The organism is Streptomyces nitrosporeus (assembly GCF_008704555.1).
Taxonomy (GTDB): Bacteria; Actinomycetota; Actinomycetes; order Streptomycetales; family Streptomycetaceae; genus Streptomyces; species Streptomyces nitrosporeus.
The window spans coordinates 3143030-4065775 of sequence record NZ_CP023702.1; the positions used below are offsets into that span (position 1 = coordinate 3143030).

A 922746-nucleotide genomic window follows, 5' to 3' on the forward strand; every position below is an offset into this window, starting at 1 on the left:
GCGCTTCCCCGGGGCGAGGTGGCCCTCCTCCCGGGAGCCACCCACCACTCCCTGCCGCTCACCGCACCGGAGCAACTGGACGACCGGCTGACGGACTTCCTGGGCTGACGGTCCTGGCGGGCGGATCTCCCGTTCCGGCGGTCCCGGCGGAAGCGCCTCACGCCGACCCGCCGGGACGGCACGGAGCCGGGACGGCACGGAGCCGGGACGCGCGACCCGGGCCCGGCAGACCGGGGCGTACGGACGGTGCACATCAGACCGGCAGATCCCAGCCCGGCCCGTCCTCGGTTCCGAGCCACACACGCTGACGAGCGGGCGAGACCGTGATGCCGAAGCCCTCCTGGTGCGGCTCGCCCGCAGACTTCCAGTACCGCACCGCCTGTTCGACCCGGTCCCACAGACGTTCGGGCCCGCGCTGCACGACGGTCCACCCGCCTCCAGGAGCGGGCGCCGTCCGGGCCTGTGAACCGGTGGCCACATCCCAGAGAACCTGTTCCGCACCCGCCCCCATGCGCTCAGCCGACGCAGCCGCCAGCTGGGCGACCCAGCCGCCGGTCCACGTGTCCAGTTCCGCGGGGTCGATCCGGCTCGGACGCTCTTCTCCCGGCAGCAGGGCCAGCGTCGGGCGAGGCGGCCGGTCGTGGGGCCGGGCGATCATGAAGCTGGTGCAGCCCGGCAGGAACCGGCCTGTGGCTTCTCCCGGGCCGGTCACCTCCAGCAGCACGAGAGCATTGGCGTAGCACCAGCCGGACAGAGTGACCAGGATCTTCCCCCCGGGCTTCACCTGGTGGAGCCACGGAAGCGGGATGTACCGGACCGAGCACGTGGCGATGAGCCGGTCGTACCGCTCCCCGTCCGGGTCGCCGCGAAGGCCGTCACCGATGATCAGCCGAGGAGCGAATCCGGCGGCCTTGAGCGCCGCGGAGGCGGCCCCGCCCACCACAGGGTCGTATTCGATGCTGGTGAGGCCCGCGTCCCCGAGGCGGTACGCGCCAAGAGCGGTCGAGTAACCGGTGCCCGTACCGATCTCCAGCACCCGGTGCCCGGGCTCGGCGCCGAGCTGGTGCCACATACGCAGCACCAGGGACGGCAGGGTGGACGACGACGACGGAGAGCCGCTCACGGTGCCGTCGGTCACGTCGCCGGGGCGGGTCCGGCCGTCGAGCTGGGTGATCAGCGTCTCGTCGGAGTAGACCCCCTCCAGCCATCCGGGCCCGCCCTCGTGGACGGGGCGGTACCTGGTCGGGACACTGCCCGCCACAGGCATGAAGTAGGACCCCACGAACAGCTCCCTGGGGACGGACCCGACCGCGTCACGCCACACGGTTCCCACGAGGGTGCCGTCCTCGGCGAGTCTGTCCGCCAGAGCTGCGCGAAGACCGTTCGGTGTGCTCACGTTTCGGGACCCTTCTCCAGCTGGTCGGCGAGGGCACGTGCGATCGCCGCGGTGGTTCCCGCCGGCTGCCACGCCCACTGGCCGTTCGGATTGCACTCAAGGAAGTACCAGTCGCCGGCAGAGGTGACGGCGAAGTCGAACGCCCCGTATGCCAGCCCTAGTCCAACGGTGTAGGCGGCAATCGCACGCGCGATCGTGCCGGGCACCTCGACCGGTGTGCATGTCATCAGGTTCTGACGGCGACGCCAGTCGAGATCGGGGCTGTCGATCCTGACACCGAACACTCGGTCCCCCACCGCGGTCACCCGCGCGTCAAACGCCTTGCCCACCTTGGCCTGGAACATGTGCGGGCAGACGGAAACAGCGTCGGTGACCTCATGCCCGCGCACCTCCCGGACCCATACGCTGTGTGGCTGTCCGTCCACCCGGTAAGCCGTGTTCCACAGTGGTTTGTAGACCGCGCCACTGTCTGTGCTGTCAATGAACCCACGTGCTTCGCGCGGGTCGTCGGTGATCAGCGTGTCGGGCAGAAGGAATCCTGAGCGCTGGGCAACCGAAAGCTGAACGGGCTTGGACTCGGCCGCCCTGTTGTTCCACGGATGGTTGACGTAGTGAGCACCTGGCAGTGACGCGAGTACCCCACCCGTACCCCACGAAGACTGCTCGGCGGCGAAACGCCGGTCCTGACCGCTCAGCCCTGCCGGCCCTTCGTAGGGCGATGGTCTGCGCACCCAGACAGACCGCACCCGGGCGATGTCCAGCTCCCGGCTCGACGTGCGCAGCATGCCTCGCTGAACACCGCTTCGGTATGCGGCGGTCAGCGAGGCATCCGTATGCAGGTCGGCGCCAGGATCGAAACGCGCCACAGGGACACGCCGTTCGGCAAGCAGCCTCAGCACCACGTCCGCTGTCACGTCGTAGACGTTGGTGAGCACCAGAACCGGCCTGCTGTCGCCCATCAGTCGGAGTTCTGGTCCTGGTCGTACGACTCGGTACTGTCCGTGTCGGTCGCGCCGCCCGGGCCGGACCCGTCACCGGGCATGGTCGTGGTGGGTGTCAAGCCACTCGTGCTGGTGCCGTGGCTACCCCATTCGACCGTCCGGCCGTCCTCGTCCACGACGACCGCGATCTGCGTCTCAGGACCGATTACGGGCGTGTACTCCGGGACTGTGGCGGTGGCCACATACGGCCCCATCCGTCGCGTGCCCCATGGTGCGGGCGTATGCGTCATCTTTTCCGCTCCTCTGATTCGTGGCGACGCCGAAGCGGGCGGGCCGGCCCGGAAGCCGAGCTGTGCGCCCCACCCCGGCCTACCCGGCCTGTCCAGGTGCGGACCGGTCGGATTTTCGACACCCTCCCCGAGCAGAACGGGCGTCGGCCCGTACCAGGGAGAGCAAGCCTCACGCGAAGGCAGTTCTCAACCGCCTTCGCCCCCGGCCGGGTCCGCGATCTCCCACTCATGGCCGGGCGGATGGTTCGCGAACAGGCCGCACGCCTCCCCGGCGCCGTCCGGCACGGGACACCAGCGCAGCGGCAGGAGCCGGGAGCGGCGCTCGTCCCAACGGGCCCACACCGCAACCTCGTCCGCGTCGTCGTCCCACAGCATCTGGGCGTGGTCGCCGTGGTGCCCCGCTCCGAGTTCACACCGGACGGAGGCCGGCCGGGCGTCCTCCAGGAGAGGTACGAGCGGCCCCGGGGGCGCGATCAGGGTGGTGGCGGTGCATCGCGCCATGGCTTTCTCCTCACGAACGGCGTGCTCACTCATGGCCCCTGCCAGCTCCGTGTCCGGCTCCCACGCCCTCACCACACCGGGCCGTCAATCCGCATGGTCCACGGACGGGTGGTCCGCCCGGAGAACCGGACGTGCTCCCGGCCGGCCTCCCCGTGCCCCCACGCCCACCGCTTCACAGCACCCGCCCCTCACTACGGGCGTTGCACCGGGCGTTCTCCGCCCTCAGCCGCTCTATGCGATCCGCGGGACGCACCCGCTCCGGCTCCGCCTCCCACTCCGCCCCGCCACTGACCGGCCGCAACGACCAGTACGGGCCCGCGACCCCTCGGAACTCACCCACCCGGCCACCGTGCCCGGTGTCCACGACGAGCGTTCCGACGGCCGGGGGACAGGGGAAGTCCGCTTCCTGTCCGCCCGTGGGCCCGTTTCGCACAGACATGACCGCTCCTCTCCGTAGCGACTCGACTACCAAGAGGCTCCAGCATTGACCTACAGTCGAGCGTATTCAACGTTCGAGAAACGGAGGACACGTTGGTCAACCGCAATGAGCTGAACCCGGACGCGGGGCCGGAAGCGGCGTACGGCGCACGCTTACGCACCACACGCGAGGCGCGTGGCTGGACCCAGGACGACCTCGGGGAACGGATCGGGTACTCCGGGCGTCACGTCTCAGGGGTCGAAAACACCCACAAACCGCCAACCCGCCGATTTTCAATCGCTGCTGACGTCGCGTTCGGGACCGAGGGGACGACTGATTCGTTCGAGCGCGAGTGGCGCGAGATGCGACACGGGGTGTTGCTCCAGGGATTCCCGGAGTACGTCGATCTCGAAGGCCGGGCGGCGGAGATCAAACTGTTCGAATCGGGCTTGATCCCCGGCCCGCTCCAGACGCGGGAGTACGCACAGGCGTTGGCCGACAGTGCGGTGACACGGGATGTCATCTCGCGAGAGCAGGCGGATGAACGGGTCTCGCTTCTCATGGGGCGCCAGGCGGCGTTGGTGCGTCCTGCGCCACCCCTGGTGGTCGCGGTGCTGGACGAAAGCTGTGTGCGGCGGCCGGTCGGCGGGGCCAAAGTCATGGACGCGCAGTTTCAGCATCTGATCGACTTCGCCGCACAGTCGAACACCATGCTTCAGCTAGCGCCTTACAGTCTCGGTGAACACCGCCCCTTCGATCGGGCAGTAAATCTGCTGACGTTGCAAGACCGATCCGTGGTGTCCTATGTGGAGTCCGAGACACAGGGAAGCCTGGACCGGGAACTGGCCTCTGTATTGCCGCTGGTGAGGGCCTACCATCAGTTGCAGGCCATATCTCTGTCGCAGACAGCTTCCGTGGATCTGATCCACGAGCTACGAAAGGGCATCCTGTGATGACCGACGTTCACCCCTCTTCCTGGATCAAGTCCTCCTACAGCAACAACGGTGGCACCTGTGTCGAGTGGGCTCCGGCGTACGCGGTCGCCACCGGCGCTGTTCCGGTCCGCGACTCCAAGAACCCGGACGGCCCGGCTCTGACCGTTGCAGCCAACGCCTTCACCGCCTTCGTCACCGGCGTCAAGTCCGGACACCTCGGCACCGTCTGAGCACGCGGCTTCAACCACCGGCCCCCTGACCAGTTCAGACACGAAAGGGCACCCCGTGACGACCGAAACCCCCCGCTGGCACAAGTCCTCGTACAGCAACAACGGCGGTAGTTGCGTCGAGGTCGCCGCCAACCTCATCGGCCCGCACGGCACCGTCCCCGTCCGCGACTCCAAGGACCAGGGCGGCCCGGTGCTGACGTTCCCCGCCGTAGCGTTCTCCTCCTTCGTCGCCGGTCTGCGGGCCGGAGAGTTCGGCGCCGTCTGAGTTCCCCGCCCCGGTGTCGCCCCGCCATGCCGTCCGGCGCGGTGGGGCTCACCGCAGCCCAGGGGGGTAACGGGCCTCCCTGGAAAGGGAATTCAGGATCCTTACCGTCGTCGCAGGTCAGCGCGGTACGGCCGGAGGCCGTTCTCCATAGGCTGATCCCATGGTCACGCCACCCGACTTCACCCTCGTCGCCACGGACCTGGACGGCACCCTGCTGCGTTCCGACGACACCGTCGGACCCCGCTCCCGCGCGGCCCTCGTCCGCGCCGAGGCGGCGGGGGCACGCCATCTGGTCGTCACGGGACGGCCGGTGCCCAACATACGCGGACTGCTCGCGGAACTCGGCCACACCGGGGTCGCGGTCTGCGGCCAGGGCGCCCAGCTGTACGACGCCGGGGCGGGCCGGATGCTGAGTTCGGTGGCCCTGGACCGTGAGCTGGCGCGGACGGCGCTGGGGAAGATCGAGGCGGAGACGGGGCCGGTCGCGGCGGCCGTCGACCAGGACGGGCCCGACGGGCTGACCCTGATCGAGCCGGACTACCGGATGCCGCACGCCTCCCTGCCCGCGCGACGGGTCGGCTCCCGGGACGCCTTGTGGGCGCGGCCCGTCATCAAGGTCCTGGTACGCCACCCGGAGCTGTCGGACGACGAACTGACCGCCGTGGCCCGGGGGGCGGTGGGGGATCTGGCCACCGTCCAGATGGCGGGGCCCGGCACGGTGGAGCTCGCGCCCCACGGTGTCGACAAGGGCACCGGCTTCCTGCTGGCCGCCGAGGTCCTGGGCCGGGACCCCGCGACGGCCGTCGCCTTCGGCGACATGCCCAATGACCTGCCGATGTTCCGGCTGGCCGGCCACGGGGTGGCGATGGCGGGCGCCCACCCCGAACTGAGGGCCGCCGCCGACGAGATCACCCTGTCGAACGACGAGGAGGGCGTGGCGGTCGTCCTGGAGCGTCTCTTCGGCTGAAAATCGCTCCCACTTTGCCCGCGTCCACGCATATGCTGCGTACGCAACTAATCGCCGGACGCGGGTAACAGGAGTCATCATGACATCGCGCACCTTCCTCTTCCTGCTCGGCAGCGGCCGCGCCGACGGGAACACCGAGGCACTGGCCCGGCTCGCCGCCGAACAGCTCCCCGCCGGGACCCGGCAGCACTGGCTGAGCCTGCGGGACCTCCCCCTGCCCGAGTTCGAGGACCTGCGCCACCCGGTGGGCCGCCACACCGAGCCCACCGGCCATGCGGCCACGCTCCTGGAGGCGACCCTCGCCGCCACCGACGTGGTGATCGTCTCCCCGCTGTACTGGTACTCCGTGACCTCCTCCACCAAGCGCTACCTGGACCACTGGTCGAGCTGGCTGGAGGTGCCCGGCATCGACTTCGCCGCGCGCATGGCGGGGAAGACGCTGTGGGGGGTCAGCACCCTCGCGGACGACGACCCGTCGGTGGCCGAGCCGCTGACCGGGACACTGCGCCACTCCGCGGGGTACCTCGGGATGCGGTGGGGCGGCACGCTGCTGGGGAACGGCAGCCGGCCCGGCGACGTGCTGTCCGACACCGGGGCGGTGAACCGGGCCAAGACCTTCTTCAGCTGATGTCCGGCTCCCGGCCGCCGCCCGCCACCGCGCCCAGCGCGCGCAGCACATGGTCCACCAGGGCGGCGACCGTGGCCTCGTCGTGGGGCGGCTTGCACAGGATGTGCCGGTAGTAGACCGGCCCGTAGAGCATCTCCACCGCCAGCGGCAGGTTCGCGCCGGCCGGTATCCACCCCTGGCGCTGTGCCTTCCGCAGCCGCTCCTCGGCCGCCGCGAAACGCGGCCCGACCAGCTGCTCCTGGACCGCCTCGGCCAGGGCGCCGTCATGGTGCAGCTCGGAGAGTATGCCGGCGTAGGCCGGGCCGTACGGCGGTGTGGAGGCCACCCGCACCGCGCTGTTGATGTGGGTACGGAGGTCGGACGCGATGTCGCCGGTGTCGACGAAGGGCGTGGCACCGATGAAACCGTCGGTGAACGCCTCCAGCAGGACGGCGCCCTTCGACGGCCACCACCGGTAGATGGTCTTCTTGCTCACACCGGCGCGGGCCGCGATGGCCTCGACGGTGACCCGGCCGTACCCCTTCTCCGTGCACAGCTCCAGAGCGGCCTCCAGCGTCGCCCGTCGTGACCTCTCGCTACGGCGCTGGGAACTCGGCGAAGTGATCATTCGGTGAGCATAGGGGTATACCGGCCGTTCTTTGTTGACAGTTCCTCGCACGAAGTCGAACAATGGCGTGGCAGAAACGGAACGTACCGTGTCGCTACGTTCCGTGCCTACACCGTTCGTGCCGTTCGTGCCGCGACGAGCCGATCGGGGGACGGCTCGACCGGCCGACGGCGCGGCGGCTCCGGCCCCCTCCCCTCCCCCGCCCCGTCCCGCGTACAGCCGGACGCCCCGGGTGCCCCGCACACACGTCGCCCCGCCGTACGGGACACGTACGGCGGGGCGTGTGCTTCCAGAGGTCCTACTTCGCGGCGTCGGCCGCCTTCACCAGCGCGTCCTTGGTGACGGCACCGACATAGACCGTGCCGTCGTCGGTCAGCAGCGCGTTGACCAGGCGGGTCTTGAAGACCCTGCCCGAGCCGAAGTCACCGGTGACCTTGTCGCCGAACGCGTCCAGCAGGCCCTGCGCCTCGGCGGGCAGGGAGTCCAGGCCCTCGGTGGGCAGCTTCGCGCCCCCGGGCGCCTCGATCTCGGCGACGGCCGTCCAGCCCTCGCCGATGACGTTCGGGCCCTCGAAGCCGCCCAGTGCGGCGGCGAGGTCGTCCTGGGCCTCTTCCCCGTGCTCGCCGGCCCGCTCCTCCAGCTCGTCGGCCTCGGTCACCTTCGCCCCCTCGGGCGGGGTGAAGGAGAAGGAGGACGCGGCGGGCTTCGCGAAGTCGACCTGGGTGAACCTCACGTCCACCACGGCCTTCCCGCCGTCACTCGCCGCCAGGGTGAACTTCAGCGGTACGCCGTTCTCGGCGTCCACCGCGATCCTGACGGAACCGACCGTCGAACCGGACTGCTTCGGCTCGATGAGCAGCTGGTACGCGTCGCGGCCGGCCACCTGGGCCGTGCCGTCGACCGTGACGGACGTGGTGGCCCCGGCCGCTTCGAGCACCTGGCCGGCGAGCTCCTTCGGGGTGGCCGGCAGGCCCTCGGGCCGGTCCTGCCCGCCCTTGTGGCCGTCCCCGGCCCCCTCGGAGCGCGCGTGGTAGACCTCGTCGCTCCCGCTGTCGTGGGCCCAGACGTCGTCGCCGTTGTGGACGAGGCTGTACTCCGAGCCCTCGCCCACGATCGTCAGCCGCTGCCGGTCCGGGCCGTCGGCCGCGACCCGGAGCGTGTGCGTACCGGAGGCGAGTTCCGTCAACTTGGCCTCGGGGGCGGCGCTCGACGCGGAGCCGTCGCCCCGGCCCCCCGGTGCGAAGGACCCGGCGAGGCCGGCGAAGGACGGCAGGCCGAGGTCGGTGCTGATCTTCAGGGTGCCGGAGAGCTGCTGCTCGTCGGAGGCCGCGATCTTCTCGACGAGCTCCTGCGCGGTGATCTCCGGCAGCTCCGGGTCGCCGGAGTCGGCGAGCGCCGGGACGAGTCCGATCGTCGCCGCCGCGATCCCCGCCACCGCGACCGGAACGATGTAGCGGGCCGCCTTCCGGCGGCCCACGACGGGGGCCGTGGACTTCCCCGTGGTCTCCACGCTGTCGTTCGGTGCCATGTGTGCTCTACCTCCGTGGTCGGCGGCTGCCATCCCGTTGCGCTCGCCCACTTCCCGCCGCCCTTCTCACCCGATGTGGTCGGAAGTGGTTGTCCACCATCTGACCAAACCGGGCGGCGGAAGGCGTCACCCCCCGGAAGCAACTCCTCCTACCTCTACGGGATGAGACGGCGGAGGGGTCCCTCAGGGTCAGCCCGCGCGGTGCACCACGGCGTCGCACAGTTCTTCGAGCGCCGACTTCGCGTAGCACTCGGGCAGCGGCGCCAGCACGGCCCGCGCCGCCTGGGCGTAGCGGACGGTGTCCCGCCGGGCCTGCTCCAGCGCCGGGTGGGCGCGCAGCAGGCGCAGGGCCTCGGTGAGGCGCTCGTCGTCCTCCAGGTCCCCGGCGAGCAGTTCCACGAGCGCCAGGTCCGCCGGCAGGCCCTCGGCCGCCGCGCGGGCGCGCAGGTGGAGGACGGGGAGGGTGGCGATGCCCTCGCGGAGGTCGGTGCCGGGGGTCTTGCCGGACTCGTGGGAGTCGGAGGCGATGTCCAGGACGTCGTCGGCGAGCTGGAAGGCCATGCCGAGCCGCTCGCCGTACTGCGTGAGGATGTCGGTGACCGACTCGTCGGCGCCCGACATCATCGCCCCGAACCGCCCGGCCACGGCGACCAGCGAACCGGTCTTGCCGCTGAGCACCTCCATGTAGTGGTCGACCGGGTCGCGTCCGTCGCTGGGACCGGCGGTCTCCAGGATCTGACCGGTGACCAGCCGCTCGAACGCCTCGGCCTGGACCCGTACGGCCTCCGGCCCGAGGTCGGCCAGGATGTGCGAGGCGCGGGCGAAGAGGAAGTCCCCCGTGAGGACCGCCACGGAGTTGCCCCAGCGGGCGTTGGCGCTGTCCACCCCGCGGCGTACGGCGGCCTCGTCCATCACGTCGTCGTGGTACAGCGTCGCCAGGTGCGTCAGTTCGACGACCACGGCCGCGGGGACGACGCCCGGGGCGTCCGGGTCGCCGAACTGGGCCGCGAGCATCACCAGCAGCGGGCGGAACCGCTTGCCCCCGGCACTGACGAGGTGCTGGGCGGCCTCCGTGATGAACGGCACCTCACTCTTGGTGGCGTCCAGCAGCCCGGCCTCGACAGCGGCCAGACCGGCCTGGACGCCGGCCTCAAGAGCCTGGTCGCGCACGCGCAGTCCGAACGGCCCGACGACGGTCACGAGGGGATCTCCTGTCTGCTGACGATCACACGGAATGTCGATGTGTCGCTCGTCTTCACTCACGCCAGCGTATCCGGTCCCGTTTGGATCACCGTGGGCGCCTTCCCGCCACCGCCGGTATGTTCGGGATCAGCTCATACGATCAGGAGTTGTCGCTTTGTCCCACACCGCCGCAGGTACCGAACCGGACACCCCCCGGCCGGAGGACGACCACGCGTTCTTCGGACAGCCGCGGGGTCTGATGACGCTGTCCGGTCTGGAGGTCTGGGAACGGTTCTCGTTCCTCGGGATGCAGGCCATCCTGGTCCTCTTCTTCGCCGACTCGGTCGCGAACGACGGCATGGGGATGGACCCGGGCACCGCCGCCTCCGTCTCCGCCGCCTACGGAACGCTCGTCTATCTGGTGTCCGTCGCGGGCGGCTGGCTGGCGGACCGCATCCTCGGCTCCTACCGGGCCGTCCTGTACGGCGGGATCCTCATCGCCTGCGGCCACTACGCGATGGCCGTGCCGACCGCCGCGATGACCTGGGTGGGCCTGGGCCTGATCAGCGCGGGCACCGGTCTGCTCAAGCCCAACGTGGCGTCCATGGTCGGCAAGCTGTACCGCACCGAGGACGAGCGCCGGGACGCCGGGTTCGCCCTCTACTACATGGGGATCAACATCGGCGCCTTCGCCGGTCCGCTGGTCACCGGCTGGCTCGGCGACCACGCCGGCTGGCACTGGGGTTTCTCCGCCGCGGCCGTCGGCATGACGTTCGGGCTGATCCAGTACGTGGCGGGCCGGCGTCACCTGGCCGGGCGCAAGGACACGGCGGAGTACGCCCTGGCGCCGGGGCCCATGCGGCGGGCGGTGCTCATGATCGCGGGCGGGGCGGTGGTGGTGGCCGCGGCGGCGGCCGGCCTCGCCCTGGCCGGGTGGCTCACCATGGACCGCTTCGTCGACGTCCTCACCCTGATCTCGGTGATCGCCCCGGTCGTGTACTTCGTGGTGATGTTCAGGAGCCCCCGGGTGACCTCCGCGGAACGCGGCAGGCTGCGGCCGTACGTCGTGCTCTTCCTGGCCTCGGTCGTCTTCAACTTCATCCTCTTCCAGGCGTACTCGACGATGATGCTGCTCGCCTCGACGAACGCCCGCACGGAGATCTTCGGCTACCACTTCCCGGCGAGCTGGTACGCCTCGGCGCTCGGGGCGTTCGAGGTGGCGCTGGCACCGGTGGTGGCCGCCGTGTGGGCGCGGATGGGCAAGCGCCAGCCGCACGCCTCCAACAAGATCGCGATCGGGGTGGTCCTCGGCGGGCTGTCCTTCCTGCTGATGGTCCTGCCGACCTCCGGTCACGCCGACGGCACCTACAAGATGGCCGCCTGGTGGATCGTCGGCTCCTACCTGCTGCTGGGTCTCGGCGACATCCTGCTGGAGACCTCGGGCATGTCCGCCACCACGAAGCTCGCCCCGCAGGCGTTCGCGAGCCAGACGATGGCGCTGTGGTTCCTGTCCCTGGCCCTCGCCAACGGCATCCAGGCACAGATCGTGAAGCTCTACGGCGAGGTCTCCAACCCCGCTTACTTCGGTGTCAATGGCGCTGTCGCGGTGGTGGCCGGTGTGGCCGTCATCGCCGCCGCTCCCTGGCTCAGGCGCACCATGCACCCCGTCCACTGAGGTACCGCCATGCGCATCCGGACCGAATTCCCGTACGAGACGACCCACGAGGACCTCTACATCCCCCTCGCGGACGGCACCCAGCTGTACGCGCGGATCTGGCGGCCGGTCACCGACGAACCGGTGCCCGCCCTGCTGGAGTACCTGCCTTACCGGCTCAGCGACTGGACGGCGCCGCGCGACCAGCAGCGCCACCCCTGGTACGCGGGCCACGGCTACGCCTCGGTGCGGGTCGACGTGCGCGGGCACGGCAACAGCGAGGGGACGCCGGGCGACGAGTACTCCGCGACGGAGCTCGCGGACGGGGTCGCCGTGGTGCACTGGCTCGCCCAGCAGGAGTGGTGCTCGGGCCGGGTCGGTATGTTCGGCATCTCCTGGGGCGGCTTCAACTCGCTCCAGATCGCCGCGCTCGCCCCCGAGCCGCTGAAGGCCGTCGTCACGGTCTGCTCCGCCGACGACCGCTACGACAACGACGTCCACTACATGGGCGGCTCGGTCCTCGGCGTCGACATGCACGCCTGGGCGGCCACCATGCTGGCCTTCGTCTCCCGCCCGCCGGACCCGGCGGACGTGGGCGCCGACTGGCGGCAGATGTGGCTGGACCGGCTGGAGACCGTGGAGCCGTTCATCCACACCTGGCTGGCGCACCAGAGCCGCGACGACTACTGGAAGCACGGCAGCGTCTGCGAGGACTACGGGGCGATCAAGGCGAACGTCCTGGCGGTGGGCGGCTGGCACGACCCCTACCGCGACACCGTGCTGCGGCTCGTGGAGCACCTGGACCCCGGGCGGGTACGCGGGCTGATCGGCCCCTGGTCGCACCAGTACCCGGACCGGGGGCTGCCCCCGGGGCCCGCGATCGGTTTCCTCCAGGAGACGCTGCGCTGGTGGGACCAGCACCTCAAGGACAAGGACACCGGGGTGATGCACGAGCCCCTGCTGCGGTCCTGGATCAGCGGATCGCACCGGCCGGCCACGTCCTACGAGACGCTGCCGGGCCGCTGGGTCGGCGACGCCGTCTGGCCGTCGGACAAGGTCTCCACGGTGGCCTACGCCCTGGCGGGCGGGGCGCGGATCGTACGGTCCCCGCAGTACACCGGGGTGGACGCGGGACGTTTCTTCCCGTTCGGCAACGAGGCGGACCTGCCGCCCGACCAGCGGGACGAGGACGCCAGGTCGGTGTGTTTCGAGTTCCCCGTCGAGGACGCCCCGATCGAGATCCTCGGCCGGCCCCGGGTACGCCTGAGGATCCGGTGCGACGTACCGCGCGGGCAGGTCGTCGCCCGGCTCTGCGACGTGGCCCCGGACGGCGCCTCGACCCTGGTGACCCGGGGCGCCCTCAACCTGGCGGCCCGGCACGGACGCGACCGGGTGGAGGACTGGCCGGCCGGGGGGACGGAGGAGGTGTCCTTCGAGCTGAACGGCATCGGCCACACCTTCCCGCCCGGCAACCGCATCCGGATCGCGTTCTCGTCCGCGTACTGGCCGTGGATCTGGCCGCAGCCGGGCTCCGACGCGGGCTTCGTCCTGGAGGCCGACGGCAGCCTGGTCGAACTGCCGGTGCGCCGGCACACCGAGGACCCGGGGATCTCCTTCGGCGAGCCCGAGCAGGCGGAGCCGCTGGAGGTCGTCTTCCCGGCCACGCTCCAGGAGCAGCGCCCCGAGCGGCTGGTGGTCCGGGACGTCGCGAAGGGCGAGTGGCGCCTGGAGGTCGACCCGCGCTACGGCGGCACCCGGATCTACCCCGACGGGCTGGAGTTCACCGAGGACGCCCTGGAGACGTACACCGTCCAGGAGGACGACCCGCTGTCGGCGAGGGCCCGGTCCGACTGGACGATCCGGCTGCACCGGCCGGAGATGGGGTGGGACGTACGCATCGGGACCCGCTCCGAGACGGCCGCGGACGCGCACGACTTCATCACCTCGAACGAGGTGGTGTGCCGGGAGGGCGACGAGGTCGTCTTCCACCGGACCTGGGAGAAACGGATCCCCCGCACGGCGGGCTGACGCGCCCGCCCCGAACGGCCGTCACGGAGCCGCCCCGGACCGCCATCCCGGAGTCGCCCCGGACGGCCGTCACGGAGCGGCCGTCACGTACCGGTCGTCACGGAGCGGCCGTCACGTGCCGGTCGTCACGTAGCGGCTGTCGCGTGCCGGTCGTCACGTACCGGTCGTCACGTAACTTTCCGGGCGTCACGCCTTCTTGGCGGCTGCCACCGGGCGGGGACACCGACGTAACGTGTCCCCCAAGCGACCTGGAAAGCGAGGCAGCAACCGATGTCCGAGCAGAGCAGTCCGCTCGATCTGGCCGAGGGCGACCCCTTCGGCCCGCACAACCTTCCCTACGGTGTGTTCTCCACCCCCGGACACCCCGGGGACCGCAGGGTCGGCGTCCGTATCGGCGGCCATGTACTGGACGCCGGGGCCGCCGCGCACGCCCTGGGCTCGCCCTACGCCCGGCTGCTGGCGCAGCCGAGCCTGTCCCCCCTGCTGGCGGCGGGGCGTACCGCCTGGCGTGACGTGCGGCGGGCGCTGACCGCGTGGGTGACCGTGCCGGCGCACCGCGCGGACGTCGAACCGCTGCTGCACCCGGTGGACGCCGTGACGCTGCACCTGCCGTTCGAGGTCGCGGACTACGTCGACTTCTATGCCAGCGAGCACCACGCCACCAACGTCGGGAAGATCTTCCGGCCCGACGGCGCGGCCCTCACCCCCAACTGGAAGCACCTGCCGATCGGTTACCACGGCCGGGCGGGGACGGTGGTCGTCTCGGGCACGGACGTGGTGCGGCCCTCGGGGCAGCGCAAGGCCCCGGCCGACCCGGTACCGGTGTTCGGGCCATCGGTGAAGCTGGACATCGAGGCGGAGGTCGGCTTCGTCGTCGGCGTCCCCTCCGCCCAGGGCGCCCCCGTGGCGCTCGGGGACTTCCGCGAGCACGTCTTCGGGCTCTGCCTCCTCAACGACTGGTCGGCCCGGGACATCCAGGCCTGGGAGTACGTGCCGCTGGGCCCCTTCCTCGGGAAGTCCTTCGCCACCTCCGTATCGGCGTGGGTGACCCCGCTGGAAGCCCTGGACGCCGCGCGTACGGCGCCGCCCGCGCGGGACTTCGAGCTGCTGCCCTACCTGGAGGACGCGGACGAGGAGGAGCCGGGCGGCTTCGACATCAGGATCTCCGTGGAGATCAACGGGCAGACCGTCGCCGAGCCGCCGTTCGCCTCGATGTACTGGACGGCCGCCCAGCAGCTGGCCCAGATGACGGTGAACGGCGCCTCGCTGCGCACCGGCGACCTCTACGGATCGGGCACCGTCAGCGGCCCGGAGCCCGGCGAGCGCGGTTCACTGCTCGAACTCACCTGGAACGGCCGGGACCCGCTGGACCTGGCCGAGGGAAAGCGGACGTTCCTGGAGGACGGCGACACGGTGACCCTGACCGCCTGGGCACCGGGGCCGCACGGGACGCGGGTCGGCCTCGGCGACGTCACCGGACGGATCGTCCCGGCGCCGTGAACAGGCCCTCCCCCTCCCTGGCCCTCCCGGAGGAACTGCTGCTGCTCGCCCTCGATCCGGTGCGGGGCAAGCCCCGCTGCCGCAACCGGAACCTGGAGTACGGGATCGCCGGGGCGGTGCTGGCGGAGCTGGAGCTGCGCGGGCACATCCGGGCGGAGGGCGGGCGGGTGCACGTGGTCGGCCCGCTGTGCCCGCCGGACCCGCTGCTCGCGGTGCTGCTGCGGACCCTTCCGGCAGCGGACGAGCGCCGGTTCTTCTCCGGGACGTCCGCCAAGGGGTGGGTGCGGAAGAACGCGGGGCAGGCCGGGGGGCTGTACCTGGACGCGCTGGTCGGGCGCGGGGTGCTGCGCCGGGAGAGCCGCCGGTTCATCGGGCTGTTCCCCTACCACCGGCATCCGGCGGCCGACGGGGACTTCACGGCGCGGGTGCGGCAGCGCTTCCCGGCCGCCCTGGCGGCGGCCCCGACCGACCTCCGCGACCGGCTGCTGGTGGCGCTCGCGGCGGCCGTCGAACTGCCGGCGGCCCTGAACACCGGTGACCGCCCGGCCCGTGCCGCGATGAGGTCCCTGACCAAGGAGATATGGCAGGCGGACGCGGTGCGCCGCAACGTCGCCCAGGACAAGAGCTCGGCCGGGGGCGGCGGGGGCGGAGGCGGCGGGAGCGGCGGGGACGGCGGGGGCGAGTGACGCGGGGCGGCCGGGGCGGGCCCACCCCGGCGGTCAACGACGCGTGAGTCGTGCACACGTGCGGGTGGCCCCGATCCGGTTGCGGGCGGATACGCTGGAACGACCCGCGAGACTGCTTCGTATGGGAGCACTGATGAGCGTCGGACCCGAGGCACCCGAGCCGCGGTGGGCGGTTCCGCCCGTAGGCGGCTGGACCGCCGATGACCTGGACACACTCCCGAATCTGCCTCCGCACACGGAGCTGATCGACGGGAGCCTGGTTTTCGTGAGTCCGCAGACCGTTTTCCACGAGCGCGCGATCGACTACCTCAAGTGGCAGTTGCAGTCCTTCGCGCCGGCCGATCTGGAGGTCTTCCGCGAGTTCACCATCGATGTCGACTTCCAGAACCGCCCCGAACCCGATGTCGTCGTCGTGCGCGCCGACGCCGTCGAAAGTCTGCGGCAGACACGCTTCTCCGCCGAGTCCGTACTCCTGGCGGTCGAGGTGGTGTCCGACGAGTCCGTCACACGGGACCGGGAGACCAAGCCCGTGAAATACGCGCGGGCCAGGATCCCGCACTACTGGCGGGTGGAGAACCAGGGCGGGCGGGCGGTGGTCTATGTTTTCGAACTGGAGCCCGCGACCGGCGCCTACACCTCCACCGGGATCTTCCACGACCGGATGAAGGTGGCCACGCCCTTCCCCGTCGATCTCGACCTGAACGCGATCGTCGCCCGGCGCCGGGCGGCACAGGAGTAGACGGCGCGGGCCGCACCCGGCCCCAGGAGTCCCAGGAACCCTAGGGGTCAGTCGAACTCCGGGGGTTCCTCGTCCCAGCCGAAGTGCGTGTCCGGGGCGGCGGCCTCCGAGCGTACGGGTGCCGGGCGTGCTGCTTCCGGGACGCGCGGGCCCGCGACCGGTGCGGGCGCCGGCGGGGCGGCGGGGGTGTCCGTGCCGTCACCGTCCGTGCTGTCACCGCCCGCGCCGGTGGCGCCCGCTCCGTCCAGTTCGGCCAGGACCTCCAGCACCCCCTCGCCGTACGTCGCCAGCTTCTTCTCGCCGAGGCCGCTGACACCGCCCAGCTCCGCCAGTGACCCGGGGCGCAGAGCCGCGATCTCCCGCAGTGTCGCGTCGTGGAAGATGACGTACGCGGGGAGGCCCAGCTCCTTGGCCTGGGCCGCGCGCCAGGCGCGCAGGGCCTCGAAGACCGGCACGGCCTCGGCCGGGAGGTCGACGGGAGCGGCCTTGGCCTTGCGTTCGCCCCGGGCGGAGGTCCTGGTGGTCGGCTTCTTCGGCTCCTTGCGGAGCAGGACCTCGCGCTCCCGGCGCAGCACGGTGCCGCTGTCCTCGGTGAGGACCAGCGTGCCGTACTCCCCCTCGACCGCGAGCAGGCCCTGGGCCAGCAACTGGCGGACCACACCGCGCCATTCGGCCTCGGCCAGCTCCTCCCCGATACCGAAGACCGAGAGCTGGTCGTGGTCGAACTGGATGACCTTGGCGGTCTTGCGGCCCAGCAGGATGTCGATGATCTGGCCGGTACCGAACTTCTGGTTGCGCTCCTGCTTCAGCCGGACCACCGTCGACAGCAGCTTCTGGGCGACGACCGTGCCGTCCCAGGTCTCGGGCGGGGTGAGGCAGGTGTCGCAGTTGCCGCAGCTCTCCCCGCCGGGCTCCTGGCCGAAGTACGTCAGGAGCTGGGCGCGGCGGCACCGCACGGTCTCGCAGAGCGCCAGCATCGAGTCGAGGTGCGCGGCGGCACGGCGCCGGAACGCCTCGTCGCCCTCACCGCCCTGGATCAGCTTGCGCTGCTGGACGACGTCCTGGAGGCCGTAGGCCATCCAGGCCGTGGACGGCGCCCCGTCACGGCCGGCGCGGCCGGTCTCCTGGTAGTACCCCTCGACGGACTTGGGCAGGTCGAGGTGGGCGACGAAGCGGACGTCCGGCTTGTCGATGCCCATGCCGAAGGCGATCGTCGCGACGACGACCAGGCCCTCCTCACGCAGGAAGCGCGACTGGTGGGCGGCGCGCGTGGCGGCGTCCAGACCCGCGTGGTAGGGAACGGCCTCGATGCCGTTCCGGGAGAGGTACTCGGCGGTCTTCTCCGTGGCGTTGCGCGAGAGGCAGTAGACGATGCCGGCGTCCCCGGCGTGCTCCTCCTGGAGGAAGGTGAGGAGCTGCTTCTTGGGGTCCGACTTCCCGACGATGCGGTACTGGATGTTGGGGCGGTCGAAGCTGGCGACGAAGTGCTTCGCCTCCGGCATGCCGAGCCGCTGGGTGATCTCCCGGTGGGTGGCCTCGGTCGCCGTGGCCGTCAGCGCGATCCGCGGGACATCGGGCCAGCGCTCGCCCAGCACGGAGAGGGCCAGGTAGTCCGGGCGGAAGTCGTGGCCCCACTGGGCGACACAGTGCGCCTCGTCGATGGCGAAGACCGAGATCTCGCCCCGGGCCAGCAAGGAGAGCGTGGAGTCCAGGCGCAGCCGCTCGGGCGCCAGGTACAGCAGGTCGAGCTCGCCCGCCAGGAACTGGGCCTCCATCGAGCGGCGCTCGTCGAAGTCCTGGGTGGAGTTCATGAAACCGGCGCGGACGCCGAGGGCGCGCAGGGCGTCCACCTGGTCCTGCATGAGCGCGATCAGCGGGGAGACCACGATGCCGGTGCCCGGCCTGACCAGGGCGGGGATCTGGTAGCAGAGGGACTTGCCGCCGCCCGTGGGCATGAGGACGACCGCGTCGCCGCCCTCGACGACATGGTCGATGACCGCGCCCTGCTCACCGCGGAACGTCTCGTACCCGAACACCCGGTGCAGCGTCTGCCGCGCCGCGCTCTCGGTCGTCACACTCATCGTTCCGCCTGTCCGTGCCGTCGTGCCGGCCGTGCCGTCCCATGTCTTCCGCGTCCACCATAGGCGCCGGGTACGACAACGCCGGACGGGCTTGACTTCCCGGCCCGTCCGGCGTTCTCGCTGTGTGGTCCGGCCGTCACCGCACGAACACTCCCGCGGTGTTCGCCAGGTCGAGGAAGTACTGCGGGGCCAGGCCCAGCACCAGGGTGACCGCGACGCCCACGGCGATCGTGGTCATCGTCAGCGGGGACGGGACGGCGACCGTGGGGCCGTCCGCCTTCGGCTCGCTGAAGAACATCAGGACGATGACCCGGATGTAGAAGAACGCGGCGATCGCCGAGGAGATGACACCCACGACGACCAGGCCGGACGCCCCGCCGTCGGCCGCCGCCTTGAAGACGGCGAACTTGCCGGAGAAGCCCGAGGTGAGCGGGATGCCGGCGAAGGACAGCAGGAACACCGCGAAGACCGCCGCGGTCAGCGGCGAACGGCGTCCCAGTCCGGCCCACTTCGACAGGTGGGTCGCCTCTCCGCCCGCGTCCCGCACCAGGGTGACCACGGCGAACGCGCCGACCGTCACGAAGGAGTAGACGGCCAGGTAGAAGAGGACCGAGGAGACGCCCTCGGGACTCGCCGCGATGACGCCCGCGAGGATGAAGCCCGCGTGCGCGATCGAGGAGTAGGCCAGCAGCCGCTTGATGTCGGTCTGGGTGATCGCGACGACCGCCCCGCCCACCATCGTGACGATGGCGACACCCCACATGACCGGCCGCAGATCCCAGGTGAGGCCCGGCAGGACGACGTACAGCAGGCGCAGCAGCGCGCCGAAGGCGGCGACCTTGGTGGCCGCGGCCATGAAGCCGGTGACCGGGGTCGGGGCGCCCTGGTAGACGTCCGGGGTCCACATGTGGAACGGCACGGCGCCGACCTTGAAGAGCAGGCCCATCAGGATCAGCGCGCCGCCGATCAGCAGCAGCGCGTCGTTGCCCATGGTCTGGGCGAGCGCCGGATCGATCTCCTGGACGCTGCCGTCGACCACGCTCGCGATCCCGGCGTAGGAGACGGTGCCCGCGTAGCCGTAGAGCAGGGCGATCCCGAAGAGCAGAAAGGCCGAGGAGAAGGAGCCGAGGAGGAAGTACTTCACCGCGGCCTCCTGCGACATCAGCCGCTTGCGGCGGGCGACGGCGCAGAGGAGGTAGAGCGGGAGGGAGAACACCTCCAGCGCGATGAAGAGGGTCAGCAGGTCGTTGGCGGCCGGGAAGACCAGCAGGCCCGCGACCGAGAACAGCAGCAGCGGGAAGACCTCGGTGGTGGTGAAGCCGGCCTTGACCGCCGCCTTCTCGCTGTCGCTGCCGGGGACCGAACCGGCCTGGGCCGCGAAGGAGTCCACCCTTCCCCACGCTCCCGGCTTCGTCCGGGCAGCGGACGCCGCGTCCTTGTGGGCCGCCGGTTCCAGGCGCCGCTCGGCGAAGGTGAAGACGGAGAAGACCGCGACCAGCAGGATCGTGCCCTGGAGGAAGAGGGCCGGGCCGTCCACCGCGATGGCGCCCATGGCGGCGAGACCCGCGCTCTTCTTCGCGTACCCGTCGGCGGCCAGCCCGATGACCGCGGCGAACGACGCGGCCAGCGCGACGACCGTCAGGAAGACCTGCGCGGTGTACCGGGTGCGGCGGGGGAGGAACGCCTCCACCAGGATGCCGAGTACGGCGGCGCCCACCACGATGAGCACGGGCGCCAGTTGGGCGTACTCGATGTCCGGTGCGGTGAAGGTGTCGCCCGGCGCCGCGGAGGTCACCCCGCCCGCCGTCGTCCACAGTGCGTGGACAGCTGTTGCGCTCACTTGGCGGCCTCCACCTCGGGCTGGGGGTCCTTCTTCTGTACGTCCTGCATGGTGTGCTGCACCGCCGGGTTCACGATCTCGGTGACGGGCTTCGGGAAAACCCCCAGGAAGACCAGCAGGGCGATCAGCGGGAGGGCCACCGCCAGCTCGCGGACCCGGAGGTCGGGCATCGCCCGCACGCTCTCCTCGACCGGCCCCGTCATCGTCCGCTGGTAGAGGACCAGGACGTAGAGCGCGGCGAGCACGATGCCGACGGTGGCGACGACACCGGCCGCCGGATACGCGCTGAACGCGCCGACCAGGACCAGGAACTCACTGACGAACGGGGCGAGTCCGGGCAGCGAGAGCGTCGCCAGGCCGCCGATCAGGAAGGTCCCGGCCAGCACCGGGGCGACCTTCTGCACCCCGCCGTAGTCGGCGATCAGGCGCGAGCCGCGCCGGGTGATCAGGAAGCCCGCGACCAGCATCAGCGCCGCCGTCGAGATCCCGTGGTTGACCATGTAGAGGGTCGCGCCGGACTGGCCCTGGCTGGTCATCGCGAAGATGCCCAGCACGATGAAGCCGAAGTGGGAGATCGAGGCGTAGGCGATGAGCCGCTTGATGTCCCGCTGGCCCACCGCGAGCAGGGCCCCGTAGATGATGGAGACCAGCGCCAGGACGATGATCACCGGCGTCGCCCACTTGCTGGCCTCCGGGAAGAGCTGGAGGCAGAAGCGGAGCATCGCGAAGGTGCCGACCTTGTCGACGACCGCGGTGATCAGGACGGCGACCGGGGTGGTCGCCTCCCCCATGGCGTTGGGCAGCCAGGTGTGCAGGGGCCAGAGCGGCGCCTTCACCGCGAAGGCGAAGAAGAAGCCGAGGAACAGCCACTTCTCGGTACTGCTCGCCATCTCCAGGGTGCCGTCGGCGCGGGCCGCGGCGATCTCCGAGAGGGAGAAGCTGCCCGCGACCACGTAGAGGCCGATGACGGCGGCCAGCATGATGAGCCCGCCGGCCAGGTTGTAGAGGAGGAACTTGACGGCCGCGTAGCTGCGCTGGGCCGCCGCGTTCTCCTCGGTGCCGGAGTGCGCCCGGTCGCCGAAGCCGCCGATGAGGAAGTACATCGGGATGAGCATGGCTTCGAACAGGATGTAGAAGAGGAAGACGTCGGTGGCCTCGAAGGAGAGGATCACCATCGCCTCCACCATCAGGATCAGGGCGAAGAAGCCCTGGGTGGGGCGCCAGCGCGAGGAGGTCTTCCCGTCGGGGTCGGCGTCGTGCCAGCCGGCCAGGATGACGAAGGGGATCAGCAGCGCGGTGAGGCCGAGCAGCGCCACCCCGATGCCGTCGACGCCCAGCTCGTACCGGACGCCGAAGTCCTTGATCCAGGCGTGCGATTCGGTGAGCTGGTAGCGGTCGCCGCCCGGCTCGAAGCGGGCGAAGACGACGCCCGCGAGGACGAGCGTGCCCAGGGAGAAGAGCAGCGCCGTCCATTTGGCGGCCGTGCGGCGCGCGGCCGGGACGGCGGCGGTGGCGATCGCCCCGATGGCCGGGAGGGCCGCCGTCGCTGTCAGGAGGGGAAAGGACATGGGATCAGACCGCCCTCATCAGCAGGGTCGCGGCGATGAGTACCGCCGTACCGCCGAACATCGAGACCGCGTAGGAGCGGGCGTAGCCGTTCTGCAGCTTGCGCAGCCGGCCGGAGAGCCCGCCCATGGAGGCGGCCGTGCCGTTGACGACGCCGTCGACCAGGGTGTGGTCGACGTAGACCAGGGACCGGGTGAGGTGTTCGCCGCCGCGGACCAGGACCACGTGGTTGAAGTCGTCCTGGAGCAGGTCGCGCCGGGCCGCCCGGGTGAGCAGCGAGCCGCGCGGGGCGGTGGTGGGGACCGGCTTGCGGCCGTACATCATCCAGGCGACGGCGACACCGATGACCAGGACCACCATGGTGGCGGCGGTGACGGTGGCCGCGCTGACCGGGGCGTGCCCGTGGTCGTGCCCGGTGACCGGCTCCAGCCAGTGCATGAAGCGGTCGCCGACGGAGAAGAACCCGCCGGCGAAGACCGACCCGAAGGCCAGCACGATCATCGGGATCGTCATCGACTTCGGTGACTCGTGCGGGTGCGGCTCGTGGCCGTTCGCGTCCGGCTGCCAGCGCTTCTCGCCGAAGAAGGTCATCAGCATCACGCGTGTCATGTAGAACGCGGTGATCGCGGCGCCCAGCAGGGTCACCGAACCGAGGATCCAGCCCTCGGTGCCGCCCTTGGCGAAGGCCGACTCGATGATCATGTCCTTGGAGAAGAAGCCGGACAGGCCGGGGAAGCCGATGATCGCGAGGTACCCGAGGCCGAAGGTGACGAAGGTGACCGGCATGTGCTTCCGCAGGCCGCCGTACTTGCGCATGTCCACCTCGTCGTTCATGCCGTGCATGACCGACCCGGCGCCGAGGAAGAGCCCGGCCTTGAAGAAGCCGTGCGTCACCAGGTGCATGATCGCGAAGACGTAGCCCACGGGGCCGAGGCCCGCGGCCAGGATCATGTAGCCGATCTGGGACATCGTGGAGCCGGCGAGGGCCTTCTTGATGTCGTCCTTCGCGCAACCGACGACCGCACCGAAGAGCAGGGTGACCGCGCCGACGATCACGACGACCAGCTGCGCGTCGGGCGCCCCGTTGAAGATCGCGCCGGAGCGGACGATGAGGTAGACCCCCGCGGTGACCATGGTGGCCGCGTGGATGAGGGCGGAGACCGGGGTCGGGCCCTCCATCGCGTCGCCGAGCCAGGACTGCAACGGCACCTGGGCGGACTTGCCGCAGGCCGCGAGGAGCAGCATCAGCCCGATCGCGGTGAGCTTGCCCTCGCCCGTGTCGCCGGCCGCCTCCAGCACCGGGCCGAAGGCGAACGTACCGAAGGTGGTGAACATCAGCATGATCGCGATGGACAGGCCGATGTCACCGACGCGGTTGACCAGGAACGCCTTCTTAGCGGCGGTGGCCGCGCTGGGCTTGTGCTGCCAGAAGCCGATGAGCAGGTACGACGCCAGCCCGACGCCCTCCCACCCGAGGTAGAGCAGCAGGTAGTTGTCGGCGATGACCAGGACGAGCATCGCCGCGAGGAAGAGGTTGAGGTAGGCGAAGAACCGGCGGCGGCGTTCGTCGTGCTCCATGTAGCCGATGGAGTAGACGTGGATCAGTGTGCCCACGCCGGTGATCAGCAGGACGAACGTCATGGACAGCTGGTCCAGCTGGAAGGCCACATCGGCCTGGAAGCCCTCGACGGGCACCCAGCTGAACAGCTTCTGGTGCAGGGCGCGGTCCTCGGCGTCCCGGCCCAGCATGTCGGTGAAGAGCAGCAGTCCGATGACGAAGGACGCCGCGGCGAGCACGGTGCCGATCCAGTGGCCGGACCGGTCGAGCCGGCGGCCGCCGCAGAGCAGGACCGCCGCTCCGAGCAGGGGCGCCGCGACCAGCAGCGCGATCAGGTTTTCCACGACTGCGACCCCTTACAGCTTCATCAGGCTGGCGTCGTCGACCGAGGCCGAGTGGCGGGAGCGGAACAGCGACACGATGATCGCGAGTCCGACCACGACCTCCGCGGCGGCGACGACCATCGTGAAGAAGGCGATGATCTGGCCGTCGAGGTTGCCGTGCATCCGGGAGAACGCGACCAGCGCGAGGTTGCAGGCGTTCAGCATCAGTTCGATGCACATGAACACCACGATCGCGTTCCGCCGGATCAGCACCCCGGAGGCACCGATGGTGAACAGCAGGGCCGCGAGGTAGAGGTAGTTGACCGGATTCACTTGGCGACCTCCTCCCCTTCGTCCGCGTGGTCCTCCGGCGCCCGGACGGTCCCGGACGCCTGGTTCTTCGATACCTGGGCCCGGTCGGCCGGGATCCGGCCGAGGCGCTCACCGGACCGCTGCTCCAGCGCCTTGAGGTCGGCGAGCGCCTCACCGGACACGTCCCGGATCTGGCCGCGCCTGCGCAGGGTCTGCATGACCGTCAGCTCGGACGGGGTGCCGTCCGGAAGGAGGCCGGCGATGTCCACCGCGTTATGCCGGGCGTAGACGCCCGGGGCGGGCAGCGGCGGTACCTGGGCGGTGCGCACCCTCTCCTGGGAGAGCTCCCGCTGCGTCCTGGCGCGTTCGGTGCGCTCCTGGTGGGTCAGCAGCATCGCGCCGACCGTCGCCGTGATCAGCAGGGCGCCGGTGATCTCGAACGCGAAGACGTACTTGGTGAAGATGAGGTTGGCCAGGCCCTCGACGTTCCCGCCGTGCAGGGCGTTCGCGGCGCCGAGGCCGGCGAAGTGGCTCAGCGAGGCCTGGCCGATACCGGCGATCAGGAGGATGCCGAAGCCGAGTCCGCAGCCCACGGCCAGCCAGCGCTGCCCCTTGATGGTCTCCTTCAGGGAGTCCGCCGCGGTGACGCCGACGAGCATGACGACGAAGAGGAACAGCATCATGATCGCGCCGGTGTAGACGACGATCTGGACGATGCCGAGGAAGTACGCGCCGTTGGCGAGGTAGAAGACCGCCAGCACGATCATGGTGCCGGCCAGTGACAGCGCGCTGTGCACGGCCTTCTTCATGAGGACCGTGGCGAGCGCGCCGACGACGGCGACGGTGCCCAGCAGCCAGAACTGCACGGCCTCCGGGGTGGAGGCGGCTGCGGCCAGGGGGGTGGTCACGCGTCCACCTCCTTGTCGGCCTCACCCTTGGAGACGGCCTGCTGGCGCTCCGTGCCGGGGGCGGCCCCGGTCACCAGACCGCGGTAGTAGTCCTGTTCGTCCATACCGGGGTAGATGGCGTGCGGGCTGTCGACCATGCCCTCCTCCAGCCCCGCGAGGAGCTCGTCCTTGGTGTAGATGAGGCTCGCGCGGGTGGTGTTGGCCAGCTCGAACTCGTTGGTCATGGTCAGTGCCCGGGTGGGGCACGCCTCGATGCAGAGCCCGCACAGGATGCAGCGCGCGTAGTTGATCTGGTAGACGCGGCCGTAGCGCTCCCCGGGGGAGTAGCGCTCCTCGTCGGTGTTGTCCGCGCCCTCCACGTAGATCGCGTCGGCGGGACACGCCCAGGCGCACAGCTCGCAGCCGACGCATTTCTCCAGGCCGTCGGGGTGGCGGTTGAGCTGGTGCCGGCCGTGGAAGCGCGGTGCCGTGACCTTCGGCGTCTCCGGATACTGCTCGGTCAGCCGCTTCTTGAACATGGCCTTGAAGGTCACGCCGAAGCCCGCGACCGGGTTCATGAACTTGTCCCCTGAGGGCTCCGATGGCTCAGACACCGTCGGCCTCCTTTCCGTTACCCGCGAGGTCGTCACTCTGAGTGTCAGGCCCGCCACTGACAACGAGCTCCCGCTCGCGTCGCGGTGTGCGGCGCGGTACCGGCGGCAGGCTCTGGCCGGGCAGCGGCGGCACCGGGAATCCGCCCGCCATCGGGTCGAACTCCCGCTCCGGCGGCGCCGCTTCCTCCTCGGCCCGGGCCTTGCGGTCGCGGAAGGTGTCGGCGACGAAGGAGATCAGCAGGACCGCGATGACCGCGCCGACGACGTAGTACACGATCTGCGAGAAGTCGTAGCCCTCGTTGCGCAGCGCCCTGACCGTGGCGACCAGCATCAGCCAGACCACGGAGACCGGGATGAGGACCTTCCAGCCGAGCTTCATCAGCTGGTCGTAGCGGACCCGCGGGAGCGTGCCGCGCAGCCAGATGAAGAAGAAGAGGAGCAGCTGGACCTTGAGGACGAACCAGAGCATCGGCCACCAGCCCTGGTTGGCGCCCTCCCAGAAGGTGCTGATCGGGTACGGGGCCCGCCAGCCGCCCAGGAACAGCGTCACCGAGACCGCGGAGACGGTGACCATGTTGACGTACTCCGCGAGCATGAACATCGCGAACTTGATCGAGGAGTACTCGGTGTTGAAGCCGCCGACCAGGTCGCCCTCGGACTCGGGCATGTCGAACGGCGCGCGGTTGGTCTCCCCGACCATCGTGACGACGTAGATGATGAAGGAGACCGGCAGCAGGATCACGAACCAGCGGTCCGCCTGCGCCTCGACGATCTGCGAGGTCGACATCGACCCGGAGTAGAGGAACACCGAGGCGAACGCGGCGCCCATCGCGATCTCGTAGCTGATCATCTGGGCGCAGGAGCGCAGTCCGCCGAGCAGCGGGTACGTCGATCCGGAGGACCAGCCGGCGAGCACGATGCCGTAGATGCCGACGGAGGCGACCGCGAGGATGTAGAGCATCGCGATCGGCAGGTCGGTGAGCTGCATCGTCGTACGGTGACCGAAGATCGACACCTGGCCGTCGGCCGGGCCGAACGGGATCACCGCGATCGCCATGAACGCCGGTGCGGCGGCGATGACCGGCGCCAGGACGTAGACGACCTTGTCGGCCCGCTTGACGACGACGTCTTCCTTGAGCATCAGCTTCACGCCGTCGGCGAGCGACTGGAGCATGCCCCAGGGGCCGTGCCGGTTCGGGCCGATGCGCAGCTGCATCCAGGCGACGACCTTGCGCTCCCAGACGATGGAGAAGAGCACCGTCACCATCAGGAACGCGAAGCAGAACACCGCCTTGACGACGACGAGCCACCACGGGTCCGTGCCGAACATCGAGAGATCCTCGGCGGCCAGTACGGTCCCCCGGGGGGCCGTGGCGAGTTGAGCGAGGCCGGTCACTCTCCTACCTCCGATGTCACGACTGCGTCCGCCGGTACGGCGTGGGCCCCCGGGGCGGCGGGGTGGATCCGGACCAGTCCGCCCGGCCGCACACCCGTGTCGGCCAGGACCCCCCGGCCGGTGGAGTCGAGCGGCAGCCAGACCACCCGGTCCGGCATGTCGGTGACCGCCAGCGGGAGTTCGGTGGTGCCGGCCGGGCCGCTGACGGCGAGCAGGTCGCCGTCCTTCACCCCGGTCTCGGCGGCGGTCGCCGCGGAGAGCCGGGCGAGCGCCGGGTGCCGGGTGCCGGCCAGCGCCTCGTCGCCCACCTGGAGGAGGCCCCGGTCGAGCAGCATCCGGTGGCCCGCCAGGACCGCCTCGCCGTCGCCGGGCCGGGGAACCGGCCGGGACTGCGTCCGCGGGTCGTCGGCCCACGGGCCCTGCCATCCGCCGAGCCGGTCCAGCTCCCGCCGGGCGGCCGCCAGGTCCGGCAGCCCCAGGTGTACGTCGAGGGCGTCGGCCAGCATGTGCAGCACCCGGGCGTCGGTCGGGCAGAGGGTGCGGGTGAGCTGTTCGGGCTTCAGCGCGGCTTCGAACATCCGGGCCCTGCCCTCCCAGTTCAGGAAGGTGCCGGGCTTCTCGGCGACGGCGGCGACGGGCAGCACCACGTCGGCCCGCTCGGTCACCGCGCCCGGCCGGAGCTCCAGCGAGACGAGGAAGGGGACCTCGTCCAGGGCCGCCAGGGCCAGCGCCGGGTCGGGCAGGTCCTCCGGGTCGACGCCCGCGACCAGCAGGGCGGCCAGTTCACCGGAGGCGGCCGCCTCCACGATCTGGCCGGTGTCCCGCCCCAAGCGGCCGGGGAGTCCGGCCACGCCCCAGAGGGACGCCACCTCTTCCCGGGCCCGCGGGTCGGCCGCCGGACGGCCGCCGGGCAGCACCGACGGGAGCGCGCCCGCCTCCAGGGCGCCGCGTTCGCCGGCCCGGCGCGGGATCCACACCGGTGTGGCGCCGGTGGCGGCGGCGGTGCGCAGGGCGGCGGTCAGCGCACCGGGCACCCCGGCGAGCCGTTCACCGATCACGATCAGTGCCCCGTCACCGCGCAGCGCCTCGGCCGCGGCGGTGCCGTCGGCCTCCAGGCCGACCCCGCCCGCCAGTGCGTCCAGCCATTCGGTCTCGGTGCCCGGGGCGGCGGGGAGCAGGGTGCCGCCCGACTTCGTCAGGCCCCGGGTGGCGTACGGGGCGAGGGAGAAGGTCCGCTGCCCGTGCTTGCGGTGGGCCTTGCGCAGCCGCAGGAAGACGCCGGGGGCCTCCTCCTCCGACTCGAAGCCCACCAGCAGGACGGCCGGCGCCTTCTCCAGCGCGGTGTAGGTGACACCCGTGCCGTCCAGGTCGCGGCCGCGGCCGGCGACCCGCGCGGCGAGGAAGCCGGCCTCCTCCGCGCTGTGCACCCGGGCCCGGAAGTCGATGTCGTTGGTGTCCAGCGCGACCCGGGCGAACTTGCTGTACGCGTAGGCGTCCTCGACGGTGAGCCGGCCGCCGGTGAGGACACCGGTCCGGCCGCGTGCCGCCGAGAGTCCGGCCGCCGCGGCGGCCAGCGCCTCCGGCCAGCCCGCCGGCTCCAGGACCCCGTCGGCGTTGCGTACCAGCGGGGTGGTGAGGCGGTCGCGCTGCTGGGCGTAGCGGAAGCCGAAGCGGCCCTTGTCGCAGAGCCACTCCTCGTTGACCTCGGGGTCGTCGGCGGCGAGCCGCCGCATGACCTTGCCGCGCCGGTGGTCGGTCCGGGTGGCGCAGCCGCCGGCGCAGTGCTCGCACACCGACGGGGAGGACACCAGGTCGAAGGGGCGGGAGCGGAAGCGGTACGCCGCCGAGGTGAGCGCCCCGACCGGGCAGATCTGGATGGTGTTGCCGGAGAAGTACGACTGGAAGGGGTCGCCCTCGCCCGTACCGACCTGCTGGAGCGCGCCGCGCTCGATCAGCTCGATCATCGGGTCGCCCGCCACCTGGTTGGAGAACCGGGTGCAGCGGGCGCAGAGCACGCACCGCTCGCGGTCCAGCAGCACCTGGGTGGAGATCGGGACCGGCTTCTCGTACGTCCGCTTCTTCCCGTCGAAGCGGGAGTCGGCCTGTCCGTGCGAGACGGCCTGGTTCTGCAGGGGGCACTCGCCGCCCTTGTCGCAGACCGGGCAGTCCAGCGGGTGGTTGATGAGCAGGAGCTCCATCACCCCCTTCTGGGCCTTCTCCGCGACCGGTGAGGTGAGCTGCGACCTGACCACCATGCCGTCGGTGCAGGTGATGGTGCAGGAGGCCATCGGCTTGCGCTGGCCCTCCACCTCGACGATGCACTGCCGGCAGGCACCGGCCGGGTCGAGCAGCGGATGGTCGCAGAAGCGCGGGATCTCGATGCCGAGGAGTTCGGCGGCCCGGATGACCAGGGTGCCCTTGGGCACGGAGATCTCGATGCCGTCGATGGTCAGCGTGACCAGGTCCTCGGGCGGAACGGCCGCCTCGCCGCCCCCGGAGGGCGCACTCGTCGTGACTGTCATGCGTTCACCCCCCGGTGAGCGTTCGTGTCGTCCTTGTCGTCGGCCCAGAGAGTCGACCTGGCGGGGTCGAAGGGGCAGCCCTTGCCGGTGATGTGCTGCTCGTACTCCTCGCGGAAGTACTTCAGCGAGGAGAAGATCGGCGAGGCGGCGCCGTCGCCGAGGGCGCAGAAGGACTTGCCGTTGATGTTGTCGGCGATGTCGTTCAGCTTGTCGAGGTCGCTCATGGCGCCCTTGCCGGCCTCGATGTCGCGGAGGAGCTGGACGAGCCAGTACGTCCCCTCGCGGCAGGGTGTGCACTTGCCGCAGGACTCGTGGGCGTAGAACTCGGTCCAGCGGGTGACGGCGCGGACCACGCAGGTGGTCTCGTCGAAGCACTGGAGCGCCTTGGTGCCGAGCATGGACCCGGCGGCGCCGACGCCCTCGTAGTCGAGGGGGACGTCGAGGTGCTCCTCGGTGAACATCGGGGTGGAGGAGCCGCCCGGCGTCCAGAACTTCAGCCGGTGGCCGGGCCGCATCCCGCCGCTCATGTCGAGCAGCTGGCGCAGGGTGATGCCGAGCGGGGCCTCGTACTGGCCGGGGCCGGCGACGTGGCCGCTGAGCGAGTAGAGCGTGAAGCCCGGGGACTTCTCGCTGCCCATGGACTTGAACCAGTCCTTGCCCTTGTTCAGGATCGAGGGAACCGAGGCGATGGACTCGACGTTGTTCACCACGGTGGGGCAGGCGTACAGACCGGCGACGGCGGGGAAGGGGGGACGCAGCCGGGGCTGGCCGCGCCGTCCTTCGAGGGAGTCGAGCAGCGCCGTCTCCTCACCGCAGATGTAGGCGCCCGCGCCCGCGTGCACGGTGAGTTCCAGGTCGAGGCCCGAGCCCAGGATGTCCTTGCCGAGGTAGCCCGCCTCGTATGCCTCGCGTACGGCCTCGTGCAGCCGCCGCAGTACGGGCACGACCTCGCCGCGCAGGTAGATGAAGGCGTGCGAGGAGCGGATCGCGTAGCAGGCGATCACGATGCCCTCGATCAGGCTGTGCGGGTTGGCGAAGAGGAGCGGGATGTCCTTGCAGGTGCCCGGTTCCGACTCGTCGGCGTTGACCACCAGGTAGTGCGGCTTGCCGTCGCCCTGCGGGATGAACTGCCACTTCATGCCGGTGGGGAAGCCGGCGCCGCCGCGTCCGCGCAGACCGGAGTCCTTCACATAGGCGATGAGGTCGTCCGGTGACATGGCCAGCGCCTTGCGCAGGCCCTCGTACCCCTCGTGGCGGCGGTAGGTGTCCAGCGTCCAGGACCTCTCCTCGTCCCAGAAGGCGGACAGCACCGGGGCCAGGAGCTTCTCCGGGCTGGTTCCGTCCCTGTCGATCTCGGCTGCCAACGTCATCACTCCCCCTCCTCGGCTGCGGGCCCGGCCGGGTTGTCCGGGTCCGAGGCCGCGGTCTGCTGCGGTGCGTCGTGGGAACTGAGGTGCCCGGCGCCCTTCTGGGGGCGCTCGTGCGGGGCCTCCCCGCGCGGGCCGACCACCCGGGCCGGGCCGGTGGCCTCGCCCTTGGCCAGCTTCAGCCCGATCAGCGAGGCGGCTCCGGCCCCGCCGCTCGCCTCGACGGCTCCGGGCCGGGTGTCGGGGAAGCCGGCCAGGATCCGGGCCGTCTCCTTGTAGGTGCACAGGGGGGCGCCGCGGGTGGGTGCGACGGGGCGGCCGGCGATCAGGTCGTCCACGAGGGCGGTGGCGCTCTCGGGGGTCTGGTTGTCGAAGAACTCCCAGTTGACCATCACCACGGGCGCGTAGTCGCAGGCCGCGTTGCACTCGATGTGTTCGAGGGTGACCTTGCCGTCCTCGGTGGTCTCGTCGTTGCCGACGCCGAGGTGGTCCTTGAGCCGGTCGAAGATGGCGTCGCCGCCCATGACCGCGCAGAGGGTGTTGGTGCAGACCCCCACCTGGTAGTCACCGCTCGGCCGGCGCCGGTACATGGTGTAGAAGGTGGCGACGGCGGTGACCTCGGCGGTGGTGAGGCCGAGCACCTCGGCGCAGAAGGCCATGCCCGTACGGGAGACGTGCCCTTCCTCGGACTGCACCAGGTGCAGCAGCGGCAGGAGCGCGGAACGGCTGCCGGGGTAGCGGGCGATCACCTCCTTCGCGTCCGCTTCGAGCCGGGCGCGTACGTCGGCCGGGTAGGCGGGGGCGGGGAGCTGCGGCATCCCCAGGCTGACTTCTCGGTCGGACGCGGTCACCGGTCGACGCCTCCCATCACGGGGTCGATGGACGCGACGGCGACGATGACGTCGGCCACCTGGCCGCCCTCGCACATCGCCGCCACGGCCTGCAGATTGGTGAAGGACGGGTCGCGGAAGTGGACCCGGAAGGGGCGGGTGCCGCCGTCCGAGACCACGTGCACGCCGAGTTCGCCCTTGGGGGACTCTATGGCGGTGTACGTCTGCCCGGCCGGGACCCGGAAGCCCTCGGTCACCAGCTTGAAGTGGTGGATCAGGGCCTCCATGGAGGTGCCCATGATCTTCCTGATGTGGTCGAGCGAGTTGCCGAGGCCGTCGGGGCCGAGCGCGAGCTGCGCGGGCCAGGCGATCTTCTTGTCGCCGACCATGACCGGGCCCGGCTCCAGGCGGTCCAGGCACTGTTCGACGATCCTGAGCGACTGGCGCATCTCCTCCAGGCGGATGAGGAAGCGCCCGTAGGCGTCGCAGGTGTCCGCGGTGGGGACGTCGAAGTCGTAGGTCTCGTAACCGCAGTACGGGTCGGTGCGGCGCAGGTCGTGCGGGAGGCCCGCCGACCTGAGCACCGGGCCGGTCGCGCCGAGCGCCATGCAGCCGGTGAGGTCGAGGTAGCCGACGTCCTGCATGCGGGCCTTGAAGATGGGGTTGCCGGTGGCCAGCTTGTCGTACTCCGCGAGGTTCTTCCTCATGGTCCCGAGGAAGTCGCGGATCTTGTCGACCGCGCCCGGGGGCAGGTCCTGGGCGAGGCCGCCGGGCCGGATGAACGCGTGGTTCATCCTCAGGCCGGTGATCAGCTCGAAGAGGTCCAGGATGAGTTCACGGTCACGGAAGCCGTAGATCATGATCGTCGTGGCGCCCAGCTCCATACCGCCGGTGGCGACGCACACCAGGTGCGAGGAGATCCGGTTGAGCTCCATCAGCAGGACGCGCAGGACGGTCGCCCGGTCGGGGATCTGGTCCTCGATGCCGAGGAGCTTCTCGACCCCGAGGCAGTAGGCGGCCTCGTTGAAGAACGGGGTCAGGTAGTCCATGCGCGTGACGAAGGTGGTGCCCTGCGTCCAGCTGCGGAACTCGAGGTTCTTCTCGATGCCGGTGTGCAGGTAGCCGATGCCGCAGCGGGCTTCCTTGACGGTCTCGCCGTCGATCTCCAGGATCAGCCGCAGCACCCCGTGGGTGGACGGGTGCTGGGGACCCATGTTGACGATGATGCGCTCGTCGTCCGCCTTGGCGGCGGACTCGACGACCTCGTCCCAGTCGCCGCCGGTGACTGTGTACACAGTCCCCTCGGTCGTGGTGCGGTGGGTGGCGTGAGGAGTGGTCATCAGCTGTACGACCTCCGCTGGTCCGGAGCCGGGATCTGGGCGCCCTTGTACTCGACGGCGATGCCGCCGAGGGGGTAGTCCTTGCGCTGCGGGAAGCCCTGCCAGTCGTCCGGCATCATGATCCGGGTCAGGGCGGGGTGCCCGTCGAAGACCAGCCCGAAGAAGTCGTAGGTCTCGCGCTCGTGCCAGTCGTTGGTCGGGTAGACCCCGACCAGGGACGGGATGTGCGGATCGCTGTCCGGGGCGGACACCTCCAGGCGGATCAGCCGCCCGTGGGTGAGGGAGCGCAGGTGGTAGACCGCGTGCAGCTCGCGGCCCTCGTCCCCCAGGTAGTGGACCCCGCTGACCCCGGTGCAGAGCTCGAAGCGCAGGGCGGGGTCGTCGCGGAGGGTCCGGGCGACCTGCGGCAGGTGCTCGCGGGCGATGTGGAAGGTGAGTTCGCCGCGGTCGACGACCGTCTTCTCGACGGCGGCGGCCGGCGGCAGCCCCTGCTCCTCCAGGGCCCCCTCCAGCTCGTCGGCCACCTCGTCGAACCAGCCGCCGTACGGCCGGGACGTGGCGCCCGGCAGGGTGACGGTGCGGACCAGGCCGCCGTAACCGGAGGTGTCGCCGCCGTTGTTCGCGCCGAACATGCCCCTGCGTACGCCGATGGTCTCGCCCTGGGCCGAAGCGGGCGCGGGCACCTGGCCGCTGTTGGTGTTCATCTCCTCGCTCACCGCAGCAGCCCCTTCATCTCGATCAGGGGGAGCGCCTTGAGGGCCGCCTCCTCCGCCTCGCGGGCGGCCTCCTCGGCGTTGACCCCCAGCTTGGTGTTCTGGATCTTCTGGTGGAGCTTGAGGATGGCGTCCATCAGCATCTCGGGACGCGGCGGACAGCCCGGCAGATAGATGTCGACCGGGACGATGTGGTCCACGCCCTGCACGATGGCGTAGTTGTTGAACATGCCGCCCGACGATGCGCAGACGCCCATGGAGATGACCCACTTGGGGCTCGGCATCTGGTCGTAGACCTGCCTCAGGACGGGCGCCATCTTCTGGCTCACCCGCCCCGCCACGATCATCAGGTCCGCCTGCCGCGGCGAGCCGCGGAAGACCTCCATGCCGAAACGGGCCAGGTCGTAGCGGCCGGCCCCGGTGGTCATCATCTCGATGGCGCAACAGGCGAGGCCGAAGGTCGCCGGGAAGACGGATGACTTCCGCACCCAGCCGGCCGCCTGCTCGACGGTGGTCAGAACGAAGCCGCTGGGCAGCTTCTCTTCGAGTCCCATGGTGTGCCCCTCAGCCCCTCAGTCCCATTCCAGGCCGCCCCGGCGCCACACATACGCGTAGGCGACGAAGACGGTGAGCACGAAGAGCAGCATCTCCACGAGCCCGAAGATCCCCAGGGCGTCGAAGGTGACCGCCCAGGGATAGAGGAAGACGATCTCGATGTCGAAGACGATGAACAGCATCGCCGTCAGGTAGTACTTGATGGGGAAGCGGCCGCCTCCGGCCGGCGTGGGTGTGGGTTCGATACCGCACTCGTACGCTTCGAGCTTTGCCCGGTTGTACCGCCTGGGGCCGATAAGCGTGGCCATGACCACGGAGAAGATCGCAAACCCTGCCCCCAGGGCGCCGAGCACGAGGATGGGCGCGTAGGCATTCACGCTCCTCGCTCCTTCCAGTCGTCCTTGACCGTTGGACCGCATCGGGCGACCGGCTCGCCACCTCATCAAGATCGTGCACATGTGAGGCAGTTCACAAGCCCGACTGCCCCGCATCCTATGCCCGCCGTCCTGTGATCTGCGACACGGGGTACACCAACGTCTTTGTGATCTCCACCACCTGACGAACGATCATGAAGTCGGATGAGCGGTGATCTTCACACGCGAAGCGGTCGAGTGATCACCAGACGTGACATTCGATGTCGTCTTGGCAGGTCAAAGGGGTCGCGCACTATCAATGGACGGACCCTACAAGCAAATTGGCGCTGGACACGGAGGAGGTGGTATAGCAAACCCGCTCCCGGAAGGCCGCCACCCGGACGAGGGTGCGCCGGGTACCGGAGTGGACAACGCGCACGCGTTCACGAACTCCGGGGCGGCGGGTCCGGGCGTGCGCGGCCGGGCGGCATCCGCCCTCCGCCCGGACGGACATGACTCACCGACAGGACATAACGCCCAATCCCCTTCCGGGTGACGGACGATCTTCCTCCGCCCCGGGGCCGGCCGGCCCGGGTTCCCGGGGGGCGGCACCCTCCACCCGGTGACGTGCGTCACATGATCAGCCGGCCGAAAGAAGTGGGCTTGGCCAACCGCGTGAACGGATGGTAAGCGGCGGGCAATTCGGGCGAATTCCCGAAAACCCGTGATCACAGCCGCGATCACGCATGCCCGTTTTGCCCGTTACGGCGTCAATAAAGGCCCCACATAAGCGGATTCACAGGTTCCGGACGTAACTGTGTCGCAACACACGTTTCTTGATGGGAGCCCTACAGCCCTGATAGCGCTAGTACCCATGTCCCACACCGCTCACATACCCAGCCACCGGAAGCCCCGCCAGCGCGCATCGACGACGGCGCTGCGGGCAGGAGTTGCCGGTGGCGTCCTCAGCACCATCGCGGTCGCGGGTGCCGCCGGTCCGGCCCAGGCCGAGCCGGTGACCCAGACCATCGAGATGCCCACCATCACGGAGGGCCTCTCCACCGCGGTCGCCGCGTCCGCGCAGGCGACGCAGCAGGTCGCGCACGACCTGGAGACGCAGGCCCAGCAGGACGCCGCGGCGGCCAAGGCCGCGAAGACCGCCAAGAAGGCCAAGGCCGAGGCGGTCCGCAAGGCCGAGGCCGAGAAGAAGGCCGAGGCCGCCGCGAAGGCCAAGGCGGAGGCCGAGGCCGAGGCCGAGGCCGCCGAGCGCGCCTCCCGCACCGCCGAGCGCACCACGCTCAGCGCCTCCTCGGGTTCCTCCGGCTCTTCCGGCTCGTCGGCCTCCGCGTCGACGACCTCGTACTCCTCCTCCGCCACGGGCTCCGCCGCCTCGGTCGTCGCGTTCGCGAAGGCGCAGGTCGGCGACGCCTACGTCTCCGGCGGCACCGGCCCCAACTCCTGGGACTGCTCCGGCCTGGTCCAGGCCGCGTTCCGCTCGGTGGGCGTCGACCTGCCGCGCGTCTCGCAGAGCCAGTCGACGGCCGGCACCCAGGTCTCGCTGAGCAACCTCCAGCCCGGCGACATCCTCTACTGGGGCGGCGCGGGCAGCGCGTACCACGTGGCGGTCTACGTGGGCGGCGGCCAGTTCGTCGGTGCGCAGAACTCCGGCACCGGCGTGGTCCAGGCGTCCCTGGACTACGACCCGCCGTCCGGCGCGGTCCGCGTTCTCTGATTCACAAGCGGTCGCGCGCCGTCCTCCCCGGGGCGGCGCGTCCGCGGCGACGGGCCGTCACCCCCCGCTCGGGGTGACGGCCCGTCGCCATGCCCTGCCGCGCGCCCGGTCTCCCTGGCAGGCGCGCGTACGGCAGCGGCGGGTGCGGCAGCGGCGGGTGCGCGCGGCGGGTCTCAGGCTCCGGCGCGGACGCCGGTCCCGGCCCCCGTGCCCTCGGTGTCCGCCGTGCCCCCCGCGCCCTCGATGTCCTTGGTGCCCTTGGTGCCTGTCGCGTCCCCGATGTCCTCCGTGTCCCCGGCCCGGCGCCGGCCCGGGAGCGGGGGCGTGCCGTTCACGGCCGCCTCCCGGCGCAGGAGCAGCGCCCCGGCCGCACAGGTGAGCCCGGCCAGTACGAAGCCGTACACCGGGGTCGAACCCGAGGGCTGCGTCTCGTAGACCAGGGCCGCCGAGAGCACGGCGACCACGTCACGGACCCTGCTCGCGCCCGCGGTGGCGGCGAGCACCGCCGTACCCCAGAGCAGGTACCACGGCTGCACCATCGGGGAGAGCGCCACCAGGCCCACCAGCCCGAGACCGAGCCCGTGCGCCGGTTCCAGGCGTCCGGTGGCGGAGCGCCACGCCAGCCAGAGGATCAGGGCGATCCCCGCCGCGAGCACCAGGTTCTGCACGGCGGCCTTGACGGGTTCCGGGTCGGTCCCGGCGAGCAGCCGCAGCAGGTGGCCGAGTCCCAGCCCGATGTCACTGCTGGCCGACAGCGCGGTGTGGATGCGCCCCGCCACCCCCTGGGTGCTCACCCAGCCGAAGCCGGTCCCGGCGGCCAGGGTCGCCAGCAGCACGACCGCCCCGGCCACCGCCCCCGGCCCCAGCAGTCCCTTCACGGTCCGGCGTACGGGCCCTCCGGAGGCGGCCCGGCCCACCACGACGGCGGCGAACAGCAGCGCGACCGCGGCCGGGGACTTGACCATCATGGCCAGGGCGATGAGCACGGACCCGGCGATCCACCGCCCCCGCAGCACCAGCACGGTCCCGGCCAGCATGAGGCCGGTCATCAGCCCGTCGTTGTGGAGCCCGCCGGCCACGTGCATCAGCAGCAGCGGGTTGAGCGCCCCCAGCCACAGCGCCGCCCCCGGGCTCCGCCCGTGCTCCCGGGCGAGGTGGAGCAGGGCCCAGGCGATCAGCGCGAGGGCGGCGAGGGCGATCAGCCGCATGGCGAGGACGGCGGGCACGATGGTGCCCCCGGTCGCCCAGGCGACCGCCCGCGCCAGCACGAGGAAGAACGGCCCGTACGGCGCCGGGGTCTCGGTCCAGTGGCCGCCGACACTCGCGGCGGCGTCCCCGCCGGGCCCGGCGGGGTCCAGGACGGACGGCCCGGCCTCGTAGACGTCGTGCCCTTCGAGGACCATCGCGCCCTGGGCGATGTAGCTGTAGACGTCGGCGCTGTAGAGCGGCGGCGCCACCACGAACGGCGCGGTCCACCACCCCAGGGTGACCAGGCCGTGCCGTACGCCCGCGCCCGTCCTGCCGTACAGCCACCAGGCGACGACGAGCGCGGTCAGCCCGCCGTACGCCAGGGCGTAGCCGGCGGCCGTGACGGCGGTGCCGTGCGGCACCCACAGCCCCCACGGGTCGTGCGCGGGCAGCGTCCCGACGGCCCAGCCCCCCGCCACGGCCGCCGCTGCCCCGGCCGTACCCAGCAGGCGGTACCGTCCGCCGTTTCCCGTCCCCGTCTCCCGCATGGTCCGCAAACCTACCGGAGGGCTCCGGGGGCCCTCGAACCGCTCGGCCACGCCCGGCCGCCGTCGCGGCGGGCCCGGAACACGGCCGCCGGCCGGGCGGCGGACAGCGGGAGGACCCGGCGTCAGGCCTTCGGGGCCACCTTGGACAGCCCGTTGATGATGCGGTCCATGGCGTCGCCGCCGGTCGGGTCGGTGAGGTTGGCGAGCATCTTCAGGGTGAACTTCATCAGCAGCGGGTGGGTCAGGCCGTGCTGGGTGGCGACCTTCATGACCTTGGGGTTGCCGATCAGCTTCACGAAGGCGCGGCCCAGCGTGTAGTAGCCGCCGTAGGTGTCCTTGAGGACCTTCGGGTAGCGGTGCAGGGCGAGTTCGCGCTGGGCGGGGGTCGCGCGGGCGTGGGCCTGCACGATGACGTCGGCGGCCAGCTGCCCCGACTCCATGGCGTACGCGATGCCCTCGCCGTTGAAGGGGTTGACGAGGCCGCCCGCGTCACCGACGAGGAGGAGGCCCTTGGTGTAGTGCGGCTGGCGGTTGAAGGCCATCGGGAGCGCGGCGCCCCGGATCGGCATCGTCATGTTGTCCGGGGTGAAGCCCCAGTCCTCGGGCATGGAGGCGCACCACGCCTTGAGCACCTCGCGCCAGTCCAGCTCCCGGAAGGCGGACGAGGAGTTGAGGATGCCGAGGCCGACGTTGGAGGTGCCGTCGCCCATGCCGAAGATCCAGCCGTAGCCGGGCAGCAGCCGGTCCTGGGGGCCGCGCCGGTCCCACAGCTCCAGCCAGGACTCCAGGTAGTCGTCGTCGTGGCGCGGCGAGGTGAAGTAGGTGCGGACGGCGACGCCCATGGGCCTGTCCTCGCGCCGGTGCAGCCCCATGGCGAGGGAGAGCCGGGTGGAGTTGCCGTCGGCGGCGACCACGAGCGGGGCGTGGAAGGTGACGGGGGTCTTCTCCTCGCCCAGCTTGGCGTGCACCCCGGTGATCCGGCCGGTCCGGGCGTCGACGACGGGGGCGCCGACGTTGCAGCGCTCGTACAGCCGGGCTCCCGCCTTCTGCGCCTGCCGGGCCAGCTGCTCGTCGAAGTCGTCGCGCTTGCGGACCAGTCCGTAGTCCGGGTAGGAGGCGAGCTCGGGCCAGTCGAGCTGGAGCCGGACACCGCCGCCGATGATGCGGAGCCCCTTGTTCCGGAGCCAGCCCGCCTCTTCGGAGATGTCGATGCCCATGGACACGAGCTGCTTGGTGGCGCGCGGGGTGAGGCCGTCGCCGCAGACCTTCTCGCGGGGGAAGGCGGTCTTCTCCAGCAGGAGGACGTCCAGCCCGGCCTTGGCGAGGTGGTACGCGGTCGTGGAGCCCGCCGGGCCCGCACCGACGACGATGACGTCCGCGCTGTGTTCGGACAAGGGCTGCTCGGTCACGTCCGGATCTCCCGAAGACTCGAAATCGCGTGCCGCGCGGCACCTGTCCCGTGCAGTCTATGGGGGCTTGCCGCTCCGACTCCGAAGGGCTCCCAGATGTCGCTCGCTCCGCCCGACGCCCCCCTGGTACACCTGCGTGTCCCCACCGACGAGGACGCCCTGGCCTGGCACCGGGTCTTCGACGACCCCGATGTCATGGAGTTCCACGGCGGCCGTTCCGCCGAACTCTCCGTCTACGAGGAGCTGACGGCACGCCAGCGCCGCCATGACGCGGAGCGCGGCTTCTGCCTGTGGACGCTGCACGACGACGCCGGTCAGGTGCTCGGTTTCACCGGCGCCCAGCCGTGGCCGCGAACGGAGTTCGGCCCGGTCGGCGAGATCGAGATCGGCTGGCGGCTGGCCCGGCCCGCCTGGGGCCGCGGATACGCCACCGCCGCGGCCCGCACCACCCTGGACCGGGTACGGGCCGCGGGGGTGCGGGAGGTCGTGGCGATGGTCAACTCCCGCAACGCGCGTTCGGTCGCGGTCGCGCGGCGGCTGGGCATGCGGCAGGCGGAGACGTACCTCACCCCCTCACGGCAGGAGGCCCTCTGCTTCCGGCTGGAGCTCTGACGCTTCCGGCCGGACACCCGAGGGCCCACGGCCCACGGCCCGCCGGCTCCGGGGCCGGCGGGCCGGAACGGGGCCGCCCGGGTCAGCCCCCGCCGCCCCGGTGCCGGGCTCAGTCCTTGACGCCCCGGTGGAGGGCGACGATCCCCCCGGTGAGGTCACGCCACGCGACCTTCGACCAGCCCGCCTTCTGCAACAGCCCGGCCAGGCCCTCCTGGTCGGGCCAGGCGCGGATCGACTCGGCGAGGTAGACGTAGGCGTCGGGGTTGCTGCACACCGTGCGGGCCACCGGCGGCAGCGCGCGCATCAGGTACTCGGTGTACACGCGGCGGAACGGGGCGAAGACCGGCTGGGAGAACTCGCAGATCACCACCCGCCCTCCGGGCTTGGTCACCCGGTACAGCTCGCGCAGCGCCTGGTCGGTGTCCTGGATGTTGCGCAGCCCGAAGGAGATGGTGACCGCGTCGAAGCTCTCGTCCTTGAAGGGGAGCTTCGTGCCGTCGCCCGCGGTGAACGGCATCCACGGATGGCGTTCCTTGCCGACCCGCAGCATGCCGAGGGAGAAGTCGCACGGTACGACGTAGGCACCGGCCCGGGCGAACGGCTGGGAGGAGGTGGCCGTCCCGGCCGCCAGGTCGAGGATCTTCTGCGCCGGGCGGGCGTCCACGGCCTTCGCGACCTCCTTGCGCCATCGCCTGGCCTGCCCGAGGGAGATCACATCGTTGGTGAGGTCGTAGTTCGCCGCCACGTCGTCGAACATCGAGGCGACTTCGTGCGGCTGTTTGTCCAGGGATGCTCGGGTCACCGTCCCATTCAAGCAGCCTCCCGCCCGGTCGTGAGCGGGGGCCGGGAGGACTTCAACCTTTCGGTGGTGACAGCACTCATAGAGGGGTGAGACCCAGCAGAAACCGGAAGGGGGGCCGGATGCCCGTCCCGCGCAGAACGGACCGCGGCGGAACAGGACCCGGCGGGACGGAACCCGGCGCCCTCGGCCGGGACGGGGCCGGGGACGGCTTCGAGGACTTCGCCCGGGCCAGCCAGCGCCGTCTGTACCGGACCGCCTACCTGCTCTGCGGCGACCCCGAGAGCGCCCGCGACCTGACCCAGACGACGCTGGCGAAGGTGTTCCAGCACTGGCGGCGGGTGAGCGCGGCGGACCGGCCGGAGGCCTACGCCCGCACGGTGCTCACCCGTACGTATCTGGCGGAGCGCCGGCGCAGGCTCCGCGACCTCCTGGCACACACCCCCATCGACGTGCCGCGGGCCGCCGTCGGGCCAGAACTGACCGTGACCCTGCTGGCCGCGCTCGCCCGGCTGCCGCCCCGGGCCCGGGCGATGGTCGTGCTGCGCTACTGGGAGGACCTGAGCGTCGAATCGGTCGCCGGGCTGCTCGGCTGCAGCGAGTCCACGGTCAAGAGCCAGTGCTCCAGGTCGCTGGCCCGGCTGCGGGAGCAGCTGGGCCCGGCCCACGTCTACACCACCCAGAGCTGAGGAGTTGCCAGATGGACGAGGACGCCCGGCTGGTCAGGGACGCCATGGAGTACGCCGCCGAAGGGCTCGGCCCGCTGCCCGACCTGGTGCCGGGCGCGGTGGCCCTGGGCCGGCGGCGGCGGGCACGGACCCGGGCGGCGGTGACGGCGGGCACCTTCGGCGCGGCCACACTGGCCGCGCTCGGGGTGGTGGCGCTCACCGGTCAGGGCCCCGGGGGCCGGGGGGCGGCGACCCTGCACACGGGGGTGGCGGCCCCGGCGGCGTACCGCACACCCGTCGAGGTGACGCCCAGCCCGGGTGAGGACCCGGCCGGCCGCATCGACACCCTGCCCCCCGGTGAGCGGCAGCGGCTGCGGGACTTCCAGCAGAGCGCGGCCGTGGCCCTGGACGAGGCGCTGCCCTCGGCGGTCGGGACGGTCCGCCCGCTGAGCGCCTATGCGGACCGCTACCGGGGCGAGCGGCACGGTGACGTCTTCCAGATCGTCTTCCAGGTGCGGCCGGCGGGCGACGAGGCGGCCCGGACCTGCCGCGACATCCCGCAGAAGCGGATGACCTGCGAGGAGCGGCAGCTCACCGAAGGGGTGACCGCACAGGTGAGAACCGCCGCGGCCGGCTCCCCGGACACCCTGTCCGTCTCGATCGCCTTCGGCTTCGGGAACAGCACCGTCCTGCTGGAGGTCCTCCCGGACGAGGAGGCGGGCGCTTCCGCTCCGGTGACGGGGCGTCAACTTCTTGACGGTGTAAGGGAGAGTGGGCTGCTGGAGGTGGTGCGGTACGCGGACGAGCACCCGGTACTGAAGAAGCAGGCAAGCGTCCAGGGCGGGTGATCCCCGGCGATCACCCCGGCCCCGGAACCCCGGGCCCCGGAACCCTGGAACGCCGAGACCGCCCGGAACCTCCGGAGCGCCGAGAACACGGACAGCCATCTGAATATGCACAGTGACAGAACACGCCGAATACCCGACGCCGCCGGCGCCCGCCGGCGGCCGTCCGCCCCCGGCGCGGGTGTCCCGCGCGCACAGGCCCGGAAGCGGTCCCTGGCCCGGCGCAGGCGGATCCGGCGCCGCCGCGCGACGCTGACCTCGGTGGTGGTCGCCGCGGTCGCCGCGGCCGGGTTCCTCCTTCTGCGCGCACCGTGGCAGGACGACGGCACGGCGGTCGCCCTGGACCGGGAGGGACAGGCCACCCCCTCCGCGAGCCGGAGCCCGTCGCCGAAGGCGCCGGCGAGCCCGGAGGCGTCGGCCTCCCCGAAGGCACCGGTGGCCCCGGAATCCGCCGACGGGGAGGAGGAGGTGGACCCGGACTCCGTACCGGCCTCCGGTTCCGGCACCTTCACCGTGGCGCGGGCCGGTACCGGCCCGGGGTCCGGCGGCAGCGCCTACCGCGTCGAGGTGGAGGACGGCATCGGGGTCGACCCGGACAGTGCCGCCGAGGACATCGCGAAGATCCTCGCCGACCCGCGCGGCTGGAACGAGGGCGGGACCCGCACCTTCCGCCAGGTCGCGGACGATTCCGCGGGGCTGGTCGTCAAGATCGGCACCCCGGCCACCACCGACCGGCTCTGCGGGCAGTACAGCCTGGACACCGGGGGCGAGGTGAACTGCCGGGGCGGCAAGAACGTGATGGTCAACCTCCGCCGCTGGCTGCTGGGTTCACCGACGTTCGACGGCACCCCGAAGGAGTACCGGGCCCTGATCATCAACCACGAGGTGGGTCACTGGCTGGGCCACGGCCATGAGACCTGCCCGGGCGCCGGGCAGCCCGCGCCCGCCATGATGCAGCAGATCAAGGGGCTGAAGGGCTGCGTCTCCAACGCCTGGCCGTACACCCGGGACGGCCGCTACCTTGGCGGGCCCCCGGTGCCGTAGAGGCCGCCCGGACGCAGACGGCCCCGGGCACGGGTGGCCCGGCCGCAGACGGCCTCGGACAGAGGTGCCCCGGCCGGCCGGATGACGCGCGCACCGCACGCGGCACGTACGCGCGCGGGCCGGGGCTCCGGAAGGGGCGGGCCGGGGGCGGGTGACCGGGCCCGGGCCCGGTCTCACCTCGCGCGGAAGAGCAGCCGCCCGCCGAGGACCGTCGCGACGCAGCTGCCCGCGCCCCGCGCGGCCAGCTCCGCCACGTCCCGTACGCCGAAGACCGCCAGGTCCGCCGCTTCCCCGGCGGCCGGCGGTCCGCCGGTCCGGGCCGGCACGGCGCCCGGCTCCCGTCCGGCGGCTTCCAGCGGGTCGAGGGAGAAGGGCGGTTCGGCGGTGTACGCCGCGGGCGGCAGGACCCGCAGGCCCGAGCGCAGTACCGCGGTCCGCACCGAGGGCCGGGTGAACGTCCCGGCGACGGCGGTCGTGCCGTGCCGGAGCATCCGCTGGAGGCCGCGCCGGGCGCTCGCGCCCCAGCGGGCCTCGTCCGGCGCGAGGGCGGCGAGCGCCTCGCCGGTCAGCGGGCGGGTGCCCAGCTCGTCGGCCTCACGCGGGTCCGGGTGGTAGGCCTCCTCCAGGAGCCGGACGGCCGCCGGGTTCACCAGCCCCCGGGTGAGCAGCCCGGACCAGCGCCGCGGCCGGGCCGCCGGGAAGGCCGCCGCGATCTCGTCGTACGGGCCCACCGCGACGACCACACCGCCGTCCACGGCCACCGCGTCCGCTCCGTCCGGGGCGCCGAGGACCGCGTCGGCGGCGTGGATCGTCAGCACGGCGGCCTTCAGTTGGCGTCGAGGAGCTTCAGCTCCGGGTGCGCGGTGCCGCCCGCGATCGCCGTGGAGGAGATGTGCGAGACGACGCGCTCGTCGACCGGGTCCAGCGCCGGGTCCTCGTGCACCACGAGGTGCTCGTACGTCGTGGCGCGCTGCGCCGGGACGCGGCCCGCCTTGCGGATCAGGTCGATGATCTCCAGCCGGTTGGAGCGGTGCCTGGCGCCGGCCGAGGAGACGACGTTCTCCTCCAGCATGATCGAGCCGAGGTCGTCCGCGCCGTAGTGCAGCGACAGCTGGCCGACCTCCTTGCCCGTGGTGAGCCAGGAGCCCTGGATGTGGGCGACGTTGTCCAGGAAGACCCGGGCGATGGCGATCATCCGCAGGTACTCGAAGAGCGTCGCCTGGGTCCGGCCCTTGAGGTGGTTGTTCTCCGGCTGGTAGGTGTACGGGATGAAGGCCCGGAAGCCGCCCGTCCGGTCCTGGACGTCACGGATCATCCGCAGGTGCTCGATGCGCTCGGCGTTGGTCTCGCCGGTGCCCATCAGCATGGTGGCGGTGGACTCGACCCCCAGCCCGTGCGCGGCCTCCATGATCTCCAGCCAGCGCTCCCCGGACTCCTTGAGCGGGGCGATCGCCTTCCGCGGCCGGGCCGGCAGCAGTTCGGCACCGGCACCGGCGAAGGAGTCCAGGCCCGCGGCGTGGATCCGCGAGATGGCCTCCTCGGCGGAGACCCCGGAGATACGGGCCATGTGCTCGATCTCGGAGGCGCCCAGCGAGTGGATGACCAGCTGGGGGAACGCCTTCTTGATCGCGGAGAAGTGCTCCTCGTAGTACTCGACGCCGTAGTCCGGGTGGTGCCCGCCCTGGAACATGATCTGGGTGCCGCCGAGTTCGACGGTCTCCGCGCACCGGCGCAGGATGTCGTCGAGGTCGCGGGTCCAGCCCTTGCCGGTGTCCTTCGGCGCGGCGTAGAAGGCGCAGAAGCGGCAGGCCGTCACACAGACGTTGGTGTAGTTGATGTTGCGCTCGATGATGTACGTCGCGATGTGCTCCGTACCGGCGTAGCGGCGGCGGCGTACGGCGTCCGCGGCGGCCCCCAGCGCGTGCAGCGGCGCCGACCGGTAGAGGTCGAGGGCCTCTTCCGGTGTGATCCGCCCGCCTGCGGCGGCGCGGTCGAGGATGGGCTGGAGGTCGGCCTTCTCGGTCACCGGGCTGTCACCTTTCGGCGGTTTTTCTACGGATCACCACGGACCGATCCACCCTACGCCAGCCGCTTCCCGCTTCATTCCCCGGCTCGGGTGAGCGTGCCCCCGGGGGTGCCCGCGGCCTCCTCGTGCGAGACGTAGCGGAGCTTCCCGCCGGGGGCGAGGGTGAACTCCAGGTCGGCCTCGCCCCCGGTGCACAGGGCGGTGTCGGAGCCGTCGGGGTCGGGCCGCTCGCGGATCCGCAGCGCGGTGGCCGTACCGGAGACGAGGGTGCCGACGCCCTTGCAGACGACGCTCGTGCCGAGCACGTCGAGCCGGTGGGTCAGCCGGACCACGTCCTGGCCGGTACGGCCCTCGGTGAACACCGCGGTGACCGTGCCGTGGGGCAGCCCGCTCCGCTCGGTGGCGGACCCCTCCCAGGTGCCCGCGAACGCCTCGGGCAGCGCGGCCACCGGAGCGGCCGGCCCGGTGGCGGACGGCTCGGGGGCGGGGGACCCGCCTCCGGCGGGCGCCGAGGAGGACGCGTCCGGGTCCCCGGAGGCCGTGGCCGCCGGCGGCGCGGCCCCTTCGTTGCCGTGTCCGCCGCCCGACCCGCCCCCGCCGAACAGGTCGGCCATCGTCGCCGTGCCGACCGTGACGACGGCGAGGGCGCCCGCGACGGCGAGCGCGACGGTGCAGCTCACCCGGCGCCCGCGCCGGCCCCCGGGGGCGGGGGCGCTGTCCACCGTGACCGCGACCCGGGCGCCCGGCCCCCGCTCCGCCGCGTCCGGAGCCGTGCCCGTGCGCGCGTCCGGCTCCGTCCCGGTGCCCTCCGCGGCCGGGGGCCCGGGCGGGGGTCCGGGCGGGGGCGGGGGCACCGGCGGGCCGAAGGTGCCGAGTGCGGGACCGCTCAGCGCGGCGCTGCTGAACGGCACCGGCCCGGAGCGCACCGGCTCCTCCTGCGGTTCCAGGTCCAGCAGAGCCACCGCCGTCCGGCCGAGCTCGCGCACCAGCGGGCCGGGCAGCCACCCCGCGCCCAGGAGCGCGGCGGCCCCGCCGGGCGCCAGCGTCCGGGCGAGTTCCGCCGGGCCGGGCCGGTCGCCGGGCCGCTTGGCCAGGCAGGCCGCGACCGTCTCCCGCAGCTCCCCGTCCAGGTCGCCCAGTTCGGGCTCCTCGTGCACCACCTTGTAGAGGAGGACGGCCGAGGAGTCCCCGGGGAAGGGGTCGCTGCCGGTCGCCGCGTACGCGAGGACCGCGCCCAGCGAGAAGACGTCGGCCGCCCCGGAGACGTCCAGGCCCCTTGTCTGCTCCGGTGCCATGTAACCGGGTGACCCGACGGAGACACCGGTGGAGGTGAGGGAGGCGGCGGCCCCGAGGGCGCGGGCGATCCCGAAGTCGATCAGCCGGGGCCCGTCGAGGGCCAGCAGGACGTTGGACGGCTTCACGTCCCGGTGGACGAGCCCGTGGGAGTGGACGGCGGCGAGCGCCTCGCCGAGGCCCGCGCCGAGCGCCCGTACCGCCTGTTCGGGGAGCGGCCCGTGCCGGACGACGGCGTCGGACAGCGGCGGCCCGGCCACGTAACCGGTGGCGACCCAGGGCACCGGGGCGTCGGGGTCGGCGTCCAGGACGGGGGCGGTCCACTGCGCGCCGACCCGGCGGGCGGCCTCCACCTCGCGCCGGAACCGGGCGCGGAACTGCTCGTCGAGGGCGAAATGGGGATGGACCACCTTGACCGCGACGGTGCGCCCTCCCGCACTGCGCCCCAGGTAGACCCGGCCCATCCCGCCGGCTCCGAGCCTGCCGAGCAGCCGGTAGGCCCCGATCGTGCGCGGTTCGCCGGCTTCGAGCGGCTGCATATGGTCTCCCCTTGTGAACCCTGGCGCTCCGACGGCAGCCTATGGCCGCTCACGGCGGCGGACGCACAGGTCCGGGGTTCCCGCGGGGAGGGCGGGGCCGAGGTGGCCGGATCCGGCGGGCGGGCGGTCGCGGGCCCGGACGAGGGGGCGGGGCGCCGGGCCGAGGGGGCAAGGTGCGCCGGGCCGAGGAGGCGGGCGGGCCGGGTCCTCCCCCCGCCGAAGGGCGCCGGACGCCGCTCGCCTCCCCCGGGGCGCCCCGGTACAGGACCGGTACGCACCGTCCGGCACGGCTTCCACCCCGGTTCACCACAGGATGTTCACCGGAGCGCCGGCCAAAGGCGTCCGTCACGCCATCCGCTATTCGATTCCGCGTGTATCCGACAGCTTTCCGGTAAGGCACTCGGGACATTCACCGGCATTCCAGGAAACACACCTCGGTACGGGCCCCGGCGACCGCTCCGGAGGACGGCCCCCCGGAATGGCGGCGGGGCTCTCCGGGCACCCGGCGGTAATGGCCGGACGGGAAGACACGGGATTCGCCCGCTCCCGTCCCATTCCCGTCCGCCGGTGTCAGCGGGCGTACAATTCGACCGTCACATCGGCCGGGTATCCCGTTCCGGGACCGGTCCGCCGGGCGAACTCGCGGACTCCGGCCAGCTGGTCCGGCCCGAAGCGGAAGTCCAGGGTCGTGAAGTACCGCTCCAGCACCTCCGCGTCGAAGGCCTCCCAGCGGGACGCCTGCTCGGCCACCTTGGTGACCTCCTCCAGCGAGAGGTCGCGCGAGGCCAGGAACGCCTCGTGCAGCTTCTCCACATGGACGGGGTGCGAGGCCAGGTAGTCCCTGCGGACCGCCCAGACCGCGAAGACGAACGGCAGCCCCGTCCACTCCTTCCACATCTGCCCCAGGTCGTGGACCTCCAGCCCGAGCCGGGGGGCGTCGTGCAGGTTGGCGCGCAGTGCCGCGTCGCCGATCAGCACGGCCGCGTCGGCCTCCTGCATCATCGTCCCGAGGTCGGGCGGGCAGGTGTAGTAGTCCGGGGTGACGCCGTACCGCTCGGCGAGCAGCAGCTGGGCGAGCCGTACGGAGGTCCGCGAGGTCGAGCCGAGCGCCACCCTGGCCCCGTCCAGCTCCTCCAGCGGCTTCTGCGTCACGATCACGCACGACATGACGGGGCCGTCGCAGCCGACGGCGATATCGGGGAGGGCGACCAGGTCGTCGGCGTTGCGCAGGAACTCGACCAGGGTGACGGGCCCGACGTCGAGGGCCCCGTCGACCAGCTGCTCGCTGAGTCTCTCCGGGGTGTCCTTCGAGAGCTCCAGATCGAGCAGGGTTCCGGTCCGCGCCAGGCCCCAGTACAGGGGGAGGCAGTTCAGGAACTGGATGTGGCCGACTCGCGGCCTGCTGCGACGGTCGTCGCCTTCTACGGGAGAGACGGTTGAATTGTCCACATCGCGAGGCTAGACCCGTGTCCGCGGGCAGGCGCCATCGGGGCGTCCGGACACCCTCCGGGGAAGCGGGGCGTCAGCCCTTCGGCGGCCGGATCAAACATCCGGGTGAAGTGATCTTTACCCCTACCGCTTCCCGCGGACTGCGTGCTAGGCTCGCCGCAAGTTGCAGTTTGGTTTCCCTTGCAGTACAGAGCCTGCGGAGCATGTAACCCCGCAGGCTTTTGTAGTTTTCAGACTTCTTTGCAGGTTCTGGAGCAGGGCAACCCTTTGGCCCAAGGAGGGCTTATGGCTACCGGAACCGTCAAGTGGTTCAACGCTGAAAAGGGCTTCGGCTTCATCGCCCAGGACGGCGGCGGCCCGGATGTCTTCGTCCACTATTCCGCGATCAACGCGTCCGGGTTCCGCTCCCTCGAGGAGAACCAGGTCGTGAACTTCGACGTCACTCAGGGCCCCAAGGGTCCGCAGGCTGAGAACGTCACCCCGGCCTAGTTGCCCGGGTCGGCCGATCGCGGCCGAGTGTGCAGTACCCAAGGAGCCCCGCTCCCCCGCCCCGGCGGAGGAGCGGGGCTCCTGCCCTTGTCCGCCGGGCCGTGGGCGGGAGCACCACCCGAGGCTGACGATTCGGTCCCTGACAAGGCAGACTGTTGACCGCGATACCAGCGGTACGGAGCAGAGCGGGATCAGCAGGGCCGGCGGGCGAGCAGGACAGGGGGCATCAATGGACCGCGACGACGGACCCGGTGTGCGCGTTCCGGAGCAGCGCGCTCCGCTGGAACCCGCATCCGCCGGCGCCCCACTGCGCTTCGCCGTGCTCGGTCCGGTACGCGCCTGGCGCGGCGGCGAACAGCTGCCCACCGGATCACCGCAGCAACGCGCGCTGCTCGCCGCCCTGTTGCTCCGGGACGGCCGTACCGCCACCGCGGCGGAGCTCATCGACGCCCTCTGGGGCGACGCCCCGCCCTCCCAGGCCCTGGCGACCGTACGCACGTACGCCTCCCGGCTCCGCAAGGCCCTCGGGCAGGAGACGCTGGTCAGCGAGTCGGGCGGCTACGCGCTCCGCTTCGACCGCGCGGCCCTCGACCTCACCACCGCCCAGGACCTGGCGGCCGAGGCCGAGAAGACCCGCGCCGGCGGGGACCGGCACGGGGCGCGCGCGCTGGTCGTCAAGCTCCTCGGCCTGTGGGACGGCGAGGTGCTGGCCTCCGTCCCCGGGCCCTACGCCGACAACCAGCGCGCCCGCCTGGAGGAATGGCGCCTCCAGCTCGTCGAGACCCGCCTGGACCTGGACCTGGAGGTGGGCCACCACGCGGAGACCGTCTCCGAACTGACCTCGCTCACCGCCGCCCACCCCCTGCGCGAACGCCTCCGCGAGCTCCTGATGGTCGCCCTGTACCGCAGTGGCCGGCAGGCCGAGGCGCTCGCCGTGTACGCGGACACCCGGCGGCTCCTCGCCGAGGAGCTGGGGGTCGATCCGCACCCCGGGCTGGCCCGCCTCCAGCAGCGCATCCTCCGGGCCGACGAGGAACTGGCCCGTCCGGCCGACGAGCCCCCCACGGCCTCGGCTCCGGTCCGCCCCGCACAACTCCCGGCGACGGTGGAGGACTTCACCGGTCGCAGTTCCTTCGTCGGTGAGCTGAGCGACCGGCTGGCCACCGCCGAGGGCTCCGTGATGGCCGTCTCGGCGCTGGCCGGTATCGGGGGTGTCGGCAAGACGACGCTCGCCGTGCACGTCGCCCACCGGGCCCGCCCGCACTTCCCGGACGGCCAGCTCTACGTCGATCTCCAGGGCACGAGCGCGCGCGCCGCCGAACCGGAGACCGTCCTCGGCGCGTTCCTGCGCGCCCTCGGCACCCCGGACTCCGCGATCCCGGACTCCCTGGCCGAGCGGGCCGCCCTCTACCGCTCCACCCTGGACGGCCGCCGGGTCCTGGTCCTGCTGGACAACGCGCACGACGCCGCCCAGGTCCGCCCGCTGCTCCCCGGCACGGCGGGCTGCGTGGCCCTCGTCACCAGCCGGGTGCGCATGGTCGACCTGGTGGGCGCGCACCTGGTCGACCTGGACGTGATGTCCCCGGAGGAGGCCCTCCAGCTCTTCACCCGCATCGTCGGCGAGGAGCGGGTGAACTCCGAACGCGACGCCGCCCTGGACGTGGTGGCCGCCTGCGGTTTCCTCCCCCTGGCCATCCGTATCGCCGCTTCCCGCCTGGCCTCCCGCCGCACCTGGACGGTCTCGGTACTGGCCGCCAAGCTGGCCGACGAACGCCGCCGGCTGGACGAACTCCAGGCCGGCGACCTCGCGGTCAAGGCCACCTTCGAACTCGGTTACGGCCAGCTGGAGCCGGCCCAGGCCCGCGCGTTCCGCCTCCTGGGCCTCGCGGACGGCCCGGACATCTCCCTCGCGGCGGCCGCCGCCCTCCTGGACCTGGACCCCCCCACACGGCGGAGGACCTCCTGGAGTCCCTGGTCGACACCAGCCTCCTGGAATCGGCCGCCCCGGGCCGCTACCGCTACCACGACCTGGTGCGCCTCTACGCGCGTGCGTGCGCGGAACGCGACGAACAGCCGCCCGCGGAAAGGGAGACGGCCCTCTCCCGGCTGCTGGACTTCTACCTGGCGACGGCGGCGGGGGTGTACGCGCTGGAGCGGCCGGGGGAACGGGTGCTGGAGCATTTCGAGTCCACCGGGTACCCGGGCCTTGCCTTCTCCACCTCGGGGGAAGCGCTGGACTGGCTTTTCAACGAGTCGAGCGGAGTCCTCGCCTGCGCCCGGCAGTCGGCCTCCCACGGCATGCTGCGCCGTGCGGCGGATCTGCTCATGGCCGCGGTCGACCTCGGCGAGTCCGGGGCCAACTCCCATCAGTTCGCCCAGGCCGCCACCGCCGTGTCCGAAGCCGCCCGGGCAGCGGGAGACGTCCAGGCGGAGGGCCGTGCGCGGACCATGCTGACCCATGTACACAGCATCTCGGGCCGTTTCGCGGAGGCACAGCGCGATGCGCGGCGTGCCCTGGAACTCGGTCTGGCCTCGGGGGACCCCGTCTCCTCCAGCCAGGCACCCAACCAGTTGGGGATCATCGCGCTGTACGAGAAGCGGCATGCCGACGCGGAGGCGCATTTCACCCAGGCCCTGACCGCCTTCCGGGCAGACGGCAACCAGTCCGGTGAGGCCGCCGCGCTGTGCAACATCTCCAGGGTCCACCTGGCGACGGACCGGAAGAGGAGCGCGGTGAGCCTGGCCCAGGAGGGCATCGCCCTCTACCAGTCGGACGGGAAGGCCCACGCGCTGCGCCTGGCCAACGGCAAGTACGCACTCGGTCTGGCTCTGACGGGCGCGGGGCAGAACGCCCAGGCGCGCACGGTTCTCTCGGAGGCCCTGACCGTCTTCTGCGACAGCAGGCAGCGGTTCTGGCACGGGATGACACTGTTCCGGCTGGCCGAGGTGGACCTGAACGACGGCATGCCCGCCCGGGCCGCCGCCCAGGCCGAGCAGGCGCTCGCCGTGCTGCACGAGATCGGAGGGGCCTGGCGGCGGGCGAACATCCTCACGGTGCTCGGGATGAGCCTCACCGCTCTGGGGCAGACCGGCCGCGCGGAGGCCTGCTGGCGCGAGGCCCTCACGGCCTTCGAGGACCTGGGCTCCCCGGAGGCCGTGTCCGTCCGCGCGCTGCTGGCGCAGTCTTCCGTCTCCCAGGTCTCCTGACCGGCGTTCATCAATCGTTTATCGCCTCACGGCACTCTCTATCTCATCGATCCGTCGCGTCGGGGGGCAGGCGGATCGACGAGTGGCCTCACCGCTAGGGTGATCGGCCCTGGGCTGCCTGTCCGGCGATCCACGGGGGAACCGCCGGACAGGCAAGCCCGCCCAACGATTTGATGTCTTCAGGAGTCTTCATGGCTGACAGCAACGGCATCCTCAAGCCGACCGACGCGCACGCGTCCGGCGAGGAGCTCACCACCCAGGACGCCCACGCGTCGAGCGAACCCCTCAAGCCGACCGACGCGCACGCGTCCGGCGAGGAGCTCACCACCCTGGACGCCCACGCGTCGAGCGAGCCGTCCAACTAGAGCCGTAACCGACGGGGGCGGGGGAGGCGGCCGCGACGGGCGGAGGGGAACCGTCGCGGCCGCCGTGCACGTCAGCGAGGAGGGCCCGGGCCGATCGGCCCGGGCCCTCCTCGGTGTCCGGCCGTCACGGCGTCCGGGCCGGCTCCCCCGGCCGCTGCCGCTCCCGCCGCCGTTCCACGGCACGGGCGGGCGTACGCTCCGGACGGGCCCGGCCCCGTCCCGCCGCGGATCTCCCCCGCGAGCCCCCCGGGCAGCGTGGCCGGGTACTCCCCGGCCGCCGTACCGGGCACCGGGCCCGGCGGCGTCAGTAGCTCAGCTCCGCCGTCACCTGGCAGCGCTTCACCCGGGAGACCGAGCGCGGGCTGTCCATGCGGACCGTCAGGGTCTTCGTCTCGCCGCCGTCCAGCTCCACCGAGCCCTCCCCGGTGTCCACGGTCAGGCCGGTGGCCCCGAGGAACGTCACGTCGATCTCGTAGAGGTGGGTCCCCGCCGCCGTGGAGCGGATCTCGATCGTCGAGGAGGTCACCGCTTTCCGCTTGCCCTTCTTGGGCTGGGCGCAGCGGATGACGCGGATCGCCGGGGCGTCCGAGGCGGTGGCCGAGGGTGTCGGCGTCGAGTAGGAGCCGCCCGAGGAGCCCGACGAACCGGAGTCGTAGTCGTTGTCGCTGTGGTAGTCGCCGTTGCTCTTCTCGGAGTTGGAGCAGCCGCCTCCGGAACTGCTGCCGCCGCTGCGGCTCTTCCCGCTCTTGCCGCTCTTCCCGCCGTGGCCGGCGGTCTGGAAGCCGGTGAGCGCGAGCACCACCACGACCAGCACCGCCGCGAACCTGATCCGTCGCCGCATCATGGACGCAGCCCCCCTCACTGTTGTCGGCCGGCCCGGTGCCGGCTCCCCCGTGGCCGACCGCGGGCCGAAGGCCGCCGTACGGGCCGGGCGACACGCTAACGCACGGCTCTCCGCCTCACCCCATGGCCAGGTCATGGGCCTGTCACGATCTCGTCATGGGCCTCCGATGGCACAGGCATTCGCCCCCGCGTAGCGTCGGAACAGGGGCGCAGCGCAACCCGTGCGCGCATCCGGGAGGCTGTCCATGATCCGCAATGTCATCGGCTCCGTCCTCGCCCTCCTCGGAGCGGCGGCCGCCGTCCAGAGCCCCTTCCGTACCTGGTACGACGACCGCCTCGGGCGTGACTACCGCGTCCAGGACCTGTTCGAGGGTGTCAGCGGCGCCTCGTCCGGCGTGATGACGTCGATCCTGCTGCCGTTCCTCTTCGCCGCGCTGGTGGCCCTGGCCGGCGTCGTGCTCCGCTCCCGGTGGACCGTGGCGGTGGCGGGCCTGGTCGTGCTGGGCTTCACCGTGCTGTGGATGGTCCAGCAGGGGCGGCAGGCGGGCAGCCTGAGCGTCGGCACCGACGGGTCGGGGCTGCGTGAGGGGGTCGCCCAGGCACTGGCGGGCGGGGTGCTCCTCCTGCTGGGGGCGCTGGTGATGGCGGGCCGCCGACGGGCCGCCCGGCGGCCGCGTACCGCCGAGCCGTATCCGGTACCGCCCGACGACCGTCCGGACACCTGGCCGCCGACCCAGGAGCCGGGTCCGTCCGCACACACCTCGACGGTGCCCGAGCCCGAGACGGACCCCTACACCGGGCCCGGCCGGCACCGGGCGGCCCCGGCGGACGAGGACACCGCCCCCTATCCCGTCCACGGCGACGCCGGACGCGACCGGGACGGCCAGCACCGCCGGGACGGCCGGGACGGCCGGGACGACGGCCGGTACCGCCCGCCGCATCCCTGAGCCGCGGGCCCCGGAGGTCCGGGGGAAGGGGTGCCCGGCCCGCTGCGGGCCCGGGGAACCCAGGGGCTCTGCGGGTTCAGGGGCGCCGCGGGCTCAGGCCCGCGGCCGGTTCCCCGTCCCGGTCCCCTTGACCGCGTCCAGCGCGTAGACGCAGCGGTCCTTGCTGCACGCGTACACGACACCCGCCCGTGCCACGGGCGAGCCGGTGATCTCACCCCCGGTGGCCAGCTTCCAGCGGAGCTGGCCGCCCGCCGCGTCCAGGGTGTAGAGCACATGGTCCGCCGAACCGAAGTGCACCCGGCCGTCCGCGACCACCGGGGCGCCCACCACCTCACCGCCCGCGGCGAACCGCCACTTCGGCGTACCGGTCACCGCGTCCAGCGTGTACAGGGCGCTGCCGCTGCCCACGTGGACGTTCCCGGCCGTGACCAGCACGGGCTCGACGGACTGCCGGGCCTCGGTCGCGATCCGCCACCGGTCCTTGCCCGTCGAGGCGTCCAGCGCGTACACCGTGCCGAGGTAGTCGGCGAGGTAGACGCCGCCGCCGGTGACCGCGGGCCCCGGTGCGAAGGCGGGCGGGGAGAGGAAGACCGCCGGAGCCTCGAAGTGCCAGCGCACCAGGCCCGAGACGGTGTCCACGGCCAGCACCCGGGTCCCGGCCGCGACGTACACGTAGCCGTCCTCGGCCGGGGTCACCCGCACCGGCACACCACCGCAGGAGGCGGCGTCCCCGACCGGGTACGACCAGCGCTCGGTGCCGGTGCGCGCGTCCACGGCCCGCAGCCGCGCGTCCTGCCACAGGTACACGGTGCCCTCGTGGATGACCGGCCCGGCCTCCGGCGTCTCGAAGTCGGTCTGGATCCCCCCGGCGTCCCAGAGCCTCTCCCCGCTGGACGCCTCCCACGCCTGCACCCGGCCGCCGCGCGTCGCGGTCAGCACGGTGCCGCGGTCGGCCTTCAGCGCGTACACCCAGGCATCGGTCCCCAGCCGCCACCGCTCGGCACCCGTCGCCGCGTCCAGCGTGTACAGGGACGGGCCGTCCGAGCCGTGGATACGGCCCCCGTCGACCGCCATCGACCAGGCGACGTCCCGGGTCTTGAACTGGCGCCGCCCGTTGCCCACGTCCAGCGCGTGCACCTCGAAGGAGGTCACATAGAGCAGGTCGCCCACCACGACCGGGGTCCCCCACACATCGTTGGACATGCGGAAACGCCAGGGCCGCCAGCGCTCGGGACCGGCGGGCACCGCGTCCGGGGACGCGGCGGGCTGCGGTACGGGCGCCGTCGGGTGCCCGGCCGGGACCGCCACGCCGGCGGGCGGGCGCACCCAGCCGGTGGCCGGGTCGGGGTGCGCCGCCGCCGCGCCGCGCACCTCCCGGGGCCGGGGCCCCGGGCCGATCGGCACCCGCGCCCCGGCCAGCCGCACCGGGCCGCCGTCCGGTGCGGGCGAGGTCACGGCCGCGGACGGTACGGGCGCCGGTGCCGTACGCCCGTCGTCCCCGTGCCGGTCCGGGCCCGGCGGCGGCTGCGAGGGCGGCGGCGGCACGACCACCGGTGCGGGCGGCGCCGTGACCGTACGGCCGCCACCGCGCCGCTGCTCGATCATCGCCGTGGCCCGGCCCGGAAGCCAGGCGGACGCCGTACCGCTGTCGTCGCCGCCGGAGGCGAAGAGGTGCGGGGCCAGCTGGGCCTGGAGGTCGGCGGGGCTGGGACGCCGGGTGGCGTCCATCTGCATACACGCCTCTGTCAGCGGCCGCAGCTCGTCGGGCAGCCCCTGGGTGTCGGGGCCCTCGCGCAGGAGCATGAACACGGTCTCCACCGGATTCGCCCCGTGGAACGGCGCGTGCCCGGTCGCCGCGAAGACCAGCGTCGAACCCAGCGAGAAGATGTCACTGGCCCCCGTCACGCTGCGCGAGTCGCGCGCCTGCTCGGGAGACATGTACGCGGGCGTGCCCACGGCGACGTTCGTCATGGTCAGCCGGGTGTTGGAGACGCCGGACGCGATACCGAAGTCGATCACCCGCGGCCCGTCCTCGACCACGAGGACGTTGGACGGCTTGAGGTCGCGGTGGACGAGTCCGGCGCCGTGGATCGACTGGAGGGCCTCGGCGATCCCCGCGGCCAGCCAGCGCACGGCCTGCACGGGCATCGGGCCGCACTCGTTCACTATCTCCTCGAGCGACGGCGCGGGGACGTAGGCGGTGGCCAGCCAGGGGACGGCCGCCCGGGGGTCGGCGTCCACCACGGCGGCGGTGTAGAACCCGCTGACGGCCCGCGCGGCCTCCACCTCGCGGGTGAACCGGACCCGGAACAGCTGGTCCTCGGCCAGTTCCGTGCGGACCGTCTTGATCGCCACCCGCCGCCCGGACGCCGAGCGTGCGAGGTAGACCAGCCCCATGCCGCCGGCCCCGAGCCGCCCCAGCACCTCGAACGGGCCGATCCGCCTCGGGTCATGCTGCGTCAGCTGTTCCACTTGCCTGCCACCTCCCCGTACGGACCTCAGGAACGAAGCCCGCGAAATACCGCCCCGTGCAGCGTCTCATCACCGAGCACCGCACGGCGGCGCGCACCCCGATTCTTCCTGGCGCGGGGCCCCGTGGCGAACCCGGGGCCGGAACGGGGTGTCCTGTGGCATTCCACCCGTTTCGGGGCTCCGGACGGAAGGGGGATACGGAGCTCTCAGGACACCGCACCCGGAGCACCGGTCCGGCTACGGCAGCCGCCCGTTCGGCTGGAGCACCGCGAAGACCGCACCCTGGTCGTCCTGGAGCACCGCCGTCCGCCCGTACGGGGTGTCCGCCGGGGGCGACGGGATCCGGCCACCGAGGTGGACGGCCGTCCCGGCGGTCCGGTCGCAGTCGGCCACCGCGAAGTAGCTGAGGAAGTGGCTGGGCAGCATCTCGGGGACGTCGTCCCCGAGCACCTCGCGCCCGCCGACCGCGGTGTCCTCGCCCGGCTCGGTACCGGCCGGGGACCACATCCGGAAGGGCACCGTGCCGTCCGCGGGGGGCCCGGTGTCCGTGCCGCGGAAGCCGAGGACCTCCTCGTAGAAGGGGTCCACCCGCTCCGGCCGCCGGGTGCGGACCTCGGTCCAGCAGAAGGAGCCCGGGGCGTTCCGCTTCTCGAAACCGGCCCGCTCACCCGCCTGCCACAGTCCGAAGACCGCGCCGCCCGGGTCGGCGGCCTGGGCCAGTACACCGGCCCGTCCCGCCGGGACCGGATCGGTGATCACCTGTCCCCCGGACCGCCGGACCAGGGCGACGGTGGCGGCGATGTCGTCGGTGGAGAAGTAGACGCCCCAGGCGGTCGGCATGCGCCCGTCCCGCTTGCCGGCGAGGGCCGCGACGAGTTTGCCGTCGCTGTATGCGTCGGCGAACGGCATCCCGTCCCCGGCGTGGAAGGTCCAGCCGAAGAGCCCGCCGTAGAAACGCTTGCCGGCTTCGAGGTCGGGGAGCTGCACATCCGCCCAGCACGGCGCGGACTGCGCGAATGCGGCCATGGAGCCGGGTCCTTCCTCCGAGGTGACGCCCGTCACAGTCAACGTAGCGTCGGGTGGTGAACAGCGCGCCCCGACGCCGGGATTACGGCCCCGGCGTGCTGGAAAATCGAATATTCAACCGAGACGTGAAGTGGCGTGAGCACTGTGGACGACACTTGTCCACCGAGGTTATCCACATGCTGTTGATAAGAACATCGGCCCGGACCGCGCGGGTTCCGTCCGGCCCGCCGCCCCCGCCCCCGGGGGCGGCGGGGGCGGCGGAACCAGCCCTTCCGGCCGCCCCGCGACAGGGCGTTCCCCATTTGCAGTCGGCCAGATCGCGCTCCATCCGCCCGTCGGTAAGCTGACGGCATGACAGGACAAGTGCGTACCGTCGACGGCCGCGTGGCCGGTCGGCGCGGTCAGGCGACGCGGCAGAAGCTGCTCGACTGCCTCAGCGAGATGCTCAGCTCCTCGCCGTACCGGGACGTCAAAGTCATCGACGTCGCCCGCAGGGCGGGGACTTCACCAGCGACCTTCTATCAGTATTTCCCCGACGTCGAGGGCGCCGTCCTCGAACTCGCCGAGGAAATGGCCCAGGAGGGTGCCGGGCTGACCGGACTGGTCGCGGGGCGCTCGTGGACCGGCAAGGCGGGACGGCAGACCGCCGAGGAACTGGTCGACGGATTCCTCGACTTCTGGCGCCGCAACGACGCGATCCTGCGCGTCGTCGACCTCGGGGCCGCCGAGGGCGACAAGCGGTTCCACAAGATCCGCATGAAGATCCTGAACTCCGTGACCAGTTCGCTCACCGCCTCGGTCAAGGAGCTCCAGGACAAGGGCAAGGTCGACAAGGACGTCCAGCCGGCGGCGGTGGCCGGCTCGCTCGTCATGATGCTCTCGGCGGTCGCCTCGCACCAGAAGGGCTTCACGGCCTGGGGCGTCAAGCAGGCCGAACTCCGCCCGAACCTCGCCCTGCTGGTGCACCTCGGCATCACCGGCAAGAAGCCCGCGAAGTAGGCGCCGGCCAGGACTCCTCCCGCACCCGCCCGGGCGCCGCGCGGACAACCCGCGGCCCCGTCCTGTCTCGCCGACGGCGGACCACCTCCGAGTGGTCCGCCGTCGGCGTTCCGGCGTCCGGGTGCGGGCCCGTCCCGCGGCGCCCCGCCGTGGTGCCCCGCGCCGGTCCACGGTCGAATGGGGTCATGACCGATCCGCAGAAGGCCTTCCGCGACCTGCTCCACGCCCAGCGCGTCTGGGACGTCGCAGAGCTCCCCCGCTTCGACGCCTCCGCCGCGCCCGCCGCGCCCCTCCCGCTCTTCCACCACTGGTTCGCCGGGGCCGTCGCCGCCGGCCAGCGCGAGCCCCACACCATGACGCTGGCCACCGTGGACGCCGAGGGCCGTCCCGACGCGCGGGTGCTGATGCTGCACGACGCGGACGAGCGGGGCTGGCACTTCGGCACGCACGCCACCAGCGAGAAGGGCCGCCAGCTCGCCGCCCGGCCGCATGCCGCCCTCACCTTCTACTGGCCCGTCCAGGCCCGCCAGGTCCGGGTGCGGGGGACGGTCACCCCGGTGGGGCGCGCCGAGAGCGCGGCGGACCTGCGCGCCCGGTCCACCGGCGCGCTCGCGGCGGCGCTGACCGGGACGCAGAGCGCGGTGCTGGACTCGTACGACGAGCTGGTCCGGGCCTCGCGGGACGCCTACGCGCGGGCGGAGGACCGGCCGGACACGGAGGTGGAGACCTGGACGCGGTACGTCGTCGAGCCGCACGAGGCCGAGTTCTTCCAGGGTGACGCGGAGCGGCGCCATGTGCGGCTGCGCTACCGGCGCGAGGCGGGGGGCTCCTGGGCCCGGGAGCTGCTCTGGCCCTGAGCGCCGGCCCGCGCCGGACCGGCGGGGGCGCACCTCGCACACCTCGCACACCTCTCGCACCTCTCGCACCCCGCACACCGGGGCTTTTCCGGCTTTTCCGCCGCTTTGTCCGGCCAAGGGGCACTATGGGAGTCAGGCGAGCTGTTGGAGGCTTCCATGGCACGAGCCCGTTCCCGGTACGCCCCGGACCGCGGTCTGACCGGACGCATGGTCGGCACCATGTTCTTCATCGGCCTGCTCTACGTGGTCCTGGTGGGGGTGCTCCTCGCCGTCCTCCAGGGCTCCTGGCTGGTCGTCCTGGTCGTCGTCGGCGGCATGTTCGTCGCCCAGTTCTGGTTCAGCGACCGGATCGCGGCCTACGGGATGGGCGCGCGCGAGGTGTCCCCCCAGGAGGCCCCCGAACTGCACGGGGCGATCGACCGGATCTGCGCCCTCGCCGACATGCCCAAACCCCGGGTGGCCATCGCGCGCAGCGACGTACCGAACGCCTTCGCGACCGGGCGCAGCGAGAAGACGGCCCTGGTCTGCGCGACGACCGGGCTGCTGCGCCGGCTGGAGCCCGACGAGCTCGAAGGGGTGCTCGCGCACGAGATGTCGCACGTCGCGCACCGCGATGTCGCCGTGATGACCATCGCGTCGTTCCTGGGCGTCCTCGCCGGGATCATCACCCGTATCGCGCTCTGGGGCGGCTTCGCCCGGAACAGCCGGGGCAACGACCCGGCGGGGGCCCTCCTGATGCTGATCCCGCTGATCAGCGCCGTGGTGTACGCCCTGAGCTTCCTGCTGACCCGGCTGCTCTCGCGGTACCGGGAGCTCTCCGCCGACCGCACCGCGGCCCTGCTCACCGGCCGCCCCTCGTCGCTGGCGTCCGCACTCACCAAGATCAGCGGGCAGATGGCCCGGATCCCGACCGAGGACCTGCGGAAGGCGGAGCCGTACAACGCCTTCTACTTCGTGCCGGCCTTCTCCGCCCGGGAGAGCCTGGGGCGGCTGCTGTCCACCCATCCGACGCTCGAACAGCGTCTCGACCAGCTGGCCCGCATCTCGTCCGGCCTGTCCCGGCCGTGAGCCGGGCCGGTCCCGTCCGTTCGCGTACCCGTCCGTGAGGAGTCGTTTGTGGGTCTGCTCGACAGCATCCTGGGCCGCAGCAAACCGGTGCGGCCCGATCTGGACCAGCTCTTCGCCGTGCCCTCCGCCGCGCTCACCCTGCGGGCCGGGACCGGTTTCGCCCCGACCGGGGCGGGGTCGGTGTGCTTCGCCGGGGTGGAGGGCGGCACCTTCGCCCGGATCCGGCAGGACGTGCGGGACCTGCTGGACGCGGACACCGGGCGGGGCGGTGTCCCGGTGGAGTTCAGCCAGGACTCCTACGGTTACACCTGGCTGCTCGCCCGGCAGCCGGCCGACGACCTCGCCGCGCTGGTCAACGACCTGCACGCCGTCAACACCCTGCTCCAGGACGGCGGTTTCGGGCCTCATCTGCTCTGCTCGCTGGTCGGGTTCCGCGATGCCGCGGGGCGGCGGCTGGCGCTGGTCTACCTCTACAAGCGCGGCACGTTCTATCCGTTCGCCCCGGTGGCGGACGGCCGCGAGCGGCGGGACAACCAGCTGGAACTCCAGGTCCGGGCGGTCCTAGGGGACGACCTGCGGGTGGAGGGCGACCTGTCCCGCTGGTTCCCGGTGTGGGGCGCTCCGGGCCTCTGAGCCGCCTGCCGTGATCACTTCGCAACCGTTTCCGGTCCACTGCGAGACCTATCATGTGCATGCCGGTCTGTCTGTCCGGATACGCTCCGCACCATGTCCGACGACTCCAACGCCCTTGCCTCCCTGCCCCGTTCCTTCGACCGCACCGACGACCGGCCGGTCTATGTGGTCGGTGGCGGTCCCGGCGGCCTCGCCACCGCGGCCGTGCTGCGGCAGCACGGGGTGCGGGCCGTGGTCCTGGAGAGGACGGGGGGTGTCGGGGCCTCCTGGCGCAACCACTACGAGCGGCTCCGCCTGCACACCACCCGCCGCTGGTCCTCGCTGCCGGGGCTGCCGCTGCCCCGGCGGTTCGGCCGCTGGGTCTCACGCGCGGACATGGTGCGCTACCTGGAGAAGTACGCCGAGCACCACGAGCTGGACGTGGTGACGGGCGTCGAGGTGTCCAGGATCGACCCGGCGCCGGACGGGACCGGCTGGCGGCTGAGCGCCTCCGGCGGCCGGGTGCTGACCGGACGCGCGGTCGTCGTCGCCACCGGCTACAACCACACCCCCCTCGTGCCCGGGTGGCCGGGCCGTGCGGAGTTCACCGGGGAACTGCTGCACGCGGCGGCGTACCGGACCGCCGGGCCGTACGCGGGCAAGGACGTGCTGGTGGTGGGCGTCGGCAACACCGGGGCGGAGATCGCCGTGGACCTGGCCGAGGGCGGGGCCCGGCAGGTGCGGATCGCGGTGCGCACGGCCCCGCACATCGTGCGCCGCTCCACGGCCGGCTGGCCGTCCCAGGCCTCGGCCGTGCTGGTCCGCCGGCTGCCGGTGCGGCTGGTGGACGCCGTGGCGCGTCTGGTGTGCCGGGTCTCCGTGCCCGACCTGTCCGCCCACGGGCTGCCGCGCCCCGCGAAGGGCCTGTACACCAGGGTCGGGGAGGGCGCGGTCCCCGTCCAGGACGTCGGGCTGGTCTCCGCGGTGAAGCGGGGCCTGGTGGTGCCGGTGGCGGCGGTGGAGTCGTTCGACGGGGACGCGGTGGTGCTGGCCGACGGGACCCGGCTCACCCCGGACACGGTGATAGCGGCGACCGGGTACGCGCGCGGGCTGGAGGGCCTGGTCGGGCACCTCGGCGTACTGGACGGCCGGGGCCGCCCGGCCGTCCGGGGCGCCCGGTCCCCGAAGGGGGCGCCCGGCCTGTACTTCACCGGGTTCACCAATCCGATCAGCGGGATGCTGCGGGAGATCGCCCTGGACGCCCGCAGGATCGCCGGCCGGCTGGCCGAGGGCTGAGCCCCGGGGGCGGCGGGAGCGCCGCGGGGTCAGGGGCCCTGCCGGGTCAGGACGCGGACGTCACCGGCGTCCGGGTCGCCGAAGAGCGCGTACAGCTCGGGACGGTCCTCGGTGCCGCCCAGGGTCCAGACGGCCGGTTCGCAGGAGGGGTCGGCGGGCGTGAACTCCACCGTCCCCCGCACCGCCCCCGCCCGGGGGACGTACAGCCAGGCGGCGGCGCCGTCGCAGTGCTCCCGCTCCCCGCCGGGCGTCTCGTACGGCAGGCCGGAGAGCTCCGCCCGGCGGCCCCCGTCCAGCCGTATCCACACCTGTCCGTCCTCGCCGGACCAGACCCCGCGCATCTGTTCCCCGTTGAGGGACGGCGCCTCGTAGCCCCCGGTGGCACCGGTCGCGAGAAGGGCCGCGCAGCCCGCGGCGGCGAGGGTCACGAGGCCCGCTCCCGCACCCAGCAGGCAGGTGACCAGGGCGGCCCTGCCGTACCGGCGGCCCCGGCGCTCCTCCAGCCGCCGGACACCGTCCACGCCCAGCAGCGGCAGGACGGCGCTGCCCGCCGTCCAGGCCCACGCGTACACGTACGGTGCTCCCGCCCAGGCCAGGGGGATCGCGTACACCGCGGCCAGGGCGGCGACGGCCACCGTCCGCCGCCTCCACCGCGCACCCGGCATCCGCCCGGCCAGGGCGTCCGCCGCCCAGGCCGCCGGTGCCGTCACGACGGCGGTGTGGGCCGCCCCGAGGAAGAGCGCCGCCGGCGGGCCGGCGACGAGCAGGAACAGCAGGCCGAGCGCGGAACCGGGCGGTCTGCCGTACGCGTCGGCGCGGCCCGCGGTCTCCACCACGAGGACCGCTGCCGACGCCGCCAGCTGCGCCGCGCAGAGCAGCGTGGCCACGGTGCCGTCCGACGTGTGCCCGTGGTCCCGCCGTACAGCCGTCATGTCTCTCCCCCCGGCCGCCCCACGGGCGGTGTGCGCCACCGTAACCGCCGCCCGGCGGGCGGGGTCAGCGGGCCGCGGGTTCCGGGGCGGGGTGCTCGCGGCGGATGACCAGGGCCATCAGGGCCGCCGTCGCGCACAGGGCGCCGGCGGCGTACCAGACCACGTCGTACGAGCCGAACGCCTCGCGGGCGACGCCGCCGAGGAAGGCGACCAGGGCCGCGCCGACCTGGTGGGAGGCGAGGACCCAGCCGAAGACGATCGCGCTGTCCCGGCCGTACCGTTCGCGGCACAGGGCGAGGGTCGGGGGCACGGTGGCGACCCAGTCCAGGCCGTAGAAGACGATGAACAGGATCATCGGCGGGTGGACCGTCGGCGCCAGCAGCACGGGCAGGAACAGCAGGGACACGCCCCGCAGCGCGTAGTAGACGGCCAGCAGGCGCCGGGCGTCGTAGCGGTCGGTGAGCCAGCCGCTGAAGACCGTGCCGATGATGTCGAAGACCCCGATGGCCGCGAGCAGCGAGGCGGCGGCGGTGACGGGCATGTGGTGGTCGTGGGCGGCGGGCACGAAGTAGGTGCGCATCAGGCCGTTGGTGGAGGCCCCGCAGATCGCGAACGAACCGGCCAGCAGCCAGAAGGGGCCGGTGCGGGCCGCGTCCAGCAGGACGCGCACCGCGCGGACCGCGGCGCCGGACGCGGGCGGCGGCTTCTCCTCGTAGGCCCCGCCGTAGGGGGCGAGGCCCACGTCGGCGGGGTGGTCGCGCATCAGGAGCCAGACGAAGGGGACGACCACCAGGGAGGCCAGCGCGACGGTGACCGACGCCGGACGCCAGCCGTGCTCCCCGACGATCCACGCGCACAGCGGCAGGAAGACCAGCTGGCCGGAGGCCCCGGCCGCGGTCAGGACGCCGGTGACCAGGCCGCGGCGGGCGACGAACCAGCGGTTGGTGACGGTCGCGGAGAACGCCAGGGCCATCGAGCCGGTGCCCAGGCCGACGAGCACGCCCCAGTAGAGCATCAGCTGCCAGGCCGCGGTCATCCAGACGCTCGCCAGCGCCCCGGCGGCCACCGCGGTCAGCGCGACGGCCACGACCCGGCGGATGCCGAAACGGTCCATCAGGGCCGCCGCGAACGGTGCGGTCAGCCCGTACAGCGCCATGTCGATGGAGACGGCCAGCCCGATCTCGCCGCGGGACCAGCCGAATTCCGAGTGGAGCGGGTCGATGAGCAGACCGGGCAGGGAGTTGAAGGCCGCTCCCCCGACGATCGTCACGAAGGCGACGGCGGCGACGATCCACGCCCGGTGGACGCGGAGGCGGGAAGGGCGGCGGGTTCCGGTGGGCGAAGCCACCACGTGGTCGGTTGTCCGGGTCACGCCGCCAGCATCCGCGCGGCCGTCCCCCCGGACGAGTGGCTCAGAGGCCACCCTTCGAAGGGATCGGGCCACCCGGCGCCCGGCTCCCGGCGGCGAGTGCGGTGTGCAGGGCCCCGGCCGATGCCGCGCCGACGGCGTACCAGAGGAGGTCGGGAGCGTTGAAGGTGGAGCCGAGCACCAGGCGTGCGAGTGTGCTGTGCGCGGCCAGCCGTTCCGGTACGCCGGTCAGCTGGGCCAGTTCCACCGCCCAGCTGAGGGCCAGGGCCGCCCCGGCGGCGGCCCTGGGGCGTGTCCGGGGAACGGCCAGGACCACCAGGGTGTGGATCAGCACGGTGTACAGGGCGTCCCCGGCGTACTTCGCGGCCTCGCCGCCGCCCGCGGTCCGGACGCCGAGCCCCGCGGCCACGGTGAGGACGGCGGCCCCGGCGGCCACCGCGCGTACGGCGGCCGCCGGGGGAATGGAAGAGCGGGCGGTCTGCTTTTCCCTCATGGCAGGGACGTCTATCAGACCGGGACCGGCGGCATCCCGGCAGGGGGAAGTGGAGTTCGGCATGAGGCACCGGGTCGTCATTCTCGCCCTGGACGGGGTGATCCCCTTCGAACTGGGCATTCCCCAGCGGATATTCGGCCGCTCGCTGGGGATCGAGCCGTTCAACCGGGGTGAGGAGCTGTACGACGTGGTGACCTGTTCGGCCCGTCCGCCGGGTCCGGTCCTCACCGACGCGGACTTCCGGATCGTCGTCGAGTACGGCCCGGAGGCCCTGGCCACCGCCGACACCGTGATCGTGCCCGCCTTCCACGAGTCCGGGCCCGTGTACGAGGAAGGCAGGCTCACCGGTGAACTCGCCTCCGCGCTCGCGTACATCAGGCCGGGGACGCGGCTGGTGTCCATCTGCACCGGCGGTTACCTCCTGGCCGCGGCCGGATACCTCGACGGCCGGCCCGCCACCACCCACTGGGCCTGCGCCGAGCACTTCCAGCGGCTCTTCCCCTCGGTCCGCGTCGATCCCGGTGTGCTGTTCATCGACGACGGGGACGTGCTGACCTCCGCGGGGGTGGCCGCCGGGATCGACCTCTGCCTGCACCTGGTGCGCCGGGACCACGGCACCGCCGTCGCCAACGACATCGCCCGGCGCACCGTCGTACCGCCCCACCGCGACGGCGGCCAGGCCCAGTTCATCCAGCGGCCGCTGCCCGGGCCCGGCACCGCCACGACGGCCACGGCACGGGCGTGGGCGCTGGAGCGGCTGGACGAACCGATCCTGCTCCGGGACATGGCACGGCAGGAGTCGATGAGCGTACGGACCTTCACCCGCCGCTTCCGCGAGGAGGCCGGGCTCAGCCCCGGGCAGTGGCTGGCGCGCCAACGGGTCGAACGCGCACGGCATCTGCTGGAGGCCACGGACCTGTCGGTCGACCAGGTGGCACGCGACGCCGGGTTCGGTACGGCCGTCTCCCTGCGCCTGCACATCCAGGCGGCGCTGGGGGTGTCGCCGACGGTCTACCGCCGGACCTTCCGCAGGACGGCCGCCGACCGGACCGGTTCCTGAGCCGCGCCGCCGGACAGTGGAACCGGGCCCCCGGACAGCGGAACCGCGCCGCCGGTCAGCGGAACCGGGCCTCCGCGGTGCCGGACTGCTCGCCGGGCGACGCCGGTGCGGGGACCGGGACGCCCCGGTCGATCTCGCACCAGATCCGCTTCCCGGCGCCCTCCGGCTGCCAGCCCCAGCGGTCGGCCAGGCCGTCCACCAGCTCCAGGCCGCGCCCCCCGGTGTCCTCGCCCTCGGCGTGCCTCGGCTGCGGCGGGCGGCAGCTGGTGTCGGCCACCTCGACCCGGACCGTCCCCGCCGACTCCGCCGAGCCGAAGAGCATCCTCAGCACGGCCGGACAGCCGGTGTGGACCACCGCGTTGGTGACCAGCTCGGAGATCAGCAGGACGAGCGTCTCGGTGAGCGAGTCGTCGTCCCCCATCCCCGAACCCGCCAGCCTGGAACGCGCCCATCTCCGGGCCCGGCCCACCTCGGCGGGATCCGACCCGATCTCCAGCTGAACCTGAAGCACCTGCACCGCTCACACCATCCGAACCGGCGGACACATCGCCTCGCGCCTCCTCGGGATCACGGAACGTGACTCCCCTGCGAGACAGCATGGTTGACGTACAGTCACGGCAACAAGCGCTTCGGGCATATTCCAACGTGAAGGAGTACCCGTGGTGCATACTGTGCGACGCACGCCGTGGAGAGTCGAACAACGGCCCGCCGGCATACCGGGAACCGGTCCGCGGGAGGCTCCGGTACAGCTGTCCGGCCCTCGCCGCGGGCACCGGCGCCGGGCCGGACCGGCCGCACGGGCCACATCCGGAGCCTCCGGTTCCAGAACCACTCGCATCCCACGGAGCGTACCCGAGGGCACCGCACGACTGCGCCCCGTCACCGCCCGGCGACCGCCCGGAAGAAAGTTCGGACCCGCGCCGACTGCGCTGCGTCACGTACCGGCCGAAGGTACGGCCGGACCGGGCGGTGTCCTCCCCGCGCACGGGAACGGGCGGACCGCTCCCCTCGCCGCCGCACGAAAACGGGCGGACCGTTTCCCTCCCGGTCCGCCCGTCCCTGTACGGCCTTCGCTCACGCGTCCGGTTCGACGACGGTGAAGTACGCGGAGAGCGCGGCGACCACGTCCGCCTCGGCGACCCGGCCGTCCGCGTCGGCGTCGAGGCTCCGGGCCGCCGCACCGGCGACGTCCTCCTCGGCGCCCAGCACCCGCAGGGCACGTTCCACGGCCGCGACCGGGGCGGTGCCCGCCGGGCCGCCGGTCCCCTCGGAGCCGCTGCCGGCCGCGGCCACGCCGATGGCGGCGCGCAGGAAGGGGCGCGCGATCTCCGCGAAGCGCTCCGGGTTGTCACGCAGCCGCTTGACGGCGCCGCCCACGAACTCCTCGCGGTTGACCCGCTGGTCGCCGTCCACGTCGGCGATCCCGGCCATGCCCTGCCAGAACGCCTCGGCACCCGAGTAGAGGGCCTGGCCCTTGTCGCAGCGGGCCGTCGTACCGAACTCGGCGAGCAGGCGGGCCGCGGCGGTGCTGAAATCGGCGCGATCGATGTAACCGCTGCCGTCCTGGTCGAAGGCGGCGAAACGATGAGCGATCTTGCGCTCGTACTCTGCGCTGTCCATGCGGGGAGCGTACGACGTCCGGGGACGTCACGTGTCACCGCCGGCCGTCGCCGGCGTCACGATCGCGTCACCCCGAGATGGCGTGCGGTTCACCGCGATGCCATCGGGCCCGGCCCGGCCCCGCCGCGGCGGGGCCGGGCCCGCGGCTTCTCAGGGCGTGCGTGCCGGGCGCCGCCGGGAAGGCGGGACGTCCACGGCGCTCCCTCAGGCGGAGAGCGGCCGGGCCGCGCCCCCGGTGGCCGACCGGGCGTCGGGATGGACGTCGAAGAGGCGGCGCACCCCGAGGGCGGCGAGCACCTTGTTGACGTGGGAGCCGTCCTCGGCGCCCTCGGCGGGAAGGACCAGGCGCAGCCGGCCGCCGCAGGACTTCATGAGGCGGCGGGAGGCGATGAGGATGTTGACCCCGCTGGAGTCGCAGAACCGCACGCCCTCCAGGTCCAGGACCACGTCGTGCCGTCCCTCGGCCACGGCCCCGTGGACGTGCTGGCGCACGACGGGTGAGGACACCAGGTCGAGCTCACCGCGGACGCGCAGCACGGTCCAGGTGCCCTGCTCCGTCTCGTCCACCTTCAGCGTCACGCCACTGGGCCTCTCGCTCCTGCCGGGTCCGGGGATCCGGAAGTTTCCGTTCCCCGGCGGTTGCCCGGACGCCGGGGCCGCGAAACACCGGCGCGCCCATCGGTCCGGCGCAGCTTTCATCCAGAAATGTTTAATTACTGATCGTTTGCCCGGTCAGCAAAAGGCCAGACGTGACCCATTCCCTATCATCCGGCGGCACTTGAGGGACGTACTTGGTGCAAAGGTGCGTGTACGGCCAGGGCCGCCGACTACATTTCGACGTGACGAGGGGCACATGGCTGGGGGCTGGATGGTGAAGGACGCACCACCGCGCTGGGACCGCCGCATGCAGCAGCGGCTGGCGCGGGGCGAGGCGGCTGCCCTCTGCGAGCTCTACGACCGTTTCGCACCGCTCGTGCACAGCCAGGCCCACCGCATGCTGGACGACGAGGACGCCGCGGATCTGGTGACCCGGGAGGTCTTCGGTTCCGTCTGGGAGAACCCGGACGCCTACGACCCCAGGGAGGGGCCGATGAGGTCCTGGGTGGCCGACCTCACCCACCGCAAGGCGGTGGAGCAGCTGCGTGCCGCCCACGGGGAGGCCGGGGACGGGGACGGCGGAGCACACCGGCGGGAGTTCGAGCACCGGGTGCGCAAGGCCACCTCGGCCGCCCGCGCCGACTACATCGTGGCGTCGATGCCCGCCTCGCTGCGGGCCGCCCTGGAACTCGCGTACGTCAGGCGCCGCGACTACCGCCAGGCCGCCGAGGACCTCGGGGTCACCGATGACGAGGCGCGGCGCCGGCTGCGGCTCGGCCTGCAGCTGCTGTCCACCGCGAACCCCGTACCGCCGGAGGAGCCCGTACCGCCCGGATACGGAGCGGCCCCGTGACCGGGGACACCGGCGACGCCCCGGGAAGGGCCGGTGGCGGGGCGCGCACCCCGCCGGCGGAACCGGACCACCAGGTGCTCACCTCACTGCTCGGCGCCTGGGCCCTGTCGGCGTGCTCCGCGGAGGAGACCGCCGCGGTCGAGGCGCACCTCACCGTGTGCCCGCGCTGCGACCGGGAGGCACGGCGGCTGCGGGACGCCGTGGGCCTGCTGCACACCGACGGAAGCCTGGATCTGGACCCGATGCTCAGGTCGCGGGTCCTGGAGGGCTGCCTGGGCCGGCGCCCCGCCCGCATCCCGGTGCCGCTCTGGGCGTCCCCGTACGACGCGGAGACCGCCCGGCTGGACGCGCTGCTCCGGGACTTCGGTGACGCGGAGTGGCACGCCCCGCTCCGGCTGAAGTGGTTCGACGGCGAGCGGCAGACGGACCGCAGGACGACCGTGGCCGGGGTCATCGCCCACCTGCTGGCCGTCGACGGCCTGGTCTCGGCGGCCCTCGGCCTCGACGATCCGCTGGGTGGCGACGGCGGGGCGCTGTCACCGGCCGAGCGCACCGAGACCTACTGGGCCGCCACCGGCCGGCCGGTCACCCGGGCGGTCCGGGAGCCCTGGCGCGAGCAGAGCCACACGCTGGTGCGGACGGTGTCCTTCGCCGGGCGGGGTGTCGGCGAACTCTCGGTGGCGTACGGGGACTTCGCCCTGCCGCTCCAGGACGCCCTGCTGGAGCGGGCCTTCGAGTGCTGGGTGCACGGCGGCGACGTGGCGGCCGCGGTCGACTACCCGTACGGAACGCCTGCCGCTCCCCATCTGCACCGGATGATCGACCTGGCGGCCCGGCTGCTGCCCGCCACCCTGGCCGGGCGCCGCCGGTCCGGGCTGGCCGCACCGGCCCGCGGGCTGGTCACGGCGGGTTCACCGGGCCGGTCCCTGCATCTGGAGATCGAGGGCAAGGGCGGCGGCGACTGGTACATCGCCCTGGACTCCCCCGCCGCCGTCGGCTCCGCCGACCACACCGTGGCCCAGGTGGCCCTCGACGGCACGGAGTTCTGCCGGCTGGTCGCCGGACACGTACCTCCGGTGGAGGCCGCCGCGGGTCAGGAGGGCGACCGCGAGGCCATCAGCGACGTCCTCTTCGCCGCCGCCTCGCTCAGCCGTCTCTGAACCGCCCGGCCCCCTCCGGACGGCGGCGGCGCCGGGAGGGCGCGGGTGCGCGTCAGGGGAAGACCACCGTACGGCGCCCGTTGAGCAGGATGCGGCGTTCCGCGTGCCACTTGACCGCGCGGGCCAGCGCCTGGCACTCCACGTCGCGCCCGGTCGCCACGAGCTGGTCGGGGGTGACGCCGTGGCCGACGCGCTCGACCTCCTGCTCGATGATGGGGCCCTCGTCGAGGTCCGCGGTCACGTAGTGCGCCGTCGCACCGATCAGCTTCACCCCGCGCGCGTGTGCCTGGTGGTACGGCTTGGCGCCCTTGAAGCTCGGCAGGAAGGAGTGGTGGATGTTGATGATCCGGCCGCTCAGCTGCTTGCAGAGGTCGTCGGAGAGGACCTGCATGTAGCGCGCCAGGACGACCAGTTCGACGTTCTCCCCGCGCACCAGTTCCAGCAGCTGCGCCTCGGCCTGCGCCTTGGTGTCCTTGGTGACCGGGATGTGCCGGAAGGGGATGCCGTACGAGGCGACCAGCTCGGCGAAGTCCGTGTGGTTGGAGACGACGGCCACGATCTCGACGGGCAGGGCGCCGGTGCCGGACCGGAAGAGCAGGTCGTTCAGGCAGTGCCCGAACTTGCTGACCATCAGCACCACCCGCATCCGCTCGGAGGCCAGGTGGATCTGCCAGTCCATGTGGAACGACTCGCCGATGGCGGCGAAGCTGGCCCGCAGCTTGGCCACGTCCACCCCGGCGTCGGCCGAGAAGTGGACCCGCATGAAGAACAGACCGGTGTCGTGGTCGCCGAACTGCTGGCTGTCCTCGATGTTGCAGCCGGTCATGAAGAGATAGCTCGACACGGCGTGCACGATGCCCTGCTTGTCGGGGCAGGAGAGCGTGAGGACGTACTGCTCGGCGGCGGTGTCCGAGGCGGTGGTGGCGGGTTCTGCGGGCTTCGGCGCGGTCATCCCCGTAGGGTGCCACACCCCGCGCCGCTCAGGCCGGACCGTTCATGATGCGGAGCACGTCCAGGGAGCGCGGAGGCGCGTCCGGGTCCTCCGCGTCGTTGACGGCGAGCATCACATGGGCCTCGCGGGCGGCCGCGACCGCCTCCGGCCAGCCGGGGTGCGCCAGGTAGGCGGAGACCGGGGCGTCGGCGCCCACCTGGTGCATGATGCGCAGCACCCGCAGGGCGGCGGCGTCCACCAGGGCGGCCTCGGCGGAGTCGCGGAAGATCGTCCCGACGTACTTCTCCGCGGACCAGTTGTCCAGCCAGGTGTCCTCGACCAGCCGGTAGACGGCGTCGGTCACGTCGCCGTACCCTTCCCGGCCTGCGAGCCAGTACTCCTGGTGGAAGACGGGGTCGGAGAGCATGTGCAGCGCCGAGCGCACGTTGCTGCGCCAGCGCCACCAGGGCATGTCGTTGAGCGGCATGCCGCCCATGGTGGAGGAGCGGCGGCCGCGACGGGAGGTGTTCTCCGAACCTTGCTGCACGGTTGTCGATCGTACGTTCCTTCCCAGGGTCTCCACGCGGCCCCCCGCAATTCACCTCCACGTCACCGAGCGTTGAACCGGCCACACCGTTCCGTTACCCGCCGGGCGGAAGGGTTCGTCACCATGACCGGACGGCGACGCTCCCCCTTCTCCCGCTCTCCCCTCCCCCGCTCCTTCCGCGCCTCCCGCGCCTCCCGTTCCCCCGGGGTCCTCCGCTCCCGCTCCTCCCGGGTCCTCACGCCCGCGGTGGCCGGGGCCCTGCTGGTCTCGGGCTGCGGTGTGCTCCCCGGGACCTCAAAGGACTCCCGGGAGCCCGTCACCGTGATGACCTGGGCGCCCGACACCACCGCGCCCGACTCGGTGAACATGGCGGGCATGGCGGCCATGGCCCGGACCTACGCCGCCTGGATCAACGGGCAGGGCGGTATCGGCGGCCACGAACTGCGGGTGCTGACCTGCAACGAGAAGGACACCTCGGCCGGCGCCTACGCGTGCGCCCGGCGGGCGGTCGACGAGGACGTGGCCGCCGTGGTCGGTTCCTACAGCCGTCACGGGCGGTCCTTCCTGGCTCCGCTGGAGGCGGCCGGAATCCCCTACATAGGCGGGTACGGGGCCTCGACCGACGAGTTCACCAGCTACCTCTCCTACCCGGTCAACGGCGGCCAGTCCGCGCTCGTCGCGGGCAACGGCCGTCAGCTGGCGGACGGCTGCGCACGCGTGTCCCTGGTGCGGCCGGACACCCTCGTCGGGGACAGCATGCCCGGCCTGGTCGATGTGAGCCTCACCCGGGCCGACCGGCCCGCCGCCCACGACATCACCGCCCCGGAGGGGGCCACCTCCTACGAGACCCAGGCCGCCGAGGCGCTCCGGGAGGCGGGCGACGGCTGTGTCACGGCGGTGCTGGGCGGCGGGACGGAGACCTTCTTCGACTCCTTCCGGCGGCTCGAACCCGAGGACAGCAAGGTGCGGATCTCCTCGGTGCTCGGCAGCGTCGGCCAGCCGCTGATCGACCGCACGGGCGGACGGAGCAGCCCGTTCGAGGGCGCGTACGTCACCGGCTGGTACCCGGACTCGGGCGACGCCCGCTGGGACGAGATGCGCGGGGTGATCCGGAAGCACGCGTTCGGCGACAACCGGATCGACCCGGAGGACACCGGGGTGCAGACCACCTGGATCGCGTACACCGTGCTCAAGGCGGTCATCGAGGCGATGGACCGCCCGGAGATCACCGCCGGCGGCATCAGTGTCAGCCTCAACCGGGGCACCCGGGTCGACACCGGCGGGCTCACCCCGGTGCTGCGGTGGCGGTTCGAGGACCTGGTCGGGTCCTCGGCGTACTCACGGATCGCCAACGGACACGTGACGTTCCAGATCGTGCGGGACGGGCGCCTGGTCACCGACCGGAAGGGCTTCGTGGACGTCACCGAGACCCTGGTCGACGCCCGTCTGCGCGGCTGACCGGGCGGGGGCCGTCGGACGGACGGGGCCGGGCCGGAGGGCGGGGGCCGTCGGGCGGGGGCCGTGGGACAGACCGGGCCGGGCCGACGGGCAGGGGGCCGCGGGGCAGACCGGGCCGGGCCGACGGGCGGAAGCCCGGCCGGCCCGGAGGGCGGGGGTCAGAGCTGGGCGGGACCGCGCTCGGTCAGGTCCCATTTACGGGCGATGCTGTTCCACAGCCCCGAGGCCTTCGTCTTCTCCCGGGTCGCGACACCGCTGGACCGGTCCGCCTGGTTCTTCCTGTCGGTGTTCCGGGCCGTGCCGCCCTTGCAGACCTTCTTGTTGTTCTTCGCCTGGCCCGCCCACTCCGCGTAGTGGTCGTCGGCCTCGGCGGACGCCTGCCACGCCGCGGTCAGTGAGGACTTCAGCTCCTCGTGGGCGGGGAGCTTGTCGATGCTGATCCCGCCGAGCCGCTCGACCAGGTCGCGGCGCTGGGCGGCGGCGCCCCGGAGGTCGGAGGCCGCCTTGTCCAGTTCCTTGCAGTTCTTGATCTTCTCCACCGCGCTGATCACCGCGCCACGGCTGTTGCTGCTGTCGGCGAGCAGCTTGTCCAGGGCCTGGGCCTGCGGCTCGGCCGGATCGGCGGCCTGAGCGGAAGGGGAGCTCGTGGGTGAACTCTGCGAGGAGACCACCTTCTTGTCGTCCCCGGCGGGTTCGTCGCCGCCGCTCAGCAGCGCCCCGGCGCCCAGCCCGACGACCGCGCAGCCGACGACGACCGCCGCGATCAGCGGGATGTGCGGTGACCGTCTGCGCGGCTCGGGGCGCCCCGGGGGCTCCGGCTCCTCATGGGTGCCCCGCAGCCCTTGCAGGCCGGACCGGAACTGCGGGACCGCGCCCTGCCCAGGCGTCCCCTGCTGCCCGTATCCGCCCTGGTGAGGGGGCTGGTTCGGGTGCTGCTGGGCCGGGTCGATCCGGGGCATCTGCTGGGTGGCCCCAGCGGGCTCCTGGTCGCGGAACAGGCTGTCGAACTCCGCGGGCGGCTGCCGGTCACCGGGTGCGCCGGGACGGATGCCGTAGGGCGCGCCCCCCGGCACGGGGGGTATGTACTGGGTCGCGTCCGCGTCGCCGCCGGGGGCGGGCGCGGCCGGCTGCCCCGGGTAGCGCGTCGCCCCGGCGGCGTGCTCGGGCGGCGGGCCGCCGGGGCCCGCGCCGCCGGGCACGGGCGCGATGTACTGGGTGGCGTCCGCGTCCCCGCCCGGTGCCGACTCCGGAGGGAGCGGCTGGGCGTACGGCTGCGGCTGGGCGTACGGCTGCGGCTGCTGGGGGGCCTGGTGCTGCGGAGGCTGACCGGGCTGCTGGTACCCCTGGTACTGCTGGGGCTGCTGCGCGTGGTGCCCGTGATGCTGCGGAGGCTGGGGGGCCTGGTGCTGCGGAGGCTGCTGCGCGTGATGCTGCGGCTGCTGGTACCCCTGGTACTGCGGAGGCTGACCGGGCTGCTGGTGGGACGCCTGCGGGCCCCCGTAGGCGCCGGGCTGCGGGTGACCGTACTGCTGCGGGGGGTACCCGCCCGGCTGGGACTGTTCCGGCGGCAGCTGCCCCGACGGGGGGCCGGACTGCTGCGCACCGGGCTGCGGGCCCCAGGACTGTCCCCAGGGCTGACCGCCGGCGGGCGTGGCGTGCTCGGCCGGCGGGGTCCCCGCCTGCCCTCCCGCCGGCCAGGGGGTGCCACCGTCTGCGGGCAGCACGACGCCCTCCTGCGCGGGCCGTCCAGCAGGGTGCTGCTGTCCGTCGCCCTGTCCGCTCTGCGTCACCGGGACTCCTACGTGTCAACCTACGGAATCGTCGGCTCACGCTATCGGGTGAGCACCGCCCGGCGCCAAGCGCCCAGGGGCACACACCGGCCCTTCACATGGCGGGTGACACACAGCGCCCTCGCGGCGCTGATCACGGGCGGGCCCCGGCCCCGGTCCGGGCCCCGGACCGCTCCCCGGCCACCGGTCCGGCCTCAGGCCGCCTGGAGCTCCAGACGGGCGTCGAACTCCCGTACCGCGGGCTCGTTCCCGAACGGTGCGAGGCGTTGTTGCAGGTCGTCGAGGTATTCGGCGCCCCGGCCCGAACGCACGGTCCCCAGCAGGTCCAGCGCCCTCAGCCCGGTGTGGCAGGCCTGTTCGACCTCACGCTGCTGGAGCTGCGCCGTGGCCAGCAGCACCAGCCCGATCCCCCGGCGCCGGGCCCGGGTCTCCGGGAGCGCCGCCAGGGCCTCCTTGGCCCGGCGCGCGGCGGGTTCGCCCTGGCCCAGGTCGCGGTGGCAGTGCGCCAGTTCGTCCGCGAGGTACCCGGCGTCGAAGTGGCCGATCCACGCCGGATCGTCGCCGCTCTCCGGCTCGGCCCGCTCCAGCGCCTCCACCGCCCGGGCCGCCACCGCCTGGCACGTACGGGCGTCGCCCATCAGCGCGTGGCCGCGGGCCTCCGCCGCGTGGAACATGGCCTGCGTGCGGGGGGTGGCCCGGCCCCGGGCGCCCTCCTGCGCCGCCCGCGCCAGCTGCGCGATCTCCCGGGGGTTGCCCAGCTGGGCGGCCAGGTGGCTCATCGAGGCGGCCAGGACGTATCCCCCGTACGCCCGGTCGCCGGCGGCCTGGGCCAGCCTGAGCGCCTGGATGTAGTACCGCTGGGCCAGTCCCGGCTGGCCGGTGTCCACCGCCATGTACCCGGCGAGTTCGGTGAGCCGGGCCGTCGCCCCGAACAGGTCGCGCCCCACCGATTCGCGGTAGGCGCCCGAAAGGAGCCCGGCCACCACGCTGTTGAGGTAGTGGACCAGGACGGGCCGCACATGGCCGCTGCCGTAGCGGTGGTCCAGGTCCACGAGCGCGTCGGTCATCGCGCGCACCGCTTCGACGTCCGCCGCCCCGACCCTGGCCCCGGCGCTCCTGGCCACCTGCGGGTCGGCACCGGTGATCAGCCAGTCGCGGCTGGGCTCGACCAGTGCCGAGGCGGCCACCGAGGAGCCGGCCAGCAGGTCACGGCGGCCCACGTCGCTGCGCCACAGCTCGCAGACCTGCTCGATCGCCCCGAGCACCGTGGGGGCGAACTGGAGGCCCACCCCGGAGGCCAGGCTCTTGCCGTTGGCCATGCCGATCTCGTCGATCGTGACCGTGCGCCCGAGTTTCCGGCCGAGCGCCTCGGCGATGATTCCCGGCGCCCTGCCGCGTGGTTGCTGCCCGCGCAGCCAGCGGGCCACGGACGTCTTGTCGTAGCGGAGGTCGAGGCCCCTCTCGGTCCCCACCATGTTCACCCGGCGGGCGAGGCCGGCGTTGGAGCACGCCGCCTCCTGGATGAGCGTCTGGAGCCGTTCGTTCGGCTGGCGTGCGACAAGAGGCCTGGCTGCCATCTTTTCCCCCTGGGAGTGCAGTGATCGCGAGGAAGGGATCACTGCCCGGCTTAGATACGAGAAATGCGCATATTCATCTTCATCAGGTACGGGTGGTGACGATCGGCACGGCCCAAGGGCTACCCGCCCTCCGGGGTTCCACCTCACGCGCGCCCCCGTCCATGCACCCGTGCGCCCCGTATGCGGGCCCGGTGCACCACGGCCGGCCCTTGTGCGCCCGTAACCCCTGCCTGCGACAGGAGTTGTGCCGGTCGTGGAAGAGCGCAGCACAGTGACGGAAGCCCCACGGGGCGCACACGTCCCCCGGCAGCGAGGGGAGCGGCTGGCCGAGGCCGCGGCCTGGTACGCCGAGGAACGGCGCTGGGACGTGGTCGCCGGCACCCGGCTCGACATGGTGGACGGTTCGGAGCGCTGCTCCTGCGGCCGGGCGGACTGCGCCTGGCCCGGAGCCCATCCCGCCGGCCCCCACTGGGCCGGGGAGGCGACCGGCGGTGCCGCGGCCGCCCGCAGGATGTGGGACAGGCAGCCGGGCGCCTCGGTGCTGCTCCCGGCCGGCCGGGCCTTCGACGCCCTCGACGTGCCGGAGTCGGCGGGCTTCCTGGCGCTCGCCAGGATGGAGCGGATGGGGCTCCCCGCCGGCCCGGTGACGCGCACCCCCGACCGCAGGACGGTCTTCCTGGTCGCGCCCGGCGGAGCGGCGAAGGCGCCCGTCCTGGTGCGTTCCCTGGGCTGGGACGCCGGGGCGATCGGTCTGGTGGGACGCGGCGAGGGGCATTACGTGGTCGCCCCGCCGACCCGGGTGGGCGGGCGCGGGGCGGTGCAGTGGGCGCGTCCGCCCGGCCGGACGGATCACCGGCTGCCGGACGTGCAGGAGCTGATCGGTCCGCTCGCCTACGCCTGCGCGCGGGAGGCCTCGGACGCCCGGTCACGTCTTTCGTAGGGTGGTCCCCATGACGGGGATACGAAAGGCGGCACCATGACCGCAGGAGAAGACGGCACGCCCGTGCCCGCGGTGCGGGTGGAGGGGCTGTGGAAGCGCTTCGGTGAGCAGATCGCCGTGTCCGGGATCGATCTGGAGCTGCCCGCGGGCAAGTTCATCGGTCTGGTCGGTCCCAACGGCGCGGGCAAGACCACCACGCTGTCGATGGTGACCGGGCTGCTCAGGCCGGACATGGGCCGCATCGAGATCGGGGGCCACGACGTGTGGCGGGACCCGGTCGCGGTGAAGTCCCGGATCGGTGTGCTCCCGGAGGGGCTGCGGCTGTTCGAGCGGCTCTCCGGCCGTGAACTGCTCGGCTACATGGGCAGGTTGCGGGGGCTGCCGGGGGCGGAGACGGACAAGCGGGCCGCCCAGTTGCTGGATGTGCTGGACCTGGCGGGGTCCCAGCACAAGCTGGTGGTGGACTACTCCACCGGTATGCGGAAGAAGATCGGGCTGGCCGCGGCCCTTCTCCACAATCCCGAAGTGCTCTTCCTGGACGAGCCGTTCGAGGGCGTGGACCCGGTGTCGGCGCAGACCATCCGGGAGGTGCTGGAGCGGTACACGGGCTCCGGGGCCACGGTGGTCTTCTCCAGCCACGTGATGGAACTGGTCGAGTCGCTCTGCGACTGGGTGGCCGTCATGGCGGCGGGCCGTATCCGGGCGCAGGGCACGCTCGCCGAGGTGCGGGGCGACGCCCCCTCGCTCCAGAGCGCCTTCCTGGAGCTGGTCGGCGCGGGCGGCCGGGACACCGGCGGGTCCCTGGACTGGCTGGGCGGCACCCGGTGACCGCGCCCGGTGCCCCGGCCGCGCCCGTCGCGGTGGCCGGTACGGCGGAACTGGTGCCCGTGTTCGTACGGCTGAAGCTGACGCTGCTGCGCAACGGGCTGCGCCAGTCGGCGGGGCGGCGGGCGGTGTACATCGTCTCGCTCGTCCTCACGGCGCTGCTCGCGGTGGGCCTGGTGCTCGGCCTGGTGGCGCTCCGGGGCCATGCGCAGGCGCACACCCTGGTGGTCCTGCTGCTGGGGGTGGTGGCGCTCGGCTGGGCGGTGATGCCGCTCTTCTTCCCGAGTGGTGACGAGACCCTCGATCCGAGCCGGCTGGTGATGCTGCCGTTGCGGCCGCGCCCGTTGACCGGGGCGCTGCTGGTGGCCTCGCTGCTGGGGATCGGGCCGCTGTTCACGCTGGCACTGGCGCTGGGCTCGGTGATCTCCGTGGCGCACGGCGCGGTGGCGGTGGTGACCGGGGTGTTCGCGGTGCCGCTGACGCTGCTGATCTGTGTGGCGCTGGCGCGGTCCGTCGCCACGGCCAACGTCAGGCTGCTGACCTCGCGCCGGGGCCGTGATCTCGCCGTGCTCAGCGGTCTGGTGATCGCGGTGGGCATCCAGTTCGTCAACTTCGGCATACAGCGGCTGAGTGCGGCGGGCGGGCTGTCCTCGCTCGAACCCGCCGCGGACGTGGTGCGCTGGATTCCGCCGGCGTCGGCGCTCGGTGCGGTGGGGTCGGCCTCGGACGGGGCGTACGGCTCCGCGGCGGGGCAGTTGCTGCTGGCGGTGGGTGCCCTGGTGTTCCTGCTGTGGCTGTGGCACCGGGGTCTGGACAAGCTGATGTCCTCCCCGGACGGTTCGACGGTCGCCGCGGCCGGGCCGGACCGGCGCGGGGCGGGTGCGGGCCGTTCCGGTCTGTCCGCGCTGCTTCCCGAGGGGCGTACGGGGGCGGTGATGGAGCGGAGTCTGCGCTATGTCGCCCGGGACCCGAAGACGAAGGCGGCCTGGGTGACGGCGCTCGCGGTCGGCATGATCGTGCCGGTGATCAACGCGGTGCAGGGGGTCGGCTCGGTCTACTTCGCGTGCTTCGCCGCCGGGATGCTCGGTATGCAGATGTACAACCAGTTCGGGCAGGACACCTCCGCCTTCTGGATGGTGGCGACGACCGTCTCGTCGGCGCGTGACGCCTATGCCGAGCTGAGGGCCCGCGCGCTGGCGCTGCTGCTGATCACCCTGCCGTACACGGTGCTGGTGGCCGTGGTGACGGCGGCGGTGGCCGGGGACTGGGCGGCGCTGCCCGGGGTGATGGGCGTGTCGTTCGCGCTGCTGGGCGGGATGCTGGCGACGGGTGCGCTGGCCTCGGCGCTGGCCCCGTACTCGATTCCGCAGGACGGTGCCTTCAAGAACGCGGTGCCGGGTCAGGCGGGTCTGGTCTGGATCTCCATCCTGGGCGGGCTGCTGGTGTCCTCGGTGCTGAGCGGGCCGGTGATCGGGCTGACGGTCTGGCTGCACGTGGCGGATCTGCACGGCTGGTTGTGGGTGCTGCTTCCGGTGGGCGCGGTGTACGGGGCGTTCCTCGCCTGGGCGGGGGTCCGGATGGCCGCCCCGCGCACCGCGGAGCGGCTGCCGGAGATCCTGGCGGCGGTCAGCAAGGGCTGAGCGGGGCGGCGGGCCGGGGGCGGCTGGATCAGGGACCGACCGGCTCCCGGTCGCTCTCGGTGAGCCGCTCCAGGAAGGGCTCCACCGCCTCGCGCCAGCCCTTGGGCCGGTCGTAGTGGGCGAAGTGGCCGGTGTCGGCCACCTCGGCGTACTGCCCGTACGGGAGGACGCGGACCATCTCCTGGGCCTCCGCCCGGCCGAGTTCGCCGTCGATGCCGCGCACCACCAGGGTGGGGCAGCGGACCTGGGCCAGTTCCTCCCAGTGCGCGTCGTGGACCCAGGTGGCCCGGGACTCCAGCATCTGCCGCCGGGAGAACACCGGCCGCCAGCCGTCGGGCCGCTCGGTCATCACCTCGGCGAAGAACTCGCCGCGCGCCGGGTCGGGACTCTCCACCCAGGGATCGTCCTCCCCGAACCATTTCCGTACGGCGGCGAGGCTGGCGAAGGGCACCGGCCAGGTGTCGAACCAGTCCGTCCACTCCCGCTGCGATGCCGCGCCCAGCGCGGAGGCCCGCATGTCGCACACGATGAGGCCCTTGACCAGGTCGGGGCGGAGCGCGGCGAGCTGCCAGGCGGTGAGGGCGCCCATCCCGTGCCCCACCAGGACGGCGGGGGCGAGGCCGAGCTGCTCGATCGCGGCCTCGGCGTCGGCGACGTACGCGTCCCGGGTGGAGGCGCCTTCGGCCGCTTTCCCGCTGCTGCCGTGGCCCCGCTGGTCGAGGCCGACCGGGCGGTGGCGCTCGGAGAGCCAGCGGGCGGTGGGCGCCCAGTGGGAGGCCCGGCCCATCAGTCCGTGGAGCAGTAAGACCCCGGGGCGCCGTCCGCCCTCCGGACGCTCCTCGGCCGGATCGGAGAACTCCCAGGCCGACAGACGCAGTCCGCCGGAACCGGTTACATCAACGCGCCGCACCATAGGTTCTGGCACCCCCTTCTGTTTCTCGGTCACCGCTGGGCCGACTCCGTCAGGTTATCGAACTCTCATTCGAAATCCGGTGTTCGGCACACAACACCCCACGTACGAGTGACACCGTTCCAGGATTGACCACCGCGGCCGTGGGGAGATCTTCTCCAGGCGGTGGATCACTCGGGGACAGGGATCTGCGGCCACTGACCTCGAGAGCTCGGGGCTCCAGGTCAGAGCAGGGGAGGACAGGCCCCGGCACCTCAGGGCGCCGGGGCCGTCCGCATGCCCCGGCCCGGGTTCCTCCCCGCGTCCGGGGCCCGGCGCGCCCGGTCGCCCCGCGCCCGCCCGTCCCGCGGACCCCGCCCGCCCCGGTGCGCCCGGGCGGCGCCGGCCGTGCGCCGAGTGGCGGCGGCCCGGGGGCACGGCAGCCGTGACCGCCCGGTGCACACGCCGGTACGACGGGCGCATTCCCTGCTCCCTCCCCGAACGCCGGCACGCGCGCCGGCACCTCAGGTCATATGCCTGGCCACAGCCTGGCACGCGTTTCGCCCGGCCGCTGAGATTCCGGGCGGAAAACAGAAAGCGGGCCGTACCGGGCCACTTCCCCGCACGTGTCCGCTCCCGCGGGCACCCGCCCGGACCCGGCCTCCCGCCCGGCCCGGCGCCCCGCCGGATCCGAGGAGCCAGCAGGTCCGAGGACCTGGCAGGCCCGGGGGGACCGGCAGGTCCGGGCTCAGCCAGCCCGGGACTCAGCAGGCCCGGGGCTCAGCGCTTGGCGACGAAGACGTGCGAGGCGACGTCGGACTCCAGCTCGGCGGCCTCGCCGCCGGAGCCGACCAGCACGCCCCCGGCCGACTCGGTCACGCTGACCACCGAGCCGGGCTGCACGCCGGCCCGGCGCAGCGTGTACATCAGCTGGGCGTCCGTCTGGATCGGCTCGCCGATGCGGCGCACCACCACGTTCATGCCTTCCGCGCCGGCGTCGAGGTCGGCCAGGCTGACCATGCTCGCGTCCAGGAACGGATCGGCCTCGGACTGCTCGCCCAGCTCCTCCAGGCCCGGGATCGGGTTGCCGTACGGGGACTCCGTGGGGTGCCGCAGCAGCTCCAGCACCCGGCGCTCCACCGCCTCGCTCATCACATGCTCCCAGCGGCACGCCTCGGCGTGGACCTGCTCCCACTCCAGGCCGATCACATCGACGAGCAGGCACTCGGCGAGCCGGTGCTTGCGCATCACCCGGGTCGCCAGGCGCCGGCCCTCCTCGGTCAGCTCCAGGTGGCGGTCCCCGGCGATCCGGACCAGGCCGTCCCGCTCCATGCGCGCCACGGTCTGGCTGACCGTCGGGCCGCTCTGGTCCAGCCGTTCCGCGATCCGGGCGCGCATCGGGACCACGCCTTCCTCTTCGAGCTCGAGGATGGTGCGGAGATACATCTCCGTTGTGTCGATCAGTCCGGACATACGTGCCCCTCGATGCTGTGACATGAAGTCGTCGTGCGATGGCCCAGCACCAATTCTGACGCATACCGACGACAACCGTGCCGCGCCGTCACAACCGGACCCGCGCGGGACAGGAGGTGGTATTGACAGGTCACTGGTCCAGACCTCACCGTGAGCGGCGGAACGGCTCCCCGCCCCCGTCGGAAAGGTCTCCTCGATGAGCGACAGCAAGCTGGCCGGTCAGTTCCTGGACGCAGCGATCGGCCTGCTGGAGCGTGTACGTGACGAGGAGGCCGAGGCCGTGGCCGCGGCGGGCGCGGCCATCGCCGACACGGTCGCCTCGGGCGGGAGGCTCTTCGCCTTCGGAGCGGGCCACTCCTCCCTCGCAGCCCAGGACGTCGTCTACCGCGCGGGCGGGCTCGCCCTGATGAACCTCCTGGCGGTACCCGGCACCGTCGGCGTCGACGTCATGCCGGCCACGCTGGGCTCGGCCCTGGAAAGGGTCGACGGGCTGGCCGCCGCGGTACTCGACTCCAGTCCCGCCAGGGCCGGTGACCTGCTGGTGGTCATCTCCCTGTCGGGGCGCAACGCGCTGCCCGTGGAGATGGCGCTGAACGCCCGGGCGCTCGGGCTGACGGTCATCGGGGTCACCTCGGTCGCCTACACGACGGGCACCACCCCCCGGAACCCCTCCGGGAGCTTCCTGCGGGACCACTGCGACATCGTGCTGGACAGCAAGATCGCGGTGGGTGACGCCGAGCTCACGGCCCCCGGCGTCCAGGCGCCCTTCGCCCCCGCCTCCACCGTCGTCACCAGCGCGCTGATGCAGGCGATGATGGCCACCGCGGCCGAGAAACTGGCCGCCCGCGGCATCGAGCCGCCGCTGCTGCGCTCGGGCAACGTGGACGGCGGTCACGAGTGGAACGGGCGTGTGATGCGGGAGTACGCGGACCGGATCTTCTACCGGCGCTGACAGCGCGGCCCCCGCACGGCGCCGGTCCTTCCACCGGCGCCGGCACCACGGCCCCGGCTCTCCCAGCGGCACCACGACTCCCACGGCCCCGGGGCCCTTCTTTCCTGTGCCGGGGCCTCCACCGGTGCCGGCGGAGGCCCGCCCACGCCCCGGGCCCCGGCGCCGTCACGCCTCCCGGGGCCCGGGGACGCCGTCCAGGCGGCCCGTCAGCCGGGCCAGGTCCACCGCCGAGCCGACCCGGACCGCCACGCTCTCCGCGTACATCGCATCCGGACGTTCGAACGCGCTGCGGCTGGCGGCGCGCAGGAACGTCACCACGCCCAGCGTCCTGCCGCGGCTTTGCAGCACCGCGCACAGGGCGTGCGCCGCGTCCCGGGGCCACTGGTGTCCCGCTGCCCACTCCTCGCCCGCCCCGGCCCGCGCGCTGGCACGCACCGTCCCGGTGCGCTCCACGGCCTGGAGCGCGGGGTGGCCGGCCCGGTAGCGCACCGGGATCGAACCGCCGGACACCAGCAGGCAGGGCCCCGGCCCCTCGGCCGGTGTCCCCGCCGCGCGTACCAGCCGCTCACCGCACAGCAGGTCCACCACCACGTGATCGGCGAAACCGGCCAGGGCGTAGTCCAGGGACGAGGTGGCCGCCTCCAGCGGGTCCTCGCACCCGGCGGCCTGCCGGGCGGCCCGGTGCAGCTGGTTGGACCGGAACCGCAGCCGGTCCGCCTCCTGCTCCGCGAGCCTGGCGTCCGTCACGTCCTGGAACATCCAGCCGACCCCCAGCGGTACGGGCTCCTCGGCCAGCGGTGAGGCGAGCCGCAGGAACCCGCTGCGCCAGCAGCGCCGCCGCTCGCCCTCCGCCGTACGCAGCGTCACCCACAGGTCGGCCGGAGCGGGCGGCGCCCCCTCGGCCAGGACGTGCTGGAGGGCGCCCTCCAGCTCCTCGGCCCCCCGCAGGATCAGCTCGCCCAGCGGGCGCCCGAGCGGTGCCGTACGCCCGGCGCCCAGGGCCCGCGCCGCGTAGCTGTTGACGACGGTCGGCCGCAGGTCCACGTCCACCAGGACCACGCCCCACGACATGTCCTCGAAGAGCGCCTCGCTCAGCGCGATGGACCGCTCCAGGTCGATCCGGGCGTGCACCTCGCTGAACGCGCAGTACACCCCGGCCGGTGTGCCGTCCGCGCCGCGCACCGCGGACGACTGGGTCCGCACCAGCACCCGTCCGCCGCTCTTGCACAGCAGGGCGAACTCGTGCACCTGCCGCCCCGGGGTGTCCATGACCGCCATCAGCCGCCGCTGCACGTCCCCGGCGTCGGCACGGCGCACGGCCCAGCCGGCGAAGCCGCTGCGTCCCACGGCCTCGGCGGCGCTCCAGCCCAGGACGCGTTCGGCCTCGCGGTTCCAGTGGGTGACGGTGCCGTGGGCGTCGAAGGCGCAGAAGGCGGCGTCCATCCCGTCGAGCAGCGCGGCGAGCAGCGGGGGGCCGGGGGCGGGCCCGGCCGGGGTCCCGGAGCCCGGAGCGCCGCCGGGCCCGCCGTTCTCCGGGCCTTCCTCCGGCCCGATCGCGTCGGCGATCCCACTGCTCCTGGAAGCACTCACTCCCGCACCTCCCGCAGGGCGCATTCCGTGTTACCGCACGTCAGACCATTGAACTCGAACGTGAGCCACCACACAGCCACTTCCCCGAAATCCGGTGGCCACCCGGCCCCGGTAAATCACTTGTGTCCCCTCCGGCACGGTGCCTACGCTGTGGGCACACGTTGAAAGGAGGTGATCCGAAAAGTGCAGTCTTATCGGATTCGTGAGGTGGCTGCGGGCTGACAGCCCGTCGTCGCACACCGTGCACCTCGGCAGGCTGTCTGCCGAAAACAACGCAGTCACCGACCCGCAGGCTCGCCGGTAGATCCGGCCGGCTCCTCCGTGAGGAGGGACCAGAGCCTGCGGGTTTCCGCGTGCCCGGGCCCGGGGTTCCCGCGTGTCCGGGCCCGGCGGCCCGGACCGCCTGCCCGCGGCCCCGGACCGCCCTCTACGGGCAGAGGCGCTCGACCCGCCAGCCGGCGCCCTCACGGACGTAACGCAGCCGGTCGTGCAGCCGGTTCTCGTGCCCCTGCCAGAACTCGATGCTGTCGGGTACGACCCGGAAGCCGCCCCAGTGCGGGGGCGCCGGGACCTTCTCGCCCTCCGGGTAGCGGGCGGCCAGTTCCTCGTACCGTGCGACGAGTTCCCTGCGGGTTCCGATCACGGTGGACTGTTCGCTGGCCCAGGCGCCCAGCTGGGAGCCGTGCGGGCGGGTGCGGAAGTAGGCGACCGTCTCGTCCCGGCCGACGCGGGCGGCGGTGCCGGTCACGATGACCTGGCGGGTCATCGGGTGCCAGGGGAAGAGCAGCGAGACGTACGGGTTCTCCGCCAGTTCACGGCCCTTGCGGGAGGCGTAGTTGGTGAAGAAGACGAAGCCGCGGGCGTCGTAGTGCTTCAGCAGCACCGTGCGGGAGGACGGCCGGCCCCCGGCGGTGGCGGTGGAGACCACCATCGCGTTCGGCTCGTGGAGCGAGCCGCCGGCCGCGACCTGGCTGAACCAGTGGGCGAACTGCTCCATCGGGTCCGCGGCGAGGTCCTGCTCGGTGAAGTCCTCGGACCGGTACTGCTCGCGCATCGTCGCCGGATCGGTGGTGCAATCGAATGCGGGGGTGCGTGAGGAGGCGGAAGCGGAAGACGGAGTGGCATCAGCTGTGGGCACACAGCCATCCTGCCCCAGCGGTGCGGCGCCCCCGCCGCAGGGGGGCCGTCCGCCGGCGCGGGCGGACCGGCCGCTCCGGAGGCGGCCCCGGGGTTTCCGGGGCGCTGTGCCCGACGTCACCCTTCCCCGCGTCGTGCGTACCCGCCAGTATCGTGAGCAGGCCCCGGGGACGGAGCGTCAGGAACCGCAGCAACCGGGACCCGTACACAGTCGTCGAGCCGAGGGAGCCGCCCGATGTCCGATTTCGTACCCGGACTTGAAGGAGTCGTCGCGTTCGAGACGGAGATCGCCGAACCTGACAAGGAAGGCGGCTCGCTCCGTTACCGCGGCGTCGACATCGAGGACCTCGTCGGCCACGTCTCGTTCGGCCATGTCTGGGGCCTGCTGGTGGACGGGGCGTTCAGCCCGGGACTGCCGCCCGCCGAGCCCTTCCCCATCCCCGTGCACTCCGGTGACATCCGGGTCGACGTGCAGGCCGCGCTGGCGATGCTGGCGCCCGTGTGGGGGCTGAAACCGCTGCTGGACATCGACGCGGAGCAGGCCCGGGACGACCTGGCGCGGGCCGCCGTCATGGCCCTCTCCTACGTCGCGCAGTCCGCGCGCGGCCAGGGGCTGCCGATGGTCCCCCAGAGCGAGATCGACAAGGCCGGTTCCGTCGTCGAGCGGTTCATGATCCGCTGGCGCGGCGAACCGGACCCCAAGCACGTCAAGGCCGTCGACGCCTACTGGACGTCGGCCGCCGAACACGGCATGAACGCCTCGACCTTCACCGCCCGGGTCATCGCGTCGACCGGCGCGGACGTGGCGGCCGCCCTCTCCGGCGCGGTCGGCGCGATGTCCGGTCCGCTGCACGGCGGCGCGCCGTCCCGGGTCCTCGGCATGATCGAGGAGATCGAGCGGACCGGTGACGCCACCGCGTACGTGAAGCGGGCCCTGGACAAGGGCGAGCGGCTGATGGGCTTCGGCCATCGCGTCTACCGGGCGGAGGACCCGCGGGCCCGGGTCCTGCGGCGTACGGCACGGGAACTGGCGGCTCCGCGCTTCGAGGTCGCCGAGGCACTGGAGAAGGCGGCGCTGGAGGAGCTGCACGCCCGGCGCCCGGACCGGGTGCTGGCGACGAACGTCGAGTTCTGGGCGGCGATCGTGCTGGACTTCGCCGAGGTCCCGGCCCACATGTTCACCTCGATGTTCAGCTGCGCCCGCACGGCGGGCTGGTCGGCGCACATCCTGGAGCAGAAGCGCACGGGCCGGCTGGTCCGCCCCACGGCGACGTACGTCGGCCCCGGGGCGCGCGACCCCCGGGAGATCGAGGGGTACGACCAGCTCGCGGACCTGGCGGGCTGAGCCGGCGACGGGGCGGGCGCCCCGGGAGCGGACCGCTCCCGGGGCGCCCGCCGTTTCCGGGGCGCCCGCCGTTTCCGGCGTGGCGGCACGGGCCTTCCCCCACGGCAGACGCCGATCGGCTCCGGGGGCCGCGGGCGAAGAGGAGCGGGGACCCGCAGACCTCCGGGGCTCGGGTTCCGGGGTCCGGAACTCGGGGTCCGGGACTCAGGGTCCGAGCCTCGGGATCCGAGCTCCGGGGAGGCCCGGTTCGCTCTTCCGTGTGTACGTGGAGGGGGCCGGGCCCGAAGCCCGAGCTTCGGGACACGGGCGTCGGGACACGGGGTCCGGGATCCGAGCGCCTTCTTACAACCGGTAGGAAAAAGAAGGGGTTTGGGAAAACCTCCCCACCTCCCCCACCCGCCACGAACAGCAAGTATGACTAATCGTGATCAGTTTGCGGCGAAGCGTCACCACCACTTACGGTGCGACCAAAAGGACGACCCCGACGCGGTGTTGGCTCACCGGCCGGGGTCTCACCCCACGATCGAAAAGGCGATCCCGTGGCTACCCAGCACCCTAGTGCCGCCTCCCGCATCCCCGCACTCTCCCACCCGTACCCGATGGCCAATCCCGGTTACGGAAAGCGGTCCGTGCCGGGGCAACCCGCTTCCAGCGCGGGTGACTTCGCGCTCCTGCCCGACCGTGAGCGGTACATCGCCGGGTTCATCGACCACCTCCCGGACGGCGCGTCCATGGACGTGAAGAGCCTTGCCAAGCAGGTGCCGCTCTACGCCCAGCAGGCGGTCGGCTCGGCGCTGAGGGCCCTGACCGTCGCCGGTCACCTGCGGCGCGCCCGGTGCCAGGTCGGTGACGGTGACCAGGTGCGCTGGGTCTTCCGCACGTTCTGGTCCCGTACCGCCCGCGACAACGAGTGGTGGATCTCCCATCTCGCCGCGGAGGGCCGCAAGGCGTCCCCGGCCGCCGTCACGTCCCCGCCGCCTCCGGCCCGGGTCCCCGTGGAGGAACCCGCGCCGGTGGAGGGGCCGTTGCCGGTGGCTGCCCCGCTGGTGGAGGGGCCGGTACCGGTGGCTGCCCTGCTGGCGGAGGGGCCGTTGCCCGTGGCCGTACCGCCGGTGGCCGTCCCTCCCGCGATCGTTCCGTCGGCCGTGCCGCAGCAGCGGGGGCCGGAGCCAATGGCGCCTCCCGTCCCGGAGTCCGCCCCGGAGGCTGTCCCGGGGCCCGCCTCGGGCCCCACCCCCGCGCCCACCCCGGGGCCCGATGCCCCCTCGCCCGCCTATCTGGCCCTGGCGCGGCTCGGCCGGACCGATGCCCGCCTGGTGCTCTCCGCCGCCGACTGCGCGGTCCTGGAGGGGCGGGCCGCCGAGTGGCTGGCCCGGGGCGTGGACACCGCCTATCTGACCCGTGCCCTCACCGCCGGGCTCCCCCCGCAGGTCGACTCACCCGTCGGGTTCCTCCGGCGGCGCCTCCGGGACAAGATCCCGCCGCTCGTGCCCCCGGCCGCCGCACCGCCCGCACCCGGCACCCCCGTCCGCCTCGTGATGGTGGAGTGTGCCGAGTGCGGCGCGCCCGGCCGCCCGGAGGCCCTGCCCGACGGCCTCTGCCTCCCCTGCCACCGGTCCGGTACTCCGGAACCGGTGGCCCCGCCCGCCGGCGGCCTCGCCGAAGCCGAGGTCCGCAGCCGCGCGGGGCAGGTCCGTGAGCTGCTCAGGGCACGCTGAGGCCGGGAGCCTGACGATCCGGCCGTCAGCCGAGCGAGGCGTCCAGCAGCGCCGCCCACTGGCCGACGACCCTGTCCCTGCGGGCGGTGTCGTCGGTCAGCAGGTTGGCGAGGCCGAGGCCCCGGGCCATGTCGAGGAGGCCCTGGACGGTCTCGCGGACGCCGGGACGCTCCTCGTCGGCGCCGAGGAGTTCGACGGCGATGCGGTGGGTCTCGCGGCCGACCCGGGCTTCGAGTTCGGTGACGCGGGGGCGGAGCTGCTCCTCGTTGGACGCGGCGACCCACAGCTGGAGCGCGGCACGGAACAGCGGCCCGGTGTAGAGGTCCACCAGAGCGGCGACGACCTCGGTACGGCCCTGGACGGGCAGGGCGCGCAGGGCGGCGGAGCGTTCCTCGGCGACGTACTCAACGGCTCCGGTGAACAGGTCCTCGCGGGTGGGGAAATGGTGCTGGGCCGCTCCGCGCGAGACTCCGGCGCGTTCGGCGACGACGGCGACGGTGGAGCCCGCCCAGCCGTGTTCGGCGAGGCAGGCGACCGCAGCTTCGAGGAGTCCGCGCCGGGTGGCGCGGCTGCGGTCCTGCTTGGGGGGTGTCACAGCCGCCATGCCGGGTCCCGTCGTTCGAGGAAGGCCGTCATCCCCTCCCGTGCGTCGTCGGAGGCGAACAGGGCCGCCGAGCGGGCGATGAGGTCTTCGGAGTACTGGTCGAAGCTCCGCAGCACCCTAGCCGCGACCAGCTCCTTCGACGCGGCCAGCCCCTGGGGCGAGGCCCTGCGCAGCCCGTCCAGCACGGGCACCAGCGCCTGGTCCACGTCCTCGGCGGCCTGGGTGACGAACCCGGTACGGGCGGCCTCGGCGGCGTCGAAGCGCTCCCCGGTGAGGTAGTAGCGGGCGGCGGCACGCGGATCGACGCGGGGCAGCAGCGGCATGGAGATGACGGCGGGCGCCAGCCCCAGCCGCGACTCGGTCAGCGCGAAGGAGGCGCCCGGACCGGCCACGGAGATGTCGCACGCCGCCAGCAGCCCCAGCCCGCCGGCCCGGACGTGCCCGGTGACCCGGGCGACGACGGGCTTGGGCAGGGCGACGATCCGGCGCATCAGCGCGACCAGGGTGTGCGGGTCGGGCGGTGCGGTGAGATCGGCGCCGGCGCAGAAGGTGGTACCGGTGTGGGTGAGGACCACGGCCCGGACACCGTCGTCGGCCGCGCAGTCCTCCAGGGCCTCGGCCAGCTCCCCGACGAGCGCCGCGCTCAGGGCGTTGCGGTTGGCCGGGGAGTCCAGGGTGAGGGTGGTGACACCGCGCTCGTGGGCGGGCGGGGCGAGCTGGCTCATCCGTCTGTTCTCCTTCTGCCGGGCCGTCGGGTCCCCTGCGGGCCGCCGAAGTCCCGCGGGGCGTCCGGCGCCCTGCGGGCCGTCGGGTCGAGGGTGGCAGCAGGCGGAAGAACAATCAAGCACGCTTGCATGATTCTGGTTCAGTCCAGCCCTCCCCGCATGCCCACAGGCAGGAAGAAGCGAGAATTCAAATGACATTTGAGCGGCTTCTCAAGTTAGACTAGAATCACCGATGTGAAGCGAAAAGACCTCATGAAACGGCTGAAGCAGATCGCAGCTGAGAAGGAGGTTGACTTCACGGGGCCGGAAGGGAGTGGACGGGGACGGCACGAGACATACAAGGTCGGCGCCGTCAGAGTCCATATCCCACGGCACTCCGAGATCGCGGAGGGCACTGCCGCATCGATCATCCGGACGGCCGAGAAGGCGTGAACCTTCTCGGCCTCCGGGCCAGCCTTCATCACGGCATCGAACTGAGCGAGAAGGGACGCGCTGAATGACTACGTACAAGGCGACAGCAGAGCGTCAGGGACGCTTCTGGGTCGTGGGCATCGATGGCCTTCCAGAAGGGGAGCAGAACGTCACCCAGGGCCTCACCTGGACCGAAGCCCACGACAACGCACGGGATCTGATCAGTCTCGTTCTGGACATCGAGGATGATCCGTCCGCCTACACCGTCGAACTCGTCCCGGCCGACCCGGCGATGTCCGAAGTCGTGCGGGAGGCCGAAGAGGCCGACGCGGCCGTGCAGGAGGCGGAGATGCGCCGACGCACAGCGATGACACGAGCGGCGAAGACTCTCGTCGGCCTCGGACTCACACAGGCTGAAGCAGGTCGCATGCTCGGCGTCACTCACCAGCGCATCGCCCAGCTCGCACCCAGGAAAACGAGGAAGAGCGCAGAGAAGAAGGCCGTTCCCGCCTGACGGTCATGAGGTGAGTGGCGGTGAGGACCGGGGCGGAGGGGCGGCGAACGACGTAGGTCCTGGGATCTCGTTGCCGCCGTCATCGTGGACGCCGACGAGAAGGACACCTGCGAAGAGACCGTGCGCCTGAAGGCCATCGGCGGCCGAGGCCGGCTCGCGGCCGGATGACGGGAACCGCTCCCGTCCGAGGCCCTCTGCCGCCGGTCACGGTCCCGCTCGGCCGACCGAGCCCGGAAGCAGGTCCTGTCGCTCCGGTCTCCGGCAGACGAGGATGCCGCCCAGGCAGGTGATACGGAAAGCACCCTCTGCCTGGATGAGCTCCTCGACCCGCTGCCGCGCGCTCGATCGTCTCCCTGAACGGGACGCCCATCCGGTCCGCCCAGGCTTCGTACGACGCCAGGTGCGCGACGACCGGTCCGGCATCGGTCACCTCGATCACCCCGGGAAGAGGGATCGCGCGGATCTCATCGAAGACCGTTCCGAGGACCGCCACGGAACGGTCGGTCCGGTCCTCCCGCACCCTGGCCACGAACTTCCCGTTGCCACAGCCCACATCCGCGACCGCGCAGCACACACCGGCCAGTTCGTCCACGACGATGCCCGGGAGATCGTGGCGCGGACTCTGCCACCGGCAGAGGAACTGACGGGCGGCCAGGTGCCGGCCTGTGCCGTATGCCTTGGCGGAGGGAAGGCTGCGGTCGGTGACCAGGCGTTCGTCCGTGGGCCGGGCGGTCATCGCGGCTCAGCGAGGTTGCCGGTGAGGGTGGGACGACCGGCCGCTTCGTAAATATGTGCGCGGAGACCGGCCGCCGACCGTACGCCACGGTAAGGCTCGCTTCCGAGGAATGCGGCCAGATCACGCAACCTGATGGTGATACTCGCCGTGTACGTCTCGGCGGCGAACACCTCCGAGAGTTTCGCGACGGCCTCTTCGGGTTCACCACTCGCCAGGGAGGCCCTAGCCAGGTCAAGATGCGCGGTCTGCGGGTCCCCGGAAGAGCGATCGTCCTCCGGCCCCGCCCGGTACAGCTCTACCGCACGATGATCGGTCACCACGCTCCGCAGACTCCAGAGCCGCATATGGACGATGTCATCCTGGTGACCAGTGAACTCGTCACCAACGCCCACCGGTACGGCACCGAACCGGGTGACATGATCTGTGCGAAGCACCGGCACCATCCGCCGCTCGGTATCCGGTACCCCTTCCGACACCCGCGATCAGAAACCAGGCACTGGTTCGGGGCCGAAGGGACCTTCGACTGCGTGTTCCTCCACCGGAGCGGAATGGTTCCGGACTAGCGTCCGATATGTGAACAACACGACGTCCGACGACCCCGGCCTGGTGACCCTGCGCAGCGCGTGGCCGTTCCCGGCCACTGTGGAACGGCTGTGCGCGGCGGTCACGACAGCCGGATACCACGTCTTCTCACGGGTCGACCACGCAGCCAACGCCGCTCATGCCGGAATCACACTGCGTCCCACCGAACTGATCCTGTTCGGCGATCCCCGTGTGGGTACCGAGCTGATGCTCGATCAGCAACGCGCGGGGCTTGATCTTCCCTCCAAGATCCTTGTCTGGCAGGACGAGCAGGACAAGGTCTGGCTGACCTACAGCACAGCGGCCTGGCTCATTCAGCGCCACGGCCTGGGCGATGGCGGTAGTGAAGCCGCCGCAGCCCTGGAAGCCACGCTGGCTCAGGTCTGCGGTCAGGCCTCCCAGTGAGGTTCTCCGGACCGTGCGCCGGTACGCACGGATGTGGGGCGCCGGCCACCGCTGCCGTCGACCGGCTCCTGCGGTTGCCCCGGGCCACCACCGGCCGGGCCGTCGTCAGGCCCCCCGCTTCTCCCGGTCGCGGAGTTCGCGGCGGAGGATCTTGCCGGAGACCGCGCGTGGGACGGATTCGGTGAACTCGACCCGGCGGACCTTCTTGTACGGGGCGACGCGTCCGGCGACGTACGCCATGACGTCGTCGGCGGTGAGGTCCGGGGCGGAGGGCTGGCGGACGACGTAGGCCTTGGGGATCTCGTTGCCGTCGTCGTCGTGGACGCCGATGACGGCGGCGTCGGCAATGGAGGGGTGGGTGAGGAGGAGGGCCTCCAGGTCGGCGGGGGCGACCTGGTAGCCCTTGTACTTGATGAGCTCCTTCACCCGGTCCACGACGTGCAGCCAGCCCTCCTCGTCGACGCGGCCGACGTCACCGGTGTGCAGCCAGCCGTCGCCGTCGATCATCGCCGTGGTGGCCTCGGGGCGGCCGAGGTAGCCCTTCATCACCTGCGGCCCCCGGATGAGGATCTCGCCGTCGGCACCGGCGGGGAGGTCGGTGTCCGGATCGTCCAGGGAGACGATGCGCATCTCGGTGCCGGGCAGGAGTTTGCCGACGGCGCCGGGCGGCGGGTCCTCCGCTTCGAGCGGGACGACGTGGGTGCCGGGGGAGAGTTCGGTCATGCCGTAGGCCTGGCGTACGGGCGGCAGGCCGAGGCGGGCGGAACAGGCGGCGGCGAGTCCGGCGTCCAGCGGGGCCGCGGCGCTGACGATGTACTCCAGCGAGGACAGGTCGTAGTCACCGACCGCCGGATGCTTGGCAAGGGCCAGGACGATGGGCGGGGCGACGTAGAGGCCGCTGATGCGGTGGTCCTGGATGGCGCCGAGGAACTGGTCGAGGTCGAAGCGGGGCAGGACGACGACGGTGGCGCCACAGCGCAGCGGGACGTTCATCAGGGCGGTCAGCCCGTAGATATGAAAAAAGGGAAGCACGGCCAGGATGCGGTCGCCGGGCTTAAGCGGGATGAAGGGGCGCAGCTGTTCCAGGTTGGTGCCGATGGAGCGGTGGGTGAGCATGACGCCCTTGGGGGCGCCGGTGGTGCCGGAGGAGTACGGCAGGGCGACGACGTCCTCGGCCGGGTCGAAGGCGACCTCCGGTTCGGGGGCGGTGGAGCCGAGCATGTCGAGGACCGAGGTGTGCCCCTCGGCCTGGTCGCAGACGAAGATCTCCTCGACGCCGCCCGCCAGTCCGGCGGCCCGGCGGGCCGTGTCGAGGAGGAGGGAGACGGTGACGATCCAGCGGGCGCCGGAGTCCGTCAGCTGCTTGGCGAACTCCTCGGCGGTGGCGAGCGGGTGGACGGTGGTGACGGCGGCTCCGGCCCGGGTGGCCCCGTAGAACACGGCCGGGTAGGCGATGGTGTTGGGGCTGTGCAGGGCGAGGACGTCGCCCTTGGCGAGGCCGGCCCCGGCGAGGTGGGCGGCGATGCGCCGGTGGAAGGTGTCGAGCTGGGCGTAGGTGACGCTCATGCCGTTGGTGCCGTCGATCAGGGCGGTGGTGTCGCCGAACTGCTCGGTGACGTGGCCGAGGACGGCTTCGTGGATGGGTACTTCCAGGGCCGGGACATCTGCGTACTCGCTGTGGAACACCATGGCGGTTCCCTTCGGAGCGGGTGCGGCCCGTCCGGCGTCCCGCGCGGGCGGGCGGGGAGCCGGACGGGCCGTGCGGGATGCGGGAGGGCGGGACGGTGCGGGGGCCACTTTCGTCTCCCGGGGCGGGGTCCGGGAAGCCCCTGGACGGTGCCGTTCTCAGTACGACTTGGGGAGCCCCAGGGTCTGGTGGGAGACGTAGTTCAGGATCATTTCGCGGCTGACCGGTGCGATCCGGGCGACACGCGCGGCCGTGATCAGGGAGGCCAGGCCGTACTCGCGGGTGAGGCCGTTGCCACCGAGGGTGTGCACGGCCTGGTCGACGGCCCGGACGCATGCCTCGGCGGCGGCGTACTTGGCCATGTTGGCGGCCTCGCCCGCGCCGATGTCGTCGCCCTCGTCCACCAGACGGGCCGCCTTCTGCATCATCAGCCGGGCCAGTTCCAGCTCGATGTGGGACTGGGCCAAGGGGTGGGCGATGGCCTGGTGGGAGCCGATGGGGGCGCCCTTCCAGACGGTGCGCTCCTTGGCGTAGGCGACGGCTCGCTCGATGGCGTACCGGCCCATGCCGATGGCGAAGGCGGCGCCCATGACGCGTTCGGGGTTGAGCCCGGCGAACAGTTGGAGGAGCCCCGCGTCCTCCTCGCCGACGAGCGCGCCGGCGGGCAGCCGTACGTCGTTCAGGACCAGCTCGAACTGCTTCTCGGCCGCCTGGAGTTCCATGTCGATGGGGGTGCGGGAGAAGCCGGGGGTGTCGCGGGGGACGATGAAGAGGCAGGGCTTGAGGCTGCCGGAGCGGGCGTCCTCGGTGCGGCCGACGATCAGGGTGGCGTCGGAGATGTCGACGCCGGAGATGAAGACCTTGCGCCCGTTGAGTATCCAGTCCCCGCCGTCGCGGCGGGCGGTGGTGGTGATGCGGTGCGAGTTGGACCCGGCGTCGGGTTCGGTGATCCCGAAGGACATGGTCAGGCTGCCGTCGGACAGGCCCGGGAGCCAGGTCCGCTTCTGCTCCTCGGTGCCGAACCGGGCGATGACGGTGCCGCAGATCGCCGGAGAGACGACCAGCATGAGCAGCGGGCTGCCGGCCGCGCCGAGCTCCTCCAGGACGATGGAGAGTTCGGCCATGCCGCCGCCTCCGCCGCCGTACTCCTCGGGGAGGTTGACGCCGAGGTAGCCCAGCTTGCCCGCCTCGGCCCACAGCTCGCGGGGGTGTTCGCCCCTGCGGGCGAGTGCGGTGCTGTACTCGCGGCCGTAGCGCTTCCCGAGGGCGGCGACGGCGGCGCGCAGGGCACGCTGTTCTTCGGTTTCGAGGACGGTGCTCATGGGGTCGTCTCCTCCTGGTGCGCGGATGCGTCACGTACGACGGCGAGCAGGGCGCCGACCTCCACCTGGAGGCCGGGGGCTGCGTGGAGCTCGGTGAGGGTGCCGGTGGCGGGGGCGAGGACGCGGTGTTCCATCTTCATCGCCTCCAGCCAGATCAGCGGCTGCCCGGCCTCGACGGCGGCTCCCGGGGCGAGTCCGTCCGCGAGGCGGACGACGGTGCCGGGCATGGGGGCGAGCAGGGAGCCGGGCGCGGTGTGTTCGGCGGGGTCGGTGAAGCGGGGCAGGGCGGTGAAGGTGTACGAGCCGGCGGCCGTGTCGACGTACACGCTCTCGCCGTGGACGGCGAGGGCGAAGTGGCGGGTCAGGCCGTCGCCGGTTTCGAGGGTGACGCGGTCGGGTGCGGCGGCCACGACGCGCTCCCCGGTCTCCGGGAGGAGTGCGCCGCGCACCGTGCGGTAGGCGATGTCGTAGGTGGTGCCGTCGGGTTCGGCGCGGTAGCTCCTGGTCTGCGGGCCGGACGCGAGGTTGCGCCAGGCGCCGAAGCGGGCGGGGCCGGTGGCGGGCCGGGTGGCGGCACGGCCGAGCGCGGCGGCGGTGGCGGCGAGACGGCGGGCGGGCCCGTCGTCGGGGGCGGGTGCCGTGAGGGCGGCCAGGTGGCGGTCGTAGAAGCCGGTGTCGGGGCGGGCGCCGGTGAAGTCGGGGTGGGCCAGGGACCGTACGAGCAGTTCCCGGTTGGTGGCCGGGCCGTGGATACGGGCGCGCCTCAGGGCACGGCTCAGCAGGCGTACGGCCTCGGCGCGGGTCGGGGCGTGGGCGACGACCTTGGCGAGCATCGGGTCGTAGTGCACCGGGACGGTGTCGCCCCCGGTGTAGCCGGTGTCCAGGCGCAGTCCGGGCTCGTCCGGTACGTCGAACGAGAACAGGGTCCCGGTCTGCGGCTGCCAGTCACGCGCGGGGTCCTCGGCGTACAGCCGGGCCTCGACGGCGTGTCCGTGCGGCGGTGGCGGTCCGGCGGCGGGCAGCGGTGCGCCTTCCGCGACGCGCAGCTGCAGGGCGACCAGGTCGAGCCCGAACACCGCCTCGGTGACGGGGTGTTCGACCTGGAGGCGGGTGTTCATCTCCAGGAAGTACGGGCGGCCGTCGGCGGAGACGAGGAACTCCACGGTGCCCGCGCCCCGGTAGCCGACGGCCTCGGCGGCGGCGACGGCCGCGTCGTGCAGCCGGGTCCGCAGGGCGTCGTCCAGACCGGGCGCGGGGGCCTCCTCGACGACCTTCTGGTGGCGGCGCTGGAGCGAGCAGTCCCGGGTGCCGAGCGCCCAGACCGTGCCCCGGCCGTCGGCCATCACCTGGACCTCGACGTGCCGGCCGCGTTCGACGTAGGGCTCGGCGAAGACCTCGCCGTCACCGAAGGCGGCGGTGGCCTCGGCCACCGCGGCCATCAGCTCGCCGGGCAGGCCGGCGAGGTCCCGTACGATCCGCATCCCGCGCCCGCCGCCGCCCGCCGCCGCCTTGAGCAGCAGGGGCAGGTCACCGGCGGTGGCGGCGGCCGGGTCGACGGGGGCGAGCAGCGGTACGCCGGCGGCGGCCATCAGCTCCTTGGCGCGGGTCTTGGACGCCATCAGCTCGATGGCCTTGACCGGCGGCCCGACCCACAGGAGCCCGGCGTCCTCGACGGCGCGGGCGAATCCCGCGTTCTCCGAGAGGAAGCCGTAGCCCGGGTGCACGGCGTCGGCCCCGGCGGCGAGCGCGGCGGCCACGACCAGGTCACCGCGCAGATAGGTGTCGGCGGGCGCGTTCCCCGGGAGGCGTACGGCGGTGTCGGCCTCCCGTACGTGCAGGGCGCCGGCGTCCGCGTCGGAGTACACCGCCACGGTGGCGATGCCCAGCGCGCGGCAGGTGCGGAAGACCCGGCAGGCGATCTCGCCCCGGTTGGCGACGAGCAGGGTGTGGATGGTCATGCGGGCCTCACATCCGGAAGACGCCGAAGCCGCCGCGGGCGCCCTCGACCGGTGCCGTGTGGATCGCGGACAGGCACATCCCGAGGACGGTCCTGGTGTCGCGCGGGTCGATGACCCCGTCGTCGTAGAGCCGGCCGGACAGGAACACCGGCAGGGACTCCGCCTCGATCTGCTGCTCGACCATGGCGCGCAGTGCGGCGTCGGCCTCGTCGTCGTAGGGTCGGCCCTTGGCGGCGGAGGAGGCGCGGGCGACGATCGACAGGACGCCGGCGAGCTGCTGGGGGCCCATGACGGCGGACTTGCTGCCGGGCCAGGCGAAGAGGAACCGGGGGTCGTAGGCCCGGCCGCACATGCCGTAGTGGCCGGCGCCGTAGGAGGCGCCCATCAGCACGGACAGGTGCGGGACCCGGGAGTTGGAGACCGCGTTGATCATCATCGCGCCGTGCTTGATGATGCCGCCCTGTTCGTACTCCTTGCCGACCATGTAGCCGGTGGTGTTGTGCAGGAACAGCAGGGGGATGTCGCGCTGGTTGGCGAGCTGGATGAACTGGGCGGCCTTCTGCGACTCCTCGCTGAACAGCACACCGCGCGCGTTGGCGAGGATGCCGACCGGGTAGCCGTGCAGCCGTGCCCAGCCGGTGACCAGGCTGGTCCCGTACAGCGGTTTGAAGGCGTCGAAGTCCGATCCGTCGACCAGCCGGGCGATCACCTCACGCGGGTCGAAGGGCACCTTCAGGTCGCCCGGGACGATCCCGAGCAGCTCGTCCTCGTCGTACTCCGGCGGCTCGGCCGGTCGCGGGTCGGGGTGTGCCTTGCGCCAGTTGAGGCGGGCGACGATCCGCCGGGCCTGGCGCAGCGCGTCGTGCTCGTCCACCGCGAAGTGGTCGGCGAGACCGGAGGTACGGGCGTGCATCTCGGCCCCGCCGAGGGACTCGTCGTCGCTCTCCTCGCCGGTGGCCATCTTCACCAGCGGCGGGCCGCCGAGGAAGACCTTGGACCGCTCCTTGATCATCACGGTGTGGTCGGACATGCCGGGGACGTACGCCCCGCCCGCCGTGGAGTTCCCGAAGACGACGGCCACGGTCGGGATGCCGGCCGCCGACAGCCGGGTGATGTCCCTGAAGAGCGCCCCGCCGGGGATGAAGATCTCCTTCTGCGAGGGCAGGTCGGCGCCCCCGGACTCGACGAGGCTGATGCAGGGCAGCCGGTTGGCGAAGGCGATCTCGTTGGCCCGCAGTGCCTTCTTCAGGGTCCAGGGGTTGGACGCCCCGCCGCGTACGGTCGGGTCGTTGGCGGTGATCAGGCACTCGACGCCCTCGACGATCCCGATGCCGGTGACCAGTGAGGCGCCCACCGCGTAGTCGCTGCCCCAGCCGGCGAGCGGGGACAGCTCCAGGAACGGGGTGTCCGGGTCGACCAGGAGCTCGACGCGTTCCCGGGCGAGCAGTTTGCCGCGCTCGTGGTGCCGGGTGACGTACTTCTCGCCGCCGCCCGCCAGCGCCTTGGCGTGTTCGGCGGCCAGTTGGTCCAGCGCGGCCAGCATGGCCGCGCGGTTGTCGGCGTACTCGGGCCCGGCGGTGTCCAGGGCCGTGGGCAGGACGGTCATACGCGCACCTCCGTGCGGGGGTCCAGCAGGGTGACGGGGACGGGCAGGTGCCGTGAGCGCAGCCACTCCCCCAGCGCCTTGGCCTGCGGGTCGAAACGGGCCTGGGCGGCGACGCCTTCGCCGAGGAGGCCGCGGACGACGAAGTTCAGCGCCCGCAGGTTCGGCAGGACATGGCGTACGACGGTCAGCCGGGCGGTCTCCGGGAGGAGTTCCCCGAACCGCTCGACGGTCAGCTCATGGGCCAGCCACCGCCAGGCGTCCTCGTCCCGCACCCATACGCCGACGTTGGCGTCACCGCCCTTGTCCCCGCTGCGCGCCCCGGCGACCAGGCCGAGCGGGACGCTGCGGACGGGGCCGGCGGGCAGCGGTTCGGGCAGCGCGGGCTCCTCGACGGGGGCCAGGTCCCGGTACGGCCCGGTGGCGGGCACCGCCTCACGCCGTCCGTCCGGCAGCACCGCCAGGTGCCCGACCTCTTCCGCCGCCACCGTCCCGGCCTCGAACACCCCGTACGGGGAGCCCTTTCCGGGCGGGGCGGTGACGTGGAACCCGGGGTAGCTGCCGAGGGCCAGTTCCACGGCCGCCCCGGACACGGCGCGCCCGACGGTCCCGGCGTCCCGGTCGCGTACGACGAGCCGGAGCAGGGCGCTCGCCGTCTCCTCGGTCGCGGCGTCCTCGTGGTCGGTCCGGGCCAGCTCCCAGCGCACCTCGTCCGGCGCCCGTCCGGCGCGGGCGAGGGCGTCGGCGAACTGGTCGCGCACCAGGCGGGCCTTGGCCTCGACGTCCAGTCCGGTCAGCACGAACACGACCTCGTTGCGCCAGCCGCCCAGCCGGGTGAGCCCGGTCTTCAGCGTGGGCGGCGGGGCCTCGCCGCGCACCCCGTGGATCCGCACCCGGTCCGGTCCGTCCGGTGTCAGGGTGACGGTGTCCAGGCGTGCGGTGACGTCGGGCCCGGCGTACCGGGCGCCGTCGGTCTCGTACAGCAGCTGGGCGGTGACGGTGCCGAGGTCCACGACCCCGCCCGTGCCGTCGTGCTTGGTGATGACGCTCGACCCGTCGGCGTGGATCTCGGCGAGCGGGAAGCCGGGCCGGCGGACGTCGTGGCCGGTGAAGAACGCGTAGTTGCCGCCGGTGGCCTGTGTCCCGCACTCCAGTACGTGTCCGGCGACCACGGCTCCGGCCAGTGCGTCCAGGTCGTCCGGGCCCCAGCCGAAGTGGGCGGCGGCGGGCCCGGTGACGAGGGCGGCGTCGGTGACCCGCCCGGTGACCACGATGTCGGCCCCGGCCCGCAGACAGGCGGCGATCCCCCGGCCGCCGAGGTAGGCGTTGGCGGTGAGGCACCCCTCGGGAACAGGCAGGCTGTCGCCCTCCACATGGGCGACGCTCACCGGTACGCCGAGTTCCGCCGCCAGTCGGCGGATCGCGCCGGCGAGCCCGGCCGGGTTCAGGCCCCCGGCGTTGGTGACGATCCGGACCCCCCGCTCATGGGCGAGGTGGAGGTTCTCCTCCAGCTGCCTCAGGAAGGTGGAGGCGTATCCGCGCTCCGGGTCCTTCAGGCGGCTCCGCCCCAGGATCAGCATGGTGAGTTCGGCGAGGTAGTCCCCGGTCAGCACGTCGAGGGGCCCGCCGGTCAGCATCTCGCGCACCGCGTCGAAGCGGTCGCCGTAGAACCCGGAGGCGTTGCCGATGCGCAGCGGCGCGGGGCTGCGGCCGGGGGGCGTCACCGGGCCGCCTCCGGGGGGCGCCCCGGGCCCGCCGGGCCGGCGAATGCCTGGGCGATGTCCAGCCACCGGTCGGCGTCCGGCCCCACGGCGGTGAGGGCGAGGTCGTCGCGGTGGGCGCGCTGGGTGACCAGCAGGCAGAAGTCGAGGAGCGGCCCGCCGACCCGCTGGGCGGCGTCCTCGGGCCCGTGGACCACCAGCTCGCCGTCCAGGCCCTTCAGTTCGACGCGGAAGGGCTCGGCGGGCGGCTGTTCGCCCCGTACGAGATAGGCGTAGTCCCGGGCCCGCACCCCGATCCGGGCCACATGCCGCAGCCGGGACGTCGGTGCGCGTACGGCGCCGAGGGCGTCGGCCACGTCCTGGCCGTGCGCCCAGGTCTCCATCAGCCGGGCGGTCGCCATGGAGGCGACGCTCATCGGCGGCCCGTACCAGGGGAACCTCGCCCCCGGCGGCGCCGCCCGCAGCGCCTCCTGCAGCCGGCCGCGCCCCTCCCGCCACCGTACGAGCAGCTCCCCGGCCGGTGTCAGCGCGACGGTCTCCGCCGCGGCCTCGTCCACGAAGGTGCCGGGCCGGGCGAGCGCCTTCTCGACCTCGGCGCCGAAGGCGTCCGGCTCGGTGACGGCGACCAGGGCGACCTCGTCGGTCCAGGCCAGGTGGGCGATCTGGTGCGCCACGGTCCACCCCTCGGCGGGGGTCGGCGCGGCCCAGCCCTCCACGTCCGCCCCGGCGACCAGCAGGTCGAGTTCCTCGCTCTCCTGACGCAGATCGTCGAGTACGGCGGCGTTCACGGCCGATGCATCGGACACGGTGCGCTCCCTCGGAACGTGGCGGTGTGCCCCGGAGCATGCCAGCGGACAGAAAAACAAGCAAGCATGCTTGCATGCTTTTTGGCCGGACCTTCCGTGGGGCGCGAGGCCCGTGAGGCACAGGCAGGCCGGACCGCTTCCCCGCCGGGTCCCTCCACCGGGGCGGGCGGGTGGCCTCGGAACCTTCCCTGAGGTTCGCGGCAAGGAGTGCCCTACGTAGGGCAGGCGTACCGTAACGGCATGGTGAAGACGACCGTGTACCTTCCCGAGGCGCTGGAAGCACGCCTGGACGCGGAGTCGTCGGCCACCGGCATCAGCAGGGCCGAACTCATCCGGCGGGGCGTGGCGATGCTGCTGGAGCAGGCGGAGCGGCCCAAGCACAGCGCCCCGCTCCCCGTGTTCGACAGCGGGCGCCCGCTCACCCCCGAGGCCATGGACGAAGCCGTCTACACCCACATCAAGGAACGGGCCGCCCGGCGTTGATCATCGTCGCCGACACCTCGGCCCTGTACGTACGCCGCCTTCGACGCCGCCCAGCCCGAGCACAGGGCCGCGGAAAACATGAGGGGCTGCGGCTCGATCTCGCCGATGCGGTCGGTGTCGTTCTGGCGGACCGCTACCGGACCGACCGGATCTTCACTCCCGGCCAACGCGGTTTCCGGGCCGTCACTCCTCTGACTCCGGGCTTCTCCGCCTTCCGTATCCTGCCCGTCGACGCCTGAGGCACCCGGCCCGTCGATGCCCGAAGGCCCCGGGCCCGTCGACGCCTGAAGGCCCCGGCCCGTCAGCCCTGTCGACGTCTGAAGGCCCGGGCCCGTCAGCCCTCCCGCTCGCCCTCCGCCTGTGACGGTTCGGTGCGGGGGGTGTCCGGGTGTACGTCGGCCGGGCGGGCGCGTTCCGCGCGCTCGTCGCGTTCGCCTTCGGCCTGGGAGGGTGTGTGCGCGTACAGCCCGTCGTACTCGTCACTCTTCTTGGCGGTTGCCATGGACCGGCCTCCTTCCGAGGCGCACCCGGCGCCTCCTGCCCTTCTCCATGGTCCCTCGCGGGGCCGTGGCGCGCACCGCGCCCATGCTGGCGCCGATGACCAGGGCGATGGCCAGGGCGTCGACGGTGGAGAGCGCCTGGTCCAGGACGAGGAAGCCGGCCAGGGCCGCGATGGCGGGTTCCAGGCTCATCAGCACCGCGAAGGTCGGGGCCGGCAGCCGCCGCAGGGCCATGAGTTCCAGGGTGTACGGGAGGACGGAGCTGAGCAGGGCCACGGCGGCGCCCAGGCCCAGGGTGCTGGGGACCAGGAGCTTCGAGCCGGACTCCAGGATGCCGAGCGGCAGTGACAGCAGCGCCGCCACCGCCATCGCGAGGGCCAGCCCGTCCGCCTGCGGGAAGCGGCGGCCGGTGCGGGCGCTGAAGACGATGTACGCCGCCCACATGGCGCCCGCCCCGAGGGCGTACGCGGCCCCGACGGGGTCCAGCCGGTCGAAGCCTCCGCCGCTGAGCAGGACCACCCCGCCGAGCGCCAGCCCCGCCCAGACCAGGTTGGCCAGGCGGCGGGAGGCCACCACGGACAGGACGAGGGGCCCCAGCACCTCCAGGGTGACGGCAGGGCCCAGCGGGATGCGGTCGACGGCCTGGTAGAAGAGCGTGTTCATGCCGCCCATCGCCACACCGAAGGCGACCACGGTCCCCCAGTCGGCACGCGAGTGGCCGCGCAGCTTCGGCCGGCAGACGACGAGCAGGACGAGCGCGGCGGCGGCCAGACGCAGGGTGACCACGCCGAGCGCGCCCGCCCTGGGCATCAGCAGGACCGCGATCGCCGCGCCGAACTGGACGGAGAGACCGCCCGCGACCACCAGGGCGACCGGTCCCAGCGCCGCCCGGCCGCCACCGGCGCGTGCCGTGCCGTCCTCGGCGAGCCCGGCGGCCACGGCCTCGGGAAGACCGGCGGACACGGCCTCGGGGACGCCCGGTACACCAGAGGCGCCGGGGGTCCCGGGTGCGCCAGGGGTGCCGGGGGCCGTCGCCTCGGTGGCGCTGCGCGAGTCGTTCACTGGGACCTGAGCCTTTCGGATCGCCGGTGCGGAAACCCCGCCCCCGGGACACGGTAGAGACCGGCGTGCTCGGCGTGAAATGCCTGGTGCGCTCCCGTTATGCTCCGCACGCATGAGCACTGACCAGGGTCCGGGGCGCGGTATCGAGCTCAGGCATCTGCGGGCCTTCCTGGCCGTCGCCGACGAGGGCGGCATCACGCGGGCCGCCGCACGGCTGGGGCTGAGCCAGCCCGTGGTCTCCCGTACGCTCGCCGCGCTGGAGCGGCATCTGGGGGCGCGGCTGGTGGACCGGTCCACCCATCATCTGGCGCTCACCCCGGCAGGGGTCGTCTTCCGGGACAAGGCCGTCGCGGCGGTGGGCGCCTTCGACGAAGCGGTGGCACCCGCCCGAACGCACCGCCGGCCGCTGCGGCTGGGGCATGCCTGGTCGGCGTTCGGCCCGTACACCACACCGCTGCTGCGGGCCTGGCAGGAACGGCATCCCGGCACCCCGCTGGAACTGCTGCGGATCGACGACCGTACGGCCGGGCTGGCCCGGGGGGACGTGGACGCGGCGGTGCTGCGCGGGACGGTGGACACACCGGGGATCGTCACGACGGTGCTGTTCACCGAGGACCGGGTGGCGGCCGTCGCCGCGGACGGCCCGCTCGCCGCGCGCGTCTCGCTGCGCCTCGCGGACCTGGGCGGGGGGCCGGTGGTCCTGAACCCCGTCTCGGGCACCACGACGCCCGCCCTGTGGCCCCCGGAGATCCGGCCCTCCGTCACCCTCACCGTCGCCAACACCGACGATTGGCTGACCGCGATCGCGGCCGGCCGGGGCACCGGGGTGACCGGGAGCTCGACCGCCGGCACGCACCCGCACACGGGGGTCGCCTACCGTCCGCTGGACGACGCCCCGCCGCTGCCGGTGCTGCTGGCCCGCCGGGACGGCCCCGGGCACCCGGCGCTCCCGTACCTGCTGGAGCTGGCCCGGGAGATCGTCGGCCGGGGCCCCGGGCAGGCGGACGGCGGGCAGGCGGGGCGCCCGGACCTGCGGGGCGAGGGGACCCGGTGAGCCGGACCGCGCCGGGCCTGCGGGGCGAGGAAACCCCGTGCGCGGGGCCGTCCTCACCCCCGGTCCGCCGCGCCGTCCGGCCTCCGGTCGATGCCTTCCGCCAGGACCTCGGCGAGGTGCCGGGCCCGGCGGCCCGCCAGCTGACCGAGCTGGGTACGGCAGGAGAAGCCGTCGGCCAGCAGTTCGGTGCCGGGGGCGGCGGCGCGTACGGCGGGCAGGAGCTGGTCCTCGGCGCAGGCGGTGGACACCTCCCAGTGGCCCTTCTCGAAGCCGAAGTTGCCGGCGAGTCCGCAGCAGCCGCCGCTGAGTCCGCCGGTGAGGCCGGCCCGTTCGCGCAGCCGCCGCTCGGCCGCGTCGCCGAGAACCGCGTGCTGGTGGCAGTGGGTCTGTCCGGCGACCGGCCGGTCCAGCCGGGGCGGGGTCCAGTCGGGGGCGTACTCCTGAAGGTACTGGGCCAGGGTGCGTACGTCCCCGGCCAGCCGCGCGGCGCGCGGGTCGTCGGGGAGGAGGTCCGGCAGGTCGGTGCGGAGGGCGGCGGCGCAGCTGGGCTCCAGGACGACGACCGGACGGCCGAGCAGGGGTTCCATCCGGTCCAGGGTGCGGCGCATGACCGTACGGGCCTGGTCGAGCTGGCCGGTCGAGACATAGGTGAGGCCGCAGCACACCCCGCGCTCCGGGAGGACGGGGGCGCGGCCGGCCGCCTCCAGGACACGGACGGCGGCGCGTCCGACCTCGGGTGAGAAGTGGTCGGTGAAGGTGTCGGGCCAGAGGGTGACCGCCTCTCCGCGCCCCGGGGCCGGGACCCTGCGGGCCGCCCAGTCGCGGAAGGTGACCCGGGCCAGGGCCGGGAGGGTGCGCTGGGGGGCGACCCCGGCGAGGCGTTTGGCGAGGGCGGCGAGCGGGCGGATCCGGGCCAGGGCGTTGAGCGGCCGGGCGAAGGGCGCGGCGGCCCGCAGCCACCGGGGCAGCCGGCCCATGGCGTAGTGCGCGGCGGGACGCGGGCGGCCCCGGTAGTGGTGGTGGAGGAACTCCGCCTTGTAGGTGGCCATGTCGACACCGACCGGGCAGTCGCTGCGGCAGCCCTTGCAGGAGAGGCAGAGGTCGAGTGCGTCGCGTACCTCGGCGGACCGCCAGCCGTCGGTGACGACCTCTCCGGCGAGCATCTCGTGCAGCAGCCTGGCGCGGCCCCGGGTGGAGTGGGCCTCCTCGCCGGTCGCCCGGAAGGAGGGGCACATCACGCCGGTACCGGACGCGGCGGTGGTACGGCACTTGGCGACGCCGACGCAGCGGCGTACGGCGGCGGTGAAGTCGCCGCCGTCCTCCGGGTAGCCGAAGGCCACGTCGACCGGCCGCTCCGGGAGCACACCGAAGCGGAGGTTGGTGTCGAGGGGGTCCGGCCGGACCAGCATGCCGGGGTTCATACCTCCGTCCGGGTCCCACAGGTCCTTGAACCGGCCGAACAGGGCGACGATCTCCGGCCCGTACATACGGGGCAGGAGTTCGGCGCGGGCCTGTCCGTCGCCGTGTTCCCCGCTCAGCGAGCCGCCGTACGCGACGACGAGGCCGGCCTGCTCCTCGGAGAAGCGGCGGAAGCGGGCGACGCCGTCGGCGGTGAGCAGGTCGAAGTCGATGCGTACGTGGATGCAGCCGTCGCCGAAGTGCCCGTAGGGGGCGCCGCGCAGGCCGTGTGCGGTGAGCAGGGCGCGGAAGTCGCGGAGGTAGGGACCGAGCCGGGCGGGCGGTACGGCGCAGTCCTCCCAGCCGGGCCACGCCTCCGTCCCGTCGGGCATGCGGGTGGCGGTGCCGGCCGCGTCCTCGCGGATGCGCCACAGGGTGCGCATGCCGGCCGGGTCGGTGACGACGGCGGCGTCCAGGGCGTCGGCGGCGCGCACGATCCGCTCCGCGTGGGCGCGGGCCTCGGCCGGGGTGCCCCCGCCCGTCTCGACGAAGAGCCAGGCCCCGCCGCGCGGCAGTCCGGCCCCCTCGCGTACGAGGTCGGCGGCCATGCCCTCGACGGTGAGCGGGTGGTGCGGGAGGAGGCCGGGGGCGGCCTCGGCGGCGGCGGACTCGTCGGGGTAGCCGAGGACGGCGAGCGCGCGGGCGGCGGGCGCCCCGACGAGGCGCACGGTCGCCTCGGTGAGGACCCCGAGGGTGCCTTCGCTGCCGCAGAACGCCCGCGCCAGGTCCGGCCCGGTGCGGTCCGGGGTGCTTTCCGGAAGCAGCGCGTCGAGGGCGTATCCGCTGATACGGCGCGGGAGTCCGGGGAACCCGGTGCGGATGAGGGCGCGGTTTCCCGGATCCCCGGCGAACTCCCGGAGGCCGGGCGGGGCTCCGGCCCATCCCCTGCCGAGGGTGAGGGGTCCGGCGCCGGTCCCGTCGTACCGCAGGACGCGCAGGCTCTCCACGTTGTCGGCGGTGGTGCCCCAGGCCACGGAGTGGGAGCCGCAGGAGTTGTTGCCGATCATGCCGCCGAGGGTGCAGCGGCTGTGGGTCGAGGGGTCGGGCCCGAAGGTCAGTCCGTGCGGGGCGGCTGCGGCACGCAGCACGTCCAGGACGACGCCGGGCTGGACGACGGCGGTACGGGTGGCGGGGTCCAGCTCCAGGACCGCGCCCATGTGGCGGGTGAAGTCGAGGACGACCCCGGTGCCGGTGGCCTGCCCGGCGATGGACGTACCGCCGCCCCGGGGCACGACGGGCACCCGGTGCTCCCGGCAGACGGCGAGCGCGGCGGCCACGTCTGCCGCGTCGCGCGGGGCGACGACCCCGTGCGGGACGCGGCGGTAGTTGGACGCGTCCATGGTGGTCAGCGCGCGTGCGGTACGGCTGAAGTCCACGTCACCGCGTACGGCGGCGGCGAGGTCCCGGGCGAGACCGGGAGGCGGCGGGGCGGGCGGCACGGGGGACGGCTCGGGCATGGGACCAGGATGCCGTGCCGGACGGGGCGGGGGCTGTATCGGCCGCGCCCCGCCGGAGGCCCCCGGTGCGGGCCCGGCGTCCCCCGGGGGCCTCCGGGGGTTCCCGCCCCGCCGGGCTCCGCTACTTCGCACAGACCTGCTTGTCCGCCTCGACGCGCTGGATGTCCTTCGGGGCCTGCTTCGGGGCACTGAGCGGGGTTCCGGCCTTCTGGAAGTCGGGACCCAGGGTCAGGACCATCGGTTCCATCTCGCCCGCGTCCGTCGTCGTCGGCTTCAGGGCGGAGGCCGTCAGGCCCATCATGTCGGCGAGCCGGCGGGCCTGGTCGGCCTGGTCGGGGGCGTAGACGAGCTGGGTCCGCTTCACGTCCTGCGGCGCGTTCGACTTGTTCGCGGACTTCAGGACGCCCTGCTCGTTCTGCAGCCAGTCCAGGGCGCTCTGCGCGGAGCCCCCCGGGGCGCCGCCGTTGTAGACGTCGACGCGCACATCGGCCGGGTCGGCCATCTCGCCCTTGAGCTTGGCGGCTTCCTTCTCCTTCGCCGCGGCCTTCTTCTGGGCCGCGACCTCCGTGAAGGAGACGTCCTCACGCATCATCGAGAAGACCTGCGGCGCCCTGGTGGTGTCCAGTATGACCGTGGCCTTGTCGTTGGGGTTGTCCAGCACCGGGACCGTGGTGAAGGTGATGTTCTTCGGGTCGACCGAGGCCAGTTCCATGCCCAGCTTGCGCAGTTCGTTGATGTCGGCGATCTTGTCGTCGACGGTGAGCGCCTGGGTGGCAGCCTCCGCGAGGGTCCACATCTTGGTGGGGCTGGTCAGGGTGTCGTTCGACTTCAGCTTCCGCATCAGGGAGCCCAGGAACTGCTGCTGGAGCTCGATGCGGCTCAGGTCGCTGCCGAAGCCGACCGAGTAGCGCGTCCGCAGGAAGGAGAGGGCCTCCTCGCCCTGGAGGGTGTGCTCCCCCTTGGGAAGGTCCAGGTGGGACTTCGCGTCCTTGATGTCCTTGTCCAGGCACACGTCCACCCCGTCGACGGCGGTGGTCAGGGTCTTGACCGCGTTGAAGTCGGCGACCATGAAGTGGTCGACCTCGATGCCGGTCAGTTCGGTGACCGTGCGCATCGTGCAGCTGGGGGACCGGCCGGACTGGCCGAGGCTGGTGTTGAAGCGGTCTCCCTCGGTGCCGGGGATGGTCTTCGTCGTACCGTCGTCCTGCGCCGTCGGACAGTCCGGGACGGTCGCTATCAGGTCGCGCGGGATGCTCAGGGCGGTGGCGTTCGTACGGTCCTTGGACACGTGGAAGAGGATGGTGGTGTCGGCGTGGCCGGCGCTCTCCTTGTCCCCGTAGCCCTCGTTGCCCTCACCGGTGCGCTTGTCGGTCCCGATCACCAGGACGTTGATCGCCCGGTCCTTGCTGAAGCCGCCGGTGCCCGCGCCGTCGCTGGAGACGGAGGTGATGTTGCCGTTGAAGTGCTGGTAGACGAGGTACCCGGCCGTGGCGGTGCCCACCAGCAGGAAGGCCAGCACCCCGCCGGACCAGACGAGGGCCTTCTTCTTGCGGGACCGTCCGTTGTGCCCCGTCTTCCGGGCTTTCCTGGACTTCCCCTTGCGGCGGCCGGCGGCGGCGTTGCGGTCCGCGGCCCGGCCCCCGGGCCTGCGCTCCGGCTGCCCGTCCCCGTCGGCGGCGTCCCGGTCCGGCCTCCGGCCGCCGCGCTGCCCCGGCACCGAGGTGCGCTCGTCGGACGGCGGGGCGGCGGGGCGCGCCCGGCGGGGGGCCGAGGGGGCGGACGTTCTGGAGGCGGACGGACGGGCCGGGCCCGCCGGCGCCTGCGGTCGCCCTGAGGAAGGGTTCAGTCGCAGTTCGTAATCGCCGGTGTCGGGGTTGAGCACCCACTGGTCTGCGGGGTCGATTCCCTCGTCCCGCCCACGGCTTTGCGCGTCCACGGTTGTCTGCGTCCTCCGTCGGGGCCACGCGGCGTCCTCCCCCTCGAGGCGGCCGCGGTGTTCATACGGCAGTGCCGCGACCTGGGGGTCGGCTGCACCGGAGCGCTCACATTAGTCGCCCACCCGCCGCCAGGCGACGATCGTGACAAATCCAGCACCACAGAAGCGACATATCGCCTCATTCACTACCTCTTCGGTACGCGGGACGCCCACCGGGACCCGTCAACGCACCGCAAAGACTCGGCCACAGTCACATTTAAGACAGTTATCAAACAGAAGTGGCCACAAGGAATCCCCAAACACGCCGTCAATTCTCCTATAGTTGCCGTGACTTGATCAGGAACAGTCAGCTCCAGTTACGGCCCTTTCCGCACACCCACCCGGAAACGCCCGGATTGTCCCTGCCTGGATCGTTCCCGTCCCCCTAACCGTCCGCCCCGAGGACTCCGATTGCGCCCTTCAATCCGGCCAACCGCACTCGCCCTGCTGATCTCGGCAGCCGTCACCGGTGCCCTGTCCCTGTGGGCGGTCGCCTCGGCGCCCGGCTCGGTACGGACCCCGCTGGCGTGGGGGGCGGGCGCCGCCGCCGTCCTGCTGTGCCTGGCGGTGACCGTCACGGCCCACACGCTCGTCACCGCGCGCGCCCTGCGCGCCCTGCGGGCCTCGGAGGCCGAGCGCTTCACCGCGGAGACCTCCCGGCTGGTCTCCACGTCCGCCGCCGAGGCCCAGCGCTACACCGCCGAGACCGCCCGCATCAGGGCGGCCGCCTCCGCCGAGACCGCGCGGGCCACCGCCGAGGCCGCCGAGCACCTCGCCCGGGTGACCACCGAGACCCAGGAGCGGCTCGACCGGCTGACCGCCGAGAACGCCCGGCTCGCCGAACGCGCCCGGCGCAGCGAGACCGAGCGCGCCGCCGCCGTCGCCGCCTGTGCCAACGCGGCCGGCCGTATGCAGGCCCTGGCCACCAGCATGCTGGCCGACCTGCGCGAGATGGAGCACCGGCACACCGCCGAGGACGTCCTGGGCGACCTGCTCCACCTGGACCACCGCACCGCCCAGGCGGGCCGGCTCGCCGACTCCATCGCGGTGCTGACCGGGGCGCGCTCCGGGCGCCGCTGGGCCAAGCCGATCGTCATGGAGTCGATCCTGCGCGGGGCGATGGGCCGCATCGGTGGCTACCAGCGCATCCGCCTGCACTCCACCAGCGACGTGGCGATCGCCGGCCACGCCGCCGAGGGTGTGATGCACGCGCTGGCCGAGCTCCTCGACAACGCCGCCAACTTCTCGCCGCCCACCGCCGAGGTGCACGTGTACGTCGAGGAGGTGCCGGCGGGCGTCGTCATCACCGTCGAGGACAGCGGGCTGGTGATGAGCGATGTGCAGCTGCGCCGCGCCGAGCGCGCCGTGTCGGCGCACCACCAGGACCTCACCGGTCTCTCCGGCACCCGGCTCGGCCTCGCCGTGGTCGGCCGGCTGGCCCGCAAGCACGGTCTGACGGTGTCCTTCCGCCCCTCCGCGCGCGGTGGCACGGGTGCGCTGATGATGCTGCCCCAGGACCTGATCTCCCGGACCGTCGTCCCGGCCACCGCCCCGGCCGTGGCCGCCGCCTCCGCGGCACGCCCCGAGCCGGAACCGGACCACGCGACGGCCTTTGCCGGGGACGCCCCCGCCGCCCCGGACGCGGCCTCCCCCGCCGCCCCGGCACCGGGCTCTCCCGAGCCCGCCTCCACCGGCCGGAACTCCTCCGAGTCCACCGGATCCGTCCCCCAGTTCGGTGAGAGCGGCCTCCCCAGGCGCCGCCGCGGCCGCACCCTGGCCGCCGCCGAAGCCCGCAACGGCAATGCCACCCCCGGCGGAGCCGACTCCCCCCGGCCCCGTACCACCGACCCGAAGGTGCAGGCAGCACGCTTCAGCACCTTCAGCCAGGCGGTCCGGGCCAGTTCCCCGCACCCGGAAGGCAACACCCCATGACCGCGACCACCGACGAGAAGCTCAACTGGCTGCTGGAGGGCCTGCTGGACCGCACGCCCGGTGCCCGGCACGCCCTGGTCCTGTCCCGGGACGGCCTGAAGCTCTGCCGTACCCCCGAACTCTCCGTCGACCAGGCCGACCAGCTCGCCGCGATCTCCGCGGGCATCCAGAGCCTCTCGCACGGCGCGTCCATGGAGTTCGGTGACGGCACCGGCGGCGTGCGGTCGGCGATGGCCGAGTTCTACGGCGGGGTGCTCTTCATCGTCGAGGCGGGCGCGGGCGCCCATCTCGCGGTCGTCGCCGCGGAGGACTCCGACGTCGGCCTGGTCGGCCACAACATGAGCGAGCTCGTCGAGCAGCTCGGGGAGTACCTCGTGGCTCCGCCGCGCACCCCGGCCGAGGGCGCGGCCCTGGCCGCGGAGACCGTATGACGCCGCCGCGGCCCCGCCCCGGACGCGACGACGACCCGGACCGGCTGTACACCCTCACGGGGGGCCGCAGCCGGTCGGACTCGGCGGCGTTCGACCTGGTGACGCTCATCGTCTCCGAGTGCGATCCGACGCCCGGGATGCAGTCGGAGCACGCCGCGATCCTGCGGATGTGCGAACACCCCACCGCGGTCGTCGAGATCTCGGCCACGCTGAACCTGCCCGTCAGCATCGTCCGCATCATGCTCTGCGACCTGCTGGACACCGGCCGGATCAGCGCCCGCCACCCCCGTACTGCCCGTGTCGCGGACCGCCTCCCCGACACCGACACCCTGGAACAGGTGCTCGTTGGACTCCGCAACCTCTGACCGTGCCGCCCTGCGGGCCACGGCCGACAACGGACTGAAGATCGTCGTGGTCGGCGGCTTCGGTGTCGGCAAGACCACCATGGTCCGATCCGTGAGCGAGATCCGTCCGCTCAACACGGAGGAGACCATGACCCGCGCGGGCGAGGCCGTCGACGACCTCGACGGGGTGGACTCCAAGACGTCCACCACGGTCGCCTTCGACTTCGGCCGCATCACCCTCGACGAGCGGTCGGTCCTCTACCTCTTCGGCGCCCCCGGCCAGGAACGCTTCTGGTTCCTGTGGGACCGCCTCTTCTCCGGGACCCTGGGAGCCGTCGTCCTCGTCGACACCCGGCGCCTGGCCGACTCCTGGTACGCCATCGACCGGCTGGAGCACCACGGGACGCCGTTCATCGTGGCGTGCAACGACTTCGGCGGCCCGCTCCACACCGAGCAGCAGATCCGTGAGGCGCTCGACCTCTCCCCCGACGTCCCGCTCGTCGAGTGCGACGCCCGGGACCGCTCCTCCAGCAAGTACGTGCTGATCACACTGGTCGAGTACCTGTACACGCTGTCCACCGCCCGCGCCGGGGGCGACAGCGCCGACGCGGACGGCGGCCGGTCCCTGGCCGCCCTGACCCCGGAGCACAGCCCGTGACCCAGTGCCCGCACGCGGCCGCGGCAGCCGGCTCCGGTGCCGTGGACCTCTCCAGCCCCCGCTTCCAGGCCGACCCCGTCGAGCTGTACCGGTCGATCCGGCGCGACCACGGGGCGGTGGCGCCGATCGTCCTGCCCGGGGACATCCCCGCCTGGCTCGTCATCGGCTACCGGGAACTGCACCAGCTCACCAGCGACCCGGTGCTCTTCAGCCGCGACTCGCACCTGTGGAACCAGTGGCCCCGCATCCCCGAGGACTGGCCGCTGAAGCCGATGATCAGCGACGACCAGCCGTCGATCCTCTACACCGTCGGCGAACGGCACAGCCGCCGCTCGGGCATGATCAGCTCCGCCCTGGAGGCCGAGGACCCCTTCGGCCTCAAGGAGCACACCGAGATCTTCGCCGACGAACTCATCGACGCCTTCTGCACGGCCGGGACCACCGACATCATCGCCTCGTACGCGATGATGCTGCCCGTCCGGGTGCTGGCGAAGCTCTTCGGGTTCGGCGACGACAAGGGCCCCGCCCTCGTCACCGCGATGAACGACATGATCAACGGAGGCCCGGACGCCCTCGCGGGCCAGCGCCACATCGGCGCCTCCGTGTACCAGCTGGTGGCCGCGCGGAGCGCCGACCCCGGCGACGACGTGGCGAGCCGCATGCTCGCGGACACCTCCGGCTTCACGGACGAGGAGGTCGCCCGCGACCTCATGGTCATGATGGCCGCCGGGCACCAGCCGACGGCCGACTGGATCGGCAACTCGCTGCGCCTCATGCTCACCGACGACCGGTTCGCCGCCTCGCTCTCGGGCGGCCGGCACAGCGTCGCCGAGGCCATGAACGAGGTCCTCTGGGAGGACACCCCCTCCCAGAACATCGCCGGGCGCTGGGCCACCCGCGACACCCACCTCGGCGGCTGCCACATCAAGGCCGGCGACCTGCTCGTCCTCAGCCTGGCCGGGGCCAACTCCGACCCGCAGGTACGCACGGACGGCTCGGTCCTCACCGGCGGCAACAACGCCTTCCTCTCCTTCGGGCACGGCGACCACCGCTGCCCCTTCCCGGCGCAGGAGATCGCCGAGACCGTCGCCCGTACGGCGATCGAGGTCCTCCTCGACCGGCTGCCGGACATCGATCTCGCCGTCCCCGCCGAACAGCTGACCCGGCGCCCCTCCCCGTGGCTGCGCGGCCTGACGGACCTGCCGGTGCGCTTCACTCCCACCCCCGCCCTTGGAGGCCAGAGATGACCGCGACCACCGCAGAACCGACCGGCGCCGCCGGACGGGAACGCATCGCCCTGGACCCGTTCGTCGGGGACCTCGCGGGGGAGAGCGCCCGGCTGTACGCGGCGGGCCCGCTCGCCGAGGTCGAACTGCCGGGCGGCATCCCGGTCTACGCGATCACCCACTACGCCGAGGCCAAGGCGGCGCTCACCGACACCCGCCTGGTGAAGGACATCAACGTCTGGAACGCCTGGCAGCGCGGTGAGATCCCCCTGGACTGGCCGCTGATCGGCCTGGTCAACCCGGGCCGCACCATGCTCACCGCGGACGGCGCCGAGCACCGCCGGCTGCGCGGACTGGTCGCCCAGGCCCTGACCGCGCGCCGGGTGGAACGCCTGCGCGCGGGCATCGAGGCCCGCACGAAGGTGCTGCTGGACCGCCTCGCCGAGCGTCCGGCGGGCGAAGTGGTCGACCTCAAGGCCGAGTTCGCCTACCCGCTGCCGATGAACGTGATCAGCGAGCTGATGGGCGTCGACTCCGCCGACCTGCCCGAGATGAAGCGCCTCTTCGACAAGTTCTTCTCCAACCAGACCCCGCCGGCCGAGGTCCCGAAGACGATGGCGGGGATCCACACCCTGTTCTCGCGGATCCTCGACGAGAAGAAGCAGTCGCCCGCCGACGACCTCACCTGGGCCCTGCTCAACGCGTCCGAGGGCGGTGACCACCTCACCGACGACGAGATCCTCAACACCCTGAAGGTGATCATCGCGGCCGGCCACGAGACCACGATCAGCCTGATCGTGAACACCGTGGTGGCCCTGGAGTCCCACCCCGAGCAGCGCCGGGCGGTCCTGTCCGGCGAGGTCGGCTGGGACAGCGCGGTCGAGGAGACGCTGCGCTGGTCCGCGCCGACGTCGCACATCCTCATCCGGTTCGCCACCGAGGACATCCAGGTCGGCGACCGGGTCCTGCCGAAGGGCGAGGGCACCATGATCTCCTTCGGCGCGATCAGCCGCGACGAGGAGCAGTGGGGCCCCACGGCCACCGCGTTCGACGTCACGCGCTCGCCCAACCGGCACATCTCCTTCGGTCACGGCCCGCACGTCTGCCCGGGTGCCGCCCTGTCCCGGCTGGAGGCCGCGGTCGCCCTGCCCGCGCTGTACGAGCGGTTCCCGGACCTGGCCCTGGCCGTCGCCCCCTCCGAGCTGCGGAACAAGCCGATCGTGACCCAGAACGACCTGTACGAGCTCCCCGTCACCCTGGGCTGACCGGCCGGGTCCGGGGGCGCCGGTGGTGCCCCCGTCACCCGGGCGTCCACGCACCGGAGCGCGCGTCTCATCCGACGGACACGGTTCCCGGACCGTGTGCCGGAGGGACTACGCTCCGGTGCGTGGCCGATATCCAGATTCCCGCTGACATCAAGCCCGCCGACGGACGTTTCGGCGCCGGACCCTCCAAGGTGCGGACGGAGGCGCTCGACGCGCTGGCCGCCACGGGCACCTCCCTCCTCGGTACGTCCCACCGCCAGGCCCCGGTCAAGAACCTGGTCGGCGAGGTACGCGACGGTGTGCGCAGCCTCTTCTCCCTCCCCGAGGGCTACGAGGTGATCCTGGGCAACGGCGGCTCCACCGCCTTCTGGGACGTCGCGACCCACGGTCTGATCGAGAACAGGTCCCAGCACCTGAACTTCGGTGAGTTCTCGTCCAAGTTCGCGAAGGCCGCCAAGCTGGCCCCGTGGCTGGCCGACCCGACCGTGATCGCCTCCGACCCGGGCACCCACCCGGACCCGGCGGCCGAGGCGGGCGTCGACGTCTACGCCCTCACCCACAACGAGACCTCCACCGGTGTCGCCGCCCCCGTCAAGCGGGTCGCGGGCGCCGACGAGGGCGCGCTCGTCCTGGTGGACGCCACCTCCGGCGCGGGCGGCCTGCCGGTCGACATCACCGAGACCGACGTCTACTACTTCGCCCCGCAGAAGTCCTTCGCCTCCGACGGCGGCCTGTGGATCGGCGTGTTCTCCCCGGCGGCCCTGGAACGCGCCGCGCGCGTCCACGCGTCGGGCCGGCACGTCCCGGAGTTCTTCTCGCTGCCGACGGCGATCGACAACTCCCTGAAGAACCAGACGTACAACACCCCGGCGCTGGCCACCCTCTTCCTGCTCAACGAGCAGCTGAAGTGGATGAACGCCCAGGGCGGCCTGGACTTCACCACCGGCCGCACCGCCGCCTCCTCCCAGGCGCTGTACGGCTGGGCCGAGGAGTCCAAGTACGCCACCCCGTTCGTCACCGACCCGGCGAAGCGCTCGCAGGTCATCGGCACGATCGACTTCGAGGACGGCATCGACGCGGCGGCGGTCGCCAAGGTGCTCCGCGCCAACGGCATCGTCGACACGGAGCCCTACCGCAAGCTGGGCCGCAACCAGCTGCGCGTGGCGATGTTCCCGGCGATCGACCCGGCGGACGTCCAGGCCCTGACGGCCTGCGTCGACTACGTGATCGACAAGCTGTAGCCCGTACGCCCTTCCGTACGCGCCGTACGGCATCCGAAGCGGCCCCGCACACCCCTGTGTGCGGGGCCGCTCCCGTGTCACCCGCCGGGGTGATCTTCACGGCTGCGGACGGTCCGGGGTGCCGCGTCCCACGATGATGTCCTCGACACCAGCCATCCCAGGAGGCCCGCAATGTCTGCAGCAGCAGTCGAGCACCCCTGTGACGATGGGCCGGAACCTCTGCTCGTGACGGCCGGCAGCCTCACCGAGCGGCTTCCGGGTTATCGCGTCGAGATCATCGGAGGCGTCATCACCGTGGCCCCACCCCAGGACGGCCCGCACGCCGACGCACTGACCACACTCATGATCCCCTTCCTGGCCGCAGGGCTCCATGGCAAGGAGACCAGGATCCTCCAGGGCGTCGGCCTGTGGCTGCCCGGCGGACCCGAGGACTTCGCGATCCCCGACTTCTCGGTGGTCGACGCCGACTACAGCACGCACCTGGTCGAGTACAGCTGCTACGACCCGGCCGTCTTCCGCCTCGTGCTGGAGGTGACCTCCAGCAACTACAGGAACGACCTGCGCAACAAGGCCGCCGCGTACGCCGAGGCCAAGGTGCCCGTCTACGTGATCGTCGACCGCAGGCACGGGCGGGTGCACGTCCTCACCGAGCCCACCGGCTGCGGCTACGACAGCCACGAGGTCCACTCCCCCGGGCAGACCGTCACCCTGCCCGGGTCCGTCGGCGCCGAGGTGACGCTGGACGTGGCGGAGCTGGTGGAGGCCGGACGCCCCCGGGGGTGACACGGTGCCCGTTCGGTGTCACCCGGCGGCCGGTTTGCGGGCCATCAGGTACGCCTGCGGGGTCTTCTCGGGGAAGGGTCCTTCGCCGTCCCGCTCCCGCAGGAGCGTGGCCCGCAGCTCCAGCCCGGCCCCGGTCAGCAGGGCCGCCAGCGCTTCGGGGCGGCGGCGATGGAAGTCCAGCGAGACCCGGTGGCCGCCGGCCTCGGTCAGGTGCAGCGCCTCCTCACCCACCTGGAAGCCCAGCAGGAGGTGGCCGCCCGGGGTGAGCACCCGGAGGAACTCCGCGAACACCTCCGGGAGCCGCTCGTCCGGGACGTGGATGACCGAGTACCAGGCCAGCAGCCCGCCGAGCGCGTCGTCCGGGAGGTCCAGGGCGAGCATCGAGCCCTCTTCGAACCGCAGGTGGGGGTAGCGGCTTCGGGCCTGTGCCAGCATCCCGGGCGAGAGGTCGATGCCGAACACGTCGGCACCCAGCCCGTGCAGGTACGCCGTCACCCGGCCCGTGCCGCAGCCGACGTCGGCGACCGGGCGTCCGCCGCCGTCCGACGCGGCGAGTTCGGCGAAGGCCGCGAGCACATGCCGTTCGAGCGGCTTGGCGTTCAACTCGTCCTGGAAGAGCTCGGCGTAGAAGCCGGCGAAGGCGTCGTACGAAGTCCGGGTGGTGTGCAGGAAGTCAGGTTCGGTCACGGTCGGGCAGCTTAAGGGACAGCCCTTGGCCGGGAACGGGCCTGCTCACAGCCCGTTCCCGTTTCCGCATCCACGCACCTCGTCCTCCCGCCGCGTGCCGGACGGGTGCAGGACGTACCGCACCTCGCCGTCCTGCCGCACCTCCGTGGGAGCCAGCCCCGCCGCGGCGGCGACCGCGGCGGACGCCGCGTGATCCGGGTGGATGTGGGCGACCACGGTCCGGATCCCGTACCGGTCCGCCAGGTGTCCGGCCAGTCCGGCCGCGGCCTCCTTGGCGTACCCCCGGCCCTGCCACTCCGTCCCCAGCACCCAGGCCACCTCGGCCCGGGGACCCCGCACGGTCGCCTGGACGTAACCCGCCAGACGGCCGTCCTCACGGATCCGCAGCACCCAGTTCCACCACCGTTCGGCGGGGTCGGACGGGCCGGCGCACTGCCGCTCGTACCGGGCGCGCAGGGACACCGCGTCCTCGGGGGCGCCTCCCGTGTACGCGTACAGAGCGGGGCCGGCGAGCACGCCCGCCATCTCGTCGGCGTGCGCGGGATCCAGCGGTACGGCGTCGAGGCGGCGGGTGGCGAAGGGCGCGGGCCGGTGGGGTGCGGACCGGTGGGCCTGAGGCCGGTGGGTCTGAGGTCGGTGGGGTGCCGTCATGATCTGCGGACCTTACACCGGGGCCAGGGCAGGAGAACACGAAATAAAACCATGACAAATATGCCCATACACACCTTTCATGCACCATGGGAGATATGGAGACGATCCGTGAGCTGGAGCCGTTCGTGAAGCAGTACACCGTCCTGCTCAGCAGCCGCAGGCCGGACGGATCGGCCGCCCGTACGCCCGTGAGCATCGCCGTCGAGGGCGACCACGCCTATATCCGTACGTTCTCCTCGGCCTGGAAGGTCGACCGGATGCGCAACCACCCGGTCGTGGAGATCGCTCCGTGTACCGTGCGAGGCGCCCCGACCGGCCCGCCGGTGAAGGCATGGGCGCGGCTGCTGCCGCCGGGGTCGAAGGAGAACACCCACGCCTCCCGGGCGCTGTCGCGGAAGTACCCCGCGCTCCAGGGCGTGGCCGTCCCCCTCACCCACCGCCTGAAGCGCGACCGCACCCTGCACTACGAGCTGCGGCCGATCGGCACGGAGGACTGACCGGCGCGGAGGACCGACGGCGCGGAGGACCGACGGCACGGAGGACCGACGGCACGGAGGGCCGGCCCGCGCATAGGGCCGTGACCGGCACGGAGGGCCGGGAGACGCCCGGCGCCGGGCCCGTCCGCCCGGTTCACCCCCCGTCGCCGCGCCTGCGCCGCTTGAGGCCGAAGACGGCCAGCAGGACGACGCCGAGCAGCACCGCGCCCCCGGTCACGGTGCCCTTCTCCGCCCCGCCGCCGTCGCCCGCCGTACCCCGCTCCCCGTCCTTCGAGGCGCCCCCGGCCCGGCCCTCGCCGTCCCCGCCTCCGTTGCCGTCCGCGGCGGTGGCTTCCACCCGTACGACATCGCTCCGCTTCCCCTCGGAGCCGAACATCATCGCCGTGCCGTCCGCCGTGTAGGTCACCGACTCGGACTGCCCCTGGAGCGGGGCGCTCACCGCGTGGTCCGCGCCCAGCCTGCCGTCCGCGAACTCGTACCCCCGGGCGCTGAAGTACGAGCGCAGCACCAGGTGTTCACCGTCGGGCGAGAAGGCCCCGTCCGTCACCCACGGCACCTCCCCCACCCGTGTGAAGACGTTGGCGCCGCCCGTGGACAGCTTCGCCGGGCCTTCGTAGAGTCCGCCGCCGTCCTCGTTCTTCGACGCGATGTAGACCCGGCCCGTCTTCGGGTGGACCATCAGCGCCTCGGCGTTGCGGGCGCCGTCGGCGTACTTCACGTCGAACTGGGTGGCCTGGACGGTGGCGTCCGCGAGCCGCTCCGGCTCGGGGAAGCGGTAGATCCAGACGTGGTCCCAGGAGCCGTCGAGGTTGTCGCCGATGTCCCCGACGTACAGGTTCCCGTCCGGGCCGAGCGAGATCGCCTCCACGTCACGCGGTGCGCCGACCCCGCGCATGGTGATCGTCGCGACGGTCTTCCCCGTCCGCGAGTCGACGGCGAACACGTACGGGCCGTCGTCGCTGTCGTTGTGCGTCCAGTAGACGCCCGGGTGGATGCGGCTGGCCGCGAGGCCGCTGGACTCGGTGATCCGGGGGTCCTCGATCGTGAAGCTCCGGTCCGCCGCGTCACCGTCGTCCGCCACGGCGGGGGTGGCCGCCCCCGCGCAGGACAACAGCAGGGCGGCGACGGCGGAAACGGTGCGCGGCGATCTCATGACACAAGTGTCCACTGTCACGTACCGGCGCGTAGCGGGGATCCGCCATGATGTGGCCATGCGTTTTCTCTTCGTCGGCGACTCCATGACCATAGGCAGGGCCGGCGACTTCACCTGGCGCTACCGCATGTGGCAGCACCTCGGAGCGACCCTCGGTGACGGCGCCTACACGATCACCGGTCCGCGCACCGGGCTGTACGACACCGAGGCCGCGGCCCCGCTCTCCGACGCGTACGCCGACCCGTCCTTCCCCGCGAACGCCCGCCGGCACCTGGCCGGCTGGGGCGAGGGCTGGATGCACATGGCGCCGGTCATCGCCGACACCGTCGCGGCGGCCCGCGCGGACGTCCTGCTGGTCTCGCTGGGCCTGATCGACCTCGGTTTCTACACCGACAGCGGGCAGACCGCCCAGAACGCACGGGCGTTCATCACCGCCGCCCGCACGGCGAACCCGCACGTCAGGATGGTCCTGCTCCCCGTCATCCCGAACATACGGGCAGAGTCCGACGCCCCCTTCGCGGCTGAGTGCGAGCGCTTCAACGCGCTGCTCGGCCAGGCGGTCACCGACCTCTCCACCCCGGCCTCCCCGCTCGTCCTCACCGGCCGCCCCGAGGGCTACGACATCCACACGGACACCTACGACGGGACCCACCCCGGCCCTTCCGGCGAGCACCGGCTGGCCGGCGCCTTCGCGGACGCGATGCACCGGGCCTGGTCCCTCGGCGGCCCGTACGCCCCCGCCACCGCCCCCGCTCCCGCCCTGGCCGCCGCCTCCTGAGCCCGGACGGGGCAGGGCCCCGGAACCGGAGCGGGCGGGCGGAACGTCACCGCAGGGAACGGGTCAGGCGAGAAGGACCGGGCGGACGATGAGGCAGACGGCGGGCACGGGCGACGGGGCGGCCCCGGACAGCGACAGCGGCAACAGCGGCAGCGGCGACCACAGCGGTGCGTCCGGTGGCCGTCGAGGGGGCCGGTGGTCCCGGGGGCGGGTGCCGGCGGGGCTGTCCGTGGTGGTGGCGCTGCTCCTCGCCCTCCACCGGTTCGTCCCCAACACCCCGGGCCGCGTGGGCAGTCTGCTCGAAACCTTCCTGCCGTGGCTGGGGCTGGCGGTCCCGCTGCTGCTCGTCCTGGCCGCCGTACGCCGTTCGTACACCGCGCTGGCCGCGTCCCTGGCTCCGGCCGTCGTCTGGCTCGTCCTCTTCGGCGGGCTGCTGCCCCCGGGCGGGCCCGGCGAGGGCGGCCACGACCTCACCGCTCTCCAGCACAACGTCAGCGACGTGAACCCCGACCCCCAGGGCACCGCGGCCCGGCTCCTGGACGCCGGGGCCGACATCATCGCCCTGGAGGAGCTTTCCCCCGCCGTCCTCCCGGCGTTCCGGAGCACCCTGGCGGCCGACTACCCGCACCACGCCGCACAGGGCACGGTGGGCCTCTGGTCGAAGTTCCCCCTGTCCGGCGTGCGCAAGGTCGACATCAAGCCGGAGGCGGTCGGGGAGGGCTGGGACCGCGGCCTGCGGGCGACCGCGCACACCCCCCGGGGCGAGATAGCCGTCTACGTCGCCCACCTGCCGTCCATCCGGCTGGGCGTGGGCGGGCTGAAGTCCGAGTGGCGGGACGAGAGTTCCGTCCTGCTCGGCGAGGCAATCGCCGCCGAACCCCTCGACCGGGTGATCCTGCTCGGCGACCTCAACAGCACCCTGGACGACCGGGGCCTGCGCCCGGTCACCACCCGGATGAGCACCCCCGACACGGACTTCGCCTTCAGCTGGCCCGCGAAGCTCCCCGTGGCCCGGATCGACCAGATCCTGACCCGCTCGGCCCGGGTCACCTCCCTCTGGACGCTCCCGGCGACGGACAGCGACCACCTTCCGGTCGCGGCCCGCATCAGGTTCTGAGACGGCCGGCCCTGTGGTCCCGGTCCGCTTCTCCCGGCCTCCCGGGCATGCGAGACATACGATGTCCGGCATGCGCAGATGAGTGAACGGCGCACCAAGGCGCATACAATAGAATGCTTTTGACCTGTTTCATCCCTTTAATTCGATTGACATCGAGGAAGGGATGTCGGATGTTCGGCCGAGACCCACCGATGCGCCACAGGACCGGGGAGACGGCACGCAGATGGTTTCCGGAGGCATGGACCCGAAGCCGGGACGCGGGAGGCACCCGGCTCCCGGGAAGAGCGTCTCGGAGCAGTTCCACACCGCGGGGCGGATCAAGGACCTGGGGAAGTCGGTGCAGTTCAGCTGGCCCGGGGTGTATTTCGAGGGTCGCTTCCGCGGAACCGGCCTCGGGGTGGTGCTCGACTGCGCGGCCGCCGACTACGACGTCCAGGTCGACGGGGCCACCGTCGCCACCCTGGTCACACCCGGCGACACCACGCACTGGATCAACGGCCTGCGGGACGGCGAGCACACGGTCCGGGTCGTCAAGCGCAATGAGACCCCGGGGGACACCAGCACGTTCAAAGGCTTCGTCGCCGCGCCCGGGGGCGCCGTACTGGGCAAACCGGCCCCCCGGGACCGCCAGATCGAGTTCATCGGGGACTCCATCACGGTGGGATACGGAAATGTCTCGGGCACCCGCGACTGTGATCCGGAGCAGGTCAGGCGGAACACCCACACCGACGTGAGCCACGGCGCCCTCACCGCCCGGATGCTGGACGCCGATTACCAGATCAACGGCTTCTCCGGCCTCGGCATGGTGCGCAACGTCGCCGGTATCACCCCGGACGTCACCTACCGGACCTACTACGACCGCGCCCTGCTGAACGTGGACGGCGACGTCTGGCGGAACCCGGGGACGTGGCGCCCCCAGATCGTGGTGGTCAACCTCGGCGCCAACGACTTCTCCGACCTCACCCCCGGTGAACCGTGGACGCCCGACAGCCTCGCGGCCGCCTACCGCACCGCCTACGGCGAGTTCCTCCAGGAGCTGCGGGCCCGCTACGGTGACGGCACCGCCCTCGTGGCCGTCGGTTTCGACAGGAACACCGAGTACGTGCGGCAGGTGGTCGAGGCACGCAACGCCGCCGGCGACAACGGGGTCCACTACTGGTTCCTCGATCAGTCGGGCCTGGACTTCCTCGGATGCGACCAGCACACCTCGGCTCACGACGACCGGGTGATAGCCGGCCGGCTCGCCCCGTTCCTCAGCGGTCTGCCGACAGGATGGTGAGGGGCACGACCGCCCGCGGGCCGGGCCGGGGACCGCTGCCCCCGGCGTCGGGTCCGGCCGCAGGCCGAGGGGCTGGTCCCGTAGCCGTACCGATCGCCGCCGCCGGCGTCCCGGGTCCTGTTGTAGGGCGTGTGCCGTTCGGAACATACAGTGAGCCGATGACGGTCAACGGGGTGGGAGCAGCGACGCGGGCCGGTGTCGAGGGGGTACGGAACTTCCGGGACGCCGGCGGACCGGGGGCATTGCCGCCCGGCGTCCTCTACCGGTCCGGCACGCTGCACGCGATGTCGGCGAAGGGGGCACATGAGCTGGAGAGCCTCGGGGTGCGTACGGTCATCGACCTGCGCAGCCGCCCCGAGGTCACCGAGCGGCCGGATTCCCTGCACGGGACGGCGATCAGGTGCCTGCACGTCCCGGTCTTCACCGAACAGCGGTGGCCACGGGAGCAGATGGAGCTCTACCCGTCGATGGCCGAGCGTTCCGGACGTGCGGTGCTGGCGGTACTACGACACCTGCGTACCGAGGACAAGGGGCCGGTGCTCGTCCACTGTGCGTCGGGGAAGGACAGGACCGGCGTCGTGATCGCCCTCGTGCAGACGCTGTTCGGGGCGTCCGAGGCGGAGGTGGCCGCGGACTTCGTGCGTTCCAACGCCGAGCTGGGTCTGCCCGTCGCGCGGCCGTCGGGCCCACGGGGGCACAACACCCTGCCGGTCGCGGCGGAACACCTGCGCCGCGCGCTCCTGTGGGTCCGCAGCCACCACGGCTCCGTGCCCGCCTACCTCCGGACCCAGGGCGCCACGGAGGAAGACCTCTCCGTACTGCCCGGGAGAGCGTCAGCGATCCGTCCGCCTGCCGCTCCCGCATGACCCCCACCGCTCGTCGGAGAGACACGCTCCAGGCCGTTTCGCGCGGGCCGCGCCCTGCCGCACGCCGGGTACGTGGCGGTGCGGAGATCCCGCGTCCCCGGGCCGGCCGCCGGGGCTGGCTAAGGTGGCCGCCATGAGCGATCCCCCTGGGCCTCAGGCCGTACCGCCGGTGCTCCTCGCCGCAGGGGTCGGTGACTGGTCGCCCGTCACCGCAGGCGAGTCGGGAGCGGCTGTCTTCCGCAGCGCGGACGCCACCCGGTATGCCAAGTGCGTGTCCGCTGCGGACGCGGCCGGTCTGGAGGCCGAGCGCGACCGGGTCGCCTGGCTGAACGATCAGGGTGTGCCCGGTCCCCGCGTGCTCGACTGGCGTTCCGGTGACGCCGGCGCATGCCTGATGACCAGCGCCGTCCTTGGCATACCCGCTGACCAGGTGCCCGCCGAGGACCTGTGGGCCGCCTGGGGGCCCATCGCGGACGCGGTGCGCCGGCTGCACGGCATCCCCATGCCGCGGTGCCCGTTCCGCCGGGACCTGGACGCCATGGTCGCCCTGGCGCGCGACGTCGTCGCCCGCGACGCCGTCAACCCGGAGTTCCTCCCCGTCGAGCAGGAGCACACGCCCGCTCCGGAGCTGCTGGACCGCCTCACCCGGCAGGTCCCACGGCGGCGGGAGCAGGAGGCCGCCGACACGGTCGTCTGCCACGGGGACCTGTGCCTGCCCAACATCATCCTCGATCCGCGGACCCTGGACGTGTCGGGCTTCATCGACCTGGGCCGCCTCGGCCTGGCCGACCGCTACGCGGACCTGGCGCTCCTGCTCGCCAACGCACGGGAGACATGGCCGGACGAGGAACGGGGACGGGCCGCGGACACGGCGTTCGCCGAGGGGTACGGAATCACCCTGGACCACGACCGCCTCCGGTTCTACCTCCATCTCGACCCGCTCACCTGGGGCTGACCGAACGCGCGGGGACCGCCGGGCGGACCGGGGGAAAACGCCGGCGGCGCGACCCGGCCACCCAGGCGGCCCCGAATGGTCCCGGGCGGTCCCGGATAGGTCCCGGGCGGTCTCAGCCGGTCCCGCGCGGTCCGCCGCCCGTGGCGACAAGCGCGGATACGTCTCCCCCGGACGAAGGGCCGTTCACGCGAGCCCTCCGGTGCCGGGGGCCACGGCCGGGTCGTGGAGCAGTCGCAGTACGCGCCGCAGGTCGGGGCGCTTGCCGGTTCCCGCACGGCTGACGGTGAAGACGGACCGGGAGACGGGGTGGAGCAACGGGTGGAGGCTGAGGGACTCGGTGGTGTCGGGTAGTGCCATGCGGGGGATGAGGGCGGTGCCCGCCCCTGCGGCGACCAGGGCCGTCAGCACGCTGAAGTCACTGCTACGGGTCCTGATGTCCGGGACGAAACCGGCTGCGCCGCAGGCCCGTTGGATCATCTCGTAGCAGGAGGTCTCCGGTCCCGGGGTGAGCCAGGGCAGATCTGCCGTCCGGGACAGGTCCACCGGCTGTCCGGGCTGAAGACCCAGTTCGCCGGCCTGGCGGGGGTGCAGGGCGAGCAGCACCGGTTCCTCCATGAGGAGGGTCTGTTCGTAGGCGGCGGAGAAGCTGCGTGGCAGCACGGTGTAGCTGTGGACCAGGGCGAGGTCGGTGGATCGCTTGTGCAGTTCGTCGAGGGCTCTGTCGGGTTCCTGCACGGACAGGCGCAGCGACAGCTCCGGGTCGGGGCCGGTCTCGGCCAGCCGCTGCCAGAGGGGTGCGACGAGGGTGCGGGCGGCGGAGGCGAAGGCGGTGATCCGCACGATGCCGCGCCGGCCGCTCTGCAGGGCTGCCAGGCCGGACTCGGCTGCCGCGAGTTCCGCGAGGATGATCTCGGCATGAGCCACCAGCAGCTCACCGGCCGCGGTCAGCCGCAGTGTGCGCCCCTGCTTCTCCACCACCGGCGTACCGGCCTCCTTCTGGAGGGCGGCGAGGTGCTGGGAGACCGCCGGCGGAGTCAGGTGGAGGGCCTCCGCGGTGGCCGCGACGGTCCCGTACGCGGCGAGGTGCTGGAGGATGCGCAGACGGCGTACATCGAGCACGGCTTACTCCTTGGTCGGTCCGGGGCTGCCGGGGACGGTTTCCGCGATGCGGTGCGGACCGCGGCGGGCGTTCCCTCCGTGTACGGTCGCGGGCCGGCCGCCCGTAGGCCGGCCGGGGGCGCCTCCTCGCTCTCCGCGGTGGCGCCGTGCCGGGCTCCGCCCGTTGATCATGATCACTCCCGCGACGCCAACCGCCCCGCCCGCCAGCTCGATGAGGTGAGGCACCTCGCCCAGCCAGGCGAAGGAGATGACCAGGGTCATCGGCGGGACCAGGTACAGGGAGGCGGTGGAGGTGGCGAGCGGCAGCCGGGCGACGGCATACGCCCAGATGACGAAGCCGAGCGCGGAGGGAAGCAGGCCCAGGTAGAACGCGCAGGCCAAGGCGTCGGCCGGTGCCCGCAGGGTCGCGTGCCAGGTGGCGGGGGCCAGCGGCAGAGCGAAGACCATGCCGGCGACCATCGCGTAGGTGGCGACCTCCAGGCCGGTGTAGTGACGCAGCAGGGGCTTGGTGGCGACGTGGTACACCCCTTGGACCACGGCGGCGGCCAGGACGATGAGGGCGGAGACGGTGAACCCGCCGGTGCCCTTGGCCATGCTGACGACGGCCGCGCCGGCGAGCGCGACGACGGTGCCGAGGACGATGTGGCGGCTCACCCGCTCCTTGAGGAACAGGCTTCCCAGCAGCACGCTGAAGGCGGGGACGATCGCGATCAACAGACTCGCCGTACCGGCCGCCACGTTCACCTCGCCCCAGTTGAGCAGGAGCTGGTAGGCGGTGATGCCGGTCACCCCGCACAAGGCGATCATGGGCAGGTCGCGGGGCCGTGGCACACGGACCTTCGCGAACGGCGCCACCAGCAGCAGGGCGACGGCAGCGACCGCGATCCGCAGGAACGACAGGGCCTGCACCCCCAGACCGTCGACCCCGACCCGGATGGCGGGAAAGGCCGAGGCCCACAGGACCACGGTGCCGGTCAGGGCGAGGAAGCGGGAGGAGACGAGGTGTGGCTGCATACGGTCCAGCATCCCCACCTGGGACGAAAAGTTCCATTTAGTCTTTTCGCCTTAAACGGTTAGCTGTACTTATCTGTAGGGAAGTGGCAGCCGAGCACTTCGCACAGGCCGGAGACCGGGGCGAGCAGCCCGATTCCCAGCCCGGCCCGGCCCCGGGTCCGCTCCCCCGCCGCAGCGGATGACCACACGTCCCGCCGAGGTGCCGCCGACAGCCCAGGACATACACCCCGCCACCCGCTCACCCGTCCTTCGGCGCGATGCCCATCATCTCCATTCCCAGCCGGGTCAGTTCGGCCGAGACCTCGTCGGCGCGGGCGCGGCGCGGGCGGCGACTGTGATGGGCCATCAGTTCGTGTACGGAGGCCACCATCACCATCACCACCACCCGGTTGTCCCGCTCCTCGGCCTCCCCGCGCACCGCCGCGCGCTCGGCTTCCCCGGTGAGGAAGTCCGCCCACAGCTCACGCCACCGCCGGCAGTGTTCATCGACCGCGTGACTGACACCCAGCACCTCGACGAACGTCACACGCGCCTCGCGGAGGTCGTTGGTCACCGCGTACACGTAGGCGTCGAAGAGCCGACGGAAGCGCTGTTCCACGGGGCAGTCGTCCATGCCCTCCGAGAGCAGCGCCTGCTCCGCGGCCCGCAGGCCCTTGGTCGTCACCTGGTTGTGCAGGGTCAGCAGGATGCCCTCGCGGGAGCCGAACTCCTCCCACAGGACCTCCTCCGGCACTCCGGCCGCCTCGCACAGCGCCTGTTCCGACGTCTGCGCGTAGCCGTAGACCCCGAAGAGCTCCAGCCCCGCTTCCAGCAGGGCTTCACGGGCTCGCGTACGCGCCCTGTCCACCGTGCCGGTCACCTGGTCCACCGAGACATCCACGACGATCCTCCTTCGTCTGCCACATCTCCGTCCGTTCGCGGCGTCTGCTGAGCGGTGTCGCGAGCGTGGGCGAGGGGTGGGACACCACCTCGCGCCTCCGTCATTGTGAGCACCCGGCGACTCCCGAATCCGCCACGCCGCGCCGCCGCTCCGGCCCGAACTCCTGTGTCACGGGGGAGTCCGGTTCGGGCCCGTTGACAGCCGCGAATTGTTCGCGCCAGGGCCTCGGCCCGGCCTGTTCCTCCGCCAAGGCCCGCTGCCGCAGCCAGTGTTCGTACGCGGCTTCCCGTCGCCACCCGCCGCACATGTCCTCGTCCCCGGCCGGACGGAACAGGTGCTCGTCACCCGGACCGGCACAGGGGACCAGCGCGGCCACCCCGGTCCTCCCCTCCGGCATTCGGGGCCGGGACGCCTCCGGCTCCTCCGGCATCTCGTGTACGAGGCGGTACCGCAGGAACCCCGGGGCGTACCGCACCCCGTCCTTCGGGAGCGCACTGCTCAGCGCCTTGCGCAGCTGGGCGGGCGTGATGCCCCGCAGCAGCCAGGCAGCCGCCGGACCGGCCAGGGCGCGGGCGTCCTTCGCACCGAGGCGCAGCTCCTGGCACACATGCCGCAGCGACAGCAACACCCGTTCCGCCTCGGCGACTTCCGGTGACTGCGCGGCCCCGTCCGGCGCCTGTGCCTCTACGGGCGCGGTCACGGACCCGGGCGCGGCTTCTTCGGCGGCCTCTTCGGCGGGTGGGCGGGGAGAGTTCTTCTCCCGTTCTTCTTCCACCGGTAGTTGACCACCAGCCACCCGGCCCCTCGGCCGACCGACCGTCGGAGCCTGCGCACTCGGAGCGGGTGACGGTTCGCACGCGCGTGCGCCCTGGAGCGCGACAGCTTCCTGCGGGGTGAGCGGGACGTTCGACAGCAGCTGTGTCGTCGTCCAGTGGCCGCGTGACCCCTGTACCTGCTTCTCGCGCAAGAAGCCGTTCATGACCAGCAGTTCCTTGGCCTTCTGGTACGCCCGGCCGGTGATCCCCACCTCCCGGGCGTATTCGCCGAGCGGGCCGTCGGCCCGATCCTCGGGGAGCCCCTGCACATGCAGCAGGAGGATCTTCGCGTCACTCGTCAGGCGCGGGTGGCGCGTGACATCGTGCGAAGCCTTCGTGTAGCGCCGGGAGGGCGCGATAACATGCCGAAGCATTCCTGGTGGAATCCGAATCCACTTGCGGGTGAAGGCCCTCGGATGGTGTTGGTTGCACCACCGGGGGCCGCCTCTTTGCGCACATGTGCGCACAGAGCGTAATAGTGCGCTCACGCTACCGCACCGGCGAACACCTCCGTCCCCAACCGGCGGGGGCACATCTTTTCGATCAGACACCCTTCAGAACGCCGACCGTCAGTCCGTGCAGAAGCCCCGGATCGACGTACGGGTCCTTCCGCGTCGGCCGCGACCGCCAGTCCAGCGGCCAGGTGTGCCCGTCCAGCGCGGGCACGCCCACGAAGGCGTCGCACCGCCCGTCCCGCCCCATCAGGTGCGCGCCCGCCGGCCAGGCGTACGCGGCGGCGCTCTTCGGCGGCAGCAGGAAGTACATGTTCCGCTCCCCGACCCGGGACCGCACGATGGGACCGGCCCGGAAGTCGGTGAACTGCATGATCTCGTAAGCCACTTGCTCCCCCAGAAGGCCCATCATCCGTACCGCGTCGAAGTGGACGCCCGTGTGGCGGAGTGTGTGCCCGTACGCGGGAATCCAGTCGGGCACCTGTGCCGGTGAAGTTTTCCGATCCATACGCACAGCGTGGCGGCCGACACCTACAGTGACCAGCCTCACAAGGTGTCTGTGCACTGTCGTGCACTCGGGATGTGGAGCTGTGCATTCCGGTGGACAGGGAACGGGTAACGCGGAGATGTTCGGCGCACTGCTCCGTTTCTTCCGCGAACAGGCCGGGATCTCGCAGGAGTCGCTGGGCGCGAGGATCCGTTTCTCCAAGTCCCAGGTGGCGATGGTGGAGCGCGGGGAGCGCCCGCCGAAGAACGGCTTCGTCCCGGCGGCGGACGCGGCCACGGGTGCACAGGGTGCACTGATCACGGCCGGGGAGAAGCTGAACGTCAACGCACTGCCGCACTGGTTCGCCGAATTCAAGGACGAGGAAGCGGGGGCGGTCGCACGCCATGCGTACGAAACCCATGTGGTGCCGGGGCTCCTCCAGACCGAGCCTTACGCTCGCGCGGTGCTGTCGGGGCAGTACCCGGCCTTCGACGATGACGAGATCGAGGCCAAGCTCCTCCTGCGCCTGGCTCGTCAGAACCTGCTGTCACGGAAGCCGCTCCCCAACATCAGCTTCGTGCTGGAGGCAGCTCCCCTGACACGCCCCATCGGTGGCCCCCACATCCTCCGGGAGCAGTTGCTGCACCTTCGCGAGGTGGCCGGTCTCCGGCACGTGCAGATCCAGGTGATGCCGCCCGGCAGACAGAGCCACCCGGCACTCGACGGCCCCTTCGTGCTGCTGGAAAATGCAGAACGAAGGCAACTCGCCTATGTCGAGGGGCAGGGAGGCGGCTTCTTCATCACCGAACAACCTGCGCTGGGGGACCTGTTCGGCAAGTACGGTCTCCTGCGGGCCCAGGCATACACTCCCGAGGAGTCCCTGACGATGATCGAGAAGATGGCAGAGGAACTATGAGCGGCGACCTCCGCTGGTTCAAGAGCAGCTACAGCGGCAACCAGGGTGGCGACTGCGTAGAGGTGGCCCTCTCCTGGACCAAATCCACCTACAGCGGCAACGAGGGCGGCAACTGCGTCGAGGTCGCAGCCTGCCCCCACACCGTCCACGTCCGCGACTCCAAGGACGTCACCGTCCCCGCCCTCTCCCTCTCCCCCGCCGCCTGGTCGGCCTTCCTCGGTGGCGTGGCCTGCGGTTGAGAATTGCCCCGTGAGTGGTGCGGGCGGGACTGACGGCACTCCCGGGCTCGGCGGTCTCGCCCATCGGGAGCCCTGGGGTGTCAGGGCTCCCGTGGGAGCGGCTGTGCCTGACGTCAGCGTGCGAACTTCTCCCTGGCCGCCGGGGTGACGGGGGTGAAGAAGTTGACGAGGTTGCCGTCGGGGTCGCGGAACAGCAGCGACCGGTTGCCCCAGGGCATCGTGGCGGGCTCATTGACGAAGTCGGTGACGAAGCCGGTCAGGTTCCTGTGGACACGGTCCACGTCGTCGACGAGGAACTCGGTGATCACGCTGTGGTTGTCCGCGGGGCGAGCGGAGCCCGGGGCGAACAGCGGGACGGTACGGGTGCCGGCGATCGCGAGGGTCGCGCCCCCGGTCCTGAGTTCGGCGAAGTCCTCGGTGGCCCACGTCGCCCGCCCCCCTGTGGCTCGCTCGTAGAACTCGACGAGGCGCGTTACGTCGTCGGTGATGATGCGGATCGATACGAAGTCCATGGTGGCTCCTTGGCTGTGCTGGAGGCGTGCACGCCGCAGGCTAGGAGAAATAGTGGACAGAACCGGTCCTGTATCGGCGTTAGGGTGCGGGCATGCCCCGCCCGACCGCCCGTGTGCTGACCCTCCTGGAGCTGCTGCAGTCGGGCGGCACCCGGACCGTGGCCGAGCTCGCCGACCGGCTCGGCGTCGAAGGGCGCACCGTGCGGCGGTATGTGGGACAGCTGATCGACCTGGACGTGCCCGTGGAATCGGTGCGCGGCCGCTACGGCGGGTACCGGCTCGCCCCCGGATACCGGTTGCCTCCGCTCATGCTCAGCGACGACGAGGCACTGGCCGTACTGCTCGGGCTCGTCGCGGGCCGCCGGGCGGGGCTGACGGCGACCGGGCCCACCGCGAGCGAGACGGCATCGGCCAAGATCCGGCGGGTGCTGCCCAAACGCATCGCCCACCGGCTCGACACGCTCCTGGAAGCCCTCGCCTTCACGGACCGGCCCGGCGCCACCGGTCCCCCGGACGCCGAGGTCCTGCTCACCGTCGCCGACGCGGTGCACCACTGCCGGCCGGTCTCGATCCGCTACACCGACCGTGGCGGGCAGCACAGCGAACGCACGCTGCACGCGTACGGGATCGTCGCCCATGCGGACCGGTGGTACGTCACGGGCAAGGACGTCCGGATCGGCGAGGAGCGGACCTTCCGGCTCGACCGCATCGCGGACGCGCGGACCCTGCCCGGCACGTTCGAAGCACCCATGGGGCACGGCCCCGCTCAGCGCGTGCTGTCGGCGTTCGCCACAGCCGGGTACCGGCATGAGGTGACCCTGCGGATCCACGGGACGGCCCGGCAGATCCGCGTCCGCCTCCCCGCCTCCGTGGCAAGCCTGGAGGAGTACGCTCCCGTGGCAGGCGAGGACCCGGAAGCCGAACGCTGGCTGCGCGTCGAGCTGCGGGCGGAGCAACTCGACTGGCTGCCCCCGGTGCTCGCCTCGCTCGGCCGGCCGTTCGTCATCGAGCGCCCCGATGAACTGCGCGACCTCGTCACCGCGTTCGCCGAACGCCTCACGTCCTACGCCCGCCAGGTCTGACCGTGAGGAACCGAAGCCATGAGTGACCACAAACGGGAGGACACGGAAGTGCATCAGGAACACGCCTTCACCGAACGGCTGACGGCAGGACTGACCGTCGCCGTGGCGTCGGGGCTGTCGCTCTTCCTGCTGGCCGGTCCGGCCATGGTCTTCAGTACGACCGGCTGGCAGCTGGCCACCGACAGCGGCGCCACCGCGTTCAGCCGTCTCCTGGTGCCGGTGGTCTGCCTCGCCCTCGTCGTACTGCCGTTCGTCCCGGCCGGCGCGGTGCTCCGAGCCGGCCTGCGCAAGGGCAGGAGGCGGCTGACGGCGGCGGTCCCGGCGGCACTGGCACTGCTCGGCGGGTCCGTGGTGACCTTCGGGATCCTGTGCCTGATCGTCATGTACGCGGACTGACCTCCGCGCACGGCGGGCCGGGAGCTGTCCCGCGTGCCCGGACGGTGAGCACCCGGCGCCCCCGCGCCCGGGGAGCGCGGCCGGCCCGGCACCCATCTGCTGACCGGGGAGGGCCGGGCCGCCCACGCCGAGGACGTCGGTCCGGAGGACGAACCGGCCGTGTACGGCTGCGGGGCGTTCCTCGCGGAACCGTCCCGCACCGCCGCGTACCAGCTGCTCCGAGGGCCGGAACGGCGTACGGCGGTTGTGGCGCGACAGGGCCCGCTTCCGCGACGGGCCTGTCCGCTGATGTCCAGCGCCGTTCCGTACAGACGGTTCACCTTCAGCCTGATGACCACCCGCCGTCCGGCGACCAGCTGTTCCAGGAACGCGTCCTCGTCCTCCGGCCGCGCGGCCCGCGGGACCATCCCGGACATCTCCCGAAGCCCTTGCCCCGGGCCGTTCCCACCGGTGTGCGATAGGTTGCCCGCCATGCCCGAACCCGGTTCCGTCACCTGGCCGCCCGCCCCGATCAGGACCGGACGGCTCGTACTCCGCGCGTCCGAGGCACAGGACCGCGCGGTGTTCATCGAGCTGTTCGCCTCGCCGGAGGTGCACACCCATCTCGGCGGCCCCCGCCCTCGTGACGAACTCGAACGCGCGATGCCCGAGGTACCCGGCCGGCGACCCGGTCTTTTCGTGGTCGCTCTCGACAAAGCGGCGATCGGGACGGTCACACTCGACCGGCGCGACGCGGAGCGTTCGGGCCATGCCCGTCCGGAAGACGAACAGGACGAGGAGGGCGGGAAGGGCGGGGAGACCGGGCTCGGCTACATGTTCCTGCCGCAGGCGTGGGGACGCGGGTACGCCGCCGAAGCCTGCGCGGCGGCACTCGGCTGGTTCGCCGGCGCGTTCCCCGGTGAGCCGGTGGTGCTCCGCACCCGGACCGCCAACAACCGCTCGATGCGCCTCGCGGCGAGGCTGGGGTTCACCGAGGTGGAACGGTACGAGGAGTACGGCGCCGAGCAGTGGCTCGGCGTGTGGACCCCGGACCGGGCCCCGGGGCCGCCCCGGTCTCCTGAGCGGTCCGCTCCGGAAGTACCCCGGGGGTGATCATGCCGTCAGTGCGGCGGGGGGCTGGGGGGCATGGCCTCCATGGGCGGACGTTCCGACAACGCCGCGAGGTGCCGTGGCTGTCGTCGCGCGCCCGCCAGGGATTACGGGACAGCCTTTGGGGCTGTGAGCACAATGGGCGCCGTGACATCGACGATGGACTATCAGCAGGTTCTGGACCATATCGCCGAGGAGATCGCGCGGACGCCCGGCCGGGGGCGGTCCGCCGACTACATCCCGGCGCTCGCCACCCGCGACCCGCGGGCCTTCGGCATGGCCGTCGCCGAGCTGGACGGCACCGTCCACGGGGTGGGCGAGTGGCGTGAGCCTTTCTCCACGCAGTCCATCACCAAGGTCTTCACCCTGGCCCTGGACCTGGCTCATGAGGGTGACGAACTGTGGGAGCACGTGGGCCGTGAGCCTTCCGGCAACCCGTTCAACTCCCTGATCCAGCTGGAGTACGAGAACGGCATCCCGCGCAACCCGTTCATCAACGCCGGTGCCCTGGTCGTCACCGACCGCCTCCACACCCGCACCGGTGACGCGGCAGGCGAGCTCCTGCGGCTGCTGCGTGCCGAGAGCGGGAATCCGGACCTCGATTTCGACCCCGCGGTCGCCGCCTCGGAGGCCACGCACGGCGACCGCAACGCCGCCCTCGGCCACTTCATGGCCTCCTACGGCAACATCGACAACCCTGTCCCGCTCCTGCTCGACCAGTACTTCCGCCAGTGCTCGGTCACGGCCTCCTGCGCCGACCTCGCGCTGGCGGCCACCCTCCTGGCCCGGCACGGCGTACGTGCCGACGGCACCCGGCTGCTGACCCGCAGTCAGGCCAAGCAGGTCAACGCCGTCATGCTGACCTGCGGAACCTACGACGCGGCCGGCGACTTCGCCTACCGCGTCGGCCTGCCCGGCAAGAGCGGGGTGGGCGGCGGCATCATCGCCGTCGTGCCCGGTCGCTGCGCACTGTGCGTGTGGAGCCCCGGCCTGGACGAACGGGGCAACTCCGTCGCCGGAGTGGCGGCGCTGGACCTCTTCACCACGCTCACGGGGCTGTCGGTGTTCTGACCCCGCCAAACCGGCCTCGCCCCCGGTCTCGCCACCGGTCCCGGTCGCGGCCGTTGGAGCGGGCAGGAGGTGTCAGGGCTGCCGGCCCTCGGCCCGGGACCGGGTGGAAGGCGCGGCAGCGGGGGTGGGGGCGGACCCGGCCTCGCGGGCGAGGCGCAGGCGCGGGTTCGTCGCGGTCTCGATGCCGGTCCGCCGGGCGGTCTCGCGCAGCCGGACGGGCTCGGCCACCGCGCCTCCGGCGGCCGGATCGGACGTCGCCCCCATCCGGCCGCCACGACCGCCGGCCCGGCGGACCTCCGCTGCCACAGCACCAAGGGCTGTCCTTCAGCCCGCCGCAGCGAAGGCGTCGACGCCCGTGAGGCCGGCCGACAGCGCCCACAGGCGCGCGGCCTGCTCGGGGTCGGTCGCGTGTGCGTGCACGCCGCCCTCCGTACCCTCACCGGCCGGTTCGGCCACGTCGCAGTCCTCGCAGTACACGCCTCCCATGTCCGCCAGCCGGGGCGAGGTCGCCGCCCACACCTGTGTCGCCGCGCCCTGCGCGGGTGTCTTGAAGGAGGGGTCGGCCAGGTCGCCCTTCTCGTCGATCCAGCCCGCTTCGACCATCTCCGCCTTCGGGAGATGACGCTGCAACGGGGTGAGGATGCTGCCCGGATGCAACGAGAACGCCCGGACACCGACGTCGCGGCCGAGTGCGTCGAGGTGCAGGGCGAACAGGACGTTCGCCGACTTCGACTGCCCGTACGCCTGCCACCTGTCGTAACCGTGCTCGAACCGCACGTCGTCCCAGCGGACTCCGGTGATGCCGTGGGCTCCGGAGGACACGGCGACCACACGCGCGCCACCACGGGCACCGCCGCGGGCGATCGCCGGCCAGAGGCGGTTGACCAGCGCGTAGTGCCCGAGGTGGTTGACGGCGAACTGCGCCTCCCACCCCGGGCCGACCCGCGTCTCGGGGCAGGCCATGATGCCCGCGTTGTTGATCATGATGTCGATCGCGCGGCCCGAGGCCAGGAACCGCTCGGCGAAACCGCGGACGCTTTCCAGGTCGGCCAGGTCGAGTTCCTCGGTCTCGACGCCGTCGATGCCCTCGACCGCCTCCTGAGCCGCCGCCCGCCGCCGGGCGGGGACGACGACGCGGGCCCCGGCCTTCGCCAGGGCGCGCGTGGTCTCCAGGCCGAGCCCCGAGTAACCGCCGGTGACGATCGCGGTGCTGCCGGACAGGTCGATCCCGCTCAGGACGTCGTCCGCGGTGCTCCGGGCGCCGAAGCCCGAGCCGATCTTGTGCTGAGGTGTCGTCATGGCTGAGAAGCTAGGCGCTGGAGAGCACTCCAAGTCAAGGGCGGCCGACGGCCCCCGGCCATCGCGGCTCCGGCCCCGCCCCGCGCCTCGCGGCCCTCGCCCCCCGTCAGGTCAGGTCACGTCACGTCAGGAACCGTCGATCAGTTTCCGTACCTCGGGCGGGAGCGTCGAGCCGGAGTAGGAGACGACGAACACGGCGTCGCCGGGTGAACCGCCCACGGCGATGGCCGTCTTTGGGGGAAGGCCCTTCACCGCGTAGGCGTTTTCCTCGGTTCCCTTCCCTTCGGTCTCCTCCTGGCCGCCGACGTCGTCGCAGGGCGGCTGGAGGACGGTGCCCAGTTCACCGGTGACCGTGAAGTCCACGTTCGCGACGTCCCGGTAGGTCCGCCCCTGGTAGGTGACCTCGAACGCGCAGGACGCCTCCCCCTCGCCGCCGCTGTCGCCGGCGGTGCACCCGGTGCCCGTCACCGCCATGGCCGTCACCAGTAACACGCCCGCGTACCGTCCGTACCGGCTCATGGCCGTCCCCCTCCGACGAATGTGCTGCGAAAGCCGCGCCCGCCACCCCTGGCCCATCCCGGGGCGGGCCGGTCACCCGTCCGGCCGGTCCACCGCGCGCGCCGCCGCATCGGCCTTGAGCGAGGCCGCGATGAGGAGCGCGAGAACCACCGCGTACCCGGCCGCCGGGACGATGAAGGCGACCGGATTTCCCGCGTCGCCCGACGACAGCGCCAGGCCGAGCACCAAGGACGTCGCGCCCGTGGCGTAGGCGGTCAGGAACGTCGCCTTCAGCACAGGAACCGCTGAAGCGTGCCCCGCCTGCCATGCGCCGTCCGAGGACATCGTCGCCCTGGTCCGGATCCCGACCACGGAGTTGCGCTGGATTTTTCCGCCCGCCACCTGGTTCTTCACGTAGTGGATGACGGCGCCCAGTGCCAACAGCCCTACCGCGAAGACCAGTCCTGCGGCCGGATCCATCAGTCGCCCTCCCGGAACGCGGATATCGAGCCCCTCCAGGGGTACCCTCCCCCGTCGACAGGAATCGAACCGCCTTCCGGACGACCGGTACCCGTGACGGCCGGCGTCACCGAAGGGCCGCCCCTCACTACCGCCCGAGGTCTCCTGGCGCGTCCGGGTGGGCCGTCCGCCAGGCCGCCATCGAGAGGTCCCACTCGTCCCCGGACAACGCGGTGAGCGAGGCCGGGAACAGGCCGTCCTCCTCCTTCGAGATATGCCGGTACAGCTCGTCGACCGCCTCGCGCAGCTGTACGACGTCCTCGGCGCGGGCCAGGTCCACGCGGCCGAGGAACGCGGAGAGTTCACGGTGTTCCCGTACCAGCGCGTCGATGTAACCGGCGTACTCCGTGTCGTCGCCCATCACCGCGAAGAGCCCCTCTTCCTCACCCTGCCAGTGGGCCCGCAGCTCCCGCTCCATCCGGGCCACCAGTTCCGCGGCGAGGCCCTGGTCGCCGCGGTCCAGGGCCCGCAGGGCACCGCCCGCCGCGTCGGTGACGGACTCGTGTTCCGCGATGAACTCCTTGATCAGCGGAATCTCGCGGCAGCCGCAGTAGTGGCACATGCGGCCACTCTAGACAGGCGTGCCTCTTGCGCGGGATGCCACGGGAAGCCCGGCCGATTCGCGGTGTCCGGGCTCCCCTCCCGCCGGTGCTCTCAGACGAGGGCGGTGACCAGCAGGGTGAAGGCGGCGACGATGACGGCGACGCGGACGTAGTGGAAGCGGAGCCAGCGGTTCATCTGCTGCCTCCAGTCGGCGGGCCGGTTGCCGGGGGTCCACGTCTTGTTCCGGTTGTTGATCGGGACGAGCAGCAGGACCGACATGACGACGCTGACGATCAGCAGCGCGCCGGCGGTGACGACGAGGCCGGTGCCCTCGTGGTGCCGTCCGGCGACGGCCCAGACGCCGACGAGGACGAGCGAGCCGATGTACCAGACCGGCATCACGGCGCCGAGCATGCGGCCCCCGTGGGCGCCACCGAGCTGGCCGCGGCGGTGCGGGCCGCGACCGCCGCCGCGGACGGTCCCCGCGCGCGGGTCGCCGCCCTCGCGCACGCCTACCTCGGCTTCGCCGCGCGCAACCCGGCGGTCTACGACGCCATCTTCCAGCTCGACGGCGGTCTGGCGTATGCGCGGGAGGACACCCCGGAACCTCTCAAGGACGCCTTCGCCGCACTGCTGGAATGCCTCGGCGAGGTCGCCGGGGACGGCGTCCACCCGGGGCTGTTCACCGAGACGTTCTGGGCGTCCCTGCACGGGCCGGCGACCCTGACCCGGTCGGGACGGCTGCCGCCGGAGCACACCGGGCCGAGGGTGGAACTGCTGGTGGACCGGCTCGCCACGGCCTGACACACCGGGGCTTGTCGCACCAGGCCCGTCACACCACCCCGGCGGTCACGCAGAGGGCGCGGTCCCTCGCGTGACGGGCGGACGGGAAGGCAGGCGGGAAGGCAGGCGGGGAAGCTGTAGTGGGCCGGACGGCCGAGGCCGGTGTGTCCCCGCGGGAAGAACCGGGCGTCGCCCTCGTCCAGGACCTCATGCCCCCGTCCCCGGGGCCGGCCAAGTCCTCTGACGTAGCCCGCACTTACCCGGGAGGTGATCGCCCCGGCCCGTCGCCACCGGCAGATCGCCGGTACCCGCGTCGCCCCGGCGCGGTTACCGGCGCGGGAAAGGAGCGGGCACGCCCGCAGCCACACCGACGACCGCCACCCGCACCGTGGTGGAGAAGCTGCTGGGCCGGATCGGTGAGGGCGGCCCCGCGCGGATCGCCGAGATGTACGCCGAGCGGGTCGACCGGAAGCTGGACCGGCCGAAGGCCGGGCACGGCCGGGCCGCCACCCTGTGGATCCGCGGGTGCCCCGGACCACGCCGTCACCCCAGGCGGTGACCCGGGCCACGCCGTCGCCCTCAGGCGGTGGCGCGGCGCGGGCGAGGCAGCAGTTCGCCCGCGCAGTTGGGGCAGGTTCCGCCCATCCCGTCGGCGCAGGGCCCGCAGAACGTGCACTCGTACGAGCAGATCCGGGCCTCACCGTCCGGCGGCAGAGCGGCCGTTCCGCAGCGCTCGCACCGGTCACGCATCTCCAGGGCCACGGCGGCCTCCCCTCCGTCCGGATGTTCCGGGTGTTCCGGCCCGCACCCTACCGGCCGCCCCGGGCCGGTAGGGCCCTCCCCGGTGCCCCGTTCAGGCGGCCACCGCGACCGCGTCCACCGCCGGGGCCCGCAGCGCCCTGCGGGCGGTCGTGAGGGTGGTGCCGAGGGTGGCCGCGACGGCGACGGCGGCGACGGCCAGCCAGGTGCCCGGCCCTTCACCCGGCAGCACCTGGCCGGTGCGGACCATGGTGAAGGGGATGACACCCGCGACCCCGGCGGCGCTTCCCAGGACCAGCCCGGTCAGGACCAGGATCACCGCCTCGCAGCCGACCGTCCCCAGGACCTGTGCCGGGGTGGCCCCGGCGAGGCGCTGGCGGCCGAACTCGCCCCGGCGGTAGGAGGTCGCGGCGTACAGGCTGTTGACGAGCATCACGCAGGAGAAGACCACGATGACGCCGACGACGACGAGGTTGACGGTCTCCAGGTTCTTGTCGCCGACGGTCTTCGCCTGGCCGGTCGCCGCGATCCAGTCGCTCTCGACGGCCTGTATGTACAGGGTGGCGGTGGCCATGCCGACGAAGACGATCATCGGGGTGAGCACTCCGGAGAGTTCGCCGCCGCGGCTTCGCAGGTTACGGGCGGCCAGGTAGCCCCCGGCCCCGGCGATCCGGTCCAACGGCCCCCGGGACGGCTTCAGCAGACGGCCGAGCGCGGCCGGGGCGAGGACCGCGAGGCCGACGGAGAGCAGGACGGCGCCGTAGGCGGGGAAGGCCATCAGCGTCTGCTCGGTGCCGTCCATCGCATAGGTGGCGAGGACGCCCCCGATCCCGGCGGCCACCGCGGCGGCGCCCGCCAGGGCGCGGGCCCGGTCCCTCCCCCTCGTACGCCCGTCGGCACCGGCCGCCCGGGTGGCACGGCGTACGGCGAGGAACGCGGCACCGGCGGACGCCAGGAGGACGATGCCGAAACCGGAAGCGAGGGCGAGCACGCCGAAGGCGGGCCGTACGTCACCGGCGACCTGGCCGCTGTCCTGGAACAGGCCGAGGAGCAGCCGTCCGCCCAGCACGGCGGGTCCGGTGGCGAGCACGGTGGCGGCCAGGGCCACGGCCGTCGCCTCACCGACGACCATCCGGCCGATCTGTGCGGGGGTGGCGCCGGTGCGGCGCAGCAGGCTCATCTCCTCGGCACGCTGCCGGACGTTGACGGTGAGGGTGGAGGCGATGGCGAAGAAGACCAGCAGCGCGCCGTAGCCGCCGACCACGCTCGCGGAGACGGACAGCGACTCCGAACTGACCGCGTCGACGCCGGGGGCGGCGGCCGTGTCGTGCAGGGAACCGAACGTCATGACGATCAAGGCGCCGAGGAAGGCGGAGAGCAGGGTGGCGAGGAGACGCCCGGGGCGCTGACGCACGGAGCGCACGGCCAGGAAGAACACGGCTCACACCCCCGTCAGCGGTTCGTCGTGCGTCTGCCGCCGCTCGGCCAGGTCCCCGAGGTGGGTCATCCGTTCGGCGACGGCCTCGGCTGTGGGCGCGGGCAGGTGGCCGGCGAGGCGGCCGTCCGCGAGGAACAGCACGGAATCGGCGTGGGCGGCGGCCACCGGGTCGTGGGTGACCATGACCACGGTGCGGCCGTACGTCCGGACGGTGTCCCCGAGCAGGCCCAGCACCTCGCGGGCGCTGCGGGTGTCCAGCGCGCCCGTCGGCTCGTCCGCGAAGATCACGCGCGGCTCGGTGACCAGGGCCCGTGCGATCGCGACACGCTGGCGCTGCCCGCCGGACAGCTCGTCCGGGCGGTGGGTGAGACGCCGGCCCAGGCCCACCTGTGCGAGGACCGCGCGGACGCGTTCCGGGTCGGCGCGGCGGCCGGCGAGCCGCAGCGGCAGCGCGGTGTTCTCCTCGACGGTGAGGGTGGGCAGCAGGTTGTACTGCTGGAAGACGAAACCGATCCGCTCCCGCCGGAACTTCGTGCGTTCCGCCTCACTGCCGCCGTTCATCTCCTCACCGTCCACCAGGACGTGCCCCCGGTCGGGACGGTCCAGTCCGGCCGCGCACTGGAGCAGTGTCGACTTCCCCGAACCGGAGGGCCCCATGACGGCGGTGAACGTCCCCGCCGCCAGACTCAGCGTCACCCCGTCCAGAGCGGTGACCGCTCCGTCCCCGGCGCCGTACGCCTTGCTCACCGACACCAGCCGCAGGGCCTCCGCCGCCCGCCGCCTGGGTGCTCTTCGCCGTTCCGGCATGACCGTCACCTTCCGCTCGCCCGCATCCGTCCACACACGTCGGGCGCCCTCGCGCCGTCGTACCCGACGCTACGGAGAGCCACAGGCGGGCACACGGGGCGTACGCACCGGACCGCGGGGTGGTGCTGGGTACACCGCCGGGGTGCCCGGCTCCCGGGGGCGGCTCACCTGTGGGGCGTTCACCGGCGGGACGCTCGTCGTCGGGGCGTTCACCGGTGGGGTGCTGACCGGAGGGGTGTTCACCGGAGGGACGCTCGTCGTCGAGGCGTTCACCGGTGGGGTGTTGACCGGAGGGGTGTTCACCGGCTGGCTCCCGCGCGGTAAAATACGCCTGGGGGTATACGGGCGAGCGGAGGAACGATGCAACTCGACATGGCGGCCGACGAGCTGAAGTCGGTGCTGAACCGACTGCGCCGCGCTCAGGGGCAGATCGCCGGGGTCATCAAGATGATCGAGGAGGGCCGGGACTGCGAAGACGTCGTCACCCAGCTGTCCGCCGCGTCCCGGGCGCTGGACCGGGCCGGTTTCTCGATCATCGCCACCGGACTCGAACAGTGCATGGCCCAGGAGGGCCAGACACCGGCCGACAAGGAACAGATGCGCGCCCGCCTGGAGAAACTGTTCCTCTCCCTCGCGTGAACCCTGACGCGATCCCTCGCGTGACCCCTGACGCGATCCCTGGTACGAGCCCCGGCCCGAAGGGCGACCGGCACCGGCCGGGACCCGGGGGCCGGGCGGGCGAGGGGCGGGCGGTCAGGAGGTTCTGACCGTGATGGCGCCGTTGCTGGTCTTCAGGCCCAGCCGGTACCTGCCCGCCGGGTCGCTGGTGACGCCGATGTCCTCCCCGCCGTTGTTCGAGTCGGCGGCCACCTGGTAGCTGCCGGGCGGCACGGTCAGGGTGATGTCCCCGTTGGACGTGGTGGCCCGTACGTTCTGCGGGGTGGCGGGGGTGAGGTCGATCGCGCCGTTGGAGGTCTGCGCCTGGATCTCGCCGCCCTTGATGTCCCGTCCGGTGATCCGGCCGTTCGACGTCCGTACGTCCACCGCGCCCGAGACGCCCTCCATCTCGATCCGTCCCGAGCTCGTGGCCACCTTCACCGCGCCTACCCCGGCCAGATGGACCGCTCCGCTCGACACCTGCCCGCTGACCGCGATCCCGGCGGGTACGTCCACGGTGTAGTTGACCGAGCAACGGCTGTCGCCGTCACAGCCCTTGAGGACGAGGACACCGCCCTCGATCCGGTGCGTGGGGTCCTCGGGACGGTCGCCCCAGTACTCCAGCTTGCGGTGCAGGGACAGCTTCCCGCCGCCCTCGGTGCCGTTCAGGGTGACGCCGCCCGACCCGTTCTCCAGCCGCACCGAGGTGATCTTCCCGGAGAGCGTGCTCTCGTCCTCGTACGTCTGGCCCTGCACCATCCCGCAGGCGCTCAGTCCGCCGGCCGCGAGACCGGCCACCGCGAAGATGCCCAGGCCGCGAAGTAACTCACGCATGAATGTGTCCCCAGTTCAGGAAGGTCGCCCGAGCGGCCCGGGTCCCGCGGCCGGCTCGGTCCAGCGTTCACCGAAGCTATCGGCCGCCCGAAGCGGGGACCATGGGGCAAACCCCCGCATCCTCCCGGGGGATCGCCGCCACCGGGCACGGCCGGAGGCCGTCGGTGCAGGTACGTGAAAAGCGGTTGTGCCGGGGGCCCGCCGTCGCGGAGCATCCCTCCGTGACGACGACAGACACGGACCCGACCGCCGCCGCCTCCCCCCGCCCGCTCGCACTGATCACCGGCGTGGGCCGCACGGTGGGTATCGGCGCCGGGATCGCCCGCCGGCTGGCCGCGTCCGGCTGGAACATCGCGTTCACCTACTGGACCCCGTACGACCGGCGCATGGACTGGGGGATCGAGCAGGGCGCGGCCGAGGCCATCACCGAGGAGCTCACCCGGCTCGGGGCCGCCACCGCCGCCATCGAAGCGGACCTCTGTGACCCGGACGCCGCCGGACGCGTCCACGACGAGACCGAACTCCGTCTGGGTCCGGTGACCGCGCTGGTGATGTGCCACTGCGAGTCGGTGGACTCCGGGCTGCTCGACACCTCGCTGGAGAGCTTCGACCGGCACTTCGCGGTGAACACCCGCGCCTCCTGGCTGCTGGTCCGCGAGTTCGGGCTGCGTTTCCGCGCCGCCCCCGGCACCGGCCGCATCGTCGCCCTGACCAGCGACCACACCGTCGGCAATCTGCCCTACGGCGCGAGCAAGGGCGCGCTGGACCGCATCGTCCTCGCGGCGGCCCATGAGCTGGCCCACCTCAAGGTGACGGCGAACGTCGTCAACCCCGGCCCCGTCGACACCGGCTGGATGACCCCTGACACCAGACGGGACCTGGCCGCCGCCACCCCGCTCGGCCGCCTCGGCACCCCCGAGGACACCGCCCACCTGGTGGACTTCCTGTGCTCCCCCGCGGGCGCCTGGGTCAACGGCCAGCTGCTGAACAGCAACGGCGGACTGGGCTGAAGCCGCCACCGGCCTCCCCCGGCCGGAAAAGCGTCCCGGGCCGGGAGGACGGGCGTGCCCGCCGCCCCCGGGCGCAGCCCACGGACACCGCCGGCCGCCGCCGGGGGTGTGCGACTTTCGTCGCGGCCCGTCGCGACGAAGGGCCACAGCGACCGTCCGACGGCACCGCCTAGCGTGCTCGTGTGACCCGTACCGAAACCATGCTCCCCACCGCACCGGTGCGGGCCCTCCTCGCCCCGGAGATGTGGCCGGCCCGGCGCGTCGTGGGCGAATCGCTGCTCGGCCCGGTGCTGGCGCTGCTCGCCCTGGGCGGAGGGCTGCTCGACGGCGACCACCCCGCCGAGGCCGTCGCCGTCGCTCTGGCCACCGCCCTGGTGGCACCGTTGCGCCGGGTGCTCCCGGCGACCGTGCTGGTGGTGGCCGCCGCGGGGTCCGTCGTGTACGGCGGGGCAGGGCCGCTGATCCTCGTCGCCGCCTGGTCGGCCGGCCGGCGGATCGACGGCCTCGGCAAGGCGGCCGGGGTCTTCACCGCCGCCTACGGCCTCGCCTTCACCCTCTCCGTCCTGTGGGAACTCCCCCACTTCTCCCCGTCGTTGCTGCTCCTCACCGGGCTGCTCCTGCTGGTCTCGGTGATCGTCCCCGGTCTCGCGGGACGCTACTGGTCACAGCGCCGGACGCTCGCCGACACCCTCGACGAGTACCACGCCCAGCTCCTGCGCGAACGGACGATGCTCGTCCAGCACGCCCGGATACGGGAACGCCAGCGCATCGCCCAGGACATGCACGACAGCCTCGGCCACCAGCTCGCCCTGATCGCGGTGCACACCGGCGCCCTGGAGGTGGACCGCACCCTCACCGGCCGGCAGCGCGAGGCCGTCGGCGTGCTGAGGGAGGCGTCGGTGGCCGCGATGCACGAACTGCGTGACGTCGTCGGCCTGTTGCGCGACGGAGTCGAACGTTCCGGCGCCGATGACCCGGGCACGGGCCCGGCCGGCGGTCTGTACGGCGAAGACCCCGGGGCACTGGGGCGCGGTGTGGCGGGCATCGGGAACCTGGTGGAGACGTCCCGGAAGGCGGGCACCACCGTCGAGTCGGTGTGCTCCGGTGACGTACGCCCGCTCGCCCCCACCGCCGACCACGCCGCCTACCGCGTGGTCCAGGAGGGCCTGACCAACGCCCACAAGCACGCGCCCGGGGCCGCGATCACCGTCGCCCTGCGCTACGAACCGGACTCGCTGGTCGTGGAGGTCGCCAACGGGCCCACGGCCGGGCCCCCGGCGCTCGGGACGGCCGGCGGACACCAGGGCCTGGCCGGGCTGGGCGAACGGGCCAGGCTCGTCGGCGGCATGGTGCACGCGGGCCCCACCGGGGACGGCGGCTTCCGGCTGGCCTGCGTACTGCCCTACACCCTGCCGGGCGGCGGCTTCCCGCCCCCGGCCGACAGGCAGGACCTGGACGCCCCGCACAGCGGCCCCTTCGCACCGACGACGTTCGTCGCACCCACGGACGACTTCCGGGCGCAGAGCCCGGCGGGCTCCCCGGGCGAGAGTGATCCGGTCATCAACCGGAACGTTCTCCCCAAGGAGTTGGCGAAGGCCATGAGCAGGAACAGGACGAGGAACGGCATAGCCGTCGGCTGCGGAGTGGCGGCCCTGGCCGGCCTGCTGCTGGTCACCGCGGTGGTGGTCGGCGGGATCTTCCTCATGCGGGAGGCGGACGAGGCGATGATCGAGCCCGCGCAGTACGAGGCCGTGACGGTCGGTCAGCCGGAGAAGGAGGTACGGGACCGGCTGCCCGGCGGGGACTCCTTCCTGAACAACGAGGTGGACGGCGAGGGCGCGCCGCCCGTGCCCGCGGGAGCCGAGTGCCTCACCCTCCTGTCCACGGAGTTCGGCAGCAGCTGGACCGCCGAGCCCGTGTACCGGTTCTGCTTCAAGGACGGCAGGCTGATCGAGAAGAAGTCCTTCGAGACAGCGAGTTGAGAAGCCGGCGGGGCGAGGAGGCGGCGGGGCGGGGACGTGTTCCCGAAGCGGCGCCGGCCCGGTGTGACGCGGCGTACGGAACGGACGGGACGCGGCACACGGGCGGGACGCGGCGCACGGGTGTGCGAAGGCATCGGGGATGATGGCCCGATGACCGCGGGCAGGGCCGCCCCGGAGCGGCCCGGGGCCACACGAAACCGCACGGGAGAGTCGTGATCAGGGTTCTTGTGACGGACGACGAGCCGCTCATCCGGGCGGGCATCAGGATGATCCTCTCCTCGGCGGACGACATCGACGTCGTCGCCGAGGCGGCGAACGGGCGTGAGGCCGTCGAACTCGCCCGTTCCCAGCACGTCGACGTGGCACTGCTCGACATCCAGATGCCGGTCATGGACGGGCTGACCGCCCTGGCCGAACTGCGCCGGACCGCGCCCGGGGTCCGGGTGCTGATCCTGACCACGTTCGGGGAGCAGCAGAACGTGCTGCGTGCCCTGACCGGCGGCAGCGCGGGCTTCCTGCTGAAGGACTCCGCCCCCGCGGAACTGATGGGCGCCGTACGGGCGGCGGCGGCCGGGCAGGCGTACCTGTCGCCCGGCGCCACCCGGCACGTGGTGGACTCGCTGGCCTCCGGAGGAGGCGCCGCGCACCGCGCCGAACAGGCCCGCCGCCGGGTGGAGAAGCTGACGGACCGCGAGCGTGACGTCCTGGCGCTGCTGGGCGAGGGGCTTTCCAACGCGGACGCCGGCCGGAGGATCCACATGAGCGAAGCGACGGTCAAGACGTATGTGAGCCGCATCCTCGCCAAGCTGGAATGCGAGAACCGGGTACAGGCCGCGCTCCTGGCACGCGACGCCGGCCTCGGAGCCTGACACCCGGCCGGTCCGGCCCGGTCACGGGGCCCGCCGCACCGGCCGCACCACCCTCAGCGCTCCGGGAACGGCTCCCCGCAGGCGCTGCAGAACCTCGGCGCACGGTCGGCGGACAGCCGGCCGCACTCCGGGCAGACCAGGTCCAGCATGCAGGGCGCTTCCCCGCCCTCGTACGCCGTGGGAGGAACCGCCACGGCGGGAGGAGCCGTCGCCGCCGGGGGCGTCACCGCCCGAGGGGCCGTCGCCGCGGCCGGGGCGGACGGCTTGATCATGAGTCCCGGCCGGCGGCGGTGCACCGTGAGGTACGCCAGCCCGTCCTCCCCCGCCTCCAGCGCCCGGCGCGAGGTCCTGGGCAGCCAGAGGACGGTCGTCGGGGAGAGGTCCAGCGTGCCGGTGCCCTGCGTACGCAGGATGCCGCCGCCCGAGAGGACGACCAGGAGCACGTCCAGGGCGTCCTCCTGGTGCTCCCCCACCCCGGCGCCCGGAGGAAGCCGCACGAGATTGGCGTCCAGCTCCCGCCCCTGTTCGGCGAGATGCCACAGAGCGCCCCGCTCGTCGGGGGCGGCGGAGGCGAGCAGTTCGTCCAGCACGGCAAGCACCAGGGGAGTCGCATTCACGGCGACCAGGCTACGCCGCCCCCACCGGCGGGACACGGACCGGGAAGCGGCGGGAACCGGCGGAACACAGGCTGGCGGCCGGCGGCCCGACTCCCTTTTCGGCCAGGGGCTTTCGAGCCGGAAACGGCTGCGTCGAACACGTGATCACCGTACGGTGCCCGCATGACCCCGATGACGCCGCCGGACTGCCGGGGGAGGCCGTCCGGGGCGCGGCCGGCCTGGCGAGCGCGGTGGTGCTGTGGGCGTCGGCGTACCACCTGGCCGTCAGGGGCTGAGACCCCGGCCCGGCGCCGGGCGCCGCCCCTGCCGGTCCGGGGGCCCCACTGCGTAGGGTGGGAGGGAACGACAGTCCGTCGCATCCCCACCGGAACAAGGAGCAGCTGTGAACGAGCCGGCGCCCATCACCGTGCAGCAGGAGATCGCCCGGCAGCTTCTGGTCGCCGATTCCTTCGACGCCGAGAAGGAGATCGAACGCCGGGTGGCCTTCCTCACCGAGCGGCTGACCACCACCGGCCTGCGCTCCCTGGTGCTCGGCATCAGCGGCGGCGTCGACTCCACCACCGCGGGCCGGCTGTGCCAGCTCGCCGTCGAGCGGGCCCGGGAGGCCGGGCACGAGGCGCGCTTCTACGCCATGCGGCTGCCCTACGGCGTCCAGGCCGACGAGCACGACGCCCAGCGGGCCCTGTCCTTCATCCGGCCCGACCAGGTGCTGACCGTCGACGTCAAGCCCGCGAGCGACGCCATGCTGCAAGCCGTGGTGGACGGTGACGTCACCTTCCGCGACCCCCACCACCAGGACTTCCTGCTCGGCAACATCAAGGCGCGCCAGCGCATGATCGCCCAGTACGCGGTGGCCGGGGCACACGACGGGCTGGTCGTCGGAACCGACCACGCCGCCGAGGCGGTCTCCGGCTTCTTCACCAAGTTCGGTGACGGTGCCGCCGACCTCGTCCCGCTGACCGGTCTGAACAAGCGCCGGGTGCGTGCCGTCGCGGACGCGCTGGGCGCCCCCGCCGAGCTGGTCGGCAAGGTCCCCACCGCCGACCTGGAGACCCTCGACCCGGGCAAGACCGACGAGCAGGCGCTCGGCGTCAGCTACGACACCATCGACGACTTCCTGGAGGGCAAGCCGGTGGACCGGCACGACTTCGACACGATCGTCGACCGCTACCGCCGCACCGAGCACAAGCGCCAGCTGCCCATCGCCCCCTGACCCCCCGCACCCGGGCCACGCGGGAAGGGCGGAGCCGGCCGGATTCGAACCGGCGTCCTCGTGGTTGTGGAGACCCGCGCGACGACCTCTGCGCTACGGCTCCGCCCGGCCCCGCACACTACCGTCCGGGAATCCGGAAGGAAGGCGCCGTCCGTGGACCGGGAGCCCGACGGGACCTACCCGCCGATCGAGCCGTACGACCACGGCATGCTGGATGCCGGTGACGGCAACCTCGTGTACTGGGAGGTCTGCGGCAACCCGGACGGCAAGCCCGCCCTCGTCGTCCACGGCGGGCCGGGCTCCGGATGCGGGACCCGGCCCCGGCAGTACTTCGACCCGGACCTCTACCGGGTCGTCCTCTTCGACCAGCGCAACTGCGGCCGCTCCACCCCGCACGCGAGCGACCCGGCCGCCGACATGCGGCACAACACCACCGCCCACCTGATCGCCGACATGGAACTGCTGCGCACCCGCCTCGGCATCGGACGGTGGCTGCTGTACGGCGGGTCCTGGGGTTCGACGCTGATCCTCGCGTACGCCCAGCGGTACCCGGAGCGTGTCTCCCAGATCGTGATCCCGGCCGTGACGACGACCCGGCGCAGCGAGACCGACTGGCTCTACCGGGGCGCCGGGCGCTTCTTCCCCGAGGCATGGGACCGCTTCCGGGCCGGCGTCCCGGAGGCCGAGGGCCCCCGGGACCTCGTCGCCGCCTACGCACGCCGGATGGAGAGCCCCGATCCGGAGGTCCGGGCACGGGCCACGGCCGACTGGTGCGCCTGGGAGGACGCGGTGCTCTCCCTGGAGACGTCCACCGGGCCCGCCCCCTACACCGGCCGTCCCGCCCCCGCCCGGCAGGCGTTCGTACGGATCTGCGCGCACTACTTCTCGCACGCCGCATGGCTGGAGGAGGGACAGCTGATCCGCGACGCGCACCGGCTCGCGGGCATCCCCGGGGTGCTGGTGCACGGGCGTTTCGACATGGGCGGGCCGCTGACGACCGCCTGGGAACTGGCGAGGGCCTGGCCGGACGCCGAACTGACGGTGATCGACGGCGACGGGCACCTCGGTGGCGCCGCGACCAGGCGGGCCGTGCTGGCCGCCCTCGACCGGTTCGCCCGGCACGCCTGAGGAGACGGCGACCGTACGAGCGGGGCCGATGCTCCGTCTGTCGCTCCCACCGGAAAGGTTCATCGGAGGTCCAGGCCATGACCCGGTCGTCCTTGCCGCGCTTGAGACCCGGGCTTTCATGTCCGGTGCTCGGTACCGCGGCCCTCTCACGGCATGCGGGCAGGGGCTGTGACTTCCGGTCAGTCCGAGACGATGTCCACCGTGACCGATCCGTATGAGTAGGCGTGCCGCGCGTCGCCGTAATAGTGCGCGGTGTACTGCACGGAGCCCTTCACGCGTGGCAGGTCGACGAAGCTGAAGGTGCCGTCGGCAGCCACCGGGGCAGTGCCGATGTGGGTGCCCTCGCCGAGCGAGGGGTCGTCGAGCCGTATGACGTCGACTGTGGTGCCTGCGGCGAGGGGGACCGGCGAGACCACACGGCCCGTCAGCGTCAGGTCGTGGTTGCGCGGTGAGGCGGCGGGTGCCGTGAGGGTGAGGCTGGTGGCAACCTGCGGCATGTCCAGGACCCTCAGCCCCACGGACGTGGGGTGGCCCGCGCCGAGTTCGGTGACCGCGAAGAGACGCCCGCCGTCGGGCGCCCAGGCCAGGCCCGCCGAGCGGAGCCTGTCCTCGGGCGCGTACAGCTCGTCCGAGGTCGCCTGGAGGTCCCAGTCCTTGAACGGCGCCGTCTCACCCGGCGTGAAGAGCGAGATGTCCGGCTGTCCGCCGCCGGCGTAGGTGCCTGCGGCCATGGTGCCGTCCGGGGCGATGGCCACCGCTACGGGGTTGCCGTCGACCGCGTACTGGCCCTGGTGGGTCAGGTCCGTGGTGCTGAACACCTGGTGCGCGTCGGGCTCGGCGCAGGAGACGACCACCTGCCGCGCGTCCGGCGTCAGCGCAAGGTCCTGCAGGCTGGAGCATCCCTCAGGGCCGGGACCGACGGTCTGCTCGCGCCGCTCGGCCCGCCCGGAGCCCACGTCGTACAGCGCGACGGCGACCGAGTTGCCATCGGCCTCGGCGGCCACCAGGAGGTCCGGATCCGCCGGAGAGGCGACCAGGTACGGAAAGCCGCCGAAATCGTCCATGACGTGATCCAGGGTGACCGTCGGCTCAGCGCCCGAGAGGTCCACGGCGCCGAGCGCGCCCGTCCACGTGTCCTTGGCATAACCGAACCAGAGCTGACCGCCGGCCGTCGCCAGCGAGGTAGGGCCGGCGTACACGCCCGCACCGGTGCCGGTGTCGAACCGCGCGGTTTCCTGCAGGGTGGCGGTGTCCACAGCAGCGATCGCCCCGGCATCCCGCAACGCCACGTAGAGCGTCCCGGAGTCCGCAGAAAGAGCGAGCCCCCAGGCGCCGGCCGCACCGTCGATACGCTGTACGACCTGGCCCTGGTAGTCGGTCACCAGAACGCTGCCGCCGACCGGATCGCTGAGGAAGACGTGCTGGTGGACGCCATCGACCACGATGTCCTTGTACGAGCTGACCGGCAGCGCGCCGCTGTTGGCGTCCGCGCTGGCGGCGGGCGCTCCGGCACCCAGGAGCGCCAGCCCCAGGGCCGCGGTGAGCGCACCCCGCCCCGCTCGTCGTCGAGTCTTCATCTGTATGGTCCCCCTCTTCTTCGCCCGGCACGGACCGTTTCCGCACAGAGCGTGACGGACGAGGCGGCTGGATCTTCCCGACCACCCGTCGTGACCATCAACTTAGGAGGTACCACTGACACATAGTCGGCCCTGGGCCTCGGGCCGCGACCGCCAACGGGCCGCCCATGGCCCGGGGGGCGATCCAGGACCACTGCCGGCCGGGTCCTGCCGGCTACAAGGTCCTGCGCCAACTGGTCCTGACCGACCGCCTCCAGCGCTCTCCCAGCGGCAAGGCCGGCTACCGCTGGGTCCGCACGACGGCGGTGGACGCCGCCGCGGGGGCGGAGGGACCCGTCCAGAGCAAGTTCCTTATAGTCCTGGGGCCGTCCTGGCCTCCAGGGCGGGGGGACGCGGACACCCATACGTTCGCTTGTGAGCTGACATGAGAAGATTCGCGGCCCGATGGCTGCACGCGTGGGCGCCCGCTCTGGCCGCCGTCCTGCTCGTCGGGGGCCAGGCGACGCCCGCCACGGCCCTCGTCCCCGGGGACCCGACGGCGACCGGCCACACCCGCGAGTCGGTGCGCGCGGCAACCTGGAACATGTGTGGGGAGGCAGGCGGTCGGACCGCCTCGGATGCCGGGTACTGCCCCTGGCGGAACGGCGCCGCCACCGGACGGTACGACGAGGACGGCTTCTCGATCCCCGACGGCTCCGGTCCGCGCAGGAAGATGGAGGGTGTCGTCAGGCTCATCAACGAGCGCAAGCTCAACGCCGTGCTCCTCCAGGAGGTCTGCGTCGGCAGGACACCGGGTGACGCCACCGGAACGAGCCACCTCGACGAACTCAAGAAGCTCCTCCCCGCAGGCGAGTGGAGCTTCGCCTCGGCAGGTGTGACCCGGCCCGACGACCCGCATGGGGTGGAGCCCGAGCGCAGGGACCCCGAGCTCCTCGACTCCGAGGGCTCGGACTGCCGTGGCGATCACCTGACCGGCACGCTGAGCAACGCCATCGCCGTCAAGGGAAAGATCACCTGGCGGTCGGAGGACGACTTCGGGACTCCGGTCGGCACCGGCCTCTCCATGAACAGCGGCACCATCCTCTGTGCCGAGGTGGAGGGCTGGGAAAGCCACCTGTGCAGCACGCACATCTCCAACTTCCACTCCGACACGACGAAGGAGAAGAAGGAGCCGCACTGGGAGGTCCCGATCTCGACGGATACGGCAGCGGCCTACTACCAGAAGCAGCTCGACATCGTCGAGCGGGTCGTGAAGCGGTTCCCGTCCGTGGTCCTGGGCGGTGACTTCAACACCAGCAATCAGACAACGCTCAAGCCGCTCTACGACCTGATGGCCGAGTGCGACCAGCGAGCGTACTTCCCCGGCGACGCCGTCAACGAGCACACGAAGCTCACACGGGGTAACGAGGTCACATCGGCCAACGGCGGATACACGTCGTACACCATGACCTCGTCCAAGATCGACTACCTCTTCTCGACCGGCGGTTTCACCGGCTGCGACTCACGGACTGAGTTCGGCGACAGCACGGACTACCTGGTCGCGACCCAGTCGGAGTGTCACCTGGGCAAGAGGAACTGCAGGCCCGACGACGACGCCTACTCCGACCACACCCCGGTCTACGGCTACACCCAGGGCGGCCCCGCCGTCTCCTGGAAGCTCGACGGCAGCGCCACCGCGACGACCGGCCCGACAGACGAGCTGAACGGCTCGAGCGGTGACGGTACGAGCGACTGGCGGACGGCCGAGCACGGCGGAGCGCTGTACATGGACGGCCGGGTGGACGAGGCCATCGTCGCCCGCGCTCCCGCGGTCGACACCACACACAGCTTCACCGTCTCCGCCTGGGCCAAGCTCGACGCCGACGCGGGCACGTCCGCCGTTGTGTCTCAGGACGGCACCCGGGTCAGCGGCATGATCCTCTTCTACAACGCGGGCGACAACTCCTGGCGCTTCGGCCTGCCGAGGGCCGACGCCGACGGCTGGAACATCGACCAGGCCGTCGCGCCCGGCGCGGTCAAGGGCCGGTGGACCAGGCTCACCGGCGTCTACGACGCCTCCACCGGCAAGGTGAGCCTCTTCGTCGACGGCACGAAGGAAGCCGAGACCACGCACACCGCCAGGTGGGCCGCGGCCGGCCCCTTCGTCGTCGGCCGCGACCTCGTCAGCGGCGTGCGGAATGCCGGCTTCAAGGGCCACATCCAGCGGGCCGAGGCATTCTCCTACGCCCTGCGCGACGACCAGGTCGCCTCGTACTCCGGGACCATGACGGCCCCGACCGACAAGAGCGTCGCGATGCCCGTCGTCGAAGGCATGAACTCCCAGGGCTGTCACCAGCACGGCGACCTGTACGGAAACGCCTTCGGCACCGCCGCCACGCTCACGCCGACGCTCACCGCGACGGTCCGGCACCCCGACCCGTCCAAGGACGTGTGGGCCGAGTTCTCCCTGTGGGACAACACCACCTCGACCCAGATCCTGAGCCTGGGCACGCCGGGCTCGAAGAGTTCCACGGTCAAGGGCCAGGGCACCGTCTCGCTCACCGTCCCGACGCTCACCCCCGGCCACAGCTACGGCTGGAGGGTCCGGACGGCCGACGCGACGACCAACAACAACCCCGTCTCCGCCAACTGCCACTTTCTGACGCCCGCCGCCTGATCCCTGCAGGCGAACCCCGCGTGCCCCGGCCGGAAGGTCCCCGGCCGGGGCACGCACCGGGTGCGCCATCGGACGCGCACAACGACCGGCCCCCCGGCCCCGGTGCGGTGCCGAATGCCGTCACTGAGACCCGACACAACGAGCAGCCCGGCAAAGGTTCCCGGTCACAGCACTGTGCGGGAACGCGACTGTGCGCGTTGTCGCGCAAACGGAGGCGGGTGAGTGCCCGACTCTTGCTTGGAGCGCACTCGAAGGCGTTGGCTTGGGACCCATGAAGTACACGCAGCTCGGACGCACCGGACTCAAAGTCAGCCGCCTCGTCCTGGGGACGATGAACTTCGGCCCCCAGACCAACGAGAGCGACAGCCACGCCCTCATGGACGCCGCCCTGGAGGCCGGCGTCAACTTCTTCGACACGGCCAACGTGTACGGCTGGGGCGAGAACAAGGGCCGCACCGAGGAGATCATCGGCACCTGGTTCGCCCAGGGCGGCGACCGCCGGGACAAGGTCGTCCTCGCGACCAAGGTCTACGGCAACATGGGCCCCGACGGCGAGGCGTGGCCCAACCACGACAAGCTGTCCGCCCTGAACATCCGGCGTGCCGTCGACGCCAGTCTCAAGCGGCTCCAGACCGACCACATCGACCTGTACCAGTTCCACCACGTCGACCGGTCCACCCCGGTCGAGGAGATCTGGCAGGCCATCGACGTACTGATCCAGCAGGGCAAGATCCTCTACGCCGGCTCGTCCAACTTCTCCGGCTACAAGATCGCCCAGGCCAACGAGCGGGCCCGGCAGCGGGGCAGTTACGGCCTGGTCAGCGAGCAGTGCATCTACAACCTGATGCAGCGCGGCGCCGAGATGGAGGTCATCCCGGCCGCCCAGGAGTACGGCCTCGGGGTCATCCCGTGGTCCCCGCTGCACGGCGGGCTGCTCGGCGGGGCGATCCGCAAGGAGCGGGAGGGCGGCGGCGCCCGGTCCACGTCCGGCCGCTCCGGCGACGCGCTCGCCGACCCGAAGCTGCGGGCCCAGGTCCAGGCCTACGAGGACCTGCTGGAGAAGCACGGTCTGGAGCCCGGCGAGGCGGGGCTGGCCTGGCTGCTGACCCGGCCCGGTGTCACCGGGCCGATCTCCGGCCCCCGCACCCGGGAACAGCTCGACTCCGCGCTGCGCGCGGTGGAGCTGGAGCTCTCCGAGGAGGTGCTGGCCGGTCTGGACGAGATCTTCCCGGGCCCCGGCCCGTCCCCGGAGAACTTCGCCTGGTAACCGGACCGGCGCACGCCGTGCGGCCGTCCTCGCCGTGGGCTCAGCCCCCGAGGGCGGCCGCCACCGCGACAACAGCGAACATCAGTACGAGTACGGCCGCCATGACGCGGTTCCTGGTCTTCGGGTCCACCCGACGAGCGTAACCGCCCGGCTCACCGCCCCAGCGGCCAGCCCCGTACCACCTCGTACCGCGGCTGCTCCCCGGGCACCCCGCTCACCGGCGGGTTGCTGCGGACCAGGGCCAGCTCCCCGGCCTCCCAGGGCGTCCCCTCGAAGCGCTCCAGGGCCGCGGTGTACGGGGTGAGGTCGGCCGGCACCCGGCTGCGGGCCAGGGTGAGGTGGGGGACGTAGGAGCGGTGCCCCTCCATCGGTACCCCGGCCCGGCGGGCCGCCGCCCCGGCGCGGTCCGCCAGCAGCCGCAGTGTGTCGAGCCCGCCCGCGGCCCCCGCCCACAGGGCCCGCCCGTCGAACCTGCCGCCGCCCCTCAGCCGGAGCTCGAAGCGCCCGGTGCGGTGGGCGGCCCGCTCCAGCCGTTCGTACAGACCGGGCAGCAGTTCCTCCTCCACGTGCCCGAAGAAGGCCGAGGTGAAGTGCCAGCCCGCCCGGCCCGTCCAGCGCAGCTCCCCGGCGCCGGGCAGCCGGCGCAGCGGTGCGACGGCCGCCGCCAGCTCGTCCGCCGCGGCCCCGGGCGGCAGGACCGCGGCGAAGAGCCGCTGGGCGCGAGGGGTGTCCACGGGGCTGCCGGCACTGTTCGCGGGACCGCTCATACGGCGAGTCTGGCAGCGTTCCCGCACCCGCGGGGACGGGTTCCGCGGAGGCGTGCCCCACGGTTCCCGATGTGGAGGCGGGCGGAGCCGCGGGCCGGGGCCCGGAGAACGGCGGCCGCCCCCTCCCGGCGGGGGAGGGGGCGGATGCGGCGGGCCGGGCGGCGGCTCTCAGGCCGCCGTCGCCAGCCGTTCACGCGGGACGAACCGCACATGCGGGTGGCCGGGCCGCAGGTCGACCTTGAGGCGCAGTCCGCCGACGCGGGTCAGCATGAAGCCGACGCCGAGCGCGGCCAGCACGGAGACCGCGCCGCCGGCCATCATGCCGGTCCTCGCGCCGTAGGTGTCGCTGATCCAGCCGACGATCGGGGCGCCCACCGGCGTGCCCCCGGCGAAGACCATCATGTAGAGGCTCATCACCCGGCCGCGCATCGCGGGGTCCGCGGCCATCTGGACGCTGGTGTTGGCGCTGATGTTGGTCGTCATGCCGATCATGCCGATCGGGACCAGCAGCAGCGAGAAGAGCCAGACCGTCGGGGAGAGCGCCGCGACGATCTCCAGCAGGCCGAACACGGTGCCCGCGCCCACCACCATCCGCAGCCGCGAGGAACGGCGCCGGGCGGCCAGCAGGGCCCCGCAGAGGGAGCCGGCCGCCATCAGGATGTTGAAGAAGGAGTACATCCCCGCGCCGCCGTCGAAGATCTCGTCGGCGAAGGCGGTGAGCCAGATCGGGAAGTTGAAACCGAAGGTCCCCACGAAGCCGACCAGCACGATGGGCCAGATCAGGTCGGGCCTGCCCGAGACGTAGCGCAGCCCCTCGCGCAGCTGGCCCTTGGCCCGCTTGACGGTGACGGAGGCGTGCAGCTCGTCGGTGCGCATCATCATCAGGCCGACCAGCGGGGCGATGAACGACAGCCCGTTCAGCATGAAGGCCCAGCCGCTGCCGACCGTGGTGATGAGGACACCCGCGACGGCGGGTCCGATGAGCCGGGCGGACTGGAAGTTCGCGGAGTTCAGGCTGACGGCGTTGCGCAGCTGTGCGGGGCCGACCATCTCGGAGACGAACGACTGGCGCGCCGGGTTGTCGACGACGGTCACCATGCCGAGCAGGAAGGCGATCAGGTAGACGTGCCAGACCTCGACGACGCCGGAGAGGGTCAGTACGGCGAGTGCGACGCCGCACAGGCCGAGCGCTGCCTGGCTGATGAGGAGCAGACGCCGCTTCGGGAGCCGGTCGGCGATCACACCGCCGTACAGGCCGAAGAGCAGCATCGGGAGGAACTGGAGGGCCGTGGTGATGCCGACGGCCGTGGCGGACCCGGTGAGGCTCAGGACGAGCCAGTCCTGCGTGATGCGGGACATCCAGGTGCCGGTGTTGGAGATCACGGCGCCCGTGGCGAACAGGCGGTAGTTGCGGATCTTCAGCGACGAGAAGGTCCCGCCGGTCTTGCTCTCGTGGGTGGAAGTCGGTGCGGGGGCGGAGTCTGCTCCGGATCCCGTACTCAAAAGAGTTCGCCTCCTCTGGCTTATCGGCGTACGTGCTGACGGGGACGCGCGAAAGGGTGCTCCGGACCTCGGTCCGGGGCACCCCGGGTCACAGGTGGGCCAGCTTCTCCAGCACGGGCGCGGCGGCCCGCAGCTTCTCCCACTCGTCCTCGTCCAGGCCCTCGGCGAGGCCGGCCAGCCAGGCGTTCCGCTTGGAACGGCTCTCGGCGAGCATGGCTTCCGCCTGCTCGGTGCGGCTGACCATCTTCTGCCGACGGTCATCGGGGTGCGGTTCCAGCCTGACCAGGCCCTTGGCCTCCAGCAACGCGACGATGCGGGTCATCGACGGCGGCTGTACGTGTTCCTTTCGGGCCAGCTCACCGGGTGTGGCGGAGCCGCAGCGGGCGAGGGTCCCGAGCACCGACATCTCGGTGGGGCTCAGCGACTCGTCGACGCGCTGGTGCTTCAGACGCCGGCCCAGGAGCATCACGGCGGAGCGAAGGGAGCTCACGGCGGCGGCACTCTCGCCGTCGTGGATCAGGTCAGGCATGGTCCTTAGCGTAACTCATTAGCTATGCTAAATACCAGCTACAGGTGCACCCGGAAGAAACTGATCACCCGAACGAGTGAGTATAGGCCGGAAAGACACGCGAAACCGCTGCGTGTGCCGGGACCCTTCTGGCATGGGATCGACAGTGCTCAGCCTGCGGATAGACGGTGAGCTGCTCGACCGGCTCAAGAAGCGCGCCGCACGACGTGGCATGAGCGTCCAGGACTACGTGGTCCGCACGCTCGTCCGCGACGACTTCGACGAACGCTTCAGCGCCGCCGTCGACGAGACGGAGAAGTTCTACGGGGCGGACCTCGGTCACGGCGACCCGGCCGACCGGGTCACCTGACCGAGGTCCGCCCCGCAGGGGTGACCGCGTGCCGCGGTGTTCACTGTCCCGCCACGGTCCCCGGCGGCGCACCGCCGGCCGTGGGCGGGTGCGTCACGTGAGGCCGAGCGCCGGCATCGCGTAGTAGAAGACGAAGACCGCCGACACGGCGTACATCGCCACCGGCACCTCACGCCCGCGGCCCGCCGCCAGGCGCAGCACGCAGAAGGCGACGAAGCCGATGCCGATGCCGTTGGTGATCGAGTACGTGAACGGCATCATCAGCATCGCGAGGAACGCCGGGATCGCGAGCGTGTAGTCGCTCCAGTCGACGGCCCGGACCGAGCCCACCAGGATCAGGAAGCCGACCGCGACCAGCGCCGGGGTGGCCGCCTGCGAGGGGACCATCGTCGCCAGCGGCGTCAGGAACAGCGCCACCGCGAAGAGCAGACCGCTGACCACGCTCGACAGGCCGGTGCGCGCGCCCTCGCCGACGCCCGCCGTGGACTCCACGAAGCAGGTACCGGCGGAGGAGGAGGTCGCACCGCCCGTGGCGACGGCGACGCCGTCGATGAACAGGACCTTGTTCATGCCCGGGAAGGTGCCGTTCTTGTCCATCAGCTTCGCCTCGTCGCCGACCCCGAGGATGGTGCCCATCGCGTCGAAGAAGCAGGACAGCAGCACCGTGAAGACGAAGAGGACGCCGGTGAGGATGCCGACCTTCTCGAAGCCGCCGAACAGGCTGACCTCACCGACCAGGCCGAAGTCGGGGGACGACACCGGGTTGCCCGGCCACGCGGGGGTGGTCAGGCCCCAGGCGCCCGCGGGCAGGTCGGCGATCGCGTCGATGACCACCGCGACGACGGTCATCGCGACGATGGAGATCAGGATCGCGCCCGGCACCTTGCGGACGATCAGCGCGAGGGTCAGCAGCGTGCCGAGCACGAAGACCAGCACCGGCCAGCCGTTGAGGTGGCCGTCGTTGCCGAGCTGGAGCGGCACGGTGGTGTGCGCGGCGTCCGGGATGCGGGAGACGAAGCCCGAGTCGACCAGGCCGACCAGCAGCACGAAGAGGCCGATACCCATCGAGATGCCCTTGCGGAGCGACATCGGCACGGCGTTCATGACGCGTTCGCGCAGACCCGTGGCGACGAGGAGCATCACCACGAAGCCCGCGAGGACCACCATGCCCATGGCGTCCGGCCAGCTCATCCGGGGGGCCAGCTGGAGGGCGACCACGGTGTTGACGCCGAGGCCGGCGGCCAGCGCGATCGGGACGTTGCCGATGACGCCCATCAGGAGCGTGGAGAACGCGGCCGTCAGCACGGTGGCCGTGACGAGCTGGCCGCCGTCGAGCTGATGGCCGTACATGTCCTTCGCGCTGCCGAGGATGATCGGGTTCAGCACGATGATGTACGCCATCGCGAAGAACGTGGCGAATCCGCCACGGATCTCGCGGGCGACCGACGATCCCCGCTCGGAGATCTTGAAGAAGCGGTCCAGGCCGCCGGAGGGCTGCTGCGGAGCCGGGGGCGGCGTGGGGTCGACCTTAGCGGTGGCCGAGGGGGACATGTGTGACCTTCAGTCGCGCATCGAGGGGAGTAAGACCGACCGGCAAGGAAGGGACGGTCTGATATCGGTCAGCTTTGGATGTTTGCACGAATAAAACAAGACAACCAGAAGCAGATTCAGTATGAATACATCAGGCGAAGATCGCTATCTCCGCGCGTAGACCCATGGGCCGACTGCCGCGTCCGGCCCTTCGGGGCCAGGTCCTAGACTGAGCGCATGGAGAAGTGGACACCGAAACACGAGGCGCCCGAGCCCCTGGAGGGCCCGGTCGTCGCCACCATCACCGGCGGCACGATCCTCTGGTTCGTCCTCTTCCTCGTGCAGCTCCCCTTCTACGGCTGGTACGACGACCACGGGCACACCTGGTGGCTGTGGTGCTGCCTGACCGGCGGGGGCCTCGGCCTGATCGGCGTCTGGTACGTACGGGCGCGGGACGCGGCGATCAAGCGGGACGCCGCCGAGCGCGCCGGGGCCGGGAGCGCCGGGGCCGGCGGCGCGGACGCCGGCCGCTGACCCCGGGCCGGCGGTCCGGCCGGGAGCCGGACCCGGTGCGGCGCCCGGGTGGTACCACGGGACCGTTCCGGTCCGACCGCGGTCGGATCTTCGGCCGTCCGCCGGGTGAAGCCCCGCTTCCGCCCGTACCGTCGGAGCCATGACTCAGCGGGCACCCGACTCCTCCGGCGAGCAGCCGGACTCCCTGCCGGACTCACCCGGACCCCCGTCGCCGGGCGGGCTGAGCAGCGCCGAGGTCGCCGAGCGGGTCGCCCGCGGCGAGGTCAACGACGTACCCGTACGCTCCTCGCGTTCCGTCACCGAGATCGTCCGCGCCAACGTCCTCACCCGGTTCAACCTGATCATCGGCGTGCTCTGGGTGATCATGCTGTGCGTGGCGCCGATCCAGGACAGCCTCTTCGGCTTCGTGATCATCGCCAACACCGGCATCGGCATCGTCCAGGAATGGCGCGCCAAGAAGACGCTGGACAGCCTCGCGGTCATCGGTGAGGCGAAGCCCACCGTCCGCCGCGACGGCCGGGCCGCCGAGGTGTCCGTCTCCGGGATCGTGCTGGGGGACCTCGTCGAGCTGGGACCGGGCGACAAGGTCGTGGTCGACGGCACCGTCGCCGAGGCGGACGGCCTGGAGATCGACGAGTCGCTGCTGACCGGCGAGGCCGACCCGGTGGTGAAGCGGCGGGGCGACCCGGTGATGTCCGGCAGCTTCGTCGTCGCCGGGGGCGGGGCCTTCACCGCCACCAGGGTCGGCCGCGAGGCCTACGCGGCCCAGCTCGCCGAGGAGGCGTCCCGCTTCACCCTGGTCCGGTCGGAGCTGCGCAGCGGCATCAGCACCATCCTCAAGTACGTGACCTGGATGATGGTGCCGACCGCGATCGGGCTGATCATCAGCCAGCTGGTCGTCAAGGACAACAACTTCAAGGACTCCGTCGCCCGTACCGTCGGCGGGATCGTGCCGATGATCCCCGAGGGCCTGGTGCTGCTGACCTCCGTGGCCTTCGCGATCGGTGTCATCCGGCTCGGCCGCAAGCAGTGCCTGGTGCAGGAGCTGCCCGCCATCGAGGGGCTGGCCCGGGTGGACGTCGTCTGCCTGGACAAGACCGGCACCCTGACCGAGGGCGGTATGGACGTCACCGGTCTGCGGACGCTGAACGGCACGGACGAGGAGTACGTCCGCCGGGTCCTGGGCGCCCTCGGCGCCTCCGATCCCCGGCCCAACGCGAGCCTCCAGGCGATCATCGATGCCCATCCGGACGGCGGCGGCTGGTCCGTCACGCAGACGCTGCCCTTCTCCTCCGCCCGCAAGTACAGCGGCGCCGCCTTCGACGAGGGCGACGGCGGCGCCTCCGCCTGGCTGCTGGGCGCCCCCGACGTGCTGCTGGCGGCCGGTGACCCGGCCCTCGCCGAGACCGGCCACCTCAACGAGCAGGGGCTGCGGGTCCTCCTGCTGGCCCGGGTCCGGGGCCGGATCGACGCCCCGGACGCGGCGGACGGGGCGGAGCCCACCGCGCTGGTCGTCCTGGAGCAGCGGCTGCGCCCGGACGCCGGGGACACCCTGGCGTACTTCGAGGAGGAGCGCGTCCAGGCGAAGATCATCTCCGGTGACAACGCGGTCTCGGTCGGGGCGGTCGCCCAGAAGCTGGGCATGCCGGGCGCGGAGCGCACCATGGACGCCCGGGAACTGCCCGCCGGGCACGACGCGATGGCGTCCGAGATCGAGCGGAACGCGGTCTTCGGCCGGGTCGCCCCGCAGCAGAAGCGGGACATGGTCGCGGCGCTCCAGTCCCGGGGGCACACCGTGGCGATGACCGGCGACGGGGTCAACGACGTGCTGGCGCTGAAGGACGCCGACATCGGCGTCTCGATGGGCTCGGGCTCCGAGGCGACCCGCGCGGTGGCCCAGATCGTGCTGCTCGACAACAGCTTCGCCACGCTGCCGTCGGTGGTGGCCGAGGGCCGGCGGGTGATCGGCAACATCACCCGGGTCGCCACCCTGTTCCTGACCAAGACCGTCTACTCGGTGCTGCTGGCCGTCCTGGTGGTGTGCTTCCAGGTGGAGTACCCGTTCCTGCCCCGCCATCTGACGCTGCTGTCCACGCTGACGATCGGGGTGCCGGCGTTCTTCCTGGCGCTCGCCCCGAACAAGGAGCGCGCCCATCCCCACTTCGTACGCCGGGTCATGCGGTACGCGATCCCCTCGGGGGTCATCGCGGCGGCGGCCACCTTCACGACGTACCTGGTGGCCCGCCACCACTACGCCGGGACCGGCGCCCTGGACGCCGAGACCAGCACGGCGACGCTCACCCTGTTCCTGGTGTCGATGTGGGTACTGGCGATCATCGCCCGCCCCTACACCTGGTGGCGGGTGCTCCTGGTGGCGGCGATGGGGCTGTGCTTCCTGGTCGTACTGGCGGTGCCGTGGCTCCAGGACTTCTTCGCGCTGAAGCTGGTCGGCACCACGATGCCGTGGGCCGCGGTGGGTATCGCGGTGGTGGCGGCCGCCGCCCTGGAGGCGGCCTGGAGAATGGTCGGCCGCCGCTTCCGGTCCTGAGTGCTCTCCCGTCGGCCCCCGGCGGGCGCGCGGCTCCGGCAGGGGCCGACGGGGCGCCCCCCGGTCTCCCGGGCGGGAGGCCGGGGGGCGCCGGACGCCTACTTCACGTCGACGTAGTCACCCGCGGCCGAGACGGCCGGCGTGGTGGACGTGCCCGCGAAGCTGAAGCGCCAGTAGCCGTCGGCCGAGGCCTTCACGGTGGTCTTCAGCGTGCCGGTGCTGCTCGACTTGATGGTCTTGACGGTGGTGTAGGTGCTGGAGCCCTTCTTGCGGAACTGCAGCTTGACGGGCTGCTGGGTGTAGCCCTTGTAGGTGCCGGTGTCCCAGTGGGCGCGCGTCAGCTTGCCGGTGACCGTGAGGGTCTTGCCCTTCTTCACGGGCTCCGGACCGGCGTTGGCGGTCAGCTTGGAGAAGCGCTGGACCTTGGTCTTGCCGAACTTGGTGTTGTCGACGATCTGGCCGTCGTTGCTGAGCACGGCGGCGGCCACGTGCCAGGACGTGGCGTCCGAGTTGATCATGAACGCCGGGTCGAAGGTGACGGAGAGCGTGCAGGTGGAGGTGGTCGCGTTGACCGCCTTGCACTTCGCGGCGTCCTCGTTCTGGAAGAAGCCGAAGCTGTCCTCCGACTCGATGTCGTCGCCGATCCACAGGGCGGTGCCCGCGTCGGCGATGCCCGAGTCGTCGGTCGCGGTGATCGCGACCGAGTACTTCTGCGGCGACTTGGTGCCGACCACGACCGGCTTGCCGCCGTTGACGACGACCTTGGTGATCTTGAGGTCGTCGGTCGCGGTGACCGACCGGGCGGCCATCCGCTCCGGGGCGGCCTGCCGCGGCGCGAAGAGCCCGGAAGGCGTCCACGACCGGCCGTCGTCCGCCTGGGCGGCCGGGACGGCGAGAGCGGAAAGGGCCAGGGCGCCGCTGACGGCGGCAACAGTGGCACGAATACGCATGTGTTCCCCTGATGGAGAAGGGGACCCGCGGCCTGAGGTGTGGCCTGCGGGGCCCATCTGGTCGATGAGTCTGCTGACTCGAACGTTCAGACGAGCCCCGGTCGTGAATGGTTGTGCTGATCATGAATTTTCGGTGAAGATCACACGCCTCGGGTGACCGGGGCCCCGCGGCCGCGCCCCGGTCGCCCGTACCGCCGGGGCCCCTCAGTCGAACCAGCGGTCCCGGGCCAGTTCCCCGGTACGGGAGGGGTCCTCCAGCAGGGCCGCCACCTCGAAGCGGCGCGGCCACTGGCCGGCCGCCCACGCCAGACCGGCCGCCACTCCCTCCAGGGTGGCCGCGTGGACCACCCCGTCCGGGGTGCGCCGCCAGTCCAGTTCGACCCCGCCGGCACGGAGCTCGGTGTGCTCGACATAGGTGCCGGGGGTGGCCGCGCCGAGCAGGACCCGCACCGGGTCCGGGACCCGGCGCTCCTCCCCCTCGGTCGTCACCCCCGCCTCGACGCTCTCGCCGAGCCGCCGCACCTGGAGCAGCTCCGCCAGCTCCGCCGCCCGCGCGGGCGCCACCGGCAGCAGCGGGAGGCCCGCGGCGAGCGGCAGCACGTCCGGGGCGTCCGCGATCACGGCGTCCGCCGCGTCCACCACCCGGACCTCACCGTCCACCACGGCCCGCAGCTCATCCGGGAGGGTGACCTGTTCGGGGTCCAGGGCGGCCATCTCGGTGTAGAGGGCGTGCAGTTGCGCGGGGCCCACGGTCCGGTCCCCGTCCGCCAGCCTGCCCAGCAGTTCCGCCGCACCGCCCGGCTCGTCCAGCAGGGACTCCAGCGAGGTCCGCACCCCGAGGGCCCGCAGCACCTGCGCGTCGTCGAAACCGCTCGCGTCGACCGCGTCGTACAGCCCGTCCAGACGGGGATCGCCGCCGGCCGCGCGCAGGCCGGCCGGCCTGCGGCCGCCGAGGACCGGGTGGTCACGCAGCCACCAGGCGGTGTAGGGGCGCACGGACCGCGTCGTACCGTCCGGGAGCAGCACCCGCACCGGCTGGGTCAGCGCGTCGCGCAGCGGGGGCCGGGCGAGCATCGCGAGCGCCTGCGGCCAGGCGTCGTCGTCGACGAGGTCCAGATCGCGTACGGCGACGAGTTCGGTGGCCACCGGGGGCACCGGGGTCTCGGGCAGCTGGTCCAGGACGTCCTCGCACCACACGTCGACGGCGTCCAGCAGCCCGGCGTCGTCGGGCTCGGCGAAGTCGCCGTCACGGGGCTCCAGTTCGTCCGGGTCCAGGACGACGTCGAAGGCGCGTACGAGGGTGAAGCCGGCCAGCACCCCGCAGGCGGTCAGCGCCTGCTCGCCCCAGCGGTCGGCCAGCTCCCGGTCGCACAGGGCGAGTTCGTCCTCCCGCATGATCGCGGCGAACGGGCTGCCGGGCAGCACGAGTTCACCGGCGGGCGTGAGCTCACCGTCCTCGTCGGGCAGCGCCAGGGCACCCAGCCAGGGCTCGTCGCCGGGCTCCAGCTCCGCGTCCCGCACGAGGGCGAGCACCGTGTCGGCGAGCTCCTCGGCGGCCGGCGCCTCCTCGTCCCAGATTTCGCCCGCGTCCAGCGACCCGGCGACCGCGGCCCGCACCTGAGGGGTGGTCAGCACGGCGCGGGGGGTGGCGGGCAGGGCGCCCAGCTTCTCCAGCAGCGGGTGGACGGCGTCCGGGTGGGCGACCTTCAGCCCCAGCCGGGCCAGCAGGCCGAGATCCGGTCCGGCCACCGCGTCCGGCACCGGGAGGAGGACCTGGCGGGGCCCGACGGTGGTGCGGGGCACGCCGTCGGCGCCGCCCTCGCCCGCGAGCGGGACGGGCAGGCCGGTGAGCCGGTCCGGATCGGTCCCGGCCAGGGCCGCGTACAGCCGGTACCACCACTCGGGGGCGCGTTCCAGGCCGGCCAGCCGGTCGACGGCCTCGGTCAGCGGAACCCGGGCGACCCCGAGCGTGCGCAGCTCGGCCCGGCGCTCCAGCCCGGCGGGCAGCAGGCAGGGCAGCACCTCGGCGAGCACCCGCACGGTCTCGGCGCCGGCCCCCTCGACGACCTCGGCCTCCATCGGGCGCAGCGCGGCACCCGTCCGCCGCACGGCGCCCACGGCGTCGTCCTCCCAGGCGGCCGGGTCCCCGGACTCCGCGTCCGGGTCCCGGGGAGCCGCGGGTTCCAGGAACGCCACCTTCCCCAGCCGCTCCATGATCGCCGCCCGCAGCGCGCCGTCCAGCTGCCCCTGGCCGAGCGGCCCCGGCACGAGCGCGATCGTGGCGACGGAGACCGGCTCCCACGCGGCCAGCAGGTCCGCGTAGGCGTCGGCGGCACGCTCGACCAGGAAGTCGGTCAGCGGGCCCGGGGCCGGGTGGCGGCGGGTGGTGTCCAGCGGCAGCGAGGCGATCAGCAGCGCCGGCACGCCGAGCGGTTCGTCGGTGGGCGTCGGGGCGTGCACCACCGGCGCGGTACGCGGGGCGCGCGGCGCCCCCTCCTCGTCGACGGGCACCGCCCAGGTCACCGACCAGTGCGGGCGCAGCCGCTCCTCCACCGGCCGGTCGGCGAGCAGCTCCCGCCCGAGCGCTCCGTGGCGTACGACGGTGCGCCAGCGGCGCGTTCCGTCCGCCGAGTCCTCGACATGGGTGTAGGGGCCGTGCTGCGAGCGGCTCAACGTCCGCACGCCGTCCGGGGTCTCGACGACGACCTCGGCCAGTCCGGGCAGGGTGAGCAGCAGCGCGTCGTCCACCGAGGCGAGCAGCCGGGACACCAGGTCCTCCGCCACGCCGTCCCGCAGGGGCAGCACCACCACGGTGTCGTAGCCCTCGGGGGCGGTGCCCTCGGCGGGCAACGGCAGCCGCAGCAGCGGTACATGGCCGTCGCGGCGGCGCAGCTCGTCCCCGAGGCCGGGGCTGCCGAGCGACGCCTGCCGGGCGAGGTCTCGGGCCTCCGCGAGGGACCAGCGCACCCCGCCGTGCCGGCCGACGAGCGCGGGCTCGTCGCTGACCGCGAGGACGGCCGCGAACCCGACGCCGAACCGTCCGACGGCCTGGTCGTGGCCTTCGCGTTTGGCCGAGGCCCGCAGGGTGCTCAGGGACTCCACACCCGCCGCGTCCAGGGGCGCGCCGGTGTTGGCGGCGGCCAGCACCGCACGGCCGTCGCCGGCCTCGTGCAGGGTCAGACGGAGCCGGCCGGGGACACCGGCGCGGGCGGCGGCGTCGGCGGCGTTCTGCGCCAGCTCGACGACGAGCCGGTCGCGGTAGCCGCCGAGGACCAGGTCCTCCTCGGCGTTGGCGTCCTCACGGAAACGCGCCGGTCCGGCGCCCCAGGCGTCGAGCACGCCGCGCCGCATCCGCGCCGTCCCGAACGGATCGGCCCCCTCGGTCGCATTGATGCCCACGCTCGTAACTCCGCTCTTCCGGTGACCCGTGACGCCCAGTGTGCGCCCGAAGGTACCGCGCCCGGCGAGCTCCCCGGTCAGGGGCGGACGACGGCCCGCGCGAACGGGGCCGCCCCCGCCCGGCCGCGGGCCGTGCGCCGGTCTCTCAGGAGTGGCCCAGGTCCTCCGTGGGACCGTCCGCCCGGGCCGGTACGGAACCGGAGTCCTCGGCCGGGCGCAGCGCGTACTCGTCCACCCGCCAGGTGTCCAGGGCGTGCGGCACCGGCTTCGGCGGTTTCGGCATCACGGCGGCCTCGGAGTGCCCGCCGCAGCCGTACGCCAGCGAGACCACACGCCCGTCGGCCGGGGCGAACTCGTTGGCGCACACCCCGAACGCCTGCCGCAGCGAACCGGCCATCGGCACCAGGAACGCACAGGTCACACAGGTCGCCGGGGCGGCCTGGGCCATCGGGGTCCGGGGGCCGAACTCCTCGTCCCACCGGTCCGCCGCCAGCTGCAGCCCGTACCGGGACAGCACCCGCGCACGCCGCATCCCCAGCTCTTCGGCGATCGCGGCGATCTCACCCCGGCCGGACCGCGCGGGCCGGGTCGTCAGCTCGGCGTCCTCCAGGTCGGCGAGGTCCTCGATCTCCCCGGTCAGCCCGGCGACCGCCGAGTTCGGCGGCGCCTCGTCCTCACCGGTCCAGCCGGGCTCCAGCCGGGGGTCCTCCGCCTCGGTGGGCAGCAGGTCGCCGGGGCCCATGTCGCCGGGCCGCAGCCGTTCGCTCCACGGCACCCACTCCGGGGCGAGGAGCGCGTCGGAGCCCGGCAGCAGCACCGTTTCGTCGAGGGTGACCTTCTTCGCCCGGGACGCGCGGGCGACGGTCACCGCCCAGCGCCAGCCCCGGTAGCCGGGGTCCTCGCACTCGAAGTAGTGCGTGACGACCCGGTCACCCTCGGAGACGACCGCCACGTGCTCGCCCACCACACCGGGTGCGGCGGCCTCCTCGGCGGCCTCCCGGGCCAGGTCTACCGCTTCGGCGCACAGGCGGTCGGGGGCGGGGGTACGGGCCGTACGGCTTCGCGTCGTCGCAGCACTCACAGGTCTCGCTTCTCTCCATACGCCGTCTCACGAGCGCGCCTGCAGCCCATCGATGTCCGATTTCGGCTGTCACCGGTGCGGGCGGAGCGGACCTGGGGGCCGCGTCGACGTCCACACCCGTGGTGCCTGCCTCAGGGCTGTCCCGTGGGACGGCCCCTCGGGCGCGCCTTCTGCCACCCATTCTGCGGGATCGCGAAGATGCGCGCGGCCAAGAACAATCGCCGGTGGCGCGTGACAGCACGCTACCCTCTCCGCCGCCCGGCGCCCACCTGCCCGTCCCGAAGAGGACCGAACCCGGCGTGACCCGGCCCCGGCGACGGGCGGGCCGGACCGGGGGACCGGGCGGGCCGGGCCCGGGAAACCGCACGGTCCGGGACCGGGGAGCCGGGCGGACCGGGCGGACCGGGGAGCCGCACGGACCGGGTCACGGAACCGCACGGGCATCGCGGCGCGCGGGGCGGGGAGGGCCGGGCCGGGCTGCCGTCCGGCGCGGCGGCGACTCGCCCGACGGGGCGGGCACCGCCGCGCCCGGCCCGGGCCATGGGTTCGGGACGGCGGACGGTGGGGCACTATGACTCACGTGGCTGCCGCCAGGTCGTCCGACGGCTCCGGTCCCCTCCGCAGGGCGGGCCGGACGGTCGGTCATGCCCTGTGCGCCCCCTTCTCGGGCACCGCGCGGGGCATCAGGAAGGCGACCCACGCCCACGGCGCCGGGGAGTCCGGTCTCGGCAAGCTGATCGAACTGCACGCGGTCAACGGCGCGGGCGACGTCATGATCACCGTCGCGCTCGCCTCCACCGTCTTCTTCTCCGTGCCGACGGACGAGGCCCGCGGGCGGGTCGCCCTCTACCTCGCCGTCACGATGGCCCCCTTCACCCTGCTCGCCCCGGTGATCGGCCCGCTGCTGGACCGGCTGCCGCACGGCCGGCGCGCCGCGATGGCGGGGGCGATGCTCGCCCGGGCCGTCCTCGCGCTCGCCATGTCGGGGGCGGTCGCCACGGGCGGCCTGGAGCTCTACCCGGCGGCCCTGGGGGTACTGGTCTGCTCCAAGGCGTACGGGGTGGTGCGCAGCGCCGTCGTGCCGCGCCTGCTGCCCCCGCGCTTCTCCCTGGTGAAGGCCAATTCCCGGGTCACCCTCGCGGGGCTGCTGGCCACGGGGGTGGCCGCCCCGGTCGGGGCGGGTCTCCAGGCCCTCGGATCCGCGTGGCCGCTCTACGGCGCCTGCGCGGTCTTCGCCGGCGGTACGGTCCTGGCCTTCACCCTGCCGCGGAAGGTCGACTCCGCCAAGGGCGAGCGGCGGGCCCGGCTGGCCCCGCTCGGCGAGGAGAGCCGGCCGCCCCCCTCGCGTACGAAGACCCCGGCCGGGCCGGGCAGCGTCCGCAGCGACCTGTGGAAGGGCCGCCGGGGCCGGAAGGACCGGCGGGAGCGGCCGCCCGGGCTGCGGTCCGTCGGCCCGGCCGTCCTGCACGGCCTCCAGGCAAACGCCGCGCACCGCGCGCTCTCCGGTTTCCTCATCTTCTTCCTGGCGTTCCTGCTGCGCGAGCACCCGCTGGCCGGGCAGAGCGCCGCCGTGTCCCTGGGCATCGTCGGGGTCGCGGCCGGGGCGGGCAACGCCTGCGGTACGGCGGTGGGCTCCTGGCTGCGGGCACGCGGACCCGAGATGATCGTCGCGATGGTCCTGGGCCTCGCACTGGGCGTCGCGGTACTCGCCGCCGTGTTCTTCAGCACCGTGCTGGTCGCCGCGCTGGCGGCGGTCGCCGGCTTCACCCAGGCCCTGTCGAAGCTGTCCCTGGACGCCATGATCCAGCGGGACGTGCCGGAGGAGGTGCGGACCTCGGCGTTCGCCCGGTCCGAGACCCTCCTCCAGATGTCCTGGGTGCTCGGCGGTGCCGTCGGGATCGTGCTGCCGCTCAACGGGGTGCTCGGCATGGCGGTCGCCGCCGGGATCCTGGCCCTGGGCGCGGGCACCTCCGTACGGGGCCTGTTGAACGCCGCGCGGCGCGGCTCACCGCACCCCCGCGTGGCGTGAACGGCGACGACCGATAACCTTCGGCGCATGACCGTTGCGTTCTTCTCCGGTAAGGGCCGTCGAATCGGCGTCGCTCTTGGTGCCGTGTCCGCGGGACTCCTTGTCCTGTCCGCCTGCGACAAGCCGACGCCGCTCGCCACCGTGACGGTCGGCGACAACTCGGTGAGCACCGAGGCCGCCTGCTACAACGACGGCAACGCCCTGAAGGAGTCCTCGATCGAGGGCTGCCTCAACAAGAAGGCGGACAAGACCGTCGAGGTCGCCATGGACGACAAGGTCCGCTTCGGCGTCGACCCGGAGATCGCCGACCACGGCTGGACCCTGTTCATCAACGGCCAGCAGGCCGAGCAGGAGCCGTACAAGAAGACCTACCGGTCGATCCCCGGCAGCGCCTTCTTCGCCAGCCAGACCGGCGAGACCACGGCGGACAAGACGCAGGTCAGCATCGTCGAGACGCAGGGCCAGAAGCTCACCGGCATCTGGCACTTCCAGCTCGAGAAGACCTCCTGACCCCCGACCCGAGCTGAGGACCACCGCCGTGCGGGTGCTCGTCGTGACCGCCGTCCCGGCCGAACGGGACGCGGTCACCCGTGCTTTCGGGGGCGGGTTTGGGGTGCGCCGGGTGCCGGGCGGCGAGCTGCACCGGGCCGGGCCCTTCGACGTGACCGCGGGCGGGGTGGGACCGGCCGCCGCGGCGGCGGCCACCGCCTTCGCCCTGGCCGGCGCGCCCGCCGGTGAACCGTACGGCCTGGTCGTGTCCGCGGGCATCGGGGGCGGCTTCGCGCCCGCCGCGCCCGTCGGGTCCCTGGTGGTGGCCGACACGATCGCCGCCGCCGACCTGGGCGCCGAGACCCCGGACGGTTTCGTGCCCGTCACCGGGCTCGGTTTCGGCCGGGACCGCTTCGTGCCGCCCGCCCCGCTCGTCCGGGAGGTCGCCAGGGCCACCGGCGCCGTACGAGGCACGGTCCTCACCGTCTCGACCGTGACCGGCAGCACCTCCTCCGCGGCGGCGCTGCTGACCGCACATCCCGGAGCCGTCGCCGAGGCCATGGAGGGCTTCGGCGTCGCGGAGGCCGCCGACCGGGCCGGGCTGCCGGTACTGGAGCTCCGGACCGTCTCGAACGCGGTCGGGCCGCGTGACCGGGACGCCTGGCGCATCGGCGAGGCGCTGGCCGCGCTCACCGACGCGTTCGGGAAGACCGCACCCGTAGTGGAAGGCTGGATCCAGCGATGACCGACACGACCGACACCGCCCCCCTCGCCCCGGCCGGGGGCCCCGTCCCGGACAGCCGGCTGCGGATCGCCTTCTCGCCGTGCCCGAACGACACGTTCGTCTTCGACGCCCTGGCGCACGGCAGGGTCCCCGGCGCGCCCGCCCTCGACGTGACCTTCGCCGACATCGACCTCACCAACGGCATGGCCGAGCGCGGCGAGTTCGACGTGCTGAAGGTCTCCTACGCCGTACTGCCGTGGGTGCTGGACGAGTACACCCTGCTGCCGTGCGGCGGGGCGCTGGGACGGGGCTGCGGGCCGCTGGTCCTCACCCGGGAAGCCGGCACGGACCTGACCGGGAGGACGGTGGCCGTACCGAGCGAGCGTTCCACCGCCTACCTGCTGTTCCGGCTGTGGGCGGCCGAGGTGGTGCCCGGGGGCGTGGGCGAGATCGTCGTCATGCCGTTCGACGAGATCATGCCCGCCGTACGTGACGGCCGGGTGGACGCCGGCCTCGTCATCCACGAGGCCCGTTTCACCTACCGGAACTACGGGCTGCACAGCCTCGCCGACATGGGCGAGCACTGGGAGTCGACCACCGGTCTGCCGATCCCGCTGGGCGCGATCATCGCCAAGCGGTCGCTGGGCGGGCAGCGGCTGAAGGAGCTCGCGGACGCCGTCCGCACCTCGGTACGGATGGCGTGGGACGACCCGGAGCGCTCACGGCCCTACGTCCTGGAGCACGCCCAGGAGATGGACCCCGCCGTCGCCGACCAGCACATCGGGCTCTACGTCAACGAGTTCACCGCCGACCTCGGCGAGGACGGCCACGCGGCGATCCGCGGCCTGCTGACCCGGGCCGCGGCCGAGGGCCTGGTGCCCGCGCTCGCCCCGGACGCCCTGACGTTCGCCGGCTCCTGACCCCGCCCGTCCGTTCCGGGACCCTCCGCCTCCCGGCCCGCCGGACACCGGGCCCCGGCCTCCTCGGACGGCCTGCCACGCGACCGGGGCCGCCCCCGCTCCGCGTCGCGGGGCTGGGGCGGCCCCGGAGGCGGGCCTGCGGGCGGGGCGCCGCGCCGAAGGGGTGCGGGTGCTCCCCGGCGGCGGGCCCGGTCAGACGTCCAGCTGGTCGGCGACCGCGCGCAGCAGGCCCGCGATCTTCGCCCCGGCGGCCTTGTCGGGGTACCGGCCGCGCTCCAGCAACGGGGTGATGTTCTCCAGGACCGTCGTCAGGTCCTGCACGATCGACGCCAGCTCGTCGGGCTTGCGCCGCTGGGCCGCGGCGACGGACGGCGTGGGGTCCAGGACGACGACGGACAGCGCCTGGTCGCCGCGCTGGCCGGCGACCACGCCGAACTCGACGCGCTGACCGGGCTTGAGAGCGTCGACACCGGCCGGGAGTACGGACGAGTGGACGAAGACGTCGTCACCGTCGTCGCGCGAAAGAAAGCCGAAGCCCTTTTCCGAATTGAACCATTTGACCTTACCCGTGGGCACGTCTGTCCTCGTCCTCGTACTCGTAGGTGGGGCGGGCGAGCCGCAGAACGGCTCCGGATAGCAATACAGCGGGTCCCGTGACCCGCCGGGACCAAGGCTAGTGGTCGAAGGGCACGGGACAAGACGTCGCCGAACGGTTCCGTTCCGCTGGGAACTACCCTGGCCGGGTGACTACTACTCCTTCCGGCGCAGGCGACCGGCTCGTACAGGTCGGCACGATCATCTTCTTCATCGGCGCGCTGGCCACGCTCGTCACCGTGGCCCCGCTGTTCCTGGGGACCGATCCGTTCCCGTCCGTGGCTTATGCGGTGTGCATGCTGATGGGCCTGGGTTTCCTGGTCGCCGCCGCCGGGGTGGTCCGGTCGGTCTGGAAGAGCTCCCCCAAGCGCGCCGCCACCCGCTGACCGGAGCGGTTCAGGCCATTCCGGGACGTGCCGCCCAGGTGTTCAGCCAGGCCGCGAACCCGGTGAGATTTGGCAGGATCACGTCGGCGCCCGCGGCCAGCAGCGCTTCCCCGTCGCACGGCCCGGTGGTGACGCCGACGGAGAGCGCGTTCGCGGCACGGGCTCCACGGACGTCCCCGGTGTGGTCGCCGACGTATATCCGCGCACCGTGCTCCAGGAGCGCCTCCGCCTTGCGCTCGGCCCAGAGCCCGCCGATCAGCACGTCCGGCGTGATCCCGAGGTGCGCCAGGTGCAGCTTGGCGTTCGGTTCGTACTTGGCGGTGACCACCATCGCCCGTCCGCCGAGCGCCTGGACCGCGGCGACGGCCTCACGGGCGCCGGGCAGGGCGGTCGTCGGGGTGATCGCGCGGCCGGGGTAGAGCGCGCGGTAGCGGTCGGCGGCCTCGGCGATCCGCGCGGCCGGGAACCAGTGGGCCAGCTCCTCCTCCAGTGGCGGACCGAGCCGGGTCACGGCCAGGTCCGCGTCGACGTGCACCCCGGTCTCCGCGGAGAGGGCCAGGTAGGCGGCCTTGATGCCGGGCCGGGAGTCGATGAGTGTCATGTCGAGGTCGAAACCGACCGTCAGGGGCTGTGAGGGCATGCGTCCATTGTGCCGAGCGCCCCGGAGCGGGCGGCGGACGGGCCGTACGGGCCCGTACGGCATGCTCGGCAGGCACCCCCGATCCCGCCTCCCCTTCCTCCGCCCCCCCCTTCTTCCCGCTTCCCGCTTCCCGCTTCCCGCTTCCCGCCGAGGAACGACCGTTGACCCCTCACTCCCTGGCCTTCTACGTCCACACCGTCACCACCGGGACCGTCCTCGGCCTCCGCCCGGAGGACACCCCCGAGCAGGTCGCCGCCGTCCTGGGAACGGACTTCGCCGAGAACCGCTCGGGCTCCCGGGCCATGGGGCGCGACTACGGCCTGGCCGAGTTCTCCTGGCACCGCGCCCGCGGGGACCAGCCCTGGTCGGGGCACCACTTCAGCCTGCAGGTGCACCGGCTCGCCCACCGCGCCCGCACCCGCGCCCTCCCCGGCGAGGCGTTGCGCACCCGGTACGGGCGGTTCGCCCCCCGGCTCCGCTTCGAGAAGCTCCGGCGGCTCCTGAACGCGCGCGGTGTTCCTCTGGTGGAGATCCCGGAGTACCCGGGGAACACGCCGTACTACCGGACGTTCTGGCAGCCCCGCTCCGGGGTGGCCGTCTCCTTCGTCGCCGTGCACGGGGAGTACAGCACGCCCGGCACCCTCCGGCCCGGCGACGTGTACAGGATCCAGGCCCCGGTGACCGCCCCGGAGGTGGAGCTGCGGCGCGCACGGGCGGGAGAGCACGGCGCACAGGGCGGCCCGGGCGGTCCGACGGCCCGCGCATAGACTCAGCCAAGCCTTACCTGACTGTCCTCGCTCACCCGATTGGTTCCGATGGTTCCCGCCGCGCCCCGCCTGACCAGACGTGCTCTCGCCACGGCGGTGGCCACGCTCGCCCTGCTGCTGGCCGTCCTGCTGAGTCTGGCCGTGGGGGCCCGGACCATCCCGCCGGGCGAGGTCCTCGACGCCCTGCTGCACGGCGGGCACTCGGACGCCGCCGAGGTCATCCGGGAGATGCGGGTACCGCGCACCCTGATCGGACTGATGGTCGGCGTGGCGCTGGCGCTGGCCGGCACGGTGCTCCAGGGCATCACCCGTAACCCCATCGCGGACCCGGGGGTCCTCGGCATCAGCCAGGGCGCCTCGGTGGCCGTCGTGCTGGCCATCGCCTACGCCGGGGTCCACACCCTCTCCGGCTATGTGTGGTTCGCGTTCGCCGGGGCCGCCGTCGCGTCCGTCGCCGTGTACGCCATCGCCTCCCGGGGACGCGGCGGCGCGACCCCGGTGAAACTGGCCCTGGGCGGCGCGGCGATCAACGCGCTGCTGGTGTCGGTGACCATGGGGGTGCTCACCGCCAAGGCGTCCGCACTCGACGAGTTCCGGTTCTGGCAGGTCGGCTCGGTCGCGGGCCGCGAGGCCGGCGTCGTCCAGCAGATCTGGCCGTTCCTGCTGGTCGGTGTGGTCCTGGTCCTGTCGGTCGCACGCGGGCTGGACGCGCTGGCGCTCGGCGAGGACGTGGCGAAGGGCCTGGGGCAGAACGTGGCGGCCGTACGCGTGATCGGCGGCATCGGTGCGACGCTGCTCACCGGGGCGGGGGTCGCGGCGGCCGGGCCGATCGCCTTCGTGGGGCTCGCGGTCCCGCACATCGCCCGCGCGGTCGTCGGCGGCGACCACCGCTGGGTGCTGCCGATGGCCGCCCTGATCGGCCCCGTGATGCTGCTGGTCTCCGACGTCGTGGGACGGATCGTCCTGCCACCCGGCGAGGTCCCGGCGGGTGTGATGACGGCGCTGATCGGGGTGCCGTTCCTGGTCGCCCTCGTACGCCGGAAGGCGGTGCCCGCGTGAGCACGGACACGGTGGCGGTGCCCCGGACCCCGGTCCGGCCCGCCGGTTACAGCGTCGTACGGGTCGGGAAGCGGGCCGGGTTCCTGCTGCACCGGCGGGCCACGGGTGTCGCGGCGGGCCTCGCGGTGCTGCTGGCCGCCCTCTGCGTGGCGTACCTCTGCGTCGGTGAGAGCTTCGTCGCTCCGGCGGAGGTGGTGAAGGTCGTTCTCGGGCAGCCCTCGCCCGACGAACTGGTGGTGGGCACCCTGCGGCTGCCCCGCATGGTCGTCGGCCTCCTGGTGGGGGCCGCGTTCGGGATCGCCGGCGCGCTGATCCAGACGGTCGCCCGCAACCCGCTGGCCAGCCCCGACATCATCGGCGTCAGCCAGGGCGCGAGCGCGCTGACGGTCGGAGCGATGACCTTCGGGGTCACCTCGTACACCGTGCTGCCGTACCTCTCGGTGCTCGGCGGCGTCGCGGCGGCGGCCCTCGTGTACGTCTTCGCCTGGCGGGGCGGACTGCACGCCACGCGCTTCGTGCTGATCGGCATCGGCTTCGCGGTCGCCCTGCGGTCGGTGACCACGCTGTTCATGACGAAGGGCGACTACCTGGTCGCCCAGCAGGCGCAGATCTGGATGACGGGATCGCTCAACGGCCGCGGCTGGGCGGAGGCCGCCCCGCTCGGCTGGACGCTCCTCGTGCTGCTGCCCGCCGTGCTGTGGGCGGCCCGGGCGCAGCGGACCGTGTCGATGGACGACGACACCGCGACGGCGCTCGGGGTGCGGCTCGGCCGGGTACGCCTGGGGCTCGTCGCCCTCGGTGTGGTGCTGGCCTCGGTGGCGACCGGGACGGCCGGACCGGTCGACTTCGTGGCACTGCTCGCCCCGCAGATCGCCCGCCGGACGACCCGTACGGCACAGATCCCGCTGGTGTGCTCGGCGCTGCTCGGCGCCGTGATCGTCGTACTCGGCGACCTCCTCGCCCGCAGGCTCTTCTCGCCCACCGAACTCCCGGTGGGCGTACTGACGGCGGCGGTCGGCGCCCCGTACCTGATCTGGCTGATCATCCGCGGCCACGGCGGCCGCAGGGGAGGCAACGCATGACCACGACCGGTTCCACCGACGCCGTCGCGTCCAGGCTCACCGCCCGCGCGCTGACCCTCGCCTACGAGGACCGCACCGTGGTCCACGAGCTGGACCTGGCCGTACCGGACGGGTGCGTCACCGTCATCGTCGGCCCGAACGCCTGCGGCAAGTCGACGACCCTGCGGGCGCTCGGGCGGCTGCTGAAACCGGCCGGCGGCGCCGTGCTCCTGGACGGCACCGAACTCTCCCGGATACCCACCCGGACGATCGCCCGGTCCGTCGGGCTGCTCCCCCAGACCCCGGTGGCGCCCGAGGCGATCACCGTGGCCGACCTGGTCGCCCGGGGCCGCCAGCCGCACCAGCGCTGGTGGCAGCAGTGGTCCGACGCGGACGAGCGCGCGGTGACGGATGCCATGGAGCGCACCGACATCACCGCGCTGGCCGGCCGGCCGGTGGACGAGCTGTCCGGCGGCCAGCGCCAGCGGGTGTGGATCGCGATGGCGCTCGCCCAGGACACGGACCTGCTGCTCCTGGACGAGCCGACGACGTATCTGGACATCGCGCACCAGGTGGAGGTCCTGGACCTGGTGCGCCGGCTCGCCGCCCCGGCGGCCGACGGCACACGGGGCCGGACCGTCGTCACGGTGCTCCACGACCTCAACCAGGCGGCCCGTTACGCCGACCACCTGATCGCCATGAAGGCCGGCCGGATCGTCGCCGAGGGCCGGCCGGAGGACATCGTCACCGCCGGGCTCGTACGCGAGGTCTTCGGCCTGGAGGCGGTGATCGTCCCGGACCCGGTCACGGGTTCCCCGCTCGTCGTACCGGGCGCCCCCTGGTCCCCGGCCACCCCCCTTCCGAGAAAGGCACCCTGACATGCCCGCTCCGCTCCGCGACCGCCGCGGCGTCGCCGCCGCCTCCCTGGCCGTGACGGCCGCCCTCGCCCTGTCGGCCTGCGGGTCGTCGGACTCCGGCTCCGGCTCCGCCCCTGTCAGCGGTGCCACCAGCAGTTCCACGCACACGGTCAACACGGCGATGGGCCATGTGAAGGTGCCCGCCGCACCCGAGCGGGTCGTCGTCCTGGACACGGCCGAGCTGGACTCCGCGCTCACCCTCGGGGTGAAGCCGGTCGGCGCCACGCACGCGGACGCCGACTCGGGCTTCCTGAGTTACCTGCCGGAGGACCAGGTCGCGGGCATCGAGGACGTCGGCGCGATGATGACGCCGAACCTGGAGTCCATCGCCGCCCTGAAGCCCGACCTGATCCTCACCAGCAAGATCCGGCACGGCGACAAGTACGACGAACTGTCGAAGATCGCGCCGACGGTGATGACGGAGAACACCGGCTACACCTGGAAGGAGAACTTCCAGGTCCACGCCAACGCGCTCGGCAAGGTGCCGGAGGCGGAGAAGGTCATCGCCGGGTACGACGCCCGCACCGCCGAGGTGACGGAGGCGCTGGGCGGCAAGGAGAAGGCGGCGGCCACCGAGGTCAACATGGTGCGCTTCGTCGAGGGTGCCGACATCCGCATCTACGGCCGGCAGAACTACATCGCGACGATCCTCGCGGACGTCGGCCTCGGCCGTCCCGCCGTCGTCGACAAGGCCGAGGACGGCTTCTCCTACGACGTCAGCCCGGAGAAGATCGACCTGGCCGACGCCGACGCCGTCTTCCACTCGACGTACGGCGACGCGGAGAAGTCCAAGGAGAAGCAGACCGTGGGCAGCGGCCTGTGGAAGAACATGTCGGCGGTGAAGAACGGCAAGGTCTTCCCGGTCGAGGACGAACTGTGGATCCAGGGCATCGGCTACACGGCGGCCGGCAAGATCCTCGACGAGCTCCAGGCGGACCTGGCGAAGTGATCCGGCGGGAGTGACCCGGCGGGAGCGGTCCAGTGGGAGTGATCCGGCGGGAGCGGTCCGGACGGTCCGGTCCGGCGGGCCCGGTCCGGACGGTCCGGGCCCGCCGCCGTGCTCCTCAGCGCGGCAGCCGCCGCGTCCGCCAGAACAGGTACAGCGCCAGGACGACCGCCGCGGCACGGAGAACGACCGGCCAGGCGTCCGACATCGCCCCGCCCATCGCGTCCTCGGCGAGCGGCTCACCCCAGCGGCCCTCCGTGCGGCCCCAGAACCAGACGAGCGCACCGGCCACCACCGCCCCCGGCAGGCCCAGCGCCGCCCACTTCATCTCCGTGCGGGAGACCCGGCGCGAGCAGAACGCCAGCAGCCAGCCGCACGCCATCGCCACCCAGGAACCGAGCGCCGCACCGGCCACCAGCAGCACGGCGGAGAGCAGCAGCAACGGGCTGCCGAACCCGGGGGCGCGGGCCTGCGGAGCGGCGTCGGGGGCGGCCTTTGGCGCACGACGGCGCGCGCGGCGCACCGTCCGGCGCAGCAGCGAGCGCGCCGGACGCGGGGCGGCTTCCTTCCGCTCCTCCTCGCCGTCCCCGTCGCCCGGGCCCCCGCTCCCGGACGGCTCCCCGTCCTCCGTGTCCGCCCGGCCCCCGGCCGGCCTCGGCGGCCTCAGCAGCCCGGGATGCTCCAGGCCGCCGACGAACCCCGCCACGCCCGGGCCCGCCACGCCCCCCGGACCCGCCTCCTCACCGAACGGGCCGGGGGCGATCCGCCACCATTCGAACTCCCCGTCCTCCGGGCCCGCCTGGTCGAGGCCCGCCATGTGCGGGGCGGAGGCCGAGGGCCAGCCGCCCGCCCCGGGATCCTCCGCGTGGTCCTCACCGTCCGTCAGGCCGTCGTACGGGCCGCTCCCGGCGCCCTCCTCGCCCTCCCCGGCCCGGGCACCGCCCCCGCCGCCCCTGCCCGACGCGTGTCCCCCCGGGGGCGGCGACACGCGCTCCGGCCCCTTTGCCGGCCGCCCCTCGAAGGAGGGTTCCTCCGCCCCGTCGGCGTCTTCTGACGTTCCCTCCGGTCCGCTCACGCGCTCCGCCGCGCCAAAACGCCCGGCGCTCTTCCGGAACACCCCGCGCCGCGGCCGGGGCACCTCGGACGCGCCGGTGTCCGCGCCGCGCCCGGCGGGTGGCCGCGGAGACGGCACGGGGGCCGCCCCGCCGCCCGGCTCAGCGGCCGCGGCGACCAGTTCGTCCGGGGAGCCCAGCCGGCCGATGATGCGTCTGACCACGGCCGGCGAGTCCCCGCCGTCCGTACCGCGCTGCCGGTCGATCTCGCCCCGGAGCTCCGACACGAGCCTCATCCGGGCGCCCGACGGCAACTGCTGCTGCTGTGCCAGGTCACCGACCCGGCTCAGATAGTCGTAGACCAGCTGATCGCTCTCGATGCCCACGCGAAGGTTCTCCCTCTACCCGCCCTGCCCCGACGGTAGCGTTCCAGGGGCTAACGTGGGGCGGATGGGGACGACGACACCACCGCGCACGCTCGCCGAGGCCCTGCGCCTGCGGAGCGACGACTCGCTGGCAGGGCTGCTGCGCGCGCGCCCCGACCTGCTGAGTCCCGTACCGAACGACATCACCCAGCTCGCCACCCGCGCCGGAACCCGGGCCTCCGTCGTACGCGCGCTGGACCACCTGGACCGGTTCGCCCTCCAGACGGCACAGGCACTGGCGGTGGCCCCGGACCCCGCTCCCTACGACACGCTGCTCGGCCTGCTCACCGGGGACGGCCGGGACGACGGCGACCGGCTCGGCGGGACCGGTGCCGCGGTGACGGCGGCCCTGCCCGCCGCGCTGACCACACTGCGCGGGCAGGCCCTGGTATGGGGCGACGACGACGCCCTGCACCTCGTGCGCACCGCGCGCGAACTGCTCTCCCCCAGTCCGCAGCGCCCCTCCCCCACCGGGCTCGGCCCGACGGTCGCCGAGGCGACGGCCGGCATGTCGCCCGGCCGGATCCAGGAGATCCTGGCCGCCGCGGGGCTGCCGGCCACCCATGACCCGGTCTCCGCGGTGGCCGCCCTGACGGGCCTGTTCACCGACCGTACGAGGATGGCCGGACTGCTGGACACCGCACCGGCCGAGGCCCTGTCGGTGCTGGACCGGCTGGTCTGGGGCCCGCCGTACGGCGAGGTCACCGCGAACCCCGCGCCGCCCGTCCGGTGGCTGCGCGACCACGGCCTGCTGCTGCCCGTCTCGACGCGTACCGTCGTCCTGCCGCGCGAGGCGGCCCTGCACCTGCGCGCCGGTCGCGCCCACCGCGTACCGGAACCGGTCGCCCCGCCCGTCACCGCGGCGGCCGAACGCGACCCCCGGGCCGTGGACGCGGTGGCGGCCGGGCAGGCGTTCGCCGCACTGTCCACGGTCGAGGAGCTGCTGAAGCTCTGGGGCACCGCGGGCCCGCCGATCCTCCGGGCGGGCGGCCTGAGCGTACGCGAGCTGAGGCGCACCGCGAGCGCACTCGACGTACCCGAGCCGGTCGCCGCGTTCTGGGTGGAACTCGCCTACGCGGCCGGGCTGGTGGCGTCCGACGGGGAGACCGACGAGCGGTACGCGCCGACACCCGCCTACGACGACTGGCTGGAACTGCCCGCACCGGACCGCTGGACCCGGATCGTCACCGCCTGGCTCGCCGCCACCCGTACCGCGGGACTGGTCGGCGGCCAGGACGCCAAGGGGCGGGCGCTGTCCGCGCTCGGCCCGGAACTGGACCGGTCGGCCGCCCCCGAGGTACGCCGCAGGGTCCTGGGCCTGCTCGCCGCGCTCCCCGCGGGCGCCGCCCCCGACCCGCAGTCCCTGCTCACCCGGCTCCGCTGGGAACGGCCGCCGCGCGCGTCCTCCTCCGGACCGTCGGCGGGCCATGGCTCCACGGCCGTCGGCGACCATCCCGACCTGCGGTCCCGGATCGCCCTGTGGACGCTCGACGAGGCGGAACTGCTCGGCGTCACCGGCCGCGGCGCGCTCTCCTCACAGGCCCGTGCCCTGCTCGACGAGGGGCCCGGCGAGGCCGCCGCCCGGCTCGCCCCGCTCGTGCCCGAACCCCTCGGCCACGTCCTGTTGCAGGCCGACCTGACGGCGGTCGCCCCCGGCCCGCTGGAACGCCCGCTCGCCGAGGCGCTGTCGGTGCTCGCGGACATCGAGTCCAAGGGCGGTGCGACGGTGTACCGCTTCACCCCCGGCTCCGTACGCCGCGCCCTGGACGCCGGTCAGGCCGCGGCCGACCTGCACGCCTTCCTCGCGGCGCACAGCCGGACGCCGGTGCCCCAGCCGCTGAGCTACCTCATCGACGACGTGGCACGCCGCCACGGCCATCTGCGGATCGGCGCCGCCTCGGCGTACGTGCGCTGCGACGACGAGGCCGTGCTCAACGAGATCCTGGCCGACCGGCGTTCCGCACCCCTGCGGCTGCGCCGCCTCGCGCCGACCGTCCTGGCCGCCCAGACCGACCCCGCCTCGCTGCTGGAAGGGCTGCGCGACATGGGGTACGCCCCGGCCGCCGAGTCCGCCGAGGGCGATGTCCTCGTCACCCGCGCCGGGGCCCGCCGCACCCCGCCCCGCACGGCCCCCGAGCCGGTACCCGAGGGCCCCCCGGCCCCCGACGCGACGCTGCTGTCGGCGGCGGTACGGGCCATCCGGGCCGGTGACACGGCCGCCCGCGCGGTACGCACCGTCCCCCAGGAGGGCGCGGAGGGCGCGGAGGGCGGCACCGACGGGGCGCCGGCCGGCACACTGCCCCGTACGAGCCCGGCGGAGACCCTGGTCACCGTGCAGGCCGCGGCGATGACCGGGTCGGCGGTATGGATCGGCTACGTCAACGCGGACGGCGCGGCCAGTCAGCGGGTCATCGCCCCGGTCAAGGTCGAGGGCGGCTTCGTCACGGCCTACGACCACACGGCCGACGAGATCCGCACCTATCCGCTGCACCGGATCACGGGCGTGGCCGAACTCGCCGACGAGCAGGCGAACTGACGCCTCGACATGCCGAGGCCCTGGCGAGCCGACGCCTCGACGTGCCGACGCCCTGGCGAGCCGGGCCGGCGTCCTGGCGGGCTGACGCACCGGCGGGCTGCCGTCCGGTCAGGCGGGGTCCATGTCCCGGAAGCGCTCGTAGCTCTCCGTGCCCGTGGCGCCCTTCTTCCACTCCACGGACAGGGTGTCGCCCTCCTGCCGGAGGTTGCCGACCCGGTCGTCGGCCGGGACCCGTACCCCGTCCTGCTCGCAGAGCAGCGCCATCTCCAGGAAGTCGCCGCTCTCGTCCTTCTGCCACCGGCCCTTGCACTCCAGCCCGGCACCGTCGCTGAGCACCGCGTTGATCCGGGTCGGCTCGTCGGTGTAGGCGTCGCCGAGGGCCAGCATGGTGGAGTCGGAGGCGCGCCAGACGGCCTGCAGCCCGGTCCCGGTGGGCGAGGGCAGCACCGGGTCCGAGGGGGTCTCCTCGGGCGGCGGCTGCACGCCGGAGGTCTCGCCCGACGCGTCGGGCTCGTCGGGCGCGGACGGCGACGCGGAAGCGGAAGCGCTGGGTCCGCCCTTCGCGGCGGGCGCCCCGGGGTCGTCATCCCCCTGGCCGACCACGAACCACGCCCCGCCGCCGATGACCGCCAGCGCCACCACGACGGCTCCCGCGATCAGCCCCTTCCGCCCCTTCCCGGGCCCCTGCGGGGGCGTGGGCGGAGGCGAGGGCGGATACGCGCCGTACGGGGACGGCGGCGGGGGCTGCGGCGGCTGGTGCCCAGGGGAAGGCTGGGGCGCCTGGAAAGACTGAGGCGCCGGGTGGGGCTGTGGGGGCGTCTGGGCCTGAGGCGGCTGAGAAGGCACCTGATGCGGAGGGGACACCTGGGGCTGGGGCGGTTGAGGGGGCGCCTGAGGCGGAGGGGACACCTGGGGCTGGGGCGGCTGAGAAGGCGCCTGAGGCTGGGGCGGCTGATCGGCGTACGGGTTGCCGGCGACGGGCCGGCCGCCGTGCGGATTCCCGTACCCGGCCCCGGGCGGGCCGTAGCCCGGCTGCGGCGGTCCGTACGGCGGCTCCTGCGACATGCGTTCCTCCCCCGGCCGGACGCCCTGCCGACTCGAACTCCCTTTCTATCAGCTGCGCCTGGCCGCACGCGCTCACTCCAGCAGCCCGGCCACCGCGGCCGCCTCACGCAGCACCTCGGTGAACATGGGCATGGTGAGCCGGCCGGTGAAGGTGTTGCGCTGGCTCGGGTGATAGCTGCCCAGCAGGTGCAGCTCCCGTCCGCCGTCCGTGGCGGGCAGGACGACGTGCGCGCCGTGGCCGAACGCCGGGCGGGGGCGGGGCAGCGGCCGGCCCGCCGCCGCGAGGACCGGGAGCAGGGCCTGCCAGCCGAAGGCGCCGAGGACCAAGACCGCCCGCAGGTGCGGGGCGAGCAGGGCCAGTTCGGCGGCCAGCCAGGGGCGGCAGGTGTCGCGTTCGGCCGGGGTGGGCCGGTTAGCCGGGGGCGCGCAGTGCACGGGGGAGGTGAGGCGCACACCACGCAGGGTGAGACCGTCACCGGCGCGGGTGGAGCCGGGCTGCGAGGCCAGACCCAGGGTGTGGAGCGCGGTGAAGAGGAAGTCGCCCGTCGCGTCGCCGGTGAACATCCGGCCGGTCCGGTTGCCCCCGTGCGCGGCGGGCGCGAGCCCGACCACCGCGAGGGCGGCGTCCGGCGGGCCGAAGCCGGGGACGGGCCGCCCCCAGTAGTCCTGGTCCCGGAAGGCGGCCCGCTTGTCCCGGGCGACCTCCTCCCGCCAGGCCACCAGCCGCGGGCAGGCCCGGCAGTGGGTGACGAGCCCGTCCAGCTCGCCGAGCCCGGCGCAGCGTGAGGCGTGGTGAGCCGGGAAGTCCTGGTCGTCGGGGCCCGGCACTCCCGGACCCGCTGCTTCCGCTTCGTCCATCCCCCCACGCTACGGCGCCGTACCGGGTCCGCCCCGGCTCTGCCGGTCCGGACGGCGGGGAACCGGAAGTCCGGGCGCCGCCCGGCGCGGGTGCGGGTGCGGAGAACCGCGCCTCCCACGTAGCCGCCCGCTCACGGCCCCGATGCGGCACACTGGACGTTTGGCCGTTCACGGCCGCCCCGTCGGCGGGTCCCCGCGGCAGGGCAGTAGCAGAGCAGAAAGGGCCGACGCGTGAGTGGACCCCTCATCGTCCAGAGCGACAAGACGCTGCTCCTGGAGGTCGACCACGACCAGGCCGAGGCCTGCCGTCGTGCCATCGCCCCGTTCGCGGAGCTGGAGCGTGCGCCGGAGCACATCCACACCTACCGGGTCACCCCGCTCGGCCTGTGGAACGCCCGTGCCGCGGGGCACGACGCCGAGCAGGTCGTCGACGCCCTCGTGGAGTACTCGCGCTACCCGGTGCCGCACGCGCTTCTCGTCGATGTCGCCGAGACGATGGCGCGGTACGGCCGGCTCACCCTCTCCAAGCACCCCGTCCACGGCCTGGTGCTGACCACCACCGACCGCCCGGTGCTGGAGGAGATCCTCCGTTCCAAGAAGGTCCAGCCGCTCGTCGGCGCCCGCATCGACGCCGACACGGTGGCCGTGCACCCCTCCGAGCGCGGCCAGATCAAGCAGACCCTGCTGAAGCTGGGCTGGCCCGCCGAGGACCTCGCCGGGTACGTCGACGGCGAGGCGCACCCGATCGAACTCGACCAGGACGGCTGGTCCCTGCGCCCGTACCAGCAGCAGGCCGTCGACGGGTTCTGGCACGGCGGCTCCGGTGTCGTCGTCCTTCCCTGCGGCGCCGGGAAGACGCTGGTCGGCGCCGGGGCGATGGCCCAGGCCAAGGCGACCACGCTGATCCTGGTCACCAACACCGTCTCGGCCCGGCAGTGGAAGCACGAGCTGGTGAAGCGCACCTCGCTGACCGAGGACGAGATCGGCGAGTACAGCGGTACGCGCAAGGAGATCCGGCCCGTCACCATCGCCACCTACCAAGTGCTGACGACCCGGCGTAAGGGCGTCTACCCGCACCTGGAGCTGTTCGACTCCCGGGACTGGGGTCTGGTGGTCTACGACGAGGTGCACCTGCTGCCCGCCCCCGTCTTCAAGTTCACCGCCGACCTCCAGGCGCGGCGGCGCCTCGGGCTCACGGCGACGCTGGTGCGCGAGGACGGGCGCGAGTCGGACGTGTTCTCGCTGATCGGGCCCAAGCGGTTCGACGCGCCGTGGAAGGAGATCGAGGCGCAGGGCTACATCGCGCCCGCCGACTGCGTCGAGGTCCGGGTCAACCTCACCGACTCCGAACGCCTCGCGTACGCGACGGCCGAGGCGGAGGAGAAGTACCGGTTCTGCGCGACGACCGCGACGAAGCGGAAGGTCACCGAGGCCCTCGTGCGCAAGCACCGGGGCGAGCAGACCCTGGTCATCGGGCAGTACATCGACCAGCTCGACGAGCTCGGCGCGCACCTGGACGCCCCCGTGATCAAGGGCGAGACCAGCAACGCGCAGCGCGAGAAGCTGTTCGACGCGTTCCGGCGGGGCGAGATCAGCGTGCTGGTGGTCTCGAAGGTCGCCAACTTCTCGATCGACCTGCCGGAGGCGACCGTCGCCATCCAGGTGTCGGGGACGTTCGGCTCGCGCCAGGAGGAGGCGCAGCGGCTCGGCCGGGTGCTGCGGCCCAAGGCGGACGGGCACGAGGCACGGTTCTACTCGGTGGTCGCCCGGGACACGATCGACCAGGACTTCGCGGCGCACCGCCAGCGGTTCCTGGCGGAGCAGGGGTACGCGTACCGGATCGTCGACGCGGACGAACTGCTCGCGGAGCCCGGCCCGGAGAGCTGACCGGGGTCGGCTGGGTCCGGGCCCGGCTGGGTCCGGGGCCGACGGGCGACCGGGGCTGCCGGGCAGTGGAAGTTGCCGGGCGTCCGGGCCCGACGGAGTCCGGAGCTGCCGGGCGTCCGGTCAGCGGTGGCGGCGGACGACGCCCGCCTCCTCGGCGTACTCGCCGAGGACGGCCACCCCGAAGGCGGTGCGCGCGAAGACCCCGACCGCGCGCGCCGCGTCCCCGAGGCGGTGACGGTGCGGCCGGCCGGTCGCGGGGGTGGCGCCGTGCGCGGGGCCCGTTCTGCGCGGGTTCAGGTAAACGGTGCTCATACGTTCCATGGTGCGCCGCGTTCCCGCGTCCGGGCATCGGCCCGGGGACGGACGCGGGTGGCGGTGCGCGTGGTCCTCAGGGCCCATGCCCTCCCCTACTCCGGGGCCCGTGCTTCCCCTACGGGGTGCGGCCGTTATCCGTTCGCCCCCGCCGGGCGCCGTGGATACAATCGCCGGTCTGCCCGCCTCCCCACCGTGTACCGGGCCGCCTCAGCGGCGGCCGGCAGCCGGGGAGTGCCGCCGACCGGACGGAAACCGGCCGACAACAGCCGTACGCGAACCGTGCGTACACATCTGTGAGAGTCCCCGCGGGACCGTGCGCCGTGCGCGGCCCCGCGCACCGCGTCGAAAGCCGGAGGCGACACCGTGCCCGCGCACGAAGCGACAACAGGAACCGAAGCGGCCGCCCCCGGAGCGGCCGGTGATCCACTCGCGAGGGAACGCGCCCACCTCGCCGCCTCCCGCGCCGCTCTGCGCGCCATGCGCGAGGACGTACAGGCCCTGGACATCCGCGACGTCACGGCGAACTGGGTCAACGCCGCCGTCCTGCAGGCCCAGATCGACGACCGGATCAAGGCGCTCGCCGATCTCGCGCACACCCCGCTGTTCTTCGGCCGTCTCGACTACCTCCACGCGGTGGGAGCCGAGGCCGCGGAGGGGGCGGAGGGGGAGCGGTTCTACATCGGCCGCCGCCACGTCCACGACGCGCACGGCGACCCCATGGTCATCGACTGGCGCGCACCGGTCTCGCAGCCCTTCTACCAGGCGTCCAGGAACAACCCCCTCGACGTCGACCAGCGGCGCCGCTTCGGCTACACCGGCGGCGAGCTGACCGCGTACGAGGACGAGCACCTCTCCGATCCGGACGAGGCCGAGCAGACCAGCAAGCTGCTCCAGGCGGAGATCGAGCGGCCCCGTGTCGGACCGATGCGTGACATCGTCGCGACGATCCAGCCGGAACAGGACGAGATCGTCCGCAGCGGGCTCGGCGGGACCGTCTGTGTCCAGGGAGGCCCCGGCACGGGGAAGACGGCGGTGGGCCTGCACCGTGTCGCCTACCTGCTCTACGCGCACCGGGAGCGGCTCGCCCGCACCGGCACCCTCGTCATCGGGCCGAACCGGTCCTTCCTCCACTACATCGAGCAGGTGCTGCCCGCCCTGGGCGAACTGGAGGTGAAGCAGGCCACCGTCGAGGACCTGGTGGCCGGACGCGCCGAGGTCCGGGGTACGGACGAGGCGCCGGCCGCGGTGGTGAAGGGCGACGCCCGGATGGCCGAGGTGCTGAGGCGGGCGATCCGTTCCCATGTCACCCCGCCCGCCGAACCGGTCGTGGTGGTGCGCGGCTCCCGCCGCTGGCGGGTACCGGCGTACGAGATCGAGGAGATGGTCACCGAGCTGCTGGCCCGTGACATGCGCTACGGCGCCGCCCATGAGGCGCTGCCGCAGCGGATCGCGCACGCCGTCCTCGTACGGATGGAGGAGGCGGGCGAAGCACCTGACGACCGGGTGCAGAACGCGGTGGCCCGCAATCCCGCGGTGAAGGCGGCCGTCAAGGCGATCTGGCCGGCGGTGGACCCGGCGAAGCTGGTGCTGCGGCTGCTGACGGACGCGGATTTCCTCGCCACGCACGCGGACGGCCTCCTCACCGAGGAGGAGCGGAAGCACATCCTGATGGTGAAGCCCGCCCGCAGCGTGAAGTCGGCGAGGTGGACGGCGGCGGACGCGGTGCTGATCGACGAGGCGTCCGACCTGGTGGCGCGGACGCACTCGCTGGGCCACGTCGTGGTCGACGAGGCGCAGGACCTGTCACCGATGCAGTACCGCGCGGTGGGGCGCCGCTGTTCCACCGGCTCGGCGACCGTGCTGGGCGACCTGGCGCAGGGGACGACCCCTTGGTCGACGCGGAGCTGGGAGCAGGCGTTGTTCCACCTCGGCAAGCAGGACGCGGTGGTGGAGGAGCTGACGGCCGGTTTCCGTGTGCCCCGCGAGGTGATCGCGTACGCCTCCCGGCTGCTGCCGGCGATCGCCCCCGGGCTCGCACCGGTGGAGTCGGTGCGTGAGGCCCCCGGCTCGCTGACCGTGCGCGCGGTGACCGGTGTGGTACCGGACGGGGACGAGGGCGGGGCCGGTGGCAGCGGCGGGCTGGACGCGGCCGTCGTCGCGGCGTGCGAGGAGTCGCTGGGCCACGAGGGGTCGATCGGACTGATCGCGGCGGACGCCCGTGTCCCCGCCCTGGCCGCCGCCCTCACGGCGGCCGGGCACCACTACCTCTCGCCCGGCGAGGAGACGTCCGCCCGTTCCCGGCTGACGCTGGTGCCGGCGTCGCTGGCCAAGGGGCTGGAGTACGACTACGTGGTGCTGGACGAACCGGCCGCCGTGGTGGGCGGCGAACCCGACGAGCGCACCGGCCTGCGCCGGCTGTATGTGGCCCTGACCCGTGCGGTGTCCGGCCTCACCGTGCTGCACGCCGCCCCGCTGCCGGCGCAGCTGGTGTGACGGACGGGGCGGACGGAGCGGGCCGGGCAAAGGTCCGGCGGGCCGGGCGGACCGGGCAAAGGTGCGGCGGGCCGGGCGGACCGGGCAAAGGTGCGGCGGGCCGGGCGGACCGGGCAAAGGTGCGGCGGGCCGGGCCGGGCGGGGCCGGCGGCGGCCGGTCCCGCCCCGTACCGGCCCGCCCGTCCCGGCCCGTACCCGCTCCGTCCTGCCCGTCGCCGGGCGCGGCGGGCGCGGCGGGCGCGTCAGGCGTCGAGCGTCGCGCGCCACTCCCGTACCGCCGCCACGTCCACCGGTCCCGACCAGCCGTCGGGCCGGGCGGCTCCGCCGATGTGGAAGGCGTCGATGCCGGCCGCCAGCAGGCGGGGCAGATGGTCCAGGCGCAGACCGCCGCCCACCATGATCCGCGGTTCGTAACCGGGCAGGCCCGCGCGGGCCGCCTCGGCCAGCAGGGTCGGGATGCCGTCGTCCACACCGGTGGCCGCCCCCGCCGTGAGGTAGGTGTCCAGGCCCGGTACGTCGGCGAGATGGGTGCGCAGGGCGTCCCGGTCCACGGCGCGGTCGATCGCCCGGTGGAAGGTCCAGCGGCAGCCGTCGAGTTCCGCGACGAGCCGTTCGACGGCCACCAGGTCGGCGTGGCCGTCCCGGTCCAGGAAACCGAGGACGAACTCGTGTGCCCCCTCGGCCCGGATCTCCCGTGCCTTCTCGACCAGTACATCGATGTCACCGGCCGCGAATCCGTCCGCCGCCCTGAGCATGACCCGCATGGGGATGTCCACGGCGGACCGGATCTCCGCGACGGTCTTCGGGGAGGGCGTCAGACCGTCGGCGGCCATGTCGGTGACCACTTCCAGGCGGTCCGCACCTCCCTCCTGGGCCGCGACCGCGTCCTCCGCGTCGAGTGCGATCACCTCCAGGAGTGCACGGTTGCTCATGGGTTTCCCATTCTTCGGAGCGGCAATAGGTCTAGTCCATTGACCAGCCTACGGGGCGGCCACCCCGGGGCGCAGCCTCCCGCCCGATCGCATACCGCCGTTTCCGCCGCGCCGGGCACCCGTACCCGCACGGAAGCGGGAGGCCGCCGGTGCGCCACTCGTACGGTGGACGCACCGGCGGCCTCCCGCCGGGTGCCGGGCCCTCGTCAGGGCTGGATCGGCATGGACCAGCAGTTGGAGCCGGCCGCCTTGCCCGAGAGCCGGTCGGTCATCCAGGAGATGGCACTGCCCTGGTCGGTGAGCATCGGGGTGAGGTGGTTGGTGAGGATCTTGTCGCCGAGGTTGGGCAGGATGACCGGTTCGTAGGTGACGGCCGCGCCCTTGCGGCACCAGTCCACCGCCAGACGGCGCGCCTGCTCGTGCCCCACGATGTCGTCCTGGATACCGGTGGCCAGGCGCACCGGGCCGGTCGGCTTGAGGTCGCCCAGGCGCTGGGCGGCGAGCACGGCCCGGAGCTTCGGTTCGGCCGCGATGATGTCGGCGAGCGGCTTGCCGTTCGCGGTCCACTTCTTGCTGTTGGTGAAGCCGTAGCCGAGGATCGCGTCACCCACGCACATGGTGGCGGTGTCCGCGAGGGCGGCCTTGCCGGCGGCGTTGGTGTTCGCCTCGACGATCGGCTTCAGCGACGGGTCGGCCTGCGCGAAGCCGTTGATCGACCAGCCGAGCGCGCCCGCCAGGGCACTGCCGTCGATGCCCTTCATGACCTCCGTCAGGTCGGCCGGCGGGGCGCCCGCGTAGGTGCCGGCCAGTTCGACGTCGGGGGCGTAGAGGGGCTGGAGTTCGGCGGCCGCGGCGCTGGCGCCCCCGCCCTGGCTGTAGCCGTACAGACCGACGCGCGAGGCGGCGGTGAGCGATGTCCCCGGAAGACCCCGTGCGGCGCGGACCGCGTCCAGCAGGGCATGGCCCTCGTCGACGCGGTTGACGTAGGTGTGGAGCCGGTCGGTGGTGCCGAGGCCGGCGTAGTCGGTGACGACGACGGCGGCACCCGCGGCCAGGAAGCGGTAGGCCGCCAGGTTGTCGTAGCCGATCGACAGCGTGCCCTCGCCGATGGTCAGGGGGTGCTGGAGGGCGAGCGACGGCGCGCACTGGTCGCCCTGGCCCATGGTTCCCGAGGCCAGCGCCACCAGAGGACGGGGGCCGGAGCCCTTCCACGCGGCGGAGGGCTCGATGTAGGCGCCGGTGACGGCGACCGGCTGCCCGGCGGAGTCCGTCGACTTGTACATCAGCCGCGTGGCCGTCCCCGGCAGCGGGCGGCCGTCGAGGCCGGGCAGGCTCAGGCCGAGCGGCAGCGGCTCGGTACGGACGAGGGCCCCGTCGGCGGCGGGCAGTCCGGCGGGCGGGGTGTAGAAGGCGGGGATGGTCACGCCCCTGGACACCACGGACTGCGTACCGCCCGTTTCGGTGGCGGCCGATGCGGCGGGTACGGCGTAGGCACCCAGGCAGGCCGCGGCCGCGACGGCGGCCACCGCCAGGCGGCCGGTGCCCCGGCGGCGGCGGAGGCCGGAACGGTCAGGGTGGGGGGTGCTCGTGTTCGAGCTGGAACGGGTGATCTCGATGGGACCCACGGCTCACTCCTCGCTCTGCTCGGATGGAGGTGAGCGCAAGCTAGCACCGGAGGGTTACCCATGGTAACTCACCGGTAAGTTACGCTTCGGTAACGCACCCGGCGGCCGCTCACGGCCCGGGGCTTGAGGCCGTGGGGCCGTCAGGTCGTGGGGCTGTCGGGCCGTGGGGCCTTGGGCTGGGGGCCTTGGCTTGTGGGCTGGGAGCCTTGGGCTGTGGGCCTGTCAGGCCGTGGAGTTGTCGGGCCGACAGGCCGTCAGGCCGCCACGAAGCGCACCGGGGTCCCCGGGACCGCCTGGGCGGCCGCCGGGAGGGCGGACGCGGCTACCACCCCGACGACCGGATAACCGCCGGTCGTCGGATGGTCGTTGAGGAACACCACGGGACGCCCGTCCGGCGGCACCTGCACGGCTCCCAGCACCATGCCCTCGCTGGGCAGTTCACCGCTCCGGGAACGCTCCAGGGGCGGTCCCTCGGTACGCAGCCCGATCCGGTTGCTCTGCGCGGAGACCCGGTACACGGCGGTGGTGAGCGTGTGCAGCGCGGCCGGTGTGAACCAGGCGTGGCGCGGCCCCGGCCACAGCGGCAGGACCAGTTCGGCCGGGGCGCCCGGCCAGGGCACCGCGTCGGCCGGGCACCCCCCGCGCCCGCCGCCGTCCCCGCCCAGAGGCAGTACGTCACCGTCGCGCAGGACGGGCGGCCCGAGCCCCGAGAGCAGGTCGGCCGACCGGCTGCCGAGCACCCGTTCCGACACCAGGCCGCCGCCGAACGCCAGATAGCCGCGCAGTCCGCGCAGCGCGGGACCCGCCTCCAGCACGGAGCCCTCCGGCACCCGGACGGGCGCACCCCAGGCGGCCGGCCGGCCGTCCACCGTCACCCGGCACACCGCCCCGCCGACGACCACGACGGTGTACGGGGCGCCGGCCGGGCGGACGGCGCAGCCGGTGAGGGTGGTCTCCAGGACGGCGGCGTCCGGCGGGTTCCCGGCGAGCCGGTTGGCCAGGATCCGGGCCGGTCCGTCCAGCGCACCCGCCCGGGGCACGCCGAGATGGGCCCAGCCCCTCCGGCCCGCGTCCTGCACCGTGGTCAGCGCACCGGCCCTGACCACCTCGATCCGCCGGCCCGTCCCGCCCACACCGCCGCCACCGGCCGCCCTGCCCGCCACCTCACCTTCCCCGGCCCGCCGGTTCATCCCGCCTCCACGAACCGCACCCGGACCCCGGGCCCCAGCAGTGCGGCCGGTTCGCGCTCCGGGTCCCACAGGGTGTCCGGCTCCGGCATGTGCCCGACGATCTGCCAGCCGCCGGGTGAAGCGCGCGGGTAGACACCGGTGTAGGGCCCGGCGAGGGCCAGCGCACCGGCGGGCACCCGGGTCCGCGGGGTGGCCCGGCGCGGTACGCCCAGGTGGCCGGGGAGACCGGTGAGGTAACCGAACCCCGGCGCGAACCCGCAGAAGGCCACCCGGAATTCCGTACCGGAGTGGATCCGGGCCACCTCGGCGGTGTCCACCCCCCACGCCCCGGCCACCTCGGCGAGGTCGGGGCCGTCGTAGACCACGGGTATCTCGACGGCCGTACCGGCGCCCCGGGGCAGGGGCGGTACCGCCCAGGTCAGGAGTCTGCGTGCCAGCGTGCGGTCACCGACTCCGTCGAGCAGGACGGTCCGGGCCCCCGGGACGATCTCCCCCACGGCGGGCAGCTCCCCCTCCGCACGGCGGCGCAGCAGTTCCGCGTGGAACGCCTCCGCCGCCTCCCCGGAGCCGCACTCCACCAGCAGCGCGTCCGGCCCGGCCGGCAGCACCCGCAGCCCGGCCGGGCGTGTGTCCCCGCCGGTGCGCCCGCCGGATCCCGCCGGCTCCCGGCGCATCCTCATGTGAACGCCCGTACCGTCACGCCCGCGTCCTCCAGCGCACTCCTGACGCGCCGGGCGAGGGCCGCCGCGCCGGGGGTGTCGCCGTGCACGCACAGCGACCTCGCGCCGACCGGTATCCGGCTGCCGTCGGCGCTGACGACGGTCCGTGCGACCGCCATGCCGACGCTCCGGCGGACGACCTCGTCCGCGTCGTGCACCACCGCGCCCTCCTCGCCGCGCGGTACGAGGGTGCCGCGGGGGGTGTAGGCGCGGTCGGCGAACGCCTCCTCGACCGCGGTGAGGCCCGCCGCGCGGGCGTGGTCGAGGAGCAGCGAGCCGGGCAGGCCCAGGACCGCGGGACGCCCGCCGGCGAGCAGCACCCCGGCGACCACCGCGGCGGCCTGTTCCTCGTCGTGGACGGTGCGGTTGTACAGGGCGCCGTGCGGTTTGACGTACGACACGGTGGAGCCCGCCGCCTCGGCGAACACCCGCAGCGCGCCTATCTGATATGCGGTCTCGGCGGTGAGTTCGGCGGCCGGTACGTCCATGGCGCGGCGCCCGAAACCTGCCAGATCGCGGTAGGAGACCTGGGCCCCGATCCGTACCCCCCGGGCCGCCGCCGCATCGCAGACCCGCCGCATCACGGAGGCGTCACCGGCATGGAAACCGCAGGCCACGTTGGCGCTGGTGACACAGGTCAGCAGCGCCTCGTCCTCGGTGAGGGTCCAGCGCCCGAACCCCTCGCCGAGATCCGCGTTGAGATCCATGGTGCCGGGTCCCACGGTGCCGAGACCCCTGGTGCCGGGCTCCACGGCGTCGAGGCCCCTGGTGCCGGGCTCCACGGTGCCGAGACCCCTGGCGCCGGGCTCCACGGGACCGGGGTCCGGGATGAGGCCACGGGCGGCCGGGTCCCCGCCGCCGTCGGTCCGGTCCGCCCGGTGCGCCGCTTCTGTCACGGCCGCACGCTAACCAGTGGCCGCCTCTCCCGACAAGGCCCCCGGGGCCGCCGCCCCGGCGGGCGGGCGGCTCTACAGTCGCCTTCATGACCGACGCCCAGACACTCCGTATCCGCTGGCAGGACGCCCTCCTGGCCGCCCGGGGCACAGCCTCCGGCCCCGATCCCCTGCCGTACGCGGACAACCTGCTGGAACGCTGGGCCGAGCCTCAGCGGCGCTACCACACCGTCGCGCACCTGGCCCAGGTCCTGGACCAGGTCGACACCCTCGCCGCGCACGCCACCGCCCCGGACCTGGTGCGTCTGGCCGTCTGGTTCCACGACGCCGTCTACCGGCCCGACCGTTCGGAGAACGAGGAACGCAGCGCCGCACTCGCCGAACGCGCCCTGCCCGAGGCCGGTCTGCCGGACGCGGCGACCGCCGAGGTGGCCCGGCTGGTGCGGCTCACCGTCACCCACGACCCGGCACCCGGCGACACCGACGGGGAGGTCCTGTGCGACGCGGACCTCGCGATCCTGGCGTCCGGCCCGAAGGAGTACGCGGCGTACGCGGCGCAGGTGCGCGAGGAGTACGGCTTCGTCCCGGACGAGCTCTTCCGTACGGGCCGGGCGGACGTCCTGCGGCAACTGCTGGGACTGCCCCGCCTGTTCCGCACCCCGCACGGCGCGGCCGAGTGGGAGTCCCGCGCACGGCAGAACCTGACGACGGAGCTGGAACTGCTCACCGGCTGAAAGGGGACGGGCCCGGCTGCCGGGACGGCGCGGCCCGGCATGCTCCGGTACGGGCCGGCCGGCCCGTACCGGGGAATGAGCGGCAGTACGGCGCTGTTGGAGAGTGTCATGCCCGAATACGCCTCCGGTCGCCGGACCCGTATGCCCCTGGCCGTGTACATCCTCGGCCTCTCGGTCTTCGCCCTCGGCACCAGCGAGTTCATGCTGTCCGGGCTGCTGCCGCCGATCGCCGACGACATGGACGTGTCGATACCCCGGGCCGGACTCCTGATATCCGCCTTCGCGATCGGCATGGTCGTCGGCGCGCCGCTGCTGGCCGTCGCCACGCTCCGCCTGCCGCGCCGGACGACCCTCATCGCGCTGATCTCCGTGTTCGGACTGGGCCAGGTCGCGGGTGCGCTCGCACCGACGTACGACGTGCTGTTCGTGTCCCGGGTGGTGAGCGCGCTGGCGTGTGCCGGGTTCTGGGCGGTCGGCGCGGCCGTCGCCATCGCGATGGTGCCGGCCGGCTCCCGTGCCAGGGCGATGGCCGTGATGATCGGCGGTCTGTCCATCGCCAATGTGCTGGGCGTGCCGCTGGGCGCCTTCCTCGGCGAACACTTCGGCTGGCGCTCGGCGTTCTGGGCGGTGGGCGCCGCCTCCGCCGTGGCGCTGGCCGGGGTCGTCACCCGGATCCCGCGTATCCCGCTGCCGGAGCAAAAGCCCCGGCTGAGGCGGGAACTGGCGATCTACCGGGACCGGCAGGTGTGGCTGGCCATCGTCATCACGGCGCTCGCCGCGGGCGGCGTGTTCTGCGCGTTCAGCTATCTGGCACCGCTGCTGACGGACGTCGCGGGGCTGGGTACGGCCTGGGTGCCGTGGGTCCTGGCGCTCTTCGGACTCGGCGCACTGGTCGGTACGACGATCGGCGGCCGGGTCGCCGACGCCCACCTGTTCGGTGTGCTGCTGAGCGGCATCACGGCGTCGACCGTCTTCCTGGTCGCGCTGGCCCTGTTCGCCTCCAGCCAGGTGGCGGTGACCGGTCTGGCGTTCCTGCTCGGCCTGTCCGCGTTCTTCACGGCCCCGGCCCTCAACGCCCGGATGTTCGACATCGCCGCCGCCGCCCCGACCCTGGCGGGTGCGACGACGACAGCCGCTTTCAACCTGGGCAACACGAGCGGCCCGTGGCTGGGCGGTGCGGTCATCGACGCCGGCTTCGGCTTCGAGGCGACCGCCTGGGCGGGCGCGGCGATGCTCGTCGTCGGTCTGGCGGCCGTGGCACTCGCACTGCGGCTGGGCGCCCGCAGTGGCGACAGCGCTGGCGGCAGACCGTCCCGGCTGGTCGCCGGGGCGGACAACGGCGTCCTGACGGACGCGGCGGTCCCGCAGCCACTGTCCGGCCCCCGCACCTCCGGCGGCAGGTGAGCGCCGGTGGCTACGCCGGCGCGGGGCGGCCCTTCGGGCGCCGCAGCCCGGCTTCCGTGAGCCGGCGCACGATCTCCTTGGAACCGACCTCCTTCGCGCCCGCGCGCACCGCGTCGGCGTAATGGGCCTCAGGTACGTCGTAGTGGTCCCGCTCGAAGGCGCGGGGCGGGCAGCCGATGGCGGCGGCGAAGGCGTGCAGTTCCTCGAACGACTCGTCACTGACCAGGTGCGACCACATGCGGCCGTGCCCTGGCCAGGTGGGCGGGTCGATGTAGACGGTCATCGGCGCAGCACTCCGGCGAGGCCCCCCACCGGGGCGATGGCGACCGCCGCCTTTGTGCACACCCAGTGCGGATCGGGGCCCAGTTCGGGTTCGACGTCGAGTGCGTGCGGCCCGCCCTCCGTGCACACCGGGCAGAGCGGCCAGCGGCCGTAGCGCTCCAGCAGGGCGTCCTGGACGTCCTGGGCGATCAGGCCGGTCACGAAGGACACGCCCTCGGGCCACTGCTCGGCCCACCACCGCCGGTGGGTCACCGCGTCCTCGACCAGCGAGACGATCTGGGCATCGGCGACGTCACCCGCGACGAGATCGGCCATCACCAGCGCGCGTGCCGCGTGCAGCGCCTGCTCCAAGGGGTTCAACTCCATGGACCCATTGTCCTCCCCCCGCCCCCTCGCCTTCGCCTCCCTCCCCTGCTCCACGCCTCCTCCGCCCGCCCCCGCCGCCAGGGCGGTCGCGGTGCGATCAGGGGCGCGGCCAGAAGTGCGGCCAGAAGTGCGACCAGGGGCGCGGCCACGAGGAGGAACGTTTTTCCACAGGTAGGGACCAAAGAGGGTTGACGAGGTACCGGGTTGAAAATATCTTTCAAACGTGACGAATGACGTGAAGGAAATTTTCAGCGCGGACTCCCCGCCGGCTCCGGCGGCCCTGGCCGCCAAGGTGCGGACCCTCGCCCCGTCCATGACCCGGTCCATGCAGCGGGTCGCCGAAGCGGTGGCGGGGGACCCCGCCGGGTGTGCCGCGCTCACCGTCACCGGTCTCGCCGAGCTCACCGGGACCAGCGAGGCCACCGTCGTCCGCACCGCCCGCCTCCTCGGTTACCCGGGTTACCGGGACCTGCGCCTGGCACTGGCCGGACTCGCCGCCCACCAGCAGTCCGGCCGCGCTCCAGCGGTCACCGCCGACATCGCGGTCGACGACCCGATCGCCGACGTCGTCGCCAAGCTGGCCTACGACGAGCAGCAGACCCTCGCCGACACGGCGGCCGGGCTCGACACCGTCCAGCTCGGCGCGGCGGTCGCCGCCGCCGCGACCGCCCGCCGCATCGACGTCTACGGTGTCGGTGCCTCCTCGCTGGTCGGCCAGGACCTGGCGCAGAAACTGCTCCGGATCGGCCTGATAGCGCACGCCCACACGGACCCGCACCTCGCCGTCACCAACGCCGTCCAGCTCCGCTCCGGAGACGTCGCCATCGCCATCACCCACTCCGGGTCCACCGGCGACGTCATAGAGCCGCTCCGGGTCGCCTTCGACCGCGGGGCGACGACGATCGCCATCACCGGCCGCCCGGACAGCCCGGTGTCGCAGTACGCCGACCACGTACTGACCACCTCCACGGCCCGGGAGAGCGAGCTGCGCCCCGCCGCCATGTCCAGCCGGACCAGCCAGCTGCTGGTCGTGGACTGCCTGTTCATAGGGGTGGCGCAGAGCACGTACGAGACGGCGGCACCCGCGCTGTCCGCGTCGTACGAGGCCCTCGCCCACCGTCACTCGCCCCGGAGCCGCTGACCCCGGAGCCGCCGGCCCTCCGAAACCGCCGGCTTCGAAGCCGCAGCCCCTCCGGACCCGGGCTCCCGGCCCCCCGGACCCACCACCACCGCCACCCGCACCCGCACCCGCACCCGCACCCGCCTGAGAACGAGAAAGCAGAGCCGCCGTCCATGACCCCCACCACCGACGCCACCTCCGGCGCAGCCCCCGACGCGACCGCCCCGGCCTCCGCCGCCTCCGGTGGTTACGGCGAGCTGCGGGCACAGCTCGCCACGCTCACCACCGAGGCGTTCCGCCCGGAGTTCGCCGAGATCGACCGGCTTCCCACGGAGGAGATAGCCCGCATCATGAACGGCGAGGACAGCACCGTCCCCGTCGCCGTCTCCCGGGTGCTCCCGGAGATCACCGCCGCGATCGACGCCACCGCCGCGCGCATGGCACGTGGCGGGCGGCTGATCTACGCGGGCGCCGGTACGGCGGGCCGCCTCGGTGTCCTGGACGCCAGCGAATGCCCGCCGACCTTCAACACCGACCCCTCCGAGGTCATCGGTCTGATCGCGGGCGGCCCGTCCGCCATGATCACATCGGTCGAGGGCGCCGAGGACAGCAAGGAGCTGGCCGCGGACGGCCTGGACCGGCTGGGCCTCACCGCCGAGGACACCGTGGTCGGCATCTCCGCCTCCGGGCGCACCCCGTTCGCCGTCGGAGCCGTCGAGCACGCCCGTGCGAAGGGCGCGCTCACCATAGGTCTCTCGTGCAACGCGGACTCGGCGCTCGCCGCGGCCGCCGAACACGGTCTGGAGGTGGTCGTCGGCCCCGAGCTGCTGACCGGGTCCACCCGTCTCAAGGCGGGCACCGCGCAGAAGCTGGTCCTCAACATGATCTCGACGATCACGATGATCCGGCTCGGCAAGACCTACGGGAACCTGATGGTCGACGTCCGGGCTTCCAACGAGAAGCTGCGCGCCCGCTCCCGCCGGATCGTGTCGCTCGCCACCGGTGCCTCCGACGAGGAGATCGAAGCGGCACTCGCCGCCACCGACGGCGAGGTGAAGAACGCCGTCCTCACCATCCTCGGGGGTGTCGACGGCCCCACCGCCGCCACACTCCTCGCCGAATCCGACGGTCACCTCCGAGCCGCCCTCGCGGCCGTACGCACCACCTGACGCACCACCGGCACCGCTCCCCGCACAGCAAGGCACCACGCACCATGGCTACTGAAGACAAGAACCGTGCCACCGCCGCCGCGCTCCTCCCCCTTGTCGGTGGCGCGGCGAACGTCGGCTCGATCGCCCACTGCATGACGCGGCTCCGGCTCGGGCTGCACGACCGCTCCCTCGTCGACGACGAGGCGCTGAAGGCCCTTCCCGCCGTCATGGGCGTGGTCGAGGACGACACGTACCAGATCGTCCTGGGACCGGGCGCCGTCGCCCGGGTCACGCCGGAGTTCGAACGCCTGGTCGAGGAGGAGCGGGCAGCCGCCCCCGCGGACGCCACCGCCCCCACGTCCGAGGAGCTCGCGGACCGCGGTGCGGCGATCAAGGCCCAGCAGAAAGCGCGGAACGCCACGCCGTTCAAGCTGTTCCTCCGCCGGATCGCGAACATCTTCGTCCCGCTGATCCCCGCCCTGATCGGGTGCGGCATCATCGCGGGCCTCAACGGCCTGCTGGTGAACCTCGACCTGCTGCCTTCCGTCACCCCGGCCCTCGCCGCCATGGCGTCCGGCTTCATGGCTCTGATCGCGGTCTTCGTCGGCTACAACACCGCGAAGGAGTTCGGCGGCACGCCGATCCTGGGTGGTGCGGTCGCCGCCATCATCGTCTTCCCCGGGGTCGCCGACATCGACGCCTTCGGCCAGACCCTGTCCCCGGGCCAGGGCGGTGTCCTCGGTGCCCTCGGCGCGGCGGTCCTCGCGGTGTACGTCGAGAAGTGGTGCCGCCGCTGGGTCCCCGAAGCCCTGGACGTCCTGGTCACCCCGACCCTGACGGTCCTGATCTCCGGCCTCGTCACGATCTTCGGCCTGATGTACGTGGCCGGTGAGGTCTCCTCCGCCATCGGTACGTTCGCCGACTGGCTGCTCTCCACGGGGGGCGCGGGAGCGGGCTTCGTGCTCGGCGGGCTCTTCCTGCCCCTGGTGATGCTCGGTCTGCACCAAGCTCTCATCCCCATCCACACCACCCTGATCGAGCAGCAGGGATACACCGTCCTGCTTCCGATCCTGGCCATGGCCGGCGCCGGCCAGGTCGGTGCGGCCGCCGCGGTCTACCTGCGCCTGCCGCGCAACGAATCGATCCGCAGGACCGTCAGGTCGGCGCTCCCCGCAGGCCTGCTCGGGGTCGGCGAGCCGCTGATCTACGGTGTGTCGCTGCCACTGGGCCGTCCGTTCGTCACGGCCTGTGTGGGCGGTGCGTTCGGCGGGGCGTTCGTCGGCCTGTTCAACCAGCTCGGCGACGCGGTGGGCTCCACGGCCATCGGCCCGTCCGGCTGGGCCCTCTTCCCGCTCCTGGACGGCAACCGCGGTCTGGGCACGACGGTCGCGGTCTACGCGGGCGGCCTGGTGGCCGGTTACATCGCGGGATTCGTCGCCACGTACTTCTTCGGCTTCAGCAAGTCCTTGCTGGAGGAGTTCAACGTCTCGCAGGAACCGGCACCCTCCACCGTCGCGGCATCCGGCAGCCGCACGACGGGCACCGGTGGCAGCGACCGCCCCGGCGACTCCGGCGACCCCGGCGACTCCGGAGCGAAGGAACCGGCCGGGGTCTGAGGACCGGGGCCGAGGACGGGCGGCTCAGCGAGGTGAGGGGCGGCGGACCCCGCCCCGGCTACCCGTACTCCGGCCCCGGTCGCCCGCCCTCCGCCCCCGCACCGCACCGTTCCGATAAACCAGAAAAACTCCGTGTGTAAGAAATGGCTTCAGGGGCACCAGAAGTGTCGGAGGTTGATAACTATGGTTCCCCTGCTTCTCGTTCTGCTGCTCGCTCTCATCCTTTTCGGTGCGGGCTTCGCACTCAAGGCACTGTGGTGGATCGCAGTCATCGTCCTGGTGGTCTGGCTGATCGGATTCATCGTCCGTCCCACGGCGGGCAACGGCCGTCGTGGCCGGTGGTATCGCTGGTAGAAATGCCCTCTTTCACCGGCACGGAAGCGGACGGCACCGGGTGTATACAGATATCCGGTGCCGCCCGCTTTTCCCGTTGCCGGGACCCTCAAAGAAATGAACTTCCCGCATTCCGCGGCTCCGTGCTTCCGGGGCCGCGCACTTCCCGGGCTCCGTGCTTCCGGAGCCGCGTGCTTCCGGAGCCCGCGCTTCCAGCACTCCGCGTTTCCGGGGCTCCGCAGCGCCGGGCCCCGCGCGTATACGCCGGTACGCCCCGCCGAAGCCCGTAGAGCCATGCCCACGGCCCCGGAGCCGTAACGCTTCGGGCCGGCCCTCGCTCCCGGCGGGTGTGCGGTACCGGCCGGCCGTCACACCGCCGAGTCGAGGCGGGCGCGCTGCTCTGCGGTCAGTTCCAGTGCCGTCCCCGCGAAGGCTTCGTCCAGCTGCCCGGTCGTGCCGACGCCGACGACCGGCGTCGCCGCCGGACTCCCTCCGGCCGGCCAGGACAGCACCACCTGGTTGCGGTTCGTACCGGTCAGCAAGACCCTGTCACCTGCCCTCGGCCCGGGCCGGCCGGCCGCATCCGTCGCCATGGCTCCGGCGCTGCGGGCCGCGAACCCCGTCGCCCCCGTGCCACCGGTCCTGGACCGGCTCGCCCTGGCCGCCTTCATCGACCGCGGCTGGTACGACGCGCACCTGCGTGCGGCCAGGCAAAGATTCCGTTCCCGTCGTGACCTGCTGGTCCACACCCTCGCGGACCGGGTGCCGCAGGGCCGGGCGTCCGGCACGGCCGCCGGGCCGCACATCCTGCCGTACCTCCCGGACGGCACCGGCACGCACGCGGCGGTACGCGCCACTTCGTCCGCCGGACTCCGCCTGACGGACCTGGACGCCTGCCGACTTGCGGGCTCGGGTGGACCGGCGCTCGTCCTGGGGTACGGCACCATCAGCGACACCGAGACACCCCCGGCCGTCGCGCTCCTCGGCGAAGCACTGAGTGGCGTCACAGCCCTCTGAACGCCCGGACGGCCTGCTCCGGCCTCGCCTTCCCCGGTCTCACCTTCCCCGGGCGACGGGCTCCCCGCCGCCCCCGCTGCCCACCGCCCCCGCCGCGTCTCCGCCCGTCCGCTCCTGGGCGCCCGGCGTCCCCCGCCTCCGCCGCTTCCGCCCCGCTGAAGTGCCGCGCCCCGTCGTCCCGCCACTCCGGTCCTCACCGCTCGCCGCTCATCGCGGCAGCTGCCCCTTCCGGTTGATCTCCGTGACCCTGGCCCGCAGCACCAGCCCCGGCGACGCGGGCCGGACGGACTCCGGCGGGCAGTCCCACTCCGCGCCGCCGCCCGGCGGGCGCAGTTGCACATACGGTCCGACGCGCCCTATCACCCGGCCCACCCGCCCGTCCCGGCTGTCCACCGCGAAGGTGCCCGGCTCGGGCGTACACGGCTCCAGCCCTTCCACCGTCATGAGCGGCCGCCTCCGCCTGCCGCCTTACGCGCCCCCGGCACCGTCGTCTCCCGCACCGCCGTGGGCTCGGGCGCGGGTGTCGCGTCGTGCCGCTCCTCGATCACCGCGCACAGCCGCAGCACCGTGTCCACCGTGCACCGGCCCAGATCCACCAGCGGCAGAGGTTCCCTGGCCGCGCACGACACCGGGTCGACCCGCAGGGAGGGCAGCTTCACACCGGCCTCCGCGAGCCCTGCGCGTAGCCGCGCCACCGCGTCCTCCGCCGCCCGCACTCTGCCCGCTGCCTCGTCGCGCCGTTCCGTAGCCGTCATCATGATCTTCCCCATTTCCACGCTACGTAGCGGCTATGCATACACAGCGTGGTTGATTCACGGACGATGCGGAGCGCGACCGGCAGAGGCGGGGCACCATCGCTCCCCGCGCCGGCCCGCCCGGCCGGGCACGGGCCGGACACATCCCCGGGCACGGGCCGGACACGTCACCGGGCACGTCACCGGGGCGCGTGCCCCCGGGTCACCGCCCCTGCCTCTCACCCCCGTGGCGGGCCGTGGCCAGCTGGGTCGTGGCCAGCTCACGGTAGAGCTCGTCCTCCTCGACCAGTTCCGTGTGGGTGCCCGAGGCGCGGACCCGCCCCTCCTCCATCACGACGATGCGGTCGGCGTGCACCACGGTGGACAGCCGGTGCGCGATGACCAGGACGGTCGTCCGTCCCGCCAGGGAGACGACGACATCGCGCAGATACTGCTCGTTGACGGCGTCCAGCTGCGAGGTCACCTCGTCGAGCAGCATGAGCCGCGGGCGGCGCAGCAGGGCACGGGCGATGGCGACGCGTTGCCGCTCGCCGCCGGAGAGGGTGACCCCCCGGTGCCCGACCGGCGTGTCCAGTCCTTCGGGCAGCCGGTCGACGAGGGCGTCCAGCCGGGTCCGGGCCAGGGCCTCGGCGATCTGTTCGCCGGTCGCCCTCGGAGCCGCGAGAAGCAGGTTCTCCCTCAGGGTGCCCGCGAGCACCGGGGCGTCCTGCTCGACGTACGCGAGCGAGGCGCGCAGTCCGGCCAGCGGCCAGTCCCGGATGTCGAGTCCGCCGACCGTGACGGTGCCCGCCTGGTGCTCGTGGAACCGTTCCAGCAGGGCGAAGACCGTGGACTTACCGGCGCCCGAGGGGCCGACCAGCGCGACGAGGCCACCGGCCGGCACATCGAAGGTGACGCCCCGGTGGGCAGGGGGACGCTCGTCGTCGTACCGGAGGACGACGTCCTGGAAGGACAGCCCCAGAGGACCCGCCTCCGGGCGGCCGACGACCGACGGAACCGGTACGGACTGAACCGGTACGGACGGTGCCGGTGCAGGCAGCGCAGGCACGGGCAGGGCCGGTTCGGACGGAGCCGGTTCGGACGGCAGGGACTCGATCTCGTGGATACGGCGTACGGCGGCCAGGCCGCTCTGGAGCCCCGTCCAGCCCTCGACGAGGCCGCCGATCGGGCCCATCAGATAGAAGAGGTAGAGGAGGAAGGCGATCAGTGAGGAGATCTCCAGGGAGCCTGAGGCCACCCGCGCCCCGCCGACCCCGAGAACGGCCAGGAAGGCGAGCTGTACGGACATCGTCATCATGACGTCCGAGACGGAGGACCAGCGGGCGACGGTCACCCCCCGGTCGTGGGCGTCACGGGCCGCCTCGGCCAGGCGTACGGTCTCCCGTTCCTCGGCGCCGTTCGCCTTCACCGTCCGGAATGCCTGGAGCACCCGGTCCAGGGCCGCCCCCATGGCGCCCACCGACTCCTGGGCCTGGAGCTGGGCGCGCTGGATCCTCGGCATCAGCAGACCGGTCACCACCCCGACGGCCAGGACCACGAGCAGGGTGACCCCGAGCAGGGTGAGGTCCATGTAGGCCATGAAGCCGACGATCCCGGCCAGCATGAGCACACTGTTGACCGACTCGACGACACCGCTGGACAGGACCGTGCGCAGGAGCGTGGTGTCACTGGTGACGCGGGACTGGAGGTCGCCGGGGCGATACGGTCGACGGCGGGCACCCTCAGCCGCAGGATGTGTCCGACGAGGCGGTCCCGTGCCCGCAGGACGACCCCCTCGCCGGTACGCGCCATCAGGAAACGCCCCGCCGCGGAGAGGCAGGCGCCGGCCAGGACGACCGCGGTCAGCGCGACGAGCGGCCCGGCGGGCGATCCCCCCTCGGCGAACGCCTCGACGGTGTACTTGGCCATCAGGGGCATCGCCAGACCCGCTCCGGACCCGGCCAGCGACAGCACGCCCGCTCCCGCCAGCACCCGCCGGTGCGGGCGGATCCGGTCCAGCAGCAGCCGTATCGGCGGGGTGTCAGGCGGCCCCCCGGGCCCCCATCCCGTCACCCCCGGACCGGCCGGCCCGGTCCCGGCGGTCCGGGGGCCGTGTGCCCCGGACGCCCTCGTGCCGGTGAACGCGCCCTCGGTGTCCGGTGGTTCCTGGCCCTCCGGCTCTTCCCGGTCCGCCCGCCGTGTCGTCGTGCCCATCCGGTCCCCCTCCGTGCGCCGAGACAGTCGTCAGCGGACGGAGGTCGGCGGCCTCCGCCTGCTCCCCGGCCGTTCTCCCCGCCTGCGCCCAGGCGTGCGGGGAGAACGGCGGCGTGGTCCGCGCACCCGCGCACCAGTCGGACCAGGTCCCCGGCATCCGGCCGACCGACCGGCACGACCGCGATGGAGCGGGGCAGGCAGCCGTAACCGCCCGCGCAACGGCGGCTGGTGCCCACCACGCTCCCGTACAGCTCCAGGGTGTCGCCGTGGGCTGCGGGACGCGCACCCCGCCCGATGCGGGCCGTCACCCGGCGCAGCCTCCCGGACGCGACCGGGCCAGGACGAAGGCGGCGGCGACCCGACCCGCACCGTGAGCCCGCCGGGCACACAACCGCGGCGGGGCATCGTCATCTCGGCAACCGCGTAACCGGAGTTACCGATGTGCAGCGTGTGAGTGCCAGGCCCATCATTTCCGCTTCCCGGCCGGTTATGTGCGACCGCGATGAACTTTCGGAACTTGGCCTGATCATTCGTCCGGTCACCCGCGACCAGCCGCCCCACCGGCACCCGGCCTGTCGCCAGGACCGTACCGAAGCCGCCTCAAGAGCCTTGCCATCCGCACGGACGGCCTTGTCACGGCCTCGCCCCGCTCGGGCGCCGGGCACCGGCCCTGGTCCGCGCCACCGCACCGGCGCACCGCGGCGGCGCGGGGCGACTTCACGTACTCATCCGGCCACAGCCGCCCGCATTTTTGTTGCACAAGCAACCAAAATGCGGGCGGCTGTGGCCCGGGAGCATCCCGGGGCACCCCCGGAACGCGGAACGACGCCGGCCCCCGGGACGAATCCCGGGGGCCGGCGTCGGACAGGTGGTGCGAGGGGCCATGGCCCCGCGGAGTGTGACTCCGCGGTGCCGGGCTCCCGTCGAGCCGCTGATCCCGGAGGGCCAGCCGGACCGCTGATCCCAAAGGATCAGAAGTCCATGTCACCGCCCGGCATGCCGCCCGGAGCGGCCGCGGCGGCCTTCTCCGGCTTGTCGGCGATGACGGCCTCGGTGGTGAGGAAGAGCGCGGCGATGGACGCGGCGTTCTGCAGGGCGGAGCGCGTGACCTTCGCCGGGTCGAGGATGCCCTCGGCGATCATGTCGACGTACTCGCCGGTCGCGGCGTTGAGGCCGTGACCGATCGGCAGGTTGCGCACCTTCTCGACGATGACGCCACCCTCGAGACCACCGTTGACGGCGATCTGCTTGAGCGGGGCCTCCAGGGCCAGCTTCACGGCGTTGGCGCCGGTCGCCTCGTCGCCCGTGAGGTCCAGCTTCTCGAAGACGGCCGTGGCCTGGAGCAGAGCCACGCCACCACCGGCGACGATGCCCTCCTCGACGGCGGCCTTGGCGTTGCGCACCGCGTCCTCGATGCGGTGCTTGCGCTCCTTGAGCTCCACCTCGGTCGCGGCACCGGCCTTGATGACGGCCACGCCGCCGGCCAGCTTCGCGAGGCGCTCCTGGAGCTTCTCGCGGTCGTAGTCCGAGTCGGAGTTCTCGATCTCGGCACGGATCTGGTTGACGCGGCCGGCAACCTGCTCGCTGTCACCCGCCCCGTCCACGATCGTGGTCTCGTCCTTGGTGATGACGACCTTGCGGGCGCTGCCGAGCAGGTCCAGGCCGGCGTTCTCCAGCTTGAGACCGACCTCCTCGGAGATGACGGTGCCACCGGTGAGGATGGCGATGTCGCCGAGCATGGCCTTGCGGCGGTCACCGAAGCCCGGGGCCTTGACGGCGACGGACTTGAAGGTGCCACGGATCTTGTTGACGACCAGGGTCGACAGGGCCTCGCCCTCGACGTCCTCCGCGATGATCAGCAGGGGCTTGCCCGACTGCATGACCTTCTCCAGCAGCGGAAGGAGGTCCTTCACGTTGCTGATCTTGGAGTTGACGATCAGGATGTACGGGTCGTCGAAGGACGTCTCCATACGCTCCATGTCGGTGGCGAAGTACGCCGAGATGTAGCCCTTGTCGAAGCGCATACCCTCGGTGAGCTCCAGCTCCAGACCGAAGGTCTGGGACTCCTCGACGGTGATGACGCCTTCCTTGCCGACCTTGTCCATGGCCTCGGCGATCTTGGCGCCGATCTCGGTGTCGGCAGCGGAGATGGAGGCCGTCGAAGCGATCTGCTCCTTGGTCTCCACGTCCTTCGCCTGCTCCAGGAGGGCGGCGGAGACGGCCTCGACGGCCTTCTCGATACCACGCTTCAGAGCCATCGGGTTGGCACCCGCGGCGACGTTGCGCAGGCCCTCGCGGACGAGCGCCTGAGCGAGAACGGTGGCGGTGGTCGTACCGTCGCCGGCGACGTCGTCCGTCTTCTTGGCGACCTCCTTGACCAGCTCCGCACCGATCTTCTCGTACGGGTCCTCGAGCTCGATCTCCTTGGCGATGGAAACACCATCGTTGGTGATCGTGGGCGCGCCCCACTTCTTCTCGAGGACGACGTTACGGCCCTTGGGGCCGAGGGTGACCTTGACGGCGTCGGCGAGCTGGTTCATCCCGCGCTCGAGACCGCGCCGTGCCTCCTCGTCGAACGCGATGATCTTGGCCATGTGAAGTGGTCCTCCCGGACAGGGGTGGATTGCTCCGGACCGAGTGGCGCCCGCGACGGACGGCCTGCCTGCCCAGTGGTTCCTTGCCCCACGGAGCGTGCGGGCCTCACCGGCCCGGTCCAAGTTCTGTCACTCTCACTAGGAGAGTGCTAACGCCAATAATTAGCACTCGACCCCTCCGAGTGCAAGCGCCTTCGAAGAAGGCTCCCCTCCGGGGTGGTGGCCGGGCGACGGGCGGGAGCGGGGCCTTCTTCCCGCCGCGGGCGGCCGGGTCGCTCCGGTGCGCCGTTCACGCACGCAGGGCCCGTACCTCCCTGCGGAGGTACGGGCCCTGCGTGCGTGAGTAGTGTTGTCGACCGACGCGCCGAGCTCAGCCGACGGCGAGCTTGACCATGTCCGCCTGGGGCCCCTTCTGGCCCTGCGAGATCTCGAACTCAACTCGCTGACCCTCTTCGAGGGTGCGGTACCCGTCCATCTGGATCGCACTGTAGTGGACGAAAACATCCGCACCACCGTCGACCGCGATGAAGCCGTACCCCTTCTCCGCGTTGAACCACTTGACGGTGCCCTGAGCCATGCCTAACTCCCCTATTACTGGCCCTTGCACGAGCCCGCACTTCGCGGGCCCGGGTCAGAAGTCACCCTCCGACAGGAGAGGGTGGCGTGCGTCGGAACGCGTCGACCGCGGCTGAATGTATCTGTCCAACTGCCCTCTGCAACAGGTCAATCGGACGAGAATTCTGAGCGCAGCTGAACGCCCGGATGCGGAAATCGGAGGAGATTCCAGGGCAAGTCGGGCCTGACAAAGGCCACTTATCACTCAAGACGTACACGTACTTTGGCTGCATCTTGTCGCGGCCGGGCGCATTCTCATATGCGGGCGGCATGGGCAGCGGAGGGGGCTTCCCCAACTGTACCGTGCTCAACCATGCAGAATTGCCCCCTCCGCTTCTCTCGCGGAGGGGGCAACTGTGTTCGTACGGAGCGGAGGGGACGTGCCGGGCCGCCGTCACCGGACCGGTGGGTCCGGCGAGGGCACGGCTCCCGGGCTCAGCCGCCGGCGACGGCCGGGATGATCGAGATTCCGGCGCCGTCCGGGGTGGGCGTCTGCAGGCCGCTCTCGAAACGCACGTCGTCGTCGTTGACGTAGACGTTCACGAAGCGGCGCAGCTTGCCCTGGTCGTCCAGGACGCGGGCGCCGATGCCCGGGTGGTTCTTCTCCAGGGACTCGATGACCTCGGAGAGGACCGCGCCCTCCGCCTCGACCTCGGCCTGGCCGCCCGTGTAGGTGCGCAGAATGGTGGGGATACGGACCTTGACGCTCATGTGGGTGCCTTCCTTCGGTCCCGGGGTGGTCAGTTGGCGGCGGCGAGGCCCGCGTCGCGGAACGCGTCCAGGCTGGGCCGGATCGTCGCCGTGAGGCCGGTCGTGGGGGCGACCGCGTCGAGGGTCTTCAGCCCGTCACCGGTGTTCAGCACGACGGTGGTCAGCGACGGGTCGAGCAGGCCCGCCTCGATCAGCTTCTTCGTCACGCCGACCGTCACCCCGCCCGCGGTCTCCGCAAAGATTCCCTCGGTGCGGGCCAGCAGCTTGATGGCGTCGACGACCTGCTCGTCGTTCACGTCCTCCACCGCGCCGCCGGTACGGCGGGCGATGTCCAGGACGTACGGGCCGTCGGCCGGGTTGCCGATCGCCAGCGACTTGGCGATGGTGTTCGGCTTCTGCGGGCGCACCACGTCGTGGCCGGCCTTGAAGGCGGTGGACACCGGGGAGCAGCCCTCGGCCTGGGCGCCGAAGATCTTGTACGGCCGGTCCTCGACGAGACCCAGCTTGATCAGCTCCTGGAGACCCTTGTCGATCTTCGTGAGCTGCGATCCGGACGCGATCGGGATGACGATCTGGTCGGGCAGCCGCCAGCCGAGCTGCTCGCAGATCTCGTACGCCAGGGTCTTGGAGCCCTCGCCGTAGTACGGGCGGAGGTTGACGTTGACGAAGCCCCAGCCCTCGCCGAGCGGGTCGCCGATGAGTTCGGAGCAGAAGCGGTTGACGTCGTCGTAGTTGCCGTCGATGCCGACGAGTTCGCCGCCGTAGACCGCGGCCATGACGACCTTGCCCTGCTCCAGGTCCTTCGGGATGAAGACACAGGAGCGCAGGCCGGCGCGGGCGGCCGCGGCGCCCACGGCGCCGGCGAGGTTGCCGGTGGAGGAGCAGGAGAGCGTGGTGAAGCCGAAGGCGCGGGCCGCCTCGACGGCGATCGCGACGACACGGTCCTTGAAGGAGTGCGTCGGGTTGCCGGAGTCGTCCTTGACGTACAGGCCACCGGTGACGCCCAGTTCACGGGCGAGGTTGTCGGCCTTGACCAGCTTGGTGAAACCGGGGTTGATGTTGGGCTTGTCCGCGACATCCGCCGGGACCGGCAGCAGCGGCGCGTAGCGCCAGATGTTCTCCGGGCCCTCGGCGATGCGCTTCTTCAGCTCCTCGGGAGAGCCGCTCGGCAGGTCGTACGCCACTTCGAGCGGCCCGAAACAGGACGCGCAGGCGAAAACGGGACCGAGCTCGAAACGCTCGCCGCATTCGCGGCAGGAAAGCGCCGCGGCGGGACCGAAGTCCACGGTGGAAGAATCAGTGTTCGCTGCAACAGTCTGCACAGCCATGATGGCGGAGGCCCTTTCTCCTCATCTTCCTTGCGACGTATTTCGCCACAAGACGGAATTGGCACCTTCCCTACCGTGACCTCGCGGTCGGCAGGAGGGTTGCCGGGACTTCAACGGGCCGTTCCCTCAGTCCCTCTGGATGAGCGCTATGGCACCGGACCACGGTCCGGGCATTTTTCACGGACCGGACCCGGGATGCGGGTGCCGTCCGTGTTGCTCAAGACTGTAACCGAAGCCCCGGGCGATGGAGAGAGTCGTCCGTACCGCGAGATGGATCACACAACAGGGAGTACCGACGGTGCTGGAAGAGGTCGAACGCTGGCTGAGCAGGCGTTCCTGGGCAGCAGCCGACCGTCCGTTGGACCGCCTCACGACGGCCCGGGCGAAGGATCCCCACCGTGCGAGCGTCAGCGTCGTGCTGCCGGCGCTGAACGAGGAGGCGACGGTGGGCGCGATCGTCGCGGAGATCCGGCGCGAACTGATGGAGAAGGTCCGGCTGGTCGACGAACTGGTGGTCATAGATTCCGGTTCGACCGACGGCACCGCCGCCGCCGCCCGTGAGGCGGGGGCCAGGGTGGTGCACCGGGACGTGATCCTGCCCCGCATACCCGCCGTCCCCGGCAAGGGGGAGGTCCTGTGGCGGTCGCTCCTCGTGACCAGCGGTGAGATCGTCTGCTTCATCGACGCCGATCTCCGGGACTTCTCCGCGGACTTCGTCTCCGGGACCGTCGGCCCCCTGCTCACCGACCCCGGCGTGCAGTTCGTCAAGGCCATGTACGACCGGCCGCTCGGTGAGAGCACAGGCCAGGGCGGCCGTGTCACCGAGCTGATGGCCCGCCCGCTGCTCAACCTGCACTGGCCGCAGCTGGCCGGTTTCGTCCAGCCGCTGGGCGGCGAGTACGCGGTGCGGCGCTCCCTGCTCGAACAGCTCCCCTTCCCCACCGGTTACGGAGTGGAACTGGGCCTCCTCGTCGACGCCCTCCACACGGTCGGCCTGGACGCGCTCGCGCAGGTCGACGTCGGGGTGCGCAGACACCGCCATCAGGACGGCCGGGCACTGGGGCGGATGGCCGCGACGATCTACCGCACGGCGCAGCTGAGGCTGTCCCGGGGCCATCTGGTGCGGCCCGAGATCACCCAGTTCGAACGGGGTGAGAACGGCTTCGAACCGCTCACCTATCCGGTGGACACCGTGGAACGGCCGCCGATGGCCGAGGTCGCGGAGTACCTCTCCCGCCACGCGGCATAGCGTTCCGGCCGTGCCGGGGGCCTGGGCGGGTCCGGCCGCCGGATGACGTTTGACGGCTTGCCCGACGGGCTAGGTTCGGGTACATGGTCGCCCAGAACTCCGCCCAGGTCCTCGTCGCGTCCAACCGCGGCCCGGTGTCGTACGCCCTCCACGAGGACGGCTCGATCGGCTCCAGGAGGGGCGGGGGCGGGCTGGTCTCCGGCCTGAGCGCCGTCGAGGACAAGGTGTGGGTCTGCGCGGCCCTCGGCGACGGGGACCGGGAGGCCGTCCGGCGCGGGGTGTCCGAGCCGGGCGTACGGATGCTCGACATCGACCCCGCCGTGCACGCGGACGCGTACAACGGCATCGCGAACTCGGTGCTCTGGTTCGTCCACCACATGCTCTACCAGACGCCGGTGGAGCCCGTCTTCGACGCGGGGTTCCGGCGGCAGTGGGCGGCCTACGAGGCGTACAACCGGGCCTTCGCCGAGGCGCTGGCCGAGGAGGCCGAGCCGGGGGCGGCGGTCCTGGTGCAGGACTACCACCTCACCCTCGCCCCCGGCATGCTCCGCGAACTCCGCGAGGACCTGCGGATCGGGCACTTCTCGCACACCCCCTGGGCCCCCGTGGACTACTTCCGGCTGCTGCCCGACGACATCGGCGAGCAGGTCCTGCGCGGCGTCCTGGGCGCCGACCGCGCCGCGTTCCTCACCCGGCGCTGGGCCGACTCGTTCACCGAGTGCTGCACGAGGATCCTCGGCGGTACCGGACGCACCAGGATCGGTGTGCACGGGCTCGGGGCCGACGCGGACTTCCTGCGCCGGCGCTCGCGCGAGGCGGACGTGGACACGTGGGTGGCGACGCTGCGGGAGCAGGTGGGGGCGGACCGGAAGACCATCGTCCGGGTCGACCGCACCGAGCTCTCCAAGAACATCGTGCGCGGCCTGCACGCCTTCCGGTCGCTCCTGGAGGAACGCCCGGAATGGCGTGAACGCGTGGTGCACGTGGCGTTCGCCTACCCCTCGCGCCAGGACCTCGCGGTGTACCGCGACTACACGGCCGAGGTCCAGCGGGTCGCCGACGACATCAACGCCACCTACGGCACGGCCGGCTGGACCCCGGTCCTGCTCCGCGTCGACGACGACTTCGCCCGTTCGCTGGCCGCCTACCGGCTGGCCGACGTGGCCCTGGTCAACCCCATCCGCGACGGCATGAACCTGGTCGCCAAGGAGGTCCCCGTCGTCTCGGACCACGGGTGCGCCCTGGTGCTCTCCCGGGAGGCGGGGGCCTACGAGGAGATGGGCGAGGACGCGATCGTGGTCAACCCGTACGACGTGACGGCCACGGCGGCGGCCCTCCACGAGGCGCTGACCATGGGCGGCGACGAGCGGGCCGGCCGCACGAAGCGGCTGGCGGACGCCGCCACCGCCCTTCCGCCGCAGCAGTGGTTCCTGGACCAGCTGGAGGCGCTGCGGAGCTGACCGGGCGCCCCGCCCTGCCCGGGGCTTCCGGCCGGCGGGGCGCTCCCGGCCGGCCGGAGCTCTCAGCCGGCAGGGGTTCTCAGCCGGCCGGGAGCTCCCGAGCCCTCCGCAGGTGGCCGGCCAGCGCGCCGAGCAGTCCCACCACGGCCTCGGGGCCCGGCAGCACCAGATCGGCCCGTTCGGCGAGCTCGGGGACCTCGGTCCCGCTGCACACCAGCAGACCGGCCACGCCTTCGGCGCGGAGCCGGTCCACCGCACCGTACGCGGCGAGGTCGCCGAGGTCGTCCCCGGCGTAGAGGACGGCACGGGCGCCGATCCCGCGTACGTGGGCGGTCAGGGCCACCCCCTTGTCCACGCCCGGCGGGCGCAGCTCCAGGACCATGCGGCCCGGTTCGACCATCAGGCCGTGCCGGTCGGCGAGGTCCGCCAGCGGGCCGCGCAGCGCGTCGAAGGCCGCCTGCGGGTCGGCGGCGCGGCGGGTGTGCACGGCGACCGCGTGGCCCTTGTCCTCGATCCAGGCCCCTTCCACACCGGCCCTCTCCAGCAGGCCGGGAAGCTCGGCGCGGACGGCCTCGACGCCGGGGGCCGGGGCGGGCGCGCGGACGGTGTCGGTGGCGGCGTCCCAGCGTTCGGCGCCGTAGTGCCCGAGGACGACGAGATGGTCCAGGCCGGGGGCGCCGGCGAAACCCCCGTAGCGGACGGCGACGTCCGCCGGGCGGCCGGTGACCACCGCGACGGAGGCGACCAGCGGGGCGAGCGCGGACAGGGCGGGGACGGCACCGGGGTGGGCCCGGGACTGTTCCGGGTCCGGGACGATGTCGGCGAGCGTGCCGTCGAAGTCCAGGGCGACGACCGCGTCGCCGGAGTGGGCGAGGAGCGCGGCGAGGCCTTCACGGCCTGCCTGGGTGGACGGGACCGGCAGGGGCTGGGGGTGGTCCGGGGTGGCCATGCAACGAGCGTATCGGGGGCGGCCGCCCGGGGCGGACGCGGCGCGGGGTGCGGCTGGATCGTGCGGGCCGACCGGCCTGACGGGGGCGTACGGCGACGGCCCCGCGGGGTGCGTGGGGAGCCCGGTAAGCGGCGCGGCCCCACAGGGCGCATGGCCCGGACGGCGGCCCCGCGGGGTGCGTGGCCCGGACGGCGGCGGCCCCGCAGGGCGCATGGCCCGGTGTCAGCGGTGGCCGCGGCGGGATTCGCGGACCCTGCGGAGGCGGTTGACCGTGACGGGGTCCTCCTCCAGGGCCCTGCGGTCGTCCAGCAGGGCGTTGAGGAGCTGGTAGTAGCGGACCGGGGAGATGCCCAGCTGTTCCCTGATCGCCCGTTCCTTGGCGCCGGGCCCGGCCCAGGACCGCCGTTCCATGGCCAGCACCGAGCGCTCCGGCCCGGTGAGCGATGCGGGGGCGGGCGCGGGGGTCTCCCGGGCTTCGGGGCCCGGCGTACCGGCGCCGGGCGCGCCGGGTCCCTGCGTGTCCGGTACCGGTGTACCGGGGGCGGATGTGCCGGGACCCGGTGTCTCGGGGTCCGGGGGGCCGGGGTCCGGAGCGGGTTCGGTCATATCAACCAACCTACTCCGCGTTCCCGGCCTCGTCGGCCGCCGTTTGTATGCGTACGCAACAAAACACGCTAGTGGACTAGACCTTTTAGGGGTCGTCGGGCGAAACTGTCTTCCGTGAGACATGTCATCGCCCTCGATGTGGGCGGCACAGGAATGAAGGCCGCGCTGGTCGGGGAAGACGGCACCCTGCTCCACGAGGCACGCCGGGCCACCGGCCGCAAGCGCGGCGCCGACGCCGTCGTGGACACCGTCCTCGGTTTCGCGGCGGATCTGCACACGTACGGCAAGGAGCACCTCGGCGAAGGTGCCGTCGCCGCCGGCGTCGCCGTACCGGGCATCGTCGACGCCGAGCACGGCATCGCCGTGTACTCCAGCAACCTGGGCTGGCGGGACGTGCCGATGCGGGCCCTGATCGCCGAGCGGCTCGGCGGCATACCCGTCGCGCTCGACCACGACGTCAGGACCGGCGGACTCGCCGAGGGCCGGATCGGCGCGGGCCAGGGCGCCGACCGCTTCCTCTTCGTGCCGCTGGGCACCGGTATCGCCGGCGCCATAGGCATCGGGGGCACCATCGAGGCGGGCGCCCACGGCTGCGCGGGCGAGATCGGCCACATCGTCGTACGTCCCGACGGCCCCCGGTGCGGCTGCGGTCAGCACGGCTGCCTGGAGTCGCTGGCCTCCGCCTCCGCCGTGTCCCGGGCCTGGGCCGAGGCGTCCGGTGACCCGGAGGCCGACGCGGCCGACTGCGCCGCGGCCGTGGTCTCGGGCGACCCGGCCGCGCTGCGGGTGTGGCGGGACGCCGTCGACGCGCTCGCCGCGGGCCTGGTCACCGCTCTCACCCTGCTGGACCCCCGCGTCCTCATCATCGGTGGCGGACTCGCCGAGGCGGGCGAAACCCTGTTCACACCACTGCGCGCGGCCGTCGAGGAACGGATCACGTTCCAGAAGCTGCCCCGCATCGTCCCGGCGGCCCTCGGGGACACCGCCGGATGCCTGGGCGCAGGGCTGCTCGCCTGGGATCTTCTCTCCACGGAGGTATCCGTCTGATGGCCCACCGCGCAGACAGCACAGTCCTCGAAGGGGCCCGGGTGGTGCTGCCCTCCGGGACCGTCGAGAACGGCCGGGTGATCGTCGAAGGCAGCAGGATCACCGGCAGCGCACCACAGGACGCCCGGACCGTCGCCCTGCCGGGCCACTGGGTGGTCCCCGGCTTCGTGGACATGCACAACCACGGTGGCGGCGGTGCCTCCTTCGCGACCGGGACCGCCGAGGACGTCCTGACCGGTGTGCGGACGCACCGGGCCCACGGCTCCACGACCGTCGTCGCCTCCACCGTCACCGGGGACCTGGACTTCCTGGCCCGGCAGGCCGGGATGCTCTCCGAACTCGTCGAACAGGGCGAACTGGCCGGGGTCCACTTCGAGGGTCCGTTCATCTCCCCCTGCCGCAAGGGCGCCCACAGCCAGGAACTGCTGCGCCACCCCGACCCCGCCGAGGTCCGCAAGCTGCTCGACGCCGCCCGCGGTACGGCGAAGATGGTCACCCTGGCCGCCGAACTGCCCGGCGGCATCGACTCCGTACGGCTGCTCGTCGAGCACGGGGTGATCGCCGCGGTCGGGCACACCGACGCCACCTACGAGCAGACCGTCGAGGCGATCGAGGCCGGCGCCACCGTCGCCACCCACCTCTTCAACGCGATGCCCCCGCTCGGCCACCGCGCCCCCGGGCCGATCGCCGCGCTCCTGGAGGACGAGCGGGTGACCGTCGAGCTGATCGACGACGGCACGCACCTGCACCCCGCCGCCCTCGAACTGGCCTATCACCGCGCGGGCGCCGGCCGGGTGGCCCTCATCACCGACGCCATGGACGCGGCGGGTGTCGGCGACGGCCGGTACGTCCTCGGCCCGCTCGACGTCGAGGTGAAGGACGGGGTCGCCCGGCTCGTGGACGGCGGTTCGATCGCGGGGTCCACCCTCACCCTGGACACCGCGTTCCACCGGGCCGTCACCGTCGACAGGATCCCCGTCGAGGACGTCGTCCGCTCCATCTCCGCCAACCCCGCCCGCCTGCTCGGCCTGGACGACAGGGTCGGCTCCCTGGAACCGGGCAAGGACGCCGACCTCGTCGTGCTGGACGAGGACTTCCGGCTCAAGGGCGTCATGCGGCGCGGCGAGTGGATCGTCGACCCGCTCGCCGGTTGACGGCCGACAGCCCCGCCGGACACCGGCCGGGCGCATAACGAAGAGACGGCGGTTGCCCGGCGGGACTGGGACGGCCGCCGCCTCTTTGGCATGATCACCGGGGCGGCACGCCACCCGCGGGACAGCCCCGGAACCGGTGTGCGGACACGGACCGCAGCAACGAACCGGGGGGCAGGTGCAGGTGATACTGACCGTCACGCTGAACACCGCGCTCGACCTGACGTACGCCGTCCCCGCCCTCGTCCCGCACACCGTCCACCGGGTCCGCGAGAGCGTCGAGCACCCCGGCGGCAAGGGCGTCAACGTGGCCCGGGTGCTGCGCGCGCTGGGACACGACAGCGTCATGACCGGTTTCGTCGGCGGCGCCACCGGGGCCGCCCTGCGCGAGCGGATCGCCGCGCTCCCGCACCGCCCCGCCGACGCGTTCGTCGAGGTCGCCGGCGCCACCCGGCGCACCGTCGCCGTCGTCGACCGGGCCACCGGCGACACCACCCAGTTCAACGAGCCCGGCCCGCACATCGGGCCCGGCGAGTGGGCCGCCTTCCTCGACCGGTACGCGGAGCTCCTCCGCGGCGCGGACGCGGTGGCCCTCTGCGGCAGCCTTCCGCCCGGCATCCACGTCGGCGCGTACGCGGAACTGGTCCGTCTCGCCCGTTCCGCCGGGGTACCCGCGCTCCTGGACACCAGCGGGGAGCCCCTGCGCCGGGGCATCGCCGCCCGCCCCGACCTCGTCAAACCGAACGCCGACGAGCTGGCCCGGCTGACCGGCTCGCGTGAACCGCTGCGCGCCACCCGCGACGCCCGCCGCCGGGGCGCCCACGCGGTCGTCGCGTCGCTCGGCCCGGACGGTCTGGTCGCCGTCACCCCGGACGGCACCTGGCGGGCCGCGCCCCCGGCCCCGGTGCGGGGCAACCCGACCGGGGCGGGCGACTCCGCCGTCGCCGGGCTGCTCTCGGGGTTCGTCGAGCGCCTGGACTGGCCCGGCCGGCTGGCCCGTGCGACGGCCCTGGCGACCGCGACCGTACTGGCGCCCACCGCCGGCGAGTTCGACCCGGCGGCGTACGGGGAGCTGCTGCCCCGCGTCACCGTCGAGCAGCTGCCCTCCGCCGCCTGAACCCCCCGGGCCGCCCGGCCCGTCCCACCCTGACCTCCGGACCGCCCGGACCCCCGACGCACCGGCGCCCCGGCCCGCGGGTGCGGGACGGGGCGCGGCGGACACTGCGGGACGGGGCTACTGCTGGTGGCCCGCCTTCAGCTCCAGCTGGTCCAGGTTGGCGTCGCAGGAGTCGCCCTCACGGCACGACAGCATGAGGGTGTTGGTCCCCTTCTTGAGCTGCACGTACGCGTAGGTGTTCGTCCAGCCCTTCTCCAGGTCGCCCTCCGCCGCCTGCGCGAAGTTCTTCATGTTGATGGAGCGGGGCTCCTCGCCGTTGACCGTCAGGGACGTCTTGGCGTCCTTGCCGGGCACGCCGTACGTCACGTAGAGCGTGTACGGGCCGTCCTCCGGCACCTCGACGGTCCAGGTCGCCGACCGGCCGACCTCGTTGAGGCTGATGTACTGGCCGTTCGCGCCCTTGGCGCCCTTGACCGAGTTGTCCAGGCCGGCCGTGCCGCCGAGCGTCAGCGTCGCCGCGTCCTGCTTGGGCAGCTCCACCGGTCCCTTCGACGGCTCGGCGGACTTCGTCGGCTCCTCGGACGGCTCGACCTCGCCGGCCGGGCCCTGCGAGGAACCCGCCTCGTTCTTCTCGGTGTCGTCACCGTCGTCGCCCGTCATCAGGGCGGCACCGATGCCGATGAGCACGACCGCGACCACGGCGACCGCCGCGATCAGCAGTGCCTTGGTGTTCGGGCCGCCACGGCCCCCGCCCGTGCCACGGCCGCCGGTGCCGGGCCCGACGGGCTGCGTCGGCGCGCCGCCGGGGTAGGTCTCGGGCGCCGCGTACTGCGGGCTGGGCCGGCCGTACTGCGGCGGGGGCTGCTGGCCGTGGGCCTGCTGCGGGACCTGCCCGTACTGGCGCTCACCGACGGCGCGTACCTGGTTGTACGAGGTCCTGGGCACACCGGGCTGCGCTCCGGCCGGGCCCGGGTAGCCGTAGCCGCCCTGGCCGGGCGGCTGGGCGCCCGCCGCCTGCCCGTCCGCGTACAGATAGCCGAACGGATCGTCGTCCTCGGGCTTGCTCGCGCCGTTGTTTCCGGCCGTCATCCCTGGGTCACTCCTCACCATGTCGCCAGCCGTCGCCGACCGGCCGAGCCTACCCCGAACGGAGCAGACGTCGAATTGCCTCCGGCCGCCCGGGGAACCGGGACGTGGTACGGGAAGGGCCGACGCGTGAACGTCAGCCGGCTCTGCGGTGAACCTTGGAACGGGACCGCTTCTCCACGTACATCCGCTGGTCGGCGGAGCTCAGGACCTCTTCCACCGTCATGCCGCACTCGGCCCAGCCGATACCGAAACTCGCCCCGACCCTGACTGCCCGGCCGTCCACCCGGATGGGCGGAATAATGGCGTTACGCAAGCGTACGGCCAGATCTGCGGCATCTGCGGCCCCGAGCCCGTCCGCGAGGACGACGAATTCGTCACCCCCGAGCCGTGCGACGGTGTCCCCGTCGCGCACACAGGTCGAGAGCCGCCGGGCCACCTCGACCAGGACCGCGTCACCGGTGTGGTGCCCGAAACGGTCGTTGATGGACTTGAAACCGTCGAGGTCGCAGAAGAGGACGGCCAGCCCCTTCGCCCCGTCGTCGCGCTCCGCGTCCGGCGCGGCGGTGTGCACATGGTGGTCGTACGGCCCCCCGCCGGGCGCCCCCTCCCCGTCGTAGCCGTCCGCGCGGTAGCCGTGGGCCATGGCCGCGTCCACGTCCGCGTACGCCGCGTCCAGCGCCTCGACCGCGGTGGTCGCCACCGAGTGAGGCCTCTCACAGAGCCGGGCGCTGAGCCGGGAACGCAGCTCGGCGCTGTTGGGCAGACCGGTGAGCGCGTCGTGCGAGGCCCGGTGCGCCAGATGCAGTTCGTTGCGCTTGCGCTCCTCGATGTCCTCGACATGGGTGAGCAGGAAGCGCGGACCGTCCGCGGTGTCGGCGACGACGGAGTTGCGCAGCGAGACCCAGAGGTAGGTGCCGTCGCGCCGCCCCAGCCGCAGCTCCGCCCGGCCGCCCTCGGCGGACGTACGCAGCAGGGTGCCGATGTCCTCGGGATGGACCAGGTCCGCGAAGGAGTGGCGGCGCAGCACGGACGCGGGGCGGCCCAGCAGCCGGCAGAGCGCGTCGTTGGTCCGCAGCAGCCTGCCGTGCTGGTCGCCGCCCATCTCGGCGACGGCCATGCCGCTGGGGGCGTACTCGAATGCCTGGCGGAAGGATTCCTCACTGGCCCGGAGCGCCTGCTGCTCGCGCTCCAGCCGGACCAGGGCCCGCTGCATGTTTGCTCGCAGACGGGCGTTACTGATCGCAATCCCCGCCTGGGACGCGTACATCTGGAGGGCCTCACGGCCCCAGGCCCCCGGGCGGCGGCCGTTGCGCGGGCGGTCCACCGAGAGGACACCCAAGAGGTCCAGACCTCCGCCGGAGGCGTACATGGGGGCGTAGAGGCGGTCCAGGGGGTGCCACTCGTCCTCGAAGCGGGGCTCGGGCCCCTCGGTGTGCCACTGCGGCACGTCGTCGTCGAGGAGGACCCAGCCCTCGGTGTGCGGGATGAAGCGGAGTTCGTCCCAGGCCTCCCCCATCGACAGCCGCCGCTCCCAGGAACCCCGGGAACCGATGCGTCCGGTGATCAGGGCCTCCGCCGCGGCGTTGCCCGCGAAAGCGGCGACGACGAGGTCACCGTCGGGGCGGACCAGGTTCACGCAGCCCAGTTCGTACCCCAGCCCCGTGACGATGCCGTCGGCCACGGCCTGCAACGTGTCGGCCAGACTGCGCGCCCTGTTGAGGTCGGCGACGGCCTGGTGCAACTGCCGCATGGTCGCAAGACGGACGTACGGCTCCGACTCGGCCTCCATCGCTCGCACTCCCCGAGACCTCGACAGCAACTCCAGGTTTCATATCGACGTACTTATCGCAGTGTCACGGCAACTGAATCACAGTGAGCTGTGCAGTCGGTACACAGGGTCAGCAAATAATGCCCTCTGTGGCTCAAGTCACACCAACTGTCACAGATGTGGCGGCCGTTCACCAGGTCCCGCCGGCGCCGCCCCGCACCGTCCTCCCACCCTCCCCGACTGCCCCACCGCTCCCACCAGCCCCTCCCTTGCTTTCCCGGACGCAAATACCCGGCGCCCGGCGTCCGACGGGACCCCGGTCCTAGGACCCGGCTGGTTCCCTGGCCCGATGTGGCGGCGCATCCGGCACCACTAGCGTGCCGGATGTGCCGCAGAAGACCTCCCCCACCCCGCGCCCCGTGTCCGTACCGCATGCTGAAGGGGTGAGCAACGACGAATTCCGTGCCGCCCTGGCCCGTCTCGCCGCCGGGGTGGTGCTGGTCACCGCCGAGGAACCGCCGCTCGACGAGCACGGGCGCGGTGAGGACGTCGGGATGACGGCGACCTCCTTCGTCTCCGTCTCCCTGGACCCGCCGCTGGTCATGGTGAGCCTGCGCAATGACTCGCGGATGGACGACCTGCTCGCGGAGCAGCCGCTGTGGGCGGTCTCGGTGCTGGCGGAGGGGCAGCGGCAGATCGCGGCCCGGTTCGCGATGAAGGGGCGGATCAGCGACCGGCTGCTGTTCGAGGAGATCGCCTACCTGCGGGGCGGGATGACGGGGGCACCGCTGATCGGCGGGGCCCTGGCCACACTGGAGTGCCGTACGGAACAGCGGGTGCGGGCGGGCGATCACACGCTGGTGATCGGCCGGGTGCTGACCGCGTCCCTGCCGAGGACGGACGGCGAGCCGTTGGCGTACTTCAAGGGGAACTACCGCCGGCTGGGCTGAGCGCCGCCGGCCCCGGACCGGGCGAGTCCGTCCGGCCCGGGCAGGACCCGGCCGCCCGAAGGCCCGGGCGCGCCCGAGGGCCCCGGCACACCCGAAGGCCCGGCCTCACCGGTCGCTGCCGGTACCACCGTTCACGGCCCGGTCTCACCAGTCGCGGCCTGAGCGGCCCCGCTTGGTCTCGCCCCGCTGCTTCTTCTCGCGCAGCCGGCGCTCGTTGATACCGCGGGGGATCTTCTTCTTCCGGCGCGGCTTCGGCGGCGGGGCGGTGGCCTCGGCGAGGAGGGCGGCGAGCCGCACGGCGGCCGTCTCGCGGTTGCGCCACTGCGAGCGGTGGTCCGAAGCGCGCACCGACACGACGCCGTTGACCAGCCTGCCCGCCAGCCGTTCGAGCGCCCGGTCCTTCCACACCTCGGGCAGCGCCTCGGTCGCGGCGAGGTCGAACCTGAGCTCCACCTGGGAGTCGCTGGTGTTGACGTGCTGGCCCCCGGGGCCCGAGGAGCGCGAGAAACGCCACATGAGCTCGGCCTCCGGCAGGGAGACCGAACCGCGGATGACATAGGGCCCGGACATGTCACCCATGGTCCCCGCCGCACCGCCCCTTCGTCACCTCGTTTTGCGGGGGCGGCGTTTCCGAAGGCATCCGGGGCATTCGGGCGGAAGTTCGGCAAAGAAAGTAAAGCGAACAGGAACCTCGTGGTCCTCTGCCTGCGTTAGGACCAGTGACGGTAGCTTTCGTGATGGCACGAAGCCCGCACATGACGAGGAAAGGGACATCCCATGGCAGTAAGCCTGTCCAAGGGCGGCAACGTCTCGCTCACCAAGGAGGCACCGGGCCTGACCGCCGTCACGGTCGGCCTCGGCTGGGACGTCCGCACCACCACCGGTACCGACTTCGACCTCGACGCCTCGGCGATCGCGGTCAACGCCGCCGGCAAGGTCTACAGCGACGGCCACTTCGTCTTCTTCAACAACAAGTCGACACCGGACCAGACCATCGTCCACACCGGTGACAACGTCACGGGCCAGGGCGAGGGCGACGACGAGCAGATCAACGTCAACCTGGCGGGCCTCCCGGCGGACATCGACAAGATCGTCTTCCCGGTCTCGATCTACGACGCCGAGTCCCGCAGCCAGAACTTCGGCCAGGTGCGCAACGCCTTCATCCGCATCGTCAACCAGGCCGGCGGCACCGAGATCGCCCGTTACGACCTGAGCGAGGACGCCGCCACGGAGACCGCCATGGTCTTCGGCGAGCTCTACCGCAACGGCGCCGAGTGGAAGTTCCGCGCGGTCGGCCAGGGTTACGCCTCGGGCCTGCGCGGCATCGCCCAGGACTTCGGCGTCAACCTCTGACCCGTCGCCCCACACCGTCACCGGAGCCCCGGAGGCATCACACCGCCTGCCGGGGCTCCCGTGCGTCACGACGAGGCGGCCGCTACCGGCCGAGTGCCGCCGTGCCCGCGGCGGCGAACTTCTCGTCCAGGTCTCCGCTGGGCGCGCCCGCGACCCCGATGCCCGCCACCGGGGCGCCCTTGGCCTGCACCGGGGTACCGCCGGCCAGGAACAGGGTGCCGGGGATGTCCTTCAGGTTCGGGGCCTGCTCCAGCCGCTTCGTCAGCTCGGAGGTGGGGGCGTTCCAGGAGACCGCGGTGTACGCCTTCTTCACGGCGGACTCCGGGGACTGCGGACCGGCCCCGTCGCCGCGCAGCGTCACCAGGGTGTTGCCGTTGCGGTCGACGACGGCGACCGAGACCCGCTGGTTCTCCTTCTTCGCCGCGTCCAGGGCCGCCTGAGCCGCCTTGGTCGCCGCGGCCAGCGTCAGATGGGTGGACTCCTGGAGGTTCCGGTTCGCGGTGTCCGCCTTCACGGCGGCGGCGGGCGCGGCGGCCGGGGCCGACGCGCTCGCCGACATCGCGCCGAACGTTCCGGCGCCCAGCGCCGCGACGGCGACGGCACCGGTCAGGACACGGGTGCGCGGCGACAGCTTCTTCATGGTGGCTCCTCGGGTGCTCTTGCCCCGGACAAAACCGGCTCGGCTCCGAACCGGCCCCGTCCGGACCGTTCTGCTTACGCCTCGATGCTCCGCCCCGGACCGGGCCGGCCGCGTCGGCGCAACGGGCGGACCCGGACGGCGTACCGGCCGACGGCTCCGTCCGCCGATCGGTTGATGCGCGGACCGGCGAACCGCGTCACCATGGAAGGTCCCCGCAGGTCAGCGGCGGGGTACGGAGTCGTCGGCGGGGCGTCAGGGAGCGCGAGGTACCAGGTGCAGCACGTAAGTGGGCCGGCCCCGGACACACCACCGGGGATGCCCCCGGGCACGCGTCCGGCTGTACCACCGGCCACGGACCCGGTTTCCGGCACGGACGCGGTTTCCGGCACGGACCCGGGTCGCGGCACGGACGCGGCGTCCGGCGACCGGCGGCTGGCGCTGCTGATGCACGCCGCGTTCTTCCTGCTGCTCGGGGCCTCACTGGCCCGCTTCCTGATGCGCCACCCGGGCGAGGCGCGGACCCCGTGGATCATCGCGCTGTCGGTCTTCCTCGCGGTACTCCACCTGCTCGGGCCGGTACTCGGCTCCCGGCCCACGCCCCGGCGGCTGGCCTGGCTGGGGGTGCTCGTCGCCGTCTGGACACTGCTCGTCGTGCTGGCCCCCAGCTTCGCCTGGTGCGCGGTGCCGTTGTTCTACACCGGACTGCGCATCCTGCCGCCGCGCGCCGCGATGGCCCTGGTCTGTCTGCTCACGGTGTTCGTCGTCGCCGCCCAACTGCGGCTGGCCACCGGCTTCGACCCGATCCTCGTCCTGGCCCCGCCCGCCGTCGCCGCCGCCGCGACCGCCGTGTTCGTGCAGATGCAGCGTCAGTCCGTACGCCAGCGGGAACTGGCCGCACAGCAACGCGGGCTGATCGACGACCTGTTGCGCACCCGGCGTGAACTGGCCGCCACCGAACGCCGGGCGGGCACCCTCGCCGAACGCCAGCGGCTGTCCATGGAGATCCACGACACCCTGGCCCAGAGCCTGTCCAGCCAGCGGATGCTGCTCCAGGCCGCCGACCGCTCCTGGGACGCCGACCCGGCCACCTCCCGGCAGCACGTACGGACGGCGGCCGGCATCGCGGAACGCGGCCTGGCCGAGGCACGCCGCTTCGTGCACGACCTGGCCCCCGCCGATCTGGCCGGTGAGGGCGGGCTGGAAGCGGCTCTGCGGGCGCTCGCCGAGCGTGAGACGGCTCAGGCCCAGGGCGCGCTCACCGTCCGCTGCCATGTGGAGGGGACCCCGTCCGCGCCGCTGCCGGACCGGGTGCAGTCGGCGCTGTTGCGGATCGCCCAGGGCGCGCTCGCGAACGTCTTCGAACACGCCGGGGCCACCGCCGCGGCCCTCACCCTGACCCACCTCGGCGACCGTGTCGTACTCGACATCGCGGACAACGGACGCGGTTTCACCCCCTCGGGAGACGCCCGCCGCCCCGCCGGCGGGGTACGCGGACACGGGCTGCCCGCCATGCGGGCCAGGGTCGGACAGCTGGGCGGCACCCTCACCGTCGAATCCGCCCCGGGCGAGGGCGCCGTCCTCTCGGCCGCCGTACCGCTGGCCTCGGCAGGCCCTCCGGACCCGGCCGCCCCCCGAACCGCCCCGCCCGCCCCGCCCGTCCCCCCTGTCCCGCCCGTCCCGGAGGAACGCCCGTGAACGCCGCCGCCGTACGGATCCTGCTCTGCGACGACCACGCCGTCGTACGCGCGGGGCTGCTCGCCCTCCTCGGCGGAGAACCCGGTATCGAGGTGGTCGGTGAGGCGGGCAGCGGCGAGGAAGCCGTCACCCTGGCCGCCCGGCTCACCCCGGACGTCGTCCTGATGGATCTCCAGCTGGGGCAGGGCATCGACGGCGTCGAGGCGACCCGCCGTATCGCCACCGCCCGCACCGCCCACGTCCTCGTCCTCACCACGTACGACACCGACGCCGACATCACCCGCGCGATCGAGGCGGGCGCCACCGGCTACCTGCTGAAGGCGGAACGCCCGGAGGAACTGTTCGCCGCGATCCGCGCGGCCGCCCAGGGCCGCACCACGCTCTCCCCGCCGGTCGCCGACCGGGTCATGGCCCGGATGCGGCACCCCCGGCCCACCCTGACGGAGCGCGAACTCGACATCCTGGGACAGCTGTCCGGGGGCCTCGGCAACCGGGACATCGCACGGGCCCTGTTCATCAGCGAGGCCACCGTCAAGACCCACCTGGGGCGGATCTACGAGAAGCTGGGCGTCGAGACCCGGGCCGGTGCGGTCGCCGTGGCGAAGGAGCAACGGCTGCTGCGGTGAGGGGGAGCCGGCCGGGCCCCTCCCGCCCGGCCCCCACCGTCCCCGCCCCCGCGCGGCCCGCCGCCCCGCGGCCCGGAACGGTCCGCTCGTCATCGCCCGCCCACCGGGCATGACACCATCGACGCGTGCTCGACATCGGCTACTCCCTCTCCCGGCGCTTCCCGGACCCCCCGCAGACCGACTACCGCCGCGCGGACGTCCGCGCCCTGCGGCACGACCTGTTCTGCGGTGACGTCTACCTCGCCGACACCAAGGCGGACCGCGAGGTGTCCACAGCCTGGGGATGGGTCCCGGTGCTCGACTTCGCCTGGGCCCTCTGCGACATCGTGGAACAGCTCGACCAGGACCCGCGGGGCAGCCGGTCCCACCGGCGGCAGTACGCGGAACTCGACTTCACCGAGTCCTCCGACCGCATGCTCTTCGAGCGCCGCTTCGGCTGGGTGGACATCGAGGCCGACTGGATGCCCGGCGAGGAACCCCCGATCACCTTCAGCCACTCCTTGCTGCGCCGCGAGGCCCGGGACTTCCTGCACGATCTGATCGCCGACCTCACCGACATGCACGAGGGGCTGGGCGACAACCCGGCCGTCTGGGACCTCCAGGCCCGCTTCCCCCGCCTCTGACCCCCGGGCCGACGGGCCCGGCCCCGGCGGACCCCGGTACGGCGGACCCGGTCCCCGGCGGGGCGTCCTACGCCTCCACCCGCACCCCGATCTGCGCGGCGAACGCCGGGGCCAGCTCCATCAGCTGCAGAGGGCTGATCACCGCCCCCGCCAGCCGGTCCACGCCCCGGGCGATGTCCAGTTCGGCCACCGCGCGCAGGTCGACCGACTCCATCCGCGCGGCGCTGAAGTCGGCACGCCTCAGCACGCAGTCCCGGAACTCCACCCGGGTCAGGTGTGCCTCGCCGAAATCCGGCTCCGCCAGCACACAGCCCTCGAACACGACGTCCGTCAGCCGCGCGGTCCGCAGATTCAGGTAGTCGATCTTCCCGCCCCTGACCACCACCCGCTCCAGTACCGCGCCGTGCAGCTGGGCGCCGCCCAGCCGGGCGTCCACGATCTCCACATCACGCAGCGACGCCCCCGCGAGCTCCGTGCCCACCCCCCGCACCCCGGTCAGTACGGAGTCGATGAACCTGGCCCGCCCCAGCTCCGCGCGGTCCAGGGCGCAGTCCCGCAGCTCGCAGTCCATGAAGCGGGACCCCGGGCCCACCGCGTCCGCGAGGTCGGTGCCCCCGAAGCACAGGCCGTCGTAGTCCCCGTCCGGCTCCAGCCCCTCGTCCTCGTACGCGACGAGGGGAGGCAGCCTGATCTCCGGGCGCCGCGCCCCGGCCACCGCGCGCTTCGCGCCCCCCGCCGCACGCTTCGCACCCGCGCGTCCGCCCCTGACTCCGCCGCCGTTCTCCACCATGCCCCCATCGTGACGTACGCCACTGACAGTCCGGCCATGTCACGGACCGCCCCCTGCCGTCCGTCCCCCGTACAGAAGCTCCGGCCGTCCATGAGGAGAAGGGGAACCGGTCATGCAGCACATCCATGTCGTCGGCGGAGGCCTCGCCGGGCTCGCCGCCGCCGTCACCGCCGCCGAATCAGGGGCCGCCGTCACCCTGTACGAAGCCCACCGCACCCTCGGCGGGCGGGCCAGGACCGCCGGAGGCGCCCACCTGGCCAACGAGGGGCCGCACGCCCTGTACAACGGCGGGCCCCACTGGGCCTGGCTCCGGCGGCGCGGGCTCCTCGGGCCGGTCGCGTCCGTACCGCCTCTCGAAGGCACCCGCTTCCGCTTCCGCCGCCGCGGGCGCCTGCGCAGGGTGCCGCCCCTCGCCATGCTCCGGCTCGCCCGCCACCGGGGTCCGGCCCCCGCCGGAACCGACTTCCTCGGCTGGGCGACCCGGCGGGCGGGGGAGGAGGCCGCCCGCACGGCAGCCCACTACATGGGGGTCGCGCTCTTCCACCACGACCCCGGGGCGCTCTCGGCCGCGTTCGTCCAGGAACGTCTCCGCCGCGCCACCGCGCTGCCGCCCGAGGCCCACTACCCCGTCGGCGGCTGGGCCGGGATCGTCGGCCGCACCGCTGACCACGCCCGAAACCTCGGCGTCCGGATCGAGACCGGCGCACGCGTCGACGCCGCCGCGCTGCCCGGCCTCACGCGCACCGGCCCGGTGATCGTCGCCACCCACCTGGCGGCCGCCCGCGCCCTGCTCGACGATCCGTCGCTGACCTGGGACAGCGGCCGCGCCGCGCTGATCGACCTGGCCCTGCGGTCCCGGCGGGGCGACGCGTTCATCGTCTCCGACCTCGACGCACCCGGCTGGATCGAACGCTTCACCGCTCCGGACCCCGGGCTGGCACCCGCCGGCGAAGAGCTCGTCCAGGGGCAGATCCCCCTCGCACCCGGCGCCCCGCGCGCCGAGGGCACCCGCCGGGCCGAGGAACTCCTCGACCTGGGCTTCCCCGGCTGGCGCGACCGCGTCACCTGGCGGAGTGACGCCCTCTCGTCCGGCCGCACGGGGGCGGTCGACCCTCCCGGCACCACCTGGCGCGACCGGCCGGCCATCGACCGCGGTGACGGCATCCTGCTGGCCGGTGACCAGGTCGCCGCCCCCGGACTCCTCAGCGAGGTCTCCTTCAACAGCGGCATCGAGGCGGCCGTACTGGCCCTGGGCCGGCTCAGGAGGCCCGCCCGGCCGACGGCGGCCGGGGCCGGTACCGAGGAGCCCTGAGACCTCCGCCCGCCCCGCGGCACACGACGCCCCGGCCGCCCGCACCCCCACGGCGAACCGCGGCCTCGTGGCAGGCAGCGAGCCCACGCCGGCACGTCGTGCCTGGACCGGAGCCCAGCTCCCACGGCAGGTACTCCCGCTGGATCCGCGCCCGCACAGCCGCTTCGAATGGGTGCTGACCTGTGAATACTCCTCGTGACGGAAGAACGGAGTGGCCGTGATCAGCGATCTGGAGCACTGGTCCGGACGCCGCAGGATCCGCACCGACGATTCGCGAATATTCGAGAATCACGGCGGACAGAGCGCCATGGGCGGTTCCACCCTGGAGACGGCCCCACTGGGTCATCCGGGTGAGAGGGGAACGACGTTGGCAAGGCGACTTCGCTTCATCGGCACCAACTCCGGCAACGACGGCTGTCCGACGCTCTACGAAGACCTGGACACGGGTGAGGTCCTGGTCCAGGGCGACGCTGTGACCGACCCGGACGACGTGGCCCAACTCCGCAACGTCAAGCCCGGGGAGGGGTTCGTGATGGTGCCGCGCGTGCTCCTGGCCGACTTCGCGCCGAGGGACGTGGACCGGGTGCCGGCAGTGATCAGCTTCGAAGGGTTCGGCGAGATGTTCCGCACCTTCGAGCACACCGCCTGGCGGCTTGAGACCCGCCGCCGATACCGGTCGGACGAGGAGACCGAGACCTACGGCCGGTTCACCCGGGGCGAGGACGCCGCATGGGACCTGGACGACCCCTGGTGCGTCTCCCGACGCGAGCAGTCCGCCCTCGGCAAGCGATTCGAGCGCGTACGCATCATGGACAACCCGCCGACCCCGGGGCAGCGGTACCTCCTCGACAACGCCCGTCGCAACAGCGCCGTGGGAGAGGACATCCGGAACCTGTGGCGGAGCGACGCAGAACGGCTGAAGCTCCCCGAGGAGGACTTCTGGCTGTTCGATTCACGCGTCATCGCACGGCTTCACTTCGATGACGACGACCGGATGACCGGCGTCGAACTCGTCACGGACCCCGTGGAAGTCCTGCACGCCTGCCAGGTCCGCGATGCCGCCTGGCACCACGCGGTCCCTTATGACCGGTTCGAGGGCCAGGTACCTTCCGCCGAGTGAGCAACGACTTTCAACAGGCCCGAGTGGCCCTTGGCGCGCGGCTCCGTGAGCTGCGCGCCGCACGGGGCTTCACAGGGCGCGAACTGGCGGCGGTGTTGCGCTGGCCCCAGTCCAAGGTCAGCAAGCTGGAGACAGGGCGGCAGACCGCCACAGCGGACGACCTCCATGCATGGGCGCAGGCAACAGGGCATCCGGAGACCGTCGATGAACTGATCACCCGCCTGCGTACGCTGGAGTCCCGCTCCCGGTCCTGGCGGCGCCAGCTTGCCGCTGGGCACAAGCCCGTCCAGGACGCTCTCACCGCTGAGTACGAGCGATCCCGGACGTTCCGGGCCTGGCAGGGCTCCATGGTCGTCGGGATGCTCCAGACACCGGACTACGCCCGCCACGTGTTCAGCCGGTACGTCGACCTCCACCGGTCCGTCCGGGATGTGGAGGAGGCGGTGCGGGCCCGCGTGAGGCGCCAGGAAATGCTCTACGAGCCGGGGAAGACCTTTCACATCATCATGTGGGAAGCCGCTCTCCATGTCCTGGTCTGCCCGCCGCCGGTACTGGCTGCCCAACTCGACCGGCTCATGGGTGTGCTGGGGCTCGACACCGTCACTCTGGGAATCGTCCCGCTGGGCGCCCCTCTCAAGCTCCCGCCGGCCAACGCGTTCTGGCTGTACGACGACCGCTTGGCCATCGCCGAGGACTGGCACGCGGAACTGTGGCTGGACGACCCCGTGACCGTCGGCGTGTACCAGCGGGTCTGGCAGACACTCGCTGACTCCGCCGTCTACGGGGCGGTAGCCCATCGCGTGATCACACGCGCCCGGCGGGCACTCGACCTCAGCTGAGAATCACCCCGAAGAAGCCCCGACGACGCTCGAATCAAGGCGAATCAGGGCCGCCAAACAGCACCCGGGGCTCATACCGTCCTGGTGTGGTCCGAGGCATTCGGAGCGCTGGAGGGGACGGTGAGGCATGAACGAGGCGGACGACCGGTGCATGGAGCACACGGGCCGCGACAAGGGCCACACGACCTTCGCCAGGAGATTTGAGGACGTGGTCCTGGTGGAGCGGCTGGAGGGCTCCGCGTGAGGTGGCTCCCGGCCCTGGCGGTCACCTTCGTCGGCGCGGTCGGTGTCGTGGCCGTGGCGATCACCATCCGGTGAATTGGCCGCGGTTCGCGTGGACCACCGCCGTGTTCACCGTCCGGGCGGCCATCGCGTTCTTCCTGACCGCTCACTGAGATTCCCGCACGCTCCCGCCGGACGGCGGACCAGGGAGCGGGCAGGGCTCCTCCGTGCGGAAACCGCCGGAGGGGAACATCCGCCCCGGGGTGGGACGGCCCTTCGCCGGTCGCCCGGGGCGAACACAAGCCGAGCCGATGCGGCTCGGTCTGACTCCACTGTCGAGAGGAGCACGGCATGGGATGGGGAACGGGTAAGGGCGGCAGCGGAGGCAACGGACAGCACTCGGGAAACAAGGACCCGGGCACGTCCAAGCCGTCGAGCGACACGGCCAAGCCGAAGGACCCGCCGAAGCACAAGAAGGACTAGTCCACGTGACGGCAAAGGATCTCGCAGCGTCCGAACAGATCGCCATGCGCGATCTGTTCGGCGCGGTGAACAACGACCTGGACGCCCCGCTGGGGCCTGGGTGGGAGCGCGCGGCCTGGGCGGTCCCCCGCCACCGGTTCCTCCCGGATCGCATCTACCTGGGGGAGGAACTGGAACCGTGCAACCGGGCGGAGGCGACGGAAACGTGGTTACGGGCCGCCTACACCAACGACTCCGTGGTGACCCAGATCAACGACGGGGAGGACCCTGGCGACGGGGAGCGGTGGGCGTCGTCCTCCGCATCGGCCCCCGGCATCGTGTTCCGCATGCTCGGCATGCTGGACCTGGCCGCCGGACACCGGGTTCTGGAGATCGGGACCGGGACAGGGTGGAACGCGGGTCTCCTCGCTCACCGCCTGGGCGCGGAGAACGTCACCACGGTGGAAGTGGACCCGGTCCTGGCGGCGGACGCAGATATGCGTCTCCGGAAGGCGGGCCTGGCTCCGGCGGTCGTCTTCGGGGACGGCGCCCGGGGTCACGCGTCCTGCGGACCGTACGACCGGGTGGAGGCCACGTGCTCCGTGCGGTCGGTCCCCAGGGCGTGGGTGGAACAGACCCGGCCCGGTGGGATCGTGCTCACGCCGTGGGAGACGCCCTGGCTGAGCTACGGCCTGTTGCGCCTGAAGGTGGGCGTCCAGGGCGACGCGTCGGGCCGTTTCTCCCCCCACTCCGCGTTCATGCTCATGCGGAACCAGCGCAGGGACTTGCGGATCTACCGGGACGTGGTCCGCGATGCCCACCAGCCGGACGAGTACCGGACCGGACTCTCCCCATGGGCGGTCGCCGGAGACGACTGGGCCGCCCAGTTCGCCATGGGCCTCCAGCTCCGTGACGTGTGGTGGACCTGGCACGACAACCCCGACGTGGACGGGGTGGCCTCCAGGCTGTGGGTCGCGACGACCGACGCCACGTCCTGGGCGGCCGTCGACCGGGACGGGAAGTCGGACGACCGGTTCACCGTGTGGCAGCACGGCCCCCGACGCCTATGGAACGAGGTGGAGGCAGCGCACACCTGGTGGATCCACGCCGGCCGGCCCGGACCCGAGCGGTTCGGGCTGACCACCGCCCCGGGCACCCGTGAGCGGGTCTGGCTGGACACGCCGGACCGGCCGGTCCCGGCCACCGGCTGACCGCACCATGACCGGCCCCGGTCGTCCGCCGCCCGTGGCGGCTGACCGGGGCCACCGCCACGTCCGCTCTGAGATGCCGGGGCGGCCGTTCGCCGGGGCACGGTGCGACCCCGTGACGCCCTACCCGCCCGTCCCCAGCCTGTGGAGAGCGTCGTCCGTCAGACGGTTCACGGTCCACTCGTCCATCGACACCGCTCCGAGCGACTTGTAGAACTCGCGGGCGGGCACATTCCAGTCGAGCACCGACCACTCCAGCCGTCCGTAACCGCGCTCCACGCATATCCGCGCCAGCTCCCGCAGCAGCGCCTTGCCGTACCCCCCGCCGCGCCGTTCCGGGCGTACGTACAGGTCCTCCAGGTACACCCCGTGCACACCGCGCCATGTCGAGAAGTTGAGGAACCAGACGGCGAAGCCCACGACTTCGCCGTCCTCGTCGTCCACCGCGACGAGGGCGTGAGCGGCCGGGCGCTCGCCGAACAGCGCCTCGCGCAGCTGCTCCTCGGTGGCCTTCGCCTCGTCGAGGGCCTTCTCGTACTCGGCGAGTTCACGGATCAGGGTGTGGATGACGGGGACGTCTGCGACGGTGGCGGCACGAATCATGGGGGCAGCCTAAGGGGTTCGCGGAGAATCGACTCGCGGGTTCCGGGCCCTGAAGCGGCAGGTCAGCGCGTCGGCCGGCCGCGTGCTGTCCTGCTGCGAGCTCTCAAAGACCGCACCCCCGCTCAGTTCCGTCCCCGCAGCAGCCGGGCGATCTCCGCGTGGTCGGGGGACAGCCGCCGGGTCCACTCGCCGGTGGTCCACATCGCGTTCTGCAGCACCCGGCCCATCGTCCACGCGGCGGCCCGCCCCCGGTCCAGCCCCAGCGCCTCCGTCAGCAGATCGAACCGCCAGAGCACCTCGGATGCCTCGAACCGGTTGTCCAGAGCGGGGAACAGCTCGAACCCCGGGTCACCGGCGAGGGGCTTCGGGTCCAGGGCGATCCACTCACCGGACCGGCCCTCCTCGGCCCGCCCGGCCAGGATGTTGTCGTAGTGCAGGTCCCAGTGCAGCAGGCGGTCCCCCGGTTCCCCCGCGACCTCCCGTACGGCGGCGGCGCAGTCCAGCAGCAGCCGCCGCTCGTCCTCGCCTGCCAGTTCCGCGGCCACCCCGGGAGCCGCCGCGAGCATCCGGGCCGCCACGCCGGACAGCCGGCGCATCCCCTCCGGAGCCGGTACGGCCACCAGCCGCGCCAGTACCCCCGCGAGGATCCGCGCGGCCTCCCGGCCGTCGGCGAGGCCGTTCAACGGGCGCCGCTCGTCCAGCCGTTGCAGCAGCATCGCCCCGGTCTCCGGGTCGTGCTCCAGCAGCCCCACCGCCCCCGCGCCGGCCGCGCCCCACTCTCGCAGCGCGACCGGCTCGTCCACCGTCTCCTCGTCCACCGACTGCAGTTTCAGCGCGGCCGGCCCGCCGTCCTCCCGCCGCACCGGCAGCACCAGCGCGCACATCCCGTACATCACGGGCCCGTCCGGCCGCAGCCCCCACCGGTCCAGGAACCCCTCCGCCAGGCCCGGCAGCCCGGCGACGAACGCCCGCCCCGCCGCGCCCCTCAACTCCGCCTGCACAGACGCGAAACCCTCGGGAACCTCGATCACGCCCCAAGCCTACGAGCCGCCCACGACGAAACCCCCCGCGCCGCAGTAACGTCCCCCCAGCAACCCGGCCGCCCGGCCGCACACGGCCGGACCGTGCGCGCACGGTCCGGCCGCACACGGCCGGACCGTGCGCGCACGGACCACACAGGGGACACAGGGGACACATGAGCACCGTCAGCACCGTCAACGGCGGCATATCGTTCTGGTACGCGCAGGAGGGCATCCCCGCCCCCCGCGAACCGCTGCCGGGCGACACCACGGCGGACGTCTGCATCGTCGGCGGCGGTTACACCGGGCTCTGGACGGCGTACTACCTCAAGAAGGCCGTGCCCTTCCTCAACATCACCGTCCTGGAGGCCAGGTTCTGCGGGTACGGCGCCTCCGGGCGCAACGGCGGCTGGCTCTACAACGGCATCGCCGGCCGCGACCGCTACGCCCGGCTGCACGGGCACGACGCGGCTGTCCGCCTCCAGCAGGCCATGAACGACACCGTGGGCGAGGTCGTCCGCGCGGCGGCCGAGGAGGGGATCGACGCCGACATCCATCACGGCGGTGTCCTCGAAGTCGCCCGGACCCCCGCCCAGCTCGCCCGCCTCCGCGACCACCACTCCGTGGAGATCGCCTTCGGCGAGACCGGGCGCGTCCTGCGGGGCGCCCGTGAGACCGCCGAACACGTCCGTGTCGCCGGGGCCGTCGGTTCCACCTGGACCCCGCACGGAGCCCGGCTGCACCCGGCCAAACTCGTCACGGGCCTCGCCCGTGCCGTGGAGGCGCTCGGGGTCACCGTCCACGAGTCCACCCCCGTCACCGGGATCAGGCCCAAGCACGCCGTCACCCCGTACGGCACCGTCCGCGCGCCGTACGTCCTGCGCTGCACCGAGGGCTACACCGCGGGGCTCAAGGGGCACAGGCGCACCTGGCTCCCCCTGAACAGCTCCATGATCGTCACCGAGCCCCTGCCCCGCTCCCTCTGGGACGGCCTCGGCTGGGAAGGGCGGGAGACCCTCGGGGACATGGCCCACGCCTACATGTACGCCCAGCGCACCGCCGACGACCGCATCGCCCTGGGCGGGCGGGGCGTCCCCTACCGCTACGGCTCCGCCGCCGCCCGCGTCACCGACACGGCGCGCACCGGGGCGGCCACCGTCGAGGCGCTCCACGACCTGCTCGTCCAGTTCTTCCCCGGTGCCGCGGGCGCCCGCATCGACCACGCCTGGTCCGGGGTGCTCGGGGTCCCGCGCGACTGGTGCGCCACCGTCACCCTGGACCGTTCCACCGGCCTGGGCTGGGCCGGCGGCTACGTCGGCTCCGGGGTCGCCACCGCCAACCTCGCCGCCCGCACCCTGCGCGATCTCATCCAGCAGGACTCCGGCCAGTCCGGCCCGACCGAACTGACCGCGCTCCCCTGGGTGGGCCACACCTCGCGCCGCTGGGAGCCGGAGCCCCTGCGCTGGCTCGGTGTCCACACCCTGTACCGCGCCTACCGGGCCGCCGACCGGCGCGAGGCCGCGGCGACCACCGCCGCCACGGACCGGATCGCCAGGTCGGCCGACCGGATCGCCGGACGCGGCTGAGGGTGCCGGGACGGCTGCGGGGCACCGGTTCCACCCCTTGGATCTTCTCTTCCGGAGACCCTGACCGGATGCTATTTTGCCCCCCGCGAGAACGCGGAGAGCGCCGTCCGGGGCGGGCTGCCGCGGCTCCTCGCGGCCGGAGGGGGAGACACCAGTGGGTCGTCAGGCGGCTGCTCAACAGCTCCGTGCTGCCATACCGGAGATCATCGAGAAGTACCGGGACGCGCTCGGCCGGCTCGGCAGCCCCCTGGTGTCCCGGGAGGACATCTGGCGGCAGTGCCGCCACCAGGCGCAGAACATCGTGGCCGAGTGCGCCGGGACCCTGGAGACCGGTACGCAGGCGGAGTCCCCGGAGGCCGGGGAGTACTCATGGCTGCTCGGGGCCCATCGCGTCGTCCAGCGGGTCCCGGTGTCCGAGTCGGTGCGGGCCGCGGAGGTGCTCTGGCAGGCCATGCAGGACTCGGTCGCCAAGGCCGTCGAGCTGGCGGAGGCCGACGACCGGCACACGGCGGCGAAGACGGTGAGCACGGCGTTCCGGGCCGCTGCCGGAAGCCGCCTCTACCAGGGGATCCGGGGGTACGAGGAGGCCCAGCGGCCGCCCTCTCCCGAACCGTGGTTCCAGCCGCGGGAGCAGGAGGCGCCCAGGCCGGCCGGGCCGGCGGAAGCGGCCGGGGCGGCGGCGGAGGGCTGGGACCCCGCGGCCCTCGGCCTGCTGACGCTGCGGGAACGGCAGATACTGGAGGCGGTGCGCTCGGGGCTCACCAACCGCCTGATAAGCCGTCAGCTGGAGATCAGCGAAGCGACCGTCAAGCGCCATCTGTACAACGCCTACCGCAAGCTGGGGGCCGGCTCCCGGGTGCAGGCGCTCAACAGGGCGTTCCCCGGGCAGGACTGACCCGGCCGCAGCGTGCCACCGGGCCGGAAGTCAGATCCCGGCGGCCAGCACGGCCAGCACGAGCACGTTCGCCGCGTACTGCGTGACCATGAACGCCCGGTAGGCGTCACGCCGCCGCTGCCGGCCCGCGTCCTCCAGCCGGGCGTGGCGCAGCACCCGGACGACGACCCACACCGCCCCGGCCGCCACCGGCACCGTCCCCACGAGGGCCACCGGGGCCCACAGGGCCGCCGCGACCACCCCGGACGCACCGACCAGTACGGCACCGGCGACGGCCAGGGCACGTGCCGCCGCCGCCCCGTGGACGACCGCGACGGTGCGCCGACCGCCGACCGCGTCCCCGCCGACGTCCCCCAGGTCCTTGACCAGGGCGCCGACCAGGGACATCCAGGCCGCCATCACACCGCCGAACACGGCACCGGTCAGGGTCCAGCCCGCGCCGGCCGCCGAGACCCCGGCCGCGTACGAGGTCGCGCCCAGGCCGAACACCACGAGCGCGCAGCGCACGCTGGAGTCCTTCGCCCTGACCGGGCCGGCCGAGTAGGCCCAGCCGAGCAGCAGGAAGGCCGCCACCCACCCGAGCACCCCGTCGCCCGCCAGTGCGCCCAGCGCCAGTGCGGCACCGGCCAGCAGGGCCGTGACCGCCGCGGCGGTGCGTACCGGTAAGTCGCCCCGGGCGATGGGGCGCTGCGAGCCGTTCGCCCGGTCCTCCCGTACGTCCGTCACACCGTTGAGGAGGTACGCGCAAGCCACCGCGCACCACCAGGCCGCGAGGCCGAGGACGGCCCGCCCCGGTGCCCCGGGCAGCTGTACGGCGGAGACCGCGCCCACCGCGAACCGCAGCAGGAACACCATCTGCACCAGCGGGCGCGCTTCCGACCAGCACAGACGCGCCGTCTCCGCGGCCGCACGCCAGCGGAGGTCCAGCGGGCGGGCCGGACCGGAGACACCTGGGAACGCACCGGAATTAATCATGCTCGAAGCCTAGGAATGACCGTGCGTCCGCCGCCATACAACCATCGGCGTACGGGGTGTACACCCCTGCTGAACCCTTGGTTGCAATGCGTTGCGGCGGGCGGGACCGAGGGCCCAGGATGAGCGGGGCCGCAGCCCGGGGAATTGATTTCCGAGGCTGCTGCCGGGGTACGGACGGAACCCGTTTCGAAATATCCGCACCCATGGATTCCGGAGTACGAGAGAAATACCGGAAACCTCCGTGGAAAACCCGCGCCCCTCATGTGACGCGAACAGGGACCCCGTAGAAAAGGATGCCCAGGTGGAAAGGTCGCAGCAGACCGTGCAGCGGACCACGAGGCTGATCTCCCAACGCCAGGCGCTCGAAGGCGCACAGGGGTGGCACCGGTCCGCCTTCGAGGATGTCGCGGCCCGGCTGGCCGGCCCGTCCTTCCCGTGCGTGTTCTCCCGCAACGCGTTCCGGAAGGAGCTGCTGAGGCTGGTCTTCGTGGAGAGCGCCGGGCCCGAGGACATGCGGCGGCTGGCCGAGGCCCTCACCGAGTACGTGGAGCTGTCGAACGACTGGGACGGCCGGCTGGACACCTCGTACCCGCTGGTCGTGATGTTCTCGGCACAGGCGGTGACCGCGCACGGCGTCGAGGACTACCACGCCTTCGGCTGGCGGGTGCTCCAGGAACTGCACCGCCTCGACCCCGCGCCCTGGCCCGGGGACGTGGGCCGGGACCCGGATTCCGCGTCCTGGTCGATGTGCTTCAACGGAATGCCGTTGTTCTGCAACATGAGCACCCCCGCTCATCGCAGCCGGCGCAGCAGGAACCTCGGTGAGCATTTCGTACTGGTCATCAATCCGCGAGAGCGTTTCGATGTGTTCGCCGGCGAGACGCCGAGCGGGCGGAAAGTCCGCGCCAACATCCGGGAGCGCGTGCACCTTTATGACGGGATGCCGCACGCACCACAACTCGGATCCTATTCGGTCGGCGCGCTCGAATGGCTCCAGTACGGCCTCCCCGACGAGAACACCGAACACACCGAGAACACCGACGACACCGGACACACCGGACCGAATGCCGGCTGCCCCTTCCGGGCCCGCACGGCTGCCGAAACGAACAGGAACTCCTGACAAATGATCGAACTCATCGTGTCGCAGGGGCGGGTGGCCGACCGCGCGCCCCGGATGATCGAGGGCGCGGCCCGCCTCGCCCGCGCCCTGGAGAAGCGCTACGGGCTCACCGGCCGCTACATCGGGAAGCCCGCGCCGTCCGCCGTCGACGACTGGACCGTCAGCCTCCCGCAGGCGGCCGAGACCCTGAACGGGCTGCGTGACGCCGTCGCCGAGAGCATCGGCAACGGCAGCCGTACGGTCATGGTCTCCAACACCTGCTCGGCGAGCCTCGGCACACTGCCGGTCGTGGCACGGGAGCACCCGGACGCCGTGGTGCTCTACATCGACGGCCACGGCGACTTCAACACCCCCCGGACCGGCACCGGTTACCTGGGCGGGATGGTCCTGTCCGGCGCGTGCGGGCTCTGGGACAGCGGCCACGGCGCCGGGCTGCGCCCCGCACAGGCCGTGCTGGTCGGGTCGCGCGACATCGACGAGGGCGAGGCCGAGCTGATCGCCGCGCACGGCGTCCGGGTCATCCCCCCGGCCGGGACGACGGCCGAGAGCATCCGGGACGCCGTCGGGGACGCCCCGGTGTGGGTGCACATCGACTGGGACGTGATGGAGCCGGGCCATGTGCCGGCCGACTACTCGGTGCCGGGCGGACTGCTCCCCGAGCAGATCCGCGCGGTCTTCGAGGCGATCCCGCCGGAGCAGCTGCGCGGTGTCGAACTCGCCGAGTTCAACGCCCCGGTGGACGACGAACTCAGCGACCGCGCGGTCGAGACGATCCTCGCGATGGTCGCACCGGCCTTCGAGAACGTGCCCGGACCCGCCGCCGGGCCCGGCGGGGCCGTCCCGGCCCTCTGACCACCTCCCCTCCCCGCCGTACCGCCAAGGAGTACCTACCGATGCCTCTGTACGACAGCATCCTCGACACCATCGGCCGCACCCCGATCGTCAGGCTGCACCGCATGGCCCCCGCCCACACCACGGTCTACGTGAAGGTGGAGTCGTTCAACCCGGGCGGCTCGGTGAAGGACCGCCTCGCGCTCTCCGTCGTCCTGGACGCCGAGGCGAAGGGACTGATCGAGCCGGGCGACACCATCGTCGAGTGCACCTCCGGGAACGTCGGGATCGCTCTGGCCATGGTGGCCGCGGCCCGCGGCTACCGGTTCGTCGCGGTCATGGGCGACACGTACTCGGCGGAACGGCGCAAGCTGATCCGGGCGTACGGCGGCAAGGTGATCCTCTTCCCGGGCCACCTGGGCAGCAGCGGCGGCAACGCGATCGCGGACGAACTCGCCGAGCGGCACGGCTGGTTCCGTGCCAGCCAGTTCGACAACCCGGCCAACCCCGCCTACCACCGCGAGACCACCGCCTCGGAGATCCTCGGCGACTTCGCGGGCAAGCGGCTCGACTACTTCGTCACCGGGTTCGGCACCAGCGGCACCCTCACCGGCGTCGGACAGATGCTGAAGACCGCACGCCCCGCGGTGCGGATCGTCGCCGCCGAGCCGGAGAACGCCGCCGTGCTCGCCGGGAAGGAGTGGAACGTCCACCGGATCCAGGGCTGGGCGCCGAACTTCGTGCCGGGTGTGATGGACCGGTCCGTCATCGACGAGCTGGTGACCGTCGACGAGGTGGAGGGCCGCGACACCGCGCGCAGGCTCGCCGCCGAGGAGGGCATCTTCACCGGCATCTCGGCCGGCGCCACCCTGGCGACCGCGCTGCGCGTGGCCGGGACCGCGCCCGCGGGTTCGGTCCTGCTCGCCATGCTGCCGGACACCGGGGAGCGCTATCTCTCCACCTTCCTCATGGAGGGCATGACCGAGGGATCGGACGACGAGTGGCTGGCCTCCCTGGCATGAGGGAGTTCATCCCCTCGGCGGCCCGCTTCGCCGATCTGCCCGCGCGGTTCCCCCTGTTCCGGGGGGCCACGCTGACCGGGGCGCGTATCGCGTACGAGACCGTCGGAAAGCTGTCGCCGCGACGCGACAACGCGGTCCTCATCCTCACCGGCCTCTCCCCCGACGCCCACGCGGCCTCCCACCCGGCGGACACCCGGCCCGGCTGGTGGGAGGCGATGGTGGGGCCCGGGAAGCCCGTCGACACCGACCGCTGGTACGTGATCTGCCTGAACTCCCTCGGCAGTTGCAAGGGATCGACCGGCCCGGCATCGGTGGACCCCGCCACCGGCCGGCCCTACGGCCCGGACTTCCCCGAACTCTCGATGGAGGACATCGCCGACGCCGCCGCCCACACGGTGCGCGCGCTGGGCATCGGCCGGCTGGCGTGCGTGATCGGCACCTCGATGGGCGGAATGAGCGCCCTGTCCCTGCTGGCCCGCCACCCCGGCCTGGCCCGCGGCCACATCAACGTCTGCGGAGCGGCGGGCGCGCTGCCCTTCGCCATAGCCATCCGCTCCCTGCAACGCGAGGCGATCCGGACCGACCCGGACTGGAACCAGGGGCGGTACGACGACGGGGCCTACCCGGAACGCGGCATGTTCACGGCCCGCAAGCTGGGCATGCTGACCTACCGGTCGGCCCAGGAGTGGGACGTCCGGTTCGGCCGGACGCGCATCACCGCACAGCCCCGCGAGGACGACGGCCCCTTCGGCCACGAGTTCCAGGTGGAGAGCTACCTGGAGCGGCACGCCCGGCGGTTCACACGCCGCTTCGACCCGAACAGCTACCTCTGCCTCAGCCGCTGCATGGACCGGTTCGACCTGGGCGAGTCCTGCGGCGGCGGCACGGACGAGGCGCTCTCCCGCATCTCCCTGGAACGGGCCCTGGTCATCGGGGTGGAGACCGACATCCTCTTCCCCCTGCACCAGCAGGAGCAGATCGCCTGCGGCCTCTCCGCCGGAGGCACGGACGTCGAGTTCGTGCCCATGGACTCGGCGGAGGGCCATGACGCCTTCCTGATCGACACCGCCCGTTTCGGTCCCCCCGTAGCGAAGTTCCTGACCGCGTTCTAGAAGAGTTCCAGGAGACCCCCGTGTCCGACCACCCGCCCAAACTCGCCCTCGTCACCGGTGCCAACCGGGGCATCGGCTTCGAGACCGCGCGCCAGCTCGCGCGGTCCGGTGTCCGGGTCCTGCTCGCCGGCCGTGACCGTGAAGCGGTCGCCGCGGCCTCGCGGGAACTGCGCGGCGAGGGACTCGCCGCCGACCCCCTGGTGCTCGACCTCACGGACCCTTCGGGCATCCGGGCCGCCGCCGAGGAGGTCGGGGCGGACCACCCCCATCTCGACATCCTGGTCAACAACGCCGGCATCCGGATCGAGGAGTACGGCAGGCAGCCGTCCGAGCAGCCCCTGGCACAGTGGCGCGAGACCTTCGACACCAACCTGTTCGGCGTCGTCGAGGTGACCCAAGCCTTCCTGCCGCTCCTCCGCAAGGCCCCGGCCGGTCGCATCGTCAACGTGTCCAGCCTGCTCGGCTCGGTGACCACGCACAACGACCGGACCTCGTACGCGTACAGCCCGATGTTCAAGTCGCTGCCTGCCTACAGCGCCTCCAAGAGCGCGCTCAACTCCTGGACCGTCCACCTCGCGTACGAGCTCCGCGAGACCCCCGTCAAGGTGAACGCCGTGCACCCCGGCTACACCAGGACCGCCATGAACGACGGCGAGGGCGACCTCGACGTCACGGACGGAGCGCGTACGAGCGTCGCGATGGCCCTGGCCGGCGACGAGGGCCCGACCGGCACCTACGTCCACCGGGGCGAGACCGTCCCCTGGTGACCACCCCGAAGACGGCGCTCCCCCGCGCCACCCCCTCCCTCCCGTATTGGAGTCACCCGATGGGCAGCCACCTGGCCCTGGTCACCGACGAGACCAGCCTTGCCGTGGACTACGACATGCCGCTGCTGCTGGACGCCTGCCGGGCGGCCGGCCTCAGGGCCGAGATATGTTCCTGGCGGGACCCGGACATCGCATGGGACCGCTTCGACGCCGTGCTGCTGCGTTCTCCCTGGAGTTACGTGGAGAGCTTCCAGGAGTTCCTGGAATGGTGCGAGTACGTCTCCGACGTGACGCACCTGTTCAACCCGCTCCCCGTGGTGCGGTGGAATCTCGACAAGTACTACCTGGCCGATCTGGCCGAGGCCGGCGTCCCGGTCGTACCGAGCGGCTTCGTGGCCCCCGGCGCGGACCCGGCGGCGGCCGTACGCACGTTCCTCGACCGGCACGAGGAGGCCCGGGAGATCGTGGTGAAACCGACCGTGGGCGCGTACTCCCGGGACGTGCAGCGCTTCCCCCGGACAGCGGTGACCGAGGCCGCCGCGTCCGTCGCCAAACTGCTCGACCAGGGCTGCCACGTCATCCTCCAGCCCTACCAGGACTCGATCGACCACCACGGCGAGACCGACCTCATCCACTTCGGCGGCGTCTACAGCCACGCCATCCGCAAGCGCGCCCTGCTCCTGCCGGACGGCACCGTCGACGAGCCGACCCAGGAGACCCGCGCGGCACGGGAGCCCGCCGAGGACGAACACGCGGTCGCCGAGGCCGCGCTGGACGCCGCGGCCGCGCACCTGGAACTGCGGGAACCGCTGCTCTACAGCCGCGTCGACCTCGTCCGCGGCGCCGACGGGAAGCCCCTGGTCCTCGAACTCGAACTCTGCGAACCGTCACTCAGCATGCCGTTCTCGGAGAACTCCGCCTCCCGGTTCGCGCGGGCCGTCTCCGTACGCCTGGCAGAAATCTCCCGCAACCGGAAGAACGGACAGTCATGACGACACAGCAGGACTCCCTCCCGCCCCTCACCACACCGGCGGTCACCGGCGGCACCCTCTACGCCGCGCTCGGCGTGGTCAGCTTCTCCTTCAGCTTCCCCGGGACGGTGTGGGCCCTCGACGGATTCGGCCCGTGGAGCGCCATCGGGATACGCGGCGTCCTGGCCGCCGTCATCGCGGTCGCCGCGCTCCTCCTGACCCGGGCACCGATGCCGAAGCGCGAGGACTGGCCCGCCCTCGCCGTCGTCGCGGGCGGCTGCGCGGTCGGCTTCCCGCTGCTCACCACGCTCGCCCTGCAGACCTCGTCCACGGCGAACTCGGCGATCGTGATCGGTGTGCTGCCGATGGCCACGGCGGTGATCTCCGCGATCCTCACCCGGCGCAGCCCTTCGAAGGTCTTCTGGGCCGCCGCCGGCGTGGGAGCGGCGGCCGTCATCGTGTTCACGCTGTCGCAGAACCACGGCCGGCCGACCGTCGCGGACCTCTACCTCTTCGGCGCCCTGCTCGTCTGCGCGGCGGGCTACGCCTACGGCGGGCGGCTCTCCGCACACATGCCGGGCTGGCGCGTCATCGCCTGGGGCGTGGTGCTCGCCGCCCCGGCCAACCTGATCGTCTCCCTGTGGGCGCTCCCGCACGAACCCGTCCACCTCACCGTGAAGGCCGTGGTGGGCATGGCCTACATCGCCGGCATCTCGCAGTTCGGCGGATTCGTCGTCTGGTACAAGGGCATGGGCCTCATCGGTGTGGCGCGGGCGAGCCAGCTCCAGCTGGCGCAGCCCCTGCTGACCCTGGTGTGGGCGGTGCTCCTGCTCGGCGAGCAGATCACCGCGGCCGTCCCGCTCACCGCCGCCGTCGTCCTCACCTGCATCGTGGTCACCCAGCGGGCCAGGACCTCCTGAGCCCGGCCGGAGCGCGGGCCGGAACCGCGGCCACGGGCACCCGCGCGTCCGGCCGGTGGGCCGGCCCCCGTGCGGTGCCGGGGTGTCTCAGCCGCCCGTGCCGGGGGCGTCCCGGCCGCCGCCGGTGTCCGGGAGTCCGGTTCCGGGGCGGCCGGGCGCGGAGGACCGCCGCGTGGACCTTGAGGTGAGACGCCGGAGGACGGCCGCGGCCAGGTCGTCGGCCGCGGTGGGACTGTGGGCGAGGAACAGCGAGGGTTCGATGACTTCGCACTCCAGCAGCAGCGGGCCGCCCCCGGGCCCGGGGACCAGGTCGATCCGTGCGTACAGCGGGGACTCGAAACGGCTGCGGACGGCCTTGACGGCCGCGTCGCCGCAGTCGAGTTCCGGCCCGGCCGCTGTGCAGGAGGTGACCGTCGCGGTGGCGAGCAGGCCGTCCTGGGTCCCGGCACCGGGCTTGAGCAGGGCGCTGCGCCGCACGGCGTGGCTGTAGGCCCCGTCGAGGTAGACGAGCGACAGCTCCCCCTGTGCGTCGACGGCGTGCTGGTAGGGCTGGGTCAGTACCGTCCGGCCGCGTTCGAGGAGTTCCCCGGCGTGGCGGTGCGCCCGCCTCCGCTCCGCCGCCCCGGGCCCGTACCGCGCGGTGTCCTTGGCCGAACAGGAAACGGACGGTTTGACGACGTACTCGCCCTCCGCGGGGGCACGCCACTCCTCACCGGGAGCGGTCCAGGTGCTGGGCACGACCGGTACGCCGTCGGCGGCGAGGTCGGCCAGGTACCGCTTGTCGCTGTTCCACTCGACCATGGGGAAGGGGTTGAACAGCACCGACTCGGTGGCCGCCCGGCGGGCCCAGGCAAGGAACTCCTCGCTGCGCCCGGGGTAGTCCCAAGGGGATTCGAGCAGGACGGCGGCGAACCGGCTCCAGTCCGCGGACTCGTCCCAGGGCAGCGCCACCGCCTCGATGCCGGTCCGCGCCAGGGCCGCGCTCAGGGGGGCCAGGTCCTCGTCGAACTCCTCCGGCGCACGGGACCTCACCAAGGCGATCCGCTCGCGTTGCATCGCTGGTTCTCCTCGCTCACGGCTTTGCCGGATCGGTCAGGACGGCGGCGAGACGTGCCGGTCAGTAGCGCCAGCGGGTGGCTTCGACGGTCTCGGCCCGGGTGCGGTCGGTGAACAGCCGGGCCTCCGCGGCCCGTACCGCGAGCACCGAGCCGAAGAGGTGGTCCCCCATGGCTTTGCGCAGCACCGCCGAGCCCTCCAGGTGGCGGACGGCTTCCTCCAGGCCGGCCGGCAGCCGCTCGATGCCACGCCGGGCGAGTTCCCCGGGGTCGGCGTGGGCCGGGTCGTCGGTGTACTCCTCGGGCAGGCGCAGGGCTTCCTCGCACCCCGCCAGGCCCGCGGCGATGACCGAACCCACCACCAGGTAGGGGTTGGCCGCCTGGTCGAAGCTCTTGATCTCGGCGTTCGCGCAGTGCGACGCCGTCTGCGCCGGCCCGGTGACGAAGCGCAGGGCGGCCTCGCGGTTCTCCCAGCCCCAGCAACCGTAGGCGCCCGCCCAGGCGGACGGCGCCAGCCGGAGATAACTGGCCGGGGTGGGGCAGCCGATGGCGGTCAGGGCGGGCAGCGACCGCAGCACACCGGCGAGGAACGCCTCCCCCTCGGACGTCATGCCGTGCGGCCCCGTACCGCCGTGCATGAGGTTCTCCTCCCCGCGCCACAGGCTCAGGTGGACGTGCCCGCCGTTGCCGATGCCCGAGGGCTCCGCCAGGGGGGCGAAGGACGCTCGCAGCCCGTGGGCATGGGAGACGCTGCGCACCGTGTGCCGGACCAGGACGGCGGTGTCGGCGGCGCCCAGCGGGCCGTCGGCGGCTGTCGAGACCTCGAACTGCCCTGGTTCGTACTCCGGGTGCACCTGGAGGACCTCCACGCCCTGCGCGGTGAGCGCGTCGACGACGTCCAGGAGGTACGCCCCGGAATCCGCCAGCCGGGACAGCCCGTAGGCCGGGCCGTCACCGAGGCCGCCGGGGCCGGTGCTCCACTCCGTCTCGAACCCCATCCGCAAGCTCAGCCCCTGGTCCTTTGCCCCCTGCACCATGCGGCTGACGAAGGAGCGGTGGCACCCCGGGTACGGCGCCCCGTCCTGGCTGTACCGGTCCGCCGGCGCCCAGGCCCAGCCGGGCTGCGCGGCCAGCGGGACGAGCCGGTCCATGTCCGGCAGCAGGAGCAGGTCGCCGACCGGGCTGCCGTGGCCGTCGGCGCGGGCCGTCGAGTCGTCCACCAGGAACGTGTCGAAGACCGGGGACATCCCCACGCCCCGGGCCGCGAGCTGGGGCAGGCGGCCGAGCGGTACGGCCTTGACCCGGCTGATGCCCGCGTTGTCGACCCAGCTCAGCGCGACGACGCGCACCCCTGCCTCCGACATGCCGGTCATCGCCCGGTCCACCGACGCCGTCCGGTCCACCACGCATGCAGTCATGCCGCCATGGTCGGCCGGACGGGGCATCGGCCCTCACGCCACTCCGCGCCGGACACGGCCGCCACCCGTTCGGCCTGCGGAGGCGCCCGGGAGCCGGCCCCTGACCGTCGCGGCCGTGCCCGGGGCACCCGCGCGGACACGGGCGGCAGGCGTCGGCCGCCGGGCTCGAAGGGCTGACTCGAAGGGCTGAGGCCGTCCGCCGCCGCGACAGCACGGTGGCGCGTGTGCTTCCGTCCTCTTCTTCCACCCCGGCCCTCCGGCCTCGCGGACCGGTGGGGGCCCACACCCTCCTCGGCCCGCGCCTGTCCGCTCGGACGCCGCCGAGGGACGGCGGCATGACGCGACTGACGTAACCCGGCGAGTGCGGTCGGCCGCGTGGTGCCAGGCTGTGGGACGGGCGTGGTGATCGTCGACCGCGAACTGCACGCCGGTATCGCCCATCAGTTGGACACGGCGGCTCCACGACCGGTGACCTGCCCGTGGTTGACGAAAGGTGGCATGGCTCTCGTGAGCATTTTCGAGACTCTGGAGTCGGAGGTGCGCAGCTACTGCCGTGGCTGGCCCACCGTGTTCGACCGCGCGCAGGGCAGCCACCTCCACGACGAGGCCGGCCGCACCTACCTCGACTTCTTCTCCGGCGCGGGCTCCCTCAACTACGGGCACAACAACCCCGTACTGAAACGCGCGTTGCTCGACTACATCGAGCATGACGGCATCACCCACGGCCTGGACATGGCCACGACCGCGAAGCGCGCGTTCCTGGAGTGCTTCCAGGACGTCGTCCTCCGGCCACGCGATCTGTCGTACAAGGTGATGTTCCCCGGCCCGACCGGCACCAACGCCGTGGAGGCGGCGCTGAAGCTGGCCCGCAAGGTCAAGGGACGTGAGTCCGTCGTCTCCTTCACCAACGCCTTCCACGGCATGTCGCTCGGCTCCCTCGCCGTCACGGGGAACGCCTTCAAGCGGGCGGGCGCCGGCATCCCGCTGGTGCACGGCACCCCGATGCCCTTCGACAACTACCTCGACGGACAGGTCCCGGACTTCCTCTGGTTCGAGCGGCTCCTGGAGGACCAGGGTTCCGGCCTGAACCGGCCGGCCGCGGTGATCGTGGAGACCGTGCAGGGCGAGGGCGGCATCAACGTCGCCCGCCCGGAATGGCTGCGCGCCCTGCGGGACCTGTGCGACCGCCAGGACATGCTGCTGATCGTCGACGACATCCAGATGGGCTGCGGCCGCACCGGTGCGTTCTTCTCCTTCGAGGAAGCGGGCATCACCCCGGACATCGTCACGCTGTCGAAGTCCATCAGCGGCTACGGCCTGCCCATGTCGCTCTGCCTGTTCCGGCCCGAGCTCGACATCTGGGAGCCCGGCGAGCACAACGGCACCTTCCGCGGCAACAGCCCGGCGTTCGTGACCGCCACCGCGGCACTGAACACCTACTGGGTGGACAGCCGGCTCATGGAGAAACAGACCCTGGCCCGCGGCGAGCAGGTCGAACAGGCGCTGCTGTCGATCGTCAAGGGACTCGGCCACCGGGGTGTGAGCTACCGCGGCCGGGGCCTGGTGTGGGGCATGGAGTTCGACGACAAGACCCGCGCCGGAAGGATCTGCGCCCGCGCCTTCGAGCTGGGTCTGCTGCTGGAGACCTCGGGTGCGCAGGGCGAGGTGGTCAAGCTGCTGCCCCCGCTCGTCATCCCTCCCGACGACCTCCAGGAGGGCCTGGGCATCCTGGACCGCGCGGTCGGCGACACCGGATGACGGTTGTCCCCCCGCCCTGAAGGCCGGGGGCAGCGGTTGGCCGGTGACCGCTCGGAGAAGCGCGGTGTTCCGCCGCGCCCAGCACCTCGGCAAAGACCCGCGCCGGCCCGCGGCTCTGGACGTCGGCCGTCTCGGCAGGGAACATAAGGGGCTAAGTACCCTATTCGGCCTGTGCCGTCACCCAGCGGGCGTGACGGCCCGGGCATCTGCGGACCTGAGGACCGGACGATGGATCAATGCGTCGAATCTTCGTATTGGCAGGCATGACCACAGCAATCGTGACATCTGCTTTCGTTTTCTCCGCCCCGGCGAGTGCTGCCTGGGACTTCTACAACATGGGCTACTACTCCTTCTACAGGTAGAGGGCGCACGGACCCTCTGGCGGGCGCACCGTGCGAACGGGGCAGGGGCGGCAGTGCCCACAGGTCCGTCTCTCCGCGGCGTGGGCACCATGGACGCTCATGTGGGCCTGTCCTGCGTAGGCCGTCGGTTCGAATCCGGCAGGGGGTTCAGCGAAAGTCCAGTTCAGACACTGTCCGAACTGGGCTTTCCTCTCTTCAGTGGATGCGGTGGCGACGGCTCGGAGGACTCACGCAGGCCCACGGGCGGGCCGTGAAAGCGCCCCACGCCGCCCTCGTCCACGTCGGAAGGCCCGCTTCGCCTGTCGCGGCCCGGCGGGAGAACACGACCGTCGCCGGCATCCTTGACCACCACCGCCTTCGGTTATGCCACGGTGACCAGCAGGTGATCTGCGCGGCATCGTCGGCCTCGGTTGACCGACGAGTTCTGAACCGGAGGCCGGACACGCGGTACAGGGCCGCGTCACATCGCCCTGCTCGGCGGACCAGCGTTGCCGTGGCCTCTGGGCTCCTGCGATAAACCCGCTTCACGAAGTCGAACCTTGGGAGCGCGCTGCATTCCAGGCCCGCGGGCAGGACCCTCAAAACGCGCTCAGCTGTCAAAAAATGGGCGGCCTGCCCGCCCTTGTGAGGCGAATGACTGTCCGCCATGACATAGACGTTCTCGGTCCGTGGGCGCCGGCCAGCCCCTCCCGGAATCCGGCGAGTGTGACGCGGAGGGCTTGGCGGTCTCGGATGCGCCACAGGGTGATCAAGCACCAGGTGGCCAGGTTGAGCGGGACCAGGGAGAAGGGGAGGTTACGGCGGGCGACCCAGACGCGGTTGCGGGCGTTGAGCCGGTAAAAGGTGTCATGCCGCGCCGGGTCGGTAGCAGGATGGTGGACGACGATGTCAGGCACGTACCGGCCGGTGCATCCCAGGTCCCACAGGCGCCACGCCAACTCGACCCCCTCGTGGAAGAGGAAGAAGTGGCCGGGCCAGCCTCCGGCCCGGTCGTAGGCGTCGCGACGGATCATGACGGCGCCTTCGGCCATGACTGTCACGACGCCGGGACGGGCGGGGTCGGAGGCACGAAGACGCGGCACCCAACGGCGCAGGGTCACCCCTGTTGCCGGGTCGCTGATCCGGGGCTGCACATATGCGAGCTGTGAATCGCGGCGGAACTCGGACACCAGGCGGGCGAGCGTGTCGGTGTCGGGCAGGTGGGCGTCGTTGTCGAAGAAGAACAGGTAGTCCCCTCCGACGCCTGCGGCCCCGGCGTTGCGTCCCTCGGGGATGCCGGCGTTCTCAGGTAGTGCGACGGTCCGGACTCCGTCGGGGACCTGTTCGGGTTGGCAGCCGTTGCCCACCACGATGACATCGAGATCGATGCCCTCTTGGGCGAGGAGCGAGGCCACGGCCCGGGGGAATTCGTCGGGCCGGTCGTTCATGGTCAGAACGACCGCGCCGACCATGGGACGCGCCGCGCAGCTGCTCACGAAGGTGCCTTTCACTGTCTGTTCGCAGGAAGGTCAGCCCCCTGGCGTTCTTCCGTACCGGCCCCCAGGGCGCCGGCATACCGGTCGGGATGAGTGCTCGGCCCAGGTGCCGCACCGGCCAGCCGACGGCTGCCGGGACGGTCCCGTGGGACCGCCCCGCCGGCCGTGCATCGTCATCCGGTCGGGAATGGAGCATGACCACGGGGAGCAAGCATCCGGCGGCTTACTCCCAGCCCTGCTCTGTCAGGGAGCCCCTACCGCCCAGGTACCCGAGAAGACCTTTTTCGGGGTACTCGATGATGTCCTCGGGCAACTCGTGGACGGTGAACCATTCCAGACCGAGGCACTTGTCCGGCTCCCGGTTCTCTGGTTCCCCGTCCCACCGGATGGCTTCGAAGAAGAAGCCGATCCGTTCGACGCCTGCACCCTGCTGGTGGTGCACGGTGTGCACCAGTCGCAGGTGCTCGGGATCGACCGTCACCCCGGTCTCCTCCAGCAGTTCACGGGCCGCCCCTGCCCGCAGGGGCTCGCCCCGGTCGAGCTTGCCCGACGGCATGTGCCAGCGGCCATGCCCGTATGGTCCGCCGCGCTGGGAGAACAGGATCTTGTCGCCCGCGCGGAGGATGACGTGGGTGTCGATGACGGGTGTCGCGAGTTCCGGTGTCATGGTCCCTGAGAGGTTCTCGGCTGTGCTGGGAGAGCCGACGCTACCGACGAATCGGGGATCGCGTCGGCGATCGCCGCGGCTACCTCCGATGGGGTGGACTCTCCGGTGTCCACGACCAGCACCTTCACACGGCCCGCCATGAGGATCTGGGCCACCTCCTCGTAGTAGAGGACTTCCCGGCCCGGAGCGGCCGGGTCGTGGTGGAACCGGTTGACCGGGCCGCGCGCGGCGATCCGTTCGGTGATGAGTCCGGGGTCGGCGGTGAGGATGACGGACAGGTCCGGCCGCAGGACGGGGGCGTTCAGGGCCAGCAGGTAATCGAGCGGCACCCCGTCGAGCCGCTGCATGACGAGCGTCGAGGCGAGATACCGATCGGTGATCACGGTGTCGCCGGCGCGCGTCCGGGGTTCGATCTCGTGCTGGACGTGCTCGTACCGGTCGGCGGCGACCAGGCAGGCCAGGGCGTGGCCGCGGATGTGGGCGAAGTGGCCGCGGATGAACCGGCCGAGTTCGCTGGTGGTGGGCTCCACGGTCCGGTGCACGGTGACGCGCCGGGTGAGGAGTTCGTCGTACAGGGCCTGGATGGTGGTGGATTTCCCGACGCCACTGGGGCCGTCGACGCTGATGAACCGGCCTCGTCGCGTCATGCCGCGCCCCCCAGGGCCGTTCGGTTGCGCTGGTGCTGATCACGGGTGAGCGTGGCCAGGGTGGAGCGGATCTTGGTGAGGGGGACGTCTCCGAACTGGATACCGACAGAGAAGTTGAACTCGTCGCGGGCCCGCATCGACTCGTCGGCGCCGTCCTCGGTCAGGTCGACGTCGCCGTACGCGAGGAGTGTGTCAGGGGCGTGGCCGGCGTCGGTGAGGGTCGTCCACACGGGGGTGCCGGGGTAGGGGCGGAACTCGAACACGCTGGCCCGTACGTCTCCGGGGTTCGTGTCGGCGATGGCCCAGAGGTTGTGGATATGGCGGACGGTGGCCTGGAGGTCGTCGTGGGACTCACCGGGGAAGCCGAGGATGAAGTACGCCTTCACGCCGATGCCGTGCTCGGTCAGGCGCCGGGTGACGCGCTCGGTCATCTCGGCGTCGATCCGCTTGTCCATGGCCTTCAGGACGCGGTCACTGCCGGACTCGACGCCGAGAGCGACTTCCCGCAGCCCGTTGCGCACGAGGCGGTCAAGTTCGGCGTCGGAGACCCGGTCGAGGACGTTGATGCGGCCGGTGGCATCCCACACGTACCGCTCGCCGACCCTGTGCCGGGTGAACGCGGCCATCTGTTCCTCGATGACACGGCCGACGCCGAGGAACAGGTCGTCCACGAACCGGAACGCGGTCACTCCGAACTCGGTGTGGAGAGAGTCGAGTTCCCCGATGATGTTCTCGGGGGTGCGAACGCGGATCGTCAGGTCCGGGTTGGCGCTGACGGCGGCGCCGCAGAAGGTGCAGTTGTAGGGGCAGCCGCGGCTTCCGACGATGTTCGCCTCCACGTGCCCGCTCACGGCCGCTTCCCCGAGCAGTGCCGTGCCGCGGCTCGCCGCGAGGCGGCGGTCCGCTTCCGTCGGCACGGCCCGGTAAGGGTCTTGCGGAAGAAAGCGGCGATCGACGTACGGCAGGGCGTTGATGTCCGGACCGAGCATGGCGGCGGCGCGTTCCGGGTCGCTGGTGATGCCGGTCACCCGGGTGCCGAGCAGCCGGTCCCGCCATACGACGCCGGGGAGTTCCCGACGGCGTTGCTCGTCCTCCAGGAGCGCGGCGACGCGTAGCTCCCCTTCGCCGAGGACGAGAGCACGCAGGTTGGCCATGCGGGGGTCCGCGAGGATCCTGTCGGGCATCGCCTTGGCGTGGTGGCCGCCGGCCATCAGGGCGATGTCCGGATCGAGCTGCGCGGCGATCCGCGCGGACATCTCGTAGGTAGGGGCCAGGAGGTTCATCGCCGTCCACCGAGGAGCGGCAACGTTGACGATCTTCGCTGTCTCGGTGATGCCCAGCCCGAGGGCTTCGGCGTCGAGGACGCCTACGTTGAATCCGGCGTACTGTGCGTAGGTGGCGATGTAGGCCATGCCGAGCACGGGGAGGGTGTAGTCGTTGGTGCGGGGCCGTTGGTCGTAGTCGCGCAGCGGTGCGTTGACGAACAGGGCGTCGAGTGAGTGGGCCGGGTCAGCCCCCGTGATCAGCGGTAACCGTGACATTGTTCCTCCTGGTCATCGGGCGTGTGAGCCCCAAGCGAGGGTGGAGAGAGTCAGGGTGTGCAGGGCGGTGCGGTCGGAGCCGGTCCAGCCGGTCCACATCGGGCCGAACGCCTTGTCCTTCTTGTCCGGCCAGTCATGTCCGGGCGCGATCTGCGCGGCCCAGGTGCGCACGGCCAGGTCGTCGTGCGGGTAGACGGAGAAGTCGCCGGTGAAGTCCGCGGCGGCGGCGGACGCGGTCCACGGGCCGATCCGCGGGATCGTGACCAGCGCGCCCACCAGGCCGGGGGCGTCCATCCGGTGCCACCGTTCGGCGTTCCGCTCGTAGGTCTCGGCCGCGGCCCGCAACGCCGAGCGGTGGAACTTGGCACCGATCTTTGCGAACTGGGCTTCTTCCAGGGTGAGTACCCGCTCGGCGGACGGCGCGAGGGCAAGTTCGCCGTGCGGAGTGGCGAGAGTGGTGCCGTACGTCGTGCACCACGCCCGGTAGAGCTTGCGGGCCTGCCCGGCCCGGACGACCTGGCGGAGGATCGCCGTGGTGACCGCGTCCCACAACGACGGGTTCGCCGGGCGCTGAACGGACCCGAGCCCGAGCAGGCCGGCCCGGAGAGCCGAGGGCACGGTGGCAGGCAGGCACGTCGGATCGGTGGTGACGACCACCGGCTTCACGTCCTCCGTGCCCTGCACACAGCTCATGTGCAGACCGTCGTCGTCCCAGCGCAGGACCCAGACGCCGGACACGGTCCGTACGGCTCGCACACGTTCCCCGGCTGCCGTCTCGGTCCAAGCGGGATGATCGGACATCAGGACGCCGCGCATGGGACTCTCCTCGTGATGTGCTGGTGGTGCGCCGTAGCCTCTCGCAGTCCGACAGGCTACGGAGCGGTATCGCCCTTACGGCGTCCGTGCTTGCACCTGGTGCCGCCCTCCCCGTCCAGACGTGAAGGCTTGCCGCGTACCTGGCCGCGGGTGACGCGGTCGCTCTCCCGACGGGACGGCTTCCTCCCGGGGCAGCGCACGCGGGGCCGGAACTCCGCCGGGCGCGTTCTTCGTGCCGTCGCCCCAGGCCCCGGTCGAAGCCCCGACTGGGACTGGAACTGAGACCACGGACACACACGCGGCCCGCTCCCGGCGTCGCCGCCGCGTCCGCTGAACGGAAGAAGCCCAGGTCAGAGCGTGTCTGACCTGGGCTTCCCGCTGAGCCCCCTGTCGGATTCGAACCGACGACCTACGCATTACAAGTGCGTTGCTCTGGCCAGCTGAGCTAAGGAGGCGTGCCGGAGCAGTGTAACCAACGTCCCGGGCAGGTCCGGAGCGATATTCGGGACCTTGGACTGCTGACAGAACCGGAAACGCCAGGTAGCGTCACCTCAGGTTCACTCCGATGGACTACAGAGCACCCGCTCCCTTACTCGGATCGTCCGGCACGTTCCTGCCGGTGAAGGAGAAGATTCCGCATGGCCAGCGTCACGTTCGACAAGGCGTCCCGCGTCTACCCCGGCTCCACCAAGCCGGCCGTGGACCAGCTCGAGATCGACATCGCGGACGGGGAGTTCCTCGTCCTCGTCGGTCCTTCCGGTTGCGGTAAGTCGACCTCCCTGCGCATGCTCGCGGGTCTCGAGGACGTCAACGGCGGTGCGATCCGCATCGGTGACCGCGACGTCACCCACCTTCCGCCGAAGGACCGGGACATCGCGATGGTGTTCCAGAACTACGCGCTCTACCCGCACATGACCGTCGCGGACAACATGGGCTTCGCGCTCAAGATCGCCGGTGTGAACAAGACCGAGATCCGGGCGAAGGTCGAAGAGGCCGCCAAGATGCTGGACCTCACCGACTACCTGGACCGCAAGCCCAAGGCGCTCTCCGGCGGTCAGCGCCAGCGTGTGGCGATGGGCCGCGCCATCGTGCGTGAGCCGCAGGTCTTCCTCATGGACGAGCCGCTGTCGAACCTCGACGCCAAGCTCCGTGTGTCGACGCGTACGCAGATCGCCTCCCTGCAGCGCCGCCTCGGCATCACCACCGTGTACGTCACCCACGACCAGGTCGAGGCCCTCACCATGGGCGACCGCGTCGCGGTCCTCAAGGACGGTCTGCTCCAGCAGGTCGACTCGCCGCGCAACATGTACGACCGCCCGGCGAACCTCTTCGTCGCCGGCTTCATCGGCTCCCCGGCCATGAACCTGGTCGAGGTCCCGATCACCGACGGCGGTGTGAAGTTCGGCAACAGCGTCGTCCCGGTCTCCCGTGAGGCGCTCACCGCCGCCGCGAACCGCGGCGACCGCACGGTCACCGTCGGCATCCGCCCGGAGCACTTCGACATCGTCGAGCACGGTGGCGCCGCCGCCCAGTCGCTCGCCAAGGGCTCGGCCGGCGCGCCCGCCGGTCTGGCCGTCTCGGTCAACGTCGTCGAGGAGCTCGGCGCCGACGGCTACGTCTACGGTGCCGCGCAGGTCGGTGGCGAGCACAAGGACCTGGTCGTCCGCGTCGGCGGCCGCGCCGTCCCGGAGAAGGGCACCGAACTGCACGTCGTGCCGCGCCCGGACGAGCTGCACGTCTTCGCGACCTCGACCGGCGAGCGCCTCACCGCCTGAGACCCGGGCCTGAACGGCTCAGGGCCCACCGGCTCGTGACACCGGCAGCTCCGGCTGCCGGACGGCCCCCGCCGCCCCGGTTCCCTCCGGGACGGCGGGGGCCGTCCCCGTGGTGCGGACGTTTTCCGGGCCGGAGGGGCCGGACGGGCCGGACAGTCGGACGGGCCGGACGGTGAACTCCCCCGGGGTGCCCGGCCGTTCCCCTCCGTCCGGGCCGCCGCGTCAACCCGTAAATCGAAAAGATACTTCGAACCCTCCCTCGCAAGGGTGACGAAGTGTCGCTGATTCATCACCGAACGCTACGCTCGCCTGCGTGAAGCACACCGCGCGCCGAATCGGCCGATCCCTTGCCTTCGTACTGCCCGTCGTCATGGTGCTGTCCGGGACCCTCGCGGTCACCCGTGTGTCGTGGTCCGGCCAGGGCAGCGAGTCCCAGTTGCTGAACGCGGCGTCCGAGACCGCCGTGTCCAAGCGTGCCAAGACGCTCGCCCCGCAGGACGTCCTGCGCGACAAGCTCATCCTGGAGATGCGGGAGAAGAACCCCGGCGTCGCCCTCACCGAGCTCCAGCGCGCGGTGGAGGCCCGCCCCTCGCTGGCCAAGCACTGCATGTCGATCGCGAAGGCGCTGGGCAAGGCAGCCGTGGACCAGTACGGTCCGACGCGCGCCCACCGCTTCTCCCGGCCGGTCTGCGACACCTCGTTCGCCTCGGGTGTGGCGCAGTTCAGCTGAGCCGCCCCGCACCGGAGCACGGACGAGCCGGGCAGGACCCGGTGGCGGCCCGGCCGGGCGGCCCGCCGTGCACCGCATATCGTGCCTGGCATGCATACGTATCCGACGCAGGCCGTGATCCTGGCGGGTGGCCAGGGCTCACGGTTGCGCCCGTACACCGACGACCGTCCCAAGCCGATGGTCGAGATCCCGGGGACCGGGACTCCGATCATCGGCCATCAGCTGTCCTGGCTGGCCGCCGAGGGTGTCACCGACGCCGTGGTCTCGTGCGGTCATCTCGCCGATGTGCTGCAGGATTGGCTGTCGTCGGCCGACCTGCCGTTGCGCGTCACGACCGTCGTCGAGACCGAGCCCCTGGGCCGGGGCGGCGGTCTCAAGCATGCCGCGGCACGGCTGCCCGATCCGTCGGAGCCCTGGTACGCGACCAACGGTGACATCTGGACCCGGTTCTCGCTCCGGGAGATGGCCGCGTTCCACACCGAGCGGGACGCCACCGCGACGCTCGCGCTCGCCCGGCCCCGGATCCCCTGGGGCGCAGTGGAGACGGACGCGTTCGGGCACATCACCGACTTCATCGAGTCGCCGCCCTCGCCGTATCTGATCAACGCGGGGGTGTACGTCTTCGCCCCCGCCTTCACGTCGCTGCTGCCGGAGCGTGGCGACCACGAACGTACGACCTTCCCCGGCCTGGCCCGTGAGCGCCGGCTGGCGGGTTACCCGCTGCCCCACGGGGCGTACTGGCGGGCCATCGACACCGCGAAGGACCTCACCGAAGCGGCCAGGGAACTGGGCGCACGGCCGGGCGCGTAGCCGCGGAAGACACCGGGCGCGAGGCCCGTACCCGGTACGCACACGCCCTACCCGGCAGACACACGGGGGCCGCCACCGGAATTCCGGTGGCGGCCCCCGTGCTCCGCGGACGGCCGGTCTCAGCCGAAGAGGCCGCCGATGGGGTTCTGGCCGGCGCCGCCGGTGGAACCGCCGCCCGTGGAACCTCCGTCGTCCGTCCCGCCGGCACCGCCACCGGAAGCGGTGCCGCCCGTGGAGGTCGGGCCGGGGACCTCGGCCGGCGGCTCCTGCGGGACCGTCTCCTGCGGCGGTTCCTGGCCGGTGCCCTGGGTCTGGCTGGGCCCGCCGGTGCTCGCACCGGTGGTCGCGCCGCTCTCGGGCAACGCGTCGGAGGCCGGGGTCGAGGGCACGGCGGACGGGGTCGTCGGCGTGGCGGACGGAGATGCCTCCGAACGGCGCTGCTCCGGCGTCCGGGACGGCTGCCGCGGCTCTCCGGTGGATTCCTCCGGCAGCGGCGAACCGGGCAGCTGGTTGGTCGGGTGGCCGTCCGGGCCGGGCACGGTGACCACCTGGGTGGAGCGGACCGCCCCGCCGAGCATCGAGCCCACCAGCAGGGTCAGCCCGACGACGACGGTGGCGACGACCGCGCCGCGGCGCAGGACCCGGCGGCGCAGGTCCCAGATGTCCGAGCGCGGGCCGAGGGTGCGCCAGGCCTCGCCGGCCAGCCGCCCGTCCAGCGAGTAGACCGGGGCGCCGGCGATGACCAGCGGGCTCCAGGCCGCCAGGAAGATGACGTCGGAGGCGTCGTAGGACGCGCTGTCACGCCAGCTGACGGCGATCACGAGCGCGGCGGCGAGCAGCAGGCCGAAGGCCGCGGCGATCCGCTGCCACAGACCGAGCACGGTCAGCACACCGACGACGATCTGGAGGAAGGCCACGGCCAGCCCCGAGCCGACCGGATGGGTCAGCGCGAAGTCGTGCACCGGCTCCGCGACCGCCCACGGGTGCATCGAGGCCAGCCACTTGGCCATGGTGCCGCGGTCGCCGCCGTCGAAGTAGACGGGGTCGGAGAGCTTGCCCATGCCGGCGTAGATGGAGATGAAGCCGACGAGCACGCGCAGCGGGAGCAGGACGACCCCGAGGTTCATCCGGCGGCCGGGGTAGTAGGCGTGCCGGACGGTGTCGCCCGTCTGCCGGCGCTCCTGCGCCGACGGGCCGCCCGGCTCGTCGGTGCCCTCGTCGTACGCTCCGTCGTCGTACGCCGTGTGCCCGTGTCGCCCGTCGTCGTAGGGGCGTTCGCCGTACGGGGCGCCGGGCTCCGGTTCGACCGGGTCGTAGGCGCCGACGGCCTGCCGCATCGGGGGCAGCAGGGCCCCCGTGCGGGGGCCGCCCGGTTGCTGGGGCGGTGCGAGGAGCACGGGGTTGGGCTGGGTGTCCTCCAGGGCCGGGAGGAGCTGGGTACCGTCCGTGCCGTCGCCGTACGTCCTGCCGAAGCCGTCGGACGGCGGGGCGTCGAGGTAGCCCGCCGTGGAGTTCCGTACGGCTTGGAGCAGTCCGGTCGCTCCGGCGTCACCCGGCTCCGACCTGCCGCTCCAGACGACGGGGGCCCTCCGGCGGCCGGGGACACCGCTCATGGCGGGGATCCGGACCGGTCCGGCGGGATTCACGGCGCGCAGACGGGTGCGCTGGCCCGGGGCGAGCTGCACCCTGAAGCTGGCGTGGTTGACGATGACCTGGGCGGGGTCGCTGTCCACCTTTGTCATGCTCAGGGCGGGTTGTTCGTCGAACCGAGGCGTTCTGGTGTCCACACTCATCTAACCGAGTGACGTGACGTTAGGACACTGCCTTGACACGCACGAAGTGTCCGAGACCCGTCAACGGCCTCCTGGACAGGCGGGACCCGGGCGTCCCGGGCGACGGCCCGCACCGCCCCGGGGCCGGTGGCCACGCCGTCCCGGGGGCCGGTAACGGCGCCCCGCCCGGGTCGTGGGCGGGGCGGCGGGGGCCGGAGCCCCGGGGCGGTCAGCCCCGGCGGCGCGCCACCTCGTAGAGGACGATGCCGGCGGCGACACCGGCGTTCAGCGACTCCGCGCCACCCGGCATCGAGATCCGGACACGGTAGTCGCAGGTCTCTCCGACGAGGCGGCCGAGCCCCTTGCCCTCGCTGCCGATCACGATGACGACCGGCCCGTCCAGCGCCTCCAGGTCCTCGACGGTGTGCTCGCCGTCGGCGGCCAGGCCGACGACCGTGAGGCCCGCCTTCTGGTACCCCTCCAGGGCGCGGGTCAGGTTGGTGACCCGGGAGACGGGGGTGCGGGCGGCCGTACCGGCGGAGGACTTCCACGCACCGGCGGTCATCCCGGCGGCGCGGCGCTCGGGCACCACGACTCCATGGCCGCCGAAGGCGGAGACGGAACGGACGATCGCACCCAGGTTGCGGGGGTCGGTGACCCCGTCGAGGGCCACGATCAGCGGGTCCTCGTCGTTGTCGTACGCGGCGGCGGTGAGGTCCTCCGGGTGCGCGTACTCGTACGGCGGGACCTGGAGGACCAGGCCCTGGTGGTTGAGGCCCTTCGTCATCCGGTCCAGCTCGGGGCGCGGGGCCTCCATGAGGTTGATGTTGCCGCGCTCGCCGGCGAGCTGGAGGCACTCGCGGACCCGCTCGTCGTTGTCGATGTACTGCTGGACGTAGAGCGTGGTCGCGGGGACGCCGTCGCGCAGGGCCTCGTAGACCGGGTTGCGGCCGACGACCATCTCCGAGGTGCCCTTGACGCCGCCGCGGCGCGGGGCGGGGCGGCGGGCCGCGGCCTGCTTGGCCTGGGCGTTCGCGATCCGGTTCTTCTTGTGTCCCTTGCGGGCGGAGGCGGGCGGCGTCGGTCCCTTGCCTTCGAGACCACGGCGTCGCTGGCCACCGCTGCCGACCTGCGCGCCCTTCTTGTTGGACGTGCGGCGGTTCCTGCGCTGGCTGTTCCCGGCCATGACCTACCTGTTTCGTTGCTTCAGAAAAACGTCGTCAAGTTCAGAGTGTGCCGCCCGGACGGCCGGGCGGCACATACGCGCCGCTCACACGCGGTGCGGGTGGGTGCGCTCAGCGCGGGCCGAGGGTCCACCGGGGGCCGCTGGGGCTGTCCTCGATGACCAGGCCCGACTGGCTCAGCCGGTCGCGGATGGCGTCGGCGGCGGGCCAGTCCTTGCGCTCGCGTGCCGACTCCCGCTGGTCCAGTACGAGCCGTACGAGGGTGTCCACGACGCCGTGCAGATCCTCACCGCCGCCGCTCCCGCCCGTCCAGTGGGGGTCGAGCGGGTCCAGGCCCAGCACACCCAGCATGGCACGCACCTCGGCCAGCCTGGCGACGGCCGCTTCCTTGTCGTCGGCGGCGAGGGCGGAGTTGCCCTGCCGGACGGCGGTGTGGATGATCGCCAGCGCCTGCGGGACCCCGAAGTCGTCGTCCATCGCCTCGGCGAACGCCGGCGGCACCTCGGCGGCCGGGGCGACCTCGCCGCCGGCCATCTCGGTGACCCGCTGGACGAAGCCCTCGATCCGCCCGAAGGCGGACTCGGCCTCGCGCAGGGCCTCCTCGCTGTAGTCGATCATCGACCGGTAGTGCGGGGTGCCGAGGTAGTAGCGCAGCACGATGGGACGCCACCGCTCGACCATGTCGGCGACCAGGACGGAGTTGTCCAGGGACTTCGACATCTTCTCGCCGGCCATGGTGACCCAGGCGTTGTGCACCCAGTACCGCGCGAAGGTGTCGCCGAAGGCCTTGGCCTGGGCGATCTCGTTCTCGTGGTGCGGGAAGATCAGGTCGATGCCGCCGCCGTGGATGTCGAAGGCGCTGCCCAGGTACTTGTGGGCCATCGCGGAGCACTCCAGGTGCCAGCCGGGCCGGCCGCGGCCCCACGGGGTCTCCCAGCTGGGCTCGCCCGGCTTGGCGGTCTTCCACATGGCGAAGTCGCGCTTGTCGCGCTTGCCGGTCTCGTTGTCGCCGGAGGGCTGGCGCAGGTCGTCGAGGTCCTGGTTGGACAGCTCCAGGTACCCCTCGAACGAGCGCACGTCGAAGTAGACGTTGCCGTCGGCCTCGTAGGCGTGGCCCCGCTCGATCAGGCCGCGCATCATCTCGACCATCTCGGTGACGTGGCCGGTGGCACGCGGTTCGTACGTCGGCGGGAGGCAGCCCAGGGCGTCGTAGGCGTCGTTGAAGGCGCGCTCGTTCTCGTAACCGATGGACCACCAGGGGCGGTTCCGCTCGGCCGACTTCTTGATGATCTTGTCGTCGATGTCGGTGACGTTCCGGATGAAGGTCACGTCGTAGCCGCGGTAGGCGAACCAGCGGCGCATGATGTCGAAGTTCAGCCCGGACCGGATGTGCCCGATGTGGGGGGCGGCCTGGACGGTAGCGCCACAGAGGTAGATCGAGACACAGCCCGCGGTGAGCGGCACGAAGTCACGGATCTGCCGGGCGCTGGTGTCGTACAGGCGAATAGTCACCCCTCAAGGGTAGTGGGCCCGCACCGGTGCCCCGGGCCCTCCCGGGAAATCCGCGCGGCACGTCCGGGCCCGGGTCCGGCGGCCGGACGGCCGGGCCGGGACGCCTCCGGCGGCGCCCCGGCACCACGGCCCTCCGAACGCCCCGGGAGCGGCGGGGTCCCTTCACCCTCGGACCGTGCCGGGCAGGGCTCAGTCCGTGCCGGGCCCGTCCGGCGGGGTTCCGGCCGCGCGTTCCGAGGCGGCGATCAGGAGCCGCCCGCGCTCGGCGCAGTAGTCGAGGGCGCCCAGGACCGGCGGCACGGCGATGCTCGGCAGCACGTTGGCCAGCAGCACCGACACCCGCTGCGGCAGGTCGGCGTAGTCGGCCAGCACCTGCGACATGTGCTGCAGACCGGAGAAGGAACCGACGAACAGTTCGGCGACGGCCACCGGGTCGACGTGGGGGAGCAGTTCGCCCCGCCGCTCCGCCTCCTGGAGGATCTCGAGGTTGAACCGGGACCAGTCCCGGAAGGCCGAGCCCCGGTCGAGCTCGCCGGCCTGCTGGTCGAGGCTGAGGCGGATGCTGGCCCGCACCAGCGAGTCCGTGCGCAGCCGCTCCGCGAGGACCAGGCCGGAGTCCGCTATCTCCTGGAGCTTGACCCGCTGCGGCACCAGCGCCGCCTCCGTGTCCTGCTGCTGTCTGCGGAGGATGGCCTGGGCCAGGTCCTCCTTGCCCTTGAAGTGGAAGTACACCGCGCCCTTGGTCGTACCGGCCTCCACGGCGATGTCACTGACCGTCGCCGCCTGGTAGCCCATGCGGTTGAAGACCTCCGCGGCCGCCTCCAGCACCTTCTGCCGCGTACGTACCGATCGATCCTGTTTCGCCACCTTGCTCCCCGCCGCTCACAGAACAAAAAAACCTGAAGGTATGAACTTATCAGGAAGAGGGACTCCCAGCATGCCCACCATTCAGCCACCCTTGCCTTATGTATAGCGGAATATATCCCGCCATTCCTTAGGAATCGAAGGTGAAGCCTTGATTCCACATCCTGCGTCTATACGGTGCGAAAGGTTCAGACTTCGACACCCATTGAAAAACATACGCGAGCGTACGTATGTTGGCCGCGCCGACAGCGCGGCGCTGCCGGCCACACACTTGGGGGGTGTGCTCATGCTGCAAGCAAGTGCCCAGGTCGCAAGCGCGAGACCCGTCGTCCCGATGGAGCTGGTGCACCGGAGAAGAGCGCGGGACGTGGTCCCCACGGACTGGGCCCACATATCCGGCGACCGGTTCCTGGTCCGGGGGGCGTGGCCGGCCGACCACGGCTTCTTCGCCCCGCGCGACGGCCTGCACGACGCGTTGTTACTGGTGGAGTCCATGCGCCAGAGCACGATACTGATCAGCCACGACGCGTACGGCGTGCCCGCCGGCCACCACTTCCTGATGTGGGAGCTGGACTACACCACGAACCCCGGCCGGCTCGCCGTGCGGGAGGGCCCGGAGGTCGAGCTGGAGGTGGAGTTCTCGGAGATCACCCGCGGCTCGGGCCGTCCGACCGGGATGTGCAGCAAGGTCACCGTCCGCCGGGGCGGACACACGGCGGGCACCGGCACCAGCCGGATCAAACTGCTCGGCGCGAAAACATACGCGCGTGTACGAGGCGAGCTGCCGCAGGCGCCCCCTCCCCCGGCACCGGCCGGCGCCCTCATGGCCCCACACGCGGTGGGCCGTACCCGGAGCAGGGACGTCCTTCTCGTACCCACCGTCCGGCAGGGGCTGTGGCGGCTGCGGGTGGACACGTCGCACACCACGCTCTACCAGGGGCCCAAGGACCACATTCCGGGGATGGTCCTCATCGAGGCGGCGCGGCAGGCCGCCCACGCGCTGGTGGGCCCGGCGGCTCTGGTCCCCCTCCGGGGCAACAACGCCTTCCACAGGTACGCCGAGTTCCGCAGCCCGCTGTGGATCGAGGCCGTACGCGGCCCCGGCGGGCACACCGTCACGGTCACCGGCCGGCAGGACGGCAGCCCCGTCTTCACCTCGACCGTCACCACGGGTGGCGCCGGAGCGGTCCGTTGATCCTCGTCACCGGGGCGAGCGGGACCGTGGGCGCGGAGGTGGCCCGGCAGCTCGCACCCCGGTGCGCCGTACGGCTGATGGCCAGGGACCCGGGGCGGATCACCGCCGGGGGCCCCCGGACCGAGGCCGTCGCGGCCGACTACGAAAACCCCGTGTCCCTGGGGCGGGCCCTGCGTGGTGTGCGGACCGCCTTCCTCGTCACCGGCCATCCGGCCCGGCGGCACGACGAGGCCTTCCTCGCAGCCGCGGCCGCCGCCGGGGTCCGGCACGTGGTCAAGCTCTCCGCGGCGGTGGTCGGGGACGACACGGACGACCTCGTCACCCGCCGCCAGCGGGAGACGGAGGAGGCGGTGCGCCGCTCGCCTCTCACCTGGGCCCTGCTCAGGCCCCGCGCCTTCATGTCGAACACCCTGGCGTGGGCCCCGGGCATACGGGCGGGGGACACGGTCGCCGCGCTGTACGGCGACGCGCCCAACACCCCCGTCGACCCCCGTGACGTGGCGTCGGTCGCGGTACGGCTGCTCATGGAGCCGGAGCGGCACGCGGGCAGGACCTGCACCCTGGTGGGCCCCGAGGCGCTGACGGCCGTACAGCAGACCCGGATCCTCTCCGAACTGCTGGGCAGGCCCCTGCGCTTCAGGCCGCTGACGCGCCGGGAGGCGGCGGCGGAGCTCATGCGGCGGTATCCCCCGGAGGTGGCCGAGGCCCTGCTCCGGCGCGCCGACCTCCAGGCCGCCGGCGGGAAGAAGCGGACCGGTACCGTGCCGCCGGAGCTGACGGGCGGACCGCTTCGCACGTACCGCGCCTGGGCCCTCGGCCATCTGCACCACTTCGGCGGACGGTCCCCCGCCCTCGCCCCCGCGCGCTGAGCGCGGCGCACGCCCCGGGGCCGGCCCTGTACGACGGGCGGGGCTGTACGGCGGGCCGGCCCTCACCGCGGGCCGGCCCGCCGTGGTGCTCCGGGAGGGGCGGGATCCCGCCCCTCCCGGAGTCCGCGGTCAGCCGCTGTCGCCCAGGAAGACCGGAAGCCTCCGGTGGCCGTTGGAGATGAAGGACGGCAGGAGTTCGAGCCGTTCCGCCGGATCGGCGAGCCTCATGCCGGGAAAGCGCCGGAACAGGGCTTCGAGAGCGATCACGGCGTCCATTCTGGCCAGCGGTGCGCCGAGACAGTAATGCACTCCGAATCCGAAGGCCAGATGCTCGCGGCGCTTTTCTCTGGTCACATCGAATTGTTCCGCGTTGTCGCCGTGCACCTCCGGATCCCGGCCCGCTCCGGCGAGCGAGATGATGATGGCGTCCCCCGCGGGGATGAGGACACCGGCGATCTCGATGTCCTCGACCGCATAACGTAACGGGACGTGGAATCCGGAGGGTTCACAGCGCAGAATTTCGTCCACGACGTCGTCCCAGGTCGCCACCCCCTCGCGTACGAGGGCGAGCTGGTCGGGGTTCCGGAGAAGGCTGTGCACCGCGTGGTCGAGGAGGTTGACCGTCGTCTCGTAACCGGCCGATATGACGAGGAGGAGCGTGTCCACGAGTTCCTGCTGGGTCAGCCCCGAGCCGTCCTCCGCGTCGCGCGCGGCGATCAGATGCGTGACCAGGTCGTCCTTCGGAGTGGCGCGCCTGCTCTCGATCAGCTCCCCCAGGGCGGCGTAGAGCTCGCGGACGTTGCTCTCCACCACCTCGGCCGGCACCGCGGTCAGGAAGGTGAGGCCGATCTTCTCCTGGAGGCCGTCGCGCGACTCCTCCGGGATACCGAGGAACTCGCAGATGACGCGCACGGGCAGGACGGCGGCGAACCGTTCCCGCAGATCCACCACCGCCCCCGGCGGCGCTTCGGCCAGGCGGTCGAGCAGGGAGTGCGCGATCGCGGTGACCATCGGTCCGAGCGTGCTGATGCTCCGGGCGGTGAACGCCTTCGTGACGAGCTTTCTGAGACGTCTGTGCTCATCGCCGTACGCGGTGATCATGCTGCGCACGGAGACCCACAGGGCGAGCGGCCAGCCCGCGGGGATGTCCCCGTTGATCCAGGCGGGCCAGTGCCGTTCGGCGTCCTTGGAGACCCGCGGGTCCGTCAGCAGCCGTTTGATGGCCCACTGGCTGGTGACGGACCACGCGAATACGCCGCCCGGAAGCATGACGGGGGCTATCGGTCCCCGCTCCCTCAGGCGTGCTATCTCGGCGTGCGGGTCGCGCCCGTTGATGTCGAGATGAACCGGGTCGACCGGACGGACAGCAGACGTTGCATTCATCATGCGAGCCTTCTCCTCGGGGATTACCACAACCGACTTCGAGCCTCACATATACTGCGCACTTTTCGCCCGCATCAAGCGTCCGCTTTCACGGCGGGAAATGCTTTTGCCATCTGTTTGCCGAGCCGGTGCGTGAATCCTTCATTCCACATGACGGGTTCCCGGGACGGACGAAGGTCATTGTTTTCATGCACCGAAGAAATTCGGGGGCCACCGGGCCGGGGACGCAATCCCTCCTGCGTGAATCCCCTGCGCGCCAAAGGGGTCAGCGGCATCCGATCTGGAACCCGACGCCGCGGACGGTGAGGATCCAGTCGTTCGAGCCGAGCTTGCTCCGGAGACTGCACACATGGGTGTCCAGCGTCCGCCTGGACCAGGAGCCGGCCCACACCTCCCGCATGAGCCGCTCCCGGGGCAGGACGTCCCCGGCGTGCGAGACCAGCAGGGCGAGGAGGCTGAACTCCTTGGGCGTCAGGTCGAGCCGCTCCCCGGCCAGGGTCGCCGTGCGCCGCTCCAGGTCGATCCGCAGGCCGTTGTGCGTCGTGGCACCGGTGGCGGTGGGGGCCGCCCGGGGGCGGGAGCGGCGCATGACCGCCTCCATCCGCGCCATCAGCTCCCGGAAGCCGTAGGGCTTCACCAGGTAGTCGTCGGCTCCGGCCTGCAGCCCGAGCACACGGTCCAGTTCACTGGCGCGGGCGGTCACCGCGATGAGCGGCTTGTCGTCGGCCAGCCGGATGCTGCGGCAGACCTCCAGGCCGTCGAGGTCGGGGAGGTCCAGGTCGAGGAGCACGAGGTCGGCTTCCCCGTAGACCTCCAGCGCGGCCCGCCCCGTCCCCACGTTCCTCGTCCGGTGGCCGTGGCGCCGCAGGGCCCGTGCCAGGTGGTCCGCCTCGTCCGGGACGCTCTCGACGACCAGGACCCGCCATCCCCCGCCGTCCTCCGGTGCCGGCGGGGCCGCGGGGGCCGTTCGCCCCGGCTGCCGGGACGGCGCTTCGTGTGACGCGGGACCGCGGTGCGCGAGCAGGGCTGTCTTGCCGGCCATGACTTTCCCTTCCCCCTGAAATGGAGCTCCCAGCAACCGACTGCCAAATTAAAACCGTGACGAATGTTTTTGTCAAAGGGGAGTACGGCAGTAAATATTCATATTAGAGACGATATGTACCCCTGCACGGCTAAGCGCTTTGCCTACCCTTTCCCGCCGGGAGGCGATCACAGGACATCAACTCAGCCAATGAAAGGAATATAAGAGACAAAAAGTCCATGGAGGTGGCACCAAATCATTCACGAAGGTATTGATACTGGTATGCCGCTGCCACCGTTCCTGGACGGACCTGAGCCAGACGCCCATCCCGCCGGAGCGGGCATGCAGGAGCGTGCCGTCCGCACCCGCCGGGCGCTGATCCGCTCGGCCGCCGAGCAGTTCGAGAGACACGGATACGAGAAGACGCGCCTGAGCGAGGTGAGCAACGGCGCGGGCGTGACGAGCGGAGCCCTGCACTTCCACTTCCAGAGCAAGCCCGAACTGGCCGACGCCGTCGAGAGGACCGCGGCCCGCAGGCTGTACCGCGCGGCCTGGCGGTCCCAGCAGTCCCCGGCCGGCGCCCTCCAGACCCTCATCGACGTGACCCACGCCCTCACCCGCCTGCTCCACGAGGACGTGGTCGTGCGGGCGGGTCTGCGCCTCAACAGCGACGCCTCCGGGCGGCTCTGCCTCAGCCTGAGGCACGCGTGGCAGAGCTGCGTCCAGCAACTGCTGGCGCGCGCCGCCGACCAGGGGGAGCTCGCCGGGACGCCGGCCCCCTCGCACCTGGCCCAGACCATGACGGCGGCGACCACCGGGTACGAGGTCCTCGCACGGGAGAACAGGGAGTGGCTCTCGCACCGGGCCGTCACCGATCTGTGGCGGCTCCTGCTGCCGGGAGCCGCCGCCCCGGCGGTCCTGGCCGGACTGCGCCCCGAGGGCACCGGGGAGCTGCCCCGCGGGGCCCGGGACGGGGGCGCCCCGCCGTGACCCGCGCCCGCCGCACGGGGAGGGCCCCGGGCACGGGGCGGCCCGCGGAAACGTGAAAGCCCCGCCCCGGCCGGGAAGGCGGGGGCGGGGCTTTCGTGGACACCACGGGCGAAGGGGCTCCGACGGGGGTGGCGGAGCCCCTCCGCTCCCCGCGGCGCGTCTCCCGGCACACGGCCGGAAGCGGATACGGGTGCGGCACGGGCACAGGTACGGGTGCGGCACGGGCACGGGATCGTACGGGCTCCCCCGGTGTGCCCGGCCGTGTGCGGGCGAACCGTCCTACGTCGACTCCGGACGCTTGGCGGGGAAGGCGTGCTTGCGCGCCACCAGTACGACCAGCAGCACCGGGACCATCAGCAGGAGGACGCTCCAGGCGAAGGAGTCCGGGCCGAAGGACCCCAGGAGGAGTCCGCCGACCGCGCCGCCGCCGGCCATGAAGGAGTTCCACGTGGTGACCAGCAGGGCCTGGCCCCGGTCGCCGCCGGCATCGGTGACCGCGGTCTGCAGGAGGGTGGTGACGCCGCCCCAGCCGAGTCCCCACAGCACCATCGCGCCGTAGACGACCAGGACGTTGGTGGCCAGCACCGCCAGCAGGGCCGCCGCGACGATGAACAGGGCGCTGCTGACGATCAGCAGCATCCGCAGCTTGCGGTCCACCATGGCACCGGTGATCCAGATGCTCACCACGGAGGCGATGCCGAAGACGAGCAGGACCACGTCCCGGGCGCCGCCCAGGCCGTTCTCGTCGAGGAAGGTGGCGATGTAGGTGTACAGGATGTTGTGCGCCAGCACGTAGGCCGCGACGACGAACAGCACGGCCGCGACGCCGGGGAGGGCCAGCGCCCTGAAGACCGGTTCGCGGGTGCCGGCGCTCTGGCCGGGCGAGTCCGGGACCGTGAAGTGGATCCACCCCAGCAGGAGGACGGAGACCGCGGTCACCAGACCGAAGGTCAGGCGCCAGCCGAACAGTTCACCGAGGAAGGTGCCGGCGGGGATGCCGAGGGAGAGGGCCAGTGGCACACCGGCCATGGTGATGGCGATGGCGCGGCCCTGGAGGTGCGGGGGCGCCAGGCGCCGCGCGTATCCGACCAGTTCGGCCCAGACGGCCGCCGCGGCGATACCGGCCAGGAGCCGGAACACCATCGTCAGCGGGTAGTTGGAGGAGAGCGCCGTCACGGTGTTGGCCACCGCGAACATCGCCACGGACAGCAGCAGCAGCCGCTTGCGCCTCCACCGTGCCGTGGTCACGGCCAGCGGGATGGCCGACACACCGGTGGCGATGGCGTAGATGGTGAGCGCCTGGCCCATGGCCGACTCGCTGACCGACAGGTCGCGGGCCATCTCGGGCAGCACGCCGGCCGGGAGGGCCTCGGTCAGGATGCCCATGAAGGCGGCGGTGGCGAGTGCCAGCAGCGGCGACAGGGGCAGCTTGCGGTTGTCCGCGGGCGGGGACGTGTCGAGTAGATCTGTCTGTGTCGTTGACATGACGGTATCCTGAAACCCTCACATTGATGTGAATGTCAAGTGGACGTGAGTGGAGGTGGGTCGTATGCGGATCGGTGAGCTCTCCGAGCGCACGGGAACGCCGCGCCGGCTGCTGCGCTACTACGAGGAGCAGGAGCTCCTGGTGCCCGGCCGGGCACCGAACGGCTACCGGGACTACGCCGAAGGCTGCGTGGACCGGGTCCTGCAGATCCGGGGGATGCTCGACGCGGGTCTGTCGACCCGGGTCATCAAGCAGGTGCTTCCCTGCGTCAACGATCCCCGGGCCATCCACGTGTCGGGGGCGAACGAGGAGACGATCGCCACCCTGGAGCACGAGCGGGAGCGCATGGCCGACCGCATCCGGTGCCTGACGCGCAGTCACGACGCCATCACCGGTTACCTGGAGGCGGTACGGCGTGACCGCCGCTCCCGCGGTGAGGCGCCGGTGACCGCCTACGCGGTGGCCGACTCCGCGGCCGGCCCCCTCTCCGTGACCGAGGCGGCCTGAGGTCCGTAGCGGACGACGTTGGACAGCACCGCGCCGTGGCTGGACACGTCGATGACCATGCGGTCACCGTCCTCGATCCGGAACCCGTCGTGGTAGCTGGCCTTGTCCGCGCCCACGAAGAGGTAGTTGACCAGCCCGGGACGGCGCAGTGCCGGGTACGAGAACAGGTACTCCGTCATGTCCCCGAAGCGGTGGAAGATCGAGTCGGCGCCGCACGAGAAGGGCCCCTCCCAGGCCGTGGCGCCGTCGCGCTCGATCGCGACACGCCCCGTCACGGTCCGCGGCGGCTCCCCGAGGAACAGCCACGGGGTCATGGACGTCTCGCACAGCTTGGCGTACGGCGTCCAGGCCCAGGGGTTCTTCAGGTGCAGTCCGATGTCGTTGAGGTCGTTGCCGAAGCTGTAGCCGGCGTAGTGCGGGTTCCCCTCGTCGTCGTTGACGTACACCAGGACGACCTCGGGCTCCTCCAGCAGCCAGACGGGGTCGGCGGGGGTGACCAGCGGGTCACCGGGCATGCGCAGCCACGACCCGAAGCCCTTGATGTAGTAGTTCGGCGGGGTGAACTCCTCGTCCGGTTCCGGGGCGCGGTCGAACTTGGAGCGGTGCGTGCCCATGAAGCCGTTGATGAGGGAGCTGTCCGTGGCGGTGGGAAGCAGCGGGGGGAGGAAACGCAGCCCGGGATCGCCGGCCGGGACCGTGACGGTCCCGGCGGTGTCCGCGACGACGGCGGCCGCCGCCTCCGGGCCGCCGGCCAGGACGGCCGCGCGTAACCGGCCCTCCTCCACCGCGTGGAGCGTGAGGGGGTCGCCCTCGGCGGGGATGCCGAGGCCCGCGTAACGCCTGCCTTCGTACGAGCATTCGAAGATGATGGACATGGTGTCGGTGACCTCCGGTGGGTCCTCGGGGTCCGGGCGGTGTGCCGGACCGGGGTCGTCGGGATGTGCGGGTCTCATGGCCGCGCGCCGTCCGGCGCGGGGCCGGGGGGCCGGCCGGTGAGGTCGTGCAGGACCTCGGTGACGCGGTCCAGGGCGGCGCGGATCCAGGGCAGTTCCAGCGGGTCGCGGGCCGTGAGCGCCGCGGTGCGTTCGGCGTCGGTCTCGCCGTACAGGCGGGAGGTGGCGATCCGGATCCTCAGCGGGTCGTCCGGCTCGCCGAAGACCGCCCCGGGCAGGACGCCCACCCCGTACCGCTCCATGAGCAGCTCCGTCAGAGCGGTGCCGCCCCGTATCCCGTGGAGGCGTACGAGGTCCTCCCGCAGGGGCTCGAAATCGGGGTAGAGGTAGCTCGTCGCCCGTACCGGTGTGAGGACGGTGCCGGCCGCGGCGAACCGCCGGGCCGCCTCCCGGACGACCGTCCCGTGGAGCCGGCGGCTCGCGGTGACACGGGCGGTGACCTCGGGCGGTTCCTCCAGGGCGTACGCCGCGGCCTCCTGCACGGGCGCCGCGGTGCTCGACCAGATCTGGCTGACGACACCGAGCAGCCGTGTGTGCAGCTCGCGCCCCGTGTCGCTGTCGGGCAGCCGCGCGACGCCGAGCCGCCAGCCGCCGAGCGCCAGGTTCTTGGTGACGCCGGTGGTGATCACCGTCCTCTCGGGGGCGTACAGCGCGGGGGAGGCGATCCGGTCCGCGGGGTCGAAGACCAGGTCGCGGTAGATCTCGTCGGAGATGACGACGAGGCCGAGCTCCCTGGCGGCCCGTGCCAGACGGCGCACGGTCCGGGGCGAGGCGATGGTGCCGGTCGGGTTGTCGGGCAGGGTGACCACCACGGACCGCGGGTCCCGCCCGCCGGACCGGGCCGCCGCCACCGCCTCCCGCAGGGCGTCCGGGTCGGGCACCCCGCCCTCGCCGGGCGGGGTGGGGACCGGCACGGCACGCGCGCCGGCCAGCCGGGCCTGGGCGCTGTAGCTGACCCAGCTCGGCACCGGCACCACCACGTCACCGCCGACGGCGAGCATCAGCGCGAACAGCAGCGGCTTGCTCCCCGGCCCGCAGACGACCAGGCCGGGATCGACGGGCAGACCGCGGCGCGCCCAGTACCCGGCCGCCGCCGCCCGCAGCCGCGGGCTCCCCGGCACCGGGCCGTAGGCGTTGCGGCCGGCCGCGTCGGCGAGCAGGCTCCTCAGCCGCGGAAGAACCGGCAGGCCGACTTCACCGCTGGCCAGGGACAGCACCTCCTGGCCCGCCAGACGCCTGCGGGCCAGCGCTTCGTCCGCGGCGAGCGTGGCCGACACGGCCACCGGCACGGGAGGGGACATCGGGTCTCCATGGGGTGTCGGATGCCCCTGCGGGGCGGCGGGAGCGGGGATACGGACGTGGGGGGTACGGGCCGGGGGGCCCGGGCGTGGGGGCCCGGGCCCGGGGAGCGAGGCGTGGGGGCGGGTGTGTGGGGGGCGTGGGGGGGGCGGGGCGCGGGCTCACGCCACGGCGTAGCGGTTCCGCAGTTCGACCTTGCGGATCTTGCCGGTGAGGGTCTTGGGCAGTTCCTCGACGGTCTCCAGCCGGTCGGGCAGGAAGCGTTCGGGCTGGCCGGCCGCCGTGAGGTGGGAGCGGACGTCCTCCAGCGTCGGCCGTTCGCCGCCCCGGGGCACGACCACGGCCAGGATGAGGTCGTCCAGCTTCCCGGTGGGACCGACGATGGCGGCCTCGGTGACCCGGGGATGGCGGGAGATGATCGCCTCCAGCTCCGCCATGGGGACCACGATCCCGTCGCGCAGGATGGCGTCCTTGGCGCGCCCCAGCAGGCGGATGCCGCCCCGCCCGTCCTCACGGGCCACGTCGCCGGTGTCGAACCACCCCTCCGCGTTCAGTTCGGAGGCGAAGCAGTCCATCCGCCGGTGGTAGCCGAGCGCCCTCGACGCCCCGCGCACCCGGAGCCGGCCCACCTCGGCGCGCTGGCCCGGGTTGTGGCAGGCGTCGATGCGTATCTCCATGGAGTCGATCGGCCGCCCGTGGCTGTGCGCCGCCCAGTCCTGGTTGTAGTCGAGCCGGGTGATGGTGACGGGGCCGAACTCCGACATCCCCCACACCGAGTACGTCTGGGCCCCGAGGGTCGCCCGTAACTCGTCGACCAGCTGTTGCAGGACGGGTGCCGCGCCGGTGACCACGTGGCGCAGGGTCGACACGTCCCGGGGGTCGGCGCGCTGGGACTCCGCCACGGCCGTGAGGGTGGGGGGCGGCCCGTACAGCAGGGTCGCCCCGTACCGCTGGATCAGGTCGGGGAGGCTGGCGTTGTCCTGCTCGTCCTGGAAGACGACCGTGCCGCCGAGCATGACACCGGCCAGGATGCCCTGCCCGAAACCGGAGTAGTGGATCAGGGGGGTGGTGACGGCGGCGACCAGGTCGTCGCGGAGCAGGAAGGTGTCCACGTATCCGCGTACGGCCGAGTGGACGGTGTTCTGGCTGTGCAGCACCCCCTTGGAGTCGCCCGTCGTGCCGGAGGTGAACAGCACGACGAACGGGTCGTCGGGCCCGAGCTCGCGGTCGGCGAGCTCCACCGCGCGCGACTCCTCGCGGCGGGGGGCGATGAAGAGGCCGTGGAAGTCGACGGCACCGTCCGGCGCGTGTCCGCCGACCACGACGACGTGCTCGACGGGCAGTTCGTCCGCCATGGCCACCAGTGTCTTGGCGAGCGGGTAGCCCTCCCAGGACTCGACGGTGATGCACACCTTCGCCTCGGTCAGGGTCAGCCGGTGGCGCAGGTCGGTCTCCCGGCAGACCGGGGCGATGGGGCAGATGACGGCGCCCGCGCGCATGCAGGCGAACATCAGCGGCACCATCTCCCACCGGTTGGGGAGCTGTACCGCCACGACGTCCCCCCGCCCGACGCCCAGTTCGAGCAGGGCCACGGCGAACCGGTCGGTGAGCCGCGCGAGTTCGGAGTAGTCCAGCGTGTCGGTGTGCGCCTCGTGCATCCGGCGGCCCGCGACGGCGAGCTTGTGGGGCCGCTCCCGGGCCTGGCGCCGCAGGTCGTCCAGGAAGGTCTCGTCGCGCCACCAGCCGCGCCGCCGGTACTCGTCGGCGCGCTCCTTCGGGATCAGGGCGCCCTGCCCGCTCCCCGGCGCCTCGGTCGTCGCGGTCATCGGCGCTCCCCCCGGCGGGCGCCCAGCAGTTCCGGCAGCGGGTCGCCGGCCCGGCCGTCCGCGATCTCCAGCAGGTCGCGGGTGTTCTGCCGCACCCGGTCGCCGACCCAGTCGAAGACCCATGCCTTGCGCGCCGCGGCCTCCAGGCCGAAGGGGACGACCCGGGTAACGGCCAGCGCGGCCGACGCCGCACCGCCGATGTTGGCGATCACGCCCGGGACCAGGACCCCGCCCGAGGCGGCCACCTTCTCCTTCGCGGCGGCGCTGGACGCGAGGTTGGCACCCTCGACGACCAGCCCGGCACGCAGCCGGTGCGTGTTCTCGGCGGTGAGCGCGTACTTCTGGGCGGCGAGGACCAGCACGTCGGCGTCCACGTCGAGCCAGGCGTCCGGCTCGCCGGACAGGGTGACGCCGGCCGGCAGCCGGGACCGGTCGATCCGGCCGAACTCGTCCGTGGCCGCCAGCAGCCCCTCCACGGGGAGCCGGTCCGCGCTGATGGTGCCCTCGACGTCGGCGACGCCCACGACGGTGTGCCCGCGTTCCTCCAGGAACCGCGCGACGGACCGGCCGACCGCGCCGAAGCCCTGCACCACGACCCTGGCCGGCCCGGAGTTCCGGCCCGCCTCCCACGCCGTGACGGCCGCCACCCCGACACCGTGGCCGGTGACGTCGATCAGCGGCTCGTAGTACGTCCGCCAGTCGATCGGCATGTCCGGGGCGCCCAGCCGGTAGCGGGGGTCGTACTTCGCCTCCTCGAAGAAGACGGCCCGGTCGGCGGGGGTGACACCCATGTCGATGCCGAGGTGGATGCCGCCGTGCAGCAGCGGCTTCACCGTACGGCCGAACGTCCGGAACGTCTCCAGGCGGTCGCCGCCGTCCGCGACGATCCCCGCCTTGGCTCCGCCGATGCGCAGCCCGGCGAGCGTGAACTTGTCGGTCATGTCCCGGGCGAGGCCCGCGACTTCCTCCTCGGTGACCCCGGTGGTCATCCGGGTGCCGCCCATCGCCAGGCCGTCGACGAGCGTGTCGACGACCACCCAGCCCTTGATGTCCCCGCCGCTGCCGTTCAGATGAACGGTGAGGGCGGGTGCCTGCGGTTCTTCCAGAGCGCTCATGCCAGGTCCTTGTGTCCGTGGATCGAGAGGGTTCGGTCGGTACGGGACGTGCTCACTGGTACAGACGTGCTCACTGGTACAGCTGTGCGAAGCCGCGCAGGATCTCCAGACCGTCCTTGCGGAACTCCAGGTGCGCCTGCGAGCCGTGGACGCGTCCGTCGTCGGAGCACAGGAACTCCACGGGGGCGTGCTCCGAGCGGCCGATCGACCGGAAGCCGGGCGGCGCCTGGCGCAGGTAGAGGGTGTGGCGGTGGAACACCGTCACCGTCGGTCCGACGTGGGCGAACAGCGGTTCCGCCGTGTCCACTTCCACCTTGTAGCCGCCGACCCGCTGGGGCCCCTCCTCCATGCGCCCGCCGGCCGCGAGGGCGATGATCTGCATGCCGCCGCAGATCCCCAGGACGGGGACGTCGGTGCCGGTGACCAGGTCGATGAGGGGCTTGTAGTACGCCTGGTCGTAGGCGCGGACCTTGGTCCCGCTCAGGACGACCGCCTGGTAGCGGCCGCCGGTGCCCGCCGGCACCTCCGCCGCTTCGACGGTCTCGGTGTCCGCCCCGAGGTCCTCCAGCCGCCGGCGCAGCTGCGGGAGCGAGAGGGTCCCGTTGTCGACGACGAGTACGCGGGGTTTCGTCACGGCGCTTCTCCGTTTCGCGTGATGGCGGTGCCGGTACGGCCTTCCAGCAGGTCCGTGACGGGGGCGCTGCCGAGGACGACCCGTCGTACGCCCGCCGCCAGCGCCTCGTCGGCGGCCCGCAGCTTCTTGCGCATCCCGCCGGTGGCGCCCCGGTCGCGGAAGGCCGCGGCCTGCTCGGCCGTGACCGCGCGGACCGGCTCGTCGTCGATCAGCAGGTGGGCGACGTCGGTGACCAGGACCAGGTCGGGTGCGCCGACGGCGCCCGCGAGGGCCGCCGCCGCCCGGTCGGCGTCGGTGTTCACCTCCTGGCCCGCCGCGTTGCGGGCGAGCGGGGTGACCAGGCAGGCGTGGCCGGGTGCGAGGTTCTTCAGCGCGCCCGGGTCCACCGAGGTGATCGGGCCCACGAGGTTCTCCATCTCGACGAGCTGCCGCTCCCGCCACCACCAGCGTTCGCCCTCGCCCGCGCCGGCCAGGCCGTCGCTCCCGAGGATCCGCTCGGCCGTGATGCCGCGGTCCGCCAGCCGCCGGATGACGTCCTGCCCCAGCGCCTCGCTGACCGTCTTGATGTCCTCGATGACCTCGGGTGTGGTCCACCGGCTCTGGTTGCCGTACCGGTCGCGCAGGACCGCCGAAGGCTCCCGGTAACGGGCGTCGAGGTTCCTGAGCGGTTTGGACCAGCCGTGCACCAGGACCAGCGGACGGTCCCGCCCGTGCCGGGCGAGGTCGTCCCACCAGGTGCCGTCGAGATCGTCCAGGCAGCTGCCGCCCAGCTTGACGACGACGGGGGCGGTCTTTCCGGCCGGTCCGCTCATACCGGCATCACCGGCTGCATCGTCAGCCCCGTCTCCTCGGGCAGCCCGAACCTCATGTTGAGGGCCTGGACGGCCTGGCCCGCGGCGCCCTTGATCAGGTTGTCCAGCGCCGCGAGGACGACGACGCGTCCCCCGTCCGGGTCGTGCAGGACCGTGACGTCGCAGTAGTTGGAGCCCAGCGTCGCCTGGGGGTCGGGCATGGGGATGAGCGTCTCGTCGCTGCGGCGGACCCGCACGAAGGGATGCGGCCGGTAGAACCGCAGGTAGGCGCGCTGGAGTTCGCGGAGGTCGAGCTCCTCGTCGGTGAACACGTAGCAGCTGGCGAGCAGTCCGCGCACGTGCGAGACACCGTAGGCGGACATCGTCAGCGACCCGACGGTGCCCGGTTTGCTCCGCTCCAGGAAGTCCCCCACCTCGGCGGCGTGCCGGTGCCCGGTGGGCGCGTACGGGGCGATGGCACCGTTGCGCAGCGGGTGCAGGTCCGCGGTGCGCAGCTGGAGGCCGCCCCCGCTGGACCCGCTCTTCCCGTCGACGAGCACGGTCCGCAGGTGCAGGCCGAGGCCGAGGACGAGAGGGGCGAGCCCCAGGGTGATGGCGGTCGCGTAGCACCCGGGTACGGAGATCAGCGGCGCGTCCTTCAGGGCGTCACCGACGAGTTCCGGTACGCCGTAGACGAAGCGGTCGGCGAGTCCGGCGGAACGCTCCGCCTTGGGGTACCACCGCTCGTGCAGCTCCTGCCCGCGGATACGGAACGCTCCGCTCAGGTCGATCACGCACGCGACCCGGTCGGCGAGTTCCCCGGCGAGCCGGGCGGACACCGGGGCGGGCGTGGCCAGCAGGACCACGTCGCAGCGCTCGGCGATCCGGTCGGCGTCGGCCCGTTCGACGGTCAGGCCGAGGTCGACCCGGAGGCCGGGGTGCAGTTCGGCCGGTCTTCGGCCGGCGCTGGACTCACCGCCGAGAAAGGTCAGCCGGAGGCCGGGGTGCTGGTGCACCAGGCGGATGAGGTCTCCGCCCGCGAGACCGGACGCTCCGACAATGCCCACACGTATCATCCGAGTGTCTCCTGCACATAGCCGAGGACCGCCGTCGTGATGTCCGCGTCGGTCGTCGAGGCCACGCCGCGCCAGGCGGGGGCGTGGTTGACCTCGTTGACGACGAAGCCGTCCGGGGTCCTGAAGAGGTCGATGCCGTAGATGCCGGGGCCGAGACTGTCCACGACCCCGCTCACCACTTTCCGGATGTCGGGATCGAGGGCCAGGGAACGGCTCCGGTTGCCCAGGGCCGCGTTGCTGCGCCAGTCGGCCCCCGCGCTCTCGAACTCGGCGGCCGCGACGATCTCGTGCCCGACGGCCAGGCAGCGGATCGAGCCGCCGCCCAGGTAGGGCTCGGCCAGGCACGCCTGCTCGAAGGCGTGCCCCAGGTCCTCGACGTAGTCGTACACGGAGTGGGCGAGATCGGCGTCGCGCACCAGGGTGACGCGCTTGCCCATCCCGCCGTAGACCGGCTTGAGCACCAGCGGCACCCCGAGCCCGGCGACGGCCTGTTCGAAGTCCCTGCGGGACAGCACGAGCCGGAAGTCCGGCACGGGGACACCCGCCTCACGCAGCACGGCCCGCAGCACCAGCTTGTTCTCACAGGTGTGGACGGCGGTCGCGGAGTTGAGGACGAAGGCACCGGCGGACTCGGCGTAGGCCGCGATCAGTCCGCCGCGGGTGTAACTGCGGCTGCGTACCAGCAGCGCCCCGTAGCCGTCGGCCGCGGACGGGCCGGGTCCGCCGAGGCACAGGGACTCGTCGTTGACCCAGTCGACCCGCAGGCCGAACCCGGGTGCCGCCTCGATGAGCCGGCGTTCCTCCCAGCCGACCCGGTCGGCGACGACGGCGACTGCTCCGCCCATGTCACTGGCCCCAGTCGCGCAGCTGCACCGCGACCATCCGCAGCGACAACCGGCCGTCCGTCACGTCCTCGACCCGCAGGGTCAGCATGCACTCGGGGCAGGAGAGCGTCTCGCCCGGTACGACGGGCGGCACGGTGAGGCCGGTCTCGCACTCGGGGCAGGAACCGTTCAATGTCGCGGTGGTCATGATCAACTCCAGTTCTGGGCAGCTCTGGGGGTCCGGTGGGGAAGGGTGTTCAGAGGGAGCGGTAGTCGACGGCGGCCTTGCGCACCGCGTCGCGGTCCAGCAGCGGGCCGCCGGCGCGTTCCTGGCGCTCGACGAGCCACTCGGTGAAGGCGTCCGTGTCGACGTCGACACCCGAGTCGGTCAGCGCCCACCGCACGAGCGCCGGGGTGATCCGGGTCCGTACCCGCATCTCCCGCGCGTTGCCGACGAGTTCGGCGGGCAGCGTCTCGTACGCCTGCGGGCTGGTGAGCTGGCCCGGCAGTTCGTAGGCGAAGGCGTGCGGGGTGGTCGGGCCGGACTGGAAGGCGTCACCGAACCCGGCTCCCCGCAGGGCGATCCGGGACAGCTCGGTGAGGTGGGTCAGGTCGAAGCGGGTGTCGCCGTGGATCACCCGCAGCGAGGTGAGCAGTTCGGCCAGGGGCGCGTTGCCGCCCCGCTCACCGATGCCGCCGACGGTCGCCGAGACCCACCGGGCCCCGGCGCGCACGGCGGCCAGGGAGTTGGCCACGGCCATGCCCAGCATGTTGTGCGAGTGGATCTCGATCTCGGAGCCCTCGATGGCCGTGAGGTCCGCGATCACGGACTCCATCTGCCAGGGCGAGAGGCACGCGACGGTCTCCGCGAGGCGGAAGCGGTCGGCCCCCGCCTCGAAACCCGTCGTCACGTACGGGACCAGGCGCTCCCTCGGGGTACGGGCCCCGTCCTCGCCGCTGAAGGTGACGTGGAAGCCGCGCTCCTTGGCCTGCGAGACCGCCGAGCGGACGAGGCTCTGGAGCAGCTTGAGGCTCGGGGACCCCAGCTTCAGGGCCGCGTGCTGTTCGGAGGTGGGGATGGAGTACATGACGTGGTGCACGCCGAGCCGCTCGGCCTCGTCGAGGGCCAGGGCGACCTGCTGCCGGTCCCGTACGACGACGAGGGTCATGCTGCGCTGCGGGCCGACGGCCTCGTGGGTGGCGTGCACCAGGCCGGCGTCCTTCGACCCGGGGCCGGACACCATGCCGACCTCGACCAGTTCGACGCCGGTGCGGACCAGCAGGGTGGCGATCGCCGCGGCGTCCTCGGGGCCGAATTCGACGCCCGCCATGTGCGCGGAGTCCCGCAGGGTGGCGTCGGATATACGGGGCAGGGGCGGGGCCGCGGCACCCGCTTCCTCTGATTCCATTGCATTCCCTTCGGTGTACGGTGCGCTGGTTTCCACCCACCGCCCGGGGCCTTTTCCGGCGCCGCGCCGATGAATTGCGCGACGGCGGTCCCGGGACGGCGGAGCGGTGTGGAGAACTGATGAACATGCTGCTCGCCCGAGACCCCCCGGCGCAATGAAGTCCGTGTCAAAGTACGGTCAGCCACTGTCAGGGCGTGTCATGGATCCTGACTCAGGAAAGCCCTGCACACGCATCGTGAAAAGAATTCACGACCTTCGCCCAGGCATTCGGTATTCGCGTCTACGGTTCATGCGGACGCACACACCGGGGAACTCGGTTCCGTTCCGTCCGCCGGTTCGACAACGAAACGTTTCTGCTCCATGGAGACCCTGCCGCCCGACAAGAACTCCGAAAGAGGAATGCCGATGCTGCTTTCACCGACCCCGCCCGTCCACGCCCCCAAGGACCCGGCGGCGGACCCGCCGACCGCCGGCCGGGCCCGCGAGCTGGCCGGCCGTGTCGCCTGGCCGTCGACCGCCGAGCGGGACGCCGGCCGCCGCTGGGACGAGGACCTGTTCACCGAGCTGACACGCGCACCGCGGGGGCCGGGCCTCACCGGGCCGCTGATCCCCGTGGAACTGGGCGGTGACGGGCTGTCCGCGAGTGAGGCCTTCGCCCTCCTGGAGGGGTGCGCCGAGGGCTCCAGGGACCCGGGCCTGACGCTCGCGGTGGTCACGCACGCCGTCCTGGCCGTCGTGCCGTTACGGGCCTTCGGCACCCCGGAGCAGCGGGAACGCTATCTGCCCCGCATGGCGTCCGGTGAGTGGCCGGGAGCCCTGTCCCTGACCCAGACGCAGGGCGCCGCGCGCACCCCGGCGGTGCGGGCACGGCCCGGCGGCCCCGGCCAGCCGGGCTGGGTGCTGTCGGGCGAGCTGGGCCTCGTGGCGGGCGGGCCGCGGGCCCACCACTTCCTGGTCGTCGCGGCCCACGAGGACGGGGGGCGGACGGCGTTCGTCGTGGACCGGTCCACCCCCGGCCTGCGGCTCCGTGAGGAACGCCCGGCGGCCATGCGCACCTGCGCCTGGAGCCGGCTGGTCATGGACGACTGCCCGGTGCCAAAGGACGCGGTCCTCGGGACGCCCGGCGGCGCGCCGGGCGAAGTCGAACCCCTGCTGGCGGCCCTGGACTGGGTGTTCTGCGGGGCCCCCTGGCTCGGTGTCATGCGCGCCCTGGTCCGGGACGCCATCCGGACGGCGGGCGAACGCGACGTGTTCGGCAGCCCGTTGACCCACTCCCAGACCTCCCGGTTCGCCCTGGCCGACCTCGCCACCCGCTGCGAACTGGCCGAAGGGCTGCTGCGCCGGGCGGCCGCGCGGTTCGACGCCGGTGGCCGGCCCTCCCTCCCGGAGGCCGCCGCCGCGCGCCTCTTCGTGACGTCGGCCGCCCGGGACGCCGCCGTGACCGCGGCACGTCTGGCGGGCCCGCTCACGGCCCGCGGCGACCGTCTGATCGAACGGACCCACCGCGACGCCCTGTTCTTCTCCGCGACCGGCGGCGGCCCCGAGGTGCTGCAGCCCGTCGTCGCCGCCCATCTGCTCGCGCTCGGCCAGGGATGAGGAGTGGTCACCGACATGCGTACCGAAGGACACCGCGGACGGACCGTGCCGGGTTTCCCGGGTGTGGCGTCCCGCGCGGGCGAGACGGACAGCACCGGCGTCATCCCGCCGCAGAACTGGGCCGAGATCGTCGACAGCGGCTATCTGCGGCTCTTCCACCCGGCCGAGGCCGGCGGCACCGGCGCGGACGGGCCGGCCCAGATCGACGCCATGGAGGCACTGGCCCGCGCCTGCTCGGGCACCTACTGGTCGGCGACCGTGTCCGCGCTGCTCTGCGGCAAGCTCGTCTCCACCTACGGCGACCTCCGCCACCACGGGGGCCTCCTGCGCTCGCTGCTCTCCGGTGAGCGGACGGCGTGCTTCGCCATCGTCGAACCCACCGCGGGCAGCGACGCCGCCACCTACCGCACCACGGTGCGTCCCGCCGGGGACCCGGACGGGGGGTTCGTGATCCGGGGGGAGAAGTCCCGGATCACCAACGCCCCGACGGCCGACCTGGCCGTGGCGCTGGCCCGCAGGCAGAGGCCGGCCGGCGACGACGGACCCGACTGGTGCCTGGCCTTCGTGGACCTGCACCGGCCCGGAGTCCACCGCTACGGCACACCCCACATGGGTCTGCGGGGAATGCCCTGGGGAGGGCTCGTCCTCGACGACGTCGAAGTCGACGCGCGGGACGTCGTCCCCGTCCCGTTCGACGAACTCGCCGAAGGGATGACCTGGGGCTGGCTCCTGGTGTCCGTGGCCGCCATAGCCACGGCGGAGGCGGCGCTGGCGGCCTCGGTCCGCCATGCCCGGGAACGGGTCTCGGCCGGCCGCCCGCTGGCCCACATGGAGGGCGTCCAGGCCCAGCTCGCCGAGTCCCGCGCGCAGATCGACGCCGCCCGTGTGCTCGCCCGCCGCGCGGCGTCCGAGCGGATGGCCGGACGTCCGGCCCGGCAGCTCATCGGCATGCTCAAGGTGTACGCCACCGAGATGGCGGTCGAGGTGGCGGCCCGCGCGGTGCAGATCCACGGGGCGTTCGGGGTGACCCAGGGGCACGAGGTGGAACGCCACTACCGGGACGCCCAGATGAACGTGATCGGCGCGTTCGCGTCGAACCGGCTGCGCGAGCAGATCGCCGAGGGCCTGGGCCTGGGCCCCGCGGTCTACCGGCCCTTCGACTGGATCGCGTCCTCGGGGCTGGAGCACCGGCCCGTGGGCCTCGACGGCCCGTACCGGCCCGCCGCGACGGCCTGACCGCGCACCGTGCCGTCCGCCGGTCCGGCCGGCGGGCGGTGCGGTCAGACCCCGGTCCGCTCCCGCACCGGGGCGCGCCCGGCACCCGGCAGGCACAGCGCCAGCCCCGCCCCGGCGAGCGGAACGGCGGCAAGCACCGCCCACAGGACGCCCCGGGGCGCGCCGAGGAGGGTGCCGGTGGCCGCGCTGCCCAGCAGGACCGCCAGCCCGGAGAGCGAGGACAGCACGCCGGTCGCGACACCGAGCCGGTGGCCCGGGACCAGGTCGGGCACCAGACCGCGGGCCGCCGGGACCAGGAGCATCTGGCCGAGCGTGAGCAGGACCACGAGGACCGCGCCGGGCAGCAGTCCGGCGGGCCCGCCCGGGGTGAGCGGCACCGCGGCGAACCCCGCGGCGACGACGGCCAGTCCGGCGGTGAGCGCGGCGCGGGGTGCGACGCGGTGGGCGGACCAGCGGGTGAGCGGCAGCTGGGCGGCGACGACCAGGAGCGAGGAGAGCGCGAACAGTCCGCCGAGCGCGTTCTGCGACCCGGTCGCCCGCTCCACCTCCGCGGGCAGCGCGAGATAGAGCTGGTTGTAGGACACGAGGTAGGTGCTGTACGCCAGGCACAGGACCAGGAACGGCCGGTTGGCGAGGACGTCCCGGAAGAGCCCGCCGCGCGGCCGTTCCCGTACGGTACGCGGCCGGCGGGGCATCAGACGGGCGTGCCCGGCCAGTACGAGGACGAAGACGGCGGCCCCGGCGAGGCAGGCGGCCCGGAAACCTCCGCCCAGGAACAGCAGCAGGGTGCCGAGCAGCGGCCCGAGGAAGGCCCCGGCCTGTCCGGCGGCGGAGAACACGGCGAGCACCCGCGCCCGCGGTTCACCGGTCGCCCGCTCGTGGGTGACGGCGGCCCGGGCGGTCTCGGACTCGACGGCGGGTGAGAACAGCGCGGCGGCGAACCCGATGAGGAGCACCGCCCCGACGACGGCGGCGGTGGCGGTGGCCTGGGCGAGCCAGCAGAACCCGGCGATGCGCAGCACACAGCCCGCCAGGACCACCGGACGCGGGCCGTAGCGGTCGGTGAGGGCCCCGCCGACGACGAAGAGGCCCTGCTGGCTGAACGTCCGCAGCCCGAGGACCAGCCCGACGAGCCAGCCCGCCATGCCGAGGCCGTCGCCGAGGTGGGCGGCCAGATAGGGCAGCACCGCGTAGAAACCGGTGTTGAAGGCGAACTGGGTGCCGGCCAGCAGGCGCAGGTACGCCTTCAGTTCCCGTGGGGCCGGGGGCGCGCCGGCAGAGCGCCGGAGAGCCGCCGTACGCCGCTGCGGACTCATCCGCCGCTCCCGCCCCGCCCGCCGCTCCTGCCCCGCCCGCCGCTCCCGCCCCGCCTGCCGCGTACGGACGCCGTGGTGAGCACCGCGAGGGCGCCGAGCACGGCGAGGGCGGCGGCCGGGGCGAGGACGGCCCAGGGGGCGCGTTCCGCGTAGGGCATGTTCTCGGAGAGCATGCGCCCCCATTCCGGGGCGGGCGCCTGCGCCCCCAGGCCCAGGAAGCCGAGCGAGGCGAGGGCCAGCGCCACGGCGGGGACGCGCAGTACGGCGTGGCGTACGACCGGGGGCACCACACCGGGCAGCAGGTGGCGGCGGAGCAGATGGCCGCGGCCGGCGCCCAGCGCCAGCGAGGCGGCCAGGTGCGGGGCGGCCTTCTCCTGGGTGTACAGCGCGGAGGTGTGCGCGGCGAGCGGGGCCCAGGCGACGGCGGCGACGGCGGCCGCGGCACCCCAGGGTCCGGGCCCGGCGACGCCCGCGACGACGAGGCCGGCCAGGACGGCGGGCAGCGCGTTGGCCGTCTCCGTCAGGGCACCGGCACGCAGCGCCCCGGCGACCAGGCCCAGCAGGAGGGTGACGGCGCTGACGGCGACGGCGGTCAGCACGGTCCGGGCCGTGCCATGGCCGAGCCGGGCCAGCACGTCACGGCCCAGCGAGTCCGTGCCCAGCGGATGCGCGGCCGACGGGGAGGCGAGGCGGGCGGCGGCGTCCACGGCCAGCGGGTCGCGGAGCAGCCCCACGACGGTGACGGCGGCCAGCAGCACGGCCAGGCCGCCCGCCGCGACGGTGACCGCCCGCCGCACGGGCAGCACCGGGGCGACGAGCGCGGGCAGGGCGCGCGCGGTGCGGACCGGCCCGAGCAGCAGCCGGGAGCCGGCGCGTGCGACGAGGGACGCGGCGAGCCCGAGCAGGAGCAGCAGCAGGACACACGCCTGCAGGACGGGCAGGTCCTGGGCCAGGGCGGCGGCCAGCGCGGTGGAGCCGAGCCCGGGTATCGCGTACAGCGTCTCCACCGCGACCGCGCCTCCGGTCAGCCCGACGACGACCAGGCCGAGCTGCGGCAGCAGTGCGGGCGCGCTGCGGCGCAGGGCATGGCCCGCGACCCGCCGCGGGGGCATACCGCTCGCGGCGGCGGCGCGGGCCCAGGGTTCGGCGAAGGCGGCGGGCAGGGCGTCGTCCAGCAGCCGCCCGAGCAGCGCGCCGGCCGGGACGCCCATGGCGAGGGCGGGCAGCACCAGCTGGTCGGCCCGCCCCCAGCCGAGCGCCGGGAACCAGCCCAGCTGCACGGCGAGGACGGTGGCCAGGACGGCGGCGAGGAGGAACTCGGGCAGGGCGGCGAGGACGGCGGCGACGGCACCGGCCCGGGTGGTGGTGAGCCTGCGGCGCGCCCCCCGCCACAGGGTGGGGGCCGCCAGGGCGAACGCCAGGACCAGGGCGACGGCGAGCGAGCCGCCCATCAGGGTCAGCGAGACCCCGAGCGCCGAGGTCACGTCGGGTGCGACGGGCTGCCCCGACACCCACGACCGGCCGAGGTCGCCGTGGAGCAGCCCGCCCGCCCAGTCGCCCAGCACCCGCAGCGGCCCGCCGTCCAGGCCGGTCTCGGCACGGATCGCGTCGAGCACGGCGGGGGTGGGAGGCCGGTCCGCGTAGCGGGCGTGCAGGATCGTCAGAGCCGGGTCGGTCCGGGTGAGCCAGGGCAGCAGCCCGACGGCGGCGAGGACGGTGGCGAGGACGGCCGGCCGCCCCAGGTGGCGCATCCGTCAGCCGATGCGGGTGTCGGCGGTGATGAGGGTGCGCTCCATCGGGTCGAGCGCGACGCCCTGGACGCGCTCGCCGTCGTACCCCTGGACGAAGCGCTCGTGGACCAGCGGTACGAGGGCGTCGGCGCCCAGGATGGCGGCCTCGGCGGCCATCTCGGCCGTGTGGCGCCGGTCCGTGTCGGCGATCGAGGCGGCCTTCGCGACGGCGGCGTCGACGCGCGGGTCGCAGAGCTGGGAGATGTTGAAACTGCCGTCGCAGGTGAAGTCCGAGGCGAGGTAGGAGACCGGGTCGGCGGTGTCCAGGAGGGTGTTGCGGGCCTGGATGAAGGCGTCGTACTTCCCGGCCAGCGCGTCGGCCTCCAGCTGGGCGTAGTCGCGGACGACCTGCTTGACCGTGAAGCCGCGTTCCGTCAGCTGCTGCTGGACGATCGAGGCGGCCTCGGGGAGTTCGGGCCGGTTGGTGTAGGTGGCGAGGACGATCTCCCCCGTCTTCGCCACCTGCTCCTCGTCCGCCGCCTCCGCACGGCCGGTGGGGGCGGTACGGGCCTTCGCGGCCCACGGGACGCCGGGGCCGAGCAGGCCCTGCGAGGTGTCGGCGCGGCCTTCGTAGACGCCGTCGGCCAGGGCCTCGGAGTCGATGGCCTCACGGGCGGCGGCGCGCATGGCCGGGTCGGCGAAGACACCGCGCCCGGTGTTCAGGGAGAGCCCGTTGGTCCGGGCGGACGGGAACTCGTGCACGAAGGAGTCGCCGAGCAGGGACGCCTGGGCGATCGGTACGTACTCGGCGACGTCGACCTCGCCCGTCCGCAGCGCGTTCGCGCGGGCGGTGCCGTCCGCGACGAAGGTGACGTCGACGCCGGGGGACTTCGCCGCGCCGCCCCAGTAGTCGGCGTTGCGCTCCAGGGTGGCCGCGACCGCGCCCTTGACGCCGGTCAGGGTGAAGGGGCCGGTGGCGTGCCCGGCGGGGTCCACCGTGCCGCCCTCGTAGGCGCCGGCGGACAGGATCGTCAACGAGGGGTTGGCGAGCCGTTGCGGGAGCAGCGGGTCGGCCTCCTCGGTGACGATCCGTACGGTGTCCGCGTCCTGGGCCGTGGCCGTCAGCTTCACGTCGGACAGGACGCGGGGCAGCGGGGACGCCTTGCCCGCGGCGGTGAGCGAACGGACGACGGCCTCGGCGTCGACCTTCGTGCCGTCCTGGAAGACGGCCTCGCGCAGTTCGAACGTCCAGGCGGTGGCGGACTCCCGCTTCCAGGAGGTGGCGAGCGCGGGCTGCGGCGCGCCGTTCCCGTCGAGGGTGGTGAGGCCCTCGACGACGGCCAGCCGGCTGAGGGTGACCGCGTCGTCGCCGTAGGGGGACATGGCCTGGGCGGGCGGGAAGGCCATCACGACCCGCAGCCGCCCGCCCTCGTCCGACGCCGCCGGGCCGTCCTGGGAGGAGCAGGCGGCGAGCGGGAGCAGCAGAGCGGCGGCTATCACCGGCAGGGACCGGCGGCTTCGGATCGTAGACATGTCGGAAACCCTATGTGAAAACGATTGTCATCTGAATAGCGGGGGCCCTGCGGAGCGGTCCGGCCTCACCGGGCGGGGCCGGGCCGGACCCCGCGGCACGGCCGGGAGCCGGCGCGCCCGGCCCCGGCCTCGGGGTCAGGCCCCGGGCGACGCGGCGGACGCGGCACCCGCGGGCGGCAGGGGCAGGGGCAGTTCGAAGTGGATGATGCCCTGCCCGCCGCCCGGCAGGGTCCGCTCGTCGCAGACCTCCCGCGCCATCGACCGCCAGAACGGCTCGGCGCCGGGCACGGCCGGATCGGTGTGGAGGTAGAGCGAGGTGTAGCCGCCCGCCCCGGCGGCGAAGGCCGCGAGCTCCCGCACCAGCCGGCGCGCCAGCCCGTGCCTGCGGTGCTCGGGGCGCACATAGATCCGGCACAGCTGGGCGGTGGAACCGGACGGGAAGCGGTCGGCGATCCAGCGGGGGTTGGGCGGCGACTGCGGGCCCCGGTCCCGGACGGCTCCGGTCGCCACGACCTCGTCGCCGTACCGGACGACCAGCAGCGTGCAGCGCCCGGGGCGCAGGTAGGCGCCCTCCAGGTCGATGATGTCGGCGTGCCAGCGGGGCACGTAGCCGGACCGCAGGTCGTGGTAGACGGTGTCCAGCATCACGGCCCGCGCACCGCCGACGTCCTCGGCGGCGGCGGTCTTGAGGACGTACCCGCCGCCCTTCTCCGGCGACGCCTCACGCGCCCGTGTCGCCGTCGCCCCGGCGGTCGCACTCACCACTGCCGCTCACCCTCGCTCCCGGCGGCCGTACGGCACGCCACCTGCGGATACCTGCCGTACCAGCGTACGTGCAAGTGATACGCAACAAGGAGCGGGGAGCCGCCGCGGCTGCCGCGGCGGCTCCCCGGAGGTCAGTCCGTGCGGTACACCAGGGCGGTCGCGATACCCGCGATCCCCTCTCCGCGCCCGGTGAACCCGAGGCCGTCGGAGGTGGCCGCGGAGAGCGAGACGGGCGCGCCGACCGCCTGGGACAGCACCTTCTGGGCCTCCTCGCGCCGCTTGCCGATCTTCGGCCGCAGGCCGATGACCTGGACGGCGACATTGCCGATCGCGAAGCCCTCCGCCCGCACGATCCGGGCCGCCTCGGTGAGCAGGGTGACACCGGAGGCACCGGACCACTCCGGGCGCCCGGTGCCGAAGTGCTGCCCCAGATCACCGAGTCCGGCGGCCGAGAACAGGGCGTTGCACGCGGCGTGCGCGACCACGTCGGCGTCCGAGTGCCCGGCCAGACCGGGGCCCTCGCCCTCCCAGAGCAGCCCGGCGCACCAGAGTTCACGGCCCTCCTCGAAGGCGTGGATGTCCGTCCCGATGCCGGTCAGCGGGATCACGGGAGCGGGCTGCGGCACCGTCTCAGAACCCATCGTTCGCCCTCCGGCGTGCGAGAACGGCCTCGGCCAGGACGAGGTCCAGCGGCCGGGTCACCTTGAAAGCCTCCTCGTGGCCGGGCACGACGACCACGGGCACGCCGAGCCGCTCGACCATCCCGGCGTCGTCCGTCGCCCCCTCGCCGTCGGGGGCCGCCTCGGCGTGGGCCCGCGCGAGCGTGTCCCGGTCGAAGCCCTGCGGGGTCTGCACCGCGCGCAGCCTGGCCCGCTCCGGGGTGGCCACGACCGGCTCCTGCTCGCCCTTCGCGCCGGGCTCGACCTCCTTGACGGTGTCGGCGAGCGGCAGCGCGGGCACCACGGCGAGCGCCCCGTCCCGCACGGCCTCGACGACGGCGTCCACGGTGTCGACGGGGACCAGCGGCCGGGCGGCGTCGTGGACCAGTACGACGGAGATGTCGTCGGGCAGCGCGCCCACGCCGAGCCCCACGGACTCCTGGCGGGTGGCACCGCCCGGGACGACGAGGTAGTCGGTGCGCTCGGGCAGCGCGTGGGTGTCGATGAGGTTCTTGACCTCCGTCACGCCCTCGGGGGGCGCGACCACGACGACCAGGCGGACGGCGCGGGAGGCGGCCATCGCCCGTACGGCGTGGATGAGCATGGGCGTACCGCCGAGCCCCCGCAGCGCCTTGGGCGCGCCGGGGCCGAGACGGACCCCGCGGCCGGCCGCGGGGATCACCGCCGCGGTACGGAACGAGCGTGGTCGGTCGGGCGTCGGTGACATCGATTGCACTCCGAGGCTTCGGCAGGTTTGTTTCCCCGGCCGCCATGGGTATGGCCCTGGGGGTGCCCCCGACCGTAGGTTGGGGGAGAGCCGGGCACGACGCCTCGACTCGGCCGGGACCCTTTCCGTGACCCCCGGCCGGGCGAGCGGGACCCGGGCGGGACGTCGAGGGGGCCGTACGGGGACGGGGACGGGTTCGAAGGATCCGGACATGCCGCAGCGCCCGGCGACTCACCGTACGGGACGGTCGGTCAGCGGGCACCGCGGCACATTCATACAGCCGGCGTGATCCGGTTCAGGACGCGAGAACCTCGTCGAGCAGGGCCTCGGCCTTGTCCTCGTTGGTGTTCTCCGCGAGAGCCAGCTCACTCACCAGGATCTGGCGGGCCTTGGCGAGCATGCGCTTCTCACCTGCGGAGAGTCCGCGCTCACGCTCGCGGCGCCACAGGTCGCGCACCACTTCCGCGACCTTGATGACATCGCCGGAGGCGAGCTTCTCGAGATTTGCCTTGTAACGCCGGGACCAGTTCGTCGGCTCCTCGGCATAGGGTGCGCGCAGCACCTCGAAGACCCGGTCCAGCCCGTCCTGCCCGACTACGTCGCGCACGCCCACGAACTCCGCGTTGTCCGCCGGTACGCGAACGGTCAGGTCGCCCTGGGCGACCTTGAGCACCAAGTAGGTCTTGTCCACGCCTTTGATCTGGCGAGTTTCGATAGCCTCGATCAGCGCGGCCCCGTGATGGGGATAGACCACGGTGTCGCCAACCTTGAACGTCATGTGACAGGTACCCCTTCCGTGGCTATCCAGAGTAACACGAGAATCGCTTCTCCTGAATGGCGTTTTCGCAGGTCAGGGCATATCTCGGGGCTTGACAACAACAACACGGACGTGCTGCGGAGGGCCCCCGGAAGGCGATATCCGCAGGTCGGAGCGGGCGCGCGAGCCCCCCGAAACGGGTACGTCACGCGGGCCGGAAGTCACTCAGAAGGACCCAAACATCCCGTTTTGCCGGGTTCCAGATGGTGAAGTTTCCGTACTCCGTTCGGAGATCGGTCACTCGTACGGCCCTTAACACGCGAGGACATTGGAATTGATCACCGTCCGGCCCTCGGGCCGATTATGCGTACGGAATGCGCCACCGCCCGGAAATCGATCACCCGGTGATCACGCTCCGATCACGGGCGTTATGTGAACACGGTGTGAATCGGCGTGTGACCACCGGCTGCCGGAACCTTCGCCGGCCACTCGCTCCGCGAGAGATCGCCCCGAGGGGCGGGTCGGGTGCGGGCCCGGCACAACGGCTCGGTAGCCTGGGCCCGCTGACACGTACTTGGGGCGGCTTTGTGCCGCCCGGCCTTCCTGTCCGCAGAGTCCGAAGCCCGCTGTCCGAAACGTTCAAGGAGTTGCCGCCGCCGTGAGCCGCAGCCTTCGACACGGCGCCCTCGCCGCCACTGCCATCGTGTTCTCGATCGTCTCGCTGTCCGCCTGCGGTGCCGGAAACGACGCGGCAACGCTCAAGGTCAGGCCCGACAACGCGTCGACCGCTCTCGACCAGATCAAAGTCCAGAACGTGAACGTCATCACGCAGCCCGAGCGGGAGGCCGAGGGCCCGGCTGTCATCGCCGCGACGCTGTTCAACGACGGCACCAAGCAGGAGACCCTGGAGTCCATCACCCTCCCGGGCACCGACACCACGGTGAAGCTGACGCCCGCCGAGGGCGGGGGCCCGGTCGTGGTGCCGGCCGGCGGCCGGGTCATCCTGGGCGGCGAGGGCAACGCCTCCGCCGTGATCGAGGACGGGCGCGAGGCCACACAGGACGGCAACGTCCAGAACGTCGCCTTCACCTTCAGCGAGACCGGCGAGGTCAGCCTGGGCGCTCTGGTCGTCCCGGCGACCCACTTCTTCAAGGACTTCGGCCCGAGCGCCCTCCCGTCGCCGGAGCCGACGCCCTCGCAGTCGGCGAGCGGCTCCCCGTCGCCGGACGCGTCGGCCGAGGGAACCGGGGCCGAGGGCGCGACGCAGACGGAGACCGGCGAGAACGCCTCGGCGGAGGACGTCCCGGCCGCCGGATGACCGTGCGCGAGAGGGGCGCCCCCGGTGGGGGCGCCCCTCTCGCACGGCGTCACAGGCCCGCACGGCGTCACGTGCTCCGCGGCACCCGGCCGTACCGCGCTCCGCGCCGCCGTCCCACGGGCTGCGCGGCCTGTGGCCTGTGGCCTGTGGCTCACGCCCTACGGCCTACGGCTCGAACTTGTACCCCAGGCCCCGCACCGTCACCAGGTACCGCGGCGCCCCCGGGTCCGGTTCGATCTTGGCGCGCAGGCGCTTGACGTGGACGTCGAGGGTCTTCGTGTCGCCGACGTAGTCAGCGCCCCACACCCGGTCGATCAGCTGCATGCGGGTCAGGACCCGGCCCGCGTTGCGCAGCAGCATCTCCAGCAGGTCGAACTCCTTCAGCGGCAGGTCGACCTTCCCGCCGGAGACCGTGACGACGTGGCGGTCCACGTCCATCCGGACCGGTCCCGCCTCCAGGGCCGCGGGCGTGACCTCCTCCGGTTCTCCACGGCGGCGCAGCACCGCGCGGATACGGGCCACCAGCTCCCGCGAGGAGAAGGGCTTGGTCACATAGTCGTCGGCTCCTATTTCCAGGCCGACCACCTTGTCGATCTCGCTGTCCTTCGCGGTGACCATGATCACCGGTACGTTCGACCGGACGCGGAGCTGCCGGCAGACCTCCGTACCGGGCAGGCCGGGCAGCATCAGGTCGAGCAGGACGAGGTCCGCGCCGTTGCGCTCGAACTCGTCGAGGCCGTCGGGGCCGGTGGCCGCGATGGCCACCTCGAAGCCTTCCTTGCGAAGCATGTAGGACAGGGCGTCGCTGAAGGATTCCTCATCCTCGACGACAAGCACTCGGGTCACGGAAGAGCCTCCGGGGCAGGAAACGGTTCGAAGGTGTCGTTCTCGTACGGGCCGTCGTCGTCGACGGATTCCCCGTCGGAGATGAGCGGTCCGCCGGTGGTGCGGCCCCGTACGACGCCCGATTCGGGCAGTCGCAGGGTGAAGGTGGAGCCCTGGCCCTCCGAGCTCCACACAGTGACCTCCCCGCCGTGCGAGGCGGCCACATGCTTGACGATGGCGAGGCCGAGGCCGGTGCCACCGGTGGCCCGTGAGCGGGCGGGGTCGACACGGTAGAACCGCTCGAAGACCCGCTCGCGGTCCTTCTCGGGGATGCCGAAGCCCTGGTCGGTCACGGCTATCTCGATCAGGTCCCCGCCGGGTGCGGCCATCCGGCGGGCGGCGATACCGACCCGGGTACGGACGGGACTGTAGTTGACGGCGTTCTCCACGAGGTTGCCGAGCGCGGCCGCGAGCTGGCCGCGGTTGCCCCAGACGAAGAGCCCGGAGGCACCGCCCGAGGCCATGGTGATCTGTTTGTGCGCCGCCTGCTGCCGGCACCGGTCGACCGCCTCGGCGACGAGCTCGTCCACGCGTACGGGCTCCGCGTCCTCCAGCGGGTCGTCGTTCTGCACCCGCGAGAGATCGATGAGTTCCTGGACGAGGTTGGTCAGCCGGGTCGCCTCTATCTGCATGCGTCCGGCGAACCGCTCCACCGCCTCCGGGTCGTCCGAGGCGTCCATGACGGCCTCGGACAGCAGCGACAGCGCGCCGACCGGGGTCTTGAGCTCATGGCTGACGTTGGCGACGAAGTCGCGGCGTACCGCTTCTATGCGGCGGGCCTCCGTGAGGTCCTCGACGAGCAGCAGCACCAGCCGGGAGCCGAGCGGGGCGACCCGGGCGGAGACGGCGAGTGCCTCGCCGCGTCCGGTGCCGCGCCTGGGCAGATCCAGCTCCACCTGTCGTATCTCGCCGTCCCGCCGGGTGTCCCTGGCCATGTTGAGCATCGGCTCGACCGCCAGGCGCCCGCCCCTGACCAGCCCCAGCGCGTAGGCGGCGGAACTGGCCTTGACGACGCTGTCGCTCTCGTCGAGCACCACCGCGGAGGAGCTGAGCACGGAGAGGACCGTGTCCACCCCCGCGGGCAGGGGGGCACCGCGCTCGGGCCGCAGGGACGTACGCGTCGGCCGCTTCTGCTCGCGCTCGCTCCAGCGGAACGCCAGCACGGCGATCACGCCGGTGCACAACCCGGCGATCGCAGCGGCTGCGGCGACCGCCGCGTTCACGTCCATGCTTCAAGGTTATGCGGGTGCGCGGACACTCTCCCAGCCATAGGAGTGCCATCTCGAACACTCGTCGCCCAGAGTTCACCAGGGGGAAAGTGACGGTTCACTTATGCGGCCGGAACCCGACGCGTTCGAACCGCACCGTGGCAGCGTGGAGGCCGGCCCGAGACCCCGGCCTCGATGTGCCCGCCCCCGATCGCCGGTCGGGCCAAGGATCTGGAGAGGGACTTCCATGCGCGACGCTTACCACGAGGAACTCGATTCGATCGGTGAAGGGCTGGTCGAGATGGCCCGGCTCGTCGGATCGGCGATCGGACGGGCCACGACGTCCATGCTGGACGCCGATCTCCATCTCGCCGAGAGCGTGATCGCCGCGGACCAGAAGGTCGACGACCTGCAGCACGACCTGGAGGCCAGGGCCATCGCCCTGCTGGCCCGCCAGCAGCCGGTCGCCACCGATCTGCGGATCGTGGTCACCTCGCTGCGGATGAGCGCCGACCTGGAGCGCTCGGGCGACCTCGCCCAGCACGTCGCCAAGCTGGCCCGGCTGCGTTTCCCGGCCTCGGCGGTGCCGCGCGACCTGCACGCCACCATCCTGGAGATGGGCCAGCTCGCCCAGCGGCTGATGGCGAAGGCCGCCGAGGTGATCATCACCAAGGACGTCGACCTGGCGCTCCAGCTGGAGCAGGACGACGACGAGATGGACCTGCTGCACCGCGCCCTGTTCCAGCACCTGATGGACGACCGCTGGAAGCACGGCATCGAGACGGCGGTCGACGTGACGCTGCTCGGCCGCTACTACGAGCGCTTCGCCGACCACGCCGTGTCGGTCGCCAAGCGGGTCGTCTACCTCGTGACGGGCGAGCACGCCGACGAGATCCAGACGCCGACGGCGGTGGAGGGGGCGTAAAGGCGCAGCCCTCCCCGATCGCACACGCGTCCCAGCGCGTGTGCGCCGTTGATGCGCCCGCCCGGATGGGCATGCAATGGGTCGGGGACGCCGGGGCACGCCCCGGTGCCCTCGCGTACGGCGGGTGCCGTACGCAGTCGTGTCGTACCCCCTGAGGAGGGACCATGGCCGATTCCCCCATGACCGGACCGCAGCAGGAGACCCTGACCGAAGTGGTACGCCCGACCGTGCTCGGGGCCTGCGGCTGCGGCTCGGGCTGCGGATGCGGCTGCCAGTCCGGCGGCCCGTGCCAGTGCGGCGGCTGCTCCGGCTGATCCGGGTCCACCGCGGGGGTGCCCCGGGGAGAACGCGACCCCCGGGGCACCCCCGCGGCCTCCCCGCGCGTCAGGCCGCCGGCCCGCTCTGCGCGGCGGCCCGCTGTATGGGCGACCCTCTCCGTACGCGCGAACCGCTCCGTACACGCGACCCGCTGTACGCCGCCCTACGCGCGCTCGGCCGCCGCCGCGGGCGGGGCCGGGGCCGCCGGTTCCGGTGCGGGGACCACGGGAAGCCGTCCGTCCGCCCGCGCCTTCTCCGGCTCCGGCAGCTTCCGCATCAGCAGCCAGTAACCGAGCGCCGCCGCCGTACCCAGCACCGCGCAGGTCCCCCAGAGCCAGTCGGCACCGTAGTGGTCGATCACCGTGCCGGACATCAGCGGGGCGACCAGCGCCGCCGCCGACCAGGACATCGAGTACATGCCCTGGTAGCGGCCCCGGCCGCGGGCCGGGGAGAGCTGGACGACGATGCCGGTCTGTGTCGGGGCGTTGACCACCTCGGCCAGGGTCCAGACGCACACGGTCATCGCGTACACGCCGACCGACCCGGCGAAGGCGGTCAGCCCGAAGCCGTACCCCGCGAGCACCGACGAGATGATCAGCAGCCGGCGCGGGTCGCGGTGCTGGATGAAGCGGGTGACGGGGATCTGGAGCACCACGATCAGCACCCCGTTGACGGCGATGGCCGTACCGAAGTCGGAGCTGGACAGCCCGTCCGCCCCCATGGCCACCGGCAGTCCGACGTACCCCTGCTGGAAGATCAGGGCGACGAGGAACGACAGGCCCACCACCCCCATGAACCGCCCGTCGCGCAGCACCGTGCCCAGCCGCACGTCGTCCTTCACCGCCTCCGCGCCCGCCGGCGCCCCCGCCTCCTCGGGCCGGGACTCCGGCACCTTCATGAAGACGAGGACGGCGCAGGCCAGCGTCATGGCGGCCTCCCCCAGGAACCCGGCCAGGTAGCTGTACTCGGCGATGAACCCGGCACCGGCCGAGGAGACGGCGAACCCCAGGTTGATCGCCCAGTAGTTGAGCGAGAAGGCCCGCACCCGGTCCTCGGGGCGCACGATGTCGGCCATCATCGCCTGCACGGCGGGACGGGACGCGTTGGAGGCCATACCGACCACGAAGGCCACACCCGCGATCGCGACCGGGTGGACCATGAAACCGAGCACCGCCACGGACACGGCGGTCGACAGCTGGGCGATCAGCATCGTGGGCCGGCGGCCGAGGCGGTCCGTCATCACACCGGCCCCGAGCGAGGAGACGACCCCGCCGAGCCCGTGCAGCGCGGCGACCAGACCCGCGTACGAGGCCGAGTAGCCGCGCTCCATGGTCAGGTACAGCGCCATGAAGGTGGCGACGAAGGCCCCGAGGCGGTTGACCAGCGTGCTGGTCCACAGCCACCAGAACTCCCTGGGGAGCCCGGCGACCGTCTCGTGTGCCGCCTTTCTGAGACCGGCGACGGACATAGGGCTTCCCCCCGGGGACGTACGGCATGGGCGAGGGCTCCGGTGGACGGCCCCACGCGTGAGCGGCGCGCTCCGAGGAGTGAACCGCCGCGGGTAAGCGGCCCCGAAGCCATCCGCACATTACGAAAGCGGAATCATCGACCGCCACTCAATTGACGCCGCACGTCAAACGTCGCCCGCCCACCGCACGCGCCTTCCCCGCCCACCGCACGTCACCCCGTCCGCGCCTCCCCCGCCCCTTTGCGCGTCACCCCGTCCGCCGCACCGCGCGCCAGGGCCGCCGCGCGGTGCTGTCCGCCCTGTGACCGTACGCGCGAAGGCCGCACCGGTTCGATTACGCTCGGGCACATGGCCGACGCACCGTACAAGCTGATCCTGCTCCGCCACGGCGAGAGCGAATGGAACGCGAAGAACCTGTTCACCGGATGGGTGGACGTCAACCTCACCGAGAAGGGCGAGAAGGAGGCGGTCCGCGGCGGTGAGCTGCTCAAGGACGCCGGCCTGCTCCCCGATGTCGTGCACACCTCCCTCCAGAAGCGCGCGATCCGCACCGCCCAGCTCTCGCTGGAGGCCGCCGACCGCCACTGGATCCCCGTGCACCGCTCCTGGCGCCTGAACGAGCGCCACTACGGCGCCCTCCAGGGCAAGGACAAGGCCCAGACCCTCGCCGAGTTCGGCGAGGAGCAGTTCATGCTGTGGCGCCGTTCGTACGACACCCCGCCGCCGGCCCTGGAGGACGGCACGGAGTTCTCGCAGAGCGCCGACGCGCGCTACGCGACGATCCCGCCGGAGCTGCGCCCGCGCACGGAGTGCCTCAAGGACGTCGTCGTCCGCATGATGCCGTACTGGTACGACGGCATCGTCCCGGACCTGCTGACCGGCCGCACCGTCCTGGTCGCCGCCCACGGCAACAGCCTGCGCGCCCTGGTCAAGCACCTCGACGGCATCTCCGACACGGACATCGCGGGCCTCAACATCCCGACCGGCATCCCGCTCTCCTACGAGCTGGACGCCGACTTCCGCCCGCTGAACCCGGGCGGCACCTACCTCGACCCGGACGCGGCGAAGGCCGCGATCGAGGCCGTGAAGAACCAGGGCAAGAAGAAGTAAGCAGACCGAAGAAGCCCCCACCTGCGGGTTCTCCGCGTGGTGGGGGCTTTTTGGTGCGCTGGGCCGTCTGTGGCCGTCAACCCTACTACCGCCAGCGTCGCATGGTGATCCGCAGCGCCACCAGGGCTCCGGCAGGGATACACAAGCCGGGCGGTGCGCTGCTCCACAGCGACAGGCATGCGGCGCCAAGATGCACGGCCGAGCCGGGTTCCCCCTGCTCCGCCACCGCATCCTCCTCCAGTGATCACTACACGGCGCTACCACCGATTACGGGCCAGAGCGGCTCGTTTGACAGACCCCCGAGCAGTTCTTCAAAAGCACGGGGCACACAGAAACGTGCCCTGGCACAAGCGATGACGGCTTGCACCAGGGCACGGACTAGCGGGTGATCTCGGCTGTCAGAGAACGTCCTTGATCTTGTTGAGGTATAGCTCAGCGAAGCCGCCCCATTGCTTCCTCAACTGTCCGTACTGCTCGTTCGGGGTGTCGTGCATCGACTCAGCCTTCGCGTAGGCGACGAGCAGCAGAGTTATGGCTTCGATCGCTCGACGTGCCGTCGTCTGCAGCGACGGAGCATTCGCCATGGTGACGTCCTTGGAGAGAGCATTAAGCGGCTCGTACATCTCCCGGTAGAAGGCGTGTCGCTGATTGAGCCGGATGATCGTCTGGTCCCCAAGGTGGGTCAGCTCGATGAGTTGGTCGCCAGGGAAGCTGACCGTCTCGATCACGAAGGGCATGTCCTTGATCTCTTGGACGTACGCTGCCTGCTCTTCCTCGGTCGAGCTGCGCCCCGCGTCCTGAGCAAGGTCGACGTACTCCCTGTCCCGTTCGTCCGGAGTGGGTACGTCCTTGACTCGCGACTTGGGCATCGTGCGATCGGCTTCCTTCACCGCCTTGGCCAGAGGGGCGTGCTCCCCTGACTTCACCGCTTCGGTCCGATCGTCATCGCCCCAGTGGCGCTGGAGTTCTTCGCGCGCCCGCGGGATGATCCGGCGAGCCAAATCGCGGAGAGTCTTGCGGAGTTCATCTGCCGGCACTGCTCCGCGCTTGACGTTGCGGACGCCCATGAGGCGGTCGAGCTCAGGGGTGAAGTAGACCTCGAAGCCGATAAACCTGTCCGGCGTAAGGATCCCGTCGGGGAAGAGACGGGCCACCGGCGTGTAACTGATCTCGCGGTCGAGCCGCATGAAGCTGATTGCGCCCTCGTTCTCGGGCAACCGCAGCTTGCGTGCCAGGGTGTCTCCACCCTTGCCCTTGGCCCGCAGCACTTCGCGGGGTGCGAGCGTAATGACCACTCGAATCTTGTGATCGGTTCCCTGGACGTCCACTTCTTCGTTGAAGAAGACCTGCCCCTCGAAGTGGGTGTCCTTGTCGTCCCGCGGTGCTTTCTCGCGGCGAGCGATTTCATCCGTCAGGACCTTGTCCACCCAAGTTCCCTTGCGCAGAAACGTCGGGTCGTGGGGCACAAGATCGGTGTGGTCGACCGTGATCTTGATGCCGCCGCAGAGGAAGTCCCGGAAGATCCTGGAGAGTTCCTTGGTGATTTCTGTGCGGACGTGATCCGGGGTGCTGCGGCCGTGTCCGTCGGACACCCGGTCGATCTTGGACCAGAGGACTAGCGTCCCGGTGCCTTCCGGGAAGTAGGGCACGAGATGGGCGGGCAGCGGCTCATCGTTGGGCGGATTAATGCCGATCTTCTCCCCCCGCTTCTCTGCTTCGACGGCATCGTCCAGGTCGAACTTCACATGCCTGATCGCCTCGCTACCCGCCACACGAGACCATGCTTCGATGCACGTGCCCACGCTGAGGCCGGCCAGCTTGGCGCCGACACCGAACTTTCCGATGGTCTTGTCGGACATGAACCGCGTGGAGAAGCCAAGTTGCAGGTAGTGGTGCAGGGTCTTGTCATCCATGCCCTCCCCGTCGTCGAAAAAGGCGATCTGGCTGATCACCTTCTTGCGCCCCTTCATGACCTCTTCAGTCATGATCTGGACGTGGTTGGCGCGTGCCTCGACGCTGTTGTCGATCACTTCCCCGACTGCGGACGGGAAGTTATGGCCCGACTCACGGAGGCTGAGGAGTGCCTGGCCGGACAGGACGACGGGAATGGCGCCCTCGGCGATGTCGTTCATGCTGGTCTCCTGATCTACAGAGTGTGCGGCGGAGGGAGAGCGCGGCGCAGCGCGCGCTCGATTTCGGTCTCATGGCAGTACGGGCAGCATCGGCCTGTTCCTGCGGGGCTGGCGGGGTGGATCAAGTTGGTGATCGTGGCGCTCGTCGAGAGGTAGCGGTGGTACCAGTACGACTCGATGGCGTAGGCGTGGTGGCTGTCGCGGGTTGGCGCAGCTACGAAGTGCGTGGCGCGGTTATAGAGGGGATGACGAATCAGACGTCGGCGAAGACAGGTGTCGGAGCGGCCGACGTACAAGGGCGTGGCCTGCTGCTGTTCGTATCGCAGAAGCAGATAAGCGCCGACGGTTCCCGCAGGAATTTGTAGGTTGACCATGGCCCGTGTGAAACGGAGAGCCAGACTTCCCTTGCTCTCGTACGGCTCACCAAGACGAACCCCTGATCCTTGGAGCCCCGTCACGCCGTGATGCTGATGAGTGTCTTCGCGTGCTGGCGAAGCGCACGCCGAGTCCGTTCCACGGTCGCCACGGACCGCTGCGTCTGCACTGCGCAGTCGGCGACGGTCATCATGTCGAGCATTCCTTGGAGGCACGCAGTCCCATGAGATCCGAGCGCCCTCGCGAACGCTCTCAGCTCCTGCAGAGTCTCCGCTGCGACGGCACAATCTTCGGGGGTGACATGGGTGATCACCTCAGCAACCATCGCTCCGTCCGCAGACGTGGAACACACACGGCGGCGAGCTGCGTCAGCGAGTGGACGGCAGGCGGCCTGCTCGCGAGCATTGGCATGCGCGCGACGTATGGTCCGGCGTACGTCCCTAATGACGTTCCGGCACAGATGGTCGGGGTCCTCCGCGGCGCGCTTGTCGCCGAGCGTGAGGTTCAGTGCGGTGTCGAGCCAGTCGAGGTACTCGCCATCCCACGGACGCTTGATGTACTTCGCGTAGAGACGGCACATCGTTTCGATACGAACTTCGTTGAGCTGGAGCATGGAGCCCCTCCCCGGTGCCCGGCTGCTGTAAGCCGGACCCACTCAGTCTTGACCCACTCTCCCTTTGGCCGTCGTCGCCAGGTGGTCGGCTTCGGCATGAGCAGGTTCTTGAACTGTAGAGCGTGCCACTGACAGTCATCTGCGGAACGCCCCCATCTCCTATGGAACAGCTTCGCGGCCCTTCCCCTCACTGTCATCCCTGCGGATTCCCATCTGCCCGCGCGGGCGCAGGTCACAAGGCACGGAGGCGCGAGGAGTGCTGAAAGAACGCCCTGTCGGCTTCTGTCACCAGGTAGCGTTGGGGGCGGCTTGGATCATGTCGCTCTGGAGGACCCTGCGTGAACGCGAAGACGATCACATACACGTACCCAGCACACATCACGCAGCAAACGGCATCTGGCAAGCCGTTGGTCTTCTTCGCGGCGCCGGCGACCGAGATCGACCGATGGGTCGGCGTCCCGCAGCGCAGCCGACTGGACGACGAGGAAACGATCGGCTTCCAGCGACAAGAGAACAAGACTCGCATCCGTGAGCTTTCGAGCTTCTACCATGACGAGCGCAACATCGTGCAGAACCCGCTCCTTGCGGCGCCGCAGACCAAGACACTGGTGGAGTTCGAAGAGCTCGATGGGCACCCCCAGTTCGGCACGATCAAGATCGTGAGCCCTGACTTCAGCGACACCTCTCTGCTGGACCTCATGACTCAGGTTGTCGAACAACTGGAGTCACGAGTTCCGGAACTCAAGGAAACGGATCTGGATCCGGATCGCTTGTCTTCGATCATGGACCGAGGACGCAAAGAGCACGGGCTCGAAGTTCTGACAGAAGAGGACGACGAGGAGGACGAAGAGGGAGCGGAGGAAAACGGGGGCAGCGGTGACGACACGGATGCTGCCAGCGTGCTCCTCACAGACGAGACGCATCTGATCGACTTTTACACCGAGCTCAAAGGACGCATCAGGGTCCTTGAAGCTTTGGACACAGATGTGAACCCCGACAGAATCCTCGGGTTCGACCGCGGTGCCATGATCAGTTACCTCAAGCCGGTTATGCTTGTAGACGGTCAGCATCGCCTAAAGGGCGCCGTGCTCGCAGCCGAGAGCCTCGCCGAAGGAAGTGAAGGGGAAGACTTCCTGCTAGACGCGGCTGAGGCTGGCAAAGACCCCGGGCAAGCGAAGGACGAGTTCATCGGCCAGCACTCCCGACAGCTCCCGGTCTCCCTACTCATGGACGACAGCCCGAGCGAGCACGTCTTTCAGTTCGTGGTGGTCAACCAGAAGGCGACCCCCATGGGAAAGGCGCTCCTGGGCACGATCGTTTCAACCAGCCTGAGCAAAGAAGAGCTCGACCCTGTTGCCCAGCGTCTCAAGGACGCCGGCATCAAGCTCGATGACTCGCAAGCCATTGCCTACCTCACCCGCACTGATGAAAGTCCTTTCAAGAACTTCGTGCAAACAGGCATCACGGGTGCTACCGGGGATCAGAACACCCATCTCCAGTGGTCCGTACTCAAGGGACTCGTCAGCATCTTCCGTGAGCTGTCAGGTGGCAAGCTCTTCGCACAGAAGAATGACTGGGCAAAAGCCTGGGCAAAATTCCACCTGGACGACAGTTCCTACGTGGCTACCTTTGACACCCACAAGGAGAAGCTTGCCGAATGGGGTCGCCCCGACGGCCCCTGGCGCGAAGTCTTCATCAGGTTCTACTCGAACATCAGGGAGAAATTTGGCTCCGATGATCCCGAGGCGCTCAATGCGTGGGGGACGACGCGAAGCAACCTGTTCAATAAGGTATCTCTGACGATCCTGGCCGCCGACTACTTTGAGTATCTTCGCACCCAGAAGAGGACGCTCAATAATCTGGCCGATGTCGACGCCACCATGAGTGAGTGGCTTGACGGGGTTAATCTCGCCTACTTCAACCGGAACTGGAAAGTCGAGAAAAAGGACACCCCTCTGATTCGTCGCACTTGGGCCCGCCTGTGGAATGACTACCGCAGGAACCCTGACTACCTGCCCAAGGAAGGCGAGTTCAACCCAACTGCAGGGGCATGATGCAGCCGCAGGAAGTCGGCGAATTCTTCGCCGAGATCAAGAAAGCGCTGGACAGTAACTGGTCAGATGAGGCTTTGAGGTCACTCTCGAAGCACACGGTTCCAGAAGTTATCCCAGGCAATCACGGCTGGCTTCTACGCGGAGATCTCTCCACGGTATGGGCGCGATGGTTCATCGAAAGCCTGGTGGACCTTGCCCCGTACGAGCTGGACACGACACTCAACATCGGACACCTTCACCTACCGATACTGGCATTTTTTGACGCCACCAGCCCGCTGGTCCCCCTCGACGAGCGCAAGAAATACGCCAAAGCGCTCACCACATTCGCCTGGCAACTGGTCATCGCCCGAAGAGAACGGAAGCGGGCCCCGATCGGAGTTTCGCTACGCAAAGAGCTCTGGGCTCGTGGACAACCACAACCACGCTGCTATCTGTGCGGATTCTTGTTCGAGTCCCCGGCTCGGAAAAAGTTTCTCTGCGAGTCTAAGGATATTCCACCGGTACCGAAACTCGTTGACTTCACACGCCCTCGCGGTCAGCGTCCCGCACAACTATGTATCGAGGTCGATCATGTCATCCCCGTTACAGACGGAGGGAAGACGAATGCCGATAACTTGCGCCTTGCCTGTGGCTGGTGCAATTCGATAAAGAATCGGTACACGAACATTTACGATGCCACCCCGTGGTCAGGTGGCATATTTCAGCATCCTACGCTTGGGCCCGTGACACGACCCCAGCCGCTGTGGGTATTGCGTACGGTTGCCACTCGCAGAAGGTGCGAGCACCCCGATGGGTGCTCATCGAAAATTGAAGACAGCGAGCTGTTCGCGGGGCCTAGAAACCCAAAGGGCGCCCTTACACCAGTGAATCTCGCCGTGTACTGCGAGGTTCACGACCCCTGGTATCTGGATAGGTGGATCGGGCCGAAGCGTCTTGCCGCATCGTCCACGATGTAGCTGGAATGCGCTGGCAGGTTTCCGGTATGTGCACGAAACTTGCCAGCGCATTCATTACGTAGGGTTGGCCGCTCCGACCAAGCCTTCCAGGGACTGGAATTCCTTTTGGCCACCAAGGTGGCCGATGCCTCGATGTAGATGAATCGTCAAAGTCTTGGCGACGTTTTCATCCGTCGGCTCGTCCCCGTCGGCAATACAGCGTTGCTTAAGGAGTGCCAGATAGATGTCGCCATACTGGCCGGCAAAGGTCTTCCACGACATCTCCACAGTCGAATCGGTGACGATGTCCTTCACCAACGGCGTCGACGGGTCCTTGAGTGACATGACGAGGGCCCACCGACACAGAACGTTCCAGTTGGGGATCCCGGTCGTGCGCTTCAGCCACGACAAACGATCTTTGGCTGGCTGTGAGAGACGGACGCTATCGAGCGACATGCAGGGCTCCTTCGTTCCACCAGTACCCCTCGACGACGTTGGTGGTGAAAGTCGTATCGTCGTGGACCAGCGTGTACGTATGGGCTACCGACTTCTTCAGGCGGCCCAGCAGGTATTCGTCGATCTCCTTGTCAGTGGAGAGGAGAAGTACCTGGTCGCTCGCCTGCGGGAAGTATCGGTCCACAAGGTGCTCGCGATGGCGGCTGTCGAGGCGTCCGAGGGGCGTGTCGATCACGCTGGGAAGGCGGTTTCCGGCGACCTTCATCAACCCCCACAGAAGTGAGACGGCTAGGATTTGGCGCTCGCCAGCACTGAGGCGCCCAGGGTCGATCGTGTCGCCTTGAGAGTCGGTCAGGGTGAGCCTGAAGTCGTCGGCGATGCGGAGGTCTTGGACGAGTCCCCGCTTTCGCATGAGGTCCTTAAAGCTCTGCAGTACAGCCACCTCAAGCCGACTGATATGCCGCTGCAGGAGTGCTTCCCCAAAGCGCTCAAGAGTACCGCGGGCCTTCTCCGAGTACTTGATGATCCGCTCGACCTCTTTGGCCTTCACCTTCGTCCGGACGAACTCCTTGTGAGCACGTTCAAGGGCGGCTTCCACGTTGGCCCGACGCCGCTTGAGTTCGGCGGCGCGTTCCCTGCCACGGGCAACTGTGGCCTCCATGCGGGCAAGCTCTTTGAGCTGTGCTGCGCGCTTCTTCTGGAGGTCTTCTACCTTGCTCTGCTCCGGAACACCGGCCAGCTGCCGATCCAGTTGATCGAGCTCCTCAGCAGCAGCGGCAACATGTGCCAGAAGCTCGCTGGCCCGAGCCTCGTCTCGTACAAGAACCTCGTCAAGCACCGTCAGCTGCGCCAGAGCATCGTGGGGAAGCACGAAGTCCACCTTCAAGACAGAAGACTTGGAGCGCTTGGCTCGGTCTTCCTCCAGCCTTTTCGTGATGGTGTCCCTTGCATCCTCGGGCAAGAGATCGAGCAGCCACTGATCTCGCTGCTCCAAGACGTCAAGGACCTGGCCGGCTTCAGCCGCCGACTGCTCACGCCGGGCCTGCTTGCGGACGTCCTTCAGGTGCGTACGCATCATGAGCAGTGGGAGCGGGCCTGCTGCGAGCTGGGCTAGGGACAAACGAAGCTCGGCAAGGCGCTCGTCAGCCCGCTTACGCTCTTGCTCGATCTCGAGACGGCGCTCAAAGAGGCCGCCTCCTTCGTTCTGGAACTCGCGCTCCAAGCTCTCAAGTTTGTGGCGAGCATTCTTCAGCAGAGCATCTTGGTGCTTCGAATCCTGCTCCGCCACGTCCAACTGTTCCTGAACAGATTCGCATTCATGCTCCTGTGCACGAATGTTGTCCATCAGGTGCTGTTCCTCATCGGACAGTTTCTGGCGACGTTGGAGTGCGAGCAGGTCAGTGCGGAGTTGTTGCACGGTGCTTACTCCGAGCAAGGAATGCACCGCTGACTCGATGACCGAGGCTGCACGCTCGGGGTCGGCGAGGGACTCGATCTTCTCGCCGTCGAAGAAGGACAGCGATGCCACTTCAAGCGGAAGCAGGTCTTCGACGTGGTCTGCCCAGCCTTCGCTGAGTAGCCTGCTGTACTTCAGTTCTGGCTGAGTACGGCGCCCAGGCTTGGTGACGTAGTTCTCATCAACGGAGACGTTGAGGAATTCCTTCAGAGTCTTGCCGTTGACGTGCCAGCTTCGGACGACTCTGTAGTAGTGCTCTTTACCGTCGACAGTGACGGTAAATTCCAAAGTAACTGAGGAACCACGTGCCGGGTCGTGCTGTCGGTTGATGCTCTCGCGAAGGTAGGTCTCGTATGCCTTGCTACCTCGTCCACTGCACCGGGCACGCGGACCGTACAGGGCGAGCTGGATGGCATCGAGCAGAGTCGTCTTGCCGCAACCGTTGAGTCCACCGATCAGGATGATCGGCTTGCTCTTCTTCACGGTGAGGTCGAGTGACTGCTTACCTCGATAAGCGCCGAACTCTTCAAGGGTGATGTTACGCAGGAGCATCAGTGTCGGTCACTTCGTCGAAGGTCGGGTTGGTCTCTACCTCTTCGCGCCACTTCTTCTTGCGCTGCGCGAACGCGACGGCATCGTCACGATCCTCATAGAAGCCCTTCTGTACCGCACCTTCGAGTGCCTGGAAGAGTCCTGAGCGTCGCGTCATGGTGCGGTACTTGCGCTCGACGGAGAGCAACTCGCGCACCATGTCGTAATGCAACTCGTCACCGTCACAGACCTCTTTGAGGAGCTCCATCTCATCGGCACCCATGACGAGCTGCTCATCGAGCGGACCACCGGGGAACTCCTCGCCAGTAGCCTTCTTGTAGATCGTCGGTACAGAGTCCTCGACCTCGTGCTTGTCGAAGACCCAGATGCGCCGGATCTCCGTGAGCTCTTCGATGCTGATGAGCTCAATGTTGCGGACGTGCTCGGGCGCGTGGGCCCTGATCCAGGTTTGGGCAGTCAGGAGCTCCCTGAGCCACTCCTCCCGGTACTTCTGAAGGTAGGGGCCATGGACGACGCTGAATTCCCCATCGCTGCGACGAGTGAACAGGTTGACCTGTCCGTTCATCCGACGGAAGTCACGAGCTTGCTTATCTGGCCGAGGGTGCGGGATCTTTTTGCCGGGCTGGTAGTCGGGGTCCAGCTTGTCCTCAACGAAACCAAAGGGCGAATCGAGTTTGTCCCTCAAGTTCAGCAGAGGGATCATCCACTCCTTCTCTTCGTCGTTTTGGATCATTGCCGTCATTGACTTGTCCTGCTCGACCAGCGTGCACGTCCAGCAGCCGAAGCGGCTTGAACCACAAGACGGAGTAGTGGAGTCGACCACCAGCGGGCATTCCCCATCTTCAGAGGCACCCTGATACATGCTGAGGAGGTCCTGATTGTTGTAGCCCCATGGGTTGGGCTTCTGCATCAGGTACTCCCACACGTCATCGTTGGTCCAGTCCTCAACGGGGCTGTAGACGAGTGAGTTAGGAAGGTTTGCGTTCGGCGAGAGTCGGTCGCGGACACGGCGCTTCTCGTGCTTCTCCATCGCGCGGGCACGGGCCTGGCTCTCAGTCTTGCGAATACCGAGGACCATGATGGCTTCGCCGTGGGCGGCTACGACACTTCGGATGAACAAGTTGGAAGGTTTGATCTTCAACCGCTCGGTGCACCAACGGAACTTGGGACGCGGTGCAGGGTATCCGCGGCCGATGAGGTTGACCCAGAAGGTGTCCTTGATCTCTGGAGTCAGGCGATGCGGCTCGACAGGCAACCCCTGTTCGGCAGCAGCCTTCTCCATGGTTTCGAGCGACGCAGTAACCCAAGCCGCCACTACCGGGTTCTCAACCAGGGTGTCTGTGCTGATGACATGAACCGGCTTGGTGAGTTTGTCGGCTGGCAGTTCTTTCAGCGCCGCCCAGACCAGCTGAAGGACTGCGGTGGAGTCCTTGCCACCGCTGTACCCGATCACCCAAGGAACTTCATCCGCGGTGTAGAGCTCACGCACCTCGTCAGTCAGTTCGGCGACGACGTCGTCGAGTAGCCGACCGTCAAACGGCAGCCGTCGGACGGAGGGCAGGCCAAGGGGAAGGGGGGTATTCATGCATCGCCTCGCAGGTATGCGTCTTCCACGCGCTGCTCCTCGGGGCTAAGCCCGAGACCGAGGTGGTTGCGCAGGTAGTTCACAGTCAGGGTCACGTTCTGGTGGCTCTTGGACACACGGCCGCCGACGATGGCACGTCCCTCCCAGTCGGTATTCGCCCGCGCCCAGTCCACCTGCTCAAGCGGGGTGAGCCGCTTCTGCCACTTGGCCGGCGAGGTGGATTCACGCAAGAGGGAGTTTCCGATTCGCCCGAGGGCATGAAGGGCGATGCCGTGACTATGGATGAAGTCGCGCCGCATCTCGGCGGAGGTGAGAGCACGGGTGCGGACCATCTCCCACTCAGGGAGGGCCTTGTCGATCGTCTCCCAGTACAGCTGAGCCAGCTCCGTAGCAGCGTCTTGCTTGAGGTCAAGTCCTTGGAGGAGCGCCTGCGTTCCGTAGTACAGGGCGCTCAAGGTGAACATCATCCGGGAACGGGCCGAGAGATTGCTTTTCTCCATCTCGACGTAGCCCTTGAAGATCTTCGCCCTTCCCGTCATCTCCCGCACCACCTGGGAGGAAGGGTCCCGGTGGTCGTAGAGAACACCGATGGAGCGCGCCGGACGGACAGCATGCCGGTTGAGGTCGGCGAACATCTGCTGGGATCGATCCAACCCGGCGTCGTGGAAGAAAACGACAGCAATCGTCTCCTCGTTCAGGTCTGGGCTCTCCTTGAGGGCGAGCTCGATGGCTGCCCGTCGGTGCTGCCCATCATTGATCAAGAACCTGGCGTCCATGGGGATGCGGAGCTGCCCTGTGCGGAAGCCTGGGCCATCCGCGCTGTGGCTGTCGAAGTCCATTTCGCCATCGACCGAAGCAGTCAGAGCACTGAAGACGTAATCAGACGGATTGTCCAGAATGTACTTAGTGAGGGCGGGGAGTCTCCCCTTGTTGAGGATGCGTTGCGCCCGCAGCTCCGGAGACAGCTCATCTTCGTCAAAGATAAAGATCTTGGGGATCAGCCGTAGCGGGCACATAGAGACGTAGAACTCTCGACCTGCCTGAATGCCGCGGATCGCAGGGAAGGTGTACTCGAACCCCGTGGAAGTGCGGGGGGCGACGACTCGGGTCGCAGGTGCCACAGCTTCGCTCTCCACTTCGCAACTTTAACGTACTGGCGTCAACTGGCAGCCATCATTTGACGTACCAGCGCTCCCCCTCAGCACCCAGGTCGCGATGGAGCTAGCGCAGGGGCGAAGCGTGAATCGGTGGGCGCCTCGCCGTGACGCCACCCGGCGGGATGACGTGCGGCACCTCTTGTGTTGACAGAGGCGGCGGCGGTGCCCTGCGGCGCGTTAACGCGTCGCACGTGTACGTTAACCGATTGACGTACACGATGGTACGAGAAACGTCCTAGAAGTGGGTGGCGGTTGTGGTGGCGTATCTGGATGTGGCAGCAACGACTCGGGTGGACCCCCGCGTGGCGGATGTCGTACTCCACTGGATGACTGAAGAGTTCGGCAACGCCGGCAGCCGCACCCATGAGTACGGAGCACGCGCCAAGAAGGCGGTGCAAGAAGCTCGGGCATACCTAGCGGGCTCGGTAGGCGCCAAGACGGAGGAGGTCATCTTCACCTCCGGGGCAACCGAGTCGAACAACATCGCCCTTCTGGGTATGGCTCCCTACGGCGAGAAGAGTGAGCGACGCCACATCATCACGTCCGCAATCGAGCACAAGGCAGTGCTTGAGCCCCTTCAGCACCTACAGAGCCGGGGCTTCGAGGTCGACTTCTTGGAGCCGGGAGCATCTGGCCGAATCGAGACAGAGGCGGTACTGGCGAGGCTGCGCCCAGACACGCTCTTGGTCTCCCTCATGCACGTGAACAACGAGACTGGCGTCATCCAGCCCGTCGCGGAGCTCGCCGAGAAGCTCTGCGAGACGCCGACATTCCTGCATGTCGACGCCGCACAGGGCTACGGCAAGCTCCCGCAGGACCTCAAGGCCCCCATCGACATGATCAGCATCAGCGGCCATAAGATCGGCGCCCCGAAGGGCGTGGGGGCGCTGGTGACGCGACGACGCGGGTGGGACAAGGTTCCACTGGAGCCGATCATGTTCGGAGGCGGCCAGGAGCGGAAGCTCCGCCCGGGGACGCTACCTGTGCCGCTGATCATGGGTCTCTATGAAGCAGCAAGGATTTTCAACGAGGGGCAGGCTCGTTGGAAGCGGGACGCCCTTGCGATCCGAGAGCGAATGCTCACCGCCCTTGGCAAGACGCGCTTCCGGATTAACGGGGACGCTGATCGCACCGTGCCCCACATTCTGAACGTGACGTTCGATGGCCTCAATGCGGAGGCGTTGATCGTGCGTCTTAAGAGTCAGGTAGCTGTGGCGACCGGCTCGGCATGCACTAGCGCGGCGTACACGCCCAGTCACGTTCTGACAGCGATGGGATTGCCAGAGGAAGTTGCAACCAATGGGCTGCGATTTTCGTGGTTCCCGAGTCAGATTGCAGACTTCGACCCGGAGGATGTGGCAGCGACGATCGCTCGGATGCAGCCTGACGCAGTCTGATCTTCGAGAGCTGGGTCAGCCTTCCGGACGCCGGACGAGCCGGTGGCCGCGCAGTTCGCGGCCGCAGCGGATGAGCTCGGCTTCCCAGCCCTTCTCGGTGCCGATGAGGTGTGGGTGCTCGTACAGCCCCGCCTTCACCTCGGAGCTGGTGAGCCGGTGGTAACGGTCCACATCGGGGTCGTCCGGTGCCAGGAACTCATGCTTGCGGTGGAGAAGCGGGCGGTTCTCCGAGTTCGCGTAGGACAGGTGTGACGTCTCGAGGGACTTCAGATCCACTAGGTAGGAGGACAAGATCCGCGGGTGTGGGTCCTTGTCGAACTCGGGATAGTCGAGCCAACTGACGGCCCGGCCTTGATGCTTCAGCTTCGCCAGGGTCCATTCCTGTGGGCGGCCGGCGGCGATGGACGCGCAGTGCTCATACAGGCGCAGGATCGTGGGCATACGGCCCAGGGCGCGCCGATGGACGTACAGCGCGGTCGGTGTCATCTTGCCGATGGCTGAGGCGTTCATGGCGCCGCGCACGTAGGCGTCGTCGCGGAGCTTGAGGAGGAGCCGGTCGGATCGCTGGCAGGCTTCCTTGTACGACGTGAAGAAGGATCGGACGTCGAGCTGCACGCCGAGGGGCAAGCTGGCGAAGGGGCCTCGGCCGTTGAACAGCTCCACCGCCAGGTAGAGCAGAGTGTTCAAGGTGGAGCGCTTTCCGCCCTCAGCAACCTTGCCGGGATCTGCGGTGTCGTTCACCAGTCGCTTTACCTCACCGGGCTTGAGATGCGCGAGGAGTTCGGCCGTCGCCCGGGGCATCTCGTCAATGCGGGGCAGACGTCCCCGCCGCTCCACGTAGTCGACGAGAGCCGTGATCGCGGACGCGGTGTCCTCGGAGGTCAGCCACTCGGCATCTGGGGTGATCCGATGGGCGAGATAGCCGAGTCGGGCTGTGTCGTCCTTGAAGACGTAGACGATGCCGGGGGCCGCCGAGACAACCCGGGCACCGGTGACTTCCTCGACGTAGGAGCGCAGCTCATTGGCACCGAAGAGATGTTGGAAGGTCTGGCGGCTGGTGAGCAGTCCGTCACCGAATGCCTCGCCGCGGACTTTGGACTTCTCCCAGGTGAGACGTGCGGAGACGATCAGAACGGTGCTGGCGAGTTCCCAGGCGCGCTTCAGGGTTTCACGGCGTTCAGCCGGGTCCTCGATCACGTTCAAGACGTAAGTGAGGAGGACAACCGAGGACGGCTCAGCACGCGTCTCCGAGCGGTAGTAGGGGTCCCAGCCGACGACCTTGCAGTCCAGTCTTTCCAAGGCCCGCACGTCGTCGCCGCGTCCACAGCCGTAGTCGAGGATCGTTCTGTCAGGCGTGAGCTGTCTGTCGGCGAGAGCTTGGCGGACGGGGACGGAGAGGGCGACACGGCCGATGGCAGTGCGGCGGCGATCACTGTTCCAGGTCTGTTGCTGCATTGAGCCTCGCTGCATCTCACGAACCTGGAGGCAGCGTAGTTGCGGGCAGCGCTGGGCGAGACCTCTTCGAGGAATTTCTTGATCCCAAGGTGCTCGGGGCCGAGGCTTGGGCTTCGTAGCACTCAGCCCTGAGCTGTACTGAGATTTATGGAGTCCCTGATGCCAGGGTTACCGTCCTGGCGAAGGAGATCCACCAGCACCATGGCAGCACCCCGTAAATACCCGGACGAGCTCCGCGAGCGCGCGAGGTCCGCACCACCGGCCGCCCCATCGCCCACGTCGCGAAGGACCTGAACATCCACAAGGAAGCCCTGCGCGGCTGGGTCCGCCAGGCCGAGACCGACCGCGGCGAGCGGGACGACCGGCTCACCACCGCCGAGCTCGACGAGTTGAAGCAACTTCGCAGGGAAAACGCCGAGCTGAAGCGGGCGAGTGAGATCCTGAAAGCCGCCTCGGTGTTTTTTGCCCAGGAGATCGACCGTCCCCGGACGAGGCCGAGCAGGTGATCGACCACCTGCGTGGATACGGCCTCGGGGTCGATCCCGTCTGCCGGGTACTGGAGCTGTCCGCGTCGACGTACTTCGCCCGCAAGAAGCGGCCGAAGTCGGCCCGCCGGCCCTGGGACGAACAGCTCATGCCGCTGATCGAAAAGATTCATGACGATTCGGGCAGCACCTATGGTGCCCGCCGGATCACGCGGGCCCTGGGGCGCAAGGGCGTCGAGGTGGCCCGCTGCACCGTCGAGCGGCTGATGGCCGAGCTGGGCCTGGAGGGCGTCACCCGTGGCCGACGACGCCGGACCACGGTTCCAGAGCCGTCGGCACCCCGTCCGCCGGACCTGGTCGACCGCGACTTCACAGCCTCGCGGTCTGATCAGCCGTGGGTGGCGGACATGATGTATGTCCGCACCTGGTCGGGGTGGGCGATGTAGCGTTCGTCCTGGACGTGTACTCGCGGATGATCGTCGGATGGCAGGTCGCGAAGCATATGCGGACAGAACTCCCGCTGGACGCACTGGAGATGGCGGTGTGGAAGCGCCGGATCAAGAAGGATTCCGGCCTCATTCATCACAGCGACCGCGGGTCGCAATATGTATCAATTCGGCACACCGACCGGCTCGCCGACATCGGCGCCTCCGCGTCGGTCGGGTCCGTCGCGGACAGCTATGACAACGCGATGGCCGAGGCCTTGAACGGCACCCTCAAAGCCGAGCTGATCGAGATGCAGGGCCCCTGGAAGGACGTCGACCAGGTCGAGCGGGCGATCTTCCAGTAGATCACCTGGTACAACGAAGAGCGTCTTCACCCCGCGCTCGACTACGTGCCGCCGGCCGAGTACGAGGAAGCCTTCTGGCGGAGCCATGACCAAACCCCGCAGTCCGCCTGAAACAAGATCACCGGACTCTACGGAACTCGGTACAGCTCAGTTCCACCAGAGATCTCGTCCTGCTCCGCTCGCCAGCGGTGCCTCGTGCTCCAGAGTTTGCGATGGCCTCTCGGCGCAGTACACGCAGCGACCGCCATGGGCGGTTAGAACCATGATCCACACCCAGAGCGGCTGGCTCCCCCGGCCCCTACTCAGCACTTCCTGCTTGGCTACTGCCACATCCACCCCTTTGTCGCACAGTTCGACGACATCGTAAGGAGGTGTGCTGGCAGTCGGCCTTGACTACGTTCGGTAGCGCATCCGTCGGCACTGCTCAGGAATGCGAGGCGCTCAGGCTGCGGCTTCGCCGGGGTCTTCGTCCTCATCTTCCGAGGAGCCGCCCCGCTCGTATCCCGACACATCGATCTCGCGGCCGTCAGAGAGCCGCCTCGTGTGCGGAGTGACGGCGTGCTTGACGGGCGAGTTCCGCTGCTCGCTCTCGTCCGCAGAGTCAGCGGCCGAGCCGGCGTCCTCGGCGTCGTCCGGGCTAATGGTGTACGCGACTACTGCGACTGCGAAGAACGCGGCCACGGCACCGAATGCGCCCCCCACGGCGCGGATCGTCGGCTTGTTTTTCTCGTACCATTTCTTCGTCTTCTGACCGAAGGAGGTGGGCTCGTCATTTTCGGGCGTGGAGTCAGTCACGCGCACACATCTACCGGACACATCCCCCACCTGTCAGGCAATCAGCCGACATCGCCCGTCCTCGCCAGGCGAAGTACGTCTGTACCTCTTCCCGGAAGCCTTCTGTGCCGGCCTCCGGGGCGGCTCTGCTCCTTCGCCGCTGGAGAAGGAAGCGGCCATCTGTGCTGTGGGGCAGCTCGCTGACCACGTGCATTGGGTGCGAGCGTGTCCCGAGAAGCCAACTTTGCGTGACCGGCTCCGCCGATGGGCCTACCCCGAGTTCTACCGATCCGATCGGACCGCCACCCCACCAAAACCATGGGTTGGTCATCCAGCCGGAGCTTACGAGCGGACGGGTTGACGCATCCGAGCGGGGTACGTGCGATCCAAGCTGGCGTTTGAAGTCGAGTACGTGGTCTGTGATCTGTGCGAGATCGGCGGGGTTGAGTCACCTCTTTCTATTGATCAGAAACTCATGGGGTTCTCGTCCAGGACGTAGCGGACGTGCGGGCCGCCGAAGTATCCGCGAATGATGTGTGGCTGACGCTGGCGTCCACGGAAGAAGCGGCGGGTCTCCGCGGCGAGTTCGGCTTGGTCCCGGGCCCGGTGCCGCTTGGGCAGACTGTGCTTGAGGTCAGCGTTGACCAGCTCGTCGGGGTTCAGCTCGGGCGAGTACGGGGGCAGGAAGTGCAACTCGACGTCGTCGGGATGGGCAGCGAGCCAGTCGCGGACCTTCCTGGAACGGTGGGCGGAGTGCCCGTCCACCACGAGATGGACCTTGCGGTCGAAGTGGCCGGCGAGCCGGTCCAGGAAGCGGCACATCACCTCGGCGGTGAAGCTCTCGGCGAAGACCATGAAGTGCATCCGACCCTTGGTACTGATCGCGGACATCGCGTTCACCGAGAACCGGTTGCCGGTCCGCCGCACGACGGGAGTCTTCCCCTTCTCTCCCCAGGTGCGGCCGGTGACCTGGTCAAAACGGATGCCGACCTGGTCGACGAACAGGACCTCACCGCCGTCCTTCTTCGCCTTCGCCCGGATCGCGGGCCAGGTCTCCTCGTGCCAGCGGCGCACGGCCTCCGGGTCCTGCTCCACGGCCCGCTTGTCCGGACGCTGGAAGGACAGCCCCCACCGCTTCAGGTACTTACCCACCCCCGGTTCGGTCAGCCGCAGCCGGTACAGCTTCGCGATCAGCTCGCCCACCAGTCGCCGCGTCCACAACTGCCCGCTCAGCCCCACGTCGCAGGGCCGGTGATCGAGGACCGCCTGCCGCACGGCGGCCTGCTCGGCCTCCCCGAGCACCTGGTGCACCCCGACCGGCTTGCCCCGCGGCTGCATGACCAGCGCCTCCCGGCCGCCGGCCTGCCACTTCGCCCACCACCCATCGACGGCCTTCAGCGACACCCCGAAGACTGCTGCCACGTCCTCACGGCCCCGCCCCGCCACCAACGCGGCCACCGCACGCAACCGCAGCGCCTCCTGCGCCGACGGCGACAGATGCCGCGCGTCCCCCACCAGATCGCTCACACCCCACCAACGACTCAGAACCCAAACCGTTTCGGATCAATATACCCGGCAGGAAAGATGCCTTCACGTAGAACCATGGCGAGCGCAGCGAGCCTGAGTGGGCCCCTGAAGCCGTACTCGGGCGCCTCAGGCTGGGCCGCCCCTGGGCCGTCCGAGGTTGCTCAACGGCACCCGATAACGACCAATGGCGACCGCTCACGCCAAGTCGACCAGCGTCCCCACCTGCGAAAACCCTGGTGGACGAGATATTCCGCAAGACCCGGGGCAAGAAGAAGTAAGCACTTGTCACGGGTACACGGCCCCTCCGCAGGCGGTTCTCCGCCCGGTGGAGGGCCCGTTGCCGTACCGGGAGGCCCCGGTGGAGCCTCATCGGGCCGGCGGAGGGCCGTCCGGGGTGCCGAAGTGGATGCCGGAGAAGTCACGGCCCTGGAGGACCGGGCCGTTCTGGGTGCCGCCGCTGATGTCGTTGCGCGTCTCGCCATCACCGGTCCGCAGCGCCTGCGCCTGCTGGTGCCACTGCGCGAGCCCCGCCCCGAAGGCGGGCTCGGACCGGGCCCGGTGCCCCAGGGCCTCGCTCAACCGCCTTGCGCGTTCCTCGTCGTGGGGTGCCGAGACCAGTGCGTCCAGTTCGTCCTCGGCGGCCGCCAGGGCGGGCGGGCCGCCCTCTTCCGCGTCGCGTCCCCGGCTCCTGCGCACCAGTCCGCTCAGCGTCAGCCAGAGGTGCCGCCCGGCCTCCCCCGCGGTCCCGGTCGCCAGTGCCACGAGCAGTGCTGCCGAGATCGGTTCCATGCTCCGCGCCCCCCGTCCACGAACGGATCGATGCGCCATGGTCCCAGGAACAGTGTCTTCCGGGGAGGGCGCGAACCGGTCGCGCCCACGAGCCGGCGGCCGTCTGCCGGCGGCCGGGGAGGAGGGCCGCCGGCCGGGCCCCGGTGCCGGGCCGCGCCCGTGGCCCGGTGCCGGCGGCCGTCTGCCGGCACCGGGAACCGCATTCGTCAGAGGAAAGCCCCGCCGGCCCCGGTCAGGAATCCGCCCGGCCTTGCGGTGTATGCAATACATGTAAATGACATCAATATAAGGGCGCGGAGAAAATTACGCATTGGTTCGCTTTCTCTGTGCAATGAGCGGGCAGCCCCCTTCCCCACGGAAGCGGCGGCTGCGTTTCGATTGGCCACAGCCTAGCGCCAAAGCGGGGACCTTGATCACCCGTCATCCGGCCCACGAGGCGCCCATTGCCTCATGCGCGCCGCTGTCATATGCCTATGGCATATAAAATTGAATGTATGCAGGAATTCCCGCCCATCGCGCCGCCCGAAGCCTCACAGGCTTCGGCGCGCGCGTAGTCATACCTACAGACCTTCAGACAATCCGCGCATTCGGGTGAGGGCGCACACGGCGCGCGCTTCCTCTGCGCGCGCGCCTATGCGCCTGCTGATCGCCAAGCTCTCCTCCAGGTGGGCGACCGCCCGTTCCACGCTGCCCGCCTCACACTCGGCCATCGCGAGATCGTGGAGCACATCGGCCTCCTCACCTGCGGCATCGATGCGGCGCGCCACCGTCAGGGCGCTCGTGTGCCACCCCAGCGCCTCCTCGCCGCGACCGACCGCCAGGTGTGCCCGCCCCATCCCGTTCAAGGCGATCGTCTCTCCACGCAGGTCTCCCAGCTCCCTCAGCACAGGGAGGACCGCGGCGTAGAGGCTGAGCGCCTCGTCGACCCGCCCCTGCGCCTCCAGTACGTCCGCCAGGTTCATGTGCACCGTGACCTGGTCGCGTTTGGTCCCCACACCCGGCATCTCGGCTATCGCCTGCCGCAGATACAACTCGGCGGATTTCTTGTCCCCGATTTTCTGATGGAACTTCGCGAGGTTGTTGATGGCCACGTACTGGCCTCTCGCATCCCCTATCTCGGCGAACTCGGCAAGAGACTGCGTAAAGCAGAAAAGGGCATCCTGGTACTCTGCGAGATGGAGGTTGATGATGCCCAGCATGTTATGACTGCGCGCCGCCTTCAGTTTGTCTTCCGTAGCGGTCGGCAAGCCCAGTAAGTCTTCCTGTAATGACCGCGCCTCCTCGTACCGGCCGGCCTGCCAGAAGAGGATCGACAACTGGTGGGCACTCTGGAACTCCAGCTCGGGGTCCCCCACCGAGCGGGCGACTTCCAGTGCCTTTCCCGCCTCCGTGATGCCTTCCGGGTAGTGGGCGCCCTGGGTGTGCACCGTGCTGAGGTCGAGCAGCGCCTGCGCCCACTCCACGTCCTCGCCCCGCACCTCCCAGTGCCGCACGGCCTTCCGGAACAGCGGTTCGGTGGTGGCGAGATGGCCTTCCGCGTCCAGGAAACACGCCAGCGCGCGTACCGCTACCGCCAGTTCGTGCTCGGTTCCGTTACTCGCAAACCAGTTCAGTGCATTCAGCAGATTTCCGCTCTCGGTGATCAGCCATTGCTCGGCCGGACCCGCTCCGGCCAGTTCCGGAAGCGACGGGACGAGGTGCCGGGGGACATCGAATTCCGTGCGGGACCGGAAGGGGTACGCCATTGCGGATGCGCGGTCGGCCGCGCCGATGTAGTGGGTGACCAGATTCCGTACGGCATCCGCAGGATCGGTCCCGTCGGGTTCGGCCAGCGAACGGGCGTACTCGCGCAGCAGGTCGTGCATGGTGAACCGGTGGGGTGAGGGCTCCGACACGAGGTGGTGGGCCATGAGTTCCTCCAGCACCGCCTCTGCGGTACGGAAGGAGAGACCGGTGAGCGCGGCCACGGCGGACGGCCCGAACTCCACCCCGTCGTGCAGTCCGATACGCCGGAAAACCAGCTGCTGTCCGACGCTCAGGGCACGGTAGGAGAGATCGAACACATGCGTCATCGTCCGTTCCCCGTCCTGCAACGCGGCGAGCGCCCCCTCCCCCTCCAGCTGGCCCAGCAGATCCGAGACGGTCCAGGAGGGACGGGCGAGCAGGCGGCTGGCCGCGATCTCGATCGCCAGCGGCACATGGCAGCAGATGCGCACGATGTCGGCCGTCGCCGCTTCCGCGGTTCCCGGTCGGGCTCCCAGCCGCCGGTTGAACAGTTCGATCGCGTCATCGTCCGGCAGTACGTCGAGGGAGAACGCGCGCACCCCCGGAAGCCCCGGGAGCCGCCGTCGGCTGGTGACGATGACCGCCGTCGGCGAGGCCCCGGGGAGCAGCGGCCGGATCTGCTCGGAGTCGACCGCGTCGTCCAGGACGACGAGCATGCGCCGGTTACGCGCGGACGAGCGCCACAAGGCGGTCAGTTCGTCCGCCTCACGTGGCAGTTCCTCGGCGCGCATGCCGAGCAGACGCAGCAGTTCGGCCAGTACGCGGGCGGGGGGACGCCCGACCGTGGGTCCGCCCAGGTGCACGAAGAGCCGGCCGTCCGGGAAGCGGTCCTTCAGCCGGTGCGCCAGGTGGACGGCGAGCGAGGTCTTGCCCACGCCCCCCATCCCATGGATCGCCTCGACCGTGACCACCGTTTCCCCGGCGCCTTCACCGAGCGTCGAGCCCAGCCGGTAGAGCTCGTCGCGCCGCCCGACCCAGGGGATGTCGCGGGGCAGGTTGTCCGGTGCCGTACTCGCCGGCCGCTCGGGGGCCGCTTCCCGTCTGTCGTCCGTCCGCCGCAGCAGGTCCCCCGCGGGGGTACCGGTGATGATCCCCTGGTGGGCCCGGTGCAGGCGGCGGCCCATGTCGAGCCCTACGTCCCGGACGATGCGCTGCCGGGTCCGCTGGAGGAGTCCGGTCGCCTCGGCCGTGCGGCCGCTTCCGTACAGGGCGATGACCAGGCGCTCCGCCAGTGCCTCGTCCAGGGCCCGTTCCTCCACGAGGGGCAGGAGCACGGGTACCGCTTCGGTGAACCTCCCCATGCCGAGGAGTGCGTCGGCCCGCGCCGTCGCCGCCTCCAGCACCGTGCCCGCGACGGTGGTCCGCAGGTGTTCGGGCCAGGAACCGGCGATACCGGCCAGGGGCTCACCCCGCCAGAGGCCGTCCGCGCGGTCCAGCAGGCGCAGCGCCTCCTCCGGATCGCTTTCCCGCAGCGAGCGCCCCCGGCCGGTGAGATCCGCGTGCAGCCTGAGGTCCACACGGTCCGGCGGGACCCGCAGGACGTAGGAGTTGGTGCCTCTGACGACCACGGGCGTGCCGGCGCCGGCGGACTGCAAACCGCTGCGGATCCTCGACACGTGGGAGTGCAGCGATTCCCGGGGCTTGAGCGGCGGGCGGTCGTCCCAGACCCGGTGGATCAGGGTGTCCACGTCCACGGTGCGTTCCGCGTCCCAGGCGAGGGCCGCCAGCGTGAGACGGGTCTTCGTCGGGCCGAGGTCACCGCTGTGACCTGCGGTCCGCACCTCCACCAATCCCGAGAGCCGGATCTCGAACTCCACCAGCGTCCTCCCGCCGGTAGGGCCTTCTGCTGGCCGGGCGTTCAAAGCTGCCATGAACCTGCCGCAATGAACATACTCGGAAGAACTACGACCGAAATTAAACGACTGAAGGACAGTTCTGTTCGTTTCTCTGATGGATTGGGGAGGAGGTTCCGAGATACCGGCCATACAGCACCCGAAGGAGCCTCATGGAATCTTCCCGGCTCGAAGCGCTGTATTCGGTCTTGGCGGCACTCGGGGCCGATCCGGACTCCGTCCGCCTGGCATGAACTGGCGCGTCTCGTGGCGACGGCCGCCCGCCCGGAAGAGGCTCTGACCAGGCTCGGGGCCGTGTCCGCGACGGATCCGGCGCAGGCGCCGGCCGACCGGTGGCTGCTGGCCCGTGCTCTGGACCGGCTCGCGGCGGAGGAGACCGGGGTGGAGCAGGCCCTGACCGGCTGGATACGGCGTCACGCCCCGTCGGACACCGGGGCGACCGGGACCGTCGGTGCGACCGGGGCGACCGGGGCGATCAGCTCCACCGGCAACGTCATGAGCGGCGGTTCCGTGGTGCACGGCCCCAGCGTCCAGGCCCGCGACATCCGCGGCGGAATCCACTTCCACACGCGTGCCGAGGCCCCCCGCTCCCGGCCGCCCGTGCCACGCCAGCTGCCGGCCGTGACGAACCGGCTCCTCGGCCGGGACGGCGACCGGCGGGCGCTGGACGAGATCTGGGCCGGCCCGTCCGCACCGGCCTCCCGGATCATGGTCGTCACAGGGCTCGCCGGGGTGGGCAAGACCACCCTCGTCTCCCACTGGCTCCGGGAGCACACGAGCAGCTTCCCCGACGGCCATCTGTACGCCGATCTGGCCGGCCACGCGGCGGGGACGGAGAACGGCCCTTCGTCGCCCGGTGCCGTCCTCGAAGCCTTCCTCGTCTCCCTGGGAGTTCCGTCCGTGCCCGCCGACACCGCCCAGCGCATTGCGTTATGGCGGTCGTTGACAGCCGAACTGCGGATAGCCGTCCTTCTGGACAATGCTTTCTCCGCCGCGCAGGTACGCCCTCTGCTCCTCGGCGCCCCTGCCGCACTCACCGTGGTGACCAGCAGGAACTCGCTGTCGGGGCTGCGCGCTGACGGCGCGTCCGTCCACCGGCTGGACGGACTCCCGGCCGAGTCCGCGGTGGAGCTGCTGGCCGTCGGCGGCGGGGCCCGGGTGGCCCGGGAGCCCACGGCCGCCCATGAGGTGGTCCGGCTGTGCGGAGGGCTGCCGCTGGCCGTGGGGCTGGCCTCCGCACAGCTCGCCGTCCGCCCGTACCGCTCCGTATCGGCCCTCGCCGACAGCCTGGCACACGGGCAGGGGGCGGCCGGCGCGCTGTACGCCGACGGAGAGGCGGTCCTGCGCACCGCACTGGACCTGTCGTACCGCTCGCTGCCCGGCCGGGGCGCGGAGCTCTACCGGCTGATGGGTGTGCTGCCCACCGACAGGTACGACCCGTTCATGCTGGCCGCCGCTCTGCGCGGCCGGTCCCCGGACGCGGCACAGCTCACCGACATGACCATGCAGACCCTCATGGAGGCGAACCTTCTGGACGAGACCGGGCCGGGAACCTACCGGCTCCATGACGTCGTCCGGCCGCACGCCCGCAGACTCGGCCAGGACGGGGAGGGGCACGAGTGGCACGACCGCGTCCTGCGCCGCTACGTCGACTGGTGCCTGGCCACCACGGCCGCGGCCGAGCGCATCCTCGTCCCCAGCCATCGCCTCCCCGGACAGGAGGACCCGGAAGCCGTCATCACCCCCACCCCGCTGAACGGGCCGGGCGAGGCACTGGCCTGGCTGGACACCCAGCGCAACGGGATCATGGGCGCCATCCGCCACTGCGCGAGGGCCGGGTGGCACACCTCCTGCTGGCGCCTGGCCGATTCGGCCTGGCCCCTCTTCCAGCGGCTGCGCCCCACGGACCTGTGGATCGAGGCGCACCGGCTCGGCCTGGAGGCGGCGCGCCTCAGCGGGTCGGGGCCGGGCGAGGGCCGCATGCTCACCTCGGGCGCGATCGGCCTGCGGAACGCGGGCCGGTACGAGGAGGCGGCCTCCTGGTACCGAAGAGCCCTGGAGATGGCGGAAGCGGACGGGGACACCCGGCAGGAGGCGCAGGCCATCAGCGGGCTCGGCCACCTCCACCTGCTCACCGGTCGCCTCGACGAGGCCCAGGAGTACTTCGAACACGCCCTGCGGCTGAGGGAGTCGGGCGGCCACCGGCGAGGAGCCGCACTGACCCGTCGGCGCCTCGGGGAGACGGCCCGGGCCAAGGGCGACCTCGCGTCCGCGGCACGGTATCTGCGGCAGGCGGAGGCCGAGCTGGGAGCGCTGGAGGAAACGTACGAGCAGACCCGGGTCCGGGCCCTGCTCGGCCATGTGCTGGAGCAGGCGGGTGCCGGCGCCGAGGGGGTGGCCCTGCTGGAGGAGGCGCTGGCGGTGTTCCGGTCGGACCGGGCCCGCTCGGAGGACTGGGAGGGCCGCTGCCTGGAGTGGCTGGGCGTGGCCGCCGGGTCGAGAGGCGACACCTCTGCCGCGGAACGCCATTACAGGGCGGCCCACGTCCTCCTCCGGAGACTGGACCCCGAAGCCGCGCAGCGGGTGGCCGGCCGGCTGCGGCAGTTGTGACGGTACGACGGGCCGTCCCCCAGCAGGTGACAGTACGGCAGGCCGCCCACCAGCAGGTGACAGTACGACAGGCCGCCCACCAGCAGGTGACAGTACGACAGGCCGCCCACCAGCAGGTGACAGTACGACAGGCCGCCCACCAGCAGCTGACAGTACGACAGGCCGCCCACCAGCAGGTGACAGTACGACAGGCCGTCCACCGGCACCCGTGGCGGTGCGGTGGACGGCCCGGCCGGCACGCCGCCCGGAGACCCGGTGTGCCGGCCGGGCCTGTCCGGCGGATCAGGGCCGGACAGGCGTGGCGTCCTGCACGGCGCCTCGCGGCGTCGCCGGACACCACGCGCCACGCCCCTGGCCAGGACTGGCCAGGGGCCACCGGACAGCCCTTACGGCGCTACGCGACCGCGGTCCCCGTGGCCGGCGGGGACACCGAGCGCAGGGCGCCGGGCGGCCTCCCCGCGGCCACCCACGCGTGCATCACCGACGCGGCCGTCCCGGCCGGGGAAAGGCCCCCCGCGCCGAAGGCCCCCGTTCCCAGCAGCCGGGGCCCGCTCGCCTCGCCCCGCACCCCCACGAGAGCGCGCCCCGGCTCCAGCACCGGCACCGCGACGACGAGAACCCCCGGATAGCCGGTGAGCAGCTCGTGCACCCGCCGGCAGGCCGACGACGCCGGCAGCGGGACACCGCCCACCAGCACGTCCGCGTAGTGCGCCAGGCCGGACCGGAACGGAGCGTCCGGATCCGCCCGGAGGTGTACGTCGCAGGGGAAGCCGCCGCCCCCGTGAGCACACCGGGCCGGCGGTCCCGCGACACCGGACCGCGCGGGGCCGGACGGTTCGCCGGAACTGACGCGTACGGTGCCGTGCGCGGTGTCCGAGGTCCAGACGGCGAGGACGGATCCGCCCGCTCCGGCCCCGGACCCGCCGGCCTGGAAGCAGACCCCGAACCACGCCGCGTCCGCCTCCTCCCCCTGCGGACGCCCGTGATCCGGCTCCGGCGGGGCCGGTTCCGGGCCCGCCCCTCGCCCCGGCCACCCCCGGGCACCATGCCTCACAGCGCCACCCCGCGGTGCTCGTGCGCCTCCCACGCCTCCAGCGGAAGCGGTGGCGACGGCGGTGTGACGACCGGCGGGCGTGCGGGCTCCCCCAGACCGAGCAGCCGGTAGACCACCGACCTCATCCGCTGATGGAACTCTCCCGGTGCGGAGGACAGCGAGGCGGCCGCCTCGGCGTACTGCCCCGGTCCGCGCCGCCCGGCGGCGTACTCCAGCTGCTCGGCGAGCGGATGCAGCGCGGAGAGCACCGGTGCCACCCGCGCCAGCAGTCCCACCGGCGAGGATGCCGATATCTCCGGTCGCGGGCCGGGGTTGAACAGCACCGTGGCCTCGGTCAGCGTGCCGTACGCGGTCAGTGAGCCGTGGTCGCCGATGATCCAGTCGGCTGCGATCAGCAACGCCTGCCAGTCCGCTTCCGGGGGCACCAGGGCCACCCCCCGGCAGCCCGTCAGCCACCCCCGTACCTGCCACATGCCGTGGCCGGCGAACACGTTGGGATGCACCAGGAGCGCGGTCCGGTAGAGGTCTCCCGGCAACTGGCCGAGCAGGTGCGGCAGCAGGGAACCGAGCTGCCCGAACGTCGAAGCGGGCCCCCAGGTGGAGGTGACGACCACGAGCCGCTGTCCGGGCTCCAGCCCCAGCGCCTTCCGGTACTCCTCCCGGCGCGGGAGCCCGGCCGTGATCCTGTCGACGCACGGGTCACCCACGACATGGGCGACGGGCAGTGCCTCCGGGCAGGAACGCGCCAGTTCCGCGAGGTCCCGCTCGTGCGAGTAGACGACCGCCGCCGGTACCACCCGTCCCTCGTGCACCAGGTGCCGGCGGCTCAGCATCCCCGGCACCCGGGGCTCCCCGGGCACCAGCAGCGAGACATCGGTGAGCAGCTTGATCTGGCCCGCACCGTGGGAGATGCGCAGGACCGGGGCGCGCAACTCGTGCACCCCCCGGGAGCCGGCGGCCAGCGCGAGATCGAAGTCGGCCCGGAGGGCCTCCTCCCAGGGCACGGTGGCGATGCCCAGACCTCGCAGGTAGTGGGTGACGCCGCTGCCGAAAGCGTGTGGCGCGGCGGTGAAGACGACTTGGACGCGCAGATCCGCGTCCAGCAGTTCGAAGACCTCGCGGAGCCGTTGCGCGAAGGTCACCGTGTGCACGACCACCAGGACCCTTTTGCAGTCCCTCACGGTCAGCCAGTGTCCCTGCTCGATCAGCGCCGCCTTGGTGGTTCTCACAGACATGCGATCCCCCATCGCTCATCCCGGACGTATGACGAAGAAGGGGATTCCCGGGGAGTACGGCACATTCCTTGCAGCGTCCTTGCGGCGGCCTTGCCCCCGGCCGGGACCGCCGTCCCGCCCGTCGCTAACCTGGCCCGCACGCCTGCCCGTTCACCGTGTGCGTACACGGCGCGGAACGGGTACAGAGGACAGAGGGCGAGAAGATCGGGGGAGACTGATCATGGGCGAGTCCCTGAAGACCTTCGTCGGCGGTACCGAGGTGGACGTCCCCAACAGCATCCCGGCGATCCGTGCCGCGCTGCCGGAGGAGAGACGCGAGGAGTTCGACCGGGCGATCAACGAGGCCGGTGTGCACGAGATCCAGGCCGTCATGCGGCACTGGATGCTGGAGTCGGTGCCCGATCCCGAGGCCGATCGGATCCTGGACAGACTGGCCCAGGACGAGGCCGAGAGGCGGAGCGTGGCTTGAGCTTCCGGATCTCCTACGCACCGCCCGCCGACGACACCCTGGCGAAGATGCGGGACGGCGACTCCTTCCGGCGTGAGATGGCACGGACCCTGGGCCAGGACCCGTACGGGCACGCCTCGACCGCCGTCAAGCGGGAACGCGACCGCCGTGAGGCCACCGTGTCCGGGGCGATCGTCCTCTACTACGTCTCCGGGACCGTGCTGACCGTCACCGTGGTCAGGCTGGTTCCGCTACCGTGAGGGGGCGGGCCGTTCCCTGCCCCGCCCCCTCACCACGCCGCCGCGATCAGCCGAGCTTCTTGAGCTGGGCGTCGATCAGCTCGGTGGGCAGGTCGGATTCGGTCTTCTTCGTGGCCATCGCCCCGAAGTCCATCGTGGCGAAGGTGGCGACCGTCGCACCCTGACGGATGATCACCAGCTTGAAGGGCACCTTCGAGCCGTCCGCGTCGAACAGCACGTTCCAGGCCGCGGCCTCCTCGCCGCCGCTCACCTTCTCCTCGGTCACCTCGGCGAGGTTCTGCTTCTCCCCCTTCGTGGTCATCACGAAGCCGCCGGAGCACGCGGCGACGGCGTCCCGGAGCTCCGCGATGCTCTTCGCGGCGCCGTCACCCTCGTAGGAGTTCAGCGTGACCAGGGTGCTCGTGATGTCGAAGGCGGCCGCGAGCTGCTCCTCCGGGGAGGCGTCCTTGTCCTTCACGGGCTCCTGGGTCGCCCTGCGGGCGGCGTCACCGATCGGGGCGCCCCGCTTCACGCCGTAGAGGGCGGAGCTGATGGGCTCGCACTCCTTCTTGTCGGCGGTGACGTCCCCCTCACCGGCACGGTCGGCGGAGGTGGTCTTCGCGATCTTCTGGCCGGCCGCATCGCCCTGCTCCAGCGAGAGCTTCTCCAGCTCGGCGGAGGTGAGCGCCTTGACGGCCGCCTTCGTCGCGCCGCCGTCCTCGGCACCCGGTGCGGCGGCGTCGGCCTTCCCGCCCTTCTCCTCCGCACCGCCGCAGGCGGTGGCCAGGAGGGCCAGGGACATCACGGAGGCGGCGAGGGCGGTACGGCGTACGGCGGTGGTGCGCATGGCTGGTTCATCTCTCGTCCGAAGGGAGCGGCAGTCCTCCTGGCGCGAACTTCGGCGACTTCAGGGGCTGTTACGCAGAGGCACACTCTACGATCGGACTCCTGTCCGATGACCGGCCCGAGCGGTCACGGGATGTGATCGTGACGCCCCCGTGATCACCCTGTGAATCGGCTGTGGGGACGGGGAGTACCCGTACGGTCTCCCCCTCCCGCGGTCCGTCCCGCCGGGGACCCACCACGAACCCGTCGGCGGGCCCGCCGACGGCCCGCCAGGCCCGCCACCGAACTCGCCGCCGGTCCCGCCACCGGACCGCCACCGGCCCCGCCCCGCCCACCGGACCGCCATGACCGAGGAGTTCCCGCCCGTGACCACCGATCCCACAGCAGCCGCGCTCGCGGTGGTACGCGCGCTCGGCGCGGACACGACCGGCACTTCCACGTCCCCCGGCGCCTCCGCTTCCTCCGACGCCCCCGCACCCGTCGGCGTCTTTGCACCCGTCGGCGACCCCGTCTCCTGCGAGACGCCGGCGGGCGGGACGTACAACACCGTCGTCCGGATGGCCTTCGGCGACGGACGCGACTGGGTGGTGAAGATCCCGCCCGCCCACAGCTCCGGGCTGCGGTACGAACACGCCCTGCTGACCGGGGAGGTGACCTTCTACGAGGCGGCGGCCGGGCTCGGCGGCGTGGTCCCGCGCGTCGTGCGCGCCGGACTCGGCGGTGTGGTGCCGCGCGCCGGTCTCGGCCCCGGTCCGGCGACCGGGCCGTACGTGGTGATGACCGCGTGTCCGGGCCGCCCCTGGAGCGAGCTCGCGGACGAGCTGACGGACGTCGAGACACGCCGGCTGCGGGCGGAACTCGGGGCGCTCGTCGGGAGGCTGCACAGGGTGACGGGCCCCGCCGGCTTCGGATACCCGGGCGAACCCTTCGGCCCCCTCGCCCCCACCTGGCGGGCGGCGTTCACCGCGATGGCCGCCGCCGTGCTCGACGACGCGGAGGAGTACGGGGTCCGTCCGCCGCGGCCGGTGGGCGAGATCCGCACCCTGCTCGGCGCGGCCTCGTACGTCCTGGACGAGGTGGTCCGGCCCGCCCTCGTCCACTTCGACCTCTGGCAGGGCAATGTGCTGGTGGCGGGCGGGCCCGGGGCGCGTTCCATCGGCGGGATCATCGACGGCGAGCGGATGTTCTGGGGCGACCCCGCCGCCGACCTCGTGTCGCTCGCGCTGCTCGGTGACATCGAGGAGGACGAGGACTTCCTCACCGGCTACGCCTCCTCGGCCGGCGCGCCCCTCGTGTTCACGCCGTCGCTGCGGCTCCGGCTCGCGCTGTACCGCAGTTACCTCTACCTGATCATGCTGGTCGAGACGGTCCCCCGGCAGGCGTCGGCCGAGGACCGGGCCTGGGTGTGGACGCATGTGGCGCCGGAGCTCGACGCGGCCCTGGACACGGTGGCCCGGGCCACCGGATAACCGGGCGTTCCGTCAGCCACCGGAGCCGCCCGGTGCGCCGGCGCTCCGTCAGCCGTCGGAGCGCCGGGTGAGGTGGCGGAACGCGTCCAGGTTGCGGGTGGACTCGCCGCGCTCGACCCGCCAGGTGTACTCCTTGCGGATGGCGCTCGCGAATCCCAGCTCCAGCAGGGAGTTGAAGGCGCCGTCCGCCGCTTCGAGCACGACGCCGAGGAGCCGGTCGAGTTCCCCGGGGGTGACCACGGAGAGCGGGAGCCGGCCGGTGAGGTAGACGTCGCCGAGCGGGTCCACGGCGTAACCCACCCCGAACAGCTTGAGGTTGTGCTCCAGCAGCCAGCGGTGGACGGCTGCCTCGTTCTCGTCGGGGTGGCGGATGACGAACGCGTTGAGCGAGAGCGAGTGGCGGCCGACGACCAGGGAGCAGGTCGTGGACAGCTTCCGGGTACCGGGCAGTTTCACGACGTAGTTACCGGGCCCGGGGCTCTCCCATTCGAGCTCCGCGTCCTCCAGCGTCGCCTCGATGACCTGCGCCACTGCTGCCTCGTCGGGTACGTCAGCCATGGTGCGAGCGTACGGCAGGGGCGCGCCGGCGGTCGGCGGCGCCTCGCTCAGCCGTGGCGCAGCCGGGTGCGGCGGCGGTGGTCGTGGATCGCGGCCGTGTAGACGTCGGCGGTCGCGGAGGCGGCCGTGTCCCAGCCGAACGACTGGGCGTGCGCGGCGGCGGCGGCCCCCATCCGGCCGGCCAGTTCGGGGCTGTCCGCGAACCGGCCCAGCGCCTCGGCGTACGCCGCCGGGTCGTGTCCCGGGATCAGGAAGCCGGTCTCCTCGTCCCGTACGGCCACCGGCAGGCCGCCCACCGCGGCGGCGACCACCGGTGTGCCCGAGGCCTGGGCCTCGATGGCGACCAGCCCGAAGGACTCGCTGTAGGACGGCATGACCAGCACGGAGGCCGCCCGGAACCAGTCGGCCAGCTGGTCCTGGCCGACCGGCGGGTGGAAATGCACGACATCGGCTATGCCCAGGCGGGCGGCCAGCTTCTGCAGGCCCTCCGGCTTGGCGAGCCCGCTCCCGCTGGGGCCGCCGACGACCGGTACGAAGATGCGGGAGCGCAGGCCCGGGTCGCGGTCCAGGAGTACGGCGACGGCGCGCAGCAGTACGTCGGGGGCCTTCAGCGGCTGGATGCGGCCGGCGAACAGCGGGATCAGGGCGTCCCGCGGCAGACCGAGGCGGTCCCGGGCCGCCGCGCGGGCGTCGCGCGCGTCCCGTTCGCCGCCCGGACGGGGGCCGCCGGGGACGGGGCGGAACCGTTCGAGGTTGACCCCGGGGTGGACCACGGCGACCGACGCCGGGTCGGCGTCGTAGAAGCGGACCAGTTCGTCCGCCTCCTCGGCGGTGTTGGCGATGAGCCGGTCCGAGGCCCGGACGATCTGCGTCTCGCCGATGACCCGGGCCGCGGGCTCGGGGGTGTCCCCCTCGGCCAGGGAGGCGTTCTTGACCTTCGCCATGGTGTGCATGGCGTGCACCAGCGGCACACCCCAGCGCTGCGCGGCGAGCCAGCCGACCTGGCCGGAGAGCCAGTAGTGCGAGTGGACCAGGTCGTAGTAGCCGGGGCGCTGCCCGGCCCATGCCTGCATCACACCGTGGGTGAACGCGCAGAGCTGGGCGGGCAGCTCCTCCTTGGCCAGGCCCTCGTACGGGCCGGCGTCCACATGGCGTACCAGTACGCCGGGCGCGAGTGCGACCGAAGGGGGCAGGGTCCCGGTGGTGGCCCGGGTGAATATCTCCACCTCGATGCCGATCGCGGCGAGCCGTCTGGCCAGTTCGACGATGTAGACGTTCATCCCGCCCGCGTCGCCGGTGCCCGGCTGGTGCAGGGGCGAGGTGTGCACGGAGAGCATCGCCACCCGGCGCGGTTTGCGGTGCCCGCCGGCGAAACCGGACGGAAAGCGGATACGGGGTGCGACACGACCGGCGCCGAGCCTGGAGATGTACTGGCTCACTGGGTCCGCTCCTCCTCGCTCGGGGCATGCCGCTCACAGGGCGCGCGCGGCCCTCTCGGAGAGGCAGAACAGCGGGGCACGGCCATTCATTCCGCTTTACCCGATCGTTGCCCCGGCCCACCCGGTCCCCATCCCTCCGCGGACCGCCCGGCCCGCCCGGTCCCCTCCCTCCGCGGACCGCCCGGCCACGGCCCGTCCTCTACTACGCTCGCTGTCATGCACCAGCGCCCCATCGGCACCGCGACCCGCGGGACCACCAACCCCAACCGCCTGCGCCGTATGGACCGCTGGATCGCCGCCGCCCACGGGGCCGCCCTGCGCCGCAGCGATCTCCCCGTCGCGGTCGACCTCGGCTACGGTGCGGCCCCCTGGACCGCCGTGGAACTGCTGCAACGGCTGCGCACCGCGGATCCGCGCACGGCGGTCGTCGGCATCGAGATCGACCCGGAGCGGGTGGCCGCGGCGAAGCCGTACGAGCGCGAGGGCCTCCGCTTCGTCCACGGCGGCTTCGAGATCCCGCTGGACACCCGCCCCGCCCTCATCCGGGCGGCGAACGTGCTGCGCCAGTACGACGAGGACGAGGTCGCCGCCGTCTGGGCGCGGCTCCGCGCGCGCCTCGCCCCCGGCGGTCTCCTGGTCGAGGGCACCTGCGACGAGATCGGCCGGCGGCACGTCTGGGTCGCGCTGGGCCCCGAGGGACCGCGCACCGTCACCTTCGCGACCCGGCTGGGTTCGCTGGACCGCCCGTCGGATCTGGCGGAACGCCTGCCGAAGGCGCTGATCCACCGCAATGTTCCCGGCGAACCCGTCCACGCCTTTCTGCGCGACCTCGACCGGGCCTGGGCCACGGCCGCCCCGTACGCGTCGCTGGGCGCGCGGCAGCGCTGGATCGCGACGGCGCGGGCGGTGGCGGGCGACTGGCCGCTGACCGACGACGTACGCAGGTGGCGGCAGGGGGAGATCACGGTGCGGTGGTCCGCCCTGCGGCCGGCGACGGGCTGAACCGCGCCCACCGCCCGGCCGCCGTCCGTCAGCCGCCCGGCCGCCGTCCGTCCCGGTCCCGCCGATGGACAAAGGGCGGCCCGTGCGCGGACGAGGGCACTCCGCCGGGAGACGGACGAGAACGATCACGGATCCGGGAACGCGCCGGGCCCTCCCGATCGTCCCCTGTGTGACGTGTCGCGCGGCACGGGCCCCTGTTGCTTTACGGGACAACATGGCACGATCGCGTCGACACCGAAAAGTTACTGACGGTAAGTCACATGGGCGCGATTCGGCTTTTCCTGCCGTTCGCCCGGAGGGGGAGCTCGTGAACCGACGCCACTGTGCCTCTGCTGCGATCACTCTGGTCTGCGCACTGGCCCTGCTGGCCGCGCCGGTCCAGGCGATGGCGGCCCCGGGCCCGGACCCGTCTCCTTCCGCTCCCGGGGCTTCCACCCCGGGGAAGAAGAGCCTCGAAGAGGTACGCGAGGAGATCGAGACCCTGTACCGCAAGGCGGGGGCGGCCACGGACGCCTACAACCTCGCCGAGGAGCAGGCGGAGAAGCAGTCCCAGGAGCTGGCCCGCCTCACCCTCGCCATCGCCGAGGGACAGGCGAAGATCGACGAGCTGAAGAGCAGGGCGGGCGCCCTGGCCACCGAGCAGTACCGCAACGGCGGCCTCCCGCCGGGCGCCCAGCTGGTGCTGAGCGGCGACCCGGACCTCTTCCTGGACGGCGTGAACCAGCTCCGTGTGAACCAGCAGGCCACCAAGGGAATGCTCGCCGAACTGGAGCAGTCCCAGCAGGACTTGGAGACGTACACCCAGGACGCCGGTCTCAACTGGGAGAAGCTGGAGGCGAACCGGGTCAAGCAGGCCAAGGCCAGGAAGACCGTCAAGGCCAGGATCGCCGAGGCGGAGAAGCTGGAGTCCCAGCTGGAGAAGGAGGAGCGGGTCCGGCTCCTGGAGCTGGAGCAGAGGGCCGCGATCACGGCGCAGAAGTCCTGGCTCTCCTCCGGCGCGCTCACCCAGATCGACCGGGAGGCAAGCGCGAGCGGCAAGCAGGCCATCGCCTACGCGACCGCCCAGATCGGCAAACCGTACGTCTGGGGCGCCGAGGGCCCCGGCTCGTTCGACTGCTCCGGCCTCACCTCGCAGGCCTGGGCGTCCGCGCGGCACCCGATCCCCCGGACCTCCCAGGAGCAGTGGCGGCAGCTGCCGCGCGTGGCCGTGCAGGACATGCGCCCCGGCGACCTGATCATCTACCACGACGACGCCAGCCATGTCGGCATGTACGTCGGCAGCGGATCGATCGTGCACGCCCCCCGCCCCGGGAGGGACGTCACCCTGGCCGGCGCGGGCTCGATGAAGATCCTCGGAGTGGTCCGCCCCGACAGGTGACCGGGGCGCCGGGCACCAGGTGGCCGGGCCCGGGGCGACGCGCGTACGGGGAGCCGCCCGGCGGGCCGGGCCGCCGGCCGGCCCCGCTCTCCGCCCGCGCCCGCGGGGCTTCGCGGCGCGTGATGTTTGTCATGGCCCGCCTGTCCGTTTCGTCCGCTCCGAGTGCGCCGGATCCGTGGTGGGACGCGGCTTATGGCCGCGCATACGCCGGCGAACGATCTTCAGGTGGCATTCCGTTCCCCCGCCACCGACCGCTATCGTCCCCGTCTGGCGGGCCGTCGATCGGCGGTCCGCCGCGCCCTCGGGGGGAGGGAAGGAAACCCGAACCGATGCCCGTACCCGTACCGCAGCAGCGTGCTGTTTCCGCTGCGGAGACCACTCATGGCGCCGACCTCACCCTGCTGGTGATCTCGGACGACCCTGCGGGCACCTTCACCGTCCCCGAGCTGCCGTCCACCACCGGGGCCCGGGTCCGTGTCCGTACCGCCCGGAACCTCACCGAGGCCGGACGCCTGCTGACCCACCAGGTCGACTGCGTCCTGGTCGACCTCGGCGTGGCCCCGCCCGCCGCTCCCCGCGCCGACAGCCGGCCGGGGGACGACGCCTCGGCACACCCCGAGCTCGCCACCCTCCAGCACGTCCTGCGCATCGCACCGCGCCACGCGGTCCTCGCCCTCACCGCCGAGGACGACGCCGAGCGGGCCGCCGAGGCCGTACGGGTGGGCGCCCAGGACTACCTCTTCCGCGGGGAACTCGACGGCCGGCTCCTCAGCCGCGCCATCCGGTACGCCGTGGAGCGGAAACGCGCCGACATCGCCCAGCACCAGCTGACCGAGTCCCGGCTGCGCGCCCAGGAGAACGCCCGGCTGGAACGCGGACTGCTCCCCACACCGCTCCTGGACGGCTCCGACCTGGAGTTCGCCGCCCACTACCGGCCGGGCCGCAGCCGCGCCCTGCTCGGCGGCGACTTCTACGACACCGTCCGCACCCCCGACGGCACCGTGCACGCCATGATCGGCGACGTCTGCGGCCACGGCCCGGACGAGGCCGCGCTCGGGGTGGAGCTCCGCATCGCCTGGCGCGCCCTCATCCTGGCCGGGCTCTGCGGCGACGAACTGCTCTCCACGCTCCAGCAGGTCCTTGAGCACGAACGGCAGAGCGAGGAGATCTTCGCGACCCTCTGCACCGTCGACATCGCCCCCGACGGGCGGCACGCCGGACTGTGCCTCGCCGGCCACCCGGCCCCGCTGATCGCCCGCCACGGCCGGGCGGCGCGTCTGCTCCCGTACGAGGACGGCGGCCCCGCGCTCGGGCTGCTGCCCGGCGCCCGCTGGCCCCGCCGCCAGGTGCAGCTGGGCGGCTCCTGGAGCCTGATGATGTACACCGACGGGCTGATCGAGGGCCGTGTGGCCGCCGGGGAGAGCCGCCGGCTCGGTCAGGACGGCATGGTGGCGATGATCAACGGGCAGCTGGACCGGGGGCTCGGCGGCGAGGAACTGCTGGAGGCCGCCGTCGCCCAGGCGCAGGAGCTGAACGGCGGCGAGCTCACCGACGACGTCGCGGTGCTGCTCCTGGAACGCGACGAGGACCGGATACGCCGACGGGGCAGGAGTGCCACGCACTCCCGCCCCGGTCCGGGCCTGTCCGCCGGCGTTCAGCGCCCGCCGTTGTAAGGGCCGTACGGCCCGTCGCTGGACGAGCCGCCACGGCGTCCGCCGCCGCCCGTCACCGCCTTGATCGCCGGCCGCACGTCCACCATGAAGACGATGGAGGCGATCACTCCCGCGATCTGGAGGAACAGGATCGGGATGACCAGGTTCACGAACACGGTGATCCCGAGAATGATCAGCCAGAAGGACTTCTTCTGCTTGTCCGCCGCCCGGTAGGCGTCCTCGCGAGCCATGACGGCGAAGACGAACGCGACCACAGCCAGGACGAGCATGGCCAGGTAGAGCAGTTGGAGAACCGATCCGAATGCTTCGAGCAACACGGTGAGTACCGCCTAGTCAGTGGAGAGAGCGCCTCGCGGCAAAGGTACCGGGAACAACGACCGGACCACCCGTAAAGGTGCCCGGCCCCCGCCCGCCCGGCCCGCTACTCCGCCGACGGCGGGGTGCTCTTCTTCGCCGCGGGCTTACGCGTGGCGGCCGTCTTCCCGGCAGGCGCGGCCCCGGCCCCGGCCCCGCCGGTCTTCGCCTCCCCGGTCTTCGCCCCACCGGACCCGGCGGCGGACTTCACCGCGCCGGGGCTCGTCGCCGCGGTCTTCGACGCTACGGTCTTCGACGCTACGGTCTTCGACGCGGCGGTCTTCGACGCGGCGGGCTTCGCCTCCGGTGCGGCTCCCGACTTCTGCCGCGGCACCGGCTCGCCCTCCACGACGGTGGCGATCTCGACGATCTCCTCCGCCGCCTCCCCACGCCACGTACGCACGGTCTGCTCGCCGCGCTCGGCGACCTTCTCGTACGTCTCACGGGCCCGGACCGCGTACTCAGCGGCCACCCCCACGCTCCGCAGGGCCAGGTCCTGGGCGTTCTCACCCAGCTTCTTCAGATCGGTGTCCAGCGACCCGAGGAATCCGGCCACCTTCGCCTGCACCGCGGCCTGGGCCTCCTTGGCCTGCGTGGCGACCTTCTCCTGCACGGCCTTCGGGTCGGTGTTGCGTACGGCCTCGATGCGCTCGGGCGCCTCGGCCCGCAGCTGCTCGATCAGCGCCGGGACCTTGCGCGCCTGCTCCACGGCGAGATCGGCCGTACCGGCGGCGAAGTAGAGGGGGGTGGGGTCGGTGAGGGTCTTACGCAGGTCATCGGTGATGGCCATGACTGTGGTCCTCCCGGATCATCAGAAGTCAGTTCAGGGGTGGTTCCCGGCGTCACCGCCGCCGGCCTCACGGGGGCCGCGGGCATCCCCGCCGGAGCCGCCCGGACCGCCGGTGTCCTGTTCCGCGCCGGTCCCGGTTCCGCTTCCCGCACCGGCGGCACCGCGGACCTCGGGTCCGGCGCCGGTGTCGGTACCGGTGTCGGGCACGCCGTCGAAACCGTTCTCCTTGCGGAAGGAGTCGTAGATCTGCAGCAGCACGTTCTTCTGCCGCTCGTTGATCGACGGATCGGCCAGGATGACCGCCCGCGTCTCCAGCTCCTCCCGCTCCCGCTCGTCGAGGATCCCGGCGCGCACGTACAGCGTCTCGGCGGAGATCCGCAGGGCCTTCGCGACCTGCTGCAGCACCTCGGCGCTCGGCTTGCGCAGACCGCGCTCGATCTGGCTGAGATACGGATTGGACACCCCGGCGGCGTCGGCGAGCTGCCGCAGGGAGAGCTGCGCGGTGCGCCGCTGCTCACGCAGGTACTCGCCGAGATTGCCGACATTGAGTGATGCCATGCGCCGATGGTGCACCATCCCCGCTAACTTTTGCAAGCAGGCGCTTGCAAAAGTGTCTGCTCGTTTCGGCCGACCGGGCACGCCCGCGCCACCCCGCCCCACCGAAGGCGTCCCGTCTCCGTACGGCCGAGGCGCCCCCGGCCCTCGCGAGGCATCCGGTCGCACACCTCACCCCGCCCCGGGCCTCCGGTGCGCCGTCCCGTTCGACGCGAGGCAGCGGTCCACTCCACTTTTCCCGGTCATCACGCCTGGTCAGCGAGGTGAGGGAGCACGCCCCCGGCTCCACGACGGCTTTGCCGGCCCGGCGGAAGCCGTCGCAGATCCGATTCACGGCGGTGAACCCGGGACGCCCCGCCTCGACCGGCCGTCACGAAGCATCCATGCCGCGATCGGCAAGGGCCATCCCGGACGCCAGGGCGCGGGCCGCATCGGCGAAGTACTGCTCATCGGCGCCGGGGGCAAGACCGAAAGGGATGCCCTGGCCGAGGCCGACGAACAACGCCCTGAGGGCGGTGGCCAGGTGTTGCGCCTGCCGCGCCGTCACAACGCCCCCGTCGTGCGGCCTTCCGGTGAACAGCGCGGCCAGTTGGCTCTCCTGCGACCGGACGGACGCGGCGAGCCGGGCCCCCAGGCCGGGATCGTGCAGCGCCATGTCCAGCAAGGTGATCTGAAGCGACAGACGGGACACCGCGTCAGGGGCGTCGCAACTACGCCGGTAGAACCGGGCGAAGGCGTCGACCGCTTCCAGCAGATCGAGCCCGGCGGGGACGGCCTGCTCGATCTCCTCGTAGTGCGGCCGCAGATGGTCGGCGACCAGGGCGACCACCAGGCCGTTCTTGCTTCCGAACAGCGAGTAGACGGCACCGGTGGTCAGGCCGGCACGCTCGGCGATCTCCTCAAGCCTGGCCCGGTGCCCGTCCCGGGAAACGACCTGGAACGCAGCGTCCAGCAAGGCCCGGCGGTTGCGCTCCTTGGCCTCCGCTCTCGACATTCTCATAATGAGAATATTACCGTAATCTCATTATCGAAGTGGTCAGGGCAGCTGCCCAGGAGGATGCTCATGGCTCAGGAAGTGGCGTCACGGATGTCCCGCCGGATGGTCGGCGCCGTCGCCGACGGTGCCTTCAAGGTGCTGCTCGCCGCCGTCTGGATCGCCGGCGCCGCTCCGCTCGGCCGGTTACTCGGCACGCCGGCCTGGCTGATGGCGGCTTCAGGCGTGGCCCTGCTGATCGGCGGTGGCGTCGAGGTCGGATACACGCGCAGCCGGTCGATGCTCACCTACACGCGGCTCATGATCGCCTACGACAGCGGCTGGGTGCTGACGGCCCTGGCCGGCCTCCTGATGGCGCGGCAGGGCAGCGGTGCCGGGGGAGAAGTCTGGATGGGGTACCAGACGGCCGCTCCTCTCGTGTTCGCCGCGGTGCTGGTCGCCGCCACCCCCGTACGGATGGCCCCGGAGGCTCGGCGCGACACCTCGGACTGAGCGGAGTCTTCCGGGAACCCTCAGGAGGGGCCGGCAGCCCGGTCACATGGGACCGGGCAAAGGAACCGCGCGACGCGCGAGGGTCTCGCCGCGTGCCCGTCAGGCGCCGAAGCGGCCGCGTGCACGCTCGATGTGACCGAGATGCTGGTGGGTCCAGCCGCATATGGCGTCGACCGCGGCGCGCAGGGCCCGGCCCGGCCCGGTGAGGGTGTACTCGACTCGCGGCGGCACGGTGGGGTGCACCTTCCGGTCGACCAGGCCGTTGCGCTCCAGCATCCGCAGGTTCTGGGTGAGCATCTTGTGGCTGATGCCCTCGACCTCGTCCCGCAGCTCGCCGAAGCGCAGGGTGCGCTCGCCGAGCGCCTCGATGATCAGGAGCGCCCACTTGTTGGCGACGTCCGAGAAGATCTCCCGCGCCAGGGAGTCCGCGCGCCGCAGGTCGGCGCCCTCGGGCAGGCCCTTGAGTAGCTGCTTGGTCACCATGAGGTTCCCCAGTCACCGAAAAGTGCGTTCTTCCAGGTCAGCCGCCACTCTCCTACAGTTCCCGAGTAACCACAAGAGAGTAAAACGGAAGGACCGGGCACCGTGACCACCATTGATTCCTTCAGCTACGACGTGCCGGCCGAGAGCGACTTCGGCTACTCACAGGCGATCAAGTCCGGCGGGCTGATCCACGTCTCCGGACAGCTCTCGTTCGACGAGGCGGGCGAGTTCCTCCACGCGGGCGACTTCGCCGCCCAGCTCAAGCGGACCTACGCCAACATGGACAAGGTCCTGGACCACTACGGCGCCACCCGGAACCAGATCGTCTCGCAGACCCTGTACGTGGTGGACCTGCGGCAGAACGCCGCGGCGACGGCACAGGGCAACCTGGGGTACTTCGGCGACCACCGCCCGGCCAGCACGGTCCTGGGCGTCACCGAACTGATCTTGCCCGGCCAGGCCATCGAGATCAGCTTCGTCATCGACACGGGACTGCCCGCTTGAGGTCTCCTCCTCGCACGTCCCGCAGCCTCGCTCAGGTGGGGCCGGAGAGGCCACCGGCCCGCGACCCGCACCGCTCGTGGTGCCGCGTCCGTGCCCCTTCGGTGGAGAACGGGACCCGGCCTCAGCGGACCGTCCCCGCCCCTGGCCGTTCCACGGGCCGACCGGCCAGGGCAGTCCCGCAGTGACGCCTCTCGCGGGTCGCGTACTCGTCGGCACCGACCGCCCGCGGGGTCAGCGGAGGGTCTGGACCGCGTAGAGCGCGCCGACCGCGGTGGCGAGGGTGCCGAGCAGGAGCCGGAGGGCCGTCTCGGGCACGTGCGGCTGGAGTCGTGCGCCGAGGTAGCCGCCGAGGAGGCCGCCGGCGCCGCAGGACAGGCCCAGCAGCCAGTCGGGGGTGACGTCGCCGGTGGTGGCGAGGGAGAGCAGCGCGTAGGTGGCCGCGCCGACGACGGAGGTCACGAAGGTGGAGGCCAGCGCGGCGGGTGCGACGGTGGCGACCGGTGCGCCGCGGCCGACGAGGATCGGGCCGAGCAGCGAGCCGCCCCCGATTCCGTAGATCCCGCCGACCACGCCGACGGCCAGGGCCAGCGACGTCGTCGCGCGAGGCGAAGGCCGGCCACGGGTGCGGGGCGGGGCGGGGCGTACGGTCCGCAGCCACAGCCACAGCCCGAGCGGCAGGAGCAACGCCGCTACGAGAAGGCGGAAGACGCGCGGGCCGGGAACGGCGAAAACGCGGATCACGGCGCCGACGACGACACCGGGGACGGTGCCCGCGATCAGGAGCCGGGTCAGCGGTCCGCCGAGCTGCCCGGCCCGCCGGTAGCGCAGGAGGGCACCGGGGCCGGCCACGACGTTGTAGAGCAGGTTCGTGGGTGTCACGGCCGGGCTGGGCACACCCAGCACACTGACCTGGACGGGCAGCAGGAAGACCGCTCCGGAGACGCCCACGGGGGCGGTGACGACGGATATCAGGAGCCCGGCGGCGAACCCGGACAAGGCCATCGACCACTCCACGACGTCCCCCTCGGCACTCTCCGACCGGCACCCGGAGGAGGCTCCGGATCAGGTGCCCCCGTTCTCGTGAACCTCGCCCCCGCCCCGATCCAACCGCCTCCCGGGACGGTGGACAACTGCCGCCGGACTCACGGACGAAGCCATGAGGCGGAGAAGTGTCCGCATAGCGGATGCACACGGATGCACATGGGTGTACACGGATGTACATGGGGGTGCATGGAGGCGCATGGATACTCCGACGACTCCGCAAGGTGCCACGGCTGTCGTCGCGCTCTTCAGGGATCACGGGAGACCCCTTAGCGTTCCGTCCATGATCTTTCTGGACAGTGACACCGACGACAGGGCCGGCGTGGCCGTCCGCTGCCAGGACAACGCCTCCGTCGGCGTGACGTTCTGCGACAGGTCCGGCTTCGACGCGGACTTTGTGCACTATGCCGTCGAACTGCGGGCCCCGGGGCTGACCGCTCGCGTCGACGAGATCGTCGCCTGGCTCCGGGACAGTGGTCTCAGCACGTTCCTGGAAGGACTGGCCGCCGATTACCGGGGATGGGACGGCGAGCGGATCTGGCGGACCGACGACGGAGACCTGGCGGTGACGGCGGTCTTCCGGTCCGGCGGCTACGTCGGGCTGACCTGGTCCCTGCGGCCGTGGCCGCAGGCGGCCGGCGGCTGGAGCGCCTCGGTGACCACCTGGCTGGAGGGCGGCGAGCAGATGTCCTCCCTGGCCGCCGACGTCCGGTGTTTCCTCGCCGGGCAGCGGCCTTCATGACGTCCGGCACACGTATCACCCTCCGGCATCCGGGCCCGTGAACGACCAGTCGGCGCTCATCCGGGCGGGCACCGAGAAGCCGGCCTCACAGTCCGGGCAGATCGCGTCCCCGAAGACACAGGTCAACGCGGCGGCGACTTCGTGCCGGCCATCGGCCAGAGCGGCATCGTGGAGACGCCGGCCGAGTGCACACTGCCCTGATGGCAGAGCGCCGACCACAGGCCGGTCCAGTGCCCGGGAGCCGGTTCCGTCGCGATCCGGTCCAGCAGAGCGGGTGTGTCTCCCGCGGGGCCGTACGCGTGCCTGCGCTTCGGCCGATCCGTCATGTGGGTATCCAACCGGGCCGGCCCGGCATCCCTCGGGACCGTGCCACCGGATCAACTGCCGTGGCGGGGCTCCCTGTCACGGCCGAGCGCGTCGGCCAGCAGGACGCCCGGGTCACCGGTGAGGCGATGGCGGGAGGTGCCGGCCGGCCATGTGGAGATCCCGTCGCCCGTCCACCGTGGGACGACGTGGAAGTGCAGATGGGGCACGGACTGCTCGGACCCCGGGCCGCTGGCGCTCAGGATGTTGACGCCCGTAGCGCCCAAGGCGGTCCGCATCGCCGCCGCGACGCGCTGCGCCAGCGCCACCGTCGCGGCCAGGGCGCCGGGCGGGATGTCGAACACATCCGGGTGATGACGGGCGGGGACCACCAGCGTGTGCCCCGGTGCGAGCTGGTCCGGCGGGAGGAAGGCGCATGCCTCGGCCTCCTGGGCCACCCATCGCGCGGTGTCCTCGTGGATGAGCCGGCAGAAGAGACAGTTCATGACCGCCAACTCTGCCATCCGTCGCCCCGGAGCCTGTGGCAAAGAGGGCGCCACCGGACTCGGAGCGGCCGGGGCCGCGGCGCTTCGCGGGGGCCGGGCCGGCTCAGAAACCGCGGTCGATCACCTTGTCCCGCATCAGCCTCTCCAACTCCGCGTCCGACAGCGGACGCAGCGTGTCCAGCAGGCGGCGCAGTCCGGCTTCGTCCAGGGTCTGGCTGGTGACCTCGGCCTCCACGTCCCGGTGGCGGCGGACGAGGGTGACGGACCTCTCGCCGGCGGGGAGTTCGCGGACCATGCGTATCTCGCCGTGAGCGACCACCGTGCAGGTCATCCCCTCCTCCCCCGGTTCGGGGCACCGGAGTTCCGGCGTGAGCCGGGGGCGCACGGTGAGGCCCACGTACGCGAATCCGCCCTCCCGGCCGGGGCGGTACTCGACACCGAAGTAACCGGGCCCGACCGTGGCCCGGGACACCCGCATCCCGGGCGGCGCGGTCCCCAGGTACAGCAGCTCCTCCCGCTCCCGGTAGCGGGCGGCCTCCGCCTCGTGCCGGTGCTGTTCCGCCCGTGCCGGGCCGGCGAAGCCCCCGTGGACCACCCCGGCCGCCAGCACGGCCGCCGCTCCCAGCCGCACCCACCGGCCCGGTACGAAGAACGCCGCGGCCACCGCGTACGGAACCCCGGTCAGCGCGATCCTGGTACCGGCGCTCCCCAGGCCGACGCCTCCGCTGTAGGCGGCCAGACCGCCCAGGACGCCGAGCGTCCCGAGGACGAAGACCATGGCCGCCCAGCCGAACCGCCGCCACGCGGTACCGCACAGCGGCACCACGGTCCGCACCGGTACGCCCGTCGTGGCCAGCAGACCCACCGCCAGCGGCACCACCAGGACCAGCAGCGGCACCGCCGCACCGGCCCCGCCGCCCCAGGCCGCCGCAAGCAGCCCGAAGCCGAGCGCCGGCACGGTGACCGTCATCGCCGCCCAGACCAGGAGGAGATGGAGAACCGTGAGCGCCCCTCTGCCATGCGTCATGGCCCGCATCCTGTCAGCGGCCCCACCGGCCGGCACGAGTACGGATACTCAGGGTTCCGCGTCCCCGTCGCGACCGGCAAAGGGCCGGATCGGGCCGAACCGGCCCGGGAAGAAAGGTGTTGCCGCGCCGTCACCCGAGACCGCATGCTTCAGGGCGTGTCCACCGAAGACGACCGCACCGACGCCACCGTCACCCTGCACGTCAGCATGCGCGACCTACGGCCCGAGGACCTGCCGGCGTGCACCTGGTCCGGCTCGGCCACCCATCTGCACCACGTGGAGCGGGAACTGGCACGCGCCGCGGCGGGCGAGGTGGACTACCTGGCCGTATGCACCCCCGCGGGTCTGCCGGTGGCGATCGGCGGCGTCGACTACCGGGCCTGTGAGGGGGCCGGGACCCTGTGGCAGCTCGCCGTACTCCCCGCCCTGCAGTCCTGCGGCCTGGGGACGCTGCTCGTCCGAGCCGCCGAACAGCGGATCCGGGACCGTGGACTGCACCGGGCCGAACTCGGCGTGGAGGAGGACAACCCCCGGGCCCGCGCCCTGTACGAGCGCCTGGGCTACGCCGCTTACGGCCGTGCGCCGGACGCCTGGGACGAGGAAGGGCCCGACGGGACGATCCGCCGCCACGAGACGATGTGCGTACTCATGCGGAAGAACCTGACAGCCTGACCCGGCCCGGTCCGGACCAGGTGCTGCTCCCGTCACTGCCCTGCCCCTGTTTCTGCTCCCGGCCCCGGTGAACGCGCGGTCAGGTGGAAGAGGTCCGCGAACCGTTTCCGCTCATCGGTTCTGCTCATCAGTTCTGCTCATCGGTAGCCTGCGTCCTCATGATGCGCCCCTGGATCCTGCCCGTGCTGTTCACGCTTTCCGGCTCACTCGTCGCTGCCGGCCTGATCGCCCGGGGTGAACCTGGTGAAGCCGTGGCGCTCCTGCTGCTGTTCGTGCTGCTCGCCGGTGTGAACTCGCCGCTGGTCTTCCCCAGGCCGACCGGTGCGCTGGAGGCACAGCGCCGCAGTGCGGTGGACGGCAGACCGGTCGTCTACTGGCGGCCGGGCTGCGTCTACTGTCTGCGGCTGCGTACCCGGCTGGGCCGCGACGCCCGCCGGCTCCACTGGGTCGACATCTGGCGCGACCCGGCCGGGGCCGCAGCGGTGAGGGCGGCCAACGACGGCAACGAGACCGTGCCGACCGTCGTCGTGGCGGGCCGACCGCACACCAACCCCGATCCCGAGTGGGTGCGCGGGCAGCTTCTCCCGTAACGGGGCGGCCGATACGGCACCGCCCGCAGCCCTCGCAGACAGTCACCGGCGCGGCACCGTCCGGACCTCCGCCTGTACCGGCGACGCGGACGGAAACCGGAAACACAGGCTCGGCAGAACCGCATGCGCTTGTTCCCCCGGCCGGTTCGCGACCGCTACGGCCGGACGGCCACCGCGTCGATTCCCGACGCTCACAACTTACGGGCCAAGAGCTCCATTTCGGGCAGCGTCCCTGAGTGTGCCCCGCTCACCACCTCACGCAGGACGGACCTGACCTCGGTCAGGCCGAGCCCGAGCCCGGCCCGCAGAACGCGCATGACCGCGACGCCACCCGCCGACGGGTCCACCCGGAGTCGTGCCGCTCCATGGGCGAGGAGCAGCTTCTCCCTCCACTCGGAAGGCAGGTCGCCGCCGCACGCGGCCACCGCGAACCCGCAGGCTGAGCACGTGGTCTCCGTGTCCCAGCGCAAGGAGCCGTCCACCAGGGCCTGGACGCCCCGGCACTCCGACTCCGCACCGCACTCCTGGCACCCGGCCGAGTACCCGACCGATTCGAAAACCACCTGCTCCGTCCCCACCGGCCCAAGGGTAGGAGACCGGACCGACGGCGAGCCGGGCGAAGAGCGAGGCGTATCCCACCGATAAGGCAGGAGGTGTCCGCTGGATGGCTGAGGGACCCTCTCGCCACCGGTACGAGGACCCCACGCACCCTGCGGAAGCCATGGCCCTGCCGGATGCCGGACATCCTCAGCCCTGCCGCCACACGAGCGTGTAACGCCAGAACAGCCGCCGCCGCATCCGTGCACCGGGGAGAACCGCCCGGGCCTCACGGACGATGTCGTCGTAGGACATGTCCTCCGGGCGGGTGGGGGCCGTCATGGAGACGGGCCGGGGCGAGCGGCGGCCCTTGTTCTTCAGCCAGCCCACAGCCGCGTTGGCCGGTACGGCGACGGCTCCGAGGAAGTGGTCCACAGGGGTCCTGGGACGTGCCAGGCCGACGATCACCAGGGTCCCGCCCGGCGCCAGATGGCGGCGGAAGCGGGTGAGCGACGAGGTGAACGGCAGGTGGTGGACCGTGGCGACGCAGGTGATGACGTCGTAGGTCTCGTCCGGGAAATCCGCTGTGGCGTCCGCCACGGTGAAGGTCACCGGAAGTCCGGCCGGGGTCAGCTCCCGGGCCCGCGCGGTGATCACCGGATCGGCGTCGATCCCCTTCACCGCCGCGGCGCGGCCGGCCAGCAGCCTGGCGAGGTCACCGCTGCCCGAGCCCACGTCCAGGGCCCGGCCGAAGCGCCTCGGCAGCTGCCGCAGTATCCACCGGTGGTAGTGGGCGTTGTGATCCCAGGGGTAGGCGGAGTTGAACCGCTCCAGCGCCCGCAGGGCACGGGAAGTCAGGATCCCCATCCGCACAGTCCACCACCTCCGCCCCCGGCGGGACTTGTCGCACCGAAGGCCGGGACTCCAGCATGCGGGCCCGCCTCCCACGCCCACCGCCGCGCGGCCTCACCGCCCACTGGACGGCAGGGCCGCTTCCGTCGGCCTGTACCCCGGTCAGACGGTGCTGAAGTCACCGGCCTTGACGCCCTCGACGAAGGAGACGAACGCCGGAACCGGGACCTCCATGACCGGGCCGTTCGGGTTCTTGGAATCGCGGACGGGAACAAGGCCATGCGAGGTGATGAGGTTCGCGGCGACCTCGATGCACTGGCCGCCGTTGCCGCTGTAGGAGGACGTGAACCAACGGGGGGATGCAGTCGTCACGAGTTGCCCTTTCGTAGCTCTTGGACCATGGCAACGGATGCCGCCTGGGATAGCGATTCAGCCTGAAGTTGATGGTAGGCCGCCAATATGGGCACCACGAAAGCACTTTCACGTTCCAGGTGGCCCTGCTGGGAGGACTCCGCGTACGACATGAGAGAGCGGTCGGACAGGGTGAGGATGGTGACAGGCAAGCTGAAGGGCCTACGCTCGCCCATCGAGAACGGCGCGATCTGTAGAACTGTGTGAGGGCGCTCGGCGAACTCGATGAGCCGCGCGAACTGCTCGTCCATGACTGCGGGGGACCCCATCGGTCTGCGAACGCAGCTCTCGTCGAGTACCGCGATGATCAGAGGAGACGGTGACTTCAGGAGAGCCGCCTGTCTCTTGGCCACCAACTCAACCCGCTCGTCAGCCTGTTCTTGAGTGATCGCCTCTCTCCGGACCGCATCGGCTTCCAGCGTTGCCGCATAGTCAGGTGTCTGCAGGAGGCCAGGGATGACACCTACTTCGTACAGGCGGATCTCCACCGCCCGGCTTTCATGTCCCACGTACTCCGGGAAGCCCTCCAGAAGCACCCCGTGCCGCATCTCGCGCCATTCGCGCTCGAAGGACTCAGGCGTCCCGGCGGTACCGATGGCCTGGTCGAGCTCACGCGAGAAACGAAGAGTCGGCGGTTTCCTACAGGTTTCCACGGCCGAAACGTGTTGGCTGGAATACGTCAACTTTCCCGCCAAGTCCTCCTGGCTCCACCCAAAGCCTTCCCGGACCTGCCGGATACGGGCCCCGTACGCCGCCCTCGGACTCGACGCCGGGTTCAACTCCTTGCGATTGACCACGAAACCAGCTGCCTTCCTTCGGTTTCAGCTAGTTGAAGAGGTCTCGACTCTAGGCCACGCTGAACCCCCTCAGTAGCGGAATGACTACGGAGAGGAGCTGTCCGTGCTCTCTGAGAACGGTGCCTCGAACTGGCGGGAGCCCCCGCCCCTTCCGGCCCTCGGCACGCTCGTCGTGGACACCGGGAACGATGACCGGGTGGGTGAGTTCCGAGGGACCGCAGGCCCCTACTGGTCGTTGCGGCCCGTCCGTGGCGGGCCCGAGTGGGGGGCCGAGCCTGCTCTCGTACGCCCGGTCGACGCGGCGGAGCGGATGCGCGCGGAGACCGCTCGGGCGAATGCCCGGAGCCGCGGGGAACTGCTCTGAGGTCCCGTCTCCGTCCCAGCCCCCGCGCAGATCACCCTCTTGCGGCACCGAGGGGTTGACGGCTCCTGGGCGTCACCCCCATCCCAGCGCCAATCCTCCGCCCCTGCCCCGCGTTTCTCCGCCGGCCGGCACCGGCCGGGCCCTCCCCGAGAAGAGCCGCCGCCATGGACCAGTGCACCGCCATGACCTTGATCAGCCCTCCCGCCCATCTGGCGGATCTGCTCGCGAACGCCGAACCGGCGCACGTCCTCTGCGAGCTCGGCGAAGGCCATGAGGGCGACCACGCCCAGATGCTGTGGGACGACGACACGAACGACCTGGCCGCCTGGGCCCGGTGGAACGAACGCCGTGTCCGGCTCGTGCCCCGGCCGTGGTGCCCGGAGAACGCGTCTTCCGGTGAGGAGGAGGTGTGCGGGCTGTTCGCGGGCCATCCCTCCGGGCATTCGTGGGAGGTCACCGACCCGACCAGGGAAGCGCTGTGCCACGCGTTGGCCATGAAGCACCCGGATCTGTTCCCGGAGTGCACCGGGCCCGAGGACCGGGCGGGCTGAGATCCGCCGTGGAAGCCTCAGGCTCCGCCCCGAAGAGGGCTTGCCCCGATAAGGGCTTGCCCGGGAGAGGACTTGCCCGGAGAGAGCTCGCCCCGGGAGCCACTTGCCCCGGGCCGGAGCCACTTGTCCCAGGCCGGGTGCCCGCGGGGGCGCGGTGTCAGGTCCGCGCCCCCGCGGGCGGTCAGGGGGCCGCTGTCACGGCGTGGCGGCCGTGATGCGGTGGACCGCCCGGCTGGTGAGATCACGGCCGTGGGGCGCTCCGTTATCGAGGGCGCGGTGCAGGGTGAGGCCCTCGATGAGCGCGTCGAGCTGGCGGGCGGTGTCCGGGTCGAAGTACCGCTCCAGCAGATGCCTGCTGCGGCGCATCCACGTCTGGGTGAGTTCCTGGTACTCGGGCCGGCGGGCGGCGAGGGTGTACAGCTCCTGGGTCAGGACCAGGTCGCGGCGGGGCCCTTCGGACAGGGTGTGGACGAGGTCGGTGACGGCCTCACGCGCCTCTTCGGGGCTCCCCACCGGCTCCAGGTACTCCTCGAACACGGCCACGATATGGTCGGCGAACCGTGTGAAGGCCTGCCGCAACAGGTCGTCGATGCCTTCGAAGTGGTACGTCATCGAACCGAGGGGTACGGAGGCGCGGGCGGCGATCTTGCGGTGGGAGACCCCCGCGACGCCCTCCTCGGCGATGTGGTCCAGCGTCGCCGCGAGGATGCGCTCGCGGCGCTGCGGATCCGCGTGCCCGGTGGCCATCGCCCCTCAGAGGCTGCGGATCGGGCGGGCCGGATTGCCCACGGCGACGACACCGGCGGGCACGTCCTTGGTGACCACCGAACCGGCGCCGATCACGCTGTTGTCCCCGATCGTCACGCCGGGGCAGACGATGACACCGCCGCCGAGCCAGACGTTGTTCCCGATCACGATGGGGCTCGCCGCCTCCAGCTTGTCGCGCCGGGGCTGCGGCTCCAGGGGGTGCGTCGGGGTGAGGAGCTGGACGTTCGGGCCGATCTGGCAGTCCTCGCCGATGGTGATCGCGGCGACGTCCAGCGCGGTGAGGTTGTAGTTGACGAAGGTGCGGGCCCCGATGGTGATGTTGCTGCCGTAGTCGACGTACAGCGGCGGCCGTACGTGCACCTCGTCGGCGACCGAGCCGAGGAGTTCGGCGAGCACCCCGGCGGCGGAGCGCGCGTCCTCGGTGTAAGCGGCCTGGTACCGCGCGGCCAGACGCACCGCCCGCTGCTGGCGGGCTTCGATCTCCGGGTCGTCGGCGATGTAGAGGTCCCCGGCCGCCATGCGTTCGAGGTTGGTACGCGGGTCTCCCGCGAAGTAGTCCGTCGGCATGCGTCCGACTCTACCCCCTGAAGTGTACGAACGTACGCTCCAATCCGGGAGCCGTTCCCCGGGCCGCCTCCGCCCGGTCGGCGGGGCGTCGCCGGACAGGTTCCGGCAAGACTCCGGCCGGGGTCTGTCCGGCCGGACCCTGCCCCCGTACAGTCCGGTGCATGGGTGACGCGCTGCCGCTGCTGGTGCTCGTGGGCGCGCTCGGCGCGGTCATGGGCCTCTTCACCTGGCTGGCCGTCCATGTCCGCCGCCGCGGCTCGGCGGGGGCGGGGGTCACCGCGGCCCTGGCGGCGTACGACGAGGCATTCCGGGTCACCGCGCACGAGGCGCACCACGAGATCCAGGCCCAGGCGGACCGCCGGGCCCCGCTGACCTCACCCGACGGCCTCCGGGAACGGAGGCGCGAGGTGCCCGGCCGCCGGCCGGGCGGACGGCAGCGGGTCCGGCGGCCGGCGCGTGGGCCATGGAGGAGCCTCCGGCGGCTGCGGCGCGCGCGTTGACGGGCAAAAGGGACGGGCGGGAGGGCCGGGCGGAGGTGGGGCGGGAGGGGGCGGCGGGGCAGACGGACGGGCCGGGAAGGCGGACAGGACGGACGGGCCGGGGCAGACGGACGGGCCGGGAAGAAATCACTCGATCGGGTGTGGGGCTCTCGCTAACCTGCCGTACATGCCTGCCGGTAAAACCTCGTACGTCTGCCTGCCGTGCCGCGCTTCGTACAAGAAGGCGTACGACAGCGATCCGCGCCGTCCGGACCACGTCTGCCCGCGATGCGCGGGGGCGCTGATCCACGTCGGCTCGGCCTTCGCGACGCCTCGACGGCGGGACACGGCCGCGTGGCGCACCCTTTCCGTCCTGCTGCACGCGGGGATCCGTTTCCACAAGAGCTGCTGCGGCGGCCCCGGTTACCGGCCCCGCTCGCTGCGCGAGGTGAAGGAGCGGATGGCGTACGCCGAGGCCACCGGGGAGCCGTTCGCGCGGGCGCTGCTGCGTGGCGAGGTGCCGTAACCGCCGGAAACCGGCCGCCCGGTGCGGGAAGGCGCGGCCGGCGGGCACGACGGCGGTGTCCTCCGCCGGCCCGTGTCCGCGCGGCACCGCCTTCGTCCGGTCCTCCCGGACCCGCACCCCGTACCGCCCGGACACCACCGAGGGACAAGACCGAGGGACGAGCCCGTGGACACCTCCGACACGCCCCGGCCGCAGGGCACACCCGCCCCCGGCGCCCCGCCCGGCCGTCCTCCCGGCGGCGTCCTCCCGGCGCAAGGGACCGGCGCCCCCTACGACGCGGTGCTCTGCGACCTGGACAACGTCGTCCGTTTCTACGACCTGACCCGCCTCTCCGAGCTGGAGCGCGCCTACGGCCTGCCCGAGGGCACCACCACGGGCATCGCCTACGCCCCCGGGACCGACCTTCCGCTCCTCCTCGGCCGGATCACCCCGGACGAGTGGGTCGCCGCCATCGCGTCCGGCCTCGCCGGGCGGGTCGGTGAGGAGCGGGCACGGGAGCTGGGGGAAGCCCTTCGCGGCGCGCCTTTCCGGGCGGACGAGGCGGTGGTGGCCCTGCTGCGGCGCGTACGGGAACGGATGCCCCTGGTGCTGGTCACCAACGCCACGCTCCAGCTGGAGGAGGACCTGGCCCTTCTGGGGCTCACCGGGCTGGCGCACCACGTGGTCAGCAGCGCGCTGGAGGGCGTCGCCAAACCCGACCCCGCCATCTACCGGATCGCCGCCGCCCGGGCGGGGGTGCCCGTGGACCGGTGCCTGTTCGTCGACGACCGTCAGGAGAACGTCGACGCGGCGGTGGCGCTCGGGATGACCGGTGTGCTCTTCCGCGAACCGGACGGCCTGCGGGGCCTGTTCGGATTCGGGTACGACGAGGAAGCGCCCGCCCCCGCGCCCGGCGCGGGGCTCACGCCCCCGCCGACTCCTTGCGGATGAGCTCCTCCACGCCGTCCAGCAACCGCTCCAGGCCGAACACGAACTCGTAGTCGGGGTCGTCCGGTTCGGTCATGATGTCGGCCTCCAGCAGCCGGACCAGCGCCGGGTGCCGTACCGGGTCGACGAGCCGCTTGAGCGTGCGTTCCCAGCGGGCCATGACCTCCTCGGCGGGCACGCCCTCCCGCTCCACGGCGGCGGCGATGTCGCTCATCAGCAGCGCGTCGTTCCGTACGAGGCCGGACACCAGCAGGATCACGGAGATCTTGGACCCCTCGGTGAGTCCGCTGTCCGACAGCGCCTGGAGGCCCTGTTCCCACCAGGCCACCGAGTGGGGGCTGGCGGGCGGGCCCGTGATCGGGATGCGCAGGGCCCACAGGTTGCGGTGGTACATGCGCCGCTGGGCCCACGCCCATTCGACGAGCGCCTCGCGCCAGCCCGCGCCCGACACCAGGGCCGGGAGCGGTTCGGGCTCGCCCATGGCCGCCTCCTGCATGAGGAGGTAGAGCTCCTCCTTCGCGGAGACGTAGCGGTAGAGCGCCATCGTCGACACGCCGAGTTCCTTGGCGACCCGCCCCATGGAGACGGCCGCCAGCCCCTCGGACGCGGCCACGCCCACGGCCGCCGTGACGATCCGGTCCAGCGTGAGCCCCGGCTTGGGCCCCTTGACCGGGCGCTCCCGGAGCCCCCAGGCGGCTTCGATGCTCGCCGGCAGCCCCGTTTCCCCGGATGTGCCGCTCTTGTCCGTCACCGCATGCCGCCCTCTCCCCGCGCAGTCTTGACCCTCATCCTAGATTTGCGTATTACTTACACAGTAACGCGTATGTCATACACAGAAGCATGCGGGAACCGAAGGGGGGTCTCCGTGATGACGGAGACGATGATCGAGGCCCACGGCCTCACCAAGTCCTACGGAAAGCCGTCCGCCCGCGTCCGGGTCCTGGACGGCCTCGGCCTGCGGGTGCCCCGGGCCGAGGTGTTCGCCCTGCTCGGGCCCAACGGCGCGGGCAAGACCACCACGGTCCGCATCCTGGCCACCCTGTCCACCGCCGACTCCGGCACCGCGCGCGTCGCCGGGTACGACGTCGTCGCCGACCGGCGCGAGGTGCGCCGTTCGATCAGCCTGACCGGTCAGTACGCCGCCGTGGACGAGACCCAGACCGGCGAGGAGAACCTGCGGATGACGGCCCGGCTGGCCGGTCTGTCACGCGCGGAGGCGGGGCGCCGCGCCGATGAACTGCTCGCCCGCTTCGGCCTCACCGAAGCGGCCCGCCGCCAGGTACGCACGTACTCCGGCGGGATGCGCCGGCGCCTGGACCTCGCGGCCGGGCTGACCGGTTCTCCCGAGCCGGCCGTCTTCTTCCTGGACGAGCCCACCACGGGGCTGGACCCGCGCAGCCGCAGGGAGCTGTGGCAGGTCGTCACCGATCTGGCCGGCCGGGGCGCCACCGTACTGCTCACCACCCAGTACCTGGAGGAGGCCGACCGGCTGGCCGACCGGATCGCCGTCCTGGACCACGGGCGGATCGTCGCCGAGGGCACCCCCGAGGCGCTGAAGTCCAAGGTCCCCGGCCACCGTCTCGACCTGGTCCTCACCGGCCGGGACGCCTACACCCGCCTCGCCGGCCGCGCCGTGACCCACTCCCCCGCCACCCTCACCCTGGGCCTGCCCACCGACGGCACGGCCGCCCATGTACGCGCCCTGCTCGACGAGGTGGACCCGGACCGCAGGGACGTGGCCCGCTTCTCCCTGCACGGCGCGAGCCTCGACGACGTGTTCCTGGCCCTCACCGGCCACCACGCCCCGCGGACCGGCCCGGCGGCCGGCACCACGAAGGAGTCCAGCCATGTCTGAGACCGCTCCGGCCGCCCCCGGCCTCCTCACCCACGCCGCCGTCATGACGGGCCGCAGCCTGCGCATCAGCCGCCGCAACCTCGACGCCGTGCTCACGGCGATGACGCTGCCGGTCATGATGATGCTGGTCTTCGTCTACTTCTTCGGCGGAGCCATCGAGACCGGGACCGCGTACGACTCGTACGTCATGTACGTCGTCCCCGGGGTGCTGCTCCTCTGCGTGGGCTTCGGTTCGGCGAACACCGCGATGGCGGTGAGCGAGGACATGAAGGGCGGCGTCATCGACCGCTTCCGCACCCTGGACGTCGGCGGGACACCGGTCCTGGCCGGCCACGTCCTGGCGAGCACCGTACGCAACCTGGTCTCCACCACCCTCGTCTTCGGCGTCGCCCTCGCCATCGGCTTCCGCCCCGCCGCCACCCCCGGCGGCTGGTTCGCCCTCGCCGGGGTGCTCCTCGCCTACGTCGTCGCCCTCTCCTGGTTCGCCGCCGCCCTCGGCCTGCTCGCCCGCTCCCCGGAAGCGGCCGGCGGCTTCACCTTCTTCATGTCGTTCCTGCCCTACCCCAGCAGCGCGTTCGTCCCCGTCGACTCGATGCCCGGCTGGCTGCACGGCTTCGCCGACCACCAGCCCGTCACCCCGGCCATCGAGTCCCTGCGCGGCCTGCTGCTGGACCGGCCGGTGGGCGGCGCCCCCTGGATCGCGCTCGCCTGGGCCGCCGGAATCCTCGCGGTGGCGATCGGACTGTCGGGGGTGCTGTTCCGGCTGCGGACCCGGTGACGGCCGCCGGGGTACGGGCCGCCCAGCCCCTCACCGGGGCCGGACCCCGCGGGCGCCGGCCGGCCCGTGAACCGGCCGCCGGTCAGAACATGTCCGGGCACCAGGCCCGCCGCTCGGCCCGGAAGACCGCGTCCGCCGACCGGACGGCACCGGGGCGGAGCTCCTCGACGCCGCCCAGTGCCGCGAGCCGCAGCGCCGACTCGTCGCCGAGGTAGAGCGTGGCCAGTTCGGTGGCGCCCAGGGCGAGATCCGCGCTCCGCGTCGTGGGAACACAGGAGGCACCGGACGGGGAGACGTCCAGCCGGAACCGGCCGCCGGCCAGGCCCGCCTCGTCCCGGACGTCCAGCACCAGGGACGCCTCGGCCGCGTAGGAGCGCGCCTCCAGCGCGCGCGGGACGTCCAGGAGGCGCAGCCACAGCCAGTCCGCGTAGGTCACGACCCGCGCTGCCCGGGGGTCGGGGAGGAAGAAGGGCAGCAGGTCGTCCGGCGCGCGGTATCCGGTACGGACGGTGGTGACCCAGTCGATCGAGCAGACGAACCGCCACAGGGCGCGCTCCGCCGCCGGGGTGGCCGCGATCAGTTCACGTACCGTCGCCTTGTTCAGCGGCTGCTTCGCGTCGCCCCACCGGTCGTCCGCCCGGTAGACGAGCAACCCGTCCACCTCGCCGTCCGCCGACCGGTACATCGCGTAGAACGGCTCCGTCCACGCCTCGTACGACGGCACGCCGATCCCCGTACCGCGCTGCCACCAGTGCTCGTCACGGCTGACGAACCCGTGCCTGCGGGCGGCCAGGCGCTCGTGCAGGACCGGTCCCAGCTTGCGTACGGTGCCGCCGTCCACCAGGTCGATGCTGCCGCCGTCCGCCCCGTCCGGGACCGGGCGGTGCGGGTCCAGGCCGGTCCGGGGGACGTCGATCTCCCACTCGGTCGCCCAGGCCGAGGGGCCGAACCCGTACCGCCCGTAGATCGGGTACTCCGCCGCGATCAGCGAGGCCACCACCTCGCCCCGCTCCCGGGCGGCCGCCAGGTCCGCCGCCATCATCCGGCCCAGCAGACCGCGGCGGCGGTGCGTGGGTGACACCGTCACGGCCGTGATCGCGTCGGCCGGCACCCGGGCACCGCCGACCACCGTCAGTTCCTGGGCGAAGGAACGGAAGGTCGCCACACACCGCCCGGCGTCGAACACCCCCTGCACGCGCGGCAGATCGGTCCGGGCGAGGTTCACCTCGACGTCCTCCTCCGTCGCCCTGTACGGACGTAGGAAACCGGTCTCCACGCCTCGCATCCAGTCGGGGAGGTCGGCGGCGGAGACGGCACGCGGATCAAGGCTCATGTGGCACACGCTAGGCACTCGGCACCCTGCCTGTCGTGCGTTTTCCCGCACCTCGTGCCCGCACCCGGCCGGCCCCGCGGAAGAAGGGGTGCCCCGGGGGCGCCCCGCCCCTCAGAACGCCGCGCGGATCTCCCCGACCTCCGCGGCGCCGCCCGTCAGCGGTGCCCGGCCGATCCGGGCGACCACCGGGGCGTCGACGCCCAGCAGTCCGAGCGCGCGGGCCAGCACCGGGCCGAGCGCACGCGTCGAACCGTCGTCGATCTTGAAAGCCAGCGCCCGCCCGTCCGGCAGCGCCACCGCCTGGACCGCCTCGGCGCCCATCTTGGACAGCACGCCCGGCACCTCACGCATCAGCCAGGTGTCCGGCCGCCGGGTGCCCGCCACGTACTCCGGGTGGGCCCGCATCGCGTCCGCGACCCGGCGCTCGGCCGAGCCCGGCGCGGCGGTGACGAAGGTGCGGAAGGCGCGGGCCAGGCCCACCAGGCCGATCGCCATCAGCGGCGCACCGCAGCCGTCCGTGCCGACCGCCGCGACCGGCTCGCCCGCCGCCTCCGCGACGACCTGGCAGGTCAGCCGCTGCAAGGGGTGGGCCGGGTCGAGGTAGCCGGCCGTGTCCCAGCCGTTGCGCACGCAGACGGCGAGCATCGCCGCGTGCTTGCCCGAGCAGTTCATGGTGAGCGGCTCGCGCACCCGCCCGGCGGCGAGGTACGCCTCCGCCTCCACCGGGTCCAGCGGCAGATCGGGCGGGGTCCGCAGGTCCTCCGGGGTCAGGCCGTGCTCGGAGAGCATCGTGCGGACCAGGTCGAGGTGGAAGGCCTCGCCGGAGTGGCTCGCCGCGGCCAGCGCCAGCCGCTCCCCCGACAGGTCGAGGCCGGCCCGCAGGATCGCGGCGGCCTGCATCGGCTTGTTGCACGAGCGCGGGAAGACGGGGGCCGCGGGGTCGCCGAGGGCCAGTTCGACACTCCCGTCCGCCGCCAGGACGACCAGCGACCCCCGGTGGTGGCCCTCCGTGAAACCGGACCGTACGACCTCGGCCAGAACCGGCGGCGCGGAAGAGACGAAGGAGGAGCGCGACGGGGATGTCGGGGATGTCATGGGGGCTGGTGGCCTTCCGGAGACGGGACGGAACCCGCCTCCGGAAGGATCACTTCAGGCCAGCAGGTCGTCTACTTGTGCTTCACCGTCACGGTACCTGCGGGCGATCTCCGCACTGCAATCGTCGACCGTCCGCTGGAGCCGGTGGCGGCGCCGCGAGACCTGCCGCTCGTAGCCGACCAGCCGCCCCATCGCCGACGCCAGCTCCTCGTCCGTCCGGGCCCGCAGATCGGAGAGTCCCACCTCGGCCAGGGTGTCCGCCGCCAGCTGCCGGTACTCGTCGCTGCGCGGCGTGGTGAGGGTGACGTGCCGCACCGAGGAGCGGTGCACGGACGGGGCGTCGGCGAGGATCTCCGACAACCGGTCCACCACCGGCGTCTGCGGACCGGTGCGGCGGGCGAGCTCCGCCCGCAGGATGTCGATCCGGCCCTGCACCAGCCGGCGTACGTAACTGAGGTCCGCCTCGTCCCGCCGGGCGTCGCGGCACACGGTACGCAGCTCCGGCAGCCCCAGACCGCCGAACCCCGCCTGCGGCAGCGCCGCTCCCGTCCCCTCCGCGGAGGGGACGGGAGCCCCGGGTGCCCCGAGGGCTCCGGGAGTTTCGGGCGCTCCGTGGGCTCCGGGGGTTTCGGGGGCTCCGGGGGTTTCGGGGGCTCCCGCCGCTCCTCCGCTGCCCGCCGTCTGCCCCGGCACGTGCAGCGGGCCGGGCTGCTGCACCGGCAGCGGCACGGCCGCCGGAAGAGGCGCGGGCCGCTGGTCCGGTCCGGGCGCGGCACCGGTTCGCTGTACGGGTGGCCGCAAGGTACCGGCAGTACGTGTCACCGGCACGGCGCCGGGCGATGGCCCGGTTCCCTGTGTACTCATGCTGTTCCGTCCCCTCGGCCGGTGCGTCGGCACACCGACACCGTGCATGGTGCCACTACGGAGGGTGCTCGTGCAGGTGCTCTGTACCCGTTCGGCCCAAGATAGGTTGGTCTGTATGCGTGCAGTGATACAGCGGGTGGACGGTGCGAGCGTCACCGTCGCGGGCGCCGGGGACGACCCGGCCACGGCCGGGACGGTCGGCGAGATCATCGGTGAGGGGCTGTGTGTGCTGGTGGGAGTCACCCACGGGGACACCGCCGAGAAGGCGGCACAGCTCGCCCGGAAGCTCTGGACCCTGCGGATCCTGGACGGTGAGAAGTCCTGCTCGGACGTGAACGCGCCGCTCCTGGTCATCTCGCAGTTCACGCTCTACGGGGACGCCAGGAAGGGCCGCAGGCCCACCTGGAACGCCGCCGCGCCCGGCGACGTCGCCGAGCCGCTCGTCGACGAGGTCGTGGCGCGGCTGCGCGCGCTGGGGGCACGGGTGGAGACGGGCCGGTTCGGGGCGGACATGCGGGTCTCGCTCACCAACCACGGCCCGTTCACCGTGCTCGTCGAGGTGTGACCGGCCGGGCCCCGGCGCCCGGTGCCCCGGCCCGACGCCACCGCGCCGGGCCGGGGCCTACGGTCCTGGAGGCCGGGGCTTTCGGTCCTGGAGGCCGGTGCCTACGGTTCGACGACCGTCTCCTGGGCGGCCGCCGTGTCACCCGCGATCAGCTCCGCGTCGACCGGGACGTTCCGCTTGACCAGGGCCAGGGCAATGGGGCCCAGCTCGTGGTGGCGGGCCGAGGTGGTGACGAAGCCGAGCCGGCGGCCCTCCTCCCCGTCGGCCGCCAGCCGCAGCGGGGTGCCGGGGCCCGGCAGGTGCACCTCGCTGCCGTCCAGGTGCAGGAAGACCAGGCGGCGGGGCGGCTTCCCCAGGTTGTGGACGCGCGCGACGGTCTCCTGCCCCCGGTAACAGCCCTTCTGGAGGTGAACGGCCGTACCGATCCAGCCCAGTTCGTGCGGGATGGTGCGATGGTCGGTCTCGAAACCGAGACGCGGCCGGTGCGCCTCCACGCGCAGCGCCTCGTACGCCAGGATCCCGGCGGCCGGGCCGTTCGCGGCGGCGTACGCCTCCAGGCCGGCACGGGGGAGGAACAGGTCACGGCCGTGTGCCGTCTCGCGTACGGTCACGCCGTCGGGCACCGGGGCGATGGAACCGGCCGGCAGGTGCACCACGGCGAAGTCGGCGGTGCGGTCGGCGACCTCCACCCGGTAGAAGAACTTCATCGACTCCAGATAGGCGATCAGTTCGTCCCGGGTCCCCGGCTCGACGTGCATCCACACCGTGGCGCCGTCGTCGACCAGGTAGAGGGCGTGCTCGATGTGGCCGTTGGCGGACAGGATCAGCGCCTCGGTCGCCCGGCCGGGTTCGAGGTCGCTGACGTGCTGGGTGAGCAGCAGGTGCAGCCAGGTCAGCCGGTCGTCGCCGGTGACCGTGACGACACCGCGGTGCGAGAGGTCGACCAGGCCGCTGCCGTCGGCGAGCGCGCGTTGCTCACGGAACAGGTCGCCGTAGTGCGCGGCGACGCCTTCGTCGCGCCCCTCGGCGGGAACGGCGCCGGGCAGGGACAGCAGGGGACTCTTCATGCGACCAGCGTACGACCCGGCGGACCGTCCGTTACGAGGTCACCGGACGGCCCGGCGGCGCACCCGCCACGGGGCGGCGGAACGCCCCGGCGGTCCGCTTGTCACACGCGGGCCGGACGGCCAGGGGATGCGCCCTTCACAGGGTGCCGGACGGTCCGGACCGAGCACCGGCCGCCGGTCCCGGCCCTTCAGCCGGGGCCTCTGTCTCAGCCTTCGCCTCCGCCCCCGCCTTCGCCGTGCAGCCGGCGCACCGGCCGAAGATCGCGAAGTGCTTCATGTCCGTGTCGAAGCCGAAGGTCTCGCGCAGCTTCTCGGTGAAGTCGCTGACCACGCCGACGTCGGCCTCCATGACGTCCCCGCAGTCCCGGCAGACCAGGTGGATGTGGTGGTGGCGGTCCGCCAGGTGGTACGTCGGGGCGCCGTGCCCGAGGTGGGCGTGACTGACCAGCCCGAGCTCCTCCAGGAGCTCCAGGGTCCGGTAGACGGTGGAGATGTTCACCCCGGACGCGGTCTTGCGCACCTCGCCGAGGATGTCGTCGGGTGTCGCGTGTTCCAGTGTGTCGACCGCCTCCAGGACGAGCTGGCGCTGCGGCGTCAGCCGATAGCCGCGCTGCCGGAGGTCGGTCTTCCAGTCGGTGCTCACCACACGCCCAGTGTAGGGCGGGGCGGGCGGCGCCCACCGGGGGTCCGGTGGGCGGGACGGCCCGCCGCCCGCCGGGGCCCCGGGACGGGCCGCCCGGGTGAGGAGTCCGGCTACTTGAAGAACGCGATGCCGTCGTCAGGCATGTCACCGAGGCTCTTCGCCATCGCGGCGACCTCCTCCGGGGTGACGACCTTCTTCAGGTGCGCCGACATGTACGGGCGCAGCTCCACGTCGGGGGTCGCCTTCTCGCCGACCCACATCAGGTCGCTGTTCACATAGCCGTAGAGCCGCTTGCCGCCGCTGTAGGGCCCGGACGCCGCGGTACGGGCGACCGCGTCGGTGACGACGTCGATCTGCGGCTTCTGCTTGGCCAGCTCGCCGTACCAGACCTCGACGATGCCCTGGTCGCGGACCATGACGATCTCGACCTTGCGGTCCTTGTCGATGCGCCAGTAACCGGACTCGCTCTCCAGGGGCTTGACCTGGTTGCCCTCGGCGTCCAGCACCCAGGAGTGCGAGACGTACTCGAGGAAGTCACGGCCGTCGTGGCTGAAGGTGACCTCCTGGCCGAAGTTGCACTTCTCGGCGCCGGGGAAGTCGGAGACACCCGCACCCGCCCAGTTGCCGAGGAGGAAGGCCAGCGGCACGAGGTCCGGGTGGAGGTCGGACGGAATCTCGATCATGAGCGGCTCAGACGATCTGTGAGGGTGTACGGGAGATGTTCGGCGAGGGTCAGCGCTGGCCCTGGTACAGCTTCTTCACGGTCACCGCGGCGAAGGCGAGCACGCCCACGCAGACCAGGACCAGTAGGGCGGAGAAGAAAACCTCAAGCACGGGAGCTCCTCGGTGACGGCATGACGGCAGAACGGGGCCGGGCCCCAGCCTAATGGGTGGGGCCCGGCCGCGGCGGTCCGGGGTTTCCCCCGGGCCCCGTCATCCCAGCAGCTGGTTCTGCAGGACGACGGTCTGGTGGAAGGGGACCTTCAGATCGCTCCCTTGGCCCTCCTGGCGGTGGACGATCAGCGCCAGGGTGTCACCGGCCTGCACATAGGCGGCGCGCATGTGCTCCCTGCCGTTCTTCGCGGGGTCCGTGTACACGTAGGCGACGGTGCCCGGGACCTTGCCGTCGCCTTCCCAGTCCTCGTCGAAGACGAGCTCCTTCTTCCCTTCGAGCGCCTCGCCCGGACCGCTGCCGATGTACAGGTCGTCCCGGAACGCCATGGCGTAACCCACCGAATTGAACCGGAGGAGGTAGACGCGGGACTCCGTGCCGTCCGGCATGGTCCATCCGCGGACCGCGATGTGGCGCAGGGCGGAGTCCCTGAGCTCACCGGTGACCCGTTCGCGGCTTCCCTCCCCGTACTCCGACGCGAACTGTTCCGGAGTCGTCCAGCCACCCGTGAGCTTCTTGTCCACGGTGGCGCCCTCCGGAGCCGGGATCAGCAGCTTCCGCAGGTCGGCGTGGTGGATCTGGGCCGTGTTGCCCGGGTTGAACGGCCGGGGGGACCCCTCGGGCAGAGCCGGAAGGCTCAGTTCCGGATAGTCCCAGCGCCCATCGCCCTCCGTGGCCAGCCCCGGCACGTCGGTGCGCTCCATGGAGGCGATCCCGAAGGCCGTGCCCGTGCCCACCGCGCCGAACACCAGCACGGCCGCGGTCCAGCGGGCGACGGCCCGCAGCACCCTGCGCGGGGGCTTCACCGGAACGGGGCCGCCGTCCTGCCCGGCGGATGCCCCGGCCGGGGCGGGCGGGAGCACGGGGGCGGGTTCGCCGACGGGTGCGGCCTCGGCGGGTGTCACCGTCTGCTCGCTCATACGTACTCCCCCGGGGACGCGATGTGGTCCATCTGGTCCTTGAGCAGATCGGCCACCCCGCCCTTGTCGAACGGCCTGGTGCCCGAGGCGCTGAGGCTGATGCTCAGCTCGCCGTCGTACGCCACGCACTCCATGCCGCCGAGATCGACGGTGCCTCCCTCGGCGTCCTTCTCCACGGGCATGAGGAAGCAGGCGGCGTGCTTGTGCCCCTTGACGGAGGGCCCCTTGCGGAAGGAGCCCATCGCCTCCATCAGTTCCTTCCGGAACGCATAGGTGCCACGGACGGCCTCACGGTCGAGCATCTTGGTGATCGTCGTCCGGACCACCAGATCGGCGCTGACCGCGCTGTACGTGCGCACGGCGACGCCCTTGATCTCCAGCTTCTCGATCGCGTTGTCGAACGCGCGCCGCTCCTTGCCCGCCAGGCCCCGTCCGGACTCCTTCATGGCGGCGGTGGCCTTCTTCCCACTGGCCTCGCTGTCGTTGCCCTCGGCGTCCGCGTCCGGGCCCAGCGCATAGCCGTCGGGCACCGGGAGCAGCAGCCGGCTCAGCTCCGTGTCGTGGCGGCCGGCCCCCACGTCGCCCGCGGGATCCCTGCCGGGCGCCTTGCCGCCCTCCTGCCAGACCCTGGTCTTCGCCGTACGGTCCGCGCCGTCCACCGCGGACACGGTGTAGGCACCGGCACCGCCGACCGCGCCGAGCACCAGGACGAAGGGCAGCACCGTGAGGACGATCCGCCCGGCCTTCCCCGGCCGCCCGGCGGGGGCGGGAACAGCGGCGGGGGTGTCCGTGCCGGCAGGGGCTGCGGCAGGGGCGTCCGTGCCGGTCCCGGCGGGCTCCCGGTCCTTGCCCGGCTCCGGTGTGGTCACGTCGTTCACAGTCGCTCCAGCTGTCGTTCGGCCAGGCTGCGGATGTCCTTCTTGCTGATGGGCTTCGTGTCGTAGATGCCGACCTCCATCATCACGTCGCCCCGGTGCGCGATCGCCCTGGCCCGGTACACCGGCAGGTAGCCCGGCTCCCTGTCGACCTCGTAGAGGTAGTAGCGGCCGTCAGCGCTGCCTTTCAGAGGGTCGCCCTCGTTCCCGGCGCCGACACCGCTCTCGCTCATGTACGACAGCTGCCCATCGGCGTGCTCGACCGCACCGGTCTCGGCACCGCTGCGGAACTGGACGAGCGTCACGCCCACGGTGCGGTTGCCCCGCTCCCAGGACGCGCCGGCGATCCTGCGGAGGTCCCCGCTCAGGAGCTTCTCGTACATGTGGCCCTCGTTCCGGAAGGAACGGGCGTAATCCGCCAGGTCGATCCAGCCGTCGACCGCCTCGAAGCCCTCTTCCTCCCGGTATCCCTTCGGCTTGGCCACCAGCAGCTTGCGCAGGTCGCCGTCCGCGCGGGCCAGGCGGTCCTCGTCGGCCGGAAGCGGTCCGGGTGCCTCGTCCGCCGGAAGTGCCTTCGCCGGGTAGCCGAGGCCCGGCTGCGACAGCGCGGCCAGGGGGGTGGGGGGCCGCTCGGCCTGGATGCCGTATCCCACGGCGGCCCCGCCGGCGATGCCGAGCAGCGCGGCGGCCGCGATCAGCAGGGCCGTCCGGCCGCGCGGGCGGGACCGGACGGCCGCCGGCGCACCGGCCGGGGCGGCGGGCGGCGCGTCGGCGGGTGTGACGGACCCCACCACGGGCTGCGGACCGGCCGGTGCGGCGGCGAGCGTGACGGGCGCCTCCGCCGGAGCATCAGGAATGGTGTCGTTCGGTTCCAAAAGGGTCCCCCCATAGAGACCTGAGGCACGGATTCCGTTACCCGCGCACACAACTGACCCACAGGTACAGGGGGAGGTTGTTCACCGGACGATTACAGTTCGGTACATGTCCAAGAAGCTCGTGATCAAGGTGACTGCCGGGGCCGATTCCGCCGAGCGGTGCTCACAGGCCTTCACCGTGGCGGCCGTGGCCGTGGCCAGCGGGGTCGAGGTCTCGCTCTGGCTGACCGGGGAGTCCGCCTGGTTCGCCCTGCCCGGCCGGGCCGCCGCGTTCGAACTGCCGCACTCCGCACCGCTGGTGGACCTGCTCGACGCGGTCCGGGCGGGCGGGCGCATCACTCTCTGCACCCAGTGCGCGGCCCGGCGCGACATCACGGAGAAGGACGTCCTGGAGGGCGTACGCATCGCCGGGGCCCAGGTGTTCGTCCAGGAGGCCATGGCCGACGGCACCCAGGCCCTGGTCTACTGACCGGCTCCGCCGGCCGGCCGCGTCAGGGGGTGTCCCGGCGTCTCCTCCCGTCGAGCTCGCCCCACCAGGCGTCCGACTCCGGGTCGCCGGTGCCCGCCGCTCCGTCGGCGCGGACGTCATCACCGCGGGCACCGTCCCGGCGGACACCGTCACCGCGGGTACGGTCACCGCGGGCGCCGCGGTCTTCGCCGCCGGGCGGCGGGCGGTCGGGGCGTGCGGGTCTCCTCGGCGCCGGGTCGTCCCACCACCGGTCGTCCGGGCCGCGCCGGTTGGCGACCACCGCCGCGGCCGGCGGGATGACCATCGCCACCACGCACATCGCCACGGCCGCCGGGACGGACCAGAGCCGCACGAACGCCCAGGCGGACACGAACAGTACGAGGCATCCGCCCATCATCAGGAAGTAGACGCGCCTGCGTCGGGCGTACATGTCTCCAGCGTAGGACCGGAACGGCTCCGCGTCAGGACGGCCCGCTCCGAAACGGCGCGGAGGGCCGCACCCCGGCTCAGGTGGCGTCCAACCCCCTGGGGTGCGGCCCTCCGGCCGGTCCGTGCGCGAACCGCGCGGCGAGAAGAGCCCGCCGTGTGTCAGACGGCGATCGCGACCTCGGCGAGGCCGCCCGTCTGCGCCACGACGGTGCGGTCGGCGGTGCCGCCCGGGACCAGGGCGCGGACCGTCCAGGTGCCCTCGGCCGCGTAGAAGCGGAACTGCCCGGTCGCCGAGGTCGGGACCTCGGCGGTGAACTCACCGGTCGAGTCCAGCAGGCGCACGTAGCCGGTGACGGGCTCGCCGTCGCGGGTCACGCTGCCCTGGATGGTCGTCTCGCCGGGCTTGATCGTCGAAGCGTCGGGGCCACCGGCCTGTGCTCCACACATGGTGTTCTGTCCTTCGGGTCGCGGTCCTGCGGTACCCGCCGCGGAATCAGCGGTACCTGCTGCGGAATTACTTGTTGGCGCCGAGCTCGATCGGCACACCGACGAGGGAGCCGTACTCGGTCCACGAACCGTCGTAGTTCTTGACGTTCTCCTGGCCGAGCAGCTCGTGCAGGACGAACCACGTGAGCGCCGAGCGCTCACCGATACGGCAGTAGGCGATGGTGTCCTTGGAGAGGTCGACCTGCTCGTTCTCGTACAGGGCCTTGAGCTCGTCGTCCGACTTGAACGTGCCGTCGTCGTTGGCGTTCTTCGACCACGGGATGTTGCGGGCGCTCGGCACGTGGCCCGGGCGCTGCGACTGCTCCTGCGGGAGGTGCGCCGGGGCGAGCAGCTTGCCGCTGAACTCGTCGGGCGACCGCACGTCGACCAGGTTCTGGCTGCCGATGGCGGCCACGACGTCGTCGCGGTAGGCGCGGATCGACTCGTCCTGCGGCTTGGCCTTGTACTGGGTGGCCGGGCGCGTCGGGACGGCGTCGGTCAGGTCGCGGGAGTCGAGCTCCCACTTCTTGCGGCCGCCGTCGAGGAGCTTGACGTTCTCGTGGCCGTACAGCTTGAAGTACCAGTAGGCGTACGAGGCGAACCAGTTGTTGTTGCCGCCGTAGAGCACGACCAGCGTGTCGTTGCCGATGCCCTTCTCGGACAGGAGCTTCTCGAAGCCGGCCTGGTCGACGAAGTCACGGCGGACCGGGTCCTGGAGGTCCTTCGTCCAGTCGATCCGGATCGCGTTCTTGATGTGGTTCTTCTCGTAGGCCGAGGTGTCCTCGTCGACCTCGACGATCGCGACCTGCGGGTCGTCGATGTGGGCCTCGACCCAGTCGGCGTCGACCAGGACGTCTGCGCGGCTCATGTGTTCTCCTCCGGGGCAGTGTGCGGCGGGGTGGTGCTGGGCGTACGCGCGGGCATTCGGCACCGCAGGCGTACGGAAGGCACGGGCTCGGCCCTGACGTCGTCGAAGGGCCCGGGGAAGCGGAAGCGGGTCCCGCTCAGAAGGTGCGACAGAGCATGGCGGCGACGCGGCACAGGTCTACTGCCCGCCGCTTCGTGAGATCCGCCTGTCGCTTCATGGGTCCGATCGTAGGGAGGTATGGCCGGGGATGTCACCGTGGTATCGAATGGTGATACGCGATCGTCCATGATGCGAGACATCAAGCCCTCCGGATCCGTGTGCGGCAGCCCGCCGGGAAGCTCTTTCCGGGCACCATCTGCACAACGGACGGGGGCGTCTCATTATCTGGATCAGGGGCATCGGGATCAGGGCCATCCGGCTCGGTGTCGTCCGGCTCGGTGTCGTCCGGCTCGGTGTCGTCCGGATCGGGGCCGCCGGGCCTCCGGGCCGGTGCCGTCCGAGCCGGTGTCCCCGTCGTGGCGCGCGCCCGCCGGGGGTCACGGAACGTCCCCTCAGGTCCGGGCGGGCGGTGTCATCCCGCCAGGGCGATGTCCGTGCCGGACACCGAGATCTCCAGGCCGCCCGGAGCCACCTCGATCCTCTCCAGTCGCAGCCCCTCCGGCAGCCCGCCGACCTTCCGTTCGAAGTCCGTCTTGCTGCGGACGAGGTCCTCCAGGCCGGGGATGCCCTCTCCCGGAACCTCGTCGGCACGTACCTCGACGGTGTCCCCGCCCGTCAGGGCGACCGTGGAGAGCACACTGCGCGAGACGGTCTTGCCGAGCACCGGTATCTCCACCGAGCCCGTCACCTTGACCTTGCCGTTCCCGCCGTAGGCGACGGTGACGCCCTCGTCGGCCACCGCGGTGAGGTCCGCGTAGGAGACGACGGCCGTCCCGGTGGCCCTGGACGCCGTCGCGCTGGTGTAGCCGGCGCCGAGCACGACCTCGTGGAGCCGGGCGCGTATCTCGCTGATCCGGATCGTCCGGCCCGCGGCACTCGCCTCGATGTCCGAGACCTCGACGTCGACCTGGCCGAGCTCGGAACCGGCGACCTGGGTCAGGAAGGGGAAGCCCTTGATGGAGACCTCGGTCCTCCCGGTCTCCGCCCCGGCGAACCGGACCCGGCCCTCGGCCTCCGACTCGGCGAAGTACACGGCGGCGCGGTCGAGAGCGACGAAGGCGGCCCCCAGGACCACCGCCACGATCAGCAGTATTCGCAGTGCGCGCACGCCTGTCGCTCCCCCGCTCGGATCCGGCGGACCCAGGTGCCCGCCGGTCTGCCGCCGTTGCCCGGCGTGCCTGAAATGATCGACGTACGGGCGGGCCCGCCGGTTCCCTCCGTCCCGGAGACGGACACGGCGGGCCCTTCGGTACGGCTCCGCGCGGGGGCCGGACGGTGCTTCCTCAGACGAGTACCCGCCCGATCAGGTAGACGGCGGGCGCGGCCGCCGTCAGGGGAAGAGCCACACCGGCCGTCATGTGGACGAAGCGCGACGGGTAGTCGTAGCTCGCCACCCGCAGGCCGATCAGCGCGCAGCCGCCGGCCGCGAATCCGAGGAGCGCGGCCTGGGCCCCCAGGCCGGTGAGGGCGCCCGCCGCGGCACCGGCCCCCGTCGCGGCGAGCAGCGCCACGGCCACCGAGGCGGGCCCGGTCAGCGGGAGGGCCCTCACCGGTACGGCCACCGCGACCGCGAACGCCCCCACGACCACCGCGTCCGGCACGGCCGCCAGATGCCCTGCGGCCAGCACCGCGAGCGCGGCGGAGACCAGGGTGGCGGTCAGTCCGTACAGCCTCTCGTCGGCCCCGGCGCGGGAGCGGAGCTGGAGTACGAGCGTCAGGAGCACCCAGACACCGAGCGTGCCCAGGAGGGCCGCCGGGCCGTTCTCCCGGCCCACCGCCAGCAGCACCACGTCCGCGGCGAAGCCGCCCGCGAACGCGAGCGCGATGCCCTGGCGGGCCGGCCACATCCCGTTCAGCCGGAACCAGCCGGCCGCGGTGACCGCCTGCAGCAGGACCAGCGGGACGGCCAGGGCGTACTGCCCGACCGCCGCGCCCGCGGCGAGGAGCAGACCCAGCGCCGCGGTGATCGCGGCGGGCTGCATACCGGGCGCGATGACCGGCGACCGCCCCTCGGCACGGGCCCGCTGGGCATCGGTGACACGGCTGTTGCCCAGGGTCGTGGCGGGCCCGTACCCGTCGGCCCCGGCCGCCGCCGGAGCGGAGGCCCCGGGGGCCGGCGCTGGGGCGGCGGCCGGCGCGGGGGCGGGCGGTGCGGGGGCCGTGGGGGGCGCCGGGGCCTCGGGGGGCAGCGGGGCCCCTCCGCCGCCCTGCGGCGCGAAGGTCCCGGCGGCGGGCGCCGGAGCACCGGCCGGATACGGCCGGTCCGGGTACTCCTGGGCCGGGTACTCCTGGGCCGGGTACGGCTGCTGCCGCGCGTCCGGACGGGGCGCCCCGTCGTACGCCGGGCCGTCGTACGGCGCGTACGGGGCCCCGTCGTACGGCGCCTGGGCGTAGGGGGCCCCGTCGTACACGGGCGCCGGGGGGCCGGACGGTTCCGGGTACGCGGCGGCGGGGTGCTGCGGCGCGGCGTGGCCGTAAGGGTCCGGGCCCGGGGGGGTATACGGGTCCGGGTAGGGGTACGGGCCGGCTTCCGGGGGCTGCGCGGCGGGGGACGCCTGCGGCCGGACCGTGGGCTGGTAGCGGGTGTCCCAGGTCTGCCCCTGCCAGGTCTGGGCGGCCCCCGGATCGCCGTACCCCTGCGGGTCGCCCTGCCACTGCCCCTGGTCCTGGCTCTCGGGCCACCTGGCCGCCTCCGGCCCGGGAGGGGCGTCGTACGGGTGGGCGTCGTGCTGGTGGGCGTCGTACGGGCGGGCCCCCTGATCGGGGTACCCCTGCCCGTACCGCTGTTCGTCGTTGCTCATGGTCCTCGGTCTCACCCTCCTGCGAACGGCGGGAGCACCTCGACCGTGCCGCCCTCGGCAAGCCGTACGGTCTCATGGCCGCGGGTGCCCACCGGATTCCCGTCCACCAGGAACGAACATCTGAGCAGCACACGCGTCAGCTCGCCGGGATGCCGCTCGCGCACCCCGTCGAGCGCCTCGGCGAGCGTCGAGGCCGCGTACGGCTCCTCGGCTGTCCCCGCGGCGGCCTTGGCCGCGGCCCAGTAGCGGATCGTTCCCGCTGCCATGGCGGCACCCCTTTCCTCGTCCGTCAGCTGTCCATCATCAGTCACACACCGGTCACACCGAAGCGGCCCAGTCCCCGATGCGGGAGAGCAGCCCCTCGTCCGCCGCGTTCTCCGCGTGCCCCATCCCCCGCTCCAGCCACAGTTCCGCCCGGCCGTCCGACGCCGCGGCCAGCATGCGCGGGTGGTCGAGCGGGAAGTACGGGTCCCTGTCACCGTGCACGATCAGCAGCGGCACCCGGACGAGCGGGACCGCCTCGACGGGGGAGAGGGGCACCGGGTCCCAGTCCCGGGTGTGGATCCGCGTGCCGAAGCCGTACCGGCCGACGAGCCGCCCGGCGGGGCGGGTGACCACCCAGTGCAGCCGGCGCATCGGGGCCGTGCCCCGGTAGTACCAGCGGGCCGGTGCGCTGACCGCGACCACCGCGTCCGTATGCGCCCCCGCGCGCCTCTTCCGCGCCCCGGTGTGCCGTACCGCCACCCGTCCTGCCTCTCCGCCCGATTCCGGTACGGGGGAATCCGCGGCGTCCGGCCGCGTATACAAAGCGGCGTGCCGGAGCACCACCGAACCGCCCATCGAGAAGCCGACCGTAACGATCCGCCGGTGCCCCATCGACCGCGCCCAGGCGACGGCGGCGGCCAGATCGAGTACCTCCCGGTCCCCCACGGTGGACCGTCCGCCGGACTTTCCGTGGCCCCGGAAGGAGAAAGTGATCACGGCCGCACGCTGGGCGAACACCTCCACGGCACGCCGCAGCGCCGGCCGGTCGACGCTGCCGGTGAACCCGTGCGCCAGGACCACCGCCGTACCGCCGTCCGGGCCGTCCGGCCCGGCCCCGGCAACCGCCGTACACGGGCTGTACACCGCCTCGATACGCACACCGTCATCAGTCAGCAATGTGGCCCGGCGGGGACCCGGCGTGATCGAGGGAACAGAAGTACTCAGGAAACAACCCTCGGACACAGAACTCATGTGGGCTATTCTGCTGCGAAGAGGATCCGGGCAATGCAGCCCCCGGGTCCTTTTGTGCTTTCCGGACGTTGTTACGGCAACGTTTCCACAAGCTCAGCGCTCCCCGCGGAGGGGGGCGCACCCGTGAAAACCGTATTGCCTCCGCCCCCGGGCGAAAGTGATACGGGCATACGAAAGCAGTGCCGCAGACTCCTCCGGGCCAGGCCCGGGAGTGCCCCTGTCGCGGGAACGAGGAGGACCTACGTAATGGGCGAGCGAACCGTGCACGATCGACCGACGACCTTGGCAGGTGGGCGGCGATGAGTTCACTGCTGCTTCTCACCAACGCCCTCCAGCCGTCGACGGAGGTGCTCCCCGCCCTCGGTCTGCTGCTCCACAGCGTGCGGGTCGCCCCCGCCGAGGGACCCGCGCTCGTCGACACCCCGGGTGCCGACGTCATCCTCGTCGACGGGCGGCGCGACCTTCCGCAGGTGCGTTCCCTGTGCCAGCTCCTGCGGTCCACCGGGCCGGGCTGTCCGCTGATCCTGGTCGTCACCGAGGGCGGCCTCGCGGCCGTCACCGCCGACTGGGGCATCGACGACGTCCTGCTGGACACGGCGGGCCCCGCCGAGGTCGAGGCCCGGCTGCGGCTGGCCACCGGCCGCCAGCAGATCACCGCCGACGACTCCCCCATGGAGATCCGCAACGGCGACCTGTCGGTGGACGAGGCGACGTACAGCGCCAAGCTGAAGGGCCGGGTCCTGGACCTGACCTTCAAGGAGTTCGAGCTGCTCAAGTACCTCGCCCAGCACCCGGGCCGGGTCTTCACCCGCGCCCAGCTCCTCCAGGAGGTCTGGGGCTACGACTACTTCGGCGGCACCCGGACGGTCGACGTCCACGTCCGGCGGCTGCGCGCGAAGCTGGGCCCCGAGCACGAGTCCCTGATCGGCACCGTCCGCAACGTCGGCTACCGCTTCGTCACCCCCGAGAAGGCCGAACGGTCCGCCGAGGAGGGCAAGGCCAAGAAGGCCCCGAAGGCGGCCGAGGAGACCGTCACCCGCTCGGAGCAGTCAGCGGAAGCGAAGATTACGGAAGAAGCCCCGGTCCGGCCTGCCAAGCGGTAGGTCGATCCGCGTAGACTGCCGCGCGTGGCCAAGGTGACGCGGGACGATGTGGCGAGACTGGCGGGGACCTCGACAGCGGTCGTCAGCTACGTCATCAACAACGGACCCAGGCCGGTCGCCCCGGCCACGCGCGAGCGGGTACTCGCCGCGATCAAGGAGCTGGGCTACCGGCCGGACCGGGTCGCCCAGGCCATGGCGTCACGGCGGACCGATCTCATAGGGATGATCGTGCCGGACGCGCGGCAGCCGTTCTTCGCGGAGATGGCGCACGCGGTCGAACAGGCCGCCGCCGAGCGCGGGAAGATGGTGCTCGTCGGCAACTCCGACTACCGCGACGAGCGCGAGGTCCACTATCTGCGGGCCTTCCTCGGCATGCGGGTCTCCGGGCTGATCCTGGTCAGCCAGGGCCCCAGCGAGCGGGCCGCCGCGGAGATAGAGGCGTGGGACGCCCGGGTGGTCCTGCTGCACGAGCGGCCCGAGGCGATCGACGACGTCGCGGTCGTCACCGACGACATCGGCGGCGCCCAGCTCGCCACCCGCCACCTGCTGGAACACGGCAACGCCTATGTGGCCTGCCTCGGCGGCATGGAGTCCACCCCGGTGGTCGGCGACCCGGTCGCCGACCACATCGAGGGCTGGCGCCGGGCGATGCACGAGGCGGGGCTGTCCACCGAGGGCCGGCTCCTGCACGCCCCGTTCAACCGCTACGACGCCTACCAGGTGGCGCTGAAGCTGCTGGCGGGGCCGGAGCGGCCGCCGGCGATCTTCTGCTCGACCGACGACCAGGCGATCGGTGTGCTGCGGGCCGCGCGCGAGCTGCGGATCGACGTGCCCGGCGAGCTCGCCGTCGCGGGCTTCGACGACGTGAAGGAGGCGGGTCTGACCGACCCGCCGCTGACGACGGTCTTCTCGGACCGCCCGGCGATGGCACGGGCGGCGGTGGACCTGGTGCTCGACGACTCGCTGCGGGTCTCCGGCTCCCGGCGGGAGCGGCTGAAGCAGTTCCCGTCCGCCCTGGTCGTCCGGCGGTCCTGCGGCTGCGGGGAGCCGTCGCAGCTCCTGCGGTGAGCACCGGCCGGCGCCGCCGCCCTTTACATCGGGCATACACGGTTCTGCCGGGCTTCTCAGGACGTACTCAGACCGTTCTCATCTTCGCCGACCACTCTCGTCGTCATGACCGACAGCCACCGCCCGAGCGGCGAGTACCCGATGTACCCCTCGTACGGCAACGGCGAGGCGGCCTACCCGCCGCCGCCGGCGTACGGGCCCCCGCCGCAGGCCGGGACCGTCGGGGCCCCCGGCGCGCCCACCCGGTCCGCCCCGGGCGCCCCCGGGACCTGGCCCGCTCCGGCTGCCGCCGGGACCGGCCCGGACGCCGGGCCCCCGGAGCGTGGGCGCCGGGCCGGGCGGCCCGTGGCCCTGCTGGCGGCCGTGGCCATCGTCGCCGCGGCGATCGGCGGCGGCTCCGCCGCCCTCGTCGGTGAACTCTCCGGCGGCGGCCCGGGCACCCCGGGCGCCGGCAGCGCCGTCAGCGGCACCACCGTCTCGCAGCGCAGCGCGGGCACCGTCGCGGGGGTGGCGCAGGCCGTCTCCCCGGCGATCGTCGAGATCAGCGCGGTGTCCGGCTCCGGCGAGGCCACCGGCTCCGGGGTCGTCATCACCCCGGACGGCGAGATCGTCACGAACAACCACGTGATCTCCGGCGCCTCGCGGATCGAGGTGGCCCTCAGCACCGGCAAGACGTACACCGCCGACGTGGTGGGCACCGACGCCGCCAAGGACCTGGCGCTCATCAGGCTCCAGGGCGCGAGCGGGCTCAAGACCGCCACGCTCGGCGACTCCTCCTCCGTGGAGGTCGGGGACGAGGTGGTGGCGATCGGGTCGCCCGAGGGCCTCACCGGCACCGTCACCAGCGGCATCGTCTCGGCCCTGGACCGGGACGTCACGGTCGCCAAGGACGACGACACCGGCGGCGGGGACCAGGGACAGGGACAACCGGGCGGCGGGGACTGGCCCTTCGAGTTCGGCGGCCGGGAGTTCAACGGCGACACCGGCTCCTCCACGACGACGTACAAGGCGATCCAGACCGACGCCTCGCTCAACCCGGGGAACTCCGGCGGTGCCCTCATCAACATGGACGGTGAGATCATCGGCATCAACTCCGCCATGTACTCCCCCAGTTCCTCCAGCGCCTCCGGCAGCTCCGCCGCCGGCAGCGTGGGCCTCGGTTTCGCCATCCCGGTCGACACCGTCAAGGCGGATCTGGACGGACTGCGCTCCGGCGACGGCTCCTGAGAAGCCGGTGCGGCGGGCCGCCGGGCAGAGCGGTACGGCGCCCCCGCCCGTGCGAGGCTGATCCCCCGTGCCGCCGGAAGGAAGAGGACGAGTAAGCGATGAGCCCCGCCGAAGACGATCCGCAGCGCATCCTGATCGTCGACGACGAACCCGCGGTGCGTGAGGCCCTCCGGCGTTCCCTCGCCTTCGAGGGCTACGGCACCGAGGTCGCCGTGGACGGGTACGACGCCCTGGCCAGGGCCGAGGCGTACGAACCCGACCTGATCGTGCTGGACATCCAGATGCCCCGCATGGACGGGCTCACCGCCGCCCGCCGTATCCGCTCCACCGGCTCCACCACCCCCATCCTGATGCTCACCGCCCGTGACACCGTCGGCGACCGGGTCACCGGTCTCGACGCCGGCGCCGACGACTACCTCGTCAAGCCCTTCGAGCTGGACGAGCTCTTCGCCCGCATCCGCGCCCTGCTGCGCCGCAGCTCGTACGCGGTGGCGGCGGGGAGCGCCCCGGCCGACGAGAACGTCCTGTCCTTCGCGGACCTCCGGATGGACCTGAACACCCGCGAGGTCACCCGCGGCACCCGCCGGGTCGAACTGACCCGCACCGAATTCACCCTCCTGGAGATGTTCCTGGCCCACCCCCGGCAGGTGCTGACCCGGGAGCAGATCCTCAAGGCCGTCTGGGGCTTCGACTTCGAGCCCAGCTCCAACTCCCTGGACGTGTACGTGATGTACCTGCGGCGCAAGACCGAGGCCGGCGGAGAGCCCCGCCTGGTCCACACCGTGCGCGGTGTCGGCTACGCCCTGCGGTCCGGCGGCGGTGACGGGTGACCGGCCTCCCCCGCCGGCTGCGCGCCCTCCCGCTCCGCTCACGCCTCGCCCTGCTGGTCGCGACGGCGGTCGCGCTCGCGGTCGCGGCGGTCGCCACGGCGTGCTGGTTCGTCACCCGGGACCAGCTGAACGACCAGCTGGACCGCTCCCTGCGCAACTCCCCGGCCGTCGACAAGTCCCTCGTGGAGGAACTGCTGTCCGGCTGCCGGGGCACCGGGCGCAAACCGCTGCGCGCCCCCGGCTCGTACAGCCTCCAGATCATCGACGCCTCGGGCACCGTCTGCGAGAGCCCCGGCAGCGCCCCCATCAACCCGACCGGCGCGGACCTGGCCGTCGCGGGCGACGAGCGGCAGGACGTGCTGTACTCGGGCACCGACACCGCCGGCAAGAAGATGCGCATCTACACCTACCGCGTGGTGCTGCGCGCCTCGGGCGAGATCTACGCCGTGTCCGTGGCCCGCCAGGAGAGCGAGGTCACCGGCCCGCTCTCCTCGCTCGCCTGGGTCCTGGTCCTGGTCGCCGGCATCGGTGTCCTCGGCGCGGGCGCCGCCGGGCTCTGGGTCGCGCGCTCCGGGCTGCGGCCCGTCGACGAACTCGCGCACGCCGTGGAGCACGTCGCCCGTACCGAGGACCTCACCGTCCGGATCCCGGTCGAGGGCGAGGACGAGATCGCCCGGCTCTCCCGCTCCTTCAACACCATGACCAGCTCGCTGGCCACCTCCCGCGACCGGCAGTCGCAGCTCATCGCGGACGCCGGCCACGAACTGCGCACCCCGCTGACCTCGCTCCGTACGAACATCGAGCTGCTGGCCCGCAGCGACGAGACCGGCCGGGCCATCCCGCCCGACGACCGCAGGGCCCTGATGGCCTCGGTCAAGGCCCAGATGACCGAACTGGCCGCTCTCATCGGCGACCTCCAGGAGCTCTCCCGCCCCGACGCCGCCCAGCCGGGCCCGCTCCAGGTCGTCGCCCTGCACGACATCACCCGCACCGCCCTGCGGCGCGCCCGGCTGCGCGGCCCGGAACTGACCGTCACGGACGAACTGGCCCCCTGGTACGTACGCGCCGAACCGGCGGCGCTGGAACGCGCGCTGGTCAACATCCTGGACAACGCGGTCAAGTTCAGCCCGAGGGGCGGCACCATCGAGGTCACCCTGCACCGGGGGCAGCTCACCGTCCGGGACCACGGCCCCGGCATCCCCGCCGAGGACCTCCCGCACGTCTTCGAACGCTTCTGGCGCTCCCCGTCCGCCCGCCAGCTCCCCGGCTCGGGCCTGGGCCTGTCCATCGTGGCCCGCACGGTCCAGCAGGCCGGCGGCGAGATCACCCTGCGCCCGGCCGAGGAGGGGCCGGGCACGGTCGCCACGGTCCGGCTGCCGGGGGCGCCCACGCCGCCGCCGGGGACGGAGACGGGGACGGGGACGGGGTGAGAGCGGGGGCCAGATCCCGCGGCGGAACTCCGCGGCGGACCGCGGCGCACCGCCGGCAGCCTGCCCGTCCAGCAGGCCGTGCGGGCGGCGGCGCCCGTTCCGCTTCGCCGTACGGACGCCTCAGCCCGCCGGGTTGTGCCGGATCAGGGACTCCACCAGGCCGGGGCGGGTCGCCGGGTAGTCCAGCGGGACGATGCCGAGGCCGGTCCAGTCCGCCGCCTCCGGCCCGTCGAGGAAGGCGTGCACCCGCGGGTTGAGCCGGTCGGCGTTCCAGCGCGGGGGCATCAGGGCGGAGGTGCTGACGTAGTTCATGAACAGCTTGCCCGGCTGCCGCACGGCCTTGCGGAACTGGGCTTCCGTCTTCGGGTACTTGGCGAACGGCTCGGCCATGTAGTCGTCCTGGATGTCGAAGACCTCCGGGTCGGCGTACCGGACGCCCGGCAGGCCGCCGTTGTCGGCGAGCAGGACGACCTTGCCGCGGGCTCCGCCCAGGTCCGGCAGCGCGGGGTCCAGGCGGAAGAGCGGGCGCCACCCCTTGGCGTCGAGGTAGCGGTCGAAGACCTGCCGGAACGCGGCGTCGCTCTCCTGCGAGTACTCCTGCTTGACCCGCATCAGGACGGTCTCCGAGGGATGCGCGGCCAGGAAGTCGCGGCAGGCGGCGAGGACGTCGCCGAACATCATGTTCTGGTAGGCGGCACCGTGATGGATCGCGAAGGCGTCGCCGGTGATCCGGCAGCGGACGTCGAGGAAGCGGATGCCGCTGTCGAGCTGCTGGGCGACCGTGGTGTCCTGGCACTCCGCCCACGGACCGCCGTGGCGCGCCCCGGAGTCGTGCGTGCCGGGGATCGTCAGGTCCCGCAGCGCGGTGGCGCCGGCGATCCCGCCCATCCAGTCCCGGGTTCCCAGCACCCTGGCGGAGGCGGCCCGGGCGGGGGCCCCGCCGAGGAGGACTCCGGTGGCGGCGGCCAGTGCTCCGGTGAGGAGGGTGCGGCGCGTGGCGGTGTACGGACTCATGCGGATGCGTCTCCGTGGGCCGTGGGGGCGGGCCTGAATTATGGCGGGTGCACGTCAAATGCAGAACAGGGCGTGCGCCGGAGCGCGGGCCGGGGGACCGCGGGAACCCCGGCCCCGGTCCCGCGTGAACACGACGGCGGCCCGCCACCTGGGGGTGGCGGGCCGCCGGTCCTCGGGCCGGCCGTGGGGCCGGGGTGGTGTCCCGGTGCGGGGGCACCGGACGGGTGGTGCTACCGCACGAGCGTGATCCGGTCCGTGGCCGGCGGGGCCAGCGGGGCGCCGGCCGTGGAGTGGGCCGCCAGATAGGCGTTGAACAGGTCCAGGTCGGACGGGCCGACCAGCTTGTCCGTGCCCTGGCCGAGGGCGGCGAAGCCGTCGCCGCCGCCCGCGAGGAACTCGTTCATCGCGACGCGGTAGGTCTTCGCCGGGTCGATCGCCTCACCGTTCAGGCGGATGGTGCCGGTGACCACCCGGTCCGCGCCGGTCCGGGTCATGTCCAGCGTGTAGGTGAGGCCCTCCGAGACCTGGAGGATCTTCGGCGACGCCTCGTTGGAGCCGCTGACCTGCTGCTGGAGCGCGGCGACCAGCTGCGCGCCGGTGAGGTCGACGACGTTCATCATGTTGGTGAACGGCTGGACGGTGAACGCCTCGCCGTAGGTCACCACACCGTCGCCCTCGGCACCGGACGCCGCGTACACCAGGTCGGAGCGGATACCGCCCGGGTTCATGAGGGCGACGACCGCGCCGCCCTTGTCCTCGGGGGCCAGGCCCTCCAGCTGGGCGTCCGCGATCAGGTTGCCGAGCGGCTTCTCCAGGGCGGTGGAGCCGCGCCCGTCGATGTCGGCGGAGATGTAGCCCTGCGGGCGGCCGGCGATCGGCGCGGCGAGCGTGTTCCAGCGGTCGATCAGCTCCGTCATGTCGGCGGCCTTGGCCTGGTCGCGGCTGACGACGTGGTTGGCCGACTTCACCGACGTACGGACGATGTCCTGGGTGCGGCGGTCGTAGGTGAGGGTCGTGTCGGTGTAGACCTTGCCGAACGACGAGGCCGAGGTGACCATGCGCGGGTTGCCCGCCGGGTCCGGGACCGTGCAGACGTACGCCTGGTGGGTGTGGCCGGTGACCAGGGCGTCGACCTTCGGCGTGATGCCCTTGGCGATGTCCACGACCGGCCCGGAGATCCCGTCGCCGGCGCCCGGGCTGTCGCAGTCGTAGTTGTACGCGGAGGAGGCCGGGGCCCCGCCTTCGTGGATCAGCGCGACGATGGACTTGACGCCCTGCCGGTCCAGCTCCCTGGCGTACTTGTTGACGGTCTCGATCTCGTCGTGGAACTTCAGGCCCTTGACGCCGTTGGCCGTGACGATGTCGGGCGTGCCCTCCAGGGTCACCCCGATGAAGCCGATCCTGACGCCGTCCTTCTCCCACACGGTGTAGGGCGCGAGGACCGGCTTCCCGGTCTTCTCGTCCGTCACGTTGGCGGCGAGGTAGGGGAAGTCGGCCCCCTCGAAGGTCCTGCCCTCCTCGTAGCAGCCCTCGCTCGGGTGGCAGCCGCCGTTCTGGAGGCGGGCCAGCTCCGTGGCGCCCTCGTCGAACTCGTGGTTGCCGACCGCCGTCACGTCGAGGTCCAGCTTGTTCAGCGCCTCGATGGTGGGCTCGTCGTGGAAGAGGCCCGACAGCAGCGGGCTCGCCCCCACCATGTCGCCGCCGGCCGCGGTGACGGAGTACGGGTTGCCCTCGCGCGCGGTGCGCAGCGAGGTCGCCAGGTACTCGACGCCGCCGGCCGGTACGGACTTCACCGTGCCGTCGGGCTGCTTCTCGCTGACCGAACCCGCGGACCCGGCCGGCGGCTCCAGGTTGCCGTGCAGGTCGTTGAAGGACAGCAACTGCACGTCGACCGTGCGGGACGGCCCGCCGTGCCCGTTCCCCCGGTCATGGGCGCCGGCCGGCATCGCGGCGACGAGCGCGCCGGCGGTGGCCAGCCCGGCCGCCACGGCGAGCACCCGTCGGGGCGCACGGTTCTTCTGCGGATGTGGAGTCGCTGACATCGGTCCCCTTGTGAGTCCAGCGGAGGGTGGTGGGTGATCAGGTATGTCTGGATCCTGCTGCCGCAGCCTAAGGTCAACGCGCGTAGCGCGACAGGGTTCCGGTGGTTACGAGCTGGTTGCTTCCGGGTCCGAAAGCCGCACAGTCGGCATATACCGCATCCCTGCCGGACCGGACCGCTGACGGCTTGTCACTGTCACGGTTGCACGACGGGAGCGCCACAACCCGATCCCCGAGGACCGCCGAACTCGTCCGCCCCACAGCGTTTTCCAGCCATTTCCGCCCCTCTATATGCCGTGATTCCGGCCGGAAGCGGGCTTCCGCGCGGCCTCGCCGGTCCGGACGGCGTGTCGGCGGGGCCCCCTACTCTCCGCCCCATGAGGAATTCGAAGATTCTGGTCGCGCTGCTCGCCGCCGGCCTGCTCACCGCCGGCTGCGGCGACAGCGGCGGCTCCGGGAGCTCCGGGAGCCACGGGAAGTCGCGTTCGGGACACGGCTCCGGCTCCGGATCCGGCTCCCATGACGACGACACCGGCACCGAGGCCGCCGCCCCGTCCCAGGACGACCTCGCGGTCGTCATCGACGGCCCGCAGAAGGAGGTGCTCAAGAGCGGCGACGAGGGACTCAAGATCACCCCGAAGCCCGCGCAGGGCGCCTCGTTCACCGAGCAGGTCGAGCACCGGCTGCGCGAATCGGTCCTCTCCACCACGAGGACGCCCGGCACGACCGCGGCCGACTGCCCGGACGGTGTGACGCAGAAGGCCTCGGCCGTCTCCCGGTGCACCGTGACCTACGAGGGGGCCGAGATCCCCTTCGAGGTCACGATCAGCGACTCGTACCGCGAGGGCAGCTTCATCACCTCCTACACCGCCGAGGCGGGCAAGGGCGTGCTCGTCGCGAAGCTGGTGTACGACGAGTTCCACGACCGCTACGGCGCCGGGTCCGGGCGCAGCGACGCGAGCAGGCTCTCCTGCCAGGAGCTTCCCGTGGCGAAGGCCGTCGACTGGGAGACCGACACCGGCTACACCTGCCAGTTCTGGAGCAAGTACGGCGGTGACGGCGACGGCGGTTTCAAGACCGTGAAGCTCACCACCGGGCGTTCCGGTTACTCCGTGCCCACCTTCGAGGAAGCCCGGTAACGGCCCGGGCGGTGTCCGGCGGGCCGGGGCCGGACACCGCCTCGCCCGGTGAGGCGTTCCCGGCGCAGCGGGGGGCCGAGGGCATGGAACGCCCCACCGGGCGGCCGTACGCTCGTACCCATGACGACTGACGCACCCCTGCCCGCCCCCGGGCGCGAGATCGAGACCCTGGACGCACTCACCCCCGGACAGGCGGAGGCCGTGTCCGCACTCCTCGGCGAGGCCGCTCGGGCCGACGGCCGGCAGGCCGTCTCGGAGCAGGGGCGGCTCCAGCTCCGGGGCGGACACCGTGCGGGCGTCCGGCACTTCCTGCTCACCGCGGACGGGGTCCTCGCCGGATACGCCCAGCTCGAGGACACCGACCCGGTCGAGGCACCGGCCGCCGAGTTCGTCGTCCACCCGGCCCACCGCGGCCACGGGCACGGGCGGGCCCTGGGCGCCGCCCTGCTCGCGGCGACCGGGAAGCGGCTGCGGGTCTGGGCACACGGCGGCAAGGCTGCCGCCCGGCACCTCGCCCAGGTGCTCGGGCTCTCCCTCTTCCGCGAACTGCGCCAGCTGCGCCGCCCGTTGGAACCGCTCGACATCGCCGAGCCGGTGCTGCCGCCGGGCGTCACCGTCCGCACCTTCGTGCCCGGCGAGGACGACACGGCCTGGCTCGCGGTCAACGGCGCCTCCTTCGCCCACCACCCCGAGCAGGGGTCACTCACCCAGCAGGACCTGGACGACCGCAAGGCCGAGCCCTGGTTCGACCCGAAGGGCTTCTTCCTGGCCGAGCGCGACGGCGAGCTGATCGGCTTCCACTGGACCAAGGTGCACGCGGAGGAGCGGCTCGGCGAGGTGTACGTCGTCGGCATCCGCCCCGACGCCCAGGGCGGCGGCCTCGGCAAGGCGCTCACCGCGATCGGGCTGCGCCACCTGGCGGCCGAGGGCCTGCCGACCGCGATGCTCTACGTCGACGCGGACAACCCGGCGGCCCTGTCGGTGTACGAGCGGCTGGGCTTCTCCACCTACGAGACGGACCTGATGTACCGCACCGAGTCCTGACGGCAGATCAACCGGGCGAGGGGCGGCGTCACTTGACGCCGCCCCTCTTTTGCACCACCCTTTCACTACTCAATTAGTGAAAGGGTGGTGCCCATGGCAGAGTCCGCAGCGGTCGAGTTCCGTATCGACCGGCGCAGCGGCGTCGCCACCTACCTGCAGATCGTCCAGCAGACCAAGCAGGCCCTGCGTCTGGGCGTACTGGAGCCGGGCGACCGGCTTCCCACGGCCCGCGAGGTCGTGGAGGCCACCGCCATCAACCCCAACACCGTGCTCAAGGCCTACCGCGAGCTGGAGCGCGAGGGCCTCGTCGAGGCCCGGCGGGGGCTCGGCACCTTCGTCCGCCGCACGCTGGGCAGCGCGGCGGTCGCCGCCGACGCGCCGCTGCGCGCCGAACTCGAGGGCTGGGCCGGCCGGGCCCGCGCGGCCGGGCTCGACAAGGACGACGTGAACGCGCTCTTCACCGACGTACTGGACAGCATCTTCAAGGGGGAACCGCACTCATGACAGGCGCGGCCATCGAGGCGGACGGCCTCGGCATGCTCTACGGGCGAAGGCGCGGGTGGGCGCTGCGCGACTGCTCCTTCCGGCTGCCCGCCGGACGTATCTGCGCCCTCGTCGGGCCCAACGGCGCCGGGAAGTCCACCCTGCTCGCCCTCGCCGCGGGCCTGCTGAGGCCCACCGAGGGGACCGTACGGGTCCTGGGCGCGGCCGATCCCGCCGGCACCCGGCACCGCGTCGCCTACGTCGCCCAGGACAAGCCGCTGTACCCGCAGCTCACCGTCGCCGGCACGCTCCGGGCGGGCGCCGATCTCAACCCGGGCACCTGGGACGGCGAGGCCGCCGGCCGGATCGCCGGACCGCTCCCGCACGGCGCGAAGGTCCGCTCCCTGTCCGGCGGCCAGCGCACCCGGCTCGCCCTCGCCCTGGCTCTCGGCAAGCGTGCCGAACTCCTGCTGCTGGACGAGCCGATGGCGGACCTCGACCCCTTGGCCCGGCACCAGCTGATGGGCGCGCTGATGGCCGAGGCCGCCGACCACGCGACGACCATCGTGATGTCCTCCCACATCCTCACCGAGCTGGAGGGCGCCTGCGACTACGTCCTGCTCGTCGACGGCGGCCGGGTCCGCCTCGGCGGGGAGAGCGAGGACCTCGTCGCCGCGCACGCCCGGATCACCGGCCAGGTCCGCGACCTCGCCCCGCACACCGTCATCGAGTCCCGTACGACGGGGCGTCAGCTCAGCGCACTGGTACGGAAGGAAGGCCGGGTGGACGACACCGCCTGGGACGTGACGGAACCGTCCCTGGAGGAGCTGCTGCTGGCCCACCTCCGCACCCCCGGGGCCCCGGCCCTGCTCACCCCGAGCGCCGGCGGGCCCGTGCCCGGGGAGGTGGCAGCCGCGTGAGCACCACCCTCATCCCCGCGCCCGCCCGGGACCGCTCCCGCGCGTCGCTGCGCGGATCCCTCCGGGTCCTGTCGCGCCAGCACCGGCGGGCGCTGTGGACCGCCCTCACCCTGCTGCTCGCGGGCGCCGGGAGCGTGGTCGCCATGCGCGTCTGGATCGCCGCGCGCAGCGTCGAGGAGCAGTGTCCGGACCACGACGTGACCCGGTGCGGCGACGGCACCTACATGACCACCTACGCCCGGACCTCCACGGAGGTCTTCCTGTCCGACGGCGGAACGGTCATGGTGCTGCTCGCCGCGCTCCTCGGCGTCTTCGTGGCCGGCCCGCTGATCGCGCGCGAGCTGGGCGACGGCACGTACAGACTCGCCTGGTCCCAGTCGGTCTCCCCCGCGAGCTGGCTCACGGCGCGCCTCGCCCTCCCCCTGACGCTCGCCACCGCCGGGGCCGTCGTCCTGGTTCCGGTCTACCGCTGGGGCCTGTCGTTCGGGTCCGACCACCCCTACGCGTACGGGCTCCGGTGGCACGCGGAGGGTGTCTACCCGGGCCACGGGCCCGTGCTGCTCGGGTACGCCGTGCTCGCGGTGGCGCTCGGCGCGCTCTCGGCCCTCCTCCTGCGCCGCACCTTCCTCGCCGCGTCAGCCGCCGCACTGGCGTTCGGGGCGGTGTTCCTCGTCCTGTCGAAGGTGCGGTACCGCCTCTGGGAGCCGGTGCGGCTCACCGGGAAGGGAAGCCCGGAGGGTGACGATGTCTGGCATGTGCGTTCCGGCATGCTCACCGCGTCCGGGAAGGAGGTGGGCACGGAGAACTGCTACACCGTGGACGGGTTCGCCGACCCGGTCGCCTGCATGCGCAGCCGCGGCGGCGTCACGCGGTACACCGACTACCACCCCGCCTCGCACCACTGGCCCCTCCAGCTCGTGGAGACCGGCATCCTGCTCGCCCTCGCCGCCCTGGCCCTCGCGCTCGCCTTCCGGCTGCTGCGCCGCCTCCACGGCTGACAGGACTCCGCTGCCGGGTTCCGGGTTCCGGGGGGATCCCGGAACCCGGCAGAGGAACGTATGTACGAATAACGGGGAGCGGCCTGGCAGCCACACCGCTTCCTCCACGTCATGTCGCCGTTACCGGCCATTCAGAAGGGCTTGCGACCCTCACGGGATGCAGCCAGCCCTGCCCGCCCCCCGCAACGGGTCCGACCGGGCTTCACCGCCCGCTTCCACATCTTCCGTGGTATTCAACGGCTCCGACGCGCCTGCCGAGCCGAACACGCGGAAGAATAGGACCATGAGCCAGCAGCCCCGCGCCGAGGTCCCGGTCCAGTCCGCCCAGCCGTCGGTCGGCTCCCTCGCCGCCCACCGGCCCAAGGCGACCGCCGGCTCCGCCTCCGCCCTGTCCACCTCCGCCGACCTCGACCCGGACCTGGACAACGACGCGGACGCCTACGAGCCGGAGACCGACGGGGACGAGCTGCCGCAGGGCCGGTTCCTGGACCGGGAGCGCAGCTGGCTCGCCTTCAACGAACGGGTCCTGGAACTGGCCGAGGACCCCACCACCCCGCTCCTCGAACGAGCCAACTTCCTGGCGATCTTCGCCTCCAACCTGGACGAGTTCTTCATGGTCCGGGTGGCCGGGCTCAAGCGCCGCATCGCCACCGGGGTCGCCACCCGCTCCGCCTCCGGCCTCCAGCCCCGCGAGGTCCTGGACCTGATCTGGAACCGGTCGCGCGAACTCATGGCCCGGCACGCCGCCTGCTACCAGCAGGACGTGGCACCCGCCCTCTCGGACGAGGGCATCCATCTGATCCGCTGGCCGGACCTGACCGAGAAGGAACAGGCCCGCCTCTTCACCTTCTTCCGGCAGCGCGTCTTCCCCGTGCTGACCCCGCTGGCCGTCGACCCCGCGCACCCCTTCCCGTACATCTCCGGCCTCTCGCTCAACCTCGCCGTCGTCGTACGCAACCCGGTCAGCGGCCACCGCCACTTCGCCCGCGTGAAGGTGCCTCCGCTGCTCACCCGCTTCCTGGAGGCGTCACCGCAGCGCTACGTCCCGATAGAGGACGTCATCGCCGCGCACCTCGAAGAGCTGTTCCCCGGCATGGAGGTCCTCGCCCACCACATGTTCCGGGTCACCAGGAACGAGGACCTGGAGGTCGAGGAGGACGACGCGGAGAACCTCCTCCAGGCCCTGGAGAAGGAGCTGATGCGGCGGCGCTTCGGCCCTCCGGTCCGCCTGGAGGTCGAGGAGTCCATCGACCCCTACGTCCTCGACCTGCTCGTCCGCGAGCTGAACATCTCCGAGAACGAACTCTTCCCGCTGCCCGGACCGCTCGACCTCACCGCGCTGTTCGGCATAGCGTCCCTGGACCGGCCCGAGCTGAAGTACCCGAAGTTCATCGCCGGCACCCACCGGGACCTGGCCGAGGTGGAGTCCGCCTCCGCGCCGGACATATTCGCCGCGCTGCGCGAGCGGGACGTGCTGCTGCACCACCCGTACGACTCCTTCTCCACCTCCGTCCAGTCCTTCCTGGAACAGGCGGCGGGCGACCCGGACGTCCTCGCGATCAAGCAGACGCTGTACCGCACCTCCGGCGACTCCCCGATAGTCGACGCCCTCATCGACGCCGCCGAGTCCGGCAAGCAGGTCCTCGTCCTCGTCGAGATCAAGGCCCGTTTCGACGAACAGGCCAACATCAAGTGGGCCCGCAAGCTGGAGGAGGCGGGCTGCCACGTCGTGTACGGCCTCGTCGGCCTCAAGACCCACTGCAAGCTGTCGCTCGTCGTCCGGCAGGAGGGCGACACCCTGCGCCGCTACTCCCACGTCGGCACCGGCAACTACCACCCCAAGACCGCCCGGCTGTACGAGGACCTCGGGCTGCTCACCGCCGACCCGCAGGTCGGGGCCGACCTCTCCGACCTCTTCAACCGGCTCTCCGGCTACTCACGCCGCGAGACCTACCGCCGGCTGCTGGTCGCCCCCAAGTCCCTGCGCGACGGACTGATCGCCCGTATCAACAAGGAGGTCGCCCACCACCGGGCCGGCCGCCCCGCCTACGTCCGCATCAAGGCCAACTCGATGGTCGACGAGGCCGTCATCGACGCCTGCTACCGGGCCGCCCGGGCGGGCGTGCCGGTGGACATCTGGGTGCGCGGGATCTGCGCGATCCGGCCCGGCGTCCCCGGGCTGTCCGAGAACATCCGGGTACGTTCCGTCCTCGGCCGCTTCCTGGAACACTCCCGGGTCTTCGCCTTCGGCAACGGCGGCGAGCCCGAAGTCTGGTTCGGCAGCGCCGACATGATGCACCGCAACCTCGACCGGCGGATCGAGGCCCTGGTCCGCGTCACCGACCCCGCCCACCGCGCCGCTCTCAGCAGGCTGCTGGAGACCGGCATGTCCGACACCACCTCCTCCTGGCACCTCGGCCCCGACGGCGACTGGACCCGGCACTCCACGGACGCCGACGGCCAACCGCTGCGGCACGTACAGGAGATGCTCATCGATGCCCGGAGGCGCAGGCGTGCGACGCCCTGACCACCAGACGACGACCTGCTCCGCGGCCGCGGTCCTCGCGCCCTATCTGCACGAACAGGCGGCGGACTTCCTGCGCGGCCTGCGCCTGCACCAGGAGCACAGCACCCCCACGGACGCCGGCGGCCCGGGCGCGGAGGAGGCCACCGCCGCCCTGCGGCAGGCGGCCCGCCGGATCAGCGGCGCCCTGCACACCTTCCGGGCGGCGCTCGACCCGGGCTGGGCCGACCACCTCCGTACCGAACTGGCCTGGCTGTCGGGCACCCTGGCGCGCGAACACGCCTACGCCACCCGGCTCGGGCGGCTGCTGGAAGCCCTCCACCAGCTCTCCGGCGCCGCCCTCCCCGCCGCCAGGACGGGGGCGCTGTCCGCCGGCGGCGAGGAGCGGGCCGCGCTCGGTGTCGGCGCCGCCCGGGCCGGCGCGCTCCTGGAACGCCGGCTGACCCTCGCCCGGACCCGCGCCCACTCCGCCGCCCTCCAGGCGCTCGGCTCCTCCCGCTTCCACGCCGTCGCCGACGCCGTCGCCCTGCTGGCCTCCGAGGTCCCGCTGGCCCCGGCGGCGGCGGGCCCGGCCTCCGAGGTGCTGCACGATCCGGCCCTGCGGGCCGAGCAGCGGCTGCTGGCCGCGGTGGCGGCCCTGCCGCCCGACGAGAGCGCCGAACCGTACAACGAGGCGCGGGACGCGCCCTGGCACCAGGCCCGTCTGCTGCTGCGGCTGCACCGCTACGCCCGCGAGGTCGTCCACGGGGCCCCCGATCCGGTCCTGACCGGCGCCGGGCACGCCCTGGACCTGCACCGGGACGCCGCGGAGGCGGCGACGGCCGCGGCGTCGGCGGCCCGCACCCCGCGGATCGCCCCCGCGACGGCGTACGCCCTGGGGGTGCTCCACGCCGACCAGCGCCACGAGGTGGAGGCGGCGCGGGCGGAGTTCCGTGGGGCGTGGCCGTACACCGCCGCGGTGACCGCGTCATGAGCGGCGGCCCCGTCCTGGCCGCGGGCTGCGTGCTGTGGCGGCGCACCCCGGCCGGCGGGCCGGAGGTCTGCCTGGTCCACCGGCCGCGCTACGACGACTGGTCGTTCCCGAAGGGCAAGCTGAAACGCGGCGAGACCTCGCTGGAGGCCGCCCGGCGCGAGGTCCTGGAGGAGACGGGTCACCACTGCGTCCCCGGCCCGGCCCTGCCCACCGCCCGCTACCTGGCGAACGGGCGGCCCAAGGAGGTCGGCTACTGGGCGGCCGAGGCGGTGTCCGGCGGGACCTTCGTGCCGAACGACGAGGTCGACCGGCTGGCCTGGCTCGATCCGGCCACGGCCCGGGAGCGCCTCAGCCGCCCCGGCGACCGGGTCCAGCTGGACGCCTTCCTGAACGGCCCGGCCGACGCCTGAACGCGTCCTGGGCACGCTCCGGCCGGGGCCCGCGCGTCCCCGGCCGCCCCCGGCCGGAGGGCTGCCCCGGCCCTCCGGGCCCGGAACCGGCCCGACCGGCACGGTTCACCTTCCGTTCACTGAGCCCCGTAGGCCGCTTCACCTGTTCTGCCTAATTTCGGACGTGCACGGTGCACGGCACCACGCCGGCGCACCCCTCCTCATCGCACGCCGCCTCGCACCACCAGCCGCGGCGGCTCCTGGAAGGAACACCCCGAAAGTGAAGCTTCAGCGCAAGAACCGGCTTCGTGCCACCGCGCTCGGTGCCCTCGCCGTCTCCGGCGCCCTGGTCCTCACGGCGTGCGGTTCGGACGACAACAGCAACGCCGACGCGAACGGCGGCGGCAAGTCGAGTACGGCCGCCTCGGACATCACGTGCGACGGCGCCGAGGGCCAGCTGCTCGCCTCCGGTTCCAGCGCGCAGAAGAACGCCATGGACCTCTGGGTCAAGAACTACATGGCCGCCTGCTCCGGCGTGGAGGTCAACTACAACTCCTCCTCCTCCGGCGAGGGCATCGTCGCCTTCAACCAGGGCACCGTCGGCTTCGCCGGCTCCGACTCGGCGCTGAAGCCCGAGGAGGTCGAGGAGTCCAAGAAGATCTGCAAGACCGGCCAGGGCATCAACCTCCCGATGGTCGGCGGCCCGGTCGCGATCGGCTTCCACCTCGAAGGCGTGGACAGCCTGGTCCTGGACGCCCCCACCCTCGCCAAGATCTTCGACACCAAGATCACGAAGTGGAACGACAAGGCGATCGCCGACCTCAACAAGGGCGTCGAGCTGCCGGACAAGCCGATCCAGCCCTTCCACCGCTCCGAGGACTCCGGCACCACGCAGAACCTCGGCAAGTACCTGAGCGCCGCGGCTCCGGACGCCTGGAAGTACGAGGCCGAGAAGAAGTGGCCCGCCCCCGGCGGCCAGGCCGCGTCCGGCTCGTCCGGTGTCGCCTCCCAGGTGAAGGCCGTCGACGGCTCGATCGGCTACTTCGAGCTCTCCTACGCCGCCTCGCAGGACATCACCACCGTCGACATCGAGACCGGCAGCGGCACCCCGGTGAAGGCCACCTCGGAGAACGCCTCCAAGGCCATCGCCGCCGCGAAGGTCGTCGGCACCGGCAAGGACCTGGCCCTCGAACTCGACTACGCCACCAAGGCCGAAGGCGCCTACCCGATCGTCCTGGTGACCTACGAGGTCGTCTGCGACACCGGCAACAAGGCCGACACCCTCGGCACCGTCAAGTCCTTCCTGACGTACGCCTCCTCCGAGGACGGCCAGAAGGTCCTCACCGACGCCGGCTACGCGCCGATCCCCGCGGAGATCAACGCCAAGGTCCGCGAGACCGTCGCCGGTCTCTCGTAAGCAACCCGCACGACCCGGCAGGCGGGCCGGTCCGGCGCACCCCTCCGGACCGGCCTCCACCCGCCCGAACCATCCGGTGCACCGCCGCCAGGGGAGCCAGCCGCTCCCCCACACAGACCGGAAAGACCATGGCTTCCACCACATCACTCGACACCCCGCCGGCTCCGCCGGCACCACGTGACCGCCCCAGGTCCACCGGGCGCGTCGGCGACAAGATCTTCATAGGCCTCTCCCGGGGCTCCGGCATCCTGCTGCTGGTGGTCATGGCGTCGATCGCCGTGTTCCTCGGCTACCGGGCCGCGACGGCCATCTCGGAGAACGAGGGCAACTTCCTCACCACCTTCGACTGGAACCCGGCCGGCGACCCGCCGGTCTTCGGCATCGCCGTCCTGCTCTTCGGCACGGTCGTCAGCTCGGTCATCGCGATGGTCATCGCGGTCCCGATCGCCGTCGGCATCGCCCTGTTCATCTCGCACTACGCGCCGCGCAAGCTGGCCGCCCCCCTCGGGTACGTGATCGACCTGCTGGCCGCCGTGCCCAGCATCGTCTACGGCATCTGGGGCGCCCTCGTCCTCGTCCCGTACCTGGAGGGCCTGAACCTCTGGCTCGACCAGTTCTTCGGCTGGACGTACGTCTTCGACAAGACCGCGATCGGCGTCCCCCGCTCGCTCTTCACCGTCGGCATCCTGCTCGCGATCATGATCCTGCCGATCGTGACCAGCGTCACCCGTGAGGTCTTCCTCCAGGTCCCGAAGATGAACGAGGAAGCGGCGCTCGCCCTCGGCGCCACCCGCTGGGAGGTCGTCCGGCTCTCGGTCCTGCCCTTCGGCCGCTCCGGGATCATCTCGGCCTCGATGCTGGGCCTGGGCCGCGCGCTCGGCGAGACGATGGCCGTCGCCACGGTCCTCTCCCCCAGCTTCCTGATCTCCCTGCACGTGCTCAACCACGGCGGCGGCACCTTCGCCCAGAACATCGCCGCCAAGTTCGGCGAGGCCGACGAATTCGGGCGCGACGCCCTGATCGCCTCGGGTCTCGTCCTCTTCGTCCTCACCCTGCTGGTCAACGGCGCGGCCCGGCTCATCATCGCCCGCCGCAAGGAGTACTCGGGGGCCAACGCATGAGCCACGCCACCACCACCGGCCTGCGGGACAGCGTCCCCGGGACCATCCCGGACAGCGGCGGGAAGACCGCCGGCCTCAGCAGCCGCCGCCTCCCCCGCTGGGCCCCGCTCGGCTTCGCCGCCGTCGCGGTCCTGCTCGGCGTCGGTATCAGCAGCATCGCCGGCTGGCACAGCCGCATCCAGTGGGGCCTGCTCTCCGCCCTGTTCTTCCTGGCGATCTCCTACGTGGCGACCACCGTGGTCGAGAACAAGCGCCAGGCCAAGGACCGGCTCGCCACCAGCGTCGTCTGGGTGTGCTTCCTGGTCGCCGTCGTCCCGCTCGCCTCACTGCTGTGGACGACGGTCAGCCGCGGTGCGGAGCGCCTGGACGGCTACTTCCTCACCCACTCCATGGCCGGGGTCCTCGGTCCCGAGGCCAGCGGCGGTGTCTACCACGCGCTGATCGGCACCCTGGAGCAGGTCGGGATCGCCACCGTGATCTCCGCCCCGCTGGGCCTGCTGACCGCGGTCTACCTGGTCGAGTACGGCAAGGGCGCGCTCGCCAAGGCCGTGACCTTCTTCGTCGACGTGATGACGGGTATCCCCTCCATCGTCGCCGGGCTCTTCATCCTGTCGATCATGCTGATCCTGGAGATCGAACCGTCCGGCCTGATGGGCGCGCTGGCGCTGACCATCCTGATGCTGCCCGTCGTGGTCCGCTCGACGGAAGAGATGCTCAAGCTGGTGCCGAACGAACTGCGTGAGGCCTCGCTCGCCCTCGGCATCCCGAAGTGGCGGACCATCCTGAAGGTGGTCCTGCCCACCGCGATCGGCGGCATCACCACCGGCGTCATGCTCGCCATCGCCCGTATCGCCGGTGAGACGGCCCCGATCATGCTGCTGGTCTTCGGCAGCCAGCTGATCAACACGAACCCCTTCGACGGCGCCCAGTCCTCGCTGCCCTTCTACATCTACGAGCAGTACAAGGTCGGCGAGGTCGCCTCCTACGACCGCGCCTGGGCCGCGGCCCTGGTCCTGATCGCCTTCGTCATGATCCTCAACCTGGTGGCCCGCGGGATCGCCCGCTGGAAGGCCCCGCGGTGACGACCGTGCGGCTCCGCCCCGTGGCCGGTCGCTGACGCGGCCCCTCAGCGACCTTTCGAAAGAAGTAGTGATTCACATGGCCAAGCGCATCGACGTCGGCGGACTCACCGCCTACTACGGCTCCCACAAGGCCATCGAGGACATCTCGATGACCGTGGAACCCCGCTCCGTGACCGCCTTCATCGGCCCGTCCGGCTGCGGCAAGTCCACCTTCCTGCGCACCCTGAACCGCATGCACGAGGTGACCCCCGGCGGCCGGGTCGAGGGCAAGGTGCTGCTCGACGACGAGAACCTGTACGGCCCCGGGGTCGACCCGGTCGCCGTCCGCCGCACCGTCGGCATGGTCTTCCAGCGCCCGAACCCCTTCCCCACCATGTCGATCTTCGACAACGTCGCGGCGGGCCTGCGGCTCAACGGTTCGTACCGCAAGAACCAGCTCGGCGACATCGTCGAGAAGTCCCTGCGCGGCGCCAACCTCTGGAACGAGGTCAAGGACCGCCTGAACAAGCCGGGCTCCGGCCTCTCCGGCGGTCAGCAGCAGCGCCTGTGCATCGCCCGCGCCATCGCGGTCGAGCCGGACGTGCTCCTGATGGACGAACCGTGCTCGGCCCTCGACCCGATCTCGACCCTCGCCATCGAGGACCTGATCGGCGAGCTGAAGGAACGCTTCACGATCGTGATCGTGACGCACAACATGCAGCAGGCCGCGCGCGTCTCGGACCGCACCGCCTTCTTCAACCTCGCGGCGGTCGGCAAGCCCGGCCGGCTGATCGAGATCGACGAGACGGAGCGGATCTTCTCCAACCCGTCCGTGCAGGCCACCGAGGACTACATCTCGGGCCGCTTCGGATAACCCAGACGGCCTTGGGGTGCTGCATGGCGGTGCCACCACAAGGCGAAGGGTCCGCCCCGGCTCTCCCGGAAACCTCCGGGGAGCGGGGGCGGACCCATGTGCGTTCCATGCGGACCTGTGTGCGGGACCGTGTGCGGGCCGTGCGGGCCGTGCGGGGATCCGTGGCCGGAACCCCGGACCGTGTCACCGGTCACCGGGCGGGGGCCGCCAGCCGGGGGCCGCCGGCGGGGAGCCCGTCAGCCGGTGTCGTAAGCCCGGAAGCCGTCGGCCCGGAAACCGTCGGCCCGGGGGCCGTCAGCCGAAGAGCAGGAACACGATCCCGTAACTCAGCGCGGCGACGAGTGCCGCGGCGGGCATCGTGATGAACCAGCCGAGGATGATGTTCTTGGCGACGCCCCAGCGGACCGCGTTGACCCGCTTCGTGGCACCCACACCCATGATCGCGGAGGTGATGACGTGAGTGGTGGAGATCGGCGCGTGGAACAGGAACGCCGAGCCGAACATGATCGACGCACCGGTCGTCTCCGCCGCGAACCCCTGCGGCGGGTCCAGCTCGATGATCTTGCGGCCCAGGGTGCGCATGATGCGCCAGCCACCGGCGTAGGTACCCAGCGACAGCATCAGCGCGCAGACGATCTTCACCCAGACCGGGATCTCGTCGTTCGGACCCTCGACATCGGCGATGACCAGGGCCATCACCACGATGCCCATCGTCTTCTGCGCGTCCTGGAGGCCGTGACCGAGCGCCATGCCCGCGGCCGAGACCGTCTGCGCGATACGGAAGCCGCGCTTGGCCTTGTGCGGGTTGGTCTTCCGGAATATCCACATGATCCCGACCATCACCAGATAGCCGACGACCAGGCCGATGACCGGGGAGAGGAACATCGGGATGACGATCTTGGACAGCACGCCGTCCCAGTGCACCACCGTCCCGCCGGCCAGCGCCGCGCCCACCATGCCGCCGAACAGGGCGTGCGAGGAGGAGGACGGCAGGCCGTAGTACCAGGTGACGAGGTTCCAGATCACCGCGCCGACCAGCGCCGCGAAGAGGATGCCCATCCCCTTCTGGCCCTCGGGCGTGGCGATGAGGCCTTCGCTGACGGTCTTGGCGACCCCCTGGCCCAGGAAGGCACCCGCGAGGTTCATCACCGCGGCCATCGCCAGAGCCGCACGCGGGGTCAGCGCCCGGGTGGAGACCGAGGTGGCGATGGCGTTCGCCGAGTCGTGGAAGCCGTTCGTATACGTGAAGCCGAGCGCGACACCGATGGTCACGATCAGCGCAAAGGTGTCCACGAGGTTCAGGACTCCTTGACCGCGATGGTCTCCACGGTGTTGGCGACGTGCTCGAACGCGTCAGCCGCCTCTTCCAGCACGTCCACGATCTGCTTCAGCTTCAGCACGTCCATGGCGTCGTACTTGCCGTTGAACAGATGGGCCAGCAGCTTGCGGTGGATCTGGTCGGCCTGGTTCTCCAGACGGTTGACCTCGATCCAGTACTCGGTGAGGTTGTCCATGGTGCGCAGCCCCGGCATGGCCTCCGCGGTCAGCTCCGCCGCCCGGGCCAGCACCTCGATCTGCTGCTCGACGCCCTTGGGGAGCGCCTCGATCTGGTACAGCACGACCAGGTCGACGGCCTCTTCCATGAAGTCCATGATGTCGTCGAGCGACGAGGCGAGGTTGTAGATGTCCTCGCGGTCGAACGGCGTGATGAACGAGGAGTTCAGCTGGTGGAAGATCGCGTGGGTGGCATCGTCCCCCGCGTGTTCCGCTGCCCGCATACGCTCCGCGATCTCGACCCGGGAGGCTGAATCCGCCCCGAGCAGTTCCATCAGGAGCTTGGAGCCCGTGACGATGTTGTCCGCGGACGCGGAAAACATGTCGTAGAAGCTCGTCTCCCTGGGGGTCAGACGAAAGCGCACGTGGGGTCCTCGGGGTGCTCTGGATTCGGTCAGGCTGATGCTAGGCGCATCATCCGGCCACAGCTAACCGGCGTTCTTCAGTGTCGCGCATCGGGCGCGACGTTCGGCACGGACCCCCGGTCACGTTTCGGCTGTATTCGTTACGATATACCCGGCCGGGGTATATCGAGGACAACGGGAGGAGCCCCATGACCACCACCGACGCGACCGACACGGCCGACACCGGAACAGACCCGGGCACGGGTACCGAGACGGGTCCGGCCGCGGTGCCGGGGCCGGACGCGGGGGCGGGGCCGGAGCCGGGGGCGGGACCGGCCGCGGCGCCGGAAACGGGCGCGGAGACAAGCTCGGCCGCGGTGCCGGAAACGGAGCCGGTTCCGGCCTCCGGGCCCGTGGTCACCGATCACGACCGCGGGATCCACGGCTACCACCACCAGAAGGACGAGCACCTCAAGCGCCTGCGCCGTATCGAGGGCCAGATCCGCGGCCTCCAGCGGATGGTGGACGAGGACGTCTACTGCATCGACATACTCACCCAGGTCTCCGCGTCCACCAAGGGACTCCAGTCCTTCGCGCTCCAGCTGCTGGAGGAGCACCTGCGGCACTGCGTGGCCGACGCCGCCCTCAAGGGGGGCGGGGAGATCGACGCGAAGGTCGAGGAAGCCACCAAGGCGATCGCCCGCCTGCTCCGCACCTGACGCGCCACCGGCCGCGGCCGTGCCGGGGCGCGCGGCGCGGCCCGGCCGCAGGACACCGGGGGCGGCCTCAGGTCACCGAGGGTGACGGTGGGCGCGGCCCGGTCCTCGGACAGGGACGAACCGGCGGCCGTGGCTCCCGGGCCTCCCGGCGCCGGCGGCCACGGCCGCCCCGGGTTCAGAGCTGAGGCCGTGGTTGCCGGGGGACGGCCGACGGCACCGGCCCGGGGCCGTCGGATCCGACGTTGAGGACCTCGTCGATACGGTCCGGGCTCAGCCGGTCCTCCGGCGCGGCCGACGCCGCGATCATGAGTTCACCGCACCACTCGATCTCGGCGAGGGCCACGTGGTCCTGAGCGGTCGGGGCGCTGAGCGTCACCGTCTGCGTCACCTCTCTCTGCCTCGCCGGCTCCGGTGGGTGGCACCGGCCCCGGCGTGCCGGATTCCTAGCGTAGGGATCGCGCCATACTCGGTGCATGACACGGACGGGCCATTTCGGCCCCCTCCCTACGGCGATTCCGGGCCGTCCCCGCCCTGCCGGACACGGCCCGTGTAGATGTCGCCCTCGGGCGGCAGCCGTACGGAGACCGGAGACCCGAATCCGTACAGCAGCATCGTCGACACCACTTCGACCGACGGCCCGCCGGCCGCGTAACTGAAGCGGTGGCGCACCTTCCGCAGCAGCCCGTCGTCGTCGAGGTACGCGTCGAAGGGCACGGTGTCCGAACCGAGCCCGGCGGCGGCCGCGGCCATCGCGCCGCGCGAGGACGGCGAAGCCCTCCGGGCCGCCTGCCCCAGGTCGGCGGTGCCCCGGTAGTGGCGGACCGGCACCCCGGCGAGCTCCGTCCGCCCCATGTAGCGCACCTCGGCCGCCCCGCGCAGCAGCTCCGCGGCGGCCGTCGGATCGGTCACACCGCCGGTGACGAGGTTGCCGTCCGCCAGCCCCGCCGTGTCGATCCGGACCCACTTGCCGTCGGGCACACCGGCGCCACGGTTCTTCATGTACAGCGCACCGGGCACCAGCAGTTCCGTGACCGGGCGGCGCCCCTCCGCCCCGGCGGCGTCCTTCGGCAGCACCACCTTGATCCGGCCCAGCTGCCGGCGGAAGTCGTAGGCCCCCACACCCCGGATCGTCACCCGGGTCCCGCCGGACGCGGTCTCCATCGACGTACGTGTCTCGGCACTGCCGGCGTGCGACAGGACGGCGGCGGCCCGGCGGACCTCCGCCAGCGGGGGCCCGCCGCTTCCACGGTGCCCGGTGCCCTCGTCCCCGGCCGGTCCCGCACACCCCGTACTCATGGCCATCGCGCCCGCGGCGACGAGGGCGCACACCGAAAGCGCCCTGCCGTGGCACCTGTGCTGTCGCACCACCATCGCCTGCCAACCCCCAACGACCGTACGCCGGAACGAGCTTCAGCCCGACCCGCCTAACGACCACCCGGGCCCCTCGTCACGCCGGTTCACCACGGCCGCAAGCCGATCGGCCCATACGTTCACGCCGACGGGCGCCCCCGGTACCGTGGACACGTGCATGAGGACACCCCGGCGCCCCCGGACTCCGCCGTCCCGCCCCCCGCCGCCGCGCACAGCACCACGACCGTCGAACGCGGATCGTTCTGCCTGGCCCGATGCGTGTGCGGCTGGTCGGGACCGGCCCGCCGGTCCCGTGACAAGGCCCGCACCGACGCCGCCGGACACGGAGCGCCCCTGCCCGTGTGACGGACCGTGTGACGGAGCCCCCTCCGGTGGGGCGGAGTTTCCCTTTTCCGGTGTGCCGGGGCGCGCTCCGGCGTGCGGGAGCCGTCCTTCCGGGGCGGCGGTGCGGCGGAGCGCCCCTCGCGTCCGGCCCTCGGCCCGCCCGCGCGTACGTCCCCGCCTCGGCCTCCGCCCCCGTCTCCGGTTCCGTGTCCACGACACGACTCAGGGGGCGCCCCGGGGAGGGGCACCCCCTGAAGGTGTGCCGTGGCCGCGCTCCGTGCGCGGCCGGGTGGCCGTGAGGCCCGTGCGTACGTTCTACGCGGCCAGGTCCTTCTCACCGGGGCCGCCGCGGTTCCCGCCCGGACGCGGCTCGGGGATGCCCTGGGACTCGTTCCGGCCCCCGGCCGCCGCCGTAAGAGGCTTCCGCGAGCGGACCATCCAGCCCACCGAATCCGTACGCGCCACCGCACCCAGCAGCGGCGTCAGCAACATCATCGCGAGCGGGGCGAGAAGGAGGGCCACCGCCGTGCCCAGGGCGAAACCACCGATGACGTCGGTCGGGTAGTGCACACCCATGTAGATGCGGCAGAACCCTTCGAGCAGCGCCAGCCCCAGCGCGAAGAGGCCGAACTTCCGGTTGGCCACGAACAGCCCCACCGCGATCGCCATCGCCATCGTCGCGTGGTCGCTGACGAAGGAGAAGTCCGTCTTCCCCTCCACCAGGACCTCGAGACCGTCGTGGTCGTTGAACGGCCGTGGCCGTTCGACGAACCCCCGGATCGGGATGTTGATGATCAACGCGATCCCGGCCGCGAGGGGCGCCCACACCAGTCCGGCGACCGCGGTCACCGATTCCTCGGTCGTCCCACGCCTACGAACGCTCCACCAGCACCACAGGCCGAGCGCGACCATGGCGAACATGATCCCGAACTCACCGACGAACTCCATGACCCGGTCGAACCAGGTGGGAGCCGCCTTCGCCAGCCCGTTGATGTCGTAGAGCAGGCTGACGTCCGGGTTCGACCCTTCGAGTGCGAGTCCAGCCATCTCCTGCGGCCCCTTGCCTTGTCTTCTGCTGCGACGCACAGCGGTGTGCGTCGTCTTGGTCTGACCCCCGTAATCGGTGCGGATTCCTGCACACGTGACGTCGTGATGCCGTGACGTGTCTCCGCACTGGCCAGTGCCGCATGGTCAGTGCGCATGCTGTCCCAGTCCAGGGAACGGCCGAGCGGCCCCGTCCGTTCCGCCCTCCACCGAATGATCACCATGACGTTATCGAAGAGTGACCCATCGTCGCAGCTCAGGGCCCAGGCTTCACGGAGAGTTCCAGCCATGGCCGACGCCCTGTCAGCTCCGACAGCCCCCGCCGGCCACCGCCCCGCCCCCATCTCATCCCTGCGGCAGGTCGGTGGGCAGCGCGGCGGCCCCGTCCTCGGTGACCCGGGTCGCTCCGAAGTAGTCCGGCGTGTCGATCTTGTCGAACCGGATCACCGCACCGGTGTACGGCGCGTTGATCATGTACCCGCCCCCGACGTACAGGCCCACGTGCCGGATGGCCCGCGAGTTGTTCAGATCGTCCGAGAAGAACACCAGGTCACCGGGGAGCAGTTCGTCCCGCGAGGGGTGCGGGCCCGCGTTGTACTGGTCGTTCGCCACCCGTGGCAGCTCGATGTCGACCGTCCGGTACGCGGCCTGCGTCAGCCCGGAGCAGTCGAACCTGCCCCCCTGCTCGGCGGTGCCGTTCCCGCCCCAGAGGTACGGCGTCCCCAGTTTCTTCTGCGCGAAGTAGATCGCCCCCGCCGCCTGGCGCGACGGCGCCACCCGCCCCACCGGCCGGGCGAAGCTCTTCTCCAGCGAACGGATGATCTTCACGTAGTTCTGTGTCTCGCTGATCGCGGGCACCCCGCCCGACCTGATCACCCGGTAGGCCCCGGCGTTGTACGCGGCGAGCATGTTGTCGGTCGGGTCGCCGGGCACCTTCTTCACGTACCCGGCGAGCTCGCAGTCGTACGAGGCCGCGGAGGGGATGGCGTCCGCCGGGTCCCACACGTCGCGGTCCCCGTCGTTGTCACCGTCGATCCCGTGCGAGGCCCAGGTACCGGGGATGAACTGCGCGATCCCCTGGGCGGCGGCATGACTCTGGGCACGCGGGTTCCAGCCGCTCTCCTGGTACAACTGCGCGGCCAGCAGGGCGGGGTTGATGGCGGGGCAGAGGTTCCCCCACTTCTCCACCAACGGCTTGTACCGCGCGGGAACAGCTCCCTTGGCCAGCCCGACGGTCCCGCTCGCCCCGGAGATCCCGGCAGCGGCGGAGTACGTCCCCACGACGAGCAGCGCGATGAAACACAGGCCGAGCCCGATCCCACCGCCTACGAAGACCCAGTATTTCCGCACGCATCAACCATCCCCCATTCGGGCCTGGTTCACGTGCCGATTCGCTGGTGTGTACGGACGGGCGGGGGCATGAGGGGGCGTCAGGGGCGGTCTTGGAGGGTCAGGGGGCGCCGGCGGACCAGAAGGGGGAGCGGACGCGGGGGCGGGGGATGCCCTCGGCACCGGCGTCGAGGGCCGCCGTCGCCCTGCTGGTGGGGTCGGCCACCTCCGACACCTCGACGCAGGGGCTGTCGACCTCGAAGAACACCTGCCCCTCGCCCCCGACGACGAGACCCACCCCGAAGCCGTCCTCCGTCCGTGCGAAAACCGCCGGCGCCTCGGGGTCGTTGTTGACCGACTCGAACCGGTAACCGCTGGCACGCCAGGACCGTTCGACCAGCCCGAGGAAGTTCCCGCGACGTTCCGCGGAGACGACGGTCATGACCGCGCGCCTCCGCGTCACATCACAACCGCCTGTCGTGGTGGGCCCGTGAACCCAGCGCACTTCGGGGCGGATCTCCGCCAGGAGGTGGTCCAGGATGCCGTCCGCACGGTCGGCGGCTTGCTGCATATTCATACCGGGTCCACCATTTCCAGCATTCGGAACACCGCTGTCCCCGCATCCCGGAACCGCCATCACAGCGAGAAGGAGAAAAGTTCTCCGGACACCACGCATCAGCGGTACACCTCAGGCTTCACCTGATCCGAGCGCCCTGCGGCGATCAGAGCGATACTGTTGGCCGAGGCGGCGTCCCGATGCGGATCGAAATACCGGGAATGCGCGTCGATGGAAACACCCCCGGCTCCGACGAGAGGCGGACCGTCGTCCACATGGAACCGCCGGGCCCCGAACGACTCGCTCGCCGGGTCCTTCCCGAACCAGAGGTCGTCGTCCCCCGGGTCGGCGAGATCCCCGGCGAGGTAGGCCAGGGGGCCCGCCGCCGCACCGGCGGCAACCTGTTCCTTGGACGGCAGTCTGGTCACCACGTCGTTTTCCGCGGCACCGACGAATACATGCTCCCGCCCTACGCCCAGGTCTCCGGCATCGTCCACACCCACTCCCGGGCTGCCGACCAGAACGATATCGTCGACGCCCGGAATTCCATCGCCCTGCTGTGTGGCCGCGCCGACAGTGCGAGAGCCGTATGAATGGCCGATGGCCGTCACATGAGGATCCTCGTTCCGGTTGGTGACCACGAGGCCCTCCGCGAACGTATGGAAGGCCCGGCCGCCTTCTTCAGCTCTTCCGTCACCGGCCACTGCCAGGCTCCCCCACCCGTCCGGTGTCTGAGGCGCGTCATATCCGAGCCATGCGATGACCGCGGAGGAGGGGTCGTGGTAGCGCGCCCCGATCGCTGTGTCACGCGCGCGTTTGAGGTCGTCCCGGGCAAAGCCCTGGTCCAGCGACGTGTTCAGCCCCGGCACGTACGCGGCCACGTTCCGTGCCGTGTCCGGATTGCCGAACGCCACGATCGCCCGGCCGTTCCCCTCGTCGCTGATGCCCAGAAGGAGCATCGGCGGCTCTCCCGGCCGGGGACCCGCCTCCAGCTGCCGCTCGATCTCCCGCAGCCCCTCCAGCTGGGCCGCCGAGCGGCCGTCGTCACGGCCCTCCAGCTCGCCGATCAGCACCTGCAGGTTGTCCCGGTTCGCCGTGTCGCGGACGAGTGCGGGGATGCCGTCCAGGTTGCCGATCACGTCCGGGTACACCGCCAGGTACTCCTCGCGCTGCTCCTGGGTGAGGCCCGCCCACCAGGCGTACCGCTCGGCCGGGGACGCGTCCTGGGGCACGGCGTCCCGTAGGTACGATCCCGCCGCGCCCCGGACCGCTGCCGCGTCGCGCGCGGCGTCCCGCCGGACCGTGTCCGGTACGCCCAGGCCCTCGTGGGCCTTGAGCCGCCGCAGGATGCCCGCGTACCGCCAGTCGGTCTCGGCGGCACCGCGTACCGCCTCGGCCACCCGGTCCGCGATGTCCTGGGCCTTCGCCGTGTTCGGGTTCGGGGCGGTGAGCGCCGGGGGCGGAGCCGGGAGCGAGGGGGGCGCCGGAGGCAGCGGGCTGCTGGGCGCGGCCGTGCCGCCTTGCGGGGGCCTGTCCGCGATCAGGCCCCTGCCCGCCGCCGGGTACGACACCGAACCGTCCGCGTGGACCGTGAACTTCAGCGCGGCGGCGTCGTCCAGCGCTTCCCTCAGCGCCCGTTGCCGTACCTTCAGCTCGTGGGCGAGGCTGTTCAGCGCGGTACGGACCAGCCCGCACTCCGTGTACACGTACTGGAAGTTCCGGCTCAGTGCCCGCAGCCGGCGGACCGCGCCCTCCGCCGCCTCTCCGTGCTGCGTACCGCGCAGGCCGGTCAGCAGCTGCTGTTCGATGCGGTCCCGCGCCGCGTCGGCCCGGTTGCCGGCGCGGCCCCATCCGTCGGCCGCGCCCTCCAGCTCGGCGCACTTCAGGTCCCGCAGGGCCGCCCAGGTCAGGCCCGTGCCGCCCCTCACCGCGCCCCGGTCCCGGCACCGTCCGGTACAGGGGCAGGTGCAGGTGCAGGCACCGATGTGAGGGAGGATCCGACGGCCTCGTCCGTGCCGGCCTGTTCGCGTACGACCGCCCGCAGCTTCCCCGCGAGGCCGGCGCACTCCCGCTGGGCGGCGGTGAACCGGCGTTCCCAGGAGGTGCGTACGGCACCGAGTTCCGCGAGGGCCGTCAGCACACCGGCACCCGCCGTCAGCCCCTGGTGGGCCGCCGCCAGTTCCTCCCGCACCGGGGCCAGATGGGTACGCAGCGCCTCCGCTCCCTCAGCGGCGCGCAGCCACGGACCGTCGCTGTGCCGCAGGTCCGCCGCCTCACGGCCCGGCCCCGTCGGCCTCCCGTCCCCCGCACCCGCTGTTCCGCCCGCGCCCCACGCATCGCTCACCGCGCTCGCCGTACTCACCCCGTCGCCCACCCCGTTCCCGGTCACGGGCGGACTGTGTCAGCTCCGGAGCCCTCGACACGCCGGGCCGTCGCGCCGCGAAGGCCCTCACCCGCCCCGTACCAGGGCACCGCGCCGCCACACGTTCACCCGATCCGGGGACGGGGGCCGGCGGCGGCAGCTGCCGGAAGCGGAACCACGAGCCCGCCGCTCCACGTCCACACCCGCATGACCGGAACAGGAACCGCGACCCGCTACCTCTACGTGGCCCGCCACGGCGAGGCGCCGCCCGACGGGTCCGGGCTGACGGAACGCGGCCGGCGCCAGGCCACCCTGCTCGGCCGGCGGCTCCGGCGCAGCCCGCTCACCGCCGTCCACCACGGCCCCCTCCCCCGCGCCGCCGAAACCGCCCGTCTGGTGGGAAAGCAGCTCGGGCCGGGTGTCCCGGTACGGGAGGCGGAGGAGGCCGGCGACTACGTGCCGTACGTCCCCCGGCGCGAGGAACTTCCACCGGAGTCGGCGGACCGGCTGCTCGGGTTCGTCGAACGGATACCCGCCGAGGAGCGCGCCCGTGGTCCGGAACTGCTGCGCGCGGCGACAGCCAGGTTCACCGGGCCGGCCGACGGCGGCGAACCCCGCCACGAACTGATCGTCACCCATGCTTTCCTGGCCGCCTGGCTGGTCCGCGACGCGCTCGACGCCCCGCCCTGGCGCTGGCTGGGCCTCAACCACGCCAACGCCGCTCTGACCGTGATCCGTTACCCACCGCACCGACCGGCCGCCGTCATCACGATGAACGACCTCGGACACCTGCCACCGGACCTGCACTGGACGGGCTTCCCGCCCGAACTCCGCGTCTGAAGGCCGGATTCTCCAGCGCGGACCCTCCGCCTCCCTTCCCCTCCCTTCCCCTCCCTTCCCCTCTCCTCCACCGAGCCCGCCCGGACCGGGCCGGACGCGCGTCCCCCGGACACACGGCCGTAGACCCGTAAGCCCGGAGCACGCGCCGTGGCCGTTTGTCCCCCGGACGGATGGTTTACGGACCGGTGCCCATGGCGTAAGGGGCCCCGCCCCGCAGACGCCCTGATCATGCGACGCGTGATCTTCGTACACCGCACCTCATCGCGGCCGCGACGGCTGTTGCGCACCTCGGCCCTCACCACGGCGCTCGCCGCCGCAGCCGTCGTGTCGTCCCTGCCCGCAGGACCGCCGGCCCGAGCCGCCGCCGGGGCCGCCCCGGTCGCCGCCGGGGCCGCCCCGGCCGCCACCGCCCGGCCCACCACCCCCGCCGAGGACCGGACCGCAGCCTGGCTGAACAGCGCCCAAGTCCGCCCGGGGGCCGCCGAACGCTTCTTCCGAGAGCTTCCCAAGGGCGGTGACCTGCACAATCACCTCTCCGGCGCGGTACGCACCGAGTACCTCATCCAGCTGGCCATCGAGGACGACCTCTGCATCGACGCCACGATGACGGCGGTCGCCCCGCCGTGCGGCCCGCACCGGAAACCGGCCTCGGACGCCCTCACGGAACCCGTCTTCCGGGAGGAGATCATCCGGGCCTGGTCCATGGAGGACTTCCCGCAGGGTGAATCGGGTCACGACCACTTCTTCGCCACCTTCGGGAAGTTCGGTGCCGCGACCGCGCACCGGGGCAAGATGCTGGCTGATGTGGCGTCCACCGCCGCTTCCCAGAACCAGAGCTACCTGGAGACGATGGTCAGCCCGGCCTCCGCCGGTGCCAGGAAACTCTCCGACGAGGTGGGCTGGAACGCCGACTTCGCCGCCCAGCACCGCAAACTGCTCGCCGGGGGGCGGCTCGACCGACTGGTCGCGGACGCCCGCCAGGAAGCGGACACGGCCGACGCCGAGTTCCGCGACACCGCCCGCTGCGAGACCTCCGCCCCCGACCCCGCCTGCGCCATCACGGTGCGCTGGATCTCCCAGGTCTCCCGCAACAGCGCCCCGGAGAGGGTCTTCACCCAGATCGCCCTCGGCCTGCGCCTGGCCGAACGGGACCAGCGGTTCGTCGCGGTGAACCTGGTCCAGCCGGAGGACGGGGAGACCTCCCTGCGGGACTACCGGCTCCAGATGCGCATGCTGGGCTACCTCCACGGGGTCTACCCGCGTGCCCACATCACCCTGCACGCCGGTGAACTCGTCCCCGGTCTGGTGAAGCCGGAAGACCTCACCTTCCACATCTCCGAAGCGGTACGCACCGGGCAGGCGGAACGGATCGGCCACGGGGTCGACCTGGTCCACGAGGACGACTGGCAGAGGCTGGCCCGGGAGATGGCCGACCGCCAGGTCGCGGTCGAGGTGCCGCTCACCAGCAACACCCAGATCCTCCAGGTGACGGGAGCCGAACACCCCTTCCCGGTCTACCGGAAGTACGGCGTCCCCGTGGTGCTGTCCACCGACGACCCGGGCGTCTCCCGTGGTGACATCGGCCAGGAGTACCAGCGCGCGGCTCGCACCTACGGGCTCGGCTACCCCGAGCTGAAGGACCTGGCGCGGGCCTCGCTGGAGTACTCCTTCCTGCCCGGCCGCAGCCTGTGGCGCGACGACCCGGTACGCAGCGGGTTCCGTGTGGTCGGGGAGTGCCAGGACCCGCGCTCCGCCCGCTGCGCCCGCCTGCTGGCGAACAGCCCGAAGGCACGGCTGGAATGGCGCCAGGAGCGGTCCTTCCACTCCTTCGAGGCCCGCTACTCGGGCTGATCCCCCTGCCCGGTACGGGCGCGGCCCGGCTTCGGCCGGCCGCGCCCGTGCCGGGGCGGTCTCCCACAGCCGGCCCGGTCCATGAGGTGTCCACGCACACATCCGGCCGCCTCGCGAACCGCCGTTCCCCTCCACCGCCCGGAGCGTGCGGAGGGGAACCCCGCCGGTGTCACGGCGGGCCCGCCCCCTCACCGTCGGCCCCGGCCTCGGAGGGACCGGCCTCGGAGGGACCGGCTCCGGCCGGGCCCGGCTCACAGGGATCCGGCTGACGGGGGCCGGGCTCACCGCGGTCCGGCTCACAGGGGTCCGGCTCACAGGGGTCGGACTCAGCCGCGCATTCGACCCAGAGCAGCTTCCCGCCCTGCCCCGGCAGCCCGTTGTCCATCGGATACGCGCCCCAGCTCTCCGCCCAGAGCGTGACGAGATAGAGGCCCCGGCCGCTCTCCGCCATGAGCGTGGGCGCCTCGGCGTTCCAGCTGAAGGGGGCGGGGATGTGCGGATCGCTGTCCTGGACGCCGACCCTGACACGCTGCCGTCCCGCTCCCCGCAGCCGGAGCGAGTACGCGCCCTTGGAATGCAGATAGGCGTTGGTGACCAGTTCACTGGCCAGCAGTTCAGCGGTTTCCACGAGCCCGGCCATGCCGTGGGTCCGCAGGACCGTACGCAGGGTGGAGCGGGCCACGCCCGGTGCGCGGGGATCTCGCGGAAGGTGCAGGGTGTAGGCCCAGGGTGGCGATACGGTGGCAGGGGGCATGGAAGTCTCCGTTCACGGAGGATGGTTGAGGGGGTGCCGTGCGTTGTCCGGTGACCAGGTCGCTCCGTCGAGCGGGGTACTTCCGGGCGGGTGGCCTGCACTCAACGTAGCGGCTCGTGACATGAAGTATTTGCCGCATCGGCAATCAGCCACAGTAAGCACTCGTGTGAGTGACAGCGCCGCGCGGTTCGTGACAGGGAGGGTTGACGCATGACTCCCAGGAGCACACAGAGCACACAGAGCGCACGCCGTCAGCGCCTCGGGACCGAACTGCGGCGGCTCCGCGAGAAGGCCGGTCTCACGGCGACCGAGAGCGCACGGCTGCTCGGGGTCAGCCAGGCCCAGCTCAGCAACATCGAGGCCAGCCGCTTCGGGGTCAGTTCGGAACGCCTCCGGGCCATGGCCCGGCACTACAGCTGCTCGGAGGCCGCCTACATCGCGGGGCTGCTGGACCTGGCCGGTGAGCGCAAGGGCGGCTGGTGGGAGACCTACCGCGACGTGCTGCCCGCACCGCTGCTGCACATCGCCGAGCTCGAACACCATGCCGTGGCCCTGCGTTCGGCCAACACGGCCCATATGCCCGGTCTGCTGCAGACGACGGACCACGCCCGCGAACTGTTCCGCCAGGTCGTACCCGCGTTCTCCCGTACGGAGATCGAGCACCGGGTCAGCCACCGGTTGCAGCGGCAGGCGGTCCTCGACCGGCCCGAGCCGCCGGCGTACCAGGCGATCATCCACGAGGCGGCCCTGCGCGTTCCCGTCGGCGGACGCCGGGTCGCACGGGCCCAGCTGGCCCACCTGCTGGAACAGGGCGAACGGGAGCACATCACCATCCAGGTGATCCCCTTCCGGATCGGCGCGTATCCCGGCTCCGGACAGACCGTCCTGTACCTGCGCGGGACCGCTCCCCAGCTCGACACCGTCTCCCTGGACCAGTCGCACGGGCCGGCGATCGTGGACTCGGAACGGGAACTGGAGACCTACCGCCTGCTGCTGGCGCGGATGGAGGCACGGGCGATGACACCCGCCGAGTCCCGGGACCTCATCGCGGAACTGGCAGGCGAACTGTGAAGGAGCCCGACATGGAGCCGGTCCGGTGGCAGAAGTCCTCGTACTGCGGGCAGGGCGAGTCCTGCATACACGTGGCCGCCGGTCACGGAGCGCCCGTCCGGCTGACCGAGAGCGCAGACCCCCGGGGCACCGTCCTGCGGGCGGCGCCCGCCGCCTGGGCCGCCCTCGTCGGCGCGCTCAAGGACGGCCGCGGCCGTGACTGACCTCCCCGCCGGCCTCGTCTGGACCCGTGCCGCCCCCGAGGGCGCGGAAGGGCCCGGCCCCTGGATCGAGATCGCGTTCGGACCGGGTGAGTCCGTCCACCTCCGGGAGACCGGCGACCCGGCCACCGTCGTCACCACCACCCGCGCCAAGTGGGACGCCTTCACCCAGGGGGTCCGGGCCGGGGAGTTCGACCACTTCGCCGAACCCGCCTGACCCGCCCGGTGTGCCCGGTACGCCCCTGCTCGGGACGCCCCCCTCGGGGACGTGCGGGCACACGAACCACCACCGGACGTGGACACCGCGCGGTGAGAGAATCCGGCGATGACCTCTTCCCCCGGGCCGGTCGACGCGTCCGCAGCCGGCACCTGGAAACTCGGAGACCTGACGGTCAACCGGATCGGCCTCGGCGCGATGCGCCTGACGCAGAGCGGTCCGGCCTTCACACACGGACCTTCCAGCGACAGAGCACGGTCGCTCACCGTGCTGCGCCGCGCGGTCGAACTCGGTGTGAACCACATCGACACCGCCGCGTTCTACTTCTCGCCCCTGCGCTCGGCCAACGAACTCATCAACAGCGCCCTGGCCCCGTACGGCGACGACCTGGTGATCACCACCAAGGTCGGACCGGGCCGCGACCCCTCCGGGGAGTGGGTCTGGGGCCGGCCGGACCAACTGCGCGGCCAGGTGGAGGAGAACCTGCGCCAGCTGGGCCGCGACCACCTGGACGTGGTGAACCTCCGCATCGCGCGCAGCGGCACGGCCGCGTCCGTCGCCGAGCACTTCGGCGCTCTCTCGGAACTCCGGGAAGCCGGGCTCATCCGGCACCTCGGCATCTCCAACACCACTGCGGAACAGCTGGCCGAGGCACGGGAGATCGCTCCCGTGGTCTGCGTACAGAACATGTACGGCATCGGCTCACCGCCCGAGGACGGCGCCCTGCTGCGGCTGTGCGGCGAACAGGGCATCGCCTTCGTCCCCTTCTTCGCCATCGCCGGCGCCGGGAAGGAGTCGGGCGCCACCGTCGCCGAGAGCGACACCGTGCGTGCCATCGCCCGCACCCATGCCGCGACACCCGCCCAGGTACGTCTCGCCTGGACGCTCCAGCAGGGACCGCACCTGCTCGCCATCCCCGGCACGGGCAGCCCCGAGCACCTGGTGGAGAACATCGCCGCGGGGGCCCTCCGGCTCACCGCGGACGAACTCGACCGGCTCGGCCCGTGACCGGCCGGCCCGGCCGGAGGCCCGCCTCCGGCCCCTCCGGCGAGATCCTGCACTGGAACCTCTTCATCGGCGGCCACCTCAGCTCCTCCGTCCCCGTACGCCTCGTCGAACGCACCGACGGCGGCCAGCTGGTGTGGCTGGAGACCGGGACACCGATGTGGCGTACGGAACTCCCCCAAGGCGCACACCTCAGGGACATACCGCCGCGGGAACGCCCGGCCGGCGGTTACCCGGCGGTGGCCGGCCGCTGGCCCCTGGGCAGTGCCCTCATCCACCAGCCGGCCGGGGCGGGGTACGCGGTCTTCTGGTTCTTCGGACGGAGGGGGAGGCTGCGGGGGCACCGGTTCCGGGGCTGGTACGTGAACCTGGAGCGCCGTGTCCACCACGGCGGGGAGATCGACGTGATCGACCACGAACTCGACATCGAGGTGGCACCGGACCGCGGCTGGAAGTGGAAGGACGAGCGGTCGTTCGAGGAGAAGACCGGTCACCCCTCCTACTGGTCGGCCGAAGAGGCCACGGCCATCCGGGCCGAGGGCGCCGCCGTGGCCCGCCTCGCGGAGGCGGGGGCCTTCCCGTTCGACGGAACCTGGTGCGATTTTCGGCCACCCTCGCACTGGACTCTCCCGGACCGCTCACCGGAACCGCCACGGACGGTTCTCTGAGCGGCGGCAGCCGCGCGGAAGCACCCTCCCGTTGCCGGTACCTGACGGCCCATCGAACGGAGCCACCGGCGCACTCACCGCTTTCGAACAGCGCGTCCGAATGCCCGTCCCCCTTCGAACGCTGCGATCGCACCCGGAACCCATGGCCACCGTCGTTGCTAGCCGTCACACCGCGTGATACACAGAGTGACCACGTGTATGCACGCGGATCTCGGCACACACCGCAGGTCAGAGCGGTGGGACCGGTCAAACGTGCGAGATCCGGGTAAAGAGACCCGGAAGACGTCGTGCGATACCGGTTTCATCAGCGAAGATAGAGAGCGACCCGTGTCGCACGGCGCGGGCGGCGAACTACCCAACAGGGGCGGTGACTTACATGATCCTGGCAGCTGAAAAGGGCGACATCACCACCATCATCGGCGGAATCGCCCCGAACTGGGGGCCGTTCGGGACCCTGGGCAACGAGGCGCGCATCATGATCGAGGTGGTGATGGCGGTGGCCATCCTGCTCTGCCTCGGCATCGCCATCTGGGGAGCGGCGAAGCAGCGCATCGGGGCGACGGCCCTGCGCGACACGTTCAGCGCGGAGCAAGGCAAGGGCCTGATCGTCGCGGGCCTGACCGGCGTCTTCATCATCGGCTCACTGGGCACTCTGTTCACCATCGTGTACGGCATGGCGGTCTGACCCCGCGCCGGCCGCCGTGACCCACCCGTCCCCCGCCCGCCACCACTCCATACGTCCGTCGTGCCCACCGGCAGAGGTTGCGTCCCCTGATGTCGAGTCACCACTCCGCGCCTGCGCGGCAACCAGCACCGCTACCGTCGTACCACGCGGCACTGCACACGGCTGAGGGAGCGTACGCGGCATGAGTCAGGGCGACGAGCGCGGCTACGGAAGCGAACCGGGCGGCCGTACGGAAGACGCGTACAGCACCATCGGCGGCACACGCCAGACACGTACACGCCTTCCCGGCGGTGACGACGGCGCCGGTTACGGCCACCGTCCGGCACGCGGCTCACGGTCACTGGTGATGGCGGTGGGCATCGTGGTCCTGCTCGTCGCGGCCATCGCGTTCGCGAACCTGGGCGGCGGGGACGACACGGCCTCGGGCGGGGGCGGCAACGCCGAGAAACCGGCCGCCGCCGCCCCGGGGGCCACCGCGGCCACGGGGACCGATCCGGTGCGGGGCAAGAACGGCGCGATCCCGTCGGGCTTCGCCCATGACGAGCAGGGAGCGCAGAGCGCAGCGGCGAACTACGCGGTGGCGCTGGGGTCTGCGGAGATGTTCGACAAGGAACGGCGCGACGCGATCCTGCAAGCCACTCATGACCCCGCCGTTGTCCAGGGCCTGCGAGTAGACATGGAGAAGGCCTACTCGCCGCAGTTCCTCGCCAACATCGGCCTTAACGAGGACGGCAGCGCGCCCGACGGTATGACGTTTGTTTCACGAACCATGCCTGTCGGCACGAAGGTGACAGCCGGAGCAGAAGACAGCACCACTGTCGAGGTGTGGTGCACAGGGCTGGTCGGGATGGCCGGCGAAGGCTCCACCAAGCCGGTCACGGCCACGTGGTTCACCATCACCCAGACCCTCAAGTGGGTCGGCGACGACTGGAAGATCGAGTCGTCGAGCCAGTCCGAAGGTCCTACGCCGGTCAACGGTGACAACCGAGCCTCCAGCGCGGACGCCATCGCTGGTGCGGTCAATGGATACGGAGGCTTTACCTATGCCCGTTGACCGCAGTCTTCGTCCTCTGCTGTCCGTCACAGCGCTGCTGGGCAGCATCCCCGCCGCAGCGCTCGTGCTTCCGTCCTCCGCACACGCCGCCCCGAGCCCCACCCCGACGCCGACCCCTTCCCCGAGCACCAGTGACAATCCATGTGACCTCATCGTCGGGCTCGCCAAGGACTACTGCGAGGACGGCGAAGGCGCTGCCGGCAACGCCCGCCGTACCGATCCCTCGGTGACCGACGACCCCCTCGACCCCCTCTCCTCCCTCGCCCGCGGCTGCGCCGACGCCGCCTCCTGGACCGTCAAGGAGCTCAGCAAGGCGGTCGACGGGACCGCGGACGTCGACTTCACCAACCTCTCGTTCCTCAAGCAGTACGCCATCGTCTTCGCGGCGGCCACCGTCCTCACCCTGGTCCTGTGGCTGTTCGCCGTGGCCAAGCGCGCCATCCGCGGCGTACCGCTGACCACCGCGATCTCCGAGGCGATCGGTTTCCTCTGGCTGACCGTCCTGGCTTCCGCCTTCACCCCGCTCGTCCTCTACGTGGTCGTGTCCGCCACCGACGGCGTCACCGACATCATCGCCACAGCCACCGGCACCCAGAACGACGTCTTCTTCGGTTCCTTCGCCGAGGCGCTGCAGAAGGGCACCGACATCGGCGGCGGGCCGATCATGCTGATCGTCGTCTCGCTGGTCTCGGTCCTCGCCGCCGGCATCCTGTGGCTGGAGCTGGTCATCCGGGCCGCCCTCCTCTACGTGGGCGCCCTGCTCGGTGTGGTCGTGTACGCCGGGCTGGTCGACAAGAACATGTGGGGCCACGTCCGCCGCTGGGCGGGCATCATGATCGCCGTGATCATGGTGAAGCCCGTCATCGTGATCGTGCTCGGCCTGGCCGGCGCACTCGCCGAGGACGACGGCCCGAACGCCATGTCCGCCGTCGTCTCCGGGCTCGCCATCATCCTGCTGGCCATCTTCGCCTCGGCCATGATCTACCGCTTCGTCCCCGGCTTCGGCGACGAGATCCAGGGCGCCCGTACCAACCGCAAGCAGGCCACCGACGGTTCGCAGGCCGCCGCGCTGATCAGCTCGCCCGCCGCTCTCGTCTCGCAGGGCATCAAGACCCACAGCGGGCGCGGCGGCGGTGACAGCGGTGGCGGTGGCGCGCGGCCGGCCAACCCGGTCAGCGGCGGGGTCGCGGCGCACAGCTCGCGCGGGACGGGAGGGTCCGCCGCACCCGGCCCCCGCAGCGGTTCGGCGCCCACCTCCGGTACCCCCCACAGCAGCCGCCCCTCCCGAGGCGGCGGTTCCGGCAGCACTGGTAGCACGAGCACAGGAGGTGGCGGGCGTTGACGACCCAGTCCCACACCATCGCGCCCCGCCGTACGTATCTGATCGGCCGCGCCCGGCCGAACGCGATCGTCGGCAAGAACCGCGAGACGGGTGAGATCGCGCTGATCATCGCCGGGGCGTTCCTCGGCATGATGAGCGGGCTCCTCGTCCCGGTCCTCTCGCTGCGGATCGTCACGCTCGTCGGTTTCCCGATGCTCGCCCTGGCCGTCGTGTACTTCCCGTACAAGGGCCGTACGTTCTACAAGTGGTTCGAGATCAACCGCAGTTTCAAGCGGACCCTGCGCCGGGGCACCACCTATCGTTCCGCGGCCATGGAGGCGGGTGTCCGGGCCGACGGGCGCGAGGTGGAGATCGGTCCGCCTCCGGGCATCGGCCGGATCAGCTGGCTGGCCGCACCGTTCGGGCCGGACGAGATCGCGGTGCTGCTGCACGCCGACCGGCGTACGGTGACCGCCGCGATCGAGATCGAGGGGCCCGGCGTCGGGCTGCGGGACAGCGAGGACCAGGAGGCGCTGGTCGACCGGTTCGGCACGCTGCTCAAGCACGTGGCCAACGGCGACGGCTTCGTGACACGCCTCCAGATGCTCGCCCGTACGCTCCCCGCGGACCCCGACGCGCACGCCAAGGACGTCGCCCAGCGCGGCGACCACAACGCGCCCGGCTGGCTGCTGGAGTCCTACGACCAGCTCCAGTCGATGGTGTCCACCTCCAGCGAGCAGCACCGGGCCTATCTCGTCGCGTGCATGCACTACACCCGCGAGCTGGCCGCCGAGGCCAACGCCATGGCCCGTGCCGTCCGTCCTCAGGGAGGGCGCAAGCTGGACCGTGACGCCGGGCTCGCCGTCGTCATGGCCCGCGAGCTGACCGACATCTGCGCACGCCTCGCCGAGGCGGACATCCGGGTACGCCAGCCGCTCGGGCAGAGCCGGCTGGCCTCTCTCGTCCACTCCATGTACGACCCCGACCATCCCATCGACCACATCCAGGCGATGACCAAGCGCAACGCCTGGCCCGCCGAACTGGACGCGGTCGAGCCGACGTTCCTCCAGGCCAAGACCCGTGAGTCGACGACCCGCGCTCCCTGGTGCCATGCCACGGCCTGGGTGAAGGAATGGCCGATGACCCCGGTCGGGGTGAACTTCCTGGCTCCGCTGCTCGTCCACACCCCGGACGTGATCCGTACCGTCGCGGTCTGCATGGACCTGGAACCCACCGAGATCGCCATCGAGCGGATGCTGACGGAGAAGACCAACGACGAGGCGGAGGCGAGCCGTCAGGCGAAGATGAACCGCACCGTCGACCCCCGGGACATCGCCGCCCACGGGCGCCTCGACCAGCGGGGTGAAGATCTGGCGAGCGGAGCGGCCGGAGTGAACCTGGTGGGGTACATCACGGTGTCGTCCCGGTCGCCCGAGGCCCTCGCCCGTGACAAGCGGACCATCCGGGCCTCGGCGGGAAAGTCCTACCTCAAGCTGGAATGGTGCGACCGCGAGCACCATCGCGCCTTCGTGAACACCCTGCCGTTCGCCACCGGCATCCGCCGCTGACCGGCCCCGCCACCCCGCCACCCCGTATCCGCACTCGTACCCGAACCCGTTCCCGTCCCCCGTCCTCGCTACCGTCCCTCGTCCCCAGCTCCCCGTGACCGGGTCCGACTCCGGTTCCGATCCCGATTCCGCCCCCGCCGCCGCCCGGTCCTCGAACCGCCGGCGGCACACACCGAAACCAACGAGACCGAACCGAGAGGGAGGGCAGTCACGCCATGCGAGACCCGCTGTCCGCGTTGTCGGATGCCTTCACGTCCTTCCTCTTCGGGAAGGTGGAGACGACCCGCTTGCCGGTCCGTACGTCGACCGGGCAGGCGCAGGCCGTCTATCTGCCGACCGCCGCCCCCGGCCTCGGCGACTCCGGTGTGATCATCGGCCGCGAGGTGTACTCCGGGAAGGGCTACATCTACGACCCGTTCCAGCTGTACGGCCAGCAGCTGCCCGCCCCGCACTGGCTGGTGCTCGGCGAGTCCGGCAACGGCAAGTCCGCGCTGGAGAAGACCTACGTGCTCCGCCAGCTCCGCTTCCGCGACCGGCAGGTCGTCGTGCTGGACGCCCAGGGTGAGGACGGCGTCGGCGAGTGGAACCTCATCGCGCAGGAGCTGGGGATAACCCCCATCCGGCTCGACCCGACCGCCGCGCTGAACGACGGGATCCGGCTCAACCCGCTCGATCCGTCGATCACCACGACCGGCCAGCTGGCCCTGCTCCGTACGATCATCGAAGTCGCCATGGGGCATGGCCTCGACGAGCGTTCCGGATTCGCCCTGAAAGTCGCACACGCGCACGTCAACGAGACGATCACCGATCGTCAGCCCGTCCTGATGGACATCGTCGAGCAGCTGCGCCACCCGGAGCCGGAGTCGGCGGAGGCGATGAACGTCGCCACGGAGGACGTACGCGCCTGGGGCCTGGACGTCGCCCTGGTCCTGGACCGCCTGGTCGACGGCGACCTGCGGGGCATGTTCGACGGCCCGACGACCATAGGGATCGATCTCGACGCTCCGCTGATCGTCTTCGACCTCTCGCACATCGACCGCAACTCCATCGCGATGCCGATCCTGATGGCGATCGTCGGTGTGTGGCTGGAACACACCTGGATCAGGCCCGACCGGAAGAAGCGCATCTTCCTGGTCGAGGAGGCGTGGCACATCATCAACTCGCCTTTCGTCGCCCAGCTGTTCCAGCGGCTGCTGAAGTTCGGCCGCCGTCTCGGCCTGTCCTTCGTCGCGGTCGTCCACCACCTCAGCGACGTCGTCGACGGAGCCGCGGCGAAGGAGGCGGCGGCCATCCTGAAAATGGCCTCGACCCGCACCATCTATGCCCAGAAGGCCGACGAGGCCCGGGCCACCGGCAAGGTCATCGGCCTGCCCAGATGGGCGGTCGAGATCATCCCGACGCTGACCCCGGGCATCGCCGTCTGGGACGTCAACGGCAACGTCCAGGTGGTGAAACACCTGATCACCGAGGCGGAACGGCCCCTCGTCTTCACCGACCGCGCGATGACCGAGGGCTCCGCGCCCGACCTGCTGCCCGACGACGTACGCGCGGCGGAACTGGAGGCGGAGGAGCGTACGGCCATGATCGAGCGCCGGCGCAGGCTGAGCGAGTCCTCCGAGTCGACGGTGGCCTGACGGATGCCGCGCCAGGCCCCCGCACGTACGGAACGCTCCGGCGACGGCCGGGCCGGCGGCGTACCGGACGGGATGCTGATCGGTCTTCTGTGCCTGCTGGCCGGGGCGACGGTGCTGGCCTGGACGGCCACCGGGCTGGCCGGGCTGCTCTCCCACGGTTCCTGGCCCGGCGGGGTCACGTTCACCCGGACACCGCTGGCCCTGCGCGCGCTGATCGCCGATCCACGGGACCTTCCCGCGGCCTGGCCGGACACGCCCGCCGCCGAGCTCTCCGGACACGGGCTGTTCTGGGGGCTGTTCATCGGTGAGCTGATGGTGCTGGCCGTGCTGAGCGTCTTCGTGTTCGGTGTGGTGGCCCGCCGGCGCCTGATCCGCGCGCGGAGAGCCGAGGGGGCGGAGGAACGGGAGCACCGTCCGGGGCCTCCCGGCGGCTCACGGCCGTATCCGGAGGCCGGTTCCACGCGGCGTCCCCACGCCGATCCGCTGCCGGAACCACGGACGGAGCACGCACCGGAACACGCGCCGGGACCCTCGCCGGAGTACTTGTCGAAGTCCTCGCCGGGCCTCTCGTCCCAGCCCTTTCCAGGCCCCTCGTCCGAATCCTTCCCGGGCCCCTCCCCCAGTCCCTCGTCCGAGCCCGGTCGGGAGCGGGGAATGCGGCGGCCGGTCGCACCGGACCCGGCGCCCGCGGCCCCCTTCTCCGGTCCTCCCGCCGTCCCCGCGCCCCGCGCGCCGTTCCTCGTCTACGGCACCGCGTCCCACCGGCGCCCCGCCGCCGTCCAGGCCGTCCTGGACGCCGAAGGGCCGGTGCTCGTGGTGACGTCCGATCCGACGGTCTGGGCCGACACCAAGGACTCCAGGAGCAAGCTGGGCCCCGTCCTCGTCTACGACCCCGGGCACCTCTGCGACACCCCGGGCCGCCTCCGCTGGTCCCCCACCGCCGGCTGCGAGGACCCCGCCACCGCCACTTCCCGGGCAGCGGCGCTCCTCGCCCCGGTGCGCCCCCGGGCCCGTGCGGACGCCGCCGTCGCCGACACCGCGCAGACCCTGCTGCGGTGCTGGCTGCACGCGGCGGCCGTGGACGGGCGCCCCTTCCGCCAGGTCCACCGCTGGGCCTCGGGCGGCAGCGCCCATGAACCGGTACGGCTGCTCCGCACCCACCCCGGGGCCGCGTCCGGTATCGCCGGGCTCCTGGAGTCGGCGCTCACCGCCTATCCCGAACGCCGCGAGGTGGCACAGGAACTGACGGTACGTGCCTTCTCGGCACTGTCCTCGGTACACATCCGCGACGCGTGCACGCCGAACCGCAACGACGCCCTTCTGCTGGAATCATTTGCCGCGGAGGGGGGAACGCTCTATGTGGTGGGTGAACCCATCGAGGATCCCCGCCACCGGCCCGGCGCGATGCCTCTGCTCACCGCGCTCGCCTCGCACGTGGTCGAGCACGGCCGCCGCATGGCCGCACGGTCACCCGACGGCCGGCTCGACCCACCAATGACGCTCGTCCTGGAAGACGTCGCGGCCGTCGCCCCGCTGCCCCAGCTCCCCGGGCTGCTGTCCGCCGGGGGACACCACGGGATGCCCACCCTGGCTCTGCTGCGTTCCCAGGAGCAGGCCAGGTCACGGTGGCAGGAGCAGCTGACGGCACCCGGGGCCCCCAGCGGCTCCGACAGGTCCGGCGGGGCGGGCGGGGCCGAGGGAGCCGACAGCCCCTGGGGCCCCGGCGGCTTCTGAGCCGCGGACCCGGCCGGTACCGCCCGACGCGCCGTACCGCCCGCCGCGCCGGTGCTCAGCCGTCCGCAGGCTGCCTGCGGATCTCCAGCTCCAGTTCCAGGGACGTGGGATCGCCCTCCATCGGGACCGTGTGCCCGGACGGCAGGAACCCGTTCCGCCGGTAACTCGCCGCGGCCCGTGCGTTCTTCTCGTGCACATGGAGCCGGACCCGCTCCACTCGGGGCCCCTCCAGGGACCACGACCAGGCGACCGCCTCCCGGAGCAGCGCGTCGATCACCCCGCGCCCCCGGTGGCCGGACCGCACGAACACCGCGACCACATGCGTCTGGTCCCCCACGGCCGGCTCGCCGAAGACCGCCTCGTCCGACGGCCGCTCCACCAGCACCGACACCGTGCCGGCCCACCGGCCGTCGGGGTCCTCCGCGACGAACTGCCGCACGCGGACACCCGCCGCGGCGTTCGCCGTCCGCTCCTGCCAGAACGCGTCGGAGCGGGCCGCCGCGGCCTCGTACGTCTCCAGGAAGGCGATCGGGGCCGCCGGGTCCTGCAGCGCCTCCAGCCGGATCTCCCTGGCCTTCTTCCAGTCCTCGGCCCGTACCGCTCGTATCACGTAGTCCATGCACCTGATCGTGTCCCGCCCGGCACCACCCGGGCAACCGAGTTCCTGTCCGCCGGCACGGGCCCGTCGTACCCCGGTACTACGGGCTTCGCCATCTGCCGCCCCGGGTCGGACGACCACCGCCCGTCCGCTCCGTAGCGTCGACCGCATGATCAGGGCCTACGAACTCACCAAACGGTACGGGGACAGAACCGTCGTCCAGGGACTCGACTTCACGGTCCGCCCCGGCCATGTCACCGGCTTCCTCGGCCCCAACGGGGCCGGCAAGTCGACCACGATGCGCATGCTGCTCGGGCTGGACGCCCCGACCCGCGGCCGGTCCACGATCGGCGGCCGGGACTACACCACCCATCCCGCCCCGCTGACCGAGGTCGGCGCCCTGCTGGAGGCCCGCTCCGTCCATCCGGGACTCACCGCGTTCCACCACCTGACGGCGCTCGCCCACACCCACCGGATCCCCCGCGGCAGGGTCGAGCACGTCCTGGACCTGGCAGGGCTGACGGAGGTGGCGGACCGGCGGATCAAGGGTTTCTCGCTCGGTATGGGCCAGCGCCTGGGCATCGCCGCGGCACTGCTCGGGGACCCCGCCACCCTCGTCCTGGACGAACCGGTGAACGGGCTGGACCCCGAGGGCGTCCGCTGGATCCGCGGTCTGCTCACCTCCCTCGCCGCGGAGGGGCGTACGGTCCTCGTCTCGTCCCACCTGATGAGCGAGATGGCTCTCACCGCCGACCACCTCGTCGTCATCGGCCGCGGCCGGCTCCTCGCCGACACCACCGTCGACGCCCTGATCCGCGAGGCGGGCGGCGCCTGGGTCAAGGTCGTCACCCCGCGGGCCGAAGCCCTCCGCACCCTGCTGGCGGGACCGGGGGTGAGGACCGGCCCGGTACCGGACGCCGGCCCGGACCACCTGGCCGTACACGGGGCGGACGCCGCCCGCATCGGCCGTGTCGCCGCCACCCACGCCATCCCGCTGCACGAACTCACACCGCAGACCGTCTCGTTGGAGCAGGCCTTCATGGACCTCACCCGGGAATCCGTCGAGTACCGCACCCCCGCGCCCCTGACCGGAGCGCCCGCATGAGCACCTCCCCCACGGCCACCCCGGCCCTCACCGCGCCCGCCCCGGCCGTCCACCGGCTCAGCACCGCGGGCATCCTGCACTCCGAGTGGCACAAGCTGCGGTCCCTGCGCTCCACCTGGATCACCCTGGGCACGGCGGCCTCCCTGGTGCTGGGCATCGGCCTGGTCATGGGCGGCACCTACACCTCCGGGGGCGGCGACTCCGATATCGACACCGTCGTCCTCGTCCTCTACGGCACCCTGCTCGGCCAGCTCTGCGTCACGGTCCTCGGCATCCTCGTCACCGCCGGCGAGTACTCGACCGGCATGATCCGGACCTCGCTCACCGTCGTGCCACGCCGCCTGCCCGTCCTGTGGGCCAAGGCGGCGGTGTTCACGGTGACCGCGTTCGTCTGGATGACCGTCACCGCCCTGGTCACCTTCCTCGCCGCGCAGGCCCTCCTCGCCGGAACCGACCAGGCGGCGGCACTCACCGACTCGGGCGTCCTGCGGGCGATCGCCGGGAACTCCGCGGGGATCACCCTGCTCGGCCTGACCGCCCTCGGCCTCGGCGCCTCGCTCCGGTCCGTACCCGGCGCCGTGGGCGCGTACATCGGCGGTGTCCTGCTCCTGCCCGAGGTCCTCGGGATGCTTCCGTACGATGCCGTGGAGAGCGCCCTCGTGTACTTCCCGACCCAGGCCGCCGGCGCGCTGGGCTCCGCCACGCCGATCCCCGGCGCCGCGTCCGCCGGGCCGGCTCTGCTGGCCCTGTGCCTGTGGGCGGGCGCCTCGCTGGCGGTGGCGGCGGTGCTGGTCAGGCGCCGGGACGTATGAGGCGCGGAGGGGGAGCGGTGACGGACGGACCACGGGTGGACGGACCACGGACAAACAGCCCGAGGACGGACAAGCCGAGGCCGGACAGGGCCGGTGCGCAGGGGGCCGGCCCCGGACGGCGGGGCGACCGGGGCGGCGGCACCGCCGCCCTGACCCGGTACATCCAGGAGCGGCTGGACCGGCTCCGTGCCCTGGACCGCCGGCGGCCGGTGTTCTGGGACCTCACGCTCACCGGGTTCTGGACGATGTTCGCCGTGCTCGACTACACCAGCGGCGGATGGCGCACGGTGGCCGACAACCGGGACGCCCCGGAAGCCCTGGTGCTCCTGATGAGTCTGTGTTTCTCCGTACCGCTGCTGTGGCGCCGCAGCCGGCCCCTGGCCGTGCTCGTCCTGATGGCACCGGTGTCCGCGCTGAACATCTGGACGGGCGCCGTGGTCCAGGCCGCGTTCCTCCAGCTGATCCCCGCGTACACGATCGCCCTGACGCTCCCCTTGCGGACCTTCGCCCGGTCGGCGCTGCTGATGTGCCTGCCCGCCGCCGCCGGTGCCGTGCTCGTCCCGGGGACCGCGGACCGGCAGCTGGTCTCCTACCTGTGGGGCATCGCCTTCGTCGCCCTCCTCGGCATCGCGGTCCGCACCCGCCGGGACTACACCGAGGCCCTGGTCGAACGCGCCCACCGCCTCGAACGTGAACGCGACCAGCAGGCCCGGCTCGCGGCGGCCGCCGAACGCGCCCAGATCGCCCGGGAGATGCACGACATCATCGGCCACAACCTGTCCGTCATCACCGGCCTGGCCGACGGGGGCTCCTACGCCGCGGCCGCCCGGCCCGAGCGCGCGGCACAGGCGCTGGAAGCCATCGGCACCACGAGCCGCCAGGCGATGGCCGAGCTACGACGGGTCCTCGGCGTCCTGCGTGAGACGGAACCGGCCGCCGAACTGGCGCCCCAGCCGTCCCTCACCGACCTCGACACCCTCCTGGCAGGCGTACGGGACGCCGGACTCGCCGTACGCCTGACCGTCCACGGCCGCCCTCCGAAGACCGCGGCACCGCCCGGCTGCCAGCTCGCCGTCTACCGGGTGGTGCAGGAGTCGCTGACCAACACCCTCAAGCACGCCGGCCCCGGGGCCACCGCCGACGTCACCCTCACCTACACGCCCGGGGCCCTGGAAGTGCTCACCACCGACACGGGCGGCGACCGCCACCGCACGGACCACGTCCCCGCGGCCCCGGCCCCCGCGCATCCCGTCCCGGCAGGCCGGACCCCGCAGGACCGCCCCCCTGTCCCGGCCGCAGGCCGGGGCCGGGGAATCAGCGGTATGCGCGAACGGGCCTCCCTCTACAACGGCACACTCGAAGCCGGCCCGCTGCCGACCGGCGGCTGGCGGACCCTGCTTCACCTTCCCCTGGAGGACTCACCCGCGTGACGAGCGTACTGATCGCCGACGACCAGGCCATGCAACGCTTCGGGTTCCGCATGCTGTTGGAGAGCCAGGACGACATGACCGTCGTCGGCGAGGCCGCCGACGGCACCGAAGCGGTCAACCTCGTGACCCGCCACCGGCCCGACGTCGCCCTGATGGACATCCGCATGCCCGGGCTCGACGGCATCGAGGCGACCAGGCGGATCCTCGACTCCGGCGTCCGCACCCGCGTCCTCATCGTGACCACGTTCGACATGGACGAGTACGCGTACGCCGGCCTTCGCGCGGGTGCCAGCGGTTTCCTGGTGAAGGACGCGATGCCGGAAGAGCTCCTGTCCGGCATCAGGGCTGTGGCCGGCGGTGACGCCGTCGTCGCACCCAGCCTGACCCGCCGGCTCCTGGACGCCTATGCCCACCATCTGCCCTCCTCCCCCGGCGCACGCCCGCACACCGAGGACCCCCGTATCGCGTCGCTGACGGAGCGGGAAAGGGAAATCCTCACGGTGATAGGGCAGGGCTGGAGCAACCAGGAAATCGCCGCACGGCTGCATCTCGCCGAATCGACAGTGAAGACACACGTCACCCGGATCCTTGCGAAAACCGGCTCCAGGGACCGTGTCCAGGCGGTGATCCTGGCGTACGACACCAGGCTGGTGAACCCCAGATGACCCACCGCGCAGACCGGGGCGGGACAGCTGACAGCCGTACGGCCGACCACCGTGCCGCCCCGGCCACGGACACATCTGTCGGACGCTTTCTGGGTGTGTTCCGGTGGTGAACGCAGGAAAGCCCCGCACCAAAAGGTGCGGGGCTTCCCCGGAATAATTGTTCGGCGGCGTCCTACTCTCCCACAGGGTCCCCCCTGCAGTACCATCGGCGCTGAAAGGCTTAGCTTCCGGGTTCGGAATGTAACCGGGCGTTTCCCTAACGCAATGACCACCGAAACACTATGAAATTAACCAACACCGGACAACAACACGGCCGTTCGTTATTTCAGAACTAACACAGTGGACGCGAGCAACTGAGGACAAGCCCTCGGCCTATTAGTACCAGTCAGCTCCACCCGTTACCGGGCTTCCACATCTGGCCTATCAACCCAGTCGTCTACTGGGAGCCTTAACCACTCAAGGTGGTGGGAACACTCATCTCGAAGCAGGCTTCCCGCTTAGATGCTTTCAGCGGTTATCCTTTCCGAACGTAGCCAACCAGCCATGCCCTTGGCAGGACAACTGGCACACCAGAGGTTCGTCCGTCCCGGTCCTCTCGTACTAGGGACAGCCCTTCTCAATATTCCTACGCGCACAGCGGATAGGGACCGAACTGTCTCACGACGTTCTAAACCCAGCTCGCGTACCGCTTTAATGGGCGAACAGCCCAACCCTTGGGACCGACTCCAGCCCCAGGATGCGACGAGCCGACATCGAGGTGCCAAACCATCCCGTCGATATGGACTCTTGGGGAAGATCAGCCTGTTATCCCCGGGGTACCTTTTATCCGTTGAGCGACAGCGCTTCCACAAGCCACTGCCGGATCACTAGTCCCGACTTTCGTCCCTGCTCGACCCGTCGGTCTCACAGTCAAGCTCCCTTGTGCACTTACACTCAACACCTGATTGCCAACCAGGCTGAGGGAACCTTTGGGCGCCTCCGTTACTCTTTAGGAGGCAACCGCCCCAGTTAAACTACCCATCAGACACTGTCCCTGATCCGGATCACGGACCCAGGTTAGACATCCAGCACGACCAGAGTGGTATTTCAACGACGACTCCACAACCACTGGCGTGGCCGCTTCAAAGTCTCCCACCTATCCTACACAAGCCGAACCGAACACCAATATCAAACTATAGTAAAGGTCCCGGGGTCTTTCCGTCCTGCTGCGCGAAACGAGCATCTTTACTCGTAGTGCAATTTCACCGGGCCTATGGTTGAGACAGTCGAGAAGTCGTTACGCCATTCGTGCAGGTCGGAACTTACCCGACAAGGAATTTCGCTACCTTAGGATGGTTATAGTTACCACCGCCGTTTACTGGCGCTTAAGTTCTCAGCTTCGCACACCCGAAAGTGCACTAACCGGTCCCCTTAACGTTCCAGCACCGGGCAGGCGTCAGTCCGTATACATCGCCTTACGGCTTCGCACGGACCTGTGTTTTTAGTAAACAGTCGCTTCTCGCTGGTCTCTGCGGCCACCCCCAGCTCACCGAGTAAATCGGATCACCGGTGATGGCCCCCCTTCTCCCGAAGTTACGGGGGCATTTTGCCGAGTTCCTTAACCATAGTTCACCCGAACGCCTCGGTATTCTCTACCTGACTACCTGAGTCGGTTTAGGGTACGGGCCGCCATGAAACTCGCTAGAGGCTTTTCTCGACAGCATAGGATCATCCACTTCACCACAATCGGCTCGGCATCAGGTCTCAGCCTTAACGTGTGACGGATTTGCCTACCACACGGCCTACACCCTTACCCCGGGACAACCACCGCCCGGGCTGGACTACCTTCCTGCGTCACCCCATCGCTTACCTACTACAAGTCTGGTTCATCGGCTCCACCACTACCCTCAACTCCGAAGAGATCGGGCCGGCTTCACGGACTTAGCATCGCCTGATTCAGTACTGGGCGTTTCAAAGCGGGTACCGGAATATCAACCGGTTGTCCATCGACTACGCCTGTCGGCCTCGCCTTAGGTCCCGACTTACCCTGGGCAGATCAGCTTGACCCAGGAACCCTTAGTCAATCGGCGCACACGTTTCTCACGTGTGTATCGCTACTCATGCCTGCATTCTCACTCGTGAACCGTCCACAACTCGCTTCCGCGGCTGCTTCACCCGGCACACGACGCTCCCCTACCCATCCCAGCCCCCGTTGGGGGTACATGCTGGAATGACACGACTTCGGCGGTACGCTTGAGCCCCGCTACATTGTCGGCGCGGAATCACTTGACCAGTGAGCTATTACGCACTCTTTCAAGGGTGGCTGCTTCTAAGCCAACCTCCTGGTTGTCTCTGCGACTCCACATCCTTTCCCACTTAGCGTACGCTTAGGGGCCTTAGTCGATGCTCTGGGCTGTTTCCCTCTCGACCATGGAGCTTATCCCCCACAGTCTCACTGCCGCGCTCTCACTTACCGGCATTCGGAGTTTGGCTAAGGTCAGTAACCCGGTAGGGCCCATCGCCTATCCAGTGCTCTACCTCCGGCAAGAAACACACGACGCTGCACCTAAATGCATTTCGGGGAGAACCAGCTATCACGGAGTTTGATTGGCCTTTCACCCCTAACCACAGGTCATCCCCCAGGTTTTCAACCCTGGTGGGTTCGGTCCTCCACGAAGTCTTACCTCCGCTTCAACCTGCCCATGGCTAGATCACTCCGCTTCGGGTCTAGAGCGTGCAACTCAAACGCCCTGTTCGGACTCGCTTTCGCTACGGCTTCCCCACACGGGTTAACCTCGCTACACACCGCTAACTCGCAGGCTCATTCTTCAAAAGGCACGCAGTCACGACTGTATGTGCAAGCACACACAGCGACGCTCCCACGGCTTGTAGGCACACGGTTTCAGGTACTATTTCACTCCGCTCCCGCGGTACTTTTCACCATTCCCTCACGGTACTATCCGCTATCGGTCACCAGGGAATATTTAGGCTTAGCGGGTGGTCCCGCCAGATTCACACGGGATTTCTCGGGCCCCGTGCTACTTGGGTGGTTCTCAAACGAGCCGTCAATGTTTCAGCTACGGGGGTCTTACCCTCTACGCCGGACCTTTCGCATGTCCTTCGCCTACATCAACGGTTTCTGACTCGTCTCACAGCCGGCAGACTGTGAAAGAGAACTCCCACAACCCCGCATGCGCAACCCCTGCCGGGTATCACACGCATACGGTTTGGCCTCATCCGGTTTCGCTCGCCACTACTCCCGGAATCACGGTTGTTTTCTCTTCCTGAGGGTACTGAGATGTTTCACTTCCCCTCGTTCCCTCCACACTGCCTATGTGTTCAGCAGCGGGTGACAGCCCATGACGACTGCCGGGTTTCCCCATTCGGAAACCCCCGGATCAAAGCTCGGTTGACAGCTCCCCGGGGACTATCGTGGCCTCCCACGTCCTTCATCGGTTCCTGGTGCCAAGGCATCCACCGTGCGCCCTTAAAAACTTGGCCACAGATGCTCGCGTCCACTGTGCAGTTCTCAAACAACGACCAGCCACCCATCACCCCACCCATAACAGGTGAGTGCACTGGGGCCGGCAACCGAAGGCGACCATCACGGCCGTACCTTCAGACACCCAACAGCGTGCCCGACCCGACCAGCCCATTCCCTGTGTTCCACGCCGAAGCAGTACTAACAGAAACCAGACCAGCCGTGCCGAATAGTCAACGTTCCACCCATGAGCAACCAGCACCGGACACTCGCCGGTGTACTGGCCCCTGACCGAGCGAACTCGGTAAGAAGTGCTCCTTAGAAAGGAGGTGATCCAGCCGCACCTTCCGGTACGGCTACCTTGTTACGACTTCGTCCCAATCGCCAGTCCCACCTTCGACAGCTCCCTCCCACAAGGGGTTGGGCCACCGGCTTCGGGTGTTACCGACTTTCGTGACGTGACGGGCGGTGTGTACAAGGCCCGGGAACGTATTCACCGCAGCAATGCTGATCTGCGATTACTAGCAACTCCGACTTCATGGGGTCGAGTTGCAGACCCCAATCCGAACTGAGACCGGCTTTTTGAGATTCGCTCCGCCTCACGACTTCGCAGCTCATTGTACCGGCCATTGTAGCACGTGTGCAGCCCAAGACATAAGGGGCATGATGACTTGACGTCGTCCCCACCTTCCTCCGAGTTGACCCCGGCAGTCTCCTGTGAGTCCCCATCACCCCGAAGGGCATGCTGGCAACACAGAACAAGGGTTGCGCTCGTTGCGGGACTTAACCCAACATCTCACGACACGAGCTGACGACAGCCATGCACCACCTGTATACCGACCACAAGGGGGGCACCATCTCTGGCGCTTTCCGGTATATGTCAAGCCTTGGTAAGGTTCTTCGCGTTGCGTCGAATTAAGCCACATGCTCCGCTGCTTGTGCGGGCCCCCGTCAATTCCTTTGAGTTTTAGCCTTGCGGCCGTACTCCCCAGGCGGGGAACTTAATGCGTTAGCTGCGGCACCGACGACGTGGAATGTCGCCAACACCTAGTTCCCAACGTTTACGGCGTGGACTACCAGGGTATCTAATCCTGTTCGCTCCCCACGCTTTCGCTCCTCAGCGTCAGTAATGGCCCAGAGATCCGCCTTCGCCACCGGTGTTCCTCCTGATATCTGCGCATTTCACCGCTACACCAGGAATTCCGATCTCCCCTACCACACTCTAGCTAGCCCGTATCGAATGCAGACCCGGGGTTAAGCCCCGGGCTTTCACATCCGACGTGACAAGCCGCCTACGAGCTCTTTACGCCCAATAATTCCGGACAACGCTTGCGCCCTACGTATTACCGCGGCTGCTGGCACGTAGTTAGCCGGCGCTTCTTCTGCAGGTACCGTCACTTTCGCTTCTTCCCTGCTGAAAGAGGTTTACAACCCGAAGGCCGTCATCCCTCACGCGGCGTCGCTGCATCAGGCTTTCGCCCATTGTGCAATATTCCCCACTGCTGCCTCCCGTAGGAGTCTGGGCCGTGTCTCAGTCCCAGTGTGGCCGGTCGCCCTCTCAGGCCGGCTACCCGTCGTCGCCTTGGTAGGCCATCACCCCACCAACAAGCTGATAGGCCGCGGGCTCATCCTTCACCGCCGGAGCTTTCAACCCCGTCCCATGCGGGACAGAGTATTATCCGGTATTAGACCCCGTTTCCAGGGCTTGTCCCAGAGTGAAGGGCAGATTGCCCACGTGTTACTCACCCGTTCGCCACTAATCCACCCCGAAGGGCTTCATCGTTCGACTTGCATGTGTTAAGCACGCCGCCAGCGTTCGTCCTGAGCCAGGATCAAACTCTCCGTGAATGTTTTCCCGTGATCGGGATGAACACCACGAGAGCGGAACGACCAGGTCGGAATATGACCGGTCGTTCACAGCGTCCTCGCTGTGTGTGCCTGACCGCATCCGGAAAAGTTCCGGACCGGGCAGGTCTTTTCAAAGGAACCACCAACCTGCCGAAGCAGGCCGGGGTATCAACATATCTGGCGTTGACTTTTGGCACGCTGTTGAGTTCTCAAGGAACGGACGCTTCCTTCGGTCCCGTCTCACCGGGCCCTCCGGGCGCTTCCCTTCGTTCTTGCGTTTCCGACTCTATCAGACTCTTCCGTGTCCGATTCCCGGCCGAAGCGGGATTCCTGCACTCGCCTTCCCGGTCCCACGCTTTCGCGCTTTCCCTTTCCGGCGAGTCCGACTCTATCAGATCCTTTCGGGCCTGATTCCCAGTCAGCGGGGTTTGTCTTCCCGGCCCTTCGGCCGTTCCGACATCCAGAACTCTAGCGGATTTCCCCGGCGACTCATAATCGAGTCTTCGAATTGAATTCCGGCATGCCGAAATTCTCCCCGACGGGGTGTCGTGCTGAGTTTGGTTGCCGCGTCCGCGGCGGGATCGGCTGCCTCGGAACCGTACCGGCTCCGTGACAACTCGAAGAACCTTACGGATCGCGGAGGGGCGTGTCAACCCCTCCCCAGCACCTCCATGGCGCCACCCGCACCACCCGCACCACCCGCACCACCCGCACCATCCGGGCCCGGGGCCCGGCATCGGAGCCGTGCCACCGGAGCCCAGGGGCCGTCAGTCCAGGTCGGTGAGCCGGCCGCCGGCGTCCGGCTGTGCGTGTTCCACCCGGCGCAGCAGCCGGATCAGAACCTCGCCGAGGGCTCCGCGTTCCTCACTCGAAAGATCCTGGAGGAGATCCTCCTCGAAGGCGGTGGCCATGCGCATGGCCTCGAGCCACTTCGTACGGCCCTCGTCGGTGACCTCGACGATGACCCGCACCCGGTTGTTCTCGTCCCTGTCCCGGGTGACCAGGCCCTCGCCCGCCATCCGGTCGATGCGGTGGGTCATCGCGGCCGGGGTCAGCCCCAGCCGCTTCGCCAGCTCGCCGGGGCCCAGGCGATACGGCGAGCCCGCCAGCACCAAGGTCTTGAGGACCTCCCATTCGGCGTTGCTGATGCCCAGGTCGGCGAGCTGTCTGCCGTAGGCGACGTTCATCCGCCGGTTCAGACGGCCGAGTGCGGAGATGACCTGCTCGACCTGGGGGTCGAGATCACGGAACTCGCGCTGGTAGGCCGCGATCTGCTCGTCGAGGCTCGGCTCCTGGAGCTCGGGCTGCTCGGTGGTGTCAGACATGGCGGGAGTATTGCACGCTCCCCCTCACCGTCGAAGTCCTTCCACATCAAGTATTGAAGTTCTAACTTTAGTGCTAAAGTCTACGGGTCTGTTCAGTGGCTCTTCGATGTCTTGAGGTAGGTGAGTGTGACCAGGGAAATGGGTTCGGCACTGCGGCGGATCCAGGTGGGAAGCGCGCTGAGCGCGTTCGGCCTCGGATTCACCGTCCCGTATCTGTACGTCTACGTGGCACAGGTCCGGGATCTTGGTGCCGGTACGGCAGGTGTCGTACTGGCGGTCTTCGCCATGGCAGCGCTGGCCGTCCTGCCGTTCACCGGGCGCGCCATCGACCGGCGCGGCCCGTTGTCCGTACTGGTGGTGGCCTCGGCCGCGGCGGCGGTGGGCGCCGTGGCGCTCGGGGTGTCGGCGGGTGTGACCACGACCGTGCTGTCGGCCGCGGTGCTCGGTGCGGGCACCGCCGTCATGCAGCCGGCCCTCGCGACGATGCTGGTGCGGTGCTCCGACGCCTCGACCCGTACCCGGGTGTTCGCCATGCAGTTCTTCCTGCAGAACCTGGGGCTCGGCATCGGTGGTCTCGTCGGCGGGCAGCTGGTCGATGTCGGGAAGCCGTCGAGCTTCACCGTCCTCTTCCTGATCGAGGCCGCGATGTTCGTGGTGCTCGGCGTGGTCGCGGCCACCGTGCGTATGCCGCAGAACCGGGCCGTCACGGGGAGCACGTCCGGTGAGGCCGCCGCTCCCGCCGCCGGACTCCGTGCTCTGCTCTCGCACCGGGCGATGGTCCAGCTGTGTGTGCTGGGCTTCGTGATCTTCTTCGCCTGCTACGGGCAGTTCGAGTCGGGGCTCGCGGCGTACGGCACCGAGGCCGCCGGCATCGACCCCTCGACGCTCGGTGTGGCACTGGCGGCCAACACCGCGGTCATCGTGCTGGCCCAGTTCGTCGTGCTGCGTCTGGTGGAGCGCCGGCGGCGCAGCCGGGTCATCGCGTGGGTCGGTCTGATCTGGGCGTTCGCCTGGATCGTCGCCGGGTACGCCGGGCTCGGCCACGGCAGCCAGACGATGGCGACGGCCGCGATGATCTCGACGTACGCGCTGTTCGGACTGGGTGAGGCGATGCTGTCGCCGACCGTGGCGCCGCTGGTCGCCGATCTCGCGCCCGAGTCCATGGTCGGTCAGTACAACTCGGCCTTCGCCCTGGTGAAGCAGCTGGCGCTGGCGGTCGGCCCGGCCGTGGGCGGCCCGATGGGCGCGTCGCTGCACGGGCCGTACATCGTGACCTTCGTGCTGTTCTCCCTCGGGGTGACCGTCCTGGCGCTGAAGCTGGGCCGGCGGCTCGCCCCCCACCAGGACAACCCGTCGCTCGCGCCGGTGCCGTCCCGGGTGGTGGCCGTGTCCCTGCCGGAGAGCGAGCCCGCCGTGGCTCCCGCCGCCACTCGCTGAGGCGGGTTGCCGGGGCCCGGCCGGAGCACCCTCACGGAGCGGTGCGCCGGCCGGGGCCCGGCAGCCGCGTCCAGCCGGCCGTGTCCAGTCGGCTTCGGTCAGCCGTGCTCCCGGCCGGCCGTGTGTCAGCCGGGCAGGGCGAACTCGCACCAGACGGCCTTCCCGCCTCCCGGTGTACGACGGGAGCCCCAGGAGGTGGCGATCGTCGCGATGATGGAGATGCCGCGTCCCGCCTCGTCCACCGGCGCGGCGCGGCGCCGGCGCGGAAGGTGCTCGTCCCCGTCGGTCACCTCGATGATCAGACGCCGGTCGGTCCGGCGCAGGCCCAGTCTCATCGGCGGGGTGCCGTGCTGGAGGGAGTTCGCCACGAGTTCGCCGGCGGCGAGCACCCCCAGGTCGCAGAGCTCCACGGGGAACCGCCACGAGGTCAGGACCCCGGTCGCGAAGGCCCGTGCGCGGGGCGCCGCCTCGACACCGCCCAGCAGTTCGAGCGAGGCGTTGTGGAAGAGCTCCGCGCTCGCCCCCGTGCGGGCCGGGTGCTGGACGACCAGCACCGCCACGTCGTCGTCGTGCTCCGCGGTCACTCCCAGGGAGCGGATGAGCCGGTCGCAGACCACCTGCGGCGGTCCCACGGCCCCGGACAGGGCGTGTTCCAGGGCGGCCACCCCCACGTCGATGTCCTCGTTGCGGCGTTCGACCAGCCCGTCGGTGTAGAGCACCGCCGTCGAGCCGGGCGGCAGGGCGATCGTGCCGGAGGTGTGGTCCCAGCCGCCGGTGCCCAGGGGCGGGCCGGTGGGTTCCGCGGTGCTGTGGACCGTGCCGTCCTCGTGGCGTACGAGGATCGGCAGGTGCCCTGCGGAGGCGTACACGAGGTGCCCCTCGTTGGGGTCGTGGACGGCGTACACGCAGGTGGCGATCTGGCTGGCGTCGATCTCGGCGGCGAGTACGTCCAGCAGCTGGAGGATCTCGTGGGGCGGCAGGTCGAGGCGCGCGTAGGCGCGGACGGCGGTGCGCAGCTGGCCCATCACGGCGGCGGCGCGCACTCCGCGGCCCATCACGTCGCCGATGACCAGGGCGGTCCTGCCGGCGCCCAGGGTGATCACGTCGTACCAGTCGCCGCCGACGGCGGCGTCCGTGCCGCCCGGCTGGTACGTCGCCGCGATCCGCAGGTCGTCGGGCTGTTCGAGGTCCTGGGGCAGCAGGGAGCGCTGGAGGGTGACGGCGGTGTCCCGGTGGCGGCGCTCGCTGGCGCGGAGCCGTTCGGCGGCTTCGGCGTGGTCGGTGACGTCCGTGGCGTAGACGAGCACGCCCGTCCCCCCGTCCGTGCCGTCCTCCGCCCGCGGGTCGCGGACGGCGGCCGGTGTGCAGGTCACGGTGTAGGACTGGCCGCTTCGGACCTTGCGGGACTTGACCGTACGGGGGGTGCCGCTGCGCAGGACCTGGCCGACGAGGGGCAGCAGGCCGAGTTCGGTGAGCTCGGGCATGGCCTCGGCCGCGGGCGCGCCGTGGAGCCGGTCGCCGAAGGCCGCCGTGTAGGCGTCGTTGACGTAGGCGATGCGCAGGTCGGGGCCGTGCAGCAGGGCCACCGGGGCGGGCAGACGGCCGAGGATCCCGCTCGCGGCGCCCGCCTCCGGTGAGGTCTCCGGCGTCCCCTCCCGCGGTGCGCGGGCGGAACCGGAGCGTGCCGTCCCGGTGCGGGCGGCGGGGACGGAGCCCTGGTCGTCCCGCGCGGCGGCTCTACGTCGGGTTCCGGGGAGGCGGGCGCTCCAGCGCGTGAAGTTCACAGATTTTCTGGCCTCGTGTGTCGGTCTGGTCCGCTCGGGCGAGCTGCTTCGTCTGCCGGTGCCTGTCCGGCCCCTTGTCCGGGCGCCGGGGCCGGTTCCCAAAAGGGGCGGCCGGCCAGGCCTCTCGTTCCTGGTGGTTCTCGCTGTCGGTCACTCCGGGTGACTGCCGCTGGGTCACTCTGTGCAGGTGCGGGCGCACCTATGGTCACACGTCCAGTCTGACCGGCCGTACTGACAGTTCTCGTACGCCGGCCGGTCCTGTGGCTGAACCGCGGCCGTCGCGCCCCCGGTGGTGGTGCGGCCGGACGGTGTGCGCCCCGGGGGCGCCGGTCAGCCGGACGACGTCGGCGGGCCGTCGTCCGGCGAGGGGCCGTCCCCGGGGCGTGCGCGGTCCCCCGCGCCCCCGGGGCGTCGTGGATCCGGGTCCGCGCCCGCCGCGATCTCGAATTCGGCGCGCGGGTGTTCGAGCGAACCGAGGGAGACGATCTCGCGTTTGAAGAGCCCGGCCAGCGTCCACTCGGCGAGCACCCGGGCCTTCCGGTTGAAGGTGGGCACCCGGCTGAGGTGGTACATGCGGTGGATCAGCCAGGCCGGGTACCCCTTGACCGCACGCCCGTGCACCTGGGCGACGCCCTTGTGCAGCCCGAGGGAGGCGACCGAACCGGCGCTGCGGTGCCGGTAGTCGGTCAGGGGCTGGCCGGCGAGGGAGGCCAGGATGTTCTGGGCGAGGACCTTGGCCTGCCGGACCGCGTGCTGGGCGTTGGGGGCGGTCTCGGCGCCCGGTTCGGCGGAGGCGCGGTCGGGGACGGCCGCGGCGTCGCCGGCGGACCAGGCGTGTTCGACGCCCTCCACCCGGAGGGCCGCGGTGCAGCGCAGTCTGCCGCGTCCGGTGAGGGGCAGGCCCGTCGCGGCGAGGAGGGGCGAGGGTCTGACTCCCGCGGTCCACACCAGGGTCCGCGCCGGGAAGCGCGATCCGTCGCTGAGCTGGACGATCCGCCTCTCGCAGCTGTCCAGCCGTGTCTCGAGCCGGACGTCGATGTTGCGGCCGCGCAGCTCCCCGACCACGTACCTCCCCATGGCCGGGCCGACCTCGGGGAGGATGCGGCCGGACGCCTCGACGAGGATCCACCGCAGGTCGGAGGGGAGGATGTTGTGGTAGTAGCGCGAGGCGTAGCGGGCCATGTCCTCGAGTTCGGCCAGCGCCTCGACGCCCGCGTAGCCCCCGCCGACGAAGACGAAGGTGAGGGCCGCGTCCCGGACCTCCGGGTCCCGGGTCGCGGAGGCGATGTCCAGCTGTTCGATCACGTGGTTGCGCAGGCCGATGGCCTCCTCGACGGTCTTGAAGCCGATGCCGAATTCGGCGAGCCCGGGGACGGGGAGGGTGCGCGCGACGGATCCGGGCGCGAGGACGATCTCGTCGTACGCGATCCCGACGGCGCCGGTGCCGTCCTCGCCGGTGGCGAGGGTGGTGACGGTCGCGGTGCGCTTGTCGTGGTCGACGTGTTCCACCTCGCCGATGACGACCTTGCAGTCGCGCAGCACCCGCCGCAGCGGTACGACGACGTGGCGGGGCGAGATCGAGCCCGCCGCGGCCTCCGGCAGGAACGGCTGGTACGTCATGTAGGGCTCGGGCGTGACCACCGTGATCTCGGCGTCACCGCTGCGCAGTCTCTGCCTGAGCGCACGCTGGAGGCGCAGGGCCGTGTACATCCCGACGTACCCGCCGCCGACGACGAGGACGCGTACGGCCGGCCGGGTGCCGGGGGCCGTCCCCCGGGAATCTGGAGCCATCACCATCCCATGAGGCAACGGAGTCCGTGGTTTGTCCACAGGCCCGGCAATTTGTGTGACCGGAGGTCCCCGGCCGGAGGACACAGGTCCCGCGGTGCCTGTTCCGGCCTGCCGCGCAGGTCAGGAGTGACGCCGGGGGCCGCCGGACGGAACCGGACCGGGCAGGGCCCGGCGGGTGTCCGGAGCGGGGAACCCGTGCTCGGGAGTCTCCCCCTTCTGAATTGACTCCGGCTCAACTATGTTCGTAACCCGCCGGAGTTCGGAATCGGAACGTGATCCGCGCACCGGCTGACACGGCGGGAAGTCTCCGGGGGGAGACGTCATAACCGGGGGAAGTCATGCACATTCAGGATTTGCACGGGCCGGGTGCTGCCACCTCTGCTGCGGAGGGACGCGGGACGCTGGGCTCCGTGACGGTGGCCGTTCCACCGGCCGCGGTCCGGGCGGCCGCCGCCCAGACCGGCACGATCCGTTCGGCGCCGCTGCGGGTCGACGCCCAGAGGAATCTGGAACACGTCCTGCGGGCCGCCCGTGAGGTGTTCGGCGAGCTGGGGTACGGCGCGCCGATGGAGGACGTGGCCCGGCGTGCCAGGGTCGGGGTGGGGACGGTCTACCGCCGTTTCCCCAGCAAGGACGTGCTGGTCCGGCGGATAGCCGAGGAGGAGACCTCCCGGCTGACCGACCAGGCCCGTTCGGCGCTGGGACAGGAGGAGGAGCCGTGGTCCGCGCTCTCCCGCTTCCTGCGCACCTCGGTCGCCTCCGGGGCCGGGCGGCTGCTGCCGCCGCACGTGCTGCGGGTGCGGACCGCCCAGGAGGAGGCCGCCGCGATACCGGCGACGGCCGACGACGAGCAGCGGGTACCGCAGCAGCGCCAGGGGGCCGTGCAGGCCGGTCCTCAGGTGACCGGCCGTCGTCCCGCCGGCGGGGCGGGGCCGGGCGACGACTCCGGCGCCTTCGAACTGCTGGAGGTGGTGGGTCGGCTGGTGGCCCGGGCGCGCGAGTCGGGTGAGCTGCGGGCGGATGTGACCGTGGCCGATGTGCTGCTGGTCATCGCCACGGCGGCACCGGCGCTGCCGGACCCCGCTCATCAGGCCGCGGCCTCCGCACGGCTGCTGGACATCCTGCTGGAGGGTCTCCGCTCCCGTCCCGCGTGACAGCGGTCCGCCGGCCCGTCACCGGGCCGTGCGGGCGGATTGTCCCCGATGGCGGGCCGTCGTGCGACCCGAGTGCGGGAAGTGACCTCGGACGAGTGGTTGCCCCCGTGGCCGGCGAACAACGGGAAGGGCCTGTGGCACTCTTGCCCGGTAATTCGGGACCAAAGGGTTGTCCTGTGATCCGTGGCGGCTCGGCGCGCCCGCCAGGGATCACGGGGCAGTCCTAAGGGTGGTACGGGGGCTTCCACGATGAGTGGTGACGCGCAGCAGGACGAGCCCATCGCCGCTGCCCCCGGCGGGGGGACGGGGACCGGCGGACCGTCCGCGTTCCAGGTGCCCGGCCAGGCGGGCCGGGGGACGCCGGACGGACCGGCCGGGGGCGGCACCGTGCTGCCGGGTCCCTGGTCCTCACCGGCCGACGGGACGCTACCCGGCGGGACCACATCCGGTGCGGCGGTGTCCGGCGGCACCGCGCCCGGTGACGCCGGCGGTCCGGGCGGTGCCGTCTTCGCCGTGCCTCTCCAGCGTGAGGGCCGCGCGGGCTCGGCCGGCCCGGGGGTGTCCGACGCCGAGCTGATCCAGGGCATGCGGTCCGGCGACGACCGGGCCTACGACGAGCTGTTCCGGCGCCACTCCGCGGCCGTCCGCCGGTACGCGCGCACCTGCTGCCGTGACGCGCACACCGCCGACGACCTGACGGCGGAGGTGTTCGCCCGGACACTGCAGGCGGTACGGGGCGGGAAGGGCCCGGAGGAGGCGGTGCGCGCCTACCTCATGACGGCGGTACGCCATGTCGCCGCCGCCTGGACGAAGAGCGCGCGGCGTGAGCAACTCGTCGACGACTTCGCGGTGTTCGCCGCGCAGGCGACGCGTTCCACCGGTCTTCCGGAGGCGGAGACCCTCGATCTGGGTGCCGATGTGCGGGCGATGCACGAGGCGGACCGGTCGATGGCCGTGCAGGCGTTCCGCAGTCTGCCGGAACGCTGGCAGGCGGTGCTCTGGCACACCGCGGTGGAGGAGGAGTCACCGAGCGAGGTGGCCCCGCTGTTCGGCCTGTCGGCCAATGCCACGGCGGTGCTGGCCCTCCGGGCGAGGGAAGGGCTCAAGCAGGCCTACCTCCAGGCGCATGTGAGCCGTTCCCTGACCTCCGGCGGGGACTGCGCCCGGTACGCGGACCGGCTCGGCGCCCATGCCCGCGGGGGCCTGCGCACCCGGGCCGAGCGGGGGCTGCGCAAGCATCTCGACGCGTGTGCGAAGTGCCGGGTGGCCGCCGGTGAGCTGAAGAGCGTCAACGCCGGTATCCCGGCGCTGCTTCCGGTCGCGGTCATCGGCTGGTTCGCCGCGGGGTACGCGGTCAAGGCGGCGGGCGTCGTCGCGGGCGGGGCGGCCGGGGCGGCGGGCGCCGGTGCGGCAGCGGCGGCGACGGGCGGCGGCGCCTCCTCGGGCGGACCTGCGGGCGGGGCCGCAGCCGAAGGACTCGGCGCTCCGGCGAAGGCCGGTATCGCGGCGGCCGCCGCCGTGGCGGCCACGGCCGGACTGGTCTGGGCGCTGGTGGGCGACGAGGGGACGGCCCCGGTGCCCGCGCCGGTGGCGAAACCCCCGGCGGTGGCTGCGGCCACACCGTCCCCCACTCCCCCGCCGGAGCCCACGACCGCTCCGCCCGCACCACCGGCACCCCCCGTGACGCCCCCGGCGGCCTCGGCACCCACACCGACGCCCACGCCGGCGCCCGCACCGAGGCGGCGGCCGGCCCCGGCAGAGGCGACCTCCGCCCCGGCCCCCTCGCCCTCCGCTTCGGTCCCCGCGCCGGAGCCGAGCCCCGTACCGCCTCCCCCGGCCACCCCGCCCCCGCCCGAGGTCTTCCAGGTCAACGAGCTGGCGTACTCGGTGGCCGGGGACCACATCGCGCCGGAGATCGTCCTCGGGGAGTCCCGTGGTGTGGTCTGGCAGCGCACCGGTCTGTCGGTCGGCGGCACGGCGTACGCGCACGGGGTGACCGTCCGCCCCCGTTCGTCGATCGCCATCCGGCTCAACCGCACGTGCACGCGGTACGAGGCGGTGGTCGGCGTGGACGACCTGACGCAGGGGGCGGGCCCGGTGCGTCTCCCGGTGCGTTTCTTCGTCCAGGGCGGTGACGGGTCCCAGCTGTGGGCGTCCCCGGTGCTGCGCGGCGGAGACACGGCCGTACCGGCGGATGTCGCCATCGAGGGGCAGGAGGCGATCCGGCTCGTCGTGGAACCCGCCGGACCGATGGGCGGGGCGGCCCTGGCGGACTGGGCGGAATCCCGGATCAGCTGCCGCTGACGGCATCCCTGCCGGCAGCCTCCCCGCCGGAGGCGTCCTCCTCGCCCACGGCCCCTTCCCCGGCGAAGGCATCCTCCTCGGCGGCGGCCGTCTACCCGGAGGCACCCCCGCCGGCGGCCTCCCCGTTCACGGTGGTCAGGTAGGCCACGGTGTCCGCCAGGGTCATCCGTGCGCCCCTGGCGCGCTCGGCGGCGTACCGCTGCGGGCCCAGACGTGCGCGCAGCCGGTCCAGGGCCGCCGCCAGCTCGGCCTCCTCCGTCGCCGGACGGAGGACGGGCGGACGCCATCCGTCCGCGGCGGCGAGCACACGTACCGCTGCCGCGTCCAGTCCCAGCCGGGGCAGGGTGAGGCCCGCCGCTTCCGTCAGGTACGCCATGTAGACCTCCGGGCAGCCCGCTTCGGCGGCCAGGCCCAGGGCCTTCGTGATTCCGCGGAGGCCGACGGCGGGGCCGCCGGACGGCTCGAACACGCTGATGTACGCGGCCATTCCCTGGGCCGCCGCGGTGAACTGCGGGGGCGGGCTGCCGTACACCTGGTTGCGGCCCGCCTCCTCCAGGAAGCGCCGCGCCTCGGGGATCCGTCTCTCCGCCAGGGCGATCGAGGCCCGCAGGAAACCGATGTGGGCGTGGGCGTCCCGCACGTGCCGGCGCCTCGCCACCTCCTCCGCCCGGTCCAGTCCTCGGCGGGCGCTCTCCAGGTCCCCCGTACGGTAGGAGATCTCGGCGAGGCGGCCGAGCAGGAACGGCTCCTCCGCGTGGGCGCCCACCTCGCGGGCGAGTTGCAGCGCTTCCCGGTAGGCGGCCCGCGACTCCTCGTACTTCCCCCACATCATCCCCGCCTCCGCGGCGGCGCTCGTCACCTGGGCACGGAGGTAGCGGTCGCCGATGCGGTGGCTCAGCGCCCGCAGTTCGGCGAGGTCCTCCTCGATGCCGTCCACACCCTGCGGGGTGTCCACCAGCATGTGGGTGCGGAACATCAGGGTGACGCCGTACTCCCAGTCCCCGCCGTGCTCACGGGTGTGGGCGACGGCCGCGTCGAACTGCGCGAGCACATCCACGTCGTGCCCGCGGCGCATATAGGCGGTGAGGGGCCACAGCAGTCCGGGGAAGCGGGCGGATTCGGGGCTGTCGAGGGCCGCGAAGGCCGAGGACACCCGGTTCACCAGCGCCTGGAACGCCTCGTCCTCGAGGATGTCGTCCATCGGCCGGCTCTCCGCGGTGAGGAAGAACCGCAGCATGTGCAGGTGCATCCGGGGCCAGTAGCGGGGGTCGCCCGGATCCGTGGGATCGGTGCCCATCGCGGCCGCGCGGTCCGCCCAGCCGAGGCCCTCCGTACGGAAGTTGCGCAGCCACCAGAACCAGCCGGTGCTGAGCACCATGCGCAGCGCCTCCGCCTCGTCCGGGTCGGTGACGACGGCACGGTGCAGGGCGGCCCGTACGTTGTCGAGGTCGGTCTCCAGGCGGCGGATCCAGGGCAGTTGCCCCGCGGACCGGAGTTGCGGGTCCGCGCGCGTCACGAGGGCCGCGAAGCAGGCGGTGTGGGCGGCGGAGGCGGCGGCGAGTACGTCCGGGGTCTCGGCGGCGCGCTCGGCCGCGTACTCGTGGATGGTCTCCAGGAGGCGGTAGCGCATCTCGCCGTACCCGTCCGGGGAGGCCAGGACGAGCGACTTGTCCACGAGGGCTCCGAGCAGGGACGCCGTGTCCGGGCCGGTCCCGCCCGGGGAGGCGGTGTCCGGGCGGGCGGTCACCGCTTCGGCGGCGGCGAGGTCCCAGCCCCCGGCGAAGACGGACACCTGGCGCAGGAGGGTGCGTTCGTCCTCCGTGAGCAGGTCCCAGGACCAGTCCACGACCGCCCGCAGGGTCTGCTGGCGGGGCAGCACGGTGCGGCTGCCGCTGGTCAGCAGCCGGAACCTGTCGTCGAGGCGGTCCGCGATCTGGCGCGGGGTGAGCAACCGCAGCCGGGCCGCGGCCAGTTCGATGGCGAGCGGCAGCCCGTCCAGCCTTCGGCAGATCTCGGCCACGGCCTGCGGGGTGCCGTCGGCCGCCTCCGGGTCGAAGCCCGGCCGGACCGCACGGGCCCGTTCGGCGAAGAGCCGGTGCGCCGGGTCCGGGGCCAGGGGGTCCACGGGGCGCACGACCTCGCCGGGGACACCGAGGGGTTCACGGCTCGTGGCGAGGACACGCAGCCCCGGGCAGTGGGTGAGCAGGGTTTCCGCGAGGGCCGCGGCCGCGTCGACGACGTGCTCGCAGTTGTCCAGCACGAGGAGGAAGGGGCGGGCCCGGGAGCGTTCGGAAAGATGCTCGACGAGCCTGTCCGTGGGGTCGTCGGACACGGCACCGCCGTCGCGGGCGGCATCGCGCAGAAGGGCCGTCTCACGCAGGCCGAGCGCGGAGAGCACGGCTCCGGGCACCGCGGCGGGGTCGTCGAGCGGGGCCAGCTCGGCGAGCCAGGCGCCCTCCCCCGCCGCCGCTTCCTCGGCCAGCCGGGTCTTCCCCGAGCCACCGGTCCCGGTGAGGGTGACCAGCCGGGCACGGCCCAGTTCGGCTCGGATGTCCCGCAGCTCGGTGGTGCGTCCGACGAAGGAGGTGAGCCGGGGGCGGATGTTGCCCGCAGCCGTACCGGCTCCGTGGACGGGATCGACGGTGCCGGCTACGTGGTGCGCGCCCCCGGGGCCCTCCGGGACGGCGGAGGCCACCGGGGCCGCGGGGCCGGTGGAGCCCGTGGGGTCCCCGGGATCGGTCGAACCGGTGGTGGCTGTGGGGACTGTGGGGGCCATGAGACCGGCAGGGCCGGTGGTGGCCGTGGGGTCCGGCCGGCCCGAGATGTCCGAGTAGCCGGCAGGGCCGGGACGTCCCATCGCCCCCGGGCGGCCCCCGGGCCACGGAGGGCCGCTGCGGGCGCGGGGACCCGTGGCGGTGGGCGCGGCGGGGTCCGCCCCTGTCCCGTGCCGTCCACCGGGGCCGCCCGGGGCTCCCCGCCCGTCCGGGGCTCCCCGCCCGTCCGGGCCCGCCGGGCTTCCCCGGCCCTCCGAAGCAGGAACCGGAGCAGGAGCAGGAACAGGGGGCGGCGCCGGATCCGGAACAGGGGCAGGGTCCAGGAGTTCCCGGTGGAGGGCGGTGAGTTCGGGGCCCGGGCCGGTGCCCAGACCGTCGGCGAGGGCCCGGCGGGCCTCCTCGTACGCGACGAGGGCGTCGGCCTGTCTGCCCTCGGCGCGCAGTGCCCGGACGAGCTGGGCCCGCAGGGGCTCGTGGTACGGATGCGTCGCGACGAGCTCCCTCAGCTCGGGGACGAGGCCCTCCCGCGCACCGCGCCGGAAGTCGGCCTCGACGCGCTGCTGGACCGCGGTGAGCCGGTGCGCCTCCGCCCGTGCCGCGTACGCCCGTCCGCTGCCGGGGAGGTCGGCGAGGAGAGGGCCGCGCCACAGGGCCAGAGCATCACGCAGTGTGCGGGCAGCGGTCTCGGCGTCCCCCGCGGCCAGTTCGGCGGAACCCCGGCGGGCAAGCCGCTCGAAGACATGGAGGTCGATGTCCTCGGGAGCGGCGTCCAGACGGTAGCCACCCGGCGTCCCGGGCACCGCCTGCCGGCCGAGCACCCGGCGCAGCCGTCCCACGAGTGCCTGGAGGGCGGCCGGCGCGTCGTGCGGCCGGTCGCCGGCCGCCCATACGTCGTCGACGAGCGCGGCGACGCCCGCCGGCCGGCCCGCCCGCACGGCCAGAGCCGCGAGCAGGGCGCGCAGCCGGGGCCCGCCGACGGGCAGCGGGTCGCCGTTGTCGTCCAGGGCCTCGGTGACGCCGAGGATCAAGTACCGCATCGGTTCATTGTGTCCCGGGCCGCGGCACCCGGCCCCGTCGTTCCTCAGGCCCCGTGGACACGCGTCCGCCCCGTCGTTCCTCAGGCCCCGTGGACACGCGTCCGCCCCGTACCGTCCCGTCCCGGCGGGGCGCGGCTCAGGACTGGAGCGTCCGGCGGGCCGGGGCCACCCCGCCCGCCACGGCACGCAGGCGCTGGGCCGCCGTCCCGGTCCAGCAGGTGCCCCGCCGGGTCACCAGGCGGCGCAGCCAGAGTTCCGTGGACGCCAGGTCGGCGAGACCGTCCAGGGGCAGCGGTTCGCCCTCCGCCGCGGCGCGCAGGGCCTTCCGTACGACACGGGCCTCGATCAGTCCCGCGTCCGCGAGCAGCGGGGCGTCGAACAGGGCGATCAGCTCGGGAAGGGCGGTACGCAGACCGAGGCGCCCGGCCGCGTCCGTCGTGGCCTGGGACGGGGCGCCCCAGCCGGGCGGGAGGTCGTGGATGCCGGCCCCGGCGAGCACCCGCCGCAGGATCGCCGGCCGGGCCCCCGGCTGGACCCGCAACGACTCGGGCAGCGCGCGGGCGGCGCGTACGACCTGGTTGTCGAGGAAGGGGGCGTGCAGACGCTGGCTGCGGATCTCCGCGGCCTGTTCCAGGATCCGCTGGTCGGTCGCGTGCCGGGCGAGGGCGGCCCGGGCGCGGGCCTCCCCGGGGCGCTGCACCGGCGCCGGGCGGACCGCCGCTCCCTGGAGCCGGACCGACACCTCGGCGAGCGCCTCCCCGGTGAGCCAGCGGGCGGCCGGTCCCGGGCGGGACCAGGCGAGGGCGGCGAGGGAGGCGTCGGCGGGGGTGTCGAGGCCGGGCGCGTGGCGGTTGGCGTCGGGCAGCAGTCCGGCCGCCGTCTCCAGGCCGGTGCGGTAGGAGGTGCGGGCCAGCTTCCGGGCGGCACGGTAGACGGCCAGCGGGACGAACAGCGAGTGGGCGGACGGCCCTTCGGCCTTGGCGAGCGCGGCGACGGGCCGCAGGAGGTGGCGTCTGCGCCGGTCCATGAGGAGGTCGGCCAGCCGGGCCGGGTGCGCGTCGAGCACCTGGCGGGCGCCGTGCCCGACGAAGTGGTCGGCGCTGCCCGCGGCCAGTCTGCGCCGGTGGCGCTCGGCGACGACGAGGGAGGGCGCGGGTTCGTCGGTGAGCGGGCCGCTCTCCAGGGAGGCGTAGGGCAGTGCCTCCTCCCCCGCGGCGACGACGACGTGGTGCAGCCGGGGGTCGGCCGCGATGACGCGGGCCCGTTCCAGTTCGTCCTCGCGGCCCTGGGTGGCCAGGTCGTTGAAGGTGACGGCGAGGAGCCGCTCGCCCGCGCCCGTGCCGTGGCCGAGGACGGTTCCCGGGAGCCCCGGCAGTCCGGCGGCCAGCAGGGCGAGCGTGGCGGAGGCGCTGCCCCCGGAGAGGTCCGCGCCGATACCGGGTACCGGCGCCCCCCGGGCGGCGCGGCGGTCGGCCGGCCCCATCCCCGGGACGGGCCCCGGGTCGGGCGGCAGGGTCTGCGGGGCGTGCCGGGGCGCGGTGAGCCGGGCCCGTACGGCCTCGACCAGCGCGTCCCGTACCCCTTCGACGGCGCTCACCGGGTCGGCCTGCGGGGCGGCGACCGCGAGCGAGGCCACCGCCTCGTACCCGGTGATCTCACGCGAACCCTCGCGGAGGATCAGCGCGTGGCCCGGCGGGACCCGCTTCACCCCTTCGTAGGGGGTGCCGTCGCCCAGCGCCTCGGGCGACTCCGGGCAGGCGAGCAGGGCCGCCAGATGACCGATGTCCAGCTGGGCCTCGACCAGGTCGGCGAGCGGGAGTGCCGCGGTGGCGTACGCGGTGCCGCCCGCCCAGGGTGTGTGGAAGACGGGCCGCGCTCCGGCGAGGTCCCCGACGACGGTGGTACGCCGGCCGGTCTGCACGACGGCCGTGTAACTGCCCGGCCAGGCCGTGAGATGGCGCAGTGCCCCGCCCCGGGCCGCGAGCAGCCCGACCCGCAACTGCTCGTCGCCGGCTCCGCAACAGCCCAGTACCGCGAGGCGGGTGGCGGGCGCGCCCCCGGGCGCCGGGACCGTGACGACCCGGATCTCGTCCGGCCGCCAGTCACCGACGGCCCACAGCGGGTCCGGGCCGCCCCACAGGGGCTGGGCGCCCACGGGGTGGACCGTGCTCCCGTCCTCCCGCGGGTCCCCCGCACCCACGGCGGAGAAGCTCGCGGCGATACTGCTCCACCCCACCAACCAACGCATCGCCGCCTCCACGGGCTGTGGACGAACCGGCGTGCCAGGACCCGGGAACGCCGCTGCGGGACATGCTGCCACGACAACGGCGGCCCGGAGGGTGTACGGGCAGCGCACACGGGATGAGCATGCGCCCCTGGCAAAGGCCACACCGGTGGCTCCGCCACCCCAACCCAACGGAACCAGAGGTTCCGGTTGTTGTGGCGTACAGGTGCCGCCGAGCCCCTGCGAACGCCCTCGCCGCCAGATGCGATCCGGCCAGTTTCGCTTTCTTCACGAGCGTGATGACCGACCATCGGAATTCGGCCATTCTCACCTCGCGCCGCCCCCGCGCGTTTCGCTCCGCAGGCTCCGGCCGGGGCCGTCCGCCCCGTTCCCCGGGACCGCCCGCCGGCGCGGGAGGCCGCGCCCGGGAAACGGCGTCCCGGCACCCGTCCACCGCGCCCGTCCCCGGGCTTTCGGCGGGAGCCGTGCCCGCCGGCCGCCGGCGTACCGGCCGGCACATCCCCCCGGTGCGCCGGCCGGCCCGCCCGCTCCCCGTCGAGCCGCATACGGCACGGTCCGGGAGGTGTGCGCCACCTCCCGGACCGGTTCGCCGCCCGCGGGGATTGGAGCGGCGGTCTCCCCCAGCCCGCTGTGTCCAGTGCAGCGGGCCGACCCACGCAGGACCCATCGAAGCGCCTGCCCCCAGGCCGGACGAGAGCGCACGGCCGGGCGCACGGCCACACACCGGGAGCACGGCGCACAGGGCCCGCGGCGGCCGTCCGGGCCCCGCCCGGGGGCACGGCGCGGGGGCGGGCAGGCCGTGCGGACCCGCGCGCGGAGGGAGCGGGCGCGCGCACTTTGCCCGCACGGGCAACATTCCCGCCATCCGGACGACTGACCCTTAACGGTAGGGATGCGGCGAACTACGCTGTGTTTACCGATGTTCTCAGCAGGGCGGCATATTCCACGGGGCTCGGCCACATGCGTGTGCGCGTGCGTGCCGGGGCCCGCGGCTGGGGAGGACACGGTACGAATGCCGCGCGCCTCCCGGGTGACGCGGCGGCCGTCTGTGTGTCGAGGGGTGACGCATGTCCAGGGAGCAACGCGGGCCGAACGAGAAGCTCGGCACAGTTCTCGCCCTCGCGGGAATCAGCAACGCCGGGCTCGCCCGGCGGGTCAACGACCTCGGAGCACAGCGCGGACTGACACTTCGTTACGACAAGACCTCGGTGGCCAGATGGGTCGCCAAGGGAATGGTGCCGCAGGGTGCCGCGCCCCATCTCATCGCCGCGGCGATAGGGGCCAAACTCGGCCGCCCCGTCCCGCTGCACGAGATCGGGCTGGCCGACGCCGACCCGGCGCCGGAGGTCGGGCTGGCCTTCCCCCGTGACGTGGGTGAGGCGGTGCGTTCGGCGACCGACCTCTACCGGCTGGATCCGGCCGGGCGCCGGGGTGGCGGGATCTGGCAGTCGCTGGCGGGCTCCTTCGCGGTGAGCGCGTACGCCACGCCGGCGTCACGGTGGCTCATCACGCCCGCCGACCCGTCCGTCGCCCGGGACCCCTCGGCGGTCCAGGGAGGCGTTCCCGGCGCCCAGGGCGCATCCGGGGCGCACGGTCCGTCCGTTCTCCAGGGGCCTCCCGCGGGAGGAACCGGCAGAGGGGCGGCCGGGGTGCCCGCCCAGCCCGGACCGGACGGCGCGGCCGACGCCTCGCCCTCTCTCCTGCGGGTCGGCCACAGCGACGTGGCCAAGCTGCGCGAGGCCGCCCAGGACGCCCGCCGCTGGGACTCCAAGTACGGCGGAGGGGACTGGCGTTCCTCGATGGTCCCGGAGTGCTTACGCGTCGACGCGGCACCGCTGCTGCTGGGTTCGTACAGCGACGAGGTGGGCCGCGCCCTGTTCGGCGCCTCCGCCGAACTCACCCGGCTCGCCGGGTGGATGGCGTTCGACACCGGGCAGCAGGAGGCCGCCCAGCGCTACTACATCCAGGCCCTGCGTCTCGCCCGGGCCGCCGCCGACGTGCCGCTCGGCGGATACGTGCTCGCCTCGATGTCCCTCCAGGCGACCTACCGCGGGTTCGCCGACGAGGGCGTGGACCTCGCGCAGGCGGCCGTCGAGCGCAACCGGGGCCTGGCCACCGCCCGGACGATGAGCTTCTTCCGGCTCGTGGAGGCGCGCGCCCATGCCAAGGCCGGCGACGCACCGGCCGCGGGGTCCGCGCTCAGGGCCGCCGAGAGCTGGCTGGAGCGCTCCCGGGCCGGCGACTGCGACCCGAGCTGGCTCGGCTTCTACTCGTACGACCGGTTCGCCGCCGACGCCGCCGAGTGCTACCGCGACCTCAAGGCGCCGAGGCAGGTACGCCGCTTCACCGAGCAGGCCCTGTCCAGGCCCACGGACGAGTTCGTCCGCTCGCACGGCCTGCGCCTCGTGGTGTCGGCCGTCGCGGAGCTGGAGTCGGGCAACCTGGACGCGGCCTGTGCCGCGGGCACCCGCGCCGTCGAGGTGGCGGGACGCATCTCCTCGGCGCGCACCACGGAGTACGTACGCGACCTGCTGCACCGCCTGGAGCCGTACGGGGACGAGCCGCGTGTCGCGGAGCTGCGTGAGCGGGCGCGCCCGCTCCTGGTGTCCCCGGCCTGACACCGCCCGCCCGGACGCCACCGCCGCACGGGCGTACGCCCCGGGTCGCGGTCGTTGTCAGTGGGGCGGTGCAGTATCGGGGTGGGAGGTGGCGTGGTGACGACACATGCGGCGTACGACTGCGATGTGCTGGTGGTCGGCGCGGGGATCGTCGGTCTGGCGAGCGCGTACGCGCTCACGCGCACCGCACCCGGCGCCCGGGTCATGGTGCTGGGGAAGGGACAAAACCCCGCCGGACGGGCCGCCGGGCCCTGGCCCGATGGTGCGGGGCGGGCCGGGTCGCCGTCCGGTGGTGCGGCGCGGAGCGGGTCCGCAGCGGGGGGTACGGGGCCGGGCGGCAGGGCGGACCGCAGTGACGGGGCGGTCCGCGGTGACGGGGCGGTCCGCGGTGACGGGGCGGTCCGCGGTGACGGGGCGGTCCGCGGTGACGGGGCGGTCCGCGGTGACGGGGCGGTCCGCGGTGACGGGGCGGTCCACGGTGACAGGGCGGCGGTGTGGAGCGGCGGTGAGGCAGTCCACAGCGGTATCCAGCACGCCCCGGGCACCCTCAGGGCCCGCTGCACGGTGCGGGGCGCGGCCGAGCTGGCCGCCTTCTGCGCCGAGCACGGCATCGCCCACACGGTGACCGGTGAGCTGGTCGTGGCGACCGGCAGCGGCGGACTGCCCCGGCTGCACGGCCTGGTGCAGCGCGGCCGGGCGCACGGGCTGCCGGTGCGCGAGCTCGGCCCCGCCCAGATCGCGGAGCACGAACCGCGGGTGCGTGCGCACGCCGCGATCCTGGTCGGGGCGGGCGGGGTGTGCGACTTCGCCGCCGTGTCGGACCGCCTGGCCGCCGAGTTCGGCGCGGCCGGCGGCCGCATCGGGTACGACGCGGAGGTCGTGGCCGTCGACCGGCGCCCCTGGGGCGTCGCGGTGCGGACGTCCGACGGCCGGGTGGTCCGGGCCCGGACCCTGGTCAACTGCGCGGACGGGGACAGCGGACGCGTCGCCGGGCTCACCGGCGACGACCCGGGCGTCCGGATCGTTCCGCTGCGCGAGGAGTGCTACGAACTGACCGCCCCCGGACTGGTGCGCGGGCTCGTCCGCCAGGTGCCGGACCCGGGCTCGCCGTATCCCGGGGTGCGGCTGTCCCAGGGCCTCGACGGCACGGTCCGCATCGGCTGGTCCGTCACCTCCGCCGGAGCGGAGGCGTCCGGCCGGCACCGGCCGGCCGGGCGCCTCTCACGCCTGCGGGCGCCCGCCCTCAGCCGGTCCGGCGTCTGGCGGGCCGCCCGCCCGGCCGGCCGCCAGGGGGTGGCCGAGGCCCCCGCCGCCTCGTCGCGGCAGGCCGTCGCGCGGGCCCTTCGGCGGCTGCTTCCCGGGGTGGCCGAGGACGATCTGCGGCCCGGCCCGTCCGGTGCCCGGACGCAGACGGCGGTCCTGCGGGACGGCACCCCCGTCGACGACTTCCTGCTCCGGGACGCCCCGCACGCCGTGCATGTGCTGAACGTCCCGGTGCCCGCCGTGACCGCCGCGCTGCCGCTGGGGAGGGAGGTGGCGCGTCGGGCCCTGCTGCGGGCACGGGCGACGGGTTGGAGCCCGCTCGCCGTAGAATCGGGTCATTGTGTCTGAGCCTGTGAACCCCACCCCCAAGACGCCCGGTGCCGAGGCGGCCTCGACGGCCGCCGCCCCCACCGCCCCGGCGGCCCGGACCGAGGTCCCGGCGCCGCTCGCGGACGCCGGGGACCCGGCCGCCGGGGCCCGGGAGGCCGAAACCCTCGACACCGAGGCCCGGGACGCCGAGGCACGCCGGGAGGCGTCCTTCGAGCGGCAGCGCAGGCTGCGCCAGGAGCCGCGCTTTCCCGGCGGCCCCGCGGCCGACCCGGCGGGCTCGCACCACGAGCGCCGTATCCGCAGTTTCCAGCCCCGCCGCAGCCGGGTGACCGCCGGCCAGGAGGACGCCCTCCAGCGGCTCTGGCCCAAGTGGGGCCTGGACATCGACGGCCGGCGGATCCTCGATCTGCCCACGCTCTTCGACGGGCTCCCAGTGGTGCTGGAGATCGGCTTCGGCATGGGCGAGGCGACCGCGCAGATGGCGGCCGAGGACCCGGGCACCGGGATCCTCGCCGTGGACGTGCACACGCCCGGCCAGGGAAACCTCCTCGGGCTCGCGGACCGGGCCGGGGCGACCAACGTCCGGGTCGCCAACGGTGACGCGATCATCCTGCTCCGCGAGATGCTGGCGCCCGGGGCGCTGGACGGGCTCCGGGTGTACTTCCCCGACCCCTGGCCCAAGACCCGGCACCACAAGCGGCGGCTGATCCAGCCGGAGTTCCTCGACCTGGCGGCCCAGCGGCTGAAGCCCGGGGCGCTGGTCCACTGCGCGACGGACTGGGAGCCCTACGCGGAGCAGATGCTGGACGTCCTCACCGCGCACCCCCTGTACGAGAACACCCAGGCGGACGGCGGCTATGCGCCGAGGCCCGCGTTCCGGCCGCTGACCCGGTTCGAGGGCCAGGGCCTGGACAAGGGCCACCTCGTCCACGACCTGCTCTTCACCCGGCGCGCGGACCGGACCTGACCGTCACCGGCGGACCGGTCCCGGCCTTCACCGGCGGACCGGTCCCGACCGACACCACCGGACCGGCCCAGACCGTCGCCGGCCGGCCACCGGGCCCCGGGCCGGCCGACGGGCCGTGGCCCGTTGTCGGTCCTCCTCGTTAGGGTCGTCAGGTGTCCGAGGGGTTCCCGCAGCACCAGCAGGCAGGCCCGGTCCCGGGGGAACGGGCGACCGCGCCCGGAGCCGGAGGGCGGCCGGGCGTATCCGCACCCGCCCCGGAGGGGTGGCCGGGCGGGCCCGGCCCCGGGGGGCCTCCGGGCGGTCCCGCAGCGACGGGGCAGCCCGCTGTGCCCGTCCTCGGGGCCCAGCCGGTCGACGAGTTCCTGGCCGCCGTGCCGGGGCGCCGCCACTGGCTCTACCGGCCGCGCCGTGTCGGCCTGGTCTGGCGCAGCAGGGCGTTCCGTGCGGGTGCGGTGGTCTTCGTGCTCGCCCTGTGCGGTCTGGTGATCCTGGCCTTGGTGCGTGAGCAGACCGGCACCGAGGGCTTCCTGGTGGGGCTGGGACTGGCCGTGCTGCCCGTCCCGCTGCTGATGGGGGCGTTCCGCTGGCTGGACCGGGTCGATCCCGGCCCCTGGCGGAGCCTGCTGTTCGCGTTCGCCTGGGGCTCCTGCGCCGCGGCGCTGGTGGCGATCGTCGCCAACTCCTTCGCGACGCGCTGGATAGCGACGGCCACCGCCGACCCGGCGGGCGCCGACACCCTGGGGGCCACCGTCATCGCGCCGGTCGTCGAGGAGAGCGCGAAGGCCGCCGCACTCGTGCTGATCTTCCTGTTCCGCAGAAGGCAGTTCAGCGGGCTGGTCGACGGCATCGTGGTCGCCGGGTTCACCGCGACCGGTTTCGCCTTCACCGAGAACATCCTGTACCTCGGCAACGCCTTCGGCGAGGACCAGCAGGCGGGGGCGGCCGGCTTCGGTTCGGTGACCGTCGGGACGTTCGTCGTACGGGTGCTGATGTCGCCCTTCGCCCATCCCCTGTTCACGGTGCTCACCGGGATCGGTTTCGGGCTCGCGGCCGCCGCCGGGCGGCGCCACCGGGTGCGCAGGGTCCTGTTCCCCGTCCTCGGGCTCCTCCTGGCCATGGGGATGCACGCCGCGTGGAACGGCTCCTCGGTCCTCGGTCCGTACGGCTTCTACCTGGTGTACGGCGTGTTCATGATGCCGTGCTTCGGGCTGGTGACCTGGCTGGCGGTCTGGTCACGGCAGCGGGAACTGCGCACGCTCGCCGAGGAGCTCCCGGTCTACGCCTCGGCCGGCTGGCTCGCCTGGCCCGAGCCGCTGGCCCTGGCCTCGCTGCGGGCCCGGGGGGTCGCCCGCGACGCCGCGCGGCACCTCGGGAGCCATCCGGATCCCGCCCGCGGCAAGCAGGCGGCGCGTGCGGTCGCGGAGTACGAGTCGTTCGCGACCTCCCTGGCGATGCTGCGCCGCCGGGCCCGTCACGACGGGCCCGGGGAGGACTTCGCCGTGCGGGAGAGGGAGCTGCTGCACCATCTGTGGCAGCGGCGGGCCGTCGCGAGCCCGGCCCTGACGTACGCGGCCCAGGTGACGGGCCGGATCCACCGGGCCGGGCCGCCCGTACCGGGAGTGCTGCCCCGGCAGTCCCCGTACGGCCAGGCCCCCCGGTGGCAGCCGGCCGCCCGGCCGGTACCCGCGCCGCACCGGCACTACGGCGGCTACAACCCGTATCTGCACACCGGCGGCGCCGCACCCGGCCGGAGCGAGGGCCCCGGCCGGGGCGGGGTCCCGGGCCGGGACGGGACACCACCGGTCTGAGCACCGGCCCGGACGGGGGGCCGGGTGGCCGTCCCGGTGGGGGTCAGGCGGACGCCTCGGTGAGGTCGGCCAGTTGCCGGCCGGTCAGTTCCAGGTCCGCCACGGCGGTGAGCGCGGGAAGCTGCGCGACCGTACGGGCCGAGGCGATCGGTGCCACGACGGTCGGGCGGGCCGCGAGCCAGGCCAGGGCGACGGTGGCGACCTCGGCGTCGTGTTCCCGGGCGACCTCGTCGAGAGCCGCGAGCACCCTGCGGCCGCGCTCCGACTCCAGGTGCTGGGCCGCGCTGCCGGCCCGGGCGCTGTCGACGTCCTTGCCGGGCCGGTACTTGCCGGTGAGGAAGCCGGAGGCGAGCGCGAAGTACGGTACGGCGGCCAGCCCGGCGGCGGACGCGGTGTCGAGCAGCGGGCCCTCGTAGGTGTCGCGGGAGACCAGGTTGTAGTGCGGCTGCAGCGCCACGTAGCGGGCCAGGCCCTCCCGCTCGGAGAAGTCCAGCGATGCCCTGAGCCGTTCCGGGCTGATGTTGGAGGCCGCGATCTCCCGGACCTTCCCCGCCTTCACCAGCTGGTCCAGGGCCGTGATGATCTCCTCGACCGGCACGCTCTCGTCGTCGAAGTGCGTGTAGTACAGGTCGATGTGGTCGGTGCCGAGCCGCCGCAGCGACGCCTCCGCCGCCTCCTTGAGGGTGGCCGCGGCCAGACCCTTGTACGCGGGATGGGCGCCGGCCTTGGTCGCGATCACCACGTCGTCGCGGCGGGCGCGCGCCTTCAGCCACTTCCCGATCAGGGTCTCCGACTCACCGCCCTCGTTGCCCGGGACCCAGGCCGAGTAGGAGTCGGCGGTGTCGACGAAGTTGCCGCCCGCCTCGGTGTAGGCGTCCAGAACGGCGAAGGAGGCGGCCTCGTCGGCCGTCCAGCCGAAGACGTTGCCGCCGAGGGCCAGCGGGAAGACCTTGAGGTCCGAGGAACCGAGTGCGCGATAGGTGGTCATACCGGGGCCAACGGTGCGAGGGAACCTGCTATTCCGTCCGTGGCGGCCGCCGGGAACCGGAGCCGGGGACCCGGGAAGGGACCGGCAGCCCTGACGTCGGGGGGTGTGCGTCAGGGCTGCCGGGGCATGGGGCGCCGGCGGTGGCCGGCGCGCGGGGCTCAGATCGTCAGGCCCTTGCCGCGCAGCCAGGTCAGCGGGTCGACGCCCGCGCCGTCTGCGGTGTGGACCTCCAGGTGGAGGTGAGGGCCCGTCACGTTGCCGGTGGCGCCGACCCGGCCGATGGTGTCGCCGGTGGCGACCCGCTGGCCGGCGGACACGTTCATCGAGGACTGGTGGCAGTACCAGATCTCGGTACCGTCATCGAGCTCCAGCACCGTGCGGTAGCCGTACGACCCCGACCAGCCCGCCGACTTGATGACACCGCCGTGGACGGCCTTGACCGGGGTGCCGGTCGGAGCGGCGAAGTCCAGGCCGGTGTGGGAGCCGGAGGACCACATCGAACCGGACTGGCCGTAGGTCGAGGTGAGCGTGTAGGAGGACGTCGGGGCGGCGTAGCTGGCGGCCAGCTTGGCCAGGCGCTCCGCCTCGGCCTTCTTCTTCGCCGCTTCCTCGGCCGCCTTCTTCTCGGCTGCGGCCTGGGCCTCCGCCTCGCTCTGCTGCTTCGCGGCCTCCTGTGCGGCCCGCTCCGCCGCCGCCTTCTCCTCGGCCGCCCTGGCCTCGGCGTCGGCGTCGGCCTGCTGCTGCTCGGCCTGCTGGAGGATGCGGGCGCGCAGCGCCTCACCGGCGTCGGTGGCGCCCTGCTCGGCCTCCGCGACGGTGATGCCGGCGGTGGTCAGCGGAGCGGCGGAAACGGGCCGCGTCGCGTCCGTTCCGGAATCGTCGGACATGAACGCGCCCACACCGGGAAGGGATGAGGCGTCGGGAAGTTTGTCGGTGATGGCGTCCGGAAGGGAGATGGAGACCGGCGGCTTGCTCTGCGCGGTGGCCATGCCGCCCGCGCCGACGGCCGCGATCACACCGACACCGAGAACCGTGGAACTACGGGCCAGGCCACGCTGCTTGGCTACGCGGTGCCTGCCGCGCACGGGCCGGACGGACTCCTCGGTGGGGTTCCACTCCCCCCACGACCGCTCCTCGTCCCCGGGGGACGCGGGCCTGAAGGACGACGGGGCCTCGGGGGCAGGCTGGTTGGACGCCACGTGGGCGCACTCCTTTCCTTCCTTCTCGCCTACCGGGTTAGCTGACGGGTTCGGAGCAGGAAGGTCTCCTACGGGTACCCGGGTCACTGACGAGACCTGGATGCCCGATTCACCCCATGTAGGTGGTTCCCCGGTTCCCTTGCGGAATTCGGCGCGTGCGCACGGTGCCGCCTCTTGCGACGACTGGGACGACCGCGCTGCGTTATCGAACGTTAATAGACACCCGGCTCCGATTCCAAGCCGTTCCTCTTGATCGTTCCCGCTCATGGCCCGGACTTTCAGGTATCAACCACCCTCAAACGGGCCACTTGAACGGGCCTTGCCTACTCGCCAGTTTCTGACGGTTCGTCAAATGTTATGCGGAGCGGGGTCCGTCGGTCACCGTGTGTCGCCCCCCGTCATCCCCCGGTCCGGCCCACGATCCTCACCGTCCTGCGCCGGGCCGGCTGGCCGAGCGCCGGCCTGCCGACGGCGAGCAGGGCCATGTCGTCCGTGGAACGCCCCCCGGTGTGCAGCCGGACGTCGTCCGTCAGCGCGGAGAGCAGCTCTTCCGGGCCGGGGAAGATCCGGCCGCGCAGCCGCTCCTCCGGGTCGTAGAAGGACCCGGCCGCGTCACGCGCCTCGGACAGGCCGTCCGTGAAGACCAGGAGCGTCGACCCCGGGGGCATCTCCCACTCCTCCGACCGGTCCGGCCACGTCTCCAGCCCCATCCCGATCGGCATCGCCGGCCTGGACGGCGCCAGTACGTCGAGCCGGCCGTCCGCGTGCAGCAGCAGCGGCTCGGGGTGTCCCCGGTTGACGATCCGCAACGCCCCGGAGCCCGTGGGGATCTCGGCGAGCACCACCGTGACGAACCCCTCCATGGAGTCCAGCCCACCGCGCCGCTCGCCCTCCCGGGCCAGCGCCCGTTCCAGCCGCTGGGCCACCCCCTCCAGCGAGAGCTCCGTCTCCGCGGCCTCCCGGAACGCCCCGATCACCACGGCCACCGCCCCCACCGCGTCCAGACCCTTGCCGCGGACGTCACCGAGCACCAGCCGTACGCCGTGCGGCGTGTCCACCACCGCGTAGAGGTCGCCGCCCACGAACTCGTCGGCCTGCGCCGCCTCGTAGCGGGCCGCGACCAGCAGGCCGCCGATCCGTTCCTCCGGCGTGGGCAGCACCGCCCGCATCGCGGTCTCCGCGATGGCCCGCGCGGACGCCAACTGCTCGCTGCCGCGCCGTACGACGCCGTTGATCAGAAGGGCGAGCACCGAGACGGTGACCAGGGTGAGGAGCTCGGTGACCGGCACCACATCCAGGACCACCCCGTCCCAGAGCCTGATTCCCACCACGGCCAGCACCGAGACGATCCCGGCGCCCGCGGTGCCGGCGAAGGAGAAGAAGGGGGCCGCCACCAGGGGGGCCGCGGCGAAAAGGGGGACGGCCGTGACCGTCGGCGGGGACGCCAGGTCGATCAGCAGTCCCACCCCGATCAGCAGCCACGGCAGCAGCCGTACGAACCGCCGGGCCCCGGCCCCCCGGGTGCCGGTCCCCCGCACCCGCGCACCGCGCCGTCCGTCCCGCATCCCCACCTGTGCACTCCTGCCCGGTCCGCCCACGGCTGCGGACGGTACCGCGCCCGGCACCCGGCCCGGCCGGAGCCGCGCCGTGGTGCGCGACCGGTCGTCGGCCGAAGGAAGGAGCGCGCCGAAGCCGCCCTCCCCGGTGGTCGGCCGGAGAACGCGTGCCCCGCGTAGATCGTCAGTGCATCCCGTACGAAGACGGCGCATCCGTCCCCCTAGCGATCGTAGTTCTTCGCGGAGCGCGGATCGGCGGTATACGTCTCGCCCGGCCCGGTGGCGTACGGACCGGGCCACCGGCGCCGTCACCGGCAGCCAGGCGCAGTGCCGCCGTGCGGTTTCCCGGACGGACCGCTCCCCGCCGGAAACGCTGGATCTTCACGTTGCGTCGAGGTCGAGCACCCGCCGCCCACCGGGCCGGTACCGGCGGAACCGGCGGTGGAGTGGAGGGGGTGAGGCCGGTGAGGGGGCGGGCATACGACGGTGGCCCGGATCCTTGATCAGGATCCGGGCCACCGTCTTCAGTAGCGGGGACAGGATTTGAACCTGCGACCTCTGGGTTATGAGCCCAGCGAGCTACCGAGCTGCTCCACCCCGCGCCGTTGTGATGACAACTCTACGGCATCCGCGGGGTGCTCCCGACCACCCGCGCCCCGCCGGCCGTCCGGACCCCGCGCGGGGCGACCGTCCGGACCCCGTGCGGGGCGACCGTCCGGGCGCTCCGCGCGGGGCGCCCGCGGAAGGCATCCGTCCGCCCGATGACGTGCATCAACACATCGGATGTAGCAAGTGGTTGCCATGTGTAGCGCTTTGCCCAAAGATGTTGCTGCCGCACCCCCCGATCTTGCCTTGAAGCCTGTCTGGAGGGCCTTCGACGATGTCCACCCCGCTCAGATCTGACCACGTCCCGTCCACCGAGCCGTCGCCGTTGCGGGTCTCGATCACCAGTGGACTCATCGGCGGACTGGCAGGGGCGGTGATGAGCGCCCTCATCAACTACCTCGCCATCGGCATGCCTGACGGCGAGGGGGTCAACGCGCTGAACCACGCCATATCCGGCCTGTTCAGCGGGTTCATCGCGGGGTTCATCGGTCTGATGACGCACATCCGCAAGACGTCGAAGGCAGCCCCGGCGGCCTCTCCGGCCGGTCCCGCCGCCACCCCTGCGGACGCTCCCGCCGGGGACACCGCCGACATCGCGGAGGCCGGGACGACCACGCAGAACGCCTGACGCCCGGCCGCCGGGGCACCGGCACCGCGGTTTCGAGGGGATGCCCCGGCTCACGCCCGGGGCATCCCCTTTTCCCTTCACCGCCGCGCCGAGGGCGCCCGTCCCGCCGTGAACCTCGTGCCGGACAAAGCAAATTCAGGGGAAAGCCGTGCCGGGAGAGTTACAGTCTGCATGCACCGCTGATGGTCCGGACGCCCCCGGAGCGACGTGCACCGGGAGCGGCCCCTGTCGCCGCACCGGTCGAAGACCTCCGCCCGGCACAGCCGGCGGCCGGTCGTGGGCTCTCACCGCACACCTACCTACAGGACCGCTGATGACCGACATGCCCGCACGCTCCACGCACCGGCACAACGAAAGCCCGAGCGTGGCGAAGGACCTGGGCACACCGGCCCCGCCTCCCGCACCGCAGTACGCGGGCCTGTTCGTCGAGCCGGACCTGCCGCCGCTCGCCGACGACGCCGAGTGACACCCCGGTGTCCGCCGGGTGAGCCGGGGGGAACGGACGGGTGACCGCACGGCAGTGACCAGCCGGGCGGCGCCGTCGTTGGGGAGACCATGCGCATCCGTATCGGCGTGGTCGTCCTCTCGGTGGTCCTGCTGTTCGCCGCGTTCGTCTCCGGCATCCCCTCGCAGGCCGAGACGGAGGCCGCCTGCCGGAGGTCCCTCGACAACACCTCGACCGCGACCCACCGGCCCGAGTCCTGCGAGGACGTCTCCGCGGAGACGTACCGTGCCTTCCTGCTGATGTACGACCTGCGGGCGGAAGGACTGGACTGACACGGACGGCCGTCGGCTGTTACCGCCCGCTCCGCCCGATCCGCTGCCCGGCGCCCGGGGCCGGGCCGTCCGGTGGCCCCGGCGGACGTCCCGCGCGTCCCGGCACCCTGGAACACACCGCCCCCCATCGGTACAGTCCGCCCATGCCGCCCCTGTATCCGCTCAGCCGCCGAAGCGGCCGTCTGGCCCTGCGCGAGCTCACCGCCGACGACGTGGACGCGGTCCTCGCGGTCTACGGCGATCCCGAGGTCAACCGCCACATGTCCTTCGGGCCGCGCACCCGTGACCAGACCACGGAGATCGTCACCCGTTTCCGCACCTCGGCCACCGCCACGCCCCGTACGGAATTCGCCTTCGCCGTCACCACGCGGCAGGACGGCGAGGCGATCGGCGTCGGCCGCGTCGCCACCGACCCGCACCAGCCCGGCGGCGCGACCTTCGGCTTCGCGCTCCGCCCCGACACCTGGGGCCGGGGCTACGGCGTGGAGACCGTACGCCTCCTCCTCGGCCTGGCCTTCGAGGAACTCGGCCTCCACCGGGTCTGGGGAGCGCGTGCCCCCCTCAACGAGGCGTCCGCCCGGACGATGGCCAGGGCCGGGATGGTCCAGGAGGGGGTCATCCGCGAGCACATCCGCAAGGACGGACAGTGGCGCGACTCCGTCGTGCACGCGATCCTCGACCGCGAGTGGGCCGCGTCGGCAGGCCGGTCCGCCGGCTGACGCCCGCCCGACACGCGGGGACACCCGGGCGGACGGGCGCGGCGGGCCCCGGATAGCCGCGCAGGGCGCGCCTCCGCCGCGTCCACGGCCCTCCGCCCTCCCCGCGGGCGCTCCGCCTTCCCCACGGTCTTCCACCGGGCCCCCGGGCGGACGGGCGCGGCGGGCCCCGGATAGCCGCGCAGGGCGCGCCTCCGCCGCGTCCACGGCCCTCCGCCCTCCCCGCGGGCGCTCCGCCTTCCCCACGGTCTTCCACCGGGCCCCCGGGCTCCGTGGTGCCCGTGCTCAGGAGCGCGGACCGGCGCCGCGCAACAGGGTGTCGATGATGCGGGCCGCGAGGGTGTCGGCGTCGGTCTCCGCGTCGCCCGGGTCCCCGTGCAGGCACTCCCCGAGGAGCGCGTAGTAGACACGCCGGACCCAGTCGAGGTCGGCCGCCTCGTCGATGAGCCCGGCCTCCCGGGCCCGCTCCAGCACCGTGGTGCAACGCCGGGCGATGTCCTGCTGGAGGACCGCCGCCTCGCTGCCGGGTTCGGCCGGCAGCCCCAGGGCGAACGCCCAGGCGCTCTTCACCTCGATCACATCGGCCGTGATCCGGTGCAGCGCCACCAGGGGAGGGGCGGTGTCCGGCCGGCCGTCCTCCACGACCCGGGAGAGCTGACGGGCCGCGGACACCGCCAACGCGTCGATCAGCGCCTGCCGGTGGGCGAACCGCCGGTGGACCGTCGTCCTGGCCACCCCCGCCGCCGCCGCGATCTGCTCCATCGACGCGCCGGGGTCCTCGGAGAGCACCCGCTCGGCCGCCTCCAGGATCGCGCGCACGCTGCGCTCCGCGTCGGCCCGCAACGGCCGGGCCGCTGTTCCGCCCATGACGCCTTCCACCCCTCCACTCGCCCCGCTCATCCACTCGACCCAGAAAATGATACAGCGCTGACCCTTCTTCAAATTATCTGCATCAACTCTGTTGCAGATAAGCCGAACATGAGTACTCTCCTGTGTCAGTTACCCATCGACCGCAGGAGTTCTCCCATGCGCAGCACAGCCCTCGTCACCGGTGCCTCATCGGGTCTCGGCGCGGAGTTCGCCGTACGGCTCGCCGCCCGTGGGCACGATCTGGTCCTGGTGGCGCGTTCCGAGGACCGGCTCACCGCCCTCGCCGAGCGCCTGGCGGCAAAGTACGGCGCCCGGGCCCATGTCCTGCCCCAGGACCTCGCCGAACCCGACGCGGCCCGCCGCGTCGCCGACCGGCTCGCCGCCCGCGGCCTGAGCGTGGACCTGCTGGTCAACAACGCCGGGTTCGGCACCTGCGGCCGCTTCGAGGAGATCGACGCGGACCGCGACCACGACCAGCTGATGGTCAACGTCGTCGCACTCGTCGGCCTCACCCACGCCCTGCTCCCCGGCATGCTGGAGCGCGGCACGGGCGCGGTCGTCAACGTCGCCTCCACCGCGGCCTTCCAGCCCGCCCCGTACTTCGCCGTCTACGGCGCGGCCAAGGCCTTCGTACTGGACTTCGGGCTCGCCCTGCGCCAGGAGTACCGCCGGCGCGGCATCCGCGTACTCACCCTGTGCCCCGGCCCGGTCGACACCCCCTTCTTCGACGTCATCGGCACCCGTGACGCCGCCGTCAACGGCTCGATGACCACACCGGAGCCGGTCGTACGCGCCGCTCTGCGCGCGCTCGACCGCGACCGCGGCTACGTCGCCCCCGGGCTCGGCAACGCCCTGTCCGCGCACCTGCTGCCACGCCGGCCGCGCACCCTGGTCGCCGCCCTCGCCGAACGCGTCACCCGCAAGGTCCTCTCCCCGTCGGCCACCGCCGCGCGGCCGAAGGAGTACGCGGCATGAGCTCCTCCACCGCCCCGGCCGCAGGCGCCGCCGCCGCGATGCTCCTCGTCGGCACCTCGACCGCCGTGTCCGCGACCATCGCCGACTACCCCGTCCTCGGCGGCCAGGCCCTGCGTTACGCGCTCGCGGCGGCGATCCTCCTCGCCGTCGTACGCCACCAGCGCTTACCCCGGGCCCGTCTGACGCCCCGTGACGTCCTGCTCCTGGTGGCGCTGGCCGTCACCGGCCTGGCCGGCTTCAACGTCTTCCTGGTCGAGGCCACCCGGCACGCGAGCCCCGCCGTGATCGGCACCGTGGTCGGGGCGGTCCCCATCGTCCTCGCCCTCGTCGGACCGCTGACGGAACGCCGGCGGCCCGCCGCCCGCACCGTCGGCGCCGCGGCCGTCGTCACCCTGGGCGCCGCGGTCTCCGCCGGACTCGGCGGCGGCAGCCCGCACGGTGTGCTGCTGTCGCTGGGAGCGCTCACCGGCGAGGTCGCCTTCTCGCTCCTCGCGATCCCCCTGCTGCCCAGACTGGGCCCCCTGAGAGTCGCCGCCTACCCCGCCGCGCTGTCCGTCCCCCTGCTGCTGGCCGCGAGCACCGCCCTGGACGGCACGAGCGCCCTGCGCCTGCCCACCCCCACCGAGGCGGCCGCCTTCGGCTACCTCGGCGTACTCGTCACAGCCACCGCCTTCTTCCTCTGGTACGACGCCCTGCGCCGGCTCGGCGCCGGCCGCGCCGGGCTCTTCGCCGGCCTCGTCCCGGTGGGCGCACTGCTCACCACCGCCGCGCTCGGACTCGGTGAGGTGGGTCCCGCGGACGTCGTCGGCGCCCTGCTCGTCGCGGCCGGTGTCGCCCTCGGCCTGAGGGCTCCGGACGAAGGGCGCGCCCGGCCCGCGCCGGCCGACTGCGCCCCCGGGGACACCGGCGGGCCCCCGGCCGCGGATTCCGCCGCCGGACAGGCCCGGGGAACGGCAGAACCCCCGCTGACGCAGGTCAACGAGGGTTCCGGCGGTGATCCGGTGGTAGGCCGTGTGGGACTCGAACCCACAACCAACGGATTAAAAGTCCGCTGCTCTGACCAATTGAGCTAACGGCCCTCGATGGATCACCCCCCGAAGCATAGCCCTCCCCGGCCCGGCAGCCGATCGGGTATCCCCTGCCGGGTCCGAGGTCCTTCGCCCGGACCGTGTCCGGCCGGGCCGGGGGGACCCGGCCGGAAGGACCCTGCCGTGGGCGCGGGCGGGTCAGGGCGTGCCGCCGGCGGGGCCGGACGGCGGGCCGTCCCGGCCGGAGGCCGGCTCCAGGAACCAGTGGCGCGCGGAGACCAGCCACCAGGCCGCAGCGAAGCCCAGGACGGCCAGGACCGCCAGCGGCGCGTAGTTGAAGGTCCCCCAGGTGACGGGCGACACCTGCGGCAGCATGAACAGCACCGTGATCACCGCGACCCAGGCCACCGCCACCACGCCGACCGGCCGGGACCAGCGGCCCAGGTGCCAGGGGCCCCGGACGAAGTCCTCGCCGCGCAGCAGCCGGAGCAGGGTGGGGATGACATAGGCGATGTAGAGGCCGATGACGGCGATGGACGTCACGGCGGCGTACGCGGTTTCGTTGATCAGATACGGCAGCCCCAGGGCGAGCGCGCCCAGCGCGGCCAGCCAGACCGCGGCGACCGGGGTACGGGTACGCGGGCTGACGGTGTGCCAGACCCGGGAGAACGGCAGGGCGCCGTCGCGGGAGAAGGCGTAGATCATCCGGCTGTTGGCGGTGACGGAGGCCATCCCGCAGAACAGCTGGGCCCCGATGACGACCAGCAGCAGCAGCTTGCCCGTCGTGGCGCCCAGCGCGTCCAGCAGGATCTGCGCGGGCGGGGCACCGGTGGGGGAGGCCAGAGCGCCCTCGTACGACTGGATGGCGAAGGTGAAGCCGAGCAGCAGCACGAATCCGGCGATCCACGACGTCCAGATCGACCGCACGATGCCGCGCGGGCCCGCCACGGCCGCGTCACGGGTCTCCTCCGTCATATGGGCGGAGGCGTCGTACCCGGTGAAGGTGTACTGCGCCATCAGCAGGCCGATCATCACGACGTAGAAGCCGCTCCCCCAGCCGGTGTTGTTGACGAACTCCGTGAAGACGAACGACGCCGGCCGGTGCGAGTCCGGTACGAAGGTCAGCGCGCCGACGATCACGACGACACCGCCGGCGTGCCACCAGACGCTGACGTTGTTGAGGAACGCCACGATGCCGACCCCGAAGGTGTTCAGCAGACCGTGCAGGACCAGGATCGCGGCGAACAGCAGGATCGTCCGGCCGGGCGTCACCTCGAAGCCGAACTGGAGGTTCAGATAGGCGCCCAGGAAGGACGCCGCCCCGAAGTCGATCCCGGCGGTGACGGCGACCTGCCCCAGGACGTTGAACCAGCCCGCGAACCACGCCCAGGCCGCCGCCGAACGCCGTGGCGCGAGCCGGTGCGCCCAGAAGTACAGGCCGGCGGACGTCGGGTAGGCCGAACAGATCTCGGCCATCGCCAGGCCGACGAACAGGGTCATCAGCCCCACGCCGGCCCATCCCCAGGTGATCAGGACGGGGCCGCCGGTGTTCATCCCGAACAGGTACAGCGTCAGGCAGCCGGAGAGCACCGAGATGATCGTGAACGAGACGGCGTAGTTGGAGAACGCCGACATCCGGCGTGCGAGGACCTGGGTGTAGCCGAGCTGCGCCAGCCTCTCCTCGTCCGATACGGCCGGGGCGGCCGGGGCGACCGATAAGGCCGGTGCGGCCGGTGCGGCCGGTGCGGCCGGCAGGTCCCCGGAACCGGCGGGACGAGCAGGGCCGACGGGGCCGGCAGGGCCGTTGGGACCAGCAGGTCCGTTGGGGCCGGTGGGACTCTGCGGTGCCGGTGTGGCGTCCGGTGGGGGCTCCGCGGCCACGGCTTCGTCGTTTGTCATGCCCCCAGCGATGCCCGTAGCGGCACCCCGGAAACGCCGCGGGGCCCGTACCGCACCGAAGTGCTGTACGGGCCCCGCGTGTCGTTCACATCAGCGACGGTCAGCCGTTGCGCTTCCAGCGCGGCTTGTCGTCGCGGCGGCCGAAGGAACCGGTGCTGGTACCGGTGCCGGTGCCACCGCGGTGGTCGTCACGGCGGCCGGTCGGACGGTCGCTGCCGCCGGAGCGGTAGCCACCGGCCGGACGGTCGTCACGGCGGTCGCGGTTGAACGGGCGGTCGCCGCCGCCGGAGCGGTAGCCACCGGCCGGACGGTCGTCACGGCGGTCGCGGTTGAACGACGGGCGGTCGTTGTCCCGGCGCTCGAAGGAACGGCCGCCACGGTCGTCACGACGGTCGCCGCCCGAGCGGAAACCACCCGAGGGACGGTCGTCACGGCGGTCACGGAACGCCGGACGGTCGTTGTCCCGGCGCTCGAAGGAACGGCCGCCACGGTCGTCACGACGGTCGCCGCCCGAGCGGAAACCACCCGAGGGACGGTCGTCACGGCGGTCACGGAACGCCGGACGGTCGTTGTCCCGGCGCTCGAAGGAACGGCCGCCACGGTCGTCACGACGGTCGTCGCGGCGCTCGAAGGAACGGCCGCCGCGGTCGTTGCCGCCACGGGGCGCGCCCCGGTCGTCACGGCGTCCGAAGTTGCCCCGGTCGTCGCGACGGTCGTCACGCGCGGCCGGCTGCTCCGGGACGGACACGGCGGCCAGCAGCGCGGCCTCGGCCTCGGCGGCCGCCTCGGCCACCGCGGCCTCCGGGTCGTCGCCCCGCTCGCGGGCGGCACGGGCGACCAGGCGGTCGGCCTCCTCGCGCAGCTCCACGGCACGGCGCTGCACGCGCTCCAGCTGCTTGGTGAGGTCGGCGGCCTCACGCTCGGCCTGCTTGGCCGCGTTGTTCGCGGAGTCGGCCTGGACCTCGGTCAGCGAACGGGCGCCGGTGATCTCGGCGACCTCCGGCTCGAAGACGCCCGCGCCCTGCACGATGTGACGCGAGGCGTCGACGCCCGCGTCCTCCATCAGGCGGAAGATCTGACGGCGCTGGTGCGGCAGCGCCAGCGAGACGACGACACCGGACCGGCCGGCACGGGCCGTGCGGCCCGAGCGGTGCAGGTAGTCCTTGTGGTCGCCGGCCGGGTCCACGTTCAGCACCAGGTCGATGCCGTCGACGTGGATGCCCCGGGCGGCGACGTCGGTGGCGACCAGGGCGTTGACGTAGCCCTTCTTGAAGTCCTCCAGGACGCGGGTGCGGGCACCCTGCGTCATCCCGCCGTGCAGCGCGTCCGCCTTCACACCGGACTCGATGAGCTGCTCGGCGATACGGTCGGCGCCCAGCTGGGTGCGGACGAAGATGATCGTGCGGCCCTTGCGGGCGGCGATCGCGGCCGTGACGGGCGCCTTGTCCTTCGGCTTCACGACGAGGACGTGGTGGGACATCGTGGTGACGTTGCCCTGGGCGCTGTCGACCTCGTGGCTGACCGGGTCCTTCAGGTAGCGCTTGACCAGCGTGCCGATCTCGTTCTCCATCGTCGCGGAGAAGAGCATGCGCTGGCCGCCGGCCGGGACCTGGTCGAGCAGCTCGGTGACCTCGGGCAGGAAGCCCAGGTCGGACATCTGGTCGGCCTCGTCGAGGACCGCGACCTGGACGTCCTCCAGGGAGCAGGCGCCGCGGTTGATGATGTCGCGCAGACGGCCCGGGGTGGCGACCAGGATGTCGACACCGCGTTCCAGGGCGTAGATCTGGTTGCCCATCGACGTACCGCCGCAGACGACCTTCATCTTCAGGCCGAGCACGTCGCCGTACGGCTGGAGGGCGTCCGCGACCTGCATCGCGAGCTCGCGGGTCGGGGTGAGGATGACCGCGCGGGGCTTCTTCTTCTCGGTACGGCCGCCGGACAGGGCGGACAGGGTCGGCAGACCGAAGGAGAGGGTCTTGCCGGAGCCCGTGCGGCCGCGGCCCAGGATGTCCTTGCCGGCCAGGGCGTCCGGGATGGTCGCGGCCTGGATCGGGAAGGGGGTCGTGACGCCGTTCTGCGCCAGCTTGCGGACGATGCCCTCGGGCAGTCCGAGCGAGGCGAAGGTGACGGACGGCTCGTCGTCCTCGGCGGCGGAGTCCGCGGCCTCGGCGTCCTCGGTGTCCACGTCACCGGCGGGAGCCTCGACGGACGCGGGGGCCTCAGGAGCCTCGGCCACGACGGCCTCGGTCACGACAGCGGTCTCGACGGCCTCGGTCACGGCGGCCTCGTCGTTCTCGACGAGTTCGGCGTTCTCAGGCATGACGGTGCGGTCAGAACTGGAAATTGACATGCGAAATGCGAAACCTTCCGGAGTCTCGGCACGCGCCCGTAACTCCGTGATTCGCAATTTCGACCGCCTCAATGCGGTCCAGCCACGGCAAGGGAGAGTACGCGCCACACGGCGCGCTTCTGTTTCGGCGCCGGGCAATGGGATCAAACGATCTACTACCATACGCACTCTCCCCCGCTTTGCGCAAACCGGCCCCCGGTGAGGCCCCGCTCACACCGGCGCGACCTGCGGTGAAGCCGTCGGCGTGGGCCATTTCCGGGCCCATGAGGACGCCTCCGCCGCCTCGCCGCCCGGCGGTGCGGCCGGCGAGGCCGAAGGCGGCTCGGGCGGCTGGGCCGGTGCGGACGGTTCGGGCTCCGGAGCGGGCGGCGCCGGCTCCGGTACCTCCGGCGCCGGTTCCGGCTCGCTGGGGGCCGGCGGACCGGGCACGGGCCCAGGGGCGGGCGGCTCCCCGTCCGGAACCGGCAGGGACGCACCGGGGCGGGGCTCCGGACGGGCCTCGTCCGGGGCGGGTGACGGGTCCGGGTGCTTCGCGCCGGGCTCCGCCGCCCGCGAGGACCCCTGCGGTTCGTTCTGGGCGTGGACGCGTCCGCCGCCGGGGCCGGACCGCCCGGTTCCACGCACGGTCCCGCCCTCCGGCGGAGCCGACCGCCCCTCCTGTGCCGCAGGACGCTCCGGGGCCGGCTCCGCGGCGTCGTCGCCGACGCTCATACAGCCGGTGGACGCGGCGATCGTCAGCGCGGTGACGGCTGCCCGACGGACGCGGGTGGACAACTGGCGCACAGGTGGCACCTCCGGAGCAGAGGGTCGGCGGGGAACCGGCCGACGGGGGCGGCGGGGCCGGCGAAAGACCCGGTGAGGCGGCTACGGGACCGCGCCGCCGTGAGTGGCGATGTGTCCAACTCCCCCGCCCCTGCCGGGGACACGCCCGGACACAACTCCCGCACACCCGCCTTTGCCGGCCGGGCCCGCACGCCCTCGGACCGCTCGGACACCGCTCGGGCTCCCTCGGACGCTCTCAGGCCCTCTCGGCCGCCGGGGCCGTCCGCCGGCCGTGCGCCCTCAGACCCCGGATCCGCCCGCCAGCTCCGCGCCCAGGAACACCGCGCCGAGCCCCGCCAGCAGGGATGCCAGCACATTGGCCGCCGCCAGGAAGCCGCGCCCCGACTCCGCCAGGCGCAGGGTCTCGTAGGAGAAGGTCGAGTACGTGGTCAGCGCCCCGCACAGCCCCGTGCCCAGCAGGGCGTACGCGGGACCGGAGACCGCGGCCCCGGTCAGCACGCCCAGGAGCAGGCTGCCGACGGCGTTCACCGTGAAGGTGCCCCACGGGAACACGTACGGCAGCCCGGCACCGTGCCGCGCCTGCACCGCCCGGTCCGTCAGGTAACGCAAGGGCGCGCCGACGGCGCCTCCGACCATCACCAGCAACCAGTTCACGCCCCCGGCGCTCCTTCGCGCCCCCGGGCCCGCCGGTGCCCGTCCACCAGGGCCCGCGTCCCCGCGGCCGCTCCTCCCACCGCGCCGAGCGCCGCCACGGCCGTGACCGCCGCGTACGCCATGGCCGTCACCGCCTCCTGACGGGCCAGCAGCTCCGACACGCCGGCGGCGTACGTCGAGAACGTGGTGAACCCGCCGAGCACCCCGACCCCCAGGAACGGACTCGCCAGCGGATGCGTCACGGCCTCCCGCTCGGCGACGAGCACCATCAGCACCCCGATCAGGGCGCACCCCAGGGCGTTGACCGCGAGCACCGCCCAGGGGAAGCCGCCCTCTCCGGCCGGCCAGGCGAGCGTGATCGCGTACCGGGCCGTGGCACCCAGCGCGCCGCCCGCCGCGACGGCCCCGAGCACCCGCCATCGGCCGGCTCCGGCGGCCCCGGGGCGCCGCGCGGGCACGAAGAGGCCGTCGGCGGGCCCTTCACCGGGCGGGGGGCGCCTCGCGCTCACCCGTAGCCCAGTTCGTGCAGCCGCTCGTCGTCGATGCCGAAGTGGTGGGCGATCTCGTGGACCACCGTGATCTCCGTCTCGGCGACGACGTCCTCACGGGTCTTGCACATCCGCAGGGTCGGGCCCCGGTAGACGGTGATCCGGTCGGGCAGCACGCCCGCGTACCACTCACCCCGCTCGGTGAGCGGGGTTCCTTCGTAGAGGCCGAGCAGGTCGCGGTCCTCCGGGTCCTGCGGTTCCTCCTCCACGAACACCGCGACGTTGTCCATCAGCCGCATCAGCTCCGGCGGGACCCGGTCAAGAGCCAGGCTCACCAGCTCTTCGAACTCCTCGCGCGTCATCTCCAGCACCCCGCCATTGTCACGTACGCCCGGCCCGGCGGGGGCGGTCCGGCGGGGACGGCCTGACGTGGGCGGCCGGGCGGGGACGGCCTGAGGCGCGCGGCCCGGTGGGGACGGCCCGGCGCAGGCCGGTCCTCCCCCGCCCGGCCGACGCGGCTGCGCCCGCTCGCATGTCCGGCCGGCGTACGGGGCATACGCGCCCAATGGTCCGAGTCCCGTTCCGTGCCGCGGCGTCCCGCCTCCGGCGCCGCCCCCGCCCCGCGGGCCCCACGGGCCCGCTCCGCGCCACCGCCTCACGGCCCTGGGTCCGCGTGCCGGTGCTGCTGCTGGTCGTGGTGGCGGGGGCCTGGCTCGGCCTGCTGGTCGTGGGCAGTGTGCGCGCGCCGGTGGGCCCGATGGACACGACCATGACCCTGCGCCCCTCGGTGAGCGGCGGTACCAAGATCAACGTCTCTCCGCTGGGCGCCCTGCGGCTGGACTCGCACATCGCCCCGGTGCGGCTCGACGTGGACGTCGACCAACTGGACCCGGAACGCTCCCAGGCGCTGGTCAAGCACCCCGAGCGCCTCTCCGGGCTCCAGGACGAGGTGACCGGTGACGTCGCCGCCGGCGCCCGCGAGCTGGCCCTCCGCTCCTGTGTGGCCGTCGTCACCGGTGCCACCGCGCTCGGCCTCGTGGTCTACCGCCGCCCCCGCCGCGCCCTGGCCGCCGGCGGGCTCGCCCTGGCCCTGCTGGCCGCCTCCGGGGTCAGCGCGTACGCCACCTGGAACCCCAAGTCCGTGCTGGAGCCGAAATTCTCCGGGCTGCTCTCCAGCGCCCCCTCCGTCGTCGGTGACGCCCGTTCCATCGTCACGGACTTCGACGTCTACCAGCAGGAGCTCGCCCGCCTCGTCACCAACGTGACCAAGCTGTACGACGCCACCTCGACGCTCCCCGTCTACCGGCCCGACCCGGCGACCATCCGGGCCCTGCACGTCTCCGACATCCACCTCAACCCGGCCGCCTGGCACATCATCGCCTCGCTGGTGGAGCAGTACGGGATCGACGTGATCATCGACTCCGGCGACACCATGGACCACGGCACGGCCGCCGAGAACGGCTTCCTGGACCCGGCCGCCGACCTCGGCGCCCCCTATGTGTGGGTACGCGGCAACCACGACTCCGCGGTCACCCAGGCATATCTGGCGAAGCTGAGGAACGTGCACGTGCTGGACGAGGGCGGGGCCGTGGACGTCGCCGGGCTGCGGGTGGCCGGCACCGGGGACCCGCAGTTCACCCCGGACCGCTCGCGTCCCACCGGCGGCAAGGCGTCCGAGCGGCTGGCGGGCATGCGGCTGGCCTCCGCGCTGCGCGACCAGCGGCGCGCGGGCACCCCCGTGGACATCGCGGTGGCCCACGACCCGAACGCGGCGCGGGAGACCGACGGAACGGTTCCCCTGGTGCTGGCCGGGCACGTCCACCACCGGGTGAACGAACTGCTGCCGCTGGGCACCCGGCTGAAGGTCGAGGGCTCCACCGGCGGCGGCGGGCTGCGCGCCGTGCAGAACGAGAAGCCGGAGAAGGTGCACGCCTCGGTGCTCTACCTGGACCGCACCACCCGGCACCTGCAGGCCTGGGACGAGATCACCCTGGGCGGGCTCGGTCTGACGACGGCCGAGGTCAGCCGCCACCTCCCGGAGGAGAACCTGGAGGAGCCCGAGGGGGGCCCGGAGGGAAAACCCAAGGAGAAAACCGAAGAAAAAGGCGATGATCCGGACAAAGAACCGGCGTCCTCGCCTCCCCCCACGCCGTCCCCGTAAACCGTTTTGGCGATAGCTCACCGCATCCCATATGCTTCTGACGTCCCCGACGCGCTGGGAAGCGCGCAGGTGGGCCCTTAGCCCTCATCGTCTAGTGGCCCAGGACGCCGCCCTTTCAAGGCGGTAGCACGGGTTCGAATCCCGTTGGGGGCACGCTTTACCGTGTGCGAGACTTGTTCTCGCACATAGCTTGGTCCTGTGGAGCAGTTTGGAGTGCTCGCCACCCTGTCAAGGTGGAGGCCGCGGGTTCAAATCCCGTCAGGACCGCTTGCAGCCCCAGCGGCTGCGTGGCTGGGTAGCTCAGTTGGTACGAGCGATCGCCTGAAAAGCGATAGGTCGCCGGTTCGATCCCGGCCCCAGCCACCACCCGAAGGCCCCGTCCGGTGGACGGGGCCTTCGCCGTGTCAGGCCGCCTCCTCCGGCTTCCGCCCGGCGCGCCGCCGCCACACGCGCACCCCGGTGACCAGTGCCCCCGCCACCGCCACGGCCACCAGCGCGGTCGCGTCCGGCACCCGCTCCCCGAGGTCGCGGCCCCACTGCTCGACGGCGAACGACTGGTCCACGCCCAGGAGTCCGGGCAGCGCGGTCGTGCCGTCGTACACGAGGAAGAGCGTCCCGAGCGCGATGAAGAACAGCCCGGACAGCAGCGAGTTGGTGTGCAGCCGGAACCGGCCCGCCTTGAGGGTCCGGCCGCGCAGCCAGGCACGGCGGCCGAGGTCGAAGCGTTCCCAGAGCAGGGCCAGGACGAAGAGCGGGACGGCCATGCCCAGGGCGTAGACGGCGAGCAGCAGTCCGCCGTAGGCGGGGCTGCCGCTGACGGCCGCGACGGTCAGGACACTGCCGAGGATCGGGCCCGCGCAGAAGCCGGCGAGCCCGTAGACCGCGCCCAGGGCGTAGACGGAGAACGCGGTGGTCGGGCGGATGCGGCCGCTGATCCCGGCGATCCGGCGGGACGCGAAGCCCAGGCCGGCGATCTGGGCGGCGCCGAGGGCGATGATCAGCCATCCCGCGCCGAGGACCAGCGCGTCGCGGTGCCCGTAGAACAGCCGTCCGGCGTACGAACCGGCCGCGCCCAGCGGGACGAGCGTGGTGGCCAGCCCGGCGTAGAAGATGCCCGTGCGGGCCAGCAGCCGGGAGGCGGTGTCCAGCGAGTAGGCGAAGAAGGCCGGGAGCAGCAGGGCGCTGCACGGGCTGACCAGGGCGAGCAGGCCGCCGAGGAAGGCGGCGAAGTAGCCGATCTGGGAGGTCATTCGGCCCGCTCCCCGGCGTCCTCGCCCGCGCTTCCCACACCTGCGGCCTCGGCCGCCGCGGCCTCGATGGCCCGGGTGAAGACGGCCGCGGGCTGGGCACCGGCGACGGGGCGCCCGTTGATGAGGAAGGAGGGGGTGGAGGTGGCTCCGATCGAGTAGGCCTCCTCCTGGTCGGCGGCGACCGCTTCGCCGGCGGCCTCGCTCCCGGCGTCACGGGTGAAGCGGTCGAGGTCCTTCACCCCGGCCTGCCGGGCGAGCTCCCTGAGCCGGTCCTCCCCGAAGCCCTTCTCCTTGGCGTCCTCGGCGTAGGCGGCGCGGTGGAAGGCCCAGAAGCGGTCCTGCTGTCCGGCGGCCCAGGAGGCGCGGGCGGCGGCCTCGGACTCCTCGCCGAAGATCGGGAAGTTGCGCCACTCGATGCGCAGGGTGCCCGCGTCGACGTACTTCTCGATCAGACCGGGTTCGGTGTCGCGGGCGAACTTGCCGCAGTAGCCGCACTTGAAGTCGGCGTACTCGATGAGGACGACGGGGGCGTCCGGGCGGCCCAGGGCCAGCCCGTCCCCCGCGTCGCGGCGGGCGAGCTCCGCGAGTCCGGGGTAGGCGCCGGGGTCCTGTCCGGTGGCCGCGCTGACGGCCGGGGCGTCGGAGGGGGAGCCGTCGGGGGCGGTGGCCCGGTAGGAGACGAAGCCGAGCAGCCCGGCGGCGAGGGCGACGACGGCGCCGAAGGCGACCGGCTTCCGGTACGGGGATCGGGTGGGCGTGGGCATGCGTGTCTCCGTGCTGGTACGGGTCCCCGGGGCCGCCGTGGGACGGCCGGGGAGGAAGGGAGGGGGAGAGCGGGGCGGGGGCGCGGAGCCGCCCGGGATCTGCGGGGGCGGCTCGGGGCGGACAGGCCCTACACCCTCAGCACGGAGAGCTCGACGGGTGTGGGCGCGGCGTTGCGGCTTCCGGGCCGGACGACGGGAGCCGGCACCGGCGCGGGTCCGCGGCCGGCGGCCACGACCGGGACCGGCGCGAGCCAGCCGGGCCCCTGGTCGTGCGGCGGGCGGTTCCGCGCGGGCAGCGCGGGGTCGGCTCCGGTCCGGTCCCGGTCCCGCCCGCAGCCGGGTGCGCCCGTGTCGTGGGGTGCCGCCACCACGGGCCCGGCGGCCCAGGACACGGCGGCCCCGGACACGGGTGCGCCGGCCGCCGTCCGAGGAGCGGGGGCCTGGCGGGAGACCGGTCCGGCGCCCGCGGCGAGGGCCGGGCCCAGGGCCTGCACGGCCGCCGCTCCCCGCGTCTGCGCGCCGCCCGTGATCACCGTCGGCAGTCCCAGGACGACCGCGAGAACGGCCAGCAGGCAGCACCACCGCGCACGGGACACGGGCCGCCCTCCCTGGCTCGGGTGATCAGTTGCCCGAAATGGTACGTGCTGTGGTCTCGCGGGCCCCTCCGGTGGCCGGAGGGGCGCGTTCCGGTCACCGGAGCCGTGCCGTTCCCGGTTCCTCCGGTCGTGTGACGCGCGGCGGGCGGGCGGGCCGCGTGACGGAGCCCGCGTGAAATGGGTTCGCCACTCCTCGTACCCGGGTGAGATCCTGGGGTCCGTATGTCTACTTCCTTCGCCGATCTCCAGTCACAGCTCGGGCAGCTCTCGCTCCGCGACGCGCACCGGCTCGGCCGCCGGCTCGAGGGTGCCCGCCGCATCCGCAAGCCCGAGGCCCGCCGGTCCGTGCTGGAGGAGATCTCCGCCGAGGCCGCCACGGCAGCCGCGCGGCTCGCGGAGCGTGCCGCGCGCGTGCCCGCCCTGTCGTATCCCGAACAGCTCCCGGTCAGCCAGAAGAAGGACGAGATCCTCCAGGCGATACGCGACCACCAGGTGGTGATCGTCGCCGGTGAGACCGGGTCCGGGAAGACCACGCAGATCCCCAAGATCTGCATGGAGCTCGGGCGCGGGGTCCGGGGCATGATCGGGCACACCCAGCCGCGCCGGATCGCGGCCCGTACGGTCGCCGAACGCGTCGCGGACGAGCTGAGGACCCCGCTCGGCGAGGCCGTCGGCTGGAAGGTGCGCTTCACCGACCAGGTGAACCCCGACGCGACGTTCGTGAAGCTGATGACGGACGGCATCCTGCTCGCCGAGATCCAGACGGACCGCGAGCTGCTCGCCTACGACACGATCATCATCGACGAGGCCCACGAGCGGTCGCTGAACATCGACTTCCTGCTGGGCTACCTGGCCCGGCTGCTGCCGAAGCGCCCCGATCTGAAGGTCGTCGTCACCTCGGCGACCATCGACCCGGAGCGCTTCGCCCGGCACTTCGGCGACGCCCCGATCGTGGAGGTCAGCGGGCGCACGTACCCGGTCGAGGTGCGCTACCGCCCCCTCCTGGAGGAGGACGGCCAGGACTCCGACCGCGACCAGATCACCGCGATCTGCGACGCCGTGGACGAACTCGGCCGCGAGGCCCCGGGGGACGTCCTGGTCTTCCTCTCCGGCGAGCGGGAGATCCGCGACACGGCGGACGCGCTGAACAAGCGCAGCCTCAAGCACACCGAGGTCCTCCCGCTGTACGCGCGCCTCTCGCACGCCGAGCAGCACCGGGTGTTCCAGCGCCACACCGGGCGCAGGATCGTTCTGGCGACCAATGTCGCCGAGACCTCGCTGACCGTCCCCGGCATCAAGTACGTCATCGACCCGGGTACCGCGCGCATCTCCCGCTACAGCCACCGCACCAAGGTCCAGCGGCTGCCGATCGAGCCGGTCTCCCAGGCCAGCGCCAACCAGCGCAAGGGCCGCTGCGGCCGTACCTCGGACGGAATCTGCGTCCGGCTGTACTCCGAGGACGACTTCCTGGCCCGCCCGGAGTTCACCGACCCGGAGATCCTGCGGACGAACCTGGCCTCCGTCATCCTGCAGATGACCGCGGCGGGCCTCGGCGACATCGAGAAGTTCCCCTTCATCGATCCGCCGGACCACCGCAACATCCGCGACGGCATCCAGCTGCTCCAGGAACTGGGCGCGCTGGACCAGGCGGAGAAGTCCCCCCAGGAGGGCAGGCGGGCACAGCGCCTCACCCCGCTGGGCCGCAAGCTCTCCCAGCTCCCGGTGGACCCGCGCCTCGCCCGCATGGTGGTGGAGGCGGACCGCAACGGCTGCGTCCGCGAGGTGATGGTGATCGCCGCGGCGCTCTCCATCCAGGACCCGCGCGAACGGCCCGCCGACAAGCAGACCCAGGCCGACCAGCACCACGCCCGCTTCAAGGACGAGACGTCCGACTTCCTGGCGTTCCTGAACCTGTGGCGCTACATCCGTGAGCAGCAGAAGGAGCGCGGTTCCTCCAGCTTCCGCCGGATGTGCAAGCAGGAGTACCTGAACTTCCTGCGGATCCGCGAGTGGCAGGACATCTACGCGCAGCTGCGTTCGGTGGCCCGGCAGATGGGCATCCAGCTGAACGAGGAGGACGCGCCGGAGCAGTCGGTGCACACCTCCCTGCTGGCCGGGCTGCTGTCGCACATCGGGCTGAAGGACACCGAGAAGAACGAGTACCTGGGCGCCCGCAACGCCAAGTTCGCGATCTTCCCCGGCTCCGCGCTGTTCAAGAAGCAGCCGCGTTTCGTGATGTCGGCGGAGCTGGTCGAGACCTCGCGGCTCTGGGCCCGGGTCAACGCGAAGGTCGAACCCGAGTGGATCGAGCCGCTCGCCCAGCACCTGCTGAAGCGCACCTACAGCGAGCCGCACTGGGAGAAGGACCAGGCCGCGGTCATGGCGTACGAGCGGGTCACGCTCTACGGGGTGCCGATCGTCGCCCAGCGCAAGATCAATTTCGGCCGGATCGACCAGGAGACCTCCCGCGACCTGTTCATCCGCAACGCCCTGGTCGAGGGGGACTGGCGCACCCACCACCAGTTCTTCCACGACAACCGCAAACTGCTCGGCGAGGTCGAGGAGCTGGAGCACCGCGCCCGGCGCCGCGACATCCTCGTGGACGACGAGACGCTCTTCGACTTCTACGACAGCCGGATCCCGGAGCACGTCGTCTCCGGCGCCCACTTCGACTCCTGGTGGAAGCACAAGCGCCGTGAGGAGCCGGACGCCCTCGACTTCGAGCGCTCCATGCTCATCAACGAGAAGGCCTCGGCCGTCACCAAGGACGACTACCCGGACTCCTGGCGGCAGGGCAGGCTGAAGTTCCGGGTGACGTACCAGTTCGAGCCCGGTGCCGACGCGGACGGTGTGACCGTCCACATCCCGCTCCAGGTCCTCAACCAGGTCACCTCCGAGGGCTTCGACTGGCAGATCCCGGGGCTGCGCGAGGAGGTCGTCACCGAGCTGATCCGCTCGCTGCCCAAGCCGGTCCGCCGGCACTACGTCCCCGCGCCGAACTACGCGACGAAGTTCCTGGACCGCGCCGTTCCGCTGCAGGAGCCGCTGCCCGCCACGCTCGCCCGTGAGCTCCAGCGGATGGTCGGGGTCCCGGTGTCCGCCGACGACTTCGACCTCTCCCGCGTACCGGACCATCTGAAGATCACGTTCCGGATCGTCGACGAGCGGCGCCGCAAGGTCGCCGAGGACAAGGACCTGGAGGCGCTGAAGCTCCGGCTGCGCCCCAAGGCCCGCCAGGCGCTCTCCAAGGCCGCCGCGGCCACCGCGGGACCGTCGGGCGAGTCCGTCGAGCGGTCGGGCCTCACCGACTGGACGATCGGCACCCTGGACCGGGTCTTCGAGACGCGGCGGGCGGGCCAGCCGGTCAAGGCCTACCCGGCCCTGGTCGACCAGGGTGACACCGTCGCCGTGCGCCTCTTCGACACCGAGGCCGAGCAGCAGCAGGCGATGTGGCGGGGCACCCGGAAGCTGATCATGCTGAACGTCCCGGTGAACCCCGCCAAGTTCGCCTCGGACAAGCTGACCAACCAGCAGAAGCTGGCCCTGTCCCGCAATCCGCACGGCTCCGTCCAGGCGCTGTTCGACGACTGCGCGACGGCGGCGGCCGACCGGCTGATCGCGGCGCACGGCGGCCCGGCCTGGGACGAGGCGTCGTTCCGGGCGCTGTACGACAAGGTGCGCGCCGACCTCGTGGAGCTGACGGTGCGCACGGTGGGCCAGGTGCAGCAGATCCTGGCGGCCTGGCAGGCGTGCGAGCGCCGGCTGAAGACCACCGGCAGCCCGGTCCTGATCAACAACGTCATGGACGTACGGGACCACCTCGCCCGCCTCGTGCCGCCCGGGTTCGTCACCGCGACCGGGCTGCGCAGGCTGCCGGACCTGATGCGCTACCTGGTCGCCGAGGACCGCCGGCTCCAGCAGATGCCGACGAACGTCCAGCGCGACACCACACGCATGGAGAAGGTCCACGAGATGCAGGACGAGTACGCCTGGCTGCTGGAGCAGCTGCCGAAGGGGCGTCCCGTGCCGCAGGAGGTCCTGGACATCCGCTGGATGATCGAGGAGCTCCGGGTGAGCTACTTCGCCCATGCCCTGGGCACCGCCCAGCCGGTCTCCGACAAGCGGATCGTCAAGGCGATCGACGCCGCGGCCCCCTGAGGACCCCTCACGGGGCCGTGACCGGCCCGGCACACAGGGTGAGTTAGACCTGGACCCGGGCCCTCCTGTACAGTCTGTCTTCGCAGCCGGACGCGAGGAAGGCAGCGAAACCTGGTCCTGTGGAGCAGTTTGGAGTGCTCGCCACCCTGTCAAGGTGGAGGCCGCGGGTTCAAATCCCGTCAGGACCGCAGTAGTCGAAGGCCCGGATCCCCTGGATCCGGGCCTTCGCGCGTCTTGACGACTCCGCCCGGCCCGGGTAACTCCGTAGGACGGAGGCCGCCCCTGTTTCCCTCGGCGGGGGGCGGCCCGGCATTCCGGGAGGTCACCTCGCATGGCCACGTCCACGGCACGGCACGAGACCCGCGCACTGCTGCGCGCCCACCTGGCGGCCGCTACCGGCTACCGCCATCTGACCCGCCACTGCCCGATCTGCTACCGCCTCCTGCGGCTCGCCCAGGAGCCGGTGACGACCCCGCAGGCTCCGCAGACTCCACGGGCCGCGGATGCCTCACGGATCCCCCAGGCCCCGGAGGCGTCACGGGCCCCGCAGGCGCCGCACGGCGCCGCACCCCTCCCACCTCACCCCGCGGGTGCCGTACGCCCCGCAGAGGGCCACCGGGACACCTCCGGGGAGCCGGCCTGACCGGAGGGCGGCACCAGAGGGTCCGCGCCCTCCCGTGCGGCGCGCGGGAGGGGCCGGAGGCCCCCGCGCACGGTGACCGAAGCCCCCGTACGACACGACCGGCAGCCGCGGCGCCCATGGATCAATAGTGGCAGTCCCGGAGTTGGACAAGAGCGCATCGGTGTGACGGGTGTCACGGAAACAGTTTTGGACACCGCGGACTTTACGCACTTCCTACAACTGGCGAATTTAATATGTGCAATTGCACTCTCCCTCCACACACACCCCGGGCCGTTCGGCCCTAGCCGGCCCACGCCCCCGCGAACGGTCCCGGGCGGGCCCCGCCCCGCACCCCGGGCCCGGGGAAAACCGACCCGTCGGCCTTGTTCCACTTCCGGCCACCACGGCGCAGGGGCGCACGCGGAGCGGCACGGCGGACGGCGCGGGCCCGGCGCCCGGGGAGCGCGGACACAAAAAAGATCGCGCTGGACCCGGCGGAGTCCAGCGCGATCGAACGACGTGTCCTGTGATCCCACAGGTGTGACGCCCGTTGGGGCAGGCGCCCGTCGGATGGAGCTGTGTGGGGGCGCCGGCGGGTTGGGGGACCCTTCGGCAGCCCGGAAACGGCTGTGGTCAGCGGCGACAGGGGTGTGTCAGGCCTCGCTGCGCTGCTGCGGGATACCCGCAAGCAGTGCGCGGACCTCTGCCTCGCGGTAACGGCGGTGTCCACCGAGCGTGCGGATGGACGTGAGCTTGCCAGCCTTCGCCCAACGGGTGACCGTCTTCGGGTCCACGCGGAACATCGTGGCGACCTCAGCCGGGGTCAGCAGCGGCTCGGCATCAGGGGTGCGAGCGGTCATGAGCGGCCTCCTCGGGAGAACCGAACCTTCTCGGTTCATTCCTCTAAATTCTGCACCTTGACCCGCGTTGCCCGATATGGCGGACGCGGGCCGAGTCGGTTATAGGACGAACGGCTTGTCCTCGGCACTACAACTACACCATCCGTCCAGCCGCGTCGGCCAAACCGATGGAATTGCCCTCCCAGGTGTTCATCAGCGACGGATGCCGATGGACCGTGCCATAGCGGACAGTCACACCCCCGTGACGATCAGTCACAGGGGTGAACAGGAGTCGCCAGAAGTCGTCAGACCCCCCATAGCGAGCAATGCAGAGCTTTCCGCCCAAAGTTGGGCGGACAGAGTCCTCCCCGGACTCCTTGTCCTATTTTGGCATGAGGAGTAGGGAACGGCGCAAGGGCCCCGTTAGTGCTATCCATCACGCTTGAGGCAAAGGCCCGGTTCGGGACGTAGGTCCTGGGTCGAGTCCTCGATCTGACGCCCCACAGATCACACGCGTCACTCAGGACTCAGGTTCACGGCTTGTCAGTTCCCGTCATGGCATCTCCGTTCACCTCCACCGCTCCGCTCCGGTCCCTCCGGAGCCTCACCGTGTCCTTGATGCCGGACACCTCATGGGTTGTCTCTTCCCTCCCGATCACAGCTCTATGCGGTGCTTATTGTCACTTCCGCGGCTTTTCCGGAGCGGGCGGTGCCCGCCGTCAGTTGGCGGACCGTCTGTCCCGTACGGCGCGCCACCGTTCGACGAGCCGGCCGTACGCGGCGCCCGCGGTCTCCGAATCGCCCTCCCGCAGGGCCGCGATGCCCTCGGCCACGTCGGCGGCCGAGCGGTCCGAGGCCAGTTCCCCGTCGCTCAGGGCGTGCACCAGCCCGCCGTAGTCCAGCTCGACCAGGGCCCGCGGGTGGAACTCCTCCAGCCAGCGGCCGACATCCACCAGCCCCTCGGTCAGCGGTCCTTCGTCGACCGTCTCCCGCAGGGTCCGCAGCGCCCGCGCGAGCCGGCGCCTCGCCTGCGCCATCGGGGTCCGGTACCGGAGGACGGGGCGGCCGCCGTCCCCGGCCGCCGCGTACTCGCGCTCCTCGTCGTCGAAGAGGACGAACCAGCGCACCGGTACATGCCACACCGTGGTCCGGATCCAGGGACGGGCGTCCGGATTCCGCATGGCCCACCGCTCGTGATCGGCGGCCGCCTGGGCCCGCACCACCGGAGGCAGGACGGCGTCCAGCACTTTGGCCGGAAACAGACCATCGAGTTCCTCCAGCGCGAGCCACCCGCGCATCCGGGTCCGCCACGGACAGACGCACACCACCCCGTCGACCTCGGCCACGAAGGCGTCCCCGCTCTCGTGCACCGGCACCGGGACCGGCGGGGTGGGGACCAAGTCCGCCAGCGAGCGCCGCAGTTCGTCCTGCGCCGTGGGAAGCGACGGGCGCGTGGCGTAGCGCGCCCAGTGGCTCCGCTCGGGCTCCGGGAAGGCGGCGAGCGGCTCATACACCCGCAGGTAGGACGTGTAGGGAACGAGCACCGAAGACACCACCGACATGCAGCAGATCGTGTCACGCCGGTACTCCGCCAGGGGGTGATCCCCGGCACCCGCCGGATTCCGCGTGTCCCGAGGACTTACGCTCTTGCCCAGCCGGGCCGGCCGTGCCGGTCGGCCCGGGGTCCTCCCCACCTTCAGGAGGGCCTCCGCCGCTTCGTTCTTGGGAGTCACCACAGTGACCGATGTGACCAACGGCGTCCTGCACACCCTGTTCCACTCGGATCAGGGGGGCCACGAGCAAGTCGTGATCTGCCAGGACCCTGCCAGCGGCCTCAAGGCCGTCATCGCCCTCCACTCCACCGCCCTGGGCCCGGCCCTCGGCGGCACCCGCTTCTACCCGTACGCCTCCGAGCAGGAGGCGGTCGCCGACGCGCTGAGGCTCTCGCGCGGCATGTCGTACAAGAACGCCCTGGCCGGCCTCGGCCACGGGGGCGGCAAGGCCGTCATCATCGGAGACCCCGACCGAATCAAGACCGACGAACTGCTCCTGGCCTACGGCCGGTTCGTGGCCTCGCTCGGCGGACGGTACGTGACGGCCTGCGACGTCGGCACCTACGTCGCCGACATGGACGTCGTCGCCCGCGAGTGCCGCTGGACCACCGGGCGCTCCCCGGAGAACGGCGGCGCGGGCGACTCCTCGGTGCTGACGGCGTTCGGCGTCTTCCAGGGCATGCGGGCCAGCGCCCAGCACCTGTGGGGCGACCCGACCCTGCGGGGGCGCAAGGTCGGTGTCGCCGGCGTCGGCAAGGTCGGCCACCACCTCGTCCGGCACCTGCTCGACGACGGGGCCGAGGTCGTCGTCACCGATGTCCGCGAGGAGTCCGTACGCCGCGTGACCGACCTGCACCCCGAGGTCTCGGTCGCCGCCGACACGGACGCCCTGATCCGCACCGAAGGGCTCGACATCTACGCCCCGTGCGCGCTCGGCGGCGCCCTCGACGACACGACCGTGCCGGTGCTCACCGCGCGGGTGGTGTGCGGCGCCGCCAACAACCAGCTCGCGCACCCGGGGGTGGAGAAGGACCTGGCCGACCGGTCGATCCTGTACGCACCCGACTACGTGGTGAACGCGGGCGGCGTGATCCAGGTCGCGGACGAGCTGCACGGTTTCGACTTCGACCGGTGCAAGGCGAAGGCGGCGCGGATCTTCGACACCACGCTGGCCATCTTCGCACGTGCGAAGAGTGATGGGATCCCGCCGGCCGCGGCGGCCGACCGGATCGCCGAACAGCGCATGGCGGACGCCCGCCGGGGCTGACCGGCGGCCCGGGGCGCTCCCGTGACGGCCCGGACCCACGGCGGGTCCGGCGGGCCGTCAGGGGGCGCCCCGGGGAGACAAGACTCACTCCGGTCGGCGGACCGGCCGTCCGCAAGAGGTTAAAATCGGCCTTGACCAGCGAGGACATGCTTCTCGGCGATCCCGTGAACAGGCGCGCACCGCGGGCGGCGTACCGTATGGCCGACGGAGCAGGTACCGTTGAAGTCATAGGCACGGTCTCTCAGCCGAGAGTCCGTCCTGAAATATGAACGCGTGTCAAGACTCTGGGGCCGTCGAGCCCCGTCACCGAGGGGGTCGAGCCATGGGGCGCGGCCGGGCAAAGGCCAAGCAGGCAAAGGTCGCCCGCCAGCTGAAGTACAGCACCGGCGGGACTGACCTGTCGCGTCTGGCTCATGAGCTGGGCGCATCGACTTCGAGTCAACCACCGAACGCCAAGCCGTTCGAGGATGACGACGAGGAAGACCCGTACGCACGGTACGCGGATCTGTACAACGACGACGCGGACGAGGACGAACAGTCCGGTCCGTCGTCACAGCGTCGCGGCGCTTGACCTCGCGCTGACACATCAACCCGGTCCGGGCCCGCCCGGACCGGGTTCTGTGCTGTCCGGATCTCCGGGTTCCGTGCCGCCCGGGTCTTGTCCGCCCGGGCGGGGCGGTACCGGGCCCGGTGGGGTACCGGGCCCGGTGCCGGACCGTCGTCCCGCTAGCGTGCGTAGCTTCCGGTCAGCGCCGCGCCGGTGGTGTGGTCACCGCGCTCGGTGATCTCGCCCGCGACCCACGCCTCCACGCCCCGGTCCGCCAGCGTGGTGAGCGCCGCGTCCACCGAGTCGGCCGGGACGATCGCGATCATCCCGACACCCATGTTGAGCGTCTTCTCCAGTTCCAGCTGCTCGACCTGCCCGGTCCTGCCGACCAGCTCGAAGACCGCCCCGGGCGTCCAGGTGGACCGGTCGACCGTGGCGTGCAGGGCGTCCGGCACGACGCGGGCCAGGTTGCTGGCGAGGCCGCCGCCGGTGACGTGGCTGAAGCCGTGCACCTCGGTCGTACGGGTCAGCGCGAGGCAGTCCAGGGAGTAGATCCGGGTGGGCTCCAGGAGCTCCTCCCCCAGCGTCCTGCCGAACTCCTCGACCTGCCGGTCCAGGGACCAGCCGGCCCGGTCGAAGACCACGTGCCGCACCAGCGAGTACCCGTTCGAGTGAAGCCCGGACGACGCCATGGCGATCACCACGTCACCCTTGCGGATACGGTCCGGGCCGAGCAGCCGGTCGGCCTCGACCACACCCGTACCGGCGCCGGCCACGTCGAAGTCGTCGGGGCCCAGCAGGCCGGGGTGCTCGGCGGTCTCGCCGCCGACGAGGGCGCAGCCCGCCAGGACGCAGCCCTCGGCGATGCCCTTGACGATGGCCGCGACCCGCTCGGGGTGCACCTTGCCGACGCAGATGTAGTCGGTCATGAAGAGCGGCTCGGCGCCGCAGACGACGAGGTCGTCCACGACCATGCCCACCAGGTCGTGGCCGATGGTGTCGTAGACGCCCATCCGGCGCGCCAGGTCGACCTTGGTGCCGACGCCGTCCGTGGCGGAGGCGAGCAGCGGGCGCTCGTAGCGCTTGAGGGCCGAGGCGTCGAAGAGGCCGGCGAAGCCGCCCAGGCCGCCGAGGCCCGCGACCTCGGGGCGCTGCGTCTTCTTCACCCACTCCTTCATCAGCTCGACGGCGCGGTCACCTGCTTCGATGTCGACGCCCGCCGCCGCATAGGAAGCACCTGTTGTCTCAGACATTGCCCGGGATCTTTCGTGTCGGAATACGGGGCTGGTGGGGAGGGCGCCGGCCGGTCCGGGTCACGGACGGCGCAGCGCGTCGGCCGCCGCGGTCGCGGCGGGGCCGGCCGCCAGCTCGGTCTCCAGCAGCTGCTTGCCGAGCAGCTCCGGGTCCGGGAGCTCCATCGGGTATTCGCCGTCGAAGCAGGCGCGGCACAGGTTCGGCTTGTCGATCGTCGTCGCCTCGATCATGGAGTCGATCGAGATGTACGCGAGCGAGTCGGCGCCCATGGAGGTGCCGATCTCCTCGACGGACATGCCGTTGGCGATCAGCTCGGCACGGGTCGCGAAGTCGATGCCGAAGAAGCAGGGCCACTTCACCGGCGGGGACGAGATCCGGATGTGGATCTCCGCCGCGCCCGCCTCCCGGAGCATCCGGACCAGGGCGCGCTGGGTGTTGCCGCGGACGATCGAGTCGTCGACGACCACCAGGCGCTTGCCCTTGATGACTTCCTTGAGCGGGTTCAGCTTGAGGCGGATGCCCAGCTGGCGGATGGTCTGGGACGGCTGGATGAAGGTCCGGCCGACGTACGCGTTCTTGACCAGCCCCGCCCCGAAGGGGATACCGCTCGCCTCGGCGTAGCCGATGGCCGCGGGGGTGCCCGATTCGGGGGTCGCTATGACCAGGTCGGCGTCGGCGGGGGCTTCCGCCGCCAGCCTGCGGCCCATCTCGACCCGGGAGAGGTAGACGTTGCGTCCCGCGATGTCGGTGTCGGGACGTGCCAGGTAGACGTACTCGAAGACACAGCCCTTGGGCTTCGCTTCCGCGAATCGCGAGGTACGCAGACCGTTCTCGTCGATGGCGACGAGCTCACCGGGCTCGATCTCGCGGACGAAGCTGGCGCCGCAGATGTCGAGGGCGGCGGACTCGGAGGCCACCACCCAGCCGCGTTCCAGCCGGCCGAGGACCAGCGGGCGGATGCCCTGCGGGTCGCGGGCGGCGTAGAGGGTGTGCTCGTCCATGAAGACCAGCGAGAAGGCGCCCTTGACCCCGGGAAGCACCTTGGTGGCGGCTTCCTCGACGGTGAGCGGCTTGTCGTCGGCGTCACGCTGGCCGGCGAGCAGGGCGGTCACCAGGTCGGTGTCGTTGGTCGCGGCGACCTGGGTGGCGCGGCCGTCCTTGCGCGGAAGGTCGGCGACCATCTCGGCGAGCTGGGCCGTGTTGACCAGGTTGCCGTTGTGACCCAGGGCGATCGAGCCGTGCGCGGTGGCACGGAACGTCGGCTGCGCGTTCTCCCACACCGAGGCACCGGTGGTGGAGTAGCGGGCATGACCGACCGCGATATGGCCCTGGAGGGATCCCAGAGACGTTTCGTCGAAGACCTGCGAGACCAGTCCCATGTCCTTGAAGACCAGGATCTGGGACCCGTTGCTCACTGCGATGCCCGCGGACTCCTGTCCACGGTGCTGCAGGGCATACAGTCCGAAATAGGTGAGCTTGGCGACCTCTTCGCCCGGAGCCCAGACACCGAAGACGCCGCAAGCGTCCTGGGGGCCTTTCTCTCCGGGGAGCAGGTCGTGGTTGAGTCGTCCATCACCACGAGGCACGCCACCGAGTGTAGGGGAGATCGACCACCGGTCCGAATTGGGTGAGGGTCACTCCGGACCCGATCGGGGGCCGTGCGGAAGACCCCGGACACCGGACCGCGCGGCGTAACGGACAGCCCGAACGGTCACCCACAGTGATCATGGCGGGTGTGCGGGCGGGGCCCCGGAACGGCCGGAGGGCGCCGGACGCCCGGCGCGCGGGCGTTTTCCGGCCGGACGCCCCTGCCGCGCCTTTGTGGCGAGGGGGCCCGGTCGTGGCGCTCGGTGAGCTGGGGAGCGGGCCGGCCCGGGCCGTGGCCGAACGGCCGTTCCGTGGCGAGCCTCACACTCCCCGTCCGCGCAGCGGACGCCACGGGACCCCCGACGGGGCCGCGGTGCGGCTTCCCGCACCGTCCGGCGGGCGGTGGACCCCGCGTCCCCGCCGTCCGGATTCCGAGACCCGCGTTGACAGGCGCATGGCTCGTTGGCAGGCTCCTGCGTCATGCAGCCCCTCGGTGACCGCTCGGTCACGCTCGTGGAGCGCCGCCACGTCGATCTGGGACGTCTGGCGAGCGCCATCTGTCGCTGCGCCTGAACTCCCGCGCCTTCCGGCCTCTTCCGACGCCTTGACTCCGCGTCGCCGGGGCGCGTAAGGGTTCCTCCCGCTCCGCCGCCCAAGGGCCCCCTTCCGTCCGGAGCCCTTGCCCCCTTCGCGCCTCCCCGTGCCCGCTGACGGCCGCGTACGCCGGCGTGCACGGCCTGCCGCGACGGGCTCCTTCCCCTTCGTCCGCCTCGCGCCCGCCCCCGCGGTCCGCGTCCGAGGCCCGCCCAGGAGACGACCATGCCTTCTTTCGATTCGAACACCAGTGCCAACAAGGTGCCCGGTGCGCCGCTGACCCGGCGCGCCTTCACCACCGCCGTCGGCGCCACGGCCGCCACCGCCGCCGTCGGGGTCCCGGCCGCCGCCGCGGCGCCCCGCGACCCGTCCGCGGCCGAGTCCGCCGAGCGGCCGTTCCGCGCGGCACCGGGCAGGCACGCACGCAGACCCAACATCCTGTTCATCCTGGGCGACGACCTCGGATGGGCCGATCTGTCCTCGTACGGGTCGCCCCACATCCGTACCCCCCACCTGGACGCGCTGGCCCGGCAGGGCGTGCGGTTCACCGACGCCTACTCGGGCTCCGCCACCTGCTCCCCCACCCGCTTCAGCCTCTACACCGGCCGATACCCGGGGCGCACCGAGGGCGGGCTCTCCGAGCCCATCGCGGACCGGTCCGCGGGACTGGAACCCACCCACCCGACCCTGGCCTCCCTGCTGAAGGGGGCCGGTTACGCGACCGCGCTGATCGGCAAGTGGCACTGCGGCTACCTGCCGGACTACAGCCCGACCAGGTCCGGCTGGGACGAGTTCTTCGGCAACTTCGGCGGTGCCCTGGAGTACTACTCCAAGCTGGGCCTGGGCGGCGAGTACGACCTGTACGAAGGCGACGCCACCTACAAGGACCTCCGCTACTACACCCGGATCCTGACCGAGCGCGCGAGCCGGTACATCCAGCGCGGCCACGACAGGCCCTGGCTGCTCAACCTGAACTTCACCACCCCGCACTGGCCGTGGATCGCCGACGGGGACACCGGGGCCAGTGCCGAGATCGTCCGGCGCATCAAGGCGGGTGACGGGCGCGCCCTGTGGCACGGGGACGGTGGTTCGGTCGAGAAGTACACGCAGATGGTGGAGGACCTGGACCGCTCGGTCGGCGAGGTGCTGAAGGCCCTGAAGCGGTCCGGGCAGGAGAAGGACACCCTGGTCTTCTTCGCCAGCGACAACGGCGGGGAGCGGTTCTCCTACAACTGGCCGCTGTCCGGGAACAAGGGCTCGCTCCGGGAGGGCGGCATCCGGGTCCCCTCGGTGCTGCGCTGGCCCGCCCGTATCGACGGCAACCAGGTCAGCGGCCTCCCGGTGTTCTCGCCGGACTGGACCGCGACCCTGCTGGAGATAGCCGGCGCGCGGCCGGACCCCGCCTACCCGCTCGACGGGACCAGTCTCGCCGGATACCTGCTGCGGGGCGAGGCGCCCAGGGAACGCGACCTGTTCTGGCGGGTGCGCGGGGAGCGGGCGCTGCGGCGGGGCGACTGGAAGTACTACCGGGGGAAGGGCGGGCCCGACCAGCTGTTCCGGCTCTCCGAGGACCAGCGCGAACAGGCCGACCTGGCGGCCGCCGAGCCGGGGGTGCTGGCCGCGCTGCGGGCCTCGTGGGAGAGGACGGACGCGGGACTGCTGCCGTATCCGTCCGGCGCCTGACGCCGCCCGTCAGCCGGTGCCGGTACCGCTGCCGGTGCCGGTACCGGTACCGCTGCCGGTGCCGGTGCCGGTGCCGGTGCCGGTGCCGGTGCCGGGGGCAGGCGGCGGGCTCTCCGGGTCCGCCGTCGCTTCGAGTCCGGGTCCCTCACCGCCGGCCGCGGTGAGGGACAGGACGCGGCCCTTCACCGTGTACGTCGTCCTTCCCTCCAGCACCCCGGTCAGCGCACGCTCCAGTTCACTCTCGGGCCCGGGGCAGAGCTTCCGGGTGGAGACGAACGGACCGAAGGTGACCGTGGGGCCGTCGACGTCCGCCCGGCCGTGGAAGGAGTTGCAGCCGAGGTTCCCCTCCACGGTGCCGTCCTCGCCGAGCGTGAAGTGGGCCCTGCCCGGGAGGGCTTCGGTCTTCCCGCCGGCGGCCGTCACCGACTCCACGACCCAGCGCACCCCGGTGACGGGCGGCTCGGTCCGCACGGTGCCGCTGCCGGCGTCGTGTCCCTCGCCGCCACCGGGGCCCGTTCCGGGGCCGGGGTCGGTGCCGCAGGCGGTGAGGGCGGTGAGGGCGAGAAGGGTCAGCAGGCCGGGAGTCGCGCGTGTGGTGTGCATGGCCCTTGGACGGACCGGCCCGCCGGTCCGGTTCCGTGTTCCCGGCCGGCTCAGCCCATGAGCGGCAGCAGGCCGGCGAGGTCGGCCCGTTCGCCACTGGCACTGACCTGCGCCTCGTCGAGCGCCCGTGCCCATGCCGTCCGTCCGGTGGCGAGCCGGACCCAGGTGAGCGGGTCCGTCTCCACGACGTTGGGCGGGGTGCCCCGGGTGTGCTTGGGACCGCCGATGCACTGGACCACGGCGAAGGGCGGGATCCGCACCTCGACCGATCCGCCCGGTGCGCGGTCCGCGAGCGCGTCCGCCAGCAGCCGGGTGCAGGCGGCGAGTGCCTGCCGGTCGTAGGTGATGTCGAGGCCGGCCGCGCGGTTGAGGTCGTCGGTGTGCACGACGAGTTCGACGGTCCGGGTGACCAGGAAGTCGCCCAGCCGCATGGTGCCCGCCCGGGTGGTCAGCAGCCGGTCGCCCCCGGTCCCGGCGGTCAGCCGGGCGAACCGCTCGGCCGTCTCCTCGTACAGCGCGCCGAGGCCGGGGCGGGCGCCGGCCAGGGCGCGGGCGTCGTCCGCGATCGCCTCCGCCCGGTCCACGGTGGAGAAGGGCCATTCCAGCAGGGTGATCTGCGGCTTGGCCCCGGGCGGCTCCGGCAGCTCCAGCTCACGGCTGACCCGCTCCAGAGCCGCGGTGAGGTGCGCCGCCAGGTCCCGTACGGTCCACTCCCCCAGCCCGGACGGACCGGCGAGCCGCTCCTGTGTGAGGGAGGTCACCGCCTCCCGGACACGGTCGAACTGGGCCAGGACCGCGGTACGGGTCCGGCTGAGGTCGTAGGCGCGCGGGCGCTTCCTGGCCGGGGGCATACGGACGAGACTAACCGCCCCCTGTGACAACGCGCTCCCGTCGCACGGCTGTTCACCTCCCGGCGAAGTCCGCCGTCCGGGGGAAGGCCACCCCGGTGCAGCCGCGGCGGGCGGTGGCCTCGTCGACGTACGCGCGGAACAGGGGTTCCAGGCGGTCGCGGAGTATGTCGTCGTACGGCTCGTGGGACACCTGCATCAGGTGCACGGCGGGCCGGCCGCCGCAGACGGAGGAGGCCCACCAAGTGAGCTCCTCTCCGCCCGCGGTGCCGGCGCGGACCGGGGCCCGGCCGGCCCGGAGCCCCCTCGTCTCGTCTCCGACCAGGGTGTCCGTCTGTATCCACAGCGGGGACAGGGTCAGTGCCTTGTGGAGGTCCCTCGGGTTCGGCGTGGTCCTCTCGTACGCAGGCCAGATCCCCGCCGTCCCCTCCGGGCTGAGCGCGAGCAGGCAGGCGTCGTGGTCGCTCGCCTTCCCGGCCGGCGCGGCGAGTGCCCGGTCGGGGAGCGGGCCGCGCCCCTCGGCGGCCGTGAACTTCCCGTACCAGGCACAGGTGCCGCCCGCCTCCGCGGCCGGTCCGAGAGCGGTCCCCGGTACGGGGAACGCGGTGGGCACCGGAGGGAGTCCGGCCGTACAGCCGCTCCTCCCGGCGGCCCGGTCCGCCGCCTGCCGTGCCAGACCGGCGAGCTGACGGCGGTCCTGGGCGGTGAGGGGGTCGTCGTTCCATGCCCTCACCTCCGCCTCGACGGTGGAGAAAGGACCCCCGGGCGCGCAGTGGGCGCGGGCCGTCAGGGTCTCGGCGTCGTACTCCCCCAGGGAGCCGTCGCCCAGCGGATGCGGCAGCGCGTACCGCGCCACCGCCGTGACGTCGCTCCCCGCTCCGGCGGAGAAGCGCTCGAAGGGCTCGTGGCCGGTTTTCACCAGGCGGTCGTCGGCGCCCGGATCTTCCGGGGACAGGGTGAGGACCAGCGAGAAATGACTGGGCGTCCCCGGGCGGTCCGTGCGGTGGACGGCGCACTCGCTGGAACGCCGGTCGATGTGGATGCTGTGGCGGTCGGAGAGCTCCACCCGGTCGGTGCCGCCGTGCAGGGCGAGCACCAGGTCGGGATCGACGAGCCCTCCGCATCCCTCCTCGATGCGCTCACGGCTCTCGGAACGGGCGCGGAAGTCGAGCACCCGCGTGACGACGGCCCAGCCGCTCAGGCCGATGCCCGCCACGGCGACCACGCAGAGCAGAGCGGTCAGCGCCTTGTGCGGACGGCTGCGTCCGCCCGGATCCCCCGTGGGCCCGAAGGGCCCGTCACCACTCGTCCCGCCCATTGTCGTACCCCCCTACGGTGACAACGTGTAACACCTCGCAAGCTAGCAGTCGCCACCGACAGCCGGTCCGACGAGGAAGGTCTCGCCGTTCGCCGGGACGCCGACGCCTTCCCAGGTGAAGGGGATCCCCCGGGCCACGTCAAGGCGCGGGGAGTCCATCAGCTGGAAGTGCACATGCGGTTCGGAGGAGTTGCCGGAGTTGCCGCAGCGCGCGATCGGCTCTCCCGCCCGGACCCTGTCCCCCACGCGCACCAGCGACGAGCCGCGCCGGACATGGGCGTAGGCCGCGTAGGTGCCGTCGCCGAGGTCGAGCACGACGTGGTTGCCGAACACCCGGTGCGCGCCCGCCAGTGCGCGCATGTCCCCCTCGACGAGCAGGAGGTAGGCGAGCCCCGGCAGGGAGGTGCGGCTGAGGTGGTCGCGCTGGGTGTCGGTCACCGCCACGACCGTCGCGTCCGCGACCGCGAGCAGGGGCGCGCCGAAGGCGGGGAAGGCCCTGGGGCTCCGCGCCGGCGGCCACAGCCAGGTGAAACCCGGCCGCTCGCCCGCCGGCCCGTCCGCCTCGGTGCTCCCGGTGGCCCCGCCCGTCTGCCCGCCCGCCTCGGTGTCCCCGGTGTCCCCGCCCGCCTCCGCGCCCTTGCCCGGCCCCTCGGCCACGATGTCGATGGCGTAGGTCTGGCCGAACGCGTGGATCCCGTGGCTGGGCACCCGGTCGGCGGGGCTGTTCAGCGCGGACCAGCGGCCGGCCACCGGCGGGAGGACCTCCACGGGCTCGCGCGGCGCGGCCCCGATGTCCCGGCTCGCCGCCCTGCCGTCGGCGAAGGCCGCGAGCCACGCGAGCACGAGCGGCAGCAAGACCCCCCACCAGGGGAACGGATACTCCACGAAGAGCCCGATGAGGACGAGTGCCAGGAAGCACAGGAGCAGCACCCTCTGGGCCACCCCGGGCCATTTCCGTGCGGACATGCGGTCTCCCCCGGTGTCATGTGGTCATGGCCGTGCGGCCGTGAGGATCACCAGCAGTGGTACGACCCGGGCGCCGGGCACCTCGTACCGTCCGCGACCGGTGCTGTGCAGCCATCCGGCGCCCGTCAGCAGGCGCAGGTGGTGGTAGATCTGGCCGGTCGTACCCGTCTCGTCCAGTCCGGCGAGCTCGGCGGCGGTACGCCGGCCGGCGAGGATCTCGCGGAGCAGCCGCAGCCGGACCGGATGCCCGAGCGCGGCCAGCGGCTCGGCGGCCTCCGGCCGGCCGGCCCGGTCCCCGCCCTCCTCCTCCGGTCCCAGGAGCCCCGTGGTGAGCGCGCCGTACTGCCATTCGTACCGCTCACCGGTCGGCAGCCGTACCGCACCGGTGAACAGCACGCCCCCGTCCGAGGCGGCCTCCCCGAGCCGGCCGAGCTGCTCCTTCAGCGCCTCCAGCGCCCAGAAGTCCCCGCCGACCGGCGCCGGGGCCCCGCCGTCCGCCGCGCGCTCCAGTGCGGCCAGCCGTCGTTCCAGCCCGGCGAGGCGTTCTTCGAGCTCCATGACCACAACCTTACGTAATTACGTAAAAACTACCGAAGGAAACGCCGAAGCCCCCTCCCGGTCGACCCGGGAAGGGGCTTCGGTACGGGCGGAACCTAGGCGAACAAGTCCCTCAGGGTTCCCTCGTGCGCCGTGCGCAGCTCGTCCAGCGCGATGGCGAACTCGCCCTGGACCTCGATCGCGTCACCGTCGACGACACCGATGCGGGTCACCGGCAGGCCCCGCGCCCCGCACATGTCGGTGAAGCGGAGCTCCTCACTGCGCGGAACCGAGACGACCGCGCGGCCGGCCGACTCCGAGAACAGAAAGGTGAACGCGTCCAGCCCGTCCGGCACGACCAGCCGGGCACCCTTCCCGCCGCGCAGGCAGGACTCGGTGACCGCCTGGACCAGACCGCCGTCGGAGAGGTCGTGCGCCGCGTCGATCATGCCGTCGCGGGAGGCCGAGATCAGGATCTCGCCGAGCAGCTTCTCGCGGCCCAGGTCGACCTTCGGCGGCAGTCCGCCGAGGTGCCGGTGGACGACGTCGGCCCAGGCCGAACCGCCGAACTCCTCACGGGTCTCGCCCAGCAGGTAGAGCAGCTGGCCCTCCTCGGCGAACGCGACCGGCGTGCGCCGGTTCACGTCGTCGATCACACCGAGCACCGCGACGACGGGCGTCGGGTGGATCGCCGTCTCACCGGTCTGGTTGTACAGCGAGACGTTGCCGCCGGTGACCGGGGTGCCCAGCTCCAGGCAGCCGTCCGCCAGGCCGCGGGTGGCCTCGGCGAACTGCCACATGACGTCCGGGTCCTCGGGCGAACCGAAGTTCAGGCAGTCCGAGACGGCGAGCGGCTTGGCGCCGGTGGCGGCCACGTTGCGGTACGACTCCGCGAGCGCCAGCTGCGCACCCGCGTAGGGGTCCAGCTTGGCGTACCGGCCGTTGCCGTCGGTCGCCATGGCCACACCGAGGTTGGTCTCCTCGTCGATGCGGACCATGCCGGCGTCCTCGGGCATCGCCAGCACGGTGTTGCCCTGGACGAAGCGGTCGTACTGGTCGGTGATCCAGGACTTGGAGGCCTGGTTCGGGGAGCTGACCAGCTTCAGGACCTGCTCGCGCAGCTCCGCGCCGTTCGCCGGACGGGCCAGCTCCGCGGCGTCGTCGGCCTGCAGGGCGTCCTGCCAGGACGGCCGGGCGAACGGGCGGTGGTAGGTCGGGCCCTCGTGGGCCACGGACCGCGGCGGGACGTCCACGATCTGCTCGCCGTGCCAGAAGATCTCCAGCTGGGAGCCGTCGGTCACCTCACCGATGACGGTGGCGATGACGTCCCACTTCTCGCAGATCTCCAGGAAGCGGTCGACGTGCTGCGGCTCGACGATCGCGCACATGCGCTCCTGCGACTCGCTCATGAGGATCTCCTCGGGCGAGAGGGAGGAGTCGCGCAGCGGCACGGTGTCCAGCTCGACGCGCATGCCGCCGGAGCCCGCGGAGGCCAGCTCGCTGGTGGCGCAGGAGAGCCCGGCGCCGCCGAGGTCCTGGATGCCCGCGACGAGCTTCTCCTTGAAGATCTCCAGGGTGCACTCGATGAGGAGCTTCTCCTGGAAGGGGTCGCCGACCTGGACGGCCGGGCGCTTCGCCGGTCCGGTGGACTCGAAGGTCTCCGAGGCCAGCACCGAGACGCCGCCGATGCCGTCGCCGCCGGTGCGGGCGCCGTAGAGGATGACCTTGTTGCCGGGCCCGGATGCCTTGGCCAGGTGGATGTCCTCGTGCTTCATCACGCCGATGCAGCCGGCGTTGACGAGCGGGTTGCCCTGGTAACAGTCGTCGAAGACGACCTCGCCGCCGATGTTCGGCAGGCCCAGGCAGTTGCCGTAGCCGCCGATGCCCGCGACGACGCCGGGCAGGACCCGCCGGGTGTCGGGGTGGTCCGCCGCGCCGAAGCGCAGCGGGTCGACGACCGCGACCGGGCGGGCGCCCATGGCGAGGATGTCGCGGACGATGCCGCCGACGCCGGTGGCCGCGCCCTGGTAGGGCTCGATGTACGAGGGGTGGTTGTGCGACTCGACCTTGAAGGTGACCGCGTAGCCCTGGCCGACGTCGACCACGCCGGCGTTCTCGCCGATGCCGACGAGCATGGCGTCGTTGGCGGGGGCCTTCTCGCCGAACTGCTTGAGGTGGACCTTGCTGCTCTTGTACGAGCAGTGCTCCGACCACATCACGGAGTACATGGCGAGCTCGGCGCCGGTGGGACGGCGGCCCAGGATCTCCCGGATGCGGGCGTACTCGTCCTCCTTGAGGCCGAGTTCCTTCCAGGGCTGCTCGGCCTCGGGGGTTTCGGCCGCGTGCTCGACCGTGTCCAGGCTCATGCGTTGACCAGCTTCTTGATGATCGAGGTGAAGAAACCGAGGCCGTCGGTGCGGCCGGTGCCGACGAGCGGCTCCACGGCGTGCTCCGGGTGCGGCATCAGACCGACGACGTTGCCCGCGGCGTTGGTGATGCCGGCGATGTCGCGCAGCGAGCCGTTGGGGTTGGCGTCGGCGTAACGGAAGGCGACGCGGCCCTCGGCCTCCAGCTCGTCGAGCGTGCGCTCGTCGGCGGTGTAGCGGCCGTCCATGTTCTTCAGCGGTACGGAGATCTCCTGGCCCTGGGTGTAGTCCGAGGTCCAGGCGGTCTCCGCGTTCTCCACCCGCAGCTTCTGGTCGCGGCAGATGAAGTGGAGGTGGTTGTTGCGCAGCATCGCGCCGGGCAGCAGGTGCGCCTCGGTCAGGATCTGGAAGCCGTTGCAGATGCCGAGGACGGGCATGCCCGCCCTGGCCTGCTCGATGACCGTCTCCATGACGGGCGAGAAGCGCGAGATGGCTCCGGCCCGCAGATAGTCGCCGTAACTGAAACCGCCCGCCAGGACGACCGCGTCGACCTGGTGGAGGTCCTTGTCGCGGTGCCAGAGCGAGACGGGCTCGGCGCCCGCGACCCGCACCGCCCGCAGGGCGTCCTGGTCGTCGAGCGTGCCGGGGAAGGTGACGACTCCGATACGAGAAGTCACTTCGATCCCTCGGCCGTCTCGATCCTGACGGTGAAGTCCTCGATCACGGTGTTGGCGAGGAAGGTCTCGGCCATCTCGTTGATGCGGGCGAGGGCGGCGTCGTCGACCGGCCCCTCGACCTCGAGCTCGAAACGCTTCCCCTGGCGGACATCCGCGATTCCGTCGAAGCCGAGACGGGGCAGCGCGCGCTGCACAGCCTGTCCCTGCGGGTCGAGGATCTCCGGCTTGAGCATGACGTCGACTACGACGCGTGCCACTGGCACTCCCGGTGGTGTGGTGCGGCTGAGTCTTCCGAGGGGTTCCCCGTCCCCACGGGCTGCCCTCAGCGTACCTGGCCCAAATTTCTACGCGGGTAGATATGAGGAAGCCAAGATCACGCGGAGATATCGGAGGCGACAACACCCCGGGAAAGTCCCGGTAAAAATCTTCACCCGGATTGCACACGGACACGCGGAGGCAATTGGCCGGGCTTCACAATGCGGCTCCGACCGCTGTACAAATGATTACCGGGGAAAGCACCATTGCCCCGGGAACAGTCGACATCAGTCGATCCGTATCCGCCCAGCCGCCGAAGGCCGGTACGGCGCACGCCAGACGCGCCGCTGCCGTAGGAAAGGACCGATATCCGTGGCTCAGCGCGTCGTGGTCACACTCTCCGACGACATCGACGGAGGGGAAGCAGCGGAAACGGTTGCCTTCGCCCTGGACGGGAAGTCGTACGAGATCGACCTCAATCCCGCCAACGCAGAGAAACTGCGCAACGCCCTGGCCCCGTACATGGCGGCCGGCCGGAAGCAGACAAATACCGGCAAGCGCGGCAGGATCCCGGTGACGTACCACCACACGCCGGTCGCCCCCGACCCCGCGGCCGTGCGGGCCTGGGCGCGCTCGCACCGCATGGAGGTGCCGGCCCGCGGCCGGATCCCGAAGAAGGTCTACGAGGCGTTCCAAGCCGCCAGTTGAACGAACTGACCGGAATGTTCCGTTCCGTTCCGGTCGGGGGAGCGCTCGCGGAGGCGCCCCGGGGAGCCGACTTGCACAACACCCCCGCAGGTCGGCTAGAGTCTGGAGCACGCCGAAGGGCAAGGCCGAAAAGCCGGGCCCCGAGCAGCGTGCGGGTGTAGTTCAGTAGTAGAACATCCCCCTTCCAGGGGGAAGGCGCAGTGTGCAATTCCTGTCACCCGCTCTGCATCGCCTTACCGGATCCCTCCACGGATCAGGTAGAGTGGTGGACGCGCCACCGGTGAAAGCCGAGTGGTAGCAATGCGGACGTAGCTCAGTTGGTAGAGCGCAACCTTGCCAAGGTTGAGGTCGCCAGTTCGAACCTGGTCGTCCGCTCGTGTTCAAAGGCCCCGGTCGTTCTCGACCGGGGCCTTTGCCGTATCCGATATCCGTGATGAATCCACCGGGCTCCCATGACGTTTGTCATGTGCGGTGATGACAGCACGCACTGCACACGGCCGTGCTCGGACGGGAGTCTTGAGCCATGACCAGCGACGACATTTCCCGTACCGGGCACGCCATCGTGGCGGATCAGGTCCGGCGCCGTTATGCGGGCGGCTTCGAGGCGGTTTCCGGTATCTCCTTCTCCGTGGCGCGCGGCGAGCTCTTCGCCCTGCTCGGGACGAACGGGGCGGGCAAGACCTCCACGGTCGAACTCCTGGAGGGGCTGGCCCCGCCGGACGGCGGAAGCGTCCGGGTCCTCGGCCACGACCCGTACCGCGAACGCGCCGCCGTGCGCCCCCGGGTCGGTGTGATGCTGCAGGAGGGCGGCTTCCCCTCCGACCTGACGGTCACCGAGACCCTGCGGATGTGGGCGGGGTGCACCAGCGGGGCCCGTCCCGCCGGTGAGGCTCTGGATCTGGTGGGGCTGGGGGCCAGGGCGCGGACCCGGGTCAAGCAGCTCTCCGGCGGAGAGCGCCGCCGGCTCGACCTGGCACTGGCCCTGCTGGGCCGGCCCGAGGTCCTCTTCCTGGACGAGCCGACCACCGGTCTCGACGCCGAGGGGCGCCGTGACACCTGGCGGCTGGTGCGGCAGCTCCGGGAGGGCGGCACGACCGTGCTGCTGACCACGCACTACCTGGAGGAGGCCGAGTCGCTCGCCGACCGCCTGGCGATCATGCACCAGGGGCGGATCGTCACCTCGGGCACGATCGCCGACGTGACCGCCGAGCGCCCCTCCCGCATCCGTTTCGAACTCCCGGCGGATGTTCCGGCGGCCCGGCTCCCGTTGTCGCTGCGTGCCGCGGCGGAGGGCCGCCGTGTCGACATCCGCACCCACACCCTTCAGGAATCGCTCCACGAACTCCTTTCCTGGGCAAGGGAGTCGGGCGTGGAGCTGCACGGGCTCGACGCCCGGTCCGCCTCGCTGGAAGAGGCATTTCTCGATATCGCGAAGTCCCACACCGAAGCGGAAAGGGTGACGGCATGACGAGCACCACGGTTGCCGGGCGGCTGAACGCCCTCGGCCGCGCGGAGCTGACCCTGTTCGTGCGGAATCGGACGGCGGTGTTCATCGCCCTGCTGATGCCCCTGCTGCTGATCTTCGTGATGCGGTCCACGCTCGAGGAGATCGATCTCGGCCCTTCCGGGCTGACCGCCGCCGGCGCCTCCCTGAACGGCGGCATCGGCATGGTGCTGATCCAGGTGGTCTACACGAACCTGGTGGCGGCGTACGTGGCCCGCCGTGAGGAACTCGTCCTCAAGCGCCTCCGCACCGGGGAGGTGTCCGACAGCGAGATCCTCACCGGGACGGCGCTCCCCGCGGGGCTGCTGGCCCTCGTCCAGAGCGTGCTGATCGTCGTCGTCGGTACCTTCGCGTTCGACCTCACCGCACCGCACCGGCCCGATCTGCTGGTCCTGGGGCTCCTGCTGGGGGTCGTGCTGATGACCGCGCTGGCCGCGGCGACCTCCGCCGTGACGCGTACGGTGCAGACCGCACAGCTGACGACGCTGCCCTTCTTCCTCGTCTCGATGCTGGGCTCCGGGCTCTTCGTACCGCTGGAGGTCCTCCCCGACCTCGCGGCCTCGATCTGCGAACTGCTGCCGATGACCGGGGTGATGACACTGGTCCGGGCGGGCTGGCTGGGCGGTGTCCCCACCGGTGACGTGGTCGGGGCGGTCCTGAACGCCTTGGCCTGGACGGTGCTGGCGGTGTTTGCTGTGCGGCGGTGGTTCCGCTGGGACCCCCGCCGCTGAGGTCCGAGGCGAGAGGGAGTGCACGGCCCGTGTGGGTACGGAAGCGGATACGCCGCTGGCAGAAGCGCGACGGCTTCGACAAGATCGACCTCTACACCCGGGGTTCGCTGCACTCCATGGCCTGGGCGATGGTCCTGTGTGTGGCCGCGCTGTCGGTGACCCGGCCCGTGCGGTACTCGGACGCGCCCGCCGCCCTGATCGCCCTGACCGTGCTGGCCGCCGTCGCCCAGGGCGCCTGCACGGTCCCGCTGATCCCGCGGACGCTCGACAGGTACCTCGGGCGCCGGGCCGCCGGCCTGTGGCTGATCGCCCTGGCGGCCGGCCTGTTCACGGTGAACGCGGCGGGACTGCTCGCGCTCGGGTGGTACGCCGGCACCGAGGACTTCCCCGAGTTCCAGGTGGCGCTGGGCGCGGTGACGCTGCCGCTCCTGACCTCCCTGGTGCTGGTCGTGCCGCTGTGGGCCTCCGGCGTGTGCGTCGCGCTGCTCGGTGCGGGGATGAGCGGCGGGACGCTGCTGGCCGGGGCGGACGGCACCTTCGCCCTCGCCACCTTCTTCGGGGTGGTTTTCGGGGGCGGGCTGGTCACCAGCACCGTACGGCTCTCCGCCTGGACGCTCGGCCTCATGAAGAAGCTCAGGGACGCCCAGGACGTGGAGACCCGGCTGGCGGTCGCCGAGGAGCGGCTGCGGTTCGGCCGGGACCTGCACGACGTGCTGGGGCGGAACCTGGCGGTGATCGCGCTGAAGAGCGAGCTGGCGGTGGAGCTGGCCCAGCGCGGCAAGCCCACGGCCGTCGAGCAGATGATCGAGGTCCAGCGGATCGCCCGCGACTCCCAGCAGGAGGTACGCGATGTCGTCCGCGGCTACCGCGAGGCCGACCTGTACACCGAACTGGTGGGAGCCCGGTCGGTGTTGCAGGCCGCCGGGATCAGCTGCGAGGTACAGGAGTCCGGCTCCCGGCGGCGGGAGCGGCTGCCCGCGTCCGTCCAGTCGGCGCTCGGCTGGGTCGTACGGGAGGCGGCCACCAACGTCCTGCGCCACGGCGACCCCCAGCGGTGCGCCATCCGGCTCCGGACCTCGGACGGCACCGTACGGCTGGTCGTGGAGAACGACGGGGTGCCTCCGGACGCGGCGCCCTTCCCGCCCTCCGGCCCTGTCCAGGGCTCGGGTCTGCGCGGGCTGCGGGAGCGGCTGTCGGCACTGGACGGGCGGCTGGAGGCCGGGCCGGCCGACGGCGGCCTCTTCCGGCTGACCGCGACCGTCCCGCTCGCCCCACCCGCGGAGGGCGCCCCATCCGTAGGGGACACCTCGTCCGCGGAGGGCGCCTCTCTCCCGGAAAGCGCCCCGCCCGCGGAAAGCACAGCGCAGCACCAGCTGGAGGAACGACGATGACATCCGCCCCGCCGCAGCGGCCCGTCCGGGTCCTGCTGGCCGACGACGAACACCTGATCCGGGGCGCCCTGGCCGCGCTTCTCGCGCTGGAGGACGACATCGTCCTGGTCGCGGAGGCGGCCACCGGCCCCGAGGCGCTCGCCATGGCACTGGCCCACCGGCCCGATGTGGCGGTCCTGGACCTGGAGATGCCGGGCGCGGACGGTGTGAGTGTCGCCACAGCGCTGCGGAACGGCCTGCCCGGCTGCCGGACCATGATCGTGACGAGCCACGGCCGTCCCGGACATCTGAAACGAGCGCTCGCGGCGGGTGTGCGGGCCTTCGTCCCGAAGACGGTCAGCGCCCGTCGGCTCGCCGAGATCATCCGCTCGGTGCACGCCGGAAACCGTTACGTGGACCCGGAGTTGGCCGCTGACGCGATCTCCGCCGGGGACTCCCCGCTCACCGCGCGGGAGGCCGAGGTGCTGGAGCTGGCGGCGGACGGGGCACCGGTGGCGGAGATCGCCGAGCGGGCCTCCCTGTCGCAGGGAACGGTCCGCAACTACCTCTCCTCGGCCGTCTCCAAACTGGGGGCGGAGAACCGTCATGCCGCGGTGCGTCTCGCACGGCAGCGAGGTTGGGTATAGTGGTCAACGCAAAAGCGCCACGGCGCTTGCGGACGTAGCTCAGTTGGTAGAGCGCAACCTTGCCAAGGTTGAGGTCGCCAGTTCGAACCTGGTCGTCCGCTCCAGAGAAGAAGGCCCCGGTCCTGCGACCGGGGCCTTCTTCGTCAACGCCGTGCCGCAGCCTCCCAGCTGACGCCGGTCAGGTGCTCGTAGGCGTCCAGGTACTTCGCCCGGGTCGCGTCGACGATCTCCTGCGGCAGCGCGGGGGGCGGCAGTTCGCCGTGGCGGTCCCAGCCCGAGGCCGGCGAGGTCAGCCAGTCCCGCACGAACTGCTTGTCGTACGAGGGCTGCGCCTTGCCCGGCTCCCAGCTCCCGGCGGGCCAGAAGCGCGAGGAGTCGGGCGTCAGCACCTCGTCCGCGATGATCAGTTCCTCGCCGCCGTCCCCGGACGGTGCGAAACCGAACTCGAACTTGGTGTCGGCGAGGATGATCCCGCGTTCGCGGGCGATGTCCCGGGCCCGGCCGTAGACGTCCAGTGTGGTCCGCCGCAGGACGGAGGCCGTCTCGGCGCCGACCTCGCGGGCCACCCGCTCGTAGCTGACGTTCTCGTCGTGGTCGCCGACGGCGGCCTTGGTGGCCGGGGTGAAGATCGGCGCGGGCAGCTCGGACCCGTCGACCAGGCCCTCGGGCAGGCCGATGCCGCAGACCGTACGGGTGGCGTCGTACTCGGCCAGCCCGGAACCGGTCAGATAACCGCGCGCCACGCACTCCACGGGCACCATCCGCAGCGAGCGGCAGACCAGTGTCCGCCCGGCCCAGTCGGCCGGCGCGCCGGCGGGCAGGTCCGTGGACAGGACGTGGTTGGGGACGAGATCGGCGAGCTGGTCGAACCACCACAGGGACAGCTGGGTGAGCACCCGCCCCTTGTCGGGGATCTCGGTGGGCAGGACCCAGTCGTACGCGGAGATACGGTCGCTGGCGACCATCACGAGGTCGCCCGCCTCGTTCCGGTACAGGTCGCGCACCTTGCCGGTGTGCAGATGGATGAGACCCGGCACCTGCACGGGCTCGGGCTTTTCTACGAAACCGGACACGCTGCCTCCGCGTAGGTTGATCCAGGAGTGGTTCCGATTGTCCCGCATGGAACCGGCCCCCGGCGCCCCGGGGCTCCCGCCCCGTCCGGCCGGCCGTCAGTCCCGCTTGCAGATCCGGTCGAGCAGGTTGGCCGTGGCCCGCTGGATACGGGAGTCCACATGGCCGGGCCGGTCCAGGGCGGGCGACCAGGCGAAGGTCCCGGAGGCGAAGACGAGGGCGCCCGACGGGGCCCGGTAGAGCGAGGTCTCCTGATGGCGGGTGGCCCCGTCGCCGTCCTGGTAGGGGGAGTGGGCGAGCAGGATGCGGCTGTCGTGCCCGGGGAGCGCCGTGCGGGGGTAGTAGCGGTCGGCCTCGCCCGCGACCAGCCCGTCGATCTCGTCGCCCTCGCCCGCCCCGGTGGCCTCCCAGAGCCAGTGGCCCGCGTTCCGCACGACCAGCGGGTGGGGGTCGGGCACCCGGCCCGCGTACTGGATGCCGAGCATCTGCTGTTCGGGGCGGTCCACCTCCCGCCAGAGCGCGGGCCGTCCCGGGCCCCGCCGTTTGCGGCAGGTGAGGAGGCGGTCCGGGACCCCGGAGGGCGACGGCGAGAGCTCGACCTGCCAGTACATGGTGTTCGCGGACAGGAAGACCAGCGACGTACCGGTGTCCCGGGCCAGCTCCGCGGTACGGCGCATGGGCACCGACCAGTACTCGTCGTGGCCGGGGAAGACCAGGCCGCGGTACCGGCCGGGGTCGACGCGGCCCGCGTGCAGGTCGCGGGCGTCGGCGTACGCGAGGTCGTAGCCGTAGCGCTCCGCCCAGCGGATGAAGTCGTAGGCGTGGCCGACGTGGAGCGGCAGCCCCGCGCCCGCGTAGGGGCGGTCGAAGGAGACGGTGACCGCGGCGTCCTCCTCGCCGAGCAGCCGCCCGTGCTCGTCCCACGCGTGGTACAGGCTGGCGCCGGTGCGGCCGTCCTCCGGATAGAGGTTGTACGCCTGCCAGGTGACGTCCGGCATCAGGAGCAGCAGATCCGCGGGGTGGTCGTCGCGGACCGTGAAGGGGACGTGCGAGCGGTGGCCGTCCGCGGTGGTGAGAACGGCCACATAGGCGCCGACAGACCAGTAGCTGGGGATCTGGAGCCGCCAGGAGAGCCACCAGTGGTGGCAGGAGACCGTGCGGTCGGCGGTGAGCGGGGCGGCCTGGACGATGCCGGGCAGCCGGGGGCTCGTGGTGATCTTCGACGCGTCGTCGCCCGCGTAGTGCCCGATGCGGTAGACGTCGACGGAGAACTGCTGGGGCGGGTCGACCGTGATGTGGAAGTCGATGGCCTCACCGGGGGCGGCCGCGCCCGGCGACGCGAACCCCTTGATCTGCCGGTGCACGTCGTCGGCGGTCCGGGTGCCGCCCCCGCTCCCGCTGCGTCCGAGGTGCGGCTCGGCGTACCAGGGGACGACCTGGCCCGTATCGCCGAAGTAGGTCTCGCCACCGCGCAGCCAGGGCAGCGGACCCTGGCCGAAGGGGTCACTCACGGCATGCGCCATGGCCCCCGACTCCCACCGCCGGACATGCTCGGTCCCCATACCGCTCCCCTCCCTCGCCCCCGTCACCTCTGCCGCGCCGTGGTCCGGCGCCTGCCCCAGCACATCACATCACGCGTGCACTCCGTCACCGTTCGTCGCGAATTGACGCGCCTGGAACATAGTTTTCCGAGTATTGCGGGCTTATGTATGACATCCCACGGCTTAACTGGACGAACGACCGTCCAGAAACATCCGGGATTCCGGGAAACCGGGCGTCAGGAAAGACGGACCGGCCGGTCCGTCCGGACCCCTAGGGCGGAGAGCCAGGAGCGCAGCGGTTCCGCGTCCCCGTCCTCGACCAGACTGAGAACCGGCCCGCCCACGTCCGAGGCGCGTCCGCCGCCGACGAGCAGCGCCGGCCCGTCCAGCCAGTCCAGCCCCGGGGCGGCACCCGCGGTGTCCACGGCCGCGCAGCAGACCATGGCGACGACGTGGTCGGCGAGCAGCTCGGTGCCCGTACGGGGAGCCTGGAGCGGGAAGAGCGGCTGGGGTACGGCGCCCCACAGCTCCAGGGGGTCCGCGAGGTCCCCGGCGGGGGCGGGGCGGGGCGGGGGCGCGTCCTCCGCCTCGTCGCGGGCGACGGCGGCCCCGAGGCCCGCCGCGAGCTCCTCGGCCTTCCCGCCGGGCGCCGCGAGGTGGTCGATGACCCGGGCCAGCGTGTGCCCGCCGCCGTCCGCCGCCGAGGTGCCGGGCGCCCCCACGGAGACGCTCGCGGCGACCCCCATGGCGTCGAGCACCCGGTGCAGACGGGCCGCCTCCGTACGCCACTTGCGGTCGACGACCTCGTCCGGGTACTGCTGCCAGTCGACCGGGGCCCACCCCGGCCCGCTCCGCGCCGGTCCGCCGTGGAAGAGGCGCGCCGCGAGCAGGGAGGCCGCCTCGTCGGCCGCGCCGGGGTCCTCGATGAGGTCGCACGCGGGGCGCTCGCCGAGCCGGGAGACGAAGCCGTCGGCCAGCCGGTCGCGGCGGGAGAGCTCGGTGAGCGCCGACACCACCCCGGCGTCGAGCCGCGAGGGCCAGCGGCCCATGCGCCAGGCCGGCAGCGCGACCCGGGTCAGCAGCCGGTCCCAGCCCGCGTAGGCGAGACCCACCTGTTCCTGGGCGACGATCCGCAGACCGTAGTCCACCTCCTGCGCGCGCGCCGACGCGGCGGTGGCGACGCAGCGCTCCATCTCGGCGGCGTGCTCACGGCAGCCGCGCAGCAGCATCCCGGCGATCCGTCCGACGAAGCGCGCCGGGATCCGGCGCACCGTGCCCCGGCCGGCGGCCGAGGCGTCACCGACCGCGGCGTCCAGGCCCCGTACGAAACGCCGGGCGGCGGCTATCTCCGGCTGTGCCGAAGGGCCCGTGCCCGCGACCACCGGGGCGAGCACCGCACGCAGCTCCGCGACCCGCATCCACCACAGGAACGGCGAACCGATGACCAGCACGGGAGCGTCCTGCGCCCGCCCCGGGGAGCCGTCGGCCACTCCGGCCCCGGGCCTCTGCCGGGCGGCGGGGTGGGTGCGGTCCTCCAGCCAGCTGTCGCAGTCCGGGGTCAGCGCCACGGCCGACGGGGCGGGGACGCCGAGACGGCCGGCCAGCTCCCGTACGAGCCGGTAGAGGCCGGGGGCCGCCTCCTCGGTGAGGGGGACGGTGGGACTGACCGCGGGCCTGGCCCGGGCGAGCGCGACGGCCACCGCGGCGGCGAGCAGCAGCACCACGACGGCACAGCCCGTCACCAGCCAGATCACGGCCGCCCAGAGCGGGCCGTCGGCACGCCCCTGGGCGCCGGCCACCAGCAGGACGGCGGCGACGGCCGCGGGCAGCACCGCGAGAGCCGCGGCACGGCTGCGGACCCGCAGCAGCGCCATGGCCCGGGCGCGCGCCGACTGCGCACCCAGCTCCTCAACCGAACCGGTAGCGGACACGGCCGGACGTCACCCCCTCTGCCCCCGCGACGGTGTTGGTCACTCCCCCACTGTGGCACCGCCCACCGACAACGCAATGCCGGTGGGCCAAGTGCCGGAAACCTTGCGCCGCACCCTAGTTGGGGCCTCTACGGGCGTCATCCGGATGGCGGAGCCGTCACCCGATGGAATGGCTTTGGGTAAAGCTGCTGACGGGGAAGCCCGGAGTGCTATGGCGGTACGGAGCCTCTCGCCACCGCCGCCCGAAGCGGCTGCGGCGGGCCCGGACACGCCGGTGCCCGGCACCTGCGCGAGAGTGCCGGGCACACAGTCCGGGCGCGCGGGCCCGAGGCCGGTGTCAGGCCTCCTCGGCCGCCTTGCGGGCGATGTCCGTACGGTGCTGGGAACCGTCGAGCCGGATCCGGCCGACGGCCGTGTAGGCGCGCTCCCGGGCCTGGGCGAGGTCCTGGCCGACCGCCGTGACGGACAGCACGCGCCCGCCGGCGCTGAGGACCGCCTCGCCCTCCCGGCGGGTGCCGGCGTGCAGGACGTACGCCTGCGGGGCATCCTGCGCCGCGACGTCCGCCAGCCCTTCGACCGGGTCGCCGGTGCGCGGGGTGCCGGGGTAGTTGTGCGAGGCGATGACCACGGTGACGGCCGCGTCGTCGCTCCAGTTGAGCGGGGGCAGCGTCTCCAGGGTGCCGTTGGCGGCCCCGAGCAGGACGGAGGACAGCGGCGTCTTCAGCCGGGCCAGCACCACCTGGGTCTCCGGGTCGCCGAAGCGGGCGTTGAACTCGATGACCCGGACGCCGCGCGAGGTGATCGCGAGGCCCGCGTACAGCAGGCCGGAGAAGGGGGTGCCCCGGCGGCGGAGCTCGTCCACGGTCGGCTGCAGCACGGACTGCATGACCTCGTCGACCAGCTTCGGGTCGGCCCACGGGAGCGGCGAGTAGGCGCCCATGCCACCGGTGTTCGGTCCCTCGTCGCCGTCCAGCGCGCGCTTGAAGTCCTGGGCGGGCTGCAGGGGCAGCACCGTGGTGCCGTCGGTGATCGCGAACAGGCTCACCTCTGGACCGTCGAGGAACTCCTCGACGACCACCCGGTCGCAGGCCAGCGCGTGGGCGCGCGCGGCCTCGATGTCGTCGGTCACGACGACGCCCTTGCCCGCCGCGAGACCGTCGTCCTTGACGACGTACGGGGCGCCGAAGGCGTCCAGGGCCTCGTCGATCTCGGCCGCCGTCGTACAGACGTAGCTGCGGGCGGTCGGGACGTTGGCACCGGCCATCACGTCCTTGGCGAACGCCTTGGAGCCCTCCAGCCGCGCCGCCTCCCCGGAAGGGCCGAAGCACGGGATGCCGGCCGCGCGCACCGCGTCGGCGACACCGGCGACGAGCGGCGCCTCCGGGCCGACGACCACCAGCTCGGCGTCCAGTCCGGTGGCGAGGCGGGCGACGGCGTCGCCGTCGAGCGCGTCGACCGGGTGCAGTTCGGCCACCTCCGCGATACCGGCGTTGCCGGGGGCGCAGTACAGAGCGGTGACAGCGGGGTCGAGGGACAGAGAGCGGCACAGGGCGTGTTCGCGGGCGCCGCCGCCGATGACAAGGACCTTCACGGGGTGCAGCCTAACCGCCGGGGCCGGACGCCATCGACGGCCTCCGGTCCGTGGACGGGCGGGCCTCCGGTCCGTGGGCGGAGCGCCTCCCACTCGTGGACGGCCGGACGCCTCCTGCCGCGGACGGGCGGATGCCTCCTGCCCGGCGGCCGGCGGGCCCACGGCTCGTCGGCGTACTCCCCGGTGACCACGGCGCCCGGTACCGGCACCGGCCTTCGACATCCGGCATCCGGCCCACGGGCGCGCCTCCCGGCACCAGGGCGCCCGGTTCACTGCTCGTTGGTGTACTCCTCCACGACCGTGGCGCCCAGCTCACGGACGATCAGGTCGTGGCCGGACAGCGCGGAATCGACCAGGTCGGGGTCGTCGGCCTCGGCGGTGTCGTCCTCCGGGGCCACCGGGCGCGGAGCGTCGGGGGCCGGGGCGCGGTCGTACGCCGGCTCCGGGCGGGCCGGAGCCGCGGAGGGCTGCGGCGCGGGGGGCGCGGGGCGCTGCTCGTACGGCGCGGGAGCCGGCTGGGCGGCCGGGGCCGGGGCGGAGGCGGCCGCCTGGTAGCCACCGGGGCCGGCCTGATAGCCGCCCGGCGCGGCCTGGTGGCCGCCGGAAACGGGAGGCCGGCCGCCGCCCGGCTGCGGGGGCGCTCCGCCGCCGGAGGGGTCGACGACCGCGTCGACCCGCCAGTCGGCGTTGAACCGCTCGGCCAGCGCCTGCTTCAGCACCTCTTCGCTGCCGCTGCTGGAGAAGGTGTCCCGGGCACCGGCGTTGAGGAAGCCGAGCCGCAGGGTGCTGCCGTCGAAGCCGGTGACCTGGGCGTTCTGGCTGAGCAGGATCCAGGTGAAGCGGCGGCGGTTCTTCACCGCCTCCAGGATGTCGGGCCACATGTTCCGCACCTGGGCAGCGCCCTGGGCCGTGTTCTGCCCGCCCGGAGCGGCGGGGGCCGCCGGGGCGGGCGCGGCGGACGGAGCGGGCGCCGCCGGGGCTGCGGCCTGCTGCGGGGGCGGGGTGTGGCCGGGGGCGGCGGCGGTCGGCCAGCCGCCGGGACGGCGCGCGGGCTCCGCGCCACCGGTCCCGGCACCCGCCGCGGTGGGCCAGGCGCCGGGGCGGACACCGCCGGGGCCCTGCTGGTCCGGGGCCGGCGGTGCCGCCTGCCCCTGCTGGACGGGGGGCTGCTGGGCCGGGTACGGGGAGGCGGCCGGGGCCCCTCCGGGGGCGGGGACGGGCTGAGCCGTCTCCCCGGGGCCGGGGGCCTCGCCCCGCACCGCGGCACGTGCGGCGGCCGGGCCGCCACCGGGCAGGCCCGCACCGGGTGCGTGCGCGTCCGGGCCGGGGACGTACCCCATGGCCGGGCCGGGGCCGGGGCCCGCGAAGGACGCGCCGCGCTCCAGCCGGTCCACCCTGGCCTGCAGCGAACGCTCGTCGTCGTAGGCGGCGGGCAGCAGCACCCGGGCGCAGATCAGCTCGAGCTGGAGCCTGGGCGAGGTCGCCCCGCGCATCTCGGTGAGCCCCTGGTTGACCAGGTCGGCGGCGCGGCTGAGCTCCGCCGCGCCGAACACCTCCGCCTGGGCCTGCATCCGCTCGACCACGTCCGCGGGGGCGTCGATGAGCCCCTTCTCCCCGGCGTCCGGCACAGCGGCCAGGATCACCAGGTCACGCAGCCGCTCCAGCAGGTCCGCCACGAAGCGGCGCGGGTCGTTGCCGCCCTCGATCACCCGGTCCACGACCTCGAACGCCGCCGCGCCGTCGCCCGCCGCGAAGGCGTCCACGATCGAGTCCAGCAGGGATCCGTCCGTATATCCGAGGAGGGAGGTCGCCATGGCGTAGGTCACACCGTCGTCGCCCGCCCCGGCCAGCAGCTGGTCCATCACGGACATCGAGTCACGCACGGAGCCCGCGCCGGCCCGCACGACGAGGGGGAGCACACCGTCCTCGACGGGGGCGTTCTCCTTGCCGCAGACCTCGGCGAGATAGCCGCGCAGCGTCCCCGGCGGCACCAGGCGGAACGGGTAGTGGTGCGTACGCGACCGGATCGTGCCGATGACCTTCTCGGGCTCGGTGGTCGCGAAGATGAACTTCAGATGCTCCGGCGGCTCCTCGACCACCTTCAGCAGGGCGTTGAACCCCGCCGGGGTGACCATGTGCGCCTCGTCGATGATGTAGATCTTGTACCGGCTCGACGCGGGCCCGAAGAACGCCTTCTCCCGCAGGTCACGGGCGTCGTCCACACCACCGTGCGAAGCCGCGTCGATCTCGATCACGTCGATCGAGCCCGGCCCGTTGCGCGCGAGGTCCTGGCAGGACTGGCACTCCCCGCACGGCGTGGGGGTCGGGCCCTGTTCGCAGTTCAGACAGCGCGCGAGGATGCGCGCGCTGGTCGTCTTCCCGCAGCCGCGCGGCCCGCTGAACAGGTACGCGTGGTTGACCCGGTTGTTCCGCAGGGCCTGCTGAAGCGGGTCAGTGACATGCTCCTGACCGATGACCTCGGCGAAGGACTCGGGGCGATAGCGGCGGTACAGCGCAAGGGACGACACATCTACGAGGTTATCGGGGCGCACCGACAACCGGCCCCGCTCCCGCCGACCGCGTCCGTGGAACTCCTCACCCGGACACGCAAGGGCCCCCCACGCACCCGCCAGAGCCAACCTACCCTTGCTGCCTTCCGGCCCTGGGGGAGTTCAGTCAGATAGCGCCACGTGAGGGGCTGACGCCCACCTTAACCGATCCCCGCCCCGTCCCGTCCACCCGCCCGTCCGCCCGGCTCCCCTCCGACACCTCCCGGGAGCCTCCCGGAGCGATCTTCGGGGAACGTGTTCGCGAGCACCCTCCAACGTCTTGTATTGTTTGCGGCGGAGGATTCGCCTAGTGGCCTAGGGCGCACGCTTGGAAAGCGTGTTGGGGGCAACCCCTCACGAGTTCGAATCTCGTATCCTCCGCCATTGCTCTCACCGGGCAATACGTCGAAGGGCCCCGCAGCTTGCTGCGGGGCCCTTCGACGTTGTCCGTCTCAGTTCGGGTCTGGCGGGCCCCGGAGAGCTTCGCCCACCTGCTCGGCAACCCTCTTCAGCACCGGACTCGTGACGTGCATATGTATCGAGCGCGCATGCTTGCCGCTCCTCCAGGCCCCCAGCACATGATCGCGTCCACCACGGCATCCGGAACGCCGAGCAGAAGAAGCACGGCCCCAGCAGTGTGGCGAGCGGCGTGCAGGCGACCATCACGTACGCCGGCGCCGGCAAGGAGCTGCTTCCACCGGTACTACTGAACTTGATCGAGTGATGTCGGGCTGTTCGCCGGACAGCAGGCAGGTGGCTTCGGTAGTCCTGGTGAGGTGAGATACCCGCAGGACGGCGGCTTGACCAACGCCGAGAGAGCGGCGCGAGAGCGGGCCCGGTTCCAGGCCGTGACTGGCTTCGAGGCCGGCGAGAAGAACCGGGAGATCGCGGCCGCGCTACGGGTGAGCGAGCGGTCGGTGGAACGCTGGCGACGCCAGTGGCGCGAGGGGGTGCCTGGCCGGGTAGGCGTCAAAGGGGTCTCCTGGCAGGACGCGACTGTCAGACGTGCAGATGACCAAGCTGGAAAGGGAGTTGGAGCGCGGCCCGCTGGCCCACGGATGGGTCTACCAGCGGTGGACGCTGGCCCGGGTGAAGACGATGATCGGCCGTCTGTTCCACGTCTCGTACACCGTGGAGGGCACGTGGCGACTGCTACAGCGGCACGGCTGGTCCTGGCAGCAGCCCGCCCGGCGGGCGGTCGAACGCGATGACGACGCGGTGGAGCTGTGGAAGCGGGAGGTCTGGCCGCGGGTAAGAGCACCGCGGCCGTGAACAACGCCTGGGTGGTCTTCGAGGACGAAGCCGGCCAGTCGATGACACCGCCGCGCGCCAGGACCTGGGGCCGCCAGGGCCGCGCTCCGGTCGTCCGCGTGCGCGGACGGGGGCCGGGTCGCGTCTCCATGGCGGGATGACCTGCTACAAGTCCGGCAAGCGGTCCCCTCTGATCTACGCGATCCGCGAATACCGGGGCCGCAAGGACGAACCGAAGGGCTTCGGCTGGAAGGACTACCGCGACCTGGACATCCGCGCCCACACCCAGCTCGGCGGCCCGATCGTCCTGGTGTGGGACAACCTGCGCATGCACCTGGTCACGCCACTACGGGAGTTCTTCGAGGCGAACACCGCTTGGCTCACCGTGTTCCAGTCACCGACCTACGCCCCGGACCTCAACCCGCAGGAGGGCATCTGGTCGCTGGTCAAACGCGACATCGACAACCTCGCGCCGGCCGACCTCGACCAGATCACCCAGGCGGTGAAACGCCGGCTCAAGCAGATCCAGTACCGCCCTGATGTGGTCGATGGCTGTCTCGCCGGCACCGGCCTGAGCATGGATCCGGCCCGTGACGGACGCGGTGATGCAAATGCCCGACCATTGACAGCGCCAGGTATGGCAGCATCATCGCCGTGTCTTTGCTGACCTGGGACTACGACGGTGATCTGTTCTGCGCCCTCACCACAGAGACGGGGGCGAGCGAGGGCCGGATGACACATTTCGAGCTCAGTGAGGCCCGCATGGTTCCGGGGGGAGCCTCTTCTGTGCCTGCTTCACCGGCTCCAGGGCCGACAGCAGTGACGGTGGTTGTCTACGCTCCCGAGGAAGAGAAGCCGGCAGAGGTCTACTTCGACGCAACGCAAACGCTGCCGTTCGCCGTCCTTCAGCACTTCGTGACGCTCGTCGCCTCACGTCTGGCAAGCACGGGATCGTAGAGCAGCCGCCCTGGCAGCCCGGCGAGACCCTGGGCCGACATCACGAGTTCAAGTTCAGTAGTTGAACTCACAGACGAATCAAACGGCCTTCAACCCAGGGCAAATTTTTACTAGCTGTTCACACATAAACCTCACGTCTTGATGAATGTTGCGGTAGTCGAATCTCAAATATTGAAGCCGGGCCACATCTGCCGCAGCTCCATGGAGAGGTGATCCATCTAGGCGCTCAGCCCCTGACAGGAGCACAGGAATTACAACCTTCCCATGCTTGAAAGCCTCCTCAATCTCCCTCGAAACCCAATCTTCTTTTCGGTTCGCATCATAGGCCTGGGGGGTAAATCTCTTGGTCCAATCCGCATCTACGATCACAAGTAGCACTTCACAGCCAGCCACGCACTCAAGGATCGACTCCGAGTAGTCCGACCCAGGGGCTATCGATCTGGATGCGCGAAATATTTCTTCTTCCCCGAAGCGGTTAGACAAAAGCTCATCAAGTAAGGCGGCGGCGTAAGCGCCGCCCTTCTTACTGTAGTTGATGAATATTCGCGAAACTTTGCCCGTCTTTGTACTCAAATGAGACTCCCAAGCTCTTCTTTGAAGACTGCTCGCCCAGCGCGTAGGCCCTCTAGGCTAATCGACTGAAAGGCGGAGTGCTCGCGTGGAGTTGGGCGCCCCAGGTCGCACCCGCCAGGCGGAAGAGGGGGAAGCGATGACTGACACATATCGTGTTAAGCAACGGCAATCGGGAAAGGAGTCCACAAAGCCCTCCGTATCGGAGCAAACAGCCGAGGAGTCTATGTCCAGCTCGGATCTACTAGACATGACGAAATGGCACATTGACAGGTATGACCGACTGCGCAGTTCGACCTCGGCTCGAGCATCAGTATTACTGAGCGCCAATGCGGTACTGGCGAGCGGTTCTTTAATTCTGGTTAACTATCACCTGCAAACAACTAAAGGCCCGCGCACACTACTGATTGAATCTGTATTTTGCCTACTGGCTGCATTGACACTCTCGCTCATCCTTCGAAGTCTCTGGAGTTCCATTAACGCCATTGCGGCACGGAAGACCACTCGCGTTCTACATTCTGCCGAAATTCCCTCCAGGTTCCTGTTCAACTGGGGAGACACTCTTAAATCCGTCGATGGCCATAGCGACTTCGCCAGGAAAGTTAAAGAACTTAGCTTGGATTCGATTCTCGGTCACGCCATGGCAGAACTATGGACAGATGTCTTGCAGCACTCTCAGCGGCACCGGCATCTCAGGTCGGCTATCAATACATTCCGGTATTGCGTTATGTCTCTGCTGGCCTTGTCGGTGTTCACATTCGCTGTAGCGCTGAAATAATCACCCTCCAGGGGGCGCTGGGGTAGCGCTGCCGTCTCAGTTTCCGTCTTGTTCAGCACCGTTCACGGGAACTCAGGCAAGTCCGGAGGCGGTAGCCGCCCAGACAGCTGACTGTCCATGAACGCAGGTGAACGGCCCGTCCGAGGCGCTGGCGGCCACCACAGTTGGAAAGCGTGTTGGAGGCAACCCCTCACGAGTTCGAATCTCGTATCCTCCGCCATTGCTCTCACCGGGCAATACGTCGAAGGGCCCCGCAGCTTGCTGCGGGGCCCTTCGACGTATGTGGTCTCAGTCGCACGGGTCGGACAGTCGTGGACACCCGCGAACGGGCTTCGTCCGCGCTCCGCCGCATCGGGACCGAGCTCCTCCTTGGCGCCCCGCTCAGACCGTGTCCTACATGGTCACAGGGGTTCCCCTTCCAAGAGCAGTCCTTTGACGCGCAACACCGTGGCCTCATCCCTTGATGGGCAGGTCCCGGGCCGCGTAGTACGCGTGCAGCGCCGCCTCGCTGCCGGAGCCCAGGGCGGTCATGATCCGTTGGAAGCGGGCGGAGCGGAGGTCGCCGGCCACGATGACGCGGGGGTGCTGGCCGGTGGGCGGGCAGTAGCCGTCCGGGCCACGGGTCAGGTCTCCGGGTGGGGCGGCGGGGGCGTTTCCCAGGCTGAGGAAGGCCGCGTCCGCCGTGATCGTCCGGTGGGTACCGTCCTGTCCCACTGCCTCGGCCGACAGCTGAGAGCCTTCTCCACCGCGCAGCGTCAGGTGATCGACGGGGAGCAGCGTGACCCGTGGGTCATCGCGGATCTCGTCGGTCTTGTACTCGTCCGTCGCCGGGTACGCCACGAGGAGGCGCGTGTCTGTGGTCGGGTGGGCGCGCAGGAAGGTGCCGATCGGGCGGTCACCGCCGAGGACGAGGAGGGTCCGGCCTCGGGCGTCGTCGGTGTCGGCCTGCCAGAGCGCGGACAGAGTCAGGCCGGCAGGGGCGGTGATCCAGGTCGCGTCGCCGGGTTGGAGAGGGCCGACGCCCGTGGCGACGACGGCGTACGGGGCGGTGAGGGAAACGCCCGTGTCCAACGTGACGGTCACCTGGTCGTCGTCGGCGCGAAGTTCGGTGACGTACCGACCGAGTTCGAGGCGGCAGAGCTCCGTGCTCTTCAGCTCGGCAACGATGGCGTCGGCCAGCTCGGGGCCGCCGGTGTAGCCGCCGAGGACGTTGTTCAGAGCCGGGATCCGGTACAGGTTCCGGCACAGCCGGTCCGGCTCGACCAGAATCGAGCGCATGCCGACGCTGGCGGCCATACGTGCGGCAGCGCATCCGGCGGGCCCGCCGCCGGTGATGATCAGGTCGGTGTCGTACCGCGTGTCGCCCATAGGGCTATTCCAGCACCGGGGCCCCGGCGTACGCGGTGAGTTGGCCGACCACGTGGTCCGTGGTGACAAGTCGGCCGGTTCCGATCAAGGACTCCAGCCACCCTCGTGCGCGCTCGGTCTCATGCGGGCGCGGAGGCGGCCGGCGCGCTCGACGCCGATGAGAGATGAGAACTGGCAGGAACTGGTGGGAGTCGACTTCGGTTCGGCCTGTCACAGGCGGCGCAGCACCGTTCGTTCCCACTGCCGCCGCGAACCGCGCCTGTGCTTCGTCCGACGCATGGTCGAGTGCGGTGTCGAGCGCAGCCTGGGACTCGGCATGCGGCTGGTGCCCCGCTCCGCCACCCTCCCAGTTCGACACGGTCCGGTCCCTGACCCCGAGCAGGCGGCGAAGTCACGCAGGCTCATCCGAAGGGCTTCGCGCAGCAGCCGCGCTTCGCGGCCGGACCATCGCTGCACGGTCACCACCGTCGTATCCCCTGTCCGTCACCTGGTGAAACGCCGAAACGCCCAGTGTGAGCAGTCCTGTTCGGCATCACCGCGGCATCGCCGCAGCCCCATGCGTCACACTGAGCGATCAGTTCGCCCCATGCTGTATTCACGAACCGGGAAAGCGGCCCCAGCCGAAGAACGCCCCTCCGCCCGTTCTCCCCGGTTACACAACCAAGGAGCAAACGGCATGACCGGCATCGTCAAGCGCAACGCCCGCGCCATCCTTCTCGACGGCGACGAACTGGTCCTCATCAAGCGCACCGAGCCCGGCAGGGAGCCGTACTGGGTGTCGGTCGGAGGAGGAGCCGAGGAAGAGAACGTGACCATCGAGGCGGCTCTGCACCGGGAGGAGTTCGACAAGCCGGAGCGGGGCGGCCACGACGCGGTCCGGGCCGTCGTCCCACGATTCGTACTCCCCACAGCGCACGCCGGTGCCTCCGGCCGCCTTCCGCCGCCCCGTTACGATCGCCGGTCATGGACTGGCTGGAGCGCACCGCGGAGTTGAGGCAGTGGACCAGGAGCGGGTCGCGGGCGGCGCACAAGCCGCTGCTGTTGCTGTACGCCCTGGGCCTGTTCCGGCAGGACGCCGACGCCGAGCTCCGGTACAGCGCGGTGGAGGAGGATCTGCGGCGGCTGCTGACGGAGTACGGTCCGCCCCACAGGACCACGCCCGCCTACCCGTTCCACCACCTGGTGAACGACGGGGTGTGGGAGGTACGCACCGACCGGGGGCCCGGCAGTCCCGGCAGCGGGGTGCGGGAGTTGCGGGCGGCGGGTGCGGCGGGGCGGCTGTCGCCGGAACTCCGGGAAGCGCTGCGGCGGGAGCCGTCGCTGCTCGGCCGGATGGCGCGGGTCCTGCTCGACCGGAACTTCCCGGCCTCGCTCCACGGTGACCTGTGCGAAGCCGTCGGCCTGGGGCCGGAGCCGGCGGGCGCCCCTGAGCTCCCGGCCGCGCGCCGGCGCCGGGACCCGCGGATGCGGGAGATGGTGCTGTCGGCCTACGAGTACCGGTGCGCCTTCTGCGGTTACGACGGCAGGATCGGCGCGGTGCCCGTCGGCCTGGAGGCGGCCCATGTGCGCTGGTGGGCTTTCGACGGTCCTGACGAGGTCACCAACGGGCTCTGCCTGTGCTCGCTGCACCACAAGCTCTTCGACAGAGGGGTGCTCGGCATCGGTGACGGCCACCGGGTCCTGGTCTCCGAGCACTTCGCCGGCCGCAGCTCCGCCGCCCACGACCACGTCGTGGCGCTCGCGGGCGGCAGGATCCTCGGGCCCCGGTCCGGGAGCGCGCCCGTGGCCGCGGACCACCGTTCCTGGCACACCCGCCAGGTCTTCCGAGGCGGTCCACGACCGGTCACGGCGGTCTGACCGCCGCCGCCTCCCCACCCCCGCCCGGCGGACGAAGAGGCGGGGAGGCGGCGGGCCGGGTCAGGCCCCGGAGTCCGTCCTGCGGCGCCGGGCGAGGAGCATCGCGGCCGCGCCGAGGGTGAGGGCCGTGCCGCTCGCGAGGGCGAGCCGGGTGTTGGCGGGGGACGTGCCGGTGGCCGCGAGGGTGCCGCCGGTGGTGTTCACGGGGGTCTTCGACGTGGTGCCCTGGGCCCCGTGGTTGGGCTTGGTCTTGCCCGGCTTCGCGTCGTCGGCCTTGCCGGGGTCGCTGTTCGCGGCCGCGATCACGAACTCGTACCCGACGAGGTCGGGGGCCTGGCCGCAGGAGCCGTCCTTGTTGAAGTAGTCGCCCGCGACGAAGGCGATGCCCTCACCGGCGGGTGCCGAGGCGTCGACGGTGAGGCGCAGCTTGATGTCGGCGTGGGCGCCGGCCTTCAGCGGGCCGATCGTGTCGATGTACTCGGCGTGCTCGACGTCCCGCCACTTCGGGGAGGCGGCGGTCGACCACTGCAACCGCAGGAGTTCGTCGATCTCCTTCAGGCCGCTCTTGTCCGACGCCTGGACGTCGGCGAACGCGAGGACGCGATCCATGGCCTCGTCGGTGCCGTTGGTGACACGCAGCGAGAAGGCGGTGGTCGTACCCGCGACGACGGCGGACGGCAGACCGGTGACGACGGAGGTGAGTTCGGGTACGGGGACGCACTCCTCGCCCCCGGGCGTTCCGCCCTCCTCTTCCTCTTCGGCCTCGGCTTCGGCCTCGGCCAGGGCCGCGTCGGCGGCCTTCTTGGCGGTGAGCGCCTTCTCCACCGCCGCCTTGGCGTCCCCGTACGCCCGGGAGGCGGCGACCCGTGCGTCGTCGGCCTCCTTGTCGGTGCGGAATGCCTCGGCGTCGGCCTGCTCCTTGGCCGTGGCGGCCGTCACCGCGGCGGCCTCGGCGTCGGCGAGTGCCGCTTCGGCGGCGGTCCTCTCTTCCGTGTCCGCGTCAACCGGCAGGGCGTCGAGCGCGGTCCGGGCGTCCACGACGGCCTGGTCGGCGTCGGTCTTGGCGGTGGCCGCCTTCTCGGCCGCCTGCCGGGCCGCGTCGGCCGCGACGGCGGGGGGCCATGCCTCCGAGTGCGTCGCCTCCAGCACGTCCATGGCCGCGACCTGGGCCGCGACGGCCTTGTCGTACGCCTCCTGTGCGGCGGCGGCCGCGTTCTTGAGCTCCTCCAGGGACGGCTCGGCCTGGGTCCGAGCCGTCGGCTCGGTGCCGGCGAAGGCGGGAGCGGTGGCGGAGAGCAGGACGACGGGTGCTGTCACGGCGAGGGCGACGGCTGTGGCGAGGGTGCGGCGGATCTTCACATGAGCCCTTTGGGTCCGGTCCGGAAGAAGAGAATGTAGCGAAGAGAAGAAGAGGGGTGCGCCGCCGCCGCGGAAGGAATCCCGCGGGCGGGCTCCCGGATCCTAGGACGAGGATTCACAGGTTCGGGCACACTTCTTCCAGCTGTTCTGGCGTGAAATGAAGCATCCGGATACGACAGAGAACCGCAAAGAGGTGCAGTTGCCCTCAGTTTCTGTCTTTTCGGTGTGACGAACGCCACGTGATCACAGATCGGGGGAAAGTCCCCTGGTCACCCTGCCCGCAGCCGCCAGCAGCCGGGAGGACGGGCCCACCGGGACCATCTCCCGCCTCCCTCGGGGAGGCGGCCCCTCCCCGAGGGAGGCGGCTCCGCTGCCCCTCCCCGCTCTCGGTCCCCGCCCCCTCCGGGGCGTCAGTCCTCGTCCCCCTCCAGGGACCCTTCCGTCTCCAGGTAGGCCTGGCGCAGCCCTTCCAGGACCGCCGGATCGGGCTTGGCCCACATCCCCCGGGACTCGGCCTCCAGGAGGCGTTCCGCGATGCCGTGGAGGGCCCAGGGGTTGGCCTGCTGGAGGAACTCCCGGTTGACCGGGTCCAGGACGTAGGTCTCGGTGAGCTTGTCGTACATCCAGTCCGCGACGACGCCGGTGGTGGCGTCGTAGCCGAAGAGGTAGTCGACGGTGGCCGCGAGTTCGAAGGCGCCCTTGTAGCCGTGGCGGCGCATCGCCTCGATCCACTTCGGGTTGACGACGCGGGCCCGGAAGACCCGGGACGTCTCCTCGGTCAGGGTGCGGGTGCGGACCGTCTCGGGGCGGGTGGAGTCGCCGATGTACGCGGCGGGGGCGGTGCCCTTCAGCGCGCGTACGGCCGCGACCATGCCTCCGTGGTACTGGAAGTAGTCGTCCGAGTCCGCGATGTCGTGCTCGCGGGTGTCGGTGTTCTTCGCGGCGACCGCGATCCGCTTGTACGCGCTCTCCATCTCGTCCCGGGCGGGACGGCCGTCGAGCTCGCGGCCGTAGGCGTAGCCGCCCCAGACCGTGTAGACCTCGGCGAGGTCGGCGTCGGTGCGCCAGTCGCGGGAGTCGATGAGCTGGAGCAGGCCCGCGCCGTAGGTGCCGGGGCGGGAGCCGAAGATACGGGTGGTGGCGCGCCGCTCGTCGCCGTGTTCGGCCAGGTCGGCCTGGGTATGGGCGCGTACGAAGTTGTGCTCGGCGCTCTCGTCGAGGGAGGCCGCCAGGCGTACCGCGTCGTCGAGCAGGCCGACCGTGTGCGGGAAGGCGTCCCGGAAGAACCCGGAGATCCGCAGGGTGACGTCGATCCGGGGGCGGCCCAGTTCCTCGTACGGGATGGGCTCCAGGCCGGTGACGCGGCGCGAGGCGTCGTCCCAGACGGGGCGGATGCCGAGCAGCGCGAATGCCTCGGCGATGTCGTCGCCGGCGGTGCGCATCGCGCTGGTGCCCCAGAGGGAGAGGCCGACGGAGGTGGGCCAGTCGCCGTTGTCGGCGCGGTAGCGCTCCAGCAGTGAGTCGGCGAGCGCCTGGCCGGTCTCCCAGGCGAGCCGGGAGGGCACGGCCTTGGGGTCGACGGAGTAGAAGTTGCGGCCGGTCGGCAGCACGTTGACCAGGCCGCGGAGCGGGGAGCCGGAGGGGCCCGCGGGGACGGAACCGCCGGCCAGGGCGTGGACGGCGTGGTCGAGTTCGTCGGTGGTCGCGGCGAGGCGGGGCACGACCTCGCGGGCCGCGAAGTGGAGGATGTCCGCGACGGCGGCGGGGAGCCCGTCGGCGACCCGTCCGACGGCAGCGGGGTCCCAGCCGGCGTCCTCCATGGCCTGGACGAGGGCGCGGGCCCGCTCCTCTGTCTCGTCGGCCGCGGTGCGGGTGGCGGCGGACTCGTCGAGGCCGAGCGCCTCGCGCAGCCCGGGGAGGGACGACGTACCGCCCCAGATCTGGCGGGCGCGCAGGATGGCGAGGACCAGGTTGACGCGCTCGGGCCCGGCCGGGGCCCCGCCCAGGACGTGCAGGCCGTCGCGGATCTGGACGTCCTTGATCTCACAGAGCCAGCCGTCGAGATGCATGATGAAGTCGTCGAAGCCCTCGTCCTCGGGGCGGTCTTCGAGCCCGAGGTCGTGGTCCAGCTTCGCGGCCTGGATCAGCGTCCAGATCTGGGCGCGGACGGCGGGCAGCTTCGCCGGGTCCATCGCGGCGATCTGGGCGTGCTCGTCCAGGAGTTGTTCCAGGCGGGCGATGTCGCCGTAGCTGTCGGCGCGCGCCATCGGCGGCACCAGGTGGTCGACGAGGGTGGCGTGCGCCCGGCGCTTGGCCTGGGTCCCCTCGCCCGGGTCGTTGACCAGGAACGGGTAGACCAGCGGCAGATCGCCCAGCGCCGCGTCGGGTCCGCAGGCGGCGGAGAGGCCGGCGTTCTTGCCGGGCAGCCACTCCAGGTTGCCGTGCTTGCCCAGGTGGATCATCGCGTCGGCGCCGAAGCCGTTGTCCTCGGTGGAGGCGGCGATCCACCGGTAGGCGGCCAGGTAGTGGTGCGAGGGCGGCAGATCGGGGTCGTGGTAGATCGCGATCGGGTTCTCGCCGAAGCCGCGCGGCGGCTGGATGAGGATCAGGAGGTTCCCGCGGCGCAGCGCGGCCAGCACGATGTCGCCCTCGGGGTTGCGGGACCGGTCGACGAACATCTCGCCGGGGGCCGGGCCCCAGTGCTCCTCGACGGCCTCGCGCAGTTCGGCGGGCAGGGCCGCGAACCAGCGGCGGTAGTCGGCGGCGGGGATACGGACCGGGTTGCGGGCCAGCTGCTCCTCGGTGAGCCACTCCTGGTCGTGGCCGCCGGCCTCGATCAGCGCGCGGATCAGCTCGTCGCCGTCGCCGGAGACCAGTCCCGGGATCTCCTCCTCGGGCCCGAAGTCGTAGCCCTCGGCGCGCAGCCGGCGCAGCAGGGCGACGGCGCTGGCCGGGGTGTCCAGGCCGACCGCGTTGCCGATCCGGGAGTGCTTGGTCGGGTACGCGGACAGGACGAGCGCGATCCGCTTCCCGGCGGCGGGGATGTGGCGCAGCCGGGCGTGGCGTACGGCGATCCCGGCGACGCGGGCGGCCCGCTCGGGGTCGGCGGCGTACGCGGGCAGGCCGTCCTCGTCGATCTCCTTGAAGGAGAACGGGACGGTGATCAGGCGGCCGTCGAACTCGGGGACGGCGATCTGGGTGGCGGCGTCCAGCGGGGAGACGCCCTCGTCGTTCTCCTCCCAGGCGCTGCGCGGGCCGGTCAGGCAGAGCGCCTGGAGGACGGGGACGTCGAGGCCGGTGAGAGCGCCCGCGTCCCAGGACTCGTCGTCGCCGCCCGCCGAGGCGGTGGCGGGCTTGGTGCCGCCCGCCGCGAGGACGGTGGTCACGATGGCGTCGGCCGCGCGGAGTTCGTCGATCAGCCCGGCTTCGGGGGTGCGCAGCGAGGCGACGTACAGCGGGAGGGGCCGGCCGCCGGCGTCCTCGACGGCGGTGCAGAGCGCCTCGACGAACGCGGTGTTCCCGCTCATGTGGTGGGCGCGGTAGTAGAGCACCGCGACGGTCGGCCCGGTGACGTCCCGGGCGGTCCGCTCCAGCGGGCCCCAGGCGGGGGCGGCGGCGGGCGGGTCGAAGCCGTGGCCGGTGAGCAGCACGGTGTCGGAGAGGAAGCGGGCGAGCTGCTCCAGGTTGCCGGGGCCGCCGTGCGCGAGGTAGGCGTGCGCCTCGGCGGCGATGCCGATCGGCACCGTGGACGCGGCCATCAGCTGGGCGTCGGGGGCCTGTTCACCGGTCAGGACGACGACGGGGCGGCCGGTGGCCAGCACCTGGTCGAGGCCCTCCTGCCAGGCGCGCACCCCGCCGAGGAGGCGTACGACGACCAGGTCGGTGCCCTCCAGCAGTTCGGGGAGGTCCTGGAGCGGGAGGCGGGAGGGGTTGGCGTACCGGAAGCCGACCGGGCCTCCGGCGGCGCGTGCGCTCAGCAGGTCGGTGTCGGACGTCGACAGGAGCAGGAACATGCGCGTCAGCCCTTCCTCGGGGTGTCCACGCCCCGGGCGGTTGTCGGACGGCGGGAGTTCCTGGCTCACCCGGCCGGGGCCGGGCTCACAGTGGCGGGACCGCGCCGGAATCTCACCGGGCTTCCTCCCATGTCGCCGTCTGGCGATGGCGGGCCGAATGGACCGCCGGTAGGCATAGTAGGCCGCGGGTGGGGGGTCCTGACCAGACGGCCTCGGGTGCGAAAGTGCCCCGCGGGGGTGTCCGGCAGGTCACAGTGACGGCAGGGGTGCGGCTATGTCACGGTCTGTATGCTCGCCGCCATGTCCGCAACCCCCCTGCCGCCGGACGCCGCGTGTACCCGAAGTGGCGGTGACGCGTGCCCCGGCACCCTGCGCCTGCACCGGGCCGATGACGGTGCGCTGGCGCGGATACGCATACCCGGCGGCATTCTGACGCCCCGTCAGGCGGAGGTTCTGGGAGAGGCCGCCGGGCGTCTCGGTGACGGTGGGCTGCACCTCACCTCACGCGGGAACGTGCAGCTGCGCGGCCTGGCCGAGGACGCCGGACCGGAGCTGGCGCGACTGCTGGGAGAGGCCGGACTGCTGCCCTCCGGACCCCATGAGCGGGTACGCAACGTCGTCGCCTCACCGCTCGCCGGGCTCGACGGCCGCGGAGCGGCGGACATCCGGCCGTGGCTGACCGGGCTGGACCGCCTGATCTGCGCGAGCGACCGCGCGACCGGGCTGTCCGGGCGCTTCCTGTTCGCCCTGGACGACGGCCGGGGGGACGTGGACGCGCTCGGCGCCGACATCACGCTGATCGCCCTGGCCGGCGAACGCGCGGCGCTCCGGGCCGGGGCCTCGGACACCGTCCTCACCGTCCCGGCCGGCGACGCCCCCCGCGCGGCCCTGCTCGCCGCCGGGGCGTTCCTCGACGCGGCCCGGCCGACCGGCGCCTGGCGGGTGAAGGACCTCTCCGGCGACGTGGCCGCCGCACTCCCCGGCGAGGTGCTGCGGCGGCTGCGCCGGGCCGGTGCGGACGCCGTGGCCGGTTCCCGCCCCCGCCCGCCCGGGGCGGTCCCCCCCGAGCCGGGCCCGGTGGCGGGTTCCCCGGCCCTCTGCGTCGGCGTACCGCTCGGCCGGCTGGACGCGGCGCAGTGGCGGCTCCTGTCGGGCGCGGGCGAGCTCCGGCTCACCCCCTGGCGCGGAGCCGTCGTCACCGAGGGCGCACCCGGGCTCCTCGGTGAACTCGCGGCGGCCGGGCTGATCACCGGGCCGGACTCCCCGTGGGCCGGTGTCGGGGCCTGTATCGGCCGGCCCGGCTGTGCCAGGTCGCTCGCCGACGTACGGTCCCTGGCGGCCGCGGCCGTCGGGCCCCCCGGAGGGCTCCCCGTGTACTGGTCCGGGTGCGAGCGCCGGTGCGGCCATCCGCACGGGGAGTGGGTCGACGTGGTCGCCACCGCCGGGGGGCACCGGGTCTCCGTCGTGCGCGGGGAGCGGTCCGGCACCCCCGTGGCGGCCGGGGACGACCCGGCCGCGCTCGCCGCCGCGGTGGCCGCCGCGCGGGGCCCCCGTACAGCCTGACCAGCCAGTACTCCCAGCACCCAGCAGCCCTCACCGAGAAAGCGACATCACTGTGCATCAGTACGAGAAGGACGGACCGGCGATCTACCGCCAGTCCTTCGCCACCATCCGCGCGGAGGCGGATCTGGCCGGACTGCCCGCCGACGTGAGCCAGGTCGCCGTTCGCATGATCCACGCCTGCGGCATGGTCGACCTCGTACGCGACCTGGCGTTCTCGCCGGACGCCGTGGCCGCCGCCCGGGCGGCGCTGCGGGCCGGGGCGCCCATCCTGTGCGATGTGGCCATGGTCGCCAGCGGTGTCACCCGCAAGCGGCTGCCGGCCGGCAACGACGTGGTGTGCACCCTCTCCGACCCGGCCGTCCCCGGGCTGGCCGCCCGGATGGGCACCACCCGCAGCGCCGCCGCCCTGGAGCTGTGGCGCGACCGGATGGAGGGCGCGGTCGTCGCCGTCGGGAACGCGCCCACCGCGCTGTTCCGGCTGCTGGAGATGATCGAGGAGGGCGCACCCCGCCCGGCCGCCGTCATCGGGGTGCCGGTCGGATTCGTCGGGGCCGCCGAGTCCAAGGACGCCCTGGCCGCCCACCCGTCCGGGCTGGAGTACCTGATCGTGCGCGGCCGGCGCGGGGGCAGCGCCATCGCGGCCGCCGCCCTCAACGCGATCGCCAGCGAGGAGGAGTGACCGTGAGCGAGCAGCAGCGCGCCGGCGGTACCGGTGCGGCCGGGCGGCTCTACGGTGTCGGTCTCGGTCCGGGCGACCCGTCGCTGATGACCCTGCGGGCGGTGCAGGTCATCGGCGAGGCCGATGTCATCGCCTACCACTCGGCCCGCCACGGCCGTTCCATCGCCCGTTCCATCGCGGCCGGGCACATCCGGCCCGACCACGTCGAAGAGGCGCTGGTCTACCCGGTCACCACGGAGACCACGGACCACCCGGGCGGGTACCGGGGCGCGCTGGACGAGTTCTACGCCGAGGCGGCGGACCGGCTCGCGGCGCATCTGGACGCCGGACGCACGGTCGCGGTGCTCGCCGAGGGCGACCCGCTGTTCTACGGCTCGTACCAGCACATGCACAAGCGGCTCGCCGGCCGGTACGAGACCGAGGTCGTCCCGGGCGTCACCTCCGTCAGCGCCGCCGCCGCCCGGCTCGGCACCCCGCTCGTCGAGGCCGAGGAGGTGCTGACGATCCTGCCCGGGACCCTGCCGGAGGAGGAGCTGACGGCCCGTCTGGCCGCCACGGACTCCGCGGTGGTGATGAAGCTGGGCCGCACCTTCCCGGCCGTACGCCGGGCGTTCGAGGCATCGGGCAGGCTGGCCGAGGCGCGGTACGTCGAGCGCGCCACCATGGCCGGGGAGCGCACCGGGCACCTGGCGGACACGGACCCGGACTCGGTGCCGTACTTCGCGGTCGCGGTACTGCCCAGCCGGATCGACGCGCCCCGGCCCTCGCCGGCGGCGGGGCCCGGCTCCGGTGAGGTCGTCGTGGTCGGCACCGGGCCGGCCGGACCGCTGTGGCTGACCCCCGAGACCCGCGGCGCGCTGGCCGCCGCCGACGATCTGGTGGGCTACACCACCTACCTGGACCGGGTGCCGGAGCGGCCGGGGCAGCGGCGGCACGGTTCGGACAACAAGGCCGAGTCCGAACGCGCCGAGTTCGCCCTGGACCTGGCGCGGCGCGGGCACCGGGTGGCCGTGGTGTCCGGGGGCGACCCCGGGGTCTTCGCCATGGCGACGGCGGTGCTGGAGGTGGCCTCCCAGGACGCCTACGCCGACGTGCGGGTACGGGTCCTCCCGGGGGTGACGGCCGCCAACGCCGCCGCCGCGAAGGCGGGTGCGCCGCTGGGCCACGACTACGCCACCGTCTCGCTCTCCGACCGGCTCAAGCCCTGGGAGGTCATCGCGGAGCGGCTGCGCGCGGCGGCCGCCGCGGACCTGGTGCTGGCGCTGTACAACCCCGGTTCCCGCAGCCGTACCTGGCAGGTCGGCAAGGCCCGCGACCTGCTGCTGGAGCACCGCTCCCCGGACACCCCGGTGGTGCTCGGCCGTGACGTCGGGGGGCCCGCCGAGAACGTGCGCACGGTGCGGCTGGCCGACCTCGATCCGCTGGAGGTCGACATGCGCACCATCCTCATCGTGGGGTCCTCGCAGACCCGGTGGGTACGGCGGGGCGACGGCCGGCAGATCGTCTGGACGCCCCGCCGCTACCCGGAGGGCTGACCCGGGGAACGGGAGTGGAAGGCGGGGGGTGGGACGGGGAGGGGCCGCGGGGCTCGCGGGCCCGGCCCTCCCGCCGCGTACGCCCGGTCACGCACCGCCCCCGTCCGCCGGGCCCCAGGCCTCTGCTGCTCCGGCCTCTGCTGTTCCGGTCCCGGCCGTCCCCGTCCCGGCTGTTCCGGCCTCGGCGGTCCCGGCCGGCGATACCGGCGCGCCGAGGTTCCGCAGCCAGGCGACGGCTTCTTCGGGCGTCGCCGCCACCGGCACCCCCGCCGGAACGGGGGGCCGCCGGACCACGACCACCGGGAGACCGGCCTCGCGGGCTGCGGTGAGTTTGGGGGCGGTGGCCGAGCCGCCGCTGTCCTTGGTGACGAGGACGTCGACGCGGTGGCGGCGGATCAGCTCCCGTTCGCCTTCCAGGGTGAACGGCCCGCGGTCCAGCAGGATCTCGGTACGGCCCGGCATCGGCGGCTCGGGGGCGTCCACCGAACGCACCAGGAACCACAGGGAGCCCAGTTCCGCGAAGGCCGCCAGGCCCATCCGCCCCGTGGTGAGGAACACCCGCCGGCCGAGGCCCGGGAGCAGCTTCGCCGCCTCCGCCAGATCCCCGGCCGTGTGCCAGCGGTCGCCGTCCGAGGGCACCCAGCCGGGGCGGCGCAGGGCGAGCAGGGGAACATGGGCTGCGAAGGCGGCCGAGGCCGCGTGGAAACTGATCGTCCGGGCGAAGGGATGGGTGGCGTCGATGACCGCGTCCACATGGTGCGCGCGGATCCACTCCGCCATCCCGCCGGCCCCGCCGAAGCCCCCGATCCGCACCTCGCCCGGCGGCAGCGTGGGGCGGGCGACCCGCCCGGCGAGCGAGCTGGTCACCCGGATCCCGGCCGGCCCCTCCGGCGCGGCCAGCGACTGGGCGAGCCGCCGGGCCTCCGTCGTTCCGCCGAGGACGAGTACGTGCGGGATCATCGGTCGGTCCCTCCATTGAACGGTGAGATCGGGCATGAGCGGTGAGTCGAGCGTGAACGGTGAGTCGGGCATGAGCGGTGAGTCGGGCATGAGCGGTGAGGTCGGCACGGGCGGCGGAGCCGGCCCGGCCGGTGCGACGGCGGGCGGCGGTGACGCGGCGGGCGGTGCCGCGCAGGGCGGGCGCAGCGCCCAACTCAAGCACACCGGGCTGCGGCCCGGATGGACGACCGGCGCGTGCGCGACGGCGGCCACCACGGCCGCGTACACCGCCCTGCTGACCGGCGGGTTCCCCGACCCGGTGACCATCACCCTGCCCCGGGGCCAGACGCCCGCCTTCGCCCTCGCCGTGGAGGAACTGGGCGACGGGCAGGCCACCGCGGGCGTGGTCAAGGACGCGGGCGACGACCCGGACGTGACCCACGGAGCGCTCGTACGGGTCACGGTGCGGCTGCTGCCGCCGGGGTCCGGGGTGGTGTTCCGGGCGGGGCCCGGCGTGGGCACGGTGACGCTGCCCGGCCTGCCCCTGGAGGTGGGTGAGCCCGCGGTCAACCCGGTCCCCCGCCGGATGATGCGTGACCATGTGGCCCGGGTGGCGGCGGAGCACGGCGGCAGCGGCGACGTCGAGATCACGGTCTCGGTGGACGACGGCGAGGAGATCGCGCGTTCCACGTGGAACGTCCGCCTGGGCATCCTGGGCGGCCTGTCGATCCTGGGCACGACCGGGGTCGTGGTGCCCTACTCCTGCTCGGCGTGGATCGACTCGATCCGCCGGGGAGTGGACGTGGCACGGGCGGCGGACCTGCGGCACGTGGCCGGGTGCACGGGCTCGACCTCGGAGAGGACGGTGGTGGCCGAGTACGGGCTGCCGGAGCTCGCGCTGCTGGACATGGGCGACTTCGCGGGCGCGGTACTGAAGTACGTACGCCGGCACCCGGTGGAGCGGCTGACCGTGTGCGGGGGCTTCGCCAAGCTGTCCAAACTGGCCGCCGGCCACCTGGACCTGCACTCGGGCCGCTCCCAGGTGGACAAGCCGTTCCTGGCCCGGCTGGCCCGGCGGGGCGGGGCGGACGAGGAGCTGGCCGCGGGGATCGAGGCCGCCAACACCGGCCTGGGCGCCCTCCAGCTGTGCATGGCGGCCGGGGTGCCGCTGGGCGACCTGGTGGCGGTGACGGCCCGGGACCAGGCCCTCGCGGTGCTGCGCGGGGCACCGGTCGCGGTGGACGTGATCTGCATCGACCGCGCGGGGGCGGTGGTGGGCCGCAGCGAGGTCCTCGGACCGCGCTGAAACCGGCGTACGGCCGCGCGGGACCGGCGTACGGCCGTACCAAAACCGGCGTACGGCCGTGCCGGAACCGGCGTACGGCCGCGGGGTGCGGCCGTACGAGGCCCCGCCGGTCAGCAGGTGTCGCGGTCGCGGTCCGGGGAGTAGAGGTAGCTGTCGCGGAACTGCCCGGCGCCCAGCGTCCGCCCCACCATGATCACCGCGGTCCGGATCACCCCGGCGGCCTTCACCTGCTCCGCGATCGAGTCCAGCGTCCCGCGCAGCACGATCTCGTCGGGGCGTGACGCCATGGCCACCACCGCGGCCGGGCAGCCGGCCCCGTAGTGCGGCAGGAGTTCGTCCACCACCCGGTCCACGTACCGGGCCGCCAGGTGCAGCACGATCAGCGCGCCGCTGCGGCCGAGGGTGGCCAGGTCCTCGCCCTCGGGCATCGCGGTGGCCCGCTGGGCGACCCGGGTGAGGATCACCGTCTGGCCGACCGTGGGTACGGTCAGCTCCCGCTTCAGGGCCGCCGCGGCCGCCGCGAACGCGGGCACCCCGGGCACCACCTCGTAGGGCACCTCCGCCTCGTCGAGGCGCCGCATCTGCTCGTTGACGGCGCTGAACACCGAGGGGTCCCCCGAGTGGAGCCGCGCCACGTCCTGCCCGGCCCGGTGGGCGGCGACCAGTTCGGCGGTGATCTGCTCGATGTCGAGCCGCGCGGTGTCCACCAGGCGCGCGTCCGCGGGGCATTCGGCGAGGAGCTCGGTGGGTACCAGACTGCCCGCGTACAGGCAGACCGGGCTGGCGGCGAGGATCCGGGCACCGCGCACCGTGATCAGGTCGGCGGCCCCGGGGCCAGCGCCGATGAAGTACACGGTCATGTTCTGCCTCCTGGGTGATTCGGGTGGGCGGGGCGGTCCGGGTCCGCCGGGGTCTGCTTGCGTACGGACCACTGGGTGACGGGCATGGCCTGGCGCCACCCCGTGAAGCCTCCGACGGGCACCGCGTGGGCCACCGAGAGCCGCACCAGGTCGCCGCCGAGCCGCCGGCGGTGGTCGGCCAGGAGCGCCTCGGACTCCAGCGTGACGGTGTTCGCGACCAGCCTGCCGCCCACCGGCAGCGCGTCCCAGCAGGCGTCGAGCAGGCCGGGCACGGTCAGCCCGCCGCCGATGAACACGGCGTCCGGCACGGGCAGCCCGGCCAGCGCCCCGGGCGCCCGGCCGGTGACGACCCGCAGCGCGGGCACCCCGAGCCGGTCCGCGTTCCGTTCGATCCGCCGGGCCCGTGCGGGGTCGCGCTCCACGGTGACCGCGCGGCAGGACGGATGCGTGCGCAGCCACTCGACGGCGACCGACCCGGAGCCGCCGCCGACGTCCCACAGCAGCTCGCCGGGCGCGGGCGCGAGCACACCGAGCGTGGCGGCCCGCACATGGCGCTTGGTGAGCTGCCCGTCGTGTTCGTACGCGTCGTCCGGCAGCCCCGGCACGGCCCCGAGGCGCAGCCGGTCCGGTGCGCCCAGGCAGTCCACCGCGATGACGTTGAGCGGGTCGCCGGGCGGGTGGTCCCAGGTCTCGGCGGTGCCGTCCAGGCAGTCCTCGCCGATCCCTCCGAGCTGTTCGAGCACCCTCATCCGGCTGGGCCCGAAACCCCGGTCCACGAGCAGGGCGGCCACGGCGGCCGGTGTCGCCGCGTCGGCGCTCAGGACCAGCAGCCGGCGCCCGTCGTGCAGCGCGGCGGCCAGCCGGGCCGCGGGGCGGCCGACCAGGGTGACGGTCCCGGTGTCCTCCAGGGGCCAGCCGAGCCGCGCACAGGCGTACGACACCGAGGAGGGGTGCGGCACCACGTGGAGCGCCCCGGCGCCCAGTTCCTCGGTGAGGGCCCGGCCGATGCCGTAGAACATCGGGTCCCCGCTGGCCAGCACGGCCACCCTGCTCCCGGCGTGGGCGCCGAGCAGCCCGCGCACGGCGGGGCGCAGGGGCGACGGCCACGCCACCCGGCGGCCGGCGCACCGGGAGGGGAGCAGCCCCAACTGGCGCTCCCCGCCGATCAGTACCTCGGCCTCCAGCAGGACGGAACGCGCCGTCTTAGGCAGCCCCGCCCAACCGTCGGCCCCGATGCCCACGACGCTCACGGCGTACGGCGGTCGGGAGGGAGGGGTGCGGGGCGGTATGGGGGGCACGGCCGGGACCTCGGGGTTCGGTGGACGACGCAGCCGAACTCTACTGGGGGATGCCGGCCGGCCCGCGCGGCGGAGTGATTTGCCCCCCGGCCCCGCGTGGTGCGGCGGGTCCGCGGCCGGCCGCGACGTCCCCTGGTAGCGCCGCCCGCCCGCACGGGCGGGCCACGCGAGCGAGGGAGCAGATGTGAGGTACCTGGTGATGATCTCGGCCACCCAGGCCGACTACGACGCGATGACGGGGAAGGCGTCCGCGGGGAGCCCCGCCTGGGGCGAGGAGGACATGCGGGCCATGTTCGCCTTCATGGAGGACCTCAACGCGGACCTGATCCGGACCAATGAGATGGTCGACGCCCAAGGACTGCTGGAGCCCGCCCAGACCCGCCTGGTGCGGGCCGGTGAGGACGGGGAGCCGGTGATCGAGGACTCGCCCTACGGACCGGACGACGAACTGCCCGCCGGCTACTGGGTCCTCGACTGCGCGAGCCTGGAGCGGGTGACCGAGATCGCCGCCCGCGTCACACGGTGTCCGCAGCCCGCGGGCGCCCCCGCCCGCCCTGTCGTGATCCGGCCCCTCGGCGCGGGCGACGAGGTCTCCGAACCGACCGACTGAGCCCCGCCCGGCGTGCCCCGCTCCGGGCCCCGCCGGGGCGGGGCTCCGGGCCGGCGGGGCCACGGGCCGGGCGGTCTCGGTCAGTGACCCGGGCGCTGCCGTACGAAGGCGCTCGACGGGTACGGACCGCCCGGCTCCGGGGGCCCGAACCACGAAGAGCCCAGCCCGACGTGCAGCCGGCCGTGCTCCAGGGCGAACCAGGGCAGCGAGATCCCGAGGGCGGCACCGGCCGCGTCGAGCGCCCGTACCTCCGCCTCACGCAGCAGGCGCGGACCGCCCTCTCCCGCACGGCCGTCACCGGGCCGCCCGGCGGGACCGGACCCGAAGAGGGCGGGCCCGAAGAGAGCCGCGTCGATCCCTTCCGGCGGCGTCCCGGCGGTCTCGGCCGCACCGCCCCGGGCGGTACTCACGAAGGTCCGCCGCCCGTCCTGCGCGCAGGAGAACCGGAGCACATCGGGGAACGCCTCACCGGGGCCGGGGACGAGGGGGCCCCGCTCGCTCCAGACGGCCACCGCCCGGGTCCCCGCCGACACCTGGACGTCGGCGGCCACCCGGCCGGGCCGCCAGGGCTCGGGGTCCTGCTCGAAGGCGAAGCTCCAGTCACCGCCGCCCCCGCACCGGCCGACCCGGAACACCGCGTGCTTCCGGCCCGTGGCCGTGTACCCCTCGTGGCGCAGCTCCCACATCTCGTGCGCGGTACTCGGGGCGAGCAGTTCCCGCGCACCGAGCCGCTCGGCCAGTTCCCCGGGCGCGATCCCCTGGACGGCGACGAAACGGTAGGAGTGGCCGGCCAGCTGCGCCTCGGACGGCCGGCCGAGCCCCCACGGCCCGTCCCCGGCCGAAGACACGCCGTCCGGTCCGCCGCCGGGGGCGCCGTGCGCTCCGTCACCCGGTCCGCCGCCGGGGACGCCGTCGGCTCCGCCACCGGGGGCGCCGTGCCCCGCGCGCGGGGTGGCCAGGAGGCGCCACCCGCGCTCGGCGGTGACCACCGGGCCGAGCAGGGGGTCCGCCCGCAGCCCGATGGGCGCCAGGTGGAGCGAGCCGTACGGTTCCCAGTCGGGCACCGCCGCGGCGATGGTCCGCCAGGCACCGTCCGTGTCACCCCACCGGGCCTGCTCACGGGCGCTCGCCACGGCCTGCCCGAAGGGACCGGGCGCGTCGTAGCGGAACGTACGCTTCCGCACGGCCTCCAGCAGGTCCGCGGCCTTCTCCCGGTTCTCCTCGCCGTGCACCCGGAGGAAGAAGTCGTCGTCCCCCGCCCGGTGGCTCCGGCAGTGGCCGGCGGCGATCAGGGGCATGGCCTCCCGGGCGTAGAACGGGTCGTCCAGGTCCCGCTCCGCCGGGATGTGCCCGGCGGGCCGGGTCATCGCCTCCACCTGGCTGTGCAGCAGTGCGGCCCCCGGCCGGCCGTAGGCCCTGGCCTCGTCGAACGCCGCGAACTGGGCGGCGGGGTCCTCACCGGCCAGGCAGGCCGTCCGGGCCCGCTCCACGAGGGCGTCGAGCCTCCTGGTCTCCTCGTTGTCGAAACCGGGCAGATGGCTGTGGTCGCCGTGGAAGTCGCGGTACGCCTCCTCCATGTACCGCGTGAACGAGTCGTAGCGCTCGGGGTACTCCCCCGACCAGCCCTTGTAGACGTAGACCGCCCATTCGCCGTCCTCGCCGACGTCCCCCGGATCCAGCAGGACATCGGTCATGTCGGAGTCCAGGGCGAGCTGGAGGGCGCGGTCCCACATCCCCGCCATCAGGACCTCGGACGGCCGGGACCTCTCGTCCAGCTGCCGCTCGTACAGCAGCTTCATCCCCATCGGGTCCCCGTGCCACCACACACCGGCGGAACCGGCCAGCAGATAGACGCCCCCGCCCGCGTACCGCCAGCCGTCCGAGGCCTGGAGGAAGGCGCGGTACGAGGGCGGGAGCACGGTTCCCAGCCGTTCCTCCAGGGCCGCCGTCCCCGCCTCGTCCAGCGGGGGAAAGCCCAGCCCGCCCGCCTCCAGGGCCTCCTCGTCGATCTCCTCCGGATCGGCCCCGTCCTGCACGGCGACCCACTGCTCGCTCCAACGGTCAAGGAATGTCTGCCAGTTGTCGATGCTCACGAGGTCAGATCCTCGCACCCGGCACCGACAGCCGGCGGGGCCCGCCCCGACGGCGCCGCTGGGGTCGCCGATGCGCGTCCCCCTCGCGATCATCGAAGGTATGAGCGAGAACAGCGGGAGGCGGAGCCGCACACCACGGCCCACCCGGCGGCCCGGGACGGACGGGCCCCCGGCCGTACCCCCGCCCGTATCACCGGCCGCTTCCTGCCCGCTTCCCCGCCCGCTCCCCGTCCGCTCTCCCGTCCGTCTCCCTCCGGCCGGCGGGCCCCATGGCCGGGAACCGGTCACACAACCGGCCACAACCGGCCGATCCCGTTCCCGGACACCGGCCCCGTCGCTAACTTCCTGCACATCCGTTCGGACCGAACCCGTACCGAACTCGCATCGGAAGGACTCCCGTGCACGCGACTCGTCGCAGATCCCTCGCGGTTGTGACCGCCACCGCACTGGCCGCACCGCTCCTCATCGCCGCGTCACCGCACCACGGACACGCCCCGCACCACCCCGCCAAGGACCCGGCCCGGGAGGCCGCGAAGCTCTCCCGTGAGCTGGTACGGGAATCCTCCGCGAAGGGCGCCTACCGCCATCTGCGTGCGTTCCAGGCCATAGCCGACGCCTCCGGCGGCCACCGGGCGGCCGGCTCGCCCGGCCACGAGGCGTCCGCCGCCTACGTGTACCGGCTCCTGAAGAAGGCCGGATACGAAGTCGGCTACCAGGAGTTCGAGTTCGTCTACACCGAGACCCTCGCCGAGAAGATGTCCGTCGTCTCGCCCACCCCCCGCGAGGTGCCGGTCCGGGCGATGACGTACACGAAGTCCACCGCCGAGGGCGGGGTCCGGGCGGCCCTGGCCGCGGTCCCCGACGACGGCACCCCCGGGTGCGAGGCGGGCGACTACGCCTCGGGGACCTTCACCGGCAAGATCGCCCTGATCAAGCGCGGCGGCTGCTCCTTCGCCGAGAAGCAGGCGGCCGCGGGGGACGCGGGCGCGGTGGGCGCGGTCATCTACAACAACACCGAGGGCGTCCTGTCCGGGACCCTCGGCGGCGTGGACGCGGGGAGGATCCCGACCGGCGGGCTCGTCCGGGAGGAGGGCGAGAAGCTCGTCGCCGACCTGGCGAAGGGCGAGGTGACCGTCTCCCTGGAGATCCGGGAGCTCCAGGAGGAACGCACCACCGACAACGTCGTCGCGGAGACCCGCGGCGGCAGCGCGGCGAACACCGTCATGCTCGGCGCCCACCTCGACTCGGTCACCGACGGCCCCGGCATCAACGACAACGCCTCGGGCTCGGCCGGGCTGCTCGAAGTCGCCCTGGAACTCGCGAAGTCGCACAGGCCGCCGTCCAACAAGGTGCGCTTCGCCTGGTGGTCGGCCGAGGAGAACGGCCTGCTGGGCTCGGAGGCGTACGTCGCGAAGCTCTCCGAGGCGCGGCGCGAACAGATCGCCCTCTACCTGAACTTCGACATGATCGCCTCCCCGAACGGGGTGCAGTTCGTCTTCGACGGCGACGACTCCGACGGTGTCGGCGAGGGCCCCGGCCCCGAGGGATCGGCCCAGCTGGAGCACGACATCACCCGGTTCCTGGACGGCAGGCGCAAGCCGCACACCGGCACGGACTTCACCGGGCGTTCGGACTACGGGCCCTTCATCGAGGCCGGCATCCCGTCCGGCGGTACGGACACCGGAGCGGAGGGCATCAAGACCGAGGCCCAGGCCGGCGTCTTCGGCGGCACCGCCGGGGTCGCGTACGACCCGTGCTACCACGCGGCCTGCGACGACCTGGAGAACATCGACATGGGCCACTTCGACACCAACATCGACGTGATCGCCAACGCGGTGGGCACCTACGCCCACGACCTGAGCTCGCTGACGCGCCCGGTCCCCGCCGGGTCCACCACCGGCGGATCCGGCGGCGGAGGCGGACTGCGCGAGGGCCACGCGCACGGCGTCACCGAGTGACCCCGCGCCGGGGCCGGCCGTGACCCCGCACGCCCCGGGCGGGGCGCACCGCCCACCGCCCGGGGCGTGCGGGGCGTGGACGCACCGGGTACCGCCACCCGGTATCCGCAGATTTCGTACCGTCTGCCCCCCGATCGCGGTGACGTCCTTGGCTGCGCCCGGCGGCCCTCGCCCGGTAGGCTTTCCGTGTGATCTTCAAGCGCATCGGAAATGGGCGGCCATACCCCGACCACGGCCGGGAAAGCACCCGACAGTGGGCGGATGTCGCGCCGCGTCCGGTCCGCCTCGACCAGCTGGTGACCACCAAGGGCCAGCTGGACCTCGAGACGCTGCTCGCCGAGGACTCCACGTTCTACGGCGACCTGTTCGCCCACGTCGTGAAGTGGCAGGGCGACCTCTACCTCGAGGACGGGCTGCACCGCGCCGTGCGGGCCGCGCTCCAGCAGCGCCAGGTGCTGCACGCACGGGTCCTGGAACTCGGCTGACCCTCACGGCCCCACCGACGGCCGATTCCGGGCCTTTTGGGTGCATTTGTACACATAAGGGTGCCATCTACTGATCGTTTAGTAGGCATCATCTGCGGGCCGCACTACGCTTCGGCCATGAGCATGTTGACCCCTCCCGGCATGGGCGGAAAGTACCGCGTGACGGGTAAGGCGTATCCGCGTATGCGCCGTCCGCGCCGTCGCCGCAAGCTGGTCCTGTCGACGGTCGCCGCCGCGGCCGTCCTCGGTCTGGCCGGGTGGGGCACTCTCCAGCTCGTCGACGTGTTCACCGGGAGCGACAAGCAGGCCAGCGCGGCGGGCCGGGTGAAGACCTGCCCCTCCCCGACCGCCACGGCACCCGCCCGTACGTTCCCGAAACCGGCCGCCATCAAGGTCAACGTCTACAACGCGACCCCGCGCGGCGGGCTCGCCAAGGCCGCCGCGAAGGAGCTGGAGAAGCGCGGCTTCGTCATCGGCGAGGTGGACAACGCCCCGGCCGCGTACGACAAGAAGGTGCCGGGCACGGCGCTCCTGCTCGGCGCCCCCACCGCCTCGGACGGCCCCTTCCCGGTGCTCTCCACCCAGCTGCCCGGGGTCGTGCAGAGGACCGACACCCGCAGGACGGCGGACGTCGATCTGATCATCGGTACGAAGTTCAAGGCGTTCAGCACGCCGGCCGCGGCGGCCTCCGCCCTCAGCGCCCTGGCCGGGCCGGCCCCGGCGCCCTCTCCCACCTGCTGAACCCCGCGGCGGGCCCGACGGCCGGGACGGTGCGTGACACCGGTTTGGCGGCCGGGCCGGGCACGGGGACCGGGCGCCCGGCGCGGTGCGGCCGCGGGTGCGCGGCCGTCGGCGGTGCCGTCAGTCGGCGGTGCCGTACATCCGGTCACCGGCGTCGCCGAGGCCCGGCACGATGTAACCCTGCTCGTTGAGCCGCTCGTCGACCGAGGCCGTGACCACCGTGACCGGCGTGCCCGCCAGTTCGCGCTCCATCACCTCGACGCCCTCGGGCGCCGCGAGCAGTACCACCGCGGTGACGTCGTCGGCGCCCCGCTCGATCAGCTCCCGGATGGCCGCGACGAGCGTGCCGCCGGTCGCCAGCATCGGGTCCAGGACGTAGACCTGGCGGCCCGAGAGGTCCTCGGGCATCCGCGTGGCGTAGGTCTCAGCCTGGAGCGTCTCCTCGTTGCGGATCATGCCCAGGAAGCCGACCTCGGCGGTGGGCAGCAGCCGGACCATCCCGTCCAGCATGCCCAGACCGGCGCGCAGGATCGGCACGACGAGGGGCCGCGGGTACGACAGCTTCACCCCGGTCGTGGGGGTGACCGGGGTCTCGATGCCGACCTGCTCGGTCCGCACGTCCCGGGTCGCCTCGTACGCGAGAAGGGTGACCAGTTCGTCGGCGAGCCGCCGGAAGGTAGGTGAGTCGGTGCGCTTGTCGCGCAGTGTGGTGAGTTTGTGCGCCACCAGCGGGTGGTCGACGACGTGGATCCGCATGCCGTCAACAGTAGCCGGGCCGAAGACCCGCTCCTCGCAAGCGTGCGCTGGCATCAAGCGCCTGTTCGGGGGGAAGGTGGGGGGCATACGGACCCAGGCCACGGGGTGGTGTGTCGATTGCCCGACGCGGAGCAGGCCGGAGAACGGCGGACGGCGCGCGACGCGCGCGGCCTCCCCGAGGCTCCGGAGGAAGCACAGGACGCGCAGGAGAGTGAAGCCGCACGCCGGAGGCGCCGGGCGCAGTTCCTCCGCGAGCTCCACGAGGCCAAGCAGCTCCGCGACCGCGTACAGCCCCGGCGGGCCCGTGCGGCCCGTATGCGGCAGCAGATGCGGATGCGCACGTTCCGCTGGTGACCCCCGGCGCACCGGGCGCGCCGGGGGCGCGGAAACCACGGCTCGCGGGCGGCGTCCCCGGAACTGGTGGCCGACGCAACCGCCGAAGACCTCTCGCTTCGCGCTCGTTTCTGCCACGATGCCGATTGGGCGGGGTCCAGAGCAGCCGGAGCACCGGCTGCCCTCCCGTCGGACCGATTCACCTATGAACAGTGGGAGAGTCACGGTGTACTTCGCCGCACTGCTCGCGCGCACCGAAGACGGGTGGGAAGCGAGCGACACGGAGCTGGACGATGTGGAAACCCTGTCCGACCTGACGGATCTGGCCCGGGACGCCTCGGTGGACGAGGACACGGTCCTGGTCTACATCGAGCAGGAGGACGCCTGGTTCGGCGTCGTCCGGGTGGACGGTGAGGAGGATCCGCGTATCTACGTCTCGGACGCGTCCGCCGCCGCCCGCTCCTCCTACGGGGAGATCCTGCTCACCGATGAGATGCTCGGCCGCGAACCCGGGGCCGGGGACGAGATCGCCGCTCTGGAGGAGCTCGTCGACCTCGACGGCACCGAGGACGGCGGGCCGGAGGACGCCGTGGACGGCGGCGGGGCCCCCGCCGGGTCCGGAGACGGCCCGGACCACGGTCCCGACACCGTTCCGGCGGGTCCGCTGGGCGAACTCGGGCTGCTGTCCGACCTCGGGCTGTCCGAGAAGGACCTGCTGACCCTGCGCACCGACGCGCTGGCGGAGATCGCCGACGCGCTGGGGGCGTCCGACGTCCTGGAGGCCGTCCGCTAGGGTCCGCGGGTGACCGCGCCACCGCCACCCCCTTCATCCCCCTCACCCCCCGCGCCTCCCACCGATCCCGTACGGGACCCGTGGCAGGCGTCCATGCGCCGGGCCATCGACGAGGCGGCGCAGGCGGCGTCGGCCGGCGATGTGCCGGTCGGCGCCGTTGTGCTGGACCCGCACGGCGCCCTGCTGTCCACCGGCCGCAACGAACGCGAGGTGACGGGCGATCCGACCGCGCACGCCGAGGTCGTCGCCCTGCGCCGCGCCGCCGCGGTGCTCGGCGGATGGCGGCTGACCGGCTGCACCCTGGTGGTCACGCTGGAGCCGTGCACCATGTGCGCGGGCGCGCTCGTGCAGTCCCGGATCGGCCGGGTCGTCTACGGGGCCCGCGACGAGAAGGCCGGTGCGGCGGGCTCCCTCTGGGACGTCCTGCGGGACCGCAGGCTCAACCACCGCCCCGAGGTGGTCCACGGCGTCCTGGAGGACGCCTGCGCGGCGCAGCTGACCGCCTTCTTCCGCGACCGCTGACACCGGGCGGAGCGCCCCCGGCCCGGCCGCCGGGAACCGGCCCCCGGTCACGGGGGAACCGGATCCCGGTCGCGGGGTAATCGGATTTCGACCACGGCCCGGGATGGTCTAAGCTCTCTCTCGGTAGCGTGTCCGAGCGGCCGAAGGAGCTCGCCTCGAAAGCGAGTGTGGGGAAACTCACCGAGGGTTCAAATCCCTCCGCTACCGCTCTACGAAGGGCCCGGCGCAGTGCGCCGGGCCCTTCGGGCGTCTTCGGGGCGTTCCCCGGGCGAACGGACGCGGCCCCGGCTCCTGGTCGGAGCCGGGGCCGCGGGCCGGGCGCCGCCCGTACCGCCGGGCGCCGCCTGTGCCGAGGTCGGGGGAGGCGGCATCGGGGGGACAAGCCGCCTCCCCCGGTGAGAACGGGAACCGGTCCACGCCGCGGTCAGGGGGAAGTCGCGCGGCGGGGGCCTCGGGGCCCCGTCCCTGGCCCGCCGCATGGATGCCATGAGCGGGCCTGTCTCCCATACTGCTCCTCGGCCAAAGCCGCGGCACGGGGCAAAGGACCCGAAAACGCAGGTCCTTGGTCCCGGGATGTCGCACCTGCGAGCGAGCGCAGCCCCTGGATAACTGATCGTTTCAGAATGAGGTCCGAAGGCGGCGGAGGCAGATAAGGCTGCAGGCCAGGTCGAGCAACCCCTGGTGGAGATCGGCGCGGCGTTCGTAGCGGGTGCGGAGCCGTTTGAACTGGTGGAGCCAGGCGAATGCGCGCTCGACCACCCAGCGGACCTTGCCCAGTCCGGAGCCGTGGGCGACGCCCCGTCGGGCGATCATGGGCTTGATGCCGCATTTCCACAGCAAGCGGCGGTACTTGTCGAAGTCGTAGCCACGGTCGGCGTACAGACGCCTGGGTTTGAGGCGGGGACGTCCCCGAGCTCCCCGAATCGGCGGAACCGACTCGAGCAGGGGCAGGAGCTGGGTGACGTCGTGCCGGTTGCCGCCGGTGAGCGTCACGGCGAGCGGGGTTCCGTAGCGGTCGACGATCAGATGGTGCTTGGAGCCGGGACGGGCACGGTCGACCGGCGAGGGGCCAACGTGCTCCCCCCTTTGAGGGCCCGCACGTGCGATCCGTCCACGGAGCAGTCGTCCAGGTCCAGCAGGTCGGCGCGGCGAAGCTCGGCCAGCAGGGCAGCATGCAGGCGTGGCCAGACACCGGCTTCGGTCCAGTCCCGCAGCCGGCGCCAGGCCGTCACGCCGGAACAGCCCACGGTCTCCGCGGGGACGTCCCGCCAGGCGACACCCGTCCGCAGCACGAACAGGACGCCAGCGAGTGCCGTTCGGTCAGGAACACGCAACCGCCCGGGATGTCGGTGGCGTCGTTCGGGAGCGGGTGGCAGCAAGGGGGCCACCCGCTCCCACAGGTCGTCCGGAACAAGATCAGCACGCACCCGGACACCTTCCCGACCAAGATCGTCGAGGTCAAGTCCCGCGGCATCTCATCGTGATTTGAGCGCAGGGTCTGGCGTCGTTCGCCGGATCGAGCGCTCAGCCTGAGGCGCCCTCCAGCGGAAGGTGGTCTCGGTAGTACTGCGACTCCAACCACTCCTCCTTCACGAAGAGCGGACGTGTCAGGCGCGCCGTCCCGACCGGCTGCGAGCGCAGAAGAACCCCGAGGTCAGTCAGGGACAGTGAGTCATCAGGCGTGTAGAGCACCCAGTTCCCATGCTCCGCAGCGTGGTCCAGCAGGAACTGCTGGCCCTGCTCCGGATCGCTTCCTGCCAGCGGGAAGCCAGACAGGAAGACCTGCGGACCGGTGACGGCATCCAGCGCAACGCAGGCGAGCTTGCCCGCGTCGTAGAACGCTTTGACCCCATCCGGGAAGTCCTCCTGCGCATACGGACCGCCAACCCGTTCCTGCGGTCCAGGGGCCAAAAGTGCTTGGGCGACCTCGGCTGGAGACATCCCGAACTGCAACGGACCCACGCCGGCTCCCGACCGCAGCTCCCAGCACTCCCGCTCCGCATCCGTGCCCATCCACCCACTCCTGCGTTCAACCGGTCCGGATTTGCTTCTGTTGCTCAGGCCGCATGCGTACGGCCATGGGCCAAGATGCCAACTCAGCTGCCCAAGTGCCAACGGGGGTGCTGCTCTCGGCCGGAGTCATTCTGAAACGATCAGTAAGACCGTGTGTACGACTAGACTCACCGTCTGCACAGATGGTCGGCGGGGAGAGGCGGGGGCTGTGGCGCAGGCGAGGAAGATCGCGCTCTACGTGGTGGTGGTCTTCGTGCTGTACACGATCATCACGTCTCCCGCCCGCGCCGCCGATCTCGTCCAGGTCGGGTTCGAAGGCGTGTCCAGCGCCGCACAGGGGGTCGGGGACTTCATGTCGGAGCTGGTGAACTGACCGCCGACCGGGCGTGCGGCGGTACCGCTTCCCGTTTCCGGCCCGGTCCCACCCAGTTCCGGACGAAAGACCCCAGGAGAACCCCATGATCCGCCATCTGGTCCTGTTCAAGCTGAACGACGGCGTCGAGCGGGACGATCCGCGGGTCGTCGCCGGCGCCGAGGCCTTCCGCGCGCTCGGGGAGAAGATCCCGGAGGTGGAGTTCTGGGAGTGCGCCTGGAACATCACCGACCGGCCGATCGCCTACGACTTCGCGATCAACTCGGCGGTGGCGGACGAGGACTCCCTGAAGCGCTACATCGGACATCCGGAGCACCAGGCAGTCGCCGGACAGTGGCGCGAGTTCGCCACTTGGGTGATCGCGGACTACCCCTTCTGAGCCCTTCCCCGCCCCACGCCCGGCCCCCCGCCCTTCAGCGGAGGGGCTTTCCGGCATGTTTAAACCGAATTCACCCTCAACACGGCTCTATGCGGTGCTTGCACACAGCCGACATGTCTTGTGATGCTATGACCGCTTTTGACGAATGAGTTGACCGTAGTTGACCGCAAAGGGGTGGCGACACCGTGCCGGCCAGTACAGCGCCTCAAGTCCCGCCCCAGAACGTCCAGACCGACGAGGCCCGGTCGGTGACGCCCGGGACCCCCGCGCCCGGCAGGACCAGGGGCGCGGACACCAGGGCCCTCACCCAGGTGCTCTTCGGGCGCCTCAAGGACCTCGAACCGGGCACCCCGGAGCACGACAGGGTGCGTACCGCGCTGATCGAGGCGAACCTGCCTCTCGTACGGTACGCGGCGGCACGTTTCCGCAGCCGCAACGAGCCGATGGAGGACGTCGTCCAGGTCGGCACGATCGGCCTGATCAACGCCATCGACCGCTTCGACCCGGAACGCGGTGTCCAGTTCCCGACGTTCGCCATGCCCACCGTGGTGGGCGAGATCAAGCGCTACTTCCGGGACAACGTGCGCACCGTCCACGTGCCGCGCCGGCTGCACGAGCTCTGGGTGCAGGTCACCGGCGCCACCGAGGACCTGACGACCGCCCACGGGCGCTCCCCGACCACCGCCGAGATCGCCCAGCGGCTGAAGATCTCGGAGGAGGAGGTGCTCGCCTGCATCGAGGCGGGCCGCTCCTACCACGCGACCTCCCTGGAAGCCGCGCAGGAGGGCGACGGGCTGCCCGGCCTGCTGGACCGGCTCGGTTACGAGGACCCGGCGCTCGCCGGGGTCGAACACCGCGACCTGGTACGGCATCTGCTCGTCCAGCTGCCCGAGCGGGAGCAGCGGATCCTGCTGCTGCGCTACTACAACAACCTGACGCAGTCGCAGATCAGCGCCGAGCTCGGCGTCTCGCAGATGCATGTGTCAAGGCTTCTGGCCAGAAGTTTCGCCCGGCTGCGATCCGCAAACAGGATCGAGGCGTAACCGGAACGGGTAGACCGTACCGAGGTATTTCACGGGGTTCAAAAGCCCCACACCCCCTGTTTCCTGCGCAGTTTCACCGCTGACTTGTCGACTTGTCACTACAGCGTGTTGCCGACATGTGACATTCTGCTGGAACCGCGTTTGCCGCAGCCCCACCTCCGGTATCCAGGTGGAGGCTGCGTTCCTCCGATGGTCGTGGCCACCGCGACCGTCCGCGACCTCAAGGGGGTGGCATGTCCGCAGACCAGGGCAGCTCGAAGGTGCTCACGCTCACGAAGAGCGTGCCGGCACCCGCCGTGCTCACCAGCTCGTCGGAAGCCATCGACACCCGCACGCTGTCCCGCTCCCTGTTCCTGCGGCTCGCCGCACTGGGCCCCTGCGGCCCGGACGGGAGGGAAAGCCCGGAGCGGGCGTACGTGCGGGACACGCTCATCGAACTCAACCTCCCTCTCGTGCGGTACGCGGCGGCACGTTTCCGCAGCCGCAACGAACCGATGGAGGACATCGTCCAGGTCGGCACGATCGGCCTGATCAAGGCGATCGACCGCTTCGACTGCGAGCGGGGGGTGGAGTTCCCCACCTTCGCGATGCCGACGGTCGTGGGGGAGATCAAGCGTTTCTTCCGCGACACCTCGTGGTCGGTGCGGGTGCCGCGCCGGCTCCAGGAGCTCCGGCTCGCGCTCACCAAGGCGAGTGACGAGCTCGCCCAGAAGCTGGACCGGTCGCCGACGGTCCCGGAGCTGGCCAAGGCGCTCGGGGTGTCCGAGGAGGACGTGGTCGACGGTCTGGCCGTCGGCAACGCCTACACGGCCTCCTCGCTGGACTCCCCGTCCCCCGAGGACGACGGCGGCGAGGGCTCCCTGGCGGACCGCCTGGGGTACGAGGACGCCGCGCTGGAGGGTGTCGAGTACCGCGAGTCGCTGAAGCCGCTGCTGGCCAAGCTGCCGCCCCGGGAGCGGCAGATCATCATGCTGCGCTTCTTCGCCAACATGACCCAGTCGCAGATCGGCGAGGAGGTCGGCATCTCGCAGATGCACGTCTCACGGCTGCTGACCCGGACCCTCACCCAGCTCAGGGAAGGGCTCATCGCCGACTGAGCGGCACGGGCCGGGCGGCACACATACCGCCGGCGCGGCGTTCCCCGCAGGGCGCCGCGCCGGGCGTACGGCGGTACGACCGCCGGGGCAACCCTGACCGCTGCCCCGACGGCCGTACCGTGCTCGGGATCCCGGGACGGCGGCGCGGGCGCTGCCGCCCCGGGAGGGGTGCCGGAGGGGCCGGAGCCCGGCCGGCGGGCAGTCCCCGGGCCGGGATCCGTCCGCCCCGGTCAGCCGAGGGCGAGCCAGGCGACGGCGCCGAGTACCACGATGACCGCGACGATCGCCACGATCACCCCGGCCTTCGGGCCGGAGGAGGCCGCGGCCGTCTGCTGCCTGCGCTGCGGCTCTCCGTCGTCGACGAACGCGCGGAACATCTGCGTGCTGCCCGCCGGGTCGTGAGAGCCCTCGGGGCCCGGCTGCGGGGCGTGGGGGTTGTGTGCCATGGCCCAGGACCCTAGCGAACTCGGCACGACCTCCCAACCCCCGGGTCTCCGGCGGGCGATGACCCGGAGCGCCCGCGACAGGCCCCGCCCCGTCGCACGGGCCGGCGCGCACCGGGCGCGCGGCCCCTTGTCCACGCTCCCCCTCCCGGGCTCCCGGCGGCGCCCGGGGCGGCTCCCCGGCACCGCCCCGAGCGCCCCGGACGGCATCCGGGATGTGTCCGGGAACACACCGCCGACCCGGTGCACGCTGTGCGCTGGGGCCTTGACCGGGACCCGGCGGAGGCTTTTGCGTTCCTTTACTTCTGCAAGCCCCTTTTAGTTTGCCTGCGGCAACCAACCGCTTCTATCGTTGCCCTAAGCAACAAGATGCACCCGGGAGACACCAGGAGGGACCGGTGGCCGCACGGAGCCGGTACGAAGAACTGGCCCGTCAGATCAGCGCCGTCGGAGCCGTCAAACGGGGCCTCGCCCGCATCCTGCCCGCCGAGTGTCCCGGTGGCTCGGCCACCGTGCTGACGCTGCTGAACAAGTACGGCGAGATGCGGATCACGCGCCTGGCCGAACTCCTGGCCGTGGACATGTCGGTGACCAGCCGTCATGTGGCCCACGCCGTGGAGAACGGCTGGCTGGAGCGGCTCGCGGACCCGACGGACAAGCGGTCCCGCATCCTGCGGCTGACCCCCGCGGGCGTGGAACTGCTCGACGACCTGAACCGGCGGACGACCGAGATGTTCGCCCGCAACCTCACCGACTGGACCGACGAGGAAGTCGGACAACTCAACACGTTGCTGTCCCGGCTGCGCGACAGTTTCTCCTGCCGCGGCACCGGTGGATGCGTCCCCGGGAAGCACAGCGGCGACTGCCGCGCCGGGCACAGCGACGACTCGTACACCCGTACACCCGTGTAACAGAAGCAAAGACAAGGAACTCCATGGCTACGACCACACCATCCGGTGTGCGGGGCGGCCACGCCAAGCACGGGGCGGCCGAAGCCCCTGCCGGCACGCCGATGACACACCGGCAGATCATGGAAGCGCTGACCGGGCTGCTGCTCGGCATGTTCGTCGCGATCCTGTCGTCGACGGTCGTTTCCAACGCCCTTCCGGAGATCATCTCCGACCTCGGCGGCGGCCAGAGCGCCTACACCTGGGTCGTCACGGCCTCACTGCTGGCCATGACCGCCACCACCCCCCTGTGGGGCAAGCTGGCCGACCTCTTCAGCAAGAAGCTGCTCGTCCAGATAGCCCTGATCATCTACGTGGGCGGCTCCGTAGTGGCCGGCCTCTCGACCAGCAGCGGCATGCTCATCACCTGCCGCGTCGTGCAGGGCATCGGCGTCGGCGGTCTCTCCGCCCTCGCCCAGATCGTGATGGCCGCGATGATCTCCCCGCGCGAGCGCGGGCGCTACAGCGGCTACCTCGGCGCGGTCTTCGCCGTCGCCACCGTGGGCGGTCCGCTGCTCGGCGGCGTCATCACCGACACCAGCTGGATGGGCTGGCGCTGGTGCTTCTACGTGGGCGTGCCGTTCGCGGTCATCGCGCTCATCGTGCTGCAGAAGACGCTGAAGCTCCCGGTGGTCAAGCGGGACGTCAAGGTCGACTGGCTGGGCGCCTTCTTCGTCAGCGCCGCCGTCTGCCTGCTTCTCGTCTGGGTGACCTTCGCGGGCGACAAGTACGACTGGATCTCCTGGCAGACCTGGACCATGCTCGCGGGCACCGCCCTGCTCGCCCTGGTCTTCGTCTTCGTCGAGTCCCGGGCCAGCGAGCCGATCATCCCGCTGCGCCTCTTCCGCAACCGCACCATCACGCTGGCCTCGCTGGCCTCGCTGTTCGTCGGTATCGCGATGTTCGCGGGCACCGTCTTCTTCAGCCAGTACTTCCAGCTGGCGCGTGACAAGTCGCCGACGATGTCCGGCGTCATGACCATCCCGATGATCGCCGGCCTCTTCCTGTCGTCGACGCTCTCGGGCCAGATCATCACCAAGACGGGCCGCTGGAAGGCCTGGCTGGTCAGCGGTGGCTTCCTGCTCACGGCCGGCCTCGGCATGCTGGGCACCATCCGGTACGACACGGAGTACTGGCACATCGCGGTCTACATGTTCGTGATGGGTCTCGGCGTCGGCATGATGATGCAGAACCTGGTGCTCGCCACGCAGAACCAGGTGGCCCCGGCCGACCTGGGCGCGGCCAGCTCCGTCGTCACGTTCTTCCGTTCGCTCGGTGGTGCGATCGGCGTCTCGGCGCTCGGCGCCATCCTGGGCAACCGGGTCACCCACTACGTCCAGGACGGGCTCACCGCCCTCGGCCCCGAGGGTGCGGCGCTCGGCCACGGCGGCACCGGGGGCGGGGCCATCCCCGACCTGGACGCACTGCCTCCCGTGCTGCGCACGGTCATGGAGGCCGCCTACGGCCACGGTGTCGGAGACGTCTTCCTGTACTCCGCCCCGGCCGCGCTCGTCGCCTTCCTCCTGACGCTCTTCATCAAGGAGGTCGCCCTGAAGACGAACGCCGCGAACGACAAGGCCGGGGAGCCCGCGGTGGAAGCCGTGCCGGAGCCCGCCCTGGCCACCGTCGGCGCGGCGGCCCCCGCCGGTGCGCCGGCCGCCTCCCCGGCGGACCCCGCCCAGGACGCCGTCCAGGAGTCCCCGCAGGCCGCCCCGGTGGCCGCGGAGACGACGACGGTCTTCCACGGCACCCCCGTCCGCGGTGTGGTGCGGGGCGCCGAGGGCGCTCCCGTCGCCCGGGCCGCGGTCACGCTGATCTCGCTGGGCGGCCGTCAGCTGGGGCGGTCCGTCGCCCAGGCCGACGGGTCCTACGTCCTGGACGCGCCGGGCTCCGGCTCCTACGTCCTGATCGCCTCCGCGGACGGCTTCCAGCCCCAGGCGTCCACCGTGGTCGTCGGCGACGAGCCGCTGGCCTACGACATCCTGCTGGCCGGCACGAGCGGCCTGTCCGGGACGGTGCGGACCGCCGAGGGCGGCTCACCGGTCGAGGGCGCGATGGTCGTGGTCACCGATGTACGCGGCGACGTGCTGGCCACCGGGGCCTCCGGTGACACGGGCGAGTTCGCCTTCGGCGAGCTGGTCCCCGGTTCGGTGACGGTCGCCGTGACCGCCGCCGGGTTCCGGCCGCTGGCCCTGCCGGTGGAGATCGGCGGCCAGGGCGTCACCCGGGTCGACGCGGTGCTCCGGGCCGGGGCACTGGTCCGGGGGACCGTGCGGGCGGGTGCCGGTCCGGCGCCGCTGTCCGACGCCCGGGTCACGCTGATCGACGCGGCGGGCAACGTGGTCGCCACCGCGACGACCGGGGAGGACGGCGTCTACGCCTTCACCGACCTGGACGCCGGTGAGTACTCCGTGATCGCGACCGGCTACCCGCCGGTGGCCGGATCGCTCACCGTGACCGGCGGCGGCGTCGACGGCCACGACATCGAGCTCGCCCACCCGGGCGAGTAGACACGGAAGATCCACAAAGACCCCTGGCGGTACAGCGCTTCGAGCGGAGAGGCTGACACCGCCGGTGGAAACGGGCCCCGTGGCGGGAACGGCAGGCAGGGGACGGCCTGCCGTCCCCGCCCGGGGCCCGACTCGTTGGTCAGCGGTCCGGGTCCGGGCCTCCGCGTCCGGACCCCCGGGCCCGGACCGCTGATCCGTCGAGTCACTACGCGAGTGAGCAAGGAGAAAGAACGGTATGGGACTTCGCGCACACGTACGCACCCGGGACGGCTGGGCCGTCCAGCACGCGGTCGTGACGGTGACCGACATGACGGGCACGCAGGTGGCCCGGGCCACCGCCGACGAGGACGGAGCCGTCCGCACCGACGAGCGCCTCCCGGCCGGCGCCTACACGGTGATCGTCACCGCGGTCGGGTACGCCCCCGCCGCGTCCACCGCGCTGGTCACGGCCAGTGGCCGGGTCGAGGCGGGCACCGTGGTGCTGGCCCGGCAGGGCGGTGTGGAACTGCCGCCGCCCGGGACGTGGTCGCTGGACCCGGCGCACTCCTCGGTGGGGGCGGTCGCGCAGCACCTGGGGATCTCCAGCGTGCACGGGCGGTTCACCGATTTCAGCGGGCGGATCGACATCCGCGAGGACGTCCAGAAGTCCGGTGTGGAGGCCACCATCGCGGCCGCCAGCATCGACACCGGCAACGGGATGCGGGACAAGCACCTGCGGTCGCCGGACTTCCTGGACGTGGAACGGTACCCGGAGATCACCTACCGTTCCCGGGCGCTGACGCCCTCCGGTCCCGACCGCTGGACGGTGCACGGTGTGCTCACGATGCACGGCGTCGCCCGGGACGTCGACCTCGGCCTCAGCTACCTGGGCACCGGGCCCGACCCCTGGGGCGGTGTGCGGGCGGCCTTCCACGCCACCGCGGAGCTGCGCCGGGACGACTTCGCCATGAACTACAACCAGGTGATCCAGGCGGGCATCTCGGCGATCGGCACGACCCTGCGGGTGGAGCTCGACATCCAGGCGGTGCAGGGCGACCAGGTACCCGCGTAGACGCGCCGGCGGGCCCGGGGGCCTTGCCGGTACAGCCTTTAGGCTGCCCGTATGGCACCGAACATCGCGACCAACACCACCGTCGACCTCGGTGGACTGCTGGACTTCGTACGCCCCCGGCACCGGGCGGTCCTCCTGACCACCCGGGCCGACGGCCGGCCCCAGGGGTCCCCGCTCACCTGCGGCGTGGACGACTCGGGCCGGATCGTCGTCTCGACGTACCCCGACCGCGCCAAGACCCGCAACGCCCGGCGGGACGAGCGGGTCAGCCTGATCGTCCTGTCGGACGACTGGAACGGCCCCTGGGTCCAGATCGACGGCTCGGCCGAGGTGATCGACTCACCGGAGTCGGTCGAGCCCCTCGTCGAGTACTTCCGGAACATCTCCGGCGAGCACCCGGACTGGGACGAGTACCGGGCGGCCATGGTGAAGCAGGGCAAGTCACTCATCCGGATCACCCCGGAGCGCTGGGGCCCCGTCGCCACCGGCGGCTTCCCCGCGCGGCTCGCCGAGGAGGGCTGACCGGCCCGTGGCACTGCCCTCCCCCGCCGCGCTCGCCCACGCCCCGCTGCTGGTCCCGCCGGGTACCGGCGCGTCCCTCGTCCGGGCGCTGGAGGAGACCGCCTCACGCCCGGCCCGGGAGGCGTCCGCGACGGCGCCGGACGAGCCCTTCCTGTACGTCGGGGCCACGCTGCCCGCGTCCCTGCGGTCCGGGCGGCTGCTCTGGTTCCACAGCGTCAACGCGGGCACCGACGCCCTGCTCGCCGGCGGCTCCTGGCCCGAGCCGGCCCTGCTGACACGGACCGTGGGCCGGATGGGCGAGCGCATCGCGCAGTACGTCCTGGCCTGGATGCTCGCCGAGTGCCAGCGGGTCCCGGAGCACACCGCGCAGCACGCGCGGGCCGAGTGGCGGCGCCTGCCCTCCGGGCTCGTGGCCGGTTCGACCGTGGTCGTCCACGGCACCGGGCGCATCGGCCGCGCGGTCGCCGCCCTGCTGCGGGCGTGCTCCCTGCGCACGGTGGGGGTGGGCCGCACCCCGCGCGAAGGGGTGCCCGGCTTCGACCGGGTGGTGACGGCCGGCGGGGCCGGGGAGCTGGAGGAGCTGGCGGCAGCCCGGTGGGTGGTGTGCACGCTGCCGCTGACCGGGGCGACCGAGGGGTTCTACGGCGCCGGGCGGTTCGCGGCGATGCGGGGGGCCTGCTTCCTCAACGTCGGGCGGGGCGGCTGTGTGGACATGGACGCGCTGGAGGCGGCGTTGCGCGGAGGCTCGGTGCGCCGGGCCGTCCTGGACGTGCTGCCCGAGGAGCCCCCGGGCCCGCACGACCGCGTCTGGCGACTGCCCGGCACCGTGGTCACCTCGCACTCCGCGGGCGTGACCGAGGAGGAGGACGTGGCCACGGACTTCGCGGCCTGCTGGGCGGCCCTCGCCGAGGGCCGAAGGCCCGCGCTGGCCGTGGACACGGGCCGGGGTTACTGACCCGGGGCGGGCGGGGGCCTGGGGGACGTGGGCCTGCGGGTGCGAGCCCGGCTGTGCGGGCCGGGGCGGGCGCTACGCGCGGTCGGCCCGCTCGCACATCGCCTCGATGCCGGCGATCAGCAGGTCGAGGGCGAACAGGAAGTCCCGCTCCCGCATCTCCTGGACGGTGCTCCCGCCGCGCGCCTCCATGATGGCCTCGGACGGTTCCATGATCCGCCGGAGTTCGGGGTCGGCGCGGACCGCGCTCAGCGCCTGGTGGTAGAACTCGTCCTGGCTGAGTCCGGCCTCGGCCGAACGCTGGACCAGGTAGCCCTCCATGGTGCCGAAGCCGTAGACGAACTGGACGACCGCGGAGACCGCCCCCGTGCGGCGTTCCAGGGGCAGCCCGGTGTCCCGGACCACGTCCTGGACGGCGTAGGAGAACAGCATCGCGTGCGGGCCGATGGCCAGGAAGCTGCCGGCCAGCACGGACGCCCAGGGGTGGGTGACCAGCATCGCGCGGTAGGCGGTGGCCAGTTCGCGCAGCCGTATCCGCCAGTCGTCGCCCGGGCGGGCCGGCGGGATCTCGCCGAAGACGGTGTCGAGCGCGAGTTCCAGCAGGTCGTCCTTGGTGTCGACGTACCAGTAGAGGGACATCGGGGTGACGTCCAGCTCGGCGGCGAGACGGCGCATGGAGAACGTGGCGAGCCCGTCGGCGTCCAGCATCCGCACGGCCGCCGCGGTGATCCTGTCGCGGTCCAGCCCGTCGGGGCGGCCCGTCCTCCGGGCGCGCGCGGGGGTCTTGCGGTTCAGCCAGACACTGACCCTCGCGGGGTTCTTCGCACGGTCCGCCGCGTCACCCATGACTGCTCTCCTCGTACCCGGGCCGGACACGGACGTGTCTGCGCCCGTCCGCGCGGATGCCGCGTCCGGGGGATCGGGTCCACCGGGCACGGCACCGCCTTCGATGCTATCGGCCCCAACCGCTCGCCCTCGCGGATGCGGCCGTGCGCAACCCCTGCTCAGACGGCCTGTCCCGGGCGGACCGGACGGGAGCGCGCGGCCCTGCGCAGCAGCAGCGCGGCGAGCAGTCCGCCGGCCAGTACCGCGGCCGCGCCGGCCAGCTGGCTGGCGGCCAGGCCGGAGGCGAAGGCGTCCGTGATCCGCTCCCGTTCCGCCACGCCGTCGGCGGCGGCGAGCGCGGCGGGCAGCGAGGCCGCGCCCACGGCGGCCGGGACGAGCGCGGCGAACCGCGAGTTCAGCACGGCTCCCAGGACGGCGACGCCCAGACCGTTGCCGAACTCGCCGAGCGTGCCGTTGATCCCGGCGCCGACGCCCGCCTTCTCCGGCGGGATGGCGCTCATGATCGCGTTCGCCATGGCGGGCATGGCGAGCGCGATCCCCGCCCCCATGACGACCAGGCCGAGCAGCATCCCGCCGTACGCGTCCCGCCCGAGCAGGGCGACGGCCGCGAGTCCGGCGGCCAGCAGGCTCATCCCGGACGCGATGGTGAGGGGCGTGCCCAGTCTCGGCACCAGCCGCGCTCCGAGGCCGGTGAGGTTGAGGGCGACGACGGTGAGCGCCAGCGGAGCCGTCCGCAGACCGGCCTCCAGCGGCTCGTAGCCGAGCACGAACTGGAGGTGCTGGGTGAGCAGGAACAGCGAGCCGCCCATCCCGAAGGCGACCAGCACCGATCCGGCCACCGCGCCCACGAACCTCTGGTCGCGGAAGAAGTGCATGTCGAGCATCGGGTGGGGGGTGTGCAGCTCCCACAGCACGAATCCGGTGAGGACGGCGACGCCCGCGAAGGCGGTCAGCAGGACCCGGCCGGAGGCCCAGCCGTGGCCCGGGCCGGAAATGATCGCGTAGACGGCGCAGGCCATGCCGATCGTGGAGAGCAGGGCCCCCAGCAGGTCGGGGCGGTCCCCGCTCGGGTTCCTGGACTCCGGGACGAGGCGGACGACGGCGATCAGGCCGGCCAGGGCGACGGGGATGTTGATCAGGAAGATCGCCCCCCACCAGAAGTGACCGAGCATCACCCCGCCGATCAGCGGTCCGGCGGCCACCCCCAGCGAGTTGACGGTGGCCCAGATGCCGATCGCCTTCACCCGTTCGTCCTCGTCGAAGATCTGGACGATGACGGCGAGGGTGGTGGTGAGCAGCAGCGCGCCGCCGACCCCCATCCCGGCACGGGCGGCGATCAGCTGGCCCGAGGACTGTGCGAGGCCGGCGGCCAGCGAACCGATGCCGAACAGCGCCAGGCCGACGACCAGCATCTTCCGGCGGCCGTAGCGGTCGGCGGCGCTGCCCGCGGTGAGCAGCAGGCCGGACTGGACGAGGGAGTAGGCGTTGATCATCCACTGCACATCGGCGGTGGAGGCGTCCAGTTCCGTGGTGAGGGAGGGGATGGCGACGTTCAGGACGGTGTTGTCGAGCAGCACGGTGAGCTGGGCGAGGCAGATGACGCCGAGGATCAGCCAGCGCTGCGGATGTCCCCTGCCGGGGACGAGGTCTTCTCTCTCGGCGGCGGTCGCCGTCATGCGGGCTCCTGGTCCTTGGCGGGTGACGGGCGGGGCGGCCGCTGCGCCGGCCCGGCCCTTATACGGTGTACAGGAAATTTCCTGTACACCGTAGAGGGGACGTCGGTCCACCGGCAACCCGTTTACCTGAGGCGCCCCCGGGGGTAGGGCCTGTCCGGCGGACCGGGGCCGGGCAGGCCCTGGCTCTCCCGGTGCCGTCCACCGGCCGGCGGCCGGTGGTGGTGGGCGGATGAGGGGGAGTGGCATGGCTCTGCGCCGTCGCACGGTGGGCGTCCTGATCGCCGCGGGCCTTTCGGTGGCGGCGCTCGCGCCGCCCTCGGGGGCCGCCGACCGGGGGCGGGCGGTGCCGCTGCGCGTCGCGACGTACAACATCCACGCGGGGGCGGGCCCGGACGGGGTCTTCGGCCTGGACCGCCAGGAGGCCGCGCTGCGGGCGCTGGACGCCGATGTGATCGGCCTCCAGGAGGTGGACTCCCACTGGGGGGCGCGCAGCCAGTGGCGTGACCTGGCGGCGGAGCTGGCCGAACGGCTGGACATGCGGGTCTCGTTCGCGCCGCTCTACAGCCTCGACCCGGTGGACGCGGACGGCCCGAGGCGCGAGTACGGGGTGGCGGTGCTGTCCCGGTACCGGATCCTGGGCGCCTGGAACCACGAGATCACGCGGCTCTCCACCCAGGTCCCCGATCCGGTCCCCGCTCCGGCCCCGGGCTTCGCGGAGGTGGTGCTGAGGGTGCGGGGGCTGCCCGTGCACGTGTACGTGACGCACCTGGACTACCGGCCCGACCCGTCCGTACGGGCCGCGCAGGTCGCCGACACCCGGCGGATCATGGCCGAGGACCGGGGGCACAAGATCCTGCTGGGTGACCTCAACGCGCCCCCCGACGCCCCCGAACTGGCCCCGCTCTGGCGGGAGCTGGCCGATGCCGGCCCCGGGGCACCGACCTTCCCGGCCCAGGCCCCGGTGAAGCGGATCGACTTCGTGGCGGTGTCGAGGACCGGCCCCGGGGCGGTACGGGTACGCGGGGCGGCGGTGGCCGAGACCCTCGCCTCGGACCACCGCCCGGTCGTCGCCGATCTGGAGCTGCGGCGCTGAGCCGTACCCCGCCCGGGGCCGGAGAGCGAGGACGGGGGCGGTCGTCAGCGGTGGACCGCCCGGGCGAGGGGCGCGGCACGTGTGGCGCCGGTCCGGAGGCGCCCGTCCGGCCTGCCGTGCACACAGCGGTGGAACGCGATCGTGGTGTCCGAACCGATCACCGCCACCGCCACCGCCGTGGTGATCGCGTCACCGCCGTGGTGATCGCGTCACCGCGTGGACGGCCGGCCGGGTCCGCGGCGTCCAGGTCCGCGGCGCCCGGCCCGTGTCCTGCTCACCGGTCACTCACCGGTCACTCACCGGGCTTGATCAGGTATCCCGCCCCGCGCCGGGTGTGGATCATCGGGGACCGGCCCGCGTCGATCTTCTTGCGCAGATAGGAGATGTACAGCTCGACGACGTTCGCCTGCCCGCCGAAGTCGTAGTTCCAGACGCGGTCCAGGATCTGCGCCTTGCTGAGCACCCGGCGCGGATTGCGCATCAGGAAGCGCAGCAGCTCGAACTCGGTCGCGGTCAGGTGGATGAAGTCCCCGCCCCGGCTCACGTCGTGGCTGTCCTCGTCCAGGACCAGATCGCCGACGGTCAGCGTCGACCCGGCGCGCGCGGTGACGGCGCCGCAGCGGCGGATCAGCCCGCGCAGCCGGGCCACCACCTCCTCCAGGCTGAACGGCTTGCTGACGCAGTCGTCACCGCCCGCCGTGAGCCCGGCGATGCGGTCCTCCGCGGCGTCCCGGGCGGTCAGGAACAGCACCGGCACGTCCGGCAGCTCGCACCGCAGCCGGCTGAGCACCGTGAGCCCGTCCACGTCGGGCAGCACCACGTCGAGGATCACCGCGTCGGGGCGGAAGTCACGCGCCGTACGCAGCGCTCCGGCACCGTCCCCGGCGCTGCGTACCTCCCAGCCCTCGTACCGCAGGGCCATGGAGAGCAGCTCGGCGAGCGGGGCCTCGTCGTCAACGATCAGCACGCGGACGGGATCACGGTCCGGCCTGAGCGGTTCGGTGCGTCCCTGGGGCAAGGTCGTCGTCGTCATGGTCCCAGGCTGTGGAACGGCCGTGAGAGAGACCTTTCGCCCGCCTGTGAATTTCCTGAGAATCGCGGCGGGACCCTGGCGCGCCCCTGGCGGCAGTCCCCCGGCGGCGGCTGGGCCGAGGGGACCCTCACACCCCGAACAGTTCGCCCGCGTTGTCGTGGCACACGGCCCGCAGCCAGTCGTCCCCCAGGCCCAGCCGTTCCAGGGCGTGCAGCTGGTGGGCGTACGGATACGGGATGTTCGGGAAGTCCGTGCCGAGCAGGATCCGGTCCCCCAGATCCGCCAGCCGCCCCCGTTCGGCGGCCGGGAACGGCGTGAACTCCTCGCTGAAATCGGTGAACGCCATCGTCGTGTCCAGCCGCACCTGCGGGTACGCCGCCGCCAGCGCCAGGAAGTCCGCGTACTCCGGCATCCCCATGTGCGCGACCACCAGCCGCAGCCGCGGATGGCGGGACAGCAGCCTGCCGACCGGCGCGGGCCCGGTGTACTTCCCCGCGGCGGGCCCGGAACCGCAATGCGTCACCACAGGGATGCCCGCCTCGGCCAGCAGGCCCCAGACAGGGTCCAGCAGCGGGTCGTTGGCGTCGTACGCCCCGACCTGGAGGTGCGACTTGAAGACCCGCGCCCCGGCCTCGACCGCCTCCTGTACGTAACGCTCCACGCCCTTCTCGGGGAAGAAGGTCGCCGTGTGCAGGCAGTCCGGTACCCGGGCGGCGAAATCCGCCGCCCAGCCGTTCAGCCAGGCGGCCATCTTGGGCTTGTGCGGGTAGACCATCGACGTGAACCGCCGTACCCCGAAGGACCGCAGCAGCGCCAGGCGTCCCTCCTCGTCCCGCCGGTAGGTGATCGGCCACTCCCTGCCGATCAGCGGACCGGCCGAGTCGAAGTACGCCCACACCTTGCGCAGGACCCGCTCCGGCATGAAGTGCGTATGGACGTCGATGATCCCGGGCAGCCCCAGCCGCTCCCGGAACCGCACGACCTCGTCACGGCTGTTGTCGCTGTCCACCGGTCACTCTCCCCTCGCCCGCCGTCCCGGTACTCCCCGCGACGATCTCAGAACAGCCCGTCCTGCACCCCACCGGCTCCCACCGCGACGAGCGGCACGGTCACACCGGACCGGACGTCCGCGCCGGTCAGCTCCCAGCCGGTGATCAGCCGGGTGTCAAGCACCACGGTCCCCTCGGCCGGAACCGCCAGATACAGGTCCGGCCCGGCGGCGGCCACCAGCCGCCCCGCCACCACGCCTCCGCCCACCAGCCCCCGGACCGCCCGCGCCCCCTCCCCGGCCGGCCCCGCCCCGGACGCGCCTGCCGTCCCTGTGGCCCCTTCCGTCCTGGTGGCCCCTGCCACCCCCGTGACCCCTGCCGTCCCTGTCGCCCCGGTCGTCCCGGCCGCGTCGAGCCCGAAGATCCCCCCGTGGTCGACGGCTTCGAACGGCAGCCGCTCCAGCGCCTCCGGCCACCCGGCCCCCTCCAGCGCCACCGCCCGCCGGTACAGCCGCTCGACCTCCGCCGCCCGCCCGTCCGCCCCCGGCAGCACCCCCCGCAGCTCCCGCTTACGCGCGTACGCGATCCGGTCGGGCACCCCGAGCGCCGCCCGCAGCAGCTCCTCCGTACGCCGCGCCGCCATCAGCGGCCCACGCCCCAGCCAGCTGAACACCACCGCCCCCTGCTCCCGCAGCCGCGCCCCGCCCCGGGACTCCCGGGTGATCCCGACCTTCACCGTCCCGGGCCCGAACCAGGCGAGATACACGCGGTAGGGGCGCGGGTCGTCGGCGAGCGTGTCGGCGGCCACCGAGTGCGCCCGGTCCAGCCGCGCGCATTCCGCGCACCGGGCCCCCGTACTCCCCGCCGGCACCACCGCCGCCACCGGGCACACGTTGCCCCGGGCCCCCACGCAGTGCCGCTCACCCCCTGCGCGGAACCCCAGCTCCTTCCCGTACGCCAGTGCGCTCACCCGCTCCCGGCCTCTCCCGGAACCCTCCCGCCGCCAGCCCAGCACGGGCCCGTCCCCGGGCCAGCTCAGGCCCGTACACCGCCAGCCCATGCCTCTCCCCGTCCCTCGCCGCCGGCCGCCGCGGTCACGGGCGCCCGGTCGTACGCCGATCCTGCCAGGGGCGTGTCCGGGACCGGTGCGGCGGCGGCCGCCCGTCGTGCCTTGTCAGCGGCCCGTCCGGATGAGAAGCTCCGCGCGGACATCCCGCGCAGAGAGCGGGAGCGGGGCTCCGGGCCGGAGCCCGTCGGGGGAGGACAGCACACATGGCGACAGCGCTTCTGGCGGTCATCGCACTCGCCGGAACAGTCGGGGGACTCCTCTTCCTGTTCAACGTCCGGGGCGCGGCGGACAAGGCCGCCGAGCGGCGCAACGCCGTGAGGGCCGCGGCCGGCGCACGGACCATGCAGATCGGGCTGGCCCAGGAATCGCGGATGGGGCCTTCCCTCTTCCGGTACGCGGGCGGTGTGGTCGGCCTGGGCAGCCTCCTCCTCCTGCTCCTCCTGGCCGCCTGACCGGTTCCGGGGGCGTCCCCGCCCGCACCGGTGGAGGCGGTGCCCCGCGGCGCTAGGATCCGGGCCATGGCTCTGACCAAGGACCACGTGGACCGGTTCGAGGCCGCCATGCCCCGTCTGAAGGCCATCGCCTACCGTCTCCTCGGTTCGGCGGCCGATGCCGAGGACGCCGTGCAGGACACGTTCCTGCGCTGGCAGGCCGCCGACGCCGACCGCGTCGAGGTCCCCGAAGCCTGGCTGACGAAGGTCCTCACCAACCTGTGCCTCAACCAGCTCACCTCGGCCCGCGCCCGCCGCGAGACCTATGTGGGCCGGTGGCTGCCCGAGCCGCTGCTCGCCGGGGACCCGATGCTCGGCCCCGCCGAAACCGCCGAGCAGCGCGAGTCCGTCTCGTACGCGGTCCTCACCCTCATGGAACGCCTCTCCCCCGTTGAGCGGGCGGTGTACGTGCTGCGGGAGGCGTTCGGCTACCCGCACCGGCGGACCGCCGAGACCCTCGACATCACCGAGGCCTCCTGCCAGCAGATCTTCCACCGCGCCAAGAAGCACATCGCCGACGGCAGGACCCGCGCCGAGATCGACGAGGCCGCCGCCCGGCGGATCGTCGAGGAGTTCCTCACGGCCGCCACCAGCGGCCGGACCGAGCCGCTCGTACGACTGCTCACCGAGGACGCCGTCGCGGTCGGCGACGGCGGCGGGAAGGTCCCGGCCCGCGCCAAGGCGTTCGAAGGAGCACGCGCGGTCGCGACGTTCGTACGGGGCCTGTTCAAGCCCGGCAAGGCCAAGCGCGCCCTCGTCGGCGGCCCGGCCGAGGTCCATGTCACGGCCGCCAACGGCGCGCCCGCCGTGGTGGTGGTCGTCGGGGGCCGGGTCATCGGTGTCATGTGCCCGGAGATCTCCCCCGAGGGCATCGTCGCCCTCCGCAGCCAGGTCAACCCCGACAAGCTCGAACGCGCGACCCGGCGGTGGGCGGCCACCGCACACGGAGAGCCGCTGCTCCACATCTTCTGACCCCTCCGGCCCCGATGTGAGCTGCTTCACACCGGGGCCTGTCAGGAAACGGCGGGCTGCCCGGTTCAAGGGGCGAACCCGCGTGAGACAGGAGCCAGGAAATGCAGCACCGTGTCATCGTCCTCGGAGCCGGATACACCGGAGCCGCCGCCGCCGGGCGTCTCGCCAGGCGGCTGCACCGCGAAGAGGTCGCCCTCACCCTCGTCAACACCGGACCCGACTTCGTCGAGCGCGTACGGATGCACCAGCTGGCGGCCGGCCAGGACCTCGTGCCACGGCCTTTCGGCGAGATGTTCGCGGGCACCGGCGTCGAGCTGAAGCTCGCGAAGGTGACCGGCGTCGACGTGGCCCGCAGAACCGTCACCGTCATCCCCACCGACATCCCCACCGACACCGGCACCGGCACCGGCATGAACGGCACCGGCCCGGACCTCACCGAGGAAACCGAGGAACTGGAGTACGACACCCTCGTCTACGCCCTCGGCAGCGAGTGGGACCCCCAGGGCGTCCCCGGAACCGCCGAGCACGCCCACGAGATCGCCGGCCGCCCCGGCGCCCTCCGGCTGCGTGAGCGCCTGGCCGCCCTGGAGGCCGGACAGCCCGTGGTCGTCGTCGGTGGCGGCCTCACCGGCCTGGAGGCCGCCACCGAGATCGCCGAGGCCCGCCCGGACCTCGGCGTCGCCCTCGCCGCCCGCGGCGCGCTCGGCGACTGGCTCTCGCCCAGGGGCCGCCGGCACGTGCGGAAGGTCTTCGGCCGGCTCGGCATCACCGTGCACGAGCACACCACCGTCACCGGCGTGGAGGCCGACCGCGTCACCACCGCCGGGGGTACGCCCCTCCCGGCCGCGGTCACCGTGTGGACCACCGGCTTCGCGGTCAACCCGATCGCGAGGGCCACCGCCCTGGAGGTCATCGGCACGGGCCGGATCGTCGTCGACGGGACCATGCGCTCCGTCTCCCACCCGGACGTGTACGCCATCGGCGACGCGGCCCTGGTCGAGGGCCCCGGCGGCAAGCCGCTGCGGATGTCGTGCGCCACCGGTACCCCCACCGCCTGGCAGGCCGCCGACGCCATCGCGGCCCGCCTGACCGGCCGAAAGGTCCCGACCGCCTCGTTCCGCTACTTCAACCAGTGCGTCTCCCTGGGCCGCTCGGACGGCCTGATCCAGTACGTCACCGCCGACGACCGGTCTATCGGCGCGGCCCTGACCGGACGGACTGCCGCCCTCTACAAGGAACTGATCTGCAAGGGCGCGGCCTGGGGCGTCGCCCACCCGACCCTCGGCCTCCCGGCCCGGCGCCACCACGTCGTACAGGAAGGGACCGGGGCGGACCCGGCCGCCAGGACAACGGCCTGAGCGGGCCGGACCGGCACGACCGGGGGCCGGGGGCGCCGGGGGGCTCATCCGGCCCGGGTCCCGGCCGCTCAGCCCGTCAACAGCGGAAGAAGCAGGGGCCCTCAGGATTTCTCCCGAGGGCCCCGGCCTGCTGTGCGCCCGGCAGGGCTCGAACCTGCAACCTCATGGCCTGCAGCTCCGCAGAGAAAGGCCGTTGGCCGTCTGCCGCGCGGGCGCGGTCTTCAGGGGCACAGCCTTCAGGGGCGCAGCCGCATGTGCCCGGCTGCCGTGGTCGCTGCACTCCGCTGCCGTACCGCGCTACAGGTTGATCACGTTCGGGCGGGCATCCGGACGTCCGTACGCCAGAACGCGCGGCAGGACCTCACGCATACGCGCCACGTCCGCCGCCGGCGCCCGGAGCAGGGCCTCCACGACCGGATCGGCCAGGCCCAGGGCGTCCAAGGACGAGGGGTCCAGGGTCACGCGCAGTACGTCGCCGTCCAGTTCTGCCTTCCGCACACAGCCGTAGGCGGTGTTCTGGTCGGGCGTGATGACACAGTGCGTGTCCATGCCGAGCCTCACTTCCTGTGCGTCCGGCTCGTCGAAGTCGCACATGAACAACAGGGAGAAAGCCTCCTCGTCGTCCGACTCGGCCACCCCGGCCGTCAAGCAGTCGTCCTGGGCCGGATCATCGAGCCCGCATGCCAGCTGCGCCGTGAATCTGTACGCCATACAGACGTTCTAACACCCGGGGCTGACGCTCGGGTTCAACCGGCTCGGCCGACCGAGCACACCTCAGGTCAACATGCGGTGCACTCCCGCGAGATGCGCCACCGCCGATCGCCACGTGCGCTGTTCCCGACCACGACGCGAGTTCATCGGTGTCCGCCAGGGACCGGCGGTGTCGGTGTCAGCCGCTGATCTCATCGGGCGCGGGCCGCCCTGGCGGACTCTCGCCCGCTGTTGTTTCCCCCGCCCGTGCCGTTCGTCCACCGGACGGGACTGCGCCGAGCCTTGAGGTCCCGAACGGTGAGGGTGAGGCCGCGTGCCGTGTCACCCGGCTCGCCCTCCGGGAGGCGTACTCCGAGCACCCTCAGCGGCCCGTGCTCTTCCGACCGCCGTGCGCTCACACGTGAGAAGCCCCTCCCAGCAGGGCAACGGTCACACGGACCGCGCAGACCCCGGCTGTCCGGCTGTTCACCCGTCCGAAGCGCCCGCACCACCGCACGTCCCACCTGCTTCCGGCCCCGCCCCCGCCCCCGCCCGTGGAAGAGTGAAGTCCCATGGCGACCATCCGCACCGGCCTCGACCGACTGCCGTCCGCCGCTCGCGCCGCCGTCGAAGAGCACACCGGCCCCCTCCTCGCGGTCGAGGAGACCGCCGAGGGCTTCAACAGCGAGATCGCGGCCCGCGTCACCTCCGCCACGGGCGCCTGGCACATCAAGGGTCTGCGCACCGATCACCCCCGCGCCTGGACCCAGCACCGGGAGGCCGCCGTCGCCTCCTTCCTCACCGGCCTGGCCCCCGCCCTCCGCCGGCGCGTCGGAGACGCGCTGAGAGGTGACGGCTACGAGCCGGATGAGGGCGACGGCGCGACCGGAGCCCCATGACCGGCTAGAGGCGTTTCAGGTTCCTGTCCAGGACCACCCGGAGCAGGTCCACGTCCGCGGGGCCCTGGGCGCCCCGTTTGGGCAGCACGGCGACTCCGGCCGCGCGGTCGCCGCCCAGCAGCACGAAGAGCCCCGGTGTCTCCAGATACTCCCGGAACACCGACCAGTCCATGCTGAAGGACGCCTGCTCACCGGTGGTGACCGCACCGCGGTCGTCGGCCACCATGCGGCACTGCCCGTACGACTGCACCATGCTGAACATCCGGCGGGCCATGGTGCGCAGTCCTCGTACGGCGCCCCAGGAGGCGACACCCACGGAGAGCACCAGCGAGATGATCCACACGGGCAGCGAGACATCGAGGAAAGCCCCGAAGACGACCACGCCGATCGCCGCCATCAGCGGCCCCATGAGCACCTGGGCCCGGCCCGCCGGTGTTCGACGGGCTCGCGCACGGAGCGCCTCCTCGAAGTCCGCGGCCGTCAGCCGGTAGACGAACTCCACGGCCGTATCGCGGTCCGTACCCGTGGAATCCCCGCCCCTGATGTCCATGAACAGGGATCCTAGCCAGAGGGTGTCCGGTGGCTCAGGGCCGCCGTGCCAGGACCCACCGGGCACTCCCTGATCCACTCCCGAACGCGGTTGCCGTCGATCACCGCCGTCATGACGTACGCCAGAGGCCCTCAGGATTTCTCCTGAGGGCCTCTGGCCTGCTGTGCACTCGGCAGGATTCGAACCTGCAACCTTCTGATCCGTAGTCAGATGCTCTATCCGTTAAGCTACGAGTGCTTGTCGTCGGTCTTACCCGGCGGCTTCGCTCCCCGGGCTTTTCTGCCTGGTCGGCGTTGCGGGAACAACATTACATGACCTGCGCCGTGACGCGAAATCCATTAGCCAGACCCCATCTGACCTGCGAAAACGCCTCCCAGGGTCGCTCTCCCGGCCCCAGATACGCCTGAAGCCCCGTGCCAGGGGCACGGGGCTTCAGGATCTTGCGGAGGCGGAGGGATTTGAACCCTCGATGGGCTTTAAGACCCAAACCGCATTAGCAGTGCGGCGCCATAGACCGGACTAGGCGACGCCTCCAGCACACCCCGCGCGAGCGCGAGTGGTGCGTGCAGATGATGACACAGTTGAGCGTGCTGTCACCAATCGCCGCCCACGGTACTAGGCGGGTGGGCGGCGAGGCAAAGCGCCCTGCGGGAGGGAACGGGCCCGGGGTACGGGCGGCGGGCGGTCCCGGCCGGCCGTCCACGAGTTGCGCAACGTGCGGGCGTGAGGAGCGTTAGACAGGGCGAGGGCTCCGCCCTCTCTCCGACCGGCCCCTTTCCCCGGCCCCGTACACAAGAACGATCAGGAGCCCCGCATGCTTCGCCGCCTCACCCTCACCGCCGTGGTCTCGCTCGCCGCGCTGTCGGCCTCCGCGCCCGCCGCCACCGCCCTCACCCCGCTCGTGCCGCTGCCCCCGCTGCCGTTCCTGCTGGGCGACTGGCCGGCCGGGGGGACCGACTCCGGGACCCGGCTCACCGTGACCGTCTCCGAATCCGGGAACCCGGCGGCCAACGGCACCTTCGAGCTGGAGTGCGATCCCGCGGCCGGCAGCCATCCCGCCGCCCAGCGCGCCTGCGATCTGCTGGACCGGGCCGCGGAGGCGGGGGAGAACCCGTTCGTACCGACGGACCGGAACGCCATGTGCACCATGCAGGTCGGCGGGCCGGCCGCCGCACGGGTCGAGGGGACCTGGCAGGGGGAGCCGGTCGACGCGCGGTTCAGCCAGGCCAACGGCTGCGAGATCTCGCGCTGGAACAACCTCGTGCCGCTCCTCCCGTCCGCCCGCTGACCGGCCGCCTCTTCGCCCACAGCCCCCTCGGTGTCCGGCCGAGGGGGCTTCCGCGCATGTCAGGGGGCGTGCGCGCACCGCCATGAGCCACCGGCGTACACCGTGTGCACAGAACCTTGGTGAGAGCTCCCCCTCATCCGCCGCCGCGCTGCCCGTCCCTGCCTTTAGACTCCTTCCGTGACAGTCCGCGGCCCAAAAGACAAAATGGGGCCAACTGTCGGCACAGTGCGGTAATCAGGGAGGAAGCGTCTCGTGAGCAGCAGGCCGTCCCGAGGCGCTGCTCGCCTCGCAGCCATACTCGACGCCCTTCCGGACGGGCTCCTGCTCGTCAACTGCAACGGCACGGTCGTCAACGCCAACACCATCGCCCTCGAGATGTTCGAGAGCCCGGGTACCGCACTCGTGGGACGCGGTCTGCTCGATCTGCTTCCGGAGTTCGACTCCAGGCTGATCCCCGGGTCGATGCGCCGGCCGGACGCTGCGGACGAGCAGGGCAGGACCAAGCCCAGGCGGATGGTCGCGCGCCGGACCGACCGCACCGAGTACCCGGTCGAGGTCACCAGCGCGAGCCTGGACAGCGGCCAGGCCGCCTACAGCGACATCCGCTCCAGCTACACCGGCGACGAACTCCTCATGCTGGTCGTACGGGACCTGTCCGGCACGGTCGACACCGAGGCCGAACTGGCCCGTTCGCAGCGCCAGACCGAGATGATCCTGCGCGCCGCCTCCGAAGGCGTCGTGGGCACGGACATGGACGGCAGGGTCGTCCTCGTCAACCCCGCCGCCGCGCAGATCCTCGGCTTCCGCGCCAGCGACCTGGGCGGCAAGGAACTCCACACGCTGGTCCTGCACTCACGTGCGGACGGTGAGCCCTTCCCGTACGACGGGTCGCCGCTCGCCGACACGCTCAAGTCGGGCCGTAAGCACCGGGTCCGCGGGCAGGTGGTGTGGTCCAGGAACGGGGACGCCGTCCCGGTCGACCTGACGACCGCACCCGTGCGTGACGGGGACCAACTGGTCGGCGCGGTGATGACGTTCACCGACCGCAGGCCCTACGAGGAGCTGATCGCGAAGCACACCTCGGAGACCGAGCGGCTCACCGCGGAGCACGCGGCCGAGATCGCCGGGCTGACCGAGCGGCACACGGCCGAGACCGCCGAACTCACCGGGCGGCACACGGCCGAGCTGGACGAGCGCACGAAGCGGCACACCGCCGAGCTGGACGAGAAGACGGAGCGGATCACCGGTCTCACCGAGCAGCTCGCGGACCTCGGGGGGCGGCACGCCCAGCTGACGGCCGTGCTGGGCGAGTCCCTGCGGGGGCCGCTGGAGGAACTGAGCGGCGAACTCACCACGCTGGCTGCCGATCCGGCGGGGCAGCTCTGGCCCGAGGCCAACCAGATCCTGCACCATCTCGCCGCGGGGTACGCCCGGATGGCGACGCTCGTCGACAACGTTCTCAGCTACCAGCGCCTGGACAGCGGCACCGAGTCGCTCGTGAAGCAGCCGGTGCTGATCGACTCGGTGGTGACGGCCGGGATCGACGGAGCGGTCGAGCTGATCGGGCCGGGGCGGGCGCAGTTCGCGGTGCACGCTCCGCCGATCGAGGCCGAGGTGGACGCGGGCCGGATGATCACGGCGCTCGCCCACCTCGTGGCGGACGTCGCCGGGGTCGACTCGACCGGCAGGACCAGGCCGGTGCCGGGTGGCGGGTACGTCGACTCGACGGTCGTGGTGGCCGCCGCCCAGCGCGGTGACGTCGTACGGATCGAGGTCCGGGGGCCGTTCGCCGGGGGCGACCCGGTACACGTACCGATCGTGCGCGGGATCGTGCACGCCCATGGAGGCGTGCTCCAGACGCACGAGATGGCCGGGATGAGCGGCAGCTCCTACGTCCTGGAGGTGCCGATCGGTTCCGGGGCGGGGACGATCGCGCCCCCGCCCGCGCCCGCCGCTGTGCCCGTTCCCGGCCTCGACGCGGGAGCGGCTTCCGGGCAGCCCGTTCCCGGGGCTGTCGCGGTGCCGGACGGGCCGGCCGTGGGCCCGGCCGACCTGCCGGAGGGACAGCCGGCCGTGGGGCCGCAGGGCGTGCCCCTTCCCGGGGCGGCCGGGGCCGGGGTGCCCGGCGCCGGGGCGGGCGGTGCCGCCGTCGCGCAGGGCCCCGTCGTGCCTCCCGTTCCCGGTCCTGCCGTGGCTTCCGTTCCCGAACCTGCCGTGGCTCCCGCTCCTGGTCCTGCCGTGCCTCCCGTTCCCGGCCCCTCGGGGCCGGTGGACGCCGTGGCCGTGCCGCCCGCGCAGGCACAGGGCGGGCGGCGCAGGGCGCGCCGGTCGTCCACCGACGCCTTCCTGGAGAGCCCGCTCGACGGGCCGGGGCCGGACGATTCCGGCGAGATCGCGGTGGCCGAGCCGACGGGACGGCGCCGGGCGCGCCGTCCCGCGGCGGAGGAGTCACCGGCTGTGGAGGGGATCCCGCCGCAGCAGAGCGGGGGGTCCGGACGCAGGCGCGGCCGGCCCAGCCCCGCGGAGGCCGGTGCGGACGCCGCCGCTCCGGCTGAACAGCCGAGGCGGGCGCTGGCGCTGCCCGCCGGGCCCGAGGATGCTTCCGAGGGTTCCGTGGTGACCGCCGCCGAGGGCGCGCAGGGCGGCACCCGCCCGCAGCGTGGCCGTACGGTGCCGCCGCAGGGCATGCCCGTGGACGCGCCCGCCCTGCCGGAAAGCGCCGGGCAGGAGGACCGCCCCGCTCTCCCCGCGCTCGCCTCGCCGGACGCCTCGGCACAGCCGGGGCAGCCGGGGCAGCCGGGCAGGCAGACCGGTGGGCGGCGGGCCCGCAGGGCCCTCACGGTCCACCAGGAACACTCCGCCCCGGCCGAGCCGGCGGGTCCGCGTACGGCGTTCGCCCTGCCGCCCGCCGACGCGGACCGTGTTCCCGGTGCGGGACACGGCGCACCGGCCTCCGGCGCGGTCGCGATGGCGCCGGTACCCGCCGGTCCGGGAAGCGCCGGAGCCGCGCGCCCCGTCGACGCGCCCGCCGCCCCTGCGCGAAGCGGTCCCGCCCCGGGTGTCCAGGCCGGGCCCGCCGCGGCCGTACAGGCCGGTCCCGCCGTCGCCGGGCAGGCCGGTGAGTCCGAGCGGCACGACGCCGCTGTGCACGCGCCGGAGGCAGACCACACGCCGCCGCAGGCCCACCCCGTGCCGTCCGGGCGCCGCAGGGCGCGCCGGGCGGATGCGCCGGAGCAGGAGGGGCAGGCCGCGAACCGGCCGGGCCACCCCGTGCACGGCCGGCCCCTGCCCGCCGTACCCCCGCAGCCCGACTGGGCCCAGGAGGGTACGCCCGCGCAGGGTGACGCCGCGCTCACGGCCCACGAGGACGGGTCCGGAGTTCCGGACGAGGGAGCCCCGGACGGCACCACGCGCACCACCGGCACCATGGCCCCGCCTCCCGCCCCCGCCCCGGGAGCGGTGGGGGAGGAGGCCGCCGTCCACCCGGCCGACGCCACGGGGCCGGACGCCGGGCCGGACGCGCGCCGCCGGCCGCTGCCCGCCGAGGCTCCGGGTACCTCGTCGGACTCGACGCAGGGCCGCGCCTTCAGCGTGCGGACGCTGGGGCAGGGCGTGCCGTTCGCGCAGCACCTCGCGCACCAGCAGAACCAGACGCCCGGCGGTGCCGGCCGGCGCCGCAAGCTGGCCGCGCCTCCCGCCCCGGAGCCGTCGGCCGCGGCGGCGCAGCCGGGAGCGCCCGCTCCTCTTCCGGCCGCCTCGCCCGTACCGCCCGCACCCGCGGTCCCGGGGGGCGGCACCACCCAGGGGCCCGGTTCGGGGCAGCTGCTGGCCGCGTCCGCGCCCGAGGGGCGCGCGTACGCGATCGGCGCGCCGGACGAGGGTGCCGAGGGGCCGGAGCCGCTGGACGGGCCGGGCGGGGCCGTCGAGGTCGCGAACCGGCCTCAGCCGCTGCCCGTCGACGACGAACTGCCCCCGGAGCCGCTGGACAACCCGCGGCGGCTCCTCGTCTGGCCCGCTCCTGACGTGCCGACCCAGCAGGCGCTCAGCGACCGCGGCTACCGGCCGGTGATCGTGCACTCACGCGAGGAGGTCGACGCCCAGATCGCGGCGTTCCCGGCCGCGCTGTTCGTCGACCCGCTGACCGGCCCGATCACCCGTACCGCCCTGCAGTCGCTGCGACAGGCGGCCGTGGCGGCGGAGGTGCCGGTGCTGGTGACGGCGGGTCTGGGCCAGGCGACCCGGGAGGCCGCGTACGGTGCGGACCCCGCCGTCCTCCTCAAGGCGCTCGCGCCGAGGGACAGCGACCAGCATCCCCCGCGCATCCTGGTGATCGAGGAGCACGAGGAGATCGCCCTGGCCCTGGCCGAGACGCTGGAGCGCCGCGGGATACAGGTGGCACGGGCGTCCGGTGACAGCGAGGCCGTCGACCTCGCGGCCCGGATACGGCCGAACCTGGTCGTGATGGACCTGATGCAGGTGCGCCGCCGGCGGGCCGGGATCATCGACTGGCTGCGTGCGAACGGTGCGCTGAACCGCACGCCGCTCGTCGTCTACACCTCGGCCGACATGGACGAGTCCGATCTCGAAAGGCTCGCCTCGGGTGAGACGGTCCTCTTCCTCGCCGAACGTTCGACGAGCGACGAGGTGCAGTCCCGGATCGTCGATCTGCTGGCGAAGATAGGAACCAACTGACGTACCGGCGCCCGGACATCCTGACGTACGGGCGTACGGGCGTACGGGCCTACGGGCGTACGGGCCTACGGGTGCAGGCGGCGGCGCGGAGACGCCGGCGCCCGGTGCGGCGCACACGGGGCGAGGGCGGTGCGGGAGAGTTCCCGTACCGCCCTCGCCCGTGCTCCCGCCCAAAGCGGGATCAGAGCTGGGTGACCTCCAGCTCACCGTCCGCGTACTGCCGGCGGATCACCTTCTTGTCGAACTTGCCCACGCTCGTCTTCGGCACCGCCGGGACGATCGTCCAGCGCTCGGGCAGCTGCCACTTGGCGACGGACCGGGCGAGGAAGGCCCTCAGCGCCGCGTAGTCGGCCGTGGCGCCCTCCTTCAGGACGACGGCCGCCAGGGGCCGTTCGCCCCACTTGTCGTCGGGCACGGCGACGACCGCCGCCTCCGCGACGTCCGGGTGCGCCATGATCGCGTTCTCGAGCTCGACGCTGGAGATCCACTCGCCACCGGACTTGATGACGTCCTTGGCCCGGTCCGTCAGGGTGAGGAAGCCCTCGCCGCTGATCACCCCGACGTCGCCGGTCTTCAGCCAGCCGTCCTCGCTGAACTTGTCCTCGGGACGCAGGTGCTCACCGTCCGCCCCGCCGTAGTACGCGCCGGCGATCCAGGGTCCGCGCACCTCCAGTTCACCCGCGGACTCGCCGTCCCAGGGCAGGTGTTCGCCGCCGGGGCCGACCAGACGCGCCTCGACCCCGGCCGGGAACCGGCCCTGGGTGACGCGGTACAGCCACTCCTCCTCCTCGCTCAGCCCGGCCGGCGGGTTGGCCATGGTGCCGAGCGGCGACGTCTCGGTCATGCCCCAGGCGTGGCAGAGGCGGACGCCCAGCTTGTCGTACGCCTCCATCAGGGACGGCGGGCAGGCCGCACCGCCGATGGTGACCCGGGCCATGGAGGTGAGGTCACGCGGGTTGGCGGTGACCTCGGCCAGCAGCCCCTGCCAGATAGTGGGAACGGCCGCGGCGTGCGTCGGCTTCTCGCGCTCGATCATCTCGGCGAGCGGCGCGGGCTGGAGGAAACGATCCGGCATGAGCATGTTGACGCCGGTCATGAACGTCGCGTGCGGCAGCCCCCAGGCGTTCACATGGAACTGCGGCACGACGACCAGCGTCGTGTCCTTGTCGGTCAGCCCCATCGACTCGGCCATGTTGACCTGCATGGAGTGCAGGTAGACGGAGCGGTGGGAGTAGACGACGCCCTTGGGGTCACCGGTGGTCCCGGACGTGTAGCACATGGCGGCCGCCTGCCGCTCGTCCAGCTCGGGCCAGTCGTACGTGGTGGGGCGGCCGGCGAGCAGTTCCTCGTACTCGTGCACCCGGGGCGCGACGCCCTCCAGCACCGAACGGTCGCCCGGCCCCACCACGACCAGGTGCTCGACCGACGGCAGCTGCGGGAGCAGCGGGGCGATCAGCGGCAGCACCGTCCCGTTGACGATGACGACCTTGTCGTCGGCGTGGTTGACGATCCAGACCAGCTGCTCGGCCGGGAGGCGCAGGTTGAGCGTGTGCAGCACGGCACCCATGGAGGGGATCGCGAGATAGGCCTCGACGTGCTCGGCGTTGTTCCACATGAGGGTGGCGACCCGTTGGTCACCGGTGACACCCAGCCCGTCGCGGAGGGCGTTCGCCAGCTGCGCGGCCCGCGCGCCGATCTCCGCGAAGCTCCGCCGGTGCGGCTCGGGTTCGCCGGTCCAGGTCGTGACCTGCGACTTCCCGTGAATGGTCATCCCATGCGTCAGGATGCGGGTGACAGTCAGCGGTACGTCCTGCATGGTGCTCAGCACGGCGTCCTCCCGGTAGGCGCTACGCGGCAGTAAGGTTCCGCTGATTCTGCGCACATACCGCGCGGTATGTCACTACTCCCGGGAGCACGAATCGGTGACGCCCGGCAGAATCACGCCGGAGCGAACCGAAGCGAACCGAAGCGGACCGGACCGGACCGGAGCGAACCGGAGCGGACCGGGAAGCGGGGCGTCCGCCCGCCGGCGCGACGGGGGCGCCGCGGCGCCGTGGCCGCCGCCCGCCGGGGTCACGGGACGGGCCGCAGTTCCGGGTCCTCGCGGAGCTTTCCGAGCGCCCTGGACACGGCGCTCTTCACCGTGCCGACCGACACACCGAGGACCTCGGCGGTCTGGGCCTCGCTGAGATCCTCGTAGTACCGCAGGACCACCATGGCCCGCTGCCGGTCCGGAAGCCGCAGGACCGCCCGCCACATCGCGTCGTGCAGCGACTGCCGTTCCGCCGGATCCGGGCCGGGCGCGGCCTCCTTCTCGGGCACCTCTCCGCAGGCGTACTCGTCGACCTTGCGCTTACGCCACTGCGAGGTACGCGTGTTGACCAGGGCACGGCGGACGTAGCCGTCGAGCGCCCGGTGGTCCTCGATCCGCTCCCAGGCGACATAGGTCTTGGTCAGGGCGGTCTGCAGGAGGTCCTCGGCGTCACTCGCGTTCGCGGTGAGGGAGCGGGCGGTGCGCAGCAGTACGGGCCCCCGCGCCCGTACGTACGACGAGAACGACGCGTAGCGGCGGTGTCCGGCGGGAGCGGTGAGCGCCCTGGAGGCGCCGGTGCAGACTGGCGTGGTCATTCCCCCACGCTAGGAGCGGGCCGGAGCGAGGGGATCGGCCCCAGGTCCCGAAGCCGCGTCCGCCTCAGGTTGTAGGGGCCGGGCGGGCCCCACCTCCTGAAGGTGGAGGGGTCATCCGCGCGCCTCAGGGTCCTCACCCCGGGGGTGCACGACACCCCCGTCCGGAAGCGGACGGGCGGCGGGCCGGGCGGGAAGAGGAAAAGCGCGGAGAAAGACTGCGCAGGGCGGGACGGGCCGACGCGGGACGGGCCGGTTCCGCACCACCGGCCCACCGCTCACCGGCCACCGCTCCCGCGCCCCCGCCCACCCCGAACGCGGCCTCCGCCCTTCCCTTATTCGAACTGCTGTACGAAAATGGACGCATGGCCATCACCGACCGGCAGACCGCCACCCTGGCCCTGGCCCACGCGCTCTCCGCCGCCGAGCGCGGGCTCCCCGTCTTCCCGCTGTCCGCCACCAAGCTGCCCGCCCTGCGCTCGCCCCACCACGGCGAACACCCTCCGGTCCGCTGCCGGGGTGCCTGCGGGCTCCCCGGCCACGGCGTCCACGACGCCACCACCGACCCGGGGGCCGTCCGGGCCCTGTTCGCCGCCGCCCCGAGAGCCACCGGTTACGGCATCGCCTGCGGCCGGGCACCGCACCGGCTCATCGGCATCGACCTGGACATCGACCCCGCCCACGGCAACGACTCGGCAACAGCGCTCCGGCAACTGGCCCTCCAGCACCTGTTCACCATCCCGCCCACCGTCACGGTGATCACTCCGAGCGGAGGCAGACACCTCTGGCTGACCGGACCGGCGGGTGTCACCGTGCCCAACTCCGCGAGCCGCCTCGCCCCGGGCATCGACATCCGGGGGACCGGCGGTTACCTGGTCGGTCCGGGCTCGGTCACCCACCACGGCCGCTACCGCCTCGCCCCCGGCACGGCGGACCTCGCCCCCGCCCCCTGCCCCCGGCCCCTCCTGCGCCTGCTCACACCTCCGGCGCGCCCCCGCCGCCCCGCCGGCCCCCCGTCCCCCGCCCGACAGGGCCAGGGGCTGGTCCACTTCGTCCTCGCGGCCCACCGGGGCCAGCGCAACACCCGTCTCTTCTGGGCGGCCTGCCGGGCCTACGAACACGGCTTCGGCGACGCCCTCGCGGATGCCCTCACCGACGCTGCGGTCCGCACCGGCCTGACCGAACAGGAGGCCCGCGCCGCCATCGCCTCGGCCGCCCGTCTGGCCGGGGGACGCCCCGAGGTGCCGTGACGGCCGCCGGAGGGGCCCGGGCCGCGCCGCCGACGGGCGGGAAGGCGGCCCGGCCGTTCCGCCACCCGTGCCGAAGGGCTCCGTTAGCATGATCGTCCGGAATATCGGTTCACGGGCGTTCAGCCGGGTGGGGGCAGAAGATCGTTATGGACTTCACGATGGATGGATTCGTCGATCAACTCGTCGGGGAAGGGCTTCCGTTCCACCGTGCGGCTGCCGAAATCGACGTAACCGTCCGGCGCATGGAAAGTGGTGACTTCTCCGCTCTGCTGGTGAGAGCCGGATGCATTCCGGAGCGTTACAGCCACGATTCCAGCGAGGAGAAACTGTACGCGAAGGCGATGGACGTGATCGTCGCCGAATCCTTCCGCAGGCTCGGATACGACGCCGAGGTCTCGCAGGAAAGGGCGAATTCGGCGGACGTGGTGGCGGAAGGGGGGCGGCCCCCGCACTCCCTGGTGGCCGATGCCAAGGCGTTCCGGCTCTCCCGTACGGCGCTCAATCCCAAGGACTACAAGATCGAGGCCCTGAGCAGGTGGCGGAAGGGGGCCGACTACTCGGTCCTGGTCGCTCCCGTCGCCGGCTACCCGGAGGGCGAGAGCCGTGTGTACGTGGAGGCCGACCGGTACCGGGTGACGCTGCTGTCCTACTCGCACCTCGCCCTGATGATCGACGCCGGGGCGGGGCCTTCCCAGCTGGAGGCCGTCTGGGGACGCGGCGGCGGCGGGCACACCTCGTCCACCGTCGGCGCCGCCACGTACTGGAGTGCGCTGGACAGCGCGCTGCGCGAGGCGCTGGCGTGGGACCTGGCGGACTGGTCGGAAGCGAGAAGGGAGTACTTCGAAAGCCTTCTGACCAGCGCGGCGGACGAACTCGAATACTTCGGCCGGGTGAAAGAGGACATCGGGGCCATGAGCCGCGAAGAGCTCGAACGCATCGCCGTGGACGCACTCAAGATCGACAGCAAGGTGCGGACCATACGGGCGCGGATGGCCAAGACCCGGACCCTCATGAACGCCATGGAGGCCCGGGAGGACTGATCGGCCACGCACCGCTTCCTCCGGCCGCACGCACCGGAGGAAGCGGCCGGGATCAGCGGGACGAGAAGCTGAACCCCGGGATCTCCTCATGGATCCGGCCGGCGACTTCGCGGCACACCGAATTCACCGTCTCCTGCCGGCTCAGCATGTCGTCGGTGAGTTCACCGAGCCGGGCCTCGGCGGCGGAGACGAAGGCCAGGGTCGCCGCCACCTCGTCCGGCCAGCCGGCCGCCGCAGCACGGCGCACGGCCGCTTTGACCAACTCGTCGGTACCGGACGGGCCTTCCGCCTCCCCGGTCGTTTCCACCACGTCACGGGGCCTCGCCACCAGGACGAGGGACGTGTTGACCGCGGCCGATCGCATCGAGCGGGGACGATGCGTCCGCTCGACCGTCATGGGCCACAGCTGGGTGATCGCGAGTCCCGCCCTCACATAGGCCGCGATCAGCGAGGACCAGCCGCTGATGGAACTGTGGGCGTAGCAGACCGTGATGACCCCGTCGCGCTTGAGGACCCGCCGGGATTCCCGCAGTACCCGCGTCATGCCCGTACTGAAGTAGGCCCAGGCCTCCGGAGAGCCCCCCTGCCGCCGGGGAGCGGCGGACAGCTCCCTGGTCGAATCGGTCCGCGGCTCGCCGAAGATCTCGGGGAAACCGCCGATCAGCGCCATCCTTTTGAAGGCGTAGATGCAGTCGGCGAGGATGCTGTAATACAGATTGTCGTAGTAAGGGGGGTCGGTGACCACGGCGTCGAAGAAAGCGTCCGGATAGGCCATCGAACGCGAGTCACCACGGGTGATCCTTTCCTCCCGGTCCTCCGGCATGGGGATCTGGCCCACACCGGCGGCGATGCGGTCGAGCTTCCCGTAGAGATTCGCCGGTCCGCGCAGAAGGGGGTCGGTCTCCACGAAGTCCCACAGCATGGGCATACCGGGTCCGGAAAGGCCGCGGCCCACCTGCTCGTTCTGCGAGATCCACATGCACAGCCTGGAGTTCCAGTCGGCCAGCTGGTCGATGAGCCCCGAGAGGAAAGCGGCGATCGCCTTCGACCGGGCTTCGCCGTACTCCTCCTCCCAGATCTCCTGCCGTTCGCTCAGGATCCTGCACAGGCGGATCGTGACCGCGAGCTGTCGTTCGGTGAAAAGGGAGGGAACGGAATCGTGGCCGTAGACAGTGGGGTTGGTGATGCCGGACCAGGCCGGGATCTCCACGTCGGGGAGCGGGAGACCGAGCGCGGCGCAGTCCTCCTCGATCATCTTTTCCGCGAGCCCGCCGGTGACGTGGTCCTGGGGGTCCGCCACGGCGAGGAAGCTCTTGCGCTTGTCGAGCCGGGCGACCGCGGTGAGCTTGTCGGCCGAGGCCTTCCGGATCAGCTCGGCCGTCTGCTCCCGGTCGTATTCCTTTCCGCAGAAGAGGCAGCGCAGCGAGTTCCGCCCGCTCCATGCCGAGGAGTCAGCCACCGCACCCGCGTCCGGTTCGACGACACGGGCATCGAATGTCCTGGAGGAGGGGTTCCGTTGCTGCACGACGGCGCGCTGCCTCCCTGATTTCCTGGAGAGCCAGGGCCGTTTCTGGAGGGGCATCTCACCGCCGCAGTCGGCACATGTGGCGGAACGGCTCCAGAAGTAGCAGATGACATTGTCGGCGTCACGGGCCGGATAGAGGTCACCGGTCTCGGATTTCAGCTGGTCCAGGACCTTCCTGCCCTCCAGTACCAGCAGGTGCTGGAGCTGCCGGCCGGCGGACCTGCTGATGTCGAGAAGCGCCTTCGCCGAGAAATAAGCGAGCTCGTTGTTCTCCATCCCGTACATCCTGACGCCCAGGCGGGTACCGGCGATCGGGAAGGTGGCACCGCCTACGAAGGGATCGAGCACCTTCGATTCCCCTGCGGGCCGTTCCGGGTCGATCGAGGCGGAGATCAGTTCCCTTGCAGTGGAAAAGGGGCGGCGTGCCCACCAGGTGAATACGGTGTGCGGGGAGGAAGCGCGCTGATACCTCTCGGAAGTGCCCTCTTCGGAGATCGAAGCGACGTCGAGATATTTTTCGATCGGACGCTTCTGGATCTCCGGCACCGTTTCTCCTTAGAACAACTCACATCAGCACAGTGTCCCATGTCCCCTGTGCCTCACGGAGCGCTGCGGCTCCGTGACCCGCGGCCCCCGCCGGAAAAGCCGTGTGCGACGGGATGACGGCGGCGCCGTGCGGGGCAGTGTGCCACCGGTGCGGTGGAGCGGTGACTCCGGACCCTGAGCACCGTGGTAGGGGGACGGTGGACAAGGAAAGGGGTGCCTCCGGCCCGGAGACACCCCTTCCGGCCGGCTTCTACGCCGGCCCGCACGCGGTGGGTGTGGGATTTGAACCCACGGTGACTCGCGCCACGACGGTTTTCAAGACCGTTCCCTTAGGCCGCTCGGGCAACCCACCTCGGACTCCGTCCACTCGGGCGGAGCGGGTACAGACTACCGGCCCCGGGCCGCATCGGGAGGCGTCGGTCCCCCGGTGGCCGGCAAGGCCCCGCCGGCGCCCGCACGGCGGTGCCCCCGCGCCTTCCGGACGGTGCAGGAGACACCCGGCACCGGCGCCCCGTCCTGATACACCTCCCCCCGCCCGTCCCGGCGCCGTCTCCCCGGCCCCGGCCCGTGTCCACGCCCCACGACCAGGCACGGGCACGCGGGACGATGCACACGTACGGGGTGACGGTGACCGAAGCGCCATCACTCATAGGGTGGGCGTCGAGGCCGGGCGCCAGGGCGTCGGAACGCGGCCCCGAAGGGCGCTGGTTACCGGGCCCGATGTCAGCCCCAGGGGTGAAAAAGCCCGGGTTCAGCGGTGTTTCCGGAAGGAAACGGTGCCGCGAAAAGCGTTTTTGGCCGACTTCGGTCACCAGTGTGCGCGTGTCTACACCGAGTTAAACGTCCTGATTGTTCAGAATGTTGGCAACTGCCCCAGTTGAAACTATGAAGTTTCGTGCCGAGGAGCATGACATGCAGGTTCGCAGGTGGCTCCCAGACCAGCCCACTCGTATCGGCCGGCACGACTGGCCGGACGAGGGTGACAACGGAACGCACATGCGACTGCGGGCCGGCTCCATCGTGGTACTCGACCGGCAGGCGTGGCGGATCCTGGAGATCAACGCCTACAGGGGCGACCGGTGGCCGGACTCCTACGAGAAGGCATGGCGCGAACACGTGGAACTGTGGTGGCACGCCAACGAATTGCGGCGGGCCAACAACCAGACGGCCAAACCGGCCCCCGAGCGGGCCGAGTTCTACAAGCGCCCGGTGGTCCTCGTGCTGCGCGACGAGAACCTGCCCCGCTCCACACCGAAGCACTGGTGCGCTCCTGCCAGCCATGACTGGCAGGTTCTCCCGGAGCACTACGCCGTCTGCCGCGCCTGCGGAGAGCTGCCGCCCTGCCACCACGGGGAGTACCGCTGGGAGGGCGGGCCGCGCCGGCCGGAACAGAACGGCGGCATCCCCCTCATGGTGCCGGAGGGCTGCTGCATGGGGTGCGCCGAGCCGGTCAGGCCGCGGATGCGTACCGTGCGCTTCCCAGGGCCGAACCTCTGGTATCCGGACCTGGGAGAGGACACGGCGCTCTTCCACACCCGGGCCGCCTGCGCCGACCAGGTCGACTGCTACCGCGCGCAGTGGCAGACCGAGTACGACCCGCGTCCCTCGGCGCACTCCGCCAGCCTGTCGTTCCCGGGTTTCGAGCACTTCGTACTGCCCCGGGCCCGCAACGCGTCGGACCTGGCCGCGCACGCTGAGCGGGCCGCCCAGGGCTCCCACCCCACCGCGCCGGACACGCCGCCGCGGCCGGGAGAGGAGCGCTGCTTCTCCGTGACCGGTGACTCCGGCGTCTTCCGCGTCCCGCTCGACGGACACCGGAAGGAGCGCGGCGGGTCCCCCGGGGAAGCGGAGAACGGCACGGCGCGGTCAGCCCCTCCGGTACCGGCCGGCCCTCCGGCACCGGCCATGCCCGAGCCGGCGCACCGGCCGGCCCCCGGCGCCCCTGTGCTTCCGGGCGCCCCCACAGCCTCCGGCGCTTCCGAGGTCCCCGCCACCCCCGCGGCCCCCGGTGCTCCCCCGGCGGAGCCGCCCGCGCCGGCCCGGCCCGCCCCACCCGCACCGCTCCCCGCGGCCGAGGCATCCGCGCCCGCGCCGGTCTCCCCCTCCGCCGAAGCGGCCGGGGCGGCCCTCCAGGCGGCGAAGGAGCTGGACCTGTCCCTGGCCGGGAGCCCGGCGTTCCACAACGCGGAACAGGCGGCCCGGGTGATCGAGGAACTCACCGCCGCGGTCCGCAACATCGCCCTCTGCCTGAACGCCCCGGCCGCCCGCACACGCCCCTGACCCGCGGCGGCCACCCCGCCACCACACCCGAGAGGCCCCGGAACCGATCCGCAGAATCGGTTCCGGGGCCTCTCGGGTGGACCCGCCTTCACGCCGGCGGGCGCCCGTGTCCGGGGCACCCGGCGCGAAGGCCGGTCCGGTCCCTCAGCTGTCGCCCTTGCGCTCGCCCAGGACGACGTCGGCCGTGGCCGTCCGGCCGTCGCGCTCGTAGGTCAACGTGACCTTGTCGCCCGGCTTGTGGGTCCAGATCTCACCGATCAGGGTCGGCCCGCTGTCGACCGCCTTGTCGTTGAACTTGGTGATGACGTCGCCGGCCTTCAGCCCCGCCTTGGCGGCGGGCCCGTCCGGGGTGACCGCCGGGGTGCCGCCCGCGCCCTCGTCGGAGATGACGGCGCCGCCGGACTTCTCCTCCATCGTCACCGTGGCCCCGATCACCGGGTAGACCGGCTGGCCGGTCTTGATCAGCTGCTCCGCGACGTTCTTCGCCTGGTTGACGGGGATCGCGAACCCGAGACCGATGGAGCCCGCCTGGGACTGGCCGATGCCGCCCCCGGTGGTCGACTGGATGGCCGAGTTGATGCCGATGACCGCACCGCCCGCGTCCAGCAGCGGCCCGCCGGAGTTGCCCGGGTTGATCGACGCGTCGGTCTGCAGGGCACTCATGTAGGAGTTCTTGTTGCTGGAGCCGTCACCGGAGGCCACCGGGCGGTTCTTCGCGCTGATGATGCCGGTGGTGACCGTGTTGGAGAGGCCGAAGGGCGCGCCGATCGCGATGGTGGAATCGCCGACCGCGACCTTGTCCGAGTCGCCCAGGGGCAGCGGGGTCAGCCCGTCCGGGGCGTCCTTCAGCTTCAGCACCGCCACGTCGTACCCCTGCGCGCGTCCGACGACCTCGGCGTCGTACTTCTTGCCGTCGGAGAACGTCGCGGTCAGCTGGCCGCTGTCCGCCGCGGAGGCCACCACGTGGTTGTTCGTGAGGATGTGGCCTTCCTTGTCGTAGACGAAGCCGGTGCCGGTGCCGCCCTCGCCGTCGCCGGACTGGGCGTCGATGGTGACCACACTGGGCAGCGCCTTCGCCGCGACGCTCGCGATCGTGCCGTCCGCGCGCTTGAAGTCCTTCGGGCTGTTGGCCGCCGCGACGGTGGTCGAGCCGGAGGCGCCGCCGTCGGCCGCCCGGTAGCCGAGGGCGCCGCCGATCCCGCCCGCGACCAGTGCGGCGACGGCCACGGCCACCACCAGTCCGCCGGCGCGCCGCTTGCGCGGAGGCTTGGCCTCCGGCGCGACGGGCGCGCCCCAGGGCTGGGCGCCGGCGGCGTCCGCGTACGACGGTACGGCCGGCGGCGGGGGCGGCCAGGCGGCCGGACCGAGAGGGGGCTGGGCCGGAGCCGGGGGCTGGGCCGGCTGCTGCGGCTGTCCGTGGGACTGCGCGTACGCCTGCTCCGGGGACGGGCCCCGCTCCCCGGAAGAGGAGTGCCCGGGGTCACTCTCGGGGTGCACCGGGGGGACCTGGGCCGTCGGCGCGTCCTCGGGGGAAGCGGGGGAGACGGGGGCCCCGGGCAGCCCGCTTTCCGGCGGGGTGCCCTCAGGAGCGGCAGCCGGCACAGGAGGTACGGACGGAACAGACGGTACGGAAGGAACCGCGTCGTTCTCGTTGCCCTCGTTCTCGGTGCTCACAGCTCTTTACTCCTCGGTTCCACTCGGCATTCGGCAAGAGATCCGCTGTGCACGTGTCTGCGTTCAGCTTTTCCCACAGCACGTCAGGCCACTGTAAGCAGGAGCTGTGCATCCGCCCACCAATCTTTACATCCGGCAAAACGGTCCGCCCCGACAAGGTGCCCGCGCCCGCCGCGTCCCGGTGACACCATGGCGCCCGTGACCCACGCGCGCCCGCCTTCCACGCCATCGCCCATCCAGGTCGTCGCCCACCGGGGGGCCTCCGACGAGGCTCCCGAGCACACCCTGGCCGCCTACCGGAAAGCCATCGAGGACGGCGCCGACGCCCTGGAGTGCGACGTACGGCTCACCGCGGACCACCAGCTCGTCTGTGTGCACGATCGCAGGGTGAACCGTACGTCCAACGGCCGGGGGGCCGTCTCGGCCCTGGAGCTCGCCGATCTCGCCGCCCTCGACTTCGGGTCCTGGAAGGACCGCCAGGACCTCAAGGACCACCGGGAGTCGCCCGACTGGGACCCGGTCCCGGGCGAGCTCACCTCCGTACTGACGCTGGAACGGCTCCTGGAGCTGGTCTGCGAGGCACGGGCGGGCGGGCGGGCGCTGGAGCTCGCCATCGAGACCAAGCACCCCACCCGCTGGGCGGGGCAGGTGGAGGAGCGGCTCCTGCACACCCTCGGACGGTTCGGCCTGGACCGCCCGCCGGCCGGCGGGCCCTCCCCGGTGCGCGTCATGAGCTTCTCCGCCCGCTCCCTCTACCGCGTCCGGGCCGCCGCCCCCACGCTGCCGACCGTCTACCTGATGCAGTTCGTCTCACCGCGGCTGCGTGACGGGCGGCTGCCCGCGGGGGCGAGGATCGCCGGCCCCGGGATGCGGATCGTGCGCAACCACCCGGAACACGTCGAGCGGCTGCGCCGGGCGGGGCACCGTGTGCACGTGTGGACGGTGAACGAACCGGAGGACGTCGAACTCTGCGTGCGCCTGGGGGTGGACGCGATCATCACCAACCGCCCGCGACAGGTCCTGTCACAACTAGGGCGCTTTTAATATCAATTACGGGGGGTGCACCGGCGCATTCACTCCGCATTCGACCGTTGTGAATGCATCACTGCTGAGGCGTCGGCCGGTTTCCGGCCCGGTCCAGGGGGGCATCCAACCCGTGGCGTGGGGCGAAGGAGGTCTCGGGGGTGGCGTTTGTGGTGGCACAGGAAGTGCCGACGTCGTCGAGCATGGCCGTACCCCATGGCCCTGCGGGCGTGGGCCAGGCGCGGCATCGCATGCGCGAGCAGCTCCGTGGCAACGGGGTGCCGGACACGGTCGTCGACGACGCCGTACTGATCCTTTCCGAACTGCTCAGCAATGCCTGCCGGCACGGCAGACCGCTGGACCGCAGGGCGGACGTGGGCGACGGGGACGTGCGCGCCGCGTGGCGCGTGGGCACGACCGGTGAGCTGACCGTCGAGGTCACGGACGGCGGGGGGCCGACCAGACCGGTTCCGGCCAAACCGTCGGTGACCGCGCGGGGCGGCCGGGGGCTGAACATCATCAGCAGCCTCGCCGAGGAGTGGGGCGTACGCGACGGCACCTCGGGCGAGGTCACCGTCTGGGCACTGCTCTCCGCCGGCCGCCGGCCCGAGGTGTTCCCCTCCTCCCGCGGCGGGGCCCAGGGCCGCCACGGCTCCCGGGGGCTGAGCGCGCTGGGCGGGCACGCACGCGGCTCCCTGGGCGGCATCGGCCGGCTGGAGGGGCTGGAGCTCGCCGAGGTCCTCGACGCCTTCGACGACGCGGGCTGAGGACGGGCCGCGGCCGTACGCCGCACCGTGCCCCGCCCCCTGCGCCGCGCCGCAACCCGCCCCGTGCGCCGGTCCGGTGGGCGGCGGGCGGCCCCGGCGGGTGCTCCCGGCGGGGCGGAGACGGGTGCCCCGGCGGTACGGAGGCGGCCGGTGCCGGGAGAGGCACTAGGCTCGCGCCGAGACCGCACTGTCGCAATCGGGAGAACGCCCACCATGGCCAAGAAGCGCCCTCAGTCCAAGGCCGGGAAGCCGCAGCTCAAGGATGGTGAGATCCCGGTCGTCGGGGCACGGGAGCCCTGCCCGTGCGGATCGGGCCGCCGCTACAAGGCGTGTCACGGGCGCGCCGCCGCGCAGGCCGTGACCGAGCTGGTCCACCGCCCGTTCGAAGGGCTGCCCGGGGAGTGCGACTGGGTCGCGCTGCGTGAACTGGTCCCCGCGGCCACCGCCGAGCTGGCGCTGAAGGGCGGACTGCCCGACGGCGTACCGTCGGTGACGCTCGCGACCGTGCTGCCCATGGCCTGGCCCGCGCTCCGCCGCGACGACGGCTCCGTCCTGCTCGCCCTGCAGAACGACACCCCGTCCGGCGACCTCAGCCGCGACCTCGCGGACACCCTCCAGCAGGCGCTGGAGGCCGCGCCCGGTTCGCCGGTCACCGCGCGCCGCGTCCCCGCCGACGGTCCCCGGCTCCAGGACCTCCTCGACCCGGGCGCGGTGTTCGAGCCGGTCGTGCACCCCGGGTTCGAGTTCTGGGTCCCGGATTCGGAGAACGCCGCGCCCGAGGTGACGGCCTCCCTGGAGCGCGCCAACGAGGCCGCCATCCCGACCACCCGGCTCACGGGGGTCGACGCCGCCTACTGGTGCGAGACGCCGGAGAAGAACCACCTGCGCTGGGTCATGCCGCATCCGGAGGAGCGGCTGCTCGACGCCCTGGCACGGCTGCACGCGGCGGGCGCCTCCTCGCTCGGCGAAGGCACCCGCCTCGTCGGCTCGTTCCGTGCCCACGGCCTGATGGTCCCGGTCTGGGACCTGCCGAGCGGCATGGGCGCGCAGGACTGCGAGAAGCCCGCGGCCCGGTTCGCGGAACAGCTCGCCGAGGCCCTGGCGTCCGACGCCCCGCTCACCGGCGAGGAACGCCGGGCACGAGGCGGGCTGACCAATCGTCAGGTGACGCTCAGCTGAACCGGACACGGCCGGAGGCGTACGGGTGACACCGGCCACATCACCCGTACTCACCGGTAATTCGCTGTCCGAATAGGCGAGATCGAATTTGCTAACGGCAGATCTCTTGTTACGGTTCTGGAAGCCCGGTCGCTGGTGCATCCCCCGTCGCCAGCGACCGGGCCTCTGCGTGTCCGGGTACGTCCGGACAGGGCCCGCCCGGGGTCCGGGAAGACTCGCTGAACCCCGCCCAGCAGGGCATCCGCGGGCGGTGCCAGGGCTTCTCGCAGCCGCCGGCCCCTCGCCCGGTCCGCGGACCGCACGCCCGCGCCGGCCGCCGGACGGCCTCCGCCCGGCCGGCCCCTCCCCGCTTCTCCCGCCCCGCCGCTCCGGCCGTCCGCGCCCGTGCCGGGCATGCGGTTTCGGACAGAGATACCGGGCCGTGCGGGCGGTACGCGTCCGGGACGCCCACCGCCCGCACGGCCCCGTGGCCCGCTCAGTACGCCAGTCTGCTGCCGTCGCCCGGAGCGCCGGTGCTCGCCTCGACCAGCGCGTCCAGCACCACCTCCACGTCCGGGAGCCAGGGAACGCCCTGCCGGCCCGGCCGGGGGCTCCGCTCCCAGCGGACCTGCCCCGTCCCCACCTCGGACGGCGGCAGGACGAGGTAGCCGCCCTCTCCGTGGAATCTCAGCGAGCTGGGCACCCAGTCCTTCTCGTGCAGCAGCTCTCCCAGCCTCTCCAGGCCGTAGGGCGCGACCAGCAGGGACCAGCGGGTGGGCGTCGCCACCACAGGGCCGACCCGCAGCCCTCCGGCGTCCAGCGCCGCGAGCGCACGCGCGCCCGCCACCGCCGGAAGGCTCAGCGCACAGGGCGCGCGCCCGCCGGTGGCGAGCACGAGCGGAGCCGTGGGCCGGTTGCCCCACCACCAGCGCACCATGCGCTCGTCGGTCGTCGCCGCGAGCAGGCCGGGGTCGAAGGGATGTGCGCCGGGTACGGCGCACCCGGGGTCCGGGCAGGCGCAGCCACGCCCGCGTTCACCGCGTGTACCCGCCGTGGCGGTGGCCACCCCGGGAACCAGGGGCCATCTCCAGACGGTGGCGCAGGTCAGCGCCGCGTCGAGCCGGGCAGAACGTGCCGCGCGCCGGGTCCGGCGCCTGCGTCGCCTTCCGAGGATCTCGCGCATGAGCGCTCGTTCCTTTCCGTTGAACGCCGAGGTCCACATCACACCACGCGCCGGTCACCCGACGCGTTCGTCTCTTCACTGAACGTGTGTACATGTCCGCCGGGTGGTGCGGGACGGACATGAACTCGTGCCGAGGGTGCGCCGATTCGATCGGAGTGGAACAAAAAAGGATCAGAGTGGAACCGAACAAATTTCTGCGGAGTCGAGTCCGCTCAAAACATCGCGCGGACGGCGTGTACATCACGCTGCTTGCCGCCCCTGGTGCTGCCCGCCGCGAGGGGGCGGACGTGCGGCCGTCACGGGTGAGGACGTCCGGGCTCGCCGCCGGGTTCCGGGGCGTGTCCAACTGCCCCTGACCGCACTCGATTACGTACCCCGCTTGCCCGGAATGACGCTCCCTCGGGCACTTCACCCCGAGGACTCCCCTACCGAGCACGCCCAGTCGACCGCAGAAAGCCGGACAGGGGTACATTTTTCGGCCAAGTTAGCGGCTCGCCGGACACCGCAAATACCACAAGGACAATACTGGACATCACCTTCCTTATGCGTGTAGATGTGGTTCCGTATACATGCGGTTGCACCGATAGCGGTGCAGCACGACGTGGGGGTTTGTGATGCCATTCGACAAAACGCACCGGTCGGAAAGCCGAATGTCATGAGCGCCCCGCACCTGCCGAAAGTGGCTGGAATCGATTCACTGATTTCGGTTTCAACGCACCCCTCCGCGCCCTTGCCGGACACTCCGGCGCCGCCGGGTTCCTTCTTCCAGGACCGCCTGGCCGGCTGGGTGTCCGATCTGACCACCCTGCACGAGTTCACCGAGAGCCTGGCCGGGACCGGCACACTCGACGGGGCCCTGCACGAGACGCTGAGCGCGGGCGCCGCCCTGATCGGCGCCCGCCGCGGGCTCCTGGTCCTCGAACCGGCCGACGGACAGGGCCCCTCCCGGACGGCCGGCCTCGGCCTCGCCCACGCGGACCTCGGACTCATCGAGACGGTGCCCCGCGGTACGACCGCCCACGGCCGGTTCCTCGACGGCCTCCCCGGCACCGGCGGCGCCCAGGCGGACCCCGACATCCTCGGCGATCCGGACACCGGCGCCCGAGCCCGCGAGGTCGCCGTCCGCCTCGGATACGCGGCCGCGTTCACCCTCCCCCTCGCCACCCCGGACACAGGCCGGCTCGGGGCGGCCGTCTGGCTGTACGACGAGCCCGCGGAGCCGCTGGAGCGCCGGCGCCATCTCGTCGGCCTCTACGGCCGTTACGCGGCCCAGCACATGGCCCGGCTGCTGGAGCTGGAACGGGCCAGGGCGGACGCCGCCCTCATGGCCGGGGAACTGCTGCCGAGCAGGCTGCCCCGGACCCCCGGGGTGCGGCTGGCGGCCCGGCACCGGACCGGCCCCGAGGGCGGGGGCGACTGGTACGACGCCCTTCCCCTCCCGGACGACACGCTGGGGCTCTCCGTCGGCTCGGCGGGCGGATCGGGGCCGAGCGCCCTGGCCGCCATGAGCAGGCTCCGCGCCGGACTGCGGGCCTACGCCGTGATGGAGGGCGAGGACCCCGTCGCCGTACTGTCCGATCTCGAACTGCTGCTGCGGATCACCGAGCCGGCCGGAACCGCCACCGCCCTCTACGCCTACTGCGAGCCGGGCCGGCGCGCCGTGCTGCTGGCCGGGGCGGGCCACAACCCGCCGCTGGTGACCGGTGAGCGGCGCACCGAGTTCGTGGAGACCACACTGTCCGCGCCGCTCGGCATGCTCTCCTGCTGGGAAGCGCCGAGCGTGGAGTTCTGCCCGCTCCCCGGGGAAACCCTGCTCCTCTACACCGACGGCCTGCTGCGCCGGACCGGCGAGGCGGCCGACCGGGCGTTCGCCCGGCTGCGGGCGGCCGCGGCGGCCGTGCCCAGGGACCTGCGCGAGGACCCCGGCGCCGTGGCCGACCACGTCCTCGGGGCCGTTCTGCCCGACGGCCCCGGCCGGGACGGGCACGGTGAGGACGTGGTCGTGCTGGCCGTGCGTTTCGACTGACGGACCCCGCCCGCCAGGTAACAGGTCTTCCGGCCCTGGGCCCCCTTCCGTACGCCCGTACGATGGAGGGGGCCTGGTGGCGTATAAGGCCCAGTTTCGTACAGGAAGGACAAATCGTGTCTGACGAGCTCACCCCGGAGAACCCGGAGACAGCCGAAGCAGAGCCGATCAAGCAGCGGAAGAACGGCCTGTACCCGGGCATTTCCGACGAGCTCGCCGAGAACATGAAGTCCGGTTGGGCCGACACCGAGCTGCACGGCCTGGAGCCGATCGCCCAGGCCGGCCGCACCGCCGCGCGCCGTGCCGCGCTCTCCGCCCGTTTCCCCGGCGAGCGGCTCGTGGTCCCCGCGGGCAACCTGAGGACCCGTTCCAACGACACCGAGTACGCGTTCCGCGCCTCCACCGAGTACGCCTACCTCACCGGTGACAAGACGCAGGACGGCGTCCTGGTCCTGGAGCCGTCCGGCGCCGGCCACGAGGCGACCGTCTACCTGCTGCCCCGCTCCGACCGGGAGAACGGCGAGTTCTGGCTCGACGGCCAGGGTGAGCTCTGGGTCGGCCGGCGCCACTCCCTCGCCGAGGCCGAGCAGCTGCTGGGCCTGCCCGCGAAGGACGTCCGGGAGCTCCCGGCCGCCCTGGCCGCGGCCACCGGCCCGGTACGCGTCGTCCGCGGCCACGACGCCGGCGTCGAGACCGCGCTGGACGACAAGGTCACCGCGGAGCGCGACGAGGAGCTGCGGGTCTTCCTCTCCGAGGCCCGCCTGGTCAAGGACGCCTTCGAGATCGCCGAACTGGAGAAGGCCTGCGACGCCACCGCGCGCGGCTTCGAGGACGTCGTGAGGGTCCTCGACAGGGCCGAGGCCACCAGCGAGCGCTACATCGAGGGCACCTTCTTCCTGCGCGCCCGCGTCGAGGGCAACGACATCGGCTACGGCTCGATCTGCGCCGCCGGCCCGCACGCCACCACGCTGCACTGGGTCCGCAACGACGGCCCGGTCCGCCCCGGCGAACTGCTGCTGCTGGACGCGGGGGTGGAGACCGACGAGCTCTACACCGCCGACGTGACGCGCACCCTGCCGGTCAACGGCACCTTCTCCCCGCTCCAGCGCAAGATCTACGACGCGGTGTACGAGGCCCAGGAGGCGGGCATCGCGGCGGTGCGGCCCGGCGCCGCCTACCGCGACTTCCACGACGCCGCGCAGCGCGTCCTCGCCGGGAAGCTGGTCGAGTGGGGGCTGCTGGGCGACCTGTCCGTGGAGAAGGTCCTGGAGCTCGGCCTCCAGCGCCGCTGGACCCTGCACGGCACCGGGCACATGCTCGGCATGGACGTCCACGACTGCGCCGCCGCCCGCACCGAGACCTATGTGGACGGCACCCTGGAGCCCGGGGTCTGCCTCACCGTGGAGCCCGGACTGTACTTCCAGGCCGACGACCTGACCGTGCCCGAGGAGTACCGGGGCATCGGCGTCCGCATCGAGGACGACATCCTCGTCACCGAGGACGGCAACCGGAACCTTTCCGACAAGCTGCCGCGCCGGGCCGACGAGGTCGAGGCGTGGATGGCCCGCCTCAAGGGCTGATCCGGTCCCGGCGCGGACGCGCGCGCCACGGGACGGAGGGCGTGCTGCTCAGGACACCATGAGCAGCGCGCCCTCCCGCCATTTCAGGACCTTGTCGAAGCTCACCACGGCGCCGTGGCCGGGGCGGTTCCCGAAGTGGACGTGATCGGCGAGTTCCTCGATCAGGCAGAGTCCCCGGCCGCTCTCCGCCATGGCCGGCGGACGGGTGTCCGGTGCCTGCGGATCGGCCTGACACCCCGGCGGGGCGTGCGGACCGGCGCGAAGCGCGTGCCGCGCGGGGAAACCGGGCCCCGAGTCGGCGACTTCGATACGGCATCTCCCGCCGTCCAGATAGGCGGTGACCCGGTACTGGCCACAGGCCTGTCCGGGCTGCCCGGCATCCGCGCGGCCGGGATCAGGGACGTCCTCGTCCCCTCGCCCGCCGTGCTCGACGGCGTTCGCACACGCCTCGCTCAGCGCGACCGACAGGTCGTAGGAGACATCCGGATCCACCCCCGCGGTCTCCATGGTGCCGAGCAGGAAACGCCGGGCGAGCGGAACGCTCGCGGCTTCGCGCCGCAAATGGAGTGACCACCACATGCTCATGCTTCAGCCTCCTGGCTGCGGCTCGACATACGGTTACGTATTGCCGGGGCAGGCGGCAGGTAAGCACCCCGCGGCGATGACAGCGCTCGTTCGGCGGATGGAAAAGGTCCGTATTCCGGTGTATGTCCATCCCTCCCGTCCCCGGGCACCGGGCGTGAACAGGCAGGACGCGCACGGACCGCCCCGTACCGTGCGGATGCGGAACTTCCGGACCTGCCGTACCGGGGCCGGGGCCTCGGTGCGATGATGGCCCGGCCATGTCTCAGCCCGTCGCACGCGCCGGAGCCGGTCTGCGGCTCATGAGGACCGCGGTGTTCACCGCGGTCTGCGTCGTGCTGGCCGCGGCGGGCCACACGTTCGCCTCGGGCGCGGGCGTGACCGGGTGGACGGCGGCCGCCGGTTTCCTCGTGGTCTTCGCCGCCGTCGCGGCACTCGCCGGACGCGAGCGCTCCCTGCCCGCCATCGCCGGCGCGCTGACGGCCGGGCAGATCGCCCTGCACGCGCTGTTCACGGCCGGCGGCCCCCACACCGCGGGCCCCGCCCGTACCGGGGACGACCCGCTGATCCGGTTCGCCGCCGGGCTGGTGTGCGGCGCGGGCCCCGACCGGATCGGTCCGGCCGAGGCCCACCGCATCGTCAGCACCGCGGGCATCGATCCGGCGTCACTGGCACAGGGCGGCCACGCGCCCCTGGCGTCCGGCGCCGCCGACCCCTCGGTCGTGGCGGTGGCGGCGGGGCTCCTGCCCGGCCTGCCCATGTTCCTGGCGCACCTCCTCGCCGCGCTCGCCACCGGCTGGCTGCTGCGCCGCGGTGAGGTGGCGGTCTTCCGGCTGGTCTCGCTCTCGGCGTACGGCGGGCGGCAGCTCGCCGCCGGTGCCAGGCTGCGCGCGCTGCGTGCGGCCATGGCCCTGGTGCGCGCGCTGCGCGCCGGGCTCCCGGACCGGTCCGCGACCGGCCCGCTGCGTCCGCGTACGGCGGCCGACGCCCCGGCACCCCCGGCCGAGGACCCTCTGCAGCATCTGGTGATCAGGCGCGGGCCTCCCCCCGTGTGCGTACTCGCGGCCTGACGCGGCCCCTCCGCCGGACCCGGTGACGAGGTGGCCGTGAGCCGTCGCGCTTCCGCGCGCCGGACCACCTCTTCCCCTGACCTGTGGAGTGATACCGCCATGAACGTTTCCCGCGCAGCCGTCGCCGGCGCCCTCGCCGCGTCCACCGTCCTGCTGCTCGCCGGGCCCGCCGCCGCGCACGTCAGTGTGCAGCCGCAGGGCGAGGCGGCGAAGGGCGGCTACGCCACCGTCAACTTCAAGGTCCCCAACGAACGTGACGACGCCTCCACCGTCAAGCTGGAGGTGAACTTCCCGACCGACCACCCGCTGGCCTCCGTCAGCCCGCAGCCGGTCGCCGGCTGGAAGATCGAGGTCACCAGGAGCAAGCTGGCCGAGCCCCTGGAGGTACACGGCAAGAAGATCAACGAGGCGGTCTCCAAGGTCACCTGGACCGCCGACGGCAAGGGCGTCGAGCCCGGCTTCTTCCAGCAGTTCCCGCTCTCGGTCGGACAACTTCCCGAGGACGCCGACCAGCTGGTCTTCAAGGCGCTCCAGACGTACAGCGACAAGGAAGTCGTCCGCTGGATCGAGGAGCCGGCCGAGGGCGGCGAGGAGCCCGAGAGCCCCGCCCCCGTCCTCCGGCTGACCGCCGCGGCGGCCGATGCCCACGGGGGCGCCGCGGCGGACGGCAAGGGCACCGACGCGGAGCACGCGAAGGAGACCACGGCGTCCTCGGAGACCGCCGCGTCCGGGAACGGCAGTGACAGCACCGCCCGGGTCCTGGGCGTCGTCGGCATCGTCATCGGTGTCGCCGGAGTCGCCTTCGGCGTCCTCGCGGGCCGTCGCCGCTCCGCCTGACACCGCTCCACCACCCGCACCACAACAGGAAACAGTTCCCCATGCGCAACAAGAAGACGGTGTGGGCCGCGGCGTTCGCCGCCGCGGCCGCACTCACCCTGTCCGCCTGCGGCGGCGAGTCCTCCGCGGGCTCGCCGGTCGCCGACGTGTCCACCCAGGCGAAGACCCAGGCCGCGACGGTGCTCGACCAGCCGTTCACCAAGCCGGACCTCGTCCTCACCGACACCCACGGCAAGACCTACGACCTCCGGAAGGAGACCAAGGGCAAACCGACGCTCATCTACTTCGGCTACACCAACTGCCCCGACGTCTGCCCGCTGACCATGAGCAACATCGCGCTCGCCAAGCGCGCCCTGCCGAAGGCGGACCAGGACAAGCTCCAGGTCGTCTTCGTCACGACCGACCCCGAGCGGGACACACCCGAGTCCCTGGGCAGCTGGCTGAAGGCCCAGGACCCCGGCTTCACCGGTCTCACCGGCGACTTCCCGGCCATCCAGGCGGGGGCACGGCAGATCGGCATCGGCATCGACGCCCCGAAGAAGGAGAAGGACGGCACGGTCGTCTCGATGCACGGGTCCCAGGTCATCGCCTTCTCCCCGAAGACCGACCAGGGGTACGTGCTGTACAGCGAGGACACCACCGCCGACGACTACACGAAGGACCTCCCCGCGCTCATCGAGGGGAAGAACCCGTGAGACGCCGCACCGCCCTGGCCGGTGCGCTGGTCCTCACCACCGGGCTGGCGCTGACGGGGTGTTCGTCCGGCGGCGCGCCCGTGCTGGAGGTGACCGGCGCGTTCATGCCGCAGCCCGTGAGCGACATGGCGGCCGGCTTCCTCGTGGTGCGGAACAGCGGCGGCGCCGACCGGCTCACCTCGGTGACCAGTCCGCTGTCGGACCACGTCTCCATCCACGAGACGAAGGACCGGGTGATGCGGATGGTCACGTCGTTCGAGGTGCCCGCTGGCGGGCAGCTGGACCTCGAACGCGGCGGGAACCACCTCATGTTCACCGGCCTCAAGGAGCGGCCCCGGCAGGGGGACACGGTCCCGGTGGAGCTCCACTTCGAGAAGGCGGGCCGCATCGCGGTCGACGTCCCCGTCAAGGAGACCACCTACAACCCGAGGAAGCAGTGAGGTACTGACGCCCCATGACGACCACCGCCCCCCGCCCCGGGCCGCCCCTGATACGCCGGCCGCTCGCCGCCGTCGCACTCCTCGCCGCGCTGATCGCTCTGCTGTCCGGCACGGTGCTGGCCGGTGCGACCCCCGCGTCCGCGCACGCCGCGCTGACCGGGAGCGACCCGCAGGACGGGGCGGTGGTCGCCACCGCGCCGCAGGAGGTCACCCTCACCTTCTCCGAACAGATCGCCATGGGTGACGACTCGATCCGGGTCCTCGACCCCGAGGGGAAACGGGCCGACACCGGCGGGCCCCGCGACCTGTCCGCCGGCGGCCCCGTCCGGTACGCGGTGTCCCTGCACGGCGGGCTGCCCGAGGGCACCTACACGGTCGCCTGGCAGGCGGTGTCCGCGGACAGCCACCCGGTCGCCGGGGCCTTCACCTTCTCCATCGGCGCTCCTTCCGAGACCGAGGTGGCGCTGCCCTCCGCCGGCTACGGGGGCGGTCTCGTCGGCACGGTCTACGGCATCGCGCGGTACGCCGCGTACGCCGGTTTCGTCCTGCTGGCGGGCGGCTCGGCCTTCGTGCTGGCGTGCTGGCGGCGCGGCGCGGGGGCACGGCCGCTCCAGCGCCTGGTCGTACAGGGCTGGCTCACCCTCACCGTGTCCACCCTGGTCATGCTGTTCCTGCGCAGCCCCTACACCGGGTCGGGCAAGCTGTCGGACGCGTTCGACCTGGCCGGGCTGCAGGCCGCCCTCGACACCAAGCCGGGTGCGGCGCTGGTGTCGCGGCTGCTGCTGCTCGGCGCCTCCGCCCTCTTCGTCGCGGTCCTCTTCGGGACGTACGCCAAGCGGGAGGACGGGAAGGAGAAGCAGGACCTCACCTTCGGGCTGGCCGTCGGCGGGGTGGTCGTCGCCATCGGTATCGCGGGCACCTGGGCGCTGGCGGAGCACGCCTCGACGGGCATCCAGCCGGGCATCGCCATGCCGGTCGACGTGGCGCATCTGCTCGCCGTCGCCGCCTGGCTGGGCGGACTGGCCGCCCTGCTGGTCGCGCTGTACCGGACGCCGGACCTCACCGCGGACGCGGTACGCCGGTTCTCCCGGGTGGCGTTCGGCAGTGTGGCCGTCCTCGTCGCGACGGGGCTCTACCAGTCCTGGCGGCAGGTGGGGTCGTGGTCCGCGCTGACCGGCACCCGTTACGGGCAGCTGCTGCTCGTCAAGGTGGCCCTGGTCGTGGTGCTGCTCGGTGTCGCCTGGTTCTCCCGGCGATGGACCGGACGCCTGGTGGCGGGGGGCGGTACGGCCGGGGAAAGCGGTACGGCCGAGGAGGGCGGTACGGCCGGGGAGGGCGGCGCCACCGCGGCGGACCGGGAGGGCCCGGACGCCGTGCGGGACAAGGCCCCCGGCGAGAGCCCGGAGACGGCGCACGGAGCCGGGGAGAGCGGCGGAGGGGTCGGGCCCGAGCGGGCCGCCCAGCTCGCCCGGCAGCGGGCCGCCCTGGCGGCGACCCGGCAGAGGCGGGCCCGGGACGCCGACCCGGACCGCTCCGGACTGCGCCGTTCCGTGCTGGTGGAGACCGGCATCGCGGTGGTGCTCCTCGCCGTCACGACCGTACTGACGTCCACCGAACCCGGACGGACCGAGGAGGAGGCCGCCCGGAGCGGCGCGGCGGCCGCGGCCCCCGTGACCGGAGGGCCGGTCGGCCTCAGCCTGCCGTTCGACACCGGCGGTGTGAACGGCAAGGGGACCGTACGGCTGGACATCGACCCCGGCCGGACCGGCGCCAACGACGTACACCTGTGGATCGACGGGCCGGACGGTGCGATGGACGTCCCCGAGGTGAAACTCGCCCTCACCCTGGAGGCCCGGGACATCGGACCGCTGCCGGTCGTCCCCGACCGGATCGCGGCGGGGCACTGGGCGGCCTCAGGGGTGCGGATCCCGATGGCGGGCGACTGGGACCTCTCGGTGACCGTACGCACCTCGGACATCGACCAGACCACCGTGGACACGAACGTGAAGATCGGCTGAGCAAGGTGAGCAAGAAGAAGGACAGGGCCCCACGGGCGGACGGGACGCGGACCGGAGCGACGCGGACGGACGCGCGGGCCGCGGACGGCCCCGGGACGGACACGCGCACGGACGACGGGGCACGGCCGGCCACTACCGCCGGTGTGTCCCGGCGGCGGCTCATCGGAGGAGCCGGTGCGGCCGGGGCCGCCGGGCTGGTACTCGGGGCGGCCGGGGGCGCGGGCGGTTACGCCGCGACCCGGGACGACCCGCCCGCCGCGCTGACCACGATCGGCTCCACCGAGGTGATGTTCCACGGGAAACACCAGCCGGGGATCACCACCCCGCTCCAGGCCCGTGGTCATCTGGTCGCCTTCGACCTGGCATCCGGTGCGGGCCGCAGAGGGGCGGCGGCCCTGATGCGCCGCTGGTCGGCCCTGGCCGAGCGGCTGATGGCCGGCCGTACCGCCGGGGGTGGAGCAGGGCACGACACGGGGGTGGCACTGGACGCCGGGCCGTCCTCACTGACCGTCACCTTCGGGTTCGGGCGTTCCTTCTTCGAACGCACGGACCTGGTCGACCGCCGGCCGGCCGGGCTGGACCCGCTGCCGCCCTTCTCCTCCGACCACCTCGACGCCGGGCGCTCCGAGGGCGACCTCTGGGTCCAGATCGGTTCCGACGACTCCCTCGTCGCCTTCCACGCGCTGCGCGCCCTGCAGAAGGAGGCGGGGGAGGCGGCCCGGGTGCGGTGGCAGATGAACGGCTTCAACCGGACCCCCGGAGCTACGGCCAGGCCGATGACCACGCGCAATCTGATGGGGCAGGTGGACGGGACCAACAACCCGGAGCCCGGGGAGAGCGATTTCGACCGGCGGATCTTCGTGCCGTCCGGCGGACCGGCGGCGCACGCGTGGCTGGAAGGCGGTTCCTACGCCGTCGTACGGCGGATCCGGATGCTGCTGGACGACTGGGAGAAGCTCCCGGTCGGCCGGCAGGAACAGGTGATCGGCCGCCGCAAGGCGGACGGCGCGCCGCTGAGCGGCGGCACCGGGACGACCCCGATGGACCTGGACAAGACGGGTGCGGACGGGAAGCCGCTGATCCCCGCCAACGCCCACGCCCGCATCTCCTCCCCCGAGAAGAACGGCGGGGCCGCCATGCTGCGGCGGCCGTTCTCGTACCACGACGGTCTCCTGGACGACGGCTCCCCGGACGCCGGGCTGCTCTTCATCTGCTGGCAGGCCGATCCCTTCCGGGGCTTCGTCCCGGTGCAGCGCAAACTGGACCGGGGCGACGCGCTCTCCCCCTTCATCCGGCACGAGGCCAGCGGCCTGTTCGCCGTGCCGGGGGGCGCCGCACCCGGTGAGTACGTGGGGCAGCGGCTGCTCGAAGCGTGAGCCGGGCGGAGCGGCGGCGGGGCGATGGCGGGCCGGTGACGGAGAGGCTGCGGGCCGGTGACGGGCCGTTCCGCCGGCGTGGTCCCGGGTTCCGTCCGGCGGTCCGTACGGCGGGCAGACCCCATTAGGGTGACCGTATGTCAGCCACGCGTTACGCCTATCTCGGCCCCGAAGGCACCTTCACCGAGGTGGCTCTCCGCACCCTCCCGGAAGCCGCCACCCGCGAACTCGTCCCCATGGTCTCCGTTCCGGCGGCGCTGGACGCGGTACGCAACGGGGAGGCCGCGGCCGCCCTCGTCCCGATCGAGAACTCCGTCGAGGGCGGAATCACCGCGACGCTCGACGAGCTGACATCCGGCGCCCCGCTGATGATCTACCGCGAGGTGCTGCTCTCCATCACGTTCGCGCTGCTGGTGCGGCCCGGGACGGAACTCTCGGACATCAAGACCGTCACCGCTCATCCGGCGGCCCAGCCCCAGGTGCGCAACTGGCTGGCCGCCCATCTGCCGAACGCGGTGTGGGAGTCCTCCGCCTCGAACGCCGACGGCGCCAGGCTCGTCCAGGAGGGCCGGTTCGACGCCGCCTTCGCCGGTGAGTTCGCCGCCGCGACCTACGGGCTGGAACCGCTGGTGACGGAGATCCACGACGCGGCGAACGCGCAGACCCGCTTCGTGCTGGTGGGCCGGCCGGCCAGGCCCTCCGCCCCGACCGGGGCGGACAAGACCTCGGTCGTCATCTGGCTCGGCGCCGACCGGCCGGGGGCCCTGCTGGAGCTGCTCCAGGAGTTCGCGGTGCGCGGGGTGAACCTGATGCTCATCCAGTCGCGGCCCACCGGGCAGGGCATCGGTAACTACTGCTTCGCCGTGGACGCGGAAGGACACATCGCGGACCGGCGGGTGGGAGAGGCCCTGATGGGACTGAAGCGGATCTGCCCGAACGTGCGGTTCCTGGGTTCCTATCCGCGGGCCGGGGTGACACCCGACGAGGTGAGCCCGCTGCGGACCGGTACGTCCGACCTGGACTTCACGGACGCCGCCGACTGGCTGGCCCGTAGCCAGGACGGCCGGGCCTGAACCGGCGGGAGCCGGTACGGGGAAGCCTGTTCTGGTTCCGGGAGCGGTTCCCGGGCCGGCCGCGGGCCGTGAGCGGCGGAAGGCGGTGTGGCGGTCCGGGCCGTCCCGCGCCCAGGGCCCCGCGTCCGGAGCGTCCCGCGCCCAGGGCCCCGCGTCCGGGCGTGGGGCATCCCGTGACAGGACGACATCCCGCGTCGGAGTGGGCCGACCGTACACGAAGGTTATCCACAGGGGAGTCTCGCGCCTGGGGACAAGTCGACACCGCTAAGCCGCATCATCGACAAACGCCCCCACTACCCCAAGATCACCCACTCCCCCTACCGGCGCCTTTCTCTCTCAATTCCGTTGATCAACTCCTTGATGTGCGAAATTGCCACCCGAATGAGTGTGCACAACGGGTTTGGGTGACGAATGCGCGCCTTTCGTCGGGTTTTCGGAGCGCCGCCTTCCGGTGTCCACAGAACTTCCTCACAGCCTGTGGATAACTAAGCGGCCCAGCATGCCCCTGTGGACAAGTCCCGGCTCCCGCCCGCCCGTCGCGGGCCCGCCCGCCTGTCGGCCGCAGTCGGCGCACGCGGAGACCGCACGTCAATTCCCCGCCGTCGGTGCCACCTTTTCGAGGGACGGGAGGCCACATCCGCCACTTCCCTCACCCCTCACCATTCCGCCGTGATTCCTTGCCGGGAGCAATGAAGTAGGCCAATGCCGACAAAACGCCCCCCGGAAGATCCGGAAGATATCGGTTCGAGAGGCGGATCCGCGCACCGGTAGCCTTGAGGGGTGATTGACCTTCGCCTGCTCCGTGAGGACCCCGACCGTGTTCGCGCCTCCCAGCGCGCCCGTGGAGAGGACGTCGCGCTCGTCGACGCCCTGCTCTCCGCCGACGAGCTGCGCAGGTCGTCCGGCGTCCGCTTCGACGAACTCCGCTCCGAGCAGAAGGCGCTCGGCAAGCTGATCCCCAAGGCCACACCCGAGGAGCGCACCGAGCTCCTGCGGAAGGCGGACCGGCTGAAGGCCGAGGTGAAGGCGGCCGACACGGCTCAGGACGAGGCGGACGCCGAGGCCAAGCGCCTGCTCCTGATGCTCGGCAACGTCGTCCACGAGGACGTACCGGTCGGCGGCGAGGAGGACTTCGTCGTCCTGGAGACGCACGGAACGATCCGTGACTTCGGCGCGGAGGGCTTCGAGCCCAAGGACCACCTGGAACTCGGCGAGGCCCTCGGCGCCATCGACATGGAGCGCGGGGCCAAGGTCTCCGGGTCGCGTTTCTACTACCTGACGGGGGTCGGCGCCCTCCTGGAGCTCGCCCTGGTCAACGCCGCGATCGCGCAGGCCACCGAGGCCGGTTTCGTGCCGATGCTGACCCCGGCGCTGGTGCGCCCCCGCGCCATGGAGGGCACCGGTTTCCTCGGCCAGGCCGCGGAGAACGTCTACCACCTGGAGAAGGACGACTACTACCTGGTCGGGACCTCCGAGGTGCCGCTCGCGGCATACCACATGGACGAGATCATCGAAGCCGACAAGCTGCCGCTGCGGTACGCGGGCTTCTCGCCCTGTTTCCGCCGCGAGGCCGGCACCTACGGCAAGGACACCCGGGGCATCTTCCGCGTCCACCAGTTCGACAAGGTCGAGATGTTCTCGTACGTCGACCCCGCGGACGCCGAGGCCGAGCACCGCAGGCTGCTGGACTGGGAGAAGCAGTGGCTCACCGGCCTGGAGCTGCCGTTCCAGGTGATCGACGTGGCCACCGGTGACCTCGGCGCGTCGGCCTCCCGGAAGTTCGACTGCGAGGCGTGGATCCCGACCCAGGGCAAGTACCGCGAGCTGACGTCCGCGTCGAACTGCGACGGTTTCCAGGCCCGCCGGCTCTCGGTCCGCATGCGCGACGGCAAGAAGGTGCAGCCGCTGGCCACGCTGAACGGCACCCTCTGCGCCGTCCCGCGCACGATCGTCGCGATCCTGGAGAACCACCAGCTGGCCGACGGCTCGGTGCGGGTGCCCGAGGTGCTGCGGCCGTACCTGGGCGGCCGCGAGCTGCTGGAGCCGGTCGTCCGGTGACCTTCCCCTACAAGCTGGTCGCCACCGACCTCGACGGCACGCTGCTGCGGGGCGACGACACGGTCTCCCCGCGCACCCGTGAGGCGCTGACGGCGGTCACCGCGGCCGGCGCCGCGCACATCGTCGTCACCGGACGCTCCGTGGCCTGGACCAAGTACGTCCTGGACGACCTGGGATACGACGGCCTGGCCGTCTGCGGCCAGGGTGCGCAGGTCTACCACGCCGGTGAGCACCGGCTGCTGACCTCGCTGACCCTGGACCGCCAGCTGGCGGGGCTCGCCCTGGCCAAGCTGGAGGCGGAGGTCGGGCCCCTGGCGATGGCCGTGAGCCGTGACGGGCTGGAGGGCGAGGTGCTCGTCGGACCCGGCTACCGGGTGCACGAGGGATCGCTGCCCGCCGTCCTCGTCCAGGACACCGCCGAGATGTGGACCGCCCCGCTGAACAAGGTCTACATCCAGCATCCCGAGCTGGACGACGACGCCCTGACGCAGGCGGCCCGACAGGCCGTCGGCGGACTCGTGGACGTGGTCATGGCGGGTTCGGGCGTGGTCGAGATCCTGCCCCTGGGGCTGACCAAGGCGACCGGCCTCTCGCTGGCCGCGCGGCGGCTCGGGGTGAAGGCCGCGGACACCGTGGCCTTCGGTGACATGCCGAACGACATCCCCATGTTCGCCTGGGCCCGGCACGGCGTGGCGATGGCCAACGCCCATGACGAACTGAAGGCCGTGGCCCACGAGATCACCGCCTCCAACGATCAGGACGGCATCGCGTTGGTCCTGGAAGAACTCCTGCGGACGCCCGTGCGCTCCTGAGGGCGGGGCCTCGCGCGGACGGCCTCGGTCCCCCGGTGGGACCGAGGCCGTCCGCCGTACACGCGTGCGGTGCGGATACGCGTGCGGGGCCCGTCCCCGACGACGGCTCGGCAAGCCGCTGCCCTGCCCCTCGGCCGGTCCTCCGGGAGACAGCCGGGCGGAGCCGGGCCACCCGGGGGCCTGCGACGGACGGCGCCGCGGGCAGCTGACGGAGCTGCCGGGGTGCCCGCCCCGCTCCTTTCTGCGGGGAACCCGACGGACCCGTCCTCCTGGTCGCCGCCGTGCTCCCGGTCCCGTGCGGGGTGCGGGTCCGTTCCGCGCCGTCCGTTCCGCGCCGTCCGGCCCGCTCGCCGTGTCCGGGGACGCGGCCCGGGCGCCACCCGTTTCCGGGCAGCACCCCCGCCACGGCTTCATCCCCGGGGGCGGTGGCCGCCCCACTCCCTCAGTCCCGCCGCGAGGTCCTCCATACGGCTGTCGAGCCGGGCGATGCCCTCGGAGACGTCGCTGAGCCTCGGACCCGTGGCTCCGACGTCCCGGTGGGTGCCGTCCGGTTCCCGGTCGAGGACGTCGAGCCGGTGCGACATCCGGCTCAGCACGGGCCCGAGTTCCTGGAGCGCGCTGCCGACACCCGCCAGGCAGCCCTCCACCCGCGAGACCCGGCGGTCGAGCGAGGCACAGGAGGCCCTGAGGTCCTCCTCGGCGTCGAGCAGATGGGTCCTCACACGACGGGCGATGTCGCTGTCGCGAAGAAGCATGGCCACGTTGAGCACGGTCCGACGGGTGTACAACCGCAGCTGGGTCGCCGCCTGTGGATAACTCCCCGCTTCCTCCCCCTTCCATAGCGACATCATGTCGCTATGGAAGACACGCAGGTCAGAGCCGCGCAGAATCCTCATGCCGTTCTCCGTCAGCTCACGCTGATGCCGGTCCGTCAGCCTCTTCAGCGTGGTTGTGGATACTTCGAAGTAACAAGCGACCTCCTCTGCGCGAACGTGAATTCCGTCGGGGAGCATGACAAGGCCCTTGACCTTGTCCAGGGCGTCGACGCGCCCCATCCGCTCGGCGCGCAGGGTGCGTGATTCGAGCAGGGCGACTTCTGTGGGCACGGGTATGCCTTTCGTGCGCGGGTACGGCGAAGGGCGGCCCTGACCCGGGCCGTGAGGGTGGAGGGCGCTCACGGTCGCCACCTGTCCGATGGCCGGCCCGGCGGACCCTGGTCCGCGGGTACCGGCATTCCCCGATTTCACGAAAGCTCTACGCCACGGATTCCAGTTGCCTCCACGCACCCGGCCCAACGACCCGGTCCCCGGGCGGTCACGCGTCCCGCGGTCCGGGAAGCGGACGACCCCCGCCCGGTGGGCGGGGGTCGCGGTGGCAAGGGTTCAGGCCGGCGCGGCGGTGCTCACTCCTCGCCCGCCAGCTTCAGGCCCCGCAGCTTCTGGCCGGCGTACCAGGTGGCCACGAGCGTGACCCCCACCAGCAGCACCGTCGCCAGGGGCAGTCCGACGTCGGAGGTCACCAGGCCGTCGCCGGCGACCTTCTCCGCGACGGACAGGGACCACTGCTGCACGCTGAGGGTCCTCGCGCCCGGGACCAGGCTTCCGAAGAGCGCCTCCCACACCAGCGCGTACACCAGGCCGAAGACCACCGCGTGCCGGCTGACCGTCCCCAGCAGCAGGAAGAGCGCGCTGTACGCGATCGAGGCGACCAGCGCGGCGATGGTGTACGCCACGGCGATCTGCCCGCCGTTGCCGTTGAGAATCAGGCCCGCGACCATGGTCGGCACCGCGGAGAAGAGCATCGTCACCGCGACGGCGACGACCAGCTTGGTGCAGATGATCGTCGGCCGCTTCACCGGCTTGGACAGCAGATAGACGATCGAACCGTCGTCGATCTCCGGCCCGATGGCCCCCGTTCCGGCGATGACACCGATCAGCGGCACCATCGTGGCGATGGCGAACCCGCCGAGCACTCCCGAGGCGACGGCGTCGTCGGCCCCGGCGAACATCCGTACCGCCACGGCGATGGCCACCAGCAGCAGGGGCAGGACGAACAGGATGGCGGCCCGGCGCCGGCCGAGCAGGGCCCGGTAGGTGAGCCGGGCGACTGTGGGGTCGTACATGACGCTTCACAGCTCCTTTCAGGCCACTACTCAGGCCGCTACGAGATAGGAGAAGACCGATTCGAGGGATTCGTCGGACGGCGAGACGGTCAGCAGGCGGATGCCGTGCGCACGGGCCACCTCGGGCAGGAGGGTGGTGAACCGCCCGAAGTCGACCGCCTGGATGAGCAGTGCCCCCTCGGTGCTGTCGACCTCGATGCCCGCCGTGGACGGGTCGGCGATGAGCGCCGCGGCCAGCGCCCGGTCGTCGCTGGACCGTACGAGGTAGCGGTGCGGCCGGTCCGTCATCAGCCTGCGGATCTTCCGGAAGTCGCCGGAGGCGGCGTGCCGCCCCGCCACGACCACCTCGATGTGCGAGGCGAGCTGCTCGACCTCCTCCAGGATGTGCGAGGAGAAGAGGACCGTCCGGCCCTCGGCCCCCATCCGCCGCAGCAGCTCCATCAGCTGCATCCGTTGCCGCGGGTCCATGCCGTTGAACGGCTCGTCCAGCAGCAGCACGGAGGGGTGGTGCACCAGGGCCGACGCCATCTTCACGCGCTGGCGCATGCCCTTGCTGTACGTGGCGATCCGGCGGTCCTGCGCGTACTCCATCTCGACGGTGGCGAGGGCCTCGCGCGCGGCGGCGTCGCCCAGCCCGTGCAGTTCCGCGTTGGCGACGACGAACTCACGGCCGGTGAGGAAGTCGTACATGCCCTCCCGCTCCGGCACGATGCCGATCGACCGGTAGACACCCTCGTTGCGCCAGATCGGCTCGGAGTCGAGGGTCACGGTGCCCGTCGAGGGTTCGAGGAAGCCGGCCATCATGTTGATGAGCGTGGACTTCCCGGCGCCGTTGGGACCGAGCAGACCCGTCACACCCGGCCCGATGGTCATGCTCACGTCGTTCACGGCGACCACGTTGCCGAACCAGCGCGAGGTGTGGTCGATCTCGATGGTGGTCACAGTCCGACCCTCCGGTAACGGCGCATCAGGACGGCGTACGAGCCGGCGGCGAGCGCGAGGACGACGATCAGGTAGACCAGGCCGGCCGCGGCACCGGGCCCCGCCCCGCCGGGGAAGGCGGAGCTCGCTCCGAGGAACGCGGTCTGCACCCCGTCGATGAGCGTGATGGGCGAGAACAGGCCGAGCCAGGTGATGGCGCCCTCCGAGCCCGTCGACCAGGCGATGCCCTGCACGGTGGAGACCGCGCCGTAGGTGATGGTCAGGACGGCGATCACGGCGGCGACACCGAAGCCGCGGCGCGGGGTCACCGCGGCGACGACCAGGCCGATACCGGCGAAGAGCACCGACAGCAGCGCCACCGAGACCATCCCCTGTCCGAACCACTTGGTCTGATCGGCGAAGTCGAACTCGGCCAGCAGCGCGCCCGCGTAGAGGATGACGAGCGGCAGCCCGGTGAGGACGAAGAGCGCCGACGCCATCGCGGCGTACTTGGCGATCACGTAGTCGGAGCGTTCGATCGGCCGCGAGAAGTACAGCGGGACGCTCTTGAAACGGAGGTCCCTCGAAACGGACTGCGGGGCCTGCGAGGCGATGAAGAGCCCGATCACGGCCTGCAGGTAGATCGCGAACGACGTGTACTTCACCGGGAGTTTCGTCATGTCGGGCGCGTACATGGCGACCGCGACGAGGATCAGCGCCACCAGGCACATCACCGTGCACAGCAGCATCGGCAGGACCTTGGACTTCGCGGACCGGCCCAGGCCGAACGAACCGCGCAGGGACTGCGAGTAGAGCGAGCGCCGGGCGTAGGAGCGGCCCAGCCTGGCGCCGTCGTAGGAGCGGTACCCGATGTTGTGGATGCGGGAGGCGTCGCTCCCGGGCGTGGTGCCGGTGTCAGTGCTCGTCACGGCCGCTCCCCTTCCGCTGTGCCGCCACGGCCGCCGGGGCGGTGTCCCCGCTCCGGAAGACCTCGGCGATGTGGTGGCGTCGCTGTTCCATACGGACCAGGCCGAGTCCCAGCCCGGCCACCCCGTCGCGTACCAGGTCGTACGTCTCGTCGCCCGTCGCCTCCACCAGGATGATGTGGCCCGCGCCCGGCAGCCCCTGGGCGTCCGGGCCTTCCGCGCCGAGCAGTGTGACCCCGGCCTCGGTGAGCACCCGGCGCAGGGCCTCCGTCCCGTCGGGGTGGGTGTCGCTGTCGGTGACCTCGACCGCGAGGGTCGTGGTGGTACGGGTGAAGTCGCTGGTGGAGCTGGACCGCAGGAGGGTGCCGCCGTCGATGACGACGACATGGTCGCAGGTGCGCTCCAGCTCACCGAGGAGGTGGGAGGTGACCAGGACGGAGATGCCGAAATCGGCGTGGACCCGCCGGATCAGCCCGAGCATCTCGTCCCGGCCCACCGGGTCGAGGCCGTTGGTCGGCTCGTCGAGCAGTACCAGCTGCGGGTCGTGGACCAGGGCCTGGGCCAGCTTCACCCGCTGCTTCATCCCGGTCGAGTAGCCGCCGATGGGGCGGTAGCGCTCCTCGTACAGGCCGACGTGGCGCAGGGTGTCGGCGGTGCGCTCCCGCGCCGCGGTGGGCGGCAGCCCCGACATACGCGCCATGTGGACGACGAACTCCGTCGCCGACACGTCGGGTGGCAGGCAGTCGTGCTCGGGCATGTACCCGACCCGTTCCCGGATCGCGGCGCCCTCGGTCGCGACGTCGAGCCCGAGCACTGCGGCCCGGCCCTCGGTGGCGGGGGAGAGACCCAGAAGGATCTTGATCAGTGTCGACTTGCCGGCCCCGTTGGATCCCACCAGACCGGTCACACCCGGTCCGATGTCCATGGAGAGCCGGTCAAGAGCGGTCACCCGGGGGAACCTTTTGCTCAGGCTTTCGGTAGCGATGACGGTCTTCACAGCTACGACGGTAGTGGCGGGGCCCGCGGGGGTCGTCAGCCCAGGCGGTGGTATCCGTATCCGCCTCCAGGTGTACGGCCCCGTAGGGGGCCCGCCCGCACCCGTACCGCCCCGCACCGGCGGGGACGGGCGCGGGCACGGGGGGTCCGCGGCCCGCGGGCTCGGGAAGACCCTTGACGCGCCCCTGGACCGGTTGCCACATTCTGCGGTGTCGCGTCGCGGACACGTACCGCGGCGCCGGCATCGACGAGGAGGCGGCGTGGAACTGCGGGACGCACGCGAACGCTGGGTGAGTACGGGCGGAATCGAGCTGTGTGTCGCCGAGTCGGGCGACCCGGCGAACCCCACGGTCGTGCTGGTGCACGGTTATCCGGACAGCAAGGAGGTCTGGGCGCGGGTGGCGGACCGGCTGGCCGAGCGATGGCACGTCGTGCTGTACGACGTGCGGGGCCACGGCCGTTCGACCGCGCCCCGGCCGTTGCGCGGCGGTTTCACCCTGGAGAAGCTGACGGACGACTTCCTGGCCGTCGCCGACGCGGTCAGCCCGGACCGGCCGGTCCATCTGGTGGGCCACGACTGGGGATCGGTCCAGTCCTGGGAGTTCGTGACGGTCGGGCGCACCGAGGGGCGGATAGCCTCCTTCACCTCGGTGTCCGGCCCCTGCCTGGACCACTTCGGCCACTGGATCAAACAGCGGATGAGGGACCGGAACGCCCGTGGCCTGGGCCAGTTGCTCGGCCAGGGTGCGAAGTCCTGGTACGTCTACGCGCTGCACACCCCGGCCCTGCCGGAGATGGCCTGGCGCGGACCGCTCGGCAGGCGGTGGCCCCGGATCCTCCAGCGGATGGAGAAGGTGCCCGCGGACGGCTACCCGACCGCCACCCTGTCCAGGGACGCGGCACACGGCGCCTGGCTCTACCGCGACAACGTCCGGGCCCGGCTGCGCCGTCCGCGTGCGGACGCGTACGCGCACGCCCCGGTGCAGCTGATCACGCCGACCGGTGACATCTTCCTGTCGCCCGCCCTCCACGACGAACTGGACCGCTGGGCTCCCCGCTTGGTACGGCGCTCCCTGCCCGCAAGGCACTGGGTTCCGCGCACCGAGCCGGAGCGGCTCTCCTCCTGGATAACCGAGTTCGCCGAGAAGGCGGGCTGACGGCCGGCGGCTCCGGCCGGAAGAGCGCCTGTCGGCGCCGTACCCCAACTGCCTTCCTGCACAAGGGTGCAGGGCGGTCGGCTGCCGACAACGCGTCCCCCGAGCCGACTTGCCGTCATATGGCACAGCCCTCTTATCCATCACGGAAGTTGAACAAATAGGTCAAAAGGAAAGTCACTTGTCCACAGATTCGCCATTTCCCTTGTGGATAAGCCGACTTGGTTGTGGATCAAACCTCCGAACCGCAGAAAGTTGCCACAGTCGGCGGTGGAATTCCGGATGCGCCGGGAAGGCGGCCCCGGCACTCTGGCGGGATGGACGAAAGACGCACCGTCAAGGTGTCCAAGTACCTTTCGAGACATCTGCGGCACCAGCCGCAGCGGATCGGGATCACCCTCGACGCACAGGGCTGGGTACCGGTGGAGGAGCTGCTGAGGGCCTGTGCCCGCGAGGGCTTCCCGGTCTCCCGCGCCGAGCTGGACCATGTCGTGGCCGCCAACGACAAGCAGCGCTTCACCGTGGACGGTGACCGGATCCGCGCCGCCCAGGGCCACACTGTGACCGTCGATCTCGGTCTGCCGCCGGCCCGCCCGCCCGAGTACCTCTACCACGGCACCGTGGGCCGGGCTCTCACCGCGATCCGCGCCGAAGGGCTCCGGCCCATGGCACGCCACCACGTGCACCTCTCCCCCGACCGCGGGACGGCCACCCGTGTCGGCGCCAGACGCGGCGTCCCCGTCGTGCTCACCGTGCGGGCGGGCGCCATGCACCGGGCGGGCCACGTCTTCCGGGTGAGCGCCAACGGCGTATGGCTCACCGACGGGGTGCCCCCCGCCTTCCTGGGCTGACCCGGTCCGGGACGGACCGCGGCCCCCGCCCCCTCCCCGGCCGTACCACTCCCGCCGTACCGCCCTTTCGCACCCTCCCGGGCCCGCCCCCGGCCCCGCCTCCTGCTCCCGCCCCCGCCTCCTGCTCCCTCTCCCGGCCGCCGCCGCGACCGGGCGCCCGTATCCGGGGAAGACTGACCGAATGGGACAGATCCGGGTCGGAACCTGCTCGTGGACGGACAAGGCGCTGGTGGCCGGCGGCTGGTATCCGAAAGGCCGCCGCGACGCGGAGGGCAGACTGCGGTACTACGCCGGACAGTTCCCGGTGGCGGAGGTGGACTCCACCTATTACGGGCTGCCCAGCACCCGCAACAGCCTGCTGTGGACCGAGCGCACCCCCGAGGACTTCCGCTTCGACGTGAAGGCGTTCTCACTGCTCACCGGCCATCCGACCCGGCCCGCGGCACTGCCCGCCGAACTGCGCCCGGCCCTCGCGCGGCAGCGGGGACGGGAGGGCGTCGATCCCGGCCTCCTCGACGAGGTGTGGGACCGCTACAGCGCGGCCCTCGAACCACTGCGCTCATCCGGCCGTCTGGGGACGCTGGTCTTCCAGTTCCCGCCCCGGCTCGCCCCGGGAAGGCCCGCGGCGGAGTTCCTGCGCCGGTGCCGTGAGCGTGCCGCCGGATGGCCGGTGGCCGTGGAGTTCCGGCATCCCGGCTGGTGGCGCGAGGAGAACGCCGACGCGACGGCGGCCCTGCTGACGGAGCTGGACACGGCCGCCGTGGCCGTGGACATGGTGCAGACGCTCCCCACTTCCGTACCGCCGGTCGTACGGGTCACCACCCCGGAACTCGCCCTGGTGCGTTTCCACGGCCGCAACAGCGCCTGGGGGACCGGCACCAAGGAGGAGAAGTTCCGCCACGCGTACACACCCGAGGAACTCTCCGAATGGGTGCCGCGCGTCCGCAGAATGGCCGAGCAGGCGCGGGAGGTCCATGTGCTGTTCAACAACTGCTGCGGTGACGCCGCCGTACGGGCCGCGGAGTCCATGCGCAACCTGCTCGGCCTGCCGTAGGAGCGGCCCCGCGCGGCCGAAGGCCCCGGCGCCCGCCGCTCCACCGGGGCGGCGGCCGGCGCCCCACGTATCGTCGGGGCCATGCGACTGAGCACCGTGATCCTGCCCGTCCACCGCTGGCACGAAGGCGGCCGCGACCGGTGGACCCGAGCCGAACGGCTCGGCTTCCACGCCGCGTACACCTATGACCACCTGGCCTGGCGCACCTTCCGGGACGGCCCGTGGTTCGGCGCGGTCCCGACCCTGACCGCCGCCGCCACGGCGACCGAGCGCCTCCGTCTGGGCACCCTGGTGACCTCGCCCAACTTCCGGCACCCGGTGACGCTCGCGAAGGACCTCATCACGCTCGACGACGTGTCCGGCGGGCGGATCACCCTCGGCATCGGCGCCGGCGGCAACGGCTACGACGCCACGACGCTGCGCCGGCAGGACGAGGCGCCCTGGACGCCCCGCGAACGGGCCGACCACTTCGACGAGTTCCTCCCCCTCCTGGACAAGCTGCTCCGCGAGCCCTCGGTGACGCACGAAGGACGCTTCTACGCCGCGACCGAGGCCCGCAACATCCCCGGCTGCGCACAGTCGCCCCGGCTGCCCTTCGCGGTGGCGGCGACCGGTCCGCGCGGGCTGAAGCTGGCCGCGCGGTACGGCCAGGCGTGGGTGACGACGGGTGACCCCAAGCTGTACGAGGCCGGGACGCCCGCCCAGTCCGTGGCCGCCCTCCGGGGCCAGATCTCCCGGCTGGAGGAGGCCGGTGAGGCGGTCGGCCGGGACGTCATGGAGCTGGACAAGATCCTGCTGACCGGTTTCACGCCCGACCGGCCGCTCAGCTCCTTCGACGCCTTCGTGGATTTCGCGGGCACCCACTTCGGCCTCGGTTTCACCGAGATCGTCCTGCACTGGCCGGTCCCGGGCTCAGATTTCGCGGCGGACGAGCAGGTCTTCGAACGGATCGCCACCGAGGGACCGGCCCAGCTCGGCTGACCGCCGAGGGGTCCGGACCGGGTTCCGACGCCTTTGGCATATGCCGAAGGTATGTACCCCAGCTCAGGGGTGCGCAAGCTCACATGTGCGCCCCTCCGCACGGCCGTGCACCCCTGTACGGGAGAATGGCGGGGTGACCTCAGCTATCGACTCGCCTCTGCCTGCCGTGACCCGGCTGATCGCCACCGACCTGGACGGCACCCTGCTGCGTGACGACAAGACCCTGTCGGACCGTACGATCGCCGCCCTCGCAGCCGCCGAGAGGGCGGGGATCGAGGTCTTCTTCGTCACCGGACGCCCCTCCCGCTGGATGGACGTCGTCAGCTCGCACGTGCACGGCCACGGCATGGCCATCTGCGCCAACGGCGCGGCCGTCGCCGATCTGCGGGCGAACGGCCGGCTGGTCGAGGTCCGCGCGCTGGCCCGGGACGCGGCCCTGGACGTGGTCCGGATCCTCCGCGACGCAGCCCCGGGCACCTCGTTCGCCGTCGAACTGACCACGGGCATCCACTACGAACCCGCCTACCCGCCGTTCCACCTGGACCCCGGGGCCACCGTGGCCGTCGCGGAGAAGCTGCTCCACGAAGAGGCACCCGGCACCGGCACGCCGGTCCTGAAGGTGCTCGCCCACCACCCCGGGCTCGCCCCCGACGACTTCCTCCTGCTGGCCCGCGAGGCCGCGGGGGACCGGGCCTCCTTCACACGTTCGAGTCCCACCGCCCTGCTGGAGATCAGCGCTCTCGGGGTGTCCAAGGCCGGCACGCTCGCCGCCTGCTGTGCCGAGCGCGGCATCGCGCCCTCCGAGGTGGTCGCCTTCGGCGACATGCCCAACGACGTGGAGATGCTGGGCTGGGCCGGTTCCTCGTTCGCGATGGGCAACGCCCACCCGGCCGCGCTCGCCGCCGCCTCCGGTGTCACGCTGACGAACAACGAGGACGGCGTCGCGGTCGTCATCGAGCGGATACTCCGAAGCCGCTGACCGCCGGGGGCGAGGGATCCGCGCCCCCGGGCCGGGGGCCTGTGCCCCGTCGGGGGGCCTGTGCCCCGTCGGGCTTACATCTCCGGCCGGGGCGTACCCGCCGTCAGAGGGGCGCCTCCCAGTACACCGTCGTGCCCCGGTCCCCGGTCCCCGTACCGGGGCCGAACCAGCTCCTTCCGCCCAGGGATTCCGCGCGGCGGGCGAGGTTGCTCAGTCCGCTGCGCCTCCCGCCCTCCGGGATGCCGACCCCGTCGTCGGCGACCGACAGCCGGACGGCGTCCCGGCCGTCGGGCAGGACCGCAGTGGCGTCCACGGTGACCTCGACGTGTGTCGCCCGCGCATGGCGGAAGGCGTTCGACAGCGTCTCGCGCAGCGCCGCGATCAGGTTCTTGCCCACCTGCTCCCCGACCAGCGAGTCGACCGGCCCGAGGAAGCGGTGGGCCGGCATGAAACCGAGCGGGACGGCCGCCATGCCGATCTCCCGCAGCACCCTGGTCCGCAGTGTGCCGGGCGCCTCGGCCGGCTCCTGCCCCAGGGCGAAGACGGCCGTACGGATCTCCTGGATGGTCACGTCCAGCTCGTCGACGGCCTGCCCCACCCCCGTCCGCACGGCGGGCACCCCGGAGCGCTGCCGCGCCCGCTCCAGCGTCATCCCGGTACTGAAGAGCCGCTGGATGACCAGGTCGTGCAGGTTCCGCGCGATCCGGTCCCGGTCCTCGTACACCGCCAGGCGTTCCCGGTCGCGCTGCGCCTCCGCCATCATCAGGGCCAGGGCGGCCTGTTCCGCGAACCCGGTGGCCAGCGCGCGTTCCGTACGGTCGAACGGCCGCTCCCCCTTCGCCCGCGGAGTGGCGAGTGCCCCCAGGACCCGCCCGCCCACGCTCAGCGGAAGCAGCATGTGCGGACCGAACCGGTGGGCGATTCTGGTGATCACGGGGCTGGTGCCGGCCGCGTCGTCCGCGAAGTCCGTGTCGTCCGTGAAGACCGCCTCGCCCCGCAGCAGCGCGCCCACCACGGGGCTGGTGGACGGGATGATCAGGCCCAGTGACGCCGCCGGCTCGTGGCCCGCGACGGCGACGACCTCCAGTCCTCCTCCCTCCGCGGGCAGGAGGACGACGCCTGCCGCCGCGTCCGCGAGACGCCGGGCCTGTTCGGCGACGACGGACAGCGCGTCGTCGGCGTCCCCGCCGGAGAGCAGCGCCGTGGTGACCGCCACCGATCCGTCGATCCAGCGCTCCCGCTGCCGTGCCGCCTCGTAGACCCGGGCGTGCCCGATGGCGATCCCGGCCTCCGTGGCCAGCACCTGCAGCAGATGCAGGTCCACGTCGCCGAAGGGTTCGCCGCCCGCCTTCTCCGCCACGTAGAGGTTTCCGAACAGTTCGCCCTGCACATGGACCGGGACCCCGAGGAATGTCCGCATCGGGGGGTGGCCGGGCGGGAACCCGACGGACCTCGGATCCTCGGAGAGGTCCGTCAGCCGGATGGGCCCGGGGTCCCGGACGAGTGCGCCCAGCAGACCGGTGCGGCCGTCGGGACGGCGGCCGATCGCCCGGGCGGTCCGGTCGTCGACACCGTGGGTGACGAAGTCGCTCAGACCGGTCCCGGCCTCGTCGACGACGCCGATGGCCGCATAGCGGGCGCGGGTGAGTTCGGCCGCGGTCGTGCAGATGCGGTCGAGGGTGGAGTGCAGTTCGAGCCCGGTGCCCACGGACTCCGTGGCCGCCAGGAGCCGTGGCACCCGCGCGGTGAGTTCCTCGGAGAGCCCACGCAGGCTCGCGCTCCCGGTGGGCGTGGCGCTCCGCTCCCCGCCCTGTGCGGGTTGCGTGTGTCCGGGTCCCGCGTGCGGGGCCTCCGGCTCGGACCGTCCGGACGGGCCGCCGTCGCCCGGTGCCGCCCCGGGCGAATCCTCAGGAGACTGCTCAGGCATGAAACGAGACTAATGCACCGATATGCCCGATATCAGCGGACGGTGACGTCCTGGGCGCGGCCGTCCCGTACGGCACGGGCACGGCCGCCCCTCGTACGGGCCGGGAGACGGCTGCCCCCTGTAGGCGCCGACCGGCCCACCGCCACCCCGTACAGCCGTGGTCGTCCCGTACGGGCCCGGGTGCGGCTCCGGCCCCCGGTCTATTCGGCCCCGGCTACGCCATGACGGGTTCCGGGCCCGCCTGCCGGCGCTCCCTCTCCAGCATCCCGCGCAGGGGACCGTCCTGGGCAGCCAGTTCCCCGTACGTCCCGCGCTGCACCACACGGCCCTCGTCGAGCACCAGGACCTCGTCGACGGTGTCCAGACCGGCCAGCCGGTGCGTGATCAGCACGGTGGCCCGGCCCCGGGTGGCATCCAGCAGGTCCGCGGTCAGCGCGTCGGCGGTGGCCAGGTCGAGGTGCTCCGCGGGCTCGTCCAGGACCAGCACCGGGAAGCCCGCGAGCAGGGCACGGGCCAGCGCCAGCCGCTGCCGCTGACCGCCCGACAGCCGGGCCCCGTGCTCGCCCACCAGGGTGTCGATGCCGTCCGGCAGGGACCTGACCCACTCCAGCAGGCGCGCCCGGCGAAGGGCGTCGTCCAGGTCGCCGTCCGTCGCGTCGGGCCGTGCGAGGCGCAGGTTCTCCCGTACGGAGCTGTCGAAGACATGGGCGTCCTGGGCGCACAGCCCGACGAACCCCCGGACCGTGTCGCCGTCCAGCGCGGACGCCTCCACCCCGCCCAGGCTGTACGTCCCCGCCCGCGCGTCCAGGAAGCGGAGCAGCACCTGCGCGAGCGTGGTCTTGCCGGAACCGGACGCCCCCACCACCGCCACCCGCCGGCCCGGGGTCAGCGTCAGGCCGACGCCGTCCAGCGCGTCGCGTCCCGCTCCTTCGTACCGGGCAGAGAGCCCTCGCAGGACCAGCGGGAAGGGGGAGGCGGGCGCCTCGGCCGGCTCGGCGGGCTCGTGTACCGGGAGCGGGGCGTCCAGCACGTCGAAGACCCGTTCCGCGCTGCGTTCGATCCGCCGGCGGTACTGCACGGCGAGCGGCAGCCCGGTGACGGCCTCGAAGGCCGCGAGAGGGGTGAGGACGATGACAGCCAGTTCCACCCCGGCCAGCCGCCCCTCCCGTACCGCCGGCAGTGCGACGGCGGCGGCCGCGACGACGCTCAGACCGCAGATCAGTGCAGAGAGACCACCGCCGAGCGCGGTCGCCGTCGCGGCGCGCGAGGCGATCCGGGTGAGGACCGTGTCCGCCTCGCGTACCTGCCGCTGCCGCTCCGGGAGCGCACCCGCGACGGTCAGTTCGGCCGTGCCCCCGAGCAGATCGGTGATCCGCACGGACAGCGCCGCCCTGGCCGGCGCCAGCCTGCGCTCCGCGTGCCGCGCGCAGGCACCGCTCAGCACCGGCACGCCCACCCCCGCCAGGAGCAGCCCCACGGCCAGTACCGCACCGGCCTCCGGGAGCAGCCATCCGGTGAACCCGACGGCTCCGGCCCCGACCACCACCGCGGTCCCCACGGGGAGCAGCCAGCGCAGCCAGTAGTCCTGGAGCGCGTCCACGTCCTGCACCAGCCGGGTCAGCAGGTCCCCCCTCCGGGACGTACGCAGACCCGCGGGGGCGACACGCTCCAGCCCCCGGAACACCGCGACCCTCAGCTCGGCCAGCATCCTGAGCACCGTGTCGTGGGAGACCAGCCGCTCCGCGTAGCGGAAGACCGCCCTGCCGATCCCGAAGGCCCTGGTCGCGGTGACCGCCACCATCAGGTACATCACCGGCGGGTGCTCCGAGGCACGGGAGATCAGCCAGCCGGACACCGCCATGAGACCGACGGACGAGCCGACGGCGAGGCTGCCCAGCAGCAGGGCCAGCCCTAGCTTTCCGCGTTCGGCGCCCGCGGCCTCCCTGACCCGCGCGAGCACATGGCCCCCGGCCCGGGGGGCCGTCTCCCGCAGCGGCGCGGGCTCCGGTCCCGGCCGGCCGGCGTCCCCGGACCCGGCCGCCACGGCCACCGGCGCGGACACGGGTGCTCCGCCGTGGGCCACCGCCCCGGCGGCCGGCGGCTCCAGGGCCACCACCCGGTCGGCCACCGACAGCAGGGCCGGCCGGTGGACCACCAGGAGCACCGTGCGCCCCTCGGCCAGCCTGCGTACCGCGTCGACGATTCCCTCTTCCGTCTCCCCGTCCAGATTCGCCGTCGGCTCGTCCAGCAGCAGCAGCGGCCGGTCGGCGAGGAAGGCCCGGGCGAGTGCGAGCCGCTGGCGCTGGCCGGCCGAGAGACCGGCACCGTCCTCCCCGATCGGTGTCCGCACCCCGTCGGGCAGGGCCGACACGAAGTCCAGGGCCCCGGCCTGCCGCAGGGCCGTCTCCACCGCGGCGTCGTCCGCGCCGGGGCGCGCCAGGCGCACGTTCTCCCCGATGGTCCCGGCGAAGAGGTGGGGGTGCTGGGGTACCCAGGCGATCCGCTCGCGCCAGGCTTCGGGCGACAGGGCGGCCAGGTCCGTACCGCCGATCCGCACCTGTCCGGTGTCGGGCCGGGTGAACCCCAGCACGACCTGGAGGAGCGTCGACTTGCCGGCTCCGCTGGGTCCGGTGAGGGCGACGGTCTCCCCCGGTTCCACCACGAGGGAGACCGCGCCGAGTGAGGGTTCGGCACGCCCCGGGTGCCGGACGGACACACCGTCCAGCTCGATCCGCGGCGAGGACGGGACGGCCTGGGTCCCGCCCTCGGGCAGCTCGGTCTCCAGGACCGCGAAGATCTCCTCCGCGGCCGAGAGCCCCTCCGCCGCCGCGTGGTACTGGGCCCCGACCTGCCTGATCGGGAGGTACGCCTCCGGGGCGAGGACGAGGACGACCAGCCCGGTGTAGAGGTCGAGTTCGCCGTGGACGAGCCGCATGCCGATGGTCACCGCGACCAGAGCCACCGACAGCGTCGCCAGCAACTCCAGCGCGAAGGAGGAGAGGAAGGCGATCCGCAGCGTCCTGAGGGTGGCGCGGCGGTACTGCGAGGTGATGGCGCGGATCGACTCGGCCTGTGCCTTGGCCCGCCCGAAGACCTTCAGGGTGGGGAGGCCGGCGACCACGTCGAGGAAGTGCCCGGAGAGCCGTGACAGCAGCCGCCACTGGCGGTCCATCCGTGACTGGGTGGCCCAGCCGATGAGAATCATGAAGACCGGGATGAGGGGCAGCGTCACCACGATGATCGCCGCCGAGACCCAGTCCTCGGTGACGATCCTCGCGAGCACCGCGACCGGCACGACGACGGCCAGGCCGAGCTGCGGGAGGTAGCGCGAGAAGTAGTCGTCGAGCGCGTCGATCCCCCGGGTGGCCAGCGCGACCAGGGACCCGGTCCGCTGCCCGTCGAGCCACCCCGGTCCGAGCTGCGCGGCCCGCGCCATGAGCCGGCCGCGGAGCTCGGACTTGACCGCGGCACCGGCCCGGTACGCGGCACGTTCCGTCATCCAGGCGACGAGGGCCCGGCCCAGTGCCACCGCGACGAGCAGGAGGAGCGGGGTGCGGAGCCCGTCGGCGGACAGCCCCTTCTCGAAGCCGCCCACCACGATCTCGGCGACGAGCATGGCCTGGGCGATCACCAGAGCCGCCCCGGCCACTCCCAGCGCCACCACGGCCACCAGGAAGAAGCGGGTGGTACGGGCGTACCGGAGCAGGCGCGGATCGATCGGTTTCACGTGAAACAGCTCCCCAGTGTGCTCATGTCGTGCGGTGGTGGGGTGGGCTCGGGGCGGTGGGCGAGGGCGGTAGCAGGGCGGAGGGCGACGGGGCGGCAGGGCGCCCCGTCGGCCCCGGCCCTTCGGACGGGACGCCGGGGCGCTCTACTCGGCGATGTGCTGGGTGCCGATGCGCTTGCGGAACACCCAGTACGTCCAGCCCTGGTAGAGCAGCACCACCGGAGTGGCGATGCCCGCGCACCAGGTCATGATCGTGAGGGTGTAGCTGCTGGAGGAGGCGTTGGTGACCGTGAGGTTCCAGGCGTCGTCCAGCGACGAGGGCATCACGTTCGGGAAGAGCGTCAGGAAGAGCATCGCCACCGTGGCCGCGATGGCCAGCCCCGACAGCCCGAACGACCACCCCTCGCGCCCCGCCGCGATGGCGGCGATCGCGGCGGTCAGGGACATCGCGGCGACGATCAGGGCGGCCAGGCTCCAGCGGTCACCGTTGGCGATCTGCGTCAGGACGAGGAAGACCAGCGCGAGCACGGCGGTCACGGCGCCCAGCCTGACGGCGAGGGCCCCGGCCCGCCGCCGGATGTCCCCGGCGGTCTTGAGCCCGGCGAACACCGCGCCGTGGAAGGTGAAGAGGAAGAGGGTGACCGCACCGCCCAGGAGCGCGTACGGGTTGAGCAGGTCCCAGAGGCTGCCGACGTACTCCATGCCGGCGTCGATCTTCACGCCCCGGACGATGTTCCCGAAGGCCACGCCCCAGAGCACGGCAGGGATCAGCGACGTCCAGAAGATCGTGTGCTCCCAGTTGGTCTGCCAGCGCTCCTCCGGCCGCTTCGCCCGGTACTCGAAGGCGACCCCGCGCAGGATCAGGCAGACGAGGATGACCAGCAGCGGCAGGTAGAACCCGGAGAACAGCGTGGCGTACCACTCGGGGAAGGCGGCGAAGGTGGCGCCGCCGGCACTGAGCAGCCAGACCTCGTTCCCGTCCCAGACCGGGCCGATCGTGTTGATCAGGACCCGGCGTTCCCTGCGGTCACGGGCCAGCAGCTTGGTGAGGATCCCGATACCGAAGTCGAAGCCCTCCAGGAAGAAGTAACCGGTCCACAGGACGGCTATGAGCACGAACCAGACGTCGTGGAGTTCCATCTCTCAGCTCCGCTGTTCTCAGTAGGAGAAGGCCATCGGCCGGTCGGCGTCCTGGTCGTGGCCGCCGATCCTGGTGGGCGGGTTCAGGTCGGCCTCGGTGAGCTCCGGCGGCCCGGCCTTGATGTACTTGACCAGGAGCTTGACCTCGATCACGGCGAGCACCGCGTAGAGCAGGGTGAAGCCGATCATCGAGGTGAGGACCTCTCCCTGCGAGACACCGGGGGAGACCGCGTCACGGGTCTGGAACACCCCGAACACCACCCAGGGCTGGCGGCCCATCTCCGTGAAGATCCATCCCCAGCCGTTGGCGATCAGGGGGAAGAGCATGGTCCACAGGGCGGTGAGCCAGTAGAGCCTCGCGAACTTCGGGCTCAGCGCCTTGTTCCGGAAGAGCACCAGGTTCGGCACCTCGTCCTCACCGGTGCGCAGCCCCGGTGGGAGCAGGAACTTCCTCCGGGTCAGCCACAGCCCCAGCAGGCCCAGCCCGAAGGACGCCATGCCGAAGCCGATCATCCAGCGGAAGCTCCAGAAGGCGACCGGGATGTTGGGCCGGTAGTCGCCCGGACCGTAGACCTTCTGCAGTTCCTCGTTGATGTCGTTGATGCCGGGGACGTGCGAGGTGAAGGTGTTGTCGGCGAGGAAGGAGAGGACGCCGGGGATCGACACCTCGACGGTGTTGTGGCCCTCGGAGACGTCACCGACCGCGAAGAGCGAGAAGGGCGCTCCGTCCTCGCCCTCCCACAGGGCCTCCGCCGCGGCCATCTTCATCGGCTGCTGCTTGAACATCACCTTGCCGAGCTGGTCGCCGCTGACCGCGGTCAGCATCCCGGCGATCGCCACGGTCACCAGGCCGACGCGCAGCGAGGTGCGCATGACGGGGATGTGCTTCTTACGCGCCAGGTGGAAGGCGGCGATACCGACCATGAAGGCGCCGCCGACCAGGAAGGCCGCCGTGATGGTGTGGAAGAACTGGGTGAGCGCGGTGTCCTGGGTGAGCACCTTCCAGAAGTCGGTGAGCTCGGCCCGGCCGCGTTCCTCGTTGATCCGGTAGCCGACCGGGTGCTGCATCCAGGAGTTGGCCGCCAGGATGAAGAAGGCGGAGAGGACCGTCCCGATCGAGACCATCCATATGCAGGCGAGGTGGATCTTCTTGGGCAGCTTGTCCCAGCCGAAGATCCAGAGCCCGATGAAGGTGGACTCGAAGAAGAAGGCGATGAGCGCCTCGAAGGCGAGCGGCGCCCCGAAGACGTCACCGACGAACCGGGAGTAGTCGGACCAGTTCATACCGAACTGGAACTCCTGGACGATGCCGGTCACCACACCCATGGCGATGTTGATCAGGAACAGCTTGCCCCAGAACTTGGTGGCCCTGAGGTACTTCTCGTTCTCCGTACGCACCCAGGCGGTCTGCAGGCCCGCGGTGAGCGCGGCCAGGGAGATCGTCAGGGGAACGAACAGGAAGTGGTAGACGGTGGTGATGCCGAACTGCCATCGCGCCAGAGTCTCCGGGGCCAGAGCCAGATCCACGTCTCTTCTCCTTGCATCGCCGCGACCACAGCCACAGATCGCCCCATTAATCCGGTCGATCACGACCCAAAAAGGGGCACGCTTGTGAACGCGTTCACATTCACAAGCATTATGGCGCACATGGTTTCGAAGCCGTCCGCCGGGGGGTGGTTTCCGGTCGTCACGGGTGGTACGCCAGGTGCGGCCGGGGTGGCACATCAGACACGGACCGCACGGCGCACCCGGGCCACGCGTCGCATCCGGGCCGCACACCACAGGCAGGCCGCACGGCACGTCCGGACCCGCACACCACGCGCGGACCACACGGCACGCCCGGACCCGCACAGCAGCGCGGCCCCGGACCGGTCCGGAGTGTCCGGGCCGGCCCGGGGCCACCGGGCGGACGTGTACGGCCCGGGGCCGTACGTCCCCTACAGCTCCTTGCGGTACGACTCCGTCACCTTCAGGAAGACGTCGTTGGCCTCGGTCTCACCGATCGTGACCCGTACGCCCTCGCCCGCGAACGGCCGGACCACCACGCCCGCCTCCTCGCACGCGGCGGCGAAGTCGAGTGTGCGGTCGCCCAGGCGCAGCCAGACGAAGTTAGCCTGCGACTCCGGAACGGTCCAGCCCTGGCGCACCAGCCCGTCCCGCACCCGGGTCCGCTCACCGACCAGCGAACCGACCCGCCCCAGCAGCTCGTCCTCCGCGCGCAGGGAGGCGATCGCGGCCTCCTGGGCGACCTGGCTGACCCCGAAGGGAACGGCCGTCTTGCGCAGTGCCGCCGCGACCGGCTCGTGCGCCACCGCGAAGCCGACCCGCAGACCCGCCAGCCCGTACGCCTTGGAGAAGGTCCGCAGTACCGCGACATTGGGCCGGTCCCGGTAGATCTCGATACCGTCCGGCACCTCGGTGTCCCGGACGAACTCCCGGTACGCCTCGTCCAGCACCACCAGTACATCGTCCGGGACCCGGTCCAGGAACCGCTCCAGCTCCGCCCTGCGCACCACCGTGCCGGTCGGGTTGTTCGGGTTGCAGACGAAGATCATCCGCGTCCGGTCGGTGATCGCGCCGGCCATCGCGTCGAGGTCGTGCACCTCGTCCTCGGTCAGCGGCACCTTGACCGAGGTGGCGCCGCTGACCTGGGTGATGATCGGGTACGCCTCGAAGGAGCGCCAGGCGTAGACGACCTCGTCCCCGGGGCCGGAGGTCGCCTGGAGCAGCTGCTGCGCCACACCGACCGAACCGGTCCCGGTGGCCAGGTGCGACACCGGGACACCGAACCGGGCCGACAGCTCGTTCATCAGCCCCGTGCAGGCCATGTCCGGGTACCGGTTGAAGTCCGCGGCCGCGGCGAGCACCGAGTCCATCACCCCCGGCAGCGGCGGATACGGGTTCTCGTTGGAGGACAGCTTGAAGGCGACCGGCCCGCCGGCCGCCGCGGGCTTGCCCGGCACATAGGCGGGGACACCGTCCAGTTCGGCGCGCAGCTTGGGGCTCTTCTCGCTCACCGCAGGTCCTCCTCGGTCATCCGTACACAGCAATACTGCTCACCTTATGAGGATTGCGGGCGCGTGCGAACGGCCCCTGTTCGAAATCTCCGGCCCCTGACGAAGCTCCTGCCCGAAGCGCCCGTATTGAGCGTTTCGACGGCGGTCCACGAGGGGGGCGCGACCGCTCCGGATGCGCGCGCCGGTGGCTCACCCCCTGGCGCGCATCCCTCGTAGAGGTGAGTTGAGACCTCTCCGGGACATGAACCATCCACCAGGTTCCCGCTCACCAGCACATGGGACTCTGACCCAATTATGGTCAATGTCCTTGCCTTCCAAGGCATTTAACGCTTCTAAAACTTGCAGAAACGTGACTGTCAACGCGCGCATATGCGATCGCCTCGACCCGTCTCCCGAGCTCTACTATCGGCTCGCCATGACAGCAGCAGGGAAGCACCAGGTGAGCCGGACAGAGACGCCCCGGCAGAGCGGCCGGCAGGCACGGGCGGGCATCCGGGATGTCGCCGCGGCGGCCGGGGTCTCCATCACGACCGTCTCCGACGCCCTCAACGGCAAGGGCAGGCTGCCGGACGCCACCCGCCGCCACGTACGCGAGGTCGCCGAAAGACTGGGTTACCGCCCGTCCGCCGCGGCCCGCACCCTCCGCACGGGCAGATCGGGTCTCATCGGTCTGACGGTGACCACATACGGGGATGAACCTTTCACCTTCACGGAGTTCGCCTACTTCGCGGAGATGGCCAGGGCCGCCACGTCGGCGGCGCTCGCCCGGGGGTACGCCCTCGTCATCCTCCCCGCCACCTCACGCCACGACGTCTGGGCGAACGTGGCCCTCGACGGCACCGTGGTCATCGACCCGTCCGACCAGGACCCCGTGGTCGCCGAACTGGTCCGCCAAGGCCTCCCGGTCGTCTCCGACGGCCGGCCCGCCGGGACCCTGCCCGTCACCGCCTGGGTGGACAACGACCACCGGGCGGCCGTGCTCGACCTCCTGGACCACCTCGCGGCGGCGGGGGCGCGCCGGATCGGCCTGCTGACCGGCACCACCACCGACACCTACACCCATCTGTCCACGAGCGCCTACCTCCACTGGTGCGAGCGGGTCGGACAGGACCCGGTCTACGAGTCCTACCCGGCCCACGACCCCTGCGCGGGGGCCGTCGCCGCCGACCGGCTGCTGGCCCGGCCCGACCGGCCCGACGCCGTCTACGGCCTCTTCGACCCCAACGGGACCGACCTGCTGGCCGCGGCCCGCCGGTACGGCCTGCGCGTCCCCGAGGACCTGCTGCTGGTCTGCTGCAGCGAGTCGACGGTGTACGCGGCGACCGAACCGCCGATCACGACGCTCTCGCTCAAACCGCGCAGGATCGGCACCGCGGTCGTCCAGCTCCTCATCGACGCCATCGAGGGCGTGGAACACGACGGGCCGGTCGAGCAGGTGATACCGACGGAACTCATCGTCCGGACGTCCTCGCAGCGACGGCCGCCCCGCACGACGGTCAGCGCACCACGCTCCCCCGCCGGGGACTGACCGGGGCATTCGGTGCGAATCACCCGGTGAACCACGAGTACGTCCGGATTCACCACCCCTGGTGCGTCACACAGCACGATCCGCATTCCTATGATGGGCGCACGACACCGCGGACCACCTCTACCAGGCAGGGCCCGTCAGGTGTACGGCGGCGCGACGGTGGTGGAGGGGTCGATGACTCAGGGGGCCGGTCAGGAACCCGTGGTGCGTACAGCGACGTTGCGCGACTTCCGCGTGCCGCCCTACGCGCAGACACCGCTGCCCCCGTCCCCCGGGCATCCCGGCAGCGCCCCTCTGGGCGAGGAGCCTCCGGAGGGGTACACCCCCACCGCCCGCGACCTGCCGGTGATCAGCCGCGGTGACGCCGGCCGGGACCGGGTCGTGCCCGAGCCGCAGCCGTCGCAGCCCGCCCCGGCCCGCGGACCGCTGTACGTCGTCGGTGACGTCCACGGGTACCTCGACGAGCTGCTCGCCGCACTGCGCGAGCAGGGCCTCGTCGACGCCGACGGGCACTGGGCCGCCGGCAACACCCGGCTGTGGTTCCTCGGTGACTTCACCGACCGCGGCCCGGACGGCATCGGGGTCATCGACCTCGTCATGCGGCTGTCCGCGGAGGCCGCGGCGGCCGGTGGCTACTGCAAGGCCCTGATGGGGAACCACGAGCTCCTCCTCATCGGCGCCAAGCGCTTCGGCGACACCCCGGTGAACTCCGGGGCGGGCACCGCCACCTTCCAGGCGGCCTGGCTGCTCAACGGCGGCCAGAAGTCCGACATGGACCGGCTCCAGGAGGTCCACCTCCAGTGGATGTCCCGGCTCGACGCGGTCGTCGAGGAGGACGGGCATCTGCTGATGCACTCCGACACGACCGCCTACCTCGACTACGGCTCCACCGTCGAGGACGTCAACGACACGGTGCACGCCATTCTCACGCGCCATGACGCCGACGAGTGCTGGGACCTGTTCCGCAAGCTCACCAAGCGGTTCGCCTTCCGGGACGAGGGCGGTGCGCAGGCCGTACGCGACCTGATGGCGGCCTACGGCGGCCGGCGGGTCGTCCATGGTCACAGCCCGATTCCCTATCTGCTCGGCGAGGTCGGGTCGGAGGACGGCGAGGACAGCTCACGCCCGGTGGTGGACGGCCCGCACGTCTACGCCGACGGCCTCGCCATCGCCATGGACGGCGGAGTCACGATGGCCGGAAAGCTACTGGTCGTCCGACTCCCCCTGCATGACTGACGGCTGACGGGGAAGAGAGATCACGACCCGGCCCCGCCGGCTTCCGGGCCGATTTCCGGAAAGCCCCTGTCGCCCCTTGCCGTAGGCGCCCTACCATCGGCGTATCAGTAGCAGGCTCTCCTCCGTTCCGCCCGAATGCCCGGCAGCCCGGTCGATCAGGCGCCCTACGGAGCATCGGGGGATGCACATGGCAAGCGCTCCGCACCTGCTGTCCGAGGACCGGCCCGAATACGAGCGGATCCTCGCCGACGCACTGCGTCATGCCCATGAACGCCCGGACCTCGCCGGGATCGGGGAACACCTCAACACCGAACAGCTGCGGACGATGGCGCTGGCGGCCACACCGGCGATCACCGACGCGGCGGGCCCCGAGTACGAGCACTATGTGAGGGTCCGCGGAGAACTGCGCAGCCCCAGCGGGCTCTCCGAGGCCGATCTGGTCCTGGGGTCGGCCGGCGAGGGCGACCGGACCGGCGCCGGGACGCTGGCGGTGATCACCGCGCTGGCCCCCGTGCTCGCGGGCACGGCCGCCCTGATCTTCCTCCTCGTCGGCTATGTGCTGAAGGCCGTCAGCCCCACCCTGGCCTTCGCCGGCACCATGGTCACCGCGGGCTGGTTCTTCGCCGCGGCGGCCGCGGCGGCGATGCTCGTCGCGGCCGCCGGCCTCCTCGTCACCGCGCTGCGCAACGGCGCCACCGCACTGCCCGCGCCGGACGAGGAGGCCGGGCTGCCCGAGGACGTGGCACGCGCCCGGGAGGCCTGGCGCCACGCCCTGCTGGAGCGCGGCATCCTGCCGTTCCTGCGGGACGCCCTCGCGGACCCGACCGCGGGCCCCGCCGCGCGGGCCCCGCACCCCTCGCCGCACCGGCTCCCGAAGGTCGGCTACAGCAGGCCGGAGTTCTCCGGCCCCCAAGGCGGCCCCTCGGCCGGCCCCCGGCCCACCTTCACCAGCCCCGACTTCACCGGGCCGGACTTCGGCGGCCCGGAGCGCCTGCCGGAGTGAGCGGGCACGGCGCCGCTCCCCGGACACGGGTCCCGGGGAGCGGCGGCGCATGAGCCCTCAGTCCGCCAGCGGCAGGTAGACCCGGTTGCCCCGGACCGCGAACTCCTCGGACTTGGCCTTCATGCCGGCGACCGCCACCTCGTCGTACTCGGGCGGCGCGGCACCGTCGCCGTACTTCTCGTTGATGCTCCGGCTGATCTTCATCGAGCAGAACTTGGGGCCGCACATCGAGCAGAAGTGCGCGGTCTTGGCGGGCTCGGCCGGGAGCGTCTCGTCGTGGAACTCCCTCGCCGTGTCCGGGTCGAGCGCCAGGTTGAACTGGTCCTCCCAGCGGAACTCGAAACGGGCGTCCGACAGCGCGTCGTCCCATTCCTGCGCCCCGGGGTGGCCCTTGGCGAGATCCGCCGCGTGGGCCGCGATCCTGTAGGTGATGACGCCGGTCTTCACGTCGTCCCGGTTCGGCAGCCCCAGGTGCTCCTTGGGCGTGACGTAGCAGAGCATCGCCGTACCCCACCACGCGATCATCGCCGCTCCGATGCCCGAGGTGATGTGGTCGTAGCCGGGCGCCACGTCGGTCGTCAGCGGGCCGAGGGTGTAGAACGGCGCCTCCTCGCAGATCTCCTGCTGGAGGTCGATGTTCTCCTTGATCTTGTGCATGGGGACGTGCCCCGGGCCCTCGATCATCGTCTGCACCCCGAACCCCTTCGCCACGGAGTTGAGTTCGCCCAGCGTCCGCAGTTCCGCGAACTGCGCCTCGTCGTTGGCGTCGGCGATGGACCCGGGACGCAGCCCGTCGCCGAGGGAGTACGTCACGTCGTACGCCGCGAGGATCTCGCAGAGCTCCTCGAAGTGCTCGTACAGGAAGGACTCCTTGTGGTGCGCGAGGCACCAGGCCGCCATGATCGAGCCGCCGCGGGAGACGATGCCCGTCTTGCGGCGGGCGGTGAGCGGGACGTACGGCAGGCGCACACCGGCGTGCACCGTCATGTAGTCGACGCCCTGCTCGGCCTGCTCGATCACGGTGTCCTTGTAGATCTCCCAGGTCAGTTCCTCGGCCCGGCCGTCCACCTTCTCCAGTGCCTGGTAGAGCGGCACGGTCCCGATCGGGACGGGGGAGTTGCGCAGTACCCACTCCCGGGTGGTGTGGATGTTGCGCCCGGTGGACAGGTCCATGACCGTGTCGGCGCCCCACCGGGTGGCCCAGGTCATCTTGTCCACCTCCTCCTCGATGGACGAGGTGACCGCGGAGTTGCCGATGTTGGCGTTGACCTTCACCAGGAACCGCTTGCCGATGATCATCGGCTCGGTCTCCGGGTGGTTCACATTGGCCGGCAGCACCGCCCGGCCCGCCGCGATCTCCTCGCGCACGACCTCGGGCAGGACGTTCTCCCGGATCGCTACGTACTCCATCTCCGGGGTGATCTCCCCCCGGCGGGCGTACGCGAGCTGGGTGACCGGCCGGCCGTCGCGGCTGCGCCGGGGCTGCCGGGGGCGGCCGGGGAAGACCGCGTCCAGATTGCGCAGACCGCCCCTGGGCGCGGTGTGCTTGAGCCCGTCGTCCTCGGGCCGCCCGGGACGGCCCGGGTACTCCTCGGTGTCGCCGCGGGCGGTGATCCAGTTCTCCCGCAGGGGCGCGAGCCCCCGGCGCACATCGGTTTCCACGGAAGGATCGGTGTACGGCCCCGACGTGTCGTACAGCGCCACGTCCCGGCCGGTGGTGAGGTGCACCTGACGGACCGGCACCAGGATGTCCGGGCGTGAGCCCCGGACGTACCCCTTGTGCCAGCCGATGGACTTCCCGGCCTCGCGGTCCGATGCGTCAGGCGCGTTCCGCGCGTTCCGCTCGTTCCGTCCGGAGGCAGGCGTGCGTGCGTCCGCTGTGGTCATGAGACCTACTCCCTACGCCGGCATTACCCGGTAACAGGTTCGGCGGTCGGCGCAGCATGTCCCGTGACGGATCCACGGAGGTCAGCGCCCTCTCAGCCCGGTGCTCCGAGCTCCCGCGTGTACAAATGCGGCTCCACGCTAGCCGTCCCCCCGGTGTGCTGGCCAGGGGGCCCCGCTTCTTCTTGGGATGATCGCGGGGTGACGCCCCCACACAACACACCCGAGCCCCCCCGCCCCGAATCGGGCAGTACGCAGAGTCATGCGCACGCCCACACCCACAGTCACGGACCGGCCGCGCCGGTGTCCCAGCACCTGCGCAAGGTCATCGCGGCCGTGCTGATCCCGTTCGCCACCGCCGTCCTCGTCGGGCTCGCGGCCTTCTGGCCCGGCGGGTCCCCGGCACACGAACGGACGGGGGTCGGTTTCGACCGGCAGACCGAGGACGGGCGCGTGGTGCGGGTCGACCGGGTCGACTGCGCCGATGTGAACGCCGGTCAGGTGCCGCCGACCGGCGACACCTCCACGCCCTCGGGCCGCGAGGCGGTGAACGAGCAGACCGGGGAGTGCAAGAAGGCCACGATCGAGGTGACGAGCGGCAAGGACGCGGGACGCACGTTCGTCGAGATCGTCCAGCCGGACGCCGCACGGCAGTTGAGCCAGGGCCAGGGCGTGGTCGTCGCGTACGCCCCGGATGCCCCCCGGGATCTGCAGTACTCCGTGACGGATGTGGACCGGTCGTTCCCGATGGCTCTGCTGGCCGGGCTCTTCGCCCTGGCGGTGGTCGCCGTGGGCAGGCTGCGCGGCCTGATGGCACTGGTCGCGCTCGCCGTCTCGTTCGCCGTGCTGACGCTGTTCATCCTGCCGGCGATCCTGCAGGGGTCGAACCCGCTGGTCGTCGCCGTCATCGGGGCGAGCGCGATCATGCTGATCGCGCTCTACACCTGCCACGGGCTGACGGCACGGACCTCCGTCGCCGTCCTCGGCACGCTGATCTCCCTGGTGCTGATCGGCCTCCTGGGCTCCCTCTTCATCGGCTGGGCCAGCCTGACCGGCAACACCGACGACAACACCGGCCTGATCCACGGGCTGTACCCGGACATCGACATGAGCGGCCTGCTGCTGGCCGGTGTCATCATCGGTTCGCTCGGTGTGCTCGACGACGTGACCGTCACCCAGACGTCGGCGGTCTGGGAGCTGCACCAGGCGGACCCCGCCATGGGCGTGCGGCGGCTCTACCGCGCGGGCATCAGGATCGGCCGTGACCACATCGCGTCGGTGGTCAACACCCTCGTCCTGGCGTACGCGGGCGCCGCGCTGCCCCTGCTGCTGCTGTTCACCATCGCGCAGAGCAGTGTCGGAGCGGTGGCCACCAGCGAACTCGTCGCCGAGGAGATCGTCCGGACGCTGGTCGGCTCGATCGGGCTGGTCGCCTCGGTACCGGTGACGACGGTGCTCGCGGCTCTGGTGGTGTCCGCGGACCGCACGGAGCCCGGCACCGCAGCCGGAGCTCCGGCGCCCGCGCGGACCGGGAGGGGACGGCGCCGCAAGGCGTGAGCACACGGGCGCCCGGGCGCTCCGTGTGCTCAGCCCGCGTTCTGCTCCTTGGCGAGGATGCGGCCCAGAGCCTCCTCCAGGCTGCCGTCGAAGTCACCCAGCGTGTGCTCCTGTCCGAGTGGTACCAACTTGTCCGTCCGGTCGAGGAAGGCCACGAGTGGTGCGGTGCCCGCCCTGAAAAGTGCCCGGTCGGCCCCGACCTGGAGCCGGATGTGCACATCCGAAAGGCCCTCGGGTTCGGTCGGGGCAATGTGCACATCACCGTCGCCGCTCGGGCTGTTGAGCCCGTCCAGCAGCAGCTCCCGGCCGAACGCCCAGGTGACGGGGGCGTCCCCGGGCAGATGGAAGGTCATCCGGATCGCGTACGGATCACTGACCTCGTACCGGAGCTCCACCGGAATACGGAACGAGAGCTCCTCCGATACGAGGAAGCTCATCATGACCTCTGCTTGAACCGACTCGCGCATCGTTCAACCCCGCAGTAGATGAAACTGGCCAGGAATGATCCACCATGGCCCTATTGACGCCATCGTGGTGCACGCGATAGCAGATCACAAGGAGTGATTTTTCAGATACTGATAGAGAACACGAACGAGCGCAAGAACGTCGTCACTTCACAGCGTAGTTGTTCGATAGCAGCGTGCAGTCGTTCCTCTTCCTCCAGGGGGAGGGAAACAGCCATCGCGGCCACCGCGGGCCCGACCGTGATGGGAATGGCCGCGCAGACCGTTCCCAGCGCGTACTCCTGCCGCTCGATGACGGGTTCCGTACGTTTCATCGAACGCAGACGGTCGAGAAACGCCTCACGGTCCCGTACGGAGTACCGCGTCAGCGGTCGCACCGGGTAACGGTCGAGATGGTCCTCACGCGCCCGCTCGTCGAGCTGCACCAGCAGACACTGGCCGAGCGCATGGGCATGGCCCGTCTCACGGAAGGACGCCCACTCGCGCACGGCCGGGGTGGCCGGGTTGTCGGCCACCGCCACCAGTTCGATCTCACCGTCCCGGTAGAGCGCGCAGTACACGGGGGCCCCGATGTGGTCCGCCCAGCGCGCGAGCGAGTCGGCGATGACTCCGGGCCGGGCGGCCGGCACATGACCGCCGGTGAGCTTCTCGGCAGCGGCACCGAACAGGAACACCCCGTTCTCCCGGCGGAGATACCCCTCATGGGTCAGGGTGCGCAGAAGGTGGTAGGCGGTGGGAAGGGGGAGCCCCGCCTCCCTCGCGAGCTGTTTGGCGGGAGCTCCTTCCCGATGGGCACCCACGGCCTCCATCAGTCTCAACGCCCGCTGTACCGAACCGATCAGTGTCGGGACAGCAGTACTCGATGCCGTGGTCACGGGTCACCCCCAGGCATGGTGACGGGCTTACAGCCCTCCCGCGGGGGCCGCCCCCACGGGCCTGCCGCAGCCTGGGGTCCGTCAGACCGGGCGGTCACACAAAACCACTGGGCAGGATGGTGACGGTCAGTCATTTCCCAGCTGGCGGCAGCGGTACGTCACTGTAACGGCACGTTGCGTCACCGGTGCGGTTTCGTGCCGTTCTTAGCTCAGCTGGCCTAATCGGCGTATCAGCGGCCCGTGCTCTCGTCACCCGCCGTCAGGGGCCGCCGCATGCACGGTCGTCCTACCAGTCGCTCCGGGAGGACGACGCCAGGAACTTGCGCACCACGAAGATCAGGCCGCCGACCAGGACCACGAAGACCAGGACCTTGAACAACAGCCCGACGACGAACCCGACGATGCTGGCGATCAGGCCGCCGAACACGACGATCGCGATGAGAGGCACCGCGACCCACTTCACCCACCAGGGCATACCCGCGAAAATCTCCCGCACCGCCATCGTCCCTACCTCGTCTCTGTGAGTACCTGCTCCGATGCTAGAGGCGCGGGGCGCCCCGGCGGAGGGGTGGGAGCCCTTGAAGACCCCTGAGCGAACCCTTAGGGAACCCCAGGGGCGCGGCCGGCGGTCCCGGGGTTCCGGCCGGGCCTTCCGGAAACCCCGGGAGGGGCGGCCGGGCCCACCGAAGCCTCCCGGGGCCCGCCCGGCCGGCCGGTCCGCCCGGTCAGCCCTCGGGCGGCGAGAAGACCACCATCACCCGGAGGTCCTCGGTGATGTGGTGGAACTTGTGGGCCGTGCCCGCGGGAACGTAGACCACACTGCCCCTGGCGACCTGGGTGGTCTCGGAACCGACCGTGATCGAGGCCCGCCCGCTGACGACGAAGTAGACCTCGTCCTGCCCGTGCGGCTGCTGCGGATCGAGGGCGCCCGCGTCCAGCGCGTACAGGCCCACGGACATGTTGCGCTCCCGGACGAACTGCAGGTAGGCGCCGTCGTTGGCGGCACGTTCCGCCTCCAGCTCGTCCAGTCTGAATGCCTTCATCGCCCACCCGCTCCTCGTGCCCGTACCCGTCCCGGCCGGCCTGTCCGCCACCGGTCATCTCTGCCACGATCAGACACATGAAGAATTTCGTAGTCAAGACGATCGCCAACGCGGGTGCGCTGGCCGTGGCCATCTGGCTGCTCCAGGACATCACGCTGACCGGTGACGACACCGGCCGCAAGGTCCTGACCCTGATCGTGGTGGCGCTCCTGTTCGGCCTGGTCAACTTCCTTGTGAAGCCCGTGGTCAAGCTCCTGACCTTCCCGCTGTTCATCCTGACCCTCGGGCTGATCACCCTCGTGGTCAACGCCCTGATGCTGCTGCTGACCTCATGGCTGGCGGACGTCCTCGATGTGAGCTTCCATGTCGAGGGCTTCTGGACCGCCGTCCTGGGCGGGCTGATCATCTCGGTGGTCTCCTGGGCGCTCAACGTCGTGCTGCCCGACGAGGACTGACAGGCGCCCGGCACAGTACCGAGCGGACAGGCGCGGAACCGGCAGAGAGACGAGGGACAGAGAGATGAGCACCACGAACGACGGGACCCGGGCGGTACGAGCGGGACTGCCCGCGCCGGAACAGTACGAACCGACGCTGCCCGGACCGGTCTTCGCCGCGCACTTCCACCTGTCCGGAAAGCCCGTCGGCCCGTACACCTACGGCAGGGACACCAACCCGACGTGGACCCACCTGGAGCGGGCGATCTCCGAGCTGGAGGCGCCGGGCCGACAGGTGGAGACGACGGTCTTCGCCTCCGGGATGGCGGCCGTCTCCGCGGTCCTGCTCTCCCGGTCACGCGCGGGTGACGTCGTGGTCCTGCCCGACGACGGATACCAGGCGCTCCCGCTGGTCCGGGAGCAGCTGGAGGCGTACGGCGTCCATGTGCGTACGGCCCCCACCGGCGGCGACGCCCAGCTGCGGGCCCTCGACGGGGCGAAGCTGCTGTGGCTGGAGACTCCTTCGAACCCCGGGCTCGACGTCTGCGACGTGCGCCGCCTGGTCGACGCGGCCCATGGGGCGGGAACCCTGGTCGCCGTCGACAACACCCTGGCCACCCCTCTCGGCCAGCGCCCCCTGGAACTGGGCGCCGATTTCTCGGTGGCGAGCGACACCAAGGCCATGACCGGCCACGGGGACATCCTCCTCGGCCATGTGACGTGCGGGGACCCTCAGCTGGCGGCCGGCGTCCGGCGGTGGCGGAAGGTCGTCGGCGCGATCCCCGGCCCCATGGAGGCCTGGCTCGCCCACCGTTCACTGGCCACCCTGCAGCTGCGGGTCGACCGGCAGTGCGCCACGGCGCTCGCGCTGGCCGAGGCCCTGGCGGGGCGTGCGGACGTGACCGGCCTGCGGTACCCCGGGCTGCCCGACGACCCTTCCCACCCGGTCGCGGTGCGGCAGATGCGGCGCTTCGGGTCCGTGGTCTCCTTCGTACTGGACGGCAAGGAGACCGCCGAGCGCTTCCTGGAGGCGCTGGAGCTGGTCGACGACGCGACCAGCTTCGGGAGTGTGCGTTCGACCGCGGAGCGCCGGGCGCGCTGGGGTGGGGACGCCGTCCCGGAGGGCTTCATCCGCTTCTCGGTGGGCGCCGAGGACCCGGAGGATCTGCTGGCCGACGTCATGAAGGCGCTGGACCGGGCCACTGCCGGCTGACCGCACGACGGGTCTCGCGGCCCCTGCGGGACGGAGCGGGCCGGTGGTCTCACCGGGCCCCGGCCCCGGTGGCGGGCGCGCCCGCCCGCCACCGGGGCCGGGGCCGTGCCTCTGCTGCCGGGCCTCGCGGTCCGTGGACGTCCGGTGCGCGCCACCGGTGGCCGGTGACCCGCGCACCGGCCGGAGTTTCAGAACGGGTTTCATGGGCCACGCTCTTGCCATGACCGAACGCCCGGTGGTCAAGCGCACCGCACGTGCCGTCCTGCTCGACGGCGACGACCTCGTCCTGATCAAGCGCACCAAACCCGGCGTCGACCCGTACTGGGTCACACCCGGTGGCGGCGTCGAACCGGAGGACGCCACCGTCATCGACGCGTTGCACCGTGAACTGGACGAGGAGCTGGGCGCCAAGATCACCGATGTGGTGCCCTGCTTCGTCGACACGGTGGAGCACACCGAGGACGGCGGCATCAAGGGGGTGAAGGTCCAGCACTTCTTCGTCTGCCGGCTGGCGTCGATGGACCCCGCGCGCCGGCACGGGCCGGAGATCGACGCGCCCTGCGGTGAGTACGAGATCGTCCGCGTCCCCTTCAGCCGGGTGGGCATCGCGGCGGTCCATCTGGTGCCGCTGTCGCTGCGGCACTATCTGGACGGGAACATCGAGGGAGTACGGGCGATGCACGCCCCCGACCTGGGCTGATCCTCTGCCGCGCACCTGGTCCGGAGACACGGGCCGGGGCGGGGCGTTCCGGGGTCCTCCGGTGTGGGCAGCCGCGGACCCTTCCGGTGGCAGATGACCTCGGCCACACCGCTCCCGCCACCGTGTTTCACGTGAAACCACCCGCGCGTCCCGCACGCCGAAGCGCCCTCGCCGCCCGGGCCCCGTCTCGTAGAGCCGACCGGGCATCACCGTGGGGCTGCTCACCCCGGCCGTCACCGCGGCTCTCGCCCGGAGCCCGGACCCGGTCCGGTTCTCCGTGTTCGGGCCGCGGGGCGGATCCGACCCGACAGGTGTGGGCTCAGCCCTGCCCCACGGTGGCGGGAACCGGCTCGGGGCCGTGCGCCGCGGCAGGCCGGCCGGCCTGTTCCGTACGGCGTTCGAGCGCTCCGGCGAGAAGGGCCAGAAGCAGCGCCGCCGCGGCCAGGGCGGCACCCACCCAGTTCGGCGCGGTGTAACCGAGACCGGCCGAGATGACCAGGCCGCCCAGCCACGCCGACAGGGCGTTGCCCAGGTTGAAGGCACCGACGTTGACGGCCGAGGCCAGCGTCGGCGCGCCCGCCGCGTGGTCGAGCACCCGCTTCTGGAGCGGTGGCACGGTCGCGAAGCCCAGGCCTCCGATGAGGACGATGGTGACGGCGGCGGTGATCCTGTTGTGAGCCGTCAGCGTGAAGAGGGCCAGGACCAGGGAGAGTCCGCCGAGCGAGACGTACAGCATCGGCATCAGGCGGCGGTCGGCGAACCGGCCGCCGACCAGGTTACCTCCGACCATCCCGAGGCCGAGGAGAACCAGCAGCCAGGTGACGGAGGACGGGGCGTAGCCGGCGACCTCCGTCATCATCGGCGTGATGTAGGTGACCGCAGCGAAGACTCCGCCGAATCCCAGCACGGTCATCGCCATGGCCAGCAGCACCTGCGCATCACGGAAAGCGGCCAGCTCCGCCCGGACGCGTACGCCCTGGGGCTTCGGCTGCTCGGGGAGAAGCCTGGCCACACCGAACAGGCCGATGACCCCGAGCGCGGCGACAGCCAGGAACGTCGTCCTCCATCCGGCGCTCTGACCGGTCAAGGTGCCCAGAGGGACACCGACGACATTGGCGACGGTGAGACCGGTGAACATCATGGCGATGGCTCCGGCCTTCTTCTCCGGAGCGACCAGCCCGGCCGCCACCACCGAGCCGATACCGAAGAACGCGCCGTGCGCGAGCGAGGCGATGACCCGGCCGGCCAGCATCACACCGAAGACCGGCGCGAGCGCGGAAACCAGGTTGCCGATGACGAAGAGGCCCATCAACACCATCAGCATGCGCTTGCGGGTGGTCCTGGTCCCCAGGACGGTCATCAGCGGCGCACCGAGAACGACTCCGAGGGCGTAACCGGTGACCAGAAGACCGGCGGTCGGGATCGGGACCTGGAAGTCCGCGGCGACCTCGGGCAGCAGTCCCATGATGACGAACTCGGTCGTCCCGATTCCGAAAGCCCCGATGGCCAGGGCGAGGAGCGCGAGTGGCATGGCTTCACTTCCGATGATGATTGCGCCTGCTTCTTACGTGCGTCCACAATAATTTCTCACGCCGGTTAATTGCAAGCGCTGGCTATTGCGCAGGTGCCCTATCCTGGGTGCAGCAGCTCCGCACCGAGGAGAGAGACATGACAGCGACAGATCCGGCACTCACCGCTCTCGCCCAGAGCTGGTGCGCCCTCTCCCTGCTCCACGGAAAGATCGAGACCCATCTCGAACGGGCCCTGCAGGCGGGGCACGGCCTCAGCGTGCGCGAGTACTCCCTGCTCGACGTCCTGAGCCGCCAGCACAGCGGGACCGGCGGCCATCTGCAGATGAAGCAGGTCGCGGACGCCGTCGTCCTGAGCCAGAGCGCCACCACCCGGCTGGTCACCCGGCTCGAGGACCGCGGCCTGCTGACCCGCTATCTGTGCGACACCGACCGCCGGGGCATCTACACCGACGTCACGGAAGCAGGTCTCGCCCTGCTGGGCGAGGCGCGGCCGACCAACGACCGCGCTCTGCGCGCCGCACTCGACGAGGCAGCCGAGAACCCTGAACTCGCCCCTCTGGTCAGGACGGTGGAAGCGCTCAACGTTCCGGCCTGAGCCGGACCGTTGCGTAGTCTGCCGATCATGAGTGATCTCGACGTACGCCCCGCCGCCATAACAGACCTCCCGGCCGTCGTGGCCCTGCTGGCCGACGACCCGCTCGGAGCGGAGCGGGAGTCGCCGGACGACCTCGCGCCCTACCGGGCCGCCTTCCGGCGCCTGGCGGACGATCCGAACCAGCACCTTGTCGTGGCGGTCCGTGACGCGAAGGTCGTCGGGACGCTGCAACTGACCGTCGTACCCGGGCTCTCACGGCGGGGCACCGTCCGGTCGATCATCGAGGGTGTGCGCATCCACGCCGACGAGCGTGGGAGCGGCCTCGGTACGCAGCTGATCCAGTGGGCGGTCGACGAGTCCCGCCGCCAGGGGTGCCGACTGGTCCAGCTGACATCCGACGCCACCCGGACCGACGCCCACCGCTTCTACGAGAGGCTCGGCTTCACCCCCAGCCATGTGGGGTTCAAGCTGGCCCTCTGACCCGCTGCGCAGCCGCTCCACGCGGCCCTGTGCCGCGGAGGAACACGGCACCCCCTCCGACGCCGGGGACGGACAGCACCGCGCCGGAAGCGGACAGCACGGCACCGGGAACGGACAGCACGGCACCGGGCGAACGCCGGCCGACGGAGCCGGCACGTCCCGCCGGAGCCGCTCCGTACCCGAGGCCATACCTGCCCTACCGCTTGTGGCCGCGGACCGGTTTCACGTGAAACCGCGCCGTGCAGCGGAACCACGAGGCCCACGGATGCCCACGGGCCTCGGGTGGGGATTCACTCCGGAAGCCCGCGCCAGCCTCCCTCGTCCACGCCCCCGGGCACGGCGGAGGCGGGATCGTAGGGCTCCCGCGTGAAGACGAAGGATCCCAGGTCCAGATGGGTCGGGGTTCCGTCCGCGGAACGTACGACCCGGAGCGTCTCCCCCGCGTAGTAGCCGTTCAGTCCGGTCCAGGTGCCGTCCGGGCACGCCCGGAACCGGGCGCCCCTGCCCGGCCCGCTCAGCGGCCGGAGCTCCACGCCCCGGTCCGCGGTCAGGACGAGCGTCTGGGGCCGGGCGCCCCAGTACCAGAGGCCGGTCAGCGCCAGCAGTTCCTCGTCCACCTCCGGCAGCGGGCGCCACGGCTCGGGGATCCTCGGCTCCGCATCCGCGACGATCCGTACGAGATCCGCGGCCACCTCCCCGATCATCGGACCGGATGTGGCGTTGGCCAGAACCACGGCGGCGACATCGTCCTCGACGCTGAACCACAGCGCGGCCAGGAAGCCGGGCAGCGATCCGGTGTGACCCAGCAGTGTGCGGTTCCCACGGCGTACGGTCTGCAGCCCCAGGCCGTAGTTCCCGGACCAGTCGTCTGCCTCCGAAGGCGCCGCGGGAGCGCGCATCTCCTCCACCGACGACGCACTGAGCACACGGTCGTCGCCCTTCGCCAGGAAGAGCGCGAAGCGGAGAAGGTCGGCGGTCGTCGACCAGAGCTGGCCCGCCGGCGCCATCAGCCCCAGGTCCTCGGCCGGCTCGGGGAGCATGACGTCGGCCCATGGGTGGACCGCCCAGCCTCCGGCGTGCGGAGCCCGGGGCTGTGCCGTGGTGCGGTCCATGCCGAGCGGTTCGAGGATCTCGCGCCGCAGCACCTCGGACCAGGTATCGGCCCGCAGCTTCTCGACGAGCGACCCGAGCAGGGTGTAACCGGGGTTGGAGTAGTGGTGGCGACGGCCCGCCGGATGTACCAGCGGCTGTCCGCCGAGCACGTCCGCGAGCTCCGGCCGGGTGCTGCCGGGCGTCCTCTCCCACCAGGGCGCGGGCGTCTCCGCGGCCAGGCCCCCGCTGTGGCCCAGCAGCTGAAAGACGGTCACCTCCCCGACACCGGTCCCCGGAAGGTGCTTCTCCAGCGGGTCGTCCAGACCGAGCAGTCCCTCGTCACGAAGACGCAGCACCAGGACGGCGGTGAACGTCTTGGTGAGGGAGCCGATCCTGAACTGGGTGTCTTCGTCAGGCGCGTGGCCCTCCACGCAACTACGCGCGCCGCTCCAGGCGATCTGGCCGCCCCGCTGTACCGCGGCGACGACCGAAGGGGCGCGTCCTTCGGTCTGAGCGGTGGCGACACGGTGCAGCAGGGCCCGCCGGGTGCCGGGGAGCAGTGTTTCGGATACGGGTGAGGTCATGGTCAACACCTACTCCTGGGCACAGCCTCAGGGCGAGCCGTTTCGCGGCCGGCGTGACCGCTCGGGATCCTGTCCCTCCCTGTACCGGCCGTCCCTCACCGCGGTGAGGGACGGCCGTTCACATCTGCGGCCCGGCTCGTCGGGACCGTGAGGAACGCTCGCGGACGGGCAGGCGACCTGCCACGCCGCCTCGATCATCCGGAAGATCTCGTCCAGGGCCGCCTGCGGGCCGGCCGCTTCGCGGGCCGGCGAGTAGGCGTCGATCACGAACCTCGCGATGGTGCGGGCGGCGGTTTCGCTCAGGGCCGGGCCGGAATCGGCGGTGATGGCCGTGGCCAGGGCGTCCGCATGGCGCAGGCGGAGCGACTCGTCGTATTTCCGCAGGGCGGCGGGGGTGTCGATCATGTGCCGGACCGGGGCGGCGCTGTCCGCGGTGCAGTGCCGCACCAGGGCCAGGGTCTCCCGGCGCAGCGCGGGGATGAGTGGCTCGTGCGCCGCCCGGCCGGTGACCGCAGCCGTGAGGCGCTGCTCGAAGTCCTCGCCCTGCTCGAAAACCAGGGCCTCTTTCGAGGCGAAGTGGGAGAAGAGCGTGGTGACGGCCGCGTCGGCCTCGGCAGCCACATCACGGATGCCCACCGCGTGAGTTCGGCCGACTGCACGTTCTGCGGCTGGCCGACGCCGAGGAGCCCCACGCGGGCCCCGGCCGGATACGCATCGCCGTACGGGCGGCGGGTGTGAATCCCGTCGTCTGGAGGATCCGTGAGGGCCAGGTCCTGGGGGCCGTCCGGTCGAGTTGCCCTCCGGGTCGGACTCGACGCCGCCGGGGTGGTGGACGAGGTCGGCGAGGGGGTCGTGGGGGTCGAGGCCGGCGGCCGGGGGTTCGGTGAGGGCTCCAGCACCTACGCCGATTTCGCCGTGCTGACGGCATGGGCCCGGATGCCCGAGGGGCTGACGTTCGAGGAGGCGGCCGGGTACCCCTCCGTGGTGGAGACCGCGCTGGGCGTCATCCGCGAGGTCGGTGTGCGGCCCGGGCAGACGCTCCTCGTCAGCGGCGCGTCCGGGGGAGTCGGATCAGCGGTGCTGCAGATCGCCCGGGACCGCGGCATCACGGTGATCGGTACGGCCGGTGCCGCGAACCAGGAGTATCTGCGCGGCCTCGGCGCCATCGCCACCACGTACGGCGAGGGCTGGGTCGAGCGGGTCCGGCGGCTCGGCGACGTCGACGCGGCTCTCGACCTGGCCGGCTCGGGGGTGATCCGCGAGCTGGTCGAGCTGACCAGGAGTCCGGAGAGGGTCGTCTCCCTCGCCGATCTCGGTGCGCCGGACTTCGGTGCCCGGTTCTCCGGCGTGGCGGGAAGCGTGTCGGCGGCGCTCGCCGAGGCCGTCGACCTGATCTCGCGGGGCCGGCTCCACATCCCGGTCGATAAGGCGTACGGACTGGCCGAGGCCCCGGCGGCCCCTACCGGCAGCCGTGCCGGTCACACGCGCGGGCGCCGGGTCCTGGTCGTCTGAGCCCTTCCCGGCCGGGTCGCACAGAGCGGCGGGCGGGCGCGTGGAGCAGCAGGCCGTTGCACGGAACCGCGAGCGGTCGCACGGAGCAGCGGGCCGTCTCACGGAACGGCGGGCCGAACCCCCCGCAGCGCTTCGCCGGGCCCTCCCGGAAGGCGCGCGGCACACGAGGACCCCGCACCCGCCGCCCGCACGTCTCCTGGCCCGGGGTCGGATCCGGCACGGACCCGGCCCCGGACCAGGAGAAACCGGCACACGGCCCGGGGCCCCGCGACCGGACGGGATCAGGTCTGCGCCATGTCCACGAAGCGCGAGTAGTGCCCCTGGAAGGCCACGGTGATCGTCGCCGTCGGACCGTTACGGTGCTTGGCCACGATCAGGTCCGCCTCGCCCGCTCGCGGTGACTCCTTCTCGTAGGCGTCCTCACGGTGCAGCAGGATCACCATGTCCGCGTCCTGCTCGATGGATCCGGACTCGCGGAGGTCGGAGACCATCGGCTTCTTGTCCGTGCGCTGTTCGGGGCCACGGTTCAGCTGCGAGAGCGCGATGACGGGGATCTCCAGTTCCTTGGCGAGCAGTTTGAGGTTCCGGGACATGTCCGAGACCTCCTGCTGCCGGCTCTCGGCCCGCTTCGCGCCACCGGACTGCATCAGCTGCAGGTAGTCGATGACCACCAGTTTGAGGTCGTTGCGCTGCTTGAGCCGGCGGCACTTCGCGCGGATCTCCATCATGGAGAGGTTCGGCGAGTCGTCGATGTACAGCGGAGCGGCCGAGACGTCCGGCATCCGCCGGGCCAGCCGCGTCCAGTCCTCGTCGGTCATCGTGCCGGACCGCATGTGGTGCAGGGCCACCCTCGCCTCGGCGGACAACAGGCGCATCGCGATCTCGTTGCGGCCCATCTCGAGGGAGAAGATCACACTCGGCAGGTTGCTCTTGATCGAACACGCGCGGGCGAAGTCGAGCGCCAGCGTCGACTTGCCCATGGCGGGGCGGGCCGCGATGACGATCATCTGGCCGGGGTGCAGACCGTTCGTCAGGGAGTCGAGGTCGGTGAACCCGGTGGGCACACCGGTCATCTCCCCGCTGCGGGAACCGATCGCCTCGATCTCGTCGAGCGCGCCCTCCATGATGTCGCCCAGCGGCAGGTAGTCCTCGCTGGTGCGCTGCTCGGTCACGGCGTAGATCTCGGCCTGCGCCGAGTTCACGATCTCGTCGACGTCCCCGTCGGCCGCGTATCCCATCTGCGTGATCTTCGTACCGGCCTCGACGAGGCGGCGGAGGACCGCGCGTTCGTGGACGATCTCCGCGTAGTACGAAGCGTTGGCCGCGGTCGGGACCGACTGGACCAGGGTGTGGAGATAGGGAGCCCCGCCCACCTTGGTGATCTCACCGCGCTTGACCAGCTCGGCCGCGACCGTGATGGGGTCCGCCGGCTCGCCCTTGGCGTAGAGGTCGAGGATCGCCGTGTAGACGGTCTCATGGGCGGGACGGTAGAAGTCATGGCCCTTGAGGATCTCCACGACATCGGCGATCGCGTCCTTGGACAGCAGCATGCCGCCCAGGACGGACTGCTCGGCGTCGAGGTCCTGCGGGGGCACCCTCTCGAAGCCGGACGGGCCGCTGTCCCAGCCGCTGTCCCGGCCGCGCTCGTGCTGCTCCTCCCGGCCCTTGCCCTCCCCGCGGCGCTGACGGGACACAGGAAGACGGTCGCCGGGACCGATGTCGGTCCAGGGATCGTCCAAAGGCTCGGGAATGCTCACCGGGCCACCTCCTCCCGTCCGCTTCGCGGACCTATGCCGTGCCACTCTTTCTTACGGCACAACACCGACAAAAAAGACGCCCGACTCCGGTTCCGACGCGTCGAGTTCTGTGGGCTTCCGAGCCGGAACGTAGTACGGGCGCCGGTCCACGGTAGGCCCGTCCGAACCGTCAGCCAATCCGGTTATCCACAGGCCATGTGGACGACTGACCAGATGCTGTGGAGAACCCGCCGGATCCTGTGCACGGACCGGGGGAAAGAACTGTGGACAAACTCATACGCCTGCACCAGTGACCCATCTGACCAGGCATTTCTCCATCCACCGACTGTGGGGGAGAAAAACTTTCGCCTGCTCACCCAGATCCACGGGCTCGTCCCGCCGCAGCCCTTCCCATAGCTTCCCCCGTAAGGGATAAAGAGCCATTGCATCTCTTACCTGTGGAAGATTAGATTGGCCCCCATGTCCGAGGATCCCGCGCCCCCTCAGCGCTCCCGCCGCCGGCACGACCGCGAGATCTTCGCCCTCGCCGTTCCGGCCTTCGGCGCACTCGTCGCCGAGCCCCTGTTCGTCATGGTCGACAGCGCCATCGTCGGGCATCTCGGCACCCCGCAACTGGCGGGTCTCGCCGTCGCCGCCGCTCTGCTGACCACCGCGGTGAGCATCTTCGTCTTCCTCGCGTACGCCACCACGGCCGCCGTCGCCCGCCGGGTGGGCGCGGGCGACCTGCCCGCCGCGATCCGCCAGGGTATGGACGGCATCTGGCTGGCCCTGCTGCTCGGCGCAGCCGTCGTCGCCCTCACGCTTCCGCTGGCCCCCTGGCTCATCGAGGTCTTCGGAGCGTCGGACACCGCCGCACCGTACGCCGTCACCTATCTGCGGATCTCCAGCTTCGGCATCCCCGCCATGCTGGTGGTACTCGCGGCGACAGGTGTGCTGCGCGGTCTCCAGGACACCCGGACACCTCTCTACGTCGCCATCGGCGGTTTCGCCGTCAACGGCATCCTCAACGCGGTACTCGTCTACGGCGCCGGCCTCGGCATCGCGGGATCCGCCTGGGGAACGGTGATCGCCCAGGTCGGCATGGCGCTCGTCTACCTGCTCGTGGTGGTACGCGGAGCCCGGCGGCACGGCGCCTCGCTCCGTCCTGACGCCGCGGGAATCCGGGCCTGCGCACGGGCGGGTGTGCCCCTGCTCGTACGTACCCTCTCGCTGCGCGCGGTCCTGATGATCGCCACCGCGGTCGCCGCCCGGCTCGGCGACACCGACATCGCCGCACACCAGATCGTCCTCTCCCTGTGGAGCCTCACGGCGTTCGCGCTCGATGCCATCGCCATCGCGGGCCAGGCGATCATCGGCCGCTATCTGGGGGCCGACGACGCCAAGGGCGCCCGGGAAGCCTGCCGGCGGATGGTCGAGTGGGGCATCGCCTCCGGCGTGGTGATCGGAGTCCTGATCGTAGTGGCCCGTCCCCTGTTCATCCCTCTGTTCACCAGCGACACCTCCGTCCAGGACACCCTGCTGCCGGCCCTGCTCGTCGTCGCGCTCACCCAGCCGGTCGCCGGTGTGGTCTTCGTCCTGGACGGTGTGCTGATGGGCGCCGGGGACGGCCGCTATCTGGCCTGGGCCATGCTGCTGACGCTGGCCGTCTTCGCTCCGGTGGCAGTCCTCGTACCCGAACTCGGCGGAGGGCTCACCGCCCTCTGGTGGGCCATGGGCCTGATGATGGCGGTCCGCCTGGTCACTCTCTGGCTGCGTACCCGGTCCGGGCGCTGGATCGTGACCGGTGCATCCCGCTGAGTGGCGGGACCCCGCCCTTCCGCGGAGCTCGCGCCGCTGGATCCGCCGCCCCTCGGCGGGTCCGCCGCGCCGTACCGGCCGGCCCTCGCCGGGTTCCGGCTACGGCACCGGTTCCTGTTTCACGTGAAACCGGGCCTCCCGAAGAGGGAAAGGCGAAGGGCCGCACCCCGAGGGGTGCGGCCCTTCATCCAGCTCTGCCGAGCCGCGCCCTCATCAGGCGGCGACGACCTCGATACCGAGCGTCGCGGCAACCTCGGGGTGCAGACGGACGGACACCTGGTGTCCACCCAGCGTCTTGATCGGCGAGCCGAGCTCGACGCGACGCTTGTCGACGTCCGGACCACCCGCGGTCTTGATCGCCGAGGCGATGTCGGCCGGGGTGACGGAGCCGAAGAGACGGCCGGCGTCGCCGGAGCGAACAGCCAGACGCACCTTCACGGCTTCGAGCTTGGCCTTGATCTCGTTGGCCTGCTCGATCGTCGCGATCTCGTGGATCTTGCGGGCGCGGCGGATCTGCGCCACGTCCTTCTCGCCACCCTTGGTCCAGCGGATGGCGAAGCCACGCGGAACCAGGTAGTTACGGGCGTACCCGTCCTTGACGTCCACGACGTCGCCGGCGGCACCGAGGCCAGTGACCTCGTGGGTGAGGATGATCTTCATGATTCGGTCACCCTTCCCTTATCGCGCGGTGGACGTGTAGGGCAGCAGCGCCATCTCACGGCTGTTCTTGACTGCCGTGGCGACGTCACGCTGGTGCTGCGTGCAGTTGCCGGTCACGCGGCGGGCACGGATCTTGCCACGGTCGGAAATGAACTTCCGCAGCATGTTCGTGTCCTTGTAGTCCACGTACTGGGTCTTGTCCTTGCAGAAAGCGCAGACCTTCTTCTTAGGCTTGCGCACAGGCGGCTTCGCCATGGTGTTTCTCCTGTGTGATCAAGAAGTGGGGGTACGAGCAGCCCTAGAAGGGAGGCTCGTCCGAGTAGCCGCCGCCGGAACCGCCGGAGTTTCCACCCCAGCTGCCCCCGCCGCCCTGCTGGCCGCCGCCCTGTCCGCCGGCGGAACCGCCGGTGGCCCAGGGGTCGTCGGCCGGAGCGCCGCCGCCCTGCTGGCCGCCGCCACCGGGACCGCCGCCCCAGTTGCCGCCGCCCTGCTGACCGCCGCCGTATCCACCCTGGCCGCCCTGACCGCCGCGACCGGTGGTCTTGGTGACCTTGGCCGTGGCGTTCTTGAGGCTGGGGCCGACTTCCTCGACATCCAGCTCGTAGACCGTGCGCTTGACGCCCTCGCGGTCCTCGTAGGACCGCTGCTTCAGCCGGCCCTGCACGACCACGCGCATGCCGCGCTGGAGCGACTCCGCGACGTTCTCCGCCGCCTGACGCCAGACCGAGCAGGTGAGGAACAGGCCTTCGCCGTCCTTCCACTCATTGGTCTGCCGGTCGAAGATGCGGGGAGTGGACGCGACACGGAACTTCGCGACCGCCGCACCGGACGGGGTGAAGCGCAGCTCGGGGTCGTCGACGAGATTGCCGACGACCGTGATGACGGTCTCGCCTGCCATGGATGAACCTCTCGGCGGGGATTGCTTCTGGCTGCTTGCTACTCGAACCCGATGAGCACCGAGCTGGACGCTCAGTGGACCTCGGGACGGAGGACCTTGGTCCGGAGGACCGACTCGTTCAGGTTCATCTGTCGGTCGAGCTCCTTGACGACCGCGGGCTCTGCCTGCAGGTCGATGACCGAGTAGATGCCCTCGGGCTTCTTCTTGATCTCGTAAGAGAGACGACGACGGCCCCAGGTGTCGACCTTCTCGACCTTTCCGTTGCCCTCACGGACGACGGAGAGGAAGTTCTCGATCAGCGGGGAGACAGCTCGCTCCTCGAGATCGGGGTCGAGGATGACCATCACCTCGTAGTGACGCATGTGGAACCCACCTCCTTTGGACTCAGCGGCCACGGTCGTTCCGTGGCAGGAGGGTCGTGATGCGTTGAGCAACAGTGTCTCCGAGTGAAACAGCCGCCACTGACAACGCCCTTCCCGATGTTCCGGGGGGACCCCGGAGGGGTTCGGGAGCGGGGCGCGGGGACGGCTTCAGGGCAGACACCGGTGCAGACCGTACAGAGTACCCGCAGACCGCCTTCCGGTTGAAATCCGGTGTCCGGGGCGCACAATCGAGGCAGATGCGGTGTGAGAGGCGCTACATCGCACCGCCCGCTCGGCCAGGAGGTGCTCCATGGCACAGACCATCCGCCCCGCCGGCGGCCGGCCCGCTCCCAGCAGGGAGGCCCGCCCCCGCCCGGCCAACGGTTCACTCTTCGCGACGGACGGCCGTCCGCACCCGCTCCAGGAGGCGCTGATGGGGGTGGCGGGGGTCCTGGGGGTCCTCGCCTTCGTCTCGGCGATGTTCCACGACCTTCACCTGGTCAGCTCATGGGCCGGGCTCGTCGGCCTGCTGACCGGCGCCTACGGCCAGTACATCTCCCGGACGACCTGGCAGCGGTTCGCCTTCATCATGGGCATGGGCTCGTCCGGGGTGGGGTTCCTCCTCGGCATGGCGCACGGCGGCCTCTTCGGAGGCGTGATCACCTGACCGGCAGAGCGGCGGCCGGCGCCCTCCGGGGCGCGCCGCGCGATGCCGGGTCCACGGCTCCGCGCGGCAGGGGCCCGGCCCGGTCCCGACGGGGCCGGGCCGGGCCCCTGCCGGTCACAGTAGGCTTCGGCGCGAGAGCCGGAGCCCCTGAACCGATGGGGACACACCTGCCGAGGAGCGCCCCGCATGAGCCTGACCCTGAGGACCATCAGCCGAGAACAGCATCTGGCGTACGTCCAGAGTCTCCCCTCGGCGAGCCACTGCCAGGTCCCGGCGTGGGCGGACGTGAAGACCGAGTGGCGCTCGGAGAGCCTGGGCTGGTTCGACAGGACCGGCGAGATGGTCGGCGCGGGCCTGGTGCTCTACCGCCAGCTGCCCAAGATCAAGCGCTACCTGGCCTACCTCCCCGAGGGCCCGGTCATCAACTGGTACGCCCCCAACCTCGACGACTGGCTCCAGCCGATGCTCGCGCACCTGAAGCAGCAGGGTGCCTTCTCCGTGAAGATGGGTCCGCCGGTGGTCATCCGCCGCTGGGACTCCACGGCCATCAAGGCGGGCATCCAGGACCCCGAGGTCAAGCGGCTGCGCGACATCGAGGCCACCCACATCGAGCCGCGGGCCTTCGAGGTCTCCGACCGGCTGCGGAAGATGGGCTGGCAGCAGGGCGAGGACGGCGGAGCGGGGTTCGGCGACGTACAGCCCCGTTACGTCTTCCAGGTGCCCCTGGCGAACCGCTCCCTGGAGGACGTCCTCAAGGGCTTCAACCAGCTCTGGCGGCGCAACATCAAGAAGGCCGAGAAGGCGGGCGTCGAGGTCGTCCAGGGCGGCTACGAGGACCTGGCCGAGTGGCAGCGGCTGTACGAGATCACCGCGGTGCGCGACCGCTTCCGCCCGCGCCCCCTGTCGTACTTCCAGCGGATGTGGACGGTGCTCAACACCGAGGACCCCAACCGCATGCGCCTGTACTTCGCCCGGCACAACGGGGTGAACCTCTCCGCCGCCACGATGCTCGTGGTCGGCGGGCACGTCTGGTACTCCTACGGGGCCTCGGACAACATCGGGCGCGAGGTCAGGCCGTCGAACGCCATGCAGTGGCGGATGCTGCGTGACGCGTACGCGATGGGTGCCACCGTCTACGACCTCCGGGGCATCAGCGACTCGCTGGACGAGACCGACCATCTGTTCGGCCTGATCCAGTTCAAGGTCGGCACCGGCGGGGAAGCCGTCGAGTACGTCGGCGAGTGGGACTTCCCCCTCAACAAGCTGCTCCACAAGGCGCTCGACATGTATATGTCCCGCCGCTGACCGTCCGGTCAGCACCCCTCGACACCTCCTCACTGCTCAGATCAACCGCAGCCACCAGAAAGGTTCCGGGCCGGCCATGGCGCTCTCCCTCTACGTCGACACCGCGCGCTGGCGGGCGCACCAGAAGTCCGTGCTGGACCGGTTCCCCGGTCTCGTACCCGTCTGCAAGGGCAACGGGTACGGTTTCGGCCACGAGCGGCTGGCCGACGAGGCGATCCGCTTCGGCTCCGACACCCTGGCCGTCGGCACCACCTACGAGGCCGCCCGGATCAAGGACTGGTTCAGCGGCGACCTGCTGGTGCTCACCCCCTTCCGGCGGGGTGAGGAGCCGGTTCCGCTGCCCGACCGCGTCATCAGGTCGGTCTCCTCGGTCGACGGTGTGCACGCCCTGGTGGGCGCCCGGGTGGTCATCGAGTGCATGAGCTCGATGAAGCGCCACGGCGTCAGGGAGGAGGAGCTCGGCCAGCTGCACGCGGCGATCGAGGACGTACGCCTCGAAGGGTTCGCGCTGCACCTGCCGCTGGACCGCACGGACGGTTCGGACGCGGTGGAGGAGGTCATCGCCTGGATGGACCGGCTGCGCGCCAACCGGCTCCCCCTGCACACCATGTTCGTCAGCCACCTGGGGGCCGAGGAACTCGCACGGCTCCAGCAGCAGTTCCCGCAGACCCGTTTCCGCGCGCGTATCGGCACCCGGCTGTGGCTGGGCGACCACGAGGCGACGGAGTACCGCGGCTCGGTGCTCGACGTCACGCGCGTCGCCAAGGGCGACCGCTTCGGCTACCGCCAGCAGAAGGCCGCCTCCGACGGCTGGCTGGTCGTCGTGGCGGGCGGTACGTCGCACGGGGTCGGGCTGGAGGCGCCCAAGGCGCTGCACGGTGTGATGCCCCGGGCCAAGGGGGTCGCCCGGGCCGGACTGGCCACGGTCAACCGCAATCTGTCGCCGTTCGTCTGGGCGGGCAAGCAGCGCTGGTTCGCCGAGCCGCCGCACATGCAGGTGTCGATCCTGTTCGTCCCCGCGGACGCGCAGGAACCGAAGGTGGGGGACGAACTGGTGGCCCATCTGCGCCACACCACCACCCAGTTCGACCGCCTGGTGGACCGGTAGGACCGCGCGCCCCTCAGTGGGCGGGCGGGGCGCTCCCCGCCTCGTCCCCCGCCTCCTCCGGCCGGCCGGGCTCCCGCACGGCCCTGCCGAGGGCGACGGTGTCCGGTGCCCCGTCGAGCACCCCGCCCGACGGGTCGTCGGAGCCGTCGCGGCGCACCGGGTCGCGCTCCGGCATCAGGATGTCCCTGACGACCACGGCGCACAGGTACAGCGTGCCCAGCAGGTGCAGCGCGATCGCCACCTGGTAGCCGTCCTCCGGGAGCCCCTGGTGCCGGTCGCCGCCCATCGTGTAGGCGAGGTACATCCAGATGCCCAGGAAGTACATGACCTCGCACGCCTGCCAGATCAGGAAGTCGCGCCAGCGGGGCCTGGCCAGCGCGGCGAGCGGGATCAGCCACAGCACGTACTGCGGTGAGTAGACCTTGTTCGTCAGAATGAAGGCGGCCACCACCAGGAAGGCGAGCTGGGCGAACCTCGGCCGGCGCCGGGCGCCGAGCGCCAGCCCGGCGATCCCCGCGCACAGCACGATCATCAGGAGCACGGAGGCGGTGTTCACCGTGCCGACGTCGATGGGCTTGCCGGTGCGCTGGGTGATGACCAGCCAGAACGAGCCGAAGTCGATCTGCCGTTCCTGGCTGAAGGTGTAGAACTTCTTCCACCCCTCGGGGGAGTGGAGCATGACCGGCAGGTTCACCACCAGCCACGCGGCCACGGCGCCGGTCAGGGCCTTGCCGAACTCCCTCGTCCTGCCGGCCCGCAGGCACAGGACGAGCAGCGGACCCAGCAGGAGGACCGGGTAGAGCTTGGCCGCCGTCGCCAGCCCGATGAGGACGCCGAAGGCGAAGGCCCTGCCGCGCGACCACATGAGCATCGCCGCGGCGGTCAGGGCACCGGCGAACAGGTCCCAGTTGATCGTCGCGGTGAGGGCGAAGGCGGGCGCGAGGGCGACGAGGAGACCGTCCCAGGGGCGGTCGCGGTGGGTGCGGGCGACGCAGACGACGATGACGACCGCGCAGATCATCAGCATGCCCGCGTTGGCCATCCAGTACATCTGCTCACGCAGTTGCGCGGTGTCGGTGTCCGAGGCCGGTGTCAGCCATGAGGCGACCTGCATGAACAGCCCGGTGAGCACCGGGTATTCGAGGTACTCCATGTCGCCGTTCAGGCGGTCGGCGTAGGGGATCAGCCCGTCGGCGAAGCCGCGTCCGACGTAGAGGTGCGGGATGTCGGAGTAGCACGCGTGGGTGTACTGCGAGTTCACCCCCTGGAACCACGCCGCGTCGTAGCACGGCAGTTTCTGCACCATGCCGAGGGCGAACATCCCGATCGCCACGAGCACCATCACGCGGACCGGGGTGAGCGGGCCGGTGCCGGTGCGGGCCCAGCGGCCCACCGGGCCGCCGATCAGCTCGCTCCCGGCCGCCGCGATCTCGTCCTGCTCCGTGGGCCGGACGGCCGGCCGCTCCTGGTGCACGCTCGTTTCCTCTGCGCTTGGCATGCCGCACATCCTGCCGTACGGCGCTGTGTGCGGGAGCGGGCGTGCGGGGACACGCGCGGGGCCCGCCCGCACCTGAGCGGTGCCGGCGGGCCCTGTTCCGTCGTGCGTGCCGGGTCCCTGTGCGGGACCCGGTCACCGTCTAACCGCCGCCGCCCCCTCCGAGCCACCCGCCCTGGTTGGCGCCGTTGCCGTTGGTGTTGCCGTTGGTGTTGCCTTCCGTGGTGCCCTCGCTGGTACCGGCGTCCGAACCGCTGCTGGAGCCCTCCGTGGTGCCCTCGCTGGTACCGGCGTCCGAACCGTTGCTGGAGCCCTCCGTGGTCCCGGCGTTGTCGTTGCCGTTGTTCGCCCCGCCGTTGTTGTTGTTCCCGCAGTCCCACTGGAACGGGCCGCAGGAGTCGCTCGGCGTGGGGGACGGGGACGGAGGCGTCGGGGTGGGCGACTCGGGCGCCTTGCTCGACTCGGACGGCGAGGGGGTCGGGCTGGGGCTGGGGCTGGGGCTGACCGCGCCGCCGCCGTAGAGCGTGTCGCCGTAGGGCTCCGGCTTCGGGAAGCTCAGCACCTCCTTGCCCTTCATCGCGCCGGTCATGTAGTCGTGCCAGATCTGCGCGGGGAACGAGGCACCGTGGATCTTCTCCTCGCCGCCCGTCCCGAACATCTCCAGGAAGTCCCTGTCCTTGTTCTTCTCGTCGTCGTCGAGCCGGAACATGCTGACCGCGGTGGAGATCTGCGGGGTGTATCCGACGAACCAGGCCGACCTGTTGCCGTCGGTGGTACCGGTCTTGCCCGCCGCGTCGCGTCCTTCGAGCCGCGCGGGCTTGCCCGTGCCGTTCTCGACGACGTTCTTCAGCACGTCGGTGACGTTGTCCGCGATGACGGAGTCCATCGCGGTCTTGGTCTTCTTCTCGTGCTCGTAGATGACCACGCCCTTGTGCTTGACCTCCTTGACGGAGTAGGGCTCGTTCTGCTTGCCGCTGGTGGCGAAGGTGGCGTAGGCGCCGGCCATCCGGATGGCGCTGGGCGAGGACGTCCCGATCGAGTACGACGGGACGGTGGCGTCCGCCATGAAGCTGTCGTCCCGCAGCCCCGCGGCGAGTGCCACCTCCTTCACCTTGTCGGTGCCGACGTCCATGCCGAGCTGGACGTAGGGGGAGTTGGCGGACTGCTCCATGGCGTACCGCAGGGTGATGTCGCCGTAGGAGTGGTCACCGTCGTTGGCCTGGCGCCACTGGTTGCCGTCCTTGTCCTCCCAGATCTCACCGTTGTAGTTCTTGATCTTGAGGTCGTGGTCACCGTTGTAGATGCTCTTCGGTGAGACCGGGGTGCGGTCGGACTCGCCCTGGTCCGGGCCCAGCTTCGGGTCGCGCTTGCCGTACTGCATGCCGGCGGCGAGGACGAACGGCTTGAACGTCGACCCGACCTGCGCACCGGTCGCGTCGGCGTTGTTGGTGTAGTGCTTCGTCGCGTCCTGCCCGCCGTAGGTGGCGAGGATCGCGCCGGTCTTGGTGTCGATCGAGGCGCCGCCGAACTCCACGTGCGAGTCCAGGGTCGGCCGCGCCTTCTCGTCGATCTTCTCCTTGTAGACCCTGGTGACGGCGGTTTCGAGCTGCTTGACCTTCTTCTTGTCGAAGGTCGTGTGGATCTCGTAACCGCCCCGGGCCAGCTGCTGCTCGGTGATGTTCTGCTCGTTGTGCGCGAGGAAGTAGTCCGTGGCCAGGTCGACCAGGTAGCCGGTCTGACCGCCCAGCTTGGCCTCCTTCTTCGGCTCCTGCAGCTTGGGGAACTCCGTGTACTTCGCGCGTTCCTCGGCGCTCAGCCGGCCGTCCTTGACCTCTTCGTCGAGGATCCACTTCCAGCGCCTCTGGGCGCGTTCGGTGTTCGCCTCCTCGGTGGCCTGCTTGGGGTCGATCTCGGGGTGGCCGGCCGGGTCGTAGTACGTGGGGCCCTTGAGCAGGGTCGCGAGGAAGGCGCACTCGCTCGCGTCGAGCTCCGAGGCGTCCTTGCCGAAGTACGTGCGTGCCGCGGCCTGGAGGCCGGAGGCGCCCCGGCCGTAGTAGGAGACGTTGAGGTACCCCTCCATCACCTCCTCCTTGCCGACCGTGTTGCCGACCTTGAGCGTGATGAAGAGTTCCTTGACCTTCCGGCTGATGGTCTGGTCCTGCGAGAGCATCGAGTTCTTCACGTACTGCTGGGTGATCGTGGATCCACCCTGGGTCTCGCCGCCCAGCGCCATGTTGTAGACGGCGCGGGCGATGCCCATGGGGTCGATGCCCTTGTCGGTGTCGAACGACTTGTTCTCCGCGGAGATCACGGCGTTCCGCATCTCCTCGGGGATCTGGGCGTACGTGAGCTCCTGGCGGTTGACGGAACCGCCGGTCGCCACCATCTGGGTGCCGTCGGCCCAGTAGTAGACGTTGTTCTGCGCCGTGGCGATGTCCTTCAGCTCGGGCGGCACGACCAGCGCGTACGCGAGCCCCGCGACGCCCATCATGGTGCCGAGGAAGGCCAGGCACAGGCCGGTGACCAGCTTCCAGGACGGCACCCAGCGGCGGAAGCCGTACTTTCCGGCGCGCGGGTAGTCGATGAGGCGCTTCTTGCCGGAGCGGCTCTCCGCCGCGCGGCCGCCCCGGCCCTCACCGGCTCCGCGCCGTCTGCCGCCCCCGCTCCCGCCCCCGCCGCGCTGGGCGGCTCTGCGGGCCTCGGCACGTCCGCCGTACGACGGCTCGTCGTCGTACGGCTCGGAAGGTGATGACGACGTCGCCCTGCGTGACGACTCACGGCGTCCGGAGGGCTGCTGGGCGGCTCGTCTGGCCGCGGCACGTCCGCCGCCCTGCGATTGCGGCGGTTTGCGACGGTGCTCGCTCATCGAACGACTACTCCTCGGGCAGGCGAGAGCGCCTGGAAGCGGCAGTTGAGTTCCGGTCCCCCCGAATTGCGGACAAGCCCTGCGGAAGGCTCATCCGCAGTACATCCGGCAGTCCGCGATGTCTGACGCTCGACGGCGTCTCGCGGTTCCCGGTGGTCTGCATGCCGCACAGACTACGCACGGTCAAAAACCTCCTGGAGCCGAACTTCACCCCAAATAACGCAAGTCGCTCTCCATGAATCACCAATGTGACGCCGCTCACGAATACGCCCCTTGTCGAACATCACGAGCCGATCTATCGTGCTGATGTATCGAGTCGATACATCAGCACGGCATAAGGTGGGCCCACGAGCTCAGCGGAGCCACCCGTCGAAGGAGGACGTGAACGTGAGCAGACGCTCCGGCATCCTCGAATTCGCGGTGCTCGGCCTGCTTCGTGAGTCCCCGATGCACGGGTACGAACTGCGCAAGCGCCTCAACACCTCGTTGGGCATCTTCCGCGCGTTCAGCTACGGCACGCTCTACCCCTGCCTCAAGACGCTGGTCGCCAACGGCTGGTTGATCGAGGAGACCGGTGGCGAGGCCGCTCCGCCCCCCGCGTCCGGACGTGGAGTCGCCTCCACGTCCTCGCTGGCGGGAAGGCGCGCCAAGATCGTCTACCGGTTGACGGCAGAAGGTAAGGAGCACTTCGAGGAGCTGCTCTCGCACACCGGCCCCGACGCCTGGGAGGACGAGCATTTCGCCGCTCGTTTCGCCTTCTTCGGGCAGACGGAGCGCGAGGTGCGGATGAGGGTGCTCGAAGGCCGGCGCAGCAGGCTCGAAGAGCGCCTCGAAAAGATGCGCGCCTCACTGGCCCGCACCCGGGAACGACTCGACGACTACACGCTCGAACTGCAGCGGCACGGCATGGAGTCCGTGGAGCGCGAGGTGCGCTGGCTGAACGAGCTCATCGAGAGCGAGCGGTCGGGACGGGATCAACGCCGATCCTCGCCCGAGGGCTCCACTCGGCACGACACATCAGGAGAGACGGGCGGCCTGCCCCGGAACCGGGACAACACCCGGCCGGATCCGTCCGACGACACCAAGTGACCTCCCGCGGCCCGCACGGCCGCGCCGGAGTACACAGAGAACACACAGGGAGCAATCGGCATGGGTTCGGTTCGCGTAGCCATCGTCGGCGTGGGCAACTGCGCCGCCTCGCTGGTGCAGGGCGTCGAGTACTACAAGGACGCCGATCCGGCCGGCAAGGTGCCCGGCCTGATGCACGTCCAGTTCGGCGACTACCACGTGAGTGACGTCGAGTTCGTCGCCGCCTTCGACGTCGACGCGAAGAAGGTCGGACTCGACCTCGCGGACGCCATCGGCGCCAGCGAGAACAACACCATCAAGATCGCCGACGTGCCGAGCACGGGCGTGACCGTCCAGCGCGGCCACACCCACGACGGCCTGGGCAAGTACTACCGCGAGACGATCGAGGAGTCCGCCGAGGCGCCGGTCGACGTCGTCCAGGTCCTCAAGGACAAGCAGGTCGACGTACTCGTCTGCTACCTGCCCGTCGGTTCCGAGGTCGCGGCGAAGTTCTACGCCCAGTGCGCCATCGACGCCAAGGTCGCCTTCGTCAACGCCCTCCCGGTCTTCATCGCCGGCACCAAGGAGTGGGCGGACAAGTTCACCGAGGCCGGTGTCCCGATCGTCGGCGACGACATCAAGTCGCAGGTCGGCGCGACCATCACGCACCGCGTGATGGCGAAGCTCTTCGAGGACCGGGGTGTCATCCTCGACCGCACGATGCAGCTGAACGTCGGCGGCAACATGGACTTCAAGAACATGCTCGAGCGTGAGCGCCTGGAGTCCAAGAAGATCTCGAAGACGCAGGCCGTCACCTCGCAGATCCGTGACCGCGAACTCGGTGCGGACAACGTCCACATCGGCCCGTCGGACTACGTGGCCTGGCTGGACGACCGCAAGTGGGCGTACGTGCGCCTCGAAGGCCGCGCCTTCGGTGACGTTCCGCTGAACCTGGAGTACAAGCTGGAGGTCTGGGACTCCCCGAACTCCGCGGGTGTCATCATCGACGCCGTCCGCGCGGCGAAGATCGCCAAGGACCGCGGCATCGGCGGCCCGATCCTCTCCGCCAGCTCCTACTTCATGAAGTCCCCGCCGGTGCAGTACTTCGACGACGAGGCCCGTGCCAACGTCGAGAAGTTCATCGCCGGTGAGGTCGAGCGCTGATCCAGCCGATGACGGCCGGCTGATCCCGTACGGAGATGCGGGACCACGGCCCACCGGGACGGGCCCCGACGCGGGCCTCACCGGATCGGCGGGGTGTACGCACCCATGACGTCGGGGGTCCCCGGGCAGTCCGCCTGCCCGGGGACCCCCGACGTATGTGACGCTTGCTCACATGCCTGTCGTACGTGATCTGGGTGTCCTCCTGCGCCTTCGGAACTTCCGTCGCCTCCTGGCCGTACGGCTGCTCTCCCAGTCGGCGGACGGCGTCTACCAGATCGCACTCGCCACCTATGTGGTCTTCTCCCCCGAGAACCAGGCGACTCCGGGAGCCATCGCCTCGGCCATGGCCGTCCTGCTGCTTCCGTACTCCCTGATCGGCCCGTTCGCCGGTGTCCTGCTGGACCGCTGGCAGCGCCGCCAGGTCTTCCTGTACGGGAACCTGCTGCGCGCGGTGCTCGCGTGCTGCACCGCCCTGCTGCTCCTGAGTTCCGTGCCGGACTGGGCGTTCTACGTATCGGCCCTCTGTGTCACCGCGGTCAACCGTTTCGTGCTGGCAGGGCTCTCCGCCGCGCTGCCCCGGGTGGTGGACCCCGACCGGCTCGTGATCGCCAACGCCCTCTCTCCCACCGCCGGCACGCTCGCCGCCACCGTGGGCGGGGCACTGGCCCTGGGCATCCGGTTGCTGACCGACGGCTCCGACGCAGCGGTGGTACTCCTGGGTGCCGCCCTCTACCTCCTGTCGGCGCTGGTCTCCCTCACCCTGTCCCGGCAACTCCTCGGGCCGGACAGGGGTGCGCCCGCGGTGCGGCTACGACACGCCCTGGCCGTCACCGCCCATGGACTCGGTGCGGGCTTCCGGCACCTCGCCGAGCGCCGGGACGCAGCCCGGGCCCTGGCGGCGATGACGGTGATGCGCTTCTGCTACGGAGCTCTGACCGTCATGCTGCTGATGCTGTGCCGCTACGCCTGGTCGGACAGCGAGTCCGGTGGACTGGCACTGCTGGGCCTGGCCCTCGGCTTCTCCGCGGCGGGCTACTTCGTCGCCGCCGTGGTGTCGCCCTGGACCGTCGGCCGCTTCGGCCGGTACGGCTGGATGGCGTTGTGCGCGGGCGTCGCAGCCGTCCTGGAACCGGCCCTGGGGATGACCTTCGCGCCCGAGCCGATGCTGGCGGCCGCCTTCGTCCTGGGCCTGGTGACACAGGGAGCCAAGATCGCCACCGACACGGAAGTGCAGACATCCGTCGACGACGCCTTCCGCGGCAGGGTCTTCTCCCTCTACGACGTCCTGTTCAACGTCGCGTTCGTCGCCGCCGCGGGAGTCGCGGCTCTGGTCCTCCCGGCCGACGGACGCTCTCCCGCGGTGGTGATCGCGGTGGCCGTGCTCTACGCGGCGGTGTCCGCCGCGATGCTCCACCGGGGCCGGCAAGGACGCCCCACGGCTGCGTTTCACGTGAAACAACGCCCCTGAAAACGACTTCGCGCGCGCGGGGCGGAACGCTGGATGCGGCCATGTTTCACGTGAAACATGGCCGCACGGCCCTCAGCCCTGCTCGGCCCACCACCGCTTGAGCGCCGCGACCGCCTCTTCGTGCCCCAGGGGGCCGTTCTCCAGACGCAGCTCCAGGAGGAAGGCGTACGCCTTGCCGATCACGGGGCCGGGACCGACGTCCAGGATCCGCATGATCTCGTTCCCGTCGAGGTCCGGCCGGATCGCGTCCAGCTCCTCCTGGCCCTTCAGCTGCGCGATGCGCTCCTCGAGCCCGTCATAGGTACGCGACAGCGCGTTCGCCTTGCGCTTGTTGCGCGTGGTGCAGTCCGAACGCGTCAGCTTGTGGAGCCGCTCCAGCAGCGGACCCGCGTCCCGCACGTATCTGCGCACCGCCGAGTCGGTCCACTCGCCGTCGCCGTAGCCGTGGAAGCGCAGATGCAGTTCCACGAGTCTCGCGACGTCCTTCACCATGTCGTTCGAGTACTTGAGCGCCGTCATCCGCTTCTTGACCATCTTCGCGCCCACCACTTCGTGGTGGTGGAACGAGACACGGCCGTCCTTCTCGAAGCGCCGGGTCCTCGGCTTGCCGATGTCGTGCAGGAGAGCGGCGAGCCGCAGCACGAGGTCGGGGCCCTCCTCCTCCAGGTCGATGGCCTGCTCCAGGACCGTCAGCGAGTGCTCGTAGACGTCCTTGTGCCGGTGATGCTCGTCACGCTCCAGTCGCAGCGCCGGCAGCTCGGGCAGCACATGAGCGGCGAGCCCCGTCTCCACGAGCAGTCCGAGTCCCTTGCGGGGGTGCGGGGAGAGGAGCAGCTTGTTCAGCTCCTCCCGGACACGCTCCGCCGAGACGATCTCGATACGCCCCGCCATGTCCTTCATCGCCGCCAGGACGTCCGGGGCGACCTCGAAGTCCAGCTGAGCGGCGAAGCGCGCGGCGCGCATCATCCGCAGCGGGTCGTCGGAGAAGGACTCCTCGGGCGTGCCCGGGGTGCGCAGCACCCGGGCGGCCAGGTCTTCGAGCCCGCCGTGGGGGTCGACGAACTCCTTCTCCGGCAGTGCGACGGCCATGGCGTTGACCGTGAAGTCACGGCGCACGAGGTCGTCCTCGATGGAGTCGCCGTAGGAGACCTCCGGCTTCCGCGAGGTGCGGTCGTACGACTCGGACCGGTAGGTCGTGACCTCGATCTGGTAGCCGTCCTTCTGCGAGCCGACGGTGCCGAAGGCGATCCCGACCTCCCACACCGAGTCGGCCCACGGGCGGACGATCTTGAGCACCTCGTCCGGCCGGGCGTCGGTCGTGAAGTCCAGGTCGTTGCCGAGCCTGCCGAGCAGTGCGTCCCGGACGGACCCTCCCACCAGGGCAAGACGGAAACCCGCCTCCTGGAACCTCCGGGCGAGGTCGTCGGCGACCGGGGACACCCGCAGCAGTTCACTGACTGCGCGGTGCTGCACCTGGCTCAGTGCGCTGGCGTTGTCTTCGTTGGCGTTCGGCACAACAGAAAAGGGTACGTGCACCGACCGGCCCGGGCGGCATCGTTTCCCGGCGCCCTGCGAGACTCTTCGATCAAGGTGACGAAGTCCCCGGCACTCAGCACTCCGGCGCCTCGTTACCATGCGTGGACGCAGAGACCGGCAGGACCGACACCAAACGACGACGAGGGACGGGTACGCGTGGCCGAGGCGGCAGACTCCCAGGGGGCGGTCATCTCCCCTGCCCGCCGGTGGCTCCGGCGCACAGCCTCCTTGCTGGCCGGGGCGCCCCTGCTGGCCGCGCTCCTGAGCATCTCCCCGGCCGCCCCGCCCGCACAGGCCGCCGGCACGGCGAAAACCCCCACCGGTTCACGGACCGTCTCCGTGTCCCTGGACACACTCGCCCCCAGCGCACCGGTCGAGGGGGACACCCTCACGGTCTCGGGAACACTCACCAATCGGGGCAAGAAGACGATCACCGACGGTGTGGTCGACCTACGCGTCGGCCCGAGGCTGTCCGGCAGGACGGCCGTCGACGAGGCGGCCGGGCGTACCGGTTATCTGCCGGGCAGTGATCCCGCGCGGCTCGGCGATCCGTACACGGTGGAGGTCCCGAAGCTCCCCTCCGGCGTCAGCCAGGACTTCACTCTGGCCGTCCCGGTGAACAAGCTGGGCCTGGGCGAGGACGGGGTCTATCAGCTCGGGGTCTCCCTCACCGGAAAGACCTCCGGCGCCCCCTACGGCCAGGTGCTGGGTATCCAGCGGACGTTCCTGCCCTGGCAGCCGGAGGACACCCGGAACAAGACCGGGCTGACCTTTCTGTGGCCGCTGATCGCCTCGTCCCACGTCACCGCGGAAACCGGGTCCGACGAGCAGCAGACGCCTGTCTTCGCCGACGACGATCTCGCCGTCGAGCTCGCACCGGGCGGCCGGCTGGAGCAGCTGGTCTCACTGGGCAGCTCACTCCCGGTGACCTGGGTGATCGATCCGGATCTGCTGGCCTCCGTCGACGCCATGACGAAGAACTACCGCGTCAAGATCGGTGACACCACCGTTCCCGGTACCAACCAGCCCATCGCCAAGCAGTGGCTGACCGCGCTGCAGGCGGCGGTGAAGGACGGCTCGGTCGTGGCGCTGCCGTTCGGCGACCCCGACCTCGCGTCCATCGCCCACCGCGGCAAGAACGTCTCGGGAACACTCGGCCACCTGCAGACGGCCACGGAAGTGGCGGCTGTGACGGTGGAGACCGTGCTCCACGTGAAACCGTCCACCGACTTCGCCTGGCCGGTGGAGGGTGCCGTCGATCCCTCCGTCGTCGATGTCGCCACCTCGGCCGGCGCACACAAGGTGATCGCCCGGAGCGACAGCCTCGAAGAGCGCGGTGGCCTGCTGTACACCCCCACCGCCGCCCGGCCCATCGGAGGCGGCACCACCGCGGTGGTCGCGGACCACCGGCTGTCCACCGCGTTCCGGGGCGACATGGCGAAGGCGGGAAGCTCGACGTCGGCCGTGCAGAAGTTCCTGGCCCAGACGCTCGCGCTGACGGAGCAGGCTCCCGACAAGGAGCGCAGCATCGTCGTCGCGCCGCAGCGGACCCCCACGGCGGCCCAGGCCCAGACGATGGCCCGTGCCCTGCAGGCCCTGTCCGCGCAACGGTGGACGCAGCCGCTCGACCTCGTCGCGGCGGCCGAGGCGAAGCCCGACGCCAGGGCCACCACCAAGGTCCCCAAGACCTCCGCCTATCCCAAGAAGCTGCGGAGCCAGGAGCTGCCCACCCAGGCGTTCCAGGACATCCGGACGACGCAGAGCTCCCTCGACAGCTTCCAGGTCATCCTCACCCAGCCCGAGCGGGTGGTGTCCCCGTTCGGGAACGCGGTCAACCGCGCGATGTCCACCTCATGGCGCGGCAGGCCGCTGGAGGCCCAGCGGTACCGCGACGCGGTGCGCCTGTATCTGCAGAGTCTCACCAACGAGGTCCAGCTCGTCACGAAGTCCGACGTCACCCTGTCCGGACGCAGCGCGACCATCCCGGTCACCGTGCAGAACAAACTGGTCCAGGGCATCGACCACCTCGTACTGCGCCTGACGTCCAACAACGCGGCACGTCTGAAGCTGGGCGACGGCGAGGCCGTGGCCCAGCGGCCGGTCAGGATCGCCGGTGGGCACAGCCAGTCCGTGAAGTTCGACGCCTCGGCCAACGCCAACGGCCAGGCCCAGGTCACCGCACGGCTCTTCACCGAGGACGGGACACCGTACGGCGAGGAGATGACCTTCACCGTGAAGGTCTCCGAAGTCACTCCCACCGTGCTGCTGGTGATCGCCGGCGGCCTCCTGCTGCTCGTCCTGGCCGGCATCAGGATGTACACCCACCGCAAGCGCGCGGCGGCCGGAGAGGCGCAGGAGAGCGACGGCGGTGAACCCGGGCAGCCGAGTGACCCGACACCGGACACCGGTCCGGAAAGCGGGAGCCCCTCCGGGACGGGTGAGAAAGTGGACCGTTGAGCGATGTCTGTCGGGGCCGGTCGGCCGGGGACGATGAGGTGGGGTTTCGATGAACGCGCCGTACGACGGTGACCGCGGCCAGGGCGCGGGCGGGGCTGGCTCGTCCGGCGGTCCGCCGGACGGCGGCCAGGAATGGGCCACACCCGACCCGTACCTCCAGCACGCGTACGACCACGACCCGTACCGCTCCCAGGACCTTGCCGCGCAGGACCCGGTGTCCGAGGCGCTCTACGACCGCGCCTCCCACCCTCCGCCACCGCCGGGGGCCTATCAGCAGCCGCAGGCGCTCTACCAGCAGCCTCCCGCGGCCCAGTACCCCCCGGACCCCCGCGTCTGGGCCCAGACGCCGCCACCGGAGCCCTCAGGCCCTTCACGGCACCTCCCCTACGGGGACGACGCGGCGACCACCCAGTACGTGGGGGTGGACGATCTCGTCACCCAGGCATCCGACGACCGTACGGAACCGGATGCCTTCGCCCACCTCTTCCGCGACCAGCAGGGGTCGGGACGCCCGCCCGGTCCTCCGGCGGCGCCGGAACCCGCGCCCGCGGCCGCCCCGGTCCCTCCGAAGCCCGCCGGCCGCGCCGCCGGGATACTGAAGTCCAGTGCCCTGATGGCGGCCGGCACCCTGGTGTCCCGGCTCACCGGCTTCGTCCGCAGCCTGGTGATCACCGCGGCCCTGGGTGCCGTACTGCTCGGTGACAGCTTCACCATCGCGTACACCCTGCCGACGATGATCTACATCCTCACGGTGGGCGGCGGGCTGAACTCGGTCTTCGTGCCCCAGCTCGTCCGCTCCATGAAGGAGGACGCGGACGGGGGCGAGGCATTCGCCAACCGCCTGCTCACCCTGGTGATGGTCGCGCTCGGCTTGATCGTCGCCCTCGCGGTGTTCGCCGCGCCCTGGCTCATCTACATGATGTCGCCGACCATCGCGAACGACGCGGCTGCCAACAGCGTCGCCGTCACCTTCGCCCGCTACTGCCTGCCGACCATCTTCTTCATGGGCATCCACGTCGTGATGGGCCAGATCCTGAACGCGCGCGGCAGGTTCGGCGCGATGATGTGGACCCCGGTCCTGAACAACATCGTCATGATCGTCACCTTCGGCCTGTTCATCTGGGTCTACGGCACCTCGGCCGAGTCCCGGATGGGCGTCGAGACGATCCCCGCGGAGGGTGTCCGGCTGCTCGGCATCGGCACCCTGCTCGGTCTGACCGTGCAGGCCCTGGCGATGATCCCCTATCTCCGCGAGGCCGGGTTCCGCTTCCGGCCCCGCTTCGACTGGAAGGGCCACGGGCTCGGAAAAACGGTCAGGCTCGCCAAGTGGACGGTCCTCTTCGTCCTGGCCAACCAGGCCGGGGTCATCGTGGTGACCCAGCTGGCGACCTCCGCGGGCAAGCTCTCCGGCCAGGACGGCACGGGCTTCCTCGCCTACTCCAACGCCCAGCTGATCTGGGGCATGCCCCAGGCGATCATCACCGTCTCGGTCATGGCGGCCCTGCTGCCGCGGATCTCCCGTGCCGCCCATGACGACGATCCCGGGGCCGTACGCGACGACATCTCGCAGGGGCTGCGGAACTCCGCCGTGGCCATCGTGCCCGTCGCCTTCACCTTCCTGGCGCTGGGCCTGCCGATGTGCACCCTGCTCTACGCCTCCAGCGGCACCGAGGCGGCCCGTTCCATGGGCTTCATCCTGATGGCCTTCGGCCTCGGCCTCATCCCGTACTCCGTGCAGTACGTCGTGCTGCGCGGGTTCTACGCCTACGAGGACACCCGGACCCCCTTCTACAACACCGTCATCGTGGCAGCGGTCAACGCCGCCGCCTCCGCCCTGTGCTACGTGGTCCTGCCGGCCCGGTGGGCGGTCGTCGGCATGGCCGCCTCCTACGGTCTGGCCTACGCGGTGGGCGTCGGCATCGCCTGGCGGCGCCTGCGCAACCGGCTGGGCGGCGATCTCGACGGTGCCCGCGTCGTGCGTACCTACGCCCGTCTCTGCCTCGCCGCGGTCCCCGCGGCCGCGATCGGCGGGGCCGTGGGCTTCGCCCTGCTGAGGACGCTCGGCGAGGGCGCGGGCGGTTCGGTGGTGGCTCTGGTCTGCGGCACCGTGGTTCTGCTGGGCATCTTCTTCGTCGCCGCGAGGAAGATGCGTATCGAGGAGCTCAACGGCATGGTCGGCATGGTCCGCGGACGGCTCGGACGCTGAAGCACCGCCGGGCCGCACAACCATCGCCGGACACCGCGTGTCGTGCATAGCGCCGGAGTGTGGGCACAATTGGCGTGACTGTGCAGAGCTGGCTGGCATCGCGCAACGGATGGGGAGGCAGGAACGACGGTGGCGGAACGTAGCACGGCCGCTGTCGACGTGGCCGACAACAGCGGCGACGAGCCGCTGACCGCCAAGGCGGACGAGGCCACGACCGACGGGACGGCAGACACCCAGGACACGGCGGGAACGAGCCCTGGCGGCACGGACGGCCACAGGAGTTCGGACGCCGTTCCGGCGGCCCCCGACCTGCACAGCGGCCACAAGCTGGCCGGACGCTACCGCCTGGAGGAATGCGTCACCCGGCTGGACGGTTTCAGCAGCTGGCGCGCCGTCGACGAGAAGCTGCGCCGGGCGGTGGGGGTCCATCTGCTCACCGCCGACCATCCGCGCGCCCGCTCCGTCCTGGCCGCCGCGCGTTCGTCCGCACTGCTCGGTGATCCCCGCTTCGTCCAGGTCCTGGACGCGGTGGAGGAGAACGACCTCGTCTACGTCGTGCACGAATGGCTGCCGGACGCCACCGAGCTGACCACACTGCTCGCCGCGGGTCCGCTGGAGGCCCACGACGCCTACCAGCTGGTGAGCCAGGTCTCCCAGGCCATGGCCGCCGCGCACCGGGAGGGCCTCGCCCATCTGCGGCTCACTCCGGGCGCCGTCCTGCGCAGTTCCACCGGGCAGTACCGGATCCGCGGACTCGCGGTGAACGCCGCGCTGCGGGGCATCACCGCGGAGCAGCCGCTGCGCACGGACACCGAGGCCGTCGGAGCTCTGCTCTACGCGGCGCTCACCCGCCGCTGGCCTTACGAGAACGACGCGTACGGTCTCGTCGGCCTTCCGAAGGATCTCGGGCTGATTCCGCCCGATCAGGTACGGGCCGGCGTCCACCGGGGTCTTTCCGAGCTCGCCATGCGGGCGCTCGCCAACGACGGCGCGACCGCCTCCCGGCAGGAGCAGCCCTGCACCACGCCTGACGAACTGGCCAAGGCCGTGGCGGCCATGCCGCGTGTCCTGCCTCCGGAGCCGGTCTTCGCCCCGCCGCCCGAGTACCAGCGCACGACCTACCAGCAGGGCACCTACGGCCGGCATCCGGCCGGTCCTGCCGCGGCGGTCACCCAGCCCGTCGTCCAGGCTCCGCCGCCCCCGCTGCAGAGCCGTACCGGCAAGGCGCTCAAGTGGGCGGTATCCGCCCTGCTCATCGCGGCTCTCGGCCTCGGCAGCTGGCAGCTGGCCGAGACCGTCCTCGACCGCAGCAAGGACACCACTGAGCCCTCCACCACGCAGACCACCGAGGACGGTGGCAGCGACGACAACAACGCGGCGGAACCCCAGCCCGTCACCATCGTCCACGCACAGGACTACGACCCGCTGGGCGACGGGACCGAGAAGCCCGACTCGACGAAGAACGTGCATGACGGGGACCCCGGCTCCTACTGGCGCACGGACGGCTATGCCACCGCCGATTTCGGCAGGCTGAAGTCGGGCGTCGGTGTCGTTCTCGACCTCGGCAAGGTCCAGCAGGTGGGCAACGTCGAGGTCTCCTTCGCGGGGGGCAGCACCTCGGTCGAACTGCGTGCCACGGAGAGTGCGTCGATCCCTTCCGCGCCCGACTCCTTCACCACACTCGCCCAGGGGTCCGGGACGAAGGTGTCCCTCAAGCCCGACAAGCCGGTGCGGGCGCGGTACCTTCTGGTCTGGCTGACCGAGTTGCCGTTCGGCGACGACGGCCGTTACCGGGGCAAGGTCTCGGACATCCGCATCACCGACTGACGACGCCGGGGAGGGGGCCCACCGTTGGACGACGCCAGATTCGCGGACATGAGTGACCAGGACCTGCTGGCACGCCATGTCGCAGGCGAATCCGACGTGTTCGGTGAGCTCGTCCGACGTCACCGTGACCGCCTCTGGGCCGTGGCCCTCCGCACGCTCGGGGACCGCGAGGAGGCGGCTGACGCCGTTCAGGACGCCCTTGTCTCGGCCTTCCGCGCGGCGCACACCTTCCGCGGCCGGTCAGCCGTCACCACATGGCTGCACCGCATCACCGTCAACGCGTGTCTCGACCGTGCGCGCAAGGCCGCGACACGCAAGACGGCTCCGGTCCAGGACACGGAGCGGCTCGATCAGCTCCTCGAACCGCACGAGTCCGCCGAGGCCCCCGCCGAGCGTCAGGACCTGCACCGTGAACTCCTGGCCGCTCTGGCCACCCTCCCGGCGGAGCAGCGCGCCGCCCTGGTCCTGGTCGACATGCAGGCCTATCCGGTCGCGGAGGCGGCCCGCATGCTCGACGTGCCGGTCGGCACGGTGAAGAGCCGTTGCGCACGGGGGAGGGCCAGACTGCTCCCCCTCCTCAGACATCTGCGTGCCGGGGAAAGCGGGGACGGAGCGGTGGAAAGGAACCGGACGCCCGGGACGACCGTCCCACCGCAGTCAGGGGAGCGGGACGCGGGAGCCGGTGATCCCGCCGCTGTGAAGGGTGGAGGTGGCCACGTATGACATCCGCAACTGACGCGGTCGAGCACCCGGACGTCTCGGAGATCTCCGATCTCACGGAGGGTCTGCTTCCCCCTGACCGGGCAGCAGACATCCGACATCATCTCGCGTCCTGTGCCGAGTGCCACGACACCCAGGTCTCGCTGGAGGAGATCCGCTCACTGCTGGCCGGCGGGGGCGATGAAGCCCACCAGGAGAGCATGCCGGAGGACATCGCCGCCCGTATCGACGCGGCTCTGGCCGCCGAGCCCTTCCCGGTGCCCGCCTCCGGAGCGGCGGCAGGCGTTGTTTCACGTGAAACACACGACCGGACCGGAGAACCCGGAGCGGCCGCCCGCCCCTCGGGCCGCCCCCGCGGGGCCACCGGCCCCGGCCGGCGCTCGGCACGACGTCGTCGTACGGTCGTACTCGGCTCGGTCTTCGGCGCGGCGGTGGTCGGGGTGAGCGCCTTCCTCCTCCAGTCGGTCCAGCTGCCCGGCGCCTCCCTCAGCTCGGCGGACCAAGCCGCCGGTTCCGCGGCGAAGGGTGCGCAGGACTTCTCGGGCCCCTCTCTCGAAGAGCAGGTACGCCACCTCCTGAAGGCCGCCCCCGCTCCCGTGGACTCGGAGGCCGAAGCATCCGAAGCCGGTGAGGGCGAACCATCCGCGGACGCGAAGTCCCCGCAGGACCTCACCCCTGGCACCCTCGCCTCCGGTACCCCGCTGCGCGCACCCGCCGTGGAGGTGCCACTCTGTGTCCAGCGGGGAACCGGGCGGGACACTCCTGCCCTGGCCGTGGAACAGGGCAGCTTCGAAGGCACTGCGGCGTTCCTTGTCGTCCTGCCGGACGCGAGCGATCCGGAACGTGTCCAGGCCTATGTCGTCGACGCCGGCTGTGTGGGAAGCGCCCCTGTCACCTATGGCCGACTTCTGCGTTCCGACTCCTACGCCCGACCGTGAAGAATCGGGCCGCAGGCCGGTCCGGCCGTTCGGGAATGCACGCCCCGTAGGATCCGTTGGGTGGGGTGAGAGTCGTGGAACCGACCCCAGTCGGCAGTTGGCAGTCCGCAGAGACGAGGAAGAACCCGTGAGCGACGTCCGCAATGTGATCATCATCGGCTCCGGACCGGCCGGGTACACCGCCGCCCTGTACACCGCTCGGGCGTCGCTGAAGCCGCTGGTCTTCGAAGGCGCCGTCACCGCCGGCGGGGCGCTGATGAACACCACCGACGTGGAGAACTTCCCGGGCTTCCAGGACGGGATCATGGGCCCCGAGCTCATGGACAACATGCGGGCCCAGGCCGAGCGGTTCGGCGCCGAGCTCATCCCGGACGACGTGGTCTCGGTCGACCTCACCGGTGACATCAAGACGGTCACGGACACCGCCGGAACGGTGCATCGCGCCAAGGCCGTGATCGTCACCACCGGCTCGCAGCACCGCAAGCTGGGTCTCCCGAACGAGGACGCGCTCTCCGGACGCGGCGTCTCCTGGTGCGCCACCTGTGACGGTTTCTTCTTCAAGGAGCAGGACATCGCCGTCGTCGGTGGCGGTGACACCGCCATGGAGGAAGCGACGTTCCTCTCCCGGTTCGCCAAGTCCGTCACGATCGTCCACCGCCGTGACTCCCTGCGGGCCTCCAAGGCCATGCAGGAGCGTGCCTTCGCCGACCCGAAGATCAAGTTCGCCTGGGACAGCGAGGTCGCCACGGTGCACGGTGACCAGAAGCTCTCCGGTCTGACCCTGCGCAACACCAAGACGGGTGAGACGTCCGAGCTTCCGGTGACCGGCCTGTTCATCGCTGTCGGTCACGACCCCCGCACGGAACTCTTCAAGGGCCAGCTGGAACTCGACGACGAGGGGTACCTCAAGGTCGATGCGCCGTCGACCCGCACCAACCTGAAGGGTGTCTTCGGAGCCGGTGACGTCGTGGACCACACCTACCGGCAGGCCATCACCGCAGCCGGTACCGGGTGCTCCGCCGCGCTCGACGCGGAGCGTTTCCTGGCCGCGCTCACCGACGAGAAGCCGGCTGAGCCGGAGAAGACTCCGGCAGTCTGATACTTGCCCCCACCCCCGCCCCATACGAGAACAAGGAGGCCGCCGTGGCCGGCGCCCTGAAGAACGTAACCGACGACTCCTTCGACGAGGATGTCCTGAAAAACGACAAGCCGGTTCTGGTGGACTTCTGGGCTGCCTGGTGCGGCCCGTGCCGCCAGATCGCCCCTTCTCTGGAGGCGATCGCGGCTGAGTACGGCGACCAGATCGAGATCGTCAAGCTCAACATCGACGAGAACCCGGGCATCGCCGCTAAGTACGGCGTGATGTCGATCCCCACGCTCAACGTGTACCAGGGCGGCGAGGTCGCCAAGACCATCGTCGGCGCCAAGCCGAAGGCCGCGATCCTCCGCGACCTCGAGCCGTTCATCGCCGGCTGATTCCCCTGCACCCCTGTTTCACGTGAAACGGGCCCGCCCTCCCGGGGGCGGGCCCGTTCCATGTTCTCACCGACCCGTACCGGCCTTCCCCGAGCACCACCGTGTCCGAAGAGCACGCGGTCCGGTCGCGGGCCGGGCAGGGGCGCTGTCAGAGGGGCCTCAGCGCGGGTTCCTTCTGAACGGCTCCCAACAGCCTGTCCAGGGCCAGCTCGACGTCCTCCTTCCAGGAAAGCGTCGTACGCAGCTCCAGTCTCATCCGCGGGTGAACCGGGTGAGGACGGACCGTCTTGAAACCGACCGCCAGCAGATGTTCCGCGGGCAGTACACAGGCGGGTTCCTTCCACCGGGCGTCGCCGAATGCCTCGATCGCTCGGAAACCTCTCCGCAGCACATCCTTGGCGACGGTCTGCACCATCACCCTCCCCAGCCCCTGCCCCTGGAAGCCGGGCAGGATCAGACCGGTCATCAGCTGGACGGCGTCAGGAGAGACCGGGCTGGTGGGGAACGCCGTGGCACGGGGCACATAGGCGGGCGGTGCGTAGAGGGCGAAACCGGCCGGAACATCGTCCACGTAGACGACGCGTCCGCAAGAGCCCCATTCCAACAGCACGGCGGATATCCAGGACTCCTTCTCCGCCCCTGGCCGGCCCGCTTCTACCGCGGCTCTCCCGCTGACCGGATCAAGTTCCCAGAAGACGCACGAGCGGCAACGGGTGGGGAGGTCCGAGAGGTTGTCCAAGGTGAGCGGTACAAAACGACGCCCCATGGAGGCGGTTCCTCGCTTCCTTCGCCTGCTGCGTCGCGCGCGGCCGCCAGCGCGTTCCGCTCCCGGAACAGGCTGCCGAGGAAGCCCCCGACAGCCCCGATCCCCAACCCGACTGTCACCAGATGGCTGCGATGCACAGATCGCACGGCCTCCGCCTCCTCCGAGGTGGAACACAGTGGTGGATACGCCCTGCCAGAACGCATCGTATCCACCCAGACCTGATGCGGACACCGAGAGAAGGCAAAGGGCGGGCTGTGTTCCCGGAACACAGCCCGCCCGCTCTTCTTCTGCCCCCGCGGGCCTCACCGGAGACCCGAGACGGGCTCCGGCGGAACCCGCCCCTGAGCCCTGGCCGGGCCCTCGCCCGGACTCGCCCCTGGGTCCTGGCCGGGCCCTCGCGCGAGCCGGCGCCCGGCCCCTGGCCGAGCCCTTGCCCGAGTCCTGGGGCGAGCTCTCGGCCGAACCCGTCAGCCGGCGACTCCCGGCCCGTTCCTACGGGGTTCAGGCCTCATCGCCGGACTGGTCCCGCTCCTTCGCGCGGCTCTGCTCGAACACCTTGCCCTCACCGGGAGCGAGGCTTCCGAGGATCCGGTCCAGGTCCTCCATCGACGCGAACTCCACGACGATCTTGCCCTTCTTCTGACCGAGGTCGACCTTCACCCGCGTCTCGAATCGGTCGGAGAGTCTGGAAGCCAGATCGGTCAGTGCCGGCGAGACCCGGCCCCCCGCCCGGGGGCCCCTCGCCTTCGCCGGGCCACCGCGCTCGGCGCTCCGGACATTCACGATCTCCTCGACCGCGCGCACGGACAGGCCCTCTGCCACGATGCGGTGGGCCAGCCGGTCCTGTTCCTCGGAGTCGTCCAGGGACAGCAAGGCACGCGCGTGACCGGCCGAGAGGACCCCGGCCGCCACCCTCCGCTGCACGGGGGGCGAAAGCCGCAGCAGACGCAGCGTGTTGGACACCTGCGGGCGGGACCGCCCGATACGGTCCGCCAGCTGGTCGTGCGTGCAGTTGAAGTCCTTCAGCAGCTGGTCGTACGCCGCGGCCTCTTCCAGCGGGTTCAGCTGGGCCCGGTGCAGATTCTCCAGAAGCGCGTCGAGCAGCAGCTTCTCGTCGTCGGTCGCACGGACGATCGCCGGGATGTGCTCCAGCCCCGCCTCTCCGCAGGCCCGCCAGCGCCGCTCACCCATGATGAGCTCGTAGCGGTCGTCAGCGGTCTTACGGACGACCACCGGCTGGAGGAGACCGACCTCCTTGATCGAGGTGACGAGCTCGGCCAGCGCATCCGGATCGAAGACCACACGCGGCTGCCGGGGGTTCGGCGTGATCCGGTCGTGAGGAATCTCCGCGAAGTAGGCCCCGGCCCCGGCCTCGGTCGCGGTGGTGACGCTCTCCAGCTCGGCGACGGGCGAGGTGGGCTCGGGTACCGTTCGGCCGGACATCAGCCCTGCCACCTTGGCCGCGGCTACCCCACGGTCCACGGAGGCCAGCGGTCCCGCACCGGAACCAGGAGACATGGCCTGATTCTCCTGCGGAGCGGCAGGGATCAGCGCGCCGAGCCCACGCCCCAGCCCTCTACGACGCTCACTCACTGCATGCCCTCCGAATTGCTCTGCTGGTGATTCAGGACGCCCGTCCGGGCATGCTGCGCCTCGTAGTGAACCCCGACGCCCCTCAGGGCGATTTCACGGGCCGCCTCCAGATAGGACAGGGATCCACTGGAGCCAGGATCATAGGTCAGCACGGTCTGCCCGTAGCTCGGGGCCTCCGAGATACGTACGGATCGGGGGATGCTGGTCCGGAGCACCTCCTTACCGAAGTGGCTCCGCACCTCCTCCGCCACCTGTGAGGCGAGCCTGGTCCGGCCGTCGTACATGGTGAGCAGGATCGTCGACACATGGAGATCCGGGTTGAGGTGGCCGCGGACAAGATCGACGTTGCGCAGCAGCTGACCGAGGCCTTCCAGCGCGTAGTACTCGCATTGGATCGGAATGAGCACCTCGGCACCGGCCACGAGGGCGTTGACCGTCAACAGGCCGAGCGAGGGCGGGCAGTCGATGAGGATGTAGTCCAGAGGCTGCTCATACGCCTGGATAGCCCGCTGCAGACGGCTTTCCCGCGCCACCAGGGACACCAGCTCGATCTCCGCACCGGCGAGATCGATGGTGGCCGGGGCGCAGAAGAGTCCCTCGACGTCCGGCACAGGCTGCACCACCTCGGAGAGCGGCATGCTCTCCACCAGGACGTCGTAGATGGAGGGAACCTCGGCATGGTGATCGATCCCCAGCGCCGTGGAGGCGTTCCCCTGCGGGTCGAGGTCCACCACCAGGACACGGGCGCCGTGCAGAGCGAGAGAAGCAGCGAGATTGACCGTCGAGGTCGTCTTGCCGACTCCGCCCTTCTGGTTGGCGACCACCATGATCCGGGTCCGGTCAGGGCGGGGCAGCCCCTCGCCGGCGCGGCCCAGGGCCTCGACCGCGAGCTGGGCCGCCCGACCGATGGGGGTGTCATCCATCGGTGGTGGTGTTTCACGTGAAACACCACCACCTGCGGATTCGGTACGGGGACCGGGGACCGGATCGGTCATCGGTCCCGCGGTATTGGCGTCGGACCGCAAGGATTCACTCTCCTCGACTTCAGGCTCACAATGAACAGAGCCTGCCATGCTTTCGGGGTGGCGAACCAGCGAGCCCGGCTCTTCTGTGGATGAATCCCCGTGTGTGGACAACTCCGTGCCCCGGGCGGGTCCATGGTCGCGTGGCACCGCGTCCACCCTCCCGCGCCCGATGATTTTCTGCAGCAGAGAGCGACGTTTCACGTGAAACACGATGCCTCTGTCACTCAGCGGCGTCGTTTAGACACTCCGCAGGCAGCCGTATCGCTGCTGGCATGGAGCATCGACGTGGGTAATCCCACACCGGAGGAGTCGGCGATCAGGCCGCCGGGCCCCAGGTTCGCGGGCCCCGGCGGCCCACCCCGCTCCACCGGACAGCCGTCTCAGCACACGCCGGGACGGCCATCCGGCCCCGTCCTGCTCCACCGCCCGCTGACCGCCGTCAGCGACGCCGCCGTGCCCGCCCGGTCCGTGCCGCCTTGGCGCGCTTCGCGGCGAACCTCACTCCGCCCGGGCTCTCCCCGACCACCACGCGCACCACGGTCGACAGAGGGTCCACGACCCCCTCGCCCACGTGCAGCACCTCGGTCTCCACCACTCCCAGCTTGCTGAGAGCGGCCCGGGCGCCCTGGATCTCCTCCTCGGCCGTACCGCCCTTCAGAGCCAGCATCTCGCCGTAGGGACGCAGTAGTGGCACCCCCCAGCCGGCGAGCCGGTCCAGAGGGGCGACGGCACGCGCCGTCACCACGTGAACCGGCTGAAGGCTGCCGAGCACTTCCTCCGCCCGCCCCCGCACCACGGTCACATGGTCGAGCCCCAGCAGCTCGACCACTTCCTGGAGGAAGTTCGTCCGGCGCAGCAGCGGCTCAAGGAGTGTGATCTTGAGATCGCGACGGACCAGCGCGAGAGGGATACCGGGCAGTCCCGCCCCCGACCCCACATCGCAGACGGTGACTCCCTCGGGAACGGCCTCGGAGAGCACCGCACAGTTCAGCAGGTGGCGGCCCCACAGGCGCGGTACCTCCCGAGGGCCGATCAGCCCTCGCTTCACCCCGGCGTCCGCGAGAAGTTCCGCATAGCGGACAGCCTCTGGGAGGTACTCCCCGAATACCTCCTGCGCCTCCTTCGGCGCCTGGGGGAGCTCTGCTTCCTCCGTCACGGGGACCGTCCTTCCGTAGCACTGACGCACTGGGGGTGGGCTGACCAACAGGCTGAGAAAAAGCGGCCCCGCCTGCGAACAGACGGGGCCGGGACTACAAGGATCCGGTCAGGCAGGGAGTACGACGACGAAGCGCTGGGGCTCCTCGCCTTCGGACTCGCTGCGCAGACCTGCCGCCGCGACCGCGTCGTGCACGACCTTGCGCTCGAACGGCGTCATCGGCTCCAGCTTCACGGGCTCACCCGAGCTCTTGACCTCGTCGGCGGCCTTGGCGCCCAGGGCGGCGAGGACCTCCCGCTTCTTGGCACGGAAGCCGGCGATGTCCAGCATCAGACGGCTGCGGTCGCCGGTCTCGCGGTGGACGGCCAGACGCGTCAGCTCCTGGAGGGCTTCCAGCACCTCGCCGTCGCGCCCCACCAGCTTCTGCAGGTCGCGCGCCGAGTCGCTGATGATCGAGACCGCGGCCCGGTCCGCCTCCACGTCCATGTCGATGTCGCCGTCCAGGTCGGCGATGTCGAGGAGACCCTCAAGGTAGTCGGCCGCGATCTCACCTTCCTGCTCGAGGCGGGTCAGGGTGTCGCTGCCCTCGGCGGACGTGGTGATGGTGCCTTCCGTCACGGATGGTCTCCTTCTTACTTCTTGGACGGGTGCTTGGGCCGCTGCGGGCCCTTGCGCTGTCCGGACTTGGCTTGCCGTGAGGAACCGGACGCAGCGGACCTGCCCGCCGACTTCGGCTTGTCGTCCCTGGGGGTGTCCTGCTTGGTCAACGAGGTCCTGGACGCGGTCTCGTCCGCTCCGGCCTCCTTGGCCGCACCCGCACCGGTGTGCGTCTGCCGCTTCGCCTTGGTCTGGCGCTTGGGCTGCTGACGCTTCTGTGCAGCGCCGCCCTCGGCTTCGAGGACAGCGGCATCGCTCTTCGTCACCGTGCCGTCCTCCTGGGCCGCGAGGCCCAGCTTGGCGAGGCCGGTGATGAACTTGCGCTCGATGTCGTTGCGGTCCGGGCCCTTGGCCACGACCCGCTTGACGGTGTTGCGCCGGGTGCGCCCACGCACCTGCCCGTGCGTGCTCACGCTCTTCAGGAGCCGGCCCAGGTACTGCTCCTGCGCCTTGCTGCCCGGGGTCGGGTTCTGGTTGATCACGTACATCTGCTGACCCATGGTCCAGACGTTCGTAGTGAGCCAGTACACGAGGACACCGACGGGGAAGTTGATACCCATGACGGCGAAGATCACCGGGAAGATGTACATCAGCATCTTCTGCTGCTGCATGTACGGGGTCTTCACCGTGAGGTCGACGTTCTTCGTCATCAGCTGGCGCTGGGTGAAGAACTGCGAGGCCGACATCAGCACGATCATGATCGCCGTGATGACGCGGACGTCGGTCAGCGAGGCACCGAGTGCCGCGACCTTGTCCTCGCTGTCCATGAACTTCGCGGCCAGCGGGGCGCCGAAGATGTGCGCCTGACGGGCGCTGTCCAGCAGGGGCTGGTCGATGACGCCGATCGTCTTGCCCGAGGCGATGGACGAGAGCACGTGGTACAGGGCGAAGAAGAACGGCGACTGCGCCAGGATGGGAAGGCACGAGGAGAGCGGGTTGGTCCCGGTCTCCTTGTACAGCTTCATCATCTCTTCGGACTGACGCTGCTTGTCGTTCTTGTAGCGCTCCTGGATCGCCTTCATCTTCGGCTGGAGCACCTGCATGTTCCGGGTCGACTTGATCTGCTTCACGAAAAGCGGGATCAGGCAGATCCGGATCAGGACCACCAGGGACACGATGGACAGGCCCCAGGCCCAGCCCGTGTCGTCACCGAAGATCGCTCCGTACAACTTGTGGAACTGGACGATGACCCACGAGACAGGCCAGGTGATGAAGCTGAACAGACTGGCAATCGTGTCCACTAATCAGGCTCCTTGAGCATTGGGCGAGGTCTCTGTGACCGGGCTCGGGGGCTCGGTGGCCGGTCCCCGGGCGGACACATCGGCGGCGGAGTCCCCTCCCTCGCCACGACCCGCATGGCTGCGCAGCAGTTCGTGCCAGCGCGGACGTTTGCGTGGAGGTACGTGGTCCACGCCGCCGGGCGACCACGGATTGCAACGCAGGATGCGCCATGCGGTCAGCGCCGTTCCTTTGATCGCACCGTGCCGGTCGATCGCCGTATATCCATAGTGGGAACACGACGGGTAGTAGCGGCAGACGGGCCCGAGAAGCGGGCTGATCGTCCACTGGTACAGCTTGATGAGAGCCAGCAGCGGGTACTTCATCGCGCGCCCCCTCCCAGTAGCCGCTCCAGGGCGGCATCCAGGTCTCGGGCCAGCTGTGCATGGTCGGCGCCACCCGATCCGGGCAACGCGCGTACGACAACAAGGCTACCGGGGGGCAACCGGGTGAGCCGCTCGCGGACCAGATGGCGAAGCCTGCGCTTCACCGCGGTGCGGACGACCGCTCCCCCCACTGCCTTGCTGACGACGAAACCCGCACGTGGTGGGGGAAGACTCTCCCCCGTCACGTGCGGGTCCGTGGCACCGCTGCGTAGATGCACGACGAGTAGCGGGCGGCCGGCCCGGCGTCCTCGGCGTACCGCGGTCGCGAAGTCCTCGCGCCGCCTCAGCCGATTCTCGGTAGGCAGCACGACATGACCTTGCCGCGATCAGGCGGACAGGCTGGCGCGACCCTTGCCACGGCGGTTCGCGAGAATCGCGCGGCCGGCACGGGTACGCATACGCAGCCGGAAGCCGTGGGTCTTGGCGCGACGACGGTTGTTCGGCTGGAAGGTGCGCTTGCTCACTCGGGGGCTCCAGAAATGATTCGTGTGTTGGCGGGACATCGCCTGGCTGTCACCGTGCGCCCACGAGGAACTCGCGTAAACGCCTTAGTGCACCGCTTCACAATCACAGATCGTGATCTTTGCCCATCGGAGGCAGGCGGCAGCAGCCATCGACAACTCGACCTGGTCACGGTACGCGCGGCTGCGCCATTCGGTCAAACCCGCTCCGTACGGCCCTGTTCTGTACACAGCCTGTGGACAACAACTTGAACCGCACGGGTCGGCCTGACTACCGTGGCCGGACTCCGGTTCTTTTCCTTCCCCCCTGCCGGGCCTCACCCGACCCGACCCATCCCGTCCCGAGAACCACACATTCGTGGGACATGCGAGAGAGCGTGCCTTGTGGCTGACGTACCTGCCGATCTTGCCGCAGTGTGGCCACGTGTGCTGGACCATCTCCTCGGAGAGGGGCAGCAGGGCATCGAGCCGAAGGACAAGCAGTGGATCGAGCGCTGCCAGCCGCTGGCGCTCGTGGCGGACACCGCGCTGCTGGCGGTGCCCAACGAGTGGGGCAAGCGCGTCCTGGAGGGCCGGCTCGCCCCGCTCATCAGCGAGACGCTCACCCGGGAGTGCGGCCGTCCGATCCGTATCGCGATCACGGTCGACGACTCCGCGAACGAGCCGCCCGCCCCGCCCGCGCCCCCGATGCACCAGCCTCCCCAGGGCCAGCCGCCCCACCGGTACCCCGGGCCGCCGCAGCGGGAAGAACCCGCGCTCAACGACATGTACGACGGCTACGGCCACCGGGCCGGCGACGACGGGATGCCGACGGCACGCCCCGCCTACCCGGACTACCAGCAGCAGCGACCGGAGCCCGGCGCCTGGCCCCGCAGCCAGGAGGACCTCTCCTGGCAGCCCCGGCACGGCGGCTACCAGGACCTCGACCCCTACGCGAACGCCCGGCCCCAGCAGCCGCAGCACGACTACCGGCCGCAGCCGCCCGAGCACCAGGGTTACGAACCGCAGCGCGAGCGCCACGACCTCCAGGACCTCCAGGACCAGCAGCCCCAGCACCTCCAGGGCGGGACCGGACGGGGCCCCGGCCCGATGGGTTCCCCGTCCGTGCCGGCGCCGGGGGCCAACGAGCACCACGCGCGGCTGAATCCGAAGTACCTCTTCGACACCTTCGTCATCGGCGCGTCCAACCGCTTCGCGCACGCCGCGGCCGTCGCCGTCGCCGAGGCCCCCGCGAAGGCCTACAACCCGCTCTTCGTCTACGGCGAGTCCGGGCTCGGCAAGACCCATCTGCTGCACGCCATCGGCCACTACGCCCGCAGCCTCTATCCGGGCACCCGGGTGCGGTACGTGAGCTCCGAGGAGTTCACCAACGAGTTCATCAACTCGATCCGCGACGGCAAGGGCGACACCTTCCGCAAGCGCTACCGCGACGTGGACATCCTCCTGGTCGACGACATCCAGTTCCTCGCGAGCAAGGAGTCGACGCAGGAGGAGTTCTTCCACACCTTCAATACGCTGCACAACGCCAACAAGCAGATCGTGCTGTCCTCCGACCGCCCGCCGAAGCAGCTGGTGACCCTCGAGGACCGGCTGCGCAACCGCTTCGAGTGGGGCCTCACCACCGATGTGCAGCCGCCCGAGCTGGAGACGCGGATCGCGATCCTGCGGAAGAAGGCGGTGCAGGAACAGCTCAACGCCCCGCCCGAGGTGCTCGAGTTCATCGCCTCGCGGATCTCGCGCAACATCCGCGAGCTGGAGGGCGCGCTGATCCGTGTGACCGCCTTCGCCAGCCTCAACCGCCAGCCGGTGGACCTGGGACTGACCGAGATCGTGCTGAAGGACCTGATCCCGGGCGGCGAGGACACGGCCCCCGAGATCACCGCGCCGGCCATCATGGCGTCCACCGCCGACTACTTCGGTCTGACGGTGGAGGACCTCTGCGGATCGTCCCGCAGCCGCGTGCTGGTGACGGCGCGCCAGATCGCCATGTACCTCTGCCGGGAGCTCACCGATCTCTCACTCCCCAAGATCGGGGCGCAGTTCGGCGGACGCGACCACACGACCGTCATGCACGCCGACCGCAAGATCCGGGCGCTGATGGCGGAACGGCGGTCCATCTACAACCAGGTGACGGAGCTGACCAACCGCATCAAGAACGGCTGAGACCGGCACCGCGGCGTCCCCGGCGAGGGCGCCCGGCGGAGTCCTTTCGACGAGGGCTCCGCCGGGCGCCCTCCGTCGTTCCGGCGGCCGGGCCCCGCCGTGTTCCGGCGGCCGGGCCCCGCCGTGTTCCGGCGGCCGGGAGCCGCCCTGTTCCGCTCCTCCGTCCTCACGCCCGCGCCCGCGGCCCCGCACCCGCGTCCCCCCGCGGCCGCGCGTCCCCGCCCTCACCCCACCCCGTGCGACTGCCCGTTGCCCTCGCGAGCCCTCGCCAGCCACGCGAGCCGCGCGAGCCCCTCGATCGCGGATCCACAGCGCCTCAGAACGATGTTTCACGGCCCGGTACGCGGTGTTCAGGGCCCCATGCAGGGGCGTTGCCATGAGGCGGGCGCCTCCCAACTCGCTGTCACGGGCGCCAGGAGTGTTCGAATACCGGCCGCCACCAGCTACTTCTCCACAGATTCAGGGGAAAATGTGCGTCCACAACCTGGGGACCGGGAAGTTGTCCAGGTTGCGTCCACAGGGGCGGCTGCCGATACTCCATCAGCCCAGGTCACGCCCCTGTGGATTTGTGCCCAACCTCAATCCACAGCCTGTGGATAATCTCTTGCTCCACAGTCGCTCACTACGGTTGTCCACTGTCGGCCCACAGAAGGTCCCCAGTTGTCCCCAGCTTTGCCCTGGTTCCCCACAGGGCTGTCCACTGTTCGGCAATCCGACACTCACTTTCACCGTCGAGAGTGAAAGGCGTCACACACCAGTCGTCGATTGGGCTGTGGGGAACGTGGGTAAAGCTGGGGACGGCCCTGGGGAGAAGTACCCCTTGCCTGTGCATCGGGTGTGCAGAACTTTCGGGTGTCCACAGAGACACCAGGTTGTCCACCGGTTCCACCCACAGGGGCGGTGGACAAAAAACCGCTTCTGACCTGTGCAAACAACGTTATCCACGGTTTCCACAAGGCCTACTACTACTACCACTCAGAGTTAGCCAGGAATCCGTTTCGAAGTGGGGCCTGTGCACAACTCGCGCCTCGGGCCGTCTGCCCCTCTCCTCGCGATTTGACCCCGAGCAGCAACGAGTGTCGGTGCCGTACGTCAGACTGGTCCCCGGCGGCTTCCCCGGCCCTGTGCCAGGGAGCCCCGACCAGACGACGAAGGCCAGCAGGGCGAGCGAGCAACAGCAGGAGGCGGTTCCGGTGAAGATCCGGGTGGAGCGCGATGTACTCGCGGAGGCGGTGGCCTGGGTGGCCCGCAGCCTTCCGGCCCGTCCGCCGGCCCCCGTTCTCGCGGGCCTTCTGCTGAAGGCGGAGGACGGGGCCCTCAGCTTCTCCAGCTTCGACTACGAGGTCTCGGCGCGGGTCTCGGTGGAGGCGGAGGTCGAGGAGGACGGCACGGTGCTCGTCTCCGGCCGGCTGCTCGCCGACATCTGCCGCGCCCTCCCCAACCGCCCGGTGGAGATTTCCACAGACGGTGTACGGGCGACCGTGGTCTGCGGCTCCTCGCGGTTCACTCTCCACACCCTTCCTGTGGAGGAGTACCCGGCGCTCCCGCAGATGCCGACCGCGACCGGCACCGTGCCCGGTGAGGTCTTCGCCTCCGCCGCGGCCCAGGTCGCCATCGCCGCCGGCCGCGACGACACCCTCCCGGTGCTGACGGGTGTCCGCATCGAGATCGAGGGCGACACCGTGACCCTCGCCTCGACCGACCGCTACCGCTTCGCGGTCCGCGAGTTCCTGTGGAAGCCGGAGAACGCCGACGCCTCGGCCGTGGCCCTGGTGCCCGCCAAGACCCTGCTGGACACGGCCAAGGCGCTCACCAGCGGCGACACGGTCACCCTCGCCCTGTCGGGATCGGGTGCCGGAGAGGGCCTCATCGGCTTCGAGGGCGCGGGCCGCCGTACGACGACGCGGCTGCTCGAGGGCGACCTCCCCAAGTACCGCACCCTCTTCCCCACCGAGTTCAACTCGGTCGCGGTCATCGAGACCGCGCCCTTCGTCGAGGCCGTCAAGCGTGTGGCCCTCGTCGCCGAGCGGAACACTCCGGTGCGGCTCAGCTTCGAGCAGGGGGTGCTCATCCTGGAAGCCGGTTCCAGCGACGACGCACAGGCTGTGGAAAGGGTCGAGGCCGTTCTGGAGGGCGACGACATCTCGATCGCCTTCAACCCGACCTTCCTGCTGGACGGGCTGAGCGCGATCGACTCCCCGGTGGCGCAGCTCTCCTTCACGACGTCGACCAAGCCCGCGCTGCTCAGCGGACGCCCCGCCGTGGACGCCGAGGCGAACGACGCCTACAAGTACCTGATCATGCCGGTCCGCCTCTCCGGCTGACCCGGCCCCCGTTTCCCTCATGGCGGCGTCCCGTGGGCCGGCCCAGTGCCGCGCCGGCCCACGGCGCCGCTCCCAGGCCGGGCGTAGGCTCGGACATGGGTATGAATCGGCACAACGCTTAAGGAATCTCTGATGGAGCTCGGTCTCGTCGGCCTCGGCAAGATGGGCGGCAACATGCGCGAGCGCATCCGCCGCGCAGGCCACACCGTCATCGGTTACGACCGCAACCCGGACGTCGCCGACGTCCACAGCCTGGAAGAGCTTGTGGGCAAGCTCAAGGGCCCGCGCGTCGTGTGGGTGATGGTCCCGGCCGGTGCCGCCACCCAGTCCACGATCGACGAGCTCGCCGAGCTGCTGTCCCCGGGCGACATCGTCGTGGACGGCGGCAACTCCCGCTGGACCGACGACGAGAAGCACGCCGTCGAGCTGGGCATCAAGGGCATCGGTTTCGTCGACTGCGGTGTCTCCGGCGGTGTCTGGGGCCTGGAGAACGGCTACGCGCTGATGTACGGCGGCGACGCCGAGAACGTGGCGAAGGTCCAGCCGGTCTTCGACGCGCTCAAGCCCGAGGGCGACTTCGGCTCGGTCCACGCGGGCAAGGTCGGCGCCGGCCACTTCGCGAAGATGGTCCACAACGGCATCGAGTACGCCATGATGCAGGCGTACGCCGAGGGCTGGGAGCTGCTGGAGAAGGTCGACTCCGTCACGGACGTGCGCGAGGTCTTCCGCTCCTGGCAGGAGGGCACGGTCATCCGTTCCTGGCTGCTGGACCTCGCCGTCAACGCCCTGGACGACGACGAGCACCTCGACAAGCTCCGCGGTTTCGCCGCCGACTCCGGCGAGGGCCGGTGGACGGTCGAGGCCGCCATCGACAACGCCGTCCCGCTGCCCGCGATCACCGCGTCCCTGTTCGCGCGCTTCGCCTCGCGCCAGGACGACTCCCCGCAGATGAAGATGATCGCCGCGCTGCGCAACCAGTTCGGCGGGCACGCGGTCGAGAACAAGAAGTAGACCGCGGACCGGGCCGGGTGCCGGGAGGGCCCGGCGCACCGGCACCCGGTACGTCACAGAGCACGGAGCAGGAAGAAGGCCCGCGACCATGCACGTCACGCATCTCTCGCTGGCCGACTTCCGCTCGTACGCCCGGGCCGAGGTTCCCCTCGACCCGGGCGTCACCGTGTTCGTGGGGGCCAACGGCCAGGGCAAGACCAATCTGGTCGAGGCGGTCGGCTACCTGGCGACGCTCGGCAGTCACCGGGTGTCGTCCGACGCCCCACTGGTGCGGATGGGAGCGGAGCGGGCCGTCGTCCGGGCCGCGGTCACCCAGGGCGAGCGCTCCCAGCTGGTCGAGCTGGAGCTCAACCCCGGCCGCGCCAACCGCGCCCGGATCAACCGCTCCTCCCAGGTCAGGCCGCGCGATGTGCTGGGGATAGTGCGGACGGTGCTGTTCGCCCCCGAGGACCTCGCTCTGGTGAAGGGCGACCCCGGTGAGCGCCGGCGCTTCCTGGACGAGCTGATCACGGCCCGTTCCCCCCGGATGGCGGGTGTCCGCTCCGATTACGAGCGCGTACTGAAACAGCGCAACACCCTGCTGAAGACGGCGGCGATGGCCCGCCGGCACGGCGGCCGGTCGATGGACCTGTCCACCCTGGACGTGTGGGACCAGCACCTGGGCCAGGTCGGCGCGGAACTGCTCGCCCAGCGGCTGGACCTGATCGCGACCCTGCGGCCGCTGACCGACAAGGCGTACGCGGACGTCGCCCCGGGCGGCGGCCCGGTGGCGCTGGAGTACCGCAGCTCCGCCGGCGCCGACGTGTCCTCCGTCCGTACCCGCGAGGAGCTCTACGAGCGGCTGATGGAGGCCCTCGCCGGGTCGCGCAAGCAGGAGATCGAGCGGGGCGTGACGCTGGTCGGCCCGCACCGGGACGACCTGGTCCTGGGGCTGCGGGACATGCCCGCGAAGGGGTACGCGAGCCACGGTGAGTCCTGGTCGTACGCGCTGGCACTGCGGCTGGCCTCGTACGAGCTGCTGCGCGCCGAGGGCAACGAGCCGGTGCTCGTCCTGGACGACGTCTTCGCCGAGCTGGACGCCCGCAGGCGTGAGCGGCTGGCGGAGCTGGTGGCCCCCGCCGAGCAGGTGCTGGTGACGGCGGCGGTGGGCGAGGACATCCCCGGGGTGCTGGCGGGTGCGCGGTACGCCGTGACCGCGGGCGCGGTGGAGCGGTCGTGAGCGAGCGGGGAGCGGCCTCCGGGCCGGCGGCGGAAGGACCGGCGCCTGAAGGACCGGTGCCTGAAGGCCGGGCCCGGCCCGCGAAGGAGCCCGAGATGTCGGGTGTCGATCTGGCGCGGGTCGCGCTGCGGGCCGCGAAGGAGCAGGCCCGGGCGCGGGGCACGGCCGCGCAGCAGAGGAAACAGGCCAGGCGGGGCGGCGGGCTCCGGTCCGGGGCGCGTTCCGACGGCCGTGATCCGCTGCCGCTGGGTTCGGCGATCAACCGGCTGATCACCGAACGCGGGTGGGAGACGCCCGCCGCGGTCGGCGGGGTGATGGGCCGGTGGCCGCAGATCGTCGGGGAGGATCTGGCCAAACACTGTGTCCCGGTGCGCTACGACGAGGACCCGCGGGAGCGGGTGCTCACGGTGCGCTGCGACTCCACGGCCTGGGCGACCCAGCTGAGACTGCTGGCCCCGCAGCTGGTGGCCCGGCTGAACGCGGACCTGGGCCAGGGCACGGTACGGATGATCAAGGTGCTGGGTCCCGGAGGCCCTCAGCGCGGCTTCGGCCCGCTCCGCTCGCCGGGCAGCCGGGGGCCCGGCGACACCTACGGCTGAGCCCGGCTGAGCTGGGCCTTTCGCGTCGTACACCCCGCTCCCGGGCCTTCTTACCGGTGGGTGGCGCAGGTCGGTTTCGTCCCGGTTTCGGGGGGTCTTCGGTCGACGGGATGCGCGGTCTGCGGCGGTTCGCTCCGGCCGGGCCGGATGAGGCGTCCCTCACCGTAGCCGGAGGTTGACAGGCCGAAGCGCTCAATGCCGTCGTGAGCCTCCCCGGCCCCCGTCCTGAATATGGGGAGTCGTCAGCCGCTCGTTCAGGGCGGCACATGCGTACTCAGGTACCGGCAAACCCCCATTCATGTCAGCGCTAGCGGTAGACTGGGGGGACAATCCCGCTTCCGTGCGGGAGTCGTCGATACAAGCCGAACGACGCAGCCGCTCCCGCCTGTCCGGAGACGGCCTGTGCTGTGCCAGAAAGGGCGCTTCGTGGCCGATTCCGGCAACCCCAACGAGAACATTCCGTCTACAGCCGGTGAGCAGGACGAGGCTGCCCCCTCGTACGACGCCAACGCCATCACGGTCCTCGAGGGCCTGGACGCGGTCCGCAAGCGACCCGGCATGTACATCGGTTCCACCGGTGAGCGCGGCCTCCACCACCTTGTGCAGGAGGTCGTCGACAACTCGGTCGACGAGGCCATGGCCGGGCACGCGGACACGATCGATGTGACGATCCTGGCCGACGGCGGCGTACGCGTGGTCGACAACGGCCGCGGTATCCCCGTCGGCATCGTGCCGTCCGAGGGCAAGCCCGCCGTCGAGGTCGTGCTGACCGTGCTGCACGCGGGCGGCAAGTTCGGCGGGGGCGGTTACGCCGTCTCCGGCGGCCTGCACGGTGTGGGCGTCTCCGTCGTCAACGCGCTGTCCACCCGGGTGTCCGTCGAGGTCCGTACGGACGGCCACCGCTGGACCCAGGACTACAAGCTGGGTGTCCCGACCGCCCCGCTGGCGCAGCACGAGGCCACCGAGGAGACCGGTACGTCCGTCACCTTCTGGGCGGACGGGGACATCTTCGAGACCACCGAGTACTCCTTCGAGACCCTGTCGCGCCGCTTCCAGGAGATGGCGTTCCTCAACAAGGGCCTCACCATCAAGCTCACCGACGAGCGCGAGTCGGCGAAGGCCACGGCCGGCGCGGACAGCGCCGAGGCCGTCGAGGTGCCGGAGGAGGAGTCGACGCGGAGCGTCACGTACCACTACGAAAACGGCATCGTCGACTTCGTGAAGTACCTGAACTCCCGCAAGGGCGACGTCATCCACCAGTCGGTGATCGACATCGCGTCCGAGGACAAGGACCGCCTCCTCTCGGCCGAGATCGCCATGCAGTGGAACACGCAGTACACGGAGGGGGTCTACTCCTTCGCCAACGCGATCCACACGCACGAGGGCGGTACGCACGAGGAGGGCTTCCGTGCCGCGCTGACCTCCCTGGTCAACCGGTACGCGCGCGACAAGAAGCTGCTGCGCGAGAAGGACGACAACCTCACCGGTGAGGACGTCCGCGAGGGTCTGACGGCGATCATCTCGGTGAAGCTGGGCGAGCCGCAGTTCGAGGGCCAGACCAAGACCAAGCTGGGCAACACGGAGGCCAAGACCTTCGTGCAGAAGGTCGTCCACGAGCAGCTGACGGACTGGTTCGACCGGAACCCCAACGAGGCCGCCGACATCATCCGCAAGGGCATCGCCGCCTCGACCGCCCGCGTGGCGGCCCGCAAGGCGCGTGACCTGACCCGCCGCAAGGGGCTGCTGGAGAGCGCCTCGCTGCCGGGCAAGCTGAGCGACTGCCAGTCGAACGACCCGACGAAGTGCGAGATCTTCATCGTCGAGGGTGACTCCGCCGGCGGTTCGGCGAAGTCCGGCCGCAACCCGATGTACCAGGCCATCCTGCCGATCCGCGGCAAGATCCTGAACGTCGAGAAGGCCCGGGTCGACAAGATCCTCCAGAACACCGAGGTCCAGGCGCTCATCTCCGCCTTCGGTACCGGTGTCCACGAGGACTTCGACATCGAGAAGCTCCGCTATCACAAGATCATCCTGATGGCGGACGCCGACGTCGACGGCCAGCACATCAACACGCTGCTGCTGACGTTCCTCTTCCGCTTCATGCGCCCGCTGGTCGAGGCCGGCCACGTCTACCTCTCGCGCCCGCCGCTCTACAAGATCAAGTGGGGCCGGGACGACTTCGAGTACGCGTACTCCGACCGCGAGCGCGACGCCCTGGTGGCACTCGGCAAGCAGAACGGCAAGCGGATCCGGGAGGACTCGATCCAGCGCTTCAAGGGCCTCGGCGAGATGAACGCCGAGGAGCTGCGGGTCACCACGATGGACATCGACCACCGTGTCCTGGGCCAGGTCACGCTGGACGACGCGGCGCAGGCCGACGACCTGTTCTCCGTGCTGATGGGCGAGGACGTCGAGGCGCGGCGCTCGTTCATCCAGCGCAACGCCAAGGACGTCCGCTTCCTCGACATCTGAGTCGGCCGTACCAGCAAGCCGCAGCCCGAAAGGATTTTGACCAGCAATGGCCGACGAGAATTCCCCTGTGACGCCCGAAGAGGAGCCCGCCGTCCCGGGTGTGGGCATGCGTGTCGAGCCCGTGGGGCTCGAGACGGAGATGCAGCGCTCCTACCTCGACTACGCGATGTCCGTCATCGTGTCGCGTGCGCTGCCCGACGTGCGGGACGGTCTCAAGCCCGTCCACCGCCGGGTGCTGTACGCGATGTACGACGGCGGTTACCGGCCCGAGAAGGGCTTCTACAAGTGCGCCCGCGTCGTCGGTGACGTCATGGGTACGTACCACCCGCACGGCGACTCCTCGATCTACGACGCGCTCGTGCGGCTCGCGCAGCCGTGGTCGATGCGGATGCCGCTGGTGGACTCCAACGGCAACTTCGGTTCCCCGGGCAACGACCCGGCCGCCGCCATGCGGTACACCGAGTGCAAGATGATGCCGCTGTCCATGGAGATGGTCCGGGACATCGACGAGGAGACCGTCGACTTCCAGGACAACTACGACGGCCGCAACCAGGAGCCGACGGTCCTGCCGGCGCGGTTCCCCAACCTCCTGGTGAACGGTTCCGCCGGTATCGCGGTCGGTATGGCGACCAACATCCCGCCGCACAACCTGCGCGAGGTCGCCGAGGGCGCCCAGTGGTACCTGGAGCACCCGGAAGCGGCTCCGGACGAGCTGCAGGACGCGCTGATCGAGCGGATCAAGGGCCCGGACTTCCCGACCGGCGCGCTGGTCGTGGGCCGCAAGGGCATCGAGGAGGCCTACCGCACGGGCCGCGGCTCGATCACCATGCGGGCGGTCGTCGCGGTCGAGGAGATCCAGAACCGCCAGTGCCTGGTCGTCACGGAGCTCCCGTACCAGACCAACCCCGACAACCTCGCGCAGAAGATCGCCGACCTGGTCAAGGACGGCAAGATCGGCGGGATCGCGGACGTCCGGGACGAGACGTCCTCGCGTACCGGCCAGCGCCTGGTGGTGGTGCTCAAGCGTGACGCGGTCGCCAAGGTGGTGCTCAACAACCTCTACAAGCACACCGACCTGCAGACGAACTTCGGCGCGAACATGCTGGCGCTCGTCGACGGCGTCCCGCGGACCCTGTCGATCGACGCGTTCATCCGGCACTGGGTGACGCACCAGATCGAGGTCATCATCCGGCGTACGCGGTTCCGGCTGCGCAAGGCCGAGGAGCGGGCGCACATCCTGCGCGGCCTGCTCAAGGCGCTGAACGCCATCGAGGAGGTCATCGCGCTCATCCGCCGCAGCAACACGGTGGAGATCGCGCGTGAGGGCCTGATGGGCCTGCTGGAGATCGACGAGATCCAGGCCAACGCGATCCTGGAGATGCAGCTGCGCCGGCTGGCCGCGCTGGAGCACCAGAAGATCACCGCCGAGCACGACGAGCTCCAGGCGAAGATCAACGAGTACAACGCGATCCTGGCCTCGCCCGAGCTGCAGCGCGGCATCGTCAGCGAGGAACTGGCCGCCATCGTCGACAAGTTCGGCGACGACCGGCGTTCCAAGCTGGTGCCCTTCGAGGGTGACATGTCCATCGAGGACCTGATCGCCGAGGAGGACATCGTCGTCACGATCAGCCGTGGCGGCTATGTGAAGCGCACCAAGACGGACGACTACCGCTCGCAGAAGCGGGGCGGCAAGGGCGTGCGCGGCACGAAGCTCAGGGAAGACGACATCGTCGACCACTTCTTCGTGTCCACGACCCACCACTGGCTGCTGTTCTTCACGAACAAGGGCCGCGTCTACCGGGCCAAGGCGTACGAGCTGCCGGACGCCGGGCGGGACGCCCGGGGCCAGCACGTCGCGAACCTGCTGGCGTTCCAGCCGGACGAGCGGATCGCGCAGATCCTGGCGATCCGGGACTACGAGGCCGCTCCGTACCTGGTCCTGGCCACCCAGGCCGGTCTGGTGAAGAAGACCCCGCTGAAGGACTACGACTCGCCGCGCTCCGGTGGTGTCATCGCGATCAACCTCCGGGAGACGGAGAGCGGCGCCGACGACGAACTGATCGGCGCGGAGCTGGTGTCGGCCGAGGACGACCTGCTGCTCATCAGCAAGAAGGCCCAGTCGATCCGGTTCACCGCGACGGACGACGCGCTGCGGCCGATGGGGCGCGCCACGTCGGGTGTGAAGGGCATGAGTTTCCGGGAAGGGGACGAACTGCTCTCGATGAATGTCGTCCGGCCCGGTACGTTCGTCTTCACTGCGACCGACGGCGGGTACGCGAAGCGGACCCCCGTCGACGAGTACCGCGTCCAGGGGCGTGGCGGTCTGGGCATCAAGGCCGCGAAGATCGTCGAGGACCGGGGTTCACTCGTCGGCGCGCTGGTGGTGGAGGAGACGGACGAGATCCTCGCCATCACGCTCGGCGGCGGTGTGATCCGTACGCGAGTCAATGAAGTCAGGGAGACGGGCCGTGACACCATGGGCGTCCAACTGATCAATCTGGGCAAGCGCGATGCCGTCGTCGGCATCGCGCGCAACGCCGAGGCCGGCCGCGAGGCCGAAGAGGTCGAAGGTGCCGAGGCCGATGAGACCGAGGCCGGCACGACCGAAGCCGGCACGGCCGAGGCCCAGGCCGAGAGCGTGGCCGAGGGCACGGCGCCTTCGGCCGGGGAGCACGAGGAGTAGAGCGTGAGTGGAGCCACGGGCGCCGGTTCGGCCGCTACCGGAGCGAACGGTGCCCGTGGCCCTGCCACGGACTCCCGAGGGGGCACAGTGACGGACGGCCGGGGGCCTCAGCCCCAGTACGAGGGCTACGCGACCGGGCCGCTGCCCGGCGAGCGCGAGCCCGCACCGGGCCCGCAGGGGCCCTATCACCCGCCGCAGGCGTACCCGTCCCCCGTGGGCGGTACGCAGGGCGGCGGGACCCACGGAGGGGAGCGGGGCACTGTGGGGGCCCAGGCGACCCGGCTGCCCCGGACCGGGGCACGGACCACTCCGAGGATCCGCAAGGCCCGTCTGCGGGTGGCCAAGGCCGATCCCTGGTCGGTCATGAAGGTCAGCTTCCTGCTGTCCATCGCGCTGGGCATCTGCACGGTGGTCGCGTCGGCCGTGCTGTGGATGGTGATGGACGCGATGGGCGTCTTCGAGACCGTCGGCGGCACGCTCAGCGAGGCGACCGGTTCGAACGAGAGCAACGGCTTCGATCTGCAGTCGTTCCTGTCGCTGCCGCGTGTCCTCATCTTCACCTCGGTCATCGCGGTGATCGACGTGGTGCTGGCCACCGCGCTGGCGACGCTGGGCTCGTTCATCTACAACCTGTCGGCCGGATTCGTGGGCGGTGTGGAGCTGACGCTGGCCGAGGACGAGTAGGGCACCGGCTATCGATTTTGGGACTGGCCCCGACGTGCGCTAATCTTTCCAAGTCAGCGCGACACAAAAGCGCGGCGGGGCTATAGCTCAGTTGGTTAGAGCGCATCCCTGATAAGGATGAGGCCACAGGTTCAAATCCTGTTAGCCCCACCAGCACGAAGGCCCCCACCGGAGACGGTGGGGGCCTTCGGCGTTCACGGCCGGAATCAGCCGGCCGAGGGGGCGCTCCAGGAGCCCCGCGGGCGGCCGGCCCGGCCCCTGCTCGTGCCGCACGGCTGCGGCACGTCGGACGGGCCCTCGCGGCACGCACCGGGGCGGCGCCCGCGGGCCGAAGCGCTGCTCCCCGGGGGCAGTTCGCACCGCCGGTGCGCAAGTCCGCGCGGTCCCGGGTGTGGACGGCGTACGCCCGGCAAGGCCCGGCGAGCGGTCCCCGGGCGGGTCCTGCCCGCGGGCTCCGGACGGTCTTGCCTGCGGCGGCGACGCGAACGCCCCAGGGGGAGCACTTCCTTTCGGTCCGTGCGGCCGGCGGCGCGCGTCACCGGGGCTCCGGGCCCGCGAGGAGGAGGCCGTACCGGGGCACGGGGGCCCAGGGGCCCGAGAAGTGCTCACGTGCTGTACGGAAGGCGTGTGCGGCGCCGGCCGGGGGCGTACGGGCATGAGGAAGGCCCCTGCCGGGGTTTCCGGTCCAGGGGCCTCGCGGTGTCGGTCGCCGTGCGCTCAGGGTGGCAGGGGGGCCGCGTCCCGGGCCGGGGCCGTGCCGAGGCCGGCCCGGGTGCCGTGGGCCCCGCGAGCGGTGTCCGGGACGTCGGCGGCGAGCTGCCGGGCGGTGGGTGAGGAACCGTGCGCCTCGGCGCGGATGCGCTGCTTCATCGTGGGCGGCAGCGCCCTGTCACGCGGAAGGGTCCACCGGACCGACGGAGGGGCTGCGGTTGCGGGGGCGGCGGCCGTGTGCGTCCGGTGCGTGGGCGCCGGCCCGGCGGCCGCGTTCGTGTTCGCGGCCGTGTCCGCGGCCTGGGCGGGGGTGGCGAAGCCCAGCGAGGCGAGGATCGCGAAGAAGGCGGTGACGAGGGCGGTCCAGAGGTTCTCGACCTTGAAGGCGCGCATGGCCCCTCACTTTCAGGTGGTCCGGTTTGCTTACCTTTCTGATGATGTGGATTCGGGGTCCTGATCCGGGGACCGACGCCTGCGCTGCGCCGATCTTCTGATGAACACCACTCTTCTGGTGCAATGGGCGCCGGAATCCCGCCCGGTCCGCCCGGCAGGGGTCCGCACCGCCTCGGTGATCCTTGTGCCGGGCCCTCCCGCGGCCCCGGGAAACGGACCGGCCACCGGCCTCCGGGGAGGTCACCGAACGGTATCGGCCGGTGTGTATAGTCGGGCGCCAGAAGTCCCTTACGTCAAGGAAAGACGAGGTAGCGCGGTGAAGAAGCTTCTCCTGGTCGCACTGGCCGCCATCGGCGGGCTCCTCGTGTACCGCCAGATCCAGGCGGATCGCGCCGAGCAGGATCTGTGGACGGAGGCCACCGACTCCGTGCCCGCAGGTTCGGGTGTGTGAGACGGAACAGTCCCGAACGTGAGCCCCGGTCGCCGAGCGGCCGGGGCTCCGTGCTGCCCGGACTCCTGTTGCGGGACCGTGACGGCTGTGCTCTTGAGTTCGCCCCGGCGAATCAATACGTTGCGGGAGCGAAGGCCGGACGAGGTCCGGGGCGGCCGGTGCCGGGACGGGGCGGCCGGTGCCGCGTGACGCCCGCCCCGGAGGAATACGCCGGGGACTGAGCGGGGCAAGCCGGGTGATCCGGGCGTTGCCGCAGACAGCGGTGGTGCGGGCGGGGCAGGATGGACCGGCATCGTGACCGTCGGCGTGGCGGGCGCCGCGGCCGCTTCGGCCGTGGACCCGCCCCCTTGCCGGCGCAGCCGCCGGCCGGGCACGCAGACGACGAGGGGAAGCGCGTGGACAGGCAGCGCAGCAAGGGCCGGGTGACGCTGGCGGCGGCCGCGGCGATGTGCGCGGTGGCGGTGCTGCCGGGGCAGGCGCACGCGGCCGGCGGCCCCGAGGCGTACGCCTTCGACCCGGCGGCGAAGACGGTGAGCGGTACCAGGACGAACGCGGGCGCGCCCGAGCTGAAGTCCGGTTCGGTCTACCGGAGTTCGATCGAGGCGGGCGAGAAGCTCTACTACCGGGTCGAACTCGACCAGGTGACCAACGCCTTCGTGTCGGCGGTCGCCGTGCCGCGGCAGGCCGGGAAGGCCGCCTACGGGGACGGCGTCAAGGTCAGCCTCAGGAACCTCGACGACCTCGCGTGCGGCTCCGGGAACGCGAACTTCGGTTCCGCCGAGTTCACGCGTCCCATCGCCGCGTACGCCCACCGGATCGTGGAGCCGGGCGAGGGCGGTACGGGGACGTGCGGCGAGGCCGGGACGTACAACGTCCTGGTCGAGAGGGAGAGCAAGGCGTCCTCGGACCCCGGCACATGGGACCTGGAGCTGAGGTTCGCCTCGGAGCCCGCGCTCAGGTCCGGGGTGAGCAAGCCGACCGAGGCCCCCGAGGACTGGCCGTCGTCCTCGCCCACCCCGCCCTCCGGCAGACAGGAGCGGTCCGGCGGCAGCAGCTACCACACGGCCACCGGCCTGGAGACGGGCGAGTGGGCGGACACCGTGGCCCCCGGGCAGACGCTCTTCTACCGGGTGCCGGTGGACTGGGGCCAGCAGCTCTTCGCGACGGCCGCGCTCAGCAACAGCGAGGGCGGCGAGTCGGCCGATTTCCTGGGCAGCGCCCTGGCGCTCTCCCTCGACAACCCGGTGCTCGGACATGTCGACGGTGCCACGACGTCGTACGCGGGGAAGCCGGCCTCGGTCGCCCTGGACCCGCTGCCCCCGGTGGCGTACGAGAACCGCTACGACTTCGCCTCGGACGTCAGCGCCATGGCCTTCGCCGGCTGGTACTACCTGTCGGTGGCCCTCGACCCCGAGGTGGCCGAGCACTACGGGGACACGCCCGTCGAGCTGACGCTCCGGGTCAGCGTCACCGGCGAGGCCGGGGAGTCGCCGTACGCGGGTGACGCGGGGGTCTTCGGGGTCAGCGGTGAGGACCGGGAGATGGCCCGGAACGGGCAGAGCGCGCCGGAGGCCGAGAAGAGCGGCACCATGACGGTGGTGGCCGCGTCCGGGATCGGCACCGGCACTGTGCTGGTGCTCGGGCTCGGTGTGTGGACGCTGCTGGGCAGGCGCCGGAGCCCCGCGCCGCAGGCGGTCCCGCCCGCGCCGCAGCCGCCCTTCGGAGGGGCACCGCCGCCGGCCCGGTAGGCGCCGGTGGGCCGGGCATCCGGCCACGGCGCCCCCGTCCGGGCCCGGCCCGTCCTCAGATCCGGGTCAGTGCCCAGACACCCACCGCGAAACAGATCAGCGCGACCACCAGGACCGGGACCGCCACCACGCGTGGCGGTCCCGTCCGCGTCCGGGGAGCCGTCGCGGGAACGGGGGACCGGGCGGCCCCGGCGGCCTGGTGGGGGACGGCGTCCTGCGGGTGCCGGGCCGTGTAGGCGCGGGTGGGCGGGGCGTTCTGCGGAACCGCCGCGGTGGGCGCGTGGGCGATGCCGGAGGCGTCGGCGGGGAAACCGGAGGCGGTGTACGCGGGGGCGGGGCCGTGCGGCTGCGGGGGCGGGGGGAGGGGCGCGGACTGCTGAGGGGGCGGGGCGAGGTGGAAGCTGCCCGTCTCCGACATCCCGGCGGACGGCGCCGCGTACGGCTGCCCGGGGCCCTCCCGCCGCGGTTCGTGGGGCCGCGGCGGTTTTGGTGCCGCGGGCCCGGGGACGGCGGCTCCGCCGGTGGCCGGGCCGGCCGGCCGCGGGGTGCTCAGGGGTCCCTCCGGCCCGAACCCCTCGGGCAGCGGGCCGATCTGGTCGAACACCTCCACCGGCTCGTCGTCCGGGCCGGGCTCCGGCAGCATCTCCACCGCCGCCGTCAGGGCCTTGCGGGCGCCCGTCGCCGTGCGGAAACGGGCCTGGGGGTCCGGCTGGAGCAGCCCGGCCAGGACCTGCCAGAGGGGCTCCGGGACGCCCTGGGGGGCGCCGGGGGTGCCGTGCGCGACGAAGTACTCGATCAGGGCCTGGGAGTCCGGCTTTTTGCCCTGGAGGAGGTAGAGCGCCACCAGGCCGACGGCGAAGAGGTCCGCGGGAAAGTCGGGTTCCGCACCCAGCATCTGCTCGGGGGCGAAGTAACCCGGGGTGCCCACCACGTAGTTGGTCTCGGTCAGCCGGGGTTCGCCCTTGCGCATCGAGATGCCGAAGTCCGACAGGCGCAGATGCGGCCGGCCCGTACCGGTGGCCTCCAGCAGGATGTTGGCCGGCTTGATGTCACGGTGCACCACCCCCTCGGCGTGCACCGTGGAGAGCCCCGACAGCAGCTGGTCGAGGAGCAGGCAGACGAAGCGCGGGGGCAACGGGCCGTAGTCGCCGATGACATGGGCCAGTGAACCGCCGCTGACCAGGTCCATGGTGAACAGGACCTTGTCGTCGTCGGCGGCCCAGCTGGCGGGGGCGAGGACGTGCGGGTGCTCGATCCGCAGGGCCTGTTCCCGGACGAAGCGCAGCAGTGTGTGCGCGTCGCTCTGCTGCAGGACCTTGGCCGCCACGTACCTGCGGCGCCGGTGGTCCCAGGCGCGCCAGACGGCGCCGACCCCACCGCGTCCGATCGGATCGATCAGTTCGTACCGACCGGCGAAGACCTCACCCATTGCGCTGCGCCCGCTCCCCGTTCGTGTGCTCGGCTCGTCACCCGGACCCGGATACCGAGAGGGGCCCTGTGGGAACAGGACCCCGCGCCCGGTCGCTCAGGACCTCTTCAGCTCTGGTTGCCCTCGTAGTGCGCGACCGCGTCCGCGGTGCGCCCCGCTCCGTACACCCGGAGGAACTCTGCCAGTTCCGGGTGGCTGGGGGCGAGGGTGTCCGCCGCGTCGATGATGTCGCCGGCGGCGGCGACCGACCTGAGCAGGGACTGGATCTCGCGGACCACGCGCCGGACGGTGGGGGCGCTGCCGGTGGAGGAGGTCTGGCCGGTGCCGGTGAGGACCGAACCGCCCTGGGACTTCTTGATCTCCTCCATGCGGTCGGTGGCCTCACCGGCGCTCACACTGCCGTCGGCCACCTGGCCGGCGAGTTCCTGGAGGGCCTGGACACGCTGGACGACGGCGGGGTTCCCGATCTTGGCCCGCTGTCCGCTCATCAGCTGGGACAGCATCGGCGCGGACAGCCCGAGCACCGCCGCGAGCCGTGCCTGGTTGAGGCCGAGATCATCGATCAGCCGGCGGAAGAGCGCTCCCAGCGGCTCCCCGTACCAGCTGCGCTGAAGCTCCCTGGCTCTCGCGGTGGCCTCTTGCTGTGCTGCGTCCATGGCGTCTCCCCTTCGCTGCGGCTTCGCTGCCGCGAACCTCGCCACGCATCTTACGGAGGGCCGTTGCGGACCGGGAGTCCCAATCCTTTTGCAGGATCCAGGGGGTCACCCGGTACTCTGTTCTGCGACGGACGTCGCGGCACACGGGTGCCGGGCTCTGTCGGTGTTTCCCCGGGGCCTTAGCTCAGTTGGTAGAGCGCTGCCTTTGCAAGGCAGATGTCAGGAGTTCGAATCTCCTAGGCTCCACGGCAGAACGCCCTCCGGCCCGCTTCCTGGCGGGTCGGAGGGCGTTCTCGTGTGGTGCCGGGGCGGGCCGGCCGCTCAGGGCTTCTTGCTCCCGTCGCCGCTGCCGGACGGGCCCTCGCCGTTCTCTTCCTCGTTCCGCCCGGCCATGGCCTCCGGGCCGGCGGCAGTCTGCCCGCTGCCGTCCACCGACGTCAGCGGGGTGCGTTCGTCGGCCACCTCGGTGGGGGCGGGCGGCTCCACCAGCCAGTCGGGGTTGGCCTGCCGGTCCCACCACTTCCAGGCGGCGAACGCGCCGCCCGCGAGCGCGCCCAGCAGGAGCGCACCCTTCGCGAACCGGCCGCACCTGGCCCGGCGCTCGCGCTTGCGGACCAGCTTGTGCACCTCCGCCGCGGTCACCTGGCCCCGCAGCGCGGCCAGCGCCGCCGCGCTGCGGGCCCCGGCCTCCTCGGCCATGGGCCGGCCGGCGGCGACGGCGGACTCGACGCGCGGGGCGGCGTAGTCGGCGGCGCTCCGCGCTGCCTGGCGGGTGAGGACCGCCGCGCGCTGGGCCGCCTCGTCGACCTTGGGCGGTACATGGGTCAGCGCCTGGCCGATGCGGGGGGCGAGGTGTGCGTCGTACTGGACGCGGGCCTGTGCGGCTGCCTTCGACACCTTCGGCGCGAGCTGTGCGCGGGCCTCCTGCGTGTAGTGCACGGCCTGTTTCTTGGCCGTGTCGGCGTAGGGCGCCACCACTTCTGCGGCGTGCTGCGCGCTGCCCTTCGCCGAGCAGGTTGCGGCGCGCACGCTGTCGATGCGGGTCACGAGATCCTCCTCCTGGGTGGCGGGTCGGTACTCCGCCTGTCCACCCATGTCGAAATCATTCCCGCCCAGACCTCGGGTGCCATGCGAGGCGGCCATCCGGGGCAAAGCGGCATATGCGAGCAATTCTGTATAAACAGATCTTCCCGCTGACGATGCCACGGCGCGGGGAGGTGTGCTCCGTCTCGGCGCGCACTTGGCCGCTTTTGGCCCCGGAGAGGTGGGGGAAGTGTGGGAAAGGTGCGGGAAGGCGGGCCACCGGGTGAGCGAGTCCGTGTGCCGGGCGCCGTCCGGACGGCCGTGGGGGCGCCACGTGCGAGGATCGGGTTCCCTGAGCCGTGACGTAGGGAAGGCGGGCCGTGGCCGAGCAGCTTTTCGCCACCTTGAGGACCAGCCGGGGCGACATCGGTATCCGGCTGCTGCCGGACCACGCTCCGAGGACCGTCCGCAACTTCGTCGAACTCGCCACCGGGAAGCGGGAGTGGACGGACCCGGCGACCGGTACGAGGTCGATGGGGCGGCTCTACGACGGCACGGTCTTCCACCGGGTCATCGGTGACTTCATGATCCAGGGCGGCGATCCGCTGGGGAACGGCACCGGTGGCCCGGGGTACGAGTTCCCCGACGAGTTCCACCCGGACCTCTCCTTCACCCGGCCCTATCTGCTGGCGATGGCCAACGCCGGTCCGGGCACCAACGGGTCGCAGTTCTTCGTGACGCTCTCCCCGACGGCCTGGCTGACCGGTAAGCACACCATCTTCGGCGAGGTGGCGGGGGTCGCCGACCGGAAAGTCGTCGACATCATCGGGGCGGTGCCGACGAATCCGCGTACGCAGCGGCCGCTGGAGGCCGTGGTGCTCGAGTCGGTCGTGGTCGAGCTCCGCTGAGGGGCCCGCCGGGGGGCGTCGCAGGTCAGGGCCGCAGGTCCGGTCCGCAGGTCTTGGCCGCCGGTTCCGGCCGGATCTGTTCCGAAGGTGTGTTTGCCCCCTGCCCGCCCGGGAACCAATCGTTTTGTCCGCCCGTACTCCCGTACAACGGGTGCACGGGTGCTGTCGCGCGGCGAGGACGGGGCGAGGACCGGAAGGGACCGGGACCGATGGAGCAGCGGCCAGAAGACCAGGACGGGCCCGCGGCCGCGGGTGGTCCGCCCACCTGTTACCGGCACCCGGACAGGGAGACGGGGATCCGGTGCGTGCGCTGCGAGCGGCCGGTCTGCACGGACTGCATGATCGACGCCTCGGTCGGCTTCCAGTGTCCGCGGTGCGTGCGGGAGGGGTCCGGCACGGGGCACCACCCGGCCGCGAGCAGGCCGCGCACCCTGGCGGGCGGCGGCGTGGCGGCCGATCCCCGGCTGGTCACCAAGATCCTGCTGGTCCTCAACCTGGGGGTCTTCATCGCCGTCTCGGTGGCCGGCCGGCCGCTGCTCGACGATCTGCTGCTGTTCGGCCGCGGCCCCACGGGCGGCCCGGCGGCCGGTGTGGAGGGCGTGGCCGAGGGGCAGTGGTACCGCCTGTTCACCTCGGTGTTCCTGCACCAGGAGGTGTGGCACATCGCCTTCAACATGCTGGGTCTGTGGTGGCTGGGCGGGCCGCTGGAGGCCGCTCTGGGGCGTCTGCGCTATCTCGCGCTCTATCTGCTGTCCGGGCTCGCGGGGAGCGCGTCGACCTACTGGCTCTCCGCCGCGAACCAGGGCTCGCTCGGCGCGTCCGGAGCCGTCTTCGGGCTGCTGGGCGCCACGGCCGTGCTCATGCGCAGGATGAACTACGACATGCGGCCGGTGCTCGTGATCCTGGCGGTGAACCTGGTCTTCACCTTCAACCCCTGGGGCGCCATCGCCTGGCAGGCGCACCTGGGAGGTCTGATCGCCGGGGCGCTGCTGGCCGCCGCCATGGTCCACGCTCCCCGAGCGCACCGGAACGCGGTCCAGTTCGGAGCCTGCGCCCTGATGCTGGTGGTTGTGGTGGCGATCGTCCTCGGACGGACAGCTGCTCTCAACTGAGCGGAAAAAATCCCTTGGCGATCAGAGTTGTCCACAGAGCGTGCCGGATCTTGTGCATGACGTGGGGAACAGGTGTGCCCCTTGTCCCTGGAGTGGGGGTTTCCCGTGGAGACAAGGGGCGTCCCGGCCCTGGATGCGGGAGTGTGCAGTCATATCGGCGTCAACATGTGCCGATCAGATCACCGTCCCGCAGGGGTTATCCACAGATCGTCCGACCTTTTCCCCCGGCTGTGGATAACTCTGTGGGTAACTTCACGGCAGGGCGGGCGACGGAGCTGCGGCTACTTCCACTGCGTGGAGACGCCGAAGCCGCCGGCGATGAAGCCGAAGCCCACGACGATGTTCCAGTTGCCCAGGGCGTCCACGGGCATATCGCCCTCGGTCACGTAGAACACCACGATCCAGGCCAGCCCGATCAGGAAGAGCGCCAGCATCACCGGCGCCACCCAACTGCGGTTGGTCAGCTTTATGTTGGTGGACTGCTTCGCCTGGGGCGGCGTGAAGTCTGCCTTCTTGCGGATACGTGACTTCGGCACGAGGGACTCTCCTGTCGATGCGCTGCGTGACCGCGCAGGGATCTGTGGCTGGCGCCGGGGCGCGAGGGGGAATGCTGCCTCCCCGGGGCGTCCGTTAGCGTAGTGCTTCCGTGGCGCCTAAGGAGATAAGGGTACGTTGAGCAATTCTGCCGACTCCCCCCGAGGTCCGGTCCGCCGCATGTCCCGGTGGCCGGTACAAACGCTCACGGCAGCCGTTTTCGCCCTTGCCGGACTGATCTTCGTCACCAGCGCCAATACGGCCAAGGGCACCGATATCCGTACCGATTCCTCCCTGCTGAAACTCTCCGACCTGATCCAGCAGCGCAGCGAGCACAACGCGGAGCTCGACGAGTCGACCGCCGTGGTGCGCACGGACATCGACGCCCTGGCCCGGCGTGACGACGGGAGCACCGAGGCGGAGGACGCCGAACTCGACGCGCTGGAGAAGGCGGCGGGCACCACGAAGCTCACCGGCGCGGCCCTGACCGTCACCCTGAACGACGCCCCGCCGGACGCCACCGCCAACCCGGGCTATCCCGAGCCGCAGCCCAACGACCTGGTCATCCACCAGCAGGACCTCCAGGCCGTCGTCAACGCGCTCTGGGAGGGCGGGGCCGAGGGGATCAGGGTGATGGACCAGCGGCTGATCTCCACCAGCGCGGTGCGCTGCGTCGGCAACACCCTGATCCTGCAGGGCCGGGTCTACTCCCCGCCGTACCGGATCACGGCGGTCGGCGACCGGGGCGACCTCAGGAAGGCCCTGGAGGACTCCACGGCGATCCAGAACTACCAGCTGTACGTGAAGGCCTACGGGCTGGGCTGGCGGGTCGACGAGGACGACAAGGTGACGCTGCCCGGTTACTCGGGGCCGGTCGACCTGCATTACGCCCAGCCTGTGGAGTGACCCGTATCCCGCCGCCGAATCCGTCCCGCCCTCTAGTCTGGTCCCGTACCGAATAGGAGGGACAGCATGTACGGCTGGATCTGGCGGCATCTGCCGGGCAACACGTGGGTGCGGGGCGTGATCTCGCTCGTGCTGGTCCTGGCGGTCGTCTACGCGCTGTTCCAGTACGTCTTCCCCTGGGCGGAGCCGCTGCTCCCGTTCGGTGACGTGACGGTGGACGGCCAGGGAAGCAGTGGAGCGGGGAACAGCCGGTGAGCGCACGCATTCTCGTCGTCGACAACTACGACAGCTTCGTCTTCAACCTCGTCCAGTACCTCTACCAGCTCGGTGCCGAGTGCGAGGTGGTGCGCAACGACGAGGTGACCACCGCGCACGCCGGGGACGGCTTCGACGGCGTCCTGCTGTCGCCCGGCCCGGGGACACCCGAGCAGGCCGGCGTCTGCGTCGAGATGGTGCACCACTGCGCGGACGCCGGCATCCCGGTCTTCGGGGTCTGCCTGGGCATGCAGTCGATGGCCGTCGCCTACGGCGGCGTGGTGGGCCGCGCCCCCGAGCTGCTGCACGGCAAGACCTCGCCCGTCTTCCACGAGGGCGAGGGGGTCTTCGCCGGTCTGCCGTCGCCCTTCACCGCGACGCGCTACCACTCGCTCGCCGCCGAGCCCGACACCGTCCCCGGGGTGCTGGAGGTCACGGCGCGTACCGCCGACGGCATCATCATGGGCCTGCGTCACCGCGAACGGGCGGTGGAGGGGGTGCAGTTCCACCCCGAGTCGGTCCTCACCGAGCACGGGCACCTGATGCTGGCCAACTGGCTGGAGCGGTGCGGTGACACGGGAGCCGTCGCCAGATCGGCGGGCCTGGCCCCGGTGGTGGGCAAGGCCGCCGCGTGACAGCGGGCCGCCCCGGACCGGGCGCCGGGCCGGACGGCCCGTACGCACCGGGAGCGTACGGGTCCGACGGTACGTTCGAGGCGGCGGTGGACCAGCTCGCGGACCCGTTGAACGACCCGCTGCCGGGCGGGCACTCCTCGCCCTGGTTCCGGGCGGAGGCGCCCGTGGAAGGCGCCCAGGTGCCGCAGGGGCACCGGGCCGGAGCCCCCCAGCAGCACCCGCCGCGGCCCCGGCCGCAGGAGACGACCGAGGAGTGGTACGACCCGGAGGGCTACCGCCGCGACTGGCACACGGCCCCCGCCGCCCCCGGACCGGCCGTCGGCGGCCCTGGCCCGGCCGTCGGGGGTGCGCCGGGCACCGGCGCGCCCGGCGGGGGCGTCGCACCCGACGAGACGGTCGCCCTGCGGACGGCCGACACCCGGCGCGCCGTCCCGCCCGCCAGGGCATCGGCCGCTCCGGCCGCCCAGGACGACACCCTGGTGGCCCCGGCCGTCCCGGCCGCCCCGGACCCCCTCCCGGAGGACCGGGAGCCGCTGCCGACGGGCGGGCGGGCCGAGCGCCGCAGGGCCGCGGCCGCCAAGGGGCGCGGCAGACGGCGCCAGGAGCCTCCCGGGGCGGAGGGAGGGGGCACGGCGGCGCCGGGCGGGGCCCCCGTGCCGATGACGAGGCTGGAGGCCCGCAGGGCGGCCCGTGCGGCCAAGGACAGCCCGGCGGTCGTGGCCAGCCGGGTCGTCGGGGAGGTGTTCATCACCTTCGGTGTGCTGATGCTGCTCTTCGTCACCTACCAGCTGTGGTGGACCAACATCCGCGCCGACCAGATAGCGGGCCGGGAGACCCACCGGATCCAGGACCAGTGGGCGAAGTCGAAGGGCGACCGCAGTCCCGGTGCCTTCGAGCCGGGGCAGGGCTTCGCCATCATGCACATCCCGAAGCTGGACGTCGTCGCGCCGATCGCCGAGGGCATCGACAAGGAGAAGGTCCTCGACCGCGGCATGATCGGCCACTACGCCGAGGGGTCGCTGAAGACCGCGATGCCGTCGGACCGGAAGGGCAACTTCGCGGTGGCGGGCCACCGCAACACCCACGGCGAACCCTTCCGCTACATCAACAAGCTGAAGCCGGGCGACCCGATCGTCGTGGAGACCCAGGACGCCTACTACACGTACGAGATGGCGAACATCCTTCCCCAGACCTCGCCTTCGAACGTCTCGGTGATCGACGAGGTGCCGCGGGGTTCCGGCTTCACCGGTCCGGGCAGGTACATCACGCTGACCACGTGCACCCCGGAATTCACGAGTACGTACCGAATGATCGTGTGGGGCAAGATGGTCGACGAACGGCCGCGCAGCAAGGGGAAGCCTGACGCGCTCGTCGGCTGACGCGGGCTGGACGACATCAGGACAGGGGCGGGTGCGGTGGCAGCGAGGACCGGGCGGGAAGAGCGCGTCGACGAGCCGGCGCCTCCACCGGCGCGCCGCCGCGGCCGCCCCGTCGTCGCGACGGCGGTCAGCCTCTTCGGCGAACTCCTGATCACCGCGGGCCTGGTGCTGGGCCTCTTCGTCGTCTACTCGCTGTGGTGGACCAACGTGCTCGCCGACCGCGAGGCCGGCAAACAGGGCGCCACGGTACGCGACCACTGGGCCGAGGGCCGGGGGCCCGGCGAGCTGGACACCAAGGACGGCATCGGCTTCCTGCACGTACCGGCCATGGAGAACGGCGAGGTGCTGGTCAAGAAGGGCACCGACACCGGGACCCTGAACAACGGCATCGCCGGTTACTACACGGACCCGGTGAAGTCGGCGCTCCCCTGGGACGAGAAGGGCAACTTCACGCTCGCCGCGCACCGGGACGGGCACGGCGCGAAGTTCCACAACATCGACAAGGTCAAGAAGGGCGACGCGATCGTCTTCGAGACCAAGGACACCTGGTACGTCTACAAGGTCTACGCGGACCTCCCCCGGACGTCGAAGTACAACGTGGACGCGATCGCGCCGGTGCCGAAGGAGTCGGGCGTGAAGAAGCCCGGCCGCTACATCACGCTGACGACGTGCACACCCGTCTACACCTCGGAGTACCGGTACATCGTGTGGGGCGAGCTGGTCCGCACGGAGAGGGTCGACGCGGACCGCACCGTGCCGACTGAGCTGCGCTGAGAGCCGTCCCACCGTGCCGGCCCGACGGGCAGCGCGTCCCGGCATCAGGATCGCGGGTGCGTTTCCCCCGACATATTCCTTATCGGGTTGATTGATCGGAGATCGATAATTTCATGGCGCATTCCGAGGTGTGGTGCTTCGGATTGCGTGCAAACTTCATTGACCTTGTTGCCGGGGGCGTGGCAAGATCAAAAAAGTTGAAATCGAGTGGATCTCCGAAGGAATAATAATGCTTCTGAAACGTGTCGTTTCCGTACTGGTTTCTGTTTTTGCGCTGGGCTCATTCGGCCTCATGGCTGCTCCGGCTGCTTCGGCGGCCGGGTACGGGTGTTCCGGAAACCAGATCAACACTTATCCCGTGAAGACCAGCAGTGGCACCCTCTACGGGAACATTTATGTTTACTACGATTCTTCCACCGGGCGCAACTGCGCGGTCACGGTGAAGAATTCAACCGGTGGGTACGGATCGACCAGCTGGACGAGCGTGACGCTCGCGGTCTGCAAGACGAGCACGGCCGGGTCGCCCTGCTACACGGACGGGCAGCCCACCGTGACGGACGGCGGGTACTACAAGCAGTACGCCGGTCCGGTCAGCGTGAGCGCCGCGGGCAAGTGCATCAAGCTCTTCGGCCAGATCTCCGCCGACACCCCGATCGCCACCGGTCAGAGCCCGAGCTACGGCGTCCACTGCGGATAAGCCGGCCGGCGACGCGGAGCACCGGCGCCGCCCCCGGCCGTGAGCCGTGAGGCCGCCCTTCCGGCCCCGGGTGGCACCGCACGGCGCGGGGCGGGTGTCCGAGCCGTCCGCCGGGGATCCGCACCGCATGGGATGAGGTGCGGGTCCCCGGCGCCCGGGGACCGCGAGGCCGCATCGCGCGGTTCCCGGGGCCCGCTTCCCCCTCCGCGAACTCTGGACGGGAGGAGGAAGCCGGTTCACGTTCCCGCCCCCGTCCGTGCTTTCGGTGCCCTTACCGCTCCAGCACCTGTCCGGCGGCCTTCACCTTGCGGTCCAGTTCCGCCTTCACGCGTGACAGGGCTGCCGCGTTCTCCGCGACAGCTTTTTCCTGGAGGGCGAAGTCCACCGCGTACCAGACTCCGACCACGTTGTTCTCGTGCCGGCATTCCGCGTCCGCTTTCGCCACCTCCAGCTCACGGGTGCCGGGGAGCGGGGAATTTTTCCATTCCGGGTCGCCACCGGCGGCCAGAGGGTCCCTGTAGACGTGCCCCGCGGCTTTCATGCACCGTGACCAGGCGGCGAACACCTCTCTGGTCCGTCCGTCCTCCTGTGACCGCACCAGGGTCTCCATCTTCACGTCGACGGCGATCTGCGGATCGTACAGATCACCGTCCGCGCTCCCGGTCAACTTCTTCACGGCCTCGCCCATGCACCCGTGGTACGGCACGGTCTTTCCGTTGACCACCTGGCCGCCCGGACCGAATGCCTTCTCGGGGTCGGATGTGCCGCGGCCGGCGGTCACCATGTCAGGGCTGGTTTTTCGGGCGGTCCCGGGGGCGGGCGGGTCTGCCGGGAACCCTCCCTCCGGGTGGTAGCCCCATTTCGCCATCAGCTGGGCGTTCTGGTGGCCGTACCGGCCGTCGGTCCGTGTTTTCGGGGCGTCGCTGTCACGTGGTGCCGGGGGATCCATCACAGGCTTGTGGTCGAACCCGAACCGTGCCATGCAGAGGGAGACCGACTTCGTGTACGCCTTGTTTATGAGAGAAAGCTGGTCCGGGTTCACCAGATAGGTGTCGAGCGGCAGCGGTCTGTCGTTGGCTGAATCGATCACCGGTACGACCGGTGCGGAGGCCGGGCCGGGCGAACCGTTTTCCGTCGCCTCGCCGTCGGCAGGCTGGTGTTCTCCGCCCGCACGTGTGCAACCGATCAGCAGCAGCGGCAGGGCGATCACGCAGACAGCTGTCCTGAAGTGAGGAGGATGCACCTGAATCTTTTCTTCCGTGGACGGCTCGGTAAAAGGTGACGGGGATTTCCCGTGATCGGTGGCGGACCGCCGCCGCACGTCCGCCAGGGATGACGGGCAGGCCCTCGGGGGATGCGCCGTGGCGGTCCCGGCCGACGGGACGCGGACAGGACCGCCACGGGAACACATGGGTGTCAGCCCACCTGGGAGGCGCCGAGCTTGCCCGATGCGTTGTCGTTCTTCAACGGCTCGGAAAGGTTGATCAAATGCCCCGGTGCGACCGTGATGCAGGCGACGCTGCAGTCGTAGTTGCTGTTGTAGTAGAGGTAGAAGTTCCGCGGAGTTCCACGGTTGTCCACCGCTCCGGCGTTGTTCTTCACCGATATGCCGGCGCCAGAACTTCCATTGGCGCCCGCCTTGAAGTAGCGGCCCGAGTAGTCAGGGATGTTTCCACTCTGCGCGAAGTATGCTCCGTATCCGTAGGAACTGGAGTTGTAGTAGAGGCATACCTCGTCGAAAAGGCAGTCGTAGGCGGGTGCCGCAGATGCCGTACCGGCTGCCCCTACGACTGCGGCAAAAGCCACGAAACCAGCGGCAACGGTTTTTCTCGCACGCATTTATTTTTCTCCCTGGTGCTCTGATCCATGGGGAAACTCTGACTTCGAGGAGCGTACTACGGGAAGTTGATCATGGGTAGATGCCGACTTCCGGTAGGAATTATTTTTACTTGAGCGTGCCTTACGGGTGTAAATTGCCTCATAGAGCTCGTAACGCGATCTTCGAAACGTGCTGGTCGGCCGTGACCGGTGTGAGGATTCGGGCGTTCGTGACGGTGCGGGTACGCGGCCGCGGGTCGTGGACGACGACGTGTGGGCGCTGATCGAGCCTCTCCCGCCGTCCTGGCCGGAGCGGTCTTTGAGGCCGGTGCCGGACCGGCTCTTGTCACGACGCGAGATCGTGGACCCGGACCCGCAGACACCGTCTTCTGAGCCTGTCCGGGAGAGGGAGGGTGTGCCGGCCGGCCGATTCCCGCGGGTACATCCCACTCGACGTCGGCGTAGGCGGACCACAGCGGCCGGGATTCCGCATGCGGGAGCGCCGCGCAGATGATGGCGGCAGAGCCGCGGTGGCGCCTTTGGCGAACGTGCCCGGGACAGCGACGAGGGCTCCGGCCCACCTCACGGTGGGCCGGAGCCCTCGTCGTCATCGCGTGCGGGGCCGGTCAGTCTCCGCTGCCACCGAAGAGACCGCCGAAGTCGCCTCCGCCTTCGCCTCCGCCACCGACGGTGATCAGGGTGACCGTGCTGCCCTTGTCGGCCGGGGTGTCGACACCGGGATTGCTGCCCATCACCTTGCCCTGGTCGGACGAGCCGGGCTGGAGCGCCACCACGAAGCCCAGAGCTTCGAGCTGGGCCTTCGCCTCCCCGTAGTTCTTCCCGCGGATGTCACCGGGGATCGTCACCTTCTCCGGCTCGGCCGGCCCCTTGGAGATGTCCAGGACGATCTGGGTGTCCTTGGCCTGCTTGCTCGGACCTTGGGGGGTCTGGCCGACGACGGTGTCCTTCGGCTGGTCGGAGTCGACGTACCGCTGGGAGATGTTGGTGAAGCCGATACCCCGGAGCTGCGCCTCCGCCTCCGCGTAGGACCGGTTCAGGACCGGGAGATCGAGCAGGGCCTCCTTGGCGACCGTGATCGTGATCTCGGACTCCTTCTTCGCCTTGGAGCCGCCCTCGGGGTCCTGCTTGGTGACCGTGCCCGGGGTCGCGTCGGACTCCACCGAGGTGACGTTCACCGTGAAGCCCTTGTCCTCCAGCTCCTTGCGGGCGGTCTCCTCGGTCTTCTCCACGACGTTCGGGACCTCGACCTCGGGGGCGCCCGTGGAGACCACGACCGTGACGGTGTCGCCCTTCGTCATCTTCGCACCGTCGTCCGCCGCGGGGCTCTGGCTGCAGACCTCGCCCTCGTCCTGCTTCTCGCAGGGCTCCTTCGAGCCGACCTTGAGGACGACCCCGGAGTTGTCCGCGAAGTCCTGCGCCTTCTCGACCGTCAGGCCGACCAGCTGCGGCACCGGTGTCTTGTCGTCGCCGCCGCTGTCGGTGGAGAGCGCGCGGCCGATGAAGATCGCGCCGATGAGCACCAGGACACCGGCGACGACCAGCAGGATCGTCGAGGTGTTGCTCTTCTTCTGGCCCTGGCGCCGGCGGTCCGGGCGGTCGTCGTAGCCGTAACCGCCGTCGTCGGGGTTGACCGGCGGCAGCATGGACGTCGGGGCCCCGTTCGGGTCCGCCGCGCGCAGGGCCGTGGTCGGCTGGTCGTTGGCGTAACCGTCGTAGGCGCCGTAACCGCCCGCGCCCATCGCCGCCGCGGCCGCGACCGGCTGGCCGTCGAGGCAGGCCTCGATGTCGGCCCGCATCTCGTCGGCCGACTGGTAGCGGTAGTCGGGGTCCTTGGTGAGCGCCTTCAGCACGATCGCGTCCATGGCGGGCGTGATCTCGGGGTCGAAGTTGCTCGGCGGCTGAGGCTCCTCGCGTACGTGCTGGTAGGCGACCGCGACGGGCGAGTCACCGACGAACGGCGGCCGGACCGCGAGGAGTTCGTAGAGCAGACAGCCCGTGGAGTACAGGTCGGACCGCGCGTCGACCTGTTCACCCTTCGCCTGCTCCGGGGAGAGGTACTGGGCGGTGCCGATGACGGCGGCGGTCTGGGTCATCGTCATGCCGGAGTCACCCATCGCGCGGGCGATGCCGAAGTCCATGACCTTGACCTGGCCGGTGCGCGTCAGCATGACGTTCGCCGGCTTGATGTCGCGGTGGACGATCCCGGCGCGGTGCGAGTACTCCAGCGCCTGGAGGATCCCGACCGTCATCTCCAGGATGCGCTCGGGCAGCAGCCTGCGCCCGGAGTGCAGCAGCTCCCGCAGCGTCGAGCCGTCCACGTACTCCATCACGATGTACGGGATGGACACACCGTCGACGTAGTCCTCGCCGGTGTCGTAGACGGCGACGATCGCCGGGTGGTTGAGCGAGGCGGCCGACTGGGCCTCCCGGCGGAAGCGGGCCTGGAAGGACGGGTCGCGGGCGAGATCGGCCCGCAGCGTCTTCACAGCGACGGTGCGGCCGAGCCGGGTGTCGTGCGCGAGGTACACCTCGGCCATGCCACCACGGCCGAGCACCGAGCCCAGCTCGTACCGGCCGCCGAGGCGACGCGGCTCTTCCATAACTGATCCAGCCCTCTCCGTCAGTCCCGACCGCACCCGTGTGTGGTCCGGCGGTGCGCTGTTCCCGCTTACGCTACCGGGCTTGCCACGGGTGATCGCCCCGCACCCGACAGCTGATATCCGACCGGTATCCCAATGTGCTGGACCGGACAGAAGTTGTGACCGGAGTCACTTCTTTCCGTCGAGTACGGCCTTCATCACGCTCTTGGCGATCGGAGCGGCCAGCCCGCCGCCGGAGATGTCGTCACGCACGGCCTTGCCGTCCTCCACGACCACCGCCACGGCCACCGGCGACCCGCTGTCCGTCCTGGCGTACGAGATGAACCACGCGTACGGCTTCTCGCTGTTGTTGAGGCCGTGCTGCGCGGTCCCCGTCTTGCCACCGACTGTGACGCCGTCGATCCGGGCGTTGGTTCCCGTGCCGTCCTCGACGACGGTCTCCATCATCCGCTGCACCTTCTGGGCGTTCTCCGCCGAGAGCGGCCGGCTCAACTGCTCCTTGTCATGGGTGTAGATGACGTCGAGGTTGGGCGCCTGGCGCTGGGCGACCATGTACGGCCGCATCAGCTTGCCGTCGTTGGCGATCGCGGCGGCCACCATGGCCATCTGGAGCGGTGTGGCGCGGTTGGAGGCCTGGCCGATGCCGGCCATGGCGTTCTGCGGCCGGTTGTCCTTCGGGTAGACGGCGGCGTCGGCGCGGACCGGGGTGAAGACCTCTTCGTTGAAGCCGAACTTCTCGGCCTGTTCGATCATCTTGTCGTTGCCGAGGTCGTCGCTCATCTTGCCGAAGACGGTGTTGCAGGACCAGCGCAGGGCCTCCCGCAGCGAGGCGTTCTCGCAGGGGATGCTGCCCTCGTTCTGCAGCAGGTTGGTCGAGAGCGGGAGGCGCCACGGCAGCGGGGACTCGGTCTCGGCGTCGATGTCGCTGTAGAGGCCGTTCTCCAGCGCCGCGGAGGCGGTGACCACCTTGAACGTCGAGCCGGGCGGGTAGGTCTCCCGCAGGGCCCGGTTCAGCATCGGCTTGTCCTCGTCCTTCAGGAGCTTCTGCCAGGCCTCGGAGTCCTTCATCGAGTTGCCCGCGAAGTCCGAGGGGTCGTACGAGGGGGTGCTGGCCAGCGCCAGGACCGCACCGGTCCGCGGATCGAGCGCGGCGACCGCGCCCTTCTTGTCGCCGAGGCCCTCGAAGGCGGCCCTCTGCGCGGCGCCGTCGAGGGTGGTGACGATGTTCCCGCCGGTCTGCCTCTCGCCGGTGAACATCGACAGGGTCCGGTCGAAGAACAGCTGGTCGCCGTTGCCGCTGAGGATGCCGTCCTCCAGGTTCTCCAGCTGGGAGGAGCCGAAGGCCTGCGAGGAGAAGCCCGTGACGGGCGCCCACAGGGGGCCGTCCTTCCAGACCCGCTTGTACCTGAAGTCGCTGCCCGTGGTCTCGACGGAACCGGTGACCGGTTCGCCGTCGACGATGATGTCGCCGCGTTCGTGGGCGTACCGCTCGATCTCCACCCGGCGGTTGTGCTCGTTGGCGTTCAGCTCGTCGGCGCGGACGTACTGGAGGTAGTTGGTGCGGACCAGCAGCGCCAGGACGAGGATCCCGCAGAACATCGCGATCCTGCGGAGCGGCTTGTTCACGGACGGACCACCTGGGTCATCTCGGCGTCCGGGGACGGCGCGGGAGCCGGGGCGGGCCGGCGGGCGGTGTCGCTGATCCTGATCAGGATGCCGATCAGGGCCCAGTTGGCGATGACGGACGAACCACCGGCCGCGAGGAACGGCATGGTCATACCGGTCAGCGGGATGAGGCCCATGACACCGCCGGCGACGACGAAGACCTGGATGGCGAAGGAGCCGGAGAGGCCGATGGCCAGCAGCTTGCCGAACGGGTCGCGGGCGGCGAGCGCGGTGCGCACACCGCGCTCGACGATCAGGGCGTACAGCAGGAGGAAGGCCATCATCCCGGCCAGTCCGAGCTCCTCGCCGACGGTGGCGAGGATGAAGTCGGAGTTGGCGGCGAAGCCGATGAGGTCGGAGTTGCCCTGACCGAGCCCCGTACCGAGGGTGCCACCGGAGCCGAAGGCCATGAGGGACTTGGCCATCTGCTCACTGGCGGCGATCTCGCCCCAGCCCGCGAAGGGGTCGAGCCAGGCGGTCACACGGTCCTGGACGTGCGGTTCGAAGGAGGCGACGCCCACCGCGCCGGCGGCGGACATGGCCAGGCCGAACACGATCCAGCTGGTGCGCTCGGTGGCCACGTACAGCATGACGACGAACATGCCGAAGAACAGCAGCGAGGTGCCGAGGTCCGTCTCGAAGACCAGGATGAGGATCGAGACCGCCCAGATCGCCAGGATCGGTCCGAGGTCGCGGCCGCGGGGGAGGTACATGCCCATGAAGCGGCGGCTGGCGAGTGCCAGCGCGTCGCGCTTGACCATCAGGTAGCCGGAGAAGAACACGGCGATGATGATCTTGGCGAACTCCCCGGGCTGGATCGTTCCGACGCCGGGGATCTTGATCCAGATCTTGGCGCCGTTCACCGCGGGGAAGAACATCGGCAGGATGAGCAGCACGAGCGCGGCCAGCATCGAGATGTAGGTGTAGCGCTGCAGGATCCTGTGATCCTTCAGGACCAGGAGGACGACGACCAGCAGGGCCACCCCTGCAGCCGAGAACATCAGCTGCTTGGACGCGGCGGCGACGAAGTCCCGGGTGTTCTGGAACCGCTCGGACTGGTCCAGGCGCCAGATCAGCGCGAGCCCCAGCCCGTTCAGCAGCGTGGCCAGCGGCAGCAGCAGCGGGTCGGCGTAGCGGGCGAATCTCCGTACGGCGAGGTGTGCGACACCGCCGAGCAGCGCCAGTCCCAGCCCGTAGCCGAGCATGCCGGCGGGGAGTTCGCCGTTGAGCGCGAGGCCCACGTTGGCGTACGCGAACACCGAGATCAGCACGGCGAAGGCGACGAGCGCCAGCTCGGTGTTACGGCGGCTCGGTGCGTCGATCGCGCCGATGGTGGTGGTGTTGGTGACAACGCTCATGGTGCTGAAGGCCCCCTACGGCTTACTGCTTACCGCACTGCTGGGCCAGCTTCGTCTCTTCCTCCGAGAGGCTGGGGCCGGGAGTGGGGGTCGCGGTCTTCTCGGACTTCTCGGGCTTCTCGGGCTTCTCGGCGGACGGAGTGGCGGCCTCGCTGTCGGCGGCTTCCTTCTGCTTCTGGGCCTTGGCCTCGGCGGCGCGGCGCTGTGCGTCCTTCTCGCAGGCGGTCGCCTGCAGTTCGAGTCTGCCGACCTTCGCGCGGGCGTCCTCGATGTTGCCCGCGGTGATGGTCGCCTCGACCTGCTTGCGCTGGTAGGGCGGGAGGTACTTGAGTTCGATCTCGGTGCTCTCCTCGACCTTGGAGAGCGATACCCAGCCGAGGTCCTGGCTGATCCCGCGGAACAGCGCGACGTTGTCGCCCTTGGTGCCGACGTAGAACTGCGTCTGGGTCCAGCGGTAGCCGCCGTAGACCCCGCCGCCGATGACGGCCAGGGCCAGCACGGTGTAGAGCGACCGCTTCAGCCATCTGCGGCCGCCGCGGGGCTTGGCGAAGTCGTCGTCGGTGTACGAGCTGAAGGCGTCGTCGGGGCCGGGGCCGTACCCGAGGTCACCGCCGCTGCCGGGCGGCCCGAAGCCTCCGGAGGGCGGCGGGACGGGACGGCCGAGGCCGGCCGCGCGCCCGGCGGGCGTCTCCATGGCCCGGCCGTCGCCCAGCTGGGCGGCCTGGTTCTCGGCGACCGCGCCGACGACGACGGGGCTGTCGTTGAGCTGCCCGGCCAGGGTGTCGCCGCTGTCGACGTCCAGGACGTCCGCGACGATGCAGGTGATGTTGTCGGGGCCGCCGCCGCGCAGGGCGAGCTGGATGAGCTCCTGGATGGTCTCCTGCGGGCCCTGGTAGCTGGCCAGGGTCTCTTCCATCGTCTGGTGCGAGACCACGCCGGAGAGGCCGTCGGAGCAGATCAGGTAGCGGTCCCCGGCCCGGACCTCGCGGATGGAGAGGTCGGGCTCCACGTGGTCGCCGCTGCCCAGGGCCCGCATCAGCAGGGAGCGCTGCGGGTGGGTGGTGGCCTCCTCCTCGGTGATCCGGCCCTCGTCGACGAGACGCTGCACCCAGGTGTGGTCCTGGGTGATCTGCGTCAGCACACCGTCGCGCAGCAGGTAGGCGCGCGAGTCGCCGACGTGGACCAGCCCGAGGCGCTGACCGGTCCAGAGCAGGGCGGTGAGCGTGGTGCCCATGCCCTCCAGCTGGGGGTCCTCCTCGACCATCACGCGCAGCTGGTCGTTGGCCCGCTGGACCGCCGTACCGAGCGAGGTGAGGATGTCGGAGCCCGGGACGTCGTCGTCGAGCTGGACGAGGGTGGAGATCACCTCGGAACTGGCGACCTCACCGGCCGCCTGTCCGCCCATGCCGTCGGCGATCGCGAGGAGGCGGGGACCGGCGTAACCCGAGTCCTCGTTGCCCTCGCGGATCATTCCCTTGTGCGATCCGGCGGCGAAGCGCAGGGACAAGCTCATGCGCACCTCTCCCGTCGGCTCGCCGGTCGACTGTCGCGCCAGCCGGTCTCGAGCCACACTGCCCACCCTCCGGTCGGGAGCCGGACGGGGTCCAGGGTCAGGACCGCCGCGGCTCGCTCGCTCCGCTCGCTCATTGTCGTACTACTTCCGCAGCTCGATGACGGTCTTGCCGATGCGGATCGGCGCGCCCAGCGGAATCGGTGTCGGTGTGGTGAGCCGGGTCCGGTCGAGATAGGTGCCGTTGGTGGACCCGAGGTCCTCGACGATCCACTGGCCGTCCCGGTCCGGGTAGATCCTGGCATGCCTGCTGGAGGCGTAGTCGTCGTCCAGCACGATCGTCGAGTCATGGGCGCGGCCCAGGGTGATGGTCTGCCCCTGGAGTGCGACCGTGGTGCCGGTCAGCGTGCCTTCGGAGACGACCAGTTTGGTGGGCGCGCCGCGCCGCTGGCGCCCGGACTGCTGGCGCTGCGGCGGCGGTGCCGCGGCCTGCCGGCCGCCCTGCTGCGGACGGGCGTCGCTCACCGTGCGGCGTGAGCCGCGCTGTGTGACACGCGTGCCGAACAGGTCGCTGCGGATGACCTGTACGGCCACGATCACGAACAGCCACAGAACAGCCAGGAAACCTAGCCGCATGACCGTGAGGGTCAGCTCTGACATTGCCCCCGCTTCACCCTTCGGCTTGCCGGTAAACGATGGTGGTGCTGCCCACGACGATCCGCGAGCCGTCGCGGAGCGTAGCGCGGGTGGTGTGCTGCCCGTCCACCACGATGCCGTTGGTGGACCCGAGGTCCTGGATCGTCGAGGGCGTTCCGGTCCGGATCTCGCAGTGCCGGCGCGATACGCCGGGGTCGTCGATCCGCACGTCGGCGTCGGTGCTCCGGCCCATCACCAACGTCGGGCGGGAGATCTGGTGGCGGGTGCCGTTGATCTCGATCCAGCGCCGCACCTGGGCGTCCGGCGCGGGGCCGGGCGCGGGCTGCGCGCGCCAGTCGCCGGCCGGTCCGCCCGAGCGTGCGCCCGGCGGCGGGGCCGCGGGCATGGGCGGGGCGGCGGCGGGCGGGTAGCCGTAACCGCCGGGCGCCTGCGGGGCGCCGGGGCGGTTCGGCTGGGCGTAGGGAGCGGGGGCGGCCTGCTGGCCTCCCTGTTGTGACGAACTCGACGCCAGCGTGCGGCTGCGGACGCGGTAGAGACCCGTGTCCAGGTCGTCCGCCTTCTCCAGGTGGACCTTGATGGGGCCCATGAAGGTGTACCGCTGCTGCTTGGCGTAGTCCCGGACCAGTCCGGACAGTTCGTCGCCGAGCTGGCCGGAGTAGGGGCTGAGGCGTTCGTAGTCCGGCGTGCTGAGTTCGACGATGAAGTCGTTGGGTACGACGGTCCGCTCGCGGTTCCAGATCGTCGCGTTGTTGTCGCATTCGCGCTGCAGGGCACCGGCGATCTCTACCGGCTGCACCTCGGACTTGAAGACCTTGGCGAAGGTGCCATTGACCAGACCTTCGAGACGCTGCTCGAAACGCTTCATGACTCCCATGGGGCACCTCCTCCGGTGTGGTCGTCCCTGTACTGCTTGCTGATCGTATCCACGCGTGGGGAAATCAGCTGGTTCCCCTTGTCCGTGCGGTGGATGAGTGTCACCCCTCACACGGATCGTAGAGGTGGCCTCCTGCCAGTGTCCCGCACTCCGGGCGCACTCAGAAGGAGTGGGGGCGGGCTCGTGGGGTTCCCGCTTCCCTCCGTGGGTCCCGCGAAACAACGGATGTGATTCCACCCCCGCCGACGTGCTAATCTTCCGGATGTCGCCAGGGGCTCGCACCGAAAGGTGAGAGGGCCTGGAAACACCACTCATGCGCGAGTGGCGGAACGGCAGACGCGCTGGCTTCAGGTGCCAGTGTCCTAACGGACGTGGGGGTTCAAATCCCCCCTCGCGCACAGGTCGGACACCGATGAGGTGTCCTGGCAGTACCGACGGGAAGGTCGGCACCGAGATATCGGTGCCGACCTTTTCGCTGTACCCGGAGGCTCGGGGGCCGGGCGTGTCCGGGCCGGGCGGACGGGTTGTGGGGACGGTCACACGGGAGCGCCGGCGACCGCCGCGGGGCGGCCGCCGAGCGTCCGAGGCCGTCATGGGCGTCTCGTCACCGGATGCGGAGGTGGTCGAGGTACGACCGCACGTTGCGCCGGGTCTCGGCGACGCTGTCGCCGCCGAACTTCTCGGTGACGGCGTCCGCGAGGACCAGCGCCACCATCGCCTCGGCCACGATCCCGGCTGCCGGGACCGCGCACACGTCGGAGCGCTGGTGGTGGGCCCGCGTGGCCTCCCCCGTGGCGACGTCCACCGTGGCGAGCGCGCGCGGGACGGTCGCGATCGGTTTCATCGCGGCCCGTACGCGCAGCGGTTCACCCGTGGACAGGCCGCCCTCGGTGCCGCCCGAGCGGCCCGTCGAACGCCGGATGCCGTCCTGGGTGTTCACGATCTCGTCGTGCGCCCTGGAGCCGGGCACCCGGGCCAGGCCGAAGCCGTCGCCGACCTCGACGCCCTTGATGGCCTGGATCCCCATCAGCGCGGCGGCGAGCCGGGCGTCCAGCCTGCGGTCCCAGTGCACGTGCGAGCCGAGGCCGACCGGGACGCCGTAGGCGAGGACCTCGACCACACCGCCGAGGGTGTCGCCGTCCTTGTGGGCCTGGCCGATCTCCGCGACCATCGCCTTGGAGGCCGCCAGGTCCAGGCAGCGCACCGGATCCTCGTCCAGCCTCGCCGTGTCCGCGGGCGTCGGGCACATCCCGTACGGGGCCTTGACCGAGGCCAGCTCCACCACATGCGAGACGACCTCGACACCGGCCGCCTCCTTGAGGAAGGACCGGGCCACCGCGCCCAGCGCCACCCGGGCCGCCGTCTCCCGCGCCGAGGCGCGCTCCAGGACCGGCCGGGCCTCGTCGAAGCCGTACTTCTGCATGCCCGCGAGGTCCGCGTGCCCGGGGCGGGGGCGGGTCAGCGGGGCGTTGCGTGCCAGGGCCGCGAGTTCGGCGGGATCCACGGGATCGGCCGACATGACCTTCTCCCACCTGGGCCACTCGGTGTTGCCGACCATGACCGCGATCGGGGAGCCCAGCGAAAGGCCGTGGCGCACCCCGCCGAGGAAGGTGATCTCGTCCTGCTCGAAGTTCATCCGCGCCCCGCGGCCATGGCCCAGGCGCCGCCGGGCCAGATGGTCCGCCACCAGCCCGGTGGTGACGGGGACGCCGGCGGGCAGGCCCTCCAGGGTCGCCACGAGTGCCGGTCCGTGGGACTCCCCCGCGGTCAGCCAGCGCACATTACCCATGGTGTTTTGTGTCCTTCGCTCCGTGCCGGCCGGCCTTGGTCACATACGGGTCCATCAACGGTCCCGGTACGTCTCTGCGACGAGGAACGCCAGGTCGAGGGCCTGGCTCCGGTTGAGCCGCGGGTCGCACGCGGTCTCGTACCGGTCCTTCAGGTCCGCGTCCAGGATCTCGTCACCGCCGCCGACGCACTCGGTGACGTCGTCGCCGGTCAGTTCGACGTGGATGCCGCCGGGGTGGGTCCCCAGGCCGTGGTGCACCTCGAAGAACCCCTTGACCTCGTCCAGGACGTCATCGAACGTGCGGGTCTTGTACCCGCTCTCGGAGGAGAAGGTGTTGCCGTGCATCGGGTCGCACTGCCACACCACGCGGGCTCCGGACGCCGTGACCTTCTCGACCAGTCCGGGCAGCCTGTCGCGGACCCGGGCCGCGCCCATCCTGGTGATGAACGTCAGCCGGCCCGGCTCACGGCCGGGGTCCAGCTTCTCGATCAGCGCCAGCGCGTCGTCCGCGGTGGTGGCCGGGCCGAGCTTGACTCCGATCGGGTTGCGGATCTTCGACGCGAACTCGACGTGCGCGCCGTCCAGCCGGCGGGTGCGCTCACCGATCCACACCATGTGCCCGGAGACGTCGTACAGTTCGCCGCTGCGGGAGTCGGTACGGGTCAGGGCTGCCTCGTAGTCCAGCACGAGAGCCTCGTGACTGGCGTAGAACTCGACGGTCCGCAGTTCCTCCGCGTCCATCCCACAGGCACGCATGAAGGCGAGCGCCTTGTCGATCTCCCCGGCCAGCTGCTCGTAGCGCTTGCCCGAGGGGGACATCGCGACGAAGTCCTGGTTCCAGGCGTGCACCTGGCGCAGGTCCGCGTAGCCGCCCGTGGTGAAGGCGCGTACCAGGTTCAGCGTCGCCGCCGACGCGTGGTACATCCGCTTGAGCCGCTCCGGGTCCGGGGTGCGGGACTCCGGGGTGAACTCGGTGCCGTTGACCGAGTCGCCCCGGTAGACGGGCAGTTCGACGCCGTTCCGTGTCTCGGTGTCCCGGGAGCGGGGCTTGGAGTACTGGCCGGCGATCCGGCCCACCTTCACCACGGGGACGGAGGCCGCGTAGGTCAGTACGGCCGCCATCTGCAGCAGCGTCTTCAGCTTGCTCCGGATCTGCTCGACGCCGACCTTGTCGAAGGTCTCGGCGCAGTCGCCGCCCTGGAGCAGGAACGCTTCCCCCCGGGCGACCGCGGCGAGTCGCGAGCGGAGCAGGTCGCATTCACCCGCGAAGACCAGCGGTGGACGGGACTCGAGTTCGGCGACCACGCCGCGCAGGGCCTCCGGGTCGGGCCACGGGGGCTGCTGAGCCGCCGGGAACGAGCGGTACGAGTGGATATTGCTCATGCTGGACCGGCGGTGGCTCCGGAGTGCCGGGCCACCGCCTTTCCCTCTCTGGTCTGGCTCGCACGGGAACGCGGGACGACGCTGTCACGCCTTGTCACTGCCGCCCGTGGCGGCCGCTGCCGGCCGCCACGGGGCCTTCCTCACGCCACGAACGCGTCACCGGCTCGCAGCACTTCGAGCCACTCCTCGGAACTGCGGCTCCCGAGCGCCCCGGCCTGCGCGTCCACGACGGGGCCGGGCTCCGGGGCCCCCGCGTGCGGATAGCTGCCCAGGAAGCACACGTTGATCCCCTTCCGGTGCAGAGCCATGATCGCCAGCCCCACCCCCTCGTCGTCGATGTGCCCGTTGACGTCGAGGAAGAAGTGGTAGCTGCCGAGACCGGTACCGGCGGGCCAGGACTGCACCCAGGTCACATCGACGCCCCGGCCGGAGAAGGAGGCCAGGAGATCCGTCACCGGGCGCCCCCTGACCTCGTCGGCCGGCAGCAGGAACGAACTGCGGTCACGGCCGGTCGGGGCGGGGGCGGGGGCGGCCCTGCGCAGGGCGACGAACCGGGTGATCGCGTCCTCGCGCTCACCGATGCCCGAGGCGAGGACCTCGAGACCGTACCGTTCGGCGGCGACGGGGGCGGCGATGGCCGCGTCGCACGCCAGATCGGACTCGGAGACCTCCCGCGCGGCGCTCGCCGTCGACGTGGAGAGCAGCACCCGGGCATTCGGCAGCCGCCCGGCCAGCCACTGGCGGCACTGCCCGTGGGCGTGCGGATGGCTCAGTACGCGCTGGATGTCGTCGAGCCGGGTGCCGGGCTTGGCCATCAGCGAGAATCCGACGGGCAGCTCGATCTCGGCGGTGATGTGCAGGGTGTTGCCGCTGCCCGCCAGTTCGTCCAGGGTGGCGGGGACCACGCCCCTGACCGAGTTCTCCAGCGGTACCACGGCGGTGGAGACCGTACCGTCGCGCACGGCGTCCAGCGCCGTGCCCACCGTGGTGAAAGGCGTCCACGGGGAACCCGTGGCTGCCGGAAGCAGTCTCAGGGCCGCTTCCGCGAAGGTTCCGCGCGGGCCCAGATAGGCATAGGTCATCGGGCATCCACTACTTACCGGTGCCGCCGCGGGACAACCGCAACACCAGCATCGCGACCTCGGTCCCGAGCCGGCCGAGCGAGGCGCGGTAGCGGTCGATGATCTGGGCCTCACGGGCCACGGCGAGCTGCGGTCCGCCTGCGGCCTTGCGGATCTCCTGGATCTCGGCGGAGACGGCGACGCGCTGTTCGATCAGCGCTATCAGCCGGCCGTCGATCTCATCGATACGGGCACGGCGCTGCAGGATGGCGGCGTCGGCATCCGGGGCGTCGACGGGGACGCCGGTGCGCGGGCCGGCGGTGTTGCTGGGCACGGAAAGTCTCCTTACGGCGGGATGTGTGCGGAAGGCCGGCACGGGGCCGGGCCTGATCAGGACGCCGGCACGAGCGTGCGCCCGAGCTCCAGCGCCAGCCTCGCCTTGACGATGTCCAGGTCCTCGCAGTCGCCGCCGGCCCGCTCGGCGATGTGCACCCGGTAGAGCTCGTGCAGCCGCTCGTCGTCGACCTCGACGCCCAGCTGTTCCAGCAGGTGGCGCAGCACGGCCCGGCCGGAGTGGCGGCCGATCAGCAGGGAGCGCTCACGGCCGAACCGGGAGGGCTCCACGTACTCGTACGTCTCCGGGTTGGCCAGGATGCCCTGCTGGTGGATGCCCGCGGTGGTGCCGAAGGCGTACGTCCCGAAGATCGCCTTGTTGCGCGGCTGCTCCAGCCGGATGATCCCGCGCAACGCCGTGTACGCCGCGTACATGGCGGAGATGTCGATGTCCGTGTGGACCTTGAGGTGGTCGCTCTTGTACGCGAGCACACCGGCCAGCTCCTCCAGGGCCGTGTTGCCCGCGCGTTCCCCGATGCCGCCGAGGGTCGCCTGGACCTCGTCCGCGCCGGCCTCGATGCCCGCGAGGGCGTTGGCGAGCGACAGCCCGAAGTCGTCGTGGCAGTGCGTGGACAGCCTGATCGGGGCCGGGGCCCAGCGGCGGATCTTGCCGATGAGCGTGCCGTACTGGTCGGGGGTGGTGCAGCCGGAGGTGTCGGCGATGATGACGCAGGTGGCGCCGGCCTCCACGGCGCTCTCGGTGAGCGCCTGGAGGAAACCGTCCTCGCTGCGGGTGGCGTCCTCGATCCCGACGGAGATGTGCTCGACGCCCAGGGAGCGGGCGAAGGCCACCGTGTCCACCACCTCGGCGACGGACTGCTCGCGGGTGATGCCGCGCTTGTACTTCAGGTGCAGATCGCTGCCGGTGGCGACCATCTGGACCTCGTGGTTCACCGTCCCGCCGGCCTCCACCGCGGTTTCCACGTCACGGCGGGTGGTGCGGGAGAAGGTGGCGAAGCGGGCCGAGGTCAGCTCTTTCGAGATGAGCCGGGTGGCTTCGAAGTCGCTGGGCGACGAGGCGGGGAATCCGGCCTCCACCGAATCCACCCCGAGCGCCTCGATCCGCAGGGCCATGTCCAGCTTCTGCTCGGGGTTCATCGCATTCGCGGGAGCCTGTTCGCCGTCACGAAGAGTGGTGTCGAAGACAGATATGCGCCGGGTGGCACGCTGGTCGGACATTGCTCTCTCCCCCTGGAGTTCCCATAAGAATTGCGTCATCCGTGCTCAATGCTGTTTCTCTTCCGCCACCGGACCGGTGGGGCGGCCCGGTGGCATCGCGCCGCTCAGCTCACCGTTTCGTCAGAGCCGACGAGAGGCGGGTGACCGCCTCCTCGATGACCTCCCGCGACGTGGCGAAGGAAAGGCGCACATGCCCTTCCCCGCCCGGCCCGAAGGCCGACCCGGGGGTCAGGGCCACGCCCGCCTCACGCAGCGCCCAGGAGGCGAACCCGGTGCTCGTCGCGAACCCGGTGCGGCGGATGTCGGCGAAGGCGTAGAAGGCCCCCTCCGGTGGAGGACAGGACACCCCGGGAAGGGAGTCGAGGCCCGCGACGATCAGCTCGCGCCGCGCCGCGTACTCCTCGACCATGTCCTGGACGAAGTCCTGCCGGCCGGTCAGCGCCGCGACACCGCCCCGCTGGACGAACGAGCCGGCACAGCCGACCGTGTGCTCCTGGGCCTTGAGCACCTGGCCGATGACCTCGGCGGAGCCCGCGACGTATCCGAGCCGCCAGCCGGTCATCGCGTAGCCCTTGGAGAATCCGTTGACCGTGAGCGTGCGTTCGGCGCATCCGGGGAAGCCGGCCAGTGTGAGGTGCTCGCCGCCGTCGTACCGGATCTTCTCGTAGATCTCGTCGGCGATGATGAAAAGGTCGTGCGCGACGGCGAAATCCGCTATGTCCTGGGCCTCTTCGCGGGACAGCACCCGTCCGGTCGGGTTGTTCGGGGTGTTCACCAGAACGGCTTTGCTGCGGGGCGACACCCGGCTTTCGAGAAGCTCCCGGGTGATGCGGAAACCGTCGTCCGCGCTCAGTTCGGCCGGCACCGGACGGGCCCCGGCGAGCTGGGCCATGGACGTGTAGCTGACCCAGCTGGGTGTGGGGATGATCAGCTCGTCGTCCGGGTCCAGGACCGCGAGCAACGAGATGAACAGCGCGTGCTTGGCGGACGGGGTGATGATGACGTCGGTCGCGGGATCGGTGACCAGCGCGTTGTCCTTCGCCAGTTTCTCGCTGACGGCCTCGCGCAGCGGGAGCAGGCCCCGGCTGGGTGTGTAGTGCGTGAACCCCTCGCCCAGCGCGGCGCTCGCCTCGGCCGCGATGTGGTCCGCGGTCGCGAAGTCCGGTTCCCCGCCGTTGAGATCGAGAACCTTGACGCCCTGCGCCCGAAGGGCGTGGACCTGGTCGAGCAGGGCTACGGTGGCCGACCTCTCGAGCTTCGAGAAGCGGGTCGCCATACGGTTCTTCACGGAAGTGTTCCCCCTCTGATGGATCTCGGTACGGCGCGGGCGGGAGAGAGACGCGGGTGGGGTCGCGCCTCTCTCCCGCCCGGCGGGTGAGCCGGCTCCCGGGGCCCGTGCTCCCGGCAGCCGCGTCGGCTACGGGCCGGAGGCTCAGTAACCGACGGTGAAGCGCTTCTGGATGTGCTTCGGGGTGTCGAGCTCGTCGACGAACGCGACCGCGTAGTCCTCGGCGCTGATGCGGCTGTTGCCGTCCTCACCGATGACCAGGTCGTCCAGGCCGAGCCGGTAGTTCCCGGTGCGCTCGCCCGGCTCGATCTGGGCGGCCGGGGAGAAGTGGGTCCACTTCACGTCGGAGACGGTGCGCAGGTAGTCGAGCGCGTCGCCCTGGCCCCGCATGACCTGGGTGACCAGCTCCGGCAGACCGGGGGTGTCCCAGACCTTCTTGCCGTCGGGGGTGTTGAGGGAGCCCGCACCACCGATCGAGATGAAGCGGGGGGCGCCGGCACCGAGCAGCCGCAGACCTTCGACGAGGGACTCGGCGGCGTTGCGGACGAACGCGGCGTGCGCCTTGCCGTCGGTGTAGCCGCCGCCGACCGCGGAGACGACCGCGTCCTTGCCCTCGGCGACCTCGGCGACCGACTTGGCGTTCAGCACGTCACCACTGGTGACCGTCAGGTTCGGGTGCGACACGGTGAGCTCGCCGGCGCTGCCCACCACGACGGCGGTCACCTCGTAGCCGCGGTTCAGCGCCTCGGTGAGGATGCGCGAGCCGAACGTACCGGTGGCACCGAAGAAAGCGATCTTCTTGGACATGGGAATGCGTTCCTGTCTTTCGGGGGACCCGGGCGGACGCCCGGGGGAGGAGCTCGGTGGAGCGGAAGATGCGGTCGGCCTGTGGCATCCGGGCCCGGTCGGCCGGCCGGCCGCGCGCAGCGACGGGCAGCTGCGGTCTGTGGGTGCGTCGTGCGCTGCGGGGCAGCGCTCAGGGAAGGGCGATCGACTGCGCGTGCCGGAACACGTTCATCGGGTCGTACCTCTTCTTGACCTGCTGCAGACGCGGGTAGTGGTCCTTGTAGTAGAGCGTCGTCCAGGCGACCCCGGAGGTGTTCTGCGCGGGGTCGGTGATGTCCGCGTCGGGGTAGTTCACGTAGCAGCCGTCGGTGGCCGCGTTCGGTACCGGATAGCCGCCACTGGTGGAGTACACCTCCGTGTACACCTCGCGCAGCCAGCCGGTGTTCTCGGCGTCGTCGGCGGCGGTCGACCACTGGGTGGCGTAGAGCGCCTTGAAGACCGAGTCGCGCTGGGCGGAGGCCGTGTCGTCGGCGTGGACCGTGTTGACCTTCGAGCCGTAGCCGAAGAGCATCACGTTGGCCACCGGGTTGCTGAAGTCGGTGCGGGTCAGGTGGTTGTAGAGCGAGCCGGCCTGGGCGGCCGTGAAGCCCTTGCGGTGGTACGCCGACTTGTTGGCCGAGCGCAGGGTCGGGTTGGTCAGCGCCGGGTTGTTGGTGCCGAGCAGCCGCACCGAGGTGAGCCAGGGCAGCTTGCGCGGGGTGAAGAACTCCGGCAGCGGGCCCTGCTCACCGACCGCCTCGGCCAGCGGCGCGGTCTCCACCCCGGTCGGCGAGGTGATCTCGACGAGGTAGTCCTCGATCAGCTGCCGGGCGTTCGGTACGGAGGCGTCGAGCTGGGTGATGATGCCGATGTTCCCGTTGGACCTGTGGTTCATCACCAGCAGGCTGGTGAGCGCCGAAGCGGGTGAGTCCAGCGTGCTGTTGCGCTCGTGCCAGTCACCGTAGTGCCGCACCAGGGAGATGAACTTGTCCTTGTCGAAATCCGCCCAGGGCAGCGAGACCGCGCTCAGGTAGACGTCCTTCGGCGGGCTCATGAGCTGGTCCGCCGGCGTGCTGCCGAAGGCGCCGGGCGAGCGGAAGAAGTACCGCGTCACCACACCGAAGTTCCCTCCGCCACCACCGGTGTGCGCCCACCACAGGTCGCGGTGGGGATCGGTGGCCTCCCGGGTGGCCTTCTTGATCCTGACGGTGCCGTCCGCCTCGACGATCACGATCTCGACCGCGTACAGGTGGTCGACGGTGATGCCGTACTGACGTGACAGCAGACCGAAGCCGCCGCCGGCTATGTGCCCGCCGATACCCACCGAGTAGCACAGGCCGCCGGGCAGCGCGACGCCCCAGCCCTTGTAGAGCGCCTGATAGGCGTGCAGGAGGGTCGCGCCCGCCTCCACCACGAAGGCGTTGTGGGAGGAGTCGTAGTAGACCTCGTCCATCTGCGTCATGTCGATGAGCGTCTTCACCCCGGGGTTGAAGACGAAGTCGGCGTAGCAGTGACCGCCCCCGCGCACCGCGATGCGCTTGCCGGCCGCGACGGCCTCCTGCACCACGGCCGCCACCTGCGCGGTGTCGTGGACCACCTTGACCGTGTCGGGAGTGCCGACCCAGCGGGTGTTGTGGCCGACCGTCATCTCCTGGTAGCGGGCATCGCCCGGCAGGATGGTGGTCACGGGCTCCACCGGAATGGACTGCCCCGTGGCCGAGGCTGGAGAAGTGCCCAGCACCGTTGCGCTGACGACCCCCGCGGCGGCGCCGGTAAGCACCGTCCGTCTGTTCAACATGCTCACTTCTTGTACCTGAGACCTCTCTGGACCACATCACCTGAAAGTCGCGCGGAATGTATGGATATTCCATCCGCGCAACTACACCCCCGCACAGTGGCGTCGAATTGATCCGGCGGCGGGAAAACCCGCGAACCGAGGATTTTTCCGCACTGCGCCGATGGATCAAAGCAACCGGTTCGAAGGCTTGTCAAGCGTTGCCCGAGGGCTCCATAAACCTGCCTACACCTGAGGGAGAGGGTGTCCTCCACCCTCCACCTTCGGGGGTGGAGGCCCTCCACCAAGGTGGAGAGCGGCACGGGTCAATTCATCCTTAGGCTGATGACCCGACCGGGGGCAGTGGGTACAGAATTACCCCCACAGTGGTCGCCCAGGCGATCGTCCATCGATTTGGAATAGCGAGTCATGCAGCCTTTTTATGAACTCACCGACGCCGAGCGCGATGGGCTCGCCGCAGCTCTGGCCGCGGTCACCAAGAGCCCGTACGAGGACTACCCGGCCTTCTCCCGCTCGGTGACCGATCTGGTGGACCGGGGTGAGGTGCCGGCGTTCTTCGCCGAAGCCGTGGCCGGCATCCGTGCGGAACGCGAGTCCGGTACGTCGGACGCGCACGTCCTGCGCAACTGCCCCATCGACCCGGTCGTCCCGGTCCTGAACCACGACGATCCGCTCGCCGACAAGTACGCGAAGAAGAAGACCTTCGTCGGTGAGGCGCTGCTCGAACTGTTCGCGCAGCTCGCCGGCACACCGCTGCTCGCGTACGACACCCGCTTCAACGGCGACTTCTTCACGGACGTCATCGCGATCAACCGCTACAGCGGGAAGCAGACCGGTTTCAGCGACGGCGAACTGGTCTTCCACAACGACCGCACCGCGCACCCGGTCCGCGCCGACTTCATCTCCCTGGTGGGCATGCGCTGCCCCGGGGGCGAGCTCACCTACACGGGGTTCGTCGAGGGCCGCGCCCTGCTGTCCCACCTGACGGCCGAGGAGCAGGAGATCCTGCGCAAGCCGTACTTCATCACGCCGTTCGACGTGTTCTCGCGTGACAACAACAAGAGCCTGACGGTCTCCGAGGCGCATCCGATCCTGGAGCGGGAGCACAGCATCCGCTACCTGGACACCCACACGACCGTGGCCCCCGACAGTCCGCCGGAGGCCAAGGACACCCTGATCGCGCTGAAGAACGCCCTGGTCCGCGCGGAGAAGAAGCGCCACCGGATCCTCACCGGTGACCTGTTCTCCTTCGCCAACCAGGACGGTCTGCACAGTCGCGACAAGATCGAGGTCAACGACCCGGAGCGGGCCCGTTCACGCTGGCTGCTGAAGACCTACGCGTTCCGCGACGAGGCGAACGCGGAACAGCACGCCGACAAGTGGATCAACGGTGTCCGCGGCCGGGTGGGCGACTAGGGCGTGTTTCGAAAGCCCCGCCTTCCCGGCGGCGTCTGGCACGCACGCTCGCCGCGTTGTCGGGATCACCCCGATACAACCAGTATCGGGGTGACCCTCCGCCTTGCGATCGCACGCACCAGACGCCGCCGGGCCCGCCCTCCGGGCGGACGGCGCTACTTTCGAAACACGCCCTAGGGGTAGCTGCGGGCCACCTCCCGCCGGACCCGTGCGTTCCCGTCGGGGCGTGCGGGGCCGTGCGGTGCGGGCGCGGTGGTGCCACGTGTCAGCAGAACGGCTTCGAGGCGGTTGCGTACGCCCAGCTTGGTGAGGGTGTGCGAGATGTGGCTCTTGACGGTCGCCGAGGAGACCCGCAGGCGGTCCGCCACCTCGACGGTCGACAGACCGTCGGTCAGCAGGTCGAGGACCTCGCGCTCCCGGTCGGTGAGCGCGCTCAGCAGCCGCTGGAGGGAGTCGTCGTGAGGTCCCGGGGCGGTCCGGACGGGCTGCGCCACGGGCCGGCGCTCGGCCGGGGACCGGTACAGCACCTGCAGTTCGGGCGAGAGGACCACATGACCGGAGGCGACCGCCCGGGCAGCCGCCGCCAGGCCGCCGATCCGGGTGTCCTTCATCAGGCATCCCTTCGCGCCGGCCTGCAGCACGGCATCCAGCTTGGCCTTCGTCCAGCCGACACCGATCAGCAGGACCTCGATCCCGCAGGCGGCCAGTTCCCGGACCGTACTGGCCGGTTCGCAGTTGTAGCCCATGCCGAGCACGGCGACATCGACCTGGTCGAGCGGCCAGTCCTTGAGCGGTTGCCTGATGTCGACGCTGGCGACCAGCTGCAGCCGGTCGGCCCGGTGCACCACACCGCCCAGTACATGCCGGGAAATCGGGTCCTGGTCCGCAAGCAGAATGCGAGCTTCCGGATCCGCCACCCTGCCGTTCGTGAACCAGTCGTCCTCGAATATGTGAGTTTCCATGAGGCCCCCCTCCTCGTTGATGACCGAAACGATACATGTCCGCTTCCCGATGCTCCTCCGGATGAGACAAACGCTACAGATTGAAAGATCCTGGAACTCCCGGCATTTCGGACAGGTGGATGGGTGAGTGTGGCTTGAAATGGACCCTTTAGTGGTCTCGGATACTGGGCGGTAGCTGGATCTCGGCCATTTCGGGACAAGGCGGTGCCCCGGGGGGTGGTGCCCGGCCATGCGGTGAGAGCCGGCCCGCGTGAGGGATGTTCGTCGGCGTTTTATGCCTGGTACGAGAACTGAACGAAGATATTCACAAGGAGTTAAAGGTTCCATGGGTTCGACATTGGCGCAGAAGACGTGGGATGCCCATGTCGTACGACACGGCGATGACGGCGGCGATCTCCTCTACGTCGATATGCATCTGCTGCACGAGGTGAACACGCCCCAGGCGTTCGACGACCTGCGGGCCGCCGGCCGTGCCGTCCGGAGGCCCGATCTCACGGTGGGTACCGAGGACCACAACACGCCCACCGTCGCCATCGACAAGGTGATCCAGGATCCGGCCGGCCGCCGCCAGACCACGTTGATGCGGGCGAACTGCGAGGAGTTCGGCATTCCGCTGCACCGCCTGGGCTCCGCGGGCCAGGGCATCGTGCATGTCATCGGGCCCGAACTCGGCCTGGTGCGGCCTGGGATGACCATCGTCTGCTGCGACTCCCACACCACCACGCTCGGTGCCTTCGGAGCGGTCGCCTTCGGCATCGGCACCAAGCAGGTGGAGCACGTCCTGGCCACCCAGACCCTGCCGATGGCCCGGCCCAAGGACATGGCCGTCACCGTCACCGGTGAACTGCCGCCCGGCGTCACGGCCAAGGACCTGGTGCTCGCGATCATCGCGAGGATCGGTACGGGCGGCGGCGTGGGCCACATCATCGAATACCGGGGTGCCGCCGTGACAGCCCTCTCGATGGAGGGCCGGATGACGCTGTGCAACATGTCGGTCGAGGCCGGCTCGCGCGCCGGGCTGATCGCCCCGGACGAGACGACCTTCGCCTACCTCAGGACCCGCCCCGGCATGCCGCAGGGCGCCGACTGGGAGGCCGAGGTCGCCCACTGGAAGTCACTGCGAAGCGACGAGGACGCGGTGTACGACAAGGAGGTCGTCATCGACGCCTCCACCCTCACCCCCTATGTCTCCTGGGGCAACAACCCGGGCCAGTCCATCCCCCTGGACGCCGTGGTGCCCGCTCCGGCCGACTTCAGCGACCCGCAGGAGCGGGTCGCGGCGGAACGGGCACTGGCTTACATGGACCTCGAACCGGGCACGGGGATGCGGGAACTCCCCATCGACGCCGTCTTCCTCGGCTCCTGCACCAACGGCCGCATCGAGGACCTGCGTGCCGCGGCCGAGGTGCTCGAAGGGCGCAAGGTGGCCGACGGCCTCCACATGATGATCGTGCCCGGCTCGACGCCGGTGCGGGAGCAGGCCGTCGCCGAGGGCCTCGACCGGGTGTTCGCCGAGGCCGGTGCCGACTTCCGGCCCGCCGCCGGCTGCTCGATGTGCGCCGCCCTCAACGAGGACCGGCTGCTGCCGGGCCAGCGCGCCGCCTCCACCAGCAACCGCAACTTCGAGGGCCGGCAGGGAAAGGGCTCGCGTACCCACATCGTCTCGCCGGCGGTCGCGGCCGCCACGGCCGTCGCCGGCCGGCTCGCTGCCCCCGCAGACCTCTGAGGCTCAAGGAACCGCACCCATGGACAAGTTCACCGTTCACACCGGTACGGCGATGCCGCTGCGCCGCAGCAACGTCGACACCGACCAGATCATCCCGGCCCGGTTCGTCCCCTACTTCAGCTGGAAGGGCCACGCCAACGCCCTCTTCGCGGACTGGCGCGACGACCCCGCGTTCCCCCTGAACCTGCCGCAGTACCAAGGCGCGACGGTGCTGCTCGCCGGTAACGACTTCGCCACCGGGTCCTCCCGGGAGTCCGCGGTCTGGGCCCTCGAACGGTTCGGTTTCAAGGCCGTCATAGCACCCCGGTTCGGTGACATCTTCCGCGGTAACTCCCTGATGCGCGGCCTGCTCACGGTCGCCGTCCCGGCCGCCGTGGTCGAGAGGCTGTGGGAGGCGGTCGAGCGGGACCCCTTCACCGAGGTGACCGTCGACCTGGAGCTCCTGGAGGTCCGCTGCGGCGGCCTCGTCCAGCCCTTCGAACTCGACGAGGCCGCCCGGCAGCGGCTCCTCGCCGGCCGGGACCCGATCGCCGACACGCTGGCCGAGTCCGCCGACGCCATCACCGCGTACGAAGGAGGCCGCCGCCCCGCGCTGCCCGTGACCCGCTGACCGCCCCGCGCTGCCCGTGACCCGCTGACCGCCCCGCGCCACGGCCTCCCGCACCCCCCGTCCCACCGAGAACGGCTCCCCGCGAAGCGAGGGGAGCCGTTCTCGGCGCATGCGTACGAAGGAAGGGAAAAGACATGAAGATTTCTCAGTGCACGGCCTTTGTCGCCATTGCCGACACCGGAAGTTTCACGCTTGCCGCGAAGGCCCTGTCCATCAGCCAGTCGGCCGTGAGCCATGCGATATCGAGCCTTGAGAAGAACCTCGGGGTTTCCCTGATGAAACGCAGCCGCAGCGGTGTCGAATTCACCGAGATCGGGCAGCGCGTTCTCGAACACGCGCGTACCGTCGTGCACGGCGCGGAACAGATACGGCAGGAGGCCGAGGCCCTGCGCTCCCACCGGTCCGGCACGCTCAGGATCGGCACCAGCCAGAGCTTCGCCGCCAGCCTGCTGCCCCGGCTGCTGACCGAGTTCTGCGCTTCCTGGCCGGACATCGGGATCGAACTGCACGAGGGGACCGACCAGGAGATCGCCGAATGGCTCGGCGGGTACACGATCGACGTCGGCGTGGTGGCTCTGCCGAAGGAGAACCTCAGCACCGTCCCCCTGCTGCAGGACGAGATGTACGCCGTACTGCCGCCGGAGCACGCGCTGGCCGGGCGGCGCGCCCTGGGCATGGAGGAACTGGCCGACGAGTCGTTCGTCATGCCCGTCAGCGGTGTGGAGACGATGCTCCGCACGGTCTTCCGGGTCATCGGCCGCGAACCGCGCATCGCGTACCGCGCCCATGACGTCAACAGCCTGCTGTCCATGGTCGCCGAGGGCCTCGGGATCACGGTCGTGCCGGCCCTCGCCCTGCCGTCCGTACTGCCCCATCCGCAGCTGCGGGTGATCCCCTTCGCGCCTTCGCTGACCCGCCGTCTCGGTATCGGCGTCCGCACCGCGGCCCGCTGCACCCCGGCCGCCGAGGCATTCGTCGCCACGGCCCGGTCGCTGGCCCGCGACGGCGTCTGGTCCCGCTCCTCCGAACGGGGCCGGGGTGCCGACGCGGGCGGCCGGGCCGCGCCTCAGAACCCCTGGAGGCAGGGGGACCCGGGGAGTGTCCCGGCCGGACCGGGTGCCGGCGTCCGCACGGCGCCGTCCCGTTCCAGCGCGTGCCCGGCGATGGCGTCCGCGTCGTAGACGAAGTCGCTCCAGATCCCCGGCCTGCTGCTGCCCGCCTGCATGAACCAGCGGGTGTGCTCGGTCGGAATACCCAGCACGTACAGCCCGGTGTCGGCCGTTCGGCCGGTGGTGACCGGGTGGTACGGAGACCTGGTCACGGCCACTCCGCCGGTGTCGAACGCCTGATCGCCGGTGCCGTTGACATAACTGGTCCAGATCCCCTGCTCACGCAGCCGCCGGGTCAGCGGGGACGGGTCCCTGCGCAGGTCGGGGGGCGGGATCCGCGCGTCCAGGACGGTGTCCACGGTCACCTCGGAACCGGCGACCTGCGGCGAACGGGTACGGAACCGGCCACTCGCCGGGTCCGGTACGAAACGGGTGCCGGGGCCGACGATCCGCAGCACCCCTGCTCTGATCAGGGCGGCGGCCTGGGCCAGCCGGACCGGCGGCGGACCGGCGGCCAGGAAAGAGCTGCGGGGGACGTACCAGCCGAGGAAGTCATCACGGTGCGAGCCCGGCTCGAGTCCGGAGTAGTCGACGAACTCACGGATGACGCCGCGGGTGTCGCGCAGCACGTCGAGCGCGGCCTTGAGCGGTGACTCGACATTGCCGCGCGCCGCCTCCACCAGGTCGCGGCGGAGCACTTCGAGCAGGTCGCACTCGAAGGCCGCGTGGTCGTCGTACGTCCGGCCGGCGAAGGGGCGGGCCAGCCGGTCGAGGTCGAGCGGCGGGAGATCCCGCACGCCGTACCGCTGGGCGGCCGCGGCCACGTCGGGCACCGGCGAGCCGGCCGGGACGGCCAGTCCGGCCTTGAACTCGGCCTCCCGGCCGGCGCCGTGGCGGTGCCGGATCTCGGTGCCGTAGTACACCAGGTTCATCTCGGCGTGCAGCCACGGCCAGACGTCCGCCCGGAAGTCGACAGGGCCGTCCGGGGACTTCCCCGGGGTCCTGTGCCGGACGTGCTCCACCGTGAACAGCAGTGGGCGGTAGGGGTCGGTGGCCGATTTCTGGTTGCGACCCCGTGCGGGCAACGGCATGCCGCTGCGGGAACCCGCCACCAGCATGGGCTCCGCGCCGCTCGGCAGATACGTCAGCCGGCCCTCGGCATCCTCCTTGAAGGTCCCGCCACGGCCGAGGGTGAAGGCCGCCATCACGTCGTAGAAGGACAGGCCGAGACCGAGGATGCCGACCGTGGACGCGGACGAGACGTTGTCCAGATCCATGTCGGCCGCCGAATCCCCCTGGATGTAACGGAGTCCCGGCCGGTCCGACGCGAACTGTGCCAGCTCGCGCTGCTCGCCCGACGGGCCGGGCCTGGCGTGGCCGGTGGTGAGGACCACCCTGTCCACGGAGAGCCGCGATCCGTCCGAGAGCCGCAGCTGGTAGCCGTCGCCGGTACGGGTCAGGTCCTCGACCGACAGGCGCAACTCGTGCAGGTTGACGCCGGCGGGCAGTCCGCCGCGGACCGCGCTGAGCACGAAACGCATGTAGCGGCCGTAGACGGCGCGCGGCGCGTAGCTGTTGGGGCCCGGGTGGTCGGCGTCGGTCGCCCGCCACCACTCGCCGAAGGAGGGGCCGGCCCCGGCCCGGTGCGGGCCGTCGTCCGGCGTCCCGGAGAAGGCGGAGATCTCGTCGGCGACCGTGTTCATCATGAACCACTCGGGCTGGTCGCTGCGCCAGACCCGGCCGCAGCCCACCTCGACCGGATCTATCAGATAGATCTCCACGGGCCGTGCTTTTGCCGTCCGCGGCTCCGCGGCCAGCCGGGCGCCGAGCCGTTCGATCACACTCAGGCCGCGCGGCCCGCTGCCGACAACCGCGATGCGGTGTACGCCGACGGCGTCCAGCAGGCCCCGGGCCACTGCGGCTCCCGGCGCGGACGAGCCCACACGGTACTCCACCGTTCTCCCCCTAAACATTCGTCATCCACCCGGAATTACCGGGCGGGACGTAACTGCAATCCCTGATGACCGACCTTAAGCGGGCGTCAGCCGACATTCAACGGTGGTTAGTTCATGTATTGCATGAGGGTTATTGATGTGTCGGCCCGTGCTGCTAATTGTTGTTTACATCCGGTGTGAGGCGGGGTTAGGCTGCCGAATCGTTCGCCAAGGAAAGCAAGCTGATGGTCCAGGAGACTTCAATGGGACGCCGACCGGCCCTTCTCGTACTCGACCTGATAAATGAACTCGTCCACCCCGAAGGGAAATACTCCGCAGACGGCTTCTGCGAGCAGGTCGCCGAGCGCGGTGTCCTCGGCCGGGCTGCCACCGCGATCGACAGAGCCCGGCGTGACGGCGTCCCGGTCATCTACGTCGTCGTCGGTTTCTCCCCCGGCTATGCCGACTGGCCCGCGAGCTCGGAGCTGTTCGCCTCCGCGCGTGACGACGACCGGGTCGTCCTGGGCACCTGGGGCACGCAGGTGCACGACGAACTCAAGCCGGCCGACGGCGAGCCGGTCATCGAGAAGCGTCGTGTCAGCCCGTTCTTCGGCACGCATCTCGACCTGCTCCTGCGCAATCTGGGCGTCAACACCCTGCTGCTGACCGGTGTCACCACGGACCTGGTGATCCTGTCCACCGCGCGCGAGGGACACGACCGCGACTACCACGTCGAGGTGCTCGCGGACGCCGCCGCGGCGGACAGCCGGGAAGCACATGAAACCGCCCTCAAGGTGATCGCCCGCACCGCCCGGATCACCTCGGTCGACGAAGCCCTTCCCGCCTGACCCACCACCCGCGGTACGCAGAGGGACGGAGTCGAGAGATGAGCGTCGGCCGGACGATTCGAACGAGGTTCCCCGGGCTCGGGCCGCCACGGCCCGCTCCGGAGCGGGCCGCACCGGACCAGGGCCGGACCGGGCCGGGCCGGCGGCTGGGCCGGCTCTCCCGCGGCCAGGCGTTCTGGCTGGTCGGCGTCATCCTCATCCTGCTGCTGCTCTCCTCGTCGGCACCCTCGCCGATGTACGTCCTCTACCAGCAGCGCTGGCACTTCTCCGGCACCGCCCTCACGGTCGTCTTCGGTATCTACGCCGTGGCGGTCCTCGTCGCCCTGCTGCTCTTCGGCTCGCTCTCGGACACCCTGGGGCGGCGCCGCGTCCTGCTCGCCTCGTTGGTGGGCGAGGTGGTGAGCATGGCCCTGTTCATCGGCGCGCGGAACCTGCTGTGGCTGCTCGCCGCACGCGCGGTGCAGGGGCTGGCCGTCGGCCTGGCCACCGGCGCCACCAGCGCCGCGCTGATAGAGCTCTCACCGCCGGCGGCACCCTCACGGGGCACCCTGCTCAACAGCGCGGGCCCGACCGGTGGCATCGCGGCCGGTGCCCTGGTCGCGGGGCTGCTCGTCCAGTTCGCTCCCGCGCCGACCGTGCTGACCTACGCGCTGCTCCTCGCCGCCTTCCTGCTGGCCTTCGTCGGCGTACTCGCGATGCCGGAGACCGCGCCCGGCCAGGACCGGGGCCACCAGGGCCGGGATCAGGGCCGGGATCAGGGCCGGGGGCTGCGGATCCGGCCCTCCCGGATCTCGGTGCCGGCCGCGGCCCGCCGCCCCTTCGCCCTGCTTTCCCTGGCCCTGATCGCGGTCTGGGCGGTGTGCGGCCTGTATCTGTCGCTCGGTCCTTCGATCGCCTTGCAGATCCTGCACACCGGGAGCCTGCTGACCGGCGGGCTGGTCGTCGCGCTCTTCGCGGGGGTGGCCACCGTCGGCCAGCTCTGGCTCGGCGGGCTTCCACCGCTGAGGTTGGCGGGGACCGGCGTGGTGGCCCTGCTCGTCGGTCTGGCGCTGGTTCACGCCGCTCTCACCACGAGTCATGCCGTCCTGTTCTTCCTCGGCACCGCGGCCCTCGGCTTCGGCTGGGGCACCGCCTTCCTCGGTGCCTTCCGCGCGCTGGCCGCCCTCGCGGAGCCGGCCCGGCGCAGCGAGTTGCTGGCCGCGGTCTATGTCGTGGCGTACCTCTCGATGTCGGTCCCCGCCGTCGCGGCCGGGGGGATCTCGGGGACCTGGGGTCTGCACCGCACAGCGCTGACCTTCATCACGGCCGCGGCCTTCATCTGCGTGGCCGCGCTGCTGGGCCTGTGCTGGATGGTGGCCCGAAACCGCGCGAGGCGTGGGGCCCGGGGCACGCCGGGCCGGAAGTGATCCGCGGGGGGCGGGAAACGGTCCCGGCCGTTCACGAGTCCTTCCGTCGGGGCTGCCGTACTCCGGTGGCGGACCGGGCACCGGTCATCTGCTGATGCCGAAGGACCGGGCCGGTCGGACCGGGGAGTTCGCGGACGCGCCCGGCGGAGGGGGCGCCCGTGACGGGGCGGCCCGGTGGCCGGCCGCCGGACGGGGAGTCCGGCGGCGGTGCCGGGGCCACGGGCGGGGAGTCCCGGCGGTTCCGGGTCAGTGGCGGGGAGCGGTGTCCCCGCCGGACGAGTTGTAGCGCAGCAGGTACTCGGCGAACCGCGCGAGATCGTCGGCCGTCCAGGCGCCGAGGCGTTCCCGGTACGCGGCACGACGGCTGGCCTGTGTGGAGGCCAGGGCCCGGGAGCCGGTGGCGGTGGGGTGCAGCACCTGGATGCGGTGGTCGTCCGGGTCCGGGTGGCGTTCGACCAGGCCCAGCTTCTCCAGGGCCGCCACCTGCCTGCTGACCGTCGACTTGTCGAGCATGTAGTGCGCGGCCAGGTCGGCGGCGCGGCAGCCCTTCTGGTACTCGATGTGCGCGAGCAGCGTGTAGGGGACCAGGGGCAGATCCGGGTGGAGCCGTGCCGCCGTGGCACGGGCGCGCCGGGCGAAGGCGGTCAGTTCGCGCTGGATGACGTCCAGCGAGTCCTCGCGGTCCCGGGGGGTGCCTGTCACAGGATCACCTTTTCTCGAAAAGTTAGATGTATGCTACAACGAATATGGAGTTGTAAAAGACAACTATTGAAGGAGGGCGCACTGTGTCCGCAAGCCCGAGGACGGCCCCCGGCTCGACCGCCGGAGCGCTGCGTCATGTGCTCGGCCATCTCGTTACGCCGTTGCTGATGTGCATCGGAATGGGGCTCGCCTACCTGGGTGCCTTTCACGCTCCGGAGCCGCACGACCTGAGGGTGGACGTCGTCGGATCCGGTGCCTCCGCCCAGGTGCTCGCACAGACCTTGCAGGACAAGGGTGACGGTGCGTTGAGTGTGCGTACGGTAGCGGACCGCGACACAGCGGTGAACCACCTGATGACCCAGCACACCTACGGCGCCTACATACCCGGGGACAGCCCCGAGCTGCTGGTGGCCACCGCCTCTTCCGACACGAGCGCGACCGTGGTGCAGAAGGTGTTCACGGAGGTCGCCGCCGGGCAGGGGGCGCCCCTGGAGGTGACCGACGTGGCACCGACGGCGGACGGCGACCCGACCGGGCAGGGCATCTTCTTCCTGCTGGTGGCCGTCAGCATCGGCTCCTACGCGTCGGTCGCGGTGATCGGAGGCGCCGGCGCGGTGCTGGCGATGCGGATCAGGGCCGCGCTGGCGGTCGGCGCCTCACTCGTGGTGAGCCTGATCGGTGTGGCGTTCGCCGGGCCGGTGTTCGGGCTCGTGGACCACGGGCTGGGCGGGCTGTGGGGGATGGCCTGGCTGTATTCGGCGGGGATCCTGCTGATCGGCGTCGGGCTGCACACCTTCCTCAAGCGGTGGACCACGCTCGGCGTGATGGTGCTGTTCGTCATGCTCAACTTCACCAGTTCCGGCGGTATCTTCCGGCCGGAGGTCCAGCCCGGCTTCTTCGGCTCCCTGCACGCCTTCTGGAACGGTGCGGGCTTCGTCGAGGGACTGCGCAGCCATGTGTACTTCGGCGGCCACGGACTGGGACGCCATGTCCTGGTGCTGGCGCTGTGGTTCGTTGCGGGACTGGTTGCCGTGGGGGTGGCCGGCCTCACCGAGAGCCGCCGGCGACGCGCTGCGGCCGGGGCGCCGGCCGTACCGCCGGCGGGCGCCTCCCCCGTGGGCACCGGTTCCTCCGCGACGGATCCCGGTCCCTCCGAGGCGGGTCCTTCTGCGACGGGCCCCGGTTCCTCCGCGACGGGTTCTTCCGCGACGGGTTCTTCCGCGCCGAGGCACGGCGCGGAGGCCGACGAGGAGGAGATGGAAGAGGCCGTCGGAGTCTGACGGCCCTGCTCCGCCAATCCCCGGCGGGGTGGCCCCGACGGGGTGGCCCCGGCGGGGCAGGCCGCCCGGGCCGGCGGAAGGCGGCGGCCGCGGCCGGCCGGAGCGGTTTCCACAGGTGCTGCCGTTGTCCACAGGGGCAGACGGCACGCGTGCGGCGGTTGTACGGTCGTCGCCGGACGGCACGGGGGACAAGGGCGGGGGAGGCGTGGCTCCATGAGCGGGACCGATGCGACGGTGACGGTGCGGCGGACGGTGAGGGGAGGTCCGCGTATACCGGTGGTGCCCGGGTTCGCCCACTGCCCGGGCGGCCGGGCCGCGGAAGCCGGCGCGGACCACTCCCCCAAGACGGCGGGCAAGGCACTGCGCCGTACGGTGCCGCGCGCCCGGCACAGCGGCCTGGTCCTGCCGGCGGACCGCCCCGACGCCGTACAGGCGGTCGAGGAGTCCAACCGGGGGAGGGTGCCCGGGCTGGCACCGATCCGGGTGGGGCGCATGGTGGCGACCCCGTTCGCCTTCCTCCGCGGGTCGGCCGGCCTCATGGCCCACGACCTGACGGGCACCCCGGTCACCGGCGTGGGCGCCCAGCTCTGCGGCGACGCCCACGCCGCCAACTTCGGTCTGTACGGCGACGCCCGGGGCGGCCTCGTCATCGATCTGAACGACTTCGACGAAACCGTCTTCGGCCCGTGGGAGTGGGACCTCAAGAGACTGGCCACCTCGCTCGTGCTCGCCGGCCGCGAGGCGGGCGCCGACGAGGACACCTGCCGGCGGGGCGCGTACGACGCGGTGGGCGCCTACCGGCGCACGATGCGGCTGCTCGCCCGGCTGCCCGCGCTCGACGCGTGGAACGCCATCGCGGACGAGGAACTCGTCTCGCACACCGACGCCCGGGACCTGCTGGGCACGCTGGAGCGCGTCTCGGCCAAGGCCCGCAACAACACCAGCGCCCGCTTCGCCGCGAGGTCGACGGAGGCGTCCGAGGACGGCGGACGCCGCTTCGTGGACGCGTCACCGGTGCTGCGCCGGGTGCCGGACGAGGAGGCCGCCGCGGTGGCGGCGGCACTGGAGGGCTATCTCACGACCGTCTCCCCGGACCGCGTCCCCCTGCTGGCCCGGTACGCGATACACGACGTGGCCTTCCGCGTGGTCGGTACGGGGAGCGTGGGGACCCGGTCCTATGTGGTGCTCCTGCTCGACCACCGGGGCGAACCGCTGGTGCTCCAGGTGAAGGAGGCCCGCCGCTCCGTGCTCGCCCCCCATCTGCCACGCGTCGGCTTCGGCGTGCCCGGAGCGGAGCACGAGGGGCGCCGGGTGGTCCTGGGCCAGAAGCGGATGCAGGTGGTCAGCGACATCCTGCTGGGCTGGACCGAGGTGGACGGCCGGCCGTACCAGGTACGCCAGTTCAGGAACCGCAAGGGCAGCGTGGACCCGGGGGCGCTCGCCGCCGACCAGGTCGACGACTACGGGCGGATGACCGGCGCGCTGCTGGCCCGGGCGCACGCGCACAGCGCCGACCCGCGGCTGCTCGCCGGTTACTGCGGCAAGAGCGACGAACTCGACGAGGCGGTCGCCGCCTTCGCCGTGGCGTACGCGGACCGCACGGAAGCCGACCACGGTGCGCTGGTGCGTGCCGTCGGCGCGGGCCGGATAGCCGCCGAGCTCGGGATATGACGCCCTGAGCACCGCCGCGCGTGCTCCGGGCACGGGGCGGTGGCCATACGCTGGACGGGTGACCCACGAAGCCGCCGGGGTGCCGACCACCCGGAACGACGAAGACCGGCAGGACCTGGACGCCCGAGCCCGGGACAGCCAGGACCGGACCGCCCAGGCCCAGGACCCGCAGGGCGCGCCGCAGCGGCCCCTCCAGACAGAGGAGGGCGGCGCCGAGCAGCAGCAGGCCGGTGGACAGCGGCTCGGCGGGGAGGGCGGTGAGCAGGCCGCGGCACGGCCCGAGGACCGGCTCGCCAGGGCTGTGCGTGCGGCGGAGCAGGCTCTGATCGAGTTCGAGATCGCGGTGGAGACCTTCCGGGTCGAGGTCGAGAACTTCAGCAGGCTGCACCACCAGAAGCTCGGCCCGGTGTACGCGCGCCTGGACGAGCTGGACGCGCAGATCGCGGAGGCGCGGGCCGCGCGGAGCGGGGACCCGGACGATCTGCGCAAGGCGCAGGAGGCCCGCGCGATCGTCATGCCGATGCCCGGCGTCGACGAGCTCTTCCACGACTGGATGGACTCCGACGGCCTCTCGCCCGAGGCGGCGGCCATGCTCACCGAGCAGCCGGTCCGTCCGCCCAAGCGGGTCAGGCCGGGGGAGGAGGCGCGCAAGCTCTACCGGGAGCTCGCCCGCAAGGCCCACCCGGACCTGGCGCCTGACGAGAAGGAGCGGACGCGCCGGGACGAGTTCATCGCCCGGGTCAACGCGGCCTACGGGCGTGGTGACGTCGGTCTGCTCAGGGAACTGGCCGCCGAGTGGGCGGCCGGGCCCGAGGTGCCCGAACTGCGGCTCAGCGAGAGCGAGGAGCTCTACGCGCGGCTGGAGTGGCTGAGCCGGCGCAAGGAACTGCTCACGGTCCTCGCCCAGGAACTGGAGGGGAGCGCGATCGGTTCGATGCTCCGGATGGCACCCGACGACCCCGACACCCTGCTCGATGAGATCGGCGAGAAGCTGCTGGCCGAGGTGGCGCAGCGGGAGGCCGAGCTGGCGGGCCTGGTGCAGTAGCGTTCCCGGTGACCCAGGCGTGTACATACGAGAGAAGGCATGACCTATGAATTTCGTCCCGATGCCCTCGGTAGGCGTCGCAGACGTGCCGTCGGACGGTTTCGTGCTGGACGTCCGGGAAGCCGACGAGTGGGCGGCCGGACATGTCGAGGGTGCGCTGCACATCCCGATGAGTGACTTCGTGAGCCGCTTCGGGGAGCTGACCGAGGCGGCCGACGACGGGCGCCGGGTGCATGTGATGTGCCGGGTCGGAGGCCGGTCCGCGCAGGTCACGCAGTACCTGGTGCAGCAGGGGATCGACGCGGTGAACATCGAGGGGGGCATGCTCGCGTGGGACGGCGCCGGTCGCCCCATGGTCGCCGAGGACGGGAACCCGGCCTTCGTCCTCTGACCCCCTCCCTTCCCCTGGGCACTTCTCGGCTTCCCCGGGCACTCCTCGGCACCGTGGCGGGCCGGGGCCGTGCCGCCCTGCCGCCGTACGCAGTGACTCTGTGCCGCCGTGGGCGGTGCCCGGGCCGAAATGCGCGGGGCCGGGGCGGGCAGCGGGGATTCTGCGGCGGTTCGGGGACCCGTAAGGTGTCAGCCTTGTGGACGACTGGCCGGTGGACGACGGTGGGCGGGGCGGGATGGACGCGGATCGCGGCGGGGACGCCGGAGACCGGAAGAAGGCCCCCTGGCCCGAGGTGAAGGCCCCTCCGGCCCTCGGGAGCCCGCCCCCCGCCAGTGGTGACGGCGCCCCGGGCGCGGAGGCCCCGCCTGCGGAAACCTCCGGCACCGGCGCGGAGGACACCGAACCGGAGGCCGTCGGCCTGGAGGACACCGGCACGGAGCACACCGGTAGGGAAGACGCAGGTCCGAAGGGCCTCGGGGGTTCTGCGGCGGGCTCCGGTCCGTCCGGGCCCGGTCCGTCCGGGCCCGTGCCGTCCGGTCCCGCACCGTCCGTGTCCGCGCCCTCCGCGATACCGGGACCATCCGCGTCCTCCTGGCCGCCGGTGCCGTCCGGCCGCCGTACGGAAGGGGGGCTGGCCGCGCTGTCCCTCCCGTACCAGGTCGTCGCGGCCATGGTCCTGACCGTGGTCGGGCTGCTGGCCTGCGTACAGCTGGCCATGGTCTTCCTGCACGTCGCCCCGTCCAACACCCTGACGAAGCAGCACGGCGAAGCGGTCGACAAATGGATCTACCCGGAGTTCGAGCAGAACTGGAAACTGTTCGCCCCCAACCCGTTGCAGCAGAACATCGCCGTGCACGTACGGGCCGAGGTCGTGGGCCGGGACGGGCGCACCACCACCGGCTGGACGAACCTCTCGGGCATGGACGGGGAAGCGATACGCGGGAACCCCCTCCCCAGCCACGTCCATCAGAACGAACTGCGCCGCGCCTGGGACTTCTACACCGGTTCCCATGACGAGGAGAACCGCCCCAACGGGCTGCGCGGGGAACTGTCCGAGCAGTACATCCGCCGCATCGTGATGCTGCGCCTCTCCGGCCTCGACAACGGGGGCACGGTCGAACGCATCCAGATCCGGTCCGCCGTGAGCCCGGTGGGCTCGCCGTCCTGGAGCGACACGAAGGTCAGCACCGAGCCGACCTACCGGGAGCTCCCGTGGTGGACGGTCACCGCGGCCGACCTTCCCGGTGGCCGGGCCGGGGACCGGACGGCGTCCGGGACGGAGGAAGAGAAGTGAGCACACCCCCTCCGGCGGCGGCACACGTCCGACGCCGCACTTTCGCCCACGCCGTCCAGCGCGTCACCACCGGTCCCATGGGCACGTACCAGAGCGCGGTGCTCCGGATCGGCGTCTCGGCCACGTACCTGCTGTTCCTGCTGCGCGAGCTTCCCCACCGGCACGAGCTGTACGGCCCCGACAGCCCCTGGCGCTGGGACATGGCGCGCCGGCTGATCTCGGGCAACGAGGCATTCACCGCACTGATGTGGTCGGACAGTTCCCTCTGGTTCGAGACCGTCTACGTCCTCACGCTGGTGGCGTCGGCACTCCTGCTGGTCGGCTGGCGTACCCGTGCGACGGCCGTCCTCTTCATGATCGGTGTGCTCTCGCTGCAGAACCGCAGCATCTTCATGGGTGACGGCGGCGACAACGTCATCCACCTGATGGCGATCTACCTGCTGCTGACCCGGTGCGCACGGGTCTGGTCCCTGGACGCGCGCCGGGAGGCCAGGAAGGCCGCACACGAGGCCGAGGGCCGGGCTCCGGTTCCGGACATCACGGGACCCGTCCTGTGGGCCCTGCTCGGCTGTGTCCTGCTGCCGGCCACTGTGGTGGGCGGCTTCGGCGGGACCTGGTGGCTGCCGGCCCTGCTGTGGGTCCTGTGGCTGGGCAACGGCATCTGGTGGGCCGTCAACCGCCTGGGGCCAGGGCACGAGGTCCGTACGCTCCTGGACGTCCTGGCCAACATCGCCCACCACGGCGCGCTCTTCGTGATCATGGCCGAGGTGTGCCTGATCTACGCGACCGCCGGCTGGTACAAGATCCAGGGCTCCCTCTGGCAGGACGGCACCGCGCTCTACTACCCGTTGAAGCTGGACTACTTCACCCCCTGGCAGGGGGTTTCGGACCTGCTCGCCTCCAGTGCGCTGATCGTCCTGGCCCTGACCTACGTCACCGTCATCGTGCAGGTCGCCTTCCCGTTCACGCTGCTCAACCGCAAGGCCAAGAACGTCCTGCTCGTCCTCATGATCGGTGAGCACGCCGGGATCGCGGTCCTGCTGGGGCTGCCGTTCTTCTCGATGGCGATGATCTCCGTGGACGCGGTCTTCCTGCCGACGGTCTTCCTGGTCTGGCTGGGGGACAAGGTCTCGCGCGGTCGGCACAGGCTCTTGGGGCGGCCGAAGGCCGGCGCCGCACTGCCCGGTCCCCGCAGCCCGGCCGGTCCGGCCGCTCCGGAGAGCCTGGAGGGGGACGCCCCGCGCCACGGGGGCGGCTCTGGCCATACGCTCGTGGAGTGACCAGCGAGACCCGCAGTACAGAAGAGCCCCCCGGGGCGGCAGGAACACCGACGGAGCTGACGGACCGGGCGGTACCGGCGGAGCTGGCGGAACCGGCGGATCGGACGGTACCGGCGGAGATGACGGAACCGATCCAGTACGACGCCGGATACGGCACCGAGATCGGCGTCGGCCCGCATCCGCTGCCCTGGCCCGAGGACGAGCGTTACGATCCGGAGCTGCTCGCCGGAGGCGACCGGCGCAATGTGGGCGACGGCTACCGCTACTGGACGCGTGAGGCGATCGTCGCCGACCTGGATCTGCGGCGCCACGACTTCCACGTGGCGGTGGAGAACTGGGGGCACGACTTCAACATCGGCTCGGTGGTGCGGACCGCGAACGCCTTCCTCGCCAAGGAGATCCACATTGTCGGAAGGCGCCGTTGGAACCGGCGCGGGGCCATGGTCACCGACCGCTACCAGCATGTGAGACACCACCCGGACACCGCCGATCTGACCGCGTGGGCCGCTGCCGAGGACCTGCCGATCATCGGGATCGACAATCTTCCCGGTGCGGTGCCGCTGGAGCGGACGGTGCTGCCGCGGCGCTGTGTGCTGCTCTTCGGTCAGGAGGGGCCGGGGCTGACGGAGGAGGCGCGTGCACACGCCTCGATGGTCTGCTCGATCGCGCAGTTCGGTTCGACCCGGTCCATCAACGCGGGGGCCGCGGCGGCTATCGCGATGCACGCGTGGGTGCAGCGGTACGCGGACATCCCGGCCTCGCAGGGCAGCTGACCGAGCTGCGGGACAGCTGGCCGGGGTGCGGGATACGGGGCAGCTGGTCGGGTTGCGGGACAGCTGGGCCGGGATACGGGACAGCTCACCGTGCCGCAGGACAGCTCACCGTGTCGCGTGGCAGCGCACCGGGCTACAGGGGAGCGGGCCGGACCCGCGGGGCAGCTGATCGGCGCCGCAGGGGTCTCGGCCTGCCGCCAGGCCCTCGGCCGGCGACCGGACCCGCCCGGCCGACCGGACCTGCCCGGCCGACCGGACCTGCCCGACCGGCGGGGCCCTGTCCGGCGGAGCCCTGCGCGGTGGAGCCTTGGGAGGCGGAGCCCTGTGCGGTGGGGCCCCGTCCGGTGGACTGTGCGGTGGAGCCCCGCCGATGGCCCCCGCCCCGCCGATGGCCCCCCAGCCGGTGGGCCCCACCGGCCTCAGGCCTGTCTGCGGACCTCGATCATCCGGAACCGGTTGGCGACGAACGCTCCGTCGCACAGGGCCGCGTTGGCAGCCGGGTTGCCGCCGGATCCGTGGAAGTCGGAGAACGCGGCCGTCTGGTTGACGAACACCCCACCCGTGAGATTCAGCGAGAGCTGCGCGGACTCGTCGAAGCAGACCTCCTCGACGGCGCTCTCCACCTCCGGGGAGGTGGTGTACGCGCCGACCGTCATCGCACCCTTCTCCCGTACGGTGCGCCGGAGCAGGTCCAGGGCGGCGGCGGTCGAGTCGACGGCGACCGCGAACGAGACCGGGCCGAAGCACTCCGAGAGGAAGGCCGCCCCGTCGGCGGGCCCGGAACCGTCCAGCTTGACGATGACCGGCGTACGCACGACGGCGTCGGGGAATTCGGGATTGGCCACCGCACGGGAGGCGAGTGCGACCTCGCCCAGTTCCGGGGCCGCTTCGAGGCGGGCCTTGACGTCCGGGTTCACCAGCGCGCCGAGCAGTCCGTTGGCCCGGGCGTCGTCACCGAGCAGTTTGCCGACGGCCTCCGCCAGATCGGCGGCCACCTCGTCGAAGGACTTGGTGCCGGACTCGGTCGCGATGCCATCCCTGGGAATGAGCAGGTTCTGCGGGGTCGTGCACATCTGGCCGCTGTAGAGCGAGAGCGAGAAGGCCAGGTTGGAGAGCATGCCGCGGTAGTCGTCGGTGGAGTCCACGACGACCGTGTTGACGCCGGCCTTCTCCGTGTAGACCTGGGCCTGCCTGGCGTTGGCCTCCAGCCAGTCGCCGAAGGAACTGGAACCGGTGTAGTCGATGATCTTGACCTCGGGGCGAAGGGCCAGCGACTTGGCGATTCCCTCCCCCGGGTTCTCCGCCGCCAGGGCGACGAGGTTCGGGTCGAACCCGGCCTCGGCCAGGACCTCGCGCGCCAGCCGGACGGTCAGCGCGAGCGGCAGCACCGCCCCGGGGTGCGGTTTGACCAGGACCGGGTTACCGGTCGCCAGTGAGGCGAACAGACCGGGGTAGCCGTTCCACGTGGGGAAGGTGTTGCAGCCGATCAGCAGCGAGATCCCGCGTCCGGCAGCCGTGAACGACTTGTGCAGCCGGAGCGGATCGCGCTTGCCCTGGGGCTTCGCCCAGTCCGCGGCCGACGGGGTGCGGGTCTGCTCCTCGTAGGCGTACGCCACCGCCTCCAGACCGCGGTCCTGCGCGTGAGGTCCACCGGCCTGGAACGCCATCACGAAGGCCTGCCCGCTGGTGTGCATGACGGCGTGGGCCAGCTCATGGGTGCGGGCGTTGATCCGGGCGATGATCTCCAGGCAGACCAGGGCCCTGGTCTGTGGCCCCGCGGCCCGCCAGGCACCCATGCCGGAACGCATCGCCGCGAGCAGTACGTCCGGGTCCACGTGCGGGTACTCGACGCCCAGCTTCGGCCCGTAAGGAGACGTCTCGCCGCCCACCCAGCCGTCCGTGCCCGGCTGGCCGAGATCGAAGCGGGTGTTCAGCACGGCGTCGAAGGCCGCCTTGCCCTCCGCCGGACCGAGACTGCCGGGCACACCGTCCTCGCCGTAGGCCTTCGGGTGCTCGGGATGAGGGGACCAGTAGGCGCGGGAGCGGATCGCGTCGAGGGCCCGGTCGAGCGTCGGGCGGTGGGTCTCGGAGAGCTTCTCGGGCGGAAGCACGGCGGCCATGACGGACCAACTCCTCGTCGAGCCGGGCAGGGAAGTGCGGACGGAGCTAGAGTAACCGAACGGTCGGTCGGGGCAAGGGGGCCCGGAAGACCTGTGGACAACTCATGGGGCAGGATCACGGCATGACCACGGCCAAACGGGACACGTACACACCGGAGACGCTTCTCGCCGTCGCCGTCGACGTCTTCAACGAGCGCGGCTACGACGGCACGTCCATGGAGCACCTTTCCCAGGCGGCAGGTATTTCCAAGTCGTCGATCTACCACCATGTGACGGGCAAGGAGGAGCTGCTGCGCCGCGCGGTCAGCAGGGCGCTGGACGGGCTGTTCGCCATCCTCGACGAGCCGGGCGCCCAGGACGGCCGGGCCGTCCGCCGCGTCGAGCACGTCACGCGGCGCACCGTCGAGGTGCTGATGAACGAGCTGCCCTACGTCACCCTGCTGCTCCGGGTCCGCGGGAACACCGGCACCGAACGCTGGGCGCTGGAGCGGCGCCGGGAGTTCGACCAGCAGGTGTCCCGGCTGCTGGAGGCGGCCGTGGCGGACGGCGACCTCCGGGCCGATGTGGACATACGTACGGCGACCCGGCTGCTCTTCGGGATGGTGAACTCGCTCGTCGAGTGGTACCGCCCGCAGCCGGAGGGCTCCGTGGAGCGGGACCAGCTCGCCGACACCGTCGTCCGGCTCGCCTTCGAGGGGATGCGGGCCGGCCGCTGACACCTCCGGAGCCCTCCGCGGGGGTGGAGGGCGTCCGGGTCCCGTGCCGCGCGGTCTCAGACGAGTTCGGGGGGGAGATCCGGGCGCGGGCCCAGATCCGTCTCCTCGAACACCAGCAGGGTGCGGGTGGAGAGAACCTCGGGCATGGCCTGGATTTTGGTCAGGACCAGTTCGCGCAGTGCCTGGTTGTCAGGGGTGTGGACCAGGAGCAGCACGTCGAAGTCGCCGCTGACCAGGGCGATGTGTGTGGCGCCCGGCAGGGCCTGGAGCTGTTCGCGCACGGTGCGCCAGGAGTTCTGGACGATCTTGAGCGTGATGTAGGCGGAGGCGCCCTGCCCCGCTCTCTCGTGGTCCACCCGGGCGCCGAAGCCGCGGATCACCCCGTCCTCCACGAGCCGGTTGATCCGGGCGTACGCGTTGGCCCGTGACACGTGGACGCGCTCGGCGACCGCCCGTATCGAGGCGCGGCCGTCCGTCTGGAGGATCCGGAGGATGGCGCGGTCGGTGGAATCCAGGGGCCGCGCCGGCGGGACGGTGCCGGGAGCCCCGCTCCTGTCGGCCATTTGTTCAGCTGCCATCCGCCGCTGCCTCCCTGTTGTGGACGACCTGCCTCCATCCCAGGCTGTGGATATCCGTTTGTCCACAGGCTGGAGGCGCCTGTAGCCAAAATGCACCGGCGACCGAACAATCGGTAGGTGAGGCGCGCCACACCGTGCCCGTTCCGCTCCCCGACATTTCTGCGGATCTTCGACACCCCTCGATCCATCCCGATGCCAGGAGGTGCTTGTCATGACGGTCCAAGAGCTGCCCGGCGCACCCGCCCACCGGCCTACGCCGCCCCCGGCCTGGAAGCCGCTCACCGATCCCGCGCCGCTGCTCCCGGACCCCGAGCCGTACCGTGTGCTCGGTACGGACGCCGCCGCGGACGCCGACCCGGAGCTGCTGCTCAGGCTGTATGCCGAGCTGGTGCGCGGCAGGCGGTACAACGCACAGGCCACCGCCCTGACCAAGCAGGGCAGGCTCGCGGTGTACCCGTCCAGCACGGGCCAGGAGGCGTGCGAGGTGGCGGCCGCACTCGTGCTGGAGGAGCGGGACTGGCTCTTCCCCAGTTACCGCGACACGCTCGCCGCCGTGGCACGGGGCCTGGACCCGGTGGAGGCGCTGACACTGCTCCGGGGCGACCGGCACACCGGGTACGACCCGCGTGAGCACCGCATCGCACCGCTCTGCACCCCGCTGGCCACCCAGCTGCCGCACGCGGTGGGCCTGGCTCACGCGGCCCGGCTGAAGGGGGACGACGTGGTGGCGCTCGCCATGGTCGGGGACGGCGGGACGAGCGAGGGAGATTTCCACGAGGCGCTGAATTTCGCGGCCGTCTGGCGGGCCCCGGTCGTCTTCCTGGTCCAGAACAACGGCTTCGCCATCTCCGTCCCGCTGGCCAAGCAGACCGCGGCGCCGTCCCTGGCCCACAAGGCCGTGGGATACGGCATGCCGGGCCGGCTGGTCGACGGCAACGACGCGGCCGCGGTCCACGAGGTGCTCGCCGAAGCGGTGGCCCGCGCCAGACGTGGTGAGGGGCCGACGCTGGTCGAGGCGGTGACGTACCGGATGGACGCGCACACCAACGCGGACGACGCCACGCGGTACCGCGGCGACGCCGAGGTGGAGGTCTGGCGGGAGCACGACCCGATCCTGCTCCTGGAGCGGGAGCTGACCGGGCGCGGGCTGCTGGACGAGGAGGCCGTCGGCACGGTGCGGGAGGCGGCGGAGCGGATGGCGGCCGGTCTGCGGGACCAGATGAACGCGGATCCGGTGCTGGACCCGATGGACCTGTTCTCCCATGTGTTCGAGGAGCAGACCGGGCAGCTGCGTGAACAGGCGGCCATGTTGAGGGACGAGCTGGAGGCCGGGCAGGAACCGCACGGCGGCGGAGCGGAGGACGCACGATGACGACCATGGCGGCGGCGACGGCCGGCGGACGGACGGCCCGGCCCCGGCCGGCGACCATGGCCCAGGCCCTCGGCCGGGCCCTGCGCGACTCCATGGCCGAGGACCCGACGGTGCACGTCCTGGGTGAGGACGTGGGCACGCTGGGTGGCGTCTTCCGGGTCACCGACGGTCTGGCGAAGGAGTTCGGAGACGACCGCTGCACGGACACCCCACTGGCCGAGGCGGGCATCCTGGGCGCAGCGGTGGGCATGGCGATGTACGGCCTGCGGCCCGTGGTGGAGATGCAGTTCGACGCGTTCGCCTACCCGGCGTTCGAGCAGCTGGCCAGCCATGTCGCCAAGATGCGGAACCGGACCGGGGGGGCCATGCCCCTGCCCATCACCGTCCGGGTGCCGTACGGCGGGGGGATCGGCGGGGTGGAGCACCACAGTGACTCCTCGGAGGCGTACTACATGGCGACGCCCGGCCTGCATGTCGTCACACCCGCCACCGTCGAGGACGCCTACGGTCTGCTGCGGGCGTCGATCGCCTCGGACGACCCGGTGGTCTTCCTGGAGCCGAAGAGGTTGTACTGGTCCAAGTCGGATTGGTCACCTGAGGAGCCTGCCCCGGTCGAGCCGATAGGACGGGCCGCCGTCAGGCGCCCCGGGCGCAGCGCCACCCTGATCACGTACGGGCCGTCCCTGCCGGTCTGCCTGGAGGCCGCGGAGGCGGCCACGGCCGAGGGCTGGGACCTGGAGGTCGTCGACCTGAGGTCGCTCGTGCCTTTCGACGACGAGACCGTCACCGCGTCGGTCCGGCGCACGGGGCGCGCGGTGGTCGTTCACGAGTCCTCGGGTTTCGGCGGCCCCGGCGGTGAGATCGCTGCCCGGGTCACCGAGCGGTGCTTCCACCATCTGGAGGCGCCGGTGCTGCGTGTGGCGGGCTTCGACATCCCGTATCCGCCACCGATGCAGGAGAAGCACCATCTGCCGGGCGTGGACAGGGTGCTGGACGCGGTGGCGCGTCTTCAGTGGGAGGCGGGGAGCTGATGGCCCGGGTGCTCGAGTTCAAGCTGCCGGACCTCGGAGAAGGGCTCACCGAGGCCGAGATCGTGCGGTGGCTGGTGGAGGTCGGCGATGTCGTCACCATCGACCAGCCGGTCGTCGAGGTCGAGACGGCTAAGGCGATGGTGGAGGTGCCCTGCCCGTACGGGGGTGTGGTGACGGCACGATTCGGTGAGGAGGGTTCCGAACTCCCTGTCGGCGCGCCTTTGCTGACGGTCGCGGTCGGTTCGCCCTCCACGGCGCCGGACGACGCGGATACGGATCGCCCCCCCGAGGGGCAGGGCCGGGCCGCCCGGTCAGACGGCGGCCCGGCCGCGGAACGCGGCGCCACCGTACGACGGGAGGAAACCCCGGAATCCGGGGAAACCGCCGGGGAAACCGCGGGGGAGACCTCGGGGAACGTGCTGGTGGGATACGGAACGGGTGCGCCCGCCGCACGCCGGCGCCGTGTCAGGCCCTCCGTGTACGCGGCAACCGCTCAGACGTCCGCACCGACCCCCGCCCCGGGCCGGCCGGGGCAGGTACCCGCCCGGGCCGGGGCCACGGACTCCGCCGTGGCCGAGGAGTGGGAAGGACCCGTGGCGGTGATCTCCCCGCTGGTGCGCAAGCTGGCACGCCGGCACGGCCTCGACCTCCGGCAGATCACCGGTTCGGGGCGTGAGGGCCTGATCCTGCGTGCGGATGTCGAGTCCGCGATCAAGGGTCTGGAAGAGGACGCGGAGAGCGTGGCCGCCTCGGCCCCGCCCCTCGGCGGCCCGGCCGTAGGGGGCCGTCCGGGCCCGGTTGCCCAGCCGGTCCAGGCAGCGCCGGAGGGCGAGCGGATCGCGCTGAGGGGAGTCCGGGGCGCGGTCGCCGACAAGCTGTCCCGCAGCCGCCGTGAGATCCCGGACGCCACGTGCTGGGTGGACGCCGACGCCACCGAACTGATGGCGGCGAGAGCCGCGATGAACGCCACGGCCGACGGCGGTTCGGCGCCCAAGGTCTCGGTGCTCGCCCTGCTGGCCCGTATCTGCACAGCTGCGCTGTCCCGGTTCCCCGAGCTCAACTCGGCCGTGGACACCGAGGCCCGGGAAGTCGTGCGGCTGCCCGCCGTCCACCTGGGCTTCGCCGCACAGACGGAGCGCGGTCTGATGGTCCCCGTCGTGCGTGACGCGCATTCCCGCAACACGGAGTCGATCGGTGCGGAGATCGGGCGTCTGACCGAGGCGGCCCGGACCGGCAAGCTGACTCCGGCCCAGCTCACCGGTGGGACCTTCACACTGAACAACTACGGGGTGTTCGGTGTCGACGGCTCGACACCGATCATCAACCATCCGGAGGCGGCCATGCTCGGAGTGGGCCGGATCGTCGCCAAGCCCTGGGTGCACGAAGGAGAGCTGGCGGTACGTCAGGTCGTGCAGTTGTCCCTCACCTTCGATCATCGGGTCTGTGACGGAGCCACGGCAGGGGGCTTCCTCCGGTACGTGGCGGACTGCGTGGAACAGCCGGCACTGCTTCTGCGCACGCTGTGACTGGTGACTGGTGACTGGTGACTGGTGACTGGTGACTGGTGACTGGTGACTGGTGACTGACGGCTGCAGGCTTGTGGCTTGTGGTCGGCGCGGGCCCGGGAGCGGGCCGCCCGCAGCGGTCGCCGCGGGGGCGTCAGCCGGTGGTGGCTCCGGGCGCCGGTGGCCCGGGCCCCGGCCGGGGACGGCGCGGCTGCTGTTCCGTCTCAGGAGCCGGGACGGATGAGGTGTTGCCGACCCCGGCCGGACCAGGGGGTGCCGAGGGCCCGCATACTCGGGGCATGACCGTGTATGACGTCATCGTTCTCGCCGGCGGGGCCGCGAGGCGGCTCGGTGGCGCCGACAAGCCGGGCCTCCGGGTGGGCGGCCGTTCCTTGCTCGACCGGGTGCTCTCCGTCTGCACCGGCGCCCGTACCACCGTGGTGGTGGGCGGCCGCAGGCCGACCCCGCGCCCTGTCGTCTGGGCGCGGGAGACACCGGTGGGCGGGGGCCCACTGGCAGCTCTGGACGCCGGTGTCCGGAAGACCGACCAGGACATCGTCCTGGTGCTCTCCGCTGATCTGCCGTTCCTTGCGGAGAAGACGGTGCACTCGCTGCTGGCGGCTGCCCGGTCGGATCACCGCGAGGGCGCGATGTGTACCGACCCGGACGGCAGGGACCAGCCCCTGGTCGCCGCCTACCGGGCCGAGCCGCTCCGCCGTGAACTGGCCCTGCTCGCCACCGAACACGGCCACCTCGCGGGACTCCCCCTGCGACTGCTCACCGGCGAACTGGACCTGGCACGTGTCGAGGCCGGTCCGCTCGCCTCGTTCGACTGCGACACCTGGGAGGACATCGCCGCCGCCCGTGCGCGTATCAGGGAGCATGGGACCGTGCTGAACGAATGGATCACCGCAGCCAAGAACGAACTCGGTATCGAACTCGACGTCGACACCGATGTTCTGCTCGACCTCGCCCGCGATGCCGCACACGGGGTAGCCCGTCCCGCCGCCCCGCTGACCACCTTCCTGGTGGGGTACGCGGCGGCGATGGCGAGCAGGGGAAAGAGCCCGGAAGCCGCAGCCGAAGCGGTGGCCGAAGCCGCTCGCAAGGCCGCGGCGCTCGCTCTCCGCTGGCAGGAAGAAGCGGACACGGGCAGTGGGGACGGCACGACATGACGACACAGGGTGGCGAAACCCGTGGTTCCCGCAACCCCCGCGACCCCCACGAACCCCGTGACTCCCTCGGCCCCTCGCCGGTCGCCGCCCGACTGACCACCGAGCAGCCGGCCGCTGAGCGTTTGACCACCGAGCAGTTGACCACCGAGCAGTTGACCGCTGAGCAGCGGATCGCGAAGGAGCGGATCGCGGAGGAGCGAGCGGTCGAGCAGGCGCTGGCTCTGGTCGCGCATCCCGGACGGGACGCACGTTTCGTGCCGCACCGGGCCACCCCGGGCGCCCCCTCCCCCATGCCACCGGCTGCCCCGGCGGCATCGTTCCCAGGGGGCACGCCCGTGCACCGGGCCGAGTCCGGAACTGAAGGGGAAACCGGAACCGAAGGGGAAACCGGAACCGGACCCGGCCCGGTCGGAGCCACTGCTGACGGTTCCGGTGACGCCCGGCCCGGAGACCCCCACGGCGGACCCTCACGCCGTGCTCATGCCCACACCCGTTCCACTCCCTGGGACGAGGCGCGCGCTCTGGCGCGGCGGCTGGGCCGTTCCGCACCGCGTGCCGCGCATCGTGTCCCGCTGGACCGCACCACGGGCCACGCCCTGGCGGAAGCCGTTGTGGCACTGACGGACCTGCCGTCCTTCGACACCTCCGCGATGGACGGGTGGGTGGTCACCGGCCCCGGTCCCTGGGCCGTGCGCCACGGCCGGGGACTGCTCGCCGGACATGACGCGGGAGAACCCCTTGCCGACGGACAGACGGTCCGTATCGCCACCGGTGCCCGGATCCCGCCCGAGGCGACCGCCGTCATCCGTACCGAGCACGCCCGGCCCGACGAGGCCAAAGCACTGCTCCACGCCACCCGGGAGGTGGTGCCCGGTCAGGACATCCGCCCGCGCGGGCAGGAATGCCGCTCAGGCGACCGGCTCCTGCCCGCGGGGACCCCGGTGACCCCGGCCGTGATCGGTCTGGCGGCGGCAGCGGGGTACGACGCGCTCGTGGTGGTGCCCCGGCCACGGGTGGACGTACTCGTGCTCGGCGACGAGCTCCTCACGTCGGGGCTTCCGCGTGACGGGCTGATCCGCGACGCGCTCGGCCCCATGCTGGTGCCCTGGCTGAGTGCCCTGGGGGCCGAGGTCACCGCCCCCCGGCGCCTCGGCGATGACGCCGAAGCCCTCCGGCACGCCCTCACGACGTCGGACGCCGACCTCGTCGTCACCACGGGCGGTACGGCCGCCGGGCCGGTCGACCATGTGCACTCGGTGCTCGCCCGAATCGGGGCGGAGCTGCTGGTGGACGGGGTCGCGGTACGCCCCGGCCATCCGATGCTCCTGGCACGGGTGTCCGGCGACGGCCCCTACGTGGTGGGGCTCCCCGGAAATCCGCTCGCCGCGGTGTCCGGGCTGCTGACCCTGGCAGAGCCCCTGCTGAGGGAGCTCTCGGGGCGCCCGGCGCGGGAACCCTTCCGGCCCCCGGTCCACGAAGAGGTGCAGGGCCACCCGCACGACACCCGGCTGATCCCCGTCGTGCACCGGGCGGACAGAGTCGTACCCCTGCATTACAACGGGCCCGCGATGCTGCGCGGGATCGCTGCCGCCGACGGGCTGGCCGTGGTGCCACCGGGCGGGGTACGGTCCGGCACCGAGGTGGAGATCCTCGACCTACCGTGGTCCTCGGCGATGCCGTGGACTGAAGGGCGTTCCACGTGAAACTTCCCGGCCAGGACGCGATGGCCAGGCGCGCTGACGAGACCGTCGTACCCATCCGCGTCCTGTTGCCCCGACGGGTGGTCGACCGACCGCTGCGGCAGGTGGCCAAACGGCTCGCGATGGCCCTGGCGGTTCTGGCCACCACGGTCTTCATCGTCTGGGCGGACCGGGACGGCTACCACGACAACGCCGACGACAAGGTCGACTTCCTCGACGCGGTCTACTACGCGACGGTGACCCTCTCGACGACCGGTTACGGCGACATCGTCCCCTACAGCGACCCGGCCCGGCTGGTCAATGTCGTGCTGGTGACTCCGTTGCGCGTGCTCTTCCTGATCATCCTGGTCGGCACCACCCTCGAGGTCCTGACGGAGCGGACCCGGGAGGACTTCCGGCTGAACCGTTGGAGAACCAACTTGCGTGAACACACCGTGGTCGTCGGCTTCGGCACGAAGGGCCGGTCCGCGATCCAGACGCTCTGCGCCACAGGTCTGAGGAAGGACCAGATCGTCATCGTCGACCCGGCCGGCAAGGTGATCGAGGCGGCCAACGCCGAAGGGTTCGTCGGTGTGCTGGGTGACGCGACACGCAGTGACGTCCTGTTGCGGGCGGAGGTCCAGAAGGCGCGCCAGATCATCATCGCCACCCAGCGCGATGACACCGCGGTCCTGGTCGCACTGACCGCCCGCCAGCTCAACCGCGGGGCGAAGATCGTCGCGGCTGTACGGGAGGAGGAGAACGCCCCGTTGCTGCGCCAGTCCGGTGCCGACGCGGTGATCACCAGCGCCAGTGCGGCAGGCCGTCTGCTGGGCCTCTCGGTCCTGAGCCCCAGCGCGGGCACCGTGATGGAGGACCTGATCCAGCAGGGCAGCGGTCTCGATCTCGTCGAACGGCCGGTGATAAAGGCCGAGGTGGGCAAGAACGTCCGGGAGACGGACGACTTGGTGGTGAGCGTGCTTCGGGGCCACCGGCTGCTCGGTTACGACGATCCGGCGGCGAGTCCGCTCCAGCTGACGGACCGGGTGATCACCATCGTGCGCGCCTCGGCGCTGCCCGGCGGGCCGCCCACGAACAACCCGACCCAGTCCCGCCCGGGTCCGTGAAGACGGACCCGTCCCCGCCTGGGGCCGTGAAGACGGCAGTCGCCGCACCATGACGGCCCCGCCCTGACACGACGGCCCCGCCCTGACACGACGGCCCCGCCCTGACACCGCGCCCGCCATGACACCGAGGACCGCGTACACCGAGAGCCGCGCCCGCCACGACACCGAGGACCGCGTACACCGCGTACACCGTGTGCGCGGGAACAGGACACCGCGCAGCCGTTCGCGCGCCAGGCAGGTCTCACCGCCGGTCACAGCGGTACGGAGTAGCCTCGCGCCCATGTATGCGATCACGATCCCAGAACCCGGTGGTCCCGAAGCTCTCGTCTGGGCAGAGGTGCCCGACCCCGTACCAGGCGAGGGCGAAGTCCTAGTCGAGGTCGTGTCCAGCGCCGTCAACCGGGCCGACGTCCTCCAGCGGCAGGGTTTCTACAACCCGCCGGCCGGCGCCTCCCCGTACCCCGGGCTCGAGTGCGCGGGCCGGGTCGCCGCGCTCGGTCCGGGAGTCACCGGCTGGTCCGTGGGCGACGAGGTGTGTGCCCTGTTGTCGGGCGGCGGATACGCGGAGAAGGTCGCCGTACCGTCCGGCCAGCTCCTGCCCGTACCGGACGGCGTCGACCTGCGGGTCGCCGCGGCGCTCCCCGAGGTGACCGCGACCGTGTGGTCCAACGTCTTCATGGTGGCCCATCTGCGTCCCGGCGAGACGGTGCTGATCCACGGCGGCTCCAGCGGCATCGGCACGATGGCGATCCAGCTCGCGAAGGCCGTCGGAGCACGTGTCGCCGTGACGGCCGGCGGACCCGAGAAGCTGGCCCGCTGCAAGGAGCTGGGCGCCGACATCCTGATCGACTACCGCGAGCAGGACTTCGTGGAGGAGCTGCGTCAGGCGACCGACGGCACCGGGGCGGACGTCATCCTCGACATCGTCGGGGCGAAGTACCTGGACCGGAACGTCCGGGCCCTCGCGGTGAACGGCCGGCTGGCCGTCATCGGTCTCCAGGGCGGGGCCAAGGGCGAGCTGAACCTGAGTTCCCTGCTGGCCAAGCGTGCCGCCGTCACGGCCACCTCGCTGCGGGGCCGCCCGCCGGCTGAGAAGGCCGCGATCATCGCGGCGGTGCGCGAGCACGTCTGGCCGCTGATTGCCGACGGTGTGGTGCGGCCGATCGTCGACCGTACGGTGCCGATGGCGGACGCCGCGGAGGCGCACCGGGTGCTGGAGGGCAGCACCCACGTCGGCAAGGTGCTCCTGCTGTCCCCGCAGGCCTGACGCCTGCCCGCACCCGTACCGCCCACGTGAGAGGGCCGGGCACATCTGCCCGGCCCTCTCACGTGTTCCCGCGCCCGGAACGAGGACGCCCGGACGCCGGTGGTTACAGATACGGACCCGAACGTGCCGGGCCGTGCGGGTCGGGCCCGCCCTGGTCGTCCTCGTGGACGGCGCCCGGGGGAAGGGCCCGCCGCATCTGCTCCAGCTGGGCACGGGCCGCCATCTGCTGGGCGAACAGAGCCGTCTGGATCCCGTGGAACAGCCCCTCCAGCCAGCCGACCAGCTGGGCCTGCGCGATCCGCAGCTCCGCCTCCGACGGCACGGAGTCATCGGTGAAGGGCAGTGAGAGACGCTCCAGCTCCTCCACCAGTTCGGGCGCCAGGCCGTCCTCCAGCTCCTTCACGGAGCCCGCGTGGATCTCCTTGAGCCGGACCCGGCTCGCCTCGTCGAGGGGAGCCGCCCTGACTTCTTCCAGAAGCTGCTTGATCATGCTGCCGATGCGCATGACCTTCGCGGGCTGTTCCACCATCTCCGTCACCGGCACCTCGCGCGGCTCGTCGTCACCGCCCCCGCCACCGCCGCCGATGGCCATTCCGTCCTGTCCCACCACGAGGACCTGGGGGTGCTCCTGCGACCGGTCATTCCTCGGCATCTCCATGCGTCCATTGTCTCCCACACGGGCCGCGCGTCACGGTGGTGCCCCATGAAAACCAAGATCCGCTGCCTGCCCAACGGGAAACACCGCGGGCCGCGGCTCCGGCCGTCGCAGTGGGGACGGCGCGCCCCTCCGTCCGCCGTCAGTACATCCGCCGCATCCGGAACGCCAGGAACGCCAGCCCGAGGCCGACCAGGCAGAGGCCCGCCCCCAGGAGGGCTTCCTTCACCTGCCGTACGGCGGTTTCGTCCAGGGCCTGCCGCTGCCGCGCGGTTCCGCCCGGCTCCCGGAACGATTCGGGGGCCGGTGAGCGCTCCTGCGCCTTGCCGGGGTCGGCCTCCGGGGGTGCTTCGTCGGCGGGGTCCTCGGTGGCCGGGGTCTCCCGGGGGCGTCCGGGGCGTTCCCGCCCTTCGCCCGCGGCCCGCCCGGCCATGGTCGGCTCCGGCTCCGCGGGCGCCGAAACGGAACGGGAGGCGGCGGGGGAAGTTCCGGAACCGGAGGGGGAGGGCCCGGAAGCGGGGGGCGTGCTCGGGGCGGCGGCCGTCCGGGGGCCCGGCGCGTGCTCGGACCCTGTCACCCCGCGCGCCCCGTATACCCCGTGTGCCTGGGCGGGGGCGGCCGGTCCGACCGCCGTGCCGACCGCCATCACCGTCACCAGGAAGGTCACGCACCGTGATGTCCTTGAGACCGGAAGTCCTGAAGGCATGCGATCAGCGTCACATGTGACGATTTGTCCGGCATCTCAGCGGTAGGTGTCTCAGCGGCAGGGACCTCGGCGGCAGAGACCTCAGCGGCATGGCGTCTCAGCGGTCCGGCACCTCGGTCGCCCGACAAGCCGTCCGGCGTCTCAGCGGCGCGGTGTCCGGAGGCCCGGAGGCCCGGAGGCCCGGCCGGAGGCGGCCCCGCCCGTCCGTGTCAGGCCGGGTCGCCGGTGGAGACCTTCAGCTCGAAGTGGGCACCGCGCTCCGCCACGGCCGCGCCCGGTGACGGGAACTGGCCGACCACCTGGTCCTCGGCGTAGGTGTTGCCCGGCTCCTCGATGATCTTGACGGTCCAGCCCGCGGCGTCCGCACATGCCTTCGCCGACAGGACGTCCTTGTAGACGAAGCTCGGAGCCGAGACCTTCGCCGGGTCGTTCGTGTCCTCCGAGGCGTTCGTGCACTTCTCGGGCTTCATGGTCCGGTTGCGCTCCGGCGGCTTGTGCTCGCCGGCCACGGCGGGCCCGCTCGTACCGGGGTCGTCGCCGCCCTTGCCGTCCTCGTCACCGCCCAGCGACAGCGCGGTGACCAGACCGCCCACGGCGAGCAGGGCCACCACGATCGACCCGACGATGACCGGCATGTTCCGCTTGGAACCGCTGTTACCGCCGCCCGTACCGCCCACGGTCTGCGGGGACACCGTGTAGGGAGGCGGGGTCTGGTGCGCGAGGTGGGCGGGCGTGCCGTAGGGCTGGGGGGCCTGCGGGTAGCCGTAACCCGGGGCCGGGGACGGGGTGGGAGGTCCGTACGGGCCCGGCTGGTGGGTCTGGTGCTGGGGCTGCGGCTGGTAGGGCGTCTGCACGCCGTGCGGCGCGGGGGCGCTCTGGCCGACGGGCGGGAAGACGGCCGAACCCACCCCCGATCCGCTGTTCGCCGGCCCGCCGCCGCTGACGATCACCGGGGCGCCCGCGGGGCCTCCCGCGCTCAGCACCCGCGCGATCTCGTCCTGCATCGCCGCCGCGCTGGGGAAGCGCTCGTTCGGATTCTTCTTGAGGGCCCGGGCGACCAGCGCGTCCATCGCGGGCGTCACCGACCGGTTGATGCTGGACGGCGCGACCGGCTCCTCCTGCACATGCGCGTACGCGATGGCGAGCGGCGAGTCCGCGTCGAACGGGATGCGCCCGGTGAGGAGCTGGAACAGCATGATGCCGACCGAGTAGAGGTCGGACCGGGCGTCCACCCCGCGGCCCAGGGCCTGCTCGGGGGAGAGGTACTGCGGTGTGCCGACGACCATGCCGGTCTGCGTCATCGACGTGACGCCCGACTGCATGGCGCGGGCGATGCCGAAGTCCATGACCTTCACCACGCCGCGCCTGGTCATCATGACGTTGCCGGGCTTGATGTCGCGGTGGACCAGGCCCATCTCGTGGCTGGTCTCCAGCGCGGCGAGCACGTCGGCCGTCACCTTGAGCGCCTTGTCGGCCGGCATCGCGCCGTACTGCTGGATGTCCGCCTGGAGGACGGCGCCGAGCGGCTGCCCCTCGACGTACTCCATGACGATGTACGGCATCAGCGCGCCGCCGAGTTCGTCCTCACCGGTGTCGAAGACCGAGACGATGTTGGTGTGCTGCAGCTTGGCGACGGCCTGGGCCTCGCGCCGGAAGCGCTCGCGGAAGGACTGCTCGCGGCCGAGCTCCGTGTGCAGGGTCTTGATGGCGACCTGGCGGTCCAGCGCGGTGTCGTACGCCAGGTAGACGGAGGCCATGCCGCCCTCGCCGAGCAGGTCACGCAGCTGGTAGCGTCCGCCGGCGACGGAGCCGCCCGCGTAGCGACCCTGTGCGCCGTGTACGCCGTCCTGGCTCATGACTTGCCATCCCCCTGGGCGCCCGCGGACGCGGTGATCCTGATCCCTGATTACGGGCCAAGTCTGCCCCAGGGGTACGACACGTCAAGCCGGGTGCCCGTTCCGTGACCCTACGCACAGGAAGCGTCTCGGAAGCGTTACAGGAAAACCACCGGATTTGCGTGGTCGGCGCGCCAGCCGATTGGATGGCCCGTCCCTCTCGGAACCGGTGTGCGGGCCGAAGGCTGTAGCGTGACGTGGCAATGCAGCACACCGTGAGAACCCGCGGACGCGCGGACAGATACGACGGCGAGGACTGATGGCACCCGAACCCGAAGCAAACGGCGGCGGAGTTCCGGATGGCACCGACTCCTGGGGCGTCGGAGGTGTGGTCGGAGACGGCCGTTACCGCATGACCCACCGCCTCGGACGAGGCGGAATGGCCGAGGTGTACGCCGCGGAGGACGTGCGTCTGGGACGTACGGTCGCGGTGAAACTGCTCCGTTCCGATCTCGCCGAGGACCCGGTCTCCAAGGCCCGGTTCACGCGTGAGGCACAGTCGGTCGCGGGCCTCAACCACCATGCGATCGTCGCCGTGTACGACTCCGGTGAAGACGTCGTGGGCGGCGCGACCGTTCCGTACATCGTGATGGAACTGGTCGAGGGGCGCACCATCCGCGACCTGCTGATCAGCGCCGAGGCCCCGCCGCCCGAGCAGGCCCTGATCATCGTGTCGGGGGTGCTGGAGGCCCTCGCCTACTCGCACCAGCACGGCATCGTGCACCGTGACATCAAGCCGGCGAACGTGATCATCACGAACTCCGGTGCCGTCAAGGTGATGGACTTCGGTATCGCCCGCGCCCTGCACGGCGCGCAGTCGACGATGACGCAGACCGGCATGGTCATGGGCACGCCCCAGTACCTCTCCCCGGAGCAGGCGCTCGGCAAGGCCGTCGACCACCGTTCCGACCTCTACGCCACCGGCTGCCTGCTCTACGAACTCCTCGCGATGCGGCCGCCGTTCACCGGTGAGACACCGCTGTCCGTGGTGTACCAGCACGTCCAGGACACCCCGGTCCCGCCGTCCCACGTCTACGAGCCCGTGCCCCCGGAGCTGGACGGTCTCGTCATGCGTTCCCTCGCGAAGGAGCCGGACGACCGGTTCCAGAGCGCGGAGGAGATGCGCGGTCTCGTCCAGTACGCCCTGCAGATGCTCCAGGTCCAGGGCGGGCACACCGGGGCGTGGAACACCGGCCCGGTGATGGCCAACGACGGCGGTCACACCACGGCGATGCCCCTCGGCGGCGCTACGACGGCGATGGCGCACCCGATGCACGGGGACACCTCGCAGGGGCCGATCCTGCCGCCCATGAACCCTGAGGACGGGGCCTACGCGGGCGGCCACCACAACGGTGGCGGGCGCGGGAAGATGTGGCTGTTCGTCCTGCTCGCGCTCATCGCGATCGGCGCGGGGGTCGCCTTCGCCGTGAAGGCGACCAATGACGAGGACCCGGGGAAGAAGACTCCGCCGAGTCCCACCACCTCGGTGTCGCCGTCCCCGGAGAAGTCCTCGAAGGAGCCGTCGGACGAGCCGACGGACGAGGAGTCCGAGGCCCCGGAGAACTCCACGGGCGACCAGAACTGGCAGCCCAGCCAGCCGTCCTGGACCCCGTCCGACACCCCGACCTGGCCGACCCAGGACCCGTCGGTGACCCCGTCGTCGCCTGCCCCGGGCACCAGCGAGGGCAACGGTACGGCGACCGAGGGCGGCACCGGCGACGACGGGGGGTCGGACACCGAGGGCGGTGGCGACGACGACGGCGACGACACCGGGGCGACCACCGAGGGCAGCGCGGACGTCGGGGGCGGCGACAGCAGCGGTACCGCCGCGGGTGCCGCAGCGGGCGCGGCGGCCGGCACCACCACGACGGGCAGCACCACCCCGTAGCCGCTGCGGGCCGCCACGTGCGGGGCGGCACGAGGGGCGTGACACGAGGGGCGTCACGGGGACCGTCACACGGCCGCACACCGCTGTGATCCCGTGGCGGGCCTCGGAGTCCCTACCCCGTGAAGGCCTCGCTGACCGTCTCGTACTCGCGCGTCCACCACACCGCCAGGGCCGACACCGCAGGGAACTGCGGGTCGGCCCTGCGGTCGTGCAGGCGGTAGCGCCAGCGGAGTATCCAGAAATCGTTCAGCCGCTCCCACCACACCCGGTGCACGGCAGCGGCCAGTTCGGCCGCCGAGGCCCCGGCCGAGCGCCGGTAGGCGCGCGCGTAGGCCCGGACCTTCTCCAGGGCCAGTTCGCCGCCCGGCCGGACGAAGAAGATCGCAGCCGCCCGTACCGCCTCCTCCGCCCGGGGCTGCACGCCGAGCCGGTCCCAGTCCACGATCGCCACCGGGTCGGGCCCCCGGTACAGCAGGTTCAGCGGATGGAAGTCCCCGTGCACCCAGCCCCGGGCGGGCTCGCCGGGGGTGGGCGGGCGGCGGTGCGCGTGCTGTTCGAGCAGGGCACGGCGTTCCACCAGGCGGTGCACGGCGAGTTCGTCGAAGGCGTCCCGGGGGCCCGTGCCCGGCGCGGACGCCGACGCCAGCAGGTCGTCGATCAGCTCGAACGTCTCGGCGGGGTCGGGGCTCTGGGCCCGTACCGGCGGTGGCGGCGCCGCCTCCATGACCTGCTCCAGACCGGTGTGTACGGCACCGAGTAACGCCCCCAGCCGCCGGGACTGGGCGGTCGTGAGCTGGGTGCCGTCCCGGTGGAGGCCGTCCACCCAGGGATGCAGGGCGTAGCGCCGGCCGTCGATGACCGTCACCGTGTCACCGTCCGTGTCCGCGAGGGGCGGCGCGACGGGGACCCCCAGGGAGTGCAGCTGCTGGGTCGCCCGGTGCTGCCGGACGATCGTGGCGTGGTCGCCGCTCGCGTCGTCGAGGTGGTGCTTGTCGAGGTGGTGCTTGAGGAAGTACGTACCCCGGGTCGTGGAGACCCGGTAGCCGTGGTTGAGCAGCCCTTTGGTGAGCGGTTCGCAGGCGAGCGGCTCGCCGGTACGGGGGTAGCGGCGCAGCACCTCGCCGACAGGAGGAACAGGTGGAAATGTCACAGATGAGCGCAGCACCCGCCACATGTTAGGTGGCTCTGCGTGGCCGGTTTTACGGACTTGCGTCCAGGGTCGAAGTGTGCATACGCACTACATGCGGTTCCGGGCGCACGTATACCGGATCGAAGGGTTCGCCGTTCACCACCGCCGGAACAGGCTCGGGCCGTTCACCACCGCCGGAACGGGCCCGGGGAGCGCGCGCCGGGCGCGGGCGGCGCGGGCGCGGGCAGGACGGGCGGAGCCGACGGGCCGGACGGGCCGACGGGCCGGACGGGCCGACGGGCCGGACGGGCCGCAGAGCGCCGGAGCCGTCCGGCCCGCCGCCCGTGAGGAGGCCGGAGCCCCCGGCGGCCCGGACCGCGTCAGCGCTTCTCGGCCTGGAGCCGTGCCACGTACGCCGCCGCCTGCGACCGGCGTTCCATCCCCAGCTTGGACAGCAGGCTGGAGACGTAGTTCTTGATGGTCTTCTCGGCGAGGTGCAGCCGCTCGCCGATGGCCCGGTTGGTCAGCCCCTCCCCGATGAGGTCGAGGATCCTGCGCTCCTGGTCCGTCAGACCGGCCAGCCGCTCGTCGCCGCTGCTCTTGCCCTCCCGGAGCCGTTCCAGCACCCGCGCGGTCGCGGCCGGGTCGAGGAGCGACTTGCCGGCCGCGACGTCGCGTACGGCGTTCAGCAGTTCGCTGCCGCGGATCGCCTTGAGGACGTACCCCGAGGCACCCGCCATGATCGCGTCGAAGAGGGCCTCGTCGTCGGCGTACGAGGTGAGCATCAGGCACTTGATGCTCTCGTCCTGCGAACGGACCTCACGGCAGACCTCCACCCCGCTGCCGTCCGGAAGCCGCACGTCGAGAACGGCGACATCCGGCCGCGTCGCGGGGATCCGGGCGAGCGCGTCCGCGGCGGTGCCGGCCTCGCCGACCACCTCGATGTCCTCTTCGACGGACAGCAGCTCATGGACCCCGCGACGGACGACCTCGTGGTCGTCGAGAAGGAATACAGTGATTTTTCCGTCTTCACGCACAAAGGAAGTCTCACACACTCCTTTACCGCCTGCCCTTCCCTGGCGGTGTCGGCCGGGATAACGTGCCGTTGTTCCGGCGGCCCGGAGCCCGTTGTCAGCCCTGTGACCAGCAGGAGTTCGCATTTTTGCGCGATTTACTTGGAAATCCAAGCAAAATCGCAGGTCACAGGGTGTTTCGCAGTTATGCGATGCACTGGGTAACGTGCATATTGCAGGGCGCTCGCCGGGGCACCTGTCACGCCTGTTCCCGGCCGAGCGGCACCCACCCCGTGCACGGGTCCGGACACAGGCGAGCCGCACTGGTTCCCGGCCAACCCGGGGGCCGGACCGACGGAGGAGCACGCACGTGACCGTGGAGAGCACTGCCGCGCGCAAACCGCGACGCAGCAGCAGGCGCACCAGCGCCGCGAAGACAGCCATGAGTTCCGAGCCCCAGCTGGTGCAGCTGCTGACGCCGGAAGGCGAGCGCGTCGAGCACCCGGAGTACGGGATCGACCTGAGCGGCGAGGAACTGCGCGGCCTGTACCGCGACATGGTCCTGACCCGCCGTTTCGACGCCGAGGCCACCGCGCTCCAGCGTCAGGGCGAGCTGGGTCTGTGGGCGTCCCTGCTGGGCCAGGAGGCGGCGCAGATCGGCTCCGGCCGCGCCCTGCGCGACGACGACTACGTCTTCCCGACCTACCGTGAGCACGGTGTGGCCTGGTGCCGCGGGGTCGACCCCACCAACCTGCTCGGGATGTTCCGTGGCGTGAACCACGGCGGCTGGGACCCGAACAGCAACAACTTCCACCTGTACACGATCGTCATCGGCTCGCAGACCCTGCACGCCACCGGCTACGCCATGGGCGTCGCCAAGGACGGCGCGGACTCGGCCGTGATCGCGTACTTCGGTGACGGCGCCTCCAGCCAGGGGGACGTCGCGGAGTCCTTCACCTTCTCCGCCGTCTACAACGCCCCCGTGGTCTTCTTCTGCCAGAACAACCAGTGGGCCATCTCCGAACCGACCGAGAAGCAGACCCGAGTGCCGCTCTACCAGCGCGCACAGGGTTACGGCTTCCCTGGTGTCCGGGTCGACGGCAACGACGTACTGGCGTGCCTGGCGGTCACCAAGGCGGCTCTGGAGCGTGCCCGCCGCGGCGAGGGGCCCACCCTCGTCGAGGCGTTCACCTACCGGATGGGCGCGCACACCACCTCCGACGACCCGACCAAGTACCGGGCGGACGAGGAGACGGCGGCATGGGAGGCGAAGGACCCGATCCTGCGGCTCCGCACGTACCTGGAGAAGCAGGAACTCGCCGACGCGGCGTACTTCACCGCGCTGGACGAGGAGAGCGAGGCCCTCGGCAAGCGGGTGCGCGAGGCCGTACGGTCCATGCCCGACCCGGAACGGCTGGCCATCTTCGACCACGCCTACGCGGACGGCAATCCCCTTGTCGACGAGGAGCGTGCCCAGTTCGCCGCCTACCAGGCATCGTTCGCCGAGGAGGGCAACTAGCCATGGCCGCCCAGAAAATGTCCATCGCCAAGGCGCTCAACGAGTCGCTGCGCACGGCGCTGGAGAACGACCCCAAGGTCCTCGTCATGGGTGAGGACGTCGGCAAGCTCGGCGGGGTCTTCCGCATCACCGACGGCCTCCAGAAGGACTTCGGCGAGGGCCGGGTCATCGACACCCCGCTCGCCGAGTCCGGCATCGTCGGCACGGCGATCGGCCTGGCCCTGCGCGGGTACCGCCCGGTGGTCGAGATCCAGTTCGACGGCTTCGTCTTCCCGGCGTACGACCAGATCGTCACGCAGCTCGCCAAGATGCACGCCCGTGCGCTCGGCAAGATCAAGCTGCCCGTCGTCATCCGTATCCCCTACGGCGGCGGCATCGGGGCGGTCGAGCACCACAGCGAGTCGCCCGAGGCCCTCTTCGCCCACGTGGCCGGGCTGAAGGTCGTCTCCCCGTCCAACGCGAGCGACGCCTACTGGATGATGCAGCAGGCCGTGCAGAGCGACGACCCGATCATCTTCTTCGAGCCGAAGCGGCGCTACTGGGACAAGGGCGAGGTGGACACCGAGGCCATCCCCGGCTCGCTGCACAGCGCCTCCGTCGCCCGCGAGGGCACCGACCTGACGCTCGTCGCCTACGGCCCGATGGTGAAGGTCTGCCTGGAGGCCGCCGCGGCCGCCCAGGAGGAGGGCAAGTCGCTGGAGGTCCTGGACCTGCGGTCGATGTCCCCGATCGACTTCGACGCCGTCCAGGCATCGGTCGAGAAGACCGGCCGGCTGGTGGTCGTCCACGAGGCACCCGTCTTCTACGGCTCCGGGGCCGAGATCGCGGCCCGGATCACCGAGCGCTGCTTCTACCACCTCGAATCACCCGTGCTGCGGGTCGGCGGCTACCACGCCCCGTACCCGCCGGCCCGGCTGGAGGACGAGTACCTGCCCGGCCTGGACCGGGTGCTCGACGCCGTCGACCGCTCGCTGGCGTACTGAGAAGGAGAGGGTCCGTGACGACGATGACCGAGACGTCTGCCCGCTTCCGTGAGTTCAAGATGCCCGACGTGGGCGAGGGACTGACCGAGGCGGAGATCCTCAAGTGGTACGTCCAGCCCGGTGACTCCGTCACCGACGGCCAGGTGGTGTGCGAGGTGGAGACCGCCAAGGCCGCGGTCGAGCTGCCGATCCCGTTCGACGGGGTGGTGCACGAGCTGCGCTTCCCCGAGGGCACGACCGTCGATGTCGGCCAGGTGATCATCACGGTCGACGTGGCGCCCGGCAGCGGTGACGCCCCGGCCCCCGCCCCGCCGGCGCAGGAGCCCGTCGGGGAGCCCGAGCCGGAGGCCCCCAAGGGCCGCCAGCCGGTGCTCGTCGGCTACGGCGTGGCGGAGTCCTCCACCAAGCGCCGCGCCCGCAAGGGCGCCGCGGTGCCCGGCCCGGCCGCCGCCGCGGTCCAGGCGGAGCTCAACGGCCACGCGGCCGCCGTGCCTCCCGCCGCCCCGGCGGCCCCGGCCGCCCCGGTTTCCGCGGCCTCCCCCGCCGATGGCTCCCGGCCGCTGGCCAAGCCGCCGGTGCGCAAGCTGGCCAAGGACCTCGGGATCGACCTCGCCACCGTCACCCCCACCGGGGAGGGCGGCGTCATCACCCGCGAGGACGTCCACGCGGCAGCCGCCCCGGCCGCCGCCGAGGCACCCGCCGCACCCGCGCCGGCCGCCGCCCCGGAGACCGCCGAGGCCCCCGCGGCCGCTCCGGTGGCCACGGGCGCCCGGGAGACCCGTATCCCGGTCAAGGGCGTGCGCAAGGCCATCGCGCAGGCCATGGTCGGCAGCGCCTTCACCGCACCGCACGTCACCGAGTTCGTCACCGTGGACGTGACGCGCACGATGAAGCTGGTGGCGGAGCTCAAGGAGGACAAGGACATGGCGGGGGTGCGGGTCAACCCGCTCCTGATCATCGCCAAGGCCCTGCTGGTCGCCATCAAGCGCAACCCGGAGGTCAACGCCGCCTGGGACGAGGCGTCCCAGGAGATCGTCCAGAAGCACTACGTCAACCTGGGCATCGCCGCGGCCACCCCGCGCGGTCTGATCGTGCCGAACATCAAGGACGCACACGACAAGACCCTGCCCCAGCTGGCCGAGGCCCTGGGCGAGCTGGTCGCCACGGCCCGTGAGGGCCGGACCTCCCCGGCCGCCATGGCCGGCGGCACGGTGACCATCACCAACGTCGGCGTCTTCGGTGTCGACACCGGTACGCCGATCCTCAACCCGGACGAGTCCGCGATCCTCGCGGTCGGGGCCATCAAGCTCCAGCCCTGGGTCCACAAGGGCAAGGTGAAGCCCCGTCAGGTGACCACCCTGGCCCTGTCGTTCGACCACCGGCTGGTCGACGGCGAGCTCGGCTCCAAGGTCCTCGCGGACGTCGCGGCGATCCTGGAACAGCCCAAGCGGCTGATCACCTGGGCGTAACCGCCCCGGAGGCACGTACACCCGGTGGGCCCGCGCGGAGAACGCGCGGGCCCACCGGCACATCCGGCCCCGGCCGGCGCACGGCGAGCTCGGCGAAGACCGTCTTGCCCACGCTGCGTGGCTCGACACCCCAGTCGTCGGCGATCCGCGCCACGACCGCCAGTCCCCGCCCGTAACAGTCCCCGTCCTCCGCCGCCCGCAGGAGCGGCACCCGCTCCCCCCGCGCGTCGCTCACCGCGATCCGGAGCGTGGACGCGGTGAGCGTGAGCTCCACCCGGAAGAGCCGCCCCCGGACCGCCCCGTGCAGCAGGGCGTTGGTGGCCAACTCGCTGACCAGCAACGCCGCGTCCTCGGCCAGCTCCGGGTGCCCCCACTGGAGGACGAGCCGCGCGGTGCGATGACGGCACAGGGAGACGCTGCGGGTGGTGGGGGTGTAGCCGAGCCCGTCCCGGCGGAGGACGGGTTCGGGCGAAGGGGCGGGGCTCTCCTGGGCTGCGGTCATGGACGCGTGCCTCCGTGTGGGGGTGTGGGCGGTGGCGTTACCGGTGTCTGCGGTGGGCCGGTTTCCGGAGGGTTCCGGCGCAGGGCAGGGCGGTGCACTTCCGCCGACTGGTTCCGCTGAGCGAGCGGCTGCGTGCCGAACGTAGCCGCAGAGCACTCTCGTGCTCAAGTGGTACGGGGAATATCTTCCCCGTATGGGTGACCGTGCTCCTCGGTGGCTGAGCTTCCTGGCAAACTGGACGCGATCAGCGGGAGGTTGGCATGCAGAGTCCTGGTTCGGGCCGATCGCGAGGCCGGGAGTCGACGGTGCTCGGCAGACGCCTGGGCGGCGAGCTGCAACGGCTGCGCGTCGCGGCCGGACTGACGCAACAGCAGGCGGCCGAGTACCTGAGCGCCACGGCGACCAAGGTCGTCAAGATGGAGAGCGGCTGGGTGCCGGTCAGAGATCCGGACATCAGGGCTCTGTGCCAGCTGTACGGCGTCACCGACGGCAAGGTTCTGGCAGGCCTGCTCGACATCGCGAAGACCGACCGGGAGCGCAGGAAAGTCCGGGGTTGGTGGGAAGACCGGACACTCCCCAACGGGCAGGTGGGCTACATCGCCATGGAGGATGCAGCCCTCCGTAACCGTCAGTGGCAAGTAGCCTTGATACCCGGTCTGTTCCAGACTGCTGAGTACACGAGGGCCCTGGGCGTGGCGGACATGTTCTGGGACGATCCGGATCAGATTGAGGCGCTTGTGGCCCTACGTGCACGCCGCAGGCAGCGCTTGCACGGTGAGACCCCCTTGCAGATGCACGCGGTCATCTGGGAAGCAGCGCTCCGCCAGGTGATGGGTGGTCCGACGGTTATGAGGGGCCAGTTGGAGCATTTGCGTGAGCTGGCAGAACTGCCGAATGTCCACATCCAGGTGCTACCGTTCCGGGCTGGCGGTCATGCGGGAGCAGGCGGGCCGTTCAACATCCTTTCTTTCGGAGAGGAAGGCGCCGTGGACGTGGTCCACATGGATGCGCCTCGCGCCGGTGCTTGGGTTGAGGACGCGGAACGGAGCGCCGTATTCGTCGATATGTTCAATGCCCTCTCACGGACTGCTGTGTCGCCGTACGACTCGATGCAACTCATCGAAGGCATCGCCAAGGGAATGAGTGAGTGAAGATGTTCCTGTTCGTCAAATCCTCCTACAGCACCCTGGAAGAAGACTGCGTCGAGGTCGCTCGAAACCTTCCTCGCACCGTTGCCCTCCGGGACTCCAAGCGCCCCCGCGGCCCCGTCGTCACCGTCACCCCCGCCGCCTGGACCGCCTTCACGGCGGACCTGCGCCGGCAGCCGTAGCCCGGCCGCGGCCCCGCGACCGCAGGAGCGACCGCAGGGAACGGCCGCGGGAACGACCGCAGGGAACGGCCGAGGGGCCCACCTGCGCGGTGCGCGGGCAGGCCCCTCGGCCGTGTCCGGGTCAGAGCTTGAAGCCGTAGTCCAGCAGCTTCTTCGCGTCGCTCGTGCGGGTGCTCGTGGACGAGGACGTCAGGACCGTACCGATGATGGTCTTGCCCTTGCGCGTCGCGGCGAAGACCAGGCAGTACTTGGCGGTCGGGCCGGAACCGGTCTTCACGCCGATCGCGCCGCTGTAACTGCCCAGCAGCGGGTTGGTGTTGGTCCACGACATGTAGCGGTAACCGCCGCTCTTCGTCGTGACCTTCTGCTTGGTCGACTTCGTCTTCACGATGGCGCGGAACGTGGAGTTCTTCATCGTGTTCGCGGCCAGCTTGGTCAGGTCGCGGGGCGTCGAGTAGTTCTTGCCGCTGCTGATGCCGTCGAACGAGTCGAAGTGCGTGTTCTTCAGGCCCAGGCTCTTGGCGCTGGCGTTCATCTTGCCGATGAAGGACTTCACCCGGGCCGAACGCGTCTTCCCCGAGCCGAACTTGTCGGCCAGCGCGTAGGCCGCGTCGCAGCCGGACGGCAGCATCAGGCCGTACAGCAGCTGGCGCACCGTCACCTTGTCGCCGACGATCAGCCGGGCCGACGAGGCGTTCTTGGAGACGATGTAGTCGCTGTACGCCTTCTGGACCGTCACCTTGGCGTTCAGGTTCAGGTTCTTCTGGGCCAGGACCACCCGGGCGGTCATTATCTTGGTGGTGGACCCGGTGGGCCGGCGGGTGTCCGCGGCCTTGGTGAACAGGGTCTTGCCCGTCCCGCTGTTCATCACGAAACCGCCCTTGGCGGTGATCTTGGGCTTCGGCGGGGACGCCGCCTGTGCCGTGGAGGCGAACGCGCCACTGGCGAGGACCGCTCCTGCGGTAAGGGTCACCGTCGCGGCGATACCGGCGCGGTTGATGCCCTTGAAACCGATTCTCAAATCGAACTCTCCCCATACCCCTGTGCGGCCACATGAGGGTGCCGCTCGGCTGATGAGACGCGTGAGGCGGCCGTAGGGATGTATCCGGCGCGGGTGATTTTGCGCACGCTTGGCCGGACGCTCCGGCGGGCCCGCCAAAGGACGGGACGCCCGGTCAGGCGTACGACATGAGCAGCTCGTCCAGGGACCAGATCGTGGCCCGGACGCCGGAGGTACGGGCGAGGTACCGGTCCCGTTCGACCAGGATGTTCAGGTCCCCGCAGCCGAGCCGGTTGCAGGCGTGCTCGATCAGGGTGCTGCCGGTGGTGCCGCCGTCCACCAGGGCCCGCAGATGGGCGGCGTCCCACTCGACCTCGTTGAGCGCCCAGGGGGCCTTGCCCTCGATGACCGTGACCAGGACGCCGGAGAGCCGCTCGGCGCATGTCCGGCGTGCCCGTCCGTCGGCCACCTGGGCGATGTGGTTGCCCGTCTCGATGACCGCGGTGACCGGCAGCAGGAGGTCCGTCCCACGCCGTTCGCGTCTCCTCTTCAGCTCCTCGATCACCCGCTCGCGGTCCTGGCACTTGCCGGGTACCCCCAGCAGGTTGCACAGGACCGACGTGTCGACGAACTCCACCCCCCGCGCCATGGGTTCACCCGATCCCGAGAAGGCGGTCGAACTCCGCGTAGTCCTGCCCGCCGCCGTCCCGCCGCATCAGTCTTCCGGAGGTCACCACGTCCCCCAGCGGTCCGGCTCCCATGGCCGAGGCGTAGCCGTCGAGCTCGGTGAGCCGGGTCAGGAGGCCGGTGCCCGTCGCGCGGTCCCGCGAGCAGACGACGACCCCCCGGTGGTCGTCGCCGCTCAGCGCGGACAGCAGGGCGGGGCTGTGGGTGGTGATCAGGACCCGGGTCGCGCTCTCGGTGGCCGCCGCCCGGACCAGGCGCAGGACCTCCGCCGCCTGGGACGGGTGCAGCCCGTTCTCCAGCTCCTCGACGACCAGCGTGAGGGACTGCGCGAACCCGGGGTCCGGCGCGGGGCCCAGCTCCAGCCCCGCGCCCCCGGTCAGCAACGAGGCCGTGATGGCGAGGAACCTGAGCATGCCGTCGCTCATCTCGCGGGCGGGGGTGAGCCCGAGCCGCCCCTCGTCCAGCGCCAGCATGACGTCGCCGAGCTCCGACGTGGTGACGACCAGCCGGTCGATGTCGTGGTCGGCCAGCCCCCGCAGGAGGTCCACCAGGCGCGCGAAGGCCGCCGGGTCATGGCGGCTGATGTGGCCGATCGCGGCGGAGAGGTTCTCCGCCGTCCTGCGGAGACGGAAGTCCCTCGCCTGGACGTACTGCCGCATCAGGTGCGGTACGGGATCGAGGTGGAAGGCTCCGGTCAGCGCGGTCAGCAGGGCCTCAGCCGCCCAGACGGTGTCGGTCTCGCCCTCGCTGTCACCGGGCACACGCAGCGGCAGCTGCGCGGTGAGCAGCCGGGTGCCCCGGAACAGGCCGCGCGGGTTCCGGCCCGGCTTCCCGTTGTGCCACGAGGCGTGGATGTCCGGGCGCAGCGGCGTCGGTTCCCCGCTGGTGAGAAGGGGGCGGATGCCGCCGGCGGTGGGCCCGGCGAGCCGTTCCTCGATGATCCGTACCCCGGGCTCCACCTGGACCGTCACATCCAGCGTGACGGGACCGTGCTCCGTCGTGACCGTGCAGCCGAGCGAGAAGCGGTCCGAACCGTGGGGCACGCACCCGCTCAGGCCGCCGCGCACCGGGCCCGCCGCACCGCGCCGGCTCTCGACCGCTTCGGTGATCTCGTCCCCACGGGCCAGCCGGGAGAGGACTTCGAGGCCGTCCAGGGCGTTGGACTTGCCACTGCTGTTACGGCCGATGAGGACGGTCAGGGGGGCCAGCGGGAGCACCGCGCCGTGGAAGCTCTTGAACGCGGTGAGACGTACCTCTTCGATGGCATGGCCTGTCACTCCCTCAACGTAGCGCAAGCCGCGCGGTTCCGGACCGGCCGTGGACCCCGCCGCGACAGCCCTTCGGGGTCCAGGATCCGGACGCGGCCCCCCATGCGTGCATGTTGTATCTATGCTGTGTGCATGCCTGTCGCTCCCCCCGCACCCGATACCGCCCCCGCCAAGCAGCCGCCCGCCGCCGAACGCGTCTACACCCACATCAAGGAAGCGGTCCTCGACCGCCGTTACGAGGGCGGCACGCTCCTCACCGAGGGCGACCTCGCCCAGGCCGTCGGTGTCTCCCGCACCCCGGTGCGCGAGGCGCTGCTGAGGCTGGAGGTGGAGGGGCTGATCAAGCTCTATCCGAAGAAGGGCGCCCTGGTGCTCGCCGTCTCCGCCCAGGAGATCGCGGACGTCGTGGAGACCCGGCTGCTGGTCGAGGAGTTCGCCGCCCGCAAGGCGGTGCCCGCCTCCGCGCGGCTCGTCGCCCGGCTGGAGGAACTCCTGGAGGAGCAGCGGCAGCTCGCCGAGGCGGGGGACCTGGCGGCCGTCTCCGTCAAGGACCGCTGCTTCCACGCGGAGATCGTGCGCAACGCCGGCAACGAGATCCTGTCCCGTCTCTACGACCAGCTCCGCGACCGGCAGCTGCGGATGGGCGTCGCGGTGATGGAGGCGCACCCGGGCAGGATCGCCGCCAACCTCACCGAGCACGCCGAACTGCTCGACGCCATCCGGGCCGGTGACGCCGAAGGCGCGGCCCTGGTCGTCCGGCGGCACGTCGGCCGGGTCAAGGTGCTGGTCAGGGGTGAGGACCGATGACGTCCCCCGCCCCCACCCTGCCCCTGCCCGGTGACCCGCCCGGCGGCCGGCGTGCCGTCCGGGTCTGGGGGATCGGTGTCGCCGTCTACTTCGTCGCCATCATCTTCCGCACCAGTCTGGGTGTCGCCGGACTCGATGCCGCCGACCGGTTCGAGGTCAACGCCTCGGCGCTGTCCACCTTCTCGATCCTCCAGCTGCTCGTCTACGCGGGCATGCAGATACCCGTCGGCCTGATGGTCGACCGCCTCGGCACCAAGAAGGTCCTCGCCCTCGGCGCCGTGCTGTTCACCCTCGGCCAGCTGGGCTTCGCGCTCTCCCCGTCGTACGGCATGGCGCTGGCCTCCCGCGCGCTCCTGGGCTGCGGTGACGCGATGACCTTCATCAGCGTGCTCCGGCTGGGCGCCCGCTGGTTCCCGGCCCGGCGCGGCCCGCTGATCGGCCAGATCGCCGCGCTCTTCGGCATGGCGGGCAACCTGGTCTCCACCCTGGTGATCGCCAGGGCCCTGCACGGGATGGGCTGGACCACCACCTTCGTCGGCAGCTCCCTGGCCGGTGTGGTGGTGCTGGTCCTGCTGCTGCTCTTCCTCAAGGACCACCCCGAGGGCCATGAGCCGCCCCCCGTCGAGCACGCCGGAGCGGCGTTCGTACGGAAGCAGATCTCGGCGGCCTGGCGCGAGCCCGGCACGCGGCTCGGCATGTGGGTCCACTTCACCACGCAGTTCCCCGGCATGGTGTTCCTGCTGCTGTGGGGGATGCCGTTCCTGGTCGAGGCCCAGGGGCTGAGCCGGGGGACCGCGGGCAGCCTGCTGACCCTGGTGGTGCTCTCCAACATGGTGGTGGGGCTCGTCTACGGGCAGATCATCGCCCGCCACCACGCGGCCCGCGCCCCACTCGCCCTCGGCACGGTCGCCCTGACCGCGCTCCTCTGGGCCGGCACGATCTTCTACCCGGGCGACCACGCCCCGATGTGGCTGCTGGTCACCCTCTGCGCCGGCCTCGGCTTCTGCGGCCCCGCGTCGATGATCGGCTTCGACTTCGGCCGGCCCGCCAACCCGCCGGAACGGCAGGGCACCGCCTCGGGCATCGTCAACATGGGCGGCTTCATCGCCTCGATGACCACCCTGTTCGCCATCGGTGTCCTGCTGGACGCGACCGGCGACGACTACCGCGTCGCCTTCTCCTCGGTCTTCGTCCTCGAACTGCTCGGCGTCGTACAGATCCTGCGGCTGCACCGCCGCGCCACGCACCGGGAACGCGAGCACCACGTGATCAGCCGGGTCGAGGCCGTGCACGTGCCCGTCTGACCCGGGGCCCGGGTACGCGCCCGCGCCTCCCGCCCCCGCGGGCGGCGGGGGGTCTTCGGCAGGCAGCGGGCGCGCCCGGCCCGGCGGGCGCCGCTACGGAGTGACGGCGAAGTTGCGCAGGATGGCCCCGGCCAGCTCCTGGTCGCCCTCGGCCTTGACCCGGTCCTCCACCGCCTGCGCCCGCACCCGTCCGCAGGCGAGCCGGTAGTACGTCTCCCAGTCCATGGCCAGCGTCACGGCCGGCCCCAGCGACGGCGAGCCGTCCACCGAGCCGTTGCCCTCACCGTCGACCCGGACCGTGCGCAGGAACTCCACCGGACCCTGCACGTCGATGACCACCGCGGTGTTGGGCGGCGCGCCCGCGTCCTTCGCGACCACCTTCGGCAGCGCCTCCAGCAGGGTGTCCCGGGTGATCAGCGCACCGGGGGAGTCGAGGTTGCCCGGCTGCCCCAGCGCCGTACGCAGATCCTGCTCGTGCACCCACACGTCGAAGGCCCGCATGTGCAGCGCCAGTTCCAGCGTCTGCTCGGCCCTCAGCGGCGCCCGGACCATCGTCTCGGGGGAGCGCGTCTCGTTGCGCAGCTGGCGCATGCGCCGGATGAGGGTGTACTCCAGCTCCGAGGTCATCTCCGGCGCGGTGTGGTGGCGCCGGACGTCGACCTGCATCTCCATGTACCGCTGGTGGTCGTTCTGCACGTGGTAGAGGTCCCGCGGCAGCGAGTGGATCGGCCGCGGGTCGCCGAGCTGCTCGCACTCCATGCCGATGACGTGCGAGACGATGTCCCGCACCGACCAGCCCGGGCAGGGCGTGCGTCCGTTCCACTCCCCCTCGACGAGGGGCTTCACCAGCTCGGATATCGCCTCGACGGAGTGCGTCCAGGCATCGGCGTAGGTCTGGAGGCTGGGATGGACGGTCACGGGACCCCTCGTGCGGTTCTGCGGTGCGTGGGCTGGAGAGCAGGCGGCCCTGGCGGGCTGCGTCGGAGGTTGGCCGGGCCCCCTAAGTTACGCTGCGGGCAGGCACCCCGGCAGTGCTTTCGTGTGACGATCGTAGGCGGGTGCTGACGTCTCCCACACCAGGACGGTGGTAGTGTGCACGCCTCCCTTATCCAGATCGCTGTAAACCCGGACGAACCGGTCAATTCCCGCCGGGAACGCGCGGCTTCGCTGGTGGTCGCGCAGCGGGGTGCGGACCTGGTCCTCCTCCCCGAGCTCTGGCCCGTGGGCGCCTTCTCCTACACCGAGTTCGCCGACGAGGCCGAACCCCTGCTCGGCCCCACCCACGACGTGATGGCGAAGGCCGCCGCGGAGGCCGGCGTCTGGCTGCACGCGGGCTCCTTCGTGGAACGGGCCGAGGACGGCACCCTCTACAACACCACGCTGGTCTTCTCCCCCGAGGGCGAGCGGGCGGCCGTCTACCGCAAGATCCACCTCTTCGGCTTCGACAAGGGCGAGGCCGTGATGATGGGCGCCGGCCAGGAGCTCGTCTCGGTCGCCCTCCCGGAGACCGTCATCGGCCTGTCCACCTGCTACGACCTGCGGTTCCCCGAGCTGTTCCGGGGCCTGGCCGACGCGGGCGCGGAGACCCTCGTCGTCGCGGCCGGCTGGCCGGACCGCCGCCGCTCGCACTGGACCCTGCTGGCCAGGGCGCGCGCCGTGGAGAACCAGGCGTACGTCCTGGCCGTCGGCTCGGCGGGCACTCACGCCGGAATCCGGCAGGCGGGCCACAGCATCGTCGTGGACCCCTGGGGCGAGGTGCTGGCGGAGGCCGGGCACGAGGAGGAGGTGCTCACCGTCGAGTTCGACCCGGCGAGGACCGCCACCGTCCGGGACCAGTTCCCGGCGCTCAAGGACCGCAGACTGGGGCTGGCCGCACGCCGCTGAGTCCGCCCCGGAGCCTGTTCCACGGGAAGCGGGAGGCGGGAAGCGGGAAGCGGGAAGCGGGGGACGGGGACGGGGGCAGGTCCCAGGGAACAGGTCCCGGGGGCCTCACGACCCGTCATGCTCCTTCTCCGCGAGGAGGATCACGCACACCGCGACCGCGACGAGCAGCGCCGCGTCCGCGTCCTCGCGGACGATGTCGATGCCGTAGGTGTCCCGGACGGTGAGCCACCGCCGGGAGATCCGGGCGAGCGGCTCACCGTCGTGGTCGACGGCGAACTCGCGGTCCAGGACCCTGCCGCTGACATCGAGTTCCGTGCCCTCGGCCAGGGTCACCCGGTAGTGGTTTCGCAGCAGGGAGAACCGCTTCCGCCGGACGGTGGCGAGCGCCTCGCCGCCCCGCTCGACGACCATCGTGTCGCGCAGGCCGAGCAGCTTGCGGCGGATCTCCAGGAGGACCCGGCCGTCCAGGTCCTTCAGCTCGAAGGTGTCGCGCAGCCGCAGCGCCTTGCCGTCGACGAGGAAGACCTTGCGCCCGTCCGCGTCCTCGATCCAGTAGTCGTCACCGACGGCGAACACGCGCTCGCGTACGAGAAGTCTCATGGATCACAGGTTCCCGGACACCTGGCCGGAATGTGCGCAGGCCACCGTGATGTTGACTGATGACATGACAGCACGTGCACGTGTCCGCGCCCCCGAACTGATCGGCAAGGGCGGCTGGCTCAATACAGGCGACCGTTCGTACACCCTTGCCGACCTGCGGGGACGCATTGTCATTCTCGACTTCTGGACCTTTTGCTGTGTGAACTGCCTGCACGTCCTGGACGAGCTGCGCGAGCTGGAGGAGAAGCACCGCGACACCGTGGTGATCATCGGTGTGCACTCGCCGAAGTTCGTGCACGAGGCGGAGCACCGGGCGGTCGTCGACGCCGTCGAGCGCTACGGGGTGCACCACCCCGTGCTGGACGACCCGGAGCTCGCCACCTGGAAGCAGTACGCCGTACGCGCCTGGCCCACGCTCGTCGTCATCGACCCCGAGGGCTACGTCGTCGCCCAGCACGCCGGTGAGGGGCACGCGCACGCCATCGGGAAGCTGGTCGAGGAGCTGGAGGCCGAGCACGCGGAGAAGGGCACCCTGCGCCGCGGCGACGGCCCGTACGTCCCCCCGGAGCCGGTCGCCACACACCTGCGCTTCCCCGGGAAGGCGCTCGCCCTGGAGGACGGCGGCTTCCTCGTCTCCGACACCACCCGGCACCGGCTCGTGGCCCTGGACGCGGACGGCGAGACCGTACGCGGGCACTTCGGGACCGGTGAGCGCGGCTTCACCGACGGCGGACCGGACGAGGCCCGGTTCAGCGAGCCGCAGGGACTGGCGCTGCTGCCCGACGGCCGTATCGCCGTCGCGGACACCGTCAACCACGCCGTGCGGGCCCTCGACCCGGCCACCGGCGTGACCACCACCCTGGCCGGCACCGGCCGCCAGTGGTGGCAGGGTTCGGCCACCTCCGGCCCGGCCACCGAGGTGGACCTCTCCTCGCCCTGGGACCTCGCCTGGTTCGGCGGCCGGCTCTGGATCGCCATGGCGGGGGTGCACCAGCTGTGGACGTACGACCCCGAGGACGGCACCGTACGCGCCGCCGCGGGCACGACCAACGAGGGCCTGGTCGACGGGCCGGGCCCCGAGGCGTGGTTCGCGCAGCCCTCCGGCCTCGCCGCCGCCGGCGACCGGCTCTGGGTGGCCGACTCGGAGACCTCCGCGCTGCGTTACGTCGACACGGACGGCACGGTGCACACCGCCGTCGGTACCGGCCTCTTCGACTTCGGCCACCGCGACGGCGCCGCGGAGCAGGCGCTCCTCCAGCACCCCCTCGGGGTCACCGCCCTCCCGGACGGCTCGGTCGCCGTCAGCGACACCTACAACCACGCGCTGCGCCGGTACGACCCGCACAGCGGCGAGGTCACCACGCTGGCCACGGATCTGCGCGAGCCCAGTGACGCCGTGCTCGTCGACGGCGACCTGGTCGTGGTGGAGTCGGCCCGCCACCGGCTGACCCGGCTGAGGCTCCCGGAGGAGGCCGTACGGGTCCCGGACCGGGCGCACCGCACCCGGCGGGCGTCCACCGAGGTCGCCGCCGGGGCGCTCCGGCTGGACGTGGTCTTCCAGGCGCCGGCCGGGCAGAAGCTGGACACCCGCTACGGCCCCTCCACCCGGCTGCTGGTCTCCTCGACCCCGCCGGAACTGCTGGCGGAAGGGTCCGGTGCGGGCACCGGCCTCGGCCGGGACCTGGTCCTGGCGGACGGCGCCACCGAGGGTGTCCTGCACGTCTCGGCGATGGCGGCCTCCTGCGACGACGACCCGGCCAACGAGTACCCGGCCTGCCATGTGCACCAGCAGGACTGGGGCGTTCCGGTCCGCGTCACCCCCGAGGGGGCCTCCAGGCTGGCGCTGGTGCTGGCCGGGATGGACGAGCAGGACTGACGTACCGCCCCGCACCGGGCCGCCACCGTGCGCCGGGGCCGCCCGCCCCGCGCCCGGTCCGCCGCCCGTGCGGCGCGCCTACATCATCCGGCGCTCGTCCTCCGACACGACGGTGGTGGTGGCCGGCGGCACGACCATGCGCCGGCGGCGCATGATGCTCGCGTAGACGAAGACCCCGATGATCCCGACGATCATCATGATCCAGCCGACCAGGTCGACGTTGACGGTGTCCATCTCCCAGTCGGTGGCGAAGGCCAGTATCGCTCCGGCACCGATGAGGACGATGCATCCTCCGAGTCCCATGAATCCCGCCTCCTCGACGGCCCGGAGGTTCCGGACCGGTGTACGCCTCGCGTACCCGGCCCGGGGCCGCCCATGCCCCCGGGGACACGGGACACGGGCGCCTCAGCCGGCCAGGAAGGCCGCCAGGGCGTTCGCCAGCAGATAGGGGTCGTCGGCTCCGCACAGCTCACGGGCGCTGTGCATGGAGAGGATGGCGACGCCGATGTCGACGGTCATGATGCCGTGGCGGGCGGCGGTGATCGGGCCGATCGTGGTGCCGCACGGCATCGAGTTGTTGGAGACGAAGGTCTGCCACGGCACCCCGGCCCTCTCGCAGGCCTCGGCGAACACGGCGCGGCCGCCGCCGTCGGTCGCATACCGCATGTTGACGTTGACCTTGAGGATCGGCCCGCCGTTGGCCACCGGGTGGTGCGTCGGGTCGTGGCGCTCCGCGTAGTTGGGGTGGACGGCGTGGCCGGTGTCCGAGGAGAGGCAGACGGTCCCGGCGAAGGCCCGGGCGCGGTCCTCGTACGAACCGCCGCGGGCGAACACGGAGCGCTCCAGCACCGTGCCGAGCAGCGGGCCGTCGGCCCCGGTGTCGGACTGGGAGCCGTTCTCCTCGTGGTCGAAGGCGGCCAGTACGGGGATGTACGGGAGCTCCCCGTCCGGCCGGCCGGCCACGGCCGCCAGCGCGGCCGTCCCGGCGTGCACGGAGAGCAGGTTGTCCATCCGCGGCCCGGCGAGCAGTTCCCGGTCCCGGCCCAGGTAGGCGGGGGCTTCGACGGGGTGCGGCATCAGGTCCCAGCCGGTCACCTCCCCGGCGTCGACACCCGCCTCCCCGGCGACGAAGCGGATGAGGTCGCCCTCCTGGACGTCGCCCAGCCCCCAGATGGGCTGCATGTGCTTCTGGCGGTCCAGCTTGAGGCCGTCGGGGTTGGCGGACCGGTCGAGGTGCACGGCCAGCTGGGGCACCCGCAGCAGCGGCCGGTCGATGTTCACCAGCCGGTGGGTGCCGTCGCGCAGCGAGAGCCGCCCCGCGATGCCGAGGTCGCGGTCGAGCCAGGTGTTCAGCAGGGTCCCGCCGTAGATCTCGACGGCGACCTGGCGCCAGCCGTACGCCCCGGTGTCGGGCAGCGGCTTGACCCGCAGGTTCGGGGAGTCGGTGTGCGCCCCCACGATCCGGAACGGGGTGTGCGCCCCGGCGCCCTCCGGCACGTACCACGCCACGATCGCGCCGCCGCGCAGTACGTACTTCCCGCCCGTGGAACCGTCCCAGGCCGCGGTCTCCTCGACCTGCCGGAACCCGGCCTCCTCCAGCCGGGCGGCCGCCGAGGCCACGGCGTGGTACGGGGAGGGGCTGGACATCAGGAAGGTCATCAGGTCGTCGGTGTGCCCGCGGTCGAAGCGGAGGGGGGTGCTCATGTTCTTCACTGTAACGACGGCGGGGAAGGAGCTCCCACGGCGTGGTGACGGACCGCCGTACGAGGACCGGCGGGGACCCGCCCGAAGACCGGCGGGGGCCCGCGCGAGGGCCGGCGGGGGCCGCGCCGCAGATGCGTCGGGACCTGGGGAAACGGGCCGGCCCGCCCCCTGTGCGCGGGGGCGGGCCGGTGTCGTTCCTGCTCGGTGGGGCGGGAGGCTCAGAAGGCGGCCTCGTCCAGCTCCATCAGCGAGTTGTCCACGGTCTCGGCGAGCGCGCGCTCGGCCGAGACGCCCGGCAGGACGTTCGCAGCGAAGAACTTCGCCGCGGCGATCTTGCCCTGGTAGAAGGCGACGTCCTTCGCGGAGGCGGACGGCAGCTTCTCGGCCGCGACCACGGCGCCCTTGAGCAGCAGGTAGCCGACGACCACGTCGCCGGAGGCCATCAGCAGGCGGGTGGTGTTGAGGCCGACCTTGTAGATGTTCTTGACGTCCTCGCCGGTGGCGGTGAGGTCGGTGATCATCGTGCCGACGATCGCCTCCAGGTCCACCGCGGCCTTGGCGAGGCTGTCCAGCGCACCGGCCAGCTCCTCGTTGCCCTGGGCGCCCGCGAGGAACTTCTTGATCTCCTCGGAGAGGGCGTTCAGCGAGGCGCCCTGATCGCGGACGATCTTCCGGAAGAAGAAGTCCTGGCCCTGGATCGCCGTGGTGCCCTCGTACAGGGTGTCGATCTTGGCGTCACGGATGTACTGCTCGACCGGGTACTCCTGGAGGTACCCGGAGCCGCCGAAGGTCTGGAGCGACTGCGCGAGCTGCTCGTAGGACTTCTCGGAGCCGTAGCCCTTCACGATCGGCAGCAGCAGGTCGTTGAGGCCGTGCAGCGCCTTGGCGTCCTCGCCCGCGGCCTCCTTGACCTGGATGGCGTCCTGGACGGCGGCGGTGTACATCACCAGCGAGCGCATGCCCTCGGCGTACGCCTTCTGCGTCATCAGCGAACGGCGCACGTCGGGGTGGTGGGTGATGGTGACCTTGGGGGCCGTCTTGTCCATGAACTGCGACAGGTCGGTGCCCTGGACGCGCTCCTTGGCGTACTCCAGCGCGTTGAGGTAGCCCGTGGACAGGGTCGCGATGGCCTTCGTGCCGACCATCATGCGGGCGAACTCGATGATGCGGAACATCTGGCGGATGCCGTCGTGCTTGTCGCCGATGAGCCAGCCCTTGGCGGGGTGCCGGTCGCCGAAGGTCATCTCGCAGGTGTTGGACGCCTTGAGGCCCATCTTGTGCTCGACGTTGGTCGCGTAGACGCCGTTGCGCTCGCCCAGCTCGCCGGTGGTCCAGTCGAAGTGGAACTTCGGGACCATGAAGAGCGAGAGGCCCTTGGTGCCCGGGCCGGCGCCCTCGGGACGCGCCAGGACGTAGTGGAGGATGTTCTCGGACATGTCGTGCTCGCCCGAGGTGATGAAGCGCTTCACACCCTCGATGTGCCAGGAGCCGTCCTCCTGCTCGACGGCCTTGGTGCGGCCGGCGCCGACGTCCGAGCCGGCGTCCGGCTCGGTCAGCACCATCGTCGAGCCCCACTGCTTCTCGACGGCGATCTCGGCGATCTTCTTCTGCGCCTCGTTGCCCTCGTCGAAGAGGATGCCTGCGAACGCCGGGCCGGAGGAGTACATCCAGACGGCCGGGTTCGAGCCGAGCAGCAGCTCCGCGTAACCCCAGATCAGGGAGCGGGGGGAGGTGGTGCCGCCGATCTCCTCGGGCAGGCCCAGACGCCAGTACTCGGAGTCCATGAACGCCTGGTACGACTTCTTGAACGTCTCCGGGACCGGGGCGGTGCTGGTCTCGGGGTCGAAGACCGGGGGGTTGCGGTCGGCGTCGGCGTAGGACTCGGCGAGCTCGTTCTCGGCGAGGCGGTTGACCTCGTCGAGGATCGACTTCGCCGTGTCGACGTCCATCTCCGCGAACGGACCGGTGCCGTAGACCTTGTCGCGGCCGAGGACCTCGAAGAGGTTGAACTCGATGTCGCGGAGATTCGACTTGTAGTGCCCCATGGCAAGGCTCCGTAATCAATAGCAGTGGCGCTCAGCGCCCCGGGGAGGGTGAGGATCGGGCGACAGGCCGGCGCGGAGGTATCAGCTGACCCCTACGATGATGCTACCCGCCAGTAATAAGGCGCAACCCCTCAAGCCGCAGATGTGTCCGATTACTCTTTGCGGCATGTATGGCTACGACCAGAACCCGGGCGCGCAGCAGCAGATGGCCGGCGGCTACGGCGAACAGCCGCTGTACCCCGAGCCCTCGCCGCCGTCCCTGGCCGACGCGGTCCGTGCCTTCACGACCGGGTCGCTGTCCGCCGAGGACTTCCAGCAGATCTTCGCCACCTCCAAGGTCTACTGCCCGCGCGGCGACAACCCCGGTTTCCTGGCGCTGCACAACACGCAGCAGCCGGTGATCCCGATGTTCACCACGCTCAAGGAGCTGCGGCGGTACGCGGGCAAGGAGTCCAAGTACTTCGTGATCACCGGTGCCGAGGTGATCGACCTCCTGCCGACCGGGTACGGCTTCGTGCTGGACATGGAGGGGGACCACCGGATGGTCTTCGACGCCAAGGCGGTGGAGCAGATGGTCGACTTCGCCATGCGCCGGATGTACGGCTGAGAGGCCCCGGGGCTCCGCCCCGGCATCGGGCCCGCACCGGGAGTCCCCGGGGCGGGCCTTCGTGCTGTCCGGACGGTTCGGAGTGGAGCCCGGGTGGTGCCCGGGGGCGGTCCCCGGAGGTGGTGTCCGGGCGGTCCCGGGCGTGCGGGAGCGGGCCGGGAATGGATGCCGCCTTGCTAGATGTTCACCGTTCAACTAAATTGGTGGCAAGACTTCCGGAGGTGGCACCCATGCCCGCAGTGACCGTCGAGAACCCGCTCACCCTGCCCAAGGTGGCCGCCGCGGCGGACGCCGTGGCCCGTCCCGTGCTGACCGTCACCACCGCGCCCTCCGGGTTCGAGGGTGAGGGCTTCCCGGTCCGGCGCGCCTTCGCGGGGATCAACTACCGGCACCTGGACCCGTTCATCATGATGGACCAGATGGGTGAGGTGGAGTACGAGGCCGGCGAGCCGAAGGGGACCCCCTGGCACCCGCACCGCGGCTTCGAGACCGTCACGTACATCATCGACGGGAGCTTCATCCACCAGGACAGCCACGGCGGCGGCGGCGCCATCGAGAACGGCGACACGCAGTGGATGACCGCGGGCAGCGGGCTCCTGCACATCGAGACGCCGCCCGAGTCGCTGGTGATGTCCGGAGGGCTGTTCCACGGCCTCCAGCTCTGGGTGAACCTGCCGAAGGCCGACAAGATGATGGCCCCGCGCTACCAGGACATCCGCGGCGGCCAGGTCCAGCTGCTCGCCACCCCGGACGGCGGCGCGCTGCTGCGGGTCATCGCCGGTGAGCTCGACGGACACGAGGGGCCGGGCATCACCCACACCCCGATCACCATGGTCCACGCGACGATCCGGCCGGGCGCCGAGGCGACCCTGCCGTGGCGCGAGGACTTCAACGGCCTGGCGTACGTCCTCGCCGGGCGCGGGTCCGTCGGCCGGGAGCGCCGCCCCGTCCGCACCGGGCAGACGGCGGTCTTCGGCACCGGTTCCTCGCTCACCGTCCGGGCGGACGAGACGCAGGACGGCAACACCCCGGACCTGGAGGTCGTGCTGCTGGGCGGGCGCCCCATCCGCGAGCCGATGGCGCACTACGGGCCGTTCGTCATGAACACCCAGGCCGAACTCCAGCAGGCGTTCGAGGACTTCAAGGCCGGACGGCTCGGCTCGATCCCCTCGGTCCACGGGATGTGACCGGCCGCGGGCGTACGGGTGGCAGGGGCTCACCCGTGCGCCCGCACGGGCGGGACACCCGCCCCGCGCCGTGATCGGGTGGGAGGATGCCTCCCCGGAAGCCCCTCCTGCCCGACAGCGCGCGCCGGACGGCCGCCTGGTGCGGCGTGCTTCTCCTGGTGACCGGCGTCGCGGCGGTGGCCGTATGGCTGTGCGTCGCCCTCAAGACGGCGGTCACCCCCGTCCTGCTCGCCCTCCTCGGCACCGCGCTGCTCGGCCCGGTCCACCGCAGGCTGACGGCGTGGGGGGTGCACCGGTCGCTGGCCGCCGGGCTCACCTGTGCCGCCCTGGTCGCGGTGGTGGGCGGCGCCGGGTACATCGTCGTCACCGCGCTGGTGGAGACCGGTGACCACATCGTCGCCTCGCTGAAGGACGCCGCGCAGTGGGTCGTGGACCACTTCGAGATCCACGGTGTCGCCGATGTGGACGACCTCGCCGACAACGCCAGGGGGCTGGTGGAGCGCTTCGGCGCGAGCGCCGCGGGCGGACTGCTCACCGGCATCGGTGTCGTCACCACCCTGGTGGCCACCGCCGTCCTCGCCCTGCTGCTGACCTTCTTCTTCCTCCGGGACTCCGACCGCGCCGGCCATCTGGCCCGCGCCGTCGCCCCGCGCGGTACCGGCGACCTCGTGGAGGCCATGGGCCGCAGGGCCTTCGAGGCCGTCGAGGGCTTCATGCGCGGCACCACGCTGATCGCCCTGATCGACGCGCTCTGCATCACCGTCGGCCTGCTGATCCTCGATGTGCCCGGCGCGGTGGGCCTGGGCGCACTGGTCTTCGTCGGCGCGTACATCCCGTATCTGGGGGCCTTCGTCTCCGGTGCCGTCTCCGTGCTCGTGGCACTGGCCGACCGGGGGTTCGTGATCGCGCTGTGGGCGCTGGGCGTGGTGCTCGCCGTCCAGCTGCTGGAGGGCCATGTGCTGCAGCCCGTCATCCAGAGCCGCACGGTCCAGATGCATCCCGCCTCGATCCTGGTCGCCCTGACGGCGGGGGCGAGCGTCGCGGGGCTGCTGGGGATGCTGCTCGCGGTGCCGTTCTGCGCCGCGGTGTTCGGTGTGATCGGGGAGCTGCGCAAGGGGCGGGGCGGGGCCGGCCCGCCCTCGTGAGCCGGTGGCGCCGGTTCGCCCCCCGTGAGCCGGTTCTACGGCTGCGCACTCATGAGCCGGTGAGGGAGGCCGCCCGGCCGGGCTCGGAGGGGCCGGGGGACTCGTGGAGCTCGAACCAGATGCACTTGCCCTCCCCGCGCGGGTCCACCCCCCACGAGTCGGCGAGCATCTCCATCAGCACCAGGCCCCGGCCGCTGGACGCCATCTCGCCCGGCCGGCGCTTGTGCGGCAGCTCGTCGCTGGAGTCGGCCACCTCCACGCGCAGCCGGCGCTCGCCCCGGGCACCGCTCACCTCCGCGAGGACCAGGGCGTCGCCGTCCGTGTGGACCAGGACGTTCGTGGCCATCTCGGAGATCATCAGCTCCGCGGAGTCCACCTGCTCGCCGTCGGCCCAGTCGTGCAGCAGCCCGCGCAACTGCTGCCGGGCGGCCGCGATCCGTTCGGGCTCGGCCTGGGCGATGGTCATGGCCGAGCGGCGCCGCGGGATCCTGCGGGAGCCGGTGCCCTCACGGCGCAGGACCAGTACGGCGATGTCGTCGTCACTGCGGTTGGCCAGCGGGCCGGTCGTGTACTGGGCGCCGGGCCCGTGCACCGCCTGGACGAGCGCGTCGGCGAGCTGCTCCAGGTCGTCCACGGGCTCCTCCAGGACCGGCTGGAGCCTGGCCCAGCCGGTGGCCATGTCGTGTCCGCCGGTCTCGATGAGGCCGTCGGTGCAGAGCATGATCGTCTCGTCGGGTGCCAGGACGACACGGGTCGTCGGGTAGTCCGCGTCCGTCTCGATGCCCAGGGGCAGCCCTCCCGCGGTCTGCCGGATCATCGCCGTGCCGTCGGCGCTGATCACCACCGGGTCGGGGTGGCCGGCCCGGGCGATGTCCAGGGTGCCGCTCTCCGGGTCGGCCTCGGCGTAGAGGCAGGTGGCGAAGCGCGCCGCGGCGATCCGGTCCTCGTCACCGGCCTCGTCCCCCGAGGGGGTGTACGCGTCGGTGAGGCCGGACAGGAAGCGGGAGGCGCGGGAGAGCACCGCGTCGGGGCGGTGGCCCTCGGAGGCGTAGGCGCGCAGGGCGATACGGAGCTGCCCCATCAGCCCCGCCGCCCGCACGTCGTGGCCCTGGACGTCGCCGATGACCAGGGCGATACGGCCGTTGGGCAGCGGGATCACGTCGTACCAGTCGCCGCCGATCTGGAGGCCGCCGCCGGTCGGCACATAGCGCGCCGCCACCGTCAGGCCCGGCACGCCGGAGCCCAGGGACGGCATCATCGTCCGCTGGAGGCCCACGGACAGCGCGCGCTCGGTTTCGGCGGTGCCCGCGCGGGTCAGGGCCTGCGCCAGCATCCGGGCCACCGTGGACAGCACGGAGCGCTCGTCGGGCGAGAAGGCCACACTGTGCCGGAAGCCGGCCATCCAGGCCCCCATGGTGTGGCCGGAGGAGATGAGCGGGAGGAAGGCCCAGCAGCGCCGCCCGAAGTCCCTGGCCAGCGGCCAGGTGGCGGGGTACCGCCGGCGGTACTCCTCGGGGGAGGAGAGGTAGATGGCCTGCCCGGTGCGCACGACCTCGGCGGCCGGGTAGTCCGTGTCCAGGGACATCTCGGTGAACGGCCGCTCGTCACCGGAGTGGTGCCCGTGGTGCCCGATGACGGTGAGCCGGCCGCCCGAGACGCCGAAGACGGCGAGGCCGTCCGGTGAGAAGCCGGGCATCGAGAGCGACGCGGCGACCCGCAGCACCTCCTCGGTCGACACCGCCTCCGCCAGCGCGCGCCCCGCGTCCAGCAGGAAGGCCTCGCGGGAGCGCCGCCAGTCACCGGTGACGGGGGTGCCGGCCGCCTCGGACGCGGCCGGTTCGGCGACCTCCTGGAGGGTGCCGGCCAGGACGTACCGGTGCGGGCCCGGACCGTCCAGGGTGACCGGCTTCGACCTGCTGCGGACGGTGCGCAGCACCCGGCCGTGCTCGTCCACCACGCGCAGCCGCGCCTCGGCGACGGTGTTCTCGGCGATCGCGAAGTTCACGATCGCGCTGATCTCGCTGAGGTCCGCCGGATGGAAGAGGCGGCGCACCTCGGAGCTCGGCCAGGTACGTGCGTCACCGGGCAGGCCCAGCAGCCGGGCCGCCTCCGCGTCGAATGTGACCTCCTCCGCCGCGCTGTCCCAGCTCCAGAACCCGGTCCCGATCGCGGCCAGGATCTCCTCGGTGCGCATTGCCCCACTTTATGGAGTTCTGATCCATGGACGCCACCGAGAGGGGGCCCGGACGCGGGCGCCCGCGCGGCGGGCCCCGGCGGCCCCGTGCGCGGGGCCCGGGGGAACCGTGCGGCTCATGACAATGAAGTGGTACGCCTACGGGCGGTAGCCTGGGGTGTCAATCCACCCCGACCGCGAAGACTGGATGAACGACGATGCATCGGTACAGGTCCCACACCTGCGGCGAGCTCCGCGCCTCTGACGTCGGCACCGACGTCCGGCTGAGCGGCTGGCTGCACAATCGCCGAGACCTGGGCGGCATCCTCTTCATCGATCTGCGCGACCACTACGGCCTGGTGCAGCTCGTCGCCCGTCCCGGCACCCCCGGCAACGAGGCCCTGGCGAAGCTGACCAAGGAGACCGTCGTACGGATCGACGGCAAGGTCTCCGCGCGCGGTGCCGAGAACGTCAACCCGGAGCTCCCCACCGGCGAGATCGAGATCGAGGTCACCGAGGTCGAGGTGCTGGGCGAGGCCGGCCCGCTGCCCTTCACGATCAACGCCGAGGACGGCGTCAACGAGGAGCGGCGCCTGGAGTACCGCTTCCTCGACCTGCGCCGTGAGCGCATGCACCGCAACATCATGCTGCGCTCCGCCGTGATCGCGGCCATCCGCTCCAAGATGGTCGCCCTCGGCTTCAACGAGATGGCGACGCCGATCCTCACCGCGACCTCCCCCGAGGGCGCCCGTGACTTCGTGGTCCCCTCCCGGCTGAACCCGGGCAAGTTCTACGCCCTGCCGCAGGCACCGCAGCAGTTCAAGCAGCTGCTGATGATCTCCGGCTTCGACCGGTACTTCCAGATCGCGCCCTGCTTCCGCGACGAGGACGCCCGCGCCGACCGTTCGCCGGGCGAGTTCTACCAGCTCGACGTCGAGATGTCGTTCGTCGAGCAGGAGGACGTCTTCCGGCCGATCGAGAAGCTGATGACCGAGCTCTTCGAGGAGTTCGGCAACGGCCGCCCGGTCACCTCGCCGTTCCCGCGGATCCCGTTCCGCGAGTCGATGCTGAAGTACGGCAACGACAAGCCGGACCTCCGCGCCCAGCTGGAGCTCGTCGACATCTCGGACGTCTTCGCCGACTCCGGCTTCAAGGCGTTCGCCGGCAAGCACGTCCGCGCGCTGCCGGTGCCGGACACCGCGGGCCAGTCCCGGAAGTTCTTCGACGGCCTCGGCGAGTACGCGGTCGAGCACGGCGCCAAGGGCCTGGCCTGGGTGCGCGTCGGTGAGGACGGCACGCTGGCCGGCCCGATCGCCAAGTTCCTCACCGAGACGGACGTCAAGACGCTCACCGAGCGCCTCTCCCTCGTCCCGGGCCACGCCGTCTTCTTCGGCGCGGGCGAGTTCGACGAGGTCTCCAAGATCATGTCCGCCGTCCGCGTCGAGGCCGCCAAGCGGTCCGGCCACTTCGAGGAGGGCGTCTTCCGGTTCTGCTGGGTCGTCGACTTCCCGATGTACGAGAAGGACGAGGAGACCGGCAAGATCGACTTCTCGCACAACCCCTTCTCGATGCCGCAGGGCGGTCTGGAGGACCTGGAGACCAAGGACCCGCTGGACATCCTGGCCTGGCAGTACGACATCGTCTGCAACGGCATCGAGCTGTCCTCGGGCGCCATCCGCAACCACGAGCCCGAGCTGATGATCAAGGCGTTCGAGATCGCCGGCTACGACCGGGAGACCGTCGAGCAGGAGTTCGCGGGCATGCTCCGCGCCTTCCGCCTCGGTGCCCCGCCGCACGGCGGCATCGCCCCGGGCGTCGACCGCATCGTGATGCTGCTCGCCGACGAGCCGAACATCCGCGAGACGATCGCCTTCCCGCTCAACGGCAACGCCCAGGACCTCATGATGGGCGCCCCGACGGTCCTGGAGGAGGCCCGCCTGCGCGAGCTGAACATCCAGCTCCGCAAGCCCGCGGCACCGGCCAAGGAGAAGGCCGGGGCCAAGGACTCGGTGGCGAGGGACACCGGCGCGAAGTAGGCGCCGGCGCTCCTGCCCGGTCCCACGCGGAACAGCCCCCGGCCGTCGGCCGGGGGCTGTTTTGCGTCCACGCCCCGGCCGGCGGGCGGGGGCCGTCCCCGTCCACGAGGGCGGGCGGCCCCGCGCGGGTACACGGAACGGGTGCGGCCGGATGGCCCCGGTTCCGGTTCGGGGCCGCCGGACCCGGCAAAGACTGGCACCGAGAGAGCGACCGCCTGTTCACGAGGAGCGCGCACCGTGTCCGTCCCCCGTCGCCCGTACGTCCTGTCCGCCGCCCTGTTCCTGCTGGCCGCCGGCTGCTCCGCCGCTGCCGGGGGGACGTCCGTGCCGCGTGGTGCGGACGGGCCCCCGCGCCCGGCGGTGGTGTCCCCGGCCGTGTCGCCGTCCGTCTCTCCGGCACCCGCCCCCCCGAAGGAGATCCCGGCGCTGGGCCCCCGGACCCGGGCGCTGATCCCGGCCGAAGCCCGCCAGGCCGTCGTGGTGACCGGGGAGGGGCCCGATTCCGACCGGTCGACGGTCGCCTTCTACACCCGGGAGGACCCCGCGGTGGGCTGGACCTTCGCGGCCGGGCCCTGGAGGGCCCACAACGGCAGGAAGGGCTGGACCGGCCACCATGTCGCCGGCGATCTCAGGTCACCCGTCGGGGTGTTCGGCCTGACCGACGCGGGCGGCCGCCTGGAGGACCCGGGCTCTCTGCTCCCGTACGACGAACAGCCGGACTTCGCGACGAGCGGGGAGGGGTTCTTCGGGGAGCCGCTGGAGGGGTCCTTCGACTACGTCGTCGCCATCAACTACAACCGGGTCCCGGGCCGGAGCCCGCTGGACCGGGAACGGCCGCTCGGTGACGGGCGGGGCGGCGGCATCTGGATCCACGTGGACCACGGCGGCCCCACCCAGGGCTGTGTCTCGGTCCCCGAGGAGCGCATGGAGGAACTGCTGCGCACCCTGGACCCGGAGAAGTCCCCGGTGATCGTGATGGGCGACTCCGTGGCCCTGAACCGCTGAGGCCGCGCGGGAGGGCCGCCCGGAACGGACGAGGGCCCGGGACCGTCACCGGTCCCGGGCCCTCACACGTGTACGCCGCTCAGGCGGGCTTCTCCTCCAGGCGCGGGAAGAGCACCGCGCCCTTCGTCACCGTCGACCCGGCAGGCAGCAGGCCCCACCGGCCCGCGTCCTGCACCCGCTGGTCGGCCAGGGCGCCCAGGGAGGCCTCCGCGCCGAGGGACTCCCACAGCTGCTGCGAGGTCCGCGGCATCACGGCGTTCAGCAGGACCGCGGTCCCGCGCAGTGACTCGGCGGCGGTGTAGAGGATCGTCGCGAGCCGGGCCCGGCCCTCGGGCGACTCGTCCTTGGCCACCTTCCAGGGCTCCTGCTCGGTGATGTAGCCGTTGACCCGCTTCACGAAGTCGAAGACGGCCAGGATGCCGGCCTGGAAGTCCAGGTCGTCACCGATCCTGGCGTCGGCCGTGGCCACGGCTTCGGCGAGACCCTCCTGGACCGCCCGCTCCGCCTCGCCGGAGGCCGTGGCCTCGGGGAGCACCCCGCCGAAGTACTTGCCGACCATGGCCGCGACCCGGGAGGCCAGGTTGCCGTAGTCGTTGGCGAGCTCGGAGGTGTAGCGGGCGCTGAAGTCCTCCCAGGAGAACGAGCCGTCGCTGCCGTACGCGATGGCGCGCAGGAAGTACCAGCGGTAGGCGTCCACCCCGAAGTGCGAGGTCAGGTCCTGCGGCTTGATGCCCGTCAGGTTCGACTTGGACATCTTCTCGCCGCCGACCATCAGCCAGCCGTTGGCGACGACCTTGCCGGGCAGCGGGAGGCCCTGAGCCATCAGCATGGCGGGCCAGATCACCGAGTGGAACCGGAGGATGTCCTTGCCGATCAGGTGCACGTCGGCCGGGAAGGTGGCGTCGAACTTCTCCTGGTTGGCGCCGTAGCCGACCGCCGTGGCGTAGTTCAGCAGCGCGTCGATCCACACGTAGATGACGTGCTTCTCGTCCCACGGCACCGGGACGCCCCAGTCGAAGGTCGAGCGCGAGATCGACAGGTCCTGCAGCCCCTGCCTGACGAAGTTCACGATCTCGTTGCGGGCCGACTCGGGCTGGATGAAGCCGGGGTTGGCCTCGTAGAACTCCAGCAGCTTCGGGCCGTACTCGCTGAGCTTGAAGAAGTAGTTCTCCTCCTTGAGGATCTCCACCGGCTTCTTGTGGATCGGGCACAGCTTGGTGCCGTCCTCGGCCTCCAGGAGGTCCCCGGGGAGCTTGTACTCCTCGCAGCCCACGCAGTACGGGCCTTCGTACCCGCCCTTGTAGATCTGGTCCTTGTCGTACAGGTCCTGCACGAACTCCTGCACACGGTCGGTGTGCCGCTTCTCCGTGGTGCGGATGAAGTCGTCGTGTCTGATGTCCAGGTGCTCCCAGAGGGGCTTCCACGCCTCCTCGACGAGCTTGTCGCACCAGGCCTGGGGCGTGACGTCGTTCGCCTCGGCCGTGCGCATGATCTTCTGACCGTGCTCGTCCGTGCCGGTGAGGTACCACACCTTCTCGCCGCGCTGGCGGTGCCAGCGGGTGAGCACGTCGCCTGCGACGGTCGTATAGGCGTGGCCCAGGTGAGGAGCGTCGTTGACGTAGTAGATGGGGGTCGATACGTAGAAACTCTTCACGCCGTCGCCCCCTTGCTTCTCTGATCCAGTGGCCGCCATGGTCGAAATCCTAACGGCCCGTGGAGGGTCCGCCCGCATCGATTAAAAGCGGCCGGAGCGTGCGCCGGGGCACGGAGAGCGCTGCGGAACATGCTTTCCGTGCCCAGGACGCATCCTGGGAGGGGTCGGCACACGTGCGCGAGGCAGGAGACAACACGATGCGGGTACTGGTCGCCGAGGACGAGGAGACCCTGGCGGAGCTGGTCGCCACCGGGCTGCGGAGGGCCGGGTTCGCCGTCGACACCGTCTACAGCGGGGACGCGGCGCTCGCCTACCTCGGACTGCACGACTATGACGTCGTCGTCCTGGACCGTGACCTGCCCCGGGTGCACGGGGACGACGTGGCCCGCCGGCTGGTCGCCGGGGGCTCCCGGACGAAGATCCTGATGCTCACCGCCTCCGGGACGACGGAGGACCGGGTGGAGGGGCTGGACCTGGGCGCCGACGACTACGTGAGCAAGCCCTTCGAGTTCCCCGAGCTGGTCTCCCGGGTGCGGGCCCTGCGCCGCCGCGGCGCCCGCCCCGTCCCTCCGCAGCTGGAGCGGCACGGCATCCGGCTGGACAGTGTGCGCCGGACCGCGACCCGTGACGGCAGGGAGCTGGACCTGTCCCCGAAGGAGTTCACGGTGCTCCAGCTGCTGCTGGAGGCCGACGGGGCCGCGGTCGGCGCCGAGGAGCTGCTGGAACGCGCCTGGGACGCCAACGCCGGCTCCTCCCCGGGCTCCCCGCTCCGTCCGGGCAGGGAGTCGCCCCACCCGGGCGCCGTGGACGTCTGTATGGGCAAGCTCCGCGCCGAGCTGGGCGAACCGGCGCTCATCCGCACCGTCCAGGGCGTGGGGTACGCCCTGTGAACCGGCTGGCGGGGCTGCTGCGGATCCGGGACGTCCCGCAAGCCCGGCACACGACGATCCGGACGCGGATCGCCCTGGTCTACGGCGGGGTGTTCCTGGTCCTGGGGACGGCGCTGCTCACCACGGTCAACCTGGCCTCGCGCGCCGGGACGGACTCGCAGGCCCGCGCCATCGCCACCTCGGCCGCGGTCTCCCAGCCGGGCTTCGCGGTGAACGGCCCGCTGCACACCCGGGGCCGTCTCGGCCCGCCCACGGTGTACGACGTCACCGACGACGTCAGCGACGCGGCGAGCCGGGAGCTCCTGTACTGGTCGGCGGCGGCGCTGCTGGTGATGACGGGGTGCGCGGTCGGCGTCGGCTGGTGGACGGCGGGGCGGGTGCTGCGGCCGGTGCACGCCATGACGGCCAAGGCCCGCAGGCTCTCCGAGCACACCCTGCACGAGCGGATCGCGTCCAGCGGCCCCGACGACGAGCTGAAGGAGCTGGGGGAGACCCTGGACGCGTTGCTGGCCAGGCTGGAGAGGGCCTTCGACAGCCAGCGCCGGTTCATCGCCAACGCCTCGCACGAGCTGCGGACCCCGCTGGCCACCCAGCGGGCCGCGATCCAGATCGGCCTGGACGACCCGTCACCGGAGGACCTCGTACGCACCCGGCAGACCCTGCTGGACAACAACCGGCGCAGCGAACGGCTCATCGAGGGGCTGCTGGTGCTGGCCCGCAGCGAGCGGGGCCTGGAGAGCGGGGAGCGGGAGGACGTCGATCTGGCGAAGGTGGTCACCGAGGAGGCCGGACGGCCGGCGCCGGCGGCGGGGGCGCCCCGGGTGCGGACCACGGTGACGGTGGAGCCCTGTGCCGTCCGGGGGAACCGGCAGCTGCTCGCGCAGCTGGTGGCCAACCTGCTGTCGAACGCCGTCCGCTACAACGTGCCGGGCGGGTCGGTCGACGTGTCGCTGTCGGCGGACGGGGCCCTGGTGGTCAGCAACACCGGGCCCGAGGTGTCCGAAGGCGAGATCGACGGGTTCTTCCAGGCATTCCGGCGCGGTGAGGGCCGGGACCGGATGGGCCGGGGCTCGGGCCTCGGGCTGTCGATCGTCCGGTCCATCGCGATGGCCCACGGCGGTACGGCCACGGCGGAACCCGGCCCGTCAGGGGGCGGGCTCGCCGTGACCGTACGGCTGCCGGTGGATCAGTCCCCGGCGAGGAGGCCGCGGCCGGCCGCCCAGGCGGGGAGCCCGGCGAGCACCTCGCGGTAGAACGTCGCGTCGGGTACGTCGAGCGGGGCGGGCCCGGCGTGGAAGAAACCGGTGTTGTCGCCGTCCAGCTTGCGCAGGAAGTCGAAGGCCTTCGAGTCCTTCTCGCCGAACGCGACGAACTGGAAGAACAGCGGCAGCCGGGCCGCGTCCGCCAGCGCCTGCCTGGCCGGCAGCTTGGCGTCCGGGGCGCCGTCCGTCTGGAAGACCACGAGCGCCGGGCCCGAGGAGCCGGACTTCTCGTAGTGGTCGACGATCTCCTCGACGGCCCGGTGGTAGTGGGTCCGCCCGAGCCGGCCGAGGCCCGCGTGCAGTTCGTCGATCCGGCCCTCGTGCGCGGTGAGGTCGATGGTGCCGGTGCCGTCGATGTCGGTCGAGAAGAAGACCACCGGCACGGTGGCGTCCTCGTCCAGGTGGGCGGCGAGGGCCAGGGTGCGGTCGCCCAGGTGCTGGGCGCTGCCGTCCTTGTAGAACGGCCGCATGGAACCGGACCGGTCGAGCACCAGGTAGACGGTGGCCCGCAGCCCGGTGAGGCCGTGCGCCTTCAGCTTGGCCTGGGCCGCCTTGTACGGGGCGGCGAGCCGGGGCGCGGAGGACTTGACCCGGGCGAGGGGCACGGCGGGGCCGGCGGCGGCCTGAGCGGCGGCGGGAGGCTCGGTGGCGGGGGCCTCGGGGGCCTCGGCGGCTTCGGGGGCGGCGGCTTCGGTGCCTGTGGCCTCGGGATCGGTGACCTCGGTGGCCTCGTCCGCCGGTGCTGCCGTCTTGGCCGGTGCTGTCGCCTCTGCCGGTGCCGTGGTCTCGGCGGGGTCCGGGCCGAGGTCGATCGTGATCGGCTCGGCGGCGGGGTCCGGGGCGGGTTCCTTCGTCCCGGCCGATGCCTCGGCCTGCGGTGCGGCCTCGGGCTCCGGTGCGGCGTCGGCCTGCGGTGCGGACTCGGTCTGCGGTGCGGCGTCGGGCTCCGGTGCGGTTTCCGCCTCGGGGGCGGGGGCGGGGGCCGGCTCGGCCTCCGGTGCGGGTGACTCGTCGGCCACCGTCTCCGGGGCCGTCGCGGCCGGTGCGGCCTCCGGCTCGTCCCGTGCTCCGGTGTCCGAGTCGGTCTCGATGGTGAGGGGCGCGTCGGCATCAGCGGCGGGGGCCGGTGCCGGGGACGCGGTCCGCGGTTCGTCGGGGGCCGTCCCCTGGGCGGGGACCGTCGGCCCGGCGGCGGGCGGTGCGGGCGAGGGCGTCGGCGCGGACGGCTTGTCGAACGCCGCGGACACCAGGTCCGAGGCCCCTCCGTCCGTGTGCCCGCCGGTGCCGTCGTCATCGGCGCCGTCCGAGGTCCGGCCGCCGGTGATCCGGTCCGGGGACGCGTCCGGCGGTGACGCCGGTGCGGGTACCGATGCCTTGGCGGGCTCGTCCGCCGGAGTGGTGGCCTCCGTCTCGGTTTCCGTGGGCGGGGTGCGCTCGGCCTGCGGGGGGACGGCGGCCGGGGTCGGCTCGTCCTGCTCCGTGCGGCCGAACACCTTGCGCAGCAAGCTCCGAATGCCCATGGGCGAGGCCTTTCGCATGAGTTGGGTGCGATAAATGTCCGTACTGCGGGAATTCATCCCTGGCCAGGGCGGATACGTAAGGTTAGCGGCCGGATCCGGCCGTTCGGCGGCGCGGCCCGCCCCCGCGCCGACCAGCCCCCGACCGGGTCTTCTCCGGCGTGGAGTTGACGATCGTATGCCCCTGGACCCCAGCGGTGTTCCGGACTTCACCCGCCGTTCACCGGCAGTCCCACGCACGGCGTGGACGCGCCCCTACCGTCGCGCTCGACACACAGACGGAGGGACGGAAAACGTGCGGAAAATGCTGCCGCTCATCAGTTCGCACCCCGGTGGGCGCTCTGCGCTGACCTGCCGCTACCGCTGCGGTGACGCCTGCTTCCACGAGGTGCCGAACACCAGCGACAACGAGTACGCCGGTGACGTCATCGCCGGTGCCCTTTCGCGCCGCTCGATGATGCGCACGGCCGCGGTGGTGACCGTCGCGGCCGCCGCCGGTACCGCCGCGCTCACCGGCCCGGGCTCCCCGAGGGCCGAGGCGGCGCCGCTCGCCGACCACCCCGGGAAGAAGCCGAAGCCGGCCGCTTCCGGCGCCCGCGGTCTGCGCTTCCCGTCGGTGGCCCCCAACACGGCGGACAAGGTCACCGTCCCCGACGGCTACGGCCAGAACGTGGTGATCCGCTGGGGCGAACCGATCCTGCGGGGCGCTCCCGCCTTCGACCCGGACCGGCAGACCGCGAAGGCGCAGGCCGGCCAGTTCGGCTACAACAACGACTTCCTCTCGCTGCTCCCGCTCCGGGGCGAGCGCGGCCGGCAGCTGCTGGTCGCCAACCACGAGTACACGGACGAGATCCTGATGTTCCGTGGTTACGATCCGGCCGCCCCGACCCGCGAACAGGTCGAGATCGCCTGGGCCGCGCACGGACTCTCCGTAGTCGTCGTCCAGGAGGAGAACCGCACCGGCCGGCTGGGCCCGGTCGGCCGCCACCCGTTGAACCGCCGGCTCACCGCCACCAGCGTCTTCGAGATGACCGGGCCGGCCGCGGGCAGCCCGCTGCTCCGCACCTCCGCCGACCGCACCGGCCGCAGGGTCCTCGGCACCCTGAACAACTGTGCGGGCGGCACCACCCCCTGGGGGACGACGCTGCACGGCGAGGAGAACTTCAACCAGTACTTCGCCAACGGCTCGTCCGCCACCGACAAGCGCTACGGCATCGGCTCGTCCGCCACCGAGCGCAAGTGGGAGCGGTTCGACAAGCGCTTCGACCTGGCGCAGGAGCCCAACGAGGCGCACCGCTTCGGCTGGGTCGTCGAACTCGACCCGTACGACCCGGACTCCACTCCCCGCAAGCGGACCGCGCTGGGCCGTTTCAAGCACGAGGCGGCCCAGCCCCGGCTGACCGCCGACGGCCGTCCGGTCGTCTACATGGGCGACGACGAACGCTTCGACTACTTCTACAAGTTCGTTTCCGGCAAGCGGATGAAGAAGGGTGATTCGCGGGCCGCCCGTGAGCACAACCTGACGCTGCTGGACGAGGGGACGCTGTACGTCGCCAAGCTGACCGGCGACTCCCCCGCGGACGGGTTCGACGGCACGGGCAGGCTGCCGGCGGACGGCGAGTTCGACGGCAGCGGGGTGTGGATCCCGCTCGCCACCGGGGACGTCTCGCACGTCCCCGGGATGACCGCCGAAGAGGTGTACGTCTTCACGCGGCTGGCCGGTGACAAGGTCGGCGCCACCAAGATGGACCGCCCCGAGGACGTCGAGCCCTCGCCGCGTACCGGCCGGGTCTACGTGGCCCTGACCAACAACACCGACCGCGGCAAGGCGGGCAAGGCGGGTGCCGACGAGGCCAACCCGCGCAACGCCAACAAGCACGGCCAGATCCTGGAGCTCGCGGAGAACTGGGACGACCCGGCGGCTGACGGCTTCGCCTGGCGGCTGTTCCTGGTGGCGGGCGACCCGGAGGACCCGTCGACGTACTTCTCCGGCTTTCCGAAGGAGAAGGTCAGCCCGATCTCCTGCCCGGACAACGTGGCCTTCGACGACCACGGCAACCTGTGGATCTCCACCGACGGCAACCAGCTCGGCTCGCACGACGGGCTGTTCGGGGTGGCGACGGCGGGTGAGCGGCGTGGTGAGCTGAAGCAGTTCCTGACGGTGCCGACCGGGGCGGAGACCTGTGGGCCGGTCATCCAGGACCGCCGGGTCCTGGTCGCCGTGCAGCACCCGGGCGAGGTGGACGGCGCGTCCGTCGAGAAGCCCGCGAGCAGCTGGCCGGACGGGCCGGGACGCATCGTGCGGCCGTCGGTCGTGGCCGTCTGGCGCAAGGACGGGAAGGACATCGGCGTCTGATCCGCAGGCCCCGGCCGCCGAGGCGCCGCACCGTAAACCGGGGGACCCGGGCCGGCACCGGCACTACAGTCGTCCCATGGTTTCCGGTGAGGCGCCGCAGGCGGAGGGCAGCGTCCGGGTCGACGCGTGGATCTGGTCGGTCCGGCTGACGAAGACACGCTCCCAGGCGGCCGCCGCCTGCAGGGCGGGGCACGTCCGGGTCAACGGTGAGCGGGCCAGGCCCTCGCGGCCCCTGCGGGCCGGGGACGAGGTCCGGCTGCGGCAGAGCGGCCGGGACCGGATCGTGGTCGTGAAGAAGATCGTCAGGAAGCGGATCGGGCCACCGGTCGCCGTGGAGTGCTACGTCGACAACAGCCCGCCCCCGCCGCCCCGCGAGGAGGCGTTCCAGGTGCCGGTACGTGACCGGGGGGCGGGCCGGCCGACCAAGCGGGACCGCCGTGAGATGGAGCGCCTCCGGGGCATCCGGCGCTCCACCCGCGACCCCCGGCGGCCCGGGGGCGACGCCTCGTAGCACCCCGGCGCCGGGTCTCCCGGGCTCCCGTGTCTCCCAGGCGCCCGGGTGTCCCGGGCTCCCGCGTCTTCCGGGCGCCTGCGTCTCCCGGGCTCCCGGGTCTCCCGCATCTCCCGAACTCCCGTTCTCCCGGGGTCAGTTCCGGTAGCCCTCGACCTCGTCGGCCGGGCGGAGTGCCGCCTTCGCGGGGTCTTCGCCGTACTCGCTGAGGGCACGGCGCTGCCGCAGCAGGTCCCAGCACTGGTCGAGCCGTATCTCCACCTCGCGCAGCCGTGCGCGTTCGGTGTCGGAGAGGCCGTCCAGGGTGGAGCGGGCGCGCAGCTCGCGTTCCTGGGTGACCAGCCCGTCGATGTGCTGGAAAATGTCCTGTTCGCCCATGGTGTTCCTCCCACGTCCGGGTGGTGGCGGCCCTTTCGGGGCGGCCCGTCGGGACTGGTCGACGCCCCCGGCTCACGATGTCCACTGTCGCCCTGCCCGTGCGCCCGCGCACGTCGGCGCAGGGCGGGGCTCAGCGGGGGCGCGGGGCCGGCCGGTGCGTTGGTCCGCGGCCCGTCAGGAGCCGTCCCGCGACCCCGCAGACGAGCAGCGCCAGTCCCGCCGCGAGCACGGCCCACACCGTCGTCCGCAGGGACGCCGTCAGCGCGTCGTACACCGCGGCGGCGGCGTCCCGGTCGCTTCCGGGGACCTGGTCCAGGGCCCTGCTCCGGCCGAGGGCGACCGCGACGCGGAGCAGGACGGCGCCCAGCGCGAGTCCGGCCCCCGCCACGGCGACCGTGCCGAGGCCGCGCCGCCGGCCGCCCCGTACGAAGGCGAGGCCGGTCACGGCGACCAGCAGCACCGCGGTGGCGACGGCCGGCCAGACGCTGCAGTAGCGCAGCCACCGGAACGTGGACCGCAGCTCGTCCGCGCGGTCGGCGGAGAGCAGGGTGATCGTGAGGTGCTGCACCGGGATCTGCTCCGCGAAGGGCACACCGCGGTCCGTCAGGTCCTGTCTGACGCGTTCGATCACCGGTGCCAGGTCGATGGTCACCGCTTGGCCGTCGTCCTCGCGCAGGGCCTCGGTCACGGTCTCGTGGGCGGTGCGGTTCGCGCTGTCCCACGCCCGCTGGAACGCCTCGGTCGTGGTGAACGACCGCGCGGTCTCCCGCAGGAAGTCGTCGAGGGCGTCCTGGAGCGGCCCGAGATCGATGTTCTCCATCACCTCGTCGGTGATCAGCGAGGCGATGGTGTCCTGTACGTCGGAGTCGGAGGCCAGCGGGGAGACCGCCGCGAGGTAGCGGTCGGTGTCGTCGATCTCCAGGTCCACCCACGCGGCGAGCGCGCTCACCGGGACCAGCAGGGCGAGCAGGATCAGCAGTACCGCCGACAGGGCCGTGGAGAGGTAGGTCCGCACCCTCCCCAGCCAAGCCCGTCCGGGAGTCCGGCGCGCCGGACCGTAGGCCGTTCGAGTTGCCGGGCCGGGCGGCCGGGTGTGCGCTGGAGGGACACGGAGGACGGGGGCGAGGGAAGGAGTTGTCCGCCATGGCCACACACGCAACCATGCCCCGGCACACACGCTCGCGTGACCGTGCCCCGGCCCGGCCCCACCACCGTTCGATCGGCTGGGCACTGCCTCTGGTGCTGGGTGTGATCGTCGGCTTCTGGGCCTTCTTCATCCGGCGGGACGGCGGTGAGACCACCGCCGGGCTGATCTGGCTGGGCGTCGTCTCCGGTGTGGCCTTCGCCGTGCTGTGCTTCGCGCTGGGCCGGGTGCAGGGAAGGCTGCCGGTCGAGGTGCGGGCGGCGGCGTACGGGGCGGTGACCGCGATCGTGATCGGCTACCTCTTCAGCCTGCACCACCACAGCGTGCTGTCCTCGACGGTGCTCGGGCTGGGCGTCGGCGCCGGGGTGACCGCGTACGCGTACTACCTCTTCTACACCCGGACGGAATGAGGACGGCGGCCCGCGGCACGACGACGGCGGCGGGCGCGGCTCCCGGGTCTCATCCCGGGGCCGCGCCCGCCGCCGCCGTGCGTACGGGAGGGGCCGGTCAGCCGCGGACGACGGTGACCGGGCAGGAGGCGTGCTGGGTGACGTGGAGGCTGACCGAGCCCAGCAGGGTGGCCTTCAGACCGCTGTAGCCGCGGGCGCCGACGACCAGGAGTTCGGCGCCCCTGGCCCGTTCCAGCAGCGACTGGGCGGGGTTGCCGATCACCACGACCCGCTCCACCCGCTGCGCCCCGTCGGCGCCGAGGGCCTCCTCCAGCGCCTCGTTGAGCGCCACGGTGGCCACGGCCTGCGGGTCGAAGTCCTCCGGCAGTCCCGGCATCATCGACGCCCAGCTGGTCGCGGGGTACTCCCAGCTGTTGACCGCCTCGACCGTGTCACCGGTCAGCTCCGCCTGGCGTACCGCCCAGCGGAGCGCCTTGATCGACTGATCCGAGCCGTCCACGCCCACGACGATCCTGCCCATGTCTGCCTCCAGCTCTTCGGAACACATCCGGCACACGTCCCATAGACGCGTGTATCCGTCTTAACACGAGACAAACGGGGCGCAGGGGGCCCGAAGGTCCCTCGTGCCCCGCGCGTCGGCCCTTGTGGCTTGCCTCCGGGCCCCTCTTCGGCCGGAGCCCCCTACGGCCCCACCCGGAGCCCGGCGAGCTGCTGCTCGAAGGGGACGAGGCCGTCCTCCCCGTCGTCGAGCGTGGCTTCCCGGCTCGCTCCGGACCGGGTGTGCCCGGTGAGGGCGGAGGCGAGTTCGCCGCCCGCCCGGCGGATCCGGGACGGCAGCCCCTCGGCGTACTCGTCGCCGGGCGCTCCCCAGTCCTCGGACGCCGCGTACACGGCGGTCGGCAGGACCACGGCCCGCAGGTAGGCGAAGAGCGGGCGCATCGCGTGCTCCAGGACCAGCGAGTGCCGAGGGGTGCCGCCGGTCGCCGCGATCAGTACCGGCTTGCCGGTCAGGGCGGTGTTGTCGATCAGGTCGAAGAACGACTTGAACAGGCCGCTGTACGAGGCGGTGAAGACCGGCGACACGGCGATCACGCCGTCCGCCCCGGTCACCGCGTCGATCGCGTCCCGCAGGTCGGCCGGCGGGAAGCCGGTGACCAGGTGGTTGGCGATGGAGACGGCCAGGTCGCGCAGCTCCACGACCCGGACCTCGACGGTGCGGTCCTGGTCCGCGGCCAGCCGCTCCCGGGTGGCCTCGGCGAGCCGGTCGGCCAGCAGGCGGGTGGAGGACGGGCTGCTCAGCCCGGCCGACACGGCCACGATCTTCAGCGGTGCGGTGGTGAGCACGGTACTCAGACCTCCTCGGTGGTGGCCGCGGCACGGGCCGCGGTGACCGCGGGGTGGACGGGGGCGTCCGGCACAACGGCCGGGCGCAGGGCGGCGAACTCCTTGCGGAGCACCGGGACGACCTCCTCGCCGAGGATGTCGAGCTGCTCCAGGACCGTCTTGAGCGGCAGCCCGGCGTGGTCCATCAGGAACAGCTGGCGCTGGTAGTCGCCGACGGCGTCCCGGAAGCCCAGGGTCCGCTCGATGACCTCCTGCGGGGAGCCGACGGTCAGCGGGGTCTCGCGGGTGAACTCCTCCAGGGACGGCCCGTGGCCGTAGACCGGGGCGTTGTCGAAGTAGGGGCGGAACTCCCTGACCGCGTCCTGGGAGTTCTTCCGCATGAACACCTGGCCGCCGAGGCCCACGATGGCCTGCTCCTCGGTGCCGTGGCCGTAGTGGGCGTAACGGCGCCGGTAGAGGGCGACCATCTTCTTCGTGTGCTCCATCGGCCAGAAGATGTTGTTGTGGAAGAAGCCGTCACCGTAGTAGGCGGCCTGCTCCGCGATCTCCGGGGAGCGGATCGAGCCGTGCCAGACGAACGGCGGGACGCCGTCCAGCGGGCGCGGGGTCGAGGTGAAGGACTGGAGCGGCGTACGGAACTTCCCCTCCCAGTCGACGACGTCCTCGCGCCACAGCTTGTGCAGCAGGGCGTAGTTCTCGATGGCCAGCGGAATGCCCTGGCGGATGTCCTTGCCGAACCAGGGGTAGACCGGGCCGGTGTTCCCGCGGCCCATCATCAGGTCGACGCGGCCGTCGGCGAGGTGCTGGAGCGTGGCGTAGTCCTCGGCGATCTTCACCGGGTCGTTGGTGGTGATCAGCGTGGTGGAGGTCGAGAGGATGAGGTTCTCGGTGCGGGCGGCGATGTAGCCGAGCGTCGTCGTCGGTGACGACGGGACGAACGGCGGGTTGTGGTGCTCGCCGGTCGCGAAGACGTCCAGGCCCACTTCCTCGGCCTTCTGCGCGATGGCGAGGGTCGCCTTGATCCGCTCGTTCTCGGTCGGTGTACGGCCGGTCGTGGGGTCGGTGGTGACGTCCCCGACGGTGAAGATCCCGAACTGCATGACGCCCGCCTCCGTAAGAAGTGGTTGAACGTTGAACTATGTGAACACACCCTACAACGGGTGGGGCCGGAGAGCTATTCCCGGGTCCCGGGAGGGGTGGCGAAGAGGGCCCGGGAGGGGCCGGGGGCGGGGCCCGGGAGGGTCGGGGACGGAGGCCGGGGAGGGGAGGGGGGCGGGGCCCGGGACGGGCTGCGGCCCCTCCCCCGGACGGGCGGTGACCGGTACACTTCTCCGTATGACCTCCGTGCCGTGCCGTAACTGGTGGCGCTCCTCCTAGGAGCGGCCGCCTCATCTGCACGGAACCAGGGCCGTTCGACATGGACGGTCCTTTTTTCGTTGCCCGGGTCCGGGCGGGCCGTCCTCCACGCATCCAGCACCCGCGAGGAGACCCCGATGACCACCGCCCCCGCAGCCTCCCCCGCCACCCCCGAGGTGACGGCCCCCGCTCCTTCCGCGAGCCCCGCCCTGCGCCGCAGCGCCGAGCTGGAGCGGCAGATCGCCCAGGATCCCGGGCGCTTCCGGGTCCTCACCGGTGACCGGCCCACCGGCGCCCTCCACCTCGGGCACTACTTCGGCACCCTGCACAACCGGGTGCGGCTCCAGGACCTCGGCGTGGAGGTCTTCGTGCTGATCGCCGACTACCAGGTGCTGACCGACCGGGACGTCGCGGACCGGCTCACCGAGCACGTGGAGGGACTGCTGCTGGACTACCTGGCCATCGGCATCGACCCGGCGCGCTCCACGGTCTTCAACCACAGCGCCGTACCGGCCCTCAACCAGCTGCTGCTGCCGTTCCTCTCGCTGGTCTCCGTCGCCGAGCTGGGCCGCAACCCCACCGTGAAGGACGAGATCGCCCACTCACGGCAGTCGTCCGTCAGCGGACTGATGTACACCTACCCGGTGCACCAGGCCGCCGACATCCTCTTCTGCAAGGGCAACCTCGTCCCCGTCGGCCAGGACCAGCTGCCGCACCTGGAGATCACCCGCACCGTCGCCCGGCGCTTCAACGAGCGGTACGGGGCCGTCTTCCCGGAGCCGGACGCGCTGCTCTCCGCCGCGCCGCTGCTGCTCGGCACCGACGCCGGGAAGATGAGCAAGAGCCGGGGCAACTCCATCACCCTGGCGGCGAGCGAGGACGAGACCGCCCGGCTGATCAAGGGCGCGACCACCGACGCCGAGCGGCACATCACCTACGACCCCGCAGCACGCCCCGGGGTCTCCAGCCTGGTGCTGCTGGCCGCGCTCTGCCTGGACCGGGACCCGCACGAGGTGGCGGAGGAGATCGGGAGCGGCGGTGCGGCCGTGCTGAAGCGGACCGTGACGGACGCGGTCAACGCGAGGATGGCCCCGATCCGCGCCCGGCGCGCCGAGTACGCCCAGGACATGAGGTACGTCCGGGGCGTCCTGCGGGACGGGAACGAGCGGGCGAACGCGATCGCCGAGGCGACCCTGGACGAGGTGCGCCGGGCGATGGGCATGATCCGCTGAACCGGGACCTCCGGGCCCCGCGCCCTCTGCTTCCTGCTTCCGGGCTCCTCGCCTACCAGGGCCTCCGCCCCGGGCTCTCCGCGCACCAGGACCCTGCCCCCGGCTCTCCGTGTGCCAGGGCCACCGTCCCCGGGCTCTCCGGTACCCGGGCCCCGCATCCGCGCCCCCGCCCCGGTGGCGCCGTTCAGCGGACGTCCGTGGTGTGCCGGCGGCGCAGCAGTTCCGCGAGCCCGCGCCGGGTCGCCGCGATGACCACCCGGTCGTGGGCCTGGAGCACATAGCCCGGGTGCAGGTTCCAGACCAGGCCGGACGGGCGGCCCGGCCCCTGTTCGCCGAGCGGGTCGTACGGGGGTACGGCGGCCAGGTCCGGGGCGCGGTCGGCCGGGGGTGTGGCGTCCAGTGCCAGGACCCGCCAGGACCCGGCCCGGAACGCCTGATCCACGGTGCGGCCCACCAGCTGGGGGTGGCCGCCCACCTCCAGCGCGGCGAACAGCATCACCTTGCGCTCCACCGGCACCGCGCCCAGGATCTGACGCCCCATCATGGCCACCGCGAACGACGGCGCGGCCAGGTGGGAGACCGAGCGGGAGCGGGTCAGGGCGTCCGGGTGGGCGGTGCGCAGGGTGCGGTAGACGGCGGTGGCGAACTCGTCGTCGTACAGCCGCAGGGCCACCCGCAGGTCGGGCTTGACGGTACGGGCGTAGAGGGCGGCCTCCAGGTTGGTGGTGTCGATGCTGGTCAGGGCCAGCAGGGCGCGGGCCCGGCCGATCTTGGCCGCCTCCAGCACCCCTTCCTGGGTGACGTCGCCGATGACGGTGGGCACGTGCATGCTGCGGGCCACCGGGATGCCGCGCGCCTCGGGGTCCTCCTCGACGACGACCACCGGTATGTCCATCTCGCGCAGCCGCACCAGCACCCGCGTGCCGATCTTGCCGAGGCCGAGCAGGACCACGTGTCCGGTCAGGCCGCGGGGCGGGCGGCGCAGGGAGGACGCGGTGCGCAGCGAACCGAAGGCCTCCAGCACGGCGGCGACCAGCAGGGGCAGCAGCAGCATGCCGGCCATGCCGGACAGCAGCTGGATGATCTGCCGGGCGGAGCCGGCGTCCTCCTCCGCGGGGTCGCCCATCGCGAGCAGGTCGAGCAGGGTGAGGTAGGCGGCGTGCAGCGGGCTGTCGCCGTAGGTGAGGACCGAGGCGACGGTGAGGGCCACGGCGGCGGCCAGCACGCCCGCGGCCGACCACCGCAGCCTGCGCGAGAAGATGTGGCCCAGCGGCGCGCCCCGGCCGCCCATGCGGCTGGGCGCCCGGTCGGGCCCGGCGTGGCTGATGGCCTCCAGGACGACCGTGCCCCGGCCGGTCGCCTCCTCCACCGTCGCCCGGTCCGGGAGGAGCTGGGGCCCGTCGGCGCCGCTGCTGTCGGAGCCCTCGGCGCCCGCGGGGTCGTGGGTGGTGGAGGAGAGCAGGGCCAGGGTGCACAGCCCGGGGTCGGCGAGTTCACCGTGTCCGGGCGGGGTGCGTTCGGCGGCGCGCAGCAGCAGTCCCTCGGCCTGGATGACCTTGCTGCTGCCGGTCACCGCGGTGGCGGCCAGGGCGGGGGCGGCGGTGTCGGCGTCGGACAGGACCGTGGTGGAGGCGTCCAGTACCGCCGGGTCGAGGCCGGGCGCGGCGACGGCGGCCGCCTGGTCGAGCAGGTGTTCCAGGTGCTGGCCCAGCTTGCGGTTGTAGAGGCGGATGACCAGGCGCAGGCGCGGATTGATCCGACGGGCCGTCAGGGCGGCCCGTATGTTCAGCTCGTCGTCGTCGTAGACGAGGGCGAGCGCGGCGGCGCGGGCGGCGCCCGCCTCCTCCAGCACCTCGTCCGATGGCTCGGCCGCCTCCATGATGCGGACGGCCTCGACCCCGGCGTTGGTGTCGTCGCTCGCCCCGCCCGCCGCGCCGTTGCGGTTCATCGCCGCCGACATCCGGCCGAACAGCGCGACCGCGCGGGCCCGTTGGGTGAGCGGCTGTTCGGGGCGGGTCGCGTCCCGGCCCGGCGGGATCAGCAGGGTGACCCGCTCGCCGTACACATAGCGCAGCTCCACGGCGAGCCGCCGGGCGAGGGTGTCGTCGCCGCAGACCACCATGTGGCCGCCGGTGGTGGGGTGTTGGGTCTGCTGAGGAAGTGGGGGCACGAATCCCAGCATGCCTGGTGCTCCTTCCTGGGCGCGGTGCCGGGGCGGACGGGGCCGGATCCGCGCGGTGCGGGGGCGGGTGGTGCGGGGCCGGGCGGCCCCGGGGCGGGCGGTGCGGGGATGGGCGGTGCCGGATCCGTGCGGTGCGGGGGCGGGTGGTGCGGCAGCCGTACGGTTCCGGGTGGCCGGGGTCAGTCCGCCGGGGGCAGGCCGGGGCGGGCCGGCGGGTGGGGCTGCCGGGCGTGGCGGGGGCCGGGGGCGGGGTCGGCCAGGAGCCGGCGGGGGTCCACCGCGTGCCGGATGGCCGTCTCGACGGCCGCGACCCGGTCGGCCAGCAGGCCGAGCGCGGCGACCGCGCGTGCGGCCGGGTCGTCGTCGGCGCCGCCGAGCGCCCGGGCGCGGACGTAGGACGCGGTGATCTCCGCCCAGCGGGCGGCCCGGGGGCCGGTGAGGGTGCCGCGCAGCTCGGCCAGTTTCAGCAGGTTGGCCTCGGCGCCGCTGGTGAGGGTCTGGGCCTCGCCCGCGTAGTGGTCCTCGATGACGGCCTCCAGCTCGGCGGCGTTCATCACCGGCACGATCCGTTCGGCGATCTTGTTCATGTTGCGGTACGAGCCCTGGAGCCGGAACGGCGGCTCGGTGCGGGACGCGTCGCTCTGCGCCGCCGAGGCGATGTAGGCCGCGTTCACCGCGAGGACGGTGTCCCGGGCGGTGAGGAGGTGGCGCAGCACCGCCACGATCCGTTCGGTCTCGGCGGGGGCGTAGGAGTGCTCCAGCTCGTCGGCGCGCGGTGCCGGGCCGGTGCCCGAGGCCATGCGGAGGAACTGTTCGAGGTCCGCGCGGGAGCGGCCGGCGAGCGGGGCGAGGACCGGGTTGGCGGTCAGCGCGTTCTCGACGAAGCTCAGCGCGAAGACGTCCTCCCGGCCGCTCAGGACCTCGCCGAGGTTCCACACGTCGGCCCGGTTGGCGAGCATGTCCGGGATCCGGAAACGGTCGCCCGACTCGGTGTAGGGGTTGCCCGCCATGACCACCGCGAAGCGCTTGCCCCGCAGGTCGTAGCCGCGCGGCTCGCCGTCCCGCACCCCGTCGATCCGGCGGGTCGCGTCGCAGAGCGGGATGAACTTCTGGAGCAGTCCCAGGGAGGTGTGCTGGATGTCGTCCAGGTACAGCAGGGTGTTGTTTCCGCACTCCAGCGCGAAGTTGATCTTCTCGATCTCCTTGCGCGCGGTAGCGTCGGCCGCCTGCGCCGGGTCGAGGGAGGTCACGTCGTGGCCGAGGTTCGGCCCGCTGACCTTGACGAGGACCATGCCGAGCCGGTCGGCGACGTACTCCATGAGCGTCGTCTTGCCGTAGCCGGGCGGGGAGACCAGGAGCAGCAGGCCCTGGGAGTCGGTGCGGCGGCCGGCGTCGGCGGTGCCGAGCTGCTTGGCGAGGCTGTCCCCGATGAGCGGGAGGTAGACCTCGTCCAGCAGCCGGTTGCGGACGAAGGCGGGCATCACCCGCGGGCGGTGCTCGTCCAGCCGCAGCCGGCCGCGTTCGGCGTCGAGGAGGCCGTTGCGCAGCCGCTGGTAGGCGCGGAAGCCGGGCACCGTCCGGTCGCGGAACGCGGCGGTACGGGCGAGGAGTTCGTCCAGGCGGACCAGGAGTGCGCCCTGCCGGACACGCGGGTGGTCGCCGAGGAGTCCGTCCACGCGTTCGGTGAGCGGGGCGTCGTGGTCGTAGCGGTCGAGGCCGGGGCAGAGTTCCACGGCGGCGGCCTCCGCGAGGTCCCCCTCGTCCACCGCCGAACCGCTCGCCGCCGCGTAGGAGGCGAGCCAGCCCTCGACCAGCTGGCGCCGGGCGGGCAGGTCGTCGTGGAGCGCGGCCAGGTCGTCGTCGTAGGCCGGGGTGCCGGTCGCCCGGCGGAACTTCTCCAGGAAGGTGCGGACGGCGGCGCCGGTGACGAAGCCGGCGGGGCGGCTCGTCAGCTCCTCGAAGAGGTACACGGCCACCGCGCGGTCCGTCCCCATGACCGCCGCCCACTCCTCCTGGAGGGTGCCGATCGCCGGGGCGAGCCCGAAGGTGTCGCGGGCCCGTGCCAGCGACACCGCCCGCCGGGTCCAGGACGTCCGCAGTGCCTCGTCGGCCTCGTGCGCCCAGAACAGCTGGGCGGCGGCGCGCACGGCGGGCCCGAAGCGCAGCAGTCCGGCCCCGGCGCGCAGCCGCAGCAGGGCGGCCAGGATCGCGGTGGCGTCCTCGTCGTGGACCCCGCGCCGGTACCCCTCGTCGTACGCCGCCGCGGCCGCCTCCCGTACCAGCGCGGCCAGGTCCTCGGTGCCGGACAGCCCGTCGGCGCCGTGCTCGTCCAGCAGGCGGGCGGCCAGGTGCTCGGCGCGGTAGACCTCCGGGGACTCCGAGGGCAGCGACTGGTCCCAGTAGGGGCGGGTCGCCGCGAAGGAGGGGTCGGTGACGGGGGCGCGGTAGTCGGTGCCGGTGAGCGCGAAGGCGAGCCGGTCGCCCCGGGGGACCAGGGTCAGGTCGAAGGGCCGGGTGTTCACCGCGAACCGGTGGCGGCCCAGTCTGAGCACCGCGCCGCCGTCCGCGTACAGCTCGCCCCGGTCCCGCAGGGCGCGGCCCGCCTCCTGCCGGGCGGCCTTCAGCCGCCCCTCCAGCTCCTCGGCGCGGACCACCTCGCCCAGCTCGCGCAGCTCCCCGGCGGTACGGCGGACCTTGGCGACCATCGGGTCGGACGCGAAGTAGGTGTGGACGGCGTCCAGGTCCTCCAGCGCGGACAGCCGCCGGGACACCGTCTCCAGCACCCGGGCGGCGGAGCCGGCGAGCCGTTCGGCCCGCTCGGCGCGGGCGTCCTGGAGGCTCTGCCGGCGTGCGGAGAACGCCTCGTAGACCTCGGTGCGGCGCTCGGCGAGGCGGCCGAGGAAGTCGTCGGACTCCGCGAACCGGGACTCCAGGTTCTCCAGCTGGAGCAGGAGCCGGGCCAGCTGCCCGTCGCAGTCCTCGGGGGTGCCGGCGGCGGCCAGCGCCCCGGTCACGGCCTGGCCCAGCAGGGCGAACTCGGCGGCGAACTCGGCCTGTCCCTCGGTGGTCAGCAGTTCACGGCGGCGGACGTCCAGGACGGCGCGGGCCCGGTTGGCGTCGCCCAGGACCCCGGCGATCCGCTCCAGGATCGACGTACGGACGGTGGCGTCGCCGATGTCGAGGCCGGTCACCACATCGGTGACGGTGGCCAGGCCCCCGGTGATCTCCGTCAGCCGGTCCGAGAGGGCGGGGGCCTGGGCGACGGCCGTCAGCTCGCCCGCTTCCCGGGTGAGCCGGGCCAGTTCCTCGTGGTAGCCGGTGAAGGCGTCGTCGCGGGCGAGGAAGGAGACGGCCCGGCGGGCGGCGGCGGTGAGGTCGTCCTCGGCCTCGGCGGACAGCCGCGCGATCCGCTCGGTGTCGGCGTAACGCATCTCGGCGAGGGTCGCCAGCCGGCCGTGGGCGGACCGCAGACCGGTGAGCTGCTCCACCCACGCGGCGGCGGAGCGGGGCGCCTCGCCCCTGGTCCGGCGGACCAGGGCGGTGAGCCGGGCCGACGTCTCGTCGAGGGCGTCGGCGGCCTGCCGGGTGAGTTCCCGTACGGTCTCGAACTCGGCCAGCACCTGTCCGGCGGTGGCGCCGATCCCGTCCAGCGGTTCGGCGAGCAGGCCCAGCTCGGGGTCGGTGAGCCAGTGGTAGCGGTCGCCCGCCCGCGCGCAGTCGGCGACGAGCCGGGCGTAGACGGCGGCGGTCGGTGTCATGTCGCGCACACCGTGGGCCAGGGCGAGGCAGTCGGAGATCCCCCGTACCAGGTCGGCGTTTCCGGTCCGGGCGAGCGGCCCGGTGCCGGCGGGCCGGGACGCCGCGTAGGTGTCGGAGACGTAGGGGGTCTGCCAGCGCTGGAGGGGGTGGACACGGGCGGGCCCCTCCTCCCCGGTCCGCAGGAGGACGAGGGTGCCGTCGTCGAGGAGGGCGTGGGCGCGGCCGGACAGCGGGGTGGCGACCTCCTGGCGGATCAGGTTGTACGGCAGGAGCAGGGTGCGGTCGCCGTCCCGGGACCGGAAGACGTACAGCACGTCCTCGCCGTTGGGGGAGCGGACCGTGCCCTCGAAGACCGGGTCGGACAGCTCCTCGGCGGTGTCGAAGGTCTTGGCCGCGCCGGTGGTGAGGTAGTAGCCGCCGGGGAAGATGATCCCCTGGTCCTCGGGGAGCCGGTGGCAGGAGGGGCCGATCCCGTCTAGCCGGGTGACCTGTCCGAGGAGCGTGTTGAAGACCAGGTGGCGCCAGGTCTCCTCCTTGTACGGGCGCACCCGCAGCAGGACCAGCGGCCCGGCCTCGGCGTAGGCCACGTCGGCGTCCGCGAGGGACTGGAGCGGCTCGTCCACCGGCTCCTCGTAGATCCCGCCGGGGGTCTCGGTGTCGTCGGCCGTCTTCACGGTGAGCGTGCCGCCGAGGGCGTCGACGAAGAGCGCGCCGCCGGCGACGGAGATGTGCGGATGGCGGCCGGGGCGGTGGTCCTCGCGGCTGGCCGGGGTCCACTCGAAGTCGTGGGAGGGCGGGAACACGTGGTCGCGGTCGCCCCGCGCGTCCAGGAACTCCCCGGGCTCCCCGTCGGGTCCGAGCGCCCAGCGCAGGACCCGGACGTCCTCGGCCCGCTCCCCGGTGCGGAAGACGGCGATCAGCCGCCCGTTGACACGGCGCAGCCGCAGCAGCCGGGCGTCGCGGAAGTAGCGGTGCAGGCCGGTGAACTCCCGTACGAACGCCTCGTCGCCGAGCGGCCCGGCGTCCGGGGCGTCCTCCAGGCCGGGCTCCCGCAGCACGAGGACGTCATCGACGCCCGGCTCGCCGGCCGCCCCCGGGCCCCGCTCGAAGCCGAACAGCAGCCGGCCGCCCACGGCGACGAGGTCCCGGGCCAGCGAGGGCCGCCCGGTGTGCACCTGTTCGGTGGCCAGCAGCCGCAGCCCGGTCGATCCGAACTCCTCGGTGCGCCGCGCGTTCAGCGCCTCGGCCCGCCGGACCAGCTCATCGGCCTGCGCCGCGAGCCGCCTTCGGAGCACCTCGTAGGCACCGCCGTCGGCGTGGTCCCGGGGCCCGGTTCCGACGCCGGTTCCGGTTCCGGTGCCGCTTCCGGTGTCGATGCCGCTTCCGGTGTCGGCGGTGGCGGTGGCACCGGGGGGTGCGGTGTCGGTGGCGGTGTCGCGGTCCATGCGTACGGCTCCCTACGAGATGTCACTACGGCGTGCGGCCCCCGGCCCGGCCGGGGCGGGGCCGGCCGGGGGCGGGGGACGGGCCGGATGCCGGGCGGCCGGGGCCTGTCCGGCGGGGCCGGGCGGACGCCGGGCCGGGCGGGTCCTCCCGGGCCTGGCCCGGTGCGGGTCCCGGTCCGGCCTGGCGCGGGTCCCGGTTCGGCCCGGTACGGGTCCCGGTCCGATGCGGGTCCAGGTCCGGTGCGGGTCCCGGTCCGGTGCGGGTCCCGGTCCGGCGTGGCCCCGGGAGGTTCCGGCCGGGGTGGGCCCGTGTCCCGGCCGGGCCCGCCCCCGTGGTGCGGGTCCGGCCGGGGCGGTGGGCGTCAGCCCACGCCCACCGCTCCGGTGCCCGCCCCGTTGCGGGAGGCGGTGGCGGCCGGGGCCGGTCCACCGCCGGCCAGCGAGGACACCGTCATCCCGGCGAGCCCCAACTCCTCGGCTGCGCTCAGCAGTTGGCGTACCTGGTCGGAGGCCGGGCCGGACGATCCCCGCATCAGCCGCATCAGCAGGGCCGACACCGTCAGGTTCTGTACGTCACCCGTGGACACGGAGCCCAGCACCCGGGTCAGGTCGTCGGTGAAGGAGGAGCTGCCGTCCAGCCACGGACCCGCCAGGGTCTGCGCGGTCTTCGAGTTCTTCACGAAGCCGTCCACGCTCCGCCCCATCGAGACGGACGACACGAGACGGTCGAAGAAGACGGAGTCCCCGCCCACGATGTCGATGTCCGCGTTCTCCAGACCGGTGGCCAGGACCGTCGCCTGGGCCTCGGCGACCTGCCGCTGGACGTCGAACTCCGCCAGCCGGATCTCCTTCTCCGCCTCCAGCCGCAGCCGGTACTCCTCGTGCCCGCGCGAGGCGTCGTCCAGCGCCGCCATCGCCGCGGCCTTCTCGGTGAGCCCCTCCGCCTCGGCCTTCAGCTTCTCGCCGATCATCGCGGCGTCCGCGGCGGCCTGGGCCTGGGTGCCTTCCGCGACGGCCAGCGCCTTCAGACGTGCGCCCTCCGCCTCGGCCCGCAGCCGGGCCTCGGTCGCCTGCGCCTCGGCGAGGCCGGCCTTCTCGGTGACTTCGGCCTCCGCCTCCCGGACCTGGATCTCGGCGAGCCCCGCGGCGGCGGTCTCGGCCTGGATGCCCTCCGCCAGCTTCAGCTTTGCCAGGGAGTCCAGCTCGGCGGTCTTCAGCCGGGCCTCGGCGAGCGTGAGCTGCTCGGCCGCCCGGTGCGCGGCCGCGGCCTCGGCGGCCTCCGCCGCCTTGATGTCCTTGACCAGCTTCTCCTGCGCCTCGGCCTCGGCCGCGATGATCACGGCCTTCCGGCCGCGCTCGGACTCCTCGACGGCCCGCAGGGTCAGGATCGACTCCTCCTGCTCGGCGACCGTACGGTCCACCGCGACCCGCTCCCGGATCACGTCGGCGACCTCGCGGCGCTCGGCCTCGACCTCCTTCGTCGCGGCGATCCGGTTCAGCTCCGTCTCGCGCTCGCGGCCGATGACCTCCAGGACCCGGTCCTTCTCGATCCGCTCGTTCTCCACGGCGATGACCCGCTCGCGGTTCTTCTGCGCGACCGCGATCTCCCGGGCCTGGTTCTCCCGCTGGATGCCGAGCTGCTCCTCGGTACGGATGAACGCGCTCTGCGCGCCGAGCCGTTCCTCCTCCTGCACCCGGGCGGTGGCCGCCTCCTCGCGGGCCCGCAGCGTCTCGACCTCGCGGCGCTGCTTGATCTCCGCCTCGGCCTGCCGTCGCTCCAGCTCCAGGATGGTCTCCCGGGCGTCGACGTCCTGCCGGGTGATCTCCTTCTGCTCGGTGCGCTGGAACTCGTTGGTGCGGACGTGCTCGATCGCCGTCAGTTCGGTGATCTTGCGGATGCCCTGCGCGTCCAGGATGTTGGCGCCGTCGAGCTGCGCCATCGGGGTCTGCTCCAGGAAGTCGATCGCGGCGTCGTCGAGGTGGTAGCCGTTCAGGTCGGTTCCGATGACCCGGATGATCCGGTCCCGGAACTCCTCGCGCTTGGTGTAGAGGTCGACGAAGTCGAGCTGCTTGCCGACGGTCTTCAGCGCCTCGGAGAACTTCGCGGCGAAGAACTCCTGGATGGCGGCCTTGTCGCTGGCCCGCCCGGTCCCGATGGCCTGCGCGACCTTGATGACGTCCTCCACGGTCTTGTTGACCCGTACGAAGAACGTGATGTGGATGTCGGCGCGGATGTTGTCCTGGCAGATCAGGCCCTCGCGCCCGGTACGCCGGATCTCGATCGTCTTCACCGAGATGTCCATGGTCTCGGCCTTGTGGAGCACCGGCAGGACGACGGCGCCGGTGAAGGTGACGTCGACCTTCTTGGTCTTGGAGATGATCAGCGCCTTGCCCTGCTCCACCTTGCGGAAGAGGCGGGTGATGACGAAGACCAGGGCGATGGCGATGAGCAGGACAACGGCGATCAGTACGCCGATGCCCCAGGAGATGGCATCCATGTCAGTCCTTGGCGGTGGTGATGAGGAAGCTGGGCGGGGCCGGTCCCGGTGTTTTCGGGCATGCCGGGCGGAGGACCGGCGCGCTGGGGCCGGCCCGTGGGCGGTGAGCGGTGAGCGGTGGGGACGGAGGTGCGGGCGCCGGGTGCCTGGTGCCGGATCAGCCCGCGTCGTGCGGCAGGGCGCGCGGGGCCAGTTCGGCGTCGTAGGGGGAGACCCAGAAGAACTCGCCCTCGGCGTCGTACGCGTAGAGGAGCCCCGCGCTGCCCGCGGTGAACGTCTCACCGGGTGGCACCGACGCGTCCAGCAGACGCACCTGCACGATGGCGGTCGAGCCGTCGGCCGCGGCGACCTCCGCCTGCCCGAAGTCGGCACTGACCGACCCGGTGCGGATCGTGCAGACCTGGCCGACGAAGTCCCGCCGGGATGGAGGGGGTTCCGCGGGGAAGTACCGGCGGAAGCGGCGCAGGAGCATACGGACGGTCCCCCAGGCGATGAGCAGGGCGGCGGCCAGCACGGCGATGTGGAGCAGTGCCCGGGGCGTGCCCGTGGCGCCGCTGCGCAGGACCAGGACGGAACCGGTCAGGCTGACGAACCAGGAGACCAGCACGAGCAGGGACACCGACACCGAGACGGGGACCCCGCCGACGCCGACCGCGTCGGTGTCGAGATCGGTGTCGAAGGAGTCGTGACCGGTGGCTCCGGCCAGCACCAGCAGCCAGAAGCAGACGACGACGACCAGGGCGGCGCCGAAGACCACCGCTGGGAATGCGAGTGCCGCGGAAAGGAATTCGTTCACCCGGATCCACCCCCTGTGACGCGGCGTCGCCGCGCTCCTGCCGTGCCGTCCTCGCACCGCGCCGCCCTCGGGCGGTGCCGTCCTCGTACCGTGCTCGTGCCGCCCTCGGGCGGTGCCGTCTTCATGTCCTGCGGCGCGGTCGTGTCCGCGCTCCGCGGGACGGAATTCCGTGGGGGAGCGGGCGGCCGGGCGGGGCCCCGGCGCCACGGAACCGCGAACGGTCCGCGGCGGCCGGGTTTCTCCCCGTATCCCCCGGTGTTCCCCCGTATCCCCCGTGTTTCCCCCGTGTGTTGCTGAAGTGATCGTGCCAGTGGGAGGGGGTCCGGCGCATTGCCGGGATCCGGCAAACTTGGCGCTGTCCGGTTGCCGGGCACCGGCAGGGCTTTCGAAGCGTTGCCCTGATGACATAGCTGTTACATACAAGAAGAGGTGACCCGTGGCCGAGCCGGAGATTCCGGACGACGTCCTGGGGGATTACGCCCTGATCCTGGAACAGGCCGCGGCGACCGGACGCAGGCTGACCAGGGAGGAACTGGAGGAGCACCGGCTGCTCGGCCGTGAGGCCGCCGAGGCGGGATTCCAGCTCCGGGCCCTGGTCCGGCGGCATCTGACGGCGACCCGGGAGTCCTGGCCCGCCGCCGCGGCCCGGGGGGACCAGACCGCCGTCGCCGCCGTACTGGCGGCCGTGGAGCAGACGGTCGACGCCTTCGCGGAGGGTTTCGAGCGTGCGCAGCGCCTGACCGTACGCCGTGAGGAGGCGGCCCGCCGCGAGTTCATCGACGATCTGCTGTACGGGCGCAGCGACATGGGCCGTCTCGCGGAGCGCGCCACCCGGTTCGGGCTGCGGCTGTCCCGCGCCCACGCCGTCGCGGTTGCGGCGGGACCCGAGGCGTACACCGAGAGCGACGCGGTGCCGCGCACGGTGGAGACGGCGCTGCTCGCCCGGTTCAGCGGCCGGAAGATCCTGCTGACCACCAAGGACGGACGCCTGGTGTGCATCGCCCCGGGCAGCCAGCCGGACGTCCTGCGGTACTTCGCCAAGCAGGCGCACGCGGCGACGGAGGGCGGCCAGGTCGCGGTGGGGCGCCCGCACCGAGGGCCGGGCGGTGTCGTCCACTCGTACGACGAGGCCCTGGACGCCCTGGAGATGGGCCGTCTCATGGACCTCGACGACCCGGTGCTCTACGCGGCCGACCTGCTGGTCTACCCGGTCCTCACCCGGGACCGGCAGGCGATGGCGGACCTGGTGCGCAGCGAACTGGGCCCGCTCCAGAAGGCCAGGGGCGGCGCGGAACCGCTGCTGGAGACGCTCTCCGTGTACTTCGACTCGGGCTGTGTCGCAGCCGAGACGGCGCGCCGGCTGGCGCTGAGCGTCCGGGCGCTGACCTACCGGCTGGAGCGCATCCACCAGTTGACGGGTTCGGACCCCTCCGACCCGATGCACCGCTACTCGCTCCAGACGGCGGTGATCGGCGCCCGGCTGCTGGACTGGCCGGCGAAGGAGCTCTGAGCGGGGCCGTCCGGCCGCCCCGGGGGGCGGGGCGGGCAGGGGGGAGGGGTGGCCGGGGGCGCACAGGGGGTGGCGCCCCCGGCCTGCCGGGCGCGGCGGGGTGGGTGGGTCCCTCCGCGGGATCCGGCGGTCCGACGGCCGGTGGTGGCCGGTGAACCGTCGGCCGTTGACCTGCCGGCCGGTGGCCTGCCGGCCGGTGGTTCGTCGGCCGCTGACTTGCCGGCCGTTGACCCGCCGGCCGTTGGTCCACCGGCCGTTGGTCCACCGGCCGTTGGTCCGGTTCCGGCGGGCTCCGGGGGCCGGGTGCCCGGCGCCCGGACGCCGGTTCCCGCCGGCTCGCGGCGCTACAGGTCGAACTCGTGCGGCGGCAGCCCGAGTGCGAAGCACGCCTCGCGGACGACGGCCTGCTCGGAGGCGTCGAAGTCACCGTCGGCGCCACCGATGACGATGCCGATCTGGATCACGGCACGCGCCTCCGCCGGCTTCTTCTTCGCCTTGGCGATCTCCTGGAGCACGGCGACCTTGCCGAAGGCGAAGTCGGCGGTCAGCTTGTCGACGTACTCGTTGAAGCGCCGCTGGAGGTCCTCCGCGGGGAAGTTCCGCAGGACGTCGTTGCCCGTGATCAGGGAGGCGACGCGCTGCCGCTCGGACGGGTCGACGGAACCGTCGGCGGCGGCGACCAGGGCGCAGACGGCCATGCTCGCGTCCCGGAACGCCCCGCTCTTCAGGTCGTTCTTCTTCGCCTCCAGCTGCTGCTGCATCGTCGAAGCGGATTCCTTGATCCGGTCCCAAAGGGCCATGACGTCTCCATACGGTGAGTACGTGAGGTGCCGAACCAGGGAAACTCTACAACGGTGTAGAAGTAACTGGGTGCGCGGTCCGCGCGAACGCGGGCCGGAGGCGGCTGGAAGGCGACCGGAGGGTGGCCGGAGGTGGTCGGCGACGGCCGGAAGCGGTCGGAGGTGGCCGGAAGGCGGTCGAAGTGCGTCGGGAAGGCGTCAGGAGAGGTCCTCGACCAGAACGACGAACGGGATCGAGGCGCCCGCCCGCCGGTAGTCCTCGGCGCTGCCGTCGACGGGGAAACCCATGAAGGCGCACAGCCTGCGTGCGGTCCTGGGGTGCCGGTCCGCGTACCGCGCCATCAGCTCCCCGCCCTCCTCGGGCGCCGGGAAGCGGGCGGACACCGCGTGGTAGCCGCGCCCGGCCTGGACCACGGCCTGCGGGGTCCGGCGGAGATTGCGGTACCAGTCGGCCCGGGGCCCGAAGCCGGAGGCGAGCGTCCAGGTCCTGCGCCCGCCCATCTCCCCGGTGCCGACGACCTCCAGTACGGTCCGGCGCGGCTCGCCGGTGAGACGACCGGTGTGCACGAGCAGCAGCAGACGCCCGCGGAACAGCGGTCCGATCCCCATCCGGAACAGGAGGACGGGCATCCGTGCCGCCGAACGCCTCCAGCCGGTGAGCGGCGCGGGGCGGCGGGGGCCCGGGGCGGCGGGTTCGGGAGGCTCGGCGGACGGGTGCGTCACGGGGCGGCTGGCCCTTCTCCGGCGGCGTACGGCATGCGGCGCGGCGGCGTACGGGGTGGACGTCTGGTCTGGTGGTCCGTGCAAACGTTTGGACAGTGCAAACGTTGCCTTGTCCCTGTCGCTCGTGCCACATTCCCCGGGTCCCGAAACGAGATCGGCTCGGCTTCGATTCGGGTTCGGCGGTCGGAGGGGGGTACAAAGAGGCATGCCAGAACACTCCGCCGCCGCCTCCGAGGACGAGGGCCCGGCCCCAGAACCGGAACCGGACCCAGAACCGGGCCCGGACCCAGAACCGGGCGAGTCTCCGGCCCTCCACGGTGCGGGAGGGAAGCCGGAGGAAGTCCCGGACGACGTCGATGCCGTGACCCACGCGGTGCTGACCGCCTCGCGACTGCTCGTAGCCGTCGCCGCCCGCTCACTCGCCGCCGTCGAGGACCGGGTGACCGTCCCGCAGTTCCGGCTCCTGGTGGTCCTGTCCTCGCACGGCGACGCCAAGCTGGTCGACCTCGCCGAGTGGCTCGGGGTCAACCCCTCCACCGCGATGCGGATGGTGGACCGGCTGATAGCGGCCGGCCTCGCGAAGCGCACGATCAACCCGGACAACCGGCGTGAGACGGTGCTGCGGCTGACGCCGGAGGGCAGCAGGATCGTCGCCGACGTCACCGCGCGCCGCCGCCGGGAGATCGCCGGGATCGTGGAACGCCTCGCCCCTCAGCAGCGTACGGCGCTGGTCGACGCGCTGACGGCGTTCACCGAGGCAGGCGGTGAGGCCCCCGCCCCCGCCGCCTACCCGCTCGGCTGGACCTGACCCGCCACCGGCCGCCGTACGGAAAGCGCCGGTGCGGAAAGCACCGGCACGGGGAGGCACCGGCACGGGGAGGCACCGGCACGGAAAGCACCGGTACGGAAAAGCGCCGGCCCCCCGCCCAGGAGCAGAAACGGGTGGAGGACCGGCGCTTTTCCGTAGCGGCGGGCCGTCAGTCGGCGTCGCGTCCGGCGTGTTCAGGCGTCAGGACGTCGTGCGAGGGCATGTCCTTGCCGTCGTCGGTCCCGGCGGCGGCAGTCCCGGCAGCGGCACCGTCCTTCCCCGCCTTCCCCGCCTTCTCCTCCGCCTTCCCCGGCAGGTCCCCGCCCGGCTTCCGCGCGGCCCCGTCCTTGCCCTTCCCGGTGAGCGCGGCCTGGATCCGGGAGGCGACCGGCTCGGTCCAGCGGGCGGTCAGCGGCCCGGCGATGACCAGGATCAGCACGTACGCGGTGGCGATGGGCCCGATCCTCGGCTCGGTGGCCACGGCCAGACCGGCGATGACGATCGAGAACTCACCGCGCGCGACCAGGGTGCCTCCGGCACGCCAGCGGCCCCGGGGACCGATACCGGCCCTGCGCGAGGCGTACCAGCCGGTGCCGATCTTCGTGAAGATGGTGACGACGGCCAGCAGCGCCGCCGGCAGCAGGACCGGCGGGATCTCGGCCGGGTCCGTGGACAGTCCGAAGAACACGAAGAAGACGGCCGCGAACAGGTCGCGCAGCGGTGTCAGCAGCTTGCGCGCGCCCTCGGCGACCTCACCGGACAGGGCGATGCCCACGAGGAAAGCGCCCACGGCGGCGGAGACCTGCAACTGCTGTGCCACACCGGCGACCAGGACGGTCAGACCGAGGACGACGAGGAGGAGCATCTCCGGGTTGTCGGAGGACACGGCCCGGCTGATGAGCCGCCCGTGACGCAGCGCCAGGTACAGCACGAAGCCGACGGTGCCGAGGGCGATCAGCAGGGCGACGCTGCCCCCGGCCAGACCGACACCGGCCAGCATCGCGGTGAGCAGCGGGAGGTATATGGCCATGGCCAGGTCCTCGATGACGAGGACACCGAGAATGACGGGCGTCTCCCGGTTACCGAGCCGCCCCATGTCCGTCATCACCTTGGCGATCACGCCGGAGGACGAGATCCAGGTGACACCGGCGAGCGCGACGGCCCCGACAGGGCCCCATCCGAGCATCAGTCCGGCGATGGCGCCGGGCGTCGCGTTCAGTACGAAGTCGACCGCACCGGAGGGATATTGCGTCTTGAGGCTGGTGACGAGCTCGGAGGCGCTGTATTCCAGTCCGAGCAGCAACAGCAGGAGAATGACGCCTATCTCAGCACCGATCGCGGTGAATTCCTCACTTGCGCCGAGCGGTAGCAGTCCGCCTTCCCCGAAGGCCAGGCCGGCCAGCAGATAGAGGGGAATCGGCGAAAGTCCTATCCGCCCGGCGAAGCGTCCGATGATGCCGAGCCCCAGAATGACGGAGCCCAGCTCCACCAGCAATGCGGTCGTGTCGTGCACGGTCAGCCCTCCGCGATGATCTCGGAGAGCGTGTCCACGCCCTCACGGGTTCCTACAACAACGAGCGTGTCCCCGATGGCGAGCCGGAAGTCCGGCCCCGGGGACGGATGCGCACTGTGCGTGCGCAGAACAGCCACGATCGAGGCCCCGGTACGGGTCCGTGCCTTCGTGTCCCCGAGCAGCCGCCCGCCGTACGGAGAGCGGGAACCGAGCGGAATGTGCTCGGTGACGAGGTTGATGCCCTCCGTCCGTACGGCGTCGATCGGCGCGGCGTCGATGAGATGCGCCAGCGCCGTCGCCTCGGCGGTGGTCAGGGGTACGGAAAGGCGGCACGAATCTGGGTCGTCCTTTTCGTAGAAGCCCAGGAACCGTCGTCCGTCGTGGTGCACGACCACGGAGATGTGCTGTCCCGACTCGGTGGTGTAGTCGTACTGGACGCCGACTCCGGGCAGCGATGTGCGGTGGGTTCCCATGGCTTCCTCCTGAGGAGCGCGGCGGTGTGTGACCCTTTTGATCAACTCTTTAGACGGCCATTACCTTATCGGTCCACGTCAATACCCCCAGGTGGCGACCGTAGGGTGGGCACATGACCGACAGCCGGCGTGTCCGCCGTCTCGTGGCCGGTGAAGAGACCTGGTTCTGGTCCGTGTCCCACCGCCACCCCGAGTGCCGCGAGGTGCTCTCCCTCCGCCGTGAGGGCGGGCCGACCGCCCTGCGCATCGTCTTCCGGGAGGGCCCGGGGCGCATCGTCTCCGGCGGCTACGCCTGGCACGACGGCCTGGTGGGCACCGCCCACGGGCCCGACCTCAACCTCCACGAGCCGGGCGTGGTGCGCCGGTTGCTGGACGAGGCGAAGGCCCGGGGACTGGTGAGGGAGGGCCGCTCGGACCCGGAGGCGGACGGCTGGCCGCTGCTCGACGCGGTGGCGGAGGGCCGGGCGCCGGAGTGACCGGCGGAGGCAGTGGCGGTGCCGGAGCCGGAGTCGGCAGACAGTAGGCGGCGGAGGCGTCGTGGAAGCCCGCCGCGGAGACCGGCGCGGAACTCCCTGGAGAAGCGGCCTCGCCCCGTGCTTGCATGGGCTCCATGGTGTCTGCCGACCGCTTGCTCGCTTTCGCGGCCATGTCGTTCCTGCTGATCGTCGTCCCCGGCCCCAGCGTGCTTTTCGTGATCGGCCGGGCGCTGGCGCAGGGACGCCGCGCCGCGCTGACCACGGTTGTGGGCAACACCCTCGGTGCTTACGTCCTCGTCGTGGCCGTGGCGTCGGGCATCGGGACCGTCGTGGAACGCTCCGTCCTCCTCTTCACCGCCCTCAAGCTGACCGGTGCCGCCTATCTGGTGTACCTGGGTGTCAGGGCATGGCGGGGGCGCGGCTCGCTGCACGCCTCGTTCACCGGCGGCGACGGGGCCGGGCGGAGTGGTCTGCGTACGTTCTGGGAGGGCTTCGCGGTCGGGGTGTCCAACCCCAAGACCATCGTGTTCTTCGCGGCTGTTCTGCCGCAGTTCGTCGACCGCGGTCAAGGACACGTCATCGTCCAGATGCTCGTGCTCGGCCTGGTCTTCAACGCCATCGCGGTCGCCTCCGACTGCGTATGGGGCCTGACCGCGGCCACGGCACGCGACTGGTTCGCCCGCTCACCCCGCCGGCTCTCCATGGTCGGAGGTGTCGGCGGGCTCGCGATGATCGGCCTTGGCGTCACGGTGGCCACGACCGGACGCAAGGACTGAACCACCCGTGAGGCGCCCGCCGTGAAGGTTCGGCTGCTAATCCACCCTTATGGCTGATGTTTCCGCTGTGTGGCGAGTGCGGCTTTTCGGCTGCGTTACGGTAAGCGGGTCATCACGCTCCGTGCGCATGTGTGTGCGTATACGGAGCGGTCCCCGGACGTGTGTTAGCACCACAGCCCGAGGACCTTCACCGCCAGTGGGCACTACCTCTACGAAGGAACCACCGGGATGCTTTGGCATGCTACCGCGCTGTCTCGCGCCTATACGAAGGCCGCGAACGACCTTGTGCGTACCCCGCGTTTGAGCAGTGACGCGAAGATTCTTCTTCTGTATGTGCAGGGGCTTCCCGCTGAGCGCCGTGCTGTGGCGTTGAGCGAGCATGCGCGGAAGCTGGGGATCATGGGCCGGGCGTATCAGAAGGCGAAGAAGCTGCTGGTCGTGCACGGTCATCTGTATGAGTGGCGGCGGCAGGACGAGCGGGGTCATTGGGTGACCGAGCAGTTGCTGGCCAATGTGGCGCTGGATCCCGCGGAGGCGTCGGAGCTGCGGGCGGCGGGGGCCGGTGTGGTGATTGCCGACGTGGTTGAGGTGTCTCCGGGTGAGCGGAACCCGACGGTCGGTGGGCCGGGAGGCCGGGCGGCCGGTGGCTATACACCGGTAGATGAAGAACGGGAGAAGAACTCTTCCCACCCACCCACCGAAACCACTTCGACGAAGCCGGAGCCGGAGCCGAGTTCGGGACCGGGGTCGGAGCTGGGTTCGGGGTCGGTGGTGGTGGGTCCGTGGAGTGCGCAGGAGGCTGAGGCGGAGCGTGCTCTGTTGGGGTTGTGGCGGGTGCATCGGTCGTTGCGTCTGGGGGTGGTGGAGGTTCGCAGGCTGGTGGGGTTGGCGGTGGAGTGGTTGCGGCGGGGTGTGTCGGTGGAGGAGTTGTGCCGGGTGCTGGGCAGTGATCTGCCGTCTGCGGGGGTGCGTTCGGCGGTGGGGTTCGTGCGGTGGCGGCTGGTGCAGAAGCTGCCGGAGGCTCCGGCCTGCCCTTCCGGCCTGACGCGTTCCGGAGGGGCGGGTGTGGGGCTGGTGGGCCGGGGGGAGGGTGTTCAACTGCCGCTTCAGGTGGGGTGGGTGACGTGTCAGGGTCCGGGGGATGAGCATGTCTTCCGGGGTGGTGAGGGGGACACTCATTGCGGGCCTTGCCGTCGTCAGGTGGCCTGGGAGGTCTGGGAGCGGAAGCGGGCCGTCCAGCTGGCGGAAGAGGCGGCGGGCGGGACGGGTGCGGCTGCTTCTGTGCCTTCGCTGCCCGAGCTGTCCGTGAGGCCCGCGGTGGATGACGAGGACGACGTCTATCGGCATGTTCCGTGGCGGGAGCGGGTCGCGGCTGTGGAGGCGCAGCGCGTCGTCAGTACGTGAACGGTGTTCTCGGTGGTGGGGTGAGGGCCTACCCTGGGCCGGGCGGCAAGGGGCGTACCTGGTGGCTTCCCTGTGCCCCCTGGGAGGTAGGTGCGAAATGTCCGAGTCGGTGAAGTTGGTAGAAACCGCTGCTCCCGCCGGATAAACCCGCAGGTCAAATAGACTGCTCCCCGCGCACGCGGGGATGACCCCGTCAGCTCCCGGATCCCGCACCCTCCGCTGTGCTGCTCCCCGCGCACGCGGGGATGACCCCTTCCCCGCCGCGGTGACGGTCTCCTCGTCGTACTGCTCCCCGCGCACGCGGGGATGGCCCCTGTCTGCTCCTCGTGCCAACGCGTACAGCAGACAGTTGCACGCAATGCCCAGCAGACTCCGCACCTGCCGCAATCCCGCGCAACCGGTCCCCGCGACACCTTCAGGACCAGCATGCTGATGTTCCACCCGTAAGAACGGAGCCCCCTGTGACGCTCAGGTTCCTCGGCACCACATCCGAGCACGGCAACTGCCCCACCCTGTACGAGATCGTTGAAACCGGCGACATCGTCGTCCAGGGCGACCTGCTCACCGATCCCGAGCATCTGGCCCAACTCCGTGATGTGAGTGAACACGAGGGATTCGTCGTGATCCCCCGGGGCCTGCTGACCCGCTTTGCCCCCGAGGAGTGACGTGTCACCGCTGATCCCCTTCGAGGAGACCACTCATCTGTTCACGGACTTCCAGCACACCGCGTTCCGGCTGGAGACCCGCCGCGGGTACGCCACCGACCGGGCCGGAGCCAGGTTCCAGGCGTTCATGCGCGGTATCGACCCGCAGCCGGAACCCGAACACCCATGGAATGTCAACGTGCGGGAAAAGGCAGCTGAGGGTGCCCGGTTCTCCCGGATCCGGATCATTGATGAGCCGCCCACGGACGGGCAGCGGTTCCTCATGGCCACTGCGGCCGGCAACGTGGCAGCAGGTGAGGACATCCGTGTGCTCCCCCGCGCGGCCGCAGAGCGCCTCGCTCTGCCCGACTACGACCTGTGGCTCTTCGACTTCCGCACCCTTGTCCGTATGCACATAGACGACACCGACCTCACAATCGGCGTCGAACTGATCAACGATCCAGAACAGGTATTCGCCGTGTGCCGGGCGAGGGATGCCGCATGGTCACTCGCTGCTCCTTCTGCGGACGTCTGGGCGCGGGTACGTTAATCGGCGTGAGCACGGACTTCCAGAGCGCGAGGGAGGCTCTCGGTGCGCGCTTGACCGAACTGCGCACCGAAACCGGCCTTACTGGTAAGGAATTCGCCGAACGGCTCGGCTGGCAGCGCTCGAAGGTCTCAAGGCTGCAGAACGGACGGCAGACCGCCACCGCCGAGGACCTCGAAGCATGGGCAGCGGCAGCCGGCTGCCCGGATGTCGCTTCGGAACTGTGTTCGCGGCTACGAGGGCTGAAGACACACAACCGGCACTGGCGGCGGCAACTCGCCGCAGGGCACCGGCCGGTACAGGACCGGTACGTCGTCGAGTACCGGCAGACCAGAACGGTGCGAGGGTACGAGGCGTCCGTCATCCCGGGCCTGTTCCAGACACCGGATTACGCCCGGCACCTCCTGGCGCAGAACGCCAGGTTGATGCGATCCCTCCCGGACACCGACGCTGCGGTGGCCGCTCGCATGCGCCGGCAGGAAGTGTTGTACGAAGCCGGTCGGCTCTTCCGTGTCCTGGTGTGGGAGGGGGCTCTCCACGCGCTCGTATGCCCCCGGGAAGTGATGGCCGCCCAGCTTGACCGGCTGGCCGGGTTGATCGGGATGAGCACGGTGGAGTTCGGCATCGTCCCGCTTGGCACACCTATGGAGCTCACCCCGAAGCATGGATTCTGGATCTTCGACGAGAGCCGCGTCGTAGTCGAGACGATCAACACCGAGCTGTCGTTCGACTCCACCGATGACCTCGCCCTGTACGGACGAGCATGGGACGGGTTGGACGAATCCTCCGTGTACGGCCCACAGGCGCACCGCCTCATCATGCGGGCTCGGCATCTGTTCATGAAGTCCTGAGCAACCCGGCCCAACCCGGCCGGCACCTCGCGCAATCCGGCACAATCAGCAGGCCCCTCCCCGATGCCCGCGTCTACGTTCAGCGGTACAGCTCACCGGATGCGACGGGAGACCCACACATGCCGATGACGTCGAAGATGTACGAGGTGGACCGCTACGCCGGTGCCCGGGCGGTGCGTGAGGAGCAACAGGCTGTCGCCCTCGGCACGGTGGAGACGATCGGCTGCTACCCGGTGTGCCAGAGCCCCCGCTGCTTCACGGGGGCATCCTCGTGACCGAGGCCCGTATGACCGAGCTGGCCGCCACGTACCGGGCCTACATCATCCACATCCAGGGCTGCGACGCCGGGTGCCGTTCCGTCGACACGGCCTGCCCCGAGGGTGAGGAACTCCGGGCCGCGTACCGCGCGGCGGATAAGGGATCCGGCGAATGACCGGCAAGAAGCCTGCCTCTCCTCCCGCCCCACGCCGGGGAAGATCACCGCTCTGACCGCGCGGCAGAAGGCCGCGACGACCACCGAGGACCGGCCGGGTACTACGGGGCCGCGCCTCCCTGCTCCCCATGCGGGAATGGCCCCGTCCGGCGCGGCCTCGTCCGGATCAGCCTCGCTGATCCCCGCACACGCGAGGATCCACCGAGGTCAGCCCTTATCCGCCCGCGTGACAGCCGTGCGCAGCAACTCGGCCATCGACCGGCCGGCCACTCGCAGCGGCTCCGGATCGCGGGAGGCCCGGCTGAGCATGAACGCCCCCTCCAGCATCATGACCATCGAGCAGGCGAGTGAGCGCGCTGCCGCCGGTTCGGCCACCCAGTGGCCGAACCACTGCGCCGCAGCGTCGACCCACTCCTCGAAGACTTCCGCCGTGGCGGCCCGCAGTACTTCGTTGCTGCTGGCAACCTCCAACGCCACTGTCCCGATCGGACACGCGTCGGCGTAGTCGGCTGCGGCGAGGTCGTCTGCGGCGGCGTCGAAGGCGTGCACGAGGGATTCGGCGGGGTCCGCCACGCTGTCCAACAGCGCCAGCACCATGCGGCCGTACTCTGATCCGGATGTGCGGATCATGTCCTCGGCCAGTTGCTGCTTGCCACCGGGGAAGAAGTGGTAGATCGAGCCGAACGGCGCCTCTGCTTCGGTCGCGATCCGCTTGAGACCGGTGGCCGAGTAACCGTGACGGCGGAACAGCGTCGCGGCTGCGCCTTGGATTCTGACCCGTGTGTCCGACTGTCCCATTGCCCTCCGCCCTTCCTGCCCCCAAGATACAGTAGAACGATCTATCAAATAGGGGGTTCGATGCCGGAGATCGAGCTGTCGTCCGGGCCGGTCGACTACCAGGACACCGGCGGTGAGGGGCCGGTCCTGGTGTTCGGCCACGGCATGCCGATGAACGAGACCCAGTGGCGCAAGGTGGTCCCGTTGCTGGACGGATACCGATGTGTCTTACCTACGCTGCCTCTCGGTGGCCACCGTCGGCCGATGAACCCGGACGCCGACCTGACCCAGCGCGGGGTGGCCCGGCTCCTGGGCGAGTTCATCGAACGGCTCGGCCTGGACCAGGTGACCCTTGTCCTCAACGACTGGGGCGGAGGCCAGTTCCTGGTGTCGGAAGAGCAGGGCCGACGGATCGCGCGCCTGGTGCTGGTGGCCTGCGAGGCATTCGACAACTTCCCACCCGGACCTGCCAAGGCGATGGCCCAGGTGTGCAGGATTCCCGGCGGTGTCTGGCTCCTGACCCGGCTCATGGGTGTTCCCGCGTTCCGGCACAACCGGGCCGGATACGGTGGGATGAGCCTGCGTGGCATCCCTGACGAGATCATGGACGACTGGTTCGCTCCCGCCACCCGCAGCAGGGCCATCCGCCGGGACCTGGCCAAGTTCGCCACCGGAGCCCCCAACCGCAAGACGCTGCTGGCCTGGAGCGAGCGACTGCGTGAGTTCGAGCGTCCGGTACTGGTCGTATGGGCGACCGAGGACAGGCTGATGCCACGTGAGCACGGCCCGCGCCTGGCCGAGTTGTACCCACAGGGTCGTCTGGTCGAGATCGCTGACTCGTCCACCCTCGTCCCCGAGGACCAGCCCGAACGGCTTGCCGAAGTGCTGACCGACTTCCTTGCCCGTACTGGGGCGGAGCCGGCTGGAGGCGCCAGTTGAGCCCGAGAGCGGAACGCCTGTCTCGTTCATGCCCCGACTGCTGAAGCGTGGGGCCCGGAGGGTGCCCATGCCGCTCTGTGGCCGGGGAGTTGGCCTCGGTGTCGGCGTAGGCTCTTGGTGGGCAAGTGAGGATTTGGCCCTGAGTGGGTGGCGGGAGGGTGCACATGATGCCCGCTTTGAGTTTTTCAGGGAATGTGGGCGAAATGTCCGAGTCGGTGAAGTTGGTAGAAACTGCTGCTCCCGCCGGGTAAACCTGCAGGTCAAATAGACTGCTCCCCGCGCACGCGGGGATGACCCCCTCCGCCACATCGACCAGCACCTCACCCAGACCTGCTCCCCGCGCACGCGGGGATGACCCCACCACCGGTGTGAGGGCGGTGTAGATGCCGAACTGCTCCCCGCGTACGCGGGGCTGACCCCGTCATGAACTCCATGGCCTTGCAGTCGTTTCGGTTCCCGGCGAGCGGCCGACAGACCACGACGGCCGGGCGGGTGTCGGCGTCGATGACGACCTGGTGGTTGGTGGAGTACTGGTAGTTCTTCGACCGCTCGGCAATGGTGTGGTCGCAGGTGGGGGCCCAGGGTGCCGTCCACGATGAGCACGGTCCCCTTGGCGAACCTCTTGCGGGGTTGAAGCGCGAGCATCGGCCCGGGGTGGTCGATGATGCGGTCCGCCGCCGACTTGGGCACCCCGAACAGCGGGGCGAGTTGTCGCATGGTGAGGTTCGTGCGTCAGTAGGCCGCGACCAGCAGAGCCCGGTACTCCAGCGGAAGGCTCCAAGGCCAGCTCTTGCGGGCGCCGACCCGGGCACGGCATGACCCTCAGTTTCGTGGGACCACGGAACAGCGCTTAGGGCCTGCCGGGGAACAACATGCGGGCCGGCAACACGCTGACCTGCGAAACCAGGCCGCAAAACCCACAGGTTAATTTCCGGCAGACCCTTAGCGAGGTGCCGCGAGTGCGTCCTGGAGTACGTTCTCGAGCGTGACGCGTGCCAGCTCGTCTCTCAGGGTCTTCTCGATGCCGTCGTAGATGCCTTGCATCGCCGGCTGGATGCCGTGACCCACCACGCATCCCTGGTCCGGGGTGGTGCGGTGCATCGCGAACAGCGGGGCGGGTTCCACTGCCTCGTACACATCGAGCAGGGTCATAGCCCCCAGCTCGCGCGCCAGTGACCAGCCCGCGCCCGCACCCCGCCGGGACTCCACGAGCCCGGCCCGGCGCAGCTCGCCGAGCAGCCGCCTGATCACCACGGGGTTGGTGTTCGCGCTGGTCGCGATCTGCTCGGAGGTGGCGACCTCATGGCCCTGGCGCTGGTAGAGGCCGATCCAGGCAAGCGCGTGGGCGGCGATGGTCAACCTGCTGTTGGCACTCATGAACCCCTCCTTTCGGCCGCAACGCTTCATGTTACGACAGTGTTGTCGTAACAGCGAAGGTTGCAACAATCTGTCGTAACAATTAACGTTGCGACTGCCGGAAAGGGTCAATCAACGAGGTGAGAAGAATGAGCAAGCTACTCGCGGGCAAGGTCGCCCTGGTCACCGGGGGGTCGCGCGGACTGGGAGCCGCGACCGTACGGCTGCTGGCCGAGCAGGGCGCCGACGTCGCCTTCACCTACGTCAGTTCCGGGAAGCAGGCGCAGGCTGTCGTCGACGAGGTGCGCGGCAAGGGGGCCAAGGCCGTCTCCTTCCAGTCCGACCAGGCGGACACGAGCCGGGCACCGGCGCTGATCGACGACGTGGTCACGCACTTCGGCGGCCTGGACATCCTCGTCAACAACGCGGCGGTCTCCGTGGCCGGCGCGGTGGACGACCCGGACGCCGACACCGCCGCACTGGACCGGATGCACGCCACCAACTACCTCGGCGTGATCGCCGTCACCCGGGCCGCCTCTCGAGTGCTGCGCGAAGGCGGCCGCATCATCACGGTGAGTTCCGGACTGGGCTCCCGGGTCGGCGCCCCCGGCCTTGCCGACTACGCGGCGACCAAGTCCGGGATCGAGAGGTACACCATGGGCGTCGCACGCGACCTCGGGCCCCGGAATATCACGGCCAACGTCGTGGAGGCCGGACTGATGGAGGGCGGCATGCAGCCGCCGGACCCCGAGACCCTCAATGCCCTGGTCAGCTCGCTGTCCCTGCAACGCATGGGGCACCCCGACGAAATCGCCGCGGCGATCGCCTTCCTGGCGAGCCCCGCCGCGTCGTACGTCACGGGCGCGGTACTGGACGCCCACGGTGGCTACAACGCCTGAACCCGAACCCCTGCAGTGCGCCCCGAAGGACATCGCGTCTTCGGGGCGCGCACGGCCGACGACCCGCGACAAGGCGTACTGCTCGAAGGCTGTGCGCATGAGATGCGACGCCGCCGCGTCCAGGCTCTGATCTCCCGCAAGGGCTCCCCGAACATCAAGGGCCTGGGCAAGCTCCGCTAGTCGTCGAGCAGCCCCTCGCCCTGCTCCACCAGCTCAAACGCCTCGCGGTCCGCTGAGAACAACGTATCGAACTCCACGACGCCTTCGTCTCGTTGGGTTGCAGCCTCATCTGCTCCACACGCCTCAAGAAGTCCCGGCCGTGATCGCGTTACGAGCCCCTGAGGGTCTGCCGGAAATTAACCTGTGGGTTTTGCAGCTTGGTTTCGCAGGTCAGCATGTCGCCGGACCGCATGTTGTTCCCCGGCAGACCCTAAGGAGAGCGGCTCCTGACGAACGATCTTCTTCGCGGACTGCCGCCCACGACCAGACTGAGCCCCCCGAGTACGGGTCACACCAGCCCCTTGACCTGCGACTTCAAGTTGGCGGAGTCTCCGGGGAAATAGCACCTCCGTGCTGCTCCCCGCGCACACGGGGACGACCCTGGGTACGGTCGCGAGCTGGCCGGAGGTACGCCCTGCTCCCCGCGCGTGCGGGGATGACCCCGCCCTCTACGGGCAGTGCGACCTGACCCGCCCCTGCTCCCCGCCTGCGGGGATGCCCCCGCCGGCGTCGGCCACACCGCCGGAACCCTGGCCTGCTCCCCGCGCGTGCGGGGATAGCCCGAACCCGCAGCACTCCAAGCCTCCATGGACCGTCTGAGCGCTCAAGCCCTTACTGGTCGCCCTTCTGCCCTCGGCCGACTGACGGGCAGGGGCCGGAGGCCCAGTTGTTGCGTTGGTTGTCGGCGAGACGCTCCGCGCGGGTCTCTTGGAGCCAGATGAGGTTCGCCAACACGTCCTCCGGGTCCAGCGCGTTTCCTGGTTGCTGTACGGGTGTAGGAATGGGCTGCTGCTCAGATTCGGTCATGTGCAGGGCCTCTTCTCCGCTGCCTGGTAAACGGCTCGCAGGTCGGCGCCCTCGGCACAGTTCGTCCCGGTGGTTCTGCAAGTCGCACAGCCCTGGATGTGAACGATGTAAGCCCGGTACGCAGCCTCCAGGACAGGAGACGGCGGAGTGGTCATGACGCCACTTCCACGAGGCAGAGAGGGCACCTGCACACCGGGTAGCAACTGGTCGTCTCCACTGTGTCCTGCGGGGCGACCTCGGTTTCCTCGCGCAACACCCGGAGGGTGCCGTCACGGCCTACCTTGTACACCTTCATCGTCATCGTCATGCTCATCGTTCCTGGTCGTCGGACAGGTGTCCCCGACCGTAGGAACGCAGACAAGGAACGAGGGGCAGGATTCCTGCCCCTCGTTCACGTGCTCGATTATGCGGCGAGCAGTCTGAGACGTTCAGCCAGTACCGCAGCCCGTTGCCGTCGTGCCGGGACCCTGGATTCCGTCTCCTCCAGCACGATTCGTCGCGCATACCCGTTGTACTTGATCGTTTCGGGGGCGGCTTTGTGAGCCTTCTCCAGGGTGGCGAGGGCGGTTTCGGCCTGGCCGTCGAGTTGGTAGGCGCGGGCCTCCTCGATGCGATGCCGGGCCAGTCGAGGACGAGACGGGATCGCGGTCGAGTCCGCAGCCACGGCCTGCCGCACGGACTCGCCGCCGGCGCGCAGCTCAACCGCCACCGTCACCGCGTGTGCGCGCATGATTGCCCTGCTGAAGCTCGTCACTGGGTGGTAGTACCCCTCGTGCAGCTTCTTCGCGGTCTTCTCCGCTTTGTCCCACCATCCCCACGCGGCACCACTCTCGCCACGTCGGGCTGCTGTGTACGCTGCCTCGAACTGGAGCGCTCCGACGATCGCGGTAGTGCGGTCGTCGGCACCGGGGAGGTGCTGTTCCAGGTGGGCCAGCGCCCCCACTGTCATGTTGTCCGCAGCATCGAAGTGCGCGGGGCCGCTGTCCCGATGCGCCTGAGCAGCCAGCCACGCGGCCACACCGATCGCGTGTGGGTCTTCGGACTCCTGCGCGGCGACCATGCCCCGCTCGGCTACCCGCCACAGCAAGGCGCTGTCAGGCTGGTATGCGATGAAGAACTGTGAGAGCGAGTAGACCTCGGACAGGATTGCCTGTGCTGTCCGCCGGTCCGCCGCCGTGTCGGTCCGTCGTACGGCGAGTTGCGCATCTCGGATCAAGTCGGGGAGGAGCCCGCCGATGACCTCCCGGTGGTTTGCTGCCCGGTGCCGCGCCGCCCAGGCTGTCACCAGCCGGGCTCTGAGGTGTGCCACGGACGGACCCTCTCGGTCTCCGTCGAACACCAGTGAGTCAACCGCGTCTCGGACTGCCTGAAGTCGCGGGTGCCCCGGTCCGATGAACAGGTTCACAGGCGCAGACTGATCTCCCGTCAGGTCGGTCAGATCCCGCACCCGCAACAGTTCCGCGATCCGCAGTATGGTCGGGAGCTTCGGCATGCCGATCTCTCCTCTCTCCACCTGCTTCACCCACGAGGGCGACATGCCGAGCAGACCGGCGGCAACGGATCGGCTGAGACCTCGGCGGGTTCGGAGGATCTGCATGCGCTGCCCGAATCGAATCGGGTCGGTGTACGGGTCGGGGGTAGCGTCGTCCGGCATGGCCTTTCCCCTCTTCTGTTCAGTCCGTCCCTGCCAGGGTATGGGGCAAGGCCCTTCTTGACGGGGTGCGTTACTGATGCCGAACATGACAGAGCGTTCCTCCGGCCGTTGTGATGAGAGTGGGTGGCAAGACCGCTCCCCGCGCGTGCGGGGATGACCCCGGGTGCCGGTAGCAGATGACCTGGCCGACCCCCTGCTCCCCGCGCGTGCGGGGATGACCCCCGCGTTAGTCGACTAGCGTGGAGCTGATTGCGCTGCTTCCCGCGCGTGCGTGGATGCTTCACACACCCCTTGCCATAATGAAGCGCGATGCTCTGCTCCCCGCGCACGCGGGGATGATTCCGCGCGGCACTGCGAGGAAATCATTCGCTCTTCGGTTCCCGCGCGTGCGGGGATGACCCCGAAGGCTTCCCACGGTGGAAGAGCAACGTCCTTCTGTATGCATGCGGAGACGAGTCGAGTTGCCGATGTCGGCGTATCGGATCGCCATAGTAGTGATGATGAGCGGAAGCGGGTCTGATGACGAGTGCTCCGGACTACAGTCAGGGCGTTGACGCTGAACGCGCCCTGAAATTCGCTGTGCAGCGTATCCGCGGGGAGCGTGTGCAGATCATCGAGGGGATCATCGAGCCGGTGTCACCGACCTGGGACCACGAGCGCGTCGCCAGACTCGTACGGCGCCAGATCGAGAACCGGGTGGACGAACTCGGCTGTGTGGAGGGGTCGGGGAATCTGGACCTTCCGGGTTCCTCGAACTGGTACGTCCCTGACATCGCCGTGGTGCCGGAGGAACTGGCGAAGGGTGGCGGTGCTCTGCTGCCTGAGCAGACCCTGCTGATCGTGGAGGTCACCTCGGAGTCGAACGCGGAGACCGACAGGGTGGTGAAGCGACGCCGGTACGCGGAGTACGGGGCTCCGCTCTATCTGCTGGTGGACCGTATCGAGGGCAGCGTGACGCTCTTCTCGGAGCCGGGGGGACTCGGGTACTCCAAGGCGGACGGGCCGCATCCGTTCGGGGCCGTGCTGCGTCTGCCCGATCCGTTCGATGTGGCCATCGACACCGGCGGGCTCTCGGCCGTTTGAGCCGGTGGCCGCCCGGCAGGCGGCCGGCGGCCGGGAAGAGGCCGTACCGGACCGCTCCCCGCGTACGCGGGGATGACCCCGGGATCGAGTTCGGCCGGGACGGCGACGACCCCTGCTCCCCGCGCACGCGGGGATGACCCCGCCGGCTCGACGCGCGCCCTCGCACGGCACCGCTGCTCCCCGCGCGTGAGGGGATGATCCCGGCGGCCGGGTGCTCGTGAACCCGGCCCGCCCGAGCCGTCGCGTGGTGCGGACGCGACGCCCGGGGGAGGGGCTTCAGCGGTGCAGGATCGTCTCCCGGCCCATGTGCGACAGCTTCTCCGGGTTGCGTACGGCGTAGAGGCCCGTGATGAGGCCGTCGTCCATGCGCAGCGCCACGACGGTGTCGAGCTCGCCGTCGAGGTGGATGACCATGGCCGGGTGGCCGTTGACCTGCGCCGGTGCGAACGAGACCGCGCCCGGGACCTTGACCAGCCCGTTCGTCAGCAGGCGGGCCACCTTGTCGGCGCCCATGACGGGCCGCAGGACGGCCTTCTTGATTCCGCCGCCGTCGCCGAGCAGGACGACGTCCGGGGCCAGGATGTCGAGCAGGCCCTGTAGATCGCCGGTCTCGGTCGCCCGGCGGAAGGCGTCGAGCGCGGTCCGGGACTCCGACCGGGAGACGGTCTCGCGCGGGCGGCGGGCCGCGACGTGGGAGCGGGACCGGTGCGCGATCTGGCGTACCGCGGCCGGGCTCTTGTCGACGGCCTCGGCGATCTCGTCGTACCCGAGGTCGAACACCTCACGCAGGACGAACACCGCCCGTTCGGTCGGCGTGAGCGTCTCCAGGACCAGCAGCATCGCCATCGAGACGCTGTCGGCGAGTTCGACGTCGTCGGCCACGTCCGGGGCGGTCAGCAGCGGTTCGGGCAGCCAGGTACCGACGTAGGACTCCTTGCGGCGGCCGAGCGTACGCAGCCGGGTCAGCGCCTGGCGGGTGGTGACCCGGACCAGGTAGGCGCGCGGTTCGCGTACCGTCCCGTGGTCGACGCCCGCCCACTTCAGCCAGGTCTCCTGCAGGACGTCCTCGGCGTCGGCGGCCGAGCCGAGCATCTCGTAGGCGACGGTGAAGAGGAGGTTGCGGTGGGCGATGAACGCCTCGGTGGCGGGGTCCGTACCTCTCCCGGCTCCGGGGCGTCCACCGCTGTCCTCACCGGGGGCCCCGGCCGTGCCGCCCGCGTTCTCCGGGTTCACCGGGTGCTCGCTCTCCACCGAGTTCTCCTGTCCGTCAGCTCTCCGCACCATGTCCGTCACGCGCACAGGACGCCGGCCGCCCCGGTTCTGTGACAGCCCGGGTCGATGGTCTACGTCACACGGGCCGGTCTGTCACAGGCGGTGGCCCGGCGGCGTCTCGTGTTCGTCAGTACGACGGCGACACCACGAGTGAGGACGACATCATGGAGACCCGGTTCAACCTGTTCGAGAACGAGATCGGCTCGAAGTTCGCCAAGCGGTTCGCCAACGCGGGCATGGTGATCCAGCAGTCGTCGCTGCCCAGCTCCACACAGGAACTGGTCGCGCTGCGTGCCAGCCAGATCAACGGCTGCGGTCACTGCATCGACATGCACACCAAGGAGGCGGCGGCGGCCGGTGAGACGGCGGTACGGCTGCATCTGGTCGCGGCCTGGCGCGAGTCCACGGTGTTCACGGAGGCCGAGCGGGCGGCGCTGGCGTTCTCCGAGGAGGGCACCCGGCTCGGTGACGCGAACCGAGGCGTCTCCGACGAGACCTGGGCCGAGGTGCGCAAGCACTACGACGACGACCAGACCGCCGCGCTGATCGCCTCGGTGGCCCTGATCAACGCGGCCAACCGGATGGCGGTGATCACGCACCAGCAGGGCGGATCGTACGAGGCGGGCATGTTCGCCGCCGCCCTCGGCTGACCGGCCGGCGACGCACCGCCCCGCACCGCCCCGCTCCCTCGCAGGCCCGTCCTGGGAGAGCGGGGCGGTGCGGCCTTGTCGGTGGGGCGTGCTTTCATCCCCGCATGGCTGAGTTCAAGGACTTCAACTTCAAGCTGGCGGTCGTCGAGACCCTCATGTACATCGACGGGACGCTCACACCCGTGTTCCGCATCGATGAGCTGCTCCGCGCCAAGGGCGCCAGTGACGTCTACCGGTACGTCTACGACAAGGGACTCGCCTACACCGTGCTGGACGAGTCGCGGGCCTACTTCGAAGCCCTGGAGATCAGCGACGAGTTGCTGGCGTCGGTGGAGGAACTCGTCATTGACGGCGGTAATCAGGTGAACCACGAGTGCGCCCCCATCTGGGACGGGGAGGACGGCCTCTTCGACGTGCGGTCGCTGGACGATCTGGATCTGCTGCCGAATCTGAAGCGGGTCCTGGGCGAGGACATGATCGACGTGCCGGACATGATGGAACGTTTCGCGGCGCGGGGGATCACCGTCGACTGATGAGGGTGAAGCGCGTAATCCACCCTTATGGCTGATGTTTTGGCTGTGTGGCGAGGGTGGCTTTTCGGCTGCGCTACGGTGAGCGAGTCATCACGCTCCGTGTGTGCACGCGTACATATGCGTATACGGAGCGGTCCCCGGACGTGTGTAGGAAGCACCGGCCGAGGACCTTCACCGCCAGTGGCTGATTCCAAGGAGACCACCGGGATGCTTTGGCATGCTACCGCGCTGTCGCGCGGCTATACGAAGGCCGCGAACGACCTGGTACGCGATCCGCGTCTGAGCAGTGACGCGAAGATCATTCTTCTCTATGTGCAGGGACTTCCCGCCGAACGCCGCGATGTGGCCCTCAGCGAGCATGCGCAGAAGCTGAAGATCACGGGCCGGGCGTATCAGAAGCTCAAGAAGTTGCTGGTGGCGCACGGTTACCTGCACGAGTGGCGAGTGCAGGACGCGCGGGGGTTCTGGTCCACCGAGCAGTTGCTGGCCAATATGCCGCTGGAGCCGGAGGAGGCGTTCAGGCTCCGGGAGGCGGGCGTCGGTACCGCTGGTGCTGGTTCTGGTGGTGAGGTGTTTCCGAGTGAGCGGAATCCGACGGTCGGTCAGCCGGGATGTCCGGAAGCCGGTGGCTATACACCGGTAGATGAAGAACGGGAGAAGAACTCTTCCCACCCACCCACCGAAACCGCTTCGACGAAGCCGGAGCCGGCGGTGGGGCCGGGACCGGGACCGGGACCGGGGTCGGGTTCGGTGGTGGTGGGTCCGTGGAGTGCGCAGGAGGCTGAGGCTGAGCGTGCTCTGTTGGGGTTGTGGCGGGTGCATCGGTCGTTGCGTCTGGGGGTGGTGGAGGTTCGCAGGCTGGTGGGGTTGGCGGTGGAGTGGTTGCGGCGGGGTGTGTCGGTGGAGGAGTTGTGCCGGGTGCTGAGCAGTGATCTGCCGTCTGCGGGGGTGCGTTCGGCGGTGGGGTTCGTGCGGTGGCGGTTGGTGCAGAAGCTGCCGGAGGCTCCGGCCCGTCCTCTCGGCCTGACGCGTTCCGGAGGGGCGGGTGTGGGGCTGGTGGGCCGGGGAGGGGGTGCTCGGTTGCCGCTTCAGGCGGGGTGGGTGACGTGTCAGGGTCCGGGGGATGAGCATGTCTTCCGGGGCGGTGAGGGGGACACCCACTGCGGGCCTTGCCGTCGTCAGGTGGCCTGGGAGGTCTGGGAGCGGAAGCGGGCCGCGCAGTTGGCGGAAGAGGCGGCGGGCGGGACGGGTGCGGCTGTTCCTGCGCCTTCGCTGTCCGGGCCGCCGGGGCTGTCTGTGGGGCCTGTGGTGGATGACGATGATGATGTCTATCGGCATGTTCCGTGGCGGGAGCGGGTCGCGGCTGTGGAGGCGCAGCGCGTCGTCAGTACGTGAACGGTGTTCTCGGTGGTGGGGTGAGGGCCTACCCTGGGCCGGGCGGCAAGGGGGTGTGCTTGGCGGCTTCCCCGTGCCCCCTGGGAGGTAGGTGCGAAATGTCCGAGTCGGTGAAGTTGGTAGAAACCGCTGCTCCCGCCGGATAAACCCGCAGGTCAAATAGACTGCTCCCCGCGCACGCGGGGATGACCCCCGTCTACCAGCTCGCAGAGAATGTTTCACCAGCTGCTCCCCGCGCACGCGGGGATGACCCCTCCTGACGGCCGCAGTCACCATCACCGCGCCCCTGCTCCCCGCGCACGCGGGGATGACCCCATCGAGTTGAGCTGGTCGCGGATCTCGGTGTTCTGCTCCCCGCGCACGCGGGGATGACCCCCCGTCCGCAATCAGGGCTTTGACCGCCTTGGACTGCTCCCCGCGCACGCGGGGATGACCCCTACATGGCCCTGACCGGCGGCAAGCTCACCATCTGCTCCCCGCGCACGCGGGGATGACCCCGGCGCGAAGTCCGCCCACTACTGCTGGACGGACTGCTCCCCGCGCACGCGGGGATGACCCCGGCGGTGGCAGCAGAGGCAAGTACCGGGCCGACTGCTCCCCGCGCACGCGGGGATGACCCCGACCCGGCCGCGTCGGTCACCGTGCGCTACCGCTGCTCCCCGCGCACGCGGGGATGACCCCCAGCGTGTGTCGCAGCTGGCGCGTGAGGACCCGCTGCTCCCCGCGCACGCGGGGACACCCCAGGCGGCCGGGCCGCGCCAGGCCCGCCCCGCTCGCGTTTCGCCCTGCCTCGCCCGCCCCGCCCCGCCCCGCCCCGCGACCCGCACCCGGCCCGGCCCGGCCCGCACCCGGCCCGCCCCGCTCCCGGCGTGGGATGGCTCCTACCTCCCCTCCACCCGGGCGGCATAGGGTGATCGCATCGGCGCGCGGCCGATCGCCGTGCGCAGCCGCGGCACTCATGTGGTCACTGCTTCGGCGGCGGGGAGACGCACGGAACTGGTCGCCGCGGGCCACTTCACGTGAGCGGAGGCGGATGTGTTGATCACTGTTGCGGACGTGGAAGCCGCGGCCGAGCGGATCGCCGGGCATGTCGTACGGACCCCGACGGTGCCGAGTTCCGGGCTGTCGGCGTTCCTGGGCGCGGATGTCACCGTGAAACTGGAACTCCTCCAGCGCACCGGTTCCTTCAAGGCGCGGGGTGCGACGGCGAAGCTGCTCGCGCTCGGCGAGGACGAGCGGGCCGCCGGGGTCGTGGCGGTGAGCGGGGGGAACCACGGCATCGCGACCGCCGTCATGGCCGGTGCGCTGGGCATCGAGGCGACCGTCGTCATGCCCCGGTCCGCCCCCGGCCGTGCCGTGGACATCGCCAAGGCCGCAGGGGCGAACGTCGTCCTCGCCGACACGATGGACAGAGCCTTTGCCCTGGTGGAGGAGCTCCGTTCCGGTGGCCTCACCCTGGTCCACCCCTTCGACGACCCCGTCGTGATCGCCGCCCAGGGCACGGTGGGCCTGGAGATGGCGGAGGACGCCGGGGAGCTGACCGACGTACTCGTCAGCATCGGCGGTGGGGGGCTGATCGCCGGGGTCGCCGCCGCGCTGCACGCGTGCCGTCCCGGGATACGGGTCTGGGGCGTGGAGACCGCGGGTGCGCGGGCCATGTCGGAGGCCCTGGCCCAGGGAGGTCCGGTGCCGGTCGAGCTGTCCTCGATCGTCTCGACCCTGAGCGCTCCCAGCGCCTCGCAGCTCACCTACGAGCATGCCGCGGCACTGGTCACCGATGTCCTCACGGTGACCGACGCCGAAGCCGTGCAGGGCATCCTGGACCTGGCCGAGCACGGGAAGGTCTGGGGGGAGCCCGCCGCAGGGTGCCTGCTGCCCGCAGCGCGCCGGGTGCTGGAGCGGGTCGGTGACGGGGCCAGGCTCGGCCTGGTGGTCTGCGGCGGCAACGCGACCATCGCGGACGTGACCGAGTGGGCCGATCGCTTCGGCCTGCGCTGACCGTGCGAACCCTGGCAGACAGACTCTGATGGACACGGCCCGGCAGGCGGGTGCCGGGCCGAGTACGGCGCTCGCGCCGCTTTCCGCCGAGACGCGAGCGGCGTACTCCACCACCGTCGCCCCCGGGCAGAGCCGGCGCGGCGTCAGTCCTGGTGCTTGGCGAACTCCACGAGGCCGGCGAAGCCCTCACGGGTGAGGGTGAGGTGCGGACCGGCCGGGTTCTTGCTGTCGCGGACCAGGAACTCACCTGTCGTACGCGCGTGACCGGGAGCCCACTGCACGCAGTTGCCGCCCTGGCCGTCGCTGTAGGTGCTGCTGATCCAACGCATGCCACGCGGGTTCGACGAGTTACTCATTCGCGTGTTCCTCCCTTATCGACCGGATAAGACGCAGTGACCGGGTCTCGGACTCGGCCGAGGCGCGCAACCGCTCATAGGTGGCCGTCCAGTGGCGTACAGCCGTCGTGGAGTCGTTCACCTGCCCCTGCCCTGTCGTCTCCGAGTACAGGACGGATGTCCCGTCGGCTTGCGTAAGCAGGATAAACGGGAGCCCTGATGAGGGAGCACCCGCTGCGAACTGCATTACCTGTAGGGAGACATGGGGGTTCGCGGCCATCTGGAGCAGGTGGTCCAGCTGCCCGGCCATGACGGCGTGGCTGCCGACGACCACGCGCAGTACCGCTTCGTGAAGGATCACCCACAAGAGGGGCGGATTCTCCCCCTCAAGGATCTCCCGCCGACGTAGACGGAGCTCGACCCGGTGCTTGATCTGCGCGTCCGTCTCGCGTGGGTGGGCCGAGCGGAACACCGCTTCGGCGTACTCGGAGGTCTGCAGCACCCCCATGACGAAGGCGTTCGAGTAGTCCTCGACCTTGGCCGCCGTCTTCTCCAGCTCGATGTACGGGATGAACCACTCGGGGTGCCCCTGTTTGCTCAGCTTGGCGCGCAGGCGGGCGTACACCCCCGGTGTGCCGGCGGCGCGGTCCATGGCCTCCGCGAAGGAGGCCGACGCCAGGACGGTGCCGCTCTCCACCTTGCTGACCTGTGCTTGCCGGTAGTGCAGCCGGTCCGCGAAAGCGCCCTGGGAGAGGCCCAGCGTCTCCCTCAGGGCCTTGGCCTCCGCGCCGAAGTACGCGGCACCGTTCGTGGGCCCGTACTCCCGTTCGGCTTCTTCGTTCACCTGTTCAACTCCCCGCTATTCCCCACGCGTTGGAATGGCTCCAGACCTGTTGAGCGTACGCACTCCGAGTCCATGGTGTGAGGAGGCAATCACACAGAGCAAACGAAAGTGAACGGTCGATGACGTACGGGATGTCAGGCATGGAGACGGCGGGACGGCAGCAGATGGCGGACGCTACGGACACTGCGGGTACGGCGGACGTCGCGGACACGGCGGCGGGCATGGCGGACGCGGTGGAGGAGGCCGAGAAGGTGAGCGCCGACCTGCGCGACGCGCTCAGCGCCGCGGGCGTGAAGCTGCCGTCCCTCGGGCTGGACGCCGTGTCGTGGGCCGGTACGGCGCCGTTCGTACTGGTCGAGCTGGGGCGCTGCAACGTGGACACGGCCCGCAAGCTCGCTGCCGCGCTCCGACTCGGAACGGGCGTACACCGGCCGGACGCGGAGGCGTGACCCGGCGCGTTTCCCGACGCGTTTCCCGGCGTGTGCCCCGACGGGCGATCCGGCGCGTGAACCGTCGCACGCGCCGTTGTCTCCGGGCCGCAGGCTCCCGGGGCGCCGTGTCCGCGCGGGCTACGGCGGTACGGGCCGGAGGCGCGCGGGCCCACGGGAGCGGGGCGTGCGGACACAGGGCGTACGGAGGCAGGGTGTGATGTCCGCACCGACCACCGGGTACCCGTGGCGTGACGCGTGGCCTCCCGTCGCGCGGCCCGGCGACGGCGGGGCGTGGGTGGCGGGCGCCTGCTGGCTGTACTGCCGTCGCGAGGACGTGGCCGTCCTGTGGGTCGGCACGGTGACGACGCCCGGAGCGACGGGCGACGTCTACGCCTGTGGCCCCTGCCTGGTGGAGCTCGGTCAACTGGTACGGGCCCAGGCGCACGCACGGGATGTGCGGGCCGTCCCCGCCGGGCCGTACGCCACGGTCCGGCCGGCCGGGGCCCCCGGCCCGATCGGGGGTTCCGGTCCGTCCAGAGGGCTGGTGTGTGAGCACCGGCGGACCGAGCGGCGCGGCGGCACGACCTACTGCCAGGGCTGCGGCCGCCAGCTCTACCTGTGAACCGGCCGGGCCACCGGGGCGGCCCCGCCCCGGACGCGGCGAGTCCCCGCCCGGACGGTGGTACGCCGGACGGGGACTCGCCGGGCCTCCCCGGAGCTTCCCCGGGTCTCCCCGGACTCGCCGTGCGGAGGTGCCGGGCCGGTCTCAGCCCTCGATCTCGATCGCCTCGGATCCGGCCTTCGTCCTCGCCTTCACCTTCGCGGGAGCCGGTACCGGGGCAGGCGCAGGGGCCGGTACGGAGGCGTCCGCGGCGGGCTGTGCCGTACGCGCCTTGAGGTTGCCCAGCAGCGCGGCCAGGTCGACTCCCGTGGTGGAGCTGAGGAGTTCGATGCCCTGGGCCACGTTGTCGGTGACCGTACGGGACAGCCGGCTCGCGCCGTCCGTCGAGATGACGGTCATCTTGTCGATGGCGCTCAGCGGTTCGGCCGCCTTGGCGACGACGCTCGGCAGGACCTCGACCAGCATCTGGAGCACGGCCGCGTCACCGTAGCGGTCGAAGGCGTCGGCCTTCTTCTGCATGGCCTCGGCCTCCGCCGACCCCCTCGCGGCGATGGCGGCGGCCTCCGCCTCACCCTCGATGCGTACGGCGTCGGCGAGCGCGGAACGGTGGAGCTTCTCACCCTGACCGGTGAGACGGGCGCGTTCCGCGGCGGCCTCGGCCTCCTTGACCTGGGCGATACGGCGGGCCTCGGCCTCCTGCTCGGCCTGGTAGCGGGCGGCGTCGGCGGGCTTGCGGACCTTGGTGTCGAGTTCGCGGTCGGTCAGGGCGGCCTGGCGCTCGGCGACCTTCTCCTGCTCGGTCAGGATCTCCTGGCGGCGGGCCGCCTCGGCGAGCGGACCGGCGGCGTTGGCCTTGGCCGCGGCGGCTTCCGTCTCGACCTTGATCTCGGCCTGCTTGAGGTAGAAGGTCCGCTCGGCGATCGCGATCTCCTCGGCGGCCTTCAGCCGGGCCTGCTCCGAGGCGCGCCGGGCGATGGCCTCGGCGATGTCGGCCTCCTGTTTGGCGCGGGCGGCCTCCGGGCGGCCCAGGTCCTCCAGGTAGGAGCCCTCGGTGGTGATGTCCTGGATCTGGAAGGCGTCCAGGATGAGGCCCTGCCCGGAGAGGCTGGCCTCGGCCTCCTCCGCGACCTGGGCGGCGAAGGCGGCACGGTCCCGGATGATGTCCTCGACCGACATCCGGCCGACGATGGCGCGCAGGGCACCGGAGAGGACTTCCTGGGTGAAGCCGACGATGCCCTTCTGCTGTTGGAGGAAGCGCTGGGCGGCCGCCCGGATCGCGTCCTCGCTGCCGCCGACCTTGACGATGGCGACACCGTCCAGGTTGGACTTGATGCCCCGCAGGGTGACGGCGCCGCGCACGGCCACGGGGATGTGACGGCTGGAGAGGTCCAGGGTGAACCTCTGCTGGACGAACGGCACGACGAAGACCCCGCCGCCGACCACGACCTTCTGGCCGCTGTTGTCGATGCTGGTGCGCCCGGTGACCGGGTCCACGGACTTCTTCCCGCGACGGCCGGTGATGATGAATGCCTGGCTGGGACCGGCCACCTTGTAACGGGTGATGACCGCGAGGGCCAGGAGTACGGCGAGTACGACGACGCCGGCGACGGCGATCACTACTGGACTCATGAGACGTGTCCCCCCTGCCACCCTGGGGATGGCAGCTTGCTCCAACTGTGCGGAGTTCTCTGACTGTTCGGACGCTCGGATCGTTCGGACGGTTCGGGAGAGTGCGGGCGGGTGCGAGGGAATGAGGGGCGCCGCCCACGCGGGGTGCGGCGGAAGTGACGGGTGCGACGGATACGGCGGGTGCGGCGGAAGCGGCGGGTACGGCGGGCTCGTGTGCGGTGAGGCCGGGACGTGGTGGGGCGGGGCGGGACGCGGTGGAGTGGGCCGGGACGGGCCGGGGCGTCAGCGTTCGACGGGGCGGACCGTCACGGAGGTGGAGGACAGGGTGCCCTCGACCCAGATCTCCGTGCCCCGCGCGACGGGTGCCGCGCTCTTGGCGGAGTACTTCACCGTCTGGCCGGCGAGGCGCAGCAGGACCTCGCCGTAACCGTCGGCGGGGATGGGGGTCACCACGGAGCCCGACGTGCCGACGAGGTCCTCGCCGCGCGGGGTGGCCGTGGTCTGGTCCCGCATCAGGGTCTTGCTGAACTTCCAGGTCAGCCAGGCGGCGACGAACCCGGCGGCGGCGCCGGCCGCGACGGCCGCGGGTGCGCCCAGACCGGTGGTGCCGAGGACGATGGCGCCGCCGAAGCCGAGCATGGAGACGAAACCGGCGACGACGGGCAGGGAGAGCAGCCCGTCGAAGAAGCCGTTCAGCATTCCGCCGAAGGCATCCCCGAAGAGCCCTTCGAGGATGCCGTCGAAGATCAGTGACAGGGTGAGGAGAACGATTCCGGCTATTCCGAGACCAAGGAATATGGTCATGTGATCAAGCCCCCGACTTTCGACTTCCCCCGAAGTGATGACGTCGAACTGGCCGAATGATCCCATACGCGCCCGCCGAGGGGTACTGCCTGAACTCGTCTGTCTTTACCCGTTCTTGATGTCGGAAAGGTGTTCGGCCAGTGTGCCGAGCGACTGGAAGGTGGCGCCGAGCAGCGCGACGTGCTTCCAGCGCAGCACCCCGTCCGGACCGATCAGGAACACGGACCGGCGCACACCGATCCCGGGGGCGGCCACCTTGTAGGCGCGGGCGATCTCGCGTCCGGTGTCCGCCAGGAGCGGCATGCGCAGGTCGTGGGCGCGGGCGAAGGACTCGTGGCTGTCCACGTCCTGCGGGCTGATCCCCCAGACCTCCGCGTCCAGCCCCTCGAAGGTCTCCAGCCCCGACGAGTAGGAGCACAACTGCCTGGTGCAGACAGCCGTGTTGTCGCCCGGGTAGAAGGCGAGCACCACCGCCCGGCCGCGTGCGGCGGAGAGCGTGTGGTCGCGCCGCACGAAGCCGTCGTCGGTCAGTGTTCCGCCGGGCAGCGTGAAGTCGGGTGCGACTGAGCCGATTTCGGGTCCTGATGCCATCGGGGGAGCTCCTCGGTTTCGGTACGCGGACGGGTCCGGGCCTCGTACAGTGAACGCCACTTCTGACGGGCCGGTGTCCCCGGCCCCACCCGTGCGGCTCCCGCCGGACGGGCAGGAGCCGCACGGGGCGCCGGTCCCCGTGTCCCCGCGCCCCCGGCTGGAGGTCTGTGTGGTCCGTCGTCCGCCGTCGGCAGCGGTGCTCGTCCTCCACGGCGGCTACGAGACAGGGCTGGCACCCCCCGCACCCGGACCGCTGAACCTCCCCGGCCTGCGGATGCTGCCGTTCGCCGTGGGGGTGGCCCGGGCCGTGCGCGGCGAGAAGCCGGTGAGGGTGTGCCGGGTCCGCTACACGCACCGGGGCTGGAACGGCACGCGGCAGGACCCGCTGCACGACGCCGTACGGGCGCTCGACCGCCTGCGCCGCGAGGCGGGGGACATCCCCGTCGTCCTGCTCGGCCACTCCATGGGCGCACGTGCCGCGCTCCACGCCGCCGGGCACCCCCTGGTCCGCTCGGTGGTGGGCCTCGCGCCCTGGTGCCCGCCGGGCGACCCGGTGACACAGCTCGCCGGACGTGACGTCGTCCTGCTGCACAGCTCCCGGGACCGGGTGACGAGCCCGCTGGCCTCCCAGTCGCTGACCGCGCGGGCCCGCCGCGCGGGCGCCCGCACCTGCCTGGTGACGGTCCCCGGGAGCGACCACGCGATGCTGAGACGCGCACCGGCCTGGCACCGCCTGACCAAGGCCCTGGTGGCGGGACTGCTCGGACTGGCCCCCGTGCCGGACCGGATCGAGGCGGCCTTCGCCCTGCCGCCGGACGCCCCGGCCTTCGACGGCACGCTGGTGCTCACCGGGGCGGAACTGCGGGGGCCGGGCGGCGGACGCGGCCACCCCCAGGGAGTGCCGGGCGCGCGGGGAGTACCGGGCGGGCCCTGACCCGGGCGCCGGGCCGGTGCCGCACGGCGGATGCGGCATGGCGCGGATACGGCGGGGACGGGGCGCGGGCGCGGTGCGGCGGGGGCGCGGGCGCGGCGCCGCGCGGAGGGGATGCGGCGCCGCTCGGGGAGGCAGACGATGGAAGACCGGGACGGGGCAGGTCCTCGGCCCGTCCGTCCGCCCCGCGCCGCCGCGCCCCTATCCCCGGAGGCCCCGTTGCCGGCCGAAGAGCCCGCCGCCCCGCCCGCGCCCTTCGATCTCGCGGGCACGAAAGCCCTCATGCACGGCAGCCCCGCGGGCATGGCCCTGCTCGACACGGAACTGCGCTACCTCTATGTGAACCCGTCACTCGAACGGCTCAACGGCATCCCCGCCGCCGCGCACCTGGGCAAGGTCATCACCGAGGTGCTGCCCGACGTGGACATCCGGACCGACGTACTGAAGGAGGTCCTGGCCGACGGGAGGCCCCGGCAGATCGTCTCCGGAGGCCACACCTGGGCCGAATCCCCGGAGGGCAAGCGCCACTGGCAGGCGGCCTACCACCGGCTGGAGGAAGACGGGGTGGTACGCGGACTGGTCGGTCTGATCATGGAGATCGGCACCACCCGGCGCCAGCAGGAGGAGGTCGAGCGGACCAGGAGCTACCTGGCACTGCTGGACACCGCCTCGGCCAGGATCGGCACCACTCTCGACATGGACGTGACATGCCAGGAGCTCGCCGACTTCGTGGTGCCGGCCCTCGCCGACGCGGCCACGGTCGACGTCTTCCCCTCGGACGTGGGGCACGAGGTGCGCAGACCGCCGGCCGGAGTGCTCCGGATGCGCCGGGCGGCCCTGGCCACGAGCCCGGTGCTGGAGGTCGACGCGGAACGGTTCGGCGGACCGGGGGACTACCTCGACTACCAGCCGGACGCCGCCGTCGCGCGCTGTCTGTCGTCGAACCGGCCGGTGGTCGAGAACTTCCTCGGTGAGGAGGAGATGAGCCGTTCCATCTCCACCCCGGACCGGGGCGCCGCCTACCGCTCCGTCGGACTGCACTCGGTGGTGACCGTCCCGCTCGCGGTGCGCGGGCGGCCGGTGGGCGTCCTCGGACTGCTGCGCGGCGGTGACTCCCCGGCGTTCACCGAGGCGGCGGACGTCGTGGTCGCACGGGAACTGGCCCGCCGCGCCGCCGTCGACCTGGACCACGCCAGGCGCTACGCACACGAGCACACCATCGCCAAGGAGCTCCAGCGTTCCCTGCTCTCCAGACCAGCCGTCCCGCACCCCCACGTCCAGGTCGCCAGCCGGTACCGGCCCTCGGACGAGGGGGCGCTGGTGGGCGGCGACTGGTTCGACGTCATCCCGTTGCGGGACGGCCGGCACCTCAAGGCGATGGGTGACGTGATGGGCCACGGGGTCGAGGCCGCCGTGGCGATGAGCCACTACCGGTCGATCCTGCGTGCCGTGGCCGAGGACGACATGGAGCCGCACCGCATCCTGGAACGCCTCGGCGAGGCGGTGGTGCGCTCCGGCGTCGACCGCGCCGCCACCTGTCTGCTCGCGGTGGTCGACCGGTTCCGCCGGACCTGCCGGCTGGCCAGCGCCGGACACCTGCCACCGGTCTTCCTCGACCCCGGGGCGCCCCGGGGCCATGTGGTGCGGATGTCGGTCGGTCCGCCGCTCGGGTCCGGCTTCGACGGGTACGTGACCACGGAGGTGCCGTGCGGTCCGGGCACGGTGCTCTTCATGTACACCGACGGGCTGGTGGAGCGGCGCGGAGAGGACATCGACGTGTCGGTGGCGCGGCTGGAAAGCCTCTCGATGCCGGCGAGCGGGCGGCTGGAGGACCTGCTGGACCAGGCCCTGGACCGGTTCGCGGAGGACGCGGAGGACGACATCGCGGTGCTCGCCACGCGGGTCCGCGAGGGCGTGGCCTTCGGATCACAGGGCTGAGCGGCACGGCTGCCCCGGGGCGGCGCCGGGCCGGGTGCCACGGCCGTTCCGGGTCTCACGGCCGGGCCGGGTCTCACGGCCGTGCGGGACGGTCCGTGGGGCCCGGGGCGGAGTGCGCGGGCGGGCCCGCCTTCCCTCGGGGCACCGGCGTTGTCAGTGGCGCCTGCGAGGATCGGCGGCATGGAATCCCATGGCATCGAACCTCTGCTCCTCACCGACATCGAGGCTGCCATCCGCAGCAGTTGGGACGCGGACACCACCACACCCGTGCACCGGCCCCGGTGGAATCCGGGGAACCCCGCCCGCGACCAGTGCGGGGTCACCGCCATGGTGGTCAACGACCTGCTGGGGGGCGAGCTGATCCGGGGAGAGGTCCTGGTCGACGGCGAGCGCGTCGACTACCACTGGTGGAACCGCCTGGGCATGGGCATCGAGATCGACCTCACGCGCGAGCAGTTCGAGGAGCACGAGAAGGTGTCCGGCGGTGTGGTGATCGAGCGCCCGGCCGAGATCGTCCGCCTGCGCGAGGAGTACGAGCTCCTCCGCGACAGGGTGCTGGAGCGGCTGCGCGGGCGCATACGGGTCCCGGCGCAACGGACCGCCGACTGAGGGAACCGAGCACCCGTGGGCGCCGGCCCGGCGCCCACGGGCCCCCGGCCGGGTGCCCACCGGCCCCCGGCCGGATGCCCGCCGGATCCCGGACGGGGCGGATGTCAGCCGAGTTCGAGGCTGGTGATACCGAAGACCCCCGCCCGGTCGAAGTCCGGCACAGGGCCGGTGTACATCCGGGCCGTGTCGAACGACGGTGTGAGCCCGAGCTGTTCGGCGAGCGGCACGGCAGCCGGGTTGACGTCCGGTACGTCGATCGCGACGGGCGTGTCCGGGTCGGACGAGGCGAGCGCGCTCACGAGTGCCGCCGCCACCTCCGCCGATTCCGCGTGCAGCGGACCGATGCGGGAAGCGGCCCGGCAGGCGCGCAGGACGGCGAACCCCACGATCTCCCCGTCCCGCACGGCGGCCAGGGCGGTGTGCCGGGGCGCGGTGGCCCAGGGGGCCAGAAAGCTGTCCCTCGGCTCGGGGAAGAAGCGGCGGTCGTAGGCGGTGAGCCGGGCGAAGGGCAGTGAACGGGCGTCGACGAGGGACACACCGGCGGGCGGGGCGACGTCCCTGGGCGCCAGCCCCTCGTAGCGCGCGTTCCCCCAGGCCGTACGGAAACCGGACCTGCGGTAGTTGTCCTGCTGGGCGGGGACGCCGTCGAGGCCCACGGTGCGCCCGGAGAGCCGCGCCGTACCGGCCCGCCAGACCTGGATGCCGTAGCCCCGGCCGCGGAGCGAGGGGCGGGTCAGGTAGAAGCCGAGAAAGCCGAAGGAGGTGCCGTACCGCATCACGGAGACCGAGGACACCGGTTCGCCGTCGAGGCGCCCGATGAGGAAACCGCAGGGGTCGGTGGCGAAGAAGACCTGCCCGTCGGTGAGTCCGGGATTCCACCCCTCGGCATGGGCCCATTCGCCCAGCACGGTGATGTCGTCGGCGCTCGCGGTGGTGATCTCGAAAGTCGGCATGGACCGGTCCTGCCCGGCGCGGGTCCGGTTCACGTGGACCGGCACGGGGGGTTCGGGAGCAGAGCACCGGCGCGGAGCACGGGCCGCGCGCTGATGTAGCCCTTCACGACGGGGGATGCGTGAAGGGCTACCCGTGCAGTATGGCCCCTTCGCAGGTCGTGCGACAACTGACCGGCCGGTCAGCCTGGGTGGCTGCGGACCGGCTGCCCCGCCGGTCACGGGGATTCCCGGCGGGGCAGACCGCCGGGAACCGGTGGAGGCCACCCGGCTCGGGCGGGCCGGGGCCGGGGTCGGCGGGGGGCGAGGGAAGGGGGCGCGGCCCGGCGGGGCGGGGGCGCGAGGGGACGCGAGAGGAGTGGGGGCGACGGGAGGAGACGGGACGTCGCACCGGGGGCGTTCACCCCAAAACGCCCGTAATCGTGCTATTGTTCATCGGCGTCGCCGTGGTTCTTCCCGTGGGCTTTCGAAGGCCCTTCTCTTTTTCACCCGGGTGGGCGCGCTTTTGTATTTCCGCTCCCTTCCGGTCGGGGCAATTATGTGCGCGATGTAGGGATCGCACAGTGCGGACCCACGGGCAACGCCCCGAAGGAGAAAAAACATGGCTTCCGGAACCGTGAAGTGGTTCAACTCGGAAAAGGGTTTCGGCTTTATCGAGCAGGAGGGCGGCGGCGCTGACGTCTTCGCCCACTACTCGAACATCCAGGCCCAGGGCTTCCGCGAGCTGCAGGAAGGCCAGAAGGTGACCTTCGACGTCACGCAGGGCCAGAAGGGCCCGCAGGCCGAGAACATCACCATCGGCTGATCACGTCGGGCACATGACACGGTCGGGGCCCGCATCTTCGGGATGCGGGCCCCGGCTCGTCCCCGGCCCGCGTACCATCCGCCCGTCCGGCCTCCCGGCCGGACCCCGCAATCCGCTGTACTCACCGGCTCGTATCCGGCGATTCCCGGCGTCGTATGCCTGACCGGTCAGCCGGAGGGGCACACGCCCGGACGGAATCCCTCGACACGCGCCATTCGAGGGAAGGTTCTCCATGAACCGCGAACGTACGAACCGCCCGGACGGCGCGGCCGACGGCATAGCGCCCCCGGCCCCCGGCACCCCGGCCACCGACAACCCGGCCCCCCGCGCCTCGTCCGCCGATATCCCGGCCGCCGGCACCCCGGCCCCCCGCGCCCCGTCTGCCGATATCCCGGCGCCCGCCGCAGTCGCGGGTTTCGAGGAGTTCGGTCTGCCGACGCCTCTGCTGACGGCCTTGGGCTCCGAGGGCGTGAAGGTGCCGTTCCCCATCCAGGCGGCCACGCTGCCGGACGCGCTCGCCGGCCGCGACGTGCTGGGCCGTGGACGCACCGGCTCGGGCAAGACGCTCGCCTTCGGCCTAGCCCTGCTCGCACGTACCGCCGGACGGCGCGCCGACTCCCGCCGCCCGCTGGCCCTGGTGCTCGTCCCCACCCGGGAGCTGGCGCAGCAGGTCACCGACGCGCTCACACCGTACGCGCGGTCCCTGAAGCTGCGGACGGCCGCGGTCGTCGGGGGTGTGTCGATCAGCCGGCAGGCCGGGGCGCTGCGGGAGGGCGCCGAAGTGGTCGTGGCCACCCCGGGACGCCTGACGGACCTCGTCGACCGCGGCGACTGCCGGCTCGACCGGGTCGCCGTCACCGTGCTGGACGAGGCCGACCGGATGGCCGACATGGGCTTCCTGCCCCAGGTCACCGCACTGCTCGACCAGGTGCGCGCGGGCGGCCAGCGGATGCTGTTCTCGGCCACCCTGGACCGCGACGTGGACACGCTGGTCCAGCGCTACCTGCACGACCCGGTGGTCCACTCCGTCGATCCGTCGGCCGGCGCGGTGTCGACGATGGAGCACCACGTGCTCTACGTCCAGGGCGCCGACAAGTACGCCACGACGACCGAGATCGCCGCCCGCGAGGGCCGGGTGATCATGTTCCTGGACACCAAGCACTCCGTCGACCGGCTCACCGCCCACCTGCGCGGCAGCGGCATCCGTGCCGCCGCGCTGCACGGCGGCAAGTCCCAGCCGCAGCGCACCCACACCCTGGAGCGGTTCAGGACCGGCGAGCTCACGGTGCTGGTCGCCACGAACGTCGCCGCCCGTGGCATCCACATCGACAACCTCGACCTGGTCGTCAACGTCGATCCGCCGGCCGACCACAAGGACTACCTGCACCGCGGCGGCCGTACCGCCCGTGCCGGGGAGTCGGGGCGCGTCGTCACGCTCGTGCTGCCCGACCAGCGCCGTGACGTGGCCCGTCTGATGGCCGACGCCGGGATCACCCCGCACACCGCCCGGGTCCGGTCCGGCGAGGCCGAGCTCAGCCGTATCACCGGGGCGCAGGCGCCCTCGGGCGTCCCCGTGCCGGGCGCGGCCCCCTCCAAGGAGCGGACCGGGAAGACCGACGAGGCCCCCCGCCGCAGGCGCGGCAGCGCGCCCCCGCAGGGCCGCCGCTCCAACGCCGGCACGGTGACCGCACAGGCACGGGCCGCCGCCGCCCAGCGCCGGGCCAACCGGGCCCGCTGACCCGCCCGGACCCGTACGGAACCGGCCCCGCCCACGGGCCCGTACGGAACCGATCCGCACACGGCCGCACCCCGGGTCCCTCCCAGGTCCCGGGGTGCGGCGGTGGTGCGGCGAGGGGCGCTCAGGTGGCCGACGGGCCGGGCTCCCGCTTCCTCGCCCAGGCGAGCTTCGGCTCCACGAGGAAGCGGAGCGCCCGCCGTACCGGCGGACTGCAGAGCACCGTGATCATGACGGCCGCCAGCACCGACATCAGGACGCGGCCGGCCGGGGTGGCGAACACCTCGACGTCGTAGAAGCCCGCCCGTTCCGCGCCCCGGATCACGAAGCCGTGCAGCAGGTAGCCGTACATCGTGCCCGCGCCGAGCGCCGTCATCCACAGCTTGCGGTTCGGTACCCAGGCCAGGAAGCAGGCGCTCAGCACCACCGCGCAGCCGAACAGCAGCAGCGTCACCGGCGCGCCCACCCAGGCCGGCTCGCCCAGCTGCTCGGCCCCCGCCTTGTGGAACAGCCACGAGTGCGAGAAACGCGGCTCGGCCCAGTAGGCGGCGGCCAGGGCGATCAGGCAGACGGGCACCGAGGCGACGCGCACCGCCCGGCGGCGTACGAGGTCGAAGTGCTCGGGCCGCAGCTTGAGGCCCAGGACGTAGAACGGCAGGAACTGCAGGATCCGCTGGAGCTGGAGGTCGGTGCCGATGGTGCTGTTCATGGAGCCGATGCAGGCGATGACCAGCGACAGCGACAGCGGCCACCGGACCGTCTGCCAGAACGGCGTGGTGATGCGCCAGAGGAAGAGCGCCGGCAGGAACCACAGGAGCCAGTACGGGGCGAGCGGGCTCAGCTCGTAGCCCGGGGTCTTCGTGAGGCGTTCGAAGACCGTGTACGCGACCTCGAAGACCGCGTAGGGCACCAGCACACTGGTGACCAGCTTCCACATCCGGTCCGGCCGGGCGTCGAAACTCCGGGAGAAGTACCCGGAGACCATGATGAAGACCGGCATGTGGAAGGCGTAGACGAACATGTAGCACGTCTCGACGAGGCGCCCGCTGTCACGGAGCGGCTCCCAGGAGTGCCCCAGCGCGACGAGGACCATGGCCAGGTACTTGGCGTTGTCGAAGTACGGATCGCGGGCGCGGCGGGGTGCGGCGGGTGCGGCGGCTCCGGTGGCGGCGGCCCCGGCGGGGCCCGGGGGCCGTGAGGTCAGGGAGGGCATCCGGCCACGATAGAAGACGGCCCGGGGTTCCGGTTCCCCGGTACCGCCTCCTCCCCCGGGCCCGGGTGGCCCCCGGGCCCGGCCCCAGGTCAGCCGCCCCGCCCACCCCGGCGTTCCGCTTCCCCGCCGCCGCGGCACCGCGCGGCCCCCGTGCCGTGCCGCACCGCACCGTCGGTCCGGTCCGGCCCGGTTCGGTCCGTGACGGCGGCGGCCGGCGGCCGGCGGGCGCTGCCCGGGGGACGGGCCCGCCTGCCCCAGGGGCACGCCGGGGGAAGGCCCCACCGCGGTCGGCGGGACTGCCTCATGGGCAGCGGGTGAACCGCCAACCACCCTGTGTACATGACGACTTACGCCAGAACACGCACCGCACTGCTGCTCGCGGCGGTCACCGCCGCCTCCGCGCTGACCGCCGTGGCCTTCGCCCCGGCCGCGGGGGCCGCCGGTGCGGGCGGCACGCCCGCGCTCGTCTGGGGGCCCTGCGAGCCGGCCGGGGGCCCCGCCGGCCGGGAATGCGCCCGGCTCCCCGTACCGCTCGACTACAGCGACCCCTCGGGCCCGCAGGTCACCCTCGCCGTCACCCGGCTCAGGGCCCAGGGGCCGGCACCCCGCAGGGGCACCCTCCTGGCCGTCCCCGGCGGCCCCGGCGGTTCCGGGGTGCAGCGCGTCACGGAGCGGGGGGAAGCGCTCCGGAGCGAGACCGAGGGCAGGTACGACATCGTCGGCTTCGACCCGCGCGGTGTCGGCGGCAGCACCAAGGGCTCGTGCTCCCTGGCCGAGGAGGACCGGTACATGCTGACCCTGCGGTCCTGGCCGGCCCCGGACGGCGGCATCGACGAGAACGCCACCCGCTCCCGCCGCGTCGCCGCAGCCTGCGCCCGCAACGGCGGCCCGGTGGTACGCGGCTTCACCAGCGAGAACCAGGCACGTGACATGGACCGGCTGCGCCGCGCCCTGGGCGAGCGGAAGGTCTCCGTGTGGGCCACCTCGTACGGCGCCTACACGACCGCCCTCTACGCCCAGCACTTCCCGCGCCGTACCGACCGGCTGGTGCTGGACAGCAGCGGGGACCCCGACCCGGACCGGCTGGCACGCGGCTGGCTGGCCAACATGGCCCGCGGCGCCGAGGACCGCTTCCCGGACTTCGCGGCCTGGGCCGCCGACCCGCCGGCCGGACACCGCGGCCTGCGGCTCGCCGAACGCCCCGAGGACGTCCGCCCGCTGGTCACGGACCTCGCGGCGCGTCTGGACCGGGCACCCCGCCGGGCCGTGAACTCGGACCTTCCGCTGAACGGCAACGCGCTGCGCCAGGCCCTGCAGAGCGCCCTCTACGGAGACGGCGCCTTCGCCGGCTTCGCCGCACTGGTCAAGGAGGCCGCCGACCCCGACGGCAGCCCGGTCCTGCCGCCCGAGCTCGCCGGGCCCCTGCCCGACACGGACGCCGCCGTCACGATCGCGGTGATCTGCAACGACGTACGCTGGCCCGCCTCGGTCGAGGGGTACCGGAGCGCGGTGGCCGCCGACCGCGCCGCCCACCCGCTCACCGCGGGGATGCCCGCCAACATCACGCCCTGCGCCTTCTGGAAGGACGCCCCCACCGGCAGGGCCACCCGGATCACCGGCGAAGGACCGTCGAACATCCTGATGATCCAGAGCCTCCGGGACCCCGCGACCCCCTACACGGGGGCGCTGAAGATGCGCGCGGCCCTCGGTGACAAGGCGCGGATGGTCACCACGGGCCGCGGCGGGCACGGGGTGTACGTACCGGGACGCGGAGCCTGCAGCGACCGGGCCGTCGCCGCCTTCCTCAACGACGGGCAGCGCCCCGCCCACGACACGCACTGCGCGGACTGACCCGGCACCGCTCAGGCCGTCCCCGGGGGCGGGCCGCAGCGGTCCTCCCCGGGGACGGTGGAGCTCAAGGGCCCCGAGGCCCCGTGGCCCCGCGCCCCGAGGCCCCGGGGGCCTCGCTCAGGCCGCCGGCCCCGGCCCGGAACCCGCTTGAGCCCCCGGGAACCCGCTCAGGCCGCCGGGGCCGGTCCGGTGCCCGCTCAAGGTCGCCGGGGCCGCTCTGGCACCCGCTCAGACCACCGGGCCCCGCTCCGGCACCAGCTCAGACCGCCCCCGGGCCCCGCTCCGGCACCAGCTCAGGCCGTCCCCGGGACCCGCTCAGGGCCTCAGCACCACCTTGCCGACCGTCCGGCGCGCCAACAGGTCCTCATGGGCCCGCCGGGCGTCGGCGAGCGGGTAGGAAGGGCCGGTCACCGGCTTCAGACGGCCCGAGGCGACCAGCCCGAAGAGCTCCTTCAGCGGCCCGGCGACCGCGTCGGGCGCCGCCAGCGCGGCACGCAGCCAGAAGCCCGTGACCGAGGCGCTGAGCCGGCCGAGCCGGGCCGGATCGACGGGGGTGAAGCCGTTCCGGGCGGCGTTGCCGTACGTCACGAGCCGGCCGAAGGGCGCCAGGGACTCCAGCGCCCGGTCGAAGAGCTCCCCGCCCACCGCGTCCAGCACCACGTCCGCCCCGCGCTCCAGCGGATAGGCGGCCACCCCGTCCGCCCCCAGCTCCAGGGCCAGCCGCTCCTTGTCCGGGGTGGACGCCTGGGCCAGCACCCGGCCCGCCCCGAACTCCTTCGCCAGCTGCACGGCCAGGCTTCCCACCCCGCCCGCCGCCGCGTGCACGACGACGGTCTCCCCGGGCCGCACCCGGGCCGCCGTACGCAGCAGGTGCCAGGCCGTCAGCCCCTGCATCATCAGGGCCAGCGCCTCGGCGGCACCGAGCTCCTCCGGAAGGTCCACGAGCGAGGACTCCTTGGCGGCCACCAGCTCCGCGTACCCCCGCGACACCCGGGCCAGCACCCGACGGCCCTCCGGCGTACGGCCCACGACCTCACTGCCCGGGACGAACGGCAACGCGTCCGCGGCCAGATAGGAACCGTCCACCTGATGGGTGTCCGCGAAATTCACCCCGGCAGCCTCGACGGTGAGCAGTACCTCGCCGTCCGCCGGTACGGGCGCGGGGAGTTCGACGGGCCGCAGGACTTCGGGACCGCCGAAACGGTCGAACTGGATAGCGAGCATGCGGCACGGTACCGCGCACGGCGCCCCTGTGGCCGGACGGCCCGTTCGCCCTCGGGGGAACCCCGTCCCTGGGGTATAAAAAAACCGTTCGGACGGTTTGTTGAGGGGCGGCCGCCCTGTGTGCGCCGGGCCGGGGAAGGCTCCGGGGCCGGAGAGCGCGCCTGTCCCGGACCGCCCGGTACGGCTATGGCGCGGACCGGCTCGTTCCGGTGGGATCCACCACTGCCAGACTGCCGCCATGAGTGATCTCCTCAGCGGCAAAGTCGTCCTCATCACCGGGGCGAGCAGTGGCATCGGCGCGGCAGCGGCACGTGTGTTCTCCCAGGAGGGCGCCAGGGTGGTCCTGGCGGCCCGGAGGGAGGACCGGCTGACCGAGCTGGTCGACGAGTTGAAGGCAGCGGGCGGCGAGGCCGCCCACGTCGTCTGCGACGTCACCGTCGCGGCGGACGCGGTCCGGGCCGTGGACTTCACGGTCAGCACCTACGGCAGGCTGGACGGGGCGTTCAACAACGCCGGTGTCGGCGGGGACCGGACCCCCCTGCACCTCATGGGGGACGACGTCTACGACGCGGTCATGGACACCAACGTACGGGGCGTCTGGAACTGCATCCGCCCCGAGATAGCGGCGATGCTCGCCCACGGCGGCGGCGCGATCGTGAACAACAGCAGCGTGGGCGGCCTGGTGGCGATACCCGCGGCCTCCGCCTACATAGCGGCCAAGCACGCGGTGGTCGGCCTCACCCGCGCCGCCGCCGACGAATACGCCGGACAGGGCATACGCGTCAACGCCGTCGCCCCGGGAACCACCCGCAGCGAGATCACCGCCGACTGGTTCGGGCGGAACCCCGGCCTGGAGGAGATGGTCAACAGCCGCACTCCGCAAGGGCGTACGGCCGAACCCGAGGAGATAGCCTCCGCCGCCGCATGGCTGCTCAGCGACCGCTGCCCCTTCCTCACCGGCACGGTCCTCCCGGTGGACGGCGGCTTCATCAACCAGTGAAGACCGGCGGCTGACCGGGGTGTGCGGCCGGGCGGGGCCGCCCCGGTCAGCCGCACACCCCGGTCAGCCGCCCCCGGAAGACCACCGCCTCGTCCTGCACCCCGGTGACCAGGACCGTGACCCGGTCCGAACCGGCGGCGGGCACCACCTCGGCCTCGATCAGGCAGGGACGGCCGAACTCGACGTACCGCTCGAACGAGGCGGCCACCACGCCCGCCTCGAAGGGCATCGGATGGACGGCGGCCCGCGCGGCCTGGTCGGCGGCCTCCATCAGTACCAGCCCCGGGACATGGTCGACCGGGTGGTCGTACAGCAGATGGTTGGACGTGTCGTGGCGGAGCCACCACCGGCGCGGCCGGCCGCCGGGGGCCAGGACCACGTCCCCGGCCCGGTCCCTTCCCACGGTGCGGGGCTCCACGGGGTCCGGGAGCGGCCAGTCGTCCCACGCGGCCGTGAGGCTCTCCCCGCGCAGCCGCCGGTACGCGCCCGGCGAGACCCAGCCGAACTCGGAGTCGGCCCGCGCGACCATGGTGTCCCCCTGGAACACGCGGACGTCCATGCCCAGTGAACTGACCGCCTTGCCGGCCTTCTTCGGCGCGGACACGGTGACCTCGACGCCGAGGGAGGCGGATTCGGCCGGATGTACCCGCAGATCCCCGTTTACGGTGAAGTCGAAGTAGTGCAGGAGGGTTTGGTGGGACAGTGGGACCCCGTACGCCGCGTGTGCCACCACCAGGCCGCTCTGACGGATGGTCTGGGTGAGCACCCGCGGGTCGTACCGAAGGCCCCGCGGGGCCGCCGGCCACCGGGCGGTGAGCGAGAACTCGCCATCTTTCAGGCGGCGCCATCCGGTGACGAAGACCGACTCGTCCCGGCTGAGGTGAACATATGTCCGCGGAACCGCCTGTTCGCCCCAGGCGGGGGCGGGCAGAGTGTGCGGAAAAACAGGTACCTCGGGCACGGTCCCCCCGGACATGGCGCAAATTGGCAAGCCTGGCGCTGATATGATACCGGTTTGCCGGTATTTTTTGAAGAAGCGTCAGATCGAGGTCAAGGGGAGCGCGAGTTGGCGAGGCAGCAACGGGCGATCCGTACGCGCCGAATCTTCCTGGAAGCCGCAGCCGAGGTGTTCGACGAACACGGTTACGACGCCGCCACGATCGCCGCGATCCTCGACCGCGCCGGCCTCACGCGGGGCGCGCTGTACTTCCACTTCACCTCGAAGGAGGAGCTGGCCCGCGGTGTCCTCCAGGAGGCCGTGACCTCGGACGGCGTCTCCCCGCAGATCTTCAAGCTGCAGGAATGGATCGACATAGCGCTCCTCCTCGCCTACCGGCTGCCCCGGGAGCCGCTGCTCAGCGCCTCGATCCGGCTGTCCGTCGACCCCCGGGCACGCGGGCTCTTCGGGACCCGCTGGCCGGACTGGATCACGCTCGGCACCGAGATCCTCACCGAGGCCAAGGAGCGCGGTGAGCTGCTGCCGCACGTCGATCCCGGTGCGACCTCCCGGCTCTTCGTCGGGGCCTGGACCGGTGTCCAGCTGATAACGGAGTCCATGCCCGAGCCGCCGGACCTGGTCGGCGAGATCTCCGCACTCCTCGAACTGATCCTCCCCAACAACGCCGTCCCCGGCGTGCTGGCCCGGCTCGACACCTCCCCGCACCGGCCCGAGCGCATCCTGGAGGAGAACCGGACGGCCGCCGCGTCCTGACCGCCGCGTCCTGCGCCGCAGCGCGCAGGACCGCGCCGCGCACCGGGCCCCCGCGCACCGGGCCACTGCTCCCCGGCTGCCGCGCGCGGGTCCGCCGGGAGCGCGGGCGCACCTGGCGGGGCCCGGCGGCGTCACCCGAACGGGCGGGCGGGGCCTGCGAAGCCGCTGGTCAGCGGGCAGGCTGGCCCCATGTGGCTTCGCCGGTCGGTCCTGGCCGCCGCCTTCGTACCGCTGGCCTTCCTGGTGTTCCGGGACGAGCCGGTGCCGCTCGTCGTGCCCGACGAGGCCACCGCGCGCCCCGAGACCCCGGCGGCCCCCCGGCCCGCGATCGTCAGCCGGGCGCAGTGGCACGCGGACGAGAGCCTGGTCAAGGAGGACGCGACCTACACCGGGGCGGTGAACGCGGTCTTCGTGCACCACACGGGGCACCCCAACGACTACGACTGCGCCGACGTCCCCCGCATGCTCCGGGCCATGGAGGAGGACCACGTCAGGAGCGAGGGCTGGGACGACATCGGCTACAACTTCGTGGTCGACCGCTGCGGCACGGTCTACGAGGGCCGGGCCGGAGGCGTCGCCCGCGCCGTGCGCGGCGCCCACACGACCGGGTTCAACTCCCACAGCGTGGGCATCGCCGCCGTGGGCAACTTCGCCCCCGGGGTGCCGGTGCCCGAGGCGCTCATCGAGGGCATCGCGAAGGTGGGCGCCTGGAAGCTGCGCCGGGGTGTCGACCCCGAGGGGACCGTACGGATGGTCTCCACGAACGACGACAGCCTCTTCCACCGCGGGCAGGAGGTGTACCTCCACGCCGTGTCGGGTCACCGGGACACCTTCGAGACCAACTGCCCCGGTGACGCCCTCTACGCCCAACTCCCGGCGATCCGCCTGGAGATGGTGCGCCTGCGTTCCTCCGGCGGGGCCTCGGCGCGGGACGGCGGCAGCAGCCCCGCCCCGCTGCCGGGCGGGTGAAAAGCAGAAGATCCGCCGCGTCAAAGCCCTGTGAAAGCCATATCGGCGGTTTATCTGGTCGAGCCCGAGCCAGACCTTCTGGAGCACAGCGGAGGAATACCGTCATGCCGGCATCACCCCTCGCCAAGCGGCCCGTCGAAGCCGTGTTCGCTCTTCTGCTCGTCCTTCTGGGCGCGTTGGGCCTGGCCGGCCGCAGCGTGGCCGCCGACCGTACCGCCCCCGCGCAGGCCACCGCCGTACAGGGGGCCCCGGCGCAGGCGGTCCCCGCCCGTACCGCCCTCGGGCCCCACGTCACGGCGGGTACCGACTGGGACCGCATCGCCGAGTGCGAGAGCGGCGGCCGGTGGGACATCAACACCGGCAACGGCTACCACGGCGGACTCCAGTTCGCGCCCTCCACCTGGCAGGCGTACGGCGGCACCCAGTACGCGCCGCGTGCCGACCTCGCGACCCGCGCGGAACAGATCGCCGTCGGTGAACGCGTCGCCCGCTCGCAGGGACTGTCCGCCTGGCCGACCTGCGGACGCCTCGGAGCGAACGGCGCACCGGACTCCTCCGCCGCCGCCCCCGCCCCCGCCCCCGAACAGCCTTCCGCCACCGACCGCCGGAGCAGCCCCGGAAACCAGGGGAGCTCCGGCGGTTCCGTCGTTTCCGGAAGCACGTCGGACGACCAGGGCGACCGGTCGTCCCGGAGCACGGCGTCCGGCGGCACCGATGACCTCGTCGGTGCCGAGACCTACGTCGTCGAGCCGGGCGACTGCCTGTCCGTGATCGCCGACCGGGCCGACGTCCCCGGGGGCACCGACGCCCTGTACGCACTCAACCGCGCCCTGCTGGACGAGGGCCCGGATCTGATCTACCCGGGTCAGCGCCTCCGCCTCACCGCCTGACCGTGCTCCCGGGCCGCCCGGCCCCCGGCCCGCTCCTCACCCGTCCGCTCCTCGTCCTCCGCCACATGGACGGCGCACTCCGGGTTCCGGCAGGGGCCTGGACCCCGGTCGGGGACGAAGACGCCGAGGGTCTTGTGCCGCCCCATCACCGTCTCGACGGGGTGCTCGCAGACAGGACAGACGTAGGCGGCCTGCCCGTCGTACTGATGACGCTCGGTTCCGGCCATGTATTCACGGTAGCCCGGTACCAGGGCGAAACGTAATCTCTCCGACTATTCACCCGGGAGTCCGGTCATGGCAGAGGTACTGTCGCCGGCCGCGGGTCTGCGATCCGTTCGCGCCGTCGTCTTCGACACCGACGGAGTGATCACTGATTCGGCCCCGGTGCACGCGGCCGCCTGGAAGAAGGCGTTCGACGCCTGCCTCGCGTCCCACGAAGGCCAGCGGCCCTTCGACGCGGACGAGGACTACCGCCGCTACGTCGACGGCAAGGCACGGCAGGACGGCGCGGTGTCCTTCCTCGCGTCGCGCGGGATCGACCTCCCCGAAGGCACCCCGGACGACCCGCCCGGCACGGCGACGGTACGGGCCGTCACCGCCCGCAAGGACGAGGAGTTCGTACGGAGCCTGCGTGAACGCCCCGTCGACGTCTGGCCGGGCACGGTCCGGCTCCTGCGCGTGCTGCGCGAGAGGGGCGTGCCCTGCGCGGCGGCTTCCGCGTCCCGGCACGCGACCGAACTGATCTCAGGGGCGGGGCTGCTGGACCTGTTCGCCGCCGTCGTCGACGGCAACGAGGCCCGCCGGCTGGACCTGCCCGGCAAACCGGACCCGGCCCTGTTCACCGAGGCGGCCCGGCGCCTGGGCACACCCCCGGACGACACCGCGGTGGTGGAGGACGCGCTGGCCGGTGTCGAAGCGGGCCGGCGCGGCGGCTTCGGCCTGGTGATCGGGGTGGACCGGTCCCGGAGCGCCGCCGGCGCCGCGGGGCTGCGCCGCCACGGCGCCGACATCGTGGTGCCCGACCTCGGGGACCTGCTGGCCGAGGAGGAGACCCGATGAGCGCACCGTCGGCCCAGCCGGCGCCGCCGACGGCGGCGGAGCCGTGGACCTGGGAGTACGAGGGCTACGACCCGGAGAAGGAGCGGCTGCGCGAGGCCCTGTGCACGCTGGGCAACGGCTACTTCGCCACCCGCGGCGCCGCCCCCGAGACCCACGCGGACACGTCCCACTACCCGGGCACCTATGTGGCGGGCGTCTACAACCGGCTCGTCTCCTCCGTCCAGGGCGGCCGGGACGTCCAGAACGAGGACATGGTCAACCTGCCGAACTGGCTGCCGCTGCGCTACCGCGTCCGGCCCACGGGCGGCACCCCCGGACCCTGGCTGCACCCCGACCACTCCTACCTCGTGGAACACCGGCAGTGGCTCGACCTGCGCGGCGGCACCCTGCTGCGGCGCAGCGTCTACGAGGACGGCGCGGGCCGGCGGCTCGTGGTGGAACAGGAACGCCTGGTGCACATGGGCGACCCCCATCTCGCCGCGCTGCACACGGTGTTCACCGCCGAGGGCTGGACCGGGGAGCTGGAGGTGGTGGCCGGCATCGACGGCGACGTGACCAACAGCGGCGTCGCCCGCTACCGGGACCTGGCGAACCGCCACCTGACGGGCTGGGAAACGGGCGTGGAGCGCGGTTCGACCGTCTGGCTGCGCTGTCGCACCGTGGAGTCCGACATCGGGCTCGCCCTGGCCGCCCGCACCGTGGCCACCTTCGGTACGGCGGAGAGCGGCGGTGACCACCACGCGCACCCCGAGCAGCTGCCCCGGGGCGTCCAGCAGCACCTGCTGGTCCCGATGGGACCGGGCTCCCCGGCCGTCGTCGACAAGACGGTCGCCCTGTACACCTCGCGTGACCAGGCCATCGGCAGCCCCCAGCGGGCCGCGGTGGGCGCGGTGGCCCGGAGCCCGGAGTACGGGGAACTGCTCGCCTCCCACCACCGGGCCTGGGGGGACCTGTGGCAGCGGGTCCAGGTGGAGGTGCCGGGCGAGCCGGGGCACATCCTGCGCCTGCACCTCTTCCACGTGCTCCAGACCCTCTCCCCGCACACCGCCGACCTCGACGCCGGGGTGCCGGCCAGAGGGCTGCACGGGGAGGCATACCGGGGCCATGTGTTCTGGGACGAACTGTTCGTCCTGCCCTTCCTCAACCTCCATCTCCCGGAGGTGTCAAGGGCGTTGCTGGACTACCGGCACCGCCGGCTGCCCGCCGCCTGCCGGGCGGCCCGCGCGGCGGGCAGGCGCGGCGCGATGTTCCCGTGGCAGAGCGCCGCCGAAGGCCGTGAGGAGACCCAGCAGGTCCACCTCAACCCGCGCTCGGGCCGCTGGCTGCCCGACCACTCCCACCTCCAGCACCATGTGGGCTCGGCCGTCGCGTACAACGTGTGGCAGTACTGCCAGGCCACCGCCGACACGGAGTACCTCTACGGCAACGGCGCCGAGACGCTGCTCCAGGTCGCCCGCTTCTGGGCCGACAGCGCCCAGTGGGACGACGGGCTGGGCCGGTACCGCATCCTCGGCGTCATGGGCCCCGACGAGTACCACGACGCCTACCCGGACGCCGGCAGGCCCGGACTCGACGACAACACGTACACCAACGTGACCGCCGCCTGGGTGCTGGCACGCGCGGGCGAGCTCTGCCGCGACCTGCCCCGGAGCCGGTACCGGCAGCTGCTGGAGGACATCCGGCTCGACCCGGCCGAGCTGTCCCGCTGGGAGGACGTCTCGCACCGGCTCCACGTGCCCTTCCACGACGGGGTCATCAGCCAGTTCGCCGGATACGGGGAACTGGCCGAACTCGACTGGAAGGGCTACCGCGCCCGGTACGGCAACATCCGGCGGCTGGACCGGATCCTGGAGGCCGAGGGCGACACCGTCAACCGCTACCGGGCGTCCAAGCAGGCCGACGTGCTGATGCTCGGCTACCTTTTTTCCCCCCGGGAACTCGCCGCCCTGTTCAGGAGACTCGGCCACGACATCGACGACAGCACCTGGCACCGCACGGTCGACTACTACGAGACCCGCACCAGCCACGGCTCCACCCTCAGCTCCCTCGTCCACGCCTGGGTGCTGGCCCGGGCGAACCGGGACGACGCGTGGCGGTACTGCGAGGAGGCACTGACCGGGGACGTGGCGGACCTCCAGGGCGGCACCACCGAGGAGGGCATCCACCTGGGGGCGATGGCCGGCACCCTGGACCTCGTACAGCGCGGGCTGACCGGACTGGAGACCCGCGACGACGCGCTGTGGCTCAGCCCGGCCACCCTGCCCCAGCTGCCGAAGTTCCGGATGCGCCTGCGCTTCAGACGGCACTGGGACGTCGACCTGAGGCTGCGGGCCGAGCGGCTCAGGATCGCCGTACCGGACTCCGGCCGCCCCGGGGTCAGAGTCGGGCTGGACGGGCAGCGGTACGTCGTCGAACCGGGTACGGCCCAATGGCTGGAGCTGCCCGAGGACGCCTGACGGACGCGCCCGCCCCCGGGACGGCACCGGCCCCGCGCCCCTCACCCGCCGGCGGCGGGTGACGCCAGCAGTTCGCGTACCTCCTCGGCTGTGGTCTCGGTGAGTTCCTCGCCGACGAACAGCCACCGGGTGATGCCGACCGACTCCAGGAAGGCCAGGTCGTGTCCGGCGATCACCAGCGCCCCCTCGTAGGACTCCAGGGCGCCGGTGAGCCGGTGGACACTGGCCAGGTCCAGGTTGTTGGTCGGCTCGTCGAGCAACAGCAGCTGAGGGGCGGGCGCGGCGAGCATCACCGCCGCGAGGGCCGCCCGGAAGCGTTCCCCGCCGGAGAGGGTGCCCGCGAGCTGCTCGGCGCGCCTGCCCTTGAAGAGGAACCGGGCCAGCTGGGAGCGGATCTGGTTGTCGGCGACCCCCGGCGCCAGCCGGGCCACGTTCGCCGCGACACTCAGTCCGTCGTCCAGCACGTCGAGCCGCTGCGGCAGGAAGCGCAGCGGCACGAAGGTCCTCGCCTCGCCCTCCTCCGGGTCCAGCTCGCCGGTCAGGGTGCGCAGGAGCGTCGTCTTGCCGGAGCCGTTGCGGCCGATCAGGGCGACGCGTTCGGGGCCGCGCACCTCCAGGTCGGCCCCGCGCAGCGAGCCGAAGCGCGGCCGCAGTCCGCGCAGACCGAAGACGGTACGGCCCGCCGGCACCGCGGTGTGGGGGAGGCTCACCTTGATCGTGTCGTCGTCGCGGATCGCGTCCGCCGCTTCGTCGAGCCGCTCCCGGGCCTCCTGGAGCCGGTCCTCGTGCAGCCCCTTCAGCTTGCCCGCCGCCTCCTGCGACGACCGTTTGTGCGCGCCCGCGACGATTCTCGGCGCGCGCCGCTGGGCGTCCATCTTCTTGTTGTGCCGCTGCCGGCGGGCCACCTTCGTCTGGGCCTCCTCCAGTTCGCGTCGCTGCCGGCGCACATCGGACTCGGCGGCACGCAGGGTGCGTACGGCGGCCTCCTGCTGGGTGGCCAGGGCCTCCTCGTACGCCGAGTAGCCGCCGCCGTACGAACTCACCGACCCGTCACGCAGTTCGATGATCCGGTCGACGCGTTCCAGCAGGTCACGGTCGTGGCTGACGACCAGGAGGATGCCGGAGCGCCAGGAGGCGACGGCGTCGTACAGGCGGCGGCGCGCGAAGACGTCCAGGTTGTTGGTCGGCTCGTCGAGCAGCAGGACGTCGGGGCGCTCCAGGAGGAGCGCGGCCAGGCGCATCAGGACCGTCTCACCGCCGGACAGCTCACCGACGGTACGGTCCAGGCCGATGCCGTCCAGGCCGAGCGAGCCGAGGGTGGCCAGGGCGCGTTCCTCGACGTCCCAGTCGTCACCGACCGTCTCGAAGTGCTCCCCGGCGACGTCCCCGGCCTCGATGGCGCGCAGCGCCGCCCGCTTCCCGGTGATCCCGAGGGCGTCCTCGACCCGGCGCCCGGTGTCGAGGGTGACGTTCTGCGGCAGATAGGCGAGGTGGCCGCCGACGGTCACCGATCCGGCGGAGGGCCGGAGCCCGCCCGCCAGCAGACGCAGCAGGGTGGACTTGCCGGAACCGTTGGCGCCGACGAGGCCGGTACGGCCCCGCGGGACGGTGAGCGACAGCCCGTCGAAGACCTCGGTGCCGTCCGGCAGGCGGAAGGACATCGCGGACGCGGTGAGGGAGGCGGCGGGGGCGGAGGGCTGGGACATGGTGATTCTCGCAGTCGTATCCGTGGGATCAGGGATTCGTGTGCGAGCACCACGCGGCGACCGGCCGGGGAGAGAAGGGTGTCCTGTCCGTACGGGGGACGGCGGGTGCACCGAGGTCGCATCCACGCGGGTCACGGGGCGGCGGAAAGCCGACTGCTGCGTGACGGTTACGGCGACGGCCGTACCGCGTGATGATCGCGGGCCTCAGATGCGCAACGTCCACCTCTATCGGAGACAACAGGACGCTTCGACTGTAACGCAGCCGGGGGCCGGCCCGGAAGGTTTTCCGGGCGGGCGGCGCGGGCGGCGTGGGCCGCCCGCGCTGTATGGGCTGCACGGGTCGTGCGTGCCGCGTGGGGGAGCGGGCTGCGTGGGGGCACGGCCGTGTGGGCGGTACGGCAGGCCGGTGGCGCCGGCCCCGGTCGTCCCTGCTCGTCCTCGGCCGTCTTCGGGTGTCCTCTGGTGTCCTCGGTCGTCCTCGGCGGTACGGCGGCCGGGGCCGGGATCGAAAGAGCGGCGCGTGGGCATCTCCCGTCTCCCGTCAGGGCGCGGTCCCGGGAAGCGGCCGGACCCGACGCATGAGCCAGGTTCTTTGGGACTCAGGCCGGAAACCGACCCTCCAGGAGCTGCGGAAAAGCGTCTGACCTGCGTGAACGGGCATGCGGCAGGGGGGAGGCGCCCTCTTGACGGCTCCCCCTCGCTTTCCCTACCGTCTGCTCGCCCGATCGGTGGTGAGGGCGAAAGTTTCGGAACGGGCCGGTGACGGAACGCCCTCGCGGCGGAGCCACGCGGGCGTTCCGGCGACGCGGTGAGGGGGCGCCGGGCACCGTGGGCCGGGTGCCCCTTCCGGCCGGAGCCCTCACCGCTCACCCCCGCCCCTCGTGGGCGAGGCCGTCACCCGGACTGGAGAGATCCGTATGAGTCATCGCTTTCCCGCCGTCCGTCCACGAGGCGCCGGCCGCGGGCTGGCAGCCGTGGTCGCCGGCGCCCTGCTGCTGACCGTGGCCCCGGCCGCCTCCTCCTCCGCCGCCCCCTCCGCGTCCCCTGGCGGTGGCCGTGGCGCCGCCTGGACCGGCACCTGGGCGACGACCCCCACAGCCGCCCCGGCCTCGGACACCACCACCTTCGAGGACCAGACGATCCGGCAGACCGTCCGGGTCAGCATCGGGGGCGACCGGGTGCGGGTCCGGCTGTCCAACGAGTTCGGCACCGGTCCGCTCACCGTCTCGGAAGCCCGCGTCGCCCGTGGCGCCGACGACGGGCCCGCCTCCCGGATCGATCCCCGCACCGACCGCCGGCTCACCTTCGGCGGCCGTACCTCGGTGACGATTCCGGCGGGAGCGCCGCTGGTCAGCGACCCGGTGGCCCTGCGGGTGCCCGCCGGGACCGACCTGGTGATCAGCCTCCACCTGCCCGTGCGGACCCCGGGGTCGACGCTGCACGCGTTCGCCCTCCAGCACAACTTCGTCGCCGAGGGCAACGTCACCGGGCGTACCGACATCACCCCGAGCGCCACCATGGACCGGTGGTACTTCCTCACCGGGGTGAGCGTGAGCACCGACCGGGGCCCGCGCGGCCGCGCCCCGTCGGCGTACGGCTCCGCCCCCTCGGCGCACGGCCGGTCCTCGGCGGTCGTCACCTTCGGCGACTCCATCACGGACGGGGCCGAGACCGAGGCGGACGCCAACCACCGCTGGCCCGACCGTCTCGCGGAGCGGCTGCGCCGCGCCTACGGCCCGGATGCCGTGGGCGTCCTCAACCAGGGCGTCAGCGGCAACCGGCTGCTGCACGACCCGAACCCGCCCGCCGGCTCGGACGCCGAGGGCTTCGCCGCGTACTTCGGCCAGAGCGCGCTGCGCCGTTTCGACCGTGACGTGGCCTCCCAGCCGGGGGCCGAGCACCTGATCGTGCTCCTGGGCGTCAACGACCTGGGCCACCCCGGCACCGTCGCCCCGGAGTCGGAACGGGTCACGGCGGCCGACCTCATCGGCGCCCACCGCCAGATCATCGCCCGCGCCCACGACCGCGGCCTCAGGGTGTACGGCGGCACGATCCTGCCGTTCAAGGACGACACCCTCGGCTTCTACTCCGCGCGCAACGAGGCCGCCCGGCAGGCCCTCAACCACTGGATACGCACCAGCGGCGAATACGACGGGGTGATCGACTTCGACAAGGCGCTGCGCGATCCGTCCGACCCCGGGCGTCTGCTGGCCCGTTACGACAGCGGCGACCACCTCCACCCCGACGACGAGGGCGCCGAGGCGATGGCGGCGGCGGTCCCGCTCCGGCTGCTGCGCTGACGGCGCTCCCGGAGCCCGGGCACCGGACGCGCCTCGTCCGGTGCCCGGCGGGCCGGACGCCGGGACGCGGGATCCGGGCCGGAAAGGTGACGGAAGGTGTCCGGTTTCCGCGCGACGATGCGTGCCGTCGGCCCCGCACGGCCGACGGCACAGTGCAACGCGGACCCGGAAGGACACACGCATGTCAGCACCGCTGGACGGCAAGGTCGCTCTCGTCGCCGGAGCGACACGGGGAGCAGGCAGAGGAATCGCGGTGGAGCTCGGCGCGGCCGGGGCCACCGTCTACGTCACGGGTCGCAGCACCCGGGAGCGGCGCTCGGAGTACGACCGCCCCGAGACCATCGAGGACACCGCCGACCTGGTCACCGCCGCCGGGGGCCGGGGCATCGCGGTGCCCACCGACCATCTGGAGCCCGCCCAGGTCCGTGCTCTGGTGGAACGGATCTCGGCGGAACAGAACCGGCTGGACGTGCTGGTGAACGACATCTGGGGCGGCGAACACCTCTTCGCCTGGGACGCCCCCGTCTGGGAGCACGACCTCGACAAGGGGCTGCGGCTGCTGCGGCTCGCGGTGGAGACCCACGCGGTCACCAGCCACCACGCCCTGCCCCTGATGCTGCGTCACCGGGGCGGGCTGGTGGTCGAGATGACCGACGGGACCGCCGAGTACAACCAGGACCACTACCGGCTGTCCTTCTTCTACGACCTGGCCAAGACGTCCGTACTCCGCATGGCGTTCGCCCTGGGCCACGAACTGGGGCCGCGCGGTGCGACAGCGGTGGCCCTGACGCCGGGGTGGATGCGGTCCGAGATCATGCTCGACCACTACGGCGTGACGGAGGAGAACTGGCGGGACGCCCTGGAGCGGGAGCCGCACTTCGGTATCTCCGAGACCCCGTACTACGTCGGCCGGGCCGTCGCGGCCCTGGCCGCCGACCCGCAGGTGAACCGCTGGAACGGCGCGTCGCTGTCCAGCGGCCGGCTGGCCCGGGTCTACGGCTTCACCGACCGCGACGGAAGCAGCCCCGACGCCTGGCGTTACCTCACCGAGGTCCAGGACCCGGGCAAGCCCGCCGACACCACCGGCTACCGCTGATCCCTCCCGGCCCGCGACCGCGCGGCCGTACGGCGCTCCGTCCGGGGGCGGGGGACGGCGGCGGGGTCCTCGACCGGTGTGCGGAGACCGCTGCTTTTTCTCGGTATGGGCGCAGAGAACTTTGGATGCGTCTTTTGTTTGCCTTGTCCCTTTCTTGCGTGGTTCCCGTGCCGTAAGCCCGGCCGGCTTCGCCGACGATAAGGAAACGAAGTCGGCCGGGCGGCCCTTAAGGGGTGCCCCCGGAAGGAATTAACCGGAGGCCGGCCGTTGTCGTCGCGGACGGGAAGGCGTGCGTAATGGGAAGAGGGTGATCCTTTTCGTGGTAGAGTCTTAATGAATTCGCAGGACGCCGCGATTAAAAGGGGAATGGCGTGAATACCGAGAAGGTCACGGCTCGACGTCTTACGGCCGAGGAGATTTCAGAGTTGGGCCCCCAGGACGGCATCTTCGTCTCGGCAGGGACGGATGGCTTTCCTCTCGACTGCTACGCCCCGGCTCTCCTCACGAAGCCGGGCAAGAACTTCGAGGGGGGTTCCTTCGAGGTGAAGACGGTCTTCGGTGAGGAGTTCCACGTCCTCCCGGACAACACCGAAGAGGCCGGGGTCTGGATCGCCGACAAGGCGGGGGAGGAGATCGAGGTCCTCCGGAGCGCCGGTGTCCTTCTGAACCTCGCCCTCTTCGTGCCCGGCGGCAGCAAGGAGTCCCTGGACTCGCTCTACTCCGCCGCGCGGGACGCGTTCGGCGCGGGGATCGTCCAGCGCTGGGACGAGGAGGTCGTCGAGGTGCCGGACGTCAAGGTCGACCTGTACGAGGAGCCGGCCCGGGCGCGGAAGGGCGGGAACAGCCAGAACCGCGACCGTCGCGCCCTGGACATCTACCCGACCCGGGTGAGGTTCCTGGAGCCCAGCGAGGGCTGGAAGTTCGTGGTCGAACCGCACAAGGAGATCGTCGACGACACGCCGACGATCTGACCCGGCGGCGGCCTGGTACACCCCTCCGGGCGCCGCACCGGAAGGGCCATTTCCTTCCGGTGGTGAATTCAGGAGGGAATGGGCGGCCCGCTGATGTGGTTGCCGCCGACAGCGCAGTCGAACGCCCGGCCGGATACTTCCGGCCGGGCGTTTCGCATGGGTTTTCCGCGCGGACGCCGCGCATGGGTGTCATGCGCGGGAGCCGCGTGTGAGCGTTGCGCGCGGGTGTTCCGTGCGAATGCTCCGTGCGAACACTCCGTACGGGCGGGTGCCGAATTCCGTGGCGCAGGAATCCGGGCGGCCGCAGCTGCCGAAGAGGAGAGGCGGAGAGATGGATCGACGGGTTCTCCGGGAGCGGTGACAGGAATCCGCATCGTGCCGCTGTCCCGGAAAGCACCGCCGCCCGGTCCCCGGGCCGGGAACCGCCCCCGCACCACCGGAGGACCACCGGAAGGCCGCCGACAGCCCGCCGGCAGCCCGCCGTGACGGCTGCCGGTGAAGACTCGTACAACCAATCGGCATCCTCGCCGGTCTGTTCGGAGACGTCTGATCGACATCTGTCGCCGAACAGGACTGAAGGACTTGATGAACCCAGCCAGACGCACTGTCGCCACCGCCCTGGTTCTCGCCACGGCGGGCGGAGTGCTCCAAGCCGCTGCCGTATCCGCCTCCGCGGCGGTGAGCTGCGCCTCACCCGTCTTCAAACGGCAGTTCTTCGCGAACACCACGTTCTCGGGCAAGCCGAAGAAGACGGACTGCGACTCCGCGATCTCCCAGAACTGGGGCAAGGGCGCGCCCGCCTCCGGCCTGCCGTCCAACAACTTCGGCGTCCGCTGGACGGTGACGCGTGATTTCGGATCCGGTGGCCCCTTCACGTTCACGGCCTCGGCCCAGGACGGCATACGGGTCTACGTCGACGGCGTCCGCAAGGTCAACCTGTGGAAGAACGTCTCCGCCACCGTCAAGAAGACGGTCAACGTGACGATCCCCCGGGGCAAGCACGAACTCCGCGTCGACTTCGTCAACTGGACGGGCACCGCGAACGTCACGTACGCCTACGCGCCGCGCACCACCGCCGGCGTCGACAAGGTCAAGCCCCTCACCCCGACGGGCACAGCCGTCTCCTACAGCACCACCACCGGCGCGGCCAAAATCACCTGGGCCGGGAACAAGGAGATGGACCTCGCGAAGTACCAGGTCCACCGGCGGCTGAAGGGCTCGCCGTACACCGGCAAACCGCTCGCGACGACCACCGCCAGGTCCTACACCGACAGCGCCCTGCCGAAGACGGGCGCGTCGTACTACTACGAGGTACGGGCCGTCGACAAGACGGGCAACACCTCCGCCGGCAGCACCGACAAGCTGGTCACCACCGTCGACAGGACACCGCCCGCCGCGCCGTTCGTCGAGTGGGACGGATGCCCGGACGGCCGGCCCTACGCGGCCCCGCAGCTGGTCACCACCGCGAAGAACGCCGCCGACATCGTCCGGTACGAGATGCAGCGGCTCGACGCCGCCACGAACCGCTGGAGCACCGTCTACTCCGGGAGCAAGGGCGCTATCTGCGACACCGGTTACCCGGCCGACGGCAGCAAGGTCACCTACCGGGGCCGGGCCCGGGACGCCGCCGGGAACTGGTCGGCGTACTCGGCCGCCACGACGTTCACCACCCCCGACCGGACCCCGCCGGCCGCCGTCGCGCAGCTCCGCGCCGAGTACCGGTCGGGCGTCCCGCACCTGGTGTGGTCACCCGTCACCGGGGCCGCCTCCTACCAGGTCCTCCAGTACGACCCGGCGACCGGCGGCTACACCGGCGCCCTGCCCGGGGAGAACACCACCACGCGGACCGACGTGGTGCCGCTCCAGTCGGCCGCCGTCGCCCACAGCTACCGGTACGCGGTACGCGCGCTGGACGCCGCGGGCAACGCCGCCGCGCCGGTGGAGACCACGCTGGAGATGGCCGACAGGCCGGAGGCTATCGCCCCGTTCAGGACCACCGCCCACGCGTTCGACGAGGGCGTGATGATCGAGTGGAGCGGCGTCGACCCCTGGACCGTCGACGAGAGCCCCCTCCCCACGTACCGGATCCTCCGCACCGACACCGCGACCGGGGAGACCGGGACCGTGGACGGGTGCAAGCCGTTCACCCCGTGGGACGAACCGCTGGAGGACCCGGAGACGTACTGGACCTGGGCGGACGACGACGCCCCCCTGTCCGCCCGCAAGCAGGTCAACGGCACCTGCTGGGACGTCCAGGGCGCGTCGGAGACGGCGTACGAGTACCGGGTCGTGACCATCGACCGCTACGGACACGCCTCGCAGCCAGGCCCGGCCGCCACGGAGACCACCCCGGACACCGAACGGCCCGCCCCGGTGAAGGACCTGACGGCGGAAACCGTCCCGCTCGGTGTCCGGCTGACCTGGACACCGCCCGACGACACCGACGTCAGCGGCTACCGCGCGTGGCAGGGCGTCACCGACCCGGACAGCGGCGAGACGGTGTGGAAGGACAACTGCTGGACCGGAAGTTCCCTGGCCGCCACCGAGATCCTCTGCCCGACGGTCCCTGACGGCGCCACCCACGTCTACAAGGTGGCCGCCATGGACGACTACCGCCACGACGAGCCGCTCGACGCCCTCCACCCCGCCGAGGTGTCGGCCACCCTGCCCGACACCCGGCCGCCGGGCTGGACGGGGACCGAGGTCCGCCAGGACCAGTACCCGGAGCTGTACGTCGGCTGCTCCGAGAGCTCCGGCCTCGGGGACTGCTCCCGCTTCGCGAGCTACCGGGTGGAGCGCTGGGACCCCGTCACCGCCGCCTACACCACCCTGGCCGAGGGCACGACGGACGGCGCCGGGTACCACATGGACACCACGGTGCACGAGGACCTGCTCGGCCTGTACTACTACCGCGTCGTGCGCCTGGACGCCTCAGGCGCCGAGGCCGTGACCCGGTCGTCGGCGTACGGCATCTGGGAATCCTGGCTCTGACCGGACGTGAGGGGGCCGGGAGGAAACACCGGCCTCCTCGCACCCCCGTGAGCGCCGGTCCGGGCCCCTCGTACTTTGTGAGCGCCGGTCCGGCCGTCCCGTGCTCCTCGTGAGTGCCGGTCCGGCCGCCCGGGTTCCGGAACACCGGGCGGTCCGCCCGGCCGGTACGGGACCATGTGTACGCCGGTGAACGGAGCAGCTCTCAGGGGGTCAGGGTGGTTTCGGAGATGTGGACTTCGGTCCTCTCACTCACGGGTGTCGCGCTCGGCGGAGGGCTGACGGCCTTCTCCCAGCGTGCCACCCAGCGGTCCGCGGAGCGGGCCGAGGAACGTCGGCTGAGGGCGGCGACGAGCGAGGCACGCCGGAGCGAACAGCTCCAGGCGGTCAAGGAGTTCCTCGTATGCGCCCAGGCGGCCGAGCGCGCGGCTTACAACCGGCCCGAGGCCTGGGGCGATGACGACGACTGGCGCACACGCGCCGGTGACGCCATGACGGCGCTCTGGGTCGCCGAACGGCACCTCGTGCTGCTGTGCGACCCGGTCCTGCACGGCCCTGTCCACACGTACGGGCGTGCGCTCAACCAAGCGGTATGGCGCGAGATCGGCGACACCGAGGTCAACGAGCACCTGGAGGAGCACAAGGCCGCCTTCATGACCGCGGCCCGCACGAGCCTTTCCGCACTGCCGGCCCGGACCCCGTGAGCTCCGGGCCGGTGGTGGTCCCCGCAGGACTCGTCGTACTGGTGGGGCCACCGGCCTCGGGCAAGACCGCCTTCGTCCGTGAGCTGATCGCCCAGGGCCGCCTCGACCCGGAAGCCGTGGTCTCCAGTGACGGCATCCGCGAGGAGTTCTTCGGGAGCGGGGCGCCGGACGCCACCTCCGACGCGGCTGACGCACGGGTCTTCGAGGAGCGTGACCGCAGGATCACCGCCAGGCTCGCCGCGGGCCGGACCACGGTCGCCGAATCGACCAACGTCACCCCGCGGGCCCGCGCACGCCTCATGGCCGTCGCCGGACGGTCCGGCGCGCCGGTGGCCGTGCTGCGCTTCCCCCAGGACGAAGCGGTCCTGCTCGGGCAGAACGAGGAGCGGGAGAGGAACGACGTCTCCGCCGAGGACGTCATGGCCTGTGCGGCCGTCATGAGGCGGTACGCGGACGAGGCCCGGCTGCGCGCGGAGGGCGCCGCCTTCGTGTGCGACGTCCCCGGGCGGGGGCAGGGGACCACACCGGCGGAAGCCGCCCGGCGGTTCACGTTCCGCCGGGCCTGGGACGCGCCGGGGTGAGCGGACCTCGCGGGTGGGTGAGGGGCCCCGCGGGTGGGTGGATCTCACGGGTGGGTGAGCGGATCTCGTGGGCTGGTGAGGGGTCCTCGCGGGTGGGCGGGCGGATGTCGCGGCGGGGGTGTCCGGGGCGGGGGTGTCCGGGGCGGCACCGAGGGCCCCGGACACCCTCCCGGCCGGAGCCCTTAGGGTGCGGGGGGTACCCCCGCCGCCCCGCCTCGGAGACCCACGCCCTCATGGAGAACGCCCCGCCGGATCCACTGGTCCGGCGTCACCGCAGGGCACTGCAACTGTGCTTCGCGATCCCCGGACTGTCGCTCGCCACCTGGGTGACCCGGACCCCCGACATCCGGGACCGGCTCGGTGCCTCCACCGCCGAGATGGGCCTGGTGCTCTTCGGTATGTCGATCGGCTCGATGCTCGGCATCCTGGTGGCCGCCGCCCTGGTGGCGCGGTTCTCGACGCGCCCCGTCATCGTCGCCGGCATGTGCCTGGTGGCGGCCGGTGTGGGCACGATGGCCCTGGGCACGACGGTGGCCTCGGCCCCGTCGGTGGCCTTCGGCCTGCTGCTCCTCGGCGCCGGGGTGGGCCTCTCGGAGGTCGCCAGCAATGTCGACGGCGCCGTCGTGGAACGGGAGTTCGGGCGGCCTGTACTGCCGGCCCTGCACGGTTGCTACAGCCTCGGCACCCTGATCGGGGCGGGCCTCGGGGTGGCCGGTGCCGCGAGCGGCTTCCCGGTGCCCTGGCACCTGGCGGCCGTACTGCTCCTCGTGGCCGTGCTGCTCGCCTTCGCGGTACCGGGACTGCGCCCCGGCATAGGCCGCTCCCGGCCCGCGGACGCCGGGTCTGCGGGTGCCGGGTCTGCGGATGCCGGGACGGCGGGTGCTGGCTCTGCGGATGCCGGGCCTGAGACCGCCGGGTCTGCGGGTGCCGGGCCCGTCGTCGTGGAGCAGCCCGCCACCGGAGGGGTCCGGGAACGCCGGCTGTACCTCGACCTGCGGCTGCTGATGATCGGCGGCGTGGTGTTCGGCATGACGCTGGCCGAAGGCGCCGCCACCGACTGGCTGCCGCTGCTGATGGTCGACGGCCACGAGATGCCCTCCGGCCTCGGGTCGTTGGTGTACGCCGGTTTCGCCGCCGCCATGGCGGCCGGCCGCTTCGCCGGAGGGCCTGTGGTGGCCCGCGTCGGCCGGCCCGTGGTCCTCGGCGGCGGCGCGCTGCTGACGGCCGTCGGTATAGCCCTGGTGTCCTTCGTGGACTCCCCGGTGGCAGCCGGCTGCGCCGTACTGCTCTGGGGGCTCGGTACCTCCCTCGGCTTCCCGCTGGCCCTCTCCGCGGCAGGCGAGTCCGGCCCGGACACCACCGGCCGTGTCGCCCTGACCTCCCGGATCGGATACGTCGGGCTGCTGGTGGGTCCGCCGGCACTCGGCTTCCTCGGCGAGCACCACGGGCTGCGCGCCGCGATGGTCCCGGTCCTGCTGCTCATGCTCGTCGCCGCCGCGCTCTCACCCGCCACCGCGCCCCGGCCCCTCCGCACGGGAGAGCCGGGGCGCGGGGACGACGCGCGACCGCTGCGGACGGACGGGGCGGCCGGCCGCGAACCGGTGCCCTCCCGCCCGGACCGGCCCTGACCGCTTCGCCCGCCGCGAAGGGCACGGGCCGGGCCCGGCAGACACCCGGCCTCGAAGGCCCCATGCCGTAACCCTTCGTTTCCCGTACCCGGGAGCTCCCCGCCCGCGTGGCTGGGGCGTGCTCCGGGGAGCCTGAGCGGCAGGGGTCAGCGGGCCGAGGTGTAGGCGGTGAAGAAGGGGGCCTTCACCGGCGCCCCGCTGGGTGCGAAGCAGTTGACGTAGAGCCGGACGGAACCGCTGCTCCGGTCCCACGGCGCGTACAGGCCGCAGTACTCGGGACCCTTGCCGTAGGCGGTGGTCTGGGCGGTGTCGGACGGGACGGCGATCGACGGCATGGTGACCACGAAGGGCGCCCCCGAGCCGCCGAAGGTGTTGGTGGCCCCGCTGGAGTTGTAGTTGGTCAGCGTGGGCAGCGACCCGTTGTACCAGAGGTAGCCGAACGCCTTCGGGGGGAAGGCCGGTCCGTGGACCGCCCGCAGGTGGGAGTAGCTCAGCGTCCACCTGGTGTCGTACGGGGAGCCGGAGGCGTCGTAGCAGGCGACCAGGACGGTCTGCCCCGCCGTGCCCGGCGCCCAGTCGGACACCTTGCATCGTGCACCCTGCCTGGCGTCGACCGCGGTGACCTGGAGGTTTCCGGCGTGGCTGGACAGTCCGAGGCCGGGCAGCCAGGCCTTCCAGACACCGGTCGCGCCGTGGCTCGCCGAGTTGACCGCCCCCGTGGAGTTGTACTGGGTGAGAGCCGTGCCGCTGGTGTCCGAGTAGAGGTAGCCGTACGAGCCGGAGGGCGTGGCGGGGGTACCGCTGCTGCTGGTGTAGAGGACGGTGAAGGTGGAGTTGTCGGGCGCGCCGCCGGGGCGGTAGCAGTCCACGTAGACGTCCTCGCCGGACCCGGTGTCCTTCCAGTCGACGGCCTGGCACCAGCGGCCCGTGCTGTCGACCGCGGTGACGTGGGCGATCCCGTCAGGCCCGCCGATCATCGGGAAGTGCACCACGTACGAACCGAGGCCGATCTGGTCCACCTTGACGGGGTTGGCGGACGGAGAGGCCCAACTGCCCCACTGGCGTGAGGGGTCGGGTGCGTAGCCGGGCGGCGGCGTCGGGTTGTCCAGGTAGGCGAAGCCCCAGCGGTCGGGGACCGCGGCGTGGGCGGTACCGGCGGAGGGAAGGGCTGCGGCCAGCAGTGCGGCCAGCATGCCGAGGACGAGCAGGACGGCCCGTACGGGTCTGCTCGACGGGACTGCGGTGCGGACGTGCATGGGCGTGCCTCCTGTGGACGAGGTGGGTGCTGCCTACGCGATCCGGTGCTGTGGTGCGGACGTCCCCGGCGTGCGGTGCGGGCGGGCGCGGCTCTCCTCCGTCATGGCACCGCACGACCACGGCAGTGCGGAGCAGACTCCTCCACGCTCCGCGGTGCCCCGTACGTGCGGGACTCGGCGCGCTCACTGTTCCAGAAGCACGGTCCGGTGTGGCGTTCTCGGCCAGCCGTTTCCGGCCCCGTCACCTCCGGCGCAGGTGCATCAGGGCCCACACGGTCCTCCTGGGGCGCGGTGAGGATCAGTGGTTCCGGCCGCTGCTCGGAGCCGAGTCACCCCTTCTCTGCACTTCCTTCACCTCCTCTCCACACGCACCACGGTCCGGCGTGTCCGGAATCCGCCTGCCGCCTTACCCGCCTGCCCGCACCCCGTATCCGGAACCGGCGTTGTCGCCGACGCGCGCCCCGCCCCGCCCTGGCGGCCGGGGGGAGCGGGGCAGGCCGAGACAGCCGCCCGGTACCGGGCCCTGACCCGGCTGCGGGACGTGTCCGCCGAGGAGACCGCGCCATCGGACGCTCCTGCGTGGAGAACGACGCGTGGCACCCCGCGTACGAGGCGATCACACCGGGGCTGGCCGCCTACCAGCGGGACGCCGTCGAGGCGTACGCCGTGACCCGGCTGAACCGACCCGGGACCGGGCCGGACCCCGGCGGGCGCCGGCCCGCGGAGACAGCTCCGGCCCGCCGCACCGCCGGGCTCACCTCGCCCGGCTTCCCGGACGCCGGGCGAGGTGCTGCCCGTTCGTTCTCACGGACGCCGAGCGCGGCTCCGGACGGCACCTCCGGACGAGCACGTCTGCGGGGACATCTCGGCTGACCAGTGTGCGCAGTGTGGGCCACAGGCCGACGAGAAGGCCCCGGTCGAGGTACTGGACCAGGTCGTCGTGCCGGTCCTCGGTCAGAACGATGCGGTAGCGGTTCATTCGCAACCGGGACTGGCCGAGGTCGGACGTGGTCGGTCCCGACCGGCGGCTGTCCTGCCAGTTGCGAAGCCGTCGGCAAAGAAGCTCCCGGCCGTTGGCCTGGGGCTTTTCCATGGAGCGGGTGGGGCTTTTCCACGGAGCGGGTGACGAGAATCGAACTCGCGCTCTGAGCCTGGGAATCAGCGGTGCTTGATTCGCTGGACAGGACCTGAACCGCGGATTCGCGTGGGTCAGGTGGAGGGCCCCGGCCTCCGGAAGCCACAGCTGACCCACGCCCCGATCACCAGGCCGGCGCCCATGCCGTAGAGGACCTGAAGCACGCGAGGATCTTGCGGCCCTACGCGATCCAGGCGGAGCGCCCTTCCGAGTCCAGGACGACGGTTTCGATGCGCTCGCTCACGAGGCGTCCGCGTTATCGGAGGAACCGGCGCCACCGAAGATCTTCGAGCGGGCCTCGGCGAGCTCCTCGTCCCTGAAGGGCCCGTGTTCTTCCTCATGGCGGCGGAGGTCGTCACCCAGGAACTGGTGCCGGATCCGGCGGGCTACGGCCTCCACCACGCAGCCGGAGACGTTGTCCGTGAGCTTGCGGAGCTCCGCCACCTGGCCGCTGGGGAGCGTGACGGCGATGCGAGTCGTCGAGGGCATGAGTTCGAGCATTCTGGAGTATGCGCAGAGGTGCATGACTGCTGCGGAGCTTGAGGTGAGAGGGGTGCGGCAGTCAGGAGAGGAGGATCATGATCAGCCGTCCCGGAATCAGGTACAGGGTGACAGCCGTGCTACCGAGAAGGAACGGCAGCCCGACGAGAACGCGGAGAGGAAGCCAGACGGGGGACCAAGCGCTCAACGCCTTGCCTCCGCCATCCGCCTTCGGTAAGCACCAGACGGTCCGGGAGGGCACGGGGATCGCGGCCCCGCTGCTCGCCCTCTGTATGTGCTCATGCCGTCGGCCGGAAGCGTCGATGGCCACGTAGACGTGTTCATGGGTCCCGTGCCGACCGTATGCCGACTGGACGAACGTCGCCCGTGCCCGATGGCCCTGGCGTATCAAGGCCCACAGATCGACCGATGCGCTGAAGACGAGAAGTGCCGAGAGAAGGGCTACTCCGCCGGCAGTTCCGCCCGCGGTGACGGACAGGATCGCACCCGTCATGTCGCCCACGGACATGAGGGCCGTCGCGTAGCCGAGGAGCAGCACGAACAGTCCGATCAGCCACGGATCGGAAAGGCCGTCCTTGGGGAGCCGGGATGGACCACCAGGCTCTTCGGACGACGTGGCATACGCGCTGGGTAGCAGGGGAGAACCCTCGCGGAGCCGAATCGCATCGGCCGCGCACACGGCTACGAGGCGTTTCGCGCCGCCACGGGGAGCCCAGCTGGCCTCCGTGGTCGACTGCCCGTGGCGCGGGTCGAAGAAGCAGGGGGAAACCGCCTGGAGCACCGGCGAGCCGGCAACACGGGCCTCCAGGTCGACCAGGGCGGTCTGCCCCTCCCGCAGTAGATGCGGAACGATCTTCTTCCGTCTGCGGCTGTGCAAGGCACGAGAAGCGGCGTCGTACGCGTCGAGGGCGCGCTCCCAGTCATCCAGTGCCTTGGGCGGTGTTCCGGGTTTGCCCGGAACAAAGCTGTGCTCGGCCAACACCTCCCCGAAGGCCGTCACTTCGGCCTCAAGCTCCCGCTGCCGATCTCGTCGCCCTGGTCTGAGCACTCCCACCCCCACCACGCGATGCTCCCTGGAGTTTAGGCGCCTCGCGCGCCCGGGGGCGCTGCCTTCCTCGCACTCTTCGCAGAGGCCGTAAGAAGGCCCCCGGCACGCCGGGCCGGAGGCGGTGCAGCGGGTGGGCGGCTTCCTGGGAAGGCAAAAAGGCCCCGGTCGTTGACCAGGGCCTTCATCAAAGAGCGGGTGACGAGAATCGAACTCGCGCTCTGAGCTTGGGAAGCTCATGTTCTACCATTAAACTACACCCGCGAAGCATCCCGCCGTGACGGCGGTGCATCGTCGCACACTCTACCCCATCGCAGGCCCCCGGCGTTCCCGCCGCGGGGTCTGCGTGGTGTGTCCGGGTATGGGTGCCGGGTGGACGCGGTTGGTGGGGAGGGGAGTTGGAGGCGTAGCGTGAGGGGGCGGAGTGCCGCGTGGAGCGGCGTCCTCTTCATCCCCTAATGTGGCGGTCTCGTCCACAGCAGGTTGGGGAAGGGACTTGATGGATCAGATGGAGCGCACCGTCGTCCGCTGTGCCGAAGGGCATGTTTTCGCTACCTCGTCGTTCCCGATGCAGCAGCTCGGGGCCGGCCGGATCGGGCCGGGGAGGTTGCTTCGCTGCCCCCGGTGTGCGCGGTTGAGGCATGCCGTGCCCGTGGAGTCCGGGCAGCGGTAGCAGGTGACGGCAGCAGGCGCGCGGGCGGTCCGGTTGGGGCGGGCTCGCGCGTTCTGCGTATCCTCGGGGCGTGCTTCTCTCAGACAAGGACATCCGGGCCGAGATCGACGCCGGACGTGTACGCATTGATCCGTTCGATGCGTCGATGATTCAGCCATCGAGCATCGATGTGCGGCTCGACCGCTATTTCCGGGTGTTCGAGAACCACCGCTATCCGCACATCGACCCCGCGGTCGAGCAGACGGACCTGACCCGCACGGTCGAGCCGGAGGGGGACGACGCCTTCATCCTGCACCCCGGGGAATTCGTGCTGGCGTCGACGTACGAGGTCATCTCGCTCCCCGACGACCTGGCGTCGCGGCTGGAGGGGAAGAGTTCGCTGGGCCGGCTCGGGCTGGTGACGCATTCGACGGCCGGGTTCATCGACCCCGGGTTCTCCGGGCACGTGACCCTTGAGCTGTCGAATCTCGCGACGCTGCCGATAAAGCTGTGGCCCGGGATGAAGATCGGGCAGCTGTGCATGTTCCGGCTGAGCTCGCCTTCCGAGTTCCCGTACGGTTCCGAGCGGTACGGGTCGCGGTACCAGGGGCAGCGAGGGCCGACCGCCTCGCGTTCGTACATGAACTTCCATCGGACTCAGGTGTGATCGGTATGGCTGGTGAGGAACGGGAGAACCTGACGTACGACGCCTTCGGGCATGCCGTGCGTGAGCTGGCGCAGACGGTGGCCGACGACGGCTACGTGCCGGACGTGGTACTGAGCATCGCGCGCGGCGGGGTGTTCGTCGCCGGTGGTCTGGCCTACGCGCTGGACTGCAAGAACATCCACCTGGTGAATGTCGAGTTCTACACCGGGGTGGGGACCACCCTGGAGATGCCGGTCATGCTGGCGCCGGTACCGAACGCGATCGACTTCACCGAGAAGAAGGTCCTCATCGCCGACGACGTCGCCGACACCGGTAAGACGCTGAAGCTGGTCCGCGACTTCTGTATCGACCATGTCGCCGAGGTCCGCAGCGCGGTCATCTACGAGAAGCCGCATTCGCTCGTGAAATGCGAGTACGTGTGGAAGAAGACCGACCAGTGGATCAACTTCCCCTGGAGTGTGGAGAAGCCCGTCGTGCGCCGGCAGGGGCAGGTCCTGGATTCCTGACCGGCCGGGACGGCGTCACGCCCGGACGGTACGAAGGCCCCGGAACCGCGAAAAGCGGTTCCGGGGCCCTTTCACGCGGTACGGATGTCGCCGGTGTGGTCGGACCGGGCGTCAGATCGTGCCCAGCTTGATGATCGAGAGCAGGGCGACCAGCTGGATCGCGGAGGCGCCCAGCGCCTTCGGCCACGGCAGGTCGTGCGACTTGCTCACCATCGAGGTGAACAGCGCTCCGGCCGCCAGCCAGGTCACCCAGCCGAGGATCTGCACCAGGGCGTTCTCGCCGCCCAGGAACAGGGCGAAGACCAGCCGGGGCGCGTCCGTGACCGACATGATGAGCATGGACAGGCCCACGGTCGGCTGCCAGGAGCCCGTGCCGCCGAGCTGGCGGGCCAGGGTGTGGGTGACGGCACCGAGGACCAGGCCGCCGATGACGAAACCGATCCCCGTGACGATCACGTACGGGGCCGCGGTGGAGACCTCCGCGTGGATCGCCTCGTCACGTGCCTGGTCGAAGCCGAACAGCGCGAGCAGGCCGTAGACGAACGTGACGACGAGCGCGGGACCCCAGACCGGGTAGTCGCGCATCTGCCAGAACGTCGGCCCGGGGCGCAGCACCAGGCCGCTCAGCAGCTGCTTCCAGGGCAGCCGCGGGCCCGAGGGCTGTGCGGGGGCCTGGCCGGCCTGGTAGGTGCTGCCGTCGCCGTACGGGTCCTCGTTGATGCTGAACGCCTGGGTGTGCCCGGGGGCGTTGGCGTACGGGTCGTGGTGGGGCGGGGGCTGCGGGCTGGTGTACGGGTCGCCGAAGTACTCCGGCTCCCCGTGGCCGCCGCCGTGCCCCTGTCCCTGCTGCCTCCCGTGCCCGCCCGTGTACGGAGCGCCCTGGGGGCCGCCGTAGGGTGCGCCGCCCCCGGCCGGAGGCCATGCCTGCCGGCCGTACGGCGGCGAGGGTGCCTGCGCGCCGTACGGAGGTTGCTGCTGCGGGTGTTGTTGCGGTGTGCGGTTGTCCCGGCCGCGTCCGATCCTGAATCCAGCCACCCGTCGAACGTACCTGGTCCATGCGGGTGAGGGGCGGGGCCCCGGCGAACAGGGGCGCCATTGCGGCCTAGCTGTGACATCCCCTAAGGGAGACCCCTGGCGGGCTTTCCCCACCCCGGTCCTCCGGTGTGCTCCCCGCCCCGGTCCTCCGGTGTACTTTCCGCCCCGGCTCCCGGTGCTTCCTGTCCGCGCTCTCCGGTGCCCCTGCCCCGGCCCCCCGTCCCGGCCCCGGCCCCCGGACACACGGAAGCGGCCGGTCCTGCCCCCGAGGCAGGTCCGGCCGCTTCCGGTCACGGCGCCGGTGCGATCCCTACTTCACGGGTTCGGGCTCCGGCACGCCGGCGTCCTCGGTGTCGCCCGCGGGGTCGGCGGGGGTCTTCACGGAGTCCAGGAGGAGCTGTGAGACGTCGACGACCTGGACCGACTCCTTGGCCTTGCCGTCGTTCTTCTTGCCGTTGACCGAGTCGGTCAGCATGACGAGGCAGAACGGGCAGGCGGTGGAGACGATGTCCGGGTTGAGGGAGAGGGCCTCGTCGACGCGCTCGTTGTTGATGCGCTTGCCGATCCGCTCCTCCATCCACATCCGGGCGCCGCCGGCGCCGCAGCAGAAGCCGCGCTCCTTGTGGCGGTGCATCTCCTCGTTCCGCAGGCCCGGGACCTTCGCGATGATCTCGCGCGGAGGCGTGTAGATCTTGTTGTGGCGGCCCAGGTAGCAGGGGTCGTGGTAGGTGATCAGACCCTCGACCGGGGTCACCGGGACCAGCTTGCCCTCGTCCACCAGGTGCTGGAGCAGCTGGGTGTGGTGGATGACCTCGTACTCGCCGCCGAGCTGCGGGTACTCGTTGGCGATGGTGTTGAAGCAGTGCGGGCAGGTCGCGACGATCTTCTTCGACGACTTCGGCTTCTTCGTCTCCGGCTCGTCGTCATCCTCGCCGAACGCCATGTTCAGCATGGCGACGTTCTCCTGGCCGAGCTGCTGGAACAGCGGCTCGTTGCCGAGGCGGCGGGCGGAGTCACCGGTGCACTTCTCGTCGCCGCCCATGATCGCGAACTTGACGCCCGCGATGTGCAGGAGCTCCGCGAAGGCCTTCGTGGTCTTCTTCGCCCGGTCCTCCAGGGCGCCGGCGCAGCCGACCCAGTACAGGTAGTCGACCTCGCTGAGGTCCTCGACGTCCTTGCCGACGATCGGGACCTCGAAGTCGACCTCCTTGGTCCACTCGACGCGCTGCTTCTTGGCCAGCCCCCAGGGGTTGCCCTTCTTCTCCAGGTTCTTGAGCATCGTGCCCGCCTCGGACGGGAACGAGGACTCGATCATGACCTGGTAGCGGCGCATGTCGACGATGTGGTCGACGTGCTCGATGTCGACCGGGCACTGCTCGACGCAGGCGCCGCAGGTGGTGCAGGACCACAGGACGTCCGGGTCGATGACGCCGTTCTCCTCGGCCGTGCCGATCAGCGGGCGCTCGGCCTCCGCGAGGGCGGCGGCGGGGACGTCCTTCAGGGCCTCGGCCGGGGCCTTCTCCTCACCCTCCATGTCCTTGCCGCCGCCGGCCAGCAGGTAGGGGGCCTTGGCGTGCGCGTGGTCGCGCAGCGACATGATCAGCAGCTTGGGGGAGAGCGGCTTGCCGGTGTTCCAGGCGGGGCACTGCGACTGGCAGCGGCCGCACTCGGTGCACGTGGAGAAGTCGAGGATGCCCTTCCAGGAGAACTGCTCGACCTGGGAGACACCGAAGACGGCGTCCTCGGCCGGGTCCTCCCAGTCGATCTCCTTGCCGCCCGTGGTCATGGGCTGCAGCGCGCCGAGCGCGACCTCTCCGTCGGCGTTCCGCTTGAACCAGATGTTCGGGAAGCCGAGGAAGCGGTGCCAGGCGACACCCATGTTGGTGTTGAGCGAGACGGTGATCATCCAGATCAGCGAGGTGCCGATCTTGATCATCGCGGTGAGGTAGATCAGGTTCTGCAGGGTGCCGAGCGAGAGGCCCTTGAAGGCGAGGACCAGCGGATACGAGACGAAGTACGAGGCCTCGTAGCCCTCGACGTGGTGGATGGCGCCCTCGAGGCCGCGCAGGGCCAGGATCGCCAGGCCGATGACCAGGATGACGTACTCGACGAAGTACGCCTGCCAGGCCTTGGAGCCGGCGAAGCGGGACTTGCGGCCGGCCCGGGAGGGCAGGTTGAGCAGTCGGATGGCCATCAGCGTGACGATGCCGAGCACCGTCATGATGCCGATGAACTCGATGTACATCTCGAACGGCAGCCAGTCGCCGACGACCGGCAGCATCCAGTCGGCCTGGAAGAGCTGTCCGTACGCCTGGAGCAGCGTCGGCGGCAGGGTCAGGAAGCCGATGGCGACGAACCAGTGGGCGAAGCCGACGATCCCCCACCGGTTCATCCGGGTGTGGCCGAGGAACTCCTTGACCAGGGTGATCGTTCGCTGCTTCGGGTTGTCGGTGCGACTGCCTGCCGGCACCGGCTGCCCGATACGGACGAACCGGTAGATCTGCGCGACGGCTCGGGCGATGAGCGCAACGCCGACGACGGTCAGCACCAGCGACACGATGATCGCGGCGAGTTGCATTGGGGGCTCCTCGGGCCTGCGAGGGTGGGATCCAGCGCGTACAAGGGATTACTAAGCAGTAACTTAGTTAGTCTGTGCTGACACTATCCACTTATTCCGCCCCGCTGTAGCCGGGCAGGCGGTGATCTGTGTCGCTCAGGCGAGCCTTCCCCGGACGGATCGCCCGCAGGCCCTCGCGCAGTCGGAGATGCGCGGTCCGCGCGAGAATCGCCAGGTCCAGTCCTGTTCCATGATGCTCTGCGTAGTGCGCGTCCAGCAGAGCGGGTTCGTCCCAGGGCATCCGGGAGCGGGCGCGGACCTGTGACAGGCCCGTCCAGCCGGGGCGCAGTTCCTGCCGCCGGGCGCCGGTCACCGGGCCGCGCAGCGCCGGATGGCCGGGCCGCAGCGGCGGCGGGCCGACCAGGGAGAGGTCCCCGCGGACGACGTGGGGCAGCCGGGACAGCAGGTCGAGCCGGAACCGCCTGGTCCGCAGCGACCGCAGCTCGAAGGGGCGGCCGCCGAGACCGATCCGCGTCTCCCGGCGCAGCACGCCTCCCCGGGTCCACGGCGGCCGCAGGGCGAGGGCCAGGGCGGCGAGGGCGAGCGCGGGGGCGGCGGCCAGGAGCAGCAGCGAGCCGAGGGTCAGGTCCAGGGCGCGCTTCGCGGTCACGGCCGCGAAGCGGGCGGCGACCGCCTCGGTGGCGCGCGCCGCGGCCAGGCGTACCGCGGCCGTGAGCGCCGCCACCGGGCGGACCGCCGCCGGATGCGCCGCCGCCGGACGGACCGCCACCGGGCGCATCGCGGTCCGGCGTGCCGTGAACGGGTCCGCCGTCCATCTCCTTCGTGCCACGGTCCGCGCCGCCGTCCGCTTCGGGTTCCGCATCGCACCTGCCCGGGGATCCGTGACGTTCCTTATGACCGTCTCGCCTGAATTTGTGACAGAACGATCCCATGATGCGAAGGTGGGTGGGGGCGTGTGACGCGAGCCACTCCCCGGGTGTCGCGGGGAAGGCGCCGGAGGCGCGGTCGCGCGGCCGATTTTCAGGAGTCCCCGCAGGTGGGGTCAGGTCCGAGCAGTTAAGTTGAGCGTAATTGACTCAGGTCCTTTGACTCCGGTGGACGTGTGATGCATCCTTGAGTCAGATCCACTCAAGTAGTCAGTTGGAGGAATCGAAATGGCACGTGCGGTCGGCATCGACCTGGGCACGACTAACTCCGTCGTCAGCGTTCTCGAAGGCGGCGAGCCCACCGTCATCACCAACGCCGAAGGCGCCAGGACCACGCCGTCCGTCGTCGCCTTCGCGAAGAACGGCGAGGTCCTCGTCGGAGAGGTCGCCAAGCGCCAGGCGGTCACGAACGTCGACAGGACGATCCGTTCGGTCAAGCGCCACATGGGCACCGACTGGAAGATCGAGCTCGACGGCAAGAACTTCAACCCGCAGCAGATGAGCGCCTTCATCCTGCAGAAGCTGAAGCGCGACGCCGAGGCGTACCTGGGCGAGAAGGTCACCGACGCGGTGATCACCGTCCCGGCGTACTTCAACGACTCCGAGCGTCAGGCGACGAAGGAGGCCGGTGAGATCGCGGGCCTCAACGTCCTGCGCATCGTCAACGAGCCGACGGCCGCCGCCCTCGCGTACGGCCTCGACAAGGACGACCAGACGATCCTCGTCTTCGACCTCGGCGGCGGCACCTTCGACGTGTCGCTCCTGGAGATCGGTGACGGCGTCGTCGAGGTGAAGGCCACCAACGGCGACAACCACCTCGGTGGTGACGACTGGGACCAGCGGGTCGTCGACTACCTGGTGAAGCAGTTCGCCAACGGGCACGGCGTGGACCTGTCCAAGGACAAGATGGCTCTCCAGCGTCTCCGCGAGGCTGCGGAGAAGGCGAAGATCGAGCTCTCGTCCTCGACCGAGACCACGATCAACCTGCCCTACATCACGGCGTCGGCCGAAGGCCCGCTGCACCTGGACGAGAAGCTCACGCGCTCGCAGTTCCAGCAGCTGACCGCCGACCTGCTGGACCGGTGCAAGACGCCGTTCCACAACGTCGTCAAGGACGCGGGCATCCAGCTCTCCGAGATCGACCACGTCGTCCTCGTCGGTGGCTCGACCCGTATGCCGGCCGTCGCCGAGCTCGTCAAGGAGCTGACCGGCGGCCAGGAGGCCAACAAGGGCGTGAACCCGGACGAGGTCGTCGCCATCGGCGCCTCGCTCCAGGCCGGTGTCCTCAAGGGCGAGGTCAAGGACGTCCTGCTCCTCGACGTCACCCCGCTGTCCCTCGGCATCGAGACCAAGGGCGGCATCATGACCAAGCTCATCGAGCGCAACACCACGATCCCGACCAAGCGCTCCGAGATCTTCACGACGGCCGAGGACAACCAGCCGTCCGTGCAGATCCAGGTCTACCAGGGCGAGCGCGAGATCGCGGCGTACAACAAGAAGCTCGGGATGTTCGAGCTGACCGGTCTGCCGCCGGCCCCGCGCGGGGTGCCGCAGATCGAGGTCGCCTTCGACATCGACGCCAACGGCATCATGCACGTCGCCGCCAAGGACCTCGGCACCGGCAAGGAGCAGAAGATGACCGTCACCGGCGGCTCCTCGCTGCCGAAGGACGAGGTCAACCGGATGCGCGAAGAGGCCGAGAAGTACGCCGAGGAGGACCACGCCCGCCGCGAGGCCGCCGAGTCGCGCAACCAGGGCGAGCAGCTCGTCTACCAGACCGAGAAGTTCCTCAAGGACAACGAGGACAAGGTCCCCGGTGACGTGAAGACGGAGGTGGAGACCGCGCTCACCGAGCTGAAGGAGAAGCTCAAGGGCGAGGACACCGCCGAGATCCGCACGGCCACCGAGAAGGTCGCGGCCGTCTCCCAGAAGCTGGGCCAGGCGATGTACGCCAACTCCCAGGCCGAAGGTGCCGCGCCGGGCGCGGATGCCGCGGGCGGCGCCCAGGGCAAGGCCGACGACGACGTCGTCGACGCCGAGATCGTGGACGACGAGAAGGACTCGAAGGGCGGTGCGGCGTGACCGAGGAGACTCCGGGCTTCGACGAGAAGCCCGACGTCCCCTCCGGCTCCGACGACGCCGAGCCGAAGGCCGACACCCCCTCCGAGGAGGAGGCGTCGGCCCCGGCCGGGGACGAACAGCGGACAGTCGCCCTGACGGCGGAGCTGGACCAGGTGCGTACGGCGCTCAGCGAGCGGACGGCGGACCTCCAGCGGCTCCAGGCCGAGTACCAGAACTACCGGCGCCGGGTGGAGCGCGACCGGGTGACGGTCAAGGAGGTCGCGGTCGCGAACCTCCTGAGCGAGCTCCTGCCCGTGCTCGACGACGTCGGCCGGGCGCGGGAGCACGGCGAGCTGGTCGGCGGCTTCAAGTCGGTGGCCGAGTCGCTGGAGACCGTGGTCGCGAAGCTGGGCCTCCAGCAGTTCGGCAAGGAGGGCGAGCCCTTCGACCCGACGATCCACGAGGCCCTGATGCACAGCTACGCGCCGGACGTCACCGAGACGACCTGCGTGGCCATCCTGCAGCCGGGATACCGGATCGGGGAGCGCACCATCCGCCCCGCGCGGGTGGCCGTGGCCGAGCCGCAGCCGGGCGCCGCGCCCGCGGCGGCCAAGGAAGAGAAGAAGGACGACGAGGAGAGCGGTGGCACCGAGGAGGTCTGACATCAGGTCGGATCGCGGTGCACACCGACGGGGCGTGCGGCCGGCCACGGGGCCGGCCGCACGGCCGATCGTCCGGGAGGAGGGACGTCGATGAGCACGAAGGACTTCGTCGAGAAGGACTACTACAAGGTCCTCGGCGTCCCCAAGGACGCCACCGACGCCGAGGTGAAGAAGGCGTACCGGAAGCTCGCCCGCGAGTACCACCCGGACGCCAACAAGGGGGACGCGAAGGCGGAGGAGCGCTTCAAGGAGATCTCCGAGGCCAACGACATCCTCGGTGACCCCAAGAAGCGCAAGGAGTACGACGAGGCGCGCGCCCTCTTCGGCAGCGGAGGCTTCCGGGCGGGTCCCGGCGGCGCGGGCGGCAACTTCAACTTCGACCTGGGCGACCTCTTCGGGGGCGGCGCGCCGGGCGGCGGCCAGGGCAGTGCCGGCGGGTTCGGCGGCGGCGGTCTGGGCGACGTCTTCGGCGGCCTGTTCAACCGAGGCGGCGGGGGCACCCGTGTCCAGCCGCGCCGGGGACAGGACATCGAGTCCGAGGTGACGCTCAGCTTCACCGAGGCGGTCGACGGGGCCACGGTCCCGCTCCGGATGTCCAGCCAGGCGCCCTGCAAGGCATGTTCGGGCACCGGCGACAAGAACGGCACCCCCAGGGTCTGCCCGACCTGTGTCGGTACCGGCCAGGTGTCCCGCGGCACCGGCGGCGGCTTCTCGCTCACCGACCCCTGTGTGGACTGCAAGGGCCGGGGCCTCATCGCCCAGGACCCCTGCGACGTCTGCAAGGGGAGCGGCCGGGCGAAGTCGGCCCGCACCATGCAGGTCAGGATCCCCGCCGGGGTGCTCGACGGCCAGCGGATCCGGCTGCGCGGCAAGGGCAGCCCGGGCGAGCGCGGCGGCCCGGCCGGCGACCTCTACGTCGTCGTCCACGTCGACGCCCACCCCGTCTTCGGCCGCAAGGGCGACAACCTCACCGTCACCGTGCCCGTCACCTTCGTGGAGGCGGCGCTCGGCGGCGAGGTGAAGGTCCCGACACTGGGCGGACCGCCCGTCACCCTGAAACTCCCCGCCGGCACGCCGAACGGGCGTACGATGCGGGCCCGCGGCAAGGGCGCCGTACGCAAGGACGGCACCCGGGGCGACCTGCTCGTCACGGTCGAGGTGGCCGTCCCCAGGGACCTCGGTGCCGACGCACAGGACGCGCTGGAGGCCTACCGCGAGGCGACCGCGGGGGAGGACCCGCGGGCGGAGCTGTTCCAGGCCGCGAAGGGAGCTTGAGATGGACGGCCGCCGACGTAACCCGTACCAGCTGACCGACGACTCACCCGTGTACGTGATCTCGATCGCGGCCCAGCTCTCGGGCCTGCACCCGCAGACGCTGCGGCAGTACGACCGCCTCGGCCTGGTCTCGCCCGACCGTACGGCCGGGCGTGGCCGGCGCTACTCGGCCCGCGACATCGAACTGCTGCGCACGGTGCAGCAGCTGTCGCAGGACGAGGGGATCAACCTGGCGGGCATCAAGCGCATCATCGAGCTGGAGAACCAGGTCGCGGCCCTCCAGCAGCGCGTCGCCGAGCTCTCGGCGGCGGTGGACGGCGCGGCCGTGGCCATGCAGCAGCGCGAGGCCCAGGTGCACGCCTCCTACCGGCGGGACCTGGTGCCCTACCAGAGCGCCCAGCAGACGAGCGCGCTGGTGGTCTGGCGTCCCAAGCGGCCCAAGGACTGAGCGCCCCGGACCAGGGGCCGGTCCGGCTCGCGGAGGCCGGACAGCGGCCCGTGGGACGCGCTCACGGCCGTCCGTGCCCGCCTTCGGGGCTCACGCCCCGGGGGCGGGTTCCTGCGTGGTCGCCTGCCCCGCCCCCCTGGAGCCCGCGTCGGCGATGCCCGACCGCACGAGGAGCGCCCCCAGGTGGGTGCGGCTGTGGGCGCCGAGGGTCTGCATCAGCTTGGAGATGTGCGCGCGGCAGGTGCGCACGCTGATGCCCAGCTTCCGGGCCACCACGTCGTCGACGTGCCCCTCGACGAGGAGGCGGGCGATGCTCTGCTGGACCGCGGTCACCGGGGCGCCCGGGGCCGACGCGGGGAGCTGCTGGGTGTACGGGGTGGCCTGTTCCCAGAGGACCTCGTAGACCCGGGTGAGATAGCGGACCAGCGCCGGGTGCCGGATCTCCAGGGCCACCTCGTCACCGGGCGCGGCCGGGATGTAGGCCACCTCGCGGTCGAAGATGATCAGGCGGTCGACGGTCTGCTCCACCGTCCGCACCTGGAGGCGGCCGGCCGGGATCTGCGCCACGTAGTCCCGCAGCCCCGGGCTGTAGCGGGCGGGGTGCTGGTAGAGGTGGCGCATCCGGGCGCCGCCCGCGAGGGCGGACCGGGCGTTCTCCAGCCCCTGCACCAGATTGTGGGTGAGCCGGTTGCCGCCGGGCTGCGCGGTCAGGACCTCGTCCCTGGCGCGTGCGGAGGCCTCCCGGAGCACGGAGACGATCAGCGGCCGGCCCTCCAGCACGGTGATCGCGAAGTTGGGGTCCTCGCGGGCGACCGTGGACAGCGGTGCCAGGGCGCCGGTCAGGGCCGCGGTGAGCCGGATGCGCTCGTCTATCTCCCGGGTGATCGGCTGCAGCAGATGCGCCAGGGCCGCGGACGGGGGGACGGGGCGGAGCCACGCGGAGTCGGCCGGATCGGGGTGGACGAGGGCCATCTCCAGCAGGCACGGAGCGGAGGAGAGGTCGGCGCGCGGGACGCGTCCGGCGCGCAGCGCCTGCTCGTACAGGCGGATCGCCTCGTCGCAGAGCTCTCGGTTCCCGTGCGGATGGGCAGGGTTTGCCGCGACCATGTCGATTTGGGGACCCCCCACTTCTGGCACTGCAACAAGATGACGGTGGCGGAAGCCTAACGGCGGGGGGAGGGTGGACGTGCGGACCGAGGGCGTCCGCCACCGCGGGGCGGTGGCGCCAGGACGTCCGGGCCCGCCCCGCCGTGCCCGACGGCCCGGGTCAGTCCCGCTCCAGGATTCCTGACTGCGCGATCAGGTAACCGAGTTGGGCCCGGCTGTTGCTGCCGAGCGCGGCATTGAGTTTGGCGACGTGTGCGCGGCAGGTGCGTACATTCATGCCGAGGCGGCGGGCGATGGAATCGTCGACATGTCCCTCGACGAGCAGTTGGGCTATGGAACGCTGAACTCCGCTGATACCGAGGGTGGTCGGGGTGTATTTGATCTCCTCGAGCAGCGGAGCGGCCCTGGCCCAGAGTTGCTCGAATACCTTCGCGAGATATTCGACGAGCCCTGAATGGCGGAGTTCCAGGGCTATTTGCCGGTCGTCGGTCGCGGGTATGAAGGCGACCGTGCGATCGAAGATGATCAGCCGTTCTATCAGTTCCTCGAGTGTGCGGATCTCCACGTTCTCGTCCGCGATGCGTTCCGCGTACGCGAGCGTGCTGGGGCTGTGCCGCGCGGTGTGCTGGTAGAGCGTGCGGATGCGTACCCCGCGGTCCACGACCGAGAGGCCCCGCTCCAGGGCCTCGCTGAGGCGGTCCTCGCTCCGGCCGCCGCCGGGCTGCACCGTGAGGACCTCGCTTCGGCACTCCGCCGTGGCGAGGTCCAGGGCCGCGTTGATCCGGTTGGCGCCTTCGAGGACCGTGATGGCGTGGGTGGTCGGCGGATCCTGGGCACTGATGTCCATGAAGGGCTCGAAGGACTCGGTGAGCTGGACCGAGCGGCGCCGGCGTTCCTGGATCTCGCGTTCGAGGGGGTGCAGGTGCTTCGCCAGCGCGGCGGACGGCGGGACGGGACGCAGCCATTCCGGATCGTCGGGATCGGGGTGCAGCAGGGCGAAGTCGATCAGGCACGGAGCCGACGCGACCTCGGCGCGGGTGATGCGCCCGGACCGCAGCGCTCCCGCGTAGAGGCGGCCTCCCTCCTCGCACAGTTCGGTGATCCCGTGAGGATGTGTCGGCTTTGTATAGTTTTCGGTCATATCTCCACCCCCCAGGTTCCTGAACATGCAGGAACATGATGCATCGACTCGGTGGTGTTGGAGTGCCCAGGTGAGACATCGTCTTCAGTGCGGGGGAGAAGAATCCACAAGTGAGGACGAAGCCGACTATGTATAAGCGAATGCTTCGCTCGGCGCTTGCCGCCTCGTTCGTTGCAGCCCTGGGCTTCGCGGTGGCGGGCGGTGGCGACATCGCCTGGAACGACGAAGCCGCGCCGGCGGCGGGCGACATCGCCTGGAACATCCAGGCGGCGGCTCCGGGGGACATCGCGTGGGGCGGCACTCCGGGCGACATCGCCTGGGCGACGCCGACGGGTGACATCGCGTGGGGTGCCAAGCAGGGTGACATCGCCTGGGGCAGCAAGTCCGGCGACATCGCGTGGTCCGTGCAGGCCGCCGCGCCCTCCGACATCGCCTGGGGTGCCGCGCCCGGTGACATCGCCTGGTCCGCCCCGGCCGGCGCGGCCGCATGACCACCCCTCCGGACGACCGCACCTTCCGACGGGAGATGGCCACGGCCTACCGGTCAGGGTGGCACTTCATCGATCTGCTCACGGCACTGACCCGCCAGGGCGATTCGTTGATGGTCACCCTGTTCGGGGAGCCGGTCCTCGTCGTGATGGAGGCGGAGGACGACATCCGCGCCTACCGCTGCCTCCGGCGCCCCCGCGGAGCGCCGCAGCCCGTCCGCTGTGCCGTGAGGTACGGCATGATCTTCGTCAACCTCGACCAGCGGGACCACGAGCTGTTCGAACCAGAGACCATTTCCGCCACCCCCCGCAGCGCCTGAACGATTCCCCCGTCGTTCCATGTCGTTCAGGCGCTTCCCCCACACAGCGGCGCCATCGTGACCTGAACACGATGGCGCCGTTGTGCTGCCCGGAACAGGGTCAGCCCCTGCCGAGCGCCCGGTCCACGGCGATCTCGATGACCACCCGCTCGGGATTGTGCGCCGGTGTGCGCTCGTAGCGGGCCGCGTAACGGCGTACCGCCTCCTCGACCTCCTCGGGCTCCGTGCGGATCACCGCGCGGCCCTCCAGGGTCGCCCAGCGGCGTCCCTGCATCTGGCAGACCGCCACCCGCGCCCCCTCGGGGCCGGCCGCCCGGACATGGGCGACCTTCCGGCTCCTCCCGCCGGTGATGACGCGGGCGGTCAGGGTGTCCGGGTCGTAGGTCACGCCCACCGGCACCACGTGCGGTGTCCCGTCAGGGCGGAGCGTGGTCAGCGTGCACACATGGCGCTCACGCCAGAAGGCCAGGTAGGCGGAGCCGGGGTTGCGTACGTCAGGCATGGGGCCAGCCTAGAGAGAGGGGATCCCGGGAGCGGAGGGAGGCGGTGTTTCGTCCTTGAGTGGAATAGACTCAACTTTGTACACGTTGCTTGAGTCATAGTTCCCGATCACCCGTTCCCCGTACGAGGAGGAGACAGCGCCCGTGGACGCCGAGCTGACCAACAAGAGCCGGGACGCCCTCAACGCGGCCACCGCCAGGGCCGTCAAGGACGGCCACCCGGACCTGACCCCGGGGCATCTGCTGCTGGCGCTGCTCGCGGGTGAGGACAACGCCAACATCACCGACCTGCTGGCCGCCGTCGAGGCGGACCAGGTGGCCGTGCGCGAGGAGACCGAGCGGTTCCTGGGCTCGCTGCCCAGCGTCACCGGGTCCACCGTCGCGCCCCCGCAGCCCAGCCGCGACCTGCTCGCCGTCCTCGCCGACGCCGACCAGCGCGCCAAGGAGCTCGGCGACGACTACCTCTCCACCGAGCACCTGCTGATCGCCGTCGCGGCGAAGGGCGGCCGGGCCGGTGAGATCCTTCAGAGCCAGGGCGCCGGCGCGAAGAAGCTGCTGGACGCGTTCGAGAAGAGCAGGGGAGGGCGCCGGGTGACCACTCCCGACCCCGAGGGTCAGTACAAGGCACTGGAGAAGTTCGGCACCGACTTCACGGCCGCCGCCCGCGAGGGCAAGCTGGACCCGGTCATCGGCCGTGACCAGGAGATCCGCCGTGTGGTGCAGGTGCTCTCGCGGCGCACCAAGAACAACCCCGTGCTCATCGGCGAGCCCGGCGTCGGCAAGACGGCCGTCGTGGAGGGCCTCGCCCAGCGCATCGTCAAGGGCGACGTCCCCGAGTCGCTGCGGAACAAGCGGCTGGTCTCCCTGGACCTCGGCGCCATGGTCGCGGGCGCCAAGTACCGGGGTGAGTTCGAGGAGCGCCTCAAGACCGTCCTCTCCGAGATCAAGGAGAGCGACGGCCAGGTCATCACCTTCATCGACGAGCTGCACACCGTCGTCGGCGCGGGCGCCGGCGGCGACTCCGCGATGGACGCCGGCAACATGCTCAAGCCGATGCTCGCCCGCGGTGAACTCCGCATGGTCGGCGCCACCACGCTGGACGAGTACCGCGAGCGCATCGAGAAGGACCCGGCCCTGGAGCGCCGCTTCCAGCAGGTCCTGGTCGCCGAACCGTCCGTCGAGGACACCATCGCGATCCTGCGCGGCCTGAAGGGCCGCTACGAGGCCCACCACAAGGTCCAGATCGCCGACTCCTCGCTGGTGGCCGCCGCGACCCTCTCGGACCGCTACATCACCTCCCGCTTCCTTCCCGACAAGGCCATCGACCTGGTCGACGAGGCGGCCTCCCGGCTGCGCATGGAGATCGACTCCTCACCGCTGGAGATCGACGAGCTCCAGCGCAGTGTGGACCGGCTGCACATGGAGGAGCTGGCCCTGCGGAACGAGACCGACGAGGGCTCCAAGCAGCGCCTGGAGAAGATCCGCCGCGACCTCGCCGACAAGGAGGAGGAGCTGCGCGGTCTCACCGCCCGCTGGGAGAAGGAGAAGCAGGGCCTCAACCGCGTCGGTGAGCTCAAGGAGCGCCTCGACGACCTGCGCGGCCAGGCCGAGCGCGCCCAGCGCGACGGCGACTTCGACACCGCCTCCAAGCTGCTGTACGGGGAGATCCCCGGCCTGGAGCGCGAGCTGGCCGAGGCGGACGAGGCCGAGCAGGAGGCCGCCGGGGACACCATGGTCAAGGAGGAGGTCGGCCCGGACGACATCGCCGACGTCGTCGGGGCGTGGACGGGCATCCCCGCCGGCCGGCTCCTGGAGGGCGAGACGCAGAAACTGCTGCGCATGGAGTCGGAGCTGGGCCGCCGGCTGATCGGCCAGACCGAGGCCGTACGCGCCGTCTCCGACGCCGTCCGCCGTACCCGGGCCGGGATCGCCGACCCGGACCGGCCGACCGGGTCGTTCCTCTTCCTGGGGCCGACCGGGGTCGGCAAGACCGAACTGGCCAAGGCGCTCGCCGACTTCCTCTTCGACGACGAGCGGGCCATGATCCGCATCGACATGAGCGAGTACAGCGAGAAGCACAGCGTCGCCCGCCTCGTCGGCGCCCCGCCCGGCTACGTCGGCTACGAGGAGGGCGGCCAGCTCACCGAGTCGGTCCGGCGGCGCCCGTACAGCGTGGTCCTGCTGGACGAGGTGGAGAAGGCCCACCCCGAGGTCTTCGACATCCTGCTCCAGGTCCTCGACGACGGCCGGCTCACCGACGGACAGGGCCGGACGGTGGACTTCCGCAACACCATCCTGGTCCTGACGTCGAACCTCGGCAGCCAGTTCCTGGTGGACCCCCTGACCGAGCCCGAGGTGAAGAAGGAGCAGGTGCTGGAGGTCGTGAGGGCCTCCTTCAAGCCGGAGTTCCTGAACCGGCTGGACGACCTGGTCGTCTTCTCCGCGCTCTCCGGGGAGGAACTGTCCCACATCGCCGGTCTCCAGATCGGCCGCCTCGCGGCCCGGCTCGCCGACCGCAGGATCAGCCTGGACGTCACCCCCGAGGCGCTGGCCTGGCTGGCCGAGGAGGGCAACGACCCGGCGTACGGCGCCCGGCCGCTGCGCCGGCTGATCCAGACCGCGATCGGTGACCGGCTCGCCAAGGAGATCCTGGCGGGCGAGATCAGGGACGGGGACACCGTGCGGGTGGACCGCGGCGGTGACGGGCTCACCGTGGGGCCGCCGAGCACGGCGAAGACCCTCTGAGGGCCGCGGCACCCAGTGCCCCCGGCCGGGACGCCCGCCGTCCCGGCCGGGGGCACCGCCGTGCGCGGGGACGCGGGACCGCATTGATTCATGCACAGGACACTCATCGCATGCGGGACACCTGGTGCGGGCGCCCGCGAATTTGAGCCGAATATTTCCGGTCCGTGGCTGAATGGCAGGTGCGGTGCGCGGCGTTCCCCTCATTTGTATCGAAGCGATACATACCTGTGCGCTCGGCTGCCGGAGGACCGCAGGGCATCTGATAAACCGGCTTCTCCGCAATATCGGGACACTCTGGACTTCTTTTTAAGGGGCGCTCGGAGGGTATAGCCGGAATTCGGCAGCCGGTAAGGTGCGCGCATGACGGATCGGACGCCTGACGAGATAACCCCGGAGCCGGAGTCGAAGGAACGCGGAAGCGACAATCTCATTCGCCTCGGCGAATTCCGTACTCTGTGGACGGCCTACGTCCAGTCGGTCCTCGGCGACCAGCTGGCCCGGGTGGCGCTCTCGCTGCTCGTCTTCGAGCGCACCGAGTCGGCCGGCTGGACCGCGGCGACCTACGCGCTGACCACGCTGCCCGCCCTGCTGTCCGGAGTGCTCCTCACCGGCCTCGCCGACCGGTTCCCGCGGCGCACCGTCATGATCGGGTGCGACCTGGTGCGCGCCGTCCTCGTCGGACTGATGGCCCTGCCCGGCACCCCGCTGCCCCTGCTGGCCGGGCTGCTGGTCCTGGCGCAGCTGGCCGAGGCGCCCTTCGGCGCCGCCCAGGGCGCCCTCCTGCCGACGGTGCTCGGCAAGCGGTACGAACGCGGGCAGCGCGCCATGCTGATCACGCATCAGGCCGGACAGCTCGCGGGTTTCGCCGGCGGCGGTGTGGTCGTCGTGTGGCTCGGCAGCCACGCCTCCCTCGGGCTGAACGCGCTGACCTTCCTGCTCTCGGCCGTCCTGATCCGTCTCGGGGTGAAGGCGCGTCCCGTCGAGGGCGGTACCGCCGGGCAGAAGCGGGTGCGCACCCAGATCGGCAGCGCCGTCGCCCTGATCTGGTCGGACCGGCGCCTGCGGTCGCTGGTCGCGCTCGGCTGGCTGGCCGGGTTCATCGTGCTGCCGGAAGGGCTCGCCGCGCCGTTCGCCGAGGAGGCGGGCGGCGGACCGGCCTCGGTGGGCCTGCTGCTCGCCGCCCACCCCGCGGGGATGGTGCTGGGGGCCGCTCTGCTGGGCCGTACGGGTGTCCAGGACGCGTGGCGCCGGCGGATGCTCGGGCCGCTGGCCGTCGGAGCGAACGCGCCGCTGCTGCTGTACTGGGCGGGCCCCGGCGTCGGTGGGGCGGTGCTCCTGCTGGTGGTGTCGGGTGTGTTCTCCGCCTACCAGATCACCGCCGGAGCGACCTTCGTCATGCTCACCCCGGCCGGCCAGCGCGGGCAGGCCCTGGGACTGGCCCGGTCGGGGCTGACCGCCATGCAGGGCATCGGCGTGGCCTCGGGCGGTCTGGCCGCGGAGCTGTCCGGCTCGTCCGCGGCCACGATCGGCGGCGCGGGCCTGCTGGGCAGCCTCTGCGCGGTGCTCGTCGCCGTCGCCTGGGCACGGGCGCGCGGAACCGATGCGGGGACGATTCCCCTGAGAGCGTAGGACTACCCGGCGCCGATGGCGGCTAGGGTCGGGAGCAGGAAACCCACGAGCGATCCACAGGAGTACCCAGCGATGTCTATCGACCCGTCCTCGATTCCCAACTTCGGGGGCCAGCGCGAGCCGCAGCCGACAGGACCCGAGGGCCCGGTCGTCCCGGACCAGGACCTCGTCAAGCAGCTTCTCGAGCAGATGGAGCTGAAGTACGTCGTCGACGACGAGGGCGACCTCGCCGCGCCGTGGGAGGAGTTCCGCACGTACTTCATGTTCCGCGGCGAGGCGGAGCAGCAGGTCTTCTCGGTGCGTACGTTCTACGACCGCCCCCACGCCGCGGACCAGCGGCCCGTGCTCCTGGACGCCGTCGACGACTGGAACCGCCGCACCCTGTGGCCCAAGGTCTACACGCACACCCACGAGGGCGAGGACGGCGCGGACGGCTCCGTCCGGCTGATCGGTGAGGCGCAGATGCTCATCGGCACCGGCGTCAGCCTGGAGCACTTCGTCTCCTCCACGGTCAGCTGGGTGCGCGCCTCCATCGAGTTCGACAAGTGGCTCGTGGAGCGTCTGGGCCTGGAGCCCGCGGAGAAGAAGGCCGAGGAGAAGACCGGGGCCGAGGGCACCGAGCAGGCCCCGGAGGCCTGAGCCGGACACCTCACCGCCGGGCCCGGCCGGGCAGCGGTGGCCTCCCACGGCCACCACCCCCGGCCGGGCCCGCCGCGTTCCGGGGGCGGGACGCCGGGCGCGCCGTTTCCGGGGCGGGGCCCTGGGCGGAGTCAGGCGGCGGTGAGCCCCTTCAGCCGGGCGACCGCCTCCTCCAGCACCTCCGTGCGCTTGCAGAAGGCGAAGCGGACGAAGGGCGCGCCCTGGTCCCGGTGGTCGTAGAACACCGCGTTCGGGACGGCGACCACCCCGCACCGCTCCGGCAGCTCCCGGCAGAACTCCACGGCGTCCCGCGTACCGCCCAGCGGGCGGATGTCGGTGGTGACGAAGTACGTCCCCGCGGGCCGGTACACCCCGAAACCCGCCTCGGCCAGGCCCGCGCACAAGAGGTCCCGCTTGGCCCCGAGATCGGCGCGCAGGCCGTCGAAGTAGGTGCCGGGCAGCCGCAGGGCGTCCGCGACCGCGTACTGGAGGGGGCCGCCCGAGACATAGGTCAGGAACTGCTTGGCGGAACGGACGGCGCTCACCAGCGCGGGGCTCGCGGTGACCCAGCCGACTCCTCGTTCGTACACTCATTCGCGTGTCGCGCAACAAGCCCACCAGGGGCAACCCCAGCACCAGCGTCGCCGGTGAGCCGGCGGCGGTCTACTGCCGCATATCCCAGGCGGGCGACGACGACCAGACCGGCGTCGACCGCCAGGAGCGCATCTGCCGCGAGATCGCCGAGCGCCGGGGCCTGGTCATCGACCCCGCCCACGTCTTCGTCGACAACAGCCGCTCGGCTTGGAGCCGCAAGCGGAAGCGGCCCGGCTGGGACCGCCTGCTGGACGAGGCCCGGAGCCGTGGCTTCCGGCACATCATCGCCTACCACCCCGACCGGCTCATGCGGCAGCCCCGGGACCTGGAGGAGCTGCTCCAGGTCTCCGACGACCACGCGATCACCCTTCACGGCGAGGCGAACCGTCGTGACCTCGCCGACCCCGACGACCGCTTCATCCTCCGCATCGAGGTCGCGCACGCCTGCCGCTCCTCGGACGACACCTCGCGGCGGCTGAAGTCCGCGATGCAGGACCGGGCGCGGGAGGGCAAGCCGCAGGGCGGCGTGAGGCGGTTCGGTTACGCCAAGGACGGCATGACGATCGTCGAGGAGGAGGCCGAGATCGTCCGGGAGGTGTTCGACCGCTACCTGAAGGGGGAGGGTCCGGCGCCGATCGCGAAGGACCTGCACAGCCGGGGCATCCGCACGGCTGGCGGCAAGGCGTGGACCGGCGGCACCGTGCGCGCGCTGCTCGACTCCCGGCACGTCGCCGGAATCCGCATGCACCAGGGCGAGGAGATCGGCCCGGGCACCTGGCCCGCGATCATCGACGCGGGCGTGTGGGCGGAGGCGCGGACGCGGCGCGAGTACCGGTCGGCGGTGCACCGGGAGGCGCTCAGCAAGCCCGCGCAGCGCTACTACCTGCTGCGCGGTCTGGTGATGTGCGGACGGTGCGGGACGCTGATGTCCGGCAACCCCAAGGGGACCGGGCCGGTCTACCAGTGCAACCGCCGGGGCCGGAACGACGAGAAGAAGTGCACTCGGTCGATCATGGCCCAGACGCTGGAGGACTTCGTCGTGGACGCCGCGATCGAGCTGCTCGGCAAGCTGCGGGTGGACGGCCGGCTCGCCAGCAGCAACCTCTCCGAGAGCGTGGCTGAGGAGCTGGAGGGCGACCAGCGCCAGCTCGACGAGCTGAACCAGATGTGGACCGCGAAGGAGATCTCCACGGCCGAGTACCGCAAGATGCGCAAGGAGATCACCGACCGCATCGCCAAGGCCCAACGCAAGGTCGTCGTCCGCCCGATGGTGCTCCTGGATGGCCTCACGGGCGCGGGCGCGCGGACCGCCTGGGACGCCGAGGACATGACGGACGAGCGGCGCAACGCGGTGCTGCGGTTCCTCTTCTCCGGGATTGTCATCGACGAGCCGAAGAAGTTCGGCCGGTACATGGACTGGGACCGGATCAGCGTCGAGCAGAACCCGCTGTAGCGGGGCAAGTCGGTGGAATTCACCCCGCCGACCAGGCGATGAAGGGCGCAACATAGCCGACGATCCCCGGTTAGGGAAACCGGGGATTTTCCGGAGCATGGATCCCCCCAGTCGACCTGCCGGCGGCATCACACGCCGGCGGATCGGCGACCGAATGCTGCCCGAGGACGTCCATGCCCCGACACCAGGCCGAACCCGCCGTCATCCAGCCCGTCATCGCCCCCGAGTCAGCCCGCGCCGGCCGTCAGAAGGTGGACTCGGCGAGGGACGCGGCTCTCCAGCGCGTATGCGCGGGTTTCACGACGACGATCAGCCCACAGAGTGCCGCGCGGCTCGCGGACCTGCTCTCCACCTCGACCTACGTCCAAGCGGCCTGACCGAAGCCGGAGGAACGGTCCCGCATCGCGCGGTTCGAGGACGGCCGACACAGGGCCGACAGCGGCTCGCAAGGCAGCCCGACGGCCTCCATCAACCGGTCGCGGCGCATCGACCTACGGCCGCGGAATCACCGCTCAGGACGCGTTCGCCGTGAGCTGTGCGGTTTCTCGGTCGAACGCTGGATCTTCGCGCGCGGATGTGGCTGTCTTGGTGCTGCGCCCGGAGCGCCGGCTCGTGAGAACGGAAACCCCGGCGTGGCCCGAGGAACCCACTGCGGCCGGGCCCCATCGCATCCGCGCCCTCGCGACCCTCGCCGACACGCTCGGTACCGGGGACCGCGCCCCAATCCCACTCCGCGCACGGCCCGAAGAGGCCCGCCGCACCCGCCTGCCCTGAGCAAGGAGCCGCCACCCGATGAGCTACGACGCCCGCGAATGGGTGTGGGACCACAGCAGCAGCAAGGGCACCGCCCGCATGGTCCTCGCCCTGATCGCCGACCGGTGCCTCGACCGCCGCTGCATCGCGTACGCGTCCGTGCCCACCCTCATGAAGCGCGCGAACGCATCCCGTACGGCCGTGCGCGACGCCCTCACGAAGCTGATCGCCAGCGGGGAGCTGACACAGCTCGCGGGCCGCAAGGGACCGCGCGGAGAGACGTACTACCACCTCCCGATCGCCGCCTCCTTCCTCGCCGACCAAGCAGACGAGGGGGACCGGAATTCGGCCCCTCAGGGGGCTCGGATTCCGACCCTTCGGGGGCCAGAATCCGAGCCTGCCGACGCCTTCACAGGGAAGCTGGATAACGGCCCCGGGGAACGGATTCCGACCCCTGGGGGGACCGGATTCCAGCCCTCCGGGGGCGCGGATTCCGACCCCCAGAACGGTAGTGAACCGAAGGTGAACGGTAAGAGCAGCAGCTCTGCCTCCCTCACCGCCGCCGCCCAGTGGGAGATCGACGACGCCACCTGGGCCTGGCTGCGGCACGACGGGCACCTGGCCCGACTCGGCGAGCACGGCCTGCGGGCGGCCGACGAGAAGTGGCGCACCTACCGGACGACGTGGGCACCCCGCCCGGCCGCCGTGTGGGGCGCCGACTGGCGCACGTGGATCGCCCGGGAACGCACTCCCGCCCCGGAGCGGCCGAACCTGCGCGCCCTGCCTGGCGGTGCCGCCCCACTCGCAGGCGGCATGACCCGCGCCGAAGCGCACACCGCCGCCCTCCTCGCAGCCCTCGAAGAACCGACAGGAACGGAGTAACCCACCCCTTGGAACGCCGCGAAGTCGCCGCTGTCCTCGCCTACACCGGCCGCCTCGACCCCCGCACGATCCGTACCGACCCAGGCGAGGCTCGCGACCAGCTCGCCCAGTGGCACGAACTGCTCCACGACGTGCCCTTCGCCACGGACCACGGCTGGGACGTCCGCCGGGCGATACGGACGCACGTCCTCGACTCGCCCTACCCGATCCTGCCCGTGGACGTCGCCCGAGCGTGGCGCGCGTACCGCCGCGACCGTCTCGACCGGCACACCGACCCCACGCCGGCCGCCGACCCGGACAACCCGGCCGCCTGGCGGGCCGAGCTCCTCGGCAGCCGGCAGGCCGTGGCCACCGGAACGGCCGCGCCCTCGACGCACCGACAGCTCACCAGCGGTGGCCCGCACGCCGACGTGGAGGCCCGTCTGCGTGCCATCGGATCGTGCGTCCCACCGACAATCCGCGCCGCGCTCGCCCCCTACCGGCCGGCCCGCGCCGCACGCGAGGCCGCCGTCGCCGCAGGGCTCCCGAACGCCCTCGGCATCTGGTGCCCGTGGTGCCACGCCCGCGCGGGCGAACCCTGCCGCAGCCGACGCGTAGGCCCCGACGGCCGTGCCCGAGGCAACGTGCCCCGCGCCACGTCCCACCCGACGCGCCTCGACCTTGCCGCCGCGGAACGCGCCCGTCAGGAAGCCGCATGATCTTCCCCCTCGAACCCCTGTCCCTGCTCGCGATCGGCACGCTGTTGCTCGCCGCCGCCCTGCTGTTCGCCGGATGGCGTATGTGGCGAGGCCGGAGCCGTACCAGTGGCATGCGGACCGGCACTCCGGCGATCAAGGTCGCGGGCCTGGCGGCAGCCGGCTGCACCGCCTACAGCGCCGACACCAGCTGGCGCTTCGCCGCCGACTACCTGGACATGGGCAGCACCGTCGAGCGCGCCTTCATGTTCGCCACCGCCGAGCTGGCCCTGTTCGCCACCGCGCTGATGGCACGCCAGAACCTCAACGGTCCCGCACGCGCACCGGGCGTGCCCGGCGTCCTGGTTTGGGTGATCACCGGAGTGCAGATCATTCCCGCCTACGCCGAGTTCGGGCTCGTCGGCGGCACCGTGCGCGCCTTCGTGGGGCCGGTCATGGCGGCGATGCTGTGGCACCTGGCCATGGGCATCGAGCTGCGCCACCGTACACCCCAGGCTGCCTCGCGCGGTCTGACCGCCGTCCTCGTCCGGCAGACGCGCGAACGGCTGCTGGCGCGGCTGGGCATCGCCGACCAGGATGCGGACGCCGCCCGGCTCATACGCGAGCGCGCGCTGAGCGACGCCGTCGCCCTGATCCTCCGCGCCGAATCGATGACCGACGGGCAACGCGGCACGCTGCGGGGCCGGCGCCTGTCCCACCGCCTGCACGAGGCACTGGAGCGGGCTGACGTCGACGGAGACCCGCTCCAGGACGAGTTGCTGCTGCGCAAGCTCGCCACCCGCAAGCAGGCCCTCGACCTCGCCTCCCTCACCCTGCCCCCGCGCTGGCACGCCCCAGTCCCGAACGCCGCCGGCGGTTCCGGGCAGAGCCGTCCGCGGGCAGGCTCTCCGAAGCGGGCGAAGGCGACGGGCGGCCTGCCCGCATCCGATTCGGGCGACGAGGACACTCACCGGGCAGCCCGCCCGCAATCCGCTCGCCCGCAACCCGGCACCCGTCTTCGCCCGAGTGCGGAGCGCCCGCAGCGGCCCGTCCCCGCACCCGTCAGCCCGGAACCGAAATCGGGCGACGGACCTGGAGCTGACCCGGGCAAAACCACGAAGCCGAAGCAGCCTGGACGAAAGCCCGAATTGCCGTGGGACGTCCTCGTCGCCTACGCCCATCGCGTCCATCAGGAAACCGGGCGCCTCTCACGCGACCGCCTGGAAGACGCCGTGCGCGCCGACGGGCACAGCATCGCCAGCGACCGCGCTGCCGAGGTCACCCGAGCCGTCAAGGCGGAGCTGAAGACCGCTCGCGCCGACCATCCCCACTGAGAGGGCCCACGTCGATGGTCCTCGCCTCTCGTCACCCCGCACTTCAAGAAAGGTCATGATGCACGAGCACGTCACTCCCACACCCTCCTGCCAGCAGCAGTCGTCCACCACCCCTGCCCCGGGCGGAGCAAGGTATGGCGTTGGACCGTCCAAGGGCCGGTCCAACGCGGAAGCCTCCGCCCGGGGGGTGGCGGAGGCAGCACCCCGGCGCGAGGGCGCACCGGGGAAGGGGGTCTCGCGTGCCGCCGACGAGGCCGCGCTGCGCCGAATCGCCCGCCGCCGCGCCCGCCAGGACGTGCAGCGCAAGGAGCGCGTCGACGTCCGCTACAGCGTCGACGAGAAGCAGGCGATCCTCGACGAAGCCCATCGCCTCGGTTTGGCCGGCGCGCACCTCGTCGGCGCCATCGTCATGGCCCACCTGAACGGCGACCTCGCCCTGCCCGAGCAGCGCACCCCCGTCGACGACCTGATCGACGAGTACGCCGCCCTGCGCAAGCAGGTCTCCAGGGTCGGCACGAATGCGAACCAGATCGCCAAACGCCTCAACGAAGGCGGGACGACACACCCCATGGACGCCGCTGTGCTTGCCGAGGCCGGACGGCTGGCGGCCTTGGTCCAGGAGACGGTGACAGCTGTCGACGACACCGCCATCGTGGCCGCCGCAAACCGTTGGGCGGCCTGATTGATCGCGAACATCGTCAAGCCCGGCCACAAAACCCGGGGCGTCCTGAGCTACCTCTACGGGCCCGGCCGCGCCAACGAGCACACCGACCCGCACCTCGTCGCCGCGTGGGACGACTTCGTCCCCGACCCCGGCCGCAATCCCACCGCCACACTCACCCAGCTTGCCGACGTCCTCGACCTGCGGGTCAAGCAGGCCGGCCCGAAGGCGCCGAGGAACCACGTCTGGCACTGCTCGATCCGCGCCGCGCCCGAAGACCGCCATCTGACCGACGACGAGTGGGCCACCATCGCCCGCCGCGTCCTGGACGCCACCGGCATCGCCCCGGCCGGCGACCCCGACGCCTGCCGCTGGGTCGCCGTCCGCCATGCCGACGACCACATCCACATCGTCGCCACCAAGGTCCGGGGAGACCTCCGCCCGCCGAGGAACTGGAACGACTTCCTGCGCGCCGACAAGGAACTCGTGGCCATTGAGAAGGAGTACGGGCTCCGCCAGGTCCCGCGCGGCGACCGCACCGCCGCCAAGCGCCCCACCCGAGCCGAACAGGAGAAGGCCCAACGCATCGGCCGAGCCACAACCGCCCGCGAACGCCTGCGTACCACCGCCCGCACCCTCCTCGCAGCAGCCACGAACCCGGAGGAGTTCTTCCGCCTCCTCGAAGGCTCCGGAACTCTCGTGGAGATTCAGCGATTCCCGTCCGGCGACATCCGTGGCTACAAGGTCGCCCTCGCCGGCGACACCAACAAGGACGGCCAGCCCGTCTGGTTCTCCGGCTCCACCCTCGCCCCCGACCTCTCCTACCCCAAGATCCGCGAACGCCTCACCGCCACCGACACCAGTCCAGCGACACCGTTCGAGTCCCATGCTTGGCGTCGCCTCGCCCAGGCCACCGACCGAGTGCCCGAGCTCCTCGACCACAGCGAGGACGAGGCCGGACAGGCGCACATCACCGTGCTCGCCGAAACCCTCGACGTCCTACCCCTGGCCGCCCCTCCGGCCCTGCGGCCCGGACTCCTGCAGGCAGCCACCGCCTTCGAGCGGGCCAGCCGTTCCCGCATCCGGGCCCAGTACCAGCAGGCTCAGGCCACCCGCCGGGCGGTGAAGGCGATCCTGCGGGAACCCGCCCCGAAGGACGGAGCCCTGCTCGCGGTCCTCGTCGACGCCGTTCTGCTGGCGGTCGTGGCCGCGCAGCACTGGCACCGCACCCGTGGCCACAACCAACAGGCGGAGGCCGCACGGCAGGCAGCCGAGCATCTCCGGGCCGCGTACCAGGTCGCGGCCGCAGAGCCGCTGGCCGTGATCCACCGGCGAGGAACCGAGCTGCCCGAGTGGCTTCGTCTCCAGCAGGCGGCCACCGTGCGCCGAGCGCTCCCGGATCAGGCCGAACAGATCCTCGCCGAGCCCGGCTGGCCCGCCCTCGCAGCCACCCTCGCCCAAGCCGGCACCGCCGGCCACAACCCCGCCGCCCTCCTCACCGAAGCCACCGCCCAACGAGAACTCGACACCGCCACCAGCGTCAGCGAAGTCCTCACCTGGCGACTACACCGCCTCGCCGACCTGACGCAACGCACCACCAGCCGTGCCCAGGCACCCCAGTCGGCTCCCTACCGTCCCGTCCGCACCGACCAGCAGCGCCGCACGCGCTGAACCCCACCCCACCATCCGACAAGGAGCACACCCTGAAGATCCACCCCACCGCCAGCATGTTCCCGATGCTCAGCCAGGACGAGCTGCTCGACCTCGCCGAGTCCATCAAGACCGAAGGCCAGCACAGGCCGATCGTTCTTGACGCCGATGGTGTCCTCCTCGACGGCCGCAACCGCCTCGCCGCCTGCGAGATCGCCGGCATCGAGCCTCGCTTCACCACCTACACCGGCAGCAACCCCACGGCGCTGATCCTCTCCAACAACGTGTTCCGCCGGCACATGAGCAAGGGCCAGGAAGCCATGATCACCGCCATGGCCTGTTCCGTTTCGGGATGCTCCCTGCGCGACCTGGCCAAATCCCACGGCCTCAGCCGCACCCGCCTCTCCGCCGCCAACGTCGTCCTCAAGTACGCCCCCGAGCTCGCCGAACAGGTCCGCATCGGCGCCTTCCCGCTGGACGCCGCCTACGAGGCCGCGCTTGAAAGCAAGGCCAAGGCCGCAGCCATTCAGGAGAAGCGCGACCGCCTCGCCGATCACGCCCCCGACCTCGCCAGGCAGGTCAGCGGCGGCCACCTCGCCCTCGACGACGCCATCGCCACCCTGGAGGAACGGCAGAAGCAGACCCGCATCCGGAAGCAGATCGCCGAGGCCGACGCGTTCCGTATCGCCGACGGACACACGGCGCCGCCCCTGGCCCAACTCGCCACGCAGGGAGACATCACCTGGAACCAGGCCCACCAGTACATCACCCAGCGCCGGACCGCCATCCACCACACCCAGCAGGCCATCGAACAGGCTGCCCAGCACTGGATCACGATCCGGACCCTCATACCCCGCCCCGACACCGCCTTCGCCCGCGAAGTCCACGCCGGCCTCTCATCCGAAGCCCGGGAACTGACCGCCCACCTCACCCCACTCACCTGACACGAAGCGCGCCTCGGGCCCAGGTCCAGAAGGCCCGGGCCCGAGGCGCGTAGTCATCAGCGGGCCGAGAAGGGTTCCGCCGCACGTCGTGTCCCGAAACGGAACAGCGAAGGCGTTCACTCTCGGGACATCCGCCTCGTGCCCCGACAGAACACGGCGGCTCCTGCGCACAGAGAGCGCAGCCCTGAGCCGCTCCTGCCCGGCAACTTCCCCACGCGCAGGCGGCGTCCTGGGTACCGTGCTGGTGACGAACTCTGTACGGACAGCCCGGCGCCCCCCGCACGGCCGTCCGGCGGTTGGGGAGGTGTCCTGATGCTGGAGGAAGCCGAGGAGATCGGCCGACGCGTCCGCAGGGCGAGGCTACGCCTCGGGATGCCACAGGCGGACCTCGCGACGGCCCTGGGGAAGTCGCAGGGCTGGGTGTCCAAGATGGAGCGCGGCCTGATCGAGCTGGACCGGGTCGGGCTGCTCAACCAGGTCGCCGCCGAGCTGCACGTCCACCCGAACGACCTGATCGGGCGCCCGTACAGCAGCTCTCCGGACGACAACCAGTGGCAGATCGCTGCCTCGTCGATCCTGCGTGAGCTGCGCCGTTACGACCTCGCCCCCGTCTTCGACGGGACGCCGAGGCCGGCGCCGCAGCTGTGGCGGGAGGTGACGCGGCTCCACCGTCTCCGGGACACCGCCTCGAACGTGGCGATCCTCCGCGTCCTGCCCGACCTGTTCCGCGAGGCGCGGGCTCTGGCCGAGGCGTCGGAGGGGCACGAGCGGGAGGAGGCGTACGCGATCTACGCGGTGTGCTGCAAGTTCGCCCACACCGCCGCCCACTCCCTCGGCCACCCGGAGCTGGTCGCGATGGCCTGTGAGCGGGCCGCATGGTCGGCCCGGCTGTCGGGGGATCCCGTGCTGCCCGCGGTCGCAGACTGGATGCGGGTCTGGGACATGTGGGCGACGGCCGACTGGGCGGACGCGCTGACGCTCTCGGACAAGGCGATCGGGTCGGTGCAGCAGGCGTACGAACACGGCGACCCGCTGGCTGTACGGGCCTGGGGCACGCTCCAGCTCCGGGCAGCGGTCTCGGCCGCCCGCGCCGGGCGCGCGTCCGAAGCGGAGGACCGGATCGGGTACGCGAAGGACGCCGCCGAGCGGATGGATGCGTACGCCGGAGTGCCGGTGTACGACCGGCACTCGCTGACGTTCTCCGCCGGGAACGTGCAGATCCACGCGATCAGCGTGGCCCTGGAGATGGGCGAGCAGGGCAAGGCCCTGGAGATCAACCGCCGCACGAGCCCGGAGCTGGTGGGCGCGCTCCCCAACTCCCGGCAGGGGCACCACCACATGGACATCGCGCGGGCCTGGCTGTGGGACGGCAACCGGGACAAGGCCCTCGTCGAGCTGGAGACCGCCGAGCGGATCGCGCCCCAGCTCGTACGGAACCACCCCATCGCCCGCTCCACGCTCCGGAGCATCGTCTACGCCGAACGGGCAGCCACGCGTGAGAAGTTGCGGCGCATGTCCGACCGCTTTCACCTGGACGGATAGGGGTCGTATTCCTCCGGCTCATATTCGGGGTCGCGGCCGTCCCTAACTTCGGGGCATGACCGGACGACGCACTCCCCATCTCCCTTCCCAGGAAGCCGAGTTACGTACGGCGGCTCCTTTCGTACCCCGGCTCGGTGACCTCGCCGCCGACACCGCTCACAGCGGTCGTGTCGGCGTCGTGGTCACCCTCCCCGGTGAGGACTCCGCCACCACCTACCACCTGCGCCCACCCGGCGGCGGACCCACCTGGTCCGCGTCGGCGGATGGCTCCACGCTGCTTCCGGTGCCCGCGCAGATCACGCACGCCACCTTGCTGCCCCACCGGGACGCGGTCTACGACCCGCGCACCCGCCAGGGCTCGGTGCCCGTCGTGTTCCACCTCTCGGACGGATCGACACGCGAGGGCGCTCTCGTCCTCGCTCCGGCGGAACTGGAACGGCTGCACGCCGAGACCGGTCGTCTCCTGGCCAGCCACGAGAAGGCCACCGGCGACCGCGCATGAGCAGGTCCCGCCACCGCCGACCCGCCACTCCCGCCCACGCTCTCGTACGGGCTGATCGCAGCAGCCGGTTCGCCCTGACGTTCCTCGCCCTCGCCGGCCTGGCCGGGCCCGCCTGGGCCCTGCGGTCCCAGGCCGACCAGCTCCTCGGCTCCCCTGCCCGCAGGGCTGCCGTGGCTATGCCGGAAGCGTTTCCGCTCCCCCGCACCACCGACCGCTGAACGGCCCTCCGCCGAGGAGACCCGGAGCCTCCCCGTACCGCTCCCGCACCACTCGGCGGAGGGCGACCAGCCATGTACTCCTCCGACACGCGAAAGGTCAATCCGATGGACACCTTGACCGCCCTTGCCGGGCAGATCGCCCAGCTCGACGCTGTCGACCCCGCTCAGCTGGAGCGGATGCGCCACGAGGCCCTGACGGCCCCGGCGCCCTGGAAGGCCGAGTACAGCGCCTACCAGTCGGGAGGCTGGTGGACGACGTCGTTGATGAACGCGTCCGGCGACGCCGTCGACGTGACGATCGGCGACTGCACGGCCAGGCCGACCGACCTGCTGGCGCAGATGCCGGCCACCGCCGCCCTGCTGACCGAACTCGGCCTGAACTACATGTGGGTGCGGCTCGCCCGGCTGGAGGCCAACGCCTTCCTGTGGGAGCACCGCGACTACGACGAGCTCGACCAGGTCGAGCGGCACCGGCTGCACATCCCCCTGCACACCAACACGTCGGCGTTCCTCGTCACCGGCGGCACGAAGGTGCACATGACCGGCGGGCGGATCTGGCGGCTGACACCGACGTACGCCCACGGGGTGTGCAACCTGCTGGGCCCGGACCGGATCCACCTGATCGCCGACGTGTACGCCGACGACGCCTACCGGCTCCTCGCCCGCCGGCCCACGCTCCACTCCGGCTCCGCCGAGCCGCTGCCCCCGGCCGGTCCGGCAGTCATCGCCGAACGGCTCCAGGCCGCCCGTGGCATGGCCGGCCTCGGCTACACGGACGCGGCCGAGCGGATGCTGCTGCGGCTCTTCTACACGTACGCGCTTCCCGAGGGAGCGGTCTACGACCTGATCGCCGAACTGCACACCTCGCTCGGCAACGAAGAGGCCGCCACGCGCTGGACGTCGGCCAAGCGCCGCCTCCTCGCCCTCACGGCCTGACCGACCCGGCCCACACGGCCCTCACGCCGACATTCGATCGGAGGACGCACGTGCCCACCCTGCACCTGGCGGAACTCACCTTCGCCAACCGCCCGTCCCAGCTCCCGCTGCTGTCCCGGCTCGCCGACATCCTGGCCACCTCGCCGTCGGTCACGCACCTGATGGTGCGCGGGTCGCTGGCCCACGGCACCGCCGACCGCCTCTCGGACGTCGACTTCGTCGTCGGTGTCCAGGACGCCGACCTGCCCTCGTTCGTCGAGGCCCTGGACGACCTGATGTCCATCGAGGCCGGCGCCCTGCTGCCCGGCTGGCGCGACACGATCGTCGCCGACCTGGGCGGAGTCGGCATGGTCTTCCTCGTCCCGGACGAGGGGCACCTGCACCAGATCGACCTCTACCTCGCGCCCGCGTCGCGCATCCCACGCCTACGGGCGACGGTCGCCACCGCGTTACTCCTCGACCGCGAGCCGGCCATCGCCCCGGCCGAGGGAACGGTGGCTGCCGAGCGGTTCGCGGCCGAGTTCCTCGCCCGGCCCCGTACCTGCTCAGAGCTGCTCATCGAGCACCTGGTGCTGGCCGTGCTGCTGCACAAGCGCATCAAGCGGGGCCAGCGGTTCGTCGCCTACTCCGAGTGGCACCGCCTCCACACCGCGACGAAGGACCTGATCAAGACGGCCCTGGCACCCAGCTCGCGGTTCTGGGGCTGGTACCAGCTGCGCGAGGAGATCGCCGTCACCCCGATCGGCCGGGTCTGCCTCGGCGATCTGGAGGCCGCGATCAGCGGACCGGCCGTCCCCCTCGCCGCTGATGTGGACGCGGCCGTCGAGCGGACGCTCGCCCTGGTCGAGCGGGCCTGCCCCGAGGCGCTGAGCGGACTGGAGAGCCCGATCGCCGCGTATCGCACCTACCTGGAGCTGATGTGAACGCGCTCCACCTCGCGGGCCCGGCCTCCGACCGGGCCCGCGAGGGTCTGACCGCCGTCTTCTTCGGCGGGGTCCGTCCCGCCTCCTGCGAGGAGGAGAAGCTGGCCGAGGAGATCGGCCGGGCCCTGGCCCAGGCCGGCTACTCCCTCCTGCACGGCGGCTACAACGGCCTGATGGAGGCCGCCGCGCGCGGGGCCGCCTCCGAAGGAGCCCTGGTCACCGCGGTGACCCTGATCAGCAAGCACGACGAGTGGGGCGCGTTCAACCCGCACGCCACCACATCCGTCCGCCTGCCCGACCTCGGCACCCGGCTCAACCACTACCTGGACCACGCCGACCTGGTCGTCGCCATGGGCGGAGGCATCGGCACTCTCCACGAGCTGACCGCCGCCGTCTACTACGCGACGACCATCCGGCCCGTACCGATCTTCCTCGCCGGGCCGACCGCCCAGCGCCTGCTCGCCTTCCTACGCGAGGAGAAGTGGCTGTACGAGACCCCGACCCGGCCCCTCGGATTCCTCAGCACCGCCGAGTCCGCCGAGGTCTTCCGCGACCGCCTCGCCGCTCTCGACACGCTCGACACGCTCGATACGGCACCGATCGGAGGAGCATGACCACCAGCACCCGGCTGCCCGACCTCACCGTCCGGCTCGCCGAAACCGCCCTCGTCACGGCCCCCTTCCACCTCTCCGACGGCGGGAGGATCGACAGCTACTTCGACGAGTACCGTCTGGCCGCCGATCCCGAGCTCCTGCGCGACACCGCCGCCGCCATGGCCGCCCTCGTCCCCAGCGACGCCCAGCTGCTGGCCGGGATCGAGCTCGGGGGTGTCCCTCTCGTCGTCGCCCTGTCCGCCGCGACCGGGCTGCCCGCCGTGTTCGTGCGCCGCCGCCCGAAGGGATACGGCTCCCGACGGCAGATCGAGGGCGCTACCTTCATCGGCCGACGGACCGTGCTCGTCGATGACGTGGTCCGCTCCGGCGGGCAGCTGCTCGCCATGGCCCGCACCTTGCGGATCGCCGGAGCGCCGGTCGCCGACGCGCTGTGCGTCCTTGAGCGCCCACTGGGCGGCCGGGCACTGCTGGCCGAGCACAACGTCACCCTCCACTCCCTGCTCACCGAGGATGACCTGGTCGTATCGCAGACGGGTGACCCGTCGTGAAGCGGGCTGTGCTGTTCGACCTCGACGGCGTCCTCGTCGACAGCCGCCACGCCCAGCTCGCCACACTGGCGGGCTTCGCGACCTCCGCCCTCGGTAGACGTGTCACCATCGCCGACCTGCCGGCCGGGGCCGCGACCATCCCGCGCGAGCACGTGCTCGCCGAGCTCGGCTACGCCGGGGCGATCAACCCGGACAGCTGGGACGCGGCGACGGCCACCGCCACCCTCACCGCCGAGGTGTTCCCGTTCGTGGCCGGCACGCTCGCCGCGCTGCGCGCCGCCGACGTCGGCACCGGCATCGTGACCCTGCGAAGCCGCCAGCGGGTCGACTGGTTTCTGCCGCCCAACATCCTCGGTCTGATCGACGTCGTCGTCTGCTACGAGGACGCGGCACCGAAGCCCGCGCCGGACGGCCTCCTGCTCGCCCTCGACAAGCTCGGCGTGTCACCCGGCGACGCCGTGTTCATCGGGGACATGGAGTCCGACATGCACGCGGCCCGCGCGGCCGGCGTGACGCCGATCGGTTCCGGCTGGGGCTTCTCCGGCCCGTCGACGCTCACCCGGGCCGGCGCCGCCGTCGTGCTCCCCCACGCCGACGACCTCGCCGGAACGCTCCTGTCCCTGACGGGCACCGGGCGGCGGGGCGCATAAATCGAAGCGATCTTGACTCCGGACCCGCTACGCTGGGTGGCGCAGTCGCAGCGGACCGTTGCGTCCGGTGACGGCTGCGCCACCTGAGACAACGGATCTGGAGTCATGGTCTACACCGTGGGGGCGCGAGCTATCTGCGTCGAGCTGGAGAACTGAGAACCCCTCAGTCCCTGTTCTCGGCCCGGCTCGGCGTGTGATCGACCCCCATCTCTCCACGACTCTTCCGTGAGGGCCACACCACCATGCGCTCGACGCAGATCCGCTCCACCTTCCTGGACTTCTTCACCTCGCGCGGCCACCGCCAGGTCCCGTCCAGCCCGCTCATCCCGTCCGATCCGACGCTGCTGCTCGCCAACGCCGGCATGAACCAGTTCAAGCCGTACTTCCTCGGCGAGGTCACCCCGGACTTCCCCCGCGCCACCACCATCCAGAAGTGCGCCCGCACCTCCGACATCGACAACGTCGGCCGGACCAACCGGCACGCCACGTTCTTCGAGATGATGGGCAACTTCTCCTTCGGCGACTACTTCAAGGCCGACGCCATCGCCTTCGCCTGGGAACTCCTCACCCAGGGCTACAACCTGGAGAAGGACCGCCTCTGGATCACCGTCTACCAGGACGACGACGAAGCCGAACAGCTCTGGCGGAAGGTCGGCGTCCCCGCCGAGCGCATCCAGCGCCTGGGCATGGAGGACAACTTCTGGTCCATGGGCGTCCCCGGCCCGTGCGGTCCCTGCTCGGAGGTCAACTACGACCGGGGACCGGCCTTCGGCCGCGAGGGCGGACCGGCCGTCGACGGCGAGCGGTACGTGGAGATCTGGAACCTCGTCTTCATGCAGTACCAGCGCGGCGAGGGCGACGGGAAGGGCGACTTCCCGATCCTCGGTGACCTCGCCCAGCAGAGCATCGACACCGGCCTCGGCCTCGACCGCCTGGCCGCGATCCTCCAGGACGTCGAGAACGTCTGCGGCACCGACCTCCTCCACCCCACCCTCACCACGGTCCAGGAACTCGCCGGCCGCGACTACCCCGGCAGCGGCGAGGAGAAGGTCTCCTTCCAGGTCGTCGCCGAGCACGCCCGCTCGATCGCGTACCTGATCGCCGACGGCGTCCTGCCCGCCAAGGACGGCCGCGGGTATGTCCTGCGCCGCCTGATGCGCCGCGCGATCCGCCACGCCCGCCTGCTCGGCATCGACCAGCCCGTCCTCGCCCCGGCCACCGCCAGCGTCATCGGCAACCTCGGCGACGTCTGGCCCGAGCTGACCGCCCAGGCCGCCCTCATCGAGCAGGTCGTCACCGCCGAGGAGGAGTCCTTCACCCGCACCCTCGCCCAGGGCACCCGGCTCCTCAACGCCGCCATCACCCGCAGCCGCGACAACCGGTCCACGACCCTCACCGGAGACACCGCCTTCGAGCTCCACGACACCTTCGGCTTCCCCGTCGAGCTCACCATCGAAGCCGCCCGAGACGCCGGCCTCACCGTCGACGAGAACCGCTTCACCGACCTGCTCACCGAGCAGCAGCGCCGTGCCAAGGCTGGTGGCAAGGCCAAAACCGCCGAGGCCCTGCGCCGCCAGGACGCCTACCGCGAACTGTCCGCCCGCCACGGCCGTACCGACTTCGTCGGCTACGACCGCCTCGATGCCGAGGCCACCGTCCTCGGCGTCGTCTCCGACGGTACGGTCGTGCCGGGCGCCGACCAGGGCACCAGCGTCGAACTGGTCCTGGACCGCAGCCCGTTCTACGCCGAGTCCGGCGGCCAGGTAGGCGACACCGGCACCATCTGCACCGCCGACGGCGCGCTCCTGGAGGTCCTGGACACCAAGCTCGGCCTGGAGGGCTTCCACGTCCACACGGTCCGCGTCGCCGAAGGCGAGATCCGCACCGGGCAGCAGGCCGAAGCCCTCGTGAACGGCACCCGCCGCGAGGCCGTCGCCCGCTCCCACTCCGCCACCCACGTGCTGCACGCCATGCTCCGCCGAACCCTCGGCGCCCACGCCCGCCAGCACGGCTCCCTCGTCGACGCCGGCCGCCTCCGCTTCGACTTCGCCCACTTCTCCGCCGTCGACCGCCCCCAGCTCGCCGCCATCGAGACCCTCGTCAACGACAGCCTCCTCGCCGACCCCGAGGTACGCGTCTGGCACGCCTCACGCGCCGAAGCCGAGGCCGCCGGGGCGACCGCCCTGTTCGGCGAGAAGTACGGCGACCACGTCCGCATCGTCGACATCGGCGACTTCTCCCGCGAGCTCTGCGGCGGCACCCACATCGGCCACGGCTCCAACGCCGGCCCCGTCCGCATCGTCGGCGAAGCCTCCATCGGCTCCAACCTCCGCCGCATCGAAGCCCTCACCGGCCGCGACGCCCTCGACTACTACGACACCGAGCGCCGCCTCCTCGAAGAGCTCTCCGCCCTCCTCGGCACCCGCCCCCAGGACGCCCCCGACGCCCTCCGCAAGCGCCTCGACGCCCTCGCCTCCGCCGAGCGGGAGCTCAGCCGCCTCCGCGAGGCCGAGCTGCGCGACCGCGCCCAGCAGCTCGCCGCCTCCGCCCGCGCGGTTGCCGGCGGCCGGATCGTCGCCAAGAAGGTGACCGGACTCGGCCCGGACGAGCTCCGTACCCTCGCCCAGCACACCACCAGCCACCTCGACACAGGCCACGCCATCGTCGTCCTGGGCACCGAGCACCAGGGCAAGGCCCTGCTGGCCGCCGCCATCACCCGCAGCCTGCACGACACCGGTATCGACGCCAGCCGCATCCTCATCCCGGCCGCCCGCACGGTCGGCGGTGGAGCTGGCGGCAAGGGCCCCGTCGCCAGCGCCGGCGGCCGCCGCACCGAAGCCCTGGACGAGGCGCTCACGATTGCTGCTCAGGATGCCGCCCGCGCCCTCGGTTAGTAGCCGACGGACTGCTGGTGCCGCCACAAGCGGCACCAGCAGTCCGTGTCACAGCCCGTGTCCGCCGGGCGCCAGCTCCTTCAGGAGCACCACGCTCTCGTAGTTCGTCACGCCCCACCGCCAGGACCCGACCGGCACGTAGCCACGCCTGCGGTACCAACCGACCAGATCGACCGCCTCGGCCGACGTATCGATCACTACCTGCGCCGACCCGAGCGCGGCAATACGTTCCTCCGCCAGGGCCAGCAGTCGCTTGCCAAGACCCGCCCCCCGGTACGAGGGGTCCACCGCAAGCTGCCAGAACGCTCCTGATCCCGCTGGAGCCGGGTACCCGTCCGGGGCTTCATGCGGAGCTGCCACCGTCACGGTGCCCACCAGCTCGCTTCCCTGCAGAGCTACCCAGCACTCACCCTGGCGCAGCCTGTAGGCCGTGTCCTCCACCGACTGATATGAGGCGAAGAAGACTCGACCTTCGGCCGCATGGGCGGAGTAGGCGCGGTGAAGCAGACGCGTCAGGTGCGCAACGGAGTCACCCTCGGCGAATGACCGGACCACGACGGATTCACGGCTGCCGAGCCGTTCCGACCTGTCTGCTGGTGATCCGTCCACGCGATCAAGTATCGGCCGGAGAGAGATGCGCCACCTGCTGAGATGCGAGTACACCGTCATACACCTGGGGCGGGGCGTGTTTGACTGCGCCCCGCCCCGCAATGGCGCAGCCTGTCCGCTACCGCGGGTATACGCAGGAAATGGCCTGCCCGCCGGGAGCAGCGATCGCTCCGGCGTAGCGCGAAGCGGGGAAAACTGCAGGTGAGCCGCGTCCGGACAGCAGTCCTTTGATTCTCTTGCGCAGCCGTCCGGTGAGCCCCGGTCTGCAGGATTCCGGCCCTTTAGACTGGGTATTCCCACTGGTCGCGTTCGCGGTCAGCTGTACATCCCAGCCTCGGTGGACTTCCTGCCGTGCAGCTGGGATGTTCGTGCGACAGACGGACTCGTTCGCACGTTCGAGTCCGGCCTGCCGAGTGCAGCCGAGCAAGCGGTGGGCAGTGCGCGTGTATGGAGGACGAATGACGGATCTGCATGTGGTCGAGATCTGCGCGGGAGCGGGTGGCCAGGCCCTCGGTTTGGAGCGCGCAGGCTTCGAGCATGCCCTGGCGGTAGAGCTCGACGCGAATGCCGCCTCCACGCTTCGCCGGAACCGTCCGGCCTGGCATGTGGTGGAAGGGGATGTAGCAGATCCCGGAACATGGACCCCTGAGGACTACCGCACCGTGAACGGCGAGCAGCTGGACCTGCTCGCCGGCGGTGTCCCATGCCCCCCGTTCACGATCGCGGGCAAGCAGCTCGGGGCAACGGACGAGCGCGATCTGTTCGCCTGGGCGGTCAACCTCGCCGAGCGGGTGCGGCCGAAGGCGCTGCTGCTGGAGAACGTCCGGGGGCTGAGCGCCAACCGCTTCGCGGCATACCGCCAGAACGTCCTGGACACCTTGCAGAGCGCAGGCTACGCAGCGCAGTGGAAGCTGCTCCATGCTGCCGACTTCGGTGTTCCCCAGCTCCGCCCGCGCTTCGTGCTCGTAGCGCTCCTTCCTGAGTACGCAGAGTATTTCTCCTGGCCGGAGGAACTTCCCGATGCCCGTCTGACCGTGGGGGAGGCGCTTGAGTGCTTGATGGCGGCCAAGGGCTGGGAAGGTGCAAAAGCCTGGGCTGACGGAGCAGACGACATCGCGCCCACCATCGTGGGCGGATCGAAGAAGCACGGTGGCGCCGACCTCGGCCCGACCCGGGCCAAGGCAGCGTGGGCGAAACTCGGCGTAGATGCTAAGGGCGTCGCAGACGAAGCACCTGAACCAGGCTGGAAGCCTGCTGAGGGCAAGCCCGGGCCGAAACTCACCGTCGAGATGGTCGCGCGCATCCAAGGGTGGAAGCCCGAAGACAAGTGGTTCTTCGAAGGGCGCAAGACAACCACCTACCGGCAGGTGGGCAACGCCTTCCCGCCGCCCGTCGCCGAGGCTGTCGGGCGGTCCATCGCCCGAGCCCTGCGGAAGGAAGGCGAGCGGAATGAGCTCGTGGAAGCGACGGAGACGGTCCACGACCCGGTGTACAAGCTGCTCCGCGGCATGGAGCGCCCTCTCGGCATCGATCAGATCATCAAGCGGCTGGAGAAGTACGGGCAGCACATGTCCGAGCCGGAAGTCGAAAGGCATCTCGCCCACTTGGAGCGGGACTTCATCATCACGCGCGTCCCGCGCTCCAGCGGGGCGCTGGGATACCAGCTCGGCGAATTCAAGGCATTCGTCGGGCAGGAAGGCCATCAGCGGCATGAGCTCTTCGCGGTGAACCAGGCGAAGATCAGCTGACCGCTGCACCACGCCCTTCGCCGCCCGGCGGCAGGGTCGGCCTGCCCTGGCGCTTCAGCGCCGCAGCCTCCTGCCGCCGCGCGGTGACCGCGTCGACGACAGTGCGGGCGCACGCCTCCGGATCGAGATGCTCCCAGAAGCGGAGCACTAGCCAGCCGGCCTCGCTGAGGCGGTCGTCCGTATCGCGGTCGCGCTGGACGTTGCGGCCGATCTTGTCCTCCCAATACGGTCGGTTGGTCTTGGGCATGACGAAATGCTCCGGGCAGCCGTGCCAGAAGCAGCCGTCGATGAAGACCGCCACCTTCACAGGCCGGAAGACCATGTCAGCCGTGCGGCGCATCTTCGGAAGCGGCTTGGCAGCGACGCGGTAGCGGAGCCCCGCAGCATGTACCAAGGAGCGCAGAAGCAGCTCCGGCGCAGTGTCGCGGTTTCGGTTGCCGAGCATGCTCCGCCGGTTCGCCGCCGACGAGGCCCACGAACCCTCAGGGGGTTGCCACTGCGGGAGCTCTCCCGCTGCTTCCTTCTCGCTCATATCTCCGGCAGCTTCGGTACAGCCTGTTCTGGATCAGCAGGCCCGGCGAGGACCCACTCCCGCCCTTCGAGTTCCACTCGCGGAGCCGCACCGTGCTCGGGCCGTACCTCAGCGAGCCGCGCGCTTACAGACTCGCCCGGACCGGGCACCGGCAAACCGAGTGCTTCAGCGATCCGGCCGTGGCTGGAGTAGTGGCCCAGGATCACGATGCCGCGGGGTTGGAGCCGCGAACGCGACCCGCCGTTGTAGCGCACCCGCTTCATATAGTCCTCCTGCATGGCCACGGTCGCGACAACCGTCCGGCTGACGCGTCGGCCCTGGGCGCGCAGGAAGAGCTCGTCCACCCTACGCTGTCCGCTCTTGTGGGAGAAGATCGCGTCGATGTCCGGCCCGGACAACCTCAGCAGCATGTTCTCCTGGAGCGGAGCCCGGTCGAAAAGCCACTTCACTGCCTGGCGCCCCGCGGCGCTCAAAGTCTTCTTGGCATCCCGGTTGCCGCCACTGTTCAGCCGCTCAGGCAGGGCACGCACCAAGCCGGCGGACCAGCTCGACCGCTCATCGCTGGCCCAGACCACAAGCAGCAGGTGGCCGAGAGCCTCCGGGGGGATCATCCAGGCGCCCAGGGTCTGGGAGTACTTGCAATCGACGTCGATCCCGGCGATCGAGTAGTCCATGTCGCGGCCGTCTGCGAACCCGAATTCGCGCTGCAGGTTGATCTCGATCAGCGTGCCGAGGTGTGCCTTCTCCGTCTTGTACAGCTGCCCCCAGCGATAGCGGCCTGTGTGCTGCCCGTCCAGCAGCATGTCGATACTCCGCCGGACCGCTGCGGCCATTCTGCGGCCGTCCGGATCGGCCGCAAGGAGGCTCCGCGCCACAGCAGCCAGCTCGCGGTCTGCCTCATTGCCGTCGTCGCCGAGAGGCCACAGCGGGGTCTGCATACTCGTTCCGTCGCCATCCACGACGGGACTCTATCCATGCCGCGGGTAAGCAGGACAGCCGATCCGGGACAGCAGTGGCACACTTCGGCTGTGATTCGGGAACCAGCTGAGCTCAGCATCGACGAAGACGGGAAGGTCTCGCTGCCTATCGGACTCCTGGCGGAGGCCGGCCTTGGCACCGGGGCCCGCATCATGGCGTTCAGCGACGGGGACGGCCGCATCGTGCTCCAGCGGGAGGCAGATGCCTTGGAGAGGCTGCTGCAGGAGGGGACTCTGTGAGCTGAACCCTACAGCGCGCCCGTTTCAAGATGCTCGAGGACGGCCCGCATATCGGCCGCGTCCATCCCTGCGGCAACAGGGGCTTCTTCCTCCGGATCGCTGAGCTCGCGCACTGCGGGGTCGTCCAGGATCCTGCCCATGAATTCCAGCTTCTTCGCCAGTCTCATGGCGACGATCTCGTCGACCGTGCCCGCGGCTGCGAGCACGGTGATCCTGGTCTCGGCGTCAGGACTCAGCCCAAGGCGGTGGATGCGGTCCAGGCTCTGCAGAAAGCGGCCAGCCTGGAAATCGCGATCGATGTAGACCGCGTCATGGCAGTCCTGGTGCAGGCTGATGCCTTCGCCGAGGGTCGCAGGGTTCGAGATGAGGACGGAGCAGTCAGGATCCTCCCTGAACCGGCGGAGCTCTGCTTCTCGGTCCTGGGTGCCACCGTGGACCGCAGCAGGCTGGAAGGGCGCCAGCAGCCGCTGCAGAGACGTAATGCTGCGGACGAAGCTCGCCCAGACCAGGGTCTTCCGCCCCAGTGAGGCATTCTCCGCAACGATGGCCAAGACCTCCTCGTACTTGGGTGCTACCTCGTACTCCGGAAGGCGGTGGAGGAGTTCCGACAGAGGGGCGTTCTCCGAAGCCTGCAATGGCGGGACGCGGAACTCGAGAGGCTCGTACCGAGTTGATCCGCCTACTAGAAGGGCAGGGCTGGTCGCAGCCATCAACATGCGCAGCACTGCTTTGCCGAGAGCCTGGAAGTCCATGCGGTCGGCAGCGGCCCTCGCAGAGACCTTGCCTCCGGCCTTGAGCGCCTCGTAGATCTCTTCGTGCAGAGGCGGCATCGCCAGCCGCCGCAGCCGGAGCTCTACCGGCGGCAGCCCCAGCTCTGCTTTTGTCGTACGAGTGAACATGGGTCTCAGTACCTGGCTCGCATAGGCGAGGTCGCCGCCGTCGACGGCCTGGGTCACCACTCTGCGCCCGTGGCCTGGCCACACGAAGGACAGGAGGTTCTCCAGGTCCTTGGCACCGTTCGGTGCCGGCGTGCCGCTGAGGATCATGCGAACGCGGCTGAGCGGACCGAGCGCGAGGCAAGCTGCGCCCCAGACGCCGGCCCCCCCCAGCTTCATCCGGTGGGCTTCGTCGACGACAAGCATTGCAGGAGCTGCTCTGAGCCAATCGGAGAGCGCAGGCAGCGCCCCGTGCAGGCGCTCGTAGTTGACGATGAGGAGATCGGCAGAGGGAGGAGAGCCCTTGCCCATCACATGCGCCTGGAGCGGCTCAGCAAAGCACGCATCGGCTTCGTACCGCCATGCTTCGAACGCCGACTTCGGGCTGACCACGAGGATGCGGGACACCTCGCCCCGCTCTCTCAGTGCTGAGAAGACAGCCATGGAGACCCGGGTCTTCCCAGCTCCGGGCACGCTGAAGTTAGCCCCGTTGCCCATCGAGAGCAGCCGAGCCGTGTCTCGCAGCTGGAACGGGGCCAGAGGGGCCTTCCAGCTTGCCCCGAGCAGGGTAGGAATCTGGTCGGCGGTGACAGCGTCCTCGCCGACCTCACCGCTGAGCAGCCTCTCGGCCGCGTCAGCGGTGTCGAGCATCTCCGTGACGAGACGTCGGAAGTCCTCCTCCCAGACGACGCTTTCTGGTTCAGGCCAGGAAGCCAACGCGCTGATGCTCGCAAGGAAGCTGTCCACGGGGACTACGGCCGACAACCGGTCTGTCATCCGTCCGCTGGGAAAGCTGGCGATCATCTGCCCGAGAGCACTGCGGCAGGCAGGCACCGTCCTCAGCGATGCCCGGGTACGCGTGACGTCGAACCCGATCGTCAGACTGGGCTCGCCTGCCATCTAGCGAGCCCTCCCGAGAGTCTCGATGAGCCAAGTCACCCCGTCACCGGGATCCTGCACAGTGCGCTTGGCTTCAAGCGCGAGCTTCTGCAGTTTCTTCCGGAGGTCGGTGACGGCGTCGTCGAAGGCGTCCTCGTCAAGGCTGCTCTGAGCCCGGGACATGACGAGATCTGTGATGCACTGCTCGATGTCCCGGCCTGCATCGGCCAGGCGGGCGGGCGCTGCCTGCTTGCGCTTCTGGATGCGTGCATCACGGCCGGCGAATGTGATGGCTTCATCCATCGCATCGCGCAGTCTTTTTGCCTCCTTCTGCGCTTCATCGGCAGCATCCTGCTCAACAGATCCGCCAGGCTGGATGGCGACCCGCAAGCGCAGAACGGTGTCGGTCAGTGATTTGGCCGCACTGAGGTCGGCAGAGGGGCCCTTAACTGCCCTACCCAAACCCGGGATGGCGGTACTCGCAGCAGGCCCGGCCGGTGCACTGCCCTCAGGGAGTACCTTCGACAGGTAGCGCTCGTTGAAGTCGTGGCCGATGAAGCGCACGTCGGTCTTGGCGAACCCGAGCAGCATGGCAGCTAGCCGACTCTCCAGCAGCAGCTCGGCCTTCTCCGGGTTCGTTGCGTACTGCTTGACGTAGGCGCGCTGGAGCTCGCGGAACTTCTCCGCCTGGTCCTCGAACGCCACCAGAGACAATTGGCCGCCAGCCGACCGGCTGCGTTCGATCAGCGACTCGATGTTTGCCAGCACCCACTGGTCCTGCCGGCACCGCTCCGCTGTTGTACGGAAAATTGAGGCGATTACCGCCAAGGGCGTTCCCCGGTCAACGAGTTCCTGCACCGCAAGGAGCCGGTTGATGTACGAGTAGTCGCGGCGGTGCTCCTTGCGCAGCTGCAGGGACAGCTCGATTGCCGCGATGTCCTGCCAGTCGCAGCTCTCTGGCAGGACGGCCACGCGCATCTCGTGCGTGGGCCCGTACAACTGGACCAGACCTGCGCGGCGGGTGTTGCCGTTGACGAGGACGCCCTCACGGGTGATCAGGCCGGGATCTGTCTGGCCGTACTCCTTGAGGCTGGCGACCAGTTCGTCGAACTCCGGATCCTTCCTTGCCGGATCCGCGGGAAGCACCTGCAGCAGCCGGTCCAAGTACGCCTGGCTCTCGCTGCTCCAGGGGTCGTCAGCCAGGGCCGCCGCCTGCTTGGGGTCGTGGCTGGACTGGGCGCGGATGCGATGGGTGGCAGGGTTGTAGTAGAGGTTCCCCACCGGCATCTGAATGACTTCCAGGTGCTCAGGGTGCCCGCGCCACTCCACCGTCAGCGTCTCGCGAGGACCGCTGCCGGCCTCGACTTCCCGCAAACGGGACCGGACCAGCGTGCGGTTCTCCTCAGCGATCGGCGGCAGACCGTAGTCCTGTGCCATTTCCTTGTTCCTGCTTCCCTACGTCTTGTTGTCCAGGGGGCCTCTGCGTGCTGAGATCGGCTTCAGGCGGCACCAAGCTGTGAGCGCAGCTTCGCTCGCGATTCTTCAGGCAGGGAGCGGTAAGCACTCCAGAGTCGGTCCAGCGCGGTGAACTCCCGCTGGTCGTCAGCCAACCAGCCCTCCAGAACGCGGCGATCCGAAGAGCTGAGTGCCGCCGCTGCCCTGATGACCTCGCCGAGATCCGCCATTAGCGCACGGCCGCCGACTCTGCACCGCCGGCACTCAGTGACCAACTCCGTTGTCCGGCCTCCACCAGGCTTGATGACCTCTCTCCGAGCAATGTCGAGCTGGGCGGCTTCGTCTGTGCCGTCGTACAGCTCACCGGGGGTGATACCGCAGGAGCGGCACATGTTCCCGTCCCTCGCTAGAACCTCCCGCCGCCGTCCTGCGCCGATGGCTGCAGTGCCGGCCCTGCGTGTCGCCCGCCCGGGCAACCAGACCGGATCGCCCTGCTCGACGAAGCGCTGCTCGTGAGAGTCCAGCGTCGCGTCCTCGCGGTTCGTATCGATTCGCCATCCGAAGTCCCGCAGGTCCCTCATGCGGCGGTCGACCTGCGAGACACCAGGGAAGGCGGCACGGAGCTGCTCCTTGGTGAACGTCTTGCCCACTCCGACCTCGGACACAAGCCACAGTGCAGCGCGCTTCATCGTCCCCAGGCCGGGATCCAGCCAAGAGGGCAGGGGTGCTTCCATTCGAGTCAAACCTCCTCAAGAGGGCAGTGAAAGGCGCCAACGGCCCATACAGCCACCCATTACTAGCATGGAAAGCGCTATCGATTCCAGTGATCAGCCATCTTTACAACTTCAGTAAAGATGGCCATCCAAATTGCCCGGAATTTACTGTTTCAGCCGCTTCGGTCTCTCGTTGAAAATAGTCCGCCTGGTGGGCGGAGAACCCGGGATCGCGCACCCTGCGAACGGGTAGGCTCAGGCTGATTGATCGTCTCCGTGTGCAATCCCGGCAACCGGAAGGGGTCCTCGCTGTGCCAGCTTCAGGACATATCGGAAGTTCGTACGCATCCGGCACCACTAGTGAGGTAAAGGAGTTCGCTGCAGCCCTGAGGATCGTCATCCAGTACGTCCGGCCGGGAGCTGCCTTGTATGCCGCAGCGGAGGCCCTGCGTATTTCGCCATCCCAGCTGTCCCACTGGCTCCACGGGCGGCGGCTTCCTGACAGGGAAGCGGTACGCCGTATGTCCGAGCTGGCGCAGCAGGGTGCCTGCCGCGTGGGGGTAGTGCTTGAACCCGAACCTGCCGAACTCCAAGCGCTGCTGTGCGCAGCCCGGCGGTCGAAGGGGCACCCTTCAGCCGACTGCACCTGTTCGGAGGGGGACCGGCGCAACGGGGTGGCATCCGGCAAGGGGGACCGGCGCAACGGCCGCAGTTCTTCGCCGGTGAGTGCCGACCGGCTCGACGCGCCTCCGGATCTCCTCGGGGCGCTGGCCGAAATGAAGGCCGACCGGAGGATCGCCCTGCTTGCCGACCTGGCCGCCTCATGGGAGGAATCGGAAATCGCCTACGCCGCCGACAAGCTGGCACGTGCCGGGATGGAGGTGGAAATGGAGGCACTTATCCGTTACGCGAGAAGCGTGGGAAAGGATTCGACGGAGGTGGCGGTCGCCCTCGCCATGTACCGCATTCGGCTAGGATGATCTGCACCGCAATCCTCACGGGTGGCAAAATGGGGTCCGAGTGCGTTTTCGCTCAGCTCCACCGCCCCATGCGTGCCATTGCGTATCGTCAGTCGCAACACGGGAAAGGCCCGGCCGCCTGGCTACCAACCTGAGCCGGCGCCTTCCCCGCGGAAACATCCCGACTAGTTCACTGATCAGGAGCTTCACGTTGAAGTGTAAGGCTGTCCTGGCACTCCTTGCCAGGAAGATCAAGGCTGCCCTGCGCCGCTCGCCCCGCGTCGGCAGTGCCTCCGAAGGGGCGGTGCAGGGGTGGCCCTCGCCGCGGGTGCGGCGCCGACTGCGGTTCCTCCGCTGGGTGCTCACCGTCCAGGCACTCAAGGGCGCAGTGTCGGCTGTAGCGGGTGTAGCAGCCCTCTGGCTGCTCGATTGGATCCTGCACCTCTGATCGGAGGGCGGGACAGGGGAGGCCGGGCCGCCAACAGCGGCCCGGCGTCTGATGCTGGCGGCGATCTCTCCGGGAGCCTACCCATTCTCCAAGCCTCTCCCGAGCCATCTGAGACCGCCCCACATCAACCGCCTGAACTGCGGAAACGCCATTGAAGCCAGTAGGTTCCTTAGTAGCTGTTGTCGTTCCGATCCTGAGGGGTGGGCGTCGAACGGGGGTCTCGTTCGGGTGACCGTGGCCGGCTGCGGGCATGAAGGCAGGGCCTCTTGGTAGCTCGGGGTTGCGAAGCCAACCGAGATCCAGGAGACCCTGTTGCCGCAGTTGTACGTGCTCGCGCCGGTGCAGTTCAACTCGGCTGCTCTGTCGTGTGATTGTGTCGCTCATCGGTTCGGGAATGCGGCCGACCATCCAGAGCGTGTTCGGCGGTATCCCTCGGACATGACGGACGCGGAGTGGTCTGTGGTCCGGCCGCTGCTGCCGGTGCCGGGCTGGCTGCGAGGTCGGGGCGGGCAGCCGGAGGCGTACTGCCACCGGGCGATACTGGATGCGATCCGCTATCTGGTCGACAACGGAACGAAGTGGCGGGCCATGCCGGCCGACTTCCCGCCGTGGGACCGGGTCTATGCGTTCTTCCGCCGCTGGCGCGACCACACGCTGGTCAGAGAGTTCCACGACCGACTGCGCGGCAGGGTCCGCGAAGCGTCGGGGCGAGATGCGGAACCGACGGCCGGCGTGATCGACTCGCAGTCCGTCAAGGCGGACGCCGTCGTCGGCGCCGACAGCCGCGGTTTCGACGGCGGGAAGCTGGTCAACGGCCGCAAACGACACGTGGTGGTCGACACTCTCGGCCTGCTGCTGGGCGTCATGGTCACCGCGGCGGACATTGGCGACCGCGTCGCAGCGAAGGTGCTGCTCGAGCGGGTGACCGACGCTCACCACCGGCTGGAACTCGTCTGGGCTGACGGCGGCTATACCGGCAGCCTCGTCAAGCACTGCCTGGCCGCCCTCGCGCTGGTCCTGGCGATCGTCAAGCGGAGCGACGACATGCGCGGCTTCGTGGTGCTGCCCAAGCGGTGGATCGTCGAGCGGCTCTTCGCCCACCTGATGCGAAGCCGCCGCCTGGTCCGTGACTTCGAACGATCCACCAGCAGCGCCGAGGCGATGATCTACTGGTCGATGACCATGATCATGACCCGCCGCCTGGCCCGCTCACGCTCCGCGCGAGGGTGAACCGGCCCGGTGCCGGCTCGGCCAGCCAGCCCCGCGAAACCAGGCGTTTCGCCTTCGACCGCAGCCCTTCCACCTTGGCCGACACCACGTCCAGGCCGAACGCGGTGGCCATCTCCTGACAGGTCAGCGGCCCTTGACCGAGACGGCCCCGATCCTCGACCGAGGCCAGGATGCGCTGGTAGTCCATCGACAGTGCCGTCGCGGCCAGCCCCTCGCGCCACATCGGAACCTGCGACCTCGCCTTCACCGCCAGAGGCGGAGACGCCTCCACCTCGGCTCCCGTCACAACACCCTCTGGCACGTCGGTGGCGACAACGCCGGCTGAGCCACCGCCCGGCGCGGACAGCACCGCACCGACACGCTCGCGGGCGATCATCCACTCCGACCACTCCTGCTCGGCCACCGCGAGCTCGGCCTGGATGCGGTCCGCTTCCTCACGCAGCCCGTCCACACGACGACGAGCGGAAAGCTCGTGCTGTTCCAGCAGTCCGACAACCGACGGCATCCACGACCTCCACGAGAGCAACGAAACGACACCCCATCACTCCCACACCGATGCCACCCCCACCCCGGACCAGCGAAAACACAGTCGTCAGACTCGGAAAGACAACAGCGTCTTAACCGAACCCCATTCAGGGCAAAGTGCTCGTGAGTTCAGGTCACCAAGCGCCGCAGACGGCTGGTGGCCTCGTGGAGGACGTCGTCCTTCTTGCAGAAGGTGAAGCGGACCTGGGTGCGGCCGGCGTCGGGGTCGTCGTAGAAGACGGAGTTGGGGATGGCGACGACGCCGCAGCGTTCGGGGAGGGCGCGGCAGAAGGCGTAGGCATCCTTCTCGCCGAAGGGAGTGATGTCGGTGGTGATGAAGTACGTGCCCTCCGGCTGGTAGACACCGAAGCCGGCCGCGCGCAGGCCGTCGCCGAGCAGGTCGCGCTTGCGTTGCAGGTCGGCGCGGAAGTCGTCGAAGTACGAGTCGGGGAGGTGGAGCGCTTCGGCGACGGCGTACTGGAAGGGGCCCGCGCTGACGTACGTCAGGTACTGCTTTGCGGTCCGGACTGCGGAGACGAGCGGGCCGTCCGCCATGATCCAGCCAACCTTCCATCCGGTGAAGGAGAAGGTCTTGCCGGCGGAGGAGATGGAGACGGTGCGCTCGCGCATGCCGGGGAAGCTCGCGATCGGGACGTGGGCGGCGCCGTCGAAGACCAGGTGCTCGTACACCTCGTCGGTGACCACGAGCAGGTTGTGCTCGACAGCGAGCGCGGCGATGGTGCTCTGCTCGTCGGCGGTGAGGACCATCCCGGTCGGGTTGTGCGGGGTGTTGAGAAGCAGGAGGCGAGTGCGCGGGGTGATCTTGGATCGCAGCTCGTCCAGGTCCGGGCGGAAGGACGGGGCTCGCAGGGTGAGCGGTACCCGCTTCGCGCCGGCCATGGCGATGCAGGCCGCGTAGGAGTCGTAGAAGGGCTCGAAGGCGATCACCTCGTCACCGGGCTCCAGCAGAGCGAGCATGGTCGCCGCGATCGCCTCCGTCGCGCCCGCGGTGACCAGGACCTCGGTGTCCGGGTCGAGGCTCAGGTCGTAGAAGCGGCGCTGGTGGTCGGCGATCGCCTGGCGGAGTTCCGGGATGCCGGGGCCCGGCGGGTACTGGTTGCCGCGGCCCTCGCGCAGCGCCCGTACCGCCGCCTCGCGTACGGACTCCGGGCCGTCCGTGTCCGGGAAGCCCTGGCCCAGGTTGATCGCGCCCGTCGCCGTCGCCAGAGCCGACATCTCCGCGAAGATCGTCGTCCCGAGCCCGTCCAGCCTGCGGTTCAGCAGCGGCCTGCCGCTCATGTCTCCACCGTCCTCACTCGGATGTCCGTCGACGCTTCGAGCGTCATCCTGACCGATGCCGGGCGGGTGGTCACGCGGCCAGTGCCCAATAGGTAGGCGAACAGGGATTGACCCAGCCGACCTTCCAGCCGGTGAAGGAGAAGGTCTTCCCGGCGCTGCTGAGGGTGACCGTCCGGTCGCGCATCCCGGGGAACGAGGCGAGCGGGATGTGCTCGCCCTCGAACACCAGGTGCTCGTAGACCTCGTCCGTGACCACGAGCAGGTCGCGCTCGCAGGCGAGTTCGGCGATGCCGGCCAGTTCCTCGCGGGTGAGGACGGTCCCGGTGGGGTTGTGCGGGGTGTTCAGCAGGATCAGACGGGTGCGGGGCGTGACGGCGGCGCGCAGCTCGTCCGGGTCGAGCCGGAAGACACCGCCGTCGGGCCGCAGCGTCACCGGGACCCGGGTACCGCCCGCCATGGCGATGCAGGCGGCGTAGGAGTCGTAGTACGGCTCCAGGGCGATGACCTCGTCACCGGGTTCCACCAGGGCCAGCAGGGCGGCGGCGATGCCCTCGGTGGCGCCCGCGGTGACCAGGACCTCGCTGTCGGGGTCGTAGGCCAGCCCGTAGCGGCTCTGCTGGTGCAGGGCGACCGCCGAGCGCAGCTCCGGGACGCCGGGTCCGGGCGGGTACTGGTTGCCGTGTCCGGCCCGCAGCGCGCGCACCGCGGCCTCGCGGATCTCCTCGGGGCCGTCGGTGTCGGGGAAGCCCTGGCCGAGGTTGATGGCCCCGGTGCGCAGGGCCAGTGCCGTCATCTCGGCGAAGATCGTCGTACCGAACCCGGCCAGGCGGCGGTTGAGCAGAGGTCGTCCCTGTGTCATGGACGTCATCATCCTCCGGGCGAAGCTCTGGAGTTGCTCAAGTCCGCTTTGACGGCGGAGGGGGATGGGAATCCCCTGGTCACTTGAGAAGCGGGGACCTCGCTTCGGGGGACAGAAGGATGTGAGGTCGGTGGAGTTCGTCTTCTTCATCGTGTTCGTGCTGATCGTGTGCGTGGGTATAGCGGCCCTCGCCCGGCCGGGCGCCCGGAGCAAGCCGCTCTCCGGGCGGCGGAACGGCCGGAGCGCGGACAGCGGGTCCGGGAGCTCCGGGAGCTCCGGGAGCGGTGACAGTTCCGACGGGGGCAGCTGGTGGTCCGGCGACAGCGGGTCGGGCGGCCACTCCTGCGGGGGCGGCGGAGGCTGCGGGGGAGGCGGCGGGGACTGAGGCCGTCCGGCGTCCGCAGGCCGGTCCGGACCGCGGCCTACCGTCTGCGGCCAGGGTCCGGTGGGGTCCGGTGGGGTCCGGTGGGGTCCGGTGGGGCCCGGTGGGGTCAACTCCCACCGGGCCCTTCGCCGTTGGCGCGGTACCGGGGGCGCACGGGCCGCTCCGGCAGGAACAGATGAACCGGTCTGCCCCCGACCGGATGGAAACGGCGGGAAGTTGAGCGAAAGGGCTGCGGGTGTCGCTTACTTCATGATTTCCTCTTTCTATAGAACATTCAGCCCCCGAGCCCGGTCGGGCCGGTTCGGGCTTCTCCCGTCCCCATGTGCACCACGCCGGGGACCCCTGTCCCTGATCCACATGTGTGTGCGGAGCCGCTCCAATGCTCACGACCCTTCAGACCTCCTACTCCGACACCCGCGCCACCGATCTGGCCTGGGCACTGGGCCGTGAGCCGCTGCCCGCCCTCGCCGTACTCGATCTCCGCCTCGCGGGCGCCACGCTCCAGATGAGACTGCTCGGCGCCTCCCACCAGGTGCTGCTGGAGGAGGAGGAAGGCTCCTGCTCGGAGACCGTGGCCTGTATGCCGGGCAGCAGCACGCCACTGCCCCTGGGTGTCGCCAAGCGGTTCGGTGACTGGGAGTACGAGTTCGCGGCGCGCGTCGAGACCCTCTCCGAGGGGTCCTTCGCGGGACGCGCGCAGGAACTGCTGGCCCTGGTCGCCGACCATCCGCACGGTCTGGCCGGAACGTTTCCCGGCAGCCCGCACGCGTTCACCGCGATGCTCGCCCAGCGGACGGAAGGCCAGGTGAGGTGGCGGACGTGGCACGCCTACCCGCAGGAGGGCCAACTGGTCGTCACCCGCACCCGGGTGGGTGTGCGGACGGCGGTCCCGGTGCCGTGAGGGGGTGCCCGCCGGGCGAGGGGCGCCCTGTGGGGTACTTACACCCGTGTGGGTGACACGGTGCAGTGGATTGATCACGTAGCGTTGTTTTCATGATCGACCAGCAGACGGCGCTGCGAGGGAGCGCGGCCGTGTCCCCCATGGGGCCGCGGACGGGCCGGTTCCTCGTGCTGTCCGTGGTGTTCGTCTGCGCCGCGTGCGGTCTGGTCTACGAGCTCGAACTGGTGGCGATGGCCACCTATCTGATCGGCGACTCGGTCACCCAGGCCTCCGTCGTCCTGTCCGTGATGGTGTTCGCGATGGGCATCGGCTCGCTCCTCGCGAAACGATTACGCGGCAGGGCCGTCGTCTGTTTCGGCCTGCTCGAAGCCGTGCTCGCGCTGACCGGTGGCGCCTCGGCGCTCGTGCTGTACGCCTCCTTCGCCTGGCTCGGGGAGTCACGCCATGTACTGGTCGCCTTCTCGCTGGCGATCGGTGTCCTGATCGGCGCGGAGATCCCGTTGCTGATGACGCTGATCCAGCGGGTCGACCGGCAGGACGCGGGCGGAGCCGTCGCCGATCTCTTCGCCGCGGACTACGTGGGCGCGCTGGTGGGCGGGCTCGCCTTCCCCTTCCTGCTGCTGCCGACGATGGGCCAGCTGACCGGTGCCCTGGTCACGGGGGCGGTCAACGCGGCGGCGGGCGGTGCGCTGGTGCTGTGGGCGTTCCGGGGGGACCTGGACCCCCGTTCCCGCCGGCTGCTGCTCGTGGTCGACACGGTGGTGGTCGCCGCCCTGGCCTCGGGCACGTTCCTCGTCGACGACTTCGAGCGGTCGGCGCGCCGCGCGGTGTACGGCGAGGACGTCCGGGTCGCCGTGCGGACCGAGGTGCAGGAAGTGGTCCTCACCGGGGCGGGCCGCGGGCCGCTCGGCCTGTACCTGGACGGCCGGCTGCGGGTCAGCTCGGACGACGGGCACCGCTTCCACGAGGCGCTGGTGCATCCGGCGATGGCGGGGCGGCACGGGCGGGTGCTGGTCCTCGGCGGCGGGGACGGCCTGGCCGCCCGGGAAGTGCTGCGCTACCCGGACGTCGAGTCCGTCGTGGTCGTGGAGCGCGACGCCCAACTCACCCGACTGGCCCGCAGGGACCCGGCGCTCTCCGCCCTCAACGGGCACGCGTACGACGATCCGAGGCTCACGGCCGTCGCCCGGGACGCCTTCGGCTGGCTCCGCGCGGGGGACCGGCGTTTCGACGTGGTGATCTCGGACCTGCCCGCCCCCGGGATATCCGACAGCACCAAGCTCTACTCCGCGGAGTTCTACGGACTGGTGGCCGGGTCCCTGGCGCCGGGCGGACGGCTGGTGGTGCACGCCGGACCGCCCGGTACCGGGGCGGGGGACTTCTGGACGGTGGAGGCGTCGGTGCGCGCGGGCGGGCTCGTGACCCGTCCGTACCGCGTCGGGGACCGGCCCGCCGGCGGCCCGGGCGGCCCGGACGGCCCGGCCCGTCCGGAGTACGGGGGCGGGGAGCCGCCCGGCCGGGGATTCGTCCTGGCCGCCCGGCGGGGGGAGGCCGGGCGGCTCCGGCTCGGTCCGCGGATACCCGAGCCGATGTCGCTGGACGAGCGGGGGCTGCTGGAGGCCGGGCGCGCGGCGGAGCGGTCCCGGCCGGGGACGGTGCCCCCGTCGACGCTGGTGCACCCGCGGTACTGAGCCGGTCACCGGCGGGCCGGTCACACACCGTGCCCGGAGTGTGTACGGACATGGAAGCGCTGACGGGACGGCCATGGCTGAGTAGGCTCGGTCGGTATGGAGCATGAGGTGTTCGTTCCGGTTCCGGTCGCGGCCCTTCGGCGGACGCTGGGAGACCCCGCCCGGGTGGCCCGCTGTGTGCCGAACCTCCAGCAGGATGCCGAGGAGCCCGCCCTGACCGGGCGGCTGAAGGTGCGGATCGGTGGTCACACGATCACCTACCGGGGTGCGCTGACCGTACGCCCGGCCGACGGAGGCGACACGTTCTCCGTGGCGGGCGAGGGCGTGGAGGCCCGGGGCACCGGTTCGGCGAAACTGGCGCTGATCATCGGCCTCGCACCGGCGGACGGCGGAACGACCATCGGGTTCGCCGGGACCGTGAGCGGGGACGGCCGCATCGTGGACGTCCCGGAGGAGGCGGCGGCCGCCGCGGCCCACCGGCTGCTGGACCGTTTCACACGGCAGCTGGTCACCGAGTCCCTGGCCTCGCGGGACACGGAGGGCGCCACAGGGTCCACGGGCACGGAGGGCGCGGAGGGCGCGGTGGGTGCCACAGGCGCGGCGGGCGCCGCGGCAGCGCTGCCGGCGGACCGGGCCCCGCTGGACGAGGAGTCGCCGGGCGAGGGGCCGGCGGGCGGTTCCCCGCTGGGCGAGGGGCTGTCGGACGAAGCGCTCCGGGGCGAGGGGCCGGCGGACGAAGCGCTCCCGGACGCGGAACTCCCGTACGAGGAACTCCCGGGCCTGGAACTCCCGGACGAGGAACTCCTGGGTCTGGAAATGGCGGATGACGAGGAGCTGCCGGACGACGAGGCGGGCGGTGGGGACTCGGTGTTCGACGCGCCGGTCCCCCCGTCGTCGCTGGACCCGGCCGCCGGGCTGGAGTTCACCGTGCCGGACGGGCCCCCGGCCGAGGCCGCCCACGCCCGCCGCACGATGATCGGCCGCAGCACGGAGGAGGTCGACCACGCCCCGCCGCGCGGCCGGTACGCCCCCGTGCCGTCGCCCGGGTCGGGCGGCGCCGGTGCCGTCGTACGCCGGTACGCCCCCGTGGCGGCCCTGGCGATCGCCTCGGCCGTGGTGGTGGGCCGGGCCCTGCGGCGACGGCGCTGAGACAGCGGCGGCGACGCCACCGCGGCACCACGGTGGGACACCACCGCGACACCGCGGTGGCAACACGGCGGCAACGGGGGCGGCGGTGGCCGGCGGCCCGCGCAAGTAGTGTCATGGCGTGAGCAGAGTGACGAAGAACGTCCGGCTGGCCGCCGGCGACACCGAGTTGACCGTCGATCCCGTCCACGGCTGCCGGATCAGCAGCTTCCGCGTCGGCGGGACCGAACTGCTGCGCCAGGGCGAGCGGTACGGCTCCTTCCCGATGGTGCCGTGGTGCGGCCGTACCGGGAACGGCCTGTTCCGCAACGGCGCCGAACTCCACCGGTTGCCGCTGAACGCGCCGCCGCACGCCATCCACGGCACCGGGCGCGACACCGAGTGGCAGCTCGCCCGGCAGAGCGGCACGGAGGCGGCCTTCTTCTACGACCTGGCCGACCCCTGGCCGTACAAGGGCCGGGTCACCCAGTCCTTCGAGCTGACCGAGGACGAACTGACGGTCCGGCTCGGCGTGGAGACGTACGAGAACTCCTTCCCGGCGCAGGCCGGGTGGCACCCCTGGTTCCTCCGCGACATCGGCGGTGAGGGCGTGCGGATCTCCTTCGAGGCCGCCTGGCAGGAGGAGCGGGGCGAGGACCACCTCCCGACCGGCCGGCGGATCGAACCGGAGCCCGGCCCCTGGGACGACTGCTTCGGGATGCCGGACGGTGTCGACGTGAAACTCACCTGGCCCGGCCGGCTGGAGCTGACGGTGAAGAGCCGGGACGAGTGGGTGGTGATCTACGACGAGCAGGACGAGGCGGTCTGCGTGGAACCGCAGTCGGGGCCGCCGAACGGCCTGAA

The 922746-nt window shown here is 71.7% G+C and carries 818 protein-coding genes, 21 tRNA genes, 3 rRNA genes, 1 other RNA gene, 22 pseudogenes, 1 CRISPR repeat array and 3 riboswitches (2 of these 869 only partly in view); of the genes and pseudogenes, 447 read left to right on the top strand and 418 right to left on the bottom strand.

Annotated elements, in window-relative coordinates:
- Window positions 1-108, top strand: the 3' end of a protein-coding gene (locus CP967_RS13770; RefSeq protein WP_150488266.1) for an alpha/beta fold hydrolase. Its footprint begins 726 nt before the window's first position; only the last 108 of its 834 coding nucleotides appear in the window; the start codon falls outside the window, past its left edge; it ends in the stop codon at window positions 106-108.
- A 145-nt stretch (window positions 109-253) separates the two neighbouring features.
- On the opposite strand, the gene tgmC is transcribed toward CP967_RS13770, so the two are convergent.
- The 5 genes from tgmC to CP967_RS13795 form a co-directional block, all read right to left on the bottom strand.
- Window positions 254-1396: an ATP-grasp peptide maturase system methyltransferase gene (tgmC, locus tag CP967_RS13775; RefSeq protein WP_150488267.1), complete on the bottom strand. Its 1143-nt coding sequence runs from the start codon at window positions 1394-1396 to the stop codon at window positions 254-256.
- Window positions 1393-2355, bottom strand: coding sequence for an ATP-grasp ribosomal peptide maturase (gene tgmB, locus CP967_RS13780; RefSeq protein WP_150488268.1), 963 nt, complete (start codon window positions 2353-2355; stop codon window positions 1393-1395). The genes tgmC and tgmB overlap by 4 nt, the downstream gene beginning before the upstream one ends.
- The gene (tgmA, locus tag CP967_RS13785; RefSeq protein ID WP_150488269.1) at window positions 2355-2627 is read right to left on the bottom strand and encodes a putative ATP-grasp-modified RiPP; all 273 of its coding nucleotides are present in this window, start codon (window positions 2625-2627) and stop codon (window positions 2355-2357) included. Before tgmA ends, tgmB begins: the two co-directional genes overlap by 1 nt.
- Before the next feature lie 186 nt (window positions 2628-2813).
- Window positions 2814-3128, bottom strand: coding sequence for a hypothetical protein (locus CP967_RS13790; protein ID WP_150488270.1), 315 nt, complete (start codon window positions 3126-3128; stop codon window positions 2814-2816).
- Between the two features lie 172 nt (window positions 3129-3300).
- Window positions 3301-3567: a hypothetical protein gene (locus CP967_RS13795; RefSeq protein WP_150488271.1), complete on the bottom strand. Its 267-nt coding sequence runs from the start codon at window positions 3565-3567 to the stop codon at window positions 3301-3303.
- A gap of 92 nt (window positions 3568-3659) precedes the next feature.
- Here CP967_RS13795 and CP967_RS13800 point away from each other — a divergent pair, with 92 nt between their 5' ends.
- The 5 genes from CP967_RS13800 to CP967_RS13820 all read left to right on the top strand — a co-directional run bounded on the left by CP967_RS13800 (window position 3660) and on the right by CP967_RS13820 (window position 6571).
- A complete protein-coding gene (locus tag CP967_RS13800) occupies window positions 3660-4499 on the top strand; it encodes a helix-turn-helix domain-containing protein (RefSeq protein WP_150488272.1) in 840 nt (279 codons plus the stop codon).
- Window positions 4499-4711, top strand: a complete 213-nt coding sequence (locus CP967_RS13805) for a DUF397 domain-containing protein (protein WP_150488273.1) — start codon at window positions 4499-4501, stop codon at window positions 4709-4711. Before CP967_RS13800 ends, CP967_RS13805 begins: the two co-directional genes overlap by 1 nt.
- Window positions 4712-4766: 55 nt before the next feature.
- Window positions 4767-4976 (top strand): DUF397 domain-containing protein, encoded by a 210-nt coding sequence (locus CP967_RS13810; protein WP_150488274.1) that lies wholly within the window; start codon window positions 4767-4769, stop codon window positions 4974-4976.
- Window positions 4977-5136: 160 nt separating this feature from the next.
- On the top strand, window positions 5137-5943 hold the full coding sequence (locus tag CP967_RS13815) for an HAD family hydrolase (protein WP_150488275.1): 807 nt from the start codon (window positions 5137-5139) through the stop codon (window positions 5941-5943).
- Between the two features lie 79 nt (window positions 5944-6022).
- Window positions 6023-6571, top strand: a complete 549-nt coding sequence (locus CP967_RS13820) for a flavodoxin family protein (RefSeq protein WP_150488276.1) — start codon at window positions 6023-6025, stop codon at window positions 6569-6571.
- Here the strand turns inward: CP967_RS13820 and CP967_RS13825 are convergent.
- The 3 genes from CP967_RS13825 to CP967_RS13835 all read right to left on the bottom strand — a co-directional run bounded on the left by CP967_RS13825 (window position 6564) and on the right by CP967_RS13835 (window position 9906).
- The gene (locus CP967_RS13825; protein ID WP_150488277.1) at window positions 6564-7178 is read right to left on the bottom strand and encodes a TetR/AcrR family transcriptional regulator; all 615 of its coding nucleotides are present in this window, start codon (window positions 7176-7178) and stop codon (window positions 6564-6566) included. The genes CP967_RS13820 and CP967_RS13825 overlap by 8 nt on opposite strands.
- A gap of 298 nt (window positions 7179-7476) precedes the next feature.
- Window positions 7477-8706: a LolA family protein gene (locus CP967_RS13830; protein WP_150488278.1), complete on the bottom strand. Its 1230-nt coding sequence runs from the start codon at window positions 8704-8706 to the stop codon at window positions 7477-7479.
- A gap of 189 nt (window positions 8707-8895) precedes the next feature.
- Entirely contained in the window at window positions 8896-9906 is a 1011-nt protein-coding gene (locus tag CP967_RS13835) for a polyprenyl synthetase family protein (protein WP_150488279.1), read from the bottom strand.
- Window positions 9907-10063: 157 nt separating this feature from the next.
- Here CP967_RS13835 and CP967_RS13840 point away from each other — a divergent pair, with 157 nt between their 5' ends.
- The 5 genes from CP967_RS13840 (at window position 10064) to CP967_RS13860 (ending at window position 16495) form a co-directional block, all read left to right on the top strand.
- Entirely contained in the window at window positions 10064-11563 is a 1500-nt protein-coding gene (locus tag CP967_RS13840) for a peptide MFS transporter (protein ID WP_150488280.1), read from the top strand.
- Window positions 11564-11572: 9 nt separating this feature from the next.
- Window positions 11573-13570: a CocE/NonD family hydrolase gene (locus tag CP967_RS13845; protein WP_150488281.1), complete on the top strand. Its 1998-nt coding sequence runs from the start codon at window positions 11573-11575 to the stop codon at window positions 13568-13570.
- A gap of 270 nt (window positions 13571-13840) precedes the next feature.
- The gene (gene fahA / locus CP967_RS13850) at window positions 13841-15070 is read left to right on the top strand and encodes a fumarylacetoacetase (RefSeq protein ID WP_150488282.1); all 1230 of its coding nucleotides are present in this window, start codon (window positions 13841-13843) and stop codon (window positions 15068-15070) included.
- Window positions 15067-15756: a GOLPH3/VPS74 family protein gene (locus CP967_RS13855; protein WP_150488283.1), complete on the top strand. Its 690-nt coding sequence runs from the start codon at window positions 15067-15069 to the stop codon at window positions 15754-15756. The genes fahA and CP967_RS13855 overlap by 4 nt, the downstream gene beginning before the upstream one ends.
- Window positions 15757-15889: 133 nt before the next feature.
- Window positions 15890-16495: a Uma2 family endonuclease gene (locus CP967_RS13860; RefSeq protein WP_150488284.1), complete on the top strand. Its 606-nt coding sequence runs from the start codon at window positions 15890-15892 to the stop codon at window positions 16493-16495.
- A gap of 47 nt (window positions 16496-16542) precedes the next feature.
- Here the strand turns inward: CP967_RS13860 and recQ are convergent, their stop codons facing one another.
- The 15 genes from recQ to CP967_RS13935 form a co-directional block, all read right to left on the bottom strand.
- Window positions 16543-18576, bottom strand: a complete 2034-nt coding sequence (recQ, locus tag CP967_RS13865) for a DNA helicase RecQ (protein WP_150488285.1) — start codon at window positions 18574-18576, stop codon at window positions 16543-16545.
- 136 nt (window positions 18577-18712) lie between these two features.
- Complete coding sequence (gene nuoN / locus CP967_RS13870; RefSeq protein ID WP_190175158.1) at window positions 18713-20416, bottom strand: NADH-quinone oxidoreductase subunit NuoN; 1704 nt, start codon at window positions 20414-20416, stop codon at window positions 18713-18715.
- The gene (locus tag CP967_RS13875; protein WP_150488286.1) at window positions 20413-21984 is read right to left on the bottom strand and encodes an NADH-quinone oxidoreductase subunit M; all 1572 of its coding nucleotides are present in this window, start codon (window positions 21982-21984) and stop codon (window positions 20413-20415) included. The genes nuoN and CP967_RS13875 overlap by 4 nt, the downstream gene beginning before the upstream one ends.
- A gap of 4 nt (window positions 21985-21988) precedes the next feature.
- Complete coding sequence (gene nuoL, locus CP967_RS13880; RefSeq protein WP_150488287.1) at window positions 21989-23884, bottom strand: NADH-quinone oxidoreductase subunit L; 1896 nt, start codon at window positions 23882-23884, stop codon at window positions 21989-21991.
- 12 nt (window positions 23885-23896) lie between these two features.
- Window positions 23897-24196, bottom strand: a complete 300-nt coding sequence (gene nuoK / locus CP967_RS13885) for an NADH-quinone oxidoreductase subunit NuoK (protein WP_073744124.1) — start codon at window positions 24194-24196, stop codon at window positions 23897-23899.
- Window positions 24193-25083, bottom strand: coding sequence for an NADH-quinone oxidoreductase subunit J (locus tag CP967_RS13890; RefSeq protein ID WP_150488288.1), 891 nt, complete (start codon window positions 25081-25083; stop codon window positions 24193-24195). The genes nuoK and CP967_RS13890 overlap by 4 nt, the downstream gene beginning before the upstream one ends.
- Complete coding sequence (gene nuoI, locus CP967_RS13895; protein WP_150488289.1) at window positions 25080-25676, bottom strand: NADH-quinone oxidoreductase subunit NuoI; 597 nt, start codon at window positions 25674-25676, stop codon at window positions 25080-25082. The genes CP967_RS13890 and nuoI overlap by 4 nt, the downstream gene beginning before the upstream one ends.
- The gene (gene nuoH / locus CP967_RS13900; RefSeq protein WP_150488290.1) at window positions 25669-27072 is read right to left on the bottom strand and encodes an NADH-quinone oxidoreductase subunit NuoH; all 1404 of its coding nucleotides are present in this window, start codon (window positions 27070-27072) and stop codon (window positions 25669-25671) included. The genes nuoI and nuoH overlap by 8 nt, the downstream gene beginning before the upstream one ends.
- Window positions 27069-29594: an NADH-quinone oxidoreductase subunit G gene (locus CP967_RS13905; RefSeq protein WP_150488291.1), complete on the bottom strand. Its 2526-nt coding sequence runs from the start codon at window positions 29592-29594 to the stop codon at window positions 27069-27071. The genes nuoH and CP967_RS13905 overlap by 4 nt, the downstream gene beginning before the upstream one ends.
- Window positions 29591-30964 carry an NADH-quinone oxidoreductase subunit NuoF gene (gene nuoF / locus CP967_RS13910; protein ID WP_150488292.1) on the bottom strand — a complete coding sequence of 458 codons (1374 nt, stop codon included), beginning with the start codon at window positions 30962-30964 and terminating at the stop codon, window positions 29591-29593. Before nuoF ends, CP967_RS13905 begins: the two co-directional genes overlap by 4 nt.
- Entirely contained in the window at window positions 30964-31779 is an 816-nt protein-coding gene (nuoE, locus tag CP967_RS13915) for an NADH-quinone oxidoreductase subunit NuoE (RefSeq protein ID WP_150491837.1), read from the bottom strand. Before nuoE ends, nuoF begins: the two co-directional genes overlap by 1 nt.
- Before the next feature lie 29 nt (window positions 31780-31808).
- Window positions 31809-33131: an NADH-quinone oxidoreductase subunit D gene (locus CP967_RS13920; RefSeq protein ID WP_150488293.1), complete on the bottom strand. Its 1323-nt coding sequence runs from the start codon at window positions 33129-33131 to the stop codon at window positions 31809-31811.
- On the bottom strand, window positions 33131-33835 hold the full coding sequence (locus CP967_RS13925) for an NADH-quinone oxidoreductase subunit C (protein WP_229888513.1): 705 nt from the start codon (window positions 33833-33835) through the stop codon (window positions 33131-33133). Before CP967_RS13925 ends, CP967_RS13920 begins: the two co-directional genes overlap by 1 nt.
- Window positions 33836-33843: 8 nt before the next feature.
- A complete protein-coding gene (locus CP967_RS13930; protein ID WP_150488295.1) occupies window positions 33844-34398 on the bottom strand; it encodes a NuoB/complex I 20 kDa subunit family protein in 555 nt (184 codons plus the stop codon).
- Window positions 34399-34416: 18 nt separating this feature from the next.
- Window positions 34417-34776, bottom strand: coding sequence for an NADH-quinone oxidoreductase subunit A (locus CP967_RS13935; protein WP_031093067.1), 360 nt, complete (start codon window positions 34774-34776; stop codon window positions 34417-34419).
- Window positions 34777-35626: 850 nt separating this feature from the next.
- Between CP967_RS13935 and CP967_RS13940 the strand changes: the two genes are divergently transcribed.
- Window positions 35627-36484 (top strand): C40 family peptidase, encoded by an 858-nt coding sequence (locus CP967_RS13940; RefSeq protein WP_150488296.1) that lies wholly within the window; start codon window positions 35627-35629, stop codon window positions 36482-36484.
- A gap of 173 nt (window positions 36485-36657) precedes the next feature.
- On the opposite strand, the gene mptB is transcribed toward CP967_RS13940, so the two are convergent.
- Window positions 36658-38220, bottom strand: a complete 1563-nt coding sequence (gene mptB / locus CP967_RS13945; protein ID WP_150488297.1) for a polyprenol phosphomannose-dependent alpha 1,6 mannosyltransferase MptB — start codon at window positions 38218-38220, stop codon at window positions 36658-36660.
- 122 nt (window positions 38221-38342) lie between these two features.
- Window positions 38343-39629, bottom strand: a complete 1287-nt coding sequence (locus CP967_RS13950) for a geranylgeranyl reductase family protein (protein WP_150488298.1) — start codon at window positions 39627-39629, stop codon at window positions 38343-38345.
- A gap of 96 nt (window positions 39630-39725) precedes the next feature.
- Between CP967_RS13950 and CP967_RS13955 the strand changes: the two genes are divergently transcribed.
- A complete protein-coding gene (locus CP967_RS13955) occupies window positions 39726-40241 on the top strand; it encodes a GNAT family N-acetyltransferase (protein WP_150488299.1) in 516 nt (171 codons plus the stop codon).
- A gap of 109 nt (window positions 40242-40350) precedes the next feature.
- On the opposite strand, the gene CP967_RS13960 is transcribed toward CP967_RS13955, so the two are convergent.
- Window positions 40351-41043, bottom strand: coding sequence for a demethylmenaquinone methyltransferase (locus CP967_RS13960; RefSeq protein WP_150488300.1), 693 nt, complete (start codon window positions 41041-41043; stop codon window positions 40351-40353).
- A gap of 119 nt (window positions 41044-41162) precedes the next feature.
- On the opposite strand from CP967_RS13960, the gene CP967_RS13965 reads away from it, so the two are divergent.
- The 3 genes from CP967_RS13965 to CP967_RS13975 all read left to right on the top strand — a co-directional run bounded on the left by CP967_RS13965 (window position 41163) and on the right by CP967_RS13975 (window position 43597).
- Entirely contained in the window at window positions 41163-41729 is a 567-nt protein-coding gene (locus CP967_RS13965) for a SigE family RNA polymerase sigma factor (RefSeq protein WP_150488301.1), read from the top strand.
- An 11-nt stretch (window positions 41730-41740) separates the two neighbouring features.
- On the top strand, window positions 41741-42556 hold the full coding sequence (locus tag CP967_RS13970) for a hypothetical protein (protein WP_150488302.1): 816 nt from the start codon (window positions 41741-41743) through the stop codon (window positions 42554-42556).
- 105 nt (window positions 42557-42661) lie between these two features.
- A complete protein-coding gene (locus CP967_RS13975) occupies window positions 42662-43597 on the top strand; it encodes a DUF3152 domain-containing protein (RefSeq protein WP_150488303.1) in 936 nt (311 codons plus the stop codon).
- A 173-nt stretch (window positions 43598-43770) separates the two neighbouring features.
- Here CP967_RS13975 and CP967_RS13980 read toward each other — a convergent pair whose 3' ends face one another.
- The 4 genes from CP967_RS13980 to CP967_RS13995 all read right to left on the bottom strand — a co-directional run bounded on the left by CP967_RS13980 (window position 43771) and on the right by CP967_RS13995 (window position 48904).
- The gene (locus tag CP967_RS13980) at window positions 43771-44415 is read right to left on the bottom strand and encodes an imidazolonepropionase-like domain-containing protein (RefSeq protein ID WP_150488304.1); all 645 of its coding nucleotides are present in this window, start codon (window positions 44413-44415) and stop codon (window positions 43771-43773) included.
- Between the two features lie 8 nt (window positions 44416-44423).
- Entirely contained in the window at window positions 44424-45623 is a 1200-nt protein-coding gene (mqnC, locus tag CP967_RS13985; RefSeq protein ID WP_150488305.1) for a cyclic dehypoxanthinyl futalosine synthase, read from the bottom strand.
- A gap of 74 nt (window positions 45624-45697) precedes the next feature.
- Window positions 45698-47455: a serine/threonine-protein kinase gene (locus CP967_RS13990; RefSeq protein WP_150488306.1), complete on the bottom strand. Its 1758-nt coding sequence runs from the start codon at window positions 47453-47455 to the stop codon at window positions 45698-45700.
- A gap of 570 nt (window positions 47456-48025) precedes the next feature.
- Window positions 48026-48904, bottom strand: a complete 879-nt coding sequence (locus CP967_RS13995) for a menaquinone biosynthetic enzyme MqnA/MqnD family protein (RefSeq protein WP_150488307.1) — start codon at window positions 48902-48904, stop codon at window positions 48026-48028.
- Between the two features lie 285 nt (window positions 48905-49189).
- Between CP967_RS13995 and CP967_RS14005 the strand changes: the two genes are divergently transcribed.
- From CP967_RS14005 to CP967_RS33985, 3 genes and pseudogenes are all read left to right on the top strand, one after another.
- A complete protein-coding gene (locus CP967_RS14005) occupies window positions 49190-49393 on the top strand; it encodes a cold-shock protein (protein WP_003967102.1) in 204 nt (67 codons plus the stop codon).
- 229 nt (window positions 49394-49622) lie between these two features.
- A pseudogene (afsR, locus tag CP967_RS14010) lies at window positions 49623-52600 on the top strand (SARP-family global regulator AfsR).
- A gap of 191 nt (window positions 52601-52791) precedes the next feature.
- Complete coding sequence (locus tag CP967_RS33985) at window positions 52792-52965, top strand: hypothetical protein (RefSeq protein WP_167535380.1); 174 nt, start codon at window positions 52792-52794, stop codon at window positions 52963-52965.
- A 304-nt stretch (window positions 52966-53269) separates the two neighbouring features.
- On the opposite strand, the gene CP967_RS14015 is transcribed toward CP967_RS33985, so the two are convergent.
- Window positions 53270-53809: a hypothetical protein gene (locus CP967_RS14015; RefSeq protein WP_150488309.1), complete on the bottom strand. Its 540-nt coding sequence runs from the start codon at window positions 53807-53809 to the stop codon at window positions 53270-53272.
- Between the two features lie 244 nt (window positions 53810-54053).
- Here CP967_RS14015 and CP967_RS14020 point away from each other — a divergent pair, with 244 nt between their 5' ends.
- Window positions 54054-54755, top strand: coding sequence for a hypothetical protein (locus tag CP967_RS14020; protein ID WP_229888511.1), 702 nt, complete (start codon window positions 54054-54056; stop codon window positions 54753-54755).
- Between the two features lie 93 nt (window positions 54756-54848).
- Here CP967_RS14020 and afsK read toward each other — a convergent pair whose 3' ends face one another.
- Window positions 54849-57227 (bottom strand): protein serine/threonine kinase AfsK, encoded by a 2379-nt coding sequence (gene afsK / locus CP967_RS14025; RefSeq protein ID WP_150488310.1) that lies wholly within the window; start codon window positions 57225-57227, stop codon window positions 54849-54851.
- Window positions 57228-57464: 237 nt separating this feature from the next.
- On the bottom strand, window positions 57465-58253 hold the full coding sequence (locus tag CP967_RS14030) for a VOC family protein (RefSeq protein WP_150488311.1): 789 nt from the start codon (window positions 58251-58253) through the stop codon (window positions 57465-57467).
- A 351-nt stretch (window positions 58254-58604) separates the two neighbouring features.
- On the opposite strand from CP967_RS14030, the gene CP967_RS14035 reads away from it, so the two are divergent.
- The 5 genes from CP967_RS14035 (at window position 58605) to CP967_RS14055 (ending at window position 63085) form a co-directional block, all read left to right on the top strand.
- Window positions 58605-59252, top strand: coding sequence for a TetR/AcrR family transcriptional regulator (locus CP967_RS14035; RefSeq protein WP_150488312.1), 648 nt, complete (start codon window positions 58605-58607; stop codon window positions 59250-59252).
- Window positions 59253-59437: 185 nt separating this feature from the next.
- A complete protein-coding gene (locus CP967_RS14040; protein WP_150488313.1) occupies window positions 59438-60109 on the top strand; it encodes a pyridoxine/pyridoxamine 5'-phosphate oxidase in 672 nt (223 codons plus the stop codon).
- Between the two features lie 156 nt (window positions 60110-60265).
- On the top strand, window positions 60266-61177 hold the full coding sequence (htpX, locus tag CP967_RS14045) for a zinc metalloprotease HtpX (protein WP_150488314.1): 912 nt from the start codon (window positions 60266-60268) through the stop codon (window positions 61175-61177).
- A 48-nt stretch (window positions 61178-61225) separates the two neighbouring features.
- Window positions 61226-61810: a PspA-associated protein PspAB gene (gene pspAB / locus CP967_RS14050; protein WP_150488315.1), complete on the top strand. Its 585-nt coding sequence runs from the start codon at window positions 61226-61228 to the stop codon at window positions 61808-61810.
- 93 nt (window positions 61811-61903) lie between these two features.
- Complete coding sequence (locus tag CP967_RS14055) at window positions 61904-63085, top strand: flavin-containing monooxygenase (protein ID WP_150488316.1); 1182 nt, start codon at window positions 61904-61906, stop codon at window positions 63083-63085.
- Between the two features lie 29 nt (window positions 63086-63114).
- Here the strand turns inward: CP967_RS14055 and CP967_RS14060 are convergent, their stop codons facing one another.
- The 3 genes from CP967_RS14060 to CP967_RS14070 all read right to left on the bottom strand — a co-directional run bounded on the left by CP967_RS14060 (window position 63115) and on the right by CP967_RS14070 (window position 65879).
- Window positions 63115-64017: a hypothetical protein gene (locus tag CP967_RS14060; RefSeq protein ID WP_150488317.1), complete on the bottom strand. Its 903-nt coding sequence runs from the start codon at window positions 64015-64017 to the stop codon at window positions 63115-63117.
- A 64-nt stretch (window positions 64018-64081) separates the two neighbouring features.
- On the bottom strand, window positions 64082-65389 hold the full coding sequence (locus tag CP967_RS14065; protein WP_150488318.1) for an MFS transporter: 1308 nt from the start codon (window positions 65387-65389) through the stop codon (window positions 64082-64084).
- A gap of 40 nt (window positions 65390-65429) precedes the next feature.
- On the bottom strand, window positions 65430-65879 hold the full coding sequence (locus tag CP967_RS14070) for a ribosomal maturation YjgA family protein (RefSeq protein ID WP_150488319.1): 450 nt from the start codon (window positions 65877-65879) through the stop codon (window positions 65430-65432).
- Window positions 65880-65940: 61 nt separating this feature from the next.
- On the opposite strand from CP967_RS14070, the gene CP967_RS14075 reads away from it, so the two are divergent.
- Complete coding sequence (locus CP967_RS14075) at window positions 65941-66939, top strand: GlxA family transcriptional regulator (RefSeq protein WP_150488320.1); 999 nt, start codon at window positions 65941-65943, stop codon at window positions 66937-66939.
- 55 nt (window positions 66940-66994) lie between these two features.
- Here CP967_RS14075 and CP967_RS14080 read toward each other — a convergent pair whose 3' ends face one another.
- From CP967_RS14080 to CP967_RS14090, 3 genes are all read right to left on the bottom strand, one after another.
- Entirely contained in the window at window positions 66995-67456 is a 462-nt protein-coding gene (locus CP967_RS14080; RefSeq protein WP_150488321.1) for an ATP-binding protein, read from the bottom strand.
- A gap of 557 nt (window positions 67457-68013) precedes the next feature.
- The gene (locus tag CP967_RS14085; RefSeq protein ID WP_150488322.1) at window positions 68014-68559 is read right to left on the bottom strand and encodes an EF-hand domain-containing protein; all 546 of its coding nucleotides are present in this window, start codon (window positions 68557-68559) and stop codon (window positions 68014-68016) included.
- A 204-nt stretch (window positions 68560-68763) separates the two neighbouring features.
- Entirely contained in the window at window positions 68764-69138 is a 375-nt protein-coding gene (locus tag CP967_RS14090) for an STAS domain-containing protein (protein WP_150488323.1), read from the bottom strand.
- Between the two features lie 289 nt (window positions 69139-69427).
- Here CP967_RS14090 and CP967_RS14095 point away from each other — a divergent pair, with 289 nt between their 5' ends.
- Both CP967_RS14095 and CP967_RS14100 read left to right on the top strand, forming a co-directional pair.
- The gene (locus tag CP967_RS14095; RefSeq protein WP_150491838.1) at window positions 69428-70009 is read left to right on the top strand and encodes a sigma factor; all 582 of its coding nucleotides are present in this window, start codon (window positions 69428-69430) and stop codon (window positions 70007-70009) included.
- Window positions 70006-71169, top strand: a complete 1164-nt coding sequence (locus tag CP967_RS14100) for a zf-HC2 domain-containing protein (RefSeq protein WP_244338962.1) — start codon at window positions 70006-70008, stop codon at window positions 71167-71169. Before CP967_RS14095 ends, CP967_RS14100 begins: the two co-directional genes overlap by 4 nt.
- A gap of 52 nt (window positions 71170-71221) precedes the next feature.
- Here the strand turns inward: CP967_RS14100 and purU are convergent, their stop codons facing one another.
- The gene (purU, locus tag CP967_RS14105; RefSeq protein WP_150488325.1) at window positions 71222-72121 is read right to left on the bottom strand and encodes a formyltetrahydrofolate deformylase; all 900 of its coding nucleotides are present in this window, start codon (window positions 72119-72121) and stop codon (window positions 71222-71224) included.
- Window positions 72122-72149: 28 nt separating this feature from the next.
- Window positions 72150-72596, bottom strand: coding sequence for an SCO4402 family protein (locus CP967_RS14110; RefSeq protein WP_150488326.1), 447 nt, complete (start codon window positions 72594-72596; stop codon window positions 72150-72152).
- A 174-nt stretch (window positions 72597-72770) separates the two neighbouring features.
- Here CP967_RS14110 and CP967_RS14115 point away from each other — a divergent pair, with 174 nt between their 5' ends.
- Window positions 72771-74105 carry an ABC transporter substrate-binding protein gene (locus tag CP967_RS14115; RefSeq protein ID WP_150488327.1) on the top strand — a complete coding sequence of 445 codons (1335 nt, stop codon included), beginning with the start codon at window positions 72771-72773 and terminating at the stop codon, window positions 74103-74105.
- A gap of 158 nt (window positions 74106-74263) precedes the next feature.
- Here the strand turns inward: CP967_RS14115 and CP967_RS14120 are convergent, their stop codons facing one another.
- Both CP967_RS14120 and CP967_RS14125 read right to left on the bottom strand, forming a co-directional pair.
- The gene (locus CP967_RS14120) at window positions 74264-75895 is read right to left on the bottom strand and encodes a hypothetical protein (RefSeq protein WP_150488328.1); all 1632 of its coding nucleotides are present in this window, start codon (window positions 75893-75895) and stop codon (window positions 74264-74266) included.
- Between the two features lie 194 nt (window positions 75896-76089).
- The gene (locus CP967_RS14125; RefSeq protein ID WP_150488329.1) at window positions 76090-77472 is read right to left on the bottom strand and encodes an NsdA family TPR-like regulatory protein; all 1383 of its coding nucleotides are present in this window, start codon (window positions 77470-77472) and stop codon (window positions 76090-76092) included.
- Between the two features lie 253 nt (window positions 77473-77725).
- On the opposite strand from CP967_RS14125, the gene CP967_RS14130 reads away from it, so the two are divergent.
- From CP967_RS14130 to CP967_RS14140, 3 genes are read left to right on the top strand one after another with little or no spacing between them, the layout of a single operon-like run.
- Complete coding sequence (locus CP967_RS14130; RefSeq protein ID WP_150488330.1) at window positions 77726-78412, top strand: bifunctional DNA primase/polymerase; 687 nt, start codon at window positions 77726-77728, stop codon at window positions 78410-78412.
- Between the two features lie 36 nt (window positions 78413-78448).
- Window positions 78449-79240: an ABC transporter ATP-binding protein gene (locus CP967_RS14135; protein WP_150488331.1), complete on the top strand. Its 792-nt coding sequence runs from the start codon at window positions 78449-78451 to the stop codon at window positions 79238-79240.
- Window positions 79237-80877: a transporter gene (locus tag CP967_RS14140; protein ID WP_150488332.1), complete on the top strand. Its 1641-nt coding sequence runs from the start codon at window positions 79237-79239 to the stop codon at window positions 80875-80877. Before CP967_RS14135 ends, CP967_RS14140 begins: the two co-directional genes overlap by 4 nt.
- 28 nt (window positions 80878-80905) lie before the next feature.
- Here CP967_RS14140 and CP967_RS14145 read toward each other — a convergent pair whose 3' ends face one another.
- Both CP967_RS14145 and CP967_RS14150 read right to left on the bottom strand, forming a co-directional pair.
- Complete coding sequence (locus CP967_RS14145) at window positions 80906-81790, bottom strand: alpha/beta fold hydrolase (RefSeq protein WP_150488333.1); 885 nt, start codon at window positions 81788-81790, stop codon at window positions 80906-80908.
- A gap of 756 nt (window positions 81791-82546) precedes the next feature.
- On the bottom strand, window positions 82547-83239 hold the full coding sequence (locus CP967_RS14150) for an iron-dependent transcriptional repressor DtxR (protein WP_150488334.1): 693 nt from the start codon (window positions 83237-83239) through the stop codon (window positions 82547-82549).
- 196 nt (window positions 83240-83435) lie between these two features.
- Between CP967_RS14150 and CP967_RS14155 the strand changes: the two genes are divergently transcribed.
- Complete coding sequence (locus tag CP967_RS14155) at window positions 83436-84191, top strand: SIS domain-containing protein (RefSeq protein ID WP_150488335.1); 756 nt, start codon at window positions 83436-83438, stop codon at window positions 84189-84191.
- A 165-nt stretch (window positions 84192-84356) separates the two neighbouring features.
- Here CP967_RS14155 and CP967_RS14160 read toward each other — a convergent pair whose 3' ends face one another.
- Together CP967_RS14160 and pdxH are read right to left on the bottom strand one after the other, a co-directional pair.
- Window positions 84357-85781 carry a PAS domain-containing protein gene (locus tag CP967_RS14160; RefSeq protein WP_150488336.1) on the bottom strand — a complete coding sequence of 475 codons (1425 nt, stop codon included), beginning with the start codon at window positions 85779-85781 and terminating at the stop codon, window positions 84357-84359.
- 427 nt (window positions 85782-86208) lie between these two features.
- The gene (gene pdxH / locus CP967_RS14165) at window positions 86209-86835 is read right to left on the bottom strand and encodes a pyridoxamine 5'-phosphate oxidase (RefSeq protein WP_150491839.1); all 627 of its coding nucleotides are present in this window, start codon (window positions 86833-86835) and stop codon (window positions 86209-86211) included.
- A 318-nt stretch (window positions 86836-87153) separates the two neighbouring features.
- Between pdxH and CP967_RS14170 the strand changes: the two genes are divergently transcribed.
- Both CP967_RS14170 and CP967_RS14175 read left to right on the top strand, forming a co-directional pair.
- On the top strand, window positions 87154-88263 hold the full coding sequence (locus CP967_RS14170; RefSeq protein ID WP_150488337.1) for a citrate synthase 2: 1110 nt from the start codon (window positions 87154-87156) through the stop codon (window positions 88261-88263).
- A 539-nt stretch (window positions 88264-88802) separates the two neighbouring features.
- A complete protein-coding gene (locus tag CP967_RS14175) occupies window positions 88803-89981 on the top strand; it encodes a MarR family transcriptional regulator (protein WP_150488338.1) in 1179 nt (392 codons plus the stop codon).
- Between the two features lie 25 nt (window positions 89982-90006).
- Here the strand turns inward: CP967_RS14175 and CP967_RS14180 are convergent, their stop codons facing one another.
- Window positions 90007-90585 carry a TetR/AcrR family transcriptional regulator gene (locus tag CP967_RS14180; protein WP_150488339.1) on the bottom strand — a complete coding sequence of 193 codons (579 nt, stop codon included), beginning with the start codon at window positions 90583-90585 and terminating at the stop codon, window positions 90007-90009.
- Window positions 90573-91310: an enoyl-CoA hydratase family protein gene (locus CP967_RS14185; protein WP_150488340.1), complete on the bottom strand. Its 738-nt coding sequence runs from the start codon at window positions 91308-91310 to the stop codon at window positions 90573-90575. The genes CP967_RS14180 and CP967_RS14185 overlap by 13 nt, the downstream gene beginning before the upstream one ends.
- A 234-nt stretch (window positions 91311-91544) precedes the next feature.
- Between CP967_RS14185 and CP967_RS14190 the strand changes: the two genes are divergently transcribed.
- Both CP967_RS14190 and CP967_RS34290 read left to right on the top strand, forming a co-directional pair.
- Entirely contained in the window at window positions 91545-91742 is a 198-nt protein-coding gene (locus CP967_RS14190; RefSeq protein WP_150488341.1) for a type II toxin-antitoxin system HicA family toxin, read from the top strand.
- A 64-nt stretch (window positions 91743-91806) separates the two neighbouring features.
- Window positions 91807-92235: a helix-turn-helix domain-containing protein gene (locus CP967_RS34290; protein WP_190175178.1), complete on the top strand. Its 429-nt coding sequence runs from the start codon at window positions 91807-91809 to the stop codon at window positions 92233-92235.
- Window positions 92236-92439: 204 nt separating this feature from the next.
- On the opposite strand, the pseudogene CP967_RS34610 reads toward CP967_RS34290, so the two are convergent.
- Window positions 92440-92971, bottom strand: a pseudogene (locus CP967_RS34610) (hypothetical protein).
- A complete protein-coding gene (locus CP967_RS14205; RefSeq protein WP_229888546.1) occupies window positions 92968-93291 on the bottom strand; it encodes a hypothetical protein in 324 nt (107 codons plus the stop codon). The pseudogene CP967_RS34610 and the gene CP967_RS14205 overlap by 4 nt, the downstream one beginning before the upstream one ends.
- Before the next feature lie 24 nt (window positions 93292-93315).
- On the opposite strand from CP967_RS14205, the gene CP967_RS34615 reads away from it, so the two are divergent.
- Complete coding sequence (locus CP967_RS34615) at window positions 93316-93534, top strand: hypothetical protein (protein ID WP_229888545.1); 219 nt, start codon at window positions 93316-93318, stop codon at window positions 93532-93534.
- Between the two features lie 10 nt (window positions 93535-93544).
- Window positions 93545-93958: a DUF302 domain-containing protein gene (locus tag CP967_RS14215; RefSeq protein WP_150488342.1), complete on the top strand. Its 414-nt coding sequence runs from the start codon at window positions 93545-93547 to the stop codon at window positions 93956-93958.
- 105 nt (window positions 93959-94063) lie between these two features.
- Here CP967_RS14215 and CP967_RS14220 read toward each other — a convergent pair whose 3' ends face one another.
- From CP967_RS14220 to CP967_RS14245, 6 genes are all read right to left on the bottom strand, one after another.
- The gene (locus CP967_RS14220; protein WP_150488343.1) at window positions 94064-95647 is read right to left on the bottom strand and encodes a 4-coumarate--CoA ligase family protein; all 1584 of its coding nucleotides are present in this window, start codon (window positions 95645-95647) and stop codon (window positions 94064-94066) included.
- Window positions 95648-95803: 156 nt separating this feature from the next.
- Window positions 95804-96967 (bottom strand): acyl-CoA dehydrogenase family protein, encoded by a 1164-nt coding sequence (locus CP967_RS14225; RefSeq protein ID WP_150488344.1) that lies wholly within the window; start codon window positions 96965-96967, stop codon window positions 95804-95806.
- A complete protein-coding gene (locus tag CP967_RS14230) occupies window positions 96964-98925 on the bottom strand; it encodes an acetyl/propionyl/methylcrotonyl-CoA carboxylase subunit alpha (RefSeq protein WP_150488345.1) in 1962 nt (653 codons plus the stop codon). Before CP967_RS14230 ends, CP967_RS14225 begins: the two co-directional genes overlap by 4 nt.
- A 7-nt stretch (window positions 98926-98932) precedes the next feature.
- Window positions 98933-100531 carry an acyl-CoA carboxylase subunit beta gene (locus CP967_RS14235; protein ID WP_150488346.1) on the bottom strand — a complete coding sequence of 533 codons (1599 nt, stop codon included), beginning with the start codon at window positions 100529-100531 and terminating at the stop codon, window positions 98933-98935.
- The gene (locus tag CP967_RS14240) at window positions 100528-102252 is read right to left on the bottom strand and encodes an acyclic terpene utilization AtuA family protein (protein ID WP_150488347.1); all 1725 of its coding nucleotides are present in this window, start codon (window positions 102250-102252) and stop codon (window positions 100528-100530) included. The genes CP967_RS14235 and CP967_RS14240 overlap by 4 nt, the downstream gene beginning before the upstream one ends.
- Window positions 102249-103055 (bottom strand): TIGR03084 family metal-binding protein, encoded by an 807-nt coding sequence (locus CP967_RS14245; RefSeq protein ID WP_150488348.1) that lies wholly within the window; start codon window positions 103053-103055, stop codon window positions 102249-102251. Before CP967_RS14245 ends, CP967_RS14240 begins: the two co-directional genes overlap by 4 nt.
- A gap of 240 nt (window positions 103056-103295) precedes the next feature.
- On the opposite strand from CP967_RS14245, the gene CP967_RS14250 reads away from it, so the two are divergent.
- A complete protein-coding gene (locus CP967_RS14250) occupies window positions 103296-103538 on the top strand; it encodes a ribbon-helix-helix domain-containing protein (protein ID WP_150488349.1) in 243 nt (80 codons plus the stop codon).
- The gene (locus tag CP967_RS14255) at window positions 103535-103777 is read left to right on the top strand and encodes a PIN domain-containing protein (RefSeq protein WP_229888544.1); all 243 of its coding nucleotides are present in this window, start codon (window positions 103535-103537) and stop codon (window positions 103775-103777) included. The genes CP967_RS14250 and CP967_RS14255 overlap by 4 nt, the downstream gene beginning before the upstream one ends.
- 95 nt (window positions 103778-103872) lie before the next feature.
- Here CP967_RS14255 and CP967_RS33990 read toward each other — a convergent pair whose 3' ends face one another.
- A complete protein-coding gene (locus CP967_RS33990) occupies window positions 103873-104040 on the bottom strand; it encodes a hypothetical protein (RefSeq protein ID WP_167535381.1) in 168 nt (55 codons plus the stop codon).
- Window positions 104018-105001 (bottom strand): EamA family transporter, encoded by a 984-nt coding sequence (locus tag CP967_RS14260; RefSeq protein ID WP_373300432.1) that lies wholly within the window; start codon window positions 104999-105001, stop codon window positions 104018-104020. Before CP967_RS14260 ends, CP967_RS33990 begins: the two co-directional genes overlap by 23 nt.
- A gap of 211 nt (window positions 105002-105212) precedes the next feature.
- Here CP967_RS14260 and CP967_RS14265 point away from each other — a divergent pair, with 211 nt between their 5' ends.
- Entirely contained in the window at window positions 105213-106154 is a 942-nt protein-coding gene (locus CP967_RS14265) for a LysR family transcriptional regulator (RefSeq protein ID WP_150488350.1), read from the top strand.
- 53 nt (window positions 106155-106207) lie between these two features.
- Here the strand turns inward: CP967_RS14265 and CP967_RS14270 are convergent, their stop codons facing one another.
- On the bottom strand, window positions 106208-109069 hold the full coding sequence (locus CP967_RS14270) for an FAD-binding and (Fe-S)-binding domain-containing protein (RefSeq protein ID WP_150488351.1): 2862 nt from the start codon (window positions 109067-109069) through the stop codon (window positions 106208-106210).
- A 121-nt stretch (window positions 109070-109190) separates the two neighbouring features.
- Window positions 109191-111005, bottom strand: coding sequence for an LCP family protein (locus CP967_RS14275; protein ID WP_150488352.1), 1815 nt, complete (start codon window positions 111003-111005; stop codon window positions 109191-109193).
- Between the two features lie 450 nt (window positions 111006-111455).
- Here CP967_RS14275 and CP967_RS14280 point away from each other — a divergent pair, with 450 nt between their 5' ends.
- From CP967_RS14280 to CP967_RS14315, 8 genes are all read left to right on the top strand, one after another.
- Complete coding sequence (locus CP967_RS14280) at window positions 111456-112976, top strand: sensor histidine kinase (protein WP_150488353.1); 1521 nt, start codon at window positions 111456-111458, stop codon at window positions 112974-112976.
- Window positions 112973-113407, top strand: a complete 435-nt coding sequence (locus tag CP967_RS14285; RefSeq protein WP_150488354.1) for a roadblock/LC7 domain-containing protein — start codon at window positions 112973-112975, stop codon at window positions 113405-113407. The genes CP967_RS14280 and CP967_RS14285 overlap by 4 nt, the downstream gene beginning before the upstream one ends.
- Complete coding sequence (locus CP967_RS14290; RefSeq protein ID WP_150488355.1) at window positions 113404-113772, top strand: DUF742 domain-containing protein; 369 nt, start codon at window positions 113404-113406, stop codon at window positions 113770-113772. Before CP967_RS14285 ends, CP967_RS14290 begins: the two co-directional genes overlap by 4 nt.
- Window positions 113753-114409, top strand: coding sequence for a GTP-binding protein (locus tag CP967_RS14295; protein WP_150488356.1), 657 nt, complete (start codon window positions 113753-113755; stop codon window positions 114407-114409). The genes CP967_RS14290 and CP967_RS14295 overlap by 20 nt, the downstream gene beginning before the upstream one ends.
- Window positions 114406-115656: a cytochrome P450 gene (locus CP967_RS14300; RefSeq protein WP_150488357.1), complete on the top strand. Its 1251-nt coding sequence runs from the start codon at window positions 114406-114408 to the stop codon at window positions 115654-115656. The genes CP967_RS14295 and CP967_RS14300 overlap by 4 nt, the downstream gene beginning before the upstream one ends.
- On the top strand, window positions 115653-116900 hold the full coding sequence (locus CP967_RS14305) for a cytochrome P450 family protein (RefSeq protein WP_150488358.1): 1248 nt from the start codon (window positions 115653-115655) through the stop codon (window positions 116898-116900). The genes CP967_RS14300 and CP967_RS14305 overlap by 4 nt, the downstream gene beginning before the upstream one ends.
- Before the next feature lie 122 nt (window positions 116901-117022).
- Window positions 117023-118141: a phosphoserine transaminase gene (gene serC, locus CP967_RS14310; RefSeq protein ID WP_150488359.1), complete on the top strand. Its 1119-nt coding sequence runs from the start codon at window positions 117023-117025 to the stop codon at window positions 118139-118141.
- A gap of 171 nt (window positions 118142-118312) precedes the next feature.
- A complete protein-coding gene (locus CP967_RS14315; protein ID WP_150488360.1) occupies window positions 118313-118924 on the top strand; it encodes a Uma2 family endonuclease in 612 nt (203 codons plus the stop codon).
- A gap of 18 nt (window positions 118925-118942) precedes the next feature.
- On the opposite strand, the gene CP967_RS14320 is transcribed toward CP967_RS14315, so the two are convergent.
- A complete protein-coding gene (locus CP967_RS14320; RefSeq protein WP_150488361.1) occupies window positions 118943-119611 on the bottom strand; it encodes a class I SAM-dependent DNA methyltransferase in 669 nt (222 codons plus the stop codon).
- Window positions 119612-119656: 45 nt separating this feature from the next.
- Complete coding sequence (locus CP967_RS14325; protein ID WP_150488362.1) at window positions 119657-120262, bottom strand: GNAT family N-acetyltransferase; 606 nt, start codon at window positions 120260-120262, stop codon at window positions 119657-119659.
- A 95-nt stretch (window positions 120263-120357) separates the two neighbouring features.
- On the opposite strand from CP967_RS14325, the gene CP967_RS14330 reads away from it, so the two are divergent.
- Entirely contained in the window at window positions 120358-120759 is a 402-nt protein-coding gene (locus CP967_RS14330; protein ID WP_150488363.1) for a PPOX class F420-dependent oxidoreductase, read from the top strand.
- A 133-nt stretch (window positions 120760-120892) separates the two neighbouring features.
- Here the strand turns inward: CP967_RS14330 and CP967_RS14335 are convergent, their stop codons facing one another.
- On the bottom strand, window positions 120893-121912 hold the full coding sequence (locus CP967_RS14335; protein WP_150488364.1) for an SdiA-regulated/phytase-like domain-containing protein: 1020 nt from the start codon (window positions 121910-121912) through the stop codon (window positions 120893-120895).
- 58 nt (window positions 121913-121970) lie between these two features.
- On the opposite strand from CP967_RS14335, the gene CP967_RS14340 reads away from it, so the two are divergent.
- The 5 genes from CP967_RS14340 (at window position 121971) to CP967_RS14360 (ending at window position 126907) form a co-directional block, all read left to right on the top strand.
- Window positions 121971-122690, top strand: coding sequence for a GDSL-type esterase/lipase family protein (locus CP967_RS14340; RefSeq protein WP_150488365.1), 720 nt, complete (start codon window positions 121971-121973; stop codon window positions 122688-122690).
- A gap of 88 nt (window positions 122691-122778) precedes the next feature.
- Window positions 122779-123807, top strand: a complete 1029-nt coding sequence (locus CP967_RS14345; protein ID WP_150488366.1) for an endonuclease/exonuclease/phosphatase family protein — start codon at window positions 122779-122781, stop codon at window positions 123805-123807.
- A gap of 238 nt (window positions 123808-124045) precedes the next feature.
- Window positions 124046-125086, top strand: a complete 1041-nt coding sequence (locus CP967_RS14350; RefSeq protein WP_229888543.1) for an SGNH/GDSL hydrolase family protein — start codon at window positions 124046-124048, stop codon at window positions 125084-125086.
- 158 nt (window positions 125087-125244) lie between these two features.
- Entirely contained in the window at window positions 125245-125952 is a 708-nt protein-coding gene (locus tag CP967_RS14355) for a tyrosine-protein phosphatase (protein WP_150488368.1), read from the top strand.
- 133 nt (window positions 125953-126085) lie between these two features.
- Window positions 126086-126907, top strand: a complete 822-nt coding sequence (locus CP967_RS14360) for an APH(3'') family aminoglycoside O-phosphotransferase (protein ID WP_150488369.1) — start codon at window positions 126086-126088, stop codon at window positions 126905-126907.
- 183 nt (window positions 126908-127090) lie between these two features.
- On the opposite strand, the gene CP967_RS14365 is transcribed toward CP967_RS14360, so the two are convergent.
- The 5 genes from CP967_RS14365 to CP967_RS14385 form a co-directional block, all read right to left on the bottom strand.
- Complete coding sequence (locus tag CP967_RS14365) at window positions 127091-128026, bottom strand: LysR family transcriptional regulator (protein ID WP_150488370.1); 936 nt, start codon at window positions 128024-128026, stop codon at window positions 127091-127093.
- Window positions 128027-128029: 3 nt separating this feature from the next.
- Window positions 128030-129040, bottom strand: a complete 1011-nt coding sequence (locus tag CP967_RS14370) for a DMT family transporter (RefSeq protein ID WP_150488371.1) — start codon at window positions 129038-129040, stop codon at window positions 128030-128032.
- 238 nt (window positions 129041-129278) lie between these two features.
- On the bottom strand, window positions 129279-129920 hold the full coding sequence (locus CP967_RS14375; RefSeq protein WP_150488372.1) for a TetR/AcrR family transcriptional regulator: 642 nt from the start codon (window positions 129918-129920) through the stop codon (window positions 129279-129281).
- A 100-nt stretch (window positions 129921-130020) separates the two neighbouring features.
- A complete protein-coding gene (locus tag CP967_RS14380) occupies window positions 130021-131109 on the bottom strand; it encodes a hypothetical protein (protein ID WP_229888542.1) in 1089 nt (362 codons plus the stop codon).
- A gap of 169 nt (window positions 131110-131278) precedes the next feature.
- Window positions 131279-131695 carry a hypothetical protein gene (locus CP967_RS14385; RefSeq protein ID WP_150488373.1) on the bottom strand — a complete coding sequence of 139 codons (417 nt, stop codon included), beginning with the start codon at window positions 131693-131695 and terminating at the stop codon, window positions 131279-131281.
- An 82-nt stretch (window positions 131696-131777) separates the two neighbouring features.
- Here CP967_RS14385 and CP967_RS14390 point away from each other — a divergent pair, with 82 nt between their 5' ends.
- Both CP967_RS14390 and CP967_RS14395 read left to right on the top strand, forming a co-directional pair.
- A complete protein-coding gene (locus CP967_RS14390) occupies window positions 131778-132590 on the top strand; it encodes a helix-turn-helix domain-containing protein (RefSeq protein WP_373300431.1) in 813 nt (270 codons plus the stop codon).
- Window positions 132587-132829, top strand: a complete 243-nt coding sequence (locus tag CP967_RS14395; protein WP_150488374.1) for a DUF397 domain-containing protein — start codon at window positions 132587-132589, stop codon at window positions 132827-132829. Before CP967_RS14390 ends, CP967_RS14395 begins: the two co-directional genes overlap by 4 nt.
- 113 nt (window positions 132830-132942) lie before the next feature.
- Here the strand turns inward: CP967_RS14395 and CP967_RS14400 are convergent, their stop codons facing one another.
- Entirely contained in the window at window positions 132943-133341 is a 399-nt protein-coding gene (locus CP967_RS14400) for a VOC family protein (RefSeq protein ID WP_150488375.1), read from the bottom strand.
- Between the two features lie 92 nt (window positions 133342-133433).
- Between CP967_RS14400 and CP967_RS14405 the strand changes: the two genes are divergently transcribed.
- A complete protein-coding gene (locus CP967_RS14405) occupies window positions 133434-134423 on the top strand; it encodes a helix-turn-helix transcriptional regulator (RefSeq protein WP_150488376.1) in 990 nt (329 codons plus the stop codon).
- A gap of 18 nt (window positions 134424-134441) precedes the next feature.
- Entirely contained in the window at window positions 134442-134819 is a 378-nt protein-coding gene (locus CP967_RS33995; RefSeq protein WP_167535283.1) for a hypothetical protein, read from the top strand.
- Between the two features lie 281 nt (window positions 134820-135100).
- Here the strand turns inward: CP967_RS33995 and CP967_RS34620 are convergent.
- Window positions 135101-135241, bottom strand: a pseudogene (locus tag CP967_RS34620) (PPOX class F420-dependent oxidoreductase); the annotation flags it as partial.
- A 49-nt stretch (window positions 135242-135290) separates the two neighbouring features.
- On the opposite strand from CP967_RS34620, the gene CP967_RS14415 reads away from it, so the two are divergent.
- Both CP967_RS14415 and CP967_RS14420 read left to right on the top strand, forming a co-directional pair.
- A complete protein-coding gene (locus CP967_RS14415) occupies window positions 135291-135911 on the top strand; it encodes a GNAT family N-acetyltransferase (protein ID WP_150488377.1) in 621 nt (206 codons plus the stop codon).
- A 135-nt stretch (window positions 135912-136046) separates the two neighbouring features.
- A complete protein-coding gene (locus CP967_RS14420) occupies window positions 136047-136979 on the top strand; it encodes a glutaminase (RefSeq protein ID WP_150491842.1) in 933 nt (310 codons plus the stop codon).
- Between the two features lie 72 nt (window positions 136980-137051).
- On the opposite strand, the gene CP967_RS14425 is transcribed toward CP967_RS14420, so the two are convergent.
- The 6 genes and pseudogenes from CP967_RS14425 to CP967_RS14450 form a co-directional block, all read right to left on the bottom strand.
- Window positions 137052-137285, bottom strand: coding sequence for a hypothetical protein (locus CP967_RS14425; protein ID WP_150488378.1), 234 nt, complete (start codon window positions 137283-137285; stop codon window positions 137052-137054).
- A gap of 18 nt (window positions 137286-137303) precedes the next feature.
- Window positions 137304-138278, bottom strand: a complete 975-nt coding sequence (locus CP967_RS14430) for an SDR family NAD(P)-dependent oxidoreductase (protein ID WP_150488379.1) — start codon at window positions 138276-138278, stop codon at window positions 137304-137306.
- A gap of 126 nt (window positions 138279-138404) precedes the next feature.
- On the bottom strand, window positions 138405-138797 hold the full coding sequence (locus CP967_RS14435) for a DUF6281 family protein (RefSeq protein ID WP_229888541.1): 393 nt from the start codon (window positions 138795-138797) through the stop codon (window positions 138405-138407).
- A gap of 72 nt (window positions 138798-138869) precedes the next feature.
- Window positions 138870-139256: an SdpI family protein gene (locus tag CP967_RS14440; protein ID WP_150488380.1), complete on the bottom strand. Its 387-nt coding sequence runs from the start codon at window positions 139254-139256 to the stop codon at window positions 138870-138872.
- Between the two features lie 127 nt (window positions 139257-139383).
- Window positions 139384-139857, bottom strand: a complete 474-nt coding sequence (locus CP967_RS14445) for a hemerythrin domain-containing protein (protein WP_150488381.1) — start codon at window positions 139855-139857, stop codon at window positions 139384-139386.
- Window positions 139858-139949: 92 nt separating this feature from the next.
- A pseudogene (locus CP967_RS14450) lies at window positions 139950-140294 on the bottom strand (anthrone oxygenase family protein); the annotation flags it as partial.
- On the opposite strand from CP967_RS14450, the pseudogene CP967_RS14455 reads away from it, so the two are divergent.
- Window positions 140265-140642 (top strand): annotated as a pseudogene (locus CP967_RS14455) (TetR-like C-terminal domain-containing protein); the annotation flags it as partial. The pseudogenes CP967_RS14450 and CP967_RS14455 sit on opposite strands and share 30 nt — an antisense overlap.
- 367 nt (window positions 140643-141009) lie before the next feature.
- Window positions 141010-141180 carry a hypothetical protein gene (locus CP967_RS14460; RefSeq protein WP_373300430.1) on the top strand — a complete coding sequence of 57 codons (171 nt, stop codon included), beginning with the start codon at window positions 141010-141012 and terminating at the stop codon, window positions 141178-141180.
- Window positions 141181-141200: 20 nt separating this feature from the next.
- On the opposite strand, the gene CP967_RS14465 is transcribed toward CP967_RS14460, so the two are convergent.
- The 3 genes from CP967_RS14465 to CP967_RS14475 all read right to left on the bottom strand — a co-directional run bounded on the left by CP967_RS14465 (window position 141201) and on the right by CP967_RS14475 (window position 143625).
- Entirely contained in the window at window positions 141201-141383 is a 183-nt protein-coding gene (locus CP967_RS14465; protein WP_190175176.1) for a DUF1272 domain-containing protein, read from the bottom strand.
- A gap of 91 nt (window positions 141384-141474) precedes the next feature.
- Window positions 141475-142818 carry an FtsX-like permease family protein gene (locus CP967_RS14470; RefSeq protein WP_150488383.1) on the bottom strand — a complete coding sequence of 448 codons (1344 nt, stop codon included), beginning with the start codon at window positions 142816-142818 and terminating at the stop codon, window positions 141475-141477.
- A 3-nt stretch (window positions 142819-142821) separates the two neighbouring features.
- Entirely contained in the window at window positions 142822-143625 is an 804-nt protein-coding gene (locus CP967_RS14475) for an ABC transporter ATP-binding protein (RefSeq protein ID WP_150488384.1), read from the bottom strand.
- Window positions 143626-143985: 360 nt separating this feature from the next.
- Between CP967_RS14475 and CP967_RS14485 the strand changes: the two genes are divergently transcribed.
- Complete coding sequence (locus CP967_RS14485; RefSeq protein WP_150488386.1) at window positions 143986-144264, top strand: metal-sensitive transcriptional regulator; 279 nt, start codon at window positions 143986-143988, stop codon at window positions 144262-144264.
- Between the two features lie 114 nt (window positions 144265-144378).
- On the opposite strand, the gene CP967_RS14490 is transcribed toward CP967_RS14485, so the two are convergent.
- Entirely contained in the window at window positions 144379-145116 is a 738-nt protein-coding gene (locus tag CP967_RS14490; protein WP_150488387.1) for a DUF4097 family beta strand repeat-containing protein, read from the bottom strand.
- Between the two features lie 221 nt (window positions 145117-145337).
- Here CP967_RS14490 and CP967_RS14495 point away from each other — a divergent pair, with 221 nt between their 5' ends.
- From CP967_RS14495 to CP967_RS14505, 3 genes are all read left to right on the top strand, one after another.
- Window positions 145338-146126, top strand: a complete 789-nt coding sequence (locus tag CP967_RS14495) for an SDR family oxidoreductase (RefSeq protein WP_229888540.1) — start codon at window positions 145338-145340, stop codon at window positions 146124-146126.
- 242 nt (window positions 146127-146368) lie between these two features.
- Window positions 146369-148108 (top strand): sensor histidine kinase, encoded by a 1740-nt coding sequence (locus tag CP967_RS14500; protein WP_150491845.1) that lies wholly within the window; start codon window positions 146369-146371, stop codon window positions 148106-148108.
- Window positions 148109-148320: 212 nt separating this feature from the next.
- Window positions 148321-148977 (top strand): response regulator, encoded by a 657-nt coding sequence (locus CP967_RS14505; RefSeq protein ID WP_150488389.1) that lies wholly within the window; start codon window positions 148321-148323, stop codon window positions 148975-148977.
- A gap of 53 nt (window positions 148978-149030) precedes the next feature.
- On the opposite strand, the gene CP967_RS14510 is transcribed toward CP967_RS14505, so the two are convergent.
- Complete coding sequence (locus CP967_RS14510; RefSeq protein ID WP_150488390.1) at window positions 149031-149594, bottom strand: zinc ribbon domain-containing protein; 564 nt, start codon at window positions 149592-149594, stop codon at window positions 149031-149033.
- Window positions 149595-149734: 140 nt separating this feature from the next.
- Between CP967_RS14510 and CP967_RS35115 the strand changes: the two genes are divergently transcribed.
- Together CP967_RS35115 and nadE are read left to right on the top strand one after the other, a co-directional pair.
- The gene (locus tag CP967_RS35115; protein WP_268253045.1) at window positions 149735-149869 is read left to right on the top strand and encodes a hypothetical protein; all 135 of its coding nucleotides are present in this window, start codon (window positions 149735-149737) and stop codon (window positions 149867-149869) included.
- Between the two features lie 107 nt (window positions 149870-149976).
- Window positions 149977-150807, top strand: a complete 831-nt coding sequence (gene nadE / locus CP967_RS14515) for an ammonia-dependent NAD(+) synthetase (protein WP_150488391.1) — start codon at window positions 149977-149979, stop codon at window positions 150805-150807.
- A gap of 29 nt (window positions 150808-150836) precedes the next feature.
- Here nadE and CP967_RS14520 read toward each other — a convergent pair.
- Window positions 150837-150910, bottom strand: a tRNA-Trp gene (locus CP967_RS14520).
- A gap of 50 nt (window positions 150911-150960) precedes the next feature.
- On the opposite strand from CP967_RS14520, the gene pip reads away from it, so the two are divergent.
- Window positions 150961-151935: a prolyl aminopeptidase gene (gene pip / locus CP967_RS14525; RefSeq protein WP_150488392.1), complete on the top strand. Its 975-nt coding sequence runs from the start codon at window positions 150961-150963 to the stop codon at window positions 151933-151935.
- A 179-nt stretch (window positions 151936-152114) separates the two neighbouring features.
- Here pip and CP967_RS14530 read toward each other — a convergent pair whose 3' ends face one another.
- Complete coding sequence (locus tag CP967_RS14530) at window positions 152115-153512, bottom strand: YncE family protein (protein WP_150488393.1); 1398 nt, start codon at window positions 153510-153512, stop codon at window positions 152115-152117.
- Window positions 153513-153936: 424 nt separating this feature from the next.
- On the opposite strand from CP967_RS14530, the gene CP967_RS14540 reads away from it, so the two are divergent.
- Window positions 153937-156168, top strand: coding sequence for a LamG-like jellyroll fold domain-containing protein (locus CP967_RS14540; RefSeq protein WP_150488394.1), 2232 nt, complete (start codon window positions 153937-153939; stop codon window positions 156166-156168).
- A gap of 271 nt (window positions 156169-156439) precedes the next feature.
- The gene (locus CP967_RS14545; RefSeq protein ID WP_150488395.1) at window positions 156440-157435 is read left to right on the top strand and encodes an aldo/keto reductase; all 996 of its coding nucleotides are present in this window, start codon (window positions 156440-156442) and stop codon (window positions 157433-157435) included.
- A gap of 152 nt (window positions 157436-157587) precedes the next feature.
- Here CP967_RS14545 and thpR read toward each other — a convergent pair whose 3' ends face one another.
- The 3 genes from thpR to CP967_RS14560 form a co-directional block, all read right to left on the bottom strand.
- Window positions 157588-158202: an RNA 2',3'-cyclic phosphodiesterase gene (gene thpR, locus CP967_RS14550; protein WP_150488396.1), complete on the bottom strand. Its 615-nt coding sequence runs from the start codon at window positions 158200-158202 to the stop codon at window positions 157588-157590.
- Between the two features lie 168 nt (window positions 158203-158370).
- A complete protein-coding gene (locus CP967_RS14555) occupies window positions 158371-159705 on the bottom strand; it encodes an MFS transporter (protein WP_150488397.1) in 1335 nt (444 codons plus the stop codon).
- Between the two features lie 88 nt (window positions 159706-159793).
- Window positions 159794-160234 (bottom strand): MarR family winged helix-turn-helix transcriptional regulator, encoded by a 441-nt coding sequence (locus tag CP967_RS14560; protein ID WP_103516457.1) that lies wholly within the window; start codon window positions 160232-160234, stop codon window positions 159794-159796.
- 133 nt (window positions 160235-160367) lie between these two features.
- Between CP967_RS14560 and CP967_RS14565 the strand changes: the two genes are divergently transcribed.
- Window positions 160368-160583, top strand: coding sequence for a hypothetical protein (locus CP967_RS14565; protein ID WP_190175175.1), 216 nt, complete (start codon window positions 160368-160370; stop codon window positions 160581-160583).
- A gap of 93 nt (window positions 160584-160676) precedes the next feature.
- On the opposite strand, the gene CP967_RS14570 is transcribed toward CP967_RS14565, so the two are convergent.
- Window positions 160677-162134: an NCS2 family permease gene (locus CP967_RS14570; RefSeq protein WP_150488398.1), complete on the bottom strand. Its 1458-nt coding sequence runs from the start codon at window positions 162132-162134 to the stop codon at window positions 160677-160679.
- A gap of 216 nt (window positions 162135-162350) precedes the next feature.
- Between CP967_RS14570 and CP967_RS14575 the strand changes: the two genes are divergently transcribed.
- Window positions 162351-162647, top strand: coding sequence for a DUF2530 domain-containing protein (locus CP967_RS14575; protein WP_150488399.1), 297 nt, complete (start codon window positions 162351-162353; stop codon window positions 162645-162647).
- Window positions 162648-162786: 139 nt separating this feature from the next.
- Window positions 162787-165195, top strand: a complete 2409-nt coding sequence (locus tag CP967_RS14580) for an HAD-IC family P-type ATPase (protein ID WP_150488400.1) — start codon at window positions 162787-162789, stop codon at window positions 165193-165195.
- Between the two features lie 98 nt (window positions 165196-165293).
- Here the strand turns inward: CP967_RS14580 and CP967_RS14585 are convergent, their stop codons facing one another.
- The 3 genes from CP967_RS14585 to CP967_RS14595 form a co-directional block, all read right to left on the bottom strand.
- Complete coding sequence (locus CP967_RS14585; RefSeq protein WP_150488401.1) at window positions 165294-166145, bottom strand: DUF5707 domain-containing protein; 852 nt, start codon at window positions 166143-166145, stop codon at window positions 165294-165296.
- Between the two features lie 204 nt (window positions 166146-166349).
- A complete protein-coding gene (locus CP967_RS14590; protein WP_150491847.1) occupies window positions 166350-169538 on the bottom strand; it encodes a sacsin N-terminal ATP-binding-like domain-containing protein in 3189 nt (1062 codons plus the stop codon).
- Between the two features lie 151 nt (window positions 169539-169689).
- Window positions 169690-170625: a DUF3027 domain-containing protein gene (locus tag CP967_RS14595; RefSeq protein WP_150488402.1), complete on the bottom strand. Its 936-nt coding sequence runs from the start codon at window positions 170623-170625 to the stop codon at window positions 169690-169692.
- 580 nt (window positions 170626-171205) lie between these two features.
- Here CP967_RS14595 and CP967_RS14605 point away from each other — a divergent pair.
- Genes CP967_RS14605 through CP967_RS14620 form a run of 4 tightly spaced genes read left to right on the top strand, consistent with a single transcriptional unit; the run spans window position 171206 to window position 174787 of the window.
- A complete protein-coding gene (locus tag CP967_RS14605) occupies window positions 171206-172654 on the top strand; it encodes an MFS transporter (RefSeq protein ID WP_150488403.1) in 1449 nt (482 codons plus the stop codon).
- A gap of 27 nt (window positions 172655-172681) precedes the next feature.
- The gene (locus tag CP967_RS14610; RefSeq protein WP_150488404.1) at window positions 172682-173164 is read left to right on the top strand and encodes a DUF2771 domain-containing protein; all 483 of its coding nucleotides are present in this window, start codon (window positions 172682-172684) and stop codon (window positions 173162-173164) included.
- A gap of 28 nt (window positions 173165-173192) precedes the next feature.
- Window positions 173193-173888, top strand: coding sequence for a futalosine hydrolase (locus CP967_RS14615; RefSeq protein WP_150488405.1), 696 nt, complete (start codon window positions 173193-173195; stop codon window positions 173886-173888).
- Entirely contained in the window at window positions 173885-174787 is a 903-nt protein-coding gene (locus CP967_RS14620; protein ID WP_150488406.1) for a 1,4-dihydroxy-6-naphtoate synthase, read from the top strand. The genes CP967_RS14615 and CP967_RS14620 overlap by 4 nt, the downstream gene beginning before the upstream one ends.
- A 192-nt stretch (window positions 174788-174979) precedes the next feature.
- Here the strand turns inward: CP967_RS14620 and CP967_RS35120 are convergent, their stop codons facing one another.
- Window positions 174980-175363, bottom strand: a complete 384-nt coding sequence (locus tag CP967_RS35120) for a cold-shock protein (RefSeq protein WP_014047584.1) — start codon at window positions 175361-175363, stop codon at window positions 174980-174982.
- A gap of 167 nt (window positions 175364-175530) precedes the next feature.
- Here CP967_RS35120 and CP967_RS14630 point away from each other — a divergent pair, with 167 nt between their 5' ends.
- Window positions 175531-175767: a hypothetical protein gene (locus CP967_RS14630; protein ID WP_150488407.1), complete on the top strand. Its 237-nt coding sequence runs from the start codon at window positions 175531-175533 to the stop codon at window positions 175765-175767.
- A 10-nt stretch (window positions 175768-175777) separates the two neighbouring features.
- Here the strand turns inward: CP967_RS14630 and CP967_RS14635 are convergent, their stop codons facing one another.
- A complete protein-coding gene (locus CP967_RS14635; protein WP_150488408.1) occupies window positions 175778-176407 on the bottom strand; it encodes an HAD family hydrolase in 630 nt (209 codons plus the stop codon).
- 161 nt (window positions 176408-176568) lie between these two features.
- Between CP967_RS14635 and CP967_RS14640 the strand changes: the two genes are divergently transcribed.
- Genes CP967_RS14640 through CP967_RS14660 form a run of 5 tightly spaced genes read left to right on the top strand, consistent with a single transcriptional unit; the run spans window position 176569 to window position 181160 of the window.
- Complete coding sequence (locus tag CP967_RS14640) at window positions 176569-177174, top strand: hypothetical protein (RefSeq protein ID WP_150488409.1); 606 nt, start codon at window positions 176569-176571, stop codon at window positions 177172-177174.
- Window positions 177175-177222: 48 nt separating this feature from the next.
- Complete coding sequence (locus tag CP967_RS14645; RefSeq protein WP_150488410.1) at window positions 177223-178233, top strand: FecCD family ABC transporter permease; 1011 nt, start codon at window positions 177223-177225, stop codon at window positions 178231-178233.
- The gene (locus CP967_RS14650) at window positions 178230-179315 is read left to right on the top strand and encodes a FecCD family ABC transporter permease (protein ID WP_150488411.1); all 1086 of its coding nucleotides are present in this window, start codon (window positions 178230-178232) and stop codon (window positions 179313-179315) included. Before CP967_RS14645 ends, CP967_RS14650 begins: the two co-directional genes overlap by 4 nt.
- Window positions 179312-180172 carry an ABC transporter ATP-binding protein gene (locus CP967_RS14655; RefSeq protein WP_150488412.1) on the top strand — a complete coding sequence of 287 codons (861 nt, stop codon included), beginning with the start codon at window positions 179312-179314 and terminating at the stop codon, window positions 180170-180172. Before CP967_RS14650 ends, CP967_RS14655 begins: the two co-directional genes overlap by 4 nt.
- Before the next feature lies 1 nt (window position 180173).
- Complete coding sequence (locus CP967_RS14660; protein ID WP_150488413.1) at window positions 180174-181160, top strand: ABC transporter substrate-binding protein; 987 nt, start codon at window positions 180174-180176, stop codon at window positions 181158-181160.
- A 115-nt stretch (window positions 181161-181275) separates the two neighbouring features.
- On the opposite strand, the gene CP967_RS14665 is transcribed toward CP967_RS14660, so the two are convergent.
- A complete protein-coding gene (locus tag CP967_RS14665) occupies window positions 181276-182595 on the bottom strand; it encodes a hypothetical protein (protein WP_150488414.1) in 1320 nt (439 codons plus the stop codon).
- A 64-nt stretch (window positions 182596-182659) separates the two neighbouring features.
- Between CP967_RS14665 and CP967_RS14670 the strand changes: the two genes are divergently transcribed.
- A complete protein-coding gene (locus tag CP967_RS14670; RefSeq protein ID WP_150488415.1) occupies window positions 182660-185170 on the top strand; it encodes a helicase-associated domain-containing protein in 2511 nt (836 codons plus the stop codon).
- Window positions 185171-185278: 108 nt separating this feature from the next.
- Here the strand turns inward: CP967_RS14670 and CP967_RS14675 are convergent, their stop codons facing one another.
- On the bottom strand, window positions 185279-185812 hold the full coding sequence (locus tag CP967_RS14675) for a hypothetical protein (protein ID WP_229888539.1): 534 nt from the start codon (window positions 185810-185812) through the stop codon (window positions 185279-185281).
- A gap of 495 nt (window positions 185813-186307) precedes the next feature.
- Window positions 186308-187093, bottom strand: a complete 786-nt coding sequence (locus CP967_RS14680; protein WP_150488416.1) for a uracil-DNA glycosylase — start codon at window positions 187091-187093, stop codon at window positions 186308-186310.
- A 231-nt stretch (window positions 187094-187324) separates the two neighbouring features.
- Here CP967_RS14680 and CP967_RS14685 point away from each other — a divergent pair, with 231 nt between their 5' ends.
- Entirely contained in the window at window positions 187325-188980 is a 1656-nt protein-coding gene (locus tag CP967_RS14685) for a DNA repair helicase XPB (RefSeq protein ID WP_150488417.1), read from the top strand.
- A gap of 120 nt (window positions 188981-189100) precedes the next feature.
- Here the strand turns inward: CP967_RS14685 and CP967_RS14690 are convergent, their stop codons facing one another.
- On the bottom strand, window positions 189101-189292 hold the full coding sequence (locus tag CP967_RS14690) for a hypothetical protein (protein WP_150488418.1): 192 nt from the start codon (window positions 189290-189292) through the stop codon (window positions 189101-189103).
- A 366-nt stretch (window positions 189293-189658) separates the two neighbouring features.
- Here CP967_RS14690 and CP967_RS14695 point away from each other — a divergent pair, with 366 nt between their 5' ends.
- Window positions 189659-191788 (top strand): HelD family protein, encoded by a 2130-nt coding sequence (locus CP967_RS14695; RefSeq protein ID WP_150488419.1) that lies wholly within the window; start codon window positions 189659-189661, stop codon window positions 191786-191788.
- A 242-nt stretch (window positions 191789-192030) separates the two neighbouring features.
- On the opposite strand, the gene CP967_RS14700 is transcribed toward CP967_RS14695, so the two are convergent.
- The 5 genes from CP967_RS14700 to CP967_RS14720 all read right to left on the bottom strand — a co-directional run bounded on the left by CP967_RS14700 (window position 192031) and on the right by CP967_RS14720 (window position 196961).
- A complete protein-coding gene (locus CP967_RS14700) occupies window positions 192031-192720 on the bottom strand; it encodes a copper homeostasis protein CutC (RefSeq protein ID WP_150488420.1) in 690 nt (229 codons plus the stop codon).
- A 206-nt stretch (window positions 192721-192926) separates the two neighbouring features.
- Entirely contained in the window at window positions 192927-194330 is a 1404-nt protein-coding gene (locus CP967_RS14705; RefSeq protein WP_373300402.1) for a lipase family protein, read from the bottom strand.
- A gap of 269 nt (window positions 194331-194599) precedes the next feature.
- Window positions 194600-195535: a 5-oxoprolinase subunit C family protein gene (locus CP967_RS14710; protein WP_150488422.1), complete on the bottom strand. Its 936-nt coding sequence runs from the start codon at window positions 195533-195535 to the stop codon at window positions 194600-194602.
- Window positions 195532-196215, bottom strand: a complete 684-nt coding sequence (locus CP967_RS14715; protein WP_167535382.1) for a 5-oxoprolinase subunit B family protein — start codon at window positions 196213-196215, stop codon at window positions 195532-195534. The genes CP967_RS14710 and CP967_RS14715 overlap by 4 nt, the downstream gene beginning before the upstream one ends.
- The gene (locus CP967_RS14720; protein WP_150491850.1) at window positions 196212-196961 is read right to left on the bottom strand and encodes a LamB/YcsF family protein; all 750 of its coding nucleotides are present in this window, start codon (window positions 196959-196961) and stop codon (window positions 196212-196214) included. Before CP967_RS14720 ends, CP967_RS14715 begins: the two co-directional genes overlap by 4 nt.
- Before the next feature lie 275 nt (window positions 196962-197236).
- On the opposite strand from CP967_RS14720, the gene CP967_RS14725 reads away from it, so the two are divergent.
- Entirely contained in the window at window positions 197237-197881 is a 645-nt protein-coding gene (locus tag CP967_RS14725) for an HD domain-containing protein (RefSeq protein WP_150488423.1), read from the top strand.
- A gap of 141 nt (window positions 197882-198022) precedes the next feature.
- Window positions 198023-199285 carry a Cmx/CmrA family chloramphenicol efflux MFS transporter gene (locus tag CP967_RS14730; RefSeq protein WP_167535505.1) on the top strand — a complete coding sequence of 421 codons (1263 nt, stop codon included), beginning with the start codon at window positions 198023-198025 and terminating at the stop codon, window positions 199283-199285.
- 10 nt (window positions 199286-199295) lie between these two features.
- On the opposite strand, the gene CP967_RS14735 is transcribed toward CP967_RS14730, so the two are convergent.
- Both CP967_RS14735 and CP967_RS14740 read right to left on the bottom strand, forming a co-directional pair.
- On the bottom strand, window positions 199296-199568 hold the full coding sequence (locus tag CP967_RS14735) for a DUF4031 domain-containing protein (RefSeq protein WP_150488425.1): 273 nt from the start codon (window positions 199566-199568) through the stop codon (window positions 199296-199298).
- Window positions 199565-199933: a hypothetical protein gene (locus CP967_RS14740; RefSeq protein ID WP_150488426.1), complete on the bottom strand. Its 369-nt coding sequence runs from the start codon at window positions 199931-199933 to the stop codon at window positions 199565-199567. The genes CP967_RS14735 and CP967_RS14740 overlap by 4 nt, the downstream gene beginning before the upstream one ends.
- 223 nt (window positions 199934-200156) lie before the next feature.
- Between CP967_RS14740 and CP967_RS14745 the strand changes: the two genes are divergently transcribed.
- From CP967_RS14745 to CP967_RS14760, 4 genes are all read left to right on the top strand, one after another.
- The gene (locus tag CP967_RS14745) at window positions 200157-201074 is read left to right on the top strand and encodes a MurR/RpiR family transcriptional regulator (protein ID WP_150488427.1); all 918 of its coding nucleotides are present in this window, start codon (window positions 200157-200159) and stop codon (window positions 201072-201074) included.
- A 152-nt stretch (window positions 201075-201226) separates the two neighbouring features.
- Complete coding sequence (gene murQ / locus CP967_RS14750) at window positions 201227-202222, top strand: N-acetylmuramic acid 6-phosphate etherase (RefSeq protein ID WP_150488428.1); 996 nt, start codon at window positions 201227-201229, stop codon at window positions 202220-202222.
- 44 nt (window positions 202223-202266) lie between these two features.
- The gene (locus tag CP967_RS14755) at window positions 202267-203820 is read left to right on the top strand and encodes a PTS transporter subunit EIIC (RefSeq protein ID WP_150488429.1); all 1554 of its coding nucleotides are present in this window, start codon (window positions 202267-202269) and stop codon (window positions 203818-203820) included.
- Window positions 203821-204003: 183 nt separating this feature from the next.
- Window positions 204004-204174, top strand: coding sequence for a hydrophobic protein (locus CP967_RS14760; protein ID WP_150488430.1), 171 nt, complete (start codon window positions 204004-204006; stop codon window positions 204172-204174).
- A 347-nt stretch (window positions 204175-204521) separates the two neighbouring features.
- On the opposite strand, the gene CP967_RS14765 is transcribed toward CP967_RS14760, so the two are convergent.
- Entirely contained in the window at window positions 204522-204695 is a 174-nt protein-coding gene (locus CP967_RS14765) for a hypothetical protein (protein WP_190175138.1), read from the bottom strand.
- A gap of 49 nt (window positions 204696-204744) precedes the next feature.
- Here CP967_RS14765 and CP967_RS14770 point away from each other — a divergent pair, with 49 nt between their 5' ends.
- The gene (locus tag CP967_RS14770) at window positions 204745-205170 is read left to right on the top strand and encodes an aminotransferase-like domain-containing protein (RefSeq protein WP_150488431.1); all 426 of its coding nucleotides are present in this window, start codon (window positions 204745-204747) and stop codon (window positions 205168-205170) included.
- A gap of 207 nt (window positions 205171-205377) precedes the next feature.
- Here CP967_RS14770 and CP967_RS14775 read toward each other — a convergent pair whose 3' ends face one another.
- The 7 genes and pseudogenes from CP967_RS14775 to thrC all read right to left on the bottom strand — a co-directional run bounded on the left by CP967_RS14775 (window position 205378) and on the right by thrC (window position 213366).
- Complete coding sequence (locus CP967_RS14775) at window positions 205378-205614, bottom strand: hypothetical protein (RefSeq protein ID WP_150488432.1); 237 nt, start codon at window positions 205612-205614, stop codon at window positions 205378-205380.
- A complete protein-coding gene (locus CP967_RS14780; protein WP_229888469.1) occupies window positions 205611-205940 on the bottom strand; it encodes a hypothetical protein in 330 nt (109 codons plus the stop codon). The genes CP967_RS14775 and CP967_RS14780 overlap by 4 nt, the downstream gene beginning before the upstream one ends.
- A 187-nt stretch (window positions 205941-206127) precedes the next feature.
- Window positions 206128-208118 (bottom strand): annotated as a pseudogene (locus tag CP967_RS14785) (ABC transporter ATP-binding protein).
- Between the two features lie 971 nt (window positions 208119-209089).
- The gene (gene groL / locus CP967_RS14795; RefSeq protein WP_150488433.1) at window positions 209090-210712 is read right to left on the bottom strand and encodes a chaperonin GroEL; all 1623 of its coding nucleotides are present in this window, start codon (window positions 210710-210712) and stop codon (window positions 209090-209092) included.
- Window positions 210713-211082: 370 nt separating this feature from the next.
- On the bottom strand, window positions 211083-211289 hold the full coding sequence (locus CP967_RS14800; protein ID WP_003967346.1) for a cold-shock protein: 207 nt from the start codon (window positions 211287-211289) through the stop codon (window positions 211083-211085).
- Window positions 211290-211762: 473 nt separating this feature from the next.
- Window positions 211763-212038 carry a MoaD/ThiS family protein gene (locus CP967_RS14805; protein ID WP_150488434.1) on the bottom strand — a complete coding sequence of 92 codons (276 nt, stop codon included), beginning with the start codon at window positions 212036-212038 and terminating at the stop codon, window positions 211763-211765.
- 29 nt (window positions 212039-212067) lie between these two features.
- Window positions 212068-213366 carry a threonine synthase gene (thrC, locus tag CP967_RS14810; protein ID WP_150488435.1) on the bottom strand — a complete coding sequence of 433 codons (1299 nt, stop codon included), beginning with the start codon at window positions 213364-213366 and terminating at the stop codon, window positions 212068-212070.
- 18 nt (window positions 213367-213384) lie between these two features.
- Window positions 213385-213512: riboswitch (SAM riboswitch) on the bottom strand.
- 152 nt (window positions 213513-213664) lie between these two features.
- Between thrC and CP967_RS14815 the strand changes: the two genes are divergently transcribed.
- Complete coding sequence (locus tag CP967_RS14815) at window positions 213665-214615, top strand: glucosyl-3-phosphoglycerate synthase (protein WP_150488436.1); 951 nt, start codon at window positions 213665-213667, stop codon at window positions 214613-214615.
- A gap of 83 nt (window positions 214616-214698) precedes the next feature.
- A complete protein-coding gene (locus CP967_RS14820; RefSeq protein WP_150488437.1) occupies window positions 214699-216075 on the top strand; it encodes an alpha,alpha-trehalose-phosphate synthase (UDP-forming) in 1377 nt (458 codons plus the stop codon).
- A 79-nt stretch (window positions 216076-216154) separates the two neighbouring features.
- On the opposite strand, the gene otsB is transcribed toward CP967_RS14820, so the two are convergent.
- Window positions 216155-217024, bottom strand: coding sequence for a trehalose-phosphatase (otsB, locus tag CP967_RS14825; RefSeq protein ID WP_150488438.1), 870 nt, complete (start codon window positions 217022-217024; stop codon window positions 216155-216157).
- Window positions 217025-217246: 222 nt separating this feature from the next.
- Window positions 217247-217495 (bottom strand): annotated as a pseudogene (locus tag CP967_RS35415) (DUF3263 domain-containing protein); the annotation flags it as partial.
- Between the two features lie 249 nt (window positions 217496-217744).
- Here CP967_RS35415 and CP967_RS14835 point away from each other — a divergent pair.
- From CP967_RS14835 to CP967_RS14845, 3 genes are all read left to right on the top strand, one after another.
- A complete protein-coding gene (locus tag CP967_RS14835; RefSeq protein ID WP_150488440.1) occupies window positions 217745-218677 on the top strand; it encodes an ROK family protein in 933 nt (310 codons plus the stop codon).
- Window positions 218677-219831, top strand: a complete 1155-nt coding sequence (gene nagA, locus CP967_RS14840; protein ID WP_150488441.1) for an N-acetylglucosamine-6-phosphate deacetylase — start codon at window positions 218677-218679, stop codon at window positions 219829-219831. The genes CP967_RS14835 and nagA overlap by 1 nt, the downstream gene beginning before the upstream one ends.
- Before the next feature lie 181 nt (window positions 219832-220012).
- Window positions 220013-220945: a 1-phosphofructokinase family hexose kinase gene (locus CP967_RS14845; RefSeq protein WP_150491851.1), complete on the top strand. Its 933-nt coding sequence runs from the start codon at window positions 220013-220015 to the stop codon at window positions 220943-220945.
- A gap of 117 nt (window positions 220946-221062) precedes the next feature.
- Here the strand turns inward: CP967_RS14845 and CP967_RS14850 are convergent, their stop codons facing one another.
- Window positions 221063-222034, bottom strand: coding sequence for a carbohydrate-binding protein (locus CP967_RS14850; RefSeq protein ID WP_150488442.1), 972 nt, complete (start codon window positions 222032-222034; stop codon window positions 221063-221065).
- A 133-nt stretch (window positions 222035-222167) separates the two neighbouring features.
- Window positions 222168-223823, bottom strand: a complete 1656-nt coding sequence (gene cdgB, locus CP967_RS14855) for a diguanylate cyclase CdgB (protein ID WP_150488443.1) — start codon at window positions 223821-223823, stop codon at window positions 222168-222170.
- A 422-nt stretch (window positions 223824-224245) separates the two neighbouring features.
- Here cdgB and CP967_RS14860 point away from each other — a divergent pair, with 422 nt between their 5' ends.
- Window positions 224246-224752, top strand: a complete 507-nt coding sequence (locus tag CP967_RS14860) for a flavin reductase family protein (protein ID WP_150488444.1) — start codon at window positions 224246-224248, stop codon at window positions 224750-224752.
- 144 nt (window positions 224753-224896) lie between these two features.
- Here CP967_RS14860 and arfB read toward each other — a convergent pair whose 3' ends face one another.
- Entirely contained in the window at window positions 224897-225331 is a 435-nt protein-coding gene (arfB, locus tag CP967_RS14865; RefSeq protein ID WP_150488445.1) for an alternative ribosome rescue aminoacyl-tRNA hydrolase ArfB, read from the bottom strand.
- Window positions 225332-225529: 198 nt separating this feature from the next.
- Here arfB and CP967_RS14870 point away from each other — a divergent pair, with 198 nt between their 5' ends.
- The gene (locus CP967_RS14870) at window positions 225530-226105 is read left to right on the top strand and encodes a TerD family protein (protein WP_150488446.1); all 576 of its coding nucleotides are present in this window, start codon (window positions 225530-225532) and stop codon (window positions 226103-226105) included.
- Between the two features lie 82 nt (window positions 226106-226187).
- On the opposite strand, the gene CP967_RS14875 is transcribed toward CP967_RS14870, so the two are convergent.
- A complete protein-coding gene (locus CP967_RS14875) occupies window positions 226188-226745 on the bottom strand; it encodes a GlcG/HbpS family heme-binding protein (RefSeq protein WP_150488447.1) in 558 nt (185 codons plus the stop codon).
- Between the two features lie 315 nt (window positions 226746-227060).
- Between CP967_RS14875 and CP967_RS14880 the strand changes: the two genes are divergently transcribed.
- From CP967_RS14880 to CP967_RS14890, 3 genes are all read left to right on the top strand, one after another.
- A complete protein-coding gene (locus CP967_RS14880) occupies window positions 227061-228440 on the top strand; it encodes a sensor histidine kinase (protein ID WP_150488448.1) in 1380 nt (459 codons plus the stop codon).
- Window positions 228437-229066 carry a response regulator gene (locus CP967_RS14885; protein WP_150488449.1) on the top strand — a complete coding sequence of 210 codons (630 nt, stop codon included), beginning with the start codon at window positions 228437-228439 and terminating at the stop codon, window positions 229064-229066. Before CP967_RS14880 ends, CP967_RS14885 begins: the two co-directional genes overlap by 4 nt.
- 125 nt (window positions 229067-229191) lie before the next feature.
- The gene (locus CP967_RS14890) at window positions 229192-229689 is read left to right on the top strand and encodes a hypothetical protein (RefSeq protein ID WP_150488450.1); all 498 of its coding nucleotides are present in this window, start codon (window positions 229192-229194) and stop codon (window positions 229687-229689) included.
- Between the two features lie 67 nt (window positions 229690-229756).
- On the opposite strand, the gene CP967_RS14895 is transcribed toward CP967_RS14890, so the two are convergent.
- Entirely contained in the window at window positions 229757-230479 is a 723-nt protein-coding gene (locus tag CP967_RS14895; RefSeq protein WP_150488451.1) for a pentapeptide repeat-containing protein, read from the bottom strand.
- A 112-nt stretch (window positions 230480-230591) separates the two neighbouring features.
- On the opposite strand from CP967_RS14895, the gene CP967_RS14900 reads away from it, so the two are divergent.
- From CP967_RS14900 to CP967_RS14915, 5 genes are all read left to right on the top strand, one after another.
- Window positions 230592-231791, top strand: coding sequence for an NAD(P)-binding protein (locus tag CP967_RS14900; RefSeq protein ID WP_150488452.1), 1200 nt, complete (start codon window positions 230592-230594; stop codon window positions 231789-231791).
- 367 nt (window positions 231792-232158) lie between these two features.
- Window positions 232159-232911: a DUF6879 family protein gene (locus tag CP967_RS14905; protein WP_150491852.1), complete on the top strand. Its 753-nt coding sequence runs from the start codon at window positions 232159-232161 to the stop codon at window positions 232909-232911.
- On the top strand, window positions 232908-233750 hold the full coding sequence (locus CP967_RS14910) for a helix-turn-helix domain-containing protein (protein ID WP_150488453.1): 843 nt from the start codon (window positions 232908-232910) through the stop codon (window positions 233748-233750). The genes CP967_RS14905 and CP967_RS14910 overlap by 4 nt, the downstream gene beginning before the upstream one ends.
- A gap of 573 nt (window positions 233751-234323) precedes the next feature.
- Complete coding sequence (locus tag CP967_RS35125; protein ID WP_268253036.1) at window positions 234324-234455, top strand: hypothetical protein; 132 nt, start codon at window positions 234324-234326, stop codon at window positions 234453-234455.
- A gap of 5 nt (window positions 234456-234460) precedes the next feature.
- Window positions 234461-235645 carry a methyltransferase domain-containing protein gene (locus tag CP967_RS14915; protein WP_229888468.1) on the top strand — a complete coding sequence of 395 codons (1185 nt, stop codon included), beginning with the start codon at window positions 234461-234463 and terminating at the stop codon, window positions 235643-235645.
- 120 nt (window positions 235646-235765) lie between these two features.
- On the opposite strand, the gene CP967_RS14920 is transcribed toward CP967_RS14915, so the two are convergent.
- Both CP967_RS14920 and CP967_RS14925 read right to left on the bottom strand, forming a co-directional pair.
- Window positions 235766-236245 (bottom strand): GNAT family N-acetyltransferase, encoded by a 480-nt coding sequence (locus CP967_RS14920; RefSeq protein WP_150488454.1) that lies wholly within the window; start codon window positions 236243-236245, stop codon window positions 235766-235768.
- 122 nt (window positions 236246-236367) lie between these two features.
- Entirely contained in the window at window positions 236368-237276 is a 909-nt protein-coding gene (locus CP967_RS14925) for an aminoglycoside phosphotransferase family protein (RefSeq protein ID WP_150488455.1), read from the bottom strand.
- Window positions 237277-237440: 164 nt separating this feature from the next.
- Here CP967_RS14925 and CP967_RS14930 point away from each other — a divergent pair, with 164 nt between their 5' ends.
- Window positions 237441-238850: an NAD(P)/FAD-dependent oxidoreductase gene (locus CP967_RS14930; protein WP_150488456.1), complete on the top strand. Its 1410-nt coding sequence runs from the start codon at window positions 237441-237443 to the stop codon at window positions 238848-238850.
- Between the two features lie 154 nt (window positions 238851-239004).
- Window positions 239005-239745 carry a helix-turn-helix transcriptional regulator gene (locus tag CP967_RS34635; RefSeq protein ID WP_229888467.1) on the top strand — a complete coding sequence of 247 codons (741 nt, stop codon included), beginning with the start codon at window positions 239005-239007 and terminating at the stop codon, window positions 239743-239745.
- Between the two features lie 30 nt (window positions 239746-239775).
- On the opposite strand, the gene CP967_RS14940 is transcribed toward CP967_RS34635, so the two are convergent.
- Complete coding sequence (locus CP967_RS14940; RefSeq protein ID WP_150488457.1) at window positions 239776-240720, bottom strand: UbiA family prenyltransferase; 945 nt, start codon at window positions 240718-240720, stop codon at window positions 239776-239778.
- A gap of 301 nt (window positions 240721-241021) precedes the next feature.
- Between CP967_RS14940 and CP967_RS14945 the strand changes: the two genes are divergently transcribed.
- Genes CP967_RS14945 through CP967_RS14975 form a run of 7 tightly spaced genes read left to right on the top strand, consistent with a single transcriptional unit; the run spans window position 241022 to window position 247463 of the window.
- Window positions 241022-241840, top strand: a complete 819-nt coding sequence (locus tag CP967_RS14945) for a YqcI/YcgG family protein (RefSeq protein ID WP_229888466.1) — start codon at window positions 241022-241024, stop codon at window positions 241838-241840.
- A gap of 3 nt (window positions 241841-241843) precedes the next feature.
- Window positions 241844-242692, top strand: coding sequence for an arginase family protein (locus tag CP967_RS14950; RefSeq protein ID WP_150488458.1), 849 nt, complete (start codon window positions 241844-241846; stop codon window positions 242690-242692).
- A gap of 41 nt (window positions 242693-242733) precedes the next feature.
- Window positions 242734-243693 (top strand): cysteine synthase A, encoded by a 960-nt coding sequence (gene cysK, locus CP967_RS14955; protein WP_150488459.1) that lies wholly within the window; start codon window positions 242734-242736, stop codon window positions 243691-243693.
- A complete protein-coding gene (gene metX / locus CP967_RS14960) occupies window positions 243690-244805 on the top strand; it encodes a homoserine O-acetyltransferase MetX (RefSeq protein WP_150488460.1) in 1116 nt (371 codons plus the stop codon). Before cysK ends, metX begins: the two co-directional genes overlap by 4 nt.
- A gap of 20 nt (window positions 244806-244825) precedes the next feature.
- Window positions 244826-245572 carry an SDR family oxidoreductase gene (locus CP967_RS14965; protein WP_150488461.1) on the top strand — a complete coding sequence of 249 codons (747 nt, stop codon included), beginning with the start codon at window positions 244826-244828 and terminating at the stop codon, window positions 245570-245572.
- Complete coding sequence (locus tag CP967_RS14970; protein ID WP_229888465.1) at window positions 245569-246564, top strand: ATP-grasp domain-containing protein; 996 nt, start codon at window positions 245569-245571, stop codon at window positions 246562-246564. The genes CP967_RS14965 and CP967_RS14970 overlap by 4 nt, the downstream gene beginning before the upstream one ends.
- Complete coding sequence (locus CP967_RS14975; RefSeq protein WP_150488462.1) at window positions 246561-247463, top strand: DMT family transporter; 903 nt, start codon at window positions 246561-246563, stop codon at window positions 247461-247463. The genes CP967_RS14970 and CP967_RS14975 overlap by 4 nt, the downstream gene beginning before the upstream one ends.
- 87 nt (window positions 247464-247550) lie before the next feature.
- On the opposite strand, the gene CP967_RS14980 is transcribed toward CP967_RS14975, so the two are convergent.
- Together CP967_RS14980 and CP967_RS14985 are read right to left on the bottom strand one after the other, a co-directional pair.
- On the bottom strand, window positions 247551-248519 hold the full coding sequence (locus CP967_RS14980; RefSeq protein ID WP_150488463.1) for an ATP-grasp domain-containing protein: 969 nt from the start codon (window positions 248517-248519) through the stop codon (window positions 247551-247553).
- Window positions 248520-248580: 61 nt separating this feature from the next.
- Window positions 248581-249936 carry a type I glutamate--ammonia ligase gene (locus tag CP967_RS14985; protein ID WP_150488464.1) on the bottom strand — a complete coding sequence of 452 codons (1356 nt, stop codon included), beginning with the start codon at window positions 249934-249936 and terminating at the stop codon, window positions 248581-248583.
- A gap of 507 nt (window positions 249937-250443) precedes the next feature.
- On the opposite strand from CP967_RS14985, the gene ectB reads away from it, so the two are divergent.
- Entirely contained in the window at window positions 250444-251694 is a 1251-nt protein-coding gene (gene ectB, locus CP967_RS14990) for a diaminobutyrate--2-oxoglutarate transaminase (protein WP_373300400.1), read from the top strand.
- A gap of 958 nt (window positions 251695-252652) precedes the next feature.
- Here the strand turns inward: ectB and CP967_RS14995 are convergent.
- The 6 genes from CP967_RS14995 to CP967_RS15020 form a co-directional block, all read right to left on the bottom strand.
- Entirely contained in the window at window positions 252653-253531 is an 879-nt protein-coding gene (locus CP967_RS14995) for a glycosyltransferase family 2 protein (RefSeq protein ID WP_150488466.1), read from the bottom strand.
- Between the two features lie 223 nt (window positions 253532-253754).
- The gene (locus tag CP967_RS15000; RefSeq protein WP_150488467.1) at window positions 253755-254198 is read right to left on the bottom strand and encodes an NUDIX hydrolase; all 444 of its coding nucleotides are present in this window, start codon (window positions 254196-254198) and stop codon (window positions 253755-253757) included.
- Window positions 254195-254845 (bottom strand): dTMP kinase, encoded by a 651-nt coding sequence (gene tmk, locus CP967_RS15005; protein WP_150488468.1) that lies wholly within the window; start codon window positions 254843-254845, stop codon window positions 254195-254197. The genes CP967_RS15000 and tmk overlap by 4 nt, the downstream gene beginning before the upstream one ends.
- Window positions 254842-256386, bottom strand: coding sequence for a B12-binding domain-containing radical SAM protein (locus CP967_RS15010; RefSeq protein ID WP_150488469.1), 1545 nt, complete (start codon window positions 256384-256386; stop codon window positions 254842-254844). The genes tmk and CP967_RS15010 overlap by 4 nt, the downstream gene beginning before the upstream one ends.
- 12 nt (window positions 256387-256398) lie before the next feature.
- Entirely contained in the window at window positions 256399-257202 is an 804-nt protein-coding gene (locus tag CP967_RS15015) for a DNA glycosylase family protein (RefSeq protein WP_150488470.1), read from the bottom strand.
- 381 nt (window positions 257203-257583) lie between these two features.
- Window positions 257584-257657 (bottom strand) — tRNA-Thr (locus CP967_RS15020).
- Between the two features lie 183 nt (window positions 257658-257840).
- Here CP967_RS15020 and CP967_RS15025 point away from each other — a divergent pair.
- The 3 genes from CP967_RS15025 to CP967_RS15035 all read left to right on the top strand — a co-directional run bounded on the left by CP967_RS15025 (window position 257841) and on the right by CP967_RS15035 (window position 260517).
- Window positions 257841-258977, top strand: coding sequence for an ABC transporter ATP-binding protein (locus CP967_RS15025; protein ID WP_150488471.1), 1137 nt, complete (start codon window positions 257841-257843; stop codon window positions 258975-258977).
- 313 nt (window positions 258978-259290) lie between these two features.
- The gene (locus tag CP967_RS15030; RefSeq protein WP_150488472.1) at window positions 259291-259707 is read left to right on the top strand and encodes a hypothetical protein; all 417 of its coding nucleotides are present in this window, start codon (window positions 259291-259293) and stop codon (window positions 259705-259707) included.
- A gap of 90 nt (window positions 259708-259797) precedes the next feature.
- Window positions 259798-260517 (top strand): nucleotidyltransferase family protein, encoded by a 720-nt coding sequence (locus CP967_RS15035; RefSeq protein WP_150488474.1) that lies wholly within the window; start codon window positions 259798-259800, stop codon window positions 260515-260517.
- A gap of 119 nt (window positions 260518-260636) precedes the next feature.
- Here the strand turns inward: CP967_RS15035 and CP967_RS15040 are convergent, their stop codons facing one another.
- From CP967_RS15040 to CP967_RS15055, 4 genes are all read right to left on the bottom strand, one after another.
- The gene (locus CP967_RS15040) at window positions 260637-262310 is read right to left on the bottom strand and encodes a DoxX family membrane protein (protein WP_150488475.1); all 1674 of its coding nucleotides are present in this window, start codon (window positions 262308-262310) and stop codon (window positions 260637-260639) included.
- Window positions 262311-262518: 208 nt separating this feature from the next.
- Window positions 262519-263475, bottom strand: a complete 957-nt coding sequence (gene rlmB, locus CP967_RS15045; protein ID WP_150488476.1) for a 23S rRNA (guanosine(2251)-2'-O)-methyltransferase RlmB — start codon at window positions 263473-263475, stop codon at window positions 262519-262521.
- Between the two features lie 109 nt (window positions 263476-263584).
- Complete coding sequence (gene cysS / locus CP967_RS15050) at window positions 263585-264985, bottom strand: cysteine--tRNA ligase (RefSeq protein WP_150488477.1); 1401 nt, start codon at window positions 264983-264985, stop codon at window positions 263585-263587.
- Between the two features lie 189 nt (window positions 264986-265174).
- Window positions 265175-265852, bottom strand: a complete 678-nt coding sequence (locus CP967_RS15055) for a ScbR family autoregulator-binding transcription factor (protein WP_150488478.1) — start codon at window positions 265850-265852, stop codon at window positions 265175-265177.
- A 283-nt stretch (window positions 265853-266135) separates the two neighbouring features.
- On the opposite strand from CP967_RS15055, the gene CP967_RS15060 reads away from it, so the two are divergent.
- A complete protein-coding gene (locus tag CP967_RS15060) occupies window positions 266136-267044 on the top strand; it encodes a ScbA/BarX family gamma-butyrolactone biosynthesis protein (protein WP_150488479.1) in 909 nt (302 codons plus the stop codon).
- Window positions 267041-267913, top strand: coding sequence for an NAD(P)H-binding protein (locus tag CP967_RS15065; RefSeq protein WP_150488480.1), 873 nt, complete (start codon window positions 267041-267043; stop codon window positions 267911-267913). Before CP967_RS15060 ends, CP967_RS15065 begins: the two co-directional genes overlap by 4 nt.
- Before the next feature lie 129 nt (window positions 267914-268042).
- Here the strand turns inward: CP967_RS15065 and CP967_RS15070 are convergent, their stop codons facing one another.
- Both CP967_RS15070 and CP967_RS15075 read right to left on the bottom strand, forming a co-directional pair.
- Entirely contained in the window at window positions 268043-269299 is a 1257-nt protein-coding gene (locus tag CP967_RS15070; protein WP_229888464.1) for a cytochrome P450 family protein, read from the bottom strand.
- A gap of 262 nt (window positions 269300-269561) precedes the next feature.
- Window positions 269562-270338 carry a response regulator transcription factor gene (locus CP967_RS15075; RefSeq protein WP_150488481.1) on the bottom strand — a complete coding sequence of 259 codons (777 nt, stop codon included), beginning with the start codon at window positions 270336-270338 and terminating at the stop codon, window positions 269562-269564.
- 321 nt (window positions 270339-270659) lie between these two features.
- On the opposite strand from CP967_RS15075, the gene CP967_RS15080 reads away from it, so the two are divergent.
- Window positions 270660-271307 carry a ScbR family autoregulator-binding transcription factor gene (locus tag CP967_RS15080; protein ID WP_150488482.1) on the top strand — a complete coding sequence of 216 codons (648 nt, stop codon included), beginning with the start codon at window positions 270660-270662 and terminating at the stop codon, window positions 271305-271307.
- A gap of 279 nt (window positions 271308-271586) precedes the next feature.
- Here CP967_RS15080 and CP967_RS15085 read toward each other — a convergent pair whose 3' ends face one another.
- Window positions 271587-272792 (bottom strand): MFS transporter, encoded by a 1206-nt coding sequence (locus CP967_RS15085; RefSeq protein WP_150488483.1) that lies wholly within the window; start codon window positions 272790-272792, stop codon window positions 271587-271589.
- A gap of 64 nt (window positions 272793-272856) precedes the next feature.
- Here CP967_RS15085 and CP967_RS15090 point away from each other — a divergent pair, with 64 nt between their 5' ends.
- Entirely contained in the window at window positions 272857-273300 is a 444-nt protein-coding gene (locus CP967_RS15090) for a MerR family transcriptional regulator (protein WP_150488484.1), read from the top strand.
- On the opposite strand, the gene CP967_RS15095 is transcribed toward CP967_RS15090, so the two are convergent.
- The 10 genes from CP967_RS15095 to CP967_RS15140 all read right to left on the bottom strand — a co-directional run bounded on the left by CP967_RS15095 (window position 273246) and on the right by CP967_RS15140 (window position 283227).
- Window positions 273246-274253: a fumarylacetoacetate (FAA) hydrolase gene (locus CP967_RS15095; protein ID WP_229888463.1), complete on the bottom strand. Its 1008-nt coding sequence runs from the start codon at window positions 274251-274253 to the stop codon at window positions 273246-273248. The genes CP967_RS15090 and CP967_RS15095 overlap by 55 nt on opposite strands.
- Window positions 274250-275554, bottom strand: coding sequence for a pyridoxal phosphate-dependent aminotransferase (locus CP967_RS15100; protein ID WP_190175137.1), 1305 nt, complete (start codon window positions 275552-275554; stop codon window positions 274250-274252). The genes CP967_RS15095 and CP967_RS15100 overlap by 4 nt, the downstream gene beginning before the upstream one ends.
- Before the next feature lie 159 nt (window positions 275555-275713).
- Complete coding sequence (locus tag CP967_RS15105; protein WP_150488485.1) at window positions 275714-277378, bottom strand: AMP-binding protein; 1665 nt, start codon at window positions 277376-277378, stop codon at window positions 275714-275716.
- Window positions 277375-278493: a Glu/Leu/Phe/Val dehydrogenase dimerization domain-containing protein gene (locus CP967_RS15110; RefSeq protein ID WP_150488486.1), complete on the bottom strand. Its 1119-nt coding sequence runs from the start codon at window positions 278491-278493 to the stop codon at window positions 277375-277377. Before CP967_RS15110 ends, CP967_RS15105 begins: the two co-directional genes overlap by 4 nt.
- Before the next feature lie 70 nt (window positions 278494-278563).
- Window positions 278564-279127 carry a type 1 glutamine amidotransferase gene (locus tag CP967_RS15115; protein ID WP_150488487.1) on the bottom strand — a complete coding sequence of 188 codons (564 nt, stop codon included), beginning with the start codon at window positions 279125-279127 and terminating at the stop codon, window positions 278564-278566.
- A complete protein-coding gene (locus tag CP967_RS15120; RefSeq protein ID WP_150488488.1) occupies window positions 279124-279939 on the bottom strand; it encodes an amino acid kinase family protein in 816 nt (271 codons plus the stop codon). Before CP967_RS15120 ends, CP967_RS15115 begins: the two co-directional genes overlap by 4 nt.
- Window positions 279936-280994: an N-acetyl-gamma-glutamyl-phosphate reductase gene (gene argC, locus CP967_RS15125; protein ID WP_150488489.1), complete on the bottom strand. Its 1059-nt coding sequence runs from the start codon at window positions 280992-280994 to the stop codon at window positions 279936-279938. The genes CP967_RS15120 and argC overlap by 4 nt, the downstream gene beginning before the upstream one ends.
- Window positions 280991-281839 carry an ATP-grasp domain-containing protein gene (locus tag CP967_RS15130; protein ID WP_150488490.1) on the bottom strand — a complete coding sequence of 283 codons (849 nt, stop codon included), beginning with the start codon at window positions 281837-281839 and terminating at the stop codon, window positions 280991-280993. Before CP967_RS15130 ends, argC begins: the two co-directional genes overlap by 4 nt.
- 1 nt (window position 281840) lies before the next feature.
- Entirely contained in the window at window positions 281841-282026 is a 186-nt protein-coding gene (locus tag CP967_RS15135) for a lysine biosynthesis protein LysW (RefSeq protein WP_150488491.1), read from the bottom strand.
- 49 nt (window positions 282027-282075) lie between these two features.
- Complete coding sequence (locus CP967_RS15140) at window positions 282076-283227, bottom strand: isopropylmalate synthase (protein WP_150488492.1); 1152 nt, start codon at window positions 283225-283227, stop codon at window positions 282076-282078.
- A gap of 405 nt (window positions 283228-283632) precedes the next feature.
- On the opposite strand from CP967_RS15140, the gene CP967_RS15145 reads away from it, so the two are divergent.
- Both CP967_RS15145 and CP967_RS15150 read left to right on the top strand, forming a co-directional pair.
- Entirely contained in the window at window positions 283633-284823 is a 1191-nt protein-coding gene (locus CP967_RS15145; RefSeq protein ID WP_167535383.1) for an acyl-CoA dehydrogenase family protein, read from the top strand.
- A 15-nt stretch (window positions 284824-284838) separates the two neighbouring features.
- Window positions 284839-286059 (top strand): acyl-CoA dehydrogenase family protein, encoded by a 1221-nt coding sequence (locus CP967_RS15150; RefSeq protein ID WP_150488494.1) that lies wholly within the window; start codon window positions 284839-284841, stop codon window positions 286057-286059.
- A gap of 44 nt (window positions 286060-286103) precedes the next feature.
- Here the strand turns inward: CP967_RS15150 and CP967_RS15155 are convergent, their stop codons facing one another.
- The 7 genes from CP967_RS15155 to CP967_RS15185 form a co-directional block, all read right to left on the bottom strand.
- Window positions 286104-287375: an MFS transporter gene (locus tag CP967_RS15155; RefSeq protein WP_150488495.1), complete on the bottom strand. Its 1272-nt coding sequence runs from the start codon at window positions 287373-287375 to the stop codon at window positions 286104-286106.
- The gene (locus CP967_RS15160) at window positions 287372-289126 is read right to left on the bottom strand and encodes an ABC transporter permease subunit (protein WP_150488496.1); all 1755 of its coding nucleotides are present in this window, start codon (window positions 289124-289126) and stop codon (window positions 287372-287374) included. Before CP967_RS15160 ends, CP967_RS15155 begins: the two co-directional genes overlap by 4 nt.
- A 3-nt stretch (window positions 289127-289129) precedes the next feature.
- Window positions 289130-290638 carry an ABC transporter substrate-binding protein gene (locus CP967_RS15165; RefSeq protein WP_150488497.1) on the bottom strand — a complete coding sequence of 503 codons (1509 nt, stop codon included), beginning with the start codon at window positions 290636-290638 and terminating at the stop codon, window positions 289130-289132.
- A 135-nt stretch (window positions 290639-290773) separates the two neighbouring features.
- On the bottom strand, window positions 290774-291403 hold the full coding sequence (locus CP967_RS15170; RefSeq protein ID WP_150488498.1) for a GNAT family N-acetyltransferase: 630 nt from the start codon (window positions 291401-291403) through the stop codon (window positions 290774-290776).
- A 131-nt stretch (window positions 291404-291534) separates the two neighbouring features.
- Window positions 291535-292044 (bottom strand): 2-C-methyl-D-erythritol 2,4-cyclodiphosphate synthase, encoded by a 510-nt coding sequence (ispF, locus tag CP967_RS15175; protein WP_150488499.1) that lies wholly within the window; start codon window positions 292042-292044, stop codon window positions 291535-291537.
- Window positions 292034-292789, bottom strand: a complete 756-nt coding sequence (gene ispD, locus CP967_RS15180) for a 2-C-methyl-D-erythritol 4-phosphate cytidylyltransferase (protein WP_150488500.1) — start codon at window positions 292787-292789, stop codon at window positions 292034-292036. Before ispD ends, ispF begins: the two co-directional genes overlap by 11 nt.
- Before the next feature lie 295 nt (window positions 292790-293084).
- Window positions 293085-293567: a CarD family transcriptional regulator gene (locus CP967_RS15185; RefSeq protein ID WP_003953493.1), complete on the bottom strand. Its 483-nt coding sequence runs from the start codon at window positions 293565-293567 to the stop codon at window positions 293085-293087.
- 637 nt (window positions 293568-294204) lie between these two features.
- Between CP967_RS15185 and CP967_RS15195 the strand changes: the two genes are divergently transcribed.
- Window positions 294205-294864: a DUF461 domain-containing protein gene (locus tag CP967_RS15195; protein ID WP_150488501.1), complete on the top strand. Its 660-nt coding sequence runs from the start codon at window positions 294205-294207 to the stop codon at window positions 294862-294864.
- Window positions 294865-295029: 165 nt separating this feature from the next.
- Here CP967_RS15195 and phoP read toward each other — a convergent pair whose 3' ends face one another.
- Window positions 295030-295701, bottom strand: a complete 672-nt coding sequence (gene phoP / locus CP967_RS15200; protein WP_465269737.1) for a two-component system response regulator PhoP — start codon at window positions 295699-295701, stop codon at window positions 295030-295032.
- Window positions 295702-295706: 5 nt separating this feature from the next.
- A complete protein-coding gene (gene phoR, locus CP967_RS15205; RefSeq protein WP_150488502.1) occupies window positions 295707-296978 on the bottom strand; it encodes a two-component system sensor histidine kinase PhoR in 1272 nt (423 codons plus the stop codon).
- Between the two features lie 226 nt (window positions 296979-297204).
- Here phoR and phoU point away from each other — a divergent pair, with 226 nt between their 5' ends.
- Together phoU and CP967_RS34000 are read left to right on the top strand one after the other, a co-directional pair.
- Complete coding sequence (gene phoU, locus CP967_RS15210; protein ID WP_150488503.1) at window positions 297205-297882, top strand: phosphate signaling complex protein PhoU; 678 nt, start codon at window positions 297205-297207, stop codon at window positions 297880-297882.
- A 164-nt stretch (window positions 297883-298046) separates the two neighbouring features.
- Window positions 298047-298196 carry a hypothetical protein gene (locus CP967_RS34000; RefSeq protein WP_167535384.1) on the top strand — a complete coding sequence of 50 codons (150 nt, stop codon included), beginning with the start codon at window positions 298047-298049 and terminating at the stop codon, window positions 298194-298196.
- A 167-nt stretch (window positions 298197-298363) separates the two neighbouring features.
- Here CP967_RS34000 and CP967_RS15215 read toward each other — a convergent pair whose 3' ends face one another.
- On the bottom strand, window positions 298364-299668 hold the full coding sequence (locus CP967_RS15215; RefSeq protein ID WP_150488504.1) for an MDR family MFS transporter: 1305 nt from the start codon (window positions 299666-299668) through the stop codon (window positions 298364-298366).
- Window positions 299669-300016: 348 nt separating this feature from the next.
- On the opposite strand from CP967_RS15215, the gene CP967_RS15220 reads away from it, so the two are divergent.
- Window positions 300017-300778, top strand: coding sequence for a phosphoglyceromutase (locus CP967_RS15220; RefSeq protein WP_150488505.1), 762 nt, complete (start codon window positions 300017-300019; stop codon window positions 300776-300778).
- Between the two features lie 398 nt (window positions 300779-301176).
- Here the strand turns inward: CP967_RS15220 and CP967_RS15225 are convergent, their stop codons facing one another.
- A complete protein-coding gene (locus CP967_RS15225; RefSeq protein WP_150488506.1) occupies window positions 301177-302910 on the bottom strand; it encodes an ATP-binding protein in 1734 nt (577 codons plus the stop codon).
- Between the two features lie 454 nt (window positions 302911-303364).
- A complete protein-coding gene (locus CP967_RS15230; RefSeq protein WP_150488507.1) occupies window positions 303365-303898 on the bottom strand; it encodes a hypothetical protein in 534 nt (177 codons plus the stop codon).
- 338 nt (window positions 303899-304236) lie between these two features.
- Between CP967_RS15230 and CP967_RS15235 the strand changes: the two genes are divergently transcribed.
- Together CP967_RS15235 and CP967_RS35420 are read left to right on the top strand one after the other, a co-directional pair.
- Window positions 304237-305952 (top strand): ParB N-terminal domain-containing protein, encoded by a 1716-nt coding sequence (locus tag CP967_RS15235; RefSeq protein ID WP_150488508.1) that lies wholly within the window; start codon window positions 304237-304239, stop codon window positions 305950-305952.
- The gene (locus CP967_RS35420) at window positions 305952-306908 is read left to right on the top strand and encodes an HNH endonuclease (RefSeq protein ID WP_150491861.1); all 957 of its coding nucleotides are present in this window, start codon (window positions 305952-305954) and stop codon (window positions 306906-306908) included. Before CP967_RS15235 ends, CP967_RS35420 begins: the two co-directional genes overlap by 1 nt.
- Window positions 306909-306962: 54 nt before the next feature.
- Here CP967_RS35420 and dndE read toward each other — a convergent pair whose 3' ends face one another.
- From dndE to dndB, 4 genes are read right to left on the bottom strand one after another with little or no spacing between them, the layout of a single operon-like run.
- A complete protein-coding gene (gene dndE, locus CP967_RS15245) occupies window positions 306963-307343 on the bottom strand; it encodes a DNA sulfur modification protein DndE (RefSeq protein WP_150488509.1) in 381 nt (126 codons plus the stop codon).
- A complete protein-coding gene (dndD, locus tag CP967_RS15250) occupies window positions 307330-309351 on the bottom strand; it encodes a DNA sulfur modification protein DndD (RefSeq protein ID WP_150488510.1) in 2022 nt (673 codons plus the stop codon). The genes dndE and dndD overlap by 14 nt, the downstream gene beginning before the upstream one ends.
- Entirely contained in the window at window positions 309338-310936 is a 1599-nt protein-coding gene (gene dndC / locus CP967_RS15255) for a DNA phosphorothioation system sulfurtransferase DndC (protein ID WP_150488511.1), read from the bottom strand. Before dndC ends, dndD begins: the two co-directional genes overlap by 14 nt.
- The gene (dndB, locus tag CP967_RS15260; RefSeq protein ID WP_229888462.1) at window positions 310933-312072 is read right to left on the bottom strand and encodes a DNA sulfur modification protein DndB; all 1140 of its coding nucleotides are present in this window, start codon (window positions 312070-312072) and stop codon (window positions 310933-310935) included. Before dndB ends, dndC begins: the two co-directional genes overlap by 4 nt.
- A 266-nt stretch (window positions 312073-312338) precedes the next feature.
- Between dndB and dndA the strand changes: the two genes are divergently transcribed.
- Window positions 312339-313490 carry a cysteine desulfurase DndA gene (gene dndA, locus CP967_RS15265; RefSeq protein WP_208838869.1) on the top strand — a complete coding sequence of 384 codons (1152 nt, stop codon included), beginning with the start codon at window positions 312339-312341 and terminating at the stop codon, window positions 313488-313490.
- 15 nt (window positions 313491-313505) lie between these two features.
- On the opposite strand, the gene CP967_RS15270 is transcribed toward dndA, so the two are convergent.
- Entirely contained in the window at window positions 313506-314945 is a 1440-nt protein-coding gene (locus CP967_RS15270; RefSeq protein ID WP_150488512.1) for a DNA phosphorothioation-associated putative methyltransferase, read from the bottom strand.
- Between the two features lie 296 nt (window positions 314946-315241).
- On the opposite strand from CP967_RS15270, the gene CP967_RS35425 reads away from it, so the two are divergent.
- From CP967_RS35425 to CP967_RS15285, 3 genes are read left to right on the top strand one after another with little or no spacing between them, the layout of a single operon-like run.
- Window positions 315242-315451, top strand: coding sequence for a transposase (locus tag CP967_RS35425; protein WP_381816125.1), 210 nt, complete (start codon window positions 315242-315244; stop codon window positions 315449-315451).
- The gene (locus CP967_RS15280) at window positions 315448-315876 is read left to right on the top strand and encodes an IS3 family transposase (RefSeq protein WP_150488513.1); all 429 of its coding nucleotides are present in this window, start codon (window positions 315448-315450) and stop codon (window positions 315874-315876) included. The genes CP967_RS35425 and CP967_RS15280 overlap by 4 nt, the downstream gene beginning before the upstream one ends.
- Complete coding sequence (locus CP967_RS15285; protein WP_150488514.1) at window positions 315864-316220, top strand: DDE-type integrase/transposase/recombinase; 357 nt, start codon at window positions 315864-315866, stop codon at window positions 316218-316220. The genes CP967_RS15280 and CP967_RS15285 overlap by 13 nt, the downstream gene beginning before the upstream one ends.
- Window positions 316221-316661: 441 nt before the next feature.
- Here the strand turns inward: CP967_RS15285 and CP967_RS15290 are convergent, their stop codons facing one another.
- The 4 genes from CP967_RS15290 to CP967_RS35130 form a co-directional block, all read right to left on the bottom strand.
- Entirely contained in the window at window positions 316662-317015 is a 354-nt protein-coding gene (locus CP967_RS15290; RefSeq protein ID WP_150488515.1) for a hypothetical protein, read from the bottom strand.
- Between the two features lie 444 nt (window positions 317016-317459).
- On the bottom strand, window positions 317460-318521 hold the full coding sequence (locus CP967_RS15295; protein WP_208838870.1) for an IS630 family transposase: 1062 nt from the start codon (window positions 318519-318521) through the stop codon (window positions 317460-317462).
- A 366-nt stretch (window positions 318522-318887) separates the two neighbouring features.
- Window positions 318888-319310: a hypothetical protein gene (locus CP967_RS15300; protein ID WP_150488516.1), complete on the bottom strand. Its 423-nt coding sequence runs from the start codon at window positions 319308-319310 to the stop codon at window positions 318888-318890.
- A 560-nt stretch (window positions 319311-319870) separates the two neighbouring features.
- The gene (locus CP967_RS35130) at window positions 319871-322912 is read right to left on the bottom strand and encodes an AfsR/SARP family transcriptional regulator (protein ID WP_150488517.1); all 3042 of its coding nucleotides are present in this window, start codon (window positions 322910-322912) and stop codon (window positions 319871-319873) included.
- A 330-nt stretch (window positions 322913-323242) separates the two neighbouring features.
- On the opposite strand from CP967_RS35130, the gene CP967_RS15310 reads away from it, so the two are divergent.
- A complete protein-coding gene (locus tag CP967_RS15310) occupies window positions 323243-325558 on the top strand; it encodes an ATP-binding protein (RefSeq protein WP_229888461.1) in 2316 nt (771 codons plus the stop codon).
- Window positions 325559-325952: 394 nt separating this feature from the next.
- On the opposite strand, the gene CP967_RS15315 is transcribed toward CP967_RS15310, so the two are convergent.
- Both CP967_RS15315 and CP967_RS15320 read right to left on the bottom strand, forming a co-directional pair.
- On the bottom strand, window positions 325953-326612 hold the full coding sequence (locus CP967_RS15315; RefSeq protein ID WP_150488518.1) for a hypothetical protein: 660 nt from the start codon (window positions 326610-326612) through the stop codon (window positions 325953-325955).
- The gene (locus tag CP967_RS15320; protein WP_229888460.1) at window positions 326609-327847 is read right to left on the bottom strand and encodes a UDP-N-acetyl glucosamine 2-epimerase; all 1239 of its coding nucleotides are present in this window, start codon (window positions 327845-327847) and stop codon (window positions 326609-326611) included. Before CP967_RS15320 ends, CP967_RS15315 begins: the two co-directional genes overlap by 4 nt.
- Window positions 327848-328067: 220 nt before the next feature.
- On the opposite strand from CP967_RS15320, the gene CP967_RS15325 reads away from it, so the two are divergent.
- Complete coding sequence (locus CP967_RS15325; RefSeq protein WP_150488519.1) at window positions 328068-328316, top strand: hypothetical protein; 249 nt, start codon at window positions 328068-328070, stop codon at window positions 328314-328316.
- A complete protein-coding gene (locus CP967_RS15330; protein WP_150488520.1) occupies window positions 328313-328555 on the top strand; it encodes a hypothetical protein in 243 nt (80 codons plus the stop codon). The genes CP967_RS15325 and CP967_RS15330 overlap by 4 nt, the downstream gene beginning before the upstream one ends.
- A gap of 46 nt (window positions 328556-328601) precedes the next feature.
- Here CP967_RS15330 and CP967_RS15335 read toward each other — a convergent pair whose 3' ends face one another.
- Complete coding sequence (locus CP967_RS15335; RefSeq protein ID WP_150488521.1) at window positions 328602-329381, bottom strand: hypothetical protein; 780 nt, start codon at window positions 329379-329381, stop codon at window positions 328602-328604.
- A gap of 364 nt (window positions 329382-329745) precedes the next feature.
- Here CP967_RS15335 and CP967_RS15340 point away from each other — a divergent pair, with 364 nt between their 5' ends.
- Window positions 329746-330849 carry a phosphotransferase family protein gene (locus tag CP967_RS15340; protein WP_150488522.1) on the top strand — a complete coding sequence of 368 codons (1104 nt, stop codon included), beginning with the start codon at window positions 329746-329748 and terminating at the stop codon, window positions 330847-330849.
- A 48-nt stretch (window positions 330850-330897) separates the two neighbouring features.
- Here CP967_RS15340 and CP967_RS15345 read toward each other — a convergent pair whose 3' ends face one another.
- Complete coding sequence (locus CP967_RS15345) at window positions 330898-331407, bottom strand: type III secretion system chaperone family protein (protein WP_150488523.1); 510 nt, start codon at window positions 331405-331407, stop codon at window positions 330898-330900.
- A 47-nt stretch (window positions 331408-331454) separates the two neighbouring features.
- Window positions 331455-332846: a D-inositol-3-phosphate glycosyltransferase gene (mshA, locus tag CP967_RS15350; protein WP_150488524.1), complete on the bottom strand. Its 1392-nt coding sequence runs from the start codon at window positions 332844-332846 to the stop codon at window positions 331455-331457.
- Between the two features lie 216 nt (window positions 332847-333062).
- Here mshA and CP967_RS15355 point away from each other — a divergent pair, with 216 nt between their 5' ends.
- The 3 genes from CP967_RS15355 to CP967_RS15365 all read left to right on the top strand — a co-directional run bounded on the left by CP967_RS15355 (window position 333063) and on the right by CP967_RS15365 (window position 336899).
- Window positions 333063-333848, top strand: coding sequence for a class I SAM-dependent methyltransferase (locus tag CP967_RS15355; protein ID WP_150488525.1), 786 nt, complete (start codon window positions 333063-333065; stop codon window positions 333846-333848).
- A gap of 307 nt (window positions 333849-334155) precedes the next feature.
- Complete coding sequence (locus tag CP967_RS15360) at window positions 334156-335226, top strand: C40 family peptidase (protein ID WP_150488526.1); 1071 nt, start codon at window positions 334156-334158, stop codon at window positions 335224-335226.
- A gap of 329 nt (window positions 335227-335555) precedes the next feature.
- On the top strand, window positions 335556-336899 hold the full coding sequence (locus CP967_RS15365; RefSeq protein WP_150488527.1) for a PP2C family protein-serine/threonine phosphatase: 1344 nt from the start codon (window positions 335556-335558) through the stop codon (window positions 336897-336899).
- Here the strand turns inward: CP967_RS15365 and CP967_RS15370 are convergent.
- From CP967_RS15370 to CP967_RS15385, 4 genes are all read right to left on the bottom strand, one after another.
- Window positions 336881-337216, bottom strand: coding sequence for a DUF2516 family protein (locus tag CP967_RS15370; RefSeq protein ID WP_150488528.1), 336 nt, complete (start codon window positions 337214-337216; stop codon window positions 336881-336883). The genes CP967_RS15365 and CP967_RS15370 overlap by 19 nt on opposite strands.
- Before the next feature lie 104 nt (window positions 337217-337320).
- On the bottom strand, window positions 337321-338043 hold the full coding sequence (locus CP967_RS15375) for a hypothetical protein (protein ID WP_150488529.1): 723 nt from the start codon (window positions 338041-338043) through the stop codon (window positions 337321-337323).
- 33 nt (window positions 338044-338076) lie between these two features.
- Window positions 338077-338601, bottom strand: coding sequence for a helix-turn-helix domain-containing protein (locus tag CP967_RS15380; protein WP_150488530.1), 525 nt, complete (start codon window positions 338599-338601; stop codon window positions 338077-338079).
- A gap of 367 nt (window positions 338602-338968) precedes the next feature.
- Complete coding sequence (locus CP967_RS15385) at window positions 338969-339592, bottom strand: TetR/AcrR family transcriptional regulator (protein WP_150491867.1); 624 nt, start codon at window positions 339590-339592, stop codon at window positions 338969-338971.
- Between the two features lie 93 nt (window positions 339593-339685).
- Here CP967_RS15385 and CP967_RS15390 point away from each other — a divergent pair, with 93 nt between their 5' ends.
- Window positions 339686-340084: a hypothetical protein gene (locus CP967_RS15390; RefSeq protein ID WP_150491868.1), complete on the top strand. Its 399-nt coding sequence runs from the start codon at window positions 339686-339688 to the stop codon at window positions 340082-340084.
- A 99-nt stretch (window positions 340085-340183) separates the two neighbouring features.
- Here CP967_RS15390 and CP967_RS15395 read toward each other — a convergent pair whose 3' ends face one another.
- Entirely contained in the window at window positions 340184-340567 is a 384-nt protein-coding gene (locus tag CP967_RS15395; RefSeq protein ID WP_150488531.1) for a winged helix-turn-helix transcriptional regulator, read from the bottom strand.
- Window positions 340568-340669: 102 nt separating this feature from the next.
- Here CP967_RS15395 and CP967_RS15400 point away from each other — a divergent pair, with 102 nt between their 5' ends.
- Window positions 340670-341071: a RidA family protein gene (locus CP967_RS15400; RefSeq protein ID WP_150488532.1), complete on the top strand. Its 402-nt coding sequence runs from the start codon at window positions 340670-340672 to the stop codon at window positions 341069-341071.
- A gap of 231 nt (window positions 341072-341302) precedes the next feature.
- Here CP967_RS15400 and CP967_RS15405 read toward each other — a convergent pair whose 3' ends face one another.
- The gene (locus tag CP967_RS15405; RefSeq protein WP_373300399.1) at window positions 341303-342073 is read right to left on the bottom strand and encodes a TSUP family transporter; all 771 of its coding nucleotides are present in this window, start codon (window positions 342071-342073) and stop codon (window positions 341303-341305) included.
- 322 nt (window positions 342074-342395) lie between these two features.
- Here CP967_RS15405 and CP967_RS15410 point away from each other — a divergent pair, with 322 nt between their 5' ends.
- Window positions 342396-342854 (top strand): DUF6228 family protein, encoded by a 459-nt coding sequence (locus CP967_RS15410; protein ID WP_167535385.1) that lies wholly within the window; start codon window positions 342396-342398, stop codon window positions 342852-342854.
- A 122-nt stretch (window positions 342855-342976) separates the two neighbouring features.
- On the opposite strand, the gene CP967_RS15415 is transcribed toward CP967_RS15410, so the two are convergent.
- The 3 genes from CP967_RS15415 to CP967_RS15425 form a co-directional block, all read right to left on the bottom strand.
- Window positions 342977-343180 carry a hypothetical protein gene (locus tag CP967_RS15415; RefSeq protein WP_150488534.1) on the bottom strand — a complete coding sequence of 68 codons (204 nt, stop codon included), beginning with the start codon at window positions 343178-343180 and terminating at the stop codon, window positions 342977-342979.
- Window positions 343181-343231: 51 nt separating this feature from the next.
- Window positions 343232-343663, bottom strand: coding sequence for an HIT family protein (locus CP967_RS15420; RefSeq protein WP_229888459.1), 432 nt, complete (start codon window positions 343661-343663; stop codon window positions 343232-343234).
- A 103-nt stretch (window positions 343664-343766) separates the two neighbouring features.
- Complete coding sequence (locus CP967_RS15425; protein ID WP_150488536.1) at window positions 343767-344690, bottom strand: hypothetical protein; 924 nt, start codon at window positions 344688-344690, stop codon at window positions 343767-343769.
- A 144-nt stretch (window positions 344691-344834) separates the two neighbouring features.
- Between CP967_RS15425 and CP967_RS15430 the strand changes: the two genes are divergently transcribed.
- Both CP967_RS15430 and CP967_RS15435 read left to right on the top strand, forming a co-directional pair.
- Window positions 344835-345362 (top strand): GNAT family N-acetyltransferase, encoded by a 528-nt coding sequence (locus CP967_RS15430; RefSeq protein ID WP_150488537.1) that lies wholly within the window; start codon window positions 344835-344837, stop codon window positions 345360-345362.
- Window positions 345363-345520: 158 nt separating this feature from the next.
- Window positions 345521-345952 (top strand): glutaredoxin domain-containing protein, encoded by a 432-nt coding sequence (locus CP967_RS15435; protein ID WP_150488538.1) that lies wholly within the window; start codon window positions 345521-345523, stop codon window positions 345950-345952.
- A 191-nt stretch (window positions 345953-346143) separates the two neighbouring features.
- Here the strand turns inward: CP967_RS15435 and CP967_RS15440 are convergent, their stop codons facing one another.
- The 4 genes from CP967_RS15440 to CP967_RS15455 all read right to left on the bottom strand — a co-directional run bounded on the left by CP967_RS15440 (window position 346144) and on the right by CP967_RS15455 (window position 348549).
- Window positions 346144-346530, bottom strand: a complete 387-nt coding sequence (locus CP967_RS15440) for a hypothetical protein (RefSeq protein ID WP_150488539.1) — start codon at window positions 346528-346530, stop codon at window positions 346144-346146.
- Between the two features lie 169 nt (window positions 346531-346699).
- Window positions 346700-347356: a class I SAM-dependent methyltransferase gene (locus CP967_RS15445; protein ID WP_150488540.1), complete on the bottom strand. Its 657-nt coding sequence runs from the start codon at window positions 347354-347356 to the stop codon at window positions 346700-346702.
- Window positions 347357-347503: 147 nt separating this feature from the next.
- Window positions 347504-347713 (bottom strand): DUF397 domain-containing protein, encoded by a 210-nt coding sequence (locus tag CP967_RS15450; RefSeq protein WP_150488541.1) that lies wholly within the window; start codon window positions 347711-347713, stop codon window positions 347504-347506.
- The gene (locus CP967_RS15455; RefSeq protein ID WP_150488542.1) at window positions 347710-348549 is read right to left on the bottom strand and encodes a helix-turn-helix domain-containing protein; all 840 of its coding nucleotides are present in this window, start codon (window positions 348547-348549) and stop codon (window positions 347710-347712) included. Before CP967_RS15455 ends, CP967_RS15450 begins: the two co-directional genes overlap by 4 nt.
- A 103-nt stretch (window positions 348550-348652) precedes the next feature.
- Here CP967_RS15455 and CP967_RS15460 point away from each other — a divergent pair, with 103 nt between their 5' ends.
- Window positions 348653-348913 carry a hypothetical protein gene (locus tag CP967_RS15460; protein ID WP_150488543.1) on the top strand — a complete coding sequence of 87 codons (261 nt, stop codon included), beginning with the start codon at window positions 348653-348655 and terminating at the stop codon, window positions 348911-348913.
- Window positions 348914-349077: 164 nt separating this feature from the next.
- Entirely contained in the window at window positions 349078-349464 is a 387-nt protein-coding gene (locus CP967_RS15465; protein ID WP_150488544.1) for a hypothetical protein, read from the top strand.
- Between the two features lie 195 nt (window positions 349465-349659).
- On the opposite strand, the gene CP967_RS15470 is transcribed toward CP967_RS15465, so the two are convergent.
- Together CP967_RS15470 and CP967_RS15475 are read right to left on the bottom strand one after the other, a co-directional pair.
- Window positions 349660-350211 (bottom strand): TetR/AcrR family transcriptional regulator, encoded by a 552-nt coding sequence (locus CP967_RS15470; RefSeq protein WP_150488545.1) that lies wholly within the window; start codon window positions 350209-350211, stop codon window positions 349660-349662.
- Between the two features lie 6 nt (window positions 350212-350217).
- On the bottom strand, window positions 350218-350799 hold the full coding sequence (locus tag CP967_RS15475; RefSeq protein ID WP_150488546.1) for a sugar O-acetyltransferase: 582 nt from the start codon (window positions 350797-350799) through the stop codon (window positions 350218-350220).
- A 161-nt stretch (window positions 350800-350960) separates the two neighbouring features.
- Between CP967_RS15475 and CP967_RS15480 the strand changes: the two genes are divergently transcribed.
- The 3 genes from CP967_RS15480 (at window position 350961) to CP967_RS15490 (ending at window position 352734) form a co-directional block, all read left to right on the top strand.
- Window positions 350961-351299, top strand: a complete 339-nt coding sequence (locus CP967_RS15480; RefSeq protein ID WP_150488547.1) for a hypothetical protein — start codon at window positions 350961-350963, stop codon at window positions 351297-351299.
- Between the two features lie 166 nt (window positions 351300-351465).
- Window positions 351466-351804 carry a deoxyxylulose-5-phosphate synthase gene (locus CP967_RS15485; protein WP_150488548.1) on the top strand — a complete coding sequence of 113 codons (339 nt, stop codon included), beginning with the start codon at window positions 351466-351468 and terminating at the stop codon, window positions 351802-351804.
- A gap of 279 nt (window positions 351805-352083) precedes the next feature.
- Window positions 352084-352734 (top strand): HAD-IA family hydrolase, encoded by a 651-nt coding sequence (locus CP967_RS15490; protein WP_150491870.1) that lies wholly within the window; start codon window positions 352084-352086, stop codon window positions 352732-352734.
- Here the strand turns inward: CP967_RS15490 and CP967_RS15495 are convergent.
- Window positions 352706-353482, bottom strand: coding sequence for a TetR/AcrR family transcriptional regulator (locus CP967_RS15495; protein WP_150488549.1), 777 nt, complete (start codon window positions 353480-353482; stop codon window positions 352706-352708). The genes CP967_RS15490 and CP967_RS15495 overlap by 29 nt on opposite strands.
- Window positions 353483-353599: 117 nt before the next feature.
- On the opposite strand from CP967_RS15495, the gene CP967_RS15500 reads away from it, so the two are divergent.
- Window positions 353600-354586 (top strand): ATP-binding cassette domain-containing protein, encoded by a 987-nt coding sequence (locus CP967_RS15500; protein ID WP_150488550.1) that lies wholly within the window; start codon window positions 353600-353602, stop codon window positions 354584-354586.
- Window positions 354579-355364, top strand: coding sequence for an ABC transporter permease (locus tag CP967_RS15505; protein ID WP_150488551.1), 786 nt, complete (start codon window positions 354579-354581; stop codon window positions 355362-355364). Before CP967_RS15500 ends, CP967_RS15505 begins: the two co-directional genes overlap by 8 nt.
- Before the next feature lie 82 nt (window positions 355365-355446).
- On the opposite strand, the gene CP967_RS15510 is transcribed toward CP967_RS15505, so the two are convergent.
- The 3 genes from CP967_RS15510 to CP967_RS15520 all read right to left on the bottom strand — a co-directional run bounded on the left by CP967_RS15510 (window position 355447) and on the right by CP967_RS15520 (window position 358521).
- The gene (locus CP967_RS15510) at window positions 355447-356697 is read right to left on the bottom strand and encodes a GNAT family N-acetyltransferase (protein ID WP_150488552.1); all 1251 of its coding nucleotides are present in this window, start codon (window positions 356695-356697) and stop codon (window positions 355447-355449) included.
- A gap of 111 nt (window positions 356698-356808) precedes the next feature.
- Entirely contained in the window at window positions 356809-357792 is a 984-nt protein-coding gene (locus CP967_RS15515) for an asparaginase (protein ID WP_150488553.1), read from the bottom strand.
- 54 nt (window positions 357793-357846) lie between these two features.
- Window positions 357847-358521, bottom strand: a complete 675-nt coding sequence (locus CP967_RS15520) for an RsiG family protein (protein ID WP_341874671.1) — start codon at window positions 358519-358521, stop codon at window positions 357847-357849.
- Between the two features lie 250 nt (window positions 358522-358771).
- On the opposite strand from CP967_RS15520, the gene dtd reads away from it, so the two are divergent.
- Window positions 358772-359221, top strand: coding sequence for a D-aminoacyl-tRNA deacylase (gene dtd, locus CP967_RS15525; RefSeq protein ID WP_150488555.1), 450 nt, complete (start codon window positions 358772-358774; stop codon window positions 359219-359221).
- A gap of 101 nt (window positions 359222-359322) precedes the next feature.
- Here dtd and ygfZ read toward each other — a convergent pair whose 3' ends face one another.
- The 6 genes from ygfZ to CP967_RS15560 all read right to left on the bottom strand — a co-directional run bounded on the left by ygfZ (window position 359323) and on the right by CP967_RS15560 (window position 364493).
- A complete protein-coding gene (ygfZ, locus tag CP967_RS15530; RefSeq protein WP_150488556.1) occupies window positions 359323-360288 on the bottom strand; it encodes a CAF17-like 4Fe-4S cluster assembly/insertion protein YgfZ in 966 nt (321 codons plus the stop codon).
- Between the two features lie 136 nt (window positions 360289-360424).
- Window positions 360425-360934, bottom strand: a complete 510-nt coding sequence (locus tag CP967_RS15535) for a Fur family transcriptional regulator (RefSeq protein WP_150488557.1) — start codon at window positions 360932-360934, stop codon at window positions 360425-360427.
- Between the two features lie 107 nt (window positions 360935-361041).
- Window positions 361042-361614: a heme-binding beta-barrel domain-containing protein gene (locus CP967_RS15540; RefSeq protein ID WP_150488558.1), complete on the bottom strand. Its 573-nt coding sequence runs from the start codon at window positions 361612-361614 to the stop codon at window positions 361042-361044.
- Between the two features lie 250 nt (window positions 361615-361864).
- Complete coding sequence (locus tag CP967_RS15550) at window positions 361865-362743, bottom strand: hypothetical protein (RefSeq protein WP_150488559.1); 879 nt, start codon at window positions 362741-362743, stop codon at window positions 361865-361867.
- Window positions 362740-363621 (bottom strand): hypothetical protein, encoded by an 882-nt coding sequence (locus CP967_RS15555; RefSeq protein ID WP_244338964.1) that lies wholly within the window; start codon window positions 363619-363621, stop codon window positions 362740-362742. Before CP967_RS15555 ends, CP967_RS15550 begins: the two co-directional genes overlap by 4 nt.
- Window positions 363618-364493: a hypothetical protein gene (locus CP967_RS15560; RefSeq protein ID WP_150488560.1), complete on the bottom strand. Its 876-nt coding sequence runs from the start codon at window positions 364491-364493 to the stop codon at window positions 363618-363620. The genes CP967_RS15555 and CP967_RS15560 overlap by 4 nt, the downstream gene beginning before the upstream one ends.
- A gap of 106 nt (window positions 364494-364599) precedes the next feature.
- On the opposite strand from CP967_RS15560, the gene CP967_RS15565 reads away from it, so the two are divergent.
- The gene (locus CP967_RS15565) at window positions 364600-364962 is read left to right on the top strand and encodes a DsrE family protein (RefSeq protein WP_150488561.1); all 363 of its coding nucleotides are present in this window, start codon (window positions 364600-364602) and stop codon (window positions 364960-364962) included.
- A 22-nt stretch (window positions 364963-364984) separates the two neighbouring features.
- Here CP967_RS15565 and CP967_RS15570 read toward each other — a convergent pair whose 3' ends face one another.
- From CP967_RS15570 to CP967_RS15600, 8 genes are all read right to left on the bottom strand, one after another.
- Window positions 364985-365392, bottom strand: coding sequence for a DUF3099 domain-containing protein (locus tag CP967_RS15570; RefSeq protein ID WP_150488562.1), 408 nt, complete (start codon window positions 365390-365392; stop codon window positions 364985-364987).
- Between the two features lie 158 nt (window positions 365393-365550).
- Window positions 365551-365838, bottom strand: a complete 288-nt coding sequence (locus tag CP967_RS15575; protein WP_150488563.1) for a DUF1416 domain-containing protein — start codon at window positions 365836-365838, stop codon at window positions 365551-365553.
- A 67-nt stretch (window positions 365839-365905) separates the two neighbouring features.
- Window positions 365906-366745, bottom strand: a complete 840-nt coding sequence (locus CP967_RS15580; RefSeq protein ID WP_150488564.1) for a sulfurtransferase — start codon at window positions 366743-366745, stop codon at window positions 365906-365908.
- A gap of 136 nt (window positions 366746-366881) precedes the next feature.
- Complete coding sequence (locus CP967_RS35430; protein ID WP_350310325.1) at window positions 366882-366962, bottom strand: putative leader peptide; 81 nt, start codon at window positions 366960-366962, stop codon at window positions 366882-366884.
- A 354-nt stretch (window positions 366963-367316) separates the two neighbouring features.
- Window positions 367317-368012 carry an LmeA family phospholipid-binding protein gene (locus CP967_RS15585; protein WP_150488565.1) on the bottom strand — a complete coding sequence of 232 codons (696 nt, stop codon included), beginning with the start codon at window positions 368010-368012 and terminating at the stop codon, window positions 367317-367319.
- Window positions 368013-368187: 175 nt separating this feature from the next.
- On the bottom strand, window positions 368188-369705 hold the full coding sequence (locus CP967_RS15590) for a hypothetical protein (protein WP_150488566.1): 1518 nt from the start codon (window positions 369703-369705) through the stop codon (window positions 368188-368190).
- 11 nt (window positions 369706-369716) lie between these two features.
- On the bottom strand, window positions 369717-369971 hold the full coding sequence (locus tag CP967_RS15595) for a MoaD/ThiS family protein (RefSeq protein WP_150488567.1): 255 nt from the start codon (window positions 369969-369971) through the stop codon (window positions 369717-369719).
- A 52-nt stretch (window positions 369972-370023) separates the two neighbouring features.
- The gene (locus tag CP967_RS15600) at window positions 370024-370941 is read right to left on the bottom strand and encodes an alpha/beta hydrolase (protein WP_150488568.1); all 918 of its coding nucleotides are present in this window, start codon (window positions 370939-370941) and stop codon (window positions 370024-370026) included.
- Window positions 370942-371240: 299 nt separating this feature from the next.
- Between CP967_RS15600 and CP967_RS15605 the strand changes: the two genes are divergently transcribed.
- The 5 genes from CP967_RS15605 (at window position 371241) to CP967_RS15625 (ending at window position 376599) form a co-directional block, all read left to right on the top strand.
- Window positions 371241-372044: a response regulator transcription factor gene (locus tag CP967_RS15605; RefSeq protein ID WP_150488569.1), complete on the top strand. Its 804-nt coding sequence runs from the start codon at window positions 371241-371243 to the stop codon at window positions 372042-372044.
- A 24-nt stretch (window positions 372045-372068) separates the two neighbouring features.
- Window positions 372069-373112: a LacI family DNA-binding transcriptional regulator gene (locus CP967_RS15610; RefSeq protein ID WP_150488570.1), complete on the top strand. Its 1044-nt coding sequence runs from the start codon at window positions 372069-372071 to the stop codon at window positions 373110-373112.
- A 105-nt stretch (window positions 373113-373217) separates the two neighbouring features.
- A complete protein-coding gene (locus CP967_RS15615) occupies window positions 373218-374339 on the top strand; it encodes a S1C family serine protease (RefSeq protein ID WP_150488571.1) in 1122 nt (373 codons plus the stop codon).
- A gap of 98 nt (window positions 374340-374437) precedes the next feature.
- Entirely contained in the window at window positions 374438-375169 is a 732-nt protein-coding gene (locus tag CP967_RS15620; RefSeq protein WP_150488572.1) for a response regulator transcription factor, read from the top strand.
- Complete coding sequence (locus tag CP967_RS15625; protein ID WP_150488573.1) at window positions 375166-376599, top strand: sensor histidine kinase; 1434 nt, start codon at window positions 375166-375168, stop codon at window positions 376597-376599. Before CP967_RS15620 ends, CP967_RS15625 begins: the two co-directional genes overlap by 4 nt.
- 120 nt (window positions 376600-376719) lie before the next feature.
- On the opposite strand, the gene CP967_RS15630 is transcribed toward CP967_RS15625, so the two are convergent.
- Window positions 376720-377613, bottom strand: coding sequence for a phosphatidylinositol-specific phospholipase C (locus tag CP967_RS15630; RefSeq protein ID WP_150488574.1), 894 nt, complete (start codon window positions 377611-377613; stop codon window positions 376720-376722).
- A 230-nt stretch (window positions 377614-377843) separates the two neighbouring features.
- Window positions 377844-379655: a bifunctional metallophosphatase/5'-nucleotidase gene (locus CP967_RS15635; RefSeq protein ID WP_150488575.1), complete on the bottom strand. Its 1812-nt coding sequence runs from the start codon at window positions 379653-379655 to the stop codon at window positions 377844-377846.
- A 375-nt stretch (window positions 379656-380030) separates the two neighbouring features.
- Between CP967_RS15635 and CP967_RS15640 the strand changes: the two genes are divergently transcribed.
- The 12 genes from CP967_RS15640 (at window position 380031) to pstB (ending at window position 392596) form a co-directional block, all read left to right on the top strand.
- Window positions 380031-380792 carry a hypothetical protein gene (locus tag CP967_RS15640; RefSeq protein WP_150488576.1) on the top strand — a complete coding sequence of 254 codons (762 nt, stop codon included), beginning with the start codon at window positions 380031-380033 and terminating at the stop codon, window positions 380790-380792.
- 120 nt (window positions 380793-380912) lie between these two features.
- Window positions 380913-381836: a mycothiol synthase gene (gene mshD / locus CP967_RS15645; protein ID WP_150488577.1), complete on the top strand. Its 924-nt coding sequence runs from the start codon at window positions 380913-380915 to the stop codon at window positions 381834-381836.
- 93 nt (window positions 381837-381929) lie between these two features.
- Window positions 381930-382340 (top strand): GntR family transcriptional regulator, encoded by a 411-nt coding sequence (locus tag CP967_RS15650; RefSeq protein WP_150488578.1) that lies wholly within the window; start codon window positions 381930-381932, stop codon window positions 382338-382340.
- A complete protein-coding gene (locus tag CP967_RS15655) occupies window positions 382337-383239 on the top strand; it encodes an ABC transporter ATP-binding protein (protein WP_150488579.1) in 903 nt (300 codons plus the stop codon). The genes CP967_RS15650 and CP967_RS15655 overlap by 4 nt, the downstream gene beginning before the upstream one ends.
- On the top strand, window positions 383236-384237 hold the full coding sequence (locus CP967_RS15660) for an ABC transporter permease (protein WP_229888457.1): 1002 nt from the start codon (window positions 383236-383238) through the stop codon (window positions 384235-384237). Before CP967_RS15655 ends, CP967_RS15660 begins: the two co-directional genes overlap by 4 nt.
- A gap of 283 nt (window positions 384238-384520) precedes the next feature.
- Window positions 384521-386764 carry an RNA degradosome polyphosphate kinase gene (locus CP967_RS15665; RefSeq protein ID WP_150488580.1) on the top strand — a complete coding sequence of 748 codons (2244 nt, stop codon included), beginning with the start codon at window positions 384521-384523 and terminating at the stop codon, window positions 386762-386764.
- Window positions 386751-387734 (top strand): CHAD domain-containing protein, encoded by a 984-nt coding sequence (locus CP967_RS15670; RefSeq protein ID WP_150488581.1) that lies wholly within the window; start codon window positions 386751-386753, stop codon window positions 387732-387734. The genes CP967_RS15665 and CP967_RS15670 overlap by 14 nt, the downstream gene beginning before the upstream one ends.
- Complete coding sequence (locus tag CP967_RS15675; RefSeq protein WP_150488582.1) at window positions 387731-388144, top strand: NUDIX hydrolase; 414 nt, start codon at window positions 387731-387733, stop codon at window positions 388142-388144. Before CP967_RS15670 ends, CP967_RS15675 begins: the two co-directional genes overlap by 4 nt.
- Before the next feature lie 259 nt (window positions 388145-388403).
- Entirely contained in the window at window positions 388404-389540 is a 1137-nt protein-coding gene (gene pstS, locus CP967_RS15680) for a phosphate ABC transporter substrate-binding protein PstS (protein ID WP_150488583.1), read from the top strand.
- Window positions 389541-389668: 128 nt separating this feature from the next.
- Window positions 389669-390661: a phosphate ABC transporter permease subunit PstC gene (gene pstC / locus CP967_RS15685; RefSeq protein WP_150488584.1), complete on the top strand. Its 993-nt coding sequence runs from the start codon at window positions 389669-389671 to the stop codon at window positions 390659-390661.
- Window positions 390658-391743: a phosphate ABC transporter permease PstA gene (pstA, locus tag CP967_RS15690; RefSeq protein ID WP_150488585.1), complete on the top strand. Its 1086-nt coding sequence runs from the start codon at window positions 390658-390660 to the stop codon at window positions 391741-391743. Before pstC ends, pstA begins: the two co-directional genes overlap by 4 nt.
- Before the next feature lie 76 nt (window positions 391744-391819).
- The gene (pstB, locus tag CP967_RS15695; protein WP_150488586.1) at window positions 391820-392596 is read left to right on the top strand and encodes a phosphate ABC transporter ATP-binding protein PstB; all 777 of its coding nucleotides are present in this window, start codon (window positions 391820-391822) and stop codon (window positions 392594-392596) included.
- 294 nt (window positions 392597-392890) lie between these two features.
- Here the strand turns inward: pstB and CP967_RS15700 are convergent, their stop codons facing one another.
- The gene (locus CP967_RS15700; RefSeq protein WP_150488587.1) at window positions 392891-393889 is read right to left on the bottom strand and encodes an inorganic phosphate transporter; all 999 of its coding nucleotides are present in this window, start codon (window positions 393887-393889) and stop codon (window positions 392891-392893) included.
- Between the two features lie 5 nt (window positions 393890-393894).
- On the bottom strand, window positions 393895-394515 hold the full coding sequence (locus CP967_RS15705; protein WP_150488588.1) for a DUF47 domain-containing protein: 621 nt from the start codon (window positions 394513-394515) through the stop codon (window positions 393895-393897).
- A 188-nt stretch (window positions 394516-394703) separates the two neighbouring features.
- On the opposite strand from CP967_RS15705, the gene CP967_RS15710 reads away from it, so the two are divergent.
- A complete protein-coding gene (locus tag CP967_RS15710; protein ID WP_373300396.1) occupies window positions 394704-395213 on the top strand; it encodes a metal-sensitive transcriptional regulator in 510 nt (169 codons plus the stop codon).
- 175 nt (window positions 395214-395388) lie between these two features.
- Here CP967_RS15710 and CP967_RS15715 read toward each other — a convergent pair whose 3' ends face one another.
- Window positions 395389-395601 carry a hypothetical protein gene (locus CP967_RS15715; protein ID WP_150488589.1) on the bottom strand — a complete coding sequence of 71 codons (213 nt, stop codon included), beginning with the start codon at window positions 395599-395601 and terminating at the stop codon, window positions 395389-395391.
- A 116-nt stretch (window positions 395602-395717) separates the two neighbouring features.
- Complete coding sequence (locus tag CP967_RS15720) at window positions 395718-396584, bottom strand: SCO4651 family lipoprotein (protein WP_190175133.1); 867 nt, start codon at window positions 396582-396584, stop codon at window positions 395718-395720.
- A 153-nt stretch (window positions 396585-396737) separates the two neighbouring features.
- On the opposite strand from CP967_RS15720, the gene CP967_RS15725 reads away from it, so the two are divergent.
- Window positions 396738-396929, top strand: a complete 192-nt coding sequence (locus tag CP967_RS15725) for a hypothetical protein (protein WP_150488590.1) — start codon at window positions 396738-396740, stop codon at window positions 396927-396929.
- Window positions 396930-397223: 294 nt separating this feature from the next.
- Here CP967_RS15725 and CP967_RS15730 read toward each other — a convergent pair whose 3' ends face one another.
- The 5 genes from CP967_RS15730 to CP967_RS15750 form a co-directional block, all read right to left on the bottom strand.
- The gene (locus CP967_RS15730; protein ID WP_150488591.1) at window positions 397224-397955 is read right to left on the bottom strand and encodes a phosphatase PAP2 family protein; all 732 of its coding nucleotides are present in this window, start codon (window positions 397953-397955) and stop codon (window positions 397224-397226) included.
- A gap of 342 nt (window positions 397956-398297) precedes the next feature.
- Entirely contained in the window at window positions 398298-399302 is a 1005-nt protein-coding gene (locus CP967_RS15735) for a bifunctional lytic transglycosylase/C40 family peptidase (protein ID WP_150488592.1), read from the bottom strand.
- A 100-nt stretch (window positions 399303-399402) separates the two neighbouring features.
- Complete coding sequence (locus CP967_RS15740) at window positions 399403-399858, bottom strand: hypothetical protein (protein WP_150488593.1); 456 nt, start codon at window positions 399856-399858, stop codon at window positions 399403-399405.
- Window positions 399859-399956: 98 nt separating this feature from the next.
- Window positions 399957-401765: an alpha/beta hydrolase gene (locus CP967_RS15745; protein WP_150488594.1), complete on the bottom strand. Its 1809-nt coding sequence runs from the start codon at window positions 401763-401765 to the stop codon at window positions 399957-399959.
- On the bottom strand, window positions 401762-402226 hold the full coding sequence (locus CP967_RS15750; RefSeq protein ID WP_229888455.1) for a hypothetical protein: 465 nt from the start codon (window positions 402224-402226) through the stop codon (window positions 401762-401764). The genes CP967_RS15745 and CP967_RS15750 overlap by 4 nt, the downstream gene beginning before the upstream one ends.
- 180 nt (window positions 402227-402406) lie before the next feature.
- Here CP967_RS15750 and CP967_RS15755 point away from each other — a divergent pair, with 180 nt between their 5' ends.
- Together CP967_RS15755 and CP967_RS15760 are read left to right on the top strand one after the other, a co-directional pair.
- The gene (locus CP967_RS15755) at window positions 402407-403039 is read left to right on the top strand and encodes a histidine phosphatase family protein (RefSeq protein WP_150488595.1); all 633 of its coding nucleotides are present in this window, start codon (window positions 402407-402409) and stop codon (window positions 403037-403039) included.
- A 228-nt stretch (window positions 403040-403267) separates the two neighbouring features.
- The gene (locus CP967_RS15760; RefSeq protein WP_190175132.1) at window positions 403268-404890 is read left to right on the top strand and encodes an adenosine deaminase family protein; all 1623 of its coding nucleotides are present in this window, start codon (window positions 403268-403270) and stop codon (window positions 404888-404890) included.
- Between the two features lie 319 nt (window positions 404891-405209).
- Here CP967_RS15760 and CP967_RS15765 read toward each other — a convergent pair.
- Window positions 405210-405644: pseudogene (locus CP967_RS15765) on the bottom strand (ATP-binding protein); the annotation flags it as partial.
- 210 nt (window positions 405645-405854) lie between these two features.
- Between CP967_RS15765 and CP967_RS15770 the strand changes: the two are divergent.
- The 11 genes from CP967_RS15770 (at window position 405855) to CP967_RS15820 (ending at window position 416801) form a co-directional block, all read left to right on the top strand.
- Complete coding sequence (locus CP967_RS15770; protein WP_150488597.1) at window positions 405855-406715, top strand: helix-turn-helix domain-containing protein; 861 nt, start codon at window positions 405855-405857, stop codon at window positions 406713-406715.
- Window positions 406716-406726: 11 nt separating this feature from the next.
- A complete protein-coding gene (locus tag CP967_RS15775) occupies window positions 406727-406918 on the top strand; it encodes a DUF397 domain-containing protein (protein WP_150488598.1) in 192 nt (63 codons plus the stop codon).
- The gene (locus tag CP967_RS15780; protein ID WP_150488599.1) at window positions 406911-407132 is read left to right on the top strand and encodes a DUF397 domain-containing protein; all 222 of its coding nucleotides are present in this window, start codon (window positions 406911-406913) and stop codon (window positions 407130-407132) included. The genes CP967_RS15775 and CP967_RS15780 overlap by 8 nt, the downstream gene beginning before the upstream one ends.
- A gap of 108 nt (window positions 407133-407240) precedes the next feature.
- Window positions 407241-408140, top strand: coding sequence for an oxidoreductase (locus CP967_RS15785; protein WP_150488600.1), 900 nt, complete (start codon window positions 407241-407243; stop codon window positions 408138-408140).
- Window positions 408137-408805, top strand: coding sequence for a ribonuclease FAU-1 family protein (locus CP967_RS15790; protein ID WP_150488601.1), 669 nt, complete (start codon window positions 408137-408139; stop codon window positions 408803-408805). Before CP967_RS15785 ends, CP967_RS15790 begins: the two co-directional genes overlap by 4 nt.
- A 376-nt stretch (window positions 408806-409181) precedes the next feature.
- Window positions 409182-409490: a hypothetical protein gene (locus tag CP967_RS15795; RefSeq protein ID WP_014047394.1), complete on the top strand. Its 309-nt coding sequence runs from the start codon at window positions 409182-409184 to the stop codon at window positions 409488-409490.
- Window positions 409491-409671: 181 nt separating this feature from the next.
- Window positions 409672-410544 carry a hypothetical protein gene (locus tag CP967_RS15800; RefSeq protein ID WP_150488602.1) on the top strand — a complete coding sequence of 291 codons (873 nt, stop codon included), beginning with the start codon at window positions 409672-409674 and terminating at the stop codon, window positions 410542-410544.
- Window positions 410534-411886 carry a hypothetical protein gene (locus tag CP967_RS15805; RefSeq protein ID WP_150488603.1) on the top strand — a complete coding sequence of 451 codons (1353 nt, stop codon included), beginning with the start codon at window positions 410534-410536 and terminating at the stop codon, window positions 411884-411886. The genes CP967_RS15800 and CP967_RS15805 overlap by 11 nt, the downstream gene beginning before the upstream one ends.
- The gene (locus CP967_RS15810; protein WP_150488604.1) at window positions 411883-413433 is read left to right on the top strand and encodes an SCO6880 family protein; all 1551 of its coding nucleotides are present in this window, start codon (window positions 411883-411885) and stop codon (window positions 413431-413433) included. Before CP967_RS15805 ends, CP967_RS15810 begins: the two co-directional genes overlap by 4 nt.
- 215 nt (window positions 413434-413648) lie before the next feature.
- Entirely contained in the window at window positions 413649-415067 is a 1419-nt protein-coding gene (locus CP967_RS15815) for an ATP-binding protein (protein ID WP_150488605.1), read from the top strand.
- Window positions 415068-415070: 3 nt separating this feature from the next.
- On the top strand, window positions 415071-416801 hold the full coding sequence (locus CP967_RS15820; protein ID WP_229888454.1) for a type VI secretion protein: 1731 nt from the start codon (window positions 415071-415073) through the stop codon (window positions 416799-416801).
- 55 nt (window positions 416802-416856) lie between these two features.
- Here the strand turns inward: CP967_RS15820 and CP967_RS15825 are convergent, their stop codons facing one another.
- Window positions 416857-417420 carry a GNAT family N-acetyltransferase gene (locus CP967_RS15825; RefSeq protein ID WP_150488606.1) on the bottom strand — a complete coding sequence of 188 codons (564 nt, stop codon included), beginning with the start codon at window positions 417418-417420 and terminating at the stop codon, window positions 416857-416859.
- Between the two features lie 148 nt (window positions 417421-417568).
- Between CP967_RS15825 and CP967_RS15830 the strand changes: the two genes are divergently transcribed.
- The 4 genes from CP967_RS15830 to CP967_RS15845 are packed head-to-tail and all read left to right on the top strand — an operon-like array spanning window position 417569 to window position 421411.
- Window positions 417569-418504, top strand: coding sequence for an ATP-binding cassette domain-containing protein (locus tag CP967_RS15830; RefSeq protein ID WP_150488607.1), 936 nt, complete (start codon window positions 417569-417571; stop codon window positions 418502-418504).
- Window positions 418501-419316 (top strand): ABC transporter permease, encoded by an 816-nt coding sequence (locus tag CP967_RS15835; protein WP_150488608.1) that lies wholly within the window; start codon window positions 418501-418503, stop codon window positions 419314-419316. Before CP967_RS15830 ends, CP967_RS15835 begins: the two co-directional genes overlap by 4 nt.
- 17 nt (window positions 419317-419333) lie before the next feature.
- The gene (locus CP967_RS15840; protein ID WP_373300395.1) at window positions 419334-420746 is read left to right on the top strand and encodes a sensor histidine kinase; all 1413 of its coding nucleotides are present in this window, start codon (window positions 419334-419336) and stop codon (window positions 420744-420746) included.
- Window positions 420743-421411 carry a response regulator gene (locus CP967_RS15845; protein ID WP_150488610.1) on the top strand — a complete coding sequence of 223 codons (669 nt, stop codon included), beginning with the start codon at window positions 420743-420745 and terminating at the stop codon, window positions 421409-421411. Before CP967_RS15840 ends, CP967_RS15845 begins: the two co-directional genes overlap by 4 nt.
- Window positions 421412-421570: 159 nt before the next feature.
- Here the strand turns inward: CP967_RS15845 and rrf are convergent.
- The 4 genes from rrf to CP967_RS15870 form a co-directional block, all read right to left on the bottom strand.
- Window positions 421571-421687 (bottom strand): 5S ribosomal RNA (gene rrf, locus CP967_RS15850).
- A 79-nt stretch (window positions 421688-421766) separates the two neighbouring features.
- A 23S ribosomal RNA gene (locus tag CP967_RS15855) occupies window positions 421767-424891 on the bottom strand.
- 302 nt (window positions 424892-425193) lie between these two features.
- Window positions 425194-426719, bottom strand: a 16S ribosomal RNA gene (locus CP967_RS15860).
- The 16S, 23S and 5S rRNA genes sit together here, the layout of an rRNA operon.
- A 767-nt stretch (window positions 426720-427486) precedes the next feature.
- The gene (locus CP967_RS15870; protein WP_150488611.1) at window positions 427487-428044 is read right to left on the bottom strand and encodes a MarR family winged helix-turn-helix transcriptional regulator; all 558 of its coding nucleotides are present in this window, start codon (window positions 428042-428044) and stop codon (window positions 427487-427489) included.
- 138 nt (window positions 428045-428182) lie between these two features.
- Between CP967_RS15870 and CP967_RS15875 the strand changes: the two genes are divergently transcribed.
- Entirely contained in the window at window positions 428183-429481 is a 1299-nt protein-coding gene (locus CP967_RS15875) for an MFS transporter (RefSeq protein WP_150491876.1), read from the top strand.
- Window positions 429482-429606: 125 nt separating this feature from the next.
- On the opposite strand, the gene CP967_RS15880 is transcribed toward CP967_RS15875, so the two are convergent.
- Both CP967_RS15880 and CP967_RS15885 read right to left on the bottom strand, forming a co-directional pair.
- Window positions 429607-431265, bottom strand: coding sequence for an ATP-binding SpoIIE family protein phosphatase (locus CP967_RS15880; protein WP_150488612.1), 1659 nt, complete (start codon window positions 431263-431265; stop codon window positions 429607-429609).
- Window positions 431266-431595: 330 nt separating this feature from the next.
- Window positions 431596-433056 (bottom strand): NAD(P)/FAD-dependent oxidoreductase, encoded by a 1461-nt coding sequence (locus CP967_RS15885; protein ID WP_150488613.1) that lies wholly within the window; start codon window positions 433054-433056, stop codon window positions 431596-431598.
- A gap of 338 nt (window positions 433057-433394) precedes the next feature.
- Here CP967_RS15885 and CP967_RS15890 point away from each other — a divergent pair, with 338 nt between their 5' ends.
- Both CP967_RS15890 and CP967_RS15895 read left to right on the top strand, forming a co-directional pair.
- Window positions 433395-434210: a TetR/AcrR family transcriptional regulator gene (locus CP967_RS15890; protein ID WP_150488614.1), complete on the top strand. Its 816-nt coding sequence runs from the start codon at window positions 433395-433397 to the stop codon at window positions 434208-434210.
- Window positions 434211-434459: 249 nt separating this feature from the next.
- Window positions 434460-436514, top strand: a complete 2055-nt coding sequence (locus tag CP967_RS15895) for a sigma-70 family RNA polymerase sigma factor (protein ID WP_190175169.1) — start codon at window positions 434460-434462, stop codon at window positions 436512-436514.
- Between the two features lie 91 nt (window positions 436515-436605).
- On the opposite strand, the gene CP967_RS15900 is transcribed toward CP967_RS15895, so the two are convergent.
- Entirely contained in the window at window positions 436606-440325 is a 3720-nt protein-coding gene (locus CP967_RS15900) for an AfsR/SARP family transcriptional regulator (protein ID WP_150488615.1), read from the bottom strand.
- A gap of 136 nt (window positions 440326-440461) precedes the next feature.
- Complete coding sequence (locus CP967_RS15905; protein ID WP_150488616.1) at window positions 440462-442573, bottom strand: asparagine synthase-related protein; 2112 nt, start codon at window positions 442571-442573, stop codon at window positions 440462-440464.
- Between the two features lie 1064 nt (window positions 442574-443637).
- Between CP967_RS15905 and CP967_RS15910 the strand changes: the two genes are divergently transcribed.
- The 4 genes from CP967_RS15910 to CP967_RS15935 all read left to right on the top strand — a co-directional run bounded on the left by CP967_RS15910 (window position 443638) and on the right by CP967_RS15935 (window position 449556).
- The gene (locus CP967_RS15910; RefSeq protein ID WP_150488617.1) at window positions 443638-445188 is read left to right on the top strand and encodes an NsdA family TPR-like regulatory protein; all 1551 of its coding nucleotides are present in this window, start codon (window positions 443638-443640) and stop codon (window positions 445186-445188) included.
- 96 nt (window positions 445189-445284) lie between these two features.
- Window positions 445285-446799, top strand: a complete 1515-nt coding sequence (locus CP967_RS15925) for an FAD-dependent oxidoreductase (protein WP_229888534.1) — start codon at window positions 445285-445287, stop codon at window positions 446797-446799.
- Complete coding sequence (gene trmB / locus CP967_RS15930) at window positions 446792-447748, top strand: tRNA (guanosine(46)-N7)-methyltransferase TrmB (protein WP_150488618.1); 957 nt, start codon at window positions 446792-446794, stop codon at window positions 447746-447748. Before CP967_RS15925 ends, trmB begins: the two co-directional genes overlap by 8 nt.
- 326 nt (window positions 447749-448074) lie before the next feature.
- Complete coding sequence (locus CP967_RS15935; protein ID WP_150488619.1) at window positions 448075-449556, top strand: PrsW family intramembrane metalloprotease; 1482 nt, start codon at window positions 448075-448077, stop codon at window positions 449554-449556.
- 43 nt (window positions 449557-449599) lie between these two features.
- Here the strand turns inward: CP967_RS15935 and CP967_RS15940 are convergent, their stop codons facing one another.
- The 4 genes from CP967_RS15940 to CP967_RS15955 all read right to left on the bottom strand — a co-directional run bounded on the left by CP967_RS15940 (window position 449600) and on the right by CP967_RS15955 (window position 453901).
- Window positions 449600-450544: an aldo/keto reductase gene (locus tag CP967_RS15940; RefSeq protein WP_150488620.1), complete on the bottom strand. Its 945-nt coding sequence runs from the start codon at window positions 450542-450544 to the stop codon at window positions 449600-449602.
- 158 nt (window positions 450545-450702) lie between these two features.
- A complete protein-coding gene (locus CP967_RS15945) occupies window positions 450703-451743 on the bottom strand; it encodes a M23 family metallopeptidase (protein WP_150488621.1) in 1041 nt (346 codons plus the stop codon).
- A gap of 11 nt (window positions 451744-451754) precedes the next feature.
- Window positions 451755-451907, bottom strand: a riboswitch (cyclic di-AMP (ydaO/yuaA leader).
- A 234-nt stretch (window positions 451908-452141) separates the two neighbouring features.
- Window positions 452142-453314, bottom strand: a complete 1173-nt coding sequence (locus tag CP967_RS15950) for a PP2C family protein-serine/threonine phosphatase (RefSeq protein WP_150488622.1) — start codon at window positions 453312-453314, stop codon at window positions 452142-452144.
- 513 nt (window positions 453315-453827) lie between these two features.
- Window positions 453828-453901: transfer RNA gene (locus CP967_RS15955), tRNA-Met, on the bottom strand.
- Window positions 453902-454179: 278 nt separating this feature from the next.
- Here CP967_RS15955 and CP967_RS15960 point away from each other — a divergent pair.
- The 4 genes from CP967_RS15960 (at window position 454180) to CP967_RS15970 (ending at window position 456029) form a co-directional block, all read left to right on the top strand.
- Window positions 454180-454533 carry a hypothetical protein gene (locus tag CP967_RS15960; protein WP_150488623.1) on the top strand — a complete coding sequence of 118 codons (354 nt, stop codon included), beginning with the start codon at window positions 454180-454182 and terminating at the stop codon, window positions 454531-454533.
- 313 nt (window positions 454534-454846) lie between these two features.
- Window positions 454847-454999 (top strand): hypothetical protein, encoded by a 153-nt coding sequence (locus CP967_RS34005; RefSeq protein WP_167535387.1) that lies wholly within the window; start codon window positions 454847-454849, stop codon window positions 454997-454999.
- 89 nt (window positions 455000-455088) lie between these two features.
- Window positions 455089-455310 carry a hypothetical protein gene (locus CP967_RS15965; RefSeq protein ID WP_150488624.1) on the top strand — a complete coding sequence of 74 codons (222 nt, stop codon included), beginning with the start codon at window positions 455089-455091 and terminating at the stop codon, window positions 455308-455310.
- A gap of 152 nt (window positions 455311-455462) precedes the next feature.
- Window positions 455463-456029 carry a GNAT family N-acetyltransferase gene (locus CP967_RS15970; protein ID WP_150491879.1) on the top strand — a complete coding sequence of 189 codons (567 nt, stop codon included), beginning with the start codon at window positions 455463-455465 and terminating at the stop codon, window positions 456027-456029.
- 282 nt (window positions 456030-456311) lie between these two features.
- On the opposite strand, the gene CP967_RS15975 is transcribed toward CP967_RS15970, so the two are convergent.
- On the bottom strand, window positions 456312-456893 hold the full coding sequence (locus CP967_RS15975) for a TetR/AcrR family transcriptional regulator (RefSeq protein ID WP_190175170.1): 582 nt from the start codon (window positions 456891-456893) through the stop codon (window positions 456312-456314).
- Window positions 456894-457052: 159 nt separating this feature from the next.
- Here CP967_RS15975 and CP967_RS15980 point away from each other — a divergent pair, with 159 nt between their 5' ends.
- The gene (locus CP967_RS15980) at window positions 457053-457871 is read left to right on the top strand and encodes an SDR family NAD(P)-dependent oxidoreductase (protein ID WP_150488626.1); all 819 of its coding nucleotides are present in this window, start codon (window positions 457053-457055) and stop codon (window positions 457869-457871) included.
- Between the two features lie 38 nt (window positions 457872-457909).
- Window positions 457910-458698: pseudogene (locus CP967_RS35435) on the top strand (DMT family transporter); the annotation flags it as partial.
- A gap of 175 nt (window positions 458699-458873) precedes the next feature.
- Here the strand turns inward: CP967_RS35435 and CP967_RS15990 are convergent.
- The 6 genes from CP967_RS15990 to CP967_RS16020 all read right to left on the bottom strand — a co-directional run bounded on the left by CP967_RS15990 (window position 458874) and on the right by CP967_RS16020 (window position 465444).
- Window positions 458874-458950: transfer RNA gene (locus CP967_RS15990), tRNA-Lys, on the bottom strand.
- Between the two features lie 147 nt (window positions 458951-459097).
- Window positions 459098-460798 carry an amino acid permease gene (locus CP967_RS15995; protein ID WP_229888535.1) on the bottom strand — a complete coding sequence of 567 codons (1701 nt, stop codon included), beginning with the start codon at window positions 460796-460798 and terminating at the stop codon, window positions 459098-459100.
- Window positions 460799-460898: 100 nt separating this feature from the next.
- Window positions 460899-463148 carry a DEAD/DEAH box helicase gene (locus CP967_RS16000; RefSeq protein WP_190175171.1) on the bottom strand — a complete coding sequence of 750 codons (2250 nt, stop codon included), beginning with the start codon at window positions 463146-463148 and terminating at the stop codon, window positions 460899-460901.
- Window positions 463149-464210: 1062 nt separating this feature from the next.
- Window positions 464211-464585 carry a fluoride efflux transporter CrcB gene (gene crcB, locus CP967_RS16010; protein WP_150488629.1) on the bottom strand — a complete coding sequence of 125 codons (375 nt, stop codon included), beginning with the start codon at window positions 464583-464585 and terminating at the stop codon, window positions 464211-464213.
- Window positions 464582-465094: a FluC/FEX family fluoride channel gene (locus CP967_RS16015; protein ID WP_150488630.1), complete on the bottom strand. Its 513-nt coding sequence runs from the start codon at window positions 465092-465094 to the stop codon at window positions 464582-464584. Before CP967_RS16015 ends, crcB begins: the two co-directional genes overlap by 4 nt.
- Window positions 465091-465444: a metallopeptidase family protein gene (locus CP967_RS16020; protein ID WP_150488631.1), complete on the bottom strand. Its 354-nt coding sequence runs from the start codon at window positions 465442-465444 to the stop codon at window positions 465091-465093. Before CP967_RS16020 ends, CP967_RS16015 begins: the two co-directional genes overlap by 4 nt.
- 194 nt (window positions 465445-465638) lie before the next feature.
- Here CP967_RS16020 and CP967_RS16025 point away from each other — a divergent pair, with 194 nt between their 5' ends.
- From CP967_RS16025 to CP967_RS16040, 4 genes are all read left to right on the top strand, one after another.
- Window positions 465639-467234 carry a metallophosphoesterase family protein gene (locus tag CP967_RS16025; protein WP_150488632.1) on the top strand — a complete coding sequence of 532 codons (1596 nt, stop codon included), beginning with the start codon at window positions 465639-465641 and terminating at the stop codon, window positions 467232-467234.
- 80 nt (window positions 467235-467314) lie between these two features.
- Window positions 467315-467387: transfer RNA gene (locus tag CP967_RS16030), tRNA-Glu, on the top strand.
- 39 nt (window positions 467388-467426) lie between these two features.
- A tRNA-Asp gene (locus CP967_RS16035) sits at window positions 467427-467501 on the top strand.
- Between the two features lie 22 nt (window positions 467502-467523).
- A tRNA-Phe gene (locus CP967_RS16040) sits at window positions 467524-467600 on the top strand.
- 38 nt (window positions 467601-467638) lie between these two features.
- On the opposite strand, the gene CP967_RS16045 is transcribed toward CP967_RS16040, so the two are convergent.
- From CP967_RS16045 to CP967_RS34660, 3 genes are all read right to left on the bottom strand, one after another.
- A complete protein-coding gene (locus CP967_RS16045; RefSeq protein ID WP_150488633.1) occupies window positions 467639-468484 on the bottom strand; it encodes a cytochrome c biogenesis CcdA family protein in 846 nt (281 codons plus the stop codon).
- Entirely contained in the window at window positions 468481-469248 is a 768-nt protein-coding gene (locus CP967_RS16050; RefSeq protein ID WP_150488634.1) for a DsbA family protein, read from the bottom strand. The genes CP967_RS16045 and CP967_RS16050 overlap by 4 nt, the downstream gene beginning before the upstream one ends.
- A gap of 128 nt (window positions 469249-469376) precedes the next feature.
- The gene (locus tag CP967_RS34660) at window positions 469377-469844 is read right to left on the bottom strand and encodes a hypothetical protein (protein ID WP_150488635.1); all 468 of its coding nucleotides are present in this window, start codon (window positions 469842-469844) and stop codon (window positions 469377-469379) included.
- A 222-nt stretch (window positions 469845-470066) separates the two neighbouring features.
- On the opposite strand from CP967_RS34660, the gene hrpA reads away from it, so the two are divergent.
- The 3 genes from hrpA to CP967_RS16070 all read left to right on the top strand — a co-directional run bounded on the left by hrpA (window position 470067) and on the right by CP967_RS16070 (window position 474645).
- The gene (hrpA, locus tag CP967_RS16060) at window positions 470067-474002 is read left to right on the top strand and encodes an ATP-dependent RNA helicase HrpA (protein ID WP_150488636.1); all 3936 of its coding nucleotides are present in this window, start codon (window positions 470067-470069) and stop codon (window positions 474000-474002) included.
- A 113-nt stretch (window positions 474003-474115) separates the two neighbouring features.
- Window positions 474116-474190 (top strand) — tRNA-Asp (locus CP967_RS16065).
- Window positions 474191-474333: 143 nt separating this feature from the next.
- Window positions 474334-474645, top strand: a complete 312-nt coding sequence (locus CP967_RS16070; protein WP_150488637.1) for a DUF6274 family protein — start codon at window positions 474334-474336, stop codon at window positions 474643-474645.
- 632 nt (window positions 474646-475277) lie between these two features.
- Here the strand turns inward: CP967_RS16070 and bldC are convergent.
- A complete protein-coding gene (gene bldC / locus CP967_RS16075; protein WP_003949541.1) occupies window positions 475278-475484 on the bottom strand; it encodes a developmental transcriptional regulator BldC in 207 nt (68 codons plus the stop codon).
- Window positions 475485-476182: 698 nt separating this feature from the next.
- The gene (locus CP967_RS16080) at window positions 476183-477025 is read right to left on the bottom strand and encodes a DUF8083 family protein (protein WP_150488638.1); all 843 of its coding nucleotides are present in this window, start codon (window positions 477023-477025) and stop codon (window positions 476183-476185) included.
- 175 nt (window positions 477026-477200) lie between these two features.
- Between CP967_RS16080 and CP967_RS16085 the strand changes: the two genes are divergently transcribed.
- Together CP967_RS16085 and CP967_RS16090 are read left to right on the top strand one after the other, a co-directional pair.
- Entirely contained in the window at window positions 477201-478283 is a 1083-nt protein-coding gene (locus tag CP967_RS16085) for a Leu/Phe/Val dehydrogenase (protein WP_150488639.1), read from the top strand.
- Window positions 478284-478605: 322 nt separating this feature from the next.
- Window positions 478606-478854 carry a DUF3073 domain-containing protein gene (locus tag CP967_RS16090; protein WP_150488640.1) on the top strand — a complete coding sequence of 83 codons (249 nt, stop codon included), beginning with the start codon at window positions 478606-478608 and terminating at the stop codon, window positions 478852-478854.
- 155 nt (window positions 478855-479009) lie between these two features.
- Here CP967_RS16090 and purM read toward each other — a convergent pair whose 3' ends face one another.
- Window positions 479010-480083, bottom strand: coding sequence for a phosphoribosylformylglycinamidine cyclo-ligase (purM, locus tag CP967_RS16095; RefSeq protein ID WP_150488641.1), 1074 nt, complete (start codon window positions 480081-480083; stop codon window positions 479010-479012).
- A gap of 60 nt (window positions 480084-480143) precedes the next feature.
- Window positions 480144-481670, bottom strand: a complete 1527-nt coding sequence (purF, locus tag CP967_RS16100) for an amidophosphoribosyltransferase (RefSeq protein WP_150488642.1) — start codon at window positions 481668-481670, stop codon at window positions 480144-480146.
- A gap of 481 nt (window positions 481671-482151) precedes the next feature.
- Between purF and CP967_RS35220 the strand changes: the two genes are divergently transcribed.
- Entirely contained in the window at window positions 482152-482244 is a 93-nt protein-coding gene (locus CP967_RS35220) for a putative leader peptide (RefSeq protein ID WP_341874672.1), read from the top strand.
- Window positions 482245-482490: 246 nt separating this feature from the next.
- Window positions 482491-483948: a sulfatase family protein gene (locus CP967_RS16105; protein WP_150488643.1), complete on the top strand. Its 1458-nt coding sequence runs from the start codon at window positions 482491-482493 to the stop codon at window positions 483946-483948.
- Window positions 483949-483957: 9 nt separating this feature from the next.
- Here CP967_RS16105 and CP967_RS16110 read toward each other — a convergent pair whose 3' ends face one another.
- The 8 genes from CP967_RS16110 to purS all read right to left on the bottom strand — a co-directional run bounded on the left by CP967_RS16110 (window position 483958) and on the right by purS (window position 491520).
- Window positions 483958-484551, bottom strand: coding sequence for an META domain-containing protein (locus CP967_RS16110; RefSeq protein WP_150488644.1), 594 nt, complete (start codon window positions 484549-484551; stop codon window positions 483958-483960).
- Between the two features lie 50 nt (window positions 484552-484601).
- On the bottom strand, window positions 484602-485402 hold the full coding sequence (locus CP967_RS16115; protein WP_150488645.1) for a maleylpyruvate isomerase family mycothiol-dependent enzyme: 801 nt from the start codon (window positions 485400-485402) through the stop codon (window positions 484602-484604).
- A 52-nt stretch (window positions 485403-485454) separates the two neighbouring features.
- A complete protein-coding gene (locus CP967_RS16120; protein ID WP_150488646.1) occupies window positions 485455-486717 on the bottom strand; it encodes a hypothetical protein in 1263 nt (420 codons plus the stop codon).
- A 42-nt stretch (window positions 486718-486759) separates the two neighbouring features.
- The gene (locus CP967_RS16125; protein ID WP_150488647.1) at window positions 486760-487683 is read right to left on the bottom strand and encodes a M23 family metallopeptidase; all 924 of its coding nucleotides are present in this window, start codon (window positions 487681-487683) and stop codon (window positions 486760-486762) included.
- A gap of 24 nt (window positions 487684-487707) precedes the next feature.
- Window positions 487708-488241, bottom strand: coding sequence for an ArsR/SmtB family transcription factor (locus CP967_RS16130; protein WP_150488648.1), 534 nt, complete (start codon window positions 488239-488241; stop codon window positions 487708-487710).
- A 95-nt stretch (window positions 488242-488336) separates the two neighbouring features.
- Window positions 488337-490586 (bottom strand): phosphoribosylformylglycinamidine synthase subunit PurL, encoded by a 2250-nt coding sequence (gene purL / locus CP967_RS16135; RefSeq protein WP_150488649.1) that lies wholly within the window; start codon window positions 490584-490586, stop codon window positions 488337-488339.
- Window positions 490583-491263 (bottom strand): phosphoribosylformylglycinamidine synthase subunit PurQ, encoded by a 681-nt coding sequence (gene purQ, locus CP967_RS16140; RefSeq protein WP_150488650.1) that lies wholly within the window; start codon window positions 491261-491263, stop codon window positions 490583-490585. Before purQ ends, purL begins: the two co-directional genes overlap by 4 nt.
- Window positions 491260-491520 (bottom strand): phosphoribosylformylglycinamidine synthase subunit PurS, encoded by a 261-nt coding sequence (purS, locus tag CP967_RS16145; RefSeq protein ID WP_150488651.1) that lies wholly within the window; start codon window positions 491518-491520, stop codon window positions 491260-491262. The genes purQ and purS overlap by 4 nt, the downstream gene beginning before the upstream one ends.
- Before the next feature lie 370 nt (window positions 491521-491890).
- Between purS and CP967_RS16150 the strand changes: the two genes are divergently transcribed.
- From CP967_RS16150 to CP967_RS16185, 8 genes are all read left to right on the top strand, one after another.
- Entirely contained in the window at window positions 491891-492226 is a 336-nt protein-coding gene (locus CP967_RS16150) for a histone-like nucleoid-structuring protein Lsr2 (protein ID WP_190175172.1), read from the top strand.
- Between the two features lie 151 nt (window positions 492227-492377).
- Window positions 492378-492449: transfer RNA gene (locus tag CP967_RS16155), tRNA-Gly, on the top strand.
- A 79-nt stretch (window positions 492450-492528) separates the two neighbouring features.
- A tRNA-Gly gene (locus CP967_RS16160) sits at window positions 492529-492601 on the top strand.
- A 148-nt stretch (window positions 492602-492749) separates the two neighbouring features.
- Window positions 492750-493694, top strand: a complete 945-nt coding sequence (locus CP967_RS16165) for an ABC transporter ATP-binding protein (RefSeq protein ID WP_150488652.1) — start codon at window positions 492750-492752, stop codon at window positions 493692-493694.
- Window positions 493691-494461, top strand: coding sequence for an ABC transporter permease (locus tag CP967_RS16170; RefSeq protein ID WP_150488653.1), 771 nt, complete (start codon window positions 493691-493693; stop codon window positions 494459-494461). The genes CP967_RS16165 and CP967_RS16170 overlap by 4 nt, the downstream gene beginning before the upstream one ends.
- Window positions 494462-494490: 29 nt before the next feature.
- Complete coding sequence (locus tag CP967_RS16175; protein ID WP_167535389.1) at window positions 494491-495852, top strand: sensor histidine kinase; 1362 nt, start codon at window positions 494491-494493, stop codon at window positions 495850-495852.
- Window positions 495849-496478: a response regulator transcription factor gene (locus CP967_RS16180; protein WP_150488654.1), complete on the top strand. Its 630-nt coding sequence runs from the start codon at window positions 495849-495851 to the stop codon at window positions 496476-496478. The genes CP967_RS16175 and CP967_RS16180 overlap by 4 nt, the downstream gene beginning before the upstream one ends.
- 28 nt (window positions 496479-496506) lie before the next feature.
- A tRNA-Gly gene (locus CP967_RS16185) sits at window positions 496507-496582 on the top strand.
- Between the two features lie 39 nt (window positions 496583-496621).
- Here the strand turns inward: CP967_RS16185 and CP967_RS16190 are convergent.
- From CP967_RS16190 to ffs, 6 genes are all read right to left on the bottom strand, one after another.
- Window positions 496622-497551 carry a phosphoribosylaminoimidazolesuccinocarboxamide synthase gene (locus tag CP967_RS16190; protein ID WP_150488655.1) on the bottom strand — a complete coding sequence of 310 codons (930 nt, stop codon included), beginning with the start codon at window positions 497549-497551 and terminating at the stop codon, window positions 496622-496624.
- Between the two features lie 96 nt (window positions 497552-497647).
- Complete coding sequence (locus tag CP967_RS16195; protein WP_150488656.1) at window positions 497648-499111, bottom strand: N,N-dimethylformamidase beta subunit family domain-containing protein; 1464 nt, start codon at window positions 499109-499111, stop codon at window positions 497648-497650.
- Window positions 499112-499326: 215 nt separating this feature from the next.
- A complete protein-coding gene (locus CP967_RS16200) occupies window positions 499327-501021 on the bottom strand; it encodes a M48 family metalloprotease (RefSeq protein WP_373300428.1) in 1695 nt (564 codons plus the stop codon).
- 337 nt (window positions 501022-501358) lie between these two features.
- On the bottom strand, window positions 501359-502612 hold the full coding sequence (gene purD / locus CP967_RS16205; protein WP_150488657.1) for a phosphoribosylamine--glycine ligase: 1254 nt from the start codon (window positions 502610-502612) through the stop codon (window positions 501359-501361).
- Between the two features lie 269 nt (window positions 502613-502881).
- A complete protein-coding gene (locus CP967_RS16210) occupies window positions 502882-505140 on the bottom strand; it encodes a DNA polymerase III subunit gamma and tau (protein ID WP_150488658.1) in 2259 nt (752 codons plus the stop codon).
- Between the two features lie 79 nt (window positions 505141-505219).
- An RNA gene (gene ffs, locus CP967_RS16215) (signal recognition particle sRNA small type) lies at window positions 505220-505314 on the bottom strand.
- 143 nt (window positions 505315-505457) lie between these two features.
- Between ffs and CP967_RS16220 the strand changes: the two genes are divergently transcribed.
- Window positions 505458-505545: transfer RNA gene (locus CP967_RS16220), tRNA-Ser, on the top strand.
- Window positions 505546-505613: 68 nt separating this feature from the next.
- On the opposite strand, the pseudogene CP967_RS34665 reads toward CP967_RS16220, so the two are convergent.
- Window positions 505614-505858, bottom strand: a pseudogene (locus CP967_RS34665) (site-specific integrase); the annotation flags it as partial.
- A gap of 79 nt (window positions 505859-505937) precedes the next feature.
- Here CP967_RS34665 and CP967_RS35440 point away from each other — a divergent pair.
- A pseudogene (locus CP967_RS35440) lies at window positions 505938-506995 on the top strand (IS630 family transposase); the annotation flags it as partial.
- A 71-nt stretch (window positions 506996-507066) separates the two neighbouring features.
- Complete coding sequence (locus CP967_RS16240) at window positions 507067-507369, top strand: hypothetical protein (protein WP_150488659.1); 303 nt, start codon at window positions 507067-507069, stop codon at window positions 507367-507369.
- Between the two features lie 78 nt (window positions 507370-507447).
- Here CP967_RS16240 and CP967_RS16245 read toward each other — a convergent pair whose 3' ends face one another.
- Together CP967_RS16245 and CP967_RS16250 are read right to left on the bottom strand one after the other, a co-directional pair.
- Entirely contained in the window at window positions 507448-507942 is a 495-nt protein-coding gene (locus CP967_RS16245) for a TIR domain-containing protein (protein WP_150488660.1), read from the bottom strand.
- 1228 nt (window positions 507943-509170) lie between these two features.
- Window positions 509171-510085, bottom strand: coding sequence for an FAD-dependent oxidoreductase (locus CP967_RS16250; protein ID WP_150488661.1), 915 nt, complete (start codon window positions 510083-510085; stop codon window positions 509171-509173).
- Between the two features lie 676 nt (window positions 510086-510761).
- On the opposite strand from CP967_RS16250, the pseudogene CP967_RS34670 reads away from it, so the two are divergent.
- A pseudogene (locus CP967_RS34670) lies at window positions 510762-510950 on the top strand (NUDIX domain-containing protein); the annotation flags it as partial.
- 98 nt (window positions 510951-511048) lie between these two features.
- Window positions 511049-511942, top strand: a complete 894-nt coding sequence (locus tag CP967_RS16270) for a phosphorothioated DNA-binding restriction endonuclease (RefSeq protein ID WP_150488662.1) — start codon at window positions 511049-511051, stop codon at window positions 511940-511942.
- A 60-nt stretch (window positions 511943-512002) separates the two neighbouring features.
- Here CP967_RS16270 and CP967_RS16275 read toward each other — a convergent pair whose 3' ends face one another.
- Together CP967_RS16275 and cobN are read right to left on the bottom strand one after the other, a co-directional pair.
- Window positions 512003-513301 (bottom strand): peptidase, encoded by a 1299-nt coding sequence (locus CP967_RS16275; protein ID WP_150488663.1) that lies wholly within the window; start codon window positions 513299-513301, stop codon window positions 512003-512005.
- 410 nt (window positions 513302-513711) lie between these two features.
- A complete protein-coding gene (gene cobN / locus CP967_RS16280; RefSeq protein ID WP_150488664.1) occupies window positions 513712-517314 on the bottom strand; it encodes a cobaltochelatase subunit CobN in 3603 nt (1200 codons plus the stop codon).
- Window positions 517315-517368: 54 nt separating this feature from the next.
- A riboswitch (cobalamin riboswitch) is annotated at window positions 517369-517441 on the bottom strand.
- Between the two features lie 161 nt (window positions 517442-517602).
- Between cobN and CP967_RS16285 the strand changes: the two genes are divergently transcribed.
- From CP967_RS16285 to CP967_RS16295, 3 genes are read left to right on the top strand one after another with little or no spacing between them, the layout of a single operon-like run.
- Window positions 517603-518877 carry a nitrite/sulfite reductase gene (locus CP967_RS16285; RefSeq protein ID WP_150488665.1) on the top strand — a complete coding sequence of 425 codons (1275 nt, stop codon included), beginning with the start codon at window positions 517603-517605 and terminating at the stop codon, window positions 518875-518877.
- A gap of 52 nt (window positions 518878-518929) precedes the next feature.
- Window positions 518930-519556 (top strand): precorrin-8X methylmutase, encoded by a 627-nt coding sequence (locus CP967_RS16290; RefSeq protein WP_150488666.1) that lies wholly within the window; start codon window positions 518930-518932, stop codon window positions 519554-519556.
- Window positions 519553-521091, top strand: coding sequence for a precorrin-2 C(20)-methyltransferase (locus tag CP967_RS16295; RefSeq protein WP_373300429.1), 1539 nt, complete (start codon window positions 519553-519555; stop codon window positions 521089-521091). Before CP967_RS16290 ends, CP967_RS16295 begins: the two co-directional genes overlap by 4 nt.
- An 87-nt stretch (window positions 521092-521178) precedes the next feature.
- On the opposite strand, the gene CP967_RS16300 is transcribed toward CP967_RS16295, so the two are convergent.
- Window positions 521179-522051, bottom strand: a complete 873-nt coding sequence (locus CP967_RS16300) for a cobalt-precorrin-6A reductase (RefSeq protein WP_150488668.1) — start codon at window positions 522049-522051, stop codon at window positions 521179-521181.
- Window positions 522052-522139: 88 nt separating this feature from the next.
- Here CP967_RS16300 and CP967_RS16305 point away from each other — a divergent pair, with 88 nt between their 5' ends.
- Window positions 522140-523336, top strand: a complete 1197-nt coding sequence (locus CP967_RS16305; protein WP_150491884.1) for a cobalt-precorrin-5B (C(1))-methyltransferase — start codon at window positions 522140-522142, stop codon at window positions 523334-523336.
- 110 nt (window positions 523337-523446) lie between these two features.
- Here the strand turns inward: CP967_RS16305 and cobM are convergent, their stop codons facing one another.
- Both cobM and cbiE read right to left on the bottom strand, forming a co-directional pair.
- A complete protein-coding gene (cobM, locus tag CP967_RS16310) occupies window positions 523447-524196 on the bottom strand; it encodes a precorrin-4 C(11)-methyltransferase (RefSeq protein WP_150488669.1) in 750 nt (249 codons plus the stop codon).
- Entirely contained in the window at window positions 524193-525446 is a 1254-nt protein-coding gene (gene cbiE, locus CP967_RS16315) for a precorrin-6y C5,15-methyltransferase (decarboxylating) subunit CbiE (protein ID WP_150488670.1), read from the bottom strand. The genes cobM and cbiE overlap by 4 nt, the downstream gene beginning before the upstream one ends.
- A 232-nt stretch (window positions 525447-525678) precedes the next feature.
- Here cbiE and CP967_RS16320 point away from each other — a divergent pair, with 232 nt between their 5' ends.
- Window positions 525679-526104: a YciI family protein gene (locus CP967_RS16320; RefSeq protein ID WP_150488671.1), complete on the top strand. Its 426-nt coding sequence runs from the start codon at window positions 525679-525681 to the stop codon at window positions 526102-526104.
- An 80-nt stretch (window positions 526105-526184) separates the two neighbouring features.
- Here the strand turns inward: CP967_RS16320 and CP967_RS16325 are convergent, their stop codons facing one another.
- The gene (locus CP967_RS16325; protein ID WP_229888537.1) at window positions 526185-528197 is read right to left on the bottom strand and encodes an SMI1/KNR4 family protein; all 2013 of its coding nucleotides are present in this window, start codon (window positions 528195-528197) and stop codon (window positions 526185-526187) included.
- 431 nt (window positions 528198-528628) lie between these two features.
- Between CP967_RS16325 and CP967_RS16330 the strand changes: the two genes are divergently transcribed.
- The 3 genes from CP967_RS16330 (at window position 528629) to CP967_RS16340 (ending at window position 531381) form a co-directional block, all read left to right on the top strand.
- On the top strand, window positions 528629-530155 hold the full coding sequence (locus tag CP967_RS16330; RefSeq protein ID WP_190175173.1) for a M28 family metallopeptidase: 1527 nt from the start codon (window positions 528629-528631) through the stop codon (window positions 530153-530155).
- 188 nt (window positions 530156-530343) lie between these two features.
- Window positions 530344-530640, top strand: a complete 297-nt coding sequence (locus CP967_RS16335; protein WP_003955420.1) for a type II toxin-antitoxin system VapB family antitoxin — start codon at window positions 530344-530346, stop codon at window positions 530638-530640.
- A 141-nt stretch (window positions 530641-530781) separates the two neighbouring features.
- Entirely contained in the window at window positions 530782-531381 is a 600-nt protein-coding gene (locus CP967_RS16340) for a LytR C-terminal domain-containing protein (RefSeq protein ID WP_150491885.1), read from the top strand.
- 120 nt (window positions 531382-531501) lie between these two features.
- Here the strand turns inward: CP967_RS16340 and upp are convergent, their stop codons facing one another.
- Window positions 531502-532137, bottom strand: coding sequence for a uracil phosphoribosyltransferase (upp, locus tag CP967_RS16345; protein WP_150488674.1), 636 nt, complete (start codon window positions 532135-532137; stop codon window positions 531502-531504).
- 117 nt (window positions 532138-532254) lie between these two features.
- On the opposite strand from upp, the gene CP967_RS16350 reads away from it, so the two are divergent.
- The 4 genes from CP967_RS16350 (at window position 532255) to CP967_RS16365 (ending at window position 533992) form a co-directional block, all read left to right on the top strand.
- Window positions 532255-532491 carry a hypothetical protein gene (locus CP967_RS16350; RefSeq protein ID WP_229888538.1) on the top strand — a complete coding sequence of 79 codons (237 nt, stop codon included), beginning with the start codon at window positions 532255-532257 and terminating at the stop codon, window positions 532489-532491.
- 205 nt (window positions 532492-532696) lie between these two features.
- Entirely contained in the window at window positions 532697-533263 is a 567-nt protein-coding gene (locus tag CP967_RS16355; protein WP_150491886.1) for a tRNA adenosine deaminase-associated protein, read from the top strand.
- 93 nt (window positions 533264-533356) lie between these two features.
- Window positions 533357-533785 (top strand): tRNA adenosine(34) deaminase TadA, encoded by a 429-nt coding sequence (gene tadA / locus CP967_RS16360; protein ID WP_150491887.1) that lies wholly within the window; start codon window positions 533357-533359, stop codon window positions 533783-533785.
- 122 nt (window positions 533786-533907) lie between these two features.
- Window positions 533908-533992: transfer RNA gene (locus CP967_RS16365), tRNA-Ser, on the top strand.
- Window positions 533993-534403: 411 nt separating this feature from the next.
- Here CP967_RS16365 and CP967_RS16370 read toward each other — a convergent pair.
- A protein-coding gene (locus tag CP967_RS16370; protein ID WP_167535391.1) for an IS5 family transposase occupies window positions 534404-535212 on the bottom strand; the annotation gives its coding sequence in 2 pieces (ribosomal slippage) (window positions 534404-534873 and window positions 534873-535212; 810 coding nt in all).
- Between the two features lie 97 nt (window positions 535213-535309).
- Window positions 535310-535798: a hypothetical protein gene (locus tag CP967_RS16375; RefSeq protein WP_190175117.1), complete on the bottom strand. Its 489-nt coding sequence runs from the start codon at window positions 535796-535798 to the stop codon at window positions 535310-535312.
- A 208-nt stretch (window positions 535799-536006) separates the two neighbouring features.
- Here CP967_RS16375 and CP967_RS34020 point away from each other — a divergent pair, with 208 nt between their 5' ends.
- From CP967_RS34020 to CP967_RS16390, 4 genes are all read left to right on the top strand, one after another.
- The gene (locus CP967_RS34020; RefSeq protein WP_167535392.1) at window positions 536007-536171 is read left to right on the top strand and encodes a hypothetical protein; all 165 of its coding nucleotides are present in this window, start codon (window positions 536007-536009) and stop codon (window positions 536169-536171) included.
- An 85-nt stretch (window positions 536172-536256) separates the two neighbouring features.
- Window positions 536257-536550, top strand: coding sequence for a Dabb family protein (locus tag CP967_RS16380; protein WP_150488677.1), 294 nt, complete (start codon window positions 536257-536259; stop codon window positions 536548-536550).
- 185 nt (window positions 536551-536735) lie between these two features.
- Entirely contained in the window at window positions 536736-537593 is an 858-nt protein-coding gene (locus CP967_RS16385) for an RNA polymerase sigma factor SigF (protein ID WP_150488678.1), read from the top strand.
- A gap of 233 nt (window positions 537594-537826) precedes the next feature.
- Window positions 537827-538690, top strand: coding sequence for an RNA polymerase sigma factor SigF (locus CP967_RS16390; protein ID WP_150488679.1), 864 nt, complete (start codon window positions 537827-537829; stop codon window positions 538688-538690).
- Window positions 538691-538920: 230 nt separating this feature from the next.
- On the opposite strand, the gene CP967_RS16395 is transcribed toward CP967_RS16390, so the two are convergent.
- Complete coding sequence (locus tag CP967_RS16395) at window positions 538921-539136, bottom strand: hypothetical protein (RefSeq protein WP_150488680.1); 216 nt, start codon at window positions 539134-539136, stop codon at window positions 538921-538923.
- A 395-nt stretch (window positions 539137-539531) separates the two neighbouring features.
- Between CP967_RS16395 and CP967_RS16400 the strand changes: the two genes are divergently transcribed.
- The 5 genes from CP967_RS16400 (at window position 539532) to CP967_RS16420 (ending at window position 545118) form a co-directional block, all read left to right on the top strand.
- Window positions 539532-540044, top strand: coding sequence for a MarR family winged helix-turn-helix transcriptional regulator (locus CP967_RS16400; protein ID WP_150488681.1), 513 nt, complete (start codon window positions 539532-539534; stop codon window positions 540042-540044).
- Window positions 540045-540145: 101 nt separating this feature from the next.
- Window positions 540146-542590: an MFS transporter gene (locus CP967_RS16405; protein ID WP_483030205.1), complete on the top strand. Its 2445-nt coding sequence runs from the start codon at window positions 540146-540148 to the stop codon at window positions 542588-542590.
- A gap of 235 nt (window positions 542591-542825) precedes the next feature.
- Window positions 542826-543641, top strand: coding sequence for a YceI family protein (locus CP967_RS16410; protein WP_150488683.1), 816 nt, complete (start codon window positions 542826-542828; stop codon window positions 543639-543641).
- 51 nt (window positions 543642-543692) lie between these two features.
- Window positions 543693-544163 carry a PPOX class F420-dependent oxidoreductase gene (locus tag CP967_RS16415; RefSeq protein WP_150488684.1) on the top strand — a complete coding sequence of 157 codons (471 nt, stop codon included), beginning with the start codon at window positions 543693-543695 and terminating at the stop codon, window positions 544161-544163.
- Window positions 544164-544176: 13 nt separating this feature from the next.
- Window positions 544177-545118 (top strand): NAD(P)-dependent oxidoreductase, encoded by a 942-nt coding sequence (locus tag CP967_RS16420; RefSeq protein WP_150491889.1) that lies wholly within the window; start codon window positions 544177-544179, stop codon window positions 545116-545118.
- A gap of 72 nt (window positions 545119-545190) precedes the next feature.
- Here CP967_RS16420 and CP967_RS16425 read toward each other — a convergent pair whose 3' ends face one another.
- Entirely contained in the window at window positions 545191-545961 is a 771-nt protein-coding gene (locus CP967_RS16425) for a TetR/AcrR family transcriptional regulator (RefSeq protein WP_150488685.1), read from the bottom strand.
- A 158-nt stretch (window positions 545962-546119) separates the two neighbouring features.
- On the bottom strand, window positions 546120-547637 hold the full coding sequence (locus tag CP967_RS16430) for an MFS transporter (protein ID WP_150488686.1): 1518 nt from the start codon (window positions 547635-547637) through the stop codon (window positions 546120-546122).
- A 244-nt stretch (window positions 547638-547881) separates the two neighbouring features.
- On the opposite strand from CP967_RS16430, the gene CP967_RS16435 reads away from it, so the two are divergent.
- Window positions 547882-548730, top strand: a complete 849-nt coding sequence (locus CP967_RS16435) for an endonuclease/exonuclease/phosphatase family protein (RefSeq protein ID WP_150488687.1) — start codon at window positions 547882-547884, stop codon at window positions 548728-548730.
- Window positions 548731-549022: 292 nt separating this feature from the next.
- On the opposite strand, the gene CP967_RS16440 is transcribed toward CP967_RS16435, so the two are convergent.
- The 3 genes from CP967_RS16440 to CP967_RS16450 all read right to left on the bottom strand — a co-directional run bounded on the left by CP967_RS16440 (window position 549023) and on the right by CP967_RS16450 (window position 551812).
- Complete coding sequence (locus CP967_RS16440; RefSeq protein WP_150488688.1) at window positions 549023-549763, bottom strand: response regulator transcription factor; 741 nt, start codon at window positions 549761-549763, stop codon at window positions 549023-549025.
- Between the two features lie 127 nt (window positions 549764-549890).
- Window positions 549891-550772, bottom strand: coding sequence for an amidohydrolase family protein (locus tag CP967_RS16445; RefSeq protein ID WP_150488689.1), 882 nt, complete (start codon window positions 550770-550772; stop codon window positions 549891-549893).
- A gap of 47 nt (window positions 550773-550819) precedes the next feature.
- The gene (locus tag CP967_RS16450; RefSeq protein ID WP_150488690.1) at window positions 550820-551812 is read right to left on the bottom strand and encodes a DUF2797 domain-containing protein; all 993 of its coding nucleotides are present in this window, start codon (window positions 551810-551812) and stop codon (window positions 550820-550822) included.
- 212 nt (window positions 551813-552024) lie between these two features.
- On the opposite strand from CP967_RS16450, the gene CP967_RS16455 reads away from it, so the two are divergent.
- From CP967_RS16455 to CP967_RS16465, 3 genes are all read left to right on the top strand, one after another.
- Window positions 552025-552273 (top strand): hypothetical protein, encoded by a 249-nt coding sequence (locus CP967_RS16455; protein ID WP_150488691.1) that lies wholly within the window; start codon window positions 552025-552027, stop codon window positions 552271-552273.
- A gap of 66 nt (window positions 552274-552339) precedes the next feature.
- A complete protein-coding gene (gene sigJ / locus CP967_RS16460) occupies window positions 552340-553284 on the top strand; it encodes an RNA polymerase sigma factor SigJ (protein ID WP_150488692.1) in 945 nt (314 codons plus the stop codon).
- 101 nt (window positions 553285-553385) lie between these two features.
- Window positions 553386-554642, top strand: coding sequence for an NAD(P)/FAD-dependent oxidoreductase (locus CP967_RS16465; protein ID WP_150488693.1), 1257 nt, complete (start codon window positions 553386-553388; stop codon window positions 554640-554642).
- A 297-nt stretch (window positions 554643-554939) separates the two neighbouring features.
- Here CP967_RS16465 and CP967_RS16470 read toward each other — a convergent pair whose 3' ends face one another.
- Window positions 554940-555353, bottom strand: a complete 414-nt coding sequence (locus CP967_RS16470; RefSeq protein WP_150488694.1) for an Imm10 family immunity protein — start codon at window positions 555351-555353, stop codon at window positions 554940-554942.
- 551 nt (window positions 555354-555904) lie between these two features.
- On the opposite strand from CP967_RS16470, the pseudogene CP967_RS16475 reads away from it, so the two are divergent.
- Window positions 555905-556174, top strand: a pseudogene (locus CP967_RS16475) (aminoglycoside phosphotransferase); the annotation flags it as partial.
- 61 nt (window positions 556175-556235) lie between these two features.
- Here the strand turns inward: CP967_RS16475 and CP967_RS16480 are convergent.
- The 3 genes from CP967_RS16480 to CP967_RS16490 form a co-directional block, all read right to left on the bottom strand.
- Window positions 556236-556781, bottom strand: coding sequence for a YcxB family protein (locus tag CP967_RS16480; protein WP_150488695.1), 546 nt, complete (start codon window positions 556779-556781; stop codon window positions 556236-556238).
- A 164-nt stretch (window positions 556782-556945) separates the two neighbouring features.
- Window positions 556946-557018, bottom strand: a tRNA-Arg gene (locus tag CP967_RS16485).
- A gap of 206 nt (window positions 557019-557224) precedes the next feature.
- Window positions 557225-557315 (bottom strand) — tRNA-Ser (locus tag CP967_RS16490).
- A gap of 280 nt (window positions 557316-557595) precedes the next feature.
- On the opposite strand from CP967_RS16490, the gene CP967_RS16495 reads away from it, so the two are divergent.
- Window positions 557596-558069: an SSI family serine proteinase inhibitor gene (locus CP967_RS16495; protein ID WP_150488696.1), complete on the top strand. Its 474-nt coding sequence runs from the start codon at window positions 557596-557598 to the stop codon at window positions 558067-558069.
- Between the two features lie 252 nt (window positions 558070-558321).
- On the top strand, window positions 558322-562761 hold the full coding sequence (locus CP967_RS16500) for a PAS domain-containing protein (RefSeq protein WP_150488697.1): 4440 nt from the start codon (window positions 558322-558324) through the stop codon (window positions 562759-562761).
- A gap of 181 nt (window positions 562762-562942) precedes the next feature.
- Here CP967_RS16500 and CP967_RS16505 read toward each other — a convergent pair whose 3' ends face one another.
- Both CP967_RS16505 and CP967_RS16510 read right to left on the bottom strand, forming a co-directional pair.
- Window positions 562943-564589: a long-chain fatty acid--CoA ligase gene (locus tag CP967_RS16505; protein ID WP_150488698.1), complete on the bottom strand. Its 1647-nt coding sequence runs from the start codon at window positions 564587-564589 to the stop codon at window positions 562943-562945.
- Window positions 564590-564834: 245 nt separating this feature from the next.
- Window positions 564835-565389 (bottom strand): SigE family RNA polymerase sigma factor, encoded by a 555-nt coding sequence (locus CP967_RS16510; RefSeq protein ID WP_150488699.1) that lies wholly within the window; start codon window positions 565387-565389, stop codon window positions 564835-564837.
- 362 nt (window positions 565390-565751) lie between these two features.
- Between CP967_RS16510 and CP967_RS16515 the strand changes: the two genes are divergently transcribed.
- Window positions 565752-566636, top strand: a complete 885-nt coding sequence (locus CP967_RS16515; protein WP_150488700.1) for a bifunctional DNA primase/polymerase — start codon at window positions 565752-565754, stop codon at window positions 566634-566636.
- Between the two features lie 158 nt (window positions 566637-566794).
- Window positions 566795-567676, top strand: coding sequence for a HindIII family type II restriction endonuclease (locus CP967_RS16520; RefSeq protein WP_268253029.1), 882 nt, complete (start codon window positions 566795-566797; stop codon window positions 567674-567676).
- 52 nt (window positions 567677-567728) lie between these two features.
- On the opposite strand, the gene CP967_RS16525 is transcribed toward CP967_RS16520, so the two are convergent.
- Together CP967_RS16525 and CP967_RS16530 are read right to left on the bottom strand one after the other, a co-directional pair.
- A complete protein-coding gene (locus tag CP967_RS16525) occupies window positions 567729-569747 on the bottom strand; it encodes a DUF1156 domain-containing protein (RefSeq protein ID WP_150488702.1) in 2019 nt (672 codons plus the stop codon).
- A gap of 267 nt (window positions 569748-570014) precedes the next feature.
- Window positions 570015-570099: transfer RNA gene (locus CP967_RS16530), tRNA-Ser, on the bottom strand.
- A 560-nt stretch (window positions 570100-570659) separates the two neighbouring features.
- Here CP967_RS16530 and CP967_RS16535 point away from each other — a divergent pair.
- Complete coding sequence (locus tag CP967_RS16535) at window positions 570660-572027, top strand: hypothetical protein (RefSeq protein ID WP_150488703.1); 1368 nt, start codon at window positions 570660-570662, stop codon at window positions 572025-572027.
- A 144-nt stretch (window positions 572028-572171) separates the two neighbouring features.
- Here the strand turns inward: CP967_RS16535 and CP967_RS16540 are convergent, their stop codons facing one another.
- Complete coding sequence (locus CP967_RS16540) at window positions 572172-573701, bottom strand: S1C family serine protease (RefSeq protein WP_150488704.1); 1530 nt, start codon at window positions 573699-573701, stop codon at window positions 572172-572174.
- A 189-nt stretch (window positions 573702-573890) separates the two neighbouring features.
- On the opposite strand from CP967_RS16540, the gene CP967_RS16545 reads away from it, so the two are divergent.
- The 3 genes from CP967_RS16545 (at window position 573891) to CP967_RS16555 (ending at window position 576670) form a co-directional block, all read left to right on the top strand.
- Window positions 573891-574745: a glycerophosphodiester phosphodiesterase gene (locus CP967_RS16545; protein ID WP_190175116.1), complete on the top strand. Its 855-nt coding sequence runs from the start codon at window positions 573891-573893 to the stop codon at window positions 574743-574745.
- A 140-nt stretch (window positions 574746-574885) separates the two neighbouring features.
- Window positions 574886-575491, top strand: a complete 606-nt coding sequence (locus CP967_RS16550) for an ATP-binding protein (protein WP_150488706.1) — start codon at window positions 574886-574888, stop codon at window positions 575489-575491.
- A 213-nt stretch (window positions 575492-575704) separates the two neighbouring features.
- Window positions 575705-576670 (top strand): DUF5926 family protein, encoded by a 966-nt coding sequence (locus tag CP967_RS16555; RefSeq protein WP_150488707.1) that lies wholly within the window; start codon window positions 575705-575707, stop codon window positions 576668-576670.
- A gap of 475 nt (window positions 576671-577145) precedes the next feature.
- Here the strand turns inward: CP967_RS16555 and CP967_RS16565 are convergent, their stop codons facing one another.
- Window positions 577146-577832: a bifunctional DNA primase/polymerase gene (locus CP967_RS16565; RefSeq protein WP_150488709.1), complete on the bottom strand. Its 687-nt coding sequence runs from the start codon at window positions 577830-577832 to the stop codon at window positions 577146-577148.
- Between the two features lie 553 nt (window positions 577833-578385).
- Here CP967_RS16565 and CP967_RS16570 point away from each other — a divergent pair.
- Together CP967_RS16570 and CP967_RS16575 are read left to right on the top strand one after the other, a co-directional pair.
- On the top strand, window positions 578386-579858 hold the full coding sequence (locus CP967_RS16570; RefSeq protein WP_150488710.1) for a PP2C family protein-serine/threonine phosphatase: 1473 nt from the start codon (window positions 578386-578388) through the stop codon (window positions 579856-579858).
- 116 nt (window positions 579859-579974) lie between these two features.
- Complete coding sequence (locus tag CP967_RS16575; RefSeq protein ID WP_150488711.1) at window positions 579975-581438, top strand: aminopeptidase P family protein; 1464 nt, start codon at window positions 579975-579977, stop codon at window positions 581436-581438.
- 48 nt (window positions 581439-581486) lie between these two features.
- On the opposite strand, the gene CP967_RS16580 is transcribed toward CP967_RS16575, so the two are convergent.
- Window positions 581487-582023, bottom strand: coding sequence for an ATP-binding protein (locus tag CP967_RS16580; protein ID WP_150488712.1), 537 nt, complete (start codon window positions 582021-582023; stop codon window positions 581487-581489).
- Window positions 582024-582280: 257 nt separating this feature from the next.
- Between CP967_RS16580 and CP967_RS16585 the strand changes: the two genes are divergently transcribed.
- The 9 genes from CP967_RS16585 (at window position 582281) to CP967_RS16625 (ending at window position 592399) form a co-directional block, all read left to right on the top strand.
- Window positions 582281-583090 (top strand): hypothetical protein, encoded by an 810-nt coding sequence (locus tag CP967_RS16585; protein WP_150488713.1) that lies wholly within the window; start codon window positions 582281-582283, stop codon window positions 583088-583090.
- A gap of 99 nt (window positions 583091-583189) precedes the next feature.
- Window positions 583190-583927, top strand: coding sequence for a YcnI family copper-binding membrane protein (locus CP967_RS16590; RefSeq protein WP_150488714.1), 738 nt, complete (start codon window positions 583190-583192; stop codon window positions 583925-583927).
- A 41-nt stretch (window positions 583928-583968) separates the two neighbouring features.
- Window positions 583969-584622: an SCO family protein gene (locus CP967_RS16595; RefSeq protein WP_150488715.1), complete on the top strand. Its 654-nt coding sequence runs from the start codon at window positions 583969-583971 to the stop codon at window positions 584620-584622.
- Window positions 584619-585062: a copper chaperone PCu(A)C gene (locus CP967_RS16600; protein WP_150488716.1), complete on the top strand. Its 444-nt coding sequence runs from the start codon at window positions 584619-584621 to the stop codon at window positions 585060-585062. Before CP967_RS16595 ends, CP967_RS16600 begins: the two co-directional genes overlap by 4 nt.
- Window positions 585063-585076: 14 nt before the next feature.
- Window positions 585077-587080: a copper resistance CopC/CopD family protein gene (locus CP967_RS16605; RefSeq protein ID WP_150488717.1), complete on the top strand. Its 2004-nt coding sequence runs from the start codon at window positions 585077-585079 to the stop codon at window positions 587078-587080.
- Between the two features lie 143 nt (window positions 587081-587223).
- Entirely contained in the window at window positions 587224-588456 is a 1233-nt protein-coding gene (gene efeB / locus CP967_RS16610) for an iron uptake transporter deferrochelatase/peroxidase subunit (protein ID WP_229888419.1), read from the top strand.
- A gap of 137 nt (window positions 588457-588593) precedes the next feature.
- Complete coding sequence (gene pheA, locus CP967_RS16615) at window positions 588594-589529, top strand: prephenate dehydratase (RefSeq protein ID WP_150488718.1); 936 nt, start codon at window positions 588594-588596, stop codon at window positions 589527-589529.
- A 780-nt stretch (window positions 589530-590309) separates the two neighbouring features.
- Window positions 590310-591587 carry a serine--tRNA ligase gene (serS, locus tag CP967_RS16620; RefSeq protein ID WP_150488719.1) on the top strand — a complete coding sequence of 426 codons (1278 nt, stop codon included), beginning with the start codon at window positions 590310-590312 and terminating at the stop codon, window positions 591585-591587.
- Window positions 591584-592399 carry an HAD family hydrolase gene (locus CP967_RS16625; protein ID WP_150488720.1) on the top strand — a complete coding sequence of 272 codons (816 nt, stop codon included), beginning with the start codon at window positions 591584-591586 and terminating at the stop codon, window positions 592397-592399. Before serS ends, CP967_RS16625 begins: the two co-directional genes overlap by 4 nt.
- A 410-nt stretch (window positions 592400-592809) precedes the next feature.
- Here the strand turns inward: CP967_RS16625 and CP967_RS16630 are convergent, their stop codons facing one another.
- The 5 genes from CP967_RS16630 to CP967_RS16650 form a co-directional block, all read right to left on the bottom strand.
- Window positions 592810-593505: a hypothetical protein gene (locus tag CP967_RS16630; RefSeq protein WP_150488721.1), complete on the bottom strand. Its 696-nt coding sequence runs from the start codon at window positions 593503-593505 to the stop codon at window positions 592810-592812.
- Between the two features lie 296 nt (window positions 593506-593801).
- Window positions 593802-594521 carry an ABC transporter permease gene (locus tag CP967_RS16635; RefSeq protein WP_150488722.1) on the bottom strand — a complete coding sequence of 240 codons (720 nt, stop codon included), beginning with the start codon at window positions 594519-594521 and terminating at the stop codon, window positions 593802-593804.
- A 30-nt stretch (window positions 594522-594551) separates the two neighbouring features.
- Entirely contained in the window at window positions 594552-595463 is a 912-nt protein-coding gene (locus CP967_RS16640) for an ABC transporter ATP-binding protein (protein ID WP_150488723.1), read from the bottom strand.
- A complete protein-coding gene (locus tag CP967_RS16645; RefSeq protein WP_150488724.1) occupies window positions 595460-596371 on the bottom strand; it encodes an ABC transporter permease in 912 nt (303 codons plus the stop codon). The genes CP967_RS16640 and CP967_RS16645 overlap by 4 nt, the downstream gene beginning before the upstream one ends.
- The gene (locus tag CP967_RS16650) at window positions 596358-597317 is read right to left on the bottom strand and encodes an ABC transporter ATP-binding protein (protein ID WP_150488725.1); all 960 of its coding nucleotides are present in this window, start codon (window positions 597315-597317) and stop codon (window positions 596358-596360) included. The genes CP967_RS16645 and CP967_RS16650 overlap by 14 nt, the downstream gene beginning before the upstream one ends.
- A 307-nt stretch (window positions 597318-597624) precedes the next feature.
- Between CP967_RS16650 and CP967_RS16655 the strand changes: the two are divergent.
- The 5 genes and pseudogenes from CP967_RS16655 to CP967_RS16675 all read left to right on the top strand — a co-directional run.
- Window positions 597625-598503 (top strand): annotated as a pseudogene (locus CP967_RS16655) (alpha/beta fold hydrolase); the annotation flags it as partial.
- 332 nt (window positions 598504-598835) lie between these two features.
- Window positions 598836-599369, top strand: coding sequence for an RNA 2'-phosphotransferase (locus tag CP967_RS16660; RefSeq protein WP_150488727.1), 534 nt, complete (start codon window positions 598836-598838; stop codon window positions 599367-599369).
- 181 nt (window positions 599370-599550) lie between these two features.
- Entirely contained in the window at window positions 599551-600423 is an 873-nt protein-coding gene (locus CP967_RS16665; protein WP_150488728.1) for a DUF72 domain-containing protein, read from the top strand.
- Window positions 600424-600504: 81 nt separating this feature from the next.
- The gene (locus CP967_RS16670) at window positions 600505-601404 is read left to right on the top strand and encodes an LLM class flavin-dependent oxidoreductase (RefSeq protein WP_150488729.1); all 900 of its coding nucleotides are present in this window, start codon (window positions 600505-600507) and stop codon (window positions 601402-601404) included.
- A 133-nt stretch (window positions 601405-601537) separates the two neighbouring features.
- Window positions 601538-602383 (top strand): HAD hydrolase family protein, encoded by an 846-nt coding sequence (locus CP967_RS16675; RefSeq protein WP_150488730.1) that lies wholly within the window; start codon window positions 601538-601540, stop codon window positions 602381-602383.
- A gap of 103 nt (window positions 602384-602486) precedes the next feature.
- Here the strand turns inward: CP967_RS16675 and CP967_RS16680 are convergent, their stop codons facing one another.
- The 5 genes from CP967_RS16680 to hisC form a co-directional block, all read right to left on the bottom strand.
- Window positions 602487-604310, bottom strand: a complete 1824-nt coding sequence (locus CP967_RS16680) for a sensor histidine kinase (RefSeq protein WP_150488731.1) — start codon at window positions 604308-604310, stop codon at window positions 602487-602489.
- A gap of 214 nt (window positions 604311-604524) precedes the next feature.
- Window positions 604525-608037 (bottom strand): thiol reductant ABC exporter subunit CydD, encoded by a 3513-nt coding sequence (cydD, locus tag CP967_RS16685; protein WP_150488732.1) that lies wholly within the window; start codon window positions 608035-608037, stop codon window positions 604525-604527.
- Between the two features lie 144 nt (window positions 608038-608181).
- The gene (cydB, locus tag CP967_RS16690) at window positions 608182-609177 is read right to left on the bottom strand and encodes a cytochrome d ubiquinol oxidase subunit II (RefSeq protein WP_150488733.1); all 996 of its coding nucleotides are present in this window, start codon (window positions 609175-609177) and stop codon (window positions 608182-608184) included.
- A gap of 18 nt (window positions 609178-609195) precedes the next feature.
- The gene (locus CP967_RS16695; protein WP_150488734.1) at window positions 609196-610704 is read right to left on the bottom strand and encodes a cytochrome ubiquinol oxidase subunit I; all 1509 of its coding nucleotides are present in this window, start codon (window positions 610702-610704) and stop codon (window positions 609196-609198) included.
- A 410-nt stretch (window positions 610705-611114) separates the two neighbouring features.
- Entirely contained in the window at window positions 611115-612194 is a 1080-nt protein-coding gene (gene hisC, locus CP967_RS16700; RefSeq protein WP_150488735.1) for a histidinol-phosphate transaminase, read from the bottom strand.
- A gap of 415 nt (window positions 612195-612609) precedes the next feature.
- Here hisC and CP967_RS16705 point away from each other — a divergent pair, with 415 nt between their 5' ends.
- From CP967_RS16705 to CP967_RS16715, 3 genes are all read left to right on the top strand, one after another.
- Window positions 612610-613722, top strand: coding sequence for a LacI family DNA-binding transcriptional regulator (locus CP967_RS16705; RefSeq protein ID WP_150488736.1), 1113 nt, complete (start codon window positions 612610-612612; stop codon window positions 613720-613722).
- 174 nt (window positions 613723-613896) lie between these two features.
- Window positions 613897-614958, top strand: a complete 1062-nt coding sequence (locus CP967_RS16710; RefSeq protein WP_150488737.1) for a metallophosphoesterase — start codon at window positions 613897-613899, stop codon at window positions 614956-614958.
- 181 nt (window positions 614959-615139) lie between these two features.
- On the top strand, window positions 615140-615961 hold the full coding sequence (locus CP967_RS16715) for a hypothetical protein (protein WP_150488738.1): 822 nt from the start codon (window positions 615140-615142) through the stop codon (window positions 615959-615961).
- 57 nt (window positions 615962-616018) lie between these two features.
- On the opposite strand, the gene thiC is transcribed toward CP967_RS16715, so the two are convergent.
- Window positions 616019-617848, bottom strand: coding sequence for a phosphomethylpyrimidine synthase ThiC (thiC, locus tag CP967_RS16720; protein WP_150488739.1), 1830 nt, complete (start codon window positions 617846-617848; stop codon window positions 616019-616021).
- Window positions 617849-618046: 198 nt separating this feature from the next.
- Here thiC and CP967_RS16725 point away from each other — a divergent pair, with 198 nt between their 5' ends.
- Complete coding sequence (locus tag CP967_RS16725; protein ID WP_150488740.1) at window positions 618047-619402, top strand: YibE/F family protein; 1356 nt, start codon at window positions 618047-618049, stop codon at window positions 619400-619402.
- 29 nt (window positions 619403-619431) lie between these two features.
- On the opposite strand, the gene CP967_RS16730 is transcribed toward CP967_RS16725, so the two are convergent.
- From CP967_RS16730 to CP967_RS16745, 4 genes are all read right to left on the bottom strand, one after another.
- The gene (locus tag CP967_RS16730; protein ID WP_019992482.1) at window positions 619432-619869 is read right to left on the bottom strand and encodes an SsgA family sporulation/cell division regulator; all 438 of its coding nucleotides are present in this window, start codon (window positions 619867-619869) and stop codon (window positions 619432-619434) included.
- A 101-nt stretch (window positions 619870-619970) separates the two neighbouring features.
- Window positions 619971-620741: an IclR family transcriptional regulator gene (locus CP967_RS16735; protein ID WP_280116536.1), complete on the bottom strand. Its 771-nt coding sequence runs from the start codon at window positions 620739-620741 to the stop codon at window positions 619971-619973.
- Between the two features lie 286 nt (window positions 620742-621027).
- Entirely contained in the window at window positions 621028-621237 is a 210-nt protein-coding gene (locus CP967_RS16740; protein WP_150491892.1) for a DUF5326 family protein, read from the bottom strand.
- Between the two features lie 229 nt (window positions 621238-621466).
- Window positions 621467-621784: a cupin domain-containing protein gene (locus tag CP967_RS16745; RefSeq protein ID WP_150488741.1), complete on the bottom strand. Its 318-nt coding sequence runs from the start codon at window positions 621782-621784 to the stop codon at window positions 621467-621469.
- A gap of 77 nt (window positions 621785-621861) precedes the next feature.
- Here CP967_RS16745 and CP967_RS16750 point away from each other — a divergent pair, with 77 nt between their 5' ends.
- The 3 genes from CP967_RS16750 to CP967_RS16760 all read left to right on the top strand — a co-directional run bounded on the left by CP967_RS16750 (window position 621862) and on the right by CP967_RS16760 (window position 624131).
- Window positions 621862-622239: a phage holin family protein gene (locus CP967_RS16750; RefSeq protein WP_150488742.1), complete on the top strand. Its 378-nt coding sequence runs from the start codon at window positions 621862-621864 to the stop codon at window positions 622237-622239.
- A gap of 64 nt (window positions 622240-622303) precedes the next feature.
- Complete coding sequence (locus CP967_RS16755) at window positions 622304-623431, top strand: cystathionine gamma-lyase (RefSeq protein ID WP_150488743.1); 1128 nt, start codon at window positions 622304-622306, stop codon at window positions 623429-623431.
- 220 nt (window positions 623432-623651) lie between these two features.
- The gene (locus CP967_RS16760; RefSeq protein WP_150488744.1) at window positions 623652-624131 is read left to right on the top strand and encodes an NUDIX hydrolase; all 480 of its coding nucleotides are present in this window, start codon (window positions 623652-623654) and stop codon (window positions 624129-624131) included.
- A 319-nt stretch (window positions 624132-624450) separates the two neighbouring features.
- Here CP967_RS16760 and CP967_RS16765 read toward each other — a convergent pair whose 3' ends face one another.
- A complete protein-coding gene (locus CP967_RS16765) occupies window positions 624451-625662 on the bottom strand; it encodes an MFS transporter (RefSeq protein WP_150488745.1) in 1212 nt (403 codons plus the stop codon).
- A gap of 137 nt (window positions 625663-625799) precedes the next feature.
- Here CP967_RS16765 and CP967_RS16770 point away from each other — a divergent pair, with 137 nt between their 5' ends.
- Both CP967_RS16770 and CP967_RS16775 read left to right on the top strand, forming a co-directional pair.
- Complete coding sequence (locus tag CP967_RS16770; RefSeq protein WP_150488746.1) at window positions 625800-626258, top strand: MarR family winged helix-turn-helix transcriptional regulator; 459 nt, start codon at window positions 625800-625802, stop codon at window positions 626256-626258.
- Window positions 626259-626285: 27 nt separating this feature from the next.
- Entirely contained in the window at window positions 626286-626738 is a 453-nt protein-coding gene (locus CP967_RS16775; protein WP_150488747.1) for a GNAT family N-acetyltransferase, read from the top strand.
- Window positions 626739-627028: 290 nt separating this feature from the next.
- Here CP967_RS16775 and CP967_RS16780 read toward each other — a convergent pair whose 3' ends face one another.
- Window positions 627029-628414 carry a serine hydrolase domain-containing protein gene (locus tag CP967_RS16780; RefSeq protein ID WP_150488748.1) on the bottom strand — a complete coding sequence of 462 codons (1386 nt, stop codon included), beginning with the start codon at window positions 628412-628414 and terminating at the stop codon, window positions 627029-627031.
- A 27-nt stretch (window positions 628415-628441) separates the two neighbouring features.
- Window positions 628442-629053, bottom strand: a pseudogene (locus tag CP967_RS16785) (TetR family transcriptional regulator); the annotation flags it as partial.
- A 14-nt stretch (window positions 629054-629067) separates the two neighbouring features.
- Here CP967_RS16785 and CP967_RS16790 point away from each other — a divergent pair.
- Window positions 629068-629926 (top strand): annotated as a pseudogene (locus tag CP967_RS16790) (NADP-dependent oxidoreductase).
- Window positions 629927-630207: 281 nt separating this feature from the next.
- On the opposite strand, the gene dnaB reads toward CP967_RS16790, so the two are convergent.
- Entirely contained in the window at window positions 630208-631665 is a 1458-nt protein-coding gene (gene dnaB / locus CP967_RS16795; protein ID WP_190175119.1) for a replicative DNA helicase, read from the bottom strand.
- Between the two features lie 477 nt (window positions 631666-632142).
- Here dnaB and CP967_RS16805 point away from each other — a divergent pair, with 477 nt between their 5' ends.
- The gene (locus CP967_RS16805) at window positions 632143-633480 is read left to right on the top strand and encodes an MATE family efflux transporter (protein WP_150488751.1); all 1338 of its coding nucleotides are present in this window, start codon (window positions 632143-632145) and stop codon (window positions 633478-633480) included.
- Between the two features lie 213 nt (window positions 633481-633693).
- Here the strand turns inward: CP967_RS16805 and rplI are convergent, their stop codons facing one another.
- The 4 genes from rplI to rpsF form a co-directional block, all read right to left on the bottom strand.
- A complete protein-coding gene (rplI, locus tag CP967_RS16810) occupies window positions 633694-634140 on the bottom strand; it encodes a 50S ribosomal protein L9 (RefSeq protein WP_150488752.1) in 447 nt (148 codons plus the stop codon).
- A gap of 18 nt (window positions 634141-634158) precedes the next feature.
- Window positions 634159-634395: a 30S ribosomal protein S18 gene (rpsR, locus tag CP967_RS16815; protein WP_003967857.1), complete on the bottom strand. Its 237-nt coding sequence runs from the start codon at window positions 634393-634395 to the stop codon at window positions 634159-634161.
- A 43-nt stretch (window positions 634396-634438) separates the two neighbouring features.
- Window positions 634439-635038 carry a single-stranded DNA-binding protein gene (locus tag CP967_RS16820; RefSeq protein WP_150488753.1) on the bottom strand — a complete coding sequence of 200 codons (600 nt, stop codon included), beginning with the start codon at window positions 635036-635038 and terminating at the stop codon, window positions 634439-634441.
- A 71-nt stretch (window positions 635039-635109) separates the two neighbouring features.
- Window positions 635110-635400 carry a 30S ribosomal protein S6 gene (gene rpsF, locus CP967_RS16825; protein ID WP_014047181.1) on the bottom strand — a complete coding sequence of 97 codons (291 nt, stop codon included), beginning with the start codon at window positions 635398-635400 and terminating at the stop codon, window positions 635110-635112.
- Window positions 635401-635710: 310 nt separating this feature from the next.
- Between rpsF and CP967_RS16830 the strand changes: the two genes are divergently transcribed.
- The 3 genes from CP967_RS16830 (at window position 635711) to CP967_RS16840 (ending at window position 638480) form a co-directional block, all read left to right on the top strand.
- Complete coding sequence (locus tag CP967_RS16830) at window positions 635711-636067, top strand: hypothetical protein (RefSeq protein ID WP_150488754.1); 357 nt, start codon at window positions 635711-635713, stop codon at window positions 636065-636067.
- Window positions 636068-636253: 186 nt separating this feature from the next.
- On the top strand, window positions 636254-637372 hold the full coding sequence (locus tag CP967_RS16835; RefSeq protein WP_150488755.1) for a lipid II:glycine glycyltransferase FemX: 1119 nt from the start codon (window positions 636254-636256) through the stop codon (window positions 637370-637372).
- 76 nt (window positions 637373-637448) lie between these two features.
- A complete protein-coding gene (locus tag CP967_RS16840; RefSeq protein ID WP_150488756.1) occupies window positions 637449-638480 on the top strand; it encodes an alanine racemase in 1032 nt (343 codons plus the stop codon).
- Between the two features lie 13 nt (window positions 638481-638493).
- On the opposite strand, the gene CP967_RS16845 is transcribed toward CP967_RS16840, so the two are convergent.
- Entirely contained in the window at window positions 638494-639978 is a 1485-nt protein-coding gene (locus CP967_RS16845) for a glycosyltransferase family 87 protein (RefSeq protein ID WP_150488757.1), read from the bottom strand.
- Between the two features lie 139 nt (window positions 639979-640117).
- Window positions 640118-642841 (bottom strand): transglycosylase domain-containing protein, encoded by a 2724-nt coding sequence (locus CP967_RS16850; RefSeq protein ID WP_150488758.1) that lies wholly within the window; start codon window positions 642839-642841, stop codon window positions 640118-640120.
- A 387-nt stretch (window positions 642842-643228) separates the two neighbouring features.
- Between CP967_RS16850 and CP967_RS16855 the strand changes: the two genes are divergently transcribed.
- From CP967_RS16855 to CP967_RS16865, 3 genes are all read left to right on the top strand, one after another.
- Window positions 643229-643930, top strand: a complete 702-nt coding sequence (locus CP967_RS16855; protein ID WP_150488759.1) for a PadR family transcriptional regulator — start codon at window positions 643229-643231, stop codon at window positions 643928-643930.
- 60 nt (window positions 643931-643990) lie between these two features.
- Window positions 643991-645073 (top strand): inositol-3-phosphate synthase, encoded by a 1083-nt coding sequence (locus tag CP967_RS16860; protein ID WP_150488760.1) that lies wholly within the window; start codon window positions 643991-643993, stop codon window positions 645071-645073.
- A 172-nt stretch (window positions 645074-645245) separates the two neighbouring features.
- Window positions 645246-646541, top strand: coding sequence for an MFS transporter (locus CP967_RS16865; protein ID WP_150488761.1), 1296 nt, complete (start codon window positions 645246-645248; stop codon window positions 646539-646541).
- Between the two features lie 72 nt (window positions 646542-646613).
- Here the strand turns inward: CP967_RS16865 and CP967_RS16870 are convergent, their stop codons facing one another.
- A complete protein-coding gene (locus CP967_RS16870; protein WP_150488762.1) occupies window positions 646614-648056 on the bottom strand; it encodes a CCA tRNA nucleotidyltransferase in 1443 nt (480 codons plus the stop codon).
- A 177-nt stretch (window positions 648057-648233) separates the two neighbouring features.
- Here CP967_RS16870 and CP967_RS16875 point away from each other — a divergent pair, with 177 nt between their 5' ends.
- The 7 genes from CP967_RS16875 (at window position 648234) to trxA (ending at window position 657701) form a co-directional block, all read left to right on the top strand.
- Complete coding sequence (locus CP967_RS16875; protein WP_150488763.1) at window positions 648234-650534, top strand: DUF6049 family protein; 2301 nt, start codon at window positions 648234-648236, stop codon at window positions 650532-650534.
- Between the two features lie 49 nt (window positions 650535-650583).
- Window positions 650584-652740 (top strand): murein biosynthesis integral membrane protein MurJ, encoded by a 2157-nt coding sequence (murJ, locus tag CP967_RS16880; protein WP_150488764.1) that lies wholly within the window; start codon window positions 650584-650586, stop codon window positions 652738-652740.
- Between the two features lie 129 nt (window positions 652741-652869).
- On the top strand, window positions 652870-654567 hold the full coding sequence (locus CP967_RS16885; RefSeq protein WP_150488765.1) for a protein kinase family protein: 1698 nt from the start codon (window positions 652870-652872) through the stop codon (window positions 654565-654567).
- Window positions 654568-654615: 48 nt separating this feature from the next.
- Window positions 654616-655290, top strand: a complete 675-nt coding sequence (gene sigM / locus CP967_RS16890) for an RNA polymerase sigma factor SigM (protein WP_190175115.1) — start codon at window positions 654616-654618, stop codon at window positions 655288-655290.
- Entirely contained in the window at window positions 655287-656225 is a 939-nt protein-coding gene (locus CP967_RS16895; RefSeq protein WP_150488767.1) for a zf-HC2 domain-containing protein, read from the top strand. The genes sigM and CP967_RS16895 overlap by 4 nt, the downstream gene beginning before the upstream one ends.
- A gap of 127 nt (window positions 656226-656352) precedes the next feature.
- Window positions 656353-657324 (top strand): thioredoxin-disulfide reductase, encoded by a 972-nt coding sequence (gene trxB / locus CP967_RS16900; protein ID WP_150488768.1) that lies wholly within the window; start codon window positions 656353-656355, stop codon window positions 657322-657324.
- Between the two features lie 44 nt (window positions 657325-657368).
- Window positions 657369-657701 (top strand): thioredoxin, encoded by a 333-nt coding sequence (trxA, locus tag CP967_RS16905; RefSeq protein WP_150488769.1) that lies wholly within the window; start codon window positions 657369-657371, stop codon window positions 657699-657701.
- 148 nt (window positions 657702-657849) lie between these two features.
- Here trxA and CP967_RS16910 read toward each other — a convergent pair whose 3' ends face one another.
- The 9 genes from CP967_RS16910 to rpmH all read right to left on the bottom strand — a co-directional run bounded on the left by CP967_RS16910 (window position 657850) and on the right by rpmH (window position 665026).
- Window positions 657850-658467: a GNAT family N-acetyltransferase gene (locus CP967_RS16910; RefSeq protein WP_150488770.1), complete on the bottom strand. Its 618-nt coding sequence runs from the start codon at window positions 658465-658467 to the stop codon at window positions 657850-657852.
- Between the two features lie 501 nt (window positions 658468-658968).
- Window positions 658969-660060: a ParB/RepB/Spo0J family partition protein gene (locus tag CP967_RS16915; protein ID WP_150488771.1), complete on the bottom strand. Its 1092-nt coding sequence runs from the start codon at window positions 660058-660060 to the stop codon at window positions 658969-658971.
- Window positions 660057-661133, bottom strand: coding sequence for a ParA family protein (locus tag CP967_RS16920; protein ID WP_150488772.1), 1077 nt, complete (start codon window positions 661131-661133; stop codon window positions 660057-660059). The genes CP967_RS16915 and CP967_RS16920 overlap by 4 nt, the downstream gene beginning before the upstream one ends.
- 391 nt (window positions 661134-661524) lie before the next feature.
- Entirely contained in the window at window positions 661525-662241 is a 717-nt protein-coding gene (rsmG, locus tag CP967_RS16925; RefSeq protein ID WP_150488773.1) for a 16S rRNA (guanine(527)-N(7))-methyltransferase RsmG, read from the bottom strand.
- 108 nt (window positions 662242-662349) lie between these two features.
- Window positions 662350-662859 (bottom strand): Jag family protein, encoded by a 510-nt coding sequence (locus CP967_RS16930; RefSeq protein WP_150488774.1) that lies wholly within the window; start codon window positions 662857-662859, stop codon window positions 662350-662352.
- 14 nt (window positions 662860-662873) lie between these two features.
- Window positions 662874-664139: a membrane protein insertase YidC gene (gene yidC, locus CP967_RS16935; RefSeq protein ID WP_150488775.1), complete on the bottom strand. Its 1266-nt coding sequence runs from the start codon at window positions 664137-664139 to the stop codon at window positions 662874-662876.
- 3 nt (window positions 664140-664142) lie between these two features.
- Complete coding sequence (gene yidD, locus CP967_RS16940) at window positions 664143-664502, bottom strand: membrane protein insertion efficiency factor YidD (protein WP_150488776.1); 360 nt, start codon at window positions 664500-664502, stop codon at window positions 664143-664145.
- Window positions 664499-664870, bottom strand: a complete 372-nt coding sequence (gene rnpA, locus CP967_RS16945) for a ribonuclease P protein component (RefSeq protein WP_150488777.1) — start codon at window positions 664868-664870, stop codon at window positions 664499-664501. The genes yidD and rnpA overlap by 4 nt, the downstream gene beginning before the upstream one ends.
- Before the next feature lie 18 nt (window positions 664871-664888).
- On the bottom strand, window positions 664889-665026 hold the full coding sequence (gene rpmH / locus CP967_RS16950) for a 50S ribosomal protein L34 (protein WP_006381191.1): 138 nt from the start codon (window positions 665024-665026) through the stop codon (window positions 664889-664891).
- Between the two features lie 381 nt (window positions 665027-665407).
- On the opposite strand from rpmH, the gene dnaA reads away from it, so the two are divergent.
- From dnaA to CP967_RS17000, 9 genes are all read left to right on the top strand, one after another.
- The gene (dnaA, locus tag CP967_RS16955) at window positions 665408-667186 is read left to right on the top strand and encodes a chromosomal replication initiator protein DnaA (RefSeq protein ID WP_150488778.1); all 1779 of its coding nucleotides are present in this window, start codon (window positions 665408-665410) and stop codon (window positions 667184-667186) included.
- A 1193-nt stretch (window positions 667187-668379) separates the two neighbouring features.
- Window positions 668380-669510, top strand: a complete 1131-nt coding sequence (gene dnaN, locus CP967_RS16965) for a DNA polymerase III subunit beta (RefSeq protein WP_150491895.1) — start codon at window positions 668380-668382, stop codon at window positions 669508-669510.
- A 132-nt stretch (window positions 669511-669642) separates the two neighbouring features.
- Window positions 669643-670521: a phosphogluconate dehydrogenase (NAD(+)-dependent, decarboxylating) gene (gene gnd, locus CP967_RS16970; RefSeq protein WP_018553877.1), complete on the top strand. Its 879-nt coding sequence runs from the start codon at window positions 669643-669645 to the stop codon at window positions 670519-670521.
- Window positions 670522-670609: 88 nt separating this feature from the next.
- Window positions 670610-671740, top strand: a complete 1131-nt coding sequence (gene recF, locus CP967_RS16975; RefSeq protein ID WP_150488779.1) for a DNA replication/repair protein RecF — start codon at window positions 670610-670612, stop codon at window positions 671738-671740.
- A gap of 95 nt (window positions 671741-671835) precedes the next feature.
- A complete protein-coding gene (locus CP967_RS16980; RefSeq protein WP_150488780.1) occupies window positions 671836-672339 on the top strand; it encodes a DciA family protein in 504 nt (167 codons plus the stop codon).
- A 402-nt stretch (window positions 672340-672741) separates the two neighbouring features.
- The gene (gyrB, locus tag CP967_RS16985; RefSeq protein WP_150488781.1) at window positions 672742-674811 is read left to right on the top strand and encodes a DNA topoisomerase (ATP-hydrolyzing) subunit B; all 2070 of its coding nucleotides are present in this window, start codon (window positions 672742-672744) and stop codon (window positions 674809-674811) included.
- A 46-nt stretch (window positions 674812-674857) separates the two neighbouring features.
- A complete protein-coding gene (gyrA, locus tag CP967_RS16990; protein ID WP_150488782.1) occupies window positions 674858-677494 on the top strand; it encodes a DNA gyrase subunit A in 2637 nt (878 codons plus the stop codon).
- Between the two features lie 87 nt (window positions 677495-677581).
- Complete coding sequence (locus CP967_RS16995) at window positions 677582-678178, top strand: DUF3566 domain-containing protein (protein ID WP_150488783.1); 597 nt, start codon at window positions 677582-677584, stop codon at window positions 678176-678178.
- A 76-nt stretch (window positions 678179-678254) separates the two neighbouring features.
- Window positions 678255-678331 (top strand) — tRNA-Ile (locus tag CP967_RS17000).
- 564 nt (window positions 678332-678895) lie between these two features.
- Here the strand turns inward: CP967_RS17000 and CP967_RS17005 are convergent.
- Entirely contained in the window at window positions 678896-679282 is a 387-nt protein-coding gene (locus CP967_RS17005; protein ID WP_150488784.1) for a DUF6344 domain-containing protein, read from the bottom strand.
- A gap of 316 nt (window positions 679283-679598) precedes the next feature.
- On the opposite strand from CP967_RS17005, the gene CP967_RS34310 reads away from it, so the two are divergent.
- Together CP967_RS34310 and CP967_RS17015 are read left to right on the top strand one after the other, a co-directional pair.
- Window positions 679599-679733 carry a DLW-39 family protein gene (locus CP967_RS34310; RefSeq protein ID WP_003958712.1) on the top strand — a complete coding sequence of 45 codons (135 nt, stop codon included), beginning with the start codon at window positions 679599-679601 and terminating at the stop codon, window positions 679731-679733.
- Between the two features lie 395 nt (window positions 679734-680128).
- A complete protein-coding gene (locus CP967_RS17015; protein ID WP_150488785.1) occupies window positions 680129-681481 on the top strand; it encodes a hypothetical protein in 1353 nt (450 codons plus the stop codon).
- A 55-nt stretch (window positions 681482-681536) separates the two neighbouring features.
- Here CP967_RS17015 and CP967_RS17020 read toward each other — a convergent pair whose 3' ends face one another.
- Window positions 681537-682910 carry a serine/threonine protein kinase gene (locus CP967_RS17020; protein ID WP_150488786.1) on the bottom strand — a complete coding sequence of 458 codons (1374 nt, stop codon included), beginning with the start codon at window positions 682908-682910 and terminating at the stop codon, window positions 681537-681539.
- A gap of 107 nt (window positions 682911-683017) precedes the next feature.
- Complete coding sequence (locus CP967_RS17025; RefSeq protein WP_150488787.1) at window positions 683018-683566, bottom strand: helix-turn-helix domain-containing protein; 549 nt, start codon at window positions 683564-683566, stop codon at window positions 683018-683020.
- Window positions 683567-683739: 173 nt separating this feature from the next.
- Here CP967_RS17025 and CP967_RS17030 point away from each other — a divergent pair.
- Window positions 683740-683812 (top strand) — tRNA-Ala (locus tag CP967_RS17030).
- A gap of 75 nt (window positions 683813-683887) precedes the next feature.
- Here CP967_RS17030 and CP967_RS17035 read toward each other — a convergent pair.
- Window positions 683888-684613: a DUF5324 family protein gene (locus tag CP967_RS17035; protein WP_150491897.1), complete on the bottom strand. Its 726-nt coding sequence runs from the start codon at window positions 684611-684613 to the stop codon at window positions 683888-683890.
- A 356-nt stretch (window positions 684614-684969) separates the two neighbouring features.
- Here CP967_RS17035 and CP967_RS17040 point away from each other — a divergent pair, with 356 nt between their 5' ends.
- Window positions 684970-685497 (top strand): peptidylprolyl isomerase, encoded by a 528-nt coding sequence (locus CP967_RS17040; protein WP_150488788.1) that lies wholly within the window; start codon window positions 684970-684972, stop codon window positions 685495-685497.
- A 209-nt stretch (window positions 685498-685706) separates the two neighbouring features.
- Complete coding sequence (locus CP967_RS17045; RefSeq protein ID WP_150488789.1) at window positions 685707-686609, top strand: rhomboid family intramembrane serine protease; 903 nt, start codon at window positions 685707-685709, stop codon at window positions 686607-686609.
- Between the two features lie 281 nt (window positions 686610-686890).
- On the opposite strand, the gene crgA is transcribed toward CP967_RS17045, so the two are convergent.
- Window positions 686891-687145, bottom strand: coding sequence for a cell division protein CrgA (crgA, locus tag CP967_RS17050; protein WP_150488790.1), 255 nt, complete (start codon window positions 687143-687145; stop codon window positions 686891-686893).
- Window positions 687146-687323: 178 nt separating this feature from the next.
- On the opposite strand from crgA, the gene CP967_RS17055 reads away from it, so the two are divergent.
- The 6 genes from CP967_RS17055 (at window position 687324) to CP967_RS17080 (ending at window position 691789) form a co-directional block, all read left to right on the top strand.
- Entirely contained in the window at window positions 687324-688049 is a 726-nt protein-coding gene (locus CP967_RS17055; protein ID WP_150488791.1) for a DUF881 domain-containing protein, read from the top strand.
- Window positions 688050-688115: 66 nt separating this feature from the next.
- Window positions 688116-688304, top strand: coding sequence for a hypothetical protein (locus CP967_RS17060; protein WP_150488792.1), 189 nt, complete (start codon window positions 688116-688118; stop codon window positions 688302-688304).
- Window positions 688301-688939, top strand: coding sequence for an aminodeoxychorismate/anthranilate synthase component II (locus CP967_RS17065; protein ID WP_150488793.1), 639 nt, complete (start codon window positions 688301-688303; stop codon window positions 688937-688939). The genes CP967_RS17060 and CP967_RS17065 overlap by 4 nt, the downstream gene beginning before the upstream one ends.
- The gene (locus CP967_RS17070) at window positions 688936-690318 is read left to right on the top strand and encodes a class E sortase (RefSeq protein ID WP_150488794.1); all 1383 of its coding nucleotides are present in this window, start codon (window positions 688936-688938) and stop codon (window positions 690316-690318) included. The genes CP967_RS17065 and CP967_RS17070 overlap by 4 nt, the downstream gene beginning before the upstream one ends.
- Before the next feature lie 36 nt (window positions 690319-690354).
- The gene (locus CP967_RS17075; protein ID WP_150488795.1) at window positions 690355-691092 is read left to right on the top strand and encodes a class E sortase; all 738 of its coding nucleotides are present in this window, start codon (window positions 690355-690357) and stop codon (window positions 691090-691092) included.
- Between the two features lie 358 nt (window positions 691093-691450).
- A complete protein-coding gene (locus CP967_RS17080; RefSeq protein ID WP_150488796.1) occupies window positions 691451-691789 on the top strand; it encodes a hypothetical protein in 339 nt (112 codons plus the stop codon).
- 271 nt (window positions 691790-692060) lie between these two features.
- On the opposite strand, the gene CP967_RS17085 is transcribed toward CP967_RS17080, so the two are convergent.
- From CP967_RS17085 to CP967_RS17120, 8 genes are all read right to left on the bottom strand, one after another.
- On the bottom strand, window positions 692061-692999 hold the full coding sequence (locus tag CP967_RS17085; RefSeq protein WP_150488797.1) for a hypothetical protein: 939 nt from the start codon (window positions 692997-692999) through the stop codon (window positions 692061-692063).
- 206 nt (window positions 693000-693205) lie between these two features.
- Complete coding sequence (locus CP967_RS17090; RefSeq protein WP_150488798.1) at window positions 693206-693628, bottom strand: hypothetical protein; 423 nt, start codon at window positions 693626-693628, stop codon at window positions 693206-693208.
- 605 nt (window positions 693629-694233) lie between these two features.
- Entirely contained in the window at window positions 694234-696228 is a 1995-nt protein-coding gene (gene pknB / locus CP967_RS17095) for a Stk1 family PASTA domain-containing Ser/Thr kinase (protein ID WP_150488799.1), read from the bottom strand.
- Window positions 696229-696396: 168 nt separating this feature from the next.
- Window positions 696397-697854 (bottom strand): peptidoglycan D,D-transpeptidase FtsI family protein, encoded by a 1458-nt coding sequence (locus CP967_RS17100; RefSeq protein WP_150488800.1) that lies wholly within the window; start codon window positions 697852-697854, stop codon window positions 696397-696399.
- Window positions 697851-699251, bottom strand: coding sequence for an FtsW/RodA/SpoVE family cell cycle protein (locus tag CP967_RS17105; RefSeq protein WP_150488801.1), 1401 nt, complete (start codon window positions 699249-699251; stop codon window positions 697851-697853). Before CP967_RS17105 ends, CP967_RS17100 begins: the two co-directional genes overlap by 4 nt.
- Before the next feature lie 22 nt (window positions 699252-699273).
- Window positions 699274-700764 carry a Stp1/IreP family PP2C-type Ser/Thr phosphatase gene (locus CP967_RS17110; RefSeq protein WP_150488802.1) on the bottom strand — a complete coding sequence of 497 codons (1491 nt, stop codon included), beginning with the start codon at window positions 700762-700764 and terminating at the stop codon, window positions 699274-699276.
- A 141-nt stretch (window positions 700765-700905) separates the two neighbouring features.
- Window positions 700906-701421 (bottom strand): FHA domain-containing protein FhaB/FipA, encoded by a 516-nt coding sequence (locus tag CP967_RS17115; RefSeq protein ID WP_150488803.1) that lies wholly within the window; start codon window positions 701419-701421, stop codon window positions 700906-700908.
- Window positions 701422-701431: 10 nt separating this feature from the next.
- Window positions 701432-702292: an FhaA domain-containing protein gene (locus tag CP967_RS17120; RefSeq protein WP_167535394.1), complete on the bottom strand. Its 861-nt coding sequence runs from the start codon at window positions 702290-702292 to the stop codon at window positions 701432-701434.
- Between the two features lie 315 nt (window positions 702293-702607).
- Between CP967_RS17120 and CP967_RS17125 the strand changes: the two genes are divergently transcribed.
- Window positions 702608-702690: transfer RNA gene (locus CP967_RS17125), tRNA-Leu, on the top strand.
- A 206-nt stretch (window positions 702691-702896) separates the two neighbouring features.
- Here CP967_RS17125 and aroC read toward each other — a convergent pair.
- From aroC to CP967_RS17165, 8 genes are all read right to left on the bottom strand, one after another.
- Complete coding sequence (gene aroC / locus CP967_RS17130) at window positions 702897-704081, bottom strand: chorismate synthase (RefSeq protein WP_150488805.1); 1185 nt, start codon at window positions 704079-704081, stop codon at window positions 702897-702899.
- A gap of 54 nt (window positions 704082-704135) precedes the next feature.
- Window positions 704136-705464 carry a class II 3-deoxy-7-phosphoheptulonate synthase gene (locus CP967_RS17135; RefSeq protein ID WP_150488806.1) on the bottom strand — a complete coding sequence of 443 codons (1329 nt, stop codon included), beginning with the start codon at window positions 705462-705464 and terminating at the stop codon, window positions 704136-704138.
- 140 nt (window positions 705465-705604) lie between these two features.
- Window positions 705605-706546 carry a prephenate dehydratase gene (pheA, locus tag CP967_RS17140; RefSeq protein WP_150488807.1) on the bottom strand — a complete coding sequence of 314 codons (942 nt, stop codon included), beginning with the start codon at window positions 706544-706546 and terminating at the stop codon, window positions 705605-705607.
- Window positions 706547-706556: 10 nt separating this feature from the next.
- Window positions 706557-706859, bottom strand: coding sequence for a chorismate mutase (locus CP967_RS17145; protein WP_150488808.1), 303 nt, complete (start codon window positions 706857-706859; stop codon window positions 706557-706559).
- A gap of 56 nt (window positions 706860-706915) precedes the next feature.
- On the bottom strand, window positions 706916-708097 hold the full coding sequence (locus CP967_RS17150) for a LeuA family protein (protein WP_150488809.1): 1182 nt from the start codon (window positions 708095-708097) through the stop codon (window positions 706916-706918).
- 109 nt (window positions 708098-708206) lie between these two features.
- The gene (locus CP967_RS17155) at window positions 708207-709385 is read right to left on the bottom strand and encodes a pyridoxal phosphate-dependent aminotransferase (protein ID WP_208838871.1); all 1179 of its coding nucleotides are present in this window, start codon (window positions 709383-709385) and stop codon (window positions 708207-708209) included.
- Between the two features lie 144 nt (window positions 709386-709529).
- Entirely contained in the window at window positions 709530-710192 is a 663-nt protein-coding gene (locus tag CP967_RS17160) for an NAD(P)-dependent oxidoreductase (protein ID WP_150488810.1), read from the bottom strand.
- A gap of 169 nt (window positions 710193-710361) precedes the next feature.
- Window positions 710362-711897, bottom strand: a complete 1536-nt coding sequence (locus tag CP967_RS17165) for an FAD-binding oxidoreductase (RefSeq protein ID WP_229888414.1) — start codon at window positions 711895-711897, stop codon at window positions 710362-710364.
- A gap of 516 nt (window positions 711898-712413) precedes the next feature.
- On the opposite strand from CP967_RS17165, the gene CP967_RS17170 reads away from it, so the two are divergent.
- Entirely contained in the window at window positions 712414-713421 is a 1008-nt protein-coding gene (locus CP967_RS17170; RefSeq protein ID WP_150488812.1) for a TauD/TfdA family dioxygenase, read from the top strand.
- Between the two features lie 173 nt (window positions 713422-713594).
- On the opposite strand, the gene CP967_RS34315 is transcribed toward CP967_RS17170, so the two are convergent.
- Entirely contained in the window at window positions 713595-714383 is a 789-nt protein-coding gene (locus tag CP967_RS34315; RefSeq protein WP_190175112.1) for a response regulator transcription factor, read from the bottom strand.
- Window positions 714384-714708: 325 nt separating this feature from the next.
- Here CP967_RS34315 and leuC point away from each other — a divergent pair, with 325 nt between their 5' ends.
- The 3 genes from leuC (at window position 714709) to CP967_RS17190 (ending at window position 717900) form a co-directional block, all read left to right on the top strand.
- Window positions 714709-716109 carry a 3-isopropylmalate dehydratase large subunit gene (gene leuC / locus CP967_RS17180; protein WP_150488813.1) on the top strand — a complete coding sequence of 467 codons (1401 nt, stop codon included), beginning with the start codon at window positions 714709-714711 and terminating at the stop codon, window positions 716107-716109.
- 19 nt (window positions 716110-716128) lie between these two features.
- Complete coding sequence (gene leuD / locus CP967_RS17185) at window positions 716129-716719, top strand: 3-isopropylmalate dehydratase small subunit (protein WP_150488814.1); 591 nt, start codon at window positions 716129-716131, stop codon at window positions 716717-716719.
- A 134-nt stretch (window positions 716720-716853) separates the two neighbouring features.
- A complete protein-coding gene (locus CP967_RS17190; protein ID WP_150488815.1) occupies window positions 716854-717900 on the top strand; it encodes a LysR family transcriptional regulator in 1047 nt (348 codons plus the stop codon).
- Here the strand turns inward: CP967_RS17190 and CP967_RS17195 are convergent.
- On the bottom strand, window positions 717786-719783 hold the full coding sequence (locus CP967_RS17195; protein WP_167535395.1) for an FAD/NAD(P)-binding protein: 1998 nt from the start codon (window positions 719781-719783) through the stop codon (window positions 717786-717788). The two genes, CP967_RS17190 and CP967_RS17195, sit on opposite strands and share 115 nt — an antisense overlap.
- A 242-nt stretch (window positions 719784-720025) precedes the next feature.
- Between CP967_RS17195 and CP967_RS17200 the strand changes: the two genes are divergently transcribed.
- The gene (locus CP967_RS17200; RefSeq protein ID WP_167535396.1) at window positions 720026-720610 is read left to right on the top strand and encodes a cysteine hydrolase family protein; all 585 of its coding nucleotides are present in this window, start codon (window positions 720026-720028) and stop codon (window positions 720608-720610) included.
- 38 nt (window positions 720611-720648) lie between these two features.
- A complete protein-coding gene (locus tag CP967_RS17205) occupies window positions 720649-722016 on the top strand; it encodes an MFS transporter (protein WP_150488818.1) in 1368 nt (455 codons plus the stop codon).
- 246 nt (window positions 722017-722262) lie between these two features.
- On the opposite strand, the gene CP967_RS17210 is transcribed toward CP967_RS17205, so the two are convergent.
- Window positions 722263-722718, bottom strand: a complete 456-nt coding sequence (locus tag CP967_RS17210) for a MarR family winged helix-turn-helix transcriptional regulator (RefSeq protein ID WP_150488819.1) — start codon at window positions 722716-722718, stop codon at window positions 722263-722265.
- 83 nt (window positions 722719-722801) lie between these two features.
- On the opposite strand from CP967_RS17210, the gene CP967_RS17215 reads away from it, so the two are divergent.
- From CP967_RS17215 to CP967_RS17245, 7 genes are all read left to right on the top strand, one after another.
- Window positions 722802-723998 (top strand): ABC-2 transporter permease, encoded by a 1197-nt coding sequence (locus CP967_RS17215; protein WP_229888413.1) that lies wholly within the window; start codon window positions 722802-722804, stop codon window positions 723996-723998.
- A gap of 213 nt (window positions 723999-724211) precedes the next feature.
- Entirely contained in the window at window positions 724212-725669 is a 1458-nt protein-coding gene (locus CP967_RS17220; RefSeq protein ID WP_150488820.1) for a DUF2252 domain-containing protein, read from the top strand.
- A gap of 58 nt (window positions 725670-725727) precedes the next feature.
- A complete protein-coding gene (locus CP967_RS17225) occupies window positions 725728-726714 on the top strand; it encodes a J domain-containing protein (RefSeq protein WP_150488821.1) in 987 nt (328 codons plus the stop codon).
- A 46-nt stretch (window positions 726715-726760) separates the two neighbouring features.
- Complete coding sequence (locus CP967_RS17230; RefSeq protein WP_150488822.1) at window positions 726761-727105, top strand: rhodanese-like domain-containing protein; 345 nt, start codon at window positions 726761-726763, stop codon at window positions 727103-727105.
- Window positions 727106-727340: 235 nt separating this feature from the next.
- On the top strand, window positions 727341-728399 hold the full coding sequence (locus tag CP967_RS17235; RefSeq protein WP_150491900.1) for a DUF5819 family protein: 1059 nt from the start codon (window positions 727341-727343) through the stop codon (window positions 728397-728399).
- The gene (locus CP967_RS17240) at window positions 728396-729679 is read left to right on the top strand and encodes an HTTM domain-containing protein (RefSeq protein ID WP_150488823.1); all 1284 of its coding nucleotides are present in this window, start codon (window positions 728396-728398) and stop codon (window positions 729677-729679) included. The genes CP967_RS17235 and CP967_RS17240 overlap by 4 nt, the downstream gene beginning before the upstream one ends.
- Entirely contained in the window at window positions 729676-730452 is a 777-nt protein-coding gene (locus tag CP967_RS17245; RefSeq protein WP_150488824.1) for a TrmH family RNA methyltransferase, read from the top strand. The genes CP967_RS17240 and CP967_RS17245 overlap by 4 nt, the downstream gene beginning before the upstream one ends.
- Before the next feature lie 419 nt (window positions 730453-730871).
- On the opposite strand, the gene paaN is transcribed toward CP967_RS17245, so the two are convergent.
- On the bottom strand, window positions 730872-732572 hold the full coding sequence (gene paaN, locus CP967_RS17250; RefSeq protein ID WP_150488825.1) for a phenylacetic acid degradation protein PaaN: 1701 nt from the start codon (window positions 732570-732572) through the stop codon (window positions 730872-730874).
- Between the two features lie 122 nt (window positions 732573-732694).
- On the opposite strand from paaN, the gene CP967_RS17255 reads away from it, so the two are divergent.
- Window positions 732695-733288 (top strand): TetR/AcrR family transcriptional regulator, encoded by a 594-nt coding sequence (locus CP967_RS17255; RefSeq protein ID WP_150488826.1) that lies wholly within the window; start codon window positions 732695-732697, stop codon window positions 733286-733288.
- A 56-nt stretch (window positions 733289-733344) separates the two neighbouring features.
- Here CP967_RS17255 and CP967_RS35445 read toward each other — a convergent pair whose 3' ends face one another.
- Entirely contained in the window at window positions 733345-733866 is a 522-nt protein-coding gene (locus CP967_RS35445) for an Lrp/AsnC family transcriptional regulator (RefSeq protein ID WP_190175111.1), read from the bottom strand.
- A 211-nt stretch (window positions 733867-734077) separates the two neighbouring features.
- Between CP967_RS35445 and pdhA (CP967_RS17265) the strand changes: the two genes are divergently transcribed.
- From pdhA (CP967_RS17265) to CP967_RS17295, 7 genes are all read left to right on the top strand, one after another.
- Window positions 734078-735238, top strand: coding sequence for a pyruvate dehydrogenase (acetyl-transferring) E1 component subunit alpha (gene pdhA / locus CP967_RS17265; protein ID WP_150488827.1), 1161 nt, complete (start codon window positions 734078-734080; stop codon window positions 735236-735238).
- On the top strand, window positions 735235-736269 hold the full coding sequence (locus tag CP967_RS17270) for an alpha-ketoacid dehydrogenase subunit beta (protein ID WP_150488828.1): 1035 nt from the start codon (window positions 735235-735237) through the stop codon (window positions 736267-736269). Before pdhA (CP967_RS17265) ends, CP967_RS17270 begins: the two co-directional genes overlap by 4 nt.
- A complete protein-coding gene (locus tag CP967_RS17275) occupies window positions 736269-737795 on the top strand; it encodes a dihydrolipoamide acetyltransferase family protein (protein ID WP_150488829.1) in 1527 nt (508 codons plus the stop codon). The genes CP967_RS17270 and CP967_RS17275 overlap by 1 nt, the downstream gene beginning before the upstream one ends.
- Window positions 737796-738073: 278 nt before the next feature.
- Entirely contained in the window at window positions 738074-738949 is an 876-nt protein-coding gene (locus tag CP967_RS17280) for an NTP transferase domain-containing protein (protein ID WP_150488830.1), read from the top strand.
- The gene (locus CP967_RS17285) at window positions 738946-740652 is read left to right on the top strand and encodes a molybdopterin molybdotransferase MoeA (RefSeq protein WP_150488831.1); all 1707 of its coding nucleotides are present in this window, start codon (window positions 738946-738948) and stop codon (window positions 740650-740652) included. The genes CP967_RS17280 and CP967_RS17285 overlap by 4 nt, the downstream gene beginning before the upstream one ends.
- Entirely contained in the window at window positions 740649-741755 is a 1107-nt protein-coding gene (locus tag CP967_RS17290; RefSeq protein WP_150488832.1) for a potassium channel family protein, read from the top strand. Before CP967_RS17285 ends, CP967_RS17290 begins: the two co-directional genes overlap by 4 nt.
- Window positions 741756-742035: 280 nt before the next feature.
- Window positions 742036-743022 carry an NAD(P)H-quinone oxidoreductase gene (locus tag CP967_RS17295; protein ID WP_150488833.1) on the top strand — a complete coding sequence of 329 codons (987 nt, stop codon included), beginning with the start codon at window positions 742036-742038 and terminating at the stop codon, window positions 743020-743022.
- A 103-nt stretch (window positions 743023-743125) separates the two neighbouring features.
- Here the strand turns inward: CP967_RS17295 and CP967_RS17300 are convergent, their stop codons facing one another.
- The 3 genes from CP967_RS17300 to CP967_RS17310 all read right to left on the bottom strand — a co-directional run bounded on the left by CP967_RS17300 (window position 743126) and on the right by CP967_RS17310 (window position 746239).
- On the bottom strand, window positions 743126-743680 hold the full coding sequence (locus CP967_RS17300) for a bacterial proteasome activator family protein (RefSeq protein WP_150488834.1): 555 nt from the start codon (window positions 743678-743680) through the stop codon (window positions 743126-743128).
- A gap of 139 nt (window positions 743681-743819) precedes the next feature.
- The gene (locus CP967_RS34690; RefSeq protein ID WP_150488835.1) at window positions 743820-744110 is read right to left on the bottom strand and encodes a hypothetical protein; all 291 of its coding nucleotides are present in this window, start codon (window positions 744108-744110) and stop codon (window positions 743820-743822) included.
- A 482-nt stretch (window positions 744111-744592) separates the two neighbouring features.
- A complete protein-coding gene (locus tag CP967_RS17310; RefSeq protein ID WP_150488836.1) occupies window positions 744593-746239 on the bottom strand; it encodes a protein kinase domain-containing protein in 1647 nt (548 codons plus the stop codon).
- Between the two features lie 298 nt (window positions 746240-746537).
- Between CP967_RS17310 and CP967_RS17315 the strand changes: the two genes are divergently transcribed.
- Entirely contained in the window at window positions 746538-748166 is a 1629-nt protein-coding gene (locus tag CP967_RS17315; RefSeq protein ID WP_150488837.1) for a protein kinase domain-containing protein, read from the top strand.
- 112 nt (window positions 748167-748278) lie between these two features.
- On the opposite strand, the gene CP967_RS17320 is transcribed toward CP967_RS17315, so the two are convergent.
- Both CP967_RS17320 and CP967_RS17325 read right to left on the bottom strand, forming a co-directional pair.
- Window positions 748279-749283 (bottom strand): phosphotransferase, encoded by a 1005-nt coding sequence (locus tag CP967_RS17320; RefSeq protein ID WP_190175118.1) that lies wholly within the window; start codon window positions 749281-749283, stop codon window positions 748279-748281.
- Between the two features lie 392 nt (window positions 749284-749675).
- A complete protein-coding gene (locus CP967_RS17325) occupies window positions 749676-750332 on the bottom strand; it encodes a response regulator (RefSeq protein WP_150488839.1) in 657 nt (218 codons plus the stop codon).
- Between the two features lie 346 nt (window positions 750333-750678).
- Between CP967_RS17325 and pdhA (CP967_RS17330) the strand changes: the two genes are divergently transcribed.
- Genes pdhA (CP967_RS17330) through CP967_RS17340 form a run of 3 tightly spaced genes read left to right on the top strand, consistent with a single transcriptional unit; the run spans window position 750679 to window position 754279 of the window.
- Window positions 750679-751827 carry a pyruvate dehydrogenase (acetyl-transferring) E1 component subunit alpha gene (gene pdhA / locus CP967_RS17330; RefSeq protein WP_150488840.1) on the top strand — a complete coding sequence of 383 codons (1149 nt, stop codon included), beginning with the start codon at window positions 750679-750681 and terminating at the stop codon, window positions 751825-751827.
- Between the two features lie 2 nt (window positions 751828-751829).
- A complete protein-coding gene (locus CP967_RS17335) occupies window positions 751830-752810 on the top strand; it encodes an alpha-ketoacid dehydrogenase subunit beta (RefSeq protein WP_150488841.1) in 981 nt (326 codons plus the stop codon).
- A gap of 14 nt (window positions 752811-752824) precedes the next feature.
- Window positions 752825-754279 carry a dihydrolipoamide acetyltransferase family protein gene (locus CP967_RS17340; RefSeq protein WP_150488842.1) on the top strand — a complete coding sequence of 485 codons (1455 nt, stop codon included), beginning with the start codon at window positions 752825-752827 and terminating at the stop codon, window positions 754277-754279.
- Here CP967_RS17340 and CP967_RS17345 read toward each other — a convergent pair.
- Window positions 754266-754781 carry an ATP-binding protein gene (locus CP967_RS17345; RefSeq protein WP_150488843.1) on the bottom strand — a complete coding sequence of 172 codons (516 nt, stop codon included), beginning with the start codon at window positions 754779-754781 and terminating at the stop codon, window positions 754266-754268. The genes CP967_RS17340 and CP967_RS17345 overlap by 14 nt on opposite strands.
- Window positions 754782-755086: 305 nt before the next feature.
- Here CP967_RS17345 and CP967_RS17350 point away from each other — a divergent pair, with 305 nt between their 5' ends.
- The gene (locus tag CP967_RS17350) at window positions 755087-755932 is read left to right on the top strand and encodes a helix-turn-helix domain-containing protein (RefSeq protein ID WP_229888412.1); all 846 of its coding nucleotides are present in this window, start codon (window positions 755087-755089) and stop codon (window positions 755930-755932) included.
- Between the two features lie 2 nt (window positions 755933-755934).
- Entirely contained in the window at window positions 755935-756111 is a 177-nt protein-coding gene (locus tag CP967_RS17355; RefSeq protein ID WP_373300386.1) for a DUF397 domain-containing protein, read from the top strand.
- A 121-nt stretch (window positions 756112-756232) separates the two neighbouring features.
- Here CP967_RS17355 and CP967_RS17360 read toward each other — a convergent pair whose 3' ends face one another.
- From CP967_RS17360 to CP967_RS17370, 3 genes are all read right to left on the bottom strand, one after another.
- Window positions 756233-757132 carry a D-alanyl-D-alanine carboxypeptidase family protein gene (locus CP967_RS17360; RefSeq protein WP_150488846.1) on the bottom strand — a complete coding sequence of 300 codons (900 nt, stop codon included), beginning with the start codon at window positions 757130-757132 and terminating at the stop codon, window positions 756233-756235.
- A gap of 154 nt (window positions 757133-757286) precedes the next feature.
- On the bottom strand, window positions 757287-757760 hold the full coding sequence (locus CP967_RS17365; protein WP_150488847.1) for a hypothetical protein: 474 nt from the start codon (window positions 757758-757760) through the stop codon (window positions 757287-757289).
- A gap of 4 nt (window positions 757761-757764) precedes the next feature.
- A complete protein-coding gene (locus CP967_RS17370) occupies window positions 757765-759075 on the bottom strand; it encodes an AAA family ATPase (RefSeq protein WP_150488848.1) in 1311 nt (436 codons plus the stop codon).
- Window positions 759076-759198: 123 nt separating this feature from the next.
- On the opposite strand from CP967_RS17370, the gene CP967_RS17375 reads away from it, so the two are divergent.
- The gene (locus CP967_RS17375; protein WP_150488849.1) at window positions 759199-759873 is read left to right on the top strand and encodes a GntR family transcriptional regulator; all 675 of its coding nucleotides are present in this window, start codon (window positions 759199-759201) and stop codon (window positions 759871-759873) included.
- Entirely contained in the window at window positions 759870-761177 is a 1308-nt protein-coding gene (locus tag CP967_RS17380) for an MFS transporter (RefSeq protein WP_150488850.1), read from the top strand. Before CP967_RS17375 ends, CP967_RS17380 begins: the two co-directional genes overlap by 4 nt.
- 93 nt (window positions 761178-761270) lie before the next feature.
- On the opposite strand, the gene CP967_RS17385 is transcribed toward CP967_RS17380, so the two are convergent.
- On the bottom strand, window positions 761271-762095 hold the full coding sequence (locus tag CP967_RS17385; protein ID WP_150488851.1) for a maleylpyruvate isomerase family mycothiol-dependent enzyme: 825 nt from the start codon (window positions 762093-762095) through the stop codon (window positions 761271-761273).
- 174 nt (window positions 762096-762269) lie between these two features.
- Between CP967_RS17385 and CP967_RS17390 the strand changes: the two genes are divergently transcribed.
- Window positions 762270-763061 (top strand): carbon-nitrogen family hydrolase, encoded by a 792-nt coding sequence (locus tag CP967_RS17390; protein WP_150488852.1) that lies wholly within the window; start codon window positions 762270-762272, stop codon window positions 763059-763061.
- Window positions 763062-763166: 105 nt separating this feature from the next.
- Here the strand turns inward: CP967_RS17390 and CP967_RS17395 are convergent, their stop codons facing one another.
- On the bottom strand, window positions 763167-763661 hold the full coding sequence (locus CP967_RS17395) for an LURP-one-related/scramblase family protein (protein ID WP_150488853.1): 495 nt from the start codon (window positions 763659-763661) through the stop codon (window positions 763167-763169).
- A 64-nt stretch (window positions 763662-763725) separates the two neighbouring features.
- On the opposite strand from CP967_RS17395, the gene CP967_RS17400 reads away from it, so the two are divergent.
- A complete protein-coding gene (locus tag CP967_RS17400; RefSeq protein WP_150488854.1) occupies window positions 763726-765537 on the top strand; it encodes an NHL domain-containing thioredoxin family protein in 1812 nt (603 codons plus the stop codon).
- A gap of 78 nt (window positions 765538-765615) precedes the next feature.
- Here CP967_RS17400 and CP967_RS17405 read toward each other — a convergent pair whose 3' ends face one another.
- The 3 genes from CP967_RS17405 to CP967_RS17415 all read right to left on the bottom strand — a co-directional run bounded on the left by CP967_RS17405 (window position 765616) and on the right by CP967_RS17415 (window position 769286).
- Window positions 765616-765840 (bottom strand): DUF6458 family protein, encoded by a 225-nt coding sequence (locus tag CP967_RS17405; protein WP_150488855.1) that lies wholly within the window; start codon window positions 765838-765840, stop codon window positions 765616-765618.
- 102 nt (window positions 765841-765942) lie between these two features.
- The gene (locus CP967_RS17410; protein WP_150488856.1) at window positions 765943-767241 is read right to left on the bottom strand and encodes a M18 family aminopeptidase; all 1299 of its coding nucleotides are present in this window, start codon (window positions 767239-767241) and stop codon (window positions 765943-765945) included.
- Between the two features lie 218 nt (window positions 767242-767459).
- A complete protein-coding gene (locus CP967_RS17415; protein ID WP_150488857.1) occupies window positions 767460-769286 on the bottom strand; it encodes an acyl-CoA dehydrogenase in 1827 nt (608 codons plus the stop codon).
- Between the two features lie 166 nt (window positions 769287-769452).
- On the opposite strand from CP967_RS17415, the gene CP967_RS17420 reads away from it, so the two are divergent.
- The 3 genes from CP967_RS17420 (at window position 769453) to CP967_RS17430 (ending at window position 772225) form a co-directional block, all read left to right on the top strand.
- Entirely contained in the window at window positions 769453-769893 is a 441-nt protein-coding gene (locus CP967_RS17420; RefSeq protein ID WP_019992517.1) for an SseB family protein, read from the top strand.
- 230 nt (window positions 769894-770123) lie between these two features.
- The gene (locus tag CP967_RS17425) at window positions 770124-771080 is read left to right on the top strand and encodes a pirin family protein (RefSeq protein WP_150488858.1); all 957 of its coding nucleotides are present in this window, start codon (window positions 770124-770126) and stop codon (window positions 771078-771080) included.
- Between the two features lie 86 nt (window positions 771081-771166).
- A complete protein-coding gene (locus CP967_RS17430) occupies window positions 771167-772225 on the top strand; it encodes an AI-2E family transporter (RefSeq protein ID WP_150488859.1) in 1059 nt (352 codons plus the stop codon).
- Window positions 772226-772274: 49 nt separating this feature from the next.
- On the opposite strand, the gene CP967_RS17435 is transcribed toward CP967_RS17430, so the two are convergent.
- On the bottom strand, window positions 772275-774419 hold the full coding sequence (locus tag CP967_RS17435; RefSeq protein ID WP_150488860.1) for a SpoIIE family protein phosphatase: 2145 nt from the start codon (window positions 774417-774419) through the stop codon (window positions 772275-772277).
- Between the two features lie 197 nt (window positions 774420-774616).
- On the opposite strand from CP967_RS17435, the gene aspS reads away from it, so the two are divergent.
- Window positions 774617-776434, top strand: a complete 1818-nt coding sequence (aspS, locus tag CP967_RS17440; RefSeq protein WP_150488861.1) for an aspartate--tRNA ligase — start codon at window positions 774617-774619, stop codon at window positions 776432-776434.
- Window positions 776435-776671: 237 nt separating this feature from the next.
- Window positions 776672-777439: a L,D-transpeptidase family protein gene (locus CP967_RS17445; protein WP_150488862.1), complete on the top strand. Its 768-nt coding sequence runs from the start codon at window positions 776672-776674 to the stop codon at window positions 777437-777439.
- A gap of 79 nt (window positions 777440-777518) precedes the next feature.
- Here CP967_RS17445 and metG read toward each other — a convergent pair whose 3' ends face one another.
- Window positions 777519-779132, bottom strand: coding sequence for a methionine--tRNA ligase (gene metG / locus CP967_RS17450; RefSeq protein ID WP_150488863.1), 1614 nt, complete (start codon window positions 779130-779132; stop codon window positions 777519-777521).
- 158 nt (window positions 779133-779290) lie between these two features.
- Between metG and CP967_RS17455 the strand changes: the two genes are divergently transcribed.
- The gene (locus CP967_RS17455) at window positions 779291-779983 is read left to right on the top strand and encodes a response regulator transcription factor (protein ID WP_167535509.1); all 693 of its coding nucleotides are present in this window, start codon (window positions 779291-779293) and stop codon (window positions 779981-779983) included.
- Window positions 779980-781236: a sensor histidine kinase gene (locus CP967_RS17460; RefSeq protein ID WP_150488865.1), complete on the top strand. Its 1257-nt coding sequence runs from the start codon at window positions 779980-779982 to the stop codon at window positions 781234-781236. The genes CP967_RS17455 and CP967_RS17460 overlap by 4 nt, the downstream gene beginning before the upstream one ends.
- Here the strand turns inward: CP967_RS17460 and CP967_RS17465 are convergent.
- Window positions 781170-782765 (bottom strand): VWA domain-containing protein, encoded by a 1596-nt coding sequence (locus tag CP967_RS17465; RefSeq protein WP_150488866.1) that lies wholly within the window; start codon window positions 782763-782765, stop codon window positions 781170-781172. The genes CP967_RS17460 and CP967_RS17465 overlap by 67 nt on opposite strands.
- Window positions 782766-783057: 292 nt before the next feature.
- Between CP967_RS17465 and CP967_RS17470 the strand changes: the two genes are divergently transcribed.
- Window positions 783058-785118, top strand: coding sequence for a PhoX family protein (locus CP967_RS17470; protein ID WP_150488867.1), 2061 nt, complete (start codon window positions 783058-783060; stop codon window positions 785116-785118).
- A gap of 76 nt (window positions 785119-785194) precedes the next feature.
- Window positions 785195-785629: an RNA-binding S4 domain-containing protein gene (locus CP967_RS17475; RefSeq protein ID WP_150488868.1), complete on the top strand. Its 435-nt coding sequence runs from the start codon at window positions 785195-785197 to the stop codon at window positions 785627-785629.
- A gap of 135 nt (window positions 785630-785764) precedes the next feature.
- Here the strand turns inward: CP967_RS17475 and CP967_RS17480 are convergent, their stop codons facing one another.
- Together CP967_RS17480 and CP967_RS17485 are read right to left on the bottom strand one after the other, a co-directional pair.
- Window positions 785765-786007 carry a DUF2630 family protein gene (locus CP967_RS17480; RefSeq protein WP_150488869.1) on the bottom strand — a complete coding sequence of 81 codons (243 nt, stop codon included), beginning with the start codon at window positions 786005-786007 and terminating at the stop codon, window positions 785765-785767.
- A gap of 130 nt (window positions 786008-786137) precedes the next feature.
- Complete coding sequence (locus CP967_RS17485) at window positions 786138-787022, bottom strand: hypothetical protein (protein ID WP_150488870.1); 885 nt, start codon at window positions 787020-787022, stop codon at window positions 786138-786140.
- A gap of 128 nt (window positions 787023-787150) precedes the next feature.
- On the opposite strand from CP967_RS17485, the gene CP967_RS17490 reads away from it, so the two are divergent.
- Window positions 787151-787561 carry a hypothetical protein gene (locus CP967_RS17490; protein WP_150488871.1) on the top strand — a complete coding sequence of 137 codons (411 nt, stop codon included), beginning with the start codon at window positions 787151-787153 and terminating at the stop codon, window positions 787559-787561.
- A gap of 97 nt (window positions 787562-787658) precedes the next feature.
- On the opposite strand, the gene CP967_RS17495 is transcribed toward CP967_RS17490, so the two are convergent.
- The 3 genes from CP967_RS17495 to CP967_RS17505 all read right to left on the bottom strand — a co-directional run bounded on the left by CP967_RS17495 (window position 787659) and on the right by CP967_RS17505 (window position 790005).
- Entirely contained in the window at window positions 787659-788081 is a 423-nt protein-coding gene (locus tag CP967_RS17495) for a universal stress protein (protein ID WP_150488872.1), read from the bottom strand.
- A 161-nt stretch (window positions 788082-788242) separates the two neighbouring features.
- A complete protein-coding gene (locus CP967_RS17500) occupies window positions 788243-788905 on the bottom strand; it encodes an FMN reductase (RefSeq protein ID WP_150488873.1) in 663 nt (220 codons plus the stop codon).
- A 5-nt stretch (window positions 788906-788910) separates the two neighbouring features.
- On the bottom strand, window positions 788911-790005 hold the full coding sequence (locus tag CP967_RS17505) for an LLM class flavin-dependent oxidoreductase (protein WP_150488874.1): 1095 nt from the start codon (window positions 790003-790005) through the stop codon (window positions 788911-788913).
- A 393-nt stretch (window positions 790006-790398) separates the two neighbouring features.
- Here CP967_RS17505 and trpS point away from each other — a divergent pair, with 393 nt between their 5' ends.
- Window positions 790399-791493: a tryptophan--tRNA ligase gene (trpS, locus tag CP967_RS17510; RefSeq protein ID WP_229888504.1), complete on the top strand. Its 1095-nt coding sequence runs from the start codon at window positions 790399-790401 to the stop codon at window positions 791491-791493.
- A 184-nt stretch (window positions 791494-791677) separates the two neighbouring features.
- On the opposite strand, the gene CP967_RS17515 is transcribed toward trpS, so the two are convergent.
- From CP967_RS17515 to CP967_RS17530, 4 genes are all read right to left on the bottom strand, one after another.
- Entirely contained in the window at window positions 791678-793675 is a 1998-nt protein-coding gene (locus CP967_RS17515) for a potassium channel family protein (protein WP_150488875.1), read from the bottom strand.
- Between the two features lie 179 nt (window positions 793676-793854).
- Window positions 793855-798879 carry a DNA repair ATPase gene (locus tag CP967_RS17520; protein ID WP_150488876.1) on the bottom strand — a complete coding sequence of 1675 codons (5025 nt, stop codon included), beginning with the start codon at window positions 798877-798879 and terminating at the stop codon, window positions 793855-793857.
- Window positions 798880-799241: 362 nt separating this feature from the next.
- Window positions 799242-801377 (bottom strand): flotillin family protein, encoded by a 2136-nt coding sequence (locus CP967_RS17525; protein ID WP_150488877.1) that lies wholly within the window; start codon window positions 801375-801377, stop codon window positions 799242-799244.
- A gap of 157 nt (window positions 801378-801534) precedes the next feature.
- On the bottom strand, window positions 801535-802173 hold the full coding sequence (locus CP967_RS17530; protein ID WP_150488878.1) for a hypothetical protein: 639 nt from the start codon (window positions 802171-802173) through the stop codon (window positions 801535-801537).
- Between the two features lie 436 nt (window positions 802174-802609).
- Here CP967_RS17530 and CP967_RS17535 point away from each other — a divergent pair, with 436 nt between their 5' ends.
- Window positions 802610-803683, top strand: coding sequence for a PucR family transcriptional regulator (locus tag CP967_RS17535; RefSeq protein WP_150488879.1), 1074 nt, complete (start codon window positions 802610-802612; stop codon window positions 803681-803683).
- A gap of 344 nt (window positions 803684-804027) precedes the next feature.
- Here the strand turns inward: CP967_RS17535 and CP967_RS17540 are convergent, their stop codons facing one another.
- Together CP967_RS17540 and CP967_RS17545 are read right to left on the bottom strand one after the other, a co-directional pair.
- Window positions 804028-804483 (bottom strand): tellurite resistance TerB family protein, encoded by a 456-nt coding sequence (locus tag CP967_RS17540; RefSeq protein ID WP_150488880.1) that lies wholly within the window; start codon window positions 804481-804483, stop codon window positions 804028-804030.
- Between the two features lie 198 nt (window positions 804484-804681).
- The gene (locus CP967_RS17545; RefSeq protein WP_229888503.1) at window positions 804682-805206 is read right to left on the bottom strand and encodes a nitroreductase family deazaflavin-dependent oxidoreductase; all 525 of its coding nucleotides are present in this window, start codon (window positions 805204-805206) and stop codon (window positions 804682-804684) included.
- Window positions 805207-805411: 205 nt separating this feature from the next.
- On the opposite strand from CP967_RS17545, the gene CP967_RS17550 reads away from it, so the two are divergent.
- On the top strand, window positions 805412-806014 hold the full coding sequence (locus CP967_RS17550; protein ID WP_150488881.1) for a MarR family winged helix-turn-helix transcriptional regulator: 603 nt from the start codon (window positions 805412-805414) through the stop codon (window positions 806012-806014).
- A 169-nt stretch (window positions 806015-806183) separates the two neighbouring features.
- Here CP967_RS17550 and CP967_RS17555 read toward each other — a convergent pair whose 3' ends face one another.
- Both CP967_RS17555 and CP967_RS17560 read right to left on the bottom strand, forming a co-directional pair.
- On the bottom strand, window positions 806184-807527 hold the full coding sequence (locus CP967_RS17555) for a cation:proton antiporter (RefSeq protein WP_150488882.1): 1344 nt from the start codon (window positions 807525-807527) through the stop codon (window positions 806184-806186).
- A gap of 2 nt (window positions 807528-807529) precedes the next feature.
- Window positions 807530-808000: a cation:proton antiporter regulatory subunit gene (locus CP967_RS17560; protein WP_150488883.1), complete on the bottom strand. Its 471-nt coding sequence runs from the start codon at window positions 807998-808000 to the stop codon at window positions 807530-807532.
- A 113-nt stretch (window positions 808001-808113) separates the two neighbouring features.
- On the opposite strand from CP967_RS17560, the gene CP967_RS17565 reads away from it, so the two are divergent.
- The 8 genes from CP967_RS17565 (at window position 808114) to CP967_RS34035 (ending at window position 813131) form a co-directional block, all read left to right on the top strand.
- The gene (locus CP967_RS17565) at window positions 808114-808476 is read left to right on the top strand and encodes a hypothetical protein (protein WP_190175153.1); all 363 of its coding nucleotides are present in this window, start codon (window positions 808114-808116) and stop codon (window positions 808474-808476) included.
- A 134-nt stretch (window positions 808477-808610) separates the two neighbouring features.
- Window positions 808611-809252, top strand: a complete 642-nt coding sequence (locus CP967_RS17570; protein ID WP_150488884.1) for a LysE family translocator — start codon at window positions 808611-808613, stop codon at window positions 809250-809252.
- A 228-nt stretch (window positions 809253-809480) separates the two neighbouring features.
- The gene (locus CP967_RS17575) at window positions 809481-810656 is read left to right on the top strand and encodes a hypothetical protein (RefSeq protein WP_150488885.1); all 1176 of its coding nucleotides are present in this window, start codon (window positions 809481-809483) and stop codon (window positions 810654-810656) included.
- A gap of 461 nt (window positions 810657-811117) precedes the next feature.
- The gene (locus CP967_RS17580) at window positions 811118-811321 is read left to right on the top strand and encodes a hypothetical protein (protein WP_150488886.1); all 204 of its coding nucleotides are present in this window, start codon (window positions 811118-811120) and stop codon (window positions 811319-811321) included.
- A gap of 1 nt (window position 811322) precedes the next feature.
- Window positions 811323-811850: a DUF6879 family protein gene (locus tag CP967_RS17585; RefSeq protein ID WP_150488887.1), complete on the top strand. Its 528-nt coding sequence runs from the start codon at window positions 811323-811325 to the stop codon at window positions 811848-811850.
- A 5-nt stretch (window positions 811851-811855) separates the two neighbouring features.
- Entirely contained in the window at window positions 811856-812698 is an 843-nt protein-coding gene (locus tag CP967_RS17590) for a helix-turn-helix domain-containing protein (RefSeq protein WP_150488888.1), read from the top strand.
- Between the two features lie 119 nt (window positions 812699-812817).
- A complete protein-coding gene (locus CP967_RS34030; RefSeq protein WP_167535399.1) occupies window positions 812818-812973 on the top strand; it encodes a hypothetical protein in 156 nt (51 codons plus the stop codon).
- On the top strand, window positions 812970-813131 hold the full coding sequence (locus CP967_RS34035; protein WP_167535400.1) for a hypothetical protein: 162 nt from the start codon (window positions 812970-812972) through the stop codon (window positions 813129-813131). The genes CP967_RS34030 and CP967_RS34035 overlap by 4 nt, the downstream gene beginning before the upstream one ends.
- Window positions 813132-813338: 207 nt before the next feature.
- Here the strand turns inward: CP967_RS34035 and CP967_RS17595 are convergent, their stop codons facing one another.
- Window positions 813339-813929: a TetR/AcrR family transcriptional regulator gene (locus CP967_RS17595; RefSeq protein ID WP_150488889.1), complete on the bottom strand. Its 591-nt coding sequence runs from the start codon at window positions 813927-813929 to the stop codon at window positions 813339-813341.
- Window positions 813930-813989: 60 nt separating this feature from the next.
- Between CP967_RS17595 and CP967_RS17600 the strand changes: the two genes are divergently transcribed.
- Window positions 813990-814847, top strand: coding sequence for an alpha/beta fold hydrolase (locus tag CP967_RS17600; protein ID WP_150488890.1), 858 nt, complete (start codon window positions 813990-813992; stop codon window positions 814845-814847).
- A 428-nt stretch (window positions 814848-815275) separates the two neighbouring features.
- On the opposite strand, the pseudogene CP967_RS17605 reads toward CP967_RS17600, so the two are convergent.
- Together CP967_RS17605 and CP967_RS17610 are read right to left on the bottom strand one after the other, a co-directional pair.
- Window positions 815276-815642 (bottom strand): annotated as a pseudogene (locus CP967_RS17605) (transposase family protein); the annotation flags it as partial.
- A gap of 147 nt (window positions 815643-815789) precedes the next feature.
- Window positions 815790-816224, bottom strand: a complete 435-nt coding sequence (locus CP967_RS17610; protein ID WP_150488891.1) for an Rrf2 family transcriptional regulator — start codon at window positions 816222-816224, stop codon at window positions 815790-815792.
- Window positions 816225-816352: 128 nt separating this feature from the next.
- Between CP967_RS17610 and CP967_RS17615 the strand changes: the two genes are divergently transcribed.
- Window positions 816353-817102: an SDR family NAD(P)-dependent oxidoreductase gene (locus CP967_RS17615; RefSeq protein WP_150488892.1), complete on the top strand. Its 750-nt coding sequence runs from the start codon at window positions 816353-816355 to the stop codon at window positions 817100-817102.
- 1429 nt (window positions 817103-818531) lie between these two features.
- Here the strand turns inward: CP967_RS17615 and CP967_RS17620 are convergent.
- Window positions 818532-819782: a helix-turn-helix domain-containing protein gene (locus tag CP967_RS17620; RefSeq protein ID WP_150488893.1), complete on the bottom strand. Its 1251-nt coding sequence runs from the start codon at window positions 819780-819782 to the stop codon at window positions 818532-818534.
- A gap of 519 nt (window positions 819783-820301) precedes the next feature.
- Between CP967_RS17620 and CP967_RS17625 the strand changes: the two genes are divergently transcribed.
- Window positions 820302-820865 (top strand): Uma2 family endonuclease, encoded by a 564-nt coding sequence (locus CP967_RS17625; protein ID WP_150488894.1) that lies wholly within the window; start codon window positions 820302-820304, stop codon window positions 820863-820865.
- A gap of 276 nt (window positions 820866-821141) precedes the next feature.
- Here the strand turns inward: CP967_RS17625 and CP967_RS17630 are convergent, their stop codons facing one another.
- Window positions 821142-822116 carry an RNA polymerase sigma-70 factor gene (locus CP967_RS17630; RefSeq protein ID WP_229888502.1) on the bottom strand — a complete coding sequence of 325 codons (975 nt, stop codon included), beginning with the start codon at window positions 822114-822116 and terminating at the stop codon, window positions 821142-821144.
- A 185-nt stretch (window positions 822117-822301) separates the two neighbouring features.
- Here CP967_RS17630 and CP967_RS17635 point away from each other — a divergent pair, with 185 nt between their 5' ends.
- The 4 genes from CP967_RS17635 to CP967_RS17655 all read left to right on the top strand — a co-directional run bounded on the left by CP967_RS17635 (window position 822302) and on the right by CP967_RS17655 (window position 826713).
- Window positions 822302-822787, top strand: coding sequence for a carboxymuconolactone decarboxylase family protein (locus tag CP967_RS17635; protein ID WP_150488896.1), 486 nt, complete (start codon window positions 822302-822304; stop codon window positions 822785-822787).
- 104 nt (window positions 822788-822891) lie between these two features.
- Complete coding sequence (locus CP967_RS17640; RefSeq protein ID WP_150488897.1) at window positions 822892-823320, top strand: DUF6892 domain-containing protein; 429 nt, start codon at window positions 822892-822894, stop codon at window positions 823318-823320.
- A 180-nt stretch (window positions 823321-823500) separates the two neighbouring features.
- Window positions 823501-824715 carry a hypothetical protein gene (locus tag CP967_RS35135; RefSeq protein ID WP_268253040.1) on the top strand — a complete coding sequence of 405 codons (1215 nt, stop codon included), beginning with the start codon at window positions 823501-823503 and terminating at the stop codon, window positions 824713-824715.
- Window positions 824716-824879: 164 nt separating this feature from the next.
- Window positions 824880-825458: direct repeats of the CRISPR family, unit length 29 nt; unit sequence CTGCTCCCCGCGCACGCGGGGATGACCCC.
- 295 nt (window positions 825459-825753) lie between these two features.
- Complete coding sequence (locus CP967_RS17655) at window positions 825754-826713, top strand: threonine/serine dehydratase family protein (RefSeq protein ID WP_150491906.1); 960 nt, start codon at window positions 825754-825756, stop codon at window positions 826711-826713.
- Window positions 826714-826856: 143 nt separating this feature from the next.
- Here the strand turns inward: CP967_RS17655 and CP967_RS17660 are convergent, their stop codons facing one another.
- Together CP967_RS17660 and CP967_RS17665 are read right to left on the bottom strand one after the other, a co-directional pair.
- On the bottom strand, window positions 826857-827069 hold the full coding sequence (locus CP967_RS17660) for a DUF397 domain-containing protein (protein ID WP_150488898.1): 213 nt from the start codon (window positions 827067-827069) through the stop codon (window positions 826857-826859).
- A complete protein-coding gene (locus CP967_RS17665; protein ID WP_150488899.1) occupies window positions 827062-827892 on the bottom strand; it encodes a helix-turn-helix domain-containing protein in 831 nt (276 codons plus the stop codon). The genes CP967_RS17660 and CP967_RS17665 overlap by 8 nt, the downstream gene beginning before the upstream one ends.
- A 119-nt stretch (window positions 827893-828011) precedes the next feature.
- Here CP967_RS17665 and CP967_RS17670 point away from each other — a divergent pair, with 119 nt between their 5' ends.
- Together CP967_RS17670 and CP967_RS17675 are read left to right on the top strand one after the other, a co-directional pair.
- Entirely contained in the window at window positions 828012-828341 is a 330-nt protein-coding gene (locus CP967_RS17670; protein WP_373300409.1) for a hypothetical protein, read from the top strand.
- A gap of 199 nt (window positions 828342-828540) precedes the next feature.
- Entirely contained in the window at window positions 828541-828945 is a 405-nt protein-coding gene (locus CP967_RS17675; protein ID WP_150488900.1) for a hypothetical protein, read from the top strand.
- Between the two features lie 144 nt (window positions 828946-829089).
- On the opposite strand, the gene CP967_RS17680 is transcribed toward CP967_RS17675, so the two are convergent.
- The 3 genes from CP967_RS17680 to CP967_RS17690 form a co-directional block, all read right to left on the bottom strand.
- On the bottom strand, window positions 829090-830574 hold the full coding sequence (locus tag CP967_RS17680; protein ID WP_229888501.1) for an SPFH domain-containing protein: 1485 nt from the start codon (window positions 830572-830574) through the stop codon (window positions 829090-829092).
- Between the two features lie 282 nt (window positions 830575-830856).
- Window positions 830857-831378, bottom strand: coding sequence for an NfeD family protein (locus CP967_RS17685; RefSeq protein WP_150488901.1), 522 nt, complete (start codon window positions 831376-831378; stop codon window positions 830857-830859).
- 105 nt (window positions 831379-831483) lie between these two features.
- Window positions 831484-831969, bottom strand: a complete 486-nt coding sequence (locus CP967_RS17690) for a peroxiredoxin (protein ID WP_150488902.1) — start codon at window positions 831967-831969, stop codon at window positions 831484-831486.
- Between the two features lie 169 nt (window positions 831970-832138).
- On the opposite strand from CP967_RS17690, the gene CP967_RS17695 reads away from it, so the two are divergent.
- From CP967_RS17695 to CP967_RS17705, 3 genes are all read left to right on the top strand, one after another.
- Complete coding sequence (locus tag CP967_RS17695) at window positions 832139-832903, top strand: alpha/beta hydrolase (protein WP_229888500.1); 765 nt, start codon at window positions 832139-832141, stop codon at window positions 832901-832903.
- Between the two features lie 279 nt (window positions 832904-833182).
- Window positions 833183-834838: a SpoIIE family protein phosphatase gene (locus tag CP967_RS17700; protein ID WP_229888499.1), complete on the top strand. Its 1656-nt coding sequence runs from the start codon at window positions 833183-833185 to the stop codon at window positions 834836-834838.
- A 195-nt stretch (window positions 834839-835033) separates the two neighbouring features.
- A complete protein-coding gene (locus tag CP967_RS17705) occupies window positions 835034-835447 on the top strand; it encodes a YunG family protein (RefSeq protein ID WP_150491908.1) in 414 nt (137 codons plus the stop codon).
- 104 nt (window positions 835448-835551) lie between these two features.
- On the opposite strand, the gene CP967_RS17710 is transcribed toward CP967_RS17705, so the two are convergent.
- Window positions 835552-836400: a GNAT family N-acetyltransferase gene (locus CP967_RS17710; protein WP_150488904.1), complete on the bottom strand. Its 849-nt coding sequence runs from the start codon at window positions 836398-836400 to the stop codon at window positions 835552-835554.
- Between the two features lie 598 nt (window positions 836401-836998).
- On the opposite strand from CP967_RS17710, the gene CP967_RS17720 reads away from it, so the two are divergent.
- Together CP967_RS17720 and CP967_RS17725 are read left to right on the top strand one after the other, a co-directional pair.
- Complete coding sequence (locus CP967_RS17720) at window positions 836999-837202, top strand: cold-shock protein (RefSeq protein WP_150488906.1); 204 nt, start codon at window positions 836999-837001, stop codon at window positions 837200-837202.
- Between the two features lie 232 nt (window positions 837203-837434).
- Window positions 837435-838940 carry a DEAD/DEAH box helicase gene (locus CP967_RS17725; RefSeq protein WP_150488907.1) on the top strand — a complete coding sequence of 502 codons (1506 nt, stop codon included), beginning with the start codon at window positions 837435-837437 and terminating at the stop codon, window positions 838938-838940.
- Window positions 838941-839061: 121 nt separating this feature from the next.
- Here CP967_RS17725 and CP967_RS17730 read toward each other — a convergent pair whose 3' ends face one another.
- The gene (locus CP967_RS17730) at window positions 839062-840150 is read right to left on the bottom strand and encodes an acyltransferase family protein (RefSeq protein WP_150488908.1); all 1089 of its coding nucleotides are present in this window, start codon (window positions 840148-840150) and stop codon (window positions 839062-839064) included.
- A gap of 339 nt (window positions 840151-840489) precedes the next feature.
- Here CP967_RS17730 and CP967_RS17735 point away from each other — a divergent pair, with 339 nt between their 5' ends.
- Window positions 840490-842001: an alpha/beta hydrolase gene (locus CP967_RS17735; protein WP_150488909.1), complete on the top strand. Its 1512-nt coding sequence runs from the start codon at window positions 840490-840492 to the stop codon at window positions 841999-842001.
- 315 nt (window positions 842002-842316) lie between these two features.
- On the opposite strand, the gene CP967_RS17740 is transcribed toward CP967_RS17735, so the two are convergent.
- Complete coding sequence (locus tag CP967_RS17740; RefSeq protein ID WP_150488910.1) at window positions 842317-843225, bottom strand: quinone oxidoreductase family protein; 909 nt, start codon at window positions 843223-843225, stop codon at window positions 842317-842319.
- Between the two features lie 238 nt (window positions 843226-843463).
- On the opposite strand from CP967_RS17740, the gene CP967_RS17745 reads away from it, so the two are divergent.
- A complete protein-coding gene (locus CP967_RS17745) occupies window positions 843464-844225 on the top strand; it encodes a glucose 1-dehydrogenase (protein WP_150488911.1) in 762 nt (253 codons plus the stop codon).
- Between the two features lie 46 nt (window positions 844226-844271).
- Here the strand turns inward: CP967_RS17745 and CP967_RS17750 are convergent, their stop codons facing one another.
- On the bottom strand, window positions 844272-845201 hold the full coding sequence (locus CP967_RS17750) for a ScbA/BarX family gamma-butyrolactone biosynthesis protein (protein ID WP_150488912.1): 930 nt from the start codon (window positions 845199-845201) through the stop codon (window positions 844272-844274).
- A gap of 90 nt (window positions 845202-845291) precedes the next feature.
- On the opposite strand from CP967_RS17750, the gene CP967_RS17755 reads away from it, so the two are divergent.
- The 3 genes from CP967_RS17755 to CP967_RS17765 all read left to right on the top strand — a co-directional run bounded on the left by CP967_RS17755 (window position 845292) and on the right by CP967_RS17765 (window position 847795).
- Window positions 845292-845936 (top strand): ScbR family autoregulator-binding transcription factor, encoded by a 645-nt coding sequence (locus CP967_RS17755; protein ID WP_150488913.1) that lies wholly within the window; start codon window positions 845292-845294, stop codon window positions 845934-845936.
- A 189-nt stretch (window positions 845937-846125) separates the two neighbouring features.
- Window positions 846126-846905 carry a peptidoglycan recognition protein family protein gene (locus tag CP967_RS17760; protein ID WP_150488914.1) on the top strand — a complete coding sequence of 260 codons (780 nt, stop codon included), beginning with the start codon at window positions 846126-846128 and terminating at the stop codon, window positions 846903-846905.
- A 104-nt stretch (window positions 846906-847009) separates the two neighbouring features.
- Window positions 847010-847795, top strand: a complete 786-nt coding sequence (locus CP967_RS17765) for a LysM peptidoglycan-binding domain-containing protein (protein WP_150488915.1) — start codon at window positions 847010-847012, stop codon at window positions 847793-847795.
- Here the strand turns inward: CP967_RS17765 and CP967_RS17770 are convergent.
- Window positions 847771-848022: a hypothetical protein gene (locus CP967_RS17770; protein WP_150488916.1), complete on the bottom strand. Its 252-nt coding sequence runs from the start codon at window positions 848020-848022 to the stop codon at window positions 847771-847773. The two genes, CP967_RS17765 and CP967_RS17770, sit on opposite strands and share 25 nt — an antisense overlap.
- 67 nt (window positions 848023-848089) lie before the next feature.
- On the opposite strand from CP967_RS17770, the gene CP967_RS17775 reads away from it, so the two are divergent.
- Entirely contained in the window at window positions 848090-848854 is a 765-nt protein-coding gene (locus tag CP967_RS17775; RefSeq protein ID WP_150488917.1) for an HAD family hydrolase, read from the top strand.
- On the top strand, window positions 848851-851310 hold the full coding sequence (locus CP967_RS17780) for a glycoside hydrolase family 65 protein (protein ID WP_150488918.1): 2460 nt from the start codon (window positions 848851-848853) through the stop codon (window positions 851308-851310). The genes CP967_RS17775 and CP967_RS17780 overlap by 4 nt, the downstream gene beginning before the upstream one ends.
- 41 nt (window positions 851311-851351) lie before the next feature.
- Here the strand turns inward: CP967_RS17780 and CP967_RS17785 are convergent, their stop codons facing one another.
- Window positions 851352-853016 (bottom strand): ABC-F family ATP-binding cassette domain-containing protein, encoded by a 1665-nt coding sequence (locus CP967_RS17785; RefSeq protein WP_150488919.1) that lies wholly within the window; start codon window positions 853014-853016, stop codon window positions 851352-851354.
- 917 nt (window positions 853017-853933) lie between these two features.
- On the opposite strand from CP967_RS17785, the gene CP967_RS17790 reads away from it, so the two are divergent.
- From CP967_RS17790 to CP967_RS17820, 7 genes are all read left to right on the top strand, one after another.
- Window positions 853934-855316, top strand: a complete 1383-nt coding sequence (locus CP967_RS17790) for an SGNH/GDSL hydrolase family protein (RefSeq protein ID WP_150488920.1) — start codon at window positions 853934-853936, stop codon at window positions 855314-855316.
- A gap of 181 nt (window positions 855317-855497) precedes the next feature.
- Window positions 855498-856412, top strand: coding sequence for an SDR family oxidoreductase (locus CP967_RS17795; protein ID WP_150488921.1), 915 nt, complete (start codon window positions 855498-855500; stop codon window positions 856410-856412).
- A gap of 371 nt (window positions 856413-856783) precedes the next feature.
- On the top strand, window positions 856784-857383 hold the full coding sequence (locus tag CP967_RS17800) for a hypothetical protein (RefSeq protein WP_150488922.1): 600 nt from the start codon (window positions 856784-856786) through the stop codon (window positions 857381-857383).
- Between the two features lie 585 nt (window positions 857384-857968).
- Window positions 857969-860374: a PA14 domain-containing protein gene (locus CP967_RS17805; RefSeq protein WP_150488923.1), complete on the top strand. Its 2406-nt coding sequence runs from the start codon at window positions 857969-857971 to the stop codon at window positions 860372-860374.
- Window positions 860375-860601: 227 nt separating this feature from the next.
- Entirely contained in the window at window positions 860602-861075 is a 474-nt protein-coding gene (locus CP967_RS17810; protein ID WP_373300408.1) for a hypothetical protein, read from the top strand.
- Between the two features lie 11 nt (window positions 861076-861086).
- The gene (locus CP967_RS17815; protein WP_244338966.1) at window positions 861087-861656 is read left to right on the top strand and encodes an ATP-binding protein; all 570 of its coding nucleotides are present in this window, start codon (window positions 861087-861089) and stop codon (window positions 861654-861656) included.
- A gap of 233 nt (window positions 861657-861889) precedes the next feature.
- Complete coding sequence (locus CP967_RS17820; protein WP_150488926.1) at window positions 861890-863284, top strand: MFS transporter; 1395 nt, start codon at window positions 861890-861892, stop codon at window positions 863282-863284.
- A gap of 146 nt (window positions 863285-863430) precedes the next feature.
- On the opposite strand, the gene CP967_RS17825 is transcribed toward CP967_RS17820, so the two are convergent.
- The gene (locus CP967_RS17825; RefSeq protein ID WP_150488927.1) at window positions 863431-864540 is read right to left on the bottom strand and encodes a hypothetical protein; all 1110 of its coding nucleotides are present in this window, start codon (window positions 864538-864540) and stop codon (window positions 863431-863433) included.
- A gap of 439 nt (window positions 864541-864979) precedes the next feature.
- Between CP967_RS17825 and CP967_RS17830 the strand changes: the two are divergent.
- A pseudogene (locus CP967_RS17830) lies at window positions 864980-865218 on the top strand (TipAS antibiotic-recognition domain-containing protein); the annotation flags it as partial.
- A gap of 76 nt (window positions 865219-865294) precedes the next feature.
- Here the strand turns inward: CP967_RS17830 and CP967_RS35450 are convergent.
- From CP967_RS35450 to CP967_RS17855, 6 genes and pseudogenes are all read right to left on the bottom strand, one after another.
- Window positions 865295-865561: pseudogene (locus CP967_RS35450) on the bottom strand (hypothetical protein); the annotation flags it as partial.
- A 96-nt stretch (window positions 865562-865657) separates the two neighbouring features.
- Window positions 865658-865796 (bottom strand) — tRNA-OTHER (locus CP967_RS17840).
- Window positions 865792-865919: pseudogene (locus CP967_RS35240) on the bottom strand (DNA-binding protein); the annotation flags it as partial. The pseudogene CP967_RS35240 and the gene CP967_RS17840, both read right to left, overlap by 5 nt.
- Window positions 865916-866164, bottom strand: a complete 249-nt coding sequence (locus tag CP967_RS17845; protein WP_150488928.1) for a hypothetical protein — start codon at window positions 866162-866164, stop codon at window positions 865916-865918. The pseudogene CP967_RS35240 and the gene CP967_RS17845, both read right to left, overlap by 4 nt.
- Window positions 866165-866237: 73 nt before the next feature.
- Window positions 866238-867155 carry a hypothetical protein gene (locus CP967_RS17850; protein ID WP_150488929.1) on the bottom strand — a complete coding sequence of 306 codons (918 nt, stop codon included), beginning with the start codon at window positions 867153-867155 and terminating at the stop codon, window positions 866238-866240.
- Window positions 867156-867414: 259 nt separating this feature from the next.
- Window positions 867415-867485 (bottom strand) — tRNA-Gly (locus CP967_RS17855).
- A gap of 479 nt (window positions 867486-867964) precedes the next feature.
- On the opposite strand from CP967_RS17855, the gene dcd reads away from it, so the two are divergent.
- Both dcd and CP967_RS17865 read left to right on the top strand, forming a co-directional pair.
- Entirely contained in the window at window positions 867965-868540 is a 576-nt protein-coding gene (gene dcd / locus CP967_RS17860) for a dCTP deaminase (RefSeq protein WP_150488930.1), read from the top strand.
- Window positions 868541-868545: 5 nt separating this feature from the next.
- The gene (locus tag CP967_RS17865; protein WP_150488931.1) at window positions 868546-869046 is read left to right on the top strand and encodes a phosphoribosyltransferase; all 501 of its coding nucleotides are present in this window, start codon (window positions 868546-868548) and stop codon (window positions 869044-869046) included.
- Window positions 869047-869157: 111 nt separating this feature from the next.
- Here CP967_RS17865 and CP967_RS17870 read toward each other — a convergent pair whose 3' ends face one another.
- The 3 genes from CP967_RS17870 to CP967_RS17880 form a co-directional block, all read right to left on the bottom strand.
- Entirely contained in the window at window positions 869158-870081 is a 924-nt protein-coding gene (locus CP967_RS17870) for a Yip1 family protein (protein ID WP_150488932.1), read from the bottom strand.
- A gap of 310 nt (window positions 870082-870391) precedes the next feature.
- Window positions 870392-872659 (bottom strand): (Fe-S)-binding protein, encoded by a 2268-nt coding sequence (locus CP967_RS17875; protein WP_150488933.1) that lies wholly within the window; start codon window positions 872657-872659, stop codon window positions 870392-870394.
- A gap of 91 nt (window positions 872660-872750) precedes the next feature.
- Window positions 872751-873437, bottom strand: a complete 687-nt coding sequence (locus CP967_RS17880) for a sugar transferase (RefSeq protein ID WP_150491909.1) — start codon at window positions 873435-873437, stop codon at window positions 872751-872753.
- A 376-nt stretch (window positions 873438-873813) separates the two neighbouring features.
- Between CP967_RS17880 and dnaK the strand changes: the two genes are divergently transcribed.
- The 4 genes from dnaK to CP967_RS17900 all read left to right on the top strand — a co-directional run bounded on the left by dnaK (window position 873814) and on the right by CP967_RS17900 (window position 878031).
- Window positions 873814-875667 (top strand): molecular chaperone DnaK, encoded by a 1854-nt coding sequence (dnaK, locus tag CP967_RS17885; protein ID WP_150488934.1) that lies wholly within the window; start codon window positions 873814-873816, stop codon window positions 875665-875667.
- A complete protein-coding gene (gene grpE / locus CP967_RS17890; protein WP_150488935.1) occupies window positions 875664-876308 on the top strand; it encodes a nucleotide exchange factor GrpE in 645 nt (214 codons plus the stop codon). Before dnaK ends, grpE begins: the two co-directional genes overlap by 4 nt.
- A 90-nt stretch (window positions 876309-876398) precedes the next feature.
- Window positions 876399-877583 carry a molecular chaperone DnaJ gene (gene dnaJ, locus CP967_RS17895; RefSeq protein ID WP_150488936.1) on the top strand — a complete coding sequence of 395 codons (1185 nt, stop codon included), beginning with the start codon at window positions 876399-876401 and terminating at the stop codon, window positions 877581-877583.
- Between the two features lies 1 nt (window position 877584).
- Window positions 877585-878031 (top strand): heat shock protein transcriptional repressor HspR, encoded by a 447-nt coding sequence (locus CP967_RS17900; RefSeq protein WP_150488937.1) that lies wholly within the window; start codon window positions 877585-877587, stop codon window positions 878029-878031.
- A gap of 90 nt (window positions 878032-878121) precedes the next feature.
- Here CP967_RS17900 and CP967_RS17905 read toward each other — a convergent pair whose 3' ends face one another.
- Complete coding sequence (locus CP967_RS17905) at window positions 878122-879138, bottom strand: LuxR C-terminal-related transcriptional regulator (protein WP_150491910.1); 1017 nt, start codon at window positions 879136-879138, stop codon at window positions 878122-878124.
- A gap of 160 nt (window positions 879139-879298) precedes the next feature.
- Window positions 879299-880279 (bottom strand): helix-turn-helix transcriptional regulator, encoded by a 981-nt coding sequence (locus CP967_RS17910; RefSeq protein ID WP_229888495.1) that lies wholly within the window; start codon window positions 880277-880279, stop codon window positions 879299-879301.
- 140 nt (window positions 880280-880419) lie between these two features.
- Here CP967_RS17910 and CP967_RS17915 point away from each other — a divergent pair, with 140 nt between their 5' ends.
- Window positions 880420-880770 (top strand): 5'-nucleotidase, encoded by a 351-nt coding sequence (locus CP967_RS17915; RefSeq protein WP_229888494.1) that lies wholly within the window; start codon window positions 880420-880422, stop codon window positions 880768-880770.
- A complete protein-coding gene (locus CP967_RS17920; protein ID WP_150488939.1) occupies window positions 880767-881087 on the top strand; it encodes a Rieske (2Fe-2S) protein in 321 nt (106 codons plus the stop codon). The genes CP967_RS17915 and CP967_RS17920 overlap by 4 nt, the downstream gene beginning before the upstream one ends.
- A gap of 100 nt (window positions 881088-881187) precedes the next feature.
- On the opposite strand, the gene CP967_RS17925 is transcribed toward CP967_RS17920, so the two are convergent.
- A complete protein-coding gene (locus tag CP967_RS17925; RefSeq protein WP_150488940.1) occupies window positions 881188-881589 on the bottom strand; it encodes a pyridoxamine 5'-phosphate oxidase family protein in 402 nt (133 codons plus the stop codon).
- A gap of 142 nt (window positions 881590-881731) precedes the next feature.
- On the opposite strand from CP967_RS17925, the gene clpB reads away from it, so the two are divergent.
- From clpB to CP967_RS17940, 3 genes are all read left to right on the top strand, one after another.
- Complete coding sequence (clpB, locus tag CP967_RS17930) at window positions 881732-884332, top strand: ATP-dependent chaperone ClpB (protein ID WP_150488941.1); 2601 nt, start codon at window positions 881732-881734, stop codon at window positions 884330-884332.
- Window positions 884333-884692: 360 nt separating this feature from the next.
- Window positions 884693-885961 (top strand): MFS transporter, encoded by a 1269-nt coding sequence (locus CP967_RS17935; protein ID WP_150488942.1) that lies wholly within the window; start codon window positions 884693-884695, stop codon window positions 885959-885961.
- A 72-nt stretch (window positions 885962-886033) separates the two neighbouring features.
- Entirely contained in the window at window positions 886034-886600 is a 567-nt protein-coding gene (locus tag CP967_RS17940; protein WP_150488943.1) for a YbjN domain-containing protein, read from the top strand.
- Window positions 886601-886731: 131 nt separating this feature from the next.
- Here the strand turns inward: CP967_RS17940 and CP967_RS17945 are convergent.
- Window positions 886732-887175 (bottom strand): annotated as a pseudogene (locus tag CP967_RS17945) (aminotransferase class I/II-fold pyridoxal phosphate-dependent enzyme); the annotation flags it as partial.
- A gap of 23 nt (window positions 887176-887198) precedes the next feature.
- On the opposite strand from CP967_RS17945, the gene CP967_RS17950 reads away from it, so the two are divergent.
- The 17 genes from CP967_RS17950 (at window position 887199) to alaS (ending at window position 904372) form a co-directional block, all read left to right on the top strand.
- Window positions 887199-888647 (top strand): recombinase family protein, encoded by a 1449-nt coding sequence (locus tag CP967_RS17950; protein WP_150488944.1) that lies wholly within the window; start codon window positions 887199-887201, stop codon window positions 888645-888647.
- Between the two features lie 173 nt (window positions 888648-888820).
- On the top strand, window positions 888821-889024 hold the full coding sequence (locus CP967_RS17955) for a hypothetical protein (protein ID WP_150488945.1): 204 nt from the start codon (window positions 888821-888823) through the stop codon (window positions 889022-889024).
- Window positions 889025-889439: 415 nt separating this feature from the next.
- Window positions 889440-890282, top strand: coding sequence for a helix-turn-helix domain-containing protein (locus CP967_RS17960; protein ID WP_150488946.1), 843 nt, complete (start codon window positions 889440-889442; stop codon window positions 890280-890282).
- 8 nt (window positions 890283-890290) lie between these two features.
- Window positions 890291-890980 (top strand): zinc finger domain-containing protein, encoded by a 690-nt coding sequence (locus tag CP967_RS17965; RefSeq protein ID WP_150488947.1) that lies wholly within the window; start codon window positions 890291-890293, stop codon window positions 890978-890980.
- Entirely contained in the window at window positions 890977-892290 is a 1314-nt protein-coding gene (locus CP967_RS17970; RefSeq protein ID WP_150488948.1) for a hypothetical protein, read from the top strand. The genes CP967_RS17965 and CP967_RS17970 overlap by 4 nt, the downstream gene beginning before the upstream one ends.
- 187 nt (window positions 892291-892477) lie before the next feature.
- Window positions 892478-892972 carry a plasmid mobilization relaxosome protein MobC gene (mobC, locus tag CP967_RS17975; protein WP_308436196.1) on the top strand — a complete coding sequence of 165 codons (495 nt, stop codon included), beginning with the start codon at window positions 892478-892480 and terminating at the stop codon, window positions 892970-892972.
- Window positions 892973-894622: a relaxase/mobilization nuclease domain-containing protein gene (locus CP967_RS34320; protein WP_150488949.1), complete on the top strand. Its 1650-nt coding sequence runs from the start codon at window positions 892973-892975 to the stop codon at window positions 894620-894622. It abuts the gene before it with no gap.
- Window positions 894623-894687: 65 nt separating this feature from the next.
- Window positions 894688-895545 (top strand): ParB/RepB/Spo0J family partition protein, encoded by an 858-nt coding sequence (locus CP967_RS17985; RefSeq protein ID WP_150488950.1) that lies wholly within the window; start codon window positions 894688-894690, stop codon window positions 895543-895545.
- 312 nt (window positions 895546-895857) lie between these two features.
- Complete coding sequence (locus CP967_RS17990) at window positions 895858-897087, top strand: helix-turn-helix domain-containing protein (protein ID WP_150488951.1); 1230 nt, start codon at window positions 895858-895860, stop codon at window positions 897085-897087.
- A 55-nt stretch (window positions 897088-897142) separates the two neighbouring features.
- The gene (locus CP967_RS34700) at window positions 897143-897589 is read left to right on the top strand and encodes a hypothetical protein (RefSeq protein ID WP_229888493.1); all 447 of its coding nucleotides are present in this window, start codon (window positions 897143-897145) and stop codon (window positions 897587-897589) included.
- A complete protein-coding gene (locus CP967_RS18000; protein WP_150488952.1) occupies window positions 897586-897807 on the top strand; it encodes a hypothetical protein in 222 nt (73 codons plus the stop codon). Before CP967_RS34700 ends, CP967_RS18000 begins: the two co-directional genes overlap by 4 nt.
- Window positions 897808-897912: 105 nt before the next feature.
- Complete coding sequence (locus CP967_RS18005) at window positions 897913-898743, top strand: aspartyl/asparaginyl beta-hydroxylase domain-containing protein (RefSeq protein WP_150488953.1); 831 nt, start codon at window positions 897913-897915, stop codon at window positions 898741-898743.
- A 50-nt stretch (window positions 898744-898793) separates the two neighbouring features.
- On the top strand, window positions 898794-899666 hold the full coding sequence (locus CP967_RS18010; RefSeq protein WP_150488954.1) for a hypothetical protein: 873 nt from the start codon (window positions 898794-898796) through the stop codon (window positions 899664-899666).
- Window positions 899663-900280 carry an LOG family protein gene (locus CP967_RS18015; protein ID WP_229888492.1) on the top strand — a complete coding sequence of 206 codons (618 nt, stop codon included), beginning with the start codon at window positions 899663-899665 and terminating at the stop codon, window positions 900278-900280. Before CP967_RS18010 ends, CP967_RS18015 begins: the two co-directional genes overlap by 4 nt.
- Entirely contained in the window at window positions 900277-900828 is a 552-nt protein-coding gene (locus CP967_RS18020) for an orotate phosphoribosyltransferase (RefSeq protein WP_150488955.1), read from the top strand. The genes CP967_RS18015 and CP967_RS18020 overlap by 4 nt, the downstream gene beginning before the upstream one ends.
- Window positions 900825-901478 (top strand): HAD family hydrolase, encoded by a 654-nt coding sequence (locus tag CP967_RS18025; protein WP_229888491.1) that lies wholly within the window; start codon window positions 900825-900827, stop codon window positions 901476-901478. The genes CP967_RS18020 and CP967_RS18025 overlap by 4 nt, the downstream gene beginning before the upstream one ends.
- Window positions 901479-901720: 242 nt before the next feature.
- Complete coding sequence (alaS, locus tag CP967_RS18030; RefSeq protein ID WP_150488956.1) at window positions 901721-904372, top strand: alanine--tRNA ligase; 2652 nt, start codon at window positions 901721-901723, stop codon at window positions 904370-904372.
- A gap of 48 nt (window positions 904373-904420) precedes the next feature.
- Here alaS and CP967_RS18035 read toward each other — a convergent pair whose 3' ends face one another.
- Window positions 904421-904981 (bottom strand): GNAT family N-acetyltransferase, encoded by a 561-nt coding sequence (locus CP967_RS18035; RefSeq protein WP_167535401.1) that lies wholly within the window; start codon window positions 904979-904981, stop codon window positions 904421-904423.
- A 458-nt stretch (window positions 904982-905439) separates the two neighbouring features.
- Here CP967_RS18035 and CP967_RS18040 point away from each other — a divergent pair, with 458 nt between their 5' ends.
- Window positions 905440-906729 carry a DNA cytosine methyltransferase gene (locus tag CP967_RS18040; protein ID WP_150488958.1) on the top strand — a complete coding sequence of 430 codons (1290 nt, stop codon included), beginning with the start codon at window positions 905440-905442 and terminating at the stop codon, window positions 906727-906729.
- Here CP967_RS18040 and CP967_RS18045 read toward each other — a convergent pair.
- Window positions 906722-907261 (bottom strand): very short patch repair endonuclease, encoded by a 540-nt coding sequence (locus CP967_RS18045; RefSeq protein WP_268253039.1) that lies wholly within the window; start codon window positions 907259-907261, stop codon window positions 906722-906724. The genes CP967_RS18040 and CP967_RS18045 overlap by 8 nt on opposite strands.
- A complete protein-coding gene (locus CP967_RS18050; RefSeq protein WP_229888490.1) occupies window positions 907258-908199 on the bottom strand; it encodes a NaeI family type II restriction endonuclease in 942 nt (313 codons plus the stop codon). Before CP967_RS18050 ends, CP967_RS18045 begins: the two co-directional genes overlap by 4 nt.
- A gap of 90 nt (window positions 908200-908289) precedes the next feature.
- On the opposite strand from CP967_RS18050, the gene CP967_RS18055 reads away from it, so the two are divergent.
- Window positions 908290-908478 (top strand): hypothetical protein, encoded by a 189-nt coding sequence (locus CP967_RS18055; RefSeq protein WP_150488960.1) that lies wholly within the window; start codon window positions 908290-908292, stop codon window positions 908476-908478.
- A gap of 8 nt (window positions 908479-908486) precedes the next feature.
- Here CP967_RS18055 and CP967_RS18060 read toward each other — a convergent pair whose 3' ends face one another.
- The 3 genes from CP967_RS18060 to CP967_RS18070 form a co-directional block, all read right to left on the bottom strand.
- Entirely contained in the window at window positions 908487-910313 is a 1827-nt protein-coding gene (locus CP967_RS18060) for a DEAD/DEAH box helicase (protein WP_150488961.1), read from the bottom strand.
- A complete protein-coding gene (locus CP967_RS18065; protein ID WP_150488962.1) occupies window positions 910314-911729 on the bottom strand; it encodes a ParB N-terminal domain-containing protein in 1416 nt (471 codons plus the stop codon).
- A 62-nt stretch (window positions 911730-911791) separates the two neighbouring features.
- A complete protein-coding gene (locus CP967_RS18070) occupies window positions 911792-912481 on the bottom strand; it encodes an HNH endonuclease (RefSeq protein ID WP_150488963.1) in 690 nt (229 codons plus the stop codon).
- A 500-nt stretch (window positions 912482-912981) separates the two neighbouring features.
- Here CP967_RS18070 and CP967_RS18075 point away from each other — a divergent pair, with 500 nt between their 5' ends.
- The 3 genes from CP967_RS18075 to CP967_RS18085 all read left to right on the top strand — a co-directional run bounded on the left by CP967_RS18075 (window position 912982) and on the right by CP967_RS18085 (window position 915097).
- Entirely contained in the window at window positions 912982-913440 is a 459-nt protein-coding gene (locus tag CP967_RS18075) for a hypothetical protein (RefSeq protein ID WP_150488964.1), read from the top strand.
- Between the two features lie 190 nt (window positions 913441-913630).
- Entirely contained in the window at window positions 913631-913867 is a 237-nt protein-coding gene (locus CP967_RS18080) for a hypothetical protein (protein ID WP_150488965.1), read from the top strand.
- 438 nt (window positions 913868-914305) lie between these two features.
- Window positions 914306-915097, top strand: coding sequence for an IS5 family transposase (locus CP967_RS18085; protein WP_150488966.1), 792 nt, complete (start codon window positions 914306-914308; stop codon window positions 915095-915097).
- Here CP967_RS18085 and CP967_RS18090 read toward each other — a convergent pair.
- The 3 genes and pseudogenes from CP967_RS18090 to CP967_RS18100 all read right to left on the bottom strand — a co-directional run.
- A complete protein-coding gene (locus CP967_RS18090; protein ID WP_150488967.1) occupies window positions 915054-915602 on the bottom strand; it encodes a hypothetical protein in 549 nt (182 codons plus the stop codon). The genes CP967_RS18085 and CP967_RS18090 overlap by 44 nt on opposite strands.
- A 149-nt stretch (window positions 915603-915751) precedes the next feature.
- Window positions 915752-916921, bottom strand: coding sequence for a pyridoxal phosphate-dependent aminotransferase (locus CP967_RS18095; RefSeq protein WP_150488968.1), 1170 nt, complete (start codon window positions 916919-916921; stop codon window positions 915752-915754).
- A 109-nt stretch (window positions 916922-917030) separates the two neighbouring features.
- Window positions 917031-917789: pseudogene (locus CP967_RS18100) on the bottom strand (aminotransferase class I/II-fold pyridoxal phosphate-dependent enzyme); the annotation flags it as partial.
- 755 nt (window positions 917790-918544) lie between these two features.
- On the opposite strand from CP967_RS18100, the gene CP967_RS18110 reads away from it, so the two are divergent.
- From CP967_RS18110 to CP967_RS18125, 4 genes are all read left to right on the top strand, one after another.
- On the top strand, window positions 918545-919066 hold the full coding sequence (locus CP967_RS18110; protein ID WP_150488970.1) for a DUF2617 family protein: 522 nt from the start codon (window positions 918545-918547) through the stop codon (window positions 919064-919066).
- A 92-nt stretch (window positions 919067-919158) separates the two neighbouring features.
- Entirely contained in the window at window positions 919159-920757 is a 1599-nt protein-coding gene (locus tag CP967_RS18115) for a polyamine aminopropyltransferase (protein WP_150488971.1), read from the top strand.
- A 96-nt stretch (window positions 920758-920853) separates the two neighbouring features.
- A complete protein-coding gene (locus CP967_RS18120; RefSeq protein ID WP_190175150.1) occupies window positions 920854-921906 on the top strand; it encodes an SRPBCC domain-containing protein in 1053 nt (350 codons plus the stop codon).
- Between the two features lie 118 nt (window positions 921907-922024).
- Window positions 922025-922746 carry the 5' portion of an aldose epimerase family protein gene (locus tag CP967_RS18125; protein WP_150488972.1) on the top strand. Its footprint extends 73 nt past the window's final position, so the window shows 722 of its 795 coding nt (coding positions 1-722); its start codon is at window positions 922025-922027; its stop codon lies off the right edge, out of view.

Coding starts and splice junctions, on each gene's coding strand:
- CP967_RS14115 (WP_150488327.1), top strand. CDS start 72,771: ATGACCGGACGGCGACGCTCCCCCTTCTCCCGCTCTCCCCTCCCCCGC.
- CP967_RS34315 (WP_190175112.1), bottom strand. CDS start 714,383: ATGGAAACTCACATATTCGAGGACGACTGGTTCACGAACGGCAGGGTG.
- CP967_RS15040 (WP_150488475.1), bottom strand. CDS start 262,310: ATGAGTGTGGACACCAGAACGCCTCGGTTCGACGAACAACCCGCCCTG.
- CP967_RS17380 (WP_150488850.1), top strand. CDS start 759,870: ATGACGTCCCCCGCCCCCACCCTGCCCCTGCCCGGTGACCCGCCCGGC.
- purU (WP_150488325.1), bottom strand. CDS start 72,121: ATGACCGCGCCGAAGCCCGCAGAACCCGCCACCACCGCCTCGGACACC.
- CP967_RS14610 (WP_150488404.1), top strand. CDS start 172,682: ATGACCGTTGCGTTCTTCTCCGGTAAGGGCCGTCGAATCGGCGTCGCT.
- CP967_RS17760 (WP_150488914.1), top strand. CDS start 846,126: ATGTGGCTTCGCCGGTCGGTCCTGGCCGCCGCCTTCGTACCGCTGGCC.
- CP967_RS16125 (WP_150488647.1), bottom strand. CDS start 487,683: ATGTCCGCACGGAAATGGCCCGGGGTGGCCCAGAGGGTGCTGCTCCTG.
- CP967_RS14020 (WP_229888511.1), top strand. CDS start 54,054: ATGATCCGCAATGTCATCGGCTCCGTCCTCGCCCTCCTCGGAGCGGCG.
- CP967_RS35125 (WP_268253036.1), top strand. CDS start 234,324: ATGGGATGGGGAACGGGTAAGGGCGGCAGCGGAGGCAACGGACAGCAC.
- CP967_RS17395 (WP_150488853.1), bottom strand. CDS start 763,661: ATGAGACTTCTCGTACGCGAGCGCGTGTTCGCCGTCGGTGACGACTAC.
- CP967_RS14095 (WP_150491838.1), top strand. CDS start 69,428: ATGGTGAAGGACGCACCACCGCGCTGGGACCGCCGCATGCAGCAGCGG.
- CP967_RS16405 (WP_483030205.1), top strand. CDS start 540,146: ATGACACACCGGCAGATCATGGAAGCGCTGACCGGGCTGCTGCTCGGC.
- CP967_RS13955 (WP_150488299.1), top strand. CDS start 39,726: ATGTCGCTCGCTCCGCCCGACGCCCCCCTGGTACACCTGCGTGTCCCC.
- CP967_RS17480 (WP_150488869.1), bottom strand. CDS start 786,007: ATGGGCGAACAGGACATTTTCCAGCACATCGACGGGCTGGTCACCCAG.
- CP967_RS14325 (WP_150488362.1), bottom strand. CDS start 120,262: ATGACGGCACCCCACCGACCTCAGACCCACCGGCCTCAGGCCCACCGG.
- CP967_RS16520 (WP_268253029.1), top strand. CDS start 566,795: ATGGATGGATTCGTCGATCAACTCGTCGGGGAAGGGCTTCCGTTCCAC.
- CP967_RS33985 (WP_167535380.1), top strand. CDS start 52,792: ATGGCTGACAGCAACGGCATCCTCAAGCCGACCGACGCGCACGCGTCC.
- CP967_RS16390 (WP_150488679.1), top strand. CDS start 537,827: ATGTCCGCAGACCAGGGCAGCTCGAAGGTGCTCACGCTCACGAAGAGC.
- dnaK (WP_150488934.1), top strand. CDS start 873,814: ATGGCACGTGCGGTCGGCATCGACCTGGGCACGACTAACTCCGTCGTC.
- CP967_RS13930 (WP_150488295.1), bottom strand. CDS start 34,398: ATGGGACTCGAAGAGAAGCTGCCCAGCGGCTTCGTTCTGACCACCGTC.
- CP967_RS15100 (WP_190175137.1), bottom strand. CDS start 275,554: ATGTCCCCTCCCGTGCCGGTGGCCGTGTCGGCCACGCTCGCCGCGGAC.
- CP967_RS15515 (WP_150488553.1), bottom strand. CDS start 357,792: ATGACATCCCCGACATCCCCGTCGCGCTCCTCCTTCGTCTCTTCCGCG.
- CP967_RS15060 (WP_150488479.1), top strand. CDS start 266,136: ATGCTGCAAGCAAGTGCCCAGGTCGCAAGCGCGAGACCCGTCGTCCCG.
- CP967_RS17825 (WP_150488927.1), bottom strand. CDS start 864,540: ATGCACGTCCGCACCGCAGTCCCGTCGAGCAGACCCGTACGGGCCGTC.
- CP967_RS15380 (WP_150488530.1), bottom strand. CDS start 338,601: ATGGCATCACTCAATGTCGGCAATCTCGGCGAGTACCTGCGTGAGCAG.
- CP967_RS16045 (WP_150488633.1), bottom strand. CDS start 468,484: ATGACCTCCCAGATCGGCTACTTCGCCGCCTTCCTCGGCGGCCTGCTC.
- CP967_RS14225 (WP_150488344.1), bottom strand. CDS start 96,967: ATGAGCACCGTCCTCGAAACCGAAGAACAGCGTGCCCTGCGCGCCGCC.
- CP967_RS17900 (WP_150488937.1), top strand. CDS start 877,585: ATGGACGGCCGCCGACGTAACCCGTACCAGCTGACCGACGACTCACCC.
- tgmB (WP_150488268.1), bottom strand. CDS start 2,355: ATGGGCGACAGCAGGCCGGTTCTGGTGCTCACCAACGTCTACGACGTG.
- CP967_RS13965 (WP_150488301.1), top strand. CDS start 41,163: ATGCCCGTCCCGCGCAGAACGGACCGCGGCGGAACAGGACCCGGCGGG.
- CP967_RS17375 (WP_150488849.1), top strand. CDS start 759,199: ATGCCTGTCGCTCCCCCCGCACCCGATACCGCCCCCGCCAAGCAGCCG.
- CP967_RS16665 (WP_150488728.1), top strand. CDS start 599,551: ATGGGACAGATCCGGGTCGGAACCTGCTCGTGGACGGACAAGGCGCTG.
- CP967_RS15995 (WP_229888535.1), bottom strand. CDS start 460,798: ATGACAAACGACGAAGCCGTGGCCGCGGAGCCCCCACCGGACGCCACA.
- CP967_RS16495 (WP_150488696.1), top strand. CDS start 557,596: ATGCTTCGCCGCCTCACCCTCACCGCCGTGGTCTCGCTCGCCGCGCTG.
- CP967_RS16745 (WP_150488741.1), bottom strand. CDS start 621,784: ATGAAGGCATTCAGACTGGACGAGCTGGAGGCGGAACGTGCCGCCAAC.
- CP967_RS34700 (WP_229888493.1), top strand. CDS start 897,143: ATGACCGGACGACGCACTCCCCATCTCCCTTCCCAGGAAGCCGAGTTA.
- CP967_RS14305 (WP_150488358.1), top strand. CDS start 115,653: ATGACCGCGACCACCGCAGAACCGACCGGCGCCGCCGGACGGGAACGC.
- CP967_RS15095 (WP_229888463.1), bottom strand. CDS start 274,253: ATGAGACCCGCACATCCCGACGACCCCGGTCCGGCACACCGCCCGGAC.
- CP967_RS14740 (WP_150488426.1), bottom strand. CDS start 199,933: ATGGAGTTGAACCCCTTGGAGCAGGCGCTGCACGCGGCACGCGCGCTG.
- CP967_RS17160 (WP_150488810.1), bottom strand. CDS start 710,192: ATGTCCAAGAAGATCGCTTTCTTCGGTGCCACCGGTACGTTCGGCTCG.
- yidD (WP_150488776.1), bottom strand. CDS start 664,502: ATGAAGTACCCGCTGCTGGCTCTCATCAAGCTGTACCAGTGGACGATC.
- CP967_RS14570 (WP_150488398.1), bottom strand. CDS start 162,134: ATGTCCCCCTCGGCCACCGCTAAGGTCGACCCCACGCCGCCCCCGGCT.
- CP967_RS17710 (WP_150488904.1), bottom strand. CDS start 836,400: ATGCCGACTTTCGAGATCACCACCGCGAGCGCCGACGACATCACCGTG.
- CP967_RS14430 (WP_150488379.1), bottom strand. CDS start 138,278: ATGACGACACCTCAGCACAAGATCGGCTCGGGCTTCGGCGCCCGGAGC.
- CP967_RS14340 (WP_150488365.1), top strand. CDS start 121,971: ATGCGTTTTCTCTTCGTCGGCGACTCCATGACCATAGGCAGGGCCGGC.
- CP967_RS16710 (WP_150488737.1), top strand. CDS start 613,897: ATGACTCAGGGGGCCGGTCAGGAACCCGTGGTGCGTACAGCGACGTTG.
- CP967_RS15475 (WP_150488546.1), bottom strand. CDS start 350,799: ATGCCGACGGACTACTTCGCGGGAGACCCGCGTACCAACCTCGAACGC.
- CP967_RS18045 (WP_268253039.1), bottom strand. CDS start 907,261: ATGAGCGAGAAGGAAGCAGCGGGAGAGCTCCCGCAGTGGCAACCCCCT.
- CP967_RS16470 (WP_150488694.1), bottom strand. CDS start 555,353: ATGGCGTACAGATTCACGGCGCAGCTGGCATGCGGGCTCGATGATCCG.
- CP967_RS14290 (WP_150488355.1), top strand. CDS start 113,404: ATGACGCCGCCGCGGCCCCGCCCCGGACGCGACGACGACCCGGACCGG.
- CP967_RS16455 (WP_150488691.1), top strand. CDS start 552,025: ATGGCGACAGCGCTTCTGGCGGTCATCGCACTCGCCGGAACAGTCGGG.
- sigM (WP_190175115.1), top strand. CDS start 654,616: ATGAGTGACCAGGACCTGCTGGCACGCCATGTCGCAGGCGAATCCGAC.
- CP967_RS34290 (WP_190175178.1), top strand. CDS start 91,807: ATGACTACGTACAAGGCGACAGCAGAGCGTCAGGGACGCTTCTGGGTC.
- CP967_RS15550 (WP_150488559.1), bottom strand. CDS start 362,743: ATGAGCGAGCAGACGGTGACACCCGCCGAGGCCGCACCCGTCGGCGAA.
- CP967_RS16435 (WP_150488687.1), top strand. CDS start 547,882: ATGGCTCTGCGCCGTCGCACGGTGGGCGTCCTGATCGCCGCGGGCCTT.
- CP967_RS15420 (WP_229888459.1), bottom strand. CDS start 343,663: ATGAACTGTCTCTTCTGCCGGCTCATCCACGAGGACACCGCGCGATGG.
- CP967_RS14485 (WP_150488386.1), top strand. CDS start 143,986: ATGCAACTCGACATGGCGGCCGACGAGCTGAAGTCGGTGCTGAACCGA.
- paaN (WP_150488825.1), bottom strand. CDS start 732,572: ATGGCCGCCGTGCTTCCGCCCGAGAAGCTCTCCGAGACCCACCGCCCG.
- CP967_RS14110 (WP_150488326.1), bottom strand. CDS start 72,596: ATGGGCGGCATGCCGCTCAACGACATGCCCTGGTGGCGCTGGCGCAGC.
- CP967_RS35430 (WP_350310325.1), bottom strand. CDS start 366,962: ATGAAGCGACAGGCGGATCTCACGAAGCGGCGGGCAGTAGACCTGTGC.
- CP967_RS34030 (WP_167535399.1), top strand. CDS start 812,818: ATGCCGATGACGTCGAAGATGTACGAGGTGGACCGCTACGCCGGTGCC.
- CP967_RS14395 (WP_150488374.1), top strand. CDS start 132,587: ATGAGCGGCGACCTCCGCTGGTTCAAGAGCAGCTACAGCGGCAACCAG.
- CP967_RS17150 (WP_150488809.1), bottom strand. CDS start 708,097: ATGTCCGACCAGCGTGCCACCCGGCGCATATCTGTCTTCGACACCACT.
- CP967_RS14950 (WP_150488458.1), top strand. CDS start 241,844: ATGATCGAACTCATCGTGTCGCAGGGGCGGGTGGCCGACCGCGCGCCC.
- CP967_RS15090 (WP_150488484.1), top strand. CDS start 272,857: ATGCGGATCGGTGAGCTCTCCGAGCGCACGGGAACGCCGCGCCGGCTG.
- CP967_RS15485 (WP_150488548.1), top strand. CDS start 351,466: ATGCCTGCCGGTAAAACCTCGTACGTCTGCCTGCCGTGCCGCGCTTCG.
- CP967_RS14445 (WP_150488381.1), bottom strand. CDS start 139,857: ATGTGCCACTACTGCGGCTGCCGCGAGATTCCGCTGATCAAGGAGTTC.
- dndE (WP_150488509.1), bottom strand. CDS start 307,343: ATGTCGCTCGATAGCGTCCGTCTCTCACAGCCAGCCAAAGATCGTTTG.
- CP967_RS14155 (WP_150488335.1), top strand. CDS start 83,436: ATGAGCGACAGCAAGCTGGCCGGTCAGTTCCTGGACGCAGCGATCGGC.
- CP967_RS17515 (WP_150488875.1), bottom strand. CDS start 793,675: ATGCTGGGATTCGTGCCCCCACTTCCTCAGCAGACCCAACACCCCACC.
- CP967_RS15595 (WP_150488567.1), bottom strand. CDS start 369,971: ATGGCAGCGGGAACGATCCGCTACTGGGCCGCGGCCAAGGCCGCCGCG.
- CP967_RS17495 (WP_150488872.1), bottom strand. CDS start 788,081: ATGGGCAGGATCGTCGTGGGCGTGGACGGCTCGGATCAGTCGATCAAG.
- CP967_RS15035 (WP_150488474.1), top strand. CDS start 259,798: ATGCATACGTATCCGACGCAGGCCGTGATCCTGGCGGGTGGCCAGGGC.
- CP967_RS14380 (WP_229888542.1), bottom strand. CDS start 131,109: ATGCTTCGGCATGTTATCGCGCCCTCCCGGCGCTACACGAAGGCTTCG.
- CP967_RS15815 (WP_150488605.1), top strand. CDS start 413,649: ATGCGAGACCCGCTGTCCGCGTTGTCGGATGCCTTCACGTCCTTCCTC.
- CP967_RS17915 (WP_229888494.1), top strand. CDS start 880,420: ATGCTTCGCTCGGCGCTTGCCGCCTCGTTCGTTGCAGCCCTGGGCTTC.
- CP967_RS14235 (WP_150488346.1), bottom strand. CDS start 100,531: ATGACCGTCCTGCCCACGGCCCTGGACACCGCCGGGCCCGAGTACGCC.
- CP967_RS35220 (WP_341874672.1), top strand. CDS start 482,152: ATGCAGCCCCTCGGTGACCGCTCGGTCACGCTCGTGGAGCGCCGCCAC.
- pstA (WP_150488585.1), top strand. CDS start 390,658: ATGAGCCACGCCACCACCACCGGCCTGCGGGACAGCGTCCCCGGGACC.
- CP967_RS17400 (WP_150488854.1), top strand. CDS start 763,726: ATGACAGCACGTGCACGTGTCCGCGCCCCCGAACTGATCGGCAAGGGC.
- CP967_RS15300 (WP_150488516.1), bottom strand. CDS start 319,310: ATGGAACCGATCTCGGCAGCACTGCTCGTGGCACTGGCGACCGGGACC.
- CP967_RS16515 (WP_150488700.1), top strand. CDS start 565,752: ATGGCCATCACCGACCGGCAGACCGCCACCCTGGCCCTGGCCCACGCG.
- CP967_RS15655 (WP_150488579.1), top strand. CDS start 382,337: ATGACAGGCGCGGCCATCGAGGCGGACGGCCTCGGCATGCTCTACGGG.
- CP967_RS14560 (WP_103516457.1), bottom strand. CDS start 160,234: ATGCCTGACCTGATCCACGACGGCGAGAGTGCCGCCGCCGTGAGCTCC.
- CP967_RS14780 (WP_229888469.1), bottom strand. CDS start 205,940: ATGGGGAAGATCATGATGACGGCTACGGAACGGCGCGACGAGGCAGCG.
- CP967_RS17425 (WP_150488858.1), top strand. CDS start 770,124: ATGCCCGCAGTGACCGTCGAGAACCCGCTCACCCTGCCCAAGGTGGCC.
- cdgB (WP_150488443.1), bottom strand. CDS start 223,823: ATGGAGGCCGAGTCGGAGCCGTACGTCCGTCTTGCGACCATGCGGCAG.
- CP967_RS15620 (WP_150488572.1), top strand. CDS start 374,438: ATGAGCCCCGCCGAAGACGATCCGCAGCGCATCCTGATCGTCGACGAC.
- CP967_RS15615 (WP_150488571.1), top strand. CDS start 373,218: ATGACCGACAGCCACCGCCCGAGCGGCGAGTACCCGATGTACCCCTCG.
- ispF (WP_150488499.1), bottom strand. CDS start 292,044: ATGGGTTCTGAGACGGTGCCGCAGCCCGCTCCCGTGATCCCGCTGACC.
- CP967_RS17935 (WP_150488942.1), top strand. CDS start 884,693: ATGACGGATCGGACGCCTGACGAGATAACCCCGGAGCCGGAGTCGAAG.
- CP967_RS14735 (WP_150488425.1), bottom strand. CDS start 199,568: ATGACCGTCTACATCGACCCGCCCACCTGGCCAGGGCACGGCCGCATG.
- CP967_RS14870 (WP_150488446.1), top strand. CDS start 225,530: ATGGCAGTAAGCCTGTCCAAGGGCGGCAACGTCTCGCTCACCAAGGAG.
- CP967_RS17600 (WP_150488890.1), top strand. CDS start 813,990: ATGCCGGAGATCGAGCTGTCGTCCGGGCCGGTCGACTACCAGGACACC.
- CP967_RS13830 (WP_150488278.1), bottom strand. CDS start 8,706: ATGGCACCGAACGACAGCGTGGAGACCACGGGGAAGTCCACGGCCCCC.
- CP967_RS15755 (WP_150488595.1), top strand. CDS start 402,407: ATGACCGGAACAGGAACCGCGACCCGCTACCTCTACGTGGCCCGCCAC.
- CP967_RS15980 (WP_150488626.1), top strand. CDS start 457,053: ATGCGCAGCACAGCCCTCGTCACCGGTGCCTCATCGGGTCTCGGCGCG.
- aspS (WP_150488861.1), top strand. CDS start 774,617: ATGCATCGGTACAGGTCCCACACCTGCGGCGAGCTCCGCGCCTCTGAC.
- CP967_RS15500 (WP_150488550.1), top strand. CDS start 353,600: ATGACGGAGACGATGATCGAGGCCCACGGCCTCACCAAGTCCTACGGA.
- CP967_RS14730 (WP_167535505.1), top strand. CDS start 198,023: ATGCCCCTGGCCGTGTACATCCTCGGCCTCTCGGTCTTCGCCCTCGGC.
- CP967_RS17405 (WP_150488855.1), bottom strand. CDS start 765,840: ATGGGACTCGGAGGATGCATCGTCCTCATCGGTGCCGGAGCGATACTG.
- CP967_RS14540 (WP_150488394.1), top strand. CDS start 153,937: ATGAGAAGATTCGCGGCCCGATGGCTGCACGCGTGGGCGCCCGCTCTG.
- CP967_RS15630 (WP_150488574.1), bottom strand. CDS start 377,613: ATGAGTCCGTACACCGCCACGCGCCGCACCCTCCTCACCGGAGCACTG.
- CP967_RS14135 (WP_150488331.1), top strand. CDS start 78,449: ATGACCGCAGGAGAAGACGGCACGCCCGTGCCCGCGGTGCGGGTGGAG.
- CP967_RS16835 (WP_150488755.1), top strand. CDS start 636,254: ATGAGCCTGACCCTGAGGACCATCAGCCGAGAACAGCATCTGGCGTAC.
- cobN (WP_150488664.1), bottom strand. CDS start 517,314: ATGTTCCTGCTCCTGTCGACGTCCGACACCGACCTGCTGAGCGCACGC.
- CP967_RS14070 (WP_150488319.1), bottom strand. CDS start 65,879: ATGAGGGAAAAGCAGACCGCCCGCTCTTCCATTCCCCCGGCGGCCGCC.
- CP967_RS16130 (WP_150488648.1), bottom strand. CDS start 488,241: ATGGAGCTCGAAGAACGCCTCGCCGGGCTGGAACGACGGCTGGCCGCA.
- CP967_RS14415 (WP_150488377.1), top strand. CDS start 135,291: ATGCCCGAACCCGGTTCCGTCACCTGGCCGCCCGCCCCGATCAGGACC.
- tadA (WP_150491887.1), top strand. CDS start 533,357: ATGCGCCGGGCCATCGACGAGGCGGCGCAGGCGGCGTCGGCCGGCGAT.
- CP967_RS17315 (WP_150488837.1), top strand. CDS start 746,538: ATGGCACCCGAACCCGAAGCAAACGGCGGCGGAGTTCCGGATGGCACC.
- CP967_RS15575 (WP_150488563.1), bottom strand. CDS start 365,838: ATGTGTGGAGCACAGGCCGGTGGCCCCGACGCTTCGACGATCAAGCCC.
- CP967_RS14005 (WP_003967102.1), top strand. CDS start 49,190: ATGGCTACCGGAACCGTCAAGTGGTTCAACGCTGAAAAGGGCTTCGGC.
- gnd (WP_018553877.1), top strand. CDS start 669,643: ATGGAGCTCGGTCTCGTCGGCCTCGGCAAGATGGGCGGCAACATGCGC.
- CP967_RS18000 (WP_150488952.1), top strand. CDS start 897,586: ATGAGCAGGTCCCGCCACCGCCGACCCGCCACTCCCGCCCACGCTCTC.
- CP967_RS15325 (WP_150488519.1), top strand. CDS start 328,068: ATGGGCGAGTCCCTGAAGACCTTCGTCGGCGGTACCGAGGTGGACGTC.
- mptB (WP_150488297.1), bottom strand. CDS start 38,220: ATGCGGGAGACGGGGACGGGAAACGGCGGACGGTACCGCCTGCTGGGT.
- CP967_RS15665 (WP_150488580.1), top strand. CDS start 384,521: ATGAGCCAGCAGCCCCGCGCCGAGGTCCCGGTCCAGTCCGCCCAGCCG.
- nuoF (WP_150488292.1), bottom strand. CDS start 30,964: ATGACGTTGGCAGCCGAGATCGACAGGGACGGAACCAGCCCGGAGAAG.
- CP967_RS15890 (WP_150488614.1), top strand. CDS start 433,395: ATGCACATTCAGGATTTGCACGGGCCGGGTGCTGCCACCTCTGCTGCG.
- CP967_RS16285 (WP_150488665.1), top strand. CDS start 517,603: ATGCTCGCCGCCATGTCCGCAACCCCCCTGCCGCCGGACGCCGCGTGT.
- CP967_RS16660 (WP_150488727.1), top strand. CDS start 598,836: ATGGACGAAAGACGCACCGTCAAGGTGTCCAAGTACCTTTCGAGACAT.
- CP967_RS14270 (WP_150488351.1), bottom strand. CDS start 109,069: ATGCCCGAGCCGTCCCCCGTGCCGCCCGCCCCGCCGCCTCCCGGTCTC.
- CP967_RS14755 (WP_150488429.1), top strand. CDS start 202,267: ATGGCTACTGAAGACAAGAACCGTGCCACCGCCGCCGCGCTCCTCCCC.
- bldC (WP_003949541.1), bottom strand. CDS start 475,484: ATGACCGCTCGCACCCCTGATGCCGAGCCGCTGCTGACCCCGGCTGAG.
- CP967_RS17255 (WP_150488826.1), top strand. CDS start 732,695: ATGACCACGGCCAAACGGGACACGTACACACCGGAGACGCTTCTCGCC.
- CP967_RS14940 (WP_150488457.1), bottom strand. CDS start 240,720: ATGATTAATTCCGGTGCGTTCCCAGGTGTCTCCGGTCCGGCCCGCCCG.
- CP967_RS14030 (WP_150488311.1), bottom strand. CDS start 58,253: ATGGCCGCATTCGCGCAGTCCGCGCCGTGCTGGGCGGATGTGCAGCTC.
- CP967_RS13860 (WP_150488284.1), top strand. CDS start 15,890: ATGAGCGTCGGACCCGAGGCACCCGAGCCGCGGTGGGCGGTTCCGCCC.
- CP967_RS14980 (WP_150488463.1), bottom strand. CDS start 248,519: ATGCAACGCGAGCGGATCGCCTTGGTGAGGTCCCGTGCGCCGGAGGAG.
- CP967_RS14385 (WP_150488373.1), bottom strand. CDS start 131,695: ATGGATCGGAAAACTTCACCGGCACAGGTGCCCGACTGGATTCCCGCG.
- CP967_RS17540 (WP_150488880.1), bottom strand. CDS start 804,483: ATGGCCCTTTGGGACCGGATCAAGGAATCCGCTTCGACGATGCAGCAG.
- CP967_RS16440 (WP_150488688.1), bottom strand. CDS start 549,763: ATGACGACGACGACCTTGCCCCAGGGACGCACCGAACCGCTCAGGCCG.
- CP967_RS16105 (WP_150488643.1), top strand. CDS start 482,491: ATGCCTTCTTTCGATTCGAACACCAGTGCCAACAAGGTGCCCGGTGCG.
- CP967_RS15505 (WP_150488551.1), top strand. CDS start 354,579: ATGTCTGAGACCGCTCCGGCCGCCCCCGGCCTCCTCACCCACGCCGCC.
- CP967_RS15220 (WP_150488505.1), top strand. CDS start 300,017: ATGGCCGACGCACCGTACAAGCTGATCCTGCTCCGCCACGGCGAGAGC.
- CP967_RS15795 (WP_014047394.1), top strand. CDS start 409,182: ATGATCCTGGCAGCTGAAAAGGGCGACATCACCACCATCATCGGCGGA.
- gyrA (WP_150488782.1), top strand. CDS start 674,858: ATGGCCGACGAGAATTCCCCTGTGACGCCCGAAGAGGAGCCCGCCGTC.
- CP967_RS17115 (WP_150488803.1), bottom strand. CDS start 701,421: ATGTCAGAGCTGACCCTCACGGTCATGCGGCTAGGTTTCCTGGCTGTT.
- CP967_RS34000 (WP_167535384.1), top strand. CDS start 298,047: ATGGCCGATTCCCCCATGACCGGACCGCAGCAGGAGACCCTGACCGAA.
- CP967_RS17335 (WP_150488841.1), top strand. CDS start 751,830: ATGGCCGCCCAGAAAATGTCCATCGCCAAGGCGCTCAACGAGTCGCTG.
- CP967_RS16050 (WP_150488634.1), bottom strand. CDS start 469,248: ATGCCCACGCCCACCCGATCCCCGTACCGGAAGCCGGTCGCCTTCGGC.
- CP967_RS15895 (WP_190175169.1), top strand. CDS start 434,460: ATGAGTGGTGACGCGCAGCAGGACGAGCCCATCGCCGCTGCCCCCGGC.
- phoR (WP_150488502.1), bottom strand. CDS start 296,978: ATGGACGTGAACGCGGCGGTCGCCGCAGCCGCTGCGATCGCCGGGTTG.
- pstB (WP_150488586.1), top strand. CDS start 391,820: ATGGCCAAGCGCATCGACGTCGGCGGACTCACCGCCTACTACGGCTCC.
- CP967_RS14850 (WP_150488442.1), bottom strand. CDS start 222,034: ATGACGGCCGGAAACAACGGCGCGAGCAAGCCCGAGGACGACGATCCG.
- CP967_RS14170 (WP_150488337.1), top strand. CDS start 87,154: ATGTCCGATTTCGTACCCGGACTTGAAGGAGTCGTCGCGTTCGAGACG.
- CP967_RS14545 (WP_150488395.1), top strand. CDS start 156,440: ATGAAGTACACGCAGCTCGGACGCACCGGACTCAAAGTCAGCCGCCTC.
- CP967_RS17925 (WP_150488940.1), bottom strand. CDS start 881,589: ATGCCTGACGTACGCAACCCCGGCTCCGCCTACCTGGCCTTCTGGCGT.
- CP967_RS17765 (WP_150488915.1), top strand. CDS start 847,010: ATGCCGGCATCACCCCTCGCCAAGCGGCCCGTCGAAGCCGTGTTCGCT.
- CP967_RS15675 (WP_150488582.1), top strand. CDS start 387,731: ATGAGCGGCGGCCCCGTCCTGGCCGCGGGCTGCGTGCTGTGGCGGCGC.
- CP967_RS16450 (WP_150488690.1), bottom strand. CDS start 551,812: ATGGGCTGGCGGTGTACGGGCCTGAGCTGGCCCGGGGACGGGCCCGTG.
- CP967_RS14895 (WP_150488451.1), bottom strand. CDS start 230,479: ATGGTGGAGAACGGCGGCGGAGTCAGGGGCGGACGCGCGGGTGCGAAG.
- CP967_RS17685 (WP_150488901.1), bottom strand. CDS start 831,378: ATGACCATATTCCTTGGTCTCGGAATAGCCGGAATCGTTCTCCTCACC.
- CP967_RS14250 (WP_150488349.1), top strand. CDS start 103,296: ATGGTGAAGACGACCGTGTACCTTCCCGAGGCGCTGGAAGCACGCCTG.
- CP967_RS15590 (WP_150488566.1), bottom strand. CDS start 369,705: ATGAGCAACGACGAACAGCGGTACGGGCAGGGGTACCCCGATCAGGGG.
- CP967_RS17750 (WP_150488912.1), bottom strand. CDS start 845,201: ATGTCCGGGGGGACCGTGCCCGAGGTACCTGTTTTTCCGCACACTCTG.
- aroC (WP_150488805.1), bottom strand. CDS start 704,081: ATGGGTAATGTGCGCTGGCTGACCGCGGGGGAGTCCCACGGACCGGCA.
- CP967_RS17430 (WP_150488859.1), top strand. CDS start 771,167: ATGCCTCCCCGGAAGCCCCTCCTGCCCGACAGCGCGCGCCGGACGGCC.
- CP967_RS16510 (WP_150488699.1), bottom strand. CDS start 565,389: ATGACCACGCCAGTCTGCACCGGCGCCTCCAGGGCGCTCACCGCTCCC.
- ygfZ (WP_150488556.1), bottom strand. CDS start 360,288: ATGAAGAGTCCCCTGCTGTCCCTGCCCGGCGCCGTTCCCGCCGAGGGG.
- CP967_RS17060 (WP_150488792.1), top strand. CDS start 688,116: ATGTACGGCTGGATCTGGCGGCATCTGCCGGGCAACACGTGGGTGCGG.
- CP967_RS17200 (WP_167535396.1), top strand. CDS start 720,026: ATGGGACGCCGACCGGCCCTTCTCGTACTCGACCTGATAAATGAACTC.
- CP967_RS13920 (WP_150488293.1), bottom strand. CDS start 33,131: ATGACCACTCCTCACGCCACCCACCGCACCACGACCGAGGGGACTGTG.
- CP967_RS17120 (WP_167535394.1), bottom strand. CDS start 702,292: ATGGGAGTCATGAAGCGTTTCGAGCAGCGTCTCGAAGGTCTGGTCAAT.
- mshD (WP_150488577.1), top strand. CDS start 380,913: ATGACGACTGACGCACCCCTGCCCGCCCCCGGGCGCGAGATCGAGACC.
- CP967_RS17880 (WP_150491909.1), bottom strand. CDS start 873,437: ATGCGCCCGGTGGCGGTCCGTCCGGCGGCGGCGCATCCGGCGGCGGTC.
- thrC (WP_150488435.1), bottom strand. CDS start 213,366: ATGGCTGTGCAGACTGTTGCAGCGAACACTGATTCTTCCACCGTGGAC.
- CP967_RS14230 (WP_150488345.1), bottom strand. CDS start 98,925: ATGACCATCCACACCCTGCTCGTCGCCAACCGGGGCGAGATCGCCTGC.
- CP967_RS17110 (WP_150488802.1), bottom strand. CDS start 700,764: ATGAGCTTGTCCCTGCGCTTCGCCGCCGGATCGCACAAGGGAATGATC.
- CP967_RS14125 (WP_150488329.1), bottom strand. CDS start 77,472: ATGGCAGCCAGGCCTCTTGTCGCACGCCAGCCGAACGAACGGCTCCAG.
- CP967_RS14900 (WP_150488452.1), top strand. CDS start 230,592: ATGCAGCACATCCATGTCGTCGGCGGAGGCCTCGCCGGGCTCGCCGCC.
- CP967_RS16480 (WP_150488695.1), bottom strand. CDS start 556,781: ATGGACATCAGGGGCGGGGATTCCACGGGTACGGACCGCGATACGGCC.
- CP967_RS18095 (WP_150488968.1), bottom strand. CDS start 916,921: ATGAGCGGCAGGCCGCTGCTGAACCGCAGGCTGGACGGGCTCGGGACG.
- CP967_RS18065 (WP_150488962.1), bottom strand. CDS start 911,729: ATGGCACAGGACTACGGTCTGCCGCCGATCGCTGAGGAGAACCGCACG.
- CP967_RS14085 (WP_150488322.1), bottom strand. CDS start 68,559: ATGGACAGCGCAGAGTACGAGCGCAAGATCGCTCATCGTTTCGCCGCC.
- CP967_RS16270 (WP_150488662.1), top strand. CDS start 511,049: ATGGACTGGCTGGAGCGCACCGCGGAGTTGAGGCAGTGGACCAGGAGC.
- CP967_RS14975 (WP_150488462.1), top strand. CDS start 246,561: ATGACGACACAGCAGGACTCCCTCCCGCCCCTCACCACACCGGCGGTC.
- CP967_RS15430 (WP_150488537.1), top strand. CDS start 344,835: ATGCTTCAGGGCGTGTCCACCGAAGACGACCGCACCGACGCCACCGTC.
- purL (WP_150488649.1), bottom strand. CDS start 490,586: ATGAGCCTGGACACGGTCGAGCACGCGGCCGAAACCCCCGAGGCCGAG.
- CP967_RS13975 (WP_150488303.1), top strand. CDS start 42,662: ATGCACAGTGACAGAACACGCCGAATACCCGACGCCGCCGGCGCCCGC.
- CP967_RS15395 (WP_150488531.1), bottom strand. CDS start 340,567: ATGGTGACCAAGCAGCTACTCAAGGGCCTGCCCGAGGGCGCCGACCTG.
- CP967_RS16980 (WP_150488780.1), top strand. CDS start 671,836: ATGTCGGGTGTCGATCTGGCGCGGGTCGCGCTGCGGGCCGCGAAGGAG.
- CP967_RS18005 (WP_150488953.1), top strand. CDS start 897,913: ATGGACACCTTGACCGCCCTTGCCGGGCAGATCGCCCAGCTCGACGCT.
- CP967_RS18085 (WP_150488966.1), top strand. CDS start 914,306: ATGACGGACGCGGAGTGGTCTGTGGTCCGGCCGCTGCTGCCGGTGCCG.
- CP967_RS18060 (WP_150488961.1), bottom strand. CDS start 910,313: ATGGCAGGCGAGCCCAGTCTGACGATCGGGTTCGACGTCACGCGTACC.
- CP967_RS14180 (WP_150488339.1), bottom strand. CDS start 90,585: ATGGCGGCTGTGACACCCCCCAAGCAGGACCGCAGCCGCGCCACCCGG.
- CP967_RS15825 (WP_150488606.1), bottom strand. CDS start 417,420: ATGGACTACGTGATACGAGCGGTACGGGCCGAGGACTGGAAGAAGGCC.
- rplI (WP_150488752.1), bottom strand. CDS start 634,140: ATGAAGATCATCCTCACCCACGAGGTCACTGGCCTCGGTGCCGCCGGC.
- CP967_RS14435 (WP_229888541.1), bottom strand. CDS start 138,797: ATGAGCCGGTACGGACGGTACGCGGGCGTGTTACTGGTGACGGCCATG.
- CP967_RS34615 (WP_229888545.1), top strand. CDS start 93,316: ATGGACGATGTCATCCTGGTGACCAGTGAACTCGTCACCAACGCCCAC.
- CP967_RS15010 (WP_150488469.1), bottom strand. CDS start 256,386: ATGTCACGGTTACCGCTGATCACGGGGGCTGACCCGGCCCACTCACTC.
- CP967_RS34005 (WP_167535387.1), top strand. CDS start 454,847: ATGACCGACATGCCCGCACGCTCCACGCACCGGCACAACGAAAGCCCG.
- CP967_RS17610 (WP_150488891.1), bottom strand. CDS start 816,224: ATGAGTGCCAACAGCAGGTTGACCATCGCCGCCCACGCGCTTGCCTGG.
- CP967_RS17465 (WP_150488866.1), bottom strand. CDS start 782,765: ATGGGCATTCGGAGCTTGCTGCGCAAGGTGTTCGGCCGCACGGAGCAG.
- cydB (WP_150488733.1), bottom strand. CDS start 609,177: ATGGAACTCCACGACGTCTGGTTCGTGCTCATAGCCGTCCTGTGGACC.
- CP967_RS14400 (WP_150488375.1), bottom strand. CDS start 133,341: ATGGACTTCGTATCGATCCGCATCATCACCGACGACGTAACGCGCCTC.
- CP967_RS16680 (WP_150488731.1), bottom strand. CDS start 604,310: ATGCCTGAGCAGTCTCCTGAGGATTCGCCCGGGGCGGCACCGGGCGAC.
- CP967_RS14330 (WP_150488363.1), top strand. CDS start 120,358: ATGGAGACGATCCGTGAGCTGGAGCCGTTCGTGAAGCAGTACACCGTC.
- CP967_RS17805 (WP_150488923.1), top strand. CDS start 857,969: ATGAACCCAGCCAGACGCACTGTCGCCACCGCCCTGGTTCTCGCCACG.
- CP967_RS17905 (WP_150491910.1), bottom strand. CDS start 879,138: ATGGTCGCGGCAAACCCTGCCCATCCGCACGGGAACCGAGAGCTCTGC.
- CP967_RS16565 (WP_150488709.1), bottom strand. CDS start 577,832: ATGCGCGAGATCCTCGGAAGGCGACGCAGGCGCCGGACCCGGCGCGCG.
- CP967_RS17690 (WP_150488902.1), bottom strand. CDS start 831,969: ATGGCATCAGGACCCGAAATCGGCTCAGTCGCACCCGACTTCACGCTG.
- CP967_RS17920 (WP_150488939.1), top strand. CDS start 880,767: ATGACCACCCCTCCGGACGACCGCACCTTCCGACGGGAGATGGCCACG.
- CP967_RS14585 (WP_150488401.1), bottom strand. CDS start 166,145: ATGCGTATTCGTGCCACTGTTGCCGCCGTCAGCGGCGCCCTGGCCCTT.
- recF (WP_150488779.1), top strand. CDS start 670,610: ATGCACGTCACGCATCTCTCGCTGGCCGACTTCCGCTCGTACGCCCGG.
- CP967_RS18110 (WP_150488970.1), top strand. CDS start 918,545: ATGCTCACGACCCTTCAGACCTCCTACTCCGACACCCGCGCCACCGAT.
- CP967_RS15185 (WP_003953493.1), bottom strand. CDS start 293,567: ATGACGTTCAAGGTTGGCGACACCGTGGTCTATCCCCATCACGGGGCC.
- CP967_RS16305 (WP_150491884.1), top strand. CDS start 522,140: ATGAGCGGTGAGGTCGGCACGGGCGGCGGAGCCGGCCCGGCCGGTGCG.
- CP967_RS14660 (WP_150488413.1), top strand. CDS start 180,174: ATGCCCGCTCCGCTCCGCGACCGCCGCGGCGTCGCCGCCGCCTCCCTG.
- CP967_RS14875 (WP_150488447.1), bottom strand. CDS start 226,745: ATGAAGAAGCTGTCGCCGCGCACCCGTGTCCTGACCGGTGCCGTCGCC.
- CP967_RS14145 (WP_150488333.1), bottom strand. CDS start 81,790: ATGGTGCGGCGCGTTGATGTAACCGGTTCCGGCGGACTGCGTCTGTCG.
- CP967_RS15070 (WP_229888464.1), bottom strand. CDS start 269,299: ATGATGAATGCAACGTCTGCTGTCCGTCCGGTCGACCCGGTTCATCTC.
- CP967_RS16805 (WP_150488751.1), top strand. CDS start 632,143: ATGTCCGAGGATCCCGCGCCCCCTCAGCGCTCCCGCCGCCGGCACGAC.
- CP967_RS34690 (WP_150488835.1), bottom strand. CDS start 744,110: ATGGCCGGGCGGGCCGCGGGCGAAGGGCGGGAACGCCCCGGACGCCCC.
- CP967_RS16000 (WP_190175171.1), bottom strand. CDS start 463,148: ATGTCAATTTCCAGTTCTGACCGCACCGTCATGCCTGAGAACGCCGAA.
- CP967_RS13820 (WP_150488276.1), top strand. CDS start 6,023: ATGACATCGCGCACCTTCCTCTTCCTGCTCGGCAGCGGCCGCGCCGAC.
- cysK (WP_150488459.1), top strand. CDS start 242,734: ATGCCTCTGTACGACAGCATCCTCGACACCATCGGCCGCACCCCGATC.
- CP967_RS15785 (WP_150488600.1), top strand. CDS start 407,241: ATGACCTCTTCCCCCGGGCCGGTCGACGCGTCCGCAGCCGGCACCTGG.
- CP967_RS14760 (WP_150488430.1), top strand. CDS start 204,004: ATGGTTCCCCTGCTTCTCGTTCTGCTGCTCGCTCTCATCCTTTTCGGT.
- CP967_RS14405 (WP_150488376.1), top strand. CDS start 133,434: ATGCCCCGCCCGACCGCCCGTGTGCTGACCCTCCTGGAGCTGCTGCAG.
- dndC (WP_150488511.1), bottom strand. CDS start 310,936: ATGAATACCCCCCTTCCCCTTGGCCTGCCCTCCGTCCGACGGCTGCCG.
- CP967_RS16555 (WP_150488707.1), top strand. CDS start 575,705: ATGGCCAAGAAGCGCCCTCAGTCCAAGGCCGGGAAGCCGCAGCTCAAG.
- rpsF (WP_014047181.1), bottom strand. CDS start 635,400: ATGCGTCACTACGAGGTGATGGTCATCCTCGACCCCGATCTCGAGGAG.
- CP967_RS15320 (WP_229888460.1), bottom strand. CDS start 327,847: ATGTCTGTGAGAACCACCAAGGCGGCGCTGATCGAGCAGGGACACTGG.
- CP967_RS17345 (WP_150488843.1), bottom strand. CDS start 754,781: ATGACCGCAGCCCAGGAGAGCCCCGCCCCTTCGCCCGAACCCGTCCTC.
- CP967_RS17845 (WP_150488928.1), bottom strand. CDS start 866,164: ATGCCCTCGACGACTCGCATCGCCGTCACGCTCCCCAGCGGCCAGGTG.
- CP967_RS15165 (WP_150488497.1), bottom strand. CDS start 290,638: ATGTCTACGATCCGAAGCCGCCGGTCCCTGCCGGTGATAGCCGCCGCT.
- CP967_RS17550 (WP_150488881.1), top strand. CDS start 805,412: ATGCCAGAACACTCCGCCGCCGCCTCCGAGGACGAGGGCCCGGCCCCA.
- CP967_RS35420 (WP_150491861.1), top strand. CDS start 305,952: ATGCAGCCGCAGGAAGTCGGCGAATTCTTCGCCGAGATCAAGAAAGCG.
- CP967_RS16580 (WP_150488712.1), bottom strand. CDS start 582,023: ATGAGCATGTGGTGGTCACTCCATTTGCGGCGCGAAGCCGCGAGCGTT.
- CP967_RS15365 (WP_150488527.1), top strand. CDS start 335,556: ATGCCCGTACCCGTACCGCAGCAGCGTGCTGTTTCCGCTGCGGAGACC.
- CP967_RS17595 (WP_150488889.1), bottom strand. CDS start 813,929: ATGGGACAGTCGGACACACGGGTCAGAATCCAAGGCGCAGCCGCGACG.
- CP967_RS17625 (WP_150488894.1), top strand. CDS start 820,302: ATGACGAGTGCTCCGGACTACAGTCAGGGCGTTGACGCTGAACGCGCC.
- CP967_RS17355 (WP_373300386.1), top strand. CDS start 755,935: ATGTTCCTGTTCGTCAAATCCTCCTACAGCACCCTGGAAGAAGACTGC.
- CP967_RS17310 (WP_150488836.1), bottom strand. CDS start 746,239: ATGAGCCAGGACGGCGTACACGGCGCACAGGGTCGCTACGCGGGCGGC.
- CP967_RS15600 (WP_150488568.1), bottom strand. CDS start 370,941: ATGAGTTCTGTGTCCGAGGGTTGTTTCCTGAGTACTTCTGTTCCCTCG.
- CP967_RS16765 (WP_150488745.1), bottom strand. CDS start 625,662: ATGCCACTCGCGCTCCTCGCCCTGGCCATCGGGGCTTTCGGAATCGGG.
- CP967_RS15580 (WP_150488564.1), bottom strand. CDS start 366,745: ATGAGCCGCGCAGACGTCCTGGTCGACGCCGACTGGGTCGAGGCCCAC.
- CP967_RS16090 (WP_150488640.1), top strand. CDS start 478,606: ATGGGGCGCGGCCGGGCAAAGGCCAAGCAGGCAAAGGTCGCCCGCCAG.
- CP967_RS17300 (WP_150488834.1), bottom strand. CDS start 743,680: ATGGAGATGCCGAGGAATGACCGGTCGCAGGAGCACCCCCAGGTCCTC.
- CP967_RS15375 (WP_150488529.1), bottom strand. CDS start 338,043: ATGGCCATCACCGATGACCTGCGTAAGACCCTCACCGACCCCACCCCC.
- CP967_RS15870 (WP_150488611.1), bottom strand. CDS start 428,044: ATGTCTGACACCACCGAGCAGCCCGAGCTCCAGGAGCCGAGCCTCGAC.
- CP967_RS16820 (WP_150488753.1), bottom strand. CDS start 635,038: ATGGCAGGCGAGACCGTCATCACGGTCGTCGGCAATCTCGTCGACGAC.
- CP967_RS14770 (WP_150488431.1), top strand. CDS start 204,745: ATGGCTCCGGCGCTGCGGGCCGCGAACCCCGTCGCCCCCGTGCCACCG.
- CP967_RS15000 (WP_150488467.1), bottom strand. CDS start 254,198: ATGACACCGGAACTCGCGACACCCGTCATCGACACCCACGTCATCCTC.
- CP967_RS16780 (WP_150488748.1), bottom strand. CDS start 628,414: ATGACCTCACCCGTATCCGAAACACTGCTCCCCGGCACCCGGCGGGCC.
- ispD (WP_150488500.1), bottom strand. CDS start 292,789: ATGTCACCGACGCCCGACCGACCACGCTCGTTCCGTACCGCGGCGGTG.
- CP967_RS17105 (WP_150488801.1), bottom strand. CDS start 699,251: ATGAGCGTTGTCACCAACACCACCACCATCGGCGCGATCGACGCACCG.
- tgmA (WP_150488269.1), bottom strand. CDS start 2,627: ATGACGCATACGCCCGCACCATGGGGCACGCGACGGATGGGGCCGTAT.
- CP967_RS17490 (WP_150488871.1), top strand. CDS start 787,151: ATGGCCACACACGCAACCATGCCCCGGCACACACGCTCGCGTGACCGT.
- CP967_RS17280 (WP_150488830.1), top strand. CDS start 738,074: ATGACCGTGTATGACGTCATCGTTCTCGCCGGCGGGGCCGCGAGGCGG.
- CP967_RS15465 (WP_150488544.1), top strand. CDS start 349,078: ATGGACCAGTGCACCGCCATGACCTTGATCAGCCCTCCCGCCCATCTG.
- CP967_RS17820 (WP_150488926.1), top strand. CDS start 861,890: ATGGAGAACGCCCCGCCGGATCCACTGGTCCGGCGTCACCGCAGGGCA.
- CP967_RS18020 (WP_150488955.1), top strand. CDS start 900,277: ATGACCACCAGCACCCGGCTGCCCGACCTCACCGTCCGGCTCGCCGAA.
- CP967_RS16170 (WP_150488653.1), top strand. CDS start 493,691: ATGACGAGCACCACGGTTGCCGGGCGGCTGAACGCCCTCGGCCGCGCG.
- CP967_RS15640 (WP_150488576.1), top strand. CDS start 380,031: ATGAGGAATTCGAAGATTCTGGTCGCGCTGCTCGCCGCCGGCCTGCTC.
- CP967_RS15150 (WP_150488494.1), top strand. CDS start 284,839: ATGCGTACCGAAGGACACCGCGGACGGACCGTGCCGGGTTTCCCGGGT.
- CP967_RS15135 (WP_150488491.1), bottom strand. CDS start 282,026: ATGACCACCGCGACATTGAACGGTTCCTGCCCCGAGTGCGAGACCGGC.
- CP967_RS16865 (WP_150488761.1), top strand. CDS start 645,246: ATGCCTGTCGTACGTGATCTGGGTGTCCTCCTGCGCCTTCGGAACTTC.
- CP967_RS17660 (WP_150488898.1), bottom strand. CDS start 827,069: ATGAGTAACTCGTCGAACCCGCGTGGCATGCGTTGGATCAGCAGCACC.
- leuD (WP_150488814.1), top strand. CDS start 716,129: ATGGACAAGTTCACCGTTCACACCGGTACGGCGATGCCGCTGCGCCGC.
- CP967_RS17295 (WP_150488833.1), top strand. CDS start 742,036: ATGTATGCGATCACGATCCCAGAACCCGGTGGTCCCGAAGCTCTCGTC.
- CP967_RS16840 (WP_150488756.1), top strand. CDS start 637,449: ATGGCGCTCTCCCTCTACGTCGACACCGCGCGCTGGCGGGCGCACCAG.
- CP967_RS17720 (WP_150488906.1), top strand. CDS start 836,999: ATGGCTTCCGGAACCGTGAAGTGGTTCAACTCGGAAAAGGGTTTCGGC.
- CP967_RS14800 (WP_003967346.1), bottom strand. CDS start 211,289: ATGGCTCAGGGCACCGTCAAGTGGTTCAACGCGGAGAAGGGGTACGGC.
- CP967_RS16830 (WP_150488754.1), top strand. CDS start 635,711: ATGGCACAGACCATCCGCCCCGCCGGCGGCCGGCCCGCTCCCAGCAGG.
- CP967_RS17790 (WP_150488920.1), top strand. CDS start 853,934: ATGAGTCATCGCTTTCCCGCCGTCCGTCCACGAGGCGCCGGCCGCGGG.
- CP967_RS17025 (WP_150488787.1), bottom strand. CDS start 683,566: ATGGACGCAGCACAGCAAGAGGCCACCGCGAGAGCCAGGGAGCTTCAG.
- CP967_RS13905 (WP_150488291.1), bottom strand. CDS start 29,594: ATGACAGTCACGACGAGTGCGCCCTCCGGGGGCGGCGAGGCGGCCGTT.
- CP967_RS15760 (WP_190175132.1), top strand. CDS start 403,268: ATGCGACGCGTGATCTTCGTACACCGCACCTCATCGCGGCCGCGACGG.
- CP967_RS18070 (WP_150488963.1), bottom strand. CDS start 912,481: ATGGAAGCACCCCTGCCCTCTTGGCTGGATCCCGGCCTGGGGACGATG.
- CP967_RS17365 (WP_150488847.1), bottom strand. CDS start 757,760: ATGGCGCGGGGGGTGGAGTTCGTCGACACGTCGGTCCTGTGCAACCTG.
- CP967_RS18120 (WP_190175150.1), top strand. CDS start 920,854: ATGGAGCATGAGGTGTTCGTTCCGGTTCCGGTCGCGGCCCTTCGGCGG.
- CP967_RS17680 (WP_229888501.1), bottom strand. CDS start 830,574: ATGAGTCCAGTAGTGATCGCCGTCGCCGGCGTCGTCGTACTCGCCGTA.
- CP967_RS17635 (WP_150488896.1), top strand. CDS start 822,302: ATGGAGACCCGGTTCAACCTGTTCGAGAACGAGATCGGCTCGAAGTTC.
- otsB (WP_150488438.1), bottom strand. CDS start 217,024: ATGGCCACCCCGGACCACCCCCAGCCCCTGCCGGTCCCGTCCACCCAG.
- CP967_RS17410 (WP_150488856.1), bottom strand. CDS start 767,241: ATGAGCACCCCCCTCCGCTTCGACCGCGGGCACACCGACGACCTGATG.
- CP967_RS13940 (WP_150488296.1), top strand. CDS start 35,627: ATGTCCCACACCGCTCACATACCCAGCCACCGGAAGCCCCGCCAGCGC.
- CP967_RS16570 (WP_150488710.1), top strand. CDS start 578,386: ATGTGGTTCCGTATACATGCGGTTGCACCGATAGCGGTGCAGCACGAC.
- CP967_RS13925 (WP_229888513.1), bottom strand. CDS start 33,835: ATGAACACCAACAGCGGCCAGGTGCCCGCGCCCGCTTCGGCCCAGGGC.
- CP967_RS16180 (WP_150488654.1), top strand. CDS start 495,849: ATGACATCCGCCCCGCCGCAGCGGCCCGTCCGGGTCCTGCTGGCCGAC.
- CP967_RS16545 (WP_190175116.1), top strand. CDS start 573,891: ATGGCGCCCGTGACCCACGCGCGCCCGCCTTCCACGCCATCGCCCATC.
- CP967_RS15410 (WP_167535385.1), top strand. CDS start 342,396: ATGATCTTTCTGGACAGTGACACCGACGACAGGGCCGGCGTGGCCGTC.
- CP967_RS16860 (WP_150488760.1), top strand. CDS start 643,991: ATGGGTTCGGTTCGCGTAGCCATCGTCGGCGTGGGCAACTGCGCCGCC.
- CP967_RS16895 (WP_150488767.1), top strand. CDS start 655,287: ATGACATCCGCAACTGACGCGGTCGAGCACCCGGACGTCTCGGAGATC.
- recQ (WP_150488285.1), bottom strand. CDS start 18,576: ATGAGTGTGACGACCGAGAGCGCGGCGCGGCAGACGCTGCACCGGGTG.
- CP967_RS17560 (WP_150488883.1), bottom strand. CDS start 808,000: ATGGGAACCCACCGCACATCGCTGCCCGGAGTCGGCGTCCAGTACGAC.
- CP967_RS15740 (WP_150488593.1), bottom strand. CDS start 399,858: ATGAATATGCAGCAAGCCGCCGACCGTGCGGACGGCATCCTGGACCAC.
- CP967_RS17170 (WP_150488812.1), top strand. CDS start 712,414: ATGCAGCCTTTTTATGAACTCACCGACGCCGAGCGCGATGGGCTCGCC.
- CP967_RS16730 (WP_019992482.1), bottom strand. CDS start 619,869: ATGCGCGAGTCGGTTCAAGCAGAGGTCATGATGAGCTTCCTCGTATCG.
- dtd (WP_150488555.1), top strand. CDS start 358,772: ATGCGTGCAGTGATACAGCGGGTGGACGGTGCGAGCGTCACCGTCGCG.
- CP967_RS15405 (WP_373300399.1), bottom strand. CDS start 342,073: ATGGCCTTGTCCGGGTTCGCCGCCGGGCTCCTGATATCCGTCGTCACC.
- CP967_RS17775 (WP_150488917.1), top strand. CDS start 848,090: ATGGCAGAGGTACTGTCGCCGGCCGCGGGTCTGCGATCCGTTCGCGCC.
- CP967_RS14440 (WP_150488380.1), bottom strand. CDS start 139,256: ATGGATCCGGCCGCAGGACTGGTCTTCGCGGTAGGGCTGTTGGCACTG.
- CP967_RS15080 (WP_150488482.1), top strand. CDS start 270,660: ATGCAGGAGCGTGCCGTCCGCACCCGCCGGGCGCTGATCCGCTCGGCC.
- CP967_RS14635 (WP_150488408.1), bottom strand. CDS start 176,407: ATGCCCTCACAGCCCCTGACGGTCGGTTTCGACCTCGACATGACACTC.
- CP967_RS14575 (WP_150488399.1), top strand. CDS start 162,351: ATGGAGAAGTGGACACCGAAACACGAGGCGCCCGAGCCCCTGGAGGGC.
- CP967_RS15155 (WP_150488495.1), bottom strand. CDS start 287,375: ATGAGTCCGCAGCGGCGTACGGCGGCTCTCCGGCGCTCTGCCGGCGCG.
- CP967_RS17055 (WP_150488791.1), top strand. CDS start 687,324: ATGTCCCGGTGGCCGGTACAAACGCTCACGGCAGCCGTTTTCGCCCTT.
- CP967_RS14690 (WP_150488418.1), bottom strand. CDS start 189,292: ATGAGCACCGTTTACCTGAACCCGCGCAGAACGGGCCCCGCGCACGGC.
- CP967_RS17020 (WP_150488786.1), bottom strand. CDS start 682,910: ATGGGTGAGGTCTTCGCCGGTCGGTACGAACTGATCGATCCGATCGGA.
- metG (WP_150488863.1), bottom strand. CDS start 779,132: ATGGCGGCCACTGGATCAGAGAAGCAAGGGGGCGACGGCGTGAAGAGT.
- CP967_RS17795 (WP_150488921.1), top strand. CDS start 855,498: ATGTCAGCACCGCTGGACGGCAAGGTCGCTCTCGTCGCCGGAGCGACA.
- CP967_RS16910 (WP_150488770.1), bottom strand. CDS start 658,467: ATGGGGCGTCGTTTTGTACCGCTCACCTTGGACAACCTCTCGGACCTC.
- CP967_RS16705 (WP_150488736.1), top strand. CDS start 612,610: ATGACAGCAGCAGGGAAGCACCAGGTGAGCCGGACAGAGACGCCCCGG.
- CP967_RS15940 (WP_150488620.1), bottom strand. CDS start 450,544: ATGACCACCTATCGCGCACTCGGTTCCTCGGACCTCAAGGTCTTCCCG.
- CP967_RS16115 (WP_150488645.1), bottom strand. CDS start 485,402: ATGCCCCCGGCCAGGAAGCGCCCGCGCGCCTACGACCTCAGCCGGACC.
- CP967_RS15015 (WP_150488470.1), bottom strand. CDS start 257,202: ATGCGCGGCGTCCTGATGTCCGATCATCCCGCTTGGACCGAGACGGCA.
- CP967_RS33990 (WP_167535381.1), bottom strand. CDS start 104,040: ATGGCAACCGCCAAGAAGAGTGACGAGTACGACGGGCTGTACGCGCAC.
- CP967_RS16195 (WP_150488656.1), bottom strand. CDS start 499,111: ATGGGGACCGAGCATGTCCGGCGGTGGGAGTCGGGGGCCATGGCGCAT.
- trpS (WP_229888504.1), top strand. CDS start 790,399: ATGACCACCGCCCCCGCAGCCTCCCCCGCCACCCCCGAGGTGACGGCC.
- CP967_RS14710 (WP_150488422.1), bottom strand. CDS start 195,535: ATGAACCGGCGGGCCGGGGAAGGTGAGGTGGCGGGCAGGGCGGCCGGT.
- CP967_RS14285 (WP_150488354.1), top strand. CDS start 112,973: ATGACCGCGACCACCGACGAGAAGCTCAACTGGCTGCTGGAGGGCCTG.
- CP967_RS15910 (WP_150488617.1), top strand. CDS start 443,638: ATGTCCAGGGAGCAACGCGGGCCGAACGAGAAGCTCGGCACAGTTCTC.
- pdhA (WP_150488827.1), top strand. CDS start 734,078: ATGACGGTCCAAGAGCTGCCCGGCGCACCCGCCCACCGGCCTACGCCG.
- CP967_RS14150 (WP_150488334.1), bottom strand. CDS start 83,239: ATGTCCGGACTGATCGACACAACGGAGATGTATCTCCGCACCATCCTC.
- CP967_RS17505 (WP_150488874.1), bottom strand. CDS start 790,005: ATGCAGTTCGGGATCTTCACCGTCGGGGACGTCACCACCGACCCCACG.
- CP967_RS17745 (WP_150488911.1), top strand. CDS start 843,464: ATGAGTGATCTCCTCAGCGGCAAAGTCGTCCTCATCACCGGGGCGAGC.
- CP967_RS15800 (WP_150488602.1), top strand. CDS start 409,672: ATGAGTCAGGGCGACGAGCGCGGCTACGGAAGCGAACCGGGCGGCCGT.
- dnaJ (WP_150488936.1), top strand. CDS start 876,399: ATGAGCACGAAGGACTTCGTCGAGAAGGACTACTACAAGGTCCTCGGC.
- CP967_RS13970 (WP_150488302.1), top strand. CDS start 41,741: ATGGACGAGGACGCCCGGCTGGTCAGGGACGCCATGGAGTACGCCGCC.
- CP967_RS16750 (WP_150488742.1), top strand. CDS start 621,862: ATGAAGAATTTCGTAGTCAAGACGATCGCCAACGCGGGTGCGCTGGCC.
- CP967_RS16300 (WP_150488668.1), bottom strand. CDS start 522,051: ATGATCCCGCACGTACTCGTCCTCGGCGGAACGACGGAGGCCCGGCGG.
- CP967_RS14530 (WP_150488393.1), bottom strand. CDS start 153,512: ATGAAGACTCGACGACGAGCGGGGCGGGGTGCGCTCACCGCGGCCCTG.
- CP967_RS14715 (WP_167535382.1), bottom strand. CDS start 196,215: ATGAGGATGCGCCGGGAGCCGGCGGGATCCGGCGGGCGCACCGGCGGG.
- CP967_RS14220 (WP_150488343.1), bottom strand. CDS start 95,647: ATGGTGTTCCACAGCGAGTACGCAGATGTCCCGGCCCTGGAAGTACCC.
- purM (WP_150488641.1), bottom strand. CDS start 480,083: ATGTCTGAGACAACAGGTGCTTCCTATGCGGCGGCGGGCGTCGACATC.
- CP967_RS14040 (WP_150488313.1), top strand. CDS start 59,438: ATGACCGATCCGCAGAAGGCCTTCCGCGACCTGCTCCACGCCCAGCGC.
- CP967_RS14055 (WP_150488316.1), top strand. CDS start 61,904: ATGTCCGACGACTCCAACGCCCTTGCCTCCCTGCCCCGTTCCTTCGAC.
- CP967_RS14580 (WP_150488400.1), top strand. CDS start 162,787: ATGACTCAGCGGGCACCCGACTCCTCCGGCGAGCAGCCGGACTCCCTG.
- CP967_RS15075 (WP_150488481.1), bottom strand. CDS start 270,338: ATGGCCGGCAAGACAGCCCTGCTCGCGCACCGCGGTCCCGCGTCACAC.
- metX (WP_150488460.1), top strand. CDS start 243,690: ATGAGGGAGTTCATCCCCTCGGCGGCCCGCTTCGCCGATCTGCCCGCG.
- CP967_RS13795 (WP_150488271.1), bottom strand. CDS start 3,567: ATGTCTGTGCGAAACGGGCCCACGGGCGGACAGGAAGCGGACTTCCCC.
- CP967_RS17575 (WP_150488885.1), top strand. CDS start 809,481: ATGCTTTGGCATGCTACCGCGCTGTCTCGCGCCTATACGAAGGCCGCG.
- CP967_RS14185 (WP_150488340.1), bottom strand. CDS start 91,310: ATGAGCCAGCTCGCCCCGCCCGCCCACGAGCGCGGTGTCACCACCCTC.
- CP967_RS16415 (WP_150488684.1), top strand. CDS start 543,693: ATGGCACCGAACATCGCGACCAACACCACCGTCGACCTCGGTGGACTG.
- CP967_RS14265 (WP_150488350.1), top strand. CDS start 105,213: ATGAGCACTGACCAGGGTCCGGGGCGCGGTATCGAGCTCAGGCATCTG.
- CP967_RS17275 (WP_150488829.1), top strand. CDS start 736,269: ATGGCCCGGGTGCTCGAGTTCAAGCTGCCGGACCTCGGAGAAGGGCTC.
- CP967_RS16920 (WP_150488772.1), bottom strand. CDS start 661,133: ATGGCAGGCTCTGTTCATTGTGAGCCTGAAGTCGAGGAGAGTGAATCC.
- CP967_RS16775 (WP_150488747.1), top strand. CDS start 626,286: ATGAGTGATCTCGACGTACGCCCCGCCGCCATAACAGACCTCCCGGCC.
- CP967_RS16375 (WP_190175117.1), bottom strand. CDS start 535,798: ATGGGCACGGATGCGGAGCGGGAGTGCTGGGAGCTGCGGTCGGGAGCC.
- CP967_RS14360 (WP_150488369.1), top strand. CDS start 126,086: ATGAGCGATCCCCCTGGGCCTCAGGCCGTACCGCCGGTGCTCCTCGCC.
- CP967_RS16585 (WP_150488713.1), top strand. CDS start 582,281: ATGTCTCAGCCCGTCGCACGCGCCGGAGCCGGTCTGCGGCTCATGAGG.
- CP967_RS13990 (WP_150488306.1), bottom strand. CDS start 47,455: ATGCAGCCGCTCGAAGCCGGCGAACCGCGCACGATCGGGGCCTACCGG.
- CP967_RS15435 (WP_150488538.1), top strand. CDS start 345,521: ATGATGCGCCCCTGGATCCTGCCCGTGCTGTTCACGCTTTCCGGCTCA.
- CP967_RS17520 (WP_150488876.1), bottom strand. CDS start 798,879: ATGGACCGCGACACCGCCACCGACACCGCACCCCCCGGTGCCACCGCC.
- CP967_RS15875 (WP_150491876.1), top strand. CDS start 428,183: ATGGGTTCGGCACTGCGGCGGATCCAGGTGGGAAGCGCGCTGAGCGCG.
- CP967_RS15225 (WP_150488506.1), bottom strand. CDS start 302,910: ATGAACGACATCGCCGAGGGCGCCATTCCCGTCGTCCTGTCCGGCCAG.
- CP967_RS17565 (WP_190175153.1), top strand. CDS start 808,114: ATGACCGACAGCCGGCGTGTCCGCCGTCTCGTGGCCGGTGAAGAGACC.
- CP967_RS14315 (WP_150488360.1), top strand. CDS start 118,313: ATGTCTGCAGCAGCAGTCGAGCACCCCTGTGACGATGGGCCGGAACCT.
- CP967_RS14725 (WP_150488423.1), top strand. CDS start 197,237: ATGACCGACGCCCAGACACTCCGTATCCGCTGGCAGGACGCCCTCCTG.
- CP967_RS17770 (WP_150488916.1), bottom strand. CDS start 848,022: ATGGCCGGAACCGAGCGTCATCAGTACGACGGGCAGGCCGCCTACGTC.
- CP967_RS17740 (WP_150488910.1), bottom strand. CDS start 843,225: ATGCTCGCTATCCAGTTCGACCGTTTCGGCGGTCCCGAAGTCCTGCGG.
- CP967_RS15480 (WP_150488547.1), top strand. CDS start 350,961: ATGGGTGACGCGCTGCCGCTGCTGGTGCTCGTGGGCGCGCTCGGCGCG.
- CP967_RS16535 (WP_150488703.1), top strand. CDS start 570,660: ATGCAGGTTCGCAGGTGGCTCCCAGACCAGCCCACTCGTATCGGCCGG.
- CP967_RS17475 (WP_150488868.1), top strand. CDS start 785,195: ATGGTTTCCGGTGAGGCGCCGCAGGCGGAGGGCAGCGTCCGGGTCGAC.
- CP967_RS18075 (WP_150488964.1), top strand. CDS start 912,982: ATGTCCGAGCTGGCGCAGCAGGGTGCCTGCCGCGTGGGGGTAGTGCTT.
- CP967_RS17990 (WP_150488951.1), top strand. CDS start 895,858: ATGCTGGAGGAAGCCGAGGAGATCGGCCGACGCGTCCGCAGGGCGAGG.
- CP967_RS15145 (WP_167535383.1), top strand. CDS start 283,633: ATGCTGCTTTCACCGACCCCGCCCGTCCACGCCCCCAAGGACCCGGCG.
- CP967_RS15445 (WP_150488540.1), bottom strand. CDS start 347,356: ATGGGGATCCTGACTTCCCGTGCCCTGCGGGCGCTGGAGCGGTTCAAC.
- sigJ (WP_150488692.1), top strand. CDS start 552,340: ATGGCTCTGACCAAGGACCACGTGGACCGGTTCGAGGCCGCCATGCCC.
- CP967_RS17090 (WP_150488798.1), bottom strand. CDS start 693,628: ATGCGTGCGAGAAAAACCGTTGCCGCTGGTTTCGTGGCTTTTGCCGCA.
- CP967_RS17525 (WP_150488877.1), bottom strand. CDS start 801,377: ATGGATGCCATCTCCTGGGGCATCGGCGTACTGATCGCCGTTGTCCTG.
- CP967_RS14370 (WP_150488371.1), bottom strand. CDS start 129,040: ATGCAGCCACACCTCGTCTCCTCCCGCTTCCTCGCCCTGACCGGCACC.
- arfB (WP_150488445.1), bottom strand. CDS start 225,331: ATGGGTGACATGTCCGGGCCCTATGTCATCCGCGGTTCGGTCTCCCTG.
- CP967_RS16410 (WP_150488683.1), top strand. CDS start 542,826: ATGGGACTTCGCGCACACGTACGCACCCGGGACGGCTGGGCCGTCCAG.
- CP967_RS14350 (WP_229888543.1), top strand. CDS start 124,046: ATGGACCCGAAGCCGGGACGCGGGAGGCACCCGGCTCCCGGGAAGAGC.
- CP967_RS15975 (WP_190175170.1), bottom strand. CDS start 456,893: ATGGGCGGAACAGCGGCCCGGCCGTTGCGGGCCGACGCGGAGCGCAGC.
- CP967_RS15140 (WP_150488492.1), bottom strand. CDS start 283,227: ATGGAATCAGAGGAAGCGGGTGCCGCGGCCCCGCCCCTGCCCCGTATA.
- CP967_RS17735 (WP_150488909.1), top strand. CDS start 840,490: ATGACGACTTACGCCAGAACACGCACCGCACTGCTGCTCGCGGCGGTC.
- CP967_RS15835 (WP_150488608.1), top strand. CDS start 418,501: ATGAGCACCTCCCCCACGGCCACCCCGGCCCTCACCGCGCCCGCCCCG.
- CP967_RS17940 (WP_150488943.1), top strand. CDS start 886,034: ATGTCTATCGACCCGTCCTCGATTCCCAACTTCGGGGGCCAGCGCGAG.
- CP967_RS17960 (WP_150488946.1), top strand. CDS start 889,440: ATGAGCTACGACGCCCGCGAATGGGTGTGGGACCACAGCAGCAGCAAG.
- CP967_RS16715 (WP_150488738.1), top strand. CDS start 615,140: ATGCACATGGCAAGCGCTCCGCACCTGCTGTCCGAGGACCGGCCCGAA.
- CP967_RS14075 (WP_150488320.1), top strand. CDS start 65,941: ATGAGGCACCGGGTCGTCATTCTCGCCCTGGACGGGGTGATCCCCTTC.
- CP967_RS15900 (WP_150488615.1), bottom strand. CDS start 440,325: ATGCGGTACTTGATCCTCGGCGTCACCGAGGCCCTGGACGACAACGGC.
- CP967_RS14805 (WP_150488434.1), bottom strand. CDS start 212,038: ATGAGCGTCAAGGTCCGTATCCCCACCATTCTGCGCACCTACACGGGC.
- CP967_RS16250 (WP_150488661.1), bottom strand. CDS start 510,085: ATGGGCGACACGCGGTACGACACCGACCTGATCATCACCGGCGGCGGG.
- CP967_RS14015 (WP_150488309.1), bottom strand. CDS start 53,809: ATGATGCGGCGACGGATCAGGTTCGCGGCGGTGCTGGTCGTGGTGGTG.
- thiC (WP_150488739.1), bottom strand. CDS start 617,848: ATGACCACAGCGGACGCACGCACGCCTGCCTCCGGACGGAACGAGCGG.
- CP967_RS17675 (WP_150488900.1), top strand. CDS start 828,541: ATGTCCGCACCGACCACCGGGTACCCGTGGCGTGACGCGTGGCCTCCC.
- CP967_RS16635 (WP_150488722.1), bottom strand. CDS start 594,521: ATGTACGACCCCACAGTCGCCCGGCTCACCTACCGGGCCCTGCTCGGC.
- CP967_RS13825 (WP_150488277.1), bottom strand. CDS start 7,178: ATGATCACTTCGCCGAGTTCCCAGCGCCGTAGCGAGAGGTCACGACGG.
- CP967_RS17875 (WP_150488933.1), bottom strand. CDS start 872,659: ATGCAACTCGCCGCGATCATCGTGTCGCTGGTGCTGACCGTCGTCGGC.
- CP967_RS15355 (WP_150488525.1), top strand. CDS start 333,063: ATGCACCAGCGCCCCATCGGCACCGCGACCCGCGGGACCACCAACCCC.
- CP967_RS17725 (WP_150488907.1), top strand. CDS start 837,435: ATGAACCGCGAACGTACGAACCGCCCGGACGGCGCGGCCGACGGCATA.
- CP967_RS14475 (WP_150488384.1), bottom strand. CDS start 143,625: ATGCCGGAACGGCGAAGAGCACCCAGGCGGCGGGCGGCGGAGGCCCTG.
- CP967_RS17780 (WP_150488918.1), top strand. CDS start 848,851: ATGAGCGCACCGTCGGCCCAGCCGGCGCCGCCGACGGCGGCGGAGCCG.
- CP967_RS17615 (WP_150488892.1), top strand. CDS start 816,353: ATGAGCAAGCTACTCGCGGGCAAGGTCGCCCTGGTCACCGGGGGGTCG.
- CP967_RS14985 (WP_150488464.1), bottom strand. CDS start 249,936: ATGACTGCATGCGTGGTGGACCGGACGGCGTCGGTGGACCGGGCGATG.
- CP967_RS15805 (WP_150488603.1), top strand. CDS start 410,534: ATGCCCGTTGACCGCAGTCTTCGTCCTCTGCTGTCCGTCACAGCGCTG.
- CP967_RS14355 (WP_150488368.1), top strand. CDS start 125,245: ATGACGGTCAACGGGGTGGGAGCAGCGACGCGGGCCGGTGTCGAGGGG.
- CP967_RS16770 (WP_150488746.1), top strand. CDS start 625,800: ATGACAGCGACAGATCCGGCACTCACCGCTCTCGCCCAGAGCTGGTGC.
- CP967_RS16850 (WP_150488758.1), bottom strand. CDS start 642,841: ATGAGCGAGCACCGTCGCAAACCGCCGCAATCGCAGGGCGGCGGACGT.
- CP967_RS14655 (WP_150488412.1), top strand. CDS start 179,312: ATGACCACGACCGGTTCCACCGACGCCGTCGCGTCCAGGCTCACCGCC.
- CP967_RS16070 (WP_150488637.1), top strand. CDS start 474,334: ATGGCCACGTCCACGGCACGGCACGAGACCCGCGCACTGCTGCGCGCC.
- CP967_RS15565 (WP_150488561.1), top strand. CDS start 364,600: ATGTCCAAGAAGCTCGTGATCAAGGTGACTGCCGGGGCCGATTCCGCC.
- CP967_RS17235 (WP_150491900.1), top strand. CDS start 727,341: ATGGACGCGGATCGCGGCGGGGACGCCGGAGACCGGAAGAAGGCCCCC.
- CP967_RS15775 (WP_150488598.1), top strand. CDS start 406,727: ATGGAGCCGGTCCGGTGGCAGAAGTCCTCGTACTGCGGGCAGGGCGAG.
- CP967_RS17620 (WP_150488893.1), bottom strand. CDS start 819,782: ATGCCGGACGACGCTACCCCCGACCCGTACACCGACCCGATTCGATTC.
- CP967_RS15130 (WP_150488490.1), bottom strand. CDS start 281,839: ATGGGCGGAGCAGTCGCCGTCGTCGCCGACCGGGTCGGCTGGGAGGAA.
- CP967_RS14670 (WP_150488415.1), top strand. CDS start 182,660: ATGGGGACGACGACACCACCGCGCACGCTCGCCGAGGCCCTGCGCCTG.
- CP967_RS16605 (WP_150488717.1), top strand. CDS start 585,077: ATGACGACCACCGCCCCCCGCCCCGGGCCGCCCCTGATACGCCGGCCG.
- CP967_RS14335 (WP_150488364.1), bottom strand. CDS start 121,912: ATGAGATCGCCGCGCACCGTTTCCGCCGTCGCCGCCCTGCTGTTGTCC.
- murJ (WP_150488764.1), top strand. CDS start 650,584: ATGAACGCGCCGTACGACGGTGACCGCGGCCAGGGCGCGGGCGGGGCT.
- alaS (WP_150488956.1), top strand. CDS start 901,721: ATGCGCTCGACGCAGATCCGCTCCACCTTCCTGGACTTCTTCACCTCG.
- CP967_RS13805 (WP_150488273.1), top strand. CDS start 4,499: ATGACCGACGTTCACCCCTCTTCCTGGATCAAGTCCTCCTACAGCAAC.
- CP967_RS15905 (WP_150488616.1), bottom strand. CDS start 442,573: ATGCGTTGGTTGGTGGGGTGGAGCAGTATCGCCGCGAGCTTCTCCGCC.
- CP967_RS17730 (WP_150488908.1), bottom strand. CDS start 840,150: ATGCCCTCCCTGACCTCACGGCCCCCGGGCCCCGCCGGGGCCGCCGCC.
- argC (WP_150488489.1), bottom strand. CDS start 280,994: ATGATACGTGTGGGCATTGTCGGAGCGTCCGGTCTCGCGGGCGGAGAC.
- pknB (WP_150488799.1), bottom strand. CDS start 696,228: ATGGAAGAGCCGCGTCGCCTCGGCGGCCGGTACGAGCTGGGCTCGGTG.
- CP967_RS15730 (WP_150488591.1), bottom strand. CDS start 397,955: ATGGCTGGACTCGCACTCGAAGGGTCGAACCCGGACGTCAGCCTGCTC.
- CP967_RS15385 (WP_150491867.1), bottom strand. CDS start 339,592: ATGTCGAGAGCGGAGGCCAAGGAGCGCAACCGCCGGGCCTTGCTGGAC.
- CP967_RS17230 (WP_150488822.1), top strand. CDS start 726,761: ATGAATTTCGTCCCGATGCCCTCGGTAGGCGTCGCAGACGTGCCGTCG.
- tmk (WP_150488468.1), bottom strand. CDS start 254,845: ATGACGCGACGAGGCCGGTTCATCAGCGTCGACGGCCCCAGTGGCGTC.
- nuoE (WP_150491837.1), bottom strand. CDS start 31,779: ATGCCGCAGCTCCCCGCCCCCGCCTACCCGGCCGACGTACGCGCCCGG.
- CP967_RS17135 (WP_150488806.1), bottom strand. CDS start 705,464: ATGAGCAATATCCACTCGTACCGCTCGTTCCCGGCGGCTCAGCAGCCC.
- CP967_RS15105 (WP_150488485.1), bottom strand. CDS start 277,378: ATGACCGCGACGACCGAGGCGCCGGGGAGCGGGCAGGGCGCCCTGATC.
- CP967_RS15120 (WP_150488488.1), bottom strand. CDS start 279,939: ATGAGCGGACCGGCCGGAAAGACCGCCCCCGTCGTCGTCAAGCTGGGC.
- CP967_RS15650 (WP_150488578.1), top strand. CDS start 381,930: ATGGCAGAGTCCGCAGCGGTCGAGTTCCGTATCGACCGGCGCAGCGGC.
- CP967_RS16845 (WP_150488757.1), bottom strand. CDS start 639,978: ATGCCAAGCGCAGAGGAAACGAGCGTGCACCAGGAGCGGCCGGCCGTC.
- CP967_RS16670 (WP_150488729.1), top strand. CDS start 600,505: ATGCGACTGAGCACCGTGATCCTGCCCGTCCACCGCTGGCACGAAGGC.
- CP967_RS14490 (WP_150488387.1), bottom strand. CDS start 145,116: ATGCGTGAGTTACTTCGCGGCCTGGGCATCTTCGCGGTGGCCGGTCTC.
- CP967_RS14775 (WP_150488432.1), bottom strand. CDS start 205,614: ATGACGGTGGAAGGGCTGGAGCCGTGTACGCCCGAGCCGGGCACCTTC.
- CP967_RS16430 (WP_150488686.1), bottom strand. CDS start 547,637: ATGACGGCGACCGCCGCCGAGAGAGAAGACCTCGTCCCCGGCAGGGGA.
- murQ (WP_150488428.1), top strand. CDS start 201,227: ATGACCCCCACCACCGACGCCACCTCCGGCGCAGCCCCCGACGCGACC.
- leuC (WP_150488813.1), top strand. CDS start 714,709: ATGGGTTCGACATTGGCGCAGAAGACGTGGGATGCCCATGTCGTACGA.
- CP967_RS14035 (WP_150488312.1), top strand. CDS start 58,605: ATGACAGGACAAGTGCGTACCGTCGACGGCCGCGTGGCCGGTCGGCGC.
- CP967_RS16595 (WP_150488715.1), top strand. CDS start 583,969: ATGCGCAACAAGAAGACGGTGTGGGCCGCGGCGTTCGCCGCCGCGGCC.
- pheA (WP_150488807.1), bottom strand. CDS start 706,546: ATGACCTATGCCTATCTGGGCCCGCGCGGAACCTTCGCGGAAGCGGCC.
- CP967_RS15425 (WP_150488536.1), bottom strand. CDS start 344,690: ATGACGCATGGCAGAGGGGCGCTCACGGTTCTCCATCTCCTCCTGGTC.
- CP967_RS16165 (WP_150488652.1), top strand. CDS start 492,750: ATGACCAGCGACGACATTTCCCGTACCGGGCACGCCATCGTGGCGGAT.
- CP967_RS17190 (WP_150488815.1), top strand. CDS start 716,854: ATGAAGATTTCTCAGTGCACGGCCTTTGTCGCCATTGCCGACACCGGA.
- CP967_RS13875 (WP_150488286.1), bottom strand. CDS start 21,984: ATGTCCTTTCCCCTCCTGACAGCGACGGCGGCCCTCCCGGCCATCGGG.
- CP967_RS17435 (WP_150488860.1), bottom strand. CDS start 774,419: ATGCGCACCGAGGAGATCCTGGCCGCGATCGGGACCGGGTTCTGGAGC.
- CP967_RS16025 (WP_150488632.1), top strand. CDS start 465,639: ATGGTCCGAGTCCCGTTCCGTGCCGCGGCGTCCCGCCTCCGGCGCCGC.
- CP967_RS15635 (WP_150488575.1), bottom strand. CDS start 379,655: ATGTCAGCGACTCCACATCCGCAGAAGAACCGTGCGCCCCGACGGGTG.
- CP967_RS14645 (WP_150488410.1), top strand. CDS start 177,223: ATGGTTCCCGCCGCGCCCCGCCTGACCAGACGTGCTCTCGCCACGGCG.
- CP967_RS16590 (WP_150488714.1), top strand. CDS start 583,190: ATGAACGTTTCCCGCGCAGCCGTCGCCGGCGCCCTCGCCGCGTCCACC.
- CP967_RS15160 (WP_150488496.1), bottom strand. CDS start 289,126: ATGCGCCACCTGGGGCGGCCGGCCGTCCTCGCCACCGTCCTCGCCGCC.
- CP967_RS17985 (WP_150488950.1), top strand. CDS start 894,688: ATGCTCAGCCAGGACGAGCTGCTCGACCTCGCCGAGTCCATCAAGACC.
- CP967_RS17865 (WP_150488931.1), top strand. CDS start 868,546: ATGGCTGGTGAGGAACGGGAGAACCTGACGTACGACGCCTTCGGGCAT.
- CP967_RS14420 (WP_150491842.1), top strand. CDS start 136,047: ATGGGCGCCGTGACATCGACGATGGACTATCAGCAGGTTCTGGACCAT.
- CP967_RS17670 (WP_373300409.1), top strand. CDS start 828,012: ATGACGTACGGGATGTCAGGCATGGAGACGGCGGGACGGCAGCAGATG.
- CP967_RS16760 (WP_150488744.1), top strand. CDS start 623,652: ATGACCGAACGCCCGGTGGTCAAGCGCACCGCACGTGCCGTCCTGCTC.
- CP967_RS15605 (WP_150488569.1), top strand. CDS start 371,241: ATGAGTTCACTGCTGCTTCTCACCAACGCCCTCCAGCCGTCGACGGAG.
- CP967_RS15215 (WP_150488504.1), bottom strand. CDS start 299,668: ATGTCCGTCGCCGGTCTCAGAAAGGCGGCACACGAGACGGTCGCCGGG.
- CP967_RS35445 (WP_190175111.1), bottom strand. CDS start 733,866: ATGGCAGCTGAACAAATGGCCGACAGGAGCGGGGCTCCCGGCACCGTC.
- CP967_RS16110 (WP_150488644.1), bottom strand. CDS start 484,551: ATGCACACCACACGCGCGACTCCCGGCCTGCTGACCCTTCTCGCCCTC.
- CP967_RS17005 (WP_150488784.1), bottom strand. CDS start 679,282: ATGCGCGCCTTCAAGGTCGAGAACCTCTGGACCGCCCTCGTCACCGCC.
- CP967_RS14700 (WP_150488420.1), bottom strand. CDS start 192,720: ATGAGCAACCGTGCACTCCTGGAGGTGATCGCACTCGACGCGGAGGAC.
- CP967_RS16395 (WP_150488680.1), bottom strand. CDS start 539,136: ATGGCACACAACCCCCACGCCCCGCAGCCGGGCCCCGAGGGCTCTCAC.
- CP967_RS15830 (WP_150488607.1), top strand. CDS start 417,569: ATGATCAGGGCCTACGAACTCACCAAACGGTACGGGGACAGAACCGTC.
- CP967_RS16340 (WP_150491885.1), top strand. CDS start 530,782: ATGGGCGGAAAGTACCGCGTGACGGGTAAGGCGTATCCGCGTATGCGC.
- CP967_RS14930 (WP_150488456.1), top strand. CDS start 237,441: ATGAGCACCGTCAGCACCGTCAACGGCGGCATATCGTTCTGGTACGCG.
- CP967_RS17570 (WP_150488884.1), top strand. CDS start 808,611: ATGGTGTCTGCCGACCGCTTGCTCGCTTTCGCGGCCATGTCGTTCCTG.
- CP967_RS15025 (WP_150488471.1), top strand. CDS start 257,841: ATGGCCAGCGTCACGTTCGACAAGGCGTCCCGCGTCTACCCCGGCTCC.
- thpR (WP_150488396.1), bottom strand. CDS start 158,202: ATGAGCGGTCCCGCGAACAGTGCCGGCAGCCCCGTGGACACCCCTCGC.
- CP967_RS16380 (WP_150488677.1), top strand. CDS start 536,257: ATGATCCGCCATCTGGTCCTGTTCAAGCTGAACGACGGCGTCGAGCGG.
- CP967_RS16465 (WP_150488693.1), top strand. CDS start 553,386: ATGCAGCACCGTGTCATCGTCCTCGGAGCCGGATACACCGGAGCCGCC.
- CP967_RS17640 (WP_150488897.1), top strand. CDS start 822,892: ATGGCTGAGTTCAAGGACTTCAACTTCAAGCTGGCGGTCGTCGAGACC.
- CP967_RS17045 (WP_150488789.1), top strand. CDS start 685,707: ATGGAGCAGCGGCCAGAAGACCAGGACGGGCCCGCGGCCGCGGGTGGT.
- nagA (WP_150488441.1), top strand. CDS start 218,677: ATGGCCCACCGCGCAGACAGCACAGTCCTCGAAGGGGCCCGGGTGGTG.
- upp (WP_150488674.1), bottom strand. CDS start 532,137: ATGCGGATCCACGTCGTCGACCACCCGCTGGTGGCGCACAAACTCACC.
- CP967_RS17910 (WP_229888495.1), bottom strand. CDS start 880,279: ATGACCGAAAACTATACAAAGCCGACACATCCTCACGGGATCACCGAA.
- CP967_RS15510 (WP_150488552.1), bottom strand. CDS start 356,697: ATGAGCCTTGATCCGCGTGCCGTCTCCGCCGCCGACCTCCCCGACTGG.
- CP967_RS15720 (WP_190175133.1), bottom strand. CDS start 396,584: ATGGTGGTGCGACAGCACAGGTGCCACGGCAGGGCGCTTTCGGTGTGC.
- CP967_RS13790 (WP_150488270.1), bottom strand. CDS start 3,128: ATGGCGCGATGCACCGCCACCACCCTGATCGCGCCCCCGGGGCCGCTC.
- CP967_RS17285 (WP_150488831.1), top strand. CDS start 738,946: ATGACGACACAGGGTGGCGAAACCCGTGGTTCCCGCAACCCCCGCGAC.
- CP967_RS15965 (WP_150488624.1), top strand. CDS start 455,089: ATGCGCATCCGTATCGGCGTGGTCGTCCTCTCGGTGGTCCTGCTGTTC.
- CP967_RS15415 (WP_150488534.1), bottom strand. CDS start 343,180: ATGACGGATCGGCCGAAGCGCAGGCACGCGTACGGCCCCGCGGGAGAC.
- CP967_RS15335 (WP_150488521.1), bottom strand. CDS start 329,381: ATGCGCACCACCGCCGTACGCCGTACCGCCCTCGCCGCCTCCGTGATG.
- CP967_RS17205 (WP_150488818.1), top strand. CDS start 720,649: ATGAGCGTCGGCCGGACGATTCGAACGAGGTTCCCCGGGCTCGGGCCG.
- CP967_RS15820 (WP_229888454.1), top strand. CDS start 415,071: ATGCCGCGCCAGGCCCCCGCACGTACGGAACGCTCCGGCGACGGCCGG.
- cobM (WP_150488669.1), bottom strand. CDS start 524,196: ATGACCGTGTACTTCATCGGCGCTGGCCCCGGGGCCGCCGACCTGATC.
- htpX (WP_150488314.1), top strand. CDS start 60,266: ATGGCACGAGCCCGTTCCCGGTACGCCCCGGACCGCGGTCTGACCGGA.
- CP967_RS14720 (WP_150491850.1), bottom strand. CDS start 196,961: ATGGATCTCAACGCGGATCTCGGCGAGGGGTTCGGGCGCTGGACCCTC.
- dndD (WP_150488510.1), bottom strand. CDS start 309,351: ATGCTCCTGCGTAACATCACCCTTGAAGAGTTCGGCGCTTATCGAGGT.
- fahA (WP_150488282.1), top strand. CDS start 13,841: ATGTCCGAGCAGAGCAGTCCGCTCGATCTGGCCGAGGGCGACCCCTTC.
- CP967_RS15885 (WP_150488613.1), bottom strand. CDS start 433,056: ATGGCTCCAGATTCCCGGGGGACGGCCCCCGGCACCCGGCCGGCCGTA.
- rpsR (WP_003967857.1), bottom strand. CDS start 634,395: ATGGCGAAGCCGCCTGTGCGCAAGCCTAAGAAGAAGGTCTGCGCTTTC.
- CP967_RS17455 (WP_167535509.1), top strand. CDS start 779,291: ATGCGGGTACTGGTCGCCGAGGACGAGGAGACCCTGGCGGAGCTGGTC.
- CP967_RS13815 (WP_150488275.1), top strand. CDS start 5,137: ATGGTCACGCCACCCGACTTCACCCTCGTCGCCACGGACCTGGACGGC.
- pdxH (WP_150491839.1), bottom strand. CDS start 86,835: ATGCGCGAGCAGTACCGGTCCGAGGACTTCACCGAGCAGGACCTCGCC.
- CP967_RS17270 (WP_150488828.1), top strand. CDS start 735,235: ATGACGACCATGGCGGCGGCGACGGCCGGCGGACGGACGGCCCGGCCC.
- CP967_RS17970 (WP_150488948.1), top strand. CDS start 890,977: ATGATCTTCCCCCTCGAACCCCTGTCCCTGCTCGCGATCGGCACGCTG.
- CP967_RS18090 (WP_150488967.1), bottom strand. CDS start 915,602: ATGCCGTCGGTTGTCGGACTGCTGGAACAGCACGAGCTTTCCGCTCGT.
- CP967_RS17700 (WP_229888499.1), top strand. CDS start 833,183: ATGCACGGCAGCCCCGCGGGCATGGCCCTGCTCGACACGGAACTGCGC.
- CP967_RS17415 (WP_150488857.1), bottom strand. CDS start 769,286: ATGGGGCACTACAAGTCGAATCTCCGCGACATCGAGTTCAACCTCTTC.
- CP967_RS15960 (WP_150488623.1), top strand. CDS start 454,180: ATGTCCACCCCGCTCAGATCTGACCACGTCCCGTCCACCGAGCCGTCG.
- phoU (WP_150488503.1), top strand. CDS start 297,205: ATGCGCGACGCTTACCACGAGGAACTCGATTCGATCGGTGAAGGGCTG.
- CP967_RS15710 (WP_373300396.1), top strand. CDS start 394,704: ATGACCACCACCGACGCGACCGACACGGCCGACACCGGAACAGACCCG.
- CP967_RS16120 (WP_150488646.1), bottom strand. CDS start 486,717: ATGGGCGGGACGAGTGGTGACGGGCCCTTCGGGCCCACGGGGGATCCG.
- CP967_RS33995 (WP_167535283.1), top strand. CDS start 134,442: ATGAGTGACCACAAACGGGAGGACACGGAAGTGCATCAGGAACACGCC.
- hrpA (WP_150488636.1), top strand. CDS start 470,067: ATGTCTACTTCCTTCGCCGATCTCCAGTCACAGCTCGGGCAGCTCTCG.
- CP967_RS15570 (WP_150488562.1), bottom strand. CDS start 365,392: ATGTACGCCCGACGCAGGCGCGTCTACTTCCTGATGATGGGCGGATGC.
- CP967_RS15470 (WP_150488545.1), bottom strand. CDS start 350,211: ATGGCCACCGGGCACGCGGATCCGCAGCGCCGCGAGCGCATCCTCGCG.
- CP967_RS15770 (WP_150488597.1), top strand. CDS start 405,855: ATGACTCCCAGGAGCACACAGAGCACACAGAGCGCACGCCGTCAGCGC.
- CP967_RS18050 (WP_229888490.1), bottom strand. CDS start 908,199: ATGCAGACCCCGCTGTGGCCTCTCGGCGACGACGGCAATGAGGCAGAC.
- CP967_RS15390 (WP_150491868.1), top strand. CDS start 339,686: ATGTCCCGCCGGATGGTCGGCGCCGTCGCCGACGGTGCCTTCAAGGTG.
- CP967_RS14565 (WP_190175175.1), top strand. CDS start 160,368: ATGGGATCGACAGTGCTCAGCCTGCGGATAGACGGTGAGCTGCTCGAC.
- CP967_RS18040 (WP_150488958.1), top strand. CDS start 905,440: ATGACGGATCTGCATGTGGTCGAGATCTGCGCGGGAGCGGGTGGCCAG.
- CP967_RS16755 (WP_150488743.1), top strand. CDS start 622,304: ATGAGCACCACGAACGACGGGACCCGGGCGGTACGAGCGGGACTGCCC.
- CP967_RS14060 (WP_150488317.1), bottom strand. CDS start 64,017: ATGACGGCTGTACGGCGGGACCACGGGCACACGTCGGACGGCACCGTG.
- pheA (WP_150488718.1), top strand. CDS start 588,594: ATGTCAGCCACGCGTTACGCCTATCTCGGCCCCGAAGGCACCTTCACC.
- CP967_RS14820 (WP_150488437.1), top strand. CDS start 214,699: ATGGTCGCCCAGAACTCCGCCCAGGTCCTCGTCGCGTCCAACCGCGGC.
- CP967_RS14920 (WP_150488454.1), bottom strand. CDS start 236,245: ATGATTCGTGCCGCCACCGTCGCAGACGTCCCCGTCATCCACACCCTG.
- CP967_RS14880 (WP_150488448.1), top strand. CDS start 227,061: ATGCCCCCGGGCACGCGTCCGGCTGTACCACCGGCCACGGACCCGGTT.
- CP967_RS17420 (WP_019992517.1), top strand. CDS start 769,453: ATGTATGGCTACGACCAGAACCCGGGCGCGCAGCAGCAGATGGCCGGC.
- CP967_RS14620 (WP_150488406.1), top strand. CDS start 173,885: ATGACCGACACGACCGACACCGCCCCCCTCGCCCCGGCCGGGGGCCCC.
- CP967_RS16425 (WP_150488685.1), bottom strand. CDS start 545,961: ATGGGTGACGCGGCGGACCGTGCGAAGAACCCCGCGAGGGTCAGTGTC.
- pstC (WP_150488584.1), top strand. CDS start 389,669: ATGGCTTCCACCACATCACTCGACACCCCGCCGGCTCCGCCGGCACCA.
- CP967_RS13845 (WP_150488281.1), top strand. CDS start 11,573: ATGCGCATCCGGACCGAATTCCCGTACGAGACGACCCACGAGGACCTC.
- CP967_RS18115 (WP_150488971.1), top strand. CDS start 919,159: ATGATCGACCAGCAGACGGCGCTGCGAGGGAGCGCGGCCGTGTCCCCC.
- rlmB (WP_150488476.1), bottom strand. CDS start 263,475: ATGGCCGGGAACAGCCAGCGCAGGAACCGCCGCACGTCCAACAAGAAG.
- CP967_RS14680 (WP_150488416.1), bottom strand. CDS start 187,093: ATGGACGAAGCGGAAGCAGCGGGTCCGGGAGTGCCGGGCCCCGACGAC.
- CP967_RS15270 (WP_150488512.1), bottom strand. CDS start 314,945: ATGCAGCAACAGACCTGGAACAGTGATCGCCGCCGCACTGCCATCGGC.
- CP967_RS15540 (WP_150488558.1), bottom strand. CDS start 361,614: ATGATCGAGATTCCGTCCGACCTCCACCCGGACCTCGTGCCGCTGGCC.
- CP967_RS15110 (WP_150488486.1), bottom strand. CDS start 278,493: ATGAGCGCTCTGGAAGAACCGCAGGCACCCGCCCTCACCGTTCATCTG.
- CP967_RS17955 (WP_150488945.1), top strand. CDS start 888,821: ATGCCCCGACACCAGGCCGAACCCGCCGTCATCCAGCCCGTCATCGCC.
- CP967_RS15085 (WP_150488483.1), bottom strand. CDS start 272,792: ATGTCAACGACACAGACAGATCTACTCGACACGTCCCCGCCCGCGGAC.
- CP967_RS14500 (WP_150491845.1), top strand. CDS start 146,369: ATGTGGCCGGCCCGGCGCGTCGTGGGCGAATCGCTGCTCGGCCCGGTG.
- CP967_RS15345 (WP_150488523.1), bottom strand. CDS start 331,407: ATGGCTGACGTACCCGACGAGGCAGCAGTGGCGCAGGTCATCGAGGCG.
- groL (WP_150488433.1), bottom strand. CDS start 210,712: ATGGCCAAGATCATCGCGTTCGACGAGGAGGCACGGCGCGGTCTCGAG.
- CP967_RS17810 (WP_373300408.1), top strand. CDS start 860,602: ATGTGGACTTCGGTCCTCTCACTCACGGGTGTCGCGCTCGGCGGAGGG.
- CP967_RS14345 (WP_150488366.1), top strand. CDS start 122,779: ATGAGGCAGACGGCGGGCACGGGCGACGGGGCGGCCCCGGACAGCGAC.
- CP967_RS16080 (WP_150488638.1), bottom strand. CDS start 477,025: ATGTCGGTGGTGTCTTCGGTGCTCGTTCCCTACACGTCCTACCTGCGG.
- CP967_RS17785 (WP_150488919.1), bottom strand. CDS start 853,016: ATGTCCCAGCCCTCCGCCCCCGCCGCCTCCCTCACCGCGTCCGCGATG.
- CP967_RS17220 (WP_150488820.1), top strand. CDS start 724,212: ATGAGCGGGACCGATGCGACGGTGACGGTGCGGCGGACGGTGAGGGGA.
- CP967_RS15230 (WP_150488507.1), bottom strand. CDS start 303,898: ATGCTCCAGCTCAACGAAGTTCGTATCGAAACGATGTGCCGTCTCTAC.